Origin of the sequence: Streptomyces misionensis, assembly GCF_900104815.1 — a bacterium.
GTDB lineage: Bacteria > Actinomycetota > Actinomycetes > Streptomycetales > Streptomycetaceae > Streptomyces > Streptomyces misionensis.
Genome location: NZ_FNTD01000004.1, coordinates 453,262 through 1,350,105, shown reverse-complemented (window position 1 = coordinate 1,350,105; position 896,844 = coordinate 453,262). Strand labels below are relative to the sequence as shown.

General features: G+C 72.6%; 843 protein-coding genes, 1 tRNA gene and 25 pseudogenes (2 of these 869 cut by a window edge). 394 read left to right on the top strand and 475 right to left on the bottom strand.

The genetic code is table 11. From position 1 onward, the window contains the following. The 3 genes from BLW85_RS07635 to BLW85_RS07625 all read left to right on the top strand — a co-directional run. Nucleotides 1-1,166: the 3' portion of a hypothetical protein gene (locus BLW85_RS07635; RefSeq protein WP_074991641.1), read on the top strand. 49 nt of this gene lie to the left of the window's left edge; the window shows 1,166 of its 1,215 coding nt (coding positions 50-1,215); the start codon falls outside the window, past its left edge; it ends in the stop codon at nt 1,164-1,166. A gap of 97 nt (nt 1,167-1,263) precedes the next feature. After that, entirely contained in the window at nt 1,264-1,740 is a 477-nt protein-coding gene (locus BLW85_RS07630) for a hypothetical protein (protein ID WP_079172294.1), read from the top strand. A gap of 69 nt (nt 1,741-1,809) precedes the next feature. Next, a complete protein-coding gene (locus BLW85_RS07625) occupies nt 1,810-2,352 on the top strand; it encodes a TlpA family protein disulfide reductase (RefSeq protein WP_074991640.1) in 543 nt (180 codons plus the stop codon). A 115-nt stretch (nt 2,353-2,467) separates the two neighbouring features. On the opposite strand, the gene BLW85_RS07620 is transcribed toward BLW85_RS07625, so the two are convergent. Next, nucleotides 2,468-3,106 (bottom strand): HD domain-containing protein, encoded by a 639-nt coding sequence (locus BLW85_RS07620; protein ID WP_167381390.1) that lies wholly within the window; start codon nt 3,104-3,106, stop codon nt 2,468-2,470. Nucleotides 3,107-3,241: 135 nt separating this feature from the next. Here BLW85_RS07620 and BLW85_RS07615 point away from each other — a divergent pair, with 135 nt between their 5' ends. From BLW85_RS07615 to BLW85_RS07600, 4 genes and pseudogenes are all read left to right on the top strand, one after another. Continuing rightward, nucleotides 3,242-4,210, top strand: a complete 969-nt coding sequence (locus BLW85_RS07615) for a GlxA family transcriptional regulator (RefSeq protein WP_074991639.1) — start codon at nt 3,242-3,244, stop codon at nt 4,208-4,210. A 176-nt stretch (nt 4,211-4,386) separates the two neighbouring features. Then, nucleotides 4,387-5,064, top strand: a complete 678-nt coding sequence (locus tag BLW85_RS07610) for a DUF429 domain-containing protein (protein ID WP_074991638.1) — start codon at nt 4,387-4,389, stop codon at nt 5,062-5,064. Nucleotides 5,065-5,403: 339 nt separating this feature from the next. Continuing rightward, nucleotides 5,404-5,529, top strand: a pseudogene (locus BLW85_RS38355) (short-chain dehydrogenase/reductase); the annotation flags it as partial. A 343-nt stretch (nt 5,530-5,872) separates the two neighbouring features. Continuing rightward, nucleotides 5,873-6,535 carry a hypothetical protein gene (locus BLW85_RS07600; RefSeq protein WP_143060429.1) on the top strand — a complete coding sequence of 221 codons (663 nt, stop codon included), beginning with the start codon at nt 5,873-5,875 and terminating at the stop codon, nt 6,533-6,535. Between the two features lie 58 nt (nt 6,536-6,593). Here the strand turns inward: BLW85_RS07600 and BLW85_RS07595 are convergent. Further along, a pseudogene (locus BLW85_RS07595) lies at nt 6,594-7,053 on the bottom strand (transposase family protein); the annotation flags it as partial. Between the two features lie 130 nt (nt 7,054-7,183). On the opposite strand from BLW85_RS07595, the gene BLW85_RS07590 reads away from it, so the two are divergent. Further along, the gene (locus tag BLW85_RS07590; RefSeq protein ID WP_074991636.1) at nt 7,184-7,741 is read left to right on the top strand and encodes a hypothetical protein; all 558 of its coding nucleotides are present in this window, start codon (nt 7,184-7,186) and stop codon (nt 7,739-7,741) included. Nucleotides 7,742-7,995: 254 nt separating this feature from the next. Continuing rightward, nucleotides 7,996-8,418 carry a DUF6924 domain-containing protein gene (locus tag BLW85_RS07585; RefSeq protein WP_074991635.1) on the top strand — a complete coding sequence of 141 codons (423 nt, stop codon included), beginning with the start codon at nt 7,996-7,998 and terminating at the stop codon, nt 8,416-8,418. A gap of 158 nt (nt 8,419-8,576) precedes the next feature. Here BLW85_RS07585 and BLW85_RS07580 read toward each other — a convergent pair. From BLW85_RS07580 to BLW85_RS07540, 9 genes and pseudogenes are all read right to left on the bottom strand, one after another. After that, a pseudogene (locus tag BLW85_RS07580) lies at nt 8,577-9,509 on the bottom strand (tyrosine-type recombinase/integrase). 243 nt (nt 9,510-9,752) lie between these two features. After that, a complete protein-coding gene (locus BLW85_RS07575) occupies nt 9,753-10,262 on the bottom strand; it encodes a cupin domain-containing protein (RefSeq protein ID WP_107409084.1) in 510 nt (169 codons plus the stop codon). A gap of 467 nt (nt 10,263-10,729) precedes the next feature. Further along, on the bottom strand, nt 10,730-11,593 hold the full coding sequence (locus BLW85_RS07570; protein ID WP_074991634.1) for an SDR family NAD(P)-dependent oxidoreductase: 864 nt from the start codon (nt 11,591-11,593) through the stop codon (nt 10,730-10,732). Between the two features lie 905 nt (nt 11,594-12,498). After that, nucleotides 12,499-13,167, bottom strand: coding sequence for an NAD(P)H-binding protein (locus BLW85_RS07565; RefSeq protein ID WP_074991633.1), 669 nt, complete (start codon nt 13,165-13,167; stop codon nt 12,499-12,501). 598 nt (nt 13,168-13,765) lie between these two features. Next, nucleotides 13,766-15,178: an aldehyde dehydrogenase family protein gene (locus BLW85_RS07560; protein WP_074991632.1), complete on the bottom strand. Its 1,413-nt coding sequence runs from the start codon at nt 15,176-15,178 to the stop codon at nt 13,766-13,768. A 105-nt stretch (nt 15,179-15,283) separates the two neighbouring features. Then, complete coding sequence (locus tag BLW85_RS07555) at nt 15,284-16,267, bottom strand: quinone oxidoreductase family protein (protein WP_074991631.1); 984 nt, start codon at nt 16,265-16,267, stop codon at nt 15,284-15,286. Between the two features lie 250 nt (nt 16,268-16,517). Continuing rightward, on the bottom strand, nt 16,518-17,129 hold the full coding sequence (locus BLW85_RS07550) for an FMN reductase (protein ID WP_074991630.1): 612 nt from the start codon (nt 17,127-17,129) through the stop codon (nt 16,518-16,520). Beyond that, complete coding sequence (locus tag BLW85_RS07545) at nt 17,126-18,208, bottom strand: CE1758 family FMN-dependent luciferase-like monooxygenase (protein WP_074991629.1); 1,083 nt, start codon at nt 18,206-18,208, stop codon at nt 17,126-17,128. The genes BLW85_RS07550 and BLW85_RS07545 overlap by 4 nt, the downstream gene beginning before the upstream one ends. 238 nt (nt 18,209-18,446) lie before the next feature. Beyond that, nucleotides 18,447-18,959 carry a nuclear transport factor 2 family protein gene (locus BLW85_RS07540; RefSeq protein WP_074991628.1) on the bottom strand — a complete coding sequence of 171 codons (513 nt, stop codon included), beginning with the start codon at nt 18,957-18,959 and terminating at the stop codon, nt 18,447-18,449. Between the two features lie 165 nt (nt 18,960-19,124). Between BLW85_RS07540 and BLW85_RS07535 the strand changes: the two genes are divergently transcribed. After that, nucleotides 19,125-19,817 carry a TetR/AcrR family transcriptional regulator gene (locus tag BLW85_RS07535; RefSeq protein WP_074991627.1) on the top strand — a complete coding sequence of 231 codons (693 nt, stop codon included), beginning with the start codon at nt 19,125-19,127 and terminating at the stop codon, nt 19,815-19,817. A gap of 63 nt (nt 19,818-19,880) precedes the next feature. On the opposite strand, the gene BLW85_RS07530 is transcribed toward BLW85_RS07535, so the two are convergent. From BLW85_RS07530 to BLW85_RS07505, 6 genes and pseudogenes are all read right to left on the bottom strand, one after another. Beyond that, entirely contained in the window at nt 19,881-20,375 is a 495-nt protein-coding gene (locus tag BLW85_RS07530; protein WP_074991626.1) for an SRPBCC family protein, read from the bottom strand. Nucleotides 20,376-20,507: 132 nt separating this feature from the next. Continuing rightward, nucleotides 20,508-23,315 (bottom strand): AAA family ATPase, encoded by a 2,808-nt coding sequence (locus BLW85_RS07525; protein ID WP_074991625.1) that lies wholly within the window; start codon nt 23,313-23,315, stop codon nt 20,508-20,510. Nucleotides 23,316-23,497: 182 nt separating this feature from the next. Beyond that, nucleotides 23,498-23,636, bottom strand: a pseudogene (locus tag BLW85_RS40755) (IS5 family transposase); the annotation flags it as partial. A gap of 1,521 nt (nt 23,637-25,157) precedes the next feature. Next, nucleotides 25,158-26,171 carry an NADPH:quinone reductase gene (locus tag BLW85_RS07515; RefSeq protein WP_074991624.1) on the bottom strand — a complete coding sequence of 338 codons (1,014 nt, stop codon included), beginning with the start codon at nt 26,169-26,171 and terminating at the stop codon, nt 25,158-25,160. 103 nt (nt 26,172-26,274) lie between these two features. Then, the gene (locus tag BLW85_RS07510) at nt 26,275-27,168 is read right to left on the bottom strand and encodes an aldo/keto reductase (protein WP_074991623.1); all 894 of its coding nucleotides are present in this window, start codon (nt 27,166-27,168) and stop codon (nt 26,275-26,277) included. Beyond that, nucleotides 27,165-27,722, bottom strand: a complete 558-nt coding sequence (locus tag BLW85_RS07505) for a TetR/AcrR family transcriptional regulator (RefSeq protein WP_167381389.1) — start codon at nt 27,720-27,722, stop codon at nt 27,165-27,167. The genes BLW85_RS07510 and BLW85_RS07505 overlap by 4 nt, the downstream gene beginning before the upstream one ends. 222 nt (nt 27,723-27,944) lie before the next feature. Here BLW85_RS07505 and BLW85_RS07500 point away from each other — a divergent pair, with 222 nt between their 5' ends. Further along, nucleotides 27,945-28,202, top strand: a complete 258-nt coding sequence (locus BLW85_RS07500; protein WP_074996008.1) for a hypothetical protein — start codon at nt 27,945-27,947, stop codon at nt 28,200-28,202. A gap of 8 nt (nt 28,203-28,210) precedes the next feature. Next, a pseudogene (locus BLW85_RS07495) lies at nt 28,211-28,579 on the top strand (PIN domain-containing protein). A gap of 74 nt (nt 28,580-28,653) precedes the next feature. Here the strand turns inward: BLW85_RS07495 and BLW85_RS39755 are convergent. After that, entirely contained in the window at nt 28,654-28,920 is a 267-nt protein-coding gene (locus tag BLW85_RS39755; protein WP_074991621.1) for a hypothetical protein, read from the bottom strand. Between the two features lie 901 nt (nt 28,921-29,821). On the opposite strand from BLW85_RS39755, the gene BLW85_RS07485 reads away from it, so the two are divergent. The 4 genes from BLW85_RS07485 (at nt 29,822) to BLW85_RS40070 (ending at nt 33,462) form a co-directional block, all read left to right on the top strand. Then, nucleotides 29,822-30,883, top strand: coding sequence for a hypothetical protein (locus BLW85_RS07485; protein ID WP_074996007.1), 1,062 nt, complete (start codon nt 29,822-29,824; stop codon nt 30,881-30,883). Nucleotides 30,884-31,217: 334 nt separating this feature from the next. Then, nucleotides 31,218-32,783, top strand: a complete 1,566-nt coding sequence (locus tag BLW85_RS07480) for a serine/threonine-protein kinase (protein WP_244174840.1) — start codon at nt 31,218-31,220, stop codon at nt 32,781-32,783. Beyond that, nucleotides 32,729-33,220, top strand: coding sequence for a peptidylprolyl isomerase (locus BLW85_RS39305; protein ID WP_074996006.1), 492 nt, complete (start codon nt 32,729-32,731; stop codon nt 33,218-33,220). Before BLW85_RS07480 ends, BLW85_RS39305 begins: the two co-directional genes overlap by 55 nt. Before the next feature lie 86 nt (nt 33,221-33,306). Next, nucleotides 33,307-33,462 (top strand): hypothetical protein, encoded by a 156-nt coding sequence (locus BLW85_RS40070; protein WP_244174839.1) that lies wholly within the window; start codon nt 33,307-33,309, stop codon nt 33,460-33,462. A gap of 38 nt (nt 33,463-33,500) precedes the next feature. Here the strand turns inward: BLW85_RS40070 and BLW85_RS07465 are convergent, their stop codons facing one another. Further along, nucleotides 33,501-34,193, bottom strand: a complete 693-nt coding sequence (locus BLW85_RS07465) for a TetR/AcrR family transcriptional regulator (protein ID WP_070028046.1) — start codon at nt 34,191-34,193, stop codon at nt 33,501-33,503. Nucleotides 34,194-34,366: 173 nt separating this feature from the next. Here BLW85_RS07465 and BLW85_RS07460 point away from each other — a divergent pair, with 173 nt between their 5' ends. The 6 genes from BLW85_RS07460 to BLW85_RS40065 all read left to right on the top strand — a co-directional run bounded on the left by BLW85_RS07460 (nt 34,367) and on the right by BLW85_RS40065 (nt 42,490). After that, complete coding sequence (locus BLW85_RS07460; RefSeq protein ID WP_074991620.1) at nt 34,367-35,920, top strand: bifunctional 3-(3-hydroxy-phenyl)propionate/3-hydroxycinnamic acid hydroxylase; 1,554 nt, start codon at nt 34,367-34,369, stop codon at nt 35,918-35,920. A 29-nt stretch (nt 35,921-35,949) separates the two neighbouring features. Continuing rightward, entirely contained in the window at nt 35,950-36,891 is a 942-nt protein-coding gene (locus BLW85_RS07455; protein WP_074991619.1) for a VOC family protein, read from the top strand. Continuing rightward, entirely contained in the window at nt 36,891-37,742 is an 852-nt protein-coding gene (locus BLW85_RS07450) for an alpha/beta fold hydrolase (RefSeq protein WP_070028043.1), read from the top strand. The genes BLW85_RS07455 and BLW85_RS07450 overlap by 1 nt, the downstream gene beginning before the upstream one ends. A 92-nt stretch (nt 37,743-37,834) precedes the next feature. Then, nucleotides 37,835-38,716: a VOC family protein gene (locus tag BLW85_RS07445; protein WP_167381388.1), complete on the top strand. Its 882-nt coding sequence runs from the start codon at nt 37,835-37,837 to the stop codon at nt 38,714-38,716. Nucleotides 38,717-38,810: 94 nt separating this feature from the next. Continuing rightward, entirely contained in the window at nt 38,811-39,794 is a 984-nt protein-coding gene (locus BLW85_RS07440) for a dihydrodipicolinate synthase family protein (protein WP_074991617.1), read from the top strand. A gap of 11 nt (nt 39,795-39,805) precedes the next feature. Further along, complete coding sequence (locus BLW85_RS40065; protein WP_074991616.1) at nt 39,806-42,490, top strand: aldehyde dehydrogenase family protein; 2,685 nt, start codon at nt 39,806-39,808, stop codon at nt 42,488-42,490. 308 nt (nt 42,491-42,798) lie between these two features. Here BLW85_RS40065 and BLW85_RS07430 read toward each other — a convergent pair. Both BLW85_RS07430 and BLW85_RS07425 read right to left on the bottom strand, forming a co-directional pair. Then, a pseudogene (locus BLW85_RS07430) lies at nt 42,799-42,915 on the bottom strand (4-hydroxy-2-oxovalerate aldolase); the annotation flags it as partial. Nucleotides 42,916-43,013: 98 nt separating this feature from the next. Continuing rightward, nucleotides 43,014-43,520: pseudogene (locus BLW85_RS07425) on the bottom strand (leucine zipper domain-containing protein); the annotation flags it as partial. A gap of 124 nt (nt 43,521-43,644) precedes the next feature. On the opposite strand from BLW85_RS07425, the gene BLW85_RS07420 reads away from it, so the two are divergent. Further along, complete coding sequence (locus tag BLW85_RS07420) at nt 43,645-44,529, top strand: zinc-binding dehydrogenase (RefSeq protein WP_074991615.1); 885 nt, start codon at nt 43,645-43,647, stop codon at nt 44,527-44,529. Between the two features lie 302 nt (nt 44,530-44,831). On the opposite strand, the gene BLW85_RS07415 is transcribed toward BLW85_RS07420, so the two are convergent. Beyond that, nucleotides 44,832-45,290, bottom strand: coding sequence for a MarR family winged helix-turn-helix transcriptional regulator (locus BLW85_RS07415; RefSeq protein ID WP_070028038.1), 459 nt, complete (start codon nt 45,288-45,290; stop codon nt 44,832-44,834). Between the two features lie 140 nt (nt 45,291-45,430). Between BLW85_RS07415 and BLW85_RS07410 the strand changes: the two genes are divergently transcribed. After that, the gene (locus tag BLW85_RS07410; RefSeq protein ID WP_074991614.1) at nt 45,431-46,213 is read left to right on the top strand and encodes an SDR family NAD(P)-dependent oxidoreductase; all 783 of its coding nucleotides are present in this window, start codon (nt 45,431-45,433) and stop codon (nt 46,211-46,213) included. 115 nt (nt 46,214-46,328) lie between these two features. Further along, a complete protein-coding gene (locus tag BLW85_RS07405) occupies nt 46,329-47,171 on the top strand; it encodes an NmrA family NAD(P)-binding protein (protein WP_074991613.1) in 843 nt (280 codons plus the stop codon). A gap of 65 nt (nt 47,172-47,236) precedes the next feature. On the opposite strand, the pseudogene BLW85_RS07400 reads toward BLW85_RS07405, so the two are convergent. The 8 genes and pseudogenes from BLW85_RS07400 to xylB form a co-directional block, all read right to left on the bottom strand. After that, nucleotides 47,237-48,761 (bottom strand): annotated as a pseudogene (locus BLW85_RS07400) (ISAzo13 family transposase). 209 nt (nt 48,762-48,970) lie between these two features. Further along, nucleotides 48,971-50,494 (bottom strand): aldehyde dehydrogenase, encoded by a 1,524-nt coding sequence (gene adh, locus BLW85_RS07395; protein ID WP_070026408.1) that lies wholly within the window; start codon nt 50,492-50,494, stop codon nt 48,971-48,973. 56 nt (nt 50,495-50,550) lie between these two features. After that, nucleotides 50,551-51,858, bottom strand: a complete 1,308-nt coding sequence (locus BLW85_RS07390; RefSeq protein WP_070026409.1) for a GAF domain-containing protein — start codon at nt 51,856-51,858, stop codon at nt 50,551-50,553. A gap of 102 nt (nt 51,859-51,960) precedes the next feature. Continuing rightward, nucleotides 51,961-52,560: an N-acetylmuramoyl-L-alanine amidase gene (locus tag BLW85_RS07385; protein WP_177329920.1), complete on the bottom strand. Its 600-nt coding sequence runs from the start codon at nt 52,558-52,560 to the stop codon at nt 51,961-51,963. A gap of 140 nt (nt 52,561-52,700) precedes the next feature. After that, a complete protein-coding gene (locus BLW85_RS07380; protein ID WP_074991612.1) occupies nt 52,701-53,714 on the bottom strand; it encodes an acetamidase/formamidase family protein in 1,014 nt (337 codons plus the stop codon). A gap of 110 nt (nt 53,715-53,824) precedes the next feature. After that, nucleotides 53,825-55,309, bottom strand: coding sequence for an APC family permease (locus BLW85_RS07375; protein ID WP_074991611.1), 1,485 nt, complete (start codon nt 55,307-55,309; stop codon nt 53,825-53,827). A 275-nt stretch (nt 55,310-55,584) separates the two neighbouring features. Then, complete coding sequence (locus BLW85_RS07370) at nt 55,585-56,793, bottom strand: ROK family transcriptional regulator (RefSeq protein WP_074991610.1); 1,209 nt, start codon at nt 56,791-56,793, stop codon at nt 55,585-55,587. 36 nt (nt 56,794-56,829) lie between these two features. Further along, nucleotides 56,830-58,275 (bottom strand): xylulokinase, encoded by a 1,446-nt coding sequence (gene xylB / locus BLW85_RS07365; protein WP_074991609.1) that lies wholly within the window; start codon nt 58,273-58,275, stop codon nt 56,830-56,832. Nucleotides 58,276-58,473: 198 nt separating this feature from the next. Between xylB and xylA the strand changes: the two genes are divergently transcribed. Then, nucleotides 58,474-59,640 carry a xylose isomerase gene (gene xylA, locus BLW85_RS07360; protein WP_074991608.1) on the top strand — a complete coding sequence of 389 codons (1,167 nt, stop codon included), beginning with the start codon at nt 58,474-58,476 and terminating at the stop codon, nt 59,638-59,640. Between the two features lie 176 nt (nt 59,641-59,816). Here xylA and BLW85_RS07355 read toward each other — a convergent pair. Together BLW85_RS07355 and BLW85_RS07350 are read right to left on the bottom strand one after the other, a co-directional pair. After that, nucleotides 59,817-60,317, bottom strand: a pseudogene (locus BLW85_RS07355) (AMP-binding enzyme); the annotation flags it as partial. A gap of 58 nt (nt 60,318-60,375) precedes the next feature. Continuing rightward, complete coding sequence (locus tag BLW85_RS07350; protein WP_074996005.1) at nt 60,376-61,218, bottom strand: MerR family transcriptional regulator; 843 nt, start codon at nt 61,216-61,218, stop codon at nt 60,376-60,378. 79 nt (nt 61,219-61,297) lie between these two features. On the opposite strand from BLW85_RS07350, the gene BLW85_RS07345 reads away from it, so the two are divergent. After that, nucleotides 61,298-62,080 carry an SDR family oxidoreductase gene (locus tag BLW85_RS07345; RefSeq protein WP_070026419.1) on the top strand — a complete coding sequence of 261 codons (783 nt, stop codon included), beginning with the start codon at nt 61,298-61,300 and terminating at the stop codon, nt 62,078-62,080. A 43-nt stretch (nt 62,081-62,123) separates the two neighbouring features. Continuing rightward, nucleotides 62,124-62,477, top strand: a complete 354-nt coding sequence (locus BLW85_RS07340) for a nuclear transport factor 2 family protein (protein WP_074991607.1) — start codon at nt 62,124-62,126, stop codon at nt 62,475-62,477. Nucleotides 62,478-62,927: 450 nt separating this feature from the next. Here the strand turns inward: BLW85_RS07340 and BLW85_RS07335 are convergent, their stop codons facing one another. The 3 genes from BLW85_RS07335 to abc-f are packed head-to-tail and all read right to left on the bottom strand — an operon-like array spanning nt 62,928 to nt 66,343. Then, nucleotides 62,928-64,220 (bottom strand): erythromycin esterase family protein, encoded by a 1,293-nt coding sequence (locus tag BLW85_RS07335; protein WP_074991606.1) that lies wholly within the window; start codon nt 64,218-64,220, stop codon nt 62,928-62,930. Nucleotides 64,221-64,276: 56 nt separating this feature from the next. Further along, nucleotides 64,277-64,675 carry a hypothetical protein gene (locus BLW85_RS07330; RefSeq protein ID WP_074991605.1) on the bottom strand — a complete coding sequence of 133 codons (399 nt, stop codon included), beginning with the start codon at nt 64,673-64,675 and terminating at the stop codon, nt 64,277-64,279. A gap of 48 nt (nt 64,676-64,723) precedes the next feature. After that, nucleotides 64,724-66,343: a ribosomal protection-like ABC-F family protein gene (abc-f, locus tag BLW85_RS07325; RefSeq protein WP_074991604.1), complete on the bottom strand. Its 1,620-nt coding sequence runs from the start codon at nt 66,341-66,343 to the stop codon at nt 64,724-64,726. A 153-nt stretch (nt 66,344-66,496) separates the two neighbouring features. Between abc-f and BLW85_RS07320 the strand changes: the two genes are divergently transcribed. Together BLW85_RS07320 and BLW85_RS07315 are read left to right on the top strand one after the other, a co-directional pair. After that, a complete protein-coding gene (locus BLW85_RS07320; RefSeq protein ID WP_070026424.1) occupies nt 66,497-67,159 on the top strand; it encodes a TetR/AcrR family transcriptional regulator in 663 nt (220 codons plus the stop codon). A 174-nt stretch (nt 67,160-67,333) separates the two neighbouring features. Further along, on the top strand, nt 67,334-67,516 hold the full coding sequence (locus BLW85_RS07315; protein WP_070026425.1) for a hypothetical protein: 183 nt from the start codon (nt 67,334-67,336) through the stop codon (nt 67,514-67,516). A 34-nt stretch (nt 67,517-67,550) separates the two neighbouring features. On the opposite strand, the gene BLW85_RS07310 is transcribed toward BLW85_RS07315, so the two are convergent. Then, nucleotides 67,551-68,411, bottom strand: coding sequence for a hypothetical protein (locus BLW85_RS07310; RefSeq protein ID WP_074991603.1), 861 nt, complete (start codon nt 68,409-68,411; stop codon nt 67,551-67,553). A 290-nt stretch (nt 68,412-68,701) separates the two neighbouring features. Here BLW85_RS07310 and BLW85_RS07305 point away from each other — a divergent pair, with 290 nt between their 5' ends. Then, on the top strand, nt 68,702-69,607 hold the full coding sequence (locus BLW85_RS07305; RefSeq protein ID WP_074991602.1) for an oxygenase MpaB family protein: 906 nt from the start codon (nt 68,702-68,704) through the stop codon (nt 69,605-69,607). Here the strand turns inward: BLW85_RS07305 and BLW85_RS07300 are convergent. Continuing rightward, the gene (locus BLW85_RS07300; RefSeq protein WP_070026428.1) at nt 69,584-70,117 is read right to left on the bottom strand and encodes a PadR family transcriptional regulator; all 534 of its coding nucleotides are present in this window, start codon (nt 70,115-70,117) and stop codon (nt 69,584-69,586) included. The two genes, BLW85_RS07305 and BLW85_RS07300, sit on opposite strands and share 24 nt — an antisense overlap. A 117-nt stretch (nt 70,118-70,234) precedes the next feature. Between BLW85_RS07300 and BLW85_RS07295 the strand changes: the two genes are divergently transcribed. Further along, nucleotides 70,235-70,990 carry an alpha/beta fold hydrolase gene (locus BLW85_RS07295; RefSeq protein WP_074991601.1) on the top strand — a complete coding sequence of 252 codons (756 nt, stop codon included), beginning with the start codon at nt 70,235-70,237 and terminating at the stop codon, nt 70,988-70,990. Between the two features lie 4 nt (nt 70,991-70,994). Here the strand turns inward: BLW85_RS07295 and BLW85_RS07290 are convergent, their stop codons facing one another. Together BLW85_RS07290 and BLW85_RS07285 are read right to left on the bottom strand one after the other, a co-directional pair. Beyond that, complete coding sequence (locus BLW85_RS07290; protein WP_074996004.1) at nt 70,995-71,594, bottom strand: class I SAM-dependent methyltransferase; 600 nt, start codon at nt 71,592-71,594, stop codon at nt 70,995-70,997. Nucleotides 71,595-71,709: 115 nt separating this feature from the next. After that, a complete protein-coding gene (locus BLW85_RS07285; RefSeq protein ID WP_074991600.1) occupies nt 71,710-72,138 on the bottom strand; it encodes a PPOX class F420-dependent oxidoreductase in 429 nt (142 codons plus the stop codon). Between the two features lie 91 nt (nt 72,139-72,229). Here BLW85_RS07285 and BLW85_RS07280 point away from each other — a divergent pair, with 91 nt between their 5' ends. Both BLW85_RS07280 and BLW85_RS07275 read left to right on the top strand, forming a co-directional pair. Further along, on the top strand, nt 72,230-72,643 hold the full coding sequence (locus BLW85_RS07280; RefSeq protein WP_074991599.1) for a roadblock/LC7 domain-containing protein: 414 nt from the start codon (nt 72,230-72,232) through the stop codon (nt 72,641-72,643). Between the two features lie 126 nt (nt 72,644-72,769). Then, complete coding sequence (locus tag BLW85_RS07275) at nt 72,770-73,849, top strand: DUF6397 family protein (protein WP_074991598.1); 1,080 nt, start codon at nt 72,770-72,772, stop codon at nt 73,847-73,849. Nucleotides 73,850-73,883: 34 nt separating this feature from the next. Here BLW85_RS07275 and BLW85_RS07270 read toward each other — a convergent pair. Together BLW85_RS07270 and BLW85_RS07265 are read right to left on the bottom strand one after the other, a co-directional pair. Then, nucleotides 73,884-74,087: pseudogene (locus tag BLW85_RS07270) on the bottom strand (acyl-CoA thioesterase); the annotation flags it as partial. A gap of 593 nt (nt 74,088-74,680) precedes the next feature. Further along, nucleotides 74,681-76,201 carry a helix-turn-helix domain-containing protein gene (locus BLW85_RS07265; RefSeq protein WP_143060428.1) on the bottom strand — a complete coding sequence of 507 codons (1,521 nt, stop codon included), beginning with the start codon at nt 76,199-76,201 and terminating at the stop codon, nt 74,681-74,683. Between the two features lie 160 nt (nt 76,202-76,361). Here BLW85_RS07265 and BLW85_RS39300 point away from each other — a divergent pair, with 160 nt between their 5' ends. Continuing rightward, nucleotides 76,362-76,535: a hypothetical protein gene (locus tag BLW85_RS39300; protein WP_167381387.1), complete on the top strand. Its 174-nt coding sequence runs from the start codon at nt 76,362-76,364 to the stop codon at nt 76,533-76,535. Nucleotides 76,536-76,989: 454 nt separating this feature from the next. Continuing rightward, on the top strand, nt 76,990-79,119 hold the full coding sequence (locus tag BLW85_RS07260) for a hypothetical protein (protein ID WP_143060427.1): 2,130 nt from the start codon (nt 76,990-76,992) through the stop codon (nt 79,117-79,119). Between the two features lie 307 nt (nt 79,120-79,426). On the opposite strand, the gene BLW85_RS07250 is transcribed toward BLW85_RS07260, so the two are convergent. From BLW85_RS07250 to BLW85_RS07230, 4 genes are all read right to left on the bottom strand, one after another. Continuing rightward, a complete protein-coding gene (locus BLW85_RS07250; protein WP_167381386.1) occupies nt 79,427-80,302 on the bottom strand; it encodes a hypothetical protein in 876 nt (291 codons plus the stop codon). A gap of 152 nt (nt 80,303-80,454) precedes the next feature. Continuing rightward, a complete protein-coding gene (locus tag BLW85_RS07245; RefSeq protein WP_074991593.1) occupies nt 80,455-82,410 on the bottom strand; it encodes a competence protein CoiA family protein in 1,956 nt (651 codons plus the stop codon). 987 nt (nt 82,411-83,397) lie between these two features. After that, nucleotides 83,398-83,589 carry a hypothetical protein gene (locus BLW85_RS39295; RefSeq protein WP_167381385.1) on the bottom strand — a complete coding sequence of 64 codons (192 nt, stop codon included), beginning with the start codon at nt 83,587-83,589 and terminating at the stop codon, nt 83,398-83,400. Between the two features lie 156 nt (nt 83,590-83,745). Continuing rightward, nucleotides 83,746-84,081: a hypothetical protein gene (locus BLW85_RS07230; RefSeq protein ID WP_074991590.1), complete on the bottom strand. Its 336-nt coding sequence runs from the start codon at nt 84,079-84,081 to the stop codon at nt 83,746-83,748. Nucleotides 84,082-84,270: 189 nt separating this feature from the next. On the opposite strand from BLW85_RS07230, the pseudogene BLW85_RS40060 reads away from it, so the two are divergent. Continuing rightward, a pseudogene (locus tag BLW85_RS40060) lies at nt 84,271-84,576 on the top strand (phage terminase small subunit); the annotation flags it as partial. Nucleotides 84,577-85,056: 480 nt separating this feature from the next. Here the strand turns inward: BLW85_RS40060 and BLW85_RS07220 are convergent. Then, entirely contained in the window at nt 85,057-85,638 is a 582-nt protein-coding gene (locus BLW85_RS07220; RefSeq protein ID WP_074991588.1) for a MarR family transcriptional regulator, read from the bottom strand. A gap of 24 nt (nt 85,639-85,662) precedes the next feature. Further along, a complete protein-coding gene (locus BLW85_RS38800; RefSeq protein WP_143060426.1) occupies nt 85,663-86,511 on the bottom strand; it encodes a hypothetical protein in 849 nt (282 codons plus the stop codon). A gap of 129 nt (nt 86,512-86,640) precedes the next feature. Between BLW85_RS38800 and BLW85_RS07210 the strand changes: the two genes are divergently transcribed. From BLW85_RS07210 to BLW85_RS40055, 3 genes are read left to right on the top strand one after another with little or no spacing between them, the layout of a single operon-like run. Next, nucleotides 86,641-86,916, top strand: coding sequence for a multiubiquitin domain-containing protein (locus tag BLW85_RS07210; RefSeq protein WP_208624821.1), 276 nt, complete (start codon nt 86,641-86,643; stop codon nt 86,914-86,916). Beyond that, on the top strand, nt 86,891-88,072 hold the full coding sequence (locus BLW85_RS07205) for a ThiF family adenylyltransferase (protein ID WP_074991582.1): 1,182 nt from the start codon (nt 86,891-86,893) through the stop codon (nt 88,070-88,072). Before BLW85_RS07210 ends, BLW85_RS07205 begins: the two co-directional genes overlap by 26 nt. Then, nucleotides 88,069-88,470 carry a ubiquitination-like system serine protease family protein gene (locus tag BLW85_RS40055; protein WP_074991579.1) on the top strand — a complete coding sequence of 134 codons (402 nt, stop codon included), beginning with the start codon at nt 88,069-88,071 and terminating at the stop codon, nt 88,468-88,470. The genes BLW85_RS07205 and BLW85_RS40055 overlap by 4 nt, the downstream gene beginning before the upstream one ends. Nucleotides 88,471-88,516: 46 nt before the next feature. Here the strand turns inward: BLW85_RS40055 and BLW85_RS40570 are convergent, their stop codons facing one another. Beyond that, complete coding sequence (locus BLW85_RS40570; RefSeq protein WP_279628578.1) at nt 88,517-88,648, bottom strand: hypothetical protein; 132 nt, start codon at nt 88,646-88,648, stop codon at nt 88,517-88,519. A gap of 117 nt (nt 88,649-88,765) precedes the next feature. On the opposite strand from BLW85_RS40570, the gene BLW85_RS07190 reads away from it, so the two are divergent. Continuing rightward, the gene (locus BLW85_RS07190) at nt 88,766-89,365 is read left to right on the top strand and encodes a toll/interleukin-1 receptor domain-containing protein (RefSeq protein ID WP_143060425.1); all 600 of its coding nucleotides are present in this window, start codon (nt 88,766-88,768) and stop codon (nt 89,363-89,365) included. Between the two features lie 236 nt (nt 89,366-89,601). Here BLW85_RS07190 and BLW85_RS40050 read toward each other — a convergent pair. Beyond that, nucleotides 89,602-89,903 (bottom strand): annotated as a pseudogene (locus BLW85_RS40050) (transposase); the annotation flags it as partial. A 125-nt stretch (nt 89,904-90,028) separates the two neighbouring features. Then, nucleotides 90,029-90,304, bottom strand: a complete 276-nt coding sequence (locus BLW85_RS07180) for a helix-turn-helix domain-containing protein (protein ID WP_079172284.1) — start codon at nt 90,302-90,304, stop codon at nt 90,029-90,031. A gap of 98 nt (nt 90,305-90,402) precedes the next feature. On the opposite strand from BLW85_RS07180, the gene BLW85_RS07175 reads away from it, so the two are divergent. After that, entirely contained in the window at nt 90,403-91,290 is an 888-nt protein-coding gene (locus BLW85_RS07175) for a DUF5655 domain-containing protein (RefSeq protein ID WP_074991572.1), read from the top strand. Between the two features lie 50 nt (nt 91,291-91,340). Continuing rightward, the gene (locus BLW85_RS07170) at nt 91,341-91,964 is read left to right on the top strand and encodes a hypothetical protein (RefSeq protein ID WP_074991568.1); all 624 of its coding nucleotides are present in this window, start codon (nt 91,341-91,343) and stop codon (nt 91,962-91,964) included. A gap of 36 nt (nt 91,965-92,000) precedes the next feature. Here the strand turns inward: BLW85_RS07170 and BLW85_RS07165 are convergent, their stop codons facing one another. The 14 genes from BLW85_RS07165 to BLW85_RS07090 form a co-directional block, all read right to left on the bottom strand. Next, nucleotides 92,001-92,606 (bottom strand): hypothetical protein, encoded by a 606-nt coding sequence (locus BLW85_RS07165; RefSeq protein ID WP_143060424.1) that lies wholly within the window; start codon nt 92,604-92,606, stop codon nt 92,001-92,003. Between the two features lie 778 nt (nt 92,607-93,384). Then, a complete protein-coding gene (locus BLW85_RS07155; RefSeq protein WP_167381384.1) occupies nt 93,385-93,885 on the bottom strand; it encodes an NUDIX domain-containing protein in 501 nt (166 codons plus the stop codon). 98 nt (nt 93,886-93,983) lie between these two features. Next, nucleotides 93,984-94,394, bottom strand: coding sequence for a 2'-5' RNA ligase family protein (locus BLW85_RS07150; protein ID WP_079172283.1), 411 nt, complete (start codon nt 94,392-94,394; stop codon nt 93,984-93,986). Nucleotides 94,395-94,666: 272 nt separating this feature from the next. Further along, complete coding sequence (locus BLW85_RS38330) at nt 94,667-95,215, bottom strand: hypothetical protein (protein ID WP_074991554.1); 549 nt, start codon at nt 95,213-95,215, stop codon at nt 94,667-94,669. A gap of 371 nt (nt 95,216-95,586) precedes the next feature. After that, nucleotides 95,587-97,548: an ABC transporter ATP-binding protein gene (locus tag BLW85_RS07140; protein WP_074991551.1), complete on the bottom strand. Its 1,962-nt coding sequence runs from the start codon at nt 97,546-97,548 to the stop codon at nt 95,587-95,589. 177 nt (nt 97,549-97,725) lie between these two features. Then, nucleotides 97,726-98,778, bottom strand: a complete 1,053-nt coding sequence (locus BLW85_RS07135; protein ID WP_074991548.1) for a phosphotransferase enzyme family protein — start codon at nt 98,776-98,778, stop codon at nt 97,726-97,728. Beyond that, nucleotides 98,769-99,581 carry a class I SAM-dependent methyltransferase gene (locus tag BLW85_RS07130; protein WP_074996001.1) on the bottom strand — a complete coding sequence of 271 codons (813 nt, stop codon included), beginning with the start codon at nt 99,579-99,581 and terminating at the stop codon, nt 98,769-98,771. The genes BLW85_RS07135 and BLW85_RS07130 overlap by 10 nt, the downstream gene beginning before the upstream one ends. Then, nucleotides 99,578-100,429 carry an aminoglycoside phosphotransferase family protein gene (locus tag BLW85_RS07125; RefSeq protein WP_244174836.1) on the bottom strand — a complete coding sequence of 284 codons (852 nt, stop codon included), beginning with the start codon at nt 100,427-100,429 and terminating at the stop codon, nt 99,578-99,580. Before BLW85_RS07125 ends, BLW85_RS07130 begins: the two co-directional genes overlap by 4 nt. Before the next feature lie 219 nt (nt 100,430-100,648). Then, the gene (locus BLW85_RS07120) at nt 100,649-101,896 is read right to left on the bottom strand and encodes a cytochrome P450 family protein (RefSeq protein ID WP_074991543.1); all 1,248 of its coding nucleotides are present in this window, start codon (nt 101,894-101,896) and stop codon (nt 100,649-100,651) included. 11 nt (nt 101,897-101,907) lie between these two features. After that, nucleotides 101,908-103,743 carry an ATP/GTP-binding protein gene (locus tag BLW85_RS40750; RefSeq protein ID WP_341867936.1) on the bottom strand — a complete coding sequence of 612 codons (1,836 nt, stop codon included), beginning with the start codon at nt 103,741-103,743 and terminating at the stop codon, nt 101,908-101,910. Beyond that, nucleotides 103,721-104,065, bottom strand: coding sequence for a DUF742 domain-containing protein (locus BLW85_RS07105; RefSeq protein WP_074991537.1), 345 nt, complete (start codon nt 104,063-104,065; stop codon nt 103,721-103,723). The genes BLW85_RS40750 and BLW85_RS07105 overlap by 23 nt, the downstream gene beginning before the upstream one ends. Further along, the gene (locus BLW85_RS07100) at nt 104,062-104,493 is read right to left on the bottom strand and encodes a roadblock/LC7 domain-containing protein (RefSeq protein ID WP_074991535.1); all 432 of its coding nucleotides are present in this window, start codon (nt 104,491-104,493) and stop codon (nt 104,062-104,064) included. The genes BLW85_RS07105 and BLW85_RS07100 overlap by 4 nt, the downstream gene beginning before the upstream one ends. Further along, the gene (locus BLW85_RS07095; RefSeq protein WP_074991532.1) at nt 104,490-105,746 is read right to left on the bottom strand and encodes an ATP-binding protein; all 1,257 of its coding nucleotides are present in this window, start codon (nt 105,744-105,746) and stop codon (nt 104,490-104,492) included. Before BLW85_RS07095 ends, BLW85_RS07100 begins: the two co-directional genes overlap by 4 nt. Before the next feature lie 84 nt (nt 105,747-105,830). Next, on the bottom strand, nt 105,831-106,025 hold the full coding sequence (locus BLW85_RS07090; RefSeq protein WP_074991529.1) for a hypothetical protein: 195 nt from the start codon (nt 106,023-106,025) through the stop codon (nt 105,831-105,833). Nucleotides 106,026-106,914: 889 nt separating this feature from the next. Between BLW85_RS07090 and BLW85_RS07085 the strand changes: the two genes are divergently transcribed. From BLW85_RS07085 to BLW85_RS07050, 8 genes are all read left to right on the top strand, one after another. Beyond that, nucleotides 106,915-108,282 carry a helix-turn-helix domain-containing protein gene (locus tag BLW85_RS07085; protein WP_483027207.1) on the top strand — a complete coding sequence of 456 codons (1,368 nt, stop codon included), beginning with the start codon at nt 106,915-106,917 and terminating at the stop codon, nt 108,280-108,282. Next, nucleotides 108,279-109,007 carry an HAD family hydrolase gene (locus BLW85_RS07080; RefSeq protein ID WP_079172281.1) on the top strand — a complete coding sequence of 243 codons (729 nt, stop codon included), beginning with the start codon at nt 108,279-108,281 and terminating at the stop codon, nt 109,005-109,007. The genes BLW85_RS07085 and BLW85_RS07080 overlap by 4 nt, the downstream gene beginning before the upstream one ends. Before the next feature lie 102 nt (nt 109,008-109,109). Continuing rightward, complete coding sequence (locus BLW85_RS07075) at nt 109,110-110,591, top strand: helix-turn-helix domain-containing protein (protein ID WP_074991524.1); 1,482 nt, start codon at nt 109,110-109,112, stop codon at nt 110,589-110,591. A gap of 98 nt (nt 110,592-110,689) precedes the next feature. Then, nucleotides 110,690-111,463 (top strand): phosphotransferase, encoded by a 774-nt coding sequence (locus tag BLW85_RS07070; RefSeq protein ID WP_244174834.1) that lies wholly within the window; start codon nt 110,690-110,692, stop codon nt 111,461-111,463. Between the two features lie 662 nt (nt 111,464-112,125). Further along, entirely contained in the window at nt 112,126-112,482 is a 357-nt protein-coding gene (locus tag BLW85_RS07065; RefSeq protein ID WP_074991518.1) for a hypothetical protein, read from the top strand. A 4-nt stretch (nt 112,483-112,486) separates the two neighbouring features. Beyond that, nucleotides 112,487-113,788 carry a radical SAM protein gene (locus BLW85_RS07060; RefSeq protein ID WP_244174833.1) on the top strand — a complete coding sequence of 434 codons (1,302 nt, stop codon included), beginning with the start codon at nt 112,487-112,489 and terminating at the stop codon, nt 113,786-113,788. Between the two features lie 29 nt (nt 113,789-113,817). Further along, nucleotides 113,818-114,693 (top strand): radical SAM protein, encoded by an 876-nt coding sequence (locus tag BLW85_RS07055; RefSeq protein WP_074991515.1) that lies wholly within the window; start codon nt 113,818-113,820, stop codon nt 114,691-114,693. Between the two features lie 3 nt (nt 114,694-114,696). Continuing rightward, nucleotides 114,697-115,482 (top strand): cupin domain-containing protein, encoded by a 786-nt coding sequence (locus BLW85_RS07050; RefSeq protein WP_074991513.1) that lies wholly within the window; start codon nt 114,697-114,699, stop codon nt 115,480-115,482. A gap of 61 nt (nt 115,483-115,543) precedes the next feature. Here the strand turns inward: BLW85_RS07050 and aspS are convergent, their stop codons facing one another. Further along, a complete protein-coding gene (gene aspS, locus BLW85_RS07045; protein ID WP_074991511.1) occupies nt 115,544-116,866 on the bottom strand; it encodes an aspartate--tRNA(Asn) ligase in 1,323 nt (440 codons plus the stop codon). An 868-nt stretch (nt 116,867-117,734) separates the two neighbouring features. Here aspS and BLW85_RS38795 point away from each other — a divergent pair. After that, nucleotides 117,735-118,652 carry a hypothetical protein gene (locus BLW85_RS38795; protein WP_143060423.1) on the top strand — a complete coding sequence of 306 codons (918 nt, stop codon included), beginning with the start codon at nt 117,735-117,737 and terminating at the stop codon, nt 118,650-118,652. 205 nt (nt 118,653-118,857) lie between these two features. Here the strand turns inward: BLW85_RS38795 and BLW85_RS07040 are convergent, their stop codons facing one another. After that, complete coding sequence (locus BLW85_RS07040; RefSeq protein WP_074991507.1) at nt 118,858-120,414, bottom strand: oxidoreductase; 1,557 nt, start codon at nt 120,412-120,414, stop codon at nt 118,858-118,860. A gap of 366 nt (nt 120,415-120,780) precedes the next feature. Here BLW85_RS07040 and BLW85_RS07035 point away from each other — a divergent pair, with 366 nt between their 5' ends. From BLW85_RS07035 to BLW85_RS07025, 3 genes are all read left to right on the top strand, one after another. Then, nucleotides 120,781-122,013 (top strand): helix-turn-helix domain-containing protein, encoded by a 1,233-nt coding sequence (locus tag BLW85_RS07035; protein WP_074991506.1) that lies wholly within the window; start codon nt 120,781-120,783, stop codon nt 122,011-122,013. Further along, nucleotides 121,995-122,573, top strand: coding sequence for a flavoprotein (locus BLW85_RS07030; RefSeq protein ID WP_341867935.1), 579 nt, complete (start codon nt 121,995-121,997; stop codon nt 122,571-122,573). The genes BLW85_RS07035 and BLW85_RS07030 overlap by 19 nt, the downstream gene beginning before the upstream one ends. Nucleotides 122,574-123,260: 687 nt before the next feature. Next, entirely contained in the window at nt 123,261-123,785 is a 525-nt protein-coding gene (locus BLW85_RS07025) for a P-loop NTPase family protein (protein WP_074990118.1), read from the top strand. On the opposite strand, the gene istB is transcribed toward BLW85_RS07025, so the two are convergent. Next, a complete protein-coding gene (istB, locus tag BLW85_RS07020; protein ID WP_074990028.1) occupies nt 123,782-124,546 on the bottom strand; it encodes an IS21-like element helper ATPase IstB in 765 nt (254 codons plus the stop codon). The two genes, BLW85_RS07025 and istB, sit on opposite strands and share 4 nt — an antisense overlap. Beyond that, complete coding sequence (istA, locus tag BLW85_RS07015; RefSeq protein ID WP_074990027.1) at nt 124,543-126,144, bottom strand: IS21 family transposase; 1,602 nt, start codon at nt 126,142-126,144, stop codon at nt 124,543-124,545. The genes istB and istA overlap by 4 nt, the downstream gene beginning before the upstream one ends. Nucleotides 126,145-126,405: 261 nt before the next feature. On the opposite strand from istA, the gene BLW85_RS38325 reads away from it, so the two are divergent. From BLW85_RS38325 to BLW85_RS07000, 4 genes are all read left to right on the top strand, one after another. After that, nucleotides 126,406-126,576: a hypothetical protein gene (locus BLW85_RS38325; RefSeq protein WP_244174832.1), complete on the top strand. Its 171-nt coding sequence runs from the start codon at nt 126,406-126,408 to the stop codon at nt 126,574-126,576. Between the two features lie 333 nt (nt 126,577-126,909). Further along, nucleotides 126,910-127,629 carry a DUF6082 family protein gene (locus BLW85_RS07010; protein WP_143060422.1) on the top strand — a complete coding sequence of 240 codons (720 nt, stop codon included), beginning with the start codon at nt 126,910-126,912 and terminating at the stop codon, nt 127,627-127,629. Between the two features lie 32 nt (nt 127,630-127,661). Continuing rightward, a complete protein-coding gene (locus tag BLW85_RS07005; RefSeq protein WP_074991501.1) occupies nt 127,662-128,432 on the top strand; it encodes an IS5/IS1182 family transposase in 771 nt (256 codons plus the stop codon). 1,074 nt (nt 128,433-129,506) lie between these two features. Then, nucleotides 129,507-130,094 carry a hypothetical protein gene (locus BLW85_RS07000; RefSeq protein WP_079172280.1) on the top strand — a complete coding sequence of 196 codons (588 nt, stop codon included), beginning with the start codon at nt 129,507-129,509 and terminating at the stop codon, nt 130,092-130,094. A 44-nt stretch (nt 130,095-130,138) separates the two neighbouring features. On the opposite strand, the gene serS is transcribed toward BLW85_RS07000, so the two are convergent. Then, nucleotides 130,139-131,353: a serine--tRNA ligase gene (gene serS / locus BLW85_RS06995; RefSeq protein ID WP_279628630.1), complete on the bottom strand. Its 1,215-nt coding sequence runs from the start codon at nt 131,351-131,353 to the stop codon at nt 130,139-130,141. Between the two features lie 532 nt (nt 131,354-131,885). After that, complete coding sequence (locus BLW85_RS40870; protein WP_074991499.1) at nt 131,886-132,383, bottom strand: ATP-binding protein; 498 nt, start codon at nt 132,381-132,383, stop codon at nt 131,886-131,888. Nucleotides 132,384-132,962: 579 nt separating this feature from the next. Here BLW85_RS40870 and BLW85_RS06985 point away from each other — a divergent pair. Beyond that, a complete protein-coding gene (locus BLW85_RS06985; protein ID WP_074991496.1) occupies nt 132,963-134,030 on the top strand; it encodes a PDDEXK family nuclease in 1,068 nt (355 codons plus the stop codon). Nucleotides 134,031-134,088: 58 nt separating this feature from the next. On the opposite strand, the gene BLW85_RS06980 is transcribed toward BLW85_RS06985, so the two are convergent. The 6 genes from BLW85_RS06980 to pglW all read right to left on the bottom strand — a co-directional run bounded on the left by BLW85_RS06980 (nt 134,089) and on the right by pglW (nt 153,104). Beyond that, nucleotides 134,089-136,236 (bottom strand): DEAD/DEAH box helicase, encoded by a 2,148-nt coding sequence (locus tag BLW85_RS06980; RefSeq protein WP_074991494.1) that lies wholly within the window; start codon nt 136,234-136,236, stop codon nt 134,089-134,091. A gap of 52 nt (nt 136,237-136,288) precedes the next feature. Continuing rightward, on the bottom strand, nt 136,289-137,641 hold the full coding sequence (brxD, locus tag BLW85_RS06975) for a BREX system ATP-binding protein BrxD (RefSeq protein WP_074991492.1): 1,353 nt from the start codon (nt 137,639-137,641) through the stop codon (nt 136,289-136,291). A gap of 121 nt (nt 137,642-137,762) precedes the next feature. Beyond that, the gene (gene pglZ / locus BLW85_RS06970) at nt 137,763-140,681 is read right to left on the bottom strand and encodes a BREX-2 system phosphatase PglZ (protein ID WP_074991489.1); all 2,919 of its coding nucleotides are present in this window, start codon (nt 140,679-140,681) and stop codon (nt 137,763-137,765) included. Continuing rightward, nucleotides 140,681-144,580 (bottom strand): BREX-2 system ATPase PglY, encoded by a 3,900-nt coding sequence (pglY, locus tag BLW85_RS06965; protein ID WP_074991486.1) that lies wholly within the window; start codon nt 144,578-144,580, stop codon nt 140,681-140,683. The genes pglZ and pglY overlap by 1 nt, the downstream gene beginning before the upstream one ends. Before the next feature lie 23 nt (nt 144,581-144,603). After that, the gene (gene pglX, locus BLW85_RS06960; protein ID WP_074991484.1) at nt 144,604-148,353 is read right to left on the bottom strand and encodes a BREX-2 system adenine-specific DNA-methyltransferase PglX; all 3,750 of its coding nucleotides are present in this window, start codon (nt 148,351-148,353) and stop codon (nt 144,604-144,606) included. A gap of 62 nt (nt 148,354-148,415) precedes the next feature. After that, nucleotides 148,416-153,104, bottom strand: coding sequence for a BREX system serine/threonine kinase PglW (pglW, locus tag BLW85_RS06955; RefSeq protein WP_074991482.1), 4,689 nt, complete (start codon nt 153,102-153,104; stop codon nt 148,416-148,418). A 497-nt stretch (nt 153,105-153,601) separates the two neighbouring features. Here pglW and BLW85_RS06950 point away from each other — a divergent pair, with 497 nt between their 5' ends. Next, on the top strand, nt 153,602-156,877 hold the full coding sequence (locus BLW85_RS06950; protein ID WP_074991479.1) for a type I restriction-modification system subunit M: 3,276 nt from the start codon (nt 153,602-153,604) through the stop codon (nt 156,875-156,877). A gap of 80 nt (nt 156,878-156,957) precedes the next feature. Here the strand turns inward: BLW85_RS06950 and BLW85_RS06945 are convergent, their stop codons facing one another. Both BLW85_RS06945 and BLW85_RS06940 read right to left on the bottom strand, forming a co-directional pair. Continuing rightward, nucleotides 156,958-157,491, bottom strand: coding sequence for a hypothetical protein (locus BLW85_RS06945; protein ID WP_244174830.1), 534 nt, complete (start codon nt 157,489-157,491; stop codon nt 156,958-156,960). Between the two features lie 80 nt (nt 157,492-157,571). Beyond that, nucleotides 157,572-158,812 (bottom strand): annotated as a pseudogene (locus BLW85_RS06940) (IS701 family transposase). A gap of 192 nt (nt 158,813-159,004) precedes the next feature. On the opposite strand from BLW85_RS06940, the gene BLW85_RS06935 reads away from it, so the two are divergent. Beyond that, nucleotides 159,005-160,411, top strand: a complete 1,407-nt coding sequence (locus tag BLW85_RS06935) for a tyrosine-type recombinase/integrase (RefSeq protein WP_074991476.1) — start codon at nt 159,005-159,007, stop codon at nt 160,409-160,411. 188 nt (nt 160,412-160,599) lie between these two features. Here the strand turns inward: BLW85_RS06935 and BLW85_RS06930 are convergent, their stop codons facing one another. Together BLW85_RS06930 and BLW85_RS06925 are read right to left on the bottom strand one after the other, a co-directional pair. Further along, a complete protein-coding gene (locus BLW85_RS06930; protein WP_074991473.1) occupies nt 160,600-161,472 on the bottom strand; it encodes an acyl-CoA thioesterase in 873 nt (290 codons plus the stop codon). Between the two features lie 19 nt (nt 161,473-161,491). Beyond that, complete coding sequence (locus tag BLW85_RS06925) at nt 161,492-164,005, bottom strand: DEAD/DEAH box helicase (protein ID WP_070026433.1); 2,514 nt, start codon at nt 164,003-164,005, stop codon at nt 161,492-161,494. Nucleotides 164,006-164,150: 145 nt separating this feature from the next. Between BLW85_RS06925 and BLW85_RS06920 the strand changes: the two genes are divergently transcribed. Next, on the top strand, nt 164,151-164,945 hold the full coding sequence (locus tag BLW85_RS06920) for a metal-dependent hydrolase (RefSeq protein ID WP_070026434.1): 795 nt from the start codon (nt 164,151-164,153) through the stop codon (nt 164,943-164,945). A gap of 14 nt (nt 164,946-164,959) precedes the next feature. On the opposite strand, the gene BLW85_RS06915 is transcribed toward BLW85_RS06920, so the two are convergent. The 6 genes from BLW85_RS06915 to BLW85_RS06890 all read right to left on the bottom strand — a co-directional run bounded on the left by BLW85_RS06915 (nt 164,960) and on the right by BLW85_RS06890 (nt 173,410). Further along, entirely contained in the window at nt 164,960-165,223 is a 264-nt protein-coding gene (locus BLW85_RS06915) for a type B 50S ribosomal protein L31 (RefSeq protein ID WP_070026435.1), read from the bottom strand. 60 nt (nt 165,224-165,283) lie between these two features. Beyond that, a complete protein-coding gene (locus BLW85_RS06910; protein WP_070026436.1) occupies nt 165,284-165,754 on the bottom strand; it encodes a DUF5709 domain-containing protein in 471 nt (156 codons plus the stop codon). Between the two features lie 210 nt (nt 165,755-165,964). Further along, entirely contained in the window at nt 165,965-167,746 is a 1,782-nt protein-coding gene (locus BLW85_RS06905; protein ID WP_074991470.1) for an ABC transporter ATP-binding protein, read from the bottom strand. Further along, complete coding sequence (locus BLW85_RS06900; protein ID WP_074991468.1) at nt 167,743-169,551, bottom strand: ABC transporter ATP-binding protein; 1,809 nt, start codon at nt 169,549-169,551, stop codon at nt 167,743-167,745. The genes BLW85_RS06905 and BLW85_RS06900 overlap by 4 nt, the downstream gene beginning before the upstream one ends. Nucleotides 169,552-169,806: 255 nt before the next feature. Then, complete coding sequence (locus tag BLW85_RS06895) at nt 169,807-171,852, bottom strand: N-acetylmuramoyl-L-alanine amidase (RefSeq protein WP_079172279.1); 2,046 nt, start codon at nt 171,850-171,852, stop codon at nt 169,807-169,809. Between the two features lie 229 nt (nt 171,853-172,081). Continuing rightward, the gene (locus BLW85_RS06890) at nt 172,082-173,410 is read right to left on the bottom strand and encodes a M1 family metallopeptidase (RefSeq protein ID WP_074991466.1); all 1,329 of its coding nucleotides are present in this window, start codon (nt 173,408-173,410) and stop codon (nt 172,082-172,084) included. A gap of 574 nt (nt 173,411-173,984) precedes the next feature. On the opposite strand from BLW85_RS06890, the gene BLW85_RS06885 reads away from it, so the two are divergent. Further along, entirely contained in the window at nt 173,985-175,595 is a 1,611-nt protein-coding gene (locus BLW85_RS06885) for a peptide-N4-asparagine amidase (RefSeq protein ID WP_244174829.1), read from the top strand. A gap of 82 nt (nt 175,596-175,677) precedes the next feature. Here the strand turns inward: BLW85_RS06885 and BLW85_RS06880 are convergent, their stop codons facing one another. Continuing rightward, entirely contained in the window at nt 175,678-176,127 is a 450-nt protein-coding gene (locus tag BLW85_RS06880; protein ID WP_074991462.1) for a MarR family winged helix-turn-helix transcriptional regulator, read from the bottom strand. 114 nt (nt 176,128-176,241) lie between these two features. Here BLW85_RS06880 and BLW85_RS06875 point away from each other — a divergent pair, with 114 nt between their 5' ends. Then, complete coding sequence (locus BLW85_RS06875; protein WP_074991460.1) at nt 176,242-178,056, top strand: ABC transporter ATP-binding protein; 1,815 nt, start codon at nt 176,242-176,244, stop codon at nt 178,054-178,056. A 61-nt stretch (nt 178,057-178,117) separates the two neighbouring features. Further along, the gene (gene mltG / locus BLW85_RS06870; RefSeq protein ID WP_074991457.1) at nt 178,118-178,990 is read left to right on the top strand and encodes an endolytic transglycosylase MltG; all 873 of its coding nucleotides are present in this window, start codon (nt 178,118-178,120) and stop codon (nt 178,988-178,990) included. 29 nt (nt 178,991-179,019) lie between these two features. On the opposite strand, the gene BLW85_RS06865 is transcribed toward mltG, so the two are convergent. Continuing rightward, nucleotides 179,020-180,099 (bottom strand): NAD(P)-binding domain-containing protein, encoded by a 1,080-nt coding sequence (locus tag BLW85_RS06865; RefSeq protein WP_208624819.1) that lies wholly within the window; start codon nt 180,097-180,099, stop codon nt 179,020-179,022. 71 nt (nt 180,100-180,170) lie between these two features. Between BLW85_RS06865 and BLW85_RS06860 the strand changes: the two genes are divergently transcribed. From BLW85_RS06860 to BLW85_RS06775, 18 genes are all read left to right on the top strand, one after another. After that, the gene (locus BLW85_RS06860; protein ID WP_070026699.1) at nt 180,171-180,593 is read left to right on the top strand and encodes a YjbQ family protein; all 423 of its coding nucleotides are present in this window, start codon (nt 180,171-180,173) and stop codon (nt 180,591-180,593) included. A gap of 64 nt (nt 180,594-180,657) precedes the next feature. Further along, nucleotides 180,658-181,464, top strand: a complete 807-nt coding sequence (locus tag BLW85_RS06855; protein WP_074991452.1) for an ABC transporter ATP-binding protein — start codon at nt 180,658-180,660, stop codon at nt 181,462-181,464. 242 nt (nt 181,465-181,706) lie between these two features. Continuing rightward, nucleotides 181,707-182,315: a hypothetical protein gene (locus tag BLW85_RS06850; protein WP_070026701.1), complete on the top strand. Its 609-nt coding sequence runs from the start codon at nt 181,707-181,709 to the stop codon at nt 182,313-182,315. Nucleotides 182,316-182,414: 99 nt separating this feature from the next. Then, nucleotides 182,415-185,999 (top strand): CHAT domain-containing protein, encoded by a 3,585-nt coding sequence (locus tag BLW85_RS06845; RefSeq protein WP_244174828.1) that lies wholly within the window; start codon nt 182,415-182,417, stop codon nt 185,997-185,999. Beyond that, on the top strand, nt 185,996-186,673 hold the full coding sequence (locus BLW85_RS06840; protein ID WP_074991449.1) for a hypothetical protein: 678 nt from the start codon (nt 185,996-185,998) through the stop codon (nt 186,671-186,673). Before BLW85_RS06845 ends, BLW85_RS06840 begins: the two co-directional genes overlap by 4 nt. Beyond that, complete coding sequence (locus tag BLW85_RS06835; RefSeq protein WP_074991446.1) at nt 186,673-187,344, top strand: RES family NAD+ phosphorylase; 672 nt, start codon at nt 186,673-186,675, stop codon at nt 187,342-187,344. Before BLW85_RS06840 ends, BLW85_RS06835 begins: the two co-directional genes overlap by 1 nt. A gap of 60 nt (nt 187,345-187,404) precedes the next feature. After that, on the top strand, nt 187,405-188,508 hold the full coding sequence (locus BLW85_RS06830) for a macro domain-containing protein (protein WP_070026448.1): 1,104 nt from the start codon (nt 187,405-187,407) through the stop codon (nt 188,506-188,508). 142 nt (nt 188,509-188,650) lie between these two features. Next, nucleotides 188,651-188,863 (top strand): hypothetical protein, encoded by a 213-nt coding sequence (locus BLW85_RS06825; protein WP_244174827.1) that lies wholly within the window; start codon nt 188,651-188,653, stop codon nt 188,861-188,863. Then, a complete protein-coding gene (locus tag BLW85_RS06820; RefSeq protein ID WP_070026450.1) occupies nt 188,860-189,630 on the top strand; it encodes a vWA domain-containing protein in 771 nt (256 codons plus the stop codon). The genes BLW85_RS06825 and BLW85_RS06820 overlap by 4 nt, the downstream gene beginning before the upstream one ends. Next, nucleotides 189,627-190,397 (top strand): PP2C family serine/threonine-protein phosphatase, encoded by a 771-nt coding sequence (locus tag BLW85_RS06815; RefSeq protein WP_070026451.1) that lies wholly within the window; start codon nt 189,627-189,629, stop codon nt 190,395-190,397. The genes BLW85_RS06820 and BLW85_RS06815 overlap by 4 nt, the downstream gene beginning before the upstream one ends. After that, nucleotides 190,394-191,452 (top strand): protein kinase domain-containing protein, encoded by a 1,059-nt coding sequence (locus BLW85_RS06810; RefSeq protein WP_070026452.1) that lies wholly within the window; start codon nt 190,394-190,396, stop codon nt 191,450-191,452. The genes BLW85_RS06815 and BLW85_RS06810 overlap by 4 nt, the downstream gene beginning before the upstream one ends. A gap of 107 nt (nt 191,453-191,559) precedes the next feature. Then, nucleotides 191,560-192,204: a 4Fe-4S single cluster domain-containing protein gene (locus BLW85_RS06805; protein ID WP_074991443.1), complete on the top strand. Its 645-nt coding sequence runs from the start codon at nt 191,560-191,562 to the stop codon at nt 192,202-192,204. Continuing rightward, a complete protein-coding gene (locus tag BLW85_RS06800; protein ID WP_074991440.1) occupies nt 192,201-193,634 on the top strand; it encodes a hypothetical protein in 1,434 nt (477 codons plus the stop codon). The genes BLW85_RS06805 and BLW85_RS06800 overlap by 4 nt, the downstream gene beginning before the upstream one ends. Next, nucleotides 193,631-195,694, top strand: a complete 2,064-nt coding sequence (locus tag BLW85_RS06795) for an AAA family ATPase (RefSeq protein ID WP_074991437.1) — start codon at nt 193,631-193,633, stop codon at nt 195,692-195,694. The genes BLW85_RS06800 and BLW85_RS06795 overlap by 4 nt, the downstream gene beginning before the upstream one ends. 2 nt (nt 195,695-195,696) lie before the next feature. Continuing rightward, nucleotides 195,697-197,331 (top strand): hypothetical protein, encoded by a 1,635-nt coding sequence (locus tag BLW85_RS06790; RefSeq protein WP_074991434.1) that lies wholly within the window; start codon nt 195,697-195,699, stop codon nt 197,329-197,331. After that, on the top strand, nt 197,332-198,519 hold the full coding sequence (locus tag BLW85_RS06785) for a TRAFAC clade GTPase domain-containing protein (protein WP_070026457.1): 1,188 nt from the start codon (nt 197,332-197,334) through the stop codon (nt 198,517-198,519). Beyond that, entirely contained in the window at nt 198,516-200,960 is a 2,445-nt protein-coding gene (locus BLW85_RS06780; RefSeq protein WP_074991431.1) for a GTPase-associated protein 1-related protein, read from the top strand. The genes BLW85_RS06785 and BLW85_RS06780 overlap by 4 nt, the downstream gene beginning before the upstream one ends. 7 nt (nt 200,961-200,967) lie before the next feature. After that, on the top strand, nt 200,968-202,512 hold the full coding sequence (locus BLW85_RS06775; protein WP_074991428.1) for a TRAFAC clade GTPase domain-containing protein: 1,545 nt from the start codon (nt 200,968-200,970) through the stop codon (nt 202,510-202,512). 186 nt (nt 202,513-202,698) lie between these two features. Here BLW85_RS06775 and BLW85_RS40865 read toward each other — a convergent pair. Together BLW85_RS40865 and BLW85_RS06765 are read right to left on the bottom strand one after the other, a co-directional pair. After that, nucleotides 202,699-202,872 (bottom strand): annotated as a pseudogene (locus BLW85_RS40865) (DUF4132 domain-containing protein); the annotation flags it as partial. Nucleotides 202,873-202,996: 124 nt separating this feature from the next. After that, nucleotides 202,997-203,389, bottom strand: coding sequence for a DUF5997 family protein (locus tag BLW85_RS06765; RefSeq protein ID WP_070026461.1), 393 nt, complete (start codon nt 203,387-203,389; stop codon nt 202,997-202,999). Between the two features lie 110 nt (nt 203,390-203,499). On the opposite strand from BLW85_RS06765, the gene BLW85_RS06760 reads away from it, so the two are divergent. After that, nucleotides 203,500-204,321 carry a LysR family substrate-binding domain-containing protein gene (locus BLW85_RS06760; RefSeq protein WP_074991423.1) on the top strand — a complete coding sequence of 274 codons (822 nt, stop codon included), beginning with the start codon at nt 203,500-203,502 and terminating at the stop codon, nt 204,319-204,321. Nucleotides 204,322-204,354: 33 nt separating this feature from the next. Here the strand turns inward: BLW85_RS06760 and BLW85_RS06755 are convergent, their stop codons facing one another. The 3 genes from BLW85_RS06755 to BLW85_RS06745 all read right to left on the bottom strand — a co-directional run bounded on the left by BLW85_RS06755 (nt 204,355) and on the right by BLW85_RS06745 (nt 207,116). Next, nucleotides 204,355-205,830, bottom strand: a complete 1,476-nt coding sequence (locus tag BLW85_RS06755) for an MFS transporter (protein WP_070026463.1) — start codon at nt 205,828-205,830, stop codon at nt 204,355-204,357. Nucleotides 205,831-205,924: 94 nt separating this feature from the next. Beyond that, nucleotides 205,925-206,620, bottom strand: a complete 696-nt coding sequence (locus BLW85_RS06750) for an HAD family hydrolase (protein ID WP_074995995.1) — start codon at nt 206,618-206,620, stop codon at nt 205,925-205,927. A gap of 19 nt (nt 206,621-206,639) precedes the next feature. Next, nucleotides 206,640-207,116 (bottom strand): Lrp/AsnC family transcriptional regulator, encoded by a 477-nt coding sequence (locus BLW85_RS06745; protein WP_074995994.1) that lies wholly within the window; start codon nt 207,114-207,116, stop codon nt 206,640-206,642. Nucleotides 207,117-207,357: 241 nt separating this feature from the next. Here BLW85_RS06745 and BLW85_RS06740 point away from each other — a divergent pair, with 241 nt between their 5' ends. Continuing rightward, a complete protein-coding gene (locus BLW85_RS06740; protein ID WP_074991421.1) occupies nt 207,358-208,839 on the top strand; it encodes an FUSC family protein in 1,482 nt (493 codons plus the stop codon). 112 nt (nt 208,840-208,951) lie between these two features. On the opposite strand, the gene BLW85_RS06735 is transcribed toward BLW85_RS06740, so the two are convergent. Then, nucleotides 208,952-209,422, bottom strand: coding sequence for an MFS transporter (locus tag BLW85_RS06735; protein ID WP_074991419.1), 471 nt, complete (start codon nt 209,420-209,422; stop codon nt 208,952-208,954). A 177-nt stretch (nt 209,423-209,599) separates the two neighbouring features. Here BLW85_RS06735 and BLW85_RS06730 point away from each other — a divergent pair, with 177 nt between their 5' ends. Continuing rightward, nucleotides 209,600-210,640, top strand: a complete 1,041-nt coding sequence (locus BLW85_RS06730; protein WP_074991417.1) for a lactonase family protein — start codon at nt 209,600-209,602, stop codon at nt 210,638-210,640. Between the two features lie 67 nt (nt 210,641-210,707). Here BLW85_RS06730 and BLW85_RS06725 read toward each other — a convergent pair whose 3' ends face one another. The 4 genes from BLW85_RS06725 to BLW85_RS06710 all read right to left on the bottom strand — a co-directional run bounded on the left by BLW85_RS06725 (nt 210,708) and on the right by BLW85_RS06710 (nt 214,593). After that, nucleotides 210,708-211,634 carry a sirohydrochlorin chelatase gene (locus BLW85_RS06725; protein ID WP_107409079.1) on the bottom strand — a complete coding sequence of 309 codons (927 nt, stop codon included), beginning with the start codon at nt 211,632-211,634 and terminating at the stop codon, nt 210,708-210,710. Between the two features lie 11 nt (nt 211,635-211,645). Then, complete coding sequence (locus BLW85_RS06720) at nt 211,646-212,689, bottom strand: N-acetylglucosamine kinase (RefSeq protein WP_244174826.1); 1,044 nt, start codon at nt 212,687-212,689, stop codon at nt 211,646-211,648. Next, complete coding sequence (locus BLW85_RS06715; RefSeq protein WP_074991415.1) at nt 212,686-213,363, bottom strand: uracil-DNA glycosylase; 678 nt, start codon at nt 213,361-213,363, stop codon at nt 212,686-212,688. Before BLW85_RS06715 ends, BLW85_RS06720 begins: the two co-directional genes overlap by 4 nt. A 141-nt stretch (nt 213,364-213,504) precedes the next feature. Further along, nucleotides 213,505-214,593, bottom strand: a complete 1,089-nt coding sequence (locus BLW85_RS06710; RefSeq protein WP_244174825.1) for a WD40/YVTN/BNR-like repeat-containing protein — start codon at nt 214,591-214,593, stop codon at nt 213,505-213,507. A gap of 252 nt (nt 214,594-214,845) precedes the next feature. Here BLW85_RS06710 and BLW85_RS06705 point away from each other — a divergent pair, with 252 nt between their 5' ends. After that, nucleotides 214,846-215,421 (top strand): Rv1733c family protein, encoded by a 576-nt coding sequence (locus BLW85_RS06705; RefSeq protein ID WP_244174824.1) that lies wholly within the window; start codon nt 214,846-214,848, stop codon nt 215,419-215,421. Nucleotides 215,422-216,015: 594 nt separating this feature from the next. On the opposite strand, the gene BLW85_RS06700 is transcribed toward BLW85_RS06705, so the two are convergent. Beyond that, entirely contained in the window at nt 216,016-217,677 is a 1,662-nt protein-coding gene (locus tag BLW85_RS06700; RefSeq protein ID WP_074991408.1) for an acyl-CoA dehydrogenase family protein, read from the bottom strand. 71 nt (nt 217,678-217,748) lie between these two features. Between BLW85_RS06700 and BLW85_RS06695 the strand changes: the two genes are divergently transcribed. From BLW85_RS06695 to BLW85_RS06685, 3 genes are all read left to right on the top strand, one after another. Then, a complete protein-coding gene (locus BLW85_RS06695; protein WP_070026473.1) occupies nt 217,749-218,510 on the top strand; it encodes a PaaX family transcriptional regulator C-terminal domain-containing protein in 762 nt (253 codons plus the stop codon). Nucleotides 218,511-218,686: 176 nt separating this feature from the next. After that, a complete protein-coding gene (locus BLW85_RS39290; protein ID WP_074991406.1) occupies nt 218,687-219,202 on the top strand; it encodes a hypothetical protein in 516 nt (171 codons plus the stop codon). A 10-nt stretch (nt 219,203-219,212) separates the two neighbouring features. Next, nucleotides 219,213-223,745, top strand: coding sequence for a cation-translocating P-type ATPase (locus tag BLW85_RS06685; RefSeq protein WP_208624818.1), 4,533 nt, complete (start codon nt 219,213-219,215; stop codon nt 223,743-223,745). Nucleotides 223,746-223,767: 22 nt separating this feature from the next. Here BLW85_RS06685 and BLW85_RS06680 read toward each other — a convergent pair whose 3' ends face one another. Then, the gene (locus tag BLW85_RS06680; RefSeq protein WP_074991403.1) at nt 223,768-225,102 is read right to left on the bottom strand and encodes an FAD-dependent oxidoreductase; all 1,335 of its coding nucleotides are present in this window, start codon (nt 225,100-225,102) and stop codon (nt 223,768-223,770) included. Nucleotides 225,103-225,296: 194 nt separating this feature from the next. On the opposite strand from BLW85_RS06680, the gene BLW85_RS06675 reads away from it, so the two are divergent. Further along, the gene (locus tag BLW85_RS06675) at nt 225,297-225,779 is read left to right on the top strand and encodes a DUF6214 family protein (RefSeq protein WP_074991400.1); all 483 of its coding nucleotides are present in this window, start codon (nt 225,297-225,299) and stop codon (nt 225,777-225,779) included. Between the two features lie 62 nt (nt 225,780-225,841). Here BLW85_RS06675 and BLW85_RS06670 read toward each other — a convergent pair whose 3' ends face one another. The 4 genes and pseudogenes from BLW85_RS06670 to BLW85_RS06655 form a co-directional block, all read right to left on the bottom strand. Further along, complete coding sequence (locus tag BLW85_RS06670; protein WP_074991397.1) at nt 225,842-226,513, bottom strand: TetR/AcrR family transcriptional regulator; 672 nt, start codon at nt 226,511-226,513, stop codon at nt 225,842-225,844. 136 nt (nt 226,514-226,649) lie between these two features. After that, nucleotides 226,650-226,769, bottom strand: a pseudogene (locus BLW85_RS38320) (hydrolase); the annotation flags it as partial. 134 nt (nt 226,770-226,903) lie between these two features. Beyond that, on the bottom strand, nt 226,904-227,839 hold the full coding sequence (locus tag BLW85_RS06660) for a M56 family metallopeptidase (protein WP_070026704.1): 936 nt from the start codon (nt 227,837-227,839) through the stop codon (nt 226,904-226,906). Between the two features lie 84 nt (nt 227,840-227,923). Next, complete coding sequence (locus tag BLW85_RS06655) at nt 227,924-228,517, bottom strand: DUF5134 domain-containing protein (protein WP_074995992.1); 594 nt, start codon at nt 228,515-228,517, stop codon at nt 227,924-227,926. Between the two features lie 188 nt (nt 228,518-228,705). Here BLW85_RS06655 and BLW85_RS06650 point away from each other — a divergent pair, with 188 nt between their 5' ends. Both BLW85_RS06650 and BLW85_RS06645 read left to right on the top strand, forming a co-directional pair. After that, nucleotides 228,706-230,370: an FUSC family protein gene (locus BLW85_RS06650; RefSeq protein WP_074991392.1), complete on the top strand. Its 1,665-nt coding sequence runs from the start codon at nt 228,706-228,708 to the stop codon at nt 230,368-230,370. Continuing rightward, nucleotides 230,367-230,918, top strand: coding sequence for a MarR family winged helix-turn-helix transcriptional regulator (locus BLW85_RS06645; protein ID WP_070026480.1), 552 nt, complete (start codon nt 230,367-230,369; stop codon nt 230,916-230,918). Before BLW85_RS06650 ends, BLW85_RS06645 begins: the two co-directional genes overlap by 4 nt. Before the next feature lie 127 nt (nt 230,919-231,045). Here the strand turns inward: BLW85_RS06645 and BLW85_RS06640 are convergent, their stop codons facing one another. Then, the gene (locus tag BLW85_RS06640) at nt 231,046-231,438 is read right to left on the bottom strand and encodes a VOC family protein (RefSeq protein ID WP_070026481.1); all 393 of its coding nucleotides are present in this window, start codon (nt 231,436-231,438) and stop codon (nt 231,046-231,048) included. Between the two features lie 72 nt (nt 231,439-231,510). On the opposite strand from BLW85_RS06640, the gene BLW85_RS06635 reads away from it, so the two are divergent. Beyond that, complete coding sequence (locus BLW85_RS06635; protein WP_074991390.1) at nt 231,511-232,053, top strand: GNAT family N-acetyltransferase; 543 nt, start codon at nt 231,511-231,513, stop codon at nt 232,051-232,053. A gap of 15 nt (nt 232,054-232,068) precedes the next feature. Here BLW85_RS06635 and BLW85_RS06630 read toward each other — a convergent pair whose 3' ends face one another. Next, nucleotides 232,069-232,752: a glycerophosphodiester phosphodiesterase gene (locus BLW85_RS06630; protein WP_070026483.1), complete on the bottom strand. Its 684-nt coding sequence runs from the start codon at nt 232,750-232,752 to the stop codon at nt 232,069-232,071. A gap of 397 nt (nt 232,753-233,149) precedes the next feature. Here BLW85_RS06630 and BLW85_RS06625 point away from each other — a divergent pair, with 397 nt between their 5' ends. The 4 genes from BLW85_RS06625 (at nt 233,150) to BLW85_RS06610 (ending at nt 237,095) form a co-directional block, all read left to right on the top strand. Continuing rightward, nucleotides 233,150-234,547: a DUF6421 family protein gene (locus BLW85_RS06625; protein ID WP_070026484.1), complete on the top strand. Its 1,398-nt coding sequence runs from the start codon at nt 233,150-233,152 to the stop codon at nt 234,545-234,547. A gap of 44 nt (nt 234,548-234,591) precedes the next feature. Beyond that, complete coding sequence (locus BLW85_RS06620; protein ID WP_070026485.1) at nt 234,592-235,356, top strand: SDR family NAD(P)-dependent oxidoreductase; 765 nt, start codon at nt 234,592-234,594, stop codon at nt 235,354-235,356. Further along, nucleotides 235,353-236,423 carry a threonine aldolase family protein gene (locus BLW85_RS06615; RefSeq protein ID WP_074991388.1) on the top strand — a complete coding sequence of 357 codons (1,071 nt, stop codon included), beginning with the start codon at nt 235,353-235,355 and terminating at the stop codon, nt 236,421-236,423. The genes BLW85_RS06620 and BLW85_RS06615 overlap by 4 nt, the downstream gene beginning before the upstream one ends. Before the next feature lie 78 nt (nt 236,424-236,501). Then, entirely contained in the window at nt 236,502-237,095 is a 594-nt protein-coding gene (locus tag BLW85_RS06610; protein WP_074991386.1) for a transglutaminase domain-containing protein, read from the top strand. A gap of 593 nt (nt 237,096-237,688) precedes the next feature. On the opposite strand, the gene BLW85_RS06605 is transcribed toward BLW85_RS06610, so the two are convergent. Continuing rightward, entirely contained in the window at nt 237,689-238,417 is a 729-nt protein-coding gene (locus BLW85_RS06605; protein ID WP_070026488.1) for a lysophospholipid acyltransferase family protein, read from the bottom strand. 256 nt (nt 238,418-238,673) lie between these two features. Here BLW85_RS06605 and BLW85_RS06600 point away from each other — a divergent pair, with 256 nt between their 5' ends. The 6 genes from BLW85_RS06600 to BLW85_RS06580 all read left to right on the top strand — a co-directional run bounded on the left by BLW85_RS06600 (nt 238,674) and on the right by BLW85_RS06580 (nt 243,239). After that, nucleotides 238,674-239,033, top strand: coding sequence for a TlpA family protein disulfide reductase (locus BLW85_RS06600; protein ID WP_071828529.1), 360 nt, complete (start codon nt 238,674-238,676; stop codon nt 239,031-239,033). Nucleotides 239,034-239,116: 83 nt separating this feature from the next. Then, complete coding sequence (locus BLW85_RS40860; protein ID WP_355154798.1) at nt 239,117-239,197, top strand: putative leader peptide; 81 nt, start codon at nt 239,117-239,119, stop codon at nt 239,195-239,197. A 44-nt stretch (nt 239,198-239,241) separates the two neighbouring features. Then, entirely contained in the window at nt 239,242-239,751 is a 510-nt protein-coding gene (locus tag BLW85_RS06595) for a flavin reductase family protein (RefSeq protein ID WP_070026490.1), read from the top strand. Between the two features lie 228 nt (nt 239,752-239,979). Further along, nucleotides 239,980-240,765: an electron transfer flavoprotein subunit beta/FixA family protein gene (locus BLW85_RS06590; protein WP_070026491.1), complete on the top strand. Its 786-nt coding sequence runs from the start codon at nt 239,980-239,982 to the stop codon at nt 240,763-240,765. 54 nt (nt 240,766-240,819) lie between these two features. Further along, a complete protein-coding gene (locus BLW85_RS06585; protein ID WP_070026492.1) occupies nt 240,820-241,782 on the top strand; it encodes an electron transfer flavoprotein subunit alpha/FixB family protein in 963 nt (320 codons plus the stop codon). Between the two features lie 158 nt (nt 241,783-241,940). After that, the gene (locus BLW85_RS06580; RefSeq protein ID WP_074991383.1) at nt 241,941-243,239 is read left to right on the top strand and encodes a DUF6986 family protein; all 1,299 of its coding nucleotides are present in this window, start codon (nt 241,941-241,943) and stop codon (nt 243,237-243,239) included. A 14-nt stretch (nt 243,240-243,253) separates the two neighbouring features. Here BLW85_RS06580 and BLW85_RS06575 read toward each other — a convergent pair whose 3' ends face one another. Further along, entirely contained in the window at nt 243,254-243,988 is a 735-nt protein-coding gene (locus BLW85_RS06575; RefSeq protein ID WP_074991381.1) for a hypothetical protein, read from the bottom strand. A gap of 7 nt (nt 243,989-243,995) precedes the next feature. Further along, complete coding sequence (locus tag BLW85_RS06570) at nt 243,996-245,081, bottom strand: LacI family DNA-binding transcriptional regulator (protein WP_244174823.1); 1,086 nt, start codon at nt 245,079-245,081, stop codon at nt 243,996-243,998. Between the two features lie 181 nt (nt 245,082-245,262). On the opposite strand from BLW85_RS06570, the gene BLW85_RS06565 reads away from it, so the two are divergent. After that, nucleotides 245,263-246,207, top strand: a complete 945-nt coding sequence (locus BLW85_RS06565) for an ROK family protein (protein ID WP_074991376.1) — start codon at nt 245,263-245,265, stop codon at nt 246,205-246,207. 128 nt (nt 246,208-246,335) lie between these two features. Here the strand turns inward: BLW85_RS06565 and BLW85_RS06560 are convergent, their stop codons facing one another. Further along, nucleotides 246,336-247,121 (bottom strand): maleylpyruvate isomerase family mycothiol-dependent enzyme, encoded by a 786-nt coding sequence (locus BLW85_RS06560; protein ID WP_074991373.1) that lies wholly within the window; start codon nt 247,119-247,121, stop codon nt 246,336-246,338. A 255-nt stretch (nt 247,122-247,376) separates the two neighbouring features. Between BLW85_RS06560 and BLW85_RS06555 the strand changes: the two genes are divergently transcribed. Both BLW85_RS06555 and BLW85_RS06550 read left to right on the top strand, forming a co-directional pair. Beyond that, complete coding sequence (locus BLW85_RS06555; RefSeq protein ID WP_177329917.1) at nt 247,377-247,571, top strand: hypothetical protein; 195 nt, start codon at nt 247,377-247,379, stop codon at nt 247,569-247,571. Between the two features lie 146 nt (nt 247,572-247,717). Next, nucleotides 247,718-248,761: an NUDIX hydrolase gene (locus BLW85_RS06550; protein ID WP_074991371.1), complete on the top strand. Its 1,044-nt coding sequence runs from the start codon at nt 247,718-247,720 to the stop codon at nt 248,759-248,761. Nucleotides 248,762-248,763: 2 nt separating this feature from the next. On the opposite strand, the gene BLW85_RS06545 is transcribed toward BLW85_RS06550, so the two are convergent. Together BLW85_RS06545 and BLW85_RS06540 are read right to left on the bottom strand one after the other, a co-directional pair. Further along, the gene (locus BLW85_RS06545) at nt 248,764-249,513 is read right to left on the bottom strand and encodes an MBL fold metallo-hydrolase (RefSeq protein ID WP_074991368.1); all 750 of its coding nucleotides are present in this window, start codon (nt 249,511-249,513) and stop codon (nt 248,764-248,766) included. A gap of 166 nt (nt 249,514-249,679) precedes the next feature. Beyond that, nucleotides 249,680-251,032, bottom strand: a complete 1,353-nt coding sequence (locus BLW85_RS06540) for a dipeptidase (RefSeq protein ID WP_070026500.1) — start codon at nt 251,030-251,032, stop codon at nt 249,680-249,682. A gap of 170 nt (nt 251,033-251,202) precedes the next feature. On the opposite strand from BLW85_RS06540, the gene BLW85_RS06535 reads away from it, so the two are divergent. After that, on the top strand, nt 251,203-252,471 hold the full coding sequence (locus BLW85_RS06535; RefSeq protein ID WP_070026501.1) for a geranylgeranyl reductase family protein: 1,269 nt from the start codon (nt 251,203-251,205) through the stop codon (nt 252,469-252,471). Here the strand turns inward: BLW85_RS06535 and BLW85_RS06530 are convergent. Further along, nucleotides 252,461-252,919, bottom strand: a complete 459-nt coding sequence (locus tag BLW85_RS06530) for a nitroreductase family deazaflavin-dependent oxidoreductase (protein ID WP_074995991.1) — start codon at nt 252,917-252,919, stop codon at nt 252,461-252,463. The genes BLW85_RS06535 and BLW85_RS06530 overlap by 11 nt on opposite strands. A gap of 150 nt (nt 252,920-253,069) precedes the next feature. Between BLW85_RS06530 and BLW85_RS06525 the strand changes: the two genes are divergently transcribed. Next, nucleotides 253,070-253,756, top strand: a complete 687-nt coding sequence (locus BLW85_RS06525; protein ID WP_070026502.1) for a TetR/AcrR family transcriptional regulator — start codon at nt 253,070-253,072, stop codon at nt 253,754-253,756. 61 nt (nt 253,757-253,817) lie between these two features. On the opposite strand, the gene BLW85_RS06520 is transcribed toward BLW85_RS06525, so the two are convergent. Continuing rightward, a complete protein-coding gene (locus BLW85_RS06520) occupies nt 253,818-254,441 on the bottom strand; it encodes a TetR/AcrR family transcriptional regulator (protein WP_074991366.1) in 624 nt (207 codons plus the stop codon). A gap of 86 nt (nt 254,442-254,527) precedes the next feature. Between BLW85_RS06520 and BLW85_RS06515 the strand changes: the two genes are divergently transcribed. From BLW85_RS06515 to BLW85_RS06505, 3 genes are all read left to right on the top strand, one after another. Continuing rightward, nucleotides 254,528-254,953, top strand: a complete 426-nt coding sequence (locus BLW85_RS06515) for a nuclear transport factor 2 family protein (RefSeq protein ID WP_074991364.1) — start codon at nt 254,528-254,530, stop codon at nt 254,951-254,953. Beyond that, the gene (locus tag BLW85_RS06510; protein WP_070026505.1) at nt 254,950-255,798 is read left to right on the top strand and encodes an NmrA family NAD(P)-binding protein; all 849 of its coding nucleotides are present in this window, start codon (nt 254,950-254,952) and stop codon (nt 255,796-255,798) included. Before BLW85_RS06515 ends, BLW85_RS06510 begins: the two co-directional genes overlap by 4 nt. A gap of 69 nt (nt 255,799-255,867) precedes the next feature. Continuing rightward, on the top strand, nt 255,868-256,263 hold the full coding sequence (locus tag BLW85_RS06505) for a MarR family winged helix-turn-helix transcriptional regulator (protein ID WP_107409077.1): 396 nt from the start codon (nt 255,868-255,870) through the stop codon (nt 256,261-256,263). Between the two features lie 62 nt (nt 256,264-256,325). On the opposite strand, the gene BLW85_RS06500 is transcribed toward BLW85_RS06505, so the two are convergent. The 3 genes from BLW85_RS06500 to BLW85_RS06490 form a co-directional block, all read right to left on the bottom strand. Further along, a complete protein-coding gene (locus BLW85_RS06500) occupies nt 256,326-257,078 on the bottom strand; it encodes a maleylpyruvate isomerase family mycothiol-dependent enzyme (protein ID WP_074991360.1) in 753 nt (250 codons plus the stop codon). 40 nt (nt 257,079-257,118) lie between these two features. Further along, nucleotides 257,119-258,258, bottom strand: coding sequence for a tryptophan--tRNA ligase (gene trpS / locus BLW85_RS06495; protein WP_079172277.1), 1,140 nt, complete (start codon nt 258,256-258,258; stop codon nt 257,119-257,121). A 218-nt stretch (nt 258,259-258,476) separates the two neighbouring features. Then, complete coding sequence (locus BLW85_RS06490) at nt 258,477-259,640, bottom strand: MFS transporter (protein WP_074991359.1); 1,164 nt, start codon at nt 259,638-259,640, stop codon at nt 258,477-258,479. A 177-nt stretch (nt 259,641-259,817) separates the two neighbouring features. On the opposite strand from BLW85_RS06490, the gene BLW85_RS06485 reads away from it, so the two are divergent. After that, nucleotides 259,818-260,252, top strand: a complete 435-nt coding sequence (locus tag BLW85_RS06485) for a nuclear transport factor 2 family protein (RefSeq protein ID WP_074991358.1) — start codon at nt 259,818-259,820, stop codon at nt 260,250-260,252. Between the two features lie 308 nt (nt 260,253-260,560). Further along, complete coding sequence (locus tag BLW85_RS06480) at nt 260,561-260,956, top strand: luciferase domain-containing protein (protein WP_167381382.1); 396 nt, start codon at nt 260,561-260,563, stop codon at nt 260,954-260,956. A 23-nt stretch (nt 260,957-260,979) separates the two neighbouring features. Here the strand turns inward: BLW85_RS06480 and BLW85_RS06475 are convergent, their stop codons facing one another. Further along, a complete protein-coding gene (locus tag BLW85_RS06475; RefSeq protein ID WP_074991357.1) occupies nt 260,980-261,759 on the bottom strand; it encodes a DeoR/GlpR family DNA-binding transcription regulator in 780 nt (259 codons plus the stop codon). Between the two features lie 151 nt (nt 261,760-261,910). On the opposite strand from BLW85_RS06475, the gene BLW85_RS06470 reads away from it, so the two are divergent. After that, complete coding sequence (locus BLW85_RS06470; RefSeq protein ID WP_074991356.1) at nt 261,911-262,813, top strand: SIS domain-containing protein; 903 nt, start codon at nt 261,911-261,913, stop codon at nt 262,811-262,813. 39 nt (nt 262,814-262,852) lie between these two features. Further along, nucleotides 262,853-263,713 carry a class II fructose-bisphosphate aldolase gene (locus BLW85_RS06465; protein ID WP_074991354.1) on the top strand — a complete coding sequence of 287 codons (861 nt, stop codon included), beginning with the start codon at nt 262,853-262,855 and terminating at the stop codon, nt 263,711-263,713. A 129-nt stretch (nt 263,714-263,842) separates the two neighbouring features. On the opposite strand, the gene BLW85_RS06460 is transcribed toward BLW85_RS06465, so the two are convergent. Beyond that, a complete protein-coding gene (locus tag BLW85_RS06460) occupies nt 263,843-264,238 on the bottom strand; it encodes a hypothetical protein (protein ID WP_239697611.1) in 396 nt (131 codons plus the stop codon). 153 nt (nt 264,239-264,391) lie between these two features. Here BLW85_RS06460 and BLW85_RS06455 point away from each other — a divergent pair, with 153 nt between their 5' ends. Beyond that, nucleotides 264,392-266,365, top strand: a complete 1,974-nt coding sequence (locus tag BLW85_RS06455) for an NACHT domain-containing protein (protein ID WP_074991352.1) — start codon at nt 264,392-264,394, stop codon at nt 266,363-266,365. A gap of 251 nt (nt 266,366-266,616) precedes the next feature. Here the strand turns inward: BLW85_RS06455 and BLW85_RS06445 are convergent, their stop codons facing one another. Then, nucleotides 266,617-267,183: a GNAT family N-acetyltransferase gene (locus BLW85_RS06445; protein ID WP_074991351.1), complete on the bottom strand. Its 567-nt coding sequence runs from the start codon at nt 267,181-267,183 to the stop codon at nt 266,617-266,619. A gap of 258 nt (nt 267,184-267,441) precedes the next feature. After that, nucleotides 267,442-268,575, bottom strand: a complete 1,134-nt coding sequence (locus BLW85_RS06440) for a methyltransferase (RefSeq protein ID WP_074991349.1) — start codon at nt 268,573-268,575, stop codon at nt 267,442-267,444. A gap of 95 nt (nt 268,576-268,670) precedes the next feature. Here BLW85_RS06440 and BLW85_RS06435 point away from each other — a divergent pair, with 95 nt between their 5' ends. Both BLW85_RS06435 and BLW85_RS06430 read left to right on the top strand, forming a co-directional pair. Next, nucleotides 268,671-269,393, top strand: a complete 723-nt coding sequence (locus BLW85_RS06435; RefSeq protein ID WP_070026518.1) for an alpha-ketoglutarate-dependent dioxygenase AlkB family protein — start codon at nt 268,671-268,673, stop codon at nt 269,391-269,393. A 47-nt stretch (nt 269,394-269,440) separates the two neighbouring features. Continuing rightward, complete coding sequence (locus BLW85_RS06430) at nt 269,441-270,676, top strand: ROK family protein (RefSeq protein WP_074991348.1); 1,236 nt, start codon at nt 269,441-269,443, stop codon at nt 270,674-270,676. 18 nt (nt 270,677-270,694) lie between these two features. Here BLW85_RS06430 and BLW85_RS06425 read toward each other — a convergent pair whose 3' ends face one another. The 5 genes from BLW85_RS06425 to BLW85_RS06405 all read right to left on the bottom strand — a co-directional run bounded on the left by BLW85_RS06425 (nt 270,695) and on the right by BLW85_RS06405 (nt 273,900). Continuing rightward, nucleotides 270,695-271,603: a phosphotriesterase family protein gene (locus tag BLW85_RS06425; protein ID WP_074995989.1), complete on the bottom strand. Its 909-nt coding sequence runs from the start codon at nt 271,601-271,603 to the stop codon at nt 270,695-270,697. Further along, nucleotides 271,600-271,941 (bottom strand): hypothetical protein, encoded by a 342-nt coding sequence (locus tag BLW85_RS06420; RefSeq protein WP_079172276.1) that lies wholly within the window; start codon nt 271,939-271,941, stop codon nt 271,600-271,602. Before BLW85_RS06420 ends, BLW85_RS06425 begins: the two co-directional genes overlap by 4 nt. Nucleotides 271,942-271,955: 14 nt before the next feature. After that, on the bottom strand, nt 271,956-272,534 hold the full coding sequence (locus BLW85_RS06415) for a TetR/AcrR family transcriptional regulator (RefSeq protein ID WP_074991346.1): 579 nt from the start codon (nt 272,532-272,534) through the stop codon (nt 271,956-271,958). Between the two features lie 81 nt (nt 272,535-272,615). Next, nucleotides 272,616-273,254: an ATP-binding protein gene (locus BLW85_RS06410; protein ID WP_107409076.1), complete on the bottom strand. Its 639-nt coding sequence runs from the start codon at nt 273,252-273,254 to the stop codon at nt 272,616-272,618. A gap of 322 nt (nt 273,255-273,576) precedes the next feature. After that, nucleotides 273,577-273,900 carry a hypothetical protein gene (locus tag BLW85_RS06405; protein WP_070026522.1) on the bottom strand — a complete coding sequence of 108 codons (324 nt, stop codon included), beginning with the start codon at nt 273,898-273,900 and terminating at the stop codon, nt 273,577-273,579. A 311-nt stretch (nt 273,901-274,211) separates the two neighbouring features. Here BLW85_RS06405 and cds1 point away from each other — a divergent pair, with 311 nt between their 5' ends. Together cds1 and BLW85_RS06395 are read left to right on the top strand one after the other, a co-directional pair. Beyond that, on the top strand, nt 274,212-275,336 hold the full coding sequence (cds1, locus tag BLW85_RS06400; protein WP_074991345.1) for an L-cysteine desulfhydrase Cds1: 1,125 nt from the start codon (nt 274,212-274,214) through the stop codon (nt 275,334-275,336). Between the two features lie 47 nt (nt 275,337-275,383). Beyond that, nucleotides 275,384-276,010, top strand: a complete 627-nt coding sequence (locus BLW85_RS06395; RefSeq protein WP_070026524.1) for a class I SAM-dependent methyltransferase — start codon at nt 275,384-275,386, stop codon at nt 276,008-276,010. Between the two features lie 91 nt (nt 276,011-276,101). Here the strand turns inward: BLW85_RS06395 and BLW85_RS06390 are convergent, their stop codons facing one another. From BLW85_RS06390 to BLW85_RS06340, 12 genes are all read right to left on the bottom strand, one after another. Further along, nucleotides 276,102-276,308 carry a hypothetical protein gene (locus BLW85_RS06390; protein ID WP_070026525.1) on the bottom strand — a complete coding sequence of 69 codons (207 nt, stop codon included), beginning with the start codon at nt 276,306-276,308 and terminating at the stop codon, nt 276,102-276,104. After that, complete coding sequence (locus BLW85_RS06385) at nt 276,286-278,142, bottom strand: carbamoyltransferase family protein (protein ID WP_074991342.1); 1,857 nt, start codon at nt 278,140-278,142, stop codon at nt 276,286-276,288. Before BLW85_RS06385 ends, BLW85_RS06390 begins: the two co-directional genes overlap by 23 nt. Before the next feature lies 1 nt (nt 278,143). Beyond that, a complete protein-coding gene (locus tag BLW85_RS06380) occupies nt 278,144-278,350 on the bottom strand; it encodes a hypothetical protein (RefSeq protein ID WP_074991337.1) in 207 nt (68 codons plus the stop codon). Between the two features lie 11 nt (nt 278,351-278,361). After that, the gene (locus tag BLW85_RS06375; RefSeq protein WP_208624817.1) at nt 278,362-279,279 is read right to left on the bottom strand and encodes an SGNH/GDSL hydrolase family protein; all 918 of its coding nucleotides are present in this window, start codon (nt 279,277-279,279) and stop codon (nt 278,362-278,364) included. A gap of 40 nt (nt 279,280-279,319) precedes the next feature. After that, on the bottom strand, nt 279,320-280,255 hold the full coding sequence (locus BLW85_RS06370; protein ID WP_074991336.1) for an NAD(P)/FAD-dependent oxidoreductase: 936 nt from the start codon (nt 280,253-280,255) through the stop codon (nt 279,320-279,322). 3 nt (nt 280,256-280,258) lie between these two features. Beyond that, nucleotides 280,259-281,551: an MFS transporter gene (locus BLW85_RS06365; RefSeq protein ID WP_244174822.1), complete on the bottom strand. Its 1,293-nt coding sequence runs from the start codon at nt 281,549-281,551 to the stop codon at nt 280,259-280,261. Next, complete coding sequence (locus BLW85_RS06360; protein WP_079172274.1) at nt 281,544-282,446, bottom strand: phytanoyl-CoA dioxygenase family protein; 903 nt, start codon at nt 282,444-282,446, stop codon at nt 281,544-281,546. Before BLW85_RS06360 ends, BLW85_RS06365 begins: the two co-directional genes overlap by 8 nt. A gap of 34 nt (nt 282,447-282,480) precedes the next feature. Next, a complete protein-coding gene (locus BLW85_RS06355) occupies nt 282,481-284,364 on the bottom strand; it encodes a carbamoyltransferase C-terminal domain-containing protein (protein ID WP_244174821.1) in 1,884 nt (627 codons plus the stop codon). Nucleotides 284,365-284,473: 109 nt separating this feature from the next. Next, complete coding sequence (locus BLW85_RS06350) at nt 284,474-285,910, bottom strand: radical SAM/SPASM domain-containing protein (RefSeq protein ID WP_239697608.1); 1,437 nt, start codon at nt 285,908-285,910, stop codon at nt 284,474-284,476. Nucleotides 285,911-286,211: 301 nt separating this feature from the next. Continuing rightward, the gene (locus BLW85_RS39285) at nt 286,212-286,379 is read right to left on the bottom strand and encodes a hypothetical protein (RefSeq protein ID WP_167381381.1); all 168 of its coding nucleotides are present in this window, start codon (nt 286,377-286,379) and stop codon (nt 286,212-286,214) included. A 265-nt stretch (nt 286,380-286,644) separates the two neighbouring features. Then, the gene (locus BLW85_RS06345; RefSeq protein WP_074991332.1) at nt 286,645-287,106 is read right to left on the bottom strand and encodes an SRPBCC family protein; all 462 of its coding nucleotides are present in this window, start codon (nt 287,104-287,106) and stop codon (nt 286,645-286,647) included. 97 nt (nt 287,107-287,203) lie between these two features. Then, on the bottom strand, nt 287,204-288,100 hold the full coding sequence (locus tag BLW85_RS06340; RefSeq protein ID WP_074991331.1) for a DeoR/GlpR family DNA-binding transcription regulator: 897 nt from the start codon (nt 288,098-288,100) through the stop codon (nt 287,204-287,206). Nucleotides 288,101-288,375: 275 nt separating this feature from the next. Between BLW85_RS06340 and BLW85_RS06335 the strand changes: the two genes are divergently transcribed. Beyond that, entirely contained in the window at nt 288,376-290,862 is a 2,487-nt protein-coding gene (locus tag BLW85_RS06335) for a hypothetical protein (RefSeq protein ID WP_074991329.1), read from the top strand. Here the strand turns inward: BLW85_RS06335 and BLW85_RS06330 are convergent. The 4 genes from BLW85_RS06330 to BLW85_RS06315 all read right to left on the bottom strand — a co-directional run bounded on the left by BLW85_RS06330 (nt 290,832) and on the right by BLW85_RS06315 (nt 295,583). Then, nucleotides 290,832-293,270 carry a right-handed parallel beta-helix repeat-containing protein gene (locus BLW85_RS06330; RefSeq protein WP_074991327.1) on the bottom strand — a complete coding sequence of 813 codons (2,439 nt, stop codon included), beginning with the start codon at nt 293,268-293,270 and terminating at the stop codon, nt 290,832-290,834. The genes BLW85_RS06335 and BLW85_RS06330 overlap by 31 nt on opposite strands. A 221-nt stretch (nt 293,271-293,491) precedes the next feature. Next, nucleotides 293,492-294,097: an Rv1733c family protein gene (locus BLW85_RS06325; RefSeq protein ID WP_070026713.1), complete on the bottom strand. Its 606-nt coding sequence runs from the start codon at nt 294,095-294,097 to the stop codon at nt 293,492-293,494. 163 nt (nt 294,098-294,260) lie between these two features. Continuing rightward, nucleotides 294,261-295,100 carry an MOSC domain-containing protein gene (locus BLW85_RS06320; protein ID WP_074991325.1) on the bottom strand — a complete coding sequence of 280 codons (840 nt, stop codon included), beginning with the start codon at nt 295,098-295,100 and terminating at the stop codon, nt 294,261-294,263. Nucleotides 295,101-295,142: 42 nt separating this feature from the next. Then, entirely contained in the window at nt 295,143-295,583 is a 441-nt protein-coding gene (locus tag BLW85_RS06315) for a DUF6643 family protein (protein WP_070026536.1), read from the bottom strand. A gap of 305 nt (nt 295,584-295,888) precedes the next feature. On the opposite strand from BLW85_RS06315, the gene BLW85_RS06310 reads away from it, so the two are divergent. Continuing rightward, on the top strand, nt 295,889-297,061 hold the full coding sequence (locus BLW85_RS06310; RefSeq protein ID WP_079172600.1) for a TerD family protein: 1,173 nt from the start codon (nt 295,889-295,891) through the stop codon (nt 297,059-297,061). A gap of 7 nt (nt 297,062-297,068) precedes the next feature. On the opposite strand, the gene BLW85_RS06305 is transcribed toward BLW85_RS06310, so the two are convergent. Continuing rightward, on the bottom strand, nt 297,069-298,244 hold the full coding sequence (locus BLW85_RS06305) for a glycosyltransferase (protein ID WP_074991322.1): 1,176 nt from the start codon (nt 298,242-298,244) through the stop codon (nt 297,069-297,071). Nucleotides 298,245-298,316: 72 nt separating this feature from the next. Between BLW85_RS06305 and BLW85_RS06300 the strand changes: the two genes are divergently transcribed. From BLW85_RS06300 to BLW85_RS06280, 5 genes are all read left to right on the top strand, one after another. Continuing rightward, nucleotides 298,317-299,096, top strand: coding sequence for a glutamate racemase (locus BLW85_RS06300; protein WP_070026714.1), 780 nt, complete (start codon nt 298,317-298,319; stop codon nt 299,094-299,096). Nucleotides 299,097-299,189: 93 nt separating this feature from the next. After that, nucleotides 299,190-299,735, top strand: a complete 546-nt coding sequence (locus BLW85_RS06295; protein ID WP_070026539.1) for a hypothetical protein — start codon at nt 299,190-299,192, stop codon at nt 299,733-299,735. Between the two features lie 69 nt (nt 299,736-299,804). After that, nucleotides 299,805-301,421, top strand: coding sequence for an apolipoprotein N-acyltransferase (gene lnt, locus BLW85_RS06290; protein ID WP_074995986.1), 1,617 nt, complete (start codon nt 299,805-299,807; stop codon nt 301,419-301,421). Between the two features lie 10 nt (nt 301,422-301,431). After that, the gene (locus tag BLW85_RS06285) at nt 301,432-301,911 is read left to right on the top strand and encodes an NUDIX hydrolase (RefSeq protein WP_074991320.1); all 480 of its coding nucleotides are present in this window, start codon (nt 301,432-301,434) and stop codon (nt 301,909-301,911) included. Between the two features lie 42 nt (nt 301,912-301,953). Continuing rightward, the gene (locus BLW85_RS06280) at nt 301,954-302,748 is read left to right on the top strand and encodes a 3-hydroxybutyrate dehydrogenase (protein ID WP_074991318.1); all 795 of its coding nucleotides are present in this window, start codon (nt 301,954-301,956) and stop codon (nt 302,746-302,748) included. Between the two features lie 33 nt (nt 302,749-302,781). On the opposite strand, the gene BLW85_RS06275 is transcribed toward BLW85_RS06280, so the two are convergent. Together BLW85_RS06275 and BLW85_RS39280 are read right to left on the bottom strand one after the other, a co-directional pair. After that, the gene (locus BLW85_RS06275; protein WP_074991317.1) at nt 302,782-303,192 is read right to left on the bottom strand and encodes a pyridoxamine 5'-phosphate oxidase family protein; all 411 of its coding nucleotides are present in this window, start codon (nt 303,190-303,192) and stop codon (nt 302,782-302,784) included. A 62-nt stretch (nt 303,193-303,254) separates the two neighbouring features. Then, complete coding sequence (locus BLW85_RS39280; RefSeq protein ID WP_074991316.1) at nt 303,255-305,210, bottom strand: PAS domain S-box protein; 1,956 nt, start codon at nt 305,208-305,210, stop codon at nt 303,255-303,257. Between BLW85_RS39280 and BLW85_RS06260 the strand changes: the two are divergent. Both BLW85_RS06260 and BLW85_RS06255 read left to right on the top strand, forming a co-directional pair. Next, nucleotides 305,209-306,291: pseudogene (locus BLW85_RS06260) on the top strand (universal stress protein); the annotation flags it as partial. The gene BLW85_RS39280 and the pseudogene BLW85_RS06260 sit on opposite strands and share 2 nt — an antisense overlap. A 193-nt stretch (nt 306,292-306,484) precedes the next feature. After that, complete coding sequence (locus BLW85_RS06255; protein WP_074991314.1) at nt 306,485-307,237, top strand: FAD binding domain-containing protein; 753 nt, start codon at nt 306,485-306,487, stop codon at nt 307,235-307,237. Here BLW85_RS06255 and BLW85_RS06250 read toward each other — a convergent pair. From BLW85_RS06250 to BLW85_RS06240, 3 genes are all read right to left on the bottom strand, one after another. Further along, nucleotides 307,231-309,309: a SpoIIE family protein phosphatase gene (locus BLW85_RS06250; RefSeq protein ID WP_074991312.1), complete on the bottom strand. Its 2,079-nt coding sequence runs from the start codon at nt 309,307-309,309 to the stop codon at nt 307,231-307,233. The two genes, BLW85_RS06255 and BLW85_RS06250, sit on opposite strands and share 7 nt — an antisense overlap. A gap of 105 nt (nt 309,310-309,414) precedes the next feature. After that, complete coding sequence (locus BLW85_RS06245) at nt 309,415-311,922, bottom strand: FUSC family protein (RefSeq protein ID WP_244174820.1); 2,508 nt, start codon at nt 311,920-311,922, stop codon at nt 309,415-309,417. A gap of 69 nt (nt 311,923-311,991) precedes the next feature. After that, entirely contained in the window at nt 311,992-313,719 is a 1,728-nt protein-coding gene (locus BLW85_RS06240; RefSeq protein WP_074991308.1) for a carbohydrate binding domain-containing protein, read from the bottom strand. Nucleotides 313,720-314,008: 289 nt separating this feature from the next. On the opposite strand from BLW85_RS06240, the gene BLW85_RS06235 reads away from it, so the two are divergent. The 4 genes from BLW85_RS06235 to BLW85_RS06220 all read left to right on the top strand — a co-directional run bounded on the left by BLW85_RS06235 (nt 314,009) and on the right by BLW85_RS06220 (nt 319,400). Beyond that, nucleotides 314,009-315,670 (top strand): sigma-70 family RNA polymerase sigma factor, encoded by a 1,662-nt coding sequence (locus tag BLW85_RS06235; protein WP_074991307.1) that lies wholly within the window; start codon nt 314,009-314,011, stop codon nt 315,668-315,670. A gap of 138 nt (nt 315,671-315,808) precedes the next feature. Further along, complete coding sequence (msrA, locus tag BLW85_RS06230; RefSeq protein ID WP_070026547.1) at nt 315,809-316,330, top strand: peptide-methionine (S)-S-oxide reductase MsrA; 522 nt, start codon at nt 315,809-315,811, stop codon at nt 316,328-316,330. 91 nt (nt 316,331-316,421) lie between these two features. After that, nucleotides 316,422-319,079, top strand: coding sequence for a winged helix-turn-helix domain-containing protein (locus BLW85_RS06225; RefSeq protein WP_107409074.1), 2,658 nt, complete (start codon nt 316,422-316,424; stop codon nt 319,077-319,079). 123 nt (nt 319,080-319,202) lie between these two features. Next, nucleotides 319,203-319,400 (top strand): hypothetical protein, encoded by a 198-nt coding sequence (locus tag BLW85_RS06220; RefSeq protein WP_070026548.1) that lies wholly within the window; start codon nt 319,203-319,205, stop codon nt 319,398-319,400. Between the two features lie 10 nt (nt 319,401-319,410). Here the strand turns inward: BLW85_RS06220 and BLW85_RS06215 are convergent, their stop codons facing one another. Next, complete coding sequence (locus tag BLW85_RS06215) at nt 319,411-319,959, bottom strand: potassium channel family protein (protein ID WP_074991306.1); 549 nt, start codon at nt 319,957-319,959, stop codon at nt 319,411-319,413. A 232-nt stretch (nt 319,960-320,191) separates the two neighbouring features. Between BLW85_RS06215 and BLW85_RS06210 the strand changes: the two genes are divergently transcribed. The 4 genes from BLW85_RS06210 (at nt 320,192) to BLW85_RS06195 (ending at nt 322,578) form a co-directional block, all read left to right on the top strand. Beyond that, the gene (locus tag BLW85_RS06210; protein WP_070026550.1) at nt 320,192-320,914 is read left to right on the top strand and encodes an HdeD family acid-resistance protein; all 723 of its coding nucleotides are present in this window, start codon (nt 320,192-320,194) and stop codon (nt 320,912-320,914) included. A gap of 75 nt (nt 320,915-320,989) precedes the next feature. Continuing rightward, nucleotides 320,990-321,442: an SHOCT domain-containing protein gene (locus BLW85_RS06205; RefSeq protein WP_074991305.1), complete on the top strand. Its 453-nt coding sequence runs from the start codon at nt 320,990-320,992 to the stop codon at nt 321,440-321,442. Next, nucleotides 321,439-321,870, top strand: coding sequence for a DUF7144 family membrane protein (locus BLW85_RS06200; RefSeq protein ID WP_070026552.1), 432 nt, complete (start codon nt 321,439-321,441; stop codon nt 321,868-321,870). The genes BLW85_RS06205 and BLW85_RS06200 overlap by 4 nt, the downstream gene beginning before the upstream one ends. A 30-nt stretch (nt 321,871-321,900) precedes the next feature. Continuing rightward, entirely contained in the window at nt 321,901-322,578 is a 678-nt protein-coding gene (locus BLW85_RS06195; protein ID WP_074991304.1) for an ankyrin repeat domain-containing protein, read from the top strand. Nucleotides 322,579-322,625: 47 nt separating this feature from the next. Here BLW85_RS06195 and BLW85_RS06190 read toward each other — a convergent pair whose 3' ends face one another. Together BLW85_RS06190 and BLW85_RS06185 are read right to left on the bottom strand one after the other, a co-directional pair. Further along, nucleotides 322,626-323,696, bottom strand: a complete 1,071-nt coding sequence (locus tag BLW85_RS06190; RefSeq protein ID WP_074991303.1) for an NAD(+)/NADH kinase — start codon at nt 323,694-323,696, stop codon at nt 322,626-322,628. A gap of 166 nt (nt 323,697-323,862) precedes the next feature. Beyond that, nucleotides 323,863-324,057 (bottom strand): DUF2795 domain-containing protein, encoded by a 195-nt coding sequence (locus BLW85_RS06185; protein ID WP_074991302.1) that lies wholly within the window; start codon nt 324,055-324,057, stop codon nt 323,863-323,865. Between the two features lie 186 nt (nt 324,058-324,243). Between BLW85_RS06185 and BLW85_RS39275 the strand changes: the two genes are divergently transcribed. From BLW85_RS39275 to BLW85_RS06170, 4 genes are all read left to right on the top strand, one after another. Then, the gene (locus BLW85_RS39275; RefSeq protein ID WP_167381380.1) at nt 324,244-324,405 is read left to right on the top strand and encodes a hypothetical protein; all 162 of its coding nucleotides are present in this window, start codon (nt 324,244-324,246) and stop codon (nt 324,403-324,405) included. Nucleotides 324,406-324,536: 131 nt separating this feature from the next. Further along, nucleotides 324,537-326,051, top strand: coding sequence for a purine-cytosine permease family protein (locus BLW85_RS06180; RefSeq protein ID WP_070026555.1), 1,515 nt, complete (start codon nt 324,537-324,539; stop codon nt 326,049-326,051). Nucleotides 326,052-326,166: 115 nt separating this feature from the next. Next, on the top strand, nt 326,167-326,565 hold the full coding sequence (locus tag BLW85_RS06175; protein ID WP_070026556.1) for an SseB family protein: 399 nt from the start codon (nt 326,167-326,169) through the stop codon (nt 326,563-326,565). A 130-nt stretch (nt 326,566-326,695) separates the two neighbouring features. Beyond that, nucleotides 326,696-327,775: a hypothetical protein gene (locus BLW85_RS06170; RefSeq protein WP_070026557.1), complete on the top strand. Its 1,080-nt coding sequence runs from the start codon at nt 326,696-326,698 to the stop codon at nt 327,773-327,775. Nucleotides 327,776-327,823: 48 nt separating this feature from the next. Here the strand turns inward: BLW85_RS06170 and BLW85_RS06165 are convergent, their stop codons facing one another. The 3 genes from BLW85_RS06165 to BLW85_RS40565 all read right to left on the bottom strand — a co-directional run bounded on the left by BLW85_RS06165 (nt 327,824) and on the right by BLW85_RS40565 (nt 328,917). Then, the gene (locus tag BLW85_RS06165; RefSeq protein WP_070026558.1) at nt 327,824-328,240 is read right to left on the bottom strand and encodes a MarR family winged helix-turn-helix transcriptional regulator; all 417 of its coding nucleotides are present in this window, start codon (nt 328,238-328,240) and stop codon (nt 327,824-327,826) included. 43 nt (nt 328,241-328,283) lie between these two features. Continuing rightward, nucleotides 328,284-328,655, bottom strand: a complete 372-nt coding sequence (locus BLW85_RS06160; protein ID WP_070026559.1) for a VOC family protein — start codon at nt 328,653-328,655, stop codon at nt 328,284-328,286. Nucleotides 328,656-328,782: 127 nt separating this feature from the next. Then, nucleotides 328,783-328,917, bottom strand: a complete 135-nt coding sequence (locus tag BLW85_RS40565) for a hypothetical protein (protein ID WP_279628577.1) — start codon at nt 328,915-328,917, stop codon at nt 328,783-328,785. Between the two features lie 377 nt (nt 328,918-329,294). Here BLW85_RS40565 and crcB (BLW85_RS06150) point away from each other — a divergent pair, with 377 nt between their 5' ends. From crcB (BLW85_RS06150) to BLW85_RS40745, 10 genes are all read left to right on the top strand, one after another. After that, entirely contained in the window at nt 329,295-329,759 is a 465-nt protein-coding gene (gene crcB, locus BLW85_RS06150; protein ID WP_070026560.1) for a fluoride efflux transporter CrcB, read from the top strand. Continuing rightward, nucleotides 329,756-330,136: a DUF190 domain-containing protein gene (locus BLW85_RS06145; protein WP_074991296.1), complete on the top strand. Its 381-nt coding sequence runs from the start codon at nt 329,756-329,758 to the stop codon at nt 330,134-330,136. Before crcB (BLW85_RS06150) ends, BLW85_RS06145 begins: the two co-directional genes overlap by 4 nt. After that, entirely contained in the window at nt 330,133-330,501 is a 369-nt protein-coding gene (crcB, locus tag BLW85_RS06140; protein ID WP_074991293.1) for a fluoride efflux transporter CrcB, read from the top strand. Before BLW85_RS06145 ends, crcB (BLW85_RS06140) begins: the two co-directional genes overlap by 4 nt. A 113-nt stretch (nt 330,502-330,614) precedes the next feature. After that, complete coding sequence (locus BLW85_RS06135; RefSeq protein WP_070026563.1) at nt 330,615-331,451, top strand: undecaprenyl-diphosphate phosphatase; 837 nt, start codon at nt 330,615-330,617, stop codon at nt 331,449-331,451. 168 nt (nt 331,452-331,619) lie between these two features. Next, nucleotides 331,620-332,291 (top strand): FadR/GntR family transcriptional regulator, encoded by a 672-nt coding sequence (locus tag BLW85_RS06130; RefSeq protein ID WP_074991290.1) that lies wholly within the window; start codon nt 331,620-331,622, stop codon nt 332,289-332,291. Nucleotides 332,292-332,533: 242 nt separating this feature from the next. Next, nucleotides 332,534-333,532, top strand: a complete 999-nt coding sequence (locus tag BLW85_RS06125) for an asparaginase (RefSeq protein ID WP_074991288.1) — start codon at nt 332,534-332,536, stop codon at nt 333,530-333,532. Nucleotides 333,533-333,655: 123 nt separating this feature from the next. Further along, nucleotides 333,656-335,062 carry an aspartate ammonia-lyase gene (gene aspA / locus BLW85_RS06120; RefSeq protein WP_074991286.1) on the top strand — a complete coding sequence of 469 codons (1,407 nt, stop codon included), beginning with the start codon at nt 333,656-333,658 and terminating at the stop codon, nt 335,060-335,062. Between the two features lie 63 nt (nt 335,063-335,125). Further along, the gene (locus tag BLW85_RS06115) at nt 335,126-336,064 is read left to right on the top strand and encodes a glutaminase (RefSeq protein WP_070026567.1); all 939 of its coding nucleotides are present in this window, start codon (nt 335,126-335,128) and stop codon (nt 336,062-336,064) included. Between the two features lie 157 nt (nt 336,065-336,221). Beyond that, nucleotides 336,222-337,631: a polyprenol phosphomannose-dependent alpha 1,6 mannosyltransferase MptB gene (gene mptB, locus BLW85_RS06110; RefSeq protein ID WP_074991285.1), complete on the top strand. Its 1,410-nt coding sequence runs from the start codon at nt 336,222-336,224 to the stop codon at nt 337,629-337,631. Continuing rightward, complete coding sequence (locus BLW85_RS40745; protein WP_074991284.1) at nt 337,628-339,007, top strand: glycosyltransferase 87 family protein; 1,380 nt, start codon at nt 337,628-337,630, stop codon at nt 339,005-339,007. Before mptB ends, BLW85_RS40745 begins: the two co-directional genes overlap by 4 nt. A gap of 59 nt (nt 339,008-339,066) precedes the next feature. Here the strand turns inward: BLW85_RS40745 and BLW85_RS40035 are convergent. Both BLW85_RS40035 and rho read right to left on the bottom strand, forming a co-directional pair. Further along, nucleotides 339,067-339,933 (bottom strand): annotated as a pseudogene (locus tag BLW85_RS40035) (D-alanyl-D-alanine carboxypeptidase family protein); the annotation flags it as partial. A 92-nt stretch (nt 339,934-340,025) separates the two neighbouring features. Continuing rightward, nucleotides 340,026-341,174 carry a transcription termination factor Rho gene (gene rho, locus BLW85_RS06095; protein ID WP_074991282.1) on the bottom strand — a complete coding sequence of 383 codons (1,149 nt, stop codon included), beginning with the start codon at nt 341,172-341,174 and terminating at the stop codon, nt 340,026-340,028. 361 nt (nt 341,175-341,535) lie between these two features. Between rho and BLW85_RS06090 the strand changes: the two genes are divergently transcribed. After that, nucleotides 341,536-342,300, top strand: coding sequence for a class I SAM-dependent methyltransferase (locus BLW85_RS06090; RefSeq protein WP_070026571.1), 765 nt, complete (start codon nt 341,536-341,538; stop codon nt 342,298-342,300). Here BLW85_RS06090 and BLW85_RS06085 read toward each other — a convergent pair. From BLW85_RS06085 to BLW85_RS06065, 5 genes are all read right to left on the bottom strand, one after another. Beyond that, entirely contained in the window at nt 342,285-343,508 is a 1,224-nt protein-coding gene (locus BLW85_RS06085; protein ID WP_079172272.1) for a serine hydrolase domain-containing protein, read from the bottom strand. The genes BLW85_RS06090 and BLW85_RS06085 overlap by 16 nt on opposite strands. A gap of 110 nt (nt 343,509-343,618) precedes the next feature. Further along, the gene (locus BLW85_RS06080) at nt 343,619-344,587 is read right to left on the bottom strand and encodes an acetylxylan esterase (RefSeq protein WP_074991279.1); all 969 of its coding nucleotides are present in this window, start codon (nt 344,585-344,587) and stop codon (nt 343,619-343,621) included. A gap of 88 nt (nt 344,588-344,675) precedes the next feature. Then, nucleotides 344,676-345,260 carry an Rv1733c family protein gene (locus BLW85_RS06075; protein ID WP_074991274.1) on the bottom strand — a complete coding sequence of 195 codons (585 nt, stop codon included), beginning with the start codon at nt 345,258-345,260 and terminating at the stop codon, nt 344,676-344,678. Nucleotides 345,261-345,440: 180 nt separating this feature from the next. Continuing rightward, the gene (locus BLW85_RS06070) at nt 345,441-346,205 is read right to left on the bottom strand and encodes a ferredoxin reductase (RefSeq protein WP_074991272.1); all 765 of its coding nucleotides are present in this window, start codon (nt 346,203-346,205) and stop codon (nt 345,441-345,443) included. Beyond that, nucleotides 346,198-346,803, bottom strand: coding sequence for a sulfite oxidase-like oxidoreductase (locus BLW85_RS06065; RefSeq protein WP_070026575.1), 606 nt, complete (start codon nt 346,801-346,803; stop codon nt 346,198-346,200). Before BLW85_RS06065 ends, BLW85_RS06070 begins: the two co-directional genes overlap by 8 nt. A 233-nt stretch (nt 346,804-347,036) precedes the next feature. Here BLW85_RS06065 and BLW85_RS06060 point away from each other — a divergent pair, with 233 nt between their 5' ends. Beyond that, the gene (locus tag BLW85_RS06060; protein WP_070026576.1) at nt 347,037-347,765 is read left to right on the top strand and encodes a GNAT family N-acetyltransferase; all 729 of its coding nucleotides are present in this window, start codon (nt 347,037-347,039) and stop codon (nt 347,763-347,765) included. A gap of 225 nt (nt 347,766-347,990) precedes the next feature. Here the strand turns inward: BLW85_RS06060 and BLW85_RS06055 are convergent, their stop codons facing one another. Then, nucleotides 347,991-348,389 carry a MarR family winged helix-turn-helix transcriptional regulator gene (locus BLW85_RS06055; RefSeq protein WP_374028547.1) on the bottom strand — a complete coding sequence of 133 codons (399 nt, stop codon included), beginning with the start codon at nt 348,387-348,389 and terminating at the stop codon, nt 347,991-347,993. A gap of 284 nt (nt 348,390-348,673) precedes the next feature. On the opposite strand from BLW85_RS06055, the gene BLW85_RS06050 reads away from it, so the two are divergent. Next, nucleotides 348,674-349,531: a putative protein N(5)-glutamine methyltransferase gene (locus BLW85_RS06050; protein WP_079172271.1), complete on the top strand. Its 858-nt coding sequence runs from the start codon at nt 348,674-348,676 to the stop codon at nt 349,529-349,531. Here BLW85_RS06050 and BLW85_RS06045 read toward each other — a convergent pair. Continuing rightward, entirely contained in the window at nt 349,491-351,581 is a 2,091-nt protein-coding gene (locus tag BLW85_RS06045; RefSeq protein ID WP_107409073.1) for a SpoIIE family protein phosphatase, read from the bottom strand. The genes BLW85_RS06050 and BLW85_RS06045 overlap by 41 nt on opposite strands. 256 nt (nt 351,582-351,837) lie before the next feature. Between BLW85_RS06045 and BLW85_RS06040 the strand changes: the two genes are divergently transcribed. The 4 genes from BLW85_RS06040 (at nt 351,838) to BLW85_RS06025 (ending at nt 356,016) form a co-directional block, all read left to right on the top strand. Continuing rightward, entirely contained in the window at nt 351,838-352,713 is an 876-nt protein-coding gene (locus tag BLW85_RS06040) for a hypothetical protein (protein ID WP_070026578.1), read from the top strand. A gap of 109 nt (nt 352,714-352,822) precedes the next feature. Further along, entirely contained in the window at nt 352,823-353,197 is a 375-nt protein-coding gene (locus BLW85_RS06035) for a hypothetical protein (RefSeq protein ID WP_070026579.1), read from the top strand. A 217-nt stretch (nt 353,198-353,414) separates the two neighbouring features. Then, nucleotides 353,415-355,430, top strand: coding sequence for an NADPH-dependent 2,4-dienoyl-CoA reductase (locus BLW85_RS06030; protein ID WP_074991269.1), 2,016 nt, complete (start codon nt 353,415-353,417; stop codon nt 355,428-355,430). A gap of 31 nt (nt 355,431-355,461) precedes the next feature. Then, the gene (locus BLW85_RS06025; protein ID WP_074991268.1) at nt 355,462-356,016 is read left to right on the top strand and encodes a PadR family transcriptional regulator; all 555 of its coding nucleotides are present in this window, start codon (nt 355,462-355,464) and stop codon (nt 356,014-356,016) included. 303 nt (nt 356,017-356,319) lie between these two features. Here BLW85_RS06025 and BLW85_RS06020 read toward each other — a convergent pair whose 3' ends face one another. Both BLW85_RS06020 and BLW85_RS06015 read right to left on the bottom strand, forming a co-directional pair. Then, nucleotides 356,320-356,889 (bottom strand): hypothetical protein, encoded by a 570-nt coding sequence (locus BLW85_RS06020; protein ID WP_070026582.1) that lies wholly within the window; start codon nt 356,887-356,889, stop codon nt 356,320-356,322. A 182-nt stretch (nt 356,890-357,071) separates the two neighbouring features. After that, the gene (locus BLW85_RS06015; protein WP_074991264.1) at nt 357,072-358,046 is read right to left on the bottom strand and encodes a fibronectin type III domain-containing protein; all 975 of its coding nucleotides are present in this window, start codon (nt 358,044-358,046) and stop codon (nt 357,072-357,074) included. Between the two features lie 453 nt (nt 358,047-358,499). On the opposite strand from BLW85_RS06015, the gene BLW85_RS06010 reads away from it, so the two are divergent. After that, nucleotides 358,500-359,366 (top strand): glycoside hydrolase family 75 protein, encoded by an 867-nt coding sequence (locus tag BLW85_RS06010; RefSeq protein ID WP_244175020.1) that lies wholly within the window; start codon nt 358,500-358,502, stop codon nt 359,364-359,366. Between the two features lie 28 nt (nt 359,367-359,394). On the opposite strand, the gene BLW85_RS06005 is transcribed toward BLW85_RS06010, so the two are convergent. From BLW85_RS06005 to eccCa, 15 genes are all read right to left on the bottom strand, one after another. After that, a complete protein-coding gene (locus tag BLW85_RS06005) occupies nt 359,395-359,805 on the bottom strand; it encodes a PTS-dependent dihydroxyacetone kinase phosphotransferase subunit DhaM (protein WP_070026585.1) in 411 nt (136 codons plus the stop codon). 1 nt (nt 359,806) lies between these two features. Further along, nucleotides 359,807-360,406 carry a dihydroxyacetone kinase subunit DhaL gene (gene dhaL, locus BLW85_RS06000; RefSeq protein WP_070026586.1) on the bottom strand — a complete coding sequence of 200 codons (600 nt, stop codon included), beginning with the start codon at nt 360,404-360,406 and terminating at the stop codon, nt 359,807-359,809. A 46-nt stretch (nt 360,407-360,452) separates the two neighbouring features. Further along, complete coding sequence (gene dhaK / locus BLW85_RS05995; protein ID WP_070026587.1) at nt 360,453-361,445, bottom strand: dihydroxyacetone kinase subunit DhaK; 993 nt, start codon at nt 361,443-361,445, stop codon at nt 360,453-360,455. A 208-nt stretch (nt 361,446-361,653) separates the two neighbouring features. Next, on the bottom strand, nt 361,654-377,160 hold the full coding sequence (locus BLW85_RS05990) for a WXG100-like domain-containing protein (protein WP_074991260.1): 15,507 nt from the start codon (nt 377,158-377,160) through the stop codon (nt 361,654-361,656). Then, entirely contained in the window at nt 377,157-377,522 is a 366-nt protein-coding gene (locus tag BLW85_RS05985) for a WXG100 family type VII secretion target (RefSeq protein ID WP_070026589.1), read from the bottom strand. Before BLW85_RS05985 ends, BLW85_RS05990 begins: the two co-directional genes overlap by 4 nt. A 48-nt stretch (nt 377,523-377,570) precedes the next feature. Then, nucleotides 377,571-378,011: a YbaB/EbfC family nucleoid-associated protein gene (locus BLW85_RS05980; protein ID WP_074991258.1), complete on the bottom strand. Its 441-nt coding sequence runs from the start codon at nt 378,009-378,011 to the stop codon at nt 377,571-377,573. Nucleotides 378,012-378,129: 118 nt separating this feature from the next. Then, a complete protein-coding gene (locus BLW85_RS05975; protein ID WP_074991256.1) occupies nt 378,130-381,519 on the bottom strand; it encodes a WXG100 family type VII secretion target in 3,390 nt (1,129 codons plus the stop codon). Between the two features lie 92 nt (nt 381,520-381,611). After that, entirely contained in the window at nt 381,612-382,166 is a 555-nt protein-coding gene (locus BLW85_RS05970) for a hypothetical protein (protein WP_070026592.1), read from the bottom strand. Nucleotides 382,167-382,169: 3 nt separating this feature from the next. After that, the gene (locus BLW85_RS05965) at nt 382,170-382,457 is read right to left on the bottom strand and encodes a WXG100 family type VII secretion target (RefSeq protein WP_070026593.1); all 288 of its coding nucleotides are present in this window, start codon (nt 382,455-382,457) and stop codon (nt 382,170-382,172) included. A gap of 50 nt (nt 382,458-382,507) precedes the next feature. Further along, a complete protein-coding gene (locus tag BLW85_RS05960; protein WP_079172270.1) occupies nt 382,508-382,849 on the bottom strand; it encodes a WXG100 family type VII secretion target in 342 nt (113 codons plus the stop codon). Between the two features lie 150 nt (nt 382,850-382,999). After that, nucleotides 383,000-386,494, bottom strand: coding sequence for a right-handed parallel beta-helix repeat-containing protein (locus BLW85_RS05955; RefSeq protein ID WP_074991254.1), 3,495 nt, complete (start codon nt 386,492-386,494; stop codon nt 383,000-383,002). Then, on the bottom strand, nt 386,491-390,048 hold the full coding sequence (locus BLW85_RS05950) for a hypothetical protein (protein ID WP_074991251.1): 3,558 nt from the start codon (nt 390,046-390,048) through the stop codon (nt 386,491-386,493). The genes BLW85_RS05955 and BLW85_RS05950 overlap by 4 nt, the downstream gene beginning before the upstream one ends. A 4-nt stretch (nt 390,049-390,052) precedes the next feature. After that, the gene (gene eccB, locus BLW85_RS05945) at nt 390,053-391,516 is read right to left on the bottom strand and encodes a type VII secretion protein EccB (RefSeq protein WP_079172269.1); all 1,464 of its coding nucleotides are present in this window, start codon (nt 391,514-391,516) and stop codon (nt 390,053-390,055) included. Between the two features lie 13 nt (nt 391,517-391,529). After that, nucleotides 391,530-392,924, bottom strand: a complete 1,395-nt coding sequence (gene eccD, locus BLW85_RS05940; protein ID WP_074991247.1) for a type VII secretion integral membrane protein EccD — start codon at nt 392,922-392,924, stop codon at nt 391,530-391,532. Nucleotides 392,925-393,003: 79 nt separating this feature from the next. After that, entirely contained in the window at nt 393,004-396,996 is a 3,993-nt protein-coding gene (gene eccCa / locus BLW85_RS05935) for a type VII secretion protein EccCa (RefSeq protein WP_074991245.1), read from the bottom strand. Nucleotides 396,997-397,417: 421 nt separating this feature from the next. Here eccCa and BLW85_RS05930 point away from each other — a divergent pair, with 421 nt between their 5' ends. Further along, nucleotides 397,418-397,819, top strand: a complete 402-nt coding sequence (locus BLW85_RS05930; RefSeq protein ID WP_239697605.1) for a DUF3040 domain-containing protein — start codon at nt 397,418-397,420, stop codon at nt 397,817-397,819. On the opposite strand, the gene BLW85_RS40030 is transcribed toward BLW85_RS05930, so the two are convergent. Continuing rightward, nucleotides 397,740-398,078 carry a polysaccharide pyruvyl transferase family protein gene (locus tag BLW85_RS40030; RefSeq protein ID WP_074991242.1) on the bottom strand — a complete coding sequence of 113 codons (339 nt, stop codon included), beginning with the start codon at nt 398,076-398,078 and terminating at the stop codon, nt 397,740-397,742. The genes BLW85_RS05930 and BLW85_RS40030 overlap by 80 nt on opposite strands. Nucleotides 398,079-398,849: 771 nt before the next feature. Here BLW85_RS40030 and BLW85_RS05920 point away from each other — a divergent pair. The 14 genes from BLW85_RS05920 to BLW85_RS05855 all read left to right on the top strand — a co-directional run bounded on the left by BLW85_RS05920 (nt 398,850) and on the right by BLW85_RS05855 (nt 413,810). Continuing rightward, nucleotides 398,850-399,863 carry an NAD-dependent epimerase/dehydratase family protein gene (locus tag BLW85_RS05920; RefSeq protein ID WP_070026601.1) on the top strand — a complete coding sequence of 338 codons (1,014 nt, stop codon included), beginning with the start codon at nt 398,850-398,852 and terminating at the stop codon, nt 399,861-399,863. 29 nt (nt 399,864-399,892) lie between these two features. Further along, the gene (locus BLW85_RS05915) at nt 399,893-401,527 is read left to right on the top strand and encodes a carbamoyltransferase family protein (RefSeq protein WP_074991240.1); all 1,635 of its coding nucleotides are present in this window, start codon (nt 399,893-399,895) and stop codon (nt 401,525-401,527) included. Continuing rightward, nucleotides 401,524-402,516, top strand: coding sequence for a glycosyltransferase family 2 protein (locus tag BLW85_RS05910; RefSeq protein ID WP_074991239.1), 993 nt, complete (start codon nt 401,524-401,526; stop codon nt 402,514-402,516). Before BLW85_RS05915 ends, BLW85_RS05910 begins: the two co-directional genes overlap by 4 nt. Before the next feature lie 373 nt (nt 402,517-402,889). Next, complete coding sequence (locus BLW85_RS05905) at nt 402,890-403,432, top strand: D-glycero-alpha-D-manno-heptose-1,7-bisphosphate 7-phosphatase (RefSeq protein ID WP_074991237.1); 543 nt, start codon at nt 402,890-402,892, stop codon at nt 403,430-403,432. Further along, nucleotides 403,429-404,439, top strand: coding sequence for a glycosyltransferase family 9 protein (locus tag BLW85_RS05900; RefSeq protein ID WP_070026721.1), 1,011 nt, complete (start codon nt 403,429-403,431; stop codon nt 404,437-404,439). The genes BLW85_RS05905 and BLW85_RS05900 overlap by 4 nt, the downstream gene beginning before the upstream one ends. Then, complete coding sequence (locus tag BLW85_RS05895; protein ID WP_070026605.1) at nt 404,436-405,398, top strand: glycosyltransferase; 963 nt, start codon at nt 404,436-404,438, stop codon at nt 405,396-405,398. Before BLW85_RS05900 ends, BLW85_RS05895 begins: the two co-directional genes overlap by 4 nt. Next, a complete protein-coding gene (locus BLW85_RS05890; protein WP_070026606.1) occupies nt 405,395-406,627 on the top strand; it encodes a glycosyltransferase in 1,233 nt (410 codons plus the stop codon). The genes BLW85_RS05895 and BLW85_RS05890 overlap by 4 nt, the downstream gene beginning before the upstream one ends. Then, complete coding sequence (locus tag BLW85_RS05885; protein WP_079172267.1) at nt 406,624-407,319, top strand: D-sedoheptulose-7-phosphate isomerase; 696 nt, start codon at nt 406,624-406,626, stop codon at nt 407,317-407,319. The genes BLW85_RS05890 and BLW85_RS05885 overlap by 4 nt, the downstream gene beginning before the upstream one ends. After that, nucleotides 407,316-408,767 carry a D-glycero-beta-D-manno-heptose 1-phosphate adenylyltransferase gene (rfaE2, locus tag BLW85_RS05880; protein WP_074991234.1) on the top strand — a complete coding sequence of 484 codons (1,452 nt, stop codon included), beginning with the start codon at nt 407,316-407,318 and terminating at the stop codon, nt 408,765-408,767. The genes BLW85_RS05885 and rfaE2 overlap by 4 nt, the downstream gene beginning before the upstream one ends. Beyond that, on the top strand, nt 408,764-409,771 hold the full coding sequence (locus BLW85_RS05875) for a glycosyltransferase family 9 protein (RefSeq protein WP_074991232.1): 1,008 nt from the start codon (nt 408,764-408,766) through the stop codon (nt 409,769-409,771). Before rfaE2 ends, BLW85_RS05875 begins: the two co-directional genes overlap by 4 nt. Further along, nucleotides 409,761-410,765 (top strand): glycosyltransferase family 2 protein, encoded by a 1,005-nt coding sequence (locus BLW85_RS05870; RefSeq protein ID WP_079172266.1) that lies wholly within the window; start codon nt 409,761-409,763, stop codon nt 410,763-410,765. The genes BLW85_RS05875 and BLW85_RS05870 overlap by 11 nt, the downstream gene beginning before the upstream one ends. Beyond that, complete coding sequence (locus BLW85_RS05865; RefSeq protein ID WP_074991229.1) at nt 410,762-411,658, top strand: glycosyltransferase family 2 protein; 897 nt, start codon at nt 410,762-410,764, stop codon at nt 411,656-411,658. Before BLW85_RS05870 ends, BLW85_RS05865 begins: the two co-directional genes overlap by 4 nt. Before the next feature lie 316 nt (nt 411,659-411,974). Next, nucleotides 411,975-413,219: an ANTAR domain-containing protein gene (locus BLW85_RS05860; protein WP_239697604.1), complete on the top strand. Its 1,245-nt coding sequence runs from the start codon at nt 411,975-411,977 to the stop codon at nt 413,217-413,219. A gap of 135 nt (nt 413,220-413,354) precedes the next feature. Beyond that, nucleotides 413,355-413,810 carry an RpiB/LacA/LacB family sugar-phosphate isomerase gene (locus tag BLW85_RS05855; protein WP_074991227.1) on the top strand — a complete coding sequence of 152 codons (456 nt, stop codon included), beginning with the start codon at nt 413,355-413,357 and terminating at the stop codon, nt 413,808-413,810. 51 nt (nt 413,811-413,861) lie between these two features. Here the strand turns inward: BLW85_RS05855 and BLW85_RS05850 are convergent, their stop codons facing one another. Continuing rightward, entirely contained in the window at nt 413,862-414,227 is a 366-nt protein-coding gene (locus BLW85_RS05850) for a DUF6479 family protein (RefSeq protein WP_239697603.1), read from the bottom strand. A gap of 115 nt (nt 414,228-414,342) precedes the next feature. On the opposite strand from BLW85_RS05850, the gene BLW85_RS05845 reads away from it, so the two are divergent. The 3 genes from BLW85_RS05845 (at nt 414,343) to BLW85_RS05840 (ending at nt 416,290) form a co-directional block, all read left to right on the top strand. Further along, on the top strand, nt 414,343-414,717 hold the full coding sequence (locus BLW85_RS05845; RefSeq protein ID WP_070026612.1) for a four-helix bundle copper-binding protein: 375 nt from the start codon (nt 414,343-414,345) through the stop codon (nt 414,715-414,717). Nucleotides 414,718-414,746: 29 nt separating this feature from the next. Beyond that, nucleotides 414,747-414,917: a hypothetical protein gene (locus BLW85_RS39270; RefSeq protein WP_167381354.1), complete on the top strand. Its 171-nt coding sequence runs from the start codon at nt 414,747-414,749 to the stop codon at nt 414,915-414,917. 80 nt (nt 414,918-414,997) lie between these two features. Next, on the top strand, nt 414,998-416,290 hold the full coding sequence (locus BLW85_RS05840; RefSeq protein ID WP_244174819.1) for a PP2C family protein-serine/threonine phosphatase: 1,293 nt from the start codon (nt 414,998-415,000) through the stop codon (nt 416,288-416,290). Nucleotides 416,291-416,383: 93 nt separating this feature from the next. Here BLW85_RS05840 and BLW85_RS05835 read toward each other — a convergent pair whose 3' ends face one another. After that, nucleotides 416,384-417,307, bottom strand: coding sequence for a PfkB family carbohydrate kinase (locus BLW85_RS05835; protein WP_074991223.1), 924 nt, complete (start codon nt 417,305-417,307; stop codon nt 416,384-416,386). A 233-nt stretch (nt 417,308-417,540) separates the two neighbouring features. On the opposite strand from BLW85_RS05835, the gene BLW85_RS05830 reads away from it, so the two are divergent. Continuing rightward, nucleotides 417,541-419,106 carry a phytoene desaturase family protein gene (locus BLW85_RS05830; RefSeq protein ID WP_074991220.1) on the top strand — a complete coding sequence of 522 codons (1,566 nt, stop codon included), beginning with the start codon at nt 417,541-417,543 and terminating at the stop codon, nt 419,104-419,106. A gap of 134 nt (nt 419,107-419,240) precedes the next feature. Next, the gene (locus BLW85_RS05825; RefSeq protein WP_070026616.1) at nt 419,241-420,740 is read left to right on the top strand and encodes an acyl-CoA synthetase; all 1,500 of its coding nucleotides are present in this window, start codon (nt 419,241-419,243) and stop codon (nt 420,738-420,740) included. A 21-nt stretch (nt 420,741-420,761) separates the two neighbouring features. Here BLW85_RS05825 and paaK read toward each other — a convergent pair whose 3' ends face one another. Continuing rightward, the gene (paaK, locus tag BLW85_RS05820) at nt 420,762-422,072 is read right to left on the bottom strand and encodes a phenylacetate--CoA ligase PaaK (protein ID WP_074991217.1); all 1,311 of its coding nucleotides are present in this window, start codon (nt 422,070-422,072) and stop codon (nt 420,762-420,764) included. A gap of 197 nt (nt 422,073-422,269) precedes the next feature. Between paaK and BLW85_RS05815 the strand changes: the two genes are divergently transcribed. The 4 genes from BLW85_RS05815 to BLW85_RS05800 all read left to right on the top strand — a co-directional run bounded on the left by BLW85_RS05815 (nt 422,270) and on the right by BLW85_RS05800 (nt 424,731). Continuing rightward, entirely contained in the window at nt 422,270-422,716 is a 447-nt protein-coding gene (locus BLW85_RS05815; RefSeq protein ID WP_244174818.1) for a hypothetical protein, read from the top strand. Between the two features lie 33 nt (nt 422,717-422,749). Further along, nucleotides 422,750-422,992 carry a DUF397 domain-containing protein gene (locus BLW85_RS05810; protein ID WP_074991212.1) on the top strand — a complete coding sequence of 81 codons (243 nt, stop codon included), beginning with the start codon at nt 422,750-422,752 and terminating at the stop codon, nt 422,990-422,992. 164 nt (nt 422,993-423,156) lie between these two features. After that, entirely contained in the window at nt 423,157-424,056 is a 900-nt protein-coding gene (locus BLW85_RS05805) for a universal stress protein (protein WP_074991210.1), read from the top strand. A gap of 177 nt (nt 424,057-424,233) precedes the next feature. Beyond that, complete coding sequence (locus BLW85_RS05800; protein WP_070026621.1) at nt 424,234-424,731, top strand: glycosyltransferase family protein; 498 nt, start codon at nt 424,234-424,236, stop codon at nt 424,729-424,731. Between the two features lie 11 nt (nt 424,732-424,742). Here BLW85_RS05800 and BLW85_RS05795 read toward each other — a convergent pair whose 3' ends face one another. After that, a complete protein-coding gene (locus tag BLW85_RS05795; protein WP_074991208.1) occupies nt 424,743-426,713 on the bottom strand; it encodes an N-acetylmuramoyl-L-alanine amidase in 1,971 nt (656 codons plus the stop codon). A 266-nt stretch (nt 426,714-426,979) separates the two neighbouring features. After that, nucleotides 426,980-428,125, bottom strand: a complete 1,146-nt coding sequence (locus BLW85_RS05790; protein ID WP_074991206.1) for an aminoglycoside phosphotransferase family protein — start codon at nt 428,123-428,125, stop codon at nt 426,980-426,982. 247 nt (nt 428,126-428,372) lie between these two features. Here BLW85_RS05790 and BLW85_RS05785 point away from each other — a divergent pair, with 247 nt between their 5' ends. Further along, the gene (locus tag BLW85_RS05785) at nt 428,373-429,866 is read left to right on the top strand and encodes a DNA-binding protein NsdB (RefSeq protein ID WP_070026624.1); all 1,494 of its coding nucleotides are present in this window, start codon (nt 428,373-428,375) and stop codon (nt 429,864-429,866) included. An 86-nt stretch (nt 429,867-429,952) separates the two neighbouring features. On the opposite strand, the gene BLW85_RS05780 is transcribed toward BLW85_RS05785, so the two are convergent. Next, nucleotides 429,953-431,380 (bottom strand): PP2C family protein-serine/threonine phosphatase, encoded by a 1,428-nt coding sequence (locus BLW85_RS05780; protein ID WP_074991203.1) that lies wholly within the window; start codon nt 431,378-431,380, stop codon nt 429,953-429,955. Between the two features lie 349 nt (nt 431,381-431,729). Here BLW85_RS05780 and BLW85_RS05775 point away from each other — a divergent pair, with 349 nt between their 5' ends. Together BLW85_RS05775 and BLW85_RS05770 are read left to right on the top strand one after the other, a co-directional pair. Further along, nucleotides 431,730-432,143 carry an SsgA family sporulation/cell division regulator gene (locus BLW85_RS05775; protein ID WP_074991201.1) on the top strand — a complete coding sequence of 138 codons (414 nt, stop codon included), beginning with the start codon at nt 431,730-431,732 and terminating at the stop codon, nt 432,141-432,143. Between the two features lie 151 nt (nt 432,144-432,294). Then, entirely contained in the window at nt 432,295-434,319 is a 2,025-nt protein-coding gene (locus BLW85_RS05770; RefSeq protein WP_074991198.1) for a phosphocholine-specific phospholipase C, read from the top strand. Here BLW85_RS05770 and BLW85_RS05765 read toward each other — a convergent pair. Both BLW85_RS05765 and BLW85_RS05760 read right to left on the bottom strand, forming a co-directional pair. Next, complete coding sequence (locus BLW85_RS05765) at nt 434,309-435,334, bottom strand: Gfo/Idh/MocA family protein (RefSeq protein ID WP_074991196.1); 1,026 nt, start codon at nt 435,332-435,334, stop codon at nt 434,309-434,311. The two genes, BLW85_RS05770 and BLW85_RS05765, sit on opposite strands and share 11 nt — an antisense overlap. Before the next feature lie 78 nt (nt 435,335-435,412). Beyond that, nucleotides 435,413-436,507 carry a baeRF3 domain-containing protein gene (locus BLW85_RS05760; RefSeq protein ID WP_074991194.1) on the bottom strand — a complete coding sequence of 365 codons (1,095 nt, stop codon included), beginning with the start codon at nt 436,505-436,507 and terminating at the stop codon, nt 435,413-435,415. A 415-nt stretch (nt 436,508-436,922) separates the two neighbouring features. Here BLW85_RS05760 and asnB (BLW85_RS05755) point away from each other — a divergent pair, with 415 nt between their 5' ends. Continuing rightward, on the top strand, nt 436,923-438,764 hold the full coding sequence (gene asnB / locus BLW85_RS05755; protein WP_074991191.1) for an asparagine synthase (glutamine-hydrolyzing): 1,842 nt from the start codon (nt 436,923-436,925) through the stop codon (nt 438,762-438,764). On the opposite strand, the gene BLW85_RS05750 is transcribed toward asnB (BLW85_RS05755), so the two are convergent. Both BLW85_RS05750 and BLW85_RS05745 read right to left on the bottom strand, forming a co-directional pair. Beyond that, nucleotides 438,751-439,281 (bottom strand): DUF4232 domain-containing protein, encoded by a 531-nt coding sequence (locus tag BLW85_RS05750; protein WP_074991189.1) that lies wholly within the window; start codon nt 439,279-439,281, stop codon nt 438,751-438,753. The genes asnB (BLW85_RS05755) and BLW85_RS05750 overlap by 14 nt on opposite strands. An 80-nt stretch (nt 439,282-439,361) precedes the next feature. Then, complete coding sequence (locus BLW85_RS05745) at nt 439,362-440,978, bottom strand: alpha/beta hydrolase (protein WP_074991186.1); 1,617 nt, start codon at nt 440,976-440,978, stop codon at nt 439,362-439,364. Between the two features lie 308 nt (nt 440,979-441,286). On the opposite strand from BLW85_RS05745, the gene BLW85_RS05740 reads away from it, so the two are divergent. From BLW85_RS05740 to BLW85_RS05725, 4 genes are all read left to right on the top strand, one after another. After that, on the top strand, nt 441,287-441,931 hold the full coding sequence (locus BLW85_RS05740; protein WP_074991183.1) for a chaplin: 645 nt from the start codon (nt 441,287-441,289) through the stop codon (nt 441,929-441,931). A gap of 130 nt (nt 441,932-442,061) precedes the next feature. Beyond that, a complete protein-coding gene (locus tag BLW85_RS05735; RefSeq protein ID WP_074991180.1) occupies nt 442,062-442,583 on the top strand; it encodes a hypothetical protein in 522 nt (173 codons plus the stop codon). Next, entirely contained in the window at nt 442,580-443,434 is an 855-nt protein-coding gene (locus BLW85_RS05730) for a GNAT family N-acetyltransferase (RefSeq protein WP_074991178.1), read from the top strand. The genes BLW85_RS05735 and BLW85_RS05730 overlap by 4 nt, the downstream gene beginning before the upstream one ends. A 49-nt stretch (nt 443,435-443,483) precedes the next feature. After that, the gene (locus tag BLW85_RS05725; protein WP_070026635.1) at nt 443,484-444,269 is read left to right on the top strand and encodes a GNAT family N-acetyltransferase; all 786 of its coding nucleotides are present in this window, start codon (nt 443,484-443,486) and stop codon (nt 444,267-444,269) included. A 7-nt stretch (nt 444,270-444,276) separates the two neighbouring features. Here BLW85_RS05725 and BLW85_RS05720 read toward each other — a convergent pair whose 3' ends face one another. Beyond that, nucleotides 444,277-444,534: a GlsB/YeaQ/YmgE family stress response membrane protein gene (locus BLW85_RS05720; RefSeq protein WP_074991175.1), complete on the bottom strand. Its 258-nt coding sequence runs from the start codon at nt 444,532-444,534 to the stop codon at nt 444,277-444,279. Nucleotides 444,535-444,753: 219 nt separating this feature from the next. Here BLW85_RS05720 and BLW85_RS05715 point away from each other — a divergent pair, with 219 nt between their 5' ends. Continuing rightward, complete coding sequence (locus tag BLW85_RS05715) at nt 444,754-446,223, top strand: M6 family metallopeptidase (protein WP_074991173.1); 1,470 nt, start codon at nt 444,754-444,756, stop codon at nt 446,221-446,223. A gap of 48 nt (nt 446,224-446,271) precedes the next feature. Here the strand turns inward: BLW85_RS05715 and BLW85_RS05710 are convergent, their stop codons facing one another. Continuing rightward, nucleotides 446,272-449,013, bottom strand: a complete 2,742-nt coding sequence (locus BLW85_RS05710) for a glycoside hydrolase family 2 protein (RefSeq protein ID WP_074991170.1) — start codon at nt 449,011-449,013, stop codon at nt 446,272-446,274. Between the two features lie 186 nt (nt 449,014-449,199). Here BLW85_RS05710 and BLW85_RS05705 point away from each other — a divergent pair, with 186 nt between their 5' ends. Together BLW85_RS05705 and BLW85_RS05700 are read left to right on the top strand one after the other, a co-directional pair. Next, nucleotides 449,200-450,660, top strand: coding sequence for an APC family permease (locus BLW85_RS05705; protein WP_074991167.1), 1,461 nt, complete (start codon nt 449,200-449,202; stop codon nt 450,658-450,660). A 78-nt stretch (nt 450,661-450,738) separates the two neighbouring features. Continuing rightward, nucleotides 450,739-451,269 carry a GNAT family N-acetyltransferase gene (locus BLW85_RS05700; protein ID WP_074991165.1) on the top strand — a complete coding sequence of 177 codons (531 nt, stop codon included), beginning with the start codon at nt 450,739-450,741 and terminating at the stop codon, nt 451,267-451,269. Nucleotides 451,270-451,395: 126 nt separating this feature from the next. Here the strand turns inward: BLW85_RS05700 and BLW85_RS05695 are convergent, their stop codons facing one another. Then, complete coding sequence (locus BLW85_RS05695; protein ID WP_074991163.1) at nt 451,396-451,833, bottom strand: SPW repeat protein; 438 nt, start codon at nt 451,831-451,833, stop codon at nt 451,396-451,398. A gap of 199 nt (nt 451,834-452,032) precedes the next feature. On the opposite strand from BLW85_RS05695, the pseudogene BLW85_RS05690 reads away from it, so the two are divergent. From BLW85_RS05690 to BLW85_RS05670, 5 genes and pseudogenes are all read left to right on the top strand, one after another. After that, nucleotides 452,033-452,544, top strand: a pseudogene (locus BLW85_RS05690) (HXXEE domain-containing protein). Between the two features lie 243 nt (nt 452,545-452,787). Beyond that, nucleotides 452,788-453,693 (top strand): aldo/keto reductase, encoded by a 906-nt coding sequence (locus BLW85_RS05685; RefSeq protein ID WP_074991161.1) that lies wholly within the window; start codon nt 452,788-452,790, stop codon nt 453,691-453,693. A gap of 170 nt (nt 453,694-453,863) precedes the next feature. After that, nucleotides 453,864-454,244: a BlaI/MecI/CopY family transcriptional regulator gene (locus BLW85_RS05680; RefSeq protein WP_070026643.1), complete on the top strand. Its 381-nt coding sequence runs from the start codon at nt 453,864-453,866 to the stop codon at nt 454,242-454,244. Next, nucleotides 454,241-455,167, top strand: a complete 927-nt coding sequence (locus tag BLW85_RS05675; protein ID WP_070026644.1) for a M56 family metallopeptidase — start codon at nt 454,241-454,243, stop codon at nt 455,165-455,167. The genes BLW85_RS05680 and BLW85_RS05675 overlap by 4 nt, the downstream gene beginning before the upstream one ends. A gap of 156 nt (nt 455,168-455,323) precedes the next feature. Next, nucleotides 455,324-456,394: an adenosine deaminase gene (locus BLW85_RS05670; RefSeq protein ID WP_074991159.1), complete on the top strand. Its 1,071-nt coding sequence runs from the start codon at nt 455,324-455,326 to the stop codon at nt 456,392-456,394. Here BLW85_RS05670 and BLW85_RS05665 read toward each other — a convergent pair. Both BLW85_RS05665 and BLW85_RS05660 read right to left on the bottom strand, forming a co-directional pair. Further along, the gene (locus BLW85_RS05665; RefSeq protein ID WP_107409272.1) at nt 456,376-456,891 is read right to left on the bottom strand and encodes a mycothiol transferase; all 516 of its coding nucleotides are present in this window, start codon (nt 456,889-456,891) and stop codon (nt 456,376-456,378) included. The genes BLW85_RS05670 and BLW85_RS05665 overlap by 19 nt on opposite strands. Nucleotides 456,892-456,934: 43 nt before the next feature. Beyond that, on the bottom strand, nt 456,935-457,831 hold the full coding sequence (locus tag BLW85_RS05660) for a LysR family transcriptional regulator (RefSeq protein WP_074991153.1): 897 nt from the start codon (nt 457,829-457,831) through the stop codon (nt 456,935-456,937). Between the two features lie 109 nt (nt 457,832-457,940). Here BLW85_RS05660 and mgrA (BLW85_RS05655) point away from each other — a divergent pair, with 109 nt between their 5' ends. Beyond that, nucleotides 457,941-458,933 carry an L-glyceraldehyde 3-phosphate reductase gene (mgrA, locus tag BLW85_RS05655; RefSeq protein ID WP_070026648.1) on the top strand — a complete coding sequence of 331 codons (993 nt, stop codon included), beginning with the start codon at nt 457,941-457,943 and terminating at the stop codon, nt 458,931-458,933. Nucleotides 458,934-459,038: 105 nt separating this feature from the next. On the opposite strand, the gene BLW85_RS05650 is transcribed toward mgrA (BLW85_RS05655), so the two are convergent. Further along, the gene (locus BLW85_RS05650; RefSeq protein ID WP_074991151.1) at nt 459,039-459,422 is read right to left on the bottom strand and encodes a nuclear transport factor 2 family protein; all 384 of its coding nucleotides are present in this window, start codon (nt 459,420-459,422) and stop codon (nt 459,039-459,041) included. A 316-nt stretch (nt 459,423-459,738) separates the two neighbouring features. On the opposite strand from BLW85_RS05650, the gene BLW85_RS05645 reads away from it, so the two are divergent. Continuing rightward, complete coding sequence (locus BLW85_RS05645; protein ID WP_070026650.1) at nt 459,739-460,149, top strand: hypothetical protein; 411 nt, start codon at nt 459,739-459,741, stop codon at nt 460,147-460,149. On the opposite strand, the gene BLW85_RS05640 is transcribed toward BLW85_RS05645, so the two are convergent. Beyond that, the gene (locus BLW85_RS05640) at nt 460,102-461,412 is read right to left on the bottom strand and encodes a streptophobe family protein (protein ID WP_074991149.1); all 1,311 of its coding nucleotides are present in this window, start codon (nt 461,410-461,412) and stop codon (nt 460,102-460,104) included. The two genes, BLW85_RS05645 and BLW85_RS05640, sit on opposite strands and share 48 nt — an antisense overlap. 198 nt (nt 461,413-461,610) lie before the next feature. On the opposite strand from BLW85_RS05640, the gene BLW85_RS05635 reads away from it, so the two are divergent. Next, nucleotides 461,611-462,063, top strand: a complete 453-nt coding sequence (locus tag BLW85_RS05635) for an ATP-binding protein (RefSeq protein ID WP_070026652.1) — start codon at nt 461,611-461,613, stop codon at nt 462,061-462,063. Nucleotides 462,064-462,126: 63 nt separating this feature from the next. Here the strand turns inward: BLW85_RS05635 and BLW85_RS05630 are convergent, their stop codons facing one another. Next, entirely contained in the window at nt 462,127-463,014 is an 888-nt protein-coding gene (locus BLW85_RS05630) for an RNA polymerase sigma factor SigF (RefSeq protein WP_074991147.1), read from the bottom strand. Nucleotides 463,015-463,287: 273 nt separating this feature from the next. Between BLW85_RS05630 and BLW85_RS05625 the strand changes: the two genes are divergently transcribed. Further along, nucleotides 463,288-463,770 carry a VOC family protein gene (locus BLW85_RS05625; protein ID WP_074991145.1) on the top strand — a complete coding sequence of 161 codons (483 nt, stop codon included), beginning with the start codon at nt 463,288-463,290 and terminating at the stop codon, nt 463,768-463,770. Nucleotides 463,771-463,774: 4 nt separating this feature from the next. Here BLW85_RS05625 and BLW85_RS05620 read toward each other — a convergent pair. Next, nucleotides 463,775-464,673 (bottom strand): annotated as a pseudogene (locus tag BLW85_RS05620) (aminoglycoside phosphotransferase family protein). 46 nt (nt 464,674-464,719) lie between these two features. Then, nucleotides 464,720-465,721 (bottom strand): zinc-binding alcohol dehydrogenase family protein, encoded by a 1,002-nt coding sequence (locus BLW85_RS05615; protein ID WP_208624956.1) that lies wholly within the window; start codon nt 465,719-465,721, stop codon nt 464,720-464,722. 146 nt (nt 465,722-465,867) lie between these two features. Here BLW85_RS05615 and BLW85_RS05610 point away from each other — a divergent pair, with 146 nt between their 5' ends. From BLW85_RS05610 to BLW85_RS05595, 4 genes are read left to right on the top strand one after another with little or no spacing between them, the layout of a single operon-like run. After that, complete coding sequence (locus tag BLW85_RS05610; protein ID WP_070026657.1) at nt 465,868-466,662, top strand: VOC family protein; 795 nt, start codon at nt 465,868-465,870, stop codon at nt 466,660-466,662. A gap of 33 nt (nt 466,663-466,695) precedes the next feature. Continuing rightward, nucleotides 466,696-467,391 (top strand): ribonuclease H family protein, encoded by a 696-nt coding sequence (locus BLW85_RS05605; protein WP_074991140.1) that lies wholly within the window; start codon nt 466,696-466,698, stop codon nt 467,389-467,391. 53 nt (nt 467,392-467,444) lie between these two features. Further along, complete coding sequence (locus BLW85_RS05600; protein WP_070026659.1) at nt 467,445-468,428, top strand: aldo/keto reductase; 984 nt, start codon at nt 467,445-467,447, stop codon at nt 468,426-468,428. Nucleotides 468,429-468,480: 52 nt separating this feature from the next. Continuing rightward, complete coding sequence (locus tag BLW85_RS05595; RefSeq protein WP_070026660.1) at nt 468,481-468,978, top strand: DUF6328 family protein; 498 nt, start codon at nt 468,481-468,483, stop codon at nt 468,976-468,978. 90 nt (nt 468,979-469,068) lie between these two features. Here the strand turns inward: BLW85_RS05595 and BLW85_RS05590 are convergent, their stop codons facing one another. The 5 genes from BLW85_RS05590 to BLW85_RS05570 all read right to left on the bottom strand — a co-directional run bounded on the left by BLW85_RS05590 (nt 469,069) and on the right by BLW85_RS05570 (nt 473,552). Beyond that, nucleotides 469,069-469,494, bottom strand: coding sequence for an SsgA family sporulation/cell division regulator (locus tag BLW85_RS05590; protein WP_074991137.1), 426 nt, complete (start codon nt 469,492-469,494; stop codon nt 469,069-469,071). 80 nt (nt 469,495-469,574) lie between these two features. After that, nucleotides 469,575-470,546 (bottom strand): LLM class F420-dependent oxidoreductase, encoded by a 972-nt coding sequence (locus tag BLW85_RS05585; RefSeq protein ID WP_074991135.1) that lies wholly within the window; start codon nt 470,544-470,546, stop codon nt 469,575-469,577. Between the two features lie 57 nt (nt 470,547-470,603). Continuing rightward, nucleotides 470,604-471,566 carry a threonine/serine dehydratase family protein gene (locus tag BLW85_RS05580; protein WP_074991132.1) on the bottom strand — a complete coding sequence of 321 codons (963 nt, stop codon included), beginning with the start codon at nt 471,564-471,566 and terminating at the stop codon, nt 470,604-470,606. 88 nt (nt 471,567-471,654) lie between these two features. Further along, nucleotides 471,655-472,332: an AIM24 family protein gene (locus BLW85_RS05575; RefSeq protein WP_074991129.1), complete on the bottom strand. Its 678-nt coding sequence runs from the start codon at nt 472,330-472,332 to the stop codon at nt 471,655-471,657. 59 nt (nt 472,333-472,391) lie between these two features. Next, nucleotides 472,392-473,552 carry a serine hydrolase domain-containing protein gene (locus BLW85_RS05570; RefSeq protein ID WP_074991127.1) on the bottom strand — a complete coding sequence of 387 codons (1,161 nt, stop codon included), beginning with the start codon at nt 473,550-473,552 and terminating at the stop codon, nt 472,392-472,394. A gap of 311 nt (nt 473,553-473,863) precedes the next feature. On the opposite strand from BLW85_RS05570, the gene BLW85_RS05565 reads away from it, so the two are divergent. Both BLW85_RS05565 and BLW85_RS05560 read left to right on the top strand, forming a co-directional pair. Continuing rightward, a complete protein-coding gene (locus BLW85_RS05565; RefSeq protein ID WP_074991125.1) occupies nt 473,864-475,657 on the top strand; it encodes a M4 family metallopeptidase in 1,794 nt (597 codons plus the stop codon). 266 nt (nt 475,658-475,923) lie between these two features. After that, nucleotides 475,924-477,243, top strand: coding sequence for an SGNH/GDSL hydrolase family protein (locus BLW85_RS05560; protein WP_074991123.1), 1,320 nt, complete (start codon nt 475,924-475,926; stop codon nt 477,241-477,243). Here the strand turns inward: BLW85_RS05560 and BLW85_RS05555 are convergent. After that, nucleotides 477,171-477,521, bottom strand: coding sequence for a UBP-type zinc finger domain-containing protein (locus BLW85_RS05555; protein WP_074991120.1), 351 nt, complete (start codon nt 477,519-477,521; stop codon nt 477,171-477,173). The two genes, BLW85_RS05560 and BLW85_RS05555, sit on opposite strands and share 73 nt — an antisense overlap. Nucleotides 477,522-477,759: 238 nt before the next feature. On the opposite strand from BLW85_RS05555, the gene BLW85_RS05550 reads away from it, so the two are divergent. After that, nucleotides 477,760-478,626: a universal stress protein gene (locus BLW85_RS05550; protein ID WP_074991118.1), complete on the top strand. Its 867-nt coding sequence runs from the start codon at nt 477,760-477,762 to the stop codon at nt 478,624-478,626. 15 nt (nt 478,627-478,641) lie between these two features. Here BLW85_RS05550 and BLW85_RS05545 read toward each other — a convergent pair whose 3' ends face one another. Both BLW85_RS05545 and BLW85_RS05540 read right to left on the bottom strand, forming a co-directional pair. Beyond that, nucleotides 478,642-479,409, bottom strand: coding sequence for an MBL fold metallo-hydrolase (locus BLW85_RS05545; protein WP_074991116.1), 768 nt, complete (start codon nt 479,407-479,409; stop codon nt 478,642-478,644). Between the two features lie 86 nt (nt 479,410-479,495). Next, nucleotides 479,496-480,125 (bottom strand): alpha-ketoglutarate-dependent dioxygenase AlkB, encoded by a 630-nt coding sequence (locus BLW85_RS05540; RefSeq protein WP_074991114.1) that lies wholly within the window; start codon nt 480,123-480,125, stop codon nt 479,496-479,498. Between the two features lie 134 nt (nt 480,126-480,259). On the opposite strand from BLW85_RS05540, the gene BLW85_RS05535 reads away from it, so the two are divergent. Together BLW85_RS05535 and BLW85_RS05530 are read left to right on the top strand one after the other, a co-directional pair. After that, a complete protein-coding gene (locus tag BLW85_RS05535; protein WP_070026672.1) occupies nt 480,260-480,907 on the top strand; it encodes a TetR/AcrR family transcriptional regulator in 648 nt (215 codons plus the stop codon). 17 nt (nt 480,908-480,924) lie between these two features. After that, the gene (locus BLW85_RS05530; protein ID WP_074991113.1) at nt 480,925-482,598 is read left to right on the top strand and encodes an FAD-binding dehydrogenase; all 1,674 of its coding nucleotides are present in this window, start codon (nt 480,925-480,927) and stop codon (nt 482,596-482,598) included. 36 nt (nt 482,599-482,634) lie between these two features. On the opposite strand, the gene BLW85_RS05525 is transcribed toward BLW85_RS05530, so the two are convergent. Then, entirely contained in the window at nt 482,635-482,982 is a 348-nt protein-coding gene (locus BLW85_RS05525; RefSeq protein WP_074991110.1) for a DUF488 domain-containing protein, read from the bottom strand. Between the two features lie 163 nt (nt 482,983-483,145). Here BLW85_RS05525 and BLW85_RS05520 point away from each other — a divergent pair, with 163 nt between their 5' ends. The 5 genes from BLW85_RS05520 (at nt 483,146) to BLW85_RS05500 (ending at nt 488,446) form a co-directional block, all read left to right on the top strand. Then, nucleotides 483,146-484,570, top strand: coding sequence for a M1 family metallopeptidase (locus BLW85_RS05520; protein WP_070026675.1), 1,425 nt, complete (start codon nt 483,146-483,148; stop codon nt 484,568-484,570). A gap of 42 nt (nt 484,571-484,612) precedes the next feature. Further along, entirely contained in the window at nt 484,613-485,347 is a 735-nt protein-coding gene (locus BLW85_RS05515) for a L,D-transpeptidase family protein (RefSeq protein ID WP_074991108.1), read from the top strand. 20 nt (nt 485,348-485,367) lie between these two features. Then, the gene (locus BLW85_RS05510; RefSeq protein WP_070026677.1) at nt 485,368-486,066 is read left to right on the top strand and encodes a response regulator transcription factor; all 699 of its coding nucleotides are present in this window, start codon (nt 485,368-485,370) and stop codon (nt 486,064-486,066) included. Between the two features lie 53 nt (nt 486,067-486,119). After that, nucleotides 486,120-487,937 (top strand): sensor histidine kinase, encoded by a 1,818-nt coding sequence (locus tag BLW85_RS05505; RefSeq protein WP_244174817.1) that lies wholly within the window; start codon nt 486,120-486,122, stop codon nt 487,935-487,937. Between the two features lie 62 nt (nt 487,938-487,999). Beyond that, the gene (locus tag BLW85_RS05500; RefSeq protein ID WP_074995983.1) at nt 488,000-488,446 is read left to right on the top strand and encodes a DUF6098 family protein; all 447 of its coding nucleotides are present in this window, start codon (nt 488,000-488,002) and stop codon (nt 488,444-488,446) included. 12 nt (nt 488,447-488,458) lie between these two features. Here BLW85_RS05500 and BLW85_RS05495 read toward each other — a convergent pair whose 3' ends face one another. Both BLW85_RS05495 and BLW85_RS05490 read right to left on the bottom strand, forming a co-directional pair. Then, a complete protein-coding gene (locus BLW85_RS05495; protein ID WP_074991103.1) occupies nt 488,459-488,710 on the bottom strand; it encodes a WhiB family transcriptional regulator in 252 nt (83 codons plus the stop codon). Nucleotides 488,711-488,858: 148 nt separating this feature from the next. Continuing rightward, the gene (locus BLW85_RS05490; protein ID WP_074991100.1) at nt 488,859-489,740 is read right to left on the bottom strand and encodes a LysR family transcriptional regulator ArgP; all 882 of its coding nucleotides are present in this window, start codon (nt 489,738-489,740) and stop codon (nt 488,859-488,861) included. 69 nt (nt 489,741-489,809) lie between these two features. On the opposite strand from BLW85_RS05490, the gene BLW85_RS05485 reads away from it, so the two are divergent. Beyond that, entirely contained in the window at nt 489,810-490,430 is a 621-nt protein-coding gene (locus BLW85_RS05485; RefSeq protein WP_070026681.1) for a LysE/ArgO family amino acid transporter, read from the top strand. A gap of 105 nt (nt 490,431-490,535) precedes the next feature. Then, the gene (locus tag BLW85_RS05480) at nt 490,536-491,834 is read left to right on the top strand and encodes an MFS transporter (RefSeq protein ID WP_074991098.1); all 1,299 of its coding nucleotides are present in this window, start codon (nt 490,536-490,538) and stop codon (nt 491,832-491,834) included. A 53-nt stretch (nt 491,835-491,887) separates the two neighbouring features. Here BLW85_RS05480 and BLW85_RS05475 read toward each other — a convergent pair whose 3' ends face one another. Next, nucleotides 491,888-492,343, bottom strand: coding sequence for a cyclic nucleotide-binding domain-containing protein (locus BLW85_RS05475; protein ID WP_070026683.1), 456 nt, complete (start codon nt 492,341-492,343; stop codon nt 491,888-491,890). Between the two features lie 280 nt (nt 492,344-492,623). Beyond that, nucleotides 492,624-492,866: a hypothetical protein gene (locus BLW85_RS05470; RefSeq protein ID WP_070026684.1), complete on the bottom strand. Its 243-nt coding sequence runs from the start codon at nt 492,864-492,866 to the stop codon at nt 492,624-492,626. 124 nt (nt 492,867-492,990) lie between these two features. On the opposite strand from BLW85_RS05470, the gene BLW85_RS05465 reads away from it, so the two are divergent. Both BLW85_RS05465 and BLW85_RS05460 read left to right on the top strand, forming a co-directional pair. Beyond that, a complete protein-coding gene (locus tag BLW85_RS05465; protein ID WP_074991095.1) occupies nt 492,991-493,425 on the top strand; it encodes an ATP-binding protein in 435 nt (144 codons plus the stop codon). Between the two features lie 427 nt (nt 493,426-493,852). Continuing rightward, nucleotides 493,853-494,695, top strand: coding sequence for a SigB/SigF/SigG family RNA polymerase sigma factor (locus BLW85_RS05460; RefSeq protein WP_074991093.1), 843 nt, complete (start codon nt 493,853-493,855; stop codon nt 494,693-494,695). Nucleotides 494,696-494,711: 16 nt separating this feature from the next. Here BLW85_RS05460 and BLW85_RS05455 read toward each other — a convergent pair whose 3' ends face one another. The 4 genes from BLW85_RS05455 to BLW85_RS05440 all read right to left on the bottom strand — a co-directional run bounded on the left by BLW85_RS05455 (nt 494,712) and on the right by BLW85_RS05440 (nt 499,344). Next, a complete protein-coding gene (locus tag BLW85_RS05455; RefSeq protein WP_070026687.1) occupies nt 494,712-496,934 on the bottom strand; it encodes an FUSC family protein in 2,223 nt (740 codons plus the stop codon). 108 nt (nt 496,935-497,042) lie between these two features. Then, a complete protein-coding gene (locus BLW85_RS05450; protein ID WP_074991091.1) occupies nt 497,043-497,255 on the bottom strand; it encodes a DUF4287 domain-containing protein in 213 nt (70 codons plus the stop codon). Nucleotides 497,256-497,351: 96 nt separating this feature from the next. Beyond that, nucleotides 497,352-498,728 (bottom strand): NAD(P)/FAD-dependent oxidoreductase, encoded by a 1,377-nt coding sequence (locus tag BLW85_RS05445; RefSeq protein ID WP_070026689.1) that lies wholly within the window; start codon nt 498,726-498,728, stop codon nt 497,352-497,354. Between the two features lie 184 nt (nt 498,729-498,912). Next, on the bottom strand, nt 498,913-499,344 hold the full coding sequence (locus BLW85_RS05440) for an ATP-binding protein (protein WP_070026690.1): 432 nt from the start codon (nt 499,342-499,344) through the stop codon (nt 498,913-498,915). A gap of 312 nt (nt 499,345-499,656) precedes the next feature. Between BLW85_RS05440 and BLW85_RS05435 the strand changes: the two genes are divergently transcribed. Next, nucleotides 499,657-499,890: a DUF6480 family protein gene (locus BLW85_RS05435; protein WP_070026691.1), complete on the top strand. Its 234-nt coding sequence runs from the start codon at nt 499,657-499,659 to the stop codon at nt 499,888-499,890. A 56-nt stretch (nt 499,891-499,946) separates the two neighbouring features. Here BLW85_RS05435 and BLW85_RS05430 read toward each other — a convergent pair whose 3' ends face one another. The 6 genes from BLW85_RS05430 to BLW85_RS05405 form a co-directional block, all read right to left on the bottom strand. Then, nucleotides 499,947-501,035, bottom strand: coding sequence for a glutamate--cysteine ligase 2 (locus BLW85_RS05430; RefSeq protein WP_070026692.1), 1,089 nt, complete (start codon nt 501,033-501,035; stop codon nt 499,947-499,949). Between the two features lie 93 nt (nt 501,036-501,128). Next, nucleotides 501,129-503,333, bottom strand: a complete 2,205-nt coding sequence (glgB, locus tag BLW85_RS05425) for a 1,4-alpha-glucan branching enzyme (protein WP_074991089.1) — start codon at nt 503,331-503,333, stop codon at nt 501,129-501,131. Nucleotides 503,334-503,337: 4 nt separating this feature from the next. After that, complete coding sequence (locus tag BLW85_RS05420) at nt 503,338-504,702, bottom strand: maltokinase N-terminal cap-like domain-containing protein (RefSeq protein WP_074991087.1); 1,365 nt, start codon at nt 504,700-504,702, stop codon at nt 503,338-503,340. 31 nt (nt 504,703-504,733) lie between these two features. Then, nucleotides 504,734-506,452 (bottom strand): maltose alpha-D-glucosyltransferase, encoded by a 1,719-nt coding sequence (treS, locus tag BLW85_RS05415; RefSeq protein WP_074991085.1) that lies wholly within the window; start codon nt 506,450-506,452, stop codon nt 504,734-504,736. Next, nucleotides 506,449-508,440, bottom strand: coding sequence for an alpha-1,4-glucan--maltose-1-phosphate maltosyltransferase (locus tag BLW85_RS05410; protein WP_074991082.1), 1,992 nt, complete (start codon nt 508,438-508,440; stop codon nt 506,449-506,451). Before BLW85_RS05410 ends, treS begins: the two co-directional genes overlap by 4 nt. A 108-nt stretch (nt 508,441-508,548) precedes the next feature. After that, nucleotides 508,549-508,848 (bottom strand): DUF5133 domain-containing protein, encoded by a 300-nt coding sequence (locus BLW85_RS05405; RefSeq protein ID WP_070028405.1) that lies wholly within the window; start codon nt 508,846-508,848, stop codon nt 508,549-508,551. A gap of 302 nt (nt 508,849-509,150) precedes the next feature. On the opposite strand from BLW85_RS05405, the gene BLW85_RS05400 reads away from it, so the two are divergent. Both BLW85_RS05400 and glgX read left to right on the top strand, forming a co-directional pair. After that, entirely contained in the window at nt 509,151-509,663 is a 513-nt protein-coding gene (locus BLW85_RS05400; protein ID WP_070028407.1) for a pep a2, read from the top strand. Further along, nucleotides 509,660-511,807, top strand: coding sequence for a glycogen debranching protein GlgX (glgX, locus tag BLW85_RS05395; RefSeq protein ID WP_107409070.1), 2,148 nt, complete (start codon nt 509,660-509,662; stop codon nt 511,805-511,807). Before BLW85_RS05400 ends, glgX begins: the two co-directional genes overlap by 4 nt. A 28-nt stretch (nt 511,808-511,835) precedes the next feature. Here glgX and BLW85_RS05390 read toward each other — a convergent pair whose 3' ends face one another. Beyond that, entirely contained in the window at nt 511,836-512,666 is an 831-nt protein-coding gene (locus BLW85_RS05390) for a glyoxalase/bleomycin resistance/extradiol dioxygenase family protein (protein WP_070028409.1), read from the bottom strand. 232 nt (nt 512,667-512,898) lie between these two features. Continuing rightward, nucleotides 512,899-513,696, bottom strand: a complete 798-nt coding sequence (locus tag BLW85_RS05380) for an RNA polymerase sigma factor SigF (RefSeq protein WP_107409069.1) — start codon at nt 513,694-513,696, stop codon at nt 512,899-512,901. 280 nt (nt 513,697-513,976) lie between these two features. Between BLW85_RS05380 and BLW85_RS05375 the strand changes: the two genes are divergently transcribed. The 4 genes from BLW85_RS05375 (at nt 513,977) to BLW85_RS05360 (ending at nt 516,955) form a co-directional block, all read left to right on the top strand. Next, nucleotides 513,977-514,531 carry a MarR family winged helix-turn-helix transcriptional regulator gene (locus tag BLW85_RS05375; RefSeq protein WP_244174816.1) on the top strand — a complete coding sequence of 185 codons (555 nt, stop codon included), beginning with the start codon at nt 513,977-513,979 and terminating at the stop codon, nt 514,529-514,531. Continuing rightward, complete coding sequence (locus tag BLW85_RS05370) at nt 514,528-515,424, top strand: ABC transporter ATP-binding protein (protein ID WP_239697936.1); 897 nt, start codon at nt 514,528-514,530, stop codon at nt 515,422-515,424. Before BLW85_RS05375 ends, BLW85_RS05370 begins: the two co-directional genes overlap by 4 nt. Further along, the gene (locus tag BLW85_RS05365; RefSeq protein WP_074991080.1) at nt 515,384-516,244 is read left to right on the top strand and encodes an ABC transporter permease; all 861 of its coding nucleotides are present in this window, start codon (nt 515,384-515,386) and stop codon (nt 516,242-516,244) included. The genes BLW85_RS05370 and BLW85_RS05365 overlap by 41 nt, the downstream gene beginning before the upstream one ends. 183 nt (nt 516,245-516,427) lie before the next feature. Then, nucleotides 516,428-516,955, top strand: a complete 528-nt coding sequence (locus tag BLW85_RS05360; protein WP_074991077.1) for a hypothetical protein — start codon at nt 516,428-516,430, stop codon at nt 516,953-516,955. A 21-nt stretch (nt 516,956-516,976) separates the two neighbouring features. On the opposite strand, the gene hemC is transcribed toward BLW85_RS05360, so the two are convergent. From hemC to BLW85_RS05340, 4 genes are all read right to left on the bottom strand, one after another. Further along, a complete protein-coding gene (gene hemC / locus BLW85_RS05355) occupies nt 516,977-517,918 on the bottom strand; it encodes a hydroxymethylbilane synthase (protein ID WP_177330190.1) in 942 nt (313 codons plus the stop codon). A gap of 18 nt (nt 517,919-517,936) precedes the next feature. Then, on the bottom strand, nt 517,937-518,893 hold the full coding sequence (locus BLW85_RS05350) for an ATP-dependent DNA ligase (RefSeq protein ID WP_079172596.1): 957 nt from the start codon (nt 518,891-518,893) through the stop codon (nt 517,937-517,939). A gap of 116 nt (nt 518,894-519,009) precedes the next feature. Further along, nucleotides 519,010-519,789 (bottom strand): helix-turn-helix domain-containing protein, encoded by a 780-nt coding sequence (locus tag BLW85_RS39265; RefSeq protein WP_074991073.1) that lies wholly within the window; start codon nt 519,787-519,789, stop codon nt 519,010-519,012. A 191-nt stretch (nt 519,790-519,980) separates the two neighbouring features. After that, on the bottom strand, nt 519,981-520,361 hold the full coding sequence (locus BLW85_RS05340) for an SH3 domain-containing protein (RefSeq protein WP_070028422.1): 381 nt from the start codon (nt 520,359-520,361) through the stop codon (nt 519,981-519,983). Between the two features lie 260 nt (nt 520,362-520,621). On the opposite strand from BLW85_RS05340, the gene BLW85_RS05335 reads away from it, so the two are divergent. From BLW85_RS05335 to BLW85_RS39260, 3 genes are all read left to right on the top strand, one after another. Continuing rightward, nucleotides 520,622-521,143 (top strand): MarR family winged helix-turn-helix transcriptional regulator, encoded by a 522-nt coding sequence (locus BLW85_RS05335; RefSeq protein WP_070028424.1) that lies wholly within the window; start codon nt 520,622-520,624, stop codon nt 521,141-521,143. A 151-nt stretch (nt 521,144-521,294) separates the two neighbouring features. Continuing rightward, nucleotides 521,295-521,762, top strand: coding sequence for a peroxiredoxin (locus tag BLW85_RS05330; RefSeq protein ID WP_074991071.1), 468 nt, complete (start codon nt 521,295-521,297; stop codon nt 521,760-521,762). Between the two features lie 64 nt (nt 521,763-521,826). Continuing rightward, the gene (locus tag BLW85_RS39260) at nt 521,827-522,003 is read left to right on the top strand and encodes a PAS domain-containing protein (RefSeq protein WP_167381379.1); all 177 of its coding nucleotides are present in this window, start codon (nt 521,827-521,829) and stop codon (nt 522,001-522,003) included. A 176-nt stretch (nt 522,004-522,179) separates the two neighbouring features. Here BLW85_RS39260 and BLW85_RS05325 read toward each other — a convergent pair whose 3' ends face one another. The 8 genes from BLW85_RS05325 to BLW85_RS05290 all read right to left on the bottom strand — a co-directional run bounded on the left by BLW85_RS05325 (nt 522,180) and on the right by BLW85_RS05290 (nt 529,443). Further along, the gene (locus tag BLW85_RS05325; protein ID WP_070028428.1) at nt 522,180-522,614 is read right to left on the bottom strand and encodes a cupin domain-containing protein; all 435 of its coding nucleotides are present in this window, start codon (nt 522,612-522,614) and stop codon (nt 522,180-522,182) included. Between the two features lie 113 nt (nt 522,615-522,727). Then, nucleotides 522,728-523,333, bottom strand: a complete 606-nt coding sequence (locus BLW85_RS05320) for a DNA polymerase ligase N-terminal domain-containing protein (protein WP_074991069.1) — start codon at nt 523,331-523,333, stop codon at nt 522,728-522,730. Nucleotides 523,334-523,394: 61 nt separating this feature from the next. Further along, entirely contained in the window at nt 523,395-524,225 is an 831-nt protein-coding gene (locus BLW85_RS05315) for an aldo/keto reductase (RefSeq protein ID WP_074991067.1), read from the bottom strand. Nucleotides 524,226-524,367: 142 nt separating this feature from the next. Beyond that, entirely contained in the window at nt 524,368-525,396 is a 1,029-nt protein-coding gene (locus BLW85_RS05310) for an LLM class flavin-dependent oxidoreductase (protein ID WP_074991065.1), read from the bottom strand. A gap of 152 nt (nt 525,397-525,548) precedes the next feature. Next, nucleotides 525,549-526,793 carry an oxygenase MpaB family protein gene (locus BLW85_RS05305; RefSeq protein ID WP_074991063.1) on the bottom strand — a complete coding sequence of 415 codons (1,245 nt, stop codon included), beginning with the start codon at nt 526,791-526,793 and terminating at the stop codon, nt 525,549-525,551. Nucleotides 526,794-526,873: 80 nt separating this feature from the next. After that, nucleotides 526,874-527,551 (bottom strand): DUF5701 family protein, encoded by a 678-nt coding sequence (locus BLW85_RS05300; protein ID WP_074991061.1) that lies wholly within the window; start codon nt 527,549-527,551, stop codon nt 526,874-526,876. 80 nt (nt 527,552-527,631) lie between these two features. Next, nucleotides 527,632-528,615 carry an alpha/beta fold hydrolase gene (locus BLW85_RS05295; RefSeq protein WP_070028435.1) on the bottom strand — a complete coding sequence of 328 codons (984 nt, stop codon included), beginning with the start codon at nt 528,613-528,615 and terminating at the stop codon, nt 527,632-527,634. Between the two features lie 36 nt (nt 528,616-528,651). After that, the gene (locus BLW85_RS05290) at nt 528,652-529,443 is read right to left on the bottom strand and encodes a serine hydrolase (protein ID WP_167381378.1); all 792 of its coding nucleotides are present in this window, start codon (nt 529,441-529,443) and stop codon (nt 528,652-528,654) included. A 302-nt stretch (nt 529,444-529,745) separates the two neighbouring features. On the opposite strand from BLW85_RS05290, the gene BLW85_RS05285 reads away from it, so the two are divergent. Continuing rightward, on the top strand, nt 529,746-532,178 hold the full coding sequence (locus BLW85_RS05285; RefSeq protein WP_483027206.1) for a M4 family metallopeptidase: 2,433 nt from the start codon (nt 529,746-529,748) through the stop codon (nt 532,176-532,178). Between the two features lie 70 nt (nt 532,179-532,248). Here the strand turns inward: BLW85_RS05285 and BLW85_RS05280 are convergent, their stop codons facing one another. The 3 genes from BLW85_RS05280 to BLW85_RS05270 form a co-directional block, all read right to left on the bottom strand. Continuing rightward, on the bottom strand, nt 532,249-533,448 hold the full coding sequence (locus tag BLW85_RS05280) for a glycoside hydrolase family 64 protein (RefSeq protein ID WP_074991056.1): 1,200 nt from the start codon (nt 533,446-533,448) through the stop codon (nt 532,249-532,251). Nucleotides 533,449-533,638: 190 nt separating this feature from the next. Beyond that, entirely contained in the window at nt 533,639-534,394 is a 756-nt protein-coding gene (locus tag BLW85_RS05275) for a dienelactone hydrolase family protein (RefSeq protein ID WP_070024553.1), read from the bottom strand. Nucleotides 534,395-534,533: 139 nt separating this feature from the next. After that, nucleotides 534,534-535,154 (bottom strand): L-threonylcarbamoyladenylate synthase, encoded by a 621-nt coding sequence (locus BLW85_RS05270; RefSeq protein ID WP_070024555.1) that lies wholly within the window; start codon nt 535,152-535,154, stop codon nt 534,534-534,536. 279 nt (nt 535,155-535,433) lie between these two features. On the opposite strand from BLW85_RS05270, the gene BLW85_RS05265 reads away from it, so the two are divergent. Continuing rightward, a complete protein-coding gene (locus BLW85_RS05265; protein ID WP_074991053.1) occupies nt 535,434-536,963 on the top strand; it encodes a helix-turn-helix domain-containing protein in 1,530 nt (509 codons plus the stop codon). A 352-nt stretch (nt 536,964-537,315) separates the two neighbouring features. Next, entirely contained in the window at nt 537,316-537,489 is a 174-nt protein-coding gene (locus BLW85_RS05260) for a hypothetical protein (RefSeq protein ID WP_167381353.1), read from the top strand. A 766-nt stretch (nt 537,490-538,255) separates the two neighbouring features. Here BLW85_RS05260 and BLW85_RS05255 read toward each other — a convergent pair. Further along, the gene (locus tag BLW85_RS05255) at nt 538,256-538,744 is read right to left on the bottom strand and encodes a hypothetical protein (protein WP_070024560.1); all 489 of its coding nucleotides are present in this window, start codon (nt 538,742-538,744) and stop codon (nt 538,256-538,258) included. 256 nt (nt 538,745-539,000) lie between these two features. Next, the gene (locus tag BLW85_RS05250) at nt 539,001-540,113 is read right to left on the bottom strand and encodes a PP2C family protein-serine/threonine phosphatase (protein ID WP_074991050.1); all 1,113 of its coding nucleotides are present in this window, start codon (nt 540,111-540,113) and stop codon (nt 539,001-539,003) included. A gap of 223 nt (nt 540,114-540,336) precedes the next feature. Here BLW85_RS05250 and BLW85_RS05245 point away from each other — a divergent pair, with 223 nt between their 5' ends. The 5 genes from BLW85_RS05245 to BLW85_RS05230 all read left to right on the top strand — a co-directional run bounded on the left by BLW85_RS05245 (nt 540,337) and on the right by BLW85_RS05230 (nt 544,806). Then, complete coding sequence (locus tag BLW85_RS05245; protein WP_074991048.1) at nt 540,337-541,245, top strand: GNAT family N-acetyltransferase; 909 nt, start codon at nt 540,337-540,339, stop codon at nt 541,243-541,245. A gap of 291 nt (nt 541,246-541,536) precedes the next feature. Next, nucleotides 541,537-542,073, top strand: coding sequence for an EF-hand domain-containing protein (locus BLW85_RS40735; protein WP_070024564.1), 537 nt, complete (start codon nt 541,537-541,539; stop codon nt 542,071-542,073). Then, a complete protein-coding gene (locus BLW85_RS05240) occupies nt 542,070-543,173 on the top strand; it encodes an isocitrate/isopropylmalate family dehydrogenase (protein ID WP_074991045.1) in 1,104 nt (367 codons plus the stop codon). The genes BLW85_RS40735 and BLW85_RS05240 overlap by 4 nt, the downstream gene beginning before the upstream one ends. Then, nucleotides 543,170-543,814: a cysteine hydrolase family protein gene (locus tag BLW85_RS05235; RefSeq protein ID WP_074991043.1), complete on the top strand. Its 645-nt coding sequence runs from the start codon at nt 543,170-543,172 to the stop codon at nt 543,812-543,814. Before BLW85_RS05240 ends, BLW85_RS05235 begins: the two co-directional genes overlap by 4 nt. Further along, nucleotides 543,793-544,806, top strand: a complete 1,014-nt coding sequence (locus BLW85_RS05230) for a class I SAM-dependent methyltransferase (protein ID WP_239697835.1) — start codon at nt 543,793-543,795, stop codon at nt 544,804-544,806. Before BLW85_RS05235 ends, BLW85_RS05230 begins: the two co-directional genes overlap by 22 nt. Here the strand turns inward: BLW85_RS05230 and BLW85_RS05225 are convergent. From BLW85_RS05225 to BLW85_RS05205, 5 genes are all read right to left on the bottom strand, one after another. Next, on the bottom strand, nt 544,754-545,641 hold the full coding sequence (locus tag BLW85_RS05225) for a Gfo/Idh/MocA family protein (RefSeq protein ID WP_074991041.1): 888 nt from the start codon (nt 545,639-545,641) through the stop codon (nt 544,754-544,756). The two genes, BLW85_RS05230 and BLW85_RS05225, sit on opposite strands and share 53 nt — an antisense overlap. Before the next feature lie 35 nt (nt 545,642-545,676). Then, nucleotides 545,677-546,660 (bottom strand): ATP-grasp ribosomal peptide maturase, encoded by a 984-nt coding sequence (gene tgmB, locus BLW85_RS05220; RefSeq protein WP_074991039.1) that lies wholly within the window; start codon nt 546,658-546,660, stop codon nt 545,677-545,679. A gap of 18 nt (nt 546,661-546,678) precedes the next feature. After that, nucleotides 546,679-546,870, bottom strand: coding sequence for a putative ATP-grasp-modified RiPP (gene tgmA / locus BLW85_RS05215; RefSeq protein WP_046416733.1), 192 nt, complete (start codon nt 546,868-546,870; stop codon nt 546,679-546,681). A 119-nt stretch (nt 546,871-546,989) separates the two neighbouring features. Next, nucleotides 546,990-547,856: a fructosamine kinase family protein gene (locus BLW85_RS05210; protein WP_074991036.1), complete on the bottom strand. Its 867-nt coding sequence runs from the start codon at nt 547,854-547,856 to the stop codon at nt 546,990-546,992. Between the two features lie 156 nt (nt 547,857-548,012). Beyond that, a complete protein-coding gene (locus BLW85_RS05205; protein WP_074991034.1) occupies nt 548,013-548,891 on the bottom strand; it encodes an SCO6745 family protein in 879 nt (292 codons plus the stop codon). Between the two features lie 276 nt (nt 548,892-549,167). On the opposite strand from BLW85_RS05205, the gene BLW85_RS05200 reads away from it, so the two are divergent. Next, the gene (locus BLW85_RS05200; RefSeq protein ID WP_074991032.1) at nt 549,168-549,821 is read left to right on the top strand and encodes a hypothetical protein; all 654 of its coding nucleotides are present in this window, start codon (nt 549,168-549,170) and stop codon (nt 549,819-549,821) included. Nucleotides 549,822-550,046: 225 nt separating this feature from the next. Continuing rightward, nucleotides 550,047-550,715, top strand: coding sequence for a class F sortase (locus BLW85_RS05195; RefSeq protein ID WP_070024581.1), 669 nt, complete (start codon nt 550,047-550,049; stop codon nt 550,713-550,715). 7 nt (nt 550,716-550,722) lie between these two features. Here the strand turns inward: BLW85_RS05195 and BLW85_RS05190 are convergent, their stop codons facing one another. The 3 genes from BLW85_RS05190 to BLW85_RS05180 all read right to left on the bottom strand — a co-directional run bounded on the left by BLW85_RS05190 (nt 550,723) and on the right by BLW85_RS05180 (nt 554,080). Further along, nucleotides 550,723-551,910: a GDSL-type esterase/lipase family protein gene (locus BLW85_RS05190; RefSeq protein WP_425275327.1), complete on the bottom strand. Its 1,188-nt coding sequence runs from the start codon at nt 551,908-551,910 to the stop codon at nt 550,723-550,725. A 17-nt stretch (nt 551,911-551,927) separates the two neighbouring features. Continuing rightward, entirely contained in the window at nt 551,928-552,497 is a 570-nt protein-coding gene (locus tag BLW85_RS05185; protein WP_070024583.1) for a TetR/AcrR family transcriptional regulator, read from the bottom strand. Between the two features lie 137 nt (nt 552,498-552,634). Then, nucleotides 552,635-554,080 carry a glyceraldehyde-3-phosphate dehydrogenase gene (locus BLW85_RS05180; RefSeq protein WP_070024585.1) on the bottom strand — a complete coding sequence of 482 codons (1,446 nt, stop codon included), beginning with the start codon at nt 554,078-554,080 and terminating at the stop codon, nt 552,635-552,637. Between the two features lie 216 nt (nt 554,081-554,296). Here BLW85_RS05180 and BLW85_RS05175 point away from each other — a divergent pair, with 216 nt between their 5' ends. The 4 genes from BLW85_RS05175 (at nt 554,297) to BLW85_RS05160 (ending at nt 558,007) form a co-directional block, all read left to right on the top strand. Continuing rightward, nucleotides 554,297-555,505, top strand: coding sequence for a hypothetical protein (locus tag BLW85_RS05175; RefSeq protein ID WP_239697836.1), 1,209 nt, complete (start codon nt 554,297-554,299; stop codon nt 555,503-555,505). 131 nt (nt 555,506-555,636) lie between these two features. Continuing rightward, on the top strand, nt 555,637-555,957 hold the full coding sequence (locus tag BLW85_RS05170) for a hypothetical protein (protein WP_070024589.1): 321 nt from the start codon (nt 555,637-555,639) through the stop codon (nt 555,955-555,957). A 121-nt stretch (nt 555,958-556,078) separates the two neighbouring features. Beyond that, entirely contained in the window at nt 556,079-556,909 is an 831-nt protein-coding gene (locus tag BLW85_RS05165; protein WP_070024591.1) for a PP2C family protein-serine/threonine phosphatase, read from the top strand. A 75-nt stretch (nt 556,910-556,984) separates the two neighbouring features. Further along, nucleotides 556,985-558,007: an MASE1 domain-containing protein gene (locus BLW85_RS05160; protein ID WP_177330084.1), complete on the top strand. Its 1,023-nt coding sequence runs from the start codon at nt 556,985-556,987 to the stop codon at nt 558,005-558,007. A 14-nt stretch (nt 558,008-558,021) separates the two neighbouring features. Here BLW85_RS05160 and BLW85_RS05155 read toward each other — a convergent pair whose 3' ends face one another. Continuing rightward, nucleotides 558,022-558,228 carry a hypothetical protein gene (locus BLW85_RS05155; RefSeq protein WP_070024595.1) on the bottom strand — a complete coding sequence of 69 codons (207 nt, stop codon included), beginning with the start codon at nt 558,226-558,228 and terminating at the stop codon, nt 558,022-558,024. A 137-nt stretch (nt 558,229-558,365) separates the two neighbouring features. Here BLW85_RS05155 and selA point away from each other — a divergent pair, with 137 nt between their 5' ends. The 3 genes from selA to BLW85_RS05140 all read left to right on the top strand — a co-directional run bounded on the left by selA (nt 558,366) and on the right by BLW85_RS05140 (nt 562,394). After that, nucleotides 558,366-559,886 carry an L-seryl-tRNA(Sec) selenium transferase gene (gene selA, locus BLW85_RS05150; RefSeq protein WP_244174815.1) on the top strand — a complete coding sequence of 507 codons (1,521 nt, stop codon included), beginning with the start codon at nt 558,366-558,368 and terminating at the stop codon, nt 559,884-559,886. Beyond that, nucleotides 559,886-561,712 (top strand): SelB domain-containing protein, encoded by a 1,827-nt coding sequence (locus BLW85_RS05145; protein WP_074991030.1) that lies wholly within the window; start codon nt 559,886-559,888, stop codon nt 561,710-561,712. Before selA ends, BLW85_RS05145 begins: the two co-directional genes overlap by 1 nt. 448 nt (nt 561,713-562,160) lie before the next feature. Then, entirely contained in the window at nt 562,161-562,394 is a 234-nt protein-coding gene (locus tag BLW85_RS05140) for a helix-turn-helix domain-containing protein (RefSeq protein WP_070024603.1), read from the top strand. A gap of 286 nt (nt 562,395-562,680) precedes the next feature. Here BLW85_RS05140 and BLW85_RS05135 read toward each other — a convergent pair whose 3' ends face one another. The 3 genes from BLW85_RS05135 to BLW85_RS05125 form a co-directional block, all read right to left on the bottom strand. Then, the gene (locus BLW85_RS05135; RefSeq protein WP_074991027.1) at nt 562,681-563,082 is read right to left on the bottom strand and encodes a hypothetical protein; all 402 of its coding nucleotides are present in this window, start codon (nt 563,080-563,082) and stop codon (nt 562,681-562,683) included. 277 nt (nt 563,083-563,359) lie between these two features. After that, nucleotides 563,360-563,584: a hypothetical protein gene (locus BLW85_RS40015; protein WP_244174814.1), complete on the bottom strand. Its 225-nt coding sequence runs from the start codon at nt 563,582-563,584 to the stop codon at nt 563,360-563,362. A gap of 216 nt (nt 563,585-563,800) precedes the next feature. Then, nucleotides 563,801-565,012 carry a helix-turn-helix domain-containing protein gene (locus BLW85_RS05125; protein ID WP_074991022.1) on the bottom strand — a complete coding sequence of 404 codons (1,212 nt, stop codon included), beginning with the start codon at nt 565,010-565,012 and terminating at the stop codon, nt 563,801-563,803. A 190-nt stretch (nt 565,013-565,202) separates the two neighbouring features. Here BLW85_RS05125 and BLW85_RS05120 point away from each other — a divergent pair, with 190 nt between their 5' ends. Then, nucleotides 565,203-565,358 carry a hypothetical protein gene (locus BLW85_RS05120; RefSeq protein WP_208624995.1) on the top strand — a complete coding sequence of 52 codons (156 nt, stop codon included), beginning with the start codon at nt 565,203-565,205 and terminating at the stop codon, nt 565,356-565,358. Here the strand turns inward: BLW85_RS05120 and BLW85_RS05115 are convergent. The 31 genes from BLW85_RS05115 to BLW85_RS04960 form a co-directional block, all read right to left on the bottom strand. Beyond that, nucleotides 565,355-566,047 carry a collagen-like domain-containing protein gene (locus BLW85_RS05115; RefSeq protein WP_074991018.1) on the bottom strand — a complete coding sequence of 231 codons (693 nt, stop codon included), beginning with the start codon at nt 566,045-566,047 and terminating at the stop codon, nt 565,355-565,357. The genes BLW85_RS05120 and BLW85_RS05115 overlap by 4 nt on opposite strands. Then, a complete protein-coding gene (locus BLW85_RS05110; protein WP_070024611.1) occupies nt 566,044-566,310 on the bottom strand; it encodes a hypothetical protein in 267 nt (88 codons plus the stop codon). The genes BLW85_RS05115 and BLW85_RS05110 overlap by 4 nt, the downstream gene beginning before the upstream one ends. A gap of 31 nt (nt 566,311-566,341) precedes the next feature. After that, complete coding sequence (locus BLW85_RS05105; RefSeq protein WP_074991016.1) at nt 566,342-566,656, bottom strand: hypothetical protein; 315 nt, start codon at nt 566,654-566,656, stop codon at nt 566,342-566,344. Nucleotides 566,657-566,667: 11 nt separating this feature from the next. Next, entirely contained in the window at nt 566,668-567,549 is an 882-nt protein-coding gene (locus BLW85_RS40730; protein WP_074991014.1) for a GH25 family lysozyme, read from the bottom strand. 2 nt (nt 567,550-567,551) lie between these two features. Beyond that, nucleotides 567,552-568,454 carry a C1 family peptidase gene (locus BLW85_RS05095; RefSeq protein ID WP_074991012.1) on the bottom strand — a complete coding sequence of 301 codons (903 nt, stop codon included), beginning with the start codon at nt 568,452-568,454 and terminating at the stop codon, nt 567,552-567,554. A 17-nt stretch (nt 568,455-568,471) separates the two neighbouring features. Next, the gene (locus tag BLW85_RS05090) at nt 568,472-568,669 is read right to left on the bottom strand and encodes a hypothetical protein (RefSeq protein WP_074991009.1); all 198 of its coding nucleotides are present in this window, start codon (nt 568,667-568,669) and stop codon (nt 568,472-568,474) included. A gap of 10 nt (nt 568,670-568,679) precedes the next feature. After that, on the bottom strand, nt 568,680-569,234 hold the full coding sequence (locus BLW85_RS05085) for a hypothetical protein (RefSeq protein ID WP_074991006.1): 555 nt from the start codon (nt 569,232-569,234) through the stop codon (nt 568,680-568,682). Nucleotides 569,235-569,243: 9 nt separating this feature from the next. After that, complete coding sequence (locus tag BLW85_RS05080) at nt 569,244-572,072, bottom strand: hypothetical protein (protein WP_074991004.1); 2,829 nt, start codon at nt 572,070-572,072, stop codon at nt 569,244-569,246. Nucleotides 572,073-572,105: 33 nt separating this feature from the next. After that, on the bottom strand, nt 572,106-572,609 hold the full coding sequence (locus BLW85_RS05075) for a hypothetical protein (protein WP_074991001.1): 504 nt from the start codon (nt 572,607-572,609) through the stop codon (nt 572,106-572,108). A 12-nt stretch (nt 572,610-572,621) separates the two neighbouring features. After that, nucleotides 572,622-576,644 carry a phage tail tape measure protein gene (locus tag BLW85_RS05070; RefSeq protein WP_079172259.1) on the bottom strand — a complete coding sequence of 1,341 codons (4,023 nt, stop codon included), beginning with the start codon at nt 576,642-576,644 and terminating at the stop codon, nt 572,622-572,624. A gap of 120 nt (nt 576,645-576,764) precedes the next feature. Beyond that, complete coding sequence (locus BLW85_RS05065) at nt 576,765-577,166, bottom strand: hypothetical protein (RefSeq protein WP_074990996.1); 402 nt, start codon at nt 577,164-577,166, stop codon at nt 576,765-576,767. A gap of 21 nt (nt 577,167-577,187) precedes the next feature. After that, a complete protein-coding gene (locus BLW85_RS05060) occupies nt 577,188-577,595 on the bottom strand; it encodes a hypothetical protein (protein ID WP_239697838.1) in 408 nt (135 codons plus the stop codon). A 3-nt stretch (nt 577,596-577,598) separates the two neighbouring features. Next, nucleotides 577,599-578,045 carry a hypothetical protein gene (locus BLW85_RS05055; RefSeq protein WP_074990994.1) on the bottom strand — a complete coding sequence of 149 codons (447 nt, stop codon included), beginning with the start codon at nt 578,043-578,045 and terminating at the stop codon, nt 577,599-577,601. After that, nucleotides 578,045-578,794 carry a hypothetical protein gene (locus BLW85_RS05050; RefSeq protein WP_074990992.1) on the bottom strand — a complete coding sequence of 250 codons (750 nt, stop codon included), beginning with the start codon at nt 578,792-578,794 and terminating at the stop codon, nt 578,045-578,047. The genes BLW85_RS05055 and BLW85_RS05050 overlap by 1 nt, the downstream gene beginning before the upstream one ends. Beyond that, nucleotides 578,791-579,249 carry a hypothetical protein gene (locus BLW85_RS05045; RefSeq protein WP_070024629.1) on the bottom strand — a complete coding sequence of 153 codons (459 nt, stop codon included), beginning with the start codon at nt 579,247-579,249 and terminating at the stop codon, nt 578,791-578,793. The genes BLW85_RS05050 and BLW85_RS05045 overlap by 4 nt, the downstream gene beginning before the upstream one ends. A 1-nt stretch (nt 579,250) precedes the next feature. Next, nucleotides 579,251-579,640, bottom strand: coding sequence for a hypothetical protein (locus BLW85_RS05040; protein WP_074990990.1), 390 nt, complete (start codon nt 579,638-579,640; stop codon nt 579,251-579,253). A 10-nt stretch (nt 579,641-579,650) separates the two neighbouring features. Beyond that, entirely contained in the window at nt 579,651-580,730 is a 1,080-nt protein-coding gene (locus BLW85_RS05035) for a hypothetical protein (RefSeq protein WP_074990987.1), read from the bottom strand. A gap of 36 nt (nt 580,731-580,766) precedes the next feature. Continuing rightward, nucleotides 580,767-581,039 (bottom strand): hypothetical protein, encoded by a 273-nt coding sequence (locus BLW85_RS05030; protein WP_074990985.1) that lies wholly within the window; start codon nt 581,037-581,039, stop codon nt 580,767-580,769. After that, the gene (locus BLW85_RS05025) at nt 581,036-581,464 is read right to left on the bottom strand and encodes a hypothetical protein (RefSeq protein ID WP_074990983.1); all 429 of its coding nucleotides are present in this window, start codon (nt 581,462-581,464) and stop codon (nt 581,036-581,038) included. The genes BLW85_RS05030 and BLW85_RS05025 overlap by 4 nt, the downstream gene beginning before the upstream one ends. A gap of 1 nt (nt 581,465) precedes the next feature. Further along, entirely contained in the window at nt 581,466-581,903 is a 438-nt protein-coding gene (locus BLW85_RS05020) for a hypothetical protein (RefSeq protein ID WP_070024634.1), read from the bottom strand. 46 nt (nt 581,904-581,949) lie between these two features. Further along, complete coding sequence (locus BLW85_RS05015; RefSeq protein WP_074990981.1) at nt 581,950-583,323, bottom strand: phage major capsid protein; 1,374 nt, start codon at nt 583,321-583,323, stop codon at nt 581,950-581,952. A gap of 11 nt (nt 583,324-583,334) precedes the next feature. Further along, nucleotides 583,335-584,615 carry a head maturation protease, ClpP-related gene (locus BLW85_RS05010; RefSeq protein WP_074990979.1) on the bottom strand — a complete coding sequence of 427 codons (1,281 nt, stop codon included), beginning with the start codon at nt 584,613-584,615 and terminating at the stop codon, nt 583,335-583,337. Further along, nucleotides 584,612-586,102 carry a phage portal protein gene (locus BLW85_RS05005; RefSeq protein ID WP_074990977.1) on the bottom strand — a complete coding sequence of 497 codons (1,491 nt, stop codon included), beginning with the start codon at nt 586,100-586,102 and terminating at the stop codon, nt 584,612-584,614. The genes BLW85_RS05010 and BLW85_RS05005 overlap by 4 nt, the downstream gene beginning before the upstream one ends. A 245-nt stretch (nt 586,103-586,347) precedes the next feature. Next, on the bottom strand, nt 586,348-587,661 hold the full coding sequence (locus BLW85_RS04995; protein ID WP_079172258.1) for a phage terminase large subunit: 1,314 nt from the start codon (nt 587,659-587,661) through the stop codon (nt 586,348-586,350). Continuing rightward, nucleotides 587,658-588,164: a hypothetical protein gene (locus BLW85_RS04990; protein WP_074990970.1), complete on the bottom strand. Its 507-nt coding sequence runs from the start codon at nt 588,162-588,164 to the stop codon at nt 587,658-587,660. Before BLW85_RS04990 ends, BLW85_RS04995 begins: the two co-directional genes overlap by 4 nt. 147 nt (nt 588,165-588,311) lie before the next feature. Further along, complete coding sequence (locus BLW85_RS04985; protein WP_074990968.1) at nt 588,312-588,575, bottom strand: hypothetical protein; 264 nt, start codon at nt 588,573-588,575, stop codon at nt 588,312-588,314. Between the two features lie 26 nt (nt 588,576-588,601). Next, nucleotides 588,602-588,826 carry a hypothetical protein gene (locus tag BLW85_RS04980; protein ID WP_074990966.1) on the bottom strand — a complete coding sequence of 75 codons (225 nt, stop codon included), beginning with the start codon at nt 588,824-588,826 and terminating at the stop codon, nt 588,602-588,604. Then, the gene (locus BLW85_RS04975) at nt 588,826-589,182 is read right to left on the bottom strand and encodes a beta barrel domain-containing protein (protein ID WP_074990964.1); all 357 of its coding nucleotides are present in this window, start codon (nt 589,180-589,182) and stop codon (nt 588,826-588,828) included. Before BLW85_RS04975 ends, BLW85_RS04980 begins: the two co-directional genes overlap by 1 nt. A 45-nt stretch (nt 589,183-589,227) precedes the next feature. Then, nucleotides 589,228-589,419, bottom strand: a complete 192-nt coding sequence (locus tag BLW85_RS04970; RefSeq protein ID WP_074990962.1) for a hypothetical protein — start codon at nt 589,417-589,419, stop codon at nt 589,228-589,230. 85 nt (nt 589,420-589,504) lie between these two features. Beyond that, nucleotides 589,505-589,684, bottom strand: coding sequence for a hypothetical protein (locus tag BLW85_RS04965; RefSeq protein WP_070024657.1), 180 nt, complete (start codon nt 589,682-589,684; stop codon nt 589,505-589,507). 34 nt (nt 589,685-589,718) lie between these two features. Continuing rightward, a complete protein-coding gene (locus tag BLW85_RS04960) occupies nt 589,719-590,060 on the bottom strand; it encodes a hypothetical protein (RefSeq protein ID WP_074990960.1) in 342 nt (113 codons plus the stop codon). Between the two features lie 114 nt (nt 590,061-590,174). Between BLW85_RS04960 and BLW85_RS04955 the strand changes: the two genes are divergently transcribed. The 3 genes from BLW85_RS04955 to BLW85_RS39255 are packed head-to-tail and all read left to right on the top strand — an operon-like array spanning nt 590,175 to nt 590,772. Continuing rightward, nucleotides 590,175-590,387, top strand: a complete 213-nt coding sequence (locus BLW85_RS04955; protein ID WP_074990957.1) for a hypothetical protein — start codon at nt 590,175-590,177, stop codon at nt 590,385-590,387. Next, nucleotides 590,384-590,602 carry a hypothetical protein gene (locus BLW85_RS04950; RefSeq protein ID WP_074990955.1) on the top strand — a complete coding sequence of 73 codons (219 nt, stop codon included), beginning with the start codon at nt 590,384-590,386 and terminating at the stop codon, nt 590,600-590,602. Before BLW85_RS04955 ends, BLW85_RS04950 begins: the two co-directional genes overlap by 4 nt. Continuing rightward, a complete protein-coding gene (locus BLW85_RS39255; RefSeq protein WP_167381377.1) occupies nt 590,599-590,772 on the top strand; it encodes a hypothetical protein in 174 nt (57 codons plus the stop codon). The genes BLW85_RS04950 and BLW85_RS39255 overlap by 4 nt, the downstream gene beginning before the upstream one ends. Nucleotides 590,773-590,818: 46 nt before the next feature. Here the strand turns inward: BLW85_RS39255 and BLW85_RS04945 are convergent, their stop codons facing one another. Then, complete coding sequence (locus tag BLW85_RS04945; protein WP_074990953.1) at nt 590,819-591,184, bottom strand: hypothetical protein; 366 nt, start codon at nt 591,182-591,184, stop codon at nt 590,819-590,821. Between the two features lie 139 nt (nt 591,185-591,323). Between BLW85_RS04945 and BLW85_RS38770 the strand changes: the two genes are divergently transcribed. Then, nucleotides 591,324-591,518, top strand: a complete 195-nt coding sequence (locus BLW85_RS38770; RefSeq protein ID WP_143060418.1) for a hypothetical protein — start codon at nt 591,324-591,326, stop codon at nt 591,516-591,518. A 79-nt stretch (nt 591,519-591,597) separates the two neighbouring features. Here the strand turns inward: BLW85_RS38770 and BLW85_RS04940 are convergent, their stop codons facing one another. The 9 genes from BLW85_RS04940 to BLW85_RS04910 form a co-directional block, all read right to left on the bottom strand. Further along, on the bottom strand, nt 591,598-592,428 hold the full coding sequence (locus BLW85_RS04940; protein ID WP_074990951.1) for a GIY-YIG nuclease family protein: 831 nt from the start codon (nt 592,426-592,428) through the stop codon (nt 591,598-591,600). A gap of 152 nt (nt 592,429-592,580) precedes the next feature. After that, nucleotides 592,581-593,171 carry a hypothetical protein gene (locus BLW85_RS04935; RefSeq protein ID WP_079172257.1) on the bottom strand — a complete coding sequence of 197 codons (591 nt, stop codon included), beginning with the start codon at nt 593,169-593,171 and terminating at the stop codon, nt 592,581-592,583. Further along, complete coding sequence (locus BLW85_RS04930) at nt 593,168-593,680, bottom strand: hypothetical protein (RefSeq protein ID WP_074990949.1); 513 nt, start codon at nt 593,678-593,680, stop codon at nt 593,168-593,170. Before BLW85_RS04930 ends, BLW85_RS04935 begins: the two co-directional genes overlap by 4 nt. Further along, nucleotides 593,680-594,336, bottom strand: coding sequence for a hypothetical protein (locus tag BLW85_RS04925; RefSeq protein WP_244174813.1), 657 nt, complete (start codon nt 594,334-594,336; stop codon nt 593,680-593,682). The genes BLW85_RS04930 and BLW85_RS04925 overlap by 1 nt, the downstream gene beginning before the upstream one ends. Next, nucleotides 594,336-595,163: a DUF2637 domain-containing protein gene (locus BLW85_RS04920; RefSeq protein WP_079172256.1), complete on the bottom strand. Its 828-nt coding sequence runs from the start codon at nt 595,161-595,163 to the stop codon at nt 594,336-594,338. Before BLW85_RS04920 ends, BLW85_RS04925 begins: the two co-directional genes overlap by 1 nt. 17 nt (nt 595,164-595,180) lie before the next feature. After that, nucleotides 595,181-595,321, bottom strand: coding sequence for a hypothetical protein (locus tag BLW85_RS39250; protein WP_167381376.1), 141 nt, complete (start codon nt 595,319-595,321; stop codon nt 595,181-595,183). 167 nt (nt 595,322-595,488) lie between these two features. Continuing rightward, complete coding sequence (locus BLW85_RS04915) at nt 595,489-595,701, bottom strand: hypothetical protein (RefSeq protein ID WP_074990947.1); 213 nt, start codon at nt 595,699-595,701, stop codon at nt 595,489-595,491. Then, nucleotides 595,698-595,847 carry a hypothetical protein gene (locus BLW85_RS39245; protein WP_167381375.1) on the bottom strand — a complete coding sequence of 50 codons (150 nt, stop codon included), beginning with the start codon at nt 595,845-595,847 and terminating at the stop codon, nt 595,698-595,700. The genes BLW85_RS04915 and BLW85_RS39245 overlap by 4 nt, the downstream gene beginning before the upstream one ends. Next, the gene (locus BLW85_RS04910) at nt 595,844-596,071 is read right to left on the bottom strand and encodes a hypothetical protein (protein ID WP_143060417.1); all 228 of its coding nucleotides are present in this window, start codon (nt 596,069-596,071) and stop codon (nt 595,844-595,846) included. The genes BLW85_RS39245 and BLW85_RS04910 overlap by 4 nt, the downstream gene beginning before the upstream one ends. 172 nt (nt 596,072-596,243) lie before the next feature. On the opposite strand from BLW85_RS04910, the gene BLW85_RS04905 reads away from it, so the two are divergent. The 3 genes from BLW85_RS04905 to BLW85_RS04895 all read left to right on the top strand — a co-directional run bounded on the left by BLW85_RS04905 (nt 596,244) and on the right by BLW85_RS04895 (nt 597,408). After that, nucleotides 596,244-596,606 (top strand): helix-turn-helix transcriptional regulator, encoded by a 363-nt coding sequence (locus BLW85_RS04905; RefSeq protein ID WP_143060416.1) that lies wholly within the window; start codon nt 596,244-596,246, stop codon nt 596,604-596,606. Further along, complete coding sequence (locus BLW85_RS04900) at nt 596,599-597,009, top strand: DUF6221 family protein (protein WP_074990945.1); 411 nt, start codon at nt 596,599-596,601, stop codon at nt 597,007-597,009. Before BLW85_RS04905 ends, BLW85_RS04900 begins: the two co-directional genes overlap by 8 nt. 195 nt (nt 597,010-597,204) lie before the next feature. Further along, nucleotides 597,205-597,408, top strand: coding sequence for a hypothetical protein (locus BLW85_RS04895; protein ID WP_074990943.1), 204 nt, complete (start codon nt 597,205-597,207; stop codon nt 597,406-597,408). A gap of 6 nt (nt 597,409-597,414) precedes the next feature. Here BLW85_RS04895 and BLW85_RS04890 read toward each other — a convergent pair whose 3' ends face one another. From BLW85_RS04890 to BLW85_RS04835, 15 genes are all read right to left on the bottom strand, one after another. Next, nucleotides 597,415-597,771 carry a hypothetical protein gene (locus tag BLW85_RS04890; protein ID WP_074990941.1) on the bottom strand — a complete coding sequence of 119 codons (357 nt, stop codon included), beginning with the start codon at nt 597,769-597,771 and terminating at the stop codon, nt 597,415-597,417. Nucleotides 597,772-597,933: 162 nt separating this feature from the next. Continuing rightward, nucleotides 597,934-598,104, bottom strand: a complete 171-nt coding sequence (locus BLW85_RS39240) for a hypothetical protein (protein WP_167381374.1) — start codon at nt 598,102-598,104, stop codon at nt 597,934-597,936. Next, nucleotides 598,101-598,436, bottom strand: a complete 336-nt coding sequence (locus BLW85_RS04885) for a hypothetical protein (RefSeq protein ID WP_074990938.1) — start codon at nt 598,434-598,436, stop codon at nt 598,101-598,103. Before BLW85_RS04885 ends, BLW85_RS39240 begins: the two co-directional genes overlap by 4 nt. Before the next feature lie 154 nt (nt 598,437-598,590). Continuing rightward, on the bottom strand, nt 598,591-599,043 hold the full coding sequence (locus BLW85_RS04880) for a hypothetical protein (protein ID WP_074990936.1): 453 nt from the start codon (nt 599,041-599,043) through the stop codon (nt 598,591-598,593). Nucleotides 599,044-599,114: 71 nt separating this feature from the next. Beyond that, complete coding sequence (locus tag BLW85_RS04875; RefSeq protein ID WP_074990933.1) at nt 599,115-599,567, bottom strand: XF1762 family protein; 453 nt, start codon at nt 599,565-599,567, stop codon at nt 599,115-599,117. A gap of 28 nt (nt 599,568-599,595) precedes the next feature. Then, entirely contained in the window at nt 599,596-599,820 is a 225-nt protein-coding gene (locus BLW85_RS38305; protein ID WP_074990931.1) for a hypothetical protein, read from the bottom strand. After that, on the bottom strand, nt 599,817-600,578 hold the full coding sequence (locus BLW85_RS04870; RefSeq protein WP_074990929.1) for a hypothetical protein: 762 nt from the start codon (nt 600,576-600,578) through the stop codon (nt 599,817-599,819). Before BLW85_RS04870 ends, BLW85_RS38305 begins: the two co-directional genes overlap by 4 nt. A 22-nt stretch (nt 600,579-600,600) precedes the next feature. Next, nucleotides 600,601-600,930 (bottom strand): DNA translocase FtsK, encoded by a 330-nt coding sequence (locus BLW85_RS04865; protein WP_074990927.1) that lies wholly within the window; start codon nt 600,928-600,930, stop codon nt 600,601-600,603. Between the two features lie 39 nt (nt 600,931-600,969). After that, the gene (locus tag BLW85_RS38765; RefSeq protein ID WP_143060415.1) at nt 600,970-601,152 is read right to left on the bottom strand and encodes a hypothetical protein; all 183 of its coding nucleotides are present in this window, start codon (nt 601,150-601,152) and stop codon (nt 600,970-600,972) included. Next, nucleotides 601,149-601,547 (bottom strand): hypothetical protein, encoded by a 399-nt coding sequence (locus BLW85_RS04860; protein ID WP_074990925.1) that lies wholly within the window; start codon nt 601,545-601,547, stop codon nt 601,149-601,151. The genes BLW85_RS38765 and BLW85_RS04860 overlap by 4 nt, the downstream gene beginning before the upstream one ends. Further along, complete coding sequence (locus BLW85_RS04855) at nt 601,544-601,723, bottom strand: zinc finger domain-containing protein (RefSeq protein WP_143060414.1); 180 nt, start codon at nt 601,721-601,723, stop codon at nt 601,544-601,546. Before BLW85_RS04855 ends, BLW85_RS04860 begins: the two co-directional genes overlap by 4 nt. Before the next feature lie 23 nt (nt 601,724-601,746). Beyond that, nucleotides 601,747-602,334: a hypothetical protein gene (locus BLW85_RS04850; RefSeq protein WP_074990922.1), complete on the bottom strand. Its 588-nt coding sequence runs from the start codon at nt 602,332-602,334 to the stop codon at nt 601,747-601,749. Further along, nucleotides 602,331-603,089 (bottom strand): zinc finger domain-containing protein, encoded by a 759-nt coding sequence (locus BLW85_RS04845; protein ID WP_074990919.1) that lies wholly within the window; start codon nt 603,087-603,089, stop codon nt 602,331-602,333. Before BLW85_RS04845 ends, BLW85_RS04850 begins: the two co-directional genes overlap by 4 nt. Beyond that, the gene (locus BLW85_RS38300; RefSeq protein ID WP_074990917.1) at nt 603,086-603,472 is read right to left on the bottom strand and encodes a hypothetical protein; all 387 of its coding nucleotides are present in this window, start codon (nt 603,470-603,472) and stop codon (nt 603,086-603,088) included. Before BLW85_RS38300 ends, BLW85_RS04845 begins: the two co-directional genes overlap by 4 nt. Continuing rightward, nucleotides 603,469-604,413, bottom strand: a complete 945-nt coding sequence (locus BLW85_RS04835; protein ID WP_074990915.1) for a helix-turn-helix domain-containing protein — start codon at nt 604,411-604,413, stop codon at nt 603,469-603,471. The genes BLW85_RS38300 and BLW85_RS04835 overlap by 4 nt, the downstream gene beginning before the upstream one ends. A 183-nt stretch (nt 604,414-604,596) precedes the next feature. Between BLW85_RS04835 and BLW85_RS38760 the strand changes: the two genes are divergently transcribed. After that, complete coding sequence (locus BLW85_RS38760; RefSeq protein WP_143060413.1) at nt 604,597-604,788, top strand: hypothetical protein; 192 nt, start codon at nt 604,597-604,599, stop codon at nt 604,786-604,788. 57 nt (nt 604,789-604,845) lie between these two features. On the opposite strand, the gene BLW85_RS04830 is transcribed toward BLW85_RS38760, so the two are convergent. From BLW85_RS04830 to BLW85_RS04730, 21 genes are all read right to left on the bottom strand, one after another. Continuing rightward, the gene (locus tag BLW85_RS04830; RefSeq protein WP_074990912.1) at nt 604,846-605,175 is read right to left on the bottom strand and encodes a hypothetical protein; all 330 of its coding nucleotides are present in this window, start codon (nt 605,173-605,175) and stop codon (nt 604,846-604,848) included. 133 nt (nt 605,176-605,308) lie between these two features. Beyond that, on the bottom strand, nt 605,309-605,503 hold the full coding sequence (locus tag BLW85_RS04825) for a hypothetical protein (protein WP_074990911.1): 195 nt from the start codon (nt 605,501-605,503) through the stop codon (nt 605,309-605,311). After that, the gene (locus BLW85_RS04820; protein ID WP_074990908.1) at nt 605,503-605,829 is read right to left on the bottom strand and encodes a hypothetical protein; all 327 of its coding nucleotides are present in this window, start codon (nt 605,827-605,829) and stop codon (nt 605,503-605,505) included. Before BLW85_RS04820 ends, BLW85_RS04825 begins: the two co-directional genes overlap by 1 nt. 160 nt (nt 605,830-605,989) lie before the next feature. Then, nucleotides 605,990-606,286 (bottom strand): WhiB family transcriptional regulator, encoded by a 297-nt coding sequence (locus BLW85_RS04815; protein ID WP_074990906.1) that lies wholly within the window; start codon nt 606,284-606,286, stop codon nt 605,990-605,992. Between the two features lie 2 nt (nt 606,287-606,288). Next, nucleotides 606,289-607,152: a hypothetical protein gene (locus tag BLW85_RS04810; RefSeq protein WP_074990903.1), complete on the bottom strand. Its 864-nt coding sequence runs from the start codon at nt 607,150-607,152 to the stop codon at nt 606,289-606,291. Further along, nucleotides 607,152-607,586 carry a hypothetical protein gene (locus BLW85_RS04805; RefSeq protein ID WP_074990901.1) on the bottom strand — a complete coding sequence of 145 codons (435 nt, stop codon included), beginning with the start codon at nt 607,584-607,586 and terminating at the stop codon, nt 607,152-607,154. Before BLW85_RS04805 ends, BLW85_RS04810 begins: the two co-directional genes overlap by 1 nt. Further along, a complete protein-coding gene (locus BLW85_RS04800; RefSeq protein ID WP_074990899.1) occupies nt 607,583-607,840 on the bottom strand; it encodes a hypothetical protein in 258 nt (85 codons plus the stop codon). The genes BLW85_RS04805 and BLW85_RS04800 overlap by 4 nt, the downstream gene beginning before the upstream one ends. Further along, nucleotides 607,837-608,127, bottom strand: a complete 291-nt coding sequence (locus BLW85_RS04795) for a hypothetical protein (protein ID WP_074990897.1) — start codon at nt 608,125-608,127, stop codon at nt 607,837-607,839. Before BLW85_RS04795 ends, BLW85_RS04800 begins: the two co-directional genes overlap by 4 nt. Then, nucleotides 608,127-608,438 carry a hypothetical protein gene (locus BLW85_RS04790; protein WP_074990894.1) on the bottom strand — a complete coding sequence of 104 codons (312 nt, stop codon included), beginning with the start codon at nt 608,436-608,438 and terminating at the stop codon, nt 608,127-608,129. The genes BLW85_RS04795 and BLW85_RS04790 overlap by 1 nt, the downstream gene beginning before the upstream one ends. Then, on the bottom strand, nt 608,435-609,187 hold the full coding sequence (locus tag BLW85_RS04785; protein WP_074990892.1) for a 3'-5' exonuclease: 753 nt from the start codon (nt 609,185-609,187) through the stop codon (nt 608,435-608,437). Before BLW85_RS04785 ends, BLW85_RS04790 begins: the two co-directional genes overlap by 4 nt. A 59-nt stretch (nt 609,188-609,246) precedes the next feature. After that, nucleotides 609,247-610,257 carry a recombination directionality factor gene (locus BLW85_RS04780; protein ID WP_074990890.1) on the bottom strand — a complete coding sequence of 337 codons (1,011 nt, stop codon included), beginning with the start codon at nt 610,255-610,257 and terminating at the stop codon, nt 609,247-609,249. Then, nucleotides 610,257-611,105, bottom strand: coding sequence for a hypothetical protein (locus BLW85_RS04775; protein ID WP_074990887.1), 849 nt, complete (start codon nt 611,103-611,105; stop codon nt 610,257-610,259). Before BLW85_RS04775 ends, BLW85_RS04780 begins: the two co-directional genes overlap by 1 nt. Next, the gene (locus BLW85_RS04770; protein WP_074990885.1) at nt 611,102-611,341 is read right to left on the bottom strand and encodes a hypothetical protein; all 240 of its coding nucleotides are present in this window, start codon (nt 611,339-611,341) and stop codon (nt 611,102-611,104) included. The genes BLW85_RS04775 and BLW85_RS04770 overlap by 4 nt, the downstream gene beginning before the upstream one ends. Further along, nucleotides 611,338-611,826: a hypothetical protein gene (locus tag BLW85_RS04765; RefSeq protein WP_074990882.1), complete on the bottom strand. Its 489-nt coding sequence runs from the start codon at nt 611,824-611,826 to the stop codon at nt 611,338-611,340. Before BLW85_RS04765 ends, BLW85_RS04770 begins: the two co-directional genes overlap by 4 nt. Then, nucleotides 611,823-612,197 carry a hypothetical protein gene (locus BLW85_RS04760; RefSeq protein ID WP_074990880.1) on the bottom strand — a complete coding sequence of 125 codons (375 nt, stop codon included), beginning with the start codon at nt 612,195-612,197 and terminating at the stop codon, nt 611,823-611,825. Before BLW85_RS04760 ends, BLW85_RS04765 begins: the two co-directional genes overlap by 4 nt. Next, a complete protein-coding gene (locus tag BLW85_RS04755; RefSeq protein WP_074990878.1) occupies nt 612,194-612,439 on the bottom strand; it encodes a hypothetical protein in 246 nt (81 codons plus the stop codon). The genes BLW85_RS04760 and BLW85_RS04755 overlap by 4 nt, the downstream gene beginning before the upstream one ends. Beyond that, nucleotides 612,436-612,624: a hypothetical protein gene (locus tag BLW85_RS04750; protein WP_074990875.1), complete on the bottom strand. Its 189-nt coding sequence runs from the start codon at nt 612,622-612,624 to the stop codon at nt 612,436-612,438. The genes BLW85_RS04755 and BLW85_RS04750 overlap by 4 nt, the downstream gene beginning before the upstream one ends. Continuing rightward, nucleotides 612,621-613,352, bottom strand: coding sequence for a hypothetical protein (locus BLW85_RS04745; RefSeq protein ID WP_074990872.1), 732 nt, complete (start codon nt 613,350-613,352; stop codon nt 612,621-612,623). Before BLW85_RS04745 ends, BLW85_RS04750 begins: the two co-directional genes overlap by 4 nt. Beyond that, nucleotides 613,349-613,783: a DUF6197 family protein gene (locus BLW85_RS04740; protein ID WP_074990869.1), complete on the bottom strand. Its 435-nt coding sequence runs from the start codon at nt 613,781-613,783 to the stop codon at nt 613,349-613,351. Before BLW85_RS04740 ends, BLW85_RS04745 begins: the two co-directional genes overlap by 4 nt. A gap of 91 nt (nt 613,784-613,874) precedes the next feature. After that, nucleotides 613,875-614,150, bottom strand: coding sequence for a helix-turn-helix domain-containing protein (locus tag BLW85_RS04735; protein ID WP_074990866.1), 276 nt, complete (start codon nt 614,148-614,150; stop codon nt 613,875-613,877). Beyond that, entirely contained in the window at nt 614,147-614,440 is a 294-nt protein-coding gene (locus tag BLW85_RS04730) for a helix-turn-helix domain-containing protein (protein ID WP_070024737.1), read from the bottom strand. Before BLW85_RS04730 ends, BLW85_RS04735 begins: the two co-directional genes overlap by 4 nt. Nucleotides 614,441-614,706: 266 nt before the next feature. Between BLW85_RS04730 and BLW85_RS04725 the strand changes: the two genes are divergently transcribed. Continuing rightward, nucleotides 614,707-615,111 carry a helix-turn-helix domain-containing protein gene (locus tag BLW85_RS04725; RefSeq protein WP_239697841.1) on the top strand — a complete coding sequence of 135 codons (405 nt, stop codon included), beginning with the start codon at nt 614,707-614,709 and terminating at the stop codon, nt 615,109-615,111. A 164-nt stretch (nt 615,112-615,275) separates the two neighbouring features. Then, entirely contained in the window at nt 615,276-615,548 is a 273-nt protein-coding gene (locus BLW85_RS04720; RefSeq protein WP_070024739.1) for a hypothetical protein, read from the top strand. Nucleotides 615,549-615,553: 5 nt separating this feature from the next. On the opposite strand, the gene BLW85_RS04715 is transcribed toward BLW85_RS04720, so the two are convergent. Beyond that, the gene (locus BLW85_RS04715) at nt 615,554-616,807 is read right to left on the bottom strand and encodes a tyrosine-type recombinase/integrase (protein ID WP_074990864.1); all 1,254 of its coding nucleotides are present in this window, start codon (nt 616,805-616,807) and stop codon (nt 615,554-615,556) included. 100 nt (nt 616,808-616,907) lie between these two features. Next, nucleotides 616,908-617,000: transfer RNA gene (locus BLW85_RS39235), tRNA-Sec, on the bottom strand. A gap of 34 nt (nt 617,001-617,034) precedes the next feature. Between BLW85_RS39235 and selD the strand changes: the two genes are divergently transcribed. After that, a complete protein-coding gene (gene selD / locus BLW85_RS04710; protein WP_074990862.1) occupies nt 617,035-618,051 on the top strand; it encodes a selenide, water dikinase SelD in 1,017 nt (338 codons plus the stop codon). A gap of 37 nt (nt 618,052-618,088) precedes the next feature. Here the strand turns inward: selD and fdh are convergent, their stop codons facing one another. Continuing rightward, nucleotides 618,089-621,349 (bottom strand): formate dehydrogenase, encoded by a 3,261-nt coding sequence (fdh, locus tag BLW85_RS04705; protein WP_244174812.1) that lies wholly within the window; start codon nt 621,347-621,349, stop codon nt 618,089-618,091. A gap of 319 nt (nt 621,350-621,668) precedes the next feature. Here fdh and BLW85_RS39230 point away from each other — a divergent pair, with 319 nt between their 5' ends. The 3 genes from BLW85_RS39230 to BLW85_RS04690 are packed head-to-tail and all read left to right on the top strand — an operon-like array spanning nt 621,669 to nt 622,714. Further along, a complete protein-coding gene (locus BLW85_RS39230; protein ID WP_167381373.1) occupies nt 621,669-621,809 on the top strand; it encodes a hypothetical protein in 141 nt (46 codons plus the stop codon). 7 nt (nt 621,810-621,816) lie between these two features. After that, nucleotides 621,817-622,026 carry a hypothetical protein gene (locus tag BLW85_RS04695; protein WP_143060412.1) on the top strand — a complete coding sequence of 70 codons (210 nt, stop codon included), beginning with the start codon at nt 621,817-621,819 and terminating at the stop codon, nt 622,024-622,026. Then, on the top strand, nt 622,016-622,714 hold the full coding sequence (locus BLW85_RS04690) for a haloacid dehalogenase type II (RefSeq protein ID WP_074990856.1): 699 nt from the start codon (nt 622,016-622,018) through the stop codon (nt 622,712-622,714). Before BLW85_RS04695 ends, BLW85_RS04690 begins: the two co-directional genes overlap by 11 nt. Here BLW85_RS04690 and BLW85_RS04685 read toward each other — a convergent pair. Then, entirely contained in the window at nt 622,683-623,540 is an 858-nt protein-coding gene (locus BLW85_RS04685; protein WP_074990853.1) for a class I SAM-dependent methyltransferase, read from the bottom strand. The two genes, BLW85_RS04690 and BLW85_RS04685, sit on opposite strands and share 32 nt — an antisense overlap. Before the next feature lie 117 nt (nt 623,541-623,657). Here BLW85_RS04685 and BLW85_RS04680 point away from each other — a divergent pair, with 117 nt between their 5' ends. Continuing rightward, nucleotides 623,658-624,245 carry a TetR/AcrR family transcriptional regulator gene (locus BLW85_RS04680; protein ID WP_070024749.1) on the top strand — a complete coding sequence of 196 codons (588 nt, stop codon included), beginning with the start codon at nt 623,658-623,660 and terminating at the stop codon, nt 624,243-624,245. A 4-nt stretch (nt 624,246-624,249) separates the two neighbouring features. On the opposite strand, the gene nrfD is transcribed toward BLW85_RS04680, so the two are convergent. Together nrfD and BLW85_RS04670 are read right to left on the bottom strand one after the other, a co-directional pair. After that, nucleotides 624,250-625,311: an NrfD/PsrC family molybdoenzyme membrane anchor subunit gene (nrfD, locus tag BLW85_RS04675; RefSeq protein ID WP_208624815.1), complete on the bottom strand. Its 1,062-nt coding sequence runs from the start codon at nt 625,309-625,311 to the stop codon at nt 624,250-624,252. A gap of 60 nt (nt 625,312-625,371) precedes the next feature. Further along, nucleotides 625,372-626,400, bottom strand: a complete 1,029-nt coding sequence (locus BLW85_RS04670) for a 4Fe-4S dicluster domain-containing protein (protein WP_074990851.1) — start codon at nt 626,398-626,400, stop codon at nt 625,372-625,374. Nucleotides 626,401-627,733: 1,333 nt separating this feature from the next. On the opposite strand from BLW85_RS04670, the gene BLW85_RS04655 reads away from it, so the two are divergent. After that, nucleotides 627,734-628,729, top strand: coding sequence for a thiamine pyrophosphate-dependent enzyme (locus BLW85_RS04655; protein WP_244174811.1), 996 nt, complete (start codon nt 627,734-627,736; stop codon nt 628,727-628,729). 3 nt (nt 628,730-628,732) lie between these two features. Here BLW85_RS04655 and BLW85_RS04650 read toward each other — a convergent pair whose 3' ends face one another. Together BLW85_RS04650 and BLW85_RS04645 are read right to left on the bottom strand one after the other, a co-directional pair. After that, nucleotides 628,733-629,170, bottom strand: coding sequence for an ATP-binding protein (locus BLW85_RS04650; protein ID WP_074990847.1), 438 nt, complete (start codon nt 629,168-629,170; stop codon nt 628,733-628,735). Between the two features lie 254 nt (nt 629,171-629,424). Beyond that, nucleotides 629,425-629,598 (bottom strand): CsbD family protein, encoded by a 174-nt coding sequence (locus BLW85_RS04645; RefSeq protein ID WP_070024756.1) that lies wholly within the window; start codon nt 629,596-629,598, stop codon nt 629,425-629,427. A 126-nt stretch (nt 629,599-629,724) separates the two neighbouring features. Here BLW85_RS04645 and BLW85_RS04640 point away from each other — a divergent pair, with 126 nt between their 5' ends. After that, nucleotides 629,725-630,156 carry a MarR family winged helix-turn-helix transcriptional regulator gene (locus BLW85_RS04640; RefSeq protein WP_074990844.1) on the top strand — a complete coding sequence of 144 codons (432 nt, stop codon included), beginning with the start codon at nt 629,725-629,727 and terminating at the stop codon, nt 630,154-630,156. A 134-nt stretch (nt 630,157-630,290) separates the two neighbouring features. Further along, entirely contained in the window at nt 630,291-631,946 is a 1,656-nt protein-coding gene (locus tag BLW85_RS04635; RefSeq protein ID WP_244175018.1) for an MFS transporter, read from the top strand. 5 nt (nt 631,947-631,951) lie between these two features. Here BLW85_RS04635 and BLW85_RS04630 read toward each other — a convergent pair whose 3' ends face one another. The 3 genes from BLW85_RS04630 to mgrA (BLW85_RS04625) all read right to left on the bottom strand — a co-directional run bounded on the left by BLW85_RS04630 (nt 631,952) and on the right by mgrA (BLW85_RS04625) (nt 633,983). Beyond that, nucleotides 631,952-632,575 (bottom strand): DedA family protein, encoded by a 624-nt coding sequence (locus tag BLW85_RS04630; protein WP_074990842.1) that lies wholly within the window; start codon nt 632,573-632,575, stop codon nt 631,952-631,954. Nucleotides 632,576-632,649: 74 nt separating this feature from the next. After that, nucleotides 632,650-632,823: a hypothetical protein gene (locus BLW85_RS39225; RefSeq protein ID WP_167381372.1), complete on the bottom strand. Its 174-nt coding sequence runs from the start codon at nt 632,821-632,823 to the stop codon at nt 632,650-632,652. Between the two features lie 116 nt (nt 632,824-632,939). Further along, nucleotides 632,940-633,983 (bottom strand): L-glyceraldehyde 3-phosphate reductase, encoded by a 1,044-nt coding sequence (gene mgrA / locus BLW85_RS04625; RefSeq protein WP_074990840.1) that lies wholly within the window; start codon nt 633,981-633,983, stop codon nt 632,940-632,942. A 188-nt stretch (nt 633,984-634,171) separates the two neighbouring features. Here mgrA (BLW85_RS04625) and proP point away from each other — a divergent pair, with 188 nt between their 5' ends. The 3 genes from proP (at nt 634,172) to pgm (ending at nt 638,482) form a co-directional block, all read left to right on the top strand. Further along, nucleotides 634,172-635,698 (top strand): glycine betaine/L-proline transporter ProP, encoded by a 1,527-nt coding sequence (gene proP, locus BLW85_RS04620; protein WP_070025071.1) that lies wholly within the window; start codon nt 634,172-634,174, stop codon nt 635,696-635,698. Between the two features lie 140 nt (nt 635,699-635,838). Beyond that, nucleotides 635,839-636,684, top strand: a complete 846-nt coding sequence (locus BLW85_RS04615; protein WP_074990838.1) for a chitosanase — start codon at nt 635,839-635,841, stop codon at nt 636,682-636,684. 157 nt (nt 636,685-636,841) lie between these two features. Next, nucleotides 636,842-638,482, top strand: coding sequence for a phosphoglucomutase (alpha-D-glucose-1,6-bisphosphate-dependent) (gene pgm, locus BLW85_RS04610; RefSeq protein WP_074990836.1), 1,641 nt, complete (start codon nt 636,842-636,844; stop codon nt 638,480-638,482). 64 nt (nt 638,483-638,546) lie between these two features. On the opposite strand, the gene BLW85_RS04605 is transcribed toward pgm, so the two are convergent. Together BLW85_RS04605 and BLW85_RS04600 are read right to left on the bottom strand one after the other, a co-directional pair. Beyond that, a complete protein-coding gene (locus BLW85_RS04605) occupies nt 638,547-639,467 on the bottom strand; it encodes an SGNH/GDSL hydrolase family protein (protein WP_074990834.1) in 921 nt (306 codons plus the stop codon). Nucleotides 639,468-639,614: 147 nt separating this feature from the next. Then, entirely contained in the window at nt 639,615-639,872 is a 258-nt protein-coding gene (locus tag BLW85_RS04600) for a DUF5133 domain-containing protein (protein WP_074990832.1), read from the bottom strand. Nucleotides 639,873-640,152: 280 nt separating this feature from the next. Here BLW85_RS04600 and BLW85_RS04595 point away from each other — a divergent pair, with 280 nt between their 5' ends. The 13 genes from BLW85_RS04595 to BLW85_RS04535 all read left to right on the top strand — a co-directional run bounded on the left by BLW85_RS04595 (nt 640,153) and on the right by BLW85_RS04535 (nt 655,900). Next, entirely contained in the window at nt 640,153-641,751 is a 1,599-nt protein-coding gene (locus BLW85_RS04595; RefSeq protein ID WP_177329946.1) for an adenosine deaminase family protein, read from the top strand. Nucleotides 641,752-642,120: 369 nt separating this feature from the next. Beyond that, nucleotides 642,121-642,648 carry a hypothetical protein gene (locus BLW85_RS04590; protein ID WP_070024776.1) on the top strand — a complete coding sequence of 176 codons (528 nt, stop codon included), beginning with the start codon at nt 642,121-642,123 and terminating at the stop codon, nt 642,646-642,648. 300 nt (nt 642,649-642,948) lie between these two features. Next, a complete protein-coding gene (locus BLW85_RS04585) occupies nt 642,949-645,084 on the top strand; it encodes a hypothetical protein (RefSeq protein WP_074990830.1) in 2,136 nt (711 codons plus the stop codon). A 116-nt stretch (nt 645,085-645,200) separates the two neighbouring features. Further along, the gene (pelF, locus tag BLW85_RS04580) at nt 645,201-646,712 is read left to right on the top strand and encodes a GT4 family glycosyltransferase PelF (protein WP_074990828.1); all 1,512 of its coding nucleotides are present in this window, start codon (nt 645,201-645,203) and stop codon (nt 646,710-646,712) included. Further along, nucleotides 646,709-648,091, top strand: coding sequence for a hypothetical protein (locus BLW85_RS04575; RefSeq protein WP_074990826.1), 1,383 nt, complete (start codon nt 646,709-646,711; stop codon nt 648,089-648,091). Before pelF ends, BLW85_RS04575 begins: the two co-directional genes overlap by 4 nt. A gap of 38 nt (nt 648,092-648,129) precedes the next feature. Further along, on the top strand, nt 648,130-649,131 hold the full coding sequence (locus BLW85_RS04570) for a GDP-mannose 4,6-dehydratase (protein WP_074990824.1): 1,002 nt from the start codon (nt 648,130-648,132) through the stop codon (nt 649,129-649,131). A 39-nt stretch (nt 649,132-649,170) separates the two neighbouring features. Then, nucleotides 649,171-649,884, top strand: a complete 714-nt coding sequence (locus tag BLW85_RS04565; protein ID WP_070024785.1) for a nucleotidyltransferase family protein — start codon at nt 649,171-649,173, stop codon at nt 649,882-649,884. Between the two features lie 7 nt (nt 649,885-649,891). Beyond that, a complete protein-coding gene (locus tag BLW85_RS04560) occupies nt 649,892-650,776 on the top strand; it encodes an NAD-dependent epimerase/dehydratase family protein (protein WP_074990821.1) in 885 nt (294 codons plus the stop codon). Further along, nucleotides 650,773-651,444, top strand: a complete 672-nt coding sequence (locus BLW85_RS04555) for a spherulation-specific family 4 protein (RefSeq protein ID WP_074995974.1) — start codon at nt 650,773-650,775, stop codon at nt 651,442-651,444. Before BLW85_RS04560 ends, BLW85_RS04555 begins: the two co-directional genes overlap by 4 nt. 38 nt (nt 651,445-651,482) lie before the next feature. Beyond that, complete coding sequence (locus BLW85_RS04550; RefSeq protein ID WP_074990819.1) at nt 651,483-652,145, top strand: maltokinase N-terminal cap-like domain-containing protein; 663 nt, start codon at nt 651,483-651,485, stop codon at nt 652,143-652,145. Between the two features lie 306 nt (nt 652,146-652,451). Then, a complete protein-coding gene (locus BLW85_RS04545; protein WP_074990817.1) occupies nt 652,452-654,308 on the top strand; it encodes a M1 family aminopeptidase in 1,857 nt (618 codons plus the stop codon). A 136-nt stretch (nt 654,309-654,444) separates the two neighbouring features. Then, nucleotides 654,445-655,293 carry a lysozyme gene (locus tag BLW85_RS04540; RefSeq protein ID WP_070024790.1) on the top strand — a complete coding sequence of 283 codons (849 nt, stop codon included), beginning with the start codon at nt 654,445-654,447 and terminating at the stop codon, nt 655,291-655,293. 199 nt (nt 655,294-655,492) lie between these two features. Further along, a complete protein-coding gene (locus BLW85_RS04535) occupies nt 655,493-655,900 on the top strand; it encodes a hypothetical protein (RefSeq protein WP_143060411.1) in 408 nt (135 codons plus the stop codon). A gap of 30 nt (nt 655,901-655,930) precedes the next feature. Here BLW85_RS04535 and BLW85_RS04530 read toward each other — a convergent pair whose 3' ends face one another. After that, complete coding sequence (locus BLW85_RS04530; protein WP_074990813.1) at nt 655,931-656,659, bottom strand: TetR/AcrR family transcriptional regulator; 729 nt, start codon at nt 656,657-656,659, stop codon at nt 655,931-655,933. A gap of 88 nt (nt 656,660-656,747) precedes the next feature. Here BLW85_RS04530 and BLW85_RS04525 point away from each other — a divergent pair, with 88 nt between their 5' ends. Further along, nucleotides 656,748-657,608 carry an SDR family oxidoreductase gene (locus BLW85_RS04525; RefSeq protein ID WP_074995973.1) on the top strand — a complete coding sequence of 287 codons (861 nt, stop codon included), beginning with the start codon at nt 656,748-656,750 and terminating at the stop codon, nt 657,606-657,608. 39 nt (nt 657,609-657,647) lie between these two features. Here the strand turns inward: BLW85_RS04525 and BLW85_RS04520 are convergent, their stop codons facing one another. Together BLW85_RS04520 and BLW85_RS04515 are read right to left on the bottom strand one after the other, a co-directional pair. Then, on the bottom strand, nt 657,648-658,832 hold the full coding sequence (locus BLW85_RS04520; RefSeq protein WP_208624814.1) for an FUSC family protein: 1,185 nt from the start codon (nt 658,830-658,832) through the stop codon (nt 657,648-657,650). A 135-nt stretch (nt 658,833-658,967) separates the two neighbouring features. Next, complete coding sequence (locus BLW85_RS04515) at nt 658,968-660,143, bottom strand: FAD-dependent monooxygenase (protein WP_074990810.1); 1,176 nt, start codon at nt 660,141-660,143, stop codon at nt 658,968-658,970. A 90-nt stretch (nt 660,144-660,233) separates the two neighbouring features. Between BLW85_RS04515 and BLW85_RS04510 the strand changes: the two genes are divergently transcribed. Then, nucleotides 660,234-660,788, top strand: coding sequence for a TetR/AcrR family transcriptional regulator (locus BLW85_RS04510; protein ID WP_070024795.1), 555 nt, complete (start codon nt 660,234-660,236; stop codon nt 660,786-660,788). A 379-nt stretch (nt 660,789-661,167) separates the two neighbouring features. Continuing rightward, entirely contained in the window at nt 661,168-661,626 is a 459-nt protein-coding gene (locus tag BLW85_RS04505; protein ID WP_074995971.1) for a PaaI family thioesterase, read from the top strand. Nucleotides 661,627-661,708: 82 nt separating this feature from the next. Here BLW85_RS04505 and BLW85_RS04500 read toward each other — a convergent pair whose 3' ends face one another. From BLW85_RS04500 to BLW85_RS39995, 8 genes are all read right to left on the bottom strand, one after another. Beyond that, nucleotides 661,709-662,107, bottom strand: a complete 399-nt coding sequence (locus BLW85_RS04500; protein WP_143060410.1) for a PaaI family thioesterase — start codon at nt 662,105-662,107, stop codon at nt 661,709-661,711. Nucleotides 662,108-662,185: 78 nt separating this feature from the next. Continuing rightward, entirely contained in the window at nt 662,186-663,448 is a 1,263-nt protein-coding gene (locus BLW85_RS04495; RefSeq protein ID WP_074990808.1) for a beta-ketoacyl-[acyl-carrier-protein] synthase family protein, read from the bottom strand. 11 nt (nt 663,449-663,459) lie between these two features. After that, nucleotides 663,460-663,735, bottom strand: a complete 276-nt coding sequence (locus BLW85_RS04490; RefSeq protein ID WP_074990806.1) for a phosphopantetheine-binding protein — start codon at nt 663,733-663,735, stop codon at nt 663,460-663,462. An 18-nt stretch (nt 663,736-663,753) separates the two neighbouring features. Then, entirely contained in the window at nt 663,754-665,496 is a 1,743-nt protein-coding gene (locus BLW85_RS04485; protein ID WP_074990803.1) for an AMP-binding protein, read from the bottom strand. Beyond that, entirely contained in the window at nt 665,493-667,019 is a 1,527-nt protein-coding gene (locus BLW85_RS04480) for a B12-binding domain-containing radical SAM protein (protein WP_074990801.1), read from the bottom strand. Before BLW85_RS04480 ends, BLW85_RS04485 begins: the two co-directional genes overlap by 4 nt. After that, entirely contained in the window at nt 667,016-668,323 is a 1,308-nt protein-coding gene (locus BLW85_RS04475) for a B12-binding domain-containing radical SAM protein (protein ID WP_074990798.1), read from the bottom strand. The genes BLW85_RS04480 and BLW85_RS04475 overlap by 4 nt, the downstream gene beginning before the upstream one ends. 554 nt (nt 668,324-668,877) lie before the next feature. Next, nucleotides 668,878-669,174, bottom strand: a complete 297-nt coding sequence (locus BLW85_RS40000; RefSeq protein ID WP_244174810.1) for a DUF4097 family beta strand repeat-containing protein — start codon at nt 669,172-669,174, stop codon at nt 668,878-668,880. Next, entirely contained in the window at nt 669,171-669,704 is a 534-nt protein-coding gene (locus BLW85_RS39995; protein ID WP_244174809.1) for a hypothetical protein, read from the bottom strand. The genes BLW85_RS40000 and BLW85_RS39995 overlap by 4 nt, the downstream gene beginning before the upstream one ends. 206 nt (nt 669,705-669,910) lie before the next feature. On the opposite strand from BLW85_RS39995, the gene BLW85_RS04465 reads away from it, so the two are divergent. After that, nucleotides 669,911-670,642 carry a DUF4232 domain-containing protein gene (locus BLW85_RS04465; protein ID WP_074990795.1) on the top strand — a complete coding sequence of 244 codons (732 nt, stop codon included), beginning with the start codon at nt 669,911-669,913 and terminating at the stop codon, nt 670,640-670,642. Between the two features lie 36 nt (nt 670,643-670,678). On the opposite strand, the gene BLW85_RS04460 is transcribed toward BLW85_RS04465, so the two are convergent. From BLW85_RS04460 to BLW85_RS04450, 3 genes are all read right to left on the bottom strand, one after another. Further along, nucleotides 670,679-671,566: an NAD-dependent protein deacetylase gene (locus BLW85_RS04460; protein WP_074990793.1), complete on the bottom strand. Its 888-nt coding sequence runs from the start codon at nt 671,564-671,566 to the stop codon at nt 670,679-670,681. Nucleotides 671,567-671,743: 177 nt separating this feature from the next. After that, entirely contained in the window at nt 671,744-672,922 is a 1,179-nt protein-coding gene (locus tag BLW85_RS04455) for an AI-2E family transporter (protein WP_074990790.1), read from the bottom strand. A 78-nt stretch (nt 672,923-673,000) separates the two neighbouring features. Beyond that, nucleotides 673,001-673,669, bottom strand: a complete 669-nt coding sequence (locus tag BLW85_RS04450) for a nitroreductase (RefSeq protein ID WP_070024820.1) — start codon at nt 673,667-673,669, stop codon at nt 673,001-673,003. Nucleotides 673,670-673,872: 203 nt separating this feature from the next. Here BLW85_RS04450 and BLW85_RS39220 point away from each other — a divergent pair, with 203 nt between their 5' ends. After that, nucleotides 673,873-674,016 carry a hypothetical protein gene (locus BLW85_RS39220; protein ID WP_167381371.1) on the top strand — a complete coding sequence of 48 codons (144 nt, stop codon included), beginning with the start codon at nt 673,873-673,875 and terminating at the stop codon, nt 674,014-674,016. A 56-nt stretch (nt 674,017-674,072) separates the two neighbouring features. Here BLW85_RS39220 and BLW85_RS04445 read toward each other — a convergent pair whose 3' ends face one another. Beyond that, entirely contained in the window at nt 674,073-674,498 is a 426-nt protein-coding gene (locus BLW85_RS04445) for a DUF2267 domain-containing protein (RefSeq protein WP_070024825.1), read from the bottom strand. Nucleotides 674,499-674,702: 204 nt separating this feature from the next. Between BLW85_RS04445 and BLW85_RS04440 the strand changes: the two genes are divergently transcribed. Beyond that, a complete protein-coding gene (locus tag BLW85_RS04440; protein WP_070024827.1) occupies nt 674,703-675,440 on the top strand; it encodes an MgtC/SapB family protein in 738 nt (245 codons plus the stop codon). A 3-nt stretch (nt 675,441-675,443) separates the two neighbouring features. Here BLW85_RS04440 and BLW85_RS39990 read toward each other — a convergent pair whose 3' ends face one another. Next, on the bottom strand, nt 675,444-675,965 hold the full coding sequence (locus BLW85_RS39990) for a DUF1360 domain-containing protein (RefSeq protein WP_074990788.1): 522 nt from the start codon (nt 675,963-675,965) through the stop codon (nt 675,444-675,446). Nucleotides 675,966-676,152: 187 nt separating this feature from the next. Here BLW85_RS39990 and BLW85_RS04430 point away from each other — a divergent pair, with 187 nt between their 5' ends. Genes BLW85_RS04430 through hypE form a run of 7 tightly spaced genes read left to right on the top strand, consistent with a single transcriptional unit; the run spans nt 676,153 to nt 684,064 of the window. Further along, complete coding sequence (locus BLW85_RS04430; protein WP_074990785.1) at nt 676,153-677,862, top strand: hydrogenase maturation protein; 1,710 nt, start codon at nt 676,153-676,155, stop codon at nt 677,860-677,862. Then, a complete protein-coding gene (locus BLW85_RS04425) occupies nt 677,859-678,440 on the top strand; it encodes a hydrogenase maturation protease (RefSeq protein ID WP_074990783.1) in 582 nt (193 codons plus the stop codon). Before BLW85_RS04430 ends, BLW85_RS04425 begins: the two co-directional genes overlap by 4 nt. A 60-nt stretch (nt 678,441-678,500) precedes the next feature. Then, nucleotides 678,501-679,226, top strand: a complete 726-nt coding sequence (gene hypB / locus BLW85_RS04420) for a hydrogenase nickel incorporation protein HypB (RefSeq protein WP_070024830.1) — start codon at nt 678,501-678,503, stop codon at nt 679,224-679,226. Then, complete coding sequence (gene hypF / locus BLW85_RS04415) at nt 679,223-681,562, top strand: carbamoyltransferase HypF (RefSeq protein ID WP_074990781.1); 2,340 nt, start codon at nt 679,223-679,225, stop codon at nt 681,560-681,562. Before hypB ends, hypF begins: the two co-directional genes overlap by 4 nt. A 3-nt stretch (nt 681,563-681,565) precedes the next feature. Continuing rightward, a complete protein-coding gene (locus tag BLW85_RS04410) occupies nt 681,566-681,856 on the top strand; it encodes a HypC/HybG/HupF family hydrogenase formation chaperone (protein ID WP_074990779.1) in 291 nt (96 codons plus the stop codon). Then, nucleotides 681,853-682,995, top strand: coding sequence for a hydrogenase formation protein HypD (hypD, locus tag BLW85_RS04405; RefSeq protein ID WP_074990776.1), 1,143 nt, complete (start codon nt 681,853-681,855; stop codon nt 682,993-682,995). The genes BLW85_RS04410 and hypD overlap by 4 nt, the downstream gene beginning before the upstream one ends. Further along, complete coding sequence (gene hypE, locus BLW85_RS04400; RefSeq protein ID WP_074990774.1) at nt 682,988-684,064, top strand: hydrogenase expression/formation protein HypE; 1,077 nt, start codon at nt 682,988-682,990, stop codon at nt 684,062-684,064. Before hypD ends, hypE begins: the two co-directional genes overlap by 8 nt. Nucleotides 684,065-684,109: 45 nt before the next feature. Here the strand turns inward: hypE and hypA are convergent, their stop codons facing one another. The 8 genes from hypA to BLW85_RS04365 form a co-directional block, all read right to left on the bottom strand. After that, on the bottom strand, nt 684,110-684,451 hold the full coding sequence (gene hypA, locus BLW85_RS04395; RefSeq protein WP_074990771.1) for a hydrogenase maturation nickel metallochaperone HypA: 342 nt from the start codon (nt 684,449-684,451) through the stop codon (nt 684,110-684,112). An 8-nt stretch (nt 684,452-684,459) separates the two neighbouring features. Continuing rightward, nucleotides 684,460-684,609, bottom strand: a complete 150-nt coding sequence (locus BLW85_RS39215) for a hypothetical protein (protein ID WP_167381370.1) — start codon at nt 684,607-684,609, stop codon at nt 684,460-684,462. A 59-nt stretch (nt 684,610-684,668) separates the two neighbouring features. Next, a complete protein-coding gene (locus tag BLW85_RS04390; protein WP_074990768.1) occupies nt 684,669-684,875 on the bottom strand; it encodes a hypothetical protein in 207 nt (68 codons plus the stop codon). Nucleotides 684,876-684,895: 20 nt separating this feature from the next. Continuing rightward, nucleotides 684,896-685,492 (bottom strand): DUF5947 family protein, encoded by a 597-nt coding sequence (locus BLW85_RS04385; protein ID WP_074990766.1) that lies wholly within the window; start codon nt 685,490-685,492, stop codon nt 684,896-684,898. After that, nucleotides 685,489-686,058: a NifU family protein gene (locus tag BLW85_RS04380; protein ID WP_074990764.1), complete on the bottom strand. Its 570-nt coding sequence runs from the start codon at nt 686,056-686,058 to the stop codon at nt 685,489-685,491. The genes BLW85_RS04385 and BLW85_RS04380 overlap by 4 nt, the downstream gene beginning before the upstream one ends. Next, entirely contained in the window at nt 686,051-687,844 is a 1,794-nt protein-coding gene (locus tag BLW85_RS04375; RefSeq protein ID WP_070024839.1) for a nickel-dependent hydrogenase large subunit, read from the bottom strand. Before BLW85_RS04375 ends, BLW85_RS04380 begins: the two co-directional genes overlap by 8 nt. Nucleotides 687,845-687,906: 62 nt before the next feature. Continuing rightward, entirely contained in the window at nt 687,907-688,980 is a 1,074-nt protein-coding gene (locus tag BLW85_RS04370; RefSeq protein ID WP_070024840.1) for an NADH-quinone oxidoreductase subunit B family protein, read from the bottom strand. Then, nucleotides 688,977-690,530: a hypothetical protein gene (locus BLW85_RS04365; RefSeq protein WP_244174808.1), complete on the bottom strand. Its 1,554-nt coding sequence runs from the start codon at nt 690,528-690,530 to the stop codon at nt 688,977-688,979. The genes BLW85_RS04370 and BLW85_RS04365 overlap by 4 nt, the downstream gene beginning before the upstream one ends. Nucleotides 690,531-690,997: 467 nt before the next feature. Between BLW85_RS04365 and BLW85_RS04360 the strand changes: the two genes are divergently transcribed. After that, a complete protein-coding gene (locus BLW85_RS04360) occupies nt 690,998-692,512 on the top strand; it encodes a hypothetical protein (RefSeq protein ID WP_074990763.1) in 1,515 nt (504 codons plus the stop codon). A 33-nt stretch (nt 692,513-692,545) separates the two neighbouring features. Here the strand turns inward: BLW85_RS04360 and BLW85_RS04355 are convergent, their stop codons facing one another. From BLW85_RS04355 to BLW85_RS04345, 3 genes are all read right to left on the bottom strand, one after another. Beyond that, nucleotides 692,546-693,862, bottom strand: a complete 1,317-nt coding sequence (locus tag BLW85_RS04355; RefSeq protein ID WP_074990761.1) for a hypothetical protein — start codon at nt 693,860-693,862, stop codon at nt 692,546-692,548. Nucleotides 693,863-694,033: 171 nt separating this feature from the next. Then, complete coding sequence (locus tag BLW85_RS04350) at nt 694,034-694,447, bottom strand: SRPBCC family protein (RefSeq protein ID WP_070024843.1); 414 nt, start codon at nt 694,445-694,447, stop codon at nt 694,034-694,036. A gap of 83 nt (nt 694,448-694,530) precedes the next feature. After that, nucleotides 694,531-695,448, bottom strand: coding sequence for a serine hydrolase (locus BLW85_RS04345; RefSeq protein ID WP_107409066.1), 918 nt, complete (start codon nt 695,446-695,448; stop codon nt 694,531-694,533). Between the two features lie 184 nt (nt 695,449-695,632). On the opposite strand from BLW85_RS04345, the gene BLW85_RS04340 reads away from it, so the two are divergent. After that, entirely contained in the window at nt 695,633-696,679 is a 1,047-nt protein-coding gene (locus BLW85_RS04340; protein WP_208624813.1) for a permease, read from the top strand. Beyond that, nucleotides 696,676-697,395, top strand: coding sequence for a TIGR03943 family putative permease subunit (locus BLW85_RS04335; RefSeq protein WP_074990759.1), 720 nt, complete (start codon nt 696,676-696,678; stop codon nt 697,393-697,395). The genes BLW85_RS04340 and BLW85_RS04335 overlap by 4 nt, the downstream gene beginning before the upstream one ends. On the opposite strand, the gene BLW85_RS40555 is transcribed toward BLW85_RS04335, so the two are convergent. The 5 genes from BLW85_RS40555 to BLW85_RS04305 all read right to left on the bottom strand — a co-directional run bounded on the left by BLW85_RS40555 (nt 697,362) and on the right by BLW85_RS04305 (nt 702,486). Continuing rightward, nucleotides 697,362-699,017, bottom strand: a complete 1,656-nt coding sequence (locus BLW85_RS40555) for a DUF6207 family protein (protein WP_279628573.1) — start codon at nt 699,015-699,017, stop codon at nt 697,362-697,364. The genes BLW85_RS04335 and BLW85_RS40555 overlap by 34 nt on opposite strands. Before the next feature lie 555 nt (nt 699,018-699,572). Then, complete coding sequence (locus BLW85_RS04325) at nt 699,573-699,716, bottom strand: ATP-dependent DNA ligase (protein WP_244174807.1); 144 nt, start codon at nt 699,714-699,716, stop codon at nt 699,573-699,575. A gap of 577 nt (nt 699,717-700,293) precedes the next feature. Further along, a complete protein-coding gene (locus tag BLW85_RS04320) occupies nt 700,294-700,767 on the bottom strand; it encodes a nuclear transport factor 2 family protein (protein WP_014670183.1) in 474 nt (157 codons plus the stop codon). Nucleotides 700,768-701,296: 529 nt separating this feature from the next. After that, nucleotides 701,297-701,767 carry a cyanase gene (gene cynS / locus BLW85_RS04310; RefSeq protein ID WP_074990757.1) on the bottom strand — a complete coding sequence of 157 codons (471 nt, stop codon included), beginning with the start codon at nt 701,765-701,767 and terminating at the stop codon, nt 701,297-701,299. A gap of 110 nt (nt 701,768-701,877) precedes the next feature. Further along, complete coding sequence (locus BLW85_RS04305; protein ID WP_074990755.1) at nt 701,878-702,486, bottom strand: carbonic anhydrase; 609 nt, start codon at nt 702,484-702,486, stop codon at nt 701,878-701,880. 124 nt (nt 702,487-702,610) lie between these two features. Between BLW85_RS04305 and cynR the strand changes: the two genes are divergently transcribed. Then, nucleotides 702,611-703,519, top strand: a complete 909-nt coding sequence (gene cynR, locus BLW85_RS04300; protein WP_074990753.1) for a transcriptional regulator CynR — start codon at nt 702,611-702,613, stop codon at nt 703,517-703,519. Between the two features lie 146 nt (nt 703,520-703,665). Here the strand turns inward: cynR and BLW85_RS39975 are convergent, their stop codons facing one another. Further along, nucleotides 703,666-704,067 carry a hypothetical protein gene (locus BLW85_RS39975; protein WP_341867934.1) on the bottom strand — a complete coding sequence of 134 codons (402 nt, stop codon included), beginning with the start codon at nt 704,065-704,067 and terminating at the stop codon, nt 703,666-703,668. 596 nt (nt 704,068-704,663) lie between these two features. Between BLW85_RS39975 and BLW85_RS41035 the strand changes: the two are divergent. After that, nucleotides 704,664-705,221 (top strand): annotated as a pseudogene (locus BLW85_RS41035) (TIGR02391 family protein). 495 nt (nt 705,222-705,716) lie between these two features. On the opposite strand, the gene BLW85_RS04285 reads toward BLW85_RS41035, so the two are convergent. Beyond that, nucleotides 705,717-706,547 (bottom strand): alpha/beta fold hydrolase, encoded by an 831-nt coding sequence (locus tag BLW85_RS04285; RefSeq protein WP_030753136.1) that lies wholly within the window; start codon nt 706,545-706,547, stop codon nt 705,717-705,719. Between the two features lie 575 nt (nt 706,548-707,122). On the opposite strand from BLW85_RS04285, the gene BLW85_RS04280 reads away from it, so the two are divergent. After that, nucleotides 707,123-707,929, top strand: coding sequence for an aminotransferase class IV (locus BLW85_RS04280; RefSeq protein WP_208624812.1), 807 nt, complete (start codon nt 707,123-707,125; stop codon nt 707,927-707,929). 39 nt (nt 707,930-707,968) lie between these two features. On the opposite strand, the gene BLW85_RS04275 is transcribed toward BLW85_RS04280, so the two are convergent. After that, a complete protein-coding gene (locus tag BLW85_RS04275) occupies nt 707,969-708,184 on the bottom strand; it encodes a hypothetical protein (RefSeq protein WP_070024846.1) in 216 nt (71 codons plus the stop codon). Nucleotides 708,185-708,326: 142 nt separating this feature from the next. Here BLW85_RS04275 and BLW85_RS04270 point away from each other — a divergent pair, with 142 nt between their 5' ends. Further along, nucleotides 708,327-708,767 carry a universal stress protein gene (locus tag BLW85_RS04270; RefSeq protein WP_074990745.1) on the top strand — a complete coding sequence of 147 codons (441 nt, stop codon included), beginning with the start codon at nt 708,327-708,329 and terminating at the stop codon, nt 708,765-708,767. Between the two features lie 10 nt (nt 708,768-708,777). On the opposite strand, the gene BLW85_RS04265 is transcribed toward BLW85_RS04270, so the two are convergent. After that, a complete protein-coding gene (locus BLW85_RS04265; RefSeq protein ID WP_244174806.1) occupies nt 708,778-709,242 on the bottom strand; it encodes a CBS domain-containing protein in 465 nt (154 codons plus the stop codon). 241 nt (nt 709,243-709,483) lie between these two features. Here BLW85_RS04265 and BLW85_RS04260 point away from each other — a divergent pair, with 241 nt between their 5' ends. Next, nucleotides 709,484-710,335 carry a universal stress protein gene (locus BLW85_RS04260; protein WP_074990742.1) on the top strand — a complete coding sequence of 284 codons (852 nt, stop codon included), beginning with the start codon at nt 709,484-709,486 and terminating at the stop codon, nt 710,333-710,335. Nucleotides 710,336-710,351: 16 nt separating this feature from the next. On the opposite strand, the gene BLW85_RS04255 is transcribed toward BLW85_RS04260, so the two are convergent. After that, nucleotides 710,352-711,053 (bottom strand): response regulator, encoded by a 702-nt coding sequence (locus BLW85_RS04255; RefSeq protein ID WP_074990740.1) that lies wholly within the window; start codon nt 711,051-711,053, stop codon nt 710,352-710,354. Nucleotides 711,054-711,221: 168 nt separating this feature from the next. Continuing rightward, entirely contained in the window at nt 711,222-711,884 is a 663-nt protein-coding gene (locus BLW85_RS04250; RefSeq protein ID WP_074990739.1) for a CBS domain-containing protein, read from the bottom strand. 290 nt (nt 711,885-712,174) lie between these two features. Between BLW85_RS04250 and BLW85_RS04245 the strand changes: the two genes are divergently transcribed. The 6 genes from BLW85_RS04245 (at nt 712,175) to BLW85_RS04220 (ending at nt 720,241) form a co-directional block, all read left to right on the top strand. Next, nucleotides 712,175-713,074: a universal stress protein gene (locus BLW85_RS04245; protein ID WP_070024851.1), complete on the top strand. Its 900-nt coding sequence runs from the start codon at nt 712,175-712,177 to the stop codon at nt 713,072-713,074. A 146-nt stretch (nt 713,075-713,220) separates the two neighbouring features. Further along, on the top strand, nt 713,221-714,087 hold the full coding sequence (locus tag BLW85_RS04240) for a universal stress protein (RefSeq protein WP_074995967.1): 867 nt from the start codon (nt 713,221-713,223) through the stop codon (nt 714,085-714,087). Between the two features lie 28 nt (nt 714,088-714,115). Beyond that, nucleotides 714,116-716,488 carry a phosphoketolase family protein gene (locus tag BLW85_RS04235; protein WP_074990736.1) on the top strand — a complete coding sequence of 791 codons (2,373 nt, stop codon included), beginning with the start codon at nt 714,116-714,118 and terminating at the stop codon, nt 716,486-716,488. A 553-nt stretch (nt 716,489-717,041) separates the two neighbouring features. After that, on the top strand, nt 717,042-718,760 hold the full coding sequence (locus BLW85_RS04230; protein ID WP_074990733.1) for a sensor histidine kinase: 1,719 nt from the start codon (nt 717,042-717,044) through the stop codon (nt 718,758-718,760). A gap of 140 nt (nt 718,761-718,900) precedes the next feature. After that, a complete protein-coding gene (locus tag BLW85_RS04225; RefSeq protein WP_070024854.1) occupies nt 718,901-719,602 on the top strand; it encodes a CBS domain-containing protein in 702 nt (233 codons plus the stop codon). Between the two features lie 36 nt (nt 719,603-719,638). Next, nucleotides 719,639-720,241: an Rv1733c family protein gene (locus tag BLW85_RS04220; protein WP_070024855.1), complete on the top strand. Its 603-nt coding sequence runs from the start codon at nt 719,639-719,641 to the stop codon at nt 720,239-720,241. Between the two features lie 21 nt (nt 720,242-720,262). On the opposite strand, the gene BLW85_RS04215 is transcribed toward BLW85_RS04220, so the two are convergent. Together BLW85_RS04215 and BLW85_RS04210 are read right to left on the bottom strand one after the other, a co-directional pair. Further along, the gene (locus tag BLW85_RS04215; RefSeq protein WP_074995966.1) at nt 720,263-720,874 is read right to left on the bottom strand and encodes a CBS domain-containing protein; all 612 of its coding nucleotides are present in this window, start codon (nt 720,872-720,874) and stop codon (nt 720,263-720,265) included. A gap of 47 nt (nt 720,875-720,921) precedes the next feature. Then, nucleotides 720,922-721,380: a cyclic nucleotide-binding domain-containing protein gene (locus BLW85_RS04210; protein ID WP_070024856.1), complete on the bottom strand. Its 459-nt coding sequence runs from the start codon at nt 721,378-721,380 to the stop codon at nt 720,922-720,924. A 436-nt stretch (nt 721,381-721,816) separates the two neighbouring features. On the opposite strand from BLW85_RS04210, the gene BLW85_RS04205 reads away from it, so the two are divergent. Beyond that, a complete protein-coding gene (locus tag BLW85_RS04205; protein WP_074990731.1) occupies nt 721,817-722,110 on the top strand; it encodes a hypothetical protein in 294 nt (97 codons plus the stop codon). A 2-nt stretch (nt 722,111-722,112) separates the two neighbouring features. Here BLW85_RS04205 and BLW85_RS04200 read toward each other — a convergent pair whose 3' ends face one another. From BLW85_RS04200 to BLW85_RS04185, 4 genes are all read right to left on the bottom strand, one after another. Continuing rightward, entirely contained in the window at nt 722,113-722,454 is a 342-nt protein-coding gene (locus tag BLW85_RS04200; protein WP_239697639.1) for an STAS domain-containing protein, read from the bottom strand. Between the two features lie 71 nt (nt 722,455-722,525). Further along, a complete protein-coding gene (locus BLW85_RS04195; RefSeq protein ID WP_070024859.1) occupies nt 722,526-723,464 on the bottom strand; it encodes an ADP-ribosylglycohydrolase family protein in 939 nt (312 codons plus the stop codon). 31 nt (nt 723,465-723,495) lie between these two features. Beyond that, nucleotides 723,496-724,431 (bottom strand): M56 family metallopeptidase, encoded by a 936-nt coding sequence (locus tag BLW85_RS04190; protein ID WP_074990727.1) that lies wholly within the window; start codon nt 724,429-724,431, stop codon nt 723,496-723,498. A 7-nt stretch (nt 724,432-724,438) separates the two neighbouring features. After that, nucleotides 724,439-724,822, bottom strand: coding sequence for a BlaI/MecI/CopY family transcriptional regulator (locus BLW85_RS04185; RefSeq protein ID WP_070024861.1), 384 nt, complete (start codon nt 724,820-724,822; stop codon nt 724,439-724,441). A gap of 216 nt (nt 724,823-725,038) precedes the next feature. Between BLW85_RS04185 and BLW85_RS04180 the strand changes: the two genes are divergently transcribed. From BLW85_RS04180 to BLW85_RS04160, 5 genes are all read left to right on the top strand, one after another. Next, nucleotides 725,039-725,614 carry a TerD family protein gene (locus tag BLW85_RS04180; RefSeq protein WP_070024862.1) on the top strand — a complete coding sequence of 192 codons (576 nt, stop codon included), beginning with the start codon at nt 725,039-725,041 and terminating at the stop codon, nt 725,612-725,614. A 37-nt stretch (nt 725,615-725,651) separates the two neighbouring features. Then, the gene (locus BLW85_RS04175; RefSeq protein WP_070024863.1) at nt 725,652-726,236 is read left to right on the top strand and encodes a TerD family protein; all 585 of its coding nucleotides are present in this window, start codon (nt 725,652-725,654) and stop codon (nt 726,234-726,236) included. 99 nt (nt 726,237-726,335) lie between these two features. After that, the gene (locus BLW85_RS40550; RefSeq protein ID WP_074990724.1) at nt 726,336-727,496 is read left to right on the top strand and encodes a TerD family protein; all 1,161 of its coding nucleotides are present in this window, start codon (nt 726,336-726,338) and stop codon (nt 727,494-727,496) included. 122 nt (nt 727,497-727,618) lie between these two features. Beyond that, nucleotides 727,619-727,981, top strand: coding sequence for an ArsR/SmtB family transcription factor (locus BLW85_RS04165; RefSeq protein ID WP_070024865.1), 363 nt, complete (start codon nt 727,619-727,621; stop codon nt 727,979-727,981). Between the two features lie 311 nt (nt 727,982-728,292). Continuing rightward, nucleotides 728,293-729,993, top strand: coding sequence for an LCP family protein (locus tag BLW85_RS04160; RefSeq protein WP_244174805.1), 1,701 nt, complete (start codon nt 728,293-728,295; stop codon nt 729,991-729,993). 14 nt (nt 729,994-730,007) lie between these two features. Here BLW85_RS04160 and BLW85_RS04155 read toward each other — a convergent pair whose 3' ends face one another. After that, nucleotides 730,008-730,877, bottom strand: a complete 870-nt coding sequence (locus BLW85_RS04155; protein WP_074990722.1) for a class II glutamine amidotransferase — start codon at nt 730,875-730,877, stop codon at nt 730,008-730,010. A gap of 194 nt (nt 730,878-731,071) precedes the next feature. Here BLW85_RS04155 and BLW85_RS04150 point away from each other — a divergent pair, with 194 nt between their 5' ends. Next, nucleotides 731,072-731,578 (top strand): lamin tail domain-containing protein, encoded by a 507-nt coding sequence (locus BLW85_RS04150; protein WP_074990720.1) that lies wholly within the window; start codon nt 731,072-731,074, stop codon nt 731,576-731,578. A gap of 69 nt (nt 731,579-731,647) precedes the next feature. Here the strand turns inward: BLW85_RS04150 and BLW85_RS04145 are convergent, their stop codons facing one another. Further along, nucleotides 731,648-732,562 (bottom strand): TIGR01777 family oxidoreductase, encoded by a 915-nt coding sequence (locus BLW85_RS04145; protein WP_074990718.1) that lies wholly within the window; start codon nt 732,560-732,562, stop codon nt 731,648-731,650. Nucleotides 732,563-732,805: 243 nt separating this feature from the next. On the opposite strand from BLW85_RS04145, the gene BLW85_RS04140 reads away from it, so the two are divergent. The 3 genes from BLW85_RS04140 (at nt 732,806) to BLW85_RS04130 (ending at nt 736,526) form a co-directional block, all read left to right on the top strand. Further along, the gene (locus tag BLW85_RS04140) at nt 732,806-733,471 is read left to right on the top strand and encodes a ScbR family autoregulator-binding transcription factor (RefSeq protein WP_074990716.1); all 666 of its coding nucleotides are present in this window, start codon (nt 732,806-732,808) and stop codon (nt 733,469-733,471) included. A gap of 259 nt (nt 733,472-733,730) precedes the next feature. Continuing rightward, the gene (locus BLW85_RS04135; RefSeq protein WP_074990714.1) at nt 733,731-735,914 is read left to right on the top strand and encodes an MMPL family transporter; all 2,184 of its coding nucleotides are present in this window, start codon (nt 733,731-733,733) and stop codon (nt 735,912-735,914) included. 147 nt (nt 735,915-736,061) lie between these two features. Beyond that, entirely contained in the window at nt 736,062-736,526 is a 465-nt protein-coding gene (locus BLW85_RS04130; protein WP_074990712.1) for a hypothetical protein, read from the top strand. Between the two features lie 16 nt (nt 736,527-736,542). Here BLW85_RS04130 and BLW85_RS04125 read toward each other — a convergent pair whose 3' ends face one another. From BLW85_RS04125 to BLW85_RS04115, 3 genes are all read right to left on the bottom strand, one after another. Next, nucleotides 736,543-736,887 (bottom strand): cytochrome C oxidase subunit I, encoded by a 345-nt coding sequence (locus BLW85_RS04125; RefSeq protein WP_239697636.1) that lies wholly within the window; start codon nt 736,885-736,887, stop codon nt 736,543-736,545. Between the two features lie 16 nt (nt 736,888-736,903). Further along, nucleotides 736,904-738,592 (bottom strand): aa3-type cytochrome oxidase subunit I, encoded by a 1,689-nt coding sequence (gene ctaD / locus BLW85_RS04120; protein ID WP_070024871.1) that lies wholly within the window; start codon nt 738,590-738,592, stop codon nt 736,904-736,906. Nucleotides 738,593-738,756: 164 nt separating this feature from the next. Further along, nucleotides 738,757-739,962: a mannosyltransferase family protein gene (locus BLW85_RS04115; RefSeq protein ID WP_070024872.1), complete on the bottom strand. Its 1,206-nt coding sequence runs from the start codon at nt 739,960-739,962 to the stop codon at nt 738,757-738,759. Nucleotides 739,963-740,159: 197 nt separating this feature from the next. On the opposite strand from BLW85_RS04115, the gene BLW85_RS04110 reads away from it, so the two are divergent. Next, nucleotides 740,160-741,029 (top strand): MBL fold metallo-hydrolase, encoded by an 870-nt coding sequence (locus tag BLW85_RS04110; RefSeq protein WP_070024873.1) that lies wholly within the window; start codon nt 740,160-740,162, stop codon nt 741,027-741,029. Between the two features lie 31 nt (nt 741,030-741,060). Beyond that, nucleotides 741,061-741,447, top strand: a complete 387-nt coding sequence (locus BLW85_RS04105) for a DUF2267 domain-containing protein (RefSeq protein WP_070024874.1) — start codon at nt 741,061-741,063, stop codon at nt 741,445-741,447. A 54-nt stretch (nt 741,448-741,501) separates the two neighbouring features. Here the strand turns inward: BLW85_RS04105 and BLW85_RS04100 are convergent, their stop codons facing one another. Both BLW85_RS04100 and BLW85_RS04095 read right to left on the bottom strand, forming a co-directional pair. Beyond that, entirely contained in the window at nt 741,502-742,170 is a 669-nt protein-coding gene (locus tag BLW85_RS04100) for a dienelactone hydrolase family protein (RefSeq protein ID WP_070025084.1), read from the bottom strand. 119 nt (nt 742,171-742,289) lie between these two features. Continuing rightward, the gene (locus tag BLW85_RS04095) at nt 742,290-743,624 is read right to left on the bottom strand and encodes a hypothetical protein (RefSeq protein ID WP_074990710.1); all 1,335 of its coding nucleotides are present in this window, start codon (nt 743,622-743,624) and stop codon (nt 742,290-742,292) included. Between the two features lie 113 nt (nt 743,625-743,737). Here BLW85_RS04095 and BLW85_RS04090 point away from each other — a divergent pair, with 113 nt between their 5' ends. Further along, the gene (locus BLW85_RS04090; RefSeq protein WP_107409064.1) at nt 743,738-744,985 is read left to right on the top strand and encodes a molybdopterin-dependent oxidoreductase; all 1,248 of its coding nucleotides are present in this window, start codon (nt 743,738-743,740) and stop codon (nt 744,983-744,985) included. Beyond that, complete coding sequence (locus BLW85_RS04085; RefSeq protein WP_074990708.1) at nt 744,982-745,425, top strand: hypothetical protein; 444 nt, start codon at nt 744,982-744,984, stop codon at nt 745,423-745,425. The genes BLW85_RS04090 and BLW85_RS04085 overlap by 4 nt, the downstream gene beginning before the upstream one ends. Nucleotides 745,426-745,437: 12 nt before the next feature. Here BLW85_RS04085 and BLW85_RS04080 read toward each other — a convergent pair whose 3' ends face one another. Beyond that, nucleotides 745,438-746,055: a TIGR04282 family arsenosugar biosynthesis glycosyltransferase gene (locus tag BLW85_RS04080; protein WP_070024877.1), complete on the bottom strand. Its 618-nt coding sequence runs from the start codon at nt 746,053-746,055 to the stop codon at nt 745,438-745,440. After that, entirely contained in the window at nt 746,052-746,753 is a 702-nt protein-coding gene (locus BLW85_RS04075; RefSeq protein WP_074990706.1) for a glycosyltransferase family 2 protein, read from the bottom strand. Before BLW85_RS04075 ends, BLW85_RS04080 begins: the two co-directional genes overlap by 4 nt. Before the next feature lie 104 nt (nt 746,754-746,857). Here BLW85_RS04075 and BLW85_RS04070 point away from each other — a divergent pair, with 104 nt between their 5' ends. Next, entirely contained in the window at nt 746,858-747,589 is a 732-nt protein-coding gene (locus tag BLW85_RS04070; RefSeq protein WP_070024879.1) for a response regulator transcription factor, read from the top strand. 2 nt (nt 747,590-747,591) lie between these two features. Beyond that, nucleotides 747,592-748,701, top strand: coding sequence for a sensor histidine kinase (locus BLW85_RS04065; protein ID WP_070024880.1), 1,110 nt, complete (start codon nt 747,592-747,594; stop codon nt 748,699-748,701). A 33-nt stretch (nt 748,702-748,734) separates the two neighbouring features. On the opposite strand, the gene BLW85_RS04060 is transcribed toward BLW85_RS04065, so the two are convergent. Further along, nucleotides 748,735-749,724 (bottom strand): NAD-dependent epimerase/dehydratase family protein, encoded by a 990-nt coding sequence (locus tag BLW85_RS04060; protein ID WP_074990704.1) that lies wholly within the window; start codon nt 749,722-749,724, stop codon nt 748,735-748,737. A 184-nt stretch (nt 749,725-749,908) separates the two neighbouring features. After that, entirely contained in the window at nt 749,909-751,561 is a 1,653-nt protein-coding gene (locus BLW85_RS04055; RefSeq protein WP_074990702.1) for a penicillin-binding transpeptidase domain-containing protein, read from the bottom strand. A 219-nt stretch (nt 751,562-751,780) separates the two neighbouring features. On the opposite strand from BLW85_RS04055, the gene BLW85_RS04050 reads away from it, so the two are divergent. Then, a complete protein-coding gene (locus BLW85_RS04050; protein ID WP_074990700.1) occupies nt 751,781-754,240 on the top strand; it encodes a SpoIIE family protein phosphatase in 2,460 nt (819 codons plus the stop codon). 16 nt (nt 754,241-754,256) lie between these two features. On the opposite strand, the gene BLW85_RS04045 is transcribed toward BLW85_RS04050, so the two are convergent. The 3 genes from BLW85_RS04045 to BLW85_RS04040 all read right to left on the bottom strand — a co-directional run bounded on the left by BLW85_RS04045 (nt 754,257) and on the right by BLW85_RS04040 (nt 756,409). After that, nucleotides 754,257-755,429 (bottom strand): PP2C family protein-serine/threonine phosphatase, encoded by a 1,173-nt coding sequence (locus BLW85_RS04045; protein ID WP_239697591.1) that lies wholly within the window; start codon nt 755,427-755,429, stop codon nt 754,257-754,259. A gap of 127 nt (nt 755,430-755,556) precedes the next feature. After that, nucleotides 755,557-755,712 carry a DUF6131 family protein gene (locus tag BLW85_RS38755; protein WP_143060409.1) on the bottom strand — a complete coding sequence of 52 codons (156 nt, stop codon included), beginning with the start codon at nt 755,710-755,712 and terminating at the stop codon, nt 755,557-755,559. Nucleotides 755,713-755,842: 130 nt separating this feature from the next. Beyond that, nucleotides 755,843-756,409, bottom strand: a complete 567-nt coding sequence (locus BLW85_RS04040) for a TetR/AcrR family transcriptional regulator (RefSeq protein WP_244174804.1) — start codon at nt 756,407-756,409, stop codon at nt 755,843-755,845. Between the two features lie 292 nt (nt 756,410-756,701). On the opposite strand from BLW85_RS04040, the gene BLW85_RS04035 reads away from it, so the two are divergent. The 6 genes from BLW85_RS04035 to BLW85_RS38255 all read left to right on the top strand — a co-directional run bounded on the left by BLW85_RS04035 (nt 756,702) and on the right by BLW85_RS38255 (nt 763,925). Continuing rightward, nucleotides 756,702-757,274 (top strand): (2Fe-2S)-binding protein, encoded by a 573-nt coding sequence (locus BLW85_RS04035; RefSeq protein WP_070024886.1) that lies wholly within the window; start codon nt 756,702-756,704, stop codon nt 757,272-757,274. Beyond that, the gene (locus BLW85_RS04030; RefSeq protein ID WP_074990696.1) at nt 757,271-758,263 is read left to right on the top strand and encodes an FAD binding domain-containing protein; all 993 of its coding nucleotides are present in this window, start codon (nt 757,271-757,273) and stop codon (nt 758,261-758,263) included. The genes BLW85_RS04035 and BLW85_RS04030 overlap by 4 nt, the downstream gene beginning before the upstream one ends. Continuing rightward, complete coding sequence (locus tag BLW85_RS04025) at nt 758,260-760,407, top strand: xanthine dehydrogenase family protein molybdopterin-binding subunit (protein ID WP_074990694.1); 2,148 nt, start codon at nt 758,260-758,262, stop codon at nt 760,405-760,407. Before BLW85_RS04030 ends, BLW85_RS04025 begins: the two co-directional genes overlap by 4 nt. Then, nucleotides 760,400-761,539 carry an XdhC family protein gene (locus BLW85_RS04020; RefSeq protein WP_074990692.1) on the top strand — a complete coding sequence of 380 codons (1,140 nt, stop codon included), beginning with the start codon at nt 760,400-760,402 and terminating at the stop codon, nt 761,537-761,539. The genes BLW85_RS04025 and BLW85_RS04020 overlap by 8 nt, the downstream gene beginning before the upstream one ends. A 66-nt stretch (nt 761,540-761,605) precedes the next feature. Beyond that, nucleotides 761,606-762,910: an FAD-dependent oxidoreductase gene (locus BLW85_RS04015; protein WP_074990690.1), complete on the top strand. Its 1,305-nt coding sequence runs from the start codon at nt 761,606-761,608 to the stop codon at nt 762,908-762,910. A gap of 58 nt (nt 762,911-762,968) precedes the next feature. Then, entirely contained in the window at nt 762,969-763,925 is a 957-nt protein-coding gene (locus tag BLW85_RS38255) for a hypothetical protein (protein ID WP_070024891.1), read from the top strand. Nucleotides 763,926-763,931: 6 nt separating this feature from the next. Here BLW85_RS38255 and BLW85_RS04000 read toward each other — a convergent pair whose 3' ends face one another. From BLW85_RS04000 to BLW85_RS03985, 4 genes are all read right to left on the bottom strand, one after another. Continuing rightward, on the bottom strand, nt 763,932-765,503 hold the full coding sequence (locus BLW85_RS04000; protein WP_070024892.1) for a HAMP domain-containing sensor histidine kinase: 1,572 nt from the start codon (nt 765,501-765,503) through the stop codon (nt 763,932-763,934). Then, nucleotides 765,500-766,237 carry a response regulator transcription factor gene (locus tag BLW85_RS03995; RefSeq protein WP_070024893.1) on the bottom strand — a complete coding sequence of 246 codons (738 nt, stop codon included), beginning with the start codon at nt 766,235-766,237 and terminating at the stop codon, nt 765,500-765,502. The genes BLW85_RS04000 and BLW85_RS03995 overlap by 4 nt, the downstream gene beginning before the upstream one ends. A gap of 73 nt (nt 766,238-766,310) precedes the next feature. Further along, complete coding sequence (locus BLW85_RS03990) at nt 766,311-767,825, bottom strand: streptophobe family protein (protein WP_074990688.1); 1,515 nt, start codon at nt 767,823-767,825, stop codon at nt 766,311-766,313. An 83-nt stretch (nt 767,826-767,908) separates the two neighbouring features. After that, entirely contained in the window at nt 767,909-770,128 is a 2,220-nt protein-coding gene (locus BLW85_RS03985; protein WP_074990686.1) for an MMPL family transporter, read from the bottom strand. 287 nt (nt 770,129-770,415) lie between these two features. On the opposite strand from BLW85_RS03985, the gene rpmG reads away from it, so the two are divergent. The 3 genes from rpmG (at nt 770,416) to BLW85_RS03970 (ending at nt 771,273) form a co-directional block, all read left to right on the top strand. Continuing rightward, nucleotides 770,416-770,580, top strand: a complete 165-nt coding sequence (gene rpmG, locus BLW85_RS03980; protein WP_070024896.1) for a 50S ribosomal protein L33 — start codon at nt 770,416-770,418, stop codon at nt 770,578-770,580. 200 nt (nt 770,581-770,780) lie between these two features. Next, the gene (locus tag BLW85_RS03975; RefSeq protein ID WP_074990684.1) at nt 770,781-771,038 is read left to right on the top strand and encodes a DUF6400 family protein; all 258 of its coding nucleotides are present in this window, start codon (nt 770,781-770,783) and stop codon (nt 771,036-771,038) included. Then, nucleotides 771,025-771,273, top strand: coding sequence for a hypothetical protein (locus BLW85_RS03970; protein WP_070024898.1), 249 nt, complete (start codon nt 771,025-771,027; stop codon nt 771,271-771,273). Before BLW85_RS03975 ends, BLW85_RS03970 begins: the two co-directional genes overlap by 14 nt. A 24-nt stretch (nt 771,274-771,297) precedes the next feature. Here the strand turns inward: BLW85_RS03970 and BLW85_RS03965 are convergent, their stop codons facing one another. Further along, nucleotides 771,298-772,113, bottom strand: a complete 816-nt coding sequence (locus BLW85_RS03965) for an SGNH/GDSL hydrolase family protein (RefSeq protein WP_070024899.1) — start codon at nt 772,111-772,113, stop codon at nt 771,298-771,300. 353 nt (nt 772,114-772,466) lie between these two features. Between BLW85_RS03965 and rox the strand changes: the two genes are divergently transcribed. Continuing rightward, complete coding sequence (rox, locus tag BLW85_RS03960; protein WP_070024900.1) at nt 772,467-773,894, top strand: rifampin monooxygenase; 1,428 nt, start codon at nt 772,467-772,469, stop codon at nt 773,892-773,894. A gap of 138 nt (nt 773,895-774,032) precedes the next feature. On the opposite strand, the gene BLW85_RS03955 is transcribed toward rox, so the two are convergent. Then, entirely contained in the window at nt 774,033-774,962 is a 930-nt protein-coding gene (locus tag BLW85_RS03955; protein WP_074990681.1) for an SDR family oxidoreductase, read from the bottom strand. A gap of 89 nt (nt 774,963-775,051) precedes the next feature. Here BLW85_RS03955 and BLW85_RS03950 point away from each other — a divergent pair, with 89 nt between their 5' ends. Further along, nucleotides 775,052-775,678, top strand: coding sequence for a TetR/AcrR family transcriptional regulator (locus BLW85_RS03950; RefSeq protein WP_074990679.1), 627 nt, complete (start codon nt 775,052-775,054; stop codon nt 775,676-775,678). 149 nt (nt 775,679-775,827) lie between these two features. After that, complete coding sequence (locus BLW85_RS03945; RefSeq protein ID WP_070024903.1) at nt 775,828-776,121, top strand: hypothetical protein; 294 nt, start codon at nt 775,828-775,830, stop codon at nt 776,119-776,121. Nucleotides 776,122-776,161: 40 nt separating this feature from the next. On the opposite strand, the gene BLW85_RS03940 is transcribed toward BLW85_RS03945, so the two are convergent. Together BLW85_RS03940 and BLW85_RS03935 are read right to left on the bottom strand one after the other, a co-directional pair. Further along, nucleotides 776,162-777,430 (bottom strand): alpha/beta hydrolase family protein, encoded by a 1,269-nt coding sequence (locus BLW85_RS03940; RefSeq protein WP_074990677.1) that lies wholly within the window; start codon nt 777,428-777,430, stop codon nt 776,162-776,164. Nucleotides 777,431-777,464: 34 nt separating this feature from the next. After that, nucleotides 777,465-778,472, bottom strand: coding sequence for a trypsin-like serine peptidase (locus tag BLW85_RS03935; RefSeq protein ID WP_074990675.1), 1,008 nt, complete (start codon nt 778,470-778,472; stop codon nt 777,465-777,467). Between the two features lie 355 nt (nt 778,473-778,827). Between BLW85_RS03935 and BLW85_RS03930 the strand changes: the two genes are divergently transcribed. From BLW85_RS03930 to katG, 4 genes are all read left to right on the top strand, one after another. Next, nucleotides 778,828-779,496 carry an acetate uptake transporter gene (locus BLW85_RS03930; protein WP_070024906.1) on the top strand — a complete coding sequence of 223 codons (669 nt, stop codon included), beginning with the start codon at nt 778,828-778,830 and terminating at the stop codon, nt 779,494-779,496. 66 nt (nt 779,497-779,562) lie between these two features. Further along, nucleotides 779,563-780,300, top strand: coding sequence for a DUF1345 domain-containing protein (locus tag BLW85_RS03925; protein ID WP_070024907.1), 738 nt, complete (start codon nt 779,563-779,565; stop codon nt 780,298-780,300). Between the two features lie 205 nt (nt 780,301-780,505). Then, nucleotides 780,506-780,943: a Fur family transcriptional regulator gene (locus tag BLW85_RS03920; RefSeq protein WP_074990673.1), complete on the top strand. Its 438-nt coding sequence runs from the start codon at nt 780,506-780,508 to the stop codon at nt 780,941-780,943. 33 nt (nt 780,944-780,976) lie between these two features. Continuing rightward, entirely contained in the window at nt 780,977-783,202 is a 2,226-nt protein-coding gene (gene katG, locus BLW85_RS03915; protein WP_074990671.1) for a catalase/peroxidase HPI, read from the top strand. 62 nt (nt 783,203-783,264) lie between these two features. Here the strand turns inward: katG and BLW85_RS03910 are convergent, their stop codons facing one another. Then, nucleotides 783,265-783,831 carry a GlcG/HbpS family heme-binding protein gene (locus tag BLW85_RS03910; RefSeq protein WP_070024910.1) on the bottom strand — a complete coding sequence of 189 codons (567 nt, stop codon included), beginning with the start codon at nt 783,829-783,831 and terminating at the stop codon, nt 783,265-783,267. A gap of 210 nt (nt 783,832-784,041) precedes the next feature. Here BLW85_RS03910 and BLW85_RS03905 point away from each other — a divergent pair, with 210 nt between their 5' ends. Both BLW85_RS03905 and BLW85_RS03900 read left to right on the top strand, forming a co-directional pair. Beyond that, the gene (locus BLW85_RS03905) at nt 784,042-785,232 is read left to right on the top strand and encodes a sensor histidine kinase (protein WP_074995964.1); all 1,191 of its coding nucleotides are present in this window, start codon (nt 784,042-784,044) and stop codon (nt 785,230-785,232) included. Next, nucleotides 785,229-785,861: a response regulator gene (locus tag BLW85_RS03900; RefSeq protein WP_074990669.1), complete on the top strand. Its 633-nt coding sequence runs from the start codon at nt 785,229-785,231 to the stop codon at nt 785,859-785,861. Before BLW85_RS03905 ends, BLW85_RS03900 begins: the two co-directional genes overlap by 4 nt. Before the next feature lie 10 nt (nt 785,862-785,871). Here BLW85_RS03900 and BLW85_RS03895 read toward each other — a convergent pair whose 3' ends face one another. Both BLW85_RS03895 and BLW85_RS03890 read right to left on the bottom strand, forming a co-directional pair. Beyond that, entirely contained in the window at nt 785,872-786,822 is a 951-nt protein-coding gene (locus BLW85_RS03895) for a serine hydrolase (protein ID WP_074990667.1), read from the bottom strand. Then, the gene (locus BLW85_RS03890) at nt 786,819-787,790 is read right to left on the bottom strand and encodes a LysR family transcriptional regulator (RefSeq protein ID WP_074990664.1); all 972 of its coding nucleotides are present in this window, start codon (nt 787,788-787,790) and stop codon (nt 786,819-786,821) included. The genes BLW85_RS03895 and BLW85_RS03890 overlap by 4 nt, the downstream gene beginning before the upstream one ends. 129 nt (nt 787,791-787,919) lie before the next feature. On the opposite strand from BLW85_RS03890, the gene bla reads away from it, so the two are divergent. Continuing rightward, nucleotides 787,920-788,831, top strand: coding sequence for a class A beta-lactamase (gene bla, locus BLW85_RS03885; RefSeq protein WP_074995963.1), 912 nt, complete (start codon nt 787,920-787,922; stop codon nt 788,829-788,831). A gap of 75 nt (nt 788,832-788,906) precedes the next feature. Here bla and BLW85_RS03880 read toward each other — a convergent pair whose 3' ends face one another. The 3 genes and pseudogenes from BLW85_RS03880 to BLW85_RS03875 form a co-directional block, all read right to left on the bottom strand. Next, nucleotides 788,907-789,299, bottom strand: coding sequence for a VOC family protein (locus BLW85_RS03880; protein ID WP_070024914.1), 393 nt, complete (start codon nt 789,297-789,299; stop codon nt 788,907-788,909). Nucleotides 789,300-789,397: 98 nt separating this feature from the next. Then, a pseudogene (locus tag BLW85_RS39205) lies at nt 789,398-789,491 on the bottom strand. An 84-nt stretch (nt 789,492-789,575) separates the two neighbouring features. Next, nucleotides 789,576-790,727, bottom strand: coding sequence for a Cmx/CmrA family chloramphenicol efflux MFS transporter (locus BLW85_RS03875; RefSeq protein ID WP_074990662.1), 1,152 nt, complete (start codon nt 790,725-790,727; stop codon nt 789,576-789,578). A gap of 334 nt (nt 790,728-791,061) precedes the next feature. On the opposite strand from BLW85_RS03875, the gene BLW85_RS03870 reads away from it, so the two are divergent. Next, nucleotides 791,062-791,754, top strand: a complete 693-nt coding sequence (locus tag BLW85_RS03870) for a helix-turn-helix domain-containing protein (protein ID WP_074990660.1) — start codon at nt 791,062-791,064, stop codon at nt 791,752-791,754. Between the two features lie 131 nt (nt 791,755-791,885). Here the strand turns inward: BLW85_RS03870 and BLW85_RS03865 are convergent, their stop codons facing one another. Further along, a complete protein-coding gene (locus BLW85_RS03865; protein ID WP_244174803.1) occupies nt 791,886-792,524 on the bottom strand; it encodes a CBS domain-containing protein in 639 nt (212 codons plus the stop codon). 428 nt (nt 792,525-792,952) lie between these two features. On the opposite strand from BLW85_RS03865, the gene BLW85_RS03860 reads away from it, so the two are divergent. Further along, a complete protein-coding gene (locus BLW85_RS03860) occupies nt 792,953-793,834 on the top strand; it encodes a universal stress protein (RefSeq protein ID WP_070024917.1) in 882 nt (293 codons plus the stop codon). A 26-nt stretch (nt 793,835-793,860) separates the two neighbouring features. On the opposite strand, the gene BLW85_RS03855 is transcribed toward BLW85_RS03860, so the two are convergent. Next, a complete protein-coding gene (locus tag BLW85_RS03855; RefSeq protein WP_074995960.1) occupies nt 793,861-794,415 on the bottom strand; it encodes a GNAT family N-acetyltransferase in 555 nt (184 codons plus the stop codon). A 112-nt stretch (nt 794,416-794,527) separates the two neighbouring features. On the opposite strand from BLW85_RS03855, the gene BLW85_RS03850 reads away from it, so the two are divergent. Beyond that, the gene (locus BLW85_RS03850) at nt 794,528-795,034 is read left to right on the top strand and encodes a DUF6584 family protein (protein ID WP_074995961.1); all 507 of its coding nucleotides are present in this window, start codon (nt 794,528-794,530) and stop codon (nt 795,032-795,034) included. Nucleotides 795,035-795,087: 53 nt separating this feature from the next. Here the strand turns inward: BLW85_RS03850 and BLW85_RS39200 are convergent. The 3 genes and pseudogenes from BLW85_RS39200 to BLW85_RS03840 form a co-directional block, all read right to left on the bottom strand. Beyond that, nucleotides 795,088-795,181: pseudogene (locus BLW85_RS39200) on the bottom strand. A gap of 73 nt (nt 795,182-795,254) precedes the next feature. Beyond that, complete coding sequence (locus BLW85_RS03845) at nt 795,255-796,829, bottom strand: amidohydrolase (protein ID WP_074990657.1); 1,575 nt, start codon at nt 796,827-796,829, stop codon at nt 795,255-795,257. A 47-nt stretch (nt 796,830-796,876) separates the two neighbouring features. Beyond that, entirely contained in the window at nt 796,877-798,364 is a 1,488-nt protein-coding gene (locus BLW85_RS03840; RefSeq protein WP_074990655.1) for an APC family permease, read from the bottom strand. Nucleotides 798,365-798,588: 224 nt separating this feature from the next. Here BLW85_RS03840 and BLW85_RS03835 point away from each other — a divergent pair, with 224 nt between their 5' ends. Together BLW85_RS03835 and BLW85_RS39195 are read left to right on the top strand one after the other, a co-directional pair. Further along, nucleotides 798,589-799,203, top strand: coding sequence for a TetR/AcrR family transcriptional regulator (locus BLW85_RS03835; RefSeq protein ID WP_070024920.1), 615 nt, complete (start codon nt 798,589-798,591; stop codon nt 799,201-799,203). Nucleotides 799,204-799,310: 107 nt separating this feature from the next. After that, nucleotides 799,311-799,478, top strand: coding sequence for a hypothetical protein (locus tag BLW85_RS39195; RefSeq protein ID WP_167381369.1), 168 nt, complete (start codon nt 799,311-799,313; stop codon nt 799,476-799,478). Nucleotides 799,479-799,488: 10 nt separating this feature from the next. Here BLW85_RS39195 and BLW85_RS03830 read toward each other — a convergent pair whose 3' ends face one another. The 9 genes from BLW85_RS03830 to BLW85_RS03790 all read right to left on the bottom strand — a co-directional run bounded on the left by BLW85_RS03830 (nt 799,489) and on the right by BLW85_RS03790 (nt 811,493). Next, on the bottom strand, nt 799,489-801,024 hold the full coding sequence (locus BLW85_RS03830) for a N,N-dimethylformamidase beta subunit family domain-containing protein (protein WP_244174802.1): 1,536 nt from the start codon (nt 801,022-801,024) through the stop codon (nt 799,489-799,491). Nucleotides 801,025-801,075: 51 nt separating this feature from the next. Further along, nucleotides 801,076-802,047: a hypothetical protein gene (locus tag BLW85_RS03825; protein WP_074990653.1), complete on the bottom strand. Its 972-nt coding sequence runs from the start codon at nt 802,045-802,047 to the stop codon at nt 801,076-801,078. 61 nt (nt 802,048-802,108) lie between these two features. Then, entirely contained in the window at nt 802,109-803,110 is a 1,002-nt protein-coding gene (locus BLW85_RS03820; RefSeq protein WP_074990651.1) for a phosphotransferase, read from the bottom strand. Between the two features lie 101 nt (nt 803,111-803,211). Beyond that, on the bottom strand, nt 803,212-805,038 hold the full coding sequence (locus tag BLW85_RS03815; RefSeq protein ID WP_074990644.1) for a phospholipase C: 1,827 nt from the start codon (nt 805,036-805,038) through the stop codon (nt 803,212-803,214). Nucleotides 805,039-805,214: 176 nt separating this feature from the next. Continuing rightward, nucleotides 805,215-806,438: an iron uptake transporter deferrochelatase/peroxidase subunit gene (gene efeB, locus BLW85_RS39735; RefSeq protein ID WP_070024924.1), complete on the bottom strand. Its 1,224-nt coding sequence runs from the start codon at nt 806,436-806,438 to the stop codon at nt 805,215-805,217. Continuing rightward, nucleotides 806,435-807,631 (bottom strand): EfeM/EfeO family lipoprotein, encoded by a 1,197-nt coding sequence (locus tag BLW85_RS39730; RefSeq protein WP_074990642.1) that lies wholly within the window; start codon nt 807,629-807,631, stop codon nt 806,435-806,437. Before BLW85_RS39730 ends, efeB begins: the two co-directional genes overlap by 4 nt. 171 nt (nt 807,632-807,802) lie before the next feature. Then, the gene (locus tag BLW85_RS03800; protein ID WP_074990640.1) at nt 807,803-808,558 is read right to left on the bottom strand and encodes a polysaccharide deacetylase family protein; all 756 of its coding nucleotides are present in this window, start codon (nt 808,556-808,558) and stop codon (nt 807,803-807,805) included. Between the two features lie 307 nt (nt 808,559-808,865). Then, complete coding sequence (locus BLW85_RS03795; RefSeq protein WP_244174801.1) at nt 808,866-810,677, bottom strand: adenylyl cyclase; 1,812 nt, start codon at nt 810,675-810,677, stop codon at nt 808,866-808,868. A gap of 216 nt (nt 810,678-810,893) precedes the next feature. Beyond that, a complete protein-coding gene (locus BLW85_RS03790; protein WP_074990635.1) occupies nt 810,894-811,493 on the bottom strand; it encodes a TetR/AcrR family transcriptional regulator in 600 nt (199 codons plus the stop codon). A gap of 137 nt (nt 811,494-811,630) precedes the next feature. Between BLW85_RS03790 and BLW85_RS03785 the strand changes: the two genes are divergently transcribed. Continuing rightward, complete coding sequence (locus tag BLW85_RS03785; RefSeq protein WP_074990633.1) at nt 811,631-812,485, top strand: alpha/beta fold hydrolase; 855 nt, start codon at nt 811,631-811,633, stop codon at nt 812,483-812,485. A 4-nt stretch (nt 812,486-812,489) separates the two neighbouring features. Here the strand turns inward: BLW85_RS03785 and BLW85_RS03780 are convergent, their stop codons facing one another. Both BLW85_RS03780 and BLW85_RS03775 read right to left on the bottom strand, forming a co-directional pair. After that, the gene (locus tag BLW85_RS03780) at nt 812,490-813,287 is read right to left on the bottom strand and encodes a GNAT family N-acetyltransferase (RefSeq protein WP_070024937.1); all 798 of its coding nucleotides are present in this window, start codon (nt 813,285-813,287) and stop codon (nt 812,490-812,492) included. 319 nt (nt 813,288-813,606) lie between these two features. After that, nucleotides 813,607-814,125 carry a cupin domain-containing protein gene (locus BLW85_RS03775; RefSeq protein ID WP_074990631.1) on the bottom strand — a complete coding sequence of 173 codons (519 nt, stop codon included), beginning with the start codon at nt 814,123-814,125 and terminating at the stop codon, nt 813,607-813,609. 314 nt (nt 814,126-814,439) lie between these two features. On the opposite strand from BLW85_RS03775, the gene BLW85_RS03770 reads away from it, so the two are divergent. Beyond that, nucleotides 814,440-815,312 (top strand): SGNH/GDSL hydrolase family protein, encoded by an 873-nt coding sequence (locus BLW85_RS03770; protein ID WP_074990628.1) that lies wholly within the window; start codon nt 814,440-814,442, stop codon nt 815,310-815,312. A 33-nt stretch (nt 815,313-815,345) separates the two neighbouring features. Here BLW85_RS03770 and BLW85_RS03765 read toward each other — a convergent pair whose 3' ends face one another. Beyond that, nucleotides 815,346-816,146 carry an SDR family NAD(P)-dependent oxidoreductase gene (locus BLW85_RS03765; protein WP_070024942.1) on the bottom strand — a complete coding sequence of 267 codons (801 nt, stop codon included), beginning with the start codon at nt 816,144-816,146 and terminating at the stop codon, nt 815,346-815,348. A gap of 87 nt (nt 816,147-816,233) precedes the next feature. Between BLW85_RS03765 and BLW85_RS03760 the strand changes: the two genes are divergently transcribed. Together BLW85_RS03760 and BLW85_RS03755 are read left to right on the top strand one after the other, a co-directional pair. Then, nucleotides 816,234-817,085: a helix-turn-helix transcriptional regulator gene (locus tag BLW85_RS03760; RefSeq protein ID WP_070024944.1), complete on the top strand. Its 852-nt coding sequence runs from the start codon at nt 816,234-816,236 to the stop codon at nt 817,083-817,085. 44 nt (nt 817,086-817,129) lie between these two features. Continuing rightward, a complete protein-coding gene (locus BLW85_RS03755) occupies nt 817,130-817,519 on the top strand; it encodes a RidA family protein (RefSeq protein WP_074990625.1) in 390 nt (129 codons plus the stop codon). Nucleotides 817,520-817,526: 7 nt separating this feature from the next. Here the strand turns inward: BLW85_RS03755 and BLW85_RS03750 are convergent, their stop codons facing one another. After that, on the bottom strand, nt 817,527-818,726 hold the full coding sequence (locus BLW85_RS03750; RefSeq protein ID WP_074990623.1) for a polysaccharide deacetylase family protein: 1,200 nt from the start codon (nt 818,724-818,726) through the stop codon (nt 817,527-817,529). 458 nt (nt 818,727-819,184) lie between these two features. Between BLW85_RS03750 and BLW85_RS39190 the strand changes: the two genes are divergently transcribed. Both BLW85_RS39190 and BLW85_RS03745 read left to right on the top strand, forming a co-directional pair. Further along, a complete protein-coding gene (locus BLW85_RS39190; RefSeq protein WP_239697892.1) occupies nt 819,185-819,322 on the top strand; it encodes a tryptorubin family RiPP precursor in 138 nt (45 codons plus the stop codon). Nucleotides 819,323-819,455: 133 nt separating this feature from the next. Continuing rightward, nucleotides 819,456-820,508 carry a cytochrome P450 gene (locus BLW85_RS03745; protein WP_074990620.1) on the top strand — a complete coding sequence of 351 codons (1,053 nt, stop codon included), beginning with the start codon at nt 819,456-819,458 and terminating at the stop codon, nt 820,506-820,508. A 23-nt stretch (nt 820,509-820,531) separates the two neighbouring features. Here BLW85_RS03745 and BLW85_RS03740 read toward each other — a convergent pair whose 3' ends face one another. The 7 genes from BLW85_RS03740 to BLW85_RS03710 all read right to left on the bottom strand — a co-directional run bounded on the left by BLW85_RS03740 (nt 820,532) and on the right by BLW85_RS03710 (nt 827,840). Continuing rightward, on the bottom strand, nt 820,532-821,416 hold the full coding sequence (locus tag BLW85_RS03740; RefSeq protein WP_070024951.1) for a DMT family transporter: 885 nt from the start codon (nt 821,414-821,416) through the stop codon (nt 820,532-820,534). A 144-nt stretch (nt 821,417-821,560) separates the two neighbouring features. Further along, nucleotides 821,561-823,315 carry a carbohydrate binding domain-containing protein gene (locus tag BLW85_RS03735; protein WP_074990618.1) on the bottom strand — a complete coding sequence of 585 codons (1,755 nt, stop codon included), beginning with the start codon at nt 823,313-823,315 and terminating at the stop codon, nt 821,561-821,563. A 185-nt stretch (nt 823,316-823,500) separates the two neighbouring features. After that, on the bottom strand, nt 823,501-823,782 hold the full coding sequence (locus BLW85_RS03730; protein ID WP_070024955.1) for a hypothetical protein: 282 nt from the start codon (nt 823,780-823,782) through the stop codon (nt 823,501-823,503). Between the two features lie 71 nt (nt 823,783-823,853). Then, entirely contained in the window at nt 823,854-824,669 is an 816-nt protein-coding gene (locus tag BLW85_RS03725; RefSeq protein ID WP_074990616.1) for an ABC transporter permease, read from the bottom strand. 25 nt (nt 824,670-824,694) lie between these two features. After that, nucleotides 824,695-825,588, bottom strand: coding sequence for an ABC transporter permease (locus BLW85_RS03720; RefSeq protein WP_074990614.1), 894 nt, complete (start codon nt 825,586-825,588; stop codon nt 824,695-824,697). A gap of 3 nt (nt 825,589-825,591) precedes the next feature. Beyond that, nucleotides 825,592-826,785: an ABC transporter substrate-binding protein gene (locus BLW85_RS03715; RefSeq protein WP_074990611.1), complete on the bottom strand. Its 1,194-nt coding sequence runs from the start codon at nt 826,783-826,785 to the stop codon at nt 825,592-825,594. 23 nt (nt 826,786-826,808) lie between these two features. After that, the gene (locus BLW85_RS03710) at nt 826,809-827,840 is read right to left on the bottom strand and encodes an ABC transporter ATP-binding protein (protein WP_070024961.1); all 1,032 of its coding nucleotides are present in this window, start codon (nt 827,838-827,840) and stop codon (nt 826,809-826,811) included. Between the two features lie 110 nt (nt 827,841-827,950). Between BLW85_RS03710 and BLW85_RS03705 the strand changes: the two genes are divergently transcribed. Beyond that, a complete protein-coding gene (locus tag BLW85_RS03705; protein WP_070025093.1) occupies nt 827,951-828,691 on the top strand; it encodes a FadR/GntR family transcriptional regulator in 741 nt (246 codons plus the stop codon). 37 nt (nt 828,692-828,728) lie between these two features. Next, nucleotides 828,729-829,493 carry a cache domain-containing protein gene (locus tag BLW85_RS03700; protein WP_074990609.1) on the top strand — a complete coding sequence of 255 codons (765 nt, stop codon included), beginning with the start codon at nt 828,729-828,731 and terminating at the stop codon, nt 829,491-829,493. Nucleotides 829,494-829,512: 19 nt separating this feature from the next. On the opposite strand, the gene BLW85_RS03695 is transcribed toward BLW85_RS03700, so the two are convergent. After that, nucleotides 829,513-830,991: a glutamate-cysteine ligase family protein gene (locus BLW85_RS03695; RefSeq protein WP_070024963.1), complete on the bottom strand. Its 1,479-nt coding sequence runs from the start codon at nt 830,989-830,991 to the stop codon at nt 829,513-829,515. A 162-nt stretch (nt 830,992-831,153) separates the two neighbouring features. Here BLW85_RS03695 and BLW85_RS03690 point away from each other — a divergent pair. The 6 genes and pseudogenes from BLW85_RS03690 to BLW85_RS03665 form a co-directional block, all read left to right on the top strand. Then, nucleotides 831,154-831,681: pseudogene (locus tag BLW85_RS03690) on the top strand (SDR family NAD(P)-dependent oxidoreductase); the annotation flags it as partial. A 362-nt stretch (nt 831,682-832,043) separates the two neighbouring features. Next, nucleotides 832,044-832,748, top strand: coding sequence for an SDR family oxidoreductase (locus BLW85_RS03685; RefSeq protein ID WP_074990607.1), 705 nt, complete (start codon nt 832,044-832,046; stop codon nt 832,746-832,748). 230 nt (nt 832,749-832,978) lie between these two features. Continuing rightward, nucleotides 832,979-834,862 (top strand): ABC transporter ATP-binding protein, encoded by a 1,884-nt coding sequence (locus tag BLW85_RS03680; RefSeq protein ID WP_074995958.1) that lies wholly within the window; start codon nt 832,979-832,981, stop codon nt 834,860-834,862. Nucleotides 834,863-834,952: 90 nt separating this feature from the next. After that, on the top strand, nt 834,953-835,603 hold the full coding sequence (locus tag BLW85_RS03675; protein WP_244174800.1) for a helix-turn-helix transcriptional regulator: 651 nt from the start codon (nt 834,953-834,955) through the stop codon (nt 835,601-835,603). Nucleotides 835,604-835,673: 70 nt separating this feature from the next. Further along, nucleotides 835,674-836,645 carry a pyridoxal-phosphate dependent enzyme gene (locus BLW85_RS03670; protein ID WP_074990605.1) on the top strand — a complete coding sequence of 324 codons (972 nt, stop codon included), beginning with the start codon at nt 835,674-835,676 and terminating at the stop codon, nt 836,643-836,645. 109 nt (nt 836,646-836,754) lie between these two features. Then, the gene (locus tag BLW85_RS03665; RefSeq protein ID WP_074990603.1) at nt 836,755-838,206 is read left to right on the top strand and encodes a WGR domain-containing protein; all 1,452 of its coding nucleotides are present in this window, start codon (nt 836,755-836,757) and stop codon (nt 838,204-838,206) included. Here BLW85_RS03665 and BLW85_RS03660 read toward each other — a convergent pair. Beyond that, complete coding sequence (locus BLW85_RS03660) at nt 838,170-839,762, bottom strand: glycerol-3-phosphate dehydrogenase/oxidase (RefSeq protein WP_074990602.1); 1,593 nt, start codon at nt 839,760-839,762, stop codon at nt 838,170-838,172. The genes BLW85_RS03665 and BLW85_RS03660 overlap by 37 nt on opposite strands. Beyond that, a complete protein-coding gene (locus tag BLW85_RS03655) occupies nt 839,759-840,373 on the bottom strand; it encodes a TetR/AcrR family transcriptional regulator (protein WP_070024977.1) in 615 nt (204 codons plus the stop codon). The genes BLW85_RS03660 and BLW85_RS03655 overlap by 4 nt, the downstream gene beginning before the upstream one ends. 119 nt (nt 840,374-840,492) lie before the next feature. On the opposite strand from BLW85_RS03655, the gene BLW85_RS03650 reads away from it, so the two are divergent. The 3 genes from BLW85_RS03650 to BLW85_RS03640 all read left to right on the top strand — a co-directional run bounded on the left by BLW85_RS03650 (nt 840,493) and on the right by BLW85_RS03640 (nt 843,441). Next, a complete protein-coding gene (locus BLW85_RS03650) occupies nt 840,493-842,085 on the top strand; it encodes an FAD-binding oxidoreductase (protein WP_070024979.1) in 1,593 nt (530 codons plus the stop codon). Nucleotides 842,086-842,118: 33 nt separating this feature from the next. Then, nucleotides 842,119-843,018: a YegS/Rv2252/BmrU family lipid kinase gene (locus BLW85_RS03645; protein ID WP_070024982.1), complete on the top strand. Its 900-nt coding sequence runs from the start codon at nt 842,119-842,121 to the stop codon at nt 843,016-843,018. 84 nt (nt 843,019-843,102) lie between these two features. Further along, entirely contained in the window at nt 843,103-843,441 is a 339-nt protein-coding gene (locus BLW85_RS03640) for an NUDIX domain-containing protein (protein WP_074990600.1), read from the top strand. 6 nt (nt 843,442-843,447) lie between these two features. On the opposite strand, the gene BLW85_RS03635 is transcribed toward BLW85_RS03640, so the two are convergent. Next, nucleotides 843,448-843,801, bottom strand: a complete 354-nt coding sequence (locus BLW85_RS03635) for a thioesterase family protein (protein ID WP_074990598.1) — start codon at nt 843,799-843,801, stop codon at nt 843,448-843,450. Between the two features lie 103 nt (nt 843,802-843,904). On the opposite strand from BLW85_RS03635, the gene BLW85_RS03630 reads away from it, so the two are divergent. Together BLW85_RS03630 and BLW85_RS03625 are read left to right on the top strand one after the other, a co-directional pair. Beyond that, on the top strand, nt 843,905-844,873 hold the full coding sequence (locus BLW85_RS03630) for a Dyp-type peroxidase (RefSeq protein WP_074995956.1): 969 nt from the start codon (nt 843,905-843,907) through the stop codon (nt 844,871-844,873). Nucleotides 844,874-844,896: 23 nt separating this feature from the next. Continuing rightward, entirely contained in the window at nt 844,897-847,380 is a 2,484-nt protein-coding gene (locus tag BLW85_RS03625; RefSeq protein WP_070024989.1) for an ATP-dependent Clp protease ATP-binding subunit, read from the top strand. 12 nt (nt 847,381-847,392) lie between these two features. On the opposite strand, the gene BLW85_RS03620 is transcribed toward BLW85_RS03625, so the two are convergent. Then, complete coding sequence (locus BLW85_RS03620) at nt 847,393-847,863, bottom strand: GreA/GreB family elongation factor (RefSeq protein WP_070024991.1); 471 nt, start codon at nt 847,861-847,863, stop codon at nt 847,393-847,395. A 393-nt stretch (nt 847,864-848,256) separates the two neighbouring features. Between BLW85_RS03620 and BLW85_RS03615 the strand changes: the two genes are divergently transcribed. Next, nucleotides 848,257-849,021 carry an alpha/beta hydrolase family protein gene (locus BLW85_RS03615; RefSeq protein ID WP_074990596.1) on the top strand — a complete coding sequence of 255 codons (765 nt, stop codon included), beginning with the start codon at nt 848,257-848,259 and terminating at the stop codon, nt 849,019-849,021. A 109-nt stretch (nt 849,022-849,130) separates the two neighbouring features. On the opposite strand, the gene BLW85_RS03610 is transcribed toward BLW85_RS03615, so the two are convergent. Then, on the bottom strand, nt 849,131-849,730 hold the full coding sequence (locus tag BLW85_RS03610; RefSeq protein ID WP_074990594.1) for a YdeI/OmpD-associated family protein: 600 nt from the start codon (nt 849,728-849,730) through the stop codon (nt 849,131-849,133). A gap of 93 nt (nt 849,731-849,823) precedes the next feature. Next, the gene (locus BLW85_RS03605; protein WP_074990592.1) at nt 849,824-850,795 is read right to left on the bottom strand and encodes an alpha/beta hydrolase; all 972 of its coding nucleotides are present in this window, start codon (nt 850,793-850,795) and stop codon (nt 849,824-849,826) included. 188 nt (nt 850,796-850,983) lie between these two features. Here BLW85_RS03605 and BLW85_RS03600 point away from each other — a divergent pair, with 188 nt between their 5' ends. Next, nucleotides 850,984-851,538, top strand: coding sequence for a YciI family protein (locus BLW85_RS03600; protein ID WP_074990590.1), 555 nt, complete (start codon nt 850,984-850,986; stop codon nt 851,536-851,538). A 145-nt stretch (nt 851,539-851,683) separates the two neighbouring features. Here BLW85_RS03600 and BLW85_RS03595 read toward each other — a convergent pair whose 3' ends face one another. Continuing rightward, nucleotides 851,684-853,024 carry a chloride channel protein gene (locus tag BLW85_RS03595; RefSeq protein ID WP_244174799.1) on the bottom strand — a complete coding sequence of 447 codons (1,341 nt, stop codon included), beginning with the start codon at nt 853,022-853,024 and terminating at the stop codon, nt 851,684-851,686. Nucleotides 853,025-853,178: 154 nt separating this feature from the next. Beyond that, nucleotides 853,179-853,697: a GNAT family N-acetyltransferase gene (locus BLW85_RS03590; RefSeq protein ID WP_074990588.1), complete on the bottom strand. Its 519-nt coding sequence runs from the start codon at nt 853,695-853,697 to the stop codon at nt 853,179-853,181. Here BLW85_RS03590 and BLW85_RS03585 point away from each other — a divergent pair. Further along, the gene (locus BLW85_RS03585; protein ID WP_074990585.1) at nt 853,696-854,298 is read left to right on the top strand and encodes a helix-turn-helix domain-containing protein; all 603 of its coding nucleotides are present in this window, start codon (nt 853,696-853,698) and stop codon (nt 854,296-854,298) included. The genes BLW85_RS03590 and BLW85_RS03585 overlap by 2 nt on opposite strands. Before the next feature lie 10 nt (nt 854,299-854,308). Here the strand turns inward: BLW85_RS03585 and BLW85_RS03580 are convergent, their stop codons facing one another. The 13 genes and pseudogenes from BLW85_RS03580 to BLW85_RS03525 form a co-directional block, all read right to left on the bottom strand. Further along, complete coding sequence (locus tag BLW85_RS03580) at nt 854,309-855,334, bottom strand: cytochrome c oxidase assembly protein (RefSeq protein WP_074990582.1); 1,026 nt, start codon at nt 855,332-855,334, stop codon at nt 854,309-854,311. A 238-nt stretch (nt 855,335-855,572) separates the two neighbouring features. Beyond that, on the bottom strand, nt 855,573-855,788 hold the full coding sequence (locus BLW85_RS03575; RefSeq protein WP_070025006.1) for a hypothetical protein: 216 nt from the start codon (nt 855,786-855,788) through the stop codon (nt 855,573-855,575). Between the two features lie 76 nt (nt 855,789-855,864). Beyond that, nucleotides 855,865-856,623, bottom strand: a complete 759-nt coding sequence (locus BLW85_RS03570; protein WP_074990580.1) for a PIG-L deacetylase family protein — start codon at nt 856,621-856,623, stop codon at nt 855,865-855,867. A gap of 16 nt (nt 856,624-856,639) precedes the next feature. Continuing rightward, nucleotides 856,640-857,386, bottom strand: coding sequence for a LamG domain-containing protein (locus tag BLW85_RS03565; protein ID WP_074995954.1), 747 nt, complete (start codon nt 857,384-857,386; stop codon nt 856,640-856,642). An 87-nt stretch (nt 857,387-857,473) separates the two neighbouring features. Beyond that, the gene (locus BLW85_RS03560; RefSeq protein ID WP_074990578.1) at nt 857,474-859,873 is read right to left on the bottom strand and encodes a glycoside hydrolase family 65 protein; all 2,400 of its coding nucleotides are present in this window, start codon (nt 859,871-859,873) and stop codon (nt 857,474-857,476) included. Beyond that, nucleotides 859,870-860,613: an HAD family hydrolase gene (locus BLW85_RS03555; protein ID WP_074990575.1), complete on the bottom strand. Its 744-nt coding sequence runs from the start codon at nt 860,611-860,613 to the stop codon at nt 859,870-859,872. Before BLW85_RS03555 ends, BLW85_RS03560 begins: the two co-directional genes overlap by 4 nt. Before the next feature lie 98 nt (nt 860,614-860,711). After that, nucleotides 860,712-860,805 (bottom strand): annotated as a pseudogene (locus tag BLW85_RS39185). 138 nt (nt 860,806-860,943) lie between these two features. Next, on the bottom strand, nt 860,944-862,563 hold the full coding sequence (locus BLW85_RS03550) for an alpha/beta hydrolase (RefSeq protein WP_074990572.1): 1,620 nt from the start codon (nt 862,561-862,563) through the stop codon (nt 860,944-860,946). Beyond that, nucleotides 862,560-863,769, bottom strand: a pseudogene (locus BLW85_RS03545) (serine hydrolase domain-containing protein). The gene BLW85_RS03550 and the pseudogene BLW85_RS03545 overlap by 4 nt, the downstream one beginning before the upstream one ends. 106 nt (nt 863,770-863,875) lie before the next feature. After that, complete coding sequence (locus BLW85_RS03540; protein WP_074990570.1) at nt 863,876-864,784, bottom strand: GNAT family N-acetyltransferase; 909 nt, start codon at nt 864,782-864,784, stop codon at nt 863,876-863,878. Nucleotides 864,785-864,938: 154 nt separating this feature from the next. Then, entirely contained in the window at nt 864,939-867,695 is a 2,757-nt protein-coding gene (locus BLW85_RS03535; protein ID WP_070025019.1) for a phosphoesterase, read from the bottom strand. Between the two features lie 3 nt (nt 867,696-867,698). Continuing rightward, complete coding sequence (locus BLW85_RS03530; RefSeq protein WP_074990568.1) at nt 867,699-869,054, bottom strand: ABC transporter permease; 1,356 nt, start codon at nt 869,052-869,054, stop codon at nt 867,699-867,701. After that, nucleotides 869,051-869,989, bottom strand: a complete 939-nt coding sequence (locus tag BLW85_RS03525; RefSeq protein ID WP_074990566.1) for an ABC transporter ATP-binding protein — start codon at nt 869,987-869,989, stop codon at nt 869,051-869,053. Before BLW85_RS03525 ends, BLW85_RS03530 begins: the two co-directional genes overlap by 4 nt. Nucleotides 869,990-870,503: 514 nt before the next feature. Between BLW85_RS03525 and BLW85_RS03520 the strand changes: the two genes are divergently transcribed. The 4 genes from BLW85_RS03520 to BLW85_RS03505 all read left to right on the top strand — a co-directional run bounded on the left by BLW85_RS03520 (nt 870,504) and on the right by BLW85_RS03505 (nt 875,307). Then, on the top strand, nt 870,504-870,899 hold the full coding sequence (locus BLW85_RS03520) for a hypothetical protein (RefSeq protein WP_070025025.1): 396 nt from the start codon (nt 870,504-870,506) through the stop codon (nt 870,897-870,899). Beyond that, a complete protein-coding gene (locus BLW85_RS03515) occupies nt 870,896-873,496 on the top strand; it encodes an MFS transporter (RefSeq protein WP_074990564.1) in 2,601 nt (866 codons plus the stop codon). Before BLW85_RS03520 ends, BLW85_RS03515 begins: the two co-directional genes overlap by 4 nt. Nucleotides 873,497-873,639: 143 nt before the next feature. After that, the gene (locus BLW85_RS03510) at nt 873,640-874,299 is read left to right on the top strand and encodes a HEAT repeat domain-containing protein (protein WP_074990562.1); all 660 of its coding nucleotides are present in this window, start codon (nt 873,640-873,642) and stop codon (nt 874,297-874,299) included. Between the two features lie 3 nt (nt 874,300-874,302). After that, complete coding sequence (locus BLW85_RS03505) at nt 874,303-875,307, top strand: HEAT repeat domain-containing protein (RefSeq protein WP_074990558.1); 1,005 nt, start codon at nt 874,303-874,305, stop codon at nt 875,305-875,307. A gap of 22 nt (nt 875,308-875,329) precedes the next feature. Here BLW85_RS03505 and BLW85_RS03500 read toward each other — a convergent pair whose 3' ends face one another. Next, nucleotides 875,330-875,629, bottom strand: coding sequence for a hypothetical protein (locus BLW85_RS03500; protein WP_107409062.1), 300 nt, complete (start codon nt 875,627-875,629; stop codon nt 875,330-875,332). Between the two features lie 56 nt (nt 875,630-875,685). On the opposite strand from BLW85_RS03500, the gene BLW85_RS03495 reads away from it, so the two are divergent. Beyond that, a complete protein-coding gene (locus BLW85_RS03495; RefSeq protein ID WP_070025033.1) occupies nt 875,686-876,222 on the top strand; it encodes a hypothetical protein in 537 nt (178 codons plus the stop codon). A 102-nt stretch (nt 876,223-876,324) separates the two neighbouring features. After that, nucleotides 876,325-877,005 carry a carbon-nitrogen hydrolase family protein gene (locus BLW85_RS03490; protein ID WP_239697589.1) on the top strand — a complete coding sequence of 227 codons (681 nt, stop codon included), beginning with the start codon at nt 876,325-876,327 and terminating at the stop codon, nt 877,003-877,005. A gap of 52 nt (nt 877,006-877,057) precedes the next feature. Here BLW85_RS03490 and BLW85_RS03485 read toward each other — a convergent pair whose 3' ends face one another. Beyond that, the gene (locus BLW85_RS03485) at nt 877,058-877,585 is read right to left on the bottom strand and encodes a GNAT family N-acetyltransferase (protein ID WP_070025037.1); all 528 of its coding nucleotides are present in this window, start codon (nt 877,583-877,585) and stop codon (nt 877,058-877,060) included. A 138-nt stretch (nt 877,586-877,723) separates the two neighbouring features. Here BLW85_RS03485 and BLW85_RS03480 point away from each other — a divergent pair, with 138 nt between their 5' ends. Both BLW85_RS03480 and BLW85_RS03475 read left to right on the top strand, forming a co-directional pair. Continuing rightward, entirely contained in the window at nt 877,724-878,692 is a 969-nt protein-coding gene (locus BLW85_RS03480; protein ID WP_074990555.1) for an SDR family NAD(P)-dependent oxidoreductase, read from the top strand. Between the two features lie 151 nt (nt 878,693-878,843). After that, a complete protein-coding gene (locus BLW85_RS03475; RefSeq protein ID WP_143060408.1) occupies nt 878,844-879,116 on the top strand; it encodes a hypothetical protein in 273 nt (90 codons plus the stop codon). A 39-nt stretch (nt 879,117-879,155) separates the two neighbouring features. On the opposite strand, the gene BLW85_RS03470 is transcribed toward BLW85_RS03475, so the two are convergent. Continuing rightward, nucleotides 879,156-879,371: a hypothetical protein gene (locus BLW85_RS03470; RefSeq protein ID WP_070025044.1), complete on the bottom strand. Its 216-nt coding sequence runs from the start codon at nt 879,369-879,371 to the stop codon at nt 879,156-879,158. A gap of 181 nt (nt 879,372-879,552) precedes the next feature. Here BLW85_RS03470 and BLW85_RS03465 point away from each other — a divergent pair, with 181 nt between their 5' ends. Beyond that, nucleotides 879,553-880,101, top strand: a complete 549-nt coding sequence (locus tag BLW85_RS03465) for a GNAT family N-acetyltransferase (protein ID WP_074990553.1) — start codon at nt 879,553-879,555, stop codon at nt 880,099-880,101. Between the two features lie 46 nt (nt 880,102-880,147). On the opposite strand, the gene BLW85_RS03460 is transcribed toward BLW85_RS03465, so the two are convergent. Next, nucleotides 880,148-881,074: a hypothetical protein gene (locus BLW85_RS03460; protein WP_074990550.1), complete on the bottom strand. Its 927-nt coding sequence runs from the start codon at nt 881,072-881,074 to the stop codon at nt 880,148-880,150. A 178-nt stretch (nt 881,075-881,252) separates the two neighbouring features. Here BLW85_RS03460 and BLW85_RS03455 point away from each other — a divergent pair, with 178 nt between their 5' ends. The 3 genes from BLW85_RS03455 (at nt 881,253) to BLW85_RS03445 (ending at nt 884,193) form a co-directional block, all read left to right on the top strand. Continuing rightward, entirely contained in the window at nt 881,253-881,525 is a 273-nt protein-coding gene (locus BLW85_RS03455; protein ID WP_074990547.1) for a heavy-metal-associated domain-containing protein, read from the top strand. A 109-nt stretch (nt 881,526-881,634) separates the two neighbouring features. Beyond that, nucleotides 881,635-883,896 carry a heavy metal translocating P-type ATPase gene (locus BLW85_RS03450; protein ID WP_070025048.1) on the top strand — a complete coding sequence of 754 codons (2,262 nt, stop codon included), beginning with the start codon at nt 881,635-881,637 and terminating at the stop codon, nt 883,894-883,896. Between the two features lie 27 nt (nt 883,897-883,923). Next, nucleotides 883,924-884,193, top strand: coding sequence for a metal-sensitive transcriptional regulator (locus BLW85_RS03445; protein ID WP_070025049.1), 270 nt, complete (start codon nt 883,924-883,926; stop codon nt 884,191-884,193). A gap of 60 nt (nt 884,194-884,253) precedes the next feature. Here BLW85_RS03445 and BLW85_RS39180 read toward each other — a convergent pair whose 3' ends face one another. Beyond that, nucleotides 884,254-884,424, bottom strand: coding sequence for a hypothetical protein (locus tag BLW85_RS39180; protein WP_167381368.1), 171 nt, complete (start codon nt 884,422-884,424; stop codon nt 884,254-884,256). Between the two features lie 109 nt (nt 884,425-884,533). Between BLW85_RS39180 and BLW85_RS03440 the strand changes: the two genes are divergently transcribed. From BLW85_RS03440 to BLW85_RS03415, 6 genes are all read left to right on the top strand, one after another. Beyond that, nucleotides 884,534-884,926, top strand: coding sequence for a BlaI/MecI/CopY family transcriptional regulator (locus BLW85_RS03440; RefSeq protein ID WP_070025098.1), 393 nt, complete (start codon nt 884,534-884,536; stop codon nt 884,924-884,926). Next, the gene (locus BLW85_RS03435) at nt 884,923-885,906 is read left to right on the top strand and encodes a M56 family metallopeptidase (protein ID WP_107409061.1); all 984 of its coding nucleotides are present in this window, start codon (nt 884,923-884,925) and stop codon (nt 885,904-885,906) included. The genes BLW85_RS03440 and BLW85_RS03435 overlap by 4 nt, the downstream gene beginning before the upstream one ends. A 97-nt stretch (nt 885,907-886,003) precedes the next feature. Next, the gene (locus BLW85_RS03430; protein WP_079172247.1) at nt 886,004-886,477 is read left to right on the top strand and encodes a GNAT family N-acetyltransferase; all 474 of its coding nucleotides are present in this window, start codon (nt 886,004-886,006) and stop codon (nt 886,475-886,477) included. 206 nt (nt 886,478-886,683) lie between these two features. Beyond that, nucleotides 886,684-887,544: an SAM-dependent methyltransferase gene (locus BLW85_RS03425; RefSeq protein ID WP_074990544.1), complete on the top strand. Its 861-nt coding sequence runs from the start codon at nt 886,684-886,686 to the stop codon at nt 887,542-887,544. A 211-nt stretch (nt 887,545-887,755) separates the two neighbouring features. Next, nucleotides 887,756-888,697: a helix-turn-helix transcriptional regulator gene (locus BLW85_RS03420; protein ID WP_239697587.1), complete on the top strand. Its 942-nt coding sequence runs from the start codon at nt 887,756-887,758 to the stop codon at nt 888,695-888,697. A gap of 107 nt (nt 888,698-888,804) precedes the next feature. Further along, the gene (locus BLW85_RS03415; protein WP_074990542.1) at nt 888,805-889,248 is read left to right on the top strand and encodes a Fur family transcriptional regulator; all 444 of its coding nucleotides are present in this window, start codon (nt 888,805-888,807) and stop codon (nt 889,246-889,248) included. Between the two features lie 55 nt (nt 889,249-889,303). Here the strand turns inward: BLW85_RS03415 and BLW85_RS03410 are convergent, their stop codons facing one another. The 6 genes from BLW85_RS03410 to asnB (BLW85_RS03385) form a co-directional block, all read right to left on the bottom strand. Beyond that, complete coding sequence (locus BLW85_RS03410) at nt 889,304-889,660, bottom strand: hypothetical protein (RefSeq protein WP_070025054.1); 357 nt, start codon at nt 889,658-889,660, stop codon at nt 889,304-889,306. A 267-nt stretch (nt 889,661-889,927) separates the two neighbouring features. After that, complete coding sequence (gene mshA, locus BLW85_RS03405; protein WP_425275325.1) at nt 889,928-891,247, bottom strand: D-inositol-3-phosphate glycosyltransferase; 1,320 nt, start codon at nt 891,245-891,247, stop codon at nt 889,928-889,930. A gap of 106 nt (nt 891,248-891,353) precedes the next feature. After that, on the bottom strand, nt 891,354-892,934 hold the full coding sequence (locus tag BLW85_RS03400) for a class I tRNA ligase family protein (protein ID WP_074990539.1): 1,581 nt from the start codon (nt 892,932-892,934) through the stop codon (nt 891,354-891,356). Nucleotides 892,935-892,980: 46 nt separating this feature from the next. Next, entirely contained in the window at nt 892,981-893,718 is a 738-nt protein-coding gene (locus BLW85_RS03395; RefSeq protein ID WP_070025057.1) for an SDR family oxidoreductase, read from the bottom strand. 128 nt (nt 893,719-893,846) lie between these two features. Then, nucleotides 893,847-894,812, bottom strand: coding sequence for a PrpF domain-containing protein (locus tag BLW85_RS03390; RefSeq protein WP_074990537.1), 966 nt, complete (start codon nt 894,810-894,812; stop codon nt 893,847-893,849). Beyond that, nucleotides 894,809-896,599: an asparagine synthase (glutamine-hydrolyzing) gene (gene asnB / locus BLW85_RS03385; RefSeq protein WP_074990535.1), complete on the bottom strand. Its 1,791-nt coding sequence runs from the start codon at nt 896,597-896,599 to the stop codon at nt 894,809-894,811. Before asnB (BLW85_RS03385) ends, BLW85_RS03390 begins: the two co-directional genes overlap by 4 nt. A gap of 191 nt (nt 896,600-896,790) precedes the next feature. On the opposite strand from asnB (BLW85_RS03385), the gene BLW85_RS03380 reads away from it, so the two are divergent. Next, nucleotides 896,791-896,844: the start of a PIG-L deacetylase family protein gene (locus tag BLW85_RS03380; RefSeq protein WP_070025060.1), read on the top strand. It continues 687 nt past the right edge of the window; 54 of the gene's 741 nt are visible here — the first part of the coding sequence; its start codon is at nt 896,791-896,793; the stop codon falls past the right edge of the window.

Sequence of the window (896,844 nt, the reverse complement as noted above, 5' to 3'; positions counted from 1 at the left end):
CCGTAGCCCTCCTTGCCGCGACGGTGGCCGCCAGCGGGACCACCGCCTCGGCCGCGCCCGCGCCGGGAAAGGCCGTGTTCGTCCTCGATGCCGACACCGGCAGCTTCGCGACCGGCAAGACCGCCCTTGCCTCCAGTGGCGTGCACACGGTGAAGACCTACACCGGTGAGGCCACCGACAGCGAGATCCTCGCCGCCGGCTCGCAACGCGTCATCGCCGACGTCACCCTCGCCCACTCAGCGAGTCGGACCGAGCGTGCTGCCTGGGCCGCTTCCGCCAAGTTCGTCGACCTGTCGTGGCCGGACCTCGGCGCTACGTCCTACACCGTCATCCGTGACGGCAAGGTGATCGCCAGGACCTCTGGGCACAGTCTTCGCGACGACGCGATCGTTCCCGGCTCCGAGCCCTCCTACCAGATCAGCGGTGACGCAAAGGGGCTCGGACACACCTGGGGTTTGAACGTCACGGTCCCCACCAGCGACACGTCCGCCGCACTCGCCCAGACCGCCCGGAAGGTCGAGGCCAAAGCCAAGAAGTACACCAAGACCGTGGTGACCTGGCGGTCCTTCATCCGCCAGCCGTGGGTGACCGTGCCCACCTACATCAGCAAGGCCTCAGGCTGCAAGTACGGTGGCGGCTCGTACAAGTACAAGGGTGACGGCCGCGGCTACTCCAACGCTGTCTCCGGCACGTCGTTCCGTGCCGGTGTCCGCGGTGTCGTCTACTGGACGAAATCTTCCTACGACCTCTTCCCCGAGACCGGCTGGACGAAGGTCTACAAGAACGGGAAGCTGGTCGAGAAGCGGAAGGCGTCGACCAAGAAGATCGACTTCCAGACCAAGACCCGGTTCGACGGCAAGACGCGCTCCGTGCACGGTCAGATCGAGGCCACCGATCCCTTCTGCCCCAAGTCCGGCATACGACGGGCCGGCATCGGCGTGTACTACGACGCCCGCCTCGCCCGCAACGGTGACTTCTACGTGTCCGGCAGCGCCCGACCCGCCCCGGACCACGAGATGTACCTCTTCGGTTACACCAGCGGCAGCAAGCACTCCACCAAGACCGTCTACCAGCACAAGATGAGCACCAAGGCGGTCAGCGGCCTCGAGTGCCTCTACTCCCGAGTCTGTGAACCCAGCACCATCTCCGACAACGGTGGCTACTAGCAAGCACTTCCGGCTCAAGGGCGGGCGGCTGCCTGCACGACGAGGGTGGGATGATGTCAGCGCCACCGGCTCCGACCAGAGGCCTGAAAGGAGCGCCATGATGTTCACTCCCTGGCGCAGCGCACTCACCTACGCTGCCTGGGTCACGCTGATCTCATGGCTCACCGGGACTGTGGTGCTGGCCGGATATTCGCTCGCGTTCGACGACAAGCTCGGACCCACCGGACCCGAGCCGCTCACATGGTGCAGGGACCAGGCCGTCTTCCTGGTCACCTGTACCGCAGTGCTCACCTTGGGTCGCCGTCTGCTCTCTCCGTTGCCACGCTGGAGGACGGTCCTCATCGACGGCACCCTCTACATGCTGGTCCTCGGCATCGCCAACGCAGCGCCCTACGGAGCGGTCAACCCGGGGGAGCTCCTGGACGCCGCGGCACTGTATTCCTTCTTCGCGCTTTTCACGCTCCAACTGCCGACCGCCTGGGGCATGTCCGCCGTGCGTTCGGGCAAGCTCGACGCCGTCCTGAAAAAGCGCTACACCCTCGACGGCAATGAGCGGGCGACCCCGAACCCGTGAGCACGTTTTTCGAACCTCCCGGTCCATACTCCCCGTGGCAGTCCGCAGCAGGGTGACATCCTCATCATCATGAACATCGCAAAAGCTGCCGGCCTCGTCCTGGCCCTGCTGATGGCATCAGGTTGCGCCGGGCCTGAACTGGACGATGGCCAAGCACCCCGCTTACAGGAGACGTTCGCTCCGGCCCACCGCCAGAAAATGCCCGACCTGACGGGGACCGCAATCGACGGCCGCCCGATCGCCGTACACGACTACCGAGGCAACGTGCTCGTCGTGAACGCGTGGGCGTCCTGGTGCGGCCCCTGCCGCGCCGAAGCTCGTGACCTCTCCGCGGTGCACACCACCCTCCACACGCGCGGCGTACGAGTCATGGGCGTCGACACCGATGCGTCGAGGGAGACCGGAGCGGCCTTCGCCCTCGAGCATCACGTCACCTACCGCAGCCTCCACGACCCGAAGACCGCCCAGCTCCTGCGCATCCCCAAGGGCCTGGTCAGCCCGCAGGGCTACCCCTACACCTTCGTCGTCGACCGGCAGGGCCGGATCGCGGCGGCCCGGATGGGGCAGATCAGCCGGGCAGAACTGACCGCTCTGGTCGAGCCGTTGCTGTGATCGTCGGACAGGACCGACCCGCATCGCTGGCAGCGGCGCGGTCGCGCCACTTGAGGATCGTGTCGTGAGTCCGTCACGACCGGGAACGCATCGGCCCGGTGCCGGCTGCCGCCGGTCACCGCGGCCAGGGAGCGTCGAGGACGCGCTCGACCATGGACGCGCGGCGGAATCCGGGAACGAAATGCTCCAGGACGTCCGCGTTGATGGTTCCGTACGTGGTGTCCGGGCGGTCCTTGAGGCCGTCGACGAATTGCTGCAGGAACTCCTTCTTGAAGTCACCGCGAGGATGAGCGGCGACGATCTCGTCGACCCGGTGGCCGTCCAGTCTGTCCAGTCCCCAGCCGAGCGCGTCGGTCAGCACGCCCTGGTTCATGGCGGCGGTCTCGGGACCCATCCGGCCGGGGATCGCCGGCGTCGTGTGCAGGGCGATCGCCGTCCAGACCACCTCGGCCGCGCCCTCGGAGAACCCGCGGTCGAGCAGGAACTTCCGCGCGTGGTCGGCGCCGTCCAACTCGAAACGCTGCTGCGTCTCCGAGAACGGGATGGAAAGACCCGCGTCGTGGAACATCGACGAGATGTAGAACAATTCGGGATCGGGCTGGAGGCCGAGCTCGCGGGCATGCAGTGAAGCGAAGAGGAATACCCGCCGGGAGTGGTGGAAGATCAGGGGATTGGTCCTCTCCCGGAGGAAGTCCGTGGCCTCCGCGACGGCCGATGTTCCGGGTATTTCCACCCCTGCGATGATGTCGGTCATGGTGTCCGTGCTTTCCGGTGTGATGTGTGACGAGTGGACCGTGCGTCCGTTCTCCACGGTGCCGACCCCGCGCCCCCCGGCGCCGCCTCGGTCCGGCCATGAACCACTCGAATCCAGTCACCTCAGGATGGGGCTGTGAGCTCCGGCACGCATCGGGTGGCGGTCCTCGTCTACGACGGGGTCAAGCTGCTGGACGTCGCCGGCCCCGCCGAGGTGTTCGGGGAAGCGAACCTGCTCGGTGCCGACTACCGGATCACCTTGGTATCCACGACGGGGGCCGACGTCGCCTCCTCGATCGGGATGCGGATCGCCGTCGACGGCAGCGCCGCAACGCAGCCGGACCCCGACACGTTCCTGATGCCGGGCGGAGACGTCTACCCCAGGACCCCGGTCACGCGCGACCTTGTCGAAGCCGCCAGGGACCTGGCAGCCCGTTCCGGCCGGGTCGCCTCCGTGTGCTCCGGTGCCTTCGTCCTCGGAGCGACCGGCCTCCTGGACGGCAAACGGGCGACCACCCACTGGAAGATCGCGGACAGACTCGCCGCCCTGCACCCCAGGACCCGCGTCGAACCGGACGCCATCTACGTGCGCGACGGCACGGTCTACACCTCGGCGGGTGTCACCGCGGGCATCGACCTCGCGCTGGCCCTCGTCGAGGAGGACCACGGTCCCGACCTCGCCCGGGAGGTGGCCCGCTCCCTTGTCGTCTACCTGCAGCGGCCGGGCGGCCAGTCATGGTTCTCCGCTCCCCTGCAGGGCCCGCCGCCCCGGTCGCCCGCCCTGCGCAGGGTCGTCGACCTGGTCACGGCGCAGCCCGCCGGCAACTACTCCCTCACCGAACTGGCCGCGCGCCTGAACCTCAGCACGCGTCACCTCACGAGGCTGTTCCGGGAGGAACTGGGCACCACGCCGGCCCGGTACGTCGAGTCGATCCGGTTCGACATCGCGAAGTCGCTGCTCGACCAGGGGTACACCGCGACGCAGGCGGCGTCCTTGGCCGGATTCCCGGGCTACGAGAGCCTCCGCCGCGTCTTCGCACGGGAACTGTCCATCAGCCCCGCCGCCTACCGGCGCCGCTTCGCCACGACCCGCAACGCCGAGTAGGGCCCGACGGGCGGTGGGCGGTACGGGTGGGTGATGGCCGCCGCGTCGGGCCAGGCCGTCGCCCGGGCATGCTGTGAGGACCGGGCCCGGAGCGGGATCCTCGTCATCGTCGGGGAAACGGGACTGGGTACGGCCCCGGCCCCCGGACGGGTTCTTGTGGGAGAGGGGTGGAGTGGATGGATGTCCTCGGGGTGGACGCCTGTGGCAAGCAGGGGTGGGTGGGCGTAGCGCTCACGGACGGCTCGTACGCGGGCAGCCTGGTGGACCGGCGGCTCGGTGCGCTGATCGAGCGTGCCGGCGACGTGCAGGTGATCGCGGTCGACATGCCGCTGGGGCTGATCGACAAGGGCTGGCGCGCCGCCGACCTCGAGGCCCGCGCGCTCCTGGGGGCGCGGCGCAGCAGCGTCTTCCTCGTGGCGCCGAGGCCGGCGTGGCAGGAGACGGACTTCGCGGCGGCCGGGGACCGGTGCCGGGAACTCACCGGCAGCCGCCTGAGCCGGCAGGCGTGGGCCCTGGCACCGAAGCTGCTCGAAGCGCGGGAGTGCCGGGCCGTGGACGAGCGGATCCACGAGGTGCATCCCGAGCTGTCCTTCCAGGCCCTGGCGGGCGGGGTGCCGCCGGCGTACTCCAAGAAGACTTGGCGTGGGCAGAACCTGCGCCGCCTCCTGCTGTCGCAGGCGGGACTGGTGCTCCCGGACGAGCTCGGCGAGGCCGACCGGGTGCCCGCGGACGACGTGCTCGACGCCGCTGCGGCCGCCTGGTCGGCCCACCGGATCGCGCTCGGGACCGCCGTCCGGGTGCCCGAGAGGCCGGAACGGGACGCGGAGGGACGGCTGGTGGAGATCCGCTACTGACCGGCTGCCGCGGGCCCGTCCGGGTCATGACCTCGGCGGCGCCGGAGCCGCGTTCCGGGGGCCGCCCTCCGTTGCGCCCTCCGAGGCGGATCGGCGGGTGGCGCCGGCCCCGGCCCGGCGGATGCGCGGATCCGCTCGCCGGGCGCCGGCTGGGGCACGTACACCCGCTCGGCCGCACGCCTGGACCGCGGCTCCTCGGCCACCGGTACCCGATCGGCGCACGTCCAGGGCCCGGGCGCTGTTCGTTCACGGCCGTCGGCCGACACGGCGAATCTCGGGTGCCGCACCGCTTCCGGCGCGAGTCGGGAGGCGTGGCCGGCGGCGAGGCGAGGAGTGGTCATGGACAGGGCGTGGCTGGTGACCGGCGCGAGCAGCGGCTTCAGCCGGGCGATCAGCGAGGCGGAGCTGGCCGCCGGCGACGTCGTGGTGGGCGCGGCCCGGCGGACCGAGGCGCCGCAGGACCTGGGTCGCACGGCGCAGGAGAGAGGAGGGGCTCATCCCGGAGATTCCAGCCCCGCTATCTCCCGCCCTTCTCAAGGCCAGCCGCGCAGCCCGACAGGAGTCCCGCATTGATCAGCCTCTCGGTGACGCCGTCGCGTCGGTCCGCCGCTCCCCGGCCGACGGGCTCAGCCTCCTCACTGACGTGCGGACTCCGCTCCTGGGGCACGGGCGGCTGTCGGGCTGGCAGCAGGGCCAAGTGGAGGCGGTGGTGGCCTTGTTCATGAGTCGTGGTTCTGGTCCAACTTCTGTGGACTGGTGGCGCTCAGTACCGACGTGGGCGTTGGCAGGACGGTCGATAATGCCGGCCATGGCAGATCTCAGTCCGGTTCTCCGGATCATCACCTCGGCGGCGCGGGAGTCCCTGAAGCCGCTCGGTATGGCCCAGCGTGGGCGGTCGCGGCTGTGGATTGATGATCACGGGTGGTGGCTGGGGGTTGTGGAGTTCACCCCGCCACGTACTGCTGGCAGCGGTCTGCACGTCGGTGCGATGTGGCTGTGGCACGACGTGGACCACCTGGCCTTCCACGTGGACGCAGTCCGGGCCGGCTCCGAACTGTTCCGCACCGAGGACCAGTTCACACCGCTGGCACTCGAACTCAGCCGACAGGCGGCGGCGAACGTGACCGCGCTGAGGGAGAAGTTCCCAGCTCTGCCGGACGTCGCCCGATACCTGACATCCCGACCGGTGCGCCGGGGATTCCTCTGGGACGGCTTCGACGCCGGGATCGCGGCCGCCCTGGCCGGTGACCCGGACACGGCCCGCAATCGCTTCGAGCGAGTCCTTCGAGAGGACCCGTTGGCCCCGTGGATGGTCGAGGCTCAGGAGAAGACACGTGAGCTTCACGCGATCGCGGCAGATCGCGACGCCGTGACCGCCTGGGTCGGGCGGCGCGTCGCCTCGTGCAGGAGGAAGCTGGGCCTGGATCTTGTGCCGCTCGCGCTCAGCTGGATGGACCCGTCTGTTGGGTGACAGAGCTGCGGTCAAGCCGGCAGGACTCGCTTCCGCAGCAGGTCGAAGCCGGCCCGGCGTGGACGGCGCCGGGCAAGGCAGGCGAGGCCCACAGTAGACGCCCGTGCGGATCGGCGATCAGCTGCACGTTCATGCCATGTTTCTTGTGCTTACCGGAATAGAAGGGCCGGTCGGCGGCGATCCGGTCGATCGGCAGCAGGGTCCCATCGAGGATCACTAACGCTTTGTTCTGTGCGGTCTTGACCACGGCGGCCAGGTCTGGGGCGAGCGCGGCCAGCACATCGACGGCCTCGGCGATATACCGGTAGGCAGTGGTAGTGCCCACGTCGAAGCCCGCGGCGAGCTGCGCGTAGGTGTGTGTGCCCGCACCGCAGGTGGGCGAGGGCCAGCAGAGCCTGACGGCCCGTGCTCAGACGGCGCCAGCGGGTGCCGGGCTGCCGACGATGGTCGCGCAACCGAGCGGACAGCAAGCGCAGGGCGGAGCTGGACACGTCGATCCCGGACGGGTGGACAAGCATGCGAGGCCTCTGATGGAGATGGGATTCTTGGTCGAAACCCATCTGCCAGGGGCTTCTCCTGCCCGTCAGCTCAACTACCCAACGGGCATGGCCGGGTGGACAACGCTCATGCGGTGGCAAACTGATCGTCGTGTCGAACTCCTACGCGCAGCCCATCTTGAGAACAGCGGACCTCTCGGAGGGATTGCGCATCGTTGAGAGGCTGCTGGGGATCGCCGACCTGAGGGATCTGGAAGTCGATTTCGATGCGCGGATCTCCTCGACTCACTCTCTATCGGAGGTGCTGGCCCTGCTGCCGGACGCCGACTGGTGGGCTGCAGGGGAGAGGGACGGTGCCTCGGACACGGCGGATGATCCGGCGGCCTACCTGCCCATCTGGCTACGACGCTGGGCTGGGGCACCCGAGACCGTGGAGCCGTTTCTCAAGGCGGTGGGCGACAGCCCGGCGACGGTGCGGTGGGACTTCAACGCCTGGCCCGAGGCTCCGGAGATAGGTCTGGGGGTGGGAGGCACCCGCGGCGCGTTCGTCACCCTGTGCGCGCATGCCCGCGACCTCGATCTGGAGGAGCCTGCGGCCGACTGCACGGTGTTCGTCCACGTCAAGCAAGCTGAGGCCGAACGCGCACCATGGATTGCGGCCCAAGCCGGGCTGCGAGTGATCGGCGACCTGGTGATGGCACCGTACTGAGCATGCGTGAAGGGAACTGCAGCAATGCCAGCATGGTTCCGACGTGCACCAACGCCGCCGGCAGAGCGTAGATAGCTGATCACAGTCTCCCGAGCGCTATCGAAGGCTCCTGGGCAGCGCAAACGCCAGGTCGGAAAGGGCTCAGTGAGTCTTCTGTCCGACCCAGCGGATATGTTGCCTGCTGAGGTGACGCCATCCCGGGCCGGGCATCTCGTTGGAACCGCCGAACACCACCCTCAAGGAGAGAGTTTCCATTGAAGAGCCTGCCGCAGACGAACAGCACCCTGCTGATCCGCACCGACTTTTCCGACCAGGCAGCTTGGCAAGCCCTCCACACGGCAGTCGCGACTCCGAACGAGGACGACTTCCTCGCGGATGTTCACGTCGTGGACGATTCTGCCTACCGTGATCTGACGATCGAACAGGTCATCTCCCTGGCCCCTGCCGGACGGAGCAGCCTGATGATCGTGGCCGACAAGACCGCCCTCACCACGCCGGAGATGCCATTGCTCGCTGTGCACCTGCCGTACGAGGACGAACCGGAGCAGGATCACGAGGAACTGCGAGTCACGGCCGAAGAACTGTGGTCGATCGAGAACAACATCTCCCTCGCCAACATGGACTGGGAGGAGTTCGTCGAGGCTGCGGATGACGACGGCGTCTTCCGGGGCTTCTGATCAGATCTCGGGCGACAGGCCTTTGCGACAGATCACGCCCAGCGATACAGAACTTCTAGATCATTCGTTGCCCGCATGAGGGACCCCGCCCTGGGCCAGCCCAAAGGGCGGGCCCAGAGCGGGGCGGCAACGTTCAAATTTGCTCCGAGGCTGAACCGCTACCGACGCCCGTCACCGGGGGCGAGCAGGCTGGTGAGCTCGGCGATGGCCTCGGGTGAGGGTTTGAAGTATCGGCGGACATTTTCGGGCTTCTTGTGCCGGGACTTGGCCATCAACATGAGCAGGGAGGCCCCTTGCTCACCGAGGTGGGTCAAGGCAGAGTGCCGGTACTCGTGCAGATCCCACCCCGTCCCCGGGCCGCGCACAGCGGTGCGCTCGTCCAGCAGCGCCCGGGCCTGGCCGTACGACAGGCGGGCCAGCCCGGTGTCCGGACACACATCGCGTGGGCTGACGACCTTGCCCGGCCCCGGTCGACGGTGGGTGACGAACACCGGCCCGCGGGTGCGGCCCTTGAGGAGCCGGGGCAGCAGCCGGGCGGTACCGGCGTCCCAGTACTCGGTCTCCAGCACGTAGTCCTCGCGCGCCTGGCCCCGCCAACGGGTCTTGGCCCGGGCGCCCTTGACCGGGCAGCGACGCACGGCGAAGTCCAGGTCCTCGATGTTCACGCCGAGAACCTCCTCCGCTCGCCCGGCAGTCTCGTAGAGCATCCGCCACAGCGTCTTCTCCCGCAGGTGCACCTACCGGCGCGCGATCAGCCGGTCGACCGCCATCTTCGAGCGGGTCGCGGTGTCGGAGTCCGGCACCGACAGCCGCTTTGCCCAGGACGGGACCATCGGCCCCTCGTAACCGCGCTCATGGCACCAGCCGAGCCAGGACAGCACTCCCGCCCGGCGGGAGTTCCACGTGTTCACCGCCGCGGTGCCCCACAGCAGTTCCAGGGCCTCGCCGATCTCGTCGTCCGCGACCGATGCCAGCGGCCGGACCTCGCCGAGCCGCTCAGCGGTCTTGCGCACCCCGATCGCGTAGTTCCGGACTGTGTTCGGGTTGCCGAGCTAGTCGAGGAACACGTCCGCCGCCGCCCGGACGGTCAACGCCTTCCCGGTCGGCAGCTGCACGACGTGGGCACCGTTTCCCCCTCCGGCGGCATCGGTGATGTCCTTGACACCTGCCGCGATGTACCCCTTCAGGTGGAACCGAGAGACCGCCGCGTCGACGATCTCCTCACGCATGCTCCGTCGGCCCGTCGGTGCCACTTCCGGTCGCCTCCGGCACTCGGTGACCTCGGGCTCAGGCTCCGCCCCCATGGCGCGGCCCGTCGGGAGGGGGATCCGGGTTCAGCCTTCCGGGAGGACAGGTGAGTCGATGTCGAGATCACTCACTGCTTCGCCGTAGTCGGCGAAACGCTCGGCGTCCCACAACGGCGCCGGCACACCCGGCGTAGGTTCGTCGCCGCGCATGAACAGAGCCTCAGGGCCGCCGGGGGTGAAAAGGAAGAGCATCTTGGCATGGCGGGTGCTTTTGTTGAGAAAGCGGTGACGGATTCCCGGTGGGACATAGATGAAGTCTCCCGACCTTGCAGTGATCTTCTCGTCACCATTGAGAAACTCCAGCTCGCCGTCAAGCAGGTAAAATGCCTCGCTGTTGCGATTGTGCACGTGCGCCACGGGCCCGGAACCCGGTGGCACCTGGGCTTCGACGAAGCCGAGGTGCCCGTCCGTGATATCCGAGTGGACCTTCACCGAGTAGACACTGTCCGACACCCACTTGGTGACCCCCTCGTCAGCGGGAATGTAGATGGCTCCACGCTTCGTCCATCGAGGGTCGTCGGGGCTAATCTGCGGCATAGGAAGACTCATCGAGGGCCTCTCTCTGACATAGCGAATACTGGCGCTGCCTTGCACATTCACCCTCTCCTGCGTGGCGGGCGCGGGCATACGTCAGATGACGTATCTGAGCAGCGGCCAGTCATTGCCGGTCTCCAGCAACCACAGCCATCCTGCAGCCTGAGTTCCGCAGCCGCCACGCAATCGTCGAGCAGGCGATATCCGACCCGAAACAAGGACCCCTCGCGCACCTTCCGTCTGGTGACTTCCAGACCAACGCCGTCTGGCTCGCTCTGGCCGCGATCACCCATAACCTGATGCGAGCCCTGGGCACAGGCGGCTCCGCTCGCTGGCATCAGGGCCATGTCCACATCGGCCCCGGGCTCACCCACGAAGTCAGCGGTCTGCGCGCCCGTCTGGATACGGCGAAATGCGGTTGACGTGCTGCGGTGGATCTTGGCGGGGCCTTGTCACGAACCAGACACCCGCTACTTGTCGAGCAACCGCGTGCCGTCACCATTCGCCTCGTCGTGGTCAGTGGAGAGACTCAGGTGCCGCCACGCCTCGTCCTCCTCAAGTCGCTTGGCCCAGGCCGCGCGTCCGTATGTGTAGGCGTCCGTGCCCAGGAGCAGGCGCAGTGGGGGTTCATCCAGCCCAGCGACCGTGAGAACGGCCTGTGCCACCTTCGCGGGATCGCTGTTTGCCTTCTGGGCAAACTCGGCCATCGTCTCCACGGCGGCTCCGACAGTGTTTCGGTAAGGATCGCTGACCACCGGGATGTGCATCGACGATCCTGCCCAGTCGGTGCGCATGCCGCCGGGTTCCAGGACCGTGACCTTGATACCCAGGGGCGCGACTTCGGTGGCGAGGACCTCGGAGAATCCGCCGACGGCCCACTTGGCCGACTGGTAAGCGGTCATCCCCGGACTGGCGAGCCGTCCGCCGAGGGATGAGACCTGAATGATGTGCCCGCCGCCTTGCCGGCGAAGGACCGGCAGGGCGGCTCGGCTGAGATAGACGGTGCCGTAGAAGTTGGTGTCGACCTGGCGGCGGAACGCCTCCAAGGTTGAGTCCTCAAGGGAGGCGCGGTCTGCCTGTCCCGCGTTGTTGACCACCACGTCCAGCCGCCCGAACGCCTCGACGGTCTCGAGCACGACCCGCTCGGCCGCTTCGGGGTCGGTCACGTCCAGCTGACTGGCCCGAACCTGGTTGCCGTGCGCGGCAACCAGATCCTCCAGGGACCGTGGGTCGCGGGCAGTGGCCATCACCCGGTGGCCCGCGGCCAAGGCGGCAGTGACGATCTCGCGGCCGAGTCCACGGGAGGAACCGCTGACGAGGAAAACCTTTGACATGGGACAAGCTCCATTCGTTGTTGTCAGGTTGTGCTCCACAAACTGCAGCGCAGATGGGGCGACGAATCGCAACGCAATACACTTGCGTTATTACGTTAGTCCGCTTGCCCCGGCAACGCAATCTGCGAGCGTTACGTTGCGGTCCCTGGCGGGCCGTCCCGCTGACTTGCCAGACCCAGGGCGTCGGTCATCGTAGGAACGTGGGCTGCCGTCCACTCCGTGAGAGCCTGAGCGCACTGCGTGATGGTGTCCCGCCACGCCTTGGCGGCGTCGTCACTGGCATCGTCACTGACGAGTTTGACGATGTACCAGGGAAGTGGTCCGCAGGCGAGAACGGAAACGCGAGGGCTGTCGCGGCGTTGACCTTCCCCACGCCGGTCCTCAGGACCGGCAAAGAGGTGTCGAGGAACTGGCCTCCTCCTCGACCGCCGGCATCAGCAAAGGCCGGCCGGGGTCCAGGCCTCCTCGTCACGGCAGGTGACCACGGCTCGACCGGCTTGAAGACCTCCTCGTGCACAACGGTCTGGTCGTTGATCGCCGTCAGCAGTGTGGCGCCGGAAACGTCGAGGCTGCCCAGTCTTCGGATGCGGGGAAGGGCGCCGTGAGATCTGCGGGTTGCCAGGCTCATCCGCATTCCTGACAGTGGTTCTTCTCCGCGTCCCGTACCGCTCCAGAATGGCTGCATAGCCCGTGTGCGGGTGTCGGCAAAATCAAAGAGGGCGGGGACCGAACGCGTTCAGCGACTCCAGGAAATCTGCTTGAACGCGTTCAGTTCCAGCGTCGCGGGAGCCCAAGGGCGCGGCTACCGATCTGGCTGCTGACGTGCTCGGAAGAGGTTCTCGGCACGCATAACCTCAGCATCGGGGCGAGAAGGTATGACGACGCCCACCGCTTTCAGGGCGTGATCATGGCGAGCCGAGTTGATTGATGTCGGCGCTGGTGAGTATCCGCGGGCCTTCGCCCTTCCGCTCGACGACGGCGAGCATGGCGCGGCCGACGTGCTCGGTCGTGGTGGTGTGCCGCGGTGCGAGGCGGTGCAGGACGGGGTACAGCCAGGACGTGAGCCGGTACAACGCCCGGTAGCTGGCCGTCCGGGACACCGCGCCGTGGCGCGGCTGGATGTAGCCGGGGCGGAACATGTAGGCGTGGAGGTCCGTCGCCAGCAGGGCGTTTTCCGTACGGCCCTTGATGCGCGCCCACATTGCGCGGCCGTTCTCCGTGCTGTCGGTGCCCTCGCCTGAGACGTAGGCGAAGGTCAGGGTGGGGTTGTCGGTGCCGACCGCACGGGCTGCGGCGAGCGTGTAGTCGTACGTGATACGGGTGTAGTCCGCTTCTTTGTGTCCGGCCGCCGAGACGCCCAGGCAGTAGAAGCAGGCGTTCAGGCCCTGCAACTCGCTCTGGATCGCGGAGAAGTCGGCGAAGTCCGCGTGCACGACTTCGCGGACCTTCGGGTGGGTCATGTTCATGGGCCTGCGTACGACCAGCAGGACGTCGGTGACGCTGTCGTCCAGCAGACAGGCGCGCAGTACGCCCTGTCCGACCATGCCGGAGGCGCCGAAGATGATTACACGCATGTTTGCTCCAGGGGGAGTTGCGCGGAGGAGCGCCGCTCGGGGTTCAGGGGCGCGCGGTTGAGGGTGCCGGCGATGAGGGTGGTGAGCGTTTCCTGCAGGGAGGGCGAAGTCCATCCGGTGCGCGGCCAGGGAAGGGTCGTCCTCGTAGGCGGCGAGCATGGCGGCGGACGGGCGGGCATGTGTCCACACCACCTCGGCAGCAGTCTGACGCCGGTCGCCTTCTCGCGTGAAATCGGATGCGTCCGGCAGGCCGCCGGCCCTCGGGGGTGGAACGGATGTAGACGTTGTCCGGGGTCACCACCACGGGAGCGGACGGCTTGTGCGCCGGAACGGCGAAGTCGGATGGTTGTCGGGTTCGACGGTTGCGGCGCCCCCGCCGACGGATTCTCGGCGCTCACGATGCTCTCCTACGCTGCGGGGGTGTGGTGTGATCGTGGCTCCGGCAGCGACCTTCGTGGCCCGCCGGACGGCGAACCATCACAATCCCTCCGCGTCTGAGCCTCGGATCCCGGTCATGCCCTCGACCTCGGGGAACGCCGATGCCACGGTCCACACGCCAGCCCAGTGCCGAGGGGTCCGGCACTGGGCTGGCAGGCGGTCAGCTGAAGACCGCCTGGGTCTCCAGGTAGGCCGCCAGTCCGAAGCGGCCGAACTCGCGGCCGAGACCCGACTGCTTGAAGCCGCCGAAGGGGGCGTCGGGGGCGTCGATGATCTCGTTGATCATCACGCGCCCGGCCTGGAGACGCCGCGCAAGGGCCTGCCCGCGTCGGGTGTCGCCGGTGGCGATGTAGGCGTGCAGCCCGTACGGGCTGTCGTTGGCGATCGCAACGGCCTCGTCCTCGTCACGGTAGGTGATCACGGCGATGACCGGGCCGAAGATCTCCTCCTGTGCGATGGTCTGGTCGTTGGTCGCCGTCAGGAGGGTGGGCTTGACGTAGTTGCCGTTCTCCAGGCCCTCCGGGTGGCCGAGACCGCCGGCCAGGAGCTGGCCGCCCTGCTCGATGCCAGTCCGGATGTAGTGCTGCACACGGTCGTACTGGTCGCGGTCGAGAACCGGGCCCACGACCGTGGCGGGGTCACGGGGATCGCCGACCTTCAGGGCGCCGACGGCGTCGGCCAGCGCCTGCTTGAACTCCTCCGCGCGGCCGGCCGGAACGAGGATGCGGGTGCCGGCGATGCAGGCCTGCCCGTTGTTGAACAGACCCGCCCCCACGGCGAACGGGACCGCCTTGGACAGGTCGGCGTCGTCCAGGATGATCGTCGGCGACTTGCCGCCCAGCTCCAGGGTGACGCGCTTCATGGTGTCCACGCCGTTGTGGGCGATGATCTTGCCCGTCGCGGTGGAGCCGGTGATCGACACCTTGGCGACGTCGGGGTGGGAGGTGAGGACGTTGCCTACCGGGTCGCCCTTGCCGAAGACGATGTTGACCACACCGTCGGGCAGTCCAGCGTCGGCGAACGCGTCGAGAACAGCCTGGGCCTGCCAGAATCCGCGCTCGCTGGGCTTGACCACCACCGTGCAGCCGGCCGCCAGCGCGACGCTCGCCTTCATCGCGATGAACCAGCTGGCACCGTTCCAAGGGGTGATCAGGACGGCCACCCCGACCGGCACCTTGCGCACCGTCGCCCGGCCGATCTGCTCGGTGAACGTCTCCTCGGTCAGCAGCTTCTGTGCGAACAGGAACCAGTCGCGGGACTGGCTGACGATGTAGTCCGCGGTCGCCGTCGTGGTGCCGAACTCCTCGACCAGACCCGCGATCATGTCCTCGCGGTGGGCCTCGAAGGAGTCGGCCAGCTTCTGCAGGTACTCCCGGCGCTGGTCGAGCGTGGTGGCGGACCAGGCGGGCAGCGCCCGCTTGGCAGCCGCCACCGCCTCGTTGGCGTCGATGGCGTCGCCCAGCACACCCTCGGCGATCTGCTCACCGGTGATGGCGCTGGTCACCATCTGGATCTCCCGGCCATGGGACTCCTGCACACGGCCGTTGACGAACCGGCGATTGAGAATCTTCAACGTGATCATCCTTCGTATGACTGACCGGGCATGGAGCCCGGAGGGGTGAAACTTCGGTGCGCGCTCGGGCCGCGCGGGGGTGCGCCGCCTGTGCTGGCGCGGCTGTCAGGGCGTCAGCACAATCCGGGCGCCTGCGGTTCCGCTCTCGGTGAGCCGGTGCGCTTCGGCGGCGTCGGCCAGCGGCAGAACCCGGGTGGGAACATCCGCCAGGCCCTGGCTTACGGCCTTCAGGGCGGCTTCCGCGGCGGGGCGGCCGAGCTCAGGGTGGGCGGGCAGGTAAAAGCCAACCGCGAAGCCGAGCATGGCGAGGTTGCCGCCCCACAGGGCGCTCGTCTCCACGGTGTGCTGCCAGTCGCCGCTGGCATTGCCGACCAGCAGCATCCGGCCCATCGGCGCCATCACCCGCAGAGTCTCGGTGCGAAGCCGGCCGCCGACCGGGTCGACCACGACGTCGAAGCGCTGATCGCCGACGGCCTCCGCGAGGTCCTCGCTCGCGACGATGGCGTCGTACGGGAGAGCCGAGGCCTGACCCTCGGCCAGCGAGCTGCGGAGCACGGTGCCCACTACGGCGGAGGCGCCCAGGATGCGGGCCACGCCGGGGAAGCCGGAGGCCAGCCCGCCCAGGGCTCCGTGCACCAGCACCCGCTCACCGGGCTGGAGATGCGCCACCTGGCTGAGTGCGAGGTACGCGGTGGCGGCGTTGGGCACTGTGGTCACTGCCAGTGCCGGGTCGATACCGGTGCCTTCCAGGCTGGCGGTCATCGCCGCGTCCACCACGGCGACCGAGGCGTAGCCGCCCTCCGGGCCGGTGCCGGACAGGGTTACCACCGGCTCGCCGATCCGGAAGTCCGTCACGCCCTTGCCCAGCGCCCGGATGACGCCCGCCACTTCCAGACCGGGCACGTAGGGCGGCTGAGGCAGACCCTCCTGGTCCTTGTACACGCCCTGGCGGATGTAGGCGTCGATCAGGCCGACGGCGGCATGGCTGACGTCGATCGCAACCTGCCCGGGTCCGGGGACCGGGTCGGGCAGCTCGGTGAGCTCGAAGACCCCGGGATCCCCGAATCGGGTGACAATTGCGGCCTGCATAACTGCTCTCCTTTTCCGGTGGATTACTGCGTGCCGAGGCACTGCGGCCACCTCGTATTTCGAGAATTTTCGAATGTGCGGCGCGAAGCCGCGGGTAGGTCGACTTTGGCGTCCGCCGCGACCTTTCCCCTCTATTCTTACGACCGGGCGGTGAGCGACCATAAGTCAGATGACTGGCCCGGTGGCTCATTGGCGGTGAGCTTTGTTCTGCGTTCCCCGGTACCGCCCGGCCGGCCGGATTTCGCTGCGGTCAGTCGGCGTTCAGCAGCCGGTCGAAATTCACGTCCTGATAGGGATCCGCGACGATCGGCGCTTCCCTGCGCTGCACCTCGCGGGCCATCTCCACGGCCGCCCTCTCGACGCGCCGCATGAGCGAGGCGCCGGACGCCTCGATGTTGCCCCAGTCCTCCGGTGCGGCGAAGACCGTCGTGGGTACGACAGCGGCGTGCAGGTAGGAGAAGAGAGGCCGCAGCGCGTGCTCCAGCACCAGGGAGTGCCGTGCGGTGCCGCCGGTGGCGGCGATGAGTACCGGCTTGTCCACCAGCGCGGTGTTGTCCAGCACGTCGAAGAACATTTTGAACAAGCCGTTGTACGAGCCGGTGAAGGTGGGTGTCACCGCGATCAGACCGTCGGCGCGGGTGACCTGGTTCTGCGCCTCCTCCAGTGCCTCGGAGGGGTAGCCGGTGATCATCTGGTTCACCATGTCATGCCCGAGGTCGCGCAGTTCGACGTGTGCGACCCGCGATTGCTCGCCCCGCAGCTGCAGTTGCTCGTCGGAGGCCTGCGCGAGGCGGTCGGCGAGCAGGCGGGTAGACGACGGCTGTCGCAGTCCCGCGGACACCACCACAAGGGACCGGGTCATCGCGCGTTCTCCTTCGCCGTCTTGAGGGACGCGTGCGTGGGAGCCTCAGGGACGTGTGCGGGACGTCCGACGGCGAACTCCTTGCGGAGCACCTGGACCACCTCGCCGAGCAGCTCGATCTGCTCCAGCACCGTCTTGTGCGGCAGTCCCAGCGCGTCGACGCTGAAGAGCTGGCGCTGGTAGTCGCCCTGGGCGTACTCACGAAACGCGAGGGTGCGCTCGATCACCTGCTGGGGGCTGCCGACCAGCAACGCGGTCTGCGCGACGGTCTCCTCCAGCGACGGGCCGTGCCCCCACACCTCGGAGTTGTCGAAGTAGGGGCGGTATTCCTTGATGGCGTCCTGAGACCTGCCGCGCATGAACGCGAGCGCGGCGAGGCCGACGGTGGCCTGATCCGCGGCCCCGTGTCCGTGGTGCTCGTACCGTTCGCGGTAGAAGCCCACCATCTTCTGGACGTGGTGCTTGGGCCACAGCACGTTGTTGTGCAGGAAGCCGTCGCCGTAGTAGGCGGCCTGCTCGGCGATCTCCGGGCTGCGGATCGAGCCGTGCCAGACGAAGGGCGGGATGCCGTCCAGCGGACGCGGAGTCGAGGTGAACGACTGCAGAGGTGTGCGGAACCTGCCCTCCCAGTCCACCACGTCCTCGCGCCACAGTCGGCGCAGCAACGCGTAGTTCTCCACCGCCAGCGCAATACCGTCGCGGATGTCCTTGCCGAACCAGGGGTAGACGGGGCCGGTGTTGCCCCGGCCCATCATCAGGTCGACCCGGCCGTCCGCGAGGTGCTGCAGCATGGCGTAGTCCTCGGCGATCTTCACCGGGTCGTTGGTGGTGATCAGCGTTGTGGACGTGGAGAGGATGATGCGTTCCGTCCTTGCCGCGACGTACGCCAGTAGCGTCGTCGGTGAGGACGGCATGAACGGCGGGTTGTGGTGCTCACCGATGGCGAAGACGTCGAGGCCGACGTCCTCAGCCAGCCGGGCGTACTCCAGCACGGCCTTGATCCGTTCGTGTTCCGTCGCCTTGCGGCCGGACACGGGGTCGAGGACCACGTCTCCCACGCCGAAGATCCCGAACTGCATATCGGTCCCGCTTCCTGCCGTCATGGTCGAACGGCGATGTCGTCAGCCGGGCTGGAGCCTTCGTGCGTGCTCCCGCCTGCCTCTTCTCCTGTGGTGAATCCGGTCGCGCCGGTTGTCCGGGCGACGGGCCGGGCACCAGCGTCCGGCGGGCGGAGCGCGGCTGTATCAGTCGGATGACGTAGCGGGGTACTTGTCGGCTGGGACGGCTTCGCCGTCCCAGCCGCAGAGGTCGGCGGGACTACCGCTCCAGCAGTTCGACCGGCTCGGGGATCCGCGCGAAGGTGTTGAAGAAGCCGTTCTCCAGCCGGCGGTGAACGATCCGCCAGCCCTCCGCACGTCGCTCCAATCGGTCGTGCCACAGCCCGGTGTGGATGACGTTGGCCTGGCCGTCCCGCGTCTCATGCGTGTGGAAGAAGGGCGAGATCGCGGTCGCGGTGTCACCGTCGATGGTGACCGTCGCGTAGCCCTCGCGGTGCTGCCACTGACCGAACAGCCTGCCCAGCCCCTCGGTGGGCTTACGGTCCGCTCCGCGCATGAAGTCGATGTAGTCCGCCAGGCCGATCTCGGCGCCCTGACCGACGTCGGAGGCATCGATCACGGCGTCCGAGGAGAAGACCTCGGACCACTGGGCTGTCAGGTCCTGGTCGTTGTTGTCGCCCTGATGCAGGTCCTGACCCAGGCCGTACTTCGCGATCAAGTCCTGGATCGCGATCCGGTCAAGCACGTACAGGACATCGGATGCTGAGGTCATGGCTGTCGTGTCTCCGCCTTTTTGATGTGGTCCGCAGCGCCTGCGGATTGCTCCTCGCACGCTGCGGCAAACACCAGCGAAGCTAACGCAAAGGCATTGCGTTGTCAACGCAATGCCTTTGCGTTGAGCCTGACTAACGCGGGCCCCTTGCGTTAGACTGCGGGAGTGACGACTCACCGACCCAACTTCCAGCGCGCCTACTCGCCGGAGCACAAGGCGCAGAGGGCCGCCGACCTCATGGAGGCAGCTCGTGCGCTGGCCGGCCGTGACGGGGTGCGCGGTGTCACTCTCACAGCCATCGCCCAGCACGCGGGCGTACACGTGTCGGCCGTACGCCGCTACTACGACTCACGCGACGAGATCCTGCTCAACCTCACTCAGGAGGGATACGAGGACTGGTCGCGTGCCGTCACCGCACGGCTCGCCGGCCGCAGCGGTTTGACGTCCGTGGAACTGGCCCGCACCCTGTCGGACACCCTCATCGAACGTCCGCTGCTCTGCGACCTGCTCACGCACGCCACCCTCAGCCTCGAACGCGAGGTCTCCTACGAGCGCGTCCGCGCCTTCAAGCGCGCGGCCGGCGAGGCGGTTTCGGCCATCACCGACGCCGTCACCGCCGCGAGCACCCTCGACCGCCGCCGGGCCCAGGAAGTCGTTGTCGCGGCCATCTGCCTGACCTCACCGCTGTGGCAAGCCGGCCACCCTGCGGACAACCTGACCCGCCTCTACCGGGAAGAGCCGTCCCTGGCCCACATCGGCGTCGACTTCGAACCCACTCTCATCCGTCTGCTCACCGTCGTCATCGACGGACTGATCCTTGACCAGGACGCGGCGAAGACGACAGATCTGCCGGCCTGAAACGACCGGCTCGGCGGGCCGCCCCGAGACGGGCGGCCCGCTTGGTCTTGCCCCCGCAGGTGTTCAGTCTGCTTCCACCCGGGCTTTCAGGCGGGCCGGCAACCGGGTGTTCAGACGGCTCGCCCAGGCCGGCGGCGCCTCCTGTATGACCTTGGCCGTTGTGCCACGGGCCACCAGTTCGCTTTCGATCAGGGTCTGCCCCTCGGAAGGCGTCAAAAGCCATGCCTGATAGAACTGCAGACCGCTGGCGATACCCGACAGGCCGAGTCTGCGGTGCGTCACGATTTCGCCGACCAGAATCTCGAATCGGTGGCGGCCCGCCAGTCGGAATTCCAGTGAGCAATGCCGCTGCAACGTCCCTGAACAAGGGGAGCTGAACCGTACATCGGTCAGCCCTGGTATCCAGCTCGGCCAGTCCTCTGCTGTGACGAGCAGGTCGAACACCCGCGCCGCGGAGGCATCGACCACGGTGCGCGCCCGGCTGTGGCAGTCCGCGTCATCCGGTGTGAAACCGGCCGGCCAGTGAATATCCGGATATTCGTCGGCGGCGTCCTGCACGTCGCTACCTCCTGGCTGCGAGGAAGGAGGGCCGCGCCCTCATGGCGGGCGACCCGTGTCATTTTTCCTGCCTACGTTCCGCCATGGGCCCGCGACGGGCATACGTCAGATGACTGGTGACCACCGGTGTGGTCAGCGGCTTTCTTTCGCGTCCAGCTCGGTCAGCGCGTCACGCAGCGCGGTGCGTGAGGTGATGCCGAGTTTCGGGAAGAGCTGGTAGAGGTGTGTGCCGACAGTGCGGTGCGACAGATGGAGCCGCTCGCCGATCTGCTTGTTCGTCAGGCCGGAGGCTGCCAGGACCGCGATCTGCCGCTCCTGCGCGGTCAGTTCGGCGCTGCCCATCCCGGTGGACCGGGACACGGCATGGCCGGAGGCGCGTAGTTCGGCTGCCGCACGAGCGGTCCAGGGGGCCGCGCCGAGACGCTCGAACGTCTCCAGTGCCTCGGTGAGATGGGGCCTGGACGCAGACATCGCCCGCAGCCGTCGCAGGTGCTCGCCGTAGAGGAGGTGCACGCGGGCCCGGTCGAAAGGCCAGCGCTCGGTGTCCGCGACCGCCAGTGCCCGGTCGAACAGAACGCCGGCCTCGTCGCCGGGTGCGACGAGGGCCTCGGACGCGAGGGTGTGCATGGCCAGACGGGGCGAGAGCCGGGGCATCGCTGAGGCGCGCATCGCCGCTACGTGGGCCGCGGCTTCCTCCGCACGCCCGGTCCGTGTCGCCGCTTCCACCAGGTCCATCGCGACCCACAAGGCATGCGGGATGTACGGGGCCAAAGTGCCGGGCGGGCTCATCTTGGCTGCGTGCCGGTAGGCGGCTTCGAAGTCGCCGCTGCCCAGAGCCGTCAGTACTCTCGGCTGGTAGCCGAAGAGATCGGCGCCGTGCGCCCCACGGGGTGCCGCCCAGCGCGAGACCTCGTCGGCGAGCGCGGTGCTGGAGACGAAGTTCCCCTGAACTGCGGCCAGGAGCGCCTGGATGTACTGGAAGTACCAGCGGAAGAAGTTGTAGCCGAGTTCTTCGCACAGTGGCAGGCCCTCGTCGGCCAGTTCCCCTGCCTCCTGCCAGCGGCCCGCGAAGAAGTAGTCCAGGCATACGAGCATCAGCGCACCGAGATGGCGCCCCACGGGCGCGACGCCCTCACGGCCCCGGCGGATCACCTCCCGCATGGCCTCACCCATATCTGTGAGACGGTCGGGGAACGCAGCCGCGGTGGCGACGCGTATGACCCGCGTGGGATCCGTGTCGTTGCGGGAGTCGGCGATGAGGGCGTCCAGCCTGACCAGGGTCTCGGGCTCGCAGCGTGCGGGATCGGCGAACGTACGGCTGACCAGCCAGGTCAGCTCCGGGACGTCGGCCGCGAGCCGGTCGACGATCTCCAGGGCCGGCTGCCACAGCGCCGGCCGGCCCGAGAGCCAGCACACCTGCGCCAGCGTGTGCAGCGCGTCGGCCATGGCGTCTTCCCCGGCGCTGTCCTTGCCTGCCCGGCCGTGGTGGGCCGAGCGGATCGCACCGAGCAACAGCCCGTGCGCGGTGTCGACGTCACCATCCCCGTTGATCAGCAGGAAAACGGCCGCGGCGGCAGCGTGCAGGGAGTCGTGCCCGGCCGGGTTCACCCGTCGTGCCCCGGCGAGCAACTGGGAGGCGCCCGTGACCTCCCCGCCCGCGTCCGCGCCAATGTAGGCGGCCTCGGCCAGCCGCCGGCTCTGGTCCACCGCCAGCGGGCTGAGTGCGGAGGCACGGATCAACATGGCCACCGCGCCGACCGCGTCCCCACGGATCAGCCGGTGACGCGCGGCCTGTTCGAGCAGGTCGGCGACCTCCTCGTCCGGGCCGGCAGCCGCCTCGCCGAGGTGTGCGGCGCGTCGCTCGGGCTGCCCGACCAGAGCGTCGGCCAGCGCCTGGTGGGCCCACCGCCGGTCACCTGCGGCGGACTCCTCGACCACGGCCGAGCCCACGAGGGGGTGGCCGAAGGAGAGTCGCCGGGTGGTTGGATCCACCCTGACCAGACGGTCACGCTCCGCGGGAGCGAGGTCCACAAGACCGGCCCGGCCGGCCGCCGCGGCCTCGATCACCGCCAGATCGCCTGTTCCGTCGAGCACCGCGACCAGCAGGAGCTGACGACAGGCGGCGGGAAGGACCGCGACACGCGACGCGAACAGCGCCTGAAGCCGCTGGTTGAGCGGCAGCACCGAGGGCAGCGAGGCGAAGGCAGAGCGCTGCGCCCCGGTCAGGGAGGCCGGCAGTTCCACCAGGGCCAGTGGATTGCCCATGGCCTCGGCCATCAGGCGCTGGCGTACTGCGGGGGCCAGACCCGGGTGCCTGCTGGACAGCAGCTCAACGGCCGCGGCCTCGTCCAGCGGCGGCAGGACGTACTCGGGCAGTCCTCCCCGCTCGAAGTAGCTGTCGGAGTGGCTGCGGGAGGCCGCCAGGAAACCCACCCGGCTGCCGGCCAGGCGGCGGGCCACGAAGCCCAGCACCGCGTTGGTCGCCCTGTCCATCCAGGGCAGGTCGTCGACCACCAGCAGCAGCGGGGTCTCGGCGGCGACTCGCCGCAGCAGGAACAGCACGGCGGTAGAGACCAGCAGGCGATCGGGCGGCGGCCCGGTGCCGAGGCCGATGGCCACCTGCACGGCGTCACGGTGCGCGGTGCTCAGCCGGTCAAGATCGTCCAGCAGCGGGATGAGCAGTTGGTTGAGGCCCGAATAGCTGACATCCGCCTCGAACTCCGCGCCGGCCGCCCGCAGCACACGGTTTCCGCGCCGAGCCGAGGCCAGGGCCACCGCGTCGAGTAGGGCGCTCTTGCCGACGCCCGCGTCACCGGAGACAAGCAGTGCGCCGCCCAGCAGAGCGGAGTCGTCGAAGAAAGACTGGACGAACCGCAGATCCTTCTCCCTGCCGATCAGAGGCTCTCGCCCATGAACGGTCTGCGGCTGCACATCCATCATTCTCTCCTACGGCGGGACCGGGTCCGGGCGAACGCTGCCCACCCACGCCGGGCCTGCAATCACAGGATCCCCGGCCTCGCCCACGTGTAGAGCCGCAAACATTATCTATGTGGACGTCGTCCAGGCTGAGGGGGAGGGGGGAGTTTCCCCGTGATTTTGAACACGAGTCGCTCGACCGCTCACCGCGGGATCGGGGTGAAACCCTTGGTCCCGGGTGTGCGTGGCTGATCTCCATGTCGATGCCGAGGGTGGCGGCATGTTCGCGAGGTGCTGGCGGTAGCCGCCGTCGACCCAGACCTTGCGGATGCCGGGGTGCTCGCAAAGCCGCTGGGAGAGCGGCGCCGCCACCCCCGAGCTTCCGGCCCGGCTCGCCATCGCCGACCTGCACCACATCCCGGCCGAGGCCGTGCACACCCTGCCCGGGCCCGACTGGTTGCACCGAGGGGCACGATGTCACCGCGGCCGCCGCCCTGCTCGCTGTGGAGGAAGTGCGCCTGCCGCACCAGCTGGTCTCGGCCGGCTTCGGCCCAAAGCGTTCGGTAGTCGAGGCGGCCATCAGGGAGGCGGGCTGGGTGCGCTGCTCAGGGTGCGCGTATGTCGGGCCACCGGCCAACCACACCTGCGCCCCGGCCGGCAATCAGCCGCGCTCCTCACCTGAACCTGGGCTGCCGGGCCCCGCCACAGCAGTGCTGGCCGAGGCCGGGGCCGCCCAGGGCCGCTTGCTGCCCGGGGCGGCCGACCCGAGTTACGGCTAGCCGTGCCAGTCGTTGAAGTCGTTATGGGTATCCGTGAAGGTTCTTCTCGGCTTTGCGTGATGTGCGGCGCCGGCCTTCTCGGCACGGTGTACCTGGTCGACGGCGTCCGGCGACAGGGAGGCCGCCAGAGGTTCACCCGCTTCCTGATCTGCGAGGCGTGCTACGAGCGGGGGTGCCCGGACCCGGATAGGGGCCTGACCCGGGCCGCCTCCACTCGGCGGACCGAGTCTGCCGAGTGGTGGGACCTGGCCGGCCGCGGCGCGGCTCTCTCACCGCAGGCGTGTGTCGCCGGTTGCGGCCTGGTCGTGGTGCGCAGGGCCGAGGTGTTGATGCGAGGGGTGACATGCTCGCGGGCCTGCCGTACTTCCCTCACGCGTAAGCGTAACGGTGGGCGGGGATCGGGCCGCTCGTGCGGCTGTGGGTGCGGCAGGCCCGTTACGACTGGACGTGCGGATTCGCTGTACTACGGGTCGGCATGCCGTCAGAGGGTATATCGCCAGCGGCAGGCTGACCGAGCCTCAGCTCCGGCCAACTCCTCGAAGGACCAGCACGGCCAGCCGTAACGCCGCCGTCGCAGCCGATTCGCCTTGATCACCGGATACTCATCACCCTCACGTGGACCGGACATACCGAGGCGAGCAGGATCTCGGTCGTTTGCCGGATCAGGTCGGCGCAGGCTTCCGGCGGTGCCGCTGCAGTGCCGCGCCGACCTACGCGGGGACTCCGGCCTCTGCGGGCGGCGGGGTCTCCCACGGCAAGGGGAGCCGGTTGGTGGAGTACGGGGGCCGGCAGCCCCACCTGGTCGCGGTGTACGCATTCCGGTACGCCGGCCGCAGTGCACCGGTGGCCGACGGCCGGATCGAACGGGCAATCCCGGGAAAGGCGTTGTACGACGTCGAACCGTCCCCCGGAAGCCGAAGGGACGGACACACGCCACACACCGGGCGGCCATCGCGCGTGAACGGGACGTGCTGCTCCGCCATGCTCGTGGAGCCGGGCGCGCTGGATACGACCGGGGCGCGGCGGCATCCGTGGCCCATGCCGGTTCCCCGGGGCGGCGGGTGGGGGCGTGGTGGGCGGCGGGACGTCAGGAGATGACGTCCACGAGGACTTTGCCGACCGCGCGGCTTTCGACCGCGCGGTGCGCGTCGGCGGTGCGGTCGAGGGGGAAGCGGATCAGTGGCAGGCCGTGTTCCTCGCCGACTGGCAGCGCGCCGTCGTGCACCGCGGCGGCGACGTCCTGGGCGGCCGCGGCGCGTGCCTGCGGACCGGCGGTGTAGAGCACCAGGAACTGGAAGCGTGTGTTCAGCACCATGTTCTGCGGCACGTTCAGTTCGATCGGCTTCCCACCGTCATTGGCATAGGTCGAGATGGTGCCGCGGGTTCGCAGTACGGCCAGGTCCAGTGCGAGGTTCGTACCCAGGGCTACCTCGGCGACGATGTCGACGCCGTCCGGGGCGATCTCGCGAATTTCGGCGGCCGGGTCGCCCTCGCGATAGTTGATCACGTGGTGGGCTCCGGCGGCGGTGGCCAGCCGGGCCTTCTCCGGGCTGCTGGTCGTGCTGATCACGGTGGCACCGGCCCATCGGGCAAGCTGGATCACCGCGTGCCCGACCGCTCCGGCTCCGCCCGCGGCAAGCACCACCTTGCCGTCGAGTGCCCCGGGCCGCAGCCGACGCGGCCCGTCCTCGGCGACGGTGAGCGCGCGGTGCGCGGTCAGCGCGGGGACTCCGAGTGCGGCGCCGAGGTCGAAGCCGGCCTCGTCGGGCAGCGGCACGGCCTGATCAGCGGGTACAACGGTGAATTCGGCAGCGGTGCCGGTGGGCCGTCCGGCAGCGGCCATGAACAGCCAGACACGCTGATTGACCCGGCTGGGGTCGACGCCCTCACCGACGGCGTCGATCGTGCCGGCGCCGTCGAGGTGCGGGGTGACCTCGCAGAAGCGCACGGGGTGGCCGGAGCGCGCCTGCCAGTCGGTCGGGTTGACCCCGGACACGGCGACCCGGACGCGAACCTCGCCGGGCCCGGGTGCCGGCAGGTCACGGTCGACGAGCTGGAGAACGTCGGGGGCACCGTTGGTGCGGTAGACGATGGCCTTCATGATCCGTCCTTGAGCCTGGTGATCTGGGGTTTCCGGTGCGGCCTGACGGCCGTCAGGGTGCCCGGCGTGGGGTGTGGTCGCGACCCGGCCGCGTCGGTTCCGGTCAGCCGATGGGGACGTCGCTGGAGCGGGACTCGACGGCGTCGAGGGCCGCGAGAGTCGCGGCGTCGAGGGTGATCTCGTTGACCGCGATGTTGGCCTCCAGGTGGGCGGCGTTCGCGGTACCGGGGATGAGCAGTACGTTCGGGGCATGGTGCAGCAGCCAGGCGAGGCCGACCTGGGAGGGCGTGACGCCCAGGGACTCGGCCACGGCGTGCACCGTCGGCTCGTCGGTCGCCTTGGGCAGGCCGGGGAAGGCCCCACCCAGCGGGAAGAACGGCACCCAGGCGATGCCCTCGGCCGCGCACAGCCGCAGCATGTCCTCGTCGCCGCGGGAGACGAGGCTGTAGGCGTTCTGCACGCAGACGAGGCCGGCGGGCAGGGCGCGGCGCAGGCCGTCGAGGGTGACGCTGCTCAGGCCGATCGCGCCGATCTTGCCCTCGTCGCGCAGGGCGGTCATCACCGCGAGCTGGTCGTCGAGGTCGACAACCTGGTCCCCGGCAGGACGCAGCCCGGGGCCGGTGTCCAGGCGGCGCAGGTTGACCACGTCGAGCCGGTCGACGCCGAGGCTGCGCAGGTTGTCCTCGACGCCGGCGCGCAGTTGCTCGGGCCGCTGTGCCAGACGCAACGGCAGGCGCCCGCCGGGATCGGGGGCGGCCCCCACCTTCGTGACGACCAGGACGTCGTCCTCGGGGCGTAGTGCCTCGCGGATCACGTCGTTGGCGAAGCCGAAGCCGTAGAACTCGGCGGTGTCCACGTGGTCGACGCCCAGTTCCACCGCGCGGCGCAGCAGTGCGACGGCCTCGCCGCGGCGGTCGTGCAGGCGCGCGAGCTGCAACGCGCCGTAGCCGACCCGGAAAACGGTGCGGTCGGCGAACGAGGCGGTCCGCGTGGTCATGACGCTGTCTCCTCGGCGGGTGTCCGCAGGGCGGTGTACAGCAGTTCGGCCTGGTAGAGCGCCATGACCCGGTGGGCGATCGGGGCGGCGTGCTCCCGGGCCCGGGCCGGCTCGTGGTGCTCGACCTTGACGAGCCATGCGGTGACGCAGTCGTGCAGCATCGCGCGCATCCGGTCGGTCGCGTCGACGACGATGTCGTGGATGACCGGGTCGGTGGTAGCTCCGCCCCAGGTCTGCACGCCGACCCGGGCCTCGGCAGGGTCGATCGCGGTGACCAGGCGGGAGAGCAGTTCGTCGGGGTCGGGCGGGACGTCCGCCGCGGCGTACTCGCCGATGGTGCTGCCGCGCTTGTCGAGCATCTCGCGGGCGGCGGCCTGGACCAGGTCCGCTTTGTTGCGGTAGTGCGCATAAATCGAGCCGGCCGAGAGGCCGGACTCGGCGGTGATGTCGGCGATTGAGGTCCGTTCCAGGCCGTTGCGGCTGAAGCAGCGGACGGCGGCCTGGGCGATCTGAGTACGCCGGAGTTCCTTGCGTGCGTCGGTGAGCCGAGGCACCACACCTCCCACAAAAAGAATTCCTGTTCTTCTTGAGGAGAAACACTAACAGAATCACTGTTCTGTTTGCCGACTGCCGACTGCCGACTGCCGACTGCCGACTGCCGACTGCCGACTGCCGACTGCCGGCAACGGCCGGGTCCGGCTCCCCCTCCTACGGTGGACTTGGTGCAGGGATGGACGCCCGGACCGTCTGGGTGAGGGCACGACTGGCCCGTGATGATGTCCGACGTCAACGTCCGCATCCCGGAGGAAGCCCGGGACCGGCTCGCCGCCATCGCGGCAGCCGAGGGAATGTCGCTGCGTGCCTACCTGGCCCGCCTCGCCGACACTCTGCTCACCCCCGCCGAGCGGGCCGAGCGCGCCGAGCGGGCCCGCGCCGCCCTTCAGGAGTGGACGGGCTACGCGCCGACCCGGGCGCAGGAGCAGGACCTCGACAGCGAGCTGGACCGCCGGCTGGCCGATGCGGGAGCCCGGTGAGCGACGCGATGCACATCGTCCTGGACGACACCGCGATGGCCGCGGCCGGCCGCGGGAACGCCCTGGCCTCGCGGTTGATCCACCGCGCCCATGCGTAGTCCGGCTGGTACCTCTATGCCCCGGCGTGCGTGCTGGTCGAAGCCGATCGTGCCCGGCCGGGTACGGCCGAGCACCTTGCCGTGCTTCCCGGCATCACCGTCCTGGACCTGGACCTGCCCTCCGCCCTGGCAGTGGCCCAGCAGGACACCTGGGCCGCGGCGCACTGCCAGTACGCTGCGCAGCCCACCCCGGACCGTCCGGACGGGGCGGTGATCGCCACGACCGCCCTCGACCGCTGGAAGGGCGAGCCGGTCCGTGTCCTGGACCTCACCCCCTGACCATCTCCCTTGGCTGCGGCCCGCGAACACACCAGGTGTTCGCGGGCCGCAGTCGTATATGCAGATCAGGCGGCTTACCGGTGGTTGTGAAGGTGGTGCTGGTGGGTGGTGACGAGGGTGCGCCACCGGCTGCGGGTGGTCTGTTCGCCGTCCAGCCAGTGCGGCGGGGTGTGGCCGGCGGGGAGGGGGAGGCCGGCCATGAAGGTGGCGATGTCGACGTAGTAGGCGTAGTCCCCGCTTTGGGTTTGTTCGCGCAGCCGGGAGACGGTGGCGGCAAGGGCGTCGTGGTCGTCGAGGACGGCCTGGTGGAACGCGGCGGAGAGTTCGAGGGTGGGGGCCATGGAGATGAGGCCCGCGGTGTCCAGCTCGGTGCGCAGGTCTGGATACGCTCGTCGAGTGCGGGATCGCCGGCGTCGCGGATCGGGGCGGCGATGGCCGCGTTGATCGTGGTGGCGCGCATGTCGAGGCTGGCGAGGAGCTGGTGGGCGAGGTCGATCTCGTCGTCGGCCTGGCGGGGGTCGTAGAAGGCGACGGCGAGGGCGCGCAGGGCCTGGTTGTGGGCTGCTTCCCCGGCGACGCCGTGCTGTTCGGCTTCGGTGCGCCCGGCCAGGTAGGCGGCCGCGGCGCGTCGGGTTCTCCTTGCAGCCACCACAGGTCGCCCAGGACACGGTGGTGGCGTCCTTCCCAGCCGAGGGTTTGTGCTGCGGCGTGTGCGGTGGGGAAGTCGCCGGCGAGGCGGGCGGCCTGGGCGAGGCCGCGGCGGGCGGCGGGGGCGAGGCGGCCGTTGCCGTCGGCGACCTGCTGGTATCCGCGGCGTGATTCCGGGCCGTGTCCGGTGTCGCGGTAGGCCTTGGCCCGGTAGTACAGGGCCATCTCTTCCGCAGCCTGGGCACCGAGCCCCGGTCGTCCGGCATCTGACACCGATTCGGAGCACCTCGCCATCGTCCTGCATCGACTCCACCTCAATGCCCGGATCCGCCAGGAAGAGCAGCTCTTCCAGCCGGAGCAGCACCTCGCGCACAGCCCAGAACCATCAGCCCAAACGCGGTCGGCACCGGCGGTTTCCAGACGATCTCGTGTGACTGAACGCGATAGGTAGTCCCTGAGCATTCCGGTTGGCCCGACCGCATTTCGCCCTGAGAAGGGTGCCTTCCGGGTTCTCGGCGCTTCGTGGTGTGTCGGGATGTGCCCCTGGATGTCCGGCAGCCGACCGGCGGGGACGGACGGGCGGGCGGGCAAGGCATGATCGAATCTCTGGGGATTCGATGGCGGGGGTGTGGTGTGAGGGATTGGCGGACCGATCCGGCGTTCGAGATGTGCCGGGCGCTGGTGGACGGAGTGGATCTGGCCTCGTTCGCGGGAGGCGCGTTCGATGTGCGGGCGGTGGTGGCCGGCATCCAGTCCGGGGCCCACAGCGGGTTGCTTCTCGACGCCGTTCCGTGGGGGAACTTCCCTCACGGGAACGATGCCCGGAAGGCCGTTCATCTGCTGCACACAGGCGAGGACCCCGCAAGCCACGCGACGGACGTGTTGGGGGGTCTGTGTGCCAACGACAGCCGGGCCGCCGTCGCCCTCACCGTACCGTTCCTGATCCCCATCGCCACCGATGCCCACCACCCACACCGTGCCGCCGCCCTCGGCGTACTCTCCAGCCCGGCCCGCGCCCAGCACTTCGGCGTCGCCTCCCGCGATGAACTCCTGCTCCACCGCACCGATCCTCGGCGTCACGCCCCCGACGACTACGGCGTCGAGGTGACCGGCTACCCGGCAGGCTGGTCGGTGGCCGCCGCCCGCGCCGCGATCACCGCCGAAGCACCCGTGCTCCTGCCTCTTCTCAACGATTCCGACCCCACCATCCGCATCGACGCCGCCTACGCTCTGGCCACCGCCGCCGACTCCGACCACACGGTCCGAACCGCCCTCGCCACCAGGTTCGCCACGGAACATGACGCCATAGTCCGTGCCGCCCTGCTCCTCGCCGCCGCGGAGACCACCCGGGCCCACGCACATCCGCCGACCGTCTGGTGGCTCCGTGAGCGGTGGCAAGACTGGACAGAGGCCCCCGAAGTCCGCCTAGCTGCGGCGATCGGCTGGCTCTGCCTCACGGACGAACCCGCCCCCGAGGACCTCCACCAGACCATCAACACTTTCGCCACAGACGAACGCGCGCATGCCATGGACGCCCTGCCGTGGATGAACGCCGCCGCCGGATCCGGTGAACCGGGACTCCGGCGCTGTATTCGCTGCATGCTCCACCCCCAAGAGCCCGAACCGTCGGAGGACCCCTGGGCCTCCTCGCCTTGAGCGCCCGGCCTCGGCCCCGTTTATGCATCGAAGTTGTCCACCGGGGCCAAGTACGGTGCTCGGTCACATCTCGCGGGACCTACCAGCAAGGCCCACGGTCACAGGGAGTAGGCACACCACAGAAGTTGGACCAGAACCCGAAGTCGGGAACATCCAGGGTGGCCACCTCCTCCCGAACTGCTCGACAAACGCTGCTCTGCGACGTGAACAGAGCCATCGCCTGATAACGCCTTCTGAATCTCAGATGTTGCGGGTGGCGCTCTGCGTCGCGTGCCATGATCGGGGGGCTCGGGGAGACGGCGCACAGGTGAGTCCACGACGGGGAGGGCGCGCGGTGGAGGGCCAGCTTCTGGGAGGGCGTTACCGGTTGGTCCGGCAGCTCGGCGAGGGCGGCATGGGCGAGGTCTGGGAGGCGCGGGACGAGACGCTGGACCGGCAGGTCGCTGTCAAAGTGATCTCCCTTCTCGCCGGGGGGGAAAGCCGTGGGGATGAGGCCCGCGCCCGGTTCCTGCGCGAAGCACGGATCACCGCCCGGCTCCAGCATCCGTACATCGTGTCCGTCCATGATCTCGGCGAGAGCGATACGCAGAGAGGCACCGTGCCCTTTCTGGTCATGGAGTTGGTGCGGGGCGAAGGGCTCGACGTCAAGCTCCGCGAAGGCTCCGTCGACCTGGCCGAGGCGGCCCGGTGGGGCGCTCAGATATGCGACGCATTGGGTGACGCGCACGCTCACGGCATCATGCACCGGGACATCAAGCCGTCCAACATCCTCGTCACACCTTCCGGAACGGTGAAGGTCCTCGACTTCGGTGTCGCACGCGCCGCCGATCCCTACGCGACTGCTGACCGGCTGACCCAGACCGGATTCATCGTGGGCACGCCCCCGTACATGGCGCCGGAGCAGGCGCGCGGTCACCCGGAACCGAGGAGCGATCTGTACGCTCTGGGCTGCTTGCTCTTCGAGCTGGTCACCGGCAGGTTGCCGTTTCAGGCACCGGACAGCGTCGGCTATCTGACGGCGCATCTGAGCCAGCAGCCACCCGCGCCCAGTTCCGTTTCCGCGGGTGTGCCAGAGGCCTGGGACGCTGTCCTGCTCAGACTTTTGCGCAAGGACCCCACAGAGCGGTACGCGAGTGCCGCCGACGCCGCCCGGGCCCTGCGGGGGCTTGCGGACGCGCCCGAGCCCGTGCCGGCGGCCACCGCACCGCTGACAGAGGCTTGGCCGTCGTCGTCCACCGGTGACCCCTCTCCCCGGAAGCCCGTTGCGGCGCGGTCCTGGATCGCGATCGCGGTCTGGTTCCTCATCGCGCTGGTGGCCGCCACGGTGACCGCGGCCAATATTGACGGAGCCTATGACGGTCGCGACGTAGCCAGCGGCGTCGGCGCGGTCGCCATCGCCTCTGTGGGGCTGATCGTATGGTTCGCAGTGCAGGCAAGACCCCGTTGGCGGGCACGCGTGGCCCTGCCGCTCCGGTTCCTCCCGTCGGCGCTCCTCTTCTGCGCCTACGCCATGGTGGTCGCGCCCGCCGCGGCGGACGACAGCATCGACTGGGGCTACTGGCTGCCCCCTGGCGGGATCTCCACGCTGACGCTGGCGGGCCTCCTGGCAATGGCCGCGGCCCTCACTCCCCGGACGGAACGCCGGACGCGCGGAATCGGCTACGCCCTCGTCGGCGTGAACGCTGCCGCGGTATTGGGATCATCCACGCAAATGGTCTCGGGTAGTCGGGTCTGGTTCCAGTATGTCGGTTTCGTCCAGCCGCAATGGGTCCCCCTCGCCATAGGCGTGTCGGCCATCGCGCTGTACTGCACGCGCGACATCACAACGCGCACTGTGGACGCCTCATCCGGAGGCAGAGACGACGGGACGGATTCCCTGATCACGCGCCCGAGACGGTAGCCAACTTCGTCGGTCCGGCCGACGGGAGCCGGCAGTGGACTGACCCCAAAACGGGCCAGCCGGGTTCAGGTCCGCTCCACAACGGAACGACCTTCCACCGCGTGATCTCCAGCTTCATGATCCAGGGCGGTGACCCGCTGGGCAACGGCACAGGCGGCCCGGGCTACAGGTTCCAGGACGGATTCCACCCGGAGCTGAAGTTCGACCGGCCCTATCGGCTGGCCATGGTCAATGCGGGCCCGGGTACCAACGGCTCACAGTTCTTCATCACCGTCGGACCACAGCCGCACCTCAACAACCGGCACACCATCCTCGGTGAGGTGATCCAAGGCCAGGACGTCGTCGACGCCATCGCCAAGAGCGACGTCGGACGCAACGATCGCCCCGTCAGGGACATCGTCATCGAGTCCATCACTGTCGACCGACGCCAGTCCTGAAAGGGCGCCGCCGGTTCCAGCACAACCCGCACGGTGCGGACGCCGTCGCGGCCGCGACGAAGGCCGCCGAATCGGCCCGGGAACGGGTGGCCGAATACTTGCTGGCGACGCGGCTGGAGCAGCTGCGAGAGCAGATCGCCGCCCGCACCGAGACGGCCGCGGCCGCGCCGTGGACGGACCGGCTGCCGGAACTTGCCGCGCGCTCGCTGGACGGCGACGCCACCGGGGCGGTGATCGCGTGAGCACCGAGCCGAGCGGGGTCGACCTCGCGCGAGACGGATTAGATCCGCCGTGTTCCGTTTGACTCGCCCCCGGGCGTGGGCTTCGTCTCGGAGCGCAGTCTCGCCGCCAGCCGCTCTCCCATGAGCGCGAGGGTCTCGGCCAGCAGATCCATGTCGTCCGCCATCGAGCGGTCGCGCTCGGCCTGGGCGGCGAGGAACGTGCCGTCGATGCCGGCCATGCCGGCGTACTCGAGCCGGTCCGCGACTGCCCGGGAGATCTCGGGGCCTTCGTCGTGGAAAGACTCCCGGATCATGTGATGCACATGCCGCCGGCCCTCACGGCGGACCTTCGCAAGGGTTTCCTTCACCTCCGGCTCGGCCTCGTCGCTCTCCTCGCTGAGGATCAGGAACAGGTGCAGGCGAAGGAATTCCTCCCGCTCGGTGAGCACGCCCGCTGCCTTGCGGAGGAACCAGCGCAGCCGCTCCTCGGCGGTGCCGGCCGGAGGGTCGGCGTACGCGGTGCTCATGGCCCGGAAGAAGTCGTTCAGGCCGCGCTCCATCACTGCCGAGAGCAGTCCGCCCTTGGTGCGGAAGTGGTGGAAGATCACGCTCTTCGCCAGCCCGATCTCCCTGCTGACGACGGAGAGCGGCGTCGCGGCATAGCCGCGCTGCCCCATGATGCGCGCGGCCGCCTCCAGGATGTCCTCGCGTGATTGCTTGCCCCGCCGGTTGCTGACTCGCTGCCTGTCCACGCGCGAAGCATAGGGCGCCGGAGTCCGCGGACCTGCGGCCGGGACGAGCCGCAGGCTCCAAGCAAATTCTGCTGCGCAGAATCCGCGATGCCGCCGATTGACCGGACCCCTTCCGTGAGGTGACGCTGATCACCAGGAAATCGACCGGGCGGTCTATAACTCGGAGGGCACTGATGCCTGAACACTTCGACACCGACGTCGCGATCATCGGGTACGGCCCGACCGGCCTGGTCGGCGCGCTGTCCCTGGCCACGATGGGCACCTCCGTGATCGCCTTCGAACGGGACCACGACATCTACGCCCGTGCTCGGGCGGTCACGGTCAACGACTGGACGATGCGGATCTTCCAGGACCTCGGTATCGACGAGCGGATCGAGAAGGTCATCGAGCCGCAGAGCCAGCTGCGCTGGAAGACGTACGACGGCCGGGAGATCCTCCGCGCCCAGCAGCCGCCCTCGGCGCTCGGGACGCGCAACACCAAGCCGCGCTTCTTCAGCATCTATCAGCCGAGGATGGAGGCCGAGCTGCGCCGCTGCGCGGAGGAGCTCGACGGCATCGAGGTCCGTTACGGCGCCGAAGTCATCGGTGTCGAGCAGGATGACACCGGTGTGACGATCACTGCTCGTGACCGGACGACCGGCGCGGAGACCATGACCCGGGCCCGCTACGCACTCGCCGCGGACGGCGGCTCCAGCCCGACCCGGAGGCTGTTGGACATCCCGATGCTGGGCGACACCGACCCGCAGCTGTGGATCGTGATCGACTGCCGGGTCAAGCGCTGGTGGCCGGACCGCGACCTGCTGACCTTCTGGAGCGACAAGGAGCGGCCGGTCGTCGACATCGCGCTGTCGGCGGGCAACCACCGCTGGGAGATCCCGCTGAAGCCCGGCGAGACCGAGGACGACTTCACGACCCCCGAGCAGGTCTGGCCGCTGCTGAAGGCGATGGGCGTGACGCCCGAGGACGTGGAGATCCACCAGCACGCCTTCTACCGCCACCACGTCCGCGCGGCTGAGACCTGGCGGCAGGGAAGGATCTTCCTGGCCGGTGACGCCGCCCACCTGATGCCGCCCTGGGCCGGCGCCGGCATGCAGTCCGGCATGCGTGACGCCCACAACCTCGCGTGGAAGCTGTCCCGGGTGCTGCGCGACGAGCTGGACGTGGCGATGCTCGACACGTACGAGGCCGAGCGCCGTCCCAACGTCGAGATGTTCACGCAGATCGCCGTGCAGTTCGGCCGTGTCATCAAACAGCAGGTCTCGCCCGAGGAACTCGAGGCGATGAAAGCCGTGCCGGAGAACACGGTGACGCCGTACGAGGAGCCGATGATGGCCCCGCCGGTCCTGGTGGCGGGCTGGCTGCGCGGCGAGATCGCGGATGCCTCGATCGTCGGCCGCATGATCCCCCAGCCCACGGTCGCCGACACGACGGGCAGGATCGCCCGGCTCGACGAACTCATCGGCTCCGAATTCGTACTGCTGGGCGCCGACGTCGACCCGCGGTCACTGCTCGATGCCGAGGAGAAGGCGGAGTGGGACGCACTGGGCGCCCGCTACCTCACCGTCCGGCCGAAGACCGCGTACACCCGGGGCGCCGACGAACTCGTCGACCTCGAGGGCGTGTTGCTCGGCTGGCTCGCCCGCTACGGCGTGCGGGCGATCGCCCTGCGGCCGGACAAGTTCGTCGCGGCGTCCGACAAGGCCGGGCTCACCGTTCCGGCCCTCTGAATCCCACCGTCCGATGAGAGGGAACACCCATGACCGGAGTCAAGGAGCTCGCCTACGTCGTCTACGAGGTCAGTGATCTCGCCGACTGGGAACACTTCGCCGCGGGCCTGCTGGGCATGCAGGTCGGGCACAAGGATGCCGGCTCGATCAGCTTCCGTACCGACGAGAAGGCGTACCGCTGGCTGTGCGTCGAAGGCGCGGCGGACGACCTGAGCGCCACCGGCTACGCGGTGGAGAGCGGCGGCTCGCTCGACAGGATCGTCGAGAGGCTCCGCGCGGCCGGCGTCGAGGCCGTCGAAGGGGACTCCGCCTTGGCGGCGGCCCGTCAGGTCGACCGGATCGTGCTCACCACCGACCCCGTGGGCAACCGGATCGAGCTGGTCACCGGCTTCGCCGATGCCCAGGCCCCGTTCCAGTCGGACGTCCTGCTGGGCAGGTTCGTCACCGGTGCGGGCGGCGCCGGGCACGAAGTGCTGGTCTCCAAGGGCGTCAGCCGCGAGGAGTACCTGGCGTTCTACCTGGAGCTGCTCGGTTTCCGGATCAGTGACTTCATCGTCGAGGAGGTCGCCCCCGGCATCGTGGCCGACGTCGTCTTCCTGCACTGCAACCCGCGCCACCACACCGTGGCCTTCGGCAACATGCCGAACCCGAAGCGGATACACCACTTCATGGTCGAGGTCAGCGACATCCGCGACGTGGGCATGGCGTACGACCGGTGCATGGACGCGAAGCAGCCGTTCGAGATGACGCTCGGCATGCACCCCAACGACCACATGTTCAGCTTCTACGTCCGTACACCCTCCGGCTTCTCCGTCGAGTACGGCTGGGGCGGACTGCTGATCGACGACGAAACCTGGCAGGTCGAGACCCTCGGCAAGCTCAGTAGCTGGGGCCACCGCCCGCCGGAGCTGGTCCACGACCTGCTCGGCCAGGCCCCGTTCACCAACACGCCCGCGAAAGGCGCCCACTGATGACTCTCACCGAAGCGGACGTCGCCCGGGACGTCCGGACCAAGAGCTGGAACGTCCACTACAACGAGGCCGGCCCCGCTGACGGACACCCGGTCTTCCTGCTGCACGGCGGCGGGCCCGGCGCGACCGGCTGGAGCAACTACAACCCGAACATCGAGGCCATCGCCGCAGCGGGCCTGCGGGTGATCGCCCCCGACCTTCCGGGCTGGGGCCAGTCCGACGAGGCAGATTTCTCGGACTACGACCACGTCGAGGTGATCTGCGAGCTGCTCGACGCGCTCGGTGTCGAGAAGGCCGCGTTCGTCGGCAACTCGATGGGTGGCCACGCCTCGCTGCGGATGGCGATCGAACGGCCCGAACGGGTCTCCCACTTGATCACCATGGGCGCCCCGATCCAGCTGAAGCCCATCCTCTTCGGCGCCGGAGGCGGCCCGAGCGAGGGCCTGAAGGTGATGGCTCAGAGCTACGCCGACCACAGTCCGGAGCAGATGCGGCGGCTTGTCGAGATCATGGTCTACGACAAGGAGCGGTTCGCCACCCCCGAGCTGTCCGAGCAGCGCTCCGCGGCTGTCGCCAAGCGCCCCGAGCACCTCGCGAACATCGCGAAGCACGGGCCGAAGGCACCGATCACGATCTGGGCCGACCCCAGCCGGCTCGCCGAGATCACCGCGCCGTCGCTGCTGATCCACGGCCGGGACGACCGGGTCGTGCCCTTCGAGACGGTGCTGCTGCTGGCGGCGAACATCCCCGACTCGCGGGCGCACATCGTCAACCGCTGCGGCCACTGGGCGCAGCTCGAGCACGCCGACGAGTTCAACCGGCTCGTGGCGGACTTCGTTCTCCATCACTGAAGAGGCTGATGCGGCCCCGGCACCACGGTGGCGGGATCGCGCACGGCGCGCGGAACGCCGCCTTCCCCGCACGGCCGAAACCGGAGGCTCCCGTGGTTCATGTGCAGACGCTCAACAACATCGCCCTGTCCGTCCCCGATCTCGACCGGACGGAGGACTTCTACCTCGACCGGTGGGGGCTTAAAGCCGTGAACGGGGACGGTGACTCGGGGCGGCGATATCTCCGCACGATGACGTCCGCACACCACGGGCTCTCCCTCGAACAGTCACAGGCCGGCGCCGAGCGCGGCGAGCTTGTGCACATCTCCTTCGATGTAGCGTCCCGGGCCGACCTCGACGCGGCAGTAGAGACGGCGGTCGCGGCCGGTGGTCGGCTGGAGCGGGAGCCCGGCGCGGCCGTCGCGCCGGGCCACCAGGCCAGTGCGGCCGTCCGCGACCCCGACGGCAACGTGGTGCAACTGCTGTACGGCGCGGCCTTCACCGAGGAGAACCACCGGGCGCGGATCGTCGCGCCCCGCAAACTCGGTCACGTCGTCCTCAACACTCCGCGGCGCGCCACCCTGGAACGCTTCTACGCCGCCCTCGGGCTGCGGGTCAGCGACCGGACCGCGCGCGGAATGTCGTTCTTGCGCTGCAATCGGGACCACCACAGCCTCGCCGTGACCGACTCCGAACGCACCGGTGTACAGCACATCGCGTTCGACGTCGTCGATATGGACAACGTCATGACGGCCCTCGGCTCGCTCACCCGCGAGGGCACCGCCTGTGTGTGGGGCCCGGGACGGCACGGGCCGGGACACAACATCTTCACCTACTACGCCGACCCGGCCGGCGTGTTCATCGAGTACTACGCCGAGCTCGAACAGGTCGAGGAAGAGATGGACGGCCCGCTGGAGGCCAAGTTCTGGGGCGAGGAGTGGAAGGGCGACACCTGGGGGTACGCCGGCCCGCCTCCGCCGAACTTCACCAAGTGACCACTCTCCGGCCCGACATGTACGCGGAACCGGAAGAACAACGCGGAGGTACACCGATGTTGATGGAGCAGCAGCTGACCGAGGGGGCCCGACCATGATCACCGCGGCCGAGATCAACGGCATGTACGGCATCATCCCGACCCCGGCGCTGCCGGGTGCGGAGCGGCTCGACGCCCGTGACACCGTCGACGTCGACGAGACGGCGCGAGTCGTCGACCGGCTGATCCGCGACGGCGTATCCGGGATCATTGCGCTCGGTACGACGGGCGAGTGCCCGGCGCTGAGCGAGGACGACTTCGACGTCGTCACGGACACCGTGGTCGAGGCGGTCGCCGGCCGCGTTCCGGTGTTCGTGGGCGCGACCGGTGCGGGCGGCCACGGTACGGCGCGTCGGCTGCGGAAGGTCGCCGCCTCCGGGGCCACGGGCGCCCTGCTGGGCCTGCCGATGTGGCAGCCGCTGACCACCGTGATGGCGGTCGAGTACTACGCCCAGGCCAGTGCGGCGTTCCCCGACCTCGCGCTGATGGTGTACGCCAACGCCCGCGCGTTCCGTTACACGTTCCCCGTCGAGTTCTGGCAGAGCGTGTCCTCGCAGGCGCCCACCGTCACGTCCGCGAAGGTGTCCCGCGCTCCCCAGCTGGAGCGGATGCTCGAGGTCACGGGCAAGAAGGTGAACTTCATCCCGAGTGACATGGTCGTCCATGACTTCGCCGCCCGCGCGCCGCAGACGACGACCGCCTGCTGGGCCACCGCCGCGGGTATGGGGCCGGAGCCGTCGATCGCCCTGATGGACGCGTTGCGGCGCGGTGACTCGGAGGTGGCCGGGCGGGCCGTGGCCGGCATCGCGTGGGCCAACGAGCCGCTGGCGCATCTCTTCGCCGACCAGGAGATCTTCGCCTCGTACAACACCCAGATCGAGAAGTCCCGGATCGCGGCCGCAGGTTACTGCCGCCCGGGCCCGGTCCGGTCTCCGTACCACCACCTCCCCGAGGAGTACGCCGCCGCGTCCGCCGTGTGCGGACAGCGCTGGCGTGAACTGCGCGAGCGGATCGCCGCCGGGACGAACGACCAGAAGTGACGAGGAAGACCATGTCATCCACCGCTACGACGCCTTACGCGGACGCCTACGCGCCCCACCGGGCCACCCTGGACACCATCCGCTCCCGCGACTGGGGGCTGCTCATCGACAACGAGCAGCGCCCGGCGGCGAGCGGTGCAACCTTCACGACGTACGACCCGGCCACCGAGCTTCCCCTCGCCCAGGTCGCCGACGGCGGCGCGGCGGATGTCGAGGCGGCCGTGGAGTCGGGCCGGCGCGGCTTCGAGATCTGGCGCCGCTACTCGCCCCAGGGCCGGGCGTCCGCGCTCCGCGAGCTCGCCGGGCACATCCGGGCGCATTCCGACGAGTTGGGTCTGCTGGACGCCCTGGACGGGGGCAGCTCGGTCACCTCGATGCGCAAGGACGCCCTGTGGGCGGCCGACCATCTTGAGATGTTCGCCGACTGGGCCCTGATGATCAAGGGCGAGACCTACCCGGGCGCCGGAACCGGTCTGCACTACTCGCGGCCCGAGCCGTACGGGGTCGTCGGCCGGATCATCCCGTTCAACCACCCGGTGTTCTTCGGGGCGGGCAAGCTGGGGGCGCCGCTGATGGCGGGCAACGCCGTCATCCTCAAGCCGCCGCCGCAGGCGCCGCTCTCCGCGATCCGGCTCGGTGAGCTGATCGCCGAGGTGCTGCCGCCGGGCGTGGTCAACATCGTCAACGGAGCAAGCCCCGCACCGGGCGTGGCGATCGCCGCCCACCCGGAGATCGAGCGGATCGCGTTCATCGGCAGCGAGCGGACCGGACGTGACATCCAGCGCGTCGCCGCCGGGGCCGGGGTCAAGCACGTCAGCCTGGAACTCGGCGGCAAGAACGCCATGGTGGTGCTGGGCGACGCCGATATCGAGGCGGCGGCCCGGGGCGCCGTGTTCGGCATGAACTTCACCGCCACCCAGGGCGAGTCCTGCGGCTCGAACTCGCGGCTCCTGGTGCACCGTTCGATCGCCGACCAGGTGCTCGCTCGGGTCGTCGAACTGGTCGAGGAGATCGAGGTCGGCGTGCCGGTGTCCGAATCCACGCAGATGGGCGCGCTCGTCTCCCGGGAGCACTACGAGCGGGTCACCGGCTACATCGGGATCGGCCGCGAGGAGGGCGCACTGGTCGCCACCGGCGGCGGCCGTCCGGCGCATCTGCCCAAGGGGCTGTTCGTGCGGCCCACGGTGTTCTCCGGCGTCACGCCCGGGATGCGGATCGCCCAGGAGGAGATCTTCGGTCCGGTGCTCTCGGTGCTCACCTTCGACACCGACGACGAGGCCGTGGAGATCGCGAACGGCGTGCGCTACGGGCTGACCGCCAGTGTGTGGACCCAGGACGTCGACCGGGCGCACCGGTTCGTGGAGGACCTGCAGGCCGGGTACGTGTGGATCAACGACTCCTCGCGACACTTCCCCGGGCTGCCGTTCGGCGGAGTGAAGGCTTCCGGCCTGGGCAAGGAGGAGAGCCTGGAGGAGATCCTCTCCTTCACACAGTCCAAGACGGTCAGCATCCCGCGTAGGGGGCGCTCCGACTTCCCCGACGTCCGCCTGCTGTCGACCATCCAGTCGAGCACCGGCGGCAACATGATGGTCATCCCCCGCGAGGGCGGCCACCTCTTCCGGCTGTACGTCGACCTCGGCGAGGTTTCCGCCGACGACGCGCGGAAGGTCCGCGCCACACCGGTGGACACCGTGATCGCGAAGGCCGCCACGATCCTGCACCCGTACGTCTTGGACGTGAAGAAGGTTGCCTGGTTCAGTGTGTACGAGGTCGGCCACCGGCTCGCCGAGCAGTTCGACGACGTGCCTGCGGACGAGACCGGCGTGCGGATGCCGCGCGTGTTCATCCTCGGCGACGCTTGCCACACCCACAGTGCCAAGGGCGGCCAGGGCATGAACGTCTCCCTGCAGGACGGCTTCAACCTCGGCTGGAAGCTGGCACACGTCCTCGACGGCCGGGCCTCGGAGACGCTGCTCACCACGTACAGCGCGGAGCGCAAGGCCATCGCGAAGAACCTGATCGACTTCGACAAGGCATGGTCGTCGATGATGGCCAGGAAGGCCGGGGAGTTCGCCGACGCCGCGGAGCTGCCGGAGTACTTCAAGTCCACGGAGGAGTTCCGCACCGGATTCCGCACCCGGTACGAGCCGTCGCTGATCGTGGGGCCGCCGACGTACCAGGACTGCGCGAAGGGCTTCCCGGTCGGGCAGCGGTTCGCCTCGGCGAGGGTACGCCGGGTCGCCGACACCAATCCGGTGCACCTCGGCCATCACGCGACAGCCGACGGCCGCTGGCGGATCTACGTGTTCGCGGACCGTCCGGCACCCGGGGAAGCCTCCGCGCTCACGGATCTCGCCCAGTGGCTCACCTCCTCCCCGGACGCGCCCCTGGCCAAGCTCCCCGAGGGCGTCCGGCCGGACGACTGGTTCGACCTCAAGGTCACTTACCAGCAGGATCACCACGCGGTCGAACTGTCCGACGTGCCCGAGGTCTTCCGCCCCAGAGTCGGCCCCTACGGCCTCGTCGACCGCGAACGTGTCCATGCGGTGATCCCCGAGGACGACATCTTCGCGGCACGCGGGATCTCTCGTGACGGCGCTGTGATCGTGGTCCGCCCGGATCAGTACGTGGCTCACGTCCTGCCGCTGACGGCGACCGGTGAGCTGGCGGAATTCTTCGCGCGTCTGACTGGATAGGACCCGTCTCTCGTGGGATGGAATCTCCCGGGAGCACCGAGGCAAGCCTGCCAGTGGTCGGCCGAGAGCTTGCAGACGCGAGCCGGGGAGCCGTCGGCGAGGGTGTCGTTGCGGACGTGCTCGCGCTCCTGCGGCTGCGGTTCGGGCTTCGGGGTCGGCTTGGCGCGGTCGACCCACGAGGTGACGGTGCCGTCGGCGGTGAGTTGCACGTGCAGACCGCTCAGGTTCGCGGCGATCCTGACCGTCTTGACGGAGGCTCGCTTGGCTCTGGCCCTGGCGTGGACGGCGGCCTCGGCCGCCGCGCCTATGGCGGCGATCGCGGCGTGCCGCAGGAAGGACGAGCACACGCCCGCGTAGCCAAGCGTGAGCGTCTCGCGGCCGGCGCGGACCTGGAGCGGGCGGATAAGGTTGGCCGCGTCCTGGAGTCACTTGTCGTACGCCTTGCCGATCTCGGTGAGGACAGGGTGGGTGAACAGGTCGTTCTTGCCTTCGGCGAAGCCGCCGCAGGACGTGCTAGGTGTATTGACCCGCAGCGTTGTTCGAAGCCCACGTTGCTGCGTCGGGCCCGGCCGGCCTGGCGGCCCAGGACCTTGTGGCCGCCGCCATCGGGGATGCGGCCGAGCTTTTTGACCTCCACGTGGACCAGCTCGCCGGGCCGGTCGCGTTCCTAGCGGTGGACGACCTGGCCGGTCGGCCGGTCCAGGTGGGCCAGCCGGTTCAGACCGTGACGGACCAGGATCCGGTGGGTGGTCGAGGCGGGCAGGCCCAGGATCGGGCCGAGGCGGGCCGGTCCGGGTTCGCGTATCCGCCGCTGCTGGCACACCTGCGCCTCCACCGTCGGTGCAGTGCGGTGCGGTGTCGTCAGGGGGCGGCTGGAACGGTCGTGCAGGCCGGCCTCGCCCTCCGTCCGCCAGCGACAAAGCCACTTGTGGGCGGTTGCGCGGGAGATGCCCATCTCGGCCGCAACATGCGCGACAGGACGGCCGACGCCGACACGCTCGACAAGCAGTCGCCTGCCGTGAACGGTCAGCCGGGCATTTCAGCGGCCGCCGTCGCGCAGGACGGAACCGGTTTGTGTCCCCGTTCGCAGGCCAGCCGGCGCGGCGGCAGAAGATGGGGCAGGCGTGGGGTTTCGGCAGGTATGGGGGCCTGAGGTGCAGGAGTTCTTCGATCGTCCCGATCCCGTCCCCGGTCGCGGCGAGGTGCTGACCCGGGTCGACGTCGTCGGCGTGAATCCCCTCGACCACCTTCTGCGCTCGAGTCTGGTCGACGGGCTCGACGGTGGGCGTCCGTTTCCCCGCGTGCTGGGCATGGAGGCAGCCGGAACGGTTCTCGCGCGGGGCGAGGACGTCGACGGGCTCGAGGTGGGTGACGCGGTCCTCGGTTTCGCACTCACCGGTGGCGGCACCTACGCCGAGACGACGGTGCTGTCCGTGCTGAACACCGCGCGCATCCCGGAGGGGCTGTCCGTGACCGTGGCCGCAACGCTGCCAGTGGCCGGGACGACCGCAGTGGACGTGCTCGACCAGCTCGGCCTCCCGGCCGGTGCCACGGTCCTGGTCAACGGGGTCGGGGGCGGGGTCGGCCTCGCCGTCGCCCGGCTGGCCGTCGGGCGCGAGCTGCGTGTGATCGGCACCGGGAGCACCGCCAAACGCGAGCACGCCGCGGCCATCGGGGTGCGGTTCATCGATTACACGGCCGGGGACGTCGTCTCCGCGGCACGCGAGCTGGTTCCGGACGGCTTCGACGGGATCGTCGACCTGGTCGGAGGCGCCTCGCTGCGGACAGCGGTCGCTCCGCTGGCCCAGGATCCCCGTAACGTCATCGCTGTGGGTGATATGTCTGTGCCCGATCTCGGTGGGCGTTTCGTCGAGCGTCGCATCGACCGCGAGAACCTGGAGCGGTTTGCCCGGCTCGCCATCGAGGGAGCCCCCTCACCTGTGATCACCGCGGTCCATCCGCTCTCCGACGCCCCGGCGGCCCTCGCCACTGTCGAGAACGGCCACACCTCGGGCAAGGTTGTCATCAAGGTGGCATGAAGGTGCCCGGCTGCCCGGCTGCCCAGCGCCGTCGACGATCCGTTGCGGACTGACGAGAGCCGGTGTGTGGACGTAGTTCAGCAGGCTCCCCACACCTGTGACTGGTAGCTGCGCGCACCTTCAACCGTCGTCGCGACCGTCGGAAGGGCCTTGCCCGGCACGGGGTCCTGTGCCGCTCTCAACCCCGGACCTCAGCCGGGTTGCTGGCGGACCTGGCGGGGACCGGCGGGGCCCGCGCTGCACTCCTGGGCGGCCCGGAACAGGGGGTTCGGGGCGGGGGCGGCGGCGCCGCGCCAGGTTCGCTACGCCGGTTGGGGTCGATGGCTGTCGAGCAGTTTGGCCAGCAGGGCGTGAAGCTGCTGCCGTTCAGCGGCGTCGAGGCCGACGAGGAGTTCGTCCTGGACGGCGTCGGCGTGCTGCTGGACTTCCTCGAGGTACTGCCTGCCGTCGGTGGTGACGGTGACGATGTTGCGGCGCCGGTTGGCGGGGTCGGTGCGGCGGTCGACCTGCTGCCGGCCTTCGAGGCGGTTGAGGATCCCGTTGACGTCGTTGCGGTCGAGGCCGAGGCGGCGGCCGATCTCGGCCTGGCTGAGCGGCCCGTACTCCTCCAGTGCCGCCAGGACCGCGAAGTCGGCCCGTGCGGTCAGTGGCATGCGTCGGGCGGTCAGCCGTGCGCCGAGCGTTGACACCTTGCTCGCCTGCCAGCTGGCGAGCACACGCAGCCGGGCCGGGGGCTGCAACGCGTCGTCCGTGTCCGTCATGCCCCCATCGTAACTGTTGGACATCCCAACATGCAGGGTCTATGTTGGGCCGAGCGAGAACGTTGGGCAACCCAACATGTGAGCAGTCGGTGTCGGACCGCCGGTCGGCTGCCCCGCACCGCTCCCGAGGAGTGATCCCCATGCACAGCAGCAATGCACTTCCCGACCTGTCCAGTCGCCGGGCCCTCGTGCCGGGCGGCACGGGCGCCGTGGGCGAAGGTGTCGTCCGCGGCTACCTCGCCGCCGGTGCCGACGTCGTCGTCCCGACCCGCACCCAGGAGCGGGCAGAGGAGTTCCGAGCGGTGCTCGGCGAGGCGGCGACCGACCGTCTGCACCTGATGGTCCACGACTACACGACGTTCGCCGGCGCCGAGCAGCTCGCTGAGGAGATGGAGCGCAGGCTCGGCGGCGTCGACGACGTGGTGGCCCCGATCGGTGGGTGGTGGGCCGGCAAGCGGCTCTCGGAGATCGACGAGGCCGACTGGCAGAGCGCCTTCGTCGATCCCGCGACCGCACACCTGGCCGTCCTGCGGGCCTGCCTGCCCCGGCTGAACGCCCGCGGCGCCTACACACTGATCGTCGGGGCCTCCGCGTTCACCCCGATACCCGGCAGCGGCCTGGTCAGCATGGAGCAGGCCGCCCTGCTGATGATGCAACAGGTCCTCGCGGCCGAACTCGACGGAGAGCAGCGGGCCTTCGCCCTGGTGCTAGGGCCGGTGCGGACCCGCCTCGTGGACTCCGGTGACCCGGACCAGGTGACCGCCGACCAGGTCGGCGCGGTCGCCGTCGCTGCCTCGGCCGCAGCCGCAGTAGGCGGGCGGCAGATCCGGCTGCGCGACCAGGCCGAGGCCGACGAGGCGCTGGCCCTGCTCCAGGCCGCCTGGCTCAAAGACCCAGACGCGGACGCGGTTCGCGGGTTCTGATGCAAGTGAGTCACGCGCCGTTCCATCAAGCGATGGAACAACACCGCAGCTCCGTGACCGCCGCAGCGGACGGAGCGAACCGATCAAACCAACCCGATCAAGAGGAGAGCCAACGATGATCCTCATAACGACACCTGGGAAGGTGGGCTCCGAAGCGGCGCGCCTCCTCGTGGAACGCGGCGCGCCCGTACGGATGCTGGCCCGCGACCCGGCAAAGGCGAGCGCCCTGAGGCAGGTCGGAGTAGACGTCGTCGAAGGCGACCTCGACGCCCCGGCGACCATCGACGCGGCGATGCGAGACGTCACCGGCGTCGTGCTCGTCAGTCCGGCCGTTGTGGCCCAAGAGCTGAACGTGATCGCCAGTGCCGCCCGAGCGGGAGTCGGCACCGTCGTGAAGATCACCAGCAAGGCCTCGGCGGACTCGCCGATCGCCCGGCAACGCGGGCAGGCCGAGATTGAAGCCGGCCTGATCGCCTCGGGTGTGGGCTACACCCTCCTGCGCAACAACTTCTACATGCAGAACTTCCTCATGCTGGCCCCCGCGATCGCGGCGACCGGCGCTTTCGGCTCCTCGGCCGGCCCCGGGCTGGTCGGTTTCGTCGACACCCGTGACGTCGCGGCCGTGGCTGCGGAGATCGCCGCTTCGCCCGGCCCGCACATCGGAAAGACCTACCGGCTCACCGGGCCCGAGCTGCTCTCCTACGCCGACGTGGCGGCGGTGCTCGCAAAGCTGCTCGACCGCCCGATCGTGTTCAGCGAACGCACGATCGAGGAGGACAAGCAGGCGATGATGAGCGTGGGTGTGCCGGAGCCGATAGCCGCGATGAACGCCCACGCGGTCAGCCTGATCGCCGAGGGCGATGCGGCCTGGCTATCCGAGGACGTGCCGGCGATCCTCGGCAGGCCGGCCCGAACGTTCGCGCGGTTCGCCGCCGACCATGCGGCCGCTTTCTCCTGAGGCTCTGCACGCCGCGATCCGCGCTGGTGAAGGCCACCGTCGGGTCCTGCAACCGATGCTGCCACTCAGCCGAGGGGGCGGGCAGGTGGGCGGGCTGGGCCCTCTGCATCTGACCAGACGCCAGCCACAACACCGCCCTCGACGTCAACCCCCGAAGGACTTCCGAACTGGACCACTAAGGGCTTGCAGATCATCAACACGTCGTCTTGATCTTGCTGTTGGGGTTGCCGGTCTGGGCTCGAACCCGAGCCTGGAGGGCTGTGAGGGCGGAGGGCGGGGTGGCCGCCGGCGGGATGACGATGCTGTGCGTCTTGAGCAGCCTCCTGATCTTCAGCCGGGGTGCGGTGCATGGCGGTCCGACTCCTGTCGAACAGCACCCCGAGGGGTTCCGCGGCCAGGGCGACCCGCAGGTGAAGGACGGCTGCCAGGACCTGGTCGGGGAAGGCGAGCTGGGGCGGTCGGCCGCGCTTGACGTCGCCGTCGAGTGCCAAAGTGTCGGTGGGATCGCTCAGTTGCTGCCGTGACATGCCGGTCAGGGCGGGGTCGGACAGGAAAGCGTGGTCCCACTCCGGGGCCGGCTTCTGCGGAGCCCGGGTCGCTGGGACGGCTGGGCAGGGCTGGGTGTGCAGGGCATAGTTCCAGTCGCCGTGGAAGGCGTGTCGGGTCAGTGGCAGGGCCGCCATCTCCGCGTCGCCGATCTGGACTCCGGTTGGGTAGGTGTTGGTGTCCAGCTCGGCCATGACGCGCGGGCCGGTGCGGGTGGTGGTCGCGGCGATGGACTGGACGATGACTTCGTGGCTGGTCAGCGGGCGGCCACGCCAGTTCATGGTGATGTGGGAGAAGAGCCGGTGCTCGATTTTGTCGTGTCGCCTGCGGGTAGGCGGCCCGGCCCTGGCCGCACCACCAGCGGCGGATCGATTCCACTGCGAACGCGGCGGCGTCGTGATCGGTGCCCATGTTGACCCAGCCGGTGTCCGCTGCGAGATCGTAGATCCCGTACGGCCTTGCCCAGCTGCGGGTCGGCGAAGTCATGGACGTTCACCGGCACCGGATCAGCCGCAGGCCGCCACTTGCAGCCGTTGTTCTTGATCTCGCCGAGAGCTCCTTCTTCTTGGTGTCCACGCTGATCACCGGCTGGCCGGCGTCCCGGTGATCGCGGGCCTGCTCGTTGAGATAACGGAACTGGGCATCCCGGTCCGGATGCTGGCTGCCCTCGACGGTCTTGGCGTTGGCCTGCAGACTGAAGCCTTCCTCCCGCAGCAGGTCCGCGACGGTGTCCGCACTGACTTTGTGCCCGGTCCGAGCCAGCTCCCGCGCCAACGTGCGGGTCGACTTCACCGTCCACCGCAGTGGCGACATGGGATCACCGCGCTCGTCCGGCTCGACCAGCGCCAGCAGTGCCGGCCGCAGCCCCGGATCAAGATCTGCGACCCTCTTGCGGCCCCCGCCTGGCCGCCGCACCCGCCCCAGAGGCTCCTCGCCGGTCTCCAGCTCGAACACGCCCTTGCGGACCGTGGTCTCACTCACCGAGGTCGCCCGCGCGACGGACCGAACACCACCGTGTCCCAGGACACGGGCCTCTGCGGCCATCAGCAGCCGTCGCTGCCGCTCATCCAGATGCGGGAACAACACCGAGAACTTCATGGCGAGTTGGGTACGGATCTCGTCCGGGATGCGCATACCACACCAACGAGCCTTGGGACGGGAAGCAACACCTTGATGATCTGCAAGCCCTTAGATGTGCGCTGAGAAGGGCGCCTGTCAGGTATCTCCCCTGGTCAGGCGCCCTTCGCCGGCGTTTAGAAGAAGCCCAGCTTCTTCGGTGAGTACGACACGAGGAGGTTCTTCGTCTGCTGGTAGTGCTCCAGCATCATCTTGTGGGTCTCGCGCCCGATGCCGGACTGCTTGTACCCGCCGAACGCGGCGTGCGCCGGGTACGCGTGGTAGCAGTTGGTCCACACACGGCCCGCCTGGATCGCGCGGCCCGCGCGGTAGGCGGTGTTGATGTCACGGGTCCACACGCCCGCGCCGAGGCCGTACAGCGTGTCGTTGGCGATCTTGATGGCGTCGTCGAAGTCGTCGAAGGAAGCCACCGAGACGACCGGGCCGAAGATCTCCTCCTGGAAGATCCGCATCCGGTTGTCGCCCTCGAAGATGGTCGGCTGGACGTAGTAGCCGCCCTTCAACTCGCCGTCGTACTCGATCCGTTCACCGCCCGTGAGGACCTTCGCGCCCTCCTGCCGGCCGATGTCCAGGTAGGAGAGGATCTTCTCCAGCTGGTCGTTGGAGGCCTGGGCGCCGATCATCGTGTCCGTGTCGAGCGGGTGCCCGTGCTTGATCTGCCGGGTGCGCTCGACCGCCGCCTCCAGGAACTCGGCGTAGTTGCCGCGCTGGACGAGCGCCCGGGACGGGCAGGTGCACACCTCGCCCTGGTTGAGCGCGAACATGGTGAAGCCTTCCAGCGCCTTGTCGCGGAAGTCGTCGTCGTGCGCCCAGACGTCGTCGAAGAAGATGTTCGGCGACTTGCCGCCCAGTTCGAGCGTGACCGGCTTGATGTTCTCGGAGGCGTACTGCATGATCAGCCGCCCGGTCGTGGTTTCCCCGGTAAACGCCACCTTCGCCACCCGCGGGCTCGACGCCAGCGGCTTGCCCGCCTCGACGCCGAAGCCGTTGACGATGTTCAGCACGCCCGGCGGGAGCAGATCGGCGATCAGGCTCACCCAGTAGTGGATGGAGGCAGGGGTCTGCTCGGCGGGCTTGAGCACCACCGCGTTACCCGCGGCGAGCGCGGGCGCCAGCTTCCACGTGGCCATCAGGATCGGGAAGTTCCACGGGATGATCTGCGCGACGACCCCGAGCGGCTCGTGGAAGTGGTACGCCACCGTGTCGTCGTCGATCTCGCCCAGCGACCCCTCCTGCGCCCGGATCGCCCCGGCGAAGTACCGGAAGTGGTCGATCGCCAGCGGGATGTCGGCCGCCAGCGTCTCCCGCACCGGCTTGCCGTTCTCCCAGCTCTCCGCCACCGCCAGGGCTTCGAGGTTGGCCTCCATCCGGTCGGCGATCCTGCGCAGGATGTCGGAGCGCTCCGTCACCGACGTACGGCCCCACCCGGGGGCGGCCTCGTGCGCCGCGTCCAGCGCGCGCTCCACGTCCTCCGCGGTGCCGCGCGCGACCTCGGTGAACGGCAGCCCGTTGACCGGCGACGGGTTCTCGAAGTACTGCCCGCGCACCGGCGGCACGTACTCCCCGCCGATGAAGTGGTCGTAACGCGCCTGGTAGGAGACGATCGCGCCCTCGGTGCCCGGCGCCGCGTAACGAGTCATCCTGAAGTGCCTCCCGGTGCAGCGCTGCCCGCCCTTGGGCAGCTCTCGGCGCGAGGCTAGGCGGTCGGACGTTGCAAGTACGTTGCGCCGCCGCCTCCCGCTCGCATCCGGACGACGGGCGCCGCCAACTCGGCCTCCAGGGCCGCCAGCCGCTCCCGCGCCGAAGCCGACGGACGCACCGCGGCGAGCGCCCGCCACACCTCGACGTCGTCCTCGCCCCACGGCGCGTGCGCCCAGTCCGCCAGCAGGTCGGGATCGCGGTGCGCGATCAGTGCCGCCCGCAGCTCCCGGGCCAGACGCTCCCGCAGCCGTACGATCGCCGGAGCCTGCGAACCGGGCAGCAGCGGCCCGGCATACACCTCCATCGCCGCGGTGAGCGCCCCCGAACCCAGCCGCCGCTCCACCACGGTCGCGTCCGCCTCGACCGCCGCGGTCAGCCGGTACGGCCGCGAGGCCAGCAGCCCCGGCCCCAACAACCGGCGCAGGCGGGCCAGCTCCGCCCGCAGGGTCACCGGCGTCACCGACTCGTCCGCGTACAACGCGCAGAGCAGCTCATCGCCCGTCAGCCCCTCGGGGTGCCGGGACAGCAACAGCACGATCTCGCTGTGCCGACGGCTCAGCCTGATCCGTCGGCCACCCAGGGCGAGTTCGGCCTCGTCCCGGCCCAGCGCGCCCAGCGTCGGCGTGTCCGCGGCGGGCCGCACCGGGGCGAGCAGCGCCAACTGGGCCTCCGCGGCCCGCGCCACCGCCTGCACGAAGCCCAGGCTGTGCGGATGCGCCAGCCCGTCCCCACCGGTGACGTCCACCGCGCCCAGGACCCGCCCGGTGCGCGGATCGTGCACCGGAGCGGCAACACACGTCCAGGGCTGCACCCGCCGGGTGAAGTGCTCCGCCGCGAACACCTGCACCGGTCGGCCCAGGGCGACGGCCGTCCCCGGCGCGTTGGTCCCCACCGCGGCCTCCGACCAGCGCGCCCCCGGCACGAAGTTCATCCCGTCCGCCCGCCGCCGGGCCGCCGGGTGCCCCTCGACCCACAGCAGCCTGCCCTGCGCGTCACACACCGCGAGCAGCTGCTCGTCGTCCGCGGCGAACGTGCCCATCAGCTCCCGGAACAGCGGCATCACCTGGGCCAGCGGATGCTCCGTCCGGTAGGCACCCAGATCGCCGTCGGACAGCTCCACACTCGCGGTGCCGTCCGGTACGACGCCGGCCCGCGCGCTGCGCCGCCACGACTCCGCGACCACCGACCGCACCGGCCGCGGCACCGCCCCGACCGTGGTGAACGTCTCGTGCGCCCTGCGCAGCACCCGGACGCGCTCGGCGGGATCGGCCCCCGGCTCCAGGGCCACCCACGGATCGGTCAACTCGGCCTCCCCGGACGGTGATACGGCGTTGATCCGGCCGGATCCATCGTCACGTGCCGTGTCCGCTCAGACAACAGGTGTGACGTCGGCCGGGGAATCGTGTCAGGCGAAGTTGACCAGTCTGATGTAGCGCACCCAGTCCCAGTTGGGTCCGGGATCGGTGTGGTCGGTGCCGGGTACCTCGTAGTGGCCGAGGATGTGGTCCCTGTTCTTGGGGATGCCGTACTTGTCGCAGATCGCCGCCGTGAGCTTCGCCGACTGCTCGTAGAGGGCGTTGGTGAAATAGGAGGGCTGGTCCACCCATCCCTCGTGCTCGATGCCGATGCTGCGGGTGTTGTAGTCCCAGTTGCCCGCGTGCCAGGCGATGTCGCTCTCGTGGACGCACTGCGCGATGTGCCCGTCCGCCGACCGGACCAGATAGTGGGCGGACACCTGCTTCTGCGGGTTCTGGAAGATGGACAGGGTGTTGGCATACGTCTCCTGGGTGACGTGGATGATGACGCGGTCGATGGTGTAGCTGCCGGGCCGGCTGGAAGCCGTGTAGTTGGAGGTGCTGGCGGGCTGCCATTCGGCGGCCGGGTAGTCGACGGAACCGGTCTGCGCTCCGGCGCTCGGCTCGGGGAGCAGCACGTACGGGACGGCGGCGAGCGCCGCGCCCTTCAGGAGCCACCGTCTGCTCAGACGCGGTCTTTCCCGGTCCATGTCCATCGTGGATGCCTTTCTGAAGGGGAGTTGGAGGGTGGGCGGGGTGGCGGAAGTGCGGGAGGTGCATCCCTCGTGTTCGTGAGGAGAGGGGGAGGCGGGCGGGTGTGGCCCGCGTGTGCCGGCGGCCGGGCCGGGTGTCAGCCGCGCAGGAACCGTGCGGTCTCTCGCAGCCGTGCGTGCATACCGCGGTAGGTGTCCCGTACGGGCAGCCACTCCTTGCGGAGCTTGGCCACGCACGTGTAGTTGGTGTCGCACACGTTCGCCAGCGGAGACTCGACCGTCTGCGTGGCGAACTGGTACGCGTCCAGCTCGCTGAACCCGTAGTCGCGCACCAGCCACTGCACCAGGTCCAGCTGCGATATCCGGAACGCGTCCTCCAGCGGGCGCGCCGATCCGGTCGAGACGATGTGCGTGTCCGATTCCAGCCGGGGCCACGGGGTCGCGACGTCCTTGAGGAGGTCCACGATCACCACGGTGTTCATGGCGCACTCCACCGCCACACCGCAGGTTTCGCCCTCGCCCTGCCGTGCGTGCCCGTCACCGAGGCTGAGCAGGGCGCCCTCCACGTTGACGCCGAGGTAGCAGGTGACCCCGGCGCGCATCTCGGGGGTGTCCATGTTGCCGCCGTGCGCGTCCGGGACCAGCGCGGAGCGGACCTCCAGGTTGGCGGGGGCCACGCCCACCGTGCCGTGCATGGGTTCCAGCGGCAGCTCCACCTCGAAGTCACTGTCCCGGGCGCGGAACAGGGCGGTGCGCCGGGTGCGGTCCAGTTGCCAGATCCACACCCGCTCCGGCAACGGCGGCTGGAGCGAGGCGGTCGTGTGGGTGGAGGTGAGCGCCCCGAAGAGCGGGACGGTGGTCGACGCCGCCCAGTCGCGCGCCGGTTCCACCGACACGAAGTGCACGGCCACCGTGTCACCGGGCTCGGCGCCCTCGATGTGGAAGGGCCCCGTCTGGGGATTGAGGAAGGGGAACTCGCAGACCTCGGACACGAGGTCCTTCTCCGAGCGGACCCGGCCGGCGAAGCAGTCCTCCGTGAACAGGTCGAGCACCGTACCGGGCGCGACGCGTGCCACAGGTGCCGCACCGCCGAACGTCCAGGCGTACTCGTCCGGTCGCGGGCGCACGGTGAGGATCCGGGGGTCGGTCATCGTGACGTGGGTCCCTTCTGGTGGGGGTGGTCCTGCGTAAGAGAGAGAGGGGACGCGGGCGGTCGCGGGTGGGGCCGTATCCGCCCGGTCGGCCCGGTGCGGGCGCCGGTTCAGCCGGGCACGGTGCCGTCCCGGCGGGGAACGGCCGGATCGTGCTCCTCCATGTGGACCCGCGCGGTCTCGGCTATGCGCTCGGGGTGGCGCCGGAGCAGGACCAGCAGCACCACCACGCCGATCGCCAGCCAGACGCCGACCACGGGACCGGCGTAGGACACCGGAGCGCTCAGCTTGGTCACGAAGGTGAACACCGGGAGACCGGCGGCCGTCAGCAGCGCGGGAACGAAAGCGGCGATGCCCAGCACCGGGAACAGCAGGTGCCGCACCGGCTTGAGGGCGCCGCCGCCCGCCCGTACGAAGTGGCCGGCGCAGGCGAGGTTCACCACGATGTAGACGCCGATGACGACCGTCACGATCACCGTGGCGAGGAGCAGGAACGCCGTCTCGGGGCCGTAACCGAGGCCCAGCCCCAGCACGGCGGCGACGGCCACGACGGTCTGCACCGCGATGCCCGCCACCGGGGAGCGGTGCCGGGGATGGAGCGTGGCGAGCAGACGGGGCAGGACGCGGACGCGGGCCAGTGCGAAGGCCGTACGCGTCGACACGTTGGCGCACGCGTTGGCGTTGGCGATCGTGGAGTTGACCACCGCGAGGAACAGCAGTACCCAGAAGAGGCCGAACGAGGCCCGGGCGACCCCCTCCCAGGAGGCCCTGCCGGACGCGCTGAATCCGGCGAACCGGTCCGGCCCGAAGTAGACGGTCATCGCATAGGTCGTGACGACGTAGAACAGGCCGATGCCCAGGGCGGCGCCCAGCACCGCGCGGTGCATCGTCCGCCGGGGCTCGCGCGTCTCCTCGGCGAGCGGTGCCGCCGCCTCGAACCCGGCGAACGCCAGCACGGTGTACACGGACCCCGCGAAGACGCCGCCGACACCGCTGTATCCGCCGGCGGTGTGCGAAGTACCGAAGACCGACAGGGTGTTGCCGCTCCCCGCCCGGCCGATCAGCAGCACCGCGAACACCAGGAAGACAAGGACCTCGAAGGCGCCGAGGACGGTGCCGAAGCGGGCCGAGGCCCGGACGCCGAAGTACCCCGCGACGGCGATCACGGCGGCGCCCACCAGGGGGTAGGGCCACCACAGATCCGCCGGGTACGAGGACCACTCGTCATGCAGGGTGCCCGCCACCGTGAAGCCCAGTTGCAGGAGCAGCAGTGGAGGAACCAGCATCTCCACGAAGACATAACCCCAGCCGACGAGGAAGCCGACGGCCGGATGTAATCCACGCGCCGCGTAGGTGGCGACCGAGCCCGCCGTAGGCAGCTCGCGCGCCAGCTCCGCGACGCAGGAGGCGGTGAACAGGCAGGCCACCAGGGCGATGAGCACCGCCAGCGGAAGGCTGCCGCCCGCGAAGGCGGCGCCGGCCGGGATCGACGCGGCCACCGCGGCGGCCGGCGCCATCGCCGTGACGCTCTGGAACAGGACTTCGCGCAACCCGATGGCATCACGCCGCAAAGTCCCGCTGGTCTGCCCGCGCATGTGTCCCCCGGTGTCCGTCCGCTGCCGCCCGATCTGTGCGAATGCTCCGAAGTCACGAGGGCCGAGCGGGACCTGACGGGCCGGCAGCGCGCACCTCGTGTGATTCACGGTACGGCGCGGCCGGGTCCGGCAGAAGGGTGCGCCACGGTTCCGTGGACAAGCCGAAGCTTGTGGACAACTCGGCCACTCGTTCGGGTGAGTGCCGTACGCCGACGGGCGCGTGGACGCACCGGAGCCGCCTGCCAGAGCGTCTTCGGGCCGGGGGAAAGCGGGCGTCAGGGACGCTGTGCCACGGCGGCCGGATCGTCCAGCACGGCTCGGACGACGGAGTGCGCCGCGCCCAGCAAGGGCCCCTCGGGGCCGAGCGGGGACACCGCCAGCGGACAGGCCGGACCCGCCGAACGGCCCGCCAGTTCCGCCTCGAGCGAGGGCAGCAGCCAGGGCGAGAGGCCCGCCAGGGCACCGCCCAGGACCACCGTCTCCGGATCGAGCAGGTTCACCGCCCCGGTCAGGGCGATGCCGAGCGCCGTGCCGGCGTCCCGCAGGGCCGCGCGCACTCCCTCCTCGCCCTGCTCCGCGCGCTCCGCGAGCAGGCCGACGAGATCCTGACGCGGTTCGAGTCCCGCAGCGCGCAGCACCGCCTCCTGGCCCGCGTACTGCTCGAGACAGCCACGCCCGCCACATGCGCACGCGGGCCCGTCCGGCCGCACCGGCACATGACCCAACTCGCCCGCGAAACCCCGTGTGCCGCGCAGGAGTTGCCCGTCCACGACGACCGCGGCACCGATGCCGATCTCGGCCGACACGTGCAGGAACTCACGGGGGGTGCCGGCGCCCAACCACAGCTCGGCCAGCGCGCCGAAGTTGGCCTCGTTGTCCACCATGAGCGGCCAGTCGTCGCCCAGCAGGGCGCCGAGGTCCGTGTCGCGCCAGTCGAGATTGGGGGCGCGGACGACCGTCCGTCCGTCACGCGCCACCAGTCCCGGTACGGCGACCGCGAGTCCCGCGGGCCACAGCTCCTCGCGCCCGGCCTCGGCGACGACCTGGCGGACCAGCGACATCAGCTCCGCGGTCACGGCCTCGGGCGCCCGGCCGCGGTTGGCGCCCCGGCGCACGGCCCGCGCGCGGACCGTACCGCGCAGATCGACCGCGCACACCGCCAGGTGGTCGACGCCGATCTCCGCGCCGATCCCGGCCGGACCGCGGCCGCTCACCGCCAGCGCCGACCCGGGCCTGCCCACCCGGCCCGGCCGCTCGGGGCCCAGTTCCTCCAGCAGCCCGGTGCGGATCAGCTCGTCCACCAGGGTCGACACGGCGGCCCGCGTCAGACCGATGCGCGAGGCCACCGCGGCCCGGGACAGCGAGCCTTCGGCGCTGACCGCGTGCATCACCCGTGCGAGGTTGCGCCGGCGCATGCCCTGCTGGGTGTCCGGCAGGGCTGGGCCGATCCCCTGGGGGAGGGACTGGTTCAGCGGTGCGGTCATGCCGGCGTCATTCCTCGGTCCGTGGGGTGGCAGGGCTCAGCGGTCCTCCGTCGCCCGTTCCAGCAGCGGAGCCGCGTCGGAGAGTACCCCGCTGATCCGGGCCAGCGTCTCCTCGTCCTGGGGCACGGCCTCCAGGACCGGGCCCGCGGTCGTGTTCCAGCGGCGCGCCACGGCCGCCGGATCCTCGCCGGTCAGCAGCCCGGCCGCCTGGGCCGCCGCGCCCAGGGCGACCAGCTCCCTCGCCTCCGGGATCCGAACCGGCCGCCCCGACAGCCGGCGCACGGTCTGCTGCCAGGCCCGGCCCCGCGCCCCGCCGCCGATCAGCAGCAGCGGGCTGTCACGGTCGGCGTCCTCGTCGAGGACCAGGTCGAGCGCGCCGAGCAGCGCGTGCACGGCCCCGTCGTAGGCCGCCTGGAGCAACTGGCCCGGGGTCGTGTCGTGGCGCAGCCCGTGCAGCAGCCCGGAGGCGTTCGGCAGGTTCGGGGTCCGCTCGCCGTCCAGGTACGGCAGGAGCGTCACGGAGCCGCCGGGTGCCACGGCCTCGCGGTCCAGGCCGAGCAGGGCCGCGACGCGGTCGACGGCGAGCGTGCAGTTCAGGGTGCAGGCCAGCGGCAGCCAGTCGCCGTGCGCGTCGGCGAAACCCGCCACCGTGCCGGTCGGGTCGGCCGGGCGGCGCCGGGAGACGGCGTACACCGTGCCGGACGTCCCCAGGCTCAGCACCGGGGTGCCCGGCCGCAGCCCGAGCCCCAGGGCCGCCGCCGCGTTGTCACCGGTTCCGGCCGCCACCAGGGTGCCTCTGGAGAACGGCAGGTCATGGCCGTCGCGGACGGTCCCTGCCACCTCGCCCGGCCGCACCACCCGGGGCAGCAGCGCCGGGTCGAGCCCGATGTGCGCCAGGGTCTCCTCGTCGTACCGCTCCGTGCCGGACGCCCACCAGCCGGTGCCGGAGGCGTCACCGCGGTCGGTGACGGCCTGGCCGGTCAGCCGCTCGGTGAGGTAGTCGTGGGGGAGCCGTACAGCCTTGGTGGCGCGGACCGCCTCCGGCTCGTGCTCGGCCAGCCAGGCCCACTTCGTCGCCGTGAACGACGCGCCGGGCACGCTGCCGGTGCGCTCCGCCCAGGCCTTCGGGCCGCCCAGTTCCGCCACCAGCCGACGGGCCTGCGGCGCAGAACGGACGTCGTTCCAGAGCAGGGCCGGGCGCACCGGATCGCCGTGCTCGTCCAGGGTGACCAGGCCGTGCTGCTGGCCGCCGACGGACACCGCGGCGGCCTCGTGCGCCGCTTCACCGCACTGGCGCAACGCCTCGCACAGGGCGTCCCACCACTGGCGCGGATCACTCTCCCGGCCCGCGCCGGAGGAGACGGTGTGCGGGGCCTGGCCGCTCGCCACCACCCGCCCGGTGGACACGTCGACGACCAGGGCCTTCGTGGACTGGGTGGACGTGTCCACACCGACGACGAGCGGACCCTCGGCTGCTGACATGGCGCTCTCCCTACTTCCGCGGCTCGCGGGATGTGCTGTGGCGCGCTCCCCGGGACACCCCTTGGCTGGGTGCTTGCGGGAGACACCGGTCGAAGACACCTTGTGGTCGAAGACACGTTGTCTTTTCCCAGGGGTGCGTCCGCATACTAATTTGTAAACGGCCATGACGAAATAGCCGCAAGACCAAGGAGCCGCGCCATGAGCTACCAGCCCACCCCCGAAGACAGGTTCACCTTCGGCCTGTGGACCGTCGGCTGGCAGGGGAGGGACCCGTTCGGCGACGCCACCCGCCGCGCCCTCGACCCCGTCGAGACGGTGCAGCGCCTGGCCGAGCTCGGCGCCCACGGTGTGACCTTCCACGACGACGACCTGATCCCCTTCGGGTCCTCCGACGCCGAGCGCGAGGCGCACATCAAGCGCTTCCGCGAGGCCCTGGACGCCACCGGCATGAAGGTGCCCATGGCCACCACGAACCTCTTCACCCACCCCGTCTTCAAGGACGGCGGGTTCACCGCCAACGACCGCGACGTGCGCCGGTACGCGCTGCGGAAGACGATCCGCAACATCGACCTTGCCGCCGAACTGGGCGCCGAGGTCTATGTCGCCTGGGGCGGTCGCGAGGGCGCCGAGTCCGGCGCCGCCAAGGACGTGCGGGCGGCCCTCGACCGCATGAAGGAGGCGTTCGACATCCTGGGCGAGTACGTCACCGCCCAGGGGTACAACCTCCGCTTCGCCATCGAGCCCAAGCCGAACGAGCCGCGCGGTGACATCCTGCTGCCCACCGTCGGTCACGCCCTGGCCTTCATCGAGCGCCTGGAGCGGCCCGAGCTGTACGGCGTCAACCCGGAGGTCGGCCACGAGCAGATGGCGGGCCTGAACTTCCCGCACGGCATCGCGCAGGCCCTGTGGGCGGGCAAGCTCTTCCACATCGACCTCAACGGCCAGTCCGGCATCAAGTACGACCAGGACCTGCGGTTCGGCGCCGGCGACCTGCGGGCGGCGTTCTGGCTGGTCGACCTGCTGGAGAGCGCCGGTTACGAGGGCCCGCGGCACTTCGACTTCAAGCCGCCGCGGACCGAGGACCTCGACGGCGTGTGGGCGTCGGCCGCCGGCTGCATGCGCAACTACCTGATCCTCAAGGAGCGCTCGGCCGCCTTCCGCGCCGACCCCGAGGTGCAGGAGGCGCTGCGTGCCGCCCGCCTGGACCAGCTCGCCGAGCCGACCGCGGCCGACGGCCTGCAGGCCCTGCTCGCCGACCGCGCCGCGTTCGAGGACTTCGACGTCGATGCGGCCGCCGCCCGCGGCATGGCGTTCGAGCGGCTCGACCAGCTGGCGATGGACCACCTGCTGGGCGCGCGCGGCTGACGATCAAGGGCCGGGGAGCGCCGGCGCTCTCCGCCCCTTTTCCCTTCGCACCGGCGCCGTGACCCAGGTCAGGGCGCCGGCTCCGCGCGTGCCGCCTGGCCGACGGACCCGGCCGAGGGACCCGGTCGGCGGACTCGGCCGGTGGTCCCGGGCGGCTCCACTAGGTCGTGTCCGCAACGTTTGACCGGAACCTCCAGCTTCTTCCCGGTACGAGTGTGCTGGACGGCCGGCACCTCGATGATCTCGTCGGGGACGTGACGGGGCGAGGCACCGGTGCGGATGACCTCGCGGATGCGGTCGCGCAGGGCGTCATCCAGTTCGGCACCCGGCGCAAGGACCACGAACAGGGGCATCCAGTTGCCGCCATCCGGCTCTTCCGCGCCGATGACCAGCGCCACCGCGATCTCCGGAAGCCGCTCGACCACGTCATGGATGTCGGCGCTGCCCAGCCGTACGCCGTTGCGGTTCAGCGTGCTGTCGGAGCGGCCGTGCACGATCACCGACCCGTGTCCCGTGAGCGTGATCCAGTCGCCGTGCCGCCACACCCCGTCGTACGTGGAGAAGTAGGCGTCGCGGTAGCGGCGTCCCTCGGGGTCGTTCCAGAAGTACAGCGGCATGGACGGCATGGGGTGGGTGACGACCAGTTCGCCCACCTCGTCCACGACCGGGTGGCCCTCGGAACCCCCGACGACCTGCCCTACGTCCGACCGGCAGACGGCGGTCGCGTAGGCCGGTCTACCGTCCCGGTCGGGCCGTACCGGAGTCAGACCGGGCGGGGCCGGCGTCGGTGACCCGGAACACCGGCCAGCCGATTTCGGTGCGCCACCGGTCGGCGACCGGGGTGTCGCGCGGGCCCACGAGGTAGGTCTCGCGCACCGGCCCGGCCACGGCGAGTGCGTGGTCGGCGACCCACCTGCCCAGTTCGCCGTAGGTGACGTCGATGGTGTCGTGGGTCCCCGGGTGCACGGTGACCGCGAGTTCCGCGGGCGGCAGTTCGGTGCCCTGGACGCGCCCCAGGTCCGGCACGGGGGCGGCGACCGGGACGTACACGAGCACGTCCCCGCGGCCCTCGCTGAACAGCGCGTTGTCGTAGAGGCCGCCCGGAGGACCCGCGGGTGCGTCGACGACGGCGTCCAGCTCGGCCATCGCGCCCGCGTACCAGGGCAACACCTCCTCGTGCGTGACCGTGCCCCGCACCGCGGCCACGCGCCGCGCGGGCGCGTGGCGCAGTTCGACGGCGACACCGGCCGGCTCGGGGCGCAGCAGCCGTTGCAGCGATGCGACGGCCGCCTGGGTCCGTGACAGCTGGTCCTTGAGCCGCTGGAGGTGTTCGCCCACCAGGTGCGCCCGCACGGTCGGGTCCGGGGTGAGCAGGATCCGCCTGACGTCGGCGAGCGGTACGTCGAGTTCCCGCAGCCGGGAGATGACCTGTGCGGCGGGGATCTGGTCTGGGTCGTAGTACCGGTAGCCGCTCGACGGGGCCACGTGCGCGGGCTCCAGCAGCCCGGCCTCGTGGTAGCGGCGCAGCGTACGGATACTCAGGTGGGTCAGCCGGGAGAACTCGCCGATCGTCAACACGCGTCCCACTCTGCACCCTCCCGCAGGGGGAGAGTGCAGCGCTTGAGCCGTGTGCCGCGGGAGGCGGCACGCTGCCCCCATGACCAGCACCACTTCCCTTGCGGGGCGCCTCGCCGTCGTCACCGGCGCTGGGCGGGGCACCGGCGCCGCGATCGCGGCGCGCCTGCGCGCGGCCGGCGCCACCGTGCTCGCGACGGCCCGCACGGCACCCGCGGACGCGGCCCCGGACCCCCTGTTCGTCACGGCCGATCTGACCACGCCGGAAGGCGTCGACACCGTCGCCTCGGCGGTGCGCGACCGGCTCGGCACCCCGCACGTCGTCGTGCACACGCTCGGCGGCTCCCGTGCGCCGGCCGGCGGGTTCGCCGCCCTCACCGACGCGCACTGGCAGGACGAGCTCGCCCTCAACCTACTGGCCGCCGTCCGCCTCGACCGCGCGCTGCTCCCGGCGATGCGCGGCGCGGGACGGGGCGCCGTCGTCCACGTCTCCTCCATCCAGCGGCGTCTGCCCCTGCCCGACGCCACGCTCGGCTACGCCGCCGCGAAGGCCGCGTTGACCACGTACAGCAAGGGCCTCGCCCGCGAGCTGGCGCCGCACGGCGTACGGGTCAACGTGGTCTCCCCGGGCGCGATCGCGACGGAGGGCACCACGGCCCTGGTGGGCCGCATCGCCGACGCACAGGGCATCGACCAGGCCGCTGCCTGGGAGCAGGTGCTGGCCTCACTCGGAGGCATCCCCCTCGGCCGCCCCGCACGACCCGAGGAGGTGGCCGAGCTGGTCGCCTTCCTCGTCTCCGACAGCGCCGCCGCGATCACGGGCGCCGAGCACACCATCGATGGCGGCACGGTCCCCACCGTCTGACCCACCACCCACCGACCCACTTCGTAACGAGAAGAGAACCCGTATGACCCCGAACGGCTTCCCCGACCTGCCCGTCCGCGTCCGGACGTACCTCGACGCCCACACCCGCCACGACGTGCCCACGGCGGCCGACTGCTTCGCACCCGCCGTCGTGGTGGTCGACGACGGCCGCGCCCACCGCGGCCGTGACGCGGTCCGGGCCTGGCTGGACCGGACCTCGACCGAGTACACCTACACGACCACCCCGCTCACCGCGGTCCCGCACGACGACCGGCACTGGACGGTGACCCAGCGCCTGGAAGGCGACTTTCCCGGCGGCACCGTCGACCTCGCCCACGCCTTCACGCTCGATGATGACGGACGCATCACCGAACTCACCATCACTCCATGTGTGTGAACGTCCCACGCGGGTAGTGGGGCGTGGCCGTCCGACCGCTCGACGAGCGGACCGGGTCCGTGGTGTGGACGTACCGGCGTTACCCGGAGCCGCCGCCCACGTCGCCGAACCCGGCCGAGGAGGACTGGCGCGGCTCCGTCGTCCCGGCATCGCCATGCTCAGGTCCCGCCTCTTCGTCCCGGCCGCGGACGGCACACCGGTCGCCTTCGGCAGGGCGTAGGACCGGCTGCGGCCCGGCACAGTGCCCACGTGCACCGTGCCGGGCCGCAGCCGCACGACCGGAGCGAGGGACCGTGCCGCGCGGCTGACGCGGCGACGTTCGGCCGGCGCCTGCCCGTGCCGTGTCGAACCAGCGGGCGTGCACCGTGCGGTGCGGCTCCCGCGCCGGGGTCGACTCCCGGTGAGCAGCATGTTCCGGGGGCCTGAGGGCGGCCGTCACCGCGTCGGCTGTCAGAGGTTGTCGGCGACGGTGGAGGTCGGGGTGTGGAGGATGGCGTCGAACGCATCGAGGACGGGGGTGTGGAGGTAGGCGCTTTGGATCCGGATGCGGTCCGGGCCCGGGGCGAGGTCGACGTTTCCATGGGCCGCCTGCGGGCGTGCCTGGTGGAGATCGGCGATGCTGAGCCCGAGTTCGGCGTCGGCGAACGCGGCTTCGATACTTCCCGGCTCGGCCGGCTCCAGCGCGGTGGCCTCGATGGTGAAGCCGAAAGGCGTGTTCTCGTCGCGGGGCATGTCCGCGGTATGTCCGGTGGTGCTCGCCAGGCCGAGGGCGAAGTAATCGTCGCCGAGCGCGCGGTGCAGGTGCTGTCCCATGGGGAGCCCCGTGAGGTGGCCGTTGAAGGACACCGGTGTCTTCTGGATGTGGGCGTTGTGAGCCGCCAGCACGACGCGGGTACCGGGTTCGAAGCGGTCCAGGTGCCACAGGACCGACTCGGCCATGTAGACATCGCGGGCCGAGGTGTCGGCGGTGAGCCCTTTGCCGGCATAGAGGTCGGCCATGGCGCGGAAGGTGTAGTCGGCCTGGCAGGCGCCTTCGAGCCGGCGCACGGCGATGTCGTAGCTGTGCTGGTCGCCGCGGGAAACATACAGCGGTGCGACGGAGCGGAACCGGATGAGCAGGCGCGTCAGGGTCGCGCTGAGGGCGTCCTGTTCCGCGGCGGACAGGCGTGCCCAGGCGGGCGCGGCGACGGCCGCGGAGCCACCGGCGAACGATTCGGCGATCCGCATCGCCTCCTGGACGATCGGCAGGGTTTCGGGATCGATCCGGCGCAGGTAGTCGGCGACCGGGGCCAGGGCGGGCAGCAAGGACCCACCGGCCGCCGGGATGTCGATCCCTGTGAATCGCACCGGTGTCGAAGCGGTTCGGTTGTGCCGGCGTATCCAGCGCAGCGGCGCGTCGACTCCCACGGGGATCGTCCCGGCGAGGTGCGCCGACAGGTCGTTGTCCGTCCCCTCACCCTGGGCCCATGCGTCGAGGGGGAAGCCTTCGCTGAAACCGTACTCGAAGGCGAGGACGGTGAATCCGCAGCGTTCGGCCAGGAACCGCAGGATGCGCTCGCGCATGGACGCGAACTCGTTGATGAAGTGGGAACTTTCACCGATCGCGACGACGCGTGCGTCGCCGATGATGGCGCGCAGCGGCTCCAGGTCGTCGAGTGGTGCCTCGGGGTCGAGGTGGTCGAGGGGGACGGCGTGGGTGCGAAGCCAGTCGGCGAACGGGTTGTGGCGGGGCGAAGCAGGCATGCTGACAGCTCGATTCTCGGTGTGCTGGAACGGTGGATCGCGGACAGGGGAGCGGGTCACCGTGCGGGTCGTCCCGGGTCGGGCTCGTGCGACGGCCCTTGGTACCGGGGGTTGGTGGCTGCGGACGTTCTGTTTCCACGTGCCCGGGCCGCCGCGTCCTCCAGGTCGTCGACGCTGCCGGACATGATCGTGCGGAGGTGTTCGGTGATGTCCTTGAGCGGCCAGTCCCACCAGGCCAGGGCCAGGGGGCGGGCAATGTCGGCGTCGCTGTTCTCCGGCCCGTAGTGGTAGAGCACGTTGCGGGTCTCGACGGCGGTCGGGTCATCGGGGTCGTCGTAGCAGGAGAACTCTCCGACCTCGATCAGCGGCGAGGTGACCAGCGGCTTCAGCAGCACCACTCGCGGCTGCTCGGGCATCGGATGGACCACGTTCGGGTCGGCGGGGGCAGGGGGCATCACGAATTGTTTCCTTCCTGAAGGCAAGTTCGGGGGTCTGTCAGAGCCTCAGGCCCTGGCGGCGGGCGTCGCCGCAGCCCGCACGGCCAGGTGAGCGCCCTGCCAGCGCCGACGCAGTCGACGGTCGTGGCTGACGACGACGAGGGCGCCGTCGTAGCCGGTCAGGGCGGTCTCCAGTTCTTCGACGAGCGCGGGCGACAGATGGTTGGTGGGTTCGTCGAGCAGCAGGACGTCTGACGGTTCGCTGAGCAGCCGCGCCAGGGCCAGACGCTGCCGCTGCCCGGTGGACAACCAGCCGACCGGCACCGTGAGGTGGTCGCGGTCGAAGAGGCCGAGGGACAGCAGCTGTTCGGCGTGTTCGGCGGCCTCACCCGCCCGTCCGCGGGCGAAGGCGGCAAGGACGGCCTCGTCCGGCTCCCCGGGGCGCGGCTCCTGGGGGAGGTAGCCGACCCTGCCGCGGCGGGTGACGCCCCCGCCGTCGGGGGCGACCTCCCCGGCGAGGACGCGGAGCAAGGTGCTCTTGCCGGCTCCGTTCGGCCCTGTGATCAGCAGGCGCTCGCCCGCCGCGAGCGACAGGCTCGTGCGGTCGAGCCGGTCCGTGACGGTGATGTCGGTGGCGACCAGTACGGCGCCCTGCGGGCTGCTTGTCCGCAGTACGGGGGCGAAGCGCAGCGGCTCCGGCGGGGGCGGAACCGGGGTGCCGAGGAGGCGGCGCAGCCGTTCTTCGGCGTTGCGCACCCGGCTGGCCAGCGACTGCTGCACCCGGGCGCCCGCCCGGTCGTACGCCATCTTGTTGCCGTCCTTCATCGCACGGCCGGGGGCCACGCGGCGGGCGGTGGTCGCGGCGGCCTCGCGGAGCCGGTCGACGTCGGCCCGCCACTGCTCGTGCGCCTGGGCCCAGCGCTGCCGGGCGGCCTTCTTCTCGGCGAGGTAGCCGGTGTAGCCGTTGCCGTACCGGACGACGGTGCGCCGGTCGGCGTCCACCTCAAGGAGTCCGGTGGCGACGCGTTCGAGGAAGTCACGGTCGTGGGAGACCGCCACTGTGGTGCCCCGGCGGGTGCGCAGGTGTTCTTCCAGCCAGCTCAGGGCGTTGTCGTCGAGATGGTTGGTCGGCTCGTCAAGGAACAGCACCTCCGGCGCGGCCGTCAGGACGGCCGCGAGCCGCAACCTGACCCGCTCACCACCGGACAGGCCGCCCACGGTGCGGTCACGGCCCACCAGGCCCAGGCCGAGACCGTGCAGGGCACGCTCCACGCGGGCGTCGGCGTCGTAGCCGCCGCGCAGTTCGAAGACGGTCATCAGTTCGCCGTACTCGGCCATGCCCGACTCATCGCCGTCGGCCATCGCGGCCTCGAGACGGCGCATGCGCCGTTCGACGGCGCGTAGATCACTCAGGGCACGGTCGATGACCTGCTGGACGGTCGCTCGCGGCTCCAACCGCTCGTCCTGGGCGACATAGCCGAGGCCGCCGGGGGCCTGGACGACGACCTCGCCCTGATCGGGCCGTTCACGCCCAGCGAGCAGGCGCAGCAAGGTGGTCTTGCCCGATCCGTTCTCACCGATGATCGCGGTGCGCTCGCCCGTGGCGAGCGAGCAGGTCACCGAGTCAAGGACGAGCCTGCCGTTGAAGGACTTGCTGACAGCGATCGCGGAGATCTGTGTGGGCATACGGGGACTCCAAAGCATTCGAGAACGAGACGGCCATCAAGGGCCGTGCGGCCGGGCGAACGCTTTGGATGAGCATCGACGACTCCATTAGTGCGACAGCTGCTGCGTTAAGATGGTGCCACAACGCCGTCCCCGCGATCAACCGGACTACCTGTGGCGACTCCCGCACCCTCAGAGCAAGAACAAGAACCAGCAGGCGCCCAACCGTCGCCGACCCGGCGCCGCCCCGGGGGCCGCACCGCCCGTATTCGTACGCAGGTACTCGACGCGGTCCTCGCGGAGCTCGGCGAACACGGCTATGACGCGCTCACCACCGATGCCGTCGCAGCTCGCGCCGGCGTGCACCGCACCACGGTGTACCGGCGCTGGGGGGACGTCGGCGGTCTGCTCGCCGACGTACTCGACGCGGCGAGCGACGACGACTGGCGGCCACCGGACACCGGCTCCCTGGAAGGCGACCTGGCAGCGCTCAACCAGGAGATCCAGACAGCTCTGACCGCGGAGCCCCCGGTCGTGACGGCGCTCATCGCCGCCTCGTTCCGCTCCGAGAAGGCCGCCGACGCCCAACAGCGGCTCTGGGAGGACCGATACGCCCGATGCGAGGTCGTCGTCAGCCGGGCCGTCCGGCGCGGCGAACTCCCATCAGGCACCGACGCCCGGCGTCTGCTCCTCGCCGCCACTGCGCCGCTGTACCACCAGCTGGTGCTCCTGCGCACGGCACCTGACCCGCACCTGCCCGGTGATGCGGCCAGAACCGCCGCCCTCGCCGCGGCCGCCGGCGCCTTCGCCGAGACTCGGCCGGCACGCGATGCCTGAGCGAGATTCCCCCGTCGCGGCACCACCGGCGACCGTCTACGGAGTTTCGACCCCGCAGGCGGCCCTTAGGGGCACATCTCAGGGAAGTCTCAGGGGGTGAGGTCCGGAACCGCGGGGCGCGGGAGGCCGTTCTCACAGCAGAGAACGGCAGCGGCCGGGAAGGAGGCGACGTTCATGTCCAAGAACGCGAAGATCGCCGCAGGAGGTGTGGCGGTCGGTCTGATCCTGCTGATATGGCTGCCCTGGTGGGTGGCGTTCCTGATCATCGTGGGCGTCCCGGCGGCCGCCTACCTGGCGCTGGACCCCTCCCAGCGCCGCAGGCTCCGCAGAGTCACGCGCAAGGAACTCGGCCGCTGAGCCAGGCGGACGGGAACCTGTCCGCCGGACCGGCTCACAAGGGCCGTACGGCCAGTTTGTCGAGTGCTTCCAGCAGCCTGGGCAGTTCGGGGCCCCGGCCGACCGGCAGCACCTCGCCCGGCTCGTCGTCGAGGAGGACGAAGGCGATGTCGTCGGTGCGGGCCACCATCGACCAGCCGGGGCCGTCCGCACGCAGGGTGCGGGCGTCCCCGGAGGCGAACGAGGAGCGCACGCGGCCCAGCGGCGGTGGCGAGTCGACGTAGGCCCGCGCCTCCGCGAGCACCCGCCGGACCCCTTGGTGGCCGCCCTTCGACGGGCCCTTCGCTCCCTCGCCGCTCTCCTCGGCCCGTGCGGAAGGCGCGGTGGCGGGGGGCCGGCCGGCCGGCGCGGCGAACTCGTCGTCGTTGATCTGCTGCCGCCACGCCGCCCACTGCGACGCGATCTCGTCGGCGCCCAGACGCCGCTGAGCCGGGCCCCACACACTCGTGTCCGGCGGGCTCAGCGGAGGGCGGTCGGCCGTATCGGGCCCGGGGTCGTGCGGCGCGGGGACGCCGGGGGCCGCTACGGCGACCGCAAGCGGCCAGCCGGGCAGGGCGGTCACGATGGCGTGCTCGTCCGGCGACAGTTCGTACTCCAGGCCGCAGTCCCAGGACGCGATCGCCACGGCGACCAGGGAGACATCGTCGATGACGACCGTCCAGCGGGCGCCGTCCCCGTCCTGCCCCAGAACCAGGCCGTACCCGTCGGCGCGGGGCGCGAGCCCCAGCGTGGCGCACGCCTCCGGATAGTCGTCGCCCAGCACGCTCGGAAACTGCGCCGGCGTCAGCAGTACCGCCGTCAGCACATACAGCGCATCGTCCGCGGCGGCGACGGTCCCATCGTCCGTCCCGGCCATGCCTGCCTCCCCAATGGCTCGTCCAACCGCGCGCACCCTAAACCGGACGGATGGACCTTGTCACGACTCCTCACACCACCCGGACCTGCAGCTTTCCGCCTGGACGGGGGCGAAACGGCCACGGTCTCCACGGGACTTCCCCAGACCGTGACCACCCTGGGGAGGCCCCGGGCGCGAAACCTGTCGAACGCGCGCCCCGACCGCCCTCCGAAACGGGGTGGGTCGGCCATGGTCCATCTCCGCGTGCGCACCGTAGAGTTGGAACCCGGCAGCAGAAGGGGGACGACGCGGTGAAACGCTTCGAGAGGCTGGAGCGGATCCGCCGGCTGGACCCGGTGGCGGACGCGCTGGAGATCTACCGGCTCAGCGCCGCCTACGAATTCCCCTGGGACTACACGCGTGCCCTGGAGCTGGCCCTCTACCGCACCTATGCCGTGCCGAGCATCGGCCGGCTCCTCGCGCGGACGGCCGAGCTGACCGAGCGCACCCAGAAGCGCTACGACGACACCGCGCTGCTCCTCGACACCGTCATGGAGCACGGCTTCGCCGCCGAGCAGGGGCGTACCGCGATCCGGCGCATCAACCAGATGCACCGCAGCTACGACATCAGCGACGACGACATGCGGTACGTGCTCAGCACCTTCGTCGTGGTGCCCCGGCGCTGGATCGACGCCTACGGCTGGCGCCGGCTGTCGCGACACGAGATCGTCGCCACGGTGGAGTACTACCGGACCCTCGGCCGGCACATGGGCATCCCCGACCTCCCCAGGACGTACGAGGAGTTTGAGACCCTTCTCGACACCTACGAGGAGGCCAACTTCGGCTGGGACGAGGGGGCCCGGCAAGTCTCTGACGCCACCCTCCGCCTGATGGCGTCGTGGTACCCGCGCCCGCTGGCACCCCTGCTGCGCACCGGGGTGCTCGCCCTGCTCGACGAGCCGCTGCTGTGCGCGTTCCGCTATCAGCGGCCCGGTGCGGGCACCGTCGCGCTGGTGCGGCGTGCCGTCAGGGCGCGCGGCCGGGTGGTACGGCTGCTGCCGCCGCGCCGCGCGCCGCACTTCGCGCGTCAGAACCGGGAGATCAAGGGGTACCCGAACGGCTACCGCGTGGCCGACCTCGGTACTCGCCCGGTCCCGGGACTGCGCGGCTGCCCGGTGCGGCACCTGGACACCTCAGCGGCCGACGTCGGCGAGTGACGCCAGGGTGTCGCGCAGCCAGGCGAGTTCGGCCCGGCTCGTGGCTCGCGCGATGGTGAGGATGCCCTGCCGGAAGGGATCGTCCACCTCCTCGGCGCCGATCGGCCGGTCACCGTCGTAGAAGAAGCTCGTCGGCTCCTCCAGGAAGGCGAGCCGCCGGCGCAGCACCGCGGCCTGCGCGGCCGGGTCCTCCAGATGCCGCAGGAAGGCGAGCAGGACGAACCACTGGTTCTCGTCGGTGATCTCGCGCTGCGCGGGTTCGGCCAGCCGGCGCCGCAGCTCCCGCCGCCCCTCCTCGGTCGGGCGCAGCACATGGCGCGGCGCGGCCACGGCCCCCGGCTCGGTGGCCCGCACCAGCAGGCCCGCCTTCTCCAGCCGCTTGATCGCCGGATACAGCGTGCTTTCCGCGACGGGCCTGACATGGCCGGTGAGCGCCGCGATGTGCCGGCGCAGGACGTATCCGTGCAGCGGGGCCTCGTACAGGAAGCCCAGGATGGCGAGTTCGAGCATGCCCGCATTCTTCCGTACGGCGACGCGGTACAGCGACGTCTGGATACTCCATGGACGCGATACATCGATGCCGATGTATAGTTCCCGGCAGTGATCAGGACGGACGGGGAGGAAGCCTTGCGACAGGCCGCATTCGACGACGAGGGAAGCCGGATCCGCTGGACGGAGGCGCCCGGAGAGGAGCCCGCCCGGGTCTATCTCCACGGACTGGGATCGATGTCCACGGCGTATCACGCGCACATCGCCGCCCGCCCGGAACTCGCCGGGCGGCGCAGCCTCTTCGTGGACCTGCCCGGCCACGGCCTCAGCGACCGGCCCCGGCACTTCGGCTACACGCTGGAGGAGCACGCCGACGCGGTCGCGGCCGCGCTGGACGCGGCGGGGGTCGCCGGCGCGGAGCTGATCGCGCACAGCATGGGCGGTGCCGTCGCGATCGTGCTCGCGCACCGACGGCCGGAACTCGTCTCCCGGCTGGTGCTCACCGAGGCCAACCTGGACGCCTTCCCGCCCCTGACGGCGGGCAGCAGCGCGATCGCCGGCTACGGGGAGCAGGAATTCGTCGAGGAGGCGTTCCCGCGCGTGCTGGACGCCGTCGGCCCGCTGTGGGCGGCCACCATGCGGCTGGCGGACCCGCGCGCCCTGCACCGCAGCGCGGTCGGGCTGCGACGTGGCTCCGACCCCGTGATGCGCACGATCCTGGCGGCCCTGGGCATCGACCGGGTCTATCTGCAAGGGGAGGAGAGCGGTGAACTCGCGGACCGCGAGCGGCTGGAAGCCGCCGGGGTGCGAGTGCTGACGGTGCCGGGCGCCGGGCACAACGTCATGTTCGACAACCCCGACGCCTTCGCCGCCGCCGTCGCCGGAACGATCTGACCTGTCAGCCCTCGCGTACGGCGAGGGCGAGGAAGCGGGCGTCCTCGTCGGTGTACGACGTCATGCGCCATCCCGAACCGGCGAGCAGCGGGCGGAGGTTGGGCTCCGCCCGCAGGTCGTCGGGCGTGAGCCGGCGGCCCTGGCGCGCCGCCAGGGCCGCCCGGCCGATGGGGTGGAACAGGGCCAGCGTCCCGCCGGGCCGCACCACCCGGGCGAGCTCCCGCAGGTTCTCCTCGGGGTGCGGCAGATGCGCGATCAGGCCCGCGGCGAACACCGCGTCCAGGGACCGCGAGCGCAACGGCAAGGCCGTCACGTCCGCGAGCAGCAGCAGCCCCGCCCGGTCCCGGCCCGCCCGTGCGGCCTCCGTGAGCATCGCCGGGGTCAGATCGGCACCGAGCACGACCCCGGTGGGGCCCACGGCGGCCCGCAGCGGGAGCAGCGCGCGCCCCGTTCCGCAGCCCGCGTCCAGCACCCGGTCGCCCGCCCGCAGCCCCAGCTCGGCCACGGCGGCCGTATACGCGGGCCCGTCGTCGGGGAACTTGCGGTCCCAGTCGGCGGCGCGGGCGGTGAAGAACTCCTGGACGTGCTTGTGATCGTCGCTCATGTCCCGCATGATGCCCCGCTCCGGCGCCGGTGCGCGCCCGGGTCGGGTATCCGGCGGTCCGCCGGGCGGGGCACCGGGGCCGGCGGGGCTTTGCGCGGTGGCCGGCCGGGACCGCTCAGGCCGCCAGGTCCCGCACCGCCACCGCCTGGTCGACGGCGACACGGACCAGCAGCTCGCCCGGCACGCCGTTGCGGGCACCGAACTCCTCGGCCCGGTCCTCGCCCATGTAACGGGCGGCGACCTTCGCGGCCCAACGACGCAGTTCCGCCGGGTCCTCCGACAACCGGGCGCGGCCGCTCAGCGTGACGAAGTGGAACGGCGGCCGGTCGTCGTCCACACACAGGGCGATCCGCCCGTCACGGGCGAGATTGCGCCCTTTTACCGTGTCCCGGCCGGTCAGGAAGACCACTTCGTTACCGTCCAGCAGAAACCACACCGGGGCCACATGAGGGCTCCCATCGGCGCGAACGGTGGACAGCTTGCCGGTGCGGGTGCCCTCCGAGACGAACGCCCGCCACTCCTCGTCGGTCATCTTCTTTGCCATGCGCCCATCCTGCTTGCCCGGACGCCGCACGTGGGGAAGGCTGGCTGAGGGTTCCTCCAGCCAGGGGGAGACATCACACGGGGAGACGGAAATGGCGCAGAACCAGGGACTCGGCTGGCTCCTGGACGATCTGACGGAGCGTGTGGACGACGTCCGGCACGCACTCGTCCTGTCGAACGACGGACTGGTCACCGGAGCGAGCACGGGCCTACGCCGCGAGGACGCGGAGCACCTGGCGGCCGTGGCCTCCGGACTGCACAGCCTCGCCAAGGGCTCGGGACGCCACTTCGGCGCGGGCGCGGTACGCCAGACGATGATCGAGTACGACGACGCCGTGCTGTTCGTGACCGCGGCCGGCGCGGGCAGCTGTCTGTGCGTGCTCAGCGGGGCGGCGGCCGACATCGGACAGATCGCCTACGAGATGACCCTGCTCGTCAACCGGGTCGGCGAACATCTCGGAGTCGATGCGAGAAAGCCGGAGCGAGCACCCAGCAAAGACCTCTGACCTGCGAGTTCGCAAGGGCCCATGGAGTTATCCACAGGCCCGCCACGAGAAAGGCGAATCCGGCTACGGTGTGTGCACGGCGAACGCACAAGGCGTGAGCCACCCACTCCACGGGGGAGTACGACCATGTCGGCGAACACCTTCGACCCCACCCGCTCCGACACCTGCACACCGAGCCGGGCCGCTCGGGAACTGGGGCTACAGCGCGACGAGTTCGACCTGGCGATCCAGCTCGGCCATGTGCGGACCCTGCCCGACGACGGCGGGGGAGGGGGCCGGCTGGTGGAGCGCGCGGAGCTCGACCGGCTTCGGGCGCAGGACGGGTTCCCGGACACGTTCAGCGATCGGGTACGAACCGTGGGAACGGCGGACGGCGCAGCCCTCATGGACGTCCCGGCCGGCCGTTTCACCCGGCTCGCGCGGCTGGGCCTGCTCGTGCCCGTCGGGTTCTACGTCAACCGGTACCGGACCGTGGTCTGGCTGTATCTCGCGGAGGAACTGAAGCGGTTCGCGGCTGCCGCCGAAAACGCGCACCTGCTCAAGGGGCGTACACCCGAGACGCTGCGCAGCCAGCTCACGGACGGAGTGGACCTGCGGGCCCGCAACTGGCGCACGCGCCGGCTCGGATGTCTGCTCCGGCAGGCCGACAATCCCTGGGCCCGAGCCGGAGCAGTGGCCGCCTTGCTCCCACCGGTCGAGGTCGCCGACATCGTGAAGGACCCTTACGAGCGGGCCCGGGTGAACCGGTGCCGGCCCGAGCTGCCCGAACTGGCCCTTCCCGGCGCCTCGTCCGGCCACCTCGCCGAGCGGATCACGACCGCGCAGGACGCGGACGAGATCGAGTGGCTGCGCAGCGAACTCGCCACCTACGTCGCGGAGGCACGCGGCCTCTCACCCGCCACACGAACGGCCCTCCGCCGTCCCCGGCCGCCGAGGCGACCGACGGCCCGCCCCATCCCGCCCGTGGCGCGCACGATCACGGGAGCTGTGCGCACGCCGGGCGGAGCGGCCGGGCCGCCGGACTGGGGCGCCGAACTGCGCCGGGCGGCCGCGGCGCACGTGTCGGAGTGGCCCCGTACGTCGCCGGCGCTGCCCGCCCTGCCCCCGACGCTGCGCAACCACGGAACCGGACCTACTGCGCCACGCTCCACGCGGCGCCTGCGCGCCTGGCTGCGGCGCAGAAGTCCCCGGCCTGCCGAGGTGTGAGCCCCGCGGCCGAGCCCCTCGGCCGACGGCCCGCTTACAGGGGCCTGAACAGGCCCTCCTGGACGACCGACACGAGCAGCCGCCCCTCCAGGTCGTAGATCCGTCCGCGGGCCAGTCCGCGTCCGCCGGTGACGATCGGCGATTCCTGGTCGTACAGGAACCACTCGTCGGTGCGGAACGGCCGGTGGAACCACATGGCGTGGGCGGCGATAGAAGCGACGAGTGCTCGGTGACCTGCATGTTTCTTGTGTAGAGAGCGCTTAGACGCTTACTCGGCACACCATGCGCACACCCGTGGGGTGGGCGATAGCCAGTGCATCCAACGAATTGCTGCTGGGCATGCTGAGCGAATGCCGTAGGTCCGCCGCGGGGAGGGGAGTCAGCAGATTCTTCGTCTGCTGGTGGTACACGCTCACCGTCGCCTCTGACCTGCGGCAAGGGGTGGAATCGTCTGCTGCTGAGCCGAGTTGGTCCGCACCTGGTCCGGATCTTGGTGCGTGATCTGTGGTGTTGGCGTGCGAGTCCTGCGGTACGACATGGCACAGGTAGGCGGAGGCGTCTTGTGGCGTCCATGTGGTCCAGATCGCTGCCGTTCACGCAGGTCGGGCCTTCGTAGTCCAGGTGCGTCGACTGTGTTGGTGACTGCAACGTGACACGTGATGGTGACTGAGGCCCCCCTTGGCAGGGGGGCCTCGGCGTTCCTCAGCGCCGTCCGCACCTCGATCCTGCTTCGGCATCTGCGAACGCCTCTAGTGCCCGCAGCGGGCGGCGCCGCCGCTGGGCCACCCGTTGCGGGGTGGCCCGAAGGCGCACGGTGGGTGGTCCCTGACTCTAGGGGTTCTGCACGCTTTCGCCGCGGTAGTAGCGGACGGCATTGGGGTATTGCGTGTGCTCCTTGTACAGGAGCACGTGTCCCTTGAGCGCGCTGATCTGCCACGCATCACCGAGGCCCCGAGCAAGAAGCCGGAACGCCCCGTCTGCGGACAACGGACCTTCTGGGACTACCAGCGGAGCCGATTCCAGGTACTCGGGTTCCAACTTGTACCGGAAGCTGTAGGGGAGTCCCGCCTTGATGAAATCGGCGAAGTCCTTCGGAGACCACGTTCGACGCATCCCGTCGTTGAGGAGGGCCCAGTCCAAGTCGATCGGATGCACCATGTCGAAATGCCGGGGGTTGAGTTCCGAACGATCCCGCTGGCGGCCCGCGTCGTTGTTGCCGAATCCGTTGAGGTTCCAAGGGAGCTGGGCGCCATGCTCCTCCTTGAGATACCTGATGACGAGCCGTTCCGGGGCGACCGCGGACATGTCGTCCTCGATGTACATGCAGGTGAAGTACATCTCCTCCGGGAGGATCCCCCTTCGGCCGAGGATCTTTCGGCGGAGGGTGTCGAGCCGGTTCGGCAGAGCCTGGTCAGACTTGCCCACGTACACAAGTTCTGGTGACAGGTACGGCACCTTGCGGATCAGCTGGAAGATTCCGGGCCGCAGGACCATCTTCTGTAGTTCCTCCTCGGCCAGCGGTACGGGTGCCTGCTCGTCAAGAGCCCGCCAGAGCCGGGCGCCCAGCGCCGCATCGAAGCCGAGGTGGAAGCTGACACTGTCACCGACTGTGGCCTGTGTGGCCGGAGTCGGTGCGTGGAGGGTCCTGGGCGACACTGCGCTCGCAGCTTCCGCCTGAGCCTCGTCCTCCTCGGCTCGGGTCTCGGCCGTCTCCAGTTGCCGTTCCAGCGAGGCACACCGCAGCTCGGCTTCGTGGGCGCGGCGCTGGGCTTCTTCCAATTCTGCCTTGTGCCGAGTGAGTGACTCCCTCAGGGCATCTCGCTCGGTGCGGATGGACTCGAAGTCCTCGGACCGTTGCTCGAGTTCGATGCGGTGAGCCAGGCGCTCGGCAGCCCCTGCGTTCTCCAACTGCCGGAGCCGGAACTGTTGCTCGTCGAGCTGTTCTTGCGCGCGACGGATCACCTCCCGCAGGAGTCGGGCCTCCTGCTGGAAATGGCGGCTCTCCCGGTCGGCCTCTGTCAGCTGGTCCCGCAGGTCCTGCAGGGCGCCGCTTGCCGGACTCGTGGCGCGCAAGGCGGTCCGGTGCAGTTTGCGCACCAAGTCCTTGGCGGCCGGCGTCAACTCGGTGCCGGTTTCTCGGTCGCCGTTCTCGAGGAGTTGTTCGACGAATTCGGCGGGAGGCACCAAAGCTCCGCTGAAGAATCGGGAGAGGGTGGAGCGGTCCCACGAGACGCGCACCGCATAGCGACTCAGGGACACTCCAAGGCGCTGAGCCAAATCGCGCAGGACGACAGCTAGTTCATAACGCTCCGGTCCGACCTTGGCTCTGTCGACGTCCTTCTGGAAGACCATCGTGCGCGGTCCCCCCGGGACCAGCTCCCCCTGCGACATCCGCTCTCCTCCGTCGACCCCACTATGCCGTTGCGTGTACTCGCAACAGTTTGCGCGTGCCGAAACACGCGTCCGCCTTCCATGATCGGTCATCTGTACTGGACCGAAACCGAGGGACCCGATGACCACCACTGTCGCGCTGATCGTCTTCCTGCTCCTGCTTCTCACCCTGCTGCTGGGCGGGGCGTTGTTCTACGTCGTTCACACGCGCCCCCATCTCGCGGTCCCCCTCACGGTTGCTATGGCCGGCATGACCCTGCTGGCCACCTGCGTCGTCGGCATCATCGCTCGCTGAGTTCGGCGAACCTGTCACCTCAGCAAGTGCGGCCGTTTCGCCTTCGGCCTGCTCAAGGGCGAGTTGGTGGGGTTGCGGGCACGGCGCAAGCACGCTGAGGGCTGGCGGGCGACCGTGACGCCAAGCGGATCCGGTCGAGTTTCGCGCGCTCACACAGCGCGAGCGTGAACAGGAACGCGTCCGGTTCTACCTGCTCGAGGACGTCCTGGACGGGCCTCGCTAGGCGCCAGGCTCCAGCCGGGGCGCTGCCGAAGGGGAGCATTGCCGACCACATGTCAACACTGGCGCATCAGCGAACACGGAGGCGGCCGCAGCATCGGGGCGGACATTACGCTGCACGGACGCACGGCAACGCGCCGATGTGAGGACCAGTCCGCACGAGTGGCGGCGCGCTTCACCTGGCCGCTGCTCGAGGCGCGGGCCGTTGCCAGAGGGGGTCGCTATTGTCCGGCTCATGCCGAAGAAGAGGAAGAAGAAGCCGCCGTCGCGGGCCCGGCGCACCGGTGGGGCTGCCCCGCACGAGCAACTGCCCTCCGTGATCAAACTCGGTGGCCCGCGGGTGCCCTCGCGCGGGTGGACCTTTCAGGCGTTGATCGACGCCGGGCGGGAGTCCGGCCAGCCACTCTTGGAGTTCACGGCGCAGCCTCCCGCCGGATACTCATCCGATTTCGTCCCGCAGGTCGATTCCCCTCGGGCGCCGCTCCAAGCGGGGTGGTACCTGCGGTCCGACCTGGCCGTTCCGGTCTACCTGTGGGTGTTTTCCGAGAGCCAACTCGCCAATGATCCAGGCGCGTTGGATTTGCGGCGACGAGGGTTCGCCTTCTATGCGGCGCACTCGGTGTGTACGCACGGAGGAAGCGACGGCGCCTATGCCAGCGCGGAGGACTTGGAGGCGTGGACTCCGATTGTGGCGCCGGACCCGAGCAGCGTGGACGCCGACAGGTATGGCCACGCGCCCGTCTATCGCACGCCTGCGGTACCGCGGCTGCCCCCAGGATCTCCCCGCACGGTGGGAGTGCTCGATGTGGACTATGCGCGAGTAGCGGGCCGGAGCCTGCCCGAGCGCTGGGATATCGACGTCGTCGGCTTCTTGGTGATGGAACGACAGGACGCCACCGACCTGCCGGGACAGGAATTCTGGCGGCAAACAGCCTTTCACACGTTCCGAGATCAGAATCTGGCGGACCTCCGTGCCGCAGCCGGAGACGTCGACCTGATCATCGGCCACAATCTCTTCGACGGCGACTACCGATGCCTGCGGACCTACGGCGACGTGGTGGACGTCGGCGTGCTGGCCGCGAAGACGGTGGACACGCTGTATGCCGCCCGTCATGTGGTCGGCGGTCGCGCATCTCGTGCGGCGCGTCTGGACCTCACCACCTTGGCGGGCGCCCAGGGACTGCGGGAACGGGCGAAGACAGCGTCCCGGACCCAGGCCCACCGCGGCATCCGCACTATTCATGACGCGGAGGAGCGCTGGTTCTTCCAGCCCATTTCTGATGACTGCGAACTGATGCTGGAACTGTGGCTCGAACTGGTCACCAGCCGACGCCTGCGCAGCGTCCTCCCGTCGGGTGAAGCGGTGGAGTACCCGGTCGACGAGGACCATCTGCGGCTGCTGCTGGAGCCGCAACTCGCCCCGGACACCTTCACGAACCTGCTGACGACGAAAGGCACCGTCTACCCGCTGCAGGGCGCGGCGCGCAATGAGAGCGTGGCCCGGATCCACCGCGAGATCGAACAGCAGCGGGCCGACGGCACGCTGGCCAATCGCCACCCCGCCGCCGCGCACCGCCAGCGCTGTATGGCACCCAGCGACACGGGGGGACGGCAGTGCGACCAGCTCATCGAGGCGAGGCAGACGTATTGCCGTGCCCATCGCACCAAGCGGCGCTGCCGAGGGAATCCGGCCCTCAACGACGCCTGCACCGCCATCGCCCACGGCGATCTGGCGCATTGCCGCTGGCACCGTATAATCGCGCTCTACGTGCCACAAGGGCAGCGAATCGTCGAGGACTTCACCCTCGCTCTGCCGCTTCCCGGCTGGGAGCGGGGCAGCGACTGGGGATACGACACGGGGACGCGTTCGTTCTTCGCGAGGCTGTACCGCAACGAGGCCGACTCGTCCGGCTCACCGACCGTATGGCTTTCGGGCACTGATCCCGACCTCGGCAACGTGGTCGCGCTCACGGACGCCGTGCAGAAAGCGACCGGGGCGTCCCGGCAGGACGTCGTGGCAGCCCTGACAGCGGATCGGAAGTCACCCCGAGAACGCGCCGTGATCACCCAGGACTGGGGACCGGCCGGGTGCGACCGTCCCTGCCCGTGCGGCACTGCGGACTGTGGCCACGGCGCACCGTGCCCGAACGACGAGTGCAGTGGTCACGACGTCCATACGATGCGCAACCCTCGCACCGAAACGGACGTGACAGCGTGGCAGGACCATTTCGACTGCTGCGAGGGCTGCTCCGGCAGCTTCCTGGACATCTCACTCCCGGAGCGCCCCTGGGGCGAGATACACGACGACGGCACCGTGACCGTGTACGCCGGGGTGTCCCACTACGAGCTCGGTGTCTACCCGTAGCCGCGTGCAGTCGTGGCGGACCAGTGCAGCGAGCCAGGGCCGGCGGATGTCCGCGACCAAGCTGAACGGCGGGCCGGCTGGGCCCGCCGTTCTGAGTGCGGCAGGTCAGCGGTGGCGCCAGGTTTGGCGCAGGCGCAGGACTTCGGTGGCCCAGTGGGCGGGAAGGTCTGGTTCGGGTATGCGTTCGCGGCCGAGGCTGAAGCGGACGTGGCGGTAGAGCCAGTGCAGCGAGGCGTCCGAGCTCGCGACGAATGTGGACAGCAGCGGTTCACCGACCGGTGTCTCCCGGTCGACGGCGACCAGGAGTTCACCTTTCGTCCGGGTGCAGGTGCGGCAGCCCGGCCGCCATCCGCAGCCGCAGGTCACCCCACGTCAGAAGTGAGCCGCCGCTGCGCGCCGCGTCCTTGAGGACGTCCCGGGCGATGGCGGCCAGCTTGTCGATGGTCTCGATCGGCAGACGGTCCGGGGGAGACGGTGCGGTGGCCATGGGATCGTGGACGGCCTTGACCGGGTCCGCCGCGCGCGGTGCGGCACGACGCGGCGCGCTCGAGGTGCGGGCCTTGAGCTGGCGCTTCCACCGCTTGACCTGAACCTCTTCGAGCACTGGCAGGCGCCGGTCCAACTGACGGCGCAGCGAGCTGACCTCGTCGAGGAACGCGGCAAGTTGCTCGGTGGCCAGGCCGTTGCCGGCACGGCCGAGTTCGGCGAGGACTTGACGGATACGGCGCAGGACCGGGTCCGTGTTCGGATCCTGTTCCTGGCACCACGCCTTCACCTCGCGCATCAACGGCGTGTAGGTGGCACGGTCTTCGGGCGACAGACGCCGGCCGTAGATGGGTCCGGCCAAGTGGCGCGCGGTCTGGACCGCAGCCAGGTCGCCGGCCTCTTGCCCGGCACGGATCTCCTTCACGAGCCAGGCGAACTCTGCTCGGGCTTCTGCGAAAGCGGCCAGATCGGAGGGCGGAGCGCCGCTGGGTGACGGGTGGGTCGCCGACAGGGTGGTGCCGTCGTCTGGAGCCACCGATTCGTCGTTGACCTGGGCTTCCAGGCGGGTGAGCACCGTGTGGAGGTCCTGCGGCAGGGGGCCGGGGCAGCGTCGTTTGAGTATCTTCGAGTGGGCCAGGGCACTGCGTAGGGCGAGAGGTGTGGGGCCGGGGTCGGCCGTCGCGAGGTCGGCGAACAAGGTGCGCAGTGCCGCGTGGGCGGCTGCTGCTTCATGGCTGCTGATCCAGGTCTGCAGGTCGGTGCGGAGCAGCAGCAGGTTCTGCCGTGGCTCACCGGACAGGCGACCCGTGGCGATCCGTGAGACTTCCTGACGGATCCGTCTGGCCTCGTTCAGGTCGTCGGTGTCGCGGGCCTGCTTGAACAGCTGCGACAGACGGGCGATGTCTGCTGCCGTCTGCGCCTGGAATGTGTGCTGGTCCTGTCCCGGCGGGACGGGCTCTTCGCGGCGGGCGGGACGGCGGGCGTGCTGTTCTTCGCGGTCGCAGACGCCGGCAGAGGGTGGCCGATGAGGCGATCGAGGTCGTCCAGGAGCCGTTCGCTCTCGCGTTGCCACAGGCGCAGCTCCTGCCTGCGTTGCTGGACACTCTCGTAGAGCCGCTGGTGCTGCTCGCAGTCTTTGACCGTGGTGGCCAGGCGGGCGGCGCGACGGCCGGTGGCGCGGGGCAACGTGGCACGACCCACGGCCAACTGCGCCTTGAGAAGGGTCAGTTGTTCCTGCACGGCCCGCACTTCCGCGGGGCGGGCCGCCTCCGCAATGGCAGCCGATGCCTGTACGGGAGGAGTGCGGTTGCCGTACGCCGTATGCGCAGCACGGATCTGCTCGTCGCTCCACCGGTACAGCGCGGACTCCGAGGCCGGGGCCGAGACTTGAAGCAGGCGCAGCACGGTGGCGAGATAGGACAGCGGACGGCCGGAGGGCGCGCGGACCAGGACGCACAACAGCGACCGGTTCCGATCTCGCGGCTTGTCGACCTCCACGAGGAGGTCCCGGCGCTTGGGATCGGGCAGGTGCGCGAGATCCAGGCCGACCCGCTCGGCCAGCTGTTTCCACGTGGTGGTGGCCCCCTCCCGCGCCACGTCTTCGAGGGCCTGTCGCAGCACAGTCGCGGTGCGGCTGGCCTGGGACTGCGGCGGAATAGTGGTGGGGGCCGGGGCGGGCCGAGTGGCGGGCTTCGGTGCGGGCAGGGGCTCGTCCAGGGCGACGGGGGGACGCCACAGGCCGGTACGTTCCGCATCCAGGCCCTTGAGCTGGATGAGGCTGTCCGCGCGCACCGCCCAGCGGGTGCTCTCACCCGGCCGGTCGGCTTCGGTGACCAGCAGGCGCACCGCGCCCGCCAGCTGGTACACGTACTGCTCGGTGGGGCGGGGTGTGTCGTGGGGCAAGGAGAGCTGGGCCCTGAGGATCCGGTGTCCGGCCGGTTTGATGAAGCCGGAGATCAGGTACCGGCCGCCCTCCACGAGGGGCGAGTCGGTGTCCGGCCGGGCCTCCCCGTCGATCGCGAAGACGATCTCGGCGCCGCGCAGCGGCAGGCTGCCGGCCACGGCGTCGTGGCGTGCGGCGCCCTCGCGGATCAGCCCGCGGCCGCGCAGTTCCTCGAGGTCGAGGGTGATGAGGCCGTCGCCGGTCATCCGGCACTGCTCGAGCGAGGACCAGGCGACCGGGCGGTTCTCGGTGACGGTGCCGATCACCACGCGGCGGCTGTTGCCGTCGGTTTCGCACCGCACCCGCAGGGCATAGCCGTAGCGGGCCGTCATATCCCGGGTGATGGCGCTCTCCAGCCCGAAGACCCACTCTACGTGCCCCTCCTTGGCGGCCAGGCTGTCCGCCGTTCCACGCCAGCTGCGGTAGTCGCTGGGCCGCAGCTCGAAGCGCAGGCGCTGATTCGTGGCACGCAGCACGAAGTCCACGGCATCCCCGGGGCCGTGCCCGAGGCTGCACAACTCGGCCTGCGCCGCGTGCCCCTGGCCCGCCAGCCACTGCGTCACGTGCGCCTTGATGAACAGGTGATCGGCGCTGTCGACGCCGTTGGCCGTGCGATGACAAGCCGCCCGGCTTCCGTCGCGGTCCGGGAAATGGGAGAAGTGACAGACCTTCGTTTCGTAGCGCTTGGTCATCAGCCGCTCGCCGCAGCCACCGAGCAGTGTCCCGCACCAGAAGTCGTCCTTGCCGAACTGGCGGCGGAACTCATCCAGATTGTGCGGCTCCTCAGGCAGGATGACCGGCTGGTCCGAATCCCGGCCTCCCATAACCGCGGTCTGAACGAGACGGAAGTCGATCTGCGCCACCAGCAGCTCCTCCGAAAACAGTCAGCACCCATCCACCCAAGGAATCACACACCCGGCGCGGACACCGCGCCCCGGAGTACCCCTGGCGCCCGCGCAGTCACACATGTCCCGACGGTGCAGCGACGCCGCGCCCGATGAGATTATCCGCCGCGTCGGACAATGCGTCAGGTGTGGTGTGCATTGCCTCCCGGAAATCCCTTGGCGGGCTCCGGTGAGTTGACGTGTGCGGCGCGGCGGGATTCCGAGCCCGAGAAGGACCGCAGGTTTCTCGCTGCACCGCCGAGGGGCGGCGGTCCACGGGCCTCCGCCTCCACCGGTACGGGCCAGTCGTCGCCTGCGCGTCTGGTATCGGCCGCGGCTGGAGGGGGATTTGCGGCACCGGGGACCTATCCGTGTTTTGCCCGGATGCTGCTGCGGGCCCAGCGTGACTTGGGACGTCTCGAACTCCACACCCTTCCACCACCCGCTAGGCAGCGATCCGCACCACACCCGCACGCCCCGGTCATAGGGGCTGTGACACGTGAGGACCCCGTCGGCTAGCTCTGGCGGGGCGTCGTCGTGCAGTCTTGGCCGTCACCCGCGTGAGGTTCCCCCCTAGCGCGACCACCTGGCCGTCGACGCCAACCGGCTCCGCGATGGCACCACCACGGCGATGGCACCCGCCACCGTCGACAATCACTGGGCGCACCTGTCGGTGCTGTTCTCCTAGATCACCGTTGACGCCTCGGCCGGGCTATTCCGCAAAGGCGACCCGTCCAAGAAGGTCGACCCGCTGTGCCTGCCCACCCTGAGGTGCGAGCGCTGGCCGGGGCCCAGGTCCGGACGGTCAAGAACGTGCTGGACCGGATCGAGCGCTTCCATCAGCTCACCGGCCGCCGGCACCGGCCAGCCACCCGCCCTGCACCGACACTGCCACTGCGCGACCGCACTGTTGTCCACCTCATCCTCAGTGCAGCCGCTGGGGGTGTGATGCCGAACTGGGCTTCCTCAGACCGACGCGAACGGTTGCCGGCGGACTGGCCGAAGATCCGACTTCGCGTCCTGCGCCGAGACGGCCATCGCTGCACGGCCCATGATCAGTACGGGCAGCGCTGCGAAGAACCGGCCACGGACGTGGACCACATCGTGCCTGGTGATGACCATCAAGAGGCCAACCTTCGAGCACTCGGCGGGTTTCATCACCGGGCCGAGTCCTCACGCGAGGGAGCCCTCGCTCTGGCCGCCCAGCGGCCGCGCATCAGCAACAGGTTCCGGCGAACTGAGACGCACCCCGGCCTGTTGGGGGCACACAAAGGCCCCGGAGCCTGAAGCTCCGAGGCGATTAACTGAGCAAGATCAACCACAAATGTTCAAGATCCACTGAAAAACGCTGCTCACCCAGATCGCCGTGTCCCCGTGGATTCCCCTATCAACCGTCGTGAACGCTGACAGGAAGGCTACGAGGGCTGCGGCCCCGGCAACCATCCTCTTCCAGCGGCCCCCGGGCGGTTCTGCCCCGTACGCGACGGTGATGTGAATCGTGGGTGGGTTCGCGGGTGGCTGGGCTTCGCTCGCTACGGCCCCATCGCCTCTGCCTCCTTCTTCGGTCTCTTGGCGGAGCCGCACCTGCAAGATGTCGGGCTCGCCGTCTGTGCTGTGCTGGCCATTCTCGAACTGCTCCTTCTTGTTCATGTCCACTCCCAGGTAGCTGGTCTTGTCCGGTGTAGGGACGCCACGGAGATTCGTGACGCCCCACCACCGGGCAAGGCCCCGGCTAGTGGACGGCTGGTGCGACTGAGTACATCATCCCCCCAACACCCGTCCTATAACACCAGCTTGAGGAACATGAGAGGTACGGGGGGATGATCAACGCCCGGCCCTGTACCCAACCGCGAGACCGACCTCGCCCGCCCGCGCAAGCGCAAGGGCGGAGATGTGCAGTCGGTGACGCGGGGCGTTACCCGACCCGCGAAGGTGCCGAACGCTGACCACAATTGGCATCCCATCGCGAAGCGCCTGTGGGACTCCCTGAAGGAGTCCGGCCAGGCCGACTTCTACCAGCAGTCTGACTGGGCCCTCGCTTACTCCCTGTGCGAAGACCTCTCCTTCTACAAGAAGTCGGGGAAGCGGTCGGGTCAGATGCTCCAGACCATCTACAGCGCCTTCGAGCGGCTCCTCGTCGCCTAGGGCGACCGGCGCCGCGTGCGTATCGAGCTGCACGAGCCCGAGCCCGAGGAGCAGTCCGCGGCCGTGCTCGCCATCGCCGACTACAAGGTGCAGGTTGTAAAGACCGTCCATGGGCGTCCACGTCAGTCCAGGGTTGGTGCGTAAGAGCAGGTCAGGCATCGCGGCCCGGGGGAGTCGGCATAGTTGGTGACAGACGTGTGACAGCGCCCGTGACAGCCGGTGATAGGGCGAGGCGCGCCGGGGAGCATGCTGGGGGCCTCTGGCCCCGGAGCCACGAGGCGCATCCCCACCGGAGCGCTCCGGTGGGGCTCGTGACGTCCTCGGCGACCTCCCGCGCAAGATCACCGAGCCCTCCGCTGCCCGGCCAGACCGGGCAGCGGAGGGCTCCTTTCGCAGGTCGTGTTCTCTCTGGGCCTGTGACGGCGGTCCGACGCGGCGGACCACACCAGCAGGGAATCACTGGAAAGACTCCCCGGCTTGCTATGCGTCCCCTCGCCCGTCTCCGGCTGGGGGCAGACGGTAGGTGAACTCCTTCCCGCCCCGCTCGGGTCCAGCAGAACGCTCCCGGTACAAGGCACCGGCCTCGACCAGGCGTTTGAGTCGGTTGTTGGCATTCGGCAACGAGATGCCGAGGGCCTCAGCCAGCTCGGCGGCCCGGAAGTCACCCAGCCGACGTGCTTCGGCATAAGTGCCCGCGAGTATCGAAGCGTCACCCAGCAGCTCGTGGGTGTCGCCGTCGAGAGCGACCTGTTTACGGCGCTCCAGGCAGACAGTGACTCCCTCGCGGGTCTCCTCGTCCAGGCCGATCAGCCGGACGCCGTCGGCGCTGACGTCTCCGGCAGCCAGCAGGAGATAGAACTTGCCGAGGAACTCGTCCACGAAGCTGTTGGTCATCGCTTCCACGCCACAGAAGTCGATGGTCAGCAGGGCGACGCGAGCAGCGGCCGTGAGTTGCTCTTCCAAGGCTCGGCGAGCAGCGCCACCCTTCACCCTGGTGGCGAGAAACGTGCCGTGCTCTTTCACGGGGTAAGTGAGCAGCGTCTCGCGTTTCTGCGGTTTCATTTCATTCATTGAAGCACAGGTCCGTCAAGGGCGATACGAGACTCTCAGCCAGGACCATGTTCCCTGCACAGGGGTGCGTGTGGAGATGCTGCGAGTGACCGCTGCGCGGCGAAGGCGACCGGCGCGCAGCAGGCCGTCGCCGCTGCGCAGGACGAGACGGGTGGCGGCGGTGTCGCTCGTGCCGGCCAGCAGGTCGGGGAGGCCGTTGCCGCGTGTGTCGTGGGTGCCGCTGACCCCGGGTCGCACAGCGTGTTCAAGGGCTTCGGCGCTGGTCGTGATATGAGCATGTTCCGGGTTGCGGCGCAGGTGGGTGAGGACTCCGATGCCGGTGTCGCACACGGCTATCTCCAGGCGCCGATAGCCGGTGGTTTTGCCGCTGTAAGCCTGCGCGGCGATGAACGCACCACAGGTGCTGGCTCCATGGCTGATGGCGTTGTCGATCAGCTCGCCGATGCCTTTGAAGACACGGCGTCCGTCGCGTGGGCCGAGATGCTGGGTGGCCACTCGTCCAAGTCTTTCGCTGATGGCGTCGGCGGTATCGGGACGCAGGGCCGCGACTTCGAGCAGGGTGGCCGAGCGGTCGCTGCGAATCTCCTCGGGGACCTTCCCCTCGACATGCGTGCCTGGCGGCAGGGCTTTGAGCAGGTCCATCCGCTGCACGTAAGCGGTGACGTCCTCGGAGTCGGGGAGCAGCAGGGTCGCGTGTGCATCCACGGCTGCGTGGGCGTGCGCGGCGGCGGCCGCAGCTGTCAGGTCGAGCGGGCTGGCGAACAGCAGGCGCCGGGCGTCCAGGACGATTCGGCCGTCGTCGGTGCTGTGAGTGGCGAGGCTGTCGCGCAACAGCGGATGACGTCCGGCGAGTTCCAGTAGCACGGCCGAACAGCATGCCAGCCGAAGGGATCTGGCGCGAGGTCACCTGCGCGGGTGAGGCCATACACCCTCAGCCCCTCCCGTGCTACGCTTTCACTGTCGTCAATGAAAACGAAGAGGAAGGAGCTGGCCGTGAATCACCCCGACACCCCGAGCGAGATGGGGCACCCGCGCACTTACAAGATCATCGTCAACGGGCAGGAGCGGACCGTGTCCACGGCCACGCTCTCCTTCGAGGAGGTCGTCTCTCTCGCCTTCGACCCGGTACCCACCGGCCCCTACGTCCTCATCACGGTCAGCTTCCGGCATGCCGACCAGAAGCCTGCCGAGGGCACGCTCACCGCAGGCACCAGCGTGCAGATCAAGAACAGGACGGTGTTCAATGTCACCGCAACTGACAAGTCGTAGCCCGGACCTGCGCCGCCTGCAGGAGGAGGGTTACGAGATCGAGGTCCGGTCCGGACTCCTGCTGATGCACCACGTGCCTTACGTGGATGCCCAGCGCCGGGTCCGCTACGGAGTTCTCGTCTCGGAGCTGTCTCTGGCGGGTGACGTGACTGTGGTCCCGGGCACGCACGTCGTCATGTTCAGCGGCGCCGAGCCCTGCAACCACCTGGGGCAGCCGCTCGAAGCCCTCATCAACAGCCGCGGGCGGCAGATCCCGGCGCCGGGGGTCGAGGTCGACTTCACCTTCTCGAGCAAGCCGGCGTCCGGTTACCCGGACTACTACGCCAAGATGACGACCTACGCCGCCATCTTGGCCTCCCAGGCTCAGCAGTTGGACCCTGAGGCCACCGCGATGACGTTCCCCGTCCTCGACGACACTGCCGAGGATTCCGTGTTCCGATACATAGACACTGCCTCCAGCAGGGCCGGCATCGCTACTGTCTCACGCCGCCTTCAGGGCCTGCGTGTTGTCATCGTGGGGCTGGGAGGGACCGGAAGCTACATCCTCGACCTTGTCGCGAAGACTCCCGTGGCGGAGATCCACCTCTACGACGGTGACAAGTTTCTGCAGCACAACACCTTCCGCTCGCCTGGCGCGGTCTCACGCGAAGAGCTTGAGGAGACCCCGAACAAGGCCGAGCACTTCGCTGCCGTCTACGGCCGGATGCACCCCGGCGTCATCGCACACCCCGTATATGTGGACGAGACCAACGCTGAGAAGCTTCGTACGGCGGACTTCGTCTTCTTGTCAGTGGACGACAATACCGCGCGCCGACGGATCGTCGAGGAACTCGAGCGGCACCAGGTGGCGTTCATTGACGTGGGGATGGGCGTGTACCAGACAGACGGACAACTTTCCGGCCTGGTAAGGGCCACCACCAGCACTCCGGCCAGGCGCAAGCACGTGCACGACCACCAGCGCATCCCGGCGGCAGACGGTGCCGGCCCCAACGACTACCAGCGCAACATCCAGATCGCCGATCTCAACGCGCTCAACGCAACGCTGGCCGTGATCAAGTGGAAGAAACTGTGCGGTTTCTACCTGGACCTTGAGCAGGAGTTCCACAGTGTGTACCAGATCGACGGCAACGTCCTGACCAACGAGGACACCCCGTGAGAGCGGTACGGCTCACCCACGAGTTCGTCCACTACATCCCCGAACAGCTGGAATCCGGCGTCCTCTACGTGTCCTTGCCCTTCACAACGGTGGTCCACCTGTGCTGCTGCGGGTGCGGCAACAAGGTCGTGACCCCGCTCAGCCCGACCGACTGGAGCCTCACGTTCGACGGTGCTTCCATCAGCCTCAGCCCTTCCATCGGGAACTGGAGCTACCCTTGCCGATCGCACTACTGGATCCGCGGTAACACCGCCCAGTGGGCCGAACGATGGACGCCGAGACAGATCGAAGCGGCACGCGTCGGCACCGGCCAGTTCGGCCAAGGGCAATCCGAGGGTAGGCGCCGGCCACTCGCCGCTCGCTTCCGACAGCTCGTGCAGCGGTGGCTACGGCAATAGTCTGGGCCCCGGCGGTCGATCCGTCGGGGCCCGAAAGCTTTGGTGGTCAGGCCCGTACGAGCCGGGTGACGGCCCGGGATGCCTCGCTGACCCTTGCCTGGGCCTGCTCGCCGCTCTCCACCATTGTTTCTGTGGCGCAGCCGTTGAGGAGCACGTCGTGCGGGGCGTCAAGCTCCAACTCGAAGACTGAGACCGACCCAGTCAACGCCTGACCATTGGGCGGCGCCATTTGAGCGATCTCGTCAGCTCGACGATTTCCCCTACCTGGGGGAGCCTCCGGTGGGAGGCTGTGTTCATGCACGCCTTCATCTCTCACAACCACCGCGACAAGCCCCAAGTAACCCCACTTGCCGCCCGCTTGCGACTGCTCGGCGTGGACGTCTGGCTCGATTCATGGAAGATCCGACCTGGGGACCGGATCCCCGGCAAGGTCAACGAGGCGCTGGGGCTCGTAGACACCGTCATGGTCTTCTGGTCCGCCAACTCTTCGAAGTCCCTTTGGGTGAACACAGAGTGGGAGGCCGCCCTCACACGGCGACTGCGGGATGACTCTGTCCGCGTCATCCCGGTTGTCCTCGACGACACCCCGCTTCCGCCGCTTCTTGAGTCGATCATGTGGGTTTCCCTGGTTGACGGTGATGTGGATCGAGCTGCCCGGGAACTCGTAGGTGTGGGCTCCCAAGCAGAACTCCTGAAGGCGATGCAGCGGACGGTTGAGGAGTCCGGACTCGAATACAGGTACTTCCACGGGTTTGGCGTCATCGTTGGCTGTCCCCAGTGCGGAGCTCCAAGTTCGAAGTTGGAGGGCTGGAGCGCCGTTGATCACGCCCGAGACGACATGTACGCGGGAGTCCGTTGCGCTGAATGCGGGTGGGACGAGGGCGGCGAAGTCTGACTACAGCGCGCCCACCGGACCGAGTTTCCTCGGGTTGGCGTTGTCCTCGCTATAGGGGTTGCGGGACAAGCAGAAGCCCCCGCCGGAGTATGCGGACGCTGTCGGTAAAACCGCCCCGCTGGATCTCATCCGGCGGGGCGGAGTGCAGCGGAAGGTAAGACGCGGGTGCGAGCGAGGGGCTTGCCGCTGAGCCAGGCATCGATGCGGACGAGGCTGACGGCCGCGCCGGTGAAGTGGTCTGCCAGTTCCAGCGGCAGGGCGTACTTCCAGTCCCGACGCGAGCGGACTGCGTGCGCTGCCTGCCGGTCGGGTCAGACCCTCCGCGAACTGCAGCACCGACACCAGCGCCAGCAGCGCGCAGGGGACACCACCGGCCGCCCCCTGCACCGCAAACAGTTGCGTGAAGTCGGCATCGGCGAGGACTGGCCCGAGCACATCCCGCACCCGCGTCACCAGACAGCTCTTCGGGAACGCCGCACGCGTCAACCCGCACGGCCTTCTCCGGGATCTCCGCCAGCTTCACCCCGCGCAACGACACGAACCCACCCCTGAATACGACGACGGCCTGCACAACCCCAACCGGGTCGTACAGGCCGTCGTCATGCAGGCCCCGGATTTACCAACAGCGTCCGGAGCATCCGGCGGGGCTTCTGCGTGCAGAGGTCACGCTGGCGCTTGGTGTGTGTTGTGGGTTCCGCTGTACTCGGGCTCGCCGCTGTCGAGGACGCGGAGTAGGGAGGCGGTGACGACGCGGGTGCTGCGGCCGATGCGTAGTACCCGGCAGGGGAACTCGCCGCGGCGGACCAGGTCGTACCCCTTGGCCCGGGAGACCCCGAAAGCCCTGGAGGCATCTTCTACGCTGCCTGTTCCGCCCCAGGTGGCGCGGATGCGGGCGGGGCTATGAGGGGCGCCCTGTGGCGGGTTGTCCTGTCGGTGCATGTGTTGCGCGTTGATCCCTTCTCGAAAAGGCGGTGGTGGCGGAAATATCCCTGGACGGTGCGATGTTCCCCTCTGGCATCGTGATCGAGAGTGGGGGAGTGGTCGGTCTGAAGCTGTTCAGCACGGGAGGCGGCGTTGCCGAGGTGATGCCGCGTCTCGCGGACGTCGAGGCGGATGTGCAGGATCTCGTCGAGGCGCACATGGACAAGATGCTGGGCGTCACGTTCCTGGCGAGCGAGTACGTCATCGACTGCGTCGACGGCGGGCGGATCGACTCGCTGGGTCTCGACGAGAACGGTGCGCCGGTGATCGTCGAGTACAAGCGCGGCACCGACGCAGGTGTGATCAACCAGGGCCTCTACTACATGGCGTGGCTCATGGCCCACAAGGATGCCTTCCGGAACCTGGTCCGCGACCGGCTCGGGGGCACGGCCGCGTCCCAGATCCTGTGGAGCGCACCCCGGCTGATCTGTGTTGCCGGCGACTTCACTCGCTACGACGCGCACGCCGTACGCGAGCACCGGCGCTCCATCGACCTGGTCCGCTACCGATACTTCGGCAACGACCTCTTCGGCCTTGAGACCGTGGCTTCCGTCACGGGGCACTCGACCGCGACCAAACGGGGTCGCCGGCTCGTGGCCGGGGTGCCGTCGACTCGGAGCCAGGACGGAGCGATGGCGCAGCTGGCCGATGCGGTCGACAAGGTGCTGCTCGGTCTGGGGGACGGCGTCACCCGTGTCCAGCGCAAGCAGTACCGCGCCTACCAGCGGCTGCGGAACTTCGCCTGCGTCTGCCCGCCGCAGCAGACCAAGCTCCTCGTCTACCTGAAGGCCGACCCGAAGACGGTCGACCTGGTTCCCGGCTTCACCCGGGATGTGACGGGGCTCGGTCACCACGGCACGGGTGACCTGGAGCTGCGGCTGCGTACGGAGCGGGACCTGGAGCGCGCCCAGGACCTGTTCCGCCTCAGCTACGCCGCGGCGTAGGGGGCGTTCGGTGCTCCCAGGAATGGACGGCCCGAGGTGCGGATGAAGTTGTGCTCTTCGTCGTGGTGGTCGCCTTTCGACGTGGCGGTCAGGGGTGGCGGTGGATCTCCAAGGATGCGGCTGGATCCCCGGCTTCGGTAACCGGGGATCCGCCGTTGGCGAAGATCCGATACGAACTCGACGTTCCTGCTGCCCTGCACGAGACCCTCAACGATCACTGCCCGCCGCAGCCCACGCCAACCGATACCGACTGGTACTGCACCGTGCGGCACTGGGCCGAGGACCGTGCAGCCCCAGTGTCGATGCAGCAGCGGCGAGCCTGGGCGATGGCCAACGCACAGGGACCGGACACGGACCCGCGCTGGATCCCCGCGAGCCACCAACCCATCGAGTACATCGACGCACACCCGCAGAGCTTCTTCCACAGGTCTGTAGACGTCCTGAGCAGCACCGTCGACAAGCCTCTCCTCGCCGACTGTGGAGGTATCACTCCGATGTCCGCCGTGAAGATCACGGGCGGAGCGCACGACGGGGCCTGCGGCCGGGTGCTCAAGGCGGTCTGGGGACGAGACGATGTCGCCCGTGCCGTGACGGCGCCCACTTCCTACGAGATCACGTATGGCTCCCAGTCGAGGGTCGTGATCCCCACAGAATTCGTACGTCCGAGCGTCTAACGTTCCCTCAACGAGATAGGCACGAGGCCGACGCTCTCAGAGCGCCTCCGTCGGATCCTCTCGGTCACGCATCGTCCAGTGGTCGGCCGGGGCGACGCGGAGACGGTAAGTGTCGGTTGCCATCGTGACGTCGATCCGCTCAGGTGGAAGGGGCAGAAGCGCACGGCGGGGATAGCCGGGCGGAATGTCGGTGTGCTGTTCGCACCACCAGCGGGCCCACCCGTGGACCACAGATGGATACAGTTCGGGCTGCCCGGGCTCCGTGCTGCGGACCCGGACCGTGTAGCCCACCCGCTCCAGGACTGCCGGCGGCTGGACGCAGACCCACACGAGTGCCTCGCGATCGCTCGTCACCGCGCCCACGACTGCTGCCACGGGATTCGACTGCACTGCCCTGTCAAGGACGACGTGAGGGATGGAGGCTGATCGAGCATCGGCGACAACGACGGAGGCATTCTCGCTCGCTGGGTGAATGCCCGTCGGCGCCACTAGATGAAGCGCCCGGCCATCCCCGTCCTCCCGCACAACGGACAGATCGTGGCGGATCACACGGATCCGTACCTTGCCTTGCGTACCTTCTTCTACCTCAGTCTCCACGCCGCTGACTGCCACAACAGCCTCAGCCGTGGTTACACTCGCCATGCCAAGCCCCCTTCGAACCAGCCCCGCAGTGAGTGTGTCACCGCTCGACCCGACGAGACCACCCCGCCACGCGTACGGCCGTCCAGCGACAGGCACACCTAGTGCGCTATTCAGTCGTCTCATTCTCGGGCGTGTCCGCCACCGCCTGATCGAGACGGGCCGTCGCGCCATGGACCTTGCCGTCCTCCCGATGACGATCTGCTGCGCAGGCGGCCGAACCGGTGCAGCAGCGCGATCGCTCCTTCTGTAGCCCAGCGGTACACGCCCAGGCCGGGACCGTGCCCGGTGCCGCGCCGGGCGACGTGGGGGTGATCTGGAACCGGCAGACCTTGTCCCGTTGAACTCGTGGTCGTAGCCGCAGTCGGTGTACAGGCGCTTGGGGCGGCGCAGTGGCTGGACGCGCTTGCCGTACGGCAGAGCCGCCGTGCCTACGTCGCAAGTACCGCTACGTGGTAGGCGGTACCTGGAGCGGGAGGGTTGCCCCGGCGATTGCAGCGAGAGCATCAAGCAGCGGCATCAACTGCACGAGACGGTCGGCTGGCCGGTCATCCCAGCAAAGGATGGCCTCGTGTACTAGTTCAACCAAGACAGCATTCCGGTGCCTCAACACATCCTGGTGCGCTCTCAGCTGCGCGAGGGCGTCATCCAGGTCGCCGAGCGTCCCGTCCCCAGTGGAGGGAACCTGTCCAAAGGACTGACTGTCGGCTAGGTCGAGTAGCGCCAGGTATAGCTCCCACGCTGCCTGACGCTCTTCCGGCCGTTCTTCCATGTCCGCACTCTATGCGTGAGCGTGTTCGGCCAGAAGGAGCGCGGTCACGCTTCCCGCATCGGTGATCTCGCCGTCCCGTACGGCTGTGACGGCATCCCGGAGTGGGCGCAGATGCTGGGTCATGCCGAGCTCCGTGGTGTCCCGCCGCGTTACTCCACGCCGCAGACTGGTCGCGATGAAAAGAAACGTGCGTGCCGAGGTGACCGCCGGCAGGGGATCGATCGCGCCCAATGGGCGCAGATTGTCGGCCACGAAGCCAGTCTCCTCCTCCAGTTCCCGAAGGGCCGCTTCCGCAGGGGCCTGTCCACCGCAGCCGCCGCCGGGCAGGTGTAGGACGCGTCGTCCCTGGAGGTAGAAGTCATCCTCGACCAGAACGACGTGCCCTCGGTCGTCGAGGGCGACGACCCGCACAGCGTCGTCGACGCTGACGTGATCGTAAGTGTCGGCGCGTCCGTCCGGGCGGAGGACTGAGTCCCGGTGCAGGGAGATGAAAGCCCCCTGATGGATCAACTTGGTCGCTGTCCGTACCCACCCCATGGCGCTCGCCTCGCCCCCGGAGGTAGGCCACTGAGGCGATTTGCCTGAACCACGGCGGGCCGCGGCGCCGGTCACTCGCCGCTACCCAGAGGTACGTCGAGGATCCGGTCGAACATGATCTCCCGCCTGTTGTGCCACTGGGCAACGAGGCTGATCTTGTCCACTCGCAGCGTCACGGGGCCGGGGCCGTTGTCGCTGAGCCACACTTTCATCGGGAGCCGAGCAACATCATCCACGCCGTAGGCAATGCTCGCGTGGGGGTAATGGGCCGCGGGCAGGGGCTGGTATTGGCCGAGTGTGGCCGCCACGGTGGCGTCGGCAGTCAGTTGCCACAGTGGACGAGAGGCAGTTCCCGGGCGCCCCGCGCACTCGATGGCGACGCTTCCCACACAAGCCCTCTGGAGAGTGAGGTCCACCGGGGCGATCCCGGTGCAACCTTCCCGCACCTGCTCGACCATGTCGGCCACCTCCTGATCAGACATCTCCTTTACCGGAGGCCCGTGCAAGACGGTGACGTGGAAGTTTCTCGGCCGTACCGGGGCAAGGCTCGGTCGGTGGGTCAGTTCCCGGTAGGGCTCGAACAGCGTCTCCTCCACCCACTCGGGCGAGGCGAGCAGATGCCAGTGGTAGTCGCGGCGGCCCTCAGGCCACCGGTGGACAACCGTGGAGAAGAAGTCCTTTACGATGAACTCTCCGTTCCTGTGTTCCAGTGTGGAAGTTGTTCGACTCGCGATCGGGTCAGCATTCCTGGACGTCAGCGGGGCCCGTCGACGTGTTGCCGTGCGGTCTCGGCCTGGTCGGTGGCTTGGCGGAGGGAAGCAGCCGCTGCTGCGATCGACTCGGTGTCGCGCAAATGGATCGCGTGAACCAGGTCTTCGCCCGCAGCCAGCACTGACATGTGCCCCAGAATGAGTAGCTCGGATTCCGAGAGCGCGCGGCAGTAGCCCTTGAAGAACCAGTCACGCAGGTTCGGCTGCTCTGCCCACAGCAGTGCCGGCCGCGCGAGGTCGATGACGGCAGCCATGATCTGTGACCGGCCGAACCCCGCGAGAGACAGGACCTGAGCCTGGCTCTGCCATTCCCAAGCCGCGGGACCAAACGTGCCATGGCAGAAAGCGGCCGGTAGATCCCGCACGTGTTCCAACACGACGGCCGCAGACCGCTCAACGGCATCGGACTGTGTCCTGGGCACCGCTGCACCGACCTGGCGGACGAGGGCGCGGATGCGTTGCACATAGAGCACCGTGGTCCGCGTCGCTTGGCTGCGCGCTTTCTCAGCGCGAGTTGCACTGTCGTGCAGCACTCGCAGCAGGTGACCCGCGTCCTCGTGCACTCGCGGCAACAGGCGGAGATTTGCTGTGTCAACGCGCCATCCCCTCGGTTGCACGGTCAGCAAACTCCTGAGTCGTGGTTCGCTGGCGAGTAACCGTGGACCGTGGCTGGGGCTGAGATGACGGATAGCGTGGCGGTGAGCGTAGACCTCGCGGCGGAAGTCGTCATCGGTGCGCGTGATACGGAGGTCGATGAGCCCCTGAGGCGAGGACATACGCCACGTCCGAGCACCGCTGAGGTCGGCCGGCAAGGCCCAGGCGGCCTGCCTTCCTACGTGGCCTCTGGCCCATTCAGCGGCCTCGGCGGGTATGGCGGTCGGTGTCATCTCATTCTTCCCGGGGATCAGAACAAGGCGTGCTGATTGGGTGCAACGTCGTGTTCGGCGGACGCAGGGGCTGGGATATGTCCGGACCGCTCGTTCTGTAGGTCCCACAACTCGCGGAACAGGCCGCTGCGGTTCGCCAGAAGCTCGGCGAAGGGGCCGTGCTGGACGACCCGGCCCTTGTTGAGGACCACGATGCGGTCGGCAATTGCGACATTGGTAAGGCGATGCGTGACGAGGATGACGGCACGATCGGCGGCGTGACGGCGTAGGCCAGAGAAGATGCGATGTTCGGCTCTCGGGTCCAGCGCAGCGGTCGGTTCATCCAGGACGAGCAGTCCGGCAGGGCGATGGAAGGCTCGGGCGATTGCGATGCGCTGCCATTGCCCGCCCGACAGTTCCTGACCGCCCCACCATTCCCTGGCGAGCAGTGTGTTCAGGCCGCTGCGGAGATCATCGATGACTTCGTCGGCGCCTGCTGCCCGAGCGGCATCGAGGACGGTGTCGTCTCCCTTGGGCGTGGGCTGGCCCAGGGTGATGTTTTCTCGTGCTGACAGGGGCCAGCAAGCGAAGTTCTGCGGCACCACGGCGATCCGCGACCAGGCGGCCTCCGCATCGAGGTTCCTGGTATCGACGCCGTCCCAGGCGATCAGTCCCTGATCGGGAAGGTAGAGCGCGGACAGGAGTTTGCTGAGGGTGGTCTTGCCCGACCCGTTCTCGCCCACCAGCGCCAGGACCTCGCCGCGCCGGACTTCCAGGGACACGGCGTCGAGGGCGGGCCGGTCGGCGTTCGGGTACCTGAAGGTGACGTTGTCAGCGCGTACGACCGTGGGCCCGGTGGGGATCTCGGTGCCACGGTTGATGCGGTGACCGCCGGCTTCGTCGATGAAGTCGGCCCAATCGTCCAAATACATGCCGGTACGGAAGAGTTGGGCGCCGTAGCCGATGATCCCGTCGAGGCTGCTGCTGACGCGGCTGAGAGCGAGGAACGCGGTACCCAGGGCGGCGACGGAGATATGGCCGGCGGCAACGAGCAGTCCGAGGGCGGCCCAGACGACCGCGCTGGCGAAGCCGCCGGCGGCCCCGCCGAGCAGCGAGATCTTGGCGCTGCGCAACGTGGCTTGGTCGGTGGTCTTGTCGATCTCTTGTCCGGTGGCGCGATACCTGCCGATCAGGAAACGGGCCATCGTGCCGGACCGGATCTGGTCTGCGGTCTGCTTGTCGACCAGGTACCAGCGCAACATCCCGAGCAGCCGGCGGTCCTTCGCGGTGTTCAGCGAGGCGATGTACGTGACCCGTGCCGCCCTCACGCTCGACAGGCCCTTCGGGAGCGCCGCGAGGATGAGCAGCGGCAGCAAGACCGGATGGACAGCCGTCAGCGCGCAGAAGGACGCGATCAGCGAGGCGGCAGCTGCGAGGATGTACTGGCACTGGGTGAGCAGCTCGCGAGAGACGTCCACGCCGCGGTCAGCGGCATCCCAGCGATCGTTGTATCCCGGGTTGTCGTAGGCGGACAGCTCCGCATGCGTCGCGGCGTCCAGCAACTTCAGTTCGGCTTCTCGGGAGATCCGGGGAGCGAGCCGGGCCGAGAGTGCCGTGCTCGCGATGCCGAGCAGTGCGCGAAGTCCAATGGCTCCGACGACCACCGTCAGCGAGGGAGCGGCAGCCAGGAGTTGATCTGCGGACAGGTGCCCGGACGTGATCACGGGCTTGATCACGCCAGTGGTGGCGAGCAGCCCGAAGGCCTCCAGCACCCCGGAGGCAACCTCACAGACAAGCAACGCGATCACGGAGTGGCGGTCCACCTGCCAGCCGAGCGCCATGGCACGCCGCATCAGCTGTGGCATACGGCGTTTCATGGAGCGCGTCGTGATCGCGTTACCGACCTCGATGCGCCGGTCTGCCTGGCCGAGGAACTTCAGCTGCTCGTCCGGCTGCTCATTTTCTGTTGCAGAGAGCGCGCCCTTCTTCGGCTCCGTCATCGGCGCCGTCCCTCCTCCGCCGCACTGCCGCAGGGCACGGGCATGGTGCACACGCCGACTGCTGCGGGTGACCTGCGTGGGTTGATCACTGTGTGATCCAAGACGTCCCCCTCGGGGCGGGTAGGGATGAGGCGACTGCTGGCGTGCACGCTGACGCGGCCGTGGTGAGAGAGCTCGTCACGCGCCGCCTCCACCGGTCGAGAGGCCGGAGAAGGCGTCGTCGAGTTCGTCGAGATGGTTCAGGAGCAGGCGGATCGTCGTCTGCCGCTCCTGCCAGTGCTGCTTCAGATCAGCCTCGGCCGCCGGGGGCAGGTTGTATTCGCTGGTGGTGGCACCGTAGAAGCTGAACAGCATGTACAGGAGCGCGATCCGTGCACAGGCCCTTACCTCCACCAGGGGCAGGCTCGGGTTCTCGGCGAGATATGAGCCGATCATTGCCCGCGCGCATGCGATCCAGTCCGGGCTGTTGGCGACGGTACGTGGGTCGAAAGCGGCCCGGCCCAGTTCCCAGGCCGGCATGGCGCATGCGCCGCGGAAGTCGATGACGCCGGCGACGGCATCGCCACGAATGATCAGGTTGGTACGGGAGAGGTCCGCGTGCAGAGCCTGCTCCACGAGTTTGGCCGGCAGTTGCTCCCGCAGGCGGTGCACATGCTCGAACAGGTCCTCCCGCCGCTGCTCGAGGTCCAGTCTCAGCTGATGGAGATCGGCGTGCCCATGTCGGAGCGCGACGGCCAAGACACTGGCGCACCTGGCCACGCCGTCTTCCACGGGGGCGGTCCGCCAGCGTGAGTGCTGCACTTGCTGCGGTAACGGGTAGGCGGCGAGCGCCCGGTGCATGCGCCCCATCACGACGCCGATGTGTTCAGCGAGGGGAACCGTCATCGCCGTAGTGGCCACCCGCCCGGGCACCTCGTCGGTCACCGCCCAGGCACAGCCCTCCGCGATCGTGACAAGGTCACCGTCTGCGTCCGGCCACACGCGCGGGACGGGAATCCGGGCGGCGCGGCAGTACTCCGACATGTTCCAGGCCCTCCGTGCCGCAGCAAGATCTGCCGTGGGCCGGTATTCCTTCACAAAGAGCGGCCGCCCGTCCTCGGTCAGGACCCACCGGTTGATCGTGTCCGTGCCCATGTGCACCGGCTCGACCATGCCGACAATGAGCCCATACCTGTCCTCCAGCACATCAACCATCAGAGCCGCGCCGCGGTCGGAGTCGTTCACGTCCATGTCACGTCCCTGGAAGGTGAAGGGCGACGTGCGGCGAGCACCGTGAAGGCGTTGTCCTCCACGAGGTGGCCGGCGTCCGTGAGCGGGCCGAGAATCTCGGTGAGGCGCGTCTCGAATGCGCGGCGGTTGTTGCCGAACAGATGCGGGGCCGCGAACGAGGTCGAGTACAGGTAGCCGACGACCTCGGTGATCGTCCATAGGCGCCGCACCGGGATGACCGCGCCGGTCACATCCGAGAAGGCGGAGCTGCGCAGCACCCCCTCGTACGGCGGGCCGGGTGGCGCGAACGTGCCAGCGCCCGCATGCCGCTGTTCACCGAGGAACTCCTGGACGACTGTTCGCGCAGCCTGCTGCCAGGTGCTGCTGGCCGTCCACAGACTGCGATCGCTGAATACGGCGACGATGCCCTCCGGGGCAACGTATTCATCGAGCCGTTCAAGGAAACGGGGCTGGTCGAGCCAGTGGAAGACACGTCCGCAGGTCACGAGTTGCGGACGCCATCCGTCCGGCGGCACAAAGTCCTCGGCAAAGGCGTGCCGGATCTGCAGCCGATGGGTGGGAGGGAGATCGGGACGGAGCACTCCTTCTGCCTCGACGAGCATCGCGACATCTGCGTCGACCGCGATGACATCATCGAAGTAGGGCAGGAGAGCGTGAACGACGGTTCCCGGTCCGGTGCCGATGTCCAGCAGGCGCCGCGGCGAGGCCGTCGGAGCTGTCTGGTCGAGAAGCCTGGCCAGTTCGTCTGGGATGACGGGGCGGAAGCGCCGGTAGTAGGAGGCGGTTCCGGAGAAGGCGTTCATGCCCGCCACCCCGTCCACGCGCGGCTGCGATTCTCCAGGCGCAGGTTCTCCAGCATGGTGTGGGCCTCGTCGACCAGGCCGAGGTCGCGGTGCTGGTTGCCCCAAGTCAGCGAGTCGACTGCATCCAGGGCTCCGTACGCCCGGCATGCCGCCAGTTCCTCCTCAGTGAGGGGGCGGCCGTAGCCGTAGTGGAACGCGGCATCCAGATCCGGGCGCTGCAGCAGGATCCGGTAGCGGAGGCGGCTGAGATCCCGACGCGACGCAGGCTGGAGTTCAGCTCGCTCGAAGTCGATGATCCGCAGTAGTTGTTCGGCCTCGTCCCACATCCAGTTCTTGGGCATGTAGTCGCCGTGTCCGGCAACGTGCGGCAGGGAGGGGGGAGCCTTATCGAGGAGCGCCCGCACCACCGAGATCTCGTGCGCTGGAATGCACGGGGCTGCAGAGTGCCGAAGCCGCGCGACCGTCTCGTCCCACTGCTCTTGGGCCACCTGTGCGGCTGGCTGTGTGGCTGCCGCAGAGTGATGCCGGGCGAGGAGTTCGCCCGCTTGCTCATACGCCTTACGCTCCTGCTCGGCCGGCAGGCGGAGCGTGTCGAGGCTCCGCCCGGGGACGGCGGTGACGAGGATGGTGCGCGAAGCGGCGTCCGAGGCGAGGAGTTCTGGTGCCCGGCCCCGCTTGAGAGAGGCCGTCCAGTTTCCGTATGCGTTGACCTCCCTGGCGTGCAGTTTGGGACCCACGTGTTGCTTCGCGAACCACCTGTCCCCGTTGGGTGTGTGGATCTCCCAGAGGGACGGACGGATGTCGCCAGGCCTGGGATGTTCAGCCGCCACGGTGTAGGTCTCGGTCACCGATCCCACCAACCGGTGGAGCGCGGTAGGCATAGCGGTCACCTCGGTGCCCTTTCGTTCGCCGAGCCGTCCACCCAGTACGACTCGCTGTGATCAGGTGGATGCCCTGAGTGTCTGTCGTTGGTTGCGTAGCTTGCCAAGGGGCACTGACAACAGGTGCTGAGCTGGGCGTTCACGCGCCAGCTCAGCGACGTAGCGCCTGAGCGGCAATCGCCCAGGTCAATCCGACGGTCGCTGGGGTTCCAGATAGACGGGCAGCGTGCGATGCCCGTTGATCAGGAGACTCGCCAGTGGTTCGAGGTCGTCGGCGGGCACAGCGAGTGCCATGTCCGGGAAACGCTCGAAGAGCGTGGGGAGAGCGATTCGTGCCTCGGCGCGGGCCAGGGGTGCTCCGAGGCAGAAGTGGGCACCGTGGCCGAAGGCGAGATGCTGCCTGTCCTTCCGCAGGAAATCGAACTTCCCCGCCGCGCCGCCGTGCAGGGTGGGGTGGCGACCGGCTACCCCAAGGGAGGCCAGGATGGCCTCGCCTTGGCGGATCAGGATCCCGTCCGGGAGGGAGATGTCCTCGACGGCGTACCGCATGGGTAGGTGCACGGCGGGGGAGGCGTACCGGAGTGTCTCCTCGATCACGTCGTCCCACGACGCCTTCTCGGTTCGGACGTGGGTCAACTGGTCGGGGTGAGTGAGCAGCGCGGTGACGGCCTGGTCGAGAAGGTTGACGGTCGTCTCGTAGCCGGCAGAGATGACCAGCAGCAGTATGTCGAGGAGTTCCTTCTCGGTGAGAACGGAACCGTCGCCCTCGTCGTCACGAGCGGTGATGAGCGCCGACGTCAGGTCCGCGCCGGGCGCAGACCGCTTCGCCGCGACCAGTTCGGTAAGGATGCCGTACAGCGCCACGTTGTTGGCGTCGGCCTCGTCCTTGTTCAGCGTGGTGTCGAAGACTCCGTCGACCACCGTTCGGAACCTGGGCCAGACTTCCTCCGGCAGACCCATGAGGTCACCGATGACCTGGATCGGCAGAGGGAAGGCCAGAGCCTCGCGCAGTTCGACGACCGCGCCGGGCTTGGTCCCGGCCATCTGATCGATGAGGCGGGTCGTGATCTGTTCGATGCGCGGCACCATCGCGGTCGTGCGTCGCGCGGTGAATGCCTTGCCGACAAGGCGTCGCAGCCGCCGATGGTCGTCTCCATAGGCGGTGAACATATTGTCCACCCCGACCCACAGGGCCAACGGCCATTTCTCCGTGATCTCGCCGTTGATGAACGCCGGCCAGTGCTTGCTGGCGTCCTTGGACACCCGCGGATCGTTGAGGAGGCCCTTGAGTATGAACGGGTCGCTGACCGACCAGGCGGTGACGCCCAGGATGTCCACCAGCATTGCGGAGCCGGCGGCGCGGAGGGCGGCTTCTTCTGACGGGCGAGCCCGTCCTGTCGGGTCGAGAACGAGTGGCGCGAGGCGGCTGTCCACAGCAATTCTCCTTAGGTAAGCGAGAGGGGTGGGGTCGGGGGAAACAGGACCGGCAGGCCGGTCAGCGCACGGTGGAACGGGCCAGGGCGGTAGGTGAGCTGCTCGACGGGGATGGCCAACTCCATCTCCGGGAGGGCGTCGAGGATCTGCTCGATTGCGGCCTGCGCGATCAGGTAGGCCAGGGACTGGGCGGGGCATGCGTGAGGACCGGCACTCCAGGTGAGGTGCGAGCGATTCCCGGCGAGGTAGTCGGAAGCGATGGCGGGATCGTTGTTGCAGGCGGCCATGCTGATCACGACCGGCTGGTGGGCAGGCAGGACGACGCCATCCACCTCGACCGGTCGTGGCGGGTAGGACAGGCAGTAGTTGGCGGACGGGGGATCGATGAAGAGCAGTTCATCGAGGGCGTCGCGGACGCTGAGGCTGCCGCGCAGAACGTCGCCGGAGTAGCGGTCGTCGCTGAGGATCAACCGCAGAGTGTTGGCGATCAGGTTCGATTGGGGCTCGATGCCGGCTCCGTAGAGGGTGACCAGTTGGTGCATCATCTCGGTGCCGTCGAGCCGGGCCGGGTGCATCAGCAGGCTGGTGGTGATGTCCCGGCCGGGGTGGCGGCTTTTCAGGTCGATGAGCTCGGTGAGCGCCTCGGCGAGCATGACGTTGCCCTCGTCGGCGTTCACCCCTTCGAAGACGGCGGCCATTCCAGCGGCGACGCGCTGGCCGATCTCGGGCGGGCAGCCCAGGATCGCGTTGAGGACCTGGAAGGCCAGGGGGTGTGCGTACTGCGTGAGCAGGTCAGTCCGGCCGGTAACGCAGATCTGGTTGATCAGAGGCAGGGCAACCTGCTGCACCGTGGAGTGGACGGCGTGCTGACGGACGTTGGCGATGGCATCGACGTTCACTGCTCGGTACCGGGCATGGGCTGCCCCTGTGCTGCGGAGCGCATTGGGTCGGTGCTCCAGCATCGGCAGGAGCGGGCAGCGGGCCGGGATGGTTTGCTGCCAGACTCGCGGGTCGGCTGGGAAACGCTCCGGGTCGTGGAGGATGCGGACCGCGGTGTGATAGCCGATCACCAGGGTGGCCGGCACATCCGGGTCGAGGTAGACCGGCACCAGCGATCCGCACCGCTCCCGCATCTGCGTGTAGACGGCGTACGGATTGGCCGCGAATTGCGGCGTGTACATCGGAAAGCGGTACTGCTCGGCGTGAGCCGGGCATCCCGGAGGCGGCGACGATGGCAACGTGTTCACGTGAGGTGCTCCAGGCGGCGGAATCGGTGGAGGTAGTCGACGAGGGCAATCAGGGCGTGGATCGAGGACGCTTGATCCCGCGCGTCGCAGGCCGTGAGAACCACGTCGTCCTCGAGAGCGAGCGCCTTGCCGGATTTCGCCTAGGGGGTACCGAGGGGCGCCATCGAACTCGTTGACGGCCACGGCGAAGGGGAGGCCACGTTCCTCGAGCAGGCCCAGAACCTCGTCGGAGTCTTCGAGCCGACGAGTGTCGACGAGAATCAAGGCGCCCAGCGCCCCGCGGAACAGGTGCTCCCAGAAGGGAGTGAACCGGTTCTGTCCGGGGGTGCCGAAGATGTACAGCGCCAGGTGCGGGCTAAGGGTGCGGCGGCCGAAGTCGAACGCGACCGTCGTCTCGGTCTTCGCGGGCAGGCTCTTGAGGTCGTCGATGCCTACGCTGGCTTGAGTGATCGGCTCCTCGGTACGCATGGGCGTGATCTCCGAGACGCTGCCGACCAGTGTCGTCTTCCCCGCCCCGAAGTGACCGGCGACGAGGATCTTGGCCGACCGAGTCACGGTTGTGGGCAGGTAGACGTGCTCAGACGAGAGCACGGAGTCCATCGAGTACTTCCTTCAGAATGTCGATGCTCGGCGCGTCGTCGGCCGGCGCGGGAGTGTCGAGGTGACCGGTGTCGAGGAGGCCGGAGACGACGATGAGCGCCACCGTCGGGGGCAGGTCGAGGAGCGAAGCGATCTCGGCCACCGACAGGGGCCCGCTGCACAGGCGCACGACCCGGATAGCCTCAGTGTCGAGGCCCTGCAGCGGTCGGTCCGCGGCGCGCACCAGGGACGTCAGTTCCAGGTCGTCGCGGGACGGAGACGAGCGCCCTCTGGTTCTGACGTACGCCCGGATCATGTCCGGATCGCGCCGCGGGCCTCTCATGGCCGAGCGCCTCCTTCGCCGCCGTGGTGCCGCGCCGGGCTGGCCAGTTCCTCACCGAGGCGTCCAGCCAGCTCGTTCATCCGGTGTGTGACGACCCCAGCGTCGGCGAAAGCGGTAGTGGCGACCGCCAGCAGAGTGTTCGCACCGGCGGTCTTGACGAAGAGGTAGCCGTCGTCGAATTCGCCCACCACCTGGCGCAGGCCGTTGTCCTTTCCCCCGCAGAACGGGGCCAGGGCCACGCCGATCGAGTGGAAGCCGCTGGCCGAGGCGGCAACGCTGTCCGCCGTATCGCGGTCCACCGACTCGGAGTACGCCATGGACATCCCGTCCGCCGCCAGCAGGACGACGAATCGGGCCTCCGGCATGTTCGCCAGATCGTTGAGCATCCAGCCGAGCCTGTTGCTGGAATCGTTCGCCTGTACTGTCATGAGTCCGAGGGCCTCGCTTCCTGTGTCTGTGCAGCCGACGCCCGACTGCTTCTGCTGCTCTGCTGCCAGGCGCCGAAGACGTTGGCGCGAGCCGGCGCCGTACTCGTACGCCCGACGGGCGAAGGCTTCTGCTGGACTCCCGGCGCGCGGCGGCGCCGGATCTGCAGACCGTTCTCCGTCACCGCGGGCTCGGCGCTGGCCTGGACCGCGGAGGGATGGGCTGTTGCCGGTTCGGTCGGCACACTGGTGAGCAAGGCCTCGGGGATGAACACCGAAGCGCGCATGCCGCCGTAGCGGTTCGGGCCCGACAGCGCGACCTCGATGCCGTACCGGCGGGCAAGGAGCGCGATCACGGGGAAGCCGACCTTCGGGTAAGCCTCCATGGCCAAGATGTCGACCTGGCGGCGGCCCTCCAGGGTCTGTCGCGCGCGCTCCAGTTCTTCATCGCTCATGCGCTTGCCGGCGTCGTCGATGAGGAGGGTTACTCCGTGATGGCCGAGCTGGGTGCTCACCTCGACGTACGTCTGTGGCGGCGAATAGCGTGCGGCGTTGTCGAGCAGATGGCTCAGGATGAGCCTTACCGGTCCAACCATGCGGCTGATGACGGCTCGGTCACAGGTGTACGGCTGGACGCGTGCGTAGTCGCGGATTGCGCCCTGGGCCGCGCCCACGACGTCGGTCAATGTGCTGGCCGGCCACCTCTGTCCCAGCAGCCCCCCGGCCAGCACGACATACGACTGCGCCTGGTGGAGCATCTGCTGAACACCGTGATCGATCTTGGTCAGCGTCGGGAAGACGGCGTCGCCGTGATGTCTACGGAGGGCCTGTGCGATGTCGCTGCTCACGTCGATGCCCACGCTCACCATGGCCGTGGCGAAGGACTTGACGGCGGCCCGAGCTGCGTCGCGGGCCTCGTCTTCGACCTGGCGTCTCGTCGCGAGTGCGGTGTCGGCCCGCACATGGTGGAGATCGGCCATATACCGCTCGCCGAGTACTCGGAGGTTGGTCATGAAGTCCGAGTCGGCCAGGCGATCAGGAACAGCGAACTCCGTCGCTGCTGTCTGCTGCGCCTGCTGGGAGGAGGCCACAGAGCGCAGGCCCTGGACGACGAGACTGTGCAGGGCCTGGTCCCGCGCTGCGGCCTCCTCCTGCCAGTGGGCAGCTCGGGTTCGGAAGTACACGGTCAGTCCGGCGACGGCGACGAACGCAGCAGCCCAGGCCAAGGCCACTGCGACCGCTATCTCGTGTCTCATCAGTTCTCTCACTGGGATGGAAGGAGCGGCGACAGCAGAGTGGGAGCGGCGAGCCAGCGTGGGCGCTCACGGACGGGTGGCCGACTAGACCTTGATCTGGCTGATCATCTGGGCGAGGCTCGCCACGGCCTTCGAGACCGTCGGTGCGATCGAGGAGCTGGCGAGGTAGAAGCCGAACAGTGTGCAGACGACTGCGTGCCCCGCCTTCAGCCCGCCTTTCTTGACGAGCTGGAAAGTGATGATCCCCAGCAGGACGACAGCCGAGACACTAACGGCCACGCCAGCCTCCAGAGCTGCGGACGCTGGCGGACCGTGTCAAGGACAGCCAGTGAAGGAGGGCAGGGCCGTCCGCACACAGGTGCTGCGCGTCAGGAGGGAACAACCAAACTCCCGAGCAGCGCAAGTAAGGCGTTGTCAGCCTGTCGGGCGAGCAGTCCCACACGCCCGCACGGCACACGGTCTGTGGTGCGTGCCATCGGTATGACGAGTCCGGTTCGACCGGGATGTGGATCTGGAAGTGCGAGATGCAGCAGAGAACCGGGCCCACAGGCCATCCGCCCTTACGGACGCCCTCTACCGCGCGTAGCCCGACACCGAGCCCTGCCTGCACCACGTCGACAGGACCCAACTGCGGCAGTGGACGCGCCGCGAGTTGAATCCCCCACGGCAGTTCGGCCTGCATGAGGAACGACGGCCCTGCTTCCGATATGACGGGGCGTGATAGCGGCTGATTCCAGCCATTCAGCGACACAACAGAAGCGGCCGGCCCCTGAGGAGTGAAAGGATCAGAGGCAGCGTCAACTCGGCCTTGAGTGACAATCACCGGGATTCTCCTGTACGTCCGAACGCACCGACTGAGCCGCTTGACCAAGCAACTTCTGTCACAAGGACGTTGGCTGAGCCCTAAGAATGTTCACTGAATGACGATTACGCACATTCCGACGGTGATATCACTGAGGTGATTCCGGCTCGCAGGAGAGCTCGGTAAACCACACGCGCTCGCTCAGGGGAGGCAAGAGTGCTTCAGCAGACGCAACGACTCTGTGATCGATGCGGCTGCTCCCTGAGTCAGTACAACGCGGACACATTGTGCGCATCCTGCGCTCGCTCGCGAACACTGGAGAGACAGGCTCCTACGGTTCCGGACAATGTCTGGTCTGATCCAGATGTGCGTAGTGCGCTCGGTGCTTGGGACTTCGGCCGAGCCAGCCGCCTGATCCGACTGCGCGGCGGTTTACGCCAAGAGGACATGGCTCAGCTCACCGGTTTGAGCCAGGCGTTCCTGTCCATGCTGGAGTCAGGCCGTCGTCGTCTCACCAACATCGACAAGTTCACCGAATTTCTGACAGGTCTCGGAGTACCCGCCAACCTGGTCTCACTTCCGTTCGCGCATGCCCCCACTCCGGCAGTAGAGCAGCCGACCGCTCAGTTCGCAGGAGACACCGATCCAACCTTGCCCTGGACAGCAACCCGTATGGTGGCAGCACTGGATACTGCGGTGGGAGGCAGCGCGATGGACCGTCGGCGATTCCTCACCGCCAGCGGCGTCGCTCTCACCGCGTTCGTGAGCGCATGGGACACCGCGGAAGCCGAACCCCTCCGCCGGGCAGCGGAGGGAAGCCGCCTGACCCATGACCTGCTTGATGGCCTTCAGCGCACCACGGACAGCTTGCGGACTATGGACGCAAGCGATGGAAGCGGCACCCTCGCGAGTCTTGGAAACCGCCACCTCCAGTTCCTCAAGCACCTCCTGGAAGAGACGTCGTACGACGAGGTGACAGGGCGACGACTTGCAGCGATCATCGCTGACACCGCCACCCAGACGGGGTGGTTTGTCTTCGACTCCGGCGACCGCGATCGCCCGCTCAGCTACCTCTACGCCGCGCTCCGCGCTGCGAAGGCCTCACAAGACGTACGACTCGGTGCAGGTGCCCTGTCCTACATAGCCATCCACGGATACTCCACCGGAGCCCCACACCATGCGGTCACAGCGGCGCAGCGAGCGCGCGACAAAATCAAGTCGCTCGGCACGCCGGCGCTCGAAGCGATGCTCCTGACCCGGCAGGCGCGAGGGTACGCCAAACTCGGCGAACGCCAAGCGGCGCTCGCTGCACTAGGGAGAGCTGCCGAACTCTGCGCACAGGGCAGGTCTGAGCACGATCCGAACTGGCTCTATTGGATCAATGAAGGGGAGATCCACGGCCAGGCCGGCAGTTGCTACCTCGACCTCGGCGACCCGCGTAATGCCGTCGCCAGCTTCACTAAGGCCCGGGAGGCGCTTAACCCAGCGGACCACCGGACCAGAGGCCTGTTCCTCTCTCGTGCCGCGACGGCCCACATAGATCAGGGTGATCTCGAAGCCGGGTGCGCGACAGCACACGAGGTTCTTGATCTCGCCGCGAGGCTCCAGTCGGCACGGTTCGACAGCCACGTCACAAGCATGATCGGCCAGCTCCAGCCCGTCGCCCACACCCCGTACGCTCAAGACGTACTGGAGCGACGCTCCGCCATGACCGCAACCGGGAGCCGAATGTGACCGAGTCCGGGCAGATCCTCGTGCTGTGGGACATCGACCGCACCCTTTTGTACGTCGGTGACATCGACCGACAGGTCTACCGGGAGACGTTCGCCGAGATCGTTGGTCGAACAGCGGAACGCCTTCCCGCCCGGGGCACCGGGGTCACCATGCCACTCGCGATCCGATCCCTGCTCCTGGACAACGGTGTCCCCGAAACGGAAATCCCCTGCCTACTGCCGCTCATGGTGGAACTCCTGCCTCAGCGCCTCGCTGCCCACGCCATGGACCTGCGCGAGCAAGGCGTCCTGCTGCCGGGCGCCGTGGCCGCTCTCAAGACAGTGCACGCGCAATCACGCTACGTTCCGACCGTTGTCACGGGTAACCTCGAGCCCAACGCGCTACTGAAGCTTGAAGCGTTCGACCTCGCTGGGTACCTGGATACAGAGATCGGCGGGTACTCCTCGGACAACGATCATCGTCCGTCCCTCGTCGGCGTCGCGCAGAAGCGGGCCCGGGCCAAGTACGGGGCAGACTTCACTCGATCCAACACCGTGATCATCGGTGACTCCCTCGAAGACGTTCGCACTGGTCTCGAAGGTGGCGCTCCCGTCATCGGAGTCGCCTCCGGCAAAACCTCCGCCGAAGAGTTGCAGTCGGCCGGAGCCGATGTCGTACTCGACAGCCTTGAGGATATCCCGCTACTCCTGGACGCGATCACGGCTGTGACCTGCGAACCTTCCTGAACGCACCCTGTAGGCCCCTCACCTGCACATATCACGTAAGTGATACCGGTCCGACTGCAGCGGCTCATACGCTGGCATCCGCAGACGAGGAACGGGGGTGCGATGCGGAAGGACGCTCGCGCATGCGCCGGCTGCGGATGCCGACTGAGCCAGTACAACCTGGAAGACCTGTGTGCGGCATGCTCCCGCGACAGGCGACTGGACGTCCGCCCGGGCCCCAGCATCCCGGACGCGATCTGGCGTGACTCCGACATCCAAACCGCCATTGCCAACTGGGACTTCGGCCTTGCAAGTCGCCTCATCCGTGAGCAGGCGGGTCTCCGCCAGGACGACATGGCGTTCATGACCGGACTCAGTCAGAGCTTTCTGTCAATGCTGGAATCCGGCGGCCGACGCTTAACGAACCTCGAAAAGGCGGCACGGTTCCTACAAGGCATCGGAACCCCGGACGCCCTCCTTGCCCCGCCATTTCGCGAATCCACAGCACCCGTCACACCCTGCCGCGTACCGTATACCGGGCCCGGACCGAGCCCTCTGGGCGTCCCGCCAGGAACGCACGACGTCACAGACCTCAACGAGCTGGCGTCACAGGCAGCGACACAGTCGCTGCGCTTCACGGAGCAGCTCACAAAGACCAACGTGAGCGACGTTGAGCTGGAGGGCATTGAGTCCACGCTCACCGAGATCGCCGGCGCCTACGTCCACGCCCCACTGCACAGGGTCTTCACCAACCTCGTCACAACGCGAGATCACCTCTTCTCGCTGCTCAATGGCCGCCAGCCGCCGGCGCAGACCCACGAACTGTTGCTGCTTGCCGGAACGAGTTGCCTCCTACTTGCCCACGCATCACAGAACCTCGGCGACGAACACGCCGCGATCGCGCAACTTCAGACAGCCTGGACGTTCGCGGAACAGGCCGACCACAACGACCTGCGGGCCTGGGTCAAAGGCACAGCCGCGCTCATTGCGGAGTGGTCCACTCGTCGGCAAACTGCGCTTGACTACACCAGACAGGCGATGCTGCTTTCCCCCGCTGGGGAGACACGCATCCGGATCGCTGCGATCGAGGCCAGGGCAGCAGCCCGCATGGGAGACCGCACCACGGCCCTGGCCGCACTCGAGGATCTCCAACGTGCTCGAGAACAGCAAGCAGCCCCTGACGCACTCACCCGGTTTGGGGGCCTCCTCGCGTTCCCCGAGGCTAAGCAGGAGTACTACATCGGCGGGACGTTCGCCCTCCTTGGGGAACACCAACTGGCAGAACGGCACGCCACTGCGGCGATCGAACTGTACGAGAACGGTCCGAAGGAGCAGCGGTCCTACGGTGATGAGGCCTTGGCTCGCCTGGACATCGCGACCGCGCGCGTCGCTGCAGGAGAGATCGAAGGAGCCGGCGAACAGCTTCAGCCCATCCTGGAACTCCCGGCGGAGCGGCGGATCCGGCAGCTTGGTGACGCCATGCACGCAGTGACTAAGCTGCTGCAGGAGCCGCGGCTTACGCGCAGTCCCGTCGCTCGTGACCTTGCGGACGCGACCCGTGGATACCAGGCGATCGACACACGAACGAAGGCCCTCACTCCATGACCATGACGGTCTCACCCGAGTCCGCCGCTCGCATGGCCTGCCGGGCGTCTGGCCTGGCAGACCGGTCCCTCACCCGGCTCCATGAACACGCTACGCCCGTGTTCCTGCTCGCCGAAGATGGTGTGGTGGTACGCGTCAGCCCCTCCTCCCAGAGGCGGCGGCTCGAGACCGCTCTGTCCCTGACTCGCTGGCTCGTCTCGCACGACTTTCCCGCAACGGAACCCTTGAGCCTTCCACAACCGTTCACACACGGGCCGTACGCGGTGACCTTCTGGCGTCACTACCCGCAACCCGAAGACGGTGCACCATCTGCGGGTCACCTGGGCGCACTGCTCCGTGCCCTCCATGAACTGCCACCGCCTCCGACGCGTCTTCCGCGGTACCAACCGCTCGCCTCACTCAAGAACACCGTGGACTCCAGCTCCTACCTGCAGCCAGTCGAGCGAGCGTGGCTGACAGCGCGGAGAGAAGAACTGCTGGAGGCGTACGGAGGCCTTGACTTCCCACTGGGCCACGGGTTTATCCACGGCGACGCATATCCAGGAAACACTCTCTGGGCCCGTCAGGTCGTCCGGCTCGGCGACTGGGACGAAGCGGCCTTTGGGCCTCGAGAGATCGATCTAGCGAATACCTTCCAAGGTGTTCGTTTTGGGCGCACATCAGAAGAGCTGGATAAATTCACGCATCAATACGGATACGACATCAGGTCATGGCCTGGACTCCGTGTCCTCTGTGAAATCCGGGACCTCCACACCCTCGGCTCCTACATCCGCCGCGCAGACCGCGGAGATACCGCTGCCGCTCAGCAGTTGCAGCATCGCATCGAGACGCTCAGAAGCCACGACGACCGAGCTCGTTGGAGCGCGGCCTGACGTATCCGCCGTCGGACATGAAGCCGCTACTTGGAGTTCAGCCGCCGAGTAGGGGTGTCACCTGAACCGATGCGCAGAAGCATTGCTTCGCATGCAGCAACAACTCCGCCCTGCCGGAGGCGGTAGAGGCCAGCGATTCTCCATGCGTCTGAGCGTCTCGAAGGTCAGCGCGCCTCGGTCGACCACAACGGCGGGGCCTGTGTGCCTTGGCGTCTGCGCGCTGGTGTCGATGCGGCAAGACAACCTGACGCTGCTCACCGGGTGCCGCCATCCCTTCCTGTCAATGTGTGAATCAGGCCAACGCCCGCTCATCCCTTGTTGCCCGCCGGCCTGACGTTTCGCATCCCGAACCAGCCAATTCTGGCCCAGAGGTCATCGAGATATCACGGCTGTTATATGCGAAATCCTGGCAGGTGTGTTAGAGGCCCGGATTTGGGATCTCGCTGAACATTGTTGCTCTCCAACTGCAGTCTGCCGTGGTCCCAGATCTTCACGTTCCGTACGGAACAGGCAGGCGAGTTCGTATCGCCGTGGTGATATCACCCGCGAAATGTTCCCGAAGCGCATTGTGCGGAAAGCTACTCGCCGCACAGTCCTTCCGGACTCTGCACCCAGCAACATAGATCGCCGACAAAAACACAGCATTCGAAGGGAGAAAGAGCATGCCGACTCCTCGTCGGGACAAGAACGACCACTTGCTCTACGCCGACGTCGTCGACTCCAAGTCGAAGGCCGGCGTCTGGATGGGCGAGCGCGATGCCTTCCAGGCGAAGCAGACCGAGATCCTGGACGGCGTCAAGGACCAGGCGAACTGGGTCCCGGTGAAGGACGCGATCATGGTGGTCAGCACGGAGCCCGCCGGCATCACGGTCATCGCGCCGAACCCGACCCTTCCCGGCATGATCGTCCTCGCCGACGGCGGCTCGCCGGAAGCCTCGGCACAGCTGCAGGCCGCCGGAGAGGAACTCGTCCGCAAGGTCATGGCCGAGCGCGGCATCGTCGAAGAGGAAGCCGCGTAACACCGTGACCTCCTCACAGCTCCTGTGGGGGAAGTACATCCAGTACGTCCGGGACGGCGAGGGTGCCCTCCTCGACCCGGTCACGCTGGACAGTGTGTACCTCGACCGCGGGGAGGTCACTGACCTCTCCGCGGTTCCCCCGACCGCGACACACAAAGCTCTCGCCGAGCTCGGCTTCACGCCCGATAGCCCCTGCTCCGATCGGCGCGAAGCACTCCGTGACCGGCTCCACCAACTCGGCCTGGATCCTCATCCCGTACGCATCAGCGGCCTGCGCATCGTGCTCACCGACCGCTGCAACATGAAGTGCAGCTACTGCTTCGTCGACACCAACACCGGCAAGCCGGACATGACCGAGCAGGAAATCGCCGACGGCCTGACCTACCTCTTCGAGACCAACGCCGGCCGTGATGAGGTGGCCATCCAGTGGTTCGGTGGCGAACCCACAACCCGGTTCGACCTGATGCAGCACGGTGACGCCCTCGCTGACTCCCTCGCCGGGAAATATGACGTCAAACGGGTCCGCCGGACAGTCGTCACCAACGGGGCCCGCATCACCGACGAGATGATCAGCCACTTCGCCCGCCACGAATACGGCGTCGGAATCTCCATCGATGGCCCTCCCGCCATCAACGCCGAGCACCGGCGGCTCCTGGGCGGACAACCGGCCGACGACCGCATCCAGCGGAACGTCCGCAGGCTCCTCAACACAGACGGCGTCCACGTGGGCTGCAACCTCACCCCCACGACCGCGAACATCGGGCGCCTGGCCGAGACCGTCACCTGGATCATCGACCACCTCGGGTTGAAGTTCATCTACGCCAACACCCCGATCCCCACCAGCGGGCGCTGGACCGTCAAGGGCAGGGCGTTGGCCGAGGAGCTGTACCAAGCACGCCTCGTCGCACTCGGGCGCGGCGGCATGGTGTTCTCCGTGCTCGACCGGGCATTCCAGGCCCTCGACCGGCGCCGCCCCATGCTCTTCGACCACATGCAGAGCGACCGGACGCTGAACGCCGCCTTGCTCCCCGACAACCGAGTCAGCCTCTGCGACATCAACTTCACCGCCCCCGCATTCCTGCACACTCTCGACGAGCTGCGAGCGGACCCGAACCTGCTCGGCGGCATCGCCAAGACCATCGCCCCCATCCCCGAATGCGGCCAGTGCCCTGCCCTGGCGATCTGCGGTGGACCCTCCCGCAACGAACAACTCCTCATCGGCAGCGACCGACCGGATCCGCAGATGTGCGACTTCTACACCAGCACGGTGGAGATCGCCGTCTGGGACAGCACGGGGGTGCAGTGAACACCGTCACTCACCCTGAGAGAGCGCCCATGCCGGCCCGGCAGCGGTTCCGCTCCGCGCTCATCAGTACAGCCGGTCACTGCAAGATCGCTTGCGGCTTCTGCTTCCGAGCCGACCGAGCCCACGGCTTCATCGACATCCCCACCTACACCCGGGCACTGTCGCGGCTGAAGGAGATCGGCATGGAAGCGATCTGCCTGACCGGCGGCGAACCCGCGCATCACCCCGACCTCCGTCAGCTGGTGCGGCTCGCCCACCAGTTTGGGATCCCCGTGTCGGTCGTCACCTCGGCCCGAGCCCCTGACGACGTCGGCCGGTTGGCTGACATCGCGCGCCTGCTCACGAACATCACCGTATCCGCCGACTCCGAGGGTGCCATGAAACTCGGGCGCACCACCCGGTCTGCGGCATCGGCGCTGGCGACACTGGAGCAAATCCCCACGGCAGACCGAGTTCTCCACCTCACGTATTGGAAGCTCACAGCCCACGAGTGCCAGGACCTCCACGAGCGCGTCGATGGGGCAGGAGTTCAGATCCAGCTCAGTCCGGTGACGCTCGACGACATGGCACGCCAGCGCGCCGGCTGGACCCTCTACGACTACCTAGCCCAGCAGAGAGAGGACGCCGATCTCCTGGGCCGCTACTTCCAACTCAGCTCGCGGTTCCAGGAGCACCTCATCACACTGCGAGCGATGCAGCTGTACCCCGAGCGGCAACCCTCCTGCGCCGCCGCGGCCTTGTACCTGTCCGCCAGCGGCGAGATCCGCCGCTGCCCCTACAACTCGTCAGGGGTGAGCGTTAGAGCGCCCCGCGCAGAGATCAGCCGCTTCCTCAACGCCGAAACCCGGGACAGGACCACCCCAGAGTGTGCGGCCATCTGCCGCGCCGACGACACCTGTGAGTAGACGATGACGACCCGAGTCACCACGCCGGAAGAGTTCATCGAAAGGTGGCGGACCCCGCCCAACCTGCGCGTCAGCAACGTCCTCACCGCAGCCAGCTATGTCTTTCCGTCCGCCCTTGACGTTCTCGACGTCGTCAGACGAGACGAGGAAGTGCGCTTCACTATCCTCGGAGACGAGGACTGGTCCGTATGCATGGACCGCACGTCGGCCTTCCGTACAGCCCCGATCGAAGAAGTGGCCACCTGGACCTTCCGCCTGGTCCACTTCAACCTCACCCGCTTCTACGAGGGGATCCTCAGCGGCTTCCAAGAGGACGTCATGATCCCCTGGCGAACCCAGCTGTCGAGCTGGGGATTCACCTGGCAACGGTGCGCGCCACTGCTGTTCATCTCAACTGGCGGCGCCTCATCGACGTACCACAACGACAACTCACACGGCCTCGTGTGGCAGATCGAGGGCACCAAGACCTTCCACAGCTATAAGGATCCCGGCCAGCACCTCACGGCCGAGGCCGCCGTGGTTGGGGAGACCACAGCAGAGGATCCCCCCGATCACGACCCGGCCGACCGTCAGTCCGTACGAATGGGGCCCGGTGACCGGCTGTGGAGCCACGCCCTGACGCCGCACTGGGTGACCACCGAGTCCCCGCTCGCGATGAGTGTCACGCTCTCCCACGGCGGCCTGTGTCATCAGGGTGACTTCGCGGAGCGCGAATTGGCGCTCCGCGCCTACTGGGACCAGCACCCTGACGAGGCGTGGAAGCTCGATCTCCGCAACGTTCGCTACTGACCGACGAGGCCGAGGCCGCTGCATCCCTTACGAGGAGCAGCGGCCTTGGCCTTCGTGGTGCTTAGGGAGTGAGCCGGTTCGGCCCGCGGAACAGGAACGTGGCTTCCCGGATCGAGTCGAGGCCCAGCATCACCATCAGCACCCGCCCGAGCCCCATGCCGAGGCCGCCGTGCGGCGGGCAGCCGTACCGAAACGCGTTCAGGTAGTCCTGCATCGGCTCGGTGGTCATGCCCTTCTCCGCGGCCTGCTTCAAGAGCACGTCATAGCGGTGTTCGCGCTGCGCACCGGTAGTGACCTCCAGCCCCTTCCACAACAGGTCGAAGCTGAGCGTGACAGCGGGGTTGTCCGCCGGCCGCATGTGGTAGAAGGGCCGGATGCTCGTCGGGTAATGGGTGACGAACACCCACTCGTGCCCTGTCTGCTCCTTGATGTACGCGGCGATACCGCGCTCACCCTCCGGGTCCAGGTCCTCCTTCACGCCGGCCGGGTCCCAGCCTCTGGCCCGGAGGATCTTCTGTGTCTCGGCCATCGTGATTCGCGGGAACGGCGTCGCCGGCACTGCGACCTCGACACCGAACGTCTCCTGGATCGCCTCACCGTGCGCTTCGACGACCTTGGCGACGGCATGCGCGAGCATTTTCTCCTCGAACGCCATCACGTCCTCGACCCCGTCGATCCAGGCCAACTCCACGTCCACACCGGTGAACTCGGTGGCGTGCCGCGAGGTGAATGATGGCTCAGCGCGGAAGACAGGCCCGATCTCGAATACCTTGTCGATGCCTGCCGAGATCGCCATCTGCTTGAAGAACTGGGGCGACTGCGCAAGGTAGGCGGAGCGGTCGAAGTAGCCGAGCTTGAACACTTCAGCGCCGGACTCTGAGGCAGTTCCCATCAACTTCGGGGTGTGCATCTCGGTGCACCCTTGCTGATAGGCGTACTCGCGCATCCCTTGCTCGAGCGTGGTCTGCACAGCGAACAGCAGCTGGGCCTGGGGCCGGCGCCGTACGTCCAGGAACCGCCAGTCCATCCGGTGTTCGAGTCCGGTCTGCTCGTCGATGGGCAGTGGCGTCTCGGCTCGGTTCAGAACTTCGACCGAATCCGGGATGATCTCCAGGCCGCCGAGCTTCACGATCGGGTTGTCGACCACGTGACCAGTGATCCGGACCGCCGACTCCGGCGTGAGTCCCTCCAGCGCGGCCTCGACCTCGTCGTTTTCGCCGCCGCGCCTGTGGGCGACCTGCACCATACCCGTGCGGTCGCGCACGACGACAAATTGCATCTTGCTCTGCAGGCGGAGTGTGTTCACCCAGCCCGACACCGAAACGGTCTGTCCGACATGTTCTCGCAGGCCAGACACCAGTACACGGCTAGTCGTGTGGATCATCGCAGCCCTCCCAGGGGCGTCGTCATGATCCCTTGGGGGCGCGGACGAGAAGGGTACTCGCGGTGCCACCGCGCCTTTACCGCAGCTCGGAGAGCTACGGCCTCATTCGTGCCCGATGACGGGGGCCAGCCGGCGGGGCATTAGACCTCATTGCGAGGCCGTTCCTCCCCGCGCTCGGGAGGGTCTTCACCCCGGGGCGCAAGGCCGCCTTCCCAGCTACCAGCGGCTCTCTCTGCTCGCGTGATCCCGCAGCTACTCGTCTCCTTCAACGCGTTGCTGCCGAGCATAGCGGGGCGACAAGAGATATGACAGCAAGATCACGCCAACGGGTGACTCGTAGCCATGGGGAATCCTTCCGCTACTGTCCTCCCATCGTCTTGCGCATCAGACGTGGTGGGGCAACGTCAGCCATGGCAGGGCTGCCGCTGTCTGGGATCTTCATGAGGCTGTCACCGCAGACTGCCGTCGCGGGGCGAGTCCGGCCTCCGCGAAGCACCACCCAGCGCCGAGTTGGGTTCCCGCGGGCCCGGATGCCCAGCCCCGGCGCCACGACAGATCGATCACTGTCCCTGCAGGCTACGCATTACCCGCCCAGCCTGTTGGCAGGCGATCTACAGGAATGCATCCAGGAATTACACAAGAGATATCACGAGAGTTATTTTGCGTGGTGGCGATCAAGTCCTACGGTGCACTGGCGGGCTTCTCATGCTTCGGGAGGCAGCTATCACTTGGGTCCGGTCTAATCTCACGATAGCCAAGACATTTCGTTGGTGAGTGGCTGAGAAAGCTGAACGCAAGGTGCGAATCATCGTCCCGATTGCCGCCCCATCGGCCGGGCTCGGACGACTCAGGGAAAGGAATCCGTACCATGTCAGGGATGTCGGCTCCTCGGAATGCGGTTGAGGTTATTTCGACTGTTTACCCGGAACCACCCGGACGCACCATAAAGTACGTGTTTAAAACGTCAGACAGGGCTACCTTCGAGGCTGTACAACTCTGGGAGGGAGACCACGGCGCCTATTCGGTGTGCATGTCAGCTCAGGCGGGATGTCGGTACGGCTGCACGCACTGTGCCACTACCTTCGCACGCACGCCTTTTGTCCGGAACCTGCAGGGTCACGAGATTGTCGCCGCGGTGGAGCAGGTGGCGGCAAATGTCCGGGATGGGCAGGGACCTCTCGCCTGGGTCGACTTCGCCGGCGTCGGAGACGCGGCTGCCAACTGGGCGCATGTCACTGCCGCCGCGAGAACGATCACCAACCGGGAACTGGCCCGCGAGGTGAAGGTAACCAGCATCGCCCCGCAAGCGTGGGTTCGGAGCCTCCTGAAGCCCCAGGCCTGGCTGCCGAACCGGTTCATGTTCTCGCTGCACGGAGCTTACGCCGCTCAGCGGAGAATGGTCATTCCACGCGCTGACGATCCGGTTGAAGTGCTACCGCTGTGGGCTGCCGCAGCTGACCTGCGCCCCGTGGTCCTCAACTACGTTCTTTGCGAGCACAACACGCGACCCAAGGACGAGGTGGCACTCACTGACCTGCTCACGCCTTACGCGGGCCGCTTCCTTTTGCTGCGACTCTCCAGCTTCAATCCCGTACAGGGCAGCCCCCTGAGTCCCAGCCCACGCGAAACTGAATTCATCGCCGAGATCACCCGCGAGCTGACCGGGTGGACGGTAGCCCACCATTCCTCCGCTGGACGGGGAACAGGCGCGGCCTGTGGGCAGCTTCGCGCCGGCATCCTGGAACTCGGTCCATCAGCTGACGTTGTCAGCCGAGAGGTTGGCTGACAGCACGACACCGCCCCTCGCACAGGCACGAGTGGCGGTAGGAACGACTGGCCCCGGCGCCCTCCGGATGCCGTCCTGGGTGACCGCGGCACCACGAAAACTTCCGGCGTCTTGTTTGGGATCTCGGCGTGAAGCAGGTGATCGCCGGCTGGGGTGCCGAGCACGGCTTGATCTACCGGTGACGCCCGAACTCAGCTGTCGACCGCTAGTTTTTCTGTAGGGTGCGGGTGACACCCGCGATGACGGCGGTCGTCAGCACCCAGCCGAAGGCGATCAGTAGGTAGGCCAGCCATTGGAGGCTGTCGTTCGACCAGTACCAGGCTGCGCGCTGCCCCAGGCCACCGATGGGCATCAAGAGGTCGAGTGTGTAGACGAGGGGTTGGAACCGGGCTCCTTCGCCTCGTTGGACCGGGCTGGGGGAGTGCGTGCCGAAACACAGCGTGCCCAGCAAGGTCAGCGCGAGAAGCCAGACGCCAGTCAGCCAGGGACGGTATCCGTAGCCGACGGTCGCGTCGAGCAGGTGCCCCCACGCGCGCGCGGCCGGATGAAGTGTTTGACGCCGATGGCGCTGTTTGGCCAGTAGTACGCGGCGGGCGTCGTCATCGTGACCGACCTTCCTATACCAGCTCGCCAACTGCTCATAGGGCTGGGGACTGTAGCCCGGGCTCCGTCGTATCCACGCCATGCGGTGGGCCACGGAGCCCCGCCGTGTCACTGCCTCCCGCCGCTCGCCGGCTTCGTCCATCTTGATTGAGCCGTAGACGAAGCCGTCCAGCTCAACCACGTCTGGCCAGCTGTGCTCGTTGTCGTGGAGGTAGGAAACCTGCGCGCCCCGCAGGTCCACGATGCCGGTCGGTGGCTGGGCCAGGGTGAAGTCGAAGTCGACGGCTTGCATCAGCAAGGCGACCAAAGACGGCCCGTGGCCATCAGGCGGCCCGTTCAGGATGGCACCTTCAAAGGTCAGTTTGTCCGAGATCCGGGCACCTCGCAGCCGTATGGTCCCGTTCGCGATGAACCCGTCGGACAAGTCGAGCGTCGAGGCAACGGCGTTGTCCAGGGCGAGCGCCACCCCGTGTGGGCCGGGGTTCACCAGGTGTGCGCCCCGCATGTGGAGTCCGCCCGGCAGCTGTGCCCCCAGGAGACGGATTTCGCCGCGCGCGACGAATCCGTCCACGCAGTAGACACCGCCCTCCGCGACCAGGCCGCCAGCCGACACTGCCCATTCCTCGGGTGCGGTGATCTCGGCCCCGCTGAGTTTCACGGCGCCGCTCACGTGGGCGTTGGTCAGCGACAGACCGGTGACCCTGCGGTGGAGGGGCGGGGCGGAGCCACTTGCCAGGCGAGAGCGCCGCAGGTCGAGGGGCCCATCGATACGGACCAAGCTGGCTTCCACGCCCGGCACTCGACTGCCCACGATCGCAATCGCCTGGGTCGACGCTCCGGAGAGATCCACACCCTCCTCGAACCAGCAGTCCTCGAGCCAGAGGGCGTGAGCGATCTGTGCGCCAGCCAGGTTGAGGCGCCCGGATACCCGCGCCCCGGCGAGCCTCAGGCACGCTACAGAGCCCGGCTGCATGCTGTTCGCACCCAGAAGGAGCGCCCCAATCACGCCAGCCCGAACCGTCCGTCCCGGGCCCCACTGCCCACCTTCGGCGACAAGGTCGTCCTCGGGCACCCCCATGCGCAGGTCCACTCGGTGTCCCTCGGGGAACGCGTCCCACAGTTCGCGCTCCGGGGATGTCAACTCGTCGTATGAGAGCACTCATGCAGAGTAGTGATCCTCTACTCTGCTCGCCTTGCTCCAGCACACTTGGATCAGAGGGGCGTTCGTTCTGTTAAGACCTCTTCACGAGGGTGTGACGGTCCGCGAGACGTTGGCTCGTTTCGACACGAAGGCTTCCGCGACGCCTGGTCCCGCCCCCTCCCGCAGGCGACGGGATCGTGATCAGCCTGGCGAGCCTCCTCAGAGCCGCGTCGATCCGGGGCCAGCGTGCCGGACAGAGTGTCCGGCCTGTTCTAGGCCCGAGAGTGGATGTTGTACATGGCACCGCAGCCCGAATCACTGCCTGATCTCGCGGCCTGCTCGGCCGCTACCGTGAATGACGGACCAAGTGGGGGAGGCAGCGCCATGCGTGGTCTTGATGATCATCTCAGCATTGGAGAGCGGATCGCGTTCTACCGCGAGCGCCGCGGCTACACACAGCCCGTTCTCGCCGGCCTAGTCGGTCACAGCACCGACTGGCTGTCGAAGATCGAGCGAGGAGTACGAAGGCCGCCAAGAATCGACAAGTTGGCTGAACTCGCTCGCGTACTGCGTGTCCCACTCGGCGACCTGATGGGGCAGCCCGTCCTCTTGGAGGACGGGGAAAAGCACATGGACGACGTGCCAGCAGTTCGCGATGCGCTGATGAGCCCTCGACGGCTCTCCAAGCTTCTGTTCGGTCCCACGGCGGAGCGGCAGTTGCCGAGACCGGAGCAGGCGCAGGTCTTCGTCGAGCGGAGCTGGGGCGAGTACCAGGCTGGCGTTCTTGGCGACGTCATCGCTGCCCTGCCCGGTCTGCTGAGGACTGCCCACGAGCTGGAAGACCTTCCGCCTGGCGACCAGCGGCGTCGCGGCCTCGCCGTCTCAGCCCGCACGTATCACCTGGCGGCAACCACCCTCGCCAAGGTCGGCGAGTCCGACTTGTCGTGGCTCGCGGCCGAGCGCGCCATGCGGGCGGCCGACGAGTCCAAGGACCCGCTGTCGCTCGCCTCCGCCGCACGCTCGGGTACGCATGCACTGCTGGCCAACGGGCGATACGAGGACGCCCTCGAACTGGGCGATACTGCCGCGACCTGGCTCGTCAGTCAGGTTCGCGACGATGACCCGGCCGCCTTGAGTCTGCTTGGCATGATTCATCTGCGAGCTGCTGTGGCTGCTGCACGGCACCAGGATCGGCCCACCGCCAACTCCCTGTTGGAGAAGGCGAAGCAGCTCTCCAACCGGCTGGGTTCCGACCAGAACCACTGGCAGACGTGCTTCGGTCCGACGAACGTCGAGCTGCACCGCCTGTCGATCGAGCTCGACCTCGAGAACATCCCATACGTCGTCGAGCACGGCCGCATCGACGTCTCCCATATGCCAGCGGAACGCGCCGTGTCTCATCGCATCGACTACGCCCGCGGCCTCTGCCTCAGGGGTCGCGTCGACGAATCCTTCAGGGAACTGCGGGAGGCCGAACACACCTCGCCTCAGCTCGTGCGGAACAATCCACGTGTCCGCGAGACCCTTCGCGACCTGAGGAAGCAGTCCCCGGTCACGGGCGGCAGTCACTCGTCCGAGCTGCTGGCCATGGCCCAACGATGCAGGGCGGTGCAGTGAGTTCGATGCAGGGGAAGGTGCTGGGCGTCGTCGGATCGAGCGCCGGCGGGATTGAGGAACTGCGTACAGGGCTCGTGATCCCAGCGCTCGAACGGGGCTGGACAGTTGCGGTCACGCTCACACCGACCGCGGGCCAGTGGCTCCGCGCGAGTGGCGAGACGGCGGAGCTCGAAGGGCTGACGGGCCTTCCCGTACGGTCCGAATCACGTCTGCCGGGTGACTCCCGGCCGCATCCACCCGTGGACTGCTATGTCGTGGCACCGGCAAGTGCGAACACAGTCGCCAAGCTCGCTCTGGGAATTGCAGACAACCAGGCGTTGACGCAGGTCAACGAAGCAATCGGAACGCTGGACCTGCCCGTAGTCGTCTGGCCCCGGGTGAACGCCGCCCATGCTCGCCACCCCGCCTGGGAGCGGCACATCATGGCTCTTCACGACTCAGGCGTGCGGTTGATCTACGGAGACAAGGTATGGCCGCTCGCAGAGCCGCGAGCTGGCATGCCAGGGCGCCGGAACCCCTGGGACGCCGTACTAGATGAGGCCAGCAGGGCCGTCTCCTGACTGATTGCCAATGGTGCTTAACGCTAGGCCATCGCCGACCCGGACAGTCTGTCCGGGTACTTCGACTCGACTGGCGTCAGTCTGAGGGCATCACCGGCCAACGGAGGGAACGGATGCCCGATCTGGGATTGAGCGCGGCGCTCCCCGGCGCAACCACCACCCGGGGCGACGCGTCCAGAAGCTCCCCGAACGCACCTACGGTTGCGATGGGTGACAATGACTACCCATCTCGACGCTCGTCTGATGCCGTCCCAACCCCGTCGGGCACGGAGCACAGCGCCCTGAGCCCTGCAAGAAGCACCTCCCCTCCAAACAGCCACGCCCGGCTCTGCAACCTCTGCCGATGCCGCCTGAGTCGGTACAACAGGGAAGACATCTGTTCCGGGTGCGTTCGCAGCGGGACTGCCGTGCAGCCTGCACGCCCCTTCGTTCCATCCCATGTATGGGCTCGCCAGGAAGTCAGAGACGCCCTATTACGCATGGACTTCGGCAGGCTCTGCCAACTCGTCCGAGAGTATGGCCACCTCCGTCAAGAGGACATAGCCCTCCTCACCGGGCTCAGCCAGGCCTTTCTGTCGATGCTGGAATCTGGGCAGCGACGCCTCTGTCGACGATCACGTAATTCCCCACCCCGGCGGTCACGTAATTCCCCAGGTCCTCGCCCCAGTCGGGTCTAGGTTGGCGAGCATGACCATGCGCGGGTGGAGCTATCGCTATGTCGGGCCGGCCGAGTTGAGGAGCCTCGTCCGACCGGACGGCGAGGGTCAGGGCATGCGGTCGCCGGCGAACTTCCACGAGTGGGTCTCGGCTCGGACGGTGGAGGAGTTGGCCGAGCCCTTCACCTTCGTTATCGATCAGGCTGGGGTCCTGCGTCTCGCGCCGCGTCGCAGTGAGCATGTGGTGTGTGCTGGTGGAGAAGCGGTCCTTGGCGCTGGCGAGATCAGCTTCCGCGAGGAGTCCGGGCGGTGGGTGGCCGGCGAGGTCAGCAATCAGTCGACCGGCTACTGCCCGGACGTCAGCTCGTGGTCGGCCGTCGTCGAGGCCCTGGACCGGGCCGGGATCGTTCGCCCGTCCGGTTTCACGCACGAGGTGGTGTTCCGACGCTGCCTCTCCTGCCAGCAGCTCAACATCGTGCGCGAAGAGGACTTCGTCTGCGTCTTCTGTGACGAGGCCCTGCCGAGGGAGTGGAACGTCGACCAGCCCGGACGCTAGGCGGTCGGCGGCTTACCGGTCGGAGCCTTGGGCCGCTTGTTGGGCCGGTAGCTGGGGCCGTTCATGATCACCTGATGGCTAGCGTTGATCAGCCGGTCCAGCAGGGACTCGGCGACGACCGGGTTGGGGAAGAGGGGATACCAGTCGCTGGGCGCTCGGTTGCTGGTGATGATCAGAGAGCGTCCCTGCCGCTCGGAGACGAGTTCGTAAAGGTCATCGGCCTGGGATGCGGTCAGCTGGCGCATGGCGAAGTCGTCGAGGATCAGCAGGTCAGGGCGGATGAGTTCGCGCATGCGCTTGTCCCAGGTGCGGTCCGCATGACCGCCGGCGAGCTCGCTGAGGATGCGGCTGGTCTTGCTGAAGCGGACGTTGGCGCCCTGGCGGACGGCCTGGTGGCCGAGCGCCTGGGCGACGTGTGTCTTCCCAACCCCGACGGGCCCGAACAAAATGACGGACTCGCCGGAGTGAAGCCAGCGCAGGGCCGCCAGGTCGCGGATCTGGGCCGCGGGCAGCTTCGGGGAAGCGGCGAAGTCGAAGCCCTCCAGTGTGGCCTGCTGCTCGAACTTCGCCCTGCGCAGGCGCCGTTCGAGCGCGACGGACTCGCGGCGGGTGATCTCGTCCTGGCAGAGGACCTGGAGGAAGTCGAGGTGCCCAAGCTCGCCCTTCTGGGCCTGGGTGAGGCGGGCGTCGAGGGTTTCCAGCATGCCGGACAGCCGCAGCGTCTTCAGCGAGTCGCGCAGGGCGGTGGTCATCACGCTCACCGGCCGGCCTCCTCGGCGCCGGCGTCGGCGTGACCCTGGTCGTCGTGAACCTCGCCGGAGATCTGCAGGGGGACGGTGGCGGCGAACAGGCCCTCGGGGCCGTGCAGGAAGGCCGAGGCTCCGGCGTCGCCGGTCTCCGGTTCCGGGTCGGTCTCCGTCCCGGCGACCAGGATGCCCTTGACGGTCCGGTAGGACGGGTCACCGACCGCGACCGCCTTGCGGCAGGCGGCCTCCAGCCGGCTGTCGCCGTACTTCTTGCGCAGTCCAAGCACTCCCTGGGCGGCTCGGAGCCGGTAGAGGGCGTTGACCTCCAGCAGCTGGTCGATCACTTCCCGACAGGCGTCCCCGACCTGCGAGGCTTGGCCGCGGCACCAGATCGGCGTGCGCATCTGGAAGGCGATCTTCTCGGGCGGGTAGTCGTTTTTGTCTGTGCGTTTGCCCTGCTCAAGTGCCGCGTGCGTCTTGACCAGCTCACCCTCGTGGAAGACCTGGACCATCGTGGCGGTGGAGCGGACATCGACACGGCGGCCGATCAGCTTCCAGGGCACCGAGTAGAGCGTGCGGCCGACCTTGATGTGGATGTCCGGGCCGACGGTGGCCTGCGACCATCGGGCCAGCACGAACGGCTCCTCGGGCAGCGGCAGCAGGGCCTTGGCCTCCACCGCGTCGAAGACGGACAGTGGCTTGGCACCCCCCAGCGGGCGGCACTGGCGCTGACCTGCGACGTTCGTGGCCCAGAGCAGGGCCTCAGCCTGCATGTGCTCCAGCGAGGTGAACGTCCGACCGCTCCAGAACGAGTCGCGAACATAAGGCATGGGCCGCTCGACCCGCGGCTTGTCCTTCGGCTTCGACGCGCGAGCCGGGTCCACCAACGTGCCGTAGTAGGTGGCGAGTTCGGCATAGGAGCGGTTGATCTTCGGGTCGTAGAGGTCCGGCTTGTCGACCCCGGTCTTGAGGTTGTCCGGCACCAGGCGGTGCGGGACGCCGCCGAAGTAGCGGAAGGCTTCTGCGTGTGCGAGGGTCCAGGCGTGCTGGTCCATGTGCGTCACCGGGCGGACGAACATGTGCCGCGAGGCGGGCAGCACCATCACGAACGCCCAGATCCGGTGGCGTTTCCCGGTCGTGGGGTTGATCCACTGCCCCAGGAAGCCGTAGTCGATCTGGGCCTCCGAGCCCGGCTCGACGTCGTCCCGCAGCACCGTGACCTTCGAGCGGGCCGCCTCGTCGGGCAGGTTCTCGTGGACCCAGCGGCGGAACGTCGTCAGTGACACTTTCAACTTGCCCTCGTCGCGAAGGCGTTGGTGGATCGTGGTGACCGTGGTCGTCTTCAGTAGTTCCTTGACGTAGTCGCGGTGCGGCTCGATCTCGCCCCACCTGACCTGGTTCAGCTTCCGGCTCGTAAGCTCGGGGAACCAGCTCTTGAGCAGCTTGGCCCAGTCCGTCTCGCTCATGGGCGGCCCGCCCGGGGTGATCCCCGCCTTCTCCGCCGGCGCCAGGTACTTCCTGATCGTCTTGCGGTCCACCCCCAGCGAGGCCGACACCTGGCTCTTGGACCGGCCCGCGTACCAGTGCACGTAAATCTCGACGATGTCGATCACGGTGAATGTTCTCCTTGCCATCCGGTGCGTCCGTCGGCCTCTCGGCTCGCGGATCGAGGGCCCGCGACGCTCCGAGAGATCCGGGCCCTCAACCCGGGCACCGGCATGCCCATGGGGAACTCGCCCGATTCGCAAGGATGGACTAATCAGTGGTCAAACCACCCGAAGCAGGGAATATCGCGTCAGTTCGAGCATGGTCGGCGGCACCATCGATGGTCGGCGCCCCGGTGGGGAATCGTGACCACGCGGGTGAGGAATTACGTGGCGCTGATCATGCAGAACGTGGGGAATTACGTGACCGCCGACAGCCTCACCAACATCGACCGGATCGTCATGCTCCTGGACGGTTTGAACGCGCCCACCGACATCACAGGACCAATGCTTCGTCCCGGTAGCAGCCGGTCCAGGCCCACGCTGCGGACAGTCTCCTGATGCTCCACCATCGATCAGGAGTGAGGCCCTTGGCGTTACGGCGCCTATGACCCCGCCCCGGAACCATGACCTCTACGACGTGCCGTTTCTCAAGTTCGGCTGACCGGTGGAAGCCGTCGTCGCTAAGGGTTGTCCCGTAAACGATCTTCGGTCGGTGTGGCGGCGGTCCTCCGGCGGGCGACGGTGATCTTGTGCAGGCGGACGATGCCGAGCATGGCGGCTGCACGTAGGCTGCCCCCTGGCTCGGTCTAGTCACTGGGACAGGCTCGCCTGGGGGTGATTTACCTGATAGCTCGTCATCGGTCCGTAGCTGCACCATCAGTGGCTCGCCGGGTGGGCAGAGCTCTGGGGCTGGTCGCCGCTGCGGCGGCCGTGCTGGCGGCGCTGCTGTTGTCGCCTTTCGTGCTGGAGGACATCTCCGGCTCGAAGGGGGTGGACTGGAACAGGTTGAGTCAGGTCGGCGCGGCGTACGGCTTCACGTCGGCGATCGTCTCGGCGCTCGCGTTGGCCGGCGTCGCTGCTTCGCTGGTTGTTCAGAACCGCCAGGCAAGGGCGGAGCAGGTCCAGGGAATCCGCAGTTACTACCTTGAGCTGGTCCGCCTGGAACTTGACGACATGGCGCTCTACCAGCCGGTTTGGGGCACCACGGACATTGCCGATCCCCGTGAGCGCAAGCGGCATGTCTATGCCGATCTGATGATGAACTACGCGTGGATGGGCTTCGAAATTGGGACCATTCGCGAGCCTCTCCTGCGGGACATGCTGGCCGGGATGTTCACCGGTGAGGCTGGGCGGCACTACTGGAGCAGGGCGCAGATCTCATGGACCGCCAGCTCCTCTGGAAGCCGTATCGGTCGTCGGTTCCTGGCCATCGTGGACGAGGAGCACGCTCGCGCTATCGCTGCCGGACCACCAACGCCGTCGGCCGCCGCACCTCGTCCGCCTGACGTGCCCGTCGCCGGAGCAGCGCCCGCATGGCGGACGTCGGTCGGCGCCCTGATCGGCCTGGCCACCGGCTTGGCGCTCGGATCCCTCCTGCGCAACCGACGCTAAAGGCTCTCGGCTACGGGTTGGATGATCACGGTGTGACTGGTGTGATCACGGCGTCGGAGCCGTCTTGGATAGACCCGTTCTCCGGGCTGAGCCCACGCTGCTTCGGGAAGCTGGTGACCGCGCTGCGGAGCGAGGGGGCCGACGCGGTTGGCAGGGGACGGCCCTGGAGCCTGCCCCTTGAGGACCGAGTACTGCTGGTCGCGGCCTCCTGGCGCACGAACCTGACAATGCGCCAGCTGGCCCTGCTGTTCGGCATCTCAAAGTCGGCGGCAGACCGGATCATCGACCACCTCGGCCCGCTGATGTCCCTGCAGCCGCGGCGTCGGTTCTCCAAGGACACCGTGCTGATAGTGGACGGCACCCTCGTGCCCACCCGCGACCACGAGGTAGCCGAGCAGTCCAAGAACTATCGGTACTCCACCAACCACCAGGTCGTGATCGACGCCGACAGCCGACTCGTCGTTGTGGTCGGTCGACCGCTGCCCGGCAACCGCAACGACTGCAAGGCGTGGCAGCTGTCCGGAGCCAAGGACGCCGTCGGCAAGACCACGGTGATCGCAGACGGCGGCTACCGGGGCACCGGAGTGGTGATTCCGCATCGCCGCGAGCGCGGTCAGACCGAACTGCCGGCGTGGAAAGAGGAACACAACGCCTCCCACCGCAAGGTCCGCGCCCGCGTCGAGCATGTCTTTGCCCGCATGAAGGGCTGGAAGATCCTCCGCGACTGCCGCCTGAAAGGCGACGGAGTCCACCACGCCATGCGTGGCATCGCCCGTCTGCACAACCTCGTCCTCACGGGGTAGGAGCAGATCCCATAGGTCGGCCCACCGAACCCCTCAACCCATAGAAGATCGTTTGCGGGACAGCCCTTAGGGATACCGCGCGATCACCGAGCCATATCGGGGGGCGTTACTGTAGTCGACAGAGACGACCGGGTGATGAGGTGGTCATACGACTCCTTGGGCTGATGCATCGCGGACGTTAGCAGGAACCGATCACAGTCACGATCGAGTCCTGCACAATCACACCGTCTCGACAAGGTAGCCAGCAAATGCCGCTAGAAATATTACGCGCGTGATATGCCAACTTCCCTGTCATGTTGCAGAATTGCCATCGGCGCCGCAGACGGGTATGTGACGCCTCGTGCTCCACAGGTGATGGCAGAAACCCCGTGCTCGTCACGGTCGCCGATAAAGAGCCGCCTGCCCTTCGACTTCCCCCGTAGTCGGAGGGCAGGCTTACCATGACATCAGTCCTGTGGCCAGCCTGACAGCAGCGAAGACGGGAAACTACGGCCTCAGGAACTTCCGGTCACGGAACAAGATGGGCGTCTCCCGGATCGAGTGAAGGCGGAGCAGCACCACCTGGAATCGGCCTTGGGTCCATGTCACTGTGGAGCGGGCAGACGTAGCGGAATCGTTGGAAACTGGCTTGCGCCATAATTTCGTGGCCTGCGGACGGAGCTTCCGTCATTCTCATTGCATGCCGACCATCATCACTCCACGCCTTCAATACAACGCCACAGCGGTACGACCCCGCTGGGACGACCTCCCGCACGGGATTCGGCTACTGATCACCCGACGCCTCGGAGGCGAGGTACAGGCCACGCCCAGCAAGGGGAGCGGATCCACCAGTGGCTTCGCCGCGGTACTCCACGGAGCGTTCGGACCTCTGTTCGTCAAGGCGGTCAACAGCCTGGACAACAGTGTGGTCGCCGACTCCTACCGCAGGGAGGCCTTGATCAATCAGCGCTCCCGGCAGAGATTCCGGCGCCACGCCTGCAGTGGATTGAGGAGCAGGACGGATGGGTCGTTCTCGGCATCGACGCTGTCGGCGGTGGTCGGATGCCCACCTCGCCATGGAAGCCTTATGAGCTCATGGCCACCCTCGACGCCTACACGATCATGGCCGAGGCACTCTCCACCCCATCCACAGCACTCCAGCAAGTGGGCCTCAAGCCCGTGGGTGACGGCGGTGACTTCGCCGACTGGCGCAACCTCGCCCGAGGCGGCACGCCCACGGGCATACTGCCTTCCTGGGTACCGCTCGACCTACTGGACGTGCTGGCCAGCCTGGAAGGCGGATGGCGGCAGGCCGTCGCAGGCAATGCCGTCCTCCACCACGACCTACGCCAGGACAACGTGCTGATCGACGCGTACGGCGCCGCGTGGATCTGTGACTGGAATTGGCCCTGCCTGGGGGCAAGCTGGTTCGACCTCGTCCTGCTCCTGGCCACCGCCTACGCCGACGGCCACGATGCCACCTCACTGTTCGCACAGCACCCCACCGCCCGCGGAATCGCCGACGAGCAGCTCGATGCGGCACTCGCCGCCCTCTCCGGGTTCTTCCTCACCTCCGGCGGACAGCCCCCAGCAGACTGGTCACCACACATTCGCCAGCATCAGACCTGGTGTGGAGAGGTCACACTGCGATGGCTGGCCGACCGACGTGGGTGGGCCCTCTGACCTCAGGCCCATCCCTTCAGCGGTCGACAAACAGCCCGCTCTGCTCAGGCCGGCGACCGCGCTGCGAGGACGCCGCTTGGGATCCACTTGCGCAGCACCTCGGGAACCTCCACCGTGCCGTCGGTCCAGTGGTGCTGCTCCAGTAGCGCGGGCACTAGCCTGCTCGTGGCCAGACCCGAGCCGTTCAGAGTGTGGACGAACGTCGACTTGCCCCGCTGCGGCCGGTAACGGATGTTGCCACGCCTCGCCTGGTAGTCGTGGGCCTTCGACACCGAGCTGACTTCGACGTACGCCTCGATGCTCGGAAGCCACACTTCGATGTCGTACGTCTTGGCCATCGCTGTGCTGGTGTCCTCGGCCGCGAGTCGCGTGATCCGATAGTGCAGGTTCAGCTCCCTCACCAAGTTCTCTGCCTTGCCCAGAAGCTCCTCGTGTGTGGCGTCCGAGGCGTCGGGGCGGCTGAACTGGAACAACTCGACCTTGTTGAACTGATGCCCGCGCAGGGTCCCCCGCTCGGCCGTGCGATAGCCGCCGGCCTCCTTGCGGTAGCACGGTGTGTAGGCGACGTACTTCCGCGGCAGCTCCGCCTCGGCCAGCCTCTCATCCCGGTGGAGATTGACCAAGGCGGTCTCCGCGGTCGGCAGCAGGAACCGTTCCGTGCCTTGGTCCCAGTGCTCCAAGGCGACCACCTCGTCGGCGAACTTGGTTAACAGGCCGGCCGTGTACCCGGCCGCGAAGGTCAGGATGTGCGGCGGCAGCACGAACTCGTAACCGTCCCGCACATGGGCCTCCAGGAAGTGGTTCAGCAGCGCCCACTCCAGGAGCGCGCCGTCACCCCGATAGATCCAGAAGCCGCTGCCGCCGAGCTTCGTACCTCGCTCGTAGTCGACCAGGCCCAGAGTCCGAGCGAGAGCCACATGGTCCCTGGGCGTGAAACCGAACTCTGGGCGCTGGCCGGCTTCACGAACGACCTCGTTGTTCTCCTTGCCCCCGGTCAGCACGTCCGCGTCGGGGAGGTTCGGCAGCGGATCGAGGAAGGCCTGACGCGCCTGCTCCAGTTCGATGAGCCGCGCCTCGACGGCGGTCAGCTGCCTGCCCACCGCCGATGCTTCGCCGTGCAGACGTGCCGCGTCCTCGCCGACCCGCTGCCGCTTCGCGATCTCGCCCGAGATTCTCTTGCGCTCCCCACGAAGGCGCTCGACTTCGGCCCGCACCTGCCGGTAGTCGTCGTCCAGGCGGAGAAACCCATCGAGGTCTATTTAGACCGCTCGCTTGGCCAACGCCTGCTGGACATGGGCGGGATTCTGGCGAATTAGGGTGGCATCGATCATCGTGCCGTGCTCGATTCGATCCGTCATCATGACGTGATTCCTTGGGAGCGCGGGCGAGAAGGGGTGACTCGCGGTGCCACCGCGCCTTTGCCACCACCAGGTGGTGGCCTCATTCACGACCCGATCACGGGGGTCAACCGGCGGGGCATTGGGCCTTCCGTGAGGCCGTTCCTCCCTGCACTCGGGAGGGGATTCACCTGGGGCGCGAGGCTGCTTTCCCAGCTGCCGGCAGCTCTCGGCTCGCGTGATCCCGGGCTACTCTTCTCCGTCATCCTGTTGGAGGAGAGGTTAGACCCCAGCCTTCCTCAGCGCCACCGAATATCTTCAATGGAGTTCCCCCACTGGGGTCCGCTATTCATCAGACCCCCCTTGAGCGGAGAGCCAACTGGGCAGCGTGGAAGGCGACGTGATCAAGGTGGGGCGCGCACGTCGCACGCGCTGGCACTCTGGCCGGAGCAGCTTAGGCCGCTCGTTGCTCGATGAGGCCTTGTGCACTGCTTGGCACAGATTCCTCTGCGACATGATGTGAGGGAGACGGGCCTGACGTGCCTTCTGCAGAAGCGTGGACTGCCAGTTCGAACCACGTCTTCTTCCCCGCGGCGCAGGGTTGCGAGCCCCACTCGGTTGCCAATGCGGCAACGAGGAGGAGCCCACGCCCGCTTTCGTCCATCACTTCAGGCTGACACGGGCGCACCAACGTGGGGTCGACGTCGGTGACTTCCACGCGCAGCCGCTCTCCGGTCCATTGTACGGACACCACGCACGTGGCCTGGGTGTGCCTGACCGAGTTCGCGACCACTTCTCCTGTGAGCAATCGCAAGTCACAGGTCAGACTCTCGTCCAGGGTCAGCCCTAGTCGCTGCACACGACGGACGACACGGTCTCGTGCCGCTGGAACCGCCTCAACCGAGGGCGGGACGGTGAACGCATAGGGCGAATCTCCGAGCGGGCGGGGCATGGCTGTGACCTCTCGCTGGGCAGGAGCTAGGTGCTAACGCGATCTCCCACAGACGAATGGATCGCTCGCCGACTACGCCGGGTGCGTCCACAGGTAACCCAACGACACTGGCAGCAGCCCAGCAGCTGGCGGACGTCCACCATGGACCACAGGTGGCGCGTCCCTCCATCGCTGACGTGATATCACCGTCGGAATGCCATTGGAGATTGATCCAGTCATTCGGCCCAAGAGCTCATTGGCGAATACCTGCTTTTCGTAACGGGAGCTCGAAGCCCCGGCCAGGACCACCAGGAACCGGGCACCAGGACTTGGTCCGGGATCACGTCGGAGTCTCTTCGGTTGCTCTGGCGGCAGGCTGGTCGCCATGGCAAGGCGTGGGTGGTATCTATGCCCCGAGGATCCGTCGAGCTGAGCGCGGAAGAGGTTCGTCGCCGAGACCCGCACTCCGTGCGCTCGCACGGTCGCGGCGATCCGCCGTGCAAGTGGCAGTGGACACGGGGTAGGTCCGGTCGAGTCCAGGAGCAGGTGAGAAGATCACCTCTGGCAAGTTGAGTGAACGGCAGGGGTGGGGCAGGGGGCATGGCAAAGAGGTCCGCGTTGCGGGGGTACTTGCTTGAGGAGGCCCTGGCCTGGTTGCTCCGGCACAGCGGCTACCGTCTGCTAGTCGACTATCGACAGGACGATGCCGAACTCACCGGATCAGGTGGCGCTCTGCGTGTCCGTGGCCGCGGCGCGGTCCATCAGGTGGACGTGCTTGGTGAGTTCGCTTTCACCCCCGCATTCTCCCTCCCCGTGCGGCTGTTCCTGGAAGCCAAGCACTACTCGACCCCGTGCGAACTGGAGGTCGTGCGCAATGCGCACGGCGTCCTGCACGACGTCAACGAAAACTTCATGAGTCATGGCGGGACCCGGCCCCGGCGGCGCTACCAGTACACCTACGCGCTCTTTTCCGCCAACGGGTTCACTCAGAGCGCCCAGCAGTATGCCCTCGCCCACCAGATCTCCTTGGTGGACTTGTCCGGGGAGTCCTTCACGTGGCTGCGTAATGCGATCCAGATCGCTGCAGCCAACCTTTATTCGGCGCAGAACGCCCATGCCGTCGCGCGCTTCCCTGTGACGTGGATGCGCAAGGTGCTCCGCGAGGCTCTCGGTACATGGCCGACAGGGGTGCCGCCGCTGCCGGTCGATACCAGTGCCGAGCAGTTCAAGGCTGCTGCCTCTGTGATCCTCGCCCAGTTTGTCGACACCCTGGAACAACACGCTGCGGCTGAGCTGCTGCTGGGCTTCCCTGCGGCCCCGTTCATCCTGCCGCTGGTCGCCGAGGATCAAGAGCAGTTCCTCTCCTACGCCGAACAGTGCCCCGACCACGCTGTGCGGCTGCGTCGGTCGGGGCAAGGCGCAACTGCTGAGTGGACGCTTTCCCCGCGAGAAGACGAGGGCGCCTATCGTCTGGCCTTCAAGCTGCCGAAACACATTGAGGTGTGGATCAGCGGGATTGAAGAGAAGGAGCGGCAACGCATCCTGGACATCAAGCAGCAGTTCTTGTCGAGCATCACGATCTACCGTATGAACGGCAGCAGCGTTCGCGCCTATCAACTCAGCTATGAACCGAGCGACTTGCGATTGCCTTCTGACGGAGGCCAGTAGCGGATCGGCTAGAGGGAAAGAACTGCAACGGCAGCAAATCGCCTGTGAGCCGGGTTGTTCAGGTGCCCCATTCCATCCGTACGGGCTCGCGGGCTGCGGCGAGGGCGCCGTCGAAGTCGGCGAGGCGTTCGGCGAGGGTGGTGGTGGCGATGCGGGGCGGTAGGGCCGCCGAGAACTTCAGGCCGCGGACTGCCCGCAGGTCAACGGTGGGCAGGGTGAGGGAGTCGGGGAGCTCGGCGCGGGCGGTTCTCCAGTCGGTGGGGGAGAGGTCCTGACGGAGGCGGACATGGGTGTCAGTGGGGCGCTGTACGGGGTCGGCAAGGCTGCCGAGGGAGGCGGCGAGGGTGGCGTTGGCGCGATACCCGGCCCAGGTCCACCAGCGGGTGGCGTCCGCGTCGCGGACCAGCAGGGTGCCCGCCGGGTGTACTTCGTGGGGTGCGCGATCCATACGGAGTTCAGCAAGGGCCGCGATGGCGCGGCGGGTGAGGCGGACGTCGGGATCCGTGCCGAGCAGGACGTCGCGCATGGCGCGGGTGAGGACGTAGGACAGCCCGCGGGCTTCGCTGCCCTGCCATTTGGCGATGCCGCCGTCCTCGACGGGTTCCACGAAGGCACGGCGTCGGGCCCAGTCGATGAACGTGACCTGCCAGCTGCGGCCGGCCAGCAGCAGGCGGCGCGGGCCCGGTCGTTCTTCGGTGAGGACGGTGGGGTCGGTGGTGCCGATCTCGGTGCGTCCAGCGAGCACCGTGAACTCGGGTGGTGCGGTGAAGGAGGCGGTCAGCTCCATGAAGTGCCGGCGGCCGAAGTGCTTCTCGGCTTCGGAGCCGATGAACAGCATGCCGCCGTCGCTGTCGAGGAAGCCTTCCGCGACCAGGTGCGACAGGAGGGGCGCGGCAGACTGGTCGAAGGGAGCCAGGCCGTTCCACTGCTCGGGCCACAACCGGTCGCCGACGCGGTGTTCCTGCAGGGTGACGGCGAGGAGCTGCTGGGCGACGAGATGGCGGGGTGAGGGGGGCGGGGTGACGGGTTCCACCCAGCCACGGGCCCACAGAGTGAGCAGGCCGGCGGCTTGGAGCAGGGTGTCGGGCCGGGTGGCGAGGAACAGGCAGTTGCGGGATGTGCCGGCGCGACGCCCGGTGCGGCCGATGCGCTGCAGGAACGAGGCCACTGTGCTGGGTGAGTCGATCTGGATGACACGGTCGAGGTCGCCGACGTCGATGCCGAGTTCCAGGGTGGAGGTGGAGACGATGACGCAGTCGCGGGCTTCGGCGAATGCCTGCTCGGAGCGTGCGCGTTCGTCGGTGGACAGCGAGGCGTGTGAGAGGAACACGGTGACGTCGCGGGCGCGCAGTGCCGCACCGAGTTCTTCCACCTGCTTGCGGGAGTCGCAGAAGACGAGCCGTTTCTCTCCCCGGTGCAGGGCGGAGATCACCTTGGCGGCGTTGGCGAGCGATCCGACGTAGTCGAGCTCCACCTCCCCTGCGGGGCGCGGGTGTTCGGTGGTGCCGGTTGTGGCGGGCAGAGTCACGCCGGGGGCGACGACCAGGCCGGGGCGATCGGCGGGGCGTGCGCCCTGGAGCCAGGTGAGCAGGGCGTCGGGGTTGCCGACTGTGGCGGACAGCCCGATGCGCTGGATGCGGTGGCCGGCGAGCCGTTCCAGGCGTTCGAGCACGGCGAGCAGGTGCCAGCCGCGGTCGTCCCCAGCGAAGGCGTGCACCTCATCAACGACGACGGCACGCACCCGGCCCAGCATGTGTGCGTGGTCGGTCTTGACGCTGATGAGCATCGCTTCGAGCGACTCGGGTGTGGTGAGCAGGAAGTCGGGGGATTCGGTGCGGATGCGACGGCGTACGGACTCGGGGGTGTCGCCGTGCCAGAGGGCGGCTCGGCGCCCCAGCCACTGGGCGTAGCTGTCGACCCGGTGCACCAGGTTGTTCAGGAGCGCCTTGAGCGGGGCCAGGTAGAGGACTGAGGTGCCGGTCCAGCGCTGCTCTCGCATGGCGGACAGCAGGGGGAAGGTGGCGGCCTCCGTCTTCCCGCCCGCCGTCGGCGCGAGCAGGACCGCGTCCTCGCCGTTCATCAGCGGGTGCACGGACGCCTTCTGCAGCGGGCGCAGATCGGGCCACCCGAGCGTGTTGACGATGTGGTGCAGGACTACCGGGTCAAGGCGCTCCAGCGGGTCGGTGCCGCGCGGCTGCTCCTGCACGTCTGCAACTCCCGGGCTGTTCGTCAGAGTTCGGGACTTCGGGACTGGGTCGTCAGATGTCGAGGTCGAGGTCGTCAGCCGAGGCGGCCGGTGCGGGCGCGGCGAAGTTCCGTTCGGTGGCGGTGAGCTCACTGCTGCCCACGGTCAGCTTGTAGTGCCTGCGCGGGTCGAAGTCGGGGAACTGGTCGATCCGATCGAGTACGTCGCCAACCAGCTTCTTCAGGTACAGCCGTGGTGCGACTCCGACCTTCCCGCCCAGTGCCCCGCCCACAGCCCGGGCCAGGTCGGTGAGGTAGGAGTCGTCGGCAAGCTGCTTGATCCTGTCGGGGGACTGGGAGCCTTCGGTATACAGGTCGCGGATGGTGACGCCCAGGCCGGTCAGTGATGCCTCGGTGAATCCGGGCAGCCGGATCTGGACGGCCCGCGGGTTGTCGAAGCGGGGGTCGGTGGTGAAGTCGGTGGCGAGGCGCTGGGCGAGCGGTGCGAGTCGCTGTACGCCCTGCTGCCCGTCGTAGAAGGCGGGCGTGCCGGTGATGATGAGATACAGGCCGGGGAAGCGGCCGGAGTGGACCTCGTCGATGAGCTGCCGCAGCGCGTTGAGTGCCTTGTCGCGGGCGTCGGAGCGGACCCGTTGCAGGGTTTCTACTTCGTCCAGGACGAGGACGAGGCCGGCGTGCCCGGCGTCTCTCAGCACGGTGAGCAGGCCCTGAAGGAAGCCGAAGGCACCGAAGTGGTCGAGGTCGCCGCGGACGCCTGCACTGCGCCGGGCGGCTGCGGCGACGTGCGGCTGGCCGCCGAGCCAGGCCATCACCGCAGCGGCGGTGGCCTCGTCGCCGACATCCAGGGACTGCTTGTATCCGCGCAGGGCGGTGGCGAACGCGGGGGCGTGTCGGGACACCTCGGCCAGACGGGCAGTGAGCAGCCGGTCCACGGCCTGTGGCAGCTCGCTCTCGCTCGCGCCGTCGGCGAGTGCATCCTCCTCGAGTGCGTAGAACCAGGCGTCTACGACCGGCCGCAGGGCGCTGGGCGGGAAGCTGGCGGTGGCCAGGCGCTCAGTGAGTCGCCGGTAGACCGTCTCCAGCTTGTGCAGTGGGGTCTCGGTCTCTGACACCTGCACCTCGGCCACGGCAAAGGTGCGCCGTTTGGCGCGCTCGCTGAGCCAGCGAGTGAAGAAGGTCTTGCCGGATCCGTACTCGCCGCGCACGGCCTTGAACACCGAACCGCCTGCGGCGGCAGTGTCCAGTTCCTCATCGACGGCCCGCTCGAAGCGGTCTAGTCCGGTGGCGAGCAGGTCGAGGCCGCTCTCGGGGACGGCGCCGCGCCGCAGCGCGTCCACGACAGCACGCCGCCGCACCGCGCTGACCGGGGTGGTAGCCCCGGATGCTGAAGATCCAAACGCGTTCACCCGAATAGTCTCCCATCCGGCTGCCCACCTGGCCGGACACCCGGCCGTGCACCGCGCCGCCGGTGCTCGGAGCGGCCGGGCGGGCCGACTGCACCGCCCGGCATGGCCGCAGACCCCCGGTTCACAGTCCGAACTGCTCGATCATCTGGCCCCGGTGCAGGCGCAGGGTGCGGTTGTCGGGGAGAATTTCCAGGATCTGGGCGCCGTCATAGTTGAGGAGCTGGGCCAGGGTCGCGGCGAGGCCAGGGGCTCGGGTGGCGGGTTGGCCGGCGCGTTCGGCCAGGGCGGTCATGGGCAGGGTGCCCGCTTCGACCAGCGCGGCCAGAGCCTTCGGCAGGACCGCCTTGTCGCGTGGCACACGGGCGAGCAGTGCCAGCTGTTCCTGGTACAGCTCGGTGGCCATGAGGCGATTCACCAGTGCGGTGGCAGGGTCCTCTGTTTGATCGGAGACGGGTACGGCCGCAGGCTTCACTACAGGGGCGACAGGTTCCTGTGGTGTGGAGGGTGCGACCTCGTCCTCGCCGAAGAGACTGATAGCGCCCTCTGTCACGGGCGGGGCTGACTTCTTGGCCTGCTTGCGGCTTGGGCGTGCAGCGGTGGCCTCGGGTGCTGCGATGGCATCGGCTCCGGCCTTCGTCTCGGCCTCGAGTCCGGTGGTGGCGTCGTTGTCCTGCTCCCACCATGCGGGCGTAAGGTCGCCCAGTTCCCGCCACCCCGTAGGTGGCTCCGCGCCGAACGGCAGTAGGGCGAGGAGGGGGATGGTGAACTCGGCGAGGGTTGCCCCGCCGTGGTAGCCCGCCTTCAGCGCGGTGTACCGCGCGTCGTGGTCCCGCAGCGCGACGATCCGCGATCCGGGCTCCGGCCAGACTACCCGCGGTCCGGACAGCTCAATTTCGGCCGGTGCGACGGGTCCGCCGGGGGTGCGGTGACGGGCCGACCCTATGGCGCCGGTGGCCGTGTCGATCTTGCTGCCGCGTCGCTCGACCACATGGCCGTGGTCGGAGGTGAGGAGCACGGTCATGTCGTTGGCGCGGGCGGCCCGCAGCAGCGGTTCCAGGCCGCCGATCTCCTTGATCTCCCAAGCGCCGTCGCCGAGCTTCTGCTCCTTGGCGAGCCGGTCGTCGACGGTGTTGAGGACGACCGCGACATGGGTGCGCTCGTCGGCGAGCGCTTCAGTCAGGGCGGTGGAGAAGGGCGAGCCGGTGTCGGGGCTGCGTAGATCGTCCTTGTGGAAGACAGCCGCAGGGGCCCCCTTCCAGCACGGGTGCTGGGGGAAGAGCCGCTTCTCGTCGTTCTGGTCGCCCTTCATCAGGGTGCCGGCGAACAGCGAGGTGCGGGAAACGGTGGTGAGGGTGGGCAGCGCAGCGGCCATGGCACGCCTCACCGGTGCTCCGGTCGCGCCCTGCAGCGGGTCGAACTCGGACCAGTGTGCGTGCAGTTCCTCACCCAGTTCGGCTGCGATCGCCGCACTCATTCCGTCGATGAGGAGGAGCAGGACCCGTCGGCCGGGACAGTCCACGACGGGCGCGACGACCCGGTCCAGGAAGCTCTCGACGGTGAGCATGGCGCCGGGGGCGGTGCCATCTGCGGTCCACACCGCGAGCCGCTCGGAGAACGCGCGGTCCAGCTCACGACGTTTGCTGCGCACCTGCTCGCCAATCCGGCTGTAGGCGTTGGCGAGTGCGTCATCTGCGTCGCCGCCCGCGTCCAGGTGTTCCAAGGCTCGGTCTACCCAGCCGAGTTCGCGGATCTGGCGGTCGGCGCCGTCTGCCACCGAGGCGATGTCGACTTCAGGCTGGGACGCCAGCCACCGCCGCAGCCGCCCTGCCATCCGTACCCGTTCGATACGGGCCTGGGTGGCGCCGTCGACGGCCAAGGCGTGTTCGGCCAGCGCGGTGATGGCAGCCGTGACCGTCTCGGGACCACCGTCGGCGAGGGCGCGGCCCGCGGCGGTGAAGCGGGCATCGAGTCCGGCGGCGAGCAGCGGACTGGCAGCGGCGGCGGTCTGCGCCCCGAACTGTGTGACGAGCTGTGCGGCCCTGCTCAGGACCGGGTCGGCGAGCCGGTGTTCGCCCCGGTCGACGAGGCCGCGGACGTACGCCTCACCGCTTTGCCCGAAGGAGGTAAGGAGTCGGTCGAGGTCGTCGCCCTGGGCGGGGGGCTGGTCACCGAGCCATCGCTCGGCGCGCCCGCGCGCCCGGTACAGGTCGTGGTCGGCCTCCGCGTGCCCCCACAGAGCCGCGCAGACGACCGCGTAGGCGGCTGCGTCCGCCCCGTGGTCGGCGTCTACCAGGGCGGTAATGATCTTTCCGGTGGAGCCGGCCTGTTCGGGTTCGGCGAGGAAGCGGGCCAGGCCGGCCCGTTCCGGTCCGCGCAGGTCGCGCAGGAGGTTGGGGCTGCCGGGGATGTGGGTCCACCGGAACAGGGTGATGGGGTCGATGCGGTCCCCGTCGTCGTGTGCGGCCGGCCCGCCCAACGCGTCCGTGTCACGGCGGCCGAGCCGGAGCCGACGCCGGGCCAGCCGGGTGAGGGCCTCGTCTCGGGAGAGCAGTCCCTTGCCGAGCGAGGGCCAACCGCGGCTGGCCGCCGCGTCAAGGAGCGCTTCGGCCGCCCAGGTCTCCCTCCGCAGCCGCCCGTCGAGACCGCGCGCGTCGAACGCCTCCTGCACGACCTCCCAATTGTCGACGGACCGGATCCTTCCGCCGTAGACGCGGGCGAGCAGCCCGGGGTCCAGGTCGGTGTCCTCGCGGTCGGTGAGGACGACCAGAACTTTGGGGTCGGGAGGAGTCGGCGCGTCGAGGTGGCCCAGGATCTGCTCGTGCACGGCCAGCACCGAGGGCGCGACGACCACCCGCGCCTGCAGCCCGCTCGCCGTACGCTGCACGGCGGGCCCGTCCCAGACGGGAGCGGCCCGCAGCAGCAGTACGCGGACCGTGCCGTCACCGAGCCGACTGCGGGCGGCGAGGTACTGACGGACGGTTCCTGCCGACAGCCGGGCGGGGCCGGCGGTCGCGGGGGCTGCGGTGACCGTGTCGGACATCAGTCGACGACCTTCCAGGTGACCTCGACGGTGGCGTTCGGGTGCTCGGCCGCGAGCGCCGCGATCTCCGCCTGCAGTTCGGCGGCGGCCCGGGCGGCGGTAGTCCGCCCGCCGCCGGAGCGGGCCACGGACCGGGATGGTGTTCGCGGCCCCGGTTGCTGCGGCGGCTCCGGCAGCACCTGCGGGTGGGCGGAGCCGCCGTTCAGGTCCACGCTGTCGGAGCTCGGCGGCGGAGTGGGCGACGGCTGGGGGCGCTCGGTCGTGCTCTGGCGAGACCTCAGCAGGGACAGCACTTCCCGGCTGCTGGCGTGCAGCACGCCCGGCAGGTCGGGGTAATCACCCGGGTCGCCAGCAGCAGCATCCCGCACCCGCTCCAGGACGGCCGCGCCGTCCACGCCGAGGGTGTCGGCCAGGCTCAGCTGGTCCCAGCTGGTGTTCTGCAGCGCGCTGGCGACCTTCCCTGCGCTCTTCAACGACATGCCGTACCGGTGTGCGGAAAAGTCGCCGAGAGGGAAGCGGGCGAGCCGGTCCACGACGGTCTTCGCCTCGATGCCAGCTTCCGTCACCTCCTTGACCAGCTCCTGCGCCCGCCGGGCAAGGACGAGCCGGGGGGAGTCGTCGTTCAACTGGAGGAAGGCACGGTGCTTCTCCAGCTCCCCGACGAGCCGTCCGGCGTCCTGGCCGAGTGAGGCGGCGGCCTGCTTGATCTGTGCGGCGAACTGGTTGACGATCCGGCCGCGCCGCAGTTGTGGCGCCTGGTTGCCGAGCATGGTCTCGAACCGTTTGCGCGCCTCTGCCCAGTCACTCTCGGTGGGCAGTTGCTGCTCGCGTAGGGCGTAGTCGCCCTTCAGCTCGTGCGGTGCGGGCGCGGGTTCGACGGGGACGCCGCCGCGCACCCACACCCGGTCGGTCATCTCCGCGTACGCGGCGGCGAGCAGCCGGCGCAGCGGCTCGGGCAGTCCGCGCGGCTCGGGAAGGTCGCTCCAGTCGGAGAGCTTGACCAGGGTCGGCTCGGCGGTGCCGTTCCGGCGGGCTCGGTCGTTGAAGTGGTCGGGCCAGGCGGTGGACTGCCGGTAGTACGCCTCCCGCATCGCGCCGAGCCCGAGGCCGCCCGCGATCCGCGCCATGGTCTTGCGGTCCTTGCCGTCGACCTCGGTCTGGCCGTCACGGTTCTCGGCGGCCTTGCGGACATACTCGAAGACGGTCTTGATCTCGGCCGGCTTCACCGGCCTGCCCGTGCCGTCCGGATCCAGGTCGGGGTGGGCGGGGTACTGGTGGGCGAGCAGCTTGCCGGCCAGGTCACGGGCGGCGGTATCCAAGGTGGCGCCGAGCGGAAGCCGCAGCTCGGGCACGTCCTGCTGGGCGACCAGGTGGGTGTCGAAGCTGAGGTCGACGACCCCTTCCTGCTTCTGCGTGAGCCCGTACGCCTGCCGCAACGCCTGGCTGACGCGCTCGGTGAGGATGAGGAGCTGCGACTGGAGCATGCCCTTGGCGCGCTCTTTGTCGTCCGCGTTGAGGCTGCGCGCGAAGTCGGAGTCGAAGCGGGTCTCGTCAGCGAGGGCCTTGTCGATGACGACGAGGCGCTCGAAGTCGCCGCGGGAAGCATCGGTCAGGTGAGTGGGCAACCAGGCCAGGGTGCGTGAGTCACCGCCCGGCTTCTCCCGCAGGGCGCGCAGCCGCTGCAGGTCATCCATCGGCCCGAACTCGCCCTCGTCATAGGGGAAGTCGACAATGAGCCGCCAGGCGTCCTCCTGGCTCGGCCGCAGGGTCGCCTCGGGCAGCGAGTCGACATCGGCGACGTTACCGAAGACCACCTCGATCTGCCGTTCGGTGCCCTTCCACACCAGGTTGAGCACGTCGTACGCGTCGAAGCCGCCAGGCCCGTCGCTGACGCCGAGCGCCTCCTTGAGCAGGCCGCGCATCTTGGCACGCCGGTTGTTCTGGTTGTTGTGGACTTGGGCGTTGGCGAGGACGGCGTCCAGGTCTACACCGGTGAGCTCCAGGCGCACCACCGCACCAGGCCCGGTACCCGTCACCTTTATCTCGGGGAAGGTCGCCGCCCACTCCTTCGCCTTCTGCTCAAGCCGGCCGACCTCGGTCCCCGCGATGCGGGTAGTGATGGAGCCGTGGTTGAGGGCATGCAGCCGCGCCAGGGTGAGGTCGGCCAGCGCGGGCACACTGGGCGCGAGCGCAGACAGCAGCAGGGTCTGCAGCAGTCGGCTGTCACCGGTGAAATCGCGGCAGCGTGCAGCAAGTTGCGGGTCGCCGAGTGTCTCGGGGCGGCGCCGGTACGCCTCGACCTGGTCCTCGGTGACCTGGTTGGTCTTCAGCAGATACGGGCGCAGCTTGTCCCGGTACAGCTTGTCGGCAGCCTCGAAATGAACACTGGTCTCCCCGCTGAACGCCTTGTCGCCGCCGCCCGCGATCGCCGGGTAGAGATCACCCAACGGCACAAGCTGCCCGAGCCGCCAGTCGTCGCGGTGATCGACGAGCAGCTGGCTCATCAGCTTCAGGCCGGTGCGGGAGCGCTGCAGGGCTGCGGAGATGTGTACCAGGGTGTCCATGAACGCCGGCGGGAACGGGTACGTCCGCCTGAACGCGCCCTCGTCCGCGCCGGTGGTGGACTTGTCATGGCCGAGCAGGGTGTCCCACACGTCCGGACCGAGCCTCTTGGCCTCGGCAAACGCCGCCTCCACCTTCGCCTCGGCCTCCGGGCTGGTGGGCTTGAGCAGGCGGGCCTGCGCGATCTGCGGGAGATTGCGGTCCTCCAGGACGATCTTGTCGAAGCGCCCGCCGCTGAGCTTCAGACTGTCCTGGACGGCGGCCTCGGCGGCCCCCGACATCTCCTCGCCGACCAGCTCACGCAAGTCGCGCTGGCGGGCGATGAATGACACCACCGGGATCGCGCGCCGTTCGTCGCCGCCCTCCACAAAGTTTGTGATCTTGTCGGCTTCGCGGGAGACAAACTTCTGGTCGTGGATACGGGAGGCCAGCCACAGGATCAGCTCGTCCATGAAGAGGACGAGACCGTCATAGCCAAGGGACTTGGCGTGCGCGGCGATGATGCCGAGCCCCTTGTCCAGAGAGACGAACCCGTCGGCATCTTCGGAGGCGTTACGCGAGAACGACGGGAACAGGGTCTGAGTGAGGTCCTGCACGAGACGGGCCCGCAATTCCCGCGGCGTGGAAGGATTCTCCAGATCGAGGTCCTTGGTGTTCTCATGCTCCTCCGGAGCGTTCACCGCCTGGTCCAGCAGCTCAGAGGTCCAGGCGAAGGAGTCACCCCACTCGTCCTCCTGGCCGTCGCCGGCATCGGCGAGCTGCTCAATCACCCGCTCGTCACCGTTACGACGACGCTGCTCGGCGAAGTCCTCGAAGAGCCCGTCGGTCCGGTAGACCTGCGGCAGCGGGCAGTCTGGGTGGAGTTTCCGTACGTGCTCCACGTACTTGCCGAGCACGCGCTGCTCCAGCGACTTGGAACCCAGCATGTGGTACGGCACCAGCAGGAACTTGCGGTCGTCCGCATCCAGCCAGGCGTGCCGGGCCCGCACCGGGTCGAGGTCGCCGCGCGCCCGAGCGGCCTGGTTACGCGACAACAGCGCGTAGAGCACCGCCATGAAGTGCGACTTACCGGAACCGAACGAGCCATGTAGATAGGCAGCCTTCGACGAGCGGCTGTCCAGCGCGGACTTGATCAGGTCGAGGGCTTCGTCGAAGTTGCCGAGCAGCCGGTCGGTGACGACATAGTCCTTCAGCGCCGCTTCGGCCCCCTCGGGCGTGACCGCTTCGTTCAGCTTCAATACGAAGTCGGAGGTGGACACCGACTCCGGGATGTCGATCAGCTCCCGAAGCAGCGGCCGGTCCTCGGGACGAGGATTGTTCCTGTTCATGAAAGCCATGGTGTGTCTGCTCCTCGCCCTGCTCAGGCGGACTCTGCGCCGCTTACGGCCTCGGTGACGGTGCCGTTGTCGGCGTCGATGATGGACGTCTGGACGGCGGCCTTCGTGCCCGTGCGCGTCCTCGATGTGGCGGCCTTCGACGCGCCGCGTCCACGGCTGGCGGCCGACGGACGCCAGGCCCGCAGTGCATCGTCGGTCAACCCGAGTTCGCCCTGCTTCTGCTGCCTGAACGCCAGGATCTCGGCGGCCGGCGACGCCCCGAACTCCGGGTCGTATTCGCCGTACCACTGCTCCAGCCATGGCTGCAGCTCAAGTAGCCCGGCCAGGTAAGGCACGAGGTCGTCGTCGCTGAGCCCAGCCTGCTGGATGTACGAGGCGAGCGCGAGGGCCTGCTCCAGGTGATCCCAGCCGGCCCACCCATACAGCTCCGGCGACTGCGCGTTGACCGTGCCATAGGACACGAACCGCTCCTTGGGCACATCCAGCTTGCCGCGCGCACGCCAGTAGCTCGGCTTCAGGAAGTCCGCCGAGGTGTACTTCGGCGGCACGGGCGTCCGCTCACGAACCTTCCGCTTGGCGGGTTCGTCGGGCGCCGCGTCCTCCTCCCGCTGCAACTCCCAGACCTGCTCCCAGTCAGCACGCTTTTTCAGCCCGGTCGGCTTGTACCGCAGTGCAGAGACGAACGGCACGTGCTCCTCGGAGAGCAGCTCCCGCACGATCTTCACGAGGTCCTGCCGGGGTGCGTACAGCTCAGCAACAGACGTGAAGTCCTCGTCGGCTGAAAGATTTTCGGCGAGGCGGGCGAGGGTGGCGACGGTGGGATTGCCGCTGGCGTCGAACCAGTATGTGCGGTCCTCGACCCGGTCGAGCAGCCAGGACTTCAGCGCCTTCTGTCGCATCGCATCCCAGCCTTCGGTGGCCCAACGCCGCTTGAACTCGGGGCGCTCCACCATGCCGATGGCACGGTTCGACTCGATGACCTCGATCCGCCTCTGCACGAGCGCCTGATAGTCGGCGGGCCAGTGCGCGGGGATCTCCGTGATCGGCGTCGAGCCGTGTCGCTTGAACCACTCGCCACTGGCCTCACCCGCCGCGGCCCGTCGTGCGAGCACGATCTCGAAAGCCCGCTCGCCCAGGGCGAGTTCGGGCACGCCAGAGGCGTCGCCCAGGCGCAGGTCCTCGGAGTGCAGGTCGTAGAGGGAGTAGACCTGCCAGTCCAGCTCCTCCTGAAGGGCAATCATGCGTGCGCGGATGGAGTTGTAGTGGGCTTGAGCTTCGCGGAGAGCGGTGGCAGTGGGGACGGCCTTGGCGGCGAGGGCGGCGGGGGTCATCGCCGAGAGCTGCTGGGCAAGAGCATCGACCTCGGAGGCCAGGGCTGCGGGGTATTCGGAGGGAAGCGGGAATTCTTGAAGTTTGGTGCCGGTGAACTCGTAGAAGCGCTCCCATACCTGGGATTTGTAGCCCTCATTTACACCCTGGCTGCCTTTGTCGTGGCTCACCATCTTGAGCCAGAACCCGGCCGTGGAACTATTGAGCAGCCCGAGCAGCCTCACATACTGCTCTTCCGTCGCTCCTTCCCGCAGCATTACCACTGGAGCGGTACGGATGAACCCATCACGATCACGCCGCAAGGTGAAGTGACTGTGTGTCGCAACGAACGGGAATGCGATCAGAAATTCTGACCAGTAGCGCTTCGGATTGAAACTGGAGTACTCAAACCATTCGAGCCCTTGCTCTTCCTGGGAGCCGGAAAGGGCGCGACGAAGCCGCAATGGAATACGGCTGGGCCACAGGAGTCGTTCGACCGTCTCGGGAATCTCGGCCTTGTGGCTCTCGTCCCGATACGGGAAGATCGTGCCGACCCCCTCATTCTTCTGCCAATCGCGAATCGATCCGCCGCCGTGAAAGGTTCGAATATGTGCGTCAGGGACTCGAAGCCTGCGAGCAGCCTCCGTGCCCAACATGTATGCGTCGTCTTCGCGCGTAACGGCGTTGAATCCGATGCTCTGGCAGATTTGCGACAAAGTCGCTGTGCCCGCTTGGTTGATGGCTTCATTCATTTCGAGGCCGCCATCCGCCAAAATCCATGGCTGCTTGCCGAAATACCTCTCCCGTTCCAGGTCGTCCACTGAAACCCACTGACCTGCACTCCCTGGCTGGTCAATCTGCTCCACGATCGCCTGCCAAACCAGTCCCTCCTCCGCCTTCTCAGGTGCCGCAGGTTCTCCCTGTACGCTGCGCACCGTCCGGATTGTGGCCTGCCGCTTCGATCCGCTCCTCGGCCGTCCAACTAGGATCACCGTCGGTGTCCCGTGTCCCGGGATGTACGCCCCTGACGTGTCGATGACCTCGGTGAGTTCGATCTTGTGCGCGAAGTAGTCCTCGATCAGCTTCGTGCCGAACTCACGCTTCATGAAGGAGTTCGCTGTGATCTGACCGACCATGCCGTAGCCGTTCCCGTCAGCTCCGCCACGCTTGGCCAGTTCAAAGAACCGCTGGGCGAAGGGGACGGACAGCGCATACGTTCCAGCGCACGCGTCGTACAGCTCCCGGTACAGCTGGTTGAGCTGCTTGTCCTTGACCGTGATGTAAGGCGGGTTGCCCACGACCACGTGGTAACGCCCCTGCTCCAGGATCCCGGGATGCTCGTGCACGTCCTCCGTAGCGTACGAAAAGTCGGCCAGCGGGTCACCGGCTGCGCTGTCGCCCTCTTCCCCAAGGGCGAGCCCCAACTGCAACTCCAGCTGCCGGTCCTTGATGAGTGAGTCGCCGACCGCGAGCTGGATGGGCCACTCGTAGCGCCGCGCCTCCTCGAAGGTCCGCATGCCGCTCGCGGCCATCGCCGCGACCAGGAGCCGGAAACGGGCCACTGCGACCGCGAACGGGTTGAGGTCCACCCCGTGCACCGAGTTCAGGGCCGCTCGCACCCGCTCGTAAGCGCCAACCTCGGGCCGCTGCTCAGCCCACATCCGCACAAGCCGCCGGAATGCACCGAGTACGAAGTGGCCGGACCCGCAGGTCGGGTCGATCACCTTCAGCTCTTCGAAGCCGAACTCACGCACTGCCGGGGTCATCGTCCGGTCAAGGATGAACTCCTCCACGAACTCCGGCGTCTGCAGCAGTGCATACGTCTTGCGGGCTGCCTCGCTCAGGTCCTGGTACAGGTCGCCCAGGAACCGGGTGTCCCAGCCCTCGGTACCGTCTTCGCTCAGTGGGTCGCTGAAGTCGTGCACGAGGACCGGCCTGCCCTCGCCTTCGTTCCCGTTGCCCGCGCCGGTGCGCTGCTCCCGCCAGAACGCGAGCAGCGCGCCCGCGCCATCGTGCGAAAGCGGGATCTGGTAGAGCGGGTTGTGGTCGCGGTCGAAGAGGAGCCGCCCGGCTTGCCCGGCGCCCAGTTCGGCGAACGCTGTCTCCAGCCATCCTCGGTATGTCGGGTTGGTGTCCTCCTCCAGGTACTCCTCGAACCGCGCCTGGGCGGTCTCCCGCCCTGCCACGTCGGGGGAGGTGATGTAGGGCTCGGCGATCAGCCGGTTGTCCTCGCTGAACCGCACGAAGACCGTGCCGAGCACCCAGGCCACCGCGACCTGGGTGATCCGCTCGCCGAGCCAGGCGTTCCACGTCGCCGACGTACGGCCCAGCTTCCGGGCCTGCTCATACTCGCCGCGCAGCCGCGTTCCGACCTCGGGGACGGCTTTGACCTGCTGTTCCAGATCGGTCTCTGCCGCCTTGACCTGCTTCTGCAGGTCGGCGAGGAGGCTCTGGCGGTCGATCACGAACGGCTCCTGAGGAGAAAAGCGAAGGGACGGAAGAAGATCGGGTTAGGAGGAGGGGCGGGTCAGGCGTCCGGCTCGAGGTGTTTGCGCGCGACCCAGGCGTCAGGCACAACGATCCACTCGTCGAACCCCGCCTGGTACGGAACACTCTGCCCGGCCAACCGCGGCGCCCGTGCCGGATCGGACTGGGCGACGAGCAGCCACAGCGGGCTGCCACCCTGCCGAGCCTCCTCCGCGAGCCGCCCGAGCAGGTCGAGCGCGTCATAGCGGGCCAGCACCGCAGTGTCGGTGAGCAACAGCGGACCATCGGCCTCCGCCAGATGCTCCCGCAGCTGCGGCTCGATCCGGCCCCACGCCTTGTCGGTGCGTATGCGCAGCTGCTGATGGGCCCGGCTGCCCGGCTCGGCGGCGTCCGCCTTGAGGACGGTCTCCCAGGTCGGCCGGGCAGCCTCGCCGACCACGCCGCGCAATTCGGCCACGAACAGTGCGGTCACCGACACCGGCCGAGCCCCGTATGGTTCGCCGGCCAGCCGCAGCACCGCGTCCTCGGCCCGCCGCTGGGGCACGGTCAGGACCCGGAAGCCGTCCTGCCGCGCCGAGTGCATAAGTCGCTGCTCAGCCTTGACGGCAGCGGCGACGGCCGCGTCCGCGTCGTACTGGGTGGGGGCCGAGCGGCGCGCAGCCGAGGCACCCCAGCTCGCCGAGGTCAGCCCGGCAGTTGCGTCCCCGGAGGGGCGGTCCGGGATGAGCCGGAGCACCTTGTCGTAGCGGGTGGCCAGTTTCAGCTCGAAGCCGGCCTGCTTCAGGGCGCGGACCAGGGCGCTGCCCGTGGGCAGCTCGCGCGGCGCCAGCGGATCGGTGCCCAGGTCGGGGAAGCGGGTGGCGACCCGCTTGTGCAGCGCGTCCACCGTCAGGCCCGGCTGCCGCTCCTCCTCGACGCCCGGCTGCACGGCGACCACGCCGGCCTGGGTGATCCGCAGCGCACGCACCAGGTCCAGGTCGCGCGGGTAGATCTCCAACCGCGGGGTGAGCGCGGCCCGGGTGGAGGCGGCGACCGCGATCTCGGCCGTCCGCCGCTCGTCCCAGCCCAGGCTGCCCGGTGGCCGTCGCACCGCGTCCAGCTCGGTGAGGACCGTGCTCGCCGTCGGCAGGGACTCAAGCGCCGCGAGCCGGTCGGCCCGCACGCCCAGGTTCAGCGCGTACTCCTGCAGGGCGGGCAGCGCCGGGGTGTCCGGACCGTCCACGTCCTCCCGGACATCCAGGGCGAGCAGGCCGAGTACCGGATCGGCGCCCTTGGGCATGCGGGCGTGGAAGTAGCGGAAGAGCGGCGGAGACTCGTTGTCGTAACTCTCTCGTTCGACCACCGCACGCAGCAGCGATAGGGCGAGTGCACGCCGGTTGCGCCGCTCCACGTGCTGGGTGCCGCGCCGGGCGATGAGGGCGTCGGCGAGCTCGATCACCGGGGCCACCCGGCCGCGCTCAGCCAGAAGCTCCACCACCTGCTCACGCAGCAGCCCCAGGGCCGCGTCCTTGTACCAGCGCTCGCGCGCCTTCTTCACGATCTGCGGGATCCGGCCCGCGGTCAGGCCCACCGCATCGGCGACGTCCCGCTGCCGGACCCAGGCCAGGCCCCCGGGCAGCGTCCCTGTCTCATCGGGCAGCCGCAGCAGCAGCCGGATTGCTTCGCGCTCCTTGGCATTGGAGCGGGCACTACCGCTGGATGGCTTCGGTACGAGACGGGCGGCGAGCGCGTCCAGGCTCAGGCCGCCCAGCACCTGCGGGTCAGCGCCGTCCCCGTCGGCGGCGACCGACTCTGCGACCGCCCGCTCCAGGTCGGAGAGCTCCTGGCCCGCCGCCTTGCGGGCCTCCGCGCTGAGCGGCGCGGGAGCCGCCTTGCCCAGGCGTGCGTTCCACTCTTTCTGCCGGCGCTGGATCTCCTCCCGGGTGCGCGAGCCCATGCCCGGCGCGGTGAGGAACTTCTTCGCCGAGTATTCCAAGACGTCCCCGACGGTGTTCAGCCCCATCGCGAACAGCTGCGACTGCGCTGCGACAGTCAGACCCGCCACCGACAGCGGCGTGTTCCGGTCGGCGCGCTCGGCCTGCTGGTCGCGGACCTGCTCGGCAGAGACGTCGTCGTCCTCCCGCCCGATCCGCGGTTGCGCCGCCGACCCGGCAACCGCGTCGGTGCCGCCCTTCGCCCCGCGCCCCGACTTTTCACCGTGACCGGTGCTCGGCGCCGTGGTCTGCTGTGCGTCCAGGAAGATCCGCTGCCAGGCACGCTCCATCGGCTTGAGATCCGGGAAGCGGTCCTTCACATCTCGGGCCAGCGCCTTACGGAAGAACGCCACAAGGCCGTCCCGGACCGCCGGCTCAAAGGCGTCTGCCGCCAGCTGCGGGTACGGCCATTCCTTCGCATCCGTCTGCCGGGCCGTGACCGAGCCGTCACCCCAGCGGGGCAGCTCGTTCGACGCCATCTCGTGCAGCGTCACGGCCAGCGCATACCGCTCGGCGTGCCCGTCGTACGAGCCGCGCGTGATGACGCCCACGAACGGGTCGAGATAGCCCTCGGTGCCCGCCTCGATTTCCTTCGCCGGGTACCCGGCGAGCGAGAAGTCGATCAGCACCAGCTGACGGGTGCCGTTGGGGCGGACCCGGATCGCGATGTTGTCCGGCTTCAGATCCCGGTGCCAGATCCCCTCCGCCTCCAGGTGCTCCACAGCACCGAAGAGGTACTTCCCGTACGCCTCCAGCTGGTCCATGCCCAAGCGGCCGTTGTCCCGCAGCTGGCGGGCAACGGTGTCCTCCCTGCGGCGCGGCCCCTTACTCGCACTGCCGTCCTGGTCCTTCAGCTCCCGGCTGTCACCCACGTACTCCAGGACCAGAACCCGGCGCCCAGCCAATGTCAGGGGCTGCGGCTCGTACAGCGAAATGATGCTGGAGTCCCTGTGGATCCGGCCCAGGACCTCCGCCTCACGATCCAGGACAGCATGCTTGGCCTCGCTCAGCGCGACCTTCAGCACTGCCACCGGCAGGCCGCCGCTGCGCCGAGGCTCGCCCTCCAGATCCCGCACCAGGAAGGCCCGCGCGGTCGAGCCTGTACCGAGGCGGCGCACGACCTCCCAGCGTCCGGCAAGTACGTCCCCGGCCACGGCCTCCAGCGGGTCCTTCTCCGGCTCGGATCTTTCTTCGCCCGCGCCTGCGGCTGAACCGCCGTCCCCGCCCGCGACTGCAGCCGCATCCCCGCCGCCCGGGACCTCCTCGACGAATGCCTGCTCGACGTACTCCAGCATCTCCAGGAAGTCGTCGACCGTGGACAGACGCCGACCCGGTTCGTACGCGGTGGAAGCCTCCACCAGATCGTCGATGTCCGGATTGAGACCGTCGACGAGCGCGCTGGGACGCAGACTCTCGCCGGCCTCCAGACGTGCCATGACCTCGCTCTGGCTCGCGCCAGGCGCTTGCCCGGTCACCAGCAGATACGTGAGCACGCCGAGCCCGTACACATCGAGGCGCACTGGATCGGCCTTCGGAATCCTCAGCTCCGGAGCCAGATAGGGATCAGCCTGCTCGGCGACATGGAACCCCGTCACGTTAGTCGGAGCCAGGGTCAGAGGCCGGCCGCGGCTGAGGCTTTGCCCAGTGGCGATCTGCCAATCCGCGATCTGCGTCCACGGACGCAGCCAGCGCTGCTCCTCGCCGAGCTCCCGCCCGCGTGGACCGCGGTCGCGCGGAATCACATGCACCGCGTGCGCCGACAGCGTGCGGTGGTGGACCCGCCGGGAGTGCGCGGAGCGCACCGTCTCGGCAAGCTGCCGCACCAGCGCGAGGCGCCCCTGCAGATCGAGACCCTCACCGTGCTGGACCAGGTAATCGTCCAGGCGCAGCGTCTCCGGGTGGTAGTCGAAGAGGATCGCGGGCCCGGCGGGATGCCCCGACGGCAGATAATTCTTCAGCTGTACCGCACCGGGATGACGAAAACGGCTGAGTACCGATGCCTCGCGGGCGGCGGCACGCTCCACCGAGCGCCGCTCGTCGTCGGAGGCACCACGTTCACTGAGGAAGACCCGCACCCGTGCCAGATCGTGCAGCTGGGAATGGCGTCCCAGATAGTCGGCCCAGGACGGCCCGGAGTCGAACGCCTTCGCCTCCAGGAGGTAGGAGCCCACCTCGTACTGGCGGCGGATCGGTGCGATACGGAGCTTTTTCAGGGCTGCATCGACAAAGCGGGATGCCTCGGCTGTGATCTGGTAGCGGGCGTCTCCCGGCGGCACGGCCAGCATCTCCACCAGCTGCTTGACCGTGAACACGCCGTTCATGTCGGCAGCCGGAAGGTTCACCTGAAGCTTGTCGTCCGTGAAGCAGACAGCCTCACCCACCCAGATCTTCGTTCGGTGCGCGGGCCGACCGGAGACGCCGTTAATCAGGCCCGACAGCTCCTTGGCCTTCCGGTTCGCCAGGTGCAGCGGGTTGCCGTGCCGACGGCTGGTCCCGCTGGGCGTGGTCTGCACCCAGTCGTTGCCGCCGCCGTGGACCGAGCCTTGCCAGTCCTTCAACTCGACCAGGAAGACCCCGGCCGGCGCTACCACCAGAAGATCGACCTCACGGACGTGCCCGCTGTTCGCGGTGAACATGAAGTTCGTCCAGGCACGCCACGGCTCCTCATCTGGCAGACGCCGGCGGATCGCCTCAAGACCACGGCGCTCGTGCTCATACTCGGACTCGGTGACCGTCGTCCACCGGTCTTCCAGCATGCGGCTCCCCGTCCGTGTCTGTATGCCTGCCGTGGTTCCTGTCGGCGCGTTCAGGAAGCACAGCTCAACCCTCGGACCGAATCCTAAAGGGTGACACTGACACCAAGAGCGGCCTGAGCGTGCTACGACAGAGGCCCTGCCACGCAGACCTGGTGGCGTTGGAACGGGGGAGAGTGCACCGCGAACGGATTCGGCCAGGTGGACCATAGCGATTCAAGCCGCAGCAGTGCCAAGTCGATTGCGTGTACGGATGAAGCGGTGGGGGTCGGGTGGGCGATCACATCGCCGTGGCGGTGGTGTTATACCTTCACGTCGCAGCCATTGCTGACGCGGTCATGCCAGGTCGAGCCCATGTGTCGCCGACTGCCGCCGGGGGGTGGCAAGGGCTGATTGGCAGGAGTGGGTCGTCGCAGTGATGCCCTCTGCGTAAGATCCAATGACTGTGTGAAGATCGGCCTTGAGTGCAGGAGGGGCCGGGTGGCCGGAGAGGGAATGCCATGAGCGATTCAGGGACCCAACTTTCCAGGCATATCTGGTCGCTCACGGATCTTCTTCGCGGGGACTTCAAGACATCTGAGTATGGCGGCGTCGTATTGCCGTTCACCGTGCTGCGGCGCTTGGATTGCCTGCTCGAACCCACTCGCCAGGAAGTGCTGGACACCTTGGCCAAATTGGCGGATAAGGGTGCACATTCGGACTCATTCCGGGATGTTGCGCTGCGCCGCGCCTCTGGCCATCCCTTCTTCAACACCAGTCGCTACGCCCTGGATGCTGTCGTCGCCGACCCGAGCAACTTGGTCGCGTTGCTGCGTGAGTACGTGCGCGGTTACTCCGAGAACGTCAGGGACGTGTTCCAGCGCTTCGAGTTCGACCGCACCGTCGAACGGCTGCACCACGCTGGGCTGCTGTATGCCGTCGTCAGCCGGTTCCTTTCCATGGACCTGGGGGCACCCCTCTCTGCCGGCGACATGGGGCTTGTGTTCGAGGACCTCGTACGGCGCTCTGTCGACCAGGCAGGAGGGGCTGGCGCCGATGAGCACGTCACCCCCCGTGACGTCGGCCGGCTGATGTCTGCACTGCTACTGCAGCCCGATCAGCATGAGCTCACGCGTTCCGGCGTGCTCCGCACGGTCCACGACCCGGCCTGCGGGACGGGCGGACTGCTCGAGGAGGTGGCCGAGCGCATCGAGACCGCCAACCCCTCGGCGCATGTGTCCCTGTACGGCCAGGAGATCAACGCCGAGACCTGGGCTGTCGCTGGCTCCAACATGCTGATGAGCGGACGCGATCCGGGACAGATCCTGTTCGGGAACGTCCTGCGGGAGGACCTCTTCGGGGACCAGCGCTTCGACTACCTGTTGGCGCACCCTCCATTCGGCCTCAGCTGGAAGCACGCTGAGCAACAGGTCCGCGCCGAGCATGAACTGGGCAATGCAGGACGGTTCGGTGCGGGACTGCCGCGTGTCAGCGACGGATCGCTGCTCTTCCTTCAGCACATGCTGGCGAAGATGAAGCCGGTGGACGCTTCCGGTGATGGTGGCAGTCGTGTCGTGGTCCTCTTCAGCGGCTCTCCCATGCAGGGGGGAGCCACTGGCCTGGGTGAGTCCGACGTCCGGCGATGGATTGTCGAGAATGACTGGCTCGAGGGCATCGTCGCCTTGCCTGACCAACTCTTCTACAACACCGGCGTCAGTACGTACCTATGGGTCCTGAGTAATCGCAAGAAGTCGGCGCACAGGGGCAGGGTGGCCCTGGTCAAGGCGCAGGACCACTGGCAGAAGACGCGGCAGTCATCGGGCAGCAAGCGGAAGTACCTCGGCCCCGATCAACTCAACAAGATCGTCCGGCTCTACGAAGAGGCGCTGTCGGCTCCGGTCGGCGGGTCTCCCCGCGACCAGGTGAGTGTCGTGCGGAACGAGGACCTGCTGTACCGGCAGATTGTCATCGAGCGCCCGCTGCGCTTGCGCTTCGAACTCACCACCGACGGCTTGCAGCAGCTCTCCTCCCTGCGGCCGATCCAACGAGGGGACCACCCCGATAAGCTGGTTGGCGCGCTGCGTAGGCTCGTCGGAACGTCTTGGACCACCAGCTCAGACGCCTTCTCGGCACTGCGGCACGCGGTCGCGACCGTCGGCCAGACCTGGCCGCGAGGTGCCGCCTTCGAAAGGAGCGTCCGAAACGCGATCGGGGTGCGCGATGACCAAGGAGAGGTGCAGCAGCGCCGGGGTGTGACGGAACCTGATCCGGAGTTGCGTGACCTGGTCGTCGTGCCGTTGCGGGACGATCCTGATGAATACTTCCGCAAAGAGGTGCTGCCCCACGCTCCAGATGCCTGGCTCGACCATGCGAAGACCCGGCGCGGGTGCGCCATCCGGACTTCGCTCTTCTACGTCGCGGAGCTTGACGGGGAGTTTGGGCCGCTGCGTGCCTTCGCACAGCTGGAGACAGAGCGTGTCAAGCTGCGACGTCCGCGACGCGGCGAGGCAGAGCCCATCCCGCCCAAGCACCTCACGGCCTCCTACCTGCACAGTGTCGACTCGGCCTTGGAACTGCCAGATGCGGAACTGGATGACTCCGAACTGACACCATGCACGGGCGGCGACTTGGTCGGGCGCTCTGGTAACTGGCGCCTTCTGCCTGCAGGGTTCGGTGACGCAGTCACTCGGCTGTTCGTGCTGCACCCCACCCCGGGGAGCGGTCGTGGACTATGCGAATGGCTCAACTCGCGCAAGAGCAACGCGGCTTACCCGCAAGCCCGAGAGCTGCTCGATACGCCGGTACCAGTGGAGTTGGTCGCAGCCCCGGAGGTGGAGGATCTACTGGCAGAGGTGCAGGAGGGCCGTCATGCGCTGCGAATGGCGACGGACGGCATCTTGCCGAACGTCTTCGCCGGCCCCGAGACACGCGTTGCGGAGATCCGTCAGTCCATCCGGTTCATCGCTCGTGAGGCGCGCCTCGCGGGACAATTGGTGCGCCCTTTCGATGACCCTGTGTGGCGTGCGGAGGCGAGCTATCCATTTCACGTAGCCGCTCTCGCGCGGCGTTACCGCGTGAGCACCCACCCGGCCGAGAGGAAGGACGGACTGCTCAAGCTTGGTGAAGGAACGGCGCGCACTCTGGGCGTCCTTGCCTTGCGTGAACTTATTGCGCACCACGGGAGCTTCACCAGCTCTCTACGCAAAACTTTCGGTCAAGGGGCGGCCTTTGGTACCTGGACCACGCTCATTAAGAGATTCATGGATGAGGTCCCAACGCCTCAGCTGCCGGAACTCGTCGCGCTCCGCGAACACGGCGTCACGCTATCGCTTCTGAAGGACATCAAGGATCTCCGTAATATTTCCCACCACGCTCACGGGGTACGCAGGAGTCACGAACTCGACGAGGACGTCGAAAAGCTCGAACCGTATGTGGTCTCGGCGCTCAACTCAGTCAACTGGCTGTCGAGCACCGACTGGTTTTGGGTGGAGCGCTGTGAATACCTCGATGATTCCTCCTTCCAGGCTGTGGGCCTGAGGCTACGAGGGAGCCACCCGAGTTGGGAGCCGTTTAGTCGGCCGATCAACCGCCCCCTGCGGCCGGACAGGATATATGTCGACGGCACCCCGCCAGGCGTCCCGATCGATCTATGGCCATTGGCCATGGTCAGCCTATGCCCGGATTGCCGCACTCGGGAACTGTTCCTACTCAATAAGATTTCAAATGGCACGGCAGTTCTGCGCAGCCTGGAGGAGCACGAGTTGACAATCCCGTACGCTGCCCAGGCTCAGAACTAAGTTGGTGAATGCGTCTAGTTTGAGGCGTGTTCACTGAACTAGTACTCCAGCCGTAGTTCGCGATCACGGCGAGTCGCTGCTCACGGCCCGTAGACGAGATCCGCACCCCCACTGGCCTCAATCAGCCAGGACAGCGAACCGCTTCCGAAGGGCCAGCCAGTGGTGGCCACCTGCACCCAGCCGCCCGACTCGTCGGTTCCTGCGTGCCACCACCACCAGCTGCGATCGTCTCCCATTCCTTCCTCGGTCGGGTCGAAGTAGTACAGCCATCCCGAGAGCGTCCACGGCCCCTGATCGACGGCCGCTCTCTCCTCTGGCGTCATCGCCCGCCATTGACGCAGCCACGCCTCGACGTCGAAGGGCTCGCCATGCTCCGGTTCCGGGGTCTCGGGCGCGCACCGCTGGATGAACCAGGTCGGTAACAGTTGCGGCCAAAGCTCATCTGTCGGCCAGTCACCCATCTGGGAGACCACACATGTCAGTACCGCACGCGCGTTGTCGATGACCTGGGCTGGGTCCTCGGCAGTGAACCGGAGGCGCACGAGAAACGGCCGGGGCTCGTCGCCATCCTCGGCCCCCGGTCCAGATCGAAGGCGCCGCAGCTCGCCTGTCATGATTTCCACGGTGAGGAAGTATGCACCGGCACCGACCTCGCGACATCTCGATATCGCCACCGGTCAGGGGACGCGAACCTCTATGGCTGGACAGTTGCTTGCCGTTGGTAGTGGCAGGCTCGGGCGCGGGCTTGGTGTCGGCGTCGCCAGTGTGACCAACGCAGGCGGTGTGCGAGGTCGTGGACCGGGCTGATCAGGGCCGCGAACAGGTGCTGGATCTCGTTGCCGGTCAAGGGGATCAGGCTGTCGAGGGCGGGCTGGTCGCGGCGTTCGGTGGCTGCGGTGACGGCCAGGAAGGCGTGGGTGAGCATCGCGAGGGTGACCCAGCGGTGCCAGGAGGTCCAGCGTCGGACCTGGTGCTCGTCCAGACCGGTCAGGCCCTTGCCGGCCTGGAATGTCTCCTCGATCGTCCAGCGCCGTCCGGCCACCCGGACCAGTTCCGACAGCGGCACCGGCCGGGGTGAGAAGCAGCGGTAGAAGGCGAGTTCGCCAGTGCGACGGTTGCGGCGGACCAGCAGGCACCAGTGGCCGGGCCGACCGGCGGGGTCGTGGATGTCGATCTGTGCCCAGTCGTAGTACCGCTCGCCCTTCGCGCCCGTTCCGGCCGACAGCCGTTGCCAGGCCCGCTTCGGGATCCGTGCGGCCAGGGTCTTGGCCTGGAACTTCCCGGCGTGCGTGATGACAGGGTGGGTGCTGGAGACGGCCAGGACGTAGCCGGTCCGCCGGCGTTCAAGGGTGATCCGCAGGTGCGGGTTGTCGCCGTAGACCTCGTCGCCTGCGACCCAGCGTGCTGGGGTTCCCGCGTCGAGCGCCCGCTCGACCATGCGGGCGGCGAGTTGGGGCTTGGTGGCGAAGGCCAGATCGTCCGGGATGCCCGCGTTCCGGCAGCGGTCCGGGTCCTCGGTCCAAGAGCGTGGCACGTACAGGGCTCGGTCGATGGCAGCGTGTCCGCGGTCCGCGGAGTACACGAGATAGACGGCGACCGGGCGTTCTCGATGCGGCCGGCCGTGCCGGTGTACTGGCGCTGGACGCCGACGGTCGCCGTGCCCTTCTTCAGATCGCCCGTCTCGTCGACCACGAGCACCGCCTGGTCGTCGGCGAGGTGCTCGACGACGTAGGCGCGCACGTCATCGCGGACCGCGTCGGCGTCCCACTTCGCACGGTGCAGCAGGTGCTGCATGCCGTCCGGGGTCGCGTCGCCCGCATGCTCGGCCAGCGTCCAGCAGTTCTTCCTCGGCAGGTCCGACAGCAGTCCGAGCACCAACGCGGTTGCGCGACGTCGGGGTTCGACCCGAGCGAACCGGCCCGCCACGCGGCCCATCAGCTGGTCGAACATCGCCCGCCACCGGGCAGGCACTACGCTGTGACCCGCGGCCACCGCCTGATCTTCGTTTGTCCACACAACTCACGATGATCAACGGTGGCCGCAGCCATCTCCGCACCAGCCCCGACCAGCAAGATCACGATCTACGGCTGGAGTACTAACCCCTCTGTATTGAATTGATGGTGGAATTTGCGAATCGCGAACGTCCAATTTTGGAAAACCCAGAATGGAAAGGGTCGGCCGAAGCCGTACCAGGTCCGTTGGGCTGTTGACGGGAAAGCCTTCTATGCCTCCTACCGCTCTTCTGCCCATGCTGAGCTCTTCCGTGTCAATCTTGTCGCTGCTGCGAACCGTGGCGAGGTCTTCGATACCGAGACTGGGCTCCCTGTGTCGATGCAGCCGGAGACAGAGGCGCTGACGTGGTATCAATTGGCCTGCACCTATGCGCAGATGAAATGGCCGGGTGCGGCGGCAAATACGCGCAAGAATACGGCTTCCGCGCTGGCTCGTATAACAACTGAACTGCTCGTCGAGCCTAAAAGGGGTGTGGTGGCGCCGGACTCGCAAGTAATGCGTCGGGCCCTGACTCACTGGGCCTTCCGGCTGACAGCGCGGAGTGAAGCACCGGAAGCTGACGTGACGGCCGCGTTGGAGTGGGTCGCGCAACACTCGCGGCCGGTGGCCGATTTGAAGGACCTTGATGTCGGTCGTCATGTCCTGCGGTCCATCAGCTACCGTCTGGATGGAACGCCTGCGAGTCCCAGCCACTCACAACGGATCCGGGCCGTGTTTCACAACACGCTCGAATACGCGGTCGAAAAGGGCGACCTTCCGGAAAATCCTCTCACTAGGATTGGTGGACGTGCTCCACGTCTCACCCGCCAGGTGGATCCGCGCGTGGTGGTGAGTCCACGGCAGGCCAGAGAACTCCTGACCGCGGTCACCTACGTCGGCACCTGGGCGCACGGGCGAGGGCGACTCCTCATGCCGTTCTTCGCCACCTTGTACTTCGCGGCACTGCGGCCGGAAGAGGCGGTCGAGCTGAGACTTCAGGATTGCCAGCTCCCGAAGAAGGGGCCGGGCCTCCTCACGCTGCATCAGGCCAGCACACGCGCCGGCTCCGCATGGACGGATGACGGGCGAAAGCACGAGCAGCGAGGGCTCAAGCACCGGGCCCGCGGCGACGTGCGTCTGGTACCGGTTTCCCCTGAACTGGTCCAGATGCTGCGGGCGTACGTCGACGAGTTCGGGACGGCGGAGGACGGTCGGCTCTTCCGCAGCCCGAGCGGAGGCCGGTTGGACTCCACCCGATACCTCGATGTCTGGCACAAGGCGCGGCGCATTGCCTTCCCGCCACACCTCGTGGACTCCCTCCTTGCGAGGAGGCCGTACGACCTGCGTCATGCCGCGGTCTCCCTGTGGCTGAACTCTGGTGTCCCCGCCGCTGAGGTTGCCGAGATGGCGGGCCACAGCGTGGCGATCCTGATGGACGCGTACTACAAGTGCATCCACGGCCAGCGGGAGCAGATGGTGCAGCGCATCATCGATGCCCTCAGTGAAGATCGGGAAGGCGGGGCGTCAGGCGAAGTGGACTAGACCATACGCCTTCGCTGGCACACTATTGGCACAATCGCTGTGGGGTGCAACGAAACGCGATGAGACGCGGTGGGGTGCGCCTCTGGCCACGACCCCTGCTTCGTTCTCGGCAAGAACATCGTAACGACCGGACCGCGGAGCGTCGCACGACGCGGCGCGGGCCAGCCGACGACCGGTGAAACCGCAGGTCAGCCCAGCTTACGGAACAGCCCCTCCTGGACCACGGACACGATCAGTTGCCCTGAGAGGTTGTAGATGCGGCCCCGAGCTAGACCCCGGCCACCCACCGCGATCGGCGACTCCTGGTCGTACAGGAACCACTCGTCCGCCCGGAACGGCCGGTGGAACCACATGGCATGGTCCAGCGAGGCCATGTCGAAGTTCCGGCGGCCCCACAACGGCTCGATGGGGATGCGCACCGCGTCCAGGAGCGTCATGTCACTGGCGTAGGTCAGCGCGCAGGTGTGGACCAGGGGATCGTCGCCCAGCGGTCCCACCGCGCGCATCCACACGGCGCTGCGCGGCTCGGCACCCTCGACCTCCTCGGCGGTCCAGCGCAACGGGTCCGCGTAACGGATGTCGAAGGGCTGGCGCCGCACCATCCGCTCCAACTGCTCCGGCAGCGAACCCAGATGCTTGCGTATCTCCTCGGCCACCGTCGGCAGCGACTCGGGGTGCGGCAGCTCCCGGGCCGGCGGCAGCTGGTGCTCGAACGGTCCTTCCTCAGGCTTGTGAAAGGAGGCGGTCAGATTGAAGATCGTGCGTCCCTGCTGCACGGCGGTGACCCGGCGCGTGGTGAACGAGCGCCCGTCGCGGACCCGCTCCACCTGGTACACGATCGGCACGCCCGGACGGCCCGGGCGCAGGAAATACGCGTGCAGCGAGTGCACCGGGCGGTCCCCGTCCGTGGTGCGGCCGGCGGCGACCAGGGCCTGGCCCGCCACCTGGCCGCCGAAGACCCGCTGCAAGGACTCCTGCGGGCTTCGGCCACGGAAGATGTTGACCTCGATCTGCTCCAGGTCGAGCAGATCGACCAGTCTTTCAGCCGGGTTCGTCGTCATGGGTGGGATTCTCCTGTGGTCACAGCTGGCCGACATCGGTGACGCGTACGACCGCACGGCCCTCGGCGTCCGAGGCCGCGAGGTCGACCTCCGCGCTGATGCCCCAGTCGTGGTCGCCGTTGGGGTCGTCGAAGATCTGGCGGACCCGCCAGAGGCCGTGCTCCGGCTCCTCCTTGATGACCAGCAGCTTGGGGCCGCGGGCGTCGGGTCCGGTGCCGAGGTCCTCGTACTCGTCCCAGTACTTGTCCATCGCCTCGCCCCACGCGTCGGCGTCCCAGCCGGCCTCGGCGTCCATCTCGCCCAGTTCCTCCACCTGGTCCAGCGCGGCCAGCTCCACGCGGCGGAAGAGCGCGTTGCGCACCAGCACCCGGAAGGCACGCGCGTTGGTGGTGACGGGCTTGACCTCGTCGGCCTTCTCCTGGGCCTGCTCGGCGGTCATCTCCTCGGGGTTCGCCAACTGCTCCCACTCGTCCAGCAGGCTGGAGTCCACCTGGCGCACCATCTCGCCGAGCCATTCGATCAGGTCCTGAAGGTCCTCGGACTTCAGGTCGTCCGGGATGGTGTGGTCGAGCGTCTTGTAGGCGCTGGCGAGGTAACGAAGCACGATCCCCTCGGTACGCGCCAGCTCGTAGAAGGACACCAACTCGGTGAAGGACAGCGCCCGTTCGTACATGTCGCGGACGACCGACTTCGGCGACAGCGGGTGGTCGCCGACCCACGGGTGGCTCTTGCGGTAGGTGTTGTAGGCATGGAAGAGCAGCTCTTCCAAGGGCTTCGGGTAGGTGACGTCCTGGAGGCGCTCCATGCGCTCCTCGTACTCGACGCCGTCGGCCTTCATCGCGGCCACGGCCTCGCCGCGCGCCTTGTTCTGCTGGGCGACGAGGATCTGCCGCGGGTCGTCCAGGGTGGACTCGACCACGGACACCATGTCGAGGGCGTACGACGGCGACTCGGGATCGAGGAGTTCGAACGCGGCCAGCGCGAAGGTCGACAGCGGCTGGTTGAGCGCGAAGTCCTGCTGGAGGTCGACCGTGAGCCGGACGATGCGGCCCTCGGCATCGGGCTTGTCGAGCTTCTCCACGATGCCGCCGTCGAGCAGCGAACGGTAGATCGCGATCGCCCGGCGGATGTGCCGCAGCTGCTGCTTGCGCGGCTCGTGGTTGTCCTCCAGGAGATGGCGCATCGCCTCGAACGCGTTGCCCGGACGGGCGATCACCGACAGCAGCATGGTGTGCGTGACCCGGAAACGGGACGTCAGCGGCTCCGGTTCCGAGTCGATCAGCTTCTGGAAGGTGTTCTCCGTCCAGGCGACAAAGCCCTCCGGCGCCTTCTTGCGCACCACCTTGCGCCGCTTCTTCGGGTCGTCGCCCGCCTTCGCCAGCGCCTTCTCGTTCTCGATGACGTGCTCCGGCGCCTGCGCGACGACAAGGCCGGCCGTGTCGAAGCCCGCCCGGCCCGCGCGGCCCGCGATCTGGTGGAACTCGCGCGCCCGCAGGGTGCGTACACGGCTGCCGTCGTACTTGGTCAGCGCGGTGAACAGCACGGTGCGGATGGGCACGTTGACGCCGACACCGAGCGTGTCCGTGCCGCAGATGACCTTCAGCAGACCGGCCTGGGCGAGCTTCTCCACCAGGCGCCGGTACTTGGGCAGCATGCCGGCGTGGTGCACACCGATGCCGTGCCGCACGTAGCGGGAGAGGTTGCGGCCGAACTTCGTGGTGAAGCGGAAGTTGCCGATCAGCTCGGCGATCTGGTCCTTCTCCTCCCGGGAGCACATGTTGATGCTCATGAGCGCCTGCGCCCGCTCCACGGCCTGCGCCTGCGTGAAGTGGACGATGTACACCGGAGCCTGCTTGCTCTCCAGCAGTTCGGTGAGCGTCTCGGTGAGCGGGGTCAGCTTGTACTCGTAGGAGAGGGGCACCGGGCGGGTCGCCGAGCGGACCACCGAGGTGGGCCGCCCGGTGCGGCGGGTGAGGTCCTTCTCGAAGAAGGAGACATCACCCAAAGTAGCCGACATCAGGATGAACTGTGCCTGGGGCAGCTCCAGCAGCGGGATCTGCCAGGCCCAGCCGCGGTCGCCCTCCGCGTAGAAGTGGAACTCGTCCATGACGACCTGGCCCACATCCGCGTCCTTGCCGTCGCGCAGCGCGATCGAGGCCAGCACCTCCGCGGTGCAGCAGATCACGGGGGCGTCGGCGTTCACGGAGGCGTCGCCGGTGAGCATGCCGACGTTCTCGGTGCCGAACAGCTTGCACAGCTCGAAGAACTTCTCCGACACCAGTGCCTTGATCGGCGCCGTGTAGAAGGTGACCTCGTCCCGGGCCAGCGCGGCGAAGTGCGCGCCCGCGGCGATCATGCTCTTGCCGGAGCCCGTGGGGGTGGAGACGATCACGTTCGCCCCGGACACCGCTTCGATCAGCGCCTCTTCCTGGTGGGGATAGAGGGTGAGGCCGCGCTCCTGGGCCCACGACTCGAAGGCTTCGTACAGGGCGTCGGGGTCGGCGGTCGGCGGCAGCTGATCGATGAGGGTCACGCTCCCATCTTGCCTGGCCTCCTCCCTGATCGGGGAATCGGCTGTGGCCGGCAAGATCACGACGGCTACGCTGTGTCGCCGACGAAGCGTCACGGCACCAGGTCAACTGGACAGCGGCACAAGAGGAATGGGGCGGGAAGCGGCCATGATGGGACCAGCACACTCACTGTCGGGGGCCGCGGCCTGGCTCGGGGTCGGAGCGGCCGCCGCCGCGGCCGATCACCCGATGCCCTGGCCGGTTCTCCTGGTCGGCGCCCTGATCTGCGCGGGCGCCGCGCTCGCCCCGGACCTCGATCACAAGGCGGCCACCATCTCGCGGGCCTTCGGGCCGATCTCGCACTGGCTCTGCGAGATCGTCGACAAGCTGTCCTACGCCGTGTACAAGGCGACCAGGAAGAAGGGCGACCCGCGCCGCTCCGGCGGCCATCGCACGCTGACCCACACCTGGGTCTGGGCGGTCCTGATCGGCGCCGGCTGCTCCGCGGTGGCGTACACCGGGGGACGCTGGGGCGTGCTGGCGATCCTGTTCGTGCACATGGTGCTGGCGATCGAGGGTCTGCTGTGGCGGGCGGCCCGGGGCTCCAGCAGCGACATACTGGTCTGGCTGCTGGCGGCCGCCACCGCGTGGATCCTGGCGGGCATCCTCGACCAGCCCGGAAACGGCTCGGACTGGCTGTTCAGCGAGCCCGGGCAGCAGTACCTGTGGCTGGGGCTGCCGATCGTGCTGGGCGCGCTGGTGCACGACATCGGGGACGCGCTGACGGTGTCGGGCTGCCCGATCCTCTGGCCCATCCCGCTGGGCCGCAAGCGCTGGTACCCGGTGGGTCCGCCGAAGGCGATCCGGTTCCGGGCGGGCAGCTGGGTCGAGCTGAAGGTGCTGATGCCCGTGTTCATGGTGCTCGGCGGAGTGGGCTGCGCGGCGGCGCTCAATGTGATCTGAGCCCGCCCTCCGCGTCAGGTGGCGTCGCCCGCGTCCGTCCCGCCGTAGCGGCGCTCGAAGCGGGCGATGCGGCCCTCGGTGTCGACCGTGCGGGCCTTGCCGGTGTAGAAGGGGTGGCTCTCCGAGGAGATCTCCACGTCGATCACCGGGTAGCTCTGGCCGTCGTCCCAGTCGATGGTCTGCTCGCTCTGTGCGGTGGACCGGGTCAGGAAGGCGTATCCGGCGGCGCGGTCGCGGAAGACCACGGGGTGGTAGTCGGGGTGCTTGTCCTGCTGCATGGCGGCTCCTCGTGCGGGGCGGTCGGGCGGGGCGTGGACGGACCGGCGGGGGCCCGCGGATCAACCGGAGAGGGAGTCCTCGTCCACGATGTGCATCGCGGCCTCCTCGGCGGAGGCGGCGGCGCCGTCGATACCGACGTCGCTGGCCACGAGGGCGGCTTCCTCGTCCTCGTGCACCCCCTCGTCGGGGGCCACCAGCCGGCCGGAGCGAAGGTCGCCGACCTCGTTGTCGAGGAGTTCCCCGTCGGTGCCCTCGCAGTCACCGATGCCGTCGCCGCCTGGCACGTCGCGGTCGGGTGTCTCCTCGGCGAGCCGCTGGTCGAGGGTCTCGCCCGCATGGCGCTCCGCCGCGGTCACACCGTTGTGCTCCACCGCCCACGGCCGCTCCGGGGGCGACCAGCCGCGGTCGAGGGGGTCGTCGACACCGTCGAAGTCCAGAGTGTCCTCGACGTCGAGCACCCCCGAGTCCTCCCGGATCTCCGAGGGATCGGGCTGGTAGACGTCGTCCCCCCAGCTGTCGGCGCTGTCCACGACTACCTCCAGGTGGTGAGGACGGCCGGGTGCCGCCGAAACGGGCGGCGGGCCGTCGGCACGCACGGCATGAATGTCACCCGGTACCCACCAGGTGGTTTTCGGGTGAGACCCGATGCTGTGCCCTTCTCCAGACTTCCACTGCTGCTCACCACCGCGCAACGGCACGAGTCCCGGGCGGCTGTCCTGGACTCCGCCCGGGCCGGATGCTCAGCCGTGCCAGGAGCGCCACAGGGCCGCGTACGCGCCGTCCGCCGCGACAAGGTCGTCATGGCTGCCCAGCTCGGTGATGCGGCCGCCTTCCACGACGGCGATCGCGTCGGCGTCGTGGGCGGTGTGCAGGCGGTGGGCGATGGCGACGACCGTGCGCCCGTCGAGGACGCGGGCCAGGGAGCGCTCCAGATGGCGGGCCGCGCGTGGGTCGAGGAGCGAGGTCGCCTCGTCCAGGACCAGCGTGTGCGGATCGGCCAGCACCAGTCGGGCCAGCGCGACCTGCTGGGCCTGCGCCGGAGTCAGCGCCAGCGCGCCGGAGCCGACCTCGGTGTCCAGCCCCTCGTCCAGCGCCCGGGCCCAGCCGTCGGCGTCCACGGCGCCCAGGGCCGCCCACAGCTCGGCGTCGGTGGCCCCGGTGCGGGCCAGCAGGAGGTTGTCGCGCAGGGAGCCGACGAAGACATGGTGCTCCTGGTTGACCAGGGCGACGTGCGAGCGCACGCGTTCGGCCGGCATCCGGGACAGTTCGGCACCACCGAGAGTGATCCGGCCGTCCCGGGGCGCGTAGATCCCGGCGAGGAGCCGGCCCAGGGTGGACTTGCCCGCCCCCGAGGGACCGACCAGGGCGAGCCGGGTGCCCGGCGCGACCCGCAGGGAGACCTCGCGCAGCACGTCGACGCCCTCGCGGTAGCCGAAGCGCACCCGCTCGGCGTGCACCTCCCGCCCGTCGGGAGCCACCGAGGCGTCCCCCGCGTCCGGTTCGATCTCCCGGACACCGACCAGGCGGGCGAGCGACACCTGGGCCACCTGCACCTCGTCGTACCAGCGCAGGATCAGGTTCACCGGGTCGACGAGCATCTGCGCGATCAGCGCACCCGTGGTCAGCTGGCCCACATCGAGCCAGCCGTGCAGGACGAAGACACCGCCGACCATCAGGACCGAGCCGAGGACGAGGACGTGGACCGTGTTGATCACCGGGAAGAGCACGGACCGCAGCCACAGCGTGTAGCGCTCCCATCCGGTCCACGCCTTGATCCGCTGCTCCGACAGGGCGACGCGGCGGGCGCCCAGACGGTGTGCCTCGATGGTGTGTCCCGCGTCCACGGTCTCGGCGAACGCGGCGGCGACGGCGGCGTATCCGGCGGCCTCCGAGCGGTAGGCGGAGGGCGCCCGCCTGAAGTACCAGCGGCAACCGACCACCAGCACCGGCGCGGCGATGAGCACAGCCGCCGCGAGCGGCGGGGCCGTCACCACGAGCCCGCCGAGCAGCAGCAGTGCCCAGACGACACCGATCGCGAGTTGCGGCACGGCCTCCCGCATGGCGTTGGCCAGCCGGTCGACGTCGGTGGTGATGCGGGAGAGCAGGTCACCCGTGCCCGCCCGCTCCAGCACGCCGGGCGGCAGCCCGACCGAGCGGACGAGGAAGTCCTCGCGCAGATCGGCGAGCATCCGTTCGCCGAGCATGGCACCCCGCAGCCGCACCTGCCGGACGAACCCCGCCTGCACGGCGAGCGCCAGCACGAACAGTGCCACGGTCAGGCCCAGACGCAGCTCCCGTGCCCCGTCCGACACCCGCTGGACCAGGTCGCCGAGCAGGTAGGGGCCCACCATGGACGCGATCACGGCCACCGTGTTCACGCCGATCAGCAGCAGGAAGGCCCGGCGGTGCCGGCGGAACAGCTCGGCGACATAGGCGCGCACGGTCGAGGCCGCGCCCACGGGCAGGGTGGTGGCGGTGGTCGGGGCTGCCGGGTCGTACGCCGGTGGCGGGACGCCGATCATGCGCTCTCCTCGATCTCTTCCAGTTCCCTGAGGGCGTCCCGCAGCACACCCTCGTCGTCCGTCTCCCGGGTCACCACGGCCCGGTATCGCGGCTCGCCGTCGAACAGCTCGCGGTGCGTACCGCTCGCCACGGCCTCGCCCTCGTGGACCAGGACGACCCGGTCCGCGCGGTCGAGCAGCAGCGGCGAGGAGGTGAACACCACCGTGGTGCGCCCCGAGCGCAGCCGGCGCAGTCCGTCGGCGACCCCGGCCTCGGTGTGCGAATCGACCGCCGAGGTCGGCTCGTCCAGCACCAGCACCTCGGGATCAGTGATCAGAGACCGGGCCAGCGCGAGCCGCTGGCGCTGGCCGCCGGAGAGGGACCGGCCGCGCTCGGTGATGCGGGCGTCCATCGGGTCGGCGACGTCGACAGACCCCTCCACCAGCGCGTCCAGGACGTCCTCGCACCGCGCGGCCGCGAGGGCCTCGTCGGCCGAGACGGCGCCGGACGCCGGGACGTCGAACAGTTCCCGCAGGGTGCCGGAGAGCAGCACCGGGTCCTTGTCCTGGACGAGGACGGCGGTCCGGGCGACGTCCAGCGGGAGCCGGTCCAGGGGCGTGCCGCCGAGCAGGACCGAACGGCCCGGTTCCGTGGGGTGGCCGCCGAGCCGCTCCGCGAGACGCCCGGCCGCGTCCGGGTCGCCGCACACGACGGCGGTGAGCCGGCCGGCCGGGGCGACCAGCCCGGTGACGGGGTCGTGCAGTTCGCCCCGGGGCGCTTCCGTGACACCGTCCGCCGCGGTGGCGGTGCCGCCGGGGTCGGCCGTGGCCGGTCGGCGCAGCGACAGCACCCGTGCGGTGCGGGTGGCCGAGGGGCGGGAGAAGGAGTAGGACATGGCGATCTCTTCGAAGTGCTGCAGCGGGTAACTGAGCACCATCACCGCGCTGTAGACGGTGACCAGTTCGCCGACGGCGATGCGGCCCTGGCGGGCCAGCTGGACGCCGTACCAGACGACCGCGATCAGCAGCAGGCCCGGCAGCAGCACCTGGACGGCGGAGATCAGCGACCACATCCGGGCGCTGCGCACCGCCGCGTGCCGCACCTCCTGGGAGGCGCGGCGGTAGCGGTCGAGGAACAGTTCCTCGCCGCCGATGCCGCGCAGCACGCGCAGTCCGGCGACGGTGTCCGAGGCGAGTTCGGTGGCCCGGCCCGCCTTCTCGCGCTGCACGTCGGCGCGGCGTGTCGCGCGCGGCAGCAGGGGCAGTGCCGCGAGGGCCACCACGGGCAGTCCGGCGGCGACGACCACGCCGAGCGAGGGCTGGTAGAGGAGGAGGCCGGCGCAGACGAGGACCACGGTCAGCGCGGCGGCGGTGAAGCGGGACACCGCCTCCACGAACCAGCCGATCTTCTCCACGTCTCCCGTGGACACGGCGACCACTTCTCCGGCCGCCACCCGGCGGGTCAGCGTCGAGCCCAGCTCGGCCGCCTTGCGGGCGAGCAACTGCTGGACGCGGGCGGCGGCGGTGATCCAGTTGGTGACGGCGGCCCGGTGCAGAAAGGTGTCGCCCACGGCCACGGCCGCCCCGCACAACAGCATCAGGGCACCCGCCAGCGCCAGCCGCTCGCCGGACCGGTCGACGACCGCCTGTACGGCGAGGCCCACGCAGAACGGCAGCGCGGACACGGCGACGAAGTGGAGCAGCCCCCAGGCCAGCGCCTTCAGCTGGCCGCCCAGCTGGTTGCGGAAGAGCCACCACAGAAGTCGGGGACCCGAGCGTGCGTCGGGCACGCCCGGGTCGGGATAGGGAAGGTCTTGAATCTGCATGACGTCCAGACGGCTCGTGACAGCGTGTCAGGGAACGACGGCAGCCGAGGGAGCTGCCCGGGACAAGCCGTGAAAGGTTCGCGTCGCAGAGTCGTGAATTTCAAACGGTTTTCCCGCCAGCCAGGCGCCATGTCGCCAAGCGCGGCGCGGGCGCCCTCGGTGGCTCGCGTCAGAAGGTGCGCCGTGGACGGCCCGCTCCCCGGCCCAGGAGCGGACCGGGGAGGGCGGTGGAGAACGGCGTACGACCCCGTGGCGTCACTGGTCCGATGAGCGGTCCTGGGTGTCCGTCGACGTTTCCGCCGATGTTTCCGCGGATGTCTCCGCCGACGGGCCAGCGGTCACGGGCGCGCCGACCACGTCCACGTCGCTGGAGCGGACATAGGCGATCCGGTTGTCGAACTGGATTTGGTAGTACGTCTCGTTGCCCCTGACCACCGGCTCGGGCGTGTCGACGAAGGACGACCTCGGGACGAACGAGCTGTCGATGGTGCCCTGGGCGACATACCGCTGACCGGCGCGGAAGTGGTAGGGCAGGGGCGCCTCGGGCTCCTCCTCGACGCCCTCGGGGTAGGCCTCCTCCTCCGGCAGGGCCCGGCCGAACACCGGGATCTCGTCCACGCCCTGCTTGGGCGTCACCATCTTGCCGACCGCGCCGACCGCCGTCGGGTCCTTCTTCGGGTTCTCCAGCCAGGCCTTGCGCCCCTGGTACCAGATCGCCGTCCAGTCGCCGCGGCGTTCGGCGACCGCGAAGGTCTGACCGGCCGAGGCGCGCGAGCCCAGGTCGTCGACGTCCATCGTGGAGGCGCCGCCGTCGGGGTGGCGGCCCGGGTCCTGGACCAGTGGCGCCTTCTCGTCCGGACGGGTGTACAGGCGGACCGCGCTGGAGCCGTGCTTCGCGCACGGCGCCCCGGCGCTGCGGCACCCCGTGAACGTGGGCGTGTGGGTGGCGTAGTCCGGCAGGATGGTCACGATGTCGCTCTCCGGCCCGGCCGTGGGCTTCAGCGGCGCCCCGAGGAGGTCGAAGTAGTGCCGCCAGTCCCAGAAGGGGCCCGGGTCGTCGTGCATGTCGGGGATGGAGTCGCCGGTGGGCGAGGGCACGTTGTCATGGCCGAAGATGTGCTGCCGGTCGAGCGGAATCTCGTACTTCTTGGCGAGATAGCGCACCAGACGGGCCGAGGAGCGGTACATCTGTTCCGTGAACCACGTGCCCGGCTGCCTGAGGAATCCCTCGTGCTCGATGCCGATGGAGCGGGCGTTCACGTACTGGTTGCCGGAGTGCCAGGCCTCGTCCTTGGTCTGTACGTGCTGGGTGATGTGGCCGTCGCTGGAACGGATCGAGTAGTGCCAGGACGCCTCGGTGGGGTCCTGCACCGTCTGGAACATGCTCGACAGCTTCGCCTCGGTGTCGTGGATGACGATGTACTGGATCTTCTGGTCCCGCGGCCGGTCGGCGAGGTCGTGGTTGCCGTAGTTGCCCTCGTCGTCGATCTCCTCGTACGGCGCCGCCAGCCAGTCGCAGGACACCTCGACCGGGCACTCCGTCCCCTTGGCGTGCCGGGGCTTCTCGGTGCGCACGGTGTGGGCGCGCACGCCGGGGCTCGCGGGCAGGGAGACGTCCTGGCCCTCCGCGGTGGTGCGGTGGGCGCCTTTGCGGATCACGGCGAAGACGTCGTTGGCGTAGGTGGCCGCCGAGGTGACGTCGGGCGTGCCGGGGAAACGTTCCACCGCCTCCCACCAGTCGGCCGGGTTGTCGCTGAGCGGCTTGCCCAGCTGCCGCTGGGTGGCGGCCAGCAGGGCCGCGCCGCCGCGCACATTGGCCTCTGCGTCGGTGCGCAGGCGCCCGGCCGGGGCGCCGGTCAGCTTCGCGGCGCGCTGCAGGTCGGCGGGCTTCACGGAACGACCTGCCAGGACGCCCTCGGGCGCCGCGGCGGGCGCTCCCGCCGCCCCCGCGCTGGGCCGCAGCGCGCCGCCGCCCTGGGCACTCGGGGAGGGCGCCGTGGCCGGGAACTGGCTGGTGTCCACGAGGTGCATCGGCCCGTAGCCGCCCGCCACGCTGGGCGAGCCGGGGTGGGCGTCCCAGCGGGTCTGCACGTAGGACACGCCCATGAGCACGCTGCGCGGCACATGGAAATCGTGGGCGGCGTCGGAGAAGGCGTACTGGAGGCGCTGCTCGGGTGCCTCGTCGTCGGTCATCGGAGTGAGCAGCAGCGGCGCCAGCAGGGCGGCCGCTCCGATGGCACATGCCGTCCTGCGGCACACGCGGATGCCGTTGGGGACACGTGGGGCGGTGGGTCTTTTCATGGCACGGGTCTCCAAACATGTTCATCGCGCTCTATGCAGCCAGGACAAAGGAGTTGCCCCTGACAACCACCCCTCGTACGTTTCCGTGCCCGGCGTGTCCCGTCGCGCCAACCGTCACCGGGGTGGACCAGCGGCCCGGCAGAGGCCACCCGGTCGGCGGCAGCGGCTCCGCCCCGACGACCCGTCAGCGCGGGCGCCCGCGCGGGGCCGTGACGGCGGGCCATCCGGGTCACTCCTGGACCGGGGCGACCCGCCAGTCGGGGTGGCCGGGCATGGGCGGGGTGTGCGGCCCGTGGAGCCACTCGGTCAGAAAGGGCCTCAGGTCCTGTCGGGCGACCCGCGAGGCGAGGTCGATGAAGTCCCGGGTGCCGGCCACCCGGCCCCGGTAGGTGCTCACCCAGGACCGTTCGATCCGCTCGAAGGTCTCGGTGCCGACCTTCTCCCGCAGGGCGTACAGCACCAGGGCCGAGCCGTCGTAGCGCATCACTTTGAAGAGCGTGTCGGCAGTGGGTTCGGCGGGCGCCCCGTCGTCGTGCCGCCACTGGTCGTGCTGCGCGTAGGCGTCGCGCATCGCGTCCTCCAGGGCGACGCCGCCGTGCGAGGCGGAGTACAGCCGTTCGTAGAAACGGGCGTGACCCTCGCTCAGCCACAGGTCGGACCAGCGCCGGATGGCGACGCTGTCCCCGGTCCAATGGTGTGTCAGCTCGTGCACGAGGTTGCGCTCGGCATCGACCCGGTCGCCGAGCAGGTCGTCCTTGGGCAGCACGGACAGCGACTGCGTCTCCAGCGCAACCGGCAGTTCGGTGTCGCCGACCAGCACGCCGTAGCGGGGGAACGGGTACGGGCCGAGCCGCTGTTCGAGCCAGGCGATGTGTTCCGGGGTGAGCGAGCGGTACTCCTCGGTGTCGCCGACCAGGCCGTCCGGGACCACGTCGCGGACCGGCAGCCCGCGCGGGCCGCTGCTGCTGACGATGCGGAACTTCCCGATCGCCAGCTGGACCAGTTGCGCGGCGATCGGCTGTTCGGAGTCGTACGTCCACTGGACGCGTCCGCCGGGCCGCCGGGCGGTGCCGACGAGGCGCCCGTTGGCGACCGCGCTGATGCCCGCGGGCGTGGTGACGCGGAAGGTGATGGGAGCGCGCAGGCTCGGGTGGTCGTCCGCCGGGAAGATCATGCGGGCGCCGTCGGGCTGGGCGCACACCACGGTGCCGTCGGGCGTGGGCACCCAGCCGTAGTCCCGGATCGCGTCGTCGCGGTGGCGCTGCTGGGTGGGGTCGGCGGTGTAGGCGACGTGGACGGTGAACGCGCGCCCGCGGGGGATCGGGCGGGCGGGTGTGACGACGAGTTCGTCGCCGTCGCGCACGGCCCTCGCGGGCGCGCCGTCGACCGTGACCCGGTGCAGCGTGTTGCCCGCGAAGTCGAGGTCGAAGCGGGACAGGGACTGGGTGGCAGCCGCGCTGATGGTGGCGCCGGCCTCGAAGGGCGTGCCGGGCGCCTGCCAGTCGAAGTCGAGCGTGTAACGCCGGACCGTGTAACCGCCGTTCCCGGCGCCGGGCATCAGCGGGTCGCCGATGCCCGGCGCGCCGGGGGACGGCGGTGCCGCCGAGCCATCCGCGGGGCCGCCCGCCGGGCCGGACGCGGCGGCGCGCCCGGGTGCGGGGGCCGGACCCGGCGCGGACGAGCCGCGCCCTTCGCGGGGGAACAGGCCGGTGCAGACGGCGGCGCCGGTGAGAGCGAGCGCGCCGGCGACGACGAGGGCCGTGCGGCGGGGGCGACGCCCCGCCGCTGAACCGCCGGCCGGGTCTCTCGCAGGGGCCCTTTCAGAGCCTCCGGCCGGCCCCCTCCCCGGGCCCTCGTCGGGCATCCCCTCCGGCCTTCTCGTCGCTCCCCGCCCGGGACCTTCCCCGGGGTTCCGTGCAGTTCCCTTCCGGTGTCCCTTCCCGGACCCCTCGCGCGGGGTCCCCGACGGGTTGCCTGCGGGCGTGATCTCCATGAACGCACTATGTCAGTTTGATCCGGTTGTAGCACTAAATGTTCGTCAGGGTGACGGAGTGCCAGACGCGCCGCCCGGGGGCGGCCGCCCGGCGACGGCTCATTGCGGCCGCGCCCCAACTGGCCGTAGAACTCCGCCCATGAGACAACGGATAGTCATGTCCATGCTGGCGAGCGTGGCCCTCCTGGTGGGCGCGCTCCTCGGTGCCGGGACCGGGACCGCCCGGGCCGCCGACGTCCCCGCCGAGTTCGGCGCCGACTGGCACGACCCGGTGACCGCCGCCCCGCCCGTCGCACGGCCGCACGGCAAGTCCTGCCAGGTCACCCTGGCGGACGCCCGGTTCCGCGACTTCACCCCCTACCGGGGCACGTACACCCCGCCCACGGGCTGCGGAGACCGCTGGAGCAAGGTCGTGCTGCGCCTGGACGGCACGGTGAAGGGCCGTCAGTACGACCGGCTCGGCTATCTGCACGTCGGCGGGGTGGAGATCCTGCGCACCTCCACCCCGGAGCCCTCGCCCGACGGCATCGCCTGGCACGTCGAGAAGGACGTCACCCGCTACAGCGACACCTTCCGCAGCCGGCGGGACGTGGAGATGCTGATCGGCAACGTGGTCGACGACACGTACACCGGCGTCATCGACGTCCATGTCACCCTGACCTTCTACGCGGGCCGCCCCGCCGAGCGGACCCCGGACCGCGTGCTCACCCTCGCCGACACGCCCGACGGCACGACGCTCACCACCCCGCGCAACAGCGAACGGATCGTCGCCGAGGTCTACGCCACCGGATCGGGCGGCGGCTGCGAGGAGTTCTGGTACCTGACGGTGGCCGACCCGGCGTCGTACTCCTGCAAGGCCGACCACGGCCCCTACCGCGAGGTGCAGATCAAGGTCGACGGCCGGCCGGCGGGCATCGCCGCGCCGTACCCGAACGTGTGGACCGGCGGCTGGTCCGACCCCTTCCTCTGGTACGTGATCCCGGCGCCGGGCGCCTTCGACGTCCGGCCGATCGAGTACGACCTCACGCCCTTCGCCGGGCTGCTGGACGACGGCCGACCGCACCGGGTGGAGGTCTCCGTCGTCGGTGTGCCCTCGGGACAGGCCGGCTGGAGCGCCCCGGTGAACGTGCTGGTCTGGCAGGACGCCCACCGCGACCACCTCACCGGCGGGCTCACCGAGGACAAGGCGGGTGACATCGCCAATTCCTCGGTGTACACGCCGGGTTCGGAGAACAGGGTGGACACCCGGGCGGGGCACCGGCTCACCGTCAGCGGCTACCTCGACACCTCCCACGGCCGGGTGACCACCACCGTCACCCGCACCCTCGCCAACACCTCCGTCCACCGCTGGACCGACGGTGAGAACACCGACGGCCTGGACGCCACCTGGACCGACGACCAGACCGTCGCCACCGTCGGGGCCGGGCCCGTGCGCTCGACGCGCACACTGCGGACGTACACCATGAACGGCGCCACCACCATCGGCTCCGACAGCCGGTTGCGCACCGAGCTGACCCTCGGCGACCGCGCCTCGGTGAGCGAACGGCGGGACGGCCGGCGCACCGCGTGGTCACGGCTGGACGACACCTACCGCGGCGACGCGTCGTACCTCCTCGACGCCCCGCGCGACCAGCGGCACGCGGTTGGCACCTCCTCGGAGCGCTACCGGTCGTACGGCTCGGCCGGCTGCTACGACCACTCGCTGGCCACCGCCCAGGGAGTCCTGACGCAGGACCGCAGCGGCTGCTGACCCGCCGCGGGCACGGTCCGGGTGGTGCGGGGCGTGGCCCTGCGCCGCCCGGACCGGCCGGGCGGGCCTGCGCGGCCGCGGGTCAGCAGGGCTTCGCCGCGTCCCCGTCGATCAGGGCGTCCAGCAGGACGCCGAACACCTGGCGCTCCTTCTCCGTCAGCGGGGCGAGTATCTCCTCGGCCGCCGAGCGGCGCGCGCCGTGCAGTTCGCGCAGGGTCGCGCGCCCGTCGTCGGTCAGCTCGATCCGGGTCACGCGCCGGTTGGCCGGATCCGGTGCCCGGCGCACCTTGCCGCTCGCCTCCAGCCCGTCGACCAGCGTCGTCACCGCGCGCGGCACCACCTCCAGGCGCTCGGCGAGGTCCGCCATGCGAGGCGGTGAGCCGTAGTGCGCGAGGGTGCGCAGCAGCCGGGACTGGGCAGGGGTGACGCCCAGGTCGCGCCCTTCCAGATGGCGTTTCTGGATGCGGTGCACCCGGCGGGTGAGCCGTAGCAACTGCTCGGCGAGCAGTCCGTCGGGATCGGGGGTGGTCATGGCGGAACAATATCAGGATGCAGTTCATTGTGAGTATAGGTAACAATGAGCTACGATCCGTTCCGTCATCGTCGGCCGACCCCGGCCGGCGCCCGTTCACCTCCGTAGGAGCCCATGCATCCCGACCGTGAACTCTCCTCCTGGACCCCGCCCGCCGACGCCGGGGAACGACCCCGGCAGTGGCGCCGGATCCTGAAGCTGTTCCGCCCCTACCGCGGGCGGCTCGCGATCGTCGGCCTGCTGGTCGGCGCCGCCTCGCTGGTCTCGGTGGCCACGCCGTTCCTGCTCAAGGAGACCCTGGACGTCGCGATCCCGCGGGGCCGCACCGGTCTGCTGAGCCTGCTCGCGCTCGGCATGATCCTCAGCGCGGTGCTCTCCAGTGTCTTCGGCGTGCTGCAGACGCTGATCTCGACCACCGTCGGCCAGCGCGTCATGCACGACCTGCGCACCGCCGTCTACGGCCGGCTGCAACGCATGTCGCTCGCCTTCTTCACCCGCACCCGCACCGGCGAGGTGCAGTCCCGCATCGCCAATGACATCGGCGGCATGCAGGCGACCGTCACCTCCACGGCCACCTCCCTGGTCTCCAACGTCACCAGTGTGGTCGCCACCGTCGTCGCCATGGTCGCCCTCGACTGGCGGCTCACCATCGTCTCGCTGCTCCTGCTGCCGGCCTTCGTCTGGATCAGCCGCCGCGTGGGCAACGAGCGCAAGAGGATCACCACCGAACGGCAGAAGCAGATGGCCGCGATGGCGGCAACGGTCACCGAGTCCCTCTCGGTCAGCGGCATCCTGCTCGGCCGCACCATGGGCCGCACCGACTCGCTGACCGGCTCCTTCGCGGGGGAGTCCGAGCGGCTGGTCGACCTGGAGGTGCGGTCGAACATGGCCGGGCGCTGGCGCATGGCCGTCATCACCATCGTCATGGCCGCCATGCCCGCCGTCATCTACTGGACGGCCGGACTGGCCCTCCAGCTCGGCGGCCCCGAGGCCTCGCTCGGCACCATCGTCGCCTTCGTCTCGCTCCAGCAGGGCCTGTTCCGCCCGGCCGTGAGCCTGCTCGCCACCGGTGTCCAGATCCAGACCTCCCTCGCGCTCTTCCAGCGCATCTTCGAGTACCTGGACCTGCCGATCGACATCACCGAGCGCCCGCACCCGGTCCACCTCGACCGGATCAAGGGCGAAGTCCGCTTCGAGGACGTCGAGTTCCGCTACGACGCCAAGGGCGGCCCCGTCCTCGACGGCGTCGACGTCACGGTCCCCGCCGGCGGCAGCCTGGCGGTCGTCGGCCCCACCGGCGCGGGCAAGTCCACGCTGGGCTATCTGGTGCCCCGGCTCTACGACGTCACCGGCGGCCGCGTCACCCTCGACGGGGTCGACGTCCGCGACCTCGACTTCGACACCCTGGCCCGCGCGGTCGGCGTGGTCTCCCAGGAGACGTACCTCTTCCACGCGTCCGTCGCCGACAACCTGCGCTTCGCCAAGCCGGACGCCACCGACGAGGAGTTGCACGCGGCCGCACGCGCGGCGCAGATCCACGACCACATAGCGGCACTGCCCGACGGCTACGACACGGTCGTCGGCGAGCGCGGCCACCGGTTCTCCGGCGGTGAGAAGCAGCGCCTCGCCATAGCCCGCACCATCCTGCGCGACCCGCCGGTCCTCATACTCGACGAGGCGACCAGTGCCCTGGACACCCGGACCGAGGCCGCGGTGCAGCAGGCCATCGACGCCCTCTCGGCGAACCGCACGACGATCACCATCGCGCACCGGCTGTCCACCGTCCGCGGCGCCGACCAGATCGTGGTGCTGGACTCCGGGCGCGTCGCCGAACGGGGCACGCACGAGGAGCTGCTGGAGCGCGACGGGCGGTACGCGGCCCTGGTGCGCCGGGACGCGCAACTGGAGCCCGCGGGCCGAGGCGCGTGACGGGGGCCGACAAGCTGACTATATGTCGTGATTGTGGTGATATGCGTATTACGGTTCCCGCATGCAGACGCTCATTCCGCCACGGAGCAGGATCCGACTGACACGCCGGGGCAGGCTCGTCCTCGTCGTGGCCGGCGCCGTCATGGCCGGCACCGCCGTGGCGGTGCCGCTGCTGACGACGGCCGACGGCCGTGCGGGGTCCCGGCCGGCCGCACTGGTCATCCCGGAGGGCTGGCGCGCGAGTCAGGTCTACGACGCGATCGACAAGGCGCTCCAACTGCCTCCCGGCAGCACCCGCAAGTCGCTCGGCAAGGCCGGACTGAAGCTGCCCAAGGACGCGGCGGGCAATCCGGAGGGCTACCTCTTCCCGGCGTCCTATCCGCTGCGCGAGGGGGCCACCCCGGAGTCACTGCTGCGGTCCATGGTGGACACCGCCCACCAGAAGTTCGACGGGGCGCCGGTCGCGGCCGGGGCGCAGCGCAACTCGGTCAACGTCTACCAGGCCGTCACCATCGCCAGCATCGTCCAGGCCGAGGGGATCGAGAAGGAGGACATGGGCAAGGCCGCCCGGGTCATCCTCAACCGGCTGGAGCGCGGCATGCCCCTGCAACTGGACGCCACCCTCACCTACGCCCTCGGCCGCGCCACCCCGCCCACCACCGAGGAGGACACCCGGGTCGAAAGCCCGTACAACACCTACCAGCGCACGGGACTGCCGCCGACGCCCATCGGCAACCCCGGCGAGGACGCGATGCGCGCCGCGATCAACCCGACGCCCGGGGAATGGCTGTACTTCGTGACGGTCAAGCCCGGGGACACCCGCTTCACCGCCGACTACGCGACCCATATGCGCAATGTGGACGAGTACAACTCCCTGCACCAGAAGGGCGGACAGCGGTCCCCGTCCGCCGCACCGTCCGGCGGGGCCGGCTGAACCGTCGGGCCCCGACGGCCGGCGGTCCGTCACGCGGCGACCGGGCGGTCCTCCGCCAGCAGCCGCCTGATGTCCCGTACCGCCGCGCGGCCGGCCCGGTTGGCGCCGATGGTGCTGGCCGAGGGGCCGTAACCGACCAGGTGGATCCTCGGGTCGGCCACCGCGCGGGTTCCCTCCACCCGGATCCCGCCGCCCGGCTCGCGCAGCCGCAGCGGCGCGAGATGGCCGAGCGCCGCGCGGAACCCGGTCGCCCACAGGATCACATCGGCCGTGACGTGCCTGCCGTCGCGCCACTCCACGCCGTCCGGGGTGATCCGGTCGAACATCGGCAGCCGGTCCAGCACGCCGTCCGCGAGCCCCTTGCGGATCGCGTCGTTGAGGGGCAGCCCGGTGACCGAGACCACACTGCGCGGCGGCAGGCCCTGGCGGACCCGCTCCTCCACCAGCGCGACGGCGGCCCGGCCCGCGTCCGCGTCGAACGGGCCCTCGCGGAAGACGGGAGGGCGCCGGGTGACCCAGGTGGTCGCGGCCGCGTAGGGGGCGAGTTCCAGCAGATGCTGGGTGCCCGAGGCGCCGCCGCCCACGACCACCACCCGCTGCCCGGCGAACTCCTCGGGCCCGGCGTACCGCGCGGTGTGCAGCTGACGCCCCCGGAAGCTCTCCTGGCCCGGGTAGCGCGGCAGGAACGGCTGGTCCCAGGTGCCGGTCGCGTTGATCAGCGCCCGGGTGGACCAGGTGCCCGCGGACGTCTCCACGAGCAGCCGCCGGCCGTCCCCCTCACGCACCGCCCGCACCGCCACCGGTCGCCGTACCCGCAGGTCGAAGGCGCGCTCGTACCGGTCGAAGTACTCCCCGATCACTTCGGCCGACGGCCGGGCCGGATCGGCGTCGGCCAGCTCCATCCCGGGCAGCGAGTGCATCCCGTGCACCTTGCCGTACGTCAGTGAGGGCCAGCGGAACTGCCAGGCGCCGCCCGGGGCGGGGGAGCGGTCGAGGACCACGAAGTCGCGCTCCGGCTCGAAGCCGGAGCGGCGCAGGTGGTAGGCGCTGGACAACCCGGCCTGACCGGCGCCCGTGACGACCACCTCGACCTCACGCATTTCGTTCACGCTTCTACCAACAGCGTGCCGTGCGCCCCTCTTCCCGCCCGCCCAGGGAGGGATGCGTCAGGATGGAGGGCATGTCAGATGCCTTCACCACCCGAATCCTGAACGTCTCCACCGGCTCCCGGGAACGCGTGGTCGATCTCACCGGGGACTGCGAGGACTTCCTGCGGGAGGCGGCGGGCGACCGCGACGGCCTGCTGAACATCTTCGTCCCGCACGCCACCGCCGGGATCGCCGTCATCGAGACCGGCGCCGGCAGCGACGACGACCTCCTCACCACCCTGCACACCCTGCTCCCCGCCGACGACCGCTGGCAGCACCGCCACGGCAGCCCCGGCCACGGCCGCGACCACGTCCTCCCAGCCATCGTCCCGCCGCACGCCACCCTGCCGGTGATCGGCGGCCGCCTGGAACTCGGCACGTGGCAGTCGGTGTGCCTGGTGGACACCAACCGTGACAACCCCGAGCGGAAGGTGCGGCTGAGTTTCCTGGCCTGACACGGAACCGCGGGGAGCGTGGGCACCGGGCTCGCCGGGCCGCCCGATCGCCTACTCTGCCGACGTGACCGAAACTCAGGAGCCCCGCGCCGTCGTCGCGGTGACGAATGTCGCCGTTCACCGCCGTACCACCGGACAGGAGATCGTCCTCGACGGGATCAACTGGACCGTACGGCCAGGCGAGCACTGGGCGCTGCTGGGGGCCAACGGAGCCGGCAAGACCACCCTGCTCCGGCTCGTCGGGGCCGTCATGCACCCCACCGTCGGCACGGTCGACGTCCTCGGTGACCGGCTCGGCCACGTCGACATGCGCGAGCTGCGGGCCCGCGTCGGTCTGGTGTCCGCCGCCCAGAAGGTCCCGCTGGACGCCACCGCGCACACCGTCGTCCTCACGGGCGCGACCGGCACCGTGCAGCCGTTGTGGCGGGAGTACGACGCCACGGTCCGCGAACGCGCCGACGGCCTGCTCGCCGAACTCGGGTGCAAGGAGTTCGCCGACCGCCGGTTCGCCGACTGCTCGGGCGGGCAGCGCGCTCGGATCCTCATCTGCCGTGCGCTGATGGCGGATCCGTCGCTGCTCCTGCTCGACGAGCCGTTCAACGCCCTCGACCTCCCGTCCCGCGAGGACCTCGTGGACGCACTGCGCCGGCTGGCGGCCGACCGGCCCCACCTCGCCACGATCACGGTCACCCACCACCTGGAGGAGCTGCCGCCCAGCACCACCCATGCCTTCCTGCTGAAGGAAGGCCGCGAGCTGGCCTCCGGACCGGCCGACGGGGTGCTCACCCCGGACAACCTGACGGCTTGCTTCGGGCGTCCCATTCACGTGGCCCGTCACGACGGCCGGTGGTACGCACACTCGGGCCGCTGATGCGGTGACTCCGTGCGCCGGGCGCATCGCCAGTGCCCTCGGCCAAGGTCTCGGACGGGGCCCGACGCCCGAACCCATGGGCGGCAGGGTCCCGTGCCGCGTCGGCCGCGGAACGCGCGATCACCTGCCGGTGCCGCCTGGGCGGGGGGCGGGCGGAGGCAGGGCGGAGATCGGGCGGAGGGTTCCGTGGTGGGGGGTGGGCCCGTTCACTGGAGGCGTGCGGTGAACCGGGGGTGAGCGCGGTGGACGTCGGTGGTGCGGGTGCGCCGGTCGTGGCGGTCGTCGGGGTGGTCGGAACCCTGTTGTCGGCGCTGCTCACCCAGCGTGCCGCGGAGCGCAGCAGACGGCACGAACAGGAGCGGGCCGAGCGGGCGCGGGCCAGGGAGCGGCAGGCCGCCCAGCGGCTGGCCTGTTACGTCGCGCTGAACACCGCCGCCAGGCAGTATCTGGCCGCCCTCACCGATCAGTTGCACGCCCTGCGCGGTACGGAGGACTCCCGCGCGGTGCGGCAGCGGCTCACCGAGGCCCGGGACGTGCACCGGGACGTGTACGCGGAGGCCCAGATGCGGCTGCCCGACCCCGTGCTCGCCCTGGCCGGCGAGGTCACCCACGCGCTCGGCACCCTCTACGGCCGGCTCCGGCGCCTCGACGACGGGGTGCCCCGCCCGGGCGATTCGCCCGACACCGCGCAGGCGGAGATCGACGCGCTGTGGGAGCGACTGCGGGAGCTGCGGCGCGGGATGCGGGCGGACCTCGGTGCGTCGGAGGCGGCCCGGCCGGACCCGCTCGCCCCCGGCCCGCCCGGCTCCCGGTCCGGTCCGGGCGCGAACGGGGCGAGCCCTGGTCGTTGACCGGGCAAGCGCCGGTGAATCACGGCGATCCGGTGTCATGGTGGCCGACGGGCCGTCACCATGAAATTCCGAAACGGCAGTTGAGTCGGAGGAGTGTGCGTGGGGGAAGAAGAGGAGACCGGCGGAGTGCAGGCGCTGCGGGCCTGGGCCGCTGCGGCCATCGAGCGGGCGAAGGCCCTCCAGCCGACGCCGGACACCGTCGCCCGGCACACCCGCGCCCACGACGAATCCGTCACCGAACTCGACGCGCTCTCCCGTCTGTTGGACCACGACCCGGCGCTCCGCAGCTCGGTGACCGTATGGCTCGGCGGGGTCCTCACCCTGCGCCATGTCGTCGGCGGCGGGACGCCCGAGGACCGGGAGCGGGCGTACGGCCTGCTGCGGGACGCGCGGGATCCGGCGACGTGGACAGGGGTCGACGCCTCCGCGGAGGACCGCAGGTGGGCCGCGCTGTTCCTGCTGACCCACAAGATGCCGTTGCAGGAAATGGCGGGCGGGCTCGCGCCGGAGCCGGACGCGACCGCCGTCTTCGACATGATCAGGGAGAAGGGGCTCGCCGGGATGGCCGCCGAGGCGGCCGAGATGCGGGAGCTGCTGACCGAGGCGGTCAAGCTGCCCCTGCACCCGGAGTTCCTGCGTCACCTGCGCAAGGCGCTGGAGCTCCAGACCAGTCCCAGCGCCGACGGGCTGTTCGACCTCTACGCGGACCTGATACCCGAGGACACTCCGGGTGCCGGGTACATGCGGCAGCGGATGGCGGACATGCTGGCGGCGATGACCGGCGGCGCCGGCCCCGGTACCGGTACGAAGACCGGCACCGGTACGAAGGCCGGCACCGGTACGAAGACCGGCACCGGTGCGACGACCGGCTCCGACGCCGGTACGCAGTCCGGCGCGGACAACGGTCGCAGGAGCGGCCCGAGGAGCAACGGTGCGACCGCGGGCCCGAAGAGCGGTCCCGGGACCGGTGCGAGGAGCGGCGCGCAGTGCGGCCCCGAAACCAGCCCGAAGTCCAGCCCGGGGTCCGGCCCGGGGACCGGCCCCGAGGCCGCCCCGCGAACCGGCCCGGACTCCTCGCCCGGCACCGGCTCCCCCGCGGAGGACGCCCGTTCCAGCACCGCCGGTACCGGCGCCGCCGGCCGGGCCGTGCCCCGGACCGCCGACGAGTTCCGGCGGCTCCTCGTCGCGTTGCAGGCCGCCAACACCACGTCCCTGGACTTCACGAACCATGTCGGCGGCGGCGATCCGGCCGCCCTCGACGAACAGCTGCGGCGGCTGCGCGGCGCGCTGGACGGGATGCCGGAGGGGGTCGCGGACACCGATGCCCTCGAAGCGCTGATGGCCCTGCTGCTCAACGCGAGCGACGGCGCGGGCGGCACCCTCCAGGACACGGCGCTCGGATTCGCGAACCTGAAGAAGGGCGTCGACTATCTGCGGCGCAAGTCGCAGACCTCCATCCCCATGGCCGAGAACCTGGCGGTCGGGGCGGAGGTGATGAGCCTGATGGGCGATTTCCGTACCGCCGGGCAGGACGACGTCCCGCGGCTCCGCGAACTCCTGGCCAAGGCAGAGGACTTGGCGGGCACCGCCCCCGAGGGGCACGACCTGCACTACATCGGCCTCATCGCCCGGTCCATGGGCCGTCTCATGCTCGGCCGGGCCACCATGGACAAGGAACTGCTCCTGAGCGGCCTCGCCGACTTCGAGGCCGGCAAGGCGGCCGCGGGGGAGAGCAACCTCCCGTTGGGAGTGGAGTGGCTGGAGTCCGTCGTCCCCGACGCCGACGCCTTCCGGGCCTACCTCACCGACGACCCGGCGAACCTCCCGGACCGGGAGCCACCGCCGGCGGACGCCACCGCCGCCCAGTTGCACACGGCGGTGAGCCGCCTCGGCATCCGCTACTCCTTCACCAAGGACCCCGAGGACCTCGAAGCCGTCATCACCACGCTGGAACGGCTCCGCGAGCACATCCGGCAGGGCCGGGCCCCGCGTGTCGCCGGCGACTCCCTGTGGCAGCTCGCCGAGGCCTACCGCGCCCGCTGGCAGCAGGGCCGCGACGACTCCGACGCGCAGGCCGCCACCGACACGGCCAACGAGGCCCTCGCCACCATCGCCGCCGACGTCCTCCTCCAGCACGGCGCCGAGGACCGTCTGACGACCGCCCGCAACGGCGCCTCCCTCGGCATCCGGGCCGCCCTGTGGGCCGCCGCGCACAACAGGGTGGACGACGCGGTCGCCGCCCTGGAGCTGGGGCGGGCGCTGGTACTGAAGGCGGCGGCCACCTCGCGGGCCGTACCGGAGCTGCTGGAGGACCGCGGACATCACGACCTGGCCGCCGCCTGGCGGGAGTCCGGCGCCGACGACAGCACCGAGCTGCCCGCCGAACTGCCCAGCACCCTGCGCCGGCGCGCCCTGGAGGCCCTCGGCTACCGGCAGCGCGGTGGCCTGCTCGGCACCCCCACCCTGCGCGAACTCGCCGACGGGGTGGGCGACGCCGGGGCCGACGCGCTGATCTACCTCGTCCCCGGAGACGGCGGAGAGGCCCCGGGCATGCTGCTGGTCGTCGGCCCCGAGGTCGGCATCGGCGTGGGTCCGCTGCCCATCCTCTCCGAGCAGAGCAGTGCCCCGCTGGAGCGGTACATGGACGCGGTCGCCGCCCGTGCCGAGGCACACGGCGACGAACGGGCGGAAGCCGCCTGGGAGGAGGCCCTGTCCGAGCTGTGCCACTGGGCGCACCTGGTGTTCGTCCACGTCCTCGCCGGGCTGGAGCAGTACCTGCCGGGCGACGCGGCCGACCGCCGTACGCCCCGGGTCGTGCTGGTCCCCTGCGGCCGGCTCGGGATCGTCCCCTGGCACGCCGCGCGCTTCCCCGAACGCGCCCCGTTCGACTACCTGTGCGAGGCCCTGGTGATCAGCTACGCGGCCTCCGGTGGCGAGTTCCTGCGCACGGCCCGCCGCGCACCGCGTCACCCGGTCTCCGCCCCGGCCCTGGTGGCCGACCCGACCATCACGCTCACGTACGCCGAGCTGGAGGTCCTGGAGCTGCGCAACGCCTTCTATCCGGGGGCACGGCTCTACGGCGACTTCGCGGCCTTCCCGCGCGACTCGGTACCGACCGGCACCCCCGAGCAACTGCTGTCCCTGCTCGCCCAGGACCACTCGATGGTCCATCTGGCCACGCACGGCATGGCGGGGACGCGACCGACGGAGTCGGCCCTGCACCTCGCCCCCGCCGGCTCCGACGAGGAGAGCGGCCGGCTCACCGTGACCCGGCTGCTCGACCGGCCGCAGCCCGCCGGACAAGCGGCCGCGGACGGGCCGTTGATCGTCATGAGCGCCTGCGAGACCGATCTGAGCAACCGTGACCACGACGAGGCGCTGACCCTCACCACGGCCTTCGTCTCGGGCGGCGCGCGCGATGTCGTGGGAAGCCGGTGGCGGGTCGAGGACAGCGCGTCGAGCCTGCTGATGGCGGTCTTCCACCACCATCTGCGGGCCGGCCTCAGCCCCGTCGACGCGCTGCGGGCCGCGCAGTTGTGGATGCTCGACCCGGACCGCGAGGACCCGGGCTGCCTGAGCGAACAGTTCCGGGGCGACGTCCGCCGCCCCGATCTTCGCCGGCCCGCGCTGTGGGCCGCGTTCATCCACCAGGGCCACCCCGGCCAGGGGAAGGAGACCGTATGAACCCGGGTGAGGACAGCGGGACACGGGTGCTCGCCCTCATCGAAGAGCACCACGACAGCATCCGCGCCCAACTGACCGAGCAGCAGTACGAGTTGCTGCTCACCCGGTTGCGCGCGCTCGCCGACACCGCGCCCGACGACGACCGGGCCGTGCGCCGGGCCCTGCAAGCCGTGCGCCACTGCCTGGTGCCGCTGCCGTTCGGGCACCCGGTCCGCAAGGCGCTGGACTCCGTGCGGCTGGTCGCCACGGCGCCCGTCGGCGGCCCGGTCGTGACGCGGTCGCGGGATCTGCTGACCCGGCTCACCCTCGGCCCGCCACCGCCTCCCGACACGGCGGCCATCATCGCCGCCGTCGAGCGCCGGCTGCTCCAGGCACCCGCCCTCTCGGACACCGAGGTCCGCACCCGGTGTGACGGAGCCGTGCCACCGCCCGAGCTGATCCGGCTCGGCGACCGCTATCCGGAGTTCCAGTTCCGGCCCGGGGACGGAACACCGTACGAGGTCGTCCTGGAGGTCAACCGGGTGCTGCTCGCCGACGCGGACCCGTGGGGAGCCGCCGACTGGTGGCTGAGCGCCAACGCGTGGCTGGACGGCGGATCGCCCGCCGCCCTGCTCGGCGTCCGGCCCGATGGCGAACTGGTCGGCGCGGCCGTCGCGTTGGTGGAGGGGGACTGATGCTCACCGTCTCGCCCTCCGTGTACCGCTTCCGGCCGCACTGGGAGGTGCTGCCCGCCGGCACCCACCTGTGGCGGATGCACTCGTCCCGGTTCGCGGCCGAGGAGTTCAAGCCCTTCGACCCGGACGACCCCGCGCCCGGCCGCTTCCACGGCACCCCCGAGGACCCGTACCCCTGTCTCTACGCGGCGACCGAGCCGGAGACCGCGCTCGCCGAGACCCTGCTGCGCTCGGTCCGCTTCGACCCGCAGACCAGCATGCGGCTGGTGCCCTGGGCGGCGGTGCGCGGCAAGTCGCTGAACGCCGTGCGCACCCGGTGCGAGCTGAAACTGGTCTCGCTGCGCTCCGGAGCGGCGCTCGCCGCCGTCTGCCAGGACCACCTGCTGCTGGAGAACGAGGGACCCAGGCACTACCGGGACACACGCCGCTGGGCCCGGGAGATCCGCGCCCAGGCACCCGAGGCCATGGGGATGATCTGGGACTCGAAGCGCAACCCGCCACAGCGGTCCCTGGTCCTCTTCGGGGACCGTCTCGCGGACCACCCGGACGGACCGCTCGAGGCACTGCCGTACCGCAGCATCGCGGACCTCGGTTCACCGGAGGGCGTCAAGGAGGTCAACCAGCTGCTGGAACCGCTGCGTTCGGCGGTCAGGGAGCCGCTGCGCCGCTGAGTCCAGGTCCCGCCCGCCGCTCGCTTGTCCCGGTGAGACAAGTGATGCCATCGTTGGCGCATGGCACCGCCGTCCATCGACCATGCGTCGGTTCTCGGGGAATTACAGGTGGTTCGGCGGGCGGGACTGCTGCGGCTGCGCGGCAGCGAACTGCCCGCCCTGGAAACGGCCGCGGCCTCCTCGGTGACCGCGCGCACCCGCGAGAGCGCCGTGGAGGCGCTGCTGCGCCGCGCGGTGGGGCAGCTCGACGCGGGCACCCTGCGCACCGCCGCCGAGTACACGCTGGGCCTGGCCCAGGGCACCCGGGACTGGCCGGCCGCCTCCCGCCGGGCCCGCGCGGCGCAGGTGTACCGGGTGAGCGAGGAGCGCTTCCGCAAGCACCACGAGGTGATGGTGCTGGGGCAGGTGGCCGAGCACATCGTGGCCCTGGCGCAGGGCGGAGCCGACGCCCCGGAGGAGGACGAGCAGGAGGGCGGCACCCACCGGTTCGTGGACGTGCCGGCCGGCGGGCGGACCGTACGGCTCACCCTCCATGTGCACCCCGTCGACCTGCTGCGGGACGTGGACGTGGTGGTCTCCCCGGCCAACACCTACCTCGCGCTGCCCGAGCCGTACAAGTCCTCGGTCTCCGCCTCGTTGCGCCGGGCCGCCTCCGTGCGCGGGGTGACCGGCGACCTGCTGGACGACCCGGTCCACGACGAACTGCGCAAGTGGCTGGCCCGGCACGGCACTTCGGGACGCCCGGTGCTCCCGGGCACGGTCGCGGCCACCGGTTCCGGCGCCCTCGCGCGATCCGGCGTACGGCGCATCTACCACGCGGCGGTGGCCGTGCCCCGGGCCGGCACCAACGACTACGACGTGCTGCCCGCCGACATCACCCGCGCCACCTCCCGCGCGCTCGCGCTGCTCGCCGAGGAGCACGACCGGTACGACCCGCCGCTGCGCTCGGTCTGCTTCCCGCTGCTCGGATCCGGGCGCGGCGGACTTCCGCACCGGGTGAGCGCGGCCGCCGTGTGGAGCGCCGTCGAGGCGGAACTGGCGCGCGGCGCACGCTGGGACGTGCACTTCGTGGTGCACACCCCGGAGGCCGCCCGCGCGGTGGAGCGGATACCGGCCAGGATGCGCCCGGTGCGCGACCAGTCGGCGCCCGGCCGGTCCGGTTGACTGGAAGGGCGGGTCGCTCAGGGGGCGCCGCGGGGGAGCAGTCCCCCGGGCGGCCCGCGCCCCGCCGCGGCGGCGGCAGCGATGCGGTGTCAATTCACGCAAGGGACGGGAACGTGATGTCTGCGTCACCTACGGTGGCCGTATGACCAGGGGGATGGCTGAATGGGCGCACGGCCGCACGGGTCGCACGGTGACCTGGCCCGCCCCGGACGCGTACGTGCTCGTCGACGGAGTCCTGCTGCGCATGGTGCCCGAGCCGCCCGGTCTGCCGCCGGGCACGCCCGTCATCGTGCGCCATGACCGGGCCCGGCGGCTGCCGGTGGCCCAGGAGGACACCGGGGCGGCGGCCGGATGAGCGTCCACGGCATCGAGTTCGGGTCCGGGTACGACGAACGGCAGCCCGTCGTCCTCCTCCTGGACACCTCCGCCTCCATGGGCCGGCCGGTGCGGCAGCCGCGGATCGACGAGCTCAACGACGCGCTGTCCCGCTGGTTCGACGGGGTCCGCGCGCACGACCGGCTGCGCACCCGGGTGGAGGTCTGCCTCATCACCTTCGACTCGGCGGTGCGCGTCTACGACCCCGGCGCGGGCCGGCTGGTCCCGGTCGAACAGGCCGACCCCGACCGGCTGTTCGTGCCGGCGGACGGCATGCACCCGCCCGTGCTGCGCGCCGGCGGCCTGACCCGGCTGACGCGGGCCGTGGACACCGCCCTGGAACTGGCCCGCACGCGCTACCGCGCACTCCAGCGGCAACGGGTGCCGGTCCGGCGGCCCTTCCTGTGGGTCCTGACGGACGGCGCGCCGAGCGACGACCAGGGCCGCCCGCTGGACGAGACGGCCCTCGCCGGCACGGCGGACCGGGTGCGCGCCGGCGAGGCGAAGGGCGAGTGGGTCTTCCAGGTGATCGGGGTGCGCGGCGCCGACCTGCCCATGCTGCGGGTGCTCGCCCCGAAGGCCACCTCCGCCCTGGAGCACCTGGACTTCGGCCGCATCCTCGAACTGCTCTTCCAGAGCACCGACGACAGCAGCCCGGACCAGGACGCCGACCTCATCCACCGGCAGGTCGAGGACCGGGCCGCCCGGCTCGCCCGCATGGAGGAGATAGAGAGGGGCCTGCTGTGATCATCGCGGGCGCCTCCGTCCAGGGCACCGCCCACCTGGCCGCCGCGCAGGGCTGCCAGGACGCCTTCAAGGCGGTCGACCTCGGCGGTGCGGCGGTGCTGGCCGTCTCCGACGGGGCCGGCAGCCGGGACCGCAGTGCCCTGGGCGCCCACATAGCGGTCGACGCGGCGTGCCGGTTGCTGACCGAGGACTTACCGGACACCCGGGAGACGCCGGAGACATGGACCCGGTGGATCGCGGGGCGGGGGCGCAGGGTGGTCGAGGAGTATCTGCGCGCGGTGTCGGGGGTGCTGGGCACGGACGCCGGTCCGGCGGACCCCGGCCTGCTGGGCGCCACCCTCACCGCGACGGCCGTCGCCCCGCCCTGGCTGGCCTTCGTCTCCCTCGGCGACGGCTTCGCCACCCTGGTGACCCGCGACCACCGCTGCCACCTGGTCCTCGCACCGCCCACCGGCCCGTCCGGCTTCCTCTCCTCCCCGGGCGCGGCCCTGCGCGTGCGCACCTTCGTCGTCTGGGAACCGGAACTCGCCGCGGTGGTCCTGGCCACCGACGGCTGCGCACCCCTCGCCCTCGACCACCCCTCGGTGCGCGGACTGCCCGCCGAGGCGGGCCCGTTACCGGCCGAACGCTTCTTCCTCGGCCTCACCGCCACGCTCCGCGGCAACGACGGGGACGCCGAGCCCCTGCGCCGCAGCCTCTCCGGGCCAAAGGCCGGCCGGACCGGCGACGACCTGACCGTCCTGTGCGCTCTGGCCGAAGGGGGATGACCGTGGGACTCACGGTGGTGTCCGGGACCGGACACACATGGCGGCTCACCGAGCAGATCGGCAGTGGTTCCGAGGGATTCGTGTACGGCGTCGACGACGCCCGCCCCCTCGTCGCGAAACTCGTCCCCGGCCCGCCCGACCCCGAGGCGTTCCGGCGCCGCGTGGCCCGCCTGGTGCGCCGCCGCCGCGAGCCCGGCACCGTCGGCCTGCTCTCCGGCACCCCCGTCCGGCTGGCCTGGCCGCTGGTCCCGGTGCACACGGCCGCCGGCCGGACCGCGGACCGCGTCGACGGTTACGTGATGACCGACATGCGCCACGCCTACCAGCCGTTCGGTCACCTCCTCACCGCCGCCACCCGCCGTGTCCTGCTGCCCCGGGCGACCTGGGCGACCGCCCTGCGCGCCGCCCTCGCCCTGTCCCGGCTGCTGGCCGAGGTGCACGCCGAGGACTACGTGGTGGGCGATCTCAAGCCCGACAACCTCTGGGTCGACGAGACCGGCCGGGTCGGCCTGGCGGACATCGACTCCTGGCAGTTCAGCGACGGCCGCGAGCTGTTCCCGGGCCGGATGCGCACCCCCGGGTACACCGCCCCCGAGCGGATCGGCGCGCCCGCGGGCACACCGCCGGACACCGCGTCCGACGACTTCGCCCTGGCCGTCCTGGTCCATCAGCTCCTCATGTCCGGACTGCACCCCTTCGCCGGGCACCCCGCGGACGGCGGCGACTACCTGTCGTACGACGACAACGTGCGCCACGGCCGCTGCCGGCTCGTGGATCGCACGTCGGTGCTGCTGCCGCGCCATGTGCCGCCCGCCGACCTGCTGCCCAGACGGCTCGCCGAGCTGTTCCGGGCGGCGTTCACCGGCCCGCTCCGGCGCCCGTCGGCGGCCGACTGGGCCGAGGCCCTCGCGGCCGAGCAGGCCCCCGGCCGGCTGCGGGCGTGCGCGGTGAACGCCCGCCACGTCCACACCGTGGAACGGCCGTGGTGCCCGTGGTGCGACCAGGCCGAGCGGGGCGGCGACAGCTACCCCGGCCCCACGCGGGAGAAGACGTGAACACAGGACGGGGAGACGCCGGTGCGAGGCGGGACGGCGCGCGAGCCGGGCGGGAAGACGCCGGTGCGGGGCGAGGGGTGAGGGCGACGAGCGCAGGGGGAGAGGGCGTGGGCACACGTCTGTCCGTCGCCCGGACGCTGGACCGCTGTACGGTCCTCGGACCCGGCAGCCGGGCGGTGATCTGGGTGCAGGGCTGCCCGCTGCGCTGCGCGGGCTGCGTGGCCGCGGAGACCCTGCCCTTCGAGGGCGGGACCAGCCGGCCGGTGGCCGAACTCGCCGACTGGCTCTGCGCGTTGGACGGCATCGAGGGCGTCACGTTCTCCGGCGGGGAGCCGTTCAGCCAGGCCCGCGCGCTCGCCCGACTGCTCGACGCGGTACGGGAGCGGCGCCCGGACTTCGGCGCGATGGCCTACTCCGGCTTCCGCCACGAGGCACTGCGGCGCGGGGACCCGGACCGGCGCGCCCTGCTGGACCGGCTGGACCTGCTGGTCGACGGCCCCTATCTGGCGGCGCGGCACGGGAGTCTGCGCTGGCGCGGCTCGGACAACCAGCGGCTGATCCCGCTCAGCGACCGTTACCGGCAGGCCTTGGCCGAGCCGGACACGACCGCCGGGATCGAACTGTCCGTGGACGCCGACGGATCGCTCTCCTGGGCCGGGGTGCCGCCGGCCCCCGGATTCCGGGAACGGCTCGAGGAACAGCTCGCGGCGCGGGGGTTCGTGCTGCACATCGAGGCACGGAGGGAACGATGAGCGGATCACCGAAGTACAGCAGCGTCCGCGTCGGCGCTCGGTACGCCGAGCGGGAGGCGGCGGAGCGCCGGCGGCGGGCCGAGGAGCGCCGGGCCAGGGAACGCCGGCGGGCCGCCGAACGGGCCCGGGCCGCCCAGGCCGCCGCCGCCCGCCGGGAGCGGGCCCGCGCCGAGGCGGAGCGGCGCCGCAACGAAGTCGCCCGCAAGGAAGCCGAGTTGGCGGCCCGGCGCCGCGCCGACCAGGAGGCCCGGCTGGCCCGGGCGCGGGCGGACCAGCTCGGGGCGGACGAACGGGGTCTCGACGAGGTGCGGGAGCTGATCGCGCGGGCCCAGCGCTCCGGGGCGCGCGCCGAGATCGGCGCCCTGGAGCGCCGGTTGGCCGAGCTGCGGGAGCGGGCCGCCCGCGGGGAGCCGCTCGGGGACGCGGTGGAGGAACTGCGGGGCCGGGTCGTCGGCCTGCGCCCGGCGGCGGCCGGAAGCCGCACGGACGACCCCGCCGTCGTCCTCGCCGAACTGGAACACCGGCTGTCCGTCGTCGGCGGCCCGGACGGCGCCGCCCTCGACGCGGAGGGGTACCAACACTGCACCGAACTGCTCGACCGGCTGCGTGCGGCCGCCGGCCAGGACGGCCGGGTCCGCTTCGAAGCCCTGCTCGGCACCGTCGAACACGCCCTCGCCCGGCACGCGGCCACGGTCGGAAAGGCGCGGGAGGCCGCCGAGCGGGAGACCCGGGCGGCACGGGAGCGGGAGGCGGCCGCGGCGCGGGAGCGCGAGCGCGCGGAGGCGGCACGGGCGGCCCTGGAGTCGGCCCTCGCCGAGGCCGCCGAGCGACTCGACGTCGTACGCCCGGCGGCCGAGGGCGTGGCGGACACCGCCGCGGAACTCGGCGACCGGGACCTCGCCCACGAGATCGGGGACGCCGTGCGGGCCGTCGTCGAGGCACTGACCGCGCGCTCGGCGGACGAGGCCCTCGACGCGGTCGCCGTCCTGGAGGGCAGGCTGCCCGACGCCGAGCGCCGGCTCGACGAACTGGAGCTGGCCTACCGGCGGCGCCGGGACCTGGTGGCCGCCCTCCAGGACGCCATGACCGACGAGGGCTTCGCCTTCGACGGCGGCGAGGACCAGGGCGGCAGCTTCCGGCTGCACTTCACCCGGCCGACCGGGGCGACGTACGAGACCACGGTCGCCACCGACGACGACGGCACCCCCGTCCTCGTCTACCACGTGGCCGGCGAGCCCGACGTGACCCTGTACGCGCCCCGGGACGAGGCGGTGTGCGACACCACCGAGGCGCTGCTGGAGCGAGTGCACGAGGCGCTGGGCGGCGACGACGGCTTCATTCCGGGCGAGTTGACCTGGGACGGCAAACCGCCGGGCCGGCGTGCCAAGCCGCTGCCCCGCGAGACCTACCGGACGTGGACGAACCCATGAGCACGACCGACTTCACCAAGAGCGAGGACGGCACCGGGCCCGTCACCGCCAACGGCATGATGCCCCTGTGGGCGGTCTCGCTCGGCTGGGAGCTGCGGCGAGGCCGGCAGGTGATCCTCAACGGGCAGATCCGGGACCGCTGGTGGTTCGAGGACCGGCCCGCGTCCTTCCAGCGGCTGGTCGCCGGGGTACTGGAGACGCGCGGCGCCGACGTGGTGGGCTGGTGGGACCCGGTGGCCGGGCTCACCTTCCCGCTGCCGGACCACGCCGAGCGCTTCGCCCGGCTGGCGGCGAACCCGCCCCGCCCGGGCGCCGGGGGCGGCGGCGGGGGTGGGGGCGCGTCCGCGGACGGCGGGCGACGCGCCTCGCACGACGGCGGCGACGCGCCCGCGGGCGACCGGACGGAGCCCGACGCACCCATCCGGCCGGGCGGCGGGGACGCGCCCGCGGACGACCGGCGGCCCGCCGACGCCCGGGCCCGCCGTGGCGCCGAACGCGGGCGGGACCGGTCGAGTCTGCTCTCTCCGCGCCCGGCCGGCCCCCCGCGCGCCTTCGAGGACGTGCTCGCCCTCGTGCACCGGATCGCCGCCTCGCCCGAGGCGGCCACGGCCTTCGTCTTCCAGGACGTCGACCACCATCTCCCGCCCGGCCAGCCCGAGTCGAACCTCGGCTACCTCCGGCTGCGCGCCGCGATGACGGACGCCGTCACCCCGCGCGCGAGCCTGGCGGGCCGCCGCCCGCACGCCCGCAACGCCGTCCTGTGCGCGGTGGGCGACGTGGGCCGGCTGCCCGGCTGGTTCCACCAGGAGGACCCCCGGATCGCCACCCTGCACATCGGCCCCCCGGACCCGAGCGAACGCCGGCTGTGGCTGACCTGGCTGCGCGACGACTTCAACGGCGCCCCGGACGCCACCCGCCAGGACATCGAGGCCCTGGTCGGCGCGAGCGACGGCATGTCGGGCTGGGAGATCGAGGCCCTCGCCCGCACCTCGTGGCTGCGCGGCGCGCCCCTGCAACGGCCGGACAAGCTCCTCGAACTGCACCGGCTCAACGTGAGCGTCGACCCGTGGACCCAGCTCGACCGGGAGACCGTGGCCCGCGCGGCCGATGTGCTGGGGGCCCGCGTGGTCGGCCAGGCCAAGGCCGTCGAGGCCGTGGCCGGCGCGCTCCAGGCCGCCTTCGTGGGCGTCGACTTCGGCGGTCTGGGCGGCGCCCGCCCCCGGGGCGCGTTCTTCTTCGTCGGCCCGACCGGCGTCGGCAAGACCGAACTCGCCAAGACCGTCGCCGAGTTGATGTTCGGCGACCAGAGCGCGTACGCCCGCTTCGACATGAGCGAGTACCAGCAGGAGCACGCGGCCGAGCGCCTCGCGGGCGCGCCGCCCGGCTACGTAGGCCACGAGCAGGGCGGCGAGTTGACCCGCCGCGTCCAGGAACGGCCGTTCAGCGTCCTGCTGTTCGACGAGATCGAGAAGGCGCACCCCCGGGTGCTGGACAAGTTCCTCCAGATCCTGGAGGACGGCCGCCTCACCGACGGCCGCGGGCAGACCGCCTACTTCTCCCAGTGCCTCATCATCTTCACCTCCAACACGGGCGCGGAGGCCGTCCAGGACCTGCTGGCCCGCAGCGGCGACGAAGTACCGTACGCCGAACTGGAGGAGCACTTCACGCACGCCGTGGAGGAGAAGTTCCGCACGATCGGCCGGCCGGAGATCTACGGCCGGCTCAAGCCGGGCGTGGTCGTCTTCGACATGCTGCGCCGCGAGCACGTCGTGAAGATCACCGACCGGCTGCTGGGCCAGCTCACCGAGTCCGTCCGCGAACGGCACCAGGTCGAGCTGGTCCCCGACGAGCAGACCCTCCACCCGTGGATCACCGCGCGGATGAGCGACCCGGAGCGCCAGGCGTACGGCGGACGCCAGATCCGCAACGAACTGGAGCCGCTGCGCACGGCCGTCGTCGCCCACTTTCTGGCGCGCCGCCCGGACCCGGGAAGCCGGCTCCGGCTCGGCGTCGGCGCCGACGGCACCCCATGGGTCAGGACCGAGGAAGGGAACGGCTGAACATGCTCGCCATCGCCGGCGGCCACGGCGTCACCCGCGTCGGCCGCACGGGCCCGGACGGCCGGCCCACCATGACCGTGACGGACCACACCGACGCGGACGCGGTCGCCGACCCCGCCACCGCACTGGCCGCGCTCCTCGCCGACGCCGCCGGCGCGGACGTGGTGCTCGGCCTGCCCGCGTCCGCCGGCCGCGAGGAGGAGGACCGCCTGCGCGACGCCGTCGAGGACGCGGGGCTCCACGTCCGCGCGATCCTCCCGGCACCCATCGCGGTGGCCCTGCACTACGGCGCGATCGACGAGGGCGTGAACCGCACGCTCCTGGTGGTGGACCAGGCCGCGGCCACGGTGGAGCTGACGGTCCTGGACATCGCCCCGGACCTGACGGCCGGCATCGTCACCACCCGCACGGAACCGGTCGGCGACGGCGCTCTCGCGGCGACGGCCCGGGAACTGGCCGCGTCGTCCCCGGACGCCGTGCTCCTGTCCGGCGAGCTGTACACGGTGCCCGCCCGCCGCGCGGAGATCGAGGAGCTGCCCGAGGCGCGGGGACTGACGGTCCGCTGCGCCGACCCCGAACTGGCCGTGGTGCGCGGTCTGTTGCTCCGGGAGGACTTCGGTCTGCTCCGTGTGATCACCGGCCCGGCCCCGGCGCGGTCCCGGTTCCCGGGGCCCCCGGCGGACCCGGATCCGCAGCCCTGGCAGCCCCTCCCACAGGACCCGGACCCGCGGGGCGAGCCGGACGGGAAGGACCCGTGGGGGACCGGCTCCGCCGCGTCCGGGACACCGGGTGAGCGGGACGAGCCCGCACGGGCCGACCGGACCGTCCCCGACGCCCACGACGAACCCGGACCCGCATCCGCGTCCGCACGGGCACCGGAAAGGGCACCGACGGAGGTACCGGAACCGGACCTGGGACCGGAACCGGACCTGGACCCGGGACCGGACCCCGGACCGGCCGAGCCCCCCTCGTCCGGCCTCGCCTCCGCCCCCGCCCTGCGCGCCGTCCCGGTGACCCAGCTCCAGTACCTCCGCCGGGACGACCACCTCCTCGTCCTGTGGGCCTGGCCCGACACCGCCCTCACCGCGCGCGTCCGCTGGCGCCGGGAGGACGCGACCGCGACGGGCGACGGCCCCCGCGAGGGCGACATCAGCTGCCGGCGCCGTACCTACGAACACGACGGCGGCCTGGACCTCGCCCTCGGCCGGGGCGCGATCACGCTCACCGTCGAGGCGCTCGTCGCCGACCCCGCCGTCGACACCGAGGGCGCCGCCTCGCTGCGGATTCCCGCCGAGCCCCCCGTCGTCGAGTACGAACCCGCCCTGCGCCGCCGGCTCACCGGCGCCCGCGTCGCGACCGTCACCCTCACCGCCCGGACCGGCTGCGACCTGCCGGCCCTGCGGATCGTCCACGGACTCGGCCGCTACCGGCCCACCAGCACCGCCGAGGGCACGGTCGTGCACGAGATCCCCGCGCAGCGGCTGCCCGCCGGGACACCGCTCACCGTGGAGTTCCCCTTCCCCGGCGCCAAGGGCCCCTCCTGGCTCGTCTGCTTCCCGGCGGGCGGCCCCGACACCGACCACGACCGCGACATCGACCTGCGCCCCACGGCGCTGCACCGGCTGCGAGTGACCTGAATGGCCAGACGACTCACCTGCCCCTACTGCTACGAGACCTTCGCCGCGCGCGAGATCCGCTTCCGCTGCAACAGCCGGCTCAGCCGCACCCGCAAGCAGTGCCAGCGCCGGCGCGACCCGGTCCTCGACGAACGCTTCGGGCGGCGCCCCAGCCACGACGTGGGCCCCGACTTCGCCGCCGACGGCCGCAGGTCCACGGCGGTGTGCCCGGACTGCGACAGCGAGACGACGTACCGGATCTGCCCGGTCTGCCACGTCGAACTGCCCCTCCAGTTCGGCATGGTGGACAACCGGCTGATCGCGATGGTGGGCGCGCGGTCCTCCGGCAAGACCATCTACATGACCGTGCTGCTGCACGAGATGCGCAACCAGGTCGGCGAGGCCTACGGCGCCTCGCTGATGGGCCTGGACGACACCACCATGCGCCGCTACAGCTCGGAGTACGAGGAACGGCTCTACCGCGACCGGCAGATGTTCCCGCCCACCCAGACCGCCACCACCAACGCCAACAGGGTGGAACCGCTGGTGTTCCGGTTCGGGCTGCGCCGCAGGAGGATGTTCGTGGAACGGCCGCAGCACAGCGTGCTGTCCTTCTTCGACACCGCGGGCGAGGACTTCAACAGCCGCGAGAGCGTGGAGCTGAACACCCGCTACCTGACCAACGCGGACGGCATCATCCTGCTGCTCGACCCGTTGCAGATGCCCGGCGCCCGGGACAACGCGGCGCCCGGCACGGCCCTGCCCGACGCGGACGGCATCGACCCGCCGATCAACGTACTGAGCCGGGTGAGCGGCATGCTGCTGGCCGCGCGCGGCGGCAAGGCGGCGAAGATCGACACCCCGATCGCGGTGGTCTTCTCCAAGATGGACGCCTTCTGGCACCTGATGGAGAACGGCAGCCCGCTGCGGTCGCACGCCCCCGCGCGCGGCCGCTTCGACGTGGGCGACAGCCTCGACGTCCACGAGGAGGTGCGCCAGCTGCTCAAGAAGTGGGACGGCGTGCCCATCGACCAGGCCCTGGAGAACACCTTCGCCCGCTACCGCTACTTCGGGGTCTCCGCACTGGGCCGCAGCGCCACACCCGAGGCCCGGGTCGCCGACACCGGAATCCAGCCCTACCGGGTCGCCGACCCGCTGCTGTGGCTGCTCAGCGAGTTCGGCGCGGTGCCCAAGGCGGGCCGCGGATGAGCGGTTTCCAGCAGCTGTACTACACCTCGTGCGAGCACGGCCTCAGCGGATCCTCCGGGTTCCAGTTCAACGCGGTCAGCGAGCAGGTCTCGGCCGAGACCCGGCACCGGGTGGAGAGCCTGGCCGGGTACGAACCGCCGCGCTCCCTCGTCGAGTCGGACACCCCCGAACAACTGGCCCGCTGCCCGGTGAACCTCTGCCACACCCCGGGCGGCGACGGCGGCGACACCACGCTCTGCGTGCGCTACGCCGGCCGGGACTCGGCGCGCCGCTTCGGGAACTACTTCGCCCACGCCCTGTACACCGAGGGCGCGTTCACACCGGACAGCGGCGGACTGCTCGCGATCGAACTGTGGGACTCCCCGGCGTGGACCGCGCGCGTGGCCGACACGACCGAGATCCCGGAGTTGCCCGCGCCCCTGCCGCGCGGCCCGCTGACCCCCCGCTCCACGCAGGCCTTCCTCCGCGCGCACCCGCACGCCGGCCAACTGCCCGCCCTGCTGTCGGCGGTGTTCACGGCGCTCGCGGAGGACGGCTCGGTCGTGGTGATCGACGACACCACCGACCGGATCGCCCACTGGTTCGCGGCCGTCTCCTACCTCCTGCCGCCCCCGCTCGCCCGCACCCTCTCCTTCGCCACCTACCTCCTGCGCCCCACCCGCAGCAGGCTGCACCTGATCGGCACGGTGCCCGAGGCACACCCCGCCTTCGGCCCCGACGACGAGGAGTCGTACACCGTCTTCGACTTCTCCGCCGGCCGCTTCCCGGAGGTGGTGCCCACCCACCACCTGATCCGGCTGCTGATCCGGATCGGGGTGGGCTCGGCCCGCTCGGTGTGGTCCTGGACCGCCGACTACACCCACGGCCGGGAACGGACACCCGGCGACTGGCACGCCCCCGTCGCGGCGGCCACGGCCGCGGGCGGCATCGACCTGACCGACGCCGACGTCCGCGCGGTGCTCGACTGGCTGCCCGGCGCCGATCACCTCGGGCCGCGCCGCGCCGCGGTGGCGGCGGACATCCACCACAAGCACCGCGACCTGGACGACGACCAGCTCGCGACGCTGAGCGCGGCGGCCGAGGCGGGCGGCGACACCGCGCTGCACCGGGAGCTGGAGGGAAAGCTCCACCAGTCCCGGATCCGCGCCTACATGACCTGCGTGCCGAACGCGCCGGGCCCCGTGCCGCTCACCCGGCCCGCCGAGCGCGAGCGGGCAACGGCCCTGTGGCAGCGGCTGCTCGGCGAGGCCGCGGGCAGCCGTCAGCGGGTACGGCTGCTGCTGTGGGCGGTGGGCGCGCGGCTCACCCCGCCGCCGGAGCTGCTCGCCGCCCAGAGCCTGGAGCTGGCCCGCGCCCTGCTCGGCACCCCCGGCGCGAGCACCGGCCTGCGCGAGGAGGCCGGCCGGCTCGCCCGCACCCTGCCGGAGTTCCGGGCCGGCCTGGCCACGGCGGTGCACGAGGTACTGACCGAACGGGGCGGCCAGGGGCAGCTGTTCTCCCAGTTCCCGGCCGTGCTGCTGGGCGAAGGCGACCTCGGCGGGCGGCCCCGGCTGCTCGAGCACTACTGGCGGGCGCAGGCCGAGCGGGAGCCCGCCCGCACCGTCGACCTGCTGTTCCGCATCCTGGAGGTACGCGGCCAGGGCTCACCGGACGCGGAGCTGCTGCGGGGACTGTGGCGGCGGCCGTCGCCGGCCTGGACGTACCAGGAGGCGACCGAGATCGCCCGCCGGCTGCCCGCGGACGGCCCGGTGGACGAGGCGGTGGGGGAGTGGTTCGACCGCGCGGTGAAACAGGAGGTCGACGACGAACGGGCCCTGCGCGACTGCCTGGTGCTGTGCGACACCCTCACCGCGCCCGGCCGCTACGCCCGGATGCGGGCGGTCACCCGGGAGTGCGTCGACGTCACCCTCCGGCTGGACGCGACCCTGCGCGAGGCCACCGAGGCCACCGAACTCGCCCGCGCCTTCCGGATCCCCCAGATCGGCGCCTGGTCGGCACCCCGCGCCCTGAAACACCACCGGCTGCTCCCGGCCATGCTCCGGCTGCCCGCCGACCCGGCGCGGCTGCGCACGGAGATCGAACAGTTCGACTTCTCCCTCGCCGACGGCTATCTGCGCGCCGTGCAGCGGGCCGCGACGACCTCCGGCCGCATCGACGACGTGCTGTTCAGCCACGTCACCGGGGCGATCGCGGTCAACACCCAACGCTCCGCGCTGCCGCAGGCCCACCTGGACCTCGTCCGCACCCTGCGCCTGCACATCGCCCAGCACTGGCGGTCCGAAGACCTCGACCGGCTCGCCCGGTGGCTGCGCCCCTACGACACCCGGCTCGCCGACCACTACCAGGAGTGCGCCGAGAACCGCCTGGGCCGCGTGAAGAAGTGGGGCCGCAAGCTCACCCAGCGGCGGCCCACGGACGGCCCCCGACCGGAACCGAGGTGAGCCCGAGGTGGCGGAAGTCCTGATCTTCGTCCTCGTCCCTCTCGCCTACCTGGCACTGCTCCTGCTCTACCTGACCCTCGTTCCGGCGATCGCGCTCCTGCGCGGCATCGCCCTGGTCAGCGAACTGCTGTGGCGCTACGGCCGGCTGCTCGACGGCGTGCTGCGCCGGCGCACCCCCGAGTTCGTGACCGTCCCGCCGTACCGCGCCGCCGACGAACTGGCCCACCGCAACTACTTCTTCGGTCCCGCCACCCGCGACCTGCGCCAACTCCACACCCTGGGCAGGCGGCTGTACGTCCGCACGCTCTCCGACGCCTACCGCCAGGTGACCGCCCGCCAGTTCACGGCCCCCACCGTGCACCGGGCCTTCTCGATCCCGTACGGCCTGACCCTCTACCTGGGCCTCGGCCTCGGCGCCGGTGCCGCCGCGCCGCTGCTGGGCGCGCTGTTCGCCGCCCAGGCGCTCGGCGTGGCCCTGCTGATGGCCGGCGCCCGGCTGATCGCGCTCACCCTGCGCGCCGTCGACCGCACCGGGATGCTGCTGCGCGGGCTGCCGCGCGGGATGCTGTGCCCGAGCTGCTTCGAACGCGTCCCCTATCCGGCGTACGACTGCCCCCGCCCGACCTGCCGTCGCCGGCACGCCGACATCCGCCCCGGCACCTTCGGTCTCCTCCGGCGCCGGTGCGCCTGCGGCGAGCGGATACCGACCCTGCTGATGCTGATGAGCAGGGACGCCCGGCTCAGCGGTCACTGCGTGCACGAACACTGCGGCAGGCCGATGAACCCGGACGCCGGGCACATGCCCGAGCTGATCCTGCCGCTGATCGGCGGCCGGGCCGCGGGCAAGACCCAGCTGATGGCGGCGATGGTCAAGTCCCTGGAGGGCGCGGCGGAGGACGGCGGGCCGGCGATCCGGCTCGCCGACCCCGAGTCGAGCGCCAACCAGCGCGTGCTCAACGAGGTGCTGGAGATCCAGGGGCACACCCGCCCCACCCAGAAGACACTGCCGCGCGCCCACTCGTTCGTGCGCGGCACCGGCCGCGCCGAGCGGCTGGTGCACGTCTTCGACACGGCCGGTGAACGGTTCGTCAGCCGGGAGGAGACCGACGCGCTGCGCTACATCCGCGAGGCCCGCACCTTCGTCTTCGTCCTGGACCCGATGGCCGTCGACGCGTTCTGGACCCGCCTCGACGCGACGGGCCCCGAGGTGGACCGCACCCTGGCCTCGACGGTCGACCCGGAGGACGTGTTCTCCCGCTCGGTGCAGACCGTGCGCACCATGGGCACCCGCCTCGACAGGGCCCGGCTCGCCGTCGCCATCAGCAAGCGGGACCTGCTGGCCGGGCAGCCCGCCCTGCTGCCCGACCGCCCGGACGACAGCGACTCGGCCCGTGCGTGGCTGTGCGAGGGGCTGGGGCTGCGGAACCTGGTGGAGACGATGGACCTGGAGTTCGGCGAGGTCCGGTACTTCTGCACGGCGGCGGTGGCGGACGGCGCGGGACGGGTGGACCCCAGCGTCGCGGCGTTCACCGAGTGGTGTCTGCGCGAGTGAGCGGTCCGCGGCCCGCGCCGCCGGGCCCGGTCAGCCGGACCAGGCCGCCGCGCACAGCGCCCGGTCCAGTTCCTCGGTGTAGTGGGCCGCGGCCAGCCAGGCGTGGGCGAACCGGGCGGGATCGGTGGGGTCGAGGCGGCCGAAGACGTCATGGGTGCGGTCAGCGGCGGCGGAGTGGACCAGGTCGCACTGGCGTTCGTGCCGCTCCAGCCACTCGACGAGCTGCTTGAGGCCGACGACCGCCGGATCGTCCGCGATCTTCGGCGGGACCGACTTCAGCAGCCGCCCGGCGGCGTTGCGGCACACCACCTTCCCGCCGTCCAGGGCGACCTCGTAGTCGCCCGCCGACACCCACCCCATACGTGCCTCCCGCACCGCAGTGATCAAGTGACGGGAACTCCAGAGGCGACCACTGACAGCGCCCTCCGGCGGGCGGAGGGCGCTGTGGAAAAGCCAGAAAAGCCGTGGGCGGGGCCGGGAGGGGTCAGTCCTCGGCCGACTCCTGCTCCTGCTTGCGGGCCTTGAGGCGCGCGGCCTCCTTGCGGACCTCGGCCTGGGTGGCCCGCTCCTTCTCCAGCCACTCGGGCCGCTCCTGCTTGAGCGCCTCGATCTGCTCCGTGGTGAGCGGCTCGGTCACGCCGCCGCGCGCCAGACCGGCGATGGACACACCGAGCTTCGCGGCGACCACCGGACGCGGGTGGGGGCCGTTGCGCCGCAGCTCGCTCAGCCACTCCGGCGGGTCGGCCTGGAGCTGGTTCAGCTCGGCGCGCGAGACCACGCCCTCCTGGAAGGAGGCGGGGGTGGCGGGGAGGTACACACCCAGCTTCTTCGCCGCGGTCGCGGGCTTCATCGTCTGGGTGCTCTGCTGCGACTTCATGCCACCAGGGTATCGGCCACGGATGCGGGGACCGACCACAGCAGGTGACCACCGGGCCCCCGCCCCCGGCCGGTGGCCGCCCGCCCTGCCGCGGCCGGTAACCTGGCCTGGTGACAGGCTCGGAGGAATCACCGTCGTTCCGGCTCGCGTACGTCCCCGGAGTGACCCCCGCCAAGTGGGTGAAGGTCTGGCACGAACGCCTGCCGGACATCCCGCTCACCCTCGTCCAGGCCCCCGCCGCCGAGGCGCCGGAGCTGCTGCGCGCGGGCGGGGCCGACGCGGGACTCGTACGGCTGCCCGTGGACCGCGACTTCTTCAGCGCGATCCCCCTCTACACCGAGACCAGCGTGGTCGTCGTCCCCAAGGACCACCTGATCACGGCCGCCGACGAGGTCACCCTGGCCGACCTCGCCGACGAGGTGCTCTTCCATCCCCTCGACGACGTCTTCGACTGGACCGCCCCGCCCGGCGAGCCCGCGTTCGAACGTCCCGCGACGACCCCGGACGCCATCGAGCTGGTCGCCGCGAACGTCGGCCTCCTGGTCGTCCCGCAGTCCCTGGCCCGCCTCTACCACCGCCGCGACCTCACCTACCGCCCGGTGGTGGACGCACCCCAGTCCAGCGTCGCCCTGTCCTGGCCGCAGGAGGCCACCACCGACCTGGTGGAGGACTTCATCGGCATCGTCCGGGGGCGCACGGTCAACAGCACGCGCGGGCGTACGACATCGACGCGCGCCGGGGACGGGCGCCCCGCGGACGGTCGTACGGCGGCCTCGGCGGGCACATCGCAGTCCGACAAGAAGCCCCGGCGGGCCGAGCAGCGGGGCGGCCGGCAGCAGCCCGCCGCCAAGTCGTCGGGCCGCGGCCGCCAGGCCCGTGCGGGCGGTGCCGGGCCGGCCGCCAAGCGGGGCAGGCCACGGCGCCGCTCGTGAGAAGCCCCGAGGCGCCTTTCGGGCCGGACGTGCTCACGCCGCCGGGTCGGGTTCCTCCGGCCGGACCGCGCTCGGCACCGGGCTCAGCGGCTCGGCCTGCCGTTCCCGCAGGTCGGCCACCGCGAGGGTCAGGGCGACGACGATGATGCCGACGGCCGTCAGCAGCCCCAGCTGAAGGGCGGTCGCCGGGCTGCCGTGGTTGGCGAGGTGGGCGAAGTACACGGCGCCGACGGCGGCGATCCCGGCGGCGGAGCCGATGCGCTGGGCCGTCACCAGGACCCCGCCCGCCGCCCCCGCGCGCCGCACGGGAACGCTCGCCAGGGTGAGCGTGGTGTTGGGGGAGATGGTGACCCCCGAGCCGAGGCCCGCGACCAGCAGGGGCAGGGCCGCCGCCCAGGCCACGCCCCGCCCCGGCACCAGCTGCACCGCCGCGATCACCGTGAGCAGGCCCAGCGCGACCACGCCGAGACCGGCGATCACCAGTTTGCGCCCGTGGCGCACGACCAGCCGGCCGCTCACGGCGGCGCCGATCGCCGAACCGCAGGCGAACGGCAGGGAGGAGAAGCCGGCCGCGAGCGCGGTGTAGCCGACGCCGTTCTGGAGGAACAGGGTGTAGACGAAGAACAGCGTGGTGAAGCCCGCGAAGTAGACCAGGTTCAGCAGCACGCCGAGCGAGAAGGACCGCTGGGCGAACAGCCGCAGGTCCAGCAGCGGCGCCTGCCCCCACCAGCCCTGCCAGCGCTCCCACGCCCAGAAACCCGCCAGCAGCAGCGCGGCCACCGGCAGCAGCGCCCACTTCAGCCGGCCCGTCCACTGCTGTTCCTGCACCAGGGGCAGCATCAGCGCGAGCACGCCCGCACCGAGGAGCAGCACACCGGGCAGGTCCATGCCCTCCCGCCGGCCCGGCGCGGGCGGGGTGCGCGGCAGCAGCCGCAGCGCCGCGCAGAAGGCGGCGACCCCGATCGGCAGATTGACGTAGAACACCCAGCGCCAGCCGTCGTCGGTGCCGAAGAGGTGGATCAGCAGCCCGCCGGCGGGCGGACCGATGGCCGTGGACAGCCCGACGACGCTGCCCAGCATCCCGAACGCGCGGGCCCGCTCGGTGCCCCGGAACATCTGCTGGATCAGCCCGGTGGTCTGCGGCGCCAGGATGCCCGAGGCCACGCCCTGCGACAGCCGGAAGAACACCAGCCAGCCCGCGTCGGAGGCCAGCCCGCAGGCCGCCGAGGCGAACGTGAACAGGGCCAGCCCGAACAGGAACACCGTCCGCCGCCCGCGCAGGTCACCGAGCCGTCCGGCGGGCACGAGGGCGAGCCCGAAGGTGAGCGCGTACCCCGAGACGACCCAGGACAGATCGGCCGTGTCGGCGCCCAGGCCGCGTTCCATCGAGGGGAGGGCGACGTTCACGATCGAGCTGTCGAGCAGCGTCATGAAGCCCGCCGTCAGACAGACCCAGAGCGCCTGCCAGCGCCGCTTGTCGGCGGCCGGCCCGGCCTTGTCCATGGTCATGGGGGCCACGCTAAGCAGCGACGGGGCATTGAGCACGCAAGACAGGAACGCCCGGCGCGTCGGTGTCCGTCCGGATACGAGATCGTATGTACGACTATGTTCTCCGCGCCGCCTTCTGCAACCAGGCGTACGCCGACCGCGCCCTGAACTCCGACTGGCCGCCGCGCAGCAGCAGGGCCGCGGTGGCGAAGCCGGGGGCGTCGGCCTGGGCGGCGACGTAGGGGATCGCGATGCAGCGCATGCCGGCCGCGTGCGCGGCGGCGGCGCCCGGGGCCGCGTCCTCCAGGACCACGCAGTCGCCGGGATCGGCGCCGAGCCGCCGGGCGGCCTCCAGGAACACATCGGGAGCGGGCTTGCCGCGCGGTACGTCGGCGGACGAGACGACGGCCCGCACCAGGGCGTCCAGGCCGGTGCCCGCCAGGATGGCCGCCATGGCCTCGGGCGTGGAGCCCGAGGCCACCGCGGTCGGCACGCCGTCGGCCGCCAGCAGTTCCAGGAAGCCGCGCATCTCCGGGTAGACGCGGGTGTGGGCGCGGGCCAGCTCCAGATAGTGCCGGTCGGTCGCGGCGAGCAGGTCCTCCGCCGGGGCGCGCAGCCGGTAGCGTTCCCGCCAGAGCAGCGCCGTCTCCCAGGTGCTGATGCCGACGTAGGTCTGGTGCTCCGCCCAGCCGTAGTCCGTGACGCCCTGCTCGGCCAGGACCCGGCGGCTCGCCTCGTAGTAGTTCGGCTCGCTGTCCACCAGCGTGCCGTCGAGATCGAAGATGACCGCGAGGGCGCCGAGATCGCTCATGCGCCCCAGCATGCCGGGGTCAGGCGCGGGCGGCGCGGCCCACCGACTCCACCAGGGGACCCAGCCGGTAGGGGACGCGCTCGCGCAGCGCCACCTCGGTGCGGGTGCGCACCACGCCCGGCAGACTGATCAGCTTCTGGATGACGTCCTCCAGATGGGCGTTGTCCCGGCCCACCACCCGGGCGAGCAGATCGCCGCCGCCCGTGATGGAGAAGGCCTCCACGATCTCCGGTACGGCCGCCAGCGCGTCCCCGACGTCGTCGAGGTGGCCCTGGGTGACCTCGATGTGCACGAAGGCCAGCACCGGGTGGTCCAGGGCGGCGGGGGAGAGGGAGGGACCGGTGCCCGTGATCACGCCGTCCCGCTCCATGCGGTCCAGGCGGGCCTGGAGCGTGCCGCGGGCGATGCCGAGGATGCGCGCGTACTCGCGCACGCTGGTGCGCGGCTGCTCCAGGAGCAGCCGCAGGATGCGGGTGTCGAGTTCGTCCACGGCCATGATGTACGACTGTACCAATGGCCCAGTGCGCCCGGAGCGACGCGCACCGCCCGACCTGGGCCGTTGGCCAGCCCTGGTGTCGACGCGCACGGCATCGGATGGACCATTGGCCCAGTGAATCGGGCTGGGCTTGAGCCACTGCGGTCGAGGATGCTGTTATAGACATGTCGATGGCGCTGCGGACCCTCCGCGGCGCCTTTTGCGTTCCGGATTTCCTTCGTGTTCCTCGGGGAGGGCAGCAGTGCTGAAGAAGGTGTTCGTGGCTCCGGACCCGGGCCGGGCGCGCTTGCGCTGGGCGTCGCGGGCCGTCCTCGGCATCGGGGTCGCCGTGGTGGTCTGTCTGCTGGCCGGGCAGTCCGTCGCCGGCGCGATCACCGGCGGTCTCGCCGCGCTGCTGGCCCTGTTCACCGTCGCCGACGCCACCGTGCGCGGCCAGGCGCTCACCACCGCGCTGCTGCCCGGCGTGGGCCTGCCGGTGCTCGCCGGGGCGGCCGCGCTGCACCCGTACCCCCTCGCGCGGGACCTCGCCTTCCTCGCCGTCGTCGGTGCCGGCGTGTACGCCCGCCGCTGGGGGCCGCGCGGCCACAGCCTGGGAGTGTTCGCGTTCATGATGTTCTTCGCCGCGCAGTTCCTGCACGCCACCCCCGACCGGCTGCCGGAGCTGTTTGCCGCCGTACTGCTCTCGGTGCTCGGCGCGGCCGTGGTCCGCTTCGGGCTGTGGTGCTACGAGCGCGGGCTGCCCCCGGCCCCCGCCGCGCCCGCCCCGCCCGCCGGGACCGGGCTCGCCCGGGTGACCACGCGCCAGGCGGTCCAGGCGACCGCGGGCGCGGGCTTCGCCCTGATCGTGGGCGAACTGGTGTCCGGGCAGCGCTGGTACTGGGCCGTCGGCGCCACCTGGTGGGTCTTCGTGGCCACCGCCTCGCGCGGCGAGACCCTGGTGCGCGGCTTCCGCCGGGTCCTCGGCACGTTGCTCGGCATCTGCCTGGGCTTCCTCCTCGCCGTACCCGTGCACGGCGCGCCGGTGCCGACGGCCGTCCTGCTCGCCGTCGCCGTCTTCGGGATCTTCTACTCCGCTCCCGTGTCCTACACCTGGATGATGCTCTGGGTGACCGTCCTCGCCGAGCTGCTCTACGGCCTCCTCGGCGTCCTCACCCCCGGCCTGCTGGCGCTGCGCCTCGGCGAGACCGCGGTGGGGGCGGTCGGCGCGGCGCTCGCGGTGCTGTTCGTGCTGCCGGTCACCACGCACGCCACCACGGACGCCTGGATCCAGCGCGCCCTGCGCTGCGTCCACGCCTGCACGGCCGAGGCCGCCGCCCGGCTCGCCGGCTCCCCGACGGCCGACCCGGCGCCCCGCGTGGCCGAACTGGAGCAGTTGCTCGGCCGCGTACGGCTCTCGGTGGCCCCGCTGGTGCACCCGCTGAACCCGCTGCCGGCCCGCAAGCGGCGCGCCCGCCAGGTGCTCGCGCTGCTCGACGACTGCGCCCGGGAGATCCGCGGCCTGGTCGCGGTCGCCGCCGACCCCGAGGCCTCCCACGACGCCCGGCTGTCGACGGCCTGCGGCCGCGTGGAGGCGGCGGTGGAGGCGCTGACCGGGGGCGACGCGACGGCGACGCTCGCCCCGGCGGAGCCGCCGGCGTCCCCCGCGCTCGCGCATGTGCACGGTCTGGAGCGAGCGCTGGCCGCCCTCGCGGAGCCGCTGCGGGCGCCGGCGTACGGGGTCTGACGGTCGCGCGGGTCCAGCTGACCGGGGCGGGCGACGCGGTCGCTCCGGTGGACGCCACCGCACCAGGGCCCGTCTCCGACACGTCTTGCGAGCAGGCCGGGCGGTGGGGTGGTCAGGCGGCGTCGGGCGGCTGCGGCCGGCCCTCGTCGTCCTGGGCCGTCCTCAGCAGCAGCGCCGGGCCCGTGCCGAGGAGGCTGAGGGCGGCGACGGCGTGGAAGGCGGTGCGGTCACCGTCCACGACGGCCGCGTCGCCAGAGCCGTCGCTGTGGCCGGTGACGGTGGTGGCGACGGTGACCAGTGCGGCCAGGCCGAGGGCCGCGCCGAGCTGGCGGCACATGTTGATCAGGCCGGAGGCCACGCCGGCGTCGCGGGGATCGATGCCGCTGGTGGCCGCGACGACGGCGGGCATCATGATCAGGCTCGTCCCGGCGCCGACCAGCACACCGGCGGCCACGGCGTCACCGGCCACCGCGCCCGCGCCGTCGAGGCGGGCCGCCCCCTGCCGGCCGCTGCCCAGCAGGCCGGGCGCATCCGCGACGACCTCACTTGAGCAGATCTTCGACCTGATCGTCGCGATCGCCAAGCTCAACGAATCCCCCGACTACCTGCTACCTCTCTTCGAAACCGCGCTGGCGGGCCTGCGCGCCCCCGGCCCTAGGCTCCGGAAGAACTCCCGCCCCACGCCGTCCTCTTGGTCTAGACCGGCGCCCGGGGGCTGCTACCGTCGGCGCGGAACAGGCCCGACGGAAAGGGGACAGCGGTGGTACAGGGCGGCGACAGGGCGGGCGGACGGCAGGCGTTCATCGGCTCGTTCACGGCGGCAGGCGGACCGGGACTGGTGACGGCCGAGGTCGCGCCGGGAGGCGGCGCCCTCACCCTCGTCTCCGCCGTGAACGACGTACCGGACCCCTCCTACCTGGCCCTCTCCCCGGACGGGGACATGCTCTACGCGGTCAGCGAGACGGCCGAGGGCGCCGTCGCCGCCTTCCGGGTGAACGGCGGCCGGCCGGAACTCGCCGGGCCGCCCGTGCCGGTGGACGGCAGCGGCCCCACCCACCTCGGCCTGTACGCCGGGCACGTGCTCACCGCCAACTACGGCTGCGGCAGCGTCACCGCCGTACCCCTGCGCCCCGACGGCACCCTGGCCGCGAAACCGTCCGGCCGGCTCCAGCACACCGGCTCCGGCCCGCACGACCGGCGCCAGCGGGGCCCGCACGCCCATCAGGTGCAGCCCGACCCGAGCGGCCGCTGGGCCGTCAGCGTCGACCTCGGCACCGACTCGGTGCGGGTGTGCACCCTGGAGGCGGGCACCCCCACCCTGCACCGCGAGTGCGCGCTGCGGCCCGGCTCCGGGCCCCGCCACCTGGCCTTCCATCCCGACGGCGAACACGCCTACGTCGTCAACGAACTGACCCCCACGGTGACGGTGTGCCGCTGGGACGCCGCGAACGGCTCGCTGAAGCCGCTCAGCGAGGTCCCGCTGCTGCCGGGCGCCCCGGCCGGCGACGCCTACCCCTCGGGGATCGTCGCGTCGCCCGACGGCCGCTTCGTGTGGGCCGCGACGCGCGGCGAGGACGTCCTGTCGGTGCTCGCCGTCGAACCGGACGGTCTGCGCCCGCTCGCCACCGTGCCCTGCGGCGGACACTGGCCCCGCGCCCTGGCCGAGCACGACGGCTTCCTGTACGTGGCCAACGAACGCTCCGGCGACGTCAGCTGGTTCACCGTGGACCAGGCGACCGGACTGCCCCGGTACGACGGCTCGGTGCAGGTGGCCGCCGCCTCCTGCGTCGTCTTCCGGTAAGCGCCCGGGACAGGCGAAAGGGCCCGCCCCCGAAGGGAGCGGGCCCCGCTCGTCAGTCCGGGCGCGGTCAGCGCACCGGGGTGCCCTGGGGCTGCTGGGGGGCGATGCCCAGGGCCGTCGTGTACTTGGCCAGGGCCAACTTGCCGATCGCGGGGTACGCGCCCAGCGGCTCGGCCGTGGCACAGCCCGCCTCCTCGGCGGCGGCCGTGAGCAGCGCCGCGTCGATCTCCGGGCCGACCAGGTACGGCGCGAGCGCCAGCTGCTGCGAACCGGCGGCGCGCAGCTGCTCGGCCACGGAGGAGATGGAGCCCTCCTGGTCCAGGGCCGCCGCCATCACCGGCACGGCCAGCCGCGCGGCGAGCAGCATGCCGGTGATCCCGGCCGCCTGCACGGCCTCCTCGCCGCCCACGGAGGCCAGGACGATGCCGTCGGCGGCCGTGGCCACGGTGAACAGCCGGGCGCGGTCGGCGCGGGCCAGACCCGCCTCCGACAGCCGTACGTGCAGCGCCTCGGCGAGCAGCGGGTGCGGGCCGAGGGCATCGGTCAGCTCGGCGGCGACCCGGCTGTCCATCACCGACTGCCGGATCTGCCGCAGCAGCGCGTTGTCCGGACCGGCCAGCAGCGGGACGACCACCGCGACCGGGCCGTCGGGCTCGCTGACGCCCTCGACCCCGGCGGCGACGGCCTGCTCGTAGCGGGCCGTGCGCTCCTCGGCGGCACGTGCCAGCACCGACCGCAGCGCGGGGAACTCGTTGTCGTCACCGTCCAGGTAGCCGATCCGGGCGTCGAGGCCCGGCAGCTCGGAACGGGCGATGCTCACGACCTCCTCGGCGAGGCCGCGGGTGGCGGCGCTGGGCACACCGGGCACCGCGAGGACGAGCGCGGGCGCACCCTCGGGAGCCACCAGCGGTTCCGGCCGGCGGTGCCGTCCGGGCTGGCGGGGTCGCGGCATTCGAACAGGCAGGCCGGACGCGGGTCCAGTGGAGGAGCTCATGGCGCCGCATGTTACTGGCTCATCGGGCCCTCCTGTTCGGGGAGGGGGCGGGTGAGCGGTATCCGTCCGGTTTTGTCTGATCGCGTACGGGTGGCGGTGACGACGTGCAGCATCGTCGGTTCACCCGGCAGCGTGAGCCGCCCGGCCGCCAGCTCGGTCGCGATCCGTACCGCGCCGTGCAGCGGGTCGCCCTCGGGGAGCACCTGCCGGGCATGCGGCAGCCGGCGCGCCAGCTCCTCGCGCAGCGGGACCAGCAGGGGGTCGCCCATCTTGGACAGGCCGCCGGTGAGCGCCACTTCCGGCCGGCCGTCGGGCGGGCAGACGGCCGCGGCGGAATCGGCCATGTGCCGGGCGGCCGCGCGCAGGATGTCCGCCGCGACCGGGTCGTGCTCGGCGCACTCGGCCACCAGGGGCGCGAACGAGGCGAGTACGGCGGGCCGGTCGGGCCGCGGATAGAGCCTGCCCGGCAGTTCGCGCACCGGCCCGAACCGTTTCTCGGCGGACCGCAGCAGCGGGCCGGAGCCGCCGTCGCGGCCGTCGTGGGCGCGCAGTGCCGCCTCCAGACCGGCCCGGCCGATCCAGGCGCCGCCCCCGCAGTCGCCCAGCAGATGCCCCCAGCCGTCGGCCCGGCGCCAGGCAGTGAGGTCGGTGCCGATGGCGATCAGTCCGGTGCCCCCGGCGAGCACCGCGCCCGGCCGGGTGCCGAGCGCGCCGGCATAGGCGGTGACGGCGTCGGCGGCCAGCGCCGCCCGCGCCACCCCCAGCTCACGGGCGAGGGCGTGCGGCAGTTCGGCGCGCAACGCGTCGCCCAGGGTGGCGAACCCGGCGGCGCCGATGACGGCCGTACCCAGTTCGGTCACGCCCGCCCGCGCCGCCAGGTCCCGGGCCAGGGGCGCCAGTTGGGTCATCAGATGGCCGGGGTCGATGCCCCGCGCGCCGGTGCGGACCGGCTCCCGGGTCTCCCGCTGTGCCGACGGCGCCCGGCCCGGAACGCCGACGGCGACCCGGAGGCCGGAACCGCCGGAGTCCACGGCGAGATACCCGGCGGCCGTCACGGCAGGCGCCAGTCCACGGGCTGTCCGCCCTGCTGGATCAGCAGCTCGTTGGCCCGGCTGAAGGGCCGTGAGCCGAAGAAACCGCGGTCGGCCGACATGGGCGAGGGATGCGCGGACTCCACCGCCGGCAGGTTCCCCAGCAGCGGGCGCAGATTGCGGGCGTCACGGCCCCACAGGATGGACACCAGCGGCTTGCCGCGGGCCGCCAGTGCCCGGATCGCCTGCTCGGTGACCTCCTCCCAGCCCTTGCCGCGATGGGCGCCCGGGCTGCGCGGCGCGGTGGTCAGCGCCCGGTTCAGCAGCAGGACGCCCTGCTGGGTCCAGGGGGTGAGGTCGCCGTTGGACGGCTGCGGCAGACCCAGGTCCTGGTGCAGCTCGCGGTAGATGTTGATCAGGCTCGGCGGCAGCGGCCGTACCTCGGGGGCGACCGAGAACGACAGGCCCACCGCGTGCCCGGGGGTGGGATAGGGATCCTGACCGACGATCAGGACCCTTACCTCGTCGAAGGGTTGCTGGAAGGCCCGCAGGACGTTGGCCCCGGCCGGGAGGTAGGTGCGTCCCGCGGCGATCTCCGCGCGCAGGAAGTCGCCCATCTGGGCGATCCGTCCGGCCACGGGTTCCAGGGCCTTCGCCCAGCCCGGTTCGACGATTTCATGCAAGGGTCGTGGTGCCACGGGCGTCACCCTACTGCCGTGAACCGGCCGGTGATCAACCGATGACCGGAACACGGCCGGACACCCGGCCCTCGCCGCATCCGTGAGCGCTGCACGTCTCCCCCGTTCCGCGACGGCCCGCCGTCCGCTCCGCACCCGCCGTCAGCCGACCACCGCGGCGCGCACGCACAGCACGTCCGGCAGGTGCGCGGCCACCTGCCGCCAGCTGTCGCCGTCGTCGGCCGAGGCGAACACCTCGCCGTTGCGATTGCCGAAGTACACGCCCGCCGGGTCGGCGTCGTCGGTGCACAGGGCGTCCCGCAGCACCGTGCCGTAGTGGTCCCCGGTCGGCAGGCCCCGGGTCAGGGGCTCCCAGGAGCCGCCGCCGTCGGCCGTGCGGAAGACCCGGCAGCGCCGGCCGGCGGGCACGCGGTCGCTGTCCGCGTTGATCGGGAAGACGTACGCCGTGCCGCCGCGGCGCGGGTGCGCGGCCGCCGCGAAGCCGAACGTGGACGGCAGGCCCGCGCCGATGTCGGTCCAGTGCGCGCCCGCGTCGTCGCTGCGGTACACCCCCCAGTGGTTCTGGAGGTACAGCCGGTCCGGGTCGGCCGCGTCCCGCGCGACCTTGTGCACGCACTGGCCGAACTCGGGGTCCGGGTCCGGCAGGAACACCGCTGACACCCCCGAGTTGGACGGTGTCCAGCTCGCCCCGCCGTCGGTGGTGCGGAACACGCCGGCGGCGGAGACGGCGACCGTCAGCGCGGCCTTGTCGCGCGCGTCCGTGAGCACCGTGTGCAGCCCCTCACCGCCGCCGCCCGGCACCCAGCGGGAGCGGGTGGGGTGCTCCCACAGCGGCCGGACCAGTTCGAAGCTCTCGCCGCGGTCCGCCGAGCGGTACAGCGCGGCCGGTTCGGTGCCCGCGTACACGACGTCGGGTTCGGCGGCGGCCGGGTGCAACTGCCAGACGCGCTCCAGGGAGGCGCCGGTGTCCTTGGGGAACCTGACGGCCGGCCTCGGCGGCTCGGTCCAGGTGCGGCCCAGGTCGTCGGAGTGGAACACCGACGGTCCCCAGTGGGCGCTGTCGCCGCCCGCGAGCAGCCGCGGGGTGCCGGACCGGGTGTCGATCGCGACCGAATAGACGGCCTGCGCGTTGAAGTACGGGCTTTCGTCGAACTCCCAGGGGCCCTGGCCCCGGCGCCGTCCGATGAACAGGCCTTTGCGGGTGCCCACCGCCAGCAGTACCTCGGTCATGCCGATCACCTCCGGGACGCCTTTGTCCCAGTTGTCGTCAGTTGTCGGCCAGTGTGCACCCCACCACTGACAGTCTCCTCAGGAGCGGACGTCGACCCAGCTCACAGGGGTGTCGGCGGTCCCGGACGGGGAGATACCGGTTCCGTTCCCGCATGTGCCTGCGGGAAGCGGGTGCGGCGTGCGACCGTCGGAGTGACGGTTTGTCACGGGCGGGCGGTCAGGCCGGCCGGCGAGTTCGTGGGGAGGACGGCGTTGCGCGGACCGAGGGTGTGGCTCTGGCGCTGGCGGCGCAACCCGCTCAGACGTCGGGCGGACGTCGTGGAGGGCTGGCTGGTGCTGGGCGTCTGGCTGCTCACCGTGCTGGCCGGGTCGCTCGCCGGGGTGACGGTGGCCCGCTCCATGTCGGACGGACTGGCCCACCAGCGCGCGGGCCGGCACCCGGCCGTCGCCCACCTGGTCGCGCAGGCCCCTCAAGCGTCCGCGGCGCGCCGGAACCCGTTGCCCGGGGAACGGGTCTGGGCCGAGGTGCGCTGGACGGCGGCCGACGGCTCCGCCCGCACCGGCCGGGTCCGGGTGGTGCCGGGCAGCGAGGCCGGTGCCCGGGTCACCGTCTGGACCGATCACCGGGGCCACCTCGTCGACAGCCCCGTCACGCCCGGCCAGGCCGCCCTGCGGGCCGCCTTCCTCGGCGGCCTGGCGGGCGCCGCCACCGCGCTCGTCCCCTTCAGCGGCGGCCTGCTCCTCCGCGTCCGCCTGGAACGCCGCCGGCTGACCGCCTGGGACACGGAATGGGCCCGGCTGGGCCCGCAGTGGGGGCGCATGGTGTGACCGGGGGCGCTTCGGGAGGTGACTGCGCCGCCGGCAGAGGAGTACGGGGGCCTGCGCGCCTGCACCGGCCCCAGGGCGCCGTGCGTCGTGGCACCACCGTGGTTGAGCAGCCTTTCGTGTCCCGGCACCGCGCCGTCGCACCACCGTGGTTGGGCCGCCTGCCGTCTCCCGGCACCGCGCCGTCGCACCGCAAGCTGCCGCCTGCCGTGTCCCGACACCGCACCGCCGTGCGCCGCCGCGCGCCCCACGATCAGCCGCCTGCCGCCTGCCGTCTCCCGACACCTCACCGCCGCACGCTCGGCGGCCCCGCTCGCCGCCCGCTCGGCACCCGCCCTCCGGCGCCCGTCCCGCCGCCCGCCCCCGGCACCCGTCCCGCCGCCCGCCCCCGGCGTCCGTCTCGCCCCCCGCTCTCCGGCGGCCGCCCCGCCCCCCGGCGTACGCCCTGCCGCCCGACGCGCGGCAGGGCGTACGCCGGCAGTATCGCGGACGGGGCGCCGTGCGGGACCCGCGGCCTGTGCTCGCCCGGCGCCCCGCCGGTCCGGTCCCCGGCCCGCGGGACGGGCCGTCGGGCAGCCGCGGGTCTTGCCGAGTCCGTCAGGCGAGCCCGGGCAGTGCGCGGTTCAGGATCGTGTCGACGTCGGTGCCGGCCGGGAGGGTGCCGAAGGCGTGGCCCCAGTCGCTGCCCAGGCGGGACGCGCAGAAGGCGTCCGCGACCGCGTGCGGGGCGTGGCGGACCAGCAGGGCGGCCTGGAGGGCGAGCGCCGTCCGCTCGACCAGCCGGCGGGCGCCGAACTGGTCCGCCCCGGCCAGCTCGGTCTTAAGGGAGGCCACGGCGGCGTCGAGGCGGGCGTCCGCACCGCGCGCGAGCGCCAGCTCGGCGAACAGCGCCTCCGCGCTGCCCGGTTCCCGGCCGAGGGCGCGCAGCACGTCCAGCGCGTTGACGTTGCCCGAGCCCTCCCAGATCGACAGCAGCGGGGCCTCCCGGTAGTGCCGGGGCATGCCCGAGTCCTCCACGTACCCGTTGCCGCCCAGGCACTCCAGGGCCTCCGCGGTGAAGGCCGGCCCCCGCTTCGTCACCCAGTACTTGCCGGCGGCCGTGGCGATCCGCCGGAAGGCGCGTTCACCGTCGTCCCCCCGCACCGCCCGGTCCGCCGCCCCGGCCAGCCGCAGCGTGAGCGTGGTCGCCGCCTCCGACTCCAGCGCGAGATCGGCCAGCACATGGCGCATCAGCGGCTGTTCGAGCAGCCGGGCGCCGAACGCGGTGCGATGCCCGGCGTGGTGGCCGGCCTCCACCAGCGTCCTGCGCATCAGCGTCGCCGTGGCCATCACACAGTCCAGACGGGTGCAGTTGACCATCTCGATGATGGTCTTCACCCCCCGCCCCTCGGGGCCCACCAGCCAGGCCACGGTCCGGTCGAACTCCGGCTCCGAGGAGGCGTTGGACCGGTTGCCCAGCTTGTCCTTGAGGCGCTGGATGCGGAAGGCGTTGCGGCTGCCGTCGGGCAGCACCCGGGGCACCAGGAAGCAGGACAGCCCGCCGGGGGCCTGTGCCAGCACCAGGAAGACGTCGCACATCGGCGCCGACGTGAACCACTTGTGCCCGCGCAGCGTGTACACGCCGGGCTCGCCGGTGGGCGTGGCCGTCGTGGTGTTGGTACGGACGTCCGAGCCGCCCTGCTTCTCGGTCATCCCCATCCCGGCGAGCAGCCCGCGCTTCCCGGTCGGCACCCGCAGCCCGGGCTCGTACTCCCGGCTGGTCAGCAACGGCTCGTAGACCTCGGCCAGCTCCGGCTGCGCGCGCAGCGTGGGCACGGCGGCGTACGTCATCGACGTCGGGCAGCCGTGCCCCGTGTCCGTGTGCCCCCACACCAGCCCGCCCGCCGTACGGGCCACATGGGCGCCGGGCCGTTCGTCCGCCCAGGCCGAACCGGCGAGGCTCGCTTCCACCGCCGTGCGCAGCAGGTGGTGCCAGCCGGGGTGGAACTCGACTTCGTCGACGCGGTGGCCGTAGCGGTCGTGGGTGCGCAGCACCGGCTCGTGGCGGTTGGCCTGTTCGCCCCACTCCTGGGCCTCGGCGCTGCCGGCCCGGGTGCCGAGGCGGCGGACGTCCTCCTCGGCCCACCCGGCGCCCTCCCGGCGCAGCCCCTCCAGGAGGGCGGCGTCGTCGGAGGCGTCGTAGGGGACCAGCGGCGGGGGCTGGTTGGTGACGTCGTGCGTGGCGGACCCTGCGGGCCCCTGTGCGGCTTCGGCGACCATACGGCCATGTTGCGCTTTCCCTGCGGTTGTAGCAATAGTGCAACATGGTCGCGGACGTAGGGTACGTGCCCATGCGCGTGAACGAGTCGGCCGGGCCCGGGGCGGCCGGCCTGCGGTCCCTGTCCGCACGGTCGGCCGTGCTGAGCATGCTGCTCGCCGTGCACCCGCCCCAGTTGCCGGTGAAGGACCTCGTGCGGCTGGTCGAACCCTTCGGCGTCGGCGGTTCCACGCTGCGGGCCGCCCTGAGCCGGATGGTGGCCGCGGGCGACCTGTGGCGCACCGACGCGGTCTACGGTCTCAGCGACCGGCTGCTCGCCCGTCAGCGCCGGCAGGACGACGCGATCCACCCCGGCACCCGCGCGTGGCACGGCGACTGGGAGATGGTGGTGATCACGGCGACGGGACGCGGTCCCGCCGAACGCGCCGAACTGCGCTCCCGGCTGACCGCCCTGCGCCTGGCCGAACTGCGCGAGGGCGTCTGGCTGCGCCCGGCCAACCTCGAACGGCGCCTGCCGGACGGACTGCGCGAGGTGGCGGGGGCCTACACCGCCCGTCCCGACGAACCGGCGCAGGACCTGGTCGCCCGTCTGTGGCCGCTGGACGGCTGGGCGGCCACCGCCCGCGCCCTGCTCGCCCACGCGGCCGCCGCACCCGGCCCCGCCGAACGCCTCACCGCCTTCGCGGCGATCGTGCGCCATCTCCTCGGCGATCCCGTCCTCCCGCCCGCCCTCCTGCCCACCGACTGGCCGGGCCCCGCGCTGCGCACGGCCTACGCCGAGTACCGGCGGGAGGTGGCCGCCGCGGCGGGCTGGCGGGACCGGGGCGAGGCGTGACGGCCCGCTGACCGCGGCGGCGGCCCCGGCGGCCCGGATCTGTGCCGTGCGGGTGGCGCGGGCGGCGCGCAGGGCGTTTGCTGGGAGTCAGCGGGAGTCAGCGGGAACAGGAGGATGACCAGGCCGGTCGCGGGCACTCGGTGGGGCGAGGGGGACGATCTCACCCGAGGAGAGTCATGGCTGAGCGGAACGACTCGTCGGTCCTCACGGCGCCCCTGCGCGGTGCCGCCTCGGTGCTGCGCAAGGTGCCCGGCGCCACGGCGGTGGGCAGGGCCGCGGAGGAAACCCTGGACAAGGTGGGCGCGGTCTCCCCGCGCGGACGGCGCATCGCGGTGTACGCCGGCGCGGGGGTGCTCGGCGCCGCGGGCGTGGTGGAGTGGCCGGTGGCCCTGACCGGTGCCGCGGTGGCCTGGCTCACCCAGCCCCGGCCCGCCGAGCGGGAGGCGGCGGCACCACTGGAGGAGACGGCACAGCGCCCGCACGATCTCGGCACCGCCGCACTGCGGTCCGGCCCCGAGACCCACGAACACGGGCCCGAACACGGACACGGGCACCGGCAGGAACACGGACACGGAAAGAAGCACGGGCACGGGCACGCCGGTGAGGACCAGGCACCGGGCGCGGCCGAAGCCCCCAAGAAGATGACCGGGCCCCTCGGTCCCACCGCACGCCCCGACCGCACCACCCGCTGAGGAGGGCCCCTTGCCCGGTCTGTTCACCGTGCCGCGAGCCACCCTCCGGCTGCTGCCCGCGGCACCGCGGCTGCTCGCCCGTGCATCCGCGCCCGCCGTGGGGGTCGCCGCCGGGGCGGCCGCGGGGACGGCGCGCGCGGGCGTGCGCGGCATGGACGCCGCCGTGCGGGTCGCCCGCGTCGCCCGCAACACCCTGCCCGGCGGCGACGACCACTGGCGCTCCGGCACCCGCGCCCACCTCGCCCTGCGCCCCCTGCCGCCCGAGCCGGGCGACGGCGCGGAGCCGCCCCCGGCACACGAGCGCGCCGGCGGTACGGCACCCCCCGCGCCGGGCACGGCACCCACCCAGCCGGAAGGCACGGCCGGCACGACGCCTCCCGCCGGGGGACCCGAGCCCCCCTCGGCCCACGAGCACCCGGCGGACACCACGCCACCGCCCCCCGGGCCCCTCGGCGGCACGGAACCCCCGCCCACCACACCCCCTGCGGGCACGGAACCCCCGCCCGCCGCACCCCACGGCCGCGCCCGCACCGCCCACCTGGCCCGCCGTGTCGCCGCCGCCCTCGCCGAGCGGCCCGACGTGCTGTTCGCCTACTGGGACGAGGGGCTGGGCCGGCTGGTCGTGAGCGCCACCGAGGAGGGGGCCGGCGACGAGGTCCTCGCACGCGCCGCGGAACTGGCCGCCCACCACGGGCTCGAACTGGCCGCCGCGGACGTGGAGGAGACCACCCACCCGGCCGACCCCGCCGGGGTGCGCACCGCCGTGGCCACCCTGTCGGCCGACGCGCTGGGCATCGCCGTCGCGGTCGCCGGGTACGCGCTGCGGCTGCCGCCCTCGCCCCGGATGGTGACCGCCGTGGTGACGCTGCTGCGCGAGAACCCGCGCTTCCGCGCCTGGCTGCGCACCCGCCTCGGCCCCGCCCGGATGGACCTCGTCCTGGCCGCCGCCAACGCCGCCGTGCACGGCGCGGGGCAGACCCCGGCCTCGCTGCTGCTCGACGGCGCCCTGCGCACCTGCCAGGTCGCCGAGACCGTCGCCCGCGCGGCCGCCTTCGACGCCGTGCACGACGACCTGTGCGCCCCCGGCCGCGTCAGCCTCGCGCCCGGCGCCGAGCCCCGCCCGCCGCTGCGGGAGTCGCCCGCCCAGGAGTACGCGGCCCACGCCTCCGCGGGCAGCGTGCTGGGCGCCGCCGCGACCCTGCTGGTCAAGCACGACGCGGCGGAGGCCGCCGAAGCGGTGCTCGCCGGCTCGCCCAAGGCCGCCCGCTACGGCCCCGCCGCCTTCCACGCCGTGCTCAGCGCCGCCCTCTCCCGGGCCGGGGTGCTGGTGCGCGACCCGGACCGGCTGCGCCAGCTGGAGATGGCGGGCACCGTCGTGCTGCACTGCGGTGCGCTGCGCGGCCCCGACGGGGAGGCCGACCCCTGGGCCGAACCGGTGCTGGACGCGGCCCGCCGCGCCGGGCTCAGGGTGGTCCTCGTGGACGACCCCGCCCTGGAGGACTTCACCGGCCTCGCCGACCAGGTCGTGGACGCCCGCCGCCCGCTGGACGACGTGGTCTACGAGGCGCGCCGCGAGGCGGACGCCGTCCTCACGGTGGCCCGCGTGCGCTCGGCCGACGAGAGCGACGTCCTGGCCGCGCTGCGCGGCAGCGATGTCGCCGTCGCCCTCACCGACCGGGGCGGCGCCGTGGTGTGGGGCGCCGACATCCTGGCCCTGCACGGGCTGCCCGACGTGTGGCGGGTGCTGACCGCGATACCCGCGGCCCGCGCGGTCGGCCGCCGCGCCCAGACCATGGCCCGCTCCGGCGCCGCGCTGTCCGGACTGCTCGTGGCCGTCGGCGAGGCCAAGGGCGGCCGGGGGCGCCTCGCCATGCTGCCGGGGCTGCGGCACGCGCCCGTCGACGCCGGCGCCGCCACCGCCCTGTTCACCGGCGTCCGCTCCGCGCTCGGCGTGGCACTGGCCCGCGCCCCGCACCCGAGGCCCCGGGTGCACTGGCACGAACTCGACCCGGATCAGGCCCGGGACCGCCTCGAACACCAACCCGCCGAGGTAAGCACCCCGTTGGGCGCCCTCACCGCGCGGGTGCGCACCGCCGCCGAAGGGGTGTACCGGCACCCGATGGCGGCCCCGGCCCGCTGGACCTACGAGCTGGGCAGCGCCGTCCGCGGCGAGCTGCACGATCCGCTCACCCCGGTCCTCGCGGTCGGCTCGGCCGCCTCCGCGATCCTCGGCTCGGTCGTGGACGCCCTGCTCGTCGTCGGTGCCCTCGATCTGAACGCCCTCGTCGGCGGCGTCCAACGGCTGCGCGCGGAACGGGCGTTGTCGGGTCTCGTCGCGGACCAGAAGCGCAAGGCCCGGGTGGTGCCGCCCGAGGAGGAGGCCCCGGCCGGCGGCACCCGCACCGTGGAGGCGGGCAAGCTCGCGCCCGGCGACGTGATCCAGCTGAAGGGCGACGACGTGGTGCCCGCCGACGCCCGGCTGCTGTGGCAGGACGGCCTGGAAGTGGACGAGTCCGCGCTGACCGGCGAGTCGCTGCCGGTGGAGAAGGACACCGATCCCACCCCGCACGCCCCCGTCGCCGACCGCAGCTGCATGGTCTTCGAGGGCACGACCGTGGTGGCGGGCGAGGCGCGGGCCGTCGTGGTCGACACCGGCGAGCACACCGAGGCCGCCCGCGCCGTCCACCTCGCCGCGCGCACGCCCCCGGCGGCCGGGGTCCAGGCCCGCCTCCAGGAACTCACCCGCAAGGCACTGCCGTTGACGCTGGCGGGCGGCGCCGCCGTGACCGGCCTGGCGCTGCTGCGCGGCACCCCGATCCGCGAGGCGGTCAGCGGGGGAGTGGCGGTCGCCGTGGCCGCGGTCCCCGAGGGGCTGCCCCTGGTGGCGACGGTCGCCCAGCTGGCGGCCGCCCGGCGGCTCAGCCGCGACGGCGTCCTGGTGCGCACCCCGCGCACCCTGGAGGCGCTCGGCCGGATGGACACCATCTGCTTCGACAAGACCGGCACCCTCACCGAGAACCGGCTGCGACTGGTGCGGGTCTCGGACGCGGAGGGAACCGTGCGCGCCGCCGCCGACACCGGCTCCGCGGACACCGTACGGGCCGCCGCGCGGGCCTGCCCCCGCACCAACGGCGGCTCCGACCGGCCGGTGCACGCCACCGACGAGGCCGTCCTGGACGCCGCCGGACCCGACCGAGCGTGGACCCAGCTCGCGGGCCTGCCCTTCGAGGCCGCCCGCGGCTACGCGGCCGCCGTCGGACGGAGCGGCGACGGGCCACGCCTCCTCGTGGTCAAGGGCGCCCCGGAGACCGTGCTGCCCGCCTGCGCCGGACTTCCGGCCGGGGCCGCCGAGGCGGCCCAGGAACTGGCCGGTTCGGGACTGCGCGTCCTCGCCGTGGCCGAACGCCGGCTCGACCCCGGCGACGACCCGTCCGACGTACTCGAACAACCGCTCCAGGGGCTGGAGTTCACCGGCGTGCTGGCGCTGTCCGACGTACCCCGCGACACCTCGACGGCGCTGGTGAAGGGGCTGCACGAGGCGGGCGTACGGCCCGTCGTGCTCACCGGCGATCACCCTCAGACCGCTCGTGCCATCGCCGCCGAACTGGGCTGGCCGGAGGAGACCGTGGTGGTCACCGGCGACGAACTGGCCGCGGCCGACCGGGCGTCCAGGGCCCGGATGCTGCGCGACGCGGGCGTGGTGGCCCGGGTGGCGCCCGAGCAGAAGCTCCAGGTCGTCGAGGCGCTGCGGGACGCGGGCCGGGTGGTCGGCATGGTCGGCGACGGCGCCAACGACGCCGCGGCCATCCGCGCCGCCGACATCGGCGTCGGCATCAGCGCCCGGGGCTCGGCCGCCGCCCGCAACGCCGCCGACATCGTGCTGACCGACGACGACCTGACGGTGCTGATCGACGCCATCGGCGAGGGCCGCGCCCTGTGGCACAGCGTCGCCGACGCCATCGCCATCCTCATCGGCGGCAACGCGGGCGAGGTGGCCTTCGGCCTCATCGGCACCCTGCTGTCCGGCCGGGCGCCGCTGTCCACCCGGCAGATGCTCATGGTCAACCTGTTCACCGACCTGTTCCCGTCGATGGCGGTGGCCGTCACGGAGAAGGAGGGCGAAGCGGACCTCGCCCATGTCGAGGAGGCGGCCGGGGTACTGGGCGACCCGCTGCTGCGGCAGATCCGGCACCGCGCCACGACCACCTGTCTGGGCGCGCTCACGGCCTGGCTGATCGGCCGTTTCACCCCGGGCACCGCCCGCCGCTCCAGCACCATGGCGCTGTGCGGGGTGGTCGGCACCCAGCTGGTGCAGACCCTCCTCGACCGGCGTGACAGCCGGCTGGTGCAGCTCACCTCGCTGGGCTCCGCCGCGGCCCTCGTCGCCGTCGTCCAGACCCCCGTCCTCAGCCGCGCCTTCGGTTGCACCCCGCTCGGCCCCGTCGCCTGGGGCGGCGTGGTCGCCGCCATCGGGCTGGCCCTGGCGGGACAGCGGGCGCTGCCCCGGCTGGAGGAGACGGTGGTACGGCTGCTGCCGACCTGAGACCCGCCGCCGGGCCGCGGGGTCACGAGGACCTGGCCACCGCCAGCAGCGTCTCCCAGTCGGCCAGCTTCACCACGCCCCGGCCCAGCCGCGCGCCCAGCTCGGCCTCCGCCCGCTCGATCGCCAGCCAGCCGTCCCAGGGCACCGGCTCGATCCCGGCCGCCCGCAGCGCCGGGACCGGGTCGGCCGGCACATCGGCGCGCGCCAGCGCGGGCGCGTCCAGGAGCAGGGAGGCCACCGTCTCCTTGGCGCACGGCCGGTTGGTGCCGATCACCCCCGAGGGGCCCCGCTTGATCCAGCCGGCGACGTACTCCCCGGGGGAGGCGGCACCGTCGCGCACCACCCGCCCCGCCGTGTGCGGCACCGTGCCGCTCGCCTCGTCGAACGGCAGCCCCTCCAGCGGCACCCCGCGATACCCCACCGAGCGCAGCACCAGCTGAGCCGGCAGCTCCTCGTACCGTCCCGTGCCCGTCACCCCGCCCCGGCCGTCCGGTGCGGTGCGCTCGAAGCGGACCGCGCCCACCCGGCCGCCGTCCGCCAGCAGCTCCACGGGACGCAGGAAGAACCGCAGCCGGACATGCCGCCCGGCGCCGGGCGACGGCCGCTCCGCCCAGCCGCGCAGCACGTCCAGATTGCGCCGCTGCACCGCGGGCAGCGCCTCCGGGTCGACCGGGTCGAGCGCCAAGTCGCCCTTCTCCACGACGACTTCGGTGCCCGGCAGGGTGCCCAGCTCGCGCAGCTCCTTGGTGGTGAACCGGGCCTGCGCGGGACCGCGCCGCGCCACCATGTGCACCTCGGCGACCCCGCTGGCCGCCAGCGCGTCCAGCGCCGCCTGCGGCATGTCCGTCGGCCGCAACTCGGCCGCCTCGCGCACCAGCATCCGGGTGACGTCCACCGCCACGTTGCCCGCGCCGATGACCACCGCCGAGCGCACCCCGCGCAGGTAGTCGGCGGCGGCCGCGTCCGGGTGCGCGCTGTACCAGGCCACGAACTCGGTCGCCGACCAGCTGCCCGGCAGGTCCTCGCCGGGGATGCCGAGACGGCGGTCGGTGGCGGCGCCCACGCAGTACACCACCGCGTGGTACAGCCCGCGGAGCACCTTCACCGGCAGCCCGCCGGGCCCGCCCACCCGGACCCCGCCGAGGAAGCGCACCCGCTCGTGCTCCAGCACCGTGCGCAGGCTCGCCTGGAGGGACTTGATCTTCTCGTGGTCCGGGGCGACGCCGTACCGGACCAGGCCGTACGGGCACGGCAGCCGGTCCAGCACGTCCACGAACACCTCGGCGTCCTGCTGGACGAGGTGCTGGGCGGTGTAGCACCCGCTCGGTCCGGATCCGACGACGGCGACTCGCAGCACGGCGGTGCTCCTGACGCGAAAGGAGAGTGCGCGGACGGTTCCAGCATGGCACCCGGCGGGCCCCCGGTGGCAGGGCCCGCCGGGTGACGCGGACGCGTGTCCCACCGGATGGCGGGCGAGCGCCCGGTTACGTTGCGTGGGTGCTTGAGGCATCCTTTCTTGATCTTTCCGATCGGAACGCGGAGGACGGCGCGGTGTCCGTGTGGCCCGCGTGGGAGGTGCGCGAGCACGACGGCGCCCTGTCCTGGCTGCATGTGCGGCTGGACTTCCCGGACGGCGCCGGAGTGGACGCGCTGGCCGTGGTGAGCGGCACCGGGTGCGTCTCCGTGGAGGAGGTCCGGGCCCGCCCCGCCCTCTCCCTGGACGACCTCGCGCTGCTCGCGGACTGGATCGAGGAACCGCTGCTGGAGGCGTTCCGTGCGGGGGACCGCGCCGGGGACGGGGGCCAGCCGCCCGGCGTCCCGCGCCGGGGAGCCCGCCGTGCCCGCCCCGCCTGGCCCCGCGGCACCGAGGGCAGGCTGCTGCTCGCCCGCGCGTACCGCGCGGCCCAGGAGGCCGGCGCCGACCCGGTGCTCGCCCTGATGCAGGCCACCGGCCACAGCCGCCGCCGCACGCTCGGCCTGATCGCCCGGGCCAGGGACGCGGGCCTGCTGACGCCGAGGCACGCCCGTCGGTAGAGGCGCCGATAACGCGGCCGGCGCGCGGGACGGCGTGGGGACGCTCGTGCCGGGGAGACCGGCTAGGAGGCCCCCGGCGCGCGCTCCCCCGTGGCGAAGAAGCGTGACAGGTCGCGTTCCGGGGTTTCGGAGCCCACCGTGCGCTCCGGTGGTACACCCAGCTCCCAGTCCAGCCCGTACCGCTGGAACAGTTCGGCGCGCAGGGCCGGGACGGGCATCGGTACGCCCGGGACCAGGGCCGCGTACACCGCGCCCATCAGCAGGGCGCGCAGCATCGGGTAGTCGGCCGTCACGTCCTCGGAGCCGTACCGGGAGACGGTGTCGCCGAGCAGTTCCGACAGCCGCCGCTGCTCCGGGCACTCCACGAAGCCCTCGGCCTGAAGCAGCCCCGCCATGTGCTGGCGCATCAGCACCGGCCGGTCGCGGGCCAGCCCGAGGATCGCGTCGATGGCCCGGGCCAGCCGCTCCCGGCCGTCCTCGGTGCGCGGCTGCCGCTCCAGCGCCTCCTCCAGCGTGCGGTGCATCAGCCGGTGCACGGCGGACTGCACCAGCTGGCGCTTACCGGGGAAGTAGTACGACACCAGCCCGCGGGCCGAACCGGCCCGGTCCGCGATGGCGCCCAGGGTGGTCGCCTCGAAGCCACGCTCGTCCACCAGCTCCACGGCCGCCTGGAGCAACCGCTCCCTGGAACGCCTTCGCAATTCTTCATTGACCGAGGCGCTGCGCGGGGACATGCTGGACTCCTGCGTTGACTGGCTGCCAGCCAACTATACTCAACGCACCGGACCCCAGGTCCGGTCCGAGTTGCCGGCCGCTCGGGGTGACGCGGGGGATCACCTCGGGCGGCCGGTGCGCGTCCGCCCGCGCGGATCAGACCAGGCCGAGGACCGGGAGCAGCGCGTCCGGACGGAGCGTGACGGGCAGGTGGTCCACGAAGCGCACCCGGCAGCCGAGTGCCGCGGCACCGCCGTCCGCCTCCCTGCTGCCCCCCGGCGGCCTCCAACGCCGCGTCCGTCGCCCGCAGTTCGGCGTCGGGCAGGTCCCCCCGGTCTCGTCCAGCGCCGCGCGCAGCCAGGACTCGGTCGGCTCGACGCGGAACAGCACCCCGGAGAAGTCGAACGATCTCAGCCCAGCGCCCGCAGTCCCGGCACCAGGGTCAGCAGCACCGGGAGCGCCGGCACCAGCGCGGCCGTCGCGGTCAGCCGCAGCCGGTGCAGGGCCGGGAGGCGGTCGGGCGGGGTCAGCAGCCGGTGCACCCGCCGCGGAACATGCGCCTCGGGGGTGGGGCACGGCCCGAACACGCCGCGTTCCTCGTTGAGTTCGACCAGCGCCAGCGCCGTCGTCAGCCGGCCGAAGCGCCGGGAGGCCATGTCGTCGGCGGCCAGTTCCACCAGCCGGTGCATCTCGTCCCGGAACGCCGCGAAGACCGGTACCTGGGGGAACCCGTCCGCGAGCGCGGACGAGCAGTGCAGCAGCCAGTCGTGCCGGGCCCGCGCGTGCCCCTTCTCGTGCGCCAGCAGGGCGTCCAGCTGCCGCCCCTTCAGCCGCCGCAGCGCGGCCGTGGTGACGACCAGCCGGGGTGCCGTACCGGGCAGCCACCAGGCGTCCGGGCGCTCGCCCTCCAGCACCACCAGCCGGCCGCCCTTCGGCTCCTCGCCCGGCAACAGCGGGGCGCGCACCAGGAGTTCGGCCCGTCGCGCGCGGCGCCCCGCCCGGGACCGTACGACCTCCCGCACCAGCATGGCCGCGCTCCACAGGCCCGCGCCGGCCAGCAGCACGGCGGTGGCCGCCGCCCAGGGGCTCGCCGTGCCGAGGGCGTAGGCGTCCACGACCGCGTGCGGGGCCCGCGCGAACACCTGCCCGCGCACCGGCCGCCAGGCCGCGGCGGCGCTCAGGGTCATCGACAGCGCACAGCACAGCAGTACGGCCGCCACCACGCACTGCCACGCCCAGAGGGCGACGACCGGTTCACGGTCCGGCCAGTCGGCGCGGGCGAGCAGACGCGGGGCCACGACGGCGGTCAGGACGCCGAGCAGCAGCAGGGCCACGGGGACCATCATGGGCAGCACCCTATGAGCGCGGGGCCGCCCGGCGGTACGGTCCTTCACGCCGAAGTGACGCAGTCAACGCGCCACGCGCACACGTCACATCGTCAGCAGCATCGCGATCATGCCGATCCCCATCGACAACTGGCAGGCGCGGGCCAGCTCCGGGCGGTCGCCCCAGCGCGCGGGTGCGAGGCCGCCCACGGTGACGGCGGCGGGCACCAGACGGGCGCCGGTCACCAGCACGTAGCCCGTGAAGTAGAGCAGCAGGGCACCGGTCACCAGGGGCACCCCGGCGCCACCGGACATGCCGGCCATCTCCATGCCGCCCATCCCGCCCGTGCCGTCCATGTGGTGCATGGCCGGCGGGGCCACGGCCATCGCCGCCGCCATGTAGACCATCGCCGCCGCGCCCACCAGGTGGTGCAGATGGTGCCGGTCGCGGCGGACCGCCCACAGCGCGCGCAGCGCCGCGAGTCCGAAGACGGCCGCGTACACCGGCCAGGCCCACCGCGGCGGTGTGAACACCGCCGCGGGTACGGCCATCGCCGCCATCCCGAAACCCATCAGCGCCTCGCCGCCCGCGGAGCGCCGCTGCTCCTCGACGGCGCTGCGCAGCCGCAGCAGGCAGTAGGCCCCGGTCGCCGCGCACAGCGCGACCAGCAGCCAGGCAGCCGACACCGGTGCGTGCACGCCCACCTCCACGGCTCGACGGTCGGTCGAGGATGCGATGCCCAGGCCGGGCCGGGGCGCATACGAGCGCAAGGGTGTACACGGGGAGCGCTGACGGGGGCACGGCCGGTGAGCGGGCGGGAGCCGGACGGGAACGGCCCTGGGCACGCCATATGTTTTACAGATAAAACACATGCTAAATTTGATGCATGAGCAGTGCGACCCCCTTCCGTCTTCCCCTCGCCGGGGTGCTCCGCCTCGGCCGGCCCTCGGACATCTGGTTCAAGCCCGCGCTGAGCGTGGTCGCCGCGGTCGCCCCGCCCAACCTGATCCTGCTGGCGCTCGGGCGACTCGACCTCGCGATGTACACGATGGCCGGATCGCTGTGCGCCCTCTACGGCCACAACCGCCCCTACGCGGCCCGCGCCCGGACCCTGGTCTGGGTGGTGCTCGGCATGGTCGCCGGCGTCGCGACGGCCCTGGTCACGGCGTCCCTCACCTCCGACGCCGTCATCCTCGTGACCGTCGGCGCGCTGCTGGCGGCCGTGCAGAAGACCGTGTGCGACGCCACCCGGATCGGCCCGCCGGGCAACGTGGTCCTCACCTTCATCAGCTCCGCCTCCCTGTTCGCCCCGCAGACCCTCGGCCAGGTGCCGGGCCACGTCGGACTGGCCCTCGCCACCGGCGCCTGGTCCTGGCTGGTCGGCATGGCGCCCGGACTGCTGCGCCCGCACGGCCCCGAGCGCCGCGCCACCGCCCAGGCCCTGAACGCCACCGCCGCCTACGCCGACACCCACGGCACCGGCGACGGCCACGCCCGGGCCCGTGCCGCGAGCGCCGCCGCCATCCACGCCGCCTGGCAGTCGCTGCTGGCCGCGGGCGCCCGCCAGGACCCCACCCGGCGCGCCCTGGAACGCCTCCTCGTGCGCGCCGAGGTCGCCCTCGCCGCCCCCGCCGACGCCGACCCGGCACGGCTGCGCGCCTGGGCCGGCGAGCTGCGCGGCGGCCGCCGCACCCTCCGCCTCGACCTCCCCGCCGAGGACGCCGGGGAACTCCTCGGCGTGGACACCGAGCGGGCCCAGCCGCGCCCCTCGCTGCGCCACCGCCTCGCGCCGCTCGCCCCCATCGCCGCGCGCACCGCGATCGGCTGCGCCCTCGCCGGCTACGCCTCCCTCGCCCTCGGCGTGGGCCGCCCCTACTGGGCCCTGGTCACCGCGGCCTCCCTCTACCAGGCCAACGTCACCCTCACCTGGCACCGGGGCGTCCAGCGCGTCGTCGGCAACCTCGTCGGCGTCCTCGCCTTCGCCGTCCTCGCCCCGCTCGCCCACCTCAACGCCATGGCACTGGTGCTGTGCTGCATCGCCCTCAACTTCGGCGCGGAGGCGCTGATCGGCCGCAACTACTGGCTGGGCAGCGTCTGCGTCACCCCCATGGCGCTGCTCATCACCGAGTTCGCCCGCTTCCAGGACCCGGCCACGCTGGTCGCCGACCGGGTCGTGGACACCCTCATCGGCGCGCTGGTCGGCTTCGTCGCGGCGATCGCCGTCACCAACCGGCGCGCGGGCGACCGCCTGGAACACACGCTGACCGCGGCGGAACGCGCCCGCGAGAACGCCGCCCGGCTGCTCGCCGAACCGCACCCGGCGCCCCGCGCCCTGGACGACGCCCGCCGTGCCCTCGCCGCCGCCCTCGTCGACCTGCGCGCCACCGCGGACGCCGCGGCCGGCGAGTGGTGGCAGCGCGCCCTGCCCGAGGACCGGGTCGTGCTCGCCGAACAGGCCGGACACCGTACGCTCGCGGCGACGGTGCGACGCCAGGGGCTCGCACCGCGGCAGCAGGACGCGGGCACGACGACGGAGGACATACGGCCATGACGGCGACGAACGGCACACCACCGCGGCACGAGGCGTCCACGGCCGACACGGTCGCCGCCGTCGTACGGCAGTGGCGGGCCGTCCACCCCGACCTGGACACCGGGCCGATGGAGGTCATCGGGCGGATCAACCGGTGCGCCGCGCTGCTCCAGCAGTCCGAGGACGCGCCGCTGCGCCGGGCCGGGCTCAGCCGCGCCGAGTTCGACCTGCTGGGGGCGCTGCGGCGCACCGGACACGAGCTGACGCCGGGGGAGCTGGCCCGGGAGACGTTCTCCTCCGGGGCCGCCGTCACCAAGCGGATCAAGCAGCTGACCGAGCGGGGCCTGGTCGAGCGGCGCGGCGACACCCGCGACCGCCGGGTCGCCCATGTCCGCCTCACCGACGCGGGCCGCGACCTGGTCGACGGCGTCCTGCCCGAACAGCTCGCCTACGAGACCGCGGTCCTCTCGGTCCTGGCCCCCACGGGCCGGGACGACCTCGCGGCCCTGCTGGGCGAGTTGCTGACCCGCCTGGAGGGCCGGATGGGCGCGCTGCGCGCCGGGAGCTGAGCGCGAACCGGGGACGCGCGACGACGCCGTCCCCAGGGGCGCGGCCCGGCCTCTTCACCCGCTGCCGCCCGGCGCCCCGGCCGATCGGCACCACCGCCCTCGCGGCCGGGCGCCCGCGGACCGGCCCTCAGGTCCCCGCCCGGTACCGCAGCGGATGGTCCGCGGGCACCTCCACCAGGACGATCCGGGTGCCGTCCGGATCGGCGAGCCACATCTCGACCAGCCCCCACGGCTCCCGCACCGGCGGGCGCGTGATCTCGACACCCTTCGCCCGCAGCTCCTCGTGCGCCGCCCCGACGTCCGCCACCTGCAACCAGAGCGCCACGTCCGGCGACGGCGGCGCCGTCCCGCGGCCGGACACCTCCAGGAAGCCGCCGCCGAGGAAGTAGACCGTGCCGCGGTCCGGGCCCGTGCCGAACTCGCGGTAGACGGGCAGCCCCAGCAGCTCGCCGTAGAAGACGCGGGAGCGCTCGGGGTCGGTGGGTCGCAGGAGGGTCCGGCTGCTGAGCACATGCACCATGCACGCGGAGCCTAGTGGCACAGTTACCCTCGTTGCCGGCTCAGCCACGCCCGAGATGGGAGAACCGCCCTCATGCACAGCGCCGCCGCCCCCGGCCTGACCTTCCGAGACGCCACCGACGCCGATGTGGACGCGCTGGTCGCGCTGATCCAGTCGGCGTACCGCGGGGACGACAGCCGGGCCGGGTGGACCACGGAGGCGGACATCCTGGAGGGGCAGCGCACCGACCCGGAGGGCGTCGTCGAGGTGATCGAGTCGCCCGACAGCCGGCTGCTCACGGTCGAGCGGGACGGCCGCATCGTGGCCTGCTGCCAGCTCGAACACCGCGGCGAGCACGCCTACTTCGGCATGTTCGCGGTCAGCCCCACCCAGCAGGGCGCCGGCCTCGGCAAGACCGTCATCGCCGAGGCCGAGCGGCAGGCCCGCGAGACCTGGGGCGTCAGCGAGATGCACATGACCGTGATCTCCGTACGCGAGGACCTGATCGCCTGGTACGAGCGCCGCGGGTACCGCCGCACGGGACGGATGTCCCCGTTCCCGTACGGCGACGAGCGCTTCGGCATCCCGCAGCGCGACGACCTCCAGTTCGAGCTGCTGGTCAAGCAGCTCGGCTGAGTCCCGCCGCGGCCCCTACGCGGTGAACCGGCCCGTGCGCTTGATCTCGGGGAAGTCGGTGGTCGCCCCGTCCAGTTCGAGCGCGCGGACCAGCCGCAGCTGCTCCTGCGTGTTGACCACCCAGCCGATGATCCTCAACCCGGCCGCGCGCGCGTGCTCGACGGTCTCCAGGGTGAGCCGGCGGATGTTCAGGCAGACCGTCGGCGCGCCCACGGCGACGGCGCGCTCCACCACCTCCGGACCGTAACGCCCGGCGATGAGCGCCGTGCGCACGCCGGGCACCAGCCGCGCGATCTCGGCGACCGCCTCGTCGTGGAAGGAGGACACCTCCACCCGCCCGACCAGGTCCCGCTCCAGCATCACCTTGGCCAGCGCCCGCGCCGCCGCCACGTCCTTGATCTCGGCCTGCAACGGCGTCGGCACCGCGTCCAGCACCTCCTCGAACACCGGCACGCGTTCCCCGCGCCCCGCGTCCAGCGCGCGCAGCTCGGCGAGGGTCTTCTCGGCGATCGGCCCCGAGCCGTCGGTCGTGCGGTCCACCTCGGCGTCGTGCATGACGACCAGGGCGCCGTCCTTGCTCAGGTGCAGATCGAGTTCGATCAGGTCGAGGCCGGCCCGCTGCGCGGCGGCGAAGGAACGGAGGGTGTTCTCGGGCTCCACACCCATGACCCCGCGGTGACCGATGGTAAGGAAGTTCAAGGTTCGACTCGCTTCCGTCGACGGCGGCTCGGCACGCGCGCGGCGACGGGCGGACGCCGTCGTCCGCGCGGGCAGGCTCGCAGCCTAACGGCCACGACCCGCGATGAACCCGCATGTGCGCGGGCGATCGGGGGCACGCCCCGGGCGGCGACTGGCCGGTACCCCTCCACGACGTCACCCGCGCGTGGGCGAGTCCCCGCGTCCTTGACCGACCGGATCGTGCCCCTGACAGCCGGGCCGGCAGCACGCTCGAAGTGAGCGCCGTCACGGTTTACGGCAGGAAAAATGTCGGCGACAGGGTCACTGAACAGAAAAATCTCCTGCGCCTCCTCTTGATGGGGGAATCGGGGTATGCATACGGTGTCCGTACGCGAGGTTCTCCCGTGGAGGATGGAAAATGACGGAAATTCTTGTGCAGTCGGGTGCGGAGGGTCGTATTCCTTCGCAGACCAGGGTGGTTGAGCACCCCGCATGGCCCGTGCTCAAGGATGCCGTGGAACAGATCCGGCCATGGCAGTCGAAGGACGGCTCGATCGACTTCGCCGCCGAGGGCGCGCCCACCAGGGCGGACGCCGAGGCCGCCGTCCGCCGGGTCGCCGACGCGGTCGAGCGGCTGTCGCCGCTGGTGCCGCACGACGCCGCCTACCACGAGGCCCTCGTCAAGGACCTGCGCCGCTGGGCCGAGGGCGGCTTCCAGGTGCCGGACTTCCTGGACTCGCTGCTGGCCTTCAACCCCGCCGCGAGCCGCGCGGACGGCCTCCAGCACCTGGTCGTCTTCCCGATGTACACGCAGAACGGCAACCCGGACCGCAACTTCGAGGCGCTGGTGCTGCGCATGGTCTGGCCCGACTGGCTGGCCGAGCTGGAGCGCACCCGCTACGACAACCCGCTGTACTGCGGCATCGCCTTCGAGGACTTCACCTCGGGCTACGACACCAACTCCGCCGTCCTCTTCCCGGAGACCATCGCCGTCCGTGAGGCGCCGGAACGATTCTCCTGGGGTGGCATCTTCTGCGACCGCGAGGCCGCGCGCTTCCGCCGGGTCACCGAGGCCGCCGTCGACATCCTTGGCCTCGAGCTGCCCGAGGACATCGCCGCGATGGTCCACGACCAGAAGCGCTGCGAAGAGGCCTTCGTGCTGTGGGACATGGTGCACGACCGCACCCACAGCCACGGCGACCTGCCGTTCGACCCGTTCATGATCAAGCAGCGCCAGCCGTTCTGGATGTACGGCCTGGAGGAGCTGCGCTGCGACCTCACCGCCTTCAAGGAGGCCGTCAAGCTCCAGGCGGACGGCCTTCCGCAGGCCCGTGACGTGCAGTACGCGGTGCTCTTCGACCGCATGTTCCGCTTCCCCGTCACCGGCGACCGCGTGCGCAACTACGACGGCGTCGGCGGCCAGCTGCTCTTCGCCTACCTGCACAAGCACGATGTCCTGCGCTGGACCGACAACAAGCTCTCCATCGACTGGGAGCGCGCCCCGCAGGTCACCAACCAGCTGTGCGCCGAGATCGAGAAGCTGTACCGGGACGGCATCGACCGCCCCAAGCTCGTGCACTGGTTCGCCGGCTACGAGCTGGTCTCCACCTACCTCGCCCCGCACCCCGGTTCCAAGTGGGCCAAGGGCCCCGAGGCACTCGACCTCTCGCTCCCGCCGCGCAAGCTGGTGGACGACGTGCTTCCGGACGAGTTTCCGCTGAGCATGTTCTTTGAGGCCCTGTCCAAGAAACTGAAGAACGTGATCGCCTCCACCAAGGGCATCACCGCGGACAGCGCCGAGCGGATCGCCGCGTGAGCGACGGCGTACCACCACACGACACGGCTGCAGAGGGGAAGATCATGGGGAACGGGTCGAACGGGGCGCTCAGTGGTGCGGTGATCGCGGTGGCCGGCGCGGGCGGACCCGCCGGCCGGGCGGCGCTGCTGCGCCTGGCCGAGGCCGGGGCGACCGTCGTGGGGGCGGACAACGACCCGCAGCGGCTGTCGGAGGCCGTGGACGCGGCGCGCTACGCCTCCGGGGGTGCCTCGGTCACGGGCGACACGGTCGATCTGCTCGACCTCCAGTCCACCCGGGACTGGGCCGACCACATCGAGAAGGACTTCGGCCGCGTCGACGGCCTGGTCCACCTGGTCGGCGGCTGGCGCGGCAGCGAGACCTTCACCAAGACCAGCCTGGACGACTGGGACTTCCTGGAGCTGCTGCTGGTGCGCACCGTGCAGCACACCTCGCTGGCCTTCCACGAGGCGTTGCAGCGCAGCGACCGGGGCCGCTACGTGCTGATCAGCGCGGCCGGCGCGTCCAAGCCCACCGCGGGCAACGCCGCCTACTCGGCCGCCAAGGCCGCCGCCGAGGCGTGGACGCTCGCCATGGCCGACTACTTCCGCAAGGCGGGCAAGGCCGAGGGCGCCGAGGGTCCGACGTCGGCGGCTACGATCCTGGTGGTCAAGGCGCTGGTGCACGACGCGATGCGCGCCGAACGCCCCAACGCGAAGTTCGCGGGCTTCACGGACGTCAAGGACCTGGCCGAGGCCATCGAGGGCGTCTGGAGCAAGTCCGCCGCCGAAGTGAACGGAAACCGTCTGTGGCTGACCGAGAAGCCGTGAACCCTCCCAGGACCGACGCGCGTCGCCATCACGACCCGGAGATCCGCGGTTTCGCCAGTGACAACTACGCCGGAGCGCACCCCGAGGTGCTGGCCGCCCTGGCCCTGGCCAACGGCGGCCACCAGGTGGCGTACGGCGAGGACCAGTACACCGAGAACCTCCAGCGGATCATCCGCAGCCACTTCGGTGCCACCGCGGAGGCCTTCCCGGTGTTCAACGGCACCGGCGCCAACGTGGTCGCGCTCCAGGCGGTCACCGACCGCTGGGGCGCGGTGATCTGTGCCGAGAGCGCGCACATCAACGTGGACGAGGGCGGGGCGCCCGAGCGGATGGGCGGTCTGAAGCTGCTCACCGTGCCCACGCCGGACGGCAAGCTCACGCCCGAGCTGATCGACCGGCAGGCCTGGGGCTGGGAGGACGAGCACCGCGCGATGCCGCAGGTCGTCTCGATCACCCAGTCCACGGAGCTGGGCACGCTCTACACGCCCGGCGAGATCCGCGCGATCTGCGAGCACGCCCACGCCCACGGGATGCGGGTGCACCTCGACGGCTCCCGGATAGCCAACGCCGCCGCCTCCCTGGACATGCCGATGCGCACGTTCACCGACGCGGTCGGCGTCGACATCCTCTCGCTGGGCGGGACGAAGAACGGCGCGGTGTTCGGCGAGGCGGTCGTGGTCCTCAACCAGGACGCCGTGCGGCAGATGAAGCACCTGCGCAAGCTGTCCATGCAGCTCGCCTCCAAGATGCGCTTCGTCTCCGTGCAGCTGGAGGCCCTGCTGGCCAAGGACCTGTGGCTGCGCAACGCCCGGCACGCCAACGAGATGGCCCAGCGGCTCGCCGAGGGCGTGCGCGCGGTGCACGGGGTGGAGATCCTCTACCCGGTGCAGGCCAACGGCGTCTTCGCCCGGCTCCCGCACGACGTCAGCGAGCGGCTGCAGAAGCGGTTCCGCTTCTACTTCTGGGACGAGGCGGCCGGCACCGTGCGCTGGATGTGCTCCTTCGACACCACGGAGGAGGACGTCGACACCTTCGTGGCGGCCGTCAAGGAGGAGATGGCGCGCTAGTCCGCGAGAATGCATAGGTATGCGGTCACCTGAAAAGTCATTGACTGTCGGGTGATCGCATTCCTATGCTCTGCGGGCATGCAGCTGATCCAGGAAACCGCCGACCTCTCCGCGTATCTGGCCGCCGACGAGGCCATCGACCACCAGCACCCGGTGGTGCGGGAGACGGCCGCCCGGCTGGCCGCCGATGCCGCCGACTCGTATGCCTATGCGCGCCTCGCCTATGAGTTCGTGCGCGACACCGTCCCGCACTCCGCCGACACCGGCGATCCACGCGTCACCTGGCGCGCCTCCGACGTCCTGGCCCGGCGCACCGGCATCTGCCACGCCAAGGCGCACGCGCTCGCGGCCCTGCTGCGCGCCGAGGACATCCCCACCGCCCTGTGCTACCAGCGCCTGCGCGACGACGACGGCGACGGCCTCGTCGTCCACGGCCTGGTCGCCGTCCGCTTCCACGGCGCCTGGCACCGCCAGGACCCGCGCGGCAACAAACCCGGCGTCGACGCCCGGTTCTCCCTCGGCAGGGAGCGGCTCGCCTGGGTTCCCGACGCGGCCCGCGGCGAGCTGGACCACCCGGTCCTGTACGCCGCCCCCCACCCGGCCGTCCTCGACGCCCTGCGCACCGCTCCCGACCGTGAAGCCCTCGGCAGCGCGCTGCCGAGCACCCTGTAACACGGCGGCGGTTGCTCCCCCCGCCGGGACGGCGCGGACGACGGGGCGGTTCTCCTGGGCGCGCCGGCACCCGCGGCTCGCCTGCGCGGTGGCGTCGGCGATCGTCGCGGGCGGCGTCGCGGTGCCGCTCGCGTTCACCTCCGGACGCCCTTTCTGTACCGAACTGCCATCGGCGACACGGGTGTTGGCGGGCGGTGGCCTGACCGGGGGTCGCGACCGCCCGGCATCGTGCGCTGCCGGGCCGCGTCGTCCCTGCCGAGGGCCGGGCAGCGCACCAGCAGCCGCACGTCGTCGTGTCGTCGACGAACCCGGGCAGGTCGCCCGGCAGCGGCCGGACAAAGGAGAAGCCCTCCTGCGGGAAGGCGGCGAGGAACTCGGCGTCCTGGTCGTCGCGCCGCGTGTACGCGGTCACCCGCACCGCCAGCGTGCCGTCGCCGTGGCCGGCGAAGCGCAGGCCGCACCCGTAAGTCCCCGAGCGCGTCGTGCCCCCTTGTCCGCGCCTCGGTGAAGCGGCCGCCCTGGGCCGCGAGTTCCCGTACCGCCCCGGCCGGGCCCGGGTCGTGACCGCGCGCCCTACCGGGCGGTGCGGGGTGTCAGTGGACCTCGGCGGCCCGCAGCGCGTCGGCCGTCGGCGCCGTGCCACCAAGGTGCGCGGGGAGCCACCAGGAGTCCTCGGCGTCCTTCGGGCGGCCCGGATAGGCGCGCTGGGCGGCCTCCAGCAGTTCCTGGACGCGCTCACGCAGCCGGCGGGTGATCGCCCCGGCGTACTGGTCGCGGGGCGCCTCCAGGGCCTCGCCCACCCGGATGGTGACGGGCAGGTGGCTGCGTCTGAAGTTGCGCGCCTGGCCCTTGGTCCACAGCCGCTGCGTCCCCCACACCGCCATCGGGACCAGCGGCACCCCGGCCTCCTGGGCGAGCCGGGCCGCGCCCGACTTGAAGCTCTTCAGGGTGAAGGACTGGGAGATGGTGGCCTCCGGGAACACCCCGATGACCTCCCCGGAGCGCAGCGAGTCCAGCGCGTGCGCGTAGGCGGCCTCGCCCTGCCCGCGGTCCACCGGGATGTGCTTCATGCCGCGCATCAGCGGCCCGGAGATCCTGTGCCGGAACACGGACTCCTTCGCCATGAACCGCACCAGGCGGTTCTGCGGCAGGGCGGCCAGCCCGCTGAAGATGAAGTCCAGATAGCTGATGTGATTGCTCACCAGCACGGCGCCGCCGGAGCGCGGGATGTTCGAGGACCCCTGGCAGTCGATCTTCAGGTCCCAGACCTTGAACAGCGTCTTGGCGAATCCGATGACGGGACGGTAGACCAGTTCTGCCATGGGTGGGACGAACCCTTTCTGCTCTGCTCGGGAAAGGGGGGCTCCCGGCGGGAAAGCTACGCAGCCGTAGGTTTACGGCGTCTCGCAGATCGTGCCCCAAGAACGTGCGGGTAGCCAGTTCTGGTGCCCCGCCGCGGCGAGATCCTCGTCACGTCGGCCCGCGGCCCGCTCCGGGGCAACCGCCGGCGGCCGGGAATCCCCACGGCCCGCCGATTGTTGACGCCGCGTGGCGCCGGCGTCGGCCGGCGTCCGTCGGATGCCGCACGGGCGGCGGAGCGGGAGGGCAAGGGTGAGCGGGCGCGACGACGCCGGGCGGCTGAGCGCCGCCGAACTCGGCACGGGTCTCGGCGAACGGGCCACGCTCGTCCAGTTCTCCACCGCCTTCTGCGCACCTTGCCGGGCCACCCGGCGCGTGCTCGGCGAGGTCGCGGCCATGGTGCCCGGCGTCGCCCACGTGGAGATCGACGCCGAGGCCCGGCTGGAGCTCGTACGCGCCCTCGGCATCGTGAAGACACCCACCGTGCTGGTCCTCGACGCACGGGGGACGGTCGTGCGCCGCGCCGCGGGTCTGCCCCGCAAGGCCGATGTCATCGCGGCGCTGGGGGAAGCGGTTTGAGGGGGTTTCGGCACCAGGTGAGAGGCGTCCCAGTTCCCGGGCCGCACTTGACTGTGCCCACCACCTATCGTCAGCCTGACCGTATGCCGATCGAACTCCTTCTCCACGGGCGGCCCCACGTCGACCTGGCGCGTACCGCGAGCGCCTGCTGTCCGGGTCACTGAGCAGCCACGGACCCGCTCGTCCCCCCGAACAGAAGGACAACTCCATGACGGCCCTGCCCGGACTCGGCACCCACCAGCTCGCCTCTCCCGATCTGCTGCGCTCCACCTTCCGCCGGCACGCCGCCGGTGTCGCGGTGATCACCGCGCGCGGCGCCGCCGGACCGGTCGGCTTCACCGCCACCTCCCTCACCTCGGTCTCCGCCGAGCCGCCGATGATCTCCTTCGGGGTGGGCACCGGCGCCTCCAGCTGGCCCGCGATAGCCGAGGCGGACCACGTCGGCGTCCACATACTCGGCGAGCACCAGCACGAACTGGCCGCCACCTTCGCCCGCAGCGGCGCCGACCGGTTCGGCGCGGCCACCGCCTGGCGGGAGGGTCCCGAGGGGGTGCCGGTGCTGGACGACGTGCTCGCCTGGCTGGTGTGCCGGATCGACACCCGGGTCCCGGCGGGCGACCACCGGATCGTGCTCGCCGAGGTCCTCCACGGCGATCCGACGGGTGCCGGGCGCCCCCTCCTCTATCACCAGGGCCGCTTCACGGCGCTGCGCGACTGATGCGGCATTGATCACGTCCTGTACCCCTGCGGAGCCGTCGGGTTCCGGTTACGCTGCGTTGCGAACGTCACAGTTCAAAGCGCTTGCTTAGCGGGGACGAACTGGGTGTACTGACGAGTAATATCTCGGTCGGAGCGCGTTGCGGCCCCGACCGGGAACGGCCGCTTCAGGCGCCTATGCTGCCTGCAAGAGGCAGCCAGGAAATCACGATGCAGTAGGAGAGCCGGCGTGAGCTTGAGGATCGTTGTCACTGTGAAGTACGTGCCCGACGCCACTGGCGACCGGCACTTCGCCGATGACCTGACCGTCGACCGCGACGACGTGGACGGTCTGCTCTCCGAGCTGGACGAGTACGCGGTCGAGCAGGCGCTGCAGATCGCGGAGGACGCGGACGACGCCGAGGTCACCGTGCTGACGGTCGGCCCCGAGGACGCCAAGGACGCGCTCCGCAAGGCCCTGTCCATGGGCGCCGACAAGGCCATCCACGTCGAGGACGACGACCTGCACGGCACCGACGCCATCGGCACCTCTCTGGTGCTGGCCAAGGCCATCGAGAAGGCCGGCTTCGACCTGGTCGTCTCCGGCATGGCCTCCACCGACGGCACCATGGGCGTCGTGCCCGCGCTGGTCGCCGAGCGCCTGGGCGTTCCGCAGGTCACCCTGCTGTCCGAGGTCTCGGTCGAGGACGGCACCGTCAAGGGCCGCCGCGACGGCGACGCCGCCTCCGAGCAGCTGGAGGCCCAGCTGCCGGCCCTGGTCTCCGTGACCGACCAGTCCGGCGAGGCCCGCTACCCGTCCTTCAAGGGCATCATGGCGGCCAAGAAGAAGCCGGTGGAGTCCTGGGACCTGTCCGACCTCGACATCGAGGCGGAAGAGGTCGGCCTGGACGGCGCGTTCACCAAGGTCGAGGCCGTGACCGAGCGTCCGGCCCGCACGGCCGGCACCATCGTCAAGGACGAGGGCGAGGGCGGCAAGCAGCTCGCTGAGTTCCTCGCGAGCCAGAAGTTCATCTAAGGGCTCGCCCCCGCTGACCGCCCCCTCAACTTCGTTACGCAGGAGTGCAATCCCATGGCTGAAGTCCTCGTCTACGTCGACCACGTGGACGGTGCCGTCCGCAAGCCCACCCTGGAGCTGCTGACCCTGGCGCGCCGCCTCGGTGAGCCCGTCGCCGTGGCGCTCGGCAACGGCGCCGCCGACACCGCCGCCACCCTCGCCGAGCACGGCGCGGTGAAGGTCCTCACCCACGACGCGTCCGAGTACGCCGAGTACCTGGTCGTGCCCAAGGTGGACGCTCTCCAGGCCGCCTACGAGGCCGTCTCCCCGGCCGCCGTGCTGGTCCCGTCCTCCGCCGAGGGCAAGGAGATCGCCGCCCGCCTGGCGCTGCGCATCGGTTCCGGCATCATCACCGACGCCGTCGACCTGGAGGCCGGCGACGAGGGCCCGGTGGCCACCCAGTCGGTGTTCGCCGCGTCCTTCACCACCAAGTCCCGTGTCGTCAAGGGCACCCCGGTCATCACGGTCAAGCCGAACTCGGCCGCCGTGGAGGCCGCCCCGGCCGCGGGCGCCGTCGAGGCCCTGTCCGTGACCTTCTCCGACAAGGCCACCGGCACCAAGGTCACCGCGCGCACCCCGCGCGAGTCCACGGGCCGCCCGGAGCTGACCGAGGCCGCGATCGTGGTCTCCGGCGGCCGCGGTGTCAACGGCGCCGAGAACTTCGCGATCATCGAGGCCCTCGCCGACCAGCTCGGCGCGGCCGTCGGTGCCTCGCGCGCCGCCGTCGACGCCGGCTGGTACCCGCACACCAACCAGGTCGGCCAGACCGGCAAGTCGGTCTCGCCGCAGCTCTACATCGCCAACGGCATCTCCGGTGCGATCCAGCACCGGGCCGGCATGCAGACCTCGAAGACCATCGTGGCCGTCAACAAGGACGCCGAGGCCCCGATCTTCGAGCTGGTCGACTACGGCGTCGTCGGCGACCTGTTCGACGTCGTGCCGCAGCTGACCGAGGAGATCAAGACCCGCAAGGGCTGATCCCCGCAAGGGCGTCCGAGGCCCCCGTGACCCGCGCGGTCACGGGGGCCTCGGTGCATCCTGGAGACGCCGCGGGGGTGTTGACCAGCGGGAACCACGCCGGATAACTTCATTCTACGGATTGTTGATTCCGTGAAGCGGAAATCGGAGGGTGTGGGATGGGTCAGCAGGAGAAGGTGGCGACAAGCCTCACCGGCGCCGTCGGCGAGGAGATCAGCGCCTTGCTCGCACCGGTCGACGCGGAGCTGGCGCGCCGCTACCCCGGGGACCCCGGCACCCGGCAGCCGGTCCACACCGTCTACGTCCCCGGCGACGTCTTCGCCGCCGACACCGTCCGCTCCTGGGGCGACCGGGCGCTGGCCGCGCTGGACGAACACGCCCCGGACGCCGCCTCGTTCGCGGCCGTCCTCGGCCTCGCCGACGACCTCGCCGAGCCGGTCTACTCCCGTGTCCGCGCCAAGCTGGAGCGCGAACCGATCGAGGACCTGCGGGTCGACTTCGAGGACGGCTACGGCCCCCGCCCCGACGCCGAGGAGGACGCGGCCGCGGCCCGTGCCGCCCGGCTGATCGCCGAGGCCGCGGGCAGCGGCACGGCGGCGCCGTACACGGGCATCCGCATGAAGTGCATGGAGGCCGCGGTGCGCGAGCGGGGCATCCGCACCCTCGACGTCTTCCTCACCGGTCTGATGGCGGCGGGCGGCCTCCCCGACGGCCTGGTGCTCACCCTGCCGAAGGTCACCTATCCCGAACAGGTGAGCGCCTTCGTGCGGATCCTGGAGGCCTTCGAGAAGACGCACGGCCTCGACGCCGGACGGCTCGGCTTCGAGATCCAGATCGAGACCAGCCAGGCCATCCTCGCCACCGACGGCACCGCCACCGTCGCCCGGATGATCCAGGCCGCCGAGGGCCGCGCCACCGGACTGCACTACGGCACCTTCGACTACAGCGCCTGCCTGGGCGTCTCCGCCGCCCACCAGGCCAGCGACCACCCGGCCGCCGACCACGCCAAGGCGGTCATGCAGGTCGCCGCCGCGGGCACCGGCGTACGCGTCTCGGACGGCTCCACCAACGTGCTCCCGGTGGGCCCCACCGACCGGGTGCACGACGCCTGGCGGCTGCACTACGGCCTCACCCGCCGCGCCCTCGCCCGCGCCTACTACCAGGGCTGGGACATGCACCCCGGCCACATCCCGACCCGCTACGCGGCCGTCTTCGCCTTCTATCGCGAGGGCTTCGAGCAGGCCGCGGACCGCCTCGCCCGCTACGCGAGCCGGGCCGGCGGCGACGTCATGGACGAGCCCGCCACCGCCAAGGCCCTCGGCGGCTATCTGCTGCGCGGCCTGGACTGCGGTGCCCTCGACCCCGCCGAGGTCCAGGAGCGCACCGGGCTCACCCGCGCCGCCCTGGAGGGCTTCGCGGCGCCCCGGCGCGGCGATCTCACCGCCTCCGCGCAGTAGCGGAAGCGGACCGGTCACAGATGGCGTTCGAGCCCGGACGCCATCACCCAGTCCCGCTCGGCGAACAGCCGGGTGCCCCGCGCGCACAGCCCGGCGTCCCCGCGCGCCCGCGCGCTGAACTCCTCCGGGGTGGTCCCGAACAGCTCCCGCAACTCGGCGCAGGCCCCGAGGAGTTCGGTCAGCAGCGGGCGCTGCCCCGGATGGGCGCGGGGTGCTCCGGTGCCGTCGCGCAGCACCCCGCGCCGGTTGACGTACGCGTGGACGCCCGGCAGCGCGACCCCGTCGGCCAATTCGACCCGCACGTCCGGCGCGGGCAGCCAGGCCCGCCGGAAGTTGCCGGCCGGCAGCGGCGCCCCCTCACCGGCGTCGATCACGTCCAGCTGCCGCCGGTCCAGCCAGAGGACGAACAGCCCCACCGCCTCGCCGGGCGCCTCGACCGGTGAGGCCGAGACGTAGCCCATGCGGCTGACGTGCGCGGAGACCCCCACGCGGACGCCGGTCACGGTGGCCCGCACCATCGGCACGGTGGAGGAGCCCAGCCCGAACTCGGCCAGCTTGTGCCGCAGCTGGCCGGGGCAGGCGTTGGAGCCGACCGCGAGCAGCGGCGACCGGTCCTCGTACACCAGCCGCTCAGGCGGCAGCCACCGGTCGCCGTGCAGCACCCCGGAGGCGGCGGGCCACGCGCCGGGGTACGTCAGCGGGTCCTCGCGCGGTACCCCGGCGAGCCCCAGCTCCTCCAGCGTGGCCATGGGCGCCTCAGCGGGCCGGGGGCAGCTCGCCCGAGCCGCGCTCGACCAGTCGGGTGGGCAGCTCGATCCGCTCCGGCGCGACGAACCCGCCGTCCAGCTGGCGGAAGAGCCGCTCGGCCGCCGTACGGCCGAGGGCCGCCGCGTCCTGTGCGACGACCGTGACGCCCGGCCGCAGCAGATCGGCCAGCTCGAAGTCGTCGAACCCGACCAGCGCCACCTGCCGGGACTGTTCGGCGAGGACCCGGACCACGGTGACCGTCACCCGGTTGTTGCCCGTGAAGATCGCGGTGACCGGATCGGGCCCGGACAGCATCTCCAGCGCCGCCCGGCGCACCCGCTCCGGGACCGTCACCCCGAGCGACATCCAGCGGTCCTCGACCGGTATCCCGGCGTCCTCCATGGCCGCCCGGTAGCCGCGCAGCCGCTCCGCCGCGGTGTGGATGCGGGGCATGTCGCCGATGAACCCGATCCGGCGGTGGCCGTGCGCGATCAGGTGCGCCACGCCGTCGCGGGCCCCGCCGAAGTTGTCCGACAGCACCACGTCGGCGTCGATCCGCCCGGCCGGGCGGTCCACGAACACCGTCGCCACGCCCGCCCGGATCTCCGGCTCCAGATAGCGGTGGTCGCCCCCGGCCGGGATCACCACCAGACCGTCCACCCGCCGCGCGCACAGCGCCAGCGCCAACTCCCGCTCGCGCTCCGGGTCCTCGGCGCTGGAGCCGTTGATCAGCAGTGCGCCGTGCGAGCGGGCGACCTCCTCCACCGCACGGCTCAGCGGGCCGTAGAAGGGGTCCGCCAGGTCCTCCAGCACGAGTCCTATGCTCGCCGTGCGGCCCTTGCGCAGCACCCGCGCGCTGTCGTTGCGGCGGAAGCCCAGGGCGTCGATGGCCTCCTGCACCCGGCGCTCGGTGTCCGGGGTGACCCCGGGCTCGCCGTTGACCACCCGCGACACCGTCTTCAGCCCCACCCCGGCGCGCGCCGCCACGTCCTTCATCGTCGGGCGGTTGCCGTACCGGTTCCCGGGGAAGCGTTCTGCGCGGCGGGTCGTCTCGGGCACGATGCGCTGTCCTGTCCTGTCGTCCGTGTTCCCCATGGGGGTGATGCGACGGCCCATGGGCTGATATGAGGATGTGGCGTCGAGCATAGAGCCTGGACAACGTTGTCAGGTGCGCGAGAGACTGACCACCGCTTTTCGCGGGCCCGCACCCCCACCGCCACGGCCGGCCCGCTCGTCCACAGCTCTTTCGATCGTTCAACGGGGAGATCCGACTCTGATGCGCACCGACCTCGTGGCAGCCCTGGACATCGGCGGCACCAAGATCGCCGGCGGACTGGTGGACGGCCGCGGACTGATCCTGGAGCGGGCGCAGCGCGCCACGCCCGCCCGGCAAGACGGCGAGACGGTGATGCGGGCCGTCGAGGAGGTGCTCGCCGATCTCGCGGTGTCGTCCGCGTGGGGGAACGTCCGCTCGGTCGGCATCGGCAGCGCGGGTCCGGTGGACGCCGTCGCGGGCACCGTCAGCCCCGTGAACGTGCCCGGCTGGCGGGGCTTCCCGCTGGTCGAGCGGGTGCGCACGGCCACCGGCGGACTGCCGGTCGAGCTGATCGGCGACGGGGTGGCGATCACCGCGGCCGAGCACTGGCAGGGCGCCGCCCGCGGCCACGACAACGCGCTGTGCATGGTGGTCTCCACGGGCGTGGGCGGCGGCCTGGTGCTCGGCGGACGGCTGCACCCCGGGCCGACCGGCAACGCCGGCCACATCGGCCACATCAGCGTCGACCTCGACGGCGATCCCTGCCCGTGCGGCTCGCGCGGCTGCGTGGAGCGCATCGCCAGCGGGCCCAACATCGCCCGCCGCGCCCTGGAGGAGGGCTGGCTCCCGGGCCCCGACGGCGACGCCTCGGCCGCCGCGGTGGCCGCCGCCGCCCGGTCGGGCGACCCGGTCGCGACGGCCTCCTTCGAGCGGGCCGCGCGGGCCCTGGCCGCCGGTATCGCCGCCACCGCGACCCTGGTCGAGATCGACATCGCGGTGATCGGCGGCGGCGTCGGCAACGCGGGCGACGTCCTCTTCACCCCGCTGCGCAAGGCGCTCACCGACTACGCCACCCTGTCCTTCGTACGGCGGCTGACGGTCGTACCCGCGCAGATGGGCACCGACGCGGGCCTGGTGGGTGCCGCCGCGGCCGCGCTGCTGCGGGGGCCGGGGGTGGCGCTCTAGGCGTTCACCGGAGCCGACCCCGCGCGCTCAGGCGTCGGCCGAGACGCGCGGCGGCACCGTGCCGTGCGCCGGGGGCGAGCCTGCCGCAGGCCCAGCCCGCGCCCCTTGGTGCCCCGGCTTCGTTCGGTTCACCCGTCGCCGTCGCCGACCCGGCCCCATCCGGGCAGCGGGGGCTGCGGCCAGGCGGGCGGGGCGGGCAAGGGGAGCGCGGGCCCGTCGGTCCGCGGTCCTTCGGCGGTGAGCCGGCCGGTGAGCCAGCCGAGGAGGCGGTGGCCCTCGTCGCTGACCGCGGGGCCCTCGGCCGACACCGTCCAGCGCCGGCCGAGGTCGACGGCCGTCACGGAGGCGAGCGGGAAGCGCCGTGCGCGAAGGGTGCCGAGGGTGTCGTCCAGGGCCCAGGAGACGTACTGGTCCGGCCACCGCCCGGTGCCGTACCCGGTGCCGAGGTCGAGGTGGTGGGTCTCCAGCTCGCGCAGACAGCGCAGCAGCAGGTACCAGGCCGGATGGCGCCAGCCGGCCAGGGCCGGGACCAGCCGGTCCCAGGCGGGCGCGGGCGACTCCCGCGCGTCCGCCGTGAACCGGGCGAGGCTCGCCCGCAGCCGGGCGGTGAGCCGCCCGGCGGGCAGCAGGGCCTCCCGCGCGACCTGCGCCGCCCCCGCGGCCGCGGTCGCCCGGGGGCCGGGCGCGCGGCCGGTGCGTGCGAGGCCCAGCAGCCATGAGTAGGCGTCGGCGCCGTAGGCGACGTGGGCGAGCACGTGCCCGCGGGTCCAGCCGGGCAGGGCCGAGGGCGCCCGCAGCGCCGGGCCGGACAGTGCGGCCGCCGTCGCGGTCAGCCGGTCGGCCGACCGGGCGACGTCCTCGATCACCTCGCCGAGGGCGGCGCCGGCCGCGCCGGACGGGAACGTGGGGCTCACGCGTGCTCCTTGTGACGAGTGTCCGGCCGCGCCCGCGCCGGTGGCTCACCGGACTCGTGCACGGCCTCGATCGGCCCCACGATATGCCGGTTGGCCTCCGCCAACTCGACGGCGGGCACCCGCAGTTCGAGGACGGTCTCGCCGCCGGCCCGGGACCTCGCACGGTACCGGCGCGCCCGGCGCCGCGGGCAGGGGAATTCGGTGTTCCGGCGGTATCCGCGTGACCCCCGGGCGGTTCGCGCAGTTGATCGGCGTATGAAGAAGCGCAGCATCCTCGCCCTCGCCTCCCTCGCCACCGGTTTCGTCGTGGCCGCCGTCACCCCGTCGCACGCGGCGGACCGGGGCCCGCTCGACGACCTCAACGTCTCCGGCACCCTGCACTCGGCCGGCGACCTGGTCAGCCACGAGAGTTTCGCGCCCGCCGACGCCCCGGCCGCCGACCGGGAGTAGCGGGGCCGCCCCACCCCGGTGGGAGCGCGTGCCGGTGTCCTGTCAGGGGCCCCGGCACGCGCTTTACCGTGCCCTCACCGGGACGGGGTTTCCGGGGCAGGGTGGAACGGGCAAGCCTCTGGGGGCCAACAGAAGAGGGGGAGTCCGTGACCGTCGTCTGGATCAACGGCGCGTTCGGTGCGGGAAAGACCACGACCGCACGGGAACTGATCGAACTGATCCCGCACAGCACGCTCTTCGACCCCGAGGTCATCGGCGGGTCGCTCACGCACCTGCTGCCGCCCAAACACCTCGCCGAGGTCGGCGACTACCAGGACCTGCCGATCTGGCGCCGGCTCGTGGTCGACACGGCGGCCGCGATGCTCGCCGAGCTGGGCGGCACCCTCGTGGTGCCGATGACCCTGCTGCGCCAGGAGTACCGCGACGAGATCTTCGGCGGCCTCGCCGCCCGCCGCATCCCCGTACGGCACTTGCTCCTCGCCCCGGCCGAAACGATCCTGCGTGCACGGATAGCCGGGCGGGAGGTGCCGCCCGACCCGCCCGACGGCGAGATACGGGTCCGGCAGTGGTCCTACGACCACATCGAGCCGTACCACGCCGCCCTCGCCTCCTGGCTCACCGCCGACGCCCATCTCGTGGACACCAGCGCGCTGACCCCCTACGAGACCGCCGTACGGATCGCGGCCGCCCTCGGCGGCGGGGAGTTCACCCCCTGCGACATCGTGCAGACCCCCGAGCCCACCGCCGAGACCCTCGCCGCCGGGGTGCTGCTCTTCGACGAGCGGGACCGGGTGCTGCTCGTGGACCCCACCTACAAACCCGGCTGGGAGTTCCCCGGCGGTGTGGTGGAACGGGGCGAGGCCCCGGCCCGCGCGGGCATGCGGGAGGTCGCCGAGGAGACCGGGATACGGATGGGGGAGGTGCCCCGGCTGCTCGTGGTGGACTGGGAACGGCCCGTGCCGCCCGGCTACGGCGGGCTCCGGCTGCTGTTCGACGGCGGCCGGCTGACCTCCGACGAGGCCTCCGGGGTGCTGCTGCCGGGACCGGAGCTACGGGCCTGGCGCTTCGCCACCGAGCAGGAGGCCGCGAACATGCTGCCGCCGGTGCGCTACGAGCGCCTGCGCTGGGCCCTGCGCGCCCGCGAGCGCGGCACCGCGCTGTACCTGGAGGCAGGGGTGCCGGTCGGCTGACGTCAGGGGGCGGCCGTCGCACCGCGCAGCGCCGCGGCGGCGTCCCGCAGCACCGGGTCGCCATGGCCGAAGCACGCCACCTCGGCACCGAGCCCCGCCAAGTGCCGTACGGAGTCGAGGAGCCGGGGCCCGTCGAGGTTGAACACGCCCGGGATCACCGGGGGGTTCGCCGAGCCCGCGGTCACCGCCTCGCCGGCGGACAGGACGCCCTCCGGGGGCAGCGAGGCCACGGTGTCGCCGGTGAACAGCACGCCCTCGGCGGGCAGGAAGAGCGCGATGCTGCCGTCCGTGTGCCCGGGGACGTGCACCACCCGGGCGCCGCCGCCGAAGTCGAGCACCTCGCCGTCCGTCACGTCCCGGACGGAGGGCGGCGGCAGCGGTGTGCCCTCGGGCAGGCGCCCGATGACCTCGGCCCGGATCGGCCGCTCCCACTCCGTAAGGCGCGGGGGCGGGCCGGGGAGTTCGCCCCGTACGAACGGCGCGTCGAGCCGGTGGGCCAGCACCTGCGCGCCGCTCAGCCCGGCGAACTCGCCCGCGCCGCCCGCGTGGTCCTCGTGGAAGTGGGTCAGCACGATGCGCCGTACGTCCTCGGGCGCGCGCCCGAGCGCCCTGACCGCCTCGGCGATCACCGCCCCCGAGCCGATCGGGCCCGCGTCGACGAGCGTCAACTCCTCGCCGTCACGCCAGAGATAGGCCTGACCGACCGGGAAGCGCAGCAGATGCAACCGTGGAAGAAGCTGGATCACGTCCATGGCCCGACCGTAGGCGCGGGCACGCACGGGAGCGAGCCGTCTCCGCCCTGAGCGGAAGGTGTCCGCCCAGGGCGGAAGCGGTGTCGTGCCGGGGCCGGGCATCGCCGGGCGCGCGCTCCCCGCCCCTCGCCCGGCGGCCCCGCCGCCCCCGTGTCCTGCGTCCGCCTCAGCCCGCGTAGTTGCGCAGGAACAGCGCCTCCGCCACCGACAGGCGTTCCAGCTCCTGCGGCGAGACGCTCTCGTTCACCGCGTGGATCTGGGCCTCCGGCTCGCTCAGGCCGATCAGCAGGATCTCCGCCTGCGGGTAGAGGCCGGCGAGGGTGTTGCACAGCGGGATGGAGCCGCCCTGGCCCGCGTACTGCATGGTCTCGCCCGGGTAGGCGACGGCCATCGCCTCGGCCATCGCCCGGTAGGCCGGGCTGGTCGGGTCGGCGCGGAACGGCTGGCCCTGGCCGATCTGCTCCACCTTGACGCGGGCGCCCCACGGGGTGTGCGCCTCGATGTGCGCCGTCAGCAGCTTCGTCGCCTCCGTCGCGTCCACGCCCGGCGGCACCCGCAGGCTGATCAGCGCGCGGGCGGCGGCCTGCACCGAGGGGGTGGCGCCGACGACCGGCGGGCAGTCGATGCCCATGACGGTCACGGCCGGGCGGGCCCACAGCCGGTCGGCGACCGAGCCCGAGCCGGTGAGTTCCACGCCCTGGAGCACCTTGGCGTCCGCGCGGAACTGCTCCTCGGTGTACTCCAGGCCGTCCCAGGTGGCCGACGCGTCGAGACCGTCGACGGTGGTGGAACCGTCCTCGGCGCGCAGCGAGTCCAGCACCCGGATCAGCGCGGCCAGCGCGTCCGGGGCGGCACCGCCGAACTGGCCCGAGTGCAGGTTGCCCGCGAGGGTGTCCACGCTCACCCGCACCAGGGTCATGCCGCGCAGGATCGTGGTGACCGTCGGCAGGCCCACCCGAAAGTTGCCCGCGTCACCGATCACGATGGTGTCGGCCGTCAGCAGGTCCGGGTGCTGCTCGGCGTAGCGCTCCAGACCGCCCGTGCCCTGCTCCTCCGAGCCCTCCACGATCACCTTGACGTTCACCGGGACGCCGCCGTTCGCCTTGAGCGCGCGCAGCGCGAGCAGGTGCATGATCACACCGCCCTTGCAGTCCGCCGTCCCCCGGCCGTACCAACGGCCGTCGCGCTCGGTCAGCTCGAACGGCGGAGTGGCCCAGCCCGTCTCGTCCAGCGGCGGCTGGACGTCGTAGTGCGCATAGAGAAGAACCGTTTTGGCGCCCTCGGGGCCCGGCAGGTAGCCGTACACCGACTGGGTGCCGTCGGGGGTGTCGAGCAGGGCGACGTCGACGAAGCCCTCGGCGCGCAACGCGTCGGCGACCCAGCTCGCGGCGGCCTCGCTCTCGCTCTTCGGGAACTGCTCGAAGTCCGCCACGGACCGGAAGGCGACCAGCTCGGTCAGCTCCGCCTTGGCCCGGGGCAGCAGCGAGGCGACGGTCTCGGCGACCGGATTCGACGACATGGGCACGCTCCTCGTAGGTGCGACGTTGTCCTGCTGAGTGCTCCGATCCTCCCACAGCGGCGCTCGCCGCCGACGGCCGTAGGATGCGGGATACATCGGGTTACCCCCCGCTCGCGGGATGTCGTGGGCGTGGGGGAGCGGCAGCGGCTTGATCGGAGCAGTAGACCATCGTGAGCGGCGAGAACTCTTCGGCGGACGACGTGCAGCATGTGTGGGACGTCGTCGTGGTGGGCGCGGGACCCGCGGGGGCCTCGGCCGCCTACGCGGCGGCGGTCGCGGGGCGGCGCGTCCTGTTGCTGGAGAAAGCCGAGTTGCCCCGTTACAAAACCTGCGGCGGCGGCATCATCGGCCCCTCGCGGGACGCCCTGCCGCCCGGCTTCGAGCTGCCCCTGCGGGACCGGGTGCACGCGGTCACCTTCTCCCACAACGGGCGCTTCACCCGCACCCGCCGCTCCAAGCAGATGCTGTTCGGGCTGATCAACCGGCCCGAGTTCGACCAGCAACTGGTCGAGCACGCCCAGAAGGCGGGCGCCGAACTGCGCACGGGCGTCACGGTGCAGCGCGTCGAGCAGCACGGCTCGGCGGTGCCCGACCGGCGTACGGTCGCCGTCGTGCTCCAGGGCGGGGAGACCGTGCTGGCCCACGCGGTCGTCGGCGCGGACGGCAGCGCCAGCCGGATAGGCGCCCACGTGGGCGTGAAGCTGGACCAGGTGGACCTCGGCCTGGAGGCGGAGATCCCGGTCCCCGAGCCGGTCGCCGAGGACTGGAAGGGCCGGGTGCTCATCGACTGGGGCCCCATGCCCGGCAGTTACGGCTGGGTGTTCCCCAAGGGCGACACCCTGACGGTCGGGGTGATCTCCGCCCGCGGCCAGGGCGCGGCGACCAAGCGCTACCTGGAGGACTTCATCGCCCGGCTGGGCCTGGCCGGCTTCGAACCGGCCGTCTCCTCGGGGCACTTGACCCGCTGCCGCGCCGACGACTCGCCGCTCTCCCGCGGCCGGGTCCTGGTCTGCGGCGACGCGGCCGGTCTGCTCGAACCGTGGACCCGCGAGGGCATCTCCTTCGCGCTGCGTTCGGGCCGGCTGGCCGGCGAGTGGGCGGTGCGCATCGCCGAGGCGCACGACGCGGTCGACACCCGCCGCCAGGCCCTGAACTACGCCTTCGCCATCAAGGCCGGGCTCGGCGTCGAGATGAGCGTCGGCAAGCGCCTGCTCGCGGCGTTCGAGCGGCGGCCCGGCCTCTTCCACGCGGCCCTCACCGGCTTCCGCCCGGCCTGGAACGCGTTCCGGAACATCACCCGGGGCGCCACCACGCTCGGCGAGCTGGTCCGCTCCCACCCGCTCGCCCAGCGCGCCCTGACCGCGCTGGACCCGGGCCCGGCCCGGTCGGCGCAGGCCGCGGAGCCGGCCAAGGCCGAGGAGGAGTCCGTCACTCCGTGACGGTGATGCGGAAGACGGGGTGGTCGGGGGCGCAGGCGACGAGCTCCTCGTCCGAGGACCTGGCGGTCACCCCGTCGAAGTACTGGTTGACCTCCCAGCCCCACTTCTCCAGGTAGGTCCGCAGGATCGGGAGCTTCTCGGCGTCGGGAAGCTCCACCGCGGTGAACGCGCGCACCGTGCGGCCGACGCGCAGTTCACCGCCGCCCGCGGCGCGCATGTTGCGCACCCACTGCGAGTGGCCGCGCGCCGAGACCAGGTACTGCCCGCCGTCGCAGGTGTGCGGGTTGACCGGGATGCGCTGCATCCGGCCGCTCTTTCGGCCCCGCACGGACATCTCGGCGGTGCCCGCGAGGCTGAGCCCGTGCCGGGCGAGCCAGCCGATCACGCCGTTCAGGCGGACGTTCATCGGGCTGCCCTTGAGGTAGTACGGCGAAGACGAAGACGACATGGTGACCCCCACGGCCGGTTTCCGGAGCAGTGCTCTTGGTTCGCCCTCAGTCTGGGGTGGATCGGTGCTCCATTGCAAGAGCAGTGCTCTCTTTTTGGTTCGGCGCTCTTTTTTGTGTGCACCGATCTCGGGCGTGGCAGACTGCGGGGTATGACCACTGCACAGGGCGCCCGTGCGCGGGCCAGGAACGAGGTGACCGCGGCCATCAAGGAGGAGGCTCGCAGGCAGCTGGCGGCCGAGGGTGCCGCCAAGCTCTCCCTGCGGGCCGTCGCCCGCGAGCTGGGCATGGTGTCCAGCGCGCTCTACCGGTACTTCCCCAGCCGCGACGAACTGCTGACCGCTCTGATCATCGACGCGTACGACGCCCTCGGCGCCGCCGCGGAGAAGGCGCGCGACGCCGCCGCGGACGCCGCTCCCGCGGCCCGCTTCACGGCCGTCTGCGAGGCGGTGCGGCGCTGGGCGCTCGACCACCCGCACGAGTACGCGCTGATCTACGGCTCGCCGGTGCCCGGTTACGCCGCCCCCGAGACCACCATCCCGTCAGCCGCCCGCACCGGTCTGGTGCTCATCGGCATCGTCCGCGACGCCCACCAGGGCCCCGGCCTCGCCGACCTCCGGCTGCCCGACGCGCTGCGCCCCGAGGCCGAGCGCATGGCCGCCGACCTCGCCCCCGATCTGCCCCCCGAGGCGGCCGCCGCCCTCATCGCCGCCTGGGCCCAGCTGTTCGGCCTGGTGAGCTTCGAACTGTTCGGCCAGTTCCACAAGGTGGTCGAGGACCGGGAGCGGTTCTTCCGGCACGCGGCGACGGAGCTGGCGCGGGGGGTGGGGCTGCGCTAGGTCCTTTCGGCGACCGACGACGACGCGGCAGGTGCGCGTGCCGGGCCCTCGAGCCCGGCCGTCATCCGAACGAGAGGCCCTGGCCGTCGGCGGCCGTTCGCTGCGCCCGGCCGGGGGTCAGGACCCTGGACGTGAACTCCGCCAGCTGGGCCCGCAGCCGCTCGCGGGGCACGCGTTCCCCGCCCGCCAGGTGTTCGACGAGGTCGGCGCGGGTGGCGGCGAGCAGGGCGTGGGCGGTGAAGTCGCCGTCGGGCAGCCCGGGGATCCGCTCCAGGACGGCCCGCAGCATGCGGTGCCACCGTTCGTAGTGCTCCGCCCGGTACGGGCTGTCGCCGCCCTCCTCCAGGGCCAGCGCGAGGCGCCGGTTGTCGAGTTTGAAGCACAGGACGGCGTCGAGCAGCGCGGGCACGCGCTCCAGTGGCGGGGTCGCGGGTCCCAGCGGCGGCGGGCCGGACTCGACGGCCTCCCTGACCGGTTCGAGCCGTGCCTCGTACAGCGCGCGCAGCAGCCCGGCGCGATCGCCGAAGGCCCGGAAGAGGGTGCCCTTGCCGACCCCGGCAGCCGCCGCGACCTCCGCCATGGTGACGTCCTCGGGACTCTCGCGACGCGCGAACAGCGCGTCGGCGGCCGCGAGCACGGCCTCCCGGTTGCGCGCGGCGTCCTTGCGGGACCTCGGCTCGGGCATGCTGCTCCTCCGTTTGCAAAGCGGACCCGCGGTCCGTATCGTCAAAGCGGACCCAGGGTCCGTATTCTATGGACTGGAGGATACCCGTGTCCGCACCGACTTCCCCGGCGGAGCTGTACCGCCACGGCCTGCGACTCCTGCTCGACAAGGCCATCCCCGCGTGGGTCGGCCTGTGGGCCGAGGACGGCCTGATGGAGTTCCCCTTCGCCCCCGAGGGATGGCCCCGGCGCCTGGCGGGCAAGGATGCCGTCGCCGCCTACATGCGCCACTACCCCGACCACATCGATCTGCGGGACTTCACCGACCTGCGGATCCACGAGACCACCGACCCGGAGACCATCGTGGCCGAGATGCGCGGCGTCGGCCGCCTGGTGGAGACCGGTGCCCCCTACGACATGACGTACATCGCCGTCGTGACCGTCCGGGACGGGCGCATCACCAACTACCGCGACTACTGGAATCCGCTCGCCGTCCTCGAACCCGGCGTCGACTTCGCCGGGAGCGACCGATGACCACCACCGGCACCACACTGGTCATCGGCGCCACCGGCACCACCGGCAGCCGCACCGTGGCGCGGCTGACGGCGGCCGGCCATCGCGTCAGGGCGGCCGCGCGCCGCGCCACCGCGGTCGCCGGAGCCGAACCGGTCGTCTTCGACTGGTACGACCCCGCCACCCACACCGCCGCCCTCGCCGGAGCCGACCGCGTCTACCTGGTACCGCCCGTGGGTGATCCCGACCCCGCGGCGGTCATGCTGCCGTTCCTGCGGCGCGCCCGCGCCGCAGGGGTGCGCCGGGCGGTGCTGCTCAGCTCCTCGGCCGTCCCCGAGGGCGGCCCCGCCGTGGGGCAGGTGCACCAGGTTCTGCCCGAACTGTTCGACGAGTGGGCGGTGTTGCGGCCCTCCTGGTTCATGCAGAACTTCACCGGCACGCACCCGCACGCGGTGAGCATCCGCGAGGAGGGCGTCATCCGCACCGCCACCGGCGGCGGCCGGGTCGGCTTCGTCGACGCCGAGGACATCGCGGCCGTCGCCGTCCGCGCCCTGACCGACGAGCGGGCCCCCGGCACCGATCTCGTCCTCACCGGACCCGAGGCCCTCGGCCACGACGACATCGCCGCGCTCCTCACCGAGGTCACCGGCCGGCCCGTGGTCCACCAGCGGCTGACCCGCGAGCAGTTGCGCGATCGGCTCGCGGACCACCTCCCGGCGGAGTTCGCCGCCATCCTGGCCGACCTGGACCGTGCCATCGCCGGGGGCGCGGAGGACCGGGTCACCGACACCGTCCGGCGCGTCACCGGCCGGCCCCCGGGCTCCTTCCGGGCCCTCCTGGAGCGGGAGGCGCCGGGAACCGGCTGACGGGCCGGCGCTCCACGCGGTCCGGTGCCACCGGTTTTTACCCAACCATGGTGCTGCTACGGTGCGTTGATGGCGCCGAAGACGGACGAGCAGGAACTCGTGGAACGGTGGCGGGACATTCGCGCCCTGCATGCCAGGACCCAGTGCGAACTGGACCGGACGCTGCAGGCCCACGGCCTGTGCGCCAGCGACTTCGAGGTCCTCGACCTGCTGGCCCGGAGCGGGGGAGCGGCCCGCCGGGCCCACCGCATCCAGAAGATCTCCGAGCGCGTGCACCTCACCCAGAGCGCGCTGTCCCGGCTCATCGGCCGCCTGGAGAAAGAGGGGTTGGTCGAGCGGGCCATGTGTGCGGAGGACCGGCGGGGCGTACGGGTGGCCCTCACCGCGAAGGGCCGCGCGCTGCACGCGGAGATACGGCCGGTGCAGCGCGCGGTGCTGGCCCGGATGCTGGCCGACAGCGACTGACGGAACGTCAATTACCGGCAGCGACTGACGGACGTCAATTACCGACAGCGACTGACGGTCCGTCAGATACCGGACGTCTCCCGCCACCGGGTGGCGAGCGAGTGGTCCCCGGTGACCCGCGGCACCGGTTCGCGGTTCCACAGTGCGAGGTACAACCGGTCGGCGGGGCCGGAGAGTTTGGCGTCCGCGTCGCCGGCCGCCCCCCGGGTCGCCAGCGGTGCGGCGTGCGCGGTGAGCCGTACGGTCCACACCGCGTCCCCCGTTCCGTCCGCCGCGTCCGTGGTGCGGACCCGCAGCGCCTTCGGCTCCGGCGTCCGCACCCGGCTCCGGGACCGGGCGTGGAAGCCGAGCAGCAACTCGTCGATGCCGTCGACCGCGAAGTCCGCGTCGATCGGGGAGGGCGTTCCGCCCCGGGCCGCCCCGGCGTCGTACCGGTGCACGGTCGTCTCGTGCGCCTGCCGCCTCGCCCAGAACGCCAGGGGCGGGAGGTCCGGCAACGGCAGGAAGGTCCAGCACTCCAGGTCGGCGGGGGCGGCGGCCAGGGTGTCCACCAACTGCCGGTGGCTGTCGGCGTACCAGGCCACCAGCTCGGCCCCGTCGAGGTCCGGCGCCTCGTCCATGGGCCGGGGCTCGCCCCGCCCCTCGGCGACGAAGCCCGCGGCCCACCGGTGGACGGCGCCCGTGTGCCGCAGCAGATCGCGCACCTGCCAGTCGGGGCAGGTCGGCACCTTGGCGTCGGTGCCGGCCCGCGCGGCGGCCGCGGCGAGCGACCGGCCCTCGCGGTCGAGGGTTTCGAGGAAGTCGGCAGTCTCCATGGGGCGAGTGTGCCCGAGGGTTCCCCGCCGGACCACGGTGTCAGTAGTCGCTGTTCATCGCGGCACGCACTTCGGCGAGGGTGGCGTCGGCCACGGCGTTGGCCCGCTCGTTGCCCTCGCGCAGGATGCGGCGGATCTGGGCGCGGTCCCGGGCGTACTCGGCCCGGCGTGCGCGGATCGGTGCCAGGTACTCGTTGACCGCCTCCGTCACGGTCTTCTTCAGCGCCGCCGCGCCCGCGGAACCGATGTCGCCGGCCACCTCCTCGGGGGTCCGGTCCTGGCACAGCGCCGCGAGCAGCAGCAGCGAGGCGACCTCGGGGCGGCCCGCCGGGTCGTAGGCGATGTGCCGCTCGGAGTCGGTCTTGGCGCCCTTGAGCAGTCGCGCGGTCTCGTCGGCGTCGGCGGCCAGGGTGATGGCGTTGCCCCGGCTCTTGCTCATCTTGGTGCCGTCCGTGCCGAGCAGCAGCGGGGCGCTGGACAGCAGGGCCTCGGGCCGGGGGAAGACCGAACGGCCCTGCCCGTAGCGGTCGTTGAAGCGGCGGGCGATGGTGCGGGTGATCTCCAGGTGGGGGAGCTGGTCCTGGCCGACGGGCACCAGGTTCGCCTTGCAGAAGAGGATGTCGGCGGCCTGGTGCACGGGATAGGTGAACATCAGCCCGCTGACGGCGGACTGGCGGGAGTGCGCGATCTCGTCCTTGACGGTGGGGTTGCGGTTGAGCTCGGCGACGGAGACGAGGCTGAGGAAGGGCAGCATCAGCTGGTTGAGCGCGGGGACGGCGCTGTGCGTGAAGATCGTGCTGCGCTCCGGGTCCACGCCGATGGCGAGGTAGTCGAGGACCAGCTCCTCGACGTGCCCCTTGAGGTCGTCCGCGACGTCCCGGTCGGTCAGCACCTGGTAGTCGGCGACGATCACGAAGAGTTCCACGCCGAGGTTCTGCAGCCGGACCCGGTTGTGCAGGGTGCCGAAGTAGTGGCCGAGGTGCAGTCTGCCGGTGGGCCGGTCGCCGGTCAGCACCCGGAACCGCCCCGGGTCCTCGGCGATCAGCTTCTCCAGCTCCGCGCTGCGGGTCTGCGCGGCGGACGTCCCGAGCGCGTCGGACGCCGCGGGTCCCTCGCCGGTCTCGGGGACCGCGGCGGTCCCGGGGTGCGCGGCCGGTGCGGTCTGCGGGTGGGTGGTCATGCGGTCTCCTGGTGGTGGGTCGGCGGGGCCGTCGGGACGGCCGGACCCCTGGCTTCCAGGGACACGGAAAAGGGCCGTCCATGACGAACGGCCCCGGTTCATGCCTGCGTGGCGGCCGCTCCTACGAGGAGCGCCACCAGCACGGACACGACGAAAGATGCATGCGGGAAGTGTACCGGGGCAGGCCGCGCCCGGCCAGCGCGGTCCTGCCCGAAGGCTCAGCCGTTCATCACGTGGCGGGTCGCGACCCCGATGACGGCGGCCACGGCGGCCAGCGCGGCCACGCTGGTCAGCGCGGTGGGCAGGGAGAACCAGTCGGCCATGAAGCCGATCGTGGGCGGCCCCAGCAGCATGCCGCCGTACCCCAGGGTGGAGGCGACGGCGACCCCGGAGGGCCCGGCCAGGGCGCCGGCCCGCTCCACGGCGACCGGGAAGAGATTGGCGAGTCCCAGCCCGGTCACGGCGAAGCCGGCCAGCGCCGCCCAGAGCGACGGCGCGAGCGAGCCGAGCAGCATGCCCGCGGTCGCCACGGAGCCCCCGGCGATCACCGTACGGGCGCGGCCGAGGCGCGCCAGCAGCGCCGACCCCGTGAGCCGGCCGATGGTCATGGCCAGCGTGAAACAGGCGTATCCGGCCGCCGCCGTGCCCGCGGACGCGGTCAGGTCCTGCTTGAGGTGGAGGGCGCCCCAGTCGGCCATGGCGCCCTCGCCGTACGCGGTGCACAGCGCGACCAGCCCGAAGACGACGACGAGTCCCCGCCGGCCGCCGCGCGGCGCCGGGTCCTCCCCGGCCGCCGGCGGCCTCGCGCGGTCCGCCGCCGGAGGTTCGTACCGCAGCAGAGCGCGCCCGGCGACGGCCGTGACCAGCAGGCCGACCACGGTGATCCCGAGCAGGTGCCGGGTGGGGGAGAGGTGTCCGGCGACCAGCCCGCCGAGCCCCGCGCCGACCATCCCGCCGAGGCTGAAGGCGGCGTGGAAGCTGGGCATGATGGGCCGGCGCACGGCGGCGACGAGGTCGACGGCCGCGCTGTTGAACGCGACGTTCACGCCCCCGTAGGCCGCGCCGAAGAGCAGCAGGACGGCGCCGAGCGCGGCCACGGAACGGGTCAGCGGGGGCAGGGCGACGCTGAGCGCCAGGACGGCCATGCAGACCACGGTCACCGGATGGCTGCCGTAGCGCCGGCACAGGCGGCCGGTCATGGTCATGGTGAGCACGGCCCCCGCGGACACCCCGAGCAGGGCGAGTCCGAGGGCTCCGGCGGAGGCGTGGGTCTGGTGCTTGATGTCCGGGATGCGCACCACCCAGCCCGAGAAGATGAACCCGTCCAAGGCGAAGAATGCGGTGATCGCGACCCGCAGCCCGACGAGTTCCCGGCCCGGCACGACGCTGTGCGTTCGGGTTTTGTTTATTAGCGGCACAAAGTCAGCCTAGGGTGGGCCGGGAGGTGGGGCAAGGGGTTGAGGGTCGGCTCGCGCGGCTGGCGGCCGATCACCGGGCGGTCCTGATTCGCTTCCCGCCTTTCGGTGTGCGGTGGGCCGGGGGTCGTACCCTCACGTGTCATGAGCGCAGCCGCGGACACGTCCGCAGTCACGAACCTGATCGCGAGATACGCCGAGTTGGTCGACGACGGTGACTTCGCCGGGGTCGGGGCGCTGTTCGCCGACGCCGTGTTCATCGGGAGCGGTGGTCCCGTGCGGGGGAGCGAGGGCGTCGAAAGGATGCTTCGGGACACCGTGATCCTGTACGAGGACGGCACACCGCGTACCCACCACGCCACGACGAATGTCGCCGTGGAGGTGGACGCGGCCACGGGCACCGCCGCCGCGCGCTCCTACGTCACCGTCTTCCAGGCCCTGCCCGATCTGCCGTTGCGGCCCATCGCCGCCGGCCGGTACGCCGACCGCTTCGAACTTGGGGACGGCCGATGGCGGTTCGTGGAGCGGCGCGTGCGCATCCATCTGGTGGGGGACGTGGGCGGGCACCTGCGCGGTTAGACCCTGCCGGCCGTGCGGGCCGTGGCCCGGACGAGCGCGGTCGGAGCCCTCCCAGGGGCTTCCGTCCGGACCAGGCCGGATCGTCGCTCGGCACGGCCGCCCGGAGCAAGAGCGGTGAACTGCCCGAAACCTGATCCCGAAGTCGGCTCCGACCGCAGGGATTTCGACGAACGACGGTCAACTTCCGGACGCGGTGGCCGGTTTACGTTCGTACGGGTGTATGGGTGGATGAATCCGGCGCGGATACAGGTCGGTTAATGCTTGCTCACGCGCTGGTTGCAACGGGGTGAGCGCGTCATGATGGGCCCATGACGTTGGCCTCGCGCGCGCTCGCGCAATTGGCGACCTGGCCGGACCTGAGACAGGCCGTGCCGAGCTGCGGTCAGGGACAGGCGGTGAGCTCCGCCAAGGGTGAGATCGTCCACTTCCACTCCGAGCGCGACGTCGATCTGCGGCTGACCGACCGGGCGATCCGCCGGTTCGCGAAAGACCTCAGGCACACGGGTGCGATCAGGATCGTGCCCGGCTCGCAGTGGGTGACCCTCCGCCTCGACGCCGCGAGCGACGTGGACCTGCTGCTGACCCTGGTCAGCGTGGCGCTCCAGGCGCAGCAGGCCCCGTCCGACCCGGCCGAACGGCCACTGGTCGGGTGCAACGACCAGCGGGGCGCCGGGTTCGTGAAGGCGGATCTCGGGGCGTTCTGAGGACGGCCGGGCACCGCGCGGTGTCAGACGGTGACGACCCGGATCCCGGCCTCCTCGATGCCGCGGACTGTCTCCGGGTCCGCCGCCGCATCCGTCACCAGCGTGTCCACCAGGTGCGCGGGGCAGATCCGGGCGAACGCCCGCCGGCCCAGCTTGCTGGAGTCCGCGGCGACCACCACGCGTTCGGCGCGCTCGCACAGCAGCCGGTTGATCGCCGCCTCGGCCTCGTCGTGCGCCGCCGCGCCGTGCGTCACGTCGAAGGCGACCACCCCGAGCACCGCCACGTCCAGCCTGATCTGCCCGAGCACCCCGTCCGCGAGCGGCCCGATCAGCTCGTACGACTGCGGCCGGGCCACCCCTCCGGTGACCACGATCTTGAACTGGGGCCGCACGGCCAGCTCGTTGGCGATGTTGAGCGCGTTGGTGACCACGGTCAGCGCCGGGGAGCCGGAGGCCAGATCGCCGCGCACGGCCAGGGCGCGGGCCACCTCCGTGGTGGTCGTGCCACCGGTCAGCCCCACCGCCTCGCCCGGTGCGACCAGTTCGGCCACCGCCCGGGCGATGCGCTGCTTCTCGGAGGCGCGGCGGGCCGTCTTGTAGCGCAGCGGCAGCTCGTAGGAGACCCCGTGCACCACCGCGCCGCCCCGGGTGCGGACCAGCATCTGCTGCTCGGCCAGGTGGTCGAAGTCCCGGCGGATCGTCGCCGCCGACACCGCCAGCTCCGCCGCCGCCTCCTCGACGTCCAGCCGGCCGCGCTCCACGAGCAGCTCCAGCAGCGCCTTCCAGCGGGCGTCCCGGGACATCCGCGGCCTCCGTTCTCCGGTCGTTCCCCGAGCCGTGACCCTAGCGCACCCCCGTGGTGCGCCCCCGCGCCCACCGAAATGCTTGATTGTGCTTGAAAGCTCGCTATATCTTGCAGGAACAATCATCCGGGCCAGGGGAGGGTGTGGGCAGATGACCCATGTCGAGGACGAGCTGACCAGTCAGCCCGCGTGCTGGACACGAGCGGCCGAGGAGGCGGGGCGGCACCGGGACGCGCTGCCGGCGCCGGGCGAACGGGTCGCCGTCGTGGGCTGCGGGACCTCCTACTTCATGGCGCAGTCGGTGGCCGCACTGCGCGAGGGCGCGGGACAGGGCGAGACCGACGCGTTCGCCGCCTCCGAGTTCCCGCACGGACGGTCGTACGACCGGGTGGTCGCCCTGACCCGCTCCGGCACCACCACCGAGGTGCTGGATCTGCTCGGCCGGCTGAAGGGGACGGGGACCAGGACCACGGCCGTCACCGCCGACCCCGCGACGCCCGTGATGACCGCCGCCGACGATCTCGTCGTCCTGGACTTCGCGGACGAGCGCTCCGTCGTCCAGACCCGGTTCGCCACCACCGCCCTCACCCTCCTGCGCGCCCATCTCGGCCTGCACACGGACTCCGTCGTCGCCGACGCCCGCACCGCGCTCACCACCGACCTTCCCCGGGAACTGGTCGCATGCACCCAGTTCACCTTCCTGGGGCGCGGCTGGACGGTCGGGCTCGCCAACGAGGCCGGGCTGAAGATGCGCGAGGCATCCCTCTCCTGGACCGAGGCCTACCCGGCGATGGAGTACCGGCACGGCCCGATCAGCATCACCACGGCGGGCAGGGCCGCGTGGATGTTCGGCGAGGCGCCCGACGGTCTCGCCGAACAGGTCCGCGAGACCGGCGGGTTGTGGATCGCGGGCGGCCTCGACCCGCTCGCCGAACTCGTCCGCGCCCAGCGGCTCGCGGTCGCCGTCGCCGCCGCGCGGGGACTCGACCCCGACCGCCCCCGCCACCTCACCCGCTCGGTGATCCTGACCCCGGACGCCGCCGAGACCGCCTGACCCGTCCCCGCCGTACCGCGCCCCGGAAGGACACCCGAAGTGCCCCTCGCGTCCACCGGCGAGCTGGTGACCCGTGCCGCCGAAGCCCGCAGTGCCGTCGCCGCGTTCAACGTCATCACACTGGAACACGTCGAAGCCGTCATCGCCGGTGCCGAGGCGGCCGGCGCCCCCGTCGTCCTCCAGGTCAGCGAGAACGCGGTCAAGTTCCGGTACGGGCGGCTGCTGCCGCTGGCCCGTGCCGCCGGTGCCGCCGCCGAACGCGCCGCGGTCCCGGTGGCGTTGCACCTGGACCATGTGCAGAGCGACGACCTGTTGCGGCAGGCGCCGGACGCCGGCTTCAGCTCGGTGATGTACGACGCGGCCCGGCTGCCCTACGCCGACAACCTCGCCGCGACCCGGGCCGCGGCGGACTGGGCCCACTCCCAAGGACTCCACATCGAGGCCGAGTTGGGGGAGGTCGGCGGCAAGGACGGACGGCCGCCGCTGGACGCCCATGCGCCCGGTGCCCGTACCGACCCAGCCCAGGCGCGGGACTTCGTCGCCGGGACCGGGGTCGACGCCCTCGCCGTCGCCGTCGGCAGCAGCCACGCCATGACGACCCGCACCGCCGCCCTCGACCACGCCCTGCTCAAACAGCTGTCCGCCGCGCTGTCCGTGCCGCTGGTGCTGCACGGGTCCTCCGGGGTGCCGGACGACGGCCTGGTGGCGGCGGTCGCGGGCGGCATCGCCAAGGTCAACGTGGGTACGGCGCTCAACATCGCCATGACCGGGGCGATCCGGGAGTTCCTCGCCACGCATCCGGAGGCGGTCGACTCGCGCAAGTACCTCAGCGTGGGGCGGGAGGCGATGGCCGAGGAGGTGCGGCGGATCATCGGGGTGCTCGCCGCGAACCGGGACTGACGCGGGGTCTCGCGGGACCGGCCGCACTGCCCTCGCGGCGAGCGGCGAAGTCACGAACCGTCAGCCATGACGCTCGGGAGCCCCCGGCCGCAGGGGGCCGGGCGCTCCGTCACGCCTTTCGGCCGCGGGTCAGCCCTGGCCGCCCGGCGGGGTCTGGAAGTTGTTGACCCTCCCGGCCTGGATCGTCACACCGCTGAAGTCGCCGCCGTTGATGGTGTTGATCACCACGTCGCCGTTGACCCGCACCTGCTTCGCACCTTCCTCCCATGCCGACAGCTCACCGGCGAACTCCGGGTCCAGCGCCGCCCGCATCCCCAGTGCGATGCTCAGCTGCTGGGCCAGTGCCGGATCACCGGGCGCCTGCTGCAGTGCGACCAGCTCCGCCTCCCCGCTGCTCGCGGTCGGCAGGTGCGCGGGCCGCTGGAACGGCCGTCGCATCACCCTCAGGGCCCCCTGCAGCGCCTGCTTGCCCGCCTCGCCGCCGGCCCCGCCCGCGAACGCCGCGAGCAGTGTGGTCACCGTCATCGGATCCACCGTGCACCCCTCCCTGTCGAGCCTTCGCCCCCAAGCTACGACTCGTGCGGCCGGACTGACGGGCAATCAGGCGAACCGGAGCGACGTGTACCTGCCGTAGGGTGTCCGGTGCAGTCGACGGGACCGGACGGCTGGGGGAACGCCATGGAACCGAGAGCGCAACGCCAGACCAAGGCGCACCGGGTGCGGACGAGGAGCCGGAGCATCCCCGGCGACACACCGACCACCCTCCAGGTCGACAACAGGTTCAGCGGCACGATCACCAACGGCTACCTGATCCAGGCCGGCAACGTGTTCATCCGTCACCTGCCCGGGCCGCGGGACTGGGCAGCCGAACTCGCCCGGCAGGTGCTCCACCTGGAGGGCACCGAGTGCCGCCGCCTGCTGGGGCACTCGCTGCAGCGCATCGACCTGAGCTACACGCTCGTCGCCCAGCCGGGCCGGGAGGCCCGGAAGGCCGGCCCGGCCGGCCGGCAGCTGACCGAAGCTGCGGACACGCCGGGCGTTGCCCGGTACTACCGCGAGCTCGACCCGCGCCGACTGGTCATCACCGGAGCCGGCGGCGCCGGGAAGACGGTGCTCGCGATGGAGCTGATGATCGCGCTGCTCCAGGACCGCGGAGCGGACGACCCCGTCCCGGTACGGATACCCCTCGCCGACTGGCCCAGCGGAGTCGGTTTCGCCGACTTCCTGACCGACTACCTGCACAAGACCTACCGCTGGACCAAGCGGAAGGCGCGCCGCCTGGTCGGCGAGCAGCGCGTGCTGCCCGTCCTGGACGGTCTGGACGAGATGGATCCGCCGCTGGCGAACGGCAGACCCGATCCGGCCGCCCCCCGGGCCCGGGCGGCACTGCGCGCGATCAACGGCCTGCACACCGGGCTGCAGCACGACGCGGTCATCCTCACCTGCCGCTCGGAGGCCTACGACGCGCTCGCACAAGGGCAGTACGACCCCGAGGCGCGCCGACTGCTCGACGCGGCCCGGGTCGAGGTCGAGCCGATCGAGCGTGCCACCGCCCTCGGCTACCTCACCGAGCGGGCCGCCGAGCAGGACCGCTGGCAGCCGCTGCTGAAGCGGCTGGCCGCGCAACCCCGCTCGCCACTCGCCCGGTTGCTCTCCACTCCCTGGCGGCTCTGCCTGGTCGCGCGCAGCTACGCCACCGACGGCGACCCCGCCGAACTCACCCGGTTCCGCAACGCCGAGCAGCTCGACCGGCACCTGCTGAACCGGTACATCCCCGCGCTCCTGAAGCCGGACCCGGCGCTGCCGGCGGCCACCGCGCGCCACCACCCGGCGAACGTGCACCGCTGGCTCCACCAGCTCGCCCGGCACCTGGAGACCGCAGGCGGCGGCACCGAGTCCCGCGCCGTGCTGACCCTGCACGAACTCTGGCGGATGCGACCCCAGCTCGCCCTCCGGGTCCAGACGAGTGTCATCCTGCTGGTCGGCGCGATCTTCGGATTGCTCGCCCCGTACCTGCCGTTGGACCACCCGGCCGACGCGGACCTGGTGTCGACGATGTGGGTGTGGGAGCTGCTCGCGCTCGGCTTCTCCCGCACACGGTTCGCCCGGCGCCCGCGCAGCCTGCGGCTCGGCATGACGGGCTGGACCTGGCCCGCGCTGGTCTTCGTGCTGCTGATGGCGGTCGGCGGCGCCGCATTCCTCCACCGGTTCTTCCCCGGCCACCTGCCACCGGTGTCGGCCGTCCTGATGCCGCTGTCCGCGCTGGCGGCCGCGTCCTACGTCAACCCCTCCAAACCGGCCCGCTCCCCCCGCACCGTGCTGCGCGAGGACTTGGTGGCCGGCGTGGTCGGCGGCCTGCTGACCGGAGTCGGCGCGCCGTTCGGCTTCGGCCACGACGCCCATGACATCGCGGTGCTCGCCGTCGCCGAGGGCGTGTTCATCACCCTGACCTTCACCGGCGGCCTGTACCAACTCCACCTGGCTTTCGTGTTGGCCTCCCGCCGACTGCTGCCGCTCCGGCTCGGCTCTTTCCTGGACTGGGCCACCGGGCTCGGCCTGCTCCGGCTGGCCGGCCCGGCCTATCAGTTCCGCCACCGCGAACTGCAAGCCTGGCTGGCGGCCAACCCGCACCCTCTCACGTCCGACGCCTAGGTGAATGTTCCGACGGAGTTCCAGGGGCCGAGGGGAGTGGTTCTGCGCGCTGGAGTGGGCACGGCTGCTCGGGCAACGGGGACGGCACGAGCGGGCGTTGGGGGCGCTCGCTCCGTACATCGCCGCGAACTGGTGGCCGGCGGCGCGAGCCGGGGCGGAGCTGCTGGAGGGCTGGGGCCGGGCGGCGGAGGCGATCGCGCTGGGCCGCCCGTACGCGCAGGCCGGCGACCGGTCGGCGTGGGCGGCAGTGGTCAGCTGCTTTGCCGGCGGAAGTCCAGCATGTGGAAGACCTTGTCGTAGCGGTGTTCGCCGACGGCGACGAAGTCGGCGAGACGGCCGTATTCGGTGAAGCCCAGCGACCGGTAGAGGCGCAGGGCGTTGGTGTTGTCGCCACGGGCGTCCAGGGTGAGGACCTCGACACCCGCCTCCCGTGCGTCAGCGATCAAGGCGGCGGTCAGTGCGCGGCCGACGCCACGACCATGGACGGCAGCATCCACCGCGATCTTCTCCAGGTCGGCGTGTGGCCGATGGGTCGGCCGGGTGTAGCGCAGCCAGTACCCCAACCCGACGAGCCGGCGGTCGAGGTAGGCGGCACGCAGGGCCGCGTCCCCGGCCCGCACCGCGCAGACGACGTGGCCGAGAAGTTCCGCCACCTCATCCCGCGAGGGTGGTTCGATCCAGCCCAGCGCGGCGCCTCCGCTGACCAGGTCCGCCAGGATCCGGTGGGCCGACTCCGCGAACCGGGCCGCCAGTTCCGGATCGGAAGTCAGCTCCTTGGCGTCGAGGATGACGGGCTCAGTGGACATACCGGTGGTCATGGCCGGCAGCCTAGCCAGCCCGAGGCCGAGCCGAGACCCCACGGCCGCCGCACGGCCATGACCACCTCACCCACCACCTGCACGCGGCCGGCCTCCGTGCGCTCGCCGACCTCGGCTACGACGCCCATTCAGGCCCTCAGCCGTCAGACACAGCGCTCAGTCGCGCGCAGGCTCCTCGGCGAGGTGGGGTCCCGGCGTGCCGATGGCACGGCCGAGTTGGTCGGCGGCGCGCCTCACGGACGCTTCGGATCAGTGCGGTCAGCTCCTCTTCACCGCCCTCAGCAGCACGAACTTCGGGTCGCTGGCGACGAGTTCGCAGTTGCCGAAGATCCGCTTCAGTGTCACGTGATAGCCCAGGTGCCGGTTTCCGATCACCCACAACTCGCCCCCGGCCCGCAGCACCCGCCGTGCTCCGGTGAACATGCGGCGGGCCGTCGCGTCGGTGGTCGCCTGGTGAGAGTGGAACGGGGGGTTGTTCAGCACGAGGTCCACGCTGTCGGGGGCCACCCCGGTGAGTCCGTCGCCGACGCGGAACTCGGCGTGTCCGGGCACCCCGTTGGCCTTGTAGGTGGCCTCCGCCGAGGCCACCGCCTGGAACGACTCGTCCACGAAGAGCACTTCGGCGGCCGGGTCGGCGAGCGCCACCGCCGTACCGACCACCCCGTTGCCGCAGCCCAGGTCCACCACGCGGGCCGGGCCCGGGCCGGGGAGGTGCCGGAGGAGGAAGCGGGTGCCGATGTCCAGCCGTTCGGCGCAGAAGACGCCCGCGTGGTTGACGACCGGGCGGCCCGAGATCGCGCCGACGCCGTCCGGGAGGTCGTAGACGTACGGCCACGGGTTGGCGGGCCGGCGCAGCGCCGGGTCGGGCGTGCAGAAGATCAGCCGGGCCTTCTGGCGGGCCAGCGACGTCCGCGTGGGACCGAGAATCCGCTCGAAGAGCTGAAGCGTGGAGGTGTGGATCTCCTTCACCATGCCGGTGCCGATCACCACCGTGCCCGCGTGCACGGCCGGCGCCAGCCGCAGCAGCTGGTCCTCCAGCAGCGCGAGGCTCTTCGGCACCCGCACCAGCAGCACGTCCACCCGCTCGGGCGGCCGGTCCTGGGTGGTCAGCAGCGGCACGGCGCCGGGTTCGACACCCGCCCGCGCCAGATTGGCGCGGGTCGCCTCCTGGCCCAGGAACGAGTCGGTGATCTGGCTCGGCCGGTGCTCCGCCAGCGCCGTGGCCAGCGCGCCCCAGCGGTCCCCGAGCACCACCACCTGCCCGGTGAGCGGCACCTGCTCCTCGGCCAGGTGCCGCAGCAGATAGGCGTCGGAGGCGTCCCAGGCACGCAGCCGGTCGCGGGGATCCTCGGGGAAGCGGGACAGCTCGACCTCGCCCCACGGTGTCGTCATACGGTCGCTCATCGCGCTCCAGGCTAGCGGAACCGCAGCTCAGGACCCTTGGCGCGGGAGGGGCCCCGGGCGGGCCGGTGGGGCAGGATGGGGAGGTGGACGCGGAACTGTTCCCCCGTGGGCGCGCGGACCTCGGGCCCGGCGCCGTGCACCTGCCGGACTGGCTGCCCGCCGAGCGGCAGCGCGAGCTGCTCGCCGCCTGCCGGGACTGGGCGCGGCCCCCCGCCGGACTGCGCACCGTGCGCACCCCGGGCGGCGGCACCATGACCGCGCGGCAGGTCTGCCTCGGCCTGCACTGGGGCGTCGTACGCGCCTGCCCCGAGTGCGGGCGGGCCGTACGGGACAACCCCGAGTGCCCCGGACCGCACGCGTATCCGTACGCCTACACCCGCACGGCCCTCGACGGCGACGGCGCCCCCGTCAAGCCCTTCCCGGACCGGCTCGGCGAGCTGGCCCGGCGCGCGGTGGCCGAGACGCTCGGCCCGGACGCCGTACCCGGTGCCCCGTACGACATCGCGCTGATCAACTTCTACGACGGCGCCGCGCACATGGGCATGCACCGCGACAGCGACGAACGCGCGGACGCGCCCGTGGTCTCGCTGAGCCTCGGCGACGCCTGTGTCTTCCGCTTCGGCAACACCGCGACCCGGACCCGGCCCTACACCGACGTGCGGCTGCGCAGCGGCGACCTGTTCGTCTTCGGCGGGCCCGCCCGCACCGCCTACCACGGCGTGCCCCGTGTCCACCCGGGCACGGCACCGCCCTGGCTGGGCCTGGCCGGGCGGCTGAACATCACCCTGCGGGTGAGCGGGCTGTGACGGCGGCGCGGGCCACCGGGGATGCGGATCATGGGAGACTCGCCCTCATGAGCGGCAAGGCGGAACCCCGGGCGGCGGGGGAGAGGACCACCAGGGCGCGGCTGGACCGGGGGCGGGGCGCGCTCGGTCCCGCGCTGGAGCTGGTGCACACCGGGCGGGCGCCGACCCGGGCGGTGCTCACCGCGGAACTCGGCGTCACCCGGGCCACGGCCGGTGCGGTCGCCGCCGAGCTGGAGGCCCTCGGTCTGATCCGGGTGGACGTCCGGCCGGCCGCCGCGGCCGGCTCCCAGGGCCGCCCCTCGCACCGGCTGGACGTCGCCGAGGACGGCCCGGTGGCGCTGGCCGCGCAGGTGCACGCCGACGGTTTCCGGGCCGCCCTGGTCGGCCTCGGCGGGCGGATCGTGGCCACCGCGCCCGGCTGCCAGACCGTGGAGGCCGACCCGGCGAAGGTGCTCGGCTCGGTCGTCGAGGCGGGCGTGGAACTGCTGCGCGACACCGGCCGCCGCTGTGTCGGCGCCGGACTCGCCGTGCCGTCCGCCGTCGCCGAACCCGACGGCCTCGCCCTCAATCCGCTGCACCTGGCCTGGGCCGTCGGCGCCCCCGTCCGCCGCATCTTCGCCGAGTGCGTGCGCGCGGCGGGCATCACCGGGCCCGCCTTCGCGGGCAACGACGTCAACCTCGCGGCGCTCGCCGAACACCGGCACGGCGCCGGCCGGGGCGCCCGCGACCTGCTGTGCGTGGCCACCGGGCACCGGGGCGTCGGCGGCGCCCTGGTCCTCGACGGCCGGCTGCACACCGGCAGTTCGGGGCTCGCCCTGGAGGTCGGCCATCTGACCGTCAACCCGGAGGGCCGCCCCTGTCACTGCGGCGGCCGGGGCTGCCTGGACGTGGAGGCGGACCCGCTGGCGCTGCTCGTGGAGGCGGGCCGCGAACCGGGCCCCGAGGTGTCCCTGCTCCAGCAGGCCAACGACCTGCTGCTCAACCAGTACGGCGACCCCGCCGTGCGCAGGGCCGCCGAGGCACTGATCGACCGGCTCGGGCTCGGTCTCGCCGGTCTCGTCAACATCCTGAACCCCGACCGCATCATCCTCGGCGGGCTGCACCGCACCCTGCTGGGCGCCGACCCGAGCCGGCTGCGCGCGGTCGTCGCCGACCGCAGCCTGTGGGGGCAGAGCGGCGGCGTGCCGATCCTGCCCTGCACCCTCGACCACAACAGCCTGGTCGGGGCGGCCGAACTGGCCTGGCAGCCGGTGCTGGACGACCCGTTGGGCGCGCTGCGCTGAACTCCCGCGCGGCGCCGCCTACTTCCAGTCGACCGCGAACGCCCGCGACGGGTGCTCGGTGAGGATCCGGTCCACCAGGTCCGGCCCCAACTCCTCCGCCAGCCGCGGCCGTACCCGCCGCAGCAGGTACGGCATCCCGGGCCCGCCGTCGACCGAGCGGGCCCCGGCGGTCACCGTGTCCCCGCCGAGCAGCAGCCGGTCGCCGTACCCGGCCTCGGCGAGGGACCGCACGGCGGCCGGCATCCGCCAGTCGGTCGGGTGGTGGGCGCGGGACGGACCGTCGAAGGCGAGCCAGCAGCCGGACGCGGCGGCCTGCCGGTGCACCACCGGATCGGGGAAGCGGTTCAGATGGCCGAGGACCACCCGCTCCCCGGGAACCTCCAACTCGCCGCAGAGCAGGTCCAGTACGTCGAGCGCGCCGGTGCCCAGCTCCAGATGGACGGCGATGGGCGCGCCGGTGGCGTGGTGTGCCTCGGCCGCCGCCGTCATCGTCCAACGGGCGTGTTCGTCGAGTCCGTGGAAGCCGCCCGCCACCTTGATCAGCCCGGCGCGCACCCCGGTCGTGCCGATGCCCTCGGTCAGTTCGGCGACGAACACCTCCGCCAGCCGGCCCCGCAGCCGCGCCACCCGCTCCGGTGCCGTGTGCGGTGCCTGGTGCAGCCCGGTCGCGCAGACCAGGTGCACCCCCGTCGCCCGGGACAGGCCGGCGAGATCCGCCGCTCGTCGCCCCATGCCGTGCGGCGTCCACTGCACGACGGCCGCGCCGCCCGCCGCCCGGAAGGCCTCCAGCTCGGCCCGTGCGGCGTCGGCGTCGTCCAGCTCCTGGCCCGGCAACTGCCTGCTGCGCAGGAAGAGGTGGTCGTGCGCGTCGCAGACGCCCAGCCGCTCGGGAGCGAGGTCGCCGAGGACCGTGCGGACCCGGCTCACCACTGCCGGCCGCGGGGGAGCCGGTCGCGCCCGGGGGCGGACGGACGCGGCACCCGGACGAGGTCGCCCTCGGCCCCGGGGGCGTCGTGCTCCCAGGGGGAGAAGCGGACCAGCTCCCGGTGGTGCGGGTCGACGGCCGCCCTCGGCCCCGGCAAGTCCGCTCCCTGCGGGACCGTTTGCCGCCGCCGTACGGCGAACCGCGCGCGGGTGCCGGTGCCTTCGGCGTAGCCGGGGCCGTCCCGGTCGTCCGGCGGGTGCCCGAGCCGGTCGGCGCGGGCGCGGAGGACGTCGGTGTCGTGGTCCGCGGGGAGCGTCATTCCGTACGGCGTCGCGTGCATCGAGTCGTCCCTCCTCAGGCGGTGCGCGGTGCGAGCAGGGCGAGGAGGCCGTCGACGGCCGTGTCGAAGGCGGCCGGGGAACCGGCGGCGCGGGCGAGCACATAGCCGCCCTGCACGGTCGCGAGGACGGCCGCGCCGATCTGCCCGCCGTCCAGCTCCGGCGCGAACTGCCCCTGCGCCTTGCCCTCTTCGACGATCCCCGCGATCCGTTCCCGGATCCAGGTGAGCGTCTCGTCCACCGGGGCGCGCAGCTCGTCGCTCGCCATCACGTCCGGGTCCATGGTCAGCCGGCCGATCGGGCAGCCGCGCAGCACCGCACGCTCGCGCCGCAGATACGCCACGATGCGCTCGTAGGGCGTGCCCGGCCCGCCCAGGGAGCGCTCGGCTGCGGCCCGCAGCTCCTCGGCGGTCCGCCGGATCGCCGTCAGGGCGAGGTCCGGCTTGCCCTTGAAGTGGTGGTACATGCTGCCCTGGCCGGCTCCCGCGCGTTCCAGGATCGCCTTGGGGCTGGTGCCCACGTACCCGCGCTCCCACAGCAGCTCGCGGGTGGACTCGATCAGTCGTTCGGAGGTGCTCATGCGAGCAGTGTACATACTGGTAGATACAGTGATCGGCGTGGTGCCCGGGCCCGGCGGGCGGGTGTGCCGCCCGCCCGCCGGGCGCCCGTGGGCCGGTCAGCGGGGCCCGCCGCCACCGCTCGCGGCCGAGGCTGCCGCGGGGACCGGTGTCCGCGGCGCCGTGGCGGTCCCCGCCGAAGCGGCGGCGCTCGTCGTGGCGACGGCCCCGGCGGTCGCGACGGTGCCCGCCGTGACGCTCGCCCGCACCGTGGCGACGGTCTCGGCCGGCACCGGCACCGGCTGGTGTTCCGGTGCGGGGCAGGGCGTACGGGCCGGTCGGCCGGGGGTCGCCGGCAGGGTGAACCAGACGACCTTCCCGTTGTCGCCGTCCGGCCGCGCGCCCCAGCTCTCGCTCACCGCGGCCACCATCGCCAGGCCCCGCCCGCAGGTCGCGAGCGGTGTGGCGTCGGCCGGGTCCGCGTCGTCGGCCGGTACCGGCAGGCGCGGGTCGTGGTCGCGCACCGACACCGTGAGCCGGTCCGGCGCGAACTCCAGCTCCACGGTGCACGACTTGTCGGGTCTGGCGTGCCGGTGGACGTTGCTGAGCAGCTCCGTCACGCCGAGCGCGGCACGGTCTATCAATGGGTCGAGATGCCAGTAGCGCAATTGCGCAGATACGATTCTGCGGACCTGGCCGATCCGCGACGGCAGGGCTTGGAGCTCCACCGTGCAGTGCCTGCTTGGGTAACTGATCACGGCTGCGACTCCCCGATGTGAGGTCCGGAAGGGAACCGGCAAAACACGGAGAACAACGGATCCAGCAGGCCCCCCGGGAAAGCGGCCGCCTGCTGTCGAGGCCGGCGGGCTGGTTCGCAGCGTTATCGCCGGTAAACCCAGAGTGACGTGAGACCAGCGTGGCGCAGGGGGCACCCGCGCGCAACTCGCCGCATCCGTACGGACAGGGCGGGAGATCACGCGGGCGTCGCGGCACCGGGCACGCCCCGTCCCGGCCGGGGCGGGCGGACCCGGCGCGGAGTCCGCAGGCGCCGCCCCGGGCGCCGCCGGCCGGCCGGGGCGCTCAGCCGCCGCGTCCCGCGGCGCGGCGGACCGCTTCGATGAACCGGCGGGCCGCCGGCGGCCCCGGTTCGCCGGGAGCCGGGTCCTGCTCGCCCAGGGTCAGCAGGTACCGCTCGCCGTTCAGGTCGGCCAGTGCCTTGTCGTCCGGGGCGAACCACGGTTTGGAGGCGCGCACCGCCTGCACCGGTGCGCTGTCGATCTCGCTGCCGTAGCTGTTGAGCAACTCCACCCTGCCGTCGCTGATCCGGACCTGTCCGGCCCGGGTGAGCGAACGCATGCGTTTGCCGATCCGCACGCCCTTGGCAGTGAACTCCGGCTCCGCCATCCCTCGCCGCCCCCTTGTGCGCGTGTTCCCGTGTTCCGGTGTGCGCCCCCGTTCGCGTGCGGGACCATCGTCCCGCACGCGTGCAGTCTGCCGCGCCGCGGCACCGAGCACCAGTGCGCGCGGGGGCGCGCGGAACAGCGGCCCGGAGCACGCGCTCAGCCGAGCCTGCCCTCTCGTACACCTGTGCCCCAGGGTCGCTTTGGGCCCTCCAAAGATGCGTTTATGCAGGTGGGAAGCGGTCTGAAAGATGCCTATGCTCAAGGTGCCGGCCGCCACGGGCGCCGTCGGCGCAGAGCGTAAGGAGCCCCGCCGTGAGCATCACCCCACAGATCCGGACCGGCGCCACCCTCGACGTCGACCGCAGCGATCCCGCCTACCGCGGCTGGCTGAAGGAGGCCGTGCGCAAGGTGCAGGCCGACGCCAACCGCTCGGCGGACACGCACCTGCTGCGTTTCCCGCTGCCCGAGCGCTGGGGCATCGACCTCTATCTGAAGGACGAGTCGACGCACCCCACCGGCAGCCTCAAGCACCGTCTCGCCCGCTCCCTGTTCCTCTACGGCCTCTGCAACGGCTGGATCCGCCCCGGGCGCCCGGTGATCGAGGCCTCCAGCGGCTCCACCGCCGTCTCCGAGGCATACTTCGCCAAGCTGATCGGGGTGCCCTTCATCGCGGTCATGCCCCGCACGACCAGCGCCGAGAAGTGCCGTCTGATCGAGTTCCACGGCGGGCGGTGCCACTTCGTGGACGACTCCCGGAAGATGTACGAGGAGTCGGCCCGCCTCGCGGTGGAGACCGGCGGCCACTACATGGACCAGTTCACCTACGCCGAACGGGCCACCGACTGGCGCGGCAACAACAACATCGCCGAATCCATCTTCCGCCAGCTGGAGTTGGAGCGGTTCCCGGAGCCGGCGTGGATCGTGGCCACGGCGGGCACCGGCGGCACCTCGGCGACGCTCGCGCGCTATGTGCACTACATGCAGTACGACACCCGCATCTGCGTCGCCGACCCCGACAACTCCTGTTTCTTCGATGGCTGGACCACCGGCGACCCGGACGTCACCTGCGACTGCGGCTCCCGGATCGAGGGCATCGGCCGGCCGCGCATGGAACCGAGCTTCGTGCCCGGCGCGATCGACCGGATGATGAAGGTCCCGGACGCGGCCAGCGTCGCCGCCGTACGGGCCCTGGAGCGGGCGATCGGCCGCAAGGCGGGCGGCTCCACCGGGACCGGGCTGTGGAGCGCGCTGAAGATCGTCTCCGAGATGGTGGCCGCGGGCCGCACCGGCAGCGTCGTCACCCTGCTGTGCGATCCGGGCGACCGGTACCTCGACAAGTACTACTCGGACGCCTGGCTCGCCCAGCAGGGCCTGGACATCGCACCGTACGCGGCGGCGATCGACTCCCTGCTGGCCACGGGCGTGTGGCCGGACTGAGAGGTGTGCGCCCGGAAGGGCCCGGGGCGTGCGGCTACGATCGGACGGTGATCCAGAGCGCAGAGCTGGCCGGTGTCTTCGACGAGCTGGCCGACAGCTACGACCACGCGCACCACGAGGAGATCGCCCGTGCCCTGATCGACCGGGTGGCCCCGGGCGCGGACGACGCGGTCGCCGACGTGGCGTGCGGAGCCGGCGCCGTCGCCCTCCAGCTGGCCCGCGCACGGCCCGCCTCGGCGCAGCCCGTCCTGGCCGTCGACCTCTCCCCGGGCATGGTCGCGGTCGGCCGGGCCCGCGCCGCCGGTACGGCGAGCGCCCGGGCGATCGACTGGCGGGTGGGGGACGCCGTACCACTGCCGGTCCCCGATCACTCGCTCGACGTCGTGTTCTGCGCGTCCTCGCTGCACTTCCTGGGCGCCCGGGCCCTGGCCGACTGGCGGCGCGCGCTGCGGCCGGGCGGCCGGGTGGGGTTCTCGCTGCCCCTGGCCACGCACTTCCGCCCCTCGCCGCGCTTCGCCGAACTCCTCGCCGGGGACGTGCCGTTGCCCGCCGACGCGCGGGAGGCGAGCGACTGGACCGAGGCCCGCGGATTCACCGGCGCCACGTCCCGGGTACTGGCCCTCGGCACGCGCCGCGTGGTGCTGGTCTCGGCGACCCGCCCCGACGGCGGATGACCTCCCGGCCGGACCCGGGGCCGTCCCGCGTGCCGGTGCGCCGGCCGGCCGCGGGCCGCCCGGCCGGTGCGGGCGGACACCGGGCGCGGCGTCAGCCGTCGGTGCGTCTTCGGGGCGCCCGTGCGGGCGGCCGGATGCCGGCCGGAGGCTCCAGATAGCTCGCCCGGTCGGGGTCCCAGGCGCGCCGCAGCGGGTCCCGCACCGCCCGGACGCACAGCCCCGCCGGGGTGAGCACCGCGAAGTACAGGGCGGCCAGGCCCAGTCGGAGCAGCCGTTCAGTCCCTCGGGATCGTGGCACGCCAGTCGCCCTCCTCCCGCCACGCGGGCTGCTCGCGCTTGTCCAGGAGGTGGTCGCCGAGGACCAGGAGATCGATCCGGGTGCGCATGAAGCAGGCGTACGCCTCCGCCGGGTCGCGCACGATCGGCTCCCCGCGCACGTTGAAGGACGTGTTCACCAGCACCGGGCAGCCCGTGCGCTCCCGGAAGGCGGTGAGCAGCGCGTGGAAACGCGGGTTGTGCCCGGCCGTCACCGTCTGCACCCGGGCCGAGCCGTCGACATGGGTGACCGCCGGGACCGTCGAGCGCGGCACGCGCAGCAGGTCCAGGCCCCGGGCGCCGTCGGCCTCGGCCCCGCACTCCCGTCGCCGGGCCGCGGCCACCTGCGCCGTCAGCAGCATGTAGGGGCTCTCCCGCGGCAGATCGAACCAGTCCTTTGCGTCCTCGGCCGGCACGGCGGGGGCGAACGGGCGGAAGGACTCGCGGAACTTGGTCTTGAGGTTGAGGGTGGACTGCATGGCCGGATCGCGCGGGTCGGCGAGGATCGACCGGTTGCCCAGCGCCCGCGGGCCGAACTCCATCCGCCCCTGGAACCAGCCCACCACCCGGCCCCGCGCCAGCTCCGCCGCCACCCGCTCGACCAGTTCCCGCTCCGGCAGCCGTACGGCGGTGTAGCCGCCGCGTGCCAGGAACTCCTCGATCTCGCGGTCGTCATGGCCGGGGCCGAGCAGTGCGCCCGCCATCGCGTCCGCGCCCTCCCGCACATGGGCGCGGGGCGCGCCCCGGCGGTGCGACTCGGCCAGGGCCGCGCCGAGCGCCCCGCCCGCGTCGCCGGCCGCCGGCTGGACCCAGAGTTCGTCGCACACGCCCTCGGCGAGCAGCCGGCCGTTGGCCACGCAGTTGAGCGCGACTCCGCCGGCCAGGCACAGCCGCCGTTCCCCGGTGCGGCGCAGGGCGGTGCGGGCCAGCCGCAGCAGCACCTCCTCGGTGACCTGCTGCACGGACGCCGCCAGGTCGAACTCCCTTTCCGTGAGGGGCCCTTCCGGTGCCCGGCGGGGCCCGTCGAACAGCTCCTCGAAGGCCCGGCCGACCATGGTCAGCCCGTACTGGAAGGTGAAGTAGCGCAGGTCCAGGCGGAACGAGCCGTCGTCCTTCACATCGATCAGCCGCTGCCGGATCAGAGGCGCGTAGCGGGGCGTGCCGTAGGGGGCGAGGCCCATCAGCTTGTACTCGCCCGAGTCGACCTTGAAGCCGCAGAAGTAGGTGAACGCGGAGTACAGCATGCCGAGCGAGTGCGGGAAGCGCAGCTCCGCGAGCGGGACGAGCCGGGTGTCCCGGCCGTGCCACAGGGTCGTCGTCGCCCACTCGCCCACCCCGTCGACGCAGAGCACCGCGGCCGAGGGGTAGGGGCTCGGGTAGAAGGCCGACGCGGCGTGCGAGGCGTGGTGCCGGTAGGCCACCAGCGGCGGGAGCGGCCGGCCCCGCGCCAGCTCGCGCAGGCGGGCCCGCACGTCCTCCAGCGCCCGCCGCTTCCAGCCGGCCCACTGCGGGAACGAGCGCCGGAACACGGGGTAGCCGTGCGGGGCGGTCGCCAGCCAGGTGGCCAGGACCCGGCGGAACTTCAGCGCCGGGTCCTCGTAGAACGCCACGGCCGCCAGCTCGTCGAGGCGCAGTCCGCCCAGGTCCAGGCAGGAGCGGACGGCGTGGGCGGGGAAGCCGGGGTCGTGCCGGCGCCGGGTGAACCGCTCCTCCTGGGCCGCCGCGACCGGGACGCCGTCCGCCACCAGGGCCGCCGCGCTGTCGTGGTAGTAGGCGGAGATGCCCAGGACCGGGCCGCCGCCCCTGCCGGTGCCCATGTCAGAACAGGGGGTAGACGGAGGCGTCGTCCTCGGGCTGCGGGCGCAGCCGGGACGGCGGCGGTGGCGCGGGCGGGTCCGCGGGCCGCTCCGGCGGATCGGCGGGAGCGGACGGCCGGGTGCGGCCGCGGCGGCGCAGCCAGGCGGAGAGGCGGTGGACCGCCGGGGCGGGCGCCGCCCCGCCGTCCTCGCTCATCGGGTCGCGCATCGAGGGGCTCCTCATGCCAGGTCGAGGTGGTGGGCGAGCTGCCGGGCCACCAGGTCGTAGCCGAGATCCGTGCTGTGCACACGGTCGATGAACAGCCAGTCCCCGGGCGCGGCGGCCTCGCCGAGCGCCACGTTCATGTCCAGGAAGGGCACGCCGAGCCGGGCGCATCCCGCGGACAGCCGCTCGGCGTAGGCGCGGCCGACCGCCATGGTGGAGATGTCGTTGTGGAACCGGCGGAAGTTGGAGACCTCGTCCAGCTCGTCGAAGAGCAGCTTCTCCCGGGGCAGCGGTTCCTCGCGCACCCAGGGGGCGAGCGGCTGGAGCACGAAGGTCAGCCGGGCTCCGAGACCGTCCGCGAGCGTCTTCCAGCCGGCGAGGTGACGTAGCGTCAACTCGGTGCTGTGCGCGACGCGTTGCTCGGGCGGCGGAACGACCTCGGGGGCGGGGCCGCAGTCGAAGAAGGCGCCGTGCCGGCCCTGCTTCTCCTCGGGCAGCCTGCTCAGCACCAGGTTGTTGACGCCGGACAGCAGCACGATGTCCTCGATGGGCGGCAGTTCGTGCTGGAAGAGGGTGAACAGCAGCAGTTCCTGGGCCGAGTTGTGGCTCTGGCCCGACAGGTTGAGCCACGGCAGGCGGGGCGCGTGGGCGTTCCACAGGCGGGCGGTGATCGTGGCCGCGTCCCCGGTGGCGCCCACGCCGAAGACCGCGGAGCTGCCCGCGAGGACCCGCGCCGGGCCGTCCGGGCGGTCGTCGCCGACCGTGGCCCGCTGCCCGTCGGGGCCCGGGGTGACCCGGAAGCCGTGCCGGTCGGTGGTGTAGACGGGCGTCTTCTCGTTGCCGTACTGGAAGTAGCCCAGATACGGCTGGTCCTCCAGGACGAAGGTGTAGTGCTCCATGTGCGGGGCGAACTCGGCGCGGGGTGAGGTCATCGCGAAGGGGCTCCCTGGCGTGGGTGGGGTGGGCGGGTGCTCAGCGGGCCGGGGCCGGGGGCGGCGGCTCGGGCAGGGAGCCGGGGCGGTCCTCGCGGATCAGATCGGCGTTGATGGCCATGGCGGCCAGTCCGCCGCTGGCCGCGGCCATGGCGGCCTGCTGCATGTTCCGGCCGAGGTCCCCGGCGACGTACAGGCGGGGCAGGCTGGTGCGGCCCCGGTCGTCGGTCTGCACGGACTCCAGGTCCGGGGCCGTCAGCCAGGGGCGCAGCGGGGCCACCCGGGGCTCGATGTCGAGGTGCAGGAACATCGCCCCGTAGGAGGCGGTCCGGCCGTCGGCGAAGACGACCTCCAGGCCCTCCGGGTGCGGCCGCAGCTCGCGGACGCCCTCGGTGAGGACGGGCACCTTCGCGGCGGCGAGCCGGTCCTGTTCGTCCGCCGGCAGCGCGCGCCCGCCGGCGAGGTAGGTGATGTCATCGGACCACACGGTCAGGGTCGAGGCCAGGCACTCGCTGGGCACCCCGCCGCCGTAGACGGCGAAGCGGCGCTCGCGCACCTCCCAGGCGTGGCAGTACGGGCACTCGAAGACGGCCTTGCCCCACAGCGGGGCGAGGCCCGGGACCGGGGGCAGCACCGAGCGGACCCCGGCGGCGTACAGCAGGGTGCGGGCGCGGACGGTGCCGGACTCCTTGGCGGTGACCACCACGTGGTCGCCGCCGGACTCGGCGGACACCACCTCGTCGTCGCGGAACGCGACGTCGTAGGAGGCGAGTTGGGCGCGGGCGCGGGCCCGGAAGTCGGCGATGGCCGCGCCGTCGTTGGTGAGGACGTTGTGCATGACGCCCGCGGCCATGTTGCGGGCGTCGCCGGAGTCGACGAGCAGTACCCGGCGGCGTGACCGGCCCAGGTAGAGCGCGCCGTTCAGACCGGCGGGCCCGCCGCCGACGATCACCGTGTCATAGAGCTGCGTGTCCAATGGTCATCCCTCGTCATCGAGTCGGCCGGACGGAAGTGGTGCGGCGGGCGCCGCGGGCGCGGGGGGTTCGTCGTGCAGACGGGCGAGCAGGAGCAGGGCGCCGAGGACCAGGACGCCGCCGCACACCACGAACACCGCGGGCACGGTCAGCGCGGCGGCGAGCAGGCCGCCCAGGGTCGCTCCGACGGGCATGCTGCCCCACGAGCACAGCCGGGACACGCTCATCACCCGGCCCTGGAGGTCCTCCGGGGTGAGCCGCTGGCGCAGGGACATCACGGGGATGTTCCAGCCCATCATGAAGACGCCGTTGACGGCGAGGGCGAGCGCGGTCAGTTCGGGCCGGCGGACCAGGCCGAGGATCACGTAGGCGGCCCCCGAGCCGGCCAGGGACCAGCGGGCCAGCCGTACGGTGGGCAGCCGGTCGGCGGCGCGGGGTGCCAGCCAGCTGCCGGCGACGGCGCCGACCGACCCCGCGGCGAGCAGCAGCCCGTAGCCGGTCTCGCCCAGCCGCAGGGTGCGCTCGCTCAGCAGCACCAGCATCGAGAACGTCGCGGAGAACACCAGGCCGTACAGGGCGCTCGCGGCGAGCGTGCGGCGCAGGGTGCGGTGCCCGAGGACGAAGCGCAGGCCCTGTCGGATGTCGCGCAGCACCCCGTCGCGCACGCCGGGCGGTGCCGGTGCCGGCCGGGTACCGGCGAGCGGGGCGAGGCCCAGGAGCAGCAGCGCGGCCAGGGCGTACAGGGTGCCGCCGGTGGCGAGGGCGGCCGCCGCGGTCAGCCCGGCGAGCAGGCCCGCGACGGGCGGTCCGACCATCTCGTTGAGCACGATCTGGGCCGCCGACAGCCGTCCGTTGGCGCGTTCCAGGTGCCGTGCCTCGACCAGGCGCGGCAGCATCGCGGGCGCCGCGGTGTCGGCGAGGGTCTCGGCGACGCCGAGGAGGAACGCCAGCGCGTACAGCAGCGGCAGCGGACGGTCGGTGGCGAGCACCAGGGCCGCGCCGAGCAGGGCCGCGCCGCGGACCACGTTGCTGACGAGGACGATGCGCCGCCGGTCCACGCGGTCGGCGAGGACCCCGGCCGGGAGGGCGAACAGCAGCCAGGGCAGCATGTTGACGGTGGTCAGCCCGGCCACCGCGGCGGGGTCCGGGTGATGGGCGACGACCAGCAGCGGCAGCAGCGTGCGGGTGATGCCGTCGCCCGCGTTGGAGGCGGCCGTGGACGCCCACAGCCAGCGGAACGGACGGCCCAGGTCCGCGCTCGCGCGGTGCGGGGCGAGGGGGCGGGTGGTGCTAGCCAACAACCCTCCCCTCGGCCCAGGTCCGCAGGCCCAGGAGGCGCTCGCCGAGTTCCGTCAGCGCCGCCGGGCCGTACAGATCGGCCTCGGCCTTGCGGATTCCGCCCTCGGGCGGATGCGGCGGGACGCGGTCGCGCCAGAACCGCACCCGGGCCTCCCGCAGGTCGGCGTGGTCCTCCCAGGCGGGCGCCATGGTCAGGTACTGGGCCATGCGCACCCGGCCGGCGGAGACGTTGGGGTGCACGCCGTGCGGCAGCAGGCTGTTGAAGATGATGAGGTCGCCGGGCGCGACCTCCGGGGTGGTGATCGTGTATCCGGTGATGTCCGGGGTGAACGGGTCGCGGTCGGCGGGCTGGCCGCTCACCCACTTCTCCCACTCCGCGAAGATCTCCGGCACGCACTGGAAGCCGCCGATCTCCTCGTCGCCGTGGGTCAGTGAGAGCACCGCCTGGCAGCTCACGGGCAGCGGGTCGGTGGAGGTGTCCACGTCCCAGTGGATGAACCCGTCGAAGGCGCGCGGCCCCCGGTTGGGGGGATTGACGTTGGCGAAGTCGATGGTGACCCACAGGTCGGCGCGGTCCCAGATGTCGGCGAAGGCCTCGTACACCCGCGGGGTCTGCCGCGCGTCCCACTGCGCCTGGTGGTTGTACATCTCGACCAGTCCGCTGTGGCCCGGCAGCCGGTCGTTGCCGGTGTGCGGGGAGGTCCAGGTGGCGGGGTCGTCGAGGCGCATGTCGAGGAAGGAGCACAGGCCCTCGGCGAGGGCGGCGACGGTGTCCGGCGCCACCGCCCGACGGACGATCACATAGCCGTTGGTGGTCCAGTGTTCCCAGTCGGCGGGGGACAGGACGCGCAGGGGCCGGGTCTTTCGGATGTCTCGGAGTTGGGTGGCTGCCACGGACACTCTCCAGGGTGCGGTGCGGGTGCGGGGGTCACTCGGCGATCAGGCGGCGTTCGGGCAGCGCCACGGCGTCCAGCTCGGTCTCGGTGAGCAACTCCAGTGCCTCGTCGACGTGGTTGAGGATGGGGCGGCCGCCGCCGTTGGCGCTGGTGTTGATGAGCACGGGCAACCCGGTCCGGGCGGCGACGGCGTGGCACAGCCGGTGCAGCAGGGGCTGGGTGTCGGGCCGTACGGTCTGGAGGCGGGCCGTGCCGTCGATGTGCCGTGCCTCGGCGAGCGGTCCGGCCCGGTCGGGCCGTACCCGTACGGCGAACAGCATGGTCTCGGCGTGGTCCAGCGGGCCGGTGAAGTACTGGTCGGCGACCTCCTCCGGGCAGATCGGGGCGACCGGCCGGAACCACTCCCGCTGCTTGATGGTCTCGGAGACGTACCGGCGGGCGCCGGGCCAGTGGGCGGAGACCAGCAGGGAGCGGTGGCCGAGGGCCCGCGGCCCGGTTTCCAGACCGCCCTCCAGCCAGGCCACGCAGCGCCGTTCGGCCAGCAGATCGGCGACGGCCTCCACGAACTCCTCGTCGTCGGCGGTGCCGCGCACGGACAGTCCGAGGCCGCGTACGCGGGCCGCGAGGTCGTCGGCCGGGGGAGCGGTGCCCTGGCCGAGCGCGTCCAGGCCGCCGAGGGACGGCCCGGCGTAGGCCAGCGACGTCCAGCCCGAGCGGCCGATCAGGGCGGGCCGGTCGGCGGGGTCGGCGACGGCGAGCGCCGCGCCGAGGGCGATCCCGGAGTCGTCGCAGCAGGTGGGCACGGACACCCGGGTGAACTGGCCGCACTCGGCGAGCCGGCTGTTGGCGGTGATGTTGAGCGCGCAGCCGCCCGCGTAGCAGAGCGTGGCGTAGCTGGGGAAGCGCCGGCTGAGGCCGGTGACAAGCCGGGTGAGGTCCTGCTCCACGGCGGCCTGGAGGGTCGCCGCCAGGTCCCGGCAGACACGGTCGTCCGGCGAGGTGCCGATCAGGGTGGTGGCGCCGTCGGCGGTGCGGATCTCGTCGGGGAAGACCGAGCCGAAGGAGTGCACGACGTCGTCGTCGCTGGAGTCGGCCAGGCCCGCGTCCAGGTAGCCGCCGCTGTCCGGGTCGTACTCCCACCAGGTGTCGGCGTAGCGCAGCGCGGTGCCGGTCAGCAGGTCCTCGTCCAGCGGCTCGTACAGGTCGGGGGAGGCGCGCCGGGTGGACTGCGGCAGGAGCATGGCGCGCAGTACGGGCAGCAGGGCGGCGTCGGTCTCGCCGGTGGCCGTCAGCCCGAGCAGTTTGCCGGTGTCGAACTGGCTGCCGTGGATCCGCCGGGCGAGCGCCTCGTAGACCAGGCCGAAGCGGGGGCCGGTGCGGTTGGTGAAGGACAGCACGGGGGTGAGCTGGTCGCCGTCGCCGAGGCACACCATGCCGCACTCGGCGTAGTTGCCCGTGCCGTCCAGGGCCAGCACCAGCGCCTTGCGGGCGCCGGAGGTGTAGTAGGCGAGGGCGGCGTGGGCGTAGTGGTGGCGCACCGCGGTCAGGGTGATGTCGCCGAAGCCCTTGGCGAGGGGCCAGTCGAGGGGTTTGAGCACGCGGGTCACGGCGTCCGCGAGGCCGGTGCCTCCGATGGCCGTCCAGCGGGCGTCCTCGCCGACGAGTTCGACCAGCGCCGGGGGCAGCACCTGGCAGCGGGGGGTGTACCAGTCGGCCACCGCGATACGGGTGACCGGGCTCGCCGCCCGTGCGCGCAGTTCGGCCAGCCACTCGGCGGCGGCCCGCGGGAAGTCGCCGTTGCCGCCGCACACATGCCGCAGGCCCAGGCGGCGCTCGGCCTCGATGACGCGGTAGCCGCCCGCGTCGGTGAGCGCGGCGCCCGCGTCGTGGCCGAAGTGCATGCCGATCGTTGCCATGGAACCAGTCACCCTTCCTGGGCCCGGACCTGTGTCGCGGGGCCGGATCGTGGATCGGCGGCCCGCCGCGCGTGCGGGCGGGCCGTTGCGGGGAGGGCCGGGGCCCGGATCAGGACAGGGTGGCGAGGCTCTGGGTGTGGTGACGCTCCAGGAGGCCCTGGACCACCTCGCGCATATAGGCGCAGTAGCCGGGCGACATCACCTGGATCGAACCGTTCTCCTCCTCCAGCGCGCCGGCGGAGCCGCCCGAGCAGGTGCCCTGCAGCTCGCAGCCCTGGCAGCCGGGGCCGTTGGTGTAGGCCCGCATGCCGTAGTCCTGGTAGGCGGGTGAGGTGAAGATGCCGCGCCAGTCGTCGATGGTGCCGAGCTTGCGGGCGGTGGCCTTGCAGGCGAAGACGCTGCCGTTCGGCTCGATGGACAGCTGGCGGCCCACCGCGGGGCAGGTCTTGTAGTCGGCCTGCTCGGCCCACTTGGCGTCGTCGATGATCATCTGGAAGGTCTGGTACCAGTAGCCGCTGAGCTGGACGCCGCGCTCGCGCCCGTAGTCGACGGCGGCCAGCAGCCGCTGTGCCACGTCGTGCGGGCTGTGCTGCTGGAAGAACTCCTTGGCCTGGAAGGAGACGATGACGTCCAGGCTGTCCAGCCCGGCCTCCGCGACGAAGTCGATGAGCGGGGTGCCCCACTTGTCCCAGGTGTACTGGGAGAGCACGGAGGTGATGCTCACCGGGACGCCGGCGGCCTTCATGTCGAGGATCGCCTTGCGGACCACGGCCCAGGGGGTGCGCTGCTGCTGGCCGCCGCGGAACTCGCCGGTCTCCGGGACCAGGTAGTCGATGGAGACGGTGGTGTCGACGCGGTGTTCGGCGAGGGCGGCGAGCAGTTCGTCGTCGATCCGGGAGCCGTTGCTGGTCAGGTCGTAGGAGAGGGAGACCCCGTCGTAGCGGTCGCCGAAGGTGCGCAGGACGTGCAGGATGGTGCCCCGGGCCAGGGTGGGTTCGCCGCCGAAGAACGACACCGTCAGATGGCCGCCGCCGTTGGCCTTGCGCAGCGCGATGGCCTCCTTGACGGTCTTCTCGGCCACCTCCCGCGACATGTGCATCGAGGGGTTGCGGCCCTCGTCGGTGCCGTGGTTCCAGTCGCCCCGGGCGAGCGTCGGGCCCGAGTCCTGGCGGGCAGCGGGGCCGCCGTCCTCGCGCGAGCGGCGCAGCTCGACCAGGACCGGTCCGGGTTTGACCGACTCGCCCGAGGTGTTGCGCTCCTCGACGCCGCCGTCGAAGTTGTAGGCGAAACAGCCCTGACAGGAGAAGTTGCAGGCGTTGGTGAGCACCAGCTGGATGGAGGAGTGGAACACGCCGCTGCCGAGGGCGCTTCGCCGGCTCTCCAGCAGGGAGTCGATCTCCGTGGCCTCGTCGTGCCCCGCCTCCACCAGGAACCGGGCCGCCACGAGGTCGCGCAGGGAGTCCTCGTCCACCCGCTCCCGCAGCCGGTCCCAGCTGACGCCCCCGGCGGCCTCTTTGAGGATCTCCACGATGTCCCGGTCGATCAAGCGCGCATTTCCGAAGAGTGAATGAAAGGCCATGGTTCGCTCGTCGTCCCCGTAGGAATCGAGCCGGCCGCCGAAAGACGTGAAATCCTGGTCGCCTGTGGTGCGAAGAGTGCGGACGTAGCGCGAGGACTGGTACATCGAATTCTGCATGGCTGAGCCTTCTCCCTGCGTCTCACGACTTCCGAGGGGTCGTGCGGTGTGCGGCACGGAGCCGTTGGGGGCGAACCGGCCCGGTGCGGGGCCCGGTTCGCGAGAGACCGGGGCCCGGCCCGTGGACCGGGACCCCGGAAGACGTCAGCCGTCAGGCCGACGCACACTCTTTCCGCTGCTCAGCGGGGGCAGAGACGGTCTCGGCCTCCTTGCGGACCGGAGTGATGGTCGGGGCGTTGCCCTTGTCCGGCGAGACGAACGCGCAGGGGCGGGACGACGCGGTGATCGCGGGGCGGACGACCTTCTTGACTTCGGCCATGCGGCCTCCTCGGTAGGTGCGACACAACGCGTTCCAATGAAGCAGAAGAGAAGACCACCAATAAGTCGTCATCCGGCCATGGTTGGAAAATTGCGTCCGTTGCGCGGGCGCACAGGCGGATTGATCTTCCGGTCTGTTGAATTTCGTTTCCTGTGCACGCCCCGCGCACACCCATACGCCCACGCGTGCCGGCCGAATACACCGGAAATCGCGCCGGCGGTGGTTTGGTTCCCGGACCCGACGGCGGACGGCCGCCGCGGCCGGCTCAGGCCAGCCGCCGGTCCAGGGCCGCGATCGCCCGCCGGACGGCGCCGCCCACACCCGGCGCGGCCAGCCGGCAGCCCAGCCGGAAGGCGGCCGTGCCGTCGAGCGCGAAGGTCAGCCGGACCCAGGTCCCGGCACCGGCCGGGGTCAGCCGCCACTCCTCCACCCAGGCGCGGGCACCCGGCGCGTTGGTGACGTCGACGCGGTAGGCGTACACCCCGGGCTCCTCGGCCACCAGGACCGTCTCCCGGAAGCGGAGGCCGCCGCGCAGTCGCACCTCGCGCCCGCCCTCCGTCGACCGGGCGGCGGTCACGGCCGAGAACCACCGCGGCAGGCCGGCCACGTCCTCGGCGAGGGCCTGGTACACCGACTCGGGTGCGGCGGCGATGTCCCGGCCGAACACCAGCCGTACCGGCGCTCGGCCGACGAAGTCCGGTCCGACCGGACGCAGACGCTGGGGCATGACGAAGCCTCCTCGGTCGCGAACCCCCGTGCGAAGGCGGGGAACCGCTCGTCTCCGGCGCGCGTGTGCCGTGCGGGGCAGCGTAGTTGGCGAAGCGTCAGTTGTCGTCGGTGCCGTCGGTGTTCTCGGCGTCGTCGGCGCCGTCCTCCGGGTCCTCGTCGTCCGCGCCCGCGTCCTCGGCGTCCTGTTCCCCGGCCACGATCAGCCGTCGCAGGTGCTCCGAGACCTCGGCGCGCGCCTCCTGCGGCAGGCCCGAGTCGGTCACCAGGGTGTCCACCTGCCCCAGCGCGGCGAACGAACTGAGGCCCACCGTGCCCCACTTGGTGTGGTCGGCGACGACCACCACCCGCCGCGCCGAGTGCACCAGACGGCGGTTGGTCTCGGCCTCCGCCAGGTTCGGCGTGGACAGTCCCGCCTCGACCGATATGCCGTGCACCCCGAGGAAGAGCAGATCGAAGTGGAGGGCCGCGATCGCCTGGTCGGCCACCGGACCCACCAGCGAGTCCGAGGGGGTGCGCACCCCGCCGGTCAGTACCACCGTGGCCGCGCCCTGCCGCTGCCCCGACAGGCGCTGCGCCGCGTGGAAGACGTCGGCGACCCGCACCGAGTTCGTCACCACGGTCAGCTCGGGCACCTCCAGCAGGTGCTGCGCGAGCGCGTAGGTCGTCGTGCCGCCGGACAGGGCGATCGCGGTGCCGGGGCTGACCAGCCGGGCGGCCGCCCGCGCGATGTCCTCCTTGGCCGACAGCTCCAGACCCGACTTCGCCTCGAAGCCCGGCTCGTGGGTGCTCGCCTCGACCACCGGGACCGCGCCGCCGTGCACCTTCTCCAGCACGCCCTGCCGGGCCAGCGCGTCCAGGTCACGCCGTACGGTCATGTCCGACACGCCGAGCCTGCGGGTCAGCTCGTTGACCCGGGCGCCGCCACGGCGCCGGACCTCGTCCAGGATCAGGGCGCGGCGCTGCTCCGCGAGCAGGTGGTGATTCTCGCTCACGTACGCTCCGGTCCTTTCGCCGCCAGCCGTTCGACACGCCCGGCGCACCCGTCTTCGACCAGTGCTTTCGCCGGTCCGAGGGGTGCGCGGGCGTCCCATCTTTTCACGGGCGGGCGGCAGGTGCGCCACCGCCCGCCCGCCGCTCGCGGCGCCGTCGCCCGCACGCGCCGTCGCACGGATCGGGGAGATTCGGTGACGAGGGGTGCGCGGCGCACCGCGACAGGACATCCTGGTCGGCGCACGGACACAGGCGTTCACGGCATCACGGGGGAACAGTGGAACGTGCTCAGGAACGGCCCGTCGGCCGGGAACCGGTCACGGACGGACCCGGCCGCACGGCCGAGTCGGTGGCCGGTCTGGAACTGCTGGTGCACGGCGTCGGCGGCACCACACCGGAGAAGATGCTCGGCGACGCGCGCACCGTCCGGATCACCGGAGACGACACGGCCGCCGTCTTCCGCCGCGCCGAGGACGCGGCACCCGCCACCGGCCCGGACCACGGGAGGCCCGCGGCGTCCCGCGGCGAACCGGTGCAGGAGGCGTACGTCTGGTGCAACCTCACCTCCGGTGACTCCGGACGCGCGCTGTGGCTGCTGTTGCTGCCGTTCATGGTGGTCAACCTCGCCCACTGGATGCGGCCCGCCGCCCCGGACCGGCCCCGCACCGTGCGGCTCTACGGCCTCCTGGTGCGGCTGACCGCGTTCACCCTCACCGTGCTGCTGGTCGCCGCCGCCTGCGAGGTGGCCCTCGACCTCGCCGCCTGGCAGTGCGCCGGCGCCCCCGCCTGCGCGAGCCGCCACTTCTGGCTGGCCTTCCTCACCCCCGACGCGGCCGAGGGGTCCGGGGTGCGGCGGTGGGCCGAGCTGCTCGGCGCCTCCGGCGGCTGGTGGGCCCAGCCGGGACGGCGCCTCGCGCTCGCCGCGCTGGTGCCGGGCGCGCTGGTCGGTCTGCTCTGGTACCTCGCGCACCGCACCTGGAGCGCGTACGAGTCCCACCGCCCCCTGCTCCAGGTCCCGGAATCGGAACCCGAGCCGGGCGGCAGCGCCCTGGCCCGGCCCGGCTTCTGGTACGGGCGCCGGCTGGTCGCCCGGCTGCGTGCCGCGCACACCGCGGCCGGTCTGCTCACGGTCGCCGCCGCCCTCGCGACACCGGCGGCCCGCTTCGACCACCGGCCCGGCGGACCCGCGGCGCTGGACGCCCTGAGCTGGGTGCTGACCGCACTGCTCCTCGTCGGAGCGGTGGCGGCGGTGGCGGTGGTGTGCCGCCGGGGCCGCGACGAGGACCAGCTCGACCAGCGGCTCGACCGGCACCTGGTCCGCCTCCTCCCCCTCGCCACCCTGGTCCTCCTCGCACTCACCGTCCTCTACACCGGCTGGTCCCGCCCCGAGTGGCGGTCGGCGGGCCGGTTACCGGGCGACGCGGCGTTCGGCGCCCTGATGCTGGCGCAGGGCGTGCTGGTGGTGGCCCTGGCGACGGTGGCGCGCGGGCTGTACCGCCAGACGGCCGACGGCCGCCGTCACCTCGGCCCGGAAGACCCGCGCCGCCCCGACGCCGCACGCACCTGCATGCGCGGCCTGGGCGGTCCCGCCACCGCGCTGCTCGCCTGCGCGCTGGGCGGGGTGATGTCCGGCGGGGTCGCCCAGCGGGTGGCCGACTGGCTGGACGGCGACGGGGGCTCGCTCGCGGGGCCGCCGGTGCTGCTGACCTGGCAGGCGTCGGTGATCCCACCGGTCATCCTGGTGCTGCTGGCGCTCGCCGGACGGCTCCTCGCCGACGCCGGGCGCACGGCCCGGGCGGAGCGGGCCCGGGTGAGCCGGGAGTACGCCGGCGAGCCCGAGGACCCGGCGCGCACCCGGGCCATCGCCCACACCCGGGCCATGGCGGCCCTCACCGATCGCGCACCGCTCGTCCTCGGGGTGCTGTCCGTCACCACCCTGGTACTGGGCGGCGCCGCGCTGGCCGGCGCCCTGCTCACCGGGCGGAGCCCGGACGGCGCGGCCCGCGGCACCGCCGGCGTCGTACAGGTCGCCGCCGCGGTCTGCCAGGGCCTGGGCTCCTGGCTGGTCGGGCTCGGCTTCCTGCTGTTCGTCACCTGGGGCCGGCGCGCCTACAAGGACGCCGGGGCGCGGCGCACCGTCGGCATCCTGTGGGACGTCGGCACCTTCTGGCCGCGCGCCGCGCACCCCTTCGCCCCGCCGTGCTACGCCGAGCGCGCGGTGCCCGATCTGACGTGGCGGATGGCGACCTGGACCCGGGCCACCGGGGGCCGGCTGGTGCTGTCCGGGCACTCGCAGGGCACCGTGCTCGCCGCCGCGGCGGCCTGGCAGCTGTCCCCGGCCACCCGTGGACGGATCGCGCTGCTGACGTACGGGTCGCCGCTGGAACGCCTGTACGGCCGCTGGTTCCCGGCCCACTTCGGGCCCGAGGCGCTCGCCGGGCTGCACCGCGACATCGCCTGCTGGAGCAATCTGTACCGCCGTACCGACCCCATCGGCGGCCCGGTGCGCCTCGCCGACGACGGCCGTCCGCCCGTGGACCACGAACCGCTGCGGGACCCCCTCGCCTACGGCCGCACGCCCGAGCACCCGCTGCCGGGCCCGATCCTCGGCCACTCCGACTACCAGGCCGACCCGGTCTTCGCCCGCGTCCGGGCCGAGCTGCTGGCCCGTCTGTCGCCGGACCTGCCCGCCCCCCGCCCGGAACCGGGGTCCCGGTCCGACGGCAGCGGCGGTCAGGGAAGTTCCGGCAGGTCCTCGGGATAGAGCAGGGTCAGGTCGTCCGTGCTGGGGTCCGGCAGCTGCGCCACCCGGCCCGCGTGGCGCTCGACCATGGCCTCGAAGGTCTGACGGGCGGTGCGGCCGTTGCCGAAGGCGGGGCCCTTCGGGAGGTCCGCGAAGTACTTCAGCAGGGCCTCGGCCGTGTCGGGGCCGAGGCGGTACTCGTGCTCGTCGGCCTGCTGCTCCACGATCCGCAGCAGTTCCTCCGGACCGTAGTCGCCGAAGGTGATGGTGCGTGAGAAACGGGAGGCCACACCCGGGTTGACGGACAGGAAGTGCTCCATCTCCGCCGTGTAGCCCGCGACGATCACCACCACCGCGTCCCGCTGGTCCTCCATCAGCTTCACCAGCGTGTCGATGGCCTCCTTGCCGAAGTCGCGCCCGGCGTCCTGCGGTGACAGCGCGTACGCCTCGTCGATGAACAGCACACCGCCACGCGCCCGTTCGAAGGCCTCCTGGGTGCGGATCGCGGTCGAGCCGATGTGCTCGCCGACCAGGTCCACCCGGGACACCTCGACCAGGTGGCCCTTCTCCAGCACACCGAGGGAGGCGAGTATCTCGCCGTAGAGCCGGGCGACGGTCGTCTTGCCGGTGCCGGGGGAGCCCGTGAAGACCAGGTGCCGTTTGACGGAGGCCGCCTTGAGGCCCGCCCGCTGCCGGCGCCGGCCCACCTCGATCATGTCGGTCAGCGCCCGCACCTCGCGCTTGACGCTCTCCAGGCCGACCAGCGCGTCGAGTTCACCGAGCACGTCCTTGGACGTCCGCGAGGGCCGCTGCGGCTCCGGCGCGGGGGCGGGTGCCTCCGGCTCCGTGCTGCGCTGCCCGGGGATCGTACCGAGCAGCCCGGCCGAGGACGGCACCGTCTGCACGGCGGTCTCCCGCGCCGCGGGGGGCCGCAGGCCGCCGCTCTCGTCGCTGGTGCAGTCCTCCACGACCGGACCCGAACCGGACCCGGCGTCCGGGCCGCCGTCCGCGAACTCGTAGCCGCCGCGGGCGCACCGCTCGGTGCGGCACCGGCGCAGGGTGGTGCGGCAGCCGTCGATCACATGGAAGCCGTAGCCGCCGCTGCCGCTGACCCGGCAGTTCAGGAAGGTGCCCCGGCCGCCCGCGGAGACGTAGAAACCGGCCTCGGCGGGGGAGTCGACGGTACAGCGCTCGATGGTCGGATCGGCGCCCTTGGTGACGATCACACCGGTCTGGGTGCCGTCCACGGTGCAGTTGTTCAGGGTGCCGCCGCTGCCGTGGTCCCGGAACCAGGCGCCGGTCGCCGCCTCGCGGATCCGGCAGTCGTCCAGCTGCGCGGTCGCCCCGTCGCTCACCGACACCGCCGTGTTGCGCACCTGCGACAGATCGCTGTCCACCACGTCCGCGCGCGAGCCGCGGTCCAGCACGAACAGCGCGTCCGGCACGTCGTGCACCCGGCAGGAGTCGAGCACCGCGGTGGCGCCGTCGCTCACCCACACCGCCGGGTAGTCGCCGGTGCTGTCGAAGATCTCGCACTGGTTGGCGTCCACCCGGGTCCCCGGGTCCCACACCGACAGCCCGTTGCGGCCGAACCGGCGGACCGTGGTCCGGGTCAGCGTGAGCACCGAGCGCGAGCGCAGGTCGACCGCGTTCTCCGGGATGTCGTGGATGCGGCAGTCGGCCAGGGTGAGCACCGCGTCCGTGTCCAGCGTGACGCCGTCGGCGGTGGTGCGGTGCACATCGCAGTCGGTCAGGTGCGCGGTGGCCCGCTGGGTGACCTGCACCCCGGAGCCGCGCACCTCGTAGATCTCGCAACCGACCGCCTCCAGCGCGGAGTTCTCGCCGGTCACGGTGAAGCCGGTGCCCGAGGCGTGGTGCACCCGGCAGCGGTCCAGGCGCGGATGGCCGCCGCCGCGGACCGCCACGCCGGCCTGTCCGGCGGCGACGACCTCGCACTCCTCGAACACCCCGCTGCCGCCGTCGAGTACGGCGATGCCGATGCCGGCCGGGTTGTCCACGGTGCAGCGGCGCACGGTCGGCCGGGCCGCGCCGCGCACCTCGATCCCGGTGGCGGAGCGGGTGACGATCCGCATGTCCGTCAGCTCGGGTGTGCCCTCCTCGACCAGCAGCGCGGGCGCGGCCGAGTCCTGGCCCTCCACATGCAGGTCGTGCACCACCGCCGAGGCCCGCACGGTCAGCGGCACCCCGTCCACCGGCGCGATCCGCACCGAGCCGGGCGAGCCCTCGGGCCCGCGCAGGGTCACCGCGCGCTGCACGACGAGGTTCTCCCGGTAGGTGCCGGGGGCGATGGTGAGGACGTCGCCGTCGGCGGCGGCCTCCAGGGCGGCGGCGAGCGAAGCGTACTCACCCGTGCGGCGCCGCCACCGCGACGTACCGGTGTGCGTCACCTGGACCGTGCCCTGTGCCATGGCGTTGCTGTGCCCCCACCTCGTCGTACTGATGGCCGACGCCCCGTGGGAGCGGCGGTGCCGGGACCGCGAGCGCGCTCGGCCCGGGGGCCTGCCCGTTCGTGCTCCCGCGTCCCTGCGCGCCCCTGCGGTGTGCCCGCCCGCGGGTTGTCGCCGAAAGCGCTTCGGCCGGTCCACCGTAGCGTGTGCGCCCGAGGTGGTTGACCACCGCCGGCGGCCGGTCAGCTGCCGGTGCCCGCCTTGCCCCAGTCCGGGCCCACCCGGTCCCAGTCCTGGTCCCAGCGTGCGTACCGGCGGCGCACCATGCGCCAGACGGCGATCTGCCGGACGGTCTCCACCAGGGCCGCGGTCAGCAGCGCCGCGCCGAATCCGGCCAGGACGGCGTGTGTCGTCGCCGTGGCCGAGTCCAGCGGGCGGGTCGTTATTCGGCCGTGCCGGTCCGTCCAGAGTCCGAAGTGGTCCCCGGAGTGAGGGGACTTGAGCTCCGCGAGGGCCGCGCCGTGGTGCGGTGTGCCGTCCGGCGCGGTCCAGTCGGCGACGACGCGGGTCCGGGTCTCGCGCGCGCCGGAGGTCTCCGGGTCGGTCTCCAGCGGGGAGTCGCGCAACTCGCGCACCACGGTGGCCGTGACGAGGCGGCGGGCGTGCTGCTGTTCCCGCGCGGCCTGTTGCAGCGAGCCCTCGGCGGCGGTGCCGACCAGGGCGCCGGTCACCGGGGCCACCACGGCGATCAGCACCAGCGCCACGAGCGCCACCCAGGCCTCGGCCAGATCGGTCGCGCGGCACAGCGGATTGCGTCTCCAGCGCCACAGACCGGTGACTGCCCGCATCGTCCCCACCCCCATGTCCGCCGCGGCCGGTCGGGGCCGTGGCGTCTCATGCCTTTCTCATGTCACCTCAACGACGGTGACGGGCCGGAGGGTTCCCGGATCGGCGAACCGGTTTCGGCCACCTCGCCGCACCGGACGCGGCCCGCGCCCCGCGGGCCGCCGGCTACCGGCCCGACCGCCGTTCGAGCACGCGCACCGGGTCGCCGGTGCGTATGGTGCCGCCGGAGACGGGGACGAGGTACTGGCCGAAGACCAGGCTGCTCCCGAACTTGCGGTGGCGGGCCAGCGTCCGCAGCGGCTCCCGGCCGCGCTCGGTGGTGTCCTGGTCGGTGGTGGTCACCACACAGCGGCCGCAGGGCCGCGCGACGCGGAAGACCACCTCGCCGACCGAGACGCGGGCCCAGTCGTCCTCGGCCCACGCCTCGGTCCCGGCCACCACGACGCTGGGCCGGAAGCGGTTCATCGGCAGCGGCCCCTCATGGGCGTGACTCCCCTCGGCTATCAGGGAGTTGAGGGCGTCCAGGGAGGCCGTCGTGGCGACGAGCAGCGGATAGCCGTCGGCGAAACCGACCGTCTCGCCCGGCAGCGCGTAGTCCGGGTCGATCGGGCGGCGGGTGGCCGGGTCGTCCAGGTGGACCAGCCGTACGTCCTCGTCGAGATAGGCGCTGCTCCAGGCGTGCGCCTCGGGAGCGGCCGGCACCGCATCCACCTTCGTCCCGAACACGCTCACCGGCACGGTGGCCACCGGCTCCGGCACCTCGACCGTCAGCGGCTCCCGCCCGGGCGCGGACAGACGCACACCGCCGCCGGCCAGTGGCTCGGCGGCGGCGAGTGCGAGGCGCGGCTGCTCCCGCTGGGTGACGACCTTCCCCTCGGCGTCGACCAGTGTCCAGCGCCGGTCTCCGGCCAGGCCCCAGGGCTCCACCACGGCGGACGCGGGCGCGAGGCCCCGGAAGGCCTTGACCGGGTAGAGGTGGATCGACTGCACTTCGGCGATATCCATGTCGCCATCGTGCCAGGTGTCACCGACAGCGGGTGGTGCCTGTCAGTAACCGCGCTGCTGCGGGTGGTTGTACGGGTCCTGGTAGGGAGCCTGCACGGGTCGTGGCGCGGCCGGACGCATCGCCTCGTAGCCGGTGCCCGGTGCCATCGGGCGCTGCTGCGGGGCCTGCGGGCCGGGATAGCCGCGTGGGGCGCTCGCCTGCTGCGGGATGTACGCCGTGGGCGCCTGCTGCATGGGCATGGGGGCCTGCTGCTGCGGGTAGCCGTAGGCCGGCGCCTGGGGCTGCGGGGAGGGCGCCGCCGGGAGGGCGGGCAGGGCCGACGGCAGGGCGGGCAGGCTGCTGCCGGTGTCGTAGGCGGCGGGGACCCGGATCGGGGCGATCTGCGGGGTTCCCCGCTCGGCCACCAGCGAGTCGTAGATGGGAGTGTCCCGGAAGGAGGCGGAGTAATAGCCGCCGCCATAAGTGGAGCGGGGGGAGGTCATGGCACATAAGTTAAGCCCACGATGTGCTGGTTGGGGAGACCGATAAGAGGGTTGTTTTCCGTGTCGGCGGTGACCGGCGATCCTCAATTCGGGCGAACTCGCCGAAAAGGTGTAGTGATCAACGTATGGATCGTGTAAGTGCCGGACTTTTCGGCGGGGTTACCGGCGGTTGACCGGCGATCTTCCAGTGTCTTCCCCCGCTCCGCCCCTGTGAGTTCGGCATGGCCGGGAACAGGCTGGGCAGGAAGGGATGATCCGGACGTCCGCGGACAGCGCGGGCCGCAGGCGAGGGGGTCCCCATGTCCATGCCGAAGGGATCGAACACACCGGTTCCGGCCACCGCGCTGCGCGTCGAACTGGGCCGGCGCCACGGGCCCGGCGTACCCGGCGTCCGCGCCTCGGCGCTGCTGCTCGCCGCGGGACAGGTGCGCTCCGCCGCCGACTTCGTCCACCGCGACCGGCCCGCCCATCCTTCCGGCGCGGTGCGCCACGAGGGGGAGCGGACGCGGGGCCCGCTCGTCGTGGACACCCTGTCCGTCGACCTCTCGCGCGTCGAGGGCGCGATCGAGCGGATCGTCTTCGCCGTGTCGGCCGACGGCGGCGCGTTCGGACAGGTCCCCGACCTGTACATCGAGGTGAGCGACCCCGTGACCGGCCGGATCGCCGCCCGCTTCGACGACGTGGGCGCGAGCGTGGAGAGGGCCCTGCTGCTCGGCGAGTTCTACCGCCGCCAGGGCGGCTGGAAGTTCCGTGCCGTCGGGCAGGGGTACGACAACGGCCCGGACGGCCTGGCCGCGGCCTTCGGCATCACCGCGGAGCGGTCCCTGGCGGGCCGCCCCGCGAGCCCGTCCCGCCCCTCCAGGGTCACCCTCACCAAGAGCGCGCCCTCCGTCTCGCTCGCCAAGCAGGGCGGCACCTCCGGCGCCATGCGAGTGAACCTCAACTGGCAGGCACGGCAAGGCTTTCCGGGGTGGGGAGCGCGCCGGGGCGGCGGGCCGGGCGGCCTCGACCTCGACCTGTGCGCCCTGTACGAACTCGCGGACGGCCGCAAGGGAGTCGTGCAGGCGCTCGGCAACGCCTTCGGCTCGCTGCACCGGCCGCCGTACATCCACCTCGACGGAGACGACCGCACCGGAGCCGTCGAGAGCGGCGAGAACCTCACCCTCAACCTCGACCACCGGCGCGAACTACGGCGCGTCCTGGTCTTCGTCACCATCTACGAGGGCGCGACCTCCTTCGCCGGACTGCACGCCACCGTCACCCTCCGGCCGCAGCACGGCGCCCCCGTCGACTTCGCCCTGGACGAGTGCACCGTCCCGTCCACGGTCTGCGCCCTCGCCCTGCTCACCAACGACGGCGGAGACCTCGTCGTGCGGCGCGAGGCCCGCTACCTCGTGCCCGAGCGCGGGGTGAGCCCGCAGCGGACCGTGGACCGCGCCTACGGCTGGGGCATGAACTGGACACCCGGCCGCAAGTGAGACCGGTTCAGCCCTCGTCCGGCACGGCACCGGGCCGGGTGTACGTACGGCCCTTCCAGGCGGCCCCGCGCCCCCGGTAGTGCTGCACCGCCGAGTCCACCGTCATCAGCAGGTACAGGAACGCGGTGTACGGCAGCAGCGGGGCGAGCCACAGGGGCTGCCGGTAGTAGCGCAGCATCGGCGCGTACGTGCCCGCCATCACCGCCCACGCCAGCGCACCGGCGACCGCCGTCGCCGTGCCGCCGGCCGCCGCGCCCCAGACGACCGCCACCGGCGGCACCAGGTACACCAGCGCCAGACCGGCCACCGTACCGAGCAACACCAGTGGATTGTGCCGCAGTTGGGCGTAGGCGCTGCGCGAGACCATCCGCCACAGGTCGTGCAGCCGCGGATAGGGCCGCACGCTGTCCACCCGGTCGGCGAGGCCCAGCCAGACCCGCCCGCCCGCGCCCTTCACCGCGCGGGCGAGTGAGACGTCGTCGATGACCGCGTGCCGGATGGCGTCCGGGATCCGGGCCCGCTCCGCCATGGCGGTCCGCAGCAGCACACAGCCGCCCGCCGCGGCCGCCGTGCGCGAACCCTCACGGCCGATCCACCGGAAGGGGTACAGCTGCGCGAAGAAGTAGACGAACGCCGGCACCACCAGCCGCTCCCACCGGCTCTCCACCCGCAGCCGCGCCATCTGCGACACCACGTCGAAGCCGCCGGTGCCGGCCGCCGCCACCAGCTCGCGCAGGCTGTCCGGGGCGTGCGCGATGTCCGCGTCCGTCAGCAGCAGGTACTCGGGCTCGCGCGCCCGCGCCAGCGCGATGCCGTGCCGCACCGCCCACAGCTTGCCCGTCCAGCCCGCGGGGGGCTCGCCCGGCGACGTCACCGTCAGCGGCAGCCCGCCGTGCCGCCCGGACAGCTCGCGGGCCAGCTCCCCGGTGCCGTCCGTGCTGCCGTCGTCCACCAGGAAGACCTCCGCCCGCCCCGGATAGTCCTGCGCCAGCAGCGACGGCAGGCTCGCGGGCAGTACGCCCGCCTCGTCCCGGGCCGGTACGACCACGCAGACGGAGGGCCACGAAGCGGGCTCCCGGCGCGCCGGAAGCCGCACGTCCGTGCGCCAGAAGAACCCCTGGCCGAGCAGCAGCCAGCACCAGGCGGCCAGCGAGACGACGGTGATCCACAGGAAGGCACTCACGGCCGCAGTCTGCCCCACCCGAGCCGTTCACATGAACGGATCGTCTATCGTGGCCGGGTGAAGATCGCGCTCATGGACTCCGGAATCGGCTTGCTCGCGGCCACCGCCGCGGTACGGCGCCTGCGGCCCGACGCGGATCTCGTCCTCTCCCTCGACCCCGACGGCATGCCCTGGGGACCGCGCACCCCCGAGGACCTCACCCGGCGCGCGCTGGACGTCGCCGAGGCCGCCGCGGCCCGCCGTCCCGACGCGCTGATCGTCGGCTGCAACACGGCCAGCGTGCACGCCCTGCCCGCGCTGCGCGCCCGGCTGGAGCCCGGCATCCCGGTGATCGGCACCGTGCCGGCGATCAAGCCGGCCGCGGCCGGCGGCGGGCCCTTCGCGATCTGGGCGACCCCCGCCACCACCGGCAGCGCCTACCAGCGCGGACTGATCGAGGACTTCGCCGCCGGGGTGCCGGTGACCGAGGTGCCGTGCTGGGGACTCGCCGAGGCCATCGAACACGCGGACGAGGCGGCGATCGAGGCGGCCGTGACCGCGGCGGCCGCGCTGACCCCCGACGACGTGACGACCGTCGTCCTGGGCTGCACCCACTACGAACTGGTGGCCGAACGCATCCGCGCCGCCGTCCAGCGCCCCGGCGCCGCCCCGCTGGTCCTGCACGGGTCCGCGGGCGCGGTGGCCGCCCAGGCGCTGCGCCGCCTCGGCGAACAGCCGGCCACCGGCGCTCCCGCCGACGGCGGCCTGACGGTGCTGCTCAGCGGCCGCGAGGGCGAGCTGCCGGCGGCCGCGCTGCACTACGCCGAGGGCCGGCTGCTGCCGGCGGTGGGACGGTACGCCGACCGCCGGTGAGACGGCGATCGGCCGCGAGGCGGACCGCCGCATGGCGCAGTCACGCTCCGGGACCCGGTACCCACGCGGCGAAACCTGAGTAACCTCATACCCATGAGGGACCAGCCCCACGCCGAGGACACCCCCACCCCCGAGGTCTGGACCGGACGCGCCACCAACCGCGTGCAGTGGCTGCTCGCACTGGTCGGAGCGGCCTGCCTGGCCCTGGGGATCAAGCTGGCCGTGGACTCCGCCTGGACGTCCTCCGTGCCCGCGCTCGCCATGTCCGTGGTGGGCTGCATCGCCGCCGGCCTGCTCGTCCTCTTCGGCACGCTCGCCTTCGTCCACGTCGACCTCCGGCTGGACCGCGAGTGCGTCGAGGTGCGCTGCGGCCACATCGGGCTGCCGCGCCGGCGCATCCCCCTCTCCCATGTCGCGGGCGCCGACTTCACCGCCGTGGTGACCCCGCGCCAGTGGGGCGGCTGGGGCTACCGGTGGCGTCCCGAGAAGGGCACCGCGGTCGTCGTGCGCCGGGGCGAGGGCATCGTGCTGAACCTGTGGGACGGGCACACCTTCACCATCACCGTGGACAACGCGGAGTCCGCCGTGCGGATCATCAGGGCCCGGCTGCGCTCGATCACGCCGGGCACCGCGGCCTGACGATTGCGGGCGTCCGGCCCCCGGACCGTGGCTGTCAACGCCGAGGTCAGCCGCCGTACACTCACCCGGGTGACCGTCACCGCTGCTTCCGTGGACCAGCCGGACCGGCTCCGCCCGTCCTTTGCGCCCGGCGCCCTGCGACGCCGGCTGCCGGGTCTGGTCCCGGCCGTCGTCTCCGCGCTCTGCGGACTGCTCCTCTACGCGAGCTTCCCGCCGCGTCCCCTGTGGTGGCTGGCCCTGCCCGCGTTCGCCGGGTTCGGGTGGGTCCTGCGCGGCCGAGGCTGGAAGGCGGCCCTCGGCCTCGGCTACCTCTTCGGCCTCGGCTTCCTGCTGCCCCTGCTGGTGTGGACCGGCGTGGAGGTCGGCCCCGGGCCCTGGCTGGCCCTGGTCGCCGTCGAGGCGGTCTTCGTCGCGCTGGTCGGCGTGGGCGTCGCCGCCGTCGCCGAGCTGCCGGCCTGGCCGGTGTGGGCGGCGGCGGTGTGGATCGCGGGCGAGGCCGTACGGGCACGCGTGCCCTTCCGGGGCTTCCCCTGGGGCAAGGTCGCGTTCGGACAGGCGGACGGCGTCTTCCTGCCGCTGGCCGCGGTCGGCGGCACGCCCGTGCTGGGCTTCGCGGTCGTCCTGTGCGGGTTCGGGCTCTGCGAGGTGGTCCGCCTCCTCGCGCACCGGCGCCGGTCCCGCACCGTGCGGCGCGCCACGGCCGCGGCGGCGCTGCTGAGCGTGGCCGTACCGGTGGCGGGCGCGGTCGCCGCGCGCGCCCTGGTGAGCGACAAGGCCGAGGACGGCACCCGCACGGTCGCGGTGATCCAGGGGAACGTGCCGCGCTCGGGGCTGGAGTTCAGCGCCCAGCGCCGGGCGGTGCTCGACCACCACGTACGCGAGACCCTCAAGCTCGCCGCCGACGTCAAGGCGGGCAAGGTCCCCAGGCCCGACTTCGTGCTGTGGCCGGAGAACTCCTCCGACATCGACCCCTACGCCAACCCGGACGCCGCCGCCGTCATCGGCGAGGCGGTGCACGCGATCGGGGTGCCCATCTCCGTCGGCGCCGTCGTCGAGAAGAACGGCAGGCTGCTCAACGAGCAGATCCTCTGGGACCCCGCCAAGGGCCCGACGCAGACGTACGACAAGCGCCAGATCCAGCCGTTCGGCGAGTACCTGCCGCTGCGCGGGCTCGTCGGGGCCGTCAACAAGGACTGGACCGGCATGGTCCGCCAGGACTTCAGCCGGGGAGCGAAGCCCGGCGTGTTCGACATGGACGGCGCCGAGGTCGGCCTCGCCACCTGCTACGAGGCCGCCTTCGACTGGGCCGTGCGGGACACCGTGACGCACGGCGCCGAGATGATCTCCGTGCCCAGCAACAACGCGACCTTCGACCGCAGCGAGATGACCTACCAGCAGCTCGCCATGTCCCGCATCCGCGCCGTCGAGCACAGCCGCACCGTGACCGTGCCGGTGACCAGCGGGGTCAGCGCGGTCATCATGCCGGACGGGAAGATCACCCAGAAGACCGGCATGTTCGTGCCCGCCTACCTGGAGCAGAAGGTGCCGCTGCGCACCTCCACCACGCCCGCCACCGAGCTGGGCATCCTGCCGGAAATGGCACTCGTGGCGGTCGCCGTGGGCGGGCTCGGCCTGGCCGCCGGCAGCCGGCTGCGGGCGCGGGGCGCGGGCGGGGCGGCCCGTTAGGGTCGCTCCCATGGCTACTCCTGACTTCATCCGCACGCTGCGGGCCACGGCCGGCCGGCAGCTGCTCTGGCTGCCCGGGGTCACCGCGATCGTCTTCGACGACGAGGGCAGGGTGCTGCTCGGCCGGCGCTCCGACACCCGCAGATGGTCGGTGATCGGCGGCATCCCGGAGCCGGGGGAGCAGCCCGCGGACTGCGCCGTGCGCGAGGTCCACGAGGAGACGGCGGTGCACTGCGTGCCCGAACGGGTCGTCCTGGTGCAGGCGCTCCAGCCGGTCACCTACGACAACGGCGACGTCTGCCAGTACATGGACATCACCTTCCGCTGCAAGGCGGTGGGCGGCGAGGCCCGGGTCAACGACGACGAGTCGCTGGAGGTCGGCTGGTTCGCGGTGGACGCGCTGCCCGACCTGCCCGACTTCGCGCTGTTCCGGATCAAGCAGGCCATGACGGAGGGGCCCGCCTGGTTCGCTCCGGCGACACCCGACTGAGCCGGCGCCGCCCCGACCGCCTCTTTCGCCTAGGGTCGGCCCATGAGCACCAGCACCCAGCCCCTCGCCCTCGATCTCGTCGGCCGAACGGCCCTGGTCACCGGTGCCGCGAGCGGTATCGGCCGCGCCTGCGCGCTGCGCCTGGCCGCCGCGGGCGCCCAGGTCAGAGCCGTCGACCGGGACGAGGAGGGGCTGGCCCGGCTGGCCGAGGAGGCCAGGGGCGGCGCCGACCTCGCGGGCGACGTGCTCCCGCACGTCCTCGACCTGACCGACCTCGACGCCGCCGAGGCGGCCGCCGCAGGCACCGATGTGCTGGTCAACAACGCGGGACTGCAACTGGTTCGTCCCATCGAGGAGTTTCCGCCGGACGTCTTCCACACGGTGCTGACCGTGATGCTGGAGGCACCCTTCCGGCTCGTCCGCGGCGCCCTGCCGCACATGTACGCGCGGGGCTGGGGCCGGATCGTCAACGTCTCCTCGGTGCACGGCCTGCGCGCCTCGGCGTTCAAGTCCGCCTATGTGGCCGCCAAGCACGGTCTGGAGGGGCTGTCCAAGACGGCCGCGCTGGAGGGCGCCGCGCACGGCGTCACCTCCAACTGCGTGAACCCCGCCTACGTCCGCACGCCACTGGTGGAGAAGCAGATCGCCGACCAGGCGCGGGCGCACGGCATCCCGCCCGAGCGCGTGCTGTCCGAGGTGCTGCTGAAGGACAGCGCGGTGCGCCGGCTGATCGAACCCGAGGAGGTCGCCGAGGCGGTGGCCTACCTGTGCGGCCCGCAGGCGTCCTTCGTCACCGGCACGTCCCTGGTCCTCGACGGCGGCTGGACGGCCCACTGACCGCGGGCGGCCCGCCGACCGGGGCGGACGCGGTCACGCACCCCTGAGTTCCCGTCCTGTGACCACCTCGGAGTCGATCCGGACGAGCACGTCGTCGCGGACCGGCATCCAGGAGTCCGGCCCGCCGGCGGGGCACGGCGCGTGGGCGTCCGCGTCGGTCAGCAGGGAGGCGCGGCCGGTGACGACCACGCTCCAGCCGGAGCGGGTCGCGGCGTCGAACTCGTCCGCCGCGAAGGCGACCACGGCGCCGTCGATGGCGCGGACCAGGTCCGAGCCGGCCGAGGTGCGCAGCAGCACGGAGGAGTCCGCGTCGAGGCAGAAGTTGACCGGGAGGACCGCGGGAAGCGCCTGCTTGGTGTACACGACCCGGCCGACCGGCACCCTGGCCAGCAGGCGCAGGCACAGCTGTCTGTCGAGCGCGCGAAAGCCGTCGTTCTGGAGCACCGGTCCATCGTCCCCGTGGGGACGATGGACCGCATAGGGCCGGTCGGCCCTTGTCCGCCCGCTCACACCTTCAGGGTGAACCAGGTCGTCTTCCCCTCGTCCGTCGGGCGCACGCCCCAGCTGTCGGCGAGGGTGCGGACCAGGAACAGGCCCCGACCGGACTCGTCGTCCCCGGTGGCGTGCCGGGGCCGGGGGAGCTGCGGGCTGTGGTCGCCGACCTCCACGGTGAGCTCCGTGGCGGTACGGCACAGCCGCAGTCCCACCGGGCCCTCGGCGTGCCGCACCGCGTTGGTGAGGATCTCCGACAGCAGCAGGAGCGCGTCGTCGGCCGGTTCGGGGCACTCCCAGGAGACCAGTGTCCGGCGCAGAAAGGCCCGGCCCTCCGGGACGGCGGCGGCGGTCGCCGGCAGCTGGGTGGTGACGGCGGCCAGCGGCGCCGCCGGGAGCTGGGCGAACAGCAGGGTCACGTCGTCGTCATGACCGTCGGCGTCCGGCAGCAGCTGGGCCAGCACATGGTCGGCGGCCGCCTCCAGATCGGTGGAGCGCGGGAAGAAGGCGTCCAGCACGGCGGTGAGTTCACCGACCCGGGCCTCGATGTCACTGCCCGGCGTCTCGATCAGCCCGTCCGTGTAGAGCACGAGCGTGGCGCCGGGAGCGATGTGCGAGCACGACTGCTCGTACAGCACCCCGCCGACCCCGAGCGGCGCGTTGACCGGCGCGGGCAGCGCGCGCACTCCCTCCCAGGGGCCGACGACCAGGGTCGGCAGGTGCCCGGCCGAACAGACCGTGACGGTGCCGTCGTCCGGCGCGACGACCAGGTAGCAGCAGGTGACCAGCTGGTCCGGCACGTCCAGGTCGGCGACCACCGAGTCCAGGGACTGCATCAGCTGGCGCGGCGGCATGCCGGTCTTGGCCAGCGCGTGCGCCGCCGAGCGTAACTGGCCCATCACGGCGGCGGCTTCGAGGCCGCGGCCCATCACATCGCCGATGAGGACGCCGACCCGCCCGGCACCCAGCGGTATCAGGTCGAACCAGTCGCCGCCGACCCCGGCGCCCTGGGTGGCCGGCCGGTAGCGGCTCGCGGTGTCCAGGCCGGGCAGCGCGGGCGGCGTCCCCATCAGGCTGCGCTGCAGGGTCAGGGCGATGTGCCGCTGCTGCTCCAGCAGGGCCGTCAGCTCCGCCTCCACCTGCTTGCGGTCGCTGATGTCGCGGACGATGGCGCACGCCCCGACGACCTTGCCGCCGGCGTCCCGGGTCGGCCACAGCGTGACGTCGACGTCCAGCAGCGAGCCGCCCTTGGTGACGCGCAGCGTCTCGAAGTGCTCGACCTTCTCGCCCTTGCGCAGCCGTTCGAGCAACGCCCAGATGTCGTCCTGGAGTTCGGTGGGCGCGAGCATGGACACATGGCGGCCCACGGCCTCCTCGGCGGAGTAGCCGTACAGCCGGGCGGCAGCGGCGTTCCAGTACGTGATCTCCCCGTCCAGCGTCTTGGCGAGGATGGCGTCCTGGGAGGACTCGACCAGGGCGGCGAGTTCGTTGATCCGGGCCTCGGCCGCCTTGCGGTCGCTGACGTCGCGCACTGCGGCGGAGACCAGCAGGCCGTCCGCCGTCTCCAGCGGGCTCAGGCTGATCTCCACGGGGAACTCGCTGCCGTCCTTGCGCAGTCCGTGCAGTTCGAGGCCAGCGCCCATGGGCCGCACCTGCCGGTTGGCGGCGTAGCCGTCGCGGTGCCGGGTGTGGTGATCGCGGAAGCGGTGCGGTACCAGCAACTCCACCGGGCGGCCCAGCAGTTCCTCGCGGCGGTAGCCGAACAGGGCCTCGGTCTGGGCGTTGACCAGCCGGATCACCCCGGTGTCGTCCACGATCACCATGGCGTCGGGCGCCGCCTCCAGCAGCCCGCGGAACCGCTCCTCGGCCGTCGACGGGCCGCCCTGCGGCGGCCGGGCTCCGCAGCCGCACCGCCGGGGGGCCGCCGCGGGGCCCGCCGCACAGGCCCGGTCGTCCACGCAAGCATTCATGTCTACCCCGCCAAGTCGCTCGTGCCGCTGTGGACATCCCAGCGCAACCGGCCCACCACCGTCGTGCGTTGTCGCGTCCTGGCCGGAACACGCGGTGGCGGCGGACGAACCCGTGCAGGACCGGTCGCCGGCCGAGCACAAGCGGTCGCGACCGTCATTGTGCCCCCCTCGGGGCCGGTCGGCCCCGTACCGGGACCCTCGGGTCCCTGCCCACCGGCGCCGCCGGAGCGAGGCTGGGGGCGATCCCGCGGGGGACGTCCGGCAACAGGAGGTGGGCGCCATGTCCCGCACCGTCACCGTGGGCCTCGACGGCTCTCCCGAGAGCCGCACCGCCGCCGAGTGGGCGGCGGGCGAGGCGAGGCTGCGCGGACTGCCGCTGCGGCTGGTACACGTGTGGGAGCCCCTCCCGCGGCCCATGGCGCAGGATCCGCTGACCGGAGCGGCCGCCCAGGGGCAGTGGAGCGAACGGATCCCGCGGGAGGCGGCCGAGGAACCGCGGCTGCGCCACCCCGGCCTGGAGGTGCGCTCCGAGCACCAGGACGGCTTCCCGGGCGAGGTGCTGGCGGCGGTCGCCGAGGAGTCCGAGCCGCTCGTCCTCGGCTCGCGGGGCCTGGGCCGCGTCGGCGGCCACCTGGTCGGCTCCGTCGGGTTCTCCGTGGTCTCGCGCGCCGGGCGGCCGGTCGTGCTGGTGCGCTCGGGGTGGCGGCCCGGCGGCGAGGGCGCCGAGGGGCCGGTCGTCGTCGGCGTGGACACCACCGCGCCCGACGACGCGGTGTTCGCGTTCGCCTTCGAGGAGGCCGAGCGGCGCGGCACGGCGGTGCGGGCCGTGCGCACCTGGAGCATGCCGCCGTACTACGTCCACGGGCTCGCCGCCGACCCCGCCTTCGACCGGGAGTGGTCCGGGCAGGAGGCGGCCGTGCTCACCGAGATGCTCGATCCGTGGCGAGGGAAGCACCCCGACGTCCGGGTCACCGAGGAATGCGGCCACGGCAGCGCGTCCCGGCAACTGGTCGCGGCCTCGCACGGCGCCGCCCTGGTGGTCGTCGGCCGGCGCCGGCACCCGGCGTCCTTCGCCGCCCGCATCGGCCCGGTCACCCACGCCGTGCTGCACCACGCCACCGCCCCGGTCGCCGTCGTGCCACACGACGGAACGCGGCGGAGGCCGGCCGTGCCCAACGGCGTCGGCGGCGCGCGGGCTGCCCTTGTGAGCCCTGTACGCGCCCCCGTCCGCGCGAGCAGACTGCGGGACCCCGAAGGAAGGCAGGTGGGTCACCGTGCTGTTGCGTCTGCCCGAGTCCGTGTCCGAAGCCCGGGAGTGCCTGGCCGAGGGGGCCGTCCCGGTGGGCGGAGCGACCCTGGCGTGGGCCGCCTGGCAGCGCGACGGATTCCCCGAACTCGCCATGTCCCTACGACGGTTGCCGCAGGCCAACGTCATCGGACCCGAGACGCTCGGCGCCGCCGTGCTGCTCGGGGAGATCGACGGCCGGGTGCCCGACGTGCTGCGCCTCGCGGCCGCCGGGGTGGGCACCGGGGCCGTCCGCCGCACCGCGACGGTCGGCGGCAACCTCGTCGGCAGCACCCTGCGCTGTCTGCTGCCCGCCGCACTGGTCCTGGACGCCCGGGCCACGGTGCTGGAGCCGGACGGCCGCCATGAGACGGACCTGGCCGAAGTGGTCGCCAAGCGCCCGCTGTTGCTCGCCCTGAGCTGGCGCACGCCGCTCGCCTGCGCGTACCGCAAGCTCCCCGCCGCGGCGGGCGGCCCGCCGCCCCTGGTCGTGGCCTCGGCCCTGCACCCCGGCGACGGCGCCGCGGCGCGCGTCCGGGTCGCCGTACGGGACGGCTACGACGTGCTCGACGCCGAGGCCGCCGCCGGCGGCGACCCGCGGGAGACCCTCCGCTCCCTGCGCACCACCGCGCTCGACGGCCTGCCCGCCGCCGCGTGGGCCGTCGTCCGGCCCCAGGTGCTCGGTCTGCTCGCGGGCCGCCAGGGCCCCGGCTCGGCCGGGTCCATGGGGGCGGCTCAGTAATCCAGCGGCAGCACGGACGCGATGAGCAGGGCGACGTCGTCGTGGCCCGCCGGGTGCCGCAACTCGCGCAGCAGCCGGTCGCAGGTGTCCTCCACGGAGTGGTACGGCGGCGCCAGCAGCCGCAGCAGCTCCCCGAGCCGGGTGTCGATCGGGTCGTCGCGCGTCTCCACCAACCCGTCGGTGTACAGCACCAGTTGGTCGCCGGGGCGCAGGTCGTGCGCGGTGGACTCGAAGGGCACGCCGCCGACGCCCAGCGGGGTGCCGGTGGGCAGGTCCAGCAGGCGCGGCGGCCCGCCGGAGGGGATCAGGACGGGGGGCAGATGACCGGCGGAGGCCACGTCCAGGCGGTACCGGCGGGGATCGTGCACCGCGTACACGCACGTGGCGATGTAGGGGTCCAGGCCGAGGGTGATCCGGTCGAGGTGGGTGAGGATCCGCGCCGGATCGAGATCGAGGTCGGCCAGGGTGGAGGTGGCGGTGCGCAGCCGCCCCATGGTGGTCGCGGCCGGGATGCCGCTGCCCATGACGTCGCCCACCGTCAGCGCGGTGCGGTCGCCGTCCAGCGGGATGACGTCGTACCAGTCGCCGCCGACCTCGCTCAGCGCCTGCGCGGGCCGGTACCGGGCGGCCACCTCCAGGCCCGGGTGGCAGGGCGAAAGCCGCGGCAGCAGGCTGCGTTGCAGGGCCTCGGCGGTGCGGCGGGTGTGGTGGTGCAGCACGGCGTTGTCGATGCTCAGCGCGGCGCGCGAGGCGAGTTCGCAGGCCAGGGCGAGGTCGTCCTCGTCGAAGGGCGCGGGGTTGCGGGCGCGGGCCAGGCTCATGACGCCGATGCACTGGCCGCGGGCGATCAGCGGGACGGTGATGTCGGTGTGCACCCCGGCCTGGGCGAGCAGCCGGGCGGCGTCGGGATCGGCGGCGACGCGCCCCACCTCGCGGCTCTCCAGGTGGGTGATCAGCAGCGGGCGGCCGTTGCGGATGCACTGGGCCGCCGGATGGTCCGCGTGGTAGACGGTGAGCCTGCCGGGCGGCACGAACGCCCCGACGGCATCGGTCGAGTAGGCGGTCTTCACCGCGAGCGCCCGGAACAGCGGCGGCCCGTCGCCCGCGTCCGTGCGGGCGGTGCGCAGCATGCTGTCCAGCAGGTCCACCGCGACGATGTCGGCCAGCTCGGGCACCAGGACGTCGGCCAGCTCGCGCGCCGTCCGCTCCACCTCCAGGGTGGTGCCGATGCGGGCCGAGCCGGTGGCCATCAGCCGCAGCCGCCGCTGGGCCCGCTCGACCTCCCGGGCGGCCCGGTACCGGTCGGTGTCGTCCACCGCCACGGCGACGATGCCCAGCGTGTGCCCCTGGTGGTCCTCCAGCCGGTACAGCGACATCGTCCACGCGTGATCGTTGTCCGGGTCGGCGGCGGTGCGGCCCACCACCTGCCGGTTCACCACCGGCACACCGGTCTCCAGCACCTCGCGCATCGAGGCCTCGACCGCCCGGAACGCCGCTCCGGAGAGCACCTCGTCGAAGCGCTTGCCGACGTGGTCGGCCTCGGGGACGCCGTGCATGGCCGCCAGGGCCGGGTTGACGACGATGTAGCGCAGCGCGGGGTCGAGGACGGACAGCCCGATCGGGGCCTGCGTGAACAGCCGGGCGGACAGAGCCGTGTCGCGCTCCACCCGGCGCAGGGTGGACCGGTCGGTGGCCAGCCCGAGCGCGTAGTGGTCGCCGAGGTGGTCCGTGAGCCGCATGTTGCGGAACTCGACCGTTCTGGTGCTGCCGTCCTTGTGCCGGATGGGGAACGCCCCCGCCCAGCCCTGGCCGGTCTGCATCACCTCGCCGAACAGGTGCAGCGCCGCCTTGCGGTGCTCGGGGCGCAGCAGCAGCGGCGCCGCGTACTGCCCCACCGCCTCCGCGCGGGCGTAGCCGAACAGCTCCTCGGCCTGGGGACTCCACATGTCGATCCGGCCGTCCGCCTCCAGCAGCACCGCGGCGACGCCCAGCAGATCCATCAGCCCGGTCGGCTCCGAGGCCCCCTCCGGGCCGGGTTTCTGCCCGTCGGGTCGCCGCGTCCCTTCGCTCATCGCGCTCCCTCCTTCCGCCTGCTCCCTCTTCCCGTCGGCCCTGTCCCGGACCGGAGCCTCACCTACGTCTACCCGCGCGGGAGATCCGCAGCAGCCTGAACGGCGTCAGTGCCCCTGGGCCCCGCCGTCCGGGCCCGGGGCGGGGCCGGCGCGGGCGAGCCGGGACAGATCGGCCATGAGGGAGTCCAGCCAGGACACGGTCGCGTAGTAGAGCCCCGGCGCGCCGGGCGGTTCCGCGTCGGCCCCGGCGAGAGTCCGGTCGAACCGTGGCAGCGGGGCCTCGGGGGTGTCGCCGCCCGGGTCGAGGGCCGCCGAGACCAGCAGCATCCGCCCCGCGACGCGGTCGCCGAGCCGGCTGACGGTGCCGGCCGCGGGCGGGCCGAGTCCGGTGCGCGGTGGTTCCAGCAACCGCTGCGAGCCCCACAGGGTGTGGTGCCCGGCCATCAGCGCCGCCTGCCAGTCCACGGCGGCCGGCGCCACCGTGCGGCCCCGGCCGCCGAAGGGCGCCGGCTCGCTCTGGAACTGCACGTACGCGGACTCCGCCAGGATCACCGCGTGCCTGAGCGAACGGTGGCCGGGTGACCCCGGCACCGGCGGCACCGGTTCCCGGCGGGCCACCGCGGCACCGGTCGCCACGACGATCTCGGCCGCCTTGCGCAGCAGCTCCGCCGCCGCGAACCGCAGCTCGTCCTGGGCGCCGCGGGGCCAGGCCAGCAGCCCGAACACCGCGCCGATCGCGCTGCCCACCACCACGTCCAGCAGCCGTACCTCCGCCAGCCGCCAGGTCGCCGGCGCGAGCTGGGCGAAGACCAGGGCCACGAGCACCGTGAACAGGCCCTGGGCCCAGCCGACCCCCTTGACCGGTCCCACGGTGAAGGCGAACAGCATCCACAGGGGCAGGACGACGGCGTAGACGGTGGTGTGGGTGCCCGCCAGGGCCAGTGTGCCGCCGGCCACCAGGGCCCCGGCCAGGGTGCCGGCGAGCGCCGACCGGACGGCGCTCCAGGTCTCGTCCACGGTGGTCCGGGTGAGGGTGAGTGTCGCCAGCAGCGCCCAGAAGCCGTGCGGCAACGTGTCCACACCGGCCACCAGGCGCGCCGCCGTCAGCGCCAGGGCGATCCGCACCGCGTTCTGGAAGAACACCGAGCGCCGTTCGGCGTGCCCGCGCACCCGGTGCCACCACAGGACGGGGGCGCGGGGGGCGGCGTACCAGAAGCGCTCGGGCGGGCCCGCGATCGCGGCCCGCCGGCCGTGCGCCGCCAGATCGGCCGCCGCCCCCATCGCCAGCGCGGCGTCGGCCACCTCCAGCACCGCCGCGTGCCGCCGCAACACCTGCGGCGCCGCCGCGGAGGCCACCGTGCCCTGGGCGACCAACGCGGCCCGCACCGCGGCCAGCTCCTTGTACTCACCCACGGGCGAGGTCCCCACCCGCAGACACCCGGCGGTCCCGGCCGCGAGCCGGGCCACGGCGGCGAGCACGGCGGCGGCGGTGTCGGGCGGGCCGGACTCCTCGACGACGCGAACACCGCGGGTGGCCTCCGGCCCGGTGGCGCCGGTGCCGGGTGCGGGTGACCGCTCGGTGTGGTCCGGCGGGGCGTTGGGTGAGCCGGTCCGTCGTCGGGCGGTGTCGTGCGGGTCGGTGGTCTCGTTCGTGGGGGCGGCGGGTGCGGGTGACCGCTCGGTGTGGTCCGCCGGGGCGTCGGGTGAGCCGGTCCGTCGTTCGGCGGTGTCGGAGGCGGCCGGCGGATCGGTGGCGTCGTACGCGTCGGGCGTGGTCCGTGGCCGGGTGGGGCCGCTCGGGGCGGGCCGTGTGGGTGCCCCGGGTGCCGTCGGCCAGGAGGTCTTCGTGGGGGCGTCCGGCGGCGTGGACAGGCGGGGCAGCCTGCTGAGCAGGGTGCGCGCGGCCAGGCCCGTGTGGGCCAGGGCGCGGGGGCGGACCCCGGGGCCCGCCGGCCGGTCGGCCTCCGGCACGGAGAGGGAGCGCAGCCGGTGCCCGGCCTCGCGGGCCGTGCGGACGTCGGCGCGGGTCAGGGCGTACGGGTGCGTCCCGAGCAGCCTCGCGCAGTGCGCGGCGACCGACGCGGCGTGGGCGGCCCGCTCCCGGTACGGCGGCGGGTTCGGCTCCGGGAAGAGCAGCGCCTCGGCGACCACGAGCAGCGCCATGCCCGTGGTCGTGCCGAGCAGCCGCTCGCCGAGCGAGCCCGGGTGGTACGGCGGGAACGACGGCAGGATGTAGAGGAGTTGCAGCCCCGGCGCCGCCCCGGCCGGCCGCGGACCGCCCACCGCGGAGAACGCCAGCGCGAACCCGATCACCAGCATCCCCGCCACGGCGCTCCAGGTCCGCGCCGACAGCCACGTCCCGACGGCCACCAGCACCCAGCCCACCGGGATCAGCCGCAGCACCACCCCGGCCCGCTGCCGCCCGGTGCCCGGGATCCTGGACAGCCCGCCCAGCGCCACGGCGGCGAACAGGGCGTAGACCGCCGCGTCGGGGCGGTCGAGGCCGTAGCGGAAGAGATGGAACCCGGCCGTGGCGACCAGCGTCACCTGGAGCGCCCGGCGTCCCGGGGCGGCGTACGGCGCCGGGAGCCGGCCGGCTGGAACACCAGACACTCCTCCAGGCTCACGCATCACCGCCCGCCCGGCATCCGCGCGGCTGCCGGGCGGGCGGTGGGCGGACGGTCAGGACAGGGCGAGGTCGTCGGCGTAGACGCTGCCCTGGCCGTACCAGCCGTGGACGTACACGGTGACGGTTCCGCTTGCGCCGGTGGTGAAGGAGACCTTCAGCTGGTTCCAGCTCGATCCGCTGGACCAGGTGCCGGCGGTGGCGCCGCCGTTGACGCCGAGGTAGGCGTAGGGGCCCTGGACCCAGCCGGTGAGCGTGTAGGTGTGGTTGGGGGAGAGGGTGAGGGTCTGGTCGCACTCGCCGGTGCCGGCGGAGTCCGGGGTGATCTGGAGGGCGTGGCTGCCGGAGTGGACCGGGCTCGCGACCAGGGTGCTGCCGCCCGCGCAGGTCCAGGGGGCGAGGCCGCCGGCCTCGAAGCCGGCGTTGGTCAGCGACCCGCCGTCGTTGCCGCCTCCGCCGCCGCTGCCTGTCACGGTGAGCGTGTAGGTGGCGCTGTGCCTGCCGCCGGTGCCCGTGCCGGTGACGGTGATCGGGTAGGTGCCCGCGGCCGCGGACGAGCCGACGTTCGCCGTCAGGGTCGAGGTGCCTCCGGACGTCACCGAGGCCGGGCTGAAGGAGACCGTGACGCCGGAGGGCGCGCCGGACGCGGCGAGGGCGACGGATTCCGCGCTGCCGGAGGTGGTGGCCGTGGTGACGGTCGCGGTCGCGGTGCCGCCCTGGGCGACGGAGGCGGAGCCGGGGGCGAGGGACAGGGAGAAGTCACTGGTCGTACCGCCGCCCCCGCCGCCGCCCGAGCTGCCCTCGTACGGCACGAAGGCGTCCGTGAACGCGAGGCTGCTCTGGCTGATCTCGCTGCACGTGGGCAGCGAGTTGGCGCTGCCGCCGCACGGCTGGTCGCGGTTGACGGACCAGAAGGACAGGCGCCCCACGCCGTTCTGCGCGGCGAAGTTCTCCACGGTCTGGGCGTCGGCCAGGGTGAACGTGGAGCCGTCGTCGTTCTTGCCGATCATCGGGGTGATGCCGAGGTCGGCGTAGCCGTAGCCGGAGTCGACGGACTGCATCTGCGCCAGCGTGGCCCTGGCGGCGTCGATCGCGCCCTGGCCCATCTCGGTGCCCGTGCCGGCGTAGTAGTCCATGGCCATGATGTTGACGACGTCGATCCGGACGCCCGCGTTCTTGGCGGCCTTCAGGATGTTGACGCCGTCATTGGTCAGCCCGCTGGTCAGCACCGGCAGGGTGACCGAGAACCGGAGATCCGGGTTGGTCGCCTTCAGGTCCTTCATGGCCTGCATCTGGCGGGCCGCGGCCGCGGTGTCGGCGACGGCGGCGCCCTCGACGTCGAAGTCCAGCTGGGTGACGCCGTAGTCGTCGATGAGCGCCTGGTATCCGGCGTCGATGCTGCTCTGGGTGGTGCAGGTCCAGGCGAGGGGAAGTCCGCCGGCGCCGCCGGAGGAGATGATCACGGACGCGCCCTCGGCCTTGGCCCTGGCGATCTCGGGGTCGGTGTAGGAGTCGTTGCCGATGGGGAGGGTGTCGCCCCAGACCTGGTTGCAGCCCTCGCCGAGGACGAAGGCGGCGGTGTAGGCCTTGAGGTGGTGGCCGGTGATCGCGGCGTCGAGCAGCCCTTCCTGACCGTTCGACATGTCGACGTAGGGGGCGACCGAGTAGACGCTGCTCGCCGCGGCGCCGGTGGCCGCGTCGCTCGCGGGGGCGGCGGCGACGGCCGCGCCGTTGGCCGCGAGCGCGAGCGCGCAGGCGGAGGCCGCCAATCTTGCCAAGTGCATGACAGTTCCCCTTCCGGGGATGTCCCCAGGGCGTGGGGTGGTGGGGTGGTGGTCCGTGCACGGCCCGGATGTTGGTACATACCAAACAGCGCGCACCCCACCCCGTCAAGAGGACTAGACCAACTCGGAACCTGTGAACTCGGCGTGCACAGGCCCGAGTTGGCACCCCATGCGGCATCGCCTCCCGCCGTCGCCACATCCGCGCCCGCAGAACTGTTATCCGAGACGCCTCGAACGGTCTCCCAGGTGTCGGGAACAATCGTTCGGCGTCAAGGACGGGAAAGATCTGATGAGCACACGGCACACGGACGCGATGGCGACGGCGGCCCTGGTGACCGCGGCCCGCGAGGGGGACGCGGCGGCCCAGGACGCCCTGGTCAGCGCCTACCTCCCGCTGGTCTACAACATCGTGGGGCGGGCACTGAACGGCTCGGTGGACGTCGACGACGTGGTGCAGGAGACCATGCTGCGCGCCCTCGACGGCCTGGACGGGCTGCGCACGCCCGAGCGCTTCCGCTCCTGGCTGGTCGCGATCGCGATGAACCAGGTCCGCGCGCACTGGCAGGACCGGCAGTCCGCCCCCGCCGCCGTCGAGGAGGCCGAGGACCTGGCCGATCCCGGCGCCGACTTCGTGGACCTGACGGTGGTGCGGCTGCAACTCTCCGGCCAGCGCCAGGAGACCGCCCACGCCACCCGCTGGCTGGAGCCGGACGACCGGGGGCTGCTGTCCCTGTGGTGGCTGGAATGCGCCGGCGAACTGACCCGTGCCGAGGTCGCCGCCGCCCTGGAACTGACGCCTCAGCACACCGCCGTCCGCGTCCAGCGGATGAAGGCCCAGCTGGAGGCGGCCCGGGTGGTGGTACGGGCGCTGGACGCCCGGCCGCGCTGCGAGGAGCTGCGGGTGGTGCTCGCCGCCTGGGACGGCAAACCCTCCGCGCTGTGGCGCAAACGCATCGCCCGGCACGCCCGCGGCTGCCCGCGCTGCTCCGGCCTGTGGAGCGGACTGATGCCCGCCGAGGGCCTGCTCGCCGGTCTCGCGCTGGTCGCCGCCTCGCCCGCGCTGCTCGCCGCCCTGCGCTCCGCCCCGGAAGGGCTGGCCCCCGTCGGCGCGGCGACCCCGCTCGGGGCCCCGGCGGGAACCGGCGGCTCGACCGGATCCGGCGGCTCGGCCGGACGTACCGGCACCGGCAGCCGCGCCGCTCGTGGCCGCCCGGGTGGCCGCGGCGCGTCCCGCCGCCGCAGGCGGCTGCGGCGCCGGGCCGTCGGCGGCGCCGTCGTCGTCGCCTGCCTCGCGGGCGGCGGCCTGTGGTACTTCGGCACGGACCCTGGATCCGGCGGCGGGGAGCCGACCGCGGACCGCGGCGCACGCGCCTCCCTGGCGGACCTCTCCACGCCCGGCACCGCGCCCGCCCCGCCCTCGCCCTCCCCGTCCGCCTCGGCGTCCGAGAAGCCGAAGAAGCCCCGGAAAACGGCCAGTCCGTCGCCCACGAAGAAGACCAGCCCGACGCCGCGCCGCTCCACCCCGCCGCCCCCCGCGCACACCACCGCACCGCGGCCCCCGGCGCCCAGCGGCACCGTCGGACAGGTGATCGCGCTGGTCAACCAGGAGCGGGCCAAGGCCGGTTGCTCCCCGCTCACCGAGGACCCGCAACTGGACCGGGCGGCCCAGGCGCACTCCGACGACATGGCTGCCCGGCACTTCTTCGACCACGTCAACCCCGACGGCGCCGATCCCGGGCAGCGCATCACCGCCGCCGGATACCGGTGGTCCACGTACGGCGAGAACATAGCCATGGGCCAGCAGACCCCGGCCTCCGTGATGAACTCCTGGATGAACAGCCCCGGCCACCGCGCCAACATCCTCAACTGCTCCTTCAGGAACATCGGCGTCGGGGTGCACGACGGCACGGGCGGACCCTGGTGGACCCAGGACTTCGGCACGAAGATGTGACCCCGGCCGCCCGCCGCCCCCTCGGCGGGGCGACCGCCCGGGGCCGCCACCCCGTTCGCGCGCGGCGGTATTACGCTGGATGACCGTGTCACCGCCACGTCAGCAGGGGTGCGGGGCCAGAGATTCAGGGAGCGACCGATGACAGCGGGAACCGAACGAGCCGTACTGGCGGGCGGTTGTTTCTGGGGCATGCAGGACCTGATCCGCAAGCAGCCGGGCGTGGTCTCCACCCGCGTCGGCTACAGCGGCGGCGACACCCCCAACGCCACCTACCGGGACCACGGCGACCACGCCGAGGCGATCGAGATCCTCTACGACCCCTCGGTCACCAGCTACCGCGACATCCTGGAATTCTTCTTCCAGATCCACGACCCGACCACCCGCGACCGCCAGGGCAACGACATCGGCCGCAGCTACCGCTCCGCGATCTTCTACGACGGCGAGGAGCAGCACCGCACCGCCGTGGACACCATCGCGGACGTCGAGGCGAGCGGACTGTGGCCCGGGAAGGTGGTCACGGAGGTCGAGCCGGTGGGCGACTTCTGGGAGGCCGAGCCCGAGCACCAGGACTACCTGGAGCGCTACCCCAACGGCTACACCTGCCACTTCCCGCGGCCGAACTGGAAGCTGCCGCGCCGCGCGTCGTCCACCACGGACTGAGCGGCCGCCCCGGCGGGCTCGTGTGGCGCGTCGTCGCCCAGGGGAGATCCTGGGAGAGGAACGGAAGTGAGCTGTCCGTGACCTGACGACGATGGTGGTGACCACCATGGGCGTGCCGGACGAGACCGGAGCGGACCCGCGCGGGCCCGCCGATCCTTGTGGGGATCCGTTCCTGCGGACACGGTTCGCGATCCCCGCCCTCCCGGCGACCTACCTGCGCCGCGACCGGCTGCTCGGCCATCTGGACGAGGCCCCGCGCAGACCACTGACCGTGGTCGGCGGGGCCGCGGGCGCCGGCAAGACGCTGCTGGTCGCCGACTGGGCCGCCGGGCACCCGGGACGCGTCGCCTGGCTCACCGCGCAGATGGCGGGCAAGGGCCGCGGCACCTTCTGGGCCTACCTCCTCCAGGCCCTGCGGCTGGCGGGGGTGACCCTGTCCGACGAGGTCGGCCTGCCCGCCGAGGCGGGCCGCGTGGACGACGCGCTGCTCACCCGGCTCGCCGCGGAACTCAGCGCCCGCGAGGCCCCGGTGACCGCCGTCATCGACGAGTACGACCGGGTCACCGACCCGGAGATCGCCGACCAGCTGGAGTTCGTGCTGCGCCACGCGGGCCCGGGCGTGCGCCTGGTCCTCGTCACCCGCACCGAGCCGCTGCTGCCGCTGCACCGCTACCGGGCGGCCGGCGCGGTCACGGAGATCCGCAACGACGAGCTGGCCTTCACCCCCGGGGAGGCCGCCGAACTGCTCGCACTGCACGGCCTGCGGCTGCCCGCCGACGAGGTGACCGCGCTGCTGACCCGCACCCGGGGCTGGGCCGCCGGGCTGCGGCTGTGCGCGCTCGCCGCCCAGGGGACGCAGGACCCGCGGACGTACCTGAAGGAGTTCGAGGCCGACCGCACCACCATCGGTGACTTCCTGCTCGCCGAGGTGCTCAAGCGGCAGCGGGCCGAGACCCAGGACCTGCTGCTGCGGATCAGCGTCCTCGACCGCTTCTGCCCGGCCCTCGCCGACACCCTCACCGGGCGCGCGGACGCCGAACTCCTCCTCACCGGCCTGCACCGCGAGAACGCCTTCGTGGAAGACCTCGGACACTCCTGGTTCCGGCTCCATCCGCTGTTCCGGGACATCCTGCGGGCCCATCTGCGGGCCCGCCACCCCGGTCTGGAGATCGAGCTGCACCGCCGGGCCGCGGCCTGGCTCCGGCACGCGGGCCCGCTCGGCGAGACGCTGGAGCACGCCGCCGCCGCGGGCGACTGGGAAGCCGCCGCCGACGCCCTCGTCGGCGACCTCGCCCTCGGTGAACTCCTCACCGGCCCGCGCGCCGAGGCCCTGGCCGAACTCTTCTCCGCCCTCGGCCCCGAGCCGAGGACCCCGGCGACCGACCTCGTCCGCGCCGCCCTCGCCCTCGCCCGCGGCGACCTCGACCGCGGCCTGCCCCCGCTGGAACGGGCCGCGCGGGCACTGACCGCCGAACGGACCGGCGACCCGGCCGCCGCCCGGCTCGGCTGCGCCCTCCTGCACACCCTGGCCGCCCGGCTGACGGGTTCCCCCGCACGGGCCGAGACCGCCGCCCGCCAGGCGGCGGAACTGTGCCGGGAGATCCCCGCCCCGCTGCTCGACCGGCACCCCGAACCGGCCGCCCTGCTGCGCACCCACCTCGGCGCGGCCCGCCTGTGGGCCGGCTGGTACGCCGAGGCACGCGCCGCGCTGACCGCGGTGGCGGACACCGGCCGTACGGCGGCGACGGCGCAGGCCCTCGCCCTGCTCGCCCTCCTCGACCACCTGGAGGGCCGCCCCGGGCGTGCCGAGCGCAGGGCCCTCGCCGCGCTGTCCGGGGCCGACCGCCCGGGCCCGGCCGTGCCGCCGGGCGCCGGACTCGCCACGCTCGTGCTGGCCGCCGTCGCCGCCGACCGCGACGAACCGGACCGCGCGGAGGCGTTCCTCGCCGCCGCGGCCGACGCCCGGGGCGACCCGGTGACCGAGGCCGAGCGCGCCATCGTCACCGGGCGGGTCCGGCTGGCCCGGGGCGACACCGAGGGCGCGCTCGAAGCGGCCGACCGGATGGCCCTCACCGAGGAGACGTCCCCGTGGGCCGAGGCGCACACCGCGCTGGTGGCCGCCGGGGCCCACCTCGCCGAGGGACGGCCGGAGCTGGCGGCCAAGCTGCTGACGGACCCGCCCGGTGAGGAGCCGCTGTGCCTGGTGGGCGCGGCCCGGGCGGAGCTGGCGGCCGGCCGCCCCGCGAACGCCGCCGAGCTGCTCGACCGGATACCGCCGCACCACGGCCTCGGCCCCCTGGTCACCGTGTCGGCGGCCCTGGCCAGGGCGCAGGGGTACGGCGCCGAGGGCGACCCCGCCGCACGGCAAAGGCTCGTGGCCCGGGCGCTGCGCGAGGCCCGGCGCGAGCGGTTGCGACGCCCCTTCCGCGAGGCGGGACCGTGGCTGGCGCCGCTGCTCGCCACCATGCCGCTGCGGGCGCTCGCCGAGGGCTGGCTGCTGCCCGGCGCCCCGCGCCCGGACGGCACCGGCCGCGTGGACGAGCCGCCGCCGGTGGTGGAGGAGCTGAGCGGCCGCGAACGCGACGTGCTGGTGCGGCTGGCCGACATGATGTCCACCGAGGAGATCGCCGCCGACCTCTACGTCTCCGTCAACACGGTCAAGACCCATCTCAAGAGCGCCTACCGGAAGCTGTCCGTGAACCGCCGGCACGACGCCGTGCGCCGCGCCCGCGAACTGGGCCTGTTGTGAGCCCGTCCGCGGCGGCCCCCGACGACATCACCTGCGACGGGTGAGGCCGGGCGGCGCGACCGGGCGCAGGATCGCGGAAAGGGGGCCGGCACGCCCGTCCGCGGCACGCGGGGAAGGCACCTCATGCGCTACGAGATTCGCGTCGACGGAGAGCTGACGGAGACGCTGGCCAAGGCGTTCCCCGAGCTGGACCACGTCGTGGTGTCCGGCCACACCATCCTGTTCGGCCGGATCCTGGACGAGGCGCACCTGTACGGGCTGCTGGCCCGCTGCCAGTCGCTGGGTCTGCGGGTTCTGGAGCTGCGTCAGGCACCCCGGTGAGCCGCGGCCGCTACGGCTCCCGCCCCCGCCGCCGCAGCCCCGCCTCGACCGCCGCCGCGAGCAGCCGCACGGCCAGGCCCACCAGCAGCAGCCCGCCCGCCATCTGGCACATCACCGCCACCCGGCTCGCCTCGGAGCGCGCGGTGATGTCGCCGAACCCCACGGTGGTGAACGTGGTCAGCGCGAAGTACAGGGCGTCCGTCCTGGTCAGCGGCTCGGTGAAGGAACCCGGTGTGTCGTGTTCCAGCACGTGGTAGACGCTGGCGAAGATGATCAGATAGAGGGCCACCGTGGTGGCCAGCGCCTCCACCGCCTTCAGCCGGGGGTGCGGGGACCGCATGATCATCCAGGCTTCCCAGCCGAAGACCACCAGGACGGCGGCGAGGCCGCACACCAGCAGCAGGACCGTCCCCGCGGTGCTGCGCGCGTCCAGCGGCACCAGGTAGTACGCGAGGACCAGGGCGACCACGATGCCCACCGCCCGTGCGCAGGACGCGGCCGCGGCCCGGCGGTACGGGCCCCCGTACGGCCGGGAGTTCCCGGGGGCTGGATCGGTCATCGGTGCCCTTCCTGCGTTGCCGCGCCGCTTCCGCACGTCCGCCGGCTCGGCGCTTCGGTCACGGACGGGACCGCCGGCGACCGTTACCACCTCAACCCCCCGGCCGGCGGCACGGATCACCCGCCAGGGGTGAGCCGTGCCGGGGCCGGCCGGGGCGACGCTGGCGTTGCGGTCCCCGCACAAGGCCCCGCCGGCCGGACCGGGAGCGGCCTCGACCCCGTGAGGAGGAGCCATGACCACGTCACGCGGTACGAGTCCGCAGGGCCCCGACCGCCCGTCCCCCGGACCGGAACACGATCCCGGCGGGGCCGCCGCCCCCCACACCCCGGCCACCGAGACGGCCCCCGCCGGGGCCGCCCCCGACCCGGCGCGGGCGCTGGGCCGGCTGGGCGGCTCCTGGCCCTGGATCCTCGGGTCCGCGCTCGTCTCCCTGGTGCCGGGCATCCTGATCCTGGTGTGGCCGCAGGAGACCCTGCACGTCCTCGCGGTGATCCTCGGCCTGTATCTGCTGGCGACCGGCGCGTTCCGCTTCGTGGCCGCCTTCGGCCGGACGGAGAGCGGGGAACGGCTGACCGGCCTGCTGGTCGCGCTGCTGTTCGTGCTGGCCGGGGTCCTGTGCCTGCGCAACCCCCTCCAGACCATCACCGCCCTGTCGCTGATCGTCGGGGTGGTCTGGCTGGTCTCCGGCATCCTGGTGCTCTACGCCGCCCTCGTCGCCGAGGACCTGCCCCACCGGGGCTTCGTGACCGGTGTCGCGGTGATCGCCATCCTGGCCGGCGTCGTGGTGCTCGCCCTGCCCGCGCCCTCGGCCCGGGTGCTGACCCGGCTGCTCGGACTGTGGCTGATCCTGCTCGGCGTGTCCGAGGCCGTCGTGGCCCTCGCCTGGCGCGCCGCGCTGCGCCGGGCGGCCGCCCGCGCCCCCGCCCCCGGACCGCCGTTCACCCACCCAGGGTGAGGCGTGCCGGCCTCCCGCAGCGCAGCCTGGACGGACGACCGACCACCGGGCGTGGCCCGGGACGGAGGAGGCGACATGAGTGCGCAGACCTACCTCGCCTATGACTACCCGGCGCTGAGCGTCTTCTGGTCCATGCTGGTGTTCTTCCTGTGGATCATGTGGTTCGTGCTGCTCTTCCGGGTGGTCATGGACATCTTCCGTGACGATGCCCTGGGCGGCGGGGGCAAGGCCGCGTGGCTGCTCTGCGTCGTACTGCTGCCGTTCCTCGGTGTCTTCGTCTACCTGATCGCCCGCGGCAAGGGCATGGGCCGCCGCGAGGTCGAACAGGCCCGCGCCCAGCAGCGGGCCTTCGACGAGTACGTCCGCCAGACCGCCCGGGACGGCGGCTCCCGCGCCGACGAACTCGCCCGGCTCTCCGAGATGAAGGCGCGCGGGGACATCACCGAGGACGAGTTCCGCCGGGCCAAGGAGATGGTGCTCGCCGACCACGCCCCGACCGCACCGGAGAAGAACGAGGTGGCACGATGACCGCACCGCGCACCACGCACGAACACGAGCCGACCACCAGGCAACTGTGGGCGACCGGGCTGACCGCCTTCGCCGCGGTGATGCTCCTGCTCACCGGGATACTCGACATCTTCCGCGGCATCATGGGGATCGCCCGCGACGACGTCTTCCTCACCACCCGCAGCTACGTCTTCCAGTTCAGCCTCACCGGCTGGGGCTGGGTCCATCTGGTGCTGGGCGCCGTCGCCGTCGTCATCGGCCTGGGACTGATGCGGGTGTCCGCCTGGGCGCGGGCCGGCGGTGTGGTCATCGCCGCGCTGATCATCATCGCCAACTTCCTGTCGCTGCCGTACTACCCGGTCTGGTCGATCGTGATGATCGCGCTGGCCGGATTCACCATCTGGGCGCTGTGCGTGGTCCGCAAGGACGGCCGGACCATCTTCGACTGACCCTCCACGGCGGCGCGTACACTCGCCGCCGTGAGGGAGCAACGGGTCACGGAGTGGGACGGCGTCACCCTGCGGTCGTCGCTCAAGCCCCGCTTCGCGCAGGCACGCGACCGGCTCGCCGACGCCGCGCGGGACGGGGACTGGGCGGCCGTGGAGGACGTGCTGGCCGAGCGGCCGGAATGGGTCAACTGCCCCCGTCTGGAAGGCCGTAGCGGATACACCCCGCTGCACCAGGCCGCCTGGCACGGCGCCGGCGCCGCGACCGTCGAGGGGCTGCTCGCCCGCGGCGCGCTGCGGACACTGCGGATGGGCGACGGGGAACGCGCCGCGGACATCGCCGCCCGCCGCGGCCACCACCGACTCGCCGAACTGCTGCGCCCGGTCGTCAGACACCCCGTGCCGCCCGCCGAGATCGCCCTGCTCCAGGAGCACTTGAACCGGCTGATCCGCCACCGGGCGGCCCTGGAGGGCGGCTCGGACCTGGCCACCCGGCACGCGCTGTGGCTGCCCGAGGTGGAGGCGCTGACCGAACTCGACCACCCCGTCTGCTGGTTCCCGGTCCCGGGCATGTACGGCGGATTCCAGATCACGCTGGACGGCCGCGAACTGACCGTGGACAGCTGGATCCGGGTCATCGGCGGCTCGGAACGCACCGACCGGGTCACACCGGCCGGCGTGCGCCTCCAGGAGGGCGAGCCACTGCTCTGAGACCCGGGCCGGGTGGGCCGCCGCCCCGAGGCCCGCCTCGGGGCAGGTCAGGTCGGGGGCATGTCGCCCGGGGCGGACGGCAGGGCCAGATGGGCCAGGTCGTCGGGGGGCGGTGAGGTCACCGGCCACAGCGGGGCGGCCTGGCCGTCGGCGAGGGCGGCCGGGGCGTCGGTGAGGTTCATGCGCTCGCGCAGCCGTCCGTAGAAGTCCATGGGCCCCAGCCGGACCGCCTTCAGCCGGCGCGGCGCCGCGTACACGCCGATCCAGTCGCCCGGGCCCAGCACTCCCCGCAGCTGGCCGTCGATGCTGACCGCGGCCTGGCCCGAGCGTTCCAGCACCCGCAGGGCCACCGGCTCGTCCGGGGCGGCCACCACCGACCGGTTGAACACCATGTGCGGTGCCACCGGCGTGAAGACCAGCGCCTCCGTGCGGGGCGAGACCACCGGGCCCCCGGCGGCGAAGCTGTACGCCGTGGATCCGGTCGGCGTCGCCACCAGCAGCGCGTCCGCCGAGTAGCAGGCCAGCAGCCGCCCGGCCAGATAGACCGCCACCGACACCTGCCGGTCGCGGGCCAGCTTCTCCAGCACGATGTCGTTGAGCGCGGTGACGTTCAGCGCGACCCCCCAGTCACCGCCCGCCTCGCACTCCACGCGCACCCGGGGCGGCGGCAGCATCGGCCCCCGGCCGTACCGCATCAGCGCCTCCATCTGCGCGGGCACCTCCAGGCGGCAGGAGGCCCGCATGGTGAGCATCATCCGGTTCTCGACGGTGATCCGCTCCTCGCGCACCGCGTCCAGCGCGGAGCGCACCGCCGAGGCCGGCACCTCGGTGAGGAAGCCGACCCGTCCGAGGTCCACGCCCAGCAGCAGCGCGTCGTTCTCCGCCGCGAGCCGCGCCCCGCGCAGAAAGGTGCCGTCGCCGCCGAGCGTGACGACGAGGTCGGGATCGCCCGCCGCGTCCATCTCCTCCCGCGCGCTGTGCCGGGCGCCCTCCCGCCACACGTCGATGTCCGCGCAGGCCACCGCGTGCTCCGCGCACCACTCGCGCACCGTCCGCGCCGCGGCCCGCGCCTCCGCGCGCCCGCCGTGCACGACCAGGCCGACCCGGTCCAGCGTCATACCCGCACCACCCGCCTCCACCCGGCTCCTGCCGAGCGCCATCCTCGCCGCCGTACCCACCGGCCCCGCGCAACGCCACGCCGCCGTACCCGACCGCCGTACGCCACGCCGTACGGCAAGGCGCGCGGTACCGCGGTGGTCCCGCGCGCCGGATCGTGGGGCCCGGTCACTCGTCCCGGAAGACGGCCTTGCTGACCTCCGCCGGGTTCTCGAACGTCCGCTTCCCGAGATGCGAGATGCGGTCCGTGACCTCCTTGGGCGCGTGATTGTGCTCCGCGGCCTGCCGCAACTGCTCGGAATCGGCCGGGTACCCCACGCCGGACAGGGCTTTCTGCAGATCAGGGGGGCTGATACCCGCCATGGCTCCTCCAGGCGGTGAGGGTGTTTCCTGCTCTTTCGGTACCCCGGCGCCGCATGCTGCGCCGGACCGCCCAGGTACCCGTCCCGGGCCCGGGGGATTCACCCGTTCCGCCCGCTCTTCGCACCTGCCCCGGGCGGGTACCCGGGGGTCCGACACAGAGGTACGCGCGGAGTCGGGGAGGTCACGATGAGCGAGTACACGACCCCGTCCCAGGCAGAAGGCGAGCGGGAACCGGACGACATGGGCGGGCAGCAGCCGACGCGCACCACGCCCTCGCAGGCGGAGGGCGCGGCCGACGAGACACCCGTCGAGGTCCCCGAGGAGGAGCCCGGCGGGGACAGCGCCTGAAGGCGACCGGCGAGCCGCCGGGGCGGTTCCGCGTACGCGCCGACCCGCCCCGGCGCCGGTGCCGCCTGCGTTGCGGCCCTCGATGTGCCGACCTAGCGTGAGCTGGACACGTTCAGGACAGGCAGGCCGTGATGACGCATTCGCACGACCCCCTCGGCATCACCCACGACAGAGCCGCCGCCCGCCCGATCCAGCTGGAGACGCACGGGCTCGACGTGATCGGGGACGCGGACCGCAGAGGCACCCCGCGCATGCTGTTCTGGCCCTGGTTCGGCGCGAACGTCTCCGTCCTCGGGCTCAGTTACGGCGCCTTCGCGTTCGGCTTCGGCATCTCCTTCTGGCAGGCGCTCGTCGCCGGCACGATCGGCATCGTCGTCTCCTTCCTGCTGTGCGGCTTCGTCTCGGTCGCCGGCAAACGCGGTTCGGCGCCCACCATGGTGCTCAGCCGCGCCGCCTACGGGGTGCGCGGCAACCGGCTGCCCTCGGTGGTCTCCTGGATGCTCACGGTCGGCTGGGAGACGGCCCTCATCTCGCTCGCCACCCTGGCCACCGCGACCGTCTTCACCAGCCTCGGCTGGGGCGGCGGCACGGAGACCAAGGTGGTCGCCCTGATGGTGGTGGCCGCGCTGACCGTCGTCGCCGGTGTGATGGGCTTCGACCTGATCATGCGGTTGCAGACCGCCATCACGGTGATCACCGGAGTCCTCACCCTCGTCTACGTCGGCCTGGTCGCCCACCACGTCGACTGGAACGCCGTCAAGGCGGTGCCGGGCGGATCGGCGCAGCAGATGATGGGCGCGCTGGTGTTCATGATGGCCGGCTTCGGCCTCGGCTGGATCAACGCCGCCGCCGACTACTCCCGCTACCTGCCCCGCGACTCCTCCAGCCTGGGCGTGATCGGCTGGACCGCTTTCGGCGGCTCGCTGGCCCCCGTGCTGCTGCTGGTGTTCGGCGTGCTGCTGGCCGGCTCCTCGCCGGGGCTGAGCCGCGCCATCGCCGACGACCCGATCGGCGCGCTGGCCACCATCCTGCCCACCTGGTTCCTGGTGCCGTTCGCCGTGGTGGCCGTGCTCAGCCTGGTCGGCGGCGCGGTCCTCGACATCTACTCCTCGGGCCTCGCCCTGCTCTCCGCCGGGCTGCGCGTGCCCCGCTATCTGGCCGCGTTGTGGGACGGCTGCCTGATGATCGCCGGCTCCGTCTACATCGTGTTCTTCGCCGGCGGCTTCCTCGGCCAGTTCATGGGCTTCCTGACCACGCTCGGCGTGCCCGTCGCCGCCTGGTCCGGCGTGATGCTCGGGGACCTCGCGCTGCGCCGCCGCGACTACGACGACGGCGACCTCTACCGCCCGCACGGCCGCTACGGCGACATCCCCCTGGTGCCCCCGCTGCTCACCCTCGCCGCCACGGCCGTCGGCTGGGGCCTGGTCACCAACACCGCCGCGCACTGGCTGGGCTGGCAGGGCTACCTGCTCCGGCCGCTCGGCCTCGGCGGCCGTACCGGCGCCTGGGCGTACGCCAACCTGGGCGTCGTGGCCGCCCTCGCGCTCTCCTTCCTCGGCACCCTGCTGCTCGGCCGGCGCCGGGTGCGCGCCCAGGAGGCCCTGGCGCCGAGCCCCGCGCCCGGCGAGGAGTTCCTCAACGCGTGAGCCGCCGCCGATTCCCACGCATGCCCGGGGCGCGCACCGGGTACGCGAGGCGGGAGCCCGCCCGGGCAAGTCCGTCCGGGTGGCCCGTACGACCACCGCTACCTGGGGATCTGCCATGGAGACACCCGCACACGACGCCCTGCCGACGCCCGCCCAGCAGGCGCTGGACGCCCTGGTCGCCGATGCCGAGGACCAGAGGGCCCTGGACACCCTCGCCCACAGCGACGTGCTCGTCCCCGTGCCGGACGACGCGATCGACGGGGAGGGCGCCGACGCCACGACGGTGGCCCTGCCCGTCCTGGAACAGCCGGGAGGCGACCCGGTCGTCCCCGTGTTCACCACGGAGGGCGAGATGGCCGAACTGCTGCCCTTCGTCTCGCGCTACCGCCTCATCCCGCTGGGCGCGCTGGCCTCCCAGTGGCCCGACGAGGACCTCTCGCTGGCGATAGACGGCAGCTCCTCGCACGCCCTGACCCTCACCTCACAGGGAGTGCGCACCCTGCTGGCCCGCTGAGCGCGCCCCGCACGGCCGGCGGCCGTGGCCGATCCGCGGCCGCGCCGCGCGGGCCCTGCGACCGGCGGCGACGCACCCGTGGCCGCCGGGGAAACGGGTCCCCCCTCCCCGCGGGCGACAAAATGTGCCCATGGAATACATCGCCGGCACGGTAGGTGCCCTGCTCCTCGCCACCGTGCTGAGCAGCGTCCTGCGCACCCTCGTGGTTCCGCGCGGCCTCTACTCCGGGCTGGTGTTCCGGCTGTGGTGGCTGCTGCGCAGGCTCCTGCGGCTGCCGGCGCTGCGCGGCGGCTACGAGGCCATCGACCGGGCACAGACCTGGCTGGCCCCGCTGATGCTGATCGGCATGCTCGCCAGCTGGCTCGTCGGTGCCCTCTTCGGCTTCGGTCTGCTGCTGTTCGCGGTGTCCTCGCTGCCCTGGGCCACCGCGTTCCGGGAGGCCGGCTCCAGCCTCTTCACGCTCGGTTTCGCCAGCGGCGCCCGGCTGAAGCTGTCGCTGCTGGACTTCGTCGCCGCCGCCACCGGGCCCGTCCTGATCGCGCTCCAGATCGCCTACCTGCCCACCCTCTACGCGGCCTACAACCGCCGCGAGATCGAGGTCACCCTGCTCCAGGCCCGGGCGGGGGAGCCCTCCTGGGGTCCGGAGATCCTGGCCCGGCAGTGGCTGGTGGACACCGAGACGGCGCTGCCCGAGCTGTACCGGGCCTGGGAGCGGCTGGCCTCGGACATGGGCGAGAGCCACTCGACCTATCCCGTGCTGCTGACCTTCCGCTCCCCGCGTCCGCACCGCAGCTGGCTGGTGGCGCTGATCGCCGTGATGGACGCGGCGGCGCTCCAGCTCGCCCTGGACCCGAAGACAGCGCCGCCGGAGGCCCGTCTGGTGCTGCGGGCCGGCTTCAGCGCCCTCCGCGACATCGCGCGCGCGGTGCGCGCCCCCTTCGACCCCGATCCCTCTCCCGACGCGCCCCTCCGGCTCACCTACGCCGAGTTCGACGCGGCCGTGGAGATGCTGGACGCGGCCGGCTTCCGCGCCGAACGCACCCCGCAGGAGGCATGGCCCCACTTCCGCGGCTGGCGGGTCAACTACGAGGCCGTCGCCTACGAACTGTGCCGCCGCTGCGACGCCGTACCGGCCCTGTGGACGGGCCCCCGCGACTTCCCGACGGCCTCGCTGCCCCCCATGCGCCCGGTGGACCGGCGTCCGGGATGACCCCTGCGGCCCGGACGCCTTCCACGGTCCGTAGGGTCCGGACGGCGTCTACGCCCCGGACGGCGCCTGGTCCTCCCGCTCCGTCAGCATCCGTTCCAGCACGGCCCGTTGCAGCGGCAGCACCTCGGCGTGCAGGGTGCGGCCCTTGGAGGTGAGGGCGACCCACACCCCGCGGCGGTCCTCCGTGCACACCGAGCGTTCCACCAGGCCGTCCTTCTCCAGACGGCCGATCAGCCGGGACAGCGCGCTCTGGCTGAGATGCACCCGGCCGACCAGGTTCTGCACCCGGCAGTGATCGCCCTGGCGGGGCGACTCGGCGGCCAGGATGTCCAGCACCTCGAAGTCGCTGGCCCCCAGCCCGTAGGGGGCCAGTGCCCGGTCTATCTCGCACATCGTGCGCGCGTGCACGGCGAGGATGTCCCGCCACCGTTCTTCCAGCCGGGCGTCGGCCGTCTTCACTGCCATACCGGCACCGTAGCACCGATCCAGCCAGTCGTTGAGTGTGCAACTACTTTTCGGCGTCCGGGTCCTGGAGGAGTCCGACCATGTTGCCGTCGGCGTCCTTCACCGAGGCGACGAGCCTGCCGTTGCCCACGTCCCGCACGTCCTGGACGATCTCGGCGCCCGCCGCCAGCAGGGCCGCGAGCCGCTCCCGCAGATCGGTCACGTGCCAGAAGGGCACCGGCCCGGTCAGCCCCTGCGCATGCCCGTTCGGGTCGAGGCCGACATCCTGCCCGGCGGCCTTGAAACCGACGTAGTAGGGCTCGTCGGCGTACGGCTCGACGCCCAGCAACGCGCTGAACAGGGCCTTGGCCCGCGCCGCGTCCTTGACGGGGTAGACGAGCGTCCGCACGCCGCTGGTCGGGGAATCGGTGGTCATGGGATCCACTCCTTGGGGAGGCTTTCGAAGTCTTCCGGATACGGGGCCCGGCGGTCTCCCCGCCGGCGCTCCCACGCTAGGCCGGGGGAGCGCGCCACGGCTTCTCCGATCCTGACCGGTTGCCGCCTCACTCGCCGTGTGGCACCTCCGCGACCGTGAGCCGGGCCGCGCGCCGCGCCGGCACCAGCGCGCCCAGCACCGCGATCAGCGCACCCGACACCGCCGTCAGCGCGAGCAGGGGTGCGTGCCGGACGTACGTCACCCAGCGGCACGCCCAGCAGCGAACCCACCACCCCGAGCGCCGCCATCGACGTCACCGTCATCGCCGTCACCTGGCGGGCCGTCATCCCGATCGACTTCAGCATGCCCAGGTCGCGCCGCCGGTCATGGGTGTTGAGGACGGCCGTGTGGAACGAGTCGGGTCTGGTCAGACCCGGAACGCGCTGAGCGCGGGCCGCTTCGGGGACCGTCCGGGGAAGGGCGGGTGAACGGTTCGGCACCCATGGATGAACGATTCCGCACGGCCTGCGCACGGCCCGCTCGCACGGTCCCCGCCTGGCCGGAACCCGCCCGTCGCGGCGGTACGCTGGTGCCGGCCGTGATCACCCACGGGGTCGGCCGAGCAGGAGACGTACAGCAATGACAACCCCCGAAGCCGACACCCTTCACGCCCGGCCCGCGGCGCGCCGGCGCTCGCGGTGGCGCGCCCAGGCACCCGTCGTCGCGGTGGTCGCGGCCGGCGGCGCCCTCGGCGCGTGCGCCCGCTACGGACTCGCCCTGGCCCTGCCCACCCCGCCCGGCGGCTTCCCCTGGGCGACCTTCTGGACCAACCTCATCGGCTGCGGCGTGATGGGCGTGTTCATGGTGTTCATCACCGAGGTGTGGGCCGCCCACCGCCTCGTCCGCCCGTTCTTCGGCACCGGCGTCCTCGGCGGCTTCACCACCTTCTCCACCTACACCGTCGACATCCGCAGGCTGGTCGACGCCGGCCGCCCCGGGGCCGGGCTCGTCTACCTCGTGGCGACACCCTGCACGACCCTCGCGGCGGTATGGCTCGCCTCGACCGTCGCCCGCAAGGTGCTCATCGGAAGGCAGCAGCCATGACCTCACTCACCGGCCGCGCGCTCCGGCTGACCGTCTACATCGGCGAGGACGACACCTGGCACCACAAGCCCCTCTACAGCGAGATCGTGCACCGCGCGCACGCCGCCGGACTCGCCGGGGCCAGCGTCTTCCGGGGCATCGAGGGCTTCGGCGCCTCCTCCCGCATCCACACCTCCCGCCTGCTGTCGCTCAGCGAGGACCTGCCGGTCGCGGTGGTCGTGGTGGACACCGAGGAACGGGTCCGGGCCTTCCTGCCCCAGCTGGACGAGCTGGTCCGCGAGGGCCTGGTCACGCTGGACGACTGCGAGGTCGTACGGTACGTCGGCCGCGCGGCGGGCCAGGATCCCGCCGGTTCGCACGGCGAGGGATCGCCGTGAACTGGCTGCTGGTCGTCCTCGGAGCGATGGTCGGGGCCCCTCTGCGCTACCTCACGGACCGCGCCGTACAGGCCCGGCACGACTCGGTCTTCCCCTGGGGCACCTACGTGGTGAACGTCGTCGGCAGCCTGATCCTCGGTCTGGTCACCGGCCTCGCCGCCACCGGGGCCGCCGGGCCCCATCTGCAACTCCTGCTCGGCACCGGCCTGTGCGGGGCGCTGACGACGTACTCGACCTTCTCCTACGAGACCCTGCGACTGACCGAGGCCGGCTCCGGCCTCTACGCTTCGGTCAACGTCGTCGCGAGCGTGGCGGCCGGCCTCGCGGCGGCCTTCGCCGGGGTCTTCCTCGCCCGCGCCCTGTAGGCCCGGGCACAACCCGCACCACCGGACGCACGAACCAACGCATTAAGTCACGAACCAACGCATTAAGTACTGTCCACAGCACTGTCGACCTACTCTCCTCAGAACTGGATCCCATGAGCGCCATCTCTGTCGGCCAGGCCGTCATCCTCGGTGTCGTCGAGGGGGTGACCGAGTTCCTCCCGGTGTCCTCCACCGGTCACCTCAAGATCGCCGAGGGACTCATGGACATCCCCGTCGACGACAAGTCCGTCGTCGGGTTCTCCGCAGTCATCCAGGTCGGCGCCATCGCCGCCGTGCTCGTGTACTTCTTCAAGGACATCAAGCGGATCGTCTCCGCCTGGTTCCGCGGTCTGGCCAACCGCGAGGAGCGTTACCACCACGACTACAAGTTCGCCTGGTGGGTGATCGCCGCCACCATTCCGATCGTCCTGGTGGGCCTCGCCGCCAAGCCGCTGATCGACGGGCCGCTGGCCTCGCTGTGGGTCGTCGCCGGTTCGCTGATCGTCGGCTCCGGCGCAATGTGGTGCGCGGACCAGATGGGCCGCCACAAGCGCGGTGAGGACGACACGTCCTTCAAGGACGCGATGTGGGTGGGCTGCTCGCAGATCCTCGCCCTGCTCTTCCCCGGCTTCTCCCGCTCCGGCGCCACCATGTCCACCGCCCTCGTGCTGGACCTGGACCGCGTCGCGGCCACCCGGCTCTCCTTCTTCCTCGGCATCCCCGCGCTCACCGGCGCCGGCATCTACGAGCTGAAGGACGCCCTCGGCGCGGGCGTCGGCGCCGCTCCGCTGGCCGTCGGCACCGTCGTCTCCTTCATCGTCGCCTACGCCTCCATCGCCTGGCTGCTGAAGTTCGTCGCCAAGCACTCCTTCAACGCCTTCGTGATCTACCGCATCGTCATCGGCGTGGCCCTGCTGGGCCTGCTCGGCACCGGCGTGCTCAACGCCTGAGCCGTTCCTCCCGCCCACCCACGGGGCGCGGACGCCCGCGGACGGGCGCCGCGCCCCGTGCGCGTCTGCGGCCCGCCTTGACAGAGCGGCCAGGCAGGCCGGATCATCGGCCTCGTGAACCTGTCAGACAGCCAGACAGGTGGTCCGGGTCCGCGGCGTGTGAGCGCCATGGAAGCGGTCCTCGGCCACCTCCGCGGCGCCATCGAACGCGGCGACTACGCCATCGGCGACAAGCTGCCCTCCGAGGCCGAGCTGGGACGCACCCTGGAGGTCTCCCGGCCGGTGCTGCGCGAGGCGCTGCGCGCGCTCCAGGCGATGGGCCTCACCGTCTCGCGCACCGGCAAGGGCACCTTCGTCGTCGCCAACGCGGTGGAGGACCCCACCTTCGGCGACTACGCGGCCAGCGATCTGCTGGAGGTGCGCCGGCACATCGAGATCCCGGTGGCCGGCTACGCGGCCCTGCGCCGCACCCCGGACCACCTGGACCGCCTGGCCCACCTGCTGGACCGGATGGAACGGGAGACGGACACCACCGCCTGGGTCGCGATGGACACGCTCTTCCACCTCACCGTGGCGGAGGCCGCCCAGAACCCCGTCTTCCGCCGGGTCATCGAGGAGATCCGCGACGCCCTGGCGCGCCAGTCGGCCTTCCTCAACGAACTCGGCGGCCGCCGCGAGCAGTCCAACCGCGAACACCGCGCGATCGTCGAGGCCCTGGCCGACGGCTGCGAACCGGACGCGGTCGCGGCCATGAGCCACCACCTGGACCGCGTCGAGCGCACCCTCACCGAGATCGTCCGGCCACCGGCACCGGCCGTGAGCGGCGCGGTGGAGGGGTGAACGAGCGGTACTCCCGGCCGCCGTACACCGACGGCTGAGCACCGATGACCGGTTCCGCATACCGGCTCTCGTACACCGACCCCCGGATGCCGACGACGGCGCCAGGAGCACCACCGTGCCCCGCGCCTCCCGCCGGCATCGCGCTGACCGCGGCCGGTACGACCCCGCACAGCGCGTTTCTCCACCGGCGCCGCCGCGTGACCCGCGACCCGGCCGCCCCGACCCCCCCGATACAGGCAGTGATGTTCAGCACCTCCCTCGCCGACGCACCCGTCGTCCGCGCGCCCCGCCACGCCCCCGTCGCCCAGCTCGTCCGCGGCGGCGTCATCGAGGGCGTCCACCACGGCTCCGTCGTCGTCCTCGGCGCCGACGGCACCGTCAAGCACCGGCTCGGCGACGCCGAGGCCGCGTTCTACCCGCGCTCGGCGGTCAAGCCCCTCCAGGCCGTCGCCATGCTGCGGGCCGGACTGCCGCTGGACGGCGAGCTGCTGTCCCTGGCCGCCGCCAGCCACTCCGGCGAAGAACGCCACCTCGCCGGCACCCGGCGCATCCTCGAACTGGCGGGACTCGCCGAGGACGACCTGCGCAACGTCCCCGACCTGCCCTTCGACCCCGCCGTCCGCGACACCTGGGTCCGCGCGGGCCGGGCGCCCTCCCGGCTCGCCCAGAACTGCTCCGGCAAGCACGCGGCCATGCTGTGGACCGCGAAGCTCAACGGCTGGTCCCTGCCGGACTACCTGGACCCGGAGCACCCGCTGCAGCGGGCGATCCGCGAGACCGTCGAGGAGCTGACCGGGCAACGGGTCGCCCGGGTCACCGTGGACGGCTGCGGCGCCCCCCTGTTCGCCATCTCCCTGACCGGCCTCGCCCGCGCCCTGTCCCGCGTCGTCACGGCCGCCCCCGGCACGCCCGAGGCGCGGGTCGCCGACGCGATGCGCGCCCACGCCGAGATGGCCTCCGGCGCCACCCGTGACGTCGCCGCGCTGATGCGGGCCGTGCCGGGGCTGCTGGCCAAGGACGGCTTCGAGGGGGTGCAGGTCGCCGCGCTGCCGGACGGACGGGCGGTGGCCGTGAAGATAGCGGACGGCGCGGACCGGGCGCGGGTGCCGGTCGCGGCGGCCGCGCTGGCGCTGGCCGGGGTGGACTCCGCGCTGCTGGCCGAGTTCTCGGGGGCGCCGTTGCTGGGCGGCGGAGTGCCGGTGGGGTCCGTGCGCGTCGTGGACGGCCTCGGCGCCGCCTGACCGGTCCCGTCACCGCGCGCCGCCCCCGGCCGGGCGCGCCATACGGCGCCGGCCGCGAACCGGCCCCCGCGCTCCTGCGCGGGGGCGCCCTCACCTCCGTAGCCCAGAAGGAGACCCCTTCCCATGACCGCCACCCGCCGCGAACACGACCTGCTCGGCGACCGGGACGTGCCCGCCGACGCCTACTGGGGTGTGCACACCCTGCGGGCGACCGAGAACTTCCCCATCACCGGGACGCCGATCTCGGCGTACCCGCACCTGATCGACGCCCTGGCCGCCGTCAAGGAGGCCGCCGCCCTCGCGAACGAGGAACTGGGGCTGCTGGAACCGGCGAAGGCCGCGGCGATCGTGGCCGCCTGCCGGGAGATCCGTCAGGGCGCCCTGCACGACCAGTTCGTGGTGGACGTCATCCAGGGCGGCGCCGGTACGTCGACCAACATGAACGCCAACGAGGTCGTCGCGAACCGGGCGCTGGAACTGCTCGGCCACGCCAAGGGCGAGTACATGTATGTACACCCCAACGAGGACGTCAACCTGAGCCAGTCGACCAATGACGTCTACCCGACCGCCGTCAAGATAGCGACGATCTTCGCGGTACGTGGACTGCTCAAGGCGATGGCCGTACTCCAGGACGCGTTCGCCGGCAAGTCCGTGGAGTTCCGTGACGTGCTCAAGATGGGCCGTACACAGTTGCAGGACGCGGTGCCCATGACGCTCGGTCAGGAGTTCTCCGCGTTCGCCGTGATGATCGAGGAGGACCGCAGCCGTCTTGCCGAGGCCGTCGAGCTGATCCATGAGATCAACCTGGGCGCCACCGCCATCGGCACCGGGATCAACGCGCCGTCCGGGTACGCCGAGGCCGCCCGCCGGCACCTGTCCGCGATCACCGGGCTGCCGCTGGTCACCGCCGCCAACCTGGTCGAGGCCACCCAGGACTGCGGGGCCTTCGTCCAGATGTCCGGCGTGCTCAAGCGGATCGCGGTCAAGCTCTCCAAGAGCTGCAACGACCTGCGGCTGCTGTCCTCCGGCCCGCGCGCCGGGCTCGGCGAGATCAACCTGCCGCCGGTGCAGGCCGGTTCGTCGATCATGCCGGGCAAGGTCAACCCGGTCATCCCCGAGGTGGTCAACCAGGTCGCCTTCGAGGTGATCGGCAACGACGTCGCCATCACCATGGCCGCCGAGGCCGGACAGCTCCAGCTCAACGCCTTCGAGCCGATCATCCTGCACTCCCTGTCGGAGTCCGTCACCCATCTGCGGCGGGCCTGCCTGACGCTCGCCGAGCGCTGTGTGAACGGCATCACCGCGAACACCGAGCGGCTGCGCGCGAGCGTGGAGAACTCCATCGGACTGGTCACCGCGCTCAACCCGCACATCGGCTACACGGCCGCCACCGAGATCGCCAAGGAGGCCCTCGCCACCGGCCGCGGGGTGGCCGAACTGGTCCTGGAGAAGGGCCTGTTGCCGGCCGGTACGCTGGCCGGGCTGCTGCGCCCCGAGATCGTCGCCGGCAGCGGGGCACCGGCCGCCTGACCTGCGGCGACGGCCCTTCCCGGGGCACGGGTGAGTGGGCCCTGGGAGCGGCGGGGAGGCACAATGGTGATCATGACAACGACGTCGTCCCGCACCTTCCTGCCGGTCCTGGAGCGCATAGCCGAGGAGCTGGAGCACACCCCGGGCCGGGGCCGCGCCGCCGACTACATACCGGCGCTCGCCGCCCGCGACCCCCGCAGCTTCGGCATGGCCGTCGCCGAGCTGGACGGCACGGTGTACGGGGTGGGGGAGTGGCGGCAGCCGTTCTCCGCCCAGTCCATCACCAAGGTGTTCACCCTCGCCCTGGACCTGGCCCGCGAGGGCGACGAACTCTGGGAGCACGTCGGCCGGGAGCCCTCCGGCAACCCGTTCAACTCCCTGGTCCAGCTGGAGTACGAGAACGGCATCCCGCGCAACCCCTTCATCAACGCGGGCGCCCTCGTCGTCACCGACCGCCTCCAGACCCGTACCGGGGACGCGGCCGGCGAACTGCTGGCCTTTCTGCGCGCCGAGAGCGGCAACCCCGAACTGGACTTCGACCTGGAGGTCGCCGCCTCCGAGACCGCGCACGGCGACCGCAACGCCGCCCTCGCCCACTTCATGGCGTCCTACGGCAACGTCGACAACGAGGTGCCGGTCCTGCTCGACCAGTACTTCCGGCAGTGCTCCATCGCCGCCTCCTGCGCCGACCTCGCGCTCGCCACCGGCTTCCTCGCCCGGCACGGCATCCGCGCCGACGGCAGCAGGCTGCTCAGCAAGAGCCAGGCCAAGCAGGTCAACGCCGTCATGCTGACCTGCGGCACCTATGACGCGGCCGGCGATTTCGCCTACCGGGTCGGCCTGCCCGGCAAGAGCGGGGTCGGCGGCGGGATCATCGCCGTCGTACCGGGCCGGTGCACGCTGTGCGTGTGGAGCCCGGGGCTGGACGAGCGCGGCAACTCGGTGGCCGGCGTGGCCGCCCTCGACCGGTTCACGACGCTGACCGGACTGTCGGTGTTCTGACCGCAGCGGGCACCGCCCCCCGGGAGGTCCGCGCCCGAGGACCCGTTGAACGGCCGGGGAACCGGGAGCACACAGCAGCCACCCTCCGGCCCCCGCCCGGAGGGCTCCGTGTCGACTCCCGGCCATCCGGCGTTGACACGCTGAGCCAGTGTTGGCCATGGCATTCCCCTTCGATCTGCGCCGCTGCCGGCTGCTCGGCCTGGCCGGCACCGCCTCCCTCGCGCTGGGCGGGGAGACGGCCGGTGCCCTGCCCGTCGAGGACCTGCCGGCCCCCGCCTCCGCCCAGGCGGCGACAGGCCTGGTGGGGGTCTACTTCGGCGCCGTGCTGCTGATCGCCGCCTGGGTGCTCCTCGGCCGGCTGGTGCGCGGCCCGCGGCCCCCGGGACCACGCGCCCTGCTCCTGGTCCTGGCCGTCTGGGCCGCCCCGCTGCTGCTCGCCCCGCCGCTGTTCAGCCGGGACGTCTACAGCTATCTCGCGCAGGGCGCCATGGCCGACGCCCACCTGGACGTCTACACCCACGGCCCGGCCGCGCTCGGCGGCCCGCTCGCCGACCAGGTGGCCCCCATGTGGCGGCACACCGGGGCGCCGTACGGACCCGCCTTCCTGGGTCTGGCCTCCGCCCTGTCCGGCCTCACCGGGGACCGGTTGCCCGCCGGCCTGCTCGGCATGCGCCTGCTGGCGCTGCTCGGCGTGGCCCTGATGGCGGTGGCGCTGCCCCGGCTCGCCCGGCACAGCGGCGCCGACCCGGCCGCCGCGCTCTGGCTCGGCGCCCTCAACCCGCTGGTGCTGCTGCACCTGGTCGCGGGGGCCCACAACGACGCCCTGATGCTCGGCCTGCTCGGGCTCGGCCTGGTCGCCGCGCGGGCCCCCCGCCTCTCCCTCGGCGCCCTCGGCGCCGTACTGGTCACCCTCGCCGCCCTGGTCAAGGTGCCCGCCGCGCTCGGTCTGCTCGCGGTACTGGTGCTCCAGGTCCGCTCCGGCCGCCGCCCGCTGCCGGCCGCCCTGACCACCGCGGGCGCCGCCGCGGCGACCACGGTCGCGGCCACCGCCCTGGCCGGCACCGGCTACGGCTGGATCGGCGCCCTCGGCACCCCCGTCTCCCCGCACAACTGGGCGCCGGCCAGTCTGCTCGGCCGGGCCACCGCGGCGCTGCTCGCCCGGCTCGGCAGCGGCCTGGCCCCGCTGGCCGTACCGGCCTGGCAGCTTTTCGGCCTGGCGGCCACCGCCGCGGCCGTCGCCCTGATCTGGCACCGGCTGCGGCTACAGCCGGTGTACGCGCTGGGGCTGAGCCTGCTCACCGTCGCCGTGTTCGGCCCGGCGATCCGCCCCTGGTACGTGCTGTGGGGCCTGTTCCTGATCGCCGCCGCCGCGCCCAGCACCTCGGTGCGGCGCCGGGCCGCGGCCCTCGCCGCGGTCCTCGCCCTCGCCGTGCTGCCCAGCGGCGGCCCCGCCGACGCGGGCCGGCTGGCGCTCGCGGTCTGCGGCGCGGTGCTCGGCGTGGTGGTGCTGTGGCAGGCCCACCAGGCGGCGCAAGCCCCCGCCCCCGTCCCGGGGCGCGCCGCATGAGGGGCCCGCGCACCGAACGGGGGCGGCTGCTGCTGGTCCTCGCGCTCGTCGCCGCCGTCGTCGCGTTCACCGCGACCGTGCCGCTGCTGCGCGGCTTCTTCGACCTGCGCGTCTACTACGGCACCGTGCACACCTGGGTGCACCACGGCGGCCTGATCTACGACTACCGGGTGCCGGGCACGCCGTACGGCTTCACCTATCCGCCGTTCGCCGCCGTCCTCATGCTGCCGCTGGCGGTGCTGGGCCGAAGCGCGGCGATCGCCGCGTCCCTGCTGGTCAACACGGCCGCGCTCGCCGTCGTCCTGCGCGTGCTGGCCGGTGAGCGGTGGCGGCGCCACGGCTGGTACGGCTGGGTGCCGGCCCTGTGCGCGCTGGCGCTGTTCGAACCGCTGCGGGACACCTTCAGCTTCGGTCAGGTCAACGTCGTCCTGCTGGCCCTCGTCCTCGCCGACGCCTGGCTGCTGACGAGCGGCCGGGGCCGCTGGGCGGGCGCCGGAACCGGGCTCGCCGCCGCGATCAAGCTGACGCCGGCCCTGTTTATCGGGATGCTGCTGCTCGCCGGGCGTCGCCGGGCGGCCGGGACCGCCGTTGCGGTGGCCGCCGCCGCGACCGCGCTGGCCGCCTGGGTGGACCCCGCGGCCTCCCGGTTCTACTGGACCGAGGCGCTGTGGGACACGGGCCGGGTGGGCCGTCTGGACTACGTCTCCAACCAGTCGCTCCAGGGCGTGCTGGCCCGGCTCGGCGAGACGGGCCGCCCGCTGTGGGCGACGGCGGTGCTGCTGACCCTGTGCGTCTGGGCATGGCGGACCCGCCGGGCGGCGGCGGCCCGCGACTGGACGGCGGCCTTCGCCCTCACCGGGGCGGCCGCCTGCCTGGTCAGCCCGATCACCTGGGTGCACCATCTGGTGTGGCTGCTGCCCTCCTTCGCCGTGCTGCTGCGCGCCGGGCGCCGACGCCTCGCGGGCGTGCTGTACGCGGTGCTGTGCAGCAGCGTGGTGTGGCTGTGGGTCGACGACGCCTCCGGCCTCGGCGGCTTCCTCGGGAGCAACCTCTACACCTGGATCACCCTGGGGCTGCTGCTCGGCCTGCCGGTCGGTCAGCCGCGTGCGGCCCTGCCCCTGGCCCGCAGCGCCAGCGCCACGGCTCCCGCGCCGAGCCCGGCCAGCCCCACCCCGACGGCCGTGCCGGGCCAGCCCGAGTCGTCGCCCCCCGTCCCGGACACGGCGGCCGCCACCGGTGCGGCCGAGGCGGCCGGCCTGGGTTTCGGCCGCAGCCCGTCCAGGGAGCCGACCGGGTCGACCAGCCCGTTCGCGGCGAAACCCCAGTCGAGCAGCGCACGGGCCTCCTCGTACACCGCGAAGCCGCCGCCGCTCTGAGGGTTCATCACCGTTGCCACGAGGGTGTGCCCGCCCCGGCGCGCGGCGGCCACGAGGGTGTTGCCCGCGTTGCTGGTGTAGCCGTTCTTGATGCCGATCAGGCCCGGGTAGGGCGCGACGCCGTCCGCTCCGGTCAGCAGCCGGTTGGTGTTCTCGATGGGGTACGGCGAACCGTCACCCGGGAACTCGGCCTGGGCGGTGGAGCAGTACGCGGCGAAGTCGGGGTCGCGCAGGCCCTCCCGGCCGAAGACGGCGAGGTCGTAGGCGGAGGAGACCTGGCCGGGGGTGTCGTATCCGTCCGGCGACAGCACATGGGTGTCCAGCGCGCCCATGGCGCGGGCGTTGGCCTGCATCCGGCGGGCGGTGGTCTCCCAGCCCCCGTTCAGGGAGGCGAGGACGTGCACGGCGTCGTTGCCGGAGCTGAGGAAGACCCCGCGCCACAGGTCCGCCACCCGGTAGCTGTGCCCCTCCTCGACCCCGACCAGGCTGCTGCCCTCGGCGACGTCGGCCAGTTCCTGGTAGCGCACCGTGTGCTGCATCCCGCTGGGCAGTTTCGGCAGCGCGGTGAGGGCGAACAGGGTCTTCAGGGTGCTGGCGGGCGGCAGCGGGCGGTGTGCCTCGCTCGCCGCCAGCACCTGACCGCTGCCGGCGTCGGCGATCAGCCAGGACAGCGCCGACAGGTCCGGCACCTCGGGGGCGCCCCGGCGCGGGCGGACCTGCACGCCGGAGCGGTAGAGCAGGGACGGGGCGGGGACGGCGGCCCGGGGGGCGGGGGGCGCGGGCTCCCCGCCGCGGGGCCGGGCGGCGCTGTGGGGCCGGCCGGCGAGCGGCGCGGCGGTGGCCGTGGCGGGGGTGAACGCCAGCACGCCCGCCACGCACAGGGAGCAGACCGGCGCGACCGCCCGGTATCTGAATCTGGTGATCATATGATCAACGTACGAATGAGAGGGGCGTGCGCGCGCCGGCCGCGCCGTCCGGCCCAGCGGAGCAACCCGGATGACGCACCGGCAGGGCGCGGTTAGCCGGTGGGCAGCGTCGGCCGCACCTGCCGCAGGAACGCCGCGTTGTCCGGGGTGGCGCGCAGCCGCGCCAGCAGGGTCTCCAGGGCCGCCGGCCCGCCCTCACGGGAGCGCAGGGCCCGGCGCAGTCCGTGAGCGGCGCTCAACTCGGCCGGGGTGAGCAGCAGTTCCTCGCGCCGGGTGCCGGAGCCGTCGAGGTCCACGGCGGGGAAGACCCGCCGGCCGGCCAGTTCCCGGTCCAGCCGCAGCTCCATGTTGCCCGTGCTCTTCAGCTCCTCGAAGAAGTAGCCGTCGGCACGCGAGCCGGTGTCCACCAGGGCGGTGGCCAGGATGGTGAGCGAGCCGCCCTCCTCGGCCTCGCGGGCGGCGCCGAAGAACCGCTTGGGGCCGATCAGCGCGCCCGCGTCGACACCGCCGCTGAGGGTGCGGCCGCCCGCGCCGGAGGCGTTGTTGTGCGCCCGGCACAGCCGGGTCAGCGAGTCCAGCAGGACGACGACGTCCTCGCCCGCCTCGACCAGCCGCTTGGCCCGCTCGACGACGAGTTCGGCGAGGGCGATGTGCTCCTTGGCCGTGCGGTCGAAGGTGGAGGCGTACACCTCGCCGTGCACCGTGCGGCGCATCTCGGTGACCTCCTCGGGGCGCTCGTCCAGCAGCAGCACCATCAGCCGGCACTCGGGGTGGTTGCCGGCCACCGCCGCGGCCAGCTGCCGCAGCAGCACCGTCTTGCCGCTCTTCGGCGGGGCGACGAGGAGTCCGCGCTGGCCCTTGCCGACCGGTGTGAACAGATCGGCGACCCGGCCGGCCTGCCCGGCGTCCGGGTGCTCCAGCCGCAGGCGCCGGCGCGGGTGCAGCGGGGTGAGATCACGGAAGTGCCGGCGCGACGCGTGCCGCGTGGCCGCGCGCCCCTCGACCCGGGCGACCTCGCTCAGCGTGCGCCGCTCGCCGAGGACGCCCTCGACGAGGTCGCCCTTGCGCAGTCCGTACCGGCGGACCAGCGCGGCCGGCACCTGCGGGTCGGCGGGGGCGGGGAGGAGGGCGGGGGACCGCAGGTGCCCCTTCCCGTGCGCGTCGATGTCGAGCACGCCGGAGACGAGCGGGACGGCCGGGGCGTCGAGGCCCACCGGGGGGTGTTCGAGTGTGGTGGTCATGGAGTGGGTCCTTTCGCGGACGAGGCGGGGAAGAGCGCGGGGGAGAGGGGAGCGGCCGCGAGGGGAGGCGGTTGCGACGGCCTCCTGCGGCGGAGACGACACCTCGGACAGCGCACGGAACACGCGCATCGGGAGGTGGTGCTCGAAAGAAGCCCGGACCGTTCGGAAGAACTCGGCCGAGGGGCTGGGAGAGAAGACGGCGACATCGGTGCCGATACGAGGGGCACGCACATGCGCTGTTCGCATTGTACCCGTGCCGCCGCTCAGGTCAAGAGACCCACGCGGACCTCATCGCAGGTCCGCACGGTGTGGGCGCCGCCCCCGTGGTCCGGGGACGGCCGGTTGCGGCAGGCTGAGGAGCATGTTCGGACCCGAAGGCCCCACGCTGCGCGAACTCGCCGTCCAGGCGCTGTCCTCCGTCGAGCACGGCTACGACCTGCTCGCCCCGAAGTTCGACCGCACCCCCTTCCGCACCCCCGACAGCGTGCTCGACGCCGTGGCGGGGGCGCTCGCCCCGCTGGGCCCGTTCGCCGACGGCCTCGACCTGTGCTGCGGCACCGGCGCGGGGACGGCGGCGCTGACCGGACTGTGCCGACGCACCGTCACCGGCGTGGACTTCAGCGCCGGGATGCTCGACGTCGCCCGGCGCGCGGCCTCCGGCCGGCCGGCCGGAGGGCCACGGGTCGCGTGGGTGCGCGGTGACGCCCGCGCCCTGCCGTTCACCGCCGCCTTCGATCTCGTCGTCAGCTTCGGGGCGTTCGGCCATTTCCTCCCCCGCGAACTGCCCGGACTGTTCACGCAGGTCCACTCGGTGCTGCGGCCCGGCGGCAGCTTCGCCTTCCCGGTGCTCGCCCCGCCCCGCCCGACCCGCCCCGCGTTCTGGACGCTGCTCGGCTTCGACGCGGTCATGCGGGTGCGCAACGCCCTGTGGCGGCCGCCGTTCGTCATGTACTACCGGGCGTTCCGGCTCGGCCGGGTGACGGCCGAGCTGACCCGTGCCGGATTCTCCGTCGAGCTGCGCGCGCTGCCCGAGTTCGGGTGGCGCCCGGACGGTGCCCCGCGGGCGCGGCTGGTGGTGGCCCGCAGGGACGGGGGAGCGACGCAGGAGGGTCACAGGGCGCGGTAGACCGCCTCGACCAGCGCCCGCTTGCGGGGGTCGTCGGCGATGCGCGACCCCATGCGGTTCATGACGTAACCCACCGACACCCCCGCCTCCGGGTCCGCGAGCCCGAAGGAGCCGCCGAACCCGTCATGCCCGAACGCCCGCGGATTGGGCCCGTAGGCGCCCTGGGGGCCGCTGAGCCACAGGCCGAGACCGATCTCGGTCTCGCTGCCGAGCCCCGCCCCCAGCACGAGATCGACGCAGCGTCCCTGTCCCTCGCGGACCCGCTCCACCGCCTCCGGCGTGAGCAGCCGCCGCCCGCCGAGGAGACCGCGGCCGGCGAAGACGCCGTACAGGTGCGCGACCGCCCGCGCGGTGCCGTGCCCGTTCGCCGCCGGGACCTCCGCCGCCCGCCACTCGGGCGTGTTCGCCTGCGCGGCCCCGAGCGGGGGGTTGGCCATCGCGGCGATCAGCAGCGGCGTCACGTCGCGGAAGGACGCCCCTTCGTCGATCGCCCCGGCCGGCGCGTGCACCAGCTCGGCCGCCCGCCCGTGGTCCCGCACCGGCAGGCCCACGCTGAAGTCGATCCCGAGCGGCCCGGTCACCTCCCGCTGGAGGAAGGCCCCCGGCTTCAGCCCGGAGACCCGCCGGACGACCTCGCCGACCAGGAACCCGTACGTCACCGCGTGATACCCGGACCGGGTGCCCGGCTCCCACCACGGCTCCGTGGCCGCGAGCCGCGCGGTGGTCGTCTCCCAGTCGTACAGGTCCTCCAGCGAGTGCGGCTCGCGCAGCCCGCACACTCCCGAACGGTGCGACAGCAGATGGCGGACGAGTACCTTCTCCTTGCCGGCCGCCGCGAACTCCGGCCAGTACCGGGCCACCGGCGCGTCCAGGTCGAGCAGTCCGCGGTCGGCGAGCAGATGCGCGCAGAGCGCCACCGGGCCCTTGGTGGTCGACCACACGTTCACCAGCGTGTCCCGTTCCCAGGGCCGGGTGCGCGCCGGGTCCGCCCAGCCGCCCCACAGGTCCACCACCGTCTTCCCGGCCACGGTGACCGCCACCGCCGCGCCCAGCTCGCCCCGCTCGCGGAAGTTCTCCTCGAACGCCTCCCGCACGGCCGTGAACCGTGGATCGCAGTGGCCGTCGACCCGTGTCGCCTCCGCTGCCTCCGCTGCCTCCGCTGCCTGCGGGGTCTGCTGGGTCTGCTGGGCGTCGTGCGTGGCTGACATGGGCCCTCCGTGGTCGCGGGAACGGCCCGGGCCGCAGCGCCCGGGCCGGGCCGTTCGAACCTAGCGACCGGGCGGCCCCGGAGGAAGAGGCCGTGCCCGGCACGCGACCGTCAGACGCGGGAGCGCAGCCAGCGCATCTTCGCCGCCTCCTGGTAGGGGCCGCCGCCCTCGTGGTCGTTGAACTCGTACACCTCGATCGCCTTGTCCTCGTGCGCCCAGGCGTTGAACGCCGCGAACACGGTCGACGGCGGGCAGGTCTCGTCCTCCAGGGCCGTCGAGAACAGGGCCGGCATCCGGCCGCGGGCCGCGAAGTGCGTGCCGTCGAAGTAGGACAGGGTGCGCAGCACCTCGGCCGCGCGTCCCCGGTGCGTTTTGAGGAACAGGCCCACCTCGCGGTACGGGTGGCGGTCCGTCAGCGTCACCGCGCGCGGGAAGTCGCACAGGAACGGCACGTCCGGCGCCACCGCGACCAGGTCCGGGACCAGGGCGCCGACGGCGAGGGTGATGCCGCCGCCCTGGCTCTCGCCGATCGCCGCCGTGCGCGCCGCGTCGGTCAGCGGATGCGCGCGGGCCGCCTCCACGGCCCGTACGGCGTCCGTGAACACCCGCCGGTAGTAGTGGTTCTCGGGCGCGTCGATGCCCCGCGTCAGAAAGCCAGGGTGGGCGGGACCGGAGCCCACGGGGTCGGGGGTGCCGCCCCCGCCGCCCCAGACGCTGCCCTGCCCCCGGGTGTCCATCACGAAGTGCGCCCGGCCCGTCGACGCCCACAGCAGATCCTGGTGCGGCAGCCCGCGCCCGCCGCCGTACCCGATGAACTCGACTATGAGCGGCAGGGGTTCGGTGGCGCCGGCGGGCAGCCGCAGCCAGCCCTTGACGGGGTGCCCGCCGAACCCGGCGAACGTCACGTCGTACACCTCGACGGTGGCCAGCCCCGCGTCCACCGGCTCGAAGCGGACGTCCAGTTCGTGTGCGCGCGCTTCCTTCAGGGTGTTCTCCCAGAAGGCGTCGAAGTCCTCGGGTTCGGTGGACCCGCCCCGGTAGGCGCGGAGTTCCGGCAGGGGGAGGTCGAACAGGGCCATGGGCAACCACCTTGATCAGGGCAGACAGTGCGGAGCTCACCGTACGAGGGAGGTCACCCGGCGGGCCAGGGGTGGGGGCGCGGTCCGCTCACGTCCTCGGCTGGGTCCACCTCGGGCCCGTCCGGGCCCACTCCCGTTCCCACTCGGCGAGCCGGTGGCGCAGCGCGATGCGGCGGGCGACCGCATGGCCGAGGAACACCACGCCGCCGACGCAGGCCGCCACGGCCGCCCCGACGGCCACCGCGTGCTGGAGGACCGCCGTACCGGCCGGCGGCGCGCCGACGCCGCGGCCCCGGGAGTCCACCCACACCTCGACCGAGTCACCCGGCCGGGTCCCGGCCGGCACCCGCGTCCAGGTGGTCCGGACGCCCCTGCCGGGCTCCGTCCAGCGGACCTCGGCGCGGTAGGGGTGCCCGCGGCCGGTGCGCAGGGAGGGCGGCGAGGAGGACGGATCGCCGGCCACGGTGGCCCGCACCTGATGGCGCGCGGCGCGCTGCGCCGCCGCCCGCGCCGCGCCCTGGTCGTGTGCGTGCAGGCCCGCGGCCGCCCCGGCCAGCGGCGCCACCAAGCACAGCAGCACGGCGACCGCCAGCACCGTCCACGCCTCCACGACATCGCAGCGGCGCCGCAGCGTATTGCGCCGCCAGCGCCAGCCACGCACCCGGGTCCGCATGTCCGCCTCCTCGCCGAAGCCGACCGCTCACGCCCCGCGCCGCACGCGCCGAAGCGTCCACACCCGTCTCGTACCCCGTACGACGCACCCGGCCCACCCGTCGAACCGCGAGTTCAGGCCCACTTGGGACAGGGTTCGAGCCAAGTACCCCCCGGGGACGCCGGAGAAGGGCGCCGGGGGTCAGCCGAAGCGCTCGATGCGGATGCGGTCCACCGGCTGGCCGGCCCGCACCAGCAGCCGGGAGGCGTGCTCGGCGAACCCGTTGGAGCCGCACACGTACGCCTCCCACCCGCCGGGCGGCCGCTCGGCCATCAGCGGCGCCAGATGCGCGGCCGTCACCCGGCCCACCGGCACCCCCGCGGGGGCGCTGCGGGTGAACACCGGTGTCGTCTCCGCGCCCAGCTCCGGCGCGTAGATCAGTTCCTCGGGGCTGCGCGCGGACACCAGCATCCGCAGCGGCACGTCGAGGCCGCGCGCACGGTGGTGGCGGATCATCGACATCAGCGGTACGACGCCGGAACCCGCGCCCAGCAGCAGTGCGGGCCGGTCTCCCGGCCAGGCGAAGAAGCCGCTGAGCGGACCGCGCACCTCGAACGTGTCACCGGGCCGGGCCACGGTGTGGAACCAGCCGGAGACCTCGCCGTCCGGCACCCGGTCCAGGGTCAGCTCGATGTGCCCCGAATCGTCCGGGGCGGAGGCGATCGAGTAGTGGCGCTGCGCCGTGTAGCCGTCCGGGGCGGTCAGCCGCAGCATCAGGTGCTGGCCGGGCAGGTGCCCCGCCCAGCGCGGCACCGCCAGCCGGAACGTGGCCGTGTACGGCGTCTCCCGGCGGATCTCCGTCAGGGTGGCCGTCTGCCACACCGTCTCGGCCTGCTCGCTCACCGCGATCCGGCCGGGCACCGCGAACCGCGGCGCGCCGCCGGGCATCGTCGTCGTCTCAGTCACCGGAGTACCGCTGCTCCTCCCAGGGGTTGCCGCGCGGGTGGTAGCCGTTGCCCTCCCAGAAGCCCGGCTCGTCGTGGTCGAGGAGCGTGATGCCCGCGATCCACTTGGCGCTCTTCCAGAAGTAGAGGTGCGGCACCACCAGGCGCGCCGGGCCGCCGTGCTCGGCCGGCAGCGGCTCGCCGTCGTACTCCCACACGATCCAGGCCCGGCCGCCGGTCAGATCGGCGAGCGGCAGGTTCGCGGTGTACCCGGTGTGGGAGCGGGCGAGCGCGTGGGTGGCGCGGGCGTCGGGCCGTGCCACGTCGAGGAAGGCGTCCAGGGACACCCCGCCGAAGCGCACACCGAACTTCGACCACCCGGTCACACAGTGGATGTCGCCCTCGTACGCCGACGCGGGCAGCGCGTGCGCCGCCTCCCAGTCCCAGGTGCAGGGCCGTTCGACCAGTCCGTCGATGCGGAAGGTCCAGTCGGCGGGTGCGAGGTCCGGGGTGACCTCGGCGGACAGGACGGGCCAGTCGTCGCGCGCGTCGTACTGTCCGGGCGGCAGTCCCGGGTTGTGCTCGCGCGCGCGGCCCGTGAAGCCTCGCGTGACGTTCATACTTCAACCGTACGCTGTCGCGACGGGTGCCCCGTCCCAGGTCACGGGCCCGGTGCTCGCGCGCGGGCCCGATCGTTGCGGCCGTGTGAACTCCGACCGGAGGCGGGAATACCGGCCCGGGCCCGCTCCTTGGCGATCAGTACCGGCCGTGGTGCGCCGGTTCCAGGGCGAGCGAAGCGAGGGATGAGGATGCGCGAGGCGTACGGTTCCAGCACGGGGAACGGGGTGGCCGCGTGAGCCGGACCGGTGCCCCGCACCCACTCGACAACCCCGCCCTCGCCTCCCTCACCGGCCCGCACGCCCGCTTCGCCGAGCGGCGCGGCCGGGTGCTGCGCTACCCGCTCGACGTCTCCCCGTGGCTGGCGCTGCCCGACGAGCCGGACGCCCGGGACTGGGCGGACCTCGCGGCGCTGGCCGGACCCGGCGCCGAGGTCCCGCTGTCCGGCTACTGCGGTGACGTCCCCGAGGACTGGGAGATCACCTTCCACGTGGGCGGGGTGCAGCTCGTGGACGACGGGGTGGCCGCCGCGCCCGACCCGGAGGCGGTCCGCCTCGGACCGGCCGACGTGCCCGAGATGCTGGACCTGGTGGCCCGCACCCAGCCCGGGCCGTTCCTGCCGCGCACCGTCGAGCTCGGCACCTACCTCGGTATCCGCCGCGAGGGCGCGCTGGTCGCCATGGCCGGGGAGCGGCTGCACCCGCCGGGCTGGACCGAGATCAGCGCGGTCTGCACCGACGCCGCCGTCCGCGGCCAGGGCCTGGCGACCCGGCTGATCCACGCGGTCGCGCACGGCATCCGGGAACGCGGCGAGACCCCGTTCCTGCACACCAGCGCCAGGAACACCAACGCCATCCGGCTCTACGAGTCCCTCGGCTTCCGGCTGCGCCGGCACACCGCGTTCCTGTCGGCGCGGGCTCCCGAGCGGCTCGGAGAGGAGCGGGCGGCGGTGCCGGTGGGGTGAGCCCGGGGCCGCGACGGGTGCCGGGGGAGTCGAACGGGGGTTCGGCGGGCCGGGTGCCGGGTGCCGGGTGCCGGGTGCCGGGTGCCGGTGGGGCCAGGGGCCCGGGGTCCGGCGGGCCGTGGTGCCGTGGTGCCGTGGGTCGCGGTCGGTGCCTCCGCGGTCCGCGGTGCCGGTGGTGAGCCGGGGCCCCGGCGGGTGCCGTGGACCGATCCGGTGCGGGGGGCCTCAGCGGTCCGTGGAGTCGTCCGGTGCCGCGTTGTAGCGCTCCAGATAGGCCGCGAACCGCACCAGGTCCTCCTCCGGAAAGTCCACCAGCCGCTCCCGGACGGCCGCCCGGCGGCGGAGGGTGACCTGGCCGAGGATCTCCTGTCCGGCCTCCGTCAGCTGGAGCACCTGGACCCGGTGGTCCTCCGGGTCCAGCCGGCGCTCGATCAGCCCGGCCCGCTCCAAGGCGGCCACCTGGCGGCTCACCGTGGACTTGTCCAGGGCATAGTGCGCCGCGAGGTCGGTGGCCCGGCAGCCGCCGCTCTCCTCCAGATGACCCAGCAGGGTGTACGACACCAGGGACAGCTCGGGGTGCATCCGCCCGGCCGAGGCGCGGGCCCGGCGGGCGAAGACCGTCATCTCGCGCTGGATCGTCTCCACAGCGGCCTCTGCCCTGCTCACGGGCCTCTCCCTCCTCCGGACTTCCCGTTGCAGAGTACAACTCGGGTCCGCGGGCCCGGACCGGCGGTGGGCCTTGGGGTATGGTGACCGTCCGGTCGCGGAGGTCCGCGGCCCCGAACGCGAGGAGGTGAGACCCATATCCGCTGTGTCAGCCGGGGTGCTCTCTCCTCGTGACGGCGCGGTACGCCGGAGGCGGTGACCGCGGGGAGCGCCCTGTGGTTCCGCGCTCCCGAAAGGCATCCATGCCCTCCCGCTCCGCACTCTCCCCCGCCGCCGTCGTCTCCGCGTTGCGCGCCGCCGGGTGCGTCTTCGCCGAGGACGAGGCCGAGTTGCTCCTCGCCACCGCCCGTGACCCCGCCGAACTGGCCTCGATGGTGGACCGGCGCGCGGCCGGGCTGCCACTCGAACACGTCCTGGGCTGGGCCGAGTTCCACGGACTGCGCGTCGCCGTGACGCCCGGGGTGTTCGTCCCCCGCCGCCGTACCGAGTTCCTGGTGGACCGGGCGCTGGCCGAGGCGCCGGACGCGGCCGTCGTCGTGGACCTGTGCTGCGGCTCGGGCGCGCTCGGCGCCGCGCTCGCCGCCGCGCTGGACGGGGCGGAGGTGCACGCCGCCGACATCGACCCGGCCGCGGTGCGCTGCGCCCGGCACAACCTCGCCCCCTACGGCGGCCGGGCCCACCAGGGCGACCTGTACGCCGCGCTGCCCACCGCGCTGCGCGGCCGGGTCGACCTCCTGACGGCCAACGTCCCCTACGTCCCCACCCCCGACATACCCCTCCTCCCCGCCGAGGCCCGCGACCACGAGCCCCCGGCCGCCCTCGACGGCGGCCCCGACGGCCTCGACGTCCTGCGCCGTGTCGCCGGCGAGGCCGCCGCCTGGCTGGCCCCCGGCGGCCGCCTCCTCTCGGAGACGAGCGAACACCAGTCCCCGGCCGCGCTGGCCGCCTTCACCGAGGCGGGCCTGACCGCCCGGGTGGCGGTGTCACGGGAGTGGTCGGCGCACGTGGTGATCGGGGTGCGCCCCTGGCAGGGAGACCCGCACCCGGGTCCGCCCCGCCCTACTCGGGCCGCCCGTCCGGTTCCCGGGCCCGTGCGATGAGCAGTGCGACGTCGTCGTGGTTGTCCGGGCGGTGGAGGGTGTCCAGGAGGGCGTCGCAGGTCTCGTCCAGGGGACGGGCCGGGTCGGTCAGCAGGGAGAGCATCAGGTCGAGGCGTTCGTCGAGGGCGTGATGGCGGGTCTCGACCAGGCCGTCGGTGTAGAGGACCAGTTCGTCGCCGGGGGCGAAGTCGACGGTGACCGTGGAGAACTCGACCCCGCCCACGCCCAGCGGCACCCCGGTGGGCACGTCCAGGAGCTCCGGCGGCCGGCCGGGGCGCACGCGGGCCGGCGGCAGGTGGCCCGCGTTGGCGATGCGGCACTGGCGCAGCCACGGGTCGTGGACGACGTACACACAGGTCGCGATGGAGTGGTCCAGCGCCGAGGTGGTCCGGTCCAGATGACCGAGCAGCACCGCCGGGTCCAGGCCGAGCGCGGTCAGGGTGGCCGTCGCGGTGCGCAGCCGGCCCATGGTGGCGGCCGCGTCGATGCCGCTGCCCATGACGTCGCCGACCACCAGCGCGGTCCGGCCGCCCTCCAGCGGGATCACGTCGAACCAGTCGCCGCCCACCTCGCTGGTGACCCCCGCCGGCTGGTAGCGCGAGGCCACCTCCAGACCGGTCGTCACCGGAGGATCGCTCGGCAGCAGACTGCGCTGGAGGGTGAGCGCGGCGTTGTGGGCGTTCTGGTACCAGCGGGCGTTGTCGATCTGCACCGCCGCCCGGGCCGCCAGCTCCCGCGCGAGCAGCACGTCGTCCCCGTCGAAGGGCCGCGGGTTGCGGGTGCGCTTGAGGTCGAGCGCGCCCAGCACCTCGCCGCGCGCGATCAGCGGTACCGCCAGATACGAGTGCAGGCCCGCCCGCGCCAGCAGCGCCGCCGCCCGCGGTGAGCGCGCGATGCGCGGCAGGTCCTCGTCCTTCACCCGCGGCACCAGCACCGCCTCGGCGGTGCGCACGCACTCGGTGACCAGCCGGTCGGGGGCGTACCGCGCGATCCCGCCCGGCGGATCGGCGGCCCGTACCGCGTCCGAGTCGTCCTCCGGGCGCAGCGCGAGGGCCCGGATCACCGCGGGCTCCGCGGGACCGAGGGTGCTGGGGCGGCCCTCCACCACGGCGTCCAGCAGGTCGACCGCCGCCACATCGGCCAGCTCCGGCACCGCGACATCGGCCAACTCCCGGGCCGTGCGATCCAGTTCGAGCGTCGTACCGATCCGCGCCGAGGCGTCCGCGATCATCGTGAGCCGGCGCCGTGCCGCCTCCGCCGCCACGGAGGCTTGGTGCTGCTCGGTGATGTCCACCATCGAGCAGGCCACGCCGAGCACATGTCCCACGGCGTCGTCCAGCCGGTACAGCGACACCGCCCAGGTGTGGTCCGTGTCCGGGTCGGCGGGCGTGCGGCCCACCACGACGTGGTCGATCAGCGGGGTGCCCGTCGCCAGCACCCGGTGGGCGGCGTCCGCCACCGGGCCGGTGTCCAGCCCCGGCAGGACGTCGCGGAGCGCGCGGCCCGTGTGCTCGGCGGCCGGCAGTCCGCTGATCCGCTCCAGGGCCGGGTTCGCGGAGACGAACCGCAGCTCGGTGTCGAGCACCGCGAGGCCCATCGGGGACTGCTTCACCATCCGCTCGGACAGCGCCACGTCCTGTTCGAGGCGCCGTACCGTCGAGCGGTCGGCGGCGAGCCCGAGGGCGTACACCTCCCCGCGGTCGTCCAGCAGCCGCATGTTGCGGAACTCCACCAGCCGGGTGCTGCCGTCCTTGTGCCGGATCGGGAAGCCGCCGGCCCAGCTCTGCCCGGTGGTCATCACATCGGCGAAGAGCCGGGCGACCAGCTGCATGTGCCGTTCGTGCACCATCAACCGGGCGGCGTACCGGCCGAGGGCCTCCCGCGCGGTGTAGCCGAACAGCTCCTCCGCCTGCGGGCTCCACAGCACGATCCGGCCGGCGGCGTCCAGCACCACCGAGGCCACGCCGAGCATGTCGAGGAGGCCGCCCGGCGGCACCGGTCCGCGCGCGGGCTCACCGCTCTCGGTCGCCGGAGCCCCGGCTGCACTCATGCCACGCACCGCCTTCGCCCGTCCGCACGGCGTGCCGTCCCCCGTGCCGGTTCCCCGTGTCGTGCCGCGCTCACATCCGACTCTCCGCAGCCTTCGCCGTCAACCTCCACCATCCCTCAACCCGGCGGCGGGCGTCCGCCGGAAGGCGCGGGGCACCCCCGGTCACGACGGCCGACTTGGTCTGTACATGGCTATCGCGCGCACGCCAGACTGTGCGCCGTCCGAGTGCGCCCCACCGCCCTTCCAGGAGCCCGCCATGCCCGCGCCCGCCCGGTTACGCCGCCCCGGAGTACTCGCCGGACTCGTCACCCTTGCCGCCGCCCTGTCCCTCGCCGTGCCCGCGCCCGCATCGGCGGCCGGCACCTGGACCGAGACCGGCTCCGACCGCGCCGACCCGCTGACCGAGAGCCAGGGGCTGGCCTCGGTCGAGGTCCCGGCGAACAGTCCCAACCGCTACACCGGCATCGGCACCATCCCGCTCGGCGACTCCGTGCGCGGCTGGAACCACGTCGGCGACCCCGACGCGTCGTACGAGGGCTACTACATCGAGCCCTACCAGCGGGACTCCGGCAACTCGAAGATGTTCCGCGTGCAGGCGCCGGGCGGCGCCTGGTCGGAGTACGTGCACACGCTGAGCCCCGGCGAGGCCATGAACAACTCGTGGGTGGCGATCTCGCCGGACGGCCAGTGGATGCTGTCCGGCGAATGGGGCACGATGGACCGCCTGCTCGTCTTCCCGACCCCGGGCGAGAACCCCTCCACCTCGCCCTCGGCGAACCTCCCGCAGGCGGCCACGGTCCGTCTGGACCACGCGGTCAGAGACGTCCAGGGCTGTGACTTCTCCGGTCCGACGACCCTGCTGTGCTCCTCCGACGACCCCGACGGGGGCCTGTTCGGCATGACCAAGCCGCTGCTGCGGATCGACCTGTCGGCACCGCCGAGCGGCTCCGCGGACGTGGACGGGCACGTCACCGCGCTGCGTCAGCTGCCGCTGCGCAGCGCGTGCCAGGGCTCCTTCGAGGCGGAGGGCATCGACTACGACCGGCGCACCGGAACCCTGCGGGTGATCGTGGTCTCGCCGGGCGTCTGCGTGCTCAGCGACAGCAAGACGTACAGGTTCTCCCTCGGCTGAGGGGGCGGGTGGCGGGCGCGCGGGCGCGGTGTTTTGCTGGGCGGGGGATGGACGTGGTGCGAACGGGGTACCCCGTGCCACCGCAGCGCGGCCACGAAAGGAGCGATCAATGGAGAACAGGGACCGGTCGCATCCGGAATCCGTCATGGTGGAGATCAGCGGATGCTCCAAGGAGGACGCACGTCTCGTCTTCGAGGCGCTGAACTCCTGCTTCGCGTCCGACCGGGGCAAGGACGAGGTGCCCCAGCAACTCCACGAGACCCGCCCCATGGTGTGGCTCGGCACGTACGAGGTCGCGGACACGCCCCGTCAGGGCTGCCCGCCGGTCCACCTCCGCTCGTCCGTCCAGGCGGACGTCCAGGGCGGCTACTGGGCCGTCGACCGCTTCCGCCACACCCTCGACGCCATGTTCACCGTCGAGGAGACCTGCACGGCCTCCGGCGACCAGGAACGCGACCTCCACCTACGCCTGGAGAGCCGCTGACCCGGCGCGCCCCGGCGCCCCGCCACGCCCCGGCCGGTCCCGTACCGGCTGGGGCGTCCTGTGCCGGTCCGGATTCCGGGGCGGCCTGAGCGTTTCGTACGTACCCGTAGGTACGGGGGGTGGTGGTACGGCCCACACGTTTATGCAACTAGTTGCACAAGCGGGTTCGGTTGCTCTACAACAAGAAGCGACCGCACCCGTGCACGGAGGGCCTGAGATGAGCCGTTACCCCCACTTGCTGACCCCGCTCGACCTGGGGTTCACCACGCTGCGAAACCGGGTGCTCATGGGATCCATGCACGTGGGACTGGAGGAGGCCGAGCGCGGGTTCGAGCGGATGGCGGCGTTCTACGCCGCCCGGGCGCGCGGCGGCGTCGGGCTCATCGTCACGGGCGGCATCGCGCCGAACGAGGAGGGGCGGCCGTACGAGGGCGGGGCCAAGCTCACCACCGAGGCGGAGGCCGAGCGGCACCGGGTGGTCACCGACGCCGTGCACCGCGAGGGCGGCCGGATCGCCCTGCAGATCCTGCACTTCGGGCGGTACGCCTACCACCGGGACCTGGTCGCCCCGAGCCCGCTCCAGGCGCCGATCAGCCCCTTCGTCCCCCGTGAACTCTCCGAGGCCGACATCGAGCGGACCATCGACGACTACGTCCGCGCCGCTCGCCTCGCACGGCACGCCGGGTACGACGGCGTCGAGATCATGGGCTCCGAGGGCTACCTCGTCAACGAGTTCATCGCCGCCCGCACCAACCACCGCACCGACCGCTGGGGCGGCTCGTACGAGAACCGGATGCGGTTCCCGGTCGAGATCGTCCGCCGGGTGCGCGAGGCGGTCGGCGAGGACTTCATCATCGTCTACCGGCTGTCCATGCTGGACCTCGTCCCCGGCGGCTCCTCCCACGCGGAGGTCGTCACCCTCGCCAAGGCCGTCGAGGCGGCCGGCGCGACCATCATCAACACCGGCATCGGCTGGCACGAGGCCCGCATCCCCACCATCGCCACTTCCGTGCCGCGCGGCGCCTACACCTGGGTCACCAAGAAGCTGATGGGTGAGGTGACCGTCCCGCTGGTGACCACCAACCGCATCAACACCCCCGAACTCGCCGAGGAGTTGCTGGCCGGCGGCTACGCCGACATGGTGTCCATGGCCCGGCCGATGCTCGCCGACCCCGACTTCGTCGCCAAGGCCGCCGCCGGTACCCCCGAGGCCATCAACACCTGCATCGGCTGCAACCAGGCCTGCCTGGACCACACCTTCAGCGGGCAGCTCACCTCCTGCCTGGTCAACCCGCGCGCCTGCCACGAGACCGAGCTGGTGCTCGCGCCGACCCGGACCAGGAAGCGCGTCGCCGTCGTCGGCGCCGGACCGGCCGGACTCGCCTGCGCCGTCAGCGCCGCCGAACGTGGCCACACCGTCACCCTGTTCGACGCCGGCAGCGAGATCGGCGGGCAGCTCAACGTCGCCCGCAAGGTGCCCGGCAAGCAGGAGTTCGAGGAGACCCTGCGCTACTTCCGCCACCAACTCGCCGCCCACGGCGTGGAGGTGCGCCTGAACACCTGGGTGAGCGCCGCGGACGTGGCCGACTACGACGAGGTGGTCGTCGCCACCGGCGTCACCCCGCGCACCCCCGACATCCCGGGTGTCGACCACCCGCGCGTGCTCGGCTACCTCGACGTGCTGCGCGACGGCGCCGACGTCGGCGACCGCGTGGCCGTCCTGGGCGCCGGCGGCATCGGCTTCGACGTCGCCGAGTACCTCACCGACGGCGGGGACAAGGCGAGCGAGGACCCCGCGGCGTACTTCCGCAACTGGGGCGTCGACATGGAGTACACGGCGCCCGGCGGCCTCACCGAGCCGCGCCGCCCGGCCCCGCCCCGCCAGGTCCACCTGCTCCAGCGCAAGACCGGCAAGGTCGGCGCCGGACTCGGCAAGACCACCGGCTGGATCCACCGCACCGAACTGCGGCACCGCGGGGTCACCATGGTCCCGGGCGTGCGCTACGACCGCATCGACGACGCCGGCCTGCACATCACCGTCGGCGAGGAGAGCACCGTCCTGGAGGTCGACACCGTGGTGCTGTGCACCGGCCAGGAACCGCGCCGCGACCTGTACGAGGAGCTGGTCGCCGTCGGCCGCGGCGCGCACCTGATCGGCGGTGCGGACGTCGCCGCGGAGCTGGACGCCAAGCGGGCCATCAAGCAGGGCACCGAACTGGCGGCGGCGCTCTAGGCCCCCGCCGGGGCATCCCTAGGATGAGCCCATGTCACTCCCGCACGCGATCCTCACCGCCCTGCTGGAAAAGCCGTCGTCGGGACTGGAGCTGACCCGCCGGTTCGACAAGTCGATCGGCTACTTCTGGTCCGCGACGCACCAGCAGATCTATCGCGAGCTGGGAAAGCTGGAGGGCGAAGGGCTCATCCGGGCGCTGCCGGCCGAGCAGCCGGCCCGTGGGCAGAAGAAGAGCTACGAGGTGCTGCCCGCGGGCCGCGCCGAACTGGCCCGCTGGACCGCCGCCGCACAGGACCCCAAGCCGCTGCGGGACACCCTCCTGCTGCGGCTGCGCGCGGCGGCGGTGGTCGGCACGGCGGGTCTGGAGGCGGACCTGCGGCGCCATCTGGAGCTGCACCGGCGGCAGTTGGCCGAGTACGAGGAGATCGAACGCCGCGACTTCCCACCGGAGCGGAACGCCCCCGAGGACCGGCTGCGGCACCTGGTGCTGCGGGCGGGCATCGACCTGGAGACCTTCTGGACGCAGTGGCTGTCCCACGCCCTCGCGGAGTTCCCCGGACCGTCCGACGACGGCGAGACGGGCTGACCGGCTTCCGGGCGCGCCGGGGCCGGACGGCGTGGCGGGCACCGGCCGGTCGCGGGGGGCGTCGGTTTCGAACGGTGGTACGGGCGCCGGCCGGTGACGACGCCGGGGCCATCGGTCGCGCGGGCGCCGGGTGCCGGCCGCCGTGGTCGTGCGGCGTCGTCGCCCGGCCGGGTCCGGCGCCCTGCGCGGGTGCCGGACCCGTGGACGTCGATCCGGCGGGCTCGTTCGCGTCCTTGCGGTTCGAGGGCCGGATCCGGGCGGCGGGGCCGGCGCCGGTCCATGTCGGCGGGCCGGGGCAGGGGGTCAGGGGCGCGTCGGTTTCGAGCGGCGGCGCAGGCACCACACGGCGGTGACGGCGCCCGCGCCCACCAGGGCCGCGCCGACGCCGAGGGTGAGGGGGCCGTAGTCGCGGACGGCGCCGCCCAGGCCGCCGTTGACGCCCCGGGCGGGCGCCGGCTGGACGGGAACCGGGCGGGTGGGCAACGGCCTGGAGGTGGTCGAGAGCGTCGGTGCGGACCCGGCGGAGACGATCACCGCCTGGCTGCCCGCCGTACTGCCGCTGGAGCAGACCACCACCACGGTGTAGGTCCCCGGGCTCACCCCGGACCAGGCCGCGGACTGGCTGACGGTGGTGCCCGACAGCGCCGCCTGGCGGCCCTGGGAGAAGCTGGCCTGACTGCTGGTGAGCAGCGCCGCGGTGCCCCAGCTGCCGTTGATCTGGGTGCACGCGCTGGTGACCACCGAGACGGAGGAGCCGGTGGTGCTGACGGAGATGCCGGAGACCGCTGCGGCCGGCGCCGCGAGCGCGACCGGGAGTGCGGCGGTGGCCGTGAGGGCGAGACCGGAGCGGAGCAGGGATATGGACTTGCGCATTGGCTGGCCTCCGGCGGCACGGCCGGCGGCACGTCCCATGCGCCGCCCAGGGTCGGGAATCATCCGTGCTGCCTGGTCAGCAGCCAACGCGGCCCGGCGGGCCCCCGCACCCGGACGGCATCCGGCCGGGTGACACGGACCCGCCCGCGGCGCCCCGGGATGCGGCCCCCGCCGGGCTGTGGTCAGCGCCCCGTGGTCACGGTGCGCTCCGGCGACCAGCCGCCCCAGGTGCCGTCGGGCAACCGGGCCCGCAGCCGTACCCGGTGCTCCTCCCCGGCCGCGCGGCCCAGGTAGAAGCTGTAGTGCGCCCGGCCGCGCGGCGGGGTGCCGCCCCACTCCAGCGAGGTGGCCGAGGTGCCGTCGAGCCGGATCGCGTACTGCGTGATCACCCCGTCCGTGCTCGGCGGATCCCAGGACAGGTCCAGGTAGTAGGCGCCGTCGGCGCGGTGGGTCGCGGCGGTGAAGCCGGTCGGCGCGGTGGCCCGGCCGTCGTCGGTGCCCGGGGTGGTGAGGCGGACCGGGGCGCTCGCGGGGGAGAGGTTGTCCGCCGCGTCCCGGGCCCGCACCGTGAACACGTACCGGGTACCGGGGCGCAGCCCGGTGACGACCGCGGAGGTCAGGTTCCCGCCGACGCTGTGGATTTGTGTGCCGCCCTGCTGGATGTCGTACGACACCACGCCCCGGTCGTCGTGGGAGGCGCCCCAGGACAGCCGGACCGCCCGGCTGCCGTCGGTCCGTCCGGTGGGCGCCCCGGGCCGGGTCGGCGCCGAGCGGTCGGCCGCGACCCGGGCGGGCGTCCGCGCCCGCACCGGACGGCTCGGCGGCCCGAGCCGTCCGGCCTTGTCCCGGGCCCGCACGGTGAAGGCGTACTCGGTGGACGGCCTGAGCCTGACGACGTCCACCATGCGCTGCGCACCGGGCACCTCGGCCGTCTTGGTGCCGCCCCGGTACACCTCGTAGGAGCGGATGCCGGAGTCGTCCGGCACCGCGTTCCACATCACGTGCACGGAGGTGGCGCTGCCGGCCTGCGCGGTGACCCCGGTCGGGGCGCCCGGCATCCGGCCCTCGTCGCCCGTGTCGGCCCGGCTCCAGCCGCAGGACGCGAGCAGCAGCAGGGCGCCGCAGACCAGCACGAGCGGAAGGGGAACGCGTCGCACGGCTCTGCCTCCACGGTCGGCTCAACGGCGGCCCGGCAATGGTCCGGACCAATATGGCCCGCTCGGCGCGCCCGCGGCAAGGGGCCGGTGCCGAGTGCCCCGCGCGGTTACGTATGCTGAAGGTCCCTGCGGCATGAACTCCCCGAGAGGGCTGGGGAGTTCATGCCGTTGGCGCGGAAACGCTGTCGTCGCCGAACCCGCGCCGGCGCGGGCGGCCGGGGGACCTGGATCGGAGGCGGTCCGGGTTCCCGGCCCCTGTTGTCCCCCTGGAGCCACCCGTTCGGCGGTGGGACCATCACATCCTATGCCCCGAATGCCCGATTTGTTCCCTCACGGGTTGTCAGTAGCGTGCTCCATCCGGCCCCTTGGGGGCGGCCCCTGCGGCCGGGCGTCCGGACCGCGGCCCACAGTGGGCTCGACATGTCCCCGAGGAGAGGGTTCCTCATCGTGCGTGTGCGTGTCCCGACGCTGACGCTGGCCGCGGTCGGCGCGGCCCTGATCGCCCCCGCCACGCTGCCCGGCCCCGCCGCGGCGGTCCCGCCCGAGGCACGGGCGACGACCCACGGCAAGGGCGCCACCCCCGGCGCAGGTCCGCGCAAAAACGTTGCCCCTCGGGCGAGCGCCTCCGCCGGCGCGGCCCGCGAGCACCCGGCCGCCACCCCGGCCCGGAGCACACCGCCCGCCCCCGCCCGCCGCGAGAACGCCCCCGCCGCCGGGGCCCGGGCCGAGGGCGCCGTCACCGCCGAGGACCTGCTGGCCCGGGTCGGCGCCTGCGACCAGATCTCCAAGGGCCTGTACCGCACCGACGAGGACAGCCCCGAGACCGTGCCCATCTGCGGCACCCGGGACGCCGTCTTCTGGAAGGCCGACCTGGACATCGACTGCGACGGCCGGCCCTCCGCGCACTGCAACGCCCAGGCCGACCCGCTGTACTCCCCGGAAACCGCCTTCCACCAGTCCGACGGACGGCCGCTCAGCGCCGAGGAACTGCCCTACATCGTCGTCCCGGCCGCCGGACCCCGCTGGGACCCCGGCGCGCACGGCGTGCGGGGCGGCTCGGTCGCCGCCGTCGTCTACCGGGACCGGGTGCAGTACGCGGTCGTCGGCGACACCGGCCCGGGCGACCTCATCGGCGAGGCGTCCTACGCCACCGCCAAGGGCCTCGGCATCAGCCCCGGGCCCAGCGACGGCGGAGCGGCCTCCGGGGTCACCTACATCGTTTTCAAGGACTCGCGGGCCGAGCCCATCGAGGACCACGCGGCGGCGGTGGCGACGGGGGAGCGGCTGGCCCGGCAGTTCGTGACCGACACGGACGGCTGACCAGCCGCACCACGCTCATGGCGGCCCGTCACACCTTGCGGTAGTCGTACGCCTCCTTCGCCGCCGCCTCCACCCCGTCCAGGTCGGCACCCGCGGCGGCCGTCACCACCGCGGCCACCGCACCCTCCAGGAACGGGGCGTCCACCAGTCGCGTGTTCTCCGGCAGTTCGTCGCCCTCGGCCAGCAGCGCCTTCACGGTGAGCACCGCGCTGCCGAGGTCGGTGAGGACCGCCACCCCGGCGCCCCGGTCGGCCGAGGCCGCCGCGGCGGCGATCAGCTCGGCGCTGGTGCCGAGCCCGCCGCCCTCGGTGCCGCCCGCCGGGGCCACCGGCACCGCCTCGGCCCCGCCCGCGAGCCCCTTGGCCAGCGTCGCGACCGAGGCGGCGACCTCGGCGCTGTGCGACACCAGCACGATCCCGACCAGCTTCTCCTCGCTCACGTCAGCCCTCCGCGGTCTCGGCCAGCGCCGCGATCAGCAGCGCCGACGACGTCGCACCCGGATCCTGGTGGCCGACGCTGCGCTCCCCCAGGTAGCTCGCCCGGCCCTTGCGCGCCAGCAGCGGGACGGTGTCCTCCGCCCCCTTCTCGGCGGCCTCCCGGGCGGCGCCGAACCCGTTCCCGAGCGCCTCCACGGCCGGCAGCAGGGCGTCGACCATGGTCTTGTCGCCGGGCGCCGCCCCGCCCAGCTTCATCACACCCTGCACACCCGCCCGCAGCGCCTCGGCCAGCTGTTCCTCGCCGACCTCGGCGGCCTCTCCGAGCGCCTTGCCGGTCCGGCGCAGCAACGTGCCGTACAGCGGCCCCGAGGCGCCGCCGACCGTCGAGATGAGCTGGCGTCCGGAGAGCATCAGCACGGCGCCCGGCGTGTCCGGCGCCTCGTTCTCCAGCGTCGTCCGTACGGCCGCGAACCCGCGCTGCATGTTGCTGCCGTGATCAGCGTCCCCGATGGCCGAGTCGAGGGCGGTGAGCCGCTCCGCCTCGCGGTCGACGGACGCGGCGGTCGCCGTCATCCAACGGCGGAAGAAGTCGGCGTCGAGCACTGGACCTCCAAACATAGTAAGGGCGTTGAGCGCTGTGTCCGCCGTATCACATCCCCCAGCGCAGCGCCGGGGTGCGCACCGGCGCGTCCCACAACCGCAGCATTTCCTCGTCGACCTGGCACAGGGTCACCGAGGCGCCCGCCATGTCCAGGGAGGTGACGTAGTTGCCGACCAGGGTGCGCACCACGGCCACCCCGCGCTCGGCCAGCACCCGCTGCACCTCGGCGTTGAACCCGTACAGTTCCAGCAGCGGGGTGGCGCCCATGCCGTTGACCAGGACGAGCACGGGGTTGTGCGGGGACATGTCCTCCAGGATCGCGTTCACCGCGAAGTCGGCTATCTCCCCGGAGGTCATCATCGGCCGCCGCTCCCGGCCCGGCTCGCCGTGGATGCCGATGCCCAACTCCAGCTCGCCCACCGGCAGGTCGAAGGTGGGGGAGCCCTTCGCCGGGGTGGTGACGGCGCTGAGCGCCACGCCGAAGCTGCGGGAGTTCTCGTTCACCCGGCGGGCTATCGACTCCACCTGCTCCAGCGGCCGCCCCTCGGCCGCGGCGGCACCCGCCAGCTTCTCCACGAACAGCGTCGCCCCGGTGCCGCGCCGCCCGGCCGTGAAGAGGCTGTCGGTGACGGCCACGTCGTCGTTCACCAGCACCTTGGCGACCTGGACGCCCTCGTCCTCGGCCAGCTCCGCCGCCATGTCGAAGTTGAGCACGTCGCCCGTGTAGTTCTTCACCACGAACAGCACCCCGGCGCCGCTGTCCACGGCGGCCGCCGCGCGCACCATCTGGTCGGGCACCGGCGAGGTGAACACCTCACCCGGACAGGCGGCGGACAGCATGCCGGGGCCGACGAACCCGCCGTGCAGCGGCTCGTGCCCGGACCCACCGCCGGAGACCAGCGCGACCTGTCCCGCCACCGGAGCGTCCCGGCGGACGATCACCCGGTTCTCCACGTCCACCGCCAGGTCCGGATGCGCGGCCGCCATCCCGCGCAGCGCGTCCGCGACGACGGTCTCCGGCACGTTGATCAACATCTTCATGCCTGTCTCCCAGAAAGCTCGCAGGTGGTCCCTGACCGGTGTTTTCCCTGTTCAGGCCGGGTGGGACCAGGTGGGTGGTCGGAGCCTTGCACCTCAGTATCGGTCTTGTGGCCCCGAAGGTCATGTGCGCTGCCGCATTCCGCGGCGCCGACGCCCTCCCGAACGGGCCCCGGCGGCGCGTGCCGTGGCCGCCGCCCCGCCGGGCCCATCAGGCGTCACCACCGGCCGGTCGGGGCAGCTCGACCACGACGAACGCATGACGCAGCGCGGCCGCCGGGTCCTCGCCCGCGGTCCCGCCGCCGGGCGGTGCGTTGCCCTCGGAACGGGCGGTGACCTCGATGTCCGCCAGGAGCGTGACGGCCTCTTCGCCGGTCCCCAGCCGCTCCAGGTGGACCGCGAGGGCCGAACGGAACAGGTCCGCCACGCCGTCCGCGCGTGCCTGCCCGCGCCGCAGCGCCTCGCCGAAGTGGGGGAGCCCGCCGCGCATGCCGTCCGCGTGGCCGACCACCGTGACCCTCGGCGGCGGGAAGCCCGCACGTACGTTCGCCAGCGACGCCCACGCCACCTCGGCGGCCAGCCGGTGCACCGTCTCCCGCTGCGCCCCCGTCGGCTCGGACGAGCCGTCCGCGAACTCGACGCTGCCGATGGTCAGCCGTTCACTGCGGTACGGCGCCGCCGGCGGGGCGGTGTGCGGCACGACGGGGGCCGTGACCTCGGGTTGCGCCTGCGTCTGTGTCCGGGGCTGTGTCTGCGTCCGGTTCTCGGTGGGCGTCTGCTGCCGCAGCGGGGTCCGGGGCGCCCGGGGCGACACCTCGGAGTGGTCCGCGCGGGCGTCGTGCACCGCGACCGTCGTACGGCGGCCCTGCTCCTGGTCGGCGCCCTTCGGCGGGCGCTCGGTGGTGACCGTGACGGGGAAGTCGGCCGCGGTCAGCCGCTGCCGGGGAGAACCGTGCTGGTAGTTGATGAGATACCGGTCCAGCCGGTCCCGCAGTTCCCCGTGCACGGCCTGCGCCCGCTGCTGCGCGGCGTCGGGCAGGGCACCGCCCAGCGTGGGGCGGCGGGCGTTGCCGCGCCCGGTCACCGTGATCCGGGGCAGCGGCAGCCCGTTGTGGTGGTTCCACAGCCCGGTCCGGGTCGCCAGCTCGGCCACGTAGTTGAGCTTGCGCCCCTCGTCCTTGCCGATCTGCCGGGAGCCCTCACGGAACCCGATGTCGATCTTCGGAAGCCGGTGACCGTGCACGATCACCGCGGTCAGCGGGTTGGCCTCGGCCGAGCGGTCCGAGGTGAGCAGGTCGGCGCTGACCTCGTGCATGGTCTCGCCGGGCCGCTGGGAGAACATCCGGAAGTGCCACAGGTCGCTGCCCTTGGCCAGCTCCGAAGCCTGCTTCATGCGCGCCTCGGCGGCCTTGAGCGCCTTGTCGAACTCCGCGGCGGCGCTCGCGTGCTCCGGGGTGCCCGGAGCCGCCCCGTCGACCTTCCGCCGGGCGTCCGCCGTCCTGGTCAGCGCGTCCACGAGGGCCAGATGCCGCTCCAGCCGCTTGACCCGCGCCTCGTCGGCGCCGGCCGCCCGCGCCTGGTCCAGCTCTTCGTCGATGGCCCGGTGCAGCCTCCGGAACCCGCCCGGGGTGCCGTGGCGCAGCGTCTCCGACACGGCCGTCTTCACGATGCTCGCGACGTGCGCGCGGCGGGCGAAGTTCTCCAGGGTGATCTGGTGCCTGCCGTCCTCGCTGGAGAGCACGACGGTGGCGAAGTGGTAGCCGTAGTGGCTGCCCTCCGGCTCGCCGGGCTTCGCGTAGTTGTGCGCCAGGCTCGGCAGGCCGTTCTCGTCCAGCGCGTTGATCGAGTGCACCAGGTAGGCCTCGCCGACCTTCGCCCAGGCGTGCTCGTTGATGCCGATCTCTCGCGCGGCGGCGGACAGCGCGTCGCGCCGCGGATTGACCAGCGGGTCGTAACTCAGCGCGCTGCCGTAGGACTTGCCCGGGGTCGGGCCGTCGCTCTCGGCGATGAGCCGGTCGTCCCGCCGCACCTGGTCGACGGCCCACGACGGGCCCAGCGGCCCGGTCGGCCGCTCGCCGTCGGCCACCAGCGAGAGGGACTCGGCGAGGTGGTGGATGCCGGTGACCTCGGTGCGGCCGAGGGCGTTGATCGGAGCCTTGTCCAGGCTCGTGCCGTCGGGGCCGCGGAAGACCACGTGCGAGGCGGGGGCGCCGCCCGAGACCATCTGGGCGAAGTCCCGGCAGATCTCCTCCTCCGACTTCCCGGAGCGGGTCAGGAACCGCGGTGTGACGCGCACCAGTTCACGATGCCCACCCTGGCCGTCGGCAACCCGCAGCGTGAGGTCCCCTGCCTCCAGCCGTACCAGGGAGCCCGCGAGCGCCAGCCGCCGGTTGGACGCCTCGATCGCCTCGGCAGTGGCGAACACCTGCTGGCCGTAGCCGCCCTCACGGTGCGCCAGCGACAGGTCCTGTGACACATGGAGCGGCGGGTGGTCCCCGACCAGCGTCCGCTGGTGCCCCTGGGAGGGCACCCACAACGAGGGCACGTCGCCCGAGCGGCCGTAGGCGAAGGTGGCGAAGTTCATGCCGGTGGGCTCTTCGAACAGCACCGTGCGGGGATCGGCCCCGATCACCTCGTAGTCGCTGGTCGTCAGCGGGCGGGCCCTCAGCCGGTCGAGCAGGTTCGCCGGTGCCAGGGCCGACTCGTGGCCGCCGGGGTGCGGCAGCAGCTTGCTCGCGTAGTCCGGGCCGGCGGGTTCGTGCTCCGGCGTCGGGGCTTCGTGTTCCGGCGTCGGGGAGCCGAAGCCGAAGTCGAACAGGTCCAACGGGCCGCGCGGGCCGCCCAGATGCAGCGCCCAGCCGCCGCTGCCGCCCGTCAGGTCGAGCAGTTCGTCACCGGTCCGCCAGTCGAGCACCGGGTGCACCTGCGAGTCGGTCGACCACACCGCCGTCCCGGCCCGGTCCGCGACCAGCCGCGCCAGCTCCTGGTCCTGCCCGTGCGAGACCACCAGCACGATGTCCTGGTCCGCGCCGCGCAGCGGGTCACGGGCCACCAGCTCGGCGAACTCGGCCTCGGACACCTGGACCGTACGCCCGTTCAGCCGCAGCGCCAGCCCGTCCGGGGTCCGGTCGGCGGCCGCCACGTAGGGGCTGCGCCACGGTGCCGTGTGCCGCGTCTGCTCCCCGTCGGAGCCGGTCGTGGTGTAGCGGGTGAGGTCCGACGGCACCGTGCGCGAGGCCGTCCAGTCGCGGCCCACGTGCGCCGAGCCGCCGTGCAGCAGGGTGTCGTCGCCCAGCGCCTGGTGCGTGGTGGCGAGGAAGTGCGCGCCGAGCGCGGCGGCGTCCCGCGTCGCCTCGGGACCGGCGAGCGCGGTGAGTTCCAGCAGATCCCGGTAGTCCTGCGCGGTGGGCGCGCCGTCGAGGTGGAGCACCTGCTCGGCCAGCACCTCGACGGGGGGCCGCTGTTCCGCGTCCGGCGTGACGTGTGCCAGGTCCATCGACTGGAGGGTCAGCAGGGCGTTGTGGACCCGGTCGTACCCGTCCTGGTCGAGGGTGTCGCCGTACAACTGGTCCAGCCAGTCGTACTCGCGCCTGCGGTCATCGGTGTACTCCGCCAGGATCTCCGCGTAGTCGAAGTCCTCCGAGTCCTCCTCCCCGGACCGCTCGTGGACGCCGTGCGGCACACGGGGGTCCCGGGTCCGCCCCTCCTGCTCCTGCTCCCCGTCGTGCCGTCCGGGATCGGTCACCGGGTCGACCCAGACGTGCCGCCGGGTCACCGGCGGGGCGGCCGCACGGGCCTCCTGCCAGCGCGGGTCCTGCGGGCCGAAGGCGGTGTGCGCCGCGTCGGCGCCGGGATGTACGACGGTCTCGGGTACGTCGCCGACGAGCGCCCCGAGCAGTTGGAGGTGCCGTCCGCGCAGCCCGCCCTGGGCGAGGCCGTCCGGCGCCGGCCGGTGGAAGTCGCCGAGCAGGCTGCCCGTCACCCCGGCCCGGCCCGGACCCTCGCCGTCGTCCTCCCGGTACTCGTCGCGCAACCCGAGCTGATGGCCCAACTCGTGCGCGTACGCGACCGGTTCGGCGTCCGGCCACCATGTGTGCTGGTCCATCGGGCGGTCGTGGCCCGCGAGGTCCACCACCAGATGGGGCTGGTCGTCCGCCGCCACGCGCTCCACCGTGACGTGCAGTCGGCTGCCGTCGGGCAGGCGGTGGCCGGGACCGTTGTAGAACTCCTCGGTCCCCTGGACCAGCCGTTGCCAGGCGGTCTCGGGGTCGTGCTCCGAACCGCCCCGGAAGGCGACCCGGACCGTCAGATCGGTGACGGCGGTGTCACCGGCGCGGAACACCCGCGCGTCGAAGGCGGAGCGCACCACGAAGCGGGGTGACTGGTCGCGGGGACGGCGCGGAGCGGCGCTGCCGGTGACGGACCCGGGTGCCTTCGGCGCCCTGGGGGCGACCTCGTCGTCGGCGACCGTCGTGGTGTGGCGCGTCGGCAACTGGGCGGCGTCGTAGTGGCTGTGGCCGTCGTAGTGCACGTCGACCGTGCGGCCGGTGTGTCCGGGGCCGGTCGTCTCCATGGTGGTCGTGCCGTCGGGCAGCAGCCGGAAGGTGCGCAGCCGGGTGCCGAGGGTGTGCGCCACCAGGGCGGGGAAGACCTCGCCCTCGTCGGTGTTCCAGGCGCCGTTGCCCGGCACCCAGTTCTCCACGGCCCGGACCAGCGCCTGGTGCTCGGCCGGCGTCAGCGGCTGGTGCAGCGAGGTGTCCACGACGGCGTCGACCAGGGACTCCTTGCTGTCGATGTGGTCGAGGCTCAGCGGCTCGCCGTGCGCGGTCAGATAGTCGAACTGGGCGTGCGGCGCCAGGGCGTCGTCGTGCAGGACCCAGTGGCCGAGCTTGTTCGTCGTCTCCGGGACCTCGGCCGCGGCGGCCTCGGCGGCGTCCCGCGGGGAGAGGTGGTGCGGTGCGCCCGTCAACTCGCGGGTGCGGGCCTCGATGTAGAGGGTGCGCAGGGCCCGCGGGTGGAGCCAGTCGGGTGACATGACACGGTCGACGCCGTAGCGCCCCAGCCGCGCGCGCAGTTCTGCGGGGCTTTCGGTACGCAGCTGCCGCTGGAGCCGGTCCACCTGGACGCGCCGGTACACCTCCGCGACCTCGCGCGGCAGTTCGTGCGCGGGGGTCGACCGCAGACCGTCCAGCACCATCCGGTGCAGGTTTCCGGCGGCCCGGCCCAAGGGGCTGTGCGGGTCGACGGCCGTCTGCTGCCGGGTGCCGATCTGCTGGAGGACGGCGTCGTGCTGGGCGCGCGCGTCCCGCGGGGTGCCGTTGTGCAGGGCGGCGGGCCAGTGCTCGGGCGGGGTGCTCGCGAGCACGGAGTACAGCAGGCAGCGGCCGTCGCCGGGGACCTTGAGGCGGGGCGGGGCCGGGGGCGCGGAGGAGGTGTCCTCGGACTCGTCGGGCCTCCGGTCCTGCTTCGGTGCCTCGGCGTCCTTGTCCTCGTGCTGCCGCTCGGGCTCGTGCTGCTCCTGCTGCTTCTGCCCGGAGTCCTCGGGGGGCTGTTTCTGGGTGTCGGTCGTGTCCTTGGGAGTCTGCTTCTCGGTTCCGGTCGTGTCCTTCGGGACCTGCTTCTCGGTCTCCTTCGGGTCCTCGGGAGTCTCCTTCGCCTCCCCTGAGGTCTTCGGGTCCTGCTGCTTCTCCCCGGTGGGCTCGGGGGGCCGGTGCGGTTCGGTGGGCTTCGAGGTCTGTGTCTGCCGCTTGTTCTCCTCCGGCGTCTTCTCCGGCTCCGTGACCGGGTCCTCGGTCTTCTTGGCCGTCCAGTAGTAGACGTGCCCGTCCGTGTGCGCCGTGTTCCCGTAGGTGCCGTTCTCGTCGTACTTCTGCGTGGACAGCCTGACCGGCTGCCGCATCAGCACCTGGGGGCCCTTGAGCGTGGCCTTGCCCGGCTCCGCGGCCGTCTTGCCGTGCGGCACGACCGGCGGGGGGAGGGTGCGGGTCGGCACACCCGGGGCGCGGGTCACCGGGGACTTGCTCTCGAAGGTCTGGTCCCGGTCCAGTTTCATGGCGTTGGTCGGCAACGGGACGATGACGTTCGGGTTCTTGGTGGTCACCGGGAACGCGAGGGGCGTCAGGTTCGCGTTGACGCCGTTGCTCGCGGTCGTGGCCGACTCGTGCTCGGTGGCGACGGTGATCTCGTCGCTGCCGTCGTCCCGGGTGGAGATCTCCTCCGCCTCCCCGGTGGGCTGGAGGCGGACCTCCAGCCCGGTCCTCCCGTCGCTGCCGAGCGGCACCGTGCGATAACCGCCGGCGGAGTCCTTGAGCTGGTGGAACACCGTGGGCAGGGTGCTCGGCCCCAGGGTGCGGCGCAGCGAGACCTGCTGCTCGAGCGGCAGGCGCTGCTCCTTCACCAGGGGGTTGGCGTCGTCCAGCCGGGGGTCGGAGACGAAGGAGGCGATCAGCTTCTGCGCCTCCTTGGGCGTCATGGCCCCGGCCCAGTGGCCGAGGGTGGAGGCGGCCGAACCCAGGCCCGAGGAGATGGCCGAGCCCGCCTTGCCCAGCATGCCGTCCCCCCAGGGCCGGGGCGTGGTGAGCACCGTTTGCGCCTGGTCGTACAGCCCGGTGTGGTTGTCGAAGCCCACCAGGTCGTGGGCCGAGTCCAGGGACGCCTGCCAGCGCTCCCGGTCCTCCTTGGAACCGGTGAGGGGCTGCAACTCGACGGTGTCGCCACCGTCGTGCGTCGTGGGCTGCGGTGTCTGCTCCTGCGTCTGCTGCGGCGTCTGCTGCTGGGTGTGCGGCTTCTGCTGGTGTGCGGCGGCCTGTTCGGCGGTCTCCGTCAGCGACTTGGGCACGTAGACGTGGACCCGCCACGACGGCTTCACCGGGCGGGGCTCGGCGAGGTTCACGAAGCGGCCGTACTCGGTGCGCTGGGTCACCGTGACCTCGAAGCGCATCGAGTTGCCGAACTTCACCGTGTCGCCGAACTTCGACGTCTTGTGGTCGACCTTGGTGGTGACGCCGGTCTCGGCGCTCTTGGTCCGGGTGCCCTCACCGCCCCCGGTCGGCGCCCAGGCCGCGCTGCCGAGTCCGCCCTTGCTCTCCTCCGCCTTGACGGCGGCGGCGTCCTGGCCGGGCTTCGGCTTGACGACCGGGGCGTAGGAGAGGCGGAGGTTGCCGTCGGCGCCCAGCGACCAGTTGTGCCCCGCGCTGCCCTTGACGGTCTGTGCGATGCCCACCTTGCGGGTGGTGTCCCCGGTGGAGTGGTCGCCCTCGTCGGTCCACTTCCCCTCGGGGATGCCGCGGACCAGCACCTCGGTGATCACCCGCTGGGTGCGGGACTCGTGCACGTGGTAGTCGAGGATGCCCCGGCCCACCAGGTCCTCGTAGTTGGCCGACAGGTTCTCCGGGGAGAAGGTGTCCGCGAACGGCAGCGCCGCCTCCGGCACGGGGGCGACCTGGTCCAGCTTGCGGATCTGCCGGTCGATCTCGCCGAGGATCTCGTCCGACTTGGGGATCTCGGCGGTGGCGCCGCCCAGCAGCCCCTTGGCGAGCAGCGGCGCCTGCCGGGTCCCCGGCTGGGTCGTCCCGCTCCCGGTCCCGTCGCCGAGCTTGCGCACGTCGTCGTCGGACAGCAGCACCAGCACCCGGTGCTTGCCGGTCTGCGGCTCCCCGAGGAAGACGTTGCCCTTGGCGTCGGTGACCCTGCCCTGCACGGTGACGTCCGCGTCGGCCTCGTACACGTGCCAGGTGCCCTTGTACGCGGCCTTGCGGGAGGTCGTCATCTTGTGCTTGACGTTCTCGCCGGTGTTCTGGCCGGCGCCGCCCTTGCCCTTGACGCCGCCGCGCGCCTGGAAGGACGCGTCGGGGCTGTCCTTGGACGGGAAGCGGCCGACGTCGAAGCCGAGTCCCGCCTTGAACGCGACCGTGTTCTTGTCCGCGACCTGGGTGGACACGCTGGTCTTGGTCTCGATCTCCAGCTTGCCCACGCCGGGCAGCGTCTCGCGGAACCGGAAGTTGCTCAGCCCGGTGCGCGTGGACAGCCCGACGGTGTCCCGGTTGCGGCCCGAACCCACCTGTTCATCACCGCTGTTGGCCCAGCCGCCGTGCGAGGCGGAGACCAGGGACCGCAGGTGCTCCGCGTCGGTGAGCCCGTCCAGGGCGTCCTTCAGCTCGGGCACCCGGGTGTTCCCCAAGGGGCCCGTCTTCTTCTGGAAGGCGCTGGTCAGGGACTTCTGCGCCTGGTCCCGGAACTCCTCGGAGCCGGTGACGAACCGGACGGAGTGGCGCTGCGGCAGCGTGTCCAGGGTGGGGATGGTCCGCGGCGGCGGGGTGGTGTCGTCGGTCGTCTTCGGCGGGCGCGCGACCTCGACGGTGAGCGGGCCTTCGGGCCGCACCGGCTTGATCCGCTGCATGTGTGCCGAGGGCGCCTCGGTCGACAGCCGCGTGGTCGGCTGCTTGGGGTCCTCGACGCCGACCATCACCTTGAACGTCACCGGGTGCGCGTAGACGTCGGCGTCCGCCTCCAGGGAGAACTGCCGCTTCACCTCGGTCTCGGTGCCCATGGTGAGCCCGTGCGAGGGGTTGTGGGCGGTGATGTCGAGGCTGCCCATGGTGAAGCCGCGCGTGACGTCCGGGTGGTCCAGCGAACTGCGCACGTTCCCGGCGAGGTTGACGACGTGCTTGGAGCTGCGGGTGACGGACTTGTCGGCACCGGTGGTGCGGGTGCCGGACGTCTTCGTCGTCGACTTGCCGGAGCCCACGTGATCGCCCTTGGCCGGCTCGGCTTTGATCACGATCTCGTGGTTCTTGCCCGAAAGCCCCGGCAGATGGGAGCCCTTCAGGGTGATCCGGTAGGTGCCGTCCAGCAGCTTCGGCGCCGCGCCGCGCAGCCGGGAGGGGGCGAGCTGCCGGCGCAGGTCACGCAGGTTGTCCCAGGCCTCGGGGGTGACGCGCGGATGGTTCGGGGCCGTGGGGTCCGCGTGGATCGCGCCGGGCGGCGGCAGCACGCCGGGGTGGTTCTGGTGCATTTCGAGCACGATGTGGTCCTCCAGCTCCGTCGAGCCGGGGACGTGGAGGAACGTGGTGCGCGGGGCCGCGACCGGGTCGGTGAGCCGGGTGGGTTCGAGGGACGGCTGCCGGTCGGTCGTGGCCGGGGCGGTCAGGTCGTGCGGGACCGCGCGCAGCACCTCGCCGTGCTGCGGGTCGATGGTGAGGACGACATCGCCGTTCGGCCGGACCGGCGGCTGCTCGGACGGCGGCGGGGAGTGGTCGCCGATCGCCGTGGTGGTGGTGCCGTGCAGCCCGTCGCGGCCCGGCTGGAAGTGGTGCCGCACCAGCTGGACGCGCAACCGCGCCTGGGTGGCGACCAGGTCGGCCTTGCCGGTCTGCTCGTGGCTGGACTCGCTGCCGACGGCGTTCTTGCCCTTGGTGCCGTGGGCGAGGTTGCTGGAGCCGGTGTAGCCGGCGGTGCCGGTCAGCCAGGTGGACCGCGAGCTGTCCTGCGCCTTCCACACCTCTCCGGTGGCGCCGCCGCTGAGCCCCAGCGACCAGGAGCTGTTCTCCGTGCGGTTCTGCCCGTGCTCGCCCGACGACTTCGAGCCCACGGTGGCCTTTTCGTCCACGGTGTGCAGGGCCTGAGAGCCGTCCGGCTCGACCGTCAGAACCAGATGGGCCTTGCTGCCGTCGCTCAGCGTCAGCGTCTTCGACAGCAGCCCCTTGCCCGAGGCGTGCTCGAACTCGTTGAGGACGTTGGAGGGTTGGAAGAAGTCCTCGATGTCCTGGTGCGCGGTGCCGTCCGGGCGGCCCTCGTGCGGCAGCGCCTCGTAGACGGCGTCGCGGGCCGAGTTCAGCCCCGTGATCGACACGGGGTGGCCGGAGGCGGGCTTCTTCGCGTTCGTGCCGGTGCCGGTATCGGTTCCGATGCCGGTGTCGTTCGTCCGGGCGGGGTCCCAGCCCTGCCAGGTGCGCGGCCGGCCCGTGGCCAGGTCCTGCGGGCGGGGCACGTCGGCGCGGACCTGGCCCTTGATGGCGTCGTCCGTGCCCGGGGCGTGCAGCGTGGTGCCCTCGGGGTCCGTGACCTTCACCGTGTAGGTGAACTCGGAGGTGTAGCTGTCGGTCTTGCCGGTGAAGGCGAACTGGTTCGCCGTCTGCGTCGAGGACTTGACCGTGGTCTCGCGGCCGTGGGTGGCGCCGCCCAGCTTCACGGAGGGGGCGACCAGGGCGGACAGCTGGGGGTTGACGGGTCGGACGATCGTCGGCCCCAGCTCCAGGCCTGCCTCGGAGGAGGTCATCTCCGTCTTGCGCGGGGTGGACTCGTGCGTCGACTCGACGGGCACGTCGAAGCCCTCGCCGTCGTTGTCCTTGGCCGCGTCGGTCTTCGGGTCCAGCCGCCAGGCGGAGGCGGTCGCCCCCACCTCGACCTCGTACGGCCTGCCGCCCACGTGCACGGTGAACCGCCAGCCGCCGTTGACCATCTGGCCGTGCTGCTTGCGGAAGTTGGCGGGGTCGAGGGCCGCGTCCAGGCGCTGGGTGACGGACGTGTCCCCGGCGTGGTCGCGCAGCAGGGCCTCGATCCGGGCGCGTACCGCGTCTGGGCCAGGCTCCTCGGTGATCTTCTTCCCGGCGAGGGTGTCCCGGTGCCGCCCGTCCAGCTCCGGGTCGGGCTCCTTGGCCGGGGGCTCGGGGGGCTTCTGCTCCTGCTCGTCCTTGGGGGTGACGGCGGGGTCCTTCCGGTCCTCTTGGCCCTTCCCGTCCTCCTGGCCGTCCTTGTCCTTGCGCTCCTCCTGCTCCTTCTGCTCCTCGTGCTTCTCCGGGTCCTGCGGCTTCTGCTCCTTCTGGTCCTGCTCCTCCTCCTGCTTCTGCTGCTGTTCCTTGGGCTCCTGGGGCTCCTGCCGGACCTCGCCGTCGTCCTTCTGCTGGTGCTCGTCCTTCGGCTTGTCCTCTTGTTTCTGCTGAACCTCGTCCTTCTGGTCGCCCTTGTCCTTGTCCTTGTCCGCGTCCCGGTCCTGGCCGGCCTGGTTGTCGTCCTCGCCCTGCTTCGGCGGCTCGGACGTCTGCGTGTCCTCGTGCGGGTGCGGGGTCACCGGTTCGGGCTGCCGGGTGGGGTCGGACACCGGGTCCACCCACGTGTGCGTCCGCGGGACCGGCTGGGCCCCGGCGCGCGACTGCCGCCAGGCCGGGTCCTGCGTCGGGTCGTCGTACTGCTGCCGCGTGCCCTGCTGCCCGGTGGTGGACTCGGGCAGCTTCGGCGGGACCGCCTCGCCGGTCAGGTCCTGGGGGTGCGCCGCCGTCAGGTGGTCGCCGCCGTGGCCCTGCCGGGCGAGCAGGTCGTCGTGGCCGGCCGTGAGGGCGCCCAGCAGCCGCAGGTGGCGGTCGCGCAGCCCGCCGGGGGTCAGACCCTCGTGCTCCGGGGCCCGGTGGACGTCGCCCAGCAGGCTGCCGAGGATGTGCGGCCGCTGCGGCGCGGTCTCGTCGGCGTACTCGTCGCGCAGCCCCAACTGGTGCGAGATCTCGTGCGCGTACTCGACCGGCTTGGCCCCCGGCGTCCAGTTGCGCTGGTCCATGCCCTGGTCCGGGTCCACCAGGTTGACGGTCAGATGGGGCTTGTCGTCGGCGCCGACGCGTTCGACGGTGACGTGCAGCCGGTCACCGTTGGGCAGCGTGTACTTCGGGTCGTTGAAGTACTGCTTGACCCCCTCCTGCGCCCTGCGCCAGACGTCCTCGGCGTCGTGCGATCCCGAGCCGTCGTCCTTCAGCGCCACGCGCACCGTCAGCTCGGTGTACGGCGTGTCGCCGACGGTGAAGCGCCGCTGGTCGAAGCCGGAGCGCACCACGTAGCGCGGGGTCCGGTCCACCCGCATCCGGGGCGGCCCCGAGGGGCCGCCGGTACCGGCCGCGTGGCGCAGGTCGTCCAGGTCCCTGGTGCTGGGGACCGGGTGGTTGGCCGGGTGGGTCGGGTCCTCGACCGGGGTGTCCTGGTGGGCGACGAGCTGCTGGTCCTCCTGGACCTGCCCGTGGCTCCCGTGACTCTCCGAGGGGGGCTGCGTCGTGGCCTGCTCGTCGGAGTCGGCGCGGGGGACGTGGGTGTCCTGCACCGGAACCCGGAGCGGCCCGCCACCGCCGGAAGTCCCGTGCGGCACAGGCGCGTTGTGCTGCGGGGGCGTGCTGTCCTCGACGACCGGCGGCTGCTCGTCGGACCCGGTGGTGATGCGGTCGAGGTGACCGGGGGACTCGGCGGTGGCGGTCGGCCGCGCCAGCTCCTGCCGCAGTCCGCCGGTGCGCTCGTCGTACGTCAGGTGCGAGGACAGCTCGTCGCGGGTGTCCTCGATCCGGCGTGCGGTGTCATCGGGGTCACCGGAGTGCAGGCCCAGCAACTGCTCGGCATGCCGGTTCCGCAACTCCTCGATGCGTGCGGTCAGTTCGCGCACCCGGTCCTGTCGGTCCAGCTCGCGTTGCCGCAGGTGCTGTTCGAGCTTGTCGAGGGCGTCCTTGGCCTCAGGCTCGGTGGCCGCGTCCCGGGCGCGGGCGCGCAGCTCGGCGGCGCGCGGATCGTTCTCGCCGTCGTGCAGGGCGTCGAGGCGTTCGCGCAGTTCGCGCTCGGAGGGCCGGTCCTCGGTGTCGTCCGACGTGAGCCGGTCCAGGCGCTGTTGGAGCTGCTGGTCCACCCGGTACTCGTGCAGCTCGCGCAGCGCCCGGTCGGCCTCCTCCGGAGAGTCCGCCCGGTCCACCCGGTCGCGCAGATCGCGTTCGTGGTCGTCCGCGCCGTCGTTCAGGGCGTCGAGACGCCGGCGCAGATCCTCCTCGCTGCCGGGCTCCGGGCGCCGATCCGTTGTCGGCTCGTCCGACGTGAGCCGGTCGAGGCGCTCTTGCAGCTCCTGGTCCCGGCGGTGCTCCTCCAGGTCCCGCAGGGCGAGGTCCGCCTCCTCGGGCGTCCTGGCGTGGTCGAGGCGCTCGTACAGCGCCGCCGTCTCGGGGTCCGGGTCCGTGGAGGTGCGCAACCTGGCCAGCCTGTCGCGCAGTTCGGCGTCCTGGCGCGCCTCGTCCAGCCGGGCGCGCAGCCGGTCGGCGGTGGACCCGTCGGTGGTCAGCGCGAGCCGCTGCCGCAGGTCCTCCACCTCCCGGTGGAACGGGCGGGGGGCGTCCCGCCCGGTCAGCGCCTCGGCGGGGACATGGCTCTCCACGTACGCCGAGTACTCGTTGAGCCGGCTGTCCAGCAGCTCGGAGTCGCCCGAACGGTGGGCCTGTTCGACCGCGTCGACCTTGCTCTGCCACTCCTCCTTGGAACCGGTGAGGTTCGTCAGCCGGTCGAAGCCGCCCCGCGCGTGCTCGTGGAACGCCTCGTAACGCTGGTCGACGGTGCGCGTTTCGACATGGTCGCGGAAGGCCGTCAGGTGCTCCCCGGCGCGCTCCCAGTCACCGGACGCGACGGCCTCCCGCACCGCCCGGGCGTACGCGGTGCGGTCGGCCTCGGACATGCCCGCCGTACGCGCGGCCCGGTCGAGGTCCGTCAGACGCTGCCGTACCCCGGCGTCCGGCGACACGGGCCGGGTCGTCGGCGGCGTCGGCGCCTCGTGCAGCGGCCCCGGCGGGCCCGGGTCGTGCGTGGGCACCACGATGCCGTCCAACCGGGTCAGCTGCTCGGTGACATGGGCCGAGGAGCCGTCCTCGACGGCCTCCGGGTGCGGGGTCGTACCGGGCTGGTGCCGGGGGACCTCCGGGAAGGAGGGCAGGTGCGCGCCGTCGGTGGGGTGCGGGGCGGGGGGCGTCGCGGTCCGGTGCTGCTGGGGGGCCGTGGTGTTCTCGGTGGCGGGCGCCTGGGAGCGGGGTGCGCGAGGGGCGACCTCGTGCTGCGCGGGGTGGCTGGTGGTGGAGTGGCCGGTGGTGGCCGTCGGGCGCGTCTGGGTGGACTCCTGGTGCGGGGTGGACTCCGTCTCCGGACGCGAGGTGGACGACGACTGGAGGCCGTGGACCGGGTTGGGGGCGCCCGTGGACTCGGTCGGCGGACGGCCGCCTTCCGCCACCGGCGTCTGCGACCGGCCCGGCCCTGTGCTCGGCTGCGGAGTATTGCCGACGGCGTGGGGGCTCTGCGGGCTCTGGGTGGTGGCGGGTGCCTTGGCCGTGGGCTGCGGCTGGTTGGCGGTGGTCTGGGGCGGCGGCTGGTGCGTCGCGGTCGTCTGCGGCTGCGGCCGGCCGACGGTGGTGGCCGCGGGCTCGGGCTGACCGGTGGTGGTCTGGGTCTCGGGGTGCTGGTCCGCGGTGACCTGGGGGGCCGGCTGGTTGGTCGTGTCCGTGATCTGGGGTGCGGGGTGGTTCGTCGTCTCCGTGACCTGCGGCGCGGCGTGGTGGGGCGGGTCCGTGACCTGGTGCCCGCCCGTCGTGATGTCCGTGGCCGTGCCGTGGCCGCCGTCGTGCGTGGTCTCGAAGCCGGGCAGCCCGCCGGAGTGCCCCTGTTGGCCGGTTACGGCGATGTGCGCGGGGGGCGCGGTCTCGGTGGAGATGTGCGGAGTCGTGACGGTCTTCTGACCGCTGCCGGTGGTGTGGCCCTCGGACTCGGTGACCGGGAGGTGTTTGGTGGAGTGCGAGGAGCCGCTGCCCCGAGCGGAGTTCTGGCCGGAGGTCTGTTTGGCGCCGACGGCACTCGTCGTGGCCGTACCGCTGCCGCTCGTCCGGCCGTGGTTGGTGCTCCCGGTGCTCCCGGTGCTCCCGGTGCTCCCGGTGCTCGTGTGGCCCGTGACGTCCCCGATCGTGCCGACGGTGTCGATGCCGTTGCCCTTGCCGGAGCCGGAGCCCGTGCCCTTCTCCAGGTCACCGGTGCTCAGGTTCTCCGTGCTCGGCAGGTCCGGGCCGCCGCCCCCGGAGGGCGGCTTGGGGAGGTGGAGGTCGGGCGTGGACGGCAGGTGGAGGTCCGGGGTGTGGACCTCGGTGTGCTCACCGCCGCCGAACCTGCGCCTGCCCCCGCCGCCGCCCATCGCGCCGATGATGCCCGAGGTCAGCGCGGCGCCCATGTCGTTCTCGCCGCCGAAGATCTCCGACATCACCTCGGTGGTGACGAGGCTGGAGGCACCGCCGATGAGGCCCTTGCCGATCAGCGTGGACGCGAACTTCGGCGCCACCACCGAGCCCGCGCCCGAGAAGAGGCCGCCGATCGCACCGCCGATGGCGCCGCCCTCCAGGGCCTGGAGCGTGGCGTCGGTGTCCCACTTGGTGCGGTCGCCCTTGAGGAACTGGATCCCCTGGATCACCGCGTCCATGCCGACCATGAAGCCGACACCCGTGGCGATCGAGATCAGCAGCCGCTTCAGCAGCATCTTCACGATCGCCCGCACGCCGGTGACCAGCGCCGGGATCGCCTCGGGCGCCCAGAAGGCCAGTTCGGCGATCTCCACCGCCAGCCAGACCAGCTGCGCGATGATCATGTACTTGGCGTACTCGACCTGCAACCCCGTGTTTCTGCCCAGGTCGCCCAACTGCCCGGCCGCCTCGGCCATGTCGGGGATGTTGGACTTCAACTGCTGGGTGAAGTTGGCGAACTCGTCGGCCACCTCGCCGCCGATGCTGTTCAGCACACCGCTGGTCGCGGGATCGATCTCGCGGCTGATGGCGGTGAGCTGGCGCGCGGCGTCGTCCCACGCCGCGCCCAGGCTGCGCAGCTTGTCCTCGTCGCCCTTCGGCCATTCCTGTCCGACGGCCAGCTTGGCGACCCAACCGAGTTCCGGGGGCAGTTCGATGCTCATGGCTTGGTGTTCTTCACCCGCGTCTCGGGCTTGGCCTCGGTCGAGGTGCGCAGGCGCCGGGTGGCCTCGATGTTCTGGTCCTCCATGCGTTCGAGATTGACGGCCATGGTCCGGATGCCGTCGTGCATGCTGTCGACCAACTCGCCCATCTGCCCGGTGCTTTCGATGATCTGCGTCCTGGGCGTGGCGTACTGCGAGTAGAACTGCCTGCCGGTGGCGTCGTCGCCCCAGCACTCGCCCAGCTCGCCGAGCCTGCCCTCCAGGCTCTTGCCGATGTCCCGGAACCGCGCCGCCAGTTGCTGCACGTACGGCAGCTGGTTGCGCAGCCCGTCGGTGTCGACGTAGAACTCGCCGTCAGCCATGCGTTCCTCCAGAGATCCCGTGGTGGTGGCGGGGTGCGTCGTCCGGCGTCACCGGGCGTCCCCGCGGCGTACGTCCGGACGCCCCTCGGCGATGTAGTCGCGCACCTCGGCGGGCATGCCCGGCTCCTCGGCCAGCAGCTCCGTGGCGTCGACCCGGCCCTCCAGCAGATCGGTGATCCTGACCCCCGCGGGCAGGCCCTGGGAGCTGACCTCCGCCACCGCCTCCAGCGCGTTGGCGCGGGCCTGGCGGATGGTGGTGAGCAGCGCCTCGGACAGCTCCTTCGGGGCCATGCGGTGGTACGCGCCGGTGGGGAACTCGATCGCGGTGACCTCGCCCTGCGCGTTCACGGTCGCCTTGACGGTCTGCCGGGGCGCGGTCGCCGTGCCGGTCACCTCGTTGATCCGGCGCCGCGCCTCGGCGGCCTCCGCGCGCTGTTTGCGGTACAGCGCCAGCAGGTCCTCTATCTCCTGGTCGTAGGGGCTGCTCACGTGAGTCTCCTTGCGTCGTGCGAGGGGGCGGCGGGCGCGGCGCCCGGGTGGGGGCGCCGCGTGCCGGGACGGAGCCGCGCGGGGGGCGGCTGCCGGGTGGCGGACGGTTGCGGCGGTGTCACAGCACCGCCCCGGAGCCGTCGGACGCCGTCGAACCCCAGGTGTCGCCGTCCTGGACCAGCAGGTCGGCGATGCCCCGGCTCGGCTGTTCCGCCTCCGCCTCGTCCTCCGGCTCCTCCACCGGTTCCTGCGGGGGGAGTTCGGCGGTCAGCTCCGAGGGGTCGCCGGTGAACGAGCGCAGCGGCACGGCCGGGACGACGGCCTCCCCCGGGGCCGCGGGCGCCGACCGGTTGGGGCGCCACGTGGACAGCCGGGGACCGTCCGCTTCCCGCGCCGCCTCGGCGGCGGCCCCGCCGGACCAGGTGCTCGCGTCCTCCGTCGCGTAGCCGGGCGCCTGGACCTCCTGCTCGTCCTCGGTCGGCACCGACCACAGCAGCGGCACGAAAGACGCCCCCGCGCTGTCCCAGGCCGCCGTGTCCTCCGCGTCCGGCTCGGCGGCGGGCGCCAACGCCACGTGGTCGTTGGGGAGTTCGGCGTCGTAGGTGTCGTCGGCGACGAGGTGCCCCGGTGCCGCCGGCTCCTCGCCACCCCCGTCCTCCGGGGTCTCGGCGGCGGGCCGCTCCTCGTCCCGGCCGCCGCCCGTCGGCAGCACGACCAGCGCAGCCCCGTCGTCCTCGTCCCGATGCCGGTGCCGGCGTTCGCCGGACTGCTCCGCATCCGCGCCGAGCGCCGTCCCGGCCACGGCCGCCGCGGTGGCGCCCGCCGCCACGCCCAGCAGCGACGCGGGCAACGCGCCCTCGCCCAGGCCCTCCTGGGCTCCTACGACCGGACGCTCGCCGTCGGTCTCCGCCTCCGGCGTCCACGGCAGCGTGTCGGGGGCCAGCAGGCCCGAGGAGTCGGACCGCTCCTCCTGTGCCCCCGTGGGAGCGGCGCCGGTACCGGGCATCATGCCGGGCACCCCCGGACCGGCCTGACCCGCCACGGCCTCGCCCGCCACGACGGCGGCCGGCTCCCCGGCCTCCGCGGTCGCGACCTCCGCGGCGGGCGCCAGGGGCGCCGCCGTCGGCTCCGGAGCGATGGGCAGCCCGTCCGATCCGATCATCACACCCTCGGGGAGACCGGGCGCCGCCGCCTCCGCGGACCCGAGAGCCACGGGCAGACCGGCGAGACCCTCGCCGCCCGCGGCGGCACCCCCGAGAACCTCCTCGGAGACGTCCGGCTCGCCGCTCCACGCCTCGGCGTCGGGCTCCAGCAGCCCCGAGGAGTCGCTCCGGTCGGCACCCGCCTGGGCGGCCGGGCCGCCCTGGGCCATGCCCGGCATCATCGGCATGCCGCCCGGGCCCAGGGCCGCACCCGCTCCGGCCCCCTCGGCACCCGGCGTCGCCTCCTCGTCCAGCGGCAGGCCCAGCCCCTCGCCGCCCGCCGACGCACCGGCACCGCCGATCTCCCGCTCGACGTCGGGATCGCCGAGCCACGGCTCGGCCTCGCCGTCCAGGAGGCCGCGGGCGTCGCTGGGGTCCGGGGCGCCGTTCTGCTGGGCGCCGGCGCCGCCCATGGCCGCCGGGGACATGGGCATGCCGCCCATGCCGAGGCCGGTGGCGCCGGGGTACGCCTGCGCGTGCTGTTCGTCCAGTGGCAGGCCGAGGCCCTCGCCGCCCGCGTCGGCGCCGTGGCCGCCGACCTCGTCGCCCACCGCGGGGTCGCCGAGCCAGGGCTCGGCCTCGTTGTCGAGGAGGCCGCGGGAGTCGCTCGGGTCGGGGGCGCCGGTCTGGGGCATGCCACCCGCGCCGCCCATGCCGGGCATCATCGGCATGCCGCCCGTGCCGAAGCCGGTGGTGCCCATGCCTTCGTCGGTGCCGAGGGCGCCGGGGTACGCCTGGGCCTGCTGTTCGTCGAACGGCAGGGCGAGGCCGTCGCCGCCCGCGTCGGCGCCGTGGCCGCCGACCTCGTCGCCCACCGCGGGGTCGCCGAGCCAGGGCTCGGCCTCGTTGTCGAGGAGGCCGCGGGAGTCGCTCGGGTCGGGGGCGCCGGTCTGGGGCATGCCACCCGCGCCGCCCATGCCGGGCATCATCGGCATACCGCCCAGGCCGGTGCCCGCGTTGTCCCCTGTCGTGCCCGAACCGGGCGACGACTCCAGCGCGTCGTTCAGCATCGAGGGCGAGTCGAGGCCGTCCGGCAGGCCCGTCGTCTCCAGGCCGCCCGGGTACTGGGCCGGGGAGACGTCGCCAAGACCCTCGCCCGCGTTCAGATCGCCGGGGGCGCCGACGTCGGTGCTGCCGGGGAACTTCAGCGGAGCGCCGCCGCCCCACGTGGACGGGTCCTCGGTCAGGTTCGACAGCGGCGGGATCTTCCCGCCGCCGTTGACCGTGTCGGCGTTCGGGCTGAGGCCGGGGAACGCGGTGGGTGCGAGAGTCGGGGCGCCGCCGCCGAGGTCGCTGCCGCCCGGGAACGCGGTCGGGTTGAGCGCATGGTCCAGGGCGCTCGGGTCGAGGGTGTCGTTGCCGACGAGGTCGCTCGGCAGACCGTCCAGCCCGGGCCCGCTGCCGTCCAGCCCGGGCCCGCTGCCGTCCACGCCGGTGCCGAAGGAGTACGGCGTCGGCGAGGCGAGTGCGTCCATCGGGTCCATGACCGGCATCTCGGGCATCTCGGTGCCCGTGACGTCGGGGGCGGCGAACTGCTGCGGGTCCAGCGCGCTGACGTCGGGCAGGTTGCCGGGGTCGGTGAGATCGGGGTCGGTCAGGTCCGGGATGTCGTCCGGCACATCGGGGCTGTCGGTGGGGCTGGTCACCGGCGGAGGGGTGTGCACCGAGTCGATGGTGACCTGGTACTCGCCCGCGAGGCTCTTGAGCACCGCCCGCATGTCGTTGGTCATCATCTCGACCAGCTCGGGCTTCTCGTGGATCGGGATCAGACCGTTGCTCATCGGCTTGACGCCCATCTTCACGGCCTGGTTGGCGTACCAGCTGTCGATGTCCGCGATCTTGACCTGGGCGTTGTGCAGGTTGATCGAGTTGTCGGCGAGCTGCTGCGGCACCGAGTTGCCCGCCTCGCCGCCGGAGAGTACGTCCGCGGTCGCCTTCACCTGGCGGGAGAAGGTGTTGATCATATCGAGGAAGGCGTCCGCGGCGGCCCCCTTCCAGGGGCCGTTCTCCCCGGCCAGCGCGGTCGCCTGGTCGGCGAGGCTCTTGGCGATCCCGGTGAGCACCACCTGCGCGTTGAGGAAGTGACCGGCCGCGTCCATCAGGGACTGGGGGTCGGAGATGCCCTTGGCCCGCTCCACGTTGGAGTCGGAGGAGGTGCCGGCGGCCATGCCGTTGATCGCCGCCATGATCTGTTTCCAGTCCCACGAGTTGTAGTCCTGGATCGAGCCCGGATCGCTTCCGGGATCACCGAAGACACCGTCGTCGCTGTCCTTGAACCCGCCGGTGTTGTAGTCCGGGCTGCCCATGTGTGCCCCAGTCTCCTGCTCGCGCCGCTGTCAGGTCCCCGCCGTTCCCCGGCCGCCGGCGTACGGCGCCGGGGAACGGCGGGGACCACCCGTCAACTTGCTCCGCCGCCGGACCCGCCGGCGTCGGTCACCAGGCTGGTGAAGTCGCTGGATGTGCTCTGCATGGCGCTCTGCAGATCCGTCGCCTTCATCTTCCCGGCGTCTTCCAACGTGGTGTAGTGCTGCGCCAACTGCTTGATGCCGTCACGCAGATCACCCAGGCCCTGGGCCAGGTCCTGGAACACCTTGATGTACTGATCCTTCAGTCCGGAGTCGGCGTTCGGGCCGTTGACCTTCGTCCGGATCTGGTTCGCGTGGTAGAACGCGCCGGGTTCGACCTGCACCTTCTGCAGCTCGGTGGCGGCGTCCCGCGCGGGTTTGATCAACTTGTCGATGTTGTCCGCGAACAGCAGCATCGACGGCGTGTCCACACTGGTGCCGCTGCCCGGCTTGCCCGAGCCGCCCGGCACGTTCGGCGGGTCGAAGCTCTTGGCCGGGGGCGGGGTGCCGTGCCCGGCGTCGATCGTCGTCTGGCCGTCGTAGTGCTCGGGTTTCGGCGGTGGCGGTGTCTTGTGCGGTTTTATCGGCGGTGGGGGAGTGTCGTACACAGGTCACCCCCAGAGTCGAACGCCCTGGCGCTCGCCGCTGACGTAGTACTCGTTGATCTCGCCGAGCATCTGGGTGGCGGAGGCGGCCTTCTGCGTCATGTCCGCGGCGGCCGCGTCCCACTGCGCCTTGACCTGCTGGTAGGTCTGCTGCGCGTCGCTGGTCCACTCGCTCAGGTGCATCTTCGCCGCGTTGTCCAGGTCGGCGAGGGTCTGGTTGATCTTCTGGGTGATGGTGGTCATCTCGCCGACGATGTAGTCGACCTGCTCCATCTGGACGGTGTACGTGGCCATCTGCTGTCGGGCTCCTTGAGTAGGTACGAGGTGTGTCGGTCGGGGACGGGTCAGGAAGGGAAGCCCGGCAGACCCACGTGGCCGCTGCCGACCTGCTGTGCGACCTGGTTGGCCCGCTGCTGGGTGTCCTCGTGGGTGTTGGCGTAGACGTTGGTGTTCTCCGCCAGCTTCTCCAGCATGGTGCGCAGCGCCTGGTTGACCTTGTCGAAGTCCTCCAGCCAGGACTGCATGGCGGCGGTGTAGATGTTGGCCGCGTCGCCGGTCCAGCTCGCCTTGAGACCCTCGATCTGGCCGTCCATCTGCGCGTACGAGCCGGTGGTCTCGTCCAGGGCGGTCTGGAAGCTGCCCTGGGCGGCGGTCATTCCCTGTAGTTCGACTGACGTCAGTGCCATCGTCTGGTCCTCTCTCGTCCTGCGGCGCCCGGCCGGAGCCGTTGACAGCGATGTCACACCGGGTTCGGATGCGCATCGGCGCCGGATGGTGGGGGGTCACCCGCCGCCGCCGGGGCACGGAAGGCCGTGCCTCGGCGGGGCGGACGTCTGTTAGGTCTGCACCAGCGGCCTCGGCTGCTGCGGTGGTTCCGCCGGGCCCGGACGGCCCTCGGCCGGTGCCGTGCCGTTCGCCGGGGGCGGGGGCGGGGCGGGTACGGCGTTCGCGGCCGGATCCGGAGCCTGTGGTGCGGACGCGGTCGCCGCCGGAGCGGCGGGGGCCTGCGGCCGGGGGAGGTCGGAGGCGGCGACGGTGCGGGTGCGCGCGGTCGCGGCGAGCCGTTCCGCCAGCCGGTGTGCCTCCCAGGCGCCCCCGCGCGGTGGCGCGGCCTCGAAGGCGGCGGCCAGCATCCGCACCGCGTCGTCGGCCAGTTGGAAGCCGAACGCCCACAACCGGCGGCGCACCAGCTCGATGGCCTGCTCCACGGTGTACGGGTCGAGCCGCAGGTACTCGGCGAACTCGCCTGCCACGTCCGCCCGTTCACCGACCAGCGCACGCAGCTCGGCGGGCGAGCCGCACAGCGCCAGCACCGAGTCGCACGGCGTGGCGGCCAGCCGGGCCAGCCCGTCGAGCACCGCCGCGCGCTCGGCGGGCGAGCGCCGGCCGAGGGCGTCGTCGAGGTGCAGCACGAGAAGACCGCCCTCGGCCTCCTCCAGTGCGGCCGCCAGCCGGTGGGCGGGCTGCTGCGGGAACCGCGCCGGGAGCGCGGACAGCCGTACCTCGTGCACGGTGCCCGAGGTCAGCAGCCCCGCCTCGGTCAGACACCGCCCGTACGCCCGGGCCAGCGCCCGCCGGCCGCTGCCCAGCGGTCCCTCCAGCACGATGTTGGCCTGCGCCGACACCGGTGCCCCGGGCTGCCGTCCGGCCCCGGCCAGCGCCTCCACCCGGCTGCGCAGCGCGGTCCTGGCCGCGTCGAGCCCGGTCATCGCCGCCAGCTTGCGCAGCGCGGCGGAGGGGGCCGCCGTGCCGGACGGCGTCGTCGTCGCGGGTGCCGTGCCGGTGGGTGCCGTACGGTCGGGCGCCGAGGGCTGCTCGGGTGCGGTGCCCGGACCGCTGCGCGCCGCGGCCGCGGTGTCGGCCGTGCCACCCGGCACCGTGATGACGTCCGCGCTGGTGAGGCGGGACAACTCGGCGTCGTCGCCCGGTGGTTCGGCGGCCAGCCGGGAGGCCTGCCTGCTGATCATCTCCTCGAACACCTGGCGGGCGACACGGCCGTTGCCGAAGGTGGCGCCCTTGGGCACGTCCTGGAAGTACCGGTCCAGCGCCTCCAGCGCGGAGTCCGACAGCTCGTAGTAGTGCTTGCCGCACAGGCCCCGCACGATGGTGACCAGTTCCTCGGCGCTGTAGTTGGGGAACTCCACCGTGCGGGCGAACCGGGAGGCCATGCCGGGGTTGGAGGCGAGGAACTGCTCCATCTGCGCGGAGTAGCCGGCCACGATCACCACGACCTCGTCGCGGTGGTCCTCCATCAGCTTCATCAGCGTGTCGACGGCCTCCTGCCCGAAGTCGGGACCGGTGCCGCGCGACTGGGCGGTGAGCGTGTACGCCTCGTCGATGAACAGGACGCCGCCCAGCGCCTTGTTGAAGACCTCCGTGGTCTTGATGGCCGTACCGCCGATGATCTGCGCGACCAGGTCGGCGCGGGCCACCTCCACGATGTGGCCCTGGCTGAGGATGCCCAGCTCCGCGAGGACCGCGCCGTACAGCCGGGCCACCGTCGTCTTGCCGGTGCCGGGCGGCCCCGCGAAGACCAGGTGCCGGCTCATGGGCGGCATCGGCAGGCCCATCTCCTGGCGGCGCTGGGCCATCTTGTTCAGATTGATCAGCCCGGTGACCTCGCGCTTCACGCTCTCCAGACCGACCAGCGCCTCCAGTTCCGCGAGCGGGCCGGTGCCGGTGTGCGCGGCCTGCGGTGTCCCCGGGCCGCCGTCCGCCGGGGCGGCCCCGTCGCCGCCGCCCGCGCTGTCCAGCGTGCGGCCGGACGGGTCGGTGCCGGTGTCGACGCGTTCCACCGACACCTGGCCCGACTTCAGCTGGCGGACCGGCGCGCCGCCGTTGTCGCGGATCTCGCAGTCGTGCACCCGCACCGGCTCGTCGGTGTTGCAGCGCACCCCGTCGCCGCCGTTGTCGAAGACCGTGCAGTTGGTCAACTCGGCCCGCGAGGACGCCTGGACGTTCACGCCGTGGCCGCGCGCGCCGTTGACCCGGCAGCCGACGGCGGTGACCGCGCCGCCCGCGCTGACCCGGATGCCGTCGCCGTCCGCGCCCGTGAACTCGCTGTCACGGGCGGTCAGTTCGGCATCGGCCCCGACGACCGTCGAGCAGCCGGAGAACGCCGAGCCGGTCACCTCGGCGCGGGCGCCGGAGGCGAGCGCGAGGCCCGTGCCACCGCCCGAGCGCAGCCGCAGCGCCGACAGCGTCGCGAAGGCGCCGTCCGACAACTCCACACCGGACGCCCCGCCGACGGTCAACTCGGCTTCGCGAACGGTCAGCCGCGCCTTGGCTCCGGCGGCCCGCAGCGCGGTGCCGCCACCGCCCTCGGTCGTCAGCCGCTCCAGCACCACCTCGCCGTCGGCCGCGTGGACGGCCGTGGTCGTGGCGCCCTCGACGGTCAGCCCGGCGCACTCGGCCCGCCCGCCCGCCTCCACCAGCAGACCGGTCGGGGTGCCGGTGATCCGGCAGTCCTCCAGCCGGGGCCGCCCGCCCGGCGCGACGTGGACACCCTCGCGCGCCGCGCCGGAGACCACACAGGAACGCAGCACCGGAGCGCTGCCCTCGCCGACCCGCACCGCCTGGCCGCCGGAACCGGTGAACGAGCAGCCGGTGAGGACGACTTCGGCGGCACTGGTCAGATACGCGTCCAGCGCCGCGCTGCCGCTCACCTCCACACCGGTCAGCGTGGCCCGCGCGTGCTGTTCCACGGCGAGCGCGGGCTTGCCGCTGCCGCTGATCCGGGTGGCCTCCACCACCGCCGTCGCCTGGCCGTTGACGCAGACACCGTTGCCGCGGGCCCGGTCCAGACGGCAGTCGCGCAGCGTCAGCCGGCCGTGCTCGGCCACCACGACCGCCGACGAGCCGACCTCCTCGATGTGCGAGCGCTCCACCGCGTTGCCCCCGCCGGAGGTGACCACGATGCCGGCGCCCTGGGCGTTGGTGATCCGGCAGTCGCGCAGCGCGACCACGCCGTCCTGCCAGGCCAGCACGGCCGCCCAGGCCGCGCCGGAGATCCGGCAGCCGTCCAGCGCGGCCTGTCCCCGCCGCACGTCCAGCACCGGGGCCTCGCGGTCGGTGCCGGTCAGCTGGAGGCCGGTGAGCTGCACGGCCTCCGCGTCCAGTACCACGGTGCTGCCCGAGGCCGACGCGATCTCCACGGTGCCGCCCGCGCCCTCGGCGGCCAGGGTCAGCGGACGGTTCAGGTACAGCGTCTCGTCGTAACGGCCGGGGGCTACGGTGATGAGCGCGCCGTCGGTGGCGTCCGCCAGGGCGTCCGCGATGGTCCGGTACGCCCCGGGGCGGTCCGGGGACACCAGTAGCACGGGCCGGGTCACAGTTTCGCTCCCTCGTCAGGCGCACTCGGGGCGCCGCCGTTGCCGCGGGGGCGCTGCCGCGGCGGTCCACCGATGAGGCCCGGAGGCGTCCCGAAGCGCTCTTTCGCCCGCGCGCCGCCCCGCTGGTCCCGCTCCGCCGCGTCATCGGCACGCAGCGCACTCGCCGCCCGGTCCAGTCCGTCCAGGGCGATCTCGTCCAACGGCACCCGCTGGACGTCCACCTTGCCGTCGGAGGCGATCTCCGAGGGCGACAACTCCCGCAGCAGCACCGGGCCTTCGCCGTCCGAGGGGCGCAGCACCTTGAAGGTGGTGCCGGGCAGGAACACCACCCGGTCCGGTTCGGCGGGGTCGATCAGATTGGTGCGGCGGGCGGTGATCGACCAGATGAGGAAGTCGGTGCCGCCCGGCGGGCCCGGGTGCGGGGCGCTGTACGCCGTGCAGAACGACCACTCGGACACCAGCCGGCCCTCGCGGAACCACGCGCGCTCGGCCGCCGTGGCGCGGGCCCGCAGCAGGGCCGCGCCACGGTAGGAGGGCAGCCTGCGCAGCCCGGAGGCCACACAGCGGGCCAACGGCACGTGCGGGCCCACGGCGGCCGTCCGTACGGCCTCGTTGACCTGCGCGTGGTCGCCGGACAGGAAGAGCCGCACGGCCACCAGGTCGGTGAGCGCGTCTCCCTCCCCGCGTGCGCCGCCGCGCAGCCCCGGTGACTCCGACATCACCCGCGAGACGGTGCCCGCGACGGCGTTGTACTGCGTGCTCAACGTTCGCCGCACCCAGTCCCGTTCCTTCGCGATGCCCCGCTCCGGTGGCACGGCGCAGGCGGACGCCTTGGGCACGGGCTGGACCCGGACACCGGGTGCCGCGGCCGCGGGAGCGCCGGCTTTCGTCGCGGTACCCCCGGCAACGGCGGACGGCACCGGCTGCTCGGCCCGGCCCCCGTCGGCGGGCCCCGCGGGCTCGGCGGGAGCGGCGGCCGGGGAGTCGGACTCCAGCCGGATCATCCGCGCGGGCGCCGGTGCGGGACGTACGGCGGGGGCCGGCGCCGGGGACTGGACGCGCGGCGCCTCGGCGTCCGGCGTGCCCGGGGCGGACGGCGCCTGGGGGGCGCCCTGCGGCCCGGGGCCGGTTGCCTCCGGCGACTGGGGGCGCGGGACGCCGACGGCGGGCGGCGTGGGTATGCGGGGCGCCGGGGCGCTGGGTACCGGGCCGGGTGTTCCGGTGCCGGGTCCTTCGGGCGCTCCGGCGGGTGTGCCGGCCGGGGCGTGCCGCGGCCCGGGGCCGGTGGGAGTCGGCGGTGGTGCCTGCGGTCCGTCGGCACCGGGGGCGGGGGGAGCCGGTGGTGTGGGTACGTGGGCCGCCGGGGCGCCGGATACCGGGCTGGGTGCCCCGGTGGGCACGCCTGCCGGGCCGCGCCCTGTCTCCGGTGCGGATGGTGCCGACGGGGTGTCGGCCCACACCGGCTCCGGGGCGGGCGGCTGCGGCGGCGCGTCGGTCCGCCGTGTGGCCGGAGTGGACGGGCGTGTGGGGGTGTCGGCGTGCTGCGGGGTGTGTCCCCGCGGCATCGGGCCGTTCGGTCCTGCCGTACCCCCCGGTTCGGGGGCGGGCGGTCGCGGCGGCACGTCGGTCCGCCGCGTGGACGGGCGCGTTGGGGTGTCGGCGTGCTGCGGGGTGTCTCCTTGCGGCATCGGGCCGTCCGGTCCTGCCGTACCCCCCGGTTCCGACACGGCCGGCAGGTTCGGCAGGGGGACCCGCGCGGGCGCGGCGGGACGGGTCGCCTGCGAGCCTGCCGGAGCCGGCGGGACCGGTCCAGGCGGCACGGGACCGGCAGGCCCCTGAGCGGTGGACGCGGGTGCCGGGCCGTCACCCGGTGACGGCGCGGGCACGGCGACCGGTGCGTCCGGCAGCCGCTGCGGCGCCACGCTCCCGGCCGCCGCCGAGGCGACCGCCCCGGCGTCGCCGCGCGCGGGCTCGCCGTCCGTCTCGACCTTCGGCGGCACCGCCGACGGCACCTCGGACTCGGTCCTGGCCGCGGGCGGCGCCACCACGGGAGGCATCGCCGGAGAGGCATCGCCCCGGCCCGCGGCCGGCGGCGCGTCGACGTCCAGGTACGCCAAGGCGGACGACGCACCCGCCCCCGTCTCCCGTGTCTCCGCCCTGGGCGGCTGCGCCGGGGTCCACGGCGCGGCCCCCGCCGGGCGGACCGGGCCACGCGGTGCGACCGCGGCCGCCGCCTGCGGTCCGGTCGCGGCGGGCGCCTGCGCCGACCACAGATGGGCGTCGTCCGTCGTGACGGCCACCTGGCCCGGCTCGTCGGCGGGGGCGACCGTGAAGCCCTCGCGGCGCTCCGGGTCGAGCCGCCACAGCATGTCCTCGGCGAGGGAGCGCATGCGCTCCTCCGCGCCGGGCGTGCTGCGGTCGTAGAGAATGGCGGCGTACCCGGGCGCCGCCGGTATCCGGCGTACCGCGTCACCGCCCGCGGGCTCGGCCAGCGGCCGCATCCACAGCCCGCTCTGCACCACCTCCAGCACCGCATCGGCGGCGTACTCGTACACCCCCGTGGTGATCTCCGGCACCCCGAACAGGGGCCCGCGCAGCCCGAAGAGCGCGGGCGGCGCCGGGACCTCCCCGGTGCGCGGGAAGTACATCAGCTCGCTGACGAACGGGCGGTGGCCCAGCGTGCCGTCCGGCCGCACCGCCGCCACCTCGGGAGAGTCCAGACCGACGCGCGCCTCGACGGGCACGCCCGCGTACAGCACCACCTGCTGGCCGAGCGCGTCGGCGAGTTCCTGCCCCAGCGCCTCCGCGCCCTCGGGCAGCGCGACCGGGCCGAGGTGCAGGAACCGCACCCAGGAACGCGCGGAGGGCAGCACCGTCTCCCACAGCCGGGTCACATCGGCCAGGGTCACCGGCGGTCCGCCCGGACTGCCGAGCACCACGGTGAGGATGTCCGGGTGGCTCGGCAGCCGGTCCACCAGCCGCCGGCCGCTCTCGGCGGCGGCGTGGTCGTGCGGGCTGCGCACCCACACCCCGCTGGGCACCGGCTCGGCGACCCCGTGCCCGCTGGTCGGCCAGGGGCGGTCGAAGGTGGAGAACTCCCAGCGCGGCTTGGGGAAGCGCCTCGAGTCCCGTTCCGCCGCCCGGCCCGGCCGGAACCGCAGCCAGCCCGCGCCGTGGTCGCTCGGGATGAACAGGCCGCCGCCGGAGGTCGGCAGCAGCTCGCCGTCCGGCGCGAGCACCAGCCGGTCCAGCCGGTCGGCGATGCGCTGGGCGACGGCCCGCGCCTCCTGGGGCGTACTGCGGCCGAAGACCAGGCGCAGGCTGTCGCCCCGGCCCGCCAGCAGGCGTGCCACCGCGTCCGCCGAGCCCTCCAGCGCGCCGTGCGGGAGGTCCACCACGGCCAGGGTGTGCTGGGGGTCCGGCGCCAGCCCCGCGGCGAACGCGGCGGCGTGCGGGTCGGGTTCGCCCTTGGGGTGCACGAGCAGGGCCCGGCCCTCGGCCCGGCACTGCAACGCGGTCCCGCCCAGCCGGGCGGCGCCCAGTCCTCTGCGCATCCGCTCACCCCACCCGGGCCGCGGAGCCGGTCGGGGACGGTTCGCTGGAGACCGAGGGGACGGGCGCGCGGCCCGAGGTCCGTCCGGCGGCCGAGGCACCGGAGCCGGAGGAGGACACCGAAGTGCCGCCGCCCTGACCGGACTTCACGGTCAGCGCCGCCACCGTACGGTCCAGCGCCGGGCCGTGCGGCAGCGCCGCCAGCAGGCTCCCCGGCAGCGCGGTCGGGGTGCCGCCGATGCCGAGGGACGGCGCGGCGGAGCTGCCCAGCGGATAGAGGATGCCCTGGTCGGTGACGAGGTAGGTGTGCGGGTTCGGCGTCCGGACCGCCAGCTCGGCCTGGTCCACGGCGTACACGCCGTGCGACGGCGGCACCAGCACCTGCTGCTTCCCGGTCGCCGCCGGGCCGCCCTCCATGACCACGCTCACGCTCAGCCGGGCGCCCCGGGAGGTCTCGCGCAGGCACACCGCCTGCCGGGAGGTGTCGGCGGCCGGGGCGCCGAGGAGGTCCGGCACCCCGCTGTCCAGGGAGTGACCGGCGGCGACCCGGGCGGACGCGATGTCGGTCACCGACACCTGGCGCGGCGCCGGAGCGCCCGGCTCGGCCGCGAGCAACGCCGCCTCGCTGGCGCTGACTTGGGCGATTCCGTCGTTGGTCATCACATAGCTGTGCTTGGCGCCGGCCGCGGCGGTGGTGAACAACTGCCCCACGGTGACCGGCCGTCCGGCGATGGTCCCGGCCGCGCCGCCCCTCCCGTCGAGCTTCGCCGGGGCGAGCGCCGCCCCGGTCGGCACGGCGGCCAGCCAGGCGGCGGACGCGGCCACGGGCCGGTCGCCGTCGAGGCCCAGCGCGATCAGCGCGGACTGCGCGGGGACCGGGTACTTGACGCCCCCGAACAACACGAACCGCTTGCCGTTCGCGGCCTTCAGCAGCAGCTGCCGGCCGGCCGGGAACGCGACGGTCCTGCCGCCCGGCGCGAAGTCGACCACATGGCCGGACGGCAGGTCCGGGCGCAGGCAGTCGGTCCAGGGCTGCGCCAGCAGGGTGGCCGGGGTGGGCAGCGAGTCGGGCGCGCCGTCGATACCGACCGGCGCGCCGTGCGGTACGCCGCTGAGCGCCTTCGCCGCGACGGTGCGCACGGCACCGCCCTTGCCGGTCAGCAGCAGCGCGGAGGCGTAGTTGCGCACCGGCCGCAGCCGGCCGTCGAGGAAGAGGTAGCGGGTGCCGGTCTCCTTCTCCACGATGATCGAGCCGGGCTCCCGCCAGGCCGCCGTGGTCACCGGCGACAGCTTCCCGTAGACCAGGAACCCCAGGCACAGCAGGACGACGAGTCCCGCGCCGAAGAAGCTGCCCAGCGCGGCCCGTCTGGTCGGGCTGTCGCCCCGGCCGGGGTCGCCGGTGACCAGCGCGGTCGCCAGCCGGCCCATGGCGAACTGGTACGCCTGCATGTGGTCGCGTCGGGTCTGCATGCTCCGGCCCCTCTCAGCTCGTCAGGGAGCGGAAGTAGGCGTACGCGTGCAGGACCTGGAGCAGCAGGGGCAGCAGCGCGATCGCCGTGACGGTCTCCAGCAGGTCGCCGCTGTGGCCCCACACCGGCAGCAGCCGCCCGCCGGGCAGCCGCCACGCCGCCACCAGCAGCCCCACGACCGCGGCGAGCAGGACGGCGACGACGATCACCCGGGCGCCGCCGCCCGCCGGGGCGAACCGCGTGAGCGCCACCGTGACCAGCCCGGCGGCCCCGGCGAGCACGGTGGGCACGCGCTGCGCCGCCCGGTTCAGGCCGCGGGCCCGCAGCAGTACCGCGCCCGCGAACACCAGCGGCAGCACCCATCCGATCCAGCCGGCCACGCGCGTCATGTACCAGAAGCCGGCCGCGTACACGAGGGCGGAGGAGACGCTGAGCGTGTCCAGGTAGGCGCTGGCCGCCTTGACCCTGCGCTCCACCCGCTCCTGCGGCTCGGGCTCGATGTCCTCCTGGAGCTCGGCCGCGTTGTGCGGCAGCAGGGGCACCCGCAGCCGGGCCATGCGCAGGGTGAGCCGGGGCCCGAAGTGGCCAAGGACGAACATCGCGACCGCGACGACGGCGACCGCCTGCCCGCCGTGCCAGTGCGCGGCCCGCATCAGACCGGTGCCCACGGCGGCCGCGAGCGCGGTCACCAGCAGGGTGCCGGGGACCACCAGCGGCAGCGGGCGCAGCGCCAGCAGGGCGATGGCCACCACCGCGACGCAGCCCGCCGCGGCCAGCACCCCGGGCAGCCCCGGCGCGTAACCGCCGTGCGGCCCCTGGCGGAACGTCAGCCCGGCCAGCCCGCCGAACGCGAGCGCGCCCAGCCCGGCCACCAGCACACTGCCCTCGTCGGCGCCCAGCCGCGCGGCGGCCACACACCCGGCGGCCAGCAGTACGGCGATCACCCCGGCGCCGGCCGAGGCCGCGAGGCCCGGTCCGAAGCCCAGCAGCGCGTACCCCAGGGCGGGCAGCGTCAGCACCGCCATGACCAGCGCGAGTGTCCGGGTCAGCTTGGGGTGCCAGCCGCCTGGCAACGCTGTCACGACGTGCGCGACACCGTCGGAGACGTCGTCGAAGTGCAGGGCCGGCAGCGGATCGTCGGCGGGCCGCAGATGCAGCTCCTCGCCGTGGCGCAGGCCGGCGGTGGCCGGGGTGGCGTCCGCGTCGAACGGGTCCTCGCCGAGCCGTTGCAGCACCCAGGGCCTGCCCCGGTCGGCCGCGTCCGTCGTCACATGGCGGACCAGGACGGGCAGCAGCGCGGAGACCGGGGTGGTGAGCGGGATCGCGAGATCGGCGCGGCCGGTGGGGCCCACCACCGTGACCCGGCAGACCTCCGAGGCGGGTGCGGTGACCGCGGGCGCGGTGGTCATCGGACTGCTCCTGGGATGGGGACGTGGGGGAGGGGGACGGGCCGGCCGGGCGAGCGGCGGCCTGGGGGCGCGGCGCGGTTCACGGGGTCACCAGTCCGGTCTGTACGAGCCTGACCGAGCGGCGGGTGACGAGCTGGGCGCGGCCCGCGGGGAGGGTGCGCGGCTTGGCCTCGCCGAGGAACTTGCCCTCTTCCTTGGGGTAGGAGAAGAGCAGTCCGGGGTTGCCCAGTTCCCACAGGCGGCGCAGCACCGGGTCCATCATGGCGCGCACCGAGCCGGAGGTGCTGCGGGCGATGACCACGTGCATGCCGATGTGCAGACCCTGGGCGAGCAGCGGGACCAGCGGCGCCATCGGCGGCGGGGTGCCGGGGGTGCCGGAGAACAGGTCGTAGTCGTCGATGAGGACGAACAGCCGCGGCCCCTCCCACCAGTCGCGGCGGGCCAGTTGCTCCGGGCTGATGTCCGGGCCCGGCACCCGCTTGCCCACCGACACGGAGGCGCTGTTGGCGAGCTGGGTGAGGGCGTCGCTGTCCACGACGTACCCGACCCGGTACTCCTCGGGCACCGCGTTGAGCAGTCCGCGGCCCGGGTCGGCGACCATGATGCGGGCCTCGTCCGGGGTGTAGCGGGAGGTGATGGCGCGGACCATCAGGCGCAGCGCGTTGGTCTTGCCGGTCTCCCCGTCGCCGAACACCATCAGGTGCGGGTTGGCGGTGAAGTCGTGCCAGACGGGTTCCAGGCGCTGTTCGTCCCAGCCGAGGCAGACCCGCAGGTCGCCCTCGGCGTCCGGGAGCTGGGTGACCGGCAGCCGGGTCGGCAGCAGCCGGACGCCCGGTGCCGGACGGCCCGTCCAGAAGGTGTCGATCTCCGCGACGGCCGACTTGGTGGCGGTGGTCAGGTCGCCGGTCTCGCCGGAGCCGTCCAGCCGGGGCAGCGCAGACAGGAAGTGGTGGCCGCCCGCCGTCAGACCGCGGCCGGGCTGGTGCGGCACGGCCGCGGCGGTCCGGGAGCCCACCTCGGACTCCATCGAATCACCGAGGCGCAGCTCGAACTTGGTGCCCAGCAGGTCGCGCAGCCGGGGCCGGAACTCCGACCAGCGCACGGCGGAACCGATCACATGCAGACCGAACGACAGCCCGCGCGCCGCCATCTCGATGACCCGGGGCTCCAGCTCCTCGTAGTCCTGGCGCAGCGTGCCCCAGCCGTCGACCACCAGGAACACATCGCCGTACGGGTCGTCGATCTCGCCCGCGGCCTTCAGCCTGCGGTACGCCGCCATCGACTCCAGGCCGCGCGAGGTGAACTCCTCCTCGCGCTTCTCCAGGAGCTGCGTCAGCTCGGCCACGGTGCGCAGGACGCGGTCGCGCTCCAGACGGGTGGCGACCGAGCCGACGTGCGGCAGACCGGCGGTGGAGACCAGACCGCCACCGCCGAAGTCCAGGCAGTAGAACTGGACTTCCTCCGGCGTGTGGGTCAGCGCCAGGGACAGCATCAGGGTGCGCAGCAGGGTCGACTTGCCGGTCTGCGGGGCACCCGCCACGCCGATGTGCCCGTCCGCGCCGGACAGGTCGGCGACCAGCAGTTCGCGCAGCTGCTCGAAGGGCCGGTCGACGATGCCCAGCGGCACCCGCAGCGAACCCGGCGAGGGGTGCTCCGCCGCGCTCATGCCGCGTACCGGGTCCGGGACGATGCCCGGCAGCAGCTGGTCCAGGCTCGGGGACTCGGTCAGCGGGGGCAGCCACACCTGCCGGGCCGGCGGCCCGCTCTCCGCCAGGCGCCCGATCAGCACCTCCAGCAGGCTCTCCTCGTTCTGCTCGTCGCCCGACGACCCGGCGGCCGCCCGGCGCTCGGCGGCGGCGGACGCCTGGAGCGCGGCCGCCTCCGCCTCCAGCTCGGCGGCGCGCTCGGAGCGCAGCGTGCCCTGCTGCTCCAGGCCGAACACGGTGATCTCCTGGGCGGCGGCCAGCCGGGCGCTGTGCTCCGCCTCGCTCACCGGCTCCGGCGCGGGACCGGAGACGTAGGCCGCCTTGAACCGGACCAGGTTGGTGGTGTCCACCTTCAGGTAGCCGTTGCCCGGCGCCGAGGGCAGTTCATAGGCGTGCGAGACACCGATGACGCTGCGCGACTCCATCGCGGAGAACGTGCGCAGGGCGATCCGGTACGACAGATGGCCCTCGACCTTGTGGATGCGGCTCTCGTCCAGCCGCTGGGAGGCCAGCAGCAGATGCACGCCGAGGCTCCGGCCCAGCCGGCCGATGGAGACGAACAGGTCCACGAACTCCGGCTTGCTGGCCAGCAGTTCGGAGAACTCGTCCACGATGATCAGCAGCGAGGGCAGCGGTGTCAGATTCGCCCCGGCGCCCCGCGCCTTCTCGTAGTCGAACAGCGAGGAGTACCCGGACTCGCGCAACAGCTCCTGACGGCGGATCATCTCGCCGTTGATGGAGTCCCGCATGCGGTCCACGAGATGGATCTCGTCGGCCAGGTTGGTGATGACCGCCGAGGTGTGCGGCAGCCGGTCCATCCCGAGGAAGGTCGCGCCGCCCTTGAAGTCGACCAGCACCAGGTTGAGGATCTCGGAGGAGTGCGTGGCGACCAGGCCCATCACCAGGGTGCGCAGCAGCTCGCTCTTGCCGGAACCGGTGGCGCCGATGAGCAGTCCGTGCGGGCCCATGCCGCCCTGCGCCGACTCCTTGATGTCCAGTTCGACGACCTCGCCCTCCTCGGTGACGCCGAGCGGCACCAGCAGACGGGCGGACTGGGTCGCCCGGGGGCGCCACTTGGCGGTCACGTCGAAGGTGCGCGGGTCGCGGATGCCGAGCAGCGCGGTGAGGTCGAAGTCCGACTCCAGCGGCCGGTCCACCAGGTCGACGCTGCCGCTGGTGCGCATCGGCGCGAGCAGCCGGGCGAGCGTGTCGGCCTGGGTCCGGCTCACCGCGTCGGCCTCGGCGGTCACCGTGTCGTCACCGGCCGGGAAGGCGACACCGGTGCCGCGCGTGGTCAGCCGCAGCACCTTCGGACCGCCGGTCATCGCGCCGGTCGCGTCCAGCAGGACGACGTTGCGCAGCCCGCCGTTGAGCAGCCGCGAACTCTCGGGCAGCCGTACGCCCTGCGCCAGGACCACCACGAACGGCTCGGCCACGCTGGGGGGGGCGTCCGGGTCGTGGTCGGGACGGTCGCGCACCTCGGTGCCGAGCAGGTCCATCAGCGCGTCGTGGTCCTCGGCGGCGAGCCGGACCTGGCCCGCGTCGTCCTCCTCGTGCGGATGCGCGTTGTGCGGCAGCCACTTGAGCCAGTCCCACTCCGCGCGCGCCGACTCCCCGCCCAGCAGGGCGATCCGCAGCTCGTCGGGGGAGTGGAACACGGCGAGCTGCGCCACCATCGCGCGCAGCAGCGCGAGCGCGGGCTCCGGCTCGCCGGCCAGCTCGACGCTGGTGAAGCGGCGCAGCGCGACCGGGATCGGCAGCCGGGGCACGGTCTGGTGCGCCTTGGTGAAGCGGCGCAGCGAGATGGCGGTCAGCGGCTCCAGGTCCTCCACCGGCTTGGTCTGCGGCGGCAGGAACTCCAGCGCCGCGCGCCGGATGCCCTGCCCGATGCGGACCCGGCCGAAGTCCTCGTGCGCCGGGCGGCGTTCCCACAGCCGGGGGCCCATCGCCAGCGCCCACAGCTGACCCGGCTCGGGGTTGTCCCACAGCAGGGCGGCCCGCTGCTGTTCGGCGGCCTGCCGGGCCTGCCGGCGCTTCTGCGCGAGGTAGCGCAGGTAGTCACGCCGCTCGGCCCGCATCCGGCGCCGGCGCTCGGCACCGGCCCGGCCGATCTGGGTCAGCGTCATGCTGACCATGGCGACGCCCATCATCCCGGACATCATGTACGTCGCCGGTCCGGCGCTGCGCATGGAGAACATCAGCACCATGGCGCCGGTGCCCAGCGCCATGGGCAGGTACATCAGCGCCGATCCGAAATCGGCGCTGGCCGGCTCCCCCAGAACCGGTGGCTCCGCCAGCTCTACCTGTCCCTCGGGGAGCTGCGGGCCCTCGGCGCGCGGTGATCGCTTGGCCACCACGGTGCTCAATGGCGCGGACCTTTCTGAGGCGCTCAAGTGGATGTGACTGGTCAACCACTGCTGCGGTGACGCGCGTTGTGCGCCGACTTGCGGAGGGCAGTGATCCACTAGTGGCCTGATGATAAGCATGGGAAGTCTGTGGTGGGTGAACGCATCTCAAGCCGCGAGGCGCCAACGGCCAAATTTTGCTTGTCTTTTGACCGATCGGGATGGTCATCGCTGACTGATCTGCCGTCAATTCTGCTCAACTTCGGACATGTTGATGGCCACGCAGGCGTTGTCGGTCCCGCGCGATGTGAAAATGAAGCTCTGGTAACCACCGCGTGAACGCGGCGGACGGAGCGACGGCGGTCACTGCGGGTGGCCGAATACTGACGTCCCGTGCCGCTCCGCTTCGGCTCGGCCGCCCCGGGGAACTCGGGGCCCGGAGATGGCCGAGCGCGGAGGAGGTGCCGTCGCCGTGGACGACTGGGAGATGTGGGACAGACGCGAGGAGATACGGCTGTCGCCGCGCGAACGGCTCGCGCTGCTGGAGATCGAGGCTCGCCTGCGCCGGGACCGGGGCTTCGCCCGCCGCATGGGCGAGGAGCCACGGGCACGCCGGGGCGGCGCCCGCCGGGGCCGGACGCGCCGGCGGCTGTGGCTGCCGGTGGGAGTGCTGCTGCTGGGCGTGGCATCGGTGTTCTCGGCGGTCATGGGCATCCGCACCGAGGACCCCGGACTGCTCTGGTGCTTCGCGGTGCTGTGGCCGCTCACCCTCTTCCAGGCCTTCCGCCTGCTGTGCCGGGCGGCCCGCCACCGGAGCAGGGGCGGGGTGAACTCCCGGCTCTGAGGAACCGGAATCCAGGGCGGTCCGGCCGGTGCCGCGCCGGGTTCGCCGGGCGCTGCTCCTGACGCGCCGCCGCGTCCCGCGCGACGGCGCGTACCGGGCTCCTGATGCTGCCACGACGCCTCCCTGCGCCGCCCGCCACCGGGTCCACGGCGATCACCGGGGTGCCCGTGCGCAGGGACAGGAGCAGGCCGTGCAGGCGGGTGGTGACGACCAGGTCGAGGCGGGAGACGAGGGACAGGAACTGCCGCCCGTGGCGCACAGCCGCCAGTCGTCCGTCGCCAGGCGCGTGTCCACCGGTACCCGAGCGCAGTCCTTGCCGGCCGGCCAGTCGGTGATCCGGGCACTCACCTCCTCGTACCGCCGGCGCCGGCCGTACTCGCCCTGGCCGTGGGTGAGGATCACCCCGACCGCGAGTCGCCGACAACTCCCGAACCGTGCATGAAGGGCCGCCACTCGGGGCCGTGCACCGGCCCGCACACGAAGAGGAGGCGTCGTACCCCTCGGGCCGCACGGCGTCCGGGGACAGCGCCCGGGGCGGAAACCGGGGCTCCACGCCGTGTCATGGCGGACGCCCGCCGCGGTGAGGGCCGCCGACACCTGCCGCTCGGCGAGCACGTCCCCGGCCGCCGCCTCCCCGTGCCGCAGGCTGAACCAGCCGGCGACCAGCGTCCGCCGGGGCCGCCCCAGAGTGCGCGGCAGCGCTGCCACCAGCTCGTCCCGCATGGCTCCCACCTGCACTCTCGGTGACCTGAGTCGCGCGAGTACCCGGCCCACCGGACAATAAGAGTCCAACGTGTGAAACCAACTGGCAGGGGAACTCAGCTGCCAGTGCCGTCCAGACAGCGGCGGCCGAGCAGGGCGGTCCTCCGATCCGCGGGACCCGAGCCCTGTCCTCTCCCCGCACGACGGGCCGGTGCCACCGGTCCGTGGTCACGGCTCCCACCGTGCGCCCACGCGGGAACGTCCCCGGTACGCACGCGACATCGACGTCGTCGAGGTACGTGGACGAAGGACGACGAAGGAATGCCCCATGACCGGTGACACACCTTTTCCCTGGCGGCGCGCCCTCGTGACCGGCGGCGCCGGATTCCTCGGCTCGCACCTGTGCGAGCGGCTGCTGGATTCGGGAGTCGAAGTCGACTGCGCCGACAACCTGGCCTGCGGTCGCCGGGAGAACGTGGCCCACCTGGAGGACCGGCCCGGCTTCCGGTACGCGCACTGCGACGTCTCCGAGCCGGGCTGCGCCGAGCGGCTGCCGGGCCCCTACGACCTCGTACTGCACTTCGCCTGCCCGGCCTCGCCCGCCGACTACCTGCGCATGCCCCTGGAGACCCTGGACGTGGGCAGCCTCGGCACCCGCAACGTCCTCGGCATCGCCGAGCGCGACGGCGCCCGCCTGCTGCTGGCCTCCACCTCCGAGGTGTACGGCGACCCCCAGGTGCACCCCCAGCACGAGGGCTACTGGGGCAACGTCAACCCGGTCGGCCCGCGCAGCGTCTACGACGAGTCCAAACGGTTCGCCGAGGCCCTGGTCACCGCGCACGCCGGCACCCGGGGCACCAACGCCGGGATCGTCCGCCTGTTCAACACCTACGGGCCGCGGATGCGCGCCCACGACGGCCGCGCCGTGCCCACCTTCATCTGCCAGGCCCTGTCCGGGGAACCGGTCACCGTGACCGGCGACGGCAGCCAGACCCGCTCGCTGTGCTACGTGGACGACACCGTCGACGGCGTGCTGCGGGTGGCCATGAGCAGGTCCGTGCGGCCGGTGAACATCGGCGGCAGCGACGAGATCACCGTCGCCGACCTGGCCCGCCGCGTCGTCGCCCTCACCGGCTCCCGCTCGCCCATCGCCTTCGTCGACCGGCCCGTCGACGACCCCGGCAGGCGCCGGCCCGACACCACCCTCGCCCGCGAACTGCTCGGCTGGTCACCGCAGATCCCCTGGGAGGAGGGCCTGAAGCAGACCATCGCCTACTTCGCGGCCCAGTCCCCGCAGCCGGTGGCGGGCGAACCGCGGCCGGCCGCGCACCCGCAGACCTGAGCGTCCCCCCGCGGCCCTGGAGGCAGCGCATGCACGTCCTCGGAATCAACGCACTCTTCCACGACCCCGCCGCCGCCCTGCTCACCGACGGCAAGGTCGTGGCGGCCGCCGAGGAGGAACGGTTCTCCCGCCGCAAGCACGGCAAGCGGCCCGTCCCCTTCTCCGCCTGGGAACTGCCCGAGCAGTCGGCCCGCTGGTGCCTGGCCGAGGCCGGCCTCACCCCGTCCGACCTGGACGCGGTCGCCTACTCCTACGACCCCTCCCTGGCCCGTCCCGCCGACCGGATGGGCCTCGACGACCCCTGGGACCACCTGCGCCAGGAATACGCGCGCCGGGCACCGGAGTTCCTCGCCGAGGCCCTGCCCGGACTCGACCCGGCCAAGGTCAGGTTCGTCCCGCACCACATCGCGCACGCCGCCTCCGCAGGGCCCGTCTCGCCGTACCCGGACTGCGCGGTCCTCGTGCTGGACGGCCGCGGCGAGTGCGGCTCCCACCTCGCCGGCCGCTACATCAACCGCGAACTCACCGTCCTCGGCACCCAGGAACTGCCCGACTCCCTCGGCCTGTTCTACGAGGACCTCACCCAGCACCTCGGATTCCTGCGCAGCAGCGACGAGTTCAAGGTGATGGCGCTCGCCTCCTACGGCGCCCCCCGCTTCGCCGACCGCCTGCGCGAGTACGTCCACGCCGACGACCGGGGCGGCTTCCGGGCCCGGCCCGTGCCCTGGTCCGAGCTGGTTCCCCCGCGCCCGGCCGGCGGCGCCTGGAGCCAGGACCACGCCGACCTCGCCGCGAGCGCCCAACTCTGCCTGGAGGAGACCGTGCTGAGCCTCGCCCGCCGGCTGCGCGAACGCACCGGCGAGGACGCGCTCACCATGGCCGGCGGCGTCGCCCTCAACTGCGTGGCCAACACCCGGCTGTGGCGCGAGAGCGGCTTCGCGCACGTGTGGGTGCAGCCCGCCGCCGGGGACGCCGGCACCGCCCTGGGCGCCGCCGCGCACGTCGCCGGCCAGAAGGACACCCTGGAGCCGATGCCCACCGCCGCCCTCGGCCGCGGCTGGAGCGACGCCGAGCTGCGCGGGTGGCTGGAGCGGGCGGCCGTACCGTACGAGGAGCCCGCCGACATCGCCGAGACGGCCGCAAAGGCGCTGGCCGCCGACGGGATCGTGGCCTGGTTCCAGGGCCGCGGCGAGTACGGGCCGCGCGCGCTCGGCCACCGCTCGCTGCTCGCCCACCCCGGCCGGGCGGAGAACCTGGAACGGCTCAACGCGGTCAAAGGCCGTGAGGAGTTCCGGCCGGTCGCCCCCATGGTGCTCGCCGAACGCGCCGCCGAGATCTTCGACGGGCCGCTGCCCAGCCCGCACATGCTGTTCGTGCACGACGTGGCCGCCGACTGGCGCGACCGCATCCCCGCCGTCGTCCACGTCGACGGCACCGCCCGCATCCAGACCGTCGACCGGGACCAGGAACCCCTGGTCGCACGGATGATCGACGGCTTCGAACGGCGCACCGGACTGCCGGTCGTCGTCAACACCAGCCTGAACACCGCGGGCCGGCCCATGGTGGACGATCCCCGCGACGCCCTGGAGTGCTTCGGCTCCGCGCCCGTGGACCTGCTGGTGCTCGGCCCGTTCGCGATCCGCCGCAAGGGGGTCTTCGCATGAGCGCCCCCGCCTACACCGTCGTCGTGCCGACCGTCGGCCGCCCCTGCCTCGCCGAGTGCCTGCGCGCCCTCGCGGAGGCCGAGGGACACGTCCCGCACGAGGTGATCGTCGTGGACGACCGGCCCGAGACCGACGGCGAACTGCCGCTCACCGCCTCCGGGTTGCTGCTCGACCGGGTACGCACCCTGCGCACCGGGGGCAAGGGCCCGGCCGCCGCCCGCAACGCCGGCTGGCGCACCGTCGAGACCCCCTGGACCGTCTTCCTCGACGACGACGTCCAGGTACTGCCCGACTGGTCCCGGCTGCTCGCCCGGGACCTGAGCGAGGCCGGCGAGGGCATCGGCGGCATCCAGGGACAGCTGCGGGTACCGCTGCCCGAGGACCGCCGGCCCACCGACTGGGAACGCACCACCAAGGGCCTGGAGAACGCCGCCTGGGCGACCGCCGACATGGCCTACCGCACGGAGGCGCTCGACCGCGTCGGCGGCTTCGACGAACGCTTCCCGCGCGCCTTCCGCGAGGACGCCGACCTCGCCCTGCGGGTGCGGCGGGCCGGCTGGGCGCTGGTGCGCGGCCGGCGCGTCACCCGGCACCCGGTCCGCCCGGCCCACTGGTGGGCCTCGCTGCCCGCACAGCGCGGCAACGCCGACGACGCGCTGATGAACCGGCTGCACGGCCCCGACTGGTGGGCCCGCGCGCAGGCGCCCCGCGGCCGGCTGCACCGCCACGCCCTGGTGACCGGCGCCGCGCTCGCCGGGGCCGGCTGCGCCCTGGCCGGCCGCCGCCGCGCCGCCGCCGTCTGCGCGGCCCTGTGGACCCTGGGCACCGCCGAGTTCGCCCTCGCCCGCATCCTGCCCGGCCCGCGCACCGCCCGCGAGATCGCGGGCATGGTCGGCACCAGCGTCCTCATCCCCCCGCTCGCCGTCCGGCACTGGCTGCGCGGCACGGTCCGACACCGCCACGTCCAGCCCCTGGGAGGCACCGGATGAGCACCGTCCTGCCCCGGAGCGGCGTACCCCGCGACGGCACCGCCGCGGGGGCTCCGGCCACGGTCCTGCCCGTGCGTCGCGTGCGGGGCGGCGGCGATCCCGCCGGGGTGGCTCGCCGGGTGGCGCCGGCCGCGCGGGGTGGTGCGGTGCGTGCCCTGTCCGTGGGGTGCGGGTCGACTGCCGACCTCCCCGCTCGCGGCGTGCGGCGCAGTGGCGTCGCCGTGGGGGCTCCGGCCGCCGTCCCGCCCCGTCACGGCCTGCCGTGCGGCGGCGGGGCCGCCGGAGCTTCGGGTACCGGTCCGTCTGGTCACGGGGGGCCGCACGGCGGCCGTTGCGGGCCCGTTCGGCGGGGGCGTTCCCCGGGAGGTGGCCGATGAGGGCCGTCTCCGCCGTGCTGTTCGACCGTGACGGCACCCTCGTGGTCGACGTGCCCTACAACGGCGACCCCGAACGGGTGCGGACGCTGCCCGGTGCCGCCGAGGCCGTCGCGTTCGTCAGGGCCGCGGGGCTGCCCACCGGGGTGGTCAGCAACCAGTCCGGCATCGGGCGCGGGCTGCTCACCGCCGAGGACGTCGCCCGGGTCAACCGGCGCGCCGACGAACTGCTGGGCGGACTGGACACGTGGCTGTACTGCCCGCACGCGCCGGACACCGGCTGCCCCTGCCGCAAGCCCCGGCCCGGTCTGATCCTCGCCGCCGCCGAGCGCCTCGGCGTCCCGCCCGCCGAGTGCCTGGTCGTCGGCGACATCGCCGCCGACCTGCTGGCCGCGCGGGCGGCCGGCGCCCGCGGCGTCCTCGTCCCCAACGCGGCCACCGCACCGGACGAGGTGCGGCGCTTCGCCCGGCACAGCGCCCCCGACGCGCTCACCGCCGTACGCGACGCCCTCGACGCCCGCCCGGGGAAGTGGCCCCGGTGACGGCGCTCGTGGTCCGGCTCGACAGCTTCGGCGACGTCCTGCTCGCGGGGCCCGCCGTACGCGCCGTCGGCGAGCACCACGGCCCCGTGACCATGCTGTGCGGGCCGCGCGGCGCCGACGCCGCCCGGATGCTCCCCGGCGTCGAGGACGTCCTCGTCTGGGAGGCCCCCTGGGAAGGCTTCGCCCCGCCCCCGGTGGACCCGGCGGACATCGGCGACCTGGTCGCCCGCCTGCGGCAGGGTGCCTTCGACACCGCCCTGATCCTCACCTCCTTCCACCAGAGCCCGCTGCCCACCGCGCTGCTGCTGCGCCTTGCCGGGATCGGCCGGATCGGCGCCGACAGCGTCGACCACCCCGGCCGGCTGCTCGACGTCCGCCACCGCCGGCTGCCCGGCCGGCACGAGGCCGAGGCCGCCCTCGACACCGCCGCCGCCATGGGCTGCACCCTCCCGCCCGGCGACGACGGCCGGCTGCGCGTCCTGCCGCCCCCCGACACCGGCGGCCTGACCGGCAACGGCCCCTACGTCGTCCTGCACCCCGGCGCCAGCGCGCCCGCCCGCGCCTGGAGCCCGGACCGCTGTGCCGAGGCGGTCGCGCTGCTCGCCGACGCCGGGCACCGCGTGGTCGTCACCGGCGGCCCGCACGAGCAGGCGCTCACCAAGAGGGTGAGCGGCGACGCGGCCGTGGACCTCGGCGGCCGCACCAGCCCCCGCACCCTCGCCGGAGTGCTGCGCATGGCCGACGTGGTGGTCAGCGCCAACACCGGCCCCGCCCACCTCGCCGCGGCCGTCGGCACCCCCGTCGTCTCGCTGTTCGCCCCCGTGGTCCCCGCCGAGCGCTGGGCCCCCTACGGCGTCCCCGCCATCCTGCTCGGCGACCAGTCGGCGCCGTGCGCGGACACCCGGGCGCTCGTCTGCCCGGTGCCCGGCCACCCCTGCCTGGACGAGGTCACCGGGCAGGACGTGGTGCGCGCGGTGCACAAGCTCATCCAGGAGCGCTCCTCATGAACATCCTCGTCTGGCACGTGCACGGATCCTGGCTCACCGCCTTCGTGCAGGGCCCGCACACCTATCTGGTCCCGGTCACCGAGGACCGGGGACCCGACGGCCTCGGCCGCGCCGCCACCTGGGACTGGCCGTCCACCGTCGAAGAGCACACCCCCGCGAGCCTGAGGGACGCCGACATCGACCTGATGGTCCTGCAACGCCCGCACGAAGTCGCCCTGGCCGAACGCTGGACCGGCCGCCGGCCCGGCCGCGACGTGCCCGCCGTCTACGTCGAGCACAACAGCCCCGACGCCTCCCCCGAGCGCCAACTCCACCCGCTGGCCGGGCAGTCGGCGATCCCCGTCGTACACGTCACCCACTTCAACCGGCTGATGTGGGACAACGGACGCGCCCCCACCGAGGTCGTCGAGCACGGCATCGTGGACCCCGGCCGGCTGTGGACCGGAACCGAACGGCGCGCCGCCGTCGTCGTCAACGAGCCCGTGCGCAGGGGCCGTACGACCGGCACCGACCTGCTGCCCCGGTTCGCCCGCTGCGCGCCCCTGGACGTCTTCGGGATGCGCACCGAAGGGCTCGCCGGCCACCTCGGCCTGCCGCCCGAGCGCTGCCGCACCCGCGACCTGCCCCAGCACCGGCTCCACCGCGAGATGGCCAAGTGCCGCGTCTATCTGCACCCCGTGCGCTGGACCTCGCTCGGCCTGTCCCTGCTGGAGGCCATGTTCCTCGGGATGCCGGTGGTCGCCCTGGACACCACCGAGGTCCGGGAAGCCGTACCCGAGGGCGCCGGGGTGGTCTCCAACCGCCTCGACGTCCTGGAGGACGCCGTGCGGGCGTTCCTCGCCGACCCCGAGGACGCGCGCCTGACCGGCGACGCCGCCCGGGCCGCGGCCCAGGCCCGCTACGGAGAGCGGCGCTTCCTGGACGACTGGGAGCGCCTGATCAAGGAGGTCACCCGATGAGCCGTACTGCCCACACGGCCGGGCGCGTCGCCATGGTCTCCGAGCACGCCAGCCCGCTGGCCGCGCTCGGCGGACCGGACGCGGGCGGCCAGAACGTCTACGTGGCCCAGGTCGCCCGGCAACTCGCCAGGAAGGGCTACCGGGTCACGGTCTACACCCGGCGGGACTCGACGGGCCTGCCGGACCGGGTGACCCTCATCGACGGCGTCCAGGTGGTACACGTGCCCGCCGGACCGCCCGAACCCGCGCCCAAGGACGAACTCCTGCCGCACATGGTGGAGTTCGGCGAGTTCCTGGCCGGGCAGTGGGCGGCGAGCCCGCCCGACGTGGTGCACGCCCACTTCTGGATGTCGGGCCTGGCCGCCCTGTCCGGGGCCCGCGGCCTCGGCGTCCCCGTCGTGCAGACCTACCACGCCCTCGGCACCGTCAAGCGGCGCTACCAGGGCGCCGCCGACACCAGCCCGCCGCAGCGCCTGGCCATCGAGGAGGCCATCGGCCACGAGTGCGCCCGGATCATCGCCACGTGCAGCGACGAGGTGGCCGAACTGAAGGCCATGGGGCTGCCCGAGGACCGGTTGAGCGTGGTGCCCTGCGGGGTGGACCCCGTCCAGTTCTCGCCGCTGCCGCGCTCCCGGCCGCCGGGCGCCCGCAGGCGGCTGCTGGCCGTCGGCCGGCTGGTGCCCCGCAAGGGCTTCGACCGCGCCATCCGCGCCCTGGCCGGCGTCCCCGACGCCGAACTCCTCGTCGCCGGCGGCCCCGAGGCCGAACTCCTCGGCGCCGACCCCGAGGCCCGGCGCCTCAAGGCCCTGGCCGGCGAGTACGGCGTCGCCGACCGCGTCACCCTGCTCGGCGGGGTCAGCCGGACCCGGATGCCCCGGCTGATGGCCGGCGCCGACCTCGTCCTGTCCCTGCCCCGCTACGAGCCCTTCGGCATCGTCCCGCTGGAGGCCATGGCCTGCGCCACCCCCGTCGTGGCCACCGCGGTCGGCGGTCAGCTCGACACCGTCGTGGACGGCGCCACCGGCGTCCTCGTCCCGGCCGACGACGACCACGACCTCGGCGCGGTCGTCCGCGCCCTGCTCGCCGACCCCGCCCGGCTCGAGAGGTACGGCGCGGCCGGCCGCCGCCGCGTGCTGACCCACTACACCTGGGACCGGGTGGCCGACGGCGTCGCCGGGGCGTACGGCGCCGTGTCCGCCCTCCCCTCGCTCTCCGGAGTCGTCCGATGAAGACCGTCACCGACACCACGCACTGCGACGACCTGATGAAGGCCCTGGAGACGTTCCGCGACCGCGGTCCCCTCATCGGGCGCTGGGGCACCGAACTGGCCCGCCGGCTGGGCGCCGGCTCCCGGCTGCTGGTCGCGGGCAACGGCGGCAGCGCGGCCCAGGCCCAGCACCTGACCGCCGAACTGGTCGGCCGCTACCGCGACGACCGGCCGCCGTTCTCCGCGTACGCCCTGCACGCCGACACCTCCTCCACCACCGCCATCGCCAACGACTACGGCGTGCAGGAGGTGTTCGCCCGGCAGACCGCCGCCCACGGCCGCCCCGGCGACGTGCTGATGCTGCTGTCCACCAGCGGCGCCAGCGCCAACCTGCTGTCCGCCGCCGACCGCGCCCACCGCCTGGGCATGACCGTGTGGGCGCTGACCGGACGGGCCCCCAACCCGCTGCAGCTCGGCGCCGACGAGGCCCTGTGCGTCGACGCGCCGGTCTCCGCCACCGTGCAGGAACTCCATCTGGTCGCCGTGCACATGCTGTGCGAGGCGTTCGACCGGGCCGTCGAGCGCGGCGAGGCCGACCGGGGCAGCGGCTCCCGCGTCGACGGCGAAGCCCTCGGCCACCCCCTGGCCCGGGCCCGCACCGTCGGCCGGCCCGTGGACGGCACGCCGGTGGCCCGCGGAAAGGAACAGGCATGACGCACCCCGGTACGACCACCCCGGGCACCCCGCTGGTCGTCGTCGGCGACGCCCTCCTCGACCACGACCTGTGCGGGCACGCCGAGCGGCTGGCCCCCGACGCGCCCGTGCCCGTCGTCCACGGCACCCGGCGCAGCTCCCGCCCCGGCGGCGCCGCCCTCGCGGCCTGCCTGGCCGCCGCCGACGGCCGCCCGGTCACCCTCGTCACCGCCCTCGGCACCGACCCCGCCAGCGACACCCTGCGCCGACTGCTCGCGGGCCGCGTCGAGCTGGTGGAGGTGCCGCTCGACGGCGGCCTCAGCAGCAAGACCCGGGTGCTGGCCGGGGACCGGCCGCTGCTGCGTCTGGACGACGGCGAGGGCCGCGCCCGCGAGGCGACCCGCGAGGCCCTCGCCGCGATCACCGCGGCCAGGGGCGTCCTGGTCGCCGACTACGGCCGGGGCACCGCCGACGTCCTGCGCGACGCGCTGTCCCGAACGACCGCGTCCGTGGTCTGGGACCCCCATGTGCGCGGCCGGCCCCCGGTCCCCGGTGCCCGTCTGGTCACGCCCTCCGCCCAGGAGGCGCGTGTGTTCGCCCGCCAACTGGACGACGACGAAGGGCAGTCGGGGGACGGCGCCGGGCTGCGCACCGCCGCCCGGGACGCCCGCGCCCTGGTCCGCGCCTGGCGGGTGCAGGCGGTCGCCGTCACCCTGGGCGAGCGCGGCGCGCTGCTGTCGCACGGCGAGACCCCGCTGCTCGTGCCCACCCCGGCCGCCGCGTCCGGCGACCCCTGCGGCGCGGGCGACCGGTTCGCCGCGGCCGCCGCCGGACTGCTCGCCGACGGCGCCTTCACCGAGGCCGCCGTCCAGGCCGCCGTCCACGCGGCCACCCGGTACGTCGCCGAGGGCGGCGCCCGCGCGATGGCGACGACCGGCGAGGACGAGCGCACACGGCGGCCCGAACAGCCGCTGCCCGACGGGGACACCACCGCGGACGCCCTGCGCACCGCCGCCCGGGTGCGCACCGCGGGTCGCACCGTCGTCGCCGCGGGCGGCTGCTTCGACCTGCTGCACGCCGGCCATGTCGCCCTGCTCCAGGCCGCCCGCCGGGCGGGCGACTGCCTGATCGTCTGCGTCAACTCCGACGACTCGGTGCGCCGCCGCAAGGGCGACGGCCGCCCCCTCGTGCCGGTCGCCGACCGCGTCCGGGTGCTGCGCGCCCTGGAATGCGTGGACGCGGTCGCCGTCTTCGACGAGGACACCCCCGAACGCCTCCTCGCCGAACTGCGCCCGCACATCTGGGCCAAGGGCGGCGACTACGCCCGCACCCCCCTGCCCGAACAGCCCCTCGTGGAGAGCTGGGGCGGCCAGGTCCTCCTGCTGCCCTACCTGGACGGCCGCTCGACCACCGGCCTGGCCCGCCGGGCGGCCTCCTCGCCGGTGCGGTCGGGAGGGCGGCGGCGGTGACCGCGACGTCCGACGCGACCCCCGCACCCGGGCCCCCGTGCGTCCTGGTGCTGCGCGCGCTGGGCCTCGGCGACCTGCTGGCCGGCGTGCCCGCGCTGCGCGGCATCCGGCGCGGCTTCCCCGGACACCGGATCGTGCTCGCCCAGCCCGCCGCGCTCGCCGGACTCGCCCTGGAGACCGGCGCGTTGGACGCCGTGTTCCCGGCCGAGGCGCCCGGCCGGGCGGTCCCGGCGCTCACGCACTGGCCGGGACCGCCGCCCGACGTGGCGATCGACCTGCACGGCAACGGCCCCGAGAGCCGCGACGCCCTCGCCGCCCTGCACCCGCGCCGGCTGCTCGCCCACGCCTGCCCGGACGGCCCCGGCTGGCGGGCCCAGGCACACGAACGGGACCGCTGGTGCGGCTTCCTGGACGACTACGGCATCCCGGCCGACCCGCTCGACCTGCGCCTCCCCCCGCCCGGCAAGCCCTCCCCGGCCCCCGGCGCGGTCCTCGTCCACCCCGGTGCCGCCTCCGGCTCCCGCCGCTGGCCGGCCGAGCGGTTCGCCGCCGTCGTGCGCTGCCTGCGGGCGGCCGGGTACCGGGTGGTGCTCACCGGCGGCCCGGGGGAGGAGGCCCTGGTACGGTCCGTCGCCGGGCGCGGCGGCGCGCCCGCCGAGGACCTGCTGACCGGCGGCCTGCCCCTCGCCGAACTGTCCGCGCTGGTGGCCGGGGCGGCCTTGGTGCTCAGCGGCGACACCGGCCTCGCCCACCTCGCGTACGCGCACGCCACCCCCAGCGTCACCCTCTTCGGCCCGGTCTCCCCGCGCCTGTGGGGGCCGCAGCAGGGCCCCGGCCACCTCGCCCTGTGGAAACCCGGCCCGCCCGGCGACCCGCACGGCCGCACCCCCGACGCCCGGCTGCTGCGCATCGGCTCCGGCGAGGTCGCCGCGGCCTGTCTGACACTGCTGCGCCAGGGCCGGGCCCGGCCGGCCCCGCGCCCGGAGGTGGCCCATGCCAACTGAGCCCGCGCCCGGCCGGGTCGGCCGCCGCGCGCCGGCCGCGGCCGACGGCCGCGTCACGGTCGCCGTCATCACCCGCGACCGCGCCGCGAGCCTGCTGCGCACCCTGGACGCCCTGGCCGCGCTGCCCGAACGGCCACCGGTCATCGTGGTCGACAACTCCCGTGACGACAGCACCCGCCGGGCCGTGGCCGGCCACCCCGCCCCCGTCCGGCTGCTGAGCGCCGCGGCCAACACCGGTGCGCTCGGCCGCAATCTGGCCGTGCGGCACGCCCGCACCCCCTACGTCGCGTTCAGCGACGACGACTCCTGGTGGGAGCCGGGCAGCCTCGCCCGCGCCGCCGACCTCCTCGACCGCCACCCCCGGCTCGGCCTGCTCGCCGCCCGCACCCTCGTCGGCGCCGAGGCCGCCGAGGACCCCCTCAACGCCGTACTCGCCGCCTCGCCCCTGCCACCCGAACCCGATCTGCCCGGCCGCCCCGTCCTCGGCTTCCTCGGCTGCGCCAGCGTGGTGCGCCGGGAGGCCTTCCTGGCCGCGGGCGGCTTCCACCCGCTGCTGTTCTTCGGCGGCGAGGAGACCCTGCTCGCCTACGACCTGGCCGCCCGGAACTGGGGCGTGGCCTACGAGCCCGCGCTGTGCGCTCGTCACCACCCCGAGGACCACGGCCGCACCGGCCGCTCCTTCCTCGTCCGGCGCAACCACGTCCTCACCACCTGTCTGCGCCGCCCCTGGCCCGTCGCCCTGCGCGCGGGCGCCGCGCTCGCCCGCGCCGCGGCGGCCGACGCCCCCGGCGCCCGCCGGGCCCTGCGGGAGACCCTGACCCGCCTGCCCGCCACCCTGGCCCGCCGCGACCCGCTGCCCCCGCACGTCGAACACGCGGCCCGCCTGCTGGACCGCCAGCGGGCCGAAGGACGCGCGCCGGTCGCGGCACCGCGGGCCGACCAGGACGACCGGGCGGACCGGGACGACCGGGACGAGGAGAACGCCGCGCCATGACCTGCACCCGTACGACCGCCGTCGTCATCACCCACAACAGGCGCGCCGAACTGCTGCGCAGCCTCGCCGAGTTGCGCCGTCTGCCCGAGCGCCCCCGGGTCGTCGTCACCGACAACGCCTCGACCGACGGCACCGCCGAGGCCGTCGCCCGCGACTTCCCGGAGGCGACCCTGCTGCGCCCGGGCCGCAACCTCGGTGCCGTCGGCCGCAACCTGGCCGTCCGGCACGTCCGCACGCCCTACGTGGCGTTCTGCGACGACGACTCCTGGTGGGAGCCGGGCAGCCTCGCCCGCGCCGCCGACCTGCTCGACGCCCGGCCCCGGCTCGCGGCCGTCACCGCGCGGATCGTCGTGGAGCCGGAGGGCACCGAGGACCCGGTCGTGCGCGAACTGCGCGAGTCGCCCCTGTCCGGCCCCGACTGGCTTCCCGGCCCGGCCCTCGGCTCCTTCCTCGCCGCCGCCACGGTGATGCGCACCGACGCCTTCCGCGCGGGCGGCGGCTTCCACCCCGGGCTGTGGCTCGGCGGCGAGGAGGAGCTGCTCGCCTGCGATCTGCTGCGCCAGGGCTGGTGGTTCGCCTACGTCGGGGAACTCACCGTGCACCACCAGGCATCCCGGCTGCGCGACAGCACGGCCCGGCGCGTCCTCGGCCTGCGCAACACCCTCTGGTTCACCTGGCTGCGCCGCCCGCTCCTGCCCGCGCTGCGCCGCACCGGGCACCTGATCCGCACGGTGCCCCACGACGCCGCGTCCGCCCGCGCCTTCGCCCACGCCACCGCCGGGCTGCCCTGGGTGCTGCGCCAGCGCGACCCGGTCCCCCCGGACCTGGAACACCGCCTGGCCACCCTGGAACGCGCCCGCCGCACCTCCCCGGCCCGCCGGTACATCGGCTGACGCCCCGCCGCGCCGGCCGCCCGCACACCCCGGTCCGACACGCCCGGCCCGCAGTCGTTGCGCGGTAGACGGGCGCGCGGGCACAGTGAGGGACCGGTCATGACGCGGCCGGCGGCGCGCACGGACGGCCTCCGGCTGCACGCGACCCGGCATCCGCCCCGCACCCCCCACGGCCCACCGGCCCCCGCCGGACCGGCGCCCGCCCGAGTGCGGTTGAGAGTCCGGCGTCCGCCGTGCAAGGTGGTGGTGGTTCAAGGTCAGATTCCTGGCCAGGAAGCGGCCGTACGGCCCATTCTCGACCTGCCCGGGTGATGCCATGAAAGCTTCCTCCCCGCGGCCGGGCGCACCGGCCCCCCTCGTGATCGAGTCCTCCGTCGTGGAGGGACTGCCCGCCGAGGGCGCCCTGCTGCTGCGCATGTCCGGCACCCTGGACGCGGGCGGCGCGCACGCCTGGTCCGAGGAACTGCGCGGCCACCTGGCCCGGGCCGACCGCGCCGGACTGCGGCCGGTCCTCGACATGGCCCACGTACAGCTCGGCGGCGCCGCCGTCCTGCGCACGCTCAGCGAGACGACCCGGGTCCGCGCCGGCCGCCCGGACCTGATCATCGTCCGGGCCCGGCCGGGCGTCCGCGAGGCGGTGCACCTGGCCCGCCTGGAGGGCGTCCAGCTGTACGCCACCCTGGACGAGGCCCTGCGCGAACTGGCCCGCGCCGCCTCCCGGGTGGAGGAACTGCCCGCCTGGCGCTCGCAGATGGCGGACCCGCTGCGGCCGTCCTACCAGGACCTGCACCAGGAGGTGCGCGCCCTGCGCGCCCGGGTGCGCACCGCCCCCGTGATCGGCATGGCTCAGGGCATGCTCATGGCCCGCTACGCGCTGCCCGACACCGGCAGCGCCTTCCGGGTGCTGCGCGAGACCTCCCAGCGGTTCAACGTGCCCTTGCGGGTCCTCGCCGCCGCCGTGGTCGTGGCCCGCCCGCCCGACGGCCCGACCTGGTTCCCCGGCCGCCGCCCGCTGCCGCTGCCCCAGCTGCGGATCCTCGCCCGCGCGGGGCGCGACCCCCGCTACCGGGGCCAGATGATCGAGGCTGTGCTGCACGAGGCGCTGGCCATCGTGCGCGCGCCGGCCGGACACGTGCTGTCCGTGGACCCGGCCGTGAACGCGCTCGCGCTGGAGACCCGGTACGGCGGCGCGGACGCCTATCTGGACCACCTCGTGCGCGGCCGGACCGACGGCACGGCCGAGGCGGTCGCCCGCACCCGGGGCCGGCGGGTGAGCATGCCCGACGTGGCCACCGACGCGCTGCTGTCCGAGGACGGGCGGCGCGCCCTGCTCGCCGCGGGCGCCCGGGCACTCCAGTGCGTCCCGGTCCTGTCCTCGGCCGGCTGCTGCACCGGCCTGATCACCGTGCACTGGCCCGACGCCGGTCACCGGCCGGCGTCCCCCCAGGCCGAGGCCCTCGACCTGCTCGCCGCCGACACCGCGGCCTGGCTCGCCTGGTACCACCGTACGGTCCTGCTCGACGCCCTCGAACACCTCCACCAGCGGCTGACCCGCCCCTGAGCGGCATCCGTCACCCGCGCGCCCCTGGGAACCCGGACCGTGTCAGGTCCGCGGACCCCGGCAGCGGCATCCGCGCGCGTGCCGGGGTCCCGCCCTGTCCGCCCGGGCGCGGGCCCGGGGCGCTACCCTCCCGGTATGCGGATCTCCGTCTCCTCCGACATGGACGAACCCGTCGCCCGCCGGCTCGTGGCCGAGCTGCGGCGGCGCGGGCACGAGGTGCGGACGCACGGCGCGCTGCGCGGGGGCGCCGACCCGCAGTGGGCGGTCTGCTCGGAGGCGGCGGCGCGGGACGTGGCCGACGGGACGGCCGATCAGGCGGTGGTGTGCTGCTGGACCGGCACCGGCGCGTCCATCGCGGCGAACAAGGTGCCCGGCGTGCGCGCCGCCCTGTGCCCGGACGCCGCCACGGCGGACGGCGCGCGCCGCTGGAACGACGCCAACGTCCTCGCCCTGAGCCTGCGCCTGACCTCGGAACCGCTGCTGACGGAGATCCTGGACGCCTGGTTCACGGCCGAGCCCAGCCAGGACCCGCAGGACGTCATGAACGTGGCCCGCGTCGGCCGCCTGGACACCGCCCGGCACGAGGCCTGAACGGCGTACGGCGGCCCGACGCGGGCCAGGGTGTCGAGGGACCCCGCGGATTCAGTGGGCGCCGAGCCCGCCGCCCCCGAAGGATCCGCTGGAACCGCTGCTCCAGCGCGGCCGCTTCTGCTCCTCGCTCGTCTTGGAGTCCACGTTGCCCAGTTCGTACGGGGTGAGCGGACGACCGCCCTTGGGTGTCTTGGGAACTTCGTGGTAGTCCCGGTTCTCCCGGACCTCGTGCACCGCTCCCTCGGGCGGCAGCTTCGGCTGCTCCTCGGGACGGGGGCGGGCCGACTCGCGGTACTTCACCCGCGAGGTCATCCAGAAGCCTCCGGCGAGCAGTGCCAGCAGGCCGACGGCCACGATGAAGAGGACGAGGCTCATCAGGCCGCTCGCCGCGGCCAGCTGCATCGATGCGGTGTTCATAGCACAGGAATACCCATCCCATAAGCGTACGAACCGGACCAATGAGGCATCATTCGTGCCCGATGGTGGTAATGGGCGGTGGTTTGCCGTACGCCACCGGGGCTACCCGCACGGCGTGACCCCGCAGACCTCGCAGCAGCAGCTCTACCGGTTCCTCGAGGACCGCTTCACCTGCGCCCAGGCGTGCACGGAGTGCGCCCGGGCCTGCTCGGTGCGGGTGAGCCTGGTCGACCCGGGCGGCCCCCAAAGCCACGAGCGGGTGCGCAGGCTCGGCATCATGTGCGCCGAGGTGTGCGACACCACCTGCCGGCTGCTGTGCGAGGAGAACCACCAGGACGAGGAGGGCCTGCGCGGCCGCGTCGACTGGTGCCGCAGGATCTGCCTCGAATGCGCCGACGCCTTCGAGGACCACCCCGGCGCGGAATCCGCCGCGGCGGCCTGCCGGGCATGCGCCGCGGCATGCTCCGACTTCCTGGAGACGCTGGCCTGATCCCGGGAGATCCAGGCGACACCTTCCCGGTGAGCGCCGTCAGCACCGCCTCGGGTCCCGTCGAGGACGCCCCCCCCACTCCACAGGACGCCTCCGCCGTCAAGGTGTACGGCCGCGAGGCCCGCCGTGACGCCTACGCCGCCCTCATGGACGCCGGGCCGCCCGCATCGGTCAGCCACCCGGCCCGTGCGCCGCGCTGACGGTCGCCGTCGGTGATGGAATCTGCGTAGGGGACGCGGTCACGGGCGTGCGACCGGTCCTCCGGTGCGGGAGGAGAGTGATGAGGCAAGAGCCGCCGCCTCCGGCAGCGACCCCCGGGGAGCTGCCGTCGGAGGTGGCCGCCGCCCGGCTGCGGCTGCTCGCCGACGTGAGCCGCGCACTGGCGTCGGGGCTGGACGCGGAGGAGTCGCTGCGCCGCCTCGCCCGGCTCGTGGTGCCGCAGCTCGCCGACGCCTGCGTCGTCGACGTGGTCGAGGGCGAAGGCGTGCGCCGGCTCACGGTCACGGACCGGGACGCCGACCGGGCGCTGCGGGTGCTGTCCGGCGGCGTCCTCCCCGGGCCGGACGACTCGGCCTGCGCCCTCGCGAAGGTGCTGCGCGGAGCGGGACCCGTGCTGGTGACCGACTTCGGCACGACCGACCCGAACGATCCGCTCCGCTCCGCGCAGTGGTCCCTGTACCGCACCCTCGGCGCCCGCAGCGCGCTGATCGTGCCCATGCGGGTACGGCGCCAGGAACTGGGCGCGCTCACCTTCGTCCGCCGTACCGAGACCCCGTTCGACGAGCAGGAGCAGGCACTCGCCGCCGACCTGGGCCACCGCGCGGCCCTCGCGCTGGACAACGCCCGCCTGTACGCCATGCAGGAGCACACCGCCGAACAGCTCCAGCTGTCCCTGCTGCCCGACCTGACCGGCCTCCCCCACCTCCAGCTCGCCACCAGCTATCTGGCCGCCCGGGAGCGGGCCGAGGTGGGCGGCGACTGGTACGACGCCTTCCCGCTGCCCGACGGCTCGGCCGTCCTCGCCATCGGGGACGTCGTCGGCCACGATCTGGCGGCCGCCGTCCGCATGGGGCAACTGCGCAACATGCTGCGCGCCCTCGCCTACGACAGGGGCGACGACCCGGCGGGGGTCATGTGCCGCCTGGACCGGGTGATGCAGGGCCTCACCGGCATCGAGCTGGTCACAGCCGTCATCGCCCGCATCGAGACACCCGCCGCCGGGCCGTGGCAGCTGACCTGGACCAACGCCGGCCACCTCCCGCCGCTGCTGGCCCGGCCCGACGGCCATACCGCGCTGCTGGAGGAAGGCCACGCCCCCATCCTGGGCGTCGACCCCGAACTGCCCCGCGAGACGGCGAGCGTCGTCCTCCCGTCCGGCTCCACCCTGCTGCTGTACACCGACGGCCTCGTCGAGCGGCCCGGCGAGGACATCGGCCGCGGTCTGACCCGGTTGCGTCAGCACGCGGCCACGCTGGCCGGTGAGCCGCTGCCCGTCTTCCGTGACGAACTCCTGGGCCGGATGAGCGATGTCCAGCACGACGACGTGGCGGTGCTGGCGCTGCGCGTCCCGTGAGGCGTCCCGCCGGGGCAGTCGCGCGGCGGCGGGGACACGGCCCACGGCCGCGCCGCCGGGCACGACCGCGTCCTGCCGGTCAGGCGTCGGGGGTCATCCGGCCACCTTGTCGGCGTCCGACTCCGCGCAGCGGGCGAGGAGTTCGTCGCGTCCGATGGCGTCGGCCCGGGTCGAGGGCACGGTGCACGCGTGGGCGCCCGCGACGGCACCGTAACGCGCGCAGAGCAGCGGGTCCGCACCCTCCAGCCAGCCCAGCAGGAACGCGGCGGCGAAGGCGTCGCCCGCGCCGTTGGAGTCCACGACGGGCGCGGGCGGGGCCACCGCGGGCACATGGGTGAGGTCGCCGTCCACCAGCAGGTACGCGCCCTCGGCCCCGGCCGTGGCCACCACGATCCGGGCCCGGCCGCGCGCCGCGATGTCCCGCATGGTGCGCTCGTGGTCGGCCAGCGCGGTGGTCGACAGGAAGACCAGGTCCGCGCCGAGCGCGAACGGCTCGTGGTACGGGTTGACGCCGTCCCAGTCGTGCAGGTCCGTCGAGATGGTCGGCCCGGCCTCGCGCAGCACCGGCAGGGCGTGCGCGCACGGGTGGGTGATCACCACATGGGCGTGCCGGCTCGCGGCGGCCAGGGCGCGCAGGGTGTCCTCGGGCAGCCGGTCGGACTCCTGCGCGCGGGTGTCGTCGTACAGGGACAGCCGCCGCCCGTCCGGGCCGACCAGGTTGACCGCGCGCTTGGTGCCCGCGGCCGAGGGCACCGCGGTGAACGGGATGCCCCGGTCCCGGTGCAGCGCGCGCACCAGGTCGCCCTCGGGGTCGGCGCCGAGCAGGTCGATGTGGTGGGTGCGCAGGCCCAATTCGCGGACACCGAGCGCGACGAAGTCTCCGCTCTGTCCGGCGCGGGTCACGATGCCCGGCCGGATCATGTAGCTGTCGGCGTAGGGGAGCGGCAGCTCGGGGACGTGGACGACGGTGTCCACGCCCGCGCCGCCCAGGACGAGTACGTCGGTCTCGGTGGTCATGTAGTCGGCTCGTTCCTCTCGGGTCGGGTGACCGCGCGCGCGGCTCCGGCCGGGTGGCAGGCCGACCGGGGTGGTGAGTCAAGCAGCCACCCGCACCGCTGGCAAGAACTTGCTGAAATTTTCGGCAAGTTGCCAGGGGCTTCGGCCGACGGGTGTCCGGCGCACGGCTGCGGACGGGCACGCGGGCAGGACCGCCTCTGGCCGCCGTGGATCAGCGCGTGTTACGAAGGACCATGTCCGCCAACGAGGGAACCCGCGCGTACGACGCCGTCATCGTGGGCGGCGGCCACAACGGCCTGGTCGCCGCCGCCTATCTGGCCCGGGCCGGGCGCTCGGTGCTGGTGCTGGAGCGGCTCGGCCACACCGGCGGGGCCGCCGTCTCCACCCGGCCGTTCACCGGGGTGGACGCCCGCCTGTCGCGCTACAGCTACCTGGTCAGCCTGCTGCCGCCGAAGATCGTCACCGACCTCGGCCTGGACTTCCGCGTCCGCACCCGCACCATCTCCTCGTACACCCCCGTCGAACGCGCGGGCCGGCCCACCGGACTGCTGGTCGGCGGCGGCGAGGAGCGCACCCGCGCGGCCTTCGCCCGGCTGACCGGCGGGGAGCGCGAATACGCCGCCTGGCAGCGCTTCTACGGCATGACCGGCCGCGTCGCCCGGCGCGTCTTCCCGACCCTCACCGAACCCCTGCCCACCCGGGACGAACTGCGCCGCCGCATCGACGACGAGACCGCCTGGCGGGCCCTGTTCGAGGAGCCGATCGGTGCCGCGGTGGAGGAGCACTTCGAGGACGACCTGGTCCGGGGCGTGGCGCTCACCGACGCCCTGATCGGCACCTTCGCCGACGCCCACGACCCCTCCCTGGCCCAGAACCGCTGCTTTTTCTACCACGTCATCGGCGGCGGCACCGGCGCCTGGGACGTGCCCGTGGGCGGCATGGGCGCCCTCACCGACGCCCTCGCGACGGCGGCCCGCGCGGCCGGCGCGGTGCTCGCGACCGGGCACGAGGCGGTCCGCATCGACACCGGCACCGACGGCGCCGAGGTCGCCTACCGCACCGCCGACGGCGAGGGCGTCGCGGCCGCCCGGCACGTCCTGGTGGGCGCCTCCCCGCGGGAACTGGCCGCCCTCACCGGCGAGGCGCCCCCCGAGCCCGCCGAGGGCGCCCAGCTCAAGGTCAACATGCTGCTCACCCGGCTGCCCAAGCTCCGCGATCCGGCCGTCGACCCCCGCGAGGCCTTCTCCGGCACCTTCCACATCGCCGAGGGGTACGGCCAGTTGGCCGCCGCACACGCCCAGGCCGCCGCCGGTGAACTCCCCGCCGCACCGCCCTCCGAGATCTACTGCCACTCCCTGACCGACCCCAGCATCCTCGGTCCCCGACTCGCCGCAGCCGGCTACCAGACCCTCACCCTGTTCGGGCTGCACACCCCGGCCCGGCTCTTCGCCGAGGACAACGACACGGCCCGCGAGCGCCTGCTGGCGGCCACCCTCGCCCAGCTCGACGCCCACCTCGCCGAACCCCTCGCCGACTGCCTGGCCACCGACGCCGACGGCCGCCCCTGCATCGAGGCGAAGACCCCGCTCGACCTGGAACGCGACCTGCGGCTGCCCGGCGGCAACATCTTCCACCGCGCGCTGTCCTGGCCCTACGCCCAGGAGCACACGGGCCGTTGGGGCGTGGAGACCGCGCACCCGCGCGTCCTGCTGTGCGGCGCGGGCGCCGTGCGCGGGGGCGGGGTGAGCGGCGTACCCGGGCACAACGCGGCGATGGCCGTGCTGGAACAGGAGAACTGACGGTACGCCGACGGAGGCAGGCCCCGCGAAGGGCGGCCGCGCGACCCCCACGGGCAGGGGCGGGCCCGGCAGGCCCGGTCCGCCCACGTCACGCTCCTTGACCCGGCCGCCCGGCGCACCGAGGATCGGCGGTCATGAGGCACGGAAACGGCAGCACGGTCGACGCGATGCTGCGGCGCAGCGCCCGCCGCACCCCCACGCGGGTCGCGGTCGAGTACGGCACGCGGAGCTGGACGTACGGGGAACTGGACGACGCGGTCTCCCGCGCGGCCGCGCTGCTGCTCGCGGAGGGCCTCACCCCCGGCGACCGGGTCGGCGCCTACGGCCACAACTCCGACGCCTACCTGATCGCCTTCCTCGGCTGCGCCCGCGCCGGACTCGTACACGTCCCGGTCAACCACCACCTCACCGGCGACGACCTGGCCTACATCGTCGGCCAGTCCGGCAGCGCCCTGGTGCTCGCCGACCCCGGCCTCACCGGACGACTCCCGCCCGGAGTACGGGTGATGCCGCTGCGGGACGGCGACGACTCGTTCCTGGCCCGGCTCGCCTGCACCCCGCCGTACGACGGCCCCGGACCGTCCGCCGAGGACCTGGCGCAATTGCTCTACACCTCCGGTACGACGGCGCTGCCCAAGGGCGCGATGATGACGCACCGGGCCCTGGTGCACGAGTACCTGAGCGCCATCACCGCCCTTGACCTGCGGCCCGGCGACCGCCCCGCGCACGCGCTGCCGCTGTACCACTCGGCGCAGCTGCACGTCTTCCTGCTGCCCTGCCTCGCGGTCGGCGCGACCAACGTCATCCTGGACGCGCCGGACGGGGACCTGCTGTTCGACCTGATCGAGGCCGGCCGCGTGGACAGCCTGTTCGCGCCGCCCACCGTGTGGATCGCCCTGGCCAACCGGCCCGACTTCGCCACCCGGGACCTCGGCGCGCTGCGCAAGGCGTACTACGGCGCCTCCATCATGCCCGTGCCCGTCCTGGAGCGGCTGCGCGAGCGCCTGCCGGACCTCGACCTCTACAACTGCTTCGGGCAGAGCGAGATCGGCCCGCTCGCCACGGTGCTCGGCCCCGCCGAGCACGAGGGCCGGCTGGACTCCTGCGGCCGGCCCGTGCTGTTCGTGGAGGCGCGGGTGGTCGACGAACTCGGACAAGAGGTGCCCGACGGCACCCCGGGCGAGATCGTCTACCGCTCGCCGCAGCTGTGCGAGGGCTACTGGGGCAAGCCCGAGGAGACCGAAGAGGCCTTCCGCGACGGCTGGTTCCACTCCGGCGACCTCGCCGTCCGGGACGCCGACGGCTGCTTCACCATCGTCGACCGGGTGAAGGACGTCATCAACTCCGGTGGCGTGCTGGTGGCTTCACGCCAGGTCGAGGACGCCCTCTACACCCATGAGGCGGTGGCGGAGGCCGCCGTGATCGGCCTGCCCGACGAACGGTGGATCGAGGCCGTCACGGCGGTCGTCGTCCCGCGCGGGGAGGTGACGGAGGAGCAACTCATCGCGCACGTACGGGAGAAGCTGCCGTCCTTCAAGGCGCCCAAGCGGATCGTGTTCGTGACCGAGCTGCCCCGCAACGCCAGCGGGAAGATCCTCAAGCGCGACCTGCGGGACCGCTTCGGGCGCCGCTGAGCCCGGTCCGCCCGCCCGGCCTCACCCCTGCCCGGAGTCGCGCGGCCGCAGGTCCACGATGCGGCGGATCTTGCCGACCGACCGCTCCAGCGACTCCGGCTCCACGATCTCCACGTCCACCGAGACACCGATGCCGTTCTTCACCTCGGTCGCGATGGACCGGACGGCGGCCTCCCGCGCCTCCGGCGTGGCGCCCGGGCGGGCCTCGGCGCGCACGGTGAGCGAGTCCATGCGGCCCTCCCGGGTCAGCCGCAGCTGGAAGTGCGGCGCGACCCCGGGCGTGCGCAGCACGATCTCCTCGATCTGCGTGGGGAACAGATTGACCCCGCGCAGGATCACCAGGTCGTCGCTGCGCCCCGAGATCTTCTCCATCCGCCGGAACACCCGGGCCGTGCCGGGCAGCAGCCGGGTCAGGTCCCGGGTCCGGTACCGGACGATCGGCATGGCCTCCTTGGTCAGCGAGGTGAACACCAGCTCGCCCCGCTCGCCCTCCGGCAGCACCTCGCCGGTGATCGGGTCGACCACCTCCGGGTAGAAGTGGTCCTCCCAGACGGTCAGCCCGTCCTTGGTCTCCACACACTCCTGGGCCACACCCGGGCCGACCACCTCGGACAGCCCGTAGATGTCGACGGCGTCGATCGCGAACCGCTCCTCGATCTCCCGCCGCATCTGCTCGGTCCAGGGCTCCGCCCCGAAGATCCCCACCCGCAGCGCGGTCTCGCGCGGGTCCACGCCCTGGCGCTCGAACTCGTCCAGCAGCGTCAGCATGTAGGAGGGCGTCACCATGATCACGCCCGGTTCCAGGTCCTGGATCAGCCGCACCTGCCGGGCGGTCATGCCGCCGGACGCCGGGACGACCGTACAGCCCAGGCGCTCCGCCCCGTAGTGGGCGCCCAGCCCCCCGGTGAACAGCCCGTACCCGTAGGCCACGTGCACCACGTCACCGGGGCGCCCGCCGGCCGCCCGGATGGAGCGGGCCACCATGTCGGCCCACATGGACAGATCGTTGTCGGTGTACCCGACCAGGGTGGGCAGCCCGGTCGTTCCGCTGGAGGCGTGCAGCCGGCGGATCCGCTCCCGCGGCACCGCGAACATCCCGTAGGGGTAGTTCGCCCGCAGGCCCGCCTTGGTGGTGAAGGGGAAGCGGGCGAGATCCGCGAGCGACCGGCAGTCCTCCGGCCGGACCCCCGCCTTGTCGAAGGACTCCCGGTAGAACGGCACGTGCTCGTACGCATGCAGCAGCGAGGCGCGCAGCCGCTCCAGCTGGAGCGTCCGCAACTCCTCGGGGCCGAGCCGTTCGCCCGCGTCGAGCAGATCCCTCGCATCCGCCATCGGCACGTCTCCTTACCAACCACACATTCCGGACGACCGATCATTCGGTCGAACTGTTCGGGGCCAGTAATTCAGGAGCAGGGGGTTTCAGACAAGGGGGCGGCGCGGATTTTCCGCGCCGGACGCGGGACGGCGCGCCGGCTCGCCCACCCGCAAACGCGTTTGCGACGGCGCCCCGGACGCCGACCATCGTGTCCATGCCGGCCTTCACCGCGGCCGACGGCACCCGGCTCGCCCACCACCTGCGGGGCGACGACGAAACGCTCGCCGTCCTCCCCGGCGGCCCCATGCGCGCCTCGGCCTACCTCGGGGGCCAGGGGTTTGCGCCGTTCTTTCACGGCCGCTGGGACGACACCGCCCGGGCGCCCGCGGCCGCGGAGGAGGCGCGGACCAACGACGAGGCCGGCGAACGGTACTTCGGCGACGGCGCCTCCACCCCGGCCGCGACCCGGGCCGCCCTCGCCGAACCGACCGCGCCGGTCCTCGTCCACGCGGGCCAGTACGACGGCGGCCCCCGCCGGCGGATCGAGTCGGGGCCACCGCCCTCGACGGGGACCCGCCCACCACCGTGCCCGGCCGGGCTCCGTCCGCCGAAAGTCCTCCCCACGTGGGCTGTTGGGCACCGGGAGCGGTCGCTAGGCTGAGCCGCGCACGACGACACCGGGAGGAGCACGGACGTGGCCGACAGCACCACCCAGCAACAGCCGCTCTTGGGCTGGGACAAGCCGGACCTGGACCTCAGCAAGGCCGACTGGCGGTCCAGCAGCCGCGGCCTGGGCGATGTCCAGATCGCCTTCGTCGAGGGCTTTATCGCGATGCGCAACAGCGACCGCCCGGAGAGCCCCTCCCTGATCTTCACCCCCGCCGAGTGGGGCGCCTTCGTCTCCGGCGCGCGCGAGGGCGAGTTCGACCTCACCTGAACCTCCCCGCGGAGCGAGGCCGGACCACGGGGCGCGCGGGCCGTCGCACCCGACCCGCGGTCACACCGCGTGCCCGGACACGCGATCCGCAGTGCCCCGCCGGGGCCGCCGCCTGAGAGGCTGGTCCCAGCAAGGGGAGGGTCGCATTCCGGAGGTGAGGAAGCATGAGCACTGAGCCGGTCATCGCCGCGGTCGACGGTTCCGAGGACAGCCTGCGCGCCCTGGAGTGGGCCGCCGACGCCGCCCGGCGCCGCGCGGCACCGCTGCGGGTGGTCCATGTGCGCCAGTACGCCGCCTGGGGCCAGACCGACGTCCTGGTGGCCGGGCCGCCCGAGGAGGAGACCGACCCCGTCCTCGACGAGGCCCGCGCGAAACTCGGCGACCGGGCACCCGAGGCCGTGGAGTACCTCGCCCTGGAGGGCGCGCCCGGCGCGGTGCTGCCCGAACTCGGCACCGAGGCACAGCTGCTGGTGCTCGGCTCCCGAGGGCGCGGCGGCTTCGCCAGCCTGCTGCTCGGCTCCAACAGCCTCGCCGCCGCACGGGACGCGCAGTGCCCAGTGATCGTCGTACCCCGGCCCGGCCGGGAGGTGCACGGCGAGGGCCCGGCCGAGCCCGGACCCCGGGTGGTCGTCGGCCTGAACGTCGACAGCCCCGACGACGCGACGCTCGCCTTCGCCTTCGCCGAGGCGTCCCTGCGCGGTGCCCGCCTCCAGGTGCTCGCCGCCTACCCCTGGCCCCTCCAGACGTGGTCCGCGCCGGGCCAGCTGGTGCCGCCCATGCCCGACCAGGACGCCATCGAGAACGAGACCTGGACCCTGGCCGAGGGTTTCCTCGCCCCGCACCGCGAACGCCACCCGAGCGTCCGCGCCGACGCCGAGGCCGTCCCCGGCGACGCGGCCGGCAGCCTCGTCGCCGCCTCCCGCGACGCCGACCTGGTCGTCGTCGGCCGCCACCGCCGCCGTCTGCTGGCCCCGGCCCGGATGATGGGCTCCGTCACCCAGGCAGTCCTGCTCCACGCGGCGAGCCCGGTCGCGGTACTGCCGCCGGCCCCCGAGGGCGCCTGACCGGAACGGCGCCGGCTTGCGGCCGGGGTCCCGGGGCGTCGCGGCGGCGAGGGCCGCGGGGGCACGTACACGCCTCCACCGGCCGCCCCTTGCCGCCCGGCCGGTACCGTCGCACCCCACCCCCCCTCCGGGCGCCCACAGGTCACCCGCCCCGGTCCGGGCACGTACCATGGCCGCATGTCGTTCCTCCGCCGCCGCAGTGCCACTCCCGCCGGGCCCGACTTCGACGTGCTGGCCATGGACCCGGGCGACTGGCCGGGCAATCTCGGTGCGGGGCTGCTGCCCGCGCCCGACGGCACCTGCCAGGGTGTCTTCCTGCGCTACGACCTCTTCGGCGGGCGCGGCCCCGCGATGATCATCGGCAATCTGCCGGAGGGCTCCCCGGCCCGCGAGGTCGCCGAGGGGGAGATCCCCTTCGAGGTGGGCCAGCTGCTGCTGGCGCTGGAGAACGACGAGGAGGTCACCGTCGTCGGCACCGAGGACACCCCGGTCCTCCAGGGCGACAACCTGCTCATCGTGCGCCGCCTCAAGCTCTCCGAGAGCCGGATCTCCTGTGTGCAGTTCGACCGCAGCGACGGCGTCCTCGTGACCATCGCCGCCTGGGACCGGCCCATCACGGACGACCTCTACGCCCTGCTGAAGCCGCTCCCGGCGGAGCTTTTCCAGCAGGGCTGAGGCCCCCGCGGCTAGCCGGCCGAGTTCTCCACCGTCACGTCGGCCGCGCGCACGAAGCCGACCCGGTGGCCGTACTGGATCTCGTAGTACAGGTCCTTGCCCTGCACGACCTGGTGCGACTCGGGCGTGAAGGTCACCGCGTAGAAGTACTCGCCCGGCATCTCGTCACCGACCACGTACTTCTGTCCCGCCGGGATGGTGTACGGCAGGGACACCACCGACTGGACGGGCACCCCCGCCGGATAGGCGGCCTTCTCCGGGTAGGCGCGGCCGTACACCGGAATGCTGGTCAGCCCGTCCTTCGGGGTGATCACCAGCCCCTTCGCGGGTACCGCCGCCGGATGCTTGGACGGGTTCTGGAACCAGGCCTTCTGCCCGAGGTACCAGATGGCCGTCCAGTCCCCCCAGCGGTCGGCGACCGCGTACTGCTGGCCGGTGGATACCCGCGAGGACAGGTCGTTGACGTCGGCGGTCGGCGCCTTGCCGAGCCCGATGTCCTTGATCAGCGGCGCGTTGACGTCGTGGTCCGAGTACAGCCGCACCTCGCTGGACGCGTGCGCCGCGCAGGGCTCGCCCGCCGTCTCGCAGCCCGTGTAGACCGGCTGGTTGGCGGCGTAGTCGGGCCGGATCGTCACCAGCCCGCCCCGCTTGCCCGCGGTCTTCTTGAACGGGTGGCCGAGCAGCTGGAAGTAGTGCGCCCAGTCCCAGTACGGCCCCGGGTCGGTGTGCATCCCCGGGACGCTGGACGCCGTCGGGCCGGGCACGTTGTCGTGGCCCAGGACGTGCTGCCGGTCCAGCGGGATGCCGTACCTCGTGGACAGGTACTTCACCAGCCGCGCCGAGGACCGGTACATCGCCTCCGTGAACCAGGCGTCCGGGTCGGTGAGGAAGCCCTCGTGCTCGATGCCGATCGAGCGGGCGTTGACGTCCCAGTTGCCGGCGTGCCAGGCCACGTCCTTCGCCTTGACGTGCTGGGCGATCAGCCCGTCGGTGGAGCGGATGGTGTAGTTCCAGGACACGTAGGTCGGGTCCTGGATCAGGTTCAGCACCCCGTCCCAGGCGCCCTCGGTGTCATGGATGACGATGTACTTGATCCGCTGCGACGCCGGCCGGTCGCCGAGGTCGTGGTTGCCGTAGTCGTTGTCGCCGAACTGCGCGTACGCCGCCGGGAGCCACTCGCAGGACACCGACTTCGGGCACTCGGCGCCGTCGTCCCCGGCCGTGCGCAGACCGGTCCGCGCCAGCTGCGCGGTGTCCGGGGCGAGAGCGGGCTCGGCGGTGAGGGAGACCCGCTGGCCGGCGTCCGTGGTGCGCCGCTCACCGCTGCGCAGCACGTCGTACACGTCGTTCGCGTACGCCGCCGCGGTCGCCGTGTCGTCGGCACCGGAGAAGCGGGCGACCGCGCCGTACCAGTCGGCCGGGTCGGCGCTGAGCGGCTCGCCCAGCTGCCGCTGCGCGGCGGCCAGCAGGGCGGCGCCGCCGGACACGTTGGCCGCCGGGTCGGTGCGCAGCCGCGCGGCCGGGATGCCGGTCAGCTCCGCCGCCCTGGGCAGCGTCTTCAGCCGGGCCGGCAGCGCGGAGTCGGCCGGCACCGTCGCCCGGGGGACGAGGGCGGGACGGGCGTCGTCGCCGCGGGCGTCCTCGGTGCCGTCGGCGAAGTGCTCGGTGGTGGCGATCGCGGTCCGGGCGTCGGTGAGGTGCATCGGGCCGTAGCCGCCGGAGACGCTGGGCGCGCCGCCGTGCGAGTCCCAGCGGGACTGGAGGTAGGAGACGGCCAGCAGAACGCTCTGCGGCACGTGGTACTCGGTGGACGCGGCGGCGAACGCGGACTGGAGCCGGTCCGGGGCGGAGTCCGGGGCGCTCTGGGCGGGGGCCGCGCCGAAGAGCGGCAGCAGCAGGGCGGCCGCGGCGAGCGGTACCGCGGCCCTGCGCAGATGTCTGTGTCCGGGGGCGGACGGTGAGTCAGTGGCGGAACCTCGCAATGCGGCCTCCTGTGACGGGCGGGCGTGGCGGGGCGTGCGGCGCCGAGCTGGGTCAGTGGTATCGGCTCGCCGACGATCCGTCAATGATGCCTTCACCGCCGAGATTTCCCACGTCACGAAGGGTTTCGGCGAGTTTCGCCGCGATGGTGGCCGGGCCTGCGGGGCGTCAGTGGAGTAGACCAATAAGGGGCCTGGTGACGGAACCCGCACAACGGGAGGGTCCGCGGTGCGCGCCGCTCCTGGCGCACCGCGGACCTTCGTCCCCGTCAGCGGGTGCCGACCGCCGCACGCACCGCCTTGCGGGCCATCTGGCAGTCGTCGTGCAGCCGCCTGAGCAGCAGCCGCTGCTCCTCGCCGGACGGCACGGCACCCGGGTGGGCGAGGCCCGGCGCCACCGGGGCCGGGTCCTGCATCGAACGCTGTACGACCGTCTCGTACCGGCGGATCTCCCGGGTCAGCAGCAGCATCAGGTTCACCAGGAAGGCGTCCCGGGAGGCGGGGCCCGCCGACTGGGCGATCTGGCTGATCTGCCGCCGGGCCGCCGGGGCCTGGCCGAGCACCAGCCACAGCGTGGCCAGGTCGTAGCCCGGCAGGTACCAGCCCGCGTGCTCCCAGTCGACCAGCACCGGACCGGCCGGGGAGAGCAGCATGTTCGACAGCAGCGCGTCGCCGTGGCAGAACTGGAGCATGCCCTGGCGGCCCACCTCGTGCGCGATGCCGTGCAGCAGCTTCTGCAGGTCGCCGAGGTCCCGGTCGGTGAGCAGGCCCAGCTCGTGGTCCCGCGAGATCCGCGCGGCGTAGTCCAGCGGCATGTCGAACAGGCCGGCCGGGGGCCGCCAGGCGTTCACCCGGCAGATCGCGCCGAGCGCCGCCCGGATGTCCGCGCGCGGGGGCGCCTCCATCGGATGCCGCTGGAGCGCCGCCACCCGGCCCGGCATCCGTTCGATGACCAGGGTGCAGTTGTCCGGATCCGCCGCGATCAGCCGGGGCACCCGGGCCGGAGGCCGGTGCCGGACGAACGAGCGGTATACGGCTATTTCGTGCCTGCTGCGCTCCGCCCATGTGGGCGAGTGGTCCAGCAGGCACTTGGCGACGGCCGTGGCGCGTCCCGTCGTACCGACGAAGAGCACGGACCGGCCGCTGCGCCGCAGGACCTGGACCGGCGCGAACTCCGGGCAGATCCGCTGCACCGCGGCGATCGCCGCGCGCAACGGGGCGCCCTGGGGGCCGGACAAGTCGAGTCTCCCGCTCAGCGGTTGCGCGCCGGGCTGGCCCGGTACCCGCCGCGGCCGGGGGGCGCCCAGCACGGGGCCGCCCGGACGCACCGCCGGGTCGAGATACGGCCCGCCGCCCGCCGGGCGGGGGCGCAACGGCCTGGGCGGGGCGGACACGGAGGACGTTGCCGCGTACATGGGAGATACAGATCCCTTCGTTGCCTGCGGTGCCTGCCTGTGGGGTCCTTGCGCCAGCCCGGCCCGGACTCCCGGGCACACCCTGGGGAATGTCCCCGGGGGGACCGGGTCGGGGTGGCGCTTTCCTACCTGACACCCGATGGCCCCTGGCACACCATCTGGCGCACCCTGGCGAACCCTGGCGAATAGTCGCCCGGCAACCCTCACCCGGCTACTGTCAACTCAGCCGAGAACCTGGGGGCTTGACGTGAGCGGACGACCCAACACCCGCCTTTCGGACCTGTTCGGCCTGGCCGGCTGGTCCAAGGGCGAACTCGCGAGGCTGGTCAACAAACAGGCGGCGGCCATGGGCCACCCCCAGTTGGCGACCGACACCTCCCGGGTCCGGCGGTGGATCGACAAGGGAGAGATCCCGCGCGATCCCGTGCCTCGGGTGCTGGCCGCCCTGTTCACCGAGCGTCTCGGTCGTGTCGTGACCATCGAGGACCTCGGTCTGGTGCGCCACGGGCGGGCAGGGAAACGGCAGGGCGACGGGATCGAGGAACATCCCGACGGAGTGCCGTGGGCGCCCGAGCGGACCGCCGCGGTCCTCACCGAATTCACGGGAATGGACCTCATGCTCAACCGACGCGGCTTGGTGGGCGCGGGCGCCGCGCTCGCCGCGGGATCCACACTCAGCAGCGCCATGCACGACTGGCTGCACACCGACCCGGTCCTCAGGGCCGACGCCCCTGCCCTCGACGACCCCCTGCACCCCGACCCCGCCGGATTCGACCGCTACGAGGCCGCCCCCATCGGGTCTCAGGAGATCGAGGAACTGGAGCGCTCCGTCGAGGTGTTCCGCGCCTGGGACGCGGCCCGCGGCGGCGGCCTCCAGCGCAAGGCGGTGGTGGGCCAGCTCAACGAGGTGGGCGGCATGCTCGCCTACCGCCATCCCCCTCACCTCCAGCGGCGCCTGTGGGGCGTCGCCGCCAATCTCGCGGTCCTCGCGGGCTGGATGTCGCACGACGTCGGCCTGGAGCCCACCGCCCAGAAGTACTTCGTCATCGCGGCGCACGCCGCCCGGGAGGGCGGTGACCGGCCGCGCGCCGGCGAGGCGCTGTCCCGCGCGGCCCGCCAGATGGTCCACCTGGGCCGGCCGGACGACGCGCTGGACCTGATGAAGCTCGCCCAGTCCGGCGCGGGCGACCGCCTCCAGCCGCGCACCAAGGCGATGTTCCACACCATCGAGGCCTGGGCACAGGCGTCCATGGGCAAGGGCCAGGCGATGCGCCGCACCCTCGGACAGGCGGAGGACATGTTCGTCGCCGACCGGGGCGACGGCGAGCCGCTGGACTGGATGCAGATCTTCAAGGCCGAGGACCTGTACGGCATGCAGGCCCTGGCCTACCGCACCCTGGCGGAGTTCGACCCGGACGCGGCGGTGCACGCCCAGCACTACGCGGACAAGGCCCTGGCGCTGCGCGTCGACGGCCGGGAGCGCTCGAAGATCTTCGACCACCTCTCCATGGCCTCGGCCTGCTTCATCGCCGACGACCCGGAGCAGGCCGACCGCTACGCGCGCCTCGCCCTGATGTCGATGGGGGCGAACTCCTCCCGCCGCACCTGGGACCGGTTGCGTCAGATGTACCGGCTCACCGCGGAGTACGCGGGCTACCCGAAGATCCACGAACTGCGGGAGGAGATCAGGCTGGCCCTGCCCAAGCCGAGGGCGAAGAGCCAGAACCGCGCCCAGGCATAGGGGCGCGCCGTGTCCGGCGCGCCGGGGAACGGACCGTACGCCCGTGCGCCCTCAGGGCCGGCTCACCCGGCCGACAAGGTGTCGGCTCACGCCGTGACCCGGGCGACGAGCACACACGCGTCCTCCTCGCGTCCGGCCCCGCCGAACTCCTCGACCAGCGCCCGCACACAGTCCTGTGCCGTGCGCGCCGCGCCGAACCGGGGGGCGAGGCCCAGCAGCCGGTCCGCGGCCGCCACCCTGTCCTGCCCGGGCACCAGCCCCTCGGTGTGCAGCAGGAGCAGGTCGCCGGGTACGAGGGTCACCTCGGCCTGTTCGTAGGCGGCACCCCTGGTGGCGCCGAGCAGCACGCCCTGCGGTGCGCCGAGCGCGCGCCCCGTCCCGTCGCGGTACAGCAGCGGGGCGGGGTGTCCCGCCTGTCCCCAGACCAGCGTCCGGGTGGCGGGCCGGTAGCGGCAGCAGACGGCGCTGCCCAGGGCGGGCTGCACCGTGGCGTCGAGCAACTGGTTGAGCAGTGCGAGGAGTTGACCGGGCTGGGTGCCGGTCATCGCCATGCCCCGCACGGCGCCGAGCAGGGTCGCCATGCCGGAGGCGACGGCCACCCCGTGCCCGGTGAGGTCGCCGACGCTGAGCAGCGTCTCGCCGTCGGCCAGCTCCAGCGCGTCGTACCAGTCGCCGCCGATCGGATTGCCGCCGTCCGAGGACAGCCGGTGGGCGGCGAGGTCCAGGGAGGCCGGGCCCTGGTGCGGGGGCCGCAGGGAACCGCGCCAGGGCGGCACCACGGCCTCCTGCAACTCGGCCGCGACCCGCTGTTCGGTCCGCTCCCGGTGCCGGTGCTGCCGCAGCGAGTCCCGGGTCTCGCGCACGGCCCGCTGGCTGCGGCGCAGGGCGCTGACGTCCCGCAGCACGGCCCACATCGAGGCGGTGCCGCCGTCGGGGCCGAGCACCGGCTCGCCCATCATGTGCACGGTCCGCACGGAGGCGTCGGGCCGGCGCACCCGGAACTCGCCGTCGATCGGCCTGCCGTCGATCAGACAGCCCGTGACCATCGCGGTCAGTTTGGCGCGGTCCTCCTCCAGGACCAGCGAGGGCAGTTCGTCCAGGGTGAGGGCGGGCAGCTCGGGGTCGAGGCCGAGGATGCGGTACAACTCGGCGGACCAGGTCGCCTCGTCCGTCAGCAGGTTCCACTCCGCGCTGCCGACCCGGCTGAGCAGCGAGCCGCGCGGGGTACGGGCGGCCGGCGCCGGGCTCGGGGCCGGCGCGGGGGCCGGGGGCAGGGGAGCGGGGCCGTCCCGCAGCTGCGCCAAGTGGGCGTCCACGTCGTCCAGTTGGTGGAGCGCGAGGTCGTACAGGGCGCGCTGCCAGCGCTCCTCGGGGTCCGGGCCGTCGGCGCGGGCGTCCCGCCGCACCGCGTCCACCTCGCCCTTGAGCCGCCGCGCCTGCCTGATCAGCGCCTCGACCGGGTCGCGCCCGGGCGGCTGGGCGGCTGGGCGGTCCGCGGAGACCGGTGACGGCATTTCGCACTCCGAGAAGAGGGGGACGGCAAGGCCTGCGGGACGGGGACCGCAACGACTGTCGCACAGTGCGCGACGCCCCGTAAGGGATTTGGCAACACACGATACGGTGGTGCTTCCGGCATATGCCAGAGTCTTCCCCCGACGGTCCCCGCACGGCGCCGACGCGCCGGTGAAGCCGCCAAGCCGTAGGAAAAATACGGGAGTTGACGTACAGGTCAGCCCTCCGGAAGCGCAGTCAACCGTTTGTTCGACGGCGCCGTGCTCCCCGATGACCGGGTCCGGCCTGTACCCATCGAACTCTGACCGGATTTGGCGGCATGCGAGAGGCCCCGGCGGACTCCTTAAAGGCATGGAGACCACCATCGAACTACCCGCGCTCGCCCGGCTGATCACCGCGGAGGACCGGGAGATCCCCGTCACGGCCACCCTGCGCTACATCGCGCGCGATCCCCTCGCCGTCTTCGTGGACTTCCCGGCGGAGGCCGCCCTGGACGGCGAGGACGTCAGCTGGACCTTCGCGCGGTCCCTGCTGGACCAGGGGCTGCGCAGTCCGGCCGGGCGCGGTGACGTCCAGATCTGGCCGTACGGCCGCACCCGGACCGTACTGGAGTTCCATTCGCCCTACGGTCTCGCCCTGCTCCAGTTCCCCACCACGACCCTGCGCCGCTTCCTGGTGCGCAGCTACGGGGTGGTGGCGGCGGGACAGGAGGACATGGCGGCGGTGGTGGAACGGGGACTGACGGCCCTGTTCGGCGGGGTGTGAGCGGCTTCCCCGGGAGCCCCGCGCGACCGGGCGGCATCTTTGAACATTGTTCACCTTCACCTCACCGCACGGGTATGGACGCTGCCGGCCGGCACGGGCACCCTGGCCCGCGGTGTGCCGCTGGGGCACTCCCGTGACCGAGGGCGGGCGAATGACACCGATCAGCCGAAGGGGATTCGTGGGGCTGGGCGCTTCCGTGGCGGCGGGGGTGGCGCTGGGCGCCACCACACGCCCGGCCGCGGCGGCCGCCACCACGGCGACCGGCACGATCAAGGACGTCAAGCACGTGGTGATCCTCATGCAGGAGAACCGCAGTTTCGACCACTACTTCGGCCGGCTGAAGGGCGTACGCGGCTTCGGCGACCGCAGCGGCATCACCCTCTCCGGCGGCTACTCGGTCTTCAACCAGCCGAACCTGCTGAGCCGCCAGTACCCGTGGAAGCTCAGCTCCACCCCGTCGGCGGGCGGCAAGGACGGCGAGACCCTCGCCCAGTGCAACGGCGACCTGCCGCACTCCTGGTCCTCGCAGCACTCCGCGTGGAACAAGGGCCGCCTGGACAACTGGGTCGCGGGCGTCGGCAACGTCCGCTCGCTCGGCTACCTGGACCGCTCGGACATCCCGTTCCACTACGCGCTCGCCGACAACTACACCATCTGCGACGCCTACTTCTGCTCCACGCTGAGCGCCACCGGCCCCAACCGCACCTACCTGTGGAGCGGCAAGGTCGACTCCTCCAGCAACGACGGCGGCGACGAGTCCGGTCTGACCTGGCAGACCTACGCGGAGTCGCTCCAGGCCGCCGGCGTGAGCTGGAAGGTCTACCAGAACGCCGCCGACAACTACGGCGACAACGGCTGCGCGTACTTCAGCAGGTTCGCGAGCGCCAAGCCGGGCGACCCGCTGTACGACCGGGGGATGTCCTCCGTGCCGAAGGCGACCGGCTCCACCCCGGACGACATCGCCGCCGCCATCAAGGCCGACGTGCTGGCGGGCACCCTGCCGCAGGTCTCCTGGGTGGTGGCCAACCAGGCCTTCTCCGAGCACCCCTACGCCCCGCCCGGCGACGGCGCCCACTTCGTCAACCTCGTCTACCAGGCCCTCGCCGCCGACGAGGAGGTCTTCGACTCCACCGTACTGTTCCTCAACTACGACGAGAACGACGGCTACTTCGACCACGTGCCCCCGCCGTCCCCGCCCGCCGGCACGGCCGGCGAGTTCCTGAACGGAGTACCGTACGGCCTCGGCTTCCGTGTCCCGATGATCGTCATATCGCCCTGGACACGCGGCGGCTGGGTCTCCTCGGAGGTCTTCGAGCACACCTCGGTGCTGCGCTTCCTGGAGACCTGGACGGCAGCCCTCGGCACGCCCGCCACCTGCCCCAACATCAGCGACTGGCGGCGCAAGGTGAGCGGCGACCTCACCGGCGTGTTCGACTTCGCCCACCCGGTGAACGGCCCGGTGTCCCTGCCCGCGACCAGCGTCATCGGCATCGGCAACTGCACCTCGCTGCCCAACCCGGTGCCCACGGACAACGCCCTGCCCGCCCAGGAACCCGGCACCCGGCCGGCCCGGGCGCTGCCGTACCAGCCGGGCGGGTACCTGGACCGGCTGGAGTTCGGCTCGGGCGGCAAGATCCTGGCCTGGTTCGTGATGACCAACCAGGGCGCGCCCGCCACCCGGGCGGCCCACTTCTCCATCCACCCCAACGCCTACCGCGACACCACGCCCTGGCAGTACACGGTCGACGCGGGCGGCACCGCCTCCGACTACTTCAACATCGGCTCCGGCTACGGCGACGGCAAGTACGACCTGACCATGGTCGGCCCCAACCGATTCCTGCGCCGCTTCCGGGGCGACGCCACCAAGGCGGGCAAGTCCGCCGAGGTGAGCACCCGTTACGCGGTCGAGCCGGGCACCGGGAAGCTCGCCGTCTACTTCCGGATGGCCAACTCCGGCAGCGCGCCGGTGACCTTCACCATCACGTCGGGCCACTACCGCGGCGACGGTCCCTGGACCTACACCGTGGCCGCCGGAGCCTTCGCGGAGGACTTCTTCAACGCCGTCGCGTACACCGACGGCTGGTACGACTTCACGGTGACCGTCGACTCGGACACGACCTGGTCGCGCCGGTTCACCGGCCACCTGGAGACCGGCGCCCCCAGCGTCAGCGGCTGACCTCGGCGTACAGGTCCGGGCGCGGGGCGAGTTCGACGGCCACCCGGTCACCGCCCTCCAGCGCCCGGACCCCCGCCTCCGCGACGACGGAGGCGGCGTAGCCGTCCCAGGCGCCGGGCCCGGTGACCCGTCCGGCCCGGGTGGCGTCGACCCAGTCCTGCACCTCGCGGTCGTAGGCGTCGGCGAAGCGCACGAGATAGTCCCGCGCCACCTCCCGGCGGGCGCTCGCGGCCGTGGTGACCAGCATGGAGTGGTCCTCGCCGATCCGCGCGGAGCCCGCCTCGCACACCGCCTCGCAGCGCACCTGGTAGCCGAAGCCGCAGTTGACGAAGACCTCGACGTCGACCAGGGCGCCCCGCTCGGTCTCGAAGAGCACGAACTGCGGATCGACCAGTCCCGCGGGCGCGCCCGCGGAGGACACCGGGCGGCGCACGGTCACCGCGGTCAGTTCCTCGCCGAGCAGCCAGCGGGCCGCGTCGATCTCGTGCGAGACGGAGCTGTTGATCAGCTGGGCGCTGGTGAAGCCGGGCGGCGAGGACACGTTGCGGTGGACGCAGTGCAGCATCAGCGGGCGGCCGAGCGTGCCCCCGTCCAGCAGCGCCTTCAGCCGCCGGTACTCGGCGTCGTAGCGGCGCATGAACCCGATCTGCGCCAGTCGCCGCCCGAGCCGGGCCTCCGCCTCCACGACCCGCAGCGCGCCGGCCGAGTCCGGCACCATGGGCTTCTCGCACAGCACGGGCAGGTTCCGCGCGAACGCGACGAGCAGCGCGGTCTCGTGGGCGGGGCCGGGGGAGGCGATCAGCACGGCGTCCACGCCGGGCGCGTCGAGGGCGGCCTCGGGATCGGTGTGCACGGTGACGCCGGCGAGCCCCGCCACCGCCGCCGCGGCCCGCTCGGCGTCGGGGTCGGCGACGGCCGCGACCCGGGCGCCGCTGACCACCCGGTCCAGGCGCCGTATGTGATCGGCCCCCATGTGCCCGGCCCCCAGCACCGCCACACCCAGCGGCTCACCCATGCGCGCGCTCCCTCGCCTCGACGATCACGCGTAGCGTACGTCGAGGGGGGAGCGCGCTCTCAAGCCCCGGCCCAAGGGTCAGAACCGCAGCACCCCCGCGATCCCGTCCGCCTCGCCCAGCGTGCCGTCGGGCACGAAGCGGACCTCGGCGCCGGTCTCCAGGCACTGCTCCACGATCTCGTCCACGATGTCGTCGCGGGCGTCCAGGTCGCCGGGCTCGGCCGGCACCAGGTGGTCGCCGTCGTCGCGGGCCACCACGCGGAAGCCCTCCTCCACGGCGAGCAGCCGCACCCGGCCCTCCCGGGCGCTCTGCCACAGCTCGTCCAGACCGGCCGCGAAGGTGCGGTGACCGCGCGCGGAGGTCAGCTCCCGGACCACGCTGTCGGTGTCCTTCGCGGCCTCCTCCTCCAGCACCGGACGGATGGCCTGCCACACGGCGTCCGGACCGGAGTGGGCGAGCCCGCCGTGCGCCACGTGCACGGCGTCCTTCGCGACGCTGCCCACCTCGTCCAGGAAGGAGAGTGCCGCCCGTTCCCCGGTGACGTAGAGGCGACGCGGCTGCTCGCGCAGGACCGCGGCCATCGCGGTGTCCACCTCGCGCAGGAACTGGCGGGTGCCCTCGTCGCGGAAGGTGCTCGGCAGATCGCCGATGCGTTCCTGCCGCTCGGCGTCGAAGTTCTCCCGGTTGCGGATCAGCGGGAAGCCCCCGGCGTGGTCCTCCACCACCCGGTCCACGCCGCCGCTCCACAGGGTGACCCGGTCGGCCGAGACCGACAGCACCCAGAACGGCCGCTCGGACACCTGGGCGGCGACCAGATTGCGGGTGAGGAAGGTGTCCGCGAGCACCACGCGCTCGGGGACGCTGCGGGCCAGCGACCAGACCTGGTGCTCACCCGGCGCCGCGAAGATCACCAGGCCGTCCTCGGCATGGGTGAGATCCACCTCGGCGAGCGCCCGGTCGAGCTGGGCGTCGACGTCCGCGCGCCGCTCGCGGGTCACGGACGGATCGGCCTCCAGGCGCTTCCTGGCCTCGGCCACCACATTGCGCAGCCGGACCGGATCCTGGTCGCTCCCGGCGCCCCGGCGATGCGTCGGGGTCAGCACGGACACCGCCGGATAGGGCCGCGGGCGCCGCAGTTCGGCAAGGGTTGCGGGACTCAGTGCGTGCTCCATGACAGCACCATAGGGCTGATTCACATGTACGGCATTCGGGGTATTCGGGACTTCTGGTGCCACCGTCCGCGGTCGTCGGCGGCGCGCGGTGGCCGGACCGTGGAGGTGCCGGGATGGTTTCTGACTGCGAAGCCATGAGCGAACGTACGTTTGGGGAACTTTTTGCCTGTGGCCGGTTCCTGTCGGCTGCGCGGCGACAGTATGGCCGTTCTGGCATTTCGCGGAGGCAAAAAGCGGCCGAAATCATCGGCCGGGAGGTTCCGGCCGTGTTACGGCGACGTTGACCGGCGGCGTCCGGTGACGGACGCTCGTTATATAGGTGCTCGATACAACTGGTTCGCCGGCCGACCCCCGGCCACCGCGAAAGCACAGGTGAGCGGGGTACCGGAGGCCGTCCGGAGGCAGGAGGTAGCGCATGTGCGGCATCACCGGGTGGGTCTCCTTCGACCGTGACCTGACCGCCGAGGCCACCACATTGGATGCGATGACCGAGACGATGGCCTGCCGCGGCCCGGACGACCGCGGCGTCTGGGCCGAGGGCCCCGCCGCCCTGGGGCACCGCCGGCTCGCCATCATCGACCTTCCCGGCGGCCGCCAGCCGATGTCCCTCGACACGCCCGAGGGCACCGTCGCGCTGGTCTACTCCGGGGAGACCTACAACTTCACCGAGCTGCGCCGCGAACTGACGGACCGCGGCCACCGGTTCACCACCGACTCCGACACCGAGGTGGTGCTGCACGCCTACGTGGAGTGGGGCGACGCGCTCGCCGAACGCCTCAACGGCATGTACGCGTTCGCCATCTGGGACGGCCGCCGCGACAAGCTCGTCATGATCCGCGACCGCATGGGCATCAAGCCGTTCTACTACTACCGGACCCCCGACGGCGTGCTGTTCGGCTCCGAGCCCAAGGCGATCCTCGCCAACCCGCTGGTCCGCCCCCGCGTGACCCTCGACGGCCTGCGCGAACTGCTCGTGCTGATCAAGACCCCGGGGCACGCCGTCTGGGACGGGATGCGCGAGGTGGAGCCCGGCACGGTCGTCACCGTCGACCGCTCCGGACTGTCCACCCGCGTCTACTGGCGCCTGGAGACCCGCCCGCACGAGGACGACCGGGACACCACCATCGCCACCGTGCGCACCCTCCTCGACGACATCGTGCGCCGCCAACTCGTCGCCGACGTGCCCCGCTGCACCCTGCTCTCCGGCGGCCTCGACTCGTCCGCGATGACCGCGCTCGCCGCCCGGCAACTGGCCGACCAGGGCGAGAAGGTGCGCAGCTTCGCCGTCGACTTCGTCGGCCAGGCCGAGAACTTCGTCGCCGACGAACTGCGCGGCACCCCGGACACCCCCTTCGTGCACGACGTGGCCCGACTCGCCGGCACCGACCACCAGGACATCGTGCTCGACGCGCAGGCCCTCGCCGACCCCGCCGTGCGCGAGCAGGTCATCCGCGCCCGCGACCTGCCGGCCGGCTTCGGCGACATGGACGCCTCGCTGCTGCTCCTGTTCCGCGCCATCCGGCAGAAGTCCACGGTGGCCCTGTCCGGCGAGTCCGCCGACGAGGTCTTCGGCGGCTACCTCCAGTTCTTCGACGAGGACGCCCGCCGCGCCGACACCTTCCCCTGGCTGGTGCGCTTCGGCCGGCACTTCGGCGACGACTCCGACATGCTCCGCACCGACGTGGGCAAGTCCCTGGACCTGGAGGGATACATAGCCGACGGCTACCGCACGGCCATCGCCGGCATCGAACGGCTCGCGGGCGAGAGCGACTTCGAGTTCCGCATGCGGCAGATCTGCCACCTGCACCTGACCCGCTTCGTGCGCATACTCCTCGACCGCAAGGACCGGATGAGCATGCGCACCGGCCTGGAGGTCCGGGTGCCGTTCTGCGACCACCGCCTGGTCGAGTACGTGTTCAACACCCCGTGGGCCCTGAAGTCCTTCGACGGCCGGGAGAAGAGCCTGCTGCGCGAGGCCAGCAAGGACGTCCTGCCGCAGTCGGTGTACGACCGGGTCAAGAGCCCCTACCCGTCCACCCAGGACCCGCAGTACGCGCGCGCCCTCCAGGACCAGGCCAAGGACCTGCTCGCCCGGCCCTCCCACCGGATCTTCGACCTGGTGGACCGGGACCGGCTGAAGAGGGCCGCCGGACGCGAGGCCCCGGTCAGCAGCCAGGCCGCCCGGCGCGGCCTGGAACGGACCCTGGACCTCGCGCAGTGGCTGGACATCTACCAGCCGGAACTCATCCTCGGCTGAGCCCGAGCACCCGGTCCGCGGCCGCCGACGAGGGCTGCCACCACGTCGTCACCGGCTCCCAGACCGACACCTGGGGGCCGGTGCCGAGCCGGGCCGGGGCGAAGACACGGCCCCAGCGGCCCGCCCAGTCGCCGACGGTGACCGACCGCGCCCCGCGGGCCTGCGGATCGGACGTGCGCACGATGGTGCGCACATCGGCGTGCACGCTCTCGCCCGCCGCCAGCCGCAGCCGCCCCGTGCCGCCGGCCGGCAGCGGCAGCGCCGCCCCGTCCAGGCCGCCGAAGGTCACCAGCGGCACCCGGTCGATCGCACAGGCGTGCCCGCTGGTGTTGGTGGCGCTGACGCGCACCACGGTCGGCCGGCCCGGCACGGTGCTCGCCCGCAGCTTCAGCGCGCCCTGGACGCAGGGCGGCGGCTGCGGGCTCCCGGTGGCCGCGTGGGCCGGCGGCGCGGTCAGCAGCAGGGCCGCCGCGGCGGCCGAGGCGGCGGGTACAGCGATGGCGGCGCGGATGCGCATGATGGTGTCCCTCCGTCGCGGTCACGGTCGCCGGGCGGCGGCCGCGTCCGTCATGGGTCGGTGCGTTCGGTCGGTACGGTTCAGCCGGTACGGCCCGGGATGGCGCTCCACTCCTTCCCGTTCGCGGGGCACGAACTGCCGTTCGCGGGCAGGGAGCCGTAGAGCAGGAAGTCGTCGACCCTGCGGTGCACGCACACCGAGGAGCCGTATCCGGTGTGGCCGTCGCCCTTGTTGTCGAGCACCACGGCCGACGGGCCGAGCCGCCGGGCGGTCTCCACCGTCCACGGGTACGGCGTCGCCGGGTCTCCGCGGGTGCCCACGAGCAGCATCCGCGCCGTGTCCACGTCCTTCACCCGGTCGCGGATGAAGTCGGTGCCCTTGGGACGGCCGTAGCACATCAGCAGCTGGGTGAGCCGGTAGCGGCCGAAGACCGGGGACGCCTCGTCGTAGGCGGCGCCGAGCCGCCTGAGGTCCCCGGCGATCCGCGCGGCACCGGGCCGGTCGGGGTCGTCCGCGCAGTTGATCGCCATCAGCGCGGCTCGCAGATTGTCGGGCGGCACGTCCTCGGGGTCGGCCAGACCGCCGGCGGACGGCGGACTGCCGCGGCCCGCGCTCCTCGTCAGGCCCGCGCCGGGGGTGGCGAAGGCCAGGATGCCCCGGGGATCGCCGTCCCGCGTCACCGAGGTCAGCGCCCGCTCCAGCATCGGCCACGAGGTCCTGCTGTACAGGCCCTGTACCAGGGCGGCCACCAGGTCCTGGCCGGAGAACGGCTCGCCGCCCTCCGTGGTGACCGGGCGCCGGTCCAGCGAGCGCACCAGCCGGACCACCTCGTCGCCGGCCGCGCGCCGGTCCTGCCCGAACGGACAGCCGGCGTTCCCCGCACACCAGTCCAGGAAGTCGTCCAGCGCCGCCTGCTGCCCCTGCGCGCCCGCGATCCCCTGCTCCGCGAGCGACTCGGTCAGGGTGTCCACGCCGTCCAGGGCCATCCGGCCGACCTGGTGCGGGAACTGGGCGGCGTAGACCGCGCCCAGCCGCGTCCCGTAGGAGAAGCCCAGATAGTTCAGCTTCTTCTCGCCGAGGGCCTGCCGGATGACGTCCAGGTCCCGGGAGGCGTTCACCGTCCCTATGTACGGCAGCACCGCACCGGAACTGCGGGCGCACGCGGCGGCGGCGCGCCGCAACTGCCGCAGCAGCGCCTGGGGATGCGCGAGGTCGGCGTCCCCGGCGACGCCCGCCGCCTGGTCGTCGTCGCCACAGCTGACGGGGGAGGAGCGGCCGACGCCGCGGGGGTCGAAGGTGACCACGTCGTAGCCGTTGGTCAGATCCATGAACTGCCTGCCGTCGTACGCCAGTTCGTCGATGCCCGCGCCTCCGGGGCCGCCGAAGTTCAGCACCACGGAATGGTGCGAGGCGCCCGTGGCGCGGTAGCGGGCCAGCGCGATGTCGAGCGTGCCGACCTCCGGCCTGGCGTAGTCGAGCGGGACCGTCACCTTTCCGCACTGGAGGTCCCTCGGCATCTCCGGGCCCGCGCAGGCGCCCCAGGCCACCTGCTGCCGGTAGAACCGGGTGAGGTCGGGGCCCCGCGGTGCGGCGGGCGCCGCGGTCGCGGGCAGGGCGGAGCCGAGCAGCGCCAGGGCGAGGACTCCGGTACCCGCACAGCGCCGCACGGCGTACCGTGAGCACAGCTTGGCCAGCATCGATAGCCTCCCGGGGCGCCCGCAGCGGACCGGGACGGCGCCCTTTCGCTCACCATAAGTGGGCCCCGGGCGGCCCGCCTCCGGACGGGCGGAACGCCGTGCGGTGCCGTATGCTCCCGCGCCGTCGGCCCCTTTTTGTTGATCATTGATCGGCTTTACCAGCAGTTCGACGGTCATGCCACTCGATGGGGTGAAAGACCGATGAGCCATAACTAGGCCGGTTCGTCTGCGTTTTACGTGGTGCGGGTGAGTACCCGCGAACATGTCTGGAAGGCAGGGAACCAATGAGACGGGCTACCCGAAACGGTGTGATCGCCGCCGTCGCCGCCTCCGGCGCGATGGCCCTGGCGTGGCCGGCGTCCGCCGCGTTCGCGGCCGACGGCGCGAGCGCCGACGGAGTCGCGGCCGGCTCGCCCGGACTGATCTCCGGCAACGGCATCCAGCTGCCGGTGGACGTCCCGGTGAACGTGTGCGGCAACACGGTCGACGTCGTGGGACTGCTCAACCCGACCGCGGGCAACACCTGCGCGAACAACGCGGGCGGCGCCCGGGGCGGATCGAGCACCTCCGGCGGGGCCACGGCCCACGGCACCGCCGCGCACTCCCCTGGGGTGATCTCCGGAAACGGCGTCCAGCTGCCCGTCGACCTGCCGGTCAACATCAGCGGCAACAGCGTCAACGTGGTGGGACTGCTCAACCCGGCCATGGGCAACACCTCCGTGAACGGCGGCGGCGAGACCCCGCGGCACCCGGTCACGCCCACGCCCGAGCCGCCGGCCCCCGTCCGGCACCACCCGGCCCCGCATACCCCGCGTCCCGCACCGGAGCCGGTGGCCGGCACGCTGGCCCACACCGGCGCCGACCTGACCGCCCCCGCGGCGGCCGCCAGTGCGGCGCTCCTGCTCACGGGCACGATCCTCTACCGCCGCTGCCGTCCGGCCCGCGGCCGCTGATCCCCACCCCGTCCCAGGCCTCCACCGGCCACCGGGCCCCCACCGTCCATCTCCCGACCAGGACGCCGGCCCGGTGGAGCCTCGCGGCGACACCGAACTCCCCGCAGCGCGGGGGAAGTAGAGTGACCAGGTGACGGACGGCATACGACGGCGGTGGCGAGCGCTGCCCCCCTGGGCTCGCGTACTCCTCCTCGTCCACGCCGCCGGATTCCTGGAGGGCACCGGCTGGCACGCCGCCGACCTGGCCCGGCGCGGCCCGCACGCCTACTCCTCCTTCCCGCTCGTGCTCCAGGTGTTCTTCGTCGCGCTGGTCGTCCTCGATCCGCTGGTCGCCGTCCTGGTACTGGGTGCCCGCCGGGCGGGCGTCCCGTCCGCCGGTGCGGTGGTGGCGGCGGACGCGTTCGCCAACTGGTTCGTCAACTGGTCCTGGCTGAACGCCGACTGGACGCGGCTGCTGCGGCCCGTGGGGCTGCTCCCGATCACCCTCTTCGCGCTGTTCGTCCTCGCCACGTCCCGCCCCCTGTGGCGTGCGTTGTCGGCTGATCCTGTCGTGGCGTGTGCGGCGTCGATCCGGGAGGATGCTCCGAACGGCCCGGTCGAGGGCCGTACCGACCACGGCAGTCAGCCCCGACGGAACGGAGCGCACCGATGACCTCTTCCGCCCCCCAGGACCTCGTCGTCACCCAGGCCGGCCTCGCCGACTGGCCGGTGATCAGCGGGTGGGCGGCGGCGGAGGGCTGGAACCCCGGGCTGTCCGACGGGCCCGCCTTCTTCGCCCAGGACACCGAGGGCTTCTTCCTCGGCCGGATCGACGGGGAGCCGGTCTCGGCCATCTCCGTCGTCAACTACGGCGCCGACTACGCCTTCCTCGGCTGCTATCTCGTCCGCCCCGACCTGCGCGGCCACGGCCACGGCCTCACCACCTGGAAGACCGCCCTGGCCCACGCCGGGAACCGCACCGTGGGCCTGGACGGAGTCGTCGCCCAGCAGGACAACTACCGCCAGTCCGGCTTCCGGCTCGCCTACCGCACCATCCGGTTCACCGGCACCGCCCCCGAGGCCGCCGTGCCCGCCGGCGTCCGCCCGGCCACCCCCGGCGACCTGGCCGCGATCACCGCCTACGACGCCGCCTGTCACCCCGCCGACCGGCCCCGCTTCCTCGCCGAGTGGCTCACCACCCCCGGCCACCGCGCCTTCGTCCGCCACGACGACGGCCGCCTCACCGGCTACGCGGTCCTCCGCCCCGGCCACGACGCCCTGCGCGTCGGCCCGCTCCTCGCCGACACCACCGAGGACGCCCGCGCCCTGTTCACCGCGCTGACCGCCGAGGCCGCGGGCCGGGAACTCGCCGTCGACGTCCCCGAGCCCAACGCCGACGGCATCGCCCTCGCCGAGGCGGCCGGCCTCGCCCCCTCCTTCGAGACGGCCCGCATGTACACCGGCCCGGTCCGCCCTCACGCCCAGGAACGGGTGTTCGGCGTGACCACCCTCGAACTGGGCTGAACCGCAATTGCGTTGCCGTGCCCGCTCCCGCGTGGTCGAGTGTGCCGCCATGGAGAGAGACGAGATCCTGGCCCGGTACGACCGCGACCTGCGTGAGCACGCCGCACCCGACGGTCCCGGCGCCCGCGTCGAGCGGGCCGGGAAGGTGGTGCGGCAGATCGCGGACGCGCACGGCTGGAACGGTGTGCTCTGGTCCGCCCTCGACGAAGGGGGCGCGGACGAGGCGATCCGGGAGCAGATCGCCTGCTTCACCGCCCTCGGCCATGACTTCGAGTGGAAACTGCACGGCCACGACCGGCCCCAGGACCTCGGCGCCCGGCTGGTCGCGGCCGGGTTCCGGGCCGAGCCCGCCGAGACGCTGATGATCGGCGAGATCGAACGGCTCGACCTGGACGCCCGGCTCCCCGACGGGGTACGGCTGGTGGAGGCCACCGACGCGGCCGGGGCCGACCTCGCCGTGACCGTGCACGAGCGGGCCTTCGGCACCGACGGCACCGGTCTGCGCCGGCGCCTGCTCGACCGGCTGGCGGCTGATCCGGGCACGGTGGTCGCCGTCGTCGCGCTGGCCGGCGAGGAACCCGTCGGCGCCGCCCGGCTGGAACTCGTCCCCCGCACCCCGTTCGCCGGGCTGTGGGGCGGCGGCACCGTCGAGGCGTGGCGGGGGCGGGGCCTGTACCGCGCCCTCGTCGCCCATCGCGCCCGCGTCGCCGCCGCCCACGGCCGCCGCTACCTCCAGGTCGACGCCTCGCCCATGAGCCGTCCGATCCTGGAACGCCTCGGTTTCCTCCCGCTCACCACCACGACCCCGTACCTGTACGAACAGCCCGGCCGCTGAACGGCGGTCAGCGGCGCGCCCGGTCGAGTGCGCTCACCCCCACCGCCGCCAGGGCGATCTGGATGAGCCACTCGATCCAGTCCGGCCCCTTGGTGTCCGCGACCCCGATCCCCGCGGCGATCGCCGAGCCGACCAGCGCGGCGACGATGCCGACGACGACGGTCCACAGGATCCCGATGTGCTGCCGCCCCGGCACGACGAGCCGGCCCAGCACACCGATGACCAGACCGATGACAATGGCGCTGATGAGGCCTGATATCTCCATCTCCACCCCTCCGCACGGCATACCCCTACCTGGTGAAGGTGCCCGCAGCTGGCACGGACAGTCCGGTCCGGTTTATTGCCCGGACTTTCTGTTCACCGGCGCTTCATGCCATGTACCTTTCAAGCCGTCGACGCGTGTAGAACCCTCAAGCCGGTTCTACGCGCGCAGATTTGGCGCCGCAACTCCTCTTCCCCACACCCCACGACGGAGGTTCGCCGGATGCTCGGATCCAGGAGATCCCGACGCAGACTCACCACCGCACTCGCCGGCTTCGGCCTGCTCCTGACCGGAGCCGCCGTACAGGCCGGTGCGAGCACGCCCGCCCGGGCGGCGACCGCGACCACCCATCGCGTCCTGTTCGACAACGCCCACGCCGAGACGGCCGGCAACGCCGACTGGGTCATCTCCACCAGCCAGCCCGACCCGCTCGCCCAGAATCCCTCCCCGTCGGCCGAGACGGACTGGACCGGCGCCCTGTCCTCCTGGGGCGTGGCACTGCAGAAGACCGGCGGTTACAGCCTGAAGACGCTTCCGTCCGGCCAGAGCCTGAGCTACGGCGGCTCGTCCGCGCTGGACCTGTCCAACTTCGACACCCTGGTGCTGCCGGAGCCCAACACGCTGTTCACGACCGCCGAGAAGACGGCGATCATGACCTTCGTGAAGAACGGCGGCGGCCTGTTCATGATCTCCGATCACACCGGTGCCGACCGCAACAACGACGGCGCCGACGCGGTCAAGATCCTCAACGACCTGATGACGAACAACAGTGTCGACTCCTCCGACCCGTTCGGCTTCTCGATCGACGCCCTCGACATCAGCTCCGGCTACCCGGCCGCGATCAACGACAGCACCGACCCGGTGCTGAACGGCTCCTTCGGCAAGGTCACCAAGAGCCTGTTCGCCGACGGGACGACCGCCACCCTCAAGCCCTCCGACAACTCCTCCGTCAAGGGCCTGGTCTACCGCAGCGGTTACTCGGGCAACACCGGGGCCTTCTTCCTGACCAGCACCTTCGGCAGCGGCCGCGTCGCCTTCTGGGGCGACAGCTCGCCGATCGACGACGGCACCGGCAGCTCCGGCAACACCCTGTACGACGGCTGGAACGACTCCGGCGCCACCAACGCGCCCCTCGCCCTCAACGCCACCGCGTGGCTGGCCGGGGCCGGCGGCACCAGCGGCGGCGGTGGCGGCACCGGCGGTGGCGGCACGGGCACCTGCACCGCGGGCCAGCTCCTGGGCAACAACGGCTTCGAGTCCGGCAACACCACCTGGAGCGCGTCCAGCGGCGTCATCACCAACTCCGCGAGCGAGCCCGCGCACTCGGGCTCGTACGACGCCTGGCTCGACGGCTACGGCACCGCCACCACCGACACGCTCTCCCAGACGGTGACGATCCCGGCCGGCTGCACCTCGGCCAAGCTGAGCTTCTACCTGCACGTCGACACGGCCGAGACCTCGACCAGCACCGCCTACGACACCCTCAAGGCGCAGGTGCTCAACGGCTCCGGCACGGTCCTCGGCACCCTGGCGACGTACTCGAACCTGGACGCCGCCTCCGGCTACACCCAGCGCAGCTTCGACCTCAGCGGCTACGCCGGGCAGACCGTCACCCTGAAGTTCACCGGCACCGAGGGCTCCAAGTACCAGACCTCGTTCGTCCTGGACGACACCGCGCTGAACGTCGCCTGACCCGAGGAACGCGCAGGGGGGCGGGCCCGGCGGGGCCCGCCCCCCTCGTCATGCCGCCGGCACGGTCCGGTCCGGGGTGTTCCACCCGGAGACCCGCACCCGGGGCGCCGCGCCGTGCAGGTCGGCCGTGCGGTAGACGGCGGTCAGCGTCACCGACTCGCCCGGCCACAGTCCGACCTCGTTGTCCGACCAGCGCACCGGCAGCACCGGCGCCCCGCGTCCGTCCACCAGGTGCACGTCCGTCAGCAGCGAGGGTGTCGCGCCGTCCGTGGTGTTCCGCAGCGTCACGGTCGTGGTCGACACACCGCCCGCGGACCGGGTGCCGGCCGTCACCGTCACCGGGACCCGAGCCATCGAGGCCAGGCCGGTGAGGTCGGCGTGGCCGGTCGTCGGCGTGTACCACCAGGTGGTGCGGTCCCAGTCGAGGACGTCGGGGCGGGTGGACAGCCAGTACACGTTCCGGCTCACCTCCCGGCCGTCCGCGTCGGTCAGCACCAGCCGCAGCAGATACGTCCGGGCCAGGCCGGGCACCGACCGGGGCAGGGTCAGCGCGGTGGCGTGGGCCCCGTCCCCGGCCACCGACACATCGCCGGCCCTGCCGTCGTAGCGCAGGGTGCCGTCCGGGTCGAAGAGCGTGGCCCGCGCGGTGAGACCGTCGGCGGCCGCGTGCCGGTTGTTCACCACCGCCACCGTCCGGTCGTCGTAGGAATACTGGATGTGCAGCGGCTCGTTGGCCTTCTTCGCGCCGAAGTAGGCGCCGCCCTGGTCGAGATAACGGTCCGTCAGCTGCCAGTGCAGGGAGGTCCAGCCGCTGTTGAACATCCAGTGCACGACCCCGGTCGCGGGCGCGTCGGTGTCGGTCGCGTTGCGTCCGTACGCCTCGAACTGGGCGCGCACGTTCTCGTACTGGGCCAGTTGCGCCTTGCGCACGTAGTCGGCGAGGCCGGCGGGGGAGCCGTAGCGGGCGGCGAGGGCGTCGTCGTACAGCGCCAGCGTGCCGAAGGTGGCGGAGGGCGAGCGGTGGTACTGCTTCGCCTTCGGGTCCTTCCAGAGGGTGTCGAGTTCGGCCGGGGTGAGCATCCGGCGCAGGGTGTCCAGGGTGGGCACGCTCGGGCCCGCGCTGGTCTCGGAGTTGAAGCCGGTCGCGCCGCCCTCGCGCTTCGCGTACCAGTAACCGGGCGGCACCCAGTCGTAGGGGCCGGTCATCTTCATGCCCGAACGGCCGAGCCGCGGCGAGGACTTGTCGGAGGCGGCGGGGATCACCGGGAGGTTCCAGTCGGCGTCGCGCAGGGCGTCCAGGTAGTCCTTCTCGATCCTGGCGTCGGGCGCGAAGTCGCTGCCGATCAGGAAGGACAGCACGCTCGGGTGGTCCCGCAGCCGGGCGGCCTCGGCGGCCATCGACGCCTTCGCCACCGGATAGTCGCCCGGGGTCCACTGCTCCCCGTTCTCCGTGCCGTTGACCTGGCCCTCCCACTTGTCGCAGCACTCCCAGCCGGGCAGGGTCAGCACGCCGTACCGGTCCGACAGCGCGAAGAACTCGTCCGGCTCCAGATGCCCTTCCAGGCGCAGGGTGTTGAGGCCGAGGTCGACGGCGTACCGCAGCCGGTCCTCGACGTAGCGGGGGTCCCAGCGCAGGAACTCGTCGGGTGACCAGCCGCCGCCCCTGACCAGCAGCGGGCGCCCGTTGATCCGGTACTGGCGGGCCCCGGCGGCGTTCAGCGGCGCCTGGACGTCCCGGATGCCGAAGGTCTCGTGCGCGGTGTCCGACGGCGTGCCGGACACGCTCGCGGTGAGGTCGAGGGAGTACAGCGGCTGCCCGCCCATCCCGGCCGGCCACCACACCCTCGGCGCGGTCAGGCGCAGCCCGGGAACGTCTGCGGGGGAGAAGGTGACGGTCCTCGTCTCGTGCGCGGCGAGCCGTACGGTCGTGCGCAGACGCGTCCCGGCGACCCGGCCGGCGACCTCCGCGGTGACCGGGGAACCGGTGTCGTTGCGCACCTTCGCCCGCACCGTCAGGTCGGCGGTGGCCAGGGACGGCACGGCCAGCCTGGTGACCACGTGCGCGTCGCGCAGCGCCACCGGCCCGCCCCGGCGCACCAGTACGTCCCGGACGATGCCCATGTTCCGGTCCGGCGGCGGCTGGAGCCAGTCGAGCCACCCCATGGTCAGGTCCTTGCTCGGCTGGTTGGGCCGGATGCGGAAGGCGACCGTGTTGCGGCCGGCCCGGACCAGCGCGGTGACGTCCAGCTCGTGCCGGGTGTACGCACCGGTCACGTCCGCGGCCCGGGCCACCCGGTGGCCGTTGAGGTAGACGTCGGCCGCCGAGACGACCCCGCTGAAGTCGAGGTAGGTGCGCCGGCCGGTGTCGCGCAGGAGGAAGTCGGCGCGGTACCACCAGGGCACCTCGAAGTCGGCCTTCGGGATCTTCTCCAGGTTGGTGGAGCGGAACGGGTCGGGGTACTTCCCGGCGGCGAGCAGCGCGGCCAGCACGGTGGAGCGGGGGCCCGCCGGGTACCAGCCCCGCGCCGGGTAGCCGGGGGAGGAGACGGCGGCCGGGGAGTCGGCCGTGCGCGCCGTGGACTGGATGGCGTAGCCGGCCAGCGGGGTGGCGGCACCGGCGGCCGGGGCCACCTCGGTGGTCCGGGCGGGGCCCATCGGCGCCGCGACGGGCCGCAGCGGGGGCCCGGGGGAGCGGGGGTCCACCCAGGCGCCGGTGGCGAGGGAGCCGAGCAGGGCGAGGAGGCCGGTGGCCGCGGCGAGCCTCAGGCCGGGGGCGGGGCGAGGGAACACAGACGGTCTCCAGGCTCGCAAAGTTAGGAAACTTTACTAACCGGGCTTAAGCTAGGCGGCCCCCCGGACACTGTCAACGACCCCCGCCCCGGCGCCCGCTGAATCTCCGTCACCTTCCTTCTCCCGGCGCCCGGATTCTCGTAAGGTCCCCTACCCGACGCCTCCCCGACGGTCCCAGGAGTCCCCATGTCCGGTAGCCCGCCGCCCCCGGGCGGCTTCGTGCGACGGGTCGGGCTGTTCCAGGCCACGGCCATCAACATGAGCCAGATGTGCGGCATCGGCCCCTTCGTCACCATCCCGCTGATGGTCGCCGCGTTCGGCGGTCCGCAGGCGGTTATCGGTTTCGTCGCGGGCGCGGTGCTGGCCCTGTGCGACGGGCTGGTCTGGGCCGAACTGGGCGCCTCCATGCCCGGCTCCGGCGGCAGCTACGTCTATCTGCGCCAGGCCTTCCAGTACCGCACCGGCCGGCTGATGCCGTTCCTGTTCGTGTGGACGGCGATGCTCTTCATCCCGCTGATCATGTCCACCGGCGTGGTCGGTTTCGTCCAGTACCTCGGCTACCTCGCCCCCGGCCTCGGCCGGACCGCCGGCGATCTGATCGGCCTGGGCGTCATCGCCCTGGTGGTGCTCCTGCTGTGGCGCGGCATCGAGCACATCGCGCGGATCACCGCGGTGATGTGGACCGTGATGATCGCCTCGGTGGTCCTGGTGATCGCGGCCGCCGCCTCGCACTTCAGCCCGCACCTCGCCTTCGCCTACCCGGCGCACGCCTTCGACCTGACCGACGGCGCCTTCTGGACCGGGTTCGCCGCGGGCCTGACCATCGGCGTCTACGACTACCTCGGCTACAACACCACCGCCTACATGGGCGCCGAGATCAAGGACCCCGGCCGGGTCCTGCCGCGCTCCATCCTCCTGTCGATCGCCGGCATCATGGCGATCTACCTGCTGCTCCAGATTGGCACGCTCGGCGTCGTCGACTGGCACCGCATGACGGACCCGCACGACGTCGCCGCCACCTCGGTGGCCTCCGCGGTGCTGGAGAGGACATGGGGGAGGGGAGCCGCCGACACGGTCACCGTGCTCATCCTGGTCACCGCGTTCGCCTCGGTGTTCACGGGCCTGCTGGGCGGCTCCCGGGTGCCGTACGACGCGGCGCGCGACCGGGTCTTCTTCCGGCCGTACGAGCGGCTGCACCCCCGGCACCGCTTCCCCACCCTGGGCCTGGCCACCATGGGCGTGATCACCGCCGTCGGCTTCCTGATCGGCCGGCACACCGATCTCGCCACCCTGATCCAGCTGCTCACCACGGTGATGGTGATCGTCCAGGCGCTCGCCCAGATCGTCGCGCTGACGGTGCTGCGCGCCCGGCAGCCGGGCCTGCACCGGCCGTACCGGATGTGGCTCTACCCGGTGCCCGGCCTCGTGGCCTTCGTCGGCTGGTGCGTGATCTACGGCTACGCCGACCGCAACTCCCCGGGCCGCCACCCCATCGAGTGGTCCCTGGCCTGGCTCGTCCTCGGGTGCGTGGCCTTCCTGGTGTGGGCCGCGCTGGAGCGGGTCTGGCCGTTCGGGGCGAAGGAGATCGGCGAGGACTTCCTGGCGGCTGGGAAGGCGCAGGCGGAGGCGGAGGCGGAGGCGGTCTGAGGCTCGATGCGCTAAGATCCCTGCTCGACGTGAAAGCCTCCCCGGCACGGACGAAGTCCGCCGGGGAGGCTTTCGTTCATGACAGAGAACCAGATCCGCACCACCAGTGACGACACGGAAGTCCGCGTCCGCCCCGCGACCCCGGCGGACCGGCCCGCCGTCGAGCGGCTGTGGCTGATGTTCCGCCACGACCTGTCCGAGTTCCAGGGCGACCTGCCCGCCGCCGACGGCACCTTCCGCAGCGAGCGCGTCGACGCCGCCTTCTCCGCGCCCGGCTGGGCGCCCTACCTGCTGACCCGCGGTGATCGCGCCGCCGGGCTCGCCTTCGTGCGCGGGCTCGACGGTCCGGTGCGGGTGCTCAACAGCTTCTTCGTGGCGCGCGGGGCGCGGCGCGCCGGGGTCGGTCTGCGGGCCGCGCGGGAGGTGCTGCGACGGCATCCAGGGCGCTGGGAAATCGCGTTCCAGGAGAACAACCCGGGGGCGGTCGCGTTCTGGCACCGCCTCGCCGAGGACCTCGCCCCGGGCGGCTGGACCCGTGAGGCGCGGCCGGTGCCGGGCCGCCCGGAGCTGCCGCCGGACCTGTGGATCTCCCTGACCGTGCGGCCCTGACCGGACAGGCGGGAGGGCCGGTCCGCACGGGGCGCACCGGCCCTCCGTCGTTCTTCCTTCCTTGCGCTTCTTCCCTTGCTCGACGGTCTCTCCTTCCCGTGCTCTCCCGTTGTGCTTCCTTCCCCGCTAGGGCCTGGGGGTGCTCTTCGCCGCCGTGGCGGCGCAGACGAGTCCGAGGGCGAGCGTCAGCGCTCCGATGACGACGTTGTTGATGATCACGCCGGTGTCCGGGGCGCTGCCCACGATCCAGGGAGCGATGATCATCCAGATGCCCAGCGCGCACATGGCCCAGCTGAGGCCGTACATCCGCTCGGGCGCCCTGGTGAAGCCGAGTGCCAGCAGCCCGATGGCGATGCCCATGATCAGGTTGTGGGTCATCAGCGCGGGCTGGCTGGTGGTGTAGTGCACGATCCAGGGGGACGCCGCGCAGTACAGGCCGAGCAGGAACACAGGCCCGTCCACGAGCGCCACATCACGGCCGCCGAGCATGCGGGCGTAGCGTTCCCGCATTTCGCCGACATCGGGATGGGTCGACATGTCGCCCCTGTGCGAGACGTTGGCCATGACTCTCGTCTCCTTCGGCTGTGCGGGCCAGACCGCTTCCGCCGCGTCGTTCGGGAAGCGCGGCACTACCCATTTTGCTCTTATTCATGGCTTATGTGTAGAGCGGGGCGGATTGTGATGTACGGAGGTCGGGGAGCGGCTCGCGGGCGATCAACCGGCCCTGACAGACTGCCTTTTCCTGACATGCGCATCGCGAGGTGTGGGGGCCTCGGTCACCCTCGGACTGCCCGCCGTGTGGACCCTGCACGACATCGAAGAGATCGTCATGGTGCCGCGCCGGCTGCGCGCCCGGGTGCCCGAGCTGCGCGAACGGTTGACCGGGGTGCCCGAGGCGGTGTGGCGGGGGCTGGAGTCCGTGGACCGGAGGGGCTTCGACACGGCGGTCGCCGCGATGGCGGTCGTCGTGTGCGCGGCCGCCGCCGACGGATGGCGCACGGGCGGGCGCTCCGCCGTGTACCAGACCGCGCTCAACGCCTTCGGCCCGCACGGCCTGGTCCATCTGGCACAGGCGGCCCTCGTGCGCGCCACACCCCGGGCTCGGCGACCACACCGGTGCTGGTGCTGCCCTTCACCCTGTGGGCACGCTCCCGGCTGCGTGCCGCCGGGGTGCTGCGGCCCACCCGCCCACGCGACGCGGCCCGGCGCCTGGCGTTCGCCGCGGCGGCCACGGCCGGCGCCCACGCCCTGTCCCACCGCCTGCGCCACCGCTGAGACCTGCGGGGGCGCGAGCGGGGGAGCGGGGCCCGTGTTCCGGGGTCCGGCCGGTGGCCTGGATCGGCCGGCCCCGGCTGTGCGCCGGGCGCCGGGTCGGTGGGGCGTGGCGGCTGCCGCCCTGGGCGCGTCGGCGTTCGCGGGGCCGGTGACCGGCCGGGGCCGGGGCGGGCCGATCGACCGGCGGGGCAAGGGAGTTCGCCGGGCGAGGCCGCCCACGGTGTGTGTGGCACACTCCGCCGAATGATCTCCGAAACAGTCACCGCGCAAGCCTCCGGCAGCTTCCGGATGGGCGATCTGACCGTGCACCGCGTCGGCCTCGGGGCCATGCGGCTCACCGGCAGCGCCGCCTTCCACCTGGGCACGCCCAGCGACCGGGAGCGCTCGATCACCGTGCTGCGCCGGGCCGTCGAACTCGGCGTGAACCACATCGACACCGCCGCCTTCTACTTCTCCGCCCGCCGCTCCGCCAACGAACTGATCAACACGGCCCTCGCCCCGTACGCCGACGACCTGGTGATCGCCGTCAAGGTGGGCCCGTTCCGGGAATGGTCCGGCGAGTGGGGCACCTCCGCGCGCCCCGACCAGCTGCGCGGCCATGTCGAGGAGAACCTGCGCCAGCTCGGCCGCGACCACCTCGACCTGGTCTATCTGCGCCGGATGCGCCAGGACTCCATCGCCGAGCACTTCGGCGCCCTCGCCGAACTGCGCGAGGCGGGGCTGATCCGCCACCTCGGCGTCTCGTGCGTCTCGCCCCGGCACCTGACCGAGGCGCTGGGCGTAGCCCCGGTCGTCGCCGTGCAGAACCGGTACGGCCTCGGCACCCCCGACCCCGAGGCCGACGAGCTGCTGCGGATGTGCGGCGAGCGCGGCATCGCCTTCGTGCCGTACTACGCCATGGCCGGCAAGGGCGCCGAGGCCGGTGCCGTCGAGCCGGGCCCGGACGACGAGGTACGGGCCGTGGCCCGCGCGCACGGGGCGAGCCCCGCCCAGGTGCGGCTCGCCTGGACCCTCCAGCAGGGCCCGCACGTCCTCGCCATCCCCGGCACCGGAAACCCCGACCACCTCGTACAGAACATCGCCGCCGGCGCCCTGCGCCTCACCCCCGGCGAGCTGGGCCGGCTCCGTGCGGCGGCGCCTCGGGCGTAGGGGCTCCCCGGCGGGTACCGGCCGGCCGGGGGCAGGGACGACGGCACGGCCGGACCCCGCGACGTCACCCACTCGGACACCGCCGGCGGTCCGGGGCGGTTCCGGGCGCCCGTATGACTACCATCGTGTAGACGGTCCGCACACGACGAGGACGGGGTGAGAACGTATCCATGACCGACGGCAAGGACGAACGCCGGCCGGCCGGTGAACTGGAGGCGAGCGTCTTGGCCGCGCTCTGGGCCGCCGGCGGGCCCCGCACCCCCGGACAGGTCCAGGCCGTCCTGGGCGCGGACCTGGCCCGCACGACGGTGACGACGATCCTCAGCAGGCTGCACGACAAGGGCGTCGTCGAGCGGCAGCGCAAGGGGCGCGGCTATGTGTACTCCCCGGTCCAGGAGGTCCAGGACGCCCATGGCCTCACGGCCCGCCGGATGCACAGCGAACTGGACCGGGACAGCGACCGGCAGACGGTGCTCGCCCGCTTCGTCGCCCAGCTCAGCCCGGACGACGAGCGCATCCTGCGGGACCTGCTGGAATCCGACGGCCGATGACCGCGCTGCTGTTGCTGCCCCTGCTGCTGCCCTGCGTGCTGCCGGCGCTGGCCCGGCGGGCGCTGGCCCGGCTGGCCCCGGCCGCCGCGCTGTGGGCGGTCACCGGCTGCGCGGTCGCGCTCGCGGGCTGCTCGCTCGCCGCGCTGGGCGCCTTCGTGCTGATCGGGCTGCTCAAGCTCCCCCTCTTCGCCGCGTTCGGCGAGTTGACCCACCCGCTGCACACCGCACCGGCCCTGATCGTCGTACCGGCCGCCGCCACCTCCGTCGGCGTCCTCGCGGTCTGCTCCTGGACCCTCGTGCGGTCGGTGCTGCGGCAGAGCCGGGCCTTCCGGGCGGCCCGCACCGAGGCCGGCAGCGGTCCCGCCGCCGGTGACCTGTGCGTGGTGGACTCGCCCCGCCCCGACGCCTACGCCCTGCCCGGCCGCCCGCACCGCATCGTCGTCACCACCGCCATGCTGCGCAGCCTCGACGGCGCCGAGCGGGAGGCGCTGTTCGCGCACGAGCGGGCCCACAACGAGGGCGGCCACCACTACTTCCTCGCCGCCGCCGAACTCGCCGCGCACTGCCACCCGGCCCTGCGCCCGGTCCGCGAGACCATCCGGCTCGCCGTGGAGCGCACCGCCGACGAGGCCGCGGCCGCCTCGGTGGGCGACCGGCGGCTGACCGCCCGGGCCATCGCCCGCGCCGCGCTCGCCGGGCACGCGGCCGGCACCCCGCGCCCCGACTTCGCCGCCGCCGCGACCGCGGGGCCCGTGCCCCAGCGGGTCCAGGCCCTCCTGGACACCCCTCGGGCACCCCGCGCCGGGCGCGCCGTCGCCGCCCTGCTCGTCGTCTGCACCGCCCTGTCCGGCGTGACCGCCGGGGCGGGGCTGGCGGACTTCCATCACCGGGTGGAGGTGGCGCAGGGCGAGGAGACGCCCTGACGCACCGAGACCCCGGTCACCGCACCGGGTAACGCGCGTAGACAAGGAAGTGGCGTCCGCGTCGTTTTACGTATAACCTCACCGGCTAACCACCCCCGTCGGCACCGTCGGCCGCCTTGATCGACCCCGGTACAACCCGCTGAGGAACGCCCTGCCATGACCGCCCCCCGCATCGACACCGACACCATCGCCCGCCTGCCCAAGGCCGTGCTGCACGACCACCTCGACGGCGGTCTGCGTCCCGCCACCGTCGTGGAGCTGGCCGCCGAGGCCGGCCACCGGCTGCCCACCACCGACCCGGACGAGCTGGCCGCCTGGTACGTCGAGGCCGCCAACTCCGGTGACCTGGTGCGCTACATAGCCACCTTCGAGCACACCCTCGCCGTCATGCAGACCCGCGAGGGCCTGCTGCGCACCGCCGAGGAGTACGTGCTCGACCTCGCCGCCGACGGCGTGGTCTACGGCGAGGTGCGCTACGCCCCCGAGCTGAACACCCGCGGCGGGCTGGGCCTCGCCGAGGTGGTGGAGGCGGTGCAGGAGGGCCTGGCCGCCGGCATGGCGAAGGCGGCGGCCGCCGGAACCCCGGTGCGGGTCGGCACGCTGCTGTGCGGCATGCGGATGTTCGACCGGGTCCGGGAGGCCGCCGACCTGGCCGTCGCCTACCGGGACGCGGGGGTCGTCGGCTTCGACATCGCCGGTGCCGAGGACGGCTTCCCGCCCGCCGACCACCTGGCCGCCTTCGAGCACCTGCGCCGCGAGAGCGTGCCGTTCACCATCCACGCCGGGGAGGCGTACGGGCTGCCCAGCATCCACCAGGCCGTCCAGGTGTGCGGTGCCCAGCGCATCGGACACGGGGTGCGCCTGACCGAGGACATCGTGGACGGCAAGCTCGGCCGGCTCGCCTCCTGGGTGCGCGACCGCCGGATCGCCCTGGAGATGTGCCCCACCTCCAACCTCCAGACCGGCTGCGCCACCTCGATCGCCGAGCACCCCGTCACGGCGCTGAAGGACCTCGGCTTCCGGGTCACCGTGAACACCGACAACCGGCTGGTGTCGGGGACGACGATGACCCGGGAGATGGGGCTGCTGGTCGAGGAGGCCGGCTGGACGGCCGAGGACCTGCGCACCGTCACGGTGAACGCCGTCAAGAGCGCGTTCATCCCGTTCGACGAGCGCAAGGCCCTCATCGAGGACGTGATCCTGCCCGGTTACGCGCCCGTGCTCTGAAGCAGACCCTTGAGGTAGGCGGCCTGTCCGATGTGCTGGAGATCGTCGGACAGGACGCTCACCAGGCGCACCCCCAGGGTGACCGGCGGGTCCCAGCGCTCGTCCACGACGCGTTCGAGGTCCTTCGCGGCGAGGGAGCGCAGGGCGCCGAGGGTCTGCTCGTGCACGGCGTCGTAGTACCCGGTCAGCAGCTCGGCGCTGTCGACCCGAACCTTGGCGACCTTGGCGGGGGTGTGCCCGTACCCGATGTCCTGCCGGGGCAGATCGAGGCCGAACCGTTTCTCCCAACCCTGCTCGAGCCATACCTGGCCGAGCCCGAAGGCGTCGGCCACATGGTCGTCCTGTACCCGCGTGAGGTGCCAGACCAGCCAGGCGACGGTGTTGGCGCCGGGGGCCGGACGGTGGTTCAGCTCGTCCGGTCCGAGGCCGTCGAGGGTGTCGTGGACTTCTTCCTGGATGCGGCCGTAGCCGTCGATGAGGATGTCCTTCGCATGCATACCGTCCACCATCACAGATCGGCGGCGCTCCCGCGTGCGCAATTCAGGACGGCGACGCCCCGCCCTCCGTCTCCAGCAGGGTGATCAGCGCGCGGGCGGCGGGGCTGGTGGAGCGCTCGGGCGGCAGCAGGGCCGCCGTCTCGTACTCCGCCTCGCCCGTGCCCTTCAGCGGCAGCGCGGCGAGCGTGGGCCGCTTGTGCCGGAAGTGGCGGGGCACGACCGCGATCCCGAGGTTCTCGTCCACCAGGTCCAGCAGGCTGTGCACGTCGTTGACCTCCAGCGCGACCGTGCGCCGTACCCCGGCCGCGGCGAACGCGGCGTCGGTGGCCCGGCGCGGACCCCAGTCCGGGTGGAAGTCGACGAACACCTCCCCGGCGAGGTCGTCCGGGGCGAGCAGCGCCCCGGCGGCGGTCAGCCGGTGGCTCGGATGGCACAGCACCGTCATCGGCTCACTGGTCAGCGCCACCGAGCGCAGCTGGTCGCCGTCCGCCCGGGTGCGGTAGGCGAACGCCAGATCGAGGCGTCCGGCCGCGACCTCCTCGGCCAGCTCGCCCGAGCCCGCCTGGCGCAGCCGGATCTCCACGTCCGGATGCCGGCCCCGGAAGGCCGCGAGCAGCCGGGCCACGTGCACCCCGGCGATGCACTGCTCGGTGCCCAGCGCCAGCGTGCCGCGCAGCACGCCCTGCACCGCGGCCACCGCCTCGTGCGCCGCGCGCACCTGCGCGAGCACCCGCTCGGCCTCCACCAGCAGCGCCCGCCCCGCCTCCGTCAGCGTCACGCGCCGGGTGGTGCGCACGAACAGCGGCGCCCGCAGCTCCCGCTCCAGCGCCCGGATGGACGCGGACAGGCCCGACTGGGACACCATCAGGCGCTCGGCGGCCCGGGTGAAGTGCTGGTCCTCGGCGACCGCGACGAAGTGCTGGAGATGGCGCAGTTCCATGATTGAGCAGCCTAGTCGCTCAATTCCATCCGATTCTCCGGTTGGACCGCTGGCCGCCCTCCGGGGAATCCTGGGGTCCGTAGATCCACGCCCATCCCCTGGAGTCGCGTTGTACACCGCATCCCCCGACCGTTACGCCGAGATGCCCTACCGGCGCACCGGGCGCAGCGGGTTGAAGCTGCCCGCGCTGTCGCTCGGCCTGTGGCACAACTTCGGTCCCGACCGTCCGGTGGAGACCCAACGGGCCATCCTGCGCCGGGCCTTCGACCTGGGCGTCACCCACTTCGACCTGGCCAACAACTACGGCCCGCCGCCCGGCGCCGCCGAGTCCGCGTTCGGCGCCGCCCTCGCCGCCGACCTCGCCCCGTACCGCGACGAAATGGTGATCTCCACCAAGGCCGGCTATCTGATGTGGCCGGGGCCGTACGGGGAGTTCGGCTCGCGCAAGTACCTGCTGGCCTCCCTGGACCAGAGCCTGCGACGGATGGGCCTGGAGTACGTCGACATCTTCTACTCCCACCGCCCCGACCCGCAGACTCCGCTGGAGGAGACGATGGGCGCCCTGCACACGGCGGTCCAGCAGGGCAAGGCGCTCTACGTCGGCATCTCCAACTACTCCGCCGAGCAGACCCGTCAGGCCGCCCGCATCCTCGCCGGACTCGGCACCCCGCTCCTCATCCACCAGCCGCGCTACTCCCTGCTCGACCGGCGCCCCGAGGACGAGGGCCTGCTCGACGCCCTGGACGAGCTCGGCACCGGCTCCATCGTCTACTCCCCGCTGGAGCAGGGCCTGCTCACCGGCCGCTACCTCGACGGCATCCCGGCGGGCTCCCGCGCCGCGGGCGACAGCCCCTTCCTGAAGCCGGAGGCGGTCACCGAGGACCTGCTCGGGCGGCTGCGCGCGCTGGCGGAGATCGCCGCCGCCCGCGGCCAGAGCCTCGCCCAGCTGGCCCTGGCCTGGGTGCTGCGCGGCGGCAGGGTCACCTCCGCCCTGGTCGGCGCGAGCAGCCCCGAGCAACTGGCGGACAGCGTGGGCGCGCTGCGCAACCTGGACTTCGACGCCGGGGAACTCGAGCGGATCGACGCGATCGTACGGTCGTGAGGCCGCCGCGGCCCTGCCGTGCCCGCCGGGGCCCGGCGGGCCGGCGCCCCCACCGGGGCCCGGCTTCCTCCCCGTCCGGGGTGGGCGAGCCGGGCCCCGGTGCCGTCACGCACCCGCCGGCACCCGGTCCAGGAAGCCCAGCACCTGCCGGATACGGCCCTCGGCGTCCAGCGTGACCACGTCGAACCCGGCGACCGGCGCCGAGCCGTCGGCCTCGTTCACCAGCTCCCAGCCGAAGCGCGCGGTGTCGTGGTGGCCGTCCACCGCGCCGAGCGGACGGAAGACGAACCCCGGGAACTGCTCGTGCGCGGCGGTGATCACGGCGGCGACGCCCTCGTGCCCGCGGACGTCGGCGAGCGGGTCGGTGTAGCCGCCATCCGGGGTCCACGCGGCGGCGACCGCCTTGCGCAGCGCCTCCGGCTCGGTGGCGTTCCAGGCCTCGAAGTAACGGGCGGCAGCGCTCTCGTAGCGGTCGGTGTTCTCGGACATGGTGAATCAGCCTCCGTCGAGGGTCGTCTGTGCTGGTCGGAACCCGGATCGCGGTCTCGCCGACCCGGTGTGAACACCTTGCCGCACCGCCGCCCCGCGGGTCGATTACCTCCGGGGTCATGCCCCAACGCCCCGATGACACCGGGTCATCCAAGTCAAAAAGGGCGGGAGGAATGCCGACAGACTGGCCGGAAAATCGTGGTGACAGTGTTTCGGCCGGGGCGATACTCGACAACGAGGGGCACTTCACCGCACGGAGCCGCACCGAGAGCGAGGTCCGCCGGGCACACCCGGACGAGGCGACGGGGAGTGATACGTGCACGACGAGTTCCTGTGCCATGTCACGGCGTACGGGATGTGCGACGGCCGGCGCATCGGCGTACCTCTCGGCACCTACCGCGCGCCGACCCTGGCGCTGGCCCTGTGGTGGCTGCGCGACCGCGCGTCCTGGATCGCCGAGCGGCTGGACCCGAGCCCGGAGGCGGCCCCCTTCCCGGCCGGGGCGCTGGTGCCGGTCGCCGACACCGTGGCCGACGTCCCCGCCCTGCTGCGCGCCTGGTGCGCCGACGACGGCCAGCAGGAGCGCGTGGCCGACGAGCTGGCGGGCGGACGGCTGGTCAGGATCGCCGCCAGCGACGACACCACCGAGTACGAACTGCTCGCCGAGTCCGTCGACGCGCTACGGATGCAGCGCACCGTGCCCGCGCTCGTCGTGCCCATCGGCTGACCGGCCCGGTGCCTGGTGGCGGCGCAGCGGGCGGGCGAGCAGGGCGCCCAGGAAACCGGCGACCAGCCCCCACAGGGCGCCCAGCCCGACCGCCTGCCACAGCACCGGCCTGAGCAGCAGCTCCCCGGACAGACCGCCGCCCAGATCACCGATGCCCAGCAGGGACAGCCCGTAGTGGGCGGAGACCCGGCACAGCAGACAGATCATCAGCACCGTCAGGGCCAGTGCGACCCCCAGCCGCACGGCGGCCGACCACAACGGGGTGCCGGCCGGCGAGCGCAGCGCCGCCCGGACCGCCGCGACCAGCAGCAGCGCCCCGGCGGCCACCGGCAGCCACCACATCCGCCCGTCGTACCCGGTCAGCGTGCGCAGGTTCAGCTCGGAGACGTCCGGGGTGCGCAGCAGCACGTCCAGGATGTGCGGCACCGGCAGCCCGAACGGGCCGTCCACCCGGCCCTGCCAGGTCGCCCCGAGGCCGACGGTCAGCGCCGGCCACACCAGATTGGGCAGGCCGAGCAGGATCAGCGCGAACGTCGTCCGGGCATGCCCCCGGGTGCCCGCCGTGACCAGCGCGACGACGAGGCCCACGACGACGGCGGCCAGCAGCAGTTCCACCATCGCGCGGGCCGCGGGCCGCACCCGCGCCCGCCGGTGCGGCAGCCGCCCCGGCAGTGGCACCCCGCGCGCGACCAGGAGCGCGATCACCAGCACCCCGGCCAGCCACAGCAGCGCGAACAGCACACTCGACGGCACGTCCGCGGCGAACCCGATCCGCGGCTCCGCCTCGAACAACTGCGTGAGATCGCTGAGGGTCCCACTGCCCACGTCCACCGCGAACGTCTGCCGGGCCGCGAAGGCGAGCCCGGTCAGCGCGAGCAGCCACAGCACCACGATGCGGGCGGCCCAGCGGGCCAGTTCCCCGGCCGTGACGACCGTCCGGTGCCGCAGCGGACGCAGGAAGCCCGCACCGATCACCAGGGCACCGGCGAGCGCCACCGACAGGGGGAGTACGGTGATACCGGCCTCGGTCCTGGCCAGGGTACCCGCGTTCCCGGTGAGCCGGACGCTGCCGCCGACCGCCGTGACCACGGTGGCGGCCAGCACCCGTGGGAACGCGCCGTCGGGCAGCCCCGCCGCACCCGCCGCCCACAGCCCGGCCGCGGCCACCAGCACCATCACCGCGACCCCGGTCAGCACCACGGCCAGGGCCTCGGGCAGGCCGTGCCGGGCGGCGGGCCGCACGCAGACGGTCACAGGGCTCACGTCTGCCACGCTAGGCAGCGACCGGGCTCCCTGCCCGCCGGGTGGTCCGTCCGCGCCGCGGGCCGGTCCGGCGCCGTGACGCGTGCCACTGTGCGCGGTGGGCGAACGCCTGGACTGGACGGCACTGCTCGGGGTAGGAGGACAGGTGCGACGCATACGACCGAACGGACGGGGCCCGTGGCCCGCGAGGAAGACAGCATGACCGAGCACCTGGGCGGGGCAGTGATACCGACCGGTTTCGACGTACCCGTCGAGCCGCTGAGACGAGCGACGCACTTCACCGGCGAGCCCGGCTGCATCGCCGAGGCACGGGCGTTCGCTGCCCAGTTCCTCGAACAGTTGCGGACCGAGTGGTGCGCGCGGATCGACCAAGGCGTGGACGGCGAGCTGCTCCTGCTGGTCAGCGAGCTGGTCACCAACGCCGACCGGCACAGCGACGGCCCCTACATCCTGGAACTCGAGGGCACGGACGCGGCCGTCGTGGTCTCCGTCTGCGACAGCAGTACGGCCGTGCCGCACCTGTTCCCGAAGAACCCGCAGCGCGTCGGACGGCACGGGCTGGAGATCGTGCACGCCCTCGCCACCGAGGTCGTCGTCGAGCGGATCCCCGTCGGCAAGCGGGTGATCGCCCGCCTCGAACTGCGGCGCTGACCATCCCCGAACGCGCCGGGTGCCCGGAACCGCCCCAGCGGTCCCGGGCCGTCGTCCCGCTGCTCAGGCGCAGCCGAGTTCGCCCAGCATCCCCTGGCGCAGCCGGGTGATGATCCGCTTGATCAGCCGCGAGACGTGCATCTGGGAGCAGCCGAGCCGTTCCCCTATCTCCGCCTGGGTGGCCTCCTCCACGAACCGCAGATGGATGATCTGCCGGTCCCGCTCGCTGAGCTGCGCCATCAGCGGCGCCAGCGCGTGGAAGTCCTCCACCAGCCGCAGCCCCTCCTCCTCCACGCCGATGAAGTCGGCGAGCACCGCCTCGCCGTTCTCCGGGCCGTCGCCGGTCAGCGCGGCGTCCAGGGAGGAGGAGTTGTAGCCGTTGGCGGCGAGCCGGCCCTCGATCACCTCGTCCTCGGACAGGTTCATCAAGGTGGCCAGCTCGGCGACCGTCGGCTCGCGGTCGAGCCTGCTGGACAGCTCCTCGCGGGCCTTGGCCAGCTCCACCCGCAGCTCCTGGAGCCGCCGCGGGACGTGCACCGCCCAGGTGGTGTCCCGGAAGAAGCGCTTGATCTCGCCGACGATGTACGGCAGCGCGAAGGAGGTGAACTCCACCTCCCGGGAGAGGTCGAACCGGTCGATGGCCTTGATCAGGCCGATCATGCCGGTCTGGACGATGTCCTCCATGTCGTCGCCGCGGCCCCGGAACCGGCCGGCCGCGAACCGCACGAGCGACATGTTCATCTCGATGAGGGTGTTGCGCGCGTACTGGTACTCGTGGGTGCCCTCCTCCAGCTCGGCCAGCCGGCGGAAGAACTGGCGGGACAGCGAGCGTGCGTCCAGCGGGGCCACGGAGGAGGGGTCGGCGATGCCGGGCAGCGCCTCCTCGCTCGTCCGCTCCTGCCCGGTCTTCTCGATGACCGCTGTCTGCGCCCGCTTCCCGGCGGTGTCCATCAACACTCCCACGAAAGTCACGGTCCGGCGCCGTTCGGTCGGGGCGTCGGTCCCTGCGCTGCTCGCGTACCCCGAGAACGGCGTCTCATGCCGGCCACGGGGTCGCTCACCGGGCGGGTACCCCCCGTGACACCGCGCATGCCCCCGTCGTCGCGCACTGACGGAAAATCGCCGGTGCGCTCCGGCACCACCCGGCGTGGGGCACCGATGACTTCCGGCCCGCGGGGGAGTCTTCACCGCCGGACCCGTTTCCCCCATCCCCCGGGAGTGCTCATGACCACCGACGGTTTCACCACATGCCTCTGGTTCGACGGCCAGGCGGAGGAGGCCGCGCACTACTACGTGTCGATCTTCGAGCACTCCCGCGTCGACCGCGTCACCCGGCACACCGCGGCCGGCCCGGGCGCGGAGGGCTCTGTCCTGGCCGTCGAGTTCACGGCCAACGGACAGCGGTTCATGGCGCTCAACGGCGGCCCGCAGTTCACCTTCAACGAGGCGGTCTCCTTCCAGATCCTCTGTTCCGGCCAGCGGGAGATCGACCACTACTGGACCGCCCTCACCGCGGACGGCGGCGCGGGCGGCGACTGCGGCTGGCTCAAGGACCGCTACGGCGTCTCCTGGCAGGTCGTGTACGACCGGCTGCTCACCCTGATGACCGACCCGGACCCCGAGAAGGCCACGCGCACCGCCCGCGCCATGATGAGCATGGGCAAGCTGGACGCGGCCGCGCTGGAGCGGGCGTACGCGGGGGAGTGAGCGCTCAGTCCCGCTCCCCGAGGATCTCGGCGATCACATGGCGGGAGTTTTCCGCCAGCGGCGGGTTGGTGCGCCAGTAGTAGGGCAGTTGGATCAGGGCCACCGACAGGGCCCAGCCGCGGCCGCGGGCCCACTCGGCGTCGTCCGCTCCGGCGGCCTCGCGGAAGGCGGGCCGGGCGGCGGCGGGCAGCAGGTTCCAGGCCGGCATCAGGTCCACGGCGGGGTCGCCCACGCCCGCGCAGCCGAAGTCGATGACTGCGCCGAGCCGGTCGCCGTCCACCAGGACATTGCCGGGCGACAGGTCGCCGTGGGACCACATCGGGGGCCCCTCGTGCCGCGGCGCGCGCAGCGCCCGCTCCCACAGCGCGGTGACCGCGGCCGTGTCGATCCGCCCGCCCAGCTCGGCGATGGCCGCACGGGTGGGCGCGTCCCGCTCGCTCAGGGCGCCGCTCCGGTAGCCGGCCGGCGCGTCCTGCGGGGCGACGCGGCGCAGGGCGTGGACGAACCGCCCCAGGTCCTCGGCCAGGCGCCGCGGCGCGGACACGGCACCCGCCGTCGGGTTGGCGCCCGTCAGCCAGCGGTAGACGGACCAGGACCACGGGTAGTCCTCGTCCGGCTCGCCCCGGCCCACCGGTTCGGGCACGGCCACCGGGAGCAGCGGGCCGAGCCGGGGCAGCCAGCGCTGCTCATGGGCCAGGTCGGGCACCGCGCCGGGGTGCCGGGGGAGCCGGACCACCAGCTCCGTGCCCAGCCGAACATGGCGTTCTCCGTCCCCGAGGACACCAGCCGCCGCACCGGCAGCCCGGCCCACTCGGGAAAGCGCCGGGCGATCAGCCGCCGGACCAGCGGGGCGTCGATGCCGAGTTCGTCGGCGTGCATGCGCTGCGCGTTCACGGCCCCCATCCGAGCGCCCCGACGCCCCTCCTGTCGAGGGGATTTCACCGGGACGTCATTCGGGCACCAGCACCGCCGCCCCGTCGAAGCGGCCCGCCTTCAGATCCCGCAGGGCCTCGGGGGCCCGGTCGAGCGGATAGGGGTGGGTGGTCGCGCGGACGCCGTGGCGGGCCGCCAGCGCCAGGAACTCCCGGCCGTCCGCACGGGTGTTGGCGGTGACGCTGCGCAGCTCCTTCTCGTAGAACAGGTCGGTCTCGTAGCGCAGCGGCGGCACGTCGGTGAGGTGGATGCCCGCCAGGGCCAGCACCCCGCCCCGGTCCAGGGCACGCAGCGCCACCGGCACCAGCTCGCCGGCCGGGGCGAAGAGGATCGCCGCGTCCAGCGGTTCCGGCGGCGACTCGGAAAGGTCCCGCGCGGAGGCCGCGCCCAGCTCCAGGGCGAGCCCGCGGGACGCCTCGCCCCGGGTGATCACGTGCACGGTCGCGCCCTCGGCGAGCGCGACCTGCGCGCACAGATGGGCGCTGCCCCCGAAGCCGTACAGCCCGAGGCGGCCACCGCGCGGCAGCCCGGAACGGCGCAGCGCGCGGAACCCGATGATCCCGGCGCACAGCAGCGGAGCCGCCGGCACGTCGTCCAGCGCCTCGGGCAGCCGGTAGGCGAAGGGCGCCGGGACGGTGGTGTACTCCGCGTAACCGCCGTCCGCGTCCCAGCCGGTGTACCGCGAGCGCGGGCACAGGTTCTCGTTGCCGCGGGCGCAGTAGGCGCACACCCCGTCGGTGCGGCGCAGCCAGGCCACGCCCACCCGGTCGCCGGGGGCGAAGCCGAAGACCTGCGACCCGGTGCCGGCCACCTCGCCGACGACCTCGTGGCCGGGCGTGACCCCCGGCCGGTGCACCGGCAGGTCGCCCTCGGCGACGTGCAGATCGGTCCGGCACACCCCGCACGCGCGCACCCGCACCAGCAGCTCGTCCGGCCCCGGCTCGGGCACCGGCCGCTCGACCGGCCGCAGCGGCTCGCCCTCGACCGGGCCCTGCTCCACCACCGACCACGCCCGCATCACCGCTGCCGTCATCGCCCGTGCCCTTCCGCGAGGTCCGGTCCCCTCCCCAGTGTCCGGCAGGCCCCCGCTCGGCGCGCGGCGCGGCCGGGGGCTGGCTAGCGTGGGCAGACGGGGGCCGGCGCGACACCAGGAGGGCGGCGGGCATGGCCGTACAACCGGAAGGAACCCCCTGCTGGGCCGATGCGATGTTCACCGACCTGGAGGGCGCCAAGAGGTTCTACGGCGACGTCCTCGGCTGGACCTTCGGCGAGTCCACGTCCCAGTACGGCAACTACACCCAGGCCTACGTGCGCGGCAGGGCCGTGGCCGCCGTGGTCCCGCCCATGCCCGGCCAGGAGGGGCACTCGCAGTGGTGCCTGTACTTCGCCTCGCCGGACGCCGCCGCCACGGCGGAGAAGGTCCGGCACAGCGGGGGCGACGTGCTGATGGAGCCGATGCAGATCGCCGACGTCGGCACCATGTGCCTGGCCCGCGAGCCCAGCGGGGCCGTCTTCGGGGTGTGGCAGGCGGGCACCCACGAGGGCTTCGAGGAGACCGCCGCTCCCGGCGCCTACTGCTGGGCGGAGGTCTTCAGCCGTGATCCCGAGCGGACGGACGCCTTCCTCACCGCGGTCTTCCCGTACCGCGCGCGGGACCTGGCGGACGACGCGGTGGACTTCCGGGTGTTCGACGTCGGTGAGGAGACCGTGCTCGGCCGGATGCGGATGACCGAGGACTTCCCGCCCGAGGTGCCGTCGTACATCAACGTCTACTTCGCCGTCGCCGACTGTGACGCGGCCGTCGCCGTGGCGGGCCGGCTCGGCGGCACCGTCCGCTTCGGGCCGATGGACAGCCCCTTCGGCCGGTTCGCGGCCCTCAGCGATCCGCAGGGCGCCGACTTCTCGGTGATCGACATCACGGCCACCGAGGGCGAGCCGCCCCGGATCGAGGACGTCTGACCGGCCCGGACCGGGCACCCGCGCGGCCGTGGGATGATCGTGCGCATGCGTGAACGAGTGGTGGCCGCGTGCGACGGGGCTTCGAAGGGAAACCCCGGGCCGGCCGGATGGGCGTGGGTGGTCTCGGACGACGACGAGCGGACACCCGCTCGCTGGGAGGCGGGCCCGCTCGGCCGGGCCACCAACAACGTCGCCGAACTCACTGCCCTGGAGCGGCTGTTGACCGCCGTCGACCCCGAGGTGCCGCTGGAGGTCCGGATGGACTCCCAGTACGCCATGAAGGCCGTCACCACCTGGCTGCCGGGCTGGAAGCGCAACGGCTGGAAGACGTCCGCCGGCAAGCCGGTCGCCAACCAGGAGCTGGTGGTGCGCATCGACGCCCTCCTGGACGGCAGGTCGGTGGAGTTCCGCTACGTCCCGGCCCACCAGGTCGACGGCGACCCGCTCAACGACTTCGCCGACCGCGCCGCCAGTCAGGCCGCCACGGTGCAGGAGGCGGCGGGCAGCGCGCTCGGCTCGCCGGTGCCGCCGCCCTCGCCCGACACCCCGAAGGCGTCCGCCCCGCGCAAGAAGACGGTCCGCCGCGCCGGCGGTGCGTCCTCCTCGCGCACCCTCAAGGCGAAGTTCCCCGGCCGCTGCGTCTGCGGCCGCTCGTACGCGGCCGGCGAGTCCATCGCCAAGAACGCGCAGGGCTGGGGCCACCCGGAGTGCCGCACCGCGGAGGCCTGAGCCGGCGGCGGGCCCGCGCCTCGGGGCCGGCCACCGGGTGACAGACTGTCGGCATGGACGAACGTGAAATCCGCAGGTCGGGTCAGAAGATGTCGGTGGTCGGTCTCGGCACGTGGCAGCTGGGCGCGGACTGGGGCGACGTGGACGAGAAGGACGCCCTCGCGGTCCTGGAGGCGGCGGCCGAGTCCGGGGTCACCTTCTTCGACACCGCCGACGTCTACGGCGACGGACGCAGCGAGCAGACCATCGCCGCCTTCCTGCGCGGCCGGCCCGACCTGCGTGTGCTGGTGGCCACCAAGATGGGCCGCCGTGTCGAACAGCTCCCCGAGAACTACGTCCTCGACAACTTCCGCGCCTGGAACGACCGTTCGCGCCGCAACCTCGGCGTCGACCGGATCGACCTGGTGCAGCTGCACTGCCCGCCCACCCCGGTGTTCACCTCCGACGAGGTGTACGACGCCCTGGACACCCTGGTCGAGGAGGAGCGCATCGCCGCGTACGGCGTGAGCGTGGAGACCTGCGCCCAGGCGCTGGCCGCGATCGCCCGGCCGCATGTGGCGAGCGTGCAGATCATCCTCAACCCGTTCCGGATGAAGCCGCTGCACGAGGTGCTGCCCGCCGCCCGCGAGGCCGGCGTCGGCATCATCGCCCGGGTGCCGCTCGCCTCCGGGCTGCTGTCCGGCAAGTACACCAAGGACACCGTCTTCGCGGCGAACGACCACCGCACCTTCAACCGGCACGGCGAGGCCTTCGACCAGGGCGAGACCTTCTCCGGCGTCGACTACGAGACCGGTGTCGAGGCCGCCGCCGAGTTCGCCGCCCTGGCCCCCGAGGGTTACACCCCGGCCCAGCTGGCGCTGCGCTGGATCATCGAGCAGGAGGGCGTCACCACGGTGATCCCCGGCGCCCGCAACCCCGAGCAGGCCCGTGCCAACGCGGCCGCCGCCGCGCTGCCGCCGCTGTCGCAGGACACCCTCGCCGCGATCCGGGGCCTGTACGACAAGCGGATCCGGGAGCAGGTCGAACACCGCTGGTGACGGCGCTGATGCCCACCGTTTGAAGGAACGGCCGGGCGGTTACCTGCATCGCATGACCGAGGACGGACGACGCAGAGGACGACACGAGACCGAGGAGGAGCGGGCCGACCGGATGTGGGGTGAACTCATCCAGGAGGTCCGCGTCGCCCAGACGGGAGTGCAGATCCTGTTCGGGTTCCTGCTGACCGTCGTCTTCTACCCGAAGTTCACCCGGCTGCCCGCCGACGACCAGCACATCTACATCGTCACGGTGGTCCTCGGCGCCTGCACCACCGGCGCCCTGATCGGACCGGTCTCCCTGCACCGGCTGGTCTCGGGGCGCCGGATCAAACCCCAGGCGGTGCGGCTCGCCGCCCGGTTGACCTTCGTGGGCCTGGTCATGCTGCTCGCCACCACGACCTCCGCCCTGCTGCTCATCCTCCGGGTGGCCACGCACGACAGCTATGTGCCCTGGCTGGTCACGGGAGTCGTCGCCTGGTACCTGACGTGCTGGTTCGGTCTCCCGATGTGGGCCCGCCGACGGCACACCACCAGCAGGGACGACGCCTGAGCGGCCGCAGCGGGCGAGGTCCCCGGCCGGTCCGACGCGCTCGGACCGGCCGGGGACCTCGCCCCACGCCGCGGGACGTCTCCCGGCCGCTCAGCCGGTGGCGAGGATGTCCGCCAGCAGCTCGTCCACCGGGGCCCGTTCACTGCCGGGCGGCACGACGGCGTGGGTCTCGCGCAGGAACCCGGCGACGGCCGACGCCCACGCGTACACCACCGCGCGCTGCCGGCCGCCGTCGGGGCGGGTGTCGCCGAGGAACTCCATGCGCAATTCGTGCCCCGGCCCGGTGCCGGCCGGACGCAGCCGTACGTCGCCGATGCCGACCGGCCCGGACAGTCCCGCGGCCAGCATCTCCCGGTCCAGGCGCCAGTGGGCCAGTACCCGGCCGTCGTGGGCGAAGACGGCCGTGACGGCGAACGGGTCGGCGGCGTCGTAGCCGAGATGGACGAACACCGGGTACCGGCCGGTGCCCGGCGTGTGGAGCTGCACCACCAGGGACGTGTGCACGGACGTGTTCACGCGAGGACCTCCGCGACGATCGGCGTGGATCTTCCGGGTACCCCGGTTCGGCGGAAGTTGACATGCGCGGTGCGCGGGCGTCAGCCGAACGCCTCGCGCAGCGCGGGCAGCAGCGTCTTCGCGGACCAGTCCAGGAACTCCGGCTGGGTCTCCCCGCCGATCTGCACCAGGGCGATCTCGTCGAACCCCGCCTCGGCGTACGGGCGTACGGCCGCCACGAAGTCCTCCGGGTCGTCGCCGCAGGGGATGGAGGAGGCCACGTCGTCGGGGGTGACGAACTGCGTCGCGGCCGCGAAGGAGTCCGGGTGCGGCAGTTCGGAGTTCACCTTCCAGCCCAGCCCGAACCAGCGGAACTGGCCGTGCGCGCGTTCGACGGCCGCGTCCCGGTCGGTGCCGTAGCTCACCGGCAGCTGGCCGATCCGGGGCTTGCCCTCGCCGCCGTGCCGGTCGAACGCCTCCAGCAGGCCCGCCTTCGGCTCGGTCGCGATCACCAGGTCGGCGAGGTGTCCGGCGAGCCGGCAGGACTGCTCCCCGGAGACCGCGACGCCGATCGGCGGCGGCTGGTCCGGCAGGTCCCACAGCCGGGCCGACTCCACGTCGAAGTGCTCGCCGTGATAGGTGACGTGATCGCCCCGGAACAGCGCGCGGATGATCTCCAGCGCCTCCTCCAGCATCTCGTGCCGCACGTCCACCGGAGGCCAGCCGCCGCCCACCACATGCTCGTTGAGGTTCTCGCCGGAGCCGAGCCCGAGCCGGAACCTGCCCTCGGACAGCAGCTGCACGGTGGCCGCCTTCTGCGCCACCACGGCCGGGTGGTAGCGCCGGGTGGGGCAGGTCACGTAGGTCATCAGCGGAATCCGCGAAGTGGCCTGGGCCGCGGCGCCGAGCACGCTCCACGCGTACGGGGAGTGGCCCTGCGACCGCAGCCACGGAAAGTAGTGGTCCGAGGTCACCGAGAAGTCGAACCCGGCCTCCTCGGCGCGCACCACGTGGTCCACCAGCTCCCGGGGACCGGCCTGCTCGGTCATCATCGTGTATCCGATTTGCACCATGGAGGCCGAGTCCCCGGGCGAGCCGCGGGAAAACGGCCCGGGGCGGACTGCCGGGAGTCATCGCAGGCCGAAGCGGTCCGCCCAGCCGGTCAGCTCGCCGAGGGCGGTGTTGCCGCCGCAGACCACGAGAGCGAGCCGGGCGCCGGGGCCGACCCGGGAGATCACCTCGCGGGCGGCGGGCAGCAGACAGCCCGCGGCGGGCTCCGCCCACACCTTGGCGTGGTCGGCCAGCTCCAGGCAGCCCCGCACGGCCTCCCGGTCCGGCACCACCAGCACCTCCTCGACCAGTTCGCGGACATGGTCGTAGGTCAGCCGGGAGACGGAGGGCGCGCTGAGCGTGGTGACCACCGAGGACAGCGGCACCGGCACCGGACCGCCCGCCCTCAGCGCGGCGGACATCGCCTCGGCGCCCCGCGTCTCCACGCCCCACACCCGGACGCCGGGGCGGCGGGCCCGGAGCGCCGCCGCGACGCCCGCGATCAGGCCGCCCCCGCCGATGCTGACGAGGACGTCGGTGGGCTCGTCGGCCGCGTCCTCGGCCAGTTCGAGGCCGACCGTGCCCTGCCCGGCGATCACCATCGGGTCGTCGAACGGGTGGACGAGGGTCAGCCCCTCGTCCCTGAGCGTGGTCACCAGTTCGAAGGCGCTGTCCATGCCGTCGGTCAGCCGCAGCGTCGCCCCGGCCGCCTCGGCGAGCGCGAGGGAGCGGGCGGGCGCGGTGCGGGGCATCACCACCGTCGCCTTCACATCGAGGGCCGCCGCCATCACCGCGAGCGCGATGCCGTGGTTGCCGCCGCTGACCGCCACCACGCCGGCCGCCCGCTCGGCCTCGCCCAGCGACAGCAGCTTCGCCGCGGCCCCGCGGGCCTTGAACGAGCCGGTGCGCTGGAGGAGTTCGAGCTTGGCGGTGACGGGGACGCCGAGCAGCGCGGTGAGCCCGGGGCTCGCCACGGTCGGCGTCCGCACCACGTGCGGGGCGATCAGCCGGGCGGCGGCTTCGATGTCCGAGATGCCGATCAAGGTGCTTCACCCTTCCGGCGCGGGGGTGGGGACCGCGCCGCACGCACCTTGACGCGTATGGCGACCCCAGGTCAACGGCGTTCGCCGGTCAGTGCTGTTGCGGCTTGTGCTGGGTCAGCTCGCTCGGCCGTACGACGACGAAGCCCTCGCCGCGCAGCATCAGCTGGACGGCCTCCCCGGAGCCGCCCCGCAGCATCGACCCCATCGACTGCGAGCGGTGCAGCGAGGTCTCCAGGTGTGCGGTCCAGCCGACCACCGCGTCGGTGTCGACGTACACGGGCTGCTCGGCCGACACCGGGATGACCAGCGGGTTGCCGTCGCACACCAGGCCGAGCCGGCCGTGGCCGCTGAACACGCTGTTGAACAGGCCGCCCGCGGTGATGCCGGTGCCCTTCACCGTCTTGATCTCGTACGACAACGTCGGGTCGAAGCACAGCACGTTGCGGCCGTTCACCGTGAACGCGTCGCCGGGTTCGATCTCCAGGACGAAGCAGTTCTGCGCCTCGTGCGCGAGCCAGACCTCGCCCTGCCCGCGCACCGCCATCAGCGGCAGCCCCTCGCCGGTGACGGCGCGCTTGAGCATGCCGCCGACGCCCTGGCCCTTGCGCTCGAAGCGGAGGCTGCCGCGGTGGGCGACCATCGCGCCCTGGCGGGCGTACATCTCGCCGTCCACCGTGTACTTGAGGCACTTGGCGTTCTCGACGGACATGCCCGGTTCGGCGGCGGGGCGCACCACGTACCGGCTGGAGAAAAGATCACCCTTCATGGGGGAATCCTCACCCGGAAGGGGGCATTCCGCCAAGATCGTGATCCGCCCGCCGGAAATCAGCCCTTCTTCGGCTTGCCGCAGAACGCCGACTCCAGCGTCCCCGCGAGGGTGTCGAGCACCTTGCCGTTGTTCGAGGTGGTGGCGACGGCGGTCATGCGGCGGCCGCCGTCCTTGGTGGCGAACGCGTACGTGTAGTAGCCCTGCACCGTGCCCGTGTGCCCGTAGACCGAGATACCGCAGGACAGATCGCGCCGGCGCAGTCCGAGCCCGTACGCGGTCGTGGCGTTCACCCGCGTCATCTTCTCCATCTCGGCGAGCCGTGCGGGGGACAGCAGCCTGCCGCCCAGCAGCGCGCCGTAGAACGTGTCCAGGTCCCGCGCGCTGGAGATGACGGCGCCCGCGCTCTGCGCCCAGGACACCGTCTGGTCGGTGGCGTCCACCAGTGGGTCACCCGCCTTGTCGGGGGTGAGGTAGCCGTGGGCGTGGGCGCCCGGGATGCGGGTGTCGGGGTGGACGTAGAAGGTGTCACGGAGCTTCAGCGGCTCGAAGACGCGCGTGCGGTACTCGGTCGCCACGGGGTGCCCGGTGAGCTTCTCGATGAGCATGCCCGCGACGACGAAGTTGGTGTTGGAGTAGGAGTAGGCGGCGCCTGGCGCGTTGGTGCGCGGGTGCTTCAACGACAGCGCGACCAGCTCGCGGTAGGTGAAGACCTTGTTCCGCACCGCCTCGAAGCCCGGGACGCTGTCGGCGAACATGTCGTTGGTGTAGTCGTACAGTCCGCTGCGGTGGCTCAGCAGATGGCGGACGGTGATCCGGTCGTCCGGCAGCAGCCCCGGCAGATACCGGTCGACGGGCGCGTCCAGCGACAGCTTGTGCTCGTCGACGAGTTGCAGCAGCACGACGGCCGAGAAGGTCTTGGTGACGCTGCCGACGCGGAACCGGTCGCCGGCCGCCATGGCCCGCCGGGTGCCGCGGTCGGCGAACCCGTGCGTGGCCGTGTACGTCGTGCCGTGGTCGTCGATCCGGGCGAGCGCGCCGGGCGCGCCCTGCTCCACCGCCGAGCGCAGCACCCGGGCCAGACCCGCCGCGTCGGGCTTCGGAAGTCCGGCCGCCGCCGGGGACTTCACCTGACCGGTCGCGGCCTGTGCCGGGACCGCCAGCAGGGCCAGCGTGACCGCACCGAGCACCGCACCCCTGCCCACCGTGGCTGACACCATCGGGCATCCACTCCCATCCGTACGTCTGTTGATGCGACATCAGTCACATTCCGGCCTGGGAACCTAGGGGATTGAGGCGGCATCTCCACAGTCGACACACAGCTGGTCAACTACCGATCACTCTCTGGCTTTCGTTTGCAAAGGATTGCCATAGAAGATCGCGAAATGGATCATTCCAGCTTTACGTGCACATGACTGATCCGTAAGGGTGACCCCGGGGGCCCGACCAGCCCCCGTGGCGCGCGCGATCGCGCCATGTCACAGGGCGGTTGACGATCCCGCCGCCCTTCACAGAAGGAACCCTGATCAGATTGCGTAAACCGCACATACGCTCGGTGGCGGTCGCCGTCGCGGTGACGACGGTTGCCACGGGCCTGGCCGGTACGGCCTTCGCGGGACCCACCACGACGGGGGAGGCGCGCTCCGTCGCGTCCGCCGCCACCAGCGCCGACGCCACCGTGGTGAGCGCGGCGCGCGCCGCGGCCTTCGCGCACGCCACCGCGACCGGGGTCACGCAGGGCGACGAACTGCGGGCCCAGGACGTCATGCTGGACCCGGAGGGCGCCCGGCACGTCCGCTTCGAGCGCACCCACGCCGGCCTGCCGGTGCTCGGCGGCGACCTCGTGGTCCACCTCAACCACGCGCTCCGCTACACGGGCGTGACCCGCGCCGCCGACCACACCGTCAAGCCGGCCGCCGCCACGCAGGCCAGGCTCACCGCGGGCCAGGCCGCCGCCAAGGCCGCCCAGACCGCCAAGGGAGAGGCGGGCACCGCCCGGCTCGTCGTGGACGCCCGGGGCGGCGCCTCCGCGCTCGCCTACCAGGTGACCGTGACCGCCCAGGACGGCACCAACACCGTCGTCGTGGACGCCGTCACCGGCAAGGTGCGCAGCAACACCCCCGACAGCGACCAGTTCCTGTCGCCCAGGCTGCTCGCCTCCCTGCGCAAGAAGGGCGTGACGCTCGACCCGGCCGTCGGTGCCGCGCGCAGCGCCGCCCTGGCCGGCTCGGGCACCACCACCGGTGCCAGGACGTCGTACCCGTCGGCCGCGAGCGGCACCGGCAAGACGCTCTTCGTCGGCAGCGTCGGCCTCACCACCACGCAGACCTCGCGCGGCCACTACCAGCTCGCCGACCCGACCCGGTACGGCACCGAGGTGCGCGACGCCAAGGGCAGGAGTCCCGAAAGCTTCGGCGCCGGCGCGAAGTTCACCAGCACCACCAACGTGTGGGGCAACGGCACGACCGCCAACCGTGCCAGCGCCGCCGCCGACGCCCAGTACGGCATCACCAAGACCCTGGACTTCTACAAGAAGACGTTCGGGCGCAAGGGGATCGCCGGCAACGGCAAGGCCGCCCACGGGATGGTCCACTGGGGCGACAAGGTCGCCAACGCGTTCTGGGACCCCACCTGCACCTGCATGCTGTACGGCGACGGCGACGGGCGGACCTTCAGGAAGCCGCTGGTCGTCCTGGACGTCACCGGTCACGAACTGACCCACGGCGTGGTGGACGCCACCGCGAAGCTGGAGCCGACCTACGTCGACCCCGACGGCAACCAGTACGGCGAGCCGGGCGCGCTCAACGAGTCGCTGGCGGACATCTTCGGCTCCAACGTCGAGTTCTTCGCGGCCAACAAGAGCGACACGCCCGACTACCTGATCGGCGAGAAGCTGGGCATCGGGCAGAAGTTCCTGCGCCGCCTGGACCACCCCTCGCTCGACAAGCTCGAGGGCACGATCGACTACTGGACGCCGGAGACCTACGGCACCGAGGTGCACGCCGGTTCCGGCGTCTCGTCGCACGCCTACTACCTCCTCGCGGAGGGCAGCGGCAAGAAGACGATCAACGGCGTCGCGTACGACTCGCCGACGTACGACAGGTCCACGGTGAAGGGCATCGGCCGCACCAAGGCCACCGCCATCTTCTACCGGGCGCTCACCCGCTACATGGTCTCCACGACCGACTTCCACGACGCGCGCGTCGCGACGCTGAAGGCGGCCAAGGACCTGTACGGCGCGAGCAGCACCGAGTACAAGACGGTGGACAAGGCGTGGGCCGCGGTCGACGTGACCGCGGCCAACACGCCGGCCGCCCGGCACTGACCGACCCCCGCACCACCGGATGCCCCGCCCCGCGCGGGGCATCCGCAGGTCCGCCGCCGATCCGCCACCGCATCGTGGCGCCGCCCCCCGGAACCCGCACCGACGGCGAGACCGGGACCGTACGGCGGGAGGGACAGCGGATGGGCACCCCCGGTGAGAGCGCCCACCGAGGTGCGCGGCCGGCGTGGCGGCGCGACCATGACGAGCGTGGGACACGCCGACACGTCCCCCGGGGCCCGGCCGGGACCCGGCGGACCGGGCACCCCGTGAACGGCCGGTGCGGGCGCGGCTGCCGCGTCGCCGCCGCCCTGCTGACGGCCGCCGCCTGCCAGGCCGGCCCGGCCCGCGCGGCACCCCACCTGCCCGGTGCCACCGGGCACCCCTCCGGCGTGGTCACCTGGGCGGCGAGCGCCGAACGGCTCGGCCCGGGCGCGGCGGGCCGGGACTACCGGATGATCGTGCACACCAGCGTGGGCGGCAGCGCGCCCCGCGTCCGCTTCACCAACGCCTTCGGCGACCGCCCGCTGACCCTCGACCACGTCTACGCCGGACCGCGGCTGCGCGGCGCCGCCGTGCGCCCCGGCGCCAACCGCCCGCTGACCTTCGGCGGCGCCCGCCGGATCACCCTGCCCCCCGGCACCATGGCGTGGAGCGACCCGCTGCCCGGCCGGCTGCCGGCCGGCGCGGACCTCGCCGTCAGCCTGCACACCCCGCACGCCGCCGGACCGGCCAGCGGTCACCGGATGGCGCTGCGGACGTCGTACACCGGGCAGGGCGCGCACACCGCCGCGCCGGGCGCCGCGCACTGGACGGGGACCACCGGCTCCTGGTGGTACCTCGACGCCGTCTCCGTACGGCCGGGCCGCCCGGCGACCGGCGCCGTGGCCGTGCTCGGCGACTCCCTCACCGACGGCGAGAGGTCCACCCCGGACACCGACCGCCGCTGGCCCGACCACCTCGCCCGGCGCCTGCGCGCGGCCCGCGCCGCCGTCGAGGGCGTGGCCGACGAGGGCATCTCCGGGGACAAGGTGCTCGCGGACGACGCCGGGCCCAGCGCCCTGCACCGGCTGGACCGCGACGTGCTGTCGCTGCCGGGGGTGCGCACCGTCTTCCTCTTCGAGGGCGTCAACGACCTCAAGGCCCGCCCCGGCGCCACCGCGGCCGACCTGATCGCCGGCTACCGGCGGATCGTGCGCCGGGCGCACGCCGCCCACCTGTGCGTGGTCGCCGCGACCATCGGCCCGTTCAAGGGCCGGCCGGAATGGAACCCCGGCGCCGAGGCCGTACGCCGGGACGTCAACCGGTTCGTCCGCGAGAGCGGGGAGTTCGATGCCGTCGCCGACTTCGACCGGGTGCTGCGCGACCCCCGCGACCCCGAGCGGCTGCGCCCGGACCTCGACGGCGGCGACCATCTGCACCCCGGCGACCGGGGCATGCGGGCCCTTGCCGGCGGCGTCGACCTGGACCGCCTCCAGTGCGCGCGCCGGGCCGGACGCCCCGCGCGCGCCGGGGCTCAGCCCGAGCCGCGCGCCCAGTCCTCCGGCACCCGCCCCGCGGGACCGGGCACCGGCTGGTCGGCGGGATGACCCGCGGGCGGGGCGAGTTCGGGCCCCGAGGTGTACAACTCCTCGGTGGTGTAGTCCCAGAACCACTGCTCGCCCGGCTCGAAGCTGCGGATGACCGGGTGTCCGGTGGCCCGGTAGTGGGCGGTGGCGTGCCGGGCGGGGGAGTCGTCGCAGCAGCCGATGTGCCCGCACTGGGCGCAGCGGCGCAGATGGAACCACCAGCCGCCCGTGGCCTCGCACTCCACGCAGCCGGTGCCGCTCGGCGGGACGCCCGGGTCGATGCCCTCAGGGGTGCTCATGCGGATTCCTCCGTGTCGGCCCGCGGGTGCCGTGGCGCCCGCCGCCGAACCGTCACCGGATGTCCCGGGGCCCGTCGCCGCGCTGCCACCGCACCGGTATGCCTCCGTCGTAAGTTCGATCGCCCGCCTTCGCCCCGGTTCGTCCGGACGGGCGCGGGGCCGGGGGCGGCAAGGGCCGCGCGGTGCCCGATAGTGGGCACCGGCAGCACGCACCCCCGGGACGACGAGGAGACCAGGCATGACACGGCCGATCACGGCAGGCACGGACGGCACGGAGGAGAGCCGGGCCGCGCTCGACTGGGCGGCCCGGGAGGCCGTGCGCCGGGACCTGCCCCTGCGGGTGCTGCACGCGTGGCACCACGCCGACAAGCTCGCCGGAGCCGACCGGGAGACGCAGCGGGGCTGGGCGGAGCAGGGCGTGGCCGAGACGGTGCGCGCGCTCGCCGAGCGGCACCCGAAGCTCACGGTGAGCGCCGACGTGGTCGAGGAGGGCGCCGTGGCGGCGCTCGGCGGCGCTGCCTCGCGGGACGAGATGCTGGTGCTCGGCTCGCGCGGGCACGGACCGGTCGTCGGCTTCCTGCTCGGCTCCGTCGGACAGCAGGTCATCGCCGAGGCCACCCGGCCCGTGGTGCTGGTGCGCGCCGGGGACCGCCCGGCGCTGGAGGCGGCCGGGCGGGAGGTGGTGGTCGGCCAGCACGGCGACCCCGAGGACAGCGCCGCCACGTTGCGCTTCGCCTTCGAGACGGCGGCGGCCCGCGGCGCCACCGTGCGGGCCGTGCGGGCCTGGACCCTGCCGCCGGTCTTCGCCTACAGCCCCGGTTCGCTCAGGCTGCTGGACGAGGCCGGCGGTCTCGAACCGTACGAGAGGCAGGCCCTGGCCGACGCGCTGCGGCCCTGGCGCGAGCGGTTCCCCGGGGTCCCGGTGGCCGAGCAGGTGGAGATGGGCAGCGCCGGGCAGGTGCTGCTGTCGCTGGCCGGCCGGGCCCAGCTGATGGTCGTCGGCCGGCGGGCCCGGCGCACCGCCGTGGGGGCCCGGATCGGCTCGGTCGCCCACGGCGTGCTGCATCACGCGGACTGCCCGGTGGCGGTGGTCCCGCACGTGTAGCGCGGGACGTGAACCCTAGGCCCGCCCGCGGGACCCGCGGGTGGCCCGGTCGCGGGCCTGTTCGGCGGCGGCGCGCACCGCGCCCCGGTGGACCGGGCCGTGGCCGGGCAGCAGGGTGTCGCCGTCGAGCGCGGCGATCACGTCCAGGGAGTCCAGCACCTGGCCGCCGTCGTGGTGGAAGAAGCCGTGCAGCAGCTGCGGTCCCTTCACCCGCGAGGTGGCGTGCCCGCTGACCAGGGCGTCGCCGGAGATCACGATGCCCGCCTCGGGCAGGTGGTAGACGCAGTGGCCGTCGGTGTGGCCGGGGGTGTGCACGGGCACCGGGCGGCCCGGCAGGTCCAGCGGGCCCTCGGCGGGGAACGGCTCGGGCGCGGAGACCGGGTTGTGCTCGATGCCGCCGACCTTGATGACGTGCGCCGCCCAGGGCAGCAGGCCCGGCCGCCAGGCGTTGCGGACCACGTCGCCGATGGTGGCCTGGTGCAGGAAGTCCCGGCGGGCGTGCGGGACTTCCGCCGGGTGCAGGTAGACGGGCGTGCCGTGGGTGGTGCGCAGGTACTCGGCCGAGCCCAGATGGTCGTTGTGCGCGTGGGTGATGAGCACCGCGGCGACCGCCTCCGGCGAACCGCCCACCTCCGCGAGGGACTCCAGAACTCCCGGCCGGTCCCCGGGGTAGCCGGTGTCGATCAGCGTGATGCCGTCCCCGTCCTTGAGGATCACCCAGTTGACGTTGTTGCCGTGCACCAGATAGGTGCCGTCGGCGACTTGGTGTACCTGTGCCCGCATGCTCTCTCCGCCCCGAGTGTCGATGATCGTCGGGAGGACAGCCAATCAGATCGGGCACCACCCGGCGCAAGGGGCCGGCCGGAGTCTCAGCGCACGCCGTGCGGCCGGAACTGGATGCTGATCCGCGGTCCGGCGGCCCGCGCCGTCTTCGGCACGCAGTGCTCCCAGGTGCGCTGGCAGGAGCCGCCCATCACGATCAGATCGCCGTGTCCGAGCGGCCGCCGCACCGTCGGGCCGCCCCCGCCGACCGGGCGCAGCAGCAGATCGCGGGGCTCGCCCACGGAGAGGATCGCCACCATCGTGTCCTCGCGCGAACCCCGGCCGATCCGGTCGCCGTGCCAGGCCACGCTGTCCCGTCCGTCGCGGTAGAAGCACAGCCCGGCGGTGGTGAACGGCTCGCCCAGTTCCTCGGCGTAGTGCCGGGACAGCGCGGCGCGGGCCTCGTCCAGGACCGGGTGGGGGAGGGGGTCCGCCGCGCCGTAGAAGGCCAGCAGGCGCGGCACGGCGACCACGTTGTCGTACATCTTGCGGCGCTCGGCGCGCCAGGGCACCTGTGCCGCCAGTGTTTCGAACAGGGTGTCGGCGCCGCCGAGCCAGCCCGGCAGCACGTCGATCCAGGCGCCGGCGCCCAGCACGGTCCGGCGCAGTCCGTCCAGCGGGCCGAGTCCCAGCTCGTCGGTCTGGTCGAACAGGGAGCCCTGGAGGTGCGTGGCCATGGAGCCAGCGTACTCCTTAATCGAAAATCCGTTCCATTTGATCAATCCCGGCTCCGCCGGGTCCCCTCGCGTCCGCCCCCTTTCGATACATGGATGTATTGGATACATTCCTGTATCGAAAGCGAGGTGCCGCCATGCAGGAGACCGCCGAGCGCGTCCCCCGGCGCCGGGCGCACACCCGTGCCCGGCTGCTCGACGCCGCGTTCCGGGTGTTCGCCGCCAAGGGCTTCGGGCGGGTCTCCATCGAGGAGGTCTGCGAGGCCGCCGGGTACAGCCGGGGCGCCTTCTACTCCAACTTCGCCACCCTGGACGAGCTGTTCTTCGCCCTCTACCAGGAGCGCGCCGACCTCATCGCCGACCAGGTCGCGGGCGCCCTCGCCGAGGACGGCCCCGGCCTCGACGTACCGGCCGCCGTGGACCGCGTCACCGAGGTGCTGCTGCTCGACGTGGACTGGCTGCTGGTGAAGACCGACTTCCTGGTGCACGCCGCCCGCGACCCGGCCGTCGCCGGGGCCCTCCTCGACCACCGCGCCCGGCTCCGCGAGGCCGTCGCCGACCGCCTCTTCCGGGCCCGGGGCCACACCGCGCTGCCCGCCGTGCTCGGCGACGTGGCGGGCGCCGCGCACGCCGTGGTCGCCGCGTACGACGGCGTCACCGTCCAGCTGCTGCTGGACAAGGACGTCGAACGCGCGCGGACCTGGCTCAAGCAACTGCTCACCGCCCTGCTCACCGACGGCCGCACCGCGCCGCCCACCGCCGCCACCCCCTCATCCACGCACTGAGGAAGGAACCCCACGTCATGGACGCGGACGTCATCGTCGTCGGAGCGGGCCTCGCCGGCCTGGTCGCGGCCCACGAACTCACCAGCCGGGGACGCCGGGTGGCCCTCGTCGACCAGGAGAACGGCGCCAACCTCGGCGGCCAGGCGTACTGGTCCTTCGGCGGCCTCTTCCTCGTCGACTCCCCGGAACAGCGCCGCATCGGCATCAAGGACTCCTTCGAACTGGCCTGGAACGACTGGCGCGGCAGCGCGCAGTTCGACCGGATCGAGGACGAGGACTCCTGGGCGGTCCGATGGGCCCGCGCCTACGTGGAGTTCGCGGCCGGCGAGAAGCGGTCCTGGCTCCGCGGCCACGGCATAGAACTGCTGCCCACCGTCGGCTGGGCCGAGCGCGGCGACCTCAGGGCCGACGGACACGGCAACTCCGTGCCCCGCTTCCACATCGCCTGGGGCACCGGCACCGGAGTGGTCGGACCCTTCGTCGAGCACGCCCGGCAGGCCGCCCGCGACGGGCTGCTGACCTTCCACCACCGCCACCAGGTGGACGAACTGGTCATCGAGGACGGCACGGCCCGCGGCGTGCGCGGCACCGTCCTCGCCCCCGACGACGCACCGCGCGGCGTCGCCACCAGCCGCGAGCGCGTCGGCGACTTCGAACTCACCGCCCAGGCCGTCGTCGTCACCACCGGCGGGATCGGCGCCGACCACGACATCGTGCGCCGCTACTGGCCCGCCCGCCTCGGCACGCCCCCCGCCGAGATGGTCACCGGCGTACCCGCCCACGTCGACGGCCGCATGCTCGACATCAGCGCGGCGGCCGGCGTCCGGCTGGTCAACCGGGACCGGATGTGGCACTACACCGAGGGCCTGCGGAACTGGGACCCGGTCTGGTCCGGCCACGGCATCCGCATCCTGCCCGGCCCGTCCTCCATCTGGCTGGACGCCCTCGGCCGCCGGCTGCCCGACCCCTGCCTGCCCGGCTACGACACCCTCAACACCCTCAAGTACCTGCGCACCACCGAGGACATCGCGGGCTACGACCACTCCTGGTTCGTCCTCACCCGGAAGATCATCGAGAAGGAGTTCGCCCTCTCCGGCTCCGAGCAGAACCCCGACATCACCGCCAAGGACCGCAAGGCGGTGCTGCGCGACCGGGTCCTCGGCAAGGGGGCGCCCGGTCCGGTGCAGGCGTTCCTCGACAAGGGGGCCGACTTCGTCACCGCCGGGTCCCTGGAGCACCTGGTCGAGAAGATGAACGCCCTCACCGGCAAGCCGCTGCTCGACGCCGCCCAGGTGCGCCGCCAGATCGAGGCCCGCGACCTCCAGATGGCCAACCCGTACAGCAAGGACTCTCAGGTCCAGGGCATCCGCAACGCCCGCCGCTACCTCGGCGACCGCCTCGGCCGGGTCGCCGCCCCGCACCGTCTGCTGGACCCGGCCGCGGGCCCGCTGATCGGCGTACGGCTGCACGTGCTCACCCGCAAGACGCTCGGCGGCATCCAGACCGACCTCGACTCCCGGGCCCTCGGCACCGACGGCAGCCCGATCGAGGGGCTGTACGCGGCGGGCGAGGTGGCCGGCTTCGGCGGCGGCGGGGTGCACGGCTACAACTCCCTGGAGGGCACCTTCCTCGGCGGCTGCCTCTTCTCCGGCCGCGCCGCGGGCCGGCACGCCGCCCGCCAGACGGGCTGAGCCCGGCCGCCTGGTGCCCGGCCGGCTCCCGCGGGGTCAGCCGCCGAGCTGTTCCAGCAGCACCTGGGCGTGGCTGCGCTCGGGCGTCTTCGACGCCGTCAGCAGGGTCACGCGGCCCTTGCGGACGGACTCACGCAGGCCGTCGAGGAGTTCGGCGGCCTCCGGGGCGTCCAGTTCCGCCTCGTAGCGGCGGCGGAACTCCTCGTAGGAGCCGCCGCCGTGGAACCAGGTGCGCAGCTCGGCCGACGGAGTGAGCCCCTTGGGCCACTCGTCCACGTGCGCCTCGCCCTTGGTCATCCCGCGCGGCCAGAGCCGGTCGACCAGGACCCGCAGGCCGTCGTCGGGATCGGGTTCTTCGTAGATCCGGCGTACCCGCACGCTCATGGCCGGGACCCTCCTTCACACCAGGGGCCGTTTCCGCGAGCGTACTGCGCCCGCCCGGCACGCGCCGGTCGGCGCCACTTGGCCGGAATCAGACGGAGCCCGGGTCACCGGGGCGCCTAATCTGTGGGCCAGCCGAGCACCAGCCCCCGCACAAGGAGCGCACGTGACGCCACCCCGCAGACAGCCCGCACGCCGCCGTGGCACGGCATTCGGCCGCCGGACGGTCCTCGCCACCGTGCCCGTCGCCGTCGCCGCCCTCCTCGGCGCCGCCGCACCGGCAGGGACGGGCACCACCGGAGCGGCCGGCGCGGGCGACCCCTACTTCCCGCTCAGCGGCAACGGCGGCTACCACGTGCGCCACTACGACCTGACGCTGCGCTACCAAAGCGGCGGCCGGCTGTCCGGCACCGCGGTCCTCACCGCCCGCGCCACCCAGCCGCTCACCCGCTTCGACCTCGACCTGAAGGGGCTGACGGTCGACGGCGTCACCGTCGACCGCGCCGCGGCCACCGCCGTCGCACGCTCCGGACAGGAACTCGTCGTCACCCCGCGCCACGCCCTGCGCACCGGCCAGGACTTCACGGTCACCGTCCGGTACCACGGCACCCCGAAGCCGGTCACCGACCCGGACGGCTCGGCGGACGGCTGGATCCCCACCGACGACGGCGCGTTCGTCGCCAACGAACCGCAGGGCGCCATGACGTGGTTCCCGGCGAACGCCCACCCCAAGGACAAGTCGTCGTACGACTTCACGATCACCGTGCCCAAGGGCCGCACCGCCGTCGCCAACGGCGTCCTGCTCGGGCAGCGCACCGCCGGGGGCGAGACCACCTTCCGCTGGCGCGAGACCCAGCCGATGGCCGCCTACCTGGCCACCGCCACCATCGGCACCTTCCAGGTCCACCGGTACACCACCCGCGACGGCATCCAGGTGTACGACGCCGTCGACCCGCGCGAGGCCGCGGCCGCCGCCCCGGTGCTCGCCAAGCTGCCCTCCGTCCTGGAGTGGGAGAGCAAGCTGTTCGGGCCCTACCCGTTCAAGTCCGCAGGGTCCATCGTCGACCACGCGGACGTCGGCTACGCCCTGGAGACCCAGACCCGCCCGCTCTACGACTCCGCGCCCGACATCCTCACCCTCGTGCACGAGAGCGCCCACCAGTGGTACGGCGACTCGGTGTCGCTGACCTCCTGGAAGGACATCTGGCTCAACGAGGGCTTCGCCACCTACGCGGAGTGGCTCTACTCGGAACAGCACGGCGGCGCCAGCGCCCAGAAGGCCTTCGACGCCCTCTACGCCCGCCCGGCGGACGACGGGCTGTGGGCCTACCCGCCCGGCGACCCGGGCAGCGGCGAGAACATCTTCGGCAGCCCCGTCTACGAGCGCGGCGCCATGGCCCTGCACGAGCTGCGCAAGGCGGTCGGCGACACGGCCTTCCTCCGCATCCTGCGCGCCTGGGCCACCGGGCACCGCTACGGGCACGGCACCACCGCGCAGTTCGTCCGGCTCGCGGAGAAGGAGTCCGGAAAGCGGCTGGAACCCCTCTTCCGCACCTGGCTGTTCACGAAGGGCAAGCCGAACAGGGGCTGAATTCTTACCATTTCCACATAACCGTCGGCGAAGCTCGACAGCATGATCAACCGCAGAACCGCCGTCGGCCTCCTCGCCTCCCCGCTGCTGCTCACCGGCTGCGGCGGCGGGGCCGGGGGGACCGGGCGCCGTACGCCGGCCACCCGGCCGGCACCCGCGACGGGCACCACCTCCCAGGCCGACCAGGCCCACCAGGGCATACCCGGACTCGGACCCCTCCGCTCGGCGGCGATACCGAAGCAGTGCGGCCAGGTCGTCGTCGCCACCGGGCGCGGCCCCGACTCCCCGCAGTGCACGGTCGTCCTGCACCAGCGCACCGCCGACGGCTGGCAGGCGGGCCCCGGTTGGCCCGCGCACAACGCCCTGCGCGGCTGGAGCGCCCACCACATGCTGAACGACCTGCGCTCCCCGCTCGGCGTCTACACCCTCTCGGACGCCGGGGGGCTGCTGCCCGACCCGGGCAGCAAGCTGCCCTACCACCAGTCCCTCCGGTTCCACTCGCCCGGCACCGGCTTCGAGGGCGAACCCCTGGACGGCTGCTTCGACTACGTCATCGCCATCGACTACAACCGCAAGCCCGGCACCTCCCCGCTGGACTGGACCCGCCCGCTGGGCGAGAAGCGCGGCGGGGGCGTCTGGCTGCACGTCGACCACGGCGGCCCCACCCACGGCTGCGTCAGCGTCTCCAAGGGACACATGAAGGAGCTGCTGCGCACCCTCGACCCGGCGCGGCACCCGGTCGTCGCGATGGGGTACGCCGACTGGCTCGCCGCTTGAGCCGCTTAGGATCCGCACTTGTGTGCGCACATGTGCTGGTCGCCGAGGACGACGAGAAACAGGCCGAACTCATCCGCCGCTCCCTGCTGGCCGAGGGACACACCGCGACGGTGGTGCACGACGGCGCGGCCGCGCTCGACGCGGCCCGCCGCCTGCGGCCCGACCTGCTCGTCCTCGACCTGATGCTGCCGGTCCTCGACGGCTTCGACGTCTGCCGCCGGCTGCGGCGGGACGACGGTGAGCCGGCGGTGCCCGTGGTGATGCTCACGGCCCGCTCCGGCGAGGACGACCTGCTGCTCGGCCTCGACCTGGGCGCCGACGACTACCTCACCAAGCCGTACAGTCCGCGCGAGCTGATGGCCCGCATCCGCACCGTGCTGCGGCGCAGCGGCCGGGCGCGCGGCGACGACCCGGCCGTGCGGGCCGCGGGGATCAGCGTCGACCCCGTGCGGCACGAAGTGCGCCGCGACGGCGCGTTGGTGGAGTGCACCCCGGCCGAGTTCCAGATCCTGCTGGCCATGGCGGCCGAGCCCGAGCGGGTGTTCACCCGGCACCAACTCCTCCAGTGCACCCGGGGTTTCGACCGGTCCTCCACCGAACGGGCCATCGACGTGCACATCATGAACCTGCGCCGCAAGATCGAGGCCGACCCCCGGCGTCCGGTCCGGCTGCTCACCGTGTTCGGCGTCGGCTACAAGCTCGGCGGGGGCCGGATGTGAGGGTGCGGACACGGCGGGGGAGCAGGCGCCCGGCGGCGCGGCGGCGGATCCCGTTGCGCAAGCGGCTCCTCGTCCGCCTGCTGTCCGTCTCGGCGCTGATCGCCGTCTGCTCGGTGGCGGCCACCGCCTGGCTCGCGGTGACCACCACCACCAGCGCCCTGAAGGAGGAGCAGGGCCAGGACCTCGCCGTCGACAACAGCATCCTCGCGCAACTCAGCGGGTACGCGGCCGCGCATCCCGACTGGTCCGGCGTCCACCGCACCGTGCGCGAGCTGGCCGAGCGCACCGGCCGCCGGATCGCGCTCACCACCCCCGACCGCGCCCTGCTGGCCGACTCCGCGCCCCGCGGCACCCCGCTGCCGCCCCGGCCCGCCGCGGGCGTCGACCCGCTGCGCACCGACACCTACAGCGAGACCGGCGCCCAGCTCAGCGGCATCGACCCGCGCGCGGTCGGCCCGTATCTGCTGCCCGCGAGGGAACGCGCCCAACTGGCCGCGCTGGCCGACCGGGACCAGCGGTGCTACGCCCGCTACGGCATCCGGGTCACCGTGGCGCGCACCCCCAGCGGACGCCCCGTGCTCGCCGACACCGACGGCGCCGACCCCGCCGGCTACGGCCTCACGGACTGCGGGGACGGACGGCTGAGCGGCCCCACACCGACCGAGCGCAGGGCCCTGGACGCGTTGTCCGGCCTCGCCCGCCCCTGTCTGCGCCAGGCGGGCCTGGCGGTCGGCGACCGGCCGCTGTTCCCCGTCTACGAGCCGAACGCCAAGGACCACTTCGGCGGCGGCCCGCTGCTCGCCAAGCTCGCCGCCGCCGGGGGCGGCACGGTCCGGGCGGCCCAGAGTTGTCTGCTCACCGCCCGCCGCACCCAGCTGGAGCCCTATGTCGCCCCGGGCGCCGAACTGTTCCTCGGCATCGGCGACCGCAACCCCTCCCGCTTCGACATGTCCCCGGCCAACAAGGCCAAGGTGGTCTCCGCCGCCGGACTGGTCCTCGCCGTCACCGTCGCGGTGACCGCCGCCGTCGCGGTCCGGCTGGTCCGGCCGCTGCGCGCGCTGACCGAGGCCGCGCAGGCGCCGCCCGAGCGGCATGTGCGGGTACCGGTGACCACCCGGGACGAGACCGGCATCCTCGCGGAGGCGTTCAACGCCCTCACCGAGCGCCGCGAACGCCTGGAGGCCCAGCGCAAGGCCATGGTCAGCGACATCGCGCACGAACTGCGCAGCCCGCTGACCAACATCCGCGGCTGGCTGGAGGTGATGCGCGACGGCGTGGTGGAGCCCGACCCGGGTCTGCTGGACTCCCTGCACGAGGAGGCGGTCGTCCTCCAGCGGATCATCGACGACCTCCAGGACCTCGCCGCCGCCGACGCGGGCACGCTGCGTCTGCACCGCGAGCCGCTGCCGGCGGCGGAACTGCTGGCCCAGGTCGCCGCCGCGCACCGGGTGGCCGCGGACGCCGCCCGGGTGACGCTGGTGACCGAGGCCGACCCCGCCGTGTGGCTGGACGCCGACCCGGTGCGGATGCGGCAGGTGCTCGGCAACCTCGTCTCCAACGCGCTGCGGCACACCCCGCCCGACGGCACGGTCACGCTGACCGCCCGCCGGGACGGCGCGGACGCGCTGCTCACCGTCGCCGACACCGGCTCGGGGATCGCCCCCGAGGATCTGCCGCGGGTCTTCGAGCGGTTCTGGCGCGCGGAGAAGTCCCGCAGCCGCCGCACCGGGGGCAGCGGGCTCGGGCTGTCCATCGTCCGCCAGCTGGTCGCCGCGCACGGCGGCACCGCGGAGGCGGCGAGCGAGCCCGGCGCGGGTTCGGTGTTCACCCTGCGGCTTGCGGCCGGGGAAGCGCCGGGCGAGGAGCCGTGAGCGGGGCGTCGTGGGGTGCCGTGGTCCGGTTCCCCTCGCGTCCCGGGGGTACCCCGGAGATCATGAGCGCATCGGACGACCTGCCCACCGTGTCCACGCTCGCCGAGGCGGCCGAGCTGGTGGCCTGGCACCGCGGCCTGTACGTGCGTTGGTCCAGGGGACCCGGCGTCGACCTCCGCGCCGTCTCCAGCATCGACGAGCTGACCGGCGTCCTCATGCCCGGCCTGTCCGCCAACCCCCTTGACGTGGAGGACTGGTGGGGTGACCGCCCGCTCCGGCTGTGGACGGCCCGTCGCCTGTACGACTACGCGCACCTGCCCCACGACAAGGGGCCCGGCGTGCGCCCCTGGGTCCTCACGGGCCGGGAGAACGGCCGGGGCCCCGACAACGAGCCCCTGGTGACCGAGGTCGAGCCGCTGTGCTGGATCGCCGACGAGGTGATCGAGGCGGCCCGCACGGAGGTGAACCGGCAGGAGCGGGAGTGGGGCACCCTGCGCCGCGGCGGCTGAACCGGCGCCCGGTCAGCCCGAGCGCGGGTGGGAGCGGGCCCGGCGGCGCAGCGTCCGGCGCTCCACCTCGGTGGTACCGCCCCAGATGCCGATGCCCTGGCCGGTGTCCAGCGCCCAGTCGAGGCACTGCTGCCGGACCGGGCAGCGCCCGCACACCACCTTGGCCCGCTCGGCCTGCACCTGCGCGGGCCCGGTGCTGCCTATGGGGAAGAAGAGATCGGGGTCCTCATGACGGCACGCGGCATGATCGCGCCAGTTCTCCATGGAAGTCTCCTGGATCGGATCGGGAATGACCGTGTCCTGTCGAAGGCGTTCCGAGTTCGGGTGACCGGTCGTAGCGGAGTGAAACGGCGGCGGCCGCATCGGGCCGGGGATCCTCGTCCGGCCGATGTCTTTCGGCCACCTCTGGCTTTCAGCCTCGCAGGGCCTCGGCCGCCGTGGCCGTCACCGCGTCGGCCAGTGCCGCCAGCGCGGGGGAGTCGAGCTTCCACTGCTGCCAGTACAGGGTGACGTCCATCCACTCGCCGGGCGCGAGCAGGGTCAGCAGGCCCTGGTCCAGCAGGGGGTACGCCTGGACCTCGGGCACCATGCCCCAGCCGAGGCCCGCGGCGACCGCGTCGAGAAAGCCCTCCGAGGTGGGCACGTAGTGCCGGAGCGGACCGGCCGAGGCACCGCCCAGCCGGCGGACATAGGCGTCCTGGAAGTCGTCCTTGCGGTCGAAGACCACCACGGGCGCCGTGGTCAGGCCGTCCACCAGGGGCCGGCCGGCGATCCGGGTGCGGGCGAACTCCGGTTCCGCGGCCGGGAGATAGCGCATCCGGCCGAGCGGACGCGCCGTGCAGCCGGGCACCGGGTCGGGCGACGAGGTCACCGCCGCCATCACCAGCCCCTCGCGCAGCAGCACCGCCGTGTGGCCCTCGTCCTCGCGGTGCAGCTCGAAGCAGAGCCCCGGTACGCGGCTCAGCGCCGGCAGGAACCAGGTCGCCAGCGAGTCCGCGTTCACCGCGACCGACACCCGGGTGGGCTCCCCGGCCCCGCTGAGCCCCAGCTCGCCCCACGCGTCCCGTTCGAGCCGGGCGAGCTGGCGGGCGTAGCGCACCAGCACCGCGCCGGACTCGGTGGGCCGTACCGGTTTGGTCCGTTGCAGCAGCACCCGCCCGGTGCGCTGTTCGAGGGCCTTGACCCGCTGGCTGACCGCCGACGGTGTCACGTGCAGGGCGGCGGCCGCCGCGTCGAAGGTGCCCTCGTCGACCACCGCGAGCAGCGTCCGTACCTGGTCCAGGGGAAGGTCCATCACGAGCGCTAAGGATACGTAAGAATCTTTAGCTGTACTTGGCCCGCCGGCGTCCTTAGTTTCGAACGCATGAACAACACCGCCCTGACCGCCGCGGTCGCCGGGTTCGGCACCGGCATGTCCCTGATCGTCGCCATCGGCGCCCAGAACGCCTTCGTCCTGCGGCAGGGGGTGCGCCGGGACGCCGTCCTCGCCGTGGTCGGGATCTGCGCCCTGTCCGACGCGGTGCTCATCTCCCTCGGCGTCGGCGGTGTCGGCGCCCTGGTGGTGGCCTGGCCGGGCGCGGTCCGCGCGGTGGGGATCGTCGGCGGCGTCTTCCTGCTCTGCTACGGGCTGCTCGCCGCGCGCCGGGTGGTGCGGCCGGCCGCCACCGGCCTGACCGCGGTGGGCGAGGCGGCCGGTTCCCGGCGCCGTGCGGTGCTCACCTGTCTGGCGATGACCTGGCTCAATCCCCATGTCTATCTGGACACCGTCTTCCTGCTGGGTTCCCTCGCCGCCGACCGGGGCCCGCTGCGCTGGACCTTCGGGCTCGGCGCCGTGCTCGCCAGCCTGTGCTGGTTCACCGCGCTCGGCTTCGGCGCCCGGCTGCTCGGCCGGTACCTGGCCCGGCCCGGCGCCTGGCGGATCCTGGACGGCCTGGTCGCCGCCACCATGCTCGTGCTGGGCGGCTCCCTGCTCCTCGGGGGCTGAGCACGGGGTGTCCCGTCGCCGAAGGCCGAGACGGGTCTCCCGGTCGAACGGATGCGATAGTTAGGCTCTCGAACTGAAAAGATGTAACGAGCAACCAGGACATCCGTGAACACGAGCGAGAGCACGACCGAGACCGGCGACGACGCCCCGACGGCCGACAACCCGCCCCGCCGGGGCTGGCGGCGCTGGGCGATGGACACCCGCCCGCTGCGCATCCCCGCCTACCGGCGCCTGTGGTCCTCGACCATCGTGACCGCCGTGGGCAGTCAGCTCACCGCGGTCGCCGTACCCAAGCAGATCTACGACATCACCCACTCCTCGGCCTGGGTCGGCTACGCGAGCCTCGCCGGTCTGGTGCCCATGGTGGTGTTCGCGCTGTGGGGCGGGGCGGTCGCCGACACCGTGGACCGCCGCAAGCTGCTGCTGGTGACCAACATCGGCATCGCGGTGACCTCCCTGCTGTTCTGGGCGCAGGCCGTCGGCGGGCTGGACTCGGTGGTCGTCCTCATGGTGCTGCTCGCGCTCCAGCAGGCCTTCTTCGGTCTCAACTCCCCGGCCCGCAACGCCTCCATCGCCCGGCTGGTCCCGGCCCCGGAACTGCCCGCGGCCAACGCGCTCAGCTCCACCGTGATGCAGACCGGACTGGTGGCCGGCCCGCTGCTCGCGGGTGTGCTGATCCCGGCGATCGGGCTGCCCGAGCTGTACCTGATCGACGCGCTCGCGCTGTGCGTCACCGTGTGGGCCGTCTTCCGGCTGCCCGCGCTGCCCCCGCTCGGCGACGGCCCGGCCCGCCGTGCCGGGGTGCGCGCGATAGCCGACGGGTTCCGCTACATATCCGGGCACAAGGTACTGCTGCTGTCCTTCCTCGCCGACATCGTCGCCATGGTGTTCGGCATGCCCCGCGCCCTGTTCCCGCAGCTGGCCGCGCAGACCTACGACGGATGGGGCGAGGGGCTCGCGCTCGGCGTGCTGTTCGCCGGCATCCCGGTCGGCGCGGTGCTCGGCGGGCTGTTCTCGGGCGCCTTCTCCCGGGCCCGCCGGCACGGCTGGATGGTCATCGGCGCGGTCGTCGGCTGGGGTGTGGCCATCGCCGGATTCGGGCTCAGCGGCAATCTCTGGGTCGCGCTGGCCTTCCTCGCCGCGGCCGGTGTCGCGGACATGATCTCGATGGTCTTCCGGGGCGCGATCCTGCTGTCCGCCGCGACCGACGAGATGCGCGGCCGGATGCAGGGCGTGTTCACCGTCGTGGTGGCGGGCGGCCCGCGGCTGGCCGACGTGCTGCACGGCACCGCCGGCTCCCTGTTCGGTCCGCGCGCGGCCGTCGCGGGCGGCGGCGCCCTGGTCGTCGTGCTGATGCTGGCCCTGGCCGCGGCCGTGCCGGCGCTGCGGCGCTACCGGATCTGAGGACGGGACCGCCTTCCGGGCCGGCCCGCTCGGCGGACCCGGAAGGACCGGCCCTACATCGGACTGCGGCGGCCCAGCGTGTACTGCTCCATCAGCCTGCCGCGGGTGATCTCCAGCCGGTGGGCGAGGATCTCGGCCACCGAGCGCACCAGCGACAGCCCGAGCAGCGGGTCCTCCACGCACAGCGCGAGCACCGAGGGCCCGTCGAACTCGTAGGCACGCACATTGCTGAAGGCCACCGAGCCGAAGTCCCACTGGTACGGCGGGAAGAGCCAGGACCAGCCGAGCAGGTCGCCCGCGCCGAGCGTGGCCACGGTCACCCGCCTGCGCGCGGTGACCTCCTGGTCCAGATGGACCGCGCCCGAACGGATCACCCAGAACCGGTCGGCCGTGCCGCCCGCCTCGAAGATACGGGTGTCCTCCGGGAAGGACACCTCCTTGGCCAGCTCCATCAGGCGCTCGCGCTGCGCCTGGGGCAGGGCGGTCAGCAGTTTTATCGCTTTGGTCATGGCGCGGGCTCCTCGCCGGCGGCGGTTCGGGTGCTGCGGGGCTCTGTGCGGGCCGGGTGCGTTCGTCACACCCATTTCAGCCGCTGGCGCCGCCCAGGGCACCTCGAAGGGCGCGGTTTTCTTCTCGTCCGCCGTCGTGCGGGCAGAAAAAAGCCCTGGCTGGACGGGGGAGGCCAGCCAGGGCAGTTCAGGGTGAGGCGGGGGATCGGAGACCCGCTCCGCATCACTTATGAATGAACGATAAACCACTCGGGGGCGATTCACGCAACCGGACACCGGCCTAGGTGACCCGTCTCACGCCCTCCGTCGTCAGCGGGGGCCCGCCGGGCCGGACGATCTCCTCCAGCACCCGCAGCACCGCCTCGTACGCCCGTGCCCGCACCGCGGCCTCCCGCGCGCCGTCCGGATCGCTGGCCGTCAGGGCCTGGGCGCGATCCGCCCAGAGTCGTTCCCCTTCGGCCGCGCGATCCCTGCCCCGCTGGATGCGCCGCAGCAACTCGTCCGCGTCCACCACGTCGGTCATGTGGCACGGGTACCCAGTCCGGGCGCGGTGATGACACCGGCACCCAGCGTGTTTGAGCGGGCCGCCAAGGGTGAGCCGGAGAGGGAGAGAGCGCGTATCCCGGCAGTGCCCAGGGAGGGAAGGGATGCCAGACATACACCGGACCGGCCGCTGCGCCCCGACGGACGAACCCCCGCGCCGGCCGCCGTGCCGCCCGGCCGACGCCCGCAGGGCCGTTCAGCGCGTGGTCACCGACCGATGCCGGGCGCGGCATCTGCCGCTCCGCCAGCAGACCATGGACGACGCACTCCTGGTCACCTCCGAACTCACCACCAACGCCATCGTGCACGGCGGCGGCATCACCGGCTTCGACGTGGAGGTCGACTCCGGGGGCGTCCGGGTCTCGGTGAGCGACCGCAGCGACGAACTCCCGGTCGCCACCGCCCCCGTCGACGGCCACGCCCCCACCCGCCGCCACGGCCGGGGCTGGCCCATCGTCTGCCACCTCGCCCGCGACGTGCGCGTCTGCGAGCTGCCATGCGGAGGCAAGCGGATCACGGCGGTGGTACCGCTGGGCTGAGCGCGCCGGGCGCCGCCCCAGGGCCTCAGTCCGGGCCCGGGGGCCCTGCTCGCCACACCCGCCGGACGCCCCGCTGTCCGCGTCCGCGTTCGCTTCCGTGAAGAACGCGCCGGCGACCGTCGCGCCGCGCCGCGCGCCGATCCCACCCGTGCACCACACCCGTTCTCCCACGCCACACCCCCGCCACCGCACCCCCTCACCAGCGCTCCGTGATTCCTTCCGGCGCGGGTGTTTGCCCCCGGGGCCGGGGGGCAGACGGAATTTCGTGCTTCGGACCGGAGGCGCGCGCCCGGCGGGAACGTCAGGACCGGGTCCCCTCTCGGTGGGCCCTGGGCGTTCCCGCGGCGAACCCTGACAGCACCGTTCGGGCCAGAACCGGAATCACGTTCCGGCAGTGCCCAGACACCACGTTCAGGAGCGAATCCGCATGCTGACCGATATGTCGACAAGCCGTCCCGGCACGCCCGCCACCACCGCCGCGACCGCACGGCGGAGCCACGACGACGCTCCCGACACCGTGGAGCTGTTCACCCGGCTTGCGGCCCTGGACGACGGTCCCGAGCGGGACGCCGTACGCGATGAACTGGTCGCCGCCTGGCTGCCCATGGCGCATCGTATCGCCGGCCGGTTCCGCGACCGCGGCGAGTCCGTGGAGGATCTGCGCCAGGTGGCGGCGCTGGGCCTGGTGAAGGCCGTCGACCGGTACGACCCCTCGCGCGGCGCGTTCGAGAGTTACGCCGTGCCGACCATCACCGGCGAGGTCAAGCGCCACTTCCGCGACCGGATGTGGGCCCTGAGGGTCCCGCGCCGGGTGCAGGAACTGCGCAACCGCGTACGTGTGGCCCGCCGGGAACTCATGCAGAACCCCGGCAGCCCGGAACCCACCGTCGCCGACATCGCCGCCCACACCGGGCTCAGCGAGGAGGACGTCGCCGCCGGCCTGGAGGCGCTGGAGAGCTTCAGCACGCTGTCCCTGGACGCCGAGCTGTCCAGCGGCGACGACGGCTACAGCCTCGCCGACACCCTCGGCGCCGCCGACGGCTCGTACGACGTCGTGATCGACCGCGAGGCCGCCAAGGAAGGACTGCGCCGGCTGCCGGAGCGCGAGCGGGCCATCCTCTACATGCGCTTCTTCGAGGACATGACGCAGAGCCGGATCGCGGACCGGCTCGGCATCTCCCAGATGCACGTCTCCCGGCTGATCAGCCGCAGCTGCGCCCGGGTCCGCGACGAGGCACTGGGCGCCCGCCGCGCGGGCGGCGCCGCCTGAAGGCGGCGCGGAGGCGTCACCGCGTCGCGGACGGCGTCTCCGAGCGCAGGCCCAGCGGGCGGGCGAGGCCGGACACCGCCTCGTCCAGCCGCTGGAGATGGCGCAGCACCCGGTCGGTAACCCGGCCGTAGCGAGGGGTGCGCAGGGTTCCCGGCTCCAGCATCGACGCGATGCTGGAGCCGGTTTCGATCTCGCCCCCCGACCGCGGGTCCGCCACGTGCGCGGCGATCGTCTCGATGTTGCGCACGATCCGGGCGCCCGCCCCGCGCAGCCGGGGGTCCGCGGCTATCGCCGGATGCGTCGGCAGCAGCTCCGCCGTCGCCGCGAGCGAACGCCCGTGGTACGCGCAGGTCTCCAGCAGCGCCACCACATAGCGGGCGGTGTTGCGGCGGGTGCGCATCGGGGTGATCGGATGCGTCAGCGGCTGGGTGGCCGAGCGCAGGTCGGCCAGCGCCTGGTCCAGCTCACGCGCCTGCTCCACCAGATCGCCGCCGCTCCCGCCGCTGAGCTGGTCGACGGCGGCCCGCGTCACCTCGGCCAGCCGGTCCAGCACCTCCACGAGCAGCTCGTTGGTGCGGCGGTTGGTGTGGATGGGCAGCACCACCGCCGCCGCGATCACCCCGCAGGCCGCGCCCAGCGCCGTCTCCTCGATCCGCAGCACCAGGACGGCCGCGCTGTAGGTGTTCAGCAGCGTGTACAGCAGCCCCAGGGCGGCGGTGACGAAGAACGACATCAGCGTGTACGACAGCGGCGCCGTGTAGAACATCGCGAACACGAACAGCAGCACCAGCGCGAACGCGGTCCAGGTGTGGTGCCCGACGAGCCCGGCGAGCCCGATGCCGGCGACCACGCCGAGCACGGTGCCCACCAGCCGCCGGTATCCCTTGACCAGGATCTCCCCGGTGGACGCGGTGTTGATGAAGACGATCCAGCAGGTCAGCACCGCCCAGTACCAGCGCTGGCTGGAGAGCAGTTCGCCGCCCAGGATGGCCAGCGAGGAGCCGACGGCGATCTGCACCGCGGCCCGGGTGGTGGGCCGGCGCAGCCCGCCCGGCTCGGCGGCCTCGGGCTCCGTCTCCTCGCTGACCTCGATCGCGGCGTCCTCCGCGTCCAGCTCCTCGCGGGAGCGGGCGGTGGCGGGGGAGTCGTCGGACTCGTCCTGCGGCCCGTCGAGGGCGATCCGCAGCCCGAGCGCGGCGCGGGCCGCCTCGCCGAGCCCGCGGAAGACGTCCTGCACGGCGGGCGAGGCCTGCGGCAGGTTCTCCTCCTCGCGGTAGCCGAGCAGCCGGTTGCGCACGTGCGCCAGGGCGGTTCCGGCGGCCTCGTTGGCCGGCCGCAGCGCCAGCAGCCGCAGCGCCCTGAGGTCCCGGCGCAGCGCGGCCGTCGCCTCGTCGCGCACCGGCAGTTCGCCGCCGGAGGGCAGCGGGGCGCCCGGCAGGTGCAGGGTGAGGGTGTCGGTGCGCTCGGCGCTGCGCGCGGTGAGCAGCAGCAGCCCGAGCCGCTCGGAGGCGATCTCGGCGTCCGCGACGCGCCGTTGCAGCAGCCGGGCCACGGACTTTTCGGAGGTGCCGTCCTCCAGCCGGCCCTGGATCAGCAGCGCCGTCTCGTGCAGCCGCGCGGTGCCGGTGCGCAGCTCCTCCAAGACCTTCTCCACCTCCTCGGGCCCCGCGTCCAGCAGCTCGATCTGGGTGTCGATCAGCTGGGCGAGGCGGGCCCGGAAGGCCTGCCGCATCCGCTCCAGGGTGCCCGCCGGGGTCTGCGGCAGCAGCACGAACCGGACCAGGGCGCCGCACACGAACGCGGTCAGGACGACGCCGTACAGCTTCGGCAGCAGAGCCGGTGTGGCGTGCACGAACAGGGAGAGGAAATAGGTCTGGAACCCGATCAGGCCGAGCGCGGTGCCGCGGTCGCCGAACCGGCGGCCGTAGACGGCGCAGGCGATGAGCACCACGAAGAACAGGTCGCCCGCGATCACGTACCGGCTCAGCAGTGTGCCGAGGGTGACGGAGACGAGCGCCACCGGAAGCCCGATGGCGAGGGTGACGGCCTGCGGGCCGCGCTGCTTCTCCCGGATCGCGAAGGTGGCCACCATCGCCGCGATGGCCCCGGCGACCAGCAGCGGCACCGGGGCGCGCAGGGCGGCGAGCACCGCGAGGGTGAGGGCGATCGAGGCGACCGTGCGCAACCCCGCCGTGAGCCGGAGCAGTCCGGGATCCCACGCCGCGAGCCGGTCCCACATCCGTACCCGCCCCGACCGTCCCACTGCCCTCACGCCGCCGCGCTCTCCCGTGTCCGTGAACCCGTGCCAGAAATCGATCTACGCCCCAGCATCGCACGAGCGACCGGATCAGCTGCTTTCGGCCAGGGTCGCGGCCACCAGAGCGTTGGCGTGCCCGTGGCCCAGTCCGTGCTCGGACTTGAGCCAGGCCACCAGTTCCATGTGCTTGGTCAGCGGCGAGGAACGGATCAGCTCCTGCCACGCGCCGATCGGGCGGCCGTACTTCTTCTCGATGGACGGGAAGTAGCTTGCCGGGCCCTTCACGGCCTGCTTCTCGGTCATCTGCGCGCGCTCCTTCGATGCGACGTTCTCCGGTCACCGGAGAAGACCGCCGACCGGTGGCGAACTGATCGGCGGCCCCTGGTGACCCGTGTCACATCACTGGCTGCCGATGGCGCGGCCCTCCGCCCGGGCCCGCACCTGTTCCGGCGTCAGATAGGAGTCGGTGAACTCGAAGTCCTTCAGCCGGGCGGGCTTGCGGGCCTGGAAACCGGTGCGGACGAAATCGTCGCCGGCCGCCGCGTTGAGCAGCCAGTTGGTCATTACCCGGGCCTTGGCGACGCCCGTGCGCAGCGCCGACCAGTGGTAGCCGCGGGCCACCGCCTGTGCGGGCACCCCGCGCAGCTCGACGCCGAGCGGCTTGGACACCGCGTCCTTGCCGCCGAGGTCCACGACCAGGCCGAGGTCCTTGTGGACGTACGGGTGCAGCGGCTCCCCGCGCAGTGTCGCGATGACGTTCTCGGCGGCCCGTTTGCCCTGGCGCGAGGCGTGCTGCGCGGTCGGCGGGCAGATCGCCCCCTCCTGGCCCTTGGCGAGGTCGGGCACCGCGGCGGAGTCGCCGAGCGCGAACACCCCGTCCTGGCCCGGCACGGTCAGCTCGGGGTCCACGAGCAGCCGGCCGCGGACCGTCTCCGCGCCCAGCGTGGCGATCAGCGGACTGGCGACCACGCCGGCGGTCCAGATCAGGGTGCGCGTGGGCACCACCCGGCCGTCGGTGAAGGTGACCTCCTCCGCCCCGGCCTTGTCGAGCGAGACCCCGAGGGAGACGTCGATGCCGCGGCGCCGCAGGATCTCCTGCGCGCTGCGGCCGAGCTTCTCGCCCAGCTCCGGCATCAGCTTGGGCGCGATGTCGATCAGATGCCACCTGATCAGGCCCGGGTCGAGCCGCGGATAGCGCCGTACGGCGGCGTGCGTGAGCCGTTGCAGACACGCCGCGGTCTCGGTGCCGGCGTACCCGCCGCCGACCACCACGAACTGGAGCCGCGCGGCCCGCTCGGCGGGGTCGTCGCTGGCGTCGGCCAGGTCCAGCTGGGAGATGACGTGGTCACGGATGTAGGCCGCCTCGGCGAGCGTCTTCATGCCGAAGGCGTGCTCGGTCAGCCCCGGGATGTCGAAGGTGCGGGTCACACTGCCGGGGGCGAGCACGATGTAGTCGTACGGCTCGTTCACGATCTTGTCGGTGATGGTCCGGATCACGCAGACCTTGGCCTTCAGGTCCACGCCGATCGCGCCGCCCGGCAGGATCCGGGTGCGGTACCGCCTGCTGCGGCGCAGCGAGAGCGCGATCGACTGCGGTGTGAGCACACCGGAGGCGACCTGGGGCAGCAGGGGCAGATAGAGCTGGTAGGAGACGGGCGTCACCAGGGTGACGTCGGCCTCGTCGGGGGCGAGTTTCCGCTCCAGGCGGCGGACGCACTCGACTCCGGCGAAGCCGGCGCCAACCACCAGGATCCTGGGTCGTGTCACGGTGTCCATCCCTTTCTGCGGCTCCAGGCGGCGGTCCGACTCGTCGCCGTTCGCATGCCCTGGATCGATGCGCACCGACTCCGATCCCACCGCGCCCCGGGCCGTTGTGCCAGCCGGGTGCGGCAGGCAGACGAATGCGGGCCCCCGCACGCGGTGGAGTAACCGGCTGAGGCGTGGTTACACGTCGGCCGCGTCACCAGGGCAGGAAGACGTGGATGTCCTTGCCCTCGTCGTGCACCACCACACTGACCTGGGTGCACAGCGTGTGCACCAGATGCCAGCCGATGCCTCCGCCGCCCGTGCGCGGATGGAAGGGCCGGGGCTCCGGGCGGGTGGTGCTGCTGTCGCGCATCGTCACGTGCACGCCGTCGAAGGTGCGCCGCATCCGCAGGTCGAACGGGCCGGGCGCGTACTGGATCACGTTGGCGGCCAGTTCGGTCACCACCAGCAGGATGTCGTCCCAGTACTCGTCCTCGCCCGGCGGCGCGGCGCGGGCCAGCGCACCGAGGAAGTCCTCCGCGGCGAGCCGCGCCTCGGTGACGTTGCGCAGCTCGCCCGCGAAGGAGAACGTCCGCTCGTACGTCTCCTCGGAAGGCGGGGTCTCGTCCCAACGCGGCTCGGTCACGGTCTCGCATTCCCCCGGCCTCGGCCGTACGGAGCCCCTGTGCTGCCCCGTGCGGCCAGGACGGTCGTCGTCGCTGATCTTTCGCTGCGGTGCGGGTTCCCACAGCCGGGCCGGATATCCGTCCGTGCGGCCGTCTGCCGGTGCGGCTCCGCGGACGGTGCGGGTGACCCGTGCGGGCTCGGACGGTTTCCGCGGGACACGGTAGACCCTGAGGCCCCCGGTGCGGCACACCGCCTCCCGGCCGCGGCGGGGTTCCGTGCGTGATCGGCCGGTGAGGCGGGCGCGTGTGGGGACTCGGCAGACATGAGTGACATGAGCCATGTGAACCCCGACCCGGAACCCGAGCGCACCACCGGCCTGGAGCCGGGCGGCTCGGTGCCGCCCGGCGAGACCCCGCCCGCCGAGAGCAGCATGCCCCAGGCCGCGACCCGGGAGCCGCACGCGAACCAGCGCGGCTGGGCCAAGGCGCCACTGGCGCTGATCCTGGCCGTCGTCGTGCTGATCGCCGCGTTCTTCCTGGTCTACGCCCTCGTCCTGATCCGCTGACCATCCCGACCCGCACCGCGCGTGCCCGGTACGGTCCTGCCGGCCGCGGGGGCCGGTCAGCCCTGGGTGTGGCGGACGCACTCGGTGACGACGTCGCGCAGGCTGTCCGTGTGCTCCAGCAGGCGGCGCTGCTCGCGGGCGCCGCTGCCGCGTCGCAGCAGTTCCTCGACGCCCTTCTCGGCGCGGGCGCCGTCGCCGCTGTCGTCGAGGGCGTCCCCGATGTGGTCGAGCAGCGAGCGCAGCACCTGTCCGGCGGGCCGGGGCCGCATGGTGTGGGGGTCCAGCAGGTCGCCGTCGAGTCCCGAGCGGGCGGCCTGCCAGGACGCCAGCCGCAGCAGGCTCACACTGTGGTCGGGGGCAGGGCGGCCCGCGCGCCAGTCCCGGGCGGCCGTCTCCACCAGGCCCCGGGCGAGGGTGGCGACCAGCAGGGCGTCCTCCGCGTACAGGCACACGTCCGAGACCCGCAGCTCCACCGTCGGATAGCTGGCCGACAGCCGTGCGTCGAAGTACGCCATCGCCTCGTCCAGGATGACCCCGGAGGCCACCATGTCCGCCACCCGCCGGTGGTACCGCTCGGGCGAACCGAACAGTTCGGTGGGCCCGGCCGACGGCCAGCGCGACCACACCCGGCTGCGATAGCTGCGGTAGTTGGTGTCATGCCCTTGCCAGAAGGGGGAGTTGCCGCTGATCGCGGTGAGCGCCGGCAGCCAGGGCCGCAGCCGGTCCAGGACCGCCACGCCCTCCTCGTCGGACTCCACCGACACATGCACATGGCAGCCGCAGACCAGTTGGTCACGGGTGCCGACCCCGTACCGGTCGGCCAGCCACAGATACCGCTCGTTCACCGTCAGCGAGGGGCTGACCGGCAGCGGCGAGGTGGCGAGCGCGGCGACCGCGCAGCCGATCTGCCCGGCGTGCCGGGCCGCCTCCTTCCGGCAGCGCACGATCTCCTCGCCGAGGTCCGACATCTCGGCCTGCGGGTGGGTGGCGAACTCCAGCATCTGCCCGAACAGTTCCGGCTCGAACACGTCCTGCCCGGGATCGTCGTGCGCGGCCCGCGCCAGCACGGCAGCCGCCAGCGCCTTCGGGTCGCCACTGTCCGGATCGACCAGGAGGAGTTCCTCCTCCACTCCGACCGTGCGCACTCGGTGCCGCCTTCCTCCCCGTCACCGGGGGCAGCCAGGGGTCTGTCCGTACGACCCCGACTGCCCCGGTGACGGCCGCCGACACCTGCGCCGTCAGCGCACGGGCGCCAGGAACACCGTGGCCAGCGGCGGCAGCGTGAGGGCGAGCGAACCGTCGGCCGGCTTCAGCGCCCCCGGCGGGCCGACGGCGACCCCGCCGCCCCCGTAGCGGGCGTCGTCCGTGTTCAGCTCCTCCTGCCAGGCCGGGACCTCCTCCGGGACCCACAGCCGGTAGTCGTCGCGGACCACGGGGGAGAAGTTCGACACCGCGAGCAGCGGGGAGCCGTCCGCGGCGAACCGCAGGAACGCGAAGACGTTGTCGTCCGCCGCGTCGCACTGCACCCAGCGGAAGCCTCCCGGGTCGGTGTCCCGCTGCCACAGCGCCGGCCGCGCCCGGTACAGCGCGTTCAGGTCCCGGACCAGCGCCTGCACGCCCCGGTGGTCGCCCGCGGAGTGGTAGTCGTCGTCCAGCAGCCACCACTCGGGCCCCTGCGCCTCGGACCACTCGGCGCCCTGGGCGAACTCCTGCCCCATGAAGAGCAGCTGCTTGCCCGGGTGCGCCCACATGAAGCCCAGGTACGCGCGGTGGTTGGCGCGCCGCTGCCACCAGTCGCCCGGCATCTTCGACACCAGGGCCTGCTTGCCGTGCACCACCTCGTCGTGCGAGATCGGCAGGACGTAGTTCTCGCTGTACGCGTACACCATCGAGAACGTCATCTCGTGGTGGTGGTACTTGCGGTGCACGGGCTCCTTCTGGATGTACTGGAGCGAGTCGTGCATCCAGCCCATGTTCCACTTCAGCCCGAAGCCCAGCCCGCCGCTGTCGGTCGGCCGGGTCACCCCGTCCCACGCGGTGGACTCCTCGGCGATGGTCACCACGCCCGGGCAGCGCCGGTACACGGTGGCGTTCATCTCCTGGAGGAACGCCACCGCGTCCAGGTCCTCCCGGCCGCCGAACACGTTCGGCTCCCACTGCCCGGAGTCCCGCGAGTAGTCCAGGTAGAGCATGGAGGCGACCGCGTCCACCCGCAGTCCGTCGACGTGGAACTCCTCGCACCAGTACACGGCGTTGGCGACGAGGAAGTTGCGCACCTCGGTGCGGCCGTAGTCGAACTCGTACGTCCCCCAGTCCGGGTGCTCGGCGCGCGAGGCGTTCCCGGGCTCGTACAGCGGATCGCCGTCGAACCGGGCCAGCGCCCAGTCGTCCTTGGGGAAGTGCGCAGGCACCCAGTCCACGATCACGCCGATGCCCGCCCGGTGCAGCGCGTCCACCAGGTACCGGAAGTCGTCCGGGGAGCCCAGCCGGGGCGTCGGGGCGTAGTACGAGGTGACCTGGTAGCCCCAGGAGCCGCTGAACGGATGCCCGGCGACCGGCATCAGCTCCACATGCGTGAAGCCCATCTCCTTGACGTAGGCGGGCAGTTCGTCCGCGAGCTGACGATACGTCAGTCCGGGTCGCCAGGACGGCAGATGCACCTCGTACACGGAGAACGGCGCCTCGTGCACCGGGGTGTCGCCGCGGTGCGCCATCCACTGCGCGTCGCCCCACTCGTGGTGCGAGGCCGTCACCACCGACGCCGTGTCCGGCGGCACCTCGGTGCACCGCGCCATCGGGTCCGCCTTGAGGAACCGGTGGCCGTGGCGGGAAGTGATCTCGAACTTGTAGCGGTCGCCCTCGCCGACCCCGGGCAGGAACAGCTCCCACACCCCGGACGCGCCCAGCGAGCGCATCGGGTACTGGGTGCCGTCCCAGTAGGTGAAGTCCCCGGCCACCCGCACCCCCCGGGCATTGGGCGCCCACACGGTGAACCGGGTGCCGGCCACGCCCTGGTGGACCATCGGCTCGGCGCCGAGCGCCCGCCACAGCTGCTCGTGCCGGCCCTCGCGGATCAGATGCAGGTCCAGCTCGCCCAGCGCGGGCAGGAAGCGGTACGGGTCGTGCACCTCCCGCTCGTCCTCGTCGTACGTCACCAGCAGCGTGTACGCCGGGATCCGCGGGTAGGGCAGCACGGCCGAGAACAGCCCGCCGCCCTCCGACACGAGCGGGTTGCGCATCCCGTCGACCAGGACGCTCACCGCCCGCGCGTTGGGGCGCAGCGCCCGGAACAGGGTGCCGCCCGGCACCGGATGGGCGCCCAGCAGGGCGTGCGGGTCGTGGTGCGCCCCGCCGAGCAGCCGGTCCCGGTCCGCGGGGTCCAGGACGGCCGAGGCCGCAACCGGGCCCGCGGCCTCGGGACGCGAGGTGTCGCGCAGTGCCATGCCGTCAGCCTCCCCACACCGCGAGTCGTTTGATCGCGGCCATCGGTACCGGCAGCCAGTCCGGCCGGTGTCTCGCCTCGTACAGCACCTCGTACACCGCCCTGTCCGTCTCGTGCGCGCGCAGCAGCGCGTGCTTCTTGCGTGGATCCCAGCCCGCGCGGGCCGCGTAGCCCGCGCAGAACGCCTCCCGGCAGCGGCGCGCCCACTCGGGTCGCCAGGGGCGGCGCTGCCGGGCCGCGTAGTCGAAGGAGCGCAGCATCCCCGCCACGTCCCGCACCGGGGACTGCGGGGCCCGCCGCTCGATGAGCGGCCGGGACGGCTCCCCCTCGAAGTCGATGACGAACCAGTCGCGGCCGGCCCGCAGCACCTGCCCGAGGTGCAGATCGCCGTGGATGCGCTGGGCGGGCGGCCCGGTGTCGCAGGTGGCCAGCGCCCCGAACGCGGCCCGCAGTCCGGGCACGAACGGCTTCAGCCCCGGCACCGCGTGGGCGGCCGCGTCCAGGCGCGCGCACATCTCCTCGGCGGTACGGCCGTTCTCGCCGGGCCCGGCCGGCGGGAACGCCTCGGCCAGCGCCAGGTGCACCTCGGCCATCGCCCGGCCCAGCGCCCGGGCCTCGGCGGTGAAGTCGTCGCCCGCCGCGAGCGCGGCCAGCGCCAGCGTCCAGCCGTCGGCGGCGTCCGGCAGGAACGGCTGGAGCACCCCCAGCGTGGCCGGGCGCGGCGCGGTCGTGGCGAACCAGGCCACCGGCGCGGGCACCCGGGTGCAGCCCAGCGCGGCCAGCGCCGCCGACACCTCCAGGTCCGGGTTGACGCCCGGCTGGATGCGGCGGAACAGCTTCAGGATGTACGCGTCGCCGTACACCAGCGAGGTGTTGGACTGCTCGGCGTCCAGCAGCCGCGGTGGCAGACCCCCGGGCACCGGCGCGGCCGGGTCCGCCTCGAAGCGCAGCGGGCCCGCGGTGCCCGGCCGGCGCAGCCGCTCCAGGAGCAGGCTCGCCGAGCGCGGGTCGTACAGCGCGTCGTAGACCGCGAGCCCGGCCAGCGGACCCGCGGTGGCGCGCCCGATGAACGCCCGCTCCAGGCGCGGCGCGAGCCGCTCGCGCAGGCCGAGCAGCAACTGGTAGCAGTCGCCGGGCGGGGCGGTGCCGCCGGGCGCGGGCACCGGCGCGTGCGAGGCGTGCACCAGCAGATGCAGACACCCGGGGAACAGCTCGGTCACGCTCAGCACCGACAGATCGGTCACGGGCCGGTCCTTGCCCGCGAACCAGCGCTGCCGCGGCAGCCACTGGCGCAGCAGCCCGCCGAGCGAGGCGAGGGGGCCGTCGACGCCGGCCGCGGTTCTCGGCCGGAGGGTGATGGTCTTCGGCATGGTGACGCGTCCTTTCCTCGGCGCCGCGCGCTCAGCGGCGGCGGCCGATGCGGGATGCGACTCGGGTGAGCCGGAACCAGTAGAAGCCGTGGCCCTGCAGGGTGAGCAGATAGGGCAGTTCACCGATGGCGGGGAAGCGCACCCCGCCGATCAGCTCGACCGGGTGCCGTCCGTCGTAGGCCCGCAGGTCCAGCTCCGTGGGCTGGGCGAAGCGGGAGAAGTTGTGCACGCACAGCACCAGGTCGTCCTCGTACTCCCGCAGGAAGGCGAGCACCGCCGGGTTGGAGGAAATCAGTTCGGTGTACGTGCCGAGGCCGAAGGCGGGGTTCTGCTTGCGGATCTCGATCATGCGCCGGGTCCAGTGGAGCAGCGAGGACGGCGAGGACATGGCGGCTTCCACGTTGGTGACCTGGTAGCCGTAGACCGGGTCCATGATCGTGGGCAGGAAGAGCCGGCCCGGGTCGCACGTCGAGAAGCCGGCGTTGCGGTCGGGGGTCCACTGCATGGGGGTGCGCACGGCGTCGCGGTCGCCGAGCCAGATGTTGTCGCCCATGCCGATCTCGTCGCCGTAGTAGAGGATCGGCGAGCCGGGCAGGGACAGCAGCAGGGCGGTGAACAGCTCGATCTGGTTGCGGTCGTTGTCGAGCAGCGGGGCGAGCCGGCGCCGGATGCCGATGTTGGCGCGCATGCGGGGGTCCTTGGCGTACTCGGCCCACATGTAGTCGCGTTCCTCGTCGGTGACCATCTCCAGGGTCAGCTCGTCGTGGTTGCGCAGGAAGATGCCCCACTGGCAGCCCGACGGGATCGCGGGCGTCTTGGCGAGGATCTCCGAGACGGGGTGGCGGGACTCGCGCCGTACTGCCATGAAGATCCGCGGCATCACGGGGAAGTGGAAGGCCATGTGGCACTCGTCGCCGCCGCGCTCGTAGTCGCCGAAGTAGTCGACGACGTCCTCGGGCCACTGGTTGGCCTCCGCCAGCAGCACGGTGTCCGGGTACATCGCGTCGATCTCCCGCCGGACCCGCTTGAGGAACTGGTGGGTCGCGGGCAGGTTCTCGCAGTTGGTGCCCTCCTCCGCGTAGAGGTAGGGGACCGCGTCCAGCCGGTAGCCGTCGATGCCCAGGTCCAGCCAGAAGCGCAGGGCGCCCAGGATCTCCTCCTGCACCGCCGGGTTCTCGTAGTTCAGGTCGGGCTGGTGGGAGAAGAAGCGGTGGAAGTAGTACTGGCCGCGCACGGGGTCGTACGTCCAGTTGGACGCCTCGGTGTCCACGAAGATGATCCGGGCGTCCTGGTACCGCTTGTCGTCGTCGGCCCAGACGTAGTAGTCCCCGTAGGGCCCGTGCGGGTCTTTGCGGGACTCCTGGAACCACGGGTGCTGGTCGCTGGTGTGGTTCATGACGAAGTCGATGATCACGCGCATGCCGCGCTGGTGGGCGGCGTCCACGAACTCCACGAAGTCGGCGAGGTCGCCGAACTCCGGCAGCACGGCGGTGTAGTCGGCGACGTCGTAACCGCCGTCTCTGAGCGGGGACTTGAAGAAGGGTGGCAGCCACAGGCAGTCCACGCCGAGCCACTGGAGGTAGTCGAGCTTGGCGGTCAGGCCCTTGAGGTCGCCGACGCCGTCGCCGTTGCTGTCGTGGAAGGAGCGGACCAGGACCTCGTAGAAGACGGCGCGCTTGAACCACTGCGGGTCGCGGTCCCGGGCAGGGGTGTCCTCGAAGGTGTCCGGTACGGGTTCGTTGACGGTCATGACGCTGCGGGCCCTCCGTTCTCGGGCGTCGATCGCCGGACGTGGAGCACGTGCGCGGGCACCCGGCCGGGTGTCAGGCGCACGTAGTTGGTGCTGCCCCAGTGGTACGTCTCGCCCGTCAGTTCGTCGTGTACGGACAGGTCGGCGTGCCAGTCCAGGCCGAGTTGCGGCATGTCCAACGAGACCGTGGCCTCCTGGGCGTGATGCGGGTCGAGATTGACGACCACGAGGACCGTGTCCGCCCCCGTGCTCTTGCTGTAGGCGAGCACGGCGTCGTTGTCGGTCCGATGGAAGCGGAGATTCCGCAGGCGCTGTAGCGCGGGATGGCGGCGCCGGATGTGGTTGAGGCGGGTGATCAGCGGGGCGATGGTGCGGCCCTCGCGTGCGGCGGTGTCCCAGTCGCGTGGGGTGAGCTGGTACTTCTCGGAGTCGAGGTATTCCTCGGAGCCTTCGCGCAGGGGGGTGTTCTCGCACAGTTCGTAGCCGCTGTAGATGCCCCAGCTGGGGGAGAGGGTGGCGGCGAGGACCGCGCGGACCTCGAAGGCGGGGCGGCCGCCGTGCTGGAGGTAGGCGTGCAGGATGTCGGGGGTGCTGGGGAAGAGGTTGGGCCGCATGTAGGCGGCCGCCTCGCCGGTCAACTCGGTGAGGTATTCGGTGAGTTCGGCTTTGGTGGTGCGCCAGGTGAAGTAGGTGTAGGACTGCTGGAAGCCGATCTGGGCCAGGGTGTGCATCATGGCGGGGCGGGTGAAGGCCTCGGCCAGGAAGATCACGTCGGGGTCCCGGCCGTTGATCTCGGTGATGACGCGTTCCCAGAAGACGACCGGTTTGGTGTGGGGGTTGTCGACGCGGAAGATCCGCACTCCGTGGTCCATCCAGTGCCGCAGCACGCGCACGGTCTCGGCGACGAGGCCGTCCATGTCCGCGTCGAAGGCGATGGGGTAGATGTCCTGGTACTTCTTCGGCGGGTTCTCGGCGTGGGCGATGGTGCCGTCGGGCCGGTGGTGGAACCACTCGGGGTGCTTGTGCACCCAGGGGTGGTCGGGGGAGCACTGGAGGGCGAAGTCGAGGGCGATCTCCAGGCCCAGCGCGCGGGCCTGGCCGACGAAGTGGTCGAAGTCCTCGATGGTGCCGAGTTGGGGGTGGACGGTGTCGTGTCCGCCCTCGGGGGAGCCGATGGCCCAGGGCACGCCGACGTCGTCGGGGGTGGCGGTGAGGCTGTTGTTGCGGCCCTTGCGGAAGGTGTGGCCGATCGGGTGGATCGGGGGCAGGTAGACGACGTCGAAGCCCATGTCCGCGATCGGCTTCAGCCGCCGCGCGGCGGTGCGGAAGGTGCCGTGCGGGCACTGGTCGGTGCCCTCGCTGCGGGGGAAGAACTCGTACCAGGAGCCGAAGAGCGCGCGCTCGCGCTCGACCAGCAGGGGCATCGGGTCCGACGCGGTCACCAACTCCCGCAGCGGAAACCGCGCGAGCACGTCCTGGACCTCTGGACAGAGCGCGGCCTTGAGGCGGTCGTGGACCGAGCGGGAGTCGTCGCCGAGGGCGCGGGCGGCGGCGGCCACCAGGTCCCGCTCGGGGCCCTTCGGGACTCCGGCCGCGGCGCGCTCGTACAGCTCCGCGCCCTCCTCCAGCACCAGCCCGGTGTCGATCCCGGCCGGCACCTTGACCGAGGCGGTGTGCCGCCAGGTCGCCAGCGGATGACTCCAGGCCTCCACCCGGAAGGTCCAGCGGCCCGTCACGTCCGGGGTGACCTCGGCGCCCCACACGTCGCTGCCCGGCGACAGTTCGCGCATCGGGGTCCAGGGGCCGCGCCGGCCCCTCGGATCGCGCAGGACCACATTGGCGCCGACGGCGTCGTGCCCCTCGCGGAACACGGTGGCGGTGACCTGGAACGTCTCCCCGGTCACCGCCTTCGCCGGGCGCCTGCCGCACTCCACGGCCGGCCGGACGTCGCGTACCGGTACACGGCCGATGGCCGGGGTCCTGCGCATGTATCTCACCTCCGCCGTGCGCGGAGCCGGGCACCGGCCCGGCTCCGCGATCCGAGAGCGGGGCCGGCCCCAGCCGGTCCCCGGGGGAACGCCTTGTACGGTGCCAGCTCAGGAGCTCGGCGCCGTGGAACGCCGCTCCGATGTCGGCGTCCTTCGTGCCGAACGGCGCGCCTTCGGCCGTCCGTCCTGCTCGCGCAGGTAGGTGACCAGACTCGTGCGCAGATAGCGCTCCGCCGCGTCCGCCGCCTCGCGGGCGCAGCGTTTGCCCATCAGCACGCACAGGGTGTACCCCGAGTCCTCGAACGTGGCCCGGACCCTGCGGTCGTACGGCGAGGCGAGCATCACGCGCTCCCAAGCCCGGTAACGCCGCAACTGCCGGGCCACTTCGGCCTTGGCGGGTAGCAGCATGGCCCTCTTCACCTTCCACGCTCTCGACTGGGCGCGTTCCCGACGGTCGGGTGGCGACCGCGCGGGGGTGGGCGCGGCACCGTTACGGCGATCGAGGCTTTCACTCATGGTGCACGGGTGACGACGCAGCGTCTTGTTGGAGCTTCAATCAACTCGGGCGGCGGTGTTCGTGTTGCACGAATGGCGTAGTGCCCTCACCGTGGAGGTGACTCAGAAGCGATCAACGCTCACGCTGTGTGTCCGGGATCCCTCCCGGACAGGGCGAGGGGAGCGAGAGCCGCGCCGGTGAGGAGCAAGCGACGATGAAGACCGCAGTGCCCTGCTACTACCACCTCGACGTGGAAGTCAGCCCGGAACGGGTGGGACAGGTCAGCCGCATCCTGGCCGCCCACCTCCGCTACTGGGACCTCGACAATCTCGTGGACCCCGTCTGCCGCGGCGCGGAACTGCTGCTGCACGCGATCGACCAGCACGCGACGGACAAGCACACCTCCATCGAGATGTGGTGGAACGGGCAGCACCTCATCACCGCCTTCGGTGACGACGACCCGGACCTGCGCCCGGACCAGGACCTGCGGGCCGCCCTCGCGGACATCGCCGCCATGAGCGACGGCTGGGGCTGCTGCGCCCCCGACACCGGCAGCAAGATCATCTGGTTCTCGCAGCGGGCCCGCGCGGGCGAGCGCGTCCCGCTGGTGCCGCTGCCGCCCGAGCCCTTCCTGAGCACGGGCCTGACCGAGCCGCGCCGGCACCGCGTGGCCGTCCTGGCCGCCCCCGTGCCCGCCGGCGACACCACCCCGGAGGGCCGCCGGTGAGCCCCCGCACCACCCGGAAGGGGCTGCCCGTGTGGAGCGGGCAGCCCTACCCGTTGGGTGCCGCCTTCGACGGACAGGGCACCAACTTCGCGCTGTTCAGCGAGGTGGCCGAGCGGGTCGACCTGATCCTCGTGGACGACGACGGCCGGGAGACACCCGTACGGCTGCACGAGGTCGACGGCTTCGTCTGGCACGCCTATCTGCCCGGCGTCGGGCCCGGCATGCGCTACGGCTACCGGGTGCACGGCCCCTGGCAGCCCGCGCTCGGCCACCGCTGCAACCCGGCGAAGCTGCTGCTCGACCCGTACGCCCGCGCCGTGGCCGGTCAGATCGACAACCACGCCTCCCTGTACGAGCGTTCACCGGACGGCCCGGCCCCCGCCGACAGCGCCGGGCACTCCATGCTGGGCGTGGTCACCGACCCGTACTTCGACTGGGGCGACGACCGGCCGCCGCGCACGCCGTACGCCGACTCGGTGATCTACGAGGCCCATGTGCGCGGGCTGACCCGGGTGCACCCCGAGGTCCCGGCCCGGCTGCGCGGCACCTACGCCGGGCTCGCCCACCCCGCCGTCATCGAGCATCTGACCTCGCTCGGGGTGACGGCGGTCGAGCTGATGCCGGTGCACCAGTTCGTCCAGGACGGGGTGCTCCAGGACCGCGGGCTGTCCAACTACTGGGGCTACAACACCATCGGCTTCTTCGCCCCGCACAACGCGTACGCCGCCTTCGGCAGCCGGGGCCAGCAGGTCAACGAGTTCAAGGCGATGGTGAAGGCGCTGCACGCGGCCGGCCTGGAGGTCATCCTCGACGTGGTCTACAACCACACGGCCGAGGGCAACGAACGCGGCCCCACTCTGTCCTTCCGGGGCATCGACAACGCCTCCTACTACCGTCTGGTGGACGGCGACTGGGCGCACTACTACGACACCACGGGCACCGGCAACAGCCTGCTGATGCGGCACCCCTACGTGCTCCAGCTGATCATGGACTCGCTGCGGTACTGGGTCACCGAGATGCACGTCGACGGCTTCCGGTTCGACCTCGCGGCCACGCTGGCCCGGCAGTTCCACGAGGTGGACCGGCTGTCCGCGTTCTTCGACCTGATCCAGCAGGACCCGGTGATCAGCCGCGTCAAGCTGATCGCCGAACCCTGGGACGTGGGGGAGGGCGGCTACCAGGTGGGCAACTTCCCGCCGCTGTGGTCGGAGTGGAACGGCCGCTACCGGGACGCCGTACGGGACTTCTGGCGCGCCGAGCCCGGCTCGCTGGGCGAGTTCGCATCCCGGCTGACCGGCTCCTCCGACCTGTACCAGCACAGCAGGCGCCGGCCCCGCGCGAGCGTCAACTTCGTCACCGCGCACGACGGGTTCACGCTGCGGGACCTGGTGTCGTACAACGAGAAGCACAACGAGGCCAACGGCGAGGACAACCGGGACGGCGAGAGCCACAACCGGTCCTGGAACTGCGGGGCGGAGGGCGACACCGACGACCCCGCCGTGCTCGAACTGCGGGCCCGTCAGCAGCGCAACCTCCTCGCCACGCTGCTGCTGTCGCAGGGCATCCCCATGCTCTGCCACGGCGACGAACTCGGGCGCAGCCAGCGGGGCAACAACAACGCCTACTGCCAGGACAACGAGATCTCCTGGATCGACTGGAAGCTCACCGGCGAGCAGCGCGGCCTCGTCGACTTCACCCGGCAGCTGATCGCGCTGCGCGCCGCGCACCCGGTGCTGCGCCGGCGCCGCTTCTTCCGGGGCGAGACCGCGACGAACGCCGCGCAGCCGCTGCCCGACCTGATGTGGCTGCGGCCCGACGCCCGCGAGATGACCGGGCGGGACTGGCAGCGCGCGGACGCGCACTCCGTCGGCGTCTTCCTCAACGGCGACGCGATCGCCGAACGGGACGAGTACGGACGGAGGCTGACCGACGACTCCTTCCTGCTGCTGCTCAACGGCTACTGGGAGCCGGTCGACTTCCGCCTGCCCGACCACACGTTCGCGGAACGCTGGACGACCCTGGTCGACACGGCCGACCCGGAGGGCGTCCCGGACGAACGGGAGCGCAAGGCGGGCACGCGGCTGCGGGTGGAGGCCCGGAGCCTGGTGCTGCTGACCCGTCCGTCGCGCACGAAGGGCACATGACGGACCCGGTCCGGTCAGCCGGGCCGGGTCAGTGCGGGCGCCGGGACGTCACCGTGAACTGGGCGCCGTCCGCGTCCCGCAGGATCGCCTCCGTCTCGTCCTCCCTGAGGACGCTCCCGCCGTGTTTCTCCGCGGCCCGAGCGCACCCCGTGACATCGGCGACGGCGAAGTGGATCTGCCAGTGCGGTCGCACCGTGGGGTCCGGGGCGGCTTCCACCGCGCCGGAGTCGATGCGCGCCACGGCGTCGCCCTGACTGCGCAGGACGACCTCGTCGCCGTCGTACTCGACCTCGCAGCACCCCGGCTTCCCCGAGGCCCAGTCGAGGATCTCGCCGTAGAAGATCGCGGAGTCGAAGGCGTCGCGGGTGTGCAGCCGGATGAAGGTGGGGGCCGCGCGCCGCCACGCCTCCCAGTTGGAGACCAGCTCGCCCTGCCAGATCCCGAAGGTCGCCCCGTCCCGGTCGGCGAGCAGCGCGGCCCGGCCCGGCGGGAAGGACAGCGGGCCCACGGCCGCCGTACCGCCCCGCTCCCGCGCCCGGGCCGCGGCGACGTCGGCGTCCGGCACCGCGAAGTACGGCGTCCACGCCACCGCCATCTGCCACATCGCGGCGACGGCGGCGATCCCGGCCACCGGCACCCCGTCCGCCAGCGCGATCCGGAAGTGCTCGCCGAGCTTGGCCCCCCGCCAGCGCCAGCCGAGCACGGCCGAGTAGAAGTCCTGGGTGGCCTGGAGGTCACGGCTGGTCAGGCTGACCCAGCACGGTGCGCCGAAGACGGACTGGGTGGAGACGACGTCCCCGCGGCGCGGCCCGTGCCCCGCGCCGTTCGTGCCGCCGCTGACAGGGGTGTCTTGGTTCATGGCAGTCGCGTCCTGCTTTCGTGGACCGGCCGGACACCGGTCTGGCTCCAGTGTCCAACCGGAAGCGGGTGGAACGCCTGTCGAGTACCCCCGCCGGCGCGGGGGCAGGCGGCTGCGCAGGATGGAGTGGTGGCCCTCGGCCGCATCACCCCGGAGCGGGGCTGGGAGGTGCTGCGGGAGGTCTCCCAGCACACCAACGTCACGCTGCGCGACGTCGCCGAGCTGGTCCTGATCAGGGGACCTCCGTCAGCAGTTCCTCGCGCAGCCGGTCGAAGCAGCCGCTGAGCAGCCGGGAGACGTGCATCTGCGAGATGCCGAGCTGCTGGGCGATCCGGCTCTGGGTCATCCCGCGGAAGAACCGCAGGTAGAGAATGGTGCGCTCGCGCTCGGGCAGCGCCGCGAGGAACGGCTTGACGGCCGCCCGGTCCACGACGAGGTCGTATCCGGGGTCGGGGCCGCCCAGCGAGTCCCCGAGGGCGTACCCGTCCGTGCCCGCCACCTCCGCGTCCAGCGACAGCGCGGAGAAGCACTCCAGCGCCTCCATCCCGGTGCGCACCTCGTCCTCGTCCAGCTCGGTGTACGCGGCGATCTCGGCCACGGTCGGCGGCCGGCCCGGGGTGGACTGGGACAGCTCCTTCACGGCGGAGCGGACCCGGTTGCGCAGGTCCTGGACCCGGCGCGGCACGTGCAGGGTCCACATGTGGTCCCGGAAGTGCCGCTTGATCTCACCGGTGATGGTGGGCACCGCGTACGCCTCGAAGGCGCGCCCGCGCGCGGGGTCGTAGTGGTCGACGGCCTTCACCAGCCCCAGCGCGGCCACCTGGTAGAGGTCCTCCAGGGACTCCCCGCGGCCCCGGAACCGCACGGCGATCCGCTCGGCCATGGGCAGCCAGAGCCGCACGAGTTCGTCCCGCAGTGCTCGACGCTCGGGGCCGTCGGACAGCTTCGCGAGCCGCTCGAAGGACTCGCCCGTGTCGGGGGCGTCGTCGTGCGGGTGCGGACGGGGCTTGGTGCTGGCAGTGACACGCATGGCGCGCACCTCTCTCGGCCGGTGCTGGCTGGACAGACACCGTGGGAGGCGCGCTTGCTCAGGGAAGGGACACTGGGGCGTCCGGCCGCGGCGCGGCAGGTTCCCACGGAAGTGCCTCCTGTCCGAAGCACGTACGTGCATTTTCCCGCATCCGGACATCAACAAACAACTCGGCCTATATCGGGCAAATCAATTTCGTCGGCACATCGGTTCGTCCTCTTGACCTTCTCTTGGACGCGCCCGGCGGTTATTACCTCTGTAACAGAGGTAATCTCCAGCCGTGGACGACGAAGCGATACAGGGCTCCGGCGGCCAGGCGCCGCCCGGGACCTTCGAGGCCGAGCTGACCGACGCGCTGGTCGGCATCCAGCGGCTGATCCGGCGCCGGCTGCGCGGCGGCCTGGCCGGGCCGCGGCTGCGCGGCGCCGAGGTGGAACTGCTGCGGCTGGTGGAGTCCCGGCCGGGGATCGGCGTCTCGGAGGCGGCCAAGGAGCTGCACCTGGCGAGCAACTCGGTCTCGACGCTGGTCAACCAGCTCGTACGGGACGCCTACCTGATCCGGGAGACCGACCCGGCCGACCGGCGGGCCGCGCGGCTGCGGCTGACCGGGGCCGCGCAGAAGCGCCTGGCGGACTGGCACCGCCGCCGCGCCGACCTGGTCGGGCGGCAGCTGTCCCGGCTGGACGAGGCCGACCGGGACGCCCTGCACGCGGCCCTGCCCGCCCTGCGCAGGCTGGCCGGCCGGCTGCGCGAGGACATCGAGGAGCCCGTGAGCGCGCAGGCCGGGGCGACGGCGGCCCCGGAGGCACCCTGGACGGAGAACACGCCATCATGACGACCGACCCGGCGGACCCGCCCGCCACCCCGGCACCGACGGCGGCCGCCCCGGCGGAGACGGCCGGCGCCCCGGTGGAGGCCGTCAGCTGCACCGGCCTCAGCCACGCCTTCGGCGACACCAAGGCCGTCGACCGGCTCGACCTGGCCGTCCGCCAGGGCGAGGTGTTCGGGCTGCTCGGACCGAACGGCGCGGGCAAGACCACCGCCATCCGCTGCATCACCACCCTGCTGCCGGTCCCCGCCGGCATGGTGCGCGTCTTCGGGCACGACGCCGCCAAGGAGCGCATGGGGGTGCGCCGCCTGCTCGGCTACGTCCCCCAGCAGCTGTCCGCCGACAGCGGGCTCACCGGGCGCGAGAACGTCGCCCTGTTCGCCCGCGTGTTCGACGTGCCGCGCCGGGAGCGCGCCGCGCGCGTCGACCAGGCCCTCGCCGCCGTCGACCTCGCCGACGCCGCCGACCGGCTCGCCGGCACCTACTCCGGCGGCATGGTCCGCCGCCTGGAACTCGCCCAGGCCCTGGTCAGCGCGCCCCGGCTGCTGATCCTGGACGAGCCGACCATCGGCCTCGACCCGATCGCCCGCACCGGCGTGTGGGAGCACATCAACGCGGTGCGCGAGGCGACCGGCATGACCGTCCTCGTCACCACTCACTACATGGACGAGGCCGACCAGTACTGCGACCGGGTGGGCCTGATGCACCGCGGCCGCGTCCGGGCCCTCGGCACCCCGGCCGAACTGCGCCGCGGCCTCGCCGAACGCCGGGGCACCGAGACCCTGCCCACGCTGGAGGACGTCTTCCGGGACATCGCCGGCAGCGGCCTCGACGACAACACCGGAGGAGGTTTCCGCGATGTCCGAAGCACCCGCCGCACCGCGCGCCGCGTCGGCTGACCGCACCGCCGGGAAGGACGCCGCGCTGCTGCTCACGCCCCCGGTGCCGCGCGCCGGGTGGCGGCTGCTGCCCGCCCGGGTCGTCGCCATGTGCGCGGTGGAGCTCCAGAAGCTGCGCCACGACCGCACCGAGCTGTACACCCGCGCGGTGCAGCCCGCCCTGTGGCTGCTGATCTTCGGGCAGACCTTCACCCGGATCCGGGCGATACCCACCGGGGGCATCCCGTACATCGACTACATGGCGCCCGGCATCATCGCCCAGTCCGCCATGTTCATCGCGATCTTCTACGGCATCCAGATCATCTGGGAACGGGACGCGGGCATCCTCAACAAGCTCCTCGTCACCCCGACCCCGCGCTCGGCGCTGATCACCGGCAAGGCGTTCGCGGCCGGCGTGAAGTCGCTGGTGCAGGCGATCGTCGTGATCGTCATCGCCGCCCTGCTCGGCGTCGCCCTGACCTGGAACCCGCTGAGGCTGCTCGGCGTCGCGGTGGCCGTGGTGCTGGCCTCGGTGTTCTTCTCCTGCCTCTCGATGACCATCGCGGGCATCGTGCTCAGCCGCGACCGGCTGATGGGCTTCGGGCAGGCGATCACCATGCCGCTGTTCTTCGGCTCCAACGCCCTGTATCCGGTCTCGGTGATGCCGGGCTGGCTGCAGGCCGTCAGCAAGGTCAACCCGCTGAGCTATCAGGTCGACGCGCTGCGCGGGCTGCTGCTCGGCACGCCCGCGCACCTCGGCGCCGACTTCGGGGTGCTGGTGGTCGCCGCGGCCCTCGGCATCACGGCGGCCTCCTCACTGCTCGGCCGGCTCGCTCGGTGATCACGCGCCGAACGTGATGTGCGGCACGCGCCGGGACCGCGCCCGGGGCCGCCCGGAGGGATTCCTCCTGGGCAGCGCTTGATCGACGATCAAAGGGGGCGAACCCCCTGGGCCGGGCGCATTCCGCTCATTTGACAGTGCGCTGAGCCCACAGATAGACACTCCGGGGTCGAGAGGGGCAGTGTGTACGAGCCGAACGTGGTCGGTGACTGGCAGGAGTACGAGGAGCATGCCGGTCTGCGGGTCCGCGTCCACCGCCTGGAGGCGGGCGAACCACCGCGCGGACGCGACGACGCCGCTGCCGGGCTGACGTACTTCAGCGTCCGGGTGACGGTCGAGAACCGCGGCGTGCGGCACTTCGGCGTCCACCTGGAGGACGGGCAGGTCGACATCCGCGTCGGCCCGGACGGCGAGGGCGCCTTCATCGACTGGCGCAACTCGCAGTTCATCGAGGGCTTCGACGTCTATCCGCTGCGCCGGGCCACCGCCGTCCTCTACGCCGCCGCCCCCGAGGCCGCCCTCACCCAGGTGGACGTGCAGGTGCAGCTCCGGGTGGACGAGGAGTGGACCGACCGCCGGCTGTGGGCCGGCGGCGCCGGACTGACGGAAGGGACGGCGACGGCCGCCCCCACGGGCTGCGGGCCGGCCGCCGACCTGGCGCACCAGGTCACCGCCTTCCTGAAGGAGCAGACGGAACCGGGCGCCGCGTAACCGGCGCCCGGTGCCCGCCGCTCAGTGCGCGATACCGTCGATGATCTCCCGCGCGCCCTGCCGCAGCAGCGCCACCGCGACCGAGGTGCCGAGCGTCGCCGGGTCGAGCCGGCCCGCCCACTCGTGGGCGTTCAGCCGGGTCTTGCCGTCGGGCGTGAACACACAGGCCCGCAGGGAGAGTTCACCGCCGCGGTCGACCCGCGCGTACCCGGCGATCGGGCTGTTGCAGTGCCCCTGGAGCACATGCAGGAACATCCGCTCGGCCGTCGCCTCCCGGTGGGTGTCCGGGTCGCCGAGCCCGCTGACGGCGTCGATCAGCGCCGTGTCGTCCTCCCGGCACTGAAGGGCGAGGATGCCCGCGCCGATCGGCGGCATCATCGTCTCCGCGGACAGCACCTCGGTGATCACGTCCGACCGGCCGATGCGCTCCAGACCGGACACCGCGAGCAGCAGCGCGTCCGCCTCGCCCTCGGCCAGCTTCTGCAGCCGGCGGTTGGCGTTGCCGCGGAACGGCACGCACTCCAGATGGGGGTGGGTGGCGGCCAGCTGGGCGATCCGGCGCACCGCGGAGGTGCCGATCCGGGTGCCGGCCGGCAACTCGTCCAGGGTGAGCCCGCCCGGGTGAACCAGCGCGTCACGGATGTCGTCCCGCTTCAGGAACGCGGCGAACACCGTCCCGGCGGGCAGCGGCCGGTCCGCGGGCACGTCCTTCACGCAGTGCACGGCGAGATCCGCCTCGCCGGCCAGCAGGGCCGCGTCCACCTCCTTGGTGAACGCCCCCTTGCCCTCGACGTGGGACAGATCGCCGAGCCACTTGTCCCCGGTGGTCTTCACGGGGACGACCTCGGTGCGCACCCCCGGGTGCAGGGCGGCCAACTCGGCGCGTACCCGCTCCACTTGGGCCAGTGCCATGGGCGAGTCACGGGAGACGATTCGGATCAGTTCGGGAACCGGCATGCGCACACGATAGACCCACGGCCCTCACCCGGCGTCCGCGGGCAGGTCCGCGGCCGAGTCCTCGGGGGTGAGGTCGGGGCGCAGCCGCAGCCAGGACGGCTGGCGCAGCATCCCCGAGCGGGTACGGGTGCTGTAGGAGACCTCGCCCACCAGGCGGGGCAGCACCCAGCGGGCCTGGGGGACGCGGGGCACCGGTACGAACGGGCAGCGCTCGCTCGCGGCGTCCCGCAGCAGCTGCGCCAGCGCCGTCCGCTCCGCCCCGCTCCAGCCGGTGCCCACCCCGCCGACGTAGCGCAGCCGGCCCGCCGCGTCCCGCTGGCCCACCAGCACGGCGCCGGGCAATCCGGTCAGCCGCCCCCGGCCGGGCAGCCAGCCGCCCACGATCACGTCCTCCGCCCGCATGTTGCGGATCTTGATCCAGGCGCGGGAGCGCACCCCGGGCTCGTAAACGGAATCGAGCCGCTTGCACACCAGGCCCTCCAGGCCGTGCTCCCGGGTGGCCGCGAGCGCCTCGGCGCCGTGCCCGGTCAGCGCGCCCGGCGTCGACCAGTGCGGCCCGGCGAGGCCCAGCTCCGTCAGCCGGGCCCGGCGCCGCGCGTACGGCTGCCGCAGCAGCGGCTCCACCAGATAGGGCACGTCGAACAGCACCAGGTGCACCGGCACCTGAGCGGCCCGGCGGGCGGCCCGCGCGGGCGCGTGGGCCAGCCCCATCCGGCTCTGCAGGAGCTGGAAGTCGGCCCGGCCGCGCGCGTCCAGGGCCAGTACCTCGCCGTCGAGGATCGCGGGCGTCCCGCCGAGCGCGCCGCCCAGCGGCCGCAGCTCCGGATACGCCCCGGTGATCTCCTCGCCCGAGCGGGCGCGCAGCACCATCCGGCCGTCCCCGGGCAGGTAGACCATCACCCGCTGCCCGTCCTGCTTGGTCTCGTAGGCCCACCGGGCGTCCTGCGCGGCGGGCGGCAGCGAGCCGGGGGTGGCGAGCATGGGCGCGATGAGCGGCAGGGCTACGGCGGTCACGGCAGAAGATGTCGACCGTTCCCGCCCCCCTCACGCGCCTTCGGCCGCCGGTTCCCCTGAACGGGCTGCGGGGGCCGCCGGGCTCAGTCCCGGTCGCCCGGCGGCCCGTCGCCCTCCAGGCCCGCGCACACCACCTCCCCGTCCACCTCGGCGCACGCCGCCACGCCCCGCGGCGAAGTCACCGGAAGCATCGGGCTGTTGGTCCCCGTCGTGTCGTCCGCCGGATAGCTCGCGGTGAGGACGTTCTCGCCGGCCCGCACCGACACCTCCCGGGCGTGCCGGACGCGCATCCGCACCTCCGACCAGGCGGTGCCGCAGGACGGCGAGTAGCGCAGCCGCACCGCATAGGCCGGGTCGGTGACCTCGCTGCGGGTCTGCGCGTCCCGGGCGCAGAAGGAGGCGTCGGGCAACACGCCCTGGCAGGAGGTGCCGTGGCAGCGCGGTACCGAGGTCAGGGGCCGGGCCGCGGGCGCGGACCCCGGGCGCCCGGACAGGGCCACGGCGGCGGCCACCGCGGTGGCTGCGCCGAACAGCGCGAGCGCGGACACCGGGAGCCACAGCGGGAGCCAGGAAGGCCGCCTGCCGCGGGGCGCCTCGTCGGGCGGGTCCGGGGGAGCGGGCGCGTCGGCCGCCTCCCACAGCGCCAGTATGGCCGCCGGATCGGCGTCGGCCAGCCGGCACAGGGCCTCCACCGCGGGCAGCGGCGGGCGCTTGCCGCCCGAAAGGTAGCGGTGCCAGGCGGACTTGCTGTAGGGGGTGCGCGCGGCCAGCGCCGCCAGGCTCAGCCCCGTGCGGTCCTTCAGCTCGCGCAGTCTCACCACCAGTGGCTCGTCCGGCGCGGTCGATCCTTGGGGGTGCCGCATCGTGCGTTCCTCGACTCCCATTCCCGTATGGGCGTTTCGCCCCTGTTGCCGGGATGGCTTCCCTGTCGTGCGGCGGCTGCAACCCGTGACGAGGTATGGGCGGGGTCAAGCACCCCTGCGCCGAAGGCCTGTTCGGGAAGCGGTTCCCGGACAGGCCCTCGGCGGTCAGTGGTCGGTGCGGACTTCGGGCGTCAGCACCAGGGGACGTACCGGCCGGTGCGCACGTAGTGGGCGGAGACGTAGCCCCGGTGGTTCGGGAGCCGGTACCACAGGCGGTTGCCGTGCACCCGGGAGCCCTCGGACTTGCAGCTCACGGAGATGAGCCGGCGGGCGTCCCGGTGGCCGACGACCCGGTAGCGGGTGCCCGGTCCGGAGCGGACGTTGAGCCGGCCGTGCCGGGTGGCGACCCGGCCGTTGAGGTAGTGGTGCGTGCGGGCGTGGTGCGGGGCGGCGACCGCGGCCACCGGGTGCGCGGCCACCGTGCTCGCCGCGGCGGCACCGGCCGTCACGGGCAGCAGGGCGAGCACCGCGGCCGCGGCCGGCAGGACGCTCTTGAGGGCCCGTCGGATCATGGAAACCTCCGGCTGTCGATCTCGTGACCACGAGCAGCGATCACGTCGCCCAGTCTTGCCGTGACGAACCGTCACCATGCCGGTCCGGCGTCCCCTGGGACGGCCCGGGACGTCCCGGCACACGGGCGCGAGGCCCCGGGGCGCCCCGCCTGCCGGGGTGCGCGAGGTCCGGCGGTCGTGCCGGGCGGGAGCGGGGCGTGCCGTCCGCCGTACCGGGATGAAAAGGATGAGCCGGGCAATGTCTGCGTACACTCGGAGACATGCCCGCGCCCTCGCCGTCCGGCCCGCCCGCCGCCTCCCCGGAGGTCGCCGAGATCGAGCGCGCCCTCACCCGCATCACCTATCTCGGCACGCGCACCCGCCATCACGAACGGATGCGCGCCCTGACCGGCATCTCCCTGGACCGGGCCGCCGTGGCGCTGCTGCGGCAGATCGCCGACTGTGAGCCGCTGCGGCCGGGGGAGGTCGCCCACCGGCTCGGCGTAGAGGCCTCGCACGTGACGCGGACGGTGCAGCAGCTCCAGCGGGCGGGATACGTCACCCGTGTCCCCGACCCCGACGACCGGCGCGCCCAGCGCATCCGGCTCACCGACGCCGGCCGGCGGGCCGTCGGCCGGATCCGGGAGGCCGGGGCCCACGAGATGCAGCTCGCCCTCGCCGGCTGGCGGCCCGAGGAGCTGCGGGAGCTGGCCACGCTCTTCCACCGCATGGTCGACGACTTCCTGGCGCACTCCGCGCAGGTCGGCGCGGGGCCGGAGGCGGCCGGGGAGGGCGCGGGCTGAGCGGGCCCGGCGTAGGCGGTCGCGCGAACGGCCCGCCCGGTGCCGTACCGTCCCGTAATATCCGGCGGCAGGCCATCCCCCGAGGAGGAACCGTGCCCCGCTGTGAACGCCCGCCCCTGCCGTCCGCCGCCGCACCCGCGAGGGCGCGGTCATGAGCGGGCGGATCGAAGTGGGGGAGAGGGTCGAGGACTTCGCCCTGCCCGACGAGACCGGCACCGTCCGCAGGCTCGCCGACCTGCTGGCCGACGGCCCCGTGGTGCTCTTCTTCTACCCCGCCGCCCTCACCCCGGGCTGCACCGCCGAGGCATGCCACTTCCGCGACCTGGCCGCCGAGTTCGCGGCGCTCGGCGCCCGGCCCGTCGGGATCAGCGGCGACGAGGTCGGCAAACAGCGGGAGTTCGCCGGGCGGCACACCCTCGGCATGCCGCTGCTGTCCGACACCGACGGCGCCGTCCGCGAGCGGTTCGGGGTCCGGCGCGGCTTCACCCTCGCCCCCACCAAGCGCGTCACCTTCGTCATCGCCCCGGACCGCACCGTCGTCGAGATCGTCCGCAGCGAGCTGCGCATGAACACCCACGCCGACAAGGCCCTCGCGGCCCTGCGCGCCCACCGGTCCTGACCCCGGCCCGCCGTCGCCGGGCCCGCGCTCGAGGAGCCGGGGCGATGGGATCCCTTTGGGGTCCATGGGCCGCGTCGCCGCCATGGCGATCGTCGAGGCCCAGGGTGTGGTGACCGGGTGGAGCGAGGGCGCCCGGCTGCTCACGGGCCACCCGGCCCAGGACGTCGTGGGCCGGGTGGCCACCGGCCTGTTCGCCGGGGACACGTCCGGCAGGACCCCGGCCGGCCTGCTCGTCGCCTAGCCGCCCGGAGCCGCCCGCGCCGCGTCGGCCGCCCAGGCGTTCGAACACGCTTCCGCTGTCATGTCCGTCTCCGACCTCCGGCAGCGCTACCTGGGCGCCGGCGACGCCGCCTGCAAGGTCCTCGGCGTTCCCGAGGCCGCGCCGACCGGCCGGTTCTCCCGGCCTGACCGGCCGCCCTACTGGAAGGCGCAGCCCGGGTTCGGGGCGTCCTCGGAGAACGGCGAGCCGTGCGGCAGCACGTACCACACGTCGAGCACGACCGGCGTGTCACCGAGGTTGCGGCCTATGTGCACATGCCCGGGCCCGGCGGGCTCCTTGACCGGCGAACCCGCCCGGTACACGCCGTCCGAGGCGCAGGAGGAGTCGAAGTGGCTCAGCGTGCCCTGCCTGACCACGCCGTAGAGCGGGCCGTCGTGGTAGTGCCAACCGGTGCTCTGGCCCGGCGGGATGGTGATCTCGCGCAGGGTGTAGTCGGTGCCGTCGACGGTCCGCTCGGTGATCGTGCGGGCCGTCACCCCGGGGCCCGACGGGGTCGCCCCGGCCGTGCCGCAGGTCAGTACGGTGGCGGCGGTCACGGCGCCGATCAGGGCGCCGCGCAGTGCTGTGCGCATACGGATGCCTCCCGGGAAGCGAGGGATGTCGGCGCGAACATAGGCGCAAAGCGATCAGGCTGTGGCCGGAACCGGTCAATCCCCTTCAGGAAGCCGCGCGTTGACACCGTCCGTCACACCTCGCCGCCGTCCGCCGCGACCTGCGCGAGGGTGCGTCCGGTGCGCACCGAGCGGGCGCGCCGGGGGTCGGGGGTGCCGTGCCCGGTGCCCGCCGGCCCCTTGCGCACCAGCAGCCAGGCGTCCTCCCCGTCCCTGCCCCGGAAGCGGGTCAGGGCGTACTCGCCGCGCAGTTTGGTGCCGTGCAGCCGGAAGGTGGCGTGCCCGCGCTCCAGCGACTCGGCGAAGTCCACCGGCCGCCCCCGCCGGTCGTGGCTCAGCGGCTCGTACGTCCCGCGGTCCCACACGATCACCGTGCCCCCGCCGTACTCGCCCTTCGGGATCACGCCCTCGAAGTCCTCGTACGCCGGCGGATGGTCCTCGGTGGGCACGGCGAGCCGCTTGTCCCCGGGGTCGGTGGACGGTCCCCTCGGCACCGACCAGGACTTCAGGACGTCGTCCACCTGGAGCCGGAAGTCGAAGTGCATCCGGCGCGCGTCGTGGATCTGCACCACGAACCGCGGCCGGCCGCCGTCCCCGGGCGCCGGCCCTCCCGAGGGCTCCCGGGTCCGCTCGAAGTCACGCTTGCCGCGGTACGTCCGCAGCCGGTCCTCCGCTGCCACGTGCGGCTCCTTCCGTGCGCCCGCCTCACGGGCCCCGGGTACCCCCTCGCCGGCGGAAGCCTCAGAACTCCTCGTGGGTCTCCGGGTCCCCGCCGAGCCGGCGCGCGGCGTGCCGGGCGACCGCCGCCATCTGGTCCGAGTCCAGCTCGAAGCCGAAGACGTCCAGGTTGGCGCGCTGCCGCTCGGGATCGGCCGACTTCGGGATGGGCAGCGCGCCCAGCTGGAGGTGCCAGCGCAGCAGCACCTGCCCGGGGCTCACACCGTGCGCCGCGGCGATCCGGGTGACCTCCGGGTCGGCCAGCAGATGGCCGCCCCGGCCCAGCGGGCTCCAGCTCTCGGTGAGGATGCCCTGGTCCGCGTGGAAGGCGCGCAGCTCCTCCTGCGGGAACAGCGGATGCAGCTCGATCTGGTTCACCGAGGGCAGCACCCCGGTCTCCTTCTCCAGGCGCACGATGTGCTCCGGGGTGAAGTTGGAGACGCCGATCGAACGCACCAGGCCCTCCTCCCGCAGCCTGATCATCGCCTTCCAGGAGTCGACGTACTTGCCGACCCGGGGGTTGGGCCAGTGGATCAGGTACAGGTCCACGTACTCCAGGCCGAGGCGCCGCCGGGACTCCTCGAAGGAGGCGAGGGTCTCCTCGTAGCCGTGGTGGCGGCCCGGGAGCTTGGTCGTCACCACCACGTCCGCGCGGGGCACCCCGCTGCCGGCGAGGGCCCGGCCGACACCGGTCTCGTTGCGGTAGTTCGCCGCGGTGTCCACCAGCCGGTAGCCGAGGCCGAGGGCGTCGCGTACGGCCCGCTCGGCCGCCGTGTCGTCCAGCGGCCAGGTACCGAGGCCGATGGCGGGGATCACCGTGCCGTCGTTGAGCGTGTGCGCCGGTATGCCGTTCACGTTGGGACCTTCCCTCGACAGTGTCGTACCCCCAGCCTCACGGAAAGGGCCAGTGGTGATCAACCGGACGGGCGGACGCAGGGGCGTACCGGCCGGTTCGGCAGGGACCACGAGGAGGCCCCGGGGCGGGTCGCCCGGGCGGTCAGCCGGCCGGCTGCCAGCCGAGCGCGGGACCCAGCCGCGTCGCCATGTCGGTGAGGATCTGCACGTAGTCCTCGTGCTCGAAGGTGAACGGCAGCGCGAAGGCGACCTCGTCCACCTCGCGGAACACCGCGTCCGCGTGCAGCCGTTCGGCCAGTTCCGCGGCGGGGCCGACCAGGTCCGGCGCGAACAGCAGCCGGGCCGGGCCCTGCGGCGCACCGGTGCGGGGCAGCCGCCGGGCCGCGTACTCGGCGTACTTGGCGCGCTGCGCGGGCGTCGCCGAGTCGGTGGGGATCACCACCAGGCCCTGCGAGACCCGGGCCGCCGCGCCGTCGGGGTGGTGCGCCCGGAACTCCCGGACGAGGGACCGCTGGATCTCCGCGAAGTCGTACGGCCCCTCGGGAGCCTCCGCCTTGACGACGCTGCTGGTCAGGAAGTTCATCCCGTGCTCGCCCGCCCAGCGCGCGGAGCGGAGGCTGCCGCCGCCGTACCACAGCCGCCGGGCGAGCCCGGGGGAGTGCGGCTGCACCACGTCGCTGAACACCTCGAAGCCCTCCACCCCGGCGACGTCGCCGGCCGGCCTGCCCCGGACCAGGTCGAGCAGCCGCCGCACCCGCGCGTATCCGAAGTCCTCGGCGCCGCCGCTGTCCGGGTACAGGGCGTCCCGCACCCGGTCGTAGTGCGCCGGGGTGCCCACGCTGACGCCGGGGTTCAGCCGCCCGCCGGACAGCACGTCGACGGTCGCCAGGTCCTCGGCGAGCCGCAGCGGGTTCTCCCAGCCCAGCGGGATCACCGCCGTACCGAGTTCGATGCGGCGGGTGCGCTGGGTGGCGGCGGCGAGGACGGCGACCGGGGACGAGATGCCGTACTGGAGGTGGCGCTGGCGTACCCAGGCGCTGTCGAAGCCGAGCCGCTCGCCCAGTTCGATGATCTCCAGCGTGGACTCGTGGCCCCGCGCCGGGTCCGCCGGGTCGAACAGGCCGATGGTGAGGAAGCCCAGTCTGCGCAGGGGACGGGGGACGGATGGCACGGGCTCCTCCGGCAGTCGTACATCGGTTCGGTTCCCTTCCGAGTCTGACAGCCGAATGTGACAAGCGTGTGATCGGTTTTCCGGCGCCGGTGCCTGATCACTTCGGCAGCCACGACGGCTTCCCGAGCCGACACCCTCCCGCACAAGCCGGTTCAGAGCGGCAGCGGGCCGACCCGGGGCCGGGCCCCGGCGAAGAGCAGGGCGCCGCGCCGGTCGCGGAACCGCTCGCCGGCGCGCTCCAGGAGCTGGCGGCCGTGCTCGGTGCGCCCGAGCAGCAGCGAGGCGGCGAGGTTCCTGACCAGCACGGGCGGCACCGCCCAGGGCAGCGTCACCGGTATCCGGAGCTCTTCGAGGCTCTGCCTGCCCAGGAAGCACCTCAGCATGCCGAGCAGCCGGGCCCGCGCGTAAGCTGCTCGCAGCCGGTTCGACCGGGCCTCGGTCAGCCGCCGCTGCCCCTTCAGGATCGCCTCGGTGAGGTCGGCGCCCGCCGGGGTCTGGCCGTCCTGCGCCCGCAGCACGTGGTAGTTGAAGACGTTCTGCTCGCGTTCGGTGTCGAACAGCCAGTCCTCGTCCACCCCGAGCAGCAGGCCGACGTACTTCCACAGGTGCATCACGGCCCGCGCGTCCGCGGCGCTCACCCACCAGCCGAGCGCGCGGGCGCCGAGCAGCAGGGTGCTGTTGAACAGGCCCAGCGTGCCGGCCAGGTCGGACTGGTTGACGGGCAGCCCCCATTCGTGGACGTCCCAGCGGCCGTTGTGCTCGAACCGGTCGTTGACGAGCGCGTGCATCACCCGCACGTGGACCGTGAGCCGGAACCCCTCCCCGTCGCGCCGCAGCCCGCCCGGCCGGGCGACGGCGTTGCTCCACGTCTCCGTCTCGCCGAGCCGCCGCATGGCCGTCGCCCCCGACAGACCGCCCGTGGCGACGAGCAGTTCGGCGGGTCCGCCGAACCGGTAGCCGCCGATCAGGGACAGTTGCAGCAGCACGTCGCTCGCGGTGCGGCCGAGCCGCCGGATCACCCCGGCGCCCCGCTCGACCAGATCGAAGTCCACCCACGCGGGCACGGCGTCGACCAGCGAGAAGAACCGCACCAGCTCCGGCGGGGCGTCGGGGACGGCCTGGACCCCCTCGCGCAGCGCCCGTTCGAACTGGGCCATGGTGACGCGTTCGGCGCCGGGGCGGCCGTCCCGGCGCATGGCGCGCACCAGCGCCGCCCCCGGCTCGTCGCGGGCGTACATGCGGCGTCCGATCCGGTCGAGCAGTTCCTCGTCCACGTGCCGGACCCCGGCCACCCGGCGCAGGATCCGGCCGATGCGCCGGCCCCGCTCCTCGGCCCGGCGGAAGCGGCGCGGATACGCGGACGCCGCGGTCGCCTCCTGCGCACGGGGTGTCGTCACCTCTCGATGCTGACACGGGTGACGAGGCGCGTTCAATCGGCCCCGGCCTCGGGGGACCGGTCCCGGCTTGGTCCAGGGCCCTAAGCCGCCGGGGCCTCGCGGCCCGTCGCCGAGGCGAAGCCCAGCCAGGTGTGCCGGTTGCCCCACCAGCACCAGCCCACCTTGGGGGCGTCGCGGCGCTCCCGGCCGTCGCGCCCGGTGCCGTTGCTGATCCAGAGCGCCGGGGTGCGGGAGTCCAGGGTGCCGTCCGCCTTGCGCAGCCGGGAGCCGATGGTCATGAAGCAGTGGTTGCGCTCCAGGGCCCGGGGCTGCTGGAGCACCCAGTGGATGCCCTCGGTGAGCAGCAGGGGGGTGCGGTGCCGGGCGGTCAGCGCGGGCAGGGCCTCCGCCGGGCTCCAGTCGGCCAGGTGGTCGCCGCGGTCGAGGCCGGTCACAAGGTAGAGCGGGGCCTCGGGCAGGGTGCCGGGGTCGAGCGGGCCGAAGAGGTCGACGTCGGTCATGTCGGTGACGACGAAACCCGGTTTGCCGTCGCGGCGGAGCAGAGGGGCGAGTGCGGAGGCGGGGGCCAGGTCCGGGTGCACCGCGAGCAGGGCGCCCCCGCCGCCCGCGAGGGTGTCGGCGCGGGCGGCGAAGGCGCGGAAGGCGGCGGGCGCCAGCCCGGCCACCTCCGGCACCCCGCACTCGATCAGTCGCTCGGCCTGCGCGCTCGGGGCTGGGAGCGGCGGGAGGGAAGGGGTGGTGGGCACGGTCTCGGACACGATGCTCCTCGGCACGGCAGCGCGGGTGGACCCCCGCACAACGAGCCGGCCCACCGGGGGGTTCCCGCGGGCGGGAGCTGTCAGCGGGGCAGCGCGCCGAGCCATTCCACGAGCAACCGGTTGGTCTCGTCGGGGCGTTCCTGCTGGATCCAGTGGCCGCAGCCGTCCAGGACGTGGGAGGACACCAGGCCGGGCAGCGTGACCGGGAACGCCTTGATGGCGCCGCCCAGCCATGACGTGGTGGCGTCCAGGGCGCCGCCGAGGAAGAGGGACGGCTGGGTGAGCGGCGCGCCGTCGTAGTCGGCGAGGTCCGCCCAGTCGCGGTCCATGTTGCGATAGCGGTTGAGCGCGCCGGTCATCCCGGTCCGCTCGAACTCCCCGGCGTAGACGTCGAGATCGTCCTCACCGAGCCAGGCGGGCAGCCGGCCGGCCGGGAAGCGGTCGCGCAGCGTGCCGCCCCGGCTCGCGAAGTACGGCACGGGGGCGTCGGGTCCGGGCATGGTGTCGGCGGACAGGGCCGCGTAGAAGCCGGCGAGCCAGCCGCGCACATCGGGCTCCATCTCGGCCTCGGCGCGGCCCGGCTCCTGGAAGTAGGAGATGTAGAACTCCTCGTCGCCGCCGCTCATCGAGGCGAAGACCTCGGTGGGGCGGCGCCCGCTGCGCGGGGAGTACGGAACGCTGAGCATCGCCACCGCGGGGAAGACGTCCGGCCGGACCAGGGCGGAGCCCGTGGCGATGGCCGAGCCCCAGTCGTGGCCGACGATCACCGCCGACTCCTCGCCCAGCGCGTGCACGACCGCGACGTTGTCCTCGACCAGGTCGAGCAGCCGGTACGCGTCCGTCGCGGCGGGCCTGGAGGAACGGCCGTAGCCGCGTACGTCGATGGCGACCGCCCGGTATCCGGCCGCGGCGAGCGCCGGCAGCTGGTGGCGCCAGGAGTACCAGGACTCCGGGAAGCCGTGCACCAGCAGCACCAGCGGTCCGCTGCCCTGCTCCACGAGATGGATCCGGCCGGCCGGCGAGGGGACCAGCCGGTGGGTGAACTCGGTCGGGTGGTGAGACATGCGCCCTCCTGTGGGCAGGTCGGAAACGGGTGTTCGTCAGGTGGTCCGGTGCGCCCGTGAGGCGAAGGCGGTCCGGTGCGCCCGCGAGGCGGTGCGCGCGGTCGCGACTTCGGTGGCGGCGTCGCCGGCGGCGTCGTCCGAGCCCGGCCGGGACGTGGTCAACACCGCGGCGGCGTACCGGCGGCCGCCCGGGAAGGAGACGATGCCGACCTCGTTGCGTACGATCCCGGCCAGGCCGCCGCTCTTGGCCGCCCGCACGGGTGTCCGGAACGCGCTCGCGATCCGGTGCCGGGTGAGCTGCCGGGCCATGCGGCCGTGCCCCGGGGCGCAGGCGTCGGGGCGGAGCGGCGTGACCATGTCGCGCGGTGTCGTGCGGGTCCCCGCGCCGGGTGTCAACGCCCGTGTCGTCGCCAGTCGTTCGTCGGCGCGGGCCGACTCCCGTGCCGACGCGCGGTCCGACCGGGAGACCGGCTCGGCCCGGCCCGCGTGCCCGAGGTCCTGCCCGGCGCTCGGGTCGTCGCCGATGGTCGGCATCGGCACCACCGAGTCCCGCCAGGACAGCACCGCGTCGTCCTCGACCGACGGCACCCCGGCCGGCCCATAGCTCCGCTCGGCGGCGGCCAGCGTCACCCGCTCCCTGGGGTCGAGCCGGCCCTCGGCCAACCACGTCTCGGCCACCAGCGCGACCGACGCCTTGACGACCGAGGCGGGCGCCACGCACTCCTCGGCGCGCGGCCCGAACTCCGTTTCCCCGCCCAGGGAACGGGCCGGCGGGGAGCCCGTGCACCCCGCGCGTTCGAAGATCGCCCGCACCTTGTCGTCCACCATGCGGTCGATCATGCCAGGGCGGCGCCGGGGGGACGGGACCGGTCGGCCCGCGCCAACGAGTGTTTCGTGAACGTGAATTGGCCGCCCGGGAAGCGCACAGCGACATCATAGGGAAAACCCTCGATTGGCTTCCGACCTGGTGACATGGACGGGTCAACACTGTCATTCTCCCTGCGCACGCTGATCCCCCACGGTCGGATCACGCACCACGGTCCCCGCACAGCGCAACCCTCCGGACAGCAGACCCGGCTGCCCGGTCCCTCACCGGCCGCGACCCGGCGGCCTTTGCAGGAGGAGTAAGAGTGAGACCCCACAGACCCCTTTCTCACGGACGTCTGCCCCAAGGGCGTCCCTCCCGCAAGCGGGCCACGGTCGGAGCCGCCCTGCTCTCCACCGCGGCCTTTCTCGCGATCGGCATGCAGGCCGTCCCGGCGACCGCGACGCCCGCCGCGCACCACCTCAGCCCCCTGCGCACCGGTGCCCTGGAGGCCAAGCTCAGCCCGGCGCAGCACAAGGCCCTGATCCAGAGCGCCCAGGACAAGACGGCCGACACCGCCCGCACCCTCGGCCTCGGCGCCAAGGAGAAGCTGGTCGTCCGGGACGTCGTCAAGGACGCCGACGGCACCCTGCACACGCGCTACGAGCGGACCTACGACGGTCTGCCCGTCCTCGGCGGCGACATCGTCGTGCACACCCCGCCCGCCTCGCTGGCCGCCGGCACCGTGAGCGCCACGTACAACAACAAGCACAGGATCGCGGTGTCCTCCACCACCGCGACCGTCGCCAAGTCGGCCGCCGAGAGCAAGGCGCTGAAGACCGCCAAGGCCCTCGACGCCGCCAAGCCCGCCGCCGACAGCGCCCGCAAGGTCATCTGGGCCGGCGACGGCACCCCCAAGCTCGCCTGGGAGACCGTGATCGGCGGCTTCCAGGACGACGGCACGCCCAGCAAGCTGCACGTCATCACCGACGCCACCACCGGCAAGGAGCTGTACCGGTACCAGGGCATCGAGACCGGCGTCGGCAACACCCGCTACAGCGGCCAGGTCTCGCTGACCACGACCCAGTCGGGTTCGTCGTACACCCTGACCGACGGTGCGCGCGGCGGCCACAAGACGTACAACCTGAACCACGGTTCCTCCGGCACCGGCACTCTCTTCTCGCAGAGCAACGACACCTGGGGTGACGGCACCAACTCCAACGCCGCCACGGCCGGCGCGGACGCCGCCTACGGCGCGCAGGAGACCTGGGACTTCTACAAGAACACTTTCGGGCGCAGCGGCATCAAGAACGACGGGGTCGGCGCCTACTCCCGCGTCCACTACGGCAACGCGTACGTGAACGCGTTCTGGGACGACAGCTGCTTCTGCATGACGTACGGCGACGGCAGCGGCAACAACGACCCGCTGACCGCGCTGGACGTGGCGGGTCACGAGATGAGCCACGGTGTCACCTCCAACACCGCGGGCCTCAACTACAGCGGCGAGTCCGGCGGTCTGAACGAGGCCACCTCGGACATCTTCGGCACCGGCGTGGAGTTCTACGCCAACAACAGCTCCGACCCCGGTGACTACCTCATCGGCGAGAAGATCGACATCAACGGCGACGGCACGCCGCTGCGCTACATGGACAAGCCGAGCAAGGACGGCGGCTCGGCGGACAGCTGGTACTCGGGCGTCGGCAACCTCGACGTGCACTACTCCTCGGGTCCGGCCAACCACATGTTCTACCTGCTGGCCGAGGGCAGCGGCACCAAGACCATCAACGGTGTCACCTACAACAGCCCGACCTCCGACGGCGTGGCCGTCACCGGCATCGGCCGCGACGCGGCCCTGCAGATCTGGTACAAGGCGCTGACGTCGTACATGACGTCCAGCACCAACTACGCCGGTGCCCGCACCGCCGCCCTCAACGCGGCCTCGGCGCTGTACGGCGCCAACTCGGCGCAGTACGCGGCCGTCGGCAACGCCTTCGCGGGCATCAACGTCGGCAGCCACATCACCCCGCCGAGCAACGGCGTGACGGTCACCAACCCGGGCAGCCAGTCCTCCACCGTGGGCACCGCGGTCAGCCTCCAGGTCCAGGCGTCCAGCACCAACAGCGGCGCGCTCACCTACAGCGCCTCCGGCCTGCCCACCGGCCTGTCCGTCAACAGCTCCACCGGTGTCATCTCCGGTACGCCGACCACGGCCGGGACCTACAGCACCACCGTCACCGTGAAGGACTCCACCGGCGCCACCGGCACCGCGACCTTCACCTGGACCGTCAGCACCAGCGGCGGTGGCGGCTGCACCTCGACCCAGCTGCTGGCCAACCCGGGCTTCGAGTCCGGCAACACCGGCTGGACCGCGAGCAGCGGCGTGATCACCACCGACAGCGGTGAGGCCGCGCACGGCGGCTCCTACAAGGCATGGATGGACGGGTACGGCACCTCGCACACCGACACCGTGTCCCAGTCGGTGACCATCCCCGCGGGCTGCAAGGCGACCCTCTCCTTCTACCTGCACATCGACACCGCCGAGAGCGGCAGCACCGCCTACGACAAGCTGACGGTGACCGCCGGTTCGAAGACCCTGGCGACGTACTCGAACGCCAACGCGGCCTCCGGCTACGCCCTGAAGACCTTCGACCTGTCCTCGCTGGCGGGCCAGACGGTCACCCTGAAGTTCAACGGCGTCGAGGACGTCTCGCTCCAGACCAGCTTCGTCGTGGACGACACGTCCCTGACCACCGGCTGATCCGCGCCACCTGAACACGAGGGTCCCGCTCCCCGGCAGCCGGCCGGGCAGCGGGACCCTTTCGGCGTGCTCAGCTCATCGGATCCAGCGTGAGGTACGCCTGCTGCGGAGCGCCGTCGTTCACCAGGGACTCCTGGTTGCCGACGTCGTCGAAGGCGAACGCGTAGGCCTTGCCGTCGGCCATCTGCCCGTGGACCGCCCGCGCGTACTGGTTGGTCACCGCGTCCTGGTAGAAGTCACCGGGCGTGGTGTCGGGCTGGTTCGGATCGGTCAGCAGGGTGGAGCGGTTGAAACCGGCGCACAGCGTACGGGAGATGGGCCCGCGGACGTCGTCGTTGGGCGCGTCCAGCAGCTTGTGGCAGCCGAACACGCTGTCCGCGTCCGGCTTCTGGAAGGTGGTGACGACCGCGCCCGAGGAGTCGGTGAAGTTCATGACGCCGCCCGAGACCCGGCCGTAGAACTTCTTGCCGGGCTGGTCGGCGAACGGCGTGACGGTCAGCGTCGACGTCGTGTACTTCTGCCAGACCCGGTTGACGTAGTCGTCCATCACGTTCGCGGGCAGCGCCCCGGTCTCCACGCCGTACAGCGGCGCGAGCGCCCGCAGCACCGTGCCGTCCGCCCGCGTCTGGACGAGCCCGGACCAGCCGCCCGACTGGGCGCGCAGGGTGCTGAAGAAGCCCGACCAGCCGCCCGGTTTCAGCCGGCCGGTGGTGCTCACGGTGCCGTCGGAGCGCCGCACACCGACGGAGTACGGCGCCGAGAACATGTCCACCTGGGTGCTGTTGAGCCACAGCCCGGAGTCGTTGAGCGTGTACTCGGACCAGTTGAAGAGGGTGTCGCGGTTGGGGTCGGAGGGGTTCTGCACGGCGGGCTGCACCAACCCGCCGGTGGCGAGCCGGAAATCCAGCTTCCGGCCGTAGGAGAAGTAGATCCGCCCCGAGAACTTCGGGATGCGGATCGTCAGCGACTGGCCGGCGGCCGGGCCGGCGATCGCCGCGTCCGGCGCGGGAACGGGCGGGTTGCCGCCCGCGGGCCAGGCGTGGAAGGTACCGCCCGCGTCGGCCCAGCCCTGTCGTCCCGAGGACAGCTGGGTGCCGAGGTCGTAGAGGTACACGGGTTCGGTGCGGCCCGAGTTGTTGGTGACGGTGAGCGCGATGGTGTCCGGTACGGCGGCCGCGGCCCGGTCCGGGGCACCGAACGCGAGCGCTCCGCCGAGGAGTGCCGCCGTGGCAACCAGCGCTGCCGCGGGGCGAGTCGATATGTACGGCACTCTCCACCTCCGTGTGGGGTCGGGGTCGTACGGACCTCCGGTTCTTGGTCCGTACCTGCGTGAGAGCGCTCTCAGCGTGGTGCTGAAGTTGCGTGCATGTCAATGAGCGGGCGGGAAAAGGGTGTTGGGCGCGGCCCGGCGCCCGCCACGGGGCGGGCGCCGCGGGCCGGTGCCGGGCGGCGCGGAACGCTCAGAAGGCGCGGTCGAGCAGGGCCAGCAGCGCCGCCCAGTGCCGCTCGTCGGCCTGCTGGTCGTAGGCCGGGGTGTCCGCCTGGGTGTAGCCGTGCTGTGCGCCCCGGTACACCTCGCACGTGTACCGCACACCGGCCGCGTCCAGAGCCGCCTCCAGCTCGCGGATCTGCTCCTCGGGCATGGAGGCGTCCTGGTCGGCGAAGCCGAAGTACAGCTCCGCGGTGACGTTCTTGGCGCCGCGGTGCGGGCTGTCCGGAGCGTCGGTGGCGAGCCTGCCGCCGTGGAAGCCGGCCGCCGCGGCCACCCGGTCCGGATGGGTGGCGGCCGTGCGCAGGGCGAGCCGGGCGCCCATGCAGTAGCCGGTCAGCGCGACCGGCCCCTCGGCGACGAACGGACTGTCCGCCAGGAAGCCCAGGTACGCGTCCGCGTCGCGCCGGGACTGCTCGGGGGTGAGGGAGCCCATCACCGGACCGATCCGCTGCCAGATGGTCGGGTCGGCCGACGGGTCGATGAACTCCGGCAGCTCGCCGATCGGGGTGCGGCCGTGCCGGTAGAAGACGTTCGGCACCAGCACCGTGTAGCCGGCGGCCGCGAGCCGGTCGGCCATCGACCTCAGCTGCGGGCGCAGACCGTAGGCGTCCTGGTAGAGCAGCACGCCCGGGTGCGGCTCGCCGTCCGCGGGACGGGCGAGGTAGGCGTCGGCGGTGCCGTCCTCGGTGGTGATGTCGACGGATGTTCCCTGTACGTCGGTCATGCTGACGGGCCTCCTGGGGAGTCGGTGGCGGACGGCGGGTGCCCCGCGCCCCGCGGTGGCGTGGGGCGCGACGGGCACGTCTCATGCTGCCACGCAAGATCCACGCGCTCGCGGCCGGTCCGCCGTATCGCCACCGCGGTCACTCGAACCGCGAGGTGTCCCCGGCGCCCCGCCGGACGATCTCCGCCTCCCCGCCGGAGAAGTCGACCACCGTCGTCGGCTCGGTCCCGCAGTCCCCGGAGTCGACGACCGCGTCCACCACGTGGTCGAGACGGTCCTTGATCTCCCAGCCCTGCGTCAGCGGCTCCTCCTCGTCCGGCAGCAGCAGCGTGCTGGACAGCAGCGGCTCGCCCAGCTCGGCCAGCAGCGCCTGGGTGACCACGTGGTCCGGGATGCGCACGCCGACGGTCTTCTTCTTCGGGTGCATCAGCTTGCGCGGCACCTCGCGGGTGGCCGGCAGGATGAAGGTGTAGCTGCCGGGCGTGGCCGCCTTCACGGCCCGGAACACGTCGTTGTCCACCCGCACGAACTGACCGAGCTGCGCGAAGTCCCGGCACATCAGGGTGAAGTGGTGCCGGTCGTCCAGCTGCCGGATCGCCCGGATCCGGTCCACCCCGTCGCGACTGCCCAGCCGGCAGCCCAGCGCGTAGCAGGAGTCCGTCGGATACGCGATGAGCGCCCCCGAGCGCACCGCGTCGGCGATCTGCGCGATGCTGCGGGCCTGCGGGTTCTCGGGGTGCACGTCGAAGTACTTCGCCATTCGTCGAGCTTATGCGGTGGAGGGCGGCGCGGCCGGCAGCCGGGGGTGTGGTCCGCCCGGCGTCGGCGAAGCGGAGCGGGACGTCCTGGTGTACGCCCCCGATTCCCGGGCACCCGAGGGTGGAGTCGCCCGGAGTCCCCCGTCCGGGCGCGGCGCCTTCGCCGGCGGTCCGCCCTCCGGACCGCCGGCGGAGCCATGTCCGCGGGGGACGGGGGTGCGAACCCTCGGGTAACGTCCCGCTGCGAATACCGAGGACCGGGACGACAAGGAGAGGGGCACGTGGCTCGCCGAGCGGAGGAGGGGCCGCAGCCGTACCGGACCGACGGCTGGGCGCGGGAACTGCTCGATCAACTGCGCCCCGCCGGACGCGATCTGCACCGGCTGGTGGCCTGGCTCGCCCGCGGCACCGGGGCGTCGGTGTGCCTCCGGGACGCGCGCGGCACCCTGCTCGCCGAAGCGGGGGAGCGGCTGTCCCTCGACCCCTCCGTCGTCGCCGAAGTGGCCGCCGGCCGGGTCTCCGCCGCGGCGCTGGACGACGGCACCCGCCATGCCCGATTGGTCGGGATACGGCACCCCGGACCGGACCCGGCCGCCTCCGCCGTGCTGGCCGTGGCCCGCCGGGAACCCTTCGACCGGCACACCACGGAGATCCTCGGCCACACCGCGGGCGTCCTCGAACTGCTCTTGCGTGAGCGCGAGTTGGTGCATGCCGACTACCGGCTGCGGCGGGCCACCGCCGATCTCCGCCTCGCCATCCTGCAACTGCTGATGGTGGAGGACACCGTCTCCGCCCGCCGCGTCGCCGCGGGCCTGTGGCCGGGGCTGCTGGAGAACGACACCGCGCGCGTCTACGTCATCGAGGGCTCCGCCGCCGAACGCGACCGGATCGCCGACGAGTGCGGCGTGGCCACCGGCGGCGGGGCGCTCGTCGTGCGCTGCCCCGCGATGGACGGACACGTCATCGTGCTCGGCCCGGCCACCGAGGTGGAGGAGCGGCTGCGCTCCCTGGTCGCCGGCCGGCCCGGCACCTACCTCGGCGGCAGCCCCCGCCAGCGCCTCGCCCTGACCGCCACCGCCTACGGGCAGGCGGTCACCGCCCTCGCCGTGGCCCGGTTCCGCCCGGAGCGGGCCGCCGTGTACGCCGAACGCACCCGCCCCGCCCGTCTGATGGACCCCGCCGCGCTGCTCGCCTGGTCGGCCGCCGTGCTGCGCCCGCTCGACACCCTGGCCCACCACGTCCGCGCCGAACTCCTCGCCACCACCCGTCTCGGCCTGGAGTTCACCGCGGTGAGCGCGGCCAAGGTGCTCGGCGTCAGCCGCAACACGGTACGCGCCCGGATGGACCGGGTGGCCGCGCTGATCGGCGCCGACTTCTCCGCCCTCACCGTCCGCGCGGTGGCGCACGTCGCGCTGAACACCGAGGCGGCGCAGGGACCGTACGACCCCGACGGCACGGCCCCGCCCCCGCCGGCCCGGTTCGCCGACCTGCTCGGCTCCGCCGCGCTGCGCTCGTGGGCCGAGGGCCTGCTCGGCCGTCTCGACCACGACGGCCGGGACCTGCGCGGCACGCTGCGGGCCTGGCTGGCCGCCGACGCCAACGCCGGGCCGGCCGCCGACGCGCGGGGCGTGCACGCCCAGACCGTGCGGGAACACGTGCGGGCCGCCGAGCCCGTCCTCGAACGCCGGCTGCTGACCGGCGGCACCGATCTCTACGAGGTCGTCCTCGCCCATCTCGTCACCGGTGAGCTGCCCGTACCCGCCTTGGGACCGGCGAATGCGGACCAAGCGGACGCGGCTGTGCACAGGTGAGTGCCGGACGCCGTGCGCCGGGCACCGGTGCGCTGGTCCGGACCGCGTATCGCACGTAGGTTCAGTTTCCGCGGGGCACGACCGGAACGGGGGGCCGGTCGGGGCCCCGCTCCGCGTGCTCCCCGCCCCCGTCCGACGGGCTGTTTGTCGGACGGGCGGAAGACCCCGTTCGAGCGATGCCCTCACCCGACCCGGTGAGCCCGCCGCGCCGGGCGTACCGGCGGCGGGTGACGGACGTTGCCCCGGCAGGAGCCACTGGGACCGGATCGGCCGGACGGATCGAACGGACCGGGTGGGCCCGATGGACCGGATGCCACGGGGGGATCGGATGGACCGCGTCGAAGGAGCCCGGGTGCCGCGGAGCCGGGAGCCGATCTACGCCCGGCTCGTCGCCGAGTGGCGGGCGCAGGGCAGGGCCGTGCCCACCGACCCCGAGATGCCGTGGACCTCCCTGGCCGGCCTCGCCGATCTCGCCGATCTCGCCCTGCGCACCGGGTCGGGTGCGGAGCCGTCCGGGCGCCCCTGAGCCTACGGCGCACCCTGGCCCGTCGTCAGGCGTTCCCAGAGCCTCCGGCGCTCCCGGCCTGCTGCCGCCCGGTGTTCCTGCGCTTTCGGCGCTCGGCCTGCCGCCGCCCGGTGTACCTGAGCTTTCGGCGCTCTCGGTCTGCCGCCGCCCGGGCCCGACGCCGCCCGGTGTTCCTGTGCCTCCGGCGTTCCCGGCCTGCCGCCGCCCGGCCTTCCTGTGCCTCCGGCGCACCCGGCGTACCACCGCCCGGTGTTCCTGAGCCTCCGGCGCTCGGCCTGCCGCCGCCCGGCCTTCCTGTGCCTCCGGCGCACCCGGCGTACCACCGCCCGGTGTTCCTGAGCCTCCGGCGCTCGGCCTGCCGCCGCCTGGCGCTCCCGGCCTGCCGCCGCCCGGGCCCGACGCCGTCCGGCGTTTCTGTGTCTCCGGCGGACTCGGGCCTCGCCGCCTGGTGTTCCTGCGCCTCCGGCGTTCCCGGCCCCGCCGCCTGGTGTTCCTGCGCCTCCGGCGTTCCCGGCCACGCCGCCCGGCTTTCCTGTGTCTCCGGCGTTCCCGGCCTGCCGCCACCCGGCGATTCCGCGTCTCCGGCGCCCCTTGGCCTGCCGCCGCCCGGCGTTTCCGCGTCTCCGGCCCAGCCCGGCCCGCCCCCTCGGCGTTCCTGCGCCTGCGGCCCACCCCGGCCCGCCACCCGGTGTTCCTACGCCTCTGGCGCTTCCGTCCCCGCCACCCGGCGTTCCCACGTCACCGGCGCACCCCGGCCCCGCCACCCCTACCGGCCGCCCGGTGCCGGGTCGCCGCCGGTCTGGGCGGCGAGGACCGCCAGTGTGCCGTTGGCCTGTCGCAGCGCGTCCTCGAGGGTGCCGGGGGAGTGCAGGGTGCCGGTGCCGTCCGGTGGCACCAGCCATTCCAGCGAGCGGGCGGGCCGGTACGGCGGCGGCACCGCGACCCAGGAACCCCTGGTCGCATGGCGCAGCCCCGCCCCCACCCAGCCCCCGGAGGGGTCCGGCGGCAGGAAGAAGCCGACCCGGCCCGCCGTGAGGTCCACCAGGGTCGGGCCCGGCACCGGCAGGGCGGGCTGCCACAGCAGATCCAGGGTGAGCAGCCCGAGCCGCTCGGGGACGCTGAGCACGTCCCAGAAGCGCCCCGCCTCCAGCAGCGCGATCCCCTCGCCGTGGTCCCACTCCCACTTGCACGCCCGTGGATCGGCCGCGGCTGCCGCCAGCCATTCCACGCCCCGCATCCACATCGTGTTCGTCATGCACTGCTCCGCATGTTCTCGCTCGCCTGCCATGGACGCAGGAAAGGGCCGTGTCCGGGCACTCCGTGCCTTCGCACAACATCCCGGCATATGCATGCTCGTAGATATTTCTACGTGGCGGAAGGGGTGGCGTGCCCTGGCGTTTGAGTGGGGACGTCGAACTCCGCGCACCAGTTCGTCAGTTGGGCGAGGGGGGACGCGTCACCCGCACGAGGTTGCGCACACCGGCGCGGCGATCGATCCCGGCCCGTTGGACTCATGCCGCGGGGCCGCCGGGGTCCGGGGCCAGCACCAGCATGGTCGCGTCGTCGCGCACCTCGTAGCGCAGCCGCGCGAGGTCGGCCCACACCGCGTCGGGCAGCTCGCCGTGCCCGGTGCCCGCGAGGGCCGCGAGCCGGTCCGGCAGCGGATAGAAGGTGCCGGAGCGCGACCGCGCCTCCCAGACGCCGTCGGAGGCCAGCAGCAGCCGGTCGTCCGGCTCCAGCGGCACCGTGACCTCCTTCGGCGGATCGATCCCGACCAGACCGAGCCCCAGCGGGGTGCCCGGCATGACGGTGATCTCCCGGGCGTCGCCCTCGCGCAGCAGCACCGGCGCCGGATGACCGCAGACCACCACCCGCGTGGTGCGCGCGTCGCCCTGGAACTCCAGGAGCACGGCGGTCGCGAACATCTCCCCGTCCGACACTCCCGCCGCGTCCACGTCGAGCCGGCGGTCCATCCGGGCCGCCACCTGCTCCAGGTCCTGCTCGTCCAGGACCGCCTCCCGGAACGCCCCCAGCAGCGACACCACGGTCGCGACCGCCGCGAGCCCGTGCCCGCGGACATCACCCATCACCGCCCGTACGCCGTACGGCCCTTCACGCACGTCGAAGAAGTCCCCGCCCACCAGCGTGCCGTTCTCGGCGGCCCGGTAGAAGCCCGTGCAGCCGATGCGCCCGACCCGCGCCGGCAGCGGCGGCATCACGGCCCGCTGCACCGCCTCCCCGATGGCGCGCTCCACCCTCAGCTGGGCGTCGCGGCGGCTGCTCACGAACGCCACCAGCACGCTGAGCAGGGCGACGAACGCGATGGTGAGCAGATCGGTGTTGCCGGGCCGGTTCAGATGGGTGCCCGGCACGTTCAGCGCCAGGACCACCAGGGCGCCCAGCAGGGCGGTGCCGGCGGGGCCGTACGACAGCACGGCCAGCGGCGGTATCGCCCCGAGGAGGAAGCCGAGATCCGCGGCATGCGGCGTGACGGTCGCCGCGACGGTCACCGCGACCAGCAGCAGCACCGGCAGCAGCCGTATCCACCACGGCGGTGGCGCGCCCCGCAACCAGCCGCGATCCTCCTGGCTCCCGCGCGACGACCACCCGCGCACCGATCGCACAAGCCCACGCTACGCCGCCCCCGCGAGGAGGGCCCGCCGGTGGACGGCACGGAGAAACCGGTGGACAGCGAAGCCGCGGCCCGCCTAACGTGTGGCCGCACGCCCGAGACCGACGGAAGGAGTGAGTGTCATGGCCGTTGTCATCATGCGCTCCCCCCTTCCCGTCGCCCGGGTGTGCCAGGCCTGACCGGGAGCGCGCCCCGCATCCCGGAGGAAACCCTTCATGACCGACCTGGTCATCCGCACGCTCGACGCGAGCAGTGCACACCTGTTCGACACCATGCCCGACCTGCTCGCCTTCGCCGAGCGGCACCGGCAGAGCCGCTTCCGCCCCGAGTGGCAGCGCATCGCCCAGCGCGACGGCCGCACCGTCGCCCGAGCCGCCTGGTGGGCGCGGCCGGAAGACACCGAGCCGCTGCTGATCAACTGGTTCGACGTCGCCGAGGGCGAGGAGGCGGCCGGGGCCGAACTGCTGCGGACCGCGCCGTGGCACTGCGACGAACTCGAACTCGACCTGCCCACCGGCTGGCGCGACGACCCCCGGCTGCGGGCCGCCGCCGACACCCGCGCCGCCGCCGCGCGCTCGGCCGGCTACACACCCCTGGTGGAGCGCTTCCTCTACCGCTGGACCCCGCAGTGCGGCCTGCCCGAACGCCCCGGCCGCCTGGTCTTCGCCCCCGAGCCGGACGACGCCGTCTTCCACCACCTCCTGCGCCGCATCCACTCCGTCACCCTCGACGCCCACGCCCGCCGGGCCGTCGCCGAGGGCGGGGTGGAACAGGCCGCCCAGGAGGAGATGGACTTCTTCCACTGGATGCCCTCGCCCCGCTCCTGGTGGCAGATCGCCCGCACCCGCGACGGCGAGCCGGTCGGCATCCACATCCCCGGCCGCAACCCCTCCGGCCCCTGCGTCGGCTTCATCGGTGTCGTCCCCGAGCAGCGCGGCCACGGCTATGCCTACGACCTCCTCGCCGAGTGCACCCACCTCCTCGCCGCGCACGACGCCGAGTTCATCGCCGCCGCCACCGACCAGGGCAACTTCCCGATGGCGGCCCACTTCGCGACGGCCGGCTACCCGGTGGTGCGGGAGCGGGTGAACTTCTGGGCCGGCCGCGCGGGCAGCGCCGGGTGACGCGCTGACCGTGCGGTGACCGGCGGCGAAGCGGGGGAGGGGCATGGGGGTCCGACGCCGGCGCTCCGGCTGCCTCACCCCGCCCCGGGTTCGCCGTCGACGGCCTATCGCCCGAACCCTTCGTACTTTCCAGGGAGTTGGGGCTTCATGCCTCCCCGCGGGGAATTCCTCCCTTCGGGGTCAGGTGGCGGTCTTTCCCCGTCCGGGTCCCGGTGGCCAGCCGATAGTGGAGCGGCCACCGGGCCCGGGTCCGGCGGTGTTCTGGTGAACTGCGTGACCGGAGGGAAAACCATGCCCACCAGCGAGGCGAACAACCGTGTCGAACTCGTCTTCTCCCTGTTCGACGCCAACGGCAACGGCGTGCTCGACCCGGGGGACTTCGAGCTGATGGGCAGGCGGGTGGTGGAGGCCGTGCCCGAGGCCGACGACCGCGCGAAGAGCAGGATGCTCCAGGCGTTCCAGGGCTACTGGGACACCCTGCGCACCGAGCTGGACGCCGACGGCGACGGGCAGGTCAGCCCCGAGGAGTTCAACGCCATCGTGCTCGACCCCCAGCGGTTCGACGTCACCGTCGACGAGTTCGCCGAGGCGCTCGCCGCCCTGGGCGACCCGGACGGCGACGGCTATGTCGAACGCCCCCACTTCGTCGCCCTGATGACCGCCATCGGATTCCGGCGCCCCAACATCGAGGCCCTGTTCGACGCCTTCGAACCGGTCCACGGCGACCGCATCCCCGTGGTCACCTGGGCCGACGGCATCCGCGACTACTACCGTCCCGAGAAGTCCGGCATCCCCGGCGACCACCTCGTCACGGACGTCGCCCGGTGACCGGCGCCCAGGACGCCCCCGTCGTCGGGCTGGCCGTGGGCCGGGGCACGGGACCCGAACTCGCGGACGTCTTCGAGCGGGTGCTCGGCGCGCTGACCGCCGGCCACCCGCACGGCGTGACGATCGAGCGCTCCCCACGCCTCTACCACTCCTACGTCTCGCTGCGCGCCGAACGGGACATCGCCCGGATACGCGCGCTGACCGCCGAGGACGCCGACCACTACGAGCGGTTCTGCCGCACCCGCGCCGAGCGGGGCACCACGGCGGTGTTCCGCACCGCGATCAACGCCCAGTCCCTGTACCTCGTCCGCGAGCGGCTGCGCGCCGTCAAGGTGGACCTGCTCGGCACCCGCGGACGCTCCCTGCTGCTGGTGCGGGACCAGGCCCAGGGCTTCTACACGGGCGGGAACCGGCACACGCCCGGCGAGGTCACCCGCACCATGACCTTCAGCCGGGACACCACCGAGGCCGTCGTCGCCTACGCCCTGCGCCGGGCCCGGCAGGAGTGGCCGGACGGGCGGATCGGCCGCGTCGTGATGGCCTACAAGTTCCATCTGCTGGACGGCGCGCTCGACGCCTGGGTGAGCGCCCTCGCGGACCGGCTCGGCGTCGAGATCGGGCTGTTCCAGCCGGACACCGTCAACCGCGACCTGATCACCCACGGCCTGCCCGACCGCACCCTGCTGATCGCCGGGAACGAGTGGGCCGACATCATGCACACCGTGCTGCTGGACCGGTTCGACTCCGAGCGGCAGGAGAACCGCTGCACCGAGAACGTCTTCCTCGACCCCGCGCTGTCGGGGCTGACCGAGTACCAGACGGTGCACGGCTCCGCCGACGACCTCGCCGGACGGGACCTCGTCAACCCGGTGGCCACGATCCGCGCGGCGGCGCTCGTCGCGGAGCGGCACGCCGGACGCGCCGGCGCGGTGGCGGCCGTGGAGAAGGCCCTGCGGATCCTCGGCGGACAGGGCGTGTGCACCCCCGACCTCGGCGGACGGCACTCCACCAGCGCCGTGACCGACGCCCTGCTCGCCACCCTCGACGCGCCCGGGACCGGTGGCACACCGGCGGACGCCGCCCTGGTCGGCGGGTCGTGACCGGCGGGACGGAGGAGGGGACGGCCCTGGTCGTCGTGGACGTGCAGAACGACTTCTGCGCGAGCCCGACGGCCCTGGCCCGCTTCCCCGGCGACCCCGCCGTGCTGGAGGCGGCCGTCGCCGGCACCGTCCGGGCGGTGGCCGAGGCCCGCGCCCGGAACGTGGAGGTGGTCTTCGTACGCTTCACCGGCGACCCCGGACACCAGGGCCCCGCCTGGCGGCTGCGGGACCGCGCCCTCGGCAAACGGCCGAAGTGCCTGGAGGGCTCCTGGGGCGCCGACTTCCACGCGGTCTCCCCGGCGCCGGGCGAGCGCGTCTTCACCAAACGGGCCCGCTTCGACGCCTTCCTGGGCGACGGCTTCGAGGCCCACCTCACCGCCCGGGGCACCAGACACCTGGTCCTCGCCGGGTTGTTCGCGGACGTGTGCGTGGACACCACCGCCCGCACCGCGTTCCAGAAGGGCTTCCACGTCACCGTCCTGACGGACTGCACCACCGCCCTGCACCTGCCGTACGACGCCGTCCTGCGGTTCATGCGCGTGGTGTACGGCGCCCGGACCACCACCGTGGAGGATCCCGCGGCCTGGACCGCGCCCGCGGACCGGAACGAGGAGGAACCGTGCCTGCGGCCGTCGGGCTGACGGGCGGGGTGGCCCACGGAGTGGGGCGCACCGCCCTGCTGGTGGCCGCGGCCCGCGCCATCGAGACCCACCGCCCCGACGCCCTGGCCCGGGACCCGCTCGCCGAGCACTTCGTGCGCGCGGCCCCGGTCTCGGCCGGCTGGCCGGTCCGCCCGGGACAGGTGCCCGGCGGGGAGGCCGACCCGCTGTGGGGCCGGCTGGGGCGGTACTTCGCCCTGCGCACCCGGGTTCTGGACGATCACCTGCTCCGCTCGGCGCACCTGGGCGTCCGCCAGGTGGTGCTGCTGGGCGCGGGCCTGGACTCCCGGGCGTACCGGCTCGACTGGCCGCCGGGGTGCGCGGTGTACGAGGTGGACACCGCCGAGGTGCTGGCGTTCAAGCAGTCGGTGCTCGACCGCGTCCGGGCGGTCCCGCTGGCCGACCGCCGCCCGCTCGCGGCCGACCTGCGGCATGAGTGGACCGGGGCACTGCGGGACGCGGGCTTCGACCCCGGCGCGCCCACCGCCTGGCTCGCCGAGGGGCTGCTGCTCTACCTGCCCGCGGCGGCCGAGCGGCGCCTCGTCGCCACGGTCGACCGGTTCAGCGCCGCGGGCAGCACCCTGGCCTACGAGATCAAGACGATCGCGGAGTCACCGGAGGTGCGGTCCAGCCCCGTCTACGCCGACGCGCGCCGGCGACTCGGCATAGACCTGCTCGCCCTCTTCGACGGCGAGCCGCGCCCCGACTCGGCGGGCGAACTCGCGGACCGGGGCTGGACGGTGACCGTCCGCACCCCCTACGAGTTCACCCGCCGCCACGGCCGCGGCCCGCTGCCGGAACCCCATGACGCCCTGGCCGCCAACCGCTGGGTCTTCGCGGCCGCCTCCCGCGCCGGCGAGAGCTGCGCCGGCGCACCGGGCAGACGAGAACCGTCGGACAGGTCCTCGCCAGGGTCCTTCGTCAACCCCCGGCGCCCGTCAGACGGGCCTCCGCGGTCGTCAGGACCTCGGTGACCCGGAGGCCGAAGGCCGCGTCGCAGGGGTGCGGGCGGCCCGTGGCGGCGGCGGTCAGGAGGGCGTCGGCGGCCCGGGTGAGCGCGGTGGTCGCGTCCTCCGTGCCGGGCGGCAGGGCGGTGACCCCGGCCTCGCCGCGCAGTTCCACCTCGGCCCCGGCCGCCGCGGGCGGGGCCGTCAGGCTCAGGGTGAGGGTGCTGGACGCCCCGGCGGCGTGGTCGAGGACCACGTGCACGGTGTCGCCCTGACCCTGCCCGGCGGCCACCACCCGGGTGACATCGCCGAGGACCGGCAGCAGCACCGACAGCGCGTGCGGGCCCACGTCCCACAGCGCGCCCTTCTCCCGGCGCCACGGCGAGGCCGCGAACGGGCTGTCGGTGGTGAACACCGCGCCCAGCCACTGGGCCCGCGCCGTGAACCAGCCCGCGACCGCGGCCTGTTCCTCGATCCAGGCCTCCGGCTCCTTCTGGAACCGCGTGGTGAAGAACACCACCGACGCCACCCGGGCGCGCTCCGCGGCCTCCGCCACCGCCCGCGCGTCGGCGACCGTGAGCGCGAGCGGCTTGTCCAGCAGCAGATGCCGTCCGGCCCGCGCCGCGCGCACCGCCAACGGGGCCTGCACGGACGGCGGCAGGGCGACGGCGACCGCGTCCACATCGGCGAGCAGCGCGTCCACCTCGTCGTACGCCGTGACGTCGTACCGCCGCGCGAGCGCGCCGGCCGCCTCCGGTCTGCGGCCCCACACCCCGGCGAACTCCAGGCCGGGGTGCCCGGCGAGGGCGGGGGCGTACGCCGCCCGGGCCCACGGGCCCGTTCCCAGCAGTCCGATGCGCATATGACGTTCCTTTCGGCGGGCCGTGGCCCGCGTTCTCAAGAACCCGTGAACTGTTCGTCGTCCAGGAGCCCGTCGTCCGGACTCCCGCTGCCCGCGAGCCAGTCGGCGATGGTGGCGGCGATCGGCTGCCCGGTGTCCATCTCCACGAATCCGAACTGACCGGACTGGTTGCACTCCAGGAACCACCAGACGCCGTCGGCGTCCTCCGCGAAGTCGAAGGCACCATAGGCCAGTTCGGCACCGCGCAGATACCGCAGCACCCCCTCGGCGACCGGAGCGGGCACCTTCGCCGGGGCCCATGGGGCGACCGACGGGGCGAACCGGACGTCCACGTCGTCCGGATGGGCGTCCGGGGCGACCGGCTTGCGGGCCGCCAGCAGGGTGCCGCCGACGGCGGTCAGCCGGATGTCGGCCCGCTTGGGCACGCGTCGTTGCAGCAGCGTCGGCCCGTAGGCCACCGCCGTGAAGTCCGTGTCCGGCGCGACCCGGCTGGTCGGCACCGCCCGGGGCGGCTCCTGCGGATGCGCCCCGGAGACCGGCTTGACCACCAGGTCCGGATGGCGCCCCGCGAACTCCCGCGCCGCCCCCGGGAGCGTGGTGATCAGCGTCTCCGGCACCGGCAGTCCCGCGCGTTGCGCGAGGTGCAACTGCCAGGGCTTGTACCGGGCGCGCCGGGCGGCGTCCGGATGGTTCATCCAGCGCGCGCCGGTACAGCGGAGCATGCCGTACAGCGCCTGCGCGGACTCCTCGGTCAGCCAGGCGGACGGCTGGGCGGCACGGGCCGCCGCGGTCCCGGGCCTGCGCAGCCAGACGGAGCGCAGACCGTCCATGTCCACGAGGCGCCCGCCCACGGACAGCTGCCCGTGGCGGGCGCCCCGCCCGTACTCGCCCGACAGCGCCACCCCGTTCGTCAGATCGGCGGGATCGAGCCGGACGACGGGCACGCCGGCCTCGCCGAGCCGGAGGACCACCATGTCCGCCGTCACGTCCTCTTCACTGGTCAGGATGAGCACGGTCATCGTCTGCGGGTCCGCGGCTCAGTCGTCGAAGTGCGTCTTGGAACCGGCGGTCGAGGTCGTGGTTCCCAGCGCGCGCAAGGTCGCGTGATCGGTCGCGGCGATCCGCCCGTCCGGGAGGACGTTCAACTGCAGTCCGGAGTCGTACGCGTACGGAACGGTGACTTCCAACTGCACAGCCGGGCGCGCGTAGTTGAGCGTGAACGGTTGCATGGTCTCTCCCTGGTTCGGCTTTCACGTCCTTATACGAATCGAACGGGTGAATGGTTTCCTTACGCTGCGTGACGGTGCCACGGAGGGAGGCGTTCCACCGGTCCGGTGTGCGCCGGTGTTCACGCCGTGAGCGCCTCGCGCGCCACCGTCAGCGCTTGCTCCGCGTATCCGCGTCCGAACAGCACCGCGTGCACCAGGAGCGGGAACAACTGGTGTACCCCGACGCGGGCGCGCCAGCCGTCGGCGAGCGGCGCCGCCTCCTCGTAGCCCGCCAGGACGCGGTCCAGATGGGGGCAGCCGAAGAGCTGAAGCATCGCCAGATCGGTCTCCCGGTGCCCGCCGTGCGCGGCCGGGTCGATGAGCCGTACCGCGCCGTCCGCGCCCCACAGCACATTGCCGCTCCACAGGTCGCCGTGCAGCCGGGCGGGCGGCTCGGCGGGACCGGCCAGCTCGGGCAGCCGGGCGCAGAGCCGCTCGAACACCGCCGCCTCGCCCGGTCGCAGCGTGCCCCGCTCGACCGCGCCGCGCACATACGGCAGCACGCGCCGTTCGGCGTACCAGCCGCTCCACTCGGCGCCGGGGGCGTTGCGCATGGGGGCGAGCCCGATGTACGCGTCCTCGGGGCCCCCGGGCGGCGCCGCCCCGAAGCAGGGTGCGCCCGCCGCGTGCAGGGCGGCCAGCGCCTGACCGAAACGGAACGCCGCCTCCGGGTCGGGCCGGCCGGTCGCCACCCGCTCGGTCACCAGCCAGCGCTCGTCGCAGCCGAGCACCGCGGGCAGCCGTACGGCTCCCGCCGCGGCCAGCCAGCGCAACCCCGCCGCCTCGGCGCGCACCGCCCCGGGGATGTCGGCGCGCTTGACCATCACCGGTGTGCCGTCGTCCAGCCGCACCTCGACGGGCGAGGCGGACACCGCATACGTGCCGCTGACCGCGCGCCCGGTGAGCCGGGCCGCGACCTGTCCAGGATCCTCGTCTCGCGTGACCACGGCTTCAGAGTACGGCTCGCAACACCAGGCCAGGAGAGGGTACTTCGACCGTTGATACGACACTTTTCGGCCGATCGGCGGCGGCCGCCGGCCCGCCCGGGCGCGCTCCGGCGGCACGAGTGCGCCGAAGGGTCACACGAGGCGCGGCCCGTACCGTCAGTCGCCGGCCGGCCGCCGGCGCGGGGTCAGGCCCACCGGGTTGCCGGGCGGCAGCAGACCCGAGTTCTCCACCGCGTCGGCCAGCGGATCCAGCAGGGCGGCCAGGCGCGCGGTGCGGTCCGGGCCGAGCACGGCCCACGGGCCCTCGGCCGCCGCGTCGGTCAGCGCCTCGACCTCCGCGCGCGCCGTCGCCCCGGCCGCGGTGAGCGAACCGTCCGCCGCGAGCAGCCCCCGGGCGCGCAGCCGGTCCCCGCCCGCCGCCCAGTCGGCCTGCTCCCACCTGCGCGTCTCCCGCAGGAAGGCCCCGTCCGACTCGCCGGCGGCCGCCTTGAGCAGCATCGCCTCGACCGGCCCGAGCCGCCGGCTCACCAGCGCCGCGACGTGCCCGTCGCCCCGGTGCTCGCGCAGGGTCGTCACCGCCTGCCACAGCCGGGCCGTGGGCCGCTCCGGGCGCTCCAGCGCCTGGTTGGCGGCGGCCAGCACCCGGCCGGAGGTGTCCGCGGCCGACGCGGCCGCCCAGGCGAGGTCGGCGGCCTCCGCGAACCGGGCGGAGCCGGTGACGTCCGCCCCGAACAACTCGGTCATCGCCGCGTCCATGGCGTCCTCGCGGGCCGCCAGCACCTTCGCGGGCGCCGCGTACGTCCACGCGTCCGGCAGCGCCCGGGCCGCGCGGGCAGGGTGGAAGATGTAGAAAGCGCTGGTCACGACGGCGGGGGAGACCTCGCCGAGCGGGGCCGCGCGCAGCGCGAAGTAGCCCATCCAGAACCCGCGCATCCCGAGCGCGTCCGCCGCGCGGCGGGCCTGCGGCGCGAAGTACACCAGATCGTGCACCGGTTCGTAGCGCTGCCACAGGGCCCGCGCCGTTCCCTCCACCACTGCCGCCTCCCGCCGCGTGTCGTGCCGTCCGGCACCAGAGTGCGCTATGACGGCTGTCATAACAAGAGGGGGTGGCGGATTTCCCGTGGCGGTGGCGACGGGGCCGGACGAGGGGCCGCGGGGCGGGCGCACTGGGGCAGACGGGTGGCCGGGTGACCCGGCTGGGCGGCCCGGATGGTGGGAGCCGGTGCCCTCACTGACGGTGGTTCATGTCGAGACCGGGTCCATCGAGCTGATGAGGTATCCGCTGCCCGGCCCCGGCGGAAGGACAACACGATGCGTTCTGCCCGTACCCTCCTGGCCACGGCAGCCGCCGCGGCCGCCCTCGCCTTCGCCACGCCCGGCGCCGCGTTCGCGGTCCCGGCGGGGCACGACTCGGGCGGTGGGGACTCCTCCTCGCACAGCAGTGACTCCGGCGGCGACCGCGGCAAGGGTTCCGACCGGGAACAAGACAACGGCAGCGGCGGCGGTGACGAGCGCGGACACGACCGGCCCCGCGGCGGAATGCACACGGGTGGCGGAGCGCTCGCCACCGTGCTGCGCGGCGACAGCTGGGCCTCCGGCACCGGCGAGAGCAAGTTCAACCCCGAGACCTACCGGGAGGACAAGGGCGGCGACGAGGGCGGCAGCGGCGGCCGCGGCAAGGGCGGCGGCGGCGACGACGAGGGCGGCAGCGGCGGCCGGGGCAAGGGCGGCGGCGACGACGAGGGCGGCAGCGGCGGTCGCGGCAAGGGCGGCGGCGACGAGGGCGGCGACGACTGGGGCGGCGGCTCCGACGGCGGCCGCGACAAGCCGCGCGGCGGCATGCACACCGGCGGTGGTGCCCTCGCCGATCCCGGTGTCACCACGGGCGGCCTGGCGGTGCTCGGCGTGGCCGCGGCGGGCGTGTACGCGCTGCGCCGCAAGCAGGCAGGCCGGCCGGCCTCCTGACCACCCGCCCGCCCCGCAGGACGCGGACGCCGCCGGCCCCGAGGAGTGCCGGCGGCCCGTGCGGGGCGGGACCCGGGTGCCGGGCGCCCGCGCAGGCCGCCCGGTGCGCTTCGACGCCGTACCCGCCGTGGGCCCCGTGTCCCGGCCCCGCCGGCCGTCCGCCGCCCCGGCGCCCGGCCCGGCTCCGATCCCCGTGCTGCCCTGCCCGAGTTGAGGTGGTGTCCGATGGCGGCAGAACCGTCCTCCTCCCCGTCCGGCGAACCGGCGCCGGACCCGGGAGCCGCCGGCCGCGGTGGGCGGCTGGTGCTGTGGGGGGTGGCGATCCTCTTCCTGGCCGTCAGCGTGTTCGGCGGCCATCACGGGACGCTCCCCGCGCCGCGGGCGACCCCGGCCTCGGGCGCCAGCTCCGCCGGTCAGGCCGACCCCCGGGTCGGCTCCGCGCTGCCCCGCTCCGCGCCGACCCGCCTGCTCATCCCGAAGATCGGGGTCGACGCCCCCTTCACCCGGCTGTCGCTCGCCGCCACGGGCCAGCTGGAACCGCCGCCCGCCGCCGACACCAATCTCGTCGGCTGGTACGCCAAGGGCGCGGCCCCCGGGGAGAAGGGCACGGCGATCATCGCCGGACACGTGGACACCAAGATCTCCGCGGCCGTCTTCGTCGATCTCGACCGGCTGACGACCGGCGACCGGTTCTCCGTGGAGCGCGCCGACGGACGGACCGCGAACTTCGTGGTGGACAGCGCCGAGACCTTCGCCAAGGACGACTTCCCGAGCGAACGCGTCTACGCCGACGCCGCGCGCCCCGAGGCCCGCCTCATCACCTGCGCGGGCGACTACGACCACACGGCGAAGGACTACACCGACAACCTCGTGGTCTTCGCCCACCTCGTGTGACCGGCGATCAGCCCCGCTCCGCCGCGAAGGCCCCGCCCGCGCCGAACACCCGCGCCGCGAACCGCTCGCCGATCCGGCGGTGCGCCGCGGCGTCCGGGTGCAGGCCGTCGGGCAGCGGCAGTTCGGCGAAGTCGGCCTCGCCGTACAGTTCGCGGCCGTCGAGGTGGAACAGGAGGCCGTCCTCGGCCGCCCGCTCGCGCACGATCCGGTCCAGCTCCGCCCGGACGACGGCGAGCGTCAGCTTCCCGGCCGCCGTCTCCGCCGGGTCCCCGGCCGCCCGGAACCCGAGCCGGCCCTCGCCGAGGGCGGCGAGGTCCCAGGCGGTGGGGCCGGGCGTGTCCTCGTGGATCGGGCACAGGATCGGCGAGACGACGAGCAGCGGGGTGTCTGGGTGCCCCTCGCGGATGGTGTCCAGGAAGCCGTGCACCGCCGGGCCGAAGGCGCGCAGCCGCATCAGGTCGGAGTTGACGACGTTGATGCCGAGCTTGACGCTGATCAGGTCGGCCGGGGTGTCGCGCAGCGCGCGGGCGGTGAACGGATCGAGCAGCGCGCTGCCGCCGAGGCCCAGGTTGACCAGCTCCGCGCCGCCGAGGGCGGCGGCGAGCGCCGGCCAGGTGGTGGTGGGGCTCGCGGCGTCGGAGCCGTGGCTGATCGAACTGCCGTGGTGCACCCAGACCCTGCGGCCCCGGTCCGGCACCGGCTCCACGGGTGCGTCGGTGCGCAGCGCGACCAGCTCGGTGGTCTCGGTGTGCGGCAGCCAGATCTCCACGTCCTTCGGCGTGTCCGGCAGCCCGGTGAAGCGCACGGTGGCGACCGGGCCCGGCGTGTGCTCGGTGTTCCCGGTGGCCAGGTCGATGGTGAGGGTGTCGCCGCCGTCGGCCCGGCCGCTGCCCGCCGGGCGGCCGTCGACCAGCAGGTCGTACACCCCGTCGGGGCGCGGGGGAGCGCCGACGTAGACCCGCTTGGTGGGCAGCGTGTCCAGCTCGATCGTGGTGGCGCGGGTGCGCAGCACCAGCCGCACGCCGGAGGGCTGGGCCTCCGCCAGGGCCAGCTGCGGGTCGGCGCACTGGGCGCGGGCCCTGGCCGGCAGCCGGTGCGGCAACAGCCCCCGCTCGGTGCGTTCCAGGTCGAGGGCGCCGCGTATCAGGTCGGCGGTGAGCGGGGTGGTGTGCATCATCCGGTCCTGCTTTTCCATGGGTTCGGGGGCGCGGCTCAACGAGCCGGCCAGTTGCGCAGCAGGGAGTCCAGCGCCTCCACGATCCGGGTCCAGGACTCCTGCGAGTCGGGCGCGCTGTGGCTGAAGCCGCCGGCCGCCTCCAGGCTGACGTAGCCGTGGAACACGCTGCCCAGCAGCCGCACCGCGTGGGTCTGGTCGGGTTCGGCCAGGTCGTAGCCGCGCAGGATCGCCCGCATCAGCTGGGCGTGCCGTACTCCCGCGCTCGCCGCGGCCGTCTCGTGGTCCAGCGGGTACCGGGCCGCCGTGTAGCGGCCGGGGTGGGCGAGGGCGTAGTCGCGGTAGACGTCGGCGAAGGCGACGAGCGCGTCCTTGCCGGCCCGTCCGGCGAGTGCCTCGGCGGCGCGGTCGGCCAGCTCCGCCAGGGCGAGCAGCGCGATCCGCGTCTTGAGGTCCTGGGAGCTCTTCAGGTGCGAGTACAGGCTCGCCGTCTTGACGTCGAACCGGCGGGCCAGCGCCGACACCGTCACCTGGTCGAAGCCCACCTCGTCGGCCAGCTCCGCGCCCGCGCGGACCAGTCGCTCGGTGGTCAGTCCGGCACGCACCATCAGCTTCCTCCCTGTTTCCGAAACAGATTATGCGTCTCCCTAAAGGCTTTAGGCAAATCCGGGCGCCGTCATGGAAAGCGCGAACGGCCGCCGACCGGAACTCCGGTCGGCGGCCGTCGGGTGCCGTGGGCCAGGCGTCAGACCGCCGTGGCCGGGTACGTCGGGTACTCCACGCCCGACACGTGCTGCACGACCCGGACCACCTGGCACGAGTAGCCGAATTCGTTGTCGTACCAGAGGTAGAGGATCGCGTTGTCGCCGTCGACCTTCAGCGCGCCGGCGTCCACGATCGAGGCGTGGCGCGAGCCGATGAAGTCGCTGGAGACCGCGTCCGGCGCCGTGGTGAAGTCGATCTGGCGCTTGAGCGGCGAGGTCAGCGACACCTCGCGCAGGTAGTCGTGGACCTCCTCGCGGGTGGTCTCGCGGGCCAGCTGGAGGTTGAGGATCGCGATGGAGACGTCCGGCACCGGGACGCGGATGGAGCTGCCGGAGATCTTCGCCTTGAGGTCGGGCAGCGCCTTCGCCACGGCGGAGGCGGCACCGGTCTCGGTGATCACCATGTTGAGCGGCGCGGAGCGGCCACGGCGCTCGGCCTTGTGGTAATTGTCCAGCAGGTTCTGGTCGTTGGTAAACGAGTGGACCGTCTCCACGTGGCCGCGCAGCACGCCGTACTCGTCGTCCATGGCCTTCAGCGGCGGGACGATCGCGTTGGTGGTGCAGGAGGCGCAGGACAGGATCTGCTCGTCCGGCTTGATCGTGTCGTGGTTGACGCCGTGCACGATGTTCGGGACGTCGCCCTTGCCGGGCGCGGTCAGCACGACCTTGTCGATGCCGGGGCGCAGGTGCTTGGACAGGCCCTCGCGGTCGCGCCACTTGCCCGTGTTGTCGATGAGGATGGCGTCCCGGATGCCGTACCGCGTGTAGTCCACGGACGACGGGTCGTCGGCGTAGATCACCTTGATGGCATTGCCGTTGGCGACGATCGTGCTGCTGTCCTCGTCCACCGTGATGGTGCCCTGGAACTGGCCGTGGATGGAGTCGCGGCGCAGCAGCGAGGCGCGCTTGACGATGTCCTGGGCGCCGCCGCCGCGCACCACGATGGCCCGCAGGCGCAGCCCGTTGCCGGAGCCGGCCTTCTCGATCAGCAGACGGGCGACGAGCCGGCCGATGCGGCCGAAGCCGTAGAGCACGACATCGCGCGGCTCGCGCCGGTCGATCTTGTTGGCGCCGGTGGCCCCGGCGACCGCCTCGGCGGTGAACTCCTCGACGCTCAGGCCGCGTTCGTCGGCCTTGTACATCGTGGCGAGCATGCCCAGATCGATCTGGGAGGGGCCGAGGTCCAGGGTGGTCAGGGCCTTCAGGAAGGGCATGGTCTCGGTGACGGACAGCTCCGCGCCGGCTATCTGCCGGGCGAAGCGGTGCGTCTTGAGGATGCTGACCACCGACTTGTTCACCAGGGAGCGGCTGTGCAGCAGGACGGTGACGTCCCGCTCGCGGTGCAGCTTCCCGATGAGCGGGATCATCGACTCCGCGATCTCCTCGCGGTTCTTCCAGTTGGTGAACGAGTCGTCGTTGACAGTCACAACATCTATCTTTCGAGCTAGGCAGCGCTCATATGGTAACCACACCCTACTGGGAGCCCCGGACGAGCCCGCACGGGGGTGCCCGAAGCGGTGACGACCTGCGGGTGTAAGGGATTTACACCCATTGCTTGCCCAATTCCTGATTCAGGGTGGAAGTGCGTAAGAAACCCGAGTCGTGAATTGCACGTCTTACCCGGCGTGCCCAAGGTCAGCAGAGTGAGCACCTCCTCCGTCCCCCGGCCCGAACCGGCCGTTCCGCCCCGCCCCGCCGGCCCCTTCGACCTGCCCCGGATCGCCCGGCGCGGGACTCCCGAGGGGGCGGTGCCGGCCCTCGCCCTGTTCGCGGCCGTCCGGCTCACCGGCATCCTCGTGGTGATCGCGACCAACGCCCTGCGCGGGCGGCCGCTGCTGAGAACGCTGGCCCACTCCTGGGACTCGCGCTGGTACCTGCACATCGCCGCCGAGGGCTACGGCCACAAGATCTGGCTCACCTCGCAGGGCGCCGTCCAGACCGACTGGGCGTTCTTCCCCCTCTACCCGGCGCTGATCAGGGCGCTCGGCACCGTCCTGCCGCTCACCCCCGGCCAGGCGGCCCTGCTCGTCGCCTGGCTCGCGGCAGGGGTGGCCGCGTACGGCGTCTACGCCGTCGGCCACCTGCTCCACGGCCGGGGCGTCGCCACCGCGCTGGTCGGCCTGTGGGCCGTGATGCCGCACGCCGTCGAACTGACCATCGCCTACACCGAGTCGCTGTTCGCCGCGCTCGCCGTCTGGTCGCTGTACTGCGTGCTCAAGGGCCGCTGGCTGTGGGCCGGGACACTGGCCGCGCTCGCCGGCCTCGCCCGGCCCAGCGGTTTCGCGGTGGCCGGTGCCGTGGTGCTCGCCGCCGGGTACGAGGCGTGGCGCCGGCGCGGCCGGGTCCCCTGGCGCCTGTGGACCGGCGCCGTCCTCGCCCCGCTGGGCTTCCTCGGTTATGTGCTGTGGGTGGGCACCCAGGTAGGCGATCCGCTCGGCGGCTACTTCACGGTGCAGAGCGCCTGGGCCTCCCGCTTCGACTTCGGCGTCGGCTCGGCCCGCTTCGTCAAGGCGCTGCTGCTGCACGGCGGGGGTGTCGTCTACACCGTCGCCCTGTTCGTCGTCGCGGCCGGGGTGCTGCTGTTCGCGCTGCTGTGCCTGGACCGGGCCCCGCTGGTGCTGGTGGCCTTCGCCGGGATCCTGATCCTGCTCGTGGTGGCGAGCTCCGGCTCCTTCTCCTCCAAGCCGCGCTTCCTGCTGCCCGCCTTCCCCCTCCTCGTCCCCATGGCCCGCGCCCTCGCCCGGACCTGGCGGGTGCGCCCCGCCCAGGCGGTGCTCGTCTACGGCGCCCTCACCCTGGTGTCCCTGGCGTTCGGCGCCTATGTGACGGCGGTGGCGCACTCCCCGCTGTGAACCGGTGACCCGGTGACGCCGGTGTCTCGGTGACCCCGGTGAGGAGTCCGCAAGGAGCCGGTCGCGCCGGCGCCGCAGTGCGAAGGGCTCGAAACGGGGTAGTCGAGGGGACGCCCGAGGAAAGGACCGTCATGACGACCTACCTGATCAGCGTCCCCGGCACGTTCACCACCGGGATCGGGGCGGACACCCGCACCCGCCTGACCAGGGCACTGCGCCCCGCCGACCCGCACGGCACCAGGATGGGCAGCAGTGAGGACCTGGACGTGCTCAACGTCAACGAGGACAACACCTTCACCCTCCGGCTGTCCGTCGAGGCCGACACCGGCCCGCACGCCGAGGAGGAGGCCCGCCGGCTCGCGGACTCCGCGCTGCGCGGCGCCGGCCTGGACGAGAGCAGCGCACCGCTGGGCCCCGCGGTGATCACCGGTATCGACTCGGACGCCGGCTGAGGAGGTTCCGGGTGATCCCTCCGGCGCGCGCCGAGTTCGTGTGATTTAGGTAAAATCTAGGCGTTTGCCCGATATTCAAGGGAGGTGTCCGACGCGGGCACCTCCCGCCGGAAGTGAGCCGATGCCCCGCAAGCGCTCCACCGACGACGGCGACGAGCTGCTGGCCAGGCTCGGTTCGCTCACCGCCCAGGCGCGCGAGCGCGCGGAACTCCAGCGCACCCAGGTCGAGCTGGCCATCGCCCTCCAGCGGGGGATGCTGCCCCGGGACCTGCCGAGCGCCCCCGGACTGCACCTCGCGGTCCGGTACGCGCCCGCCTGCTACGGCCTCAACGTGGGCGGCGACTGGTACGACGCCTTCCCGCTGCCCGACGGGCGGATCGGGTTGTCCATCGGGGACGTGCAGGGACACAACATCGAGGCCGCCGCCTTCATGGGCCAGGTCCGCGCCGGGCTGCGCGCCCTCGCGTTCGCCACCGGGGAGCCGGGAGAACTGCTCGCCCGGACCAACGACCTGCTCCTCTCCCTCGGCAGCGAACTCTTCGCCACCTGCACCTTCGTGCGGGTCGACCCCGCCACGGGGGTGCTGGAGAGTGCGCGGGCCGGGCACATCCCCTTCGTGTGGGCCACGGCGGACGGCAAGTCCGGCGTCGTCGACGACGAGGGCGGGCCGCCGCTCGGCGTCCAGCGGGGCGTCGAGTACCCGGTGGCCCGGCACCGGCTGACCACCGGTGGGCTGTGCGTGCTGCTCACCGACGGTGTGGTGGAGGGGCCCTTGCTGGACGTCGAGGCCGGCCTCGACCAGGTGGTGCGCCTCGCGGGCATAGCCGCGGTCGCCGGTCTGGAGAGTCAGGCGCTGGCCGCCGCCGTGATCAAGGGCGCCGAAAGCGTGGGACACGAGGACGACGCCGCCGTGCTGGTCGTGGGTCTCGACGGGCCCGGACCGCGGCTGTAGCGGCGTCCCGGATTTCAGCCGGAGGGCCGGACGCCGCCCGCTCTCGCCTGGCCGACCCGCGCCGGGCGGTGTGAGATGGCTGCTGTGGTGGGTATCGCGGAACTGCGCCGGCCGGGCGGCTACGTCGTCCAGGTACTGGCCGTCGCGGCCTGCTACTACGGCGCCGGCCGGCTCGGGCTGCTGCGCGAGCTGTCCGTGGAGAGCGCCGTCGTCACCCCGATCTACCCGCCGACCGGCGTCGCCGTCGCCGCCCTGCTGATCCTCGGCATCGGCTGCTGGCCCGGCATCACGCTCGGCGCCCTCGGCATCATCCTGAGCCTCGCGCCGCCCGGTCCCGATCTGGTCGGCATCCTCTTCGGCAGCACCGCCGCCCCGGTGTGCGCGGCGATCCTGCTGCACCTGGCCCGCTTCCGCGTGGACCTCAGCCGCTTCCGCGACGGCCTCGCCCTGGTGTTCCTCGGCGCCCTGGGCGCCATGACGATCAGCGCGACCGTCGGCGTCGGCATGCTCGTCCTCACCGGAAAGCTGGCCACGCACGCGTTCTGGCCCGTGTGGCTCGCCTGGTGGGTGGGCGACGCGGTGGGGGTGCTGCTGGTCACCCCGCTGCTGCTGTTGCTGCGCGGGGTGCGGCTGCCCCCGTCCTTCGGACGGTGGAAGGAGGCGACCGCGCTCGCCCTCATCACCTGCGTGCTCGTCCCGGTGGCCGTCTACAGCTCGGTCAGCCTGCTGTTCCTGGTGTATCCGCTGATCATCTGGGCGGCTCTGCGCTTCCAGCTCGCGGGCAGCGTGCTGTGCGCGCTGTTCACGTCCGTGCTCGCCAGTCTCGCGGCCACGGAGGCCCGCGGGGCGTTCCACGGGCTGAGCGCCATCGAGGTCATGGCCAAGCTCCAGGCGTTCAACGGCGCGATGGCGCTCACCGCGCTGCTGATGTCCGCCCTGATCACCGAGCAGCGCAACACCCGGCGCTCGGTGGAGCTGGCCTGCCAGGAACTGGTGGAGGTGCTCGAACACCTGACGGCCGGGGACGTCCCCGTGCCCAGGCCGCCCCCCGGCGCCGACGGCGCGGGCGGCGCCGGCGGCGGCCGGTCACGGCGATGAGACGGCGGGGACGGTCACCGGTGCCCGGAGCCCTCCTCATGGGTGTCCGGCCGCGGGGCGTTGCGGCCCTTGGCGCTGCGCTCCGCGACATCGCGGGGGGTGGGGGTCGGCGTCGGCGAGTTTCCGGACTCCTCGGCGGCGTGCCGGCGTTCCTCCTCGTGCCGGCGGTTCACGTCCCGCGGGTCGGGTCGGTCGTGGCGGTGGTCATTGCGTTCGCTCATACGGCGCCGGGTACCCGCACCCCCGGCCGCCGCAACGTCCGCCGCCCGGCGTGTCGAACGGTCCGCCGAGGGCACTGGGAGACGATGGCCGGAGCCCGTCGGCGAGGGCGAGGGCCGGACCGGAGGGAAAGGGCGGCATGGAACAGCGGGTGACACCGCGCGCGGCGGACGCGGTAGGCGCGAAGGCGGCGACGGCCGACGTGACGGTGGCGAAAGCGGGCGGCCCGAGAGGTGAGGGCGCCGCCGCGACGGGCGTGAAAGGCGACGCCGGGGCCGGTGCCGTGACGGGCGCGCGGGGCGAGGCCGCCGGTGGCGCGCCCCGGGCGGGGCGCTCCGGTGACGGCCCCGGCGGCGGCGATGTCCGTCGCCGGGTGCCCCGTACCGACGTCCTCCTGCGCGACCCCCGGCTTGCCGCGGCCGTGGAGCGGCTCGGGCAGGCCGTGGTGAAGGCCGCCGTGCGCGAGGCGCAGCAGTGGGCCCGGGACGGGCGGGTGCCACCGGAACGGGTGCCGGAGACCGCGCTCGGCCTGCTGCCCGGCACCGCGAGCGGACTGCGGCCGGTGATCAACGCGACCGGAGTGCTGCTGCACACCAACCTCGGGCGGGCCCCGCTGTCGGACGCCGCCCGGCAGGCGGTGGCGGAGGCCGCCGGGCCCACCGACGTGGAACTCGACCTGACCACCGGAGTACGGGCCCGCCGGGGCCGCTCCGCCCTGGCCGCGCTGCGGGAGAGGGTGCCGGCCGCCGGGGACGCCCATGTCGTCAACAACGGCGCCGCCGCCCTCGTCCTGGCCGCCACCGCGCTCGCGGCCGGCAAGGAGATCGTCGTCAGCCGGGGTGAGATGGTGGAGATCGGTGACGGCTTCCGCCTGCCCGACCTGCTCGTCTCCACCGGCGCCCGGCTCCGCGAGGTGGGGACGACCAACCGTACGACCGCCGCCGACTACGCCGACGCCATCGGACCCGGCACCGGGTTCGTGCTGAAGGTGCACCCCTCCAACTTCCGCATCACCGGCTTCACCCGCTCGGCCGAGGTCGGCGAACTCGCCGGCCTCGGCGTCCCCGTGGTCGTGGACATCGGCTCCGGACTGCTCGCCCCCCATCCGGCGCTGCCCGAGGAACCCGACGCCGCCACCCAGCTGCGCGCGGGCGCCGCCCTCGTCACCGCGAGCGGCGACAAACTGCTCGGCGGCCCCCAGTGCGGACTGCTGCTCGGCGACCGGGACCTCGTGCGCGCCCTCGCCCGGCATCCGCTGGCTCGCGCCCTGCGCGTGGACAAGCTGACCCTGGCCGCGCTGGAGGCCACCCTGAGCGGACCGCCCACCCCGACCGCCCGCGCGCTCACCGCCGACCCCGCCGGACTGCGGGCCCGCGCCGACCGGCTCGCCGCCGAACTCGGCGCCCACGGCATCGACGTACGGGCCGTGGACAGCACCGCCACGGTCGGCGGGGGAGGAGCGCCCGGCGTCGAGCTGCCCAGCGTGGCGCTCTCCCTGCCCGAACCGTACGCCGCCGCGCTGCGCACCGGGCGGCTCCCGGTCGTCGGACGCCTGGAGGCCGGCCGCTGTCTGCTGGACCTGCGGGCGGTGCCGCCCGCCGACGACGAGCGGCTCGCCCGCGCCGTGCGCTCGGCGGGCACCGAGGGGAGGCGGGCGTGATGCGCGTCCTCGCCACCGCCGGCCATGTCGACCACGGCAAGTCCGCCCTGGTGAGGGCCCTGACCGGGATGGAGCCCGACCGGTACGAGGAGGAGCGCCGCCGGGGCCTCACCCTCGACCTGGGTTTCGTGTGGACACGGCTCGGACCGGACGGCGAACACCTCGCCTTCGTGGACGTGCCCGGGCACGAGCGGTTCGTGCCGACCATGCTCGCCGGGGCCGGACCCGTTCCCGCCGTGCTGTTCGTGGTCGCCGCCGACCAGGGCTGGCAGCCCCAGTCCCAGGAGCACCTGGCCGTCCTCGACGCGCTCGGCGTCCGGCACGCCGTCCTCGCGGTCACCCGCAGCGACCTCGCCGACCCCGAACCGGTGCGCGCGGACGCCGTGTCGCGCCTGGCCGAGACCTCCCTGGGCAAGGTCGCGTCGGTCGCGGTGAGTTCCGTCACCGGCGCCGGACTTGACGAACTGCGCGCCGAACTCGCCCGGATGGCGGCGGAGTTGCCCGACCCCGATCCCGAGGCCGACGTACGGCTCTGGCTGGACCGGGCGTTCACCGTGCGCGGCCACGGCACCGTGGTGACCGGCACGCTCGGCGCGGGCACCCTGCGCGTCGGCGACCGGCTGGTGACCGGCGACGGCTCGGCGGTGCTGCGGGTGCGCGGACTGCAGAGCCTGCACGAGAACCGCGAGTTTGTGGGCGGGGTCGCCCGCGTCGCGGTCAACGTGCACGGCCAGGGGGACGCGGCGCTGCGCCGGGGGCAGGTGCTGCTCACCCCGGACCGCTGGCTCACCACCGAGGTGATCGACGTCCGGGTGGGCGGCGAGCCGGTGGCCGAACTGCCCCGCCAGGCCACCCTGCACATCGGGACCGCCGCCGTCCCGGCGACCCTGCGCCCCGTCGGAGAGGACACCGCCCGGCTCACCCTCGGCCGGAGCCTGCCCCTGCGCATCGGCGACCGCGCGGTGCTGCGCGAGCCCGGCGGCGGCCGGGTCCCCAGCGGGGTCACCGTCCTCGACGTACGACCGCCCCGGCTCACCCGGCGCGGTGCGGGCCGCGCCCGCGCCGCCGAACTGGCCGCCCTGACCGGCCGGCCGGACGGCGCCGCCGAACTGCGCCGCCGCAAACTGATCCGCCGCGCCGACCTGATCGCGATGGGCGCCCCGGCCCCCGCCGCCCCCGTCACCGGCGACTGGCTGGCCGACGAGAAGTACTGGACCGAACTGCGCGCCCGGCTGGCCGCCGAGACCGAACGGCACGCCCACGCCCACCCCCTGGACCCCGGCCTGCCCACCGAGGCCGCCCGCCGGCTCCTCGGCCTGCCCGACCGGGCCCTCGTCGACGCGCTGGCCGAGGCGTCCCCCCGGCTCCGGGCCGACAACGGCCGGCTGTACGCCCCCGACACACCCGGCCTGCCCGCCCCCGTCCGCGCCGCCGTGGACGCCGTACGCCGCGACCTGGCCCGGACGCCGTTCCGCGCGCCCGAGGCCGGACGGCTCGACGAACTCGGCCTGAACCGCAGGACGCTGGCCGCCGCCGTCACCGCCGGGGCCCTGCTGCGCATCGCCGACGGCATCGTCCTGCTGCCCGGCGCGGACGCCGAGGCCGCGGCCGTACTGCGCACCCTGCCCCAGCCCTTCACCCTCAGCGAGGCCCGCCGCGCCCTCGACACCACCCGCCGGGTGGCCGTACCGCTGCTGGAGTTCCTGGACGCCCGGGGCCTCACGGAACGCGTCGACGACCAGCGCAGACGGTGCCGGACCGGGCCCGCGGCCGGTCGCGGCCGACCGGTCGCGGCGTTTGGCCGTGACGGCGATCGGTACAGGTAGGAGCGGAGGCGGACGGGAATCGAACCCGTTTTTTCACCCCATTGTGACCTGCGGCGATGCTGAAAACCGTGACAAATGAGCGACTTTCGATGTCGCTCGATGTCGCTGCATGCCGCACAGAGGCGTTCTGCTTGGCCATGGCCAAGCGGCAACGCTCGGGCCTCCCAGGTGCGGCCGCCCTTGAGTGCAGATGGCCGCACACGACAGAGCCCCCCGACCGCAATGCGATCGGGGGGCGGTCGACCGACCGCCACGCCTGGGGGGCAAAGGGCGGCCGGTCTGTCGATGGGGTTCCCCTACTGGGGTTGCCCCGTCTGTGGGCCCTAATCTGCAACCACCCGACCGGGTGATTCGCTGTCCAAGGGCTTGCCAAGACCGGAAGGTCTTGATCCAGAAATGTACGGTGGACGATACAGACAACTGAACATGATCACGAAACGGTGGGCGGGTGCCATCCGCTCCACCGCCCGACTGGGTGCTCCAACGCCGCCGGGCCGTCGGCGCACGCATCCGCGCCGTCCGCCTCCACGCGAACCTCACCCAAGAGCGGCTGGCAGAAGAAGCAGGGATGGACCGGCAGGCGATCAACCGGATCGAGCAAGGCCGCGCTAGCCCCCTCCTCGACAACCTGATCCGCATCGCCGACGCCCTCGACGTGCCCCTCGCCGACCTCGTTCGCTGAAGGCCCGGCCGGCCAGATCTTCCGGCCGAGCCCCCGAATGTGCCGTCAGGCCGCGGGCTGGCCGCTCCCTGAGCAGGTGGTTCCGTCCGGGCCCTGGTGGATCGTCGTGGGCTGGCCGGTCTCCGATCCGACGATGGCGCCGCAGGCCGGGCAACTGCCCTCAGTCAAGCCGGGGTCGAAGCGGCCGCCGGGGCGGGCGTGGGTGCATTCCATACCAGTACCTCCGTGATCGGTGGTGCGCTGATGTGGTGCGTGCTGTGCTGACCCGGCCGTGTCTGCCGGGGGTCTACAGGGGCCGGACGAAGTTCCGGCTGCCGCAGTGGAAGAAGACGGTGAGGCCGGCCTGCCGCGAACCCTCCGGGCGCGCGGCCCAGCGGTCGACTCGGGAGATCTCCGGGCACTCGGCGGCGCCGATCACCCCAGCCAGCCAGACATCTGCGGCATCACCAGGATGAGGGGCAGGAGACGTAAACGGGACACCCTCGACCGGGCTCTCCGCGTGGTCCAGCTTCTCGCCCTCGGCAAGCTGGTGCATGATCTGCCACCGCTCCTCCCGGCCGCCGCGGGTGATGGCGATCCCGAAGGGGTACTTCTTGATGCCGGCCTCCGCGAGCGTTTGGACGCGACCCACATCCGGCGTGTTCTTCACGGTGTCGAGCAGCCAGTTCTGGAACCGTTCCGGACGCATGTGGATCATTCCTTCTGTCGGCGGAGTGGGGTCCGTCAGTCTAGGGCTGGTGGGTCCCGCCGCCGGGACGGGGGCGCGCCGGCGGCGGGACCCTGCGGCCTCCCCTCCAGGGGGTCGGCGAGGCCGCGGCTCAGGGGTTACTTCACGGGGTACGTCTGCTGCGGGGCAGGTCGGCATGGGATGGGGCAGATGTAGACGGTGGCGCTCACGCTGGAACCGGTCTCGATGATGACCGGCTCCGGCTTGCCCTTAATCTCCTCGTTGCAGCGGGCGCAGATCATCGGCGTAGCTCCAGGGCCAGGGCGCGGAGACCGCGCTGGGTTTCGCAGAGGGTTTCGTCGTCCACGCACTGCTCGCAGGTCGCCCAGTGGGTCTTGTAGGCGGTGAGGGCGTAGGGCAGCGTGCAGGGGCGGCAGCTGCGGGGGAACCAGCGGCCGACGACGCCGTGGATCGCCTCATACCGCTGGCCGAGGTCCACCGCGGTGGCGCCTTCCAGCTGCACTCCGCACCAGACGCAGTGAGCACCCCGTACCTGCGGGGCCGTCAGCCGGGACGGTGCCGGAAGCTCCAGGTGGGCAAGCAACGCGGCAGTACTCGGTGGGCTGCTCACGGTGTCACTCGGCATCGGAAAGGGCCTCCACGACCAGCGCGTCTGTCTGACACAACTGACCGTAGAGGCCCCGGATCTGATGGTGGGGCAGGAATCCTGCCCCATGCCTTATGCCGCGAGCATCCCGAGCTTCACTGCCAGGACGGACGCCCGCTGCCGTCGTTCCGGCTGCCGTGACTCGGTCTCCTCCAGCACGATCCGGCGCGCGTACCCGTTGTACTGGATCGTCTCGGGCGCCGACTCCCACGCCTTATCCAGGGTGGCGAGCGCGGTGTCCGGCTGCCCGTCGAGTTGGTAGGCGCGGGCCTCTTCGATCCGGTGGCGTGCCCGCCGCGGCCGGGACTTGATGACGTGCTTGTCCGCGCGCGCGGCCTGTCGCACGGACTCCCCGCCCTGGTGAAGTTCGACCGCGACCGTGACGGCGTGGGCGCCCATGATGGCTCGCGAGAAGCTGGTGACGGGGTGGTAGTAGCTCGGGGGCAGCTTCTTCGCGGTCTTCTCCGCCTTGTCCCACCACCCCCACGCCTCTCCGGTCTCGCCCCGGCGTGCGGCCGTGTATCCGGCCTCGAACTGGAGGGCGCCAGCGATAGCGAGGACACGGTCTTCAGCGTCCGGTAGGTGCGGCTCCAGGTAGTGCAACGCTTGCAAGGTGACGGCGTCGGCGGCATCGAAGTGGGCGGGTCCGCTGTCGCGGTGGGCCTGCGCGGCCAGCCACGCGGCTACGCCAACAGCGTGCGGGTCGTCGCTGTCCTGCGCTGCGACCATGCCGCGCTCGGCAACCCGCCACAGCAGGGCCGGGTCTGGCTGGTAGGCGCAGAAGAACTGGCTGAGGCTGTACACCTCGGACAGGACCGCCTGCGCCGCGCGCCGCTCCGGGGCGGTGTCGGCCTGCCGTACCGCGAGCTGGGCGTCCCGGATCAGATCCGGCAGCAGGCTGCCGACGACTTCGCGGTGGTTGGGAGCGGAGTGGCGGGCCGCCCATGCGGCATCGAGTCGGTGGCGGAGGTGCAGCGTCGGAGGCGCCTCGCGGTCAGCGGCGAGCGGGAATGCGTCCACCGCTGATTTCACCGCGGCGAGCCGGGGGTGGCCGGGGCCGGTGAACAGGTCGACACTGAGCGTCTGGTCGCCGGTGAGGTCGGCGAGGTCTCGGACTCGGAGGAGTTCGGCGATGCGGAGGATGGTGGGCAACTTGGGTACCTGGATGACGCCGTTTTCCACCTGCTTCACCCACGATGGGCTCTTGCCGAGGAGGCCGGCGAGGACGGGCCGGCTCATGCCGCGGCGCTGGCGGTAGATCTGCATTCGTTGTCCGAATGCCATGGGGTCGGCGTACGGGTCGGGGGTAGCATCAGATGGCACGGTCTCGCCCCTCTCTGAACAGCTTCGTCACTGTCAGGGTATGGGGCGGGACCATTTTCGTGTCAGCGCTTTGCGTGCTTGAAGCGCGTAACCTGGGGTCATGTCCCCCGATCTTGTTGCCAGTCCTGGTGCTGTGCGGTCTGCTGCGGAGTTGAACGCGCAGATCCGTGCGCTGTGGTCGCATCCGGCGGTGCCTTTGACGCGGGAGCAGCGGGCGGAGTACGAGCGGCTGTGTGCCGAGCTCCGCCGGGTCGAGCGCGGCGGTGCTGCGGCGGCCGATCGCGCCCGGATGCTGCCTGCGGCCTAGCGGTACTGGCGGCGCTGCGGGTCCAGCGCCGGCGAGCCCTGCGCGGCCCCGGCCCCGTTGGTGGGCGCCGGGTCGGGGGCGCCGTTCTTCCGGCAGACCAGCGCATTCGGGTCCCAAGACGGCGCCTGGAGCGAGTACCCCTCCGGGCATGTCGGCCCCGCCGGGCCCGCCGGCCCCCGGTCGCCGGTGTCGCCCTTCGCGCCCTGCGGTCCCTGCGGTCCAGCCGGACCCGCGGGCCCCGCCGGGCCCGGAACCCCCTGTGCGCCCTGAGCGCCGGCCGGGCCCGTCGGCCCCACCGCCCCCGGCGAGCCCACCGCGCCCTGCCCACCCGGTTTCCCCGGCGCTCCGGACGGGCCCGGCGAGCCTGTCGCACCGGTCGGGCCGGGCGGCCCCGGGATCGGCACCGGCACCTGCGCTCGCGCCGGCAAGTTGTCCACGGCCTTCGTCGGGTCCGGCGCTACTGGGGTGGCGCCTTGGGATTTCACCTGCGCCCTGAGCGCGCGGACATCGCCCGCCAGCGTCGACACCGCGGTGCCGCGCCGGTCTGCCTCGGCCGCAAGCTGGTGGGCCATGTGGTCGCGGTCGATGAGAAGGTAGACGACTGCGATCGCCCCACCGGCGAACAGCAGGACCGCGACCGCCCACAGCAGACGCCGGGCCCGGTGGAGCGCGTTCTGCGCGCGGGTCACGGTGTCCCCCCAAGCTGCTCCACCAGCAGGCGTAGGCGCGCGTTCTCGGCTCGCTCGGCGGCCAGTTCGGCGCGCACCGTCGCGAGGTCGGCACGCAACTCCTTGCGCTCCTCCTGAAGTTCGTTCGTCAACGTGCTGAACCCTGTCACCGCGGTGCCCTCCCGGGCTGCCCTGTTCGCGCCCCTGCTGCCGTACATGGCCGCCGCCGCGGCCACTGGCCCGCCAATGAGTGCAGCGATGGCCGTGACCATGGCGGCGTCCATACCACCTCCCAAGGGGCGTGCGCGGGCAGAGTCAGGCGCCCGGCGCCGGGCGGGGGCTGCTGGTGGACGTGGCCTGCTCGATGCCGGGCGCGATCCCGGACGGCCGCCACACGGTGTGGTAGGCGACGCCTATCGCGATGGCGGCGGTGAGCATGCAGGTGACGATGGTTTTCCCGGTGAACTGGTCGTTGAAGTAGGCGGTGCCGAGGCCGTCGAGGACGGCGACGACCAGCATGAGGAGGCCCTTGACGGCGCTGGACCAGCGGGGCTGGTTGACGATCGCGATGACGGGCGGCAGGACGTAGCCGAGGCCTGCTGCCCAGAGTTCGGCGTTGGAGAGGGTCATGAGGGAGTCCTTCAGGTGGTGACGGTGAAGCCGTGCTTGGCGCCGAGCTTCGTGAGGGAGGTCTTGCCGGGGATGCCGTCGGCGGCCGACCCCGAGTAGCCGAGCGCGCGCTGCCAGCGCGCGTACGCGTTCACGGTGAGCGAGCCGAACGAGCCGTCCACGTACTGCGCGGCCAGCAGGCCCTCGGAGCGAAGCGCCTTCTCTACGACCAGCACCTCCGCCTTGTACGTGGTGTGGCCCTGCGGCGCGGACGGGTCCTTCCGGGCCGCCGCGACAACGTGCGCGAGCGACACCGCCGGCGTCGGGGCCGGCGGCTTCGGCGCCGTCGGGTTGGCCCACGCCTTCAGCGCGGCCTGGTCGGCGAAGTTCGCCACGTCCTGGTCGACGGGATTGGAGCTGTACTGGTGAAACAGCCACTTCGCCTTGATGCGGGGCTTGCCCGCGGTGACGTAGTCGGCGATCCATAGGCCGTCCCCGGCGTTGGAGTCGGTGTCTACGGTCGTCCACACGCTGCGGTCGCAGTACATGATGACGCGGTGCCCGGGCGCCTTGGCCTTCACGTGGGCGAGCCACGTCGTCTTGTAGGCGCGGGCCTGCTGGTTGGTGACGTTCTGCCCGTACCACTCCCAGTCCAGAGCGAGGACGTCGCCCGGCGCGAGCTTGATCTGGGACAGGAAGTAGTCGGCTTCGGCTGTCGCCGAGTTCGCGATGTGCGGGTAGTGGTAGAAGATCGTCACCAGCCCGGCAGTGCGGGCCGTGGCCCGCTGGCCGGTCCAATGCGGGTTCACGTACGACAGGCCCTCGGTGACCTTGATCCCGACGAACGAGAGGCCCGCGGTCGAGTAGTCGGTGGCCTGGTACGACGAGACGTCGATGCCCCGGCAGGTGGCCATGGTCAGACTCCGTTCTGGGTGAGCAGGCCGCGGATGCTCGTTGCGAGCTGCTCGGCGGTTACATCCGGCGCGGGCGTCGGGGTCGGGGTGGGCTGCGGCGGGATGACGGCGGGGAACGGCTTGCCGGTGATGGCCTGGTAGTCGGCGGCGAGCGCGTTCAGGTCGACGCCCTGGAGGAACGCCGGATGCGACAGGTGCTCGGGCCAGATGACGACCCAGGCCTCCTCCACCTTCCGGGACCAGAACCGATCGGTGAACGAGGTCTCCTGCGCCCAGGTGATGAACCGCTCGTCGCCGCCGAGCGCGCCCTTGCCGGGAGTGCCGTAGCCGCCGGTGATGACGGAGTGGCCGCCGTCGTCCGCCGACCGGGCGACGTAGTCCCACGGGCGTCCGGTGTTGAACTGGGTCATGTTGGCGTCCTGGACGACGATGCCCGTCCACACGTACCCGAAGATCGCGATCGCGGCCTTGACCTCTTCGGTGTTGGTCGGGTCGACGCGGGCGAACGCGAGCGCCTTCACGCCGTCGGGGCCGCCGTGCTTGACGAGGTACTCCAGCAGCGTCTGGATGTCCATGCCGCCGTCGGCCGAGGAGCCGGGCCCGTTGGTGGACTCGTCACCGCTGGGGTCGAAGTCGGAGTTCTGCGTCTTGTAGACGGCCCACACCTCGTCCTGCGACGGGTAGTTCTCGGCGCCGGCCACCGAGGTGACGAGTCTGCGAACGTTGGCCCACGTCACCGCGACGCAGTCCCCGGCCCGGTCGTTGCCGAGCATCTCCCAGCCGGTGGCACCGAGGTGGTCGATGGGCACCGGGTGGGTGGGTATCTGCCCGGTACGGATCCGGGAGAAGGGAATCGCGGCGGCGCGCTTCGGTGCGCGCCGGCCGTACTTGGGGGTGGTGCTCACGTGCCCTCCAGGGACAGTCAGACGTTGGTGATGACCTGCTCGTACTTCTGCGCGCCGACGGAGACGACCCCCGGCGCGCCGGCCAGCAGGCTGCGGAGGGCGGCCACGACATCCAAGTCCGCGACGACCTGGCTGTCCTGGTTGATCGCGCTAACCGTGACGGCGACGATGCCCTCGCCGCTCGTGTTGCGGCCGGTGACGATGTACTGCGCCATGTGTGTGCTCCTATGCGATGCGCTGGGCTTTGAGCCAGCTGTCGGTGTAGACGGTGGTGGCTGAGGCGGTGGAGACTGCCTGTGCCCAGGTCAGTCCCCATGTGCCGCCTGTCGGCCCGAAACGGGCTGTGCCGTACAGGTAGATGGATTCGGGGTTGCCGACATTGAGGCCGCCGAAAGTCCTGGGCGAGGCGATGTCCGTGTACTCGACGCGGACCGTGTAGCCCCAGGTGCTGACCGCGTTCTGCTGGGTGGCGTTTCCGCTGGTTCCGGAGATCACCGTGGTGCCGGTTCCGAAACCGCACCACTTGCCCTTCGTCCCCGAGGGGGTGCTGAAGGCGATGACCAGGTCGGCGGCGATGTCGGAGTCGTAGGCGAGCCAGCCGTCGAACACATACACCGAGTTGGCCTCGGCGGTGAACTGCAAGTGCGGGTCCAGCGTCTGCGTCGTCGTGGCAGACAGTGCCGTGTCAGCGGTCTTCCGGGCGACTTGCGGCTGCATGCTTCGCAGCAGGCTCGCGGTGAGCCGCTGACCGGCGACGAGATTCGGGTATGCCTCGGGCACGCTGGCTCCTTACAGGGCGAGGACGGTGGGGTGAGCGAGCGAGATCGCCTCGCCTGCGGGATGAGATTTCACGACGCCGTTGATGCTGCGGATCACCTGGAACAGCTGCGGGCTGACGATCCGGTAGTCGTCGTAGAGGATGCTCGGGTTGGTGTTCGTACTGGCCGGACCGGAGAAGGACCGCGTGCTGAGGAATCCTGTGCTGATCAGGTCGGTGTCCAGGACGGACACCGCCCAGGCGGCTGGTTCGGCGTCCGTCGCCAGCCAGATCTTGGCCTTCAGTGAGCTGCCCTTCACCTTGAACCGCAGCCGGTAGACGGTCCCCGCGACAAACGCGGTGGCGGGCATGGTGTAGCTGCCGAGGGTCGTCTCCACGGCGTTGACCCGTTTGACGATGGCAACGGCCACCTGGGCTGCCGTGGTGAACCGCACCTGCGCCATGTACAGGTTGCTGACGTTGATGAAGCGAGCGGTGAGACCGCCTACCAGGCTGTCGCCGGCCGGAAGCTGGTCGGTGGTGACGCTGACGTAGCAGTCGACATCGGCGATGGTCGTCGCGAAGTAGGAGTAGTGCGCGAGGTTCGCGGTCGGCAGGAGATGGGCTCCCGCGCTGCCGTTCACCGAGTAGTCGCTCGCGGTGCCGCCGGTCGTAGACCACGTGATGGTGCCGTTGGTACCCCAGCCGCCCGTGACGGTCCGCGTGAACGCGTCGGCGACGATGTCGCTGATGGAGGTGACGCGCATGACCTCCCCGCCAGCCTGGATGTCGACCGGGACATCGGCTGGGTCGGTGGTCCAGAGGATGTCGTAGGGGTCTGTGGGCTGCACGCTGAAAAGGGTGGTGGTCGGGGTGAGGGGACCGAGGATCTGTGAGCCGTCGGTGTCGATGCGCGCGGTGGTGTCGAGGATGCCGACGTACGAGTACGGGCTGGCCGGCTGGCAGTTGAAGGTGAGCTTGTGCTCGAAGTGGGTGAGCGTCTCGCTGACGCCGATGACGAGTTGGTCGATGGTGTCCGGCGGCAACCACGGTGGGGGGTTGGTGATTTGGATGCGGTCGCCGGGGCGCATGGCGAGGATCGCGCGCCGCATGTCCGGGCTGATCGACGGGTGCGCGAGGTTCACGGAGATGCTGGGGAAGCGGGCCTCGTCCACGGTGCCGAGGTGCACTCGCCACGCCGCCTGGTCTTGGAGCGTGCCCGAGTCCGTGGCCGCGAGGTTCAGCGTCGTGTCCTGCCCGTACTCGCCGACACCGGCCGGCGGGAGCTGGGTGCTGAGGGTGCCGGTGGTCTGCTCGTAGGTCGCGGTGACGCCACCGCAGGTGACGGTGATCTTGTTTTGGATGTAGCGGTCATCCTCAACCGGCGTCGGCACAGCAGCAAGCTGGGCGGACGGGTAGTCCAGGACGAGCGCCGGGTCCTGGTTGTAGAGGCTGGCGCGGGTGCGGTAGCCGAGGCCGAGCGCGCCCCGCGTCTCGTACAGCAGGCCACCGTCGGCGAGCGCGCACTCCTGCACCAGCGACAGCAGATTCGCCTTGCCCTGCGCGCCCATCGGCACGGTGTCGTCCAGGTCGCCGACCCACTCGCACGCGAGCCCGGCCTCCCCGCACAGCCGCTGTATTCGGCGGCCCGCGGTCTCGCCGATCGGGTTGAGACGCACCCCGAGCGCGCCGATGGCGGTGATCTGGCTTTCGACGGTGACGTGGCCGATGGCGACGCCGGGCAGGGTGGCGGTGCCGAGGAGGCCGACGGCGCTGCGGGACGCCGTGCCGAAGCTCAGCTTGGTGACGCGGGTCAGCTGGGTCACGAACTGGGTGTCGTTGGCGCTGTACACGCGGCCCGAGGTGACGTCCACCAGCCGGATCGCGCGGGTGATGTCCGCACCGGTCTCCTGCATCTCCACCGAGACGTACAGCAGGCGCCCGCGCACGTCGAGGGTGTGCGGGAGGATCGCCCCCAGGGCGGTGCCGTCCGACGCACACGACCGCAGCACCAGCGAGTTGCTGGCGTCGGTGGTGGAGTAGTACAGCTCCCAGAACTGCGGCGACCCGGCCGCGTAGTCCTGCTGGCTGATGGAGCAGAGCACCTTGCCGTCCGACAGGCCCGACGCCGGGATGTAGGCCAAGAACCGCACCTGCGTCGCGGTCGGGTCAGCGTAGGCGGCGACGCCGCCGGACAGGGTGGCCGCCGACAGGTCCGGCAGCGGATCGGACGCCGCGAACCCGCTGTACGACGCCAGGTTGGGCGTGCCAGTCCAGCTCATCGGCGAGCCCGACGTCAGCGCCGACGCCAGCGACGTGGACCCCGTGGCGTCCTCGCACGGCCAGTACGCCACCAGCCCCGACGGCTGCGGGTTCGTGATCGCGTTGTAGATGACGCTGTGCGCCGGCGCCGGGCCCTGCGCGAGGCGCTGGAGGATGCCGTTGGCGGAGACGTTGGTGTAGACGTCGGTGCCGGACGTGTCCCAGCCGGGCGCCCAGGAGGAGACCTCGCCCCAGATGCGGTACGACTTGCCGCCGACGCCGTCCGGGACGCTGATCCGGATGGGCGTGTTGCGGCCGATGGCGCCGTAGTACGGGCCCATCGGGTTCCTCGGCGAGAACCTGCCGTCCTGGTTCTTCAACTCCAGCGAGCAGGTTCCGGCCTCGGTCTGTGAGCCCTCGTCGCGGATGCCGCTGGTGATGCTGATGGTGCCGCTGTCGTCCCGGACCAGCGCATAGCTCGTGATGTCCACCCAGGCGCCGGACACGAGTAGTTCGACCGTGACCGGATCGCCAGTGGACGCCTCTCCGGACGCGCCGAGGGGACCGGCCGTGACGCCCATGCGTCGCTGCCAGCCCATCACCCGAGCTGCGAGACCACCTCCAGGCATCGGCTACTCGTCCCAGGTCACGAACGTCGTCATGTTGACCGCGGCCCCGAACGTGGCCCGGACGCGGAGGAACTTCCCGGCGGCGACGATGGGCCGCTCGTCGGGCATCCACTGGTAGTAGTAGTTGATGTCCGTCGCCCCGGCAGCGGGCGGCACCAAGTTGGTGTCGAACGTGCGGGTCGCGGTGACAGTGCCCTCGGCGGTCGCCGTGTAGCCGGTGCCAGTTGTGCTCAGAGTCATGAGGCTGGCCGGCGCGTTCGGGTCGAGCGGCTGGAGGCCGGTGGCCACGTGCGCGGTGACCGTGGCGGCCACATCGGTCTGGATCAACTCCACCTGACCGGCCGACGCAGGAACGGCGTCCAGGGTGAACCCCCAGCTGATCAGCTGGATCTGCCTCGTGCTCGGCAGCGCGATCTGAAGCATGGTCTTGATCGCCGTGCCCGTCGTCACCTTCTGCTGGGCCGCCGTGGTCGGCATCGGCCCGTTCCACACCTTGTAGCGATGCACTTGCGTTCCTCTCTATCGGCCGCGGGGCGGCGCGAAGGTGGCTTCGATGGAGCCGCGTGTCTTGACCGCCTTGCGCAGTTCGCTGACCAGGAACTCGGTGTACCGGCCGCTGTCGCCCGCCCGGATTTCCAAGATGATCCGCTGGGGTTCCGAACTGGACGGCGCGACCACGGGAGCGGTGGCCGCGCGGCGCGGGGCGTTGAGCATGGACGCCCACGGGGTCTGCACCATCCGCTGCGAGTCCGGGTTCGACCACACCCGCGATCCGGCGGGCAGGTCCAGCAGTTCGGGCCCCTGCTCGCCCACCCACGTCAGGTTCGAGCGCAGGCCACCATTCGCGGCGGCGCCGACGATGCCGCCCGCGGCCTTGCCCTTCAGCGCCTTGCTGATCAGCTTCTCCATGGACGCCGCGAGCTTGTCCATGGACTTCTGGAGCTTCGACTGCTGGTCGGCGAGCTTCTTCACCGCCGCGGTCTGGTCCTTGATCGCCGTCGCGTACACCGAGTCCGCCGTCGTCTTCCCAGCCGACCCAGCCGCCGACTCGATCTGCGACTGCATCGAGTTGATGGACGACACCTCGGACGCCGACGCCGTCAGCAGTGCGCCCGCGGTCTCCAGACCGCCACCGTCGATGCCGGCCTCGGCGACCTGCTGGATGACGGACTTGGAGAAGCCCCTCGATGCGAGCTGCTTGAGCGCATTGGCGAACGCGGTCACCTTGTCGCGGGACACGGACAGGCCGGTGCGGATGGTGCCGAGGGTGACGGTCCCGCCGTCGGCGCCCGACGCCGCCTTGGTGACGTTCGCGCTGCTGATCAGGTTGCTCTTGATCGAGTCAGACAGCTGACTCGCGGAGTCCTTCAACGAGTTGAGCTTGTCCTTCGCCGTCGCCAGGCTCGCGGTGACCTTCGTCAGCTGCTTCTCGTAGCCCAGCAGGGACTTGCCGACGCTGTTCAGGTGCTTGAGCAGGTTCGATTCGGTCTTCCCACTGAACGCGGCCTTGATCTTGCTCGCGGCATCGTTGAGGCTCGACACCAGGGAGTCCACGCTGTCCGGTGTGGCGAGACCGTGCTCGAACGGGGTCCTGTGGTATCCGGCCATCCGCCCGAACGAGCTGATGCCGAACGAGCCGCTGAGCTGCTTACGAGCGTCCTTCGCGCCCTGGCTGAGGCCACCGCCGGCCAAGTGCGCGACCGGCAGCCTGCCCTGGTTGATGGCGTCGAGCATGTGCACGCCGTACTTCTGGACGGCCGCCGCCTTGATCACGTACTCGGTGTTGGAGACTCGGGCCACCGCGCCCGAGCCCAGGAGGGCGAGGATGCTGTCCGAGGTGCCGCTCCCCGGGCCCTGGATGTACCCGCCGTCGGGGAAGTGCTGGACGTCGCCACCGTCCGCATACCGGGGAATCAGCCCGCCCGTGGCCGCTGAGGGCATGGGCTTGCTGCTCCACATGCTGCTGCCGCCGAGCCGGACCGTCTTGACGTAGGTGGTGGCGGTTCGGCCGTTCAGGGCGCGGATGGCTGCGGCGACGCTGGCGATGGTGCCGAGCGCGCCGCCCGCGGCAGCCGACACGGTGACCTTGCCGTTCTTCAGGTGCGTGACCTTGTACCCGAACGCCTCCAGCACCGACTCAGCGGTCTTGCTGAGCGTCGACAGCGTCACCGACTTCGAGCCGGGCGCCTTCCGCACGGCCGCGTTGAAGGCATTCAGGTCGGCGGTGGCCTGCTTGTCATCGACCTGGAGCTTCAGCTTCTTCGCCTCGGGCGCCTTCAGCAGGGTGTCCGCGAGCTTCTCGGCCTGCGACTTGGTGTCGCCCATCTGCTCGGCGACGGAGATCAGGGTCTTGCGGCCCTTCTCGTAGATCTTGTCGACCTGGTCCCAGCTGGCCTTCTCCTTCAGCTTCTTGTCGACCAGGTCTTCGGTCTTCGCGGCGAGCTGCGAGAGGACGTCGCGGTTCTTTCGGCCCGCCTCACTGCCGAGGCTGAGGGTGCGGCCGTTCTCCTTGATGGCCTTGGTGGCGTCGCTGATGGCCTGGTAGAAGGCCGTCTCCGCGTCGAACGCACCGCGGTGCACCTGGTTCAACGCCATGATGGACTGCTCAAGGCCCTGCGCGGACTGGTTCTCGGCGTCGAGTGCCTTCTGCGTTGATACGGCGGCGTCCCCGAACAGGCCCATGGACTTAGCGGTCAGCTCCTCCTGGAGCGACGACGACGCCAGCGCGGCCTTGTAGTCGTCCAACTCCCCGACGAGCTTCTTCGGGTCGCCGCCCTTCTTCGCGTAGGCGTCCTCGATCTTCGACAGGGCCGCCGCCGCAAGCTGCGCCTTGCCACCACTGACCAGACTCGCGAGCGACTTGTCGAGGGCGTCGATGTCCTCCTTGGCCATGTTCAGGCTGTTGGAGTGCGCCATGCCCAAGGTGAAGACCTTGTTCATGGTGTCGTTGAACGCGTCCATCCCGGACGACTTGCCGGCCACCCGGTCGACGTCGTAGGCGAGGTCGCCCAGGCCCTTGCCGAAGACCCTCAGGGCCTCGCCGGTGACCTGCCCGGTGGTGCCCAGCTTCCCGAGGGCGGTCGTCATTCGGTCGATGTCCGGCGGCGTCCGCTTCCCGACCTGCGACAGCGCCATCACGCCCGCGACCACAGCCGCGAGCCCGGCCGTGATCACCGCGGCCTTACCGAGCATGCTCAGCTCAGCGAACGCCGCCTTCAGCCCGGCAATGCCGCCGCCGGCCGCGACGAACGCCTGCTTCATGTACATGGCCTTGAGCGCTACCGACTCGAACACGCCCGCGAGCGCGGCGAGCCCCCGGCCGCTGGCCGACCACAGCATCTGGGCCGCGGCGGCTGCCTTCATCGCGGCGGACACGGCGACGGTGGCGGCGAGGAGCCCGCCGAGCGCGGCGACCGCGGCGGTGGTGGCGGACTTGTGCGCGAGCATGAGGCTGACGAACGACTGCAACGGCGGGATGAGCTTGTTCCCCAGCGTGATCATCAGCGCGTCGAACGACGCCTGGAGCGCCTTCATCTGGAACGCGAACGTCTTCTGCGTGCCAGCCCACGCGTCCCCGAACTTGTTGGCGCCCTCGGCCAGCGCCGGGTACTTCGACTCCAGGCGGTCCATCTGGCTGACGAGGACGTTGAGGCCCGCGCCGGCTTTCCGGCCGAACGCCTGGGTGATGATGTCGCCCTGCTCCTTGGACGAGATCCCGGCCTTCTTCATGTGGCCGACCAGGTCCTCCAGAGCGAGCTTCAGACCGCCCCGCTGCATGTCCTTCGAGAGGGTGTCCTGCTGGAGGCCCAGGCGCTGGAGCGCGTCGCCTGCGGTGGCCACCGGGTGGGCCAGGGCCATAACCGACATGCGGAGCTGGTTGCCGGCCAGCGAGCCGCGGATGTTGTTGTCGCCGAAGACTGCGAGGGCGGCGCCGACGTCGGTGATGGACAGGCCGAAGCCCTTGACGGTGGCGACCATGCCGCTGCTGAACGCGTTGGCGAGGTCCTGCATCTTCATGTCGCCGACGCCGACGGTGGCGTTGAGGACGCCCATCGCCTTGTCGAAGTTCTGCACGCCGGGGATGCTGGAGGCGACGGCCGCGGTCAGCGCGTTGGTGACGTCGACCAGGTCCGCGTGCCCGACTGTGGCGCCCTTCGCCGCGGTCTCGGTGAGCTTCAGCGCCTTGCTGCTGCTGATGCCCATGGACTCGAAGTTCGATTCCACGTGGTACAGCGACTCGGCGAGGCTGTCGGGGTCCTGTCCAACTTTGCCGGCGAGGTCGAGGACTCCCTGCTTCAACCCGGCGATCTTGTCCTGCGACACGCCGGCCTGCGTGTGAAGCTGCGCCATCGCAGCGTCGAACTTCGATGCCATCTTGACCGACTCGACGCCGATCGCGGCGAGCCCGGCACCGGCGATCAACGCGGTCTTGTGGAAGGCGGCCATGCCGCGGCCTGCCTTGCTGACTTCGGCGTTCACGCTGGCCATGGCCGGGCCAGTCATGTTCTTAGCCGTGATCAGGATCTCTACCACGTTGGTCATCTGGGTTCACCCCCATCGATTCGATCGTCAGCAGGCGCAGCGTTTCGGCAGGCTCGGCCAAGATCTCGCTGGGCAGTTTGTGCCAGCGGTCGCAGAGGCCGAGGATGAATCTCGCGTCGGTCAGCTCGCGAGGCTCGGTGACAACGGAGCCATCGGGATGGACTCCTCCGGGGCACTGCCGCCAGAGTTCGAGGGCTGCTCCAAAGGGGCGGCGACACCCGCGACCGCGTCCGTCCACCGGTCGATGATCAGGTTGATGAGCGACGGCTCTTCGTCTTCGAGGGACTCCATCGTCGGCGGGAGCGCGTTGCCGTCCTCGTCCTCGCGGTTCCAGGCCACCATGTGGGAGGCGACAAGGTCCGCCATCCGGTCGAAGCCGTCCCGGCCCGAGCCCTCTTCGCTGGTGCCCTGCATGGCGCGCATCTCGCCGATGGACACCGACCGCATCGTGATTTCGAGGCCCTCGTAGTCGCCGTCGGCGAAGCGGAGCTTGTACAGCTTGGGGTTCCTCTTGCAGCCCATCGCGGGCCTCCTCTCAGGGGGTCAGGACCAGACGGGGACGGTGCCGTCGGCGAGGACGCCGGGGACGGCCCAGGTGAGCTCACCCGAGTTGGAGCGGGTGAGCGGGTAGTCCGTATACAGCACCTCGTTGTTGAGGCTGACGCCGTTGACGGTCAGGGACGTGGTCCGCGCGACCGAGGTGGACGGCACGGTCTTGAAGACGTCGTGGCTCGCACCGGTCGCGGCGTTGAAGACGCCGTTCAGGGTGATGCTGAAATCCGCGAGCAACAGCAGCCGCTCGATCGCGGACTTGTTGACGCCGGTGATGTCCTGCGTCGCGCGCGGCGTCGCGAACTGGAGGTTCGTGACGTCGTTCTTGATGTCCTTCGGGGTGCCGGTGCTGTCGTCCACCGACAGCACGGACCACCCGAGACCGGAAGCCTTGGCCATGATCTATCCCTTCTGGTGTTCGTTGGCGAGCGCCTGCTGGTGCTCGGCGAAGTCCTCGACCCAGTCGGCCGCGCGGACGTGCTGCCGCGGAGCGGTGCCTCGCGGGTTACCGCGGTGGTCGCCGTCGCGGACGATGTACAGCTCCGGCCGTCCGGTCCGCTTCTGGTGTTTGGCCGCGTTGAAGCAGGGCTGTCCGGCCTCGAACGTGAACGCGGTCAGCCCGTCCGGGCGGCGTTCCTCGCGGTAGGCGCGGCCGGACCGCTTGCGGATGTAGTGGGCCTGCCGCTGGCCTAGCTCGGTGGCTTCGTCGATGACGGACTGCCAGCCGTTCAGGTAGTGCGCGCAGTCCACCTCCGCGCACGTCGCGTCCACCCAGTGGGTGCTCTTCGGCGCGACGATCGCGTACGTCTTGTACGCGGCGGCCGGCATCTGCGGTTCGATCCTGTGCATCAGAAGGTCACCGCCGACTCGTTCTTGACCACGACCACGCTGAAGCTCAGGTTGGTGAAGCCGCCGGTCGTCACGGTGACTGCGCGGAGGTACTGGCGGATCGTCGCGGTGGGTGCGGTGGCGATCCGCTCCGCCGCGGGCGCGGCGGTGATCTGGGTGAAGGTCAGCCCAGGCACGTCGGCGAAGGTCACGTTGTCGGCGCTGTCCTGGATCTTCACCGAGACGTCGGTGCCGGTGAAGGCGGTTACCTGCATGTACGCCTGGGCGCCGAAGCTGGTCGCCGCCACCGTGTCGATGCTCGCGCCCTGTGTGGCAGCCGTGTCGGTGCGGAGTCCGGCGGTGAGCTGGCGGCCCCAGCCGAGGCCGTAGCCGTTGGCCTGCGCCGACACGGCGAACGTGAACGCGCCGTCGTTGCCGCGGGTGCCGTCGTAGTTGATCTGTTTCGAGACCAGGCAGGCCGCCGGATCGCCGACGTTGGTGCCGCGGCAGTACGTGAGGATGACGTCGCTGGTCGGCAGCGCGGACAGCTTCTCGTGCGTGCCGGTGCCGGCGGCCACGTGGTTGAAGAAGGCGGTGAACTCGATCCGGCCGTCGCGGACGCCGCCCTGTCGTTCCATCGCGGACTTGTTGATCGCGGTGAAGTCCAGCGCTGCCGGGCCGCCGCCGACGTTGCCGAGCGCGCTGATGTCCCCGGAGGCGTCGAAGCCCGAGATGTAGAGGTTGTCGCCGAGGCCGCTGCTCTTGCTCATGCCGCCTGCTCCCAGAGGTCGTTGACGATGAGGGGGAGGGTGATCGTCATCACCCGGTACTCCGCGCCGGCCGTCGTGAGGTAGCCGGCGCGAGCGGACAGCGGGTCGCCGTAGATGCCCTGCAAGTCGACCTCGCGCACGATCTCGCCCAACGTGAAGTCGGCTGAGTAGGCGGCCATGAGCGCGTCGAGGGCGGTCATCAGGTTCGGGTCGATGGCGTCCTCGGGCTCCTGCACCATCGGCGTGTACAGGCGCACGCACAGGGCGAGCCGAGTGCTCGTCGCCGCGAGGCCGCTGCCGCCGCGCGCCGGCCCGATCTGCTCCACCCACACCGCCGCCGACAGCCCGTTCCCTGGCGAGGACTTGGGTTCGTGTCCGTTGACGGTGTCGAAGTAGCCGCTGGTGAGGACGTGAGTCTGGACGGTGTCGAGGATGGTGGTGATGTCGAGGGCCATGTCAGATCAGCCCCATCGCCTTGTAGCGGGCCAGGAGCTGCACGGCGATCTGCCGGGCCCGCTGGTCGACCAAGGGCTTTGTGCGCCTGAAAGTTGCGTAGCCGGGGAAACGGGTCACGGGGCTGTTGCGGCTGCCGACGCCTTCGAGCCAGGGCCCGTAGATGACGTTGCTGTCGGAGACGCGGTAGCCGTCTCCGGCGCGGCCGACGCTGATCTGCGACTCGTAGTAACCGGTCGGGTTCTTCAGGACGACGTGGAGACGCTGCCGGACCAGCTTCTCGCCTTCCTCGGCGATGCGGAGGCTGATCTCGTCGCGGTAGGCGTGCACGGCCTTCGCGGTGCGCCCGTCGAACATGGGGCCGCGCTTGGCGACGCGGACATCGAAGTCCATTCCGGGCACGTCAGATTCCCCTCGTGCGGGCCTTGCGGCCGTACTCGGTGTACGCCTGGTCGCGCAGGGCGTCGATCGAGACCCTGGACACCTCGGGGGCGCTCTTCCCGGACGACGAGGCGAGCCGGAACCAACCGGACCGCTCTTGCAGCAACGCCCAGATCGCTTCCGCCTTGACCAACTGGTGGATTAGGCCGGGCGGCTGCCACGCGTACACCGTGGCCCCGCTGGCGTGCGTGGCCGCGGTGGTGCCGAGGGCTCCGCGGGTCACGGTGAGCGCGCGCGGCGCATAGATGGCCGTGTTGGTGTGTGCGGCGAGGACGGTGCCGTCGTAGGCCCGCTCCACGACCAGCGTGTTCCCGGCGATGTCATCGACCCGGACGCGCTCGGAGTCCAGGAGCAGCACCTCGTCCACGGCGAAGGCGGTGCCGTCCGCCACGGTGAGGGTGGTGTCGCCCTTGCTGGCGGTGAGGGTGCCGGTCTGCCCGGTGCTGGCCTGCGCGCGCTCGGTGACGAGCATCCGCTCGGTGTCGATCCGGAGGATGCTGCCGACGCCGACGGCCGCCGAGGTGGCGCCGTCCACGGTGAGCGTCGTCTCCGAGCCGACGGCCGCCGTGGTCGCGCCGAGGGTGGTCTCGGTGTCGCGGTAGCCCCACAGGCCGGTGATGGTGATGTCCCGCTGGTACGTCTGGCCGCCGCCGTAGGCCGCGCTCGTGGACAGGATGATCTCGACCCGCGAGTAGGGCGGGCCGCTACGGTTCGGCTCCAGGTTGACGTCTTCCAGAGGGATGCTGATGCCACCGCTGGTGATGCTCACCAACGAGATCAGCTCGGAGTCGTCCAGGCGAAGCAGCCACGGCGTGTAGCCAGCGGACGGACGGCCGGGCCAGTCAAAGTACCGAGTGCCGAGGACGGGGTAGAAGCGGCGGTGACACAGGCCCTCGACGCCGCGCGAGGCGGCTTCGATAGCGTCGTCGATCTGGCGCCGGTTGCGTGCCGTGGTCTGCACGTCGAGCGCCCGCATGACGTCCTCGCGGGTCGCGTACCGGATGCCGTCCGGAGCCGTGTTGGTGTCGAGGATGCTGCCCATGTCACCTCCCTCCTTTGCGTCTCGTAGCGGTGTGGATCAGTCGGTGCGCTCGGGCCAGTGCCAGGTGCCGCCCGCGTGGTTGTCCTCGCTGAACGGCACGTCCTCGTTGAAGAACAGGCCAGTCGGGGTGAGGACAGCGAGAGAAGCGATCCATTCACCGTCCGTACCGTTCGGGCAGCCGTCCATCGGCTCGGCCGTGAGGTACTTGGGCACGGCCGTAACGATCGCGACCCGGCATTCCGAGGTGTACTCACGGCCGGGGGTGCCGTAGCTGACGTAGTGGACGGTGCGGCCCACGCTCGGTGTCACGCGTCGCCATCCTCAGCCGAGTGGTCCCCAGCCGTCTTCCGGCCACCGGTAGCCGTCCGACGGGCAGAAGAGCCCTCCTCCTCGCGGCTTCGGGTGGAGCGGCTCCCCGTCCCACGGGCACGAGACCGGTCCGGCTTCTCGCTCTGCTCGTCGCTCTGCGACGGCGTCTCGGAGGATGTCGAGGAGCTCGTACCAGCTGATACGCCCTCACCTTCTTCCGGCTCGATCGGTGTGACCTCGCTGGTCTCCGGGTCGACGGCGTGCCCTTCGATCGACGGGCCGCCGTGCACGGTCACCTTCGGCATGTCCTGCTCCTCCGGGGGCTGGGTCGCTTCGTTGACGCGGATGGCCGACCCGCACTGCGGGCACTTCGGCAGCCCCACCGCGTAGGTGGTGGTGCATTCGGCGCACTCCCAGGCCGCCATGTCAGGCCCCCATGGCGGGCAGCATCTCGGGGGCGCGCTGGGCCATCAGATCGCGGGTGTTCGCGAAGACCAGGCCGGCGCCGGTGCTGGTCAGCTTCACGTACTTGTAGCCGTCGTCGAGCGACGTGCCCTGCACCTCGACGGCCATGGCGTTCTGCGTCGCGGAGGCTGCGGTGACCACGGTCGCGGCGGCGGGCTGGGTGCGCTTCACCCACGCGTCGGTGCCGTCGCCGGTGTTCGTGTAGTACTCGGTGATGACGGCGAGGTTCTGCGCGCCGGTGCCCGAGGAGTCCTTGGCCTCCTGGAGCGTGTACGTGTCGCCGACGGCGCCGGCGAGGTAGCACTCGAAGAGCACGCCTCCCGCGTCCTGGAGGGAGATCCACTTGCCGTCCGCGGCAGGGGTGAAGTTCACGAGCCTGCCGAGCGCCTTCTGAGCCATGAGCTTGCCTTTCGTCTGGTGGTGGGGTTGGCGTTCGTCGGGCGGGTTACGCCAGCTCGATGAAGGGGCTGAGCTTGTTGGAGCTGCCGTTCTGCGGGGTGATCGCGGACTTCAGCCAGGGCTGGCCGTCGACGCGCTGGATGATGCGGAAGGTCGTCTGGTCGTTGCCGAAGCGGTAGTCCGTGGAGGAGTCCATGGACATCTGCTGCCGGTCACCGATCAGGTAGTAGCTGAGGTCCACGAACGACAGGTCGCCGCGGGTGCCGAGCGGGCTGGCCTTCTCGGTGATGATCAGCGGCCGACCGAAGATGCTCATGGGCATCGAGTCGGTGGCGTTGACGACGAACATGCTGTTACCGCCGGTGCCGACGGTGAGGGACATCTGGAGGAGCTGCGGGATCGCGTCCGGGGAGCAGATCCACACCGCGCGGCTCAGCGACGACGGAAGCATCTGCGCGTACATCGCGACGATGTCCGTGTACTTGATGGTGTTGGCGGTGCCGCGGCTGATGGCGACGGCGGCCTTGTTCGCGGCACCGCGGTAGCCCTTGGGCTCGCCGACACCCGACCCGGTCTGGAACGCCGCGTCCTCGGAGAACGCGATGGCCTTGGGCCACAGGGACTCCAGGAGCGCCGAGAACGAGACGATGGAGTCCTGGAGCAACTCGTTCGGCACCGCGCTCAGGCCGGTGAGCTTCTTCGCGTCGAGGACGATCCGGCCGAACTTCGGGTTGGAGTCCTGGAGCATCGCCGACTCTTCGCCCCAGTAGGCGACCATGCCGCCGAACACCGACCCCTGGTTGGTGGTCGAGTCGATCATCGGCATCGGCACCCTGGCGCTGTCCATCGGCACGACGGTGGCGCGCGGCCGGACGACGGAGTCCTCCAGCGCGATCTGCGCCAGGTTCGACCGCAGGGTCTCCGGGACGAGGAACCCGCCGTCGGACGGGCTGACGCTGGACGCGGCGTTGCGCAGCGCGGACAGCTTCTCCGCGTCGGGCCGGTTGTTCATGTGCCAGATGGTCTTGGCGTAGTCCATCGCGTTGTCGAAGACGCCGTCGAGGACCGCGCCGGACGCCGCCGAGTTGTGGGCGGTGGCCTGCCGGTGGGAGGTGAGCATGTTGCCGTCGCCGCGACGCGCCTGCGGGTCGAGGTCGAGGCGCTTGATGGCGCCGGCGGCGTCCTTGTTTTTGATGTCGGCGCCGTGCTCGCGGAGGAAGTCCGCGAACTGCTTCTGCGTCTCCTCGGCGACGAGCCGGTTGAGGTCGGTGCCCTCGCCCTGCTGCTTCTGGGCGTAGGCGTCGATGAACTCGGTCAGGGACTCCCGGCTGTTCGCGATCTCGCGGACCTTCGCCGGGTCGCTGAGCATCTCGGCAAGCTCGTCGGCATTGCGCGGGACGGTGTTGGTGGGGGTTGCCACAGGTGCCTCCTTCAGGCGTCCGTCGCCGCGCTGGACGACGTGTCGGGCTCGGTCAGGTTGGAGACGAGCGCCGACCAGTCGTCGGTGTCGTCGGGTATGAGGGCGGCGACCAGCGCCGTCCAGTCGTCTACGGGGTCGGCTGCTGCGGTGGGCTGGGCCTCGGTCTGGGAGGTGGGGACGCCCATCGGGTGGGAGACGCCGGGCAGGAGCGGCTCGGGCTCCGGTTCCGGCTCGGGCTCGGGAGCGGGCTGGCTGTAGTTGCCGCCCTGGCCGCCGCCGTCCGGGCCTTCAGCGACGAACTCCAGTTCGTTGTCGACGTACCAGAGGTACGGCTCGCCGGGCTCGGTGTCGTCGTCCGGGCTGTCGAAGATGATGCCGTAGGCGTTGCCGTTGACGACGGCGATGACGCCCTCGCTGTGGCCGGGCTCGTGCGGTGTGCCGGTCACGCGGACGCGGTCGCCCTCATCGAATTGCCGCATCACAGCCTTCACCTCGGCAGGACGCGTGCGCAGCGCTGCCAGCAGCTGCTCGCCGAACGCCTCGCCGAGGTTGAACGTCAGCGTCGGCTCGGTCTTCTGCGGCGGCCCCTGGTAGCCGTAGGCGGTGAGGTCGTAGCGGCGCCGCATCTCCGGCTCAGCCTCGTCCGGGTCGGGCTGCCCCTGCTTCTTCGGCGACGGCATGACCTCGTCGGCGAGACCAGCGTCCACGGCCTCCTGAGCCGTGTACCAGGTCTCCGCGCGCATGGTCGTACGCCAGTCGTCCCGGCTGCCGCCCGCGCGCTGCGAGTAGGCGTCGGCGATGTTGTCGCTGATCTTGTCGAGGAGGTCGGCTGTGTCGGCCATGTCCGCCGCGTTGCCGAAGCACATACCGGAGGCGTCGTGCACCATCAGCATCGACTGCGGCTGCATCACGACCCGGTCACCCGCCATCGCGATCACGCTGGCGATGCTGGCGGCGATCCCGTCGACCTGCACCGTGACGTTCGCCGGGTGGCTCCGGAGCGCGTTGGCGATGGCGATGCCCTCGAACACCGACCCACCAGGGCTGTTGACCCGGACCCGCATGCTCTGCGCCGTGATGCCCTTGAGATCGGCGATGAACTCGTCAGCCGTCGCGCCGAACCAGCCGCCGATCTCGTCGTACAGCATCACCTCGGCCTCGTCGGAGTCCGCAGCGTTGGTGATGCGGTACCAGGACCGGGCCTCGACACCGAGCTGCGCGCGCTGCTTCTCGGCCCGCTCACGCTGGTTGGCCTGGAAGGTGGCTGCCTTACCGGGCAGCTGGATGTTCATGAGCCCTCTCCCTTACGGCCGCGCTTCTCGACGTGCCCCCGGCAGGGGTTGCCGTACTGGGCGCCGACGCAGTCCTTGTAGCCGCCGCCGTCCGGGTAGTCCGCGTACGCCTCGGCCCGGTTGCGGTACGTCTTGCCGGCTACCTCGCGGCACGGGCCGCAGGTGTGGTCGTCGTCGTGCTCGACCGCCACCCACCGCTGTGCCGCCTCGAAGCCGTCGCTCAGCAGCCCGGTCACCGAGTCCTGCCAGTCGTCCGGCACCGGGGCCACCGCGGCGCGCGCGGCATCAGGCCGGCCGACGAACGGGATCTCCGGGAGGCCGACGGCGGACAGGGTGCCAGCGGGTTCGAACCCGGCGTTGACGAGGAGGCTGACTGCGTTGGCGCGCGCGGTGAGCTGCGTGGCCTCCTTCTCCACGTCCTCGGGGACCGGGTTGACGTAGTCGAACTCCAGACCCTCCGCCGTGCGCCCGAAGAGGGGCAGTAGCTGGTGGTTGAGCGCGTCCTTCATCGCTTCGAGGTCGGGGACGCACAGCCAGCGCGCGAACATGACCTCGCCGGCCTCGGCGTTGGCGCGGTTGACGTCATCGACGGCGCCGGTCATGGGCTTGGGGAATCCGAACGCCTCGCGGATGATTTCGCTGCCGATGCCGCGGAGTTCGGCGAACTGCATGTCGCGCTGGGAGAACTTGCGGTCGACCCACTGGCCCTTTTCGAGGATCGCGACCCTGTGGGCGTTGGCGATGCCCTTGTGCTGCTCGTTCCACCGGTCGCGAAGCTCGTTGAACTCGTCGTCGTCGAGACGCCCGTCGACCTGGATCAGGCCGCCGGGCTCGGCCGAGTTGAGGAAGAAGTTGCGGTTCCACTCGGCGGAGTAGCGGACCGCGTCCAGGTCGGTGAGGAGCGCCTGGACGGGGCCGATCCCGCGGTAGGGGTCGGTGGGGTGCGGGGTCCGGATGAGGATGACGTCCTCGCGGCGGAGCGCGATCTGCTGTCCGTCCGGGCTGGTGTACATGTACCCGGCGAGGAACAGGTCCGGGTCCGGGACCGGCGTCATCCGGTCGGGGCGGACCGGCCACAGTTCCAGCGGGATCGGGGAGCGCTCGTTGCGGGCGATGACCCACCACCACTCGCCGGTCAGCTGCTTGTGCTGCGCGCCGGTCTCCACGAACAGGGACTGTGTGTAGAACGGGTTCGGCCGATTCCACACGTCGAGGGCGGCGTGCGAGGTGACCGGGGTCCGGTCCTCTTTCAGGCCGGACTTGGCCTTGCGGTACAGCCCCCACTCGACGCCGGCTTCGGCTTTGGCGGTGCGGTTGACGATGGCGAAGAGGGTGCCGACCGACCCCATGGAGTTCAGCTGGGCGGTGGTGGATCGGTTGGCGCCGAAGAGGCCGCGTCCGGTGGACTGGGAGCGGGAGGCGAAGGGGACCGGGGTCTGAGCAGTGCTGGCTTTGTTGAGGAGCGCGCCGAGAAGGGTTCTGGCCAACACCCCTCCCTTGTTCAGCCGTGGACCCGCCAGTTCAGGACGAAGCACCCGACACCGAGGGATGCGACACCCGCGGCCAGGCCCCACCACAACATGGCGGAACCCGACAACAAGATGATCCCAGCCGTGTCAAGCAGAATCGGCGCCAACTTCCGCCACGCTTGCGCCCACCTGCGGAGTCGCTCATATCGGCTGGTCATGACGGTCTCACTCTCGTCGTGGCGGCTTGTAGGGTTACGACAGTCTCACAGCCAGCGGACCCGCGGCCGACCACCGATGTCCCGGGCCGCCACCATGTACCGGGCGGCGTCCATGCTGTGGTCGTTGGCCTTCACCGGCTCCTCTTTCAGCCCGCCCGCGTTACCGGGCTTCACCGCCCACACGTAGCCGGCGACTTCCTCGGCGAGCCCGATGGGGAGTGAGGTGGCGTCCATGTCGGCGTCGCGTTCGAGGAGGGCGTTGCTGAAGACGTGGAGCCGCGCGCGGCCGTCGGGCTGGACCTTGAGCCGGGACTGCATGGCCTGGATGCCGTCCGAGACGCCCTTGTGCGCGGCCTGCGTGCCCATGCCCAGCTTCCGCTCCAGCGTGGCGCGGTCTTCGGCGTCGTGGTCGGTGATGATGGCGCGCGGGCGCGGCTGCCCGGCGAGGAGCCGGTCGCGGATCACCTCGGCGTGGTCTTCGACCAGCATGCGGGTGCGGACCCACTCGCGGATCAGGTACAGGCGTCCGTCGGGGTCTTCGGCCCACAGTTGGGCGACGAACGGGTTGGTGAAGCCGAAGTCGATGGTGACCCAGCGGGTCCAGGCCGCGGGTACGTCGAACGGTTCGATGACGTGGACGGGTTCGGACCAGCCCTCGTAGACCAGGCCCTCGGCTGCGGCCCAGATTCCTTCGCGGAATCGCAACCTGCGGACGCCGGTGAGGGCGTCGAGCTTGGCCATGTAGTCGACGCCGCGCTCGGTGAGGCTGCCGTCGAGGTTGACGTAGAGGGGGTTGTCGCCGTGCAGGCTGTGGATCATCCGCATGGTGCCTTCGTCGCACCGTTGCTTGATCCAGTGCTTCGGGTGGTCCGGGTTGCAGGCCAGCACGATCTGCCGGTAGGTGGCCGCGTTGCCGCGGAGGCGGGTGATCAGGGTCTCCAGTGCGGTGAGGCTGATCTGGGTGGCCTCGTCCACGTAGATCCTGCTGAACTCGGTGCTGAGGAACTTCTCGGGCCTGTCCAGGCCGCCGACCAGGATCTCCGCGCCGTTCGCAAACTGGTAGGCGGCGGGTTTGCGGGGGCTGCCGCCGAACCACTTCACGACGCCCTCGGCGAGCGCGGTGGTGGCGACCTGCTGCTCGAACGTCACCAGCGTGCTGCCGGTGAGAGACGCGTGGGTTTGGCGGACGATCAGGGAGCGGCAGTTCGGCACCATCAGGCTGGTGTAGAACGCCTTCTGGAGCATCGCCAGGCTCTTCCCGGTGCCCGCCGGCCCGGCTATGCAGATCTCCTGCTCCTTCGCGGACAGGAGGGTTTTGGCGCCGCCGCGCGGTTCGTACCGCACGACCGATGGGGTCACACGAGATCCTCGGGGTTCACGCCGACCAGCTCGTACTTGACGCCACCGGAGTGCTCGACCTTGCTCGGCTTGTCCATGCCGGTCATGCGGCGGAAGTCAGCGAGGGCGCCGCGGAGTTCGCGGAACGCGGCCAGCACCGGGGCGGTGTCCTTGAGTGGCTGGCCGTCGTCGTCGTACACGATGCGGCCGTGGGAAACCATGACGTGGTCGGTCTCGGCGATCTCCATGCAGCGGGCCACGACGTGCTCCAGTCGGGCGGCGTGGACTTTGAGGGCTTCTTCGCCGGCTTCTTGGACGACGTCGCGGACGGCGCGGTTGTAGGCGCTGATGGCGGCCCATTTGCTGATGCCGAGTTGTTCGCCGACCGCGCGGAAGCTGATGCCGCCTTGGGAGTAGAGGCGGGCGACTTCGGCGTCTCGTTCGGCGCCTTCGATGCTGCGGGTGAACTTCCCTTTGCCGTCGCGTCCTCGGATGCCGTTGTCGGGGGTGTTGGTGGCGGTCACAGGGCCCCCTTCGCGTGTGGGTGTTACCGGTTGGGCGTGGTTTGATGGTAACGATGCGTGCAACCGGGGTGGCGGCTCTACGGCTGGCGCGCAGGGGGAAGCCCCCGTTGCGTCGGGCGTCGCAGCGGGGGCTTCGGCGTGCAGGGGTCAGTTCACGGGCCACAGGAAGACTGCCGGTACCGCGTCGTCGGGTGCGGGCGACCAGTCGTCGGGCTCGTCCTTCGCGAGGCGCTGTTCTTCGCTGAGGTAGTGCTCGCCGCTCCAGGTGGTCTCGGCCCAGTACATGCCCTCTTCGGCCCCGTCGAGCGGGGAGAAGCCGTTGCCCTCGGCGTCCTTGGCGAGGATCACCTTGGTCTCGTCGGGCAGGTGGTCGAGCTTGGCGAGCGCGGCGCGGAGTTCAGCCAGGGTCATGGGGTTCGTCCTGTCGTGTCGGGTGGTCAGGTGGTGGGGAGGGTGAGGCAATCGGCGCACCAGCGCTGGCCGGGTTCGTCCAGGTCCGGCGGAACATCCTTCAGTGGGCCGGGCGTGACGATGCCCTCGGTGGGGCTGCACGCGATCGGGTGCCAGTCGCACTCGCCGTTGCAGCGCTCGGGCTCGGCAGCCTTGTGCCAGACGAGGACGCTCTGCCCGCCCTCCCGGACGCGTTCACTGGCTGCGAGCATCAGCCCTCCTTGGTCTCGACCACGGCGAGCAGCGAGCGGAGCTGGTCGGTGGTCAGGTCGTCGCGCACCCGGAAGGCCACCTCGATCCCGGCGTCGTAGAGCCGGGTGAACAGGCTGTCGCGCTGCGCCCGGTCGTCGTACTGCTCCTGCGTCAGCAGGCGCGCGCGGATTCCGCGCTGGCCTTCCTCGACGCCCGTCGCGCGGTCGAAGCGTTCCTGGCGCTCGTGACCGTGGAGCGACACGTAGAGGTACTTCCGGCCGACACGCGAGACGGTGACGGGCTCGTCGCCCTGGTACTTGTTGCCGGTGACGAGGATCAGCGGGTCGCCGACCTTCACGGCGGGCAGCCCGGTCATGGCGGGGGTCCTTTCGTGCGGGCGGTCAGGCGGCGGGCGTGCGGGTCAGAAGCCGCCGCCGGGGAACGTCGGGGCCGGGCGCTCCCCGTACAGCGTGTCGACGTAACGGACGAACTCCTTGCCTGCTTCTCCCGCTCGGCACCAGGCACCGTCCAGGTCGTCGCGGATCTGCTTGGCCTCATCGGCGGTGAACTCGATACGGAGGGTGCCGTCGTCGGCGACCTTGATGACCTGCATGGCGGGGTCCTTTCGGCGGTGGGTTGAGCGTATGGCGGGGGTCAAGCGGCGGTGCGGGCCCGCGCGTGGTGGCGGGCCCGACAGGTCAGTCCTCGGTGTAGTCCCAGGTGGTGCCGCGGTCGTGCTCGGCGACGTGGGTGGTCTGGCCGTCGTCCCACTGCACCGTCTTGATGTCGTCGTGCCGGCCGCCGCTGGCGAGGATCGTGCCGCCGATGGTCTGGGTGCCGGTGTCGTTGAGGTAGCCGTGGATGCGGGCGGTGACCATGAGGTTCTCCTGTGGGCTGGAGGGGTGGCGGGTGTCAGGCGGCGAGGGCGAGGCGGGCGGCGGCGGTGCGGTAGGCGGGCTTGCGGGGCCGGTAGATGACGGCGATCCGGGCGACCTCGGCCGGGGTGTAGCGGGTGCAGGTGCGGGCCTTGACGTTCTTGGCGTAGCTGATGCCGGGGGTGCCGGTGACGCCTGCCTTCTCCGTGTTCTTGCGGAGGGAGCCGGCCACCGAGCGGGCCTCCTTCACGCCGAGCCCGGTGGCGATGCAGTGCGTCGTCAGCGTGGCCACGCCGTGGCGGCGGATCTTCGCGTTGGCGCGGTGGGTGCGGGTGCGGTCACGGAGGGTGCGGCGGGCGGTGCGGGTGGCGGCGTTCATCGGGGTCCCCCTCGGTGCGGCGTTTCCTTATGCCACCCATGTTGGCCTACTCGATTGGCTTTAGTCAATACACTTGGCCTACTTGGTTGGCCAATCTTGTGGGAGACTCCCCGTATGGACACTGCCAAGCTGGAACTCGCCGCCCAGCGCTACCGAGAAGCCGAAGCCGCCCTCGACGCCGCGCGCGCCGACCTGCAAGCCGAGGCCGTCGCCTTCCTCCGGGAAACCGACGAGCGCGGCGCACAGGCCACCGTCGTCCGCATCACCGGCTGGACCCGCGAACACATCCGACGCCTGGTCAAGAGCAGCGAGGAGAAGACCGCATGAGCGCACGCGCCGATCTTCTGCGCGAGATGACCCACAACCACCTGTACATGGACGACGACCGGGCCAACGAGCTGATCGACGCCTACGCCCACGAGCTGGCCGAGCAGATCCGGCAGATGGACACCGATCCGGGAACACAGTTCGCGGCCGACCACATCGACCCGCACGTGCGCGGCGCGGCCCCGGTGCACCCGGACGAGGAGCCCACCACATGAGCGAGCCCGGTGAACGCTGCGGCGCGACAGCCGTGTTCTGGCCGGACGACGAGGCATGCGAAGCCGAGTGCATCCTGCCGCCAGGCCATGACCCGGCCGACGTTCACGAAGACGAGATCCTCGGGCAGTGGAGCGAGGACGAGCTACCGACCCGCCACCCCGCCGCATGACGAAGGCCCCGCCCGGACTCCGGAGCGGGGCCATTCCCTGGGTGGGCTACTGCTTCCCGCCCTCGCGCAGCGCCAGGTAGCCGGCCGCCACGTCCTCGCACTTCGTCTTCACCCCAGCAGGCGTTGAATCCCGGAGGTGGGTGAGCGCGCTGTACTCGGACTCGTCGTTGATGCCGTTCTTCCGGAGGTCTTCGACCGTCGCATACACGTAGCCGGCCAGCGTCGTGGTGCTCTCCGTGCAGCGCGTTCCCCACGTGTCGAGCGCCTTCTGGTACTGGCTGACGGTGTGGCTCCCGTCATCCAGGTCGGCAAGCCTCTGCGCTGGGCTCGACGGGCTCGGGGCGGCGTTCGTGCTGGAGCAGCCGGCGAGTGCGAGTCCGGTGATGAGCAGGGCGATGGCGGTGCGGCGCATGGGGTCCCCCGAGGTGGTGGTGGCGTTGGCCGCATCATGCGCTGGTGTGGAGTCGGTGTGAGGGCGTTGTCTCCGATCCGTGACCCTCGCATGCCGGAACCGGCAGCGCACCGGGCCTGGTGGCGGCACACTGATCCTCGTGGCGATCAGGTACGCAGTGCAGGCAGACACCCGCGACGAATGCGAACGCGCCCTCCAAGAGCTGTGCACCCGGCTCGGCGCCCGGCCGGCGACCCTGCCCACCGACGCCGTCGGCCGCGGCTGGCTCGCCCGCGCGATCCCCGTCCCGCCGGCCGCCGACCCGGAGCCTGGACATGGGCGAGGCCCCTGCTGACGGGGGCGCGGCAGGGGCCTCTCGGGGGAGCACCCGAGGTGCTCGAAACCAGGGGTGCACTCTCAGTGTGGCGGGGCTGTCAACCAACTGTTGGCGCAAGGGCATCGATCCGGATGCCAGGTCGGTTGCGGCGTCCGATCTTGAGCTGACGCTCGACAGGGATGCCATGGGCGACGCATGCCTCACGCAGAGCAGTGACGGTCCAGTACCCGGGCAGACCGGCCTGATGAAGCGTTGTCAGGATGTCGGCGAGGTGGACACCCTGGCCGTTGCCCGCGTGCGCCCTGATCGCCTGGAGCAGCCCTTCACGTGAGACCAGTACCTCGCCCTTGGGCCCGGCATGGAAGCCAGCGATGCGCACAGCCTCTTGGGCCTTGGTCTCGTCAATGTGTCCGCTTCGACTTGCCGGGATCGGAATCCCATTCAGCTTCATGGAGATGTACGTCTTGATCTCCTCGACGTACCGGAACCATTCGGTATTCGGGACGCGGTGCTGGGCGAAGTGCCTGTGCAGGGAGCCCTCAAGGAGTTTCCCGCCCTCCAGCAGGAGGAGAACGGCGTCTGGACGCAGGCACAGAGCATCGAGACGATTACGCAAGTTGGTGGTGTAGCCGATCTTGATGCGATCGCCGTTGCGGATGAAGTACACCCGCGCACCGTGAACACCGGCGAGGTCGAGTTGAGCGGTTTGGGCTTTGGTCACCACGCGAAGCGTTTGCGTGTCAACGGCCACAGGCAGTGGTGCGCGCTTTGCCAGCGAAGCAGCGGAAGCAAGCATCTCGGGAACGATCGCCATAGCCACCTGCATCTGATGATGCGTGCACAAGGGCACCGGCAGCGTGATCGTCGCCAGGTCTGTGCAAGGAGCACCCTCTTCGATGCCTAGGCAGCGCGCGATAGGCTCAGTCATGTCGATCTCCTCAGCAGATCGGCCATGCCCCGGGAGCGTTGGCGCGCTCGCCGGGGTCTGTTCGTTGGATCTTGATTATCTCACAAAAGGGCCCGTCTCCAAGGTGGGAGACGGGCGGGAGAAGCAGGGAGACGATCAGTAGAAAGTGCAGGTCAAACGGGTAGCTCCGTCCCGGAAGACACGTCCGTCTCCCTAACCGGGGTAGGGGCTTCAAGATCCCTCCGCCGGACCCCCCAGGTGGGCACGCCGGCCACCTTCACGTTGCGGTCGAAGGGGATGCCGAGGCGGTCCAATCGGGCCCGCAGATCGGCCATCGTGCGGCCCTCCCAGCCGGCGTGCTCCTGGAGGTGGGCGAGGACGGTCCGCAGGTGCACTCCGGAGCCGTCCCCCATGAGGGCCAGGAGGAGGGCACGCACAGCCTCCGCGTCGGGGGGCGCGGGCGCCTCTTCGTCGGCCTCCTCGACGTCCGCGGAGGCGTTGCGGCCGGCCCTCCATGCGGCGATGACCCACACGCCGCTGAACACCCACATGAGGTTCGGCATGGCGCGGACGAGCCGCCAGAGCAGGTACACGCCGAGGGTGAGGACGGCGAGCCGGAACCAGCAGCCGAGCGCGGCCCGCCACCCAGTGAGGTCGTGGCGTCGGCCGCGCGCCACCCATGCGGTCACGCGCCTGCCGATCGCGCGGGCGAGGATGGCGGAGCCGTCGGCGAGGCGGGCCGCGGGGCGGGCGAGGCGGCTCACAGGAGCCCCGATCCCTGCACGGCGGACACCACGCCGCTCCCGGCGCCGTTGAGGGCGGCAGGCAGCCACGAGAGGGCCCCGGCGACGCCTGCGGTGAGGAGCAGCACGGAGCCGACGAAGAACCCGCCGACGATCCGCCGTTTGTCCGCCTTGCCCGCCGCCTTGTAGGCGAGGACCGCGAGGGCCACCGCGACCACCACCACGACGGCACCGGTCGCGGACAGGCCCGTGAGCTGGCCGCTGGTCAGACTGCTGGCGGCCGTGGTGCCGGTGGCTGCGGAGCCTGCTTGCTGGCCGGCGCCGTTGGCGATGCCGCCGGCGTGTGTGTGGGCCCAGCCGAGTATGCCGCCGGGGCAGGCTGCGGCGCATGCGGCGGCGGCGAAGCCCTTGCCGAACGCGGCGAGTTGCTTCATCTCGCGGCCGCCGCGGTACCAGGGGTGCAAGTTGGCGACGAGGACGAGGAGGGCGGCGAGGAGGCCGCCGAGGGTGAGGGTGGTGGTGCCGGTCATCAGCGGTGGACTCCGGTGAGGGCGAGGATCGGGTCGAACCAGTCGAGGACGCCGAGGCCCCCGACCAGGGTGGTGACGAGGAGGAAGCGGGGTAGGGCGCGGCCGGTACGCCGGCTGAGGGCCCAGCTGACGGCGACGGCGATCCCGGCGATGACGTAGGCGGCCCCCATGCCGACGTCGGTGCGGGCTTGGTGGACGGTGTGGCCCCAGATCCCGACGGGGCTTCGGCCGCCGCACCAGGGGGTGAGCGCGAGCAGGATCGCGACGACCAGCCGCCAGGTGACCAGCGTGTCCCACAGGCGCGCCCACAGCCGCGGCCGGGGCTCCTCCTCCTCGTCGTAGGGGACGAGGATGTGCTCGTGGATGTGGTGGTGGATGACCTCGGCTGGCGGCGGGGGCGGCGGAGTGGGCGGGGGCTCGGCGGTCATGACCGGCGGGGGCGGTGGTGGGGTGCGCCAGGGCGGTAGCTCGTCGGGGTCGGGTGCTCGCGCGGGCAGCGGGGCGCTGGCGGGGATGATCCGGGTGGGGGTGACGGGCCGGCGGGGTTCGGGGGTGGTCATGGTGGGCTCCTGGTGGCCGATGGGGCGGGCGCCGAGATGTTGGAGGTAGTGGCGGGTGCGCAGTTCGTCGCCGCCGGGCGGTGGCTGCGCATCCATCACGCCTCCTTGCTTGCGGGTGCGGGCAGGGTGTCGGGCAGCTGCGCCTGGATGCGCTGGGCTCGCTTCTGGCCGATGCGCAGCTCGGACTGCAGTCGGCGGAGAGATGCGCGCTGCCCGGTCTCGGCGAGCGCGGTTGCGTTGACTTCGAGTGCGGCTGCAAGGAGGTCTGCATCCGCAGCCGGGGTGGGCATGGGGCGCACGATCGCGTCGGATGCGGAGGGTGCACTCTCCGGCTGCTGGGCGGGTGCATCCGGGGCGTGAGCTGCGGCGGATGCGGTTGCGCACACGTCGGGATGCGGCTGCGGGTGGGGGTGGAAGTCGAGAACGAACGCGGCCCGCGAATCCGAGTCGGCGACTTCGACCGCCTGTTCGGCTGCGCGCTCGAAGTCGGTACCCGCGTCCGGTTGCGCAGGCGTCGCTGTGGCCTGGGCGCGGTGGAGTGCGTCGTGGACCTGCCGCATGAGTGCACCGAATGCGATGAGTGCAGCCGATGGGGGGACGGCTGCGACTACGTACTCCATCGGCTGCGCGCTGTCGCCGACGCCGAACACGTTGAGTGCGATGGAGCCGAGGGACCCGACTGCGGCGAGTGCGTATGCCCACCGGTCGACTGCGCCGCGGAGGGATGCGCGGAGGACGAGGAGTTCACCGGCGATGATGAAGAGGTCGACGGTTGCGGGCCAGGCCCAGGCGCGTGCGCCGCCGAGGCCGTTGCCGCCGGCGATGTCGTGGAGGTGTTCGTAGGACAGCCAGAAGGCGGCGCCGGTGAGGGCGATGGTGACGACTGCGGCGCCGGCGGCGAGCGCGGCGGTCGGGTTCTTCACGGTGCTTCTCCGGGCGGTTAGCGGCGGCGGTTGTGCCAGGCGTAGGCGGCGAGCAGGGTGCAGACGACGGCGGGAGCCCAGAGGCCGTTGAGCGCGGCGACGACGGCGAGGACGGTGAACCCGCGGCGGGCGAGCGGGTGTTGGAAGTGGCGGCGCATGGTGCCTCCGGGGTGCCGGCCCCCGCGGACGGGGGGATGTTGGGTACGCGGGGGCCGGCGGTCTGGGGTGGGTCAGTGGGTGGTCATCCAGACGACGGCGAAGATGCCGGCGGCGAAGCTGAGGATGATGCCGAGGCCGAAGCCGAACTTCTCCATGGCGTTGCTCCTTACCTGGCGGCTCGGTACCAGCGGCCCTTGGTGTCCTGGGCGCGGTCGCGGTCTTCCCACGCTTGGCCGGCGCGGGCGGCTTGTTGGGCGCCACTGCGGTGGTGGCTGGCGCGGCGTTGCCGTGTGGCGCGTTCGGTGGCGGACTCGCGGCCGGCGTACTGGGTGGCGGCGCGCTCGTGGTCGTTGCCGAGGAGGCGGTCGAGCCAGCTCACCGTTGCCTCGCTTCCTGTGCGGCGAGGTTCTGCCGGACGTCGGCGGCGGCCTGGTAGTCGGCTTGGCAGGCTTCGACGGTGGCGGGTTCGGCGAGGATCTGGTTGGCGCGCGGGGTGCGGTCGGGCTCGGGCTGCTGGGCGGTCACTGCTTTCGCCCCGCTTTCAGGACTTCGTCCATGGTGTGCCCGGCGGCGAGCGCCTTGTCGAACAGGTCGTTGGCGCGCCACTCGGCGGCCTTCCAGTCCGGGTCGTTGTCGCAGTTGCGGATGCCGACCCTGGCGGCGATGTCGCGGCAGGCTTGGGTGGCTTCGGCGTACTCGGCCAGGACGGGGCTGGGCGGTTGCGGTGCCGGGCTTGTACCGTGTGTCACGGTCATCTCTCCTGTTCACGGCAGGTTGATGGCTGGCCCCGGCGGGAGGTGCAACTCCCGCCGGGGCCGTACTTGTTGGTGCCGTTCCACAGTGACAGAACCTCTGGACATTGTCCAGAGGTTCAGGGAGGATGTAGCCGTGCCCAAGAACCCTGAAAGCGAGGGGAGCCGCTTGATCACCTTGAAGCAGATCGAGCTGGAGCACGGGGTCAGCCGGTCGGCACTGCACACGTACCGGCGCAGCGCCTCCTTCCCCCGGCCAGTTCAGATCGAGGGCTCTACGAAGATCCAGTACCGCGCTGACGAGGTGGCCGCGTGGTTCGAAGCGAACCCGCCGCAGCAAGGCAAGCGGACAGACCTCGCCCCGCCCAAGCAGCAAGGAGTGCCCCAGATGAGCACCTACATCCTGACCATGCGGATCGAGGCCGACTCGGACGTCACGGCGGAGCAGGTCCGGCAGGAGATCTACGACGCCTGCTCGGACGTCCCGTTCGGGTTCGACATCACCGGGGTCGAGGAGCCGTCGGATGGATGATCTGGTGCAGTTCCTGCGCGCCCGGCTGGACGAGGACGAGCGGGTAGCACAGGCCGCGGGCGGCGCCTGGGTGGACGGGCCGGCTGCCAACTGGGTGACGGCGGTCCCGGTCGGGGAGTCGTCGGGACCGGTTCACCGTGTGGCTCTTGCGATCACCGGTGGCGAGCGCGACCACATCGTTCGTCATGATCCGGCGCGTGTCCTGCGCGACGTCGAAGCCCAGCGTGCCCTGCTTGAGCTTCACCACGCCGAACTGATCGAGGTGGTCAACGCCGACCACGAGGAGCGATCCGGGGACTGGTGCGCCGAGTGCGACGGCGAGACGTTCCCGTGCCGGACGCTGCGCCTGCTCGCTTCGGCGTACGCCGATCACCCCGACTACAACGAGGCGTGGCGTCCGTAGTCGCGCCCGCGCAGACGAGAAGCCCCGACCACTGGCCGGGGCTTCGTCGTGTCGGGGAGCCGTCCCGAGTAGCACGCGATTCGTGGTGCAGCAGCGGAGACCAGAACCGCAGATCCAGCATCCCCCCGGTGTCAAGCAGATCCGTTCGGCCGTACCGAGCGCGCGCCCGCGGCCGGGTCACGGGACGCTGGGTGTATGCCTGCCGTGATCGTGTACCCGCCTGATGAGGATGGTGGCCGGCGTGTCCGGATCGACGGCGAGATCTCGGGCAGGGCGTTCCGGTTGACCGATGTGGTGGAGTTCCTGCGCCGCGCCGGCCTGGAGGGCGTGGACGACCTGGACGTGATCCGGGCGGACTGGATCGTGTGGCGGGGCGGCGGACCAGACGCGTGGGGGTAGCGGCGGCTACGACGCCCCGTAGAACGGGGAGGCCACGCACCTGAGCATCGTGCACACCACCTTCTCGTCGCCCGGCCCGCCTGGTGCGGCGCCGATGCGGAGGCTCCAGCAGCCGCATGTGGGGCACGGGTCGGGGCCGGCGGGCTTCGTCGTGTCGAGCCAGTCGTTGAACGAGGCGGGCATGGGCCACCGCTCGTAGGTGCTGCTGGAGGGCTGGCGGTTGGCTTTCCACTCTTGCAGTGAGGTGATGATCTGGTCGTCGCTGAGCTGGTCGGTTTCGGGGGTGCGCTGTAGGGCGGCGATGTGGCGGGTGCCGTCGGGGTTTTCGCGGCTGACGATGCGGTGGTCGTCGTTTTCGGCCATGGCTGGTTCCCTCCGGGGCGTGAGGGATCAGGGTGCGCCCGAGATCAGTGGGGGTCAAGGGCGCGGACGCCGGCCGAACACGCAAGCGCCCCGCCGGCTGGGCGGGGCGCCGGGCGTTGAGCGGTCACTTCGCCGTGAGCTTGATGCCGCCGCCGTCGAGGGCTACTTGCTCCTCCGTGCTGCGCGCGCGAGGGCGCGTCGGGTGGCCCGGTTGGGCCGGGGGTCGGGCGCGTCGTCGGCTATGACCTCCTCGGTGCGCACGAGTTCGGTGGACCAGGTGGCGCCGGTCGTGGGCGTGTGCTCGCCGCGGGGCGTGCTGGACGGACCGGTCACGGCTGGCCGCCGAGGATGGCGCGGGCGACGGTGAGGGCGTGCGGTTCGACGTGGTCTTGCCAGCCTGGGTGGGTGCTGTGGTTGAGCTTGGCGGCCGTGGTCTCCAGCCAGTCGGCGAGGGCGAGGCCGACGGTGGGGTCCATGGCGGCGATGTAGTTGGCGAGTTCGGGGGTCTGGGTGGTGGCGACGTCGTACAGGCCGGGGGTTCTGCCCTGGGTGACGTCGCACCCTTCCGCGTGGAAGGGCTGGAGGGCGGGTTCGGGTGCGCTGACGGCGGTGGCGAGTGCGCGGAGTTTGTCGGCTGCGGCGGCGAGTTCGTCTGCGGGGTTCACTGTTCTCCTTGATCGAAAGTCCTGTACGCCCGTCTGCGGGCCTGGAGTTGGTCCCTGTGTCGCGTGAGTCGCGCGCGCTCTGTGGGGCTGTCTGGCGCCCGCCTAGCCCCTCTGTGGGGCCGCGCTGCACCACACGGCCCCACAGAGGGTTGGCTCAGTCCGTCTCGGGCTGCCCGGACCGCGCCGGGGCGGCACCGGTGCAGATCCACGGGTACAGGACGGTCTTGTCGATCTGCGGGCGGCAGACGGGGCAGTCCTCCGCGTTGCCACCGGTGTGCGCCTCCTCGCCGCCCGGTGCCTCGTCCTGCTGCGCCTCGCCAGCCAGACGGCGCAGCGCCTCGGCGACGCGGAGGATGCCGACGTTCTCGGAGACCTGCGCGGCGGCCCGTGGGCCAGTGCAGCGCTCGAACTGCCGCAGGGACTCGGCGACCTCGGCGGCCTCCAGCAGGACGGCGGCCCGCTGGTCGGGCGCGGGCAGCACTGCGGCGATCCCGGCGAGCGCCTTCTCGCGCGCGGCGGGCAGCAAGGTGTCGTCCAGCGCAGCCTCGACGGCGCTGAGAGCGGCCTCGGCGATGCGGTCGCGGAGGTCGGGGTCGAGCTGGGTCACGGGTACTCCTGTGAGATGGTCGGGGCGCCGGCTCGGGCGGATTGGAGCCGCCCGAGCCGCGCAGAGGTGAGTCATGCGGTGGCTTCCCACAGCGTTCGAGGGATCCATTCAGTGCCGGTCGGCGTCCGCGGCCGGCTCGGGACGCTCCACCCGGGACGGGCCGGGCGCTCGGCGATGACACGCCAGCCAGCTGCTCGGAGGCTGGCGCCCGTCTCGCCGGCCTGCGTGTAGGTGATGAGTCGCGTGTAGCCGAGGGCCTTTGCTGCGCGCCACGCGGCCCCGTACAGCAAGCTGTTGGCGTTGGCGGTGCCGTCGGTGGCGGTGCGGGTGACTTCGAGGGTCTGCCCGTTGTCCAGGTGGCGGGCGACCGGCCGGCCGACTATGGCGACTCCGCGGAGCACTCCTTCGTCGTCTGCCGCGCCGACGGCGAAGACCATGCCGACGGGCGCCGGGTGGTGCCGGTGCCACATGGCGACGTAGGCCGCGGCATCGCGGAACCGTATGGGCACCAGGTGCAGGCTCACGGCGGGTCTCCGTTCGGTGGTGTGCGGGTCACGACTGGCGGGCGGCAGACGAGGCAGCGGCGCAGCTGGGGCACAGGTCGACCAGGCGGCCGGCCCGACGGCGGCGCGCCCAGCCGTCAGCTCGGCCGTCGGCACGCACCTGGCTGGCGGTCCTCGATGCGAACCGGCTGGGAACGGCGGCGCTGTCGGGGCAGTCGGTGTCCTCGGCGGGGCCGTCGCATGAGACCTCGACGCCGATGGGGTAGGCGGTCATGCGGTCCGCCCGCGGTCGTCGCTGTCGTCGGCGACGACGTGCGCCTCCACGGCGGGGTCTTCGGTGATGCCGAGCGCGCGGAGGGTGGCGCAGGGGTAGGCACTCTCGGACCAGATGCCGGTCTCGGGCGGCGGGAACATGAGCTGGGCGCAGTGCAGGCAGATCGCGAGGCCGTTGTGCTCGCCCTTCTCGTGCTCGGCGATCACGGCGGCGACCACGGCACGGACGCGGCTCAGCTCCCGGTTGGCGCGGGCTCCCTGCTCTGCGAGGGCGGTCTGCCGCTCCAGCTCCTCGCGCAGCTTCTCGACCTCGGCCATCGGGGTGATCAGGTCGAGGGCGTTCTCCCACGGGCAGTTCATCGAGGAGTGCTCGCCGATGACCTCCTCGGGGGCGACGGCGTAGGCCAGCTTGTCGGCCATGTCGTGGAAGTGGTCGCGCTCGTCGATGGTCTCGCCGTGCGCGCGCTCCTCGCGGGCCAACTTGGCGCGGAGGGCGATTAGTTCCGACTCGCGGCGTGCGGCCAGCTCGCCGTACTCGCGGGCCTGGGCGCGGAGGCGGCGGATCTCGGCGGCCATGACGGTGGCCTCCTCCGCGCGCTCCCCGCGCGGCCGGGTGAAGCCGCACAGCTCGCAACGCAGGTGGGTCAGCGAGCCAGTCCAGGTGTGCTGGCCGTCCTGGCGGCCGTTGACGACGGCCTCGGGGCAGCGGGTGGCGGCGTTGGCGCGGGTTTCGATCGCGTCGAGGTCGAGCTGGGTCACGGGTACTCCTCGGGTAGACGGGTCAGGCTTCGTCGCGGGGCGGGTTCGGCCAGCGCTTGCGGCAGGCGGTCTTGTTGGCGCAGACCGTGATGCTGATCTGCTGCTCGTCGTTGGTGTGGGTTCGGAATCCCCGGCGTCCGATGCGCCCGCACTGCTGGCAGTACTGGGCGTGCACGGTGCGGGCCGCGCTTCCGTCGGCGGGCCCGACCCAGCCCTGCTGGTGCAGTTCGTCAAGGAGGTCGTTGGCGCGGGCGAAGGTGATGTTCATCCAGCGCTGGAGGGCGCTCGTTGCTGCGAGGTTGCGGGAGGCGATCAGACGGAGTGCCCGGTCCGCCTCGGTCTCGGTGTTCACGGTGCTCCTTGGGTGTGGTGGTCGTGTCGGTGCGGTGGGTCAGGCGGTGTTCTGCACCGTGTTCTTGATGTGGGTGGGCCTGGGGGCGTCTGGTGTGCCGACGGTGTTGCAGAGGGCGGCCCAGTGAGCGTCTTGCTGCTGCTGTGTCCAGTGGCCCCACGGTTGGGCGGGTTGGGGTCGGACGGGTATCTCCTCGGCGAGGAGGCGTTCGAGGGGGCTCACAGTGCTCCTCGCAGTCCTGCCGCCAGTTGTTCGTCGGTGCCGTGGTCGAAGAGGTCGTTGAAGTCGATGAAGCCGGTGGTCTCTTCGTTTTCGCGGGCGCGGGACCAGTCGCGGGCGCACAGCCAGAGGACGGGTGGGGTCTGTTCGTCCCAGGGCTGCTGTTCGCGGACGTAGCGGAAGACGACGCGGTGTTGGTGGCACCAGGTGCAGGTGGATTCGTGGGCGGTGCCGAGGCGGAGGGCGTTTTCTTGGCGGTCGAGTTCGGCTTGGACGTCGGCCCAGGTGGTGTCGCAGCGGGCGCAGGGGCCGGGGTTGGCGAGGCTGCCGTGTGGGGGCTGGATGGGGAAGGAGTGCTTGCAGAGGGAGACCTTGCGGCGGTCGTCTCGGGTGGTCATGCGGCGTTCTCCTGTTCCCAGGCGGTGATGCGGGTGTGGTGTGGTTCGGGGAGCGCCCGGCCGTTGGTGCGGAGTACGCAGGGTTTGCCGGGGAGTGCGCGGCAGTGGGGGCACTGGATGGCGCGTGCGGGGTGTCCGACGGTGGTGGTGAGGGTGGCGCGGAGGCTGTCGGGCATGGGGGCGCCGGGCCGGCGGGCGTTCATGCGGTCGCCGGCTTGCGGGAGGTGGTCCACAGGTCGATGCCGTGGCGGATCGCGTGGCAGCTGTGCAGGAAGCCGGGCGTGTAGTCGCTGAAGTCCCACTCCGGCAGGTCGCCGAAGTCCCAGTCGTTGTAGCGGAAGTCCGCCAATGCCGCGCGGGCGCCTGCCTCGTGGCTGATGTCGCCCATTTCGAAGATCTCGCGGGTGACCTCGGCGCCGATGCCGCGCGGCGCTTCGCCGTGTCGGATGGAGTGGACGACGTACTGCTTCACCTGCTGCTCGAAGAGGTCCGGGTTGAAGCCCTCGATCTCGTCGCGTCCGGCGCGGACCTTCTCGGACCAGTAGCCGGGGTTGATCTCGCCGGGGAACGCGGTACGACGGAACAGGTCGAACATGTCCGGGGTGGCGTCGATGTCGAAGTGGAACGTCCAGCCGCTCTTGACGACCAGGTTGAACGGCCAGGTGATCAGCTCGAACGGGTACTGGCCGTCAGGGTCCTCGAATCGCAGGTGCCGGTACAGGCCGTCCTCGTGCAGCACCGTCATCGTGTGGCGGGCGAAGCGGGCGGCGATCGGGTCGGTGCTCATGCGGTCTCCTCGGTGATGATCTCGGCGTCGGGTATGTCGTCGTCCGACTGCTGGCGGGCGAGGTGGCGGGCGGACATCTCACGGATTCGCTGTTCTGCGGCGGCGCGTTCGTCGCGGGTCTGGTTCGGCTGGCCGTTGGCGGCGCGCAGGCGGGCGCTGTGCGGCTTGATGCGCGGCTTGCCCAACGGCTGTTTCTCCGAGGCCCCAGGGCTCTTGCAGGGGCGGCCTATCGCCGCGCCGCAGGCGGGGCACGCGATGCCGAGGGGCCCGGACCGGCGCACAGTGTCGAGGAGTTCGACCACGACAGGCTCGTCCTCGCTGTCGACCGTGCGGTTGCCCTGCCAGCCGCGGGTTTCCAGCTCCTGCATGAACGCCTTCGACGGGCCGCCCTCCAGCGCCAGTCGGCCGGTGGGCGGGGCGATGCGGCCGGAGGCGATGGCTTGGACCTGGCCGCGGTAGCGGGCGAGGTATTCGCTGGTGGTTTCGCCGGGGATGGGTTCGTACTGGAAGTTCTCCAGCCGGGCCGACCGGATCTTGCTGCGGAGGGTGCGGACGTGGTGCGGGAGGATCCACAGTTTCGCGTCGGGGTCTTTCGGCGGAGTCGTGTAGTAGGCGGCGACCGCGGCCTTGGTGTCGGCGTCGAGGGGGAGGTCGTGGAGGGCGGATGCCCATGCGATGGCGGCGGCGACGGAGGGTTGCCGGTTGTCGAAGCCGGAGCAGTGGGCGAGGAGTTCGGCGGCCTCTTTGGCGTTCACCGGCCGTCCTCCTCGCGCTGCTCGCCGGGGTGGGTGAGGTTGCGGACGGGCTTCCACGGGGGCTTGCCGCTGCCGGGGCACGGTTCGGACCAGCCCTTGCCGCCCCAGCGGTGGTTGCCCATGACGCCGTCGCGGGTCATGGCGCGGTCCTTCATGCAGTGCTTGCACCAGCCGCGCGGGCGGGCGGGCTCGGGGACGGCCGGGTAGACGATCAGGTAGCAGGGGTGGCCGACGGTGCGGTGCTTCTCGCCGTCGATGCGGAAGCGGAGGTAGCCGCCGCCCGCGCCAACGATGGTGGCGGGCTTGCCGTCGTACGTGATGCGCATGCCGTGGCGGGCGGGCACGTCGTAGGTGCGGCGGATCCACTCCATCGTGCTGGTCATGCGGAGTCTCCTTCCTGGCGGAGTTGTTCGGCGATGGCCATCCAGCCGGCGACCTTCGCGTCGGTGCCGGTGAGGGTCTGGCCGGTGGGGAGGTGGAAGACGTTGCCGGGGCGGCGGGCTCCGCGGTCGGCGTCTTCGGCGATCCACTTCCGCCAGGCTTCGGGCCAGTTGCGGCGGCGGGTGCCGGTGGATCGGTAGTGGGAGATGAACTGCTGGGTGGAGTGGGCGAGGTTGACGTGGGGGTGGACGTCGTTGGCCCAGCGGCGCATGGCGTCGGTGACGGTGAAGCCGTCGGTGTCGATGGGTGCGGGGGGCCCTTCGGGCCAGGCGGCCAGCGCGGCGCCGGGCGCGGTGTTGTCGACGGGCTCGTCCACCCCCCGGTTCAACGGACGGTTAGTGGGTGGTTCAAAGGACGGTTTGGGTGACGTGGGCGTCACCCCGGTTGCGACGTGGGCGTCACCCCACTCGGACGTGGGCGTCACCCCGGGGGTGACGTGGGTGTCGGGGGGTGACGTGGGCGTCACCCCTGACGTGGACGTCACCTCACTCTTGGGGTGAGCTGTGTTTTTACGTCCGCCCCGCGCGCGGGATGACGTCAGCGTCACCCGTGACGCCTGCGTCGCCTCATCGTCGCCAGCGCGGCCACCCGGCACGGTGTTCTCCACCGCCAGGTCGTAGACCGCGGGCCGGCGTTCGGCCGGGATGTGCGCGGCCACGGCGGGGTCGCCGGGGCGGATGAGGTTGAGCTTGAGGAGTTCCTTGAGGTCGCGCTGCACGGACCGTTCCGTCTTGCAGGCGTACGCGGCGAGCGTGCGCACGGACGGGTAGGCACCGCGGCCCTGCTTGTCGGCGTGGTCGGCGAGGCCGAACAGGGTGCCGAGCAGCTGCGGAGGCATGGGCGGTGCGTACTTGAGCGCCCACACGGTGGCTTCCAGGCTCAACGGTCCTTCTTTCGATTGTGCTGGTCAGGGCATGTCGAGTAACGCCCCTTGTCAGGGCGGTTGTTCGAGCGCCTTTCCTGCCCTTGATTCTACCCTGGGGTGTATAGTCACCCGCAACACATAAGCAATACGATCAAGCGGGTGGGGGTGTGTGGCGGGTGACCGGTCAGCTACGCTGTCGACATGACGACGAAGGGGACGCCCGGCCGCATGGTCCGCATCGAGGACGACGTATGGGCGGACTACGAGAAGGTGTGCAAGGAGAAGGGCCTCGCGCGCGCCGCAGACATCCGCATGTACGTCATGCGTGAGGTCAACGCCTGGCGCCGGCGTCAGCGCGACATCCAGGCCGCGAAGAACATCGCCGAGTCCTGACACTGCCCCTCCTCTCTCCGGGCCCCGCACCGTGCTGGTGCGGGGCTCTGTTGTGCGTCAGCGGTAGTTGTGGATGACCAGCCAGGCGGGCTCCGGGTGGTCGGAACAGCCGAGGCGAGCGGCGACGTCGTCGAGCGCTGAGTCCCATGCGGCCAGCTCTGCGACAGACGCGAGCGTGTCGGCGGTGAGGCGGACGACGGTGTTCTCGGCGACGGTGGTGAACCGGGTGACGAGGAGCATCTGGTCGTAGTCGCCGATGACGTGGTGGCCGACGCTGTCCTTGACCAGGTCGGGGCCGTCTCCGATGACCTGGTCGATGAGGTCGAGGTCGGTGTCGGCGGGGATCTCGAAGCCGTAGGCGAGGCTGACGGAGTGGTAGAGGCCCATGTCGTGTTCTCCTTGGTGGGTGGCCCCGCCGGATTCGGCCCGGCGGGGCTCTGCTGTTACTGGCCGATGGGTGCCGAGCAGGCCTTGCACCAGCCGGCGTTCGGCGGGACCGGGGCGGAGCAGCGGGGGCAGTTCACGGCCGGGTCTCCTCGGTGAGTGGCCCGTGGTCGGCGATGAGGACCCGCCAGCGGATGTAGTGGCTGCCGGTGCACGTCCAGCGGGTGCCACTGCGGGTCCAGCAGCGGCCGGTCCGGTCGGTGACCGCACGCACATCTATGGGGGCCTGGAACGAGCCGGGGCCGTTGGCTCGCCAGGTGCGGGCGGCCATCAGGCGGCCCTCCCGGCCTGCGCCGCGCGGGTGCCGCGCCACACCGCGACTGCGGACTTCTCCCCGGTCGGCCGGCTGCTGCGGTCGAACCCGACGTGCTCGATGAGCCGGTCGCGGACGAGAGTCTGCGTGAAGTTGCCCCAGTCGGCGCGCGGGCAGGGCGGCTCGGGCAGGTCGTTGTCCGCGGCGACCTCGTACGTCGTGAACCGCCGGCCGGACGCCGCCGCGGCCACGAACGCGGGCTGAACCAGGTCGCACCAGGCGTGGTAGTCGAGTCCAGCGACGGGCACCGTGCCGTCGAGGGCGGGTTGTATCGGGGCGGTCATCAGTCCCCCTTCGGGGCGTTGAGTCCGGGTGGTGGTTCGGGGAGTCCGCGGGCCCGCCAGGGGCTGTGCGCGGAGCACAACCACCCGGCGGGGTACAGGCGGACCGGGCCCTCGTGCGCGCCGGCGGGGATATCGCAGACCGGGGCGGGCCGGACGGGCATCAGGCCGCGGATTGGCGGTTCGCCTTGACGCGCAACCGGTGGTAGAGGCGCGCCCGCTCCTTCGGCGTCGTCCCCGCGTACACGCCGTACCGGGAGTCGGCGGACTTGCCGCCCTCCGCGGCCAGCGCGTCGGCGAGGCACTGCTCAGCGACGGGGCACTGCTCGCAGATCGCGCGGGCCCTGTTGAGGCCGGCGATGTTCTGGCTCGGCGGGAAGAAGACTTCCGGGTCCTCGACGCGGCAGAAGGCCAGCTTCACCCACGCGCGGTCGGTGGGCTTCGGGATGTGCTTGCTCATGGTCAGGCTCCGAAGATCGCGTCGTACAGGGAGTTGGTGCGCTGCCGCATCGGCCGGTCCTCCAGGTGCGCGCCGGCCACGCAGTGCGGCATGCCGCACGCCGGTTTCGCTTGGCCCTCGGGATCACGGCCGTGGTGGAGACGGAAGGCGATCCGGTACGGGGAGTGGTTGACGTGCTGGAAGCGCAGGCTCGGCGTGGAGTTGTTGAAGGAGCCCGTCCAGCAGACGTGTCCGCCGCTGGTCGGCTTGGTCCGCAGCCGGAACGCGTCCTCCAGGGAAGCGGCCCGCGGCCGGAGCGACGGCTTCCCGAAGCGCTGGGCGCGCTTGTCCAGCACCTTGCACATCTGGCAGTACGCGGTGCCGTCCGGTTCGAACCGGCCGTGCTCGGCCTGGCTGTGGCCCCTGCTGCACTCCTGCGATGGGTCGCCGAGGCCGCGCTCGGCCCGCAGCTTCCGTCGCGCTTCCTGCCGTCCGGCTTCGTCGTTGACATGGTCCGGGGCGACGCACTGCTTGTAGCCGCAGTCGGCACGGACGTAGCCCTCGGCCGGGCGGCCGTGCTTGATCTCGAAGGCGACGGCGGCCGGGCTGTAGTACGCCTCCTTGTACCGCATGACCGGTGTGCCGGATGCGGTGGCACGTTCGCCGACCCATTCGAGATGGCCACCCTCTACAGGCCGGGTCCGGGTGGCCCACTTCTGCTCAAGGGTGAGTGGCTGTTGCACGACGTTGGGGATGCTGTGTTCGCGGCGCAGGCGGGCGACACGGACCTTGTCGACGTGGAGTTCGGTGGCGATCCGCTTGTTGCTGTACCCGTCGCCGAGCAGGGCGATGATCGCGGAGTCTGGAGCGTTTGGCGGGGTCGGCATCAGGCCGCCACCTCCACCGAGCAGAGCGGGTCTTCGCCGGCGGCGAGGCCGCGCACGATGAGGACGAGCTGGCCGCCCTTCACCTTCTCCCCGAGCCGCATGTCCGGGCCGACGAGCCGGGTGTGGTCGTCGTCGGCCAGCAGACCGGCGTCCACCAGACCGTCGACCGCGGCCTTGAACGACGGGTACCAGTTGGCGGGGTCGGCTCGGCGCGCGGACGGCGGGCGGAGGATGCCGAGGACGTGCGCCCGCTGGAACAACGGACCCGGCTTCGCCGCGGCGAGTGCCTGCATGAGCGCGGTGTGCTCGCTGACGGCCTCCATCGCGGCGTCCCGCAGCGCCTTGGTGAGCCTGGCCCTGTCGTGGTGGTGCGGGCGCTGGTTGGAGTTCAGCAGCCGCAGCCCGGCCGGCAGGGCGATCGTGTAGACGGTCACTGGGTGCGCTCCTTCCGGCGCTCGCGCTGGGCGCGCTGGGCCTCGGCGCTCGCCGTGCGGCAGAGCAGGCAGCGGCAGAACCAGTTGACGTAGGTGCTGCGCTTGCCGTGCCCGGCCCGATCGGCGCCGGCAGGGTCGTTGCGGCGGCGGGCGTTGGCCGCGTTCTGGTAGATCCGGTTGGCCTCGCGGCAGGCCGAGCAGCGGCAGCCGTTCTTGTAGGTGTTGACGTCGCCGTGGACGGGGCGGCTGGTCACTGGTCCTCCCGCTGGTGCTCGCGGACCGCGGCCTGGAGACGGTTGAGGCCGTCCTCGATGTCGGGGTTGTCGGCGAGGTAGTTGTCGAGGTGCGTGTCGAGCTCGTCGAGGAGCCGGAGCTCCGCCACGGTGAGGTTCTGGCGGCGGGCGCGGACGCGGTGGACGATGGCGCGGGCTACGGCGCAGGCGGCGGCGATGAGGGCGCCGGTGGCCATGGCGGTGAGGAGCACGGTGGCGAGGAGGACGGCGCCGCCGACGGTCTCCGCAGTGATCGGTATGCCGAACATCAGGCGTCGTACCTCATCTTCGGGTCGCGGCGGGACTGCCACTGCTCGCCAGCGGCGACCGCGGTGGTGTTGAGGCCGAGGGCGTCGTCCAGGCGGGCCTGGAGCCGGTCGGCGAGGAGCCGGTCGACGGCGAGCGCGACCCGGTAGCGGGCGCAGGCCCGGAGCGCGCGGGTCAGCCGGCGGGCGACGGCGAGGTTGGCGTCGGTGAGGCAGTCGTTGACGATGGACGTGCCGACCAGTTGCTCGCCCGCGTAGGCGGCTTCACCGGCGGCGGCCTCGTAGCGGGCGCGGGAGACGAGCGGCCACCTCATGCGGCACCGCCGCGCTGCGCCGGGATGAGGGGCCAGTCTCCGCGGACCGTCTTGGCGCGGTCTTCCTTGCCGGGGGTGCGCCGGAAGTAGTCCGCCAGCGACTCGGCCTGCTCGCGCGCCCACCCGACCTGCAAGGAGTGCAGCTCGTCCAGACTGGCCTTGCCGATCTCGCCGTGCGTCGAGGCGATCCGCCACGCCACCCTGCACGCTGCGACCGCGTCCGCGTCCGCTGAGTGCGCGCCGTCCAGCGGAACCTGGTAGTGCCGGCACAGGTCCGTCAACGTGCGCTTGCCGCGCCGGTAGGGGTCGACGCGCTTGTCCAGGACGAACGGATCCACCACCCTCAGGTCGGCTGCGACGGTGTCCGCGAGCGGCTGGACGCCGTGCCGGCGTGCCTCGCGGTCCAGCATCGTGAGGTCGTAGGTGGCGTTCATCGCGACGACCGGGATTCCGGAGAGGACGACCGCGGTCAGCGCGGTCACGATCTCCTCGACCACCTCGCCGGCCGGGCGCCCCTCGGCGCGGGCCCGCTCGGTGGTGATGCCGTGCACCGCGGCGGCGCCGTCCGGGATGTCGACGCCCGGGTCGGCGAGCCAGTTCGCCGCCGCGGCCGGCTGGCCGCCGCCGATCTGCACGACGCACGCGGTGACGATGCGGTCCCGCTCCGGGCTGACGCCGGTGGTCTCCAGATCGAATCCCGCGAGGCGGCCGAGGTACCAGGGCGGTGCGCTGGTGTGCTGCTCGTTCAACGTGGTCTCCTTGGGAGGGGCGCCCCGCACTGCCCGCGGGGCGCCCATTCGTGTGCGGGCTATCGGGCGGCCGGCTGGGCAACAGCGGGCCAGCTCGGCTGGCCGGGCGTCTCCTCGACTACCTCGGCCTCGTAGGCACCGTCCTCGTCCGGCTCAGGCTCGGGCTGGCCGGTGGCGTCCTTGGCCTCGGCGTCCTTCTCCGCGGCGATCGCCATCAGTTCCTTGGACAACGGGTCCGCGCCCTGCGGGTGGACAACGCCCTCTCCCCGGGCCTCACGCCACAGGTCACGGACGTCGTCCGAGTTCAGCGCGCTCCGGGCCTCGGCGATCCAGTCACGCCCCTTCGGCGCCTCGATCGCCGCCCGCGCCTGCCCCGCGGGGTCCAGCGCGGTCGTCGCCGTCATCGGCCCGGCCAGCGCCTGCCGCGGGGTCACGCCGCGCAGCTCCACCACGACGACGGGGAACTTCTTCGTCTCCCCGTTCGCGACCCGCTGCCTCGGCTCGATCCGCAGCGTCACCGGGATGAAGCCCTGCCCGTTGGTCCCGGCGAGGATCATGTCGACCATGCCGCCCCACTCCTGCGCGGCATAGAACGAGTGGGTCTCGGCCCGCCACATGCCCATCCCGGACAGGTCCGGCAACATCACGTTCAGGCGGGACGTCGTGGAGCAGACACGGCCCTTCGGCTGGAGGTGCCACTCCTCACCGAACTGCCGGGCGCACAGGCACGGTTGCCGGGACAGCAACTCGGTCTCGCCATCGCAGCGACGCTGGCAGCCACCCTTGGACCACATCTCGTTGTACTGGTTCAGCGGGTCACCCGGAGTGATCAGCGCCTCGATCGCTGGCGCCTTCGTGATGACCCGCCACTGCGGGATCGTGGAGTTCAGCGGCGACCACTGCTCGGGCTCGCCACCCCACAGCTTCGCCGCGGTGCGGACGTGCTCCTCGCTGTGCGAGGTCACCACCCACGTGGACGAGCGCATCGGGCGGTTGCCCTGCGTGTAGCCGGTGCGGAGCCGGCCGTGCTCGGCGGCGCGGGCCTGGATGTTACGGAGTCGGGAGCCCATCAGGCTGCCTTTCGGGTCGTGGCGCGGCGGCGCGGCGCCGGGGCGTGGCCGGGGGCGAAGAGCGCCGGGTAGGTGTGCGCGGCGGCGTGCAGCCACTTCGTGGTTTCCAGCGCGCCGCGGAACGCGCGGTGGGCGGTCCGGTCGGCTGGCATCGGGACCAGCGCGTGGGAGCCGGCGCGGAGGTTGAGGACCCCGGTCCGCTCGATCGGCGGCATCGGGTGCTCGGTGTCGTCGGGAAGGAGGACGGTCTCCGCGTAGCGGAGGGCAGCGAGCTGGAGCGTGTTCTCCGGGTACACCGACCGCGCGGACCGGGTAGCGGACGACTTGTAGTCGATCAGCCACAGCTCCAACCGGCCGCCGGGGCCGGTAGGGAGCCAGATCATCAGGTCCGCGGTGCCGGCGTAACCGAGACGCCGGTGGAGGACCGTGATCTCCGTGGCCTCGACGTGTTCGGTGAAGTCGACGTTCCAGGAGGCGAGCCACGCGTCGAACTGGGCCAGGTACGGGGCAACGACGGAGTCGTCCTCGATCGGCGCGCCGAGGAGCCGGTGTTCGGCGGCCTTGTGGACTCGGTCGCCGAGGTCGGCGGCCTGCTCGCGAACGTCGCGGTGGACGGCCTTGAGTTCCTTGGTGAGTTCGGTTCGGTCGTCGGTGACGCGGTCGGTGAGGAGCTGCCACCGGTCGAGCGCGTACTCCAGGGTGACCTTCACCCCCCACGGCACCAGGGCCATGGACTTGTTCACCGCGGTGTCGATGACGTTCGTGACGGAGACGAGGTCGGGTCCGCCGGCGGGGTCGCTGTAGTAGCGGCCCCGCTCGGTGTCCCGCGCGTGCTTGGGCTGGGTCACGCGGTGGTGTCCTTCCGGGTGTTGACCGTGTAGAAGCGGCGGCCGTTGTCGTCGTGGAGGACGAGGTGGCCCTGCATGTGGAGGGCGTGGAGGTCCTTCCGCGCGGTCGCCCGAAGCGGGACCGGGTATCCGGCCGCTTGGTAGAAGCGCTGAACACGGCGGGTCGTCCACTCGCCGCCCTCGTTGATGGCGGCGTCGAGGAGCAGAGCGACGCGCAGGTGGTGGGAGATCGTCACCGGACCTCACCGCCCTCGGAGGACTCGGTCCAGCCGCCGTGCTCCCAGTCGTCCGGGTCGAGGGCGGTCGGGTACCAGCCGTAGCCGGGCTTGTGCATCCAACCCAGCGCGCGCCGTTCGTTTGTGGTCGGGCTGGGACCGGTGGTCTCGCAGCGGAACGTCCACCTGTCGGTGGTGTACGTGCGGCCGGGCTCAAAGAAGGTCGGTGTGCCCCCGGCGGGCAGCCGGGTGTTGTCCGGTCGGACGGCGCCCCGCGAGATCTTCGACGCCATCAGCTCGATGGTGTCGGCCTGCAAGGCGTGCTGCCTGCTGCCGGTCGCGCGGTACTCGCGGGCCTTCTTGCCCAGCCACCGCATGATCTCGGCGTCCCGCTCGGCGATGACGGCATTGACCAGCTGCTCGGCGTGGGCGATGTCCTGGAGGCTGCTGGTCTTCCCCGGCTGGCCCTCGGTGAGGGTGGCGACGAGATGACGACGGGCACTCATGCCGCGCTCCCCTCAGGCTGGGCGGGGACGGGGCGGGGCGTGGCGATCGCGGCGAGCCGGTCACGGAGGCGACCGACCTGCGAGCCGTACACCGGGATCGTGCCGCCCCCGGCGAACTCGTCCACGAGCTGCTGCATGCGCTCGTCGTACTCGTGGCGGGCGTGGGAGTCGGGCCCCTGGTGGAATGCCGAGCGGAGCAGCTGGGCCATGTCGGCGAGTTCCTCGACCAGGCCCTCGGGGTCCTCGTCGGCCTTCGTGATCAGCTCGGTGAACACGGCCTTCGCCAGGAAGGCGGAGACGTCCAGGTCGGCGCCGGCCGGGGTGACGGTCACGCGGATCGGGAACGGGCCGTCCACGGGCATGTCGGTCATCGGGCACCGCCGTCGAGGTTGTCGGCCAGCGTGCGCATCCGGTTGACCGTCCAGTCGACGCCCTCGGAGAAGTCCGCGCAGCGGTCGGGGTTCGTCGTCTCAAGGGTGTCCGCGATGACGCGGAGCCGGTCGGCGAGGAGCCGGTCCACCGAGGCGCGTGCCTCGTCGGCCGGGAGCATCGACTGGCCGATCAGGTACTCGGTCTCAGACGAGTACTCGTTCCGACGGTTGGGGCTGGTCATCGGGTCACCTCGACGGTGGGAGGGGTGAGGAGCATCAGAAGGACGGCGGTCGTCACCGGCAGGTCGCGCACTACGCGCGGCGCCAGGTGGTCGGCACGAGCCAGCCGCATCAACGGCACCGCGGTCAGCGCGTAGAGGGCGGTCGCGGCAGCCACGACCTCAACGGGCGACGGCTGGCCGGTCACTCGACACCACCCACCGACGGCAGGTCCCGGCCGAGCCGGTAACCGTGGTGCAGGGGGCTGTCGTGCGGGTCCTCCAGCGGCACCCGCTTCATGGCGCGGGCCGCCGGGATGTCCACGGTGTAGACGATGTAGGCAGCGTCCTTCTGGCTGTGCTCGTCCAGGAAGTCGCCGACATCGGCGATCGCCTCCACCCGCGCGGACTTGGCCCGCTCCTCCAACTCGGCGACCCGGTTGATCAGCCACTCCACCGCGGGCAGCAGCGTCTCGCCCAACGGCATCGGCACCCTCCGGGCCTCCCCGCTCGGGGACAGCGCGCCACGGATGTTCAGCGCATCGGTCTGGAGCGCCACCAGCCGAGCACGGCGCCGGTCACGCTGCGCCTCCAACTCAGCCACCCGAGCCCGCAGCTTCCGCCGACCGCGCTGCGCCGACTTCAACGCCAGCCGCAGCCGCGCCGTCTCCAACTCCTCCTCGTACAAGGAGAGACGGGCGCCCGTCAGCTCGTCCTCGACCATGTCGAGCGTGCGCGGCTCGGGCCCAACCGGCATCGGCAGCGCGTTCGCCTCGCCAGCGATCCCGTGCTCGGCCAGCTCGGCGTACGTCGCCATCACAGCCTCCGGGCACTCCCGGATCGCCTCCGGCGCATACAGTGCCTGCCCGTTCCGCGTGGCCTCGCGGCGCGTCCAGCACGTGCCCTCCGCGGTGTTCACCACCAGCGGGGCGCTCACGCCGCCACCTCCGACGCGTCCGCAGCCGACTCCAGCACCGCGACCGCCGACTCCGTCGTCCGGCCCTCCACGTCGCCCCAGGCGTCGATGTGCGCCTCCAGGTCGAAGATCCCGCCGAACAGCGGGCCCTCCCCGTCCACCTCCAGGCGCAGCGCCAGCGTGCTGATCGCCTGGTCAGCGAGCAGCGTCGTGAGGTGCGGGTCGCCGCTGGTCGCGCACTTCAGCGCCGCCACGATCGACATCGGCCGCAGGAAGTGCGGGATGCACATCTCCCGGTCCATCGCGTCCGGGACGAAGTCGCCCTGGTACAAGCCGTTCGCCGCCAGCAGCCGAGCCGCCGCCCGGAACACCGCCGGGACAGACATCGGCCGCGCCTGCGGCGACTCGTGCAGCGGGATCACCACGCTGTGGGTCTGAGATGATGTGCCCATCGAGGGCCTCTCTTCCTTGTGTAGGGGTTCGCCGATCAGGGGTCGCCAGGCCGGTCAAAGCGGGCGGCCCTTCGGCGTGTTCAGGGGTGGATCAGGCCCGCACGGAGCGGCGGGACGGCAGCGGCACCAGGTGACCCATCGGGTGCGGCCCGGCAGCCGGCGCGGCGCCCGGTGCGGCGGCCAAGGGGCCAACGACGGGCTCGTGGTGGAACATCTGGTCGATGCGCTCGATGTCCGCGTCGGTGAAGTACACGACCCGGCCCAACTTCGAGTGCGGCAGCTTCTTGATGTGCCGGCGAAGCCAGGTCTCCGTGACACCGTCCGGCAGCTCGGCGGCGGCCTCGGCGTATGTGAGCCGGCGGGTCATGCGGGCACCGCGAGCAGGTGCTGAGGTTCGGCGGGAGCCTCGACGGTGCGGCCGGTGTGTTCCCACAGGACGAGGAGGTCGACTCCAAGCCGTTTGGCAATTGCCAGTGCCTCGTCGTGGGTGGCGGTTCGGCGCTCTCCGGAGCGGAGGTGGCCGATCTTGCTGGGGTGGCATCCGGCCGCATCGGCAAGGTCGCGGACGCTGACCTCTCGGCCGTCGCCGGTGCGCTTCATGAGCTGGACCAACAGGTCAGCACTCACGAGGATCAGCGGGTTCTGTTGAGGACGCACGCGTTCACCTCCGTAGACGTGGTGTGCGTTTCCGTGAACAAGAGCGACAGTACATGGCCGTAGACGTCTTGTCTACGGAAACGCACAGTGCAGCGAGTTTTGGTCATCACACCCCGTGCGTATGGCGCACGCGGGGTGTTTCCGTAGACACTTTGTGTCGGGTCGTGAACGGTTGTGCGGGCTGACCTGCTATTTGCTCAGTGATCAGAGGGTTTAACGTAGACAACAGGCGTCACGCAGGGGAGCGAGAGGGCAGAATGCACGCCATGACTGAGCAGCGGACCGACTTCGCCGACCTTCTACGACAGCGGCGCGCCGAACTCGGCATCAGCGTCCGCAAGCTGGCGGACCAGTCCGTCGACCCCGACACCGGGACCCAGGCCAAGTTCGGGTGGATCAGCAAGGTCGAGCGCGGCGAGAGTACCGACGCTCCCTCTGCCGCCATCCTGCGAGCCCTCTCCGTCGGCCTCGCCATCCCTCTGCGCGTCCTCCAGGAAGCCGCCGCCGCTCAGTACCTTGACATGGAGTCGTTCATCTGGAGCCAGGACCGCACGACGCGCGTCCTCGCTGCGCACATCGAGGAGATGAGCGACGAGGAGCGGCAGCAGCTCGCGGACATCGCGGAAACCTTTGCCCGGAGGCGAACGCAGGGTAACGGTAGCGGAGGCTGAAAGTCGGACTAATCGTGCGACTTTTCGTTACTCAGTGATTCACTCTGGTCACAGCTTGATCGGTGTGGCATCGTCAGTGATCCGCCTGGGGGGCGCAAACGGATCACTCTGCACGCACGTTCGAACATACGAACGAGTGTGCGCCTTGTACCTGGGAGGTTGCGGTGGCGGACGAAGACGGTACGTGGTCATCCGGCGACAAGCCCAATGACGACGATGCGTCGCAGACAACGGAACAACCACACGCAGAGTTCCACATGGAATTGCGCGACAGCCTTCCGGGAGGAAAGGCTGTCATAGGCGTGGAGCAGGACGGCTCGTTCATCTGGATCGGTTCCAAGGAGCACATCACTGAGCAGGCCCGGGACGAGTTCATGGAGATGCTCACCCGCATAGTCCGCGAAGGCCTATGGGTCCAGAACTGGCCCGGGCGCTGACCCAGTTACACAACGCGGCGGATCCCGGACGCGGCCGCAGGAGGCCCCATCGCAGCCTCCACGGCCGCCCGGATCTCCCCATCCAGCGCCTGCACCAGATGCCCGTACCGGTCCACCGTCGTCGTAATCGACTCGTGGCCCAGCCGCGCCTGAATCGCCGGCAGCGGAATCCGCTCCGCGATCAACCACGCCACATGCGTATGCCGCAGGTCGTGAATCCGCGGGCGCTTCGGCAAACCCTTCGCGATGGCCGCCTCGACCGCCGGCACCCAGCGGCGGCGCCAGAAGTTGTCATGCCGCCACGACTTGCCGCGCGGCGTCTCGAAGAGCAGGCCCTCGGGGGCCTTGCCCGCCATGCGGCGGCGCAGCATGTCCATCTGAAGCGGGCTGAGCGCGATGACGCGGCGGGCCTTCTTCGTCTTCGGCGGGCCGAGGAAGTAGGCGGGGCCGCCGTCCCCGGCCGCTGCGCGTTTCCACGCTCGCTGCACGCTGACCGTACTGCGGGTGAGGCTGACGTCCCGGACCTGTAGCGCGGTCGCCTCGCCCCAGCGCATGCCGGTGCCGACGAGCCAGTCCGCCAGGTCCCGGGCGTGCGGGTCCTGGATCTCGGCGGCGATCCGGGCGTACTCGTCGTGCTCCAGGAAGCACATCTCGTCATCGATGCCGTCATCGACGCGCGGCAGCCGCGTCCCCGTGCAGCAGTTCTTCGACCGCCGCGGCGGATCGGACTCGACCGCGGCCTGCACAATCGCCGACAGTAGCCCGTGCCGGTTCGCGATCGACTTGGGGCTTGACTTCCGCCGCAGCCACGCCTCCGGGTTGCCCGGGTCGCGCTCGCCGGCCTCCTCGGCGCGCACCCAGTCCTGGATGTCGTCGGCGGTGACGTTGGCGATCGTGGCCTCCACGACGAGCCCGGACGGCTGTACGTGTCGGATGATCGCGAAGTGGTTGTCGATGTCGCGCTTGTAGTCGTGGCGGGTGCGCTCATCGATCCCGGTGAGCCGGTCGACGTATCGGTGTGCCCAGTCAGTGAGGGGCATGTCGCCGTCGACTGCGGGCTCTTGGACGAAGCCCTTGCCCTTTACCCAGCCGGGCGGCCACTGCTGGCCGTGAGCGTCGACCAGCTGCTTGAACTCCTCGGCAGAGGTCTCGTCGCCGAACTTTTCGGATTGCCATCCTCCGGTGCGTCCGCCCTGTTGCCAGCGGACGCGGTAGGTCGTTGTGCCGTCCGCGTTGTCACGCCGTTTGATGGTGGCCATGAGGGCATGCTAGAGGCATGGAAGGCGAGGGTGCTTGGCCACTGCTTGGCCACACTCATGAAGCGGTGCGAGTTTTCGCAGGTCAAAAGGCTTTGCGGAGCGGAGGCGGACGGGAATCGAACCCGCCTGCCCGAGATCCTCGGGCACCTCGGTTTTGAAGACCGGGAGGGCCACCAGGCACCCACACGCCTCCACCGCTCGTCAGGCTAGTGCCCCAGGAGACCGGAATGACACCGACCCGCCAAGCGACCGTCCGACTCACGCAGTTCGCCCACGGCGGCGGCTGCGCCTGCAAGATCCCGCCCGGTGAGCTGGAGGAGGTGGTCAGCGGGCTGACCGTGCCGCAGCTCGCCGGCGGTGACACCCCGCTGCTGGTCGGCCTGTCCACCGGCGACGACGCGGCCGTGGTCACCCTGCCCGGCCGGCCGGACACGGCCATGGTGTGCACGGCCGACTTCTTCACCCCGGTGGTGGACGACCCCTACGACTGGGGGCGCATCGCCGCCGCCAACGCGCTGTCGGACGTGTACGCGATGGGCGGCCGGCCGGTGCTCGCCGTCAACCTGCTGGCCTGGCCGCGCGACCGGCTCCCCTTCGACCTGGCCCGCGAGGTGCTGCGCGGCGGCCTCGACATCGCCACCGAGGCCGGCTGCCACGTCGGCGGCGGACACAGCGTGGACGATCCGGAACCCAAGTACGGCATGGCCGTCACCGGCATCGCCGACCCGGGACGGCTGCTGCGCAACGACACCGGCCGGCCCGGGACCCCGCTGTCCCTGACCAAGCCGCTCGGCCTCGGTGTGCTCAACAACCGGCACAAGGTCACCGGTGAGCGGTTCGAGCAGGCCGTCGCCACCATGACGGCGCTGAACCGGGAGGCGTCCGAGGCCGCGCTGGCCGCCGGGGCCACCTGTGCCACCGATGTCACGGGCTTCGGCTTCCTCGGCCATCTGCACAAGCTCGCCAAGGCGTCCGGGGTGACCGCCGTGATCGACACCGCCGCCGTGCCGTATCTGGACGGTGCCCGCGAGGCCGTCCGCGACGGCTTCGTCAGCGGCGGCACCCGGCGCAACCTCGAATGGGTCGCCCCGCACACCGAGTTCGGCCCCACCGACGCCGACACCCGGCTGCTGCTCGCCGACGCCCAGACCTCCGGCGGGCTGCTGGTCGCCGGGGAGGTCCCCGGGGCGCCGGTGGTGGGGGAGCTGGTGCCCCGCGGCTCCCACACCGTCGTGCTCCGCTAGCGGGTCCTGTTCCGCCGGCGACCGGCCCGCCCGGGGTCTACGGCTCCGTGCCCGTGTGCTCGTCGATGCCCGCCCGGGCGCGGTAGGCCCGCACCAGTTCCAGGGAGGCCGGGCCGCGCGGCCGGCGCCCGGGGCGGATGTCCACCGCGATCGCCTTGGCCTCCTGGATGTGGGTGTTGGGGTCCAGGGAGAGGTGCAGCAGTTCGTTCGCCGCGTCGCCGGTGGTGTAGCCGTTGGGGCCCCAGTGGTACGGCAGCCCCACCTGGTGCAGCCGCCGGCCGTGCACGGTCAGCGGGGTCATCCGGTCGGTCACCAGCACCCGCGCCTCGATCACCCCGCGGGCGCTGACGATCGTCGCCCAGCCGGTGTGCTCCAGGCTCCGCTCGGCGGCCAGCTCCGGGGAGACCTCGCAGAAGAACTCCGGTTGCAGTTCGGCCAGATACGGCTGCCAGCGGGACATGCCGCCCGCCGTGTGGTGCTCGGTGAGCCGGTAGGTCGTCGCCACGTACGGGTAGACCTGCGAGCCCCGCTCGTCACCGCTCGGCTGGTAGCGGTTGTCCGGCACCGTCGGCATCAGCTGCCGCACCGGGTTGCGCTGCTGGTCGTAGAGCAGGTTCGGGAACGGCGAGTCCTGCGGCTCGTAGTGCGTGGGCAGTGGCCCGTCCGTGAGCCCGGACGGCACGTACAGCCACGCCTTGCCGTCGGCCTGCATGATGAACGCGTCCCGGCCGGTCAGTGCCGCGGGTCCGGTCGCCTCCTGGTCCGGTTCGTAGCCGGGCGCCTTGTCCTTCTTGAAGTCGGGCACGTCGTGCCCCGACCACTCACCCCGGTCCGCGTCCCACCACACCAAAGCCTTCCGCTCGCTCCAGGGCCGGCCCTCGGGGTCGGCGGAGGCACGGTTGTACAGGATGCGGCGGTTGGCGGGCCACGCCCACGCCCACTCGGCGGCCACCCAGTCCTGCTCCCGGCCGGGCTTGCGGCGGGCGGCCTGGTTGACGCCGTCGGCGCGCACCCCGCAGTAGATCCAGCAGCCGCAGGTGGTCGAGCCGTCCGGCTTCAGCTGCTCGTAGGAGGAGAGCGGATCGCCCTCGGCGTCGTAACCGTTGATCTCCGCGAGCACCGCCTCCGCGTCGGGTTCGGACAACGGACCCTTCGTCGGGTAGTCCCAGGCGAGGTCCAGCACCGGCCGGTCCATCTCGTCGGTCGACCCGGCGAGCTTCTCCCGGATGATCCGCCCCAGATGGAACGTGAACCACAGGTCGCTGCGCGACTCGCCGGGCGGCTCGACCGCCTGGTGGTGCCACTGGAGCAGTCGCTGGGTGTTGGTGAAGCTGCCGTCCTTCTCGGTGTGCGCCGCGGCCGGCAGGAAGAACACCTCGGTGCGGATGTCCTCCGTGTGCATCTCCCCGGTCTCGATCTCCGGCCCGTCCTTCCACCAGGTCGCCGACTCGATCAGCGAGAAGTCGCGCACCACCAGCCAGTCCAGATTGGCCATGCCGAGCCGCATCAGCTTGGAGTTGGCGTTGCCCACCGCCGGGTTCTCGCCCAGCAGGAAGTAGCCCTTGCAGGTGCCCTCCAACTGGGCCATCGTCGTCTCGTACGTCGAGTGCGAACCGGTCAGCCGCGGCAGGTAGTCGAAGCAGAAGTCGTTCTGCGCCGTCGCCTTGTCGCCCCAGTACGCCTTGAGCAGGCTCACCAGGTACGAGCGCATGTTGCCCCAGTAGCCCTTGTGCGCCGCCTCCGCCTCGACGAAGGCGTCCAGGTCCTGGTTCTGGTGCGCGTGCGGCATCGGGATGTAGCCCGGCAGCAGGTTGAACAGGGTCGGGATGTCCGTCGACCCCTGGATGGAGGCGTGCCCGCGCAGCGCGAGGATGCCGCCCCCCGGCCGGCCGATGTTGCCCAGCAGCAGTTGCAGGATGCAGGCCGTGCGGATGTACTGCACGCCCACCGTGTGCTGGGTCCAGCCCACCGCGTAGGCGAAGGCCGTCGTCCGGTCCCGGCCGGAGTTCTCCGTGACCAGCTCGCACACCTGCCGGAACAGGTCCTGCGGCACCCCGCACACCTGCTCCACCATCTCCGGCGTGTAGCGCGAGAAGTGCCGCTTGAGCACCTGGAAGACACAGCGCGGATGCGTCAGCGTCTCGTCCCGTTCGGGCTCGCCCTCGCCGATCACCGCGCCGCCGGAGCCGTGCGCCTCGCCGCGCGCCGCCTCGGTCACCGACGCGCCGCCGCCGGTGCGCTCGTCGTACTCCTGGTCGCGCCGGCCCGAGGCGGCCTGCACCTCGGTGCCCTCGTACTGCCAGCTGGAGTTGTCGTACGAACGGGTCTCGCCGTTCAGGCCGGAGAAGACGCCGGACAGGTCCTCGGTGTCACAGAAGTCCTCCCGCAGGATCACCGGCGCGTTGGTGTACGCCAGCAGGTAGTCGCGGAAGTACTTGTCGTGCTCCAGCACGTACCGGACGATCCCGCCGAGGAACGCGATGTCCGAGCCCGCGCGCAGCGGCACGTGCAGGTCGGCGAGCGCGCTGGTGCGGGTGAACCGCGGGTCGACGTGGATCACCTTCGCGCCCCGCGCCTTGGCCTCCATCACCCACTGGAACCCGACCGGATGGCACTCGGCCATGTTCGAGCCCTCGATGACGATGCAGTCCGAGTTCTGCAGGTCCTGCTGGAAGGTGGTCGCGCCGCCGCGTCCGAACGAGGTTCCCAGACTGGGAACGGTGGAGGAGTGTCAAACGCGCGCCTGGTTCTCGATCTGGATCGCGCCGAGCGCCGTGAACAACTTCTTGATCAGGTAGTTCTCTTCGTTGTCCAGCGTGGCCCCGCCGAGGCTCGCGAAGCCCAGGGTGCGCCGGGTGCGGGTCTGGTCGACCTCCCACTCCCAGCCGGCCCGGCGGGCCGCGATCACCCGGTCGGCGATCATGTCCATCGCGGTGTCGAGGTCGAGGCGCTCCCATTCGGTGCCGTGCGGGCGCCGGTAGAGCACCTCGTGGCGGCGGGCCTCGCCGGTGGTCAGCTGGAGGCTCGCCGAGCCCTTGGGGCACAACCGGCCGCGTGAGACGGGGGAGTCGGGGTCGCCCTCGATCTGGGTGACCTTCTCGTCCTGGACGTACACGTTCTGGCCGCAGCCCACCGCGCAGTACGGGCAGACGGACTTGACCACCCGGTCGGCCGAGGCCACCCGGGGTGTGAGCCGCGCGCTGCGGCCGCTCTTGGCGGCGGCGCCCCGGCCCAGCGGGTCCGTCCCGGTGAGCTGGCGGTACACCGGCCACGAGTCGATCCAGGTGCGTACGCCCACGGCCACTCCTCCCACTCGTGCCCCGATTCTCCTGCGGCGCCGCCGCTTCGGCATCTCGTGCGGCGCCGGGGTACCCCGGCCCGCCGGGGGCAAACGGCGTGCCGGGCGTTCTCCCGCAAAGGGGGCGGAGGACGCCGGCGGGCGTGTCTTCGGTGTGCGGAGCGGACCGCTCCGCAGGTGTGAGGTCGCCGCCGCGGTGTGTCGGCCGAGGGACCATCACGGGCGCCCGTAATGTCCTGAGGGTCTCGGTCCCGGGTGAACGAGACGGCGGGAGTGGGCACATGACTGGCGCAAGTGCTGGCAGGAGGGGGATGGTGCGATGAGGCAGCGGCATGTCTTCGGAACCGTGCTGGTCGCCCTCTGCTTCGTCTACGGCCGCCGGCTGCCGGTCGTCGCCGTACCGCTGCTCGCCGTCGCCGCGGCCCTGCTGGTGCGGGGCGCCACGGCGCGGGAGAGGTGAGACGGCGATGAGGCACTCGGCGCCCATGTCCGCCGTCGGCATGGCCTGCCCCGCGCTGCTGGTGGCCGTGGTGGTCCCGGCCGCCGTCCACGCCCTGCGGCGCTCGCCGCTGTGGGAGCGGATCAGCGTGCCGCCGGCGGCGGTCACCTGGTCCTGGGTCGACCGGGGGGAACGCGAGGCCGAGCGGCAGGCGGGAGGTGATCCGGTTGTCCGCTGACCTCCCGGTCCTGGTGTTCGACGTCAACGAGACGCTCACCGACATGGCCCCGCTCGCCGGACGCTTCACGGAGGCCGGCCTGTCCGCCCATCTGCTGCCGGCCTGGTTCGCCGGGGTGCTGCGCGACGGGACGGCCCTGACCCTGGCGGGCGGTCACGCCTCCTTCGCGGCCGTCGCCCGGGAGGGACTGCTGGCCCTGGCGGCCGGCGAGCGGGCCGTACCGGACCCGGAGCGCGCCGCGGACCACGTACTGTCCGGGCTGCCCGAACTGCCGGTGCACCCGGACGTCCCGGAGGGCGTACGGGCCCTGCGCTCGGCCGGGTTCCGCCTGGCCACCCTGACGAACGGAGCGGCCGCCACCACCCGCGCGGTCCTGGACCGGGCAGGACTGACCGGCCTGTTCGAAGCCCACCTGGACGTGACGGCCCCGGCCCGCTGGAAGCCGGCCCCCGAGGCGTACGCGCACGCCCTGCGCGTGCTCGCCGTACCCGCGTCCGCGGCCCTGCTGGTCGCCGTGCACCCCTGGGACGTGGACGGCGCGTCCCGCGCGGGCCTGCGCACCGGGTGGCTGTGCCGGACGCCGCGGCCGTACCCCGCCACTCACCGGCCGGCCGACGTGACGGCCGCCTCCCTGCCGGAGCTGGCCGAGCGTCTGCTCACCTGGCGTCCGCCGGGCGGTCCGCCGTGACCAGCCAGGACGTGCTGGGCAGCCGGACCGTGCCGTCGTCCGCCTCGTGGGCGCGCAGCCGGTCCGCCAGGGCGCGGCGGGCGCGGTCCTGCTCCGCCGCGCCGACCTGGGCCAGCAGATGGCGGCCGGGACCCGTGCCGAGCATGAACTCCGCGGCGTCCTCGGCTCCGTGCCCCCACGTCTCGTACGCCCGGACCGGGCCCGCGGCCACCCCCGTGAAACCGGCCGCGGTGAGGACGGCGCGGATGCGGTCCGGGGCGGACAGGGAGAACATGCCGGGCAGCCCCGGGGTGCCGAAGCCGCCGAGCGGCAGCACGTCGCCCAGTGAGGCCAGTGCCGCCGCCCCGCCGCTGAGCGAGATGTCGGCCGGGCAGACGAACGCCAGGCGCCCGCCGGGGCGCAGCGCCCGGCCGATGTTGCCGAAGGCCGCCACCGGGTCGGCGAAGAACATCACTCCGTAGCGGCTGATCGCCACGTCGAAGGCGCCCGGCTCGAAGGGGTGCACCTGCGCGTCGCCCTGGACGAACGAGACGTTGGCGATGCCCTCGCGCCGCGCGCGGGCCCGCGCCTCGGCCAGCATCGGTCCGGACAGATCGAGGCCCAGCGCGCCGCCCCCGGGGGCGCGGAGCGCGGCGAGCCGGGTGGTCTGCCCGGAACCGCAGCCGAGGTCGAGCACCCGGTGTGCGGCGCCGATCGCGGCCGCGTCGAGCAGCGGCTCGTCGAAGCCCTCGTTCACGGCGTTCCAGCGGTCCTGGTGGTGGGCCCAGTGAGTGCCCTCCGGACCGTTCCACGCCTTTTCCTGCTGGGAGTTGACGACGTCCGGCACGGCTGCCTCCTGTGTGCGACGGAGAATGGGCACTTGCCCAAACAGTATGGGCGCGCGCCCATACTGGCAATCCCCGTTACCATCCAGGACGTTGACGCAAGGATGGAGGGCAGGGCCATGGCACCGCGTGGAGTTGCGACGCCGGACGTGCGCGAGCGGCTGTTCGCGGCCGCCGAGCGCGTCGTGGAACGGGCCGGCCCCGGCGCGCTCACCAGCCGTTCCGTCACCACCGAGGCGGGCTGCGCCAAGGGGCTGCTGCACGCCCACTTCGCCGGGTTCGACGAGTTCGTCGCCGAGCTCTGCCTCGACCGGTTCGCGCGCACGGCGGCGCGGGCGCGGGCGCTGCCGGGGCTCGCCGGGCAGGGCACGGTGGCGGGGAACCTCGACTCCGTCGTCCTCGCCCTGTTCGATTCCGGCGGCCCCGCCCTGTCGGGCCTGGCGATGGCCCGCCCCGCCGCCATGGCGCGCGTCCGCGCGGCCCTGGAGGGCGGGGCGCCGGGCTTCGCCGCGATCCAGGAGGCCGTCACCGGCTATCTGACGGCCGAACAGGGGCTCGGGCGGGTGGCGCGGACCGTCGATCCGGGCACCGCGGCCCTCGCGATCGTCGGCACCGCCCACCATCTGCTGATGACCGGCTGGCCCGGCACCCCCGACCCGCGGCCCGCGATGAGACGCCTGGTGGCCGCGCTGGTGGCCGGCGGGTAACCGCTCAGCCGCCCTTCGCCGCCAGCCTCTCCCGCTGCGGCACCACGGTGTACCGGGGGTCCTCCGCCGATGCCACCCCCGCCTCGAAGACGCCGAAGCGCAGCGCCGCCGAGCCGGTGAGCAGGGCGGTGCCCGCGGCGAGTGCGAGCCGGCGGTCGGGCACGCGGACGCAGAGCAGGGCGAGGGCCGCACCGCCCGCGGTCAGCGCCTCCGCCGCGCGCAGGAGCACCCGCGGCCTGCCCTGGTCGAAGGGCTCGGCGGTGAGGCCCATACGGCGCTTCATCAGCCGGAACGCGCCCAGTTCCAGGGCGGCGCCGAGCACCGCCGTCCGGCGGGCCGGACCGGCCTGCGCGGTCGGGGCGGCGACCAGGCCGAGGCCGGACGCGGCGGCCGCGGCCGAGCCCGCGAAGACGAACGGCAGTTCACGGTAGCCCTCGTGCCAGGACGGCACCGCGGTGTCCGCGATCAGCACCGCCGTGTACGTCGCCACGCCGGGGCCGAGGACGGCCGCCGCCGCGGTGGCGGCCGAGCCCACCGGCCGCAGACGGTCCGCCAGGTCCGCCGCTGCCGCCCCCAGCAGGCGGTAGCGGCCCGCCACTTCGATGGCCGCGGCGGCCATGGTCAGCGGCGCGTACCCCATCAGCAGCCAGGAGCCCACGCTCATCGGCGAGGTCGGCTTGAAGACGCGCAGCATGTTCAGGAAGCGGGCCGGCCGGCCCAGATCGTGCACCAGGGCGGCGAGCGAGAGGGAGATCGCGCCGGCCGCGCCGATCTTCGCCGGAGCCGCGAGCCCCGGCCGCCCGGTGGCGTGGGCCCCGGCCGCCAGCAGCGAGGAGGCCCCGGCCAGCCCGCCGAGGTACAGGTACCCGGCGATGTCCAGCGCCTTCCACGTCGGCTTGTTCAGCACGGGTTTGCCGTAGTACGACGAGAACGACGCGTCCGGCACCATCGGCTGCTCGCCCCGCCCGCGCCGGCGCCGCCGGCGCCCCGCGTCCGCGCCGGTCGGCGCCTCCCGTCCGGGCCGTGAGCCCTTCTCGCCGCCCCGGGTGACATCCCTCTCGCTCATCGCACGCTCCTCGCGCAATCGGCGCGGTTCATCGCACCCTCCTCGCGGCACCGACGGACCTCACCGTGACCTCCGTACGAATCCGCCCGCGAAACCGCCCACCGCGAGCCCCGTCAGCGTCACCGCCGCCAGCGCCGCGTGCCGCCACATGTCCGGCAGGTCCCGGGTGGTGACCACGGGGTCCGGGGGCAGGCCGTAGACCTCGGGCTCGTCCAGCAGCAGGAAGAACGCGCCGTCGCCGCCGACCCCGTCGTCCGGGCTCTCGCCGTACAGGCGGGCGTCGGTCACCCCGGCCGCGTGCAGCTGCGCCACCCGGCCCCGGGCCCGCTCCCGCAGTTCGTCCAGCGGCCCGAACTGGATGGAGTCCGTCGGACAGGCCTTGGCGCAGGCGGGTTCCATGCCCGCGCCCAGCCGGTCATAGCACAGGGTGCACTTCCACACCCGGCCGTCGTCCTTGCGCTGGTCGATGACGCCGTACGGACAGGCGGGCACGCAGTACCCGCAGCCGTTGCAGATGTCCTCCTGCACGACGACGGTGCCGAACTCGGTGCGGAACAGCGACCCGGTGGGGCACACGTCCAGACAGGCCGCGTGCGTGCAGTGCTTGCACACGTCGGAGGCCATCAGCCAGCGCAGCTCGGTGCGGCCGTCGGGGGAGAGGGGGGAGATCCGCCCGGCGGGGGCGCCCTCGGGGGCCTGCCCGGGCGAGGGAGCGGTGGCGCCGGGACCGGGTGAGGCGGCGTCGGTGCCGAGCCGCGCCGCCGCCTGGAACACGTCGGTGTCCTCGTGGACGACCCCGGGCTCCTGCCCGCCGAACGGCTTGCGCTGTTCGATGAAGGCCACGTGCCGCCAGGTGTCGGCGCCCAGGCCCTGCGTGTTGTCGTAGGACATGCCGGTCAGTTCGAGGCCGTCCTCCGGGACCGCGTTCCACTCCTTGCAGGCCACCTCGCAGGCCTTGCAGCCGATGCACACCGAGGTGTCGGTGAAGAACCCCATCCGCGGCGGGGCGTCCGGATAGCCGGCCGCCCCGGCCACGTCCGGCTGCGGGCCGTACCACTGGTTGCCACGGACGTCAGGGCTGTCGCTCATGGCGTGCCTCCTCGCTCACGACTCCTCGCCCCCCTCGGGCACCTCGCCCGGCGCCGCCCGCACCGCGGCCACCCGGCGCCGCTCCCACGTCCCAGACAGGCCCTTTTGGTGGCGTGACAGGTCAGGAACGGCACCACGAACAAATCCGCAGCAGGTGCACGCCGATCGCGCCGACGAAGACCAGTGCCGCCCGGTGGTGCGTCTGCCGCAGCAGCAGCCCGCCGCGCACGTAGAGGCTGATCCGTCGGGGCCGACGCGTACGCCTCGCAGGTCATCGCTCCGCGCAGCGGCAGGTAGGCGCCGGTGTACGGCCGTTCGGCCATGCCCGGGTCGAAGAAGAACGTCAGTCAGAACACCGGTCACCACCAGCACCAGCAGGTTGTACGGCGCCAACTCGCCGAGCGGGAACGGCCAGTGGTCCGGGAACGCCTTGCGCAGGAACTCCTTGCCGGACGCCGCCACCGGAAGCCGCTGGTCGAGCGAGCGCACCAGACGCTCGCCCCGTCCCGGGGGCCGCTCCTCGGACGCCGCCACTCGTCGCTCGCCTTCCGCCGGTGCTGGGTCGTGCACGCTCGGTGCCCCCTTCGAGCGTGGCACGGGTGCCCGGGCTCCGCGCGTCCGAAACGACGGAGGCACGGCCGCGCGGGGTCCGCGGGCCGGGGCGCCGATTGCGCGGGTCGGCGCGCGGCTACCCGGTGGCCGAGGCCGTCGCCGCCCGGCTGCGGGACGCGGGGGCGGGGCGGGTGTACGGCGGTGCCGGGCCTGGCCCTCGACCCGCTGGTGCGCGCCCTCGGGGACCCGTGGTTCGGGCAGGCGCGCGGCGCGGAGTCCGCCGCCCTCATGGCCTGTGCGCACGCCAGACTCACCGGCGGGCTCGGCTGTTGTCCGGCCCCGCCCGGGGCGGCGTGCTGCGGCTGCCGGCCGGCCTGTACGACGCGGCGGCCGACCGGGCGCCGGTGCTCGCCCTGGTGGGCCGCGGGGACGGCGACCCCGGCATGCGCCATCTGGCGGAGGTCTCGGTGTTCTGCGAGCCGGTCTCCGGACCGGGGCGGCTGTGCGACGCCCTGCACCGGGCCGTCCGGGCGGCGCTCACCGACCGGGAGGTTCGCGAGCCTGGTCGTACCCCGCCGGGTGCTGGAGGCCCCGGCGCCGCCGGACGGGCCGGCCCCGCGGAGCGGCTTCGCGGCCGCGCCCGTGGAACCGCCCGACGAGCGGCGGCTGCGCGGGGCCGCGGAGGTCCTGGCGGCGGCCCGGCGGCCGGCCGTGGTCGTGGGCAACGCGGGACGCGCGGCGTCCGCGCAGGCGGCGGGTGTGGCCACGCTGCTCGGCGCCGGTGGCCACCACGGCCCTCGCCCGGGACGTGCTGCCCGACGACCTGCCGTACCAGACGGGTGCTGCGGGCCCGCTCGGCAGCTCGGCGGCCGCCCTGCTGCTGCGGGAGTGCGACACGCTGCTGCTCGTGGGCGCCGAGGACCTGGACCCCGCTGTGCTGGCCGACCCCGCCGGCTGCCGGATCGTCGCCGTGGGGTCCGGCGAGTCCGTGCCCGGCACGGCCGTCCGGGTGAACGGCGACCCACGGGCGGCACTGGAAGCGCTGATCCTGATGCTGCACCGGGCCACCGACCGCGGCTGGCGCACCCGGGTCGAGGCCATGGTGCGGGAGTGGCGGGCCGAGGGGGCGCGCGAAGGCCAGCCAGTACTTCGGCACCTCGGTGAACCCCCGCTCGGTCGTCGCCGAGCTGTCCGAACGGCTGCCCGACCGGGCCGTGGTGGTCACCGACTCCGGGACCGCGCTCGGACCTGCCATCCGAGGCTGCGCAACGGCATGCGCTCGCTGCTGTCGGGGCATCTCGGTCTGCCCGGCGCGGCCGTGCCCTACGCCGTCGCCGCCAAGTTCGCGGCCCCGGAACGGCCCGTGATCGCCCTCGTCGGCGACGGCGCCCTCCAGGGCGGCGGGCTGAACGAACTGATCACCGTGCGCCGCCACCTGGACCGGCTGGCCGCTCTGCCGCCGCTGGTGTTCCGCATGCTGAACAACGGTGACCTGAACCGGCTCACCCGGCGGCGCCGGGCCGTCGCCGGCGACCCGCTGCTTCCGCTGTCGGCCGAGGTCCCCGCGATGCCGTACGCCGAGTGGGCGCGCCTCGCCGGGCTGCCCGCCGTCCGCTGCGACCGGCCGCGGCACGTCGCCTCGGTCCGGGCCGACGTGCCGACCCAGCCGGGGCCGGTGCTGCTGGAGTTCGTGGTGGACGGGGAGATCCCGCCCGACTGGGCCGCGGCCGACGGCGGCCGGGAGCGGCCCGGGAAGAAGCTGCTGCCGCGGGCCTGAGGCTCAGGAACCGTCCTCGCGGACGAGCGGCACGATCGCGGTGACCCGCTTGCCCTCCGGCAGCATCGTCACCTCCAGGTCGCGCGCGAGCATCGCCACCAGGTGCAGGCCGTGGCCGCCGACGCGCGCGGGGTCGGGTGGACGCGGGCGCGGCGGTTCGGGGGAGGTGTCCGTCACCGAGACGCGCAGCGCGCGGGCGCCGGGCAGCAGATCCAGGCCGAGGGCGCAGGGCCCGGGCGCGTGCTTGGCCGCGTTGGTGACCAGTTCGCTCACCACGAGCTGCGCGTCCTGTACCGAGCGCCGCGCCGGGGCCGGGTGTGCCGTACCCAGCAGGGCGGCCACGGCGGCACGCGCGTCCGCGCTGCTGCACATGCCGGTCGCCCAGTCGCGGCGGTAGCGCGCGTCCTGTGTCCTCGCCTGCGTCCTCACCGGGATGTCCATACCTCGTCGCCCTTTTCCCTCCGGGGTTCGGGTCCCTTCCGGCGCTTGTGAAGAAACGTGCCGTCCTCCTCCGGCTACCCGCTGGCCCGTCGATCAAGGGGACGTCCACCGGGATTCCTCCGGTTGCACACGAACCCCTGGCGAAGCGGCCCGCGAACACGGCGGCGGGTCCCGGGAATCCGCTGGGAGGATTCCCGGGACCCGCCGCGAATCGGTCGTACGGGTCGGCGCCGTGGCCGGCGCCCACCGGGTCCTCAGTGTTTGAAGGTGTCCTTGGCCTTCTCCTTGGCCTGCCGGGCGTCCCCGCGCGCGCCTTCCGCGCGGCCCTCGGCCTCCATCCGCTCGTTGCCGACGGCACGGCCCACGGCCTCCTTGGCCTTGCCCTTGGCCTGCTCCGCCTTGCCCTTCGCCTTCTGGTCGCCAGCCATCGCGGTCTCACATCCCAACGTGTCGTGATGTCCGTTCGCTGTTCGGTTTGCCCCTGCGACGCCCCTCAAACCGATTACCCGCCTTTGGTTGAACAGTCCAAACTGATAAACCTATTGTTACTAACCATGGAGACCCAGGAAACGCCCGCGCTCGCCGGCGCCCTCCGGCTGGCCATGGGCCGGATCGTGCGCCGGCTGCGCCAGGCGCACGCGGTGGGCGACATCTCCCTGTCCGAGGTGTCGGTGCTGGCCAGGCTGTCCCGCGGCGGCCCCGACTCGCCGGGCTCGCTCGCCGAGGCGGAGCGGGTGCGGCCCCAGGCGATGGCCGGCACCCTCGCCGGCCTCGAACGGCGCGGCTGGGTGAGCCGTACGCCCGACACCGCCGACCGGCGCCGGGTCGTCATCGCGGTCACCGAGGAGGGCAGGACCGTGCTGGAGCAGCGCCGCTCCGAGTCCGTCGGCCGCCTCACCCAGGCCCTGGAGGAGTTCACCCCGCGGGAACGGCAGGCCCTGCACGACGTCCTGCCCCTGCTCGACCGACTGGCGGAGCGGCTGTGAACGGCGACGCGCCCGGCGCGGGCGCCCGCGCCCGCCTCCTCGCCCGCTCGGCCCGGCAGCGGGCCACGCCCCCCGGCCCCGGCTACAAGTGGGTCGCCCTGTCCAACACCACGCTCGGCGTGCTGATCGCCACGATGGACGCCTCCATCGTGATCATCTCGCTGCCCGCGATCTTCCGCGGCATCGGCCTGGACCCGCTCGCCGCGGGCAACATCGGCTATCTGCTGTGGATGATCCTCGGGTATCTGCTGGTCTCCGCCGTCCTGGTGGTGGTGCTCGGCCGGCTGGGCGACATGTTCGGCCGGGTGCGGATCTACAACCTGGGCTTCCTGGTCTTCGCCGTCGCCTCCATCGCCCTGTCCCTGGACCCGTTCCGGGCCGGCGCGGGCGCGCTGTGGCTCATCCTGTGGCGCATCGTGCAGGCCTTCGGCGGCTCCATGCTCACCGCCAACTCGGCCGCGATCCTCACCGACGCCTTCCCGGCCCGGCAGCGCGGCATGGCCCTCGGGATCAACCAGATCACCGCGCTCGCCGGGCAGTTCCTCGGCCTGCTCGCGGGCGGACTGCTGGCCGCCGTCGACTGGCGGGCCGTGTTCTGGGTGAGCGTCCCGGTCAGCGTGACCGGCACCGTCTGGTCGTACCTGAGCCTGCGCGAGACCGCGGCCGGCGGGCGCGGCCGCGTCGACTGGCTCGGCAACCTCACCTTCGCCGCGGGCGCCGGCATCCTGCTCGCGGGCATCACCTACGGCATCCAGCCCTACGGCGGCCACGCCACCGGCTGGACCAACCCCTGGGTCCTCGCAGGGCTGATCGGCGGTGTGGTGCTGCTGCTGGTGTTCTGCGTGGTGGAGACCCAGGTCGCCGAGCCGATGTTCCGGCTGTCGCTGTTCCGGGTGCGGGCGTTCGCGGCCGGCAACCTGGCCGCCCTGCTGACCGCGATCGCGCGCGGCGGGCTCCAGTTCATGCTGATCATCTGGTTGCAGGGCATCTGGCTGCCGCTGCACGGCTACGACTTCGAGGACACCCCGCTGTGGGCGGGCGTCTTCATGCTGCCGCTCACCGTGGGGTTCCTGCTCGCCGGTCCCGTCTCCGGCTATCTCTCCGACCGGTTCGGCGCCCGGATCTTCTCCACCGCCGGGCTGATCGTGGTGGCCGCCTCCTTCTTCGGGCTGCTGGCCCTGCCGGTGGACTTCGACTACGGCCTGTTCGCCGCGCTGCTGCTGCTCAACGGGCTGGGCCAGGGCATGTTCTCCTCGCCCAACACCTCCTCGATCATGGGCAGCGTGCCCGCGAGGTACCGGGGCGTGGCCTCCGGGATGCGCTCCACCTTCCAGAACTCGGGTACGGCCCTGTCCATCGGCGTGTTCTTCTCGCTGATGGTCTCCGGCCTCGCCGCCACCCTGCCGAAGACCCTCGGCAGCGGGCTCCAGGCGCACGGCGTGCCCGCCGCGACCGCCCACCAGGTGGCCTCGCTGCCCCCGGTCAGCACCCTGTTCGCGACCTTCCTCGGCAACAACCCGATCGGTCATCTGCTGGGTTCCGGCGGCACGTTGGACCGGCTGACCGCCGCCCAGCGCGCCACCCTGACCGGCCACCGGTTCTTCCCCGAACTGGTCTCCGGCCCCTTCCACCACGGCCTGACGATCGTCTTCAGCGTGGCCGCCGGCATGGCCCTGGTCTCCGCGGTGGCCTCCGCGCTGCGCGGCGGCCACGAGCGCGCCGACGACGCGGCGGCGACCGGAACCGGGCGGGGCGCGCCGGAGGAGTCCCGGGCGGCCCGCCCCTCCTGACCGGCTCAGCGCTCGTGGCGCCGCCGCAGGACATGGCGGACCACGAGCGCCACGACCAGGACCGCGAGGGCCACGAGGAAGTAGATCTCGTAGCGCTTGATCTCGTCGTAGACCTCGGTGATGTGGCTGCCCGCCAGATAGGCGAGGGAGGTCCACAAGCCGACCCACAGGGCCGCGCCGAGGGCGTTGAAGACGAGGAAGCGGCGCCAGTGCATGCCCGAGGTGCCCGCGATGATGCCGTTGACCTGGCGCAGCCCCTCGACGAACCGGGCCACGGTCACGATCTTCCCGCCGTGCCGGTGGAAGAACTCCTCGGCGGTGGCGAACCGCTTCGGGGTGAGGAAGACGTACCGGCCCCAGCGGTGCACGAATGCCCGGCCGCCGTAGTGGCCGATCAGGAAGCCGATGTTGTCGCCGACGACGGCGGCGGCGAAGGCGATGAGGCCCACCTTCACCACGTCCAGCTCGCCCGCGCCCGCGTACACCCCGGCAGCGAGCAGGATCGTCTCACCCGGTGCCGGGACGCCGAAGTCCTCCACGAGGATCACGGCGCCCACGGCCCAGTAGCCGTAGTGGGCGAGCAGTGGTGCCAGGTGGGCCAGCGGTCCCGGGAGCGGAGGGGCGGCCATGTCTCCACGGTACGACCCCGGCACGGCGCTCGGTGTCCGACCCGCTGCGCTGGGCCACCGCCGAGGCCCCCGCGTCAGCCGCCGGGGCCCTCCCCGGCGGCGGTGTCCGGCTGGCAGCCGGGACACAGCTCGTGTTCGCCGTCGCGGGTGACGACGGTCCCCCAGCCGAGGCAGCGCTCGCAGTCACGGGCGAGCTCCAGATCGGGACGCGGCGGCGGGAACTGGCCGGGGCGGGGTCCGTGCACCATGCGGCGAGCGGCTCCTTGAGGTGAGGATCACAGGACTGTTCGAGTTGCCAGAATAAGTCCTATTTATCCTTTATTTCTGTGATGAACGTCACATATCCGCCGGTGATCCGGAGCGATCAGCCGAGAGTGCCCAGCCGGGCTTCGCGCCACAGGTCCACGCCGCCGTCGGTGGCGCACGTGTCGATCTCCGCCAGCTCCTCGTCGGTGAAGTCCAGGTTGTCCAGGGCGGCCACGTTCTGCTCCAGCTGCTCGGTGCGGGAGGCGCCGACGACCAGGGACGTCACCCGCTGGTCGCGCAGTGCCCAGGCGAGCGCCAGCTGGGCCAGTGTCTGCCCGCGCCGGGCCGCGATCTGGTTCAGGGCGCGCAGCCGGCGCACCATGTCCTCGGTCAGCCAGGAACGGTCGAACGACGTGCTCCGCGCGGCCCGCGAGTCCTGCGGCACCCCCTCCAGGTACCGGCCGGTCAGCAGGCCCTGGGCGAGCGCCGTGAAGCCGATGACCCCGAAGCCCTCCTCCTGCGCCACGTCCAGCAGGCCCTCGGTCTCGATCCAGCGGTTGAGCATGTTGTACGACGGCTGGTGGATCAGCAGTGGGGTGCCGAGGTCGCGCAGGATCGCGGCGGCCTGCCGGGTGCGCTCGGCGTCGTAGGAGGAGATGCCGACGTAGAGCGCCTTGCCCTGGCGGACGGCCGTGTCCAGCGCGCCCATCGTCTCCTCCAGCGGCGTGCTCGCGTCCAGCCGGTGGGAGTAGAAGATGTCCACGTAGTCCACGCCCATCCGGCGCAGCGACTGGTCCAGCGAGGCCAGCAGGTACTTGCGCGAGCCCCCGCCCTGCCCGTACGGGCCGGGCCACATGTCCCAGCCCGCCTTGGTGGAGATCACCAGCTCGTCCCGGTAGGGGGCGAGGTCGCCGCGCATCAGCCGGCCGAAGTTCTCCTCCGCCGAGCCGTACGGCGGGCCGTAGTTGTTCGCCAGGTCGTGATGGGTGATCCCGAGGTCGAAGGCGCGCAGGGCGATCTCGCGCTGCGTCTCGAACGGGCGGTCGTCGCCGAAGTTGTGCCAGTAGCCCAGGGACAGGACCGGCAGGTCGAGCCCCGAGCGGCCGGTGCGCCGGTAGCGCATGGCGCCGTCGTAACGAGCGGGGTCCGCGACGTGGGTCATCGGGTGTTCTCCGGGTGGTGCGTAGGGGCGTCCCCACGGTGCCAGGGGACCCGTCCACCCTGCTCCGCGGTGATCCGCAAGTCCAACCGCGCACCCGGATGGGATTGAGCGGTTCCGTTTCTGAATCGGGCACAGGGGCAGGCGGTCACCGGTACGTAGTACGGAAGGAGGCGCTCGTGAGCGAGGCGATGTCCCCGGGCGACCGGCGGGACGGGAACGGAGCGGCGGCCGCACCGGCGGTGGCCCGGCTGCCGCGTCAGGTGCGTGCGGATCTGACCCGCAGGCTGCACCGCAACCGGCGCGCGTTCCGCCAGGACGACGTGCAGGTCGTGGAGCGCCCGCTGCTGCGGCGCGCCGTCGGCGCCTCGGCGCTCGGCAACTGCATGGAGTGGTTCGACTTCGGCGTCTACAGCTACCTGGCGGCCACCATCGGCAAGGTCTTCTTCCCGGGCGCCTCCCCGGCCGCCCAGGTCGTCTCCTCGTTCGCGACCTTCGCCGCCGCCTTCGTGGTACGGCCCCTCGGCGGGCTGTTCTTCGGGCCGCTCGGCGACCGGGTCGGCCGGCAGAAGGTGCTCGCCACCACCATGATCATGATGTCGGTGGGCACCTTCGCCATCGGCGTCATCCCGGGATACGCGACCATCGGCATCGCCGCCCCGCTGCTGCTCCTGCTGGCCCGGATGGTCCAGGGCTTCTCCACCGGCGGCGAGTACGGCGGTGCCACCACCTTCGTCGCCGAGTACGCGCCCGACCGCAGGCGCGGCTTCCTGTCCAGCTGGCTCGACTTCGGCACCTTCGTCGGCTACGCCCTCGGCTCGGCCCTCGTCACGGTGCTCGGCCTGCTGCTGACCGACGCCCAGATGCTCTCCTGGGGCTGGCGTGTGCCCTTCCTGATCGCCGGGCCGCTCGGTGTGATCGGCCTGTACATGCGGCTCAAGCTGGAGGAGTCCCCGGCCTTCCAGCAGCAACTGGACGAGCACGAGAAGGCGCTGGCGCAGGAGTCGACGGGCAGCGAGCTGAAGGACATCGTCCGCAACCACTGGCGGCCGCTGCTCATCTGCATGGGCCTGGTGCTGCTGTACAACGTCACCAACTACATGGTCACCGGGTACCTGCCCACCTACCAGACCGAGACGCTGCACCGCTCGGCCGGCTTCGCGGACCTCCTGGTGCTCATCGGCATGGTGTGGATCGTCGTCCTGATCACCTTCCTCGGCCGGCTCAGCGACCGGATCGGACGGCGGCCGGTGTACGGCGTCGCCGCGGTCGCGATGATCGTCCTGGCCGTGCCCTCCTTCCTGCTGCTCAAGGCGCAGGGCACCTGGCCGCCGGTGCTCGGGGTGCTGATCCTGTCCACGCTGCTGGCCTGCTTCGCCGCGCCGAGCGCCGCCACCCTGCCGGCGCTGTTCCCGACGGCGGTGCGCTATGCGGCCATGGGCATCGGCTTCAACATCGCGGTCGCGGCCTTCGGCGGCACCACCCCGCTGGTCACCGCCGCACTGGTCGAGGCGACCGGGGACAAGCTGATGCCCGCCTACTACCTGATGCTGGCCGGAGTCATCGGACTGCTCACCGTCAGGTTCCTGCCCGAGAGTGCCCAGGTGCCGCTGAAGGGGTCGCGGCCGATGGTCGGCTCCCGCGCCGAGCGGCGCGAACTGATCACCGTCTCCCGGGAGTTGTACGAGCGGGCGGGGGAGCGGGCGCCGCGCGGCTGAGCCGGGCGGACGCCGGGCTGTCCGATCCTACGAACTTCACGCGGGCCGGGTTACCGGTCTTCGCGGGCTCTGATAGGAAACTTTCCTACCAGTACTCGTGCTGGTCCGAACCACCACCCCCCACTCCCCTTGGAGCTCCCGTGGTGCACGAAGACCGCGAAACAGCAGCCCTCGCCCGTCTGTCCCGCCGCTCCCTCGTCGCCGCGCTCGGCGCCGTGGCCGCCGGCGCCGTCATCGGGGCCCAGCGCGCCGGCGCGGCCCCGGCGGTCGCCGCCGCGACCGGCCTCGACGACCCCGCGAAGAAGGAGATCGCGATGAAGCTGGTGTCGAGCGCGGAGAACTCCTCGCTCGACTGGAAGGCCCAGTACAAGTACATCGAGGACATCGGCGACGGCCGCGGCTACACGGCCGGCATCATCGGCTTCTGCTCCGGCACCGGCGACATGCTGGAGGTCGTCCAGCTCTACGCCGACCGCAAGCCCGGCAACGTCCTCGCCCGGTACCTGCCCGCCCTGCGCAAGGTCGACGGCAGCGACTCGCACTCCGGCCTCGACCCGGACTTCCCCGACGACTGGCGCAATGCCGCGCGGGACACGGTGTTCCAGCAGTGCCAGAACGACGAGCGCGACCGGGTCTACTTCGACCCCGCGGTGTCCCGGGGCAAGAGCGACGGACTGCGCGCCCTCGGCCAGTTCTGCTACTACGACGCCATCGTCATGCACGGCGACGGCGACGACCCCACCAGCTTCGGCAGCATCCGCAAGCGCGCCCTGCGCAGCGCCGGCACCCCGGCCCAGGGCGGCGACGAGACGGCGTACCTCAACGCCTTCCTCGACGCCCGGGTGTGGGCCATGAAGCAGGAGGAGGCCCACAGCGACACCAGCCGCGTCGACACCGAGCAGCGCGTCTTCCTGCGCAAGGGCAACCTCGACCTGAAGACCCCGCTCGACTGGAAGGTCTACGGCGACAGCTACCACATCGGCTGAGCCTCGCCCCTGTCTCCCGCCGTGCCGCGCGCTCCGGCCGCGCGGCGCGGCGGCCCGAAAGTCGTCGGCCAGGCGGCGTCCAAACTCGCATACGAACGCCCTGACGAGGAAAGATGGCGGGAGCGAGCGACCGACACCGACGTGGAGGAACGTACTCATGGCGCACGAGCGAGCCGGCCGGCCTGCCGGCCCCGAGGACCTGGTCGACGTGGCGCGGCTGGTCACGGCGTACTACGCGCTGCACCCGGACCCGGCCGACCCGGCCCAGCGCGTGGCGTTCGGCACCTCGGGGCACCGGGGCTCGTCCCTGGCGAGCGCCTTCAACGAGGACCACATCGCCGCCACCAGCCAGGCCATCTGCGAGTACCGCGCGGGCCGGGGCATCGACGGCCCGCTCTTCCTGGGCGCCGACACCCACGCCCTGTCGGAACCCGCGAAGGTCACCGCGCTGGAGGTGTTCGCCGCCAACGGGGTAGGCGTGCTGATCGACAGCGCCGACGGCTACACCCCCACCCCTGCCGTCTCGCACGCCATCCTCGGTCACAACCGGGGCCGCACCACGCACCTCGCCGACGGCGTGGTCGTCACCCCCTCGCACAACCCGCCCGCCGACGGCGGCTTCAAGTACAACCCGCCCAGCGGCGGCCCGGCCGCCTCGGACGCCACCTCCTGGATCCAGGACCGTGCCAACGAGATCATCACCGGCGGCCTGAAGGACGTACGACGGCTGCCCTACGCCCGCGCGCTCGCCGCCGACACCACCGGGCGACACGACTTCCTCGGCACCTACGTCGACGACCTGCCCGCGGTGCTGGACCTCGACGCCGTCCGCGCGGCCGGGGTGCGCATCGGCGCCGACCCGCTCGGCGGCGCCTCCGTCGCGTACTGGGGCCGGATCGCCGAACAGCACCGCCTCGACCTCACGGTGGTCAACCCGCACACCGACCCCACCTGGCGCTTCATGACGCTGGACTGGGACGGGCAGATCCGGATGGACTGCTCCTCGCCCTACGCCATGGCCTCGCTGATCGAGCAGCGCGCGACCTACCGCATCGCCACCGGCAACGACGCCGACGCCGACCGGCACGGCATCGTCACCCCGGACGCGGGTCTGATGAACCCCAACCACTACCTGGCCGTCGCCATCGACTACCTCTACCGGCACCGCGCGCAGTGGCCGGCCGGCACGGGCATCGGCAAGACCCTGGTCTCCTCCACCATGATCGACCGGGTCGCCGCCGACCTCGGGCGCCGACTGGTCGAAGTCCCCGTCGGCTTCAAGTGGTTCGTGGACGGACTGCTCGGCGGCGACCTCGGCTTCGGCGGCGAGGAGTCGGCCGGCGCGTCCTTCCTGCGCCGGGACGGCTCGGTGTGGACCACCGACAAGGACGGCATCATCCTGGCGCTGCTCGCCTCCGAGATCACCGCCGTCACCGAGCGGACCCCCTCCGAGCACTACGCCGCCCTCACCGAGCGCTTCGGCGAGCCCGCCTACGCCCGCATCGACGCGCCCGCGACCCGTGAACAGAAGGCGCTGCTGGGCAAGTTGTCGCCCGCGCAGGTCACCGCGGACAGCCTCGCGGGCGAGCCGGTTACGGCCGTGCTCACCGAGGCGCCGGGCAACGGCGCCGCCATCGGCGGCATCAAGGTCACCACCGAGAACGCCTGGTTCGCGGCCCGCCCCTCGGGCACCGAGGACGTGTACAAGGTCTACGCCGAGTCGTTCCTCGGGCCGGACCACCTGGCCCGGGTGCAGGAGGAGGCGCAGGCGGTGGTGCGGGGCGCGCTCGGCGGCTGACCGGCGGCCCCGCCTGTCACGGGGCGGCCCGCGACCCGCGGTCGAAGGCCCCGCCCCGATGCGCTCAGCGGTGCCCGTGGTTCCCCGCCGACCGGTTCAGGACCGCGCCCGCCATGGCCTGCTCCCCGAGGGCGTTGGGGTGGGCCGGGGCCGCGGGCGAGGCCGGCTGGAGCGGCTCGATCCAGCGGTCCGCGGGCGCCTTGCACATGTCGTGGCCGACCGTGGGCCCGTACGTGTCCACGTACTCCGCCCGGTTGCGGGCCGCCTGCGTGCGCAGCATCAGGTTCAGCCGCTTCTCGGTGTCCCTGAGGTAGGCGAAGTCACCCTGGGCGAAGGGGACCTGCGGGAAGCAGCCCACGCCGTCGTCGGGCAGCAGATCGGGGTAGCCGACGACCAGCACCCGGGCGTGCGGGGCCCGGGCGTGCACGGCCCGCAGCACCTGGGCGATCTTCGGCGCCGTCCGCCGGACGGCGAGGGCCAGCTCGTCCTGCCCCGACGCCTCGTAGGCGCGCTCGCACGGGTTGCCCGCCGGGTCCTGGACGCCCAGGCCGGCGCACCTGCCGATGATCGGGCCGAACCCGACGTCGTTGCCGCCGATCTGCACCGTCACCAGGTCCGTGTCCTGTGACAGCGCGTCGAGTTGGGGCGGATTGCTGCCCTGGGCCTGCCACATCTGCGTGGTCGTCGCTCCGGAGCAGCTGGCGTCGGTGAACGTGGTCGCCCCGGCCCGGCCGGCCACCAGCGAGGGGTAGTTCCGGTCGGAGCGGGCGCAGTTGGCGTCCACCTGCGTGGGGATGCCGGGGCCCGAGGTGTAGGAGTCGCCCAGGGCGACGTAGTCGAGCCGGTGTCCGTGGTGTCGCGCGGGGTGCGCGGCGGCCGGGACGGCGGAGGCGGCGACGAGGGCGCACCCGCCCACCGCCGCCGCCACGGTCGCGGCCCGCCGCCGGGCTCTCGCCCCGCCCGCCGGACGACTGTCGTTGCTCATGGTTCCCCCCTGGGACCGGTACACGGCGCGGACGGCGCCGTACAGCGGCCTTCGCGCGATCGACCGGTTCTGTATACCGTCCGGTAGGTCCCGCCGACCAGAAGCCGGAAGGGACGAGTTCGGGGGAGTGGCGGGTCGCCCGCGAGGTCAGGCGGCGGACACCGTCCCCACGGGCGCCGGTTCCCGGAGCAGCGAGTCGTCCTCCGGGCGCGCCCCGGACAGCCGGTGGCGGGCCGCGATCAGCGCCATGTCGACGTCCCGTGTGCCGGTGGCCACGCACAGGGTGTAGGAGATGTCCGCGAGCCGCTGCTGCGCCCCCGGAGTGCTCTCCTTCGCGCCGAGCAGGGTGAGGGCCTCGTACTGGGCGATGAGGTCCTTCAGTACGGCGGGGTGTGCCATCAGCATGGGGGTGGGCCTCCGTGGTGTGTCGCCGGTGTACGAGATCGCAATCGCGACTACCCCCGCCCACGCCCCGCATGCCACCGCGGCCGTCGGCTTTCCCGCGGTCCGCGCCGCACGCGCGCCCGTACCCGACCGCAGGGCGGGTCCGCACGGGCCGCAGGGCGGGTCCGAACCGGACATGAAGACGGAGGTGTCACTCGCAAGGGTGCTCTCCGGTCGCCGTGCGCCGGTTGCGCCCCCTTCGCCGGGATCCTTCCGTGATCATGCCGGTGTGAGTCTGCACATGCGAAGTGCCGTACCGCGCCGGGTCGTTCCGGCCGTGCTCGGCACCCTCAGCGTCCTGTCCCTGCTGTCCGCCCTGCCCGCCGCCGCGCAGCCGGCGCGCCCGGGGGCCCGGCCCGCCGCGCCGCCGCCCCGGCAGGTCACGGCCGCCGAGGCCCGCACCGACGCCTATCTGCGCTCCGTCAAGGACCGGCCCGCGGCCCTGCGGGCCTTCTTCCGGGAGCTGCCCAAGGGTGGCGACCTGCACAACCACCTCTCCGGCGCGGTGAACACGGACTACCTCGTCGAGCTGGCCGCCGAGGACGGCCTGTGCATCGACACCGCGACGATGACCGCGGTCCCCTCGCCCTGCGGTGCCGGCACCCGCCCCGCCGCCGACGCGCGCACCGACCGCGCCTTCCACGCGGCGATCGTGCGCGCCTGGTCCATGCAGGACTTCCCGCCGGACCAGAACGGCCACGACCACTTCTTCGACACCTTCGGCAAGTTCGGCGAGGTGACCTGGCGGCACCGCGGCAAGCTGCTCGCCCAGGTCGCCGACACCGCCGTGAGCAACAACCAGTCGTACCTGGAGACGATGGTCACCCCGGCCTCGGACGGCGCGAAGAAGCTCGCCGACGAGGTGGGCTGGGACGCCGACCTGGCCGCCCTGCACCGCAGGCTGGTCGCGGGCGGCAGGCTGGACAAGCTGGTCGCCGACGCACGCGGGGAGGCCGACGACGGCGACGCCGAGTTCCGCGCCACCGAGCACTGCGGCACGGCGGGGGCCCGGCCCGCCTGCGGGCTCACCGTCCGCTGGATCTCCCAGGCGTCCCGGGGCGGTTCGCCGGTGCGGGTGTTCACCCAGCTGGCCCTCGGCATGCGGCTCGCCGAGGCGGACCCGCGCTTCGTCGCCGTCAACCTCGTCCAGCCCGAGGACTGGGACAGCTCGCTGCGGAACTACAGCCTGCAGATGCGCATGGTCGGCTATCTGCGCACCCAGTACCCGAGGGCCCATGTCACCCTGCACGCCGGCGAGCTGTGGCCCGGTCTGGTCAAGCCCGCGGATCTGAAGTTCCACATCAAGGAGGCCGTCGACGTCGCGCACACCGAGCGCGTCGGGCACGGCGTCGATCTCGTCCACGAGGACGACTGGCAGCGCACCGCCCGCACCATGGCGGCCCGGCGGATCGCCGTCGAGGTGCCCTTCTCCAGCAACGCCCAGATCCTCGGCGTCAAGGGCGCCGAGCACCCCTTCACCACCTACCGCCGCTACGGCGTCCCGGTCGTCCTCGCCACCGACGACCCCGGCGTCTCCCGCATCGACATCAGCCACGAGTACCAGTACGCGGCCGCCACCTACGGCCTGGGCTACCCCGAGCTGAAGGACCTGGCCCGCGCCTCCCTGGAGTACGCCTTCCTGCCCGGTGCCGACCTGTGGCAGGGCAACCCCGCGGCCCAGGGCTACCGCCCGGTCGAGGTGTGCCGCGCCGAGCACCCCGGACTGCCGGTGCACAGCGCGCGCTGCCGGCAGTTCCTCGCGGGCAGCGCGAAGGCGCGCCTGGAGTGGCGCCAGGAGGCCGCGTTCGCGGCGTTCGAGCGGGCGCACGCACACGGATGAGGTGAGCCGCTCGCCCGCGGGCGCCTCTCCCGGGCCCCGTCCCGGTCTCCGCGCGGGGGCCGGGGCGGGGCCCGGGCGGCCGGAAATCGCAGATTGGCCGGGAAACACGCCGTCGCACAACCGGTTGCCCCGGTTCCGCCCGCGGGCACGGGTCGTGTACACGCCATTACCCCGGGTGTATCACGGTGTCCCGTCCGGCACCGCGCGCCCCCGGGGTCACCGCCCGCACGGTGCGCGGATGCCGTACCCACATGATCACCACAGCGTCATCACATCGCCTTCACCGATTGGCCGCTTTTCGCCGGTCCTCTCCGGGGTTCCCCGGACGGGGCAGACGGCGTGCGGGGCGCGCCCCTAGCCTCCCGGGCCATGCGATCACCTCTGCTGAGACGCCTCGGTCTCACCGCCGTCCTCGCCGTCGTCCTCGCCGTCTTCGGCCTCACGACCGGGGCCAGTGCCGACACGGCCCCGGCCTCCCTCGCCTTCACCACCGACAGCGCCACCACCACCCCCGGTGGCTCGGTCAAGCTGTCGATGACGCTCACCAACAACAAGACGTACGACGTCCTGTTCGTGTACCAGACCATCGACCCGACCTGGCTGACCACCCAGCGCCCGGACCTGAAGTACAGCTTCACCGGTTGCAGCCTGGCCGCCGCCGACGGCAGCGCCACGCCCTGTTCCGGCACCGGCCCGACGAACCTCGGCACCAACTACGGCGCCACCATCCCGCCCGGTCAGAGCCGCACCGTCACCCTGACCCTCCAGGTCGCGGCCGACTCCGGCTGCAACGGCAACATCGGCTTCTACTCGTACTTCTACGCCGAGTTCAGCGACGGCACCAACACCAACGGCGGCCCCGTGTACACGCCCGAGACGCGCGTGCTCTGCGCCTGACGCGCACCACCACGACGTCGCCCGGCGGATCCAGGCGGTCCGCCGGTGCGCCGTGTCCCGCGACCCCCGCGCGGGGACGGGAAAGTGGTCATCCCGGTTGCTCCGTACGGCAGTTGGACACCAGCCATTTTCCGTCAGGTTTTGTGACTCGGCCACAGAAGCTACACACATCCATCACTATGTGACGCGACGGATGCGTCGACGACCGGTTTCTGAGGGGGACGCCGGCGTCGCGCGAGGGGGTGCGTCCGCTCCATGTGAGCCGTGCTCACCCCTGTCCGGGGAGGGGACTTTCACCGCATGAAGCGGACCATTCGCACCACCACCTTGACGGTGGGCGCGCTCATCGCCGCGCTCGGCCTTCAGGCAGGACCGGCCCAGGCCGACACCAGCACACCGCGCATCGATCTCCGAGTCCTGGTGGTGAGCGACGGCGGCCCGGCCACCGACGCCATCGCCGCCGAACTCACCTCCGAGGGAACGCCGTTCACCAAGGTCGACCTCACCAGCAGCGGCCGTCCGACCATCGACGCCGGCTTCCTCGCCGACACCGTGGACGGCCGGGCGCGCGCCAAGTACCAGGCCGTCGTGCTGCCCAACGACAACCCGTTCCCGGCCGGCAGCGCCGAGATGAGCGCGCTCGCCGCCTACGAGCAGACGTACGGTATCCCGCAGGTCGACGCCTACACCTACGCCCGCCCCCAGGCCGGACTCCAGGTCCCGACCTCCGGCGGCTACTCCGGCGGCATCGACGGAGTCCAGGCCCAGGTGACCACCGCGGGCCGGGGCGGGCCCTTCGGCTACCTCAAGGGCGCCGTGCCGTTCGAGGACAACTCGCCCACCGTCAACGAGAGTTACGCGTACCTGTCGACGCCCGCGCCCGGCGCCGACTTCACCCCGTACGTGCAGGCCACCATCCCCGGCACCACCACCCAGGGCTCGCTCGTCGGCGAGTACCGGCACGACGGCCGGCGCGAACTGGTCATCACCTTCGTCTACAACCAGTACCAGCAGCAGTTCCGGCTGCTGGCCCGCGGCATCGTGGACTGGATGACCGGCGGTGTGCACCTCGGCGCCTCCCGCAACTACTTCGCCGTGCACGTGGACGACGTGTTCGCGGCCGACGACCGCTGGGACACCCAGCTCAACTGCACGCCCGGCGACGTCGACTGCACCAACAACTCGGGCACGCCCAACCCGATCCGGATGACCCCCGCGGACGTCGACTACGCCACGGCCTGGGAGCTGAGCCGCCACTTCACCCTCGACCTCGCCTACAACGGCTCCGGCAGCGTCGACCAGCGCGAGGACAACGACGGCGTCGACCAGCTCGCCGACAAACTCATCGCGGACCGCAACCAGTTCCGCTGGATCAACCACACCTACACGCACGCGTTCCTCGGCTGCGCGCAGGACACCACCGTGGTCCCCTGGAAGTGCGTGACCAACGCCGCCGGCGCCACCCAGTGGGTCAGCCGCCAGAGCATCGACGACGAGATCGCCACCAACCGGGTCTGGGGGCAGACCAACGGACTCCCGCTGGACAACAGCGAGTTGGTGACCGGTGAGCACTCCGGGCTGCGGATCCTGCCGCAGCAGCCGGACGACAACCCCAACCTGGGGCCCGCGCTCACCGACAACGGCGTCAAGTGGCTCGGCGCCGACGCCTCCCGCGATCCGGCCCAGCGCCAGGTCGGCCCCGCCACCACCGTCGCCCGGTACCCGATGAACGTCTTCTACAACGCGGGCAAGGCCTCCGAGGAGGCCGACGAGTACAACTGGCTCTACACCAGCCGCGCCCAGGGCGGCAGCGGCATCTGCGAGGACAACCCGGCCACCACCACCTGCCTGCCCGCCCCGCTGGACACCGGCACCGGCTACCAGGACTACATCGTGCCGCTGGAGACCCGCATCGACCTCGGCCACGTGCTGTCCAACGACCCCAAGCCGCACTTCATCCACCAGTCCAACCTCACCGAGGACCGCATCGCCTACCCGGTCCTCAACGGTGTGCTCGACGGCTACGCCGCGCTGTTCGCGGACAACACCCCGCTGGTGAACCTGCGGATGAAGGACATCGGCGCCGAACAGCAGCGCCGCGCCGCCTGGCAGAACGCCCTCGGTGCCGGACAGGTGACCGCCTACCGGATCGGCAACACCGTCACCGTCCAGGCGCCCGCCGGTGTCAACGCCACCGCCACCCTGCCCACCGGCACCACCCTCGCCGGCACCGCGTTCGGCACCGCCTACGCGGGCGAGCGGTCCGGCTGGACCGCCTCCATCGGCATCCCGCTCACCTTCACCCTCCCCGCCACCGCGTCCGCCGCCGTCTCGCACGCACCCGTCCACACCCGGCCCGCGGCCACCGCCCCGGCCCCGCGCACCAAGCTCCCCAAGGGCGTCGCCAAGCAGGTCCCGTACACCCCGGACAACTGAACGCGCACCGACCCGAGGGCCCGTCCGGCACCACCGGACGGGCCTGGGTTCCGGCCGCCCGGCGGCGGCCGGAACCCGCACGACCACCCCACACCTCTGGCCGTGGAGCCCCATCGATGCACGTTCACCACGGTGCGCGCCGCCCGGGCGCGGCGCACGTCACCCTGCTCACCGAAGGCACCTACCCGCACAGCCACGGCGGCGTCAGCGTCTGGTGCGACCAGCTCGTCCAGGGCATGCCCGACCTCGACTTCGACGTCATCGCCGTCACCGGCACCGGACGCGAGGCCGTCGTCTGGGACCTGCCCGCCCAGGTCCACCAGGTGCTCTCCGTGCCCATGTGGGGTGAGGCGCCCGAGGGCCGTCCGCCCCGGGGCCGCGCGCTCACCCGCCTCGCCACCGCCTACGAACGCTTTCTGACCGCGCTCCTCGACCCGTGCGCCGAGGACCAGTTCGCGCCCGCCCTCTACCTGCTGGCGCGAGCCGCCGCCGACGGGACGCTGAGCCCGTTCCTGCGCGGCGACCGGGCCGTCGCCCTGCTCGCCGCCGTGTGGAACCGCCCCGGACTCGCCGTCCGCGAGGCCCGCCCCACCCTGCACGACGCCGTCACCGCCACCGCCCTGCTCGAACACGCCCTGCGCCCGCTCGCCGCGCCCCCGCCCCGGCACGGCGTGGCCCACGCGGTCAGCGGCGGCGTCGCCGTACTGCCCGGCCTCGCCGCCCTCGACCGGCACGGGGTCCCGCTGCTGCTCACCGAACACGGCGTCTATCTGCGCGAGCGCTACCTCGGCTACCGCACCGCCCCCTACCGCTGGCCGGTCAAGGCCGTCGTCCTCGGCTTCTTCCGGCTGCTCGCCGAGGAGAGCTACCGCCGGGCCGCGCTCATCACCCCGGGCAACCGCTACAACCGGCTCTGGGAGGAACAGGGCGGCGCCGACCCGCGGGCCATCCGCACCGTCTACAACGGCGTGGACCCGGCCGCCTTCCCGCCGGCCGGCCCCGAACCGGAGGTGCCCACGCTGAGCTGGGCGGGCCGGGTCGACCCGATCAAGGACCTGGAGACCCTCATACGGGCGTTCTCCCTGGTCAGAGACCGGATACCCGAGGCCCGGCTCCGGCTGTTCGGCGGCACACCCCGGGGCGGCGAGGCCTACCGGGAACGCTGCGCGGCGCTGGCCGCCGAGCTGGGCCACGCGGACGCGGTCACCTTCGAGGGCCGTGTCGAGGACATCAAGGACGCCTACGCGGCCGGGAACGTGGTGATGCTCTCCAGCATCAGCGAGGGCTTCCCGTTCACCCTCATCGAGGCCATGTCCTGCGGGCGGGCCACCGTCTCCACCGACGTGGGCGGGGTGCGGGAGGCCGTCGGCGACACCGGGCTCGTCGTGCCCCCGCGGGATCCGGACCGGATGGCGCAAGCGGCCCTGGAACTGCTCGGCGACGGGACGCGGCGCAGGGCGATGGGGGAGGCGGCCCGGCTCCGGGTCATCGAGCAGTTCACCCTGCGGCAGACCATCGACACCTTCCGCTCGATATACCTCGAACTCCCCGACCACGCCCGGCGGTTCGCCGTACAGGCCGTACCGGAGGCCGAGCCCAGGGCCGCCGCGGGGAGCCTGGCCGGATGAGCGGACCGATGGCCCTGGAACCGGGCGGCGCCGAACAGGACACCCTGGCCCTGCGGCTCGCCCGCCCCGACGAACGCACCCTGGCCCTGCGGCTGCCCGGCCACGGCACCGACGACGCGGCGGTCAGCCTGCTGGCCGCCGAACTCGCCGACCGCATCGGCCCCGCCGTCCACCCCTACGAGGTCGCCGCCCTGCTGGAGGCCGAGGGCCTGACCGCCGAGACCATCAAGGACCGGTACGGCCACCCGAACCTGTTCTCGCTCGCCACCGCGCTCTACGAACGGGTGCCCCGGACCTTCCCCGAACCCGCACCGGCCGCCGACCCCTGGCGCCCCGACCACGTGCGCTGTCTGCTGCGCGGGCTGCTGTTCGCCCTGCCCGGCCTCGCCTATCCGCTCACCGCGCCCCTGTGGCACCCGGGCCGGCACGCCGCCGCCCTGATCCTCGCGGGCCTGGTCTCCTGGGCCTGGGGGCAGGGACTCGGCCACCGCGCCCACCTGCGGATGACGGCCGGCCGCCGCGAGGCCGCCCGCACCCTGGCGGTCGGCGCTCCCGTGGGGGCGGCGCTCGCCACCGTCACCGCCGCCCCGCTCACCGGCGGCGGGGCGGTCCTGCTCGCCGTGGCGGCCCAGTCCCTCTACCTCGCGGCGGCGGGCGTCCTGCTCGTCCTGGCCCGCGAGAAGGTGCTGCTCGCCGCGCTGACCCCGCTCATCGGGGGTGCCGCCTGGCAGTCGGGCTGGGAGCCCGGCACCGTGCCGCGCCTCGGCCTGCCCCTGCTGGCGCTGCTGGCCACGCTCGCCGCCACCGCGCACGCCCTGCGCGGACCGCTCGCCGGGCCCGAGGCCGACGGCGGCAGGCGGCCCCCGCTGCGCCGGTCGCTGCCCTACGGCCTGTTCGGGCTGGCCGCCGGGCTGCTGGTGCTGCTCGAAGGGCGGCGGGAGCCGTACGCGGTGATCGTGCTGACCCTCAGCATGGGACCCGCCGAGTGGCTGCTCTACCGCTACCGCGGCCTGTCCGTCGCCGCGCTGCGCGCCACCGCCACCCCCACCGCGTTCCTGCTGCGCTCCGCCGCCGTGCTCGGCCTGTGCCTGCTCGGCTATCTGCTGCCGCTGCTCCCCGCCGCGTACCTCACCGGCGCCCCGGCGGCCCCGCTGCTGCTGCTCGCGGCCACTCTGTGGACCGCGCTGCTCCTCCAGGCCTTCGGAACCGCCTGGCCGCCCGCCGCGATCTGTCTGGCCGCCGCGGCCGCGGCCGGCGCGGTCACCGTGCTGCGCCTGCCACCCGGCCCGGCCGCACTGCCGCTCTGCTGCGCTGCCGCCGTGCTGTCCCTCCTGGCGTGCGCGCTGCGGCTGCTCGGCCGCCCGGCGCGGCACGCCTGAACCCGCACCTCCACCAACTCGCTGGAAGGACCACCCAGTTGACCTCCCAACCGCTCGCCGCCGTCACCGGTGCCGAGGGCTTCATCGGCTCTCACCTCACCGAGGCGCTCGTCGCCTCCGGGCACCGGGTGCGGGCCATGGCCCAGTACAACTCCTTCTCCTCCTACGGCTGGCTGGAGACCCTCGCACCGGACGTCCTCGACCAGGTGGAGATCGTCCTCGGCGACGTCCGCGACCCCGGCTCGGTGCGCGGCCTGCTCGACGGGGCCGACGTCGCCTACCACCTGGCCGCCCTGATCGCGATCCCGTACTCCTACCAGGCGCCGCACAGCTACGTGGAGACCAACGTCACCGGCACCCTCAACGTCCTCGAGGCGGCCCGCGCCCTCGGGACGCCCCGCCTGGTGCACACCTCCACCAGCGAGACCTACGGCACCGCGCGAACGGTGCCGATCACCGAGGACCACCCCATCAACACCCAGTCCCCGTACGCCGCGTCGAAGGCGGGCGGGGACCGGCTCGCCGACAGCTACCACGCCAGCTTCGGCACCCCCGTCGTCACCCTGCGGCCGTTCAACACCTTCGGCCCGCGCCAGTCGATGCGCGCGGTCATCCCCACCGTCATCGGCCAGGTCGCGGCGGGGGAGCGCACCATCACCCTCGGCGATCTGCGGCCCACCCGCGACTTCCTGTTCGTCAAGGACACCGCCCAGGCCTTCCTCGCCGTCGGCGGCGCCCCCGCCGAGCAGGTCGTCGGCCGCACCTTCAACGCCGGTACCGGCGGCGAGATCTCGGTCGGCGACCTCGTCGCCCTGATCGGCAAGGTGATGGACACCCCGCTGGACGTCCGCGAGGACCCCGCGCGCATCCGCCCGGCGGCCTCCGAGGTGATGCGGCTGGTCGCCGACGCCGGCCGGCTCACCGGTGCCACCGGCTGGCGGCCCGCCCACACCCTGGAGCAAGGACTCGCGCACACCGTGGAGTTCTTCCGCGACCCGGCCAACCTGGCCCGCTACAAGACCGGCATCTACAACATCTGACCCGTCCGGCACGTCACGACGTCTTCCAAGGAGGAACCCATGCACGCAGTGATCCTGGCGGGCGGCAAGGGCGTCCGGCTGCGGCCCTACACCACCGCGCTGCCCAAACCGCTCGTTCCCATCGGCGACCAGCACGCCATCCTGGAGATCGTGCTGCGCCAGCTGTCCTCGGCCGGCTTCACCCGCTGCACCCTCGCCATAGGCCACCTCGGCGAGATCATCCGCGCCTACGTCGGCGACGGCTCCCAGTGGGGCATGGCCGTCGACTACGCCACCGAGGAGAGCCCGCTCGGCACCATGGGCCCGCTGCTCAACCTGAGAGAGAGACTGCCCGAGCACTTCCTCGTGATGAACGGCGACATCCTCACCGACCTCGACTACGCCGACGTGCTGCACCGGCACCGGGACTCCGGCGCGCCGCTCACCATCGCCACCTACGCGCGCAAGGTGCACATCGACTTCGGCGTGCTCACCACCGACGCCAGCAAGGTCGTCGCGTTCACCGAGAAGCCCAGCATGGACTACCGGGTCTCCATGGGCGTCTACGGCCTCTCCCGCGCCACCCTCGACGGCTACACCCCCGGCCTGCCGCTCGGCTTCGACGAACTCGTCCTCGACCTGCTCAAGGCCCAGAACCCGCCGCACGCCTACGAGTTCGGCGGCTACTGGCTGGACATCGGCCGCCCCGACGACTACGACCGGGCCAACGCCGAGTTCACCACCCGCAAGTCCCTGCTGCTCAAGGGAGCCTGAGTCCCGCATGCGCATTCTCGTCCTGGGCGGCACCGGATACCTGGGCCGCCATGTGACGGAGCGGCTGCGCGCCCTGCCGGGCGCGCGGCTGTCCGCGGCCGGCCGCACCGGCGCCGAGTACGCCGTCGACCTCGCCACCGACCGCCCCGAGCGGCTGGCGAAGACGCTGGCGGCGGCCGCCCCCGACGCCGTGGTCAACTGCGCGGGCGCCACCGGCGGCGACCCCGTCACCCTCGCGGAGGTCAACGCCCGCGGGCCCGCCGTGCTCTGTGCCGCGCTGCGCGAGGCGGCCCCGACGGCCCGCCTGGTCCACCTCGGCTCCGCCGCCGAGTACGGCCCCGGCACCCCCGGGGTACCGGTGACCGAGTCGGCGCCCGCCCGCCCGGTCACCGCGTACGGCGCCACCAAGCTCGCGGGCACCCTCGCGGTGAACGCCGCCGCCCTGGACGCGGTGGTGCTGCGGATCGGCAACCCGGTGGGCGCCGGGGCGCCGGCGGCGGGCCTGCCGGGCCGGGTGACCGCGCTGCTGCGCTCGGCGGGCCCCGACCCCTCGGCGGTGCTGCGGCTCGGGGACCTCTCGGCCTACCGTGACTTCGTGGACGTCCGCGATGTCGCCCGCGCGGCGGCCCTCGCCGTCACCGCGCCCGGGCCCCTGCCGCCCGTGCTCAACATCGGCGGCGGCGCGGCCGTACCGGTGCGCGACCTGGTGCACGGACTGGCGCGGACGGCCGGTTTCCGCGGCCGCCTGGAGGAGAGCGCGGGCGGTTCGGCGCGCTCCGCCCAGGTGTCCTGGCAGTGCTCGGACGTCTCCGCCGCCGCCCGCGTCCTCGGCTGGCGCCCGGCCCACGGCCTGGACGACTCCCTCGCCGCGCTGTGGGCGGCCACGGCATGAGCCTGCTGGTCCCGCTGTACGTGCACCCGGCCGAGGACCCGGGCGCCTGGCACCGGCTGATCACCGGGGCCGCCCGCACCCACGCGGTCGTGCTCAACCCGGCGAGCGGGCCCGGCACCGCCCCCGATCCCGCCTACACGGCGGCGGCCCGGGCACTGCGCGCGGCGGGCGCCCGGCTGCTGGGCTACGTCGACACCGACTACGGCGCCCGGGACCGGGCCGAGATCACCGAGGAGGCGCGGCGGCACCGGGACTGGTACCGGACCGACGGCTGCTTCCTCGACCGGGTCACCGCCACCCCGGGGGGCCTGCCCGCCTGCCGGCGCCTGGTGCGCGAGCTGCGCCGGCAGGGCGCGGGCACCGTCGTGCTCAACCCCGGTGTCCATCCGGCGCCGGGGTACGTCCGGCTCGCCGACCTCACGGTCACGTTCGAGGGACACTGGTCAACGTACGTCTCCGCCTTCACCCGGCCTTCCTGGACCGCCCGTCAACCGCCCGAACGGCTCTGTCATCTCGTCTACGGCGTCCCGGCGGCCCTGGTCCCGCTCGCGGTGCGCACGGCGACGGAGCGGGGAGCCGGGGTCTGCGGGCCGGTGACGGGTGAAGGGCCCAATCCCTGGGCCGCGTTGACTCCCGCGCTGACCTGGGCGGACGGTGTGCGAAGCTGAGCCTGTCCACTCGCGCACCACGGGAGAGCCGCACCGCCATGGCCGTCATCCATCACACGACCCTCAAGCCCTCCAAGCTCGAACTGCTCACCGAGTGGCTGCCCACCCGACCCTGGTACCGCGGCGGTGCGGACGGCCCGGTGCTGGAGAAGTCCGGCGGCTTCCGGCTGGACGACCCCGCGGGCGAGGTCGGCATCGAGTTCATGATCGTCACCGACACCGCGGCCGCCGAACCCACGGTGTACTTCGTGCCGTTGACCTACCGCGGCGCGCCGCTGGAGGGGGCCGGGCACGCGCTGGTCGGCACGATGGAGCACGGCGTGCTCGGCAAGCGCTGGGTGTACGACGGCCTGTGCGACCCGGTGCTGGTCACCGAACTGCTGCTGCTCGTCGAGGGCAAGGCGCAGGCGATGGCCCAGAGCATCACCGACACCCCGGACCACGAGGTGTCCCGCGCCTATGCGGGCGTCCCGTTCGCGCCGGAGGGCTTCACCCCGGCACCGGCCGACGACACGGACGGCACCCACCTGCCCGCACCGCACCGCACCGTCCTGCACGTCCACCGCGTCCTCACGCCGGTGCCGGCGGACCAGGACCCGCCGCTCCGCGCCGAGGACGCCCTCGGCCACGTGGCCACCGGCTGGCCGTCCCCGGCCGGAGACCGGCAGCGGGCCGTTCTCCTGACCCTGCGCCAGGCCTGACCCGCCCGTCCGCCGCCCTCCCCGCGGGGGCGGCGGACGACCCGTCCTCCTCCCGCGGTCCCGGCCGTTCTCAGCGCGTCCCACCCCGGCGTGCGCCCTCCCGTCCGCTCGACCGACGGGAACGTATGGCATGTCCGGGTCAAATCTGGCACTCTTTCGGCAGTCGCCGCCCGGCCCCGGCGGGGCGCGACCGGCTCCCCGGCACAGCACTCCCGTAAAGCCCGGACCACGGCCGCCCCGGCGCACCCCGCCGACCGGACGGCCCTCGAGCAGGCCGCAATCCCGGCCTCCGCAAAGGAGTAGCGTGTGAGACCGACCCCCCACAAGGCCGCGGGCACCGCCGCGCTCACCGCAGCCGCCCTGGCCGCCTTCCTCCTCCCCGCCGGCTCCGCCGCCGCCCGCCCGGCCACCGCGCCCGCGGACTGCACGGCGGCCCAGGTGGTCACCGACGGCGGCTTCGAGAACGGCGGTTCGGCGTGGACCACGTCCACGTCCACCGTGATCACCAGCCGCACCGGGCAGACCGCCCACGGCGGCAGCAACTACGCCTGGCTGGACGGCACCGGCAGGACCCGTACCGACAGCCTCGCCCAGAGCGTCACCATCCCCGGCGGATGCGGCACCGCGACGCTCAGCTTCTGGCTGCACGTCGACACCGCCGAGACGACCTCCGCCACCGCGTACGACAAGCTGACCGCGAAGATCGGCGGCACCACCCTGGGCAGCTGGTCCAACCTGGACGAGAACACCGGCTACGTGCGCAAGTCCTTCGACGTCTCGTCCTTCGCCGGGCAGACGGTGAACCTGTCCTTCACCGGCACCGAGGACTCCAGCCTCCAGACCAGCTTCGTCCTGGACGACATCGCCCTCGACACCTCCGGCGGCACCGCGCCCCCGGCCACCGACCCCACCCGCACCCCGGCGGCCCCGTCGTACACCGTGAACCTGAGCAGCGACACCAGCGGCACCGCCTGGACCGGGCACGAGAGCGCGACGTTCACCAACGCCTCCGCCACCGCCCTGAACGAGGTCTACCTGCGGCTGTGGGACAACTACCACGGCACCTGCGGCGCGATGCCGATCAAAGTCACCAACGTCACCGGCGGCACCGCCGGCGACCTCTCCGTGGCCTGCACCGCCCTGAAGATCACCCTGCCCGCCCCGCTCGCCCAGGGCCAGAGCGCCACCATCGGCTTCGACCTCGGCATCACCGTGCCCAGCGGCGCCGACCGCTTCGGCCACGACGGCGCCTACAGCTTCATCGGCAACGCGCTGCCCGTCCTCGCCGTCCGCGACGCGGCGGGCTGGCACCTGGACCCGTACACGGACAACGGTGAGGCCTTCTACTCCCTGGCCGCCGACTTCAAGGTGACCCTCGACCACCCGAGCGGCCTGCTGGTCCCGGCCACCGGCACCTCCACCGACACCCCCGGCACCGGCGGACGTACCGTCACCACGGCCACCGCCTCCCAGGTCCGCGACTTCGCCTGGGCCGCCGGGCCCTTCACCAAGATCTCCGGCACCTCCCCGTCCGGGGTCGCGGTGAACGTCTACTCCGTCTCCGGCATCAGCTCCACCAGCGCCCGCTCCATGCTCACCACCGCCGAGTCCGCCGTGGACGCCCATGCCGCCCGCTTCGGCGCCTACCCGTACGGCGAACTGGACGCGGTGCTCGACAACAACTACTGGTTCGGCGGGATGGAGTACCCCGGGTTCGTCCTCGACCTGGTCAGCAGCACCGCGCTCACCCATGAGATCGGCCACCAGTGGTGGTACGGCATCGTCGGCGACGACGAGTACAACAGCCCCTGGCTGGACGAGTCGTTCGCCGACTACGCCACCGACCTCGCCCAGGGCATCACCGGCACCAACTGCTGGAACAGCGTCTCCTGGGCGTCCAGCACGGAGAAGATCACCAACTCGATGGCCTACTGGGACGCGCACTCCTCGCGCTACTCCACCGTGGTCTACGGCTACGGCAAGTGCGCCCTGCACGACCTCCGGCGCGTCCTCGGCGACACCGCCATGGCCAAGCTGCTGAAGGACTACGCGACGGCGCACTGGTACGGCGTGTCGACCACGGCCGACTTCAAGGCCGCCGCGCAGGCCGCGACCAGCACGGACCTGACGTCCTTCTGGACCCAGCACCGCATCGACGGCTGAGGGGCACCGGCCGGCCGCGGGCCCTCCCGCGGCCGGCCGGCACCCCTGTGCGGGACCACTCGTATGGACCAAACGCGGTATCGGGCGGGCGCGTTGGGCGGGGCCCGGAGTGCGGCGCCGCCCGATGCCGGGTCAGATGGAATCCGTGCGAAGCTCGATACTCCCCACCCGCGGCCGTCCACGCCTGACCGTCACCGGCGTGCTGACCGGCCTCCTCCTCACCTTGTCCGTCCCGGCGGCCGTTCCCGACAGCGGCGCCGTGACCCCCGAGCGGGGCAGCGCCTACATGGGCATGGGCGTCCTCACTCACGACGGTGCCCACGCCGACGCCACCGACGACTCGCTCTCCGACTCCCGCACCGGCCAGACGGAGGGCGTCGACGTCTCCAGCCACCAGCGCGCCGTCGCCTGGTCCACCCTCTACGGCAGTGGGGTGCGCTGGGCGTACACCAAGGCCACGGAAGGCACCTCGTACCGCAACGCCTACTTCACCCAGCAGTACAACGGCCCGTACAAGCTCGGCATGGTGCGCGGCGCCTACCACTTCGCGACCCCGGACAGCACCGGCGGTGCCGCCCAGGCCGACTACTTCGTGGCCCACGGCGGCGGTTGGTCGGGCGACGGCAGAACGCTGCCCGGCGTCCTGGACATCGAGTGGAACCCGTACGGACCGGCCTGCTACGGCAAGTCGAAGAGCCAGATGGTCGGCTGGATCCGGGACTTCCTCAACCGCTACAAGGCGCGCACCGGCCGCGCGGCGGTGATCTACACGGCCACCAGCTGGTGGACCCAGTGCACCGGCAACTACGGCGGCTTCGGCGCGAACCCGCTGTGGGTCGCCCGCTACGCCTCCACGGTGGGCAAGCTGCCGGCCGGCTGGTCCTCCTACACCATGTGGCAGTACACCTCCACCGGCAAGACGGTGGGCGACCACGACCGCTTCAACGGCAGCCTCGACCAGCTGCGCGACTTCGCCACCGGCTGACACCCCGGCCAGGAGGGCGGGACGGCGGCGCCGACGGGGAACCGGCCGCGCGCCGAGGCCCGGTGACGTACCGTGGTGCCGGTCCGGGAGGGGGAGGAGGACCTCGTCGGCGGCGGTCGTCGTCGGCATCACGCAGCACGGACGCGGCCACTTCGTCGTGGCCGCGCTGGACGGCGGGATGCGCTCGGGGAGCCAACTCGTGTGCACCGACGGGCCCTTCGCGTGCCGCGCCCTGGTCGACGCCGAGGACCGGCCGGTGCGCGCCCCGCGGACCGACGCGGACGGGCCCTGGGGGGGCGAGGTGACCGGCCTGGACGACGCCGTCGTCCTCGAAGGGCATGCCGAGCGCGGCGCGTCGGACGTCCTGCGCGACGAAGGCGGCCCCGCCGTCGCCCGCTTGCGGTACGCGGGTGCCCCGCGCTCCGACGGCGGTCGCTTCCTCGTCGACGCCTTCGGGCCGGACGGCTCCGGTTTCCTCGGCGAGCCGGCCAACCGTGTCGGTCCCCGGACCGGGGAGGTCCCGCTCCCCGGCCCGTGCCTCACCCACGCGCAGTCGGACGGGCCGTGGTCGAGCGGCGTACGGCCCCTGGCCGGTCAGCTGTACTGATCCTCGCGTTCTCGGCCGCGGGCGGCCTGGTCAGGCGTGGGGCGCGCCACCGTCCGCCGCCAGGCGCGTGAGCCACTCGCGCAGCAGGCGCTGCTCGGCGTCGCTCAGGACACCGGCGCCGTCGGGGAGGGCGGCGCGCAGCGCGCGGGCCGCCGCGGCGGGCCCGGACTCCGCGGCGGGGACCAGCGGCTCGGTGCGCGTGACAGCCGCGATCATGGACTCGCGCAGGATGGTCAGCAGCGCCGGATCGCGGCGGTCCGCGGGGGTGGCGTGCCAGGTGGTGACCGCGCCCTGGCCGGTCGCCTGGATGATCTGGGCGGCCAGTTCCTCGTCGACCCGCAGCCATCCCCCGGCCGCCAGCCGGCGCACCCGTCCGTGGAGGATCTCCAGGCCCGCGCGGTGTGCCGCGTCCGATCCCCGGCCGGCGGCCCGGTTCATCACCGCGAACAGCTCGGGGCGGGAGACCCCGAACTCCACCACCATGTCCCAGCCGCGGCGCAGCTCCTCCACCGGGTCCTGCGGGGCGGGATCGAGCTGTGCGCGCTTGCGCTCCAGGAACTGCGCGTAGCCGTGTTCGGCGACGGCCTCCAGGAGACCCTCCTTGTCGCCGAACAGGCGGTAGATAGCCGGCGGCTGCATGCCCGCCGCGGCCGCGACCGCGCGGGTGCTCACCGCGTCGGGGCCGCCGTTCTCCAGTAGCTCGACGGCGGCCTCGACGATGCGGCGCCGGGGGCTGTCGGTTGAGTCGCGGGTAGCCATGAATCGATGGTACCGAAAATATGGTTCCGCTGGAATTTCCAGTGTTACTGTTGCTGCGCTTCCATCGGAAACAGTCATGGAGAACGCGATGATCATCGTTACCGGAGCCACCGGAAAGCTCGGCCGCCGCACCGTCGAGCGCCTGCTGGAGCGCGTCCCCGCCGACCGGGTCGGCGTCAGTGTCCGCGATCCGCGAAAGGCCCGGGACCTCGCCGACCGCGGCGTCCGCGTGCGCCGGGGCAGCTTCGACGACCCCGCCTCGCTCGCGCACTCCTTCGAGGGTGCCGAGCAGCTGCTCCTGGTCTCCCTCGACCGCACGGGTCCGGAGTGCGTCGACGGCCACCGTGCCGCCATCGACGCCGCCGTGCGCGCCGGCGTCGGCCGCATCCTCTACACCAGCCAGATGGGCGCCGCCCACGACTCCCTCTTCTCGCCGTGCCGGGACCACGCCGAGACCGAGGACCTGCTGCGCGCCACCGGCCTGCCCTGGACCGCGCTGCGCAACGGCTTCTACGCCTCCAGCGCCCTTCAGTTCCTGGAGTCCGCCCGCCACACCGGCGACATCGCCCTCCCCGCCGACGGCCCGGTCGCCTGGACCGGCCACGACGACCTCGCCGAGGCCGCCGCGGCGATCCTCGCCGGGCAGGCCCGCTTCGAGGGGCCCACCCCGCCGCTCACGGGTCCGGCGGCGCTCGACTTCGACACCGTCGCCGAACTCGCCTCCAAGGCGACCGGACGTGCCTTCACCCGCACCGTCGTGCCCGACGACGTCTTCCGGGAGCAGACCCTGGCGCACGGCGCCCCGGCCCCGATCGCCGACCTGCTGCTGAGCATCTTCGCCGCGGCGCGCGACGGCGAGTTCACCGCCGTCGACCCGACGCTGGCCGAGCTGATCGGGCGGGAGCCCGCCGGCTTCGCCACCCAGCTGGAGCGCGCCTGGGCCGAATAGCCCGGTCGGCCGCGTCAACGGCCCTGCGGGGCCATACAGCTAGGGCGTCGCCGAGGCCAGGAGCTGGTCGGCCAGGCGGTTGGCCTGGGTGAGGAGGGCGCCGTAGGTGGCGACCTCGTCGGGGTCGTCGGTGGTGGAGCGGGCCAGGTCGCGGCGCAGGGTGTCGAGCGTGTCGCGCAGGCCCGCCACCTCCGTGCGCAGCTCGTCCTCGCAGTCGTCGCCGAACCTGCTGTGGCTGTAGAGCCGCAGCGCGCGGGCCGTCCGGTACAGGAACCGGGCGTAGCTCAGGGCGAGTTCGGGATGCGGGCGGCGGGTCGCGCGCTCCTCGGTGGCGGCCTCCAGCACCGTGCGGGTCACCCCCGCGGTGTGCACGGACGCGTAGTCCAGCACCGCGAGCGCGTCGTCGTACCCCTTGCCGGGCAGCGGCAGCGCACCGGTGCGGCGGCGGACGTTGGCGCGCAGGCTCTCCCGGCTCCACTGCACCGCGGAGCGGGCCTGGTCGACCAGCTGGTGCAGCCGCAGCGCCCGGTCGTGCCAGGCGCTCGCCTCCTCCGCCTCCCAGTGTCCCCGGGCCAGCCCGTCGGCCACCTCGTGCAGGATGTCGTGGGCCTCCGCGGTCGCGTCCCGCAGTACCGCCCGGGTGTCGCGCAGATACAGCGGCGGGCGGACGAGCGCGTTGACGGCGATGCCGACGCCCGCGCCGAACAGCGCCGCGGCGATCCGGTCGGCCGAGGTGGCGACGGTGACGGCGCCGTTGGTGAGGACGAACAGGGCGCCGGTGGCTGCGTAGATGCCCTGGCTGCCCAGCCGCCGCCAGTGCCCGAGCAGCATGGCGGCCGGCAGCACCACCGCCATCGTCACCGCCGTGCTGTGCACCAGCAGCCCGACCGCCGTGGCCGTGATCGTCCCGGCGGTGATCGCCGCCAGCTGCTGGAGGCCGTGCGCCAGCGACCGGTACACCGTGGACTCCACCAGGACCACCGCGACCCACGGCGCGACGAACGCGACCGGCGCGTGCAGCCACCACCCCGCGATCATCCAGGCCACCCACGCGGCCAGCGCCGCCTTCAGCGCCTGGACCGCCAGATCCCGCTCCCGCCCGGGCTCCGCCCAGGCGCGCCGCACACTGCGCACCGCCGCCGACAGATCCAGCCGCAACACCTGCCCCGCCCGCCGCACGGCATGCCCGACGGCCCGTACGGCGGCTCCACGCCCACATCGCATGTGTCCCTAGTGGCCACTGCGGGCCGGGATATGCGCCCGACCGGGGGCGGGACCCGCTGGTGACCGCGGCCGGGCGCCCACCCGGACGGGCCGGCGAACGGTCACGTGCCCGCCCCGGCCGCCGGTCGCGCGGCCCTACGGCACCCTCGGTGCGGTCGCCGGCCGCGGTGCCGTCCAGTCCGCGTGACGCAGGATGGCCCGCATGGTCATGCCCGACGGTGCCAGGCGCAGGGCGGTGTTGCGGAGGGTGACGGCCAGCGGGTTGGACAGCTGCTGGCCCATGCGGCCGGCCTGGCGGGCGGCGCGGGCCACGGCCTGGGAACGGGGACGGCGTTCGGCGTCGTAGCGGGACAGGGCCGCGGGGAGGGACGGCGCGTCCGCGAGGGCGGCGGTCAGGGAGGCCGCGTCCTCCAGGGCCTGGCACGCGCCCTGGCCGAGGTTGGGTGTCATCGCGTGGGCCGCGTCTCCGAGCAGGACCACCCGGCCGGAGACGAACGACGGCAGGGGAGTGACGAGTTCGTTGATGTCGTGGTGGAGGACGTCCTCGGGCCGGGTGGCGTCGAGGAGCGCGCCGACCGTGGCGTGCCAGCCGGCGAGACGGCGGCGCAGCATGCCGAGCGGATCGGCGTGCCGTACGCCGGGCGGCGAGTTGAGCACCGCGTGCCACTCGGCGTGGCCGTCGGTGAACCCGATGTGCCCGAACTCCGCGCCCTCGCCCCAGGTCAGTTCGAAGTCCGTGGGCAGTCGCAGCGGGCGCTCGGTGATCGCCCGCAGGACCGTGGAGCCGCTGTACGCCGGGCCGGGGTGGTCCGGGAAGAGCAGGCCCCGCAGCCGGCTGCCCACCCCGTCCGCCGCGACCACCAGGTCGGCCGCCGTGATGCCGTCCGGCAGCGGCACGCCCACGGTGTCCGGGTCGCTCAGGTGGAGCGAGGGCACGGTCGCCCCGATGCGCAGGCACTCGTCCGGCAGGGCGGCGCGCAGCAGCCGGTGCAGGACCGAGCGGCGGATGCCGACGATCGGCGTGCCCAGCGCGCGCTCCAGCGCGGCGCCGTCCATCCGCGCCAGCCACCGCCCCGACGGGGTGCGCGTGCCTCCGGTGTACTGCGGACGCGCCGCGGCGCGGACGGCGGCCCCGACGCCGAGCGCGTCCAGGGCACGCAACCCGTTGGCGTGCAGCGAGATTCCCGCGCCCGCGTCGTCCAGGACGGCGGCCCGCTCCACGACCCGTACCCGCCAGCCGATCCGGCGCAGCCCGATGGCCGCCGCCAGCCCGCCGATGCCGCCCCCGACGACCACCGCCGTCTCACCCATGCCGACCCCCTTCGCCTCGTTTTCTACAGCTGTAGAAGACCGTACCGCAGGATTTCTACAGCCGTAGAAGCAGGGGTGTAGAAAGAAGGGGTGTCCACAGACCGACGTACTCTCCTCGCCGACACGGCCATCACGGTGCTCGCCGACACGGGCATCCGGGGGCTGACGCACCGCGCCGTCGACCGGGCCGCGGACCTGCCGCCCGGCACCACCTCCGCCTACTTCCGCACCCGCCAGGCCCTCCTGGCCGCGCTGGTACGGCGTCTCGTGGCCCTCGACCAGGCGGAGCTGGAGGAGATGTCGGCGCGGCTGCCGGTCCGGGACGCGGATGAACTGGCCGCCGGGATCGGCGCGTTGGTACGGGTGCGGCTCATCGGGGACGGGCGCCGCCGCTCGCTCGCGCGTTACGCCTGCGCCGTCGAGAGCGCCCGGCACCCCGAGCTGCGGGAGATCCTGGTGCCGCGCGAGAACCGGGCGCGGCAGGCGGTGTGCGACTTCCTCGCCGCGCATGGGGTGGCGGAGCCGCAGGAGCGGACGCTCACGCTGCTGACCTGTGTCGACGGGCTGGTGTTCGACCGGCTGGTGAACGGCGGCGACGTCCGGGACGAAGAGATCGCGGGGCTCGTGGCCGCGGCGCTGCGCTGACCCCGAACACGACGGCGGCGCCGCCTCCGTGGGACAAGGAGACGGCGCCGCCGCGCTTCACGCGCCCTGTGGCGTCAGACCAGCCACCCCACGAGGTGGACGAGGCCGGCCAGGACGTTGGTGAGGATGTTCATGATGGTGCTGCTCCTTGCGATGTGCCTATGCGTTGGGACTGTGCTCAGCTACGGTCTGCAGCCCGTCACTCGCACAACGTAAGTATCACCCGATCGAAGCAGTCGAGCCGCTCGGATGGACGACGGCCACCTGTTCGAGGGAACAAGTGATCCCTTGTTCGATCATGTGGCCTCCGCCCCGCGGAGTAGTCTCGGGCCGCACGGCCGCAACCGTCGACGACGACAGCGCGAGGAGAGACGTGGAACTGGAACCGCAGGTGTTACCGGATCAGGTCAGCCCCGAGGTACTGGCCCGCGTGCAGGACAGCTTCGACCGGCAAGGGCTCATGCGGACCCTGGGAGCCCGCATCACGCACATCGCTCCTGGTTGTGTGCACATCACGCTGCCCCGGGGGGAGGAGGTCTCCCAGCAGCACGGCTACATCCACGCCGGCGCGACCAGCGCCATCGCCGACAGCGCGGGCGGGTACGCGGCCTTCACCCTCTTCCCGGAGGACTCCACCGTACTCACGGTGGAATACAAGATCAATCTCCTGGCTCCCGCCGGGGGCGACCGCATCGAGGCGGTGGGCACCGTGCTCAAGTCCGGCCGGACCCTGACGGTGTGCCAGCTTCAGGTCTTCGGCCACGAAGGGGACGAGAGGACCCTCGTCGCCACCGGACAGCAGACGCTCATCTGCCTGGAGTCACGCCCGGACCGGTGAAAGGGCCCGGCACCGTCCGCTGCCCCGCCCGGCGGCCGGCCGCCGGGCGGTAACGCCGGCCCGGCCGGCCGTCGTCGCGTCCTCAGTCGTCGTAGCCGTCGAGGTCGCAGAGGCGGATGCCGGAGACGGTGTACGTGCCCTGGCCCGCCGCCACGAGTTTGCCGCTGTCGCTGTAGACGTCGCTGCGCGTGACGTAGATGGTCTTCCCCGCGGTCACCACCTCGCTGGTGGCCAGGATGCCCTCGTGCCGCACCGGGCGGATCAGATTGATGTGGTAGTCGACCGTGAGGACGCTGTAGGTCTCCTCCATCGAGTTGGCCGCCATGAACCCGGCGGTGTCCGCGACCTCGAACAGCATCGCCGCGTGCAGGAAGCCGGCGTTCTGCGTCAGATCACCGTGGAAGGGGATGGCGACCCTGGCCACTCCCGCCTTCTCGATCTCGATGGTCTTGTCCAGGAACTGGGAGATCCTGCACTTCATGCAGCAGCGGGTGAGCCTCTCGAAGTGAGTCGACGCGGAACCCAAGACGGTCTCCTTCAGGGAACGGATCGTGCGCGGCTAGGCCCGCGACACGACGAGACTGGCATTGATCCCGCCGAAACCGAAGGCGTTGACCAGACAATGGCGCAGCTCGGTCTGCCGCGCCTCGACCGGGATGTCGAGGTCCGCGGACGCGGGATCGCTCTGCTCGTACTTCAGGGTGGGCGACACCGTCTGGTGCCGGAGCGCCAGCAGGGCGGCGGCGAGGTTCATCGGACCGTTCGCGGCGAACGTGTACCCCGTGTGACCCTTGATGGAGGTGACGACCGGCCGGCGACGGGCGCCCGACACCAGCTCGGCCACGGCGGCGAGTTCGGCCGCGTCGCCCCGGACCATGCCGGACGCCTGCGCGTACACACAGTCGACCGCGTCCGCGGCCACCCCCGCGTCGGCCAGTGCGCCGGTCATGACCCGTACGACATGGGGGGTCGAGATGCCCGTGATGTCGTCGCACCCGCTGTTCGTGGCATACCCGGTCAGTTCGCCGTACCACCGCGCACCACGCGCTTCGGCGTGCGCGCGGTCCTCCAGCAGGAAGACGGCCGCCGCCTCGCCGACGACCATCCCGTCCCGGCGGCGGTCGAACGGGCGCGGCGTGCCCGCCGGATCGTGGTGCCGGCTCAGGGCCCTCATGGCCTGGAAACCGGAGTAGGTGATCGGGGTCGTCACGGCCTCGGCGCCGCCGGCCAGCGCCCAGGTGCGGGCACCGGACCGGATCGCGCGCATCGCCTCTCCCACCGCCTGGCAGCCACTCGCGCAGGCACCGGCGATCGTCATCTGTTCGTCCGTGATCCCGTGCTGCAGGGCGATAGCGCTCGCGGCCATGTTGGGGATGAGCGAGGGGATCAGGAACGGGCTGGTCCTGCGCACCCCTTGGTCCTCCTGTCTGAGGACACCGGCCTCGATGCTGGGCAGTCCGCCCATGGCCACGCCCAGGAAGACGGCTCCCCCCGGCGGGAGATCCGCCCGAGGGGTGCTCGCGCCGTCGTGCGCCCGTACGGCGAGTCCGCTGTCCGCGACGGCCTGGTCCGCGGCGAACAGCGCGTAGCGGACGAACGCGCTCATCCGCTTGAACTCGAACCGGAACGGGCCCGGCGGGAGTTCCACGGCGGAGTCGTCGACCTCGCCGGCGAGGCGGCTGCGGAACCGGCTCGGGTCGAAACGGGTCACCGGCGCGATCCCCGAGCGTTTGGCCACGAGGCCCTCCCACAGCTCGCCGGCCGACGTGCCGAGCGGGCAGACCACTCCCGCGCCGGTGACCACCACGCGTCGGCGCCGCACCGAGGGCCGGGTCAGGCCTGCTGCCCGGACACGGCCTGGGCGCCGCGGATGTAGTCCTCCAGGTCCTGCAGCGTCTCGATCTTCTCCATGACGGATTCGTCGAAGTCCACCGAGAAGCAGTCCTCCAGGTAGAGCAGCAACTCGACCAGCTTGAGGGAACTCATCCCCTCGATGGAGTTGCTGATGTGGGACTGCGGGGTCAGATAGGAGACGTCACGTTCCATGAACTCACCGATGTGCTCGGTGATCCGGGCGAAGAGTGCCTGGTCCGGCTTCTCGTCCTGCATCGTGTTCCCCTTCCGAGGTCATGCCCGTCCGCTCAGTGGTGCCGTGGCCCGGTGCGCGTCGATGGTCCCGTCCTCGATCATCCGCCGGCACAGATGGCGTTGGATCTTGCCGCTGGTGGTCCGGGGCAGTCGCGCGCGGGGCACCCAGTGGTAGGTGACGCCGTTGATCCCGAAGGTCTCGTCGAGCGCGTGGCTCACCCGGCCGGTGAGGTCCTGCCGGTCATGGCCCTGGGCGAGCCGTTCGTCGAGCAGGAGGTGGAGCTGTTCGGTGTGCAGCGTCGCGTCACCGGCGCCGACCGCGACGACCGCGGGAGTGCGGGGGCTCTGGAGCACGGCCTCCACGAACCGCTCCACCTGGTCGGGGACGTAGTTGCGGCCCGCGATGATCACGATGTCCTTGCTGCGGCCGGTGACGTACAGCTCACCGTCGAGCCGGTAGCCGAGGTCGCCCGTGCGCAGGTGGCCGTCGGGCCCCCTGACCCCGTCCTCGGCCGCGGTGGCCCCCTCTGCCGCGTCGGCGGTGGCGCCGCCGGGCCCGGGGAGGTAGCCGTCGATCACGCTGGGCCCGGCGACCTCGATCTCACCGATCACGCGGTCGGGCAGTGGCTTCCCGTCCGGGTCGACCACCCGCAACGCATGGCCGGGCACCACGGGGCCCACGCACATCATGCCCGTGGTGCGCGGGTCGCCCGCGGCGCGGGGCTCGGCGTAGCCCCGCGCCGCGACGGCCTCGGCGTCGACCCGGTCGACGGTGTACGGCCGGGTGACATCGGAGATGGTGACCGCGAGCGTGGCCTCCGCGAGCCCGTACACGGGCCTCAGCGTCGTCTCGGACAGCCCGAACGGGCCGAAGGCCGCCTGGAACGCGCGCAGGGTGGCCTCGTGCACGGGTTCCGCGCCGCACAGGGCGACCCGCCAGGTCGACAGGTCGAGGCCCTCGGGCGGGCGCTTTCCCGCGACCCGCGCGCAGATGTGGAAGGCGGAGCTGGGCGCGGGCGACAGCGTGCCCCGGTAGCGGCTGATCCAGTGCAGCCAGGACATCGGGTTGCGCAGGAAGTTGAGGGGATCGGCGAGCACCATCGGGATACCCGCGTGCAGCGCGTACGAGATCCCGACGAGTCCCATGTCGTGGAAGAGCGGGAGCCAGCTCACCAGCGTGTCGTCGGCCGTCCCCCGGATCGCCTCCGCGATCGCCCGGACGTTGGCGACGAGGTTGCCGTGCCGGATCACGGCCAGCTTCGGCGCGCCGGTTGAGCCGGAGGTGGCCTGGAGGTGGGCGAGCGAGTCCGGCGTCGCCCGCGGCGCGCCCAGCGGGGCCTGGGCGCCGCGCAGGGCGTCCGGAGTGATCACCGGCACGGGCAGCGACGGGGCGAGGGCACCGGCCAGTTCGTCGGTGGTGACCACCCGCACGGCCCCCGCGTGCGCCACCAGTCGGCCGAGGTGGGCGCAGTAGCGCGCCATGCTGCCGGTGGTGGGCTCCGCCGCGACGACCGGCACGACCCCGGCGTGGAGGCAGCCGAGGTAGACCGAGAGGAAGTCGCGCGAGGTGGGCAGCACGAGGATCACCCGGTCGGCCGCGTCGATGCCCTGTGCCGTGAGCCCGGAGACGGTCCGCGCGATCAGGCGGGATACGTCGGCGTAGCTGAGCGCGAAGGTGTCCTGCGACCTTTCGACGACCTGGAACGCCGTCCGGTCGGGGGTGCGCGCCGCGCTGTCGAGGAGCGCGTCGACGACGGTCGCCGCCGGGCGCCGGCCGGTCATCGGGCGTACGCCTTCACGAACTCGACGTCCGAGCGCCTGGACGACCCCTGAAGCCAGGTGCGCAGGTCGCCGTACCGGCTGTCGAAGTCGGCCTTGAGCAGGTCCTCCTTCAGGGTGCCGGACGGGGTGTAGTACGGCTTCTCCAACTCGGTGAGGAAGCGGATGTGCTGCTCCATGCCGGCCCGCCCGCGCTCCACGCTGCGCGCGTACGCCTTGAGCCGGGCCCGCCGCTGCGGCCGCCGCTCGATCTCGAACGCCCGCTTGAAGAAGATGTCGTAACTGTCCAGGATGCCTTGCTGCAGTTCGCTGGGGCGCATGTGGCGGGGGAAGATGCCGACGAAGGAGTAGTGCTGGTACGTCGGCACCTCCATGATGATCCGGTGGTCCTCGATGTCCTGGCGCGCCCCGAACAGCAGGTCCTGGAAGGGGTATTCGGCCAGGCACACGAAGACCGGGTGCATGATCCGGGCCTCGGCGCACCAGTACGCGGTGGCCTCGATCGCCTGACGGTCCTGTACGTCCAGTCCGAAGATGATCGCGGAGTGGATCGCGATGTCGTTCTCCGCGAAACGCAGCAGGCGTTCGGTCTGTTCCGAGGCGTCCACGCGCTTGTTGAACGCCTGGAGGACGCTCGGGTCCTCCGACTCCACACCGAGGCAGTACTCCTCGAAACCCGACCGCTTCAGGTCGAGGACCAGGTCCATGTCGTCGGCGTGGTTGATCCGGCTCATGGCGATGAACTTGTAGTCGCGGTCCCGGAAGGTCTCGGCGATCTCGCGGCAGTAGTCCTTGCGGGTCGTGAAGTTCAGGTCGGTGACGTAGAAGCGGTTGCAGCCGGTCTGCCGGTGGATGGCGTCGAGTTCGCTGCGCACGTCCTGTGCCGTCTTGGTGCGGAAGCGGCGCCCGAGCAGCCGGATGGCGTAGCAGAACGAGCAGTTGAACGGGCATCCGCGCGACATCGAGACCGTCGCCCAGTGCAACTTGGGTGCGCGCGCGAGCAACTCGGGGTTGATCGCGTTGGCGAAGCTGCCGAATCGAGTGACCTTGTTCAGGGTCAGTCTGCCGTCCGCGCCGATGTAGGCCAGGTTGTCCACGTCGGTGACGGCCCGGCCGTCCTCCAGCGCCCTGATCAGCTGGACGCAGGGGATCTCTCCCTCGGCGGTCACCGCGTAGTCCGCGTAGCGCAGCGCCTCGTAGGGCGCGAACGCCGCGTGCGGGCCGCCCATGACCACCACGCAGTCGGGCCGCTTGTGGCGCTTGATCAGGTCCAGGGTCTCGATGTTGGACCAGAAGTGCGTGGCGAGCGCCGAGATCAGGATGTAGTCGTACTCGGCGAGGGGGAAGTCCCCGGGCTTCTCGCCCCAGAACATCTGGCACATCTCGACGCGGGCCGCCGGGAATTCGTGCTGGACGAACGAGGCGACGTAGTAGATGCCGTCGTTGTAGGTGGTGGCCAGTGTGGAGGCGTCCGGATAGGACTCGTGGAAACCCAGCTGGACACAGAGGATCTTCAGGTCCCTCATGACGCGGGCTCCGCCGGGGTGGTCTGCCTGGTGGCGTGCCGGCGCGCGATCTCCCTGCGTACCTTGTCCTTCATCTCCTGCTTGAGCTTGGCGGCGATGCGCTCGGGGTCGTTGACCCGCCGCTGCGCCCAGGCCAGCAGGTCCCGTGCCTCGCTGCGGTTCATCTTCGGGTGCTTCCACACCAGGTTGTACAGGTCGTGCTTGCTGAGGTCCGGCTCGTCGACCAGGTGTTCCATCTGCCGGTACAGCCGGGTGCGGTGGAACGGGGTCAGCAGCGTGAGCTGACAGGCGAACAGCCCTTCCTGGCTGAGCTGCTCGATGTCGTACTGCATGTCCTCGATGCTGTCCTCGGCGAATCCGACCATGAAGGTGCCCAGGGCCCTGCGCCCGTTGTCGATCAGCTCGCGCACGGTCTGCCGGACGTTGTAGACGTCGTCGCGTTTCTTCACGTCGGCGACGTTCTTGTCCCGGTAGGACTCGATGCCGACGATGGCGCCGTCCATGCAGCGGTCGGTGAGTTCGGGGATGCGCCCCCGGATCAGGTCGGCGCGGGTCAGGCAGATCCACGGCAGCTCGCGCTCGGCCAGGGCGTCGACGACCTGTTCGGCCAGCGAGTTGGTGAGGAAGAAGCTCTCGTCGTAGATGATGACGTGACCGACCTTCGCGTCCCGGTATGCGTCGAGGGCCGCGTAGGTGTCCTCCATGAAGATGGCTTCTTCTTTTGGATTGAAGACCGGGGTCGAGCAGAAGGTGCAGCCGATGTTGCAGCCGCGCTTCGAATACAGGTAACCGACGGGAGAAGTGATCCCGCGGAATCCGCTCTCTCCCATCATCGCGGGGTGCCGGACCCGGGGCAGCGGTGTGCCGTAGACGTACTGGTGGATCGGGGCCTCGCCGGCGCCTTTCACCAGCCTCGTGAAGTGCTCGTCTATATCGGGCGTGAGAACGCCGTAGTTCCCGCCCCAGATCTCGGGCACTTCTGCCTCGCGCGCGGCCTTGGCCATCTCGATCGCGACCGGTGTGGACCAGGTGTAGAAGCTGATGCCGACCATGTCCCACGGCTCGGAATGCAGGGCGTCGAGATATTCCTGCCAGGTCGGGTATTCCAGGATCTCGACGTCCGGGACATTGTGCTTGATGAAACGGAGGCCGGTCGGCGGACATGTCACGGAGAGCCGGTCCTCGACGTCCACGGCGCATGTCCAGGCCATGTAGGTATCGGTCCGGTCGTACCAGTTCCCGCCCACTCCGTCGGGCTCGATCAACGCCTCTTTGGGAGCAGTGGTCAGGAGCACCCTCTTCATTTACCGTCCCCTTCGCCTGGAATTTGTGGTTCCGCGAACAAGCCGTGTTCGACAGCACGTCAGAATGTGTGCGCATTGCCGGTGAGATGGATGTGAGCTGAAGGTGCTCTGAGTTCGCGACCCTAGGATTGGCTGATCTTATGTGTCAACCCGTGGGTGATCGCGAAAACGGGCGGGCAGCCGATTCAGGCCACCCTTTATATCGATATCGCCACCGCCGCCGACTGCGTGGACCCGGTGTTCGGATCAGGCGTGTGGCGTGCGCAGGGAAGACCTCCCGCGGGCGCTCGACGAGGGCCGCGGCCGCCGGGGCCGCCGTTCGGGACCGGGCGGGGAGGGGACCGGCGCCGTCCCCGGTGACGGCCATGGGCTGCGTTTCGCGGGGGGTGCTGGGTCCCGTGGACGACATGCGGCCGGAAACCGGCGGCGCGGCGACCGCGGGCCGCGGCCTCGGCGACTGGCTGGGTGATCCAACCCCCCGCAGGCGCAGGCGCAGGCGCAGGCGCAGGCGGGTCGAGCCGGTGCGGCCTCCCGGCGAACCCGGTCCGGGCCCCTCAGCCCCGGTGGACCTCGGTGTCGCCGTTGACGGTGCGCAGCGTCAGCCGGTGCCGGTGGTCCCCGGAGGCTGCGGCCGGAAGGTCCACGGTGGAGCGGCCGTTGGTGGTGCTCGCCTCGGTCGCGTACGGCGGGGCGTCCGTCGGGAGGGTCACGCGCACGGAGCCGTTCCGGGTCACGCCGTCGAGCGTGTCGGGCGAGGTCGTGCACAGCAGGTCGACGTCGCCGTTCACCGTCTCGGCCCCCACGCCGCGCGCCGCCAGGCCGGTCGCGCGGACGGAGCCGTTGCGGGTCACGAGGTGCTGACGGGCCCGTCCGTGCCGGAGTCCTGCACGGTGACGTCACCGTTGACCGTACTCAGGCTCAACTCGCCCCGTACACCGCTCACGTCGATGCCCGCGTCGCGGGCCCGCACGGTGAGCGTGACACTGCTGGGCACGCGCACGAGCGGCATCCCGCCGCAGTTGTCCGCGGCCCGGGCGTCGCCCCGGTCGCAGGGCAGGTCGAGGGTGTGCGTGCCGCCGTCGCCGGTCCAGCGGGCGAGGGTACGGCCGTCCACCGCCACACTGTCGTCGTCCGTGCCGACGACCCGCACGCCGCCCTGAGTGGTGATGAGAAGACGGCTGCCGTCCGCGAGCGCGGCCTTCTCGAACCTCCCGCCGTGTGCGCCGGGCACGGCCCCCGGCGGCGTCCGGTCGCCGCCGTGGTCGCAGGCGGTCAGTACCAGGAGCGGCAGCAGCGCACACGCGGTCCGGGCCGCTCGGCCGGCACGGCGGGACGGGCGCCCGGAGTCCGGGCGGCTCGGGCTGCTCCATGTTGTCGTCATGGGATGCGTGTGCCCGGGAGGACGGGGTTGTGTGCACGCCGCCCACGCGCCGGCCGCGCGGAAGTCCGTCACGGCGGTGCCTCGCGGGGTGCGGGTCGTCAACTCGCCTGTGACAGAACGAAGACGGGGCGAAGAGCCGCCTGTGACTCGGTGCGGGATACAAATACTTCCGACCGCACGCACCGCGCTGCTCCTGGGGGAACACCGTGAAGTACACCCGCCTCACCGCTCTGGCCGCCGTCGGCGTTGCCGCCACCCTCTCGCTCACCGCCTGCGGAAGCAGCGGCTCCGGAAAGGACTCGTCCGCCAAGGGCTCCTCGGCCTCGTCCTCTTCCTCCCCGTCCACGGACGGTGGTTCCTCCACGGACGGCTCGTCCTTTGGCGGCGGTGCGACGTCGGACGGCGGCTCGAAGCCGCAGGGCGGTTCCGGCTCCGCCACCGTGCAGGCGGGCGGCGCCGCCGAGTCGGGCTCCGGCCAGAGCACCGGGGCCGGCGGCGACGCCGGGAACGGCGCGACGACGACCGGCGGCAAGGTCACCTTCTGCAAGACGGCGAACCTGGCCATCGACGCCCGCGACGCCGCACCCGACACGGTCTCCGGCAGGATCGACGTCACCATGGTCAACCGGGGCTCGACCACGTGCTCGGCGACGGGGTTCGCGGGCGTCGACATCAAGGACGCCGACCACACCTCGAGCCCCGTCGAGCGCGGCCGGGCCGAGCCGCGCATCACCGTCCTCAAGCCCGGCGACGCCGCGGTCTTCGACATCGCCTACGACATCGACAACAGCGGCAACAGCCTCACGTCCCCCACCGATCTCCTGGTGACGCCTCCGAACGAGACGCACACGGTGAGCCTGAAGTGGCCCGCGGGCGCGGGGAAGATCAAGGGCGCCTACACCGACGTCCAGGTCTATCCCACGCACACGACCAAGTAGGGAGCAGGCCGCCGGGGGTGGGGCGCTCATCGGCCGCTACGCGTCGACGGCGATGCCCAGCCGGTCGGCCACGGTGGTGAGGGCCGCGCCCAGGGGGAGGGCGACCCGGCTGACGGCGTGCCGGTCGCCCCGCGTCGGGCCCTGATTGACGATCAGCACCGGCTTCCCGGCCTCGGCCGCCTGCCGGACGAACCGGAGCCCGGACATCACGGTGAGGGACGAACCGAGGACCAGCAGCGCGGTCGCCTCGCGCACCAGGCGACGGCAGTGCTCGACCCGCGCCGGCGGAACGGACTCCCCGAAGAACACCACATCCGGTTTGAGGATGCCGCCGCAGACCGCGCAGGGCAGCACGCGGAAGTCTCCCACCTGTTCGTCGGAGAGGTCCGCGTCGCCGTCCGGGTTGATCCCGGCGGCCACCGGGTCGAAGCCGGTGTTGGCCTCCTCCAGCCGCCGCGCGAGCGCGCGGCGCGGGCTGAAGGTGCCGCAGGACAGGCACACCACCCGGTCGAGGCTGCCGTGGAGTTCCACCACGTCCTCGCTGCCGGCGGCCTGGTGCAGACCGTCGACGTTCTGGGTGATCACACCCGTCAGCAGACCGTGCCGGCCGAACGCGGCCACGGCCCGGTGCCCCGCGTTGGGGCGGGCCCGGCCGAAGGTCCGCCAGCCGAGGTGGCTGCGCGCCCAGTAGCGGCGCCTGGCCTGGGCGTCGCCGGTGAAGTCCTGGTAGGTCATCGGGGTGTGCCGGCTCAGGCTCCCGCCCTCGCCCCGGTAGTCGGGGATGCCCGACTCGGTGGAGATCCCCGCGCCGCTGAGCACCAGCACCCCGCCCGCCCGCAGGGCGTCGACGACCGGTCCCGGGTCCGTGCCGCCCGGCGGCAGCTCCTCGGTGGGTGTCCAGCTCAGCGTGGGTCGCATCCGCATGCGACCAGGTTACGGGCCGGGCCCGTCGCTCCGGGCAGAGTGCCCGGCCGCTGCGAGCGAGCCGGACACTGGAGACACCCGGCGACCGGCCCGGCCTGCGCCGTGCGGCCCAGGCCCCGGTCCCTTCCGGCCCCCGGGACACCACGGCAGCCTGTCCCCGCCCCGCCGGGACGGCGCTCAGGGCGGTACCGCCCGCAGTGCCTTCAGCACCGCCCACACCACCGAGACCAGCGGCACCGCGACGATCGCCCCGACCACCCCGGCGACGATGCTGCCCGCGATCACCGAGAGGGCGACGACCAGCGGATGCAGCCGCACCGCCCAGCTCATCACCACGGGATGCAGCACATGCCCCTCCAGCTGGCCGATCACCACGATCAGCGCCAGCACGGCCAGCGCGACGAACGGGCCCCGCCCGGCCAGCGCGACGACCGTGGCCACCGCGAGTGCCACCGGCGAGCCCACCAGCGGCACGAACGCGGCGAAGAACTCCAGCAGGGCCAGCGGCAGGGCCAGCGGCACCCGCAACAGCAGCAGCGCCACCCCCACCAGCACGGCGTTGGTGGCGGCCACGATGATGATGCCGCGCGTGTACCCGGCGAAGGACCGCCAGGCCGCCCGCCCCGCCCGGTCCCAGCCGCTCCGCGCCCCGGCCGGCACCAACTGCTCGCGCGCCCAGCTCCACAGCCGCTCCCCGGAGTGGATGAAGAACACCGAGGAGAACAGCGCGAGCGCCGCGCCCGTGGCCAGCTCCACCACCCGGCCGAGGCCGCTGACGGCGCTGCTGAGCAGGCTCGACCGGTGCGCCGACAGGTAGTTCGTCACCTGGCGTTCGAGCGCGGACAGCCGGCCGGGACCGAGCCGGAACGGCGGCCGTTGCAGCCACTTCTCGATGCGGTGCACACCCCCGCCGAACTCACCGGCCAGCCGGGGCCACTCGCCCGCCACCGCGTTGCCCACCAGCGCGAGCAGCGCGAGCAGCGCCAGCAGACTGCCCACCAGCGTGACGGCGACGCACAGCGGGCGCGGCAGGATGCGGTTCAGGAGGTCGGCGAGCGGCCGCAGCACCGAGGTGATGACGAGCGCCAGGAACAGGGCGACCGCGATCAGCTGGAAGCTGCCGAGGACGATGAAGACGCCGTAGACGACGATGCCGACGAGGATGAGCCGCCAGGCGTAGGCGGCGGCGGTGCGCAGCCAGGGCACGGTGCGCTCGGTCACCGGCACCCGGGCCTCGGGGCGCGGCGCCGCCGGAAGACGCACGGAGTACGCGGGGCGGCTGCCGAGCACCGCACGCCCCGGCCGGTACCCGCCGCCCTCCGGCCCGGCCGCCCGCCGGCGCGCATCGCCCACCATCGCTCCCGTCCGACGCTCCTGGGAGAACCGTAAGCACAGGGGCGCCCGGACGGCCCGTCCAACGCGTCCGGGCGCGGGTCACGACCCGTCCACGAACGTCACCGTCTCCGCGAGCGGCGCCCGGCCGGTTCGCGGGTACGGCACCGCCGGGTCCGCGAACCCGATCGACAGGCCCGCGAACAGCACCCACTCCGGGCGCGGCGCCACCACCTCGGCGACCGTGCGCCGGTACACGGACCACGCCATCTGCGGACAGCTGTCCAGCCCCTCGGCGCGCAGCAGGAGCATCACCGTCTGGAGATACATGCCGAGGTCGGCCCACTGGGCGGCGCCCATGTCCCGGTCGATGTACGCCAGCAGCAGACAAGGGGCGCCGAAACACTGCCAGTTGTCCGCCACGGCCGCCCGGCGGCCCGCGGCGTCCCCGCGCCCGATCCCGAGCGCCCCGAACCGCTGGGCGGCCGCCGCCGAACGCCGCTCGGCGTAGGGCGGCCTCGGGTCCGGCGGATACATCCGGTACTCCCGTTCGTCCCCGGGATCACCGGCCGCGGCGCGCTCGGCGGCGCGCTTCTTCAGCCCGGCCAGCGGGGCGCCGGTCAGCACGCGGAGGTGCCACGGCTGGAGATTGCCGCCCGAGGGGGCGCGGGCGGCGGCCGTGAGGACTCGTTCCAGCACCGCCCGCGGCACCGGCTCGTCCGTGAAGGCGCGCACCGCCCGCCGGCTCGCCACCGCCGTGTACACATCCATGGCCCGCTCCCGTCCGTCGTTCCCGCCGAGATGACGGACACCGGCCAGGAGATGTGACACGGGCCGACTGGTGTGACAGTGGACGTGGGCCACGCGGCCCTGGTGCGGGTGGTGGTCACACGGACCTTCACGGTCATCCCGAGCGGGGTGGACCCGCGCCGGGGCACTCGCGGGGTGTCGTCGGCCAGGAGGGGGTACCTCCAGTGATCACCGTCGCGGTTCTGCTTCTCCCCGTGCTCAGCCTGCTGCTGTTCGGCCTCGATCAGGTCGAGGACCGATGGGTGACCCGGCCGTCCAAACCCCGCCCCGAACGCGCGCACAGGCGCCGCCGGGCATGGCGCCGCTGACGGACACCGACCGCGCCGACCGCGCCCGCGCCGTCCGCGGCGCCCCGGACGACGGGCTATCCGCCCTCGCCCGCCCGCCCCACCGGCAGCAGCTCGCGGATGTCCGCCGGCAGGGCGCCCGCCATCCGCTCGGTCAGCTCCGGGGCGAGCGCCGCGTCCAGCACCTCCAGGACGGCCGCGGCCTCCCGCAGCGCCGTGTCCTCGTCGGTGCCCGCCCGGTCGGCCACACGCCCCGCGAACGCGGTCAGCCCGAACCGCTCGCCCGCCGTGCCCTCCGCGGCGGAGGCGGCGGTGGCGTCCGCGGCGAGCCGCATCGCGTCGGCCATGTCGGGCGGCAACTGCGCGGCCACATGCCGGGCCAGCCCGGGCGGCAGCCGCTCCGACAAGGTCGTCACCACCGCGTGCGCGGCCCGCTCGGCGGAGCCCCGGTCGGGCAGCTGGGCGAGCGCCTGCACCTTGCCGATCATCTCGTCGTGCCGCATGAGTCCGTCCCCTTCCGCGCGAAGCCGGGGCGGTGCCCGGGCCATGGGCACGCCCGCAGCGGCCGGGTACCCCGGTTGCGCCGGGTGCCGCATGGCCGGTCCGCGCCGACGGGCGGCGGCCCGGACGGCCCGGTAGCGTCAGGGGACCACCTCGGGGGTAGACGCCAGCGGCAGGACATCGGCGAATCGGCAGGCGAGGTGTGCATGGCGGGAGTGTGGCTGGCGGCGCCGTTGTGGGACATACACAACGGCCAGGGACCCAGGCAGCTGGCCGAGCTGGGGCTCGCGCTGGTGCTGTCGACCCTGATCGGCTGGGAGCGCGCGGCCCAGCAGAAGAGCGCGGGTCTGCGTACCCACACGCTGGTCGGCATCGCGAGCGCGCTGATGATGGAGGTCTCCCAGCACGGCTTCTCCGCGGTGCTCGGGCTGGACCACGTCTCCTTCGACCCCTCGCGCGTCGCGGCCCAGATCGTCTCCGGCATCGGCTTCATCGGCGGCGGGCTGATCTTCGTACGGCGGGACGCGGTACGGGGCCTGACGACCGCCGCGACCGTCTGGCTGACCTGCGCGGTCGGCATGGCCTGCGGGGGCGGGCTGCCGGTCCTCGCACTGGCGGTGACCGCACTGCACTTCCTGGTGGTGCGCGGCTACTCGTACTTCTCCGGCCGGCTGGTCCCCGGCGCGGCCGCCGCCGCCTTCGAGGCCCGGCTGACCTATCGCACGGGCTCCGCCCTGCTGCCCCGCCTGATGCAGACCTGCACCCGGCTCGGCTTCCGCATCGTCCAGGTCAAGGTCGAACGCCTGCCGGGCCGCACGGACGACGCCGCACGCGTCCTGCTCGAACTGGAGGGCACCGAGGACCCGGCCCGGCTGACGTCGGAGCTGTTCCAGGACGAGGGCGTGCTCGACATAGAGCTGACCCCGGCGGCGGACGACGAGTGAGCCTCAGCCCTCCTCGGTCCGCTGGGTCCAGATCCAGGCGTACTGGAGCCAGTCCGACACGGTCACCGCGCCGAAGCCGCCGCAGACCAGCCGGGTGAGCCGGGGCGCCGCCGCGTAGGAGCACACCAGCGTGCCCGCGGCCCAGGCGGAGACGCGGAACGGGCAGGACGGCAGGTCGCCGACGGCGCGCCGCAGCCCGCTGCCGCGCGGCTCGTCCAGCACCTCGTTCGACTCGCCCTGGCCCGCCCGGCGGGTGAACGGCGCCCGTGCGAAGCTGGTGACCTTGTTCCGGACCAGCAGCCGGGACGCCTTGTAAGCAGCAGTGCCCAGCAGGAGGACGTCCCACGGCGGCACCCGCTCCGGCAGCCGTACGCCCCGGCGCCGGGCGAGCAGCGCGAAACCGCTCGTGCCCGCCGCGAACACGGCGGCGAGCGTCGCGTAACCGGCGAACGGCACCTCGCCCCCGTCGTCGTAGCGTGCGACGTCCTGGCCCGCGCCCGTGGCCGTGTTCTCGTCCGCCGTCACGAGGCCTCCACCGTGGACTTCGCCGAGGGCGCGGACCGGGTTCCCCCGGGGCCCGGGGGAACCCGTGCGCGGCGGCCCGGACCGGTTGCCCGGCGCGGGCCGGATGGCGGAAGACGGCAGGCCGGCGCGGGCGAAACGCCGCGGCGGTCCTTCGCGGCGTGCGGCACACCGGCGACCATGCCGCGTCATGGACATCCTGCTCGTGGCCAGCGCGTTCAACAGCCTCTCCCAGCGCATCTACGCCGAACTGTCCGACCGGGGACACCGCGTGGACGTCGTCCTGGCGTCGCACGGCGACGACCCGGTCCGGGCCGCCGTGCGCGAACACCGCCCGGAGCTCGTCATCGCCCCGATGCTCACGACCGCCCTGCCGGAGGACGTGTGGCGGGAGCACACCTGCCTGATCGTCCACCCCGGGCCGCCCGGCGACCGCGGCCCCTCCTCACTGGACTGGGCCATCGCCGAGCAGGCCCCGGAGTGGGGCGTGACCGTGCTCCAGGCCGAGGCCGGGATGGACGCGGGCCCGGTCTGGGCCGCCGAGCCCTTCCGCGTGGCCCCCGTCGGCAAGAGCGACCTGTACCGCAACGAGGTCTCCGACGCCGCCGTCACCGCCGTCCTCGCCGCCGTACGGCGCCACGCCGAGGGCTCGTACAAGCCCCGCCCGCAGAGCGACCCCTCGATCGGCGTCGTCTGGCGCGACCCGTTCCGGCAGGAGCGGCGGCGCATCGACTGGGCGTACGACGACACCGCCACGGTGCTGCGCAAGCTGCGCGGCGCCGACTCCCGGCCCGGCGTCCTCGACGAACTCCTCGGCCGGGAGGTGTTCCTGCACGGCGGCCACCCCGAGGACGAGCTGCGCGGCCGGCCCGGCGAACTGCTGGCCCGGCGGGCCGGTGCCGTGTGCCGGGCCACCCGGGACGGCGCGGTGTGGATCCCCGAGCTGCGCCCGCGCAAGAGCTCCGGCGACCCCGCGCCCTTCCGCCGGCCGGCCGCCGACGTCCTCGCCGCCCTCGACCCGTCCCTCGAACTCCCTGAGGTCCAGGCCCCGTTGGAGCTGCCGGAGCACCGGCGCACCTACGCCGACATCCGCTACCGGCAGCGCGGCGACGTCGGGCTGCTCAGCTTCTCCTTCCCGGGCGGCGCCATGAGCACCGACCAGTGCCGGCGCCTGCTCGCCGCCTACGAGCACGCGCTCACCCGCCCCACCCGGGTCCTGGTGCTCGGCGGGGCGCGGGACTTCTTCTCCAACGGCATCCACCTCAACGTCATCGAGGCGGCCCCCGACCCCGCCCTGGAGTCCTGGACCAACCTCGGCGCCATGGACGACCTGGCCCAGGCGGTGCTGTGCACCACCGACCGGCTGGTGGTGGCCGCGCTCGCCGGCAACGCGGCCGCGGGCGGCGCGATGCTCGCCCTCGCCGCCGACCAGGTGTGGTGCCGCGGGGGCACCGTCCTCAACCCGCACTACCGGCGCATGGGCCTGTACGGCTCGGAGCTGTGGACGTACAGCCTGCCGCGCCGCGTCGGCCCGCGCGAGGCCGAACGGCTCACCGGCCAGGCGCTTCCGGTGAGCGCGGCGGGCGCACTGCGGACCGGCCTCGTGGACCGCGTCGTACCCGCCGCGCCCGGGGAGTTCGCGGCCGAGACGGAGCGGCTCGCGGCCGGGCTCGCCGCCGTGCCCGACCTGGAGAGGCGCATCGCCGACAAGGCCGCCGCCCGCGCCGCCGACGAAGAGCGCCGCCCCCTCGCCGATTACCGCCAGGCCGAACTCGCCCGCATGCACGCCGTGTTCTTCGATCCCGAGGCCCCCTACCACGCCCTGCGCGCGGCCTTCGTCCGCAAGACCCCCACGGGCACGCCCCGCCCGCTCACCCCGCCCCCCGGGGAGTCCCGGTGACCGCCCCCCTCCTGGTCGCCGGGGTGGGCAACATCTTCCTCGCCGACGACGCCTTCGGGCCCGAGGTGATCCGGGCCCTCGACCGGCGCCCGCTGCCGCCCGGGGCACGGGTGCGCGACTACGGCATCCGCGGCCTGGACCTCGCCTACGACCTGCTCGGCGGCTGCGCGACCGCCCTGCTCGTGGACGCGGCCCGGCGCGGGCACCGGCCCGGCACGCTGTCCCTGATCGAGGCCGAACCCCCCGACGGCACCGTCCCGCCGGAGGCGCACGGCATGGACCCGGCGAAGGTGCTGGCGCTCGCCGCCCACCTGGGCGACGAGCCACTGCCCCGGGTCCTGGTCCTGGCCTGCGAGCCGGAACTGCTGCCGGACGGCGACGAGGACATCCTGCCGGGGCTCAGCGCCTGTGTGCGCGCCGCCCTCGAACCCGCCGTCGCCGCGCTGCACGCACTGGTCCCGCGGCTGCTGGAAGATCCGGGCGCGCCGGCGGCCGCGTTGCGCCGGTCGATGGAATCCGGCCCGGCGCACGCGGCTGCGCTGCCCGGCCGGGCGACGGGCACGGCCGAAGATCGGTGACACCCGGGCCGCGCGGGACGCGGCCCGGGCCCCAGCCCCCAGACCCGAGGAGCAGCGCCCATGTGCAGGTCCGACGTCAGACAGGCCGTCCTGGCGAAGAACGACGACCTCGCCGCCAGCCTGCGCGAGGAGCTGACCGGGCAGGGGGTGGCCGTGGTCAACCTGCTGTCCAGCCCGGGCAGCGGCAAGACCGAACTCCTCGGACGGGTGCTCGCCCACGCGGTCGAGCGGGGCGTGCCGGTCGCCGCGCTCACCGCCGACCTGGCGACCGAGAACGACGCCACCCGCCTCGCCCGCTCGGGCGCCCCCGTCCAGCAGCTGCTCACCGACGGGCTGTGCCACCTGGAGGCCCGTCAGGTGCGGGCCCGGCTGGCGGGCTGGCTGCCGCCGGACACCTCGGTGCTCTTCGTGGAGAACGTCGGCAACCTGGTCTGCCCCGCCTCCTACGACCTCGGCGAGTCCCTGCGGATCGTTCTGATGGCGGTCACCGAGGGCGAGGACAAACCGCTGAAGTACCCGACCGCGTTCGGCTCCGCCCACCTCGTCGTCATCACCAAGACCGACCTCGCCGAGGCGGCCGGCTTCGACGAGGCCGCGTTCCGGGAGAACGTGCGGCGGGTCAACCCGGGGGTGGAGATCGTACGGTCCTGCGCCCGCACCGGCGACGGGGTCGCCGTCCTCCTCGACCGGGCCCTCGCCGTCCGCGACGGCGGCCCCGCGCACCGGCCGCCCCTCGCCCCGCACCCGCACGGCCACCACCACGCCGAGTCCGCGCCCGTCGCATGACCGCGCCCGCGACCGGCCCGGTCCGCCGCCGGCTGACCGTGCACGGCACCGTGCAGGGGGTGGGCTTCCGGCCGTATGTGCACCGCCTGGCCGGCCGGCTGGGCCTGGCCGGGTTCGTCGGCAACACGGGGGACGGGGTGCTGATCGAGGTCGAGGGCCCGTGGCAGGAGGTGGACCGCTTCTGCGCGGCGCTGGCCCACCGGCCCCCGCCGCTGGCCACGGTGACCCGCGTCGCCCACGAGGAACTGCCCGCCGCGGGCGAGAGCGGGCCGTTCGCGATCCGCTCCACCGACCGGGCCGCCGGCCGCGCCCAGCTCCCGCCCGACACCGCGACCTGCGCCGACTGCCTGCGCGAACTCGCCGACCCGGACGACCGCAGGCACCGGCACCCGTTCGTCACCTGCACCCACTGCGGCCCCCGCTTCACCATCGCCACCGGCATGCCGTACGACCGGGTGGCGACCACCATGGCCGGCTTCCCGATGTGCCCCGACTGCGCCCGGGAGTACGGCGACCCCGCCGACCGGCGCTTCCACGCCCAGCCCGTCGCCTGCCCCCGCTGCGGCCCCCGCCTCACCCTGACCGGCCCTGGGATGCGCCCCCTGCGGGACGCGGACGCCCTCGCGAGGGCCCGGGAACTGCTCGCCGCCGGACGCATCGTCGCCGTCAAGGGACTCGGCGGCTACCACCTGGCCTGCGACGCCACCGACCCCACGGCCGTCGCCACGCTGCGCGCACGCAAGGAGCGCGGCGGCAAGGCGTTCGCGGTGATGTGCGCCGACCTCGCCACCGCGGAGCGCCTCGCGTTCCTTTCCGCCGCCGAGCGCGCCGCCCTGACCGGCCCGCGCCGCCCCATCGTGCTGCTACGCCGCCGCACCCCGGCCGACGGGATCCGGCCGGCCGACGGGGTCTGCCCCGGCAGCCCGCACATCGGCGTGCTGCTGCCCTACACCCCGGTGCACACCCTGCTGTTCGGGCTGCCCGGCGACCCACCGGGACCCCGGGTGCTGGTGATGACCAGCGGCAACCGCTCCGGCGAACCCATCGTCACCGACGACGAAGAGGCCCAAAGCCGGCTGGCCGGGCTCGCCGACGCCTGGCTCGCCCACGACCGGCCCATCGCCTCGCCCTGCGACGACTCCCTGCTGCGGGTGCGCCCCGACGGCACCGAACAGGTGCTGCGCCGCTCACGCGGCTACGTACCCCGCGCGCTGCGGCTGCCGGTCGCGGTGCGGCCCGCGCTCGCGGTCGGCGGCGATCTGAAGAACGTGCCGTGCCTCGGCGCGGGAGACCTGGCCTGGTTCGGTCCGCACATCGGCGACATGGGCGAACTCTCCACCCTGGAGGCCGCAGGCCGCGCCGAGCGGCACCTGGGCCGCCTGACCAACGTCACCCCGGAACTGGTCGCCGCGGACCGTCACCCCGGCTACCACTCCACCGGCTGGGCCCGCCGGCGCGCCGGGACCCGGCTGCCGCTGCGCCAGGTGCAGCACCACCACGCCCACATCGCCTCCGCCATGGCCGAACACGGCCTCGACGGCACCACCCCGGTCATCGGCGTCGCCTTCGACGGCACCGGCTACGGCGACGACGGCACGGTGTGGGGCGGCGAGATCCTGCTCGCCGACTACACCGGCCACCGGCGCTTCGCCCACCTCGCGCCGGCCCCGCTGCCCGGCGGTGACGCGGGCGTGGCCAACCCCTGCCGCCTCGCCCTGGCCCGGCTGTGGGCCGCGGGCCTGCCCTGGACGGCGGACCTGCCCAGCGTCACCGCCTGTTCACCGGCCGAACTCGATCTGCTGAAGCGGCAGTTGGAGCGGCAGGTGGCCTGCGTGCCCACGTCCAGCATGGGCCGGCTGTTCGACGCCGTGGCCTCCCTCGCGGGCCTGTGCCACCGCGCCGGGTACGAGGCGCAGGCCGCGCTGGAGCTGGAGGCGGCGGCCACCCGGGCGCGGGACGCGGACGCGGTGGCCTACCCGTTCGGGCTCACCGCGAGCCGGTCCCTCGTCTGCGATCCCGCGCCGATGCTGCGCGCACTGCTCGCCGACCGGCGCCGCGGCACCCCGGCCCCGGTGCTCGCGGCCCGCTTCCACCGGGGTGTGGCCCGGGCGGTCACCGAGATCTGCCGCCGGGCCCGCGGCGCGACCGGTCTGGACACGGTCGCCCTCACCGGCGGGGTGTTCGCCAACGCCCTGCTGGAGGAGAAGTGCTCCGCCCTGCTGCGGGCCGACGGCTTCACGGTCCTGCGGCACGGCGAAGTCCCGCCCAACGACGGCGGGCTGGCGCTCGGCCAGCTGATGGTCGCGGCCACCGCACCCCACCACGAGACGGAGTGAGACATGTGTCTGGCAGTGCCCGGCAAGGTCGTGTCCATCGACCACCAGGCCGACCCCCTCATCGGCGTGATCGATTTCGGCGGCGTCCGCAAGGAGGCCTGCCTGGAGTACCTGCCCGATGTGCGGGTCGGCGAGTACGTGATCGTGCACGTCGGCTTCGCGCTCCAGCGCCTGGACGAGGAGTCGGCCCGCGCCTCCCTGGAGCTGTTCGACCAACTCGGCCTGTTGGAGGAGGAGTTCGGGGACGCGTGGGAACAGGCCGCGCGCCAGGAGAGCGAGAGTGAGGTCCGGTGAAGTACATCGAGGAGTTCAACGACCCCGAGCGGGCGCGCCGGCTGCTGGACGAGATCCACGCCACGGCCACCCGCCCCTGGGCCCTGATGGAGGTCTGCGGCGGCCAGACCCACTCCATCATCCGGCACGGCATCGACCAACTCCTGCCCGAACAGGTCGAGTTGATCCACGGACCCGGCTGCCCGGTGTGCGTCACCCCGCTGGAGGTCATCGACAAGGCCCTGGAGATCGCCGCCCGCCCCGGGGTGATCTTCTGCTCCTTCGGGGACATGCTGCGGGTCCCCGGAACCGACCGCGACCTGTTCCGCGTCAAGGGCGAGGGCGGCGACGTACGGGTGGTGTACTCGCCGCTCGACGCGCTCGACCTCGCCCGCAGGAACCCGGACCGCGAGGTCGTCTTCTTCGCCATCGGCTTCGAGACCACCGCCCCCGCCAACGCCATGGCCGTCCACCAGGCCCGCCGCCTCGGGATCGGCAACTTCAGCCTGCTCGTCTCCCACGTCCGGGTCCCCCCGGCCATCGAGGCGATCATGACCGCGCCCAGCTGCCGGGTGCAGGGCTTCCTCGCCGCCGGACACGTGTGCAGCGTGATGGGCACCGCCGAGTACCCGGAGCTGGCCGAGCGGCACCGCGTGCCCGTCGTCGTCACCGGCTTCGAGCCCCTCGACATCCTCGAAGGGATCCGGCGCGCCGTCCACCAGCTGGAGCGCGGCGAGCACCGGGTCGAGAACGCCTACCCCCGGGCCGTGCGCGACCAGGGCAACCCGGCGGCCCTGCGCATGCTGGAGCAGGTCTTCGAGGTCACCGACCGCAACTGGCGCGGCATCGGCCGCATCCCCGCCAGCGGCTGGCGGCTCGGCGACGCCTTCCGCGCCTACGACGCCGAGCACCGCTTCGACGTCGGCGGCATCCGCACCGAGGAACCCGCGGTGTGCCGGGCCGGCGAGGTCCTCCAGGGCCTGATCAAGCCGACCGAGTGCGAGGCGTTCGGCAAGGCCTGCACCCCGCGCACCCCGCTCGGCGCCACCATGGTCTCCAGCGAGGGCGCCTGCGCCGCCTACCACCTCTACCGCCGCATGAACACCCCGGCACCGCAGGGATCGCGCATCCCGCAGGAGGAGATGAACCCCGTTGGCTGACCTCGCCGCCCCCGACACCGCCGTCGACCCGGCGGACTGGACCTGCCCCGCCCCCCTGTGCGACCAGCCGGTCGTCGTGATGGGCCACGGCGGCGGCGGTGCCCTCTCCGCCGAGCTGATCGAACAGGTCTTCGCCCCGGCCTACGGCAACCCCACCCTCGCCGCCCTCGCCGACTCCGCCGTCTTCGAGCTCGGCGGCGCCCGGCTGGCCTTCTCCACCGACTCCTACGTCGTACGGCCGCTGTTCTTCCCCGGCGGCAGCCTCGGCGACCTCGCCGTCAACGGCACCGTCAACGACCTCGCCATGAGCGGCGCCCGGCCCGCCTTCCTGTCCACCGCCTTCGTCCTGGAGGAGGGCGTGGAACTGGCCGTGGTCGAGCGGATCGCCCGCGCGCTCGGTGCCGCCGCCGAGGCCGCGGGCGTCGTCGTCGCCACCGGGGACACCAAGGTGGTCGAGTCCGGGCACGGCGACGGCGTCTACGTCACCACCGCGGGCGTCGGACTGGTCCCCGACGGCGTCGACATCCGCCCGCAGCGCGCCCGGCCCGGTGACGCCGTCATCGTCAGCGGCCCGATCGGCCTGCACGGCGTGGCGGTGATGAGCGTGCGCGAGGGCCTGGAGTTCGGCGTCGAGATCACCTCCGACACCGCGCCGCTGGCCGGGCTGGTCGCGGCCATGCTGGAGGTCACCAAGGACATCCACGTGCTGCGCGACCCCACGCGGGGCGGCCTCGGCGCCTCCCTGAACGAGATCGCCCGCGCCTCCGGCACCGGGGTCCGGCTGCGCGACCGGGCCGTCCCGGTCCCCGAGGAGGTCGCGAACGCCTGCGGCTTCCTCGGCCTGGACCCGCTGTACGTCGCCAACGAGGGCCGGCTCGTCGCCTTCGTGCCGCCCGAGCACGCCGAGGCGGTGCTCGCCGCGATGCGGGCCCACCCGCAGGGCACCGGCGCGGCGCTGATCGGGGAGTGCGTGGCGGACCACCCCGGCATGGTCGTCGTCGCCACCGGTCTCGGCGGCACCCGGGTCGTCGACCTGCCGCTGGGGGAGCAGCTGCCCCGCATCTGCTGACCGGTCACCGCGCATGAGGACGGCCCCGCCGCGGCGGGGCCGTCCTCATGCCTGCACCGCCGTGATCTCCAGCTCCCGGCCGCTGCGCAGCTCCTGCGAGGGACGGTCGCAGTGCGGACACCAGAAGAACGGCGGCATGCCGACCGCGAACTCCTCGGCGCAGCCGCCGCACCAGGCCAGCGCGGGCACCGCCTCCACCTCCAGCCGGGCACCGGCGAGCGCCGTGCCGTCACGGGCCACCTCGAAGGCGAAGTGCAGCGCGTCCGGCACCACCCCGGCCAGGTCGCCGACACGGACGGTCACCGCGGACACCCGGTCCGCACCGTCCGCGCGGGCGAGCCGTTCGGCCTGCTCCACGATCGCCGTCGCGATCGACAGCTCGTGCACGGGGCGCCCTACGGGTAGCGGCGGTTCGCGCCCGGCCCGCCGGTCATCCGGAAGATCCGCAACTCCCGCATGATGCCCGGGAGTTCCTTGATGACGAGGGCGGTGACGACACCGCCGGCCAGCGCGGCCTGGAGCAGCAGCACCTGCCGTGCGGACATCCTCGCTCGCCCGCGCCTTCTGCTTCGGCAATCGCTCATGACGGTCACTTTCCGTTCTCTCATCCCGGCGAGATGTTCGGCATGCCCTCCACCAGGGCGTCATGCCGCTTCCAGTGGATCCCGGTGGAGCGGCGCGCGTCGGAGCTGCCGTCCCGGTGGTGTCCGGTCTGCTCCTGGTACGGGCCCTTGTTGCCCTGGTGCAGCCCGGGTACATGACTCGGCGTGTCGGGCTTCGCCTGGGGGCGGCCCACTCGGATGGTGCCCATGTCCGATCTCCTTCCAGGTCCTACGACCGTTCGGTCAGGTCCCCGAAGAACCGTTCTACGGCCGACCAGACCCGTCCGCCACCGGAGAGGCCCCGCCACTCGCGGCGGACCAGCGCGGTCATCCGGTAGCAGTCGTCGACCGGCACGATCCAGTGCTCGTCCAGGCCCCGCACGGTGTTCACCAGCAGTGCCTCCACGTCGGGGGCCATGGCGGCCAGCTGCGGCACGGTGGCGGCCAGCTGCCGCCAGGCAGCCGCGTCCACCTCCCAGCGCATCGCCCCGGCCGGGCTCGGCCCCTGCGCGGTGACCGAGCCGTCGGAGCGCGGCACGAAGAACACCAGGCCCACCGGCACCCCCAGCACCGCCGTGTCGACCGGCGGCAGCCGCAGCCGGCGCCGCGGCACCAGCCGGTAGCGGCCCTCGCCCGCCGCGCCGTCCGCGAACAGCACCGAGCAGGGGCCGCACACGCACCGCACCTGCGCGGCCCCGGTGTCGTAGAGGTGCGGGTGCTCCTCGGCCACCCGGGCCGCGCACAGCTCGCAGCTCTCGGCCTCGTCCGTGGCGGCGCGCCCGGCGGCGGAGCGGATGACCCGGGCGAGCGCGCCGTCCGCGCTCACCGCGCCTCCTGCGGCACGGGCCGCCGCTTGACGGTGCTCAGCGGCACGAACGCGGGAGCCGGCGCGCGCTCCTCGCCGTCCGGCACGATCCGCACGTCGTCCAGCTCCGGCGCGACGGCCAGCACGGCCGCCCGGACCGCCGCCGCGATGTCCGCGGAGCCGCCCCCGCAACCGCCGCCGCAGCCGCCCCCGGAGCCACCGGAGTCCAGCCGTACCCGCGCCACCTCGCCCTCGACGCCGGCCCACACCAGGTCACCGCCGCGCTCGCGCACCGCGGGCCGCAGCCGCTCCACGGCGCGGGCGGCCCGCTCCGCCGGGGGCTCCGGGTGGATGTCGTGCAGCACCATGAGGTGCGCGACCAGTTCGTCATCGGCCAGCCGCCGCCACAGCCGCTCGTCCGCGCCGTCCACGACCCGGGCCAGCGCCTCGCCGTAGACCTCGGTCAGCAGCCGCACCGCCTCCAGGGCCGGGCCGGGCACGGACTCCAGCCCGGCCAGCGCCTCGTCCAGCCGCGCGAGGCGTGCCTCCACCGCGGGGTCGGCCAGCCGCTCGGCGGCCTCAGGCATGGTTCGCCCCGTACGTCGGCGAGTGCACCGTGGTCAGGGTCTTGCCCTTGCCCATGTACATGTGCACCCCGCACGGCAGACAGGGGTCGAAGCTGCGCACGGTGCGCATGATGTCGACGCCCTTGAAGTCGTCGGGACCGTTCTCCTCGAAGACCGGCTGGCCCTGCACCGCGTCCTCGTACGGGCCCGGCGTGCCGTAGATGTCCCTCGGGCTGGCGTTCCACGGGGTCGGCGGGTACGGGTGGTAGTTGGCGATCTTCTTGTCCCGGATCACCAGGTGGTGCGAGAGGACTCCGCGGACCGCCTCGTGGAAACCGCAGCCGATCGACTCGTCCGGCACCTCGAAGTTCTCGTACACCTTGGTGTCGCCGCTGCGCATCATCCCCATGGCCTCCTCCAGGAACTGGAGCGCCATGGCGGCGGCGTAGGCGATGAAGTACGGCCGGGCGCGGTCCCGTTCGAGGGTGTTGCTCCACTTCGGGATGCGCCACTCCAGGGTGGTCTCCGGCAGCTTCTCGCCCTTGGGCAGGGTGATGCGGATGCCGCCGCCGGTCGCCTTGACGTACGGCGTGTCCACCAGGCCGCTCAGCGCGGTCGACCACAGCCGGGCCAGCGGGCCGCCGCCGGTGTCCAGGGCGAGGTGCTCACCGGTGTCCGGGTGGTACCAGCGCGGGCTCATCACCCAGCTGTAGTTGCCCTCGAAGTCCCGCTTCTGCGGCACCGGCACCGTGGTCTGGTTCCACGGGTGACGCATGTCGACGGGGTTGCCCAGCGGGTCGTGGGTGACGAACGGCTCCTCGTTCACCCAGTCCTCGTAGAAGGAGCTGCCCAGCATGACGCGCAGCCCGAGGTTGATGTCGATCAGGTTGTTGGTGACCAGCTTGCCGTCCACGACGACGCCCGGGGTGACGTACATCGCCTTGCCCCACTCGTTCATGGTGGCGTAGCGGTAGTCGACCACGTCCGGGTTCTGGAACGCGCCCCAGCAGCCCAGCAGGACGCGGCGCCTGCCGACCTCCTCGTAGCCCGGCAGCGCCTCGTAGAAGAAGTCGAAGACGTCGTCGTTCATCGCCACCGCCTTCTTCACGAAGTCGATGACGCGCATCAGCCGGCTGAGGTAGTCGGTGAAGGTGTTGGGCTGCGGCATCGTGCCGACGCCGCCCGGGTACAGCGTGGAGGGGTGCACATGGCGCCCCTCCATCAGGCAGAACATCTCCCGGGTGATCCGGCTGACCTTCAGCGCCTCCTTGTAGACCTCGCCCTCGAAGGGGTTGAAGGCCTTCATGATCTCGGCGATGGTGCGGTAGCCGTGCACGTCGCCGCGGGGCGCGTCGGTGCGTTCGGCGCGGGCCAGCACCCCGGGGTTGGTGGCCTTGACCATCGCCTCGCAGAAGTCCACGAAGACCAGGTTGTCCTGGAAGATGGTGTGGTCGAAGATGTACTCCGCCGCCTCGCCCAGGTTGGTGATGTGCTCGGCCAGCTTCGGCGGCTTGACCCCGTAGGCCATCTGCTGGGCGTAGTTGGAGCAGGTGGTGTGGTTGTCGCCGCAGATGCCGCAGATCCGTGAGGTGATGAACCCGGCGTCGCGCGGGTCCTTGCCCTTCATGAACACCGAGTAGCCGCGGAACAGCGACGAGGTGCTGTGGCACTCGACGACCTCACGGTTGGCGAAGTCGATCTTCGTGTAGATGCCCAGGTTGCCGATGATCCGGGTGATCGGATCCCAGGACATGTCCACGAGCTGGGCGGGTTTGCGTCCTGCGGCCCGCGATTCGGTGGTGGTCATCTGCGGTACGGTCCCTCGCTGTTCGGGTCGGGCGGATCGGGGCGGAGTGGGAAGCGGCGGCCTCAGGCGCGCCAGTGCGGGTCGTAACCGCTGGTCAGCTTGCGCTTGTTGTGCCGCCAGCGGGGCTCGTGGTTCACCATGTCGTTGGTCAGCCCGCGCAGCCGGCGGACGACCGCCCCGTACGGCTTGATCACCATCGAGGAGAGCGTGCCGCCGGGGGGTTCGTCCATGAACGGCATGAAGGCGTCGGGGAAGCTGGGCATCGTGCAGCCGATGCAGATGCCGCCGACGTTCGGGCAGCCGCCGATGCCGGACATCCAGCCGCGCTTGGGCACGTTGCAGTTGACGACCGGCCCCCAGCAGCCCACCTTCACCTGGCACTTGGGGGAGTTGTAGTCCTTGGCGAAGTCGGCCTGCTCGTAGTACGCGGCCCGGTCGCAGCCCTCGTGCACGGTCTTGCCGAACAGCCACTGCGGGCGCAGCATGTGGTCCAGCGGCGGCGGGGGAGCGGAGCCGGCCGCGTGCTGGAGCACCCACACCAGGGTCTCCATGAAGTTCTCCGGCTGGATGGGGCAGCCGGGCACGTTGACCACCGGCAGTCCCGAGCGGGCCTTGAACTCCCAGCCCAGGTAGTCGGCGAGGCCCATGCAGCCGGTCGGGTTGCCGGCCATGGCGTGGATGCCGCCGAACGTCGCACAGGTGCCCGCGGCCACCACCGCCCAGGCCCTGGGCGCGAGCTGGTCGATCCACCAGTTGAGGGTCTGCGGCTCGCCGGTCTCCGGGTCGTTGCCGAACGACGTCCAGTAGCCGTCGCCCTCGATGATGTTCTGGTTGGGGATCGAGCCCTCGATCACCAGGATGAACGGCTCCAGTTCACCGCGGGCCGCCTTGCGGTAGGGGGCCAGGAAGTCCTCCCCGCCCAGACTGGGGGAGAGCACCTTGTTGACCAGGTTCACCTTCGGCAGGCCCGGGATGAGGCCGAGGACCACGTCCTCGATGGACGGCTGCCCGGCGGCGGTCAGCGACACGGTGTCGCCGTCGCAGCTCATGCCCTCCGAGATCCAGAGGATGGTGATCTCGTCGAAGCCCTCGCGGGCGTCGGCGCGGGCCTCGGTGGTACCGCTCTGTGTGGTCATCTCTGCGGCCTCCGTCGCAGTCGGTCGTGGGCCCGGCCGGAGCCGGCCGGGGTGCCCGTGGTTGCGAGGGGTTCGACCTCGTCGGGCCGGAAGTAGTGGAAACGGCCGTACCAGTCGTGCAGTTCGGCCGCGGGGTCGTCGTCCACGGTCACGGCGAGCCGCACGCTGCCGTCCACGTCGTGGAAGACCCCGGCGACCGTGGCAGCCCGCCCGGCCAGGAACATGTCCTGGGCGTCGGCACCGCGCGGCCGCGGCCGCAGCACCACCGCGCTGCCGGCGCCCACGGGCACCGAGCCGACGAGCACGGTGTCCGTCGCGGGCGCCACCTCCTCGTCCCCGCCTTCCCGCCACCAGACGGAGCGCGGACCGGCGGGGGAGCCGGACGCTTCCGACGCCGGTCCGGGGGCCGGGGGGTTCGCCGTGGCCGCCGGGGTCAGCGAGCGGATCGTGCCGTGGAGGCGTTCGAAGACCTCCCGGGGCATGGTGTCGACCCGGTCGAGGATGTGCGCGGCCCGCGGGTCGGTGGCGCGGGCCTCCGCCTTCTCCTCGTCGGTCAGCAGCATCGTGCGCAGGGTCAGGATCTCGTCGATCTCCGCCGCGTCGTGCAGGTCGCCCGGGCTCTCCGGCGCCACCTGGGGACGGTCCGGCAGGATGATCGGCGCCGACAGCAGCACCTGGCCCGTCTCCCCGTCGCCGTCACCGTCCGCCGGGGAGGCGGCCGCGCCGCCGAGGACCGGGAAGGTGAACGCGTTGCGGCACTCGCGCGCGTGCCCGGCCAGCTCCGCGGGCGGATCGATCAGCGAGGCGAACTCCACGCCCTCGCCGCCGATGAGCGTGTGGGTGGCGATCAGCGCGTCGCGCAGCGCCTCGTTCCGCACCGCCCCGGGGTCGGCCGGCTCGCCCGTGTTCTCGGTGCGCACCAGCAGCCGGTACAGCCCGGGCGCCAGCGGCCGCACGCCGACGGTGGTCTCGGCCCGCAGCCGTCGGCGGCGCCGCAGGATCCGCCCCGCGTCCGCGGGAAGCGGCTCCTGCTCGGTCCCGGCGGGGGCGGTGACCGCGACGGTACGGTCGCCGTCCAGCAAGTCGGCCAGCGGCACGGTCAGTTCGGTCTCGCGCGGCACGGCCTCGTCGAAGGAGAGGTGGGCGGCGCCGTCGTCCGTCCGCAGGGACTCCACCGGGCGGTGCCCGCCGGTGCCGTCGGCGGCCTCCACCTGCTTGTGCTGCATCTGGAGGTACCGCACCCGCAGCCGTACCACCGCGTCCTCCCGCCGCACCCGCAGCAGGCACTCGGTGCGCTGGTACCAGGAGTCCGCGGAACCGGAGATCCCGGGCGCCACCGGTCCGTCGCGCTCCACCCAGGCCCGGGGCAGGAGCACCCCGAACTGCCAGCGGACGCGGTTCTTGGGGGAGGAACGGCGGTACGGGTAGAGCAGATAGCCCTCGTAGAGCACCGCGTCCGCGACCGCGCCGAGCTGCTCGAAGGCCGTGGCGTCGGTCGCGTCGGCGCCGTCCGCGAGCACGGACCCGCTCGTGCCGACCTGGTCCGGCATCCCGCCTCCTCGTCACTGGTGCGCCCCGGGCCGCTGAGGGCGCGCCCGGGGGATTCCTTCCACCACGGTCACACCGGTCACGGCTCCTCGCCCCTTTGACGCACCCGCATTGGGCCGGTCAGGCGACGCGGAGCGGTGAGAAGGAGGGGGCGCGCTCGGTTCCGGCCCGGCGGGCCGCCGTCTCCCTGTCGTCGGCCGCCGTCCACCGCCGGGACACGACAGCGCGGCGCGTCGCGACTCGTCGGGCCGGTGAGGTCAAGTGCCCGTAACAGAGCGGTTGTTGGGGGTCCTCTCGGATGAGAGGACCGTTAGAATCGGTGCCTCGGATCGTGGGATTGTCGAACAAAAGGGGAGTGGTCATGTCCGGAGATTTCGGGGGCCCGGGAGGGCCTGGGGACACCGGAAGAGCCGGTGATCCCGCATTGCCCTGGCCGTGGGGCCCGGGCCAGGGACACAGCGTGCCCCCCATGCCGACCGCTCCGCCGCCCGCGCCCCCGGACGCGTGGCGGGCCGTCGCCGTCGCCCTGCTCAACCTGACCGGCCTCGGCCTCGGCTACGCCCTGCTGCGCCGCCGGCTGCTGACGGCCGCCTGCTGGGTGGCGACCGGCATCCTGCTGCTCGTCGCCCTGCCTGCCGACGCCGACGGCGTCCCGGGCGCCGTCCTCGCCGGCTACCTCCTGGTCCTGGTCCTCGCGGCAGCCCACGGTGCCCACCTCGGATACCGCACCCACCTCGCCCGGCCGGGCCGCACGCCCCTCGCGGCGCTGCTCGGCCTGGTGCTGCTCGCCGTTCCGGCCGGCGGCACGCTCTGGTACCGCAGCGCCCACGACGAGGCCGTCCAGCAGGCGCTCGTCGACCGCCTGGCGCGCGCCGACCGTCTGGTGGCGGCCGACCGGACCAAGCCGTACAACGGGGCGCGGAGCGACTACGACGAGGCCCTCTCCGTCTACCGCGACATCGCCGTCGGCCACTCCGGTTCCCGCGCCGCCCACAAGCTCCCGGACAGCCTGCACGCCTACTACGCCACGGTCGCCGCCCCCTACGCCGACCAGGAGTACTGCGACGCCATAGCCCCGCTGACCTACCTGCGCACGGTGCCCGACCGCCTGCCCAAGTCCGTCCTCGGCTCCCTGGCCGGCTGGCCCGACGACCGGCTGGCGACCTCGCTCTACGAGTGCGGGACCCAGCAGATCGCCGTGGGCGACACGACCAACTGGGTCGCCCACTTCGGCGACCTGATGAAGACTTTCCCCCGGTCCCCGCAGGCGGCCAGGGTCGCCTCCGCCGTCGACGCGGAGGTGAGCAGCGAGGAGAAGGCCATCGGCTCCCAGGCCTGTGCGGCCGTGGAGAAGCTGAACCGGCTGAACACCGGCATCGGCGAACTGTCCGCCACCGCGGGCGACGCCGACGGCGGCTTGGCCCGGGCCGCGGCCCGGGCCAAGCGCAGCGGCGACGACGGGGCGTACTCCTGCGGCATCGAGGAGTACGGGAACGGCGACTTCCTCAGCGCGCAGAAGACCATGGCCGACTTCGTCGCCGGTCACCCCCACCACAAGAACCGGGAGCGGGCCCGGAAGATCGAGATAGCCGCCGAGGTCGCCCAGACCATCCCGGCGGCCGGCAAGAAGCTGCCCACCACGGCCTCCGGCGGCAGCATCAGCGTCACCGTGAAGAACGACAGCCCGGACGACGTCACCGTCCTGTACACCGGACCGGTCACCGGCAGCTTCACCCTCAAGGGGTGCGGGAGCTGCTCGTCGTACTCGATGTACGAGACGCTGCTGTCCACCTTCAAGCCGTGCGGCGGCGGCAGGGACTACCCGCAGCGCACCATCCAACTCCCGCCCGGCACCACCTACTTCGTGCACAAGCCGGACAGCGGCAAGGTGACCACCGCGGGCTCGGACACCGCCAAGCTCCGGCCCGGGTACATCTACACCGAGTGCGCGTACACCACCCGGGGCGTCGGCTCGGGGACCTGACCGGCGGCGCCGCCGGTCAGGCCGAGCGGGGGGTCACTCCGGCCGGCCGCCCCGGCGGCGCACGGCCACCAGCACACCGGCGCCGGCCAGTACGGCCGCGCCCGCGGCGCCCGCCAGCGGCAGCGCCGAACCGGCACCGGTGTTCGCCAGGCTGCCGCCCGTGGTCGTGCCGGACGTACCGCCGGTGCCACCGGTGGCCGCGGTGCCCGAGGTACCGGTGGTGCCGCCGGTGGTGGACGACCCGCCGGTCGTGGCCGTGCCGCCGGTGCCCTTGCCGGTGCCGCCCGTGGTCGTGGTGGAGCCGGTGCCGCCCGTCGCGTCACCGCCGCCCTGCGCGCCCCCGCCCGTGCTGCCGCCACCGGTGACGGCGAGCGTGACGACCGCGGTGTCGTTCTTCTTCACGTGGTCGAACGGCCGGGGCTCCTCGGCGAGTTCGACATAGCCCTTCGCCCCGGGCGCCGCCTCGTCGATCTTCACCTTGAAGGTGTAGGTCTGCCCGCCGCCCTCGGTCACCCAGGACTCGCCGGTGCCGCAGGCGTAGGACTCGGCCCCGGTGTTCTTGCAGAAACCGTCGGCCCTGACCATCGAGGTGCCCTCGGGCAGCGTGACCAGGACGTGGGTGGCGCTCTGGCCCAGGTCCCGCAGCACCCAGGCGGGGCCCGCGTTCTTGTACGTCACCCGCAGCGTGACCGTGTCCCCGACCCGGCCGCGCAGCCGGGCGCCGGTCACCTGGAAGTCGGCCGTGTTGTCGGCGGTCACCGTGACGTCCGCGGCGTCCCAGCCGTCGTGCTGCCCGGAACCGGGCTGCGCCGGCTTCTGGTCGGGCCGCTCGGCCAGCTTCACCGCGGGAGCGGTGCCGCGCACCGGGGCCGAGGCGTTGTCGCCCGGGCCGGTGTCGGCGGAGTCCACCGTCACCCGCAGCCGGTCGTACAGGGCCCGGTCGAGCGCCTTCAGGGACAGCGGGCGCTCCGGCGCGTAGACGACGCCGGGGCGCACCGGCTGGTCGAACTCGCAGACCACCTCGGAGCGCCCCGGCTCCTCGTCGGCCGCGGCGATCTCGTAGCGCAGGCAGTTGGCGGGCACCTCGGGCTGGCTCAGGCCGCGGGTGACGGAGTACGACATCCAGACCTTGTCCAGCGCCGCGTCGCCGGTGTTGGTGAACGTGGGTGCGAGCTGGAGGTCGCTGCCCGGCTTCACCTTCTCGAACGGGGCGATCCCGCCCAGCACCAGGCCGGTCGTGGGGTCGTCGGCGGCCGTGGCCGGTGTGGCGCCCAGAGCGATCAGGGCGACGGCACCGAACGCGCCCGCGCTCTGGCGCAGTGCACGGGGGCCGGGGGAGCTGAAGGGCATGGAATCCTCTGACTGGAGCGACGGCGGTGGACGAACTGACAAGCGGGGAACGTGAGTTCCCCGCTCTGTGAGACGTCTGTGCCACCCGGACGGTTGTACGGGACATCCGTCGGGTTCCATGCCGTGCCGCGCGGGCCGCCGGGAGGGCGAGGCCCCGCCGCCTCCCGTGCCTCAGCCGGCCGGGTTGTCGGTGCGCAGGCGCACCTGTTCCTCCAGCCGGCGCAGGCTGCCCTCCAGGGCCTCGGTGACCGCGCGTTCGCCCGGGTCGTGGCGCTCGTCGAAGAAGGACAGGTGGACGGTCACCTCGCTGGCGCCGCTGCCGATGCCCGCCACCTGGAGCCAGCCGGCGTACTCGCCCTGCTCGCGGGTGCCCCATTCCAGACGCATCTGGTCGGGTTCGGCCCGCAGCAGCGCCGCGGTGTCCTGGTCGGCGCCGGCCTCGTGCACCGTGACGGCGGGCGGCTCCTCGGGAGCCACGTGCAGGGCGTCCGGCAGCCAGGTGTCCAGCTGGGTGACGTTGGCCGCCTGGTCGAAGACGTGCTCGGGCTGCGCGGGCATCGTGCGGGAACGTTCGTACTCGGCCATGTCGGCACCGCCCCTTTGGTCGGGAGTCGTACCCCCGCCGCGTGCCCCATCCACGGCGCCCGAAAAGCGCCTTCCGTGTCGCCTTACGACACGGCCTCGCGGGCGGTGCGCTCCACCAGGGAGACGCCCGCGTCCATGGAGGCGCTGCCGTCGGAGAGGACGGCGACGAGGCAGCGGTGGCCGTCGACGGTGACCGCGCCGACGCTGTTGACGTCCCACAGGCGCGTGGCGCTCCGCTCCAGCCAGCCGTTCTTCAGCTTCGTAGTGGCGCCGGCCGCGTCCACGGCCGAGACGCCCCAGGACTGCTCGGGCAGCACCTCGCCCATCAGGGTGCGGATGTAGGCCCGGGAGGCCGGGGTGAGCGCGGAGGGGGTGGTGTCGTCGAAGACCGCGCGCAGCAGCCGTATCTGATCGCTCGCGGTCGTCCGGGTCAGGCCCCACCTGCCGCCGGAGCCGCCCGTGGTCGAGGTCAGCCCGAGGCGCTTGTTGGCCGCCTCCAGGCCGGGGGCGCGGCCGATCTCCCGCCACAGGGCGTCGGCCGAGGCGTTGTCGCTGCGCCGGATCATCGGCTCGGCGTGGCCGCGCTCCTCGTCGGTGAGGGAGCGGTGGGCGTCCTGGGCCTGGAGCAGCAGCGTGGCGAGGATGTCGACCTTGACGATGCTGGCGGTGTCGTAGGCGCGGTCCGGGCCGTGCACCACGGGCGAGTCGCCGCCCGCGTCGAGGTCGAGGACGGCCGCCGTGGCGTGGGGGTCGGGCACCGGGGCGGGGGGCTCGGAAGACTTGGGCGCGGGGGCGGCGGGCCCTGACGGCTTCGCGGCCGGAGCGGACCGCGACGGCTTGGGCGAGGACGGCTTGGGGTCGGGCGTGGGCTGGGACGGCTTGGGTGCCGGAGCCGGGGTGGCGGCGGTCGCCGCGGGAACCCCGGCGGCGAGCAGGGCGGTCACCGTGGCGAGGAGGACTCCGGCCGTGCGGCGTGCGGTGCGGGGCGGATGCGAGGACATGGTTCGTGAACGTAGACAAAATCCGCCCCGAGCGAAGTGGCTGCCGTCACTCGAAGCCCCCTTTCGCCCGAATTGTGAGAAGAGCCACCGTGTCGGGCGTCATGCGGCGCACGCGGCGGCGTGGGTGCGCGGCCGGGCCGAGGTCCTCGCATATCGTCGGCGGACCCCGACATCCGGAGTGACCATGGAGAAAACGGATGAACCGGTCGGCGTGCGGGAGGGCGTGGCGGTCGTCCCCCTCCACCCGCCCGTGCGCCGCGTCCGGCCCTGGCCGCTCGTCACGGCCGCCCTGGCGGCGGGCGTCGCGGTGGTGCTGCTGCTGGGCGGCGCGCGGTGGGCGGACCAGCCGGCCGTTCAGGCCTGGCGCACCGTCTGCCTGGCCATCACCGTCCAGGCACTCCCCTTCCTGATCCTCGGCACCGTGCTGTCCGGTGCGATCAACGCCTTCGTGCCCCCCGACCTGTTCACCCGGGTGCTGCCGAAGCGGCCCGCGCTCGCCGTGCCGGTCGCGGGCGTGGCCGGCGCGGTGCTGCCGGGCTGCGAGTGCGCCTCCGTGCCCGTCGCCAACAGTCTGATCCGCCGGGGTGTCACCCCGGCCGCCGCCTTCGCGTTCCTGCTCTCCGCGCCCGCCATCAACCCCGTGGTGCTCACCGCCACCGCGGTCGCCTTCCCGGGCGATCCCGCGATGGTCGCCGCCCGGCTGCTCGCCTCCCTCGGCACGGCCGCCGCGATGGGCTGGCTGTGGCTGTGGCGGGGCGACGAGAAGTGGCTGCGCCCCGTCCTGCGCCGCCGGCCCACCGGACACGCGCACGGCCACGAGCACGGCCACGGCCGCTGGACCGAGTTCCGGCTCGGCTTCCAGCACGACTTCCTGCACGCCGGCGGCTTCCTCGTGCTGGGCGCCATGGCGGCCGCCACCTTCAACGTCGCCGTACCGCGCGCCGTCCTCGACGCCTTCTCCGGCACCCCCTGGCTGTCGGTGCTCTTCCTGGCCGGGCTCGCCGTGCTGCTGGCGGTCTGCTCGGAGGCCGACGCGTTCGTGGCCGCCTCGCTGACCGGGTTCCCGCCGACCGCCCGGCTCGTGTTCATGGTGGTCGGCCCGATGGTCGACCTCAAGCTGATCGCCCTCCAGGCGGGCACCTTCGGCCGCGCCTTCGCCTGGCGGTTCTGCACGGCGACCCTGGTCGTGGCCGTTGCCGCCGGGGCCCTGATCGGAGGCGCCCTGCTGTGAGACGGCCCGTCCAGACCCTGCTGCCCGCCCTGACCGGCGCCGGACTGCTGCACATCAGCCTGTTCACGGACACCTACCTGCGCTACGTCAAGGCCGGGCTGCGCCCCCTGCTCCTCGCCTCCGGCGCCGTCCTGCTGCTGCTCGCTCTCGCGGCGGCGCTCTCCCGGGACCCCGGCGAAGGGCACCACGGCCACGACCACGCAGGACCGCCGAGGATCGCCTGGCTGCTCCTGCTCCCGGCGCTGAGCCTGCTGCTGTGGACCCCGCCCGCGCTCGGCGCCTACACCGCCGCCCGCTCCGACGCCCAGCCGCTCGCCGCCCGCAAGAAGGCGTTCGCGCCGCTGCCCGCGACCTCCCCGCTGCCGCTGACGCTCACGGAGTTCACCAGACGGGTCCAGCAGGACGACAGCGGGGCCATCCGCGGCCGTACCGTCCGGCTGACCGGCTTCGTCACCCCGGCCCCGGGGGGCGACGGCTGGTACCTGACCCGCATCGTCTTCACGTGCTGCGCGGCCGACTCCCAGACCGTGAAGGTCCGCGTACACGGCACACCGGCGCCCCCCGCCGACACCTGGCTCGCCGTCACCGGCACCTGGCACCCCGGCGGCACCCTCGGCACCAAGGCCGCGACGGCCGCGCTCGACGTCCGCCGCACCACCCCCATCGCCCCGCCCGTCAACGCCTACACCGACGACCTCCCGATCACCCCCGGCTGAGGGCCTGGCGCGAAAGTCGGTCGCCCGCCGTCTGGGCGGTTGCCTAAGAGTTGTCCCGTAAATGATCTCCGGTTCGTCTCGGGCATGGTTGGCGACAGTGTGGCCAGCTGTCCTATCCGGCGAGGGCGAGGTTGTGCATCCGGGCGATGCCGAGCAAGGCGTGCCAGCTGTCGCCCGCGAGTCGTGCGCAGCGGGCGGCGGTGACGGGCTGATGCCGACGAGGTTTGAAGGCCAGCCGGCCGGCCTCCTGTACGACCAACTCGCCGTCCAATACGGTCGTGTCCGGCAACTGCTGGCACCCGGCCTGCACTGGCCGGAGCGGTGCGGGCCCGCGACCGCGGTGCCGGCGGCAAGAGCCAGCTGCAGAAGCTGAGCAAGGGGGAGCTGTACCAGCGGGCGACCGAACAGGAGGTTCCCGGCCGGTCGAAGATGAGCCGGGAAGAGCTCATCGACGCCGTCGCCCGCGGTGGACGCCGCCGGAAGAAGGCCGCTGCCTGACTGCTGCTGGCCGCGCATACGCGGTGCCGCACGGTCCGGCACCGGCGATGCCACGTGCCGAGTTCCCAGCGCACGTCCAGGTAGCAGCGCAGCCGGACACCGGGCTCGCCGGGAGCCCGGTTCGTGGTGTCCGCGGTCGCGGTCGCCCACCGCCCGGCGAGCAGCTCCTGGACCGCGAATGCCGTCTCGTCATCGGCGGCCGCGACCTCGACGACGGCCAGGCCCGGCTCCGCCCCCCGGGCCTCATCTATCGCATGCGAGGACGATCGTTCGGCTGAAGCCTCGCATTGCCCTTCGCCGCGTAGGGCGAGAGCGACCAGACCGAACGTCTTCGGCCGTGCCTGCACCCGCCGGGCCCAGCGCCCCCACAGACCCGTCCCGGACTCGGATACGGCCTGTGCGCGTCCGCCGGTCAGAGCGCGGCGCTCACGGCGGCTGAGGACCCGCGTGCCGATCAGACCGAGCAGCGCCGGCAGCAGGGTGATCGCGGCCAGCACGGTCAGCACCACGGTGACGGCGGCGCCGATGGCCATGCCGTTGATGATGCCGACGTTCAAGGTGAGCATGCCGAGCAGCGCGACGACGACGGTCAGTCCGGCAAAGACCACCGCACGACCGGAGGTATTGAGGGACGTGGCGATCGACTCGCCGACGCTCATGCCCGCCATCAGATTCGTGCGGTGCCGGTTGACGATGAACAAGGCGTAGTCGATGCCCACGCCCAGACCGATCAGGGAGCCGAGGGTCAGCGTGGTGTCGGACAGAGCGATCACATGGCTGAGCAGCATCACCGCGATCGCGGAGGTGCCCACACCCGCGATGGCCGTGATGATGGGCGGCGCCGCCACCCACACCGCCCGGAAGACGAACAGCAGCACCACGAAGGCCAGCGCGATTCCCATCGCGTCGGCGACCGGGTTCGGCTTGGGATTGACGGTGAACGCCTGCCCGTTCAGCGCGATGTGCAGCGATGCCGACTCCGGGGCGGTGGCGAGCTGCTTCACCCGCGCGATCTGCGTGTCGCTGACGCCCTGCTCGAACGAGACGGTGGCGTAGGCCGTCGTACCGTCCCTGCTGACCTGCCGCCCACCGGCAGCCGTGAACGGGCTGCCGACCGAGGCCACGCCGGAGCGGTCTCGATCCTCTTCACGGCGTCGGCCATCGGCCGCTCGGAGGCGGGGTCGGTCACCTTGCCGTCCCGCACCTGCCAGACGACCCGACCGCTCTTACCCGCCGCACTGCTGGCAGCCTTCTGCAGCAGGGCCGCCGCCTTGGCGGAATCGGTGTTCAGCGAGGTCGGGCTGTTGCCGAAGCTGCTGCCGATGGCACCGACCGCGCCGCCGAGAGCGATCAGCAGGCCCACCCAGGCCAGGACGACAGCGAGCCGGTGCCGGTGGCACCAGCGGGCCAGAGGGGACATCGACGAGCCTCCCAGGGGTTACGTCACACGAGCCGGGCCGACCAGTCCCGGCCCACCCTCACGCTCGCATCCCCCCCGGTCTCTCGTCGTTGGCCGAACGCAGACACTCGGGTCTACTGCGATCGCAGTAGACCGGCGGCATCGGCCAGCCTCAGGACTCGCCCAGCCCAGGACCGTTTGGCCGCCGCCGTTGGGGATGCGGCCGAGCCCTGCAGCGCCGTGTGGCGCGTCGACGCCTGGGCGATGTGCCTCCAATCAGTCAGTACGGCGGCGCCGTCAGGCGGGGGACGTCGGCGGGGGTGAGGTCAGGCCGGGCGCGGTGCCAGCGCGCGGGACGGCGCCACCGGCCGGAGGCGTCACGGGCGGCGTCGACGCCGACCTCCGCCACCAGCTCAGGTTCCACCAGCGTGACGTCCAGCTGCTCCCTGGCTGCCCCACCCGGCGGAGAACGACCAGCCCGTCCATGGATGCCCGCGCCGCCGGGCCGCGAGCAGGCCGGCGACCGAAGCACGCGCCGCCCGGGCGAGGGTGGTGGTGCGGCCGACGTACTGGAAGCGGCCCTCGTCGTCGTACCGTCCGAGCAGCAGCGTCCGCGGAGGGGTCGGGGAACCGGTGACCGCGCCGACGATCGCCTCACTCGTCTCCCGGACCTACTGGTGAAGAGGAGCTTGATCGTGGGCTTGGTTCCCGTTGCCTGCTCGTGCAGCCCTGCAACAACGCGTTCAGTGGCCGCGCGGTTCAGGCGCTTCGACCGACTGCCCGCTGGGCTGTCGTGCCTCGACCCGCTGTCGGCCGAGGCCACAGGCTTCGCTGCGAGAGGCAGAGGGCGGGCCTGAAGGGACGGGGACGGTCTCGCCCCACTGCCTCAGGCCTGTCCCCTGTCGGGCGCACGCATCACGCCGCGTCCGCTCTCCGATCGACGGCTACCCGGCAGGCTCTCAGCCGGGTGGCCGGCCTGGGACCTGTCGCGGCGGCGAGGGTTACAGGCCGAGGTCGCTCAGGCCGGGGTGGTCGTCGGGGCGGCGCCCGAGGGGCCAGTGGAACTTGCGCTCCGACTCCTTGATGGGAAGTTCGTTGATGCAGGCGTAGCGGTGGTGCATCAGGCCGTTGTCGTCGAACTCCCAGTTCTCGTTGCCGTAGGCGCGGAACCAGTTGCCCGAATCGTCGTGGTACTCGTAGGCGAAGCGCACCGCGATGCGGTTGCCGTCGAAGGCCCACAGTTCCTTGATGAGCCGGTAGTCCAGCTCCCGGTTCCACTTGCGGGTGAGGAAGGCGACGATCTCGTCGTAGCCGGTGGCGAACTCAGCGCGGTTGCGCCAGTAGGAGTCCGGTGTGTAGGCGAGGGCGACCTTTTCCGGGTTGCGGGAGTTCCAGCCGTCTTCCGCCAGGCGGACTTTCTGGATGGCGGTCTCCCGGGTGAACGGCGGGAACGGGGGGCGCGGTTCGTGACTCATGTTGCTTCCTCTGGGTCTGTTGGTACCGCCGCTGGCGGGGGTGCTGTCCCCCTGTCTGCGACGGTTCGGTTCGGTGTGGCGGCCCGCGCTCTGGCGGACCGAGGTGTGATGACGGTACGGCGGGTCCGGGGAGTGGCTTGCCGACGAGCGCATGGGTTGTTGTCCGAAGAAGAAGCGCCTGCCCAGGTCACGAGCTTGCCTGGATGATGAACGGACGACGGCATGCCCGGGACCACGAACGGCTCATTCAGCACTCGGAAAGCTAGATCACCTGGGCGGCGATCGCGCTGATGACTCGCCGTATCTCCCGCCGGAACACCAGGTGGACGAAGAAGCCTGAGCGCGTCGCGCAAGCTGCCTGAACAGTCACCACAGCTCTGACCTGCGGCTGTGCAGATGGCCGCGGCCATCCCGCCGGGCGGCGCGGCGACTTCGGGAGCCGTCCCGCCGGGCGCTCGACGGCCGCATCTCGGGCGGGCCTGGGTCAGGTGGACCCTGAAACCCGCCGCCGGCACGGCGGACGGCTGGGTCAGAAGGGCTTGGTGGGCAGGTACTTGCCGTCCAGGGTGATCACCGCGCGCTCGCCGCCCTCGGGGTCGGCGACCTTCTTCACGTCGAGCTTGAAGTTGATCGCGCTGATGATGCCGTCGCCGAACTGCTCGTGGACCAGGGCCTTGAGCGTGGTGCCGTAGATCTGGACGATCTCGTAGAAGCGGTAGATCGTCGGGTCGGTCGGGACGCCGCCGGGAATTGAGCCCCGGGTCGGGATGGCCTGAAGCAGCACTGCCGCCTCCTCATCCAGTTCCAGCAGCTCGGCGACCGCCCTGGCGGCGGCCTCCGGCAGCGGATGCTGACCCAGCAGCGCGGCGGTCGTGAACGCGACCGACAGGCCGCTGGCGTCGGCGATCTCCTGCCAGGTCAGGTCCTTGCGCGTCTTGGCCTCGACAACCACAGCGGCCAGGGCCTGCCGGGCGGCAGGGTCGAACTGAGCGTGCACCATGAGGGTGCTCCTTTCCAACATGCCGACCCGCACTACAGCGAGCTCAGCGAGTCATAGGGTCGGGGGATCAGGCCGCCGGACGGCGGTCTGGACGAAAGGGCCAGGGCGGCTCAGGCCGCGAGGGCGGCGGAGCAGCCCGTGGCCGGGTCGAGTTGGTCGACCGCGCCGGTGGGGATGTCGTAGACCCAGCCGCGCAGCGTGAGGGTCTCCGCCGCCAGCGCCCGGGCGACGCTGGGGTGCGTTGCCAGGTTCGCCAGCTGAGCGATCACGTTGTTCCGTACCAGGACGCTCACCTTGTCCTCGACGGGCTCGGCACAGGCCGTACGGGCCCGGGAGGCCTCCGCGTGCCGCAGCCAGTGGGCGACGGCCGGCAGGGCGGCGAGGTCGTGGTCGTCCGCCAGGGCGGTCATCGCGCCGCAGGCGGAATGCCCGCAGACGACGATGTCGGACACGCCCAGGACGGCGACGGCGTACTCGATGCTCGCCGCGATCCCATCAGCGTTCGGGGTGTAGGCGGGCACCAGGTTTCCGGCCGTCCGGATGACGAACAGCTCGCCCGGCTCGCTCTGTGTGATCAGCTCCGGTATGACGCGGGCGTCGGAGCAGCTGATGAACAGGGTGCTGGGCCGGTGCGTGGTGGCCAGGTGCTGAAAGTGCGCCGCCTGGGCGGGATAGACGTCCCGCTGGAAACGTGCGACTCCCTCGGCGAGGTCTTGCATGGTCACTCCTTTCGGCCAGTGCCCGACTGGTGCGGGTTGACGAAGTCCACCATGCATGAACTGTGCTTATAGAGTCCAAGACGCCCTGAATATAAGATCTATTGGTCTCATCTATAGTGATGTCATGGGCTTCGAACTACGTCATCTGCGCTATCTGCTCGCCGTCGCCGAACAAGGCAGCTTCACCCGCGCCGCCGAAGTCCTGCACATCTCCCAGCCGACCCTGTCCCAGCAGATCAGACAGATGGAACGCGTGATGGGCACGCAGTTGCTGGACCGTACGGGTCGTGCCGTGCGCCTTACCGACGCCGGTGAGACCTACGTCCACTACGCCCGTCGCGCCCTGCAGGAACTCGCCGCTGCTGAACGCGCCGTCCACGACGTGGCCGACCTCTCCCGCGGCAGTCTGCGCCTGGCGGTCACCCCCACCTTCACCGCCTACCTCATCGGCCCCCTCACCGGGCAGTTCCACGTCCAGCATCCCGACATCACCCTGAGCATCAGGGAGATGACGCAGGACCGCATCGAGTCCGCCCTCCTTGCCGATGACCTCGATCTCGGGATCGCCTTTCGCGGTGCCCACCTGCCCGGCATCACCACGGACGACTTGTTCACCGAAGCCCTCAGCCTCGTCGTCGGCACGCACCACCCCTACGCTGACCGGACAGACCCGCTACCCGTGCGAGAACTGGAAGGCCGCCCCCTGGCCATGCTCAGTAGCGACTTTGCCACCCGCAGGCACATCGACGCCTACTTCGATCAGCACCGCACCACGCCGCGCATCGCGATGGAAGCCAACTCGGTCAATGCCGTCGTCGAAATGATCCAGCGCACCCCTCTGGCATCTGTGCTGCCCGAGGCCACCGCCCGGGATCACCCGCATCTGCGTGCCGTCCCCCTCGAACCGCCCCTGCCCGAGCGCATCGTCACTCTGCTCTGCCGCTCGGGCTCCTACCAAAGTGCTGCCGCCCGGGCTTTCACCCACCTCACCCGACAATGGGTCGCCTCCAGCGGATACTCCTCCTCCCCGTGAGGTCGCGGAGGCAGCGGGCGGTGGCCCATGGCGCAGGGACGCTGTCGGTCCAGCGGACAGGTCGAGCCGTGGAACTCTCCCTTCGTACGGCACGCCCTCTGATCGACCAGCAAAGCCCGCACGGCTCGCTCAGCTCTCGCGGTCGGTCACGGACGCCGCTGCCACCGTCGCGGGCAGCAGACGGCAGGACACAGGCCTGGAGCTCGGGAGTACCGGCTCTGGACCGATTCCGGAAGACCGGCGCGGCCGCCGTGGCGGCCCATCAGCGTCTCTGCCCGTGCCCAGAGGACAGGCGGGATACGGCGGCCCACCCGGCCGGTGCGGTGGGCGAGGAAGTCACCGGTTACGACGGCGCCGGCCGCCACGGCGCTGACCAGGGGCAGGCTGATGTGCCCGGTCCGGGCGAGGGCGCCCGCGGTCAGGAGCAGGGGCAGTGTGGGGATGACCGCGCCCACCAGCAGGACCGACTCGGCCAGTACCGCCGTGGCCACGACCGCGTAGACCGCGACCGTCGGGAGGTGGCCGAGGGGTTCAAAGCCCGCGTTCACCGCCGCGCCCCGGCGAGAGGCTGCTCGGAGGATTGCGCGGACACGAGGGGGCGACGCAGGTGCCAGACGTGGGCGGGGCAGGTTGGCCCAGACCGTCCAGCGGCCGGTGGCGTAGGCGCGCTGGTAGGCGGCCATGACCTCGTCCACCGCAGCGTGGCGCCGTGCTTCGGCCCGGGAGGCGGTCAGGGCGCGTGACCTGCGGGTGCCGACGCGGCTTCCAGTCGGGACGCGGGCAGTTACCCGTGGAGCTTCAGCGGGATGATGGGGCTAGCGGAGCGCTGCCTCGACCCGGCGAAGGCCGTGCGCCTGGAGGCGCCGGGCCGTGGCTGGTTCCGCCGGCGGCCCTGACGTCACCAAATCGGTGTCCTCTGTCGGTGCGTACTCCTACTGTGGCGGCGTGACCTTCACCTACCACGCTCCCGTACCTGCCCAACAGGTACGGGAGCTTCCGATACGGGACGTCGCCCTGCTCTTGCTCAAGCACCTGGCGAGTGGGAACGGGCGTGCTCTGCAGCTGAACAGCATCGTGGGCTCGATTGCGGCCCGCGCGTACGAAGGAGAGCCGGACGTCGGCCGACTTCTCGACAAGCTGGCCGATGCCTGGTCATGGCTTGAGTCCCCGGGCGCTGCTCGCCCGGGACCGAACCCAGAAGGAAGCCTTCCGCCGGGTCTCGCAGGAGGGCATGGAGCTGGCGAAGGAGCCTTCTGGCCTGGCTCGGTTCGAGGCCGGCGAACGCTTTTCAGGCCCGTTGCACCCAGCCCTTGAGGGGCCGGTGCGCACCAACTTCCATCTGGGCGAGTACGAGATCGCCAGCTTCGCGGCCATGAAAGCAGTCGAGGTCGCCGTGCGCGAAGCATCCGGCCTCGACAACTCCCTGGTCGGCGTGCCCCTCGTGCGTGCAGCGTTCCAGCCACACAAGAATGGCAAAGTCGGCGGGCCACTGGCTGACGCCGAAGCCGAAGGCGGCGAGCAGGAAGCCGCCTCGGCTCTCTTCGCCGGAGCCATGGGCGCGTAAAAGAACCCCTCCAGCCATCGCACCGTGAAGTTCGACGACCCGATCGAGGCTGCGGAGATCATCCAGTTCGCCGACCTGTTGCTGCGCCAGGTCGAACGGGCCAAGCAGCGTACGCAGAGTGGTGAGGCAGGAGCCTGACAGCGGGGTTGTTGTGAACGCGAGAGCCGGGGAGGCCGACCCGAACGGCGGCTTGCCCAGTCCGTCCTCGAAGCGCTGAGGTGGTGCCCGCGCGGCCGGACGCTTTGATCCGTGCTCACGAGGAAGCTGCGGTGAAGACCTTCTCGACGGGGCAGACGGTCGCACGGGGCGACGTGCATCGCTCCGGGCGGGTGTGGAGCGAGCGGGCGCTGCGCGTGATCGCCGACTCCGGCGAGGCACTGATGACTGCGTGCGCGCCGGGGGGCGCAGGCCCAGTTCGCCTCGAGAAAGAAGTCACGGACGGCCCAGTACGGTCACGGCTGGAAGACGGTCGATCGTCTGGACGCGGGCCATTAGCACCTACTACCCCAGTTACACCGTCGTTCGTTCGACAGACCCCGCGCGTCCCCCGGTAACGGCCCGCATGGGCATTACCGGGGGACGGTGTGTCGCTATCAGGTTCCCGCTGTCGCCCGGCGAGGCGGATGGTGCGTCTTAACCCTCCACGAAGGCCAGGATGTCGGCGTTGAGCACCTCAGGGTGCGTCGACAGCATGCCGTGGGGGTAACCCTCGTAGCTCTTGAGCGTGCCGTCCTTGAGCAGCTCAACGGACTTCGGGGCCGAGTCGGCGTACGGCACGACCTGGTCGTCCGTCCCGTGCATCACGAGCACGGGGACGTCGATCTTCTTGAGGTCCTCGGTGAAGTCGGTCTCCGAGAACGCCTTGATGCATTCGTAGTGGGCGTTCGTCGCGCCCATCATGCCCTGCCACCACCACCGGTCGATGAGTCCCTGGGACACCTCGGCCCCGGGCCGGTTGAAGCCGTAGAAAGGGCCGGCCGGGACATCGATGAAGAACTGGGCCCGATTGGCGGCGAGCGCGGCACGGAATCCGTCGAAGACCTCGATCGGAGTGCCTTCGGGGTTACTGTCCTTCTTCACCATGACCGGGGGGACGGCAGAGACTAGTACCGCCTTGGAGACCCGGCCGGGCTTGGCCTGCGCCACGTAGCGCGCGACCTCGCCGCCGCCGGTGGAGTGCCCGATGTGCACCGCTCCCTGCAGGTCCAGGTGGTCGGTCAGCACGTTGACGTCGGCGACGTAGGTGTCCATCTCGTGGCCGGTCGAGGGCTGGCTGGAGCGCCCGTGCCCGCGGCGGTCGTGGGCGATGACGCGGTAGCCCTTGGAGAGGAAGAACAGCAACTGGGCGTCCCAGTCGTCCGAGCTGAGCGGCCAGCCGTGGTGGAAGACGATCGGCTGGGCGTCCCGCGGGCCCCAGTCCTTGTAGAAGATGACGGTGCCGTCCGGCGTGGTGACTGTGCTCATTACTGCTTCCTCTGCTTGTTCGGATGTTCGGTTGTGCATAGCGTCAGTCGACCCGTGTCCCGGTGAACGCCGGGGTGTGTCGGCCGGCTGCCGCGCCTGTGCGAGAAGTTCTCGCCTTTGGACGGCTCTCGGCCGGCCTGCCGCCCGAGCCGCGTGGAGCTCACCTGGCGGAGCTCACTTGGTTGCTCCGACGGCCTGCAGCTTGAAGCCCCTCTTCAGTAACCGGGAGGTGACGGGGGCGTAGGAGGAGGCGTCGGCGAACGCTCCATGGACGAGAACGATGGTGGGCCGGGTCACGGTGAGTCCTCGGGTGAGCGATGGGCGGCGAGACCCCTCCACAGTAGGGAGTCATATCGCGGCGTCTTGTCTCTGAGCGCACGACGTCCGACACGAGAGTGCTCGCGCGGCATGCGCGAGACCGTCGCGTCATCGACCGTAGCCGGAATCGCCGCAGTCAGCGCGGCGAGCTTCGGTCCGCGGTGGTCGTGGCTTCGCTCGGTTCGCACCGCAGCCCTTAGGGTGGCCGGGACAGGCCAGGGCCGGATACGGGCGAGGGAGGGGTCGTCATCGACCGGGTGGAAGTCAACGGTGCCGAAGCGGACGGCGAGGACCTGAAGGTGCTCGCGCGGGCCACCTACGCGCACTTCTCGTCGATGCAGGCGCGGGGCGGGGCGGTCCGGGGACTGGATCTGCACCTGAAGCGGCTGGCGGACAATACGCGGGAGCTGTTCGGCACGGGTCTGGACACCGAGCGGGTGCGGTCCTTCGTCCGGCACGCGCTGCTCGCCCGCCCGGACGCGGCGTCGGTGCGCGTGACCGTCTTCAGCCGCCGGCAGGACGCCGTGCTGCGCGGCGAGGAGGTGGCCCCGGACGTGGCCGTGACGACCGGCGACCCGCTCCCGGAGCGGACCTCGCCCGTGCGGCTGCGGACCGTGGCGTACGAGCGGGACCTCGCGCACGTCAAGCACGCGGGGACCTTCGGACTCGGTCTCCACCGGCGCCGGGCGGTGCTCGCCGGGTACGACGACGCGCTGTTCGTCGACCGCGACGGCCGGATCGGCGAGGCCTCGGTCTCGAACATCGGTTTCTTCGACGGCGAGCGGGTGATCTGGCCCCGGGCCGCCGTGCTGCCCGGGATCACGATGCAGCTGTTGGAGCGGGGACTGGCGGCGAAGGGCGTCCCGTCCGAGCGGCGGGAGGTCCACCTGCGGGACCTCGGGACCTGGGCGGCCGGCACCCCCGCCCTCGCGGCCTTCCTCTCGAACTCCATCTCGCCGGCCGTCCCGGTCGCGGGCGTCGACGCGACGGCGCTGGCCGTCGACCCGGCACTGACCGACCTGCTCGTCGGCTGCTACGAGAGCAACCCCTGGCAGCCCGTGTAGGCGTGTCACGCCGTGCCCGGCACGATCCGTGAAGCAGGCCTAACCGAACAGCCCGCGCACCCGGATCGTCTCTACCCGCCGCCAGGTGCCACCGGGCAGCAGCAGCCACTGGTTCCCGGCGCCGTGACCGCGCCAGTGCCCGGCGCCCGGGGTGGCGTGGGCGGTGCGGGGGCGCGCGCCGCGGCGTGCGGGCAGCGGGGCCCCGCAGTCGCGCGCGGCCCGGTTCTTGCCGTTCTTCTTGGTCCGACGTGCCATCCCTGGCTCACCTCCCGGTCCTCTTCCCGCAGGATGCACCCCCGGGGCGCCCGGCGGCAGGGCCGAACGGACGCTCTTTTCTGGCGCCCCGGCGGCGCGTCGCGCAGCGTGGAGGACAGGGGGCACGCAGAGAGGTGGACAGATGGACCAGGACGTCTCCAAGCCCCGGGTCGTGGTGGGGGTCGACGGCTCGCCGTCCTCCTTCGAAGCGGTGCGCTGGGCCGTACGTTACGCCGGTTTCGTCGGTGGCGCCGTCGAGGCCGTCGCGGCCTGGGAAGTGCCGCTGTACGGCTGGTCCGCGCCCGCGGTGGACATGTACATCGACGAGGAGGCCACCCGAGAGCAGATGCGGCAGGAGCTGACGGAGGTCCTCGGCGCCGAGAAGGCCGCCAAGGTGCACACCCGCGTGGCGCACGGCAACCCCGCCGAGGTCCTGCTGCGGGCCGCCGAGGGCGCCGAGGTGCTGGTCGTCGGCAACCGGGGCCGGGGCGGCTTCGCCCGCGTCATGCTGGGGTCGGTCAGCCAGCGGGTGGCCGCGCACGCGGCCTGCCCGGTGGTGATCGTCCGCACCGAGGAGACCTGAACCCGTCGGCCTACGGCGGTCCGGGCGGCTCGCGCAGCACGCTCCAGGCGACCGGCCCGAGCAGATCGGCCAGCCGGCGGAAGACGTCCAGCAGCAGGTCGTCCAGCGTCAGCACGCCCACCGGCCGCCCGCCGTCCAGGACGGGCAGCCGGCGCACCCCGGTGCGGCGGAAGGCGCGGTAGGCCGCGTGGATCTCGTCGCCCGCGTCGAGCGTGACCACCCGCGGCGACATCACCGCGTCGACGCGGCTGCCCAGCGGCAGGCCCTCGCCCAGCCCGCGCAGCGCCAGATCGCGGTCGGTGACGATCCCGCACAGCGTGCCGTCCTCGACGACGAGCAGGGAACCGACGGCGGCCTCGGCCATCCGCCGGGTGGCCTCCGCCAGGGAGACGTCCGGGGCGACGGTCACGGGCGGCGCGGACATCAGCCGGCCGACGCTCACCGGGCCTTCCGCGGACGGCGGGACACGAGTCATGCGGCCTCCTTCGCACATCGACGGGGGACACGGAACCGGGGGACCGCGCCGGGCGCCGCCACCAGCCCGCGTCGGACGGGCCGGCGCCGGGCAGGGGCCGCCCGGTCCCCGCAGGGGAATCGGATTCCCCGGGACGGGGAGCATGTACCCATCCGCTGGTCCGTCCGGCCGTGTCGGCGCGGAACCGGACCCGTAGGTCGCGCGCCGCTCGCGCGCGGCCGAGAAAAGGCAGGTGAGAACGATGCCTCTGCCCCTGGTCGTGGGCGTCGACGGCTCCGAGGACGGCCTGGTGGCGGTGGACTGGGCGACCGACGAGGCGGTCCGGCTCGGGCTGCCGCTGAGGATCGTGCACGCCTCGCTCTGGGAGCGGTACGAGGACCGGCTCCCGTCGCTCGGCGGCGAGCGGCCCGCCCCGCGGGTGATGGCCGAACACATCGTGGCCTCGGCGGCCGAACGGGCGGGGCGGCGCGCCCCGGACCTGGAGGTCGATTCCGCCGTCCTGGCCGACGATCCGGTGGCCGCGCTGCTCGCCGAGGGCGACAACGCCACCGCGGTGGTCACCGGAAGCCGGGGCCGGGGCGGGCTGAAGAGCCTGCTCCTCGGGTCGGTCGCCCTGGCCGTGGCCGGGCGGGCCTGCGGACCGGTGATCGTGGTCCGCGGCGACAGGGCCGGGGTCGAGGGCACGCACGACCGGGTGCTGCTCGGCGTCGGCGAGCCCGGCGCCGCCGGAACGGCCGCCGGCTTCGCGTTGCGCGAGGCCGCCGCCCGCCGGTGCGTCCTCGACGCCGTACGCGCCTGGCGCCGGCCCGGCGCACCCGCGGCGACGGAGCGCGACGACGAGGAGGAGGCCGCCGCGGCGATCGACGAACTGCTCGGGCCGGCGCCGGCCGGACACCCGGGCGTACGGGTCTCCCGGACCGTCCTCGAAGGGCCGCCCGGCAAGGTGCTCCTGCACCGGTCGGCCGCCGCCGACCTGCTGGTCCTCGGGGTGCGCAGGGAACACGGCCGCCACGGGCTCCAGCTGGGCCGCGTCACCCACCGGCTGCTGCACCACGCCCTGTGCCCGGTGGCCGTCGTCCCCCAACTGCCGTGACGGGTACGGGAGTCGGTCAGCGCGCGGAGTGTTCCTTCGCGTCCCGCGGCTCCAGCTGGGAGGCGAGCACGGCGGCCTGGACGCGCCGCTGCACCCCGAGCTTGGCCAGCAGCCGCGAGATGTGGTTCTTGACCGTCTTCTCCGACAGGTACAGCTTCCGGCCGATCTCACGGTTGGTCAGGCCGTCCCCGATCAGCGCCAGGATGTCCCGCTCCCGCGGCGACAGGCTCGCCAGCTCCGGCGGCAGCGACGGCGTCTCCTCGGGGTCGGCCCGCAGCGAACGCATCAGCCGGGCCGTCGTCTCCGGGTCCAGCATCGACTGGCCGGAGGCGACCGTGCGCACCGCGGAGACCAGGTCGGACCCCTTGATCTGCTTGAGCACATAGCCGGAGGCACCGGCCATGATCGCGTCCAGCAGGGCGTCCTCGTCGTCGAACGAGGTCAGCATCAGACACGCCAGCTCCGGCATCCGGTCGCGCAGCTCGCGGCAGACCGAGATGCCGTCCCCGTCGGGCAGCCGGACGTCGAGCACGGCGACGTGCGGGCGCAGCGCGGGGCCCCGGACCAGCGCGTGCGCGGCGGTGTCGGCGTCGCCGACGACGGAGATGTCCGGTTCGGCGTCGAGCAGGTCGGCCAGGCCGCGCCGGACCACCTCGTGGTCGTCCAGGAGGAACACCCGGATCGGGTCCTGTGCCGTGAAGGTGCGTGTCTCGGTCATCTCGACCTCTCGTTGCGGAAACGGCCGTGCTGCGGCCCGTCACCCGGCCGATCATCGCCGCCGGTCGTCGCGGGCACCAGGGCCGATCGGCCCCATTTCACACGGATGTGCCGACCTGCGCGCCCCTCAAGGGTGTCACGCCCGGCCTCCCCGGGAGCGGCCCGCCCGTCAGACGTGCGCCGCCCGCTGACCGGCCGCCAGGTCGAAGCGCACGTCCACGACGCCCTCGACCGCACGCACCAGCCGGGCGGCCACGGGCACCAGGGAGGTGTCCCGGACCCGGCCGAGCACCGTCACCACACCGTCCTCCACTCGCAGTTCCACGGCCGAGTCCGGCGGCGGGAAGAGCGGCGTCACGATCTCGCGCCGTACCTCCTCCTGGATCTCCCGGTCCCCGCGCAGGAAGACCTTCAGCAGGTCGGCGCGGCTCACCACGCCCTCCAGCATGCCGGTCTCGTCCACCACGGGCAGCCGCTTGACCCGCGCCCGGGCCATGGTCCGCGCGGCCTCGGCGAGCGTCGCGTCCGCCCGGACGGTGACCGCGGGGGAGGACATCAGGTCTCCCGCGGTGATCGCCTCGCCCTTCGCCAGGTCGGACCGGGGCCGCAGCCGCCGGTAGTCGTCCGACGGGTCGTCCCGCAGCTCCTCCTTGGGCAGCAGATCCGCCTCGGAGACCACCCCGACCACCCGCCCCTCGCCCTCGATCACGGGTACGGCGCTGACCTGCCAGTCCTGCATCATCTCCACGAGCTCCTTGAAGGGGGCCCGCCGGCCGACGGCGGCGACGGTGGTCGTCATGACATCGCTGACGGTGTGCGGGGTGCCGTACATGGTGACTCCGTGGCTGCTCGACGGACGTCCCGGCGGGAGTCGCCCCGGGCGGGACCCTCTGTCCCCAGCGTGCGCCGGTCGCCGCCGGTCGGCACAGGGGCCGCCCGGCCCCGCCGCCGGCCGCTCGCGCGGGCCGGTCGGTCCCGGCCCGGGACCAGCGGCCCCTGATCGGCTCGCCGTCCGCGCGCAACGCTGGAATCGTCGCTCTTGTCCCCGAGCGGCGCGGCCCCGGCAGGTGGGACACCGCACGCGGTGGACGCCCCGGGGTGACAGGCGAGAGGTGGAGAGACATGACCCGAACCGTCACCGCCGGCCTCGACGGCTCGCCCGAGAGCCGGGCCGCCGTCGAATGGGCGGCGCGCGAGGCGGCCCTGCGCGACCTGCCGTTGAAGATCCTGCACGTGCGGGAGCCGGAGACCGGCGGGGACGCGGACGAGCGCGCGGCGGCCGAGGCGTGGGCCCGGACCGTGCGCGACTGCGCGGAGGGCCTGCGGCTGCGCCACCCCCGCATCGAGGTGGTCACCGACCAGGTCACCGGCGAACCGGCCCGCGCCCTGGCCGAGGCCGCCGACGGTTCGGAGCTGCTGGCCCTGGGCTCCCGCGGCCTCGGCCGGTTCGGCGGCTTCCTGATCGGCTCGGCCGGACTGTCCGTCATCGCCCGCACCATGCGTCCGGTGGTGCTGGTCCGCGCGGGTGAACAGGCCGCCGACGAGCACCAGCCGGACCCCTCGGGCGTCCCGTCCGCCGCGACCCCCTTCCTGCCCGTCGTCCTCGGCCTCGACATCGACGACCCCGAGGGGCCCTGCCAGGCGCTGCTGGAGTTCGCCTTCGACACCGCCGCGCGCCGCGGTGCCGCGGTGCGGGTCGTGCACGCCTGGACCCCGCCGCCGTACGCCGCGTACGGCATCCCCGCCGAACCGCCCGTGGTGCCCTCCTACGGACGCCGGGCCTCGGCCCTGCTCACCGAGGTGCTGCGGCCCTGGCGGCAGAAGTATCCGGACGTCGAGGTGAGCGAGGCGAGCCGGGCCGGCAACGCCGCGCCGGTCCTGGTCGAGGCCGCCCGCGGAGCCTCCCTCGTGGTCGTCGGCCGACGGGTGCGCACCAGCCCCTTCGGCATCCACATCGGCCATGTCACCCACGCCGTCCTGCACCACGTCGGCGCCCCCGTGGCCGTCGTCGCGCACGCCTGACCGGCCCGTATGCCCCGGGAGGGCCGCATGGCCGTGGAGCGCCGCGTACGGCTCGCGTCCGCGGGTGACCCCGTCGACGATGGCCAGTGGTGCCGGGTGGTGCCGGCCCGCCGCGTCGTCGACCTCCGCCAGGAAGGGTGAACACGATGGACCTGCCCGTCGTCGCCGGCGTGGACGGCTCCGAGGAGAGCCTGCGCGCCGTGGACCGGGCGGCCGACGAGGCCGCCCTGCGCGGGGCGCCGCTCCGCCTGGTCTACGCCTCGCTCTGGGAACGCTACGAGGGTTCCCTGATCGCCCAGGAGGTCGGCAAACCGGTCGAGGAGGTGATGGCCCGCGACGTCATGGGCGCCGCCGAACGCCGGGCCCACCAGCGCCGGCCGGGGCTCGTGGTCACCACCGCCGTGCTCGCCGAGGAGCCGGAGTTCGGGCTGGTGAACGAGAGCAGCCTCGCCCGCCTCGTGGTGCTCGGCCGCCGGGGCCGCAGCGGCGTCGCCGAACTCCTGCTCGGCTCCGTCAGCCTGTCGGTCGCCGCGCACGCCCACTGCCCGGTCGTCGTGCTGCGCGGCAGGCCCGAGGAGCCGGCGGCCCCCGGACGCGTCGTCCTCGGCGTCGCCGGGAAGGGGGCGTGCCCGGCCGCGGTGCGGTTCGCGGCCGAGGAGGCCGCGCTGCGGGGCGTGCCCCTGGAGGCCGTACGGGCCTGGCGGCGCCCCGCGCACACCGCCGCCGGGCATCCGCCGCTCTCCGGCCGGCCCTCCCGGACCCCGGAGGAGGAGGCCGCCGGGGCGCTGGAGGAGGCACTGCGCCAGGACCTCCCGGACGGCCTCCGGGTGTGTCGGCGCACCGCCGAGGGACCCGCCCGGGACGTCCTCGTCGCCGCGTCCCGGGACGCCGGGCTGCTGGTCGTCGGCGCCCGGCGCCGCACCGGCCGCTTGGGCCTGCGGCTCGGGCGGGTCGCCCACGGAGTGCTGCACCACGCGGACTGCCCGGTGGCCGTCGTACCGGAACCCGCCTGACACCCACCCGACGATGATCGGAGCACCCATGACCCAGGACGCCGCCGGCCCCCTGACCGACGACGAGCTGCGCACCCTGGACGCGCACTGGCGCGCCGCCAACTACCTGGCCGCCGGCCAGATCTACCTCATGGCCAACCCGCTGCTGACCGAGCCGCTGCGCCCCGAGCACATCAAGCCGCGGCTGCTCGGCCACTGGGGCACCTCGCCCGGACTCAACCTCGTCTACACGCACCTCAACCGCGTGATCAAGGCGCGCGACCTGGACGCGCTGTGCGTGTGGGGCCCCGGCCACGGCGGTCCGGCGGTCCTCGCGGGTTCCTGGCTGGAGGGCAGCTACAGCGAGACCTACCCGGACGTCGGCCGGGACGCCACCGGCATGGAGCGGCTGTTCAAGCAGTTCTCCTTCCCCGGCGGCGTGCCCAGCCACGTGGCCCCCGAGACGCCCGGCTCGATCCACGAGGGCGGCGAACTCGGCTACTCCCTCGCCCACGCCTACGGCGCCGCGTTCGACAACCCGGACCTGCTGGTGGCCTGCGTGGTCGGCGACGGCGAGGCGGAGACCGGGCCGCTCGCCACCTCCTGGCACTCCGACAAGTTCCTCGACCCGGTGCACGACGGGGCCGTGCTGCCCGTCCTGCACCTCAACGGCTACAAGATCGCCAACCCCACCGTGCTCTCCCGGCTCCCCGAGGCCGAACTCGACGAACTGCTGCGCGGATACGGCCACGAGCCCCTGTACGTCAGCGGCGACGACCCCGCCGAGGTGCACCGCGCCCTGGCCGCGGCGATGGAGGACGCCCTGGACCGCATCGCGCGGACGCAGCGCGCCGCCCGCGAGGACGGGCGCACCGAGCGGGCGCACTGGCCGATGATCGTCCTGCGCACCCCCAAGGGCTGGACCGGCCCCGCCGAGGTGGACGGCGAACCCGTCGAGGGCACCTGGCGCGCCCACCAGGTCCCGCTGCCCGGCGTCCGCGAGAACCCCGCGCACCTGCGGCAGCTGGAGCGGTGGCTGCGCTCGTACCGGCCCGAGGAGCTGTTCGGCGCGGACGGACGGCCGTCCGCCGACGTCCTCGCCTGCGTCCCCGAAGGCACCCGGCGCCTCGGCTCGAACCCGCACGCCAACGGCGGACTGCTGCTGCGCGAACTGCCGCTGCCGCCCCTCGACACCTTCGCCGTCTCGGTGGAGAAGCCGGGCGCCGCACTGCACGAGCCCACCCGGGTCCTCGGCGACCTCCTGGAAAGGGTCATGGAGGACACCCGGGATCGCCGGGACTTCCGTCTCGTCGGCCCGGACGAGACCGCCTCCAACCGGCTCCAGGCCGTCTACTCGGCCAGCGGCAAGGCGTGGCAGGCCGAGGTGCTGCCGGTGGACGAACACCTCGACCGGCACGGCCGGGTGCTGGAGGTCCTCTCCGAACACCTCTGCCAGGGCTGGCTGGAGGGCTACCTGCTCACCGGCCGGCACGGGCTGTTCTCCTGCTACGAGGCGTTCGTGCACATCGTCGACTCGATGGTCAACCAGCACATCAAGTGGCTGAAGACCTCCCGGCGGCTGACCTGGCGGGCCCCCATCGCCTCCCTCAACTACCTGCTCACCTCCCACGTCTGGCGCCAGGACCACAACGGGTTCTCCCACCAGGACCCCGGGTTCGTGGACCACGTCCTCAACAAGAGCCCCGAAGTGGTCCGCGTCTACCTGCCGCCGGACGCCAACACCCTGCTGTCGGTGGCCGACCACGTGCTGCGCAGCCGCGACTACGTCAACGTCGTCGTGGCCGGCAAGCAGCCCTGCTTCGACTGGCTGACCATGGACCAGGCCCGCGCCCACTGTGCGCGCGGCGCCGGGATCTGGGAGTGGGCGGGCAACGAGAACGGCGGCGCGCCCGACGTGGTGCTCGCCTGCGCCGGTGACGTGCCCACCCAGGAGGTGCTGGCCGCCGCCCAGTTGCTGCGCCGGCACCTGCCCGAGCTGGCGGTGCGGGTGGTCAACGTGGTCGACATGACCCGGCTGCTGCCGCACGACGAACACCCGCACGGCATGCCCGACTTCGAGTACGACGGCCTGTTCACCACCGACAAACCGGTCATCTTCGCCTACCACGGCTACCCCTGGCTGATCCACCGGCTGGCCTACCGGCGGGCCGGGCACAAGAACCTGCACGTGCGCGGCTACAAGGAGTCGGGCACCACGACCACGCCGTTCGACATGGTCGTGCGCAACGACCTGGACCGCTACCGACTGGTGATGGACGTCATCGACCGCGTCCCCGGCCTCGCCGTCCGCGCCGCCGGCGTCCGCCAGGCCATGGCCGACGCCCGCAGCCGCCACCACGGCTGGATCCGCGAACACGGCACCGACCTGCCGGAGGTCGCGGAGTGGTCCTGGGGAGGGTGAGGTCCGGCCGGGGCCGGGGCCGGACGGCCCGGCGCCACCGGGCCCCGGCGGGCGGAACCGCTGCGGGCCCTGCGCACCTCGACCAGCGGGCCGCCGCGGCGGGGCGGCGGGGCGGCGGGGCGGCGGCGGGATGTCCGGCCAAGGCCGGCCGCCTCCGTCCCGTCGCCGCCGTGCGGCTCGCCCGGCGGGCGCAGGTCGATGGGGTGCGATGCCGGTCTTCCGCGGGCGTCCCGCGTGGGCGGAGCGACACCGCGGGGGATCGGTGCCGCTCCTGATCCCACTGTCACCCCCCGGCCACGACCCTCGGGAGTGCCGTTCGGACCCCGGCCCGGGGCCGTACGGCCCGCACGCCGCCGAATCGCCCCGCGGTGCGCAGGCGAGCCGCGCCGTCCACGACCGCGCGGCGGCCGCCCGTACGGCATGTGCCAGGGGCACGAGGAGGTTTCGCGTCGCACGCGTGAAGGCCGTGTGTTCCTCCCGGCCGGGGAGCGGATACCGTGTCCTGAGAACCCGTCGGTTCGATGGCGTGTGCCGATGGGGAGTGGAGGGCTTGGTGACCGGAACGGAGGTGCCCGGCGTGCGGCTGCCGCAGCTGAAGCTGGACGAGCTGCTGGAAGAGCTGCAGGCCAGGATCGACGCGGCCCGCGGTACCCGGGACCGGGTGCACAGCCTGCTGGAGGCGGTCCTCTCCGTCGGCCGCGAGCTGGAGCTGGAGCAGGTCCTGCACTCCATCGTGGAGGCGGCGGCCGCCCTGGTCGACGCCGAGTACGCGGCGCTGGGCGTCATCGGACCGGACGGCACGACCCTCGCCGCGTTCCACACCGTCGGCCTGTCCGAGGAGCGGATCCACCGGATCGGCCCCTACCCGGAGGGCCACGGCATCCTCGGCGAGCTGATCCGCCACCCCGAGCCGCTGCGGCTGCCGAAGATCTCCGAGCACCCCGCCTCGTACGGCTTCCCGCCCGGTCACCCGCCGATGAACACCTTCCTCGGCGTCCCGATCCGCGTCCGCGACCAGGTCTTCGGCAACCTGTATCTCACCGAGAAACGCGGCGGCCTGGACTTCGACGAGGAGGACGAGTCGGTCCTCGCCACCCTCGCCGTCGCGGCCGGCGTCGCCATCGACAACGCCCGCCTGTACGAGGACTCCCGGCTGCGCGAACGCTGGCTGCTGGCCAACGCCGAGATCAGCCACAGTCTGATGTCCGGCAGCGAGCGCGCCGAGGCGCTGGACCTGATCGCGGAGCGGGCCCGCGAGAACACCGGCTCGGCCCTCGCCGCGGTCGCGATGCCCATGCCGGACACCGAGTCGCTCGGCGTGGAGATCGCCGTGGGCGCCCAGGCGGAGGCCCACCGTGGCCTGGTACTGCCCCTGCACAACAGCCTCATGGGCCTGGCGTTCACCGCCGCCGCCCCCGTCACCAGCGACGACGTCGCCCACGACGAACGGATCTCGCAGGAGCCGCCGCGCTTCGAGGGCCTCGGCCCCGCCGTCGCCGTGCCCATCGGCACCGGCGAGGGCGGCGCCCGGGGCGTGGTGCTGCTGGCACGGGAGAGTGACCGGCCGGTGTTCTCCGACAAGGAGACCGAGATGCTGCGGGGCTTCGCGGCGCAGGCCGCGATCGCCATGGAGCTGGCCCAGCGCCGGCAGGCCGCCCAGCAGATCGCCCTCCTGGAGGACCGCGACCGCATCGCCCGGGACCTGCACGACCTGGCCATCCAGCGGCTGTTCGCCACCGGCATGACGCTCCAGAGCGCGGGCCGCTTCATCGAGCACCCGGAGGCCTCCGAGCGGGTCCTGCGGGCCGTGGACGACCTGGACGAGACCATAAAGATCATCAGATCGACCATCTTCGGGCTGCGGGCCCGCGAGGGCGCCGCGGCCGGCGGGCTGCGCGCCCGCGTGGTCAGGGTGGCCGGCGAGGCCTCCCCGGTGCTGGGCTTCGCGCCCGGCGTCCGCATGGAGGGCCTGATCGACACCGACGTACCGGGCGAGATCGCGGAGCACGTGGTGGCCGTCCTCTCCGAGGCCCTCACCAACATCGCCCGGCACGCCCACGCCGACCGGGCCGAGGTGCTGCTGGTCACCGACGGCCGCGAAGTGCGGCTCACCGTCCGGGACAACGGCGTCGGCATCCCCGACGGCGGGCGCCGCAGCGGGCTGCGCAACATGGCCGAGCGCGCCCGGCGGCTCGGCGGCCGGCTCGAAGTGGGCAAGGGCGAGCGGGGCGGGGCCACACTGGAATGGCGGGTTCCACTGCCCGGGGCATGACGGGGCGTCGGCACGGGCGCCGCGTGCGGGCGTGGGACCGGTGGGCACCCGTAAGTGCCCGCCCGGCCCACGGCACGGGCCGGGCGGCGACCACAGGCTGAACGTGCCGCACCGAGGCACCAGAGCCCCTGGAGGAAGCCATGGACGGCACCCCGACCGTCGTCGGCGACGTGATGACCCGCAGGGTGCTGGCGCTGCGCACGGGCGCCGGCTTCAAGGACATCGTGCAGGCCATGCGGGACTGGCGGGTCGGCGCGGTGCCGGTGCTCGACGACGCCGGGCACGTCGTCGGTGTCGTCTCCGAGGCGGATCTGCTGCCCAAGGAGGAGTACCGCGACAGCGACCTCGACCGGTACGCCCGGACGCGGCACCTCGCCGAGCTGGCGAAGGCCGAAGCGGCCACCGCGGAACGGCTGATGACGGCCCCGGCGGTCACCGTGGCGCCGGACGCCACCCTCGGACAGGCCGCGCGCGTCATGGCGCGGGCCCGGGTCAAACAGCTCCCGGTCGTCGGTCCGGACGGCACCCTGCTCGGCATCGTCAGCCGCTCGGACCTGCTCAAGGTGTTCCTGCGCGGCGACGCGGAGATCGCCGAGGAGGTCCGCGGCGACGTCGTCGCCCATCTCTTCGGCCCAGAAGCGGCCGGGATCCGGGTGGAGGTGCACGATGGTGTCGTGACGCTCGGCGGCCGGGTCCGCGAGACCTCCCTGGTGCCCCTCGCCGCCCGCCTCGTCAGGGCGGTGCCCGGCGTGGTGGACGTGCGGTGCGCGCTGGCCGGGCCGCCGCGCCAACCCGACCTCGACCCGGACCTGCCGGACGCCGAATCGGCCCGCACCCGCTGACCACGGGCCGCCGGCGCACGAGAGGAGGCGGTGACGATGACACGGACACCTGCCACGACGGTCAGCCGGGTACGGCTGTGGCGCTGGCGGCGCAATCCACTGCGACGGCACAGCGACGTGGTCGAGGCCTGGATCGTCCTCGCCACCTGGATCCTCGTCCTGGTCTGCGGTGTCGTCGCCGGACTCCTGGCGGCCCGGGCCTCCGCCGCGTCGTACGCCGAACGCCTGGCGCGGGTCCACCCGGTCACGGCGGTGCTCACCGACCCCGCGGCCCCGACCCCGGCCGCCGGGACCGGATACGACGACGGGCGGGTGTGGGCCACCGTGCGCTGGACGGACCCCGACGGCTCGGTGCACACCGACCGCGCGAAGGTCGTGCCCGGCGCCCCCGCCGGAAGCAGCGTCACGGTCTGGGCCAACCGTGCGGACCGGGTCGTCGCCCCGCCGGTCACCGGCGCCTCGGCCGACCTCCAGGCCGCCCTCACCGGTGTGCTCGTCGGCCCCTCGGCCGGTGCGGCCGTGTGGTGCGCGGGGTGGCTGGTGCGCGGCCGGCTCATCCGGCGCCGCATGGCCGAGTGGGACGAGGAGTGGAAACAGATAGGCCCCCGCTGGGGCAACCTCAGCGGCGGCCGCGGCTGACCCGCGCGGGCCGGACGCGGCTCACGCCCCGCCGAGGTGGCAGTCCAGCCCCACCACGCCCTCGACCCCCCGGATCATCCGCACCGCCAGCGGGATCCGCGCGGCGTCCGGCACCTTCCCGGTCAGCGTCACCACGCCGTCGACCACGACCACGTGCAACGGCTCGACCGGCGCCGGGAACAGCACGTCCAGCACGTCGCGGCGGATCTCGTCGGCCAGTTCGGCGTCCTCGCGCAGGAACACCTTCAGCAGGTCACCGCGGCTGACCACGCCCTCCAGCACCCCCTCCGGAGTCACCACCGGCAGCCGCTTGACACGTTTGAGGGCCATGATCCGCGCGGCCTCGGCGAGCGTGGCGTCGGCGTGCACCGTGACGGCGGGCGTGCTCATCACCTCCTCGGCGCTCACCGCCCCGGCCTTGGCCAGGTCCGCGAGCCGGCGCCGCTGGGTCATCCGGTCCGGGTCGCTGTCCCGGAACTCCTCCTTGGGCAGCAGATCCGCCTCGGAGACCACCCCGACCACCCGGCCGTCGCCCTCCAGCACCGGCAGCGCGCTGACCTTCCACCGCTCCATGCGCTCGACGATGTCCTTGAACCGGGCCGTGCGCCCCACCGCCACGACCGCGCGCGTCATCACGTCGCTCACCCGGCTGGGGCCGCCGGGTCCCCGCTCCGGCGCGGTCACCGCGCGCTCCCGCTGCCGTAGGGGGCGTAGAGGTCGAGCAGCCGGACCCGGGAGGCGTGCAGCCGCTGGGCCACCACGCGGCCGACCCACACCGCGACGGCCCGCCCGAACTCCGGGTCGCCGTCGCACAGCGCGCGCACGGACTCGGCGTCGAACTCCCAGGCCCGCACCGGGCTCGTCGCCTCGCCGCCCAGCTGCCAGATGTGCGGCGGGAAGTGCCAGGACCAGCCGACCAGTTCGCCGTGGCCGAGGGTCTCGATGACGGCCGGCCGGCGGCCGGGCACCCGCAGGTCGAGGGCGATGGTGCCGGTCCGCACGATCCAGAAACGGTCGGCGCGCCGCCCCTCCTCGAACAGCCGGGTGCCGGCCGCGAAGGCGACCTCGCGGGCGAGGCTCGTCAGCCGATCGCGCTGTGCGGGGGCGAGCGCCGTGGTCATGGTGGTGGCGGAGGTCATCGCACCGGCTCCCTTCCTGGGTTCGTGTTCCCAGCGTGCGGGCGCCCGGCCGGTGCCGCCACAGGTCGCCCGGGCCCGGGCGGGGGCCCTTCGGCCCACGGCGCGCGGGCCTGCGCGGCACCGGGCAGCCGGCGAGGCGGCGGGGGAGCGGAGAAGGGCGGGGCGGGAAGGGCCATCCGCTTCTCGCGGATCCGGATTGCGCGGTGCGCGGCTGCCGGCCGCTTCCCCGCGTCTGCACGTCCTTCCCGCCGTTACCAGCACAGCACGAGAACCGTCGGCGCACCAGTGCCGTACGGCACCGCGGCGGCCCGCACCGGGGCCGTACGGCCCCATCCGCCTCGTGCCGCCCCGGGGCACCATGGAAGACAGGCAACACTGGACATACAACCCCAAACCCTTGCGAGGGGGCGGATACCCGATAAGAGAGGCCGAGAGCATGGTCTGGGCATCATGGACCACCCCCGGGGTCTTCACCGGCCGGGGCGGCGCCCGCACCGTCGAGGCGGGAATCCTCACGGGCGACCTCACCGTCCACACCACCTGGGACGGCCGGGTGGCCGACGTGGCGGTGCAGTACAGCGGCACCTCCCAGTGGTACACGCTCAGCGGCAGCCCGGTGCCCTGCCGCAGTGAGCGGGGCAGCCGGGAGCTGCATCAGGCGGTGGTCGAGTCGATCAGGGACGACGCGGAGGCCACCGTCTCCCTGTCGCACTCCACCGCCGCGTCGTAGCGTCAGGCGTCCAACGCGGCCCGCACGCTCGGGTAACAGGCGAGCAGGCCGGTGAGGCCGACCATCTCCAGGGTGCGCAGCACGGGCCTGCGCACCCCGGCCAGCCGCAGCCAGCCGCCCGCCTCGTGCGCCTGATGGGCGGCTATGAGGACGTTGATGCCGCTGGAGTCCATGAATCCCACCCCGGAGAGGTCGGCGACCGTGCGCGGCGCCGGGCCGGGATCCGCGGGCATCAGCGCGCGCCGGAGCGTGCCCGCGGTCCGGTGGTCGACCTCGCCGGTCACCGTGACCACGGTGACCCCGCCGACCGGGTTCCGGTCGACCGACAGCCCGTCCGGTTCCACTGGTTCGTCGGTGCTCCCACTGCCTGCCACACTTACCTCACGCGTGTCCGAAGGTCCCCGGGCGGACCCGTTCACGAGCCGCCTGCCCCGGATTCCGCCGAGGATGCGGGCCCGTCGCCACCCGTCCCCGGAAGCGGCTCCCGGCGTTCCAGCCACCCGCGCGGCACACCGTCGACGCCGGTGCGGGCCGCGACGATGCCGCCCGCGATGGCACAGGTGGTGTCCACGTCGCCGAACCCCTCCGCCGTGGTCCACAGGGCGGAGGCGAGGTCGCCGGGGTGGCGGGCGGCGCACCACACGGCGAACGGGACCGTGTCGTCGGCCCGGATCCGCTGCCCGTTGCCGAGGAGGTCCGCGGCCCGCCACGGCTCGGTGGTGAACGGCACCTCGGCGGCCCGGGCCAGCCCCTCGCGGACCGATCCCGCCGGGGTCAGGGCCACCACGTCGGCGACGCTCAGACCGCCCCGCGCGGACAGCGCGGCCGCGACCGCCACCGCGACGGCGCCGGCCACACCCTCGGGATGGGCGTGGGTGACCTCCGCCGAGCGCGTCGCCTCGATGACGACCCGCTCCGGGTCGGCGTGGAAGAACGCGCCCAGCGGCGCCACCCGCATGGCCGCGCCGTTGCCGAGGCTGCCCTCACCGCCGAACAGTTCGCGCGCGAACCGCGGCCACTCCTGCGGCGCTCGCAGCAGCCGCGGCAGCAACTGGTGCATCCCGTGGCCGTATCCGCGAGCGGGATCGGCGTCGTAGCCGAGCGCGAAGGCCAGCGCCAGTTCGCGCGGGCGCACCTCCCCGTGCGTGTCCAGCACCCGCAGCAGGGCCAGGGCCATCGCGGTGTCGTCGGTCCAGTGCCAGGGCTCTTCCTCGGGCGTGCGCCGGGCGCGGATCTCGCGGAGGGCCTGATGCGGTTCGCGGAACAGGGGGAACCAGCGTTCGCCGAAGGCGTCGCCGAGCGCCAGCCCCTCCAGGCTGCGGCGGGCGGCGGCCCGGTCCGTGGTGACGGTCATGGCCGTGATTCTCCCCGGCGGCCCGCCCGGCTCACAGGGGGGTGGCCGCGTGCAGCACGAGCAGCAGCGTGAGCGCCGAGTTGGCGGAGAACATCGCGGACAGGGCGGCCCCGGTGGTCGCGGTCCACACCGCGAGACCGGCCGCCGTGAACAGGGACGGCCAGGCGCGCGTGGCCGGGGCCGGTCCGAGCAGCGCGGCGACCCGGCGGGGGAGCGGCCCCGGCGCGGCGAGCGCGGGCAGCGTCGGCGCGGGCGCCCCGCGGGTGCCGGCCAGCGCCGCCCTGCCGATCGCGCGGGCCACCACCCTGCGGCTGCCCACCGCCCGCGCGGCCTCCTCGTCCGCCCACCGCTCCGCCGTGTACGCCACCGCCGTGCACAGCGGCAGCAGGAACGGGTTGGCGCAGGCGGCCAGCCGGGCCAGCAGCAGATGGCGGTGGTGCCGGGCGGCGAGATGGGCCCGCTCGTGCGCGAACAGGGCGCGGCGCTCCCGTGACGTCAGGGACGCGAGCATGGCCGTGGACACCACGATCCGGTCCCGCCGGCCGCCCGGCAGGGCGTAGGCGTACGGCGCCGGGTCCGGCAGCACCGCCACCCGGGTGTCCGGCAGCCCCGTGAGCGCCCGGTGGGCCCGCCGGCGCACCCGCGCATGGCGGACGAGGGCACGGCCGCACGCGGCGACGACCGCGAGCAGCGCGGGAATCGCCGCCTTGCCCGTGATCTCGTGCCGGGGCACGCTCTCGCGCACCTCGGGGTCGGACCAGCCGTCCGGCAGCGGATTGCCGGGCAGTTGGGCGGTGCCGACCACCATCAGCAGGGCCAGGCACAGCGTGCTGCACAGCGCCATCACGGTGGCGACCGAGGTCAGCAGCACGGTCGCGGTGCGCGGGTGCAGCCGGGGTTCGGCCAGCCGTGCGATCGGCCAGGCCGTCAACGGCAGCACCAGGGGCAGGAAGACGAAGATTCCCATGCGCGTCTCAGCCGTCGCCCTCGCTGTGCTCCAGCAGTTCCCGCAGCAGTCGCTCGTCGCCCTCCGGCAGCGCGGTGATGAAACTGGCCAGCACCGCCCGCCGGTCCTGCTCGCCGTCCAGGACCCGGCGCATCTTCAGCGCGGCCAGCCCGGCCTCGTCCGCGGCCGGCAACCAGACGAAGGACCGCCCCTCACGCCTGCGGGTGACGGCCTTCTTCGCCAGCAACCGGCCCAGCACCGTCATCACGGTCGTGTAGGCGAGGCCCGCGGCGAGGTGCTCCTGCACCCAGCCCGCGGTCACCGGGCCGCCGGCCTCGTGCAGCGCGGCGAGCACCCGTGTCTCCAACGCCCCGTGCGCCCTGCGCCGGCGGTGCGCGTCCGGCTCCGTCACCCGCTGTCTCCCCTCTGTCACCCGTCCGCCCCGGCCCTGCCTCAACTCCTCGCGCCGAAGGAGCGTCACATCGTACAGAGGGCACGTACGTGGCCGGATCCCGCTCCTCACGCGGGCGCCGTCCGTGCCGTACCCGCAGCAACTTCTACAGTGTTGTAGATTCAAGATCGGATCCGGGGGCCGGATCCGTACCGACCGTGTGTGGAAGGACGAACCATGGGTGTTTCCCTGTCCAAGGGTGGCAACGTGTCGCTGAGCAAGGAGGCGCCCGGTCTCAGCGCGGTGCTCGTCGGGCTGGGCTGGGACGTGCGCACCACCACGGGCACCGACTTCGACCTGGACGCCTCCGCGCTGCTGCTGGACGCCTCGGGCAAGGTCGTCTCCGACCGGCACTTCGTCTTCTACAACAACCTCACCAGCCCCGACGGTTCGGTCGAGCACACCGGCGACAACCTCACCGGTGAGGGCGAGGGCGACGACGAGACCATCAAGGTGAACCTGACGGCCGTGCCCGCCGAGGTCGACCGGATCGTCTTCCCCGTCTCCATCCACGACGCCGAGAACCGCGGCCAGAGCTTCGGCCAGGTCCGCAACGCCTTCATCCGCGTCGTCAACCAGGCCGGCGGCGCCGAGATCGCCCGCTACGACCTGTCCGAGGACGCCTCCACCGAGACCGCGATGGTCTTCGGCGAGCTGTACCGCAACGGCGCGGAGTGGAAGTTCCGCGCGGTCGGCCAGGGCTACGCCTCCGGACTCGCGGGCATCGCCGGCGACTTCGGCGTCAACGTCTGACACCCGCACCACCCGGCGAGCGAGAGGGAGTACACCCGTGTCGGTCAATCTGAGCAAGGGCCAGCGGATCAGCCTCGACAAGGCGGACGGCGGCGCGCTGAGCGCCGTCCGGATGGGCCTGGGCTGGCAGGCCGCACCGCGCAAGGGGTTCCTGGCCAAGCTGGCCGGCACCCGGGAGATCGACCTCGACGCCTCCGCCGTGCTGTTCGCGGGCGGACAGCCCGTCGACGTCGTCTTCTTCCAGCACCTGGCCAGCGACGACGGCTCCGTGCGACACCTCGGCGACAACCTCGTCGGCGGCGCGGGGGCCGGGGACGACGACGAGGTCATCCTGGTCGACCTCGCCCGTGTCCCCGGCCACGTCGACCAGATCGTCTTCACGGTCAACTCCTTCACGGGGCAGACCTTCGGCGAGGTGCAGAACGCGTTCTGCCGGCTGGTCGACGAGCAGACCGGCGGGGAACTCGCCCGCTACACGCTCAGCGGCGGCGGCGCGTACACGGCGCAGATCATGGCCAAGCTGCACCGCGGGGGCAGCGGCTGGCAGTTGCAGGCCATCGGCGAACCGGCCTCGGGGCGGACCTTCCAGGACCTGCTCCCCGCGATCGCCGCGCACCTCTGAATTTCCGACCGACTTCATGCGCGCGACCTGGAACCGACGCGGGTCGGAACCCGTTGATCATCATGGACGCGTTTTCCGGGGGAGCTGTGGAGGACTTGCATGAGCGCGATCCTGACCAAGGGCGGCAACGTGTCGCTGAGCAGGCAGGCCCCCGGTCTGACTGCCGTGACGGTCGGGCTGGGCTGGCAGGCGGACACCGGCTATGAGCCGGACGCCAGTGCGTTGCTGTGCGACGGCTCGGGGAAGGTGCTGTCCGACGAACACTTCGTGTTCTTCAACAACCCGAGCAGCCCCGACGGTTCGGTGCGGCACTCCGGCCAGGGCCACCCGGCCGACGGGGACGACCAGCGGATCCGGGTCGACCTCGCCCGGCTCCCGGACGCCGTGGAGAAGGTCGTCTTCCCGGTCTCCCTGTACGAGGCGGCGGCCCGCGGCCACACCTTCGAGCAGGTCCACCGCGCCCACATCCGCGTCCTGGACGAGGACGGCGGCACCGAACTGGCCCGCTACGAGCTGACCGGTGCCGCCCTGTCCGGCGAGACCGCCCTGGTCCTCGGCGAGTTGTACCGGCACGGCGCGGAGTGGAAGTTCCGCGCGGTCGGCCAGGGCTACGCCTCGGGGCTCGCGGGCATCGCCTGCGACTACGGCGTGGACGTGCTGCGGGAGGCGGCCCCGGCCCAGCCGGCGCCGGAACCGGCCCCGCCCGTGGCCCCGGACCCCGCCCCGGCCGCCGCGCCGGCCCCGGTCCCGGACCTCGCGTCGAAGCCGCCGCAGGCTCCGGATCCGTACGCCGCACCCGCCGTCGTCCCGCCCGCCCCCGTGTCCGCCCCGTCCCCGTATCCCACCGGGAGTTCCCCCATGACCTGTTTCTTCGACCCCAACCACGGCCCGGGCGTGACCACCGTGACCTGGTCCCCGCAGTGGGGCGTGCCCCGGCCCGTCCAGACCTGCGGCGCCTGCGCCCAGCGGGTGCAGACCACCGTGCCGCCCTTCTACACCCCGCCGCAGCAGGGCTACCCCCAGCCCGTGCCCCAGGGCTACCCGCAGCAGGGTTACCCCCAGCAGGGCTATCCGCAGCAGGGGTACGGGCAGCCGTACGACGACCACCACCACCATGAACAGCAGGGCGGCGGCCGCCGCTTCGGCGCGGGCGCGCTCATCGGCGCCGGTGCGGCCGGCCTCGTCGGCGGCGCGCTGCTGAACGAGGCGTTCGACGACGACGAACCGGACGTCGTGGTCAACAACTTCTACGAGGACTGACGCGTCCTGTCCCCCCGTGGCCGTCCGGTCCCGGCGACCGTCCGCGGCCGCCGGGACCGGACGCCTACACTGGGTCGGCGCACCCGCGTCGGCTGTGCGGAGGGCGGGGACGGGAGAGGGCTGTGACGGACAGGGCCGGGGGTCATGACGACCCGCCCGCCGAAGTGCTGGCCGAAGCCGCCGCCGCGTTCGGACTGCTCGCCTCGACCGCCCGGCTGCACCTGATGTGGGCCCTGTCACAGGGCGAGAGTGATGTCACCCACCTCGCCGACCGGGTCGGCGGCGCGCTGCCCGCGGTCAGCCAGCACCTGGCCAAGCTGAAGCTCGCCGGACTCGTGCGCTCCCGCCGCGAGGGCAGACGGCAGATCTACTACATCGACGATCCGGACGTGGTGACCCTCGTCCGTGTGATGGTCGGTCAGCTCACCGCGCGCACCCGGCACAGCGCCGCCCCGCTGCGCGGGCTGCGCGAAACCGGCGGCTGAGGGAGCCGGGAGCGGCCCCGCCGCCGCGATCATCAGGGCATATGGGCCGGATAAAGAAGGCCGCCCGTTCGCCTCGGTCACAGAAGGGGCGCGTAGACTCCCGCTGCCGTACCGCTCGGGCCGGTCGCGTCGCAGCGCCGGGGTGCCTCACCTGTGAATCTCGTGTGCATCACTGCTGCTCCGCGCCAGGGGTTTGTTAGATTGCGCAACTACGCAATCGATGCGGGGCGGCATGTCACCACCTTGTACGCCACCGCGCACGCCCGGCCGCACCGTCGACGGCCCGGCCCGACCGTTCAGGGGAGTGGGAGATGAGCGACCCGTGGGACGGGCAGGCAGGCCAGGCCACGCGCCGCCGGGACCGGCGGGTGCCGGGGCAGCGCGCGGCCGGGCCCGACGCGGGGCGGCCCCAGGGCGGCCGGGCTGCGGCCCGCGCGGCGGCCCGCTCACGCGGCGGCAAGCGCGCCCGCAGGGCCCGTCCGGTGGGACGCGCCAAACGCGTGCTGAAGATCCTCGCCATGTCCCTGTCGGCGCTGATCGTGATCACGGCGGGCGCGGGCTGGTGGTTCTACGACCACCTGAACGGCAACATCCACAGCCTGTCCCTCGACGGCAAGGGCGGCACCGAGAAGGCCGACGCCTTCGGCCGCACCCCGATCAACATCCTGGTGATGGGCTCCGACGGGCGCACCAGCGCGGCGGACTGCAAGCTCGGCGGCGGCTGCGCGAAGACCGGTGTGCAGAGCGGCAGCAACGCGGACGTGGAGATGGTGCTCCACATATCCGCCGACCGCTCCAACGCCACCGTGATGAGCATCCCGCGCGACACCATGACCCAGGTGCCGGCCTGCAAGAACAGCGAGAACGGCCAGTCGACGCCCGGCTACTACGGCCAGATCAACAGCGCCCTCCAGTACGGCCCCGCCTGCCAGGTGGCGACCGTCCACCAGCTCACCGGCATCACCATCGACCACTTCGTGAAGCTGGACTTCTCCGGCGTGGTGAAGATGTCGGACGCGGTCGGCGGTGTCCCGGTGTGCGTCAGCGACGATGTCTACGACACCTACTCGCACCTGAAGCTGTCCAAGGGCACCCACACCCTCAAGGGCGTCGCGGCGCTGGAGTTCGTCCGCTCCCGGCACGGCTTCGGCGACGGCAGCGACCTCGGCCGCACGATCTCCCAGCACATCTTCCTCAGCGCGATGATCCGCAAGTTCAAGAGCGCGGGCACGCTGACCGACCCCACGGCGGTCTACGGCCTCGCGGACGCCGCGACCAAGGCGCTCACCGTGGACGACGGCCTGGGCAGCGTGAAGAAGCTGATCGCCCTCGCCTCGGACGTGAACAAGGTGCCCACCAAGCGGATCACCTTCACCACCATGCAGACCGGCGCGGATCCGAACAACGACAACCGCGTGGTGGTGGCCGCCGGGGCCAAGGCCCTCTTCGCCACCATCGCCAACGACCAGCCCCTGACCACCGGGTCCGGCGGCAAGTCCGCGGCGGCCGCGGCCACCAAGAAGCCCTCCGCGCCGAGCGTGCCGGCCGCGCAGATCGCGGTGACGGTGGAGAACGGCACCCCGGTGACCGGCCGCGCCTCGCAGATCGCCACCGCCCTGACCGACCAGGGCTTCAGCTCCGCGACCACGACGGCCAACGCGCCGAGCGCCGCGTCGACCACCACGCTCACCTACGGCAGTGGACAGAAGGGCGAGGCCCAGACGGTCGCCAAGGCGCTCGGCCTGCCCTCCGGTCATCTGAAGCAGGGCGGCGGCACCGGACTGACCCTGGTCATCGGCGCCGACTGGAGCAGCGGCACCAGCTTCCCGGGCGGCTCCTCCGCCCCCGCCGACACCAAGTCCGCGGTGTCCGACGCCCACGCCTCCACCGCCGACCAGGCCAAGACCTGCGCCAAGGTCAGCCCGTACAAGACGGTCGAGCTGGACGGCGTCTCCATGACCCCCAGCCAGGCGTACGCACAGGCCCGGAGCAAGCCCGACTCCGACTCCTGAGCGCCCGGGTGCCGTCAGACGGGCCGCTGGGAGGCCGCCGCGTCGGGGCGCAGGTCGGCGAGGGTGAGCGGATGCGCCGGCGGGTCCGGCAGGGCGATCCTGGACGTGGTCCCCAGATCGGGGCCCACGTGCAGCAGTTCACCGGGGGCCAGCAGCCGCCAGTGCGGGTTCTCGTCCATGCGCTCGCTGGCCACGACGACGGACGGTGAGCCGGCCAGGGCCGCCGAGTGCACCCGCAGCCTGCCGTGCCGGCCGGTGTGGTCGAGATGGCGTGAGCCGTGGTGGCCGCCGGCCGGCCGCTCCAGGACGTACAGCTCATGGGTGTCGGGATAGCGCAGGGCCCACAGCTCGCCGGGCGTGACGAGGATGACGTTCAGTGCGAACAGCGGCAGGTTCCCGGCGACCCAGCGCGCCGCGGCCACCAGCCCGGCGGACACGTCACCGCCGTGTGCCTCGGTCTCCCGGGTGACGAGGGCGAAGAAGCGCTCGGAGTCGGTGTCGCCCCGCACCAGGGAGCGGTCCGCGCCCAGGTGACGGTCGAGCAGGTCCAGTCCCTCGATCACCCCGTTGTGCGCGAACAGCCGTCCGCGCTGCTCGAACGGGTGCGTGTTGCGGACGTCCAGGCCGCCGGTCGAGGCGTAGCGGATGTGCGCGAGGAAGGTGGCCGACTCCTCCTCCCGGGCCTCCTCGGCGAAGGAGCGGTCCTCGTAGGCGGCGATCGGGGCCTTGTGCACCTCGGGTGTGCCGTCGGCCGTGAAGTATCCGAGGCCGGTGCCGTCCGGCTCGCGGTGGCTCTGCGCGCTGAGGCTGTCGGGTGCCTCCAGCAGCCAGAAGGTTGCGTGGGTGCGCCGGGGGGAGCTGGTCAGGCCGAACAGTCGGCACACGATGTCCTCCGAACAAAGGTCAATCTGTTCATACCCGAGACAACAGGTGGATAACGGTAGGAGTCATGGAAACGCGAAGGAACGGTAATGCGTTTCGTTTTCCCTCCGGAACCGCCCGGAAAAACCGCAGAGTTCGGATGTGCGGCCACCCGGTCGTCACCAGCACCACACACCCTGCGAAAAGGGGGACCTTCGTGTCCGTTTCCGTTCTCCCCGCCTTCCGCCGTCTGACCGCCGCCTCCGCCGTCGCGGCGGCCGTCGTCGGCGCCACCGCGCTGCCGGCCGCGGCCGCCGGTCACCACTCGGGCCGTGCGCACGGCGTGGTGTACATCAGCGGTGTCCGGTACGACTCCACGGGCCGGGGCGCGCGTTCCAACGCCGCCCTGAACCAGCAGTGGGTGGCCGTCAGCAACGAGTCGCGCCGGGCGGTCGACCTGAACGGCTGGACGCTGTCCGACGCCGCGGGCCGCACCTTCACCTTCCGCCACTACTCGCTCGGCGCCCACGCCACCGTCCGCGTCCACACGGGGGTCGGCCGTGACACCCGTACCGACCTGTACCAGGACCGGCGGTCCGAGGTGTGGCGCAAGGCGGACCGCGCCAAGCTGCGCGACGACCGGGGCCGTCTCGTCGACGAGATCGCCTGGGGGCAGCGCCGCGTGGTGACCCACCCGCGCCAGGGCGGCCACCACCACCGCTGAGCCCGATGACGCGGGCGGTGTGCGGCCCCCCGGGCGCGGCACACCGCCCGCTTCGCGGCCGGCCGCGGCTCATTCGGTGTCGTGGAGCACCGACTCCAGCGCCTGCTCGAAGTGCGGGTGCCGGAACGTGAAACCCGCCTTCAGCAGGGCGGTCGGGACCACGCGCGCGCTGTTGGTGATGCTCGTGGCGAGGTCGCCCAGCGCCGCGCGCAGCGCGAAGGAGGGGACGGGGGCGAGGGCCGGGCGGTGCAGGGCGCGGCCCAGTGCCCGCGTGGCCGCCCGGTTCGTCAGCGGATGCGGCGCCGTGAAGTCGACCGGCCCGGACAGCGATTCGGTGCCGAGGGCGAACCGCAGGGCCGCGACCTGGTCGGTCAGCGAGATGAACGGCCAGTACTGGTCGCCGGAGCCGAGCCGCCCGCCCAGGCCCAGGCGGAACAGCGGCAGCATCCGCCCGAAGGCACCGCCCCGGGCGGAGACCACCAGGCCGGTGCGCGGGTGCACCACCCGGATGCCCGCCTCCCGGGCCGGGCCGGCGGCGGCCTCCCACTCGACGCAGACGGAGGCCAGGAAGTCGGTTCCGGCCGGAGCGCTCTCGTCCGTGATGCGATCGCCGGTGTCGCCGTAGTAGCCGGTCGCGGACGCCGACACCAGCACCCGCGGGGGCACGGCCGAGGCGGCGCAGGCCCGGGCGATCGTATGGGTGCCGTGCACCCGGCTGTCCCGGATCTCCCGCCGGTACGCGGCCGTCCACCGCCGGTCCCCGATGCCCGCCCCGGCCAGGTGCACCACCGCGTCCGCGCCGTCCAGCGCGCCCTTCGCGAGCACGCCCCCGGCGGGGTCCCAGCGCGCCGACTCGCTGCCGTCGCCCGGGGCGTGGGCCGAGGAGGCTCGCACGAGCCGGACGACCTGATGGCCGTCGGCCAGCAGCGAGCGGACGAGGGCGGAACCGATGAGTCCGGTGGACCCGGTGATCACGACGCGCATGGCGTCCTCCAGGGGCGGGCGTCGAGACGACGCGGTGGCACCGCGGTCCGGACCGGACGCGGGGGCGGGCGAGCGGTGGGACGGCAACCCGGTTGCCCGCAACCTCATTTGTCTCGCCCTATCACATCCCGGTCGGCCACGCGCGACCGACCCCCACTCGACCGTGCTCGGACACCTTTTCGCCGGGTGACCGTGGGGTAGGGTACGAGCTGTTTGGTTTAACGTTCAGCTTGAGGAGGGTCCATGGCTCAGCAGGAGCGAGCTGTCCGGACCCGACGCGCCGTCCTCGAAGCCGCCGCCGCGGTCTTCGCCGAGCGCGGCTACGCGGCGGCCACCATCGCCGAGATCCTCAACCGGGCCGGTGTCACCAAGGGCGCCCTGTACTTCCACTTCGACTCCAAGGCGGCCCTCGCCCGGGGCGTGCTCCAGGAACAGATTTCGACGGAGTACCACGTCCCCCGCGAACTGAAGCTCCAGGAGTGGGTGGACGCGGGCATGACGCTCGCCGACCGGCTGCCCCGCGAACCCCTGCTGCTGGCCGGCGTCCGGCTGTCGGCCGACCTCCGGGGCCGGAACGTCTTCGGCAGCGCCTGGCCCGCCTGGGCCGAGTTCACCGCGGCCCGGCTGGCGGAGGCCAAGTCCAGGGGCGAGGTGCTGGCGCACGTGGTGCCCGAGGAGTCCGCGCAGGTCTTCCTCGGCGCGTGGACCGGAGTGCAACTGGTCTCCCAGGCCCTCGCCGACTGGGCCGATCTGGACGAGCGCATGGCGGCGCTCTTCGACCACCTGCTCCCGGCCATCGCCGTTCCGTCCGTCCTGGACCGGCTCGACACCGCCCCGGACCGGGGCGCCCGGGTGATCGCCGAGGTGCGCGGCCGGTCCCGCACCGCCCTGGCCGGCATGCGGGCCTGACTCCCGCTCAGCCGAAAGGCCGTCACACGGGCGTCGGCCGCGGGGGATGCGCGCCCTTTTTCCGGAGGTGTTTGGTCCGTTTCAAGTGCGATACCGGGCAACGGGAATCCAGTGCGAAGAACATATCTTCTGTCACTACGATGTGACCGCTAAGACAACTATTCGACCGGCTCGTCATGCAACGGCCGGTCGGGGTCGCCGATGCCAGGGACCGCTCCCCGGGCTGCGGTGATCTTCCTTCCCAGGAGGACCCTCCCGCATGTTCCGACGTATTGGCGCTGCCGTCGTCCGGCACCCGGTCTGGACGATCGTGGCATGGCTGATCGCCGCGGTGGCGATCGTCGCCACCGCCCCGGGCCTGCCCTCGAACAGTGACGAGAGCAGTTTTCTGCCCAAGAGCTACGAGTCGATCAAAGCCGCGGACCTCCAGCAGAAGGCGTTCCCCAGCGCCTTCACGCCGTCCGCGATCGCGCTCTACCAGCGCACCGACGGCGGCCGGCTGACCGCCGCCGACCAGAAGGACATCGCCCGGATCACCACCGAACTGGGCGAGAAGAAGATCGATCAGGTGCAGAAGGTGGTCCCCGGCCCGCCGTCGAAGGACGGCAGGTACGCCCTGACCCTGGTCCAGATGGACAGCAAGAACGCCGGCCAGCCCAAACAGGCCGACGCGGCCAAGACGTTGCGCGACGACGTCAAGCAACTGGCCAAGGGCACCCACCTCGACGTCAAGCTGGGCGGGTCGGCCGCACAGGCCCTCGACCAGCAGGACTCCTCCAAGCGCGGCCAGGCGCTGATCGGCTTCGGCACCTTCGCCATCATCCTGGTGACCCTGCTGATCATCTTCCGGGCGCCCATCCTGGCCGTCCTGCCCCTGGTCCTGATCGGCCTGGTGTCGGCCGTCGCCAACGGGCTGATCGCCTACGCCACCAAGCTCTTCGGCCTCCAGGCCAACAGCTCCATCTCCTCGATCCTGATCGTGGTCCTCTTCGGCGTCGGCACGGACTACTTCCTGTTCCTGATGTTCCGTTACCGCGAACGCCTGCGGGCCGGCGACGAGCCCAAGGAGGCCATGGTCAACGCGGTCGGCCGGGTCGGCGAGGCCATCGCCTCCGCCGCCGGGGCGGTCATCATCGCCTTCCTCGCGCTGGTCCTGTCCACACTGGGCTTCCTCAAGCAGATGGGCCCCGCGCTCGCCATCGCGGTGGCCGCCACCCTGGTCGCGGGCCTGACCCTGATCCCGGCCGTGGTCTCGCTGATCGGCCCCAAGGTCTTCTGGCCCTCCAAGTCCTGGCAGAAGGAGCCGGAGAACGCCCGGTTCGCCGCGCTCGGCCGCGCGGTGCGGCGCCGTCCCGCGCTGACCGCCGTCGCCTCCGGACTCGTCCTGCTCGCCCTGTCGGCCGGCACCCTCGGCTACAAGGCCACCTTCGACCTGGCCTCGGGCTCGATGCCCAAGACCAAGGAGTCGATGGTCGTCCAGGACCAGATGCAGAAGGCGTACTCGGCGGGCGCCGCCGCGCCCACCGACGTCTACCTCTCCAGCACCGACGGAAAGCCGCTGGACAAGAGCGGCTTCGCCGCCTACTCGCGCAAGCTCGGCTCGGTGGACGGCGTCGCGGCCGTCCGGATGAGCCAGCTCAACAAGGACGGCACCACCGCCGACTTCACCGTGACCCTCAAGTACGAGGCGTCCACGGACCAGGCGATCGACGCCGTGCAGCGGGTGCGCGACGCCGCGCACACGGGCGCGCCCGCCGGCACCGAGGCGCTGGTCGGCGGCATGTCCTCGATCTACAAGGACATCGACACGGCGGTCAACCACGACTACCGCACGGTGTTCCCCGTCGCCGCCGTCCTCATCATGGTCATCCTCGGTCTGCTGCTGCGCAGCGTGGTGGCCCCCTGGTACCTGATGGCCTCGGTGGGCCTCGGCTTCGGTGCCACCCTGGGCGCCACGGTGTGGATCTTCCAGAAGGGGGAGGGGCACTCCGGCCTGATGTTCATGCTCCCGGTGATCATGTATCTCTTCGTGGTCGCCATCGGCACGGACTACAACATCCTCATGATCGCCCGGCTGCGGGAGGAGGCCCGCGAGGGCCGCGAACCGCGCGAGGCGGCCGGCATGGCGCTGCGGCACGCCGGGCCGACGGTCGCCGCGGCCGGCTTCATCCTGGCGGCCACCTTCGCCACGATGATGCTGGCGGGCAACTCGCTGCTCACGGAGATGGGTTTCGCGGTCTCGTTCGGCATCGCGATCGCCGCGTTCGTCATGGCGATGTTCTTCACCCCGAGCCTCACCGCGCTCATCGGCCACGCGGCCTGGTGGCCGGGCCACGGCGACCGCGCCGAGCAGGACCCGGCCGCCCGGGCCGCGGCCGGCTCCGGGCAGCTGCCGGATGCCCGTGACGCCTCAGCCCACGACCCTGCGGGCCGCGGCCGCTGACACCGGGCCCCGGCCGACGAGGGGGCACACCAGGGCGTCCGGCCCCGGTGTGCCCCCTCCGCCGTGGGCGGGAGACGCACCGGCGCGCCCCCGTCCACCGCCGGACGGCCCCGTTTCGAGCGGTGCGTCCGCGGTACCCGGAGCCGCATGTTCCGCAGCATCGCGCGTGGCTGCGCCGCCGGAGCCGCCGGTACCACCGCCCTGAACGCAGCGACCTGTCTGGACATGGCGCTGCGGGGCCGGCCCTCCAGCAGCGCGCCCGAAGACGTGGTCGAGAAGGTCACCGAGAAGGCCGGTCACCCGGTCCCCGAGACGGAGGGCCGGGACAACCGGCTGTCCGGGATGGGCGCGCTCGCGGGCATCGCCGTCGGTGTCGGCACGGGCGTCGCCGCGTCGCTGCTCCACCGGCTCGGCGTACGCCCGCCCGTCTGGCTCGGCGGACCGGCCACCGGCGCGCTGGCGATGGCCCTCACCGACGCCCCGATGGCCGGGCTCGGGGTCAGCGACCCCCGCGGCTGGTCGGCCACCGACTGGACCGCGGACGCCCTCCCGCACCTGGCCTACGGCCTGGTCACCTACGGGCTGATCGACGCCGCCCACCGGTGCCGCTGAGCCCGCGGGACCCGCCTCACACGAGCAGCAGCAGCGCCGCCAGCGCGGCGCAGCCCGCGCACACGGCCAGCGTCCAGCCCACGCAGCGCCGCCGCAGCTCCTCGTAGCGGTGCTCGTACTCGGCACGCAGCGACGTGCACCGGGCCGCGATCCGCTCCAGGTCCTTCCGCGCGCGCAGCAGACTGTCCGCCACGTAGCACTGCTCGACGTCCGCGCGCTGCGCGCTCGTCAGCCACTCCATGGGGCGTACGAACTCCCGGGCACGCTGCTCGGCCTCCGCGATCCGCGCCTGCCAGAGCAGGTACCCCTCCACCTCGTTGCCCAGTTCCCCGCCGGTTCCCCCCTGCGCCAGTTCGCTCACCGCAGTCCTCGGTCGCTCAGAGCGCGCTGTGGGCCTCGGCCTCGGCCAGCGCGATGTCGGGGTGGTGCAGGTCGAACGCCGGGGATTCGCTGCGGACCCGCGGCAAGGTCAGGAAGTTGTGGCGCGGCGGCGGGCAGGAGGTCGCCCACTCCAGCGAACGGCCGTAGCCCCACGGGTCGTCCACACCGACCGGCACGCCGAACCGGGCCGTCTTCCAGACGTTGTAGAGGAACGGCAGCATCGACAGGCCCAGCAGGAACGAACCGATGGTGGACACCGTGTTCAACGCGGTGAAGCCGTCGGCCGCCAGGTAGTCCGCGTAGCGGCGCGGCATGCCCTCGGCGCCCAGCCAGTGCTGCACCAGGAAGGTGGTGTGGAAGCCGACGAACAGCGTCCAGAAGGTGATCTTGCCGAGGCGCTCGTCCAGCATCTTGCCGGTGAACTTCGGCCACCAGAAGTGGAATCCGGCGAACATGGCGAACACGACCGTGCCGAAGACCACGTAGTGGAAGTGGGCCACCACGAAGTAGGAGTCCGAGACGTGGAAGTCCATCGGCGGGGAGGCCAGGAGCACCCCGGTCAGGCCGCCGAAGAGGAACGTGACGAGGAAGCCCGCCGACCACAGCATCGGCGTCTCGAAGGACAGCGAGCCCTTCCACATGGTGCCGATCCAGTTGAAGAACTTCACCCCGGTCGGCACCGCGATCAGGAAGGACATGAAGGAGAAGAACGGCAGCAGCACCCCGCCGGTGACGAACATGTGGTGCGCCCACACGGTGATGGACAGCCCCGCGATGGAGATCGTCGCCGCGATCAGACCCATGTAGCCGAACATCGGCTTGCGCGAGAAGACCGGGATGACCTCGGAGACGATGCCGAAGAACGGCAGGGCGATGATGTACACCTCGGGATGGCCGAAGAACCAGAAGAGGTGCTGCCACAGCAGCGCGCCGCCGTTGGCCGCGTCGAAGATGTGGGACCCGAAGATGCGGTCCGCCTCCGCGCCGAAGAGCGCGGCGGCCAGCACCGGGAAGGCGAACAGGACCAGGACGCTGGTCAGCAGCACGTTCCACACGAAGATCGGCATCCGGAACATCGTCATGCCCGGGGCGCGCATGCAGATGATCGTGGTGATGAAGTTGACCGAGCCGAGGATGGTCCCGAAGCCCGAGAAGGCCAGACCCATGAACCACACGCTCGCGCCGACACCGGGCGAGTACACCTCGTTGTGCAGGGGGGCGTAGGCGAACCAGCCGAAGTCGGCCGCGCCGTCCGGGGTGATGAAGCCGGCCACCGCGATCAGCGAGCCGAACAGGTACAGCCAGTACGCGAACATGTTCAGCCGCGGGAACGCCACGTCGGGGGCGCCGATCTGCAGCGGCATGATCCAGTTGGTGAAGCCGGAGAACAGGGGCGTCGCGAACATCAGCAGCATGACCGTGCCGTGCATGGTGAACGCCTGGTTGAACTGCTCCTTGGAGACGATCTGCAGTCCGGGCCGGGCGAGTTCGGCGCGCATGATGAGCGCCAGCAGACCACCGAGGAGGAAGAACGCGAACGACGTCGCCAGGTACAGCGTGCCGATCGTCTTGTGATCGGTGGTCGTCAGCCACTTCACCACGACATGGCCCGGATGCTTGCGCCGCACCGGGACTTCACTGTCGTAAGTGTCGGCCGGCCCCTTGGGCTCGTTCAGAATGCTCACAGCTCGTACGCCTCCCGGCGCTCTCAGGTTCGCCGACGTCAGTCACCCGACATCCTCGCGGCACCGGAGCGGCGCGGACGCCCTGAGCGGCCCGGACGCGGCCGATCGGCTGACGCTCGCACCCGAACGGAGCAGCCGCACGACCCGTTCGGCGCAACGGGCGCTCAGGGCGAGTGATTGGCGAAGGTCGCCACGTACGTGCCGTACAGCAGCGAGAAACCGGCGAGGGTCCAGCACAGCCGCAGCGCGCCGTCGGGATTGGTGCGACGCATCCGCACGAGGGCCTGGGCCGCGGGGATCAGCAGCGGGAAGGCGGGCAGCAGGAAGCGCGGCTTGGACTCGAAGGGACCCGACACCGCCACCACCGGCAGCAGCAGCGCGGCGGTGAACAGCACCAGGGCCAGCGGCGCCCGGTCCCGGCACAGCAGCCCGAACAGGAGGACGCCCGCCGCGACCACCGCCAGCGCCACCGGGTAGACGATCCCGCCGTCGAACAGCGGCATCGTCGCGAGGAACCGCAGGGTGCCAAGGCCCAGGTCGAACCGGGACTCCCAGGCGCTCTGCACCTGGAAGTAGCCGTGCAGCAGGTCGCCCGTGCGGTGCCCGACCAGCAGCAGGTACGCCGTCCAGCCGAGCGGGGCCGCGCAGGCGCCGGCCCACAGGCCCCAGGGCACCCGGCCGCGCCGCCGCACGACCTCCAGCGCCGCCACGCCGAGCACCGCGGCGGCCGCCGCGTAGCCGTTGGGCCGGGTCAGGCCCGCCAGCCCGGCCAGCACGCCGGCCGTCAGCCAGCGGTGGTCCAGCAGGGCGTACAAGGACCACACGGCGAGCGCGATGAACAGGGGCTCGGTGTAGGCGAGGGTGAGGACGACCGAGTGCGGCAGCACCGCCCACAGGGCGACCATGGCGGTGGCCACCGCCCGGCCGTGCAGCCGGTACCCGATCGCGTAGACGCCGAGGGCGGCCAGCGCGGTCGCGGTCCAGGCGATCAGCAGCGCCGCCACGCCCGGCGACAGCAGGGGGACGTGGTCGAACGCCCGGATGAGCGCCGGGTAGAGGGGGAAGAACGCCCAGTCGGTCTGCACCGCGCCCGCGTCGGTGATGTGCACCCGGGTGCCGTAGCCGTGCGTGGCGATGTGCAGGTACCAGACGGAGTCCCAGGAGTGCGCCAGGCCCTTGAGCACCGAACGGCCGGTGAGCACGTTCACCGCGACCACGAGCGCCGCCCCGGCCAGCCGGACCGCGCCGAACAGCGCGAGGGCCCGCCGCGCCCCGGGCGGGCAGCCCCACCGTCCGCGTTCTCCCGGGGCGGGAAGACCGGGCCGTTCGGGGACGGAGGGGTCGCGGCGCTGCGGGGAGAACGTACTCACCCTCCGACCTTGATCGGAGCCGCACGCCCGTGCAATGGGACCACGCCGATCACGCCACTTCTGTCTTGTTTTCCGCGCTGGTCAGAGCGCCGACGGCGGCGGAAATCAAGACCGTCTCGCCCTACCGGTCCCGGTTCGCGCGGGTCATCCTGGTACGTGGGCCCGGCCCGGGCCGCACCCGCGGAAGGAGTCCCGCTGTGGACGGCTGGTACGTCGACGACCGCTGCACCAACTGCGACGTGGCCCGGCAACTGGCGCCGGACCTGATCGGCGAGGAGGACGGCAGGTCCCGGATCCTGCGGCAGCCGCGCACCGAGGAGGAGGTCCGGCGCCTGCACGCCGCCGTCTTCGCCTGCCCCACCCGCTCGATCCGCCCGGCCGCCGGATCCGCCGACCAGCGCCTCGACCCGTTCCCGCTGCGCCTGGACGACACCGTGCTGCTCTGCGGCCACAACTCACGGCGGACCGCGGGCGCCAACGCGTATCTGCTGCGCCGCCCCTCCGGCGCCCTCATGATGATCGACACCCCGCGCTGGGCGCCCGCCCTGGCCGACCGCTACGCGGCCCTCGGACGGATCACCGAGGTGCTGCTCACCCACCGCGACCACGCCGCCCACGGCCGCCGCTACGCCGACCGGTTCGGCGCCCGGCTGTGGATCCACGAGGGCGACCTCGACGCCGCGCCCGACGCGGACCGGGTGGTCCGCGGGCTCGACCCGGTGGAGGTGGGCGAGGGCGTCACCGTGCAGCCGCTGCCCGGACACACCCGGGGCAGCGTGCTCTACCTCGCGGACGACCGCTACTGCTTCAGCGGCGACAGCTTCTACTGGTCGCGGGCGCTCGCCGACCTGACCGTCGCGCACAGCGTGACCTGGTACTCCATCGAGGAACTGGCCGCCTCCCTGGCCCGCACCGCCGCCGGCCTGCGCTTCGAATGGGTGCTGCCGGGCCACGGCGACCGGATGCGGCTGCCCGCCGACGAGATGTCCCGCCGCCTGCTCGCGCTGGCGCAGCGCACCCGCTCGCTGCGCCAGGAGCCCATCGACTTCACGGCCGTACGGTGGTAGGGGGACCGGCGTACGACAGTGGGAGGTCACCGTGCGACTGGCGGAGTTTCTGACCCGGGTCCAGGACCGCGGGGAGTACCGGAGCCAGGAGGAGGCCGAGCACGTGAGCGAGGCCGTGCTGTGGACGCTCGCCACGCGGATCAGCCCTCAGGAGGCCGACGGACTGGCCGCCCGGCTGCCCGCGCCGCTGGACGAGGCCCTGCACCGGGACCGGGGATGCGCCGAGACCTTCGGCCGCGAGGAGTTCCTGCGGCGCGTCGCCCAGCAGACCGGCGCCCGGCCGCGTACGGCGGAGTGGGACGTGGGCGCGGTGCTGTCCACCGTCGCCGACGTGGTCTCCGGCGGCGAGCTGGACGATCTGCTGTCCCGGCTGCCGGACGGCTACGCGGAGCTGTTCGGCAAGCCCGAACCCGGGTGAGCGAAGCCCGGACCCGGGCGAGCGCCCGGGCAGCCGTGCCGCACGGGCGGGGCCTCAGCCCTGCCCGTGCGGCTGCGGCGTGCGCAGCCGCTGGGCGCACCACCGGCGGGTGACCTCGGCGACCTGGGCCAGCGCGCGCGGGTCCTCGAACAGATGGGTGGCCCGGGGGACCACGTGCAGATGGTGCGGGGCCCGCAGCCGCCGGGTGGCCTCCTCGTTCAGCCGCAGCATCTCGTGGTCGTCCCCGCCCACGATCAGCAGCACCGGGACCTCCACCCGCTCCAGCGCGTCGCCCGCCAGCTCGGGCCGCCCGTCCCGCGAGACCACGGTCAGCACCCGTTCCGGGCGTTCCGCGGCGGCCGTCAGGGCCGCGGCGGTGCCGGTGCCGGCGCCGAACAGCACGATGGGGACGCCCCGGGTGTCGGGCTGCTCCGCGAGCCAGTCGATCGCCCCCACGAGCCGCCGGGTGAGCAGCGGGATGTCGTAGCGGTGCCCGGCGTTGAGCGCGTCGTGCCGCTCCTCGCGCTCGTTGAGCAGGTCGAGCAGCAGGGTGCCGAACCCGGCGGTGCGCAGCTCGGCGGCGACGGTCCGGTTGCGGGTGCTGTGCCGGGAGCTGCCGTTGCCGTGCGCGAACAGCACCACCGCGCGCGACGGTGCGGGGACCACGAGGTCGCCGTGGAGCGCGGCGTCCTCCATGCGGACGAGAACCATCTCGGAGATCATCGGCATCAACCCTTCCCGGGGCGCCGGCCCTGCCGATCGATACGGCCCGGATGTCCACCTCCCATCATGCGCCCGGGGTGCGCCTCCCGGCACCCGCAGGGCGCGGGCCCCGGTCAACATCACCAGCCGGTCAGCAGCAGGTGGTTGAGGAGCAGGGCGAGCAGCACCTGGGCGGCGAGCCAGGGGCGGGGGCGGGGGAGCAGCGCGCAGGCGGGCAGCAGCCACAGGGCGAAGGGCAGCCAGATGCGCTCCGTCTCGGCCTTGCTCAGCCCGGACAGGTCGGCCAGCAGCAGCGCGAGCAGGGCGGCGCACACCAGGATCGCGAGCCGGGCCCGGGAGCCGGTGCGGCGGCGCAGCAGCACGGCGCCCGCACGGCCCAGCCCCGCCGCCGTGGCCGGCCCGGTGATCAGCACGGCACAGGCCAGGTCGGCCCACACCCAGTAGCCGTAGGGCCGGACGCCGCCCACGCCCTGGTAGTAGCGGACCGTCAACAGGCGGTAGCCCTCCCACCAGTCGAAGCCCGCGAGCGTGAACACCGCCGGGACGACGGCCAGTCCGGCGAGGAAGGAGAGCAGCGGCCGGCGGCGGTGCGGCAACTCCCGCCGGGTGAGGACGAGGACCGCCGCGCCGAGGAGGGCGAAGAGCGTGAGGCCGTACGAGAGGTAGCAGGTCAGCCCGAACAACAGACCCGATCCGCAGGCCGCCCAGGCGGAGGGGCGGGTGACGGCGACGGCGAGCAGGGCCACGGACCAGGCGGCCACCGCCGCGAAGTAGCCGTCGGCGGAGGTGCCCTGCCACACCGCGGCGGGGGCCGCCACCAGGAACGGCGCGGCCCGCCGCGCCAGGGTCTCGTCGGTCAGGGCACGCAGCGCGACCAGCACCGCCGCGCAGCCGCTCGCGCCGACGAGCACGCACCACATCCCGGCCCAGCCGCCGCCCCGCAGCCCGATCCGGTCGAGCAGCACGAAGGTCAGGGTGGCGGCCGGGGGATGACCGGCGACATGGGCGGGCCAGGGGGCCGGGGAACCGCTGACGATGTGCCGGGTGAAGTCGTGCAGCGCGGCCGGGACGCCGGCGAACCGGCCGACCGCCCGCAGATACTCGTTGCGGGCGGTCAGCCGGCCCGCGATGCCCCGCTGCCAGCCGTCCACCAGGGCCAGGGAGACGATCCAGGCCACCGCGGCCGCCCAGCTTGCCGTGAGCAGCCACCGCCAGGGCAGCCGGGCGGCGAGCGCCGGCCCGTACGCCACCGCGGCGGCCGAGAGGACCAGGGCCGCGGGCGTGCCGGGGCCGAGGTGCGGATCCCAGTCGGCGAGCAGCGGGGGCCAGTGCACGAAGAGGGTGTGGTCGGTGTCCTGGACACGGCGGCCGACCAGCACGGCCGCGGCGACGAGCAGGGCGGCGGCACCGGCGGCGTACAGGTCGCGGCGGGCGGCGGCGGAGCGCGGGGTCACAGCGGAACGCTAGGCCGGGCGGGCGGCAAAGCGCCGCCGTCCGGGCCGGACGTCAGCGTTTCGTCACCGGTCCTGTCCCCGCTTTCGGGTCCCGTCCCGCCTACCGTCGGACCATGCGCGACCCCCACCGGTTCCCCGCCTCCCCAGGCTTCTGGCGCAGCTCCGTGCGCGGCCCCCGGTTCACCGCCGTGCTCGGCCTCGTGCTGCTCGCCGGCGTCACCGTGCTGTTCGTCACCGGGCTGGTGTCGTACGCCGCCTACAACCCGAACCTGTCCCGGGTGAACGACACCACCCCGGACAAGGGCCTGCTGGGCTTCTACCTCTTCGCCTGGCCGACCGGCCCGGTGTGGCTGTACCGGCTCACCCAGGGCGTCCACGTCACGCTCGGCCTCACCCTGATCCCCGTCCTGCTGGCCAAACTCTGGTCGGTGGTGCCCCGGCTGTTCACCCTGCCGCCGGCCCGCTCGCTCGCCCACGCCCTGGAACGGCTGTCGCTGTTGCTGCTGGTCGGCGGCGCGCTGTTCGAGTTCACCACCGGAGTGCTCAACATCCAACTGGACTACGTCTTCCCCGGCTCCTTCTACCCGCTGCACTTCTACGGCGCCTGGGTCTTCTTCGCCGCCTTCCTCGCCCACGCGGCCCTGAAGCTGCCGACGGCGGTGCGGGCCGTCAGAGGGCGGCCGGACGAAGGCGGCGGCGACGCTGGCTCCCTGGTCTCGCCGCGCCCCGCCCCGCCGACCGTCTCCCGGCGCGGCGCGCTCGGCCTGGTCGGCGGCGGCTCGCTGCTGCTGTTCCTCACCACGGTCGGGCAGAGCCTGGGCGGACCGCTGCGCCGCACGGCCCTGCTCGCGCCGCGCGGCCCGGCGGACCCGAACGGCGGCCCCAGCGGCTTCCAGATCAACAAGACGGCCGCGTACGCCGGAATCACCCCGGCCGACACCCACGAGGACGCCTGGCGCCTCGTCGTCACCGGCCGCACCGGCACCGTCCGGCTCAGCCGGGCCCGGCTGCTCCAACTGCCTCAGCACAGCGTCTCGTTGCCGATCGCCTGCGTGGAGGGCTGGTCGACCGCCGACCAGTGGTGGCGCGGGGTGCGGCTGCGCGACCTCGCCGCGCTCGTCGGACACGACGGCGTCCCGCCGGACGTGCTCGTGGAATCCCTGCAACGGCACGGCGCGTTCCGCCGCGCGGCCCTGCGCGCCAACCAGGTGGCCGATCCCCGCTCCCTGCTCGCGCTCCACGTCAACGGCGCGGAACTCTCCGCCGACCACGGCCACCCCGCACGCGTCATCGTGCCCGCGGCGCCCGGCGTGCTCAACACCAAGTGGGTGGCCCGGCTGACCTTCGGGAACCTGCGATGAGGCCGCGGCCGCCGCTCGGCAGTCCCCGCCAACTGCTGCTGCTCGGCTGCTCGTTCGCCGTCGCCGGGTACGCCGGGGTGCGGCTGCTGGCGAGCGACCCGCTCGCGGTGCTGCTGTGGTTCGTGGGCGCCGCCCTGCTGCACGACCTGGTGCTGCTGCCGCTCTACTCGGCCGCGGACCGGGGCCTCGTCCGCGGGCTCGGGGCGGCCGGACGGCGCGCCTGGACACCGTACGTGCGGGTCCCCGCCGCGCTGTCCGCGCTGCTGCTCCTCGTGTGGTTCCCGCTGATCGGCGGCCGGGTGACCGAACGGTACCGGCTGCTGACCGGGCTGTCCCCGGACGGCTTCCTCGCCCGCTGGCTCCTGATCACCGCCGTACTCTTCGCCGGCTCGGCGCTGTTGTGGGCCCGGCGGGCGCGCGGGGCGGCGAGGCGCGGCTGAGCCGGATCCGGTTCAGCGCCGGGACGCCGGGGCGCACCGGGCCAGCCGGGCGGCGAACCGGCCGTGCGGGGCGAGCGCGGCGACGGCGCGGGCGTCGGCGGCGACATCGACGTCCCGCAGCCGGGGCAGCTCCCGCACCCGCAGCCCCGCCGCGAGCAGCCGCTCGCGCTGCGCGGCACCGGTCACGGGCGTCGACATGGGCACGCCCCGCAGCAGCGCCGGGTCGGGCTCGGCCAGGCCCAGCGCCCAGAAGCCGCCGTCCTCGGCCGGGCCCAGAAAGGCGTCGCAGTCCGCGAAGTCCACGGCGAGCAGGTCCGGGGTCACCTGCGGGGTGTCCATGCCGATCAGCAGAGCCGGGCCGTCGCAGTGCGCGAAGGCGTCCGCCAGCCGCTCGTCCAGGCCGCCCGCGCACTGCGGCAGCACCTCGAAGCCCGGCGGCAGCCAGGCGCCCGGCGTCCCGTCCAGGACCAGGACCCGCCGGGACGCGGGCGCCGCCGCCACCGCGCACAGGGTGTCGACGAGCGCCGCCTCGGCCAGCCCCGCCGCCTCGGCCGGGGTGAACGGCGGGGTCAGCCGCGTCTTGACCCGCCCGGCGCGCGGCTCCTTGGCGATCACCAGCAAGGCGGTCACCGGGGCGCCCGCGCGCCGGTCGGCGGCTCCGCCAGCACCCGGCGCATGTCCCGCACCGCTCGCCAGGTGCCGGTCCAGGTGCCCGTCACCTTGGACAGGCCGGTGCGCGGCAGATACGGCACGTCGCGCTCGACGACGCGCCACCCGGCGTCGGCGGCCCGCACCACCATCTGGAGCGGATAGCCGCTGCGGCGGTCGGTGAGGTCCAGCGCCAGCAGCGCCTCGCGGCGGGCCGCCCGCAGCGGCCCGAGGTCGTGCAGCCGCAGCCCGGTACGGTGGCGCAGCAGCCGCGCCAGCGCCAGGTTCCCGGCCCGGGCGTGCACCGGCCAGCTGCCCCGGCCCACCGGGCGGCGCCGGCCGAGCACCAGGTCCGCCGCGCCGCGGCGCACGTCCCGGACGAAGGGCACGAGCAGCGCGGGGTCCAGCGAGGCGTCGCAGTCGCAGAAGCAGACGACGTCCGCGGTGGCGGCGGCCAGCCCGGTGTGGCAGGCGGCGCCGAAGCCGCGCCGGGGTTCGTGCAGCACCGTCGCGCCCAGCGCGCGGGCGATCCGGGCCGAGTCGTCGGTGGAGCCGTTGTCGACGACGAGGGCGCGCCACCCGGCCGGGATCCGCCCGAGCACCCAGGGCAGCGCCTCGGCCTCGTCCAGACAGGGCAGCACCACATCGACGTCCGCGGAAGTGGTCGTCACGGGACTCACCCTACGGAGACAAACCGGGCGAAGCGGGATTGCGGTCCTTACGAAACGCGGACGCCGCCCCGGCCGCCGCACCGCCGCCGGACGCGGGGTGCCACGCTTGAGGCATGCAACCGCCGTACGAGTCCCGCCCGGCCGGGGCCCCCGACCGGGCGGCCCGGGCCCGCGTCCTGGTCGTGGACGACGATCCCACCGTCGCCGAGGTCGTCGCCGGATACCTGGACCGCGCCGGCTTCGCGGTCGACCGCGCCGACGACGGCCCCACCGCCCTCGGCCGCGCCCTCGACCACCGGCCCGACCTGGTCGTCCTCGATCTGATGCTGCCCGGCATGGACGGCCTGGAGGTCTGCCGGCGGATGCGGGAGCGGGGACCCGTGCCCGTCATCATGCTCACCGCCCGCGGCGACGAGGAGGACCGCGTCCTCGGCCTGGAGGTCGGCGCCGACGACTACGTCACCAAGCCCTTCAGCCCCCGTGAACTCGTGCTGCGCGTGGAGTCCGTGCTGCGCCGCAGCCGTCCCGCCGCCACCGGGCACCGGCTGACCGCGGCGGGCCTCACGCTCGACCCGGACGCCCGCCGCGCCACCAAGAACGGCCGCGAACTCGCCCTCACCCTGCGGGAGTTCGACCTGCTCGCGTTCTTCCTGGGGCACCCCGGCCGGGCCTGCTCCCGCGAGGACCTGATGCGGGAGGTCTGGGGCTGGGACTTCGGCGACCTGTCCACCGTCACCGTGCATGTGCGCCGGCTGCGCGGCAAGGTCGAGGACGACCCGGCCCGGCCGCGGCTGATCCGGACCGTGTGGGGTGTCGGGTACCGCTTCGAACCCGAAGGGGGCTGACCGTGCGCGACGCCCTCCTCATCGCCCTCTACGCCTTCGCCGGCGCCGCCGCCACGGGTCTCGCCGGGGCCTGCGCCCTGCGGCTGATCCGGCGGCGCTCGCTCACCGCCTCGCTCGCCGTCGTCGCCGCGGTGGGCGTCGTCGCCATGCTCGCGGGCACGCTCGCCGTCGCCTGGGCCATGTTCCTGTCCCCGCACGACCTCAGCGTCGTCACCACCGTCGTCGCCATGGCGGCCGTCGTCTCCCTGGTCACCGCACTGCTGCTGGGTCGCTGGGTGGTCGCCCGCAGCCGTGAACTCGCGGTCGCCGCCCGGGCGTTCGGCGACGGCGGTGCCTTCGCCGCCCCCGGCGGTCCCGCCACCGCCGAACTGGAGGACCTCAGCCGGGAGCTGGCGGCGACCAGCGCCCGGCTCGCCGAATCCCGCGACCGGGAGCGGGCGTTGGAGGCATCCCGGCGGGAACTGGTCGCCTGGATCTCGCACGATCTGCGCACCCCGCTCGCCGGGCTGCGCGCCATGGCGGAGGCCCTGGAGGACGGGGTGGCCGCCGACCCCGCCCGCTATCTGCGGCAGATCCGCGCCGAGGTGGAACGCCTGGACGGCATGGTCGGGGACCTCTTCGAACTCTCCCGCATCCACGCGGGCACCCTGCCGCTGAGCCTGTCCCGCGTCAGTCTGTACGACCTGGTCGGCGACGCCCTGGCCGGCGCCGGTCCGCTGGCCCGGGAGCACGGGGTACGGCTGGTGGGCGAGCGGGTCGCGCCGGTGCCGGTGGAGGTGGACGGCCGGGAGATGAGCCGCGTGCTCGGCAACCTGCTGGTCAACGCCATTCGCCGCACCCCGGCCGACGGCACGGTGGCGGTCGCCGCCGAACGCACCGACGAGGGCGTGGTGGTGTCGGTCAGCGACGGCTGCGGCGGCATCCCGGACGAGGACCTGCCGCGCGTCTTCGACACCGGCTGGCGCGGCACCGACGCCCGCACACCGCCGGCGGGCGCGGGCCTCGGCCTCGCCATCGTCCGGGGCATCGTGGAGGCCCACCGGGGCCGGGCCACCGTGCGCAACATCCCCGGCGGCTGCCGCTTCGAGGTGACCTTGCCGGCGGCGCCGTAGCCCGGCGCGGCCCCGGGCGGGCCGTGGCCCGGCTCAGCCCTCCCGGGCGAACTCCCTGATGCCCTCCGCGAACGGGACCCGTGGCTGCCAGCCCAGGGCGGACCGCAGCCGCGAGGAGTCGGCGGTGATGTGCCGGACGTCCCCCAGCCGGTACTCCCCGGTGACCACCGGCTCCGGGCCTCCGCACGCCGCGGCGAGCGCACGCGCCAGGTCGCCGACGGTACGGGGCTCACCGCTGCCCGTGTTGTACACCGTGAGCGCCCCCGGGGCGGCCGCCGCCTCCAGCGCCGCCACGTTCGCCCGGGCCACGTCCCGCACATGCACGAAGTCCCGCCGCTGCCGCCCGTCCTCGAAGACCCGGGGCGCCCGGCCGTGCGCGAGGGCGGAGCGGAAGAACGAGGCGACCCCGGCGTACGGGGTGTCGCGGGGCATCCGGGGCCCGTACACGTTGTGGTAGCGCAGGGACACCGCCGCCCCGCCCGTGCCGCGGGCCCACGCGGCGGCCAGGTGCTCCTGGGCCAGCTTGGTCGCCGCGTACACGTTCCGGGGATCGGCGGGGGCGTCCTCGCCGACCGGGCCGGGTACCAGCTCCGCCCCGCACCGCGGGCACCGTGGCTCGAACCGGCCCGCCGCCAGGTCGGCCACGGCCCGCGGACCCGGCCGTACGACGCCGTGGCGCGGGCAGACGTACCGGCCCTCCCCGTACACGACCATCGACCCGGCCAGCACCAGGCGCCGCACCCCCGCCGCCGCCATCGCGGCCACCAGCACGGCCGTTCCCAGGTCGTTGCGCGAGACGTACTCCGGGGCGTCCGCGACCCCCTCGCCCAGCCCGACCATCGCCGCCTGATGGCACACGGCGTCCACCCCTAAGAGCGCCCGGGCCACCGCGTCCGCGTCCCGCACGTCCGCGCCGGGGTGCGCGCGGACGTCGAACACCACCGGCTCGTGCCCGCCCGCCCGCAGCGCCTCGACGACATGGGACCCGATGAACCCGGCACCGCCGGTGACCAGTACGCGCATACCCACACGCTAGGAGCAACCGGCGCCGGGACCACGGAGCCCGCCGGTGACGTCACGGCTCCGTAAGGCGGTTCGGCCCACGCGGAGCACGAGCACGCACAGCCGTGTCAGGGGTGCCGGCGGCACTCGGAGCGGGAGAACCGCCTCACGGCCCGGCGGGAGGCACCGGGCCGGGGCGGACGGTTCAGCCCGCGGTCAGCAGGTGCCGTACGACGTAACCGGCGGAGTCGACGCCCGAGCTGCCGCCCTCGACCAGGGCCGCGGCCGCGATGCGGGAGCCGTACGCGGTGAGCCAGCCGTTGGTGTGGTCGCCCTCCTCGGCGGTGCCGGTCTTGGCGCCGACACCGGACAGACCGCCGAGGCGCGGGGCGGCGGTGCCGGCGGCGGCCGTGGTGCGCATCATCGACTGGAGGTACCCCGCCGTGCGCGGTGAGATGGGCCGGGGCGCGGTCGCCTGCCGCTGGTCCGGCAGGATGACCGGCTGCCGGAAACCGGCGTTGCGCACGGTGGCCGCCACGGACGCCATGAACAGCGGGGTGGCCGACACCCTGCCCTGGCCGATGAACTGGGCGGCCTGGTCGCCGCCCTGCGCGTCCGGCGGAATGCTCGGGTCGGTGGTGGCGACCCCGCCGCCGATGGACCAGCTGCCCATGCCGAAGACGTCCACGGCCTCGTCGTGCAGCGCGGAGGCGTCACCGTCGTGCACCAGGTAGTGGAAGCCGTCCTTGATGAACGACGTGTTGCACGACACGGCGAAGGCCTGCGTCAGGTTGGAGCCCGGGTTCGGCTTCACCCCGGGATCGTTGTGGAACAGCTGGCTGTTGGCCATCAGCGAGTCGGTGCACGGAGCGGAGCTGGCCGGGTTCAGGCCCGCCTTGTCGAACAGGGCCGCGGCCGTGACGATCTTCATGGTGGAGCCGGGTGACTTGATGCCGTTGAGGGCGATGTCCCCGTCGTCCCCCGTGTGCGCGACCGCCAGGATGTGGCCGTTGCTCCAGTCGAGGGCCACGGTGCCCGCCGGCCGTCCCCCGAGGTGCGGGTCCTTCACCGCCGCCTCGGCGGCGGACTGGAGCCGGGCGTCGATGGTGGTCTTGATGACCGGGGCGCGGCCCTCGGTGAAGGTCTTCAGCGTTTTGACGCCCGTGCCGGCCGCGTCGACCACGGCGATGCCGGTGCCGGGGCGGCCGCCGGTGGCCTTGGCGTTCTGCCGGATCGTCGCGGCGATGTCCCGCAGGGAGGGGAACGCGGTGAGGTCGGTCTTCCCGTCGCCCGCCACCACCTTCGCGTCGCTCGCCCCGGCGGGCAGCGTGCCCGCGGTCAGCGACTGGTCGTCCCCGAGCCCCGGGTACAGCACGGAGTTGTTCCAGTGCACGGCCGCCACGCCGTTGGTGCTCTTGCGTACGGCCACCGCGCTCGGGTAGCTCCAACTGCCGCCCGGCACCTGGGCGGTGACGGTGAAGGTGACCTTGGCCGCGCCCGGGGTCGCGGTCGAGGTGCCGGCCGAGCGGACCTGGGTGAAGGTCAGCTTCTCCAGGTGCAGGCCGTCCCTGTACCCGCGCAGCGCCTGGGCGGCGGTGTCCGGCGCGTCGGTGATCCGGGCCGCGCCGTCGAACTGGCGGCCCGACCAGTGGTCCAGGAACGTTCGGGCCAGCTTCACCGCCTCGGTCCCCGAGGGCGGCGTGGTCGACACCGTCGACGGGTCGAATCCCGCCTCCTCGGTCCGGTCTCCGGCCGTGCCCCCGGTCAGCCCGTGCACGAGGTTGTACGTGCCTATTCCCCCCGCGACGAGCAGTGCGGTGCACGTACCGGCTATGCCGATCTTCACAGCTCTGTTCATGCGCCGGATCGTATGGACGTTACATGTAGGCGCGGGGCACCTGGTGCGCGATCGTTACCGGAATGTCAGTACGGACCGCTCAAAAAAGGCTGCCGAGCCCCAGGTGGGCCGCACGGACGGGGGGAGGGGCGCGGGCGCGGGGGAGCCCGGCGGGCCGGGGGCCGGGACCCCGCCCACCGGGGGGTTAAACCAGTCGATACTGGTGTAAAAGTGAGACTGATGGAACCAGTGCGCAAGAGCGACACCGCGGACACGACCGCGGGGTCGGCGGATCTGTTCGACGCGTCTGCCGACGCGGCCGCGGTGATCCGTGACGACGGCACCGTGGTCGGCTGGACCCGTGCCGCCGAGGCACTGCTCGGCTACCCCGCGCCGGAGGTGGTCGGTGGCTCCGCCGCCCGGCTGCTCGCCATGCCCGCGGACCCGGCGCGGACCGCGGGGATCGCGGAGCGCTGCCGCGGCGGGAACGGCTGGAGCGGCCAGATCCGGGTGCGGCACCGCGACGGCCACCCCCTCGACGTGCGGCTGCGCGTCTCGGCCGCCTTCCGCATGGGCGGACGCGTCTGCTTCCTGGCCTCGGCCGGCGCCGAGCGCCCGCAGTGGACGATGGCCCAGTCCGTCCTCGACGGGTTCCTGACCCGCTCGCCGGTCGGCATGGCCGTACTGGACCGCGAACTGCGCTACGTCTGGCTGAACGACACCCTGGAGCGGATCGGCGGGGTGCCCCGCCCGGAGCGGCTGGGGCGGCGGCTCGGCGACCTGCTGCCCGGCCTGGAGGGCGAGGCCCTGGAAGGGCTGATGCGCAAGGTGATCGCCACCGGCGTGCCGGTCACCGACTACGAGTACGCCGGCTGGAGCTGGGCCGACCCGCACCGCAGGCACGCCTACTCGACGTCGTTCTTCCCCCTGGTCGACGCCGACGACGCCGTCACCGGCGTGTGCACCATGGTCCTGGACGTCACCGAGCGCTGGGTCGCCCGGCGGCTGCTGTCGATGGTCAACGAGGCCGGGGCCTGCGTCGGCACGACTCTCGACGTGACGCGGACGGCCCAGGAGCTGGCCGACTTCACCGTCCCCCGCTTCGCCGACTTCGTCGCCGTCGACCTGCTCGAACCGGTGCTCGGCGGCGAGGGCCCCGGCACCTGGCCGGTCGGAGCGGGCCCGGCTTCCACCCGGCCCGCGATGCGCCGCGCCGCGCTGTCCTCGGTGCGCGAGGGCTGCCCGGAGGCCGTCCACCGGGTCGGCGAGCGGGTCGGCTTCCTCGCCGCGCCGTACGACACCCGGACCCTCGTCCAGGACGACCCGCTGTTCGTGCCGGTCCTCGACCCGGAACAGGGCCCCTGGGTCACCGCCGAGCCACGGCGCGCCGAACGCATCCGCGCGTACGGCCTGCACTCCCTGATCGTGGTCCCGCTGCGGGCCCGCAACACCGCCCTCGGCCTCGTCACCTTCGCCCGTTCGACCAACGCGGTGCCCTTCTGCTCCGACGACGTCCTGCTGGCCCGGGAACTGTCGGCGCGGGCGGCGGTCTGCCTCGACAACGCCCGCCGCTACACCCGGGAGCACACGGCCGCCCTCACCCTCCAGCGCAGCCTGCTGCCCCCGTCCCTCACCGGCGGCACCGCACTGGACGTGGCCTCCTCCTACCTCCCGGCCGACCCGGCGGGCGGCGTCGGCGGCGACTGGTTCGACGTGATCCCGCTGTCCGGGGCGCGGGTCGGGCTGGTCGTCGGGGACGTGGTGGGCCACGGCATCGGTGCCGCGGCGAGCATGGGCCGGCTGCGCACCGCCGTGCAGACCCTCGCCGACATGGAGCTGCCCCCCGACGAACTCCTCGCCCACCTCGACGACCTGGTGCTCCGCCTCGGTGCCGAGGACAACGGGTCCGGGGCCGCCGCGCAGAGCACGGCCGCCTTCACCGGGGCGACCTGCCTGTACGCCGTCTACGACCCGGTCAGCCGGCGCTGCACCATGGCCCGGGCCGGCCACCCGCCGCCGATCGTCGTGCCCCCGGACGGGCCCGCCCACTTCCCGGAGATCGCCGCCGGGCCCCCGCTGGGCCTGGGCGGCATGGCGTTCGAGACCACCGAGATCGAGCTGCCCGAGCACAGCCTGCTGGGCCTGTACACCAACGGCCTCATCCAGGCCTGCGACGACGTGGAACGCGGCATGTCCCGGCTCGCCCGGGCCCTCACCCGTGCCGCGCCCGACCTGGAGACGCTGTGCGCCGAGGCCGTGAGCGAACTCGTCCCGCGGCCCCAGCCCGACGACATCGCCCTGCTGCTGACCCGCACCCGCGCCCTGGGCACCGACCACGCCGTCTCCTGGGACGTGCCCGACGATCCGGCGGCCGTCGGCGAGATCCGCGCGCTGGCCGCCCGGCAGGTGACGGAGTGGGGCCTGGCCGAGCTGGTCATGACGACGGAACTCCTGGTGAGCGAGCTGGTCACCAACGCGATCCGGTACGCCGCCCCACCGATCCGGGTACGGCTGCTGCGTGACTCCCGGCTGACCTGCGAGGTCGCCGACGCCAGCAGCACCGCGCCCCGGCTGCGGCACGCCCGCAGCACGGACGAGGGCGGCCGCGGCCTGTTCCTGGTCGCCCAGCTCTCCCACCGCTGGGGCGCCCGCTACACCGGCGAGGGGAAGATCATCTGGGCCGAGCAGGAGATTCCGTAGGAAAGCGATGGCCCGGCTAGGAGTCGGACGAGTCGTCTACGGCCCGCGGGCCGCCGCCGAGCAGGCAGGCGGCGAGGGCGGCCGTGTCGTCCTGGAGGCGGTCGCCGCTGTAGTCCAGCAGATCGTGGTGGAGCCGGTCCAGCAGGGCGCGGGGCTCCAGCGGGCCCCACGAACGCAGCCGCCGCGCCAGCGGGTAGAAGACGCCGTCCGCGTCCCTGGTCTCGGTCACCCCGTCGGTGTACAGCAGCAGTTGCTCGCCGGGCCGGAAGGGATAGCTGTCGATGTGGTGCGCCTCCGCGATCAGCATCCCGAGGTTCAGCGGTGGGCCCGACCGCCCGCTGTCCAGCTCCCGCACCTCGCCGGGGCGGACGAGCAGCGGCGGCGGATGGCCGCAGTTGACGACCCGGACGACCCGGCCGTCGGCCGGGATCTCGGCGAAGACCGCGGTGATGAACCGCTCGCCGGTCTCGCTGCCCCCGATGTGCACGGCCCGGCGGGACACGCTCTGCTCCATGCGCCGGGCGAGGGCGGCGAGGTCGGGTTCGTCGTGCGCGGCCTCGCGGAACGCGCCGAGCACCGCGGCGGCCGTCTCGACCGCGAGCAGGCCCTTGCCGCGCACGTCGCCGATGAGCAGCCGGACGCCGAAGGCGGTGGGCACGGCCTCGTACAGGTCGCCGCCGATGCGCGCCTCGGCGGCCGCCGAGAGGTAGAAGCTCTCCAGGCGCAGATTGCCGATCCGCCGCGGCAGCGGCCGCAGCAGGACGCGCTGCGCGATGTCGGCCACGAACCGGACGTCGGCCAGGGTGCGTTCACGGTGGACCCGGTGGGCGGCCAGGATCGTGCCGAGGGCCCCGACCAGGACGGTGCACACGTAGTCGGCGACGTAGTGACGGTCCCACAGATAGCCGACCGAGCGGCCCGCGCAGCACGGGGTGCCGGCCAGGACGCCCTCCAGGACCACCGCCAGGACCGTGGCGCCGGCGACGACGAGGGGGCCGTGGGCGAAGGCGGTCACCAGGGGGAGGGCGACCAGCAGAAAGCTCACCGGCCAGTCGACGGGGGTGAGCGGTTCGAGGATCAGGACGACCGCGACGTAGCAGACCGGGAGCCAGCGCGTCCAGGCCGTCGGGACCGGCGGCCCGGTCCGCGTGGCGGCACCGGCCACCGGCTGGCGACGTGGACTACGCACACGGGACTCCTGTCACGGGCTGGACCGGGATCCAGCCTGGTGCGCGGGTCCACGCCGCACCGGTCATTGCTCCACTCAGCGGCATGTTCCGCTGCCGGGGTCCCCCGGCACGGGCCGGGGGACCGGTTCACCAGTAGTGCCGCCGGCCGGCGACCGCGTGACCCATCGACCCCAGGATCCACAGGATCGCGCCGACCACCAGAAGGATGATCCCGATGGTCCACAGAATGGATATCCCGGTAAGGAATCCGACGATGAGCAAGATGATGCCTAGGGCGATCATGGCCCGCCTCCTGTCGACGAACGTTCCTGGTGACCGGGTGCCCCGAAGTGCGCCGAGTCATCATGCGGGCGCCGAAATTCTGGTCGGGCGTGCCGGGCGGGGACACCGCGGTCCGCGCGCGGCGCGGTGGTCACCGTCCGGGCGCGCGGCGCAGGCCGTCCATGACGAGGTCGAGGAGCCGGGTGGCGCGGGGCCGCCAGTCCTCGTGCGGGTCGAGCTGCCACAGGCCCGCTATGGCGAGCATGAAGTCGTCGGCGGTGACGCCGGGCCGGATGGTGCCGGCCGCCTCGCCGGCCCGCAGCAGGAGTTCCGCCGCGTCGGACACCGGGGTGTGCGCGGGCTTGGCCGGGCCGCCCGGGGCGCTGGTGGCCTGCCGGATCGCGTCCGCCAGACCGGCCTTGGTCATCGCGAACTCGGAGAGCCGGTCCATCCAGGCGCGCAGGGCCCGGTCGGGGGGCAGGGTCTCCAGCAGCCTGGTCGCGCTGTCCGCCACGTTCCCCATCTCGTGGCGGTAGATCTCCAGGACCAGCGACTCGCGGTTGGGGAAGTTGCGGTAGAAGGTGCCCTGGCCGACGCCCGCCTTGCGGGCGATGGCGCTCAGCGGGGCCCCGGCGCAGCGCGACAGTTCGGCGAGGGCCACCTCCAGGATGCGCTCGCGGTTGCGCTGCGCGTCCGAGCGCCGTGGTGAGTCCTGCATGTGCGGCACCCGTCCTCCCCGAGGGTCGTGGCCGAACCTCGCCCTTGCTAAGCGGACAACTGTCCATTACGTTTCCGGAGTAACGGACACTTGTCCGGTTGAAGTCCACGATAGCGGCCGGACCCGCCCCAGCGGCAGACACCGGCCCCCGTTCATCCTCCCGGTATCCGCACCCGCGCCCCCCGCGCTCCCGCCCCCAGCACGCTCGCACCGCCCGGCGGCCCGTCCGCCGGTCCGTCCGCTCCCGTACAAGCTGCCCGCCGGCCGCTCCGGAAATGCGAAAGAAGCTGCCATGGCCACCTCGACGTCCAGTGTCGTCACCCTGCACATCAACGGCGAGAAGTTCACACTGCCCGTCGACCACCGCACCACCCTGCTCGACGCCCTGCGTGAACGCCTCACCCTGACCGGCACCAAGAAGGGCTGTGACCAGGGCCAATGCGGCGCCTGCACCGTCCTGCTCGACGGGCGCCGGACCGTCGCCTGCCTGCAACTGGCCGTGGCGGCCGAGGGGCGGGAGATCACCACCATCGAGGGCGTCGCGGAGGGCGACCGGCTGCATCCGGTGCAGCAGGCCTTCCTCGACCTCGACGGATTCCAGTGCGGCTACTGCACACCGGGGCAGATCTGCTCCGCGATCGGGGCGCTCAGGGAGCACGCGGAGGGGCGGCCGAGCGCCGTCACCGACGACATCCGGCCCGAGGCGGGACCGCCGCCGCTGACCCCCGAGGAGATCAGGGAGCGCATGAGCGGCAACCTGTGCCGGTGCGGTGCCTACGTCGCCATCGTGGACGCCGTGGCCAGGGCGGCGGCCGACCCGCGGACCAACGGTGGCGCGCTCGTGTCCGAGGAGGGTGTGGCATGAGGGAGTTCGACTACCAGCGGGCCGCCGATGTCGCCGGTGCCGTCGCCCTGCTCGGCGCCGACCCGGACGGCCGCTACCTCGGCGGCGGCACCAATCTGGTCGACCTGATGAAGGCGGGCGTCGAACGCCCCGGCCGGCTGGTCGACATCCGTGAACTGCCCCTCGACCGCGTCGAGCCGACGCCCGAGGGCGGGCTGCTCATCGGTGCCACCGTCACCAACGCGGACCTCGCCGCCCACCCCGAGGTGCGGCGCCGCTACCCGGCGCTGGCCCACGCCCTGCTGGCCGGCGCGTCCGGACAGCTGCGCAACATGGCGACGGTCGGCGGCAATCTGCTCCAGCGCACCCGCTGCGGCTACTTCACCGATGTCACCGGGCCCTGCAACAAGCGTGTGCCCGGCAGCGGCTGCCCCGCGCTGGAGGGCGAGCACCACAATCACGCCATCCTCGGCGCCTCCGGGAGCTGTGTGGCCGTCCACCCCTCGGACATGGCCGTCCCGCTCACCGCCTTCGACGCCGTCGTACGGTTCGAAACCGCCGACGGGCCGGGCGAGTTGCCGCTCACGGAGTTCTACCGGCCCGTCGGCGACACCCCGCAGCGCGAGACCGCGCTGCCGGCCGGCGCGCTGATCACCGGCGTCGTCCTGCCGCCCGCGCCGGTCGCCGCCCGCTCCCGCTACCGCAAGGTGCGCGAGCGCGCCTCCTACGCCTTCGCCATCGGCTCCCTCGCCGCCGCGCTCGACGTCCGCGACGGCGTCGTCCACGAGGCGCGTCTGGCCTTCGGCGCGGTCGCCTCCCGGCCCTGGCGGGCCCGCGCGGCCGAAGACGTGCTGACGGGGGCGCCGGCGACCCCCGAGACCTACGCCGCCGCCGCGGACGCCGAACTGGCCGCGGCGCGCCCGCTGCCGCACAACGGATACAAGGTGACCCTGATGCGCAACCTGGTCGTGGCCGTGCTGACCGAACTCGCCGAGGAGGCCGCCCGATGACCACCGCCGCCACCCGCGAGACCGAGACCCGCGCGCCCTCCGTCGGCACCGCCCGCAGCCGCGTGGAGGGCAGGGAGAAGGTCACCGGCGCCGCCCGGTACGCGGGCGAGATCCCCTTCGCCGGCCTCACCCACGGCTGGCTGGTCCTCTCCACGGTCGCGCACGGCCGCATCCGCGACCTGGACACCGACCCGGTCCTCGCCATGCCGGGCGTGCTCGCCGTCCTGGACCACCGCAACGCCCCGCGCCTGAACACCGACTTCGCCGGCCTGCTGGGCATGCGCCCCGACCCGACCTGCGCCGTCTTCCAGCACGACCGGGTGCCGCACCGGGGCTGGCCGGTGGCGCTCGTGGTGGCCGAGACCTCCGAGCAGGCCCGGGAGGCCGCGGAGTCGCTCGTGGTCCACTACGAGGAGGAGCCCCACGACACCGACTTCGGCGCGGACCGCCCCGACGCCTACCGGGTGGACGGCTTCATGCCCGCGCTCACGGAGAAGGGCGACCTGGAGGCACGGCTCGCCGAGTCCGCCGTCGTGCTGGACGCCGAGTACACCACCCCCGAAGAGCACCACAACCCGATGGAACCGCACGCGGCCACCGCCCACTGGGACGGCGACCGCCTGGAGGTGTTCGACTCCAACCAGGGCGCCACCTGGGTCGTCGGCGACCTCGCCAAGCTCTTCTCGATCGATCCGGCCAGTGTGCGGGTGCGCTCCGAACACGTCGGCGGCGGCTTCGGCAGCAAGGGCGTGCGCGCCCACCAGGTGGCCGCCGTGATGGCCGCGAGCGTGCTGCGGCGCCCGGTGCGCGTGGTGATGACGCGCCGGCAGATGTTCACGCTGATCGGCTACCGCAGCCCCACCGCCCAGCGGATCAGGATCGGCGCCGACGCCGACGGCCGGATCCGCGCCCTGGAACACCGCTCGCTGAGCGCCACCTCCACCGTGTACGAGTTCGTGGAGCCCAGCTCCGGGGTGGCGCGGGTGATGTACGACGCGGACGCCCACCGCACCGAGAACCGCGTGGTGCGCCTCGACGTGCCGTCCCCGACGTTCATGCGGGCCCCCGGCGAGGCGCCGGGCTCGTTCGCGCTGGAGTCGGCGATGGACGAACTCGCCGTGGCGTGCGGGCAGGACCCGGTCGCCCTGCGGCTGCGCAACGACGCCGAGCGCGGGCCGGTCTCCGGGCTGCCGTTCGCGAGCCGGCGGCTGGCCGACTGCTTCCGGGAGGGCGCTCGCAGGTTCGGCTGGGCCGACCGCGACCCGCGCCCCGGACTGCGCCGCGACGGCCGCTGGCTGCTCGGCACCGGCACCGCGTCGGCCTCCTTCCCCGCGGGCGTGGCGCCCTCCACGGCGACCGTGACCGCGCATCCCGACGGCCGCTTCACCGTGCGGATCGCCGCCGCCGACATCGGCACCGGGGCCCGTACCGCGCTCACCCTGGTCGCCGCGGACGCGCTGGGCGTCGACCCGGAGCGGATCCATGTGCGCATCGGCGACAGCGACTTCGGGCCGGCGATGATCGCCGGCGGCTCCATGGGCACCCGCTCCTGGTCCTGGGCCGTGCAGACCGCCGCCCAGGAGGTGCGCGAGCGGCTCGCCCTCGGCACCGACATCCCGGCGGAGGGGATCACGGTCCGCGCCGACACCGCCGAGGCCGTCGGCGCGCTCACCCCGGCCGAACGGCACTCCTTCGGCGCCCAGTTCGCCGAGGTGGCGGTGGACCCCGGCACCGGCGAGGTGCGCGTGCGCCGGATGCTGGGCATCTTCGCGGCGGGCCGGATCGTCAACCCGCTCACCGCGCGCAACCAGCTGCTCGGCGGCATGATCTGGGGCATCTCCATGGCCCTGCACGAGGAGGCGGTGCGGGACCGTGCCTCGGGCGGCCTCGTCGGCGCCGATCTCGCCGGCTACCACGTGCCCACCCACGCCGACGTGCCACGCATCGAGGCCGACTGGATCGACGACCCGGACCCGAACGACCCGGTCGGCATCAAGGGCATCGGCGAGATCGGCGTCGTGGGTGCAGCGGCGGCCGTCGCCAACGCCGTCTGGCACGCGACCGGCGTACGCCACCGCGCCCTGCCCATCCGGCCGGACCGCGTCCTGTCGGCGGCCGCGCGGGAGGGAGCCCCGGATGCTTGACCTGGCCGCGGAGCTGACCGGGTGGCTGGGCGAGGGCCGGGAGTTCGCCGTCGCCACCGTGGTCTCCGTCGGCGGCAGCGCCCCTCGCGACCCCGGCGCCGCGCTCGCCGTGGACCGCGCGGGCACCGTCATCGGCTCGGTCTCCGGCGGCTGCGTGGAGGGCGCGGTCTACGACCTGTGCCAGGAGGCGCTGGAGACCGGGCGAAGCGTGGTCGAGCGGTTCGGCTACAGCGACGAGGACGCCTTCGCCGTGGGGCTGACCTGCGGCGGGGTGATCGAGGTCCTGGTCACCCCGGTGGGCGCGCAGGCGCCCGCCCGGGCGGTCCTCGCGCAGGCCCTCGCGCTGGCCGCCGAGGGCGGTCCCACGGCACTCGTCCGGGTCGCCCGCGGCCCGGACGGTCTGCTCGGCCACGCCCTGCTGGTGCGGCCCGACGGCCCGTACGAGGGCACCCTCGGCGGCCACGCCGACCTGGACCGGACCGCGGCGGCCGAGGCCCGCGCCCTGCTGGAGGCGGGGCGCACCGGCACGGTGGAGGTCTCCGCGGACGGCTCGCACTGCCCCGGCGGCCTCACCCTGCTGGTCGAGTCGGACGTGCCGCCCCCGCGCATGATCATCTTCGGGGCGGTGGACTTCGCCGCGGCGCTGGCCCGGGCCGGGAAGTTCCTCGGCCACCATGTGACCGTCTGCGACGCCCGGCCCGTCTTCGCCACCCCGGCCCGCTTCCCGGACGCCGACGAGGTGGTGGTCGACTGGCCGCACCGCTATCTGCGGCGCACCGCGACCGACGCCCGCACGGTGCTGTGCGTGCTCACCCACGACGCGAAGTTCGACGTACCGCTGCTCAAGGTGGCCCTCGGCATGCCGGTGGCCTTCATCGGCGCGATGGGCTCGCGGCGCACCCACGAGGACCGTGCCCGGCGGCTGCGCGCGGAGGGCGTGAGCGAGGCGGAACTGGCCCGGCTGCGCTCGCCGATCGGCCTCGACCTCGGCGCCCGCACGCCCGAGGAGACGGCCCTGTCGATCACGGCGGAGATCGTCGCGGCCCGGCGGGGCGGCACCGGGGTCCCGCTGACCGGCGGGCGGGCCCCGATCCACCGGGACCGGCCGCCGGCCGTCGCGGCGGGGGTGTGAGCGGGCGCCTTCGAGGGTAGTTATTCATCACCGGATGAATAACTGCTCGGGCGAAGGGCAGGAGCGATGGACACACGGGACAGGACCACGTGCTGCGTCGTGGGCGGCGGCCCCGCGGGCATGGTGCTCGCACTGCTGCTGGCCCGGTCCGGCGTCGAGGTGACGGTGCTGGAGAAACACGCGGACTTCCTGCGGGACTTCCGCGGCGACACCGTCCACCCCTCCACCCTGGCGCTGCTGGACGAGCTGGGCCTGGCCGAGCGCTTCGCCCGGCTGCCGCAGCGCCGGGTGCGCACCGTCCGGCTACCGGTCGACCCCGGCCGCCCGGAGGTCACGGTCGCCGATCTGTCGGTGCTGCGCGGCCCCTACGACTACGTCGCGATGGTGCCCCAGTGGGACCTGCTCGACCTCCTCGCGGACGAGGCCCGCCGCGAACCCGCCTTCGAGCTGCGGATGAACACCGAGGCGACCGGCTTCCTGACCGAGGGCGGGCGGGTGACCGGCGTGCGCTACCGCACCGCCGACGGCCGCACCGGCGAGCTGCGCGCCCTGCTCACCGTGGCCTGCGACGGCCGCGGCTCGCTCGCCCGCACCCGGCCGGAGCTGCGCCTGCGCCGGTTCGCCTGCCCGATGGACGCCTGGTGGTTCCGGCTGCCGCGCCGCGCGGAGGACCCCCGAGGCCTGGTCGGCGGAGCGGGCGACCGCTTCCTCACCGCGATGATCGACCGCGGCGACTACTGGCAGTGCGCCGCCCTCATCCCCAAGGGCACCGACCAGGCCCGCCGCGCCGCCGGGCTCGACCGGTTCCGGGCCGAGTTCACCGCCGCCGTCCCCTGGCTCGCCGAGCGCACCGGCGCCCTGCGCTCCTGGGACGAGGTCAAGCTCCTCGACGTACGCCTGGACCGGCTGCGCCGCTGGCACCGCCCCGGCCTGCTGTGCATCGGCGACGCGGCCCACGCCATGTCCCCGGTCTTCGGCATCGGCATCAACCTCGCGGTCCAGGACGCCGTGGCCACCGCCCGCCTCCTCGCCGGACCGCTGCGCCGCGGCACCGTGCGCCCCCGCGACCTGCGCGCGCTCCAGCGCCGCCGCCGGCCCACCACGGTCGTCACCCAGGCCCTCCAGCGGGCCGCCCACGCCCGGATCATCCGCCCCGTGCTCCAGGGCCGGCCGCCCCTCGGCGACGCGGACCGGGCGCGCCGCGTCGCCCGGCTGCTCGCCGGCTCCCCCCGGCTGCGCCGGCTGCCCGCCTACTTCATCGCGTACGGCGCCCGGCGCGAGCGCCCGCCCGCCGCGGCCGTCCGCGCGGGACGCGGCACGGACGGCCGGCACCCGGGAAACCGGCGGGCGGCGGCCGGTGAGCCGGGGTGATCCATAACGATCTCGGCGGAAACCTTGTGCAATGCCCGCACGCCCCTAGCCTCCCTGCATGGCTTTTCTTTCAGGTCGCCGCCGAAGAACGCGGCTGGCTCCCGAACTTGACGACCAGGAGCTGGGCAGACTGCTCAAATCCCTGCGGGCGACCACACGGACGGGGACGATCGCCACGACCGACCTGTGCGCGGCGCAGATCACCCGCGTACTGGACCACGAACCGGGCGAGTGGGACCGTCGCACCCACCGGCTGGACGTCCTGTCCGCCTTCATGACGGACTCGCACCTGCCCGGGGCCTGGGCCGCCCGGGAACCGCGCAATCCGGACGCGCTGGTGCTGCACGCCTGGTCACAGGTGATGCGCGCCCGCTCCGAGGGGCGCCCGGAGAACGCCTCGGCGGCCACCGACCTCTGCCTCAAGGCCGCCGACCTGGCCCCCGAGGACCCCGCCCCCTGGATCGTCCTGCTGGCGGTGGCGCGGCTGCAACGCTGGGCACAGCCACAGGCGTTCGGGGTGTGGAACGAGGTGCTCGCCCGCGACCGCTGGAACCGCGAGGCGTACCTCACGATGCTCGGCTACCTCAGCCCCGAGGAGGGCGGCTCACGCATCCAGGTGCTGGAGTTCGTGGACACCCTGAGCGCCCGGATGCCGGCCAACGCCCCCTGCGCGGCCGTCGAACTCACCGCCCAGGTGCTCCAGTACCACTCCGTCCTCGGCCGGGGCGGGTTCGAGGCGCTGGTGGCGCGCAACCACTGGTCCCACGCCATGGCCGTACGGGCCCTCGACCGGGTGGCCCACACCTGGAACCAGCCCGGCTTCCTCCGGCACGCCAGGGCCCTGGCCGACCTCAACCTGCTGGCCTACGCGCTGATGGCCGCCGACCGCCGCCGCGATGCCGCCGCGCTCTTCGAGACCATCGGCGGCATCGTCACGCCCTGGCCCTGGAACACCGGCGGCGATCCGCTCACCGAGTACGACCAGGCGCGGCGCAGGGCCACCGTCGGTCTGTGACGGCGGTCAACTCCCGGACACCGGAGGGGAGTCCCCGGGGTGCGCGTCCGCCGCGAGGGCGCGTTCCAGAAGCGGCAGCAGCACCCGGAACGTGCAGCCCTCGCCCGGTGCGGTGCGCAGCTCGATGCGCCCGCCGTGCGCCGCGACCAGGGCGTGCGCGATGGCCAGGCCGAGCCCGGAGCCCCCGCCCAGGGCACGGGTGCGGGAGTCGTCGGCGCGGTAGAACCGGTCGAAGACACGGGCGCGTTGCTCCTCGGTCAGCCCCGGGCCCCGGTCGGCGACCTCCAGCACGGCCGCGTCGTCCGCCGTGCCGACGCCGATCCGGACGGGGGTGCCGGCGGGGGTGTGCGCGACGGCGTTGCCGACGAGGTTGGTGACCACCTGGCGCAGCCGTGCCTCGTCCGCCAGGGCCGGTGCGGTGCCGGGCCGCCCGCCGCCCGGGCCGGTGAGCGTGACCGGACGGGTGGCGTCCAGGGCCCCCAGGTCGTGCAGCGCGTCGGCGGCGAGGGTGCGCAGATCCATCGGCGCCAGATCGAGCGGGAAGACCGGGTTGCCGGCCGGGCCGTGCACGGTGTCCTCGTCCAGCCGGGCCAGGAGCAGCATGTCCTCCACCAGCCGGGTGAGGCGTTCGGACTCCTGGGCGATCCGGGCCATGGTCTGGTCGATGTCGCCCCGTGAGGCCAGGGCGCCCATGCGGTACAGGTCGGTGTAGCCCTTGATGCCGACCAGGGGGGTGCGCAGTTCATGACTGGCGTCGGCGAAGAACCGCCGCATCCTCGACTCGGCCTCGGCGCGGGCCTGGAAGGCGGTGTCGATCTGGGCGAGCATCTGGTTCAGACAGGCGGTCAGCCGCCCCACCTCGGTGCGGGGATCGGCGAGTTCGGGCACCCGGTGGGCGAGGTCCCCGGCCGCGATCCGGTTGGCGGCCTCCTCGATCCGGGTCAGGGGGCGCAGCCCGGAGCGCACCGCGAACCGGCCGGCCACCGCGAGCACCGCCACCAGCACGAGCCCCGCGGTCAGCGACAGACCCCGGGTCTTGGCGACGGTGCGGTCGACCTCGTCCAGCGAGGTGGCCACGACGACGCTGCCCGGCGTGGCGGTGGCCCCGGCCGGGATGCGCTGGTCCGGCTGGACCACGGCGAGGACCCGCCAGGCGTGGTCGCCGTCGCGCGAGGCCACCGTGAACGGACGACCGCCGTGCGCCAGTACCGCCCCGCGATCCAGCCGGGGCAGATCCGGCACCCCGCCGGACGGTGTCGCGTGGGCGTCGAAGGCCCGGCGGACGGTGCCGCGGTCGTCCACGTAGGTCACGGACGTCTCCCGCAGCAGGGACACGGCCTTCGCCACCCGGGTGGCGTCGTCGCCGGACGGCGGGGTCAGCCGGGCGGCGATCTGCGCGGTCAGGGAGAGCCGCTCGTCCACCCGGTCCTGGAGGTAGCCGTGCAGCGAGGTGGTGACGATCACGCCCGTCGCGCTCAGCCCCACGGCGACCAGCGCCGTGGCCAGGCACAGCAGCCGGGTGCGCAGCGAGGTGCGGTGCAGCAGCCGGCCGGGCAGGGCCAGCGGGTGGCGCCTCACGGCCGGGGCCCGCGCACGACGTAGCCGATGCCCCGCACGGTGTGGATGAGCTTGGGCTCCGCGGCGTCGATCTTGCGCCGCAGATAGCTGATGTACGTGTCGACGATGCTCGGATCGCCCCCGAAGTCGTACTCCCACACGCTCTGCAGGATCTGCCCCTTGCTCATCGTCCGCCCGGCGTTCGCCATCAGGAAGTGCAGCAGCCGGAACTCGGTCGGGGACAGCCGTACGGTCCGCCCGGCGCGGGTGACGTGATGCCCCTCGGGCACGAGTTCCAGATCGCCGACGACCAGCCGGGCCGGCGCCTCGCCCCTGGTGCGGCGCAGGACCGCGTTGATCCGTGCGATCAGCTCCTCCAGGTCGAAGGGCTTGGTGACGTAGTCGTCGGCGCCGAGCCGCAGTCCGTCGAGACGGTCCTGACGGGTCTCGCGCGCGGTGACGAACAGCACCGGCACGTCGCCGCCCCGCCCGGGCAGGGACCGGGGCAGGGCACGCAACCGGCGGATGACCTCGAAACCGTCCATGTCGGGCAGCATGACGTCGAGCAGGACCAGGTCCGGCGGGCACTGGACGGCCAGGTCGAGGGCCTCCTGCCCGGTCGCCGCCGCGTCGACGTCGAAGCCCGCGTAGCACAACGCCGTGCGCAGCAGCTCCCGGACGGTGGGCTCGTCGTCCACCACGAGCAGATGGTCCTGGCTCGTCGTGGAGCGTCCGGTGGAAGTCGGTGTCGCCATGTGCGGAGTGCTGCCTCGCAGACGTCGGAGAAGGGGAGGCCGGGTGAGGACCCCGGGGGACCGGGGCCCTCATTCATGAGACCACACCCGCCCGGGGGGACGATTCGGCCGTCATGGTGCGGCGGCGCAGGCCCCGCCGGGGCGGACCCGGCACCGGGGGCCGGCGCGCGGCCCGCAGTCCGTGCAACCGGCTGCCCGCGTACGACGCGGCGGTGGCCGTCACGAATCCGGTGAGGGCGCTCAGCCGCACCGCCGCGTCCAGACCGGCCGTCACCGCGCCCATCTCGCCGCCCATCACGTTGATGCCCATCCGCAGCGAGACCTGGGCCGTCAGACAGCACAGCAGGACCGCCGCGGCCACCGCGACGCCCGTCCGCAGCGCCAGCTCCAGATGCCGGCCGAGCAGGGCGTCCGCCTCCTCGCGCGCGGAGCGAGCCGGTGTGCGGCCCGCGATCAGATATCCGGCGAGCACCAGCAGGACCAGCAGCAGCACCAGCCCGATCAGCCACAGCGGCGCACCGGCGCCGGACCAGTCGCCCACGGCGACGGACCTGTCCTTGCCCGCGCCGCCGGCACCCGCCCCACCGCCGAGCATCCCGAGCATCCCGCCGCCGTCGCCCTGCTCGCGCCGGAAGGCGGCCTCCCATGACGCACCGAGCCCGGAGGTGAGCAGGACGGCGAACAGACCGGGCCCGGCCAGCAGCAGCGCACCGGCGGCCCGGGCCACCTGCTCCCGGCCGGCCGGCGACGCCGCCCCGGCCAGCACCGCCAGTGCGAGGACCAGACAGCACGCCACGGCGGCCATCCCGGTCAGCGTGGAGACCACGGGGTGCCACTTCAGGCGCATCCGGCTCAGCGCCACCGGCCGGGGCAGGCTCGTACGCCGTGCCGCCACACAGCCGATCCCCAGCACGGCACACACCCCCAGCAGCCCGAGGAAGGTGGTGGCCACGACATCGGAGTGGAAGACCACCGAGGAGAACGCGCCGCCCAGGCCCTTGCCGGAGCCGCCCATGCCCGCGCCGAGGCCCCCCAGGCCGCCCATGCCCCCGCCGCCCGCCTTGGCGCCGAGCCGTTCCGTCACCGAGTGGGGCATGCGTGCCGTCCCCCGGCCGAGCAGCGCGAGGACCGGCAACAGCACGGCGGCGGTGGTCAGCGCCCCGCCCGCGCGGGCCCACAGCAGGGCCGGGACCGGGCGGGCCCGGCGGCGCAGCGGCCGGAAGAACACCGTCCCCAGGACGGCCATGCCCAGGAACGTCAGCATCAACGGCAGGGCCCGCACCTCCCCGTCGACGCTCAGGCCGAGACCCCCGCCCGCGCCGCCCAGCGCGCCGAGCAGCCCGCCGCCGGCCGCCGGGGCGGCCGAGGGAGCGGACTCCAGGCCCACCGCGCCGCCGAAGGCCATGCTCAGCACGGTGGGCACGAGCCGGGACAGCGGTGCGATCGCGCCGGCCCCCAGGGCCAGCAGCCCCGCCCAGGCGGTGACGGCCATCACCGCCGTGGCGGCCAGGACGGCGAGGGCTCCTTCCAGGGCATGGCGCCACGGTCCACACGGCGGGGCGGTGCCGGGCTGCGGTGAGGCGGGCATGGGCTGACTCCTCTGCGGGGGACGAACGGACGGAGCGAAGGGGGACGCACGGACGGTGCGAAGGGGGCGGGTACCGCGGGTGGTCAGGCTCCGGGACCGGGCCGGCCCGCCTCGGCGGTCTCGTCGAAGTGGACGGCCCGCTCCGCGGGGGCGGGCGCCGCGGCCGCTTCCAGCCGTTCGCCCTCCACGTCCAGGTTCGGCACGAAGCGGTCCAGCAGCCGCGGCAGCCGCCAGGCACGGTCGCCGAGCAGGGCGAGCACCGCCGGCACGATCGCCATCCGGACGACGAACGCGTCGAAGAGCACCGCGATCGCGAGGCCGAACCCGATGGTCTTGAGCATCTGCTCGTCCGAGCCCATGAAGGCGGCGAACACCGAGATCATGATCACCGCCGCGGCGACGACGACCCGCGCGCTGTGCCGGAACCCGTCCGCGATCGCTTCGTGCGGCGTGCTGCCGTGGACGTACGCCTCGCGCATCCGCGTCACCAGGAAGACCTCGTAGTCCATGGCCAGACCGAAGACCACGCCGACCATGAAGATCGGCATCATCGACATCACCGGGCCCGGCTGGGCGACTCCGAAGAACTGCGCCAGCCAGCCCCACTGGAACACGGCGACGACCGCGCCCAGTCCGGCCAGGACCGACAGCAGGAACCCGAGCGCCGCCTTGAGCGGGACGAGCAGGGACCGGAAGACGGCGATCAGCAGCAGGAACGCCAGGCCCACCACGAGGGCGAGATAGGGCAGCAGGGCGTCGGACAGCTTCTGGGACACGTCGGCGTTCATGGCGGTGCTGCCGCCGACCAGGATCCGGGCGTCCGCCGTGTGCGCCAGGCCCGGGTCGCGCAGGGCGTTCAGCAGATCGGAGGTCTGCTCGCTGCCGGGCGGGCTCGCCGGTACGACGTTGAGGACGGCGGTGTCACCGGACTCGCTGAGCCGGGGCCGTCCCACCGAGGCGACGTCGTCCAGTCCGCTCACCTGGTGGGCGGTCTTCTCGGCGGCGGCCTTGGCGGGGCCGCCGGAGGCGGACTGGACGACCACGGTCAGCGGGCCGTTGAAGCCGGGTCCGAAGCCCTCGGTGACCAGGTCGTAGGCCTTGCGCTGGGTGGTCGACACCGGCTGGCTCGCGTCGCCGGGCAGCCCCATCTGGAGCGAGGCGACCGGAACGGCCACCGCGGCCAGCGCGGCGACGCCGGTCAGCAGGACGGCGACCGGCCGGCGGACGACGAAGCGCGCCCAGCGCACCCCGAGGCCGTCACCGGCCGTACGGCCCTTGCGGCGGCGCGGCGGACGCGTCGGACCGATGCGCCGGCCCGCGATGCCGAGCAGCGCCGGGATCAGGGTGAGGGCGATCAGCACCGCGAGCACCACCGTGCCCGCCGCGGCGAAGCCCATCTGCGTGAGCATCGGGATGTTCACGACCAGCAGTCCGACCAGCGCGATCACCACGGTGGTGCCGGCGAAGACCACGGCCGACCCGGCCGTGCCCACCGCGTGTGCGGCAGCGTCCTCGCGGTCGCGGCCGCGGGCGAGTTCGGCGCGGTAGCGGGAGACCACGAACAGCGCGTAGTCGATGCCCACGGCAAGGCCGATCATGGTGGCCAGACCGGTGGTCGTGGTGCCGAGACCGAGCGGGGCGGACAGCGCCTTGATCACGCAGGCGCCGGTGCCGACACCCAGCAGGGCCGTCAGCAGCGGCAGCCCCGCCGCCACGAGCGAACCGAAGGTGAGGACCAGGACCACCGCGGCCACCGCGAGGCCGATCGCCTCCTTGGAGTGGCCGCCGGCCGTCACCGCCGAGACCGCGTTGCCGCCCGCCTCCACGGTCAGCGTGGACGACCGGGCGTCCTCCACGGTCTTCAGCAGCGCCGACCGCGAGGAGTCCTCGAGGTGCGAGGTGGACACCTCGTAGGAGACCTGGCTGTAGGCGGTCGAGCCGTCCTTGCTCACCGAACCCGTCCGGAACGGATCGGTCGCCTGGCTCACCTGGGGGTCCGCGCCCAGCGCGCGGACGGTGGCCTCCACTTCCCGTTTGGCCTGGGGATCGGAGATCTTCCCGTCCTTGACGTGGAACACCACCCGGGCCGTGGCGCCGTCGGCGTGCAGCCCGGGGAAACCGTCCTGCAGCAGGTCGGAGGCGTGCTGTGCCTCCGTGCCCGGCATGGAGAAGTCGTTGGGGGGCGCGGGTGCGGCGCGGGCGGCGAGCAGGCCGGCCAGCACCAGCAGGCCGGTCCACACCACCACCACGAACCAGCGTTTCCGGAAGGAGAACCGGCCCAGCTTGCAAAGGAACGAGGCCACGGGGGCGACTCCAGATCACGTCGTGCTCTTCGGGGAGCGCCGAGCCTGGCAGTGCCCGCTGTCCGGTTCCGGAGAGATCCTGGGAGTTCCCGGAGAGTCCGGCCCCGATGCCGCCCGCGCCGGGCGTCGACCGCGGGAATTCCACAGAGAACTCCCAGCGGGAGGGGACCGCCGGGCCGGACCCTGCGAGGGAATATCCCGGCCCCCGGCCCGGTTGACTCGCCTGATTGGCATGCCCGGGACATAGCCCGAGGAGGGCGGAGGCCGGGCGGAAAGGTAGCAAGGTCATGGCACGCAGCACCGCGCGTCCCGTCGTCAAGCTGAAGTCGACCGCCGGGACCGGCGTCACCTACGTGACGCGGAAGAACCGACTCAACGACCCCGACCGGCTCGTTCTGCGCAAGTACGACCCGGTCGTCGGGGAGCACGTCCCCTTCCGTGAGGAGCGCTGACGCTCCGCGAGGAGCACTGGGCCCGTGACGAGGAGCGCCGAGCTCCCGAGGAGGACACCGGCCCCGCTCACCCGGTGGTCGAACGGCCCGGTTCCGCGAACGTGCGGCACCGGGCCGTTCGCCGTCCGTGCCGCCGACCCGCTGTGAGGTCCCCCACCCACCCTTGCCGCAGCGGAGAAGGGCTCCCTAAGTTCGTACGTATGTCCGCAAATGACCCCGCCCCCGCCGCCGACCCGGTCGAGTTCTCCGTCGACCTCACCGCCCACGAGATGCTCCGCCGGGCCCACGTCATGGACGCCGTCGCCCCCGCCTGGGACCCCGTCGAGGCGCTGCGGGACGAGGACGCCGCCCGCGACCTGCTCTACTCCGGCCTCGACGAGGAGCAGCAGCGCATCTACGACGAACTGGTCGCCGCCGGTGTCCTGCCCGAGCGCGGAGACGGCCGTGCTGCCGCTTGATCCGCACGCCGACATCGGCCGCCGCGCCTGGGTGACCTGCCCCAACTGCGCGGACCACCGCGGCTGCGCCACCTGCGAGGAACGCCGCAGGTGCGGCAGGCACTGGCGCTATCTGCTGTCCAACACCGGCAGCGTGCTCCACCTCCAGTGCCCCACCTGCACCCACGTCTGGGACCACGAGACCGGCTTCGGCGCCACCCGCGGCCGTCCCGACCGGGCCCCCGGCGACCGCTGACGGCGGCGCCCCGCCCGGGCCGGCTCAGGCCGTGCGCGTGAACAGGGGCAGATAGCCGAGGGACTGCCCCGAGGCCGTGGGGTGGTACGACTGCGTCAGGTCCAGCAGGTCGACGCTGCGCATCCAGGGGCCGGCCGAGCAGATCTCGTGCCCGCTGAACGCCTTGCGGGCGTCGGCGAACGTGAAGCCGTGCCGGCTGGCACGCTGGGCGATCAGGCTGTCGAGGTGGTCGATGGCCGCGTTGAGCGCGGCCCGCTCGCTGTCGTCGAGCCCGCGCGCACAGGTGCCGTGCAGCTGGTAGAAGTGCGGATACCCGAGCACCACGACATGGGCGGACGGCGCCTTGCTCCGGATCGCCGAGTAGAGCCGGTCCAGGTTGGCCGGCAGGTTCTTGTCGACGTAGTCGCGCGCGTTGCCGATGGCGGACATGCACGTGGTGGTGCCGGGCAGGGCGCAGATCCCCATGACCTTCGCCCAGCTCGCGTCACTGCCGCCGGCGGTGATGCTGACCAGGTCGGTCCGGGCGTCGAGCGGCCCCAGCTGCTTGGCCAGGACGTCGCCGGTCTTGGCGCCGTTGCAGGCGACGAAGGCGAAGGACGAGGCGTGGGCCGACGCCCACAGCGCGGGGTACGCCTTGCTGCTGCGCAGGCATTCCGCGCCCGAGCCGAGATAGCTGCCGGCGCCCACCCCCGCCGAGTACGAGTCCCCGAGGGCCACATAGGCCACGGCCGTCCTGCCGGGCGCTCCCTGCGCGGCCGGAGCGGTCGTCGGACCGGTGAGGGCGCAGGCGCCCGCGAGGAGCACGGCGGCGGCCCAGGACTGGATGCGGAACGGTCTCATGCCTCCCGTTTATCGCGGACCCCCGCCACCGCCGCCTCGTCACCGTCCGCGACCTTGACAACGCGCTGCGTCGATGCTTCCGCGGTGATCGCCCGGCGGCGAAAGGCCCCCCGCCCGCGCCCCGCCGGCCGTGCCCCGCCCGGCGTTCACCCGAAGGGACGTCACCCGTACGGCCCAGCGAAACCGGGGAGGCGAACAGAAAAGGCAAGGAGCGCGTACTCCTTGCCACTCTCAACATATAGCGGGCGGGGGGCCTTGCGGCAAGCCCCCGTACGCGGCGCACAATCACCAGCCTGAACGGCGGGCCGCCGGTGGCAGCGCGGTCCGTGACCTGGGCACATGGGGGGATTTTCGTGATCGACGTGATCATCGCGGGCGGCGGACCGACCGGACTGATGCTCGCCGCGGAGCTGCGGCTGCACGGCGTGCGCACCGTGGTGCTGGAGAAGGAGACGGAGCCGACCGAGATCGTCCGGTCGCTCGGCCTGCACGTGCGCAGCATCGAGGTGCTGGACCAGCGCGGTCTGCTCGACCGGTTCCTGGCGCTCGGCCGGCGGCATCCGCTCGCCGGCTTCTTCGCGGGCATCCGGAAGCCGGAGCCGCAGGGCCTGGACACCGCGCACGGGTACGTCCTCGGCATCCCGCAGCCCGTGACCGACCGCCTGCTGGCCGAGCACGCCGTCGAGCTGGGCGCCGAGATCCGCCGCGGCAGCGAACTGACGGGTCTGAGCCAGGACGCGGACGGGGTGAGCGCCGAGCTGGCCGACGGCACCCGGCTGCGCTCGCGCTATCTCGTCGGCTGCGACGGCGGCCGCAGCACGGTGCGCAAGCTGCTCGGCATCGGGTTTCCGGGCGAGCCCTCGCGGGTCGACACCCTCCTGGGCGAGATGCGGCTGACGGCGTCCCCGGAGGAGGTGGCCGCCGTGGTCGCCGACGTCCGCAGGACCCAGTTGCGCTTCGGCGCCATGCCCATCGGCGAGGGCGTGTACCGCGTCGTCGTACCCGCCGACGGGGTGGCCGAGGACCGCTCGGTCCCGCCGACGCCCGAGGAGGTCCGAGCGCAGCTGCGGGCCGTCGCCGGCACCGACTTCGGCATGTACGAGCCGCGCCGGCTCGCCCGCTTCGGCGACGGCACCCGGCTGGCCGAGCGCTACCGGGACGGCCGGGTCCTGCTGGCCGGCGACGCGGCGCACGTCCACCCGCCGATGGGCGGGCAGGGGCTCAACCTCGGCCTCCAGGACGCCTTCAACCTCGGCTGGAAACTGGCCGCCGAGATCGCCGGCTGGGCGCCCGCGGACCTGCTGGACACCTACCACCGCGAGCGGCACCCCGTGGCCGCCGACGTACTGGAGAACACCCGGGCGCAGATGGAGCTGGTCTCCCTCGAACCCGGTGCCCGGGCGGTGCGCCGGCTGGTGACGGAGCTGATGGACTTCGAGGAGGTGAACCGCCACCTCACCGAGAAGATCATCGCGACCGGGATCCGCTACGACGTCGGCGAGGGCCACGACCTGCTCGGCCGGCGGCTGCCCGACATGCCGCTGAAGCACGGCCGCCTCTACGAGCTGATGCGCCACGGCCGCGGCCTGCTGCTCGACGGCACCGGCCGCCTCTCGGTGACCGGCTGGGCGGACCGGATCGACCATGTCGTCGACGCGAGCGAGCGGCTGGACGTCCCCGCGGTGCTGCTGCGCCCGGACGGCCATGTGGTCTGGGCCGGCGAGGACCCGGCGGACCTGGCCCGTCGGCTGCCGAGGTGGTTCGGCGCGCCGCTCGCCTAGAAACGCCGGCGGCCGGCCCGCCCGGCCCGAGCCGCCCCCGGTGCATGCCGCCACCGGGGGCGGGCGGACCGGATTTCGGGGCCCGGCCGGGATCGGCGCCGCGGACCGCGAGGCCCCGTGCCGCGGTGCCGACCGGGGTCAGACGGTGCTGGTCGCCGGGGCGCGGAAGTAGTGCCCCTCCTCCAGGTCGGCGAGCAGGCCGGGCCGGGTCGGCTCCCAGTCGAGCAGCTCGCGGGTGAGGTCGTTCGAGGCGGGGGCGTCCATAGCCGCGAAGCCGCTCATCCAGCCGAAGTGCGCGGCCGCGTCCTCGGCGCCCACCGAGACCGTGGGCACACCGAGATGACGGCCGATCACCTCGGCCACCTCGCGGATCGGGACGCCCTCCTCGGCGATGCCGTGGAGCACGGATCCCGCCGGGGCCTTCTCGACCGCGAGCCGGAACAGCCGCGCCGCGTCGAGCCGGTGCACGGCCGGCCAGCGGTTGGCGCCGTCGCCCGGATACCCGGAGACGCCCTTCTCCCGCGCGATGCCGATCAGAGCGGCGACGAACCCGTGGTCCCCCTCGCCGTGGCAGGTGGGGGCGAGCCGTACCACGCTGGAGCGCACTCCCCGCTGCGCGCACGCCAGTACGGCCTCCGCGGTGATCGCCCGGATGAGGACCGGCGAGTCGCCTTCGACCGTGGGTATGTCCCGCTCCGTCGACACCTGGCCGGGCTTCAGCCCGGCGACCCCGGAGGCGATGACGAAGGGGCGGTCGCTCCCGGCGAACGCCCCGGTGAGGGTGTCGACGGCCCTGCGGTCGGCCTCGGCCGCGCTCCGGAAGTCCCCGGAGAAGGCGATGTCGTGCTTGAAGGCGAGGTGGATCACCCCGTCCGAGTCGGCGGCGGCGGACGCGAGGACGTCGAGGTCGTCCAGGCCGCCGCGGACGACCTCGGCGCCTGCCGCGGTGAGAGCGGCGGCGGAGGCGTCGGAGCGGGCGAGGCCGACCACCTGGTGCCCCGCGTCGAGGAGTTCGGGAACGACGGCGGAACCGATCCAGCCGGACGCACCGGTCACGAAAACGCGCATGAGTGTTCTCCCGGAACAGTTGATGTCAGTGACTGTCGTCAAAACGCTAGCACTGATGTCGGTGACTGTCATCGCGTAGGATTCGCGCCATGGGCAGATGGGAGCCGAACGGACGGGAGCGGCTGGCGAAGGCGGCGCTGGAGCTGTACGGCGAGCGCGGATTCGAACAGACCACCGTGGCGGAGATCGCGAAACGCGCCGGACTCACCGAGCGCACGTTCTTCCGGCACTACGCCGACAAACGCGAAGTCCTGTTCGCCGGGTCCGGTGAACTGGAGCGGCTGTTCACCGAGGCCGTCGCCGACGCCCCGCCCGCCGCGGCCACCCTCGACGTGCTGGCGGCCGGCTTGGACGCGGTCTGCGTGACGTTCGAGGAGCGGCGCGAGTTCGCGGGCAAGCGGCACGCCGTGATCTCCGCGACCGCCGAACTGCGCGAGCGCGAACTGATCAAGCTCGCCTCGCTCGCGGCCGCACTCGCCGACACGCTGCGCCGCCGGGGCGTCCCGGAACCCGCCGCCAGCCTGACCGCCGAGACGGGCGTCGCCGTCTTCAAGGTCGCCTTCGAACGCTGGATCGCCCCGGACGAGCAGCGGCCACTGGCCCTGCTGGCACGGGACTCGCTGGAGCAGCTCAAGGCCGTGGCCACGGGAGGCGCCCCGGCGGGCGCGGCCGGCGAGACCGCGCCCGCGCCTGCCGAGGCGCGGCCGGGCGGATGAGGCAGGGGCGGCTCCTTCCGTCCGCGGACGCGGATGAGTGAGGCGTGAGTGGTGGGGTAGACGCCCCCACCGGCCGGTCGGGCGCCGACGGGGTGAGCCACCGCAGGGCGCCCCGGGCCCGTCACCGGCCGCGCAGGAAGGAGAACGTCATGATCAAGCTGATTCGGCACGCGGGAGCGGTGGGAGCCTCGGCCGCACTGGTCGGTGGCGCGCTGCTCGCCGGCGCCGGCTCCGCGTCGGCCGCGCCCCAGCACGCCCCGGGTACCGGCACCCGTTCCGCGGCGGCGCGGGCCACCTCCGTCTGCTCCCGGCAGCACCACCGCCTCGACCCCTGGATCGCGGGACAGCTGGCCCAGTTCGACCCCGCCGCCAAGCGCAAGCTGGCGGTCTACGACCCGTGGGTCAAGGACCAGCTGGCGCTCTACGCGCCGACCGCCTGCTAGGACCGCCGCAGCCGGTGCCGCCGCACCCGCACGGGCCGGGTCAGTCCACGAACTCCATGGCCGGGTACCTCGGCGACGGCCCCTCCAGCAGCCGCCCGCTGCCGCCGCGCAGCCAGTGGTCGAAGTAGGCGGCCACATACGCCTCGCTCGTACGGATCGCCGTGACCGGGTCGAGGGTGCCGAGGGCGGCGGCCTGTACGGACGGTGGCAGGTGCAGCTGAGGGAGGAGTGCCTCCGCGTCCGTGGTCGAGGCGTGGCCCGAGTCGCGCAGGGTGAGCTGACGCGTCCAGCCCGGGGTGTGGGCGCGGAACGCCTGCCAGCCGGGGCCGGTGTCCGTCTCGCCGTCCTTGCCCAGCAGGAGGAACGGCCGGTCCAGGCCGTGCCGGGCGACCGGCATCGGCGAACCGTCGACGTAGGTCAGGTTGCCGTCCATGTCGATGCCCGCGGTGATCCGGTGGTCGGCGTCCATCGCCAGGGCCGCGGCGCTGCCGCCCATGGAGTGGCCGAACATGCCCACCCTCGACAGGTCCAGCGCGCCGGTCAGCCCCTTCGGCAGGCGCTGCCCGTCCGCGTCGGGGTCGTGACCGTCGTCGAGCAGCCGCAGTCGGTCGAGCACGAAGCGGATGTCCGCGACCCGGACGGCCAGGGACTTGCGGATGAAGGCGTCGGGATCGCCGGGCGGCACCATGGTGGCGAGCGAGCCGTCCGGGAACTGGATCTCGGGCGACTCGTAGGTGTGGTCGACGGTCACGACGGCGTAGCCGCGGCCGGCCAGCTCCGTCACCAACGTGGTGCCCCAGGTGCGGGGTTCGCCGAGGCCGGGTGAGTAGAGGACCACCGGAAGCCGCCCTCTTCGGCCCGGGGTCACCGGAGCGCCGAGCGCCACGTGCGTGGCCACTCCGGCCCAGTCGGTTCGGCCGGTGGGGAGGCCGAGCTGGAGATAGTCGTCGGCGGTCACGCGGTCGAAGTGGGCCGCCGCGGCGGGCAGCATGTACGGGGCCTGCGGGCGGCCCGTCGTGTGCGCCGCCGGATAGAACACGCTGACCATCAACTCGCGGTGAGGCGGCCCCTGTTGCCAGGGATCGGGACGTGCGGTGTCCACCAGGTGCAACGACACCTCGCCGACGGGGTGCGGCCCGGTGGGGGAGGGCAGCGCCAGGCGGCGGGGCGGCGGCGCGGTGGAGGGCGCGCCGGTGGTCGCGGCGGCGGGCAGGGACGCCGCGAGGGTGCAGAAGGCGGCGACCGCACAGGCGAGGAGGGTCCGTAACCCCACGCCCCTGCGGCGTCCGCGCGGATGTTCGTCGGTCATGGCTCAAGGGTGACGGCTCGTCACCCTGGGTTCATCAGGGATCAACCCTGGTCTTTCCGCTCGGGGTCTCCGTAGGGGCCGGGCCCGCGGGCGGCGCTCCGGTGGCGGCGGCGCGGTACAGGGCCCGGGTGGCGGCGCCGAAGTAGGCGCTGTAGGAGACCTGGGCGGTGTTGCCGCCGGTGTGGTAGCCGCCGATCACGCCGACGACCGCCCAGCCGTCGAACCACGGGACCAGCATGGGGCCGCCGCTGGTGCCGCCGACGAAGGCGTCACAGGCGATGCGCGGGAAGACGCCCGGGTCGGCCGGGTCGTCGCTGACCCACGCCGTGGTCCGGCTCCAGCATTCCAGCGGCTCCGCCGCCCCCGCCGGATAGCCGATCATCCGCACCGGTGCGTGCAGGTAGCCCGTCCCGGTGAGCAGCCGTACGCCGCCGACCGCGTCCTGCAGCACCGTCCCGTCCTCGTTGGGTCCGGTGACCGCGAAGGCGAAGTCGTAGCCGGCTCCCGCGTGTTCGCCGAGGTCGTAGTACTGCTGCGGGACGTAGACGCCGTTCGTCACGACCGGGAAGATCCCGAAGGGCTTGAGCCCGTCGTGGTACTGGGGGACGAAGGCCAGATCGCGCCGCGGGGCGGTGCCGGAGTAGCCCTTGAGGCAGTGCCCCGCGCTGAGCACCAGGTCGCGTCCGGGGCTGCGGACGACCGAGCCGCTGCACGTCCGGCCGGTGCCCTTGGCGTCGGTCCAGAAGAACGTGCCGGCCTGCGGGATGCCCGCGAAGCTGTGGCTGGGCGGGATGTACTCGCCTGGCCGGGGGCCGTCCACCGAGGGTGCGGCGCCGGCGCCCCCCTCGGCGCCCTTCGCGGGACCGGCGGGCAGGGCGGCCGTCATGCGGGCCGGTGTCCAGTAGGCGTCGAGCCGGGCGGCGACCGGGTCCGGCCCGGGTGCCGCGGCCTTGGCGGAGGCCGCGGCGGCCGGACCGCCCGACAGCAGCACGGCGGCCGCGCAGAGCGCGGCATGGCGGAGCAACCCGGTCCTGCGCACCATCACTTCCCCTCCCGGCGGCGGCCGACGGCCGGCTCACCCTAGGCCCGCGACCGGCGCCCGCGAAAGGGCGCACCCCGGCCACCACCACCTCCGCCGAGCCCCGCCGGACCGACGCGGGAAAGGCGGCCCGCCACGGAGGGACGGAGCCCGGGCCCGCGGCCCGGGAGAGGGACGGCGGGATCAATGAGGGATGCCAGGGCTGAGAATTGGTGCGAATGGGTACATTCTGTACAGGTGTATCTAGGTGGCACGCGAGTGTCACAGCCCGCCTCGGGGGCAGTGACCAGCACGTTTGCGGGCTAGGCGCGCCAGGGCCGTCGGCCCTGCTGACCACTGGCCGAAGGGAATGCCGGTTATGCACGAGGACACGAGGAGCCCCCTCCCCAAGCGGCCGCCCGAGGCGGCCCCGCGCTCGGCGGCCTGGGCCGATCCCGCCCCGCTGGGTCTGGCCGGCTTCGCCCTGACGACGCTGCTGCTGTCGATCGTCAACACCAACCTGTTGAAGGAGCCCGCCGCGATCCTGCCGGTCCTGGGTCTCGCCGCGTTCTACGGCGGTATCGCCCAGTTCGCCGCGGGACTCTTCGAGTTCCGCAGGGGCAACACCTTCGGCGCGACGGCGTTCGTCTCCTTCGCCGCCTTCTGGCTGTCGTACTGGTGGATAGCGCCGCGCGTGGCGCTCGCCGGGGACGCGCACAACGCGCTGGGGCTGTACCTGCTCGGGTGGGCCGTCTTCACCGCCTACATGACCGTGGGCGCCCTGCGCGTCAGCCTCCCCGTGCTGGCGGTGTTCGTGCTGCTGACCCTGACCTACCTCTTCCTGGCCATCGGGTCGTTCCAGGCCGGTGCTCCGCCGCACGTCATGACCCAGGTGGGCGGCTGGTTCGGCATCCTCACGGGCCTCGCCGCCTGGTACGCGTCGGCGGCCGGCGTCATCAACGAGGCGCACGGCCGCGAGGTGCTCCCCGCCTGGCGGCGCGAGCCCGGCCGCGGCGAGCCGACGGCGCACGAGGAGCGGTCCGTCTGACGGATCCGCGTAGGGCGTGCCGTCCCGGCCACTACCGCGGGGCGCGGGCCCGGGACAATGACCGGCATGACCGACGACAGGGACGACGCCGGCAGCCGGCCGGCCAGGATCGAGCGGCTGCTGCGCAGCGGCGAGCGTGAGCTGGTCCCGGCGTGGCGCCGGGTGACACAGGGCGAGACCCGCTGGGCCGTGACGGCCGTGATGCTGGCCGCGATCGCCCTGCAACTCGCGCTGCCGCACCGGCTCGCCCTGCTGCGGCCGGTCTGGGCGCTGCCGGTGCTGGAGTTCGTGCTGCTGCTGGCGCTGGTGGCCGGCAACCCCCGGCGGGTCGAGCCGCGGACGCGATGGCTGCGCTGGCTGGGACTGCTGCTGATCGGGGTCATCAGCCTGGCCAACGGGTGGTCGGCGGCCCGGCTGGTGGTGGACCTCCTGCACGGCGGCGGGGGCCAGGGCGCGGTGCCGCTGCTGCGGGCCGGCGGCGTCATCTGGTTCACCAACGTCATCGTCTTCGCGCTGTGGTACTGGGAATCCGACCGCGGCGGCCCGATGGCCCGGGTGCGCGGGGAACGGCAGTACGCCGACTTCCTCTTCGTACAGATGCAGAACCCCGAGCTGGCGCCCGCGGACTGGGAACCGGAGTTCCTCGACTACCTGTACCTCTCGTTCACCAACGCAACGGCCTTCAGTCCGACCGACGTGATGCCCCTGTCGCGCTGGGCCAAGATGCTGATGCTGCTGCAGTCCTCGGTGTCCCTGGTGACCGTGGTCCTCGTGGTGGCACGGGCCGTCAACATCCTGAAGTAGCGGGCGGGCCGGCCGTCCGCCCCTCTCGCCCGATCGGTGGACGGTTCGGCTTGCCGTGCCCGGGGAGAGTGGGGTGGGGCCACATGATGCGTGCATGCCCCCGCGCAAGGCCACGCGGAGGTGAACGCCGTACACCGGCGGGCGACCGGAATTGCATGGTTCGTTTTCTTGAACCCCTCGTGTTTCTGAGAGTAGGTTCAGCCCCATGACCGCCTCCCCGACTCCGACCACCGCCGAGGAGCTGCGCGGTGCCGGCCTGCGCGTGACGGCGGCTCGCGTCGCGCTGCTGGAGACGGTCCGGGACGGCGACCACCTCGGCGCCGAGGCGATCGCCTCCGGGGTCCGCGACCGCGTAGGCCACATCTCCCTGCAAGCCGTCTACGAAGCCCTGCACGCCCTGACGGCGGCGGGGCTCGTGCGCCGCATCGAGCCCGCGGGTCACCCGGCCCGGTTCGAGGGGCGCGTCGGCGACAACCACCACCACATCGTGTGCCGGTCGTGCGGCGCCGTCGTCGACGTCGACTGTGCCGTCGGCGACTCGCCCTGCCTGACCGCCGCGGACGGCCGGGGCTTCGCCATCGACGAAGCCGAGGTCGTCTACTGGGGCGTGTGCCCCGACTGTTCCACCGGCCGCAGTTCCTGAGCACCTGGTTCCGCTTAGTTCGGAAGGATTGCCATGACTGATAACCACGACGCGATCGTCACAGACGCGAAGTCGGAGGAGGGGAGCGGCGGCTGCCCGGTCGCCCACGACCGGGCCCCGCATCCGACCCAGGGCGGCGGCAACCGCCAGTGGTGGCCGGACCGGCTCAATCTGAAGATCCTCGCGAAGAACCCGCCCGCGGCCGACCCGCTGGGCGAGGAGTTCGACTACGCCGCGGCCTTCCAGAGCCTCGACCTGCCCGCCGTGAAGCGGGACATCCAGGAACTGCTCACCACCTCACAGGACTGGTGGCCCGCCGACTTCGGCCACTACGGGCCGCTGATGGTCCGGATGGCCTGGCACAGCGCCGGCACCTACCGCATCAGCGACGGCCGCGGCGGCGCCGGCCACGGCCAGCAGCGCTTCGCCCCGCTGAACAGCTGGCCGGACAACGTCCTGCTGGACCGGGCCCGCCGGCTGCTGTGGCCGATCAAGAAGAAGTACGGCCAGAAGATCTCCTGGGGCGACCTGATGATCCTCGCCGGCAACGTGGCGCTGGAGTCCATGGGCTTCCAGACCTTCGGCTTCGGCGGCGGCCGCAAGGACGTGTGGGAGCCGGAGGAGGACGTCTACTGGGGTCCCGAGACCACCTGGCTGGACGACAAGCGCTACACGGGCGACCGCGAGCTGGAGAACCCGCTCGGCGCCGTCCAGATGGGCCTGATCTACGTCAACCCCGAGGGACCCAACGGAAACCCGGACCCGCTGGCCGCGGCCCGCGACATCCGCGAGACCTTCCGCCGCATGGCCATGAACGACGAGGAGACCGTCGCCCTGATCGCGGGCGGCCACACCTTCGGCAAGACCCACGGCGCCGGCCCCGCCGACCACGTCGGCCTCGACCCCGAGGCCGCCGGCCTGGAGGAGCAGGGCCTCGGCTGGAAGAGCACCTACCGCTCCGGCAAGGGCAGGGACGCCATCGGTTCCGGCCTGGAGGTCACCTGGACCTCCACCCCGACCCGGTGGGGCAGCGGCTTCTTCGACAACCTCTTCGGCCACGAATGGGAGCTGACCGAGTCCCCGGCCGGTGCCAAGCAGTGGGTCGCCAAGGACGCCGAGGCCACGATCCCCGACCCGCAGGACCCGACCCAGAAGCGTCTGCCCACGATGCTGACCACGGACCTCTCCCTGCGCTTCGACCCGATCTACGAGCCGATCTCCCGCCGCTTCCACGAGAACCCGCAGGAGTTCGCCGACGCCTTCGCCCGCGCCTGGTACAAGCTCACCCACCGCGACATGGGCCCGAAGTCCCTCTACCTCGGCCCCGAGGTCCCGGAGGAGACCCTGATCTGGCAGGACCCGCTGCCGGAGCGCGAGGGCGAGCTGATCGACGACGCGGACATCGCGGCGCTGAAGGCCAAGCTGCTCGCATCGGGCCTGAGCGTGTCCCAGCTGGTCACCACCGCCTGGGCCTCCGCGTCCACCTTCCGCGGCAGCGACAAGCGCGGCGGCGCCAACGGCGCCCGCATCCGCCTCGCCCCGCAGCGCGAGTGGGAGGTCAACGAGCCCGACGAGCTGGCCCAGGTGCTGCGCACCCTGGAGGGCGTCCAGCGGGACTTCAACGCCTCCTCCGGCGCCAAGAAGGTCTCGCTCGCCGACCTGATCGTCCTCGGCGGTGTCGCCGCCGTCGAGAAGGCGGCCAAGGAGGGCGGCTTCGAAATCCGGGTGCCGTTCACGCCGGGCCGGGTGGACGCCACCGAGGAGCAGACCGACACCGAGTCCTTCGAGGCGCTGGAGCCGACCGCGGACGGCTTCCGCAACTACCTCGGCAAGGGCAACCGGCTGCCGGCCGAGTACCTGCTGCTGGACCGGGCCAACCTGCTCACCCTCAGCGCCCCCGAGCTGACCGTCCTGATCGGCGGCCTGCGCGTGCTCGGCGCCAACTACCAGCAGTCGCAGCTCGGCGTCTTCACCAAGACGCCCGGCGTCCTCACCAACGACTTCTTCGTCAACCTGCTCGACATGGGCACCACGTGGAAGTCGACCTCCGAGGACCAGACCACCTTCGAGGGCCGGGACGCCGCCACGGGCGAGCTGAAGTGGGCCGGCAGCCGCGCCGACCTCGTCTTCGGCTCCAACTCGGAGCTGCGCGCCGTCGCCGAGGTCTACGCCAGCGACGACGCCAAGGAGAAGTTCGTCAAGGACTTCGTCGCCGCGTTCGACAAGGTGATGAACCTGGACCGGTTCGACCTCGCCTGATCCGGCCGGTTCCTCGGCCCGACGTCCGGGCCCCCACCAGGGGGCCCGGACGTCGTCGCGCGTCAGCGGCCCAGCGCCGCCGCGCCCGCGCGGGCGTACTTCTCGTCCAGGTCCCCGGACGGCGCGCCCGCGACGCCGATGCCCGCGACCGGGGCACCCTTGGCCGTCACCGGGGTGCCGCCCGCGAGGAACAGCGTGCCGGGGATGTCCTTCAGGGCCGGTGCCTGCGCCAGCCGCCCGGCCAGCTCAGAGGTGGGCGCGTTCCAGGACACCGCCGTGAACGCCTTGCGCTCGGCGGACTCGTACGACTGCGGGCCCGCTCCGTCCCCGCGCAGCGTGACCAGCGTGTTGCCGTCGCGGTCCACCACGGCCACCGACACCTGCCGGCCGTCCTTGACGGCGGCGTCCAGTGCGGCCCGCGCCGCCTGCTCCGCGGCCTTCAGCGTGAGGTGCGTGGTCTGGGCGAGATCGCCGGCCCGGACGGCGACGGGCGTGGCGGCCGGGGCGGCGCCGTTCGTGTCGGCGGCGTTGGCGGCGACCGTGCCGACGACACCCGCGCCGACGACGGCCAGGGCGGCGCCGCCCACGAGGACACGGGTACGGCGGGTGGGCTTCCTGCGGCTGGACATGACGGACAACCTTCCTGTGGCGGAAAGACCGCGGCCGAGGGACGGCCGGGCCGAGGCCGAATCGCCTCGGTACCGATCCTGGAACCGCCCGGCGCCGCCACCCGTCGCCGGACCGGTGGTCCCCGGGGTCATCCGATCGGATGACCCCGGGCGCCCGGAGCCTGGGCACAATGGAGCTTGTTTGCCCAGTTCAGCGCGGTGACACGGGAGGTGGTGGCGGTGCCGGAGCCCGCACAGGACGACACCCGCGCCCTCACGACCGTCATGCACACGGCCTTCTTCGTGCTGCTGGCCGCCTCGCTCGCCCGCTATCTGGCCCGGCACGGCGGCGGCCCGCACACCCCCTGGATCGTCGCCCTGTCCCTGCTGCTCGCCGTGCTCTACGTCCTCGGACCCGCCCTCGGCACCCGCCCCGGCCCGCGCCGTCTGGCCTGGCTCGCCCTCGTGGTGGCGGCCTGGGCGCTGCTCGTCGTGCAGGCCCCCAGCTTCGCCTGGTGCGCGGTCCCGCTCTTCTACACCGGCCTGCGCACCCTCCCGCCCCGCGCCGCGATCCCGCTGGTGGCGCTGCTGACGGCGCTCGCGGTGGCCGCGCAGCTGGAACTCGCCGGGTGGCCGGACCCGAACGTGCTGGTCGCGCCGCCGGCCGTGGCAGCCGTGGCCGCCACCGTCTACGTCGTCATGCACCGCCAGGCCACCCGCCAGCACGCCCTCATCGACGACCTGGTCCGCACCCGCCGCGAACTCGCCGCCACCGAACGCCGGGAGGGCACCCTCGCCGAACGCGAACGGCTCGCCCGGGAGATCCACGACACCCTCGCCCAGGGCCTGTCCAGCCAGCGCATGCTGCTCCAGGCCGCCGACCGGCTCTGGGACACCGCGCCGGGCACCGCCCGCGAGCACGTCCGCACGGCCGCGGCGATCGCCGAGCGCAGCCTCGCCGAGGCCCGCCGCTTCGTGCACGACCTGACCCCGGCCGACCTCGCCGGGGGCGGGGGCCTGTCCCAGGCGCTGCGCGCGGTCGCCGGCCGGGAGACGACGGACGGCCTCACCGTCCGCGTGCACACCGAGGGCGCCCCGCCCGAGGCGCTGCCCGCGCCCGTGGAGTCCGCCCTGCTGCGCATCGCCCAGGGCGCCCTCGCCAACGTCCGCGAACACGCGGGCGCCACCACCGCCACCCTCACCCTGACCTGCCTGGACGACCAGATCGTGCTGGACGTCATGGACGACGGGCGCGGCTTCGACCCCGCGCACACCCGGCACCCCGGGGGCGACGAGCGGCGCGGCCACGGACTGCCCGCGATCCGCGCCCGGCTGCGGCAGCTGGGCGGCACTCTCACCGTCGAGTCGGCGCCGGGCCGGGGCACCGTCCTGTCCGCGGCGATCCCCCTGGAGCCACGATGACCGAACCCCCCGTCCGCATCCTCGTCTGCGACGACCACGCCGTCGTACGCGCCGGACTGCTCGCCCTGCTGCACAGCGCCCCGGACATCGAGGTCGTCGGCGAGGCGGGCAGCGGCGAGGAGGCGCTGGCGCTGGCCCGCCGCACGGCACCGGACGTCGTCCTGATGGACCTGCAACTCGGCGCGGGCATCGACGGCGTCGAGACCACCCGCCGGCTGCGCGCCGCGCACCCCGCCCCGCACGTCCTGGTCCTCACCACCTACGACACGGACGCCGACGTCACCCGGGCCGTCGAGGCGGGCGCCACCGGCTATCTGCTCAAGGCCGAGCGCCCCGAGGACCTGTTCACCGCGATCCACGCCGCCGCCAAGGGCCGCCCCGCGCTCTCGCCGCCGGTCGCCGGCCGTGTGCTGTCCCGGCTGCGCGACCCGCGCCCGGCCCTCACCCCGCGCGAGCGCGACATCCTCGCGCAGCTCGCCCAGGGCCTGCCGAACCACGCCATCGCCCGCGCCCTGTACATCAGCGAGGCCACCGTCAAGACCCATCTGCGCCGCGTCTACGACAAGCTGGGCGTGGACACCCGTGCGGGCGCGGTCGCCGTGGCCAAGGAACAGCGTCTGCTGCCCTGACCGCCGCCGCTCAGCGGCGTAGCGCCTCGAAGGCGCAGCGGGCCGCCGCCCCGAGCGCCAGCTCGATGTCGGGGGCCAGAGCGGCCCGCCGGTCGGCGCGGGTCAGCGCGGCCATGGCCACCCGGTCCCCGGACTCCGCCTCCACCACGCCGATCTCGTGCCGCAGATGCAGGAAGGTGCCGGTCTTCCCGCTCCACCGCAGCGTGTCCGTACGCAGCTCGCAGGCCAGCCGGTGGGTGAAGAGCTGGAGCCCCATCAGCCGCCGCAGCTCCGCCGTCGCCTCCGGTACGGCGATCTCGTCGCACCACACCCGCCGCAACAGGCCGACGAGCGCCCCGGCCGAGCCGGTGTTGGCGTGTGCCGGATCCAGCGTCGCGATGGTGGGCCGGCCCGCCCGCTCGTCCCGCACGGCGAGCTCCAGCGCCAGGGAGAAGTCGTCACCCGCCGCCCCGGCCGCGCACTCGTACATGTGGTTCATCCGGTGCCGCATCCGGATGCCGTCGCACCCCCACGCACGCAGCCGCGCGTCCACCTCCGCCGCGGGCACCAGGTCGAACAGCGCGTCCGCGGCCGCGTTGTCGCTCACCGACAGCATCATCAGCAGCAGATCGCCGACGGCGGCGGTGACCGGGTGCCGGAACGCCGCGAAGCCGGTGCGTCCGACGCTGCTGCGGGCCGGGTCGAGGGTGACCGGGTGCGCGGCGTCCAGTTCCCCGGCCGCGATCCGGTCCAGCACGACCAGGGCGAGCGGGACCTTCGCCACCGACGCGAGCGGCACCGGCTCGTCGACGTCGAAGCCGAGCCGGTCGCCGGTGTCCAGGTTCAGGGCCAGGAAGGAACCGCGCACGCCCAGGGCCGCCCAGTCCGCCGCGATCTCCTCGGCGACGTCCAGCAGGGCGCCGTCGTCCCCCACGCAGCCGGGCCGGTACGTCTCCACTCCGCTCGCCTGCGCCGGGCTCATCCGCGGGCCGCCAGCCGGGCGGAGGGGTCATCGGCGGCACCGGGCCGCGCCGGCGGCCGCACGGCACCCGAGGCGCCGACCGACGCCGCCAGCAGCCGGGCCAGCCAGCCCGGCACGTCCGGCGCGCCCCGGGGGCCCGGCGGCGCGCTCACGTCGTACCCCCGGTGCAGGGCGGGGTCGCCCAGCGGCGCCCAGGCGGCGCCGTACCGGCGGGCGTACGGCTCGGTGCACAGCAGCAGGGCGCGCCCGGCCAGGGTCCCGGCGAGCGCGTCGGACGGCGGACCGGCCGGCCGGATCCGCCCCTCCGGCAGCCCGGCGCGCGCGATGGCGCGCGCGAACCTGTCGTCGAAGCAGGGCACCTGGTCCTCCGCGAGGACCAGGATCGGGGGCGGCGCGGGCGCGGGCGGCCCGCCGAGGCGGCGGCGACGCGGCCGCAGTTCCTCCAGGTGGACCGCGCGCGGTGCCTCCGGGGCCGCGTCGCCCGGCGCGGACGCCAGGCCCAACGGCACCCGGAAGGACGCGCGTTCCGGCGCGGTCCGCACGAGCGCGTACGCGAGCGAGCCGTCGGCGAGGCCCGACTCCCGTTCCAGCGGCGGGAGTTCACGCATGCCGAGGGTGATCCCGTGCTCGCCGGCGGCGCGCAGGGCGCGGGCCAGCGCGGCCGGGGCGCAGTCCGCGGGCACCCCGACGGCACGCACCCGCGAGTGCCGGGCCGAGCGGGCGGCCTGCCGCAGCCGCTGGGCGCGGTCCAGGACGTCCCGCGCGTAGGGGAGGAGCAGGACGCCCAGTTCGGTCGTCGTGACCTGCCGCCGGGAGCGGTCGAACAGCGGACCGCCGAAGTGCCCCTCCAGCGTCTTGACGCGGCGGCTGAGCAGCGGCTGCGCGATGCCGAGCCGGTCGGCGGCGCGGGAGAAGCTCGCCTCGTCGGCCGTCGCCACGTAGGCCTCCAGGTGCGCCAGCAGGTCCATCCTGCAGTCATATCAAAAAGGCATGGAGGGTGCCCAGATCACTCTTGGACATGAGTGTGCCCCTGCTGTTTCGCTGTGCCCACGGAGATCCGCACCGCCCAAAGGGCGACGAACCAGGAGGACTTCACCATGACCGCTTCCGGACCGCCGGCACGCCGTGGCCTGCTCAGAGCGGGCCTCGCGCTCGCATCCGCCGCCGTCGTGGCGTCGACCGGCACGGCCGCGGCCGCCGCGGGTGCCTCGACCAGCGGTGAAGCGGGCGAACTGGGCGTCCTGGAGCGCGACTACGGCGCCCGGCTCGGCGTGTACGCGCGCAATGTGCGCACCGGTCGGGTGCTGGCCCACCGGGCGGGGGAGCGGTTCGCGCACTGCTCGGTCTTCAAGGCGTTCGCGGCGGCCGCCGTCCTGCGCGACCGGTCCGGCTGCGCCCCGCTGGACAAGGTGATCCACTACCCGCCGCACGACATCCTGCCCAACTCGCCGCGCACCGAGGAGAACCAGGAGACCGGGATGACGGTGGCCGACCTGTGCGCGGCGGCCATCCAGTACAGCGACAACACGGCGGGCAACCTGCTGTTGCAGCAGGTCGGCGGCCCGGCCGGGCTCACCGGGTTCTTCCGCTCGCTCGGCGACCGGGTGAGCCGCCAGGACCGCTGGGAGCCGGAGCTCAACACGGCGATCCCGGGCGACCTCCGCGACACCACGACCCCCGAGGCCATCGCCACGAGCCTGGAGCGGCTGACCCTGGGCCGGGCACTGCCCGCCCCCGACCGCGAGCGGCTCGTCACCTGGATGAAGGGCAACACCACCAGCGGCGCGCGGTTCCGCGCCGGGCTGCCCGAAGGGTGGACCCTCGCCGACAAGACCGGCACCGGCTTCTACGCGAGCGCCCACGACATCGGCGTCGCCTGGACCACCCGGCGCACCCCGGTCGTCCTGGCCGTGCTGTCGACCAAGGACGAGAAGGACGCGCCGGTCGACGAGGCGCTCATCAGGGAGGCGGCCCGCATCGCCGCGCGCACCGTGGCACCCGGCGAGTGAGCTTCGGCCCCGGTCAGACAGCTCGGCGCCCCGGCTTCCCCGCGGCCGGCCGGGCCGGCCGCGGGGAAGGGACGCCTACGCGGTGGGCCACCCGCCGTAGGGAACGGTGAGCAGTTCCATGGCGTGCCCCACCGGATCCATGAAGTACACGCCCTTGCCGCCGTCGTTGCGGTTGATGGCGCCGGGGTGCTTCTTGTGCGGGTCGGCGTAGTGCTCTATGCCGCGTTCGGTGATGCGGGCGTACGCGGCGTCGAACTCCTCGTCGGAGACCAGGAACGCGTAGTGCTGCGGGGTGATGGTGTCCTCGGGGACGGTGGCGAAGTCCAGCGTGACGCCGTTGCCCAGGGCCACGGCGATGAACGGGCCCCACTCCGAGGTGATGTCCAGGCCGACTATCTCCGTGAAGAAACGGGCGGACTCCCGGTTGTCGCGGGAATGGACGATGGTGTGGTTCAACTCGACCGGCAAGGAATGCCTCCAGGGCATGTCCTGGCACCTCCATGCCTCACCCGGTCGGTGACCGGCACGCGATGCCGCCGTCCATTGTAGTCAGCCGTTCGGCGCAGCGGAGAGGGCAGGATTTGAACCTGCGTGGGCCCCGAGGGGCCCGACCGTGAGGCGTGCTCGTGGTCCCCGATAAGCCACTCCGGGCACCTCTCCCCGTGACCGGTTCCGGTGTCCGGTGCCGGTCACGGGAAGAACGGTGCCGCAGGGCGCTGACCGCGCCCTGACGCACCGCTGACCTCAGCCGGCCGCCCGTACGGCGCGGACGGGGACCGCGACGGCCAGGGCGACGGCGACCAGCGCCCCGCTCGCCCACAGCGGGCCGGTGTCGCCCAGCGTCCCGGTGAGGGCGGCCGCGGCGACGAGGGGACCCGCGGCGGCGCCCACGTTGAGCGCCGCGGTCGCGTAGGAACCGGCCATGGTGGGGGCCTGCGCGGCCTCGTAGAGGACCCGGGTGATCAGGGTGCCGCCCAGCGCGAAGGACAGCGCGCCCTGCGTGAACACCAGCGCGAACAGCGCGACCGGCCGGTGGGCCAGCAGCGCCAGCGCCGGCCAGCCGGCCAGCAGCAGCGGGCCGCCGGCCGCGAGCACGAGGCCGGGCCGCCGGTCGGCCAGGCGTCCGGCGACGCCCACCCCGACGAAGGAACCGGCGCCGAACAGCACCAGGGCGACGGAGACCCACAGCTCACCCAGCCCGGCGACACCGGTCACCACGGGCGCGAGGAAGGTGAAGCTCGCGAAGGTCGCCGCGTTCACCAGCGCGCCGAGCAGCATGACCAGCAGCAGCCGCGGACGGCGCAGCTGCGCCAGCTCCGGCCGCAGCGCACCGGTCGCGCCGTCCACCGCCGCGGGCGCCGGGATTCCCCTGAGGATGCCGAGGGCCGCGGGCAGGCACAGCACGGCCACGGCCCAGAACGTGGCCCGCCAGCCGAGCAGGGTGCCCAGCAGCGCCCCCGCCGGAACACCGGCGACCGTGGCCACCGTCGTACCCGACAGCAGCACGGCGAGCGCCCGGCCCTTGCGGTCGGGCGGCACCAGCGTGGCGGCCGTCGTGAGCGCCACGGCGAGGAACCCGGCGTTGGCGAGCGCCGCCACCACCCGGGTCGCGCACAGCACCGGGAAGGCGGAGGCGGTGGCGCCCACCGCGTGGGCCGCCGCGAACAGCAGGACGAAGCCGAGCAGGCTGGAGCGTCCGGGCCGGTTGCGGGCGAGCGCGGCCATCAGCGGGGCGCCGACGGCCATGCCCAGCGCGAACGCCGAGGTGAGCAGGCCGGCCGTGCCGACGGTGACGCCGAGGTCCGAGGCGATGTCCGGCACCAGACCGGCGAGCATGAACTCCGAGGTGCCCATGGCGAAGACGGCCAGGGCGAGCAGATAGAGCGCGAGAGGCATCGAGGAAGGCTCCGGGGTGAGGAGAAGCACGAGAGGGTCATCTCGTCACCGCGGTCAGCACCCGAGGGCACACTCGTCCGGCCGTGGCCCACGCGGGCACGGCGGACGGTGGTGAAGCCGGTGGTTCAGGGGCTGACGGCGTGACCGAAAGCCCCCACCTCAACCGACTCGGGACTCGACATGCCCAGCAGGCTACACGGGCGCCGAACCGCCCGGCCGCGGGGGCCGTCGGTCCCAGGGCGCGCGACGCAGCGAAGTGGTGGGCGCCCCGCACCGGTGGTAGACGTGGTACGAGCCAGGGCCCCGGCGGCCCGAGGGCGAGGAGTGAGCGATCATGGCAGAACGCCCCACACCGCGGCACGGCTCGCCGGACCCGGAGGACGGCCCCGCGCGGAGCGACCTCGGACGGCGACTGCGGCGGCGCCGCGCGGAACTCGGGCTCACCCGGGAAGAGGTCGCCGCCCGCGCCGGCATGGCCGAGGCCTACGTCGCCCATCTGGAGCAGCACAGCACCGCCGCGCCCGACTCCGGCACCCTGCTGCGGCTGGCCGGGGCGCTGCGCACCACCCCCCGGGAACTCGGCGGCGGATACGCCGGGCTGCCCGCCGGTCTCGGACAGGCCTCCCGCAACCCGCGCCTGGACGAACTGAGCGAACGGGAGTGCAGGGAACTGCTGTCCACGCACGGGGTCGGCCGGTTCTCCGTCAGCACCGAGGGCGCGCCCGTCGTCCTGCCCGTGAACTACACCGTCGTGGACGGCGCGATCGTGTTCCGCACCCGCGAGGGCTCCGTGCTCAGCGAGGGGTTCGGCCGTGAGGTGGCCTTCGAGGTGGACCGGGTGGACGACGCGCTGAGTCAGGGCTGGAGCGTCCTGGTGCGCGGCACCGCCCAGCCGGTGACCGACCGGGCGGAGGCGGAGCGGCTCGCCGAGCGCGCGTACAGCGAGCCCTGGGCGGGCGGGGAACGCGATCTGTGGGTGCGGATCGAGCCCACGGCGCTCACGGGACGCCGTATCGAAGCGGGCTGAGGCGTCACCGGGGCCGGCCGGGCCGCCGCGGCGGTCCGCGGGCCCCGATCCGGCTGCCGCGTTCCGGGCCTTCGGCGGCACCGGTCCGGGAGCGCCGCGGCGGTCCGTCGGCGGCGCCCCGCCACGCGGTGTCACCCCGGCCGCGCCACCCCCTCCGGCGGCACGGGCGGCACCAGGTTGACGACCCCGACGACCCCGTCCAGCCGCCAGGCCGCGAAGCCGGCCCGGGCGATGGCGCCGCGCAGTCCCGCGTCGCCCGCCAGTGTCACCACACCGTCGCGCACGAAGACGCCGACGGCCTCGGGCGGCAGCCCCAGCTCGCCCGCCACGATCTCCTCGGACACCTGACGGCGGATCTCGTCGTCGCCGCGCAGGAACACCCGCAGCAGGTCCCGGCGGGTGACGATGCCGATCAGCCGGTCCTCCTCGTCCACCACGGGCAGCCGCTCCACGCCGCGCCGCTCCACGCCGCGCCGCTCCATCAGCCGGGCCGCGTCCGGCACCCGCTGCTCCGGGTGGACGGTGACGGCGGGCGTCGACATCACCTCGCGCACCGGTGCCTCGCCCGCGCCGTCCGGCCACCGGGCGGCGCGCTCGCGTACCAGGTCGGAGGCCGAGACCACGCCGAGCACCTTGTCGTCGCGGTCGATCACCGGCAGCCCGCTGATGCCGTGCCGGTCCAGCAGGCGGGCCACGTCCGTGGACGGTGTCGTCTCCGACACGGTGACGACATCGTCGGTCATCACCTCGCCGATCGTGCTGTGGATCACGCCCGTCCTCCTTCTGTGGTGCGCTTCTGCGGCGCGCGAGCCCCCTTCGGCGGGGAGCGGCGGTCTTCCGCCGTCCTCGGCCCGCTCGGCCGCCCGGCCACGCGCGTCCCCGCCGTTCGAGCCGGTGCCCCAGCCTGCCGCCCGCATCGCCCCGATCCGAGGGCCGGGCGCCCCCGTCAAGGGGACCTTTGGTCCCGGCCCCGCCGGCCGTGCAGCTCCGCCGCCAGCCGTGGCCACCACCGCGTGCGGTACGCCGGAGCGCCGTGCCCGTACGACGGCCTCGATCCCCCCGGCATGACCCGACGCGACCCCCGGAAGACCCACGCGGCCCACGGGCGGGAGGACGCTCCAGGGGGCACGCTTGAGCTACGGAAGGACGCCCGGCGTACGGCGGCGGCACATCTCGGCCCGGATCCGGAGGACGCATCATGGCTGGTCACATCGCGGCGGGAGTCGACGGGTCCCCGCAGAGCGTCGCCGCCGCCCACTGGGCCGCACAGGAGGCGGTGCGCCGGGGCGCGGAACTGGTCGTGGTCCACGCCTGGCTGCCGAACGTGCGCCCGGCGCCGCTCGCCGGCCGGGACAGCACCGAGCGCGGCTGGGCGGAGCGCGTGCTGCGGGAGGCGGTGGACAGCGTGCGGGCGGCGCATCCCACGCTGCCCGTGACGGGCAGGCTGATCGGCGACTCGCCCGTCCCCGCGCTGCTGTCGGCGGCCGAGGAGGCGGACACGCTGGTGCTGGGCTCGCTCGGGCTCAGCCGTGCGGCCGGGGTCCTCGTCGGCTCGGTCTCCCTGCGCGTCACGGGACGCTCCTCCTGCCCGGTGGTGCTGGTGCGGGCGGGCCGCAGCGCCGCCGACGAGCATCTGCCGGCCGCCCCCGGACTCGCGCCCGACGAGATCCCGACCATCCCGTACCGCGCCGTCGTGCTGGGCCTGGACGCCGGCAGCCCCTGCGACGAACCGATCGGGTTCGCCTTCGAGGCCGCCCGGCGGCGCGCCACCGAACTGCGCGTGTGCCACGTCCACGAGCCGGTCTCCGGGGAAGACGCGGCCGGGGGAGCGGCCGCCGCCGAGCACGCGGTCATCGCGCTGCTGAGGCCGTGGCGCGAGAAGTACCCGGACCTGTCCGTCGCCACGACCGTCATCGCGGGCCGGCCCGGCGAGGAACTCGTGCGGGCCACCTCCGAGGCCGGACTCGTCGTGGTGGGCCGCCGCGTCACCGGCAGCAGGTTCGGGGAGCGTCTCGGGCGCGTCGCCCACGCGGTCGTCCAGCACGCCGAGTGCCCGGTCGCGGTCGTACCGCACGAGTGAGGCACGAGTGAGGAGGAAGCGCGGGCTCAGGGCGCGGGCGGTGCGGGGCGGTCCAGGCGCCAGACGACGTCGATGCCGCGACCGGACGGGGGCGCGGGCGGCGGTGCCGGTTCGCGCCGGACCTCGGTGAACCCCAACCGGCGCGGTACGGCGCCGCTGGCGGTGTTGGCCAGATCGTGGGTGATCTCCAGGTAGGCCACGTGCGGCAGCGCGAACATCTCCGCGACCAGGGCCGCCGTCGCCCGGGTGGCGATGCCCTGCCCGGCGGCGGCGGGGTGCAGCCAGTACCCGAGCCGCCATCCCGAAGGATCGCCCCAGCGGTACGCCTGGCACATGCCGACGGGCGTGCCGTCCTTCACGACGGCGTAGGTGAAGACCTCGCCGCCGGCCCACTTCTCCTCGGCCCTCGCCAGGAAGTCCCGGGTGCTCTGCTCGTCGTGCCGCGCGACCCACGGCATCCACGGGCTCAAGTGCTCCCGGGACTCCTCGATGAGCGTGAACGCCTGGTCGAAATCTCGCTGCGCCCGCCAGCGCCGCAGGACGAACCCCTCGCACTCGATGATCTGACTCGGCCGGTCCATGGGCATCATCATGGCCCCCTGGTGCGGGCGTTCCACACGCTGGTGAGCCCGCGGCCGGCGTGCCGCCGAAACCGGTTCGACGGCGGGAACCCCGCTGTTCGATCATGTGTTCATGCCGTTGAGAGACACCCTCGCCCGGGTCGACGCGGATCTGGCCGCCGGCCGGATCCCCGTCGCGCGTCAGCGTCTGCGCGGGCTGGTGTCGTCCTACCCGGACGACCCGACGCCTCGCCGGCGCCTGGCCGAGGTGTACCGCCTGTACGGCGAGCCCGCGGAGGCGGGCCGCTGGATGTACCTCGAACCGGACCGGGACGCGGTGGAGACAACGGCCTTTGAAGCGAGGTACCGGACGGCTCCGGACCGGATGCGGGCGCTCGCCTGGCGGGGGCCGGAGTCGCTCGCCCGGACGGACTTCGCGAGGGAGCGACTGGCCGCGGTCCGCGTCCGCTGCTCCCGGGAAGTGGGGCGCCCCGTCGACTGGGACGCGGTGCCGTCCGGCGCGGAATCGGACGGCCGCGAACGCTCCCTCACCGATTTCCTGGCGGGGGGCGGCTGTCTGCTGGCCGCCCTCGCGTTCCTGGCCGTCTGGGTGAACGGGCTCGTCGCCCTCTTCGAGTGACGGGACCCTCCGAAGGGCCGTCGCGAAGTGGCCGCCGCGAAGAGGCTGTCGCGCGGAGAGGGCAGGATTTGAACCTGCGTGGGCCCCGTGGGGCCCGACCGTGAGGCGTGCTCGTGGTCCCCGATAAGCCACTCCGGGCACCTCTCCCCGTGACCGGTTCCGGTTTCCCGTGCCGGTCACAGGAAGAACGGTGCCCCAAGGCGCTGACGCCGCGCTGACGTCAGACGGCGCCTCGGTGCACCACATGGCCGCCCGTCACCGTCAACACCACGGGCGCGTCGAGGAGTTCGTCCGCGCTCGCGCGCACCGGGTCCACGCCGAGCGCGGTGAGGTCGGCGCGGTGGCCGGGGGCGACCCGGCCGGCGACGGCGGACTCGCCCGCCGCGGCGGCGGCGTGGGTGGTGCAGCCCTCCAGGGCCTGGAGCGGCGTCAGGCCGGCGCGGTGCGCGGCGGCGCCCTTGGGGCGCTGGGCGGTCGCGAGCACCGCGCGGACGTCGTAGTGCGCGATGGGCCAGTCCGAGCCGAGCGCGACCGTGGCGCCCGCCTCCCGCAGGTCCCGCAAGCGCCAGGCGCGGGCCGCCCGTTCGCCGCCGAGCCGGCGCGACCACTCGTCGGAGCCGTCGTCGCGGGTGTATCCGGTGTGCGGCGGCTGCATGGACGCCGCCACCCCCAACTCGGCGAAACGGGGCAGGAGTTCGTCGGGGGCCGTCTCGATGTGCTCGATCCGGTGCGCCCCGCGGCCGCTCGGCCCGAGCGAGGCCACGGTGTCCAGGGCGTGCCGCACGGCGGCGTCCCCGATGGCGTGGGTGGCGGTGCGGACCCCGGCCGCGTGCAGGCTGTGCACGGCCTTCGCGTAGGCGTGCGGGTCCGGCCAGAACGCGTCCGTGCCCCGGCCGTGGCAGTCGGGACGGTCCAGCCAGGCGGTGCCGCCCTCCACGGTGCCGTCCATGAAGAACTTCACCCCGCCGACCAGCCAGTGCCGCCCGCCCCGCCCCTGGAGCGCGATCAGCTCGTTCAGCGCCTCGGCGTCCGCGCCCGGCATGCACCAGGGCGCGAACCGCAGCCGCACCGGCAGGACCGTCTCCCGCGCCACCGCCGTCACCAGTTCCAGGTCCCCGCCGTCCATCACATGGGCGCCGGTGAGTCCGGTGGCGGCCATGGCGGACAGCAACTCCAGCAACCGCGCCCGGCGTTCGGCGTGGGAGGGGCTGGGCGCGACGGCCGTCACCAGGTCCATCGCGGCGTGCTCGACCAGGTGTCCGGTGGGCCGCCCGGAGGCGTCGCACACCACCTCCGCGCGCTGCTCGAAGGAGCGGGGCCCGGACACCCCGGCGGCGGCCAGCGCGGCGGCGTTGGCGAGGGCGGAGTGGCCGTCGTAGAGGCGCAGCAGGGCGGGGGTGTCGCCGAGGACGCCGGCCACCAGGTCGTGGTGGATCGGGCGGCCCTCGAAGGCGTTGTGGTCCAGGCCGTGCCCGAGCACCCAGCCCCCGATGCGCTCGGCCCCGGCGAGGGCCGCGCGCAGTCCGGCCAGGTCGCGCACGCCCGACAGATCCGCGCCGGTCGCCATCTCCAGCCCCCACACCGGGTGGCTGTGGGAGTCGACCAGACCGGGCACCAGATGCGCCCCGCGCAGGTCGACGACCTCGGTGCCGGGGCCGCTCCAGTCGCGTATGTCGGCCGCTTCCCCGACCGCGGAGATCACGCCGTCGTGTACGGCGACCGCGGTGGCGGTGGGGCGGGCGGGGTCGAGGGTGCGGACCTGGGCACCGGTGAGGACGAGATCGGCGGCGGGCATGCCGGCAGCTCCTTCGCGGACGGGGGTCGAACGGACAACTGGACGGCCTAAGCGGGCCGGGGGAGGGGATCGGCGGTCTCGGGCGGCTCGGCGGCGAAGGACGCGTAGACCTCCGGGCGCCTGCGGCGCAGCCACCACGCCAGCGGCAGGCCGAGGAGGAAGACGGCCGGCGCCGCGAGGACGAGCAGGGTGTTCACCGTTCGCGAGGCGCCGGTGAACAGGTCGATGTGGCCGACCACCAGGACGATCGCGGTGGCGAGCAGCACCGTGGCCAGGACCGGCGCGACCACCGTGCGCAGCGTGCCCTCGGTGTGCCGCACCCGCCGGAAGTAGCAGGGCACGGCGATCGCGGCCAGCAGCTGGAGCAGCATCAGGCCGATCATGCCGGGGGTGTTCACCCACAGCAGCAGTTGCTGGTACGGGTCGGCGTGCGCGGTCCAGAAGGCGAGCACGACGACCGCGCCGAGGACGGTCTGCGCGATGCCCGCGACGTAGGGGGAGCGGTGGCGCGGGTGGACCCGGCCGAGCCGGCGCGGCAGCACGCCCTCCTCGGCCAGCGCGAGGGCGTAACGGTTGATGGCGTTGTGGAAGGCGAGCAGGGAGGCGATGACGCTGGTGACGATGAAGACGTGCATCAGGTCCGCGGCCCAGCCGCCCACATAGGTGGTGATCGCGGTGAAGAACAGCCCGGCCGGGTCCTTTCCGGCGGCGCGTACCACCTGGTCGTCGCCGAACGCCTGGACGGCGATCCACACGACGAACGCGTAGAACAGGCCGAGGAATCCGACGGCCAGATAGGTGGCACGGGGCACGGTGCGGCCGGGGTCGCGGGCCTCGCGGCGGTAGATGACGGTCGACTCGAAACCGGTGAACGCGGCGAAGGCGAAGGCGAGGACGGCGGCGGTGCCGGGCACGAACACATGGGCGGGGGCGAGGGAGGACAGGGACAGCCCGTGCGCGCCGCCCTTCAGCAGCACCCCGCCGGCCAGCAGGACGAGTATCCCGGTCTCGGCGACGAGCAGGACGCCGAGCAGCTTGGCGCCGAAGTCGATCGAGCGGAACCCGCCGTAGCCGATGAGGAGCAGCCCGGCCAGCGAGACGGGCAGCCAGGGGACGTCGGCGCCGAACAGCGCGTGCAGGGTGTCGCGGCTGGCGGAGGCCAGCAGGCCGTAGACGCCGATCTCCATGCCGTTGTAGCCGATCAGCGCGAGCAGCGCGGCGCCGATGCCGACCGGGCGGCCGAGGCCCCGGGTGATGAAGGCGTAGAAGGCGCCGCCGTGGGTGACGTGGCGGCTCATGGTGGTGAAGCCGACCGCGAAGACGGCGAGGGTGAGCCCGGCGAGGAGGTAGCCGACCGGGGCGCCGATGCCGCCCAGCAGGATGGCGAGCGGGGCGACGCCCGCCATGACGGTCAGCGGCGCGGCGGCGGAGACGACGAAGAAGGCGATGTCGGCGGTGCCGAGGGTGCCGGTGCGAAGACCGGACGCGGCGGCCGGGGCCTTCTCCTTCGGTGGTTCGGAGGTGGTGGCGGACATGCGGGGGAGCCCTTCTGGCGGCGGACGGGAGGGGGTCCCGGAGACGGGTGCGGGCGCGCGGGGCGGGCCGAGGGGGTGGGCCCGGTGGACGCGCCCAGGCGTACGGCTCCACGGGCACGCGGAAGGGATGGCGGGCGCCCGGGGCCGTAAACCTAAAGGCTTTCGGTTTCCGCAATGTAGCCTGCGGTCGGGCAACCGGGAAGACCTCAGGGAGAAGACTGACCATGGGACGGCCGCGCACTCCGCTCCTCGACCGTGAGCGCATCACCACCACCGCGCTCCAACTCATCGACGAGACCGGCGACTTCAGCGTCCCGCAGATAGCCAGACGGCTGGGCGTGCAGACCGGGTCCGTCTATCACCATGTGGACGGCCGCGACGGCATCGTGGAACTGCTGCGCGAACGCGTCGCCTCCGCGATCGAGACGGCCACCCTGGACCTCGCCCCCTGGGACGCGGCCGTCGAGGCATGGGCCCGCTCCTACCGCGCCGCCTTCGCCGCGCACCCCCGGGCGATCCCGCTGCTGATGACCTCCCCGGTGCGCGCGCCCCGGGTCCTGGACCAGTACGAGCGGGCGGTCACCCGGCTGCTGGAGGCCGGGTTCGCACCGGACGGCATCATGGCGCTGATCACCGCCCTTGAGAACCTGGTGCTGGGCTCGGCCCTCGACCTCGCCGCCCCCGAGACCATGTGGGAGCCGGCGGACCGCACCTCGACGCCCCACCTCGCCGCCGCCCTCGCCGCCGTGGGCGACCGCCGGGCCGACCGCGCCTTCGAGGTGGGCCTGACCGCCTTCATGAACCATGCCCGGGCGTTGCGCGCGTCCGGCCGGTCCTGAACCCCCGGATTTCCCTCTACCGGCAGTAACATGATCACCTTTGGACCTGGCTGTGTCAGCCAGTCAAGTCGGCGCGCCGTTCGGTGCAAAACTGTCCGGAGATGTCCATGTCTGCTGTCAGCGATGCCTTAGAAGACGCACGTACCGAGTACGAACAGCACCTTGGCGCCTGCCGTCAGTGCCGTGCCGATGCCGCGCCGTGCGCGGTGGCCAAGCACCTGTGGCGCCTGTACAACAAGGCCCGCCGGGACCGGTTGCGGGCGGAGAGCGCCTGACCCCGGGCGCTCAACCCCCGTACACCGCACGGGTGTCGGCGCGCGGCGGCGGCGCGTGCCGGCCGGCCGGCCCCCGCGCGAACACGCGCAGCACGTTCTCCGTGGTGCGGGTGACGAACGCGCGGGTGCGGCCGTCCATCCCGTGGTCCCGGCCGAGTTCGCCGGTGCCGGCCAGCAGGCCCTCCACCCAGCGCATGGTGCCGGTCGCGAACACCCCCGCGCCGCCCGGGGTGGTGTAGTACGCCGAGTCGCTGTGGCTCGGCCTGCCCTCCCGCACCAGCGGGGAGTGCGCGGTGATCTCCAGCGGGCCGGGCGTGGGGGCGCCGGGCGTGACCCGGTCGTACTCCACGCCCACCAGATGCGCGAAGCCGTCCCCGGCGCGCACGCCCGTGCCCTCGTACACCCAGTGGCCGGCGGCCCGCACGACGTACGGCGCGTCCACCGGGTAGCCCTCGTAGAGCACGCCGGTCAGCGAGGACTCGGGGTCGGCGCCGGGCGGCAGCCGGTAGTCGGTGGTGACCAGCGCCGGGGCGGAGGGGTAACAGGGGTCGGCGCGGTAGGAGGTCTTGTAGCAGACCACCGTGCGGTCCCCCGCGTCCGGCCCGTCCTCGAGGCGGACCCGGCGGAAGCAGGTGTTCGCGCCGAGGAAGGCGAGGTTCGTGCCGGCGTCCCGCGCGGCGGTCACATGGGCCCGCTGCTCGGGCGTCCAGTACTCGTCGTGCCCCAGGCAGACCACGGCGTGGGCGCCCCGCAGCACCCCCGGGTCCCGGTGGACGTCGGTGCCGGTGCTGTAGGCGAGGGGGATGCCGAGGCGCTCGGCGAGCACCACCAGGGCACGCTCGTAGGTCAGGAACTTCTCCGCGCCCACGCCCTCGTAGGGCCGGTCGAAGCTGACCGCGAGGGAACGGGTGGCGTACGCGCCGTTCGCGCCGGCGTACAGGCTCGCGCCGCCCCAGCGGTTGTACGCCTGCCAGGTGGCCGGGGCGTGCAGCAGGACGGTGCGGCCCGCGCCGTCGGCGGAGCGGACGACGAACGGGACGTACCGCTGGTGCCCGGTGTCCGCCTCCAGCCGCAGCAGATACGCGCCCTCGGGCCAGCCGGTCGTGTCCACGGGCAGGCTGACCGGCCAGTCGGCGCGCACGGTCCGGGTGGCGGCGAGCACCCGCGGGGCCGGCCGGGCACGGCCGGGTATCCGCTGCGAGGTCCAGATCCGGCGGGCCTGGCGGCCGTCGTACCAGCCGATGCGGAACGCGGAGACCCGGAAGGACGCCGCCGTGGTCGACACGCGCAGCCCGAAGCTCTCGCCCGGAAGCACGCTCACCCGGTCCGGATAGCCGGTCACCGCGTCCGGCGGGCCGGTCGCGCCGAGCCGCCAGTCGGCGCTGCCCGGCGCGTCCCGCTCCGACTCCGGCCGGTGGACGCCGTGCCCCGGGCGCGACGGCGACGCCGTGCAGGCGGCTGCCGTCCCCAGGCCCGCACCGGCGCACAGGGCGAGGAAACGCCGCCGGCCGAGCCCGGCGTCCCGCGCCGTCGTCTCGCTCGTCACCGCTCCAGCGTCGGGGCGCCCCGCGCCCGGCCGCAACCCGGACGGGCGGGGTCAGGCGCGAAAGCCCAGGTGGACGTGGTCGTGATGGGTGGCGTCGCTGAAGAACAGGCCGGGCCCGCCACCGGACGGCAGCACCGGCCCGCCGACGTTGTACGACCCCGCGGCCGCCCCGTCCCGCATGAACCGCTCGATCAGCGCGCGCGGGGTCGCCGGGTCCGCGACCGCGTGTCCGTCGATCCGCCACACGTCGAAGGCCCGCCCCCGCGGGTGGTCGCTCGGCCGGCTGGTGCCGAACACGTCCAGCGGATGTCCGGAGCGCACCACGCTCACGTCGATCCGGTAGGTGCGGGCCAGGTCCCGCATCGCCTTGGCCACGCTGGTGTGCACCCGGCCGCCGCGCAGATCGGCGTCGGCGGCGGGCGGCAGCGTGATCCGGTCGTCGGACAGTGCCGCGCGGGTCGACGCGGGCAGGGCGCGGGCGGCCGGCCCCGGGTGCGCGGGACGCAGGGCGTCGACCGTCCAGCCGTGCGTCCCCCGGGAAAGCCGTACGTCCACGGTCGTACCGCCCGGGGTGAGCGCCCCGCCGCGCCGGAGCCACTGCCGGCACACCACCAGCACGCTGGCGGACCGGGGCAGGATGCCGCCGTACTGCGCGAAGACGACCTGGAGGGCCGCTCGGTCGGCCGGGAGCAGCAGCGGCCCGGCCTGCCCGGCCAGTGCGGCGGGCAGACCCAGCGCCTCGACCCGCGACCGGGCGGCGGCCGGTCCGCCGTGGCCGTCCGGCCAGGCCCCGATCGCCTCCACCAGTCGCACGGCCCGCTCCTTCGCCGCCGGTTCGACCTCGCCCGGGAACGGCCGCCAGGGCGTGGTGCGCGGCAGGGCAGGGGCGGGGGAGGGGGTGGCGCGGGCGGTGCGGGCCGTACCGGCGGAGCAGCCCGCCGCGCCGAGCGCGGCACCGGCGAGCGCGCCCAGTACGGCACGGCGGCCCGGCGGGGGAGCGGCGCACGCGCGGCCACGGCTCATACCGCCAGTGTCCGCCGCCCGCGCCGTCCCGGCCACTTCGGGCGGAGCGCCGCCAACCCATCTAGAGGGGCGGCTCGTTGAGCAGATCCAGCAGCCACTCGGCGCTCTCTCGGGCACCGGGTGCGGGGCGGTCCGGGTCGGGGAACATACGGCCCCAGGAGGCGGCGCGGCCCAGGGAGCTGAGCCGCCAGGCGAGGCTCGCGGCCCGCCGCAGTCCGGCGGGCGTGGGCCCGGTGCCCCTCCAGGGCTCCAGGTAGGCGTCGCGCAGCCGGGGCAGCACCCCCGGCCCGTAGTGGTCGCGGGCCCGTTCGGCGGTGACCCGCAGACTGCAGAACGGGTGGGAGACGGCCGCGTCCCCCCAGTCGAAGAACGTGAACCGGCCGGGCTCCGGGCGGAACAGCTGCCCGTCGTGCAGATCGGCGTGGTCGAGGCTGTCCGCGACGCCGACGGCGGCCAGCTCGTCGCACCAGTCCACCACGCGGGGCCGTAGGGCGGTCAGCCGGGCGCGGGCGTCCGGTCCGAGGGCCGTGTTCGACGCGAGCAGCCGGTCGAAGACCGCGGGCAGGTCGCGGGTGCGGGCCGTGGGCACCCCGAGTCGTTCGAGGTCGCCGGCGTACGGGGTCAGGGTCCGTTGCAGGGTGGCGTACTGGCGCAGCAGGTCCTCCCAGGCGCCGGGGCCGACCGTCTCCCGCGCGAGCACCTGCCGGAACAGATCGCCGCCGTCCGGCAGCAGCGACCAGCCGCGCGTCCCGTCCACCGCCAGTGGTGTGAGCACGTGCTCGGGCACCCAGCGGGCCAGCGCGGCGGTCAGCGAGCCCTCGAAGGCGCTGGGGCGCGGGTTCGCCTTGAACCAGACCGGCTCCCGCCCCTCGACGGGCACCCGCACCAGCACCGACCACGGCCGCAGCCGCACCTGGAGCTCGTCGCCCGCCCGCAGCCCGTGGGCGTCCAGCTGCTCCCGGATCCAGCCGAGGGCCGCCGTCCGCCAGGTCTCCCGCTCCCACGGTGTCACCGCGTCCGGGAAGCGGCCCCGGTCCACGGTCATGGTGATCTCGTCGCGCATCGCGCCATCCCAGCATCACCGTCGCCGCTTCGACCACCGGTTTTTCCCCGGACACGGGGGTGCCCCCGGCCGACGGCCGGGGGCACCCCAAGGGGTTGTCGTCAGGCCTGCTGACGGCGGCGCAGCGTGAAGTACGTGCCCGTGGCACCGGCGGCCAGCAGGGCGCCGACGCCCAGGCCGACCGGCAGGGCCGGGAAGGACGCGTCCGTGGTGGCGGCCGTGTTCTGCATGGCCGGGCCGGGAGTGATCCTGGTGGAGACCGGGGCGACGTGCTTGATCGGGCCGACCGACTTCACCGAGCCGTCGGTGTTCAGCAGCACCTGCTTGTTGTTCGGGTGCCGGAAGTCGAACATCCCGCGCAGCGAACCCGCCTTGGCGTCGAAGGAGGCGTCACCGATGCGGCCGGTGCGCCAGTTGTCCTCGATGAAGCGGGTGATGGACGCCTGGTCGGTCAGCGTGTGGTCGACCTTGTTGACCTTGCTGTAGGGCGAGATGACCAGCAGCGGCTGACGGGTGCCGGGGCCGCAGCGGTCCGCGTAGCCGCCGGCCGCCTTCGGGCCCTGCTGGCAGGCGGGGCTGTCGGTGGCCTTGCCGTTGGAGCCGATCGAGGTGTCCTGCGAGCCGTTGCGCGGGGCGACGAACGCGTGGTCGTACCAGCCGTCGGAGTCGTCGTAGGCGACCACGATCGCGGTGGACTTCCACTGCGGCGAGCTCTGGATCGCGTTGATCTCGTCGACCAGGAAGTGCTGCTCGTCGATCGGGTCCGAGTAACCGGCGTGGCCGTCCTGGTACTCGCCGGCCTTCAGGAAGCTGACGGACGGCAGCTTGCCCGCCTTGAGCGCGGCGGAGAAGTCGGTCAGGTCGTAGTTGTGGTTGGCCTGGCCGCCGTGGCCGATCTCGGAGACGGACTTCGGCGGCAGGTGGTGCGGGTTGGCCGTCGACTTGTAGTACGAGAACGGGTTGTGGTGCGGGCTGTAGTCCACCACGTTCGCGCCGCCCACGTTGGCGTGCGTGGTGTCGCACTTGGCGTAGGAGCCGGACTGGCCGTTCCACGCGGTCGACGGGCGGAACCCGCCCTGGAACCAGCCCCAGCTCACCTTCTTGGCGTTGAGCAGGTCACCGATGTTCCTGCCCTGCATCGACGCCAGCGCGTTGGAGCTGGTGTGGTCCTTGCCGGAGCAGTCGTCCCAGGCCGGGTCCGGGTCGTTGACGACGGTGCCGACACCGTTCTTGTCCGGCGACTGGACCGCGTACGAGTCCGGCTTGGAGGTCTGCTTGCCGGTGGCCGGGTCGATGGAGACCACGCCGTGCGTGTTGCCGGAGACCAGGTTGAGCGCACCGGGCGTGGACGGGCCGTAGTTGGAGCTGTAGGCGCGGTCGCTCAGCGTGTACTGCTGGGCGTAGTTCCACAGCGCGGTGACGGTGTTGCCGTCGTAGTAGTCCATCGCCAGGCCCGGCTCGCCGAACAGGCCGCCGCTGCACTTGTCGACCTCGGTGTTCTGCACGAACTGGTCGGCCTTGCCGCCGTTGTAGGCGTACTGCTCCGGGCCGTAGGAGTGGTTCTGGTCGCAGGTCATCGCCTGGGACGGGGACAGCCGCTTCGGCGCGTACTGGTTCGGGTTGTTCTTCAGCAGCCCGGCGTGCGCGAGGGTGTCGATGTCCTTCGGGGTGTTCTTCGACGCGGTGAACTTCGTGCCGTCCGTGTTGGCGGCCTTCGGGTACGTGGCGAAGTAGTGGTCGAAGGAGATGTTCTCGTCGAAGAGCACGACGACGTGCTGGATCGGCGTCGCGGTCGACGAGGGCTTGCCGTGCGCGTGGACGGGCGTCGCGGCCCAGCCGGGCGCGGTGCTGCCCAGTGCGGTGAGCGCCGCGACTCCCGCGAGCGCGCCCAGGCTGCGCATCGCGGCTCGTCTTCCTCTGCTGGCCATGGTGGTCTACCCCTTTGGACAGAACGTTTGTGCGGTGTACGAGCAGGCATGGTGCGCGCCCCGCGGGGCGCTTTGGCGGAGCCATGATGGCGCGCGGGTGAACACCGAGTCAGGGAACCTGGGGCAATTCTTGACGGTGTGTTGACCAAGCGGACCGCCGAGTTGTCCGGACAGGTTCATCCCAACAGGGCGCGTCCGTACCAGTCCTGGGCATCGCGGACCCCGGGCAGCGCGAAGAAGTAGCCGCCGCCGAACGGACTGATGTAGTCGGTCAGCGGCTCACCGGCCAGCCGGTGCTGCACGGTCTCGAACTGCCGGACCACGTCCTGCTGGTAGCAGCAGAACAGCAGGCCCATGTCGAGGTTGCCGCCCGCGTCCATGCCCCGGTCGTAGTTGTAGGCGCGGCGCAGCAGGCGCTGCCGGGCCGTGGCCGGGGTGCGCGGGTTGGCCAGCCGGATGTGCGCGTCCAGGGGGATGACGTCGCCCTTGGGGTCGTCCGCGTACCGCGGCACGTCGTGTTCGCGGTCGCCGTCCAGCGGAGCGCCGGAGGAGCGGGAGCGGCCGATCATCCGTTCCTGCTCGGCCAGCGACACCCGGTCCCAGAACTCCACGAGCATCCGGATCAGGCGGACGACCTGGTAGCTGCCGCCGACGGCCCACTCCGGCTCGCCCCCGCCACGGCCCACCCAGATCAACCGGTCCATCTCGCGGGCGCTGCCCGGGTCCGGGTTGGCGGTGCCGTCCTTGAACCCCAGCAGGTTGCGCGGGGTGCCGGCCGGCCGCGGCGGGCTGGAGAAGCCGTCGAGGCGCCAGCGGACCTGCGCGGCGCCCCGGGTGTGCCGGGTGATGTCGCGCAGCGCGTGCAGTGCGGTGTCCGGGTCGTCGGCGTGCAGTTGGAGACTGAGGTCGCCGTGGCACCACGCGGGGTCGAGGTCGTCGTCGGGGAAGGCGGGCATGGCGGTCAGCCGGGCGGGCCTGCGCGCGGAGAGCCCGAACCGGTCGTCGAACAGCGAGGCGCCGACGCCGACCGTCACCGCCAGCTCCCCTCCGGGCAACCGGTCGCCCAGGATGCCCGAGTCGGCGGGCGGTCCGGTGATGCCCTGCGGGGCCGGGGTGCCGCCGGTGGTCAGCAGCCGGGCCCGGTCGGTCAACGTGCGGAGCAGACCGGTGAGTTCGGCGCGGCTCTCGGCGGTCACGTCCAGCGCGGCGAACACGCAGGAGCGGCGTGGGGCCGCGATCACCGAGGCCTGGTGCGGTCCGTGGAAGGGGGCGACGGCGTTCGCCGCCCCGGACTCGGCGGCGACGGGGGCCGCGGCACTGCCGGCGAGGCCCGCGCCCGCGAGGGCGGCGCCGCGCAGGAAGCCGCGCCGGGCGAGGCCATGGGTTCGGTCGGTGCTCACACGGTCCTCCGGGGGTCGCACAGGGTCGCCACCGACGCCAGCCGCTCCACGAGGCCGCCGAGCACGGAGTCGGTCCGCTCCCGCTCGGCGCGGGTCAGCCGGTTTAGCGGGGTCCACTCGCCGTGCTGCCGGAACCCGTCCAGGATGTGCCCGGCGCGCGTCAACTCCTGCTCCAGGCCCGGCAGATCGGCGTACCGGCCGACGAGCAGCGGGCGCAGCCGGGACAGCACCTCGCGGGTGCCGTCGAGGTTGGCGCGGGCGGTGGCGAGATTGCTGCCGCTGCCGTAGTCGGTGCGGCCGGTCAGCTCGAACTGCACGGTGTTCTCCAGGATCTCGTGCGCGCGCAGCCCCAGCTGGGCGGGGTCCATGCGGGTCTGCGCCCAGTTGTCCCGCAGCCCGGAGAGGGCCTTGACCAGCGCGGCCGCCGGGGCCCGCAGAGCGTCGGCCGCCTCGTCGTGCCACAGCCCGTACTCGATGCGGTGGAACCCGGTGAAGCCCGGGTCGCGCACGCCCCGGGGCAGGCCGGCGTCGGTGCCGTTGATCTCCGCGTCCGCGTCGCCGAAGGCGTCGTACGCCGCCCCGAGCCGTTCGTACTGGAGGTGGGCCGGCAGCCAGGCCGAGCGGGCGGCGCCGAGGTCCCCGCGGTCGATCGCGTCCCTGAGCACCGTCGTCAGCCGTACCGCCTCGGACAGCCCGCCGCCCACCCACTTCTGGTAGTCGAGCGCGGGCGGGATCAGATCGTGCTCGGTGACCGGCGCGGCGCCCGGACCGCGCCGCCCGCCGGTGACGTGGACGGTGGGCCCGGTGACGGCGTCGGCGTCGTCGGGCACGCACATGAACGCGTACGCGCCCTGGCCCACCCGGACGGTCAACTGCCGTGTGGTGCCGGGGCCGATGCCCTCCACCTCGCCGTACACCACCTTGGTGCCCGGGTCCTCCAGATACACCTCGGCGGCGCCGTCGGAGGTGTTGTGCAGGTCGAAGGTCCGCACGCCGGGCTCGGGGCGGGTCCAGCCCCGGCCGCAGCGGCTCTCGGAGACCTCCACGGCGATGTGCCCGGAACCGGTGGACCGGACGGGCTCGGCGTCCGCGTGGAAGAGGGCCGCCACGGCGAGGAGCACGGCGAGGACGAGGAACACGGCCGGTGCCGTCCGGAGACGTTCCGACCGCGTGCCGAGGCGGGGCAACGGCATGCTGAGCCTTTCCGGACGACGTACGCAGCTGTCCGCGCGGCGGATTCGCTCGCCCGCGGGACGGCCTCATCGTAGACACCCGGAGGGAACCGAACACCCGTCCGGGGCGTTCGGTAGCCGAGAATTCTCCCTGGGTTCACCGGCCCGTGGCCTGCGCCGGTGAAGTCCCGTTCAGCGCACCGGGAAACCGAAGGCGTACCCCTGCTGCTTCAGCCACGGCAGCAGGATGCGCAGCGCGGCCACGGTCTGGGAGCGGTCGCCGCCCGCGTCGTGGAAGAGCAGGGTGGGACCGTTGGCCAGCTCGCTCTTGACGGTGCTGACGATGGCGTCGGTGCCCGGCCGTTCGAAGTCCTTGGAGTCGGCGTTCCAGCCCAGCGGCCGCATCCCGTGCGAGGCCGCGAGCGTCCGGCTGTACGGCGTGAACGCCCCGCCCGGCGCCCGGTAGTACATCGGCCGCACGCCCCCGGACGCCTCGGTGATCTGCTTCTCGGCGTCCAGGATCTGCTGCGACTGGTAGGACTCGGACTTGTGGTCCATCCCGGTGTCGTGCGAGACCGTGTGGTCGCACAGCCGGTGCCCGGCCGCCACGACCTGCTTGACCATGTCCGGGTGCGCCTGCGCCTGGGGGCCGACCATGCAGAACGTCGCCTTCACGCCGTTCTCCCGCAGCACCTGGAGCACCTGCGGGGTCCAGGTCGGGTCGGGGCCGTCGTCGATGGTGATGTTGACGGCGTGCGCGCCCGCGTCGGAGGAGTGGGCGATGACGGGGGACACCGCCACCGTCTTCGGCGCGGTGCGGTGGGCCGGGGCGCTCGGGGTCTGGCCCGCCTGCGCGGTCCACACCGAGGCGGCGGCCGTCACCGCCGTGACCCCGACCGCCGCTCCGATCACCCGGCCGTACCATCCCCGCCCCGCGTGCCGCGCCATGTCCGCCCCCACTTTCTCGCCGTGTTCGATTCCCTGTGCATCTGGCAGGACGGCGGGCGGGAGGCGGGGGATCCCGCTGTTACCGATCAAGGACAATTCCGGGTCGGCCCCGCGACAGAACCCCGGCGCGAGGCCCGAGGGTTGGGGTGCTGCAGGTGCCGCCACCAGCAGCGGGGGACGTACGACGCTGACGGTGCTTGGCGACCCCGGCCGCCAGCCGGAACAGGCGGAGCGCGAGGCGGGGGTGCGGCGGCAGCTGTGAACGGCCGGGCGGCCCCGCGGGGGAGGCCGCCCGGGCCGGGCCGGGTCAGACCACGCCGACGCCGTTCGAGTACGACTTCATGTCGTAGGTCGCGAAGCCGTTCTGGACGGGATCGCCCGTGTCGTTGACACAGTGCAGGATGCCGCCGCCGCCCGCGCCGTTGAGGCAGACGGTCATCAGCGAGGTGAGGACGACCCCGGGGGTGTCGGGCACCTCGTAGGCGCGGTCGGTGTAGATGTCCGCGCCGAGGTCGAAGTAGGCGTAGCTGCCCAGGCCCCACGCGTGGTGGCGGGTCACGTGGTCGCCGACCTTGTAGGCGGCGAAGCCGTTGGTGCCGCCGTGCTTCCAGGCCGACTGCGCGGGGACGTCGTACGGGTGCTCGTTCTGGAAGAAGTAGGTGCGGCCCTGGTCGCCGTTCCAGAGCACCTCGTAGTTCTGGTGGTGCTCGACGAACAGGCCGTAGGCGGTGACCCGGTCGCCGTTGACCAGGAAGCCGACGCCCGCGGGGTTGACCGACCAGCCGACCGTGCCGTCGAGGCCGTGGTCGGCGCGCCAGGCCCAGACGTGGTCGACGAGCACGTCGTCGCTGTCGATCCGGATGCTGACGTCGGTGCCGCCGGGGACGGCGCCGCCGATGCGCGGGAAGACGTCGAAGAGCGCGGTGGGCCGGTCCGCGTGGCTCCTGCGGGAGCGGCCGTCGCCGACCCGCAGCAGCACGGGGGAGTGCGCGGAGGCGGCCTCCAGGATCACGCCGGCCACGGAGACGTCGCCGACGTCGGCGACCTCGATCAGCGAGTTGCCCTGGACGGCCTGGAGGGTGGCCAGACCGAGGCCGAGGACGACGGTGCCGGGCCGGGAGACCCGCAGCGGCGCGGACAGCGGGTAGACGCCCGGGGTGAGCAGGAGGTGCTTGCCGCGGTCGAGCGCCGCGTTGATGCTCGCGGCGGAGTCGCCCGGCCGCGCGACGTGGAACGCGGTCAGCGGGACGCTGTGTCCGGCGGCCGGCCCGCCGGCCCAGGAGGTGCCGGTGCTGTCGCGCCGCAGCGCGGGCACGAAGACGTGGTACGCCCCGTGCCGGTCCACGGTCAGGAACGGCTTCTCGCGGATCACCGGGGTACGGTCCACGGTCGTGTAGGGCGGGGTCGGGAAGGAGGTGGCCGGGGCGCCCTGGACGCCGACGAAGACCATGTTCCAGTTGGCGCCGGTCCAGCCGCCGATGGTGTCGTTGCGCGACAGCCACTGCTGCTGCGAGCCCGAGTCGATCCGGCCGTCCACCACGCTGTCGGCCAGGAAGCCGCCGCTGGACCACCCGTTGCCGGGCGGGCTCGGCATCAGGATCATGTCGCCCTTGACGTGGACGCGGCGCATCGGCCCGGCCTGGGCGACGGCCCAGCGGTCCAGGCCGTCCGGCGGCACGATGGTCAGGTTCTCCGCGGCCCGCCAGAAGTCCTGGGTGCCGTTGCCGCCGAACCACTGGGCGTCGACGGTGACATGACCGTTGATCACGACGTCCTCGGGGCTGTCGCCGAGTCCCAGGACATGGGTGTAGAAGCCGACGTTGACCTCGACGCGGTACGTGCCCGGCTTGAACGCCAGGGCGTACCGCTCGGTGCCGAACTGGTTGGACTGCTGGACGGCGAACACGGCGTCGATCTGCGCCTGGATCGCCGCGTCGCCCATCGACGGGTCGAAGACCAGGACGTTCGGACCCAGACCGGCCGTCCCGTGGCCTGCGGCGCCGGGGCCGTCCGGGGCGGCGGACGAGGCGAAGGCGGATCCTGCGGTCGCACCGGCCAGCGGCACCGCCGCCACAGCCGCGGCGGCCCCGCGGAGCACGGCACGACGAGAGGGAATCACGGACACGGCTCTCCCTGAACATGGTGGGCAAACGGACCGCGGCTGGTCCCCAACCGCGAGAGAGCGCTCTCAGCCACGGAGTGAATCATCGCCGGTATGCAGCGTCAATAAGTCTGCCGCCGCCGGCAACGGGCCGCCGCGCCCGCCGGGTTGCCGCACGGCCGGCGGTCCCGCCCCGGACGCGGGAGGCGGGCGTCACCTCGCCCGGCCCACCGCTCAGCCCTCGGGCAGCGCCGCCCGGACGATCGCCGCGGCCGCCCCGCTCGCCGACAGGACCGGCGCGGTGCTGCGGGCGGCGCGGGCGAGCATGAAGGCGCCCTCCAGGAGGGCGATGACCGAGGCGGCCGTCTCGCGGGCGGCGGGGCCGGGGATGCCGCCCGCCGCGTAGTACGCGCCGAGTCGCTCGATCCAGCTGTCGAACACCTCCGAAGTCGCCTGCCGCAGCGCCTCGTTGGTGCTCGCCACCTCCAGGGCGACCGTGGCGATCGGGCACGGGTCGGCGAAGTCCAGTTCCAGGAGCGTGTCCGCGGCGGCGGTGAACGCGTCGGCGGTGGCCGCGACCGGGTCCTCGTAGGGGGCCATCAGCGTGGCGACGAGTCCCAGGTAGACGGCGCCCGAGGTGCGGATCACCTCCTCGCCCAACTGTGCCTTGCCGCCGGGGAAGAAGTGGTAGATCGAACCGAACGGCGCACCGGCCGCCTCGGCGATCTGCTTCATCCCGGTGCCGGTGTACCCGGAGCGCCGGAACAGCTCGGTCCCGGCGCGCACGATGCGCTGCCGCGTCTCATGGGTGCTGCCGGTCTGGCCGTCGCTCACGGTGAACCTCCGGAAAGCCGCTGTCGCCGTCGGGCGTACCGCGCCTATTCTGTCAGCAGGGCAAGTAGAACGATCTATCAAGTCACCTGACGGCCGGAACGGGTCGGCGGCGAGGCCGACCGGGCGGAGGCGCGGACATGCCGGAGATCGAGCTCAGCGCGGGGACGATCGACTACGTGGACACCGGGGGCGACGGCCCCGTCCTCGTGCTGGCCCACGGCCTGTGCTTCGACGAGTCGGTCTGGACCGAGGTGACCCGGGCCCTGCGCGCCGACTTCCGGGTGCTCGTCCCGGTGCTCCCGATCGGCGGCCACCGGCGGCCCGTGCGCCCCGACGCCGACCTCTCGGCGCACGGCGTCGCCGCTCTGCTGGCCGAGTTCATGGACCGCCTCGACCTGCGCGACGTCACCCTCGTGCAGAACGACGCCGGTACGGCCCAACTCCTCGTCGGCGTACGGGACGAACGCCTCGCCCGTCTCGTGCTGACCTCCTGCGAGGCCCTGGACAACTACCCGCCCGGCGTCCAGGGCCGCCTGCTGCACCGGGCGAGCAGGGTCCCCGGCGGGCTCTTCCTCCTCGTCCAGTCCTTCCGCTTCCCGGCCCTGGCCCGCATGCGCACGTCGCTCGGCGGCATGGCGAGGCGCCCCCTGCCGAAGGACCTGATCGCGCGCTGGTACCGGCCGCTGCTGACCAACCGGCACATCCGCCGCGACCTCGGCAGGTTCCTGCGCTCCACCCGTGAGGACTGCTATCTGAGGGCGGCAGGCAACCTGCCCTCCTTCACCCGCCCGGCCCTGGTCGCCTGGGGCGCCGAGGACCGCATGATGCCGCCGGCCACCGGCCGCCGCCTGGCCGGACTCCTTCCGAACTCCCGCTACGTGGAGATCGCCGACGCCCGCACCCTCGTCCCGCTGGACAATCCCGCCGCCCTCACCGACGAGATCCGCCGGTTCGTCGCGGAGCACCCGTTGCCGGGGGAGGACGGCGGGTGACCCGTCACCCTTCGAGCGTCAGATACAGGCGCCTCCCGCCGGGCCGGAAGCCCACGCGTTCGTACACCCGGCGCGAGCCCTCGCCCGAGTACTCCAGCCACACGGACCGGGCGCCACGGGCGAACAGCGCCTCGGCGAGGCTCGCGGTGACCGCGGCCGCGATGCCCCGGCCGCGGTGGGCGGGCAGGGTGCCGACGCCCGCGAGTTCCGCGGTGCCCTCGGCGGGCGCCGAACACAGGGCGCCGCCCGCGCAGCCGCCGTCCGGCGCGCGGACGAAGCGGACGGCGCCGCCGCCCTCGGCGGTGCGCCGCAGCCGCGCCGCCCCCTCCGGGGACGGCGCCCACGCGCCGCCGAAGGCCTCCGCCAGCGCGGTGTCGAGCGCGACGTAGTCCGCCTCGGTGACCGGCGCCTCCACCCGGACCCGGGGCCACGGCACCGGCTCGCCGCCCGGCTTCGGCTCGGGCTCCGGCGAAGAGTGCGGGACGGCGAGCGTCGCGGGGGTGCAGACCAGGTACTCGTGCTCCGCCTCGGTGGCGAAACCCGCGCGGCGGAGCGCGGACTCCACGCCCGGGGCGGCGTCGGGCGCGAATTCGAGCCGGGGCGTGAGCGCGCGGGCACGGAACGCGGCGATCAGCTCGGTCACGTCCCGGGCGGTCGGCTCGGCGCCGGGGACGGGGGTGGCGTAGTTGACGTACGGGCTGGTCGTGGCCGGGTCGAACCCGGCGACGAAGGGGCCGACCCGGTGCGCCGCGGGACGGCGCAGGAGATGGGCGACGGCAAAGCTCTGGACATCGGTGTGCACGGTGGGAAGGACCTCACGGTGAAGGCGCCCGGGAACCCTCGGCGGCGGATCGGGGCCGCGGGGGTCCGGGTGGCCGGACAGACGGGTGAACGCCTCGGTGAGCGAGGCGGCGGTGTGCGGGACACCGCGTTGTCGGGCCGCCGTGAGAAGAGGCGAACGACACGGGAGCGCGCTGCCGTGCGGGCAGGGCTCAGTGCCGACGGCGGCCGCTGCGGGACGCCGTGACCATGGACCTCAGTCCTTCGTGGAGAAGTGATGTGTGGGGTACCGCTGTTCGAGCTGAAGGGATCTTGCCACCACCCGGCGGCGTGGACAAGCCCTATTCGTCGCCCTGTTCCCGGGCGGCCCCGGTGACGGGCTCGGTGCCGTAACGGCGCATCACCCGGGCGTCCGCCTCGGGGGTGGGCTCCTGGCCGGCGGCGATCATGTCCCGCAGGTCCCGGAAGTACTGCACGTACAGATCGGGGGTGAACGTGCTGACCATCACGGCCGGTTCGGCGGTCGGGTTGGCGAAGGTGTGCGGGGCGCCGGGCGGGACCATCACGAGCGTGCCCGCGCCCGCGTCGTGCGTGCGGTCGCCGACCGTGAAGCGCACGGTGCCGGAGACGACGTAGAAACCCTCGTCGTGCTGGGCGTGCCGGTGCTGGGGCGGTCCCTCGCAGTGCGGCGCGAGGGTGGTCTCGGCGAGTCCGAGCCGATGCCCGGTGGTGCTGCCGTCCTCCAGGATGCGCAGCCGGATGGTGCCCAGCGTGATCGTCTCGCCCTCGCCCGGCCCGACCACCGAGACGGCGGGACCGGCGGCGCTCCCCGGAGCAGCGGTGTGCGTCTTGTCTGTCATGACCCGATTCCACCGCCGGACGCCACGGCAGTCCACCACCGAGCCGGGGGTGTCGACATCCCTTGCCGAACGGGTGAGTTGCCGGCCGTGTCGTGTGGGCGTTTCAAGAATTTCTGTCAATAAGGTTGACTCGCCGTCCGGGTGACTCCACATTACCTAGCGGTAACCCCCCGTTCGCCCACGCTTCGACGGCCGACCCACCCCCACCGCTGCGAGCCGCCGCGTCCTCGCGCACCAGCCCGCTTCGGGTTCCGCCCTGTCCGCCGCGCCGGGTTCCCCACCCGGGCGGCACCAGAGAAGAGGGAGCACGCCCCATGATCAGACCTGCTCTGCGCCGTGTCGTCGCCGCGGCGTCCGCCCTCGCCGGCGCCCTGGCCCTCGGCCTCACCGCCGCCCCCGCCCAGGCCTCGACGTCCCTCGACTACGCGGCTCTGGGGGACAGTTACAGCGCCGGCTCGGGCGTGCTGCCCGTCGACGCGAGCAATCTGCTCTGTATGCGGTCGACCGTGAACTATCCGCACGTCATCGCCGCCGCAACGGGCGCCCGGCTGACGGACGTCACCTGTGGCGGCGCGCAGACCAAGGACTTCACCCAGTCCCAGTACCCCGGTGTCGCGCCGCAGGTGGACGCGGTGAACTCCAGCACCGACCTGGTCACCCTGACCATCGGCGGCAACGACAACAGCACCTTCCTCAACGCCATCGTGGACTGCGGCACCGCGGGTGTGCTCAGCGCCGGACAGGGCAGCCCCTGCAAGGACAAGTACGGCAGTTCCTTCGACGACGCGATCGACGCCAACACCTACCCGGCGCTGAAGAGCGCGCTGCTGGCCGTCAAGGCCAAGGCGCCCGACGCCCGGGTGGCGGTGCTGGGTTACCCGTGGATCGTGCCGGCCACCGCCGACCCGTCGTGCTTCGTCAAGCTGCCGATCGCCTCCGGGGACGTGCCGTACCTGCGCGCGCTCCAGGCCCACCTCAACTCCGTCGTCCAGCGCGCCGCCACCGAGACCGGGGCCACCTTCGTGGACTTCTCCCAGGCGTCCGACGGGCACGACGCGTGCCGGCCCGCGGGCACCCGGTGGATCGAGCCGCTGCTGTTGGGGACGAACATCGTGCCCGTCCACCCCAACGCGCTCGGTGAGCAGCGCATGGCCGAGCGCACCATGAGCGCCCTCGGCCTCGGCTGACGCGGCAGCCGGCCGCCCTGGCCCGGACGCGGTTCAGGCCAGGGCGCCGCCGTCGACCCGCAGCACCGTGCCGGTCACGAAGGAGGACCGGTCGCTCAGCAGCCACGCCGCCGCCTCGGCCACCTCCTCGGGGGCGGCCGCCCGGCGCAGCGGGCTCCCCGCCGTGATCCGCTCCCGGATCCCCGGCGAATCCGCCTCCCAGGCCCGGGTCATCTCCGTCAGCGTGAAGCCCGGTGCGATGGCGTTCACGCGGATGCCCTCCGGGCCGTACGTCGCGGCGGCCGACGCGGTCAGGCTGTTGACCGCCCGCTTCATCGCGCCGTAGACGGGCAGTTCGGCGTTGGCCCGCAGGCTGCCCACCGACGAGTTGTTGACGATGGCGCCGGTCTTGGCGGTGGCCCGGATGGCCGCGACCTCGGCGGCCATGGCCAGCCAGACGCCCTTCAGGTTCACCGCGTAGACCTGGTCGAAGTCGTCCTCCGGGATCCCGTCCATGGGGCCGGGGCGCTGGATCGTCGCACCGTTGTTGAAGGCGATGTCGAGACGGCCGTACCGGTCCACGACGCGGTCCACGGCGGCACGCACGCTCGCCGCGTCCACCAGGTCGCACACCACGTGGTCCGCGGTGCCGCCCGCCGCCCGGATCTCCTCGCTCACCGCCTTGAGCTGGTCCTCCGTCCGGGCCGCGAGCAGCACCCTGGCGCCCTCCCGGGCGAACAGCCGCGCCGCCGCGGCTCCGATGCCCCGCCCGGCCCCGGTGACGAAGGCGACCTTCCCGGCCAGCAGCCCGGCCGGGGCGGTCCGATATGCGGCGGTTTCCTGTGTGTTGTTCATGGAGAACAGCCTGTGCCCGGCGGCGGGGCCGATCCAGGTACCAGGTGTACCTGGATCGGCCGCCCGCGGCAGCGGCACACTGGCGGGGTGGACAGAGTGGAACTGGGCGCCTTCCTGCGCAGCAGGCGCGAGCGGATCGGACCGGCCGACGTCGGTCTGCCCGTCGGACCGCGCCGCCGCACACCGGGGCTGCGGCGCGAGGAGGTGGCGGCGCTGGCGTTCATCTCGGCCGAGTACTACACCCGCCTCGAACAGGCCCGCGGCCCGCGCCCCTCGCGCGAGGTGCTGTCCGGGCTGGCCCGGGCCCTGCGGCTGACCGACGCCGAACGCGGCCATCTGCACGAGCTGGCGGGCGCCCCGCCGAGCGCCGCGCCCGGACCCCCGCGCGAGGTGCGGCAGAGCATCCTCGACCTGGTGCACCGGCTGCCGGGATCCGCCGCCTTCGTCACCTCGGCCACCCTGGAGGTGCTCGCCTGGAACGACCTGGCCGCCGCCCTCATGGAGGACTTCTCGGCCCTGTCGCGCCGCGACCGCAATCTGGCGCGCCGGGCCTTCCTCGGACCGCACGACGAGGGCCCGAGCCTGTACGGGGTGTCCGACGCCGCCGCCTTCACACGGCACGCGGTGCGCCGTCTGCGCGGTGCCGCCGCCCGCTACCCGGACGACCCCGAGGTGTCCGGTCTGATCCGGGAACTGCGCTGCGGCAGCGAGGAGTTCGCCCGGCTGTGGGCCTCCCACGAGGTGGACGCCGAGCCGACGCTGAGCAAGACCTTCCGGCACCCGCTGGTCGGACCGGTCACCGTCGCCTGCGACGCGCTGGAACTGACCGACCGCGACCAGCAGGTCGTCATCTACACCGCCGTTCCCGGCTCGTCCTCCGAGCAGGCCCTGCGGCTGCTGGCGGTCGTCGGCACCCAGCGCATGACCGCGCCCGGCTGAGCGCGGCTGGACGCGGCGGTGTCCGTCCGCCTAGCGTTCCGCCCATGACGGAGCGACGCGCGATCCTCGGTGGTTCGGCCTTCGAGGAGCAGATCGGCTACGCCCGGGCCGTGGTCGACGGCGACTGGGTGCATGTGTCCGGGACCACCGGGTTCGACTACACCACCATGACGATCCCGGACGACGTGGTGGAACAGGCCGAGCAGTGCCTGCGCAACATCGGGGCGGCGCTGGCCGAGGCGGAGTGCGGCTTCGCCGACGTGGTGCGGGTGCGCTATCTGCTGCCCGACCGTGCGGACTTCGAGCCCTGCTGGCCGGTGCTGCGCGCCTGCTTCGGCGAGATCCGCCCGGCCGCCACCATGATGGAGTGCGGCCTCGCCGACCCGCGGATGAAGATCGAGATCGAGGTGTACGCCCGCCGTCCGGTGAAGTGACGCCCGCTCAGCCCCGCTTGGGCGGGCGCAGGAACGAACTCCAGCCGCCCGCCGGCTTCTCGCCGACCTCCAGGGTGCGCAGCAGCGCGAGGATCGCCGGGTCCTGGACGTCGAGCCAGTCGGTGAACTGCCGGAAGGAGACCAGCCGGACCTCCGGCCGGCCGGCGATCTGCCGCAGCGCCTCCTCGACCGCGTCCATGTAGATGCCGCCGTTCCACTGCTCGAAGTGGTTGCCGATGAACAGCGGCGCCCGGTTCGTCTCGTACGCCCGGTCGAAGCCCGCCATGTACGCCTGGGACGTCTGGGCGCGCCAGTAGGGGTAGTTGTACGAGGGCGCGCGCGTCGAGTTCTGCGACTGGTTGGCGAGCATGTTCCAGTCCATGGACAGCACCTCGAAGCCGCGCCCGGGGAACGGGATGCTCTGGAGCGGCAGGTCCCACAGCCCGTTCCGTCTGCGCGGCCAGCGCTGCACCCCGCCCGGCGACGAGGCGTCGTACCGCCAGCCCAGTTCGCGCGCGGCGGGCAGCAGGTTCTCCTGGCCGAGCAGGCAGGGGGTGCGGCCGCCCACGAGTTCCTTGTCGTAGTCGAAGGGCAGTGGCGGCTCGTCGCGCCAACCGGTGTTCGTGCGCCAGGACTTGACGAACGACCGGGCCTGCTCGATCTCCGAGCGCCACTGGGCCGGGGTCCAGTCGGCCACCGATCCGGAGCCCTCGCAGAAGTGCCCGTTGAAGTGCGTGCCGATCTCGTGCCCGTCGAGCCACGCCTGGCGGACGTACTTCAGGGTCTGCCGGACGTGCTCGTCGGTGAGGTAGCCGATGTCGGAGGCGCCGACCGGGTTGTTCGGCGGCCGGTACAGCCGCTTCTTGTCCTCCGGCAGCAGGTACAGGCCGGACAGGAAGAAGGTCATCCGGGCGTCGTGGGCGCGGGCCAGTTCCAGGAAGCGCGGGAAGAGCCCGGTGCCGAGTTCGCCCGCGCCGTCCCAGGAGAACACCACGAACTGCGGTGGCGTCTCGCCGGGTTCGAGCGGGGCGGGCGCTTCCGGCTGGTTCGGCTGACGCCCGGTGTACGACGTCGAGCCGTCGCCGATCAGCCGGGGCGCCTGCCGCTGCCCGCCGGGCCCCGACGAGCCGAACCAGCCGTCCCGGCTGCATCCGCCGAGCGCGCCGACGGCCATGCCGAGACCGGCGCCGACGCCGAGGCGCGCCATGCTCCGGCGGCTGATTCCCTGTGCCGTCACGCCATCGCCTCCTAGATCGTCGTGAACGACACCTCGCACGATAAGGACGATAAGCCTATGAACCGGGGTATTTGGTGCGGCGTGGTGTGTAAAAGGGCGTCAGAAGATGAATGGGTGCAGTCGCGTGCCTGCTCGGCATGTACACATCCGGCCATTCTGTCGACGGTGAACCGCGCGGCGGCATGCCGTCGCACGTCCGCTCTCGCTGTCACGCCGTCCGGCATTCGAACGATCGGCACGGCCTGCGATCAGTGCCGAAGGGTTGCCGACCGGGGTGGCGCTCTCTTGTTGCGATATCCAGTCAAGTCGGATCGCCACTGACAGAAGAATGACCGAAAGTGGCTACCTGGCACGTTCGTTGCGTCCGGCCGGGATTATTCGGTGGATGGGTGAGGGAAGTTTCCGGGAGTCGCCGACACGTGATCTTCATGGGCCCGCCCCGGGAGGACGCGCGTCACCCGCCCATCCCGAAAGGAGGTGCAGAGATGAAGCTTCTCTTCTCCATCCGCAACAAGGTCGCGGCCGGCAAGAGCCTCAAGGCGAGCGCCTGGTACATCTGGTACTGACGGCGCCTCGCAGTCACGTACCGTGCTTGACATCGTTGTCCGGCCGTGCTCGGTGACGAGCCGGCCGGGCAGCGCTGTCCCACCGCCGCGCGGTCTCCCCTCGCCCCCGTTTCGTCGCATCGGAGCGCCAGCCATGCCGCCGTCGCCGTCGTCCGCAGCGCTTACGCGCACCACCGTGCTCCACCCGCGGCTCGCCGCGCTCATCCGCGACCACCTGGGCCAGGACCTCTTCCGGCTGGAACCCGACACCATCGGCGTCGCCGGACCGGAGGTCGCCGACCGCATCCTCGCCGCGCGCCGGGCGACCGAGACCGAGCGCCCCACCTTCAAGCCGCTCCAGGGCCGGTCCATCACCCGCGCCGAGGCCTCCCAGATCACCCGCACCATCGGCAACGACGTGCGCGAGGCCCTGGCCGGACCGGTGCCCGGGAACGTCGACCTCACCGGCTCCTGGCCGCTGACCGGCCACCTCTTCCTGCGCGACCTCATCCTCGGCCGGGATCCCCGGCGGCTGCGCATGCTGATGAGCCGCACCCTCGAACTCACCCCCAAGCTGACCTGGTCGGTCATCGCGGTCGGCGCCGCCCTGCCCGGCTGGCCCCGCCCCGGCGACCGGCTCACCGGGCTCGCCGAGCGCACCGCGCGGGCCGAGGGCTACCAGGAACGCCGGTACGCGATGGGCATGTACCGCAGGGCCGCCGCACCGGTCTGCTTCACCGTCTCCACCCTGGTGGCCAACGCGCTCTGGCTGGGCTCGCCCTTCGCCGAGGGCACCCCGAACCGCAACATCATCCTGGAGTCGCTGCGCCTGCTGCCGCCCTCCTGGAACCTGCTGCGCAACGCCTCCCCCGAGTACCCGGCGATCGACGACCGGATCGGCACCGGGGACGACGTCCTGCTGCTGCCCCTCCTCTCCCACCGCGACCCGGCCCTGTGGGACGACCCCGACACCTTCCGCCCCGAACGCTGGGACCACCTGGACCCCGAGGCCACGCCCGGCTATCTGCCCTTCGGCCACTCGTCGGAGCGCTGCTGGGGCCGGCACATGGTCATGCCGCTCGCCGAGCTGCTCCTCGACCTGATCAGGGACGCCGGGCTGGTCGTCGACCCCGGACAGCGCGTCGCCAAGGTGCCCCTGCTCGGACTGCTCGGCGTGGACGACATACGGCTGGTGCGCCCCAGCTGACCCGGCGCGCGGCCCCGCCCCGGTCACCCGGCGGCCTCCTCGCCCTCCGCCGTGGCATCGGGGACGACCGTGATGTGCTGCACGGCCCGGCTCAGCACCAGCACGCCCGCCACGATCAGCAGCGCCCCGCACGCCTCCGGCACCAGCCACCAGCCCGTGCGCACCTGCTCCTGGAGCAGGGCGATGCCCAGCACCAGGCTCACCATCGCGTCGCCGATGGTCAGCGCCGGCTGGGCCGCGACCAGCGGGCCCGCCTGGAGCGCGTTCTCCAGCAGCAGCACCGCGGCCACCCCGGCGAGCGCGAAACCGTACGTCTGCCAAGAACGCAGGAACGCCAGGAAGCCCTCGTCGGCGAACGTGCCCGAGGCCGACTTCAGCAGCGCGGCCGTCAGCGCGTTGCCGGTGGCGGAGGCGGCCGCCAGCAGTGCGGCGCGCCGGGCCGCCGGGCGCCCGGGAGCGGCCAGCAGCACACAGCCCGCCATGGCGCCGACGCACAGGGACAGCGCCGGGATCCACCGGCTGAGCGGGGCCTGGTCGAGCGCTCCGTGCGGCGCGGCCGCGACCAGCAGCATCGCCAGGCCCAGCACACAGCCCGCCACGCCCCACCAGCCCCAGTGCGGCAGCCGCCGGTGCATCAGCGGGGCGGCGACCAGCAGCGCGAAGGGCAGTTCGAGGATGAACAGCGGCTGGACCAGCGCCAGCGGGCCGTTGACCAGGGCCAGGCTCTGGAACAGGGCCGCGCCGACCACGCCGATCATGCCCAGCACCCAGAAGGGCCGGCGCACCAGTTCGGCGAGCAGCCGGATCCCGCCGTGGCTGCTCGCGGCGGCGGCCTTGCGCTGGAACGCGGTGCCGACGGCGTTGCTCGCCGCGCCCGCCACGGCGAACGCCGCGGCCAGTTCGATCACGACCCTGCCTCCCGCCTGCACCGAAGGGGCCTCGGGCCCCTTCAGCCTACGGAAGCGGACGGGACGGCCGCCGCACGAGCCGCTCCGCGACGGCCGAGCCCACCCGGTTCGGTCACACCGGGTGGGCTCGGCCGCGGGGACGGGTCAGGAGAGGGCGAGGTCGTCGGCGTAGACGGTGCCCTGGCCGTACCAGCCGTGCACGTACACGGTGACCGTGCCGGAGGAGCCGGTGGTGAACGGCACCGTCAGCTTCTGCCAGGACGAGGACGAGGTCCAGGTGCTGGCCGTCGCGCCGCCGCTCACGCCGAGGTAGGCGTACGAGCCCTGCACCCAGCCCTGCAGCGTGTACGACGTGTTCGGCTTGAGGGTGAGGGTCTGGGCGCACTGGCCGGTCGACGAGGAGGTCGCGTCGGTCTTCAGGGCGTGGCTGCCGCCGTGCACCGGGGAGGAGACCACCGTGGCACCGCTGTCGCAGGTCCAGGGCGTCAGCGAACCGCTCTCGAAGTCACCGTTGGCCAGGGCCGTGGGGGTGCCGCCGCCGGTCCCGTTCACGGTCAGGTTGAAGGTGGAGCTGTGCTTGGTCGAGCCCGCGGTGCCGGTGACGGTCAGCTGGTAGCTGCCCGGCGCGGTGGAGGCGGCCGTCTTCACGGTGAGCGTGGAGCCGGCACCGGCGGTGACCGAGGTCGGGCTGAGGGTCGCCGTCACCCCGCTCGGCGCGCCGCTGACGGCCAGGTCGACGGACTGGGCGCTGCCCGAGGTCACCGAGGTCTTCACGGACGCCGTCGTGGAGCCGCCGGGGTCGACCGAGGCGGTGGCGGGGGAGAGGGAGACCGAGAAGTCGTTGGCCGGCGGGGTGGTCGTGCCGCCCGAGAACGGCGCGAAGGTGTGCGAGAAGTACCAGGTGTCCTGGCTGATGCCGGAGCAGCTGTCGGAGCCGCCGGTGCCGGGGCAGCCGCCGTTGTCACGCTGGAGGGCCCAGAAGGAGAGGGTGTTCAGCCCCTTGGACACGGCCCAGTTGTACACCGCGGTGGCGTCGTCGGTGGTGAAGGTCTCGGCCGGCCCGTAGTCGTCGATGCCGGGCATCTCGGTGACGCCGATCATGTTCCACAGCTGGCTGTCCGACAGGTTCGGGTAGAGCGAGGCCAGCTGGTTGTGCAGCCCGGTCGCGGCCGTCTGGGTGTCGGTGGCCATGTGGTGGGTGGCACCGTCGTAGTAGTCGAACGTCATGAGGTTGACGACGTCGACCTTGGCGCCCGCGTTCTTGGCGCTGCGCAGCACGGCGAGTCCGCTGTCGGCGAGGCCGGTCGTCGTGGTCGGCAGGGTGTAGGAGAACTGCACCGAGCGCCCGTTGGCGGCGGCCCAGTCCTGCACCTTCTTGATCGCCTGGTTGCGGCGGTCGATGCCGGCCTGGTTGGTCAGCGAGTTGTCCTCGACGTCCATGTCCAGGCGGGAGACGTCGTAGGTGGTGATGATCTTCTCGTAGGCGGCGGCGATGGAGTCGACGCTGGTGCAGCTGTCGGCGATCTCCGTGCCGCCGTTGTCGGCCGCGTACCCGCCGAGCGAGGGGATGACGTCGCCGCCGCGCGAGCGGATGGTGGTGAAGTCGGAGCCGAAGACGGAGGAGGTGACGGGGGTGCTTGTGTCACCGTTCCAGTACGGCGTGCAGGAGCCCTTCTTCTCCGTCTGGAGGAAGGCCATGGTCAGGTACTTGACGCCGGAGGACTGGGCGAGGGCGGCGGGGCTGTCGCCGTTGTAGGCCTCGAAGTAGGGCGCGAAGACGTGCGCGGGCAGCGGAGTCGCCGCTTGCGCGGCGCCCCCGATCCCCAGGGCGAGCCCCGCCGACGCGGCCAGGGTGGCCACGCCGGTGAGCAGGGCGCGTACGGATCTCGGACGTGTCATCGGGTACTCCCGGATAGCGAACGACAGTCGATCGAGCGGGGGTGTCGCACGGTAGGGCCCGGCCGGGGCTATTGGTCTAGGCCATGATTGGTCTGGACCAAACTCCGGTCAAGGTACGGGAGTCGCCTTTTTGCCTTGTCGTGAATCAGTCAACCGACAGCGCGGTGTCCGTATTTGATGTGCTATCAGGTCGCGCGGGTGCCGCCGCCTCGGCGGATGCGGCCCAGCAGGTCCCGGTGATAGGCGGCCAGTTGCCCCGCGGGCACGGGGGCCGGACTGCCGGTCAGGGTGTACCAGGTGTCGCCGCCGAAGTGCTGGACGGCGACGCGCGCACTGCGGCCGTCGGACCGCAGGATCGTCGCCACGGTGAGATCACCGGTGATCACGCCGATCTCGTCGGTCATCGCCCCGCCGGGGCCCGCGGTGACCCGGTCGACATAGCTGTTCACGCTGGGAGGGTTGGTCATGGGCCGCAGGGTTCCACCAACCCGCCCGGCACGCCCGGACCGGCCCTCGCCCGCGCGTGTCCGGGCCCGGCTCACACCCGGCTGGACGCCGCCGTGTCGGCGGACAGCCGCTGGGCGAGATAGATCGGCACCACCGACACCAGTACCAGCACGGCGGCCACCACATTGACCACCGGCGCCTGCTGAGGCCGCGTCATGTTGCCGAAGATCCAGATGGGCAGCGTCTCGACGCCGGGCCCCGCGGTGAAGGTGGTGACCACGACCTCGTCGAAGGAGAGCGCGAAGGAGAGCAGCGCGCCCGCGAGCAGCGCCGAACGCACCAGCGGGAAGGTCACGTCCAGGAAGGCGCGGAACGTGTGCGCGCCGAGGTCCATGGCCGCCTCCTCGTACGACGTCGTCGTCCGCCGCAGCCGCGCCACCACGTTGTTGAACACCACGACGATGCAGAACGTGGCGTGCCCGACGATCACCGTGAACAGCCCGAGCCCCACGCCGAGCGGCCGGAGCACCGTACCGAAGGCCGAGTTGAGGGCGATGCCCGTGACGATGCCGGGCAGCGCGATCGGCAGCACCACTATGAACGACACCGTGCCGCGCCCGAAGAAGCGGTGCCGGGCCACGGCGAACGCGATCAGCGTGCCGAGGACGAGCGCGATCGCCGTGGCCCCGAGCCCCGCCTTCACCGACACCCACAGGGCGTGCCGGGCACCGGAGTCGTGCACGGCCGCCGACCACCAGCGCCCGGTCAGCCCCGGCGGCGGCCAGCTCGCGCTGCGGTCCGGGTTCAGGGAGTTGACGAGGACCAGCAGCAACGGGACGTAGATCACCGCGAATCCGATCCCGGCGCCGATACGCAGGGCGACGCGGGCACTGCGGCTGAGATGCACGTGGCTCATCCTCTCCGGGGACCGGTCACAGACTGTTCAGGGCGCCCGTACGGCGGATCGCCAGCAGATAGACCACGATCACCACCACCGGGACCGTGCCGAGCGCGGCGGCCATCGGCAGGTTCAACTCGATGTTGGAGTACACGAGATTGCCGATCAGCTGCGTCTTGCCGCCGACGATCTGCACGGTGATGTAGTCGCCGAGGCTCAGCGAGAAGGTGAACACCGAACCCGCGGCGACCGACGGCAGGACCATCGGCAGCACCACCGAGCGGAAGGTGCGCCCCGCCCGGGCACCGAGGTCCGCCGACGCGTCGAGCAGCTGCGCCGGCAGCTGCTCCAGCGCGGTGTGGATCGGCAGGATCATGTACGGCAGCCACAGGTACGTCAGGGTGAGCACCGTGGCCGGCAGCCCGAACCCGGGGCCGCTCAGCCCGAACGGCGCGAGCAGCCAGTCGGCGAGCCCGCCCTGGGACAGTATGAGCCGCCAGGCGTACACCTTGACCAGGTAACTCGCCCACAGCGGGGTGAGGATGGCCACCACCAGCAGCGGACGCCGGCGCGGCGGGGCCACGCGCGCGGTGTAGAAGGCGACCGGGAAGGCGATCAGCGCGCACAGCACGGTCACCGCGAGCGCCACGCCCACACTGCGCACGATCACCTCGCGGAACACCGGCACCGTCACCAACTGGTGGAAGTTGTCCGCCGACCAGACCTTCACCACCTGTGAGGTGAAGGAGTCGGTGGTCCAGAAGGCGGAGGCGAACAGCACCGCCAGCGAGCCGAGATAGAGCACGGCCAGCCACAGCAGCGGCGCGGTGAGCAGCAGGGTCAGCCGCAGCCGGGGCCGGCGGTGCAGCGCCCCGGCGAGCCGGCGGACGGTGCCCGGCCGGGCGGCGCTCGTCGCTTCACTCGCCACGGCTCAGCCCTTGATCTCGGTCCATGCCTGCACCCACTTCGCGTACGGCACGCACTTCACGTCGGTGCGGCCGTCCAGGCACTGCTCGATGGGCGTGTTCCAGAAGGCGATCCGCTTCCAGTAGTTCTCGTCGGCCGCGTGGTAGACCGAGCAGAAGCGGCGGTCCTTGGTCTGCGCGCACGCCTTGGAGTTGGCGGGCGCCTCCCCGAAGTACTCGGCGACCTCGGCGTTGACCTTGGGCGAGACGATCCAGTTCAGCCATTTGTAGGCGCAGTTGGGGTGCTTGGCCTTGCTGGAGACCATCCAGGTGTCCGACCAGCCGGTCGAACCCTCCTTCGGCACCAGCGCCTTGACCTTGGCGCCCTCGGAGGCGGCGAGGTTGGCGATCACCTGCCAGGTGGTGCCGACGACCGAGTCACCGCTCTTGAAGGCCGAGACCTCCTTGAGGTAGTCGCCCCAGTACTCGCCGATGTCGGCGTTCTGCCGCTTCAGCAGTGCCACGGCCGCGTCGAACTGCTTCTGGTCCAGCGCGTACGGGTCCTTGATCTTCAACTCCGGCCGGGTGGCCTTCAGGTACAGGGCCGCGTCGGCGATGTAGATCGGCGAGTCGTACGCCGTGACGTGGCCCTTGTACGCCGAGGCCCGGTCGAAGACGGCCGACCAGGAGGTGGGCGCGGGCCGTACCTTCTGGGTGTTGTACATCAGCAGGTTGGCGCCCCGGCCGTGCGGGATGCCGTACATCTTTCCGTCGACGGAGTTCCAGGCGCCGTTCTTCAGACCGCTGAAGACATCCTTGTAGTTGGGCACCAGATCGGTGTTGACGGGGGCCGCGTCACCGGAGGCGATCAGGCGCAGGGAGGCGTCGCCGGAGGCGGAGACGGCGTCGTAGTCGCCGGTCTTCATCAGCTTGACCATCTCGTCCGAGCTGGCGGCGACCTTGGAGTGGACCTGGCAACCCGTCTGCTTCTCGAAGTCGCCGACCCAGTTCACCTTGGGGTCGTTGGAGCCGTCCTCGACATAGCCGGCCCAGGCGATCAGATCCACCTGTCCCTCGGTTTTGCCGAGTTTCGTGGGGGCCTTCAGGTCGGGCGGGTTGAGGCCGGTGGAGGAGGTCGAGCCGGAGGAGTCGCAGGCGGCGGCGAGCAGCAGCGCGGCGCCGGCGCAGGCGGCGGTGCGCAGGGTTCGGGTGAGACGCACGGCGTTTCTCCAAGAGGTGGGGGTCAGGAGGGCAGGCGGACGGCGTGGCGGCGGTGCCACTGGAGGCGGACCCGGCTGCCCCGGTAGGCGGCGACGTCCTCGGCGGAGGTCTCCAGGTTCTGCTGCACCGCGGTGAGCCGGCCGCCGCCGTCGAGGTCGACCAGGAAGCGGGTGGCGTCGCCGAGGTAGACGGCGTCGGCGACCGTACCGGTGACCGTGGTGTGCTCCGGTTCGTCCGCCTCCGCGGACTCCTTCAGGACACGGATCTTCTCCGGGCGGATGTTGTAGGTGCCGGGGGCGCCGGCGATCCGGTGGGCCACCTCGCCGTCCAGCAGGTTGGAGGTGCCGACGAACGAGGCGACGAAGGGGGTGGCCGGGCGTTCGTAGATCTCCGCGGGCGTGCCGACCTGGGCGATGCGGCCCTGCTCGAAGACGGCGATCCGGTCGCTCATCGTCAGCGCCTCCTCCTGGTCGTGGGTGACGAAGACGAAGGTGATGCCCACCTCCCGCTGGATCGCCTTGAGTTCGACCTGCATCTGCTCGCGCAGCTTGAGGTCGAGGGCGCCGAGCGGCTCGTCGAGCAGCAGGACGCGGGGACGGCCGACGAGGGCGCGGGCGAGGGCGACGCGCTGCCGCTGCCCGCCGGACAGCTGGGCGGGCCGCCGCCCGCCGTAGCCCTCCAGCCGCACCTCGGCGAGCGCCTCACGGGCCCGGGCCAGGCGCCGTGCCTTCGGCACCTTGCGGATCTTCAGCGCGTACGCCACGTTCTGCTCGACCGTCATGTGCGGGAAGAGCGCGTAGTCCTGGAAGACGGTGTGCACGTCCCGCTCGAACGGGGCGAGCCCGGTGACCTCCTGCCCGGCCAGCTCGATCCGGCCCCCGTCGGGCGTCTCGAACCCGGCGACCAGCCGCAGCACCGTGGTCTTCCCGGAGCCGGACGGGCCGAGCATCGAGAAGAACTCGCCGTCCCTGATCTCCAGATCGACCCCCGCCACGGCGGTCGTCCCGCCGAACGACTTGCGCAGGTCCTGCAGCCGGATCGCAACTCCCTGCATGGGGGAACCTTTCTGGCGCCCTGTACGTTGACGGCAAACATATGAAGTCATAGTTCTCAACTCAAGAGCCCGTTGGGGTAAAGCTTGAGTCAACGCACGAGGTGATGACCGTGAGGCAGGACCAGGCGGACGGCGGTGCCCGCAGTGCCGTCTTCAGCCCGGTGGACACCCGGGCCCGCGTGGACACGGTCGTCCGCCGGCTCGGGGACGCGATAGAACTGGGCCTCCTCGCCGACGGCGAACAGCTGCCGGGCGAGACGGAACTCGCGGGCCGGCTCGGCGTCTCCACCGTCACCCTGCGGGAGGCGCTCATGGCGCTGCGCCAGCAGGGCCTGGTCATCACCCGCCGGGGCCGCGGCGGGGGCAGCTTCGTCTCGCTGCCCGACGCCCCCGCCGAGGACCGGCTCCGAACCCGGCTGCGCGGCTGGAGCACCGAGGAACTGCGCGACCTCGGCGACCACTGGGCCGCCCTGTCCGGAGCCGCCGCCCGGCTCGCCGCCCAGCGCACCGAACCCGAGGACCTGCGTCAACTGAGGCGCACCGCCGACGCGTTGGGCCAGGCAGCGGACGCCCCAGCGCGCAGCCGGCTGTACGGCCGCTTCCACGTCGAACTCGCCGCCGCCGCCCAGTCCGCGCGCCTCACCCGTGAACAGGTCGCGCTCCAGGGGGAGGTGGGCGCACTGCTCTGCCTGGTCCTGGCCGACCCCGCATATCGTGAAGAAGTTGCGGACCGGCAGCGCGCACTGCTGCGTTCCGTGCAGGATGGGGCCCACGAAACGGCCGGTCCGCTGGCCGAGCGGTGCGTCAGGGAGTCGACGGCGCGGCTCGTCGCCGTACGCCTCGCCCTCTGACCGCGCCGCGTCCGGTCACCGTCCGCTGGAGGACACCATGGGCGTCAGCCCCGGGCTCGCCGCCCCCGGCACGGAGACGCAGCTGTGGGTGGCCGCGCGGGTGGGCGGCGCGCTGGAGGCCGTCTTCCAGGCGGTCGCCGCGACCCGCGCCGACACGGCCGCCCTGCTCACCCGGGCGATCGCGGAGGGCCGCCGGCCGGCCGGTGCCGACCTCGCGGCCCTCCGCCCCGCCCTGCACCGCCACCTCACCGAGGTGGAGCTGGTCTCCGGCGCCGGCTTCGTCGCCGCGCCCGGACTGCTCGCCGATGTGCCCGCCTGGCTGGAGTGGTGGCAGCGCGGTGCCGACGGCGGCATACGGCCCCTGCTGCCCGATCTCGACCCCGGCCGCTCGGCGTACTCCGACTACACCCACTGGGACTGGTTCGCGCTGCCCCGCGACACCGGGCGGCGGGCCGTCGCCGGCCCGTACGTGGACTACCTCTGTTCCGCCGAGTACAGCCTCACCCTCTCCGAACCGGTCTACGTCCAGGGTGAGTTCGCCGGAGTGGCCGCTGCGGACGTGTATCTGCGGCACTTCGAGGCGGCCGTGCTCCCGCTGCTGCGGCACCTCGCGCGCCCCGCCCATCTGGTGAACGCCCGCGGCCGGGTGGCCGCCTCCGCGGATCCCGCGCATCTGGCCGGTTCCCTCACCAGGGGACCCGACTTCGCGGAACTGCTGCTCGGCGGCGCGCGGATCGGGGCGCACCAGGAGATGCGGCTGGTGCCGTGCCGGGGAGTTCCGCTGGTACTCGTCCTGACCTGAGCGCCCGGGGCGCCGGTGCTCAGTCGACGGGCCAGGTGTGCACCGGGGCGTTGAGGTGCATGTAGTCGATGTACAGCTGGGTCATCCGGCGCAGCGCCTCGTGCCGGCCGGCGTGCGTGGTGTCAATGATGCGGTGGAACATCTCCTTCTGCCACACGGCCCCGTTGCGGCCGGCCACGCAGCGCTGCTCGATGATCCCGAGCAGCGGCTCCCGCCACGCCTCGTCCATCCCGGAGAGTTCGAGGCCGCGGTGGGCGAGCGGCAGCAGTCGGCGCAGCACCAGTTCGGGGACGGTCACCTCGCCCACCCCCGGCCAGTACAGCAGCGCGTCGATGCCGTGCCGGGCGGCGGTGTGCAGATTGTCCTCGGCGGCCTGGAAGGACATCCGCGACCACACCGGGCGGTCCTCCTCCACCAGCGCCCGGGTGAGCCCGTAGTAGAAGGCGCCGTTGGCGAGGGTGTCGGCGACGGTCGGCCCGGCGGGCAGCACCCGGTTCTCCACGCGGATGTGCGGACGGTCGTGGGAGACGGCGTACACGGGCCGGTTCCAGCGGTAGATGGTGCCGTTGTGCAGGGTGAGTTCGCCGAGTTCGGGGACGTCGCCGCGGTCCAGCGTCTCCGCCGGGTCCTGCTCGTCACACAGGGGGAGCAGGGCCGGGAAGTAGCGCAGGTTCTCCTCGAACAGGTCGAAGACGCTGTTGATCCACCGCTCCCCGAACCACACCCGGGGCCGTACGCCCTGCACCTTGATCTCCTGCGGGCGGGTGTCCGTGGCCTGCTCGAACAGCGGGATGCGGGTCTCGTGCCACAGCTCCTTGCCGAACAGGAAGGGCGCGTTCGCCGCGAGCGCGACCTGGATGCCGGCGATGGCCTGCGCCGCGTTCCAGTAGCCGGCGAACTCCTCGGGGGAGACCTGGAGGTGGAACTGGGTGCTGGTGCAGGCGGCCTCCGGGGTGATGCTGTCCGCGTAGGTGCGCAGCCGGTCGACGCCGTCCACCTCGATGCGCAGATCCTCGCCGCGGGCGGCGAACACCTGGTCGTTGAGCAGCCGGTAGCGGGGGTTCTCCGACAGGGTCTCCTCGCCGATGTCCTTCTGTTCCAGGGTGGGCAGAATGCCGACCGTGATCAGCCGGGCGCCGACCGAGCGGGCCCGCTCGTCGGCGTGGTCCAGCGCGGCCCGGATCTCCGACTCCCAGGCGTCCGGACCGCCCGCCGTCAGCCGCCGCGGCGGCACGTTGATCTCCAGGTTGAACCGGCCCAGCTCGGTGGCCCAGGCGGGGTCGGAGATCGCCTCCAGCACGGCACTGTTGCGCATGGCCGGCTCGGCGTCCTCGTCCACCAGGTTGAGTTCGATCTCCAGACCGACCTGCGGACGCTCGGACTCGAACCGTTCCTCCCGCAACATCTTCGCGAACGCGTCCAGGCACTCCTGCATCTTGATCCGGTACCGTCGGCGGTCCTCGCGGGTGAACACGAGCGCCGGGACGTCTCGCCCCATCGGCCCTCCAGGATGACCCTCGTCGGACAGTCTCCCCCCAATGTCGCACCATCGCGGGGGCCTCACCATGCGGATGGGGGAGGGGCCGGGGCCCGCATCGGGGCGGCGGCGAACCGGGCGCGTCCGCCGGACCGGGTCCGCCGGTGATGATCGGCCGGAAGCGGAGCCTTCGCGGACACCGATCTCGCCGACGACCTCGCCGTGATCGAGCGGAACGTGGTCTCGACCGTGCGGCTCGCCAAGCCGCTGCTGCGCGACATGGTCCGCCGCGGCACGGGCCGGCTCGCCTTCACGTCCTCCGTCGCCGCGACCGTACCGGGCCCCTTCCAGCCGGTGTACAACGCCTCCAAGTCCTTCGTGCGGTCCTTCGCCGAGGCGCTCGGCGACGAGGTGAAGGGCACGGACGTCACCGTCACCGCGCTCCTGCCGGGCCCGACCGAAACCGGCTTCTTCCGCCGGGCGGACCTCGGCGACACCAAGCTCGGGACCATGGAGAAGGACGACCCGGACGACGTGGCCCGGCAGGCCTAGGAGGCGATCGTGCGCGGCCGCGCCACCTCGGTCACCGGCTCGCTGAAGACCAAGGCCCAGGTACTGGCGAACAAGGTCCTGCCGGACGGCGTCAAGGCCGCCGTGCACCGCTCGATGACCGAGCCGGGAACGGGCGAGGAGGACGGCCCGAAGCGGTGACGGCCCCCGCGTCACCCGGTCGGTCCGTCTCCGATGGCCCCCGCGCGGGCGGCGACGGAAGGTCTGAACGAGATCTTCGCCCGCCGCGGCACGCCCCCGTGCCCCGCAGCGCCCCAGACCGGCCCCCGCCGCGCCGCCGACCTGTCGGCGTCGGCGGCGGGCCGACCCGGGGCGGGGAACAGTGAATCCATGCGCTCGGGTCGTTCCCCGCCCCGATCCCGGTCGATGCGCGTCGGCAGCGCTCTCTCATCGACCTGCAAGGTTGGAATTCCGAACTCGGTGACGGGACACCCTTGCGGTCGGGAAACCGATCGGTTTACGGTGGGTGGAAACCGATCGGTTTCCGAAGGGGAAGAGGCATCATGACCGCGATCAAGGACTCCGTCGTCCTCGTCACCGGCGGCAGCCGCGGCCTCGGCCGGGCGCTGGTGGAGGAGCTGTTCCGGCGCGGGGCCGCCAAGGTGTACGCGACGGCCCGCGACCCCCGCGCGGTGACGCATCCCGACGCCGTTCCGCTCGCCCTGGAGGTCACCGACCCCGCGTCGGTGGCGGCCGTGGCCGCGCGGACGCCGGACGTCACCGTTCTGATCAACAACGCCGGCATCTCGGTCGGCGCGCACTCCCTCCTCGACGCCCCGCTGGACGACGTGCGCCGGGAGTTCGAGACCAACTTCTACGGACCGCTGCTGGTCACCCGCGCCCTGGTGCCGGTGATCGAGCGCAACGGCGGCGGTCACCTCCTCAACGTCCACTCGGTGCTCTCCTGGCTCGGCGTCGCCGGGTCCTACAGCGCCACCAAGGCGGCCCTGTGGTCCCAGAGCAACTCCCTGCGCCTGGAGCTGCGGCCGCGCGGCATCGGCGTCACCGGGCTGCACGTCGGCTACATCGACACGGACATGACCTCGGGCATCGACGCGCCGAAGTCCGACGCCCGGGACGTCGCCGCGCTCGCCCTCGACGGCGTCGAGACCGGTGCCCACGAGGTCCTGGCGGACGACCTCACCCGCGGCGTCAAGGCGGGCCTCTCCGGCGATCTGGCCGCGCTCTACCCGCAACTGGCGCTCTGACGCCGCCGCGAACCTCATCGGTCACACGCGCATCGAGCACCGGCGTTTCGGCCACCCCCGTCCGCGCGGGCGGCCTTGCGCCGCTGCGACCGTGCGTTCGAGGCCCCGGGATCACGGGCCGGCTCTTCGTCCGGAATCGAGCGCGTTCGAATCGTCCACCTCCTCGTTGAGCCTGGCACCGCCGGACCACCCGGGTGCGGTGCCGACTCCGAGGAGGAACGCGGGTGACCGTGACCGACGCTTCGACAGACAGCTCCCCGACCCCGCCCCCACCACCGCCGGCCACCATCGGCTACGAGGGGGTCTTCGGCAAGAACCCGCTGGAAGAGGCCGGTTTTTGGGCCATGTGCGGTCGGCTGCCCTCGGTGCTCGGCCGGACCGAGCGCATGGCCTGGGCGGTGGACCGGACCGGCGTCGTGCTGCTGCTCCTGTGCCAGGTGGTCACCGGCGTCGCCGCCGCCGTCGTGCTGACCGCCACCTCGCGGGCCATGACCCACATCCTCGGCACCGGCACGGTGTCCGAACGCCTGCACGGGGCGCTGCCCGCCCTCGTCGTGGTCGCCGCGGCGGCGGCCACCGGCCGGATCAGCTCCGCCGTGGCCTCCTACGCCGACGGCCGGATCACCCCCCGGCTGGTCACCGAGGCCGACGTGGCGCTCGTCTCCGCCGTCTGCCGGGTGGAGGCCTCCGCGCACGGCGAGGACGGGTTCGCCGACCGGCAGGAGGCCGCGGAGGTCGGCGTCACCCGCACCACGACGATGGTCAAGGACGCCCAGCGGTTCATGGCCGCCCTCGTCCGGATGATCGCCGCCGGCGGCGTCGTCACCGCACTGCACTGGCTGATGCTCCCGCTGTTGCTGCTCGCGGTGCTGCCCGCCGGGCTCGGCGCCGTGCTCTCGGCCCGCGTCGACTACGAGACGCACTACCTCAACCTGGCCGACCGCAACGTGCGCGGCATGATGCGCTGGTGGGCCGCCTACTCCCGGCACGGCGACGAGGTCCGCGCCAACGGCATGACCGGCTACCTCGTCTACTGGTACCGCGCGCTGTCCGAGCGGATCGACCAGCGCATCCTGCGCGCTGCGCCCCGGATGCTCCGCATCGTCCTCGCGACCTCCGCGCTCGGCGGCGCGTTCCTGCTGCTCACCTGGGCCGCCCTCGCCTGGCTCGCGATGACCGGGCGGGTGGCCCTGCCGGTCGCCGCCACCGCCGTCGTCGCCGTCCAGGCCACGCTCGGCGCGCTGACCCAGTTCGTGCAGAACGGGGCCGCGATGTTCCACACCTCCCTCTACCTCGCCGACATGCGCTCCTTCCTCGACATGGCGGCCGAACGCGCCCCGAAACGCGGCGAGTCCACGATCCCGGAGCAGGTGGAGGAGATCCGCCTCGACGAGGCCGTGTACCGCTACCCCGGCCAGGAGGAACCCGCCGTGGACGGTGTCTCGCTCACCCTGCGCCGCGGTGAGATCATCGCGATCGTCGGCGAGAACGGCTCCGGCAAGTCCACCCTGACCCGGCTCGTCACCGGCATCCTGCTGCCGGACAAGGGCCGCGTGCTGTGGGACGGCACGGACCTCGCCGGGGCCCGGCCCGACTCCGTCTGGTCGCGCACCGCCCTCGTGCCGCAGGACTTCGCCTGCTGGCCGCTGCGCGCCCGGGAGAACATCACCCTCGGCCAGCCGCGCGGCCACGACGACGCCCTGGTGTGGGAGGCGTTGGACGCCGTCGGCATGCGCGAGGCGGTCGAGGGGCTGCCGCAGGGGCTCGACACCCTGCTCGCCCGGGAGGTCTACGGTGGCGTCGAACTGTCCGGCGGCCAGTGGCAGCGCCTCGCCTGCGCCCGCGCCCTGTACCGCCGTACACCCCTGCTCATCCTGGACGAACCCACCTCGCAGATGGACCCGCGCGGCGAGCACCGCATCTTCCTGGAGATCAAACGCATCGCCGCGCGGCGCATGACCATCGTGGTCACCCATCAACTGGAGAACACCCGTCTCGCCGACCGGATCGTCGTGTTGCGGCACGGGCGCATCGTCGAGGAGGGGCACTACGACGAACTCGTGCACGCCGGCGGCCTGTTCGCCGAACTGGTGGCCCTCGCCAAGGACCGCTGAGGCCCGGGCCGAAGACGGCCCTGGACAGCGGACGCTCCAGTGCTTAGCCTCCTTGTCCAGAAATGGATTTTCAGGCCAAGAGGTGGGTCGGTGGACGGTGGGGCGGCGGACGAGCACCTCGTCCGGGAGGCCGAGAAGATCGCCGTCGCCCTGGGCCGGATGTTCCCGGGCCTGTGCGAGGTGGTCCTGCACGACCTGAGGGATCCCGACCACTCGATCCGGGCCATCGAGAACAACCTGTCCGGCCGCCGGGTCGGCGACCCGGCCACGGAACTGGGCCTGGCCCGGATCGCCGACCCCGCCTACCCCGGCGTCGTCCAGAACTACCCCAACCGGTTCCCCGACGGCCGCCCCGCGAAGAGCACGTCCATCGGCATCAAGAACGCCGAGGGCCGGTACGTCGCGGCGCTCTGCCTGAACCTCGACGTCTCCGTCCTCTCGCCCGTGGCGCTCACCCTGGCCAACCTCGTCGCCACCGACACCGGGCACGGCGATCAGCCCCCGGAGACGCTGCGCGACCGCCGCTCCCGCGAACTGCGCCGTGTGGTCGAGGAGTTGGCCGCCGAGCGGGGATGCCCGCCCCGCTCGCTGAGCCGCGCGGACAAGAAGGCGCTCGTCCGGCAGCTGTACCGGGACGGCTGCTTCGAGTCCCGGGACGCCGCCCGGACCATCGCCGACCTCCTCGGCGTGTCCCGGGCGACCGTCTACAACTACGCGAAAACGGCGGCGGATTCCGCCTGAGGCCAGGCAACGGAACCCGCACGCCGCGACAGACACCGACGAACGCCCGGTAGAGAAAGAGGACTTCACCATGCCCGCCGCCGACCTGCCCGTCACCCTCGCCGACGTCCGCGAGGCCGCCGCACGCCTCGAGGGCTTCGCCCACCGCACCCCCGTCCTCACCTCGCGCACCCTCAACGAGCGGGTGGGCGCCGAGGTGTTCGTCAAGTGCGAGAACCTCCAGCGCATCGGAGCCTTCAAGATCCGCGGCGCCTACAACGCCATCGCCTCGCTCACGCCCGGGGAACTGGCCAAGGGCGTCGCCGCGTACTCCTCCGGGAACCACGCCCAGGCCACCGCCCTCGCAGCCCGCGAACTGGGCACCACCGCCGTCATCCTGATGCCCGAGGACGCCCCCCGCTCCAAGATGGAGGCCACGGCCGGGTACGGCGCGGAGATCGTCACCTACGACCGCTACACCCAGGACCGCGTCGCGCTCGGCCAGGCGCTCGCCGAGGACCGGGGGCTGACCCTGATCCCGCCCTACGACCACCCGGCCGTCATCGCCGGCCAGGGCACCGCCGCCCTCGAACTCCTGGAGGAGACCGGACCGTTGGACGCCCTGCTGGTGCCCGTCGGCGGCGGCGGACTGATCGCCGGCAGCGCCGTCACCGCCAAGGCGCTGCACCGGGACATCCGGGTGATCGGGGTGGAGCCGGAGGGCAGCGACGACACCAAGCGGTCGCTGGAGAGCGGCACCCGCGTGGCCGTCCCCGTGCCCCGCACCGTCGCCGACGGCCAGGCCGTGGCCGTCCCCGGGGAGCTGACGTTCACCGTCAACCGGCGCCTGGTCGACGCCATCGCCCTGGTCGGTGACGCGGAGATCATCGACGCCATGCGCTTCGCCTTCGAACGGCTGAAGATCGTGCTGGAGCCCAGCGGCGCCACCCCCCTGGCCGCCCTGCTGTCCGGCCGTGTCGAGGACCTCCCGCCCCGCGTCGGCGTCATCGCCTCGGGCGGCAACATCGACACCCGCCGCTTCACGGAGCTGATGGCCGGCTGACCGCCGGGCGTCCTGCCGTCCGGTCGATTGTCAGTGCCCCCGCCTACGGTGTGATCAGTGAGAGGGCCCGCCGGGACGGCCGCGGGCCCGTTGCGGGGAGGGGTGTGCCATGTCCGCGGTGTCCACCGGGGAGACGACGTATCTGGAGCTGTCCCAGGAGGGCGGGGGCGCCCACAAGTTCTACGAGGTGACCGTCGACGGCCTGGTGGTGACGGTGCGGTACGGCCGGATCGGCGCCGCCGGGCAGACCCAGACCAGCTCGTTCCCGACCGCGGAGAAGGCACGGGCCGCCGCCGCGAGGAAGGTGGGGGAGAAGGTCCGCAAGGGGTACGCCCCGGCGGTCCCGGGCGGCCGGGCCCCGCGCGCGGTGACCCGGCGCCAGGTCACCTCGGCGCCCTCCACCGCACGGGCCGTGGCACCGGTGCTGTGGCGTTTCCGGACCGGCTCGGCCGCCTTCGGCATCCATGTGGACGACGAGCACTGCTGGGTGGGCAACCAGGCGGGCGACGTCTACACCCTGGACCACGAGGGCGCCGTGCTGGCCCGCTTCGGGTTGCCGGACGGCGTGAAGTGCCTGGTCGCCGACGACTTCTGGATCTACGCGGGCTGCGACGACGGCAAGGTCTACGACCTGTCCTCCAAACTGCCCTTCGCCGCCTACGACATCACCGCCGACGTCGACATCTTCTGGCTGGACATCCACGAGGGCGTGCTGAACGTCTCGGACCGCGCCGGCCGGCTCACCGTCATCGACCACGAGGACGAACACCAGTGGGCCCGTCGCAGCCAGGGCGAGCACGCCTGGATGGTGCGCGCCGACGACCGTGCCGTCTACCACGGCCACCAGCAGGGCGTCACCGCCTACCGCCCGGACGGCGGCGGCGAGTTGTGGCACACCCGCACCCGCGGCGGGGTGCTGTTCGGCTGGCAGGAGGACGACGCGGTGTACGCGGGCACCGGGCACCGGGTGGTCCAGCGGCTCTCCAAGGCGACCGGCGCGATCGAGGCGACGTACGCCTGCGACAGCGCGGTGTACTCCTGCGCCACCTCGCCGGGCGGCAGGTTCGTGTTCGCCGGGGACTCCGCCTCGTCCGTCTACTGCTTCGACCGGGACGGCACCCGGCTGTGGAAGCTGGGCACCGGCAGCGGCTCCGCCCTGTCGATGCAGTACCACGACGGGCGGCTGTACCTGGTGACCACGGACGGCTCCCTGGTCTGCGTGGACGCGAGCGAGACCGCCATCGGCGCCGCCCAGCAGGGCAGCGTGCCGGTGGTGCGGGACGTCAAGCTCGCCGCCGCCCTGCCGACCTACGCCCCGGCGACGGCCGTGCAGGCCGTCGCCACCGTGACCCAGGCACCCACCGGCTCGGTCGTCGTGGAGTGCGTCCAGGACGCCGGCCGGCTGCGGGTGCACGTGGTCTCCGACGGCTACGACTCCTCCTGGAACGTCCAGTTCCCCCGCGCGATACGCCAGGCGGGCGCCCGGTACGTGGTGGACGCCCTGCACCCGGCGGCGGGCGGGTTCTACCGGGTGCGGGGGGACATCCGGCGGCTGCTGTGAGCCTCCCGGGCCAGCACCTCCCGCGCGACCTCCACAGCCGCCTCGCGGTCCTCGTCCACCAGGCCGATGCGGGTGCGCCGGTCCAGGAGGTCGGACTCGTCCAGCGCGCCCTCGTGGCGGACCGCCCACAGGAGTTCGGCGCGGGTGACCGGGTGGCCGGGCAGCACCGGGCCGGCCAGTGCGGGGTCCTCGGCGATGAGGGCGTGGACGGCGGCGGCCTCGGTGCCGTGGCGGCGGACCAGCCGGCGCGGCACCGGGAGGGCGCGCAGCCGTTCGGGTGCGGCGGCCCCGACCAGGGGCAGCGCGGCGGTCCGGGACGGGGGCGCGGCAAGCCCCCGGGCCGCGGCCGCGGCGTCCACGGCGTCCTGCGCCATCCGGCGGTAGGTGGTGAGCTTGCCGCCGACCACCGTGGTCACCCCGTCCGGCGAGGTCAGCACGGCGTGCCGGCGCGAGACGTCGGAGGTGCGGGCCGGTGTGCCGCCGGTCGAGGTGTCCAGCAGGGGCCGCAGCCCGGCGAAGGCGCCGACGACCTCGTCCCGGGCGACCGGCGTGTCCAGGGCCGAGCCGAGCACGTCCAGCAGGAAGCCGATGTCCGTCTCCGGCACCTCGGGCACATCGGGGATGCCGCCCTCGACGGGTTCGTCGGTGAGGCCGACGTAGACCCGGCCGTCCCCCTGGGGCAGCACCAGGACGAACCGGTTGGTCTCGCCGGGGATCGGGATGTGCAGCCCGGCGGGCAGGTCGCCGAGCCGCTGCGAGCGCAGCACCAGATGGGTGCCGCGCGAGGGCCGGATCCGGATGCCCTCGACCAGTCCGCCCGCCCACACCCCGGCCGCGTTGATCACGGCGCGGGCCCTGATCTCGCTCTCCTCGCCGGTGAGTTCGTCCCGGACCCGGGCGCCCGTGCCGGTCAGCTCCAGCATCCGGACCCGGGTCAGCACCCGCGCGCCGTGCGCGGCGGCCGTGCGGGCCAGCGCGGTCACCAGCCGGGCGTCGTCGGTGACCCGTCCGTCCCAGGACAGCAGCCCGCCGCGCAGCCCGGACGCCCGCACCGAGGGCGCGAGGTGCCGCGCCTCCGTCGCCGACAGCCGGCGCGGCGCGGGCAGCACCTGGCGCGGGGTCCGCGCGGCCAGCCGCAGCATGTCCCCGGCCCGCAACCCGGCCCAGGCGATGGACGCCTGAGCCGTCGACACCATCGGCGTCAGCGGCAGCACGAACGGCTGCGCCGCCACCAGATGCGGGGCGGTGCGGGTCATCAGCACCCCCCGCTCCACCGCGCTCTCGTGCGCCACGTCGAACTGCGCGGACGCCAGGTACCGCAGCCCGCCGTGGATGAGCTTGGAGCTCCAGCGCGAGGTGCCGAAGGCCAGGTCGTGGGCGTCCACCGCGACCACGTCCAGTCCGCGCGCCGCCGCGTCCAGGGCGGCGCCCGCACCGGTGGCGCCGAGCCCGACGACCAGGACGTCCACCGTCCGGCCGTCCGCGGCCTCGGCCAGCTCCCGGGTGCGCCGGGCCGCGTTGAGGGACGAGCCGGGTATCGCCTCGGTCTGGCTCATGGCGTCAGGATCCTCTCCAGGAGGGTGCGCAGCTCGCCGAGGAAGGCGGCGGAGTCCAGCTCCGGGTCGTCCTCGTCGGTCATCGTGCGCAGGGACAGGGTGAAGGACTGCACGGTCAACAGCAGGGCGCGCGCCTGCCGTTCGATGTGTCCGGGGCGCACGGAACCGTCCGCGTGGCCCTCGCGCAGGCCCTCGGCCAGCAGCGCGAGCAGCGCCTCCTGGCTCGCCCCGCGCCGGTCGAGCACATAGGGGAGCAGCAGCTCCGGATCGACGTCGACGATCTTGTGGAAGAGGGGGTGCGCCCGGAACGCCTCGACGCCGGCCACCAGCCCCCGCACCAGCCGGGTGCGCGTGTCGACACCGGGCGCGGCCTCGGGGATCGCCCGGGTGGCCACCGCGATCCACTCACGGGTCATCAGATCGCCCACCAGTGTGCGCAGGTCGGGCCAGCGCCGGTACAGGGTCATCCGGGAGACTCCGGCGCGGCGGGCGACGTCGGCGAGCGTGGTGCGGCGGACCCCGACGGCCAGCACGCAGTCGCGGACCGCGTCGAGCACCGGGTCGCTGTCCGTGCCGGAACCGTCGGCACCGTTGTGACGAATAGGCGTCATGTGTAACAGTGTAACGCCCCGGGCCGGGCGGAACCGGTGGACCGCGACGGCCGCCCGGCGCACGGCCCGTCGGCCGCCGCCCGGACCGAGCACACCGACCTTGTGAGGACGACCGTTCAATGGACATGCTGTGGAACGGCTGGGGCGACCCGGCCAAGGCGGCACCGCTGCCCGACTCGGTGACCGGGCTGCTGCGCGACCTGCTCGGCGTCAAGCCGCGCAGCACCCCCGCGCTCGCCCTGGAGGACATCGAGCCGCCCGCCCCCACGGCCGGCCCGGCCGCCCTCGCGGCGCTCGCCGAGGCCGTGGGCGACGCCGCCCACGTCCGCACCGACCCCGAGAGCCGCATCCGGCACACCCGCGGCAAGTCCACCCCCGACCTGCTGCGCATCCGCACCGGCGACACCCGCGACGTCCCGCAGGCCGTGGTCCTGCCCGCCACCCACGACGAGGTCCTCGCCGTGCTGCGCGCCTGCGCCGCGCACGGCCTGGCCGCCGTCCCCTTCGGCGGCGGCACCTCCGTGGTCGGCGGCCTCGCCCCCGAGCACGGCGCGTTCGTCGCCCTCGATCTGCGCCGCATGAACCGCCTGCTCGACCTGGACACCGTCTCGCGCACCGCCGTCCTCCAGCCGGGTCTGCGCGCCCCCGAGGCCGAGGCCCTGCTCGCCGCACAGGGCTTCACCCTCGGCCACTTCCCGCAGTCCTTCGAGTGGGCGAGCATCGGCGGCTTCGCCGCGGCCCGCTCCAGCGGCCAGGCCTCCGCCGGCTACGGCCGCTTCGACGAGATGGTCCTCGGCCTCACCCTCGCCACCCCCGAGGGCACGGTGGAGACCGGCCGCGCCCCGCGCTCGGCCGCCGGCCCCGACCTGCGCCAGCTGGTCCTCGGCTCCGAGGGCGCCTTCGGCATCATCACCTCCGTCACCGTGCGCGTCCGCCCCCTGCCCGAGACGAAGATCTACGAGGGCTGGCGGTTCGCCTCCTTCGAGGAGGGCGCCGCCGCGCTGCGCAGGCTCGCCCAGGACGGACCACGGCCGACCGTGCTGCGCCTGTCCGACGAGACCGAGACCCTGATCGGCCTCGCCTCGCCCGACAAGATCGGCACCTCCCTCGGCCAGAGCGACGCCGGCTGCCTCGCCATCACCGGTTACGAGGGCACCCCCGAGGAGACCGCGCACCGCCGCGAGCGCGCGGCGGCCGTCCTGACGGCCGCGGGCGGCACCCCGCTCGGCACGGAGCCCGGCGAACGCTGGGCCCACGGCCGCTTCTCCGCGCCGTACCTGCGCGACGCCCTCCTCGACGTCGGTGCCTTCGCCGAGACCCTGGAGACCGCGGCCTTCTGGTCCCGCATCCCGGAGCTGTACGGCGCCGTGCGCGGCGCGCTCACCGACACCCTCACCCGGGCCGGCACCCCGCCGCTCGTGATGTGCCACATCTCCCACGTCTACGAGAACGGCGCCTCCCTCTACTTCACCGTCGTCAGCGCCCAGGGCGAGGACCCGGTGGCCCACTGGACGCCCGCCAAGCACGCGGCGAACGAGGCCGTGCTCGCCGCCGGCGGCACCATCTCCCACCACCACGGGGTGGGCACCGACCACCGCGACTGGTATGTCAGGGAGGCCGGAGAGCTGGCCGTCGAGGCACTGCGCGCCGTCAAGCGCCGCCTGGACCCCGACGGCCTGCTCAACCCCGGCGTCCTGCTGCCCACCGACTGACCCGACCCGACCGCCTGCCCCGGAGGCACATCGATGCGCCAGTTCACCGCCGTCGTCAACCCGACCGCGGGCGGTTCCACCGCGGCGGCCACGCTGCTCCAGGTGGCCCGCCTGCTGCGCGAGGCCGGGGCGGGTCTCGACACCGAGTACAGCAACAGCCTGGCCCACGCCCAGGACATCGCCCGCCGGGCCGGCGAGCGGGGCCGGATCGTGCTCGCCGTCGGCGGCGACGGCATCACCGGCGGCATCGGCGGCGCGCTGAGCGGCACCGGAACCGTCTTCGGGATCGTCCCGGCCGGGCGCGGCAACGACTTCGCCCGCGCCCTCGGCCTGCCGTCCGAGCCCGCCGCGCTCGCCGACATCCTGCTGCACGCGGAGCCGCGCCCGGTGGACACCATCGAGGTGGAGTCCGCCGTCCACCGGCGCACCGTGGTCCTCGGCAGCGTCTACGCCGGGGTCGACGCGCTGGCCAACCGGCACGCCAACCACGCCCGGCTGCTGCGCGGCTCCGCCTCCTACTACGCGGGCGGACTGCGCGCCGTCACCACCTGGCGGCCGGCCGACTACCGCGTCACCGTCGACGGCGCGGAACACCGCCACCGCGGCTACACGGTCGTCGCCGCCAACTCCCCCTACTACGGCTCCGGCCGGCAGATCGCCCCCGGTGCCCGGGTGGACGACGGCCTGCTGCACGTCGTGATGATCCGAGAGGCGCCCCGCCGACTGTTCTTCACCCTGATGAACGAGCTGCGCACCGGCGCCCACATACGCCGCCCCGAAGTGCGCGTCCTGCGCGCCAGGGAACTGCGCATCGAGGCCACCCGTCCCGTCCCCTACGGCGCCGACGGCGAGGTGGAGGCCACCCTGCCCGTGACGGTGCGGGTGCGGCCCGGGGACCTGCCCGTGCTGTACCGGCCGGCCGATCCGGCCTGACCCGTGTGCCGCCCCCGCGGCGCGGGTAGGCGAGCAACGACCGGGCGGGGCACCGCGGACGGGCGGGAGAACAGGGGGGAACGCATGGGGAACGTCGTACAGGCCGTCGTCGTCTACGACGGGCGGCTGCTGCTGGTGGGGCAGGCGGACGGCGGGGAACTGCCGTCGGGCACCGGGCAGCCGGCCGAGACCGCGGAGGCCACCGCCGCACGCGTCGTCTACGAACTCACCGGCTACCTCGTTGACGGCTCCGCGCCGCTGGACGGCACCGGGGCCGTGGTCTGCCAACTCCTCAGCGAGGAACCGTCGGAGGGCGCCCGGCTCGCGTCCGAGCAGATCCACTGGACGCCGATCGGGGAGACCGCCCGCGCCGCGCTCCCCCCGGCCGTCCGCACCTACATCGAGGGCCACACCCCCGTGTGATGCCGGTCAGAGGTCCCCTTCGAGGAACCGCCGCCGGTCCACGACCGCCCGCTCGATCTCGCCCTCCGCGACCAGCCGGCCCGCCGCGTCGACGGCCCGCACGGCGAAGGTGAGCCGCCGCCCGGACCCGTCGGCCGGCGGCCGCGCGGTCACCTCGACCCGGCCGCCCACGCCGGTCGCGCGCAGATGCCGCACCCGGACGGCGGTCCCCACGGTGGTCTCGCCCGGTCCGGTGTACGGCGCGGCGGCCCGCACGGTCGCCGCCTCCAGCCAGGCGATCAGCCGGGGCGTGGCGAGCACGGGCACCTCACCGCTGCCCAGCGCCTGCGCGGTGTCGGCCTCGGTCACCCGGTGGTGCATCCCTCCACGCTAGTGCCGCGACCGGCCGTCCGACCTGCCGAGTCCGCGGCATGACGGCATGCTGGAACGGTCCGGCCCCGCCCCGCACGAGGAGGCAGGCACCGTGCCCGAATCGCAGACCGTCGTCGTCCCGCCGGCCAGAGCCGCCCTGTTCCTCGTCGTCACCATCGACCCGGGCGGCGAGGACACGGTCCGGGACCTGTTGCAGGACGTGTCCGCCCTGCGCCGTTCGGTCGCCTTCCGCGCCCCGCCCGAGGAGCTGAGCTGCGTCGTCGGTATCGGGTCCACCGCCTGGGACCGGCTGTTCAGCGGGCCGCGCCCCCGGGACCTGCACCCCTTCCGGGAGCTGAGGGGTCCGCGCCACCACGCCCCGGGCACCCCCGGCGACCTGCTCTTCCACGTCCGCGCCCGGCGCATGGACCTCTGCTTCGAACTGGCCCGGCTGTTCGCGCGGCGGCTCGACGGCGCGGCCACCGTGGTGGACGAGGTGCACGGCTTCAAGTTCTTCGACGAACGCGATCTGCTCGGCTTCGTGGACGGCAGCGAGAACCCCGAGGGCGAGATCGCCGACGACGCGGTGTTCATCGGCGACGAGGACGCGGAATTCCGGGGCGGCAGCTATGTGATCGTGCAGAAGTACCTGCACAACATGAAGGCGTGGGACGCCCTGCCCGCGGAGGACCAGGAAAAGGTCATCGGGCGCACCAAACTCGCCAACGTCGAACTGCCCGACGAGGTGAAACCCGCCGACTCCCACGTGGCGCTCAACACCATCACCGACGAGCACGGGAACGAACGCAGGATCGTACGCGAGAACATGCCCTTCGGCTCCATCGCGCAGGGCGAGTTCGGCACCTACTTCATCGGGTACGCCCGTACGCCCGAGGTCACGGAGTCGATGCTGCGGAACATGTTCCTCGGCCGCGAGGCGGCGCGGCACGACCGCATCCTCGACTTCTCCGTCCCGGTCACGGGCTGTCTCTTCCACGTGCCGACCATCGCCTTCCTCGACGATCCCCCCGAGCGGCCTCCGCTTGCGGGCCACCCAACGCCGGGTTTCAGTGAATACTGACCCCTTGCGCTCCAGGAGTTCTCATGTCGATGCCGTTCGGCGCCCCCTTCGGTTCCCAGGACCCCTTCAGCGAGTTGCTGAATCGTTTCTTCGGGATGTCGCCGGCGTCCTCGCCGCCCGCGGTGCAGCGCGTGCCGATCGGGCGGCTGCTGACCGAGTCGTCGCAGCAACTCCTCAACCTGGCCGCGCAGCGGGCGGCCGAGGACGGCACGTCCGACCTCGACACCGAGCACCTGTTGTGGGCCGCCACGAAGGTGGAGCCCGCGCGCCGGCTGCTGCTCCAGGTGGACGTGGACCCCGACACCCTCGCCAACGAGATCGCCAAGGTGCTGCCCCGCGAGTCCGGCCAGCCCTCCGCGCAGCCCGGCCTGACCCCCGCGGCCAAGCGCACCCTCGGTGCCGCCTACGCCCGGTCCCAGGCGGCCGGGGTGTCGTACATCGGTCCCGAGCACATCCTCGCCGCGCTGCTCGGCGACAGTGACACCGGTGCGGCCCGGCTGCTGCGGGCCGAGGGCATGGACAACGGGAAGCTGGCGGGCCTCGCCGAACAGGCCGCCCGCCCCGAGAGCACGCCCCCGGAGCGCAGACAGCCGGCGACCACACTGGACGAGTACGGCCGCGATCTGACCGACGAGGCCAAGGCGGGCAAGCTGGACCCGGTGGTGGGCCGGGCCGAGGAGATCGAGCAGACCGTCGAGATCCTGTCCCGGCGCTCCAAGAACAACCCCGTGCTGATCGGCGAGCCCGGCGTCGGCAAGACCGCGATCGTGGAGGGCCTCGCCCAGCGGATCGTGGCCGGTGAGGTCCCCGACACCCTGAAGAACAAGCGGGTCGTCGCGCTCGACCTGTCGGCCATGGTGGCGGGCGCGCAGTACCGGGGCCAGTTCGAGGAGCGGCTGAAGAAGGTCATCGAGGACGTCCAGACGGCCGGTGGCAGCATCATCCTCTTCATCGACGAACTGCACACGGTCGTCGGCGCCGGGGCGACGGGCGAGGGCTCCATGGACGCGGGCAACATGCTCAAACCGGCGCTGGCACGCGGTGAGTTGCACGTCGTCGGCGCCACCACCATCGACGAGTACCGCAAGTACGTCGAGAAGGACGCGGCCCTGGAACGCCGCTTCCAGCCGGTGATGGTGCCCGAGCCGACCGTCGAGGAGACGGTGCAGATCCTCGAAGGGCTGCGGGACGCCTACGAGGCGCACCACCAGGTCCGGTTCGACGACGGCGCGCTGGCGGCCGCGGCCGAGATGTCGGACCGCTACATCACCGACCGCTTCCTGCCCGACAAGGCCATCGACGTCATGGACCAGGCGGGCGCCCGGGTACGGCTGCGCAGCGCGAGCCGATCCACCGAGGTCGTCAGCCGCGAGGACCGTATCGCGGTGCTCCGCCGGGAGCTCGAACAGGCCGTGTCCGCCGAGGACTTCGAGCGGGCGTCGGAGCTGAAGCGGGAGGTCTCCGAGGCGGAGGCCGAACTCGCCGGCATCGAGGAACGCCGCGAGGGCGTCGTCTCCGTCACCGCGTCCGACATCGCGGACGTCGTCTCCCGGCGCACCGGGATCCCCGTCTCCCAGCTCACCGCCAGCGAGAAGGAGAAACTCCTGCGGCTGGAAGAGGAGATGCACGCCAGGATCGTCGGCCAGGACGAGGCGGTCACCGCAGTCTCGCAGGCCGTGCGCCGCAACCGCGCGGGCATGGGCGACCCCGATCGCCCCGTCGGCTCCTTCCTGTTCCTCGGCCCCACCGGGGTGGGCAAGACCGAACTCGCCAAGACGCTCGCCGCGTTGCTGTTCGGCGAGGAGGACCGCATGGTCCGCTTCGACATGAGCGAGTTCCAGGAGAAGCACACCGTCGCCCGGCTCGTCGGCGCCCCGCCCGGGTACGTCGGTTACGAGGAGGCGGGCCAGCTCACCGAGAAGGTGCGCCGCCAGCCGTACAGCGTCGTGCTGTTCGACGAGGTGGAGAAGGCGCACCCCGATGTCTTCAACACCCTGCTGCAGATCCTGGACGACGGCCGGCTCACCGACGCGCAGGGCCGCACCGTCGACTTCCGGCACTGCGTCGTCATCATGACGTCGAACATCGGCGCGCACCGCATCCTCGACCACCAGGGCGACGTGTCGGAGCTGAAGGACGAGTTGATGGAGGACCTGCGGGGCCGCTTCCTGCCCGAGTTCCTCAACCGCATCGACGACATCATCATCTTCCACGGCCTCACCGAGGACGATCTGTCGCAGATCGTGGACCACCTGCTGGACCGGAGCAAGCACCGGGTGCACGCCCAGGGGATGCGGCTGGAGGTCACGGAGGCCGCCAAGAAGCTGCTGATCGCCCACGGCCACCAGCCGGAGTTCGGCGCCCGTCCGCTGCGCCGCACCATCCAGGCGGAACTCGACAACCGCATCGCCACGCTGCTGCTCGGCGGGGAGGCCGACCCCGGGGACACCATCGTCGCCGACGTCGAGAAGGACTCCCTGCACTGCTCGGTGCGCAAGCCCGCCTGACGGCGCGTCGTCCTACGCGGGCGGCTCCCCGATCGACTCCACGGCCGCGCTCGCGGGGCCGTCCGGGGTGTCGTACCGGACGCTGTCCCCCGCGCGGCGGCCGAGCAGGGCACGGCCGAGCGGGCTGTCCGCGGTGACCAGGTTCTGGTCGAGCGCCTCGGCGCCCTCGCCGATCTGCAGGGTCTCCACCGAGCCGTCCGCGAAGCGCACGGTGACCGTGCTGCCGACCCCGACCGCATCGGTCCGCGCGGGCCCGGCCAGTTCCGCCTGGCGCAGCCGCTCGGTGATGTCCGCGATCCGGCGGTCGAGACGGTCCAGTTGGTTCACCCGCTGCAACTCGTCCGCCTGATCGGCCTGGTCGCCGACGTCCGGATTGTCCTTCAGCGTTCCGGCGACCATCCGGCGCTCGTCCAGCAGATCGGCCAACTCCTGCTCCAGCGCGCGCCGCGCCTCGGCGCTGATCGGCTCGGGATCACCGGTCATACCTGCTCCAGTCGACAAGGCTCGAAAGAGATCGATGCGGATCGATGGGATTTGATGAGGCTTCGCTTCCGCATCGTAAGCGGTGCGGAGACGGATCATCCGGACATGCGGCGATGGCGCGCCCGGGGCGCGGACCGCTTCCCGGCGGCCGCACGGTTCCGGCCCCCAGCGGCCGGCATTCGGTTCGTGCGACCAAGCCTCCCGCGCGAAAAGGATTGGACGGTGTGATGATCGGACCGCTAACGTGCGATCGACCGTGACACCGCCCGAGGAGGTGAGACCCATGAACGCTGTATCGACGTGGGTGCTCTCCCTTCGCGTCACGGCCGGCGACTGACGTAGGTGTCGCCGGGAGCGCCTCGACACCAAGGCCCTCCCGAAAGGCAACACCTCATGCATTCTCTGCGATTCACCGCCGAGTCGTCCTCGAACGGCATGGTCGAACGCGACTTCACCCTGGGCGACGTCCCCGGAGTCCTCTGGTCGCCGGCCTCCGGCACCGAGCGCGCCCCCCTGGTCCTGATGGGCCACGGCGGCGGACAGCACAAGAAGCACCCGGCGATGACGGGCCGGGCCCAGCGACTCGTCACCGGCTGCGGTCTCCATGTCGCCGTCGTCGACGCGCCCGGCCACGGCGACCGGCCGCGCTCCGCGCGGGACGAGCAGGACATCGCCGAGCTGCGCAAGGCGCAGGCGGCGGGCGCCCCGGAAGGCCCGATCGTCGTTCCCTACAACGCCCGCCTGGCCGAACTGGCCGTGCCCGAGTGGCAGGCGGTCCTGGACGCCCTTCAGGAACTTCCGGAGATCGGCCCCGACGGGCCGGTGGGCTACTTCGGCATCGGCCTGGGCACCGCGATCGGGGTGCCGCTGGTGGCGGCCGAGCCCCGGATCGTGTCCGCGGCCTTCGGGATGAACTGGCCCGACGCCCTGTTCGAGACGGCGCAGCAGATCACCGTTCCGATCGAGTTCGCCATGCAATGGGACGACGAGCGCATCCCGCGCGAGGCGAGCCTCGCGCTGTTCGACGCCTTCGCCTCGAAGGAGAAGACGTTGCACGCCAACGCGGGCAAGCACTTCGACATGCCCAGGTTCGAGGCCGACAGCGCGGTCCGGTTCCTCGCCCGGCACCTCGGCCGGACGGTCACCTCAGCGCCCTGACGGTGAACGGCGGCGCCCGGCGCACCCGTCGGGCGCCGCCGCGGCCGGACGCGAGCACGAACGCACCGGGCGGCGGCGCCGATCCGCCGCGCAGGGCCCGTAAGGGTGCTCAGGGATGGAGCTTGCGTTCCTCGGCGAGCATGGCGACGAACCTGGCGATCCGGGCCGCCCGCGTCTCGGCCCGCTTCGCCTCCTCGACGCGGTGGAGGACGGCGTAGCGGTTGCGGCTGTCCAGGGTCGCGAAGAAGGCGGCCGCGCGGGGAACGGCGTCCAGTGCGGCGCGCAGGTCGTCGGGCACCGTGGCCGTGCGCGGACCGGCGTAGGCCGCCTCCCAGCGGCCGTCGGCCCGGGCCCGCTCCACCTCCCGCAGGCCGGCGGGACGCATCCGGCCCTCCTCGATGAGCCGCGTGGCCTTCTCCCGGTTCAGCCGCGACCACCGGCCGGCGGGCCGCCGCGGGGTGAACCGCTGGAGCCAGTGCCGTTCGTCCAGCTTCTTCTTCTGCCCGTCGATCCAGCCGAAGCAGAGCGCGGACTCCAACGCGCCCGGATAGTCGACCGCGTCGGGGACGGGCGGCGCGGAGCCCTTCCGGGCGATCTTCAGCCACACGCCCCTGGCGTCCGCGTGGTTCTCCTCCAGCCACTCCTCCCACGCCTGCCGCGTGGCGAAGAAGAGCACCGGATCGTTCGTGGGTGATGAGCCGTGGGACATGGGCCCCATGAAATCCGGGCCGCCCGCCCCGGGCAACCGTCCCGGCGGCACGGGATCGGTCCGGGTTGCCCGGGCGGGCGGCGCCGCCCGGCCTCAGCCGGTGTGCAGCGCCTCGTGCAGGGTGCGGCAGGCCAGGCCGATGGCGGTCCGCGCGGCGTGCGTCCCGCGCAGGGCGTTGAGCATCACGAAGTCGTGGATGATGCCCTGGAAGCGGACGGCGGTGACGGGGACGCCCGCCGCGCGCAGCTTGGCCGCGTAGGCCTCGCCCTCGTCGCGCAGCACATCCGCCTCGCCGGTGATCACCAGCGCCGGCGGCAGCCCGCCGAGCTGCTCGGTGGTGGCGCGCAGCGGCGAGGCGGTGATCCGGGCGCGGTCGGCCGCGTCGGTCGTGTACTGGTCCCAGAACCACTGCATGCCGTCCCGGCGCAGGTAGTAGCCGGTGGCGAACTGGTGGTACGACGGCGTGTCGAAGCTCGCGTCGGTGACCGGGTAGAACAGCACCTGCTGCGCCAGCGCCGGGCCGCCGCGCTCCTTGGCCATCAGGGTGAGCGCCGCCGCCATGTTGCCGCCCACGGAGTCCCCGGCGACCGCCAGCCGCGAGCCGTCCAGGTCCTTGGTCGCGCCCTGCTCCACCACCCAGCGGGCGACGGTGTGGTTCTGCTCGATGGCGACCGGGTAGCGCGCCTCGGGGGAGAGGTCGTACTCGGGGAAGACCACCGCGGCCCGGGCACCGACCGCGAGTTCCCGCACCAGCCGGTCATGGGTGTGGGCGTTGCCGAAGACCCAGCCGGCGCCGTGCAGGTACAGGACGACCGGGAGCGTCCCGCAGGCCCCGGCGGGCCTGACGATCCGCGCCCGCACACTGCCCGTCGGGCCGCCCGAGACGGTGATCCACTCCTCGTCGACCGCCGGTTTCTCGATGTCGCCGGACTGCACCTCGTCGACCGCCTTGCGGCCCTCGGCCGGCGGCAGGTCGAACGGGAACGGCGGCTTGTCGGTGGCCGCCGCGAACTCGGCGGCGGCGGGCTCCAGTACCGGCTGCGCCGGTGCTACGGCATCGGACATCGGCTCTCCTCGTGTCGTTCGGCCGTCGGACGCGCGGGCGGACGGCCGACCGTCCCACCGTGCGGGGTCTCTCCCGGTGCCGCACGTGGAACGCCCGCGGGGTGTCCTGCCCCACCCGGGCGAGCGGAACACCCGGAGCCCCGGAAAAGGGAGTGCTGTGGCGGCAGTCGGCGCGAGAGGGTGGGCCCATGGAGTTCTTCTGCCACCACCGCGACCGGCCCGGCTCCTTCCCGCTGCGCAAACAGCTGCTGGAAGAGCACTGGTCGTACATGGACCTGTTCCAGAAGGAGATGATCGCCCGCGGCCCGACCCTCGCGGCCGACGGCGAGACGCCCACCGGCAGCGTGCACGTCCTGGACCTGCCGGACCCGGCCGCGGCACGCGCGTTCGCCTTCGACGAGCCCGGCTACCAGGCGGGCGCCTACCGGGACGTACTGCTGCGCCGCTGGCGCAATCTGCTCGGGCGCACCATGTGGGAGTTCCCCGGCGGCCGCGCCGGAGGCGACCGCTACCTGGTGCTCGGCCTCGGCGAGGGCGAGGCCGCCGACCTCACGGTACCGGCCGAGCGCGGTGCGGACCTGATCGCCTACGGCCCCCTCCTCTCCGACGACGCCACCGCATGGCTGGGCACGGCGGCACTGCTGCGTGCCCCGGACCCGGCCGCCGCCCGCGCCCTGCTGACCGAGGACCGTTACGCCGCTATCGAGGTGCACGCCTGGCGGCCGGGCGGCCGGCCGTCCTGACCCCCGTGCCGCCCGGCGGACCTCAACAGCCCGTCAAAATGCGGCCCCCGCCCGTCAGCGCCGCGTCAGGGGACTCCCTCGGGGTACGGCCCGGCGCATAGCGTCGTCGGCGAGCCCCGGCCCGCCTCCCCGCGCCGGGGCGTCCCTATGCGCCGTCCGGGGCGGGCCGCGGCCGGCGCCGAAGCGGCAGACGGCTGACGAGCAGAGCGGTGACGGCCGCGAGGACGATGAGCGGCATCTGGTTGTAGGCGTCGCGGCCGAGCAGCAGCACCGCCAGGACCGAGCCGGTCAGCGGCAGGCCGGTGACGACCGTGGCCGCCGCCGCGATGCCCAGCGCGATCCCCGGGGCGGCCCCGAACCCCGGCAGCCCCGAGCAGGCCACCCCGACCGCCACCCCGGTCAGCACGGCCGGGAAGATCGGGCCACCGCGCAGGCTGCCCAGGCTGATGCCCCAGGCGAGCGCCTTGCAGACGACCAGCGCGACCAGCGCGAGCACCGGCAGGCCGTGCGGGTCCTCGGCCAACCGGGCGAGCATCGCCTGCCCGGACAGCGCCGCCTCCTCGGGCGAACGGCCGGTCAGCAGCGCGTACGCCGCCAGACAGGTCCCGGCGGCCATGGCGCACGCCAGGGTGCGCACCCCGGTGGCACGCGCGGAGGTCCACCGGTGGGTCCGCTCGCCGAGGCGGTGCGCCACCGAGACGACCACGGCGATCAGCGCGGCCGCCGGCAGCCCCCAGAGGAAGTCGCCCGCGTCCGGTGCGGTGTCCGGCGGCAGCTTCGGCAGGGCGAGGGCGCCGGTCGACAGCCCGGTCCAGCGGCCGAACCCGGTGAACACCAGCGCGCCGGCCCCGCTGGCGGTCAGACAGGGCAGCAACAGCACGGTGAGCCGGGGCCCGGCCAGCCCGGCGGCCTCCACCACCATGATGGCCGCCACCACCGGGCCGCCCAGGATGGTGGAGATCGCGGCCGTGGACCCGGCGGTGGCCACGACCGCCGCCGAAGGGGCGCCCGCCGGGTGCCGGCCCAGGGTGCGCAGCCCCAGCAGGGCGAGCGCGGACCCGACCGCCATCAGCGGTGCCTCCGGGCCGAGGGTCACACCCAGCGGAAGGGTCAGCACCGCGGCCAGCACCACCCCCGGCAGGGCACGCGGGCCGACGGGATCGCCGCCGAGACCGTGCACCGGGACATGGCCCCCGGCCCCGGGCAGCCGGGTGACGATCGGGGCGAGGATCAGCCCGGCCAGCGTCAGCGCGGGCAGCGGCCACCACCACGGGGGCCGTCCGAGTCCCAGCGTGTGCGGCAGCTCCTGCCACACCAGGTGCTGGAGCCAGTGCTGGAGACCGACGAAGAAGAAACTGGCGAACGCGATGGGCACCCCGAGGCCCAGGGACAGCACCAGCAGCCGGAGGTAACCGCGGGTCAGCATGGTCCGTTGGGGGTCGTCGGCCGCCGCGGACGCGGAGGACTGCCCGACCGTGCCGCTCACGCCCGCTCCACCTCCACCACCCGACGGCGCCTTCGGCGGTGTCCGGCGACGCCGCCGGCGGGCCACGGTCGACGGCTCCACCGAACGGCTTCAGTAAACGACCGCCCACCCCGCCCCGCATCCCGGCGGGCGCCCGGACGAGGGGCGCCCGGACTCAGTCCAGCGACAGCCGCATGAGCGTCAGGTCGAGCCGGCGGCCGAACTTGATCCCGGCCTCCCGCACGGTCCCCGCGTGTTCGAAGCCGAAGCGTTCATGGAGCCGGATCGACGCACCGTTGCCCGCCTCGATACCGGCGATCACGAGGTGGTGGCCCGCCTCGCGCGCCGCCGATATCAGCGCCGCCAGCAGCGCGGAGCCGATGCCGAGACCGTGCCGGCCCTCGCGGACGTAGACCGAGTCCTCCACCGTGTGCCGGTAGCCGTCCAGGGCCCGCCACGGCGCGAAGACGGCGAACCCCGCCACCTCGCCGTCGGTCTCGGCCACGAACGCCGAGCCGCGCTCCAGGTGGGCGGCCAGCCAGGCCGCGCCCTCGGCGGCCGACTGCGGGATCTCGGTCCACAGGGCCGTCGAGTGCTCGATCGCATGGTTGCGGATCGCGCGCACCGCCTCCGCATCACCGGCGTGCGCCCGGCGCACGGTCACGGCACCGGCCCTCTCATATATTGGAAGCATGTCCAACATAGTAGATCCCCTGGTGGGGCGGATCGCGAGCCGCATCCACACCGAGCGGGAGCGGCGCGGCTGGAGCCTGGCCCAGCTGGCCGAGGCGTCCGGGGTCTCCCGCGCGATGATCAACCGGATCGAACGCGGCGAGAGCAGCCCCACCGCCGTGGTGCTCGGCAAGCTGTCCGCCGCCTTCCAGCTGAGCATCGCCTCCCTGCTCGCCCTCGCGGAGGACGGGGACGGGGCGGCGGGACAGGAGCCGGACGGCGGAGCGGGCGCGTCCCGCCGTACCGGCACGGCCGAGTGGCAGGACCCCGCCACCGGCTACCGGCGCCGCCAGATCACCGGCCCGGACTTTCCCGCCGAGGTCGCCGAGATCCGGCTGCCCGCCGGGGCCCGGGTGCCGTACCCGGCCGCGGCCTTCGCCTTCGTGCGCCAGGTCGTCTGGGTCCTCGACGGCAGGCTGACCTTCCACGACGGCGAGCGGTGCCATGACCTCGGGCCGGGGGACAGCATCGAACTCGGCGAGCCCGCCGAACGCGTCTTCGCCAACACCACCGGCGCCGAGTGCCGCTACGTCGTCGTCCTGGCCCGGGGTGCCCGGCCCTGAGCCGCGCCGGTCAGTCCTCGCCGCGCTGGCGGCGGATCCTGGCGGCCACGTCGTTCTGCTCCGTCTCCCACCAGGGACGCACCCGTACGGCCTCGTCCTCGGCCCGGGCCGCACCTGGCCCGGTCGTGCGGGGCGCCACGGACGTCAGGTCCCGGTCCAGCCGCCGGTCGAGGGCCGCGGCCTGCACCCGCTCGGCGCGCGCCCACTGCACGAGGATCGCCAGCAGGAAGGGCAGCGCCACCAGTTCGGCGATGCTGAGCATGGCACCGCCGCCGATCTGCTGGTCGTGCGCGACGTCCGGCGACCAGGACGGCGCGTGGTGCAGATACCAGGCGCCCGCGATCAGCGTGCCGTGCGTCATCACCACGAGGCCGGGCACCGCGTCGATGACGCCGTCCAGGAACACCAGCGCCGCCCGCACCGGATGGCTGCACCACGTGGGCAGCGCCTCCTCGCGGGTGAGGACCGGCACCACGAAGAGACAGCCGGCCACCAGCAGGTGCAGATACATCAGCTCGTGCAGCCAGCCCACCCGCAGGGCCGTCGCGAAGTACGGCGTGAAGTAGACCGTCAGCTCGGTCGCCAGCACCAGGGCCGTACTGACCAGGGGGAAGGTGAGCAGCCGTACGAGCCGGCCGGACATCAGCCTCCGTACCCGCCCGGGCCCCTCCCCGGGCAGCGCCTCGATGGCCAGCCGCAGCGGATCGCCCAGGGCCAGGCCCAGCGGGGTGATGAGGTCCAGCAGCACGTTCTGCACCGCGGCCGGCCAGAACAGCTCGTGGTCGTAGACCGCGAGACTCGACATCGTGGCCACCGCCAGACCACCGAGACCCAGCAGCGCGAACGCGGCGCCGCGGCCCGGCGACCAGCTCCCGCCCGACCGGCGCACCCGCAGCACACCCCAGCCGTACAGGCCGCCCAGCAGGACGATCAGGATCAGCGCGGGCACATCCGGCTGCCACGACCCGAGCGCGCGGCCGAGCGTCAGCTCCGGCAGGCTCCCGGCCGACAGGGCGGCCGTCGCATGACCTGACATGGGAAAGCCGCCTCCTGCTGCGGACGGGGAGCACAACGGACGACAGGTGACAGTAGCCCCCTGTCGCACCGGCCCCGTCGGCAGGGTCCGCGAGTCCGCTCAGCGCGCCACCCGGCCGGCGGTGCCGAAGCGGGCCGCGCGCCGCCGCGGGCGGCGGTGGCCGATCCCGGGACGCGGGCCGACCGCGGCGGGCCGGGTCCGGTGGGCGGCCGGGTGCCGTCGGCGGCCGGTGCGGGCGCTATCCGGCCTCGCGGTGCAGCACGCGGCGGGCCGCCTCGGCCTCCGCGGCCGGCGGGGACAGCTCGTCCAGCGTGTCGAGCTCGTCGTCCGCCTCCAGCTCCCGTTCCCAGGCCGCCGCCAGCTGCTCCTGTTCGGCGCGCGGCTTCGCGCCGACGGCCTCGCGCTGATCGGCGTCCAGGGCCGCCATGAATCGTCCGACCGTGTCCGTCGGCATGCCGTGCTCCTTGTCGCGCGAAAGGGTCACTCTCAGCCCAGCATGGCCAATCGGGCGGGCCCCCGCCTCTCGGCGGTCAGACGGTCAGCTCCGTGCCCGGCGGCGCCGTGGTCGCGAGGTCGTGGCGGGTGAACCACTCGGTGCCCAGCAACCGCCCGCGCTCGCGGGGCGTCAGCTTGGCGATCAGCCCCGGCAGGGCCCCGCGCGCCACCTCGGAGCGGTGCGCGAGCACCGCGGCGGTCTTCTGGTCGAGCCAGGGGCGGACATCGACCGTCGCCGTGATCCGCTCGTCCGGGACGGCGTACACCGTCTTGCGCTCGCCGATCACCTCCCGCAGCGCCGGGACCACCGAGTGCGGATGCGTGGCCAGGTAGAGCGCGCCCGGCTGCCAGGGCTCACCTGCGTCCGGATAGAGCCCCGCGAGCCCGGCCGCCTGGGCGGCGAGCACGGTCACCCGGTGCGTGTGCACATGGTCCGGGTGACCCGGCAGCCCGCCGTAGGCGTCGTGGGTGACCACGACGTCCGGGCGGAAGGCGCGGATGTGTGCCACCAGCCGCCCCACCGCCTCGTCCAGCGGCGCGTCGCAGAACCGTGCGCGGCCCGGCGCCGACCACGGCACCCGCGCGTCCGCGTAACCGAGCAGCCGGGGCTCGCCCGCGCCGAGGACACGCAGAGCCTTGGCCAGCTCGCCGGCGCGTTCGGTGCCCTCGGCCCAGGTCGCGGTGACCACCCCGGTACGGGCGCCCGCCGCCGCGTGCCGGGCCAGCACCCCGCCCGCCGACAGCGACTCGTCGTCCGGGTGCGCGAACACCGCCAGCAGACTCGGTACGGGCATGGAACGGCCACCTTCCTCATACGGGCCGTGCGTACGCCGTCCGGCCGCCGCCGGAGGGCCGGCGCACGGCCAGGCTGCCCACCTCGAACGACATCTCGGTCGTCCCGGGCTCCGGGGGCGGATGGTAGCGCCCGGCGCTCACCGCCAGGCCGACGACCAGATGGGCCCGCCAGGCGTGCCCCACGCCCCGGTGGTCGGCGAAGACCGAGGCACCGTTCAGCGACCAGATCACACAGCGCGGCCCGAACTCGGTGCGCACGTCCACCCACGCGCCGGGGCGCACGGCGTCGTCGTGCAGATAACAACTCGCACTGCGCACATGGTTGGTGAATTCCATCTGGTCCGGGTTGTCCGCGTGGTACTCGAACACGTCGACGTCCTGCCCGCCGTCCCCCCAGGCCCGGATCGCCGGCCAGGCGCCGGTCTCCCGGGGCAGCCGCACCCGCGCGTCCAGCACATCGCCAGGTCGCACCGTGAACCCCTCCCGGCTTCCCCGGGTGGTCAGCAGCCCCGTCTGCCAGCGGCCGTCCGGCAGGCGGGTTGCCCGGAAGACCCCCGAGCGGCAGTAGCGGGGGTCGTCCACCGGACGGTCCAGCCGGTCGTCGTCCGGATGGTCCGGGCCGTCGGCGGGACGGGCGCGGGAGCGGACCGCGACCCACTGGGCGGTGGAGGTGAAGTCCGCCGTGAACACCACGTCGGAGGCGGCCGGGAAGCGCCGCGACCCCGGTAACGGGCCGCCCGGCGACGGTTCGTCCTTGCTCATCCCCATGTCCGATGTCTCACCGGCCGGCGGGCGGTCATGCGTACGCGCCCCGACTCGTCCGCGGGATGTACCCGTCCGGGTGAACGGCTACTGCTCCGGAGCCTCCGCCCGCGGCTCCTCCGGCTCATTTGGCCCCTCCGGGCGCCGGTTCCGGGGCTGCTGCGGCTCCGGACGGGCGGGCAGCGGCGGGATCTGGCGCTCCAGCGGCGCCTCGGCGGTCACGGTCACCGGCTCCCCGTAGTGGAGCACCGTGAGCGGCTCGCCGCCGGCGAGCCGGTAGCCGACCCGTGCCGGGCCGATGTCCACCTTCAGCCGGCGTCCGCGCAGTTGCACCGTGAACACCACCCGGGACAGCGCCTCGGGCAGGCGGGGCGCGAAACCGAGGACGTCCGGCCGCCCGTCCTCGCCGAGGTGCCAGCGCAGCCCCCCGAAGCCGCCGACGAGGGCGATCCACGTCCCGGCGAGGGAGGCGATGTGCAGCCCGTCGCGGGTGTTGTGCTCCAGGTCGTCCAGGTCCATCAGCGCTGCCTCGTTCAGATAGGCGTAGGCCAGCCTGAGATGCCCGGTCTCGGCGGCGAGCACCGCCTGGCAGCACGCCGACAGGGACGAGTCGCGCACCGTCAGCGCCTCGTAGTAGGCGAAGTTGCGGGCCTTCTGCTCCTCGGTGAACGCGTACGGGCACTCCAGCATCGCCAGCACCACGTCGGCCTGTTTCACCACCTGCTTGCGGTACAGGTCGAAATACGGGTAGTTGAGCAGCAGCGGGTAGTTCTCCGGCGGGGTCGCGTCGAAGTCCCAGCGCTGGAAGTGCGTGAACCCGGCCGACTGCTCGTGCACGCCCAGGTCCTCGTTGAAGGGGAGCGCCATGCGGCTCGCGGCGTCCCGCCAGCCCGCGGCCTCCTCGTCGTCCACGCCGAGTTCGCCGGCCCGGTCCGGATGGCGGGTGGCCGCGTCCGCGGCGGCCAGCAGGTTCTGCCGGGCCATCAGATTGGTGTAGAGGTTGTCCCGGGCGATGGCGCTGTACTCGTCCGGACCGGTGACCCCGTCGATGTGGAAGACGCCCTCCGGGTCGTGGTGGCCGAGGGAGCGCCACAGCCGGGCGGTGTCCACCAACAGGTCGAGTGCCGCGCCGCGTTCGAAGTCCACGTCCCCGGTCGCCGCGACATAGCGGACCGCGGCCAGCGCGATGTCCGCGTTGATGTGGAAGGCGGCGGTGCCGGCCGGCCAGTAGGCGGAGCACTCGGCGCCCTCGATGGTCCGCCAGGGGAACATCGCGCCCGCGAAGCCGAACTGGCGCGCGCGTTCCCGAGCCGTCGGCAGGGTGCTGTGCCGCCAGCGCAGCGCGGACGCCACGGCCTCGGGCGCGGTGAACGTCAGGACCGGCATCACATACGACTCGGTGTCCCAGAAGGAGTGTCCGTCGTACCCGGTCCCGGTCAGGCCCTTCGCGGGGATCGCCCGGTTCTCACCGCGGGCCGCCGCCTGGAGCACGTGGAAGAGGGCGAACCGCACCGCCTGCTGGATCTGCGCGTCCCCCTCCACCGTGACGTCCGCGCCCGCCCAGAACCGGTCCAGATACTCCCGTTGGGCGGCGACGAGACCGTCCCAGCCGGTGCTGACGGCGACCGCCACCGCGCCGTCCACCTGATCGTGCATGCTCGGCAGCGAACGCTCCCCGGACCACCCGTAGGCCACGAACTTGACCAGCCGCAGCGGCTGTCCGGGGGCCAGGTCCGCGGTCACCGTCAGCCGGCTGACGTCGGGCTCGCACTGCGCCGACCAGCGGGTGGACTCGGGGCCCTCCACGATGTGGTCGGCCGCGGCGCCCACCCGCAGGGCGCTGCGCTCGGTGCGGTGGACGAGGCGCAGCCGGGTGTCCTCGGCGTAGTGCTCCTCCGCCGTCAGCGGGGACTCGGTGGCGGCGGCGACCCGTGGATCGCCCTCGATGTGCGGGAGTTGCTCGTTGGCGACCAGCTCGGACTGGATGGCCACCGAGGCCGGTCCGTCCTCGGGCTCCACCTCGTAGACCACCGCCGCCACCGCGCGCTGGGTGAAGGACACCAGCCGCCGCGAGGTGATGCGCACCGTGCGGCCGCCGGGCGAGGTCCAGCGGGCGGTGCGGCTGAGGACGCCGGTGCGGAAGTCCAGCACCCGCTCGTGGGACAGCAGCCGGCCGTAGCGCAGATCGCACGGGTGGTCGTCCACCAGCAGCCGGATGACCTTGCCGTCCGTGACGTTGATCATCGTCTGGCCGGACTCGGGATAGCCGTAGCCGGCCTCCGCGTACGGCAGCGGGTGCTTCTCGTGGACGCCGTTGAGATAGGCGCCGGGCAGTCCGTGGGGCTCGCCCTCGTCCAGGTTGCCGCGCCAGCCGACGTGCCCGTTGGACAGCGCGAACACCGACTCGCTCTGGGCCAGCACGTCCAGGTTCAGCCCGGTCTCGCGCAGGGACCAGGGTTCGACCGCGTAATTGGGATGGGTGATCACCGCGACTCCAGGAGTTCCGCCAGGTCACGCACCACCACATCCGCGCCGTGCGCCCGCAGCTCGTCCGCCTGGCCCACCCGGTCGACCCCCACCACCAGCCCGAACCCGCCTGCCCGCCCCGCCTCGACCCCGGCCAGCGCGTCCTCGAACACGGCCGCGGCGGCGGGCTCCACCGCCAGCGCGCGGGCCGCCTCCAGATAGGTGTCGGGCGCTGGCTTGCCCCGCAGCTCCCGCTCGTGCGCCACCACCCCGTCGATCCGCTCGTCGAAGAGATCCCCGATGCCGGCCGCGGCCAGCACGTCCCGGGCGTTGGCGCTGGACGAGACCACCGCGCACCGCAGACCGGCCTCGCGCACCGCGTGCAGGAAGCGGACGGAACCCTCGTACGGCCGCACGCCGTCCTCCCGGATCCGGCGCAGCACCAGTTCGTTCTTGCGGGTGCCCAGTCCGTGCACGGTCTCGGCGTCCGGCGGGTCCTCCGGCGTCCCCTCGGGCAGGCGCACCCCGCGTGCGGCGAGGAACGTGCGCACCCCGTCCTCCCGGGGGCGCCCGTCCACGTAGGCGTCGTAGTCGCGCGTCGCGTCGAAGGGCACGAACGGTGTCCCCTCGCGTGCCGCGCGCTCGCGGAGATACGCGTCGAACATCTCCTTCCAGGCCGCCGCGTGCACCGTGGCGGTCTGGGTGAGCACCCCGTCGAGGTCGAACAGACAGGCGCGTACATGGGAGGGAAGCCGGGGCATGCTGCGAGGCTAAGAGCAGCCTCGGGAGCCGTGCCGCCCGGCGCGCCGGAAGGCACCCACTCGGTCGAGGTCCCGGCGGCGGGGGCGGACCGCTGCGGCGGAGAGGGCAGGATTTGAACCTGCGTGGGCCCCGTGGGGCCCGACCGTGAGGCGTGCTCGTGGTCCCCGATAAGCCACTCCGGGCACCTCTCCTCGTTCCCGGTCCGGGGCCGGTGCCCCGTGCCGTTCACAGGAAAGAGGATGGCAGCGGCCGCTGACGGCGCCCTGACGCGGGACTGGCGGGGCCCCGCCCCGCGGCAGGCGCGGGGCAGGGCCCTTCGGGGAGCGGTGTCAGGGCCGGGGGCAGGTCAGGTCGGTGCCCGGGAGCCGCCCGCTCGCCAGGTAGGCGTTGACCGCGTCGTCCACGCACGAGCTGCCGAAGACGCCGAACACCGCGTGCTGGTCCGCGTCCCGCAGGGTCACCAGGCGGGAGCCGGGCCAGTTGCGGTGGACCGCCTCGGCGCCGGGGTAGACGGTGCGCGGGTCGCCGGTGGCGTTCACCAGCAGGGCCGGCAGATCGGCGCGTATGGTCGTCGGCCGCTCGCGCGGGGCGTCCCAGAACGCGCACGGGTTGATGTTGTCGGTGACGGGCACCATCAGCCGGTCCCGCGTTCCGGCCCGGCGCAGATCACGCCAGTACGTCCGCGGATCGCGGGGCGCGGTTCCGTCGGCGCACAGGATCGCCGTTTGCGCGCTGCCGTAGGCGGAGTCCTGTCCCGTCAGCACGAACCGCAGCGTGTCGGCCAGCCAGGGGGTGGGGGAGACGGCACGGCCCTCGGCGGCGTCGCGCAGGTCCCGCACGGCCCGGGCGAGGTCGCCGAAGGACTCGGGGTTGTCCTGGGAGAGCCCGTTGAAGACGATGACGGGCAGGACGTGGTCGTCCACCCGGTGTCCGCCCAGCCGCAGCGGCTCGCGGGCGGCGGCCGACCGGGCCTGCTCCACCGCCGCGAGCACCGCGTCCCGGGTGCGCCCCAGGCCGTAGGCCGCGTCGTGCGCGGCGGCCCAGTCCGCCCAGTCGCGCAGGGCGTGCCACTGCGCGTCGTCCGTGCCCCGCAGGAGCCTCGGGCCGTAGCGGGCGGGGTCGATCACCCCGTCCAGGACCACCCGGTCGGTGCGGCCGGGGAACATCGTGGCGTACACCTCGCCGAGATAACTGCCGTACGAATAGCCCAGGTAGGAGATTCTGCGCTCGCCCAGCGCGGCCCGGATCACATCCATGTCGCGGGCGGTGTTCCGGGTGCTCGCGTACGGCACCAGGTCGCCCGCGTGGTCGCGGCAGCGCCGGGCGAGGTCCGCGGCGAGGGCCACGGAACGGTCGAAGCCGGCGCGGCCGGTGCCCGCGCCGCGGATCATGGTGCCGGTGGGCCACTGGCAGTCCAGCACCGTGCTGCGGCCCACGAAGCGGGGGTCGACGCCGACGACGTCGTACCGTCCGCCGACCTCCTTCATCGCCTTGCGCACCCACGGGGGGTCACCGATCGTCTGCCCGCCGGGGCCGCCGCTGTTGAGGAGCAGCGCGCCGATGCGGTGCGCGGTGTCGGTGGCCCGGATCCGGGAGACGGCGACCTTGATCGTGCGGCCGCCGGGGCGGGTGTAGTCCAACGGCACGGTGACGTCGGCGCATCGGGCGCCCGCCGCGTCCAGTTCCCTGCCGGTGGCGTCGTCGGGGCCGAGCACGCAGCTCTTCCAGTCGAGGTGCTGGTGGTGGAAGCGGGCGAGGGGACCGGGTCCCGCGGTCGCGGGGGCCCGGGAGGCACCGGAAGCCGCGGAGGCGGTGGTGGCGGGTGCGGCGCCCAGGGTGAGCGCGCCCGCCAGGCTCAGCGCGGCCACCGGACCGGTCCGCGCCACCAGGCGGCGGATACCGCCGGCGCGTGCGCGGCGCTCGCCGCCGTCGGCGACTGGGCTCGTCATGCGGGGGTCCTTTCGGTGGTGGGGGAGTGATCGCACAGGGCCTTGTCGACCACGTCGAGGAAGTCCTGTTCGGCCCGGAGCGTGTCCGGGACCTGGTTGAGGGCCAGGGCCACGGTGCGCCCGCCGGGCCCGACGGCGACCAGTGCCCGGTGGCCGCCCGGCACGGTTCCCGCGTGGCCCCACCAGGAGCCGCCGCAGGACAACGGTGTGGAGATCAGGCCGAGGCCGTAGCGGGCGCCTGGCCAGAGCCGGTCCGGGTCGGCGGGCAACGAGCGGCGCATTTCGGCCAGTTGCGCCGGGGGCAGCAGCCGCCCGTCCAGCAGCGCGGTCGCGAACCGGGTCAGATCCGCCTGGGTGGACACCAGGGCGCCGCCGGCACCGCCGAAGGTCATGTTCCAGTCGGTGCCGTCGACCCGGTGGCCGTCAGCCCCGGTGAAGTAGCTTTCCGAGTGCGGCCCTTGGACACGGGGGTCGTCGCCGGGCCAGTAGGTGTCGCGCAGCCCGAGCGGTGCGATGACCCGGCGGATCGTCTCCGCCTCGGTCGAGTGACCGGTGACCTCCCGGACGATCAGCCCGGCGACCAGGTAGTTGGTGGTCGCGTAGTGCCAGGTCTGCTTCGGAGGCGGCAACCGGAGCGCGCGGGCGATGAGTTCGCGCGGCTCGAAGTGGCGGTACCGCAGCGCCTGCGGGTTCTCCCATTCGGGCGCGTCGAGGTAGTCGGGCAGACCGCTGGTGTGCTGGAGCAGCCCGCGCACGGTGATCCGCCGGCCGTCGTATCCGTGCCCCCGGATCAGACCCGGCAGATAGCGCTCGACCGGTGCGTCCAGGGACAGCCGGTGCTCGGCGGCCAGCTGGAGGACGACGGTGGCGGTGAAGGTCTTGGTGACGCTGCCGACGCGCAGCCGGTCCGTGGTGTTCATCGGGCGGCCGGTGCCGAGGTCGGCCACCCCCGTCCGTCACGGACCAGCGCGCGCAACCCGGCCGCCCCGCGGGCTCGGTGACGAGGACCGAGGCCCCGGCGATCCGGTCCTCTGTGACCAGCTGCCGCACCGACCGGTGCACGGCCTGGTGCGTGCCGCAGGAGCCGGACGTGTCCGGCCGTGGCTGCGCGGCCGCCACCGGCGCGGCGGCCAGCACGCCGGCCACGACCCCGGCCGTGAGGGCGGCGCGTCCGAGAAGTACCGCACTGAGTAACGGAATTGCCATGCACAGCACGGTAGGCAGCGGTCGCGCCGCGATCACTCCGGCAGACAGCCGGACCGGTGCGGGGGCCCGCACCAGCGCGCGTGCGGGGGACAACCCCCGGAACCGGCTACCCGGCGACCAGCGCCCTGCCGTACACCGTGGAACTGCGCCGCACCGTCATGCCGAGGTGTTCGTACAGCGGCAGTGCCCCGGTGTCCGAGTGGGTCCACAGGGTGCAGGCACGCCGTCCCCGGTGGTGGAAGGTACGGAAGGCCTCGTGCAGCAGCAGCCGGGCGATGCCCCGGCCGCGGTGGTCGCGCCGTACCGCGAGCCGCTCGACGTAGCCTTCGTCGCCGTCCGGGGCGTCCAGCGACAGCAGCGCGCCGACCAGCTCGCCGTCCGCGAAGGCGAGCGGTGACGCCGCGGGCGTGAACGTGGGCCGGCCGACCGTGTGCCGGGTCCACTCCGGGTAGGTCTTGCGCCGCTGCTGCCACTCGTCGAACGCGTCCTCGGTGAGCCGGTACGCCGCCTCCTCGTCGCCCGCGCGAAAGGCGCGCACCGTGATGCCCGCCGGCGGCTCGGACACCGGCGGCGCGGCGGGCAGCGCGATCTCCAGCAGCCACTCGGTGACCAGCCGGGCGTATCCGCCGCGGCGCAGCAGCGCGGTCGCCGCGTGGTCCTCGTCGGAGACCGTCTGGGCGAGCCGGTCGCCGCCCAGCTGTCGCGCCCGCGCCTCGGTCCAGGCCAGGAGGGAGCCGCCGAGCCCCCGGCCGCGGTGGCCGGGGTGCACATGGACGGTGGCCCGCCGGCCGCGCACCCGGCCCCACGCGGCGAGGTCCCCGGCACGGTCGTGGACGAGGACCGCGACGTCGGACGGCTCCCGCCCGGACGTGCCGAGGTCGGCGGCGACGTGGTCGGCGCCGGTCGTGACCCGGCCGTGCAGTGCGCGCTCGTACGCGCTGACCAGACGGTGCACCGCCGCGGAGTCGGCGGCGGTGGCGGAGCGGCCCCGGTAGCCGGACGGCCATCGCGGCATGCAAGGAGCGGAGGGGGAGGAGGGAACGGAAGGGGCGGGAGAAGCGGAGGGATCGGGCATGGAGGAAACCTGCACCGGGAAGCGGTCCGGGAAACGGTACGGGCCCCCGGCCGGCTGCCACGCCGGCCGGAGGCCCGGAATCCGTCAGGTCGCGTCAGCCGTCGTTCTCCGACGACGGGATGAACGCGCCCGGGACGTCGTTCGGCGCGTAGAGCTTCTTCTCGCCCGGGTAGGGCTTGGCCCAGTTGTGCGTCTGGTACCACGTGTAGTGGTTCATCTGGGCCGGGTTGGCGTAGTCGGGCACCGCGTTCGGGCCGGTCAGCCGCTGCTCGGACTTCCAGGTGCTCCACTGCGCCGCGAGCGTCCGCGCGGACGCGGGCACCTTCGTCGCGGGCACCGCGGCCGCCTTCGGGTCCTGCGGCGCCGGGGTGTCCGCACCGCACGACGGCGCGGTCTTCAACCCGTCGGTCAGCGAGGTCCGGTTGGGCAGCGCCGTGAACGGCGTGTAGTCCGGGTGCTTGGTGAACGCGGCGGACATCGGGGTGGCCGCGCTGTCCTTCTGGTTCATCGGGTGGATCCCGAGGATCTGCTCGATGGTGCGGATCATCGTGATCTGCGAGTAGTAGTGGCTGTCGACCGTGTGGTGCTGCGCCCAGGGGCTGATGATCTGGACCGGCGCACGGTGGCCGTCGACGTGGTCGAGACCCGCCTGGGAGTCGTCCTCGACGACGAAGATCGCCGAGTCCTTCCAGTACTTGCTGTGCGAGATCTCGTCCACGATCCTGCCGGTGGCCAGGTCGTTGTCGGCGACCTGCGCGGCCGGGCTCGCCGGACCGCCGGTGTGGTCGCTGGAGAGCCAGAACATGTTCAGGTTCGCCGGACCGTTCTTCTCGAAGTCCTGCTTCCAGATCTGGTACCGGTACTGGTCCGGGACGCTGGTGTCGAACTTCGGGAAGCCGTGCACCGACACGTCGTTGAGCGACGGGATCGGCGAGGACGAGTTCAGCGGGTAGGCGGTGCCCTGCCCGGTGGCGTCCATGTTCTTGGCGTCGCAGTACAGGTTCTGCCAGCTCGCGTCCGACGGCTTGGTCAGGAACTGCTGGAACTCGCCGAAGTCGCGCACCGACTTGCCGGCCGCCTGCGCCCCGGACCACAGGAATCCGGTCCGCTGGTGGCCGAGGGCGTCGTCCTCGGTGTCGTAACTGCGCGCGTACTCACCGGCGGAGGACTCGGTGTACTCCGGGTCGTCCGCCTGCATCAGCCAGTTGTGGCCCTCGGCGGAGTTGGTGCCGATGTCGTAGGTGTTGTCGTACAGCCCGAACTGCTCGGCCAGCGCGTGCTGGTTGGGCGTGACGTTGGCGCCGAACTCGGCCAGCGACGCGTCGCCGTTGCCCTGCGGCACATCGCCGAGCACCTGGTCGTAGGTGCGGTTCTCCTTGACGATCAGGAAGACGTGCTTGATCGTCGACGGGTCGCCCAGGCGCGTCGGGACCGGCACCGGCTTGGCGTGGCTCTTGCCCTCGGCCACCTTGACCGAGCCGTTGGTCCAGCCGTTCTGCCGGAAGACCTTGGCCGTCTGGGCGCGGATCACGCTGTCGTCGGGCAGCGTGAAGCGCTGCACGCTCGACGTGGTGTCGTGGGTGGCGTGCCCGGCGCTGGTGGTGGGACGGCGGGCGTCGATGCCGCGGGTGTTGGAGATCACCACCTGCTTGCCGACGGTCGTGATCTCCGCCGGGAAGTAGTCCGTCGGCAGCAGACCGACGTAACTCACCGGCTCCTGCGGGCTGGTGTACCGGTAGACGGCGACCGCGTTGGCCCGGCCCAGCGTGACGAGGAGGTGCCCGTCGTCGGTGAGCGTCGCCGCGTCGGGCTCGTAGCCGACCGACGCCTCCGGCCACGGCTGCGTGGAGATCGTCTGGACGACCTTGTCGTTGGCGGTGTTGATCACCGACACGTTGTTGGTCGCCGTGTTGGTGACGAACACCGCGCCCTTCTTGGCGTACAGGGCGGTGGGGTGCAGGCCGACGTCGATGCCGGTGACGGGCGCGGAGGGGTGCGCCAGGTCGATGACGCTGACCGTGCCGGTGGTGGTGGCGCCGGTCTTCGGGTCGGCTGGCACCTGGGTGCCGTACGAGTTGATGGTGGTGTCGCCGGCCTTGGCCGGGCGCCCGCCCTCGTTGCTGACGTAGAGCTTGTCGCCGACCTGCACGAGGCCGCGCGGGGCGTTGCCCACGGCCCAGCTCTGCTTGACGGCTCCGGTCGCCGCGTCGATCGCGACCACCCGGTTCTGGCCGTTGACCGCCGAGTACACGGTGGAGCCGTCCGCCGAGAACACCGCCGCGGCCACCAGCGCGTGCTTGCTGCCGTCCGCCGGGATCGTGATGTACGTGGGGTCGGAGACGGTGCCGTCCGCGTTCACGGTGAAGCGGGTGTAGCCGTCGGTCTGGCCCAGCCACAGCTGCTTGCCGTCGGGGGAGTAGGTGGGACCCTCCTGGCCCACGGCGTTGCCCTTGATCCGGGGACTGGACGACGCGGCGTTGCCGACGACCTGCTGCACCTTCCAGTTCTTCAGGTCCACGACGGCCAGCGCGCTGCCGCCGTCGGTGACGGAGGCCGCGAGGTGGGTGCCGTCCGGGCTGACCGTGGACGACATGATCTTGCCGTTGTCGACCACCAGCCGGTCGCCGTACGGCGCGATGTACTGGTCACTGGAGATGACCTGGCCGTTGCGGGTGTTCTGGCCGACCTGCTGGGTGCCGAACTGGTGGGTCTGGGCGAAAGCGGCACCGGCCGCGACGAGCGCGAGCGCGGAGGTGCCCGCCGTCACCAGCGGTATGCGGCGGCCGAAGCGTCCGGCCAGAAAGCCGGAACGCTCCTTCTGGACACGCCTGCGGCGGCGTGTTACCTGCATGGGTTATCCCTTCGAGGTGGGAAGCAGCTCGACGTCGCCGTCGAACTGCCACAGCGGGTTCGGTGCGTCCCCGGTCGGGGTGTGCACCAGGAAGTAGCCGTTCACTTCCTTCGGGCCGTCGCCGTCGGCGACGAACCGCCCGTCCGATGCGACGTCGAGCTGGTAGATGGCCGTACCAGTGGCCTCGACGCCGGGAAGGTGCCAGGAGACGACGCAACGCCAGTCGTTGCCCGGCCCTTGGGCCGCGACCTTGTCGCTGCCCTTGTCGCACGCCGCCGTGGCCCTCAACTGCGCCTCGGTGACGTGGGGTCGGTGAAGCTGATCGGTCTGCATGCGGTACAGGTGGCCGAACGCGGTGGCCAGCGAGCGCTGCACCTTGTCCTGCTCGATCCCGGAGCCCGAGGCCCCGGTCGCCGGGGCGAGCACGGCGGCCGACACCGCGAGCAGGCCCGCCAGCGGCAGCAGCCCCCCGGTGACCGCGCGGCGCCCCGAGCCGTCGAAGCCCGGATGGGTGAAGTCCCGCCGCAGGAACAGCGCGTAGGCCAGCGCGGTCGCGGTGACCGCCCACACGAGGCTCACCGCCACGCCGATGAGCAGCGGGCCCGTCTGACCCGGGCTGGTGAACAGCCCGTTCCAGGCGATGAAGGCGTAGCCGGGCAGCGCGAGGCGCACGACGACGGGGAGCGGCAGCATCTGGGCGAGCTGCATCGCCAGCGCCACGACCGCGGGCAGCAGCAGCCCCATCGGGGACCGCCCGAGCGTCACGGAACCGAGCAGCCCGACCCCGGCCAGCGCCAGCGTCGGCGCGAGCACGGCGGTCCAGGCGAGCAGCACCTTGACGGCGGCGTCCGACGGCGCGAGCAGATGGCCGTCGAGGCCCACCAGCGGATGGTTGCCGACCGCGAGCAGACCGCCGACCGCGCTGGAGGCGGCCAGTCCGGCCACGAGCAGCAGGATGACGGTGAGGCTCGCCAGCGTCTTCGCCACGAAGATCCGCCGGGCCGACCGTACGACCACGAGCAGATGGCGCCAGGTGCCGAGCCGGTCCTCGGCGGCGAACACGTCACCGGCCACCACCGAGGTCAGCAGCGGCAGCGCCCAGGTGCCCGCGAAGCCGAGCACGACCAGCGGTCCGGCCCATCCGGTGGCGTGCATCCAGCGCCCGAACAGGGTGTCGGAGGGCAGCGTGCTCTGCAGGCTCACCCCGGCGACGAACAGCGCCGGCACGACCCAGCAGGCGAGGACCAGCAGTCTGATCCGCCACTGGGACACCAGCTTGACCAGTTCGAAGCGGTAGCCGCGCGGCACGGAGACCGGCCGGGCGGGCGCGGAGCGGGCCACGGTGAGGTCCGCGGTCATCGGCCGGCCTCCTGGGAGTCGGTGAGGGCGAGGAAGGCGGACTCCAACGGCGAGACGAGCGGCGCCAGTTCACGTACCGCGACGCCCGACCGCACGACGTCCGCCACGAGTTCGTCGAGCGCGGGCACCGCCGCGCGTACGACGACCACCGCGTCGCCGTACCGCGCCGCGCCGCCCTCCACCAGCCGCACGCCGTCCGTCCCGGCGGCCAGCCGCCGCGCCGCCGCGGGGTCGGAGGTGACCAGCCGGTAGTCCAGTTCCCGGTTCTCGGCGGCCAGCTTGGCCGGCGGGCCGGAGAACACGATCCGTCCGGTGGCGAGGATGGTGACCTCGGAACACAGCGCCTCGACGTCGTCCATCCGGTGGCTGGAGAGGACCACGGCGGTGCCGTCCGCCGCGAGCCGGTCGAGGACGCCGTGCACGTCCCGCTTGCCCGCCGGGTCCAGTCCGTTGGCGGGCTCGTCGAGGACGAGCAGGCGGGGCCGGGTGAGCAGGGCGGCGGCGAGTCCCAGCCGCTGGCGCATCCCGAGGGAGAACCCGCGCACCCGGTCGTCGGCGACCTCGCGGAGGCCGACCTCGGCGAGCGCCTCCTCGATCCCCGCCGTCCGGCCGCCGCCGCGCAGGGCGGCCAGCGCGGCCAGGTTCTGCCGGGCGGTGAGCGAGGGGTACAGGCCCGGCCCGTCCACGAAACCGGCCACGCCGTCCACGGCGGCGAGTGTCCGGCCGACCGGCACGCCGAGGATCTCCAGCTCGCCGGAGTCGGCGACGGCCAGCCCCAGCAGCAGGCCGAGCAGCGTCGTCTTGCCGGCTCCGTTCGGGCCGACCAGACCGTGGATCCGGCCCGGTGCCACGTCCAGATCGACGCCGTCGAGCGCGACCACCTCGCCGAAGTACTTCGCGATCCCGCGCGCCCGCACCGCGAGACTTGCGTCCATGAACCCCTCCTTCAGACCGCAAGGACCGTAGGCGGGCGCCGAAGAACCCTGGCAGGGAAGTGAGTTGAACGTTCCGGGAACGAGGGGCGACGGATGTTCGACCGGGCGCGGGGGAGCGGCCCGGGCACGCCTCCCCGCATCCGGTGTCTCGTGCGTCCTCGTGGACCGGCCGGGGCGCCGCGGCCGTGGCCGTCCGCGCGGCACACCCCCGGCCGGCCCGGTGCTGCGGCGGGGCACGTGCCGCGCGGTCCTGGCACACAGACGGGCCGGGTACCCTGCACCCTCGCCGCACCAGGACGTCGCGCGGGCGAAGCCTGACCGGACATCGGCGTACACCGGCCTCCGGCAGGCCCTACACTCACTTGGTAGCCGCAAGCAACGGAATGCGGGTGACGACCGGCACCGCGAGCCGCGGGGGCCAGGAGCGCGCCGTACCCACGGACGGTGCGACGACCACGGCCTGGACGGCGACCGCCGGGAGGGCACACACATCGAGACGGGGAGCGCCGAAGCGTTGAGTACCGGGGCACTGGGCACGCGGACGGCGGCCGCCGAGGCCGCGGCGTCCGGCCCGGGCGCGGAGACGGTGCGCCGCACGCGGCTCTCCACCGCCCGGACCCGGCGCTCCGGCCGCGAGCACGGCGCGGCCGACCGCATCCTGCTCGCCCGGCCGCCGGCCTGCGGCCGGCGCCGCCGGGGCTCACCGCCCGGCGCGACCGAGGCAGGTCACGCCGGATACCGCAGCGCCGTACGCCGGCGGGAGACGGAGCCGCGGCCGGCCGAGGACCGCCGCCGGCTCACCCGTCCGCCGAAGCGCCTCGACGACGACCTGGTGGACAGCACGTACACGAGCCTCGGAGCCGGGCCGCACCCGGCGGGCGAGGCGAGGCAAGGAGATCCGCACGCATGACCATGTCCGCGTCCCCGGCCCGCGGGGGAACCCCAGCGATATCCGCGTCGCCACCGCCGGCCGGCCGGCTGACGCACCGCCAGATCATGACGATCCTGAGCGGCCTGATGCTGGGCATGTTCCTCGCCGCCCTCGACCAGACCATCGTCAGCACCTCGATCCGGACCATAGCCGACGATCTGCACGGACTCAGCGCGCAGGCGTGGGTCACCACCGCGTACCTGATCACGTCGACCATCAGCACGCCGCTGTACGGCAAGCTGTCCGACCTCTACGGCCGCAAGCCCTTCTTCCTCGCGGCCATCACCATCTTCGTCGTCGGCTCGGCGGCCTGTTCGTTCGCCACCTCGATGAACGCGCTGTCGGCCTTCCGGGCCTTCCAGGGCATCGGCGCCGGCGGTCTGATGTCGCTGGCACTGGCGATCATCGGTGACATCGTGCCGCCCCGCGAGCGCGCCCGCTACCAGGGCTACATGCTCGCCATGTTCGGCTCCTCCAGCGTCCTCGGCCCGCTCATCGGCGGCTTCCTGGCCGGGCGCAGCAGCATCCTGGCCATCTCCGGCTGGCGCTGGGTCTTCCTCGTCAACGTGCCCGTCGGCATCATCGCCCTGTTCGTCGTCGCCAAGGTGCTCAACCTCCCGCACACCCGGCGCGAGCACCGCATCGACTGGTGGGGCGCGGTGACCATCACCGTCGGCGTGGTGCCGCTGCTGCTCGTGGCCGAGCAGGGCCAGAGCTGGGGCTGGACCTCCACCAAGGCGTACGTCTGCTACGCGGTCGGGGTCGTCGGCCTGCTGGCCTGGGTCCTCGTGGAGCGGGCCATGGGCGACGAGGCGCTGATCCCGATGCGCCTGTTCCGCAGCTCCGTGTTCAGCAAGATGAGCCTGCTGTCCGTGCTCATCGGCATGGGCATGTTCGGCGGGATGATGATGGTCCCGCTGTACCTCCAGATCGTGAAGGGCGTCAGCCCCACCAAGTCCGGTCTGCTGATGCTGCCGCTGATGGTCGGCATGATCGCCGGCACCATCGTGGTCGGCCGCATCATCTCCAAGACCGGCAAGTACAAGATCTTCCCGATCGTCGGCACCATGCTGCTCGTCGCGGCCATGCTGCTCTTCCACTACCGGGTCCAGTGGGACAGCCCGCTGCCGGAGACCATGGCCTACATGGCGCTGTTCGGCGTCGGCCTCAGCGGCTGCATGCAGATCCTGACCCTGGCCGTGCAGAACTCCGTCGAGCCCAAGGACATGGGCGTGGCGACCGCGTCGGCCACCTTCTTCCGGCAGATGGGCGGCACCGCCGGTACGGCGGTCTTCCTGTCCGTGCTGTTCAGCACCGTCGGCGACAAGATCGCCTCGGCGTTCGCCGCCGCGGCCCGGACGCCCGCGTTCCAGGCCGCGCTGCACGACCCGGCCGTCCGCGCCGACCCCGCGAACGCGCCCGTGCTGAAGATGGTCGAGCACCCCGGCGCGAGCGGCGGCAGCGGCTCGGGCGTGCTGGACGACTCCTCCTTCATCCAGCGGCTCGACCCGCGTCTGGCCCAGCCCTTCAAGGAGGGCTTCACCGACTCGATGCACCTCGTGTTCCTGTGCGCCGCGGCCATCATGGTCCTCGGCCTCCTGGTCGCGGTGTGGACCAAGGAGGTGCCGCTGCGCAAGGTGTCGGGTCTGGAGGCCCGCGCCGCCGAGGCGAACGGCACGGCGGCGGACGGCGGTCAGGGGGACGGCGCCCAGGCGCCGGAGCCCGCCGCCGCGCCCGCCCCGGTGGCGGACGCCCCCGCGGCCGTCGAGGCCCCGCCCGCACGGGACGGCGCCGCCGGCACCGCCCGGCAGGCCGTGCGCGGCCGGGTGCTGGACGGCTCGGGCGCCCCGGTCCCGCAGGCGGCGGTCACCCTGATCGACGTCCGGGGCCGGCAGCTGGACCGTGCCGTCAGCGCCCAGGACGGCAGCTACGAGGTGACGGTGACCGGCTCCGGCACGTACGTGCTGATCGGCGCCGCGGGCGCCCGTCAGCCGCAGGCCGTCACCGTGCTGGTCGGCGAGGAGCCGGTCGTCCACGACCTCGTGCTCAGCGGCAGTACCGCGGCCCTCGCCGGGTCCGTCCGGGACGCGGCCGAGGGGCACCCGCTGCCGGGCGCCCTGCTGGTCGCGACCGACCTGCGCGGTGAGGTCGTCACCTCCGGCACCACCGGCGCCGACGGCGGCTTCTCGCTCGCGGACCTGGTCCCCGGCAGCTACACCCTCGCCGTGAACGCGCCGGGCTACCGTCCGACGGCCGTGCCGGTCGAGGTCGCACCGGGAGCCACCGAGCCCTGCGAGATCGGCCTCGAACCCGGCGCCCGGCTGCACGGCGTCGTCAGCTCCGTCACCGGCAACCCGCTCGGCGACGCCAAGGTGACCCTGCTGGACTCGGCGGGCAATGTGATCGGCACCGCGACCACCGGCGCCGACGGCGTGTACGGCTTCGGCGACCTGGACCGCGGCGAGTACACCGTCATCGCCGGCGGCTACGCCCCGGTCGCCACGTCCGTGCGCCTGGACGCCGGCGGCACGACGGACCTCGACGTCGAGCTGTCCCACGAGGACACGGCCGGCTAGCCCGCGCCTGCCGCGGCCGTCGGGGCCCGCGATCCAACCGGATCGCGGGCCCCGCCTCCTCGCCTTCTCCGGCCTCCGGTCCCGGCGCCGCTTGACCTTGACACCGTGACAAGGACTTCACTGCGGCCGAGGAGGTGGTCCCCATGACCCTGCCGCACGAGGCCGAACTTCTGCGAAGCCTGGAGCACGACGACTCCTCGGTCCGGCTGCGAGCGGCGCTGGCGGCCGGTACGACCCCGCACCCGGGGTTCGTCGGCAAGCTCGTCGAGCGCTGCGGGCGCGAACCCGAGTTCCATGTACGCGAGATGCTGACGTGGGCCCTCACCCGGCACGCGGCCGCGACGACGGTCCCGGCCCTGCTCGGCGAACTCCGCTCCCAACACGCGCAGGCGCGCAGTCAGGCGCTGCACACGCTGTCCAAGATCGGCGACCGGCGGGCCTGGCCGGCGATCACCCCGGCGCTGCTGTCCGACGCGGACGACGAGGTGGCCCGCAGCGCCTGGCGGGCGGCGGTCGTCCTCGTACCCGAAGGCGCGGAGCACCAGTTGGCCGTAGTGTTGGCGGCACAGCTCGGGCGCGGCGAGCAGGAGACCCAGCTCAGCCTCAGCCGCGCGCTGATCGCGCTCGGCGAGGTGATGCCGCCGGTGCTGGACGCCGCGACGACGGATCCCGACCCGCGGGTGCGCGCCCACGCACTGGCCACGCAGCGGCTGTGGCGCGACCCGGAGGCCGGATTCGGGTTCGCGATCGAGGAGGCGAAGCGCGTCGTGGCCCTCGGCGGGGCCGGCCGGGAGGGGCGGTAGGCAGTGCTGATCGGCGATGTGGCGCGACGGTCCGGGGTCAGTGCCCGTATGCTCCGGCACTACGAATCGCTCGGCCTGGTGCGGCCGACGGGCCGGACCGGCTCCGGCTACCGGGAGTACTCCGGCGAGAACATCCGGCGCGTCTTCCACATCGAGAGCCTGCGGTCCCTGGGGCTGTCGCTGAGCGACGTCGGGCGCGCGCTCGACGACCCGGGCTTCGCACCCGCCGAACTCGTCGAGGACCTCGTCCGCCGGACGCGCGAGCGCATCGCGGCGGAGACGGAACTGCTCACGCGACTGCGCCGGATCGGTGCCGCGGAACCCGCCGACTGGGAGGACGTCCTCCAGACCGTCGCGCTCCTCAAGGCCCTGAGGTCGGACAGCGCGGGGGCCCGGCAGCGGGCGGCGCTGTCCGCGGCGGAGGAGGTGCCCGTGCCGGTCGAGGCACTGGTCGAGGCCGCGCTGGGCGAGTCGGACCCGCACGTCGCCGGGGCCCTGCGCTGGGCCCTGGCGCACACGGGCGGGGACGCGCCCGCACTGCTGGCCGAGGGCCTCGCCGCGCCCGAGGCCGAGGTGCGCGAACGCGCCGTCCGGGCCCTCGCCGAGATCCCGGACGACACGGCGACCGCACTGCTGCGGGACGCCCTCACGGACCCCGACGGCACGGTGCGCGGCCATGCCGCCCTGGCCCTCGGTGCGCGCGGGGTGGCCGAGGCGGTCCCGACACTGCTCGACATGGTCGTCGAGGGCCGAAACGACACGGACGCGTCCGACGCGCTGGGCACGCTGGCGAGCGAGCCCGCGCGGGCCGAGCGGATCGCCACCGGTCTGGTCGACCGCCTCTCCCGGGACACCCCCGGCCCGGCCGCCCGCCGCCGGCTGGCACAGGCGCTCGCGGACATCCCGGGAACCACGGCCTCGCACGCTCTCGCGGCCCTGTCCACCGACGAGGACCGGGCCGTGGCCCTCACGGCGAGGTACGTCCTCACCCTGCGCGGCGCGGGGTAGCGGACGTGCCGCACCCACCGCCTCAGTGCTCGTCCTCGGGGGGGCAGGCTGGGCACGTCGGCGCGGCAGAGGAGGTCTTCAGGACCTCCTCGTGCTCCGCGCCTGCGGGCGGCAGGTCGGGGGCGCAGGACAGGGGGGCCTGGGAGAGCCGGAGGTGGGTGAGGTAGCCGTAGGGGCCCTCGTCGGCCGACGGGCCGAGGATCAGGGCGTGGGTCGGGGTACGCCAGATCCGGTGGGTCAGCGCGAGGCCGAAGCCCACGGTGTGGGCGACGGCGTCGGCGGTCAACGGGCAATGGGCGAGGGCGTGGACGGCTGTCGGCATGCCGGCCACTCCAGAGACACATCCCCTCCGCGCGAGCGCGGCGATACGGTGTGGCCATGTCGGCGTTCATACAGCAACTCCCCGCCCTGATCGGCGTGGTGATCGGTGCCCTCGGGTCGTACTGGGCGAGTGCGCGCGGCGACCGCGCCCGCTTCCGCCGTGAGCAGGCGGCCCGTTGGGACGAGCGGCGGCTGACGGCCTACTCGGAGTACGCCAGGGCGCTGAAGAAGAGCGTCACCCTGGCCTACCGGATCGCGGCGCACCTCGGCAACGACCCGCACCCCCACCCCCTGTCACCCGAGGAAGCGGCACCCGCCGTGGCCGCCGCCACCGATGCCCGGGACCCGGCCGGGGAGGCACTGCTGATGCTCGGCGCCCGGGACGTGGTGGAGAAGGGCCGCCAATGGGTCGTCGTGGTGATGGAGATGGAAGCGTTCCTGCGCGAGGGGACGCATGACCCGGACGCCTGGTCCGGCATGCTCGCACGCCAACGCGCCGCCCGCGAGGGCTACTACGCGGCCGTCCGCCGCGACCTGGCCCTGCCGCCCGGCCACGCCGCCGACTGGGCTCTGGTCCCGTCGCGGAACCCCTGAGGGCCCTGCGCCGGCAGCCGCGGGCGGTGGCCGGCGGCCCGCCGTGCGGCCGCTCGGTAGGATGAGCGCGGGTTCGACGAGGGGGTACGGGTGGAGCGGTCGTTGAGCATCGCGGTGGCGCAGCCGAGGTGCACGGACTACGACGTGACGGTCAACGCCGTCGCGCACGCGGAGGCCGTGCGGGCGGCCCACGCGCGGGTGGTGGTCTTCCCCGAGATGTCGCTGACCGGTTATTGGTTGGACGCGGCGCCGGTCTCCCCGGACGACGAACGGCTGGCCCCGATCGTCGCCGCGTGCGCCGAGACCGGAACGCTCGCGCTCGTCGGCGCGCCGGTCCCGGGTCCGCGCATCGGCGTCCTGGCGGTGGACGCGGACGGTGCGCGCGTGGCCTACGGGAAGGTCCATCTGCACGGCAGCGAGGCCGCGCACTTCGTGCCGGGGGAGCACACCGTGATCGAAGTGGACGGATGGCGGCTGGGACTGGCCGTCTGCCGTGACACGGGTATCCCCGAACACGCCGCGAGAACGGCCGCGTTGGGGATCGACGGCTATGTCGCCGGGGTCGTCCACGCCGATCACGAGGCCGAGGTCCACGGTGAGCGCGCCCGCCGGGTCGCCGCCGACCACGGTGTGTGGGTCGCCACGGCGGCCTTCGCCGGTCCGACCGGTGGCGGCTTCGACCGCACGTCCGGCCGTTCGGGCATCTGGTCCGCCGACGGGCGACGGGTCGCGGAGGCGGGCGTCGCGCCCGACGGGATCGCGCGGGCGGTCTTCACCAAGTGACTCCGCGTCGGCGCACGGCGCCGAGGCGGGGGCCCGCTGGTGGAACGGTGGTTCACAGGGCCTTGCGCATGAGGACGCACATGGTCTCGTAGCGGTGGATCGACCCGTCGGGTCCTTCCTCGTCCCAGGCGTCGGGCTCGCGCCCGTACGCGGCATACCCCAGGCGCTCGTACAGGGCGCGAGCCCGTGGGTTGTCCTCCTCCACGGCGAGTTCCGCCCTGCGCAGGCCGCGGTCCCTGATCCGCTGCTCGGCGGCGCGGATCAGCAGCGTGCCCAGACCGCAGGACTGGAGCGCCGGGAGCACGGCGAGCTGCCACAGGGTGCCGGCCCCCGCGGAAGCCCGGTAGTCGATGCCGCCGATCGCCACCGGCAGGTCCGCGGGGGTGCACACCGCCAGGTAGTCCGCCTCGCCGGCCGCGGCACGGGCCAACTGCCGCTCGATCTGCCGCACATGGGTCGCCGAGCCCGACCAGCCGCAGGCCGGCAGGTCGCGCGGGCGCAGGTCGCGGACGCTGACGGGTATGACGACGGCGACGCCGGAGCCGGCGGATTCGGGTACGGGGGTCACGGTCCCGAGCATGCCGACCGGCGCGACGGCACGGCAAGCCGTTTGTTCCGCCGCCCCGGGGCTCGGTGCATCGTGGCTCCCGCCGCCGCTCGCGCACGGGCCCGTGCGCCGCTTGACTTCGAGGGCACTCCAATCCGTAGCGTTCCGGGCATGACTACCGCACAGCACAAGATCGGGTCCGGTTTCGGTGCCCGCAGCACGGCGGACGACGTTCTGCGGGGCATCGATCTGACCGGCAGGCTCGCCCTCGTCACCGGCGGTTATTCGGGCATCGGCCTGGAGACCACGCGCTCGCTCGTCAGGGCCGGTGCCCGGGTGGTCGTACCGGCGCGCCGGCCGGACACCGCCGAGCAGGCGCTGGGCGGGCCGCCCGGCGTCGAGGTGGACGAGATGGACCTCGGGGACCTGGAGAGCGTGCGCGCTTTCGCCGAGCGTTTCCTCGGCTCCGGACGGACGCTGGACATGGTCATCGGCAGTGCCGGGATCATGGCGTGCCCGGAGACCCGGGTGGGACCCGGCTGGGAGGCGCAGTTCGCCACCAACCACCTCGGGCACTTCGCCCTCGTCAACCGGCTGTGGCCGGCGATCACGGCGGGCGGCGCCCGGGTCGTCTCGGTGTCCTCCCGCGGCCACCACGCCGGCGGCATCCGCTGGGACGACGTCAACTGGCGCCAGGGGTACGACAAGTGGGAGGCGTACGGCCAGGCCAAGACCGCCAACGTGCTGTTCGCCGTCCATCTCGACAAGCTCGGCCGGGACGCGGGCGTGCGCGCCTTCGCGCTGCACCCCGGCGGCATCCTCACCCCGCTCCAGCGGTACCTCGGCAAGGAGGAGCAGATCGAGCGCGGCTGGATCGACGAGAACGGCACCGTGCTCCACCCCGAGGCCTTCAAGACCCCGCAGCAGGGCGCGGCCACCCAGGTGTGGGCGGCGACCTCCCCGCAACTGGACGGTCTCGGCGGTCTCTACCTGGAGGACTGCGACGTCGCCGAGCCCGCGCCGGCCGACGGCGAGCGCGAAGGGGTCAAGGACTGGGCGATCGACCCGGAGCAGGCGGCCCGGCTGTGGGCGCTGTCCGCCGAACTGACCGGTGTCGACGCGTTCGCGGACCGGGCATAGCGGCCGGCGGGCGCGGTCCGGCCGGGACCGGGCGCTAAGGTCGGTACGGGACGGACAAGTGTGCGAGTGGGGATCGGTGAGTTCCGTGAAGCGCGGAGTCGGCCTTCTGGGCCTCTTCCTCATACCACTGGTGTGGGGGGCGGTGGATCTCGTGGGTTCCCTGACGGCTTCGTCGCAGGTCCTGTGCCCCGGCGAGAACGTGGGCGCGGACGGGGAGGAGCGCCCGGGGCCGATGCGGCCCGGCGACACCCGGTGCTCGGTGCTGGACGGGTCCCACGCGGTGGCCACGCGGACCTACGAGGAGCAGCGGTGGGTGCAGTCCGACGCGCGGCACCAGGACGCCGGGAACGGCATCCTGCTCATGGCGTACGGCGCGACGGGGACGCTGCTGACGTGGCGGTACTCGCGGGTGGCGAGCGCGTGACCAGGGCGGCGGTCCGGGCCGGGGCGTGAGGAGGACGGCTCAGGACGGGCGCTTGGACGCGCCGGGGGAGGTGTCCGCCGGCTGCGCCTCGGCCGCCCGGCACGCCGGGCAGACAAGCCGGGCCCGGCGGCCGTAGCGGTGGGTGAGGCCGTGGCAGCGCGGGCAGTAGCCGACCTCGTCCGGCAGACAGCCCAGCAGGTGCGCGGCGGCGGTGCGGTCCGTGGCGGGATCGATGCGCCGCGGCATCTCCTCCATGAGCGCGAATGTACGTCCGGTGCCGTGGCTCGGCAGCTCGGGACGGGCCGCACGGACCCCTGCGGCCGGTATCGGCATCGCCGGAACGCCCGTTGACGGGGCGGTGGCCGCCGGGGAGGAGCACGGGCCGGCTGTGGCACCGGCGGACCGGTCGCCCAACGCGGCCGACTAGGCTCGCACAATGTTCGAAGGAAAACTCGTAAGGCTTCGCGCGCTGCGCTCCGAGGACGCGGCCCACCACGTCCGGTGGCGCAACGACCCGGAGGTGGTGCGTTGGGCGGCGGCCGGTGACCCGTGTTTCGGCCCGGTCACGGTGGAGGCGATCGCACTCGGCTTCGAGACCATGCTGCGACTGAGCCCGAGGGAGTCGGCCGTGTTCACGGTCGAGGAGCTGGCCGGCGGCAAGGTGATCGGCATGGCCGACTACCGCGACCTCGACCCCTACGCCGGAGTGGCGACGCTGGGAGTCACCATCGGCGAGCGGGAGTTCTGGGGCCGCGGCCACGGCAGTGACGCGTTGCGGCTGCTCGTCACCCACCTGTTCGGCGCGTACGGTCTGCGCCGGCTGGAGCTGGACACCTGGAGCGGCAACGAACGCGCCGTGCGCGCCTTCTCGCGACTGGGCTTCCACGAGGAGGGCCGCCGCCGGTCGGCCGTGCTGGTCGAGGGGGAGCGCTACGACCGCGTGCTCTTCGGAATGCTCCGCGAGGAGTGGCCGGACCCCGTGTGACGCGACGGACGCGCGTCGCCCTCGACCGGCGAGCACGATGTGCCGGTCAGTGCTTGTCCGCCCCTCCTGTCACGTGCACCGTGAACGCCGCCGTGTGGACCCTGCCCTCGTGCTGGAAGTCGAAGAACAGGCGGTAGGCGCCCGCACTGGGGGCCGTGGTCTCGAAGGAGACCTTCGGCCCCGGGGCGGTCGTGCCGTCGCCGGGTTCGCCCGTGGGGTGGACGTGGAGGTAGGCGAGGTCACCGGAGCGCAGGGCGACGAGGTGGCCGTAGGCGCCGAGATAGGGCTGGAGATCGCGCACCGGGCGGCCGTCCTTGGAGACGGTGAGGGTCAGCGGAGTGGCCTTGCCGGCCACGGGCGTGCCGGCGAGGCTCACCTCGTAGCCGTCCACCTTCGCGGTCGTGCTGTGACCGGGCAGCGCCGCCGGCGTGAAGTGCCCGGAGACGGCCAGGTCGGCGCCCAGGACCAGGGGCTCGCCGCCCTTCGGCCGGAAGTCGGCGATGACGCGGTAGCCGCCCGCCCGCGGCAGCTCCACGGCCGTGGACCACGTGCCGTCGGCGGCCCGCGTCGGATGCAGATGGCGGTAGACGGTCAGATCGCGCGCGGCGACGATCAGATGGAGTTCCTTGCCGTGCTCGCTCTCGTACGCGGTGACGTTGCGGCCCGTGCCGTCACGCACGACGGCGAAGCTCAGGTTCGTCCGCTCGCCCGCCGCCACCCGCGACGTCTTCAGGGCGAGCGTGTAGCCGTCCTTGGAGACCTCCAGACCGCCCGGTGCCATGTCGTGGTCCATGGACGACATGCCGGGCATGGACGCCATGTCGTCGTGGCCGCCGCCTGACGCGTGCCGCATGGCATGGCCGCCCTTCGGTTGCGGGGTGATGGTACCCACGGTGTTGCCGACGCCGTACGCCGTGCCGAACGTCGCGGCGAGCGCGGCGGCGAAGACGGTGATCCGCAGTGCGGTGTTCATGGCCAACTCCTCGTCCCTCTCGGTCGCTTCGGGTGCGGCCGACCGTGGCCACACCATACCCCCAGGGGGTATGAAGTCAAACCGGCTCCAGGCTTGCGTCGAATACGGGTGGGGGGTATACATGGAGCCGTTCGAAGATACCCCGTGGGGGTATCACGGAGTCACATTGGAGGTTCCCGTGTCGAACTGCTGCACCCCTGACGGCAGCTGCCACACCGACGCCCGGACCAAGGTCGTCTACAAGGTCGAGGGAGTCGGCAGCGCCCACTGCCAGGGCGTCGTCGCGAAGGCGGTCGGCGCGCTGGACGAGGTCGCCGCCGTCGAGGTCGAGATCGGCACCGGCCTGGTGACCGTGACCCCCGCCGCCGCGGCCGACGAGGCGCTGGACGCGCTGGTCGCCGAGGCCGTCGACGAGGCCGGCTACGACTTCGCGGGCCGGGCCACCGTCTGACCCGCCCCGGCCGGGCACCAGCGCCCGGCCCACCCGCGTCGGGGCGGGGCCGTCCGCCCGCGGTGCCCGCCCCGGCTCCGTACCACCACCAGCTCCGAGGAGCAGAGACATGACCACCACCACGCCCGGCGCGGCCGAGGTCGAACTCGCCATCGGCGGCATGACCTGCGCCTCGTGCGCCGCCCGGATCGAGAAGAAGCTCAACCGCATGGACGGTGTCGAGGCCACCGTCAACTACGCCACCGAGAAGGCCAAGGTCAGCTTCGGCCCGGACGTCGCGGTCGCCGACCTCATCGCCACCGTCGAGGCCACCGGCTACACCGCGCGCGAGCCCGAGCCGCCGCGCACCGAATCCGGGGACGGCGGCGGCGCCGCACCGGAGGCCGACGAACTGCGGCCGCTGCGCGAGCGGTTGACCGCCGCCGTCGTGCTCGCGGTGCCCGTCATCGCGATGGCCATGATCCCGGCCCTCCAGTTCGACAACTGGCAGTGGCTGTCGCTCACCCTCGCGGCACCGGTGGTCACCTACTCCGCCTGGCCGTTCCACAAGGCCGCCTGGACCAACGCCCGGCACGGCGCGGCCACCATGGACACGCTGATCTCCGTCGGCACCGCGGCGGCCTTCCTGTGGTCGCTGTGGGCGCTGTTCTTCGGCACGGCCGGCATGCCCGGGATGCGGCACCCCTTCGAGCTGACCATCGCGCGCAGCGACGGCGCCGGGAACATCTACCTGGAGGCCGCCGCCGGCGTCACCGCCTTCATCCTGGCCGGGCGCTACTTCGAGGCCCGCTCCAAGCGCAAGGCGGGCGCCGCCCTGAAAGCCCTGCTGGAACTGGGCGCCAAGGAAGTCACCGTCCTGCGCGACGGCCGTGAACACCTCGTGCCGGTTGCGGAGTTGAAGGTCGGGGACCGCTTCCTGGTCCGGCCCGGCGAGAAGATCGCCACCGACGGCACCGTGGTCGAGGGCTCCTCCGCCGTGGACGCCTCCATGCTCACCGGCGAGTCCGTGCCGGTCGAGGTCGGCGTCGGCGACGGCGTCACCGGCGCCACCCTGAACGCGGGCGGCCGGCTCGTCGTCGAGGCCACCCGGGTCGGCGCCGACACCCAACTGGCCCGCATGGCCAAGCTCGTGGAGGACGCGCAGAACGGCAAGGCCGCGGCCCAGCGCCTCGCCGACAAGATCTCGGCGGTGTTCGTCCCCGTGGTCATCGCCCTGGCCATCGGCACCCTGGGCTTCTGGCTCGGCAACGGCGCGGGCATCACCGAGGCGTTCACCGCCGCGGTCGCCGTGCTGATCATCGCCTGCCCCTGCGCCCTGGGGCTCGCCACGCCGACCGCGCTGATGGTCGGCACCGGGCGCGGCGCCCAGCTGGGCATCCTGATCAAGGGTCCCGAGGTGCTGGAGACCACCCGCAAGGTCGACACCATCGTCCTGGACAAGACCGGTACCGTCACGACCGGCCGGATGACCCTGCTCGCCGTGCACACCGCCGACACCACCGACGAGGCCGAGGTACTGCGGCTGGCCGGCGCCCTGGAGCACGCCTCCGAGCACCCCATCGCCCAGGCCGTCGCCGCGGGCGCCGCCGCCCGCGTGGGCACCCTGCCCGCCCCCGAGGACTTCGCCAACATCGCCGGCCTCGGCGTCCAGGGCATCGTCGAGGGGCACGCGGTCCTGGTCGGCCGGGAGAAGCTGCTCGGCGAGTGGGCGATCGAGCTGTCCGACAAGCTCGCGCACGCCAAGGCGCAGGCCGAGGCGGCCGGTCGTACGGCCATCGCGGTGGCCTGGGACGGCGAGGCCCGCGCGGTGCTCGAGGTCGCCGACGCCATCAAGGAGACCAGCCCGGAGGCCATCCGCCGGCTGCGCGCGCTGGGCCTGACGCCCATCCTGCTGACCGGTGACAACCGGGCGGTCGCCGAGGCGGTCGCCGCGGAGGTCGGGATCGCGCCCGAGCACGTCTTCGCCGAGGTCCTCCCGCAGGACAAGGTGGACGTCGTCAAGCGCCTCCAGGGCGAGGGTCGTTCGGTCGCCATGGTCGGCGACGGCGTCAACGACGCCGCCGCGCTGGCCCAGGCCGACCTCGGTCTCGCGATGGGCACCGGAACGGACGCCGCCATCGAGGCCGGGGACCTGACGCTCGTCCGGGGCGACCTCAGGGTCGCGGCGGACGCGATCCGGCTGTCCCGCAAGACGCTGGGCACCATCCGGTCCAACCTCTTCTGGGCCTTCGCCTACAACGTCGCGGCACTGCCGCTCGCGGCCAGTGGCCTGCTCAACCCGATGATCGCCGGCGCGGCCATGGCCTTCTCCTCGGTCTTCGTGGTCGGCAACAGCCTGCGGCTGCGCGGCTTCCAGCCGGCGGACCGCTGAGCCGCCGACCAGGACAAGGAGGCCGCCGTGGCCCACCAGGACGACATCGTGAGACGACTGCGCCGCATCGAGGGCCAGGTCCGTGGCCTGCAGCGGATGGTCGAGGAGGGCGCCTACTGCATCGACGTCCTCACCCAGGTCGCCGCCACCAACGCCGCGTTGCAGTCCTGCGCGCTGGCACTGCTGGACGAGCACCTCAACTCGTGCGTCACGGAGGCCATCGTGGAGGGCGGTGAACAGGCCAGGACCAAGGTCAGCGAGGCGTCCTCGGCCATCGCCCGGCTCGTCCGGGCCTGATGGCCGGCCTCCGGCACGGGGGGCCCCGGGCGGAGCGATCCGCCCGGGGCCCCTCGCGTGTCACCTCCCCTTCGCCGCGCACTCGGCGCGCAACCGCAGCCCGAGAGCCACGCACAGGCCGAACACCTGGCGCAGCAGCACCAGTTCGGCCTCGCCCAGACTCGCTCCGCAGAGCCTGGCGCACCCGTCCTTCGCCTGTCCGACAACGATGTTCCGGCTGAAGTTCACCATGCTTCGACCATACCCCTACCGGGTATGTGGGCAGCATCGGTGATGCTGCATCGACGGTGCTTGTCCTACGATGTGGAGCACCTCGGTGACGGGCGGCGGAGGGGAACAGGTGCGACGGCTCGGTGGTCTGGAAGCCGAAATCATGGACCGTCTCTGGAACTGGGGACGGCCCGCCACGGTCCGGGAGGTCGTCGACGACATCAACAGGACCAGGCCGGTCGCCTACACGACGGTGATGACGGTCGCGGACATACTGCACCGCAAGGGCATGCTGCGGCGCGAGAAGGCGGGCCGCGCATGGCTGTACGAGGCCCTGCGCAGCCGCGAGGAGTACACCGCGAGCCTGATGCAGGAGGTGCTCGGCAGCACCGAGGACCGGCAGGCCGCGCTCCAGCGCTTCGTGGAGCACATGTCGCCGGAGGACGTCTCCGTGCTGGAGGCCGCCCTCCGCGCCGCCGGGCACCGGCCCGCCGGCGAGGCGCCACCGGAGAGACCGTCGTGAGCGAACTCCTCTACCGGATCGGCGAGTTCGTGCTGCCCCTGCACCACGTCCTGCCGCCGTTGATGGTGGCCGCCGCGGTCGGGGTGGTGCTGCCGCGCTTCCTCGTGCGCAGCCCCTGGGCCCATCGGACCCCGCGGCTGACACTCGGGCTGTGGGGACTGCTGGTGCTCGTCCTCACCGCCTCCCTGTCCCTCGCCGTGCTGCAACTGTTCTTCCCCGTCGCGGAGAGCCACCGGATGTCCGACATGGTCGAGGGCTGCTTCCTCAGCGGAGGCGCGCGCTGTGCCGCCGTCATGCTGGACGACATGGGACGGTTCAGCGCCCGCGCCTGGGCGGGCTTCGCCGCGGCCGTCTGCCCGCCGCTCGCCCTCGCCCTGGCCTTCGCACGGGAACTGGCCGAGTTCCGGCGCCGCCGCCTCAGGCACGCCGAACTCGTGCGGATGGTGGGGACCTGGCGCGCGGAGCTGCGCGCCACCGTGCTGCCGCACACCACGCCCGCCGTCTACTGTCTGCCCGGGCGGGCGCCCCAGGTGGTCGTCAGCGAGGGCGCCGTCCACGCGCTGACCGCGGAACAGCTCGCGGCCGCGCTGGAGCACGAGCGCGCGCACATCACCGGGCGCCACCACCTGCTCACGGCCGCCGCCTCGGCGGTGGGGGCCCTCTCGCGGCGGCTGCCGCTCGCCCGGTTCGTGCGCGACGAGGTGCCGCTGCTGCTCGAAATGGCCGCCGACGACCGGGCGTTGCGCCGCTGTTCGCGCCCCTCGCTCGCCGTCGCCCTGTACGCGGTCGCGGCCGGGCAGGCGCCGCACGCGGCGCTGGCGGCGGGCGGGTCGTCGGCTGTGCTGCGCATGCGGCGCATCCTCGAACCGCCGACCGAGCGGCCCACGGTGCAGGGGGTCGCGCTGCTCGTGCTGACCCTGGCGGTCGGCCTGCCCGCGCTGGCGGCCGTGTGCTGTTCGGTACCGGGGCCCGGCATGTGACGGCGCACATCGGTCTGTTCCCGACTGCCGCGCGCAATAGGGTGGTCACTGTTCGCATCGGGGGAACCAAGGACGGCCTACGGGAGGTTCTGCCCTGATGAGCGTGGACGTACGGCCCGCCGTCGCCATGGACGCGGCCCCGATCTCGCACCTGCTCGCGACGGTGATACGGCACAGCTGCTCGGGGGTGCTCGCGCCGGACGACGTGGCACGGCTGGTGGGTACGAACTGTTCGCTGCCACGCATCGCCGCCGAGATAGGGATACCGGGCGGCGCCCCCGGCTGGCTCGGCTGGCTGGTGGTGGCCGAGCCCGACGGCCGGATCGCCGGCGCCGCGGCAGGAGGCGTCCCCGGCGCCGGCGCGGGCGAGATCTACACCCTGTGCACCGCGCCCGACCGGCGCCGCCGCGGCATCGGCGGCGCGTTGCTGGCCGCGCTCAGCGACCGTATGCGTCCTCTGGACGCGCGGCGCCAGGGGGTGACCCTGCTGCGGGACGGCGACCCCGCGGTGGCCTTCTTCACGGCCCACGGCTTCACCGGCGAGGGACGGCGGCTGGCCCGGGCCCTGTGAACCGGGCGGGTCCGGACGCCGCCGGAGCCGCCGCGCAGGCCGGCGACCGCGGCGAACCGTGGCGTACCCACGCGTTGGCGTGAACGCGCATTCCTCCTGGCTGGACCGCCGCCGACGCACCCGGACACGATGGTCGGGCGGCGTGGCCCCGGCGGCACGGGGCCCGCCCGGAGGGCCGGGACCGGCCGAGGCCACCTGGAGGAACCATGCACACACAGACCAGCACACCGCTACGGTCCGCGCCCGGACCGGACCTGGCTCCCCCGGCCGCCACCGTGTCCCCGGCCCCGCCCGACCGGCTCCCCGGTCTGGAGTGCCTCGCGCCGCTCACCGCGGAGGACGTCTGGCTCCAGGACGCCCTGCTCGGCCCGTTCAGCGGTGACATCCTGGACTATCTGGCGCTGGCCAGGGCAACCGGCGGGCCGGTGCTCGACCTCGGCTCGGGCGCCGGCCGGCTGGCCGTGCCCCTCGCGCGCCACGGATTCACGGTGGAGGCGGTCGACCGGGACCGGCGCAGCCTGCACCGGCTGCTCGACTGGGCCCGGCGCGTCGGCCCCGGGGTGCGCGAGCGGATCACCGCCACCCGCGCCGATCTGCTCCGCCTGCGCCTGCGGCGGTCCTACCAACTCGCCCTGATGGCCGGGACGATGATCACCGCGGTCCCGCCGTGGTCCCGCCCCCGGGTGCTGCGGGAGATCGCCGAGCACCTGGGGCCGGACGGCGCGCTCGCCTTCGACTACACCGCCCATGACGCCGCCGGGCTGATCGAACACCCCCACCGCGCCTGGTCGTTCGAGGTGCCCAGGTTCGACGGAACCGCCGAATGGGTCGTGGTGCGACAGGACTTCGACCCGGTGGCCATGCGCGAGCACATCACCTACGCCATCGAGCGGTCGGAACAGGACCACGTCCGCGCCGCGTCGGTGACGACCGACAAGTGGGTCGTCAACCGGGCCGATCTGCACCGGGAGTTGGGGGCCGCGGGCCTGTGCGTCGCCGACGAGCGGCAGCACCGGCTCGACGAGCGGACCCGGAGCGTGCTGCTGGTATGCCGCGTCCGTTCGTGACGAGCATCACATTACTAAGCAGCATCGGAGATCCTTGGCCACCTATGTGACAAAGTGTGATCGGAGAGCTTCGCACAATCACAAGGGGGGCCACTTCACGGTGATCAATGGCAGTGGCGGTGCAGGGACGCAATCCACTGATCTGGCTCTCACTCTCTACCGGCAGCTACGCGCGCGGGGGGCGTCGAGCCTGCGTCAGGTCGCGTCCGAGATGGACTTGTCGGAGGACGACCTCGCGCGATGTCGTGAGGAACTGATCGGCCTCGGCCTGGTCGTCAGGACCGGCCAACTGCACGCGAGCCGCCTGGAGCCGGAGCCCAGGGAGGCGGCGGAGACCGATGTGGTCACCGTCATCGCGCCCGAGATCGCCCTGCTCAGACTGCTGGAACGCGAGCGCACCCGGCTGCGCCACCACCTGGAGCAGGCGGACCGCGCACATCACACGCTCAAGACGCTCGCCGGCAACTTCCTGCGGACCGAGACGCTGGCCCGGGCGGTCGGCGTGGAGATCGAGATCCTGCACGACTACCGCAGGATCCAGCAGGTGCTCGAGGACATCACGGTGACCGTCCAGGGCAACCTCGCCTCCATGCACCCCATCGCGCGCGGCCGGGAGATCCCCGAGCGGGCCCTGGACCGGGACCGGCGGCAGATCGAGAAGGGCGTCCAGGTCCGTTCCATTTTCAGCCAGCGTCTGACCTCGGTCCCGGAGGACGCGGAGCACCTGCGGATGAAGGCGAAGCTCGGCGTCCAGGTGCGGCTGTCGCCCGTCGTCCCCATGAACATGATCATCGCGGACGAGCAGTTCGCCCTCCTGCCGGTCGACCCGGAGGACGGCTCGGCCGGCGCCATCCTCGCCCGCGGCTCCGCCCTGGTGCGCTCCTACCGGACCCTGTTCGAGCACTGCTGGCACACCGCCACGCCCTACGGTGAGCAGGTGCTGCCCGCGCGGGGCGGGGACGGGCTGTCGGAACAGCAGCGCGCCGCGCTGCGCATGCTGGCCTCCGGCATGAAGGACGAGAAGGTCGCCCGCAGCCTGGGCGTCTCGCTGCGCACGGTGAGCCGGATGATCTCCGAGCTGATGCAGGAACTCGGCGCGTCCAGCCGTTTCGAGCTGGGAGTACGGGCCGCCCGGCTCGGCTGGCTCGACTGATCCGCCGGGGAGGCGTTCTCGGCCACCCCCTGCGCCGCCCCCCGCGCCCTGGTCGCACCAAGAGGTACGATGCATTCAAACTTTTGGTCTCACCAGATGGCGGGAAGATGGCACGCGAAGCGGTGGCAGAGGGGCGCGAGACGGCGATCCGGCAACTCCGCGATGCAGGGCTGCGGGTCACCAGTCCGCGTCTCGAAGTCCTGCACGTGCTCGCGGCGGGCGAACATCTCGATGTCGAGGGCCTGACGGCCGCGGCGCGCGAACGGCTGGGCACACTCACGTCCCAGGCCGTCTATGAAATGCTGCGGCATTTTCTGGAAGCGGGCTTGGTGACGAAATTCGAGCGGCCCGGCTGGCCGGCGGTGTTCGAAATTGCGGGACCGCGTCACCAGCATGCGCTGTGTGTGCAATGCGGACGCGTGGAAAATGTCGCCCACCAGGCCCCCGTGCTGCCGCGGAAAGATCTCCCGGACTGGGAGCTGGATGACGCCGACATTGTTTTCAAGGGGCTGTGCCCGGACTGTCGTTCCGCCTCCTGCGCGGGGCGGTGACAGGGCGGGGCCGGGGAGGCGGAACGCACCTCTCCCGGCCCGGTGGGGGTCCGCGTCAGACCGCCGCGGGCGGCGCCGGCCAGTTGTTGTCGTCCGTCGGCGCGGGAGTGGCGGGCCAGTTGTTGTCGACCGGGGTGGCGCTGGTGGGCCAGTTGTTGTCCGCCGGGGCGGGGGTGCTGGGCCAGTTGTTGTCCGCCGGGGTGGCGGTGCTGGGCCAGTTGTTGTCCGCCGGGGTCGCGGTGGGGGTGGGCGCGACCGGCCAGTTGTTGTCGGCCACGGAGTGCTGCGCGGCATCCGCACCCGCGGTGGTGGCCGCGACCGCCCCGCCCGCGACGGCGGTACAGACGAGGGCGGCCAGGGCGAACTGGCGGGCGACGGTGCGGAAGCCGGCGGGACGGGAAGACGCGGACACGATTTCCTCCAGGAAGTGATCGATTGATTTCGCCTTCGGGGCCCGTGCCGCCGGGCTGCTCCCGAAGACATTTCTATAATCGCCCTCCTTGGACTGCGAGTCCACGATTCCTCAAGTCGTGGACCTGCCATGGCGCGGATATGACAGCGCCGGGACTGGTGATGCCGAATGGATATGCCGCGGGTGGCTTTATCCGGCCAACCGAAGAAATCAGGCCGGACATCCTTTTTGGGTGAGCCAGCACCTTTGGTCCTCCCAAATGAAATGCTACGCTGGCACAGCGGCCCTTTTGTACCTCCGGGAGGAAGCGGCCGCGGGGGCAGGGACGTGCCGCCGTTCCTGCCCCGCCTTCGGCGCCCGGTCCCGCAGCGCACGGGCGTAACTGCCCAGCGTGCCGCGGGCCGTCGACCGCCAGTCCAGCCGGCGCGCGTGGCCGGCGGCGGCGAGCCCCATGGCCGCCGCCCGGGCCGGGTGCTCTGCGAACCAGCGCAGCCGGCGCGCGTAGTCGTCCGGGTCGTGTCCCCGCACGAGCAGTCCCGTCACCCCGTCCCGCACGGCGGCGGGCAGTCCGCCGACGGCCGCCGCCAGCACCGGTGTGCCGCACGCCTGGGACTCCAGTGCCACCAGCCCGAACGACTCGCTGCGCGACGGCATCACCAGCACATCCGCGGCCCGGTACCAGTCCGCCAACTCGTGCTGGGGAGCGGCCGGACAGAAGCGCACCACGTCCGGCAGACCGAGCCGCGCGCTCAGGTCGCGCAGTTCGTCCGGCGCGCGCGTGCCCGCCCCGCTGAGCCCGCCGACGACCGGCACGAGCAGCCGCTCCCGCAGCCCCGGTGACTCGCGCAGCAGCGCGGCGATCGAGCGGAGCAGGACGTCCGGTCCCTTCAGCGGCTGGATGCGCCCGGCGAACAACGGGATGAAGCCGCGCTGCGGCAGACCGAGCCGTGCGCGTGCCGCCCGCCGTCCGTCCGCCGGGTGGAAGATCCGCACATCGACCCCGGGCGTCACCACATCGGTGCGGTCGGCGTCGGCGCCGTACAGCTCCCGCAACGCCAGCCCCTCCTCGGTGGTGTTGGCGATCAGACGGTCCGCGGCCCTGGCCAGTGCCTCCTCTCCGTGCACCCGCAGCTCGGGTTCGGGCCGGTCGCCCGGGGCGAGCGAGGCGTTCTTCACCCGCGCGAGCGTGTGCATCGTGTGCACCAGCGGGATCCGCCGGTGCTCGGCGACCAGGGCGCCCGCCTGTCCCGCGAGCCAGTAGTGGGAGTGGACCACGTCGTAGCGGCCGTGGGCGGTCGCCGCCAGCAGGGAGCGGGCGAAGTCGGGGACCAGACCCGGCATGGCCTCCTTCGGCAGCGGCCGCCGGGGTCCTGCGTCGAGGTGCAGCACGCGCACCCCCGGGGCGAGTTCGACGCGGGGCGGCCGGTCCTCGCCCAGACAGCGGGTGAACAGGTCCACCCGCGCGCCCTCCCCGGCGAGGGCGCGGGACAGCTCGACCATGTAGACGTTCATGCCGCCCGCGTCACCCGTGCCGGGCTGGTGCAGCGGCGACGTGTGGACACTGAGCATGGCGATGCGCAGGGACACGAGAGGGACTCCTTCGCTGACGGATCCGCAAACCGATGTGCCCACCCGCTCCGGGGGAAGGAGGGGGTGGGCACGCGGGGCTCCCGCGAGGTGCGGGAGCAGTGGGTCAGAAGCCGAACACCGGGCCGGACGGCGGGGCCAGCCGCGTCCCCGGGGGCAGCGGGGCGAGCGTGTCCGGGATCACCGGTCCGCCGGCCGGCATGCGCAGGGCCTGGGACAGCCGCGTCGCGCCCTCCGGCATCACCGGCCAGGCCCAGGAGGCGAGCGCCGACGCGACCGCCAACTGCGCGGCCAGAGCGGGTAAATGGCGCTCCACACCGGACGGCCGGTGCCGCTCGAACTGGTTGACGTACCCGAAGTCCGCGGTGCAGCGCACCACTTCGTCCAGGACGGCGACCGCCCGCCGGGGGTCGAACGCCTCGGGGCCGTACGCCTCACGCACATCGTCGGCGGCCCGGTGCAGACGGTGGCGCAGGGTCTCCCAGCCCTCCCCGCCGGGCTCCGCGTCCGGGACCCGGCCCGCGCTGTCCTCGCGCACGGACGCGAACAACCGGCTCAGCCAGCTGTTCCAGGTGCCGTCCAGGAACTCCCGGGTACGGCCCAGCTCCTCGCGTCCCGTCCCGGGGCCCGGGGCCGGCGGCCCGGCCGTCAGGACATGGCGGCGCAGGGTGTCGGACCCGAACTCGGTGAGCAGGTCGAGCGCCCACAGGGCGGACGCGCCGCTCTCCTCGCGCCGTTCTCCGGCACCGGGGTGGAACGTCTCGTTGACGTGGAACTCCTGGGGCAGCTTCAGTCCGAGGGCGACCAGGATCGCGGGCAGCAGCGCCACATGGCAGAAGGCGTGCCCGAAGCCGCAGAAGTGCACGGCGCGTTCGGGCAGCGGCCGCTGGTCGTGGCCGTACCCGAACAGGTGCATCGCGGCGGCCTCGAAGCAGGCGTCCACGCGGTGCCCGGCGAAGCCGTCGAGGGGCACCGGCACACCCCAGTCGCCCGGGTGGCTCACGGGCACGTCGGGCAGTCCGTCCTCCAGCAGGCTCTCGCACAGCACGGCGAGCCGCGGCGGCAGCCCCGCCGTGCGCCAGTGGTCCGCGAGCAGTTCCCGCATCGGCTCCAGGGGCAGGTACAGACGCCGGCAGCGGCGCGGCCGCGCCGGAGCCCCGCACAACGCGCAGGCGGGGTCGGTCAGTTCGCCCTCGGTGGGCCGGGCGCACTCCTGGCAGGGGCCGCCCTCGCCGCGGGCCCCGCAGTGGCCGCAGGCGCCGGTGACGTACGCCCCGTGCAGCCAGAGCCGGCAGGACTCGCAGTAGTGCGCCAGCCGGGTGCGGGGCACGATGACGTCCTGCGCGTACAGGGCGAGGAAGAGTTCCTGGAGCCAGTGCCGGTAGCCGCGGTCGCGTCCCGGGTGGACGACGCGGTCGAACTCCACGCCGGCGCGCAGCAAGTCGGCGGTGATCGCCGCCCGGTAGCCCTCCGCCACCTCGGCCGGCTTGCGTCCGCCGCGCACCGCGCGCAGTTCGACGGACTCGGCGTGGTCGGCCGTGCCCGAGGTGAACAGCACGGGCCGTCCGGCGGCGCGCAGGGAGCGGCTGAGGACGTCGGCGGCGACATACGGTCCGGCGAGATGCCCGAGGTGCAGTTCGCCGTCACTGGCAAGGGGGGTGGCGGTGATCCAGAGTGGGCTGCTCATGGACGGAGCTCCTTGGCGGTGGGGGAGCACTGCTGAGCCGCGAGCGTCAGCGGGGCTCGAAGTGGAACGAACGGATGAAGCAGTCGCGAGGCTGCTCGACCGCGTAGACGATGCATTCGAACAGGGCCTGGGTGGTGAGCTTTTCGTCGGCGTAGCGGGGGTCCAGGCCGGCCCCCTGCCACTCCGTGGACCGCGGGTCGGCGGTGGAGAAGTCCGGGGGATAGAGCGAGAACACCCGGACCCCGGACGGGCGCAGCCGGCGGGCGAGGATGTCGGCGAAGCCGGCCTGTGCGCCCTTGGCGGCGTAGAACGCCTCGTGTGCGGGGGAGTCGGCCGCCTCGCCGGGTGCGCAGACGGCGACCATGTTCACGATGTCGGGCCGCTGGGAGAGCCGCAGCAGCGGCAGGAAGTGCTTGACCATGAGCACGGTCCCCGCGGCCGTGGACTCGATGGTCTCCACGATCGACTCGTCGGAGGCGCCCTCCAGGTCGAACCCGTCGAGCCAGCGGGCGCCGTTGTTGACGAGCAGGTCCACCCGGTCGGTGTGCTCGCCGACCTGCCGCGCGAACGCCTGGATCTCGGACGGCTTGCTGAGGTCGCACCCGAAGGCGTGGATGCGCGAGCGGGCCTCGCCCAGCACCTCGGCCCTGGTGCGTTCGGCGGCCTCGACGGTGCGCGCCGAGACGAAGACCTCGGCGCCGAGATGCGCGAACCCGATGGCGATCGCCCGGCCGAAATACCGGGACGCACCGGTCACCACGACGCGCAGGTTCTGGAATTTCATGGCGGAGACACTCCCCGGTTCGAAAAGCGCGACAGGGACTCGTCCCCGTTGCCCTCGGCGGGATTTCTGGGGCTGTCTCCACCCTGACAGAAAGCGGCGTCATCCTTCTGGCCTGGGGCGGTGCGCGTTCACGCCGTGACGTGGATACGCCAGGGCAGCGGCAGGGAGCGTTCCAGGACCCGGGCGCGCTTGCCGTGCACGGCGACGTGCGCGAGGCGTCGCCCGCTTCCGGCGGCCGACACCAGCACCGCGCCGGACGGCGTGTCGAGCCGCAGCGGGCGCACCCGGTCCCCGGCCGTCCACGGCCGCCGGCGCGGGTCCTCGGACAGCAGCCAGGGCACCGTCCCCGGCACCCCGAGGGCCGCCGCGAGGCAGACACCGCCGGTCAGCGCGAGCCCCGGATGCCAGCCCGTCACGGTGGCCGCGCGCACCGAGAGGCGGCCGGGGAGGAAGGCGCCCACCGCGGCGACCTTCGGCAGGGCACCCCCGGTCGACAGCCCGAGCAGCCGGGCCGCCGCCGCCCGTACGCCGAGCAGCCGTCCCAGTACCTCGGCTCCGGCGCCGAACAGCGCCTCGCGCGAGGACAGGCCGAGGTCGCGGGCGGCCACGAACACATAGGGGTTGCCGTAGCGCACCAGCGACACCGGCAGCCCGCACAGCCGCTGGAGCGGCCGCCCGGTGGGCAGCAACCCGTCGAGGGGCACGGCCCGTTCGAGCCGTACCGTGTACGAGCCGTCCGGCCGGGGCAGGCAGAGCACCGGATCGCCGGTGGTCACCGCGCGCACCCGCACCGGCCCCCGCCGTCCGGAGGCGACGACGGCCGCGAGCAGGGAATGACCGCAGCCGGCACGGAAGTCGAAGCCGTCCGGCTCCGGCAGGCACTGCACGAAGCGGTAGTCGACGTCGTACGACGCGACGGGGGAGGGGCCGACGAGCGCGATCTTGCGTACCTGGCCGCGGCCGGTCGCCTCCAACCAGCGGCGCAGCGCGCTGAGTTCGCCGCGCAGGGCCAGCGCGCCCCGGGGCAGGCGGCCCTGGTCGAGGACGAGCGTCGGGCCGGGCGCGCCCTCGGCCCGGACGACGTCCGCGATCACGCCGCGAGGTCGGCCGAGACCCGCAGCCCCTGGACGACGTCGGTCCACAGCTCGTGGACGGCGAGCGCCCACAGGGTCAGGGCGTCCTGCTGGGAGGGCCGCTCGGCATGCCGGGCGAACAGCGCCTGCACCCGGTCGGCACGCAACTGCCCGCCCCGCCGGAGCCGTGCGGGCGCGAGCAGTTCCCGCACGGACCACAGCAGCGGCCCGTCCGCGGCGAGCATCGCCGACAGCGGCAGGGTGAAGGGCTGTTTGGGCCGGCGGAGCACGGGGGCCGGCAGCAGGCCCCGCCCGGCCTCGTACAGCGCCCTCTTGCCGGTGCGCGGTCCGGTGGGCAGCCGGCGGGCGAGGTCCACCACGCCCGGCTGGCAGAACGGCATCCGGGCCTCGACCGCCCACGCCATGCTCAGGTGGTCCACGCGCCGCAGGTGGTACGCCGGCAGCCGCCGGCGCGTCTCGAACGTCTGCAAGGTCCCGGCCCGGTCGGTGCCACGGGCGCGCAGCTCGGCCGCGATCCGGTCGGCCGCGGAGCCGCGCTCGGCGATGAACGCCCGGTACTCGGGGGTGTACAGCCACTCCCGTACCAGCCGGGGGGCCGCTGCCAGCGCGTCCACGTAGGCCGCCGTCCAGTCGGTCCCCGCGGGTGCGGCCAGCGCCGTGCGCACCCGGTCGTAGCCGCCGAAGAGCTCGTCGGCGCCGTCCCCGGTGAGCGCGGCGGTGAACCCGGCCTCGCGGACGGCCCGGAAGAGCGCGTAGGTGCTGACGGCGATGGGGTCGGCGTTGGGCTGGCCCAGGTGGCGCACCGTGCGGGTCAGCAGCGAGGGGAGTTCGGCGGGGTCGACGCAGACCTCGTGGTGGCGGGTGCGGACGCGCCGGGCGACGGCCCTGGCGTAGGTGTGCTCGGCCTCCGGCCAGCGCCCCCGGTACCCGAGGTGGAAGGTGTGCAGCGGCCGCACGTGCTCCGCGGCGAGCGCGGTCACCAGCCCGGAGTCCAGGCCGCCGCTGGTCAGGGCGCACAGCGGCACGTCGACCTCGGCCAGCCGGTGCACCTCGCCGCGCAGGGCCTCCAGCACGTCCGCGGCCGACGGGGCGGGTCCGGCGTCCGGCGCCGCGGCGCGGGGACCGCAGCGGAGCATGCGCAGCCCCTCGGCGCCGCGGGCCACCGCGACGCTCCCGGGAGGCAGGACGCGGATGCCCGCGAGGGCGGTCTCCGTGCCGAACGGCGTCTTGGTGGACAGCACGGTGTCGAGGGCCTCCTCGCGCGGTTCGGCGGGCACCCCGTCGAACGCGAGCAGCGCGGGGATCTCGGAGGCGAACCGCACGGCGCCGCGTTCGCCCTGGTGGTAGTGGAGGGGCTTCATGCCCATGCCGTCGACCGCGAGGACCAGTTGGGGCAGCGGGCCGCGCAGATCGAGGACGGCGACCGCGAACATGCCGTCCAGCTCGTCGGCGAAGGCCGTCCCGAACTCGGTGTACAGGGCGGGCAGCAGGCTGCCGTCGCAGCGGTCCGGGAAGCGGTGACCGCGCGCCTCCAGGCGGCGGCGCAGCTTCCGGTGGTTGTAGATCTCGCCGTTGAGCACGGCCACGACGCCCGGCGCGGTCGGCAGGGTGAAGGGCTGGGTGCCGCCCGCCGGGTCGGTCACGGCGAGCCGGTCGCAGCCGAGCGACCAGCCGCGGCCGGTCATGACACCGCGCTCGTCCGGCCCCCCGTGCCGTTGCCGGGCCGACACCGTGGCGAGTTCGGCGCCGGTGGCCGCGACCGCGAAGGAGCCGAAGATCCTGCACATGCTGGTGGCCTCCGAGACTGTGGATCCGAGACGTGGACTTCGGGACACGGGTGTGCGACAGGCACCGACGAAACTTGGTCCCGACAATGTTTTGAAGCTACCAATTTTTTGTCTGGCGCGTAAGTGTCATGGCGTCGACGCGCCACCGGCACCGCCTTGTCCGGCCACCGCCCGGCCAACAGGGTTGTGGCATGGAAGAGTTCAAGGCCGATCCCCCCGACCGCGGCGCGCCGGAGAGTCTTCTC

Bases quoted from the DNA above. Each gene is read 5' to 3' on its own strand.
- BLW85_RS04145 (WP_074990718.1), bottom strand. From the start codon at position 732,562: ATGCGCGTCGTGATCACCGGGTCCACCGGACTCATCGGTTCCGCCCTC.
- BLW85_RS05145 (WP_074991030.1), top strand. From the start codon at position 559,886: ATGCGCGTCCTCGCCACCGCCGGCCATGTCGACCACGGCAAGTCCGCC.
- BLW85_RS05725 (WP_070026635.1), top strand. From the start codon at position 443,484: ATGGAGAGAGACGAGATCCTGGCCCGGTACGACCGCGACCTGCGTGAG.
- BLW85_RS03640 (WP_074990600.1), top strand. From the start codon at position 843,103: ATGGGGAACGTCGTACAGGCCGTCGTCGTCTACGACGGGCGGCTGCTG.
- BLW85_RS39755 (WP_074991621.1), bottom strand. From the start codon at position 28,920: ATGGCCCCCACCCTCGAACTCTCCGCCGCGTTCCACCAGGCCGTCCTC.
- BLW85_RS39250 (WP_167381376.1), bottom strand. From the start codon at position 595,321: ATGCGCCGCCACTTCCAACACCCGCTCGCCCGCCGCGGGTTCACCGTC.
- selA (WP_244174815.1), top strand. From the start codon at position 558,366: ATGGAACAGCGGGTGACACCGCGCGCGGCGGACGCGGTAGGCGCGAAG.
- BLW85_RS03800 (WP_074990640.1), bottom strand. From the start codon at position 808,558: ATGGCGCGGCACGCGGGGCGGGGATGGTACGGCCGGGTGATCGGAGCG.
- mgrA (WP_074990840.1), bottom strand. From the start codon at position 633,983: ATGACCCACGTCGCGGACCCCGCTCGTTACGACGGCGCCATGCGCTAC.
- BLW85_RS06295 (WP_070026539.1), top strand. From the start codon at position 299,190: ATGAGGGACCAGCCCCACGCCGAGGACACCCCCACCCCCGAGGTCTGG.
- BLW85_RS04825 (WP_074990911.1), bottom strand. From the start codon at position 605,503: ATGGCCGCCCGCACCTGGCGAGCCAACGGCCCCGGCTCGTTCCAGGCC.
- BLW85_RS39995 (WP_244174809.1), bottom strand. From the start codon at position 669,704: ATGACGACAACATGGAGCAGCCCGAGCCGCCCGGACTCCGGGCGCCCG.
- BLW85_RS05045 (WP_070024629.1), bottom strand. From the start codon at position 579,249: ATGGCCCTCGACATCACCACCATCCTCGACACCGTCCAGACTCACGTC.
- BLW85_RS07135 (WP_074991548.1), bottom strand. From the start codon at position 98,778: ATGGACGTGAACGACTCCGACCGCGGCGCGGCTCTGATGGTTGATGTG.
- BLW85_RS39300 (WP_167381387.1), top strand. From the start codon at position 76,362: ATGACCACCACTGTCGCGCTGATCGTCTTCCTGCTCCTGCTTCTCACC.
- BLW85_RS03550 (WP_074990572.1), bottom strand. From the start codon at position 862,563: ATGACGAGCCCAGTCGCCGACGGCGGCGAGCGCCGCGCACGCGCCGGC.
- BLW85_RS06215 (WP_074991306.1), bottom strand. From the start codon at position 319,959: ATGACCGATCCAGCCCCCGGGAACTCCCGGCCGTACGGGGGCCCGTAC.
- BLW85_RS07280 (WP_074991599.1), top strand. From the start codon at position 72,230: ATGGCGCAGAACCAGGGACTCGGCTGGCTCCTGGACGATCTGACGGAG.
- BLW85_RS03995 (WP_070024893.1), bottom strand. From the start codon at position 766,237: ATGGCGACACCGACTTCCACCGGACGCTCCACGACGAGCCAGGACCAT.
- BLW85_RS03735 (WP_074990618.1), bottom strand. From the start codon at position 823,315: ATGACACGTCCGAGATCCGTACGCGCCCTGCTCACCGGCGTGGCCACC.
- BLW85_RS05195 (WP_070024581.1), top strand. From the start codon at position 550,047: ATGGCGGCAGAACCGTCCTCCTCCCCGTCCGGCGAACCGGCGCCGGAC.
- BLW85_RS07065 (WP_074991518.1), top strand. From the start codon at position 112,126: ATGCCGACTCCTCGTCGGGACAAGAACGACCACTTGCTCTACGCCGAC.
- BLW85_RS04345 (WP_107409066.1), bottom strand. From the start codon at position 695,448: ATGTCCTCGCATCCGCCCCGCACCGCACGCCGCACGGCCGGAGTCCTC.
- BLW85_RS05600 (WP_070026659.1), top strand. From the start codon at position 467,445: ATGGACGAACGTGAAATCCGCAGGTCGGGTCAGAAGATGTCGGTGGTC.
- BLW85_RS07625 (WP_074991640.1), top strand. From the start codon at position 1,810: ATGAACATCGCAAAAGCTGCCGGCCTCGTCCTGGCCCTGCTGATGGCA.
- BLW85_RS07630 (WP_079172294.1), top strand. From the start codon at position 1,264: ATGATGTTCACTCCCTGGCGCAGCGCACTCACCTACGCTGCCTGGGTC.
- BLW85_RS06780 (WP_074991431.1), top strand. From the start codon at position 198,516: ATGAGCGGTTTCCAGCAGCTGTACTACACCTCGTGCGAGCACGGCCTC.
- BLW85_RS05470 (WP_070026684.1), bottom strand. From the start codon at position 492,866: ATGACCGACGTGGTGGACGCGGACGAGTTGCTGCGGCGCATCCAGCGG.
- BLW85_RS04565 (WP_070024785.1), top strand. From the start codon at position 649,171: ATGCACGCAGTGATCCTGGCGGGCGGCAAGGGCGTCCGGCTGCGGCCC.
- BLW85_RS06055 (WP_374028547.1), bottom strand. From the start codon at position 348,389: ATGACGGTCTTCGCCCGCCGGGCCCGCGCCTCGGCCGGGCGGATGCAC.
- BLW85_RS05135 (WP_074991027.1), bottom strand. From the start codon at position 563,082: ATGCGTCCGGAACGGTTCCAGAACTGGCTGCTCGACACCGTGAAGAAC.
- glgB (WP_074991089.1), bottom strand. From the start codon at position 503,333: ATGGCACTGCGCGACACCTCGCGTCCCGAGGCCGCGGGCCCGGTTGCG.
- BLW85_RS04960 (WP_074990960.1), bottom strand. From the start codon at position 590,060: ATGAACGCCGCCACCCGCACCGCCCGCCGCACCCTCCGTGACCGCACC.
- BLW85_RS05965 (WP_070026593.1), bottom strand. From the start codon at position 382,457: ATGGCCACGTACACCGTCCAGATGGAGCAGGTCGACTACATCGTCGGC.
- BLW85_RS38760 (WP_143060413.1), top strand. From the start codon at position 604,597: ATGACGACGAAGGGGACGCCCGGCCGCATGGTCCGCATCGAGGACGAC.
- BLW85_RS04680 (WP_070024749.1), top strand. From the start codon at position 623,658: ATGGCACCGCGTGGAGTTGCGACGCCGGACGTGCGCGAGCGGCTGTTC.
- BLW85_RS03530 (WP_074990568.1), bottom strand. From the start codon at position 869,054: ATGACCGCGGACCTCACCGTGGCCCGCTCCGCGCCCGCCCGGCCGGTC.
- pglY (WP_074991486.1), bottom strand. From the start codon at position 144,580: ATGGCTTTCATGAACAGGAACAATCCTCGTCCCGAGGACCGGCCGCTG.
- BLW85_RS04370 (WP_070024840.1), bottom strand. From the start codon at position 688,980: ATGACCACACAGAGCGGTACCACCGAGGCCCGCGCCGACGCCCGCGAG.
- BLW85_RS06115 (WP_070026567.1), top strand. From the start codon at position 335,126: ATGGTGATCATGACAACGACGTCGTCCCGCACCTTCCTGCCGGTCCTG.
- BLW85_RS04015 (WP_074990690.1), top strand. From the start codon at position 761,606: ATGGACACACGGGACAGGACCACGTGCTGCGTCGTGGGCGGCGGCCCC.
- BLW85_RS06570 (WP_244174823.1), bottom strand. From the start codon at position 245,081: ATGGGGAACACGGACGACAGGACAGGACAGCGCATCGTGCCCGAGACG.
- BLW85_RS05515 (WP_074991108.1), top strand. From the start codon at position 484,613: ATGATCAACCGCAGAACCGCCGTCGGCCTCCTCGCCTCCCCGCTGCTG.
- BLW85_RS07330 (WP_074991605.1), bottom strand. From the start codon at position 64,675: ATGCCCCCTGCCCCCGCCGACCCGAACGTGGTCCATCCGATGCCCGAG.
- BLW85_RS39275 (WP_167381380.1), top strand. From the start codon at position 324,244: ATGAGCGAGTACACGACCCCGTCCCAGGCAGAAGGCGAGCGGGAACCG.
- BLW85_RS06795 (WP_074991437.1), top strand. From the start codon at position 193,631: ATGAGCACGACCGACTTCACCAAGAGCGAGGACGGCACCGGGCCCGTC.
- BLW85_RS05255 (WP_070024560.1), bottom strand. From the start codon at position 538,744: ATGACGAACACGATGTGGATGCGGGGCGTGGAATGGCTGGCGGCAGCC.
- BLW85_RS05435 (WP_070026691.1), top strand. From the start codon at position 499,657: ATGAGCCATGTGAACCCCGACCCGGAACCCGAGCGCACCACCGGCCTG.
- BLW85_RS39230 (WP_167381373.1), top strand. From the start codon at position 621,669: ATGAGGCAGCGGCATGTCTTCGGAACCGTGCTGGTCGCCCTCTGCTTC.
- BLW85_RS06670 (WP_074991397.1), bottom strand. From the start codon at position 226,513: ATGTCCCCGCGCAGCGCCTCGGTCAATGAAGAATTGCGAAGGCGTTCC.
- BLW85_RS03650 (WP_070024979.1), top strand. From the start codon at position 840,493: ATGGACATGCTGTGGAACGGCTGGGGCGACCCGGCCAAGGCGGCACCG.
- BLW85_RS06530 (WP_074995991.1), bottom strand. From the start codon at position 252,919: ATGTCGTCTTCGTCTTCGCCGTACTACCTCAAGGGCAGCCCGATGAAC.
- BLW85_RS39295 (WP_167381385.1), bottom strand. From the start codon at position 83,589: ATGAAACCCGCCGAGTGCTCGAAGGTTGGCCTCTTGATGGTCATCACC.
- BLW85_RS05050 (WP_074990992.1), bottom strand. From the start codon at position 578,794: ATGAGCAAGAGCAGCGGCCTCGGCGACAACCTCTACATCTCGGGCTTC.
- BLW85_RS05490 (WP_074991100.1), bottom strand. From the start codon at position 489,740: ATGGACCTTCCCCTGGACCAGGTACGGACGCTGCTCGCGGTGGTCGAC.
- BLW85_RS40735 (WP_070024564.1), top strand. From the start codon at position 541,537: ATGCCCACCAGCGAGGCGAACAACCGTGTCGAACTCGTCTTCTCCCTG.
- BLW85_RS06520 (WP_074991366.1), bottom strand. From the start codon at position 254,441: ATGCCCGAGCCGAGGTCCCGCAAGGACGCCGCGCGCAACCGGGAGGCC.
- BLW85_RS07600 (WP_143060429.1), top strand. From the start codon at position 5,873: ATGGCAGATCTCAGTCCGGTTCTCCGGATCATCACCTCGGCGGCGCGG.
- BLW85_RS03470 (WP_070025044.1), bottom strand. From the start codon at position 879,371: ATGGAGGAGATGCCGCGGCGCATCGATCCCGCCACGGACCGCACCGCC.
- BLW85_RS06130 (WP_074991290.1), top strand. From the start codon at position 331,620: ATGGAAGCGGTCCTCGGCCACCTCCGCGGCGCCATCGAACGCGGCGAC.
- BLW85_RS04100 (WP_070025084.1), bottom strand. From the start codon at position 742,170: ATGATCTCCGAGATGGTTCTCGTCCGCATGGAGGACGCCGCGCTCCAC.
- rpmG (WP_070024896.1), top strand. From the start codon at position 770,416: ATGGCACGCAGCACCGCGCGTCCCGTCGTCAAGCTGAAGTCGACCGCC.
- BLW85_RS04305 (WP_074990755.1), bottom strand. From the start codon at position 702,486: ATGCAAGACCTCGCCGAGGGAGTCGCACGTTTCCAGCGGGACGTCTAT.
- BLW85_RS04520 (WP_208624814.1), bottom strand. From the start codon at position 658,832: ATGCGATGTGGGCGTGGAGCCGCCGTACGGGCCGTCGGGCATGCCGTG.
- BLW85_RS07260 (WP_143060427.1), top strand. From the start codon at position 76,990: ATGCCGAAGAAGAGGAAGAAGAAGCCGCCGTCGCGGGCCCGGCGCACC.
- BLW85_RS04725 (WP_239697841.1), top strand. From the start codon at position 614,707: ATGACTGAGCAGCGGACCGACTTCGCCGACCTTCTACGACAGCGGCGC.
- BLW85_RS04930 (WP_074990949.1), bottom strand. From the start codon at position 593,680: ATGACCGGCACCACCACCCTCACCCTCGGCGGCCTCCTCGCCGCCCTC.
- BLW85_RS06840 (WP_074991449.1), top strand. From the start codon at position 185,996: ATGAACCCGGGTGAGGACAGCGGGACACGGGTGCTCGCCCTCATCGAA.
- BLW85_RS03920 (WP_074990673.1), top strand. From the start codon at position 780,506: ATGACCGCCTCCCCGACTCCGACCACCGCCGAGGAGCTGCGCGGTGCC.
- cynR (WP_074990753.1), top strand. From the start codon at position 702,611: ATGGGCTTCGAACTACGTCATCTGCGCTATCTGCTCGCCGTCGCCGAA.
- BLW85_RS07375 (WP_074991611.1), bottom strand. From the start codon at position 55,309: ATGCGCGGGCAGACCAGCGGGACTTTGCGGCGTGATGCCATCGGGTTG.
- BLW85_RS06375 (WP_208624817.1), bottom strand. From the start codon at position 279,279: ATGACCTCACCCCGCGCCGAGTTCGCCCCGCACATGGAGCACTACACC.
- BLW85_RS07025 (WP_074990118.1), top strand. From the start codon at position 123,261: ATGACCATGCGCGGGTGGAGCTATCGCTATGTCGGGCCGGCCGAGTTG.
- hypF (WP_074990781.1), top strand. From the start codon at position 679,223: ATGACCGCGCCCGCGACCGGCCCGGTCCGCCGCCGGCTGACCGTGCAC.
- BLW85_RS05610 (WP_070026657.1), top strand. From the start codon at position 465,868: ATGGCCGTACAACCGGAAGGAACCCCCTGCTGGGCCGATGCGATGTTC.
- BLW85_RS39730 (WP_074990642.1), bottom strand. From the start codon at position 807,631: ATGCCGTTGCCCCGCCTCGGCACGCGGTCGGAACGTCTCCGGACGGCA.
- BLW85_RS04180 (WP_070024862.1), top strand. From the start codon at position 725,039: ATGGGTGTTTCCCTGTCCAAGGGTGGCAACGTGTCGCTGAGCAAGGAG.
- hypB (WP_070024830.1), top strand. From the start codon at position 678,501: ATGTGCAGGTCCGACGTCAGACAGGCCGTCCTGGCGAAGAACGACGAC.
- BLW85_RS06225 (WP_107409074.1), top strand. From the start codon at position 316,422: ATGGTGGTGACCACCATGGGCGTGCCGGACGAGACCGGAGCGGACCCG.
- BLW85_RS05350 (WP_079172596.1), bottom strand. From the start codon at position 518,893: ATGCTCGCCACCCCCGGCTCGCTGCCGCCCGCCGCGCAGGACGCCCGG.
- BLW85_RS07180 (WP_079172284.1), bottom strand. From the start codon at position 90,304: ATGCACCGACAGGACAACCCGCCACAGGGCGCCCCTCATAGCCCCGCC.
- BLW85_RS05035 (WP_074990987.1), bottom strand. From the start codon at position 580,730: ATGGGCAGCATCCTCGACACCAACACGGCTCCGGACGGCATCCGGTAC.
- BLW85_RS04375 (WP_070024839.1), bottom strand. From the start codon at position 687,844: ATGACCACCACCGAATCGCGGGCCGCAGGACGCAAACCCGCCCAGCTC.
- BLW85_RS07370 (WP_074991610.1), bottom strand. From the start codon at position 56,793: ATGACCGCACCGCTGAACCAGTCCCTCCCCCAGGGGATCGGCCCAGCC.
- BLW85_RS39260 (WP_167381379.1), top strand. From the start codon at position 521,827: ATGGGCCGCGTCGCCGCCATGGCGATCGTCGAGGCCCAGGGTGTGGTG.
- BLW85_RS04650 (WP_074990847.1), bottom strand. From the start codon at position 629,170: ATGGACATCCCGGTGAGGACGCAGGCGAGGACACAGGACGCGCGCTAC.
- BLW85_RS03950 (WP_074990679.1), top strand. From the start codon at position 775,052: ATGGGCAGATGGGAGCCGAACGGACGGGAGCGGCTGGCGAAGGCGGCG.
- BLW85_RS03700 (WP_074990609.1), top strand. From the start codon at position 828,729: ATGGGCGTCAGCCCCGGGCTCGCCGCCCCCGGCACGGAGACGCAGCTG.
- BLW85_RS05830 (WP_074991220.1), top strand. From the start codon at position 417,541: ATGTCCGCCAACGAGGGAACCCGCGCGTACGACGCCGTCATCGTGGGC.
- BLW85_RS05275 (WP_070024553.1), bottom strand. From the start codon at position 534,394: ATGACCGACGTACAGGGAACATCCGTCGACATCACCACCGAGGACGGC.
- dhaK (WP_070026587.1), bottom strand. From the start codon at position 361,445: ATGAAGATGTTGATCAACGTGCCGGAGACCGTCGTCGCGGACGCGCTG.
- BLW85_RS06325 (WP_070026713.1), bottom strand. From the start codon at position 294,097: ATGCGGGCAGTCACCGGTCTGTGGCGCTGGAGACGCAATCCGCTGTGC.
- BLW85_RS04895 (WP_074990943.1), top strand. From the start codon at position 597,205: ATGCCTGCCGTGATCGTGTACCCGCCTGATGAGGATGGTGGCCGGCGT.
- BLW85_RS04670 (WP_074990851.1), bottom strand. From the start codon at position 626,400: ATGAGCGACAGCCCTGACGTCCGTGGCAACCAGTGGTACGGCCCGCAG.
- BLW85_RS03900 (WP_074990669.1), top strand. From the start codon at position 785,229: ATGACCGAACCCCCCGTCCGCATCCTCGTCTGCGACGACCACGCCGTC.
- BLW85_RS06240 (WP_074991308.1), bottom strand. From the start codon at position 313,719: ATGCACTTGGCAAGATTGGCGGCCTCCGCCTGCGCGCTCGCGCTCGCG.
- BLW85_RS06785 (WP_070026457.1), top strand. From the start codon at position 197,332: ATGGCCAGACGACTCACCTGCCCCTACTGCTACGAGACCTTCGCCGCG.
- BLW85_RS06890 (WP_074991466.1), bottom strand. From the start codon at position 173,410: ATGCCCGGCGCCGGGAACGGCGGTTACACGGTCCGGCGTTACACGCTC.
- BLW85_RS07030 (WP_341867935.1), top strand. From the start codon at position 121,995: ATGCAGGGCGGTGCAGTGAGTTCGATGCAGGGGAAGGTGCTGGGCGTC.
- BLW85_RS04490 (WP_074990806.1), bottom strand. From the start codon at position 663,735: ATGCAGGACGAGAAGCCGGACCAGGCACTCTTCGCCCGGATCACCGAG.
- BLW85_RS04085 (WP_074990708.1), top strand. From the start codon at position 744,982: ATGAGGCCGCGGCCGCCGCTCGGCAGTCCCCGCCAACTGCTGCTGCTC.
- BLW85_RS39265 (WP_074991073.1), bottom strand. From the start codon at position 519,789: ATGCGGCACCCCCAAGGATCGACCGCGCCGGACGAGCCACTGGTGGTG.
- BLW85_RS05110 (WP_070024611.1), bottom strand. From the start codon at position 566,310: ATGGACGCCGCCATGGTCACGGCCATCGCTGCACTCATTGGCGGGCCA.
- BLW85_RS07620 (WP_167381390.1), bottom strand. From the start codon at position 3,106: ATGACCGACATCATCGCAGGGGTGGAAATACCCGGAACATCGGCCGTC.
- BLW85_RS05080 (WP_074991004.1), bottom strand. From the start codon at position 572,072: ATGGGCTGGCAGCGACGCATGGGCGTCACGGCCGGTCCCCTCGGCGCG.
- BLW85_RS03965 (WP_070024899.1), bottom strand. From the start codon at position 772,113: ATGAGACCGTTCCGCATCCAGTCCTGGGCCGCCGCCGTGCTCCTCGCG.
- BLW85_RS04945 (WP_074990953.1), bottom strand. From the start codon at position 591,184: ATGCGCCGCACCGCCATCGCCCTGCTCATCACCGGACTCGCACTCGCC.
- tgmB (WP_074991039.1), bottom strand. From the start codon at position 546,660: ATGACCGTGCTCATCCTGACCAGTGAAGAGGACGTGACGGCGGACATG.
- BLW85_RS05860 (WP_239697604.1), top strand. From the start codon at position 411,975: ATGAAAGCTTCCTCCCCGCGGCCGGGCGCACCGGCCCCCCTCGTGATC.
- BLW85_RS07380 (WP_074991612.1), bottom strand. From the start codon at position 53,714: ATGACCGACCCCCGGATCCTCACCGTGCGCCCGCGACCGGACGAGTAC.
- BLW85_RS04970 (WP_074990962.1), bottom strand. From the start codon at position 589,419: ATGCAGGTCATCAAGGTCGCCGACGACGGCACCCTCCGTATCGAGTTC.
- abc-f (WP_074991604.1), bottom strand. From the start codon at position 66,343: ATGCCCACACAGATCTCCGCGATCGCTGTCAGCAAGTCCTTCAACGGC.
- BLW85_RS06875 (WP_074991460.1), top strand. From the start codon at position 176,242: ATGCATCCCGACCGTGAACTCTCCTCCTGGACCCCGCCCGCCGACGCC.
- BLW85_RS03785 (WP_074990633.1), top strand. From the start codon at position 811,631: ATGCCGGAGATCGAGCTCAGCGCGGGGACGATCGACTACGTGGACACC.
- BLW85_RS05960 (WP_079172270.1), bottom strand. From the start codon at position 382,849: ATGGCACTGACGTCAGTCGAACTACAGGGAATGACCGCCGCCCAGGGC.
- BLW85_RS03840 (WP_074990655.1), bottom strand. From the start codon at position 798,364: ATGTCCGCCACCACCTCCGAACCACCGAAGGAGAAGGCCCCGGCCGCC.
- BLW85_RS06185 (WP_074991302.1), bottom strand. From the start codon at position 324,057: ATGGCGGGTATCAGCCCCCCTGATCTGCAGAAAGCCCTGTCCGGCGTG.
- BLW85_RS05270 (WP_070024555.1), bottom strand. From the start codon at position 535,154: ATGGCGAAGTACTTCGACGTGCACCCCGAGAACCCGCAGGCCCGCAGC.
- BLW85_RS04205 (WP_074990731.1), top strand. From the start codon at position 721,817: ATGGTCTGGGCATCATGGACCACCCCCGGGGTCTTCACCGGCCGGGGC.
- BLW85_RS07385 (WP_177329920.1), bottom strand. From the start codon at position 52,560: ATGGACCGGGAAAGACCGCGTCTGAGCAGACGGTGGCTCCTGAAGGGC.
- BLW85_RS06455 (WP_074991352.1), top strand. From the start codon at position 264,392: ATGGAACCGAGAGCGCAACGCCAGACCAAGGCGCACCGGGTGCGGACG.
- BLW85_RS05090 (WP_074991009.1), bottom strand. From the start codon at position 568,669: ATGGCGCAGTACATCGTCACCGGCCGCAACACGAGCGGCGAGGGCATC.
- BLW85_RS38255 (WP_070024891.1), top strand. From the start codon at position 762,969: ATGGCTTTTCTTTCAGGTCGCCGCCGAAGAACGCGGCTGGCTCCCGAA.
- BLW85_RS05365 (WP_074991080.1), top strand. From the start codon at position 515,384: ATGTCCGAAGCACCCGCCGCACCGCGCGCCGCGTCGGCTGACCGCACC.
- BLW85_RS39195 (WP_167381369.1), top strand. From the start codon at position 799,311: ATGTCTGCTGTCAGCGATGCCTTAGAAGACGCACGTACCGAGTACGAA.
- BLW85_RS03525 (WP_074990566.1), bottom strand. From the start codon at position 869,989: ATGGACGCAAGTCTCGCGGTGCGGGCGCGCGGGATCGCGAAGTACTTC.
- BLW85_RS06825 (WP_244174827.1), top strand. From the start codon at position 188,651: ATGACCAGGGGGATGGCTGAATGGGCGCACGGCCGCACGGGTCGCACG.
- BLW85_RS05155 (WP_070024595.1), bottom strand. From the start codon at position 558,228: ATGAGCGAACGCAATGACCACCGCCACGACCGACCCGACCCGCGGGAC.
- BLW85_RS04985 (WP_074990968.1), bottom strand. From the start codon at position 588,575: ATGACCCTGGCTGAACTCCGCGCCGCGCTCGCCAAGCTCGACCACCTG.
- BLW85_RS04460 (WP_074990793.1), bottom strand. From the start codon at position 671,566: ATGCGGATGCGACCCACGCTGAGCTGGACACCCACCGAGGAGCTGCCG.
- BLW85_RS03890 (WP_074990664.1), bottom strand. From the start codon at position 787,790: ATGGACCTGCTGGCGCACCTGGAGGCCTACGTGGCGACGGCCGACGAG.
- BLW85_RS03730 (WP_070024955.1), bottom strand. From the start codon at position 823,782: ATGACCAACCCTCCCAGCGTGAACAGCTATGTCGACCGGGTCACCGCG.
- BLW85_RS05475 (WP_070026683.1), bottom strand. From the start codon at position 492,343: ATGACCAAAGCGATAAAACTGCTGACCGCCCTGCCCCAGGCGCAGCGC.
- adh (WP_070026408.1), bottom strand. From the start codon at position 50,494: ATGACTCGTTACGCGGCGCCGGGCACCGAGGGCGCGATCGTCTCCTAC.
- BLW85_RS04735 (WP_074990866.1), bottom strand. From the start codon at position 614,150: ATGACCCGCCGGCTCACATACGCCGAGGCCGCCGCCGAGCTGCCGGAC.
- BLW85_RS05025 (WP_074990983.1), bottom strand. From the start codon at position 581,464: ATGGCGGCCTGGGAGTGCGCCGAATGCACCACCACCTACGCGGTGGGG.
- BLW85_RS05530 (WP_074991113.1), top strand. From the start codon at position 480,925: ATGGACGCGGACGTCATCGTCGTCGGAGCGGGCCTCGCCGGCCTGGTC.
- BLW85_RS03815 (WP_074990644.1), bottom strand. From the start codon at position 805,038: ATGGCCAGCAGAGGAAGACGAGCCGCGATGCGCAGCCTGGGCGCGCTC.
- BLW85_RS06585 (WP_070026492.1), top strand. From the start codon at position 240,820: ATGGCTGAAGTCCTCGTCTACGTCGACCACGTGGACGGTGCCGTCCGC.
- BLW85_RS07190 (WP_143060425.1), top strand. From the start codon at position 88,766: ATGCACGCCTTCATCTCTCACAACCACCGCGACAAGCCCCAAGTAACC.
- BLW85_RS06555 (WP_177329917.1), top strand. From the start codon at position 247,377: ATGAAGAAGCGCAGCATCCTCGCCCTCGCCTCCCTCGCCACCGGTTTC.
- BLW85_RS07140 (WP_074991551.1), bottom strand. From the start codon at position 97,548: ATGACGGAGCCGAAGAAGGGCGCGCTCTCTGCAACAGAAAATGAGCAG.
- BLW85_RS04135 (WP_074990714.1), top strand. From the start codon at position 733,731: ATGTTCCGACGTATTGGCGCTGCCGTCGTCCGGCACCCGGTCTGGACG.
- BLW85_RS07300 (WP_070026428.1), bottom strand. From the start codon at position 70,117: ATGCTCGAACTCGCCATCCTGGGCTTCCTGTACGAGGCCCCGCTGCAC.
- BLW85_RS06135 (WP_070026563.1), top strand. From the start codon at position 330,615: ATGAGCGCCATCTCTGTCGGCCAGGCCGTCATCCTCGGTGTCGTCGAG.
- BLW85_RS04380 (WP_074990764.1), bottom strand. From the start codon at position 686,058: ATGCCTGAGGCCGCCGAGCGGCTGGCCGACCCCGCGGTGGAGGCACGC.
- rfaE2 (WP_074991234.1), top strand. From the start codon at position 407,316: ATGACGCACCCCGGTACGACCACCCCGGGCACCCCGCTGGTCGTCGTC.
- BLW85_RS07555 (WP_074991631.1), bottom strand. From the start codon at position 16,267: ATGCAGGCCGCAATTGTCACCCGATTCGGGGATCCCGGGGTCTTCGAG.
- BLW85_RS05950 (WP_074991251.1), bottom strand. From the start codon at position 390,048: ATGCGCAGAGGACTGGGCGCCGCCCGGCTGGGCGGGACCGCGTTGCAG.
- BLW85_RS39190 (WP_239697892.1), top strand. From the start codon at position 819,185: ATGGGCCCGCCCCGGGAGGACGCGCGTCACCCGCCCATCCCGAAAGGA.
- BLW85_RS07410 (WP_074991614.1), top strand. From the start codon at position 45,431: ATGCACAGCAGCAATGCACTTCCCGACCTGTCCAGTCGCCGGGCCCTC.
- BLW85_RS03585 (WP_074990585.1), top strand. From the start codon at position 853,696: ATGTCCAACATAGTAGATCCCCTGGTGGGGCGGATCGCGAGCCGCATC.
- BLW85_RS07335 (WP_074991606.1), bottom strand. From the start codon at position 64,220: ATGCCTGCTTCGCCCCGCCACAACCCGTTCGCCGACTGGCTTCGCACC.
- BLW85_RS07550 (WP_074991630.1), bottom strand. From the start codon at position 17,129: ATGACCCGGTCCCTTGTGGTGGTGTCCGCGGGACTGCGACAGCCGTCG.
- BLW85_RS03605 (WP_074990592.1), bottom strand. From the start codon at position 850,795: ATGTCCGATGCCGTAGCACCGGCGCAGCCGGTACTGGAGCCCGCCGCC.
- BLW85_RS03765 (WP_070024942.1), bottom strand. From the start codon at position 816,146: ATGAACAACACACAGGAAACCGCCGCATATCGGACCGCCCCGGCCGGG.
- BLW85_RS03695 (WP_070024963.1), bottom strand. From the start codon at position 830,991: ATGGGGCGAGACGTCCCGGCGCTCGTGTTCACCCGCGAGGACCGCCGA.
- BLW85_RS39215 (WP_167381370.1), bottom strand. From the start codon at position 684,609: ATGTCCGCACGGCAGGTGCTGCTGCTCCAGGCCGCGCTGGCCGGCGGT.
- BLW85_RS05405 (WP_070028405.1), bottom strand. From the start codon at position 508,848: ATGCTGCTACCCGCCAAGGCCGAAGTGGCCCGGCAGTTGCGGCGTTAC.
- BLW85_RS07310 (WP_074991603.1), bottom strand. From the start codon at position 68,411: ATGGCCGGGACGGACGATGGGACCGTCGCCGCCGCGGACGATGCGCTG.
- BLW85_RS05775 (WP_074991201.1), top strand. From the start codon at position 431,730: ATGGAGACCACCATCGAACTACCCGCGCTCGCCCGGCTGATCACCGCG.
- BLW85_RS06820 (WP_070026450.1), top strand. From the start codon at position 188,860: ATGAGCGTCCACGGCATCGAGTTCGGGTCCGGGTACGACGAACGGCAG.
- BLW85_RS05225 (WP_074991041.1), bottom strand. From the start codon at position 545,641: ATGCGCATCGGACTGCTGGGAACGGGCCCGTGGGCCCGGGCGGCGTAC.
- BLW85_RS05905 (WP_074991237.1), top strand. From the start codon at position 402,890: ATGAGGGCCGTCTCCGCCGTGCTGTTCGACCGTGACGGCACCCTCGTG.
- BLW85_RS06880 (WP_074991462.1), bottom strand. From the start codon at position 176,127: ATGACCACCCCCGATCCCGACGGACTGCTCGCCGAGCAGTTGCTACGG.
- BLW85_RS04090 (WP_107409064.1), top strand. From the start codon at position 743,738: ATGCGCGACCCCCACCGGTTCCCCGCCTCCCCAGGCTTCTGGCGCAGC.
- BLW85_RS05160 (WP_177330084.1), top strand. From the start codon at position 556,985: ATGGCTGCTGTGGTGGGTATCGCGGAACTGCGCCGGCCGGGCGGCTAC.
- BLW85_RS03635 (WP_074990598.1), bottom strand. From the start codon at position 843,801: ATGCACCACCGGGTGACCGAGGCCGACACCGCGCAGGCGCTGGGCAGC.
- BLW85_RS39290 (WP_074991406.1), top strand. From the start codon at position 218,687: ATGGCTGAGCGGAACGACTCGTCGGTCCTCACGGCGCCCCTGCGCGGT.
- BLW85_RS05715 (WP_074991173.1), top strand. From the start codon at position 444,754: ATGCTCGGATCCAGGAGATCCCGACGCAGACTCACCACCGCACTCGCC.
- BLW85_RS06205 (WP_074991305.1), top strand. From the start codon at position 320,990: ATGAGTGCGCAGACCTACCTCGCCTATGACTACCCGGCGCTGAGCGTC.
- BLW85_RS03875 (WP_074990662.1), bottom strand. From the start codon at position 790,727: ATGCCTCTCGCGCTCTATCTGCTCGCCCTGGCCGTCTTCGCCATGGGC.
- BLW85_RS06790 (WP_074991434.1), top strand. From the start codon at position 195,697: ATGCTCGCCATCGCCGGCGGCCACGGCGTCACCCGCGTCGGCCGCACG.
- BLW85_RS03515 (WP_074990564.1), top strand. From the start codon at position 870,896: ATGACCATGTCCGCGTCCCCGGCCCGCGGGGGAACCCCAGCGATATCC.
- BLW85_RS07205 (WP_074991582.1), top strand. From the start codon at position 86,891: ATGTCACCGCAACTGACAAGTCGTAGCCCGGACCTGCGCCGCCTGCAG.
- selD (WP_074990862.1), top strand. From the start codon at position 617,035: ATGACACCGACCCGCCAAGCGACCGTCCGACTCACGCAGTTCGCCCAC.
- BLW85_RS04250 (WP_074990739.1), bottom strand. From the start codon at position 711,884: ATGTACGGCACCCCGCACACCGTCAGCGATGTCATGACGACCACCGTC.
- BLW85_RS07130 (WP_074996001.1), bottom strand. From the start codon at position 99,581: ATGAACGCCTTCTCCGGAACCGCCTCCTACTACCGGCGCTTCCGCCCC.
- BLW85_RS05445 (WP_070026689.1), bottom strand. From the start codon at position 498,728: ATGGACACCGTGACACGACCCAGGATCCTGGTGGTTGGCGCCGGCTTC.
- BLW85_RS05055 (WP_074990994.1), bottom strand. From the start codon at position 578,045: ATGCACAGGATCGAACCGCAGATGCCGGCCGCCGCGTACAAGACGTAC.
- BLW85_RS06030 (WP_074991269.1), top strand. From the start codon at position 353,415: ATGAGCCGTTACCCCCACTTGCTGACCCCGCTCGACCTGGGGTTCACC.
- BLW85_RS07275 (WP_074991598.1), top strand. From the start codon at position 72,770: ATGTCGGCGAACACCTTCGACCCCACCCGCTCCGACACCTGCACACCG.
- BLW85_RS07570 (WP_074991634.1), bottom strand. From the start codon at position 11,593: ATGTCAAAGGTTTTCCTCGTCAGCGGTTCCTCCCGTGGACTCGGCCGC.
- BLW85_RS05670 (WP_074991159.1), top strand. From the start codon at position 455,324: ATGACCGCCCCCCGCATCGACACCGACACCATCGCCCGCCTGCCCAAG.
- crcB (WP_070026560.1), top strand. From the start codon at position 329,295: ATGACAACCCCCGAAGCCGACACCCTTCACGCCCGGCCCGCGGCGCGC.
- BLW85_RS07100 (WP_074991535.1), bottom strand. From the start codon at position 104,493: ATGACAGTACAGGCGAACGATTCCAGCAACAGGCTCGGCTGGATGCTC.
- BLW85_RS05680 (WP_070026643.1), top strand. From the start codon at position 453,864: ATGACCGACGGCAAGGACGAACGCCGGCCGGCCGGTGAACTGGAGGCG.
- BLW85_RS04275 (WP_070024846.1), bottom strand. From the start codon at position 708,184: ATGGCACGTCGGACCAAGAAGAACGGCAAGAACCGGGCCGCGCGCGAC.
- BLW85_RS07150 (WP_079172283.1), bottom strand. From the start codon at position 94,394: ATGTCTGATCAGGAGGTGGCCGACATGGTCGAGCAGGTGCGGGAAGGT.
- BLW85_RS05890 (WP_070026606.1), top strand. From the start codon at position 405,395: ATGAGCCGTACTGCCCACACGGCCGGGCGCGTCGCCATGGTCTCCGAG.
- BLW85_RS03535 (WP_070025019.1), bottom strand. From the start codon at position 867,695: ATGCAGGTAACACGCCGCCGCAGGCGTGTCCAGAAGGAGCGTTCCGGC.
- BLW85_RS07055 (WP_074991515.1), top strand. From the start codon at position 113,818: ATGCCGGCCCGGCAGCGGTTCCGCTCCGCGCTCATCAGTACAGCCGGT.
- BLW85_RS04140 (WP_074990716.1), top strand. From the start codon at position 732,806: ATGGCTCAGCAGGAGCGAGCTGTCCGGACCCGACGCGCCGTCCTCGAA.
- BLW85_RS05625 (WP_074991145.1), top strand. From the start codon at position 463,288: ATGACCACCGACGGTTTCACCACATGCCTCTGGTTCGACGGCCAGGCG.
- BLW85_RS03645 (WP_070024982.1), top strand. From the start codon at position 842,119: ATGCGCCAGTTCACCGCCGTCGTCAACCCGACCGCGGGCGGTTCCACC.
- BLW85_RS06180 (WP_070026555.1), top strand. From the start codon at position 324,537: ATGACGCATTCGCACGACCCCCTCGGCATCACCCACGACAGAGCCGCC.
- BLW85_RS04795 (WP_074990897.1), bottom strand. From the start codon at position 608,127: ATGTTCGGCATACCGATCACTGCGGAGACCGTCGGCGGCGCCGTCCTC.
- BLW85_RS38305 (WP_074990931.1), bottom strand. From the start codon at position 599,820: ATGACCGCCTACCCCATCGGCGTCGAGGTCTCATGCGACGGCCCCGCC.
- BLW85_RS06660 (WP_070026704.1), bottom strand. From the start codon at position 227,839: ATGATGGTCCCCGTGGCCCTGCTGCTGCTCGGCGTCCTGACCGCCGTC.
- BLW85_RS05245 (WP_074991048.1), top strand. From the start codon at position 540,337: ATGACCGACCTGGTCATCCGCACGCTCGACGCGAGCAGTGCACACCTG.
- BLW85_RS07485 (WP_074996007.1), top strand. From the start codon at position 29,822: ATGATCGAATCTCTGGGGATTCGATGGCGGGGGTGTGGTGTGAGGGAT.
- BLW85_RS06210 (WP_070026550.1), top strand. From the start codon at position 320,192: ATGACCACGTCACGCGGTACGAGTCCGCAGGGCCCCGACCGCCCGTCC.
- BLW85_RS04190 (WP_074990727.1), bottom strand. From the start codon at position 724,431: ATGGGAATCTTCGTCTTCCTGCCCCTGGTGCTGCCGTTGACGGCCTGG.
- BLW85_RS05060 (WP_239697838.1), bottom strand. From the start codon at position 577,595: ATGGCCAAGGCTTCCGGTCTCGGGTGGTCCGTGCTGTCGGTGGACGAC.
- BLW85_RS04355 (WP_074990761.1), bottom strand. From the start codon at position 693,862: ATGCCCTTCAGCTCCCCCGGCCCCCGTGCACTGCGCCAGAGCGCGGGC.
- BLW85_RS03990 (WP_074990688.1), bottom strand. From the start codon at position 767,825: ATGCCCGCCTCACCGCAGCCCGGCACCGCCCCGCCGTGTGGACCGTGG.
- BLW85_RS06595 (WP_070026490.1), top strand. From the start codon at position 239,242: ATGACGGCCCTGCCCGGACTCGGCACCCACCAGCTCGCCTCTCCCGAT.
- BLW85_RS06380 (WP_074991337.1), bottom strand. From the start codon at position 278,350: ATGCGCGACCCGATGAGCGAGGACGGCGGGGCGGCGCCCGCCCCGGCG.
- BLW85_RS06160 (WP_070026559.1), bottom strand. From the start codon at position 328,655: ATGACCACCGATTCCCCGACCAGCGGCGTGCGGACGCTCGTCTACCCC.
- nrfD (WP_208624815.1), bottom strand. From the start codon at position 625,311: ATGAGCGAGAGGGATGTCACCCGGGGCGGCGAGAAGGGCTCACGGCCC.
- trpS (WP_079172277.1), bottom strand. From the start codon at position 258,258: ATGACCACCCACCCGCAGACCGCACCGGCCGCGCACCCCGGGACCGCC.
- BLW85_RS05460 (WP_074991093.1), top strand. From the start codon at position 493,853: ATGCTGACCGATATGTCGACAAGCCGTCCCGGCACGCCCGCCACCACC.
- BLW85_RS04225 (WP_070024854.1), top strand. From the start codon at position 718,901: ATGGACGGCACCCCGACCGTCGTCGGCGACGTGATGACCCGCAGGGTG.
- BLW85_RS04130 (WP_074990712.1), top strand. From the start codon at position 736,062: ATGTTCCGCAGCATCGCGCGTGGCTGCGCCGCCGGAGCCGCCGGTACC.
- BLW85_RS04540 (WP_070024790.1), top strand. From the start codon at position 654,445: ATGGAATCCGTGCGAAGCTCGATACTCCCCACCCGCGGCCGTCCACGC.
- BLW85_RS06915 (WP_070026435.1), bottom strand. From the start codon at position 165,223: ATGCAGCAGGACAAGCACCCCGACTACCACCCCGTGGTCTTCCGCGAC.
- BLW85_RS04410 (WP_074990779.1), top strand. From the start codon at position 681,566: ATGTGTCTGGCAGTGCCCGGCAAGGTCGTGTCCATCGACCACCAGGCC.
- BLW85_RS05745 (WP_074991186.1), bottom strand. From the start codon at position 440,978: ATGCTGGCCAAGCTGTGCTCACGGTACGCCGTGCGGCGCTGTGCGGGT.
- BLW85_RS05865 (WP_074991229.1), top strand. From the start codon at position 410,762: ATGACCTGCACCCGTACGACCGCCGTCGTCATCACCCACAACAGGCGC.
- BLW85_RS03485 (WP_070025037.1), bottom strand. From the start codon at position 877,585: ATGCTCGGGACCGTGACCCCCGTACCCGAATCCGCCGGCTCCGGCGTC.
- BLW85_RS05635 (WP_070026652.1), top strand. From the start codon at position 461,611: ATGACCGAGCACCTGGGCGGGGCAGTGATACCGACCGGTTTCGACGTA.
- BLW85_RS06050 (WP_079172271.1), top strand. From the start codon at position 348,674: ATGCCCTCCCGCTCCGCACTCTCCCCCGCCGCCGTCGTCTCCGCGTTG.
- BLW85_RS03820 (WP_074990651.1), bottom strand. From the start codon at position 803,110: ATGCGCGACGAGATCACCATGACCGTGGACCGGGGCCGCTTCCCGGAC.
- BLW85_RS04815 (WP_074990906.1), bottom strand. From the start codon at position 606,286: ATGAGCAAGCACATCCCGAAGCCCACCGACCGCGCGTGGGTGAAGCTG.
- BLW85_RS06470 (WP_074991356.1), top strand. From the start codon at position 261,911: ATGACCCATGTCGAGGACGAGCTGACCAGTCAGCCCGCGTGCTGGACA.
- BLW85_RS06075 (WP_074991274.1), bottom strand. From the start codon at position 345,260: ATGCGGACCCGGGTGCGTGGCTGGCGCTGGCGGCGCAATACGCTGCGG.
- BLW85_RS03860 (WP_070024917.1), top strand. From the start codon at position 792,953: ATGGCTGGTCACATCGCGGCGGGAGTCGACGGGTCCCCGCAGAGCGTC.
- BLW85_RS06725 (WP_107409079.1), bottom strand. From the start codon at position 211,634: ATGAGCTCCTCCACTGGACCCGCGTCCGGCCTGCCTGTTCGAATGCCG.
- BLW85_RS06635 (WP_074991390.1), top strand. From the start codon at position 231,511: ATGCACAGCGCCGCCGCCCCCGGCCTGACCTTCCGAGACGCCACCGAC.
- BLW85_RS03510 (WP_074990562.1), top strand. From the start codon at position 873,640: ATGACCCTGCCGCACGAGGCCGAACTTCTGCGAAGCCTGGAGCACGAC.
- BLW85_RS05370 (WP_239697936.1), top strand. From the start codon at position 514,528: ATGACGACCGACCCGGCGGACCCGCCCGCCACCCCGGCACCGACGGCG.
- BLW85_RS04160 (WP_244174805.1), top strand. From the start codon at position 728,293: ATGAGCGACCCGTGGGACGGGCAGGCAGGCCAGGCCACGCGCCGCCGG.
- BLW85_RS03910 (WP_070024910.1), bottom strand. From the start codon at position 783,831: ATGTCCAGCCGCAGGAAGCCCACCCGCCGTACCCGTGTCCTCGTGGGC.
- BLW85_RS05815 (WP_244174818.1), top strand. From the start codon at position 422,270: ATGCCGGCCTTCACCGCGGCCGACGGCACCCGGCTCGCCCACCACCTG.
- BLW85_RS39280 (WP_074991316.1), bottom strand. From the start codon at position 305,210: ATGAATGCTTGCGTGGACGACCGGGCCTGTGCGGCGGGCCCCGCGGCG.
- BLW85_RS06125 (WP_074991288.1), top strand. From the start codon at position 332,534: ATGTTCAGCACCTCCCTCGCCGACGCACCCGTCGTCCGCGCGCCCCGC.
- BLW85_RS03540 (WP_074990570.1), bottom strand. From the start codon at position 864,784: ATGCCGCGATGGCCGTCCGGCTACCGGGGCCGCTCCGCCACCGCCGCC.
- BLW85_RS05990 (WP_074991260.1), bottom strand. From the start codon at position 377,160: ATGAGCATCGAACTGCCCCCGGAACTCGGTTGGGTCGCCAAGCTGGCC.
- BLW85_RS04560 (WP_074990821.1), top strand. From the start codon at position 649,892: ATGCGCATTCTCGTCCTGGGCGGCACCGGATACCTGGGCCGCCATGTG.
- BLW85_RS06385 (WP_074991342.1), bottom strand. From the start codon at position 278,142: ATGGGCACCGGCAGGGGCGGCGGCCCGGTCCTGGGCATCTCCGCCTAC.
- BLW85_RS07345 (WP_070026419.1), top strand. From the start codon at position 61,298: ATGACCAGCACCACTTCCCTTGCGGGGCGCCTCGCCGTCGTCACCGGC.
- BLW85_RS04755 (WP_074990878.1), bottom strand. From the start codon at position 612,439: ATGACCAGCCCCAACCGTCGGAACGAGTACTCGTCTGAGACCGAGTAC.
- BLW85_RS06600 (WP_071828529.1), top strand. From the start codon at position 238,674: ATGCCGCACGGGCGGCGGAGCGGGAGGGCAAGGGTGAGCGGGCGCGAC.
- BLW85_RS04900 (WP_074990945.1), top strand. From the start codon at position 596,599: ATGGATGATCTGGTGCAGTTCCTGCGCGCCCGGCTGGACGAGGACGAG.
- BLW85_RS06415 (WP_074991346.1), bottom strand. From the start codon at position 272,534: ATGTACACTGCTCGCATGAGCACCTCCGAACGACTGATCGAGTCCACC.
- BLW85_RS04480 (WP_074990801.1), bottom strand. From the start codon at position 667,019: ATGAGGGACCTGAAGATCCTCTGTGTCCAGCTGGGTTTCCACGAGTCC.
- BLW85_RS04940 (WP_074990951.1), bottom strand. From the start codon at position 592,428: ATGACTGAGCCTATCGCGCGCTGCCTAGGCATCGAAGAGGGTGCTCCT.
- BLW85_RS05290 (WP_167381378.1), bottom strand. From the start codon at position 529,443: ATGGTGGACGACAAGGTGCGGGCGATCTTCGAACGCGCGGGGTGCACG.
- cynS (WP_074990757.1), bottom strand. From the start codon at position 701,767: ATGGTGCACGCTCAGTTCGACCCTGCCGCCCGGCAGGCCCTGGCCGCT.
- BLW85_RS03940 (WP_074990677.1), bottom strand. From the start codon at position 777,430: ATGACCGACGAACATCCGCGCGGACGCCGCAGGGGCGTGGGGTTACGG.
- BLW85_RS07230 (WP_074991590.1), bottom strand. From the start codon at position 84,081: ATGAACAAGAAGGAGCAGTTCGAGAATGGCCAGCACAGCACAGACGGC.
- BLW85_RS05170 (WP_070024589.1), top strand. From the start codon at position 555,637: ATGACGACCTACCTGATCAGCGTCCCCGGCACGTTCACCACCGGGATC.
- BLW85_RS04340 (WP_208624813.1), top strand. From the start codon at position 695,633: ATGGAGAAAACGGATGAACCGGTCGGCGTGCGGGAGGGCGTGGCGGTC.
- BLW85_RS05190 (WP_425275327.1), bottom strand. From the start codon at position 551,910: ATGGAAAAGCAGGACCGGATGATGCACACCACCCCGCTCACCGCCGAC.
- BLW85_RS03895 (WP_074990667.1), bottom strand. From the start codon at position 786,822: ATGAGCCCGGCGCAGGCGAGCGGAGTGGAGACGTACCGGCCCGGCTGC.
- BLW85_RS06285 (WP_074991320.1), top strand. From the start codon at position 301,432: ATGGCTACTCCTGACTTCATCCGCACGCTGCGGGCCACGGCCGGCCGG.
- BLW85_RS06810 (WP_070026452.1), top strand. From the start codon at position 190,394: ATGACCGTGGGACTCACGGTGGTGTCCGGGACCGGACACACATGGCGG.
- BLW85_RS07525 (WP_074991625.1), bottom strand. From the start codon at position 23,315: ATGATGGATGTGCAGCCGCAGACCGTTCATGGGCGAGAGCCTCTGATC.
- BLW85_RS05855 (WP_074991227.1), top strand. From the start codon at position 413,355: ATGCGGATCTCCGTCTCCTCCGACATGGACGAACCCGTCGCCCGCCGG.
- pgm (WP_074990836.1), top strand. From the start codon at position 636,842: ATGGCGCACGAGCGAGCCGGCCGGCCTGCCGGCCCCGAGGACCTGGTC.
- BLW85_RS06020 (WP_070026582.1), bottom strand. From the start codon at position 356,889: ATGCGCAAGTCCATATCCCTGCTCCGCTCCGGTCTCGCCCTCACGGCC.
- BLW85_RS04025 (WP_074990694.1), top strand. From the start codon at position 758,260: ATGACCACCGCCGCCACCCGCGAGACCGAGACCCGCGCGCCCTCCGTC.
- BLW85_RS07340 (WP_074991607.1), top strand. From the start codon at position 62,124: ATGACCCCGAACGGCTTCCCCGACCTGCCCGTCCGCGTCCGGACGTAC.
- BLW85_RS05595 (WP_070026660.1), top strand. From the start codon at position 468,481: ATGACCGAGGACGGACGACGCAGAGGACGACACGAGACCGAGGAGGAG.
- BLW85_RS07220 (WP_074991588.1), bottom strand. From the start codon at position 85,638: ATGAAACCGCAGAAACGCGAGACGCTGCTCACTTACCCCGTGAAAGAG.
- BLW85_RS05410 (WP_074991082.1), bottom strand. From the start codon at position 508,440: ATGCGCAGGACCCCGGCCATCGGCCGTGTACCGGTACGCGACGTCCGG.
- BLW85_RS05605 (WP_074991140.1), top strand. From the start codon at position 466,696: ATGATCGTGCGCATGCGTGAACGAGTGGTGGCCGCGTGCGACGGGGCT.
- BLW85_RS05975 (WP_074991256.1), bottom strand. From the start codon at position 381,519: ATGGGCAGCCCGGACTACAACACCGGCGGGTTCAAGGACAGCGACGAC.
- BLW85_RS06235 (WP_074991307.1), top strand. From the start codon at position 314,009: ATGAGCACACGGCACACGGACGCGATGGCGACGGCGGCCCTGGTGACC.
- BLW85_RS07000 (WP_079172280.1), top strand. From the start codon at position 129,507: ATGGCCACCCTCGACGCCTACACGATCATGGCCGAGGCACTCTCCACC.
- BLW85_RS06575 (WP_074991381.1), bottom strand. From the start codon at position 243,988: ATGGCCACGCTGGAGGAGCTGGGGCTCGCCGGGGTACCGCGCGAGGAC.
- BLW85_RS05930 (WP_239697605.1), top strand. From the start codon at position 397,418: ATGGCCGAGCGCGGAGGAGGTGCCGTCGCCGTGGACGACTGGGAGATG.
- BLW85_RS04450 (WP_070024820.1), bottom strand. From the start codon at position 673,669: ATGGATGTGTACACGGCGGTGGCGAGCCGGCGGGCGGTGCGCGCCTTC.
- BLW85_RS06475 (WP_074991357.1), bottom strand. From the start codon at position 261,759: ATGTCCCGGGACGCCCGCTGGAAGGCGCTGCTGGAGCTGCTCGTGGAG.
- BLW85_RS06565 (WP_074991376.1), top strand. From the start codon at position 245,263: ATGCGCACCGACCTCGTGGCAGCCCTGGACATCGGCGGCACCAAGATC.
- BLW85_RS06945 (WP_244174830.1), bottom strand. From the start codon at position 157,491: ATGACAGGCGAGCTGCGGCGCCTTCGATCTGGACCGGGGGCCGAGGAT.
- BLW85_RS04890 (WP_074990941.1), bottom strand. From the start codon at position 597,771: ATGGCCGAAAACGACGACCACCGCATCGTCAGCCGCGAAAACCCCGAC.
- BLW85_RS06625 (WP_070026484.1), top strand. From the start codon at position 233,150: ATGACGGAAATTCTTGTGCAGTCGGGTGCGGAGGGTCGTATTCCTTCG.
- BLW85_RS05805 (WP_074991210.1), top strand. From the start codon at position 423,157: ATGAGCACTGAGCCGGTCATCGCCGCGGTCGACGGTTCCGAGGACAGC.
- BLW85_RS04195 (WP_070024859.1), bottom strand. From the start codon at position 723,464: ATGACCGTCACCACGGACCGGGCCGCCGCCCGCCGCAGCCTGGAGGGG.
- BLW85_RS05720 (WP_074991175.1), bottom strand. From the start codon at position 444,534: ATGGAGATATCAGGCCTCATCAGCGCCATTGTCATCGGTCTGGTCATC.
- BLW85_RS03835 (WP_070024920.1), top strand. From the start codon at position 798,589: ATGGGACGGCCGCGCACTCCGCTCCTCGACCGTGAGCGCATCACCACC.
- bla (WP_074995963.1), top strand. From the start codon at position 787,920: ATGACCGCTTCCGGACCGCCGGCACGCCGTGGCCTGCTCAGAGCGGGC.
- BLW85_RS05540 (WP_074991114.1), bottom strand. From the start codon at position 480,125: ATGGCCACGCACCTCCAGGGCTCCCTGTTCGACCAGACCGACGAGCTG.
- BLW85_RS05685 (WP_074991161.1), top strand. From the start codon at position 452,788: ATGATCTCCGAAACAGTCACCGCGCAAGCCTCCGGCAGCTTCCGGATG.
- BLW85_RS04390 (WP_074990768.1), bottom strand. From the start codon at position 684,875: ATGGGCACCATCCGAGTGGGCCGCCCCCAGGCGAAGCCCGACACGCCG.
- BLW85_RS03665 (WP_074990603.1), top strand. From the start codon at position 836,755: ATGTCCGCGGTGTCCACCGGGGAGACGACGTATCTGGAGCTGTCCCAG.
- BLW85_RS04715 (WP_074990864.1), bottom strand. From the start codon at position 616,807: ATGGCCACCATCAAACGGCGTGACAACGCGGACGGCACAACGACCTAC.
- BLW85_RS07440 (WP_074991617.1), top strand. From the start codon at position 38,811: ATGATCACCGCGGCCGAGATCAACGGCATGTACGGCATCATCCCGACC.
- paaK (WP_074991217.1), bottom strand. From the start codon at position 422,072: ATGGCGGATGCGAGGGATCTGCTCGACGCGGGCGAACGGCTCGGCCCC.
- BLW85_RS05500 (WP_074995983.1), top strand. From the start codon at position 488,000: ATGAGCGCATCGGACGACCTGCCCACCGTGTCCACGCTCGCCGAGGCG.
- BLW85_RS05765 (WP_074991196.1), bottom strand. From the start codon at position 435,334: ATGGGTGAGCCGCTGGGTGTGGCGGTGCTGGGGGCCGGGCACATGGGG.
- BLW85_RS03930 (WP_070024906.1), top strand. From the start codon at position 778,828: ATGCACGAGGACACGAGGAGCCCCCTCCCCAAGCGGCCGCCCGAGGCG.
- BLW85_RS06645 (WP_070026480.1), top strand. From the start codon at position 230,367: ATGACGGCGACGAACGGCACACCACCGCGGCACGAGGCGTCCACGGCC.
- BLW85_RS06220 (WP_070026548.1), top strand. From the start codon at position 319,203: ATGCGCTACGAGATTCGCGTCGACGGAGAGCTGACGGAGACGCTGGCC.
- BLW85_RS06420 (WP_079172276.1), bottom strand. From the start codon at position 271,941: ATGCACGCGACGCCGTACGGAATGACGCTCCCCGCGGACCACGACACC.
- BLW85_RS04020 (WP_074990692.1), top strand. From the start codon at position 760,400: ATGCTTGACCTGGCCGCGGAGCTGACCGGGTGGCTGGGCGAGGGCCGG.
- BLW85_RS03450 (WP_070025048.1), top strand. From the start codon at position 881,635: ATGACCACCACCACGCCCGGCGCGGCCGAGGTCGAACTCGCCATCGGC.
- BLW85_RS38300 (WP_074990917.1), bottom strand. From the start codon at position 603,472: ATGACCAGCACGATGGAGTGGATCCGCCGCACCTACGACGTGCCCGCC.
- BLW85_RS04630 (WP_074990842.1), bottom strand. From the start codon at position 632,575: ATGGCCGCCCCTCCGCTCCCGGGACCGCTGGCCCACCTGGCACCACTG.
- BLW85_RS05555 (WP_074991120.1), bottom strand. From the start codon at position 477,521: ATGAGCACCCCTGAGGGCATCGACCCGGGCGTCCCGCCGAGCGGCACC.
- BLW85_RS39180 (WP_167381368.1), bottom strand. From the start codon at position 884,424: ATGGTGAACTTCAGCCGGAACATCGTTGTCGGACAGGCGAAGGACGGG.
- BLW85_RS06905 (WP_074991470.1), bottom strand. From the start codon at position 167,746: ATGATCGGCGTCCCGCCACCGGCGTACGACCCGGCAGCCCCGACCACC.
- BLW85_RS06830 (WP_070026448.1), top strand. From the start codon at position 187,405: ATGGCACCGCCGTCCATCGACCATGCGTCGGTTCTCGGGGAATTACAG.
- BLW85_RS05335 (WP_070028424.1), top strand. From the start codon at position 520,622: ATGCCCGCGCCCTCGCCGTCCGGCCCGCCCGCCGCCTCCCCGGAGGTC.
- BLW85_RS06500 (WP_074991360.1), bottom strand. From the start codon at position 257,078: ATGGAGACTGCCGACTTCCTCGAAACCCTCGACCGCGAGGGCCGGTCG.
- BLW85_RS06700 (WP_074991408.1), bottom strand. From the start codon at position 217,677: ATGGTCGCCGAAGCCGCACAGGGGCCCGCAGGGTCCGCCACGCACGAC.
- BLW85_RS03565 (WP_074995954.1), bottom strand. From the start codon at position 857,386: ATGAGCAAGGACGAACCGTCGCCGGGCGGCCCGTTACCGGGGTCGCGG.
- BLW85_RS03850 (WP_074995961.1), top strand. From the start codon at position 794,528: ATGCCGTTGAGAGACACCCTCGCCCGGGTCGACGCGGATCTGGCCGCC.
- BLW85_RS06605 (WP_070026488.1), bottom strand. From the start codon at position 238,417: ATGGCAGAACTGGTCTACCGTCCCGTCATCGGATTCGCCAAGACGCTG.
- BLW85_RS03590 (WP_074990588.1), bottom strand. From the start codon at position 853,697: ATGCTTCCAATATATGAGAGGGCCGGTGCCGTGACCGTGCGCCGGGCG.
- BLW85_RS04765 (WP_074990882.1), bottom strand. From the start codon at position 611,826: ATGAGTGCCCGTCGTCATCTCGTCGCCACCCTCACCGAGGGCCAGCCG.
- BLW85_RS03620 (WP_070024991.1), bottom strand. From the start codon at position 847,863: ATGACCGGTGATCCCGAGCCGATCAGCGCCGAGGCGCGGCGCGCGCTG.
- BLW85_RS06035 (WP_070026579.1), top strand. From the start codon at position 352,823: ATGGAGAACAGGGACCGGTCGCATCCGGAATCCGTCATGGTGGAGATC.
- BLW85_RS07450 (WP_070028043.1), top strand. From the start codon at position 36,891: ATGACTCTCACCGAAGCGGACGTCGCCCGGGACGTCCGGACCAAGAGC.
- BLW85_RS05825 (WP_070026616.1), top strand. From the start codon at position 419,241: ATGAGGCACGGAAACGGCAGCACGGTCGACGCGATGCTGCGGCGCAGC.
- BLW85_RS03610 (WP_074990594.1), bottom strand. From the start codon at position 849,730: ATGTCCCACGGCTCATCACCCACGAACGATCCGGTGCTCTTCTTCGCC.
- aspS (WP_074991511.1), bottom strand. From the start codon at position 116,866: ATGATCCACACGACTAGCCGTGTACTGGTGTCTGGCCTGCGAGAACAT.
- BLW85_RS06985 (WP_074991496.1), top strand. From the start codon at position 132,963: ATGGCAAAGAGGTCCGCGTTGCGGGGGTACTTGCTTGAGGAGGCCCTG.
- BLW85_RS04320 (WP_014670183.1), bottom strand. From the start codon at position 700,767: ATGAGTCACGAACCGCGCCCCCCGTTCCCGCCGTTCACCCGGGAGACC.
- BLW85_RS05730 (WP_074991178.1), top strand. From the start codon at position 442,580: ATGACCTCTTCCGCCCCCCAGGACCTCGTCGTCACCCAGGCCGGCCTC.
- BLW85_RS05380 (WP_107409069.1), bottom strand. From the start codon at position 513,696: ATGCGTGTCACTGCCAGCACCAAGCCCCGTCCGCACCCGCACGACGAC.
- BLW85_RS04555 (WP_074995974.1), top strand. From the start codon at position 650,773: ATGAGCCTGCTGGTCCCGCTGTACGTGCACCCGGCCGAGGACCCGGGC.
- katG (WP_074990671.1), top strand. From the start codon at position 780,977: ATGACTGATAACCACGACGCGATCGTCACAGACGCGAAGTCGGAGGAG.
- BLW85_RS03555 (WP_074990575.1), bottom strand. From the start codon at position 860,613: ATGCCCCGGCTTCCCTCCCATGTACGCGCCTGTCTGTTCGACCTCGAC.
- BLW85_RS05630 (WP_074991147.1), bottom strand. From the start codon at position 463,014: ATGGACACCGCCGGGAAGCGGGCGCAGACAGCGGTCATCGAGAAGACC.
- xylB (WP_074991609.1), bottom strand. From the start codon at position 58,275: ATGTCAGCAGCCGAGGGTCCGCTCGTCGTCGGTGTGGACACGTCCACC.
- BLW85_RS06440 (WP_074991349.1), bottom strand. From the start codon at position 268,575: ATGACGACACCGTGGGGCGAGGTCGAGCTGTCCCGCTTCCCCGAGGAT.
- BLW85_RS05705 (WP_074991167.1), top strand. From the start codon at position 449,200: ATGTCCGGTAGCCCGCCGCCCCCGGGCGGCTTCGTGCGACGGGTCGGG.
- mptB (WP_074991285.1), top strand. From the start codon at position 336,222: ATGGCATTCCCCTTCGATCTGCGCCGCTGCCGGCTGCTCGGCCTGGCC.
- BLW85_RS04595 (WP_177329946.1), top strand. From the start codon at position 640,153: ATGCGAAGTGCCGTACCGCGCCGGGTCGTTCCGGCCGTGCTCGGCACC.
- BLW85_RS05020 (WP_070024634.1), bottom strand. From the start codon at position 581,903: ATGGCTCAGAAGGCGCTCGGCAGGCTCGTGAACTTCACCCCTGCCGCG.
- BLW85_RS05850 (WP_239697603.1), bottom strand. From the start codon at position 414,227: ATGAACACCGCATCGATGCAGCTGGCCGCGGCGAGCGGCCTGATGAGC.
- aspA (WP_074991286.1), top strand. From the start codon at position 333,656: ATGACCGCCACCCGCCGCGAACACGACCTGCTCGGCGACCGGGACGTG.
- BLW85_RS05660 (WP_074991153.1), bottom strand. From the start codon at position 457,831: ATGGAACTGCGCCATCTCCAGCACTTCGTCGCGGTCGCCGAGGACCAG.
- BLW85_RS04780 (WP_074990890.1), bottom strand. From the start codon at position 610,257: ATGGGCTCCCGACTCCGTAACATCCAGGCCCGCGCCGCCGAGCACGGC.
- BLW85_RS04455 (WP_074990790.1), bottom strand. From the start codon at position 672,922: ATGGTGGGCGATGCGCGCCGGCGGGCGGCCGGGCCGGAGGGCGGCGGG.
- BLW85_RS05615 (WP_208624956.1), bottom strand. From the start codon at position 465,721: ATGCGGGCGTGGTCGGTGGTGGAGCAGGGCCCGGTCGAGGGCGAGCCG.
- BLW85_RS06920 (WP_070026434.1), top strand. From the start codon at position 164,151: ATGATGGGACCAGCACACTCACTGTCGGGGGCCGCGGCCTGGCTCGGG.
- BLW85_RS04530 (WP_074990813.1), bottom strand. From the start codon at position 656,659: ATGGCTACCCGCGACTCAACCGACAGCCCCCGGCGCCGCATCGTCGAG.
- BLW85_RS04430 (WP_074990785.1), top strand. From the start codon at position 676,153: ATGGACATCCTGCTCGTGGCCAGCGCGTTCAACAGCCTCTCCCAGCGC.
- BLW85_RS07515 (WP_074991624.1), bottom strand. From the start codon at position 26,171: ATGAAGGCCATCGTCTACCGCACCAACGGTGCCCCCGACGTTCTCCAG.
- BLW85_RS05760 (WP_074991194.1), bottom strand. From the start codon at position 436,507: ATGGAGCACGCACTGAGTCCCGCAACCCTTGCCGAACTGCGGCGCCCG.
- BLW85_RS06745 (WP_074995994.1), bottom strand. From the start codon at position 207,116: ATGGCCGTGGACGAACTCGACACCCGCATCCTGCGGCTGCTCCTGGAG.
- BLW85_RS05545 (WP_074991116.1), bottom strand. From the start codon at position 479,409: ATGCGGGCACAGGTACACCAAGTCGCCGACGGCACCTATCTGGTGCAC.
- BLW85_RS06835 (WP_074991446.1), top strand. From the start codon at position 186,673: ATGCTCACCGTCTCGCCCTCCGTGTACCGCTTCCGGCCGCACTGGGAG.
- BLW85_RS05040 (WP_074990990.1), bottom strand. From the start codon at position 579,640: ATGGACTTCGATGTCCGCGTCGCCAAGCGCGGCCCCATGTTCGACGGG.
- BLW85_RS39285 (WP_167381381.1), bottom strand. From the start codon at position 286,379: ATGGCCGAAGTCAAGAAGGTCGTCCGCCCCGCGATCACCGCGTCGTCC.
- BLW85_RS03750 (WP_074990623.1), bottom strand. From the start codon at position 818,726: ATGGCGCGCCTCGGCGTCGGCGCCGGTCTCGGCATGGCCGTCGGCGCG.
- BLW85_RS05885 (WP_079172267.1), top strand. From the start codon at position 406,624: ATGAAGACCGTCACCGACACCACGCACTGCGACGACCTGATGAAGGCC.
- BLW85_RS04240 (WP_074995967.1), top strand. From the start codon at position 713,221: ATGGACCTGCCCGTCGTCGCCGGCGTGGACGGCTCCGAGGAGAGCCTG.
- BLW85_RS03625 (WP_070024989.1), top strand. From the start codon at position 844,897: ATGTCGATGCCGTTCGGCGCCCCCTTCGGTTCCCAGGACCCCTTCAGC.
- BLW85_RS05065 (WP_074990996.1), bottom strand. From the start codon at position 577,166: ATGGGCTGCAAGAGGAACCCCAAGCTGTACAAGCTCCGCTTCGCCGAC.
- BLW85_RS40745 (WP_074991284.1), top strand. From the start codon at position 337,628: ATGAGGGGCCCGCGCACCGAACGGGGGCGGCTGCTGCTGGTCCTCGCG.
- BLW85_RS40750 (WP_341867936.1), bottom strand. From the start codon at position 103,743: ATGGACTCCGTGCTCTCGTCTGAGCACGTCTACCTGCCCACAACCGTG.
- rho (WP_074991282.1), bottom strand. From the start codon at position 341,174: ATGACCACCACACTCGAACACCCCCCGGTGGGCCTCGACGCCCCGGCC.
- BLW85_RS06405 (WP_070026522.1), bottom strand. From the start codon at position 273,900: ATGGCGGAGCCGGAGTTCACTGCCAAGGGCGTGCGGATCGGCAAACGC.
- BLW85_RS07610 (WP_074991638.1), top strand. From the start codon at position 4,387: ATGGATGTCCTCGGGGTGGACGCCTGTGGCAAGCAGGGGTGGGTGGGC.
- BLW85_RS04605 (WP_074990834.1), bottom strand. From the start codon at position 639,467: ATGAGCAACGACAGTCGTCCGGCGGGCGGGGCGAGAGCCCGGCGGCGG.
- BLW85_RS05455 (WP_070026687.1), bottom strand. From the start codon at position 496,934: ATGTGGGACCGGCTCGCGGCGTGGGATCCCGGACTGCTCCGGCTCACG.
- BLW85_RS06355 (WP_244174821.1), bottom strand. From the start codon at position 284,364: ATGGCAACGATCGGCATGCACTTCGGCCACGACGCGGGCGCCGCGCTC.
- BLW85_RS07415 (WP_070028038.1), bottom strand. From the start codon at position 45,290: ATGACGGACACGGACGACGCGTTGCAGCCCCCGGCCCGGCTGCGTGTG.
- BLW85_RS05525 (WP_074991110.1), bottom strand. From the start codon at position 482,982: ATGAGCGTGCGGGTACGCCGGATCTACGAAGAACCCGATCCCGACGAC.
- BLW85_RS40550 (WP_074990724.1), top strand. From the start codon at position 726,336: ATGAGCGCGATCCTGACCAAGGGCGGCAACGTGTCGCTGAGCAGGCAG.
- BLW85_RS03600 (WP_074990590.1), top strand. From the start codon at position 850,984: ATGGAGTTCTTCTGCCACCACCGCGACCGGCCCGGCTCCTTCCCGCTG.
- BLW85_RS03955 (WP_074990681.1), bottom strand. From the start codon at position 774,962: ATGCGCGTTTTCGTGACCGGTGCGTCCGGCTGGATCGGTTCCGCCGTC.
- BLW85_RS04265 (WP_244174806.1), bottom strand. From the start codon at position 709,242: ATGACTCGTGTCCCGCCGTCCGCGGAAGGCCCGGTGAGCGTCGGCCGG.
- BLW85_RS04060 (WP_074990704.1), bottom strand. From the start codon at position 749,724: ATGCGCGTACTGGTCACCGGCGGTGCCGGGTTCATCGGGTCCCATGTC.
- BLW85_RS04270 (WP_074990745.1), top strand. From the start codon at position 708,327: ATGGACCAGGACGTCTCCAAGCCCCGGGTCGTGGTGGGGGTCGACGGC.
- treS (WP_074991085.1), bottom strand. From the start codon at position 506,452: ATGACCGTCAACGAACCCGTACCGGACACCTTCGAGGACACCCCTGCC.
- BLW85_RS04790 (WP_074990894.1), bottom strand. From the start codon at position 608,438: ATGAGGTGGCCGCTCGTCTCCCGCGCCCGCTACGAGGCCGCCGCCGGT.
- BLW85_RS04830 (WP_074990912.1), bottom strand. From the start codon at position 605,175: ATGGGCCTCTACCACTCCGTCAGCCTCGCCTACGGCTTCGAGATCCCC.
- BLW85_RS05400 (WP_070028407.1), top strand. From the start codon at position 509,151: ATGAAGACCGCAGTGCCCTGCTACTACCACCTCGACGTGGAAGTCAGC.
- BLW85_RS06885 (WP_244174829.1), top strand. From the start codon at position 173,985: ATGAGACAACGGATAGTCATGTCCATGCTGGCGAGCGTGGCCCTCCTG.
- BLW85_RS05790 (WP_074991206.1), bottom strand. From the start codon at position 428,125: ATGTACGCGGCAACGTCCTCCGTGTCCGCCCCGCCCAGGCCGTTGCGC.
- BLW85_RS06860 (WP_070026699.1), top strand. From the start codon at position 180,171: ATGTCAGATGCCTTCACCACCCGAATCCTGAACGTCTCCACCGGCTCC.
- pglZ (WP_074991489.1), bottom strand. From the start codon at position 140,681: ATGTCCGACACGGTCACCGCAGCCCCCGCGACCGCCGGCCCCGCCCGG.
- BLW85_RS03460 (WP_074990550.1), bottom strand. From the start codon at position 881,074: ATGAACACCGCACTGCGGATCACCGTCTTCGCCGCCGCGCTCGCCGCG.
- BLW85_RS03465 (WP_074990553.1), top strand. From the start codon at position 879,553: ATGTTCGAAGGAAAACTCGTAAGGCTTCGCGCGCTGCGCTCCGAGGAC.
- xylA (WP_074991608.1), top strand. From the start codon at position 58,474: ATGAGCTACCAGCCCACCCCCGAAGACAGGTTCACCTTCGGCCTGTGG.
- BLW85_RS05695 (WP_074991163.1), bottom strand. From the start codon at position 451,833: ATGGCCAACGTCTCGCACAGGGGCGACATGTCGACCCATCCCGATGTC.
- BLW85_RS06090 (WP_070026571.1), top strand. From the start codon at position 341,536: ATGTTCGGACCCGAAGGCCCCACGCTGCGCGAACTCGCCGTCCAGGCG.
- BLW85_RS06145 (WP_074991296.1), top strand. From the start codon at position 329,756: ATGACCTCACTCACCGGCCGCGCGCTCCGGCTGACCGTCTACATCGGC.
- BLW85_RS06610 (WP_074991386.1), top strand. From the start codon at position 236,502: ATGCAGCTGATCCAGGAAACCGCCGACCTCTCCGCGTATCTGGCCGCC.
- pelF (WP_074990828.1), top strand. From the start codon at position 645,201: ATGCACGTTCACCACGGTGCGCGCCGCCCGGGCGCGGCGCACGTCACC.
- BLW85_RS07500 (WP_074996008.1), top strand. From the start codon at position 27,945: ATGTCCGACGTCAACGTCCGCATCCCGGAGGAAGCCCGGGACCGGCTC.
- BLW85_RS05105 (WP_074991016.1), bottom strand. From the start codon at position 566,656: ATGACCCTCTCCAACGCCGAACTCTGGGCAGCAGGCCTCGGCTACGTC.
- BLW85_RS04500 (WP_143060410.1), bottom strand. From the start codon at position 662,107: ATGAAGTGCAGGATCTCCCAGTTCCTGGACAAGACCATCGAGATCGAG.
- BLW85_RS04515 (WP_074990810.1), bottom strand. From the start codon at position 660,143: ATGGGTGAGACGGCGGTGGTCGTCGGGGGCGGCATCGGCGGGCTGGCG.
- BLW85_RS06580 (WP_074991383.1), top strand. From the start codon at position 241,941: ATGGGTCAGCAGGAGAAGGTGGCGACAAGCCTCACCGGCGCCGTCGGC.
- BLW85_RS03655 (WP_070024977.1), bottom strand. From the start codon at position 840,373: ATGACGCCTATTCGTCACAACGGTGCCGACGGTTCCGGCACGGACAGC.
- BLW85_RS05700 (WP_074991165.1), top strand. From the start codon at position 450,739: ATGACAGAGAACCAGATCCGCACCACCAGTGACGACACGGAAGTCCGC.
- BLW85_RS04635 (WP_244175018.1), top strand. From the start codon at position 630,291: ATGGACGCCTCCATCGTGATCATCTCGCTGCCCGCGATCTTCCGCGGC.
- BLW85_RS03615 (WP_074990596.1), top strand. From the start codon at position 848,257: ATGCATTCTCTGCGATTCACCGCCGAGTCGTCCTCGAACGGCATGGTC.
- BLW85_RS05450 (WP_074991091.1), bottom strand. From the start codon at position 497,255: ATGACCGAGAAGCAGGCCGTGAAGGGCCCGGCAAGCTACTTCCCGTCC.
- BLW85_RS04585 (WP_074990830.1), top strand. From the start codon at position 642,949: ATGAAGCGGACCATTCGCACCACCACCTTGACGGTGGGCGCGCTCATC.
- mltG (WP_074991457.1), top strand. From the start codon at position 178,118: ATGCAGACGCTCATTCCGCCACGGAGCAGGATCCGACTGACACGCCGG.
- BLW85_RS38795 (WP_143060423.1), top strand. From the start codon at position 117,735: ATGTCAGGGATGTCGGCTCCTCGGAATGCGGTTGAGGTTATTTCGACT.
- BLW85_RS03935 (WP_074990675.1), bottom strand. From the start codon at position 778,472: ATGGTGCGCAGGACCGGGTTGCTCCGCCATGCCGCGCTCTGCGCGGCC.
- BLW85_RS05200 (WP_074991032.1), top strand. From the start codon at position 549,168: ATGCGTTCTGCCCGTACCCTCCTGGCCACGGCAGCCGCCGCGGCCGCC.
- BLW85_RS05650 (WP_074991151.1), bottom strand. From the start codon at position 459,422: ATGTCCGAGAACACCGACCGCTACGAGAGCGCTGCCGCCCGTTACTTC.
- tgmA (WP_046416733.1), bottom strand. From the start codon at position 546,870: ATGCAACCGTTCACGCTCAACTACGCGCGCCCGGCTGTGCAGTTGGAA.
- BLW85_RS05585 (WP_074991135.1), bottom strand. From the start codon at position 470,546: ATGGTGCAAATCGGATACACGATGATGACCGAGCAGGCCGGTCCCCGG.
- BLW85_RS03855 (WP_074995960.1), bottom strand. From the start codon at position 794,415: ATGGACCGGCCGAGTCAGATCATCGAGTGCGAGGGGTTCGTCCTGCGG.
- BLW85_RS04285 (WP_030753136.1), bottom strand. From the start codon at position 706,547: ATGAGCACAGTCACCACGCCGGACGGCACCGTCATCTTCTACAAGGAC.
- BLW85_RS05390 (WP_070028409.1), bottom strand. From the start codon at position 512,666: ATGAACCAAGACACCCCTGTCAGCGGCGGCACGAACGGCGCGGGGCAC.
- BLW85_RS03975 (WP_074990684.1), top strand. From the start codon at position 770,781: ATGTCCGCAAATGACCCCGCCCCCGCCGCCGACCCGGTCGAGTTCTCC.
- BLW85_RS05910 (WP_074991239.1), top strand. From the start codon at position 401,524: ATGAGCGCCCCCGCCTACACCGTCGTCGTGCCGACCGTCGGCCGCCCC.
- BLW85_RS03770 (WP_074990628.1), top strand. From the start codon at position 814,440: ATGATCAGACCTGCTCTGCGCCGTGTCGTCGCCGCGGCGTCCGCCCTC.
- BLW85_RS40860 (WP_355154798.1), top strand. From the start codon at position 239,117: ATGCCGATCGAACTCCTTCTCCACGGGCGGCCCCACGTCGACCTGGCG.
- BLW85_RS04980 (WP_074990966.1), bottom strand. From the start codon at position 588,826: ATGCTCGCAGCCAGTGAACGCGTCCGGGAGGGCGGGCAGAGCGTCCTC.
- BLW85_RS04850 (WP_074990922.1), bottom strand. From the start codon at position 602,334: ATGAGCACCGACCCGATCGCCGCCCGCTTCGCCCGCCACACGATGACG.
- BLW85_RS04440 (WP_070024827.1), top strand. From the start codon at position 674,703: ATGGCGGGAGTGTGGCTGGCGGCGCCGTTGTGGGACATACACAACGGC.
- BLW85_RS06300 (WP_070026714.1), top strand. From the start codon at position 298,317: ATGGACTCCGGAATCGGCTTGCTCGCGGCCACCGCCGCGGTACGGCGC.
- BLW85_RS03660 (WP_074990602.1), bottom strand. From the start codon at position 839,762: ATGAGCCAGACCGAGGCGATACCCGGCTCGTCCCTCAACGCGGCCCGG.
- BLW85_RS07405 (WP_074991613.1), top strand. From the start codon at position 46,329: ATGATCCTCATAACGACACCTGGGAAGGTGGGCTCCGAAGCGGCGCGC.
- BLW85_RS06330 (WP_074991327.1), bottom strand. From the start codon at position 293,270: ATGGCACAGGGCACGGTCCAGGTGACGCACACCGGTACGTCGCGGTGG.
- BLW85_RS06510 (WP_070026505.1), top strand. From the start codon at position 254,950: ATGACCACCACCGGCACCACACTGGTCATCGGCGCCACCGGCACCACC.
- BLW85_RS06025 (WP_074991268.1), top strand. From the start codon at position 355,462: ATGTCACTCCCGCACGCGATCCTCACCGCCCTGCTGGAAAAGCCGTCG.
- BLW85_RS06950 (WP_074991479.1), top strand. From the start codon at position 153,602: ATGAGCGATTCAGGGACCCAACTTTCCAGGCATATCTGGTCGCTCACG.
- BLW85_RS03480 (WP_074990555.1), top strand. From the start codon at position 877,724: ATGACTACCGCACAGCACAAGATCGGGTCCGGTTTCGGTGCCCGCAGC.
- BLW85_RS04040 (WP_244174804.1), bottom strand. From the start codon at position 756,409: ATGCAGGACTCACCACGGCGCTCGGACGCGCAGCGCAACCGCGAGCGC.
- BLW85_RS06710 (WP_244174825.1), bottom strand. From the start codon at position 214,593: ATGACCGAGGTACTGCTGGCGGTGGGCACCCGCAAAGGCCTGTTCATC.
- BLW85_RS05420 (WP_074991087.1), bottom strand. From the start codon at position 504,702: ATGCCGAAGACCATCACCCTCCGGCCGAGAACCGCGGCCGGCGTCGAC.
- BLW85_RS04210 (WP_070024856.1), bottom strand. From the start codon at position 721,380: ATGACCTCCGCCACCACCATGACCACGGCGCTCGCCCCCGCACAGCGC.
- BLW85_RS05295 (WP_070028435.1), bottom strand. From the start codon at position 528,615: ATGTCTCACCACCCGACCGAGTTCACCCACCGGCTGGTCCCCTCGCCG.
- BLW85_RS04590 (WP_070024776.1), top strand. From the start codon at position 642,121: ATGCGATCACCTCTGCTGAGACGCCTCGGTCTCACCGCCGTCCTCGCC.
- BLW85_RS07265 (WP_143060428.1), bottom strand. From the start codon at position 76,201: ATGGTCTTCCAGAAGGACGTCGACAGAGCCAAGGTCGGACCGGAGCGT.
- BLW85_RS05770 (WP_074991198.1), top strand. From the start codon at position 432,295: ATGACACCGATCAGCCGAAGGGGATTCGTGGGGCTGGGCGCTTCCGTG.
- BLW85_RS04445 (WP_070024825.1), bottom strand. From the start codon at position 674,498: ATGCGGCACGACGAGATGATCGGCAAGGTGCAGGCGCTCGCCCAGCTG.
- BLW85_RS07035 (WP_074991506.1), top strand. From the start codon at position 120,781: ATGCGTGGTCTTGATGATCATCTCAGCATTGGAGAGCGGATCGCGTTC.
- BLW85_RS06445 (WP_074991351.1), bottom strand. From the start codon at position 267,183: ATGACCACCGGTATGTCCACTGAGCCCGTCATCCTCGACGCCAAGGAG.
- BLW85_RS07545 (WP_074991629.1), bottom strand. From the start codon at position 18,208: ATGCAGTTCGGGATCTTCGGCGTGGGAGACGTGGTCCTCGACCCCGTG.
- BLW85_RS05985 (WP_070026589.1), bottom strand. From the start codon at position 377,522: ATGGCTGACGGCGAGTTCTACGTCGACACCGACGGGCTGCGCAACCAG.
- BLW85_RS06650 (WP_074991392.1), top strand. From the start codon at position 228,706: ATGAGCAGTGCGACCCCCTTCCGTCTTCCCCTCGCCGGGGTGCTCCGC.
- BLW85_RS05125 (WP_074991022.1), bottom strand. From the start codon at position 565,012: ATGGCATTCGGACAACGAATGCAGATCTACCGCCAGCGCCGCGGCATG.
- BLW85_RS05340 (WP_070028422.1), bottom strand. From the start codon at position 520,361: ATGATCCGACGGGCCCTCAAGAGCGTCCTGCCGGCCGCGGCCGCGGTG.
- BLW85_RS07575 (WP_107409084.1), bottom strand. From the start codon at position 10,262: ATGCCGCAGATTAGCCCCGACGACCCTCGATGGACGAAGCGTGGAGCC.
- BLW85_RS04820 (WP_074990908.1), bottom strand. From the start codon at position 605,829: ATGACCGCCCCGATACAACCCGCCCTCGACGGCACGGTGCCCGTCGCT.
- BLW85_RS39255 (WP_167381377.1), top strand. From the start codon at position 590,599: ATGAGCGAGCCCGGTGAACGCTGCGGCGCGACAGCCGTGTTCTGGCCG.
- BLW85_RS04475 (WP_074990798.1), bottom strand. From the start codon at position 668,323: ATGAAGAGGGTGCTCCTGACCACTGCTCCCAAAGAGGCGTTGATCGAG.
- BLW85_RS05780 (WP_074991203.1), bottom strand. From the start codon at position 431,380: ATGCCGTCACCGGTCTCCGCGGACCGCCCAGCCGCCCAGCCGCCCGGG.
- BLW85_RS06800 (WP_074991440.1), top strand. From the start codon at position 192,201: ATGAGCGGATCACCGAAGTACAGCAGCGTCCGCGTCGGCGCTCGGTAC.
- BLW85_RS06895 (WP_079172279.1), bottom strand. From the start codon at position 171,852: ATGAAAAGACCCACCGCCCCACGTGTCCCCAACGGCATCCGCGTGTGC.
- BLW85_RS03430 (WP_079172247.1), top strand. From the start codon at position 886,004: ATGAGCGTGGACGTACGGCCCGCCGTCGCCATGGACGCGGCCCCGATC.
- BLW85_RS03395 (WP_070025057.1), bottom strand. From the start codon at position 893,718: ATGAAATTCCAGAACCTGCGCGTCGTGGTGACCGGTGCGTCCCGGTAT.
- BLW85_RS04640 (WP_074990844.1), top strand. From the start codon at position 629,725: ATGGAGACCCAGGAAACGCCCGCGCTCGCCGGCGCCCTCCGGCTGGCC.
- BLW85_RS06750 (WP_074995995.1), bottom strand. From the start codon at position 206,620: ATGAGCGATCTCGGCGCCCTCGCGGTCATCTTCGATCTCGACGGCACG.
- BLW85_RS07540 (WP_074991628.1), bottom strand. From the start codon at position 18,959: ATGACCTCAGCATCCGATGTCCTGTACGTGCTTGACCGGATCGCGATC.
- BLW85_RS04955 (WP_074990957.1), top strand. From the start codon at position 590,175: ATGGACACTGCCAAGCTGGAACTCGCCGCCCAGCGCTACCGAGAAGCC.
- BLW85_RS05495 (WP_074991103.1), bottom strand. From the start codon at position 488,710: ATGGAGAACTGGCGCGATCATGCCGCGTGCCGTCATGAGGACCCCGAT.
- BLW85_RS40870 (WP_074991499.1), bottom strand. From the start codon at position 132,383: ATGCCCCGCCCGCTCGGAGATTCGCCCTATGCGTTCACCGTCCCGCCC.
- BLW85_RS05575 (WP_074991129.1), bottom strand. From the start codon at position 472,332: ATGAAGGGTGATCTTTTCTCCAGCCGGTACGTGGTGCGCCCCGCCGCC.
- BLW85_RS07460 (WP_074991620.1), top strand. From the start codon at position 34,367: ATGCCTGAACACTTCGACACCGACGTCGCGATCATCGGGTACGGCCCG.
- BLW85_RS03745 (WP_074990620.1), top strand. From the start codon at position 819,456: ATGCCGCCGTCGCCGTCGTCCGCAGCGCTTACGCGCACCACCGTGCTC.
- BLW85_RS04035 (WP_070024886.1), top strand. From the start codon at position 756,702: ATGGCCACCTCGACGTCCAGTGTCGTCACCCTGCACATCAACGGCGAG.
- BLW85_RS06320 (WP_074991325.1), bottom strand. From the start codon at position 295,100: ATGGATATCGCCGAAGTGCAGTCGATCCACCTCTACCCGGTCAAGGCC.
- BLW85_RS07315 (WP_070026425.1), top strand. From the start codon at position 67,334: ATGTCCAAGAACGCGAAGATCGCCGCAGGAGGTGTGGCGGTCGGTCTG.
- BLW85_RS06540 (WP_070026500.1), bottom strand. From the start codon at position 251,032: ATGTCGTCGAATCCGGTCGCCGAGACCGTCGCCTCGCTGCTGCCCCGG.
- BLW85_RS06080 (WP_074991279.1), bottom strand. From the start codon at position 344,587: ATGGCCCTGTTCGACCTCCCCCTGCCGGAACTCCGCGCCTACCGGGGC.
- BLW85_RS07095 (WP_074991532.1), bottom strand. From the start codon at position 105,746: ATGAGACACGAGATAGCGGTCGCAGTGGCCTTGGCCTGGGCTGCTGCG.
- BLW85_RS05325 (WP_070028428.1), bottom strand. From the start codon at position 522,614: ATGCGCACAGCACTGCGCGGCGCCCTGATCGGCGCCGTGACCGCCGCC.
- BLW85_RS04975 (WP_074990964.1), bottom strand. From the start codon at position 589,182: ATGACCGGGCTGCCCGCCGTGAAGGTCGGCGACCCGCTGATCCTCGTC.
- BLW85_RS06460 (WP_239697611.1), bottom strand. From the start codon at position 264,238: ATGACGGTGACCACACTGCTCGCGGCGTTCGCGGGCGGGGCCGGCGGC.
- BLW85_RS06065 (WP_070026575.1), bottom strand. From the start codon at position 346,803: ATGAACGTCACGCGAGGCTTCACGGGCCGCGCGCGCGAGCACAACCCG.
- BLW85_RS05920 (WP_070026601.1), top strand. From the start codon at position 398,850: ATGACCGGTGACACACCTTTTCCCTGGCGGCGCGCCCTCGTGACCGGC.
- BLW85_RS03825 (WP_074990653.1), bottom strand. From the start codon at position 802,047: ATGAGCCGTGGCCGCGCGTGCGCCGCTCCCCCGCCGGGCCGCCGTGCC.
- BLW85_RS04950 (WP_074990955.1), top strand. From the start codon at position 590,384: ATGAGCGCACGCGCCGATCTTCTGCGCGAGATGACCCACAACCACCTG.
- BLW85_RS05800 (WP_070026621.1), top strand. From the start codon at position 424,234: ATGTCGTTCCTCCGCCGCCGCAGTGCCACTCCCGCCGGGCCCGACTTC.
- BLW85_RS07285 (WP_074991600.1), bottom strand. From the start codon at position 72,138: ATGGCAAAGAAGATGACCGACGAGGAGTGGCGGGCGTTCGTCTCGGAG.
- BLW85_RS05750 (WP_074991189.1), bottom strand. From the start codon at position 439,281: ATGCGCATCCGCGCCGCCATCGCTGTACCCGCCGCCTCGGCCGCCGCG.
- BLW85_RS03400 (WP_074990539.1), bottom strand. From the start codon at position 892,934: ATGAGCAGCCCACTCTGGATCACCGCCACCCCCCTTGCCAGTGACGGC.
- BLW85_RS04550 (WP_074990819.1), top strand. From the start codon at position 651,483: ATGGCCGTCATCCATCACACGACCCTCAAGCCCTCCAAGCTCGAACTG.
- BLW85_RS05895 (WP_070026605.1), top strand. From the start codon at position 404,436: ATGAACATCCTCGTCTGGCACGTGCACGGATCCTGGCTCACCGCCTTC.
- eccD (WP_074991247.1), bottom strand. From the start codon at position 392,924: ATGACCACCGCGCCCGCGGTCACCGCACCCGCCTCGGAGGTCTGCCGG.
- BLW85_RS03580 (WP_074990582.1), bottom strand. From the start codon at position 855,334: ATGTCAGGTCATGCGACGGCCGCCCTGTCGGCCGGGAGCCTGCCGGAG.
- BLW85_RS03925 (WP_070024907.1), top strand. From the start codon at position 779,563: ATGACCGACGACAGGGACGACGCCGGCAGCCGGCCGGCCAGGATCGAG.
- BLW85_RS04215 (WP_074995966.1), bottom strand. From the start codon at position 720,874: ATGACGCGCGCGGTCGTGGCGGTGGGGCGCACGGCCCGGTTCAAGGAC.
- BLW85_RS06930 (WP_074991473.1), bottom strand. From the start codon at position 161,472: ATGACGACGAACCCGGCTGAAAGACTGGTCGATCTGCTCGACCTGGAG.
- BLW85_RS06485 (WP_074991358.1), top strand. From the start codon at position 259,818: ATGAGCGCAGCCGCGGACACGTCCGCAGTCACGAACCTGATCGCGAGA.
- BLW85_RS40730 (WP_074991014.1), bottom strand. From the start codon at position 567,549: ATGGCCACCTGCCGGGGCATCGACGTCTCGTCGTACCAGGCCACCGAC.
- BLW85_RS04525 (WP_074995973.1), top strand. From the start codon at position 656,748: ATGATCATCGTTACCGGAGCCACCGGAAAGCTCGGCCGCCGCACCGTC.
- BLW85_RS04365 (WP_244174808.1), bottom strand. From the start codon at position 690,530: ATGCCGGACCAGGTCGGCACGAGCGGGTCCGTGCTCGCGGACGGCGCC.
- BLW85_RS07455 (WP_074991619.1), top strand. From the start codon at position 35,950: ATGACCGGAGTCAAGGAGCTCGCCTACGTCGTCTACGAGGTCAGTGAT.
- asnB (WP_074990535.1), bottom strand. From the start codon at position 896,599: ATGTGCAGGATCTTCGGCTCCTTCGCGGTCGCGGCCACCGGCGCCGAA.
- BLW85_RS05570 (WP_074991127.1), bottom strand. From the start codon at position 473,552: ATGGTGTCAGCCACGGTGGGCAGGGGTGCGGTGCTCGGTGCGGTCACG.
- BLW85_RS05330 (WP_074991071.1), top strand. From the start codon at position 521,295: ATGAGCGGGCGGATCGAAGTGGGGGAGAGGGTCGAGGACTTCGCCCTG.
- BLW85_RS04925 (WP_244174813.1), bottom strand. From the start codon at position 594,336: ATGGATGCGCAGCCACCGCCCGGCGGCGACGAACTGCGCACCCGCCAC.
- BLW85_RS03415 (WP_074990542.1), top strand. From the start codon at position 888,805: ATGGCACGCGAAGCGGTGGCAGAGGGGCGCGAGACGGCGATCCGGCAA.
- BLW85_RS05535 (WP_070026672.1), top strand. From the start codon at position 480,260: ATGCAGGAGACCGCCGAGCGCGTCCCCCGGCGCCGGGCGCACACCCGT.
- BLW85_RS06765 (WP_070026461.1), bottom strand. From the start codon at position 203,389: ATGAAGTCGCAGCAGAGCACCCAGACGATGAAGCCCGCGACCGCGGCG.
- BLW85_RS06525 (WP_070026502.1), top strand. From the start codon at position 253,070: ATGACCACTGCACAGGGCGCCCGTGCGCGGGCCAGGAACGAGGTGACC.
- BLW85_RS05465 (WP_074991095.1), top strand. From the start codon at position 492,991: ATGCCAGACATACACCGGACCGGCCGCTGCGCCCCGACGGACGAACCC.
- BLW85_RS06190 (WP_074991303.1), bottom strand. From the start codon at position 323,696: ATGACGCTGGACCGGGTCGGCCTGGTCGTGCACGGCGGGCGCGCGGAG.
- BLW85_RS03945 (WP_070024903.1), top strand. From the start codon at position 775,828: ATGATCAAGCTGATTCGGCACGCGGGAGCGGTGGGAGCCTCGGCCGCA.
- BLW85_RS06640 (WP_070026481.1), bottom strand. From the start codon at position 231,438: ATGGTGCATGTGCTCAGCAGCCGGACCCTCCTGCGACCCACCGACCCC.
- BLW85_RS03500 (WP_107409062.1), bottom strand. From the start codon at position 875,629: ATGCCGACAGCCGTCCACGCCCTCGCCCATTGCCCGTTGACCGCCGAC.
- BLW85_RS06045 (WP_107409073.1), bottom strand. From the start codon at position 351,581: ATGAGTGCAGCCGGGGCTCCGGCGACCGAGAGCGGTGAGCCCGCGCGC.
- BLW85_RS06900 (WP_074991468.1), bottom strand. From the start codon at position 169,551: ATGCAGATTCAAGACCTTCCCTATCCCGACCCGGGCGTGCCCGACGCA.
- pglW (WP_074991482.1), bottom strand. From the start codon at position 153,104: ATGCTGGAAGACCGGTGGACGACGGTCACCGAGTCCGAGTATGAGCAC.
- BLW85_RS06280 (WP_074991318.1), top strand. From the start codon at position 301,954: ATGAGCACCAGCACCCAGCCCCTCGCCCTCGATCTCGTCGGCCGAACG.
- BLW85_RS06200 (WP_070026552.1), top strand. From the start codon at position 321,439: ATGACCGCACCGCGCACCACGCACGAACACGAGCCGACCACCAGGCAA.
- BLW85_RS06345 (WP_074991332.1), bottom strand. From the start codon at position 287,106: ATGCCCCAGCGTCTGCGTCCGGTCGGACCGGACTTCGTCGGCCGAGCG.
- BLW85_RS03870 (WP_074990660.1), top strand. From the start codon at position 791,062: ATGGCAGAACGCCCCACACCGCGGCACGGCTCGCCGGACCCGGAGGAC.
- BLW85_RS06085 (WP_079172272.1), bottom strand. From the start codon at position 343,508: ATGTCAGCCACGCACGACGCCCAGCAGACCCAGCAGACCCCGCAGGCA.
- BLW85_RS04235 (WP_074990736.1), top strand. From the start codon at position 714,116: ATGACCCAGGACGCCGCCGGCCCCCTGACCGACGACGAGCTGCGCACC.
- BLW85_RS04485 (WP_074990803.1), bottom strand. From the start codon at position 665,496: ATGACCGGCCGGCGCCCGGCGGCGACCGTCGTCGACGCGCTCCTCGAC.
- BLW85_RS04030 (WP_074990696.1), top strand. From the start codon at position 757,271: ATGAGGGAGTTCGACTACCAGCGGGCCGCCGATGTCGCCGGTGCCGTC.
- BLW85_RS04740 (WP_074990869.1), bottom strand. From the start codon at position 613,783: ATGGGCACATCATCTCAGACCCACAGCGTGGTGATCCCGCTGCACGAG.
- BLW85_RS06040 (WP_070026578.1), top strand. From the start codon at position 351,838: ATGCCCGCGCCCGCCCGGTTACGCCGCCCCGGAGTACTCGCCGGACTC.
- BLW85_RS06695 (WP_070026473.1), top strand. From the start codon at position 217,749: ATGCGCGTGAACGAGTCGGCCGGGCCCGGGGCGGCCGGCCTGCGGTCC.
- msrA (WP_070026547.1), top strand. From the start codon at position 315,809: ATGACAGCGGGAACCGAACGAGCCGTACTGGCGGGCGGTTGTTTCTGG.
- BLW85_RS03670 (WP_074990605.1), top strand. From the start codon at position 835,674: ATGCCCGCCGCCGACCTGCCCGTCACCCTCGCCGACGTCCGCGAGGCC.
- BLW85_RS07075 (WP_074991524.1), top strand. From the start codon at position 109,110: ATGCGGAAGGACGCTCGCGCATGCGCCGGCTGCGGATGCCGACTGAGC.
- BLW85_RS07105 (WP_074991537.1), bottom strand. From the start codon at position 104,065: ATGAGAGGCCCGCGGCGCGATCCGGACATGATCCGGGCGTACGTCAGA.
- BLW85_RS06505 (WP_107409077.1), top strand. From the start codon at position 255,868: ATGGCGCCGAAGACGGACGAGCAGGAACTCGTGGAACGGTGGCGGGAC.
- eccB (WP_079172269.1), bottom strand. From the start codon at position 391,516: ATGCAGACCCGACGCGACCACATGCAGGCGTACCAGTTCGCCATGGGC.
- BLW85_RS05485 (WP_070026681.1), top strand. From the start codon at position 489,810: ATGAACAACACCGCCCTGACCGCCGCGGTCGCCGGGTTCGGCACCGGC.
- BLW85_RS04070 (WP_070024879.1), top strand. From the start codon at position 746,858: ATGCAACCGCCGTACGAGTCCCGCCCGGCCGGGGCCCCCGACCGGGCG.
- BLW85_RS07290 (WP_074996004.1), bottom strand. From the start codon at position 71,594: ATGAGCGACGATCACAAGCACGTCCAGGAGTTCTTCACCGCCCGCGCC.
- BLW85_RS06480 (WP_167381382.1), top strand. From the start codon at position 260,561: ATGACGTTGGCCTCGCGCGCGCTCGCGCAATTGGCGACCTGGCCGGAC.
- BLW85_RS05185 (WP_070024583.1), bottom strand. From the start codon at position 552,497: ATGGTGCGTGCCGGACTGACCACCGAGCGACTGGTCCGCGCGGGCGCG.
- BLW85_RS03495 (WP_070025033.1), top strand. From the start codon at position 875,686: ATGTCGGCGTTCATACAGCAACTCCCCGCCCTGATCGGCGTGGTGATC.
- BLW85_RS04860 (WP_074990925.1), bottom strand. From the start codon at position 601,547: ATGACCACCCGAGACGACCGCCGCAAGGTCTCCCTCTGCAAGCACTCC.
- BLW85_RS05010 (WP_074990979.1), bottom strand. From the start codon at position 584,615: ATGAACATCCAGCTGCCCGGTAAGGCAGCCACCTTCCAGGCCAACCAG.
- BLW85_RS39225 (WP_167381372.1), bottom strand. From the start codon at position 632,823: ATGGTGCACGGACCCCGCCCCGGCCAGTTCCCGCCGCCGCGTCCCGAT.
- BLW85_RS06310 (WP_079172600.1), top strand. From the start codon at position 295,889: ATGCCGAAGGGATCGAACACACCGGTTCCGGCCACCGCGCTGCGCGTC.
- BLW85_RS03420 (WP_239697587.1), top strand. From the start codon at position 887,756: ATGGACTTGTCGGAGGACGACCTCGCGCGATGTCGTGAGGAACTGATC.
- BLW85_RS05070 (WP_079172259.1), bottom strand. From the start codon at position 576,644: ATGACCAACGTGGTAGAGATCCTGATCACGGCTAAGAACATGACTGGC.
- proP (WP_070025071.1), top strand. From the start codon at position 634,172: ATGTCCCCGGGCGACCGGCGGGACGGGAACGGAGCGGCGGCCGCACCG.
- BLW85_RS04760 (WP_074990880.1), bottom strand. From the start codon at position 612,197: ATGACCGACATGCCCGTGGACGGCCCGTTCCCGATCCGCGTGACCGTC.
- BLW85_RS05165 (WP_070024591.1), top strand. From the start codon at position 556,079: ATGCCCCGCAAGCGCTCCACCGACGACGGCGACGAGCTGCTGGCCAGG.
- BLW85_RS06620 (WP_070026485.1), top strand. From the start codon at position 234,592: ATGGGGAACGGGTCGAACGGGGCGCTCAGTGGTGCGGTGATCGCGGTG.
- BLW85_RS04855 (WP_143060414.1), bottom strand. From the start codon at position 601,723: ATGCCCGACAGCCTCCGCGCCACCCTCACCACCACCGTCGGACACCCC.
- BLW85_RS06430 (WP_074991348.1), top strand. From the start codon at position 269,441: ATGAGCGGCAAGGCGGAACCCCGGGCGGCGGGGGAGAGGACCACCAGG.
- BLW85_RS05915 (WP_074991240.1), top strand. From the start codon at position 399,893: ATGCACGTCCTCGGAATCAACGCACTCTTCCACGACCCCGCCGCCGCC.
- BLW85_RS06250 (WP_074991312.1), bottom strand. From the start codon at position 309,309: ATGAGCGAAGGGACGCGGCGACCCGACGGGCAGAAACCCGGCCCGGAG.
- BLW85_RS06175 (WP_070026556.1), top strand. From the start codon at position 326,167: ATGGAGACACCCGCACACGACGCCCTGCCGACGCCCGCCCAGCAGGCG.
- BLW85_RS04260 (WP_074990742.1), top strand. From the start codon at position 709,484: ATGCCTCTGCCCCTGGTCGTGGGCGTCGACGGCTCCGAGGACGGCCTG.
- BLW85_RS04055 (WP_074990702.1), bottom strand. From the start codon at position 751,561: ATGAACAGAGCTGTGAAGATCGGCATAGCCGGTACGTGCACCGCACTG.
- BLW85_RS03685 (WP_074990607.1), top strand. From the start codon at position 832,044: ATGACCGCGATCAAGGACTCCGTCGTCCTCGTCACCGGCGGCAGCCGC.
- BLW85_RS05840 (WP_244174819.1), top strand. From the start codon at position 414,998: ATGAGGCAAGAGCCGCCGCCTCCGGCAGCGACCCCCGGGGAGCTGCCG.
- BLW85_RS38755 (WP_143060409.1), bottom strand. From the start codon at position 755,712: ATGATCGCCCTAGGCATCATCTTGCTCATCGTCGGATTCCTTACCGGG.
- asnB (WP_074991191.1), top strand. From the start codon at position 436,923: ATGTGCGGCATCACCGGGTGGGTCTCCTTCGACCGTGACCTGACCGCC.
- BLW85_RS06170 (WP_070026557.1), top strand. From the start codon at position 326,696: ATGGAATACATCGCCGGCACGGTAGGTGCCCTGCTCCTCGCCACCGTG.
- BLW85_RS06165 (WP_070026558.1), bottom strand. From the start codon at position 328,240: ATGGCAGTGAAGACGGCCGACGCCCGGCTGGAAGAACGGTGGCGGGAC.
- BLW85_RS06545 (WP_074991368.1), bottom strand. From the start codon at position 249,513: ATGGACGTGATCCAGCTTCTTCCACGGTTGCATCTGCTGCGCTTCCCG.
- BLW85_RS03570 (WP_074990580.1), bottom strand. From the start codon at position 856,623: ATGCCCGTACCGAGTCTGCTGGCGGTGTTCGCGCACCCGGACGACGAG.
- BLW85_RS03575 (WP_070025006.1), bottom strand. From the start codon at position 855,788: ATGCCGACGGACACGGTCGGACGATTCATGGCGGCCCTGGACGCCGAT.
- BLW85_RS05550 (WP_074991118.1), top strand. From the start codon at position 477,760: ATGACACGGCCGATCACGGCAGGCACGGACGGCACGGAGGAGAGCCGG.
- BLW85_RS05665 (WP_107409272.1), bottom strand. From the start codon at position 456,891: ATGCATGCGAAGGACATCCTCATCGACGGCTACGGCCGCATCCAGGAA.
- BLW85_RS03845 (WP_074990657.1), bottom strand. From the start codon at position 796,829: ATGCCCGCCGCCGATCTCGTCCTCACCGGTGCCCAGGTCCGCACCCTC.
- BLW85_RS03755 (WP_074990625.1), top strand. From the start codon at position 817,130: ATGACGGAGCGACGCGCGATCCTCGGTGGTTCGGCCTTCGAGGAGCAG.
- BLW85_RS04255 (WP_074990740.1), bottom strand. From the start codon at position 711,053: ATGACCGAGACACGCACCTTCACGGCACAGGACCCGATCCGGGTGTTC.
- BLW85_RS40065 (WP_074991616.1), top strand. From the start codon at position 39,806: ATGTCATCCACCGCTACGACGCCTTACGCGGACGCCTACGCGCCCCAC.
- BLW85_RS04695 (WP_143060412.1), top strand. From the start codon at position 621,817: ATGAGGCACTCGGCGCCCATGTCCGCCGTCGGCATGGCCTGCCCCGCG.
- BLW85_RS07565 (WP_074991633.1), bottom strand. From the start codon at position 13,167: ATGCGTGTAATCATCTTCGGCGCCTCCGGCATGGTCGGACAGGGCGTA.
- BLW85_RS03425 (WP_074990544.1), top strand. From the start codon at position 886,684: ATGCACACACAGACCAGCACACCGCTACGGTCCGCGCCCGGACCGGAC.
- BLW85_RS04575 (WP_074990826.1), top strand. From the start codon at position 646,709: ATGAGCGGACCGATGGCCCTGGAACCGGGCGGCGCCGAACAGGACACC.
- BLW85_RS04360 (WP_074990763.1), top strand. From the start codon at position 690,998: ATGCCGACCGCTCCGCCGCCCGCGCCCCCGGACGCGTGGCGGGCCGTC.
- BLW85_RS04600 (WP_074990832.1), bottom strand. From the start codon at position 639,872: ATGCTGATGGCACACCCCGCCGTACTGAAGGACCTCATCGCCCAGTAC.
- BLW85_RS06315 (WP_070026536.1), bottom strand. From the start codon at position 295,583: ATGACCTCCCCCCGCTCCACTTATGGCGGCGGCTATTACTCCGCCTCC.
- BLW85_RS04050 (WP_074990700.1), top strand. From the start codon at position 751,781: ATGGAACCAGTGCGCAAGAGCGACACCGCGGACACGACCGCGGGGTCG.
- BLW85_RS04965 (WP_070024657.1), bottom strand. From the start codon at position 589,684: ATGGTCACCGCCCGCATCCACGGCTACCTCAACGACACCGGCACCCAG.
- BLW85_RS04350 (WP_070024843.1), bottom strand. From the start codon at position 694,447: ATGGCCGAGTACGAACGTTCCCGCACGATGCCCGCGCAGCCCGAGCAC.
- BLW85_RS05835 (WP_074991223.1), bottom strand. From the start codon at position 417,307: ATGACCACCGAGACCGACGTACTCGTCCTGGGCGGCGCGGGCGTGGAC.
- BLW85_RS06755 (WP_070026463.1), bottom strand. From the start codon at position 205,830: ATGACCATGGACAAGGCCGGGCCGGCCGCCGACAAGCGGCGCTGGCAG.
- BLW85_RS03775 (WP_074990631.1), bottom strand. From the start codon at position 814,125: ATGACAGACAAGACGCACACCGCTGCTCCGGGGAGCGCCGCCGGTCCC.
- BLW85_RS04220 (WP_070024855.1), top strand. From the start codon at position 719,639: ATGACACGGACACCTGCCACGACGGTCAGCCGGGTACGGCTGTGGCGC.
- BLW85_RS04245 (WP_070024851.1), top strand. From the start codon at position 712,175: ATGACCCGAACCGTCACCGCCGGCCTCGACGGCTCGCCCGAGAGCCGG.
- BLW85_RS04810 (WP_074990903.1), bottom strand. From the start codon at position 607,152: ATGCCGACCCCGCCAAACGCTCCAGACTCCGCGATCATCGCCCTGCTC.
- BLW85_RS07165 (WP_143060424.1), bottom strand. From the start codon at position 92,606: ATGGCGAGTGTAACCACGGCTGAGGCTGTTGTGGCAGTCAGCGGCGTG.
- BLW85_RS07510 (WP_074991623.1), bottom strand. From the start codon at position 27,168: ATGACCACGCGGACCGCCTCGTTCGCCGACCGCACCGTTTTCCGGGTC.
- BLW85_RS05675 (WP_070026644.1), top strand. From the start codon at position 454,241: ATGACCGCGCTGCTGTTGCTGCCCCTGCTGCTGCCCTGCGTGCTGCCG.
- BLW85_RS03710 (WP_070024961.1), bottom strand. From the start codon at position 827,840: ATGCAGGGAGTTGCGATCCGGCTGCAGGACCTGCGCAAGTCGTTCGGC.
- BLW85_RS04645 (WP_070024756.1), bottom strand. From the start codon at position 629,598: ATGGCTGGCGACCAGAAGGCGAAGGGCAAGGCGGAGCAGGCCAAGGGC.
- BLW85_RS07050 (WP_074991513.1), top strand. From the start codon at position 114,697: ATGACGACCCGAGTCACCACGCCGGAAGAGTTCATCGAAAGGTGGCGG.
- BLW85_RS05870 (WP_079172266.1), top strand. From the start codon at position 409,761: ATGCCAACTGAGCCCGCGCCCGGCCGGGTCGGCCGCCGCGCGCCGGCC.